Below are 906,606 nucleotides of genomic sequence, written 5' to 3'. Positions count from 1 at the left end.
TCGGACCCCAGGAGGTCGAGTGACACCTATGTGATTATTTCGACCCATTGTTGCCGATGAGGCCGCTGAACGCCAGTGTTTCGACCATTGCCGCTCGACGTGGCGCCAGCGGTCAGCCCAGGCGACGCTCGATCTGCTCGGCGCGCTCGGCGGCGTCCGTGATCTGGTCGCTGTCCACCGCGTGCGTGCGGTGGAACCACGCAAGCGCGTCGGTCTCACGGCCGGCTGCCTCGAGGGTGTCGGCATAGGCGTAGCGAAGCCTGACCACCCAGGCCGCCCTGCTCTTGGACGTGAGGGGGGCGAGCTCGAGGGTGCGCAGCGCCGCATCCAGCTGCCCCATGTCGCGCCGGGCTCCGGACTCCACGAGCGTCATCTCCGCCTTCGCCTCGGCGGCGAAGTTGCTCACCGACGGACTCTTGGCGAGCTTGATCGCCTGCTCAGGGTTGCCGAGCGCTCGATGGCAGTCGGCCATGATGGGCAGGTAGTCGGTCGCACCGTTCATGCGCTTGGCTGCGCGGAGCTCAGCGAGCGCCTCCGCGTAGTGGCCGGCCGCATAGGCGGCCTCACCGCTCGCCTCGCGTACGACAGCAAGGCGCGGCGCGCGCGCACGGGCAGCGAGCGTGTGCTGGTAGGCGGTCTCGGGGTCCTCGTCGATGAGCATCCCCGCCGCGGCCAGGTGACGAGCCACCCTCGCGGCGAGCTTCTCAGGGAGTCCCTTCAGCTGGGCAGCGATGCTGCGGTCCAGCTCGCGACCGGTGATCTCCTCCGGCAGGTCGGGACCGTCGTACGCCGCCTGCTCGGCAGAGCGGGGGCCACGATCCTCGCCGCTGCGAGCCCGGAAGTCCCCCCGTCGCGCGCCTGGAGCGGCCTTGGAGTCCCGGCCGCCACCCCTGGAGCCACCTCGTTCTTCACGAGAGCCGCGGCCCGCCGGCTTCGCACCTCGACCACCTGCATCCCCGCCTCGTCCGGCGCCGCCTCGTCCGGCGCTGCCACCTCGCGACGCGCGCTGTCCACGACGATCCTCGGGCACGACGGACTCCTTCTTCAGATTCAAATGCTTCGGCTCGGCCACTTTACCCGTACCACCGGCGCGGGAGACGGCCCAGAAATGACGCAGAGGCCACCAGATGACTGGTGGCCTCTGCCAAGTTATGTCCGGCGGCGTCCTACTCTCCCACAACCTCTCGGTTGCAGTACCATCGGCGCTGAAAGGCTTAACTTCCGGGTTCGGTATGGGACCGGGTGTTTCCCTTTCGCTATGGCCGCCGTAACTTTGTCAACCCTTCACACACATGGTGGGTGTGTTGGTTGGGAACTGCGTAGTGGACGCGGGCGTGCATGACTGTGGTGTTGCTTGGGTGTGTCTGGGCTTGTTTGGTGGTGTTGTGTACGTGGTTGGGACAAGCCCTCGGCCTATTAGTACCGGTCGGCTTGGCATTGCTGCTGTACACCTCCGGCCTATCAACCCCATGTTCTGTGGGGGGCCTTACCCAGCTACCTGGTGGGAAACCTCATCTTGAAACGTGCTTCCCGCTTAGATGCATTCAGCGGTTATCACTTCCGAACGTAGCCAACCAGCCGTGCCCCTGGCGGGACAACTGGCACACCAGAGGTTCGTCCATCCCGGTCCTCTCGTACTAGGGACAGCCTTTCTCAAGTTTCCTGCGCGCGCGGCGGATAGGGACCGAACTGTCTCACGACGTTCTAAACCCAGCTCGCGTGCCGCTTTAATGGGCGAACAGCCCAACCCTTGGGACCTACTCCAGCCCCAGGATGCGACGAGCCGACATCGAGGTGCCAAACCATCCCGTCGATATGGACTCTTGGGGAAGATCAGCCTGTTATCCCCGGGGTACCTTTTATCCGTTGAGCGACCACGCTTCCACATGCCGTGGCCGGATCACTAGTTCCGACTTTCGTCCCTGCTCGACATGTCTGTCTCACAGTCAAGCTCCCTTGTGCACTTACACTCAACACCTGATTGCCAACCAGGCTGAGGGAACCTTTGAGCGCCTCCGTTACATTTTAGGAGGCAACCGCCCCAGTTAAACTACCCATCAGGCACTGTCCCTGATCCGGATAACGGACCTAGGTTAGACATCTAGTACGACCAGAGTGGTATTTCAACGTTGACTCCACCCCAACTGGCGTCGGGGTTTCACAGTCTCCCACCTATCCTACACAAGCCGAACCAAACACCAATACCAAACTATAGTAAAGGTCCCGGGGTCTTTCCGTCCTGCCGCGCGTAACGAGCATCTTTACTCGTAGTGCAATTTCGCCGAGTCCATGGTTGAGACAGCGCCCAAGTCGTTACTCCATTCGTGCAGGTCGGAACTTACCCGACAAGGAATTTCGCTACCTTAGGATGGTTATAGTTACCACCGCCGTTTACTGGGGCTTAAATTCTGAGCTTCGACTTGCGTCTAACCCGTCCTCTTAACCTTCCAGCACCGGGCAGGAGTCAGTCCGTATACATCGTCTTACAACTTCGCACGGACCTGTGTTTTTAGTAAACAGTCGCTTGGGCCTGGTCTCTGCGGCCCTTCACGCTTCCCCCAGCAAGTGGGTTCACGATCCGGGCCCCCCTTCTCCCGAAGTTACGGGGGCATTTTGCCGAGTTCCTTAACCATGGTTGTCTCGATCGCCTTGGTATTCTCTACCTGATCACCTGAGTCGGTTTGGGGTACGGGCGGCGCATAGCTCGCTAGAGGTTTTTCTCGACAGCATAGGATCACCCACTTCGCCACTAATGGCTCCGTGTCACATCTCAGACATATGAGGCCCGGATTTGCCTGGACCTCGTCCTACCTGCTTACCCGTGGACAACCATCGCCACGGCTGGGCTACCTTCCTGCGTCACCCCATCGCTTGACTACTACCAGCTCGGGTCCCACGCTCCACACACCAGCCTCGCCCCGAAGGGTCCGGTCCGCTGCGCTTCGGGTGGTTAGCATCACCAGGTTCGTCATGGGCGCTACTTTGCCGGTACGGGAATATCAACCCGTTGTCCATCGACTACGCCTGTCGGCCTCGCCTTAGGTCCCGACTTACCCAGGGCAGATTAGCTTGACCCTGGAACCCTTGATCATTCGGCGGAAGAGTTTCTCACTCTTCATTCGCTACTCATGCCTGCATTCTCACTCGTGTGGCCTCCACGCCTGGATCACTCCGACGCTTCACTGCCCACACGACGCTCCCCTACCCATCCAGAGCACTGAACACCGATCAAGTCGATGCTGATGTATATCTCTGAATGCCATAGCTTCGGCGGATGACTTGAGCCCCGCTACATTGTCGGCGCGGAATCACTTGACCAGTGAGCTATTACGCACTCTTTCAAGGGTGGCTGCTTCCAAGCCAACCTCCTGGTTGTCAATGCGACTCCACATCCTTTTCCACTTAGTCACCGCTTAGGGGCCTTAGCTGATGGTCTGGGCTGTTTCCCTCTCGACTACGGAGCTTATCCCCCGCAGTCTCACTGCTGCGCTCTCACTTACCGGCATTCGGAGTTTGGCTAACGTCAGTAACCTTGTAGGGCCCATTAGCTATCCAGTGCTCTACCTCCGGCAAGAAACACGCAACGCTGCACCTAAATGCATTTCGGGGAGAACCAGCTATCACGAAGTTTGATTGGCCTTTCACCCCTATCCACAGGTCATCCCCTCAGTTTTCAACCTAAGTGGGTTCGGTCCTCCACGTCGTCTTACCGACGCTTCAACCTGCCCATGGATAGATCACTTCGCTTCGGGTCTTGAGCGCGCTACTGAATCGCCCTATTCGGACTCGCTTTCGCTACGGCTTCCCCACACGGGTTAACCTCGCAACACACCGCAAACTCGCAGGCTCATTCTTCAAAAGGCACGCCGTCACCCACCACAAGGGCAAGCTCCGACGGATTGTAGGCACACGGTTTCAGGTACTATTTCACTCCCCGCCAGGGGTACTTTTCACCTTTCCCTCACGGTACTTGTCCGCTATCGGTCATCAAGGAGTATTTAGGCTTAACGGGTGGTCCCGCCAGATTCACACGGAATTTCAGGGGTTCCGTGTTACTTGGGAACACGCTCCAGAGCCAGTGGCATACATCTACGGGGCTATCACCCGCTACGGCGCGGCTTTCCAACCGGCTTCGACTTCCCCACTGGTTTCTTACTCTGCACCAGTCCGGCAGAACTGGTCGAACGGTCCCACAACCCCACAACTGCAACCCCTGCCGGGTATCACACAGCCGCGGTTTAGCCTCTTCCGATTTCGCTCGCCACTACTCTCGGAATCACTGTTGTTTTCTCTTCCTGTCGGTACTGAGATGTTTCACTTCCCGACGTTCCCTCCACACACCCTATGTGTTCAGGTGCGGGTAACACGACATGACTCGTGCTGGGTTTCCCCATTCGGACACCCCCGGATCACAGCTCGGTTGCCAACTCCCCAGGGCTTATCGCAGGCTCCAACGTCCTTCATCGGCTCTTGATGCCAAGGCATCCACCATGTGCCCTTCATAGCTTGTCTCAACAACGTCACAACAACACAAACATGCAACGCCACAAGACAACACCACAAGAACAACAAAACAATCATGCACAACCACACCCCCAACAAAAAAAGTCGGGGGCATGAATTAAATGCTCGCGTCCACTATGCAGATCTCAAACAACAACCCCACCAACCCCCACCCCCAACCAACCGGTCGCGGAGCAGACAAAGGAGGAGACAACCAGAGAAACCAACCCCCACCACCCCCCAATTCAGCAGGAGACGATGCGGAGCCTGATCCCTCAGGACCCAACAGTGTGTCCGAACAGCCACCACCCACCAACAGACCCCAGGTTCCACACCCACACCCCACACCAACCCCAAAGGGCCGGCACGAGACACGAGCAGTACTGAGGGACCCACCCGCAGGCAGCGACCCAATCATCGACGATTCCACTAGTGAACACCACCATGCGCCCACCCACACTCGGGGCAGGTCGGGGCGTGTGCTCCTTAGAAAGGAGGTGATCCAGCCGCACCTTCCGGTACGGCTACCTTGTTACGACTTCGTCCCAATCGCCAGCCCCACCTTCGACAGCTCCCTCCACAAGGGTTGGGCCACCGGCTTCGGGTGTTGCCGACTTTCGTGACGTGACGGGCGGTGTGTACAAGGCCCGGGAACGTATTCACCGCAGCGTTGCTGATCTGCGATTACTAGCGACTCCGACTTCATGGGGTCGAGTTGCAGACCCCAATCCGAACTGAGACCGGCTTTTTGGGATTCGCTCCCCCTTACGGGATCGCAGCCCTTTGTACCGGCCATTGTAGCATGCGTGAAGCCCTGGACATAAGGGGCATGATGACTTGACGTCATCCCCACCTTCCTCCGAGTTGACCCCGGCAGTCTCCTATGAGTCCCCACCATAACGTGCTGGCAACATAGAACGAGGGTTGCGCTCGTTGCGGGACTTAACCCAACATCTCACGACACGAGCTGACGACAGCCATGCACCACCTGTACACCGACAAAAAGGGGCCACATCTCTGCAGCTTTCCGGTGTATGTCAAACCCAGGTAAGGTTCTTCGCGTTGCATCGAATTAATCCGCATGCTCCGCCGCTTGTGCGGGCCCCCGTCAATTCCTTTGAGTTTTAGCCTTGCGGCCGTACTCCCCAGGCGGGGCGCTTAATGCGTTAGCTGCGGCACGGAACCCATGGAATAGGTCCCACACCTAGCGCCCAACGTTTACGGTGTGGACTACCAGGGTATCTAATCCTGTTCGCTCCCCACACTTTCGCTCCTCAGCGTCAGGTAATGCCCAGAGAACCGCCTTCGCCACCGGTGTTCCTCCTGATATCTGCGCATTTCACCGCTACACCAGGAATTCCGTTCTCCCCTGCATACCTCTAGTCTGCCCGTATCGAAAGCAAGCCACATGTTAAGCATGAGGTTTTCACTCCCGACGCGACAAACCGCCTACGAGCCCTTTACGCCCAATAATTCCGGACAACGCTCGCACCCTACGTATTACCGCGGCTGCTGGCACGTAGTTGGCCGGTGCTTCTTTAGTAGGTACCGTCACTTGCGCTTCGTCCCTACCGAAAGAGGTTTACAACCCGAAGGCCGTCATCCCTCACGCGGCGTTGCTGGATCAGGCTTCCGCCCATTGTCCAATATTCCCCACTGCTGCCTCCCGTAGGAGTCTGGGCCGTGTCTCAGTCCCAGTGTGACCGGTCACCCTCTCAGGCCGGTTACCCGTCGAAGCCATGGTGAGCCATTACCTCACCATCAAGCTGATAGGCCGCGAGCACATCCCCCACCGAAAAAACTTTCCACACACAACCATGCGACCATGTGTCATATCCGGTATTAATCACCGTTTCCGGTGGCTATCCCGAAGTGGGGGGCAGATTACTCACGTGTTACTCACCCGTTCGCCGCTCGAGTACCACCGAAGTGGCCTTTCCGCTCGACTTGCATGTGTTAAGCACGCCGCCAGCGTTCGTCCTGAGCCAGGATCAAACTCTCCATCGAAAAACAAACCCCCACACAACCCCAAAGAGCCATGCAGAGAAAAAGAGAGCCACATCCCCTGACAAAAAACAAAACTGACAAAAAAGCCAGAATCATTGTCAAAGAAACCATCAACAACCAGCCACCAAAAAGACGACCAGAAGTCAACGGGGCAAAACAAACTAATTCGTCGACTATCAAACACACTGTTGAGTTCTCAAGAATCAGACACACCCACGACACACACCACAAAGCGCGATCACGCGGAGCAACTGGTCAAACTTATCGGGCAGTGATTCCGTGGAGCAAATCCGCGGCCTTTCGCCCTGCCGGCTGGACACACCCGAAGGCTTTTGTCCTGCCGATCGTCTGCCTGGGGCCGGGAGCCCGACCAGACCGGTCTTGCTCCCCGCCGCTCCCTGGCGACGAGGTGAAACATTAGACGCCTCTGGATCTTCGCGCAAATCGAAAGCGTGTGACGGCGAGCACAGCACTGTTTGCGCAGGTCAGCGCGCTGTGTGGGGCCCTTGGGACTCCTGGGGCACCCGCCCTCCGCTCACTTGGACGCCGGCGAAGCTCTTCTTCCCCCGCCGTAGAACGAGCCAGCCGCCGGCGAGGATGTCGTCCTCCCCGGGGACGCGCTCAGCATCCGCGACCCGTTCGTTGTTGAGGTAGGCACCGCCCTCGGAGACCGTCCTGCGTGCATCCCCCTTGCTCTTCACCAGCCCCGTCTCGACCAAGAGGTCGACCAGGGACGGCATCTGGTCACGGTCGACCTGGATGCTGCCCGCCTCGGAGAGGGCCGCACCCAAGGTCGCGCCGTTGAGGGTGGCCAGGTCGCCGCCGCCAAACAGCGCTGCAGCAGCCGCCTTGGCGTGCTCGACCTCCTCCTCGCCGTGCACGAGGGCTGTGACCTCGTCGGCGAGGCGCTTCTGCCCCGCGCGGAGGTAGGGCTTCTCCGCGGTCTCGGCCTCGAGCTCCAGGATCTCCTCGCGCGTGAGGAAGGTGAAGATGCGGAGGAGCTCACCCACCTTCTCGTCCTCCACGTTGAGCCAGAACTGGTGGAAGGCGTAGGGCGACATCATCGCCGGGTCGAGCCACAGCGCACCGCCCTCGGTCTTGCCGTACTTGGTGCCGTCGGACTTGGTCAGCAGGGGCGTCGCGAAGGCGTGGACGTGGCCACCGTGGGCTCGTCGGACGAGCTCGGCCCCAGCCGTGAGGTTGCCCCACTGGTCGGAGCCGCCGAACTGCAAGGTCACACCGTGCTGGCGGTGCAGCTCGAGGAAGTCGAGGGACTGGAGCAGGACGTAGGAGAACTCCGTGTAGGAGATGCCGTCCTCGAGTCGGCGCGCGACGACATCGCGCGCCAACATGCGGTTCACCGGGAAGTGCTTGCCGATGTCGCGCAGGAAGTCGATCACCGACAGCGACGCGGTCCAGTCGTAGTTGTCGACCATGGTCGCGGCATGGTCACCCTCGAAGGAGAGGAAGGGCTCGATCTGGGCACGCACGCGCTGGACCCAGTCCTTGACGGTGGCCAGGGTGTTCAGCGACCGCTCCCCCGACTCCTTGGGGTCGCCGATCATCCCGGTGGCCCCGCCCACCAGGGCGAACGGGGTGTGCCCCGCGAGCTGGAGGCGCTTGGCCGTGAGCACCTGGACGAGGTGTCCCATGTGCAGGCTGGGCGCGGTGGGGTCGAACCCCACGTAGAACTTCACGCTCCCCTCGTCCAGCGCAGCGCGGAGCGCGTCGCGATCGGTGGAGTGGGCGATCAGGCCGCGCCATTCCAGCTCGTCGAGGACATTGGGGGTCGTCACGTGGGTTCCTTCCGCAAAGGGCGGTGTTGGTCTCGTGTGATTAGCCTAGGGCGCGTGATCAGGAAGAACTGCACGTGATCGCGGGCAGGTACTCCCTCGAGCGGGAGATCGGCCGCGGTGGGTCCGCGACGGTCCACCTCGCCCGCGACGAGGTGCTCGGCCGGCAGGTCGCGCTGAAGCGCATCGGCGTCATGCCGGGGGCAGACACCCCCGAGCTGGCACGCGCGGAGCGTGAGGCCAGGCTGGCGGCATCGCTGAACCACCCTCACGTGGTGTCCATCTTCGACCTCGTCATGGAGGACGACGCCCACTGGCTCGTCATGGAGTACGTCGACGGGCGGACCTTGTCCGACCTGGTGCGGGCCGAGGGACCACTCGACAGCCGGGAGGCCGCCCGCGTCCTCTCCCAGGCGGCCGACGCACTGGCGGACGCGCACGCCGCCGGGATCGTCCACCGGGACGTGAAGCCGAGCAACATCCTGATGACCGACGAGCTCGAGGCGAAGCTGGGTGACTTCGGCATCGCGCGCGCCGACCAGGACGCGGCGCTCACCCGGACCGGGCTCGTCACCGGGTCCCCCGCCTACCTGGCACCCGAGGTCGCCTCCGGCGCGACGGCGTCGTCCGCGAGCGACGTGTGGTCGCTGGGCGCGACCCTCTTCCACGCCGTCGAGGGGCGGCCGCCGTACGACACGACGGACAACCTCATGGGCGCGCTGTTCGCGATCGTCAACGAGGACCCTCCGCGGCTGCCCGCAGGCCACCCGCTCGCAGGCCTGCTCGCCGTGACGATGGAGAAGGACCCGGCGCGCCGGTGGCCGATGCACCGGGTCCGCGACGACCTGCGTCGAGTCGCATCCGGCATGACGTCGACGGCACCCACCGAGGCCACCTCGGTCCTCACCCCGACGCCCAACCCCACTCGGGGGACGCCCACCCTTCCCGCCACGACTGTCCGAGGAGGGGCGCGGTTCCCCACCGGGTGGCTGGTGGTGGCGGCAGCGGTGCTCCTGGTCGGCGTACTGACGTGGTGGATGTGGCCCGGCGACGACGGCCGCCCCGAAGCGCAACCGCCTGGCGACACCCAGGCCTCGGCCAGCACCACCGACAACCCCCAGACCGAGCCGGCCGCCGAGACGTCCGAGCGGACCCGTCAGGAGATGGCCGCGTTCGTCACGGAGTACCTCGACACCGTGACCTCGGACCCCAGGACGGCCTTCGAACAGCTCACGCCGGAGTTCCAGGAGGCGAGCAACGGGTTCGGCGGCTACAACGGTTGGTGGCGGACGGTGGAGTCGGCGTCGGTGAGCAGGATCGTCCCCAACGCCGACAACCTCACCGTCAGCTACACCGTCGACTACGTGATGAAGAACGGAAGTCGCTCGACAGAGCAGGTGATCCTCCAGCTCGAGCGCCAGGACGACCGCTACCTCATCGCGGGCGAGGCCTGAGGCCCCGCGCTTCAGCCCTGACGGGTGAACTGCAGTCGCCACAGCTCCGGGCCGCGCTCGACGTAGTCGACCGCGAAGGCGCCGGGGGCGCGCTGCTCGAGCTGGGCGAGCAAGGGCAGCGGGTCGTGGTTGGCCGTCAGGAGCAGACCGGACCCCGGCCGCAGTCCCTCGAGGGCACCGAAGATGGTCGCGTGCCGGATGGCGTGCGGGATCGTGCGTGTGTCGAGCTCGGGGAGCCCCTCCTCGTCATGCCCACCGCACGCGCACTGGTGCCCGCCACCGGCCCCCGCGACGGCCGGCTCGTCGTGGGCCTCGTGCCCCCCGAGCAGCTCGTGCATGCCGTCGAGCATCTCGGCGACGGAGTACTTCGGCGAGGCGACGAGGGTCGGGATGAGCTGGTCGTTCTCCTTGGCGAGGTGACTGTCGAAGACGGTCTCGAGCGCCTGCGCGAACGCAGCGGCGGCGACCGGGCTCGTGGCCGTGTCGAGGTCGGCGACCAGGCGGTGGATCAGCACGTGCTCGGCGAGCATCGCCTCCACCAGCAGCCGGGCCTCGGGGATCTCGGCCGCTGCTGGGTAGAGCGTGCGCTCCTCCGCCTCGGCGTGGGGAACCAGCTCGTTGCGCAGCCACGCGAGCAGCTCGGCACGTGCCGCCTCGGCGCGGTCGGTGCCGGCGGCGCTGAGCAGCGCCGCGGTGAGGAGGTCGAGCCGACCGGCCATCTCCGCATGGTGCTGCTCGACCTTCTCGGCGGCTGCTGCGTCCGCGGCGGTGCTGGCGATGGTGACGGTGGACATGTGGTGCCTCCTCAGGCGAGTGGTGTGGGAATACCCTACAATCAACTCCGTGGAAATAAATGCCGGGGTCACTTCCGCCCAGTCGCGTGTGCTCGCCGTGCTGCGCGACGAGGCACGCCCCCTCACGCTCTCCGATCTCCAGGGCCGCACAGGACTCCACGCCAACACCCTGCGCGGGCACCTCGACGCGCTCGTGACCCAGGGGCACGCAAGCCGGGTGGCCGTACGACGTGGCGGTCGTGGCAGGCCGGCCTGGGGCTACCTCGCCCGACAGCCCGAGTACGAGTCCCTGGCGATCGCGCTGGCCGCAGGGCTGGAGAGCGAGCATGGTGCGGGACCGCACACGCTCGACCCGGCCGCAGCCAAGGGCGGACAGGCTTGGGGTGAGCGGCTCCGAGAGCAGCTCGGGCCCGTCGCCGAGCCTCGCGAGCGGGTCAGGCTGGCCCTCGAGCACACCGGCTTCTCGCCGCGGGTCGACGGTGATGACCTGACCCTGCACTCGTGCCCCCTGCTCGAGGCCGCGCGGACCCACCCGGCGGTCGTGTGCGCGGTCCACCTCGGGCTGATCGAGGGCGTGCTCGGCACCTCTGGGGCTGAGCTCCACCCACGACCCGAGACCCTCGGTTGCATGGTGAGGCTGCCGTGAGCACGCGGCGAGCCCCTGCTCCGCGCGCCCTGCTCGCGCTCCCCGCCGCGGTCGCGATGGTCGCGGGGGTGGATGCCGGGCTGACGCTCCTCGGCGTGTGGTCACCGGTCCCGTCCGGCCGCCTCGGAGAGGCGCACGGACTCCTGATGGTGCTCGGCTTCGTGGGCACCCTCATCGCGCTCGAGAGGGCGGTCGCGCTGCGCCGGCCCTGGGGCTATCTCTCCCCCACCCTGCTCGGCGCCGGTGCGCTTGCCCTCCTGGTCCCCGGCCTCGACCGGTGGGCCCCCACCCTGCTCGCCGGCGGAGCCTTGAGCCTGTGCGCCGTCTACGTGCCGTTGTGGAGGCGTCAGCGTGACGACGCGGTGCTGGTCTCGGCACTCGGCGCCGTCCTGGCTCTCGGGGCCACCCTGCTTGTGGCGGGAGGAGCCGACGTCGCCCTGACCCTCCCGTGGCTGGCGGGCTTCCTCATCCTGACCATCGGCGGGGAGCGCCTCGAGCTGGCGCGGTTGGCCATGCCCCCGTCGGCCGGACCGACGCTCGTCCTGTCCGCGATGGCGATCACCCTCGCCGTCCCGGCCGCGACCATGTGGCCGCGTGCCGGTGGGGCGGTCCTGGGTCTCGCCGTGCTGGCACTCGCGTGGTGGCTGGCGTCGTACGACGTCGCTCGACGCACCGTGCGCAGCACCGGGCTCCCCCGCTTCGCTGCCGCCTGCATGCTCGCCGGACAGGCATGGCTGGCGGTGGCCGGCGGGGTGTGGCTCGTGGTCGGCCACCCGGCGGACGGGCCGGCGTACGACGCCGTCGTCCACGCGGTGTTCCTCGGCTTCGCGATCTCGATGATCATGGCGCACGCCCCGTCGATCCTCCCTGCCGTCACGCGGGTGCCACTCCCCTACCGGAGCGCGATGTGGGTGCCGTGGCTGCTGCTCCAGAGCTCTCTGGTCCTGCGGCTGTGGGGCGGTGACGCGCTCGGCAGCGACCTCGCGCGCGAGGTCGGCGGCGCCGGCAACGCGGCTGCCCTGCTGCTGTTCTTCGCCGTGGCGATCTCGAGTGCGGCGCTCGGGCCGCCGAGGCCACCAGCCGTGCAGTCCCCACGAGAGAAGGAGGCCGCGCGATGACGCTGCTGGAGTCACCGACCGAGGTCCCCAGCAGGCAGCCCAGCGGCTCCGGGTCCCGCGGGTTCTGGCCCATGCGCGACCTGCCGGTCGTGGCATGGCTGCTCGCCGTGGTGGTCGTGGCGCTCATCCACCAGTGGGTGCCGGAGGCACGCTGGCTGATGCTGCACCTGATGCTCCTGGGGGCGGCGGGGCACGCGATCCTCGTCTGGAGCCGCTACTTCGCCGACACCCTGTTGCGCGTGCCGGCAACCTCCCGCCGTCAGCAGTCGTGGCGGCTGGGCCTGTTCAACGTGGGTGCAGCCACCGTCACGGCAGGTGTCGGCAGCGGCTCCTGGTGGGCCGTCCTGGTCGGTGCGATCGGCGTCGGGACGGCCGTGCTGTGGCACGTCGTCGTGCTCGCCTCCGGGCTGCGAGGCAGGTTCGGGTCGCGCTTCGCCGCCACCATCCACTACTACCTGGCCGCCGGGTCGCTCCTCCCGCTGGGAGCCGGCCTCGGCGTGTGGTTGGCCCGCGGCCTCACGGACCCGCTAGATGCCCGGGTGCGGATGGCCCATGCGGGCGTCAACGTGCTCGGCTGGGTCGGCCTGACCGTGCTCGGCACGCTCGTCACCCTGTGGCCGACCATGCTCCGCACCCGGCTGGCCGAAGGTGCCGAGAAGGCCTCGCGCACGGCCCTGCCCGTCCTGGTTGCCGGCATCGCACTGGTGGTGGCGGCCGCATGGACCGACACGCCCCGAGCCGTGGCGGCCGGGCTGGGCGTCTACCTCGCCGGGGTCGTCGTACTGGCGCGTCCGATGGTCGCGGCAGCACGGGTCAAGCCTCCGACCAGCTTCCCCGCGTGGTCGGTGGGCGCCGGCCTGGCGTGGCTGGCCGGCCTGCTCCTCCTCATGGCCGTGCAGGTCCTGGTCGGCGGAGAGTGGTCCGACGTGTCGGACGCCCTGTCCGGTGCCGCTCCCTACTTCGCTGCCGGGTTCGTCGCACAGGTCCTGCTGGGTGCCTTGTCGTACCTGGTTCCGGTCGTGCTGGGTGGCGGTCCGAGTGCTGTGCGCGCCGCCAACCGCGCCCTGGACTCGGGTGGCGCCCTGCGCGTGGCCCTCGCCAACGTGGGACTGCTGTGGTGCATCCTGCCCGTCCCCAGCGTCGTACGTGTGGTGGCTTCGGTCCTCGTCCTGGGTGCACTCGCGAGCTTCGTGCCCCTGTTGATGAGGGCCGTGCGACTTCGCCACCGCGGCGAGTCGACGCCCACCACCGAGCGGCTCCGCGGCCAGAACATGGGGTTGGCCGCCGTGGGGGTCGCACTTGCCGTGATCGCCGTGGCCGCCGGTGGCGCCGTCGACACCGTCACGCTCGGAGGAGTGAGGTCGGCCGATGCCGGGGCCACCGCCACGGGCCGGACGGTCGAGGTCGACGTCGTCGCGGAGGGCATGCGCTTCAGCCCTGACCGGGTCGAGGTCGAACCGGGCGACCGGCTCGTCATCACGTTGCGGAACGAGAGCGACGGCGACGTCCACGACCTGGTGCTCGAGACCGGCGCCGACACCGGCCGCATCGCCCCGGGCGAGGAGACCGTCCTGGACCTCGGCGTCGTCGGTCGTGACCTGGACGGATGGTGCTCGGTCGTCGGACACCGACAGATGGGGATGACCTTCGCCGTCGAGGTGTCAGGAGCAGCGCTCGGGGCCTCTGCAGCAGCCGACTCGGCGTCTGCGGCCGACCACTCCTCGGGCCACTCCTCCGGCCACTCCTCCGACAACTCCGCGGAGACCGGCGAGCCAGCCGGTCACGAGGATCACGGCCACGACGCCTCGGGGGCGGCCCTGAACGGGCCGGCAGAGCCCGGCCCAGGCTTCACGCCCTTCGACGCGGTCCTGCCTCCGGTCGCTCCGGGCCGCGTGCACCGCCACACGTTCCGGATCACCGAGCAGCAGGTGGAGGTCGCGCCCGGAGTCACCCAGGAGACCTGGACGTTCAACGGGACGGCTCCCGGGCCGGTCCTGCACGGCCGCGTCGGCGACCAGTTCGTCATCACGCTCGTCAACGACGGGACGATGGGGCACTCGATCGACTTCCACGCCGGCGTCCGGGCTCCCGACCGCGTCATGCGGACCATCCCACCCGGCGAGTCCCTGACCTACCGCTTCACCGCTGACCGGGCAGGCATCTGGATGTACCACTGCGCGACGATGCCGATGACCGCCCACATCGCCAACGGCCTCTTCGGAGCCGTGGTGATCGACCCGCCGGGACTCAGGGCCGTCGACCGCGAGTACGTCGTCGTGCAGTCCGAGCAGTACCACGGGGCAGACGGCGCGGTGGCCGACCTGGACAAGCTGGCAGCCGAGCGACCGGACAAGGTGGTCTTCAACGGCTACCCGGACCAGTACGCGCACACGCCGCTCACCGCCAGGACCGGGGAGCGCGTGCGGATCTGGGTCCTCGACGCCGGGCCCAACAGGGCCTCGGCCTTCCACGTGGTCGGCGGGCAGTTCGACACCGTCTACTCCGAGGGCGCGTGGCAGCTCGGCAGCAGACGCGGACCCTCCGAGGACGGTGGTGCGCAGGTTCTGCCCCTGCTACCCGCCCAGGGCGGGTTCGTGGAGCTTGAGCTGGACGAGCCCGGGAACTACCCGTTCGTGAACCACGTGATGATCGACGCCGAGAGGGGAGCCCACGGCCTGCTGAGGGTGAAGTGACGCGTGGCGGCGTACTGCATGCATCGGTGCCCGGCCGGTGGGCACTGCTCGGGCAGGTGTCTAGCCTAGGTCGTCACCCACGGAAGGTGTTCTACGTGATTGCAGGCAGGTACCGCCTCGAGCGGGAGATCGGTCGCGGCGGCGCTGGGGTGGTCCACCTCGCGCACGACGAGCTGTTGGACCGTCGCGTCGCGATCAAGCGCATCGGGCTCCTGCCGGGCACGACCACGGACGACGTCGCACGAGCGCAGCGGGAGGCGCGGCTGGCCGCGGGGATCAACCACCCGCACGTGGTGTCGATCTTCGACCTCGTCAAGGAGCAGGACTGCTACTGGCTCGTCATGGAGCACGTCGACGGCCGGACCCTCTCCGAGCTGGTCGCAGCCGAGGGACCCCTGCCGGAGCGGCGCGCGGCGGCAATCCTCGCCCAGGCGGCCGACGCGCTCGTCCAGGCCGAGAAGGCCGGGATCGTCCACCGGGACGTGAAGCCGAGCAACATCTTCATCACCGGCGACGACCACGCGAAGCTCGGCGACTTCGGCATCGCTCGCTCCTCTAGCGACACGGCGCTGACCCACACGGGAATGATCACGGGGTCACCCGCCTACATCGCTCCCGAGGTCGCCTCGGGGCACCCCGCCACCGCAGCGAGCGACGTCTGGTCGCTGGGCGCGACGTTGTTCCACGCCGTCGAGGGCACGCCTCCCTACGACGTGGGCGACAACGTTCTCGGAGGCCTCTACCGGATCGTCAACGACGACCCGCCGCGGCTCTCCGACGGCCACGCGACGTCGCCCCTGCTGACCACGATGATGGTGAAGGACCCCGAGCAGCGGTGGCCCGCGGAGCGCGTTCGGGACGAGCTGCGACGGATCGCCAGCGGCGAGGCGCCGGAACAGACCGCACCGGCGGGACGGCCGGCCGAGGCCACGATCGCCATGACTCCGGTGCCCCCCGCACCCGCACCCGCACCCGCACCCGTGCCGACCCCGACCCCTCCCCCGACTCAGGGCCTTGCTCAGGACCCGGCTCAGGACCAGACCCCGGAGCCCCGCAGCTCCCGCCGTCTCCCGATGGGCTGGCTCGCGGCGGCACTCGCGCTCGTGCTGCTCGCGGGTCTGGGTGCGTGGCTGCTCTGGCCGGACGACCCGGAACGACCCGACACATCAGGGAGCGGCACCGAACCGAGCACCTCGACCGAACCGAGTCCCTCCGAGGAGCCGACCTCCGAGCCGACCGAGGAGCCTTCGGAGACGGAGGAGCCGACCACCGAGCCGAGCCCTGCGAACGGTGTCGCCGGGACCCGGTCGGCCATGCGCACCTTCGTGACCGACTACTTCTCGCTCGTCACCTCGGACCCGGAGACGACCTTCGCGATGCTGACGCCCGAGTTCCAGGCCGAGAGCGGTGGTTTCGGGGCGTACTCGGGGTTCTGGAGCACGATCGAGTCGGCCACCCCTCGCGACGTACGGGCTGACCCGCGGTCCCTCACGACGACCTACACCATCGACTTCGTCACCACCTCGGGACGGACCACCACCGAGCAGGGCCGGTTGCAGCTGGTGGAGCAGGGCGACGGCTTCCTCATCGCCGGCGAGGGCTGAGAGTGCGCCTGGACGAGGAGCTTCGCGTGGGCCGTGTGGGGCTCGAACCCACGACCCAAGGATTATGAGTCCTCTGCTCTAACCGACTGAGCTAACGGCCCGCACCGCGCGTGCGGCTCCGCGAGGATATCGGGCGTCGCGGAGACTGGCCGACCGAGGCTAGATCGATCCCGCCCGCACGCGGCTGACTAGGTCGTCGACGATCTGGTCGATCGGGTCCTCGATGTCGACGACGATCCCCCGCTCGTCGGGACCCAGGTGCTCGAGCGTGGCGAGCTGGGAGTCGAGCAGGTCGGTGGGCATGAAGTGCTCCCGCGCCCCCATCCGCTTCTCGAGCGTCTCGCGAGAGCCCGTGAAGTGGACGAAGACCGTGTCCGGGGCAGCCTCACGCAGGACGTCGCGGTAGACCCGCCGCAGCGCCGAGCAGGCCAGACCCGTGCCCTCTCCCCTCGCCGCCCGTTCACGGGTCCACGCGGCAAGAAGGCGCAGCCACGGCCAGCGGTCCTCGTCCGTGAGCGGGACGCCGCGCGACATCTTGTCGATGTTGGCCTGGGGGTGGAAGTCGTCGCCCTCGGCGAAGGTGAGGCCCAGCGCCTCACTGGCGGGCCGCCCCACCGCGCTCTTGCCGGTGCCCGAGACACCCATGAAGACCAAGTGGTGACGCGTCGGCATCGAAGACACGGAGTCGTGGCTCGGTCGGGTGGCTTCCATGGATCCATAGTGTCCGGTCTGCGCCAGCGCAGCCACCGACGTGTCACGCAGCCGGTCGGGGCGTTCCGTCGATTCCGGCCCGGGCCCTCCCCGAGGATGACACCATGCTCCTTGGCACTCGGGAGGTCAGGGCATGGGCAAGGAACGCGAGCAGCAGCTGCTGCCGGGCAGGGACCGACACCTGGCGACCCGTTTCTCATACGGTCTGACGCCCGAGCTCGCACGTGACGTGCGCCGGGCAGGCGGCGCCGAGGCGTGGTTCGAGAAGCAGATCACCAAGCCGCACAAGGTCGCCGACGGCGCAGCGGAGCGGCTGCGTGGCTGGTGGCCAGACCTCGACCGCTCGCCTGCCGACCTGTGGCAGCGCCAGGTGCAGGAGGTCCGTGGAGGCTGGGAGGTCATGGCCGACTACGGCCGCTGGCTGCTCGTGCGCCGCATGACCACCAGGCGACAGGTCCACGAGAAGATGACCGAGTTCTGGGAGGCCCTCCTCCACGTCCCGGTCAGCGGCGACGGCCAGTTCACCTGGCGGGCCGACTACGGCGACACGATCCGCAAGCACGCGCTCGGTCGCTTCGACGAGCTGCTGCAGGCGACGACGACGCACCCGGCGATGCTGATCTTCCTGTCGGGGGCGACCTCGACCAAGCGGGCGCCCAACGAGAACCTCGGGCGGGAGCTCCTGGAGATCCACACCCTCGGTGCCGGTCGCTACACCGAGGACGACGTGAAGGCGTCCGCCCGGATCCTCACCGGCTGGCGCGTCGACCTGTGGAAGACGTGGCAGCTGTCGTACGAGCCGGAGGACCACTGGACCGGCCACGTCCGCGTGCGCGACTTCAGCCACGCCAACAGCTCCGCCGACGGTCGCGAGGTGACGCGCGACTACCTGCACCACCTCGCCCACCACCCCCTCACGGCACGGCGGATCTGCGAGCGGCTCGCGACCAAGTTCGTCCGGGACGACCCTCCCGAGGCGCTCGTGCGCCGACTGGCACGCACCTACCTCAAGAACGACACAGCCATCGTCCCCGTGCTGCGCGAGCTGGTGGCCAGCAAGGAGTTCAAGGCGTCGGCGGGTCGCAAGCTGCGTGACCCGTCCGAGGACGTCGTGGCCACCTACCGCGCCCTGGGCATCGACGTACGTCGCCCCGCCTCCTCGGCGTCCGCGGCCAACGCGGTCCTGTGGCAGGCCGAGGCGATCGGCCTGTCCCCCCACGCGTGGCCGCGTCCGGACGGCTCCCCCGTGGACGACGCCACCTGGATATCGCCGGCTCGCATGCTCGCCTCCTTCGAGGTGCACTGGTCGCTCGCGGGCGGGTGGTGGCCCGACGACGACGTCCGCTACCGCAAGCCGACGCGCTGGGTGCCGCCCGGCAAGGGGGTGCGCTTCCGCGACCTCGTCGACGACCTGTCGCGCGAGCTGCTCCACAAGCCGGCGAGCAAGCGCCTCCTCGAGACGGCCACCCGCGCCACCGGCTGCCGTGGCAAGGAGCGCATCACCCGCGACCACGAGCTCGCCGAGTGGAAGTTCCCGCGCCTCCTCGCCGCGATCCTCGACTCCCCCGACCACTACTCCTGCTGAGGGAGCCACCATGTCCCCCCGGAACGACATCGCCTCGAGCTCCTGCGGCTGCCCCGAGTACACCTCCCTCGCACTCTCCCGCCGCGCGCTGCTCGGGTCGGCCGTGCTCGCCGGAGGTGTCGTCGCGCTCGGTGACGCCCAACGGGGCTACGCCGTCACCACCGCCTCCTCCACCCGGTCCCGGCTCTCCTCGACGGGCTCCGTGCTCGTCGTGCTGTCACTACGTGGTGCGGCCGACGGGCTCTCGCTCGTGGTCCCCCACGGCGACCCCGTCTACTACGCAGCCCGTCCCCGGATCGCGATCCCCCACACGTCCCTGCTGGTCCCGGACGCGATGTTCGGCCTGCACCCGGCGCTGGCGCCCCTGGTGCCGCTGTGGGACTCCGGACGCCTGGCCGCAGTGCACGCGACCGGGATGCCGACCCCCAACCGGTCGCACTTCGCCGCGATGGAGGCCATCGAGGACGCCGCCCCCGGGTCCGACGAGCGCAACGGGTGGCTCAACCGCCTGCTCGGGCAGCTGCCCGGCACCTCACCGCTCCAGGGCACCGCGCTCGGCAACCAGGTCCCCACCTCGCTGTTCGGGAGCCAGCCCGCGTTCGTCGTCGGGGAGGTCGACAACGCCGACGTCGCCGGAGCCGACTCCGACGGTCGCCGTGTCGCGGCGCTCCGGCACGCGTGGGGCGGCAGCGCGAGGCTCGGCAGGGCCGTGCGTGACGCCCTCGCCGGAGCCGACGGCTTCGCGCCGGTGAGGGCCGTGCCCGCCGGCGCGCCCACGCCGACGCCGTACCCCGACAGCGAGCTGGGCCAGGCGATGTCGGAGGTGTCGCGGATCGTGCGGGCCAACGTGGGCGTCGACGTGGTCACGGTGGACCAGGGCGACTGGGACATGCACACCGATCTCGGCACCGTCGAGTGGGGAGGGATGCGCAGGAACGCCGAGGACCTCGCCGCGTCGGTGGCCGCCTTCTTCTCCGACCTCGGCGCCTTCGGCGACCGGGTCACCCTGGTGACCATCAGCGAGTTCGGGCGCAGGGTCCGCGAGAACGACGACTACGGCACCGACCACGGCCACGGCAACGTGATGCTCGTCGCCGGGGCCGGCGTGCGCGGTGGCCGCTACTACGGCAGCTGGCCGGGGCTGGCCGATACCCTCGACGCCGACCTGCCGGTCACCACCGACTACCGCAGCGTCCTCAGCGAGGTCGTCACCCGGCGTTTCGGCGTCTCCACCGCCCAGGTCTTCCCCGGCTTCGCGCCGGCACCCGTCGGAGTGATGGCCTGAACCCAGCGGTCGGTGCCATGCTCGGTCCATGACCGAGCGCGAGAACCAGCTTCCCAGTCCCCTCGAGCCGCTGCCGGAGGACTGGCAGACCGCCCTCGCCATCGTCGCCCACCCCGACGACATCGAGTACGGCGCCGCCGCGGCCATCGCGCGCTGGACCGGCCAGGGCAAGCGCGTCGTCTACTGCATGGTCACGAGCGGCGAGGCCGGCATCGACGGCATGCACCCCGACGAGGCGGGCCCGCTGCGTGAGGCTGAGGAGATCGCCTCTGCGGGAGTCGTGGGGGTCACCGAGGTCGACTTCCTGAGGCAGCCCGACGGCGTGCTGGAGTACGGCGTCGCACTGCGGCGCATCCTCGCCGAGGTGGTGCGGCGCCACCGTCCCGAGATCGTCATCACCGGGAACTTCCGCGACACCTTCGGCGGTCGCAACCTCAACCAGGCCGACCACATCGCGGTCGGGAGGGCCGTGCTCGACGCCGTGCGTGACGCCGGCAACCGCTGGGTCTTTCCCGAGCAGCTCGAGGGCGACCTCGAGCCCTGGGGCGGGGTGCGCGCCGTGTGGGCCGCGGGCTCGCCCGGTGCCGAGCACGGCGTCGACACGACCGAGACCTTCGACGCGGGCGTGGAGTCCCTGGAGAAGCACAAGGCCTACATCGACGGCCTCGGCTGGGAGGGCTGGGACGCGCGGGAGTTCCTCGAGGGGTTCGGAAGGCAGACCGGTCAACGGATGGGCGTGGCCTTCGCCGCGTCGTTCGAGGTGTTCCCGATGGGCTGGGGCGAGTAGGTCCCCAGCGGTTGGCCGGGTAGATTCACGCGGTGCCTGACACCCGCCCCCGCCGTACCTTCGCAGTGATCAGCCACCCCGACGCCGGGAAGTCGACGCTCACGGAGGCGCTCGCCCTGCACGCCCGAGTCATCACCGAGGCTGGAGCCGTCCACGGGAAGGGCGACCGACGCGCCACGGTGTCGGACTGGATGGCCATGGAGAAGGCGCGCGGGATCTCCATCACCTCAGCCGCCCTTCAGTTCGTCTACCGCGACCACGTCGTCAACCTGGTGGACACGCCGGGCCACAGTGACTTCTCCGAGGACACCTACCGAGTCCTCTCGGCCGTCGACTCGGCGGTGATGCTGGTGGACGCGGGGAAGGGCCTCGAGCCGCAGACCCTGAAGCTCTTCAAGGTCTGCGCACTGCGCGGCATCCCGGTCATCACCGTGATCAACAAGTGGGACCGCCCCGGTCTCTCGGCGCTGGAGCTGATGGACATGATCCAGCAGCAGATCAACCTGCGGCCCACCCCCCTCACCTGGCCCGTGGGCGAGGCGGGCGACTTCCGCGGCGTCCTGGACCGCCGTACCGGCGAGTTCGTCAAGTACACGCGCACGGCGGGCGGGGCGACTCGGGCTCCGGAGCAACGGCTCGGACCGCACGAGGTCGGCGAGCAGGACGCATCGGTGTGGGAGGACGCGGTCGAGGAGCACGAGCTGCTCACGCTCGACGACGCCGACCACGACCAGCAGCGCTTCCTGGCCGGTGAGACGACTCCGGTCATGTTCGCCTCCGCCATCCAGAACTTCGGCGTCGCCCAGCTCCTCGACCTGCTGCTCGACCTCGCGCCTGCACCCGGCACGGCCGCGGGCGTCGACGGGTCGCTCCGTGGGGTCGACGACGACTTCAGCGCCTTCGTGTTCAAGGTGCAGTCGGGGATGAACACCGCCCACCGCGACCGGCTGGCCTACGCGCGTGTCGTCTCCGGCACGTTCGAGCGCGGCATGGTCGTCACGCACGCCGCCACGGGTCGCCCGTTCGCCACGAAGTTCGCCCAGGCCGTGTTCGGGCGCGAGACGACATCGGTCGAGAGCGCCGAGCCGGGCGACATCATCGGCTTCGTCAACGCCCAGGCGCTGCGCGTCGGGGACACCGTCTACCAGGGCGACGCCATCGAGTACCCACCCGTCCCCAGCTTCGCACCGGAGCACTTCGTCACCGCCAGCGCGGGAGACATCGGTCGCTACAAGCAGTTCCGCCGGGGCATCGAGCAGCTCGACCAGGAAGGCGTCGTGCAGGTGCTGCGATCAGACCTGCGCGGCGACCAGAACCCGGTCCTCGCCGCCGTGGGCCCCATGCAGTTCGAGGTCGTCGAGGACCGGATGACCCATGAGTTCAACGCCCCCATCAGGTTCTCCCGGCTCGACTACCAGGTGGCCCGGGTCACCGACGCCGCAGGCGCCGAGGCGCTCGCGGGCAAGCGAGGCGTCGAGGTCCTCCAGCGCAGCGACGGCACCCGCCTGGCCCTGTTCGTCGACCAGTGGCGAGCGATGGCCACGGCCCGGGACAACCCCGACGTCATGCTCGAGGCGCTGCCGGCGAGCGCCGGCTGACCGGCCCGGGAACGACGAAGCCCGCCTGACCTCGACGTGCAGGTCAGGCGGGCTTCTCTGGCTCCCCCGGTTGGACTCGAACCAACAACCCTCCGGTTAACAGCCGAATGCTCTGCCAGTTGAGCTACAGGGGATCGCTGCGTGCAGCGAGCGCACACATTAGCAAGGCCGGATGGCCGGAGAGAAATCAGGCCGTGCCGAGGTCCTGCTGGGCCTGGGCCAGGGCCGCCCGAGCCGCTGATGCGACGGCGGGATCCTCGGGATCCACGCCCTGGTCGTACTCGTAGACCCACTCGACGGGACGGTCTCCGCGAGGAGCCCTGCGGGCGATCACGCGCAACCCTCGGCGTCCTTCGAGGGGGACGTGCTTCTGCAGCACGATGCTGGCCGTCACGCGTTCCTGCACGAGCTCGAGCAGGCGCCCGGTGTCATCGAGGGTGACCGTGTGCTCGCGGCGCAGCTCACCCCAGCGGCCCACCTCGCTGAGCCGGAACAGCTCGGCGTCGCGGTCCCACTCGGCCGCCTCGACCTGTTCCCACGGCACGCGCACCGGCTGCTCGCCGGGTCGGACGAGGTAGAAGGCGTCGCGGGTGCCGGCCAGGACCGCGCCATCAGCGGCTGTGGTCGAGGCGAGGACCTTCTCGCCCTTGGGCACCTCCACCCCGGGTGACGAGCCGCGACGCCTCACGAGGACCCCACCGCGTGGTCACGCAGGGTCCGGCGGTGCTGCTCGAGAGCGACGAGCTCGCCGAACATCCTGTTGTAGTCGACGGCGTGCTCGACGGGGTTGGTGCGCTGCAGGCGGGACTTGACCTCGGCGATGCGGCGCAGCGTGGTGAGCTCCTGGAGCCGGTAGACGTGGGCAGCCACGTAGCTGGGGGTGGCGTCGTCGACCCCGACGATCGCGTCCACGCCAAGCTCGCTCACCGCTGAGGCGACCGCCGGGTCGGACGCCGCACCGAGCACCCGGGCGTTCCAGCCTGGGTCGTGGGCGCCGGCCTCCGGCCCGCCACTGGCGACGATGGCCTCCCACACCCCGCGATAGGTCGGGTGGGTGAAGTCCTCGGGACCGACGTGCTGGGTGGTGCGGCCGACGGCCGCCGGGAACTGGAGCACGAGCTTGAGGGTGTCGCGCTCGATGGAGAAGCGAGGGTCACGCAGGTGGGGCAGCTGGTGGCGAGGTGCTGCCGCCGGCGCCTCCCCCGAAGGCGTACGGCGGTCGCTGCCGCCGGCGCCGCGGTTGTCCGCCGGCCGGCCGGCCGCGCGGCGGATCTCGGCCCGGGCCTCGTCGACGTCGACGCCGATCATGTGGGCGAGCTCGCGGGTGAACGACTCGACCTTGGCCTTGTCGCGGATGCTGGTGACGAGCTTGGAACAGGCGCGCAGAGCGTCGACGCGACCGTCGGCGCGGTCGAGGTCGAAGCCCGAGATGATGTTGTCGAGGGCGAAGCGGTAGAGGGGACGCCGGGTGGCCACCAGCTCGCGCACCGCCGAGTCGCCCTGCTGGAGTCGCAGGTCGCAGGGGTCGAGCCCGTCGGGTGCCACGGCGACGTAGGTCTGCGAGGCGAAGCTCTGGTCGGACTGGAAGACCTTCAGGGCAGCCTTCTGGCCTGCGGAGTCACCGTCGAAGGTGAAGATCACCTCACCGCGGAACTCGTCGTGGTCGTGGAGGAACCGGCGGAGCACGCGAGCGTGGTCATCACCGAAGGCCGTGCCGCACGTGGCCACGGCAGTGGTGACCCCGGCGAGGTGGCAGGCCATCACGTCGGTGTAGCCCTCGACGACGACGGCCTGGGTCGTGCGCGCGATGTCGCGACGGGCCAGGTCGAGCCCGTAGAGCACGTGGCTCTTCTTGTAGATCGCCGTCTCGGGCGTGTTGAGGTACTTGGCCTCGATCTTGTCGTCGTCGAAGATGCGTCGTGCACCGAAGCCGATCGTGTCGCCGCTGGCGTCACGGATCGGCCACACGAGCCGCCCGCGGAACCGGTCGTAGAGGGAGCGCCCCTGGGCGACGAGGCCGGCCGCCACGATCTCCTCCTCGGTGAAGTTCCGTCCACGGAGGTGCCGGGCCAGGTCGTCGCCGCCCCGCGGAGCGAAGCCGACGCCGAAGTGGAGGGCCGCCTCCTGGTCGAAGCCGCGTTGGTCGAGGAACTGCCGCGCCACCACGGCCTCGGGAGAGGCGAGCAGGTCGGCGTAGAGCTCCTGGGCGACCTTGTGCGCCTCGATCAGCCGCTGCCGCGCCGGGCCGCGCGGACGTTGGGGCTCGTCACCCCCCTCCTCACGCCTGAGCTGGACGCCGTACTTGTCGGCGAGACGCTCGACGGCCTCGGTGAATGAGAGACCGTCGATCTTCATCAGGAAGCTGATGACGTCGCCGCCCTCCTGGCAGCCGAAGCAGTGGAACATCTGGCGGGCGGGCGTCACGTGGAAGGAGGGGGACTTCTCGTCGTGGAAGGGGCACAGCCCCTTCAGCGAGCCTCCCCCGGCCCGCTTGAGCGTGACGTAGGAGGAGACCACGTCGTCGATGACAGCCTTCTCGCGCACCTCTGCGATGTCGTCGTCACGGATCCGGCCTGCCACGCGGCGAGTCTACGGCGGGGCTCCCCACGTGGGGACGCGTCCTGCACAACCCGTCCCAGAACCAGGGCGGGTGGCATGCAATCGTGGTGCCGGGGCACAACGGGAGCATGACCGCTCAGCAACCGGGGACAGAGGGTCAGACCCTCGGAGCCCTCGTCCACCAGCTCAGCCAGCAGCTCCCGGAGCTGATCCGCAGCGAGATGCGCCTGGCCCAGGCCGAGGTCGCCGAGAAGGGCAAGCGTGCCGGGGTCGGCATCGGCATGTTCAGCGTGGCAGGACTTCTGGCGTTCTTCGGTGTGGCTGCCCTGATCACGACCGCCATCCTGGCGCTCTCCCTGGTGCTCGATGCCTGGCTGGCTGCCCTCATCGTCGGCCTGGTGCTGCTGGCGGGCGCCGCCGTGGCCGGGGTGATGGGCAAGAACAAGGTGGCCGAGGCCGGGCCCCCGGTGCCGCAGAGAGCGGTCGAGGGCGTCAAGGAGGACATCGCGACCGTGAAGGGACAACACCATGCCTGATCCGTCCACGGACACGCCCGCTGGTGGTCAGCCGACCCCGGCGGAGCTCGAGGCCGAGATCGCCGTGCAGCGCGAGCAGCTGGCGGCCACCGTCGACGGCCTGGCCGCCAAGCTCGACGTGAAGTCGCGGGCCCGCGACAAGGTGGCCCACCTCAAGAACTCCGCCACGACGGCAGACGGCAGCCCTAGACCCGAGGTCCTGGCAGCCCTGGGCTCCTTGGTCGCGATGGCCGTCGTGGTGCTCGTGTGGCGGCGACGCCGATGACCGACCCCCACGACACCATGGACAAGAAGGACGCACCGCCGCCGGACCACCCGGCCAAGCCCGACAGTCCCACCGACCTGACCAAGCGGTCCTGGCTCTACGTGCTGCGCAAGACGGTGCGTGAGTTCCTCGACGACCAGTGCACCGACCTGGCTGCTGCCCTGACCTACTACTCCGTGCTGGGCATCTTTCCGGCGGCTCTCGCGCTGACCTCGATCCTGGGCCTGGTCAACAGCGACAAGAAGGCAGTGGAGACCGTGCTGGAGGTGCTGGACCCCTTGGTGGCGGCCGAGACCCTCGGCACCATCGAAAAGCCGCTGCTGGAGCTCGCGGCCTCGGAGGCTGCCGGGCTCACGCTCATCATCGGTCTCGTCGTCGCCCTGTGGTCCGCGTCGGCCTACGTCACGGCGTTCTCGCGCGCGATGAACCGGATCTACGAGATCGGCGAGGGCCGCCCCTTCTGGAAGCTGCGTCCCGTGATGATCCTCGTCACGCTCATCGCGGTCGTCCTGATGGCGGTGGTCCTCCTCATGCTCATCGTGTCAGGACCACTGGCTGAGTCCATCGGTGACGTCGTGGGGCTCGGCGAGACCACGCTGACGCTGTGGAACATCGCGAAGTGGCCCGTCCTGGCAGTCGTGGTGATGCTGATCGTCGCGATGCTCTACTACGCCACCCCCAACGTGCAGCAGCCGAAGTTCCGCTGGCTCTCCGTGGGAGCTGCCGTGGCGATCCTGGTGTGGGTCCTCGCCTCGGTCGGCTTCGCGTTCTACGTCGCCAACTTCTCCAACTACAACAAGACCTACGGCTCGCTGGCGGGCGTCGTCGTCGCGCTGTTGTTCCTCTGGATCACCAACCTGGCCCTGCTCTTCGGCGCCGAGCTCGACGCCGAGCTCGAGCGGGGACGACAGCTGCAGGCCGGGATTCCCGCCGAGCGCGAGCTGCAGCTGCCGCCGCGCGACACCCGCAAGATCCTCAAGGACCGCGAGAAGGAGAAGAAGGACGTGGAGCTGGGACGCAAGATCCGAGACAGCCACGGCGGCGATCGTGCCGACGGCGGCCTGGAGACCGACCACCACAGGAAGGATTCGTGATGAGGAAGCTGATGATGCTCGCTGCGGGAGCCGTGGGCTACGTGCTGGGCACCCGCGCCGGACGTGACCGCTACGAGGAGATCAAGAACATGGCCACGAAGGTCAAGGACGACCCACGTGTCCAGGACCGGGCCCAGCAGGCCGCGGACATCGCCCGCGAGAAGGCCCCGGTGGTGAAGGACAAGGTCACCGACGCGGCAAGCAGCGCGGCACACAAGGTCAAGCCGTCAGGGTCGTCGAGCGACCTCGAGGACCAGCTCAACCCTGACAGCACCGCGCTCCAGGACGACCCCTACCCCAAGGGCGACCTGCCCTGAGCGACCTGCCGTGAGCTGACCTGCCGAGACTGGGCTCCGCCTCAGCCGCGGCCGGTCAGCTCGCGGTGCCGCTTGATGGCCCGCGCATCGGTGTACGACGCCACCTGGTCGATGGTCACCCGTCGCCGGGTGGCGTCGTCGTGGGCCGTCTCCCAGTCCTCGACGAACGACGGGTCGAGCGCGTCCGGCCCGCGTGACCAGACGGCCTCGAAGAGCTCGGCCATGAGCTCGCGCTGCCGCTCCATGAGCGTCAAGCGGTCCTGTGCCTGCATGACGTAGTGGGCAGCGATCCCCTTGAGGATCGCGATCTCGACCTCGGTCTGCCGGGGCACGACCAGGTCGGCACGGTGTCGGACGAACGGGCCGTCGGCAGCTGCGAACGTCGCGGCCCGGACGCTCCCGCAGAACCGGCCGATCAGGTCGCTGGTGAGGTTCTTCATCGCCGCCAGCGAACGCCGGCTTGCGTCGTACGACGCCTCGGGCCAGCTCGCCTGCTCCCTCATGGCGTCGAGGGCGGCCCCGAGCTCGTCGTCGTCGCCGTCGGGGAGGTACCACGCCCGCACGGTGTCCCAGAGGGCGTCGACGTCGAGACGGGTGAGGTCGAGCCTGCCGGCGACGATCCCGTCCTCCACGTCATGGACGGAGTAGGCGACGTCGTCGGCGAGGTCCATGACCTGCGCCTCGAGGCACTTGCGGGTGCCCGCGATCCCACGCCTGAACCACGAGAAGACCTCGGCGTCGTCGTCGTAGACACCGAACTTGACCACGAAGCGCGGGGTGCCGTCGGCGTGCACGCCTCCGGGGTCGGGCGCGTCGGAGCGGGTCCAGGGGTACTTGGTGCAGGCGTCGAGCGTGGCGCGCGTGAGGTTGAGGCCCACGGAGCCGCTCGGCCCGAACGTCTTGGCCTCCAGGCGGGTCAGCAGTCGCAGGGTCTGCGCGTTGCCCTCGAAGCCGCCGCACTCCTGGCCCAGCTCGGCCAGCACCCGCTCGCCGTTGTGGCCGAACGGCGGGTGTCCCAGGTCGTGTGCGAGGGCGGCCGTCTCGGTCACGTCAGGGTGGCAGCCCAGGGCGCGCGCGAGGTCGCGCGCCACCTGGGCAACCTCGAGGCTGTGGGTGAGCCGGTTGCGCACGAAGTCGTCGGACTGTGGCCCCACCACCTGGGTCTTGGCCGCGAGCCGGCGGGAGGCCGCCGCGTGGACCACCCTGGCCCGGTCGCGCTCGAACGGGGTGCGCACGGGGGCGTCCACCCGCTTGGGGGGTTCGGCGACCAGTCGCTCGCGGTCGGCGTCGTCGTACAGCTCATCCGGAGTCATCGCTCCGCGAGCCTAGTGGAGCAGGTCAGTAGACGGTGACGTGAACGTGGTCGTAGTGGTTGGCGGTGGTCGACCCACGGTCGGACATGCCACGCCAGCCCTCTCCCCCACGCTCCACGGACCAGATCTTCTGCGAGTAGATGATGTACTCGATGCCGAAGCTGCCGTAGTTGGCGCGCAGGAAGTCGGCGATGGCCCAGCCGGTGGCGCCGCTCACCATGATGTCGATGGCACGGCCCTGGCCGTGGTCGCCGTCGCCCCGCCACGTGCCGTAGGACGTGACCTCAGGCCAGTTGGCACACACGGCCCGGTGGATGTCGTAGAGCGAGGCCCGACCTGCGTCGATCGAGGAGCCGTTGCTGCAGGACCCGCCCAGGCTCGGCCCCGCGGGCTCGGGCTTCTCCGGCTTCTCAGCGGTGAGGTAGGAGGCCGTGACCCAGCGCGGCTTGCCGTCGATGACGACCTCGGCGCGTCCTGCCTCGCGGCGGCCGGTCACCAGGACCTTCTCCCGGGAGTCCAGGACACCGAGCTTGTCGGCGCCCTCGCCGGGACCCGTCCAGAGGTTGAGGTCCTCGGCGGTCCAGAGCTTGTCGTCGGCCCTGCGGACGGCACGGCGCGTCTGCTTGGCAGCAGCCAGGTCGCGGCGAACACGCGACTCGGTGCGCGCAGCGGAGCGGATGGTGGAGCGAGAGACGACCTCGTCGCGGTTCTCCAGCGCCCGGGCACCGGAGAGAGAGGCGCCGGCGGACGACGCCAGGAGGTTGTCGTCGGTGGAGGTGGCAGGGGTTGCGGACAGGACGCCCATGGTCACGGCCGACAGCGTCGCGACGACCGCGACGGGGGCGGCAACCAGGGCAGCCTTGGGCAGGGTGGGCAGGGTGCGGGCATTGGTGTCCCGCTTGTGGCGATGCTGAGCCACAGCGATGATCCTTTGCTTCTGCGTTCGGGGGAACTGCGCTCAACCTAGGGGGTCGGGGTCCCGGGCGATGGGCCGGGGGGGTCGAGCGCGGAATCGAGTGAAACACAGGATTCCGGGCGTGTCCCAATCTCAGGGCAGTTCTCCACAGGTGTTTCGAGTCACGCAGGGTGAAATCTCAACCACCGGTCGTCTCGTTGGCATCCTCCCGGACGTGGCTGCCCGTGCCATCGGTGTCGTCGAGCCAGCCCTCGGGAATGACCACCCTGGAGCGGGGAGCGCCCTGACGTCCCCGAGGGGCTCCGAGCTCGCTCACCGGGAACGGCTCGTGGGGGTCCAGGTCGGCGAGCAGCTCGTCGAGAGCGGCCAGGGAGTAGACCAGCGCGAGCCGGTGGCGCAGGTCGCCGCCCGCGCGGAAGCCCTTGAGGTACCACGCCACGTGCTTGCGGAACTCCTTGCAGCCGCGCTCCTCCCCCATGTGCTCGGCCAGGAGCTCTGCGTGGCGGCGCATCATGTCGCGGACCTCGCCGAGCGTCGGCAGGCCGGGTCTCTTGACAGGACTCCCTCCTCCCTCGACCGACGAGGGCGCGAAGGCGGCGGCCAGGTCGCGGAACAACCACGGACGGCCCAGGCAGCCGCGGCCCACCACGACGCCGGCGACCCCGGTCTCCTCGACCATGCGCAGGGCATCGGCGGCCTCCCAGATGTCGCCGTTGCCGAGGACCGGGATGTCCACGTGGTCGACCAGGCGGGCGATCGCATCCCAGTCGGCGGCTCCCGAGTAGGCCTGCTGGACCGTCCGCCCGTGGAGGGCGATCGCGGCGACGCCGGTCTCCTGGGCGATCCGCCCGGCGTCGAGGTAGGTCAGGTGGTCGTCGTCGAGCCCCTTGCGGGTCTTCATGGTGACCGGGACGTCGTACGGCGCCGCGGCTGCGACGGCCGCGGTGAGGATCTCGGCCAGCAGCCCGCGCTTCCACGGGAGCGCTCCCCCGCCACCCTTGCGCGTCACCTTGGGGACCGGGCAGCCGAAGTTGAGGTCGACGTGGCCGACACCGTGGTCGCCGCAGAGGATCTCCACGGCCTTGCCGATGTAGACCGGGTCAGTGCCGTAGAGCTGGACCGACCGGATCGTCTCGAGCTCGTCGAAGACCAGCATCTTCTGCGTGGTCGCGTCGCCCTCGACCAGCCCGCGGCTGGTGATCATCTCGCAGACGTAGAGGCCGGCACCCTGCTCGGCACAGAGGCGACGGTAGGCAGCGTTGGTGATGCCGGCCATCGGCGCGAGGACGACAGGCGTGTCAACGCGCAGCGACCCGAGGACGAGCTCGGTCGGCAGGGCGGTCATGCCGCCATTGTCGGCTCGACCCTCGGGCCGCCCCAAATCAGCAGCCCAGGAGCTTGTCGGCGAAGTAACGGCTGATGCCGTCGAGGCTGACTCGCTCCTGCGCCATGCTGTCGCGCTCGCGCACGGTGACGGCGTCGTCGTCGAGGGTGTCGAAGTCGACGGTGACGCAGAACGGCGTGCCGATCTCGTCCTGGCGGCGGTAGCGACGGCCGATGGCTCCGGAGTCGTCGAACTCGACGTTCCAGTTCTCGCGCAGCTCGGCCGCGAGCGCCTTGGCCTTGGGCGACAGGTCGGCGTTGCGGCTCAGCGGCAGCACGGCCACCTTGACCGGCGCGAGCCTGGGGTCGATCTTGAGCACGACGCGCTTGTCGACGCCGCCCTTGGTGTTGGGGGCCTCGTCCTCGGTGTAGGCGTCGACCAGGAACGCCATCAGGCTGCGCGTGAGACCGGCGGCGGGCTCGATGACGTAGGGCAGGTAGCGCTCGTCGTTGGCCTGGTCGTAGTAGGAGAGGTCCTTGCCGGAGAACTCGCTGTGCTGCTTGAGGTCGAAGTCGGTGCGGTTGGCGATGCCCTCGAGCTCGCCCCACTCGCTGCCGGCGAAGCCGAAGCGGTACTCGATGTCGGTGGTGCCCTTGGAGTAGTGGGAGAGCTTCTCCTCGGCGTGCTGGTAGTGCCGCAGGTTGTCGCGGTCGATGCCGAGCTCGACGTACCACCGCGTGCGCTCGTCGATCCAGTACTGGAACCACTGCTCGTCCTCGCCGGGCTTGACGAAGAACTCCATCTCCATCTGCTCGAACTCGCGGGTGCGGAAGATGAAGTTGCCGGGCGTGATCTCGTTGCGGAAGCTCTTGCCGACCTGGGCGATGCCGAACGGAGGCTTCTGGCGGCTCGAGGTCACCACGTTGGCGAAGTTGAGGAAGATGCCCTGGGCGGTCTCGGGACGCAGGTAGTGCAGGCCGGACTCGTCCTCGATGACGCCGAGGTAGGTCTTGAGCATCATGTTGAAGGCGCGCGGCTCGGTCCACGCGCCGCGGGTGCCGCAGTTGGGGCAGGCGACCGACTCGTTGATGTCGACGGAGTCGGGGTCGTCGATGCCCTTCTTGGCCGCGAAGTCCTCCTGGAGGTGGTCCTCGCGGAAGCGCTTGTGGCACGACTGGCACTCGGTCAGCGGGTCGCTGAAGGTGCTCAGGTGGCCCGAGGCCTCCCACGTCTTCGTGGGCAGGATGACGCTCGAGTCGAGCCCCACGACGTCGTCGCGCCGGGTGACCATGAACTTCCACCACTGGCGCTTGATGTTCTCCTTGAGCTCCACGCCCAGCGGGCCGTAGTCCCAGGCAGACCGCGTGCCGCCGTAGATCTCACCGCAGGGGTAGACGAAACCTCGTCGCTTGGCGAGCGAGACGACGTTGTCCAGGGCGGTGGGTGCGGGCTTGGCCACGTGAGTTCCTCGAGGTAGTCGGGCCGGCTGGCTGCCGGTCTGAGCCGAAGCCCTCAGCCTATCGAGCGCGCTCCCGCGTCATTGAGGTCGACCCCCGGCTCGACGACCTCGTAGGCGCTCGGCTCGTCCAGGGCCAGCGTGAGCGCGGGCCAGGCGTGGAGCTTGGCGTCGTACGACGACAGCGCGCGGCGGTAGGAGCCGACGTTCTCCCACCGGGTGGTCAGGACCCACAGTTCGGGGTCGTCGACGTTGCGGCCCAGCGTGCTGTCGAGATGGCCCCGCTGGGCTGCGAGGGTGGCCCGGGCCAGCTCGATGCGCTCGCGGAACGCGTCGGCGTCGGTGGACGGAACGCGGAAGCGGGTCACGACGAGCACGCTGGCAGCGTATCTCCCGTGATACTCCGTATCGGAAAGCTCCCGGAACCTGCGCCCTGACGAGCCGTTTGATACGGACTATCGAGAGTTGACAATGATTCTCAACTGTTTGAGAATGATTCTCATGTCGCTCGCCACTCGTCCGCTCTCCGTCCTCAGCGCGCTCGTCGCAGCCGTCCTCCTTGCCGGCTGCGGAGCGACGGACACCGACGCCGGGAGTGGTCGCCAGGCCGTCGCGTCGTTCTACCCGCTGGCGTGGGTGAGCGAGCGGGTGGCGGGCGACGAGTGGGAGGTCACCAACCTCACCCAGCCCGGCAGCGAGCCCCACGACCTCGGCCTGGACATCTCCCGCACGGCACTCATCGAGGAGGCCGCCGTCGTCGTCTTCGAGCGCGGCTTTCAGCCCGCTGTCGACGAGGCGGTCGACAACGTCGCCGGTGGGATCGAGGTCGACGCAGCCGAGGCGGTCGAGCTGATCCCGGCCGGCGAGGGACACGACCACGGGGAACCGGGGCACGAGGGCGAAGAAGGCCAGGAGGACGGGGACGGCCACGAGGCGGAGGAGGGCCACGGAGACCTGGACCCGCACTTCTGGCTCGACCCCCTGCTCATGGCCGACCTCGCGGACGTCGTCGCCGAGGCACTCGCGGAGGCGGACCCCGAGGGTGCCGAGACCTACACCGACAACGCTGCCGCCCTGAGGACCGAGCTCGAGCAGCTCGACACCGCCTACTCCGAGGGGCTGGCGGCGTGCGAGCGAGACACGGTGGTCGTCAGCCACGACGCCTTCGGCTACCTCGAGCGCTACGGTCTGCACTTCGAGGGCATCGCCGGCCTGACCCCGGACGCGGAGCCGACCCCGGCAGTGCTGGCACACCTGCAGGAGCTCATCGCCGGTGAGGGGATCACCACGGTGTTCTCCGAGCGGCTCGCCTCCCCCGCCATGGCCGAGGCACTGGCCAGGGACGCGGGGGTCCAGACGGCGGTGCTGGACCCGATCGAAGGACCCGACGGCAGCGACGACGCGGACGAGTACGTTGCACTCATGGAGCAGAACCTCGCGGCGCTGAGGGAAGCCAACGGATGCTGAACGTCACCGGACACCCGGTCGTCGAGGCACGTGGAGTGACAGTGGCCATCGGCGGCCGGCCCGTGCTCCGCGGCAACGACCTGACCGTCCGGGAGGGCGAGTTCGTCGCCCTCCTCGGCGCCAACGGCTCGGGGAAGTCGACTCTCGTGCGCGCCCTGACCGGGCTTCGGCCCCTGACACAGGGCTCGGTGCACCTGTTCGGTGTCGCGCTCGCGGACTTCCGCGACCGTGCCCGCATCGGCTTCGTGCCCCAACGTGCCAGTGCAGCGGGTGGGGTGCCGGCCAGCGTGCGGGAGGTGGTGGCCTCGGGGCGACTGTCCCGGAGAGGACTGCTGCGACTCCCGGGTCGCGCCGACCGCCGGGCGATCGACGAAGCGCTCGCCGTGGTCGGTCTCACCGACCGCGCAGGTGACGGCATCTCCACGCTGTCCGGCGGGCAGCAGCAGCGGGCCCTGATCGCCCGCGCCCTCGCCGGCGAGCCGGACCTGCTCTTCCTCGACGAGCCGACGGCGGGCGTCGACCTGCCCAACCAGCGGGCACTGGCCGGTTCGCTGGAGGTCCTCTCGGAGCGGGGCGCCACTGTCGTGCTCGTGGCGCACGAGCTGGGTCCGATGGCCCGGCTCGTCGATCGTGCGGTGGTGATGCGCGACGGCCGGATCGAGTACGACGGCCCTCCCATCTCGGAGGACGCCGTGCACGGGCACCACCACCCGAGTCCCGCCCGGCACGACCACGTGCCGCACGTGGGTTCGCCGTTCGACTCCTTGGAGGGCGGCCGGTGAACCCGCTCGAGCTCCTCGACCACGCCTTCATGCAGCGCGCCCTGGTGGCCGCCCTGTTCACCGGCCTTGCGGCACCTGCCATCGGCACCTTCCTGGTCCAGCGCAGGCTCGCCCTCCTCGGCGACGGCATCGGCCACGTCGCCGTCACGGGAGTCGCGATCGGCCTGCTCACCGGGACCTCCCCACCTGGACCGCAGTGCTGGTCGCCGTACTCGGGGCGGTGGCGATCGAGGTGATCCGCGAGCAGGGCCACACCAACGGCGACGTCGCTCTCGCTCTTCTCTTCTACGGCGGACTGGCCGGCGGCGTCCTCATCACCGGCCTGGCCGGCCAGGGAGCCAACACGCTCCAGTCCTACCTCTTCGGCTCGATCACGAGCCTTGCTCCCGCCGACGTGTGGTTCACGGTCGCCCTGGGGGTCGTGATCCTCGCCATCACGCTCGGCCTGCTTCCGCAGCTCTTCGCCGTCGCGTCCGACCCGGAGTTCGCCCAGGTGGCGGGGCTGCGCGTCCGGTCCTACAACCTCCTCGTCGCGGTGCTCGCCGCGGTCAGCGTGACCGTGGCGATGCGAACGGTCGGCCTGCTGCTGGTCTCGGCGCTCATGGTCGTCCCCGTCGCCGCCTCCCAGCAGCTCGCGAGGTCGTTCCGCGCGACCCTCGCCGGCGCCATGGCCGTCGGAGCCCTGTCGGCTGTGGGCGGCCTGCTGGTCGCGGCATCGTTCCCCGTGGGGACAACCGTCGCACCGGGCCCCGCGATCGTGCTCCTGGCCCTGGCGATGTTCACGGCCACCTGGCCCATCGGCGTCCTCCTGCGCCGGCGACTGCGGGTGCGCGAACCGTTCTCCGAGGAGACCACGACGAGCCACGCCACCACCGACGAGCACCCGCACGAGCACGGCGCTGACTGCGGCCACCCCGCGGTCCAGCACGGCGACCACGTGGACTACGTCCACGACGGCCACCGCCACGCCCCCCACGGAGAGCACTATGACGAGCACTGACCACGCCGGCGCCTCACTCGGGGGCGCCCGGGCGACTCCGCAGCGGCAGGCCGTGGTGGCGGCGCTGACCGGCTTCGACGACTTCCGCAGCGCCCAGGAGATCCACGACCGGATCGCACGTGGCGGAGGATCGGTCGGCCTGGCCACCGTCTACCGCACCCTGCAGCGCCTGGCCGAGGCCGGCGCCGTCGACATGCTCCGGAGCGAGGACGGCGAGGCGATCTACCGACGCTGCTCCGACACCCATCACCACCACCTCGTCTGTCGCCAGTGCGGGGCGACCGTCGAGGTCGAGGGTCCTGCCGTGGAGAGGTGGACCACGGCGATCGCCGACGAGCACGGCTACGGCGACATCAGCCACACGCTGGAGATCTTCGGCACGTGCCCGTCGTGTCGCTGACCCGCTGCGCTCAGCGGACCCACTGGACGGCGGCCTCGCGAGCCGCCTCGACCTGCGACCCGGACTGCCGGCGAGACATCCGACGCAGCACCAGCGGCGTGACGAGCATCCCCACCAGCGCCCAGGCGCCGAGCACCAGGACGGTCGGGACGGTGCGCCAGCTGTCACCGACCTCGAGCGCGGCGGCCTGCTCGGGAAGGAAGGCCGAGCGCATGCCCAGCCCGATCCAGTACATCGGGAAGACCTGCGCGACGACCTGCACCCACCCCCACAGCTGCTGCAGCGGGTAGAAGATCCCGGAGATCCCTGCGAGGACCATCACGGGGAGCATGCCCCGTGCCCACCTTCTGGGTGCCCGGCACGAGCGCACCGATGACGATGCCGATCGGCATGGCGGCCAGGAGCCCGAGCACGAGGACCCACAGCACCGTGAACCAGCCGGACGGCTCCGCCATCAGGTTGTCGAAGAGGAAGAAGGCCGGCACGAGGATGACCAGCAGCTGGGGCACCAGGCTGGCCGACTGGAAGAAGAGCTGGCTGGTGAAGTAGCCCACCAGCCCATGGGGGACGGCCTTGTGCCGCAGCAAGGTGCCGTCCTCCTTCTCCATGGCCAGGGCGTAGGCGGGTCCGATGACCACTCCGAACGTGATCAGCGCGCCGAGGATGCTGGGCAGCGCGACCGAGGGAAGGAGGAGGTCGGTGCCCTCGACCTCGGTGTTCCGACGCAGGAAGAGGTATCCGAGCACGAGCAGTCCCGTGAACAGGTAGAAGCCCTGGTCCTGGGTGCTCCTGAGGCTCTGCAGGAACTCCGCGCATCCGCGACGGAGACCCAGGCGGACAGCGTGTGCCGGGAAGCTCATGCGTCGACCTCCGACTGGGTGGCGTCCCGGAACAACCGTGCGGCGCTGTCGGCCCGGCCGGACTCGTGCTGCTGGACGAGCGCGAGGTAGGCGTCCTCGAGGCTGGCGCGTCGTACCTCGAGGTCGGCCACTCCTTCACCGTGCCGCTCGAAGAGGCCCCTGACGAAGCTCGTGGCGTCTGCCACCGACTCGACGAAGCGCTCGCCGCCCATGCTCCACCTCACCTCGGCATCACCCGCCACGCGACGGGCCAGGCCGTCGACCGTGTCGTCGGCAACGATCCGGCCTCCGGCCAGGATGAGGACCCGGTCGGCGAGCTTCTCTGCCTCGTCGAGGTCATGGGTGGTCAGCAGGATCGTGGTGCCCTCACTCTCCGCCAGGCGGCGGACCAGGTGGTGGAACTCGCGTCGCGCCTGGGGGTCGAATCCCGCGGTGGGCTCGTCGAGGAACAGGAGCTCGGGACGTCCGATGATCCCGACAGCGACGTCCAGCCGGCGCCGCTGGCCACCTGACAGCGTCGCGAGCTTGCGGTCGGCGAGCTCGGTCAGGCCCACCGTGGCGAGGAGGTCGTCGGTGCCGTAGGGGCGTGGACGCTCGGGCGTGGAGTAGGGCGCGTAGTAGCCGCCGAGCTGGTCCAGGAGGCGTCGGGGCGACCAGCGTGGATGGTCACGCCAGGACTGCAGCACGACGCCCGTGCGCGCTCGCCAGTCCTCGTCGGCGTGGGCAGGGTCCTGGCCCAGGACGGTGACCTCCCCCGCGGAGCGCATGCGGAAGCCCTCGAGGATCTCGATGGTGGTGGTCTTGCCGGCACCGTTGGGCCCGAGCAGGCACAGCACCTCGCCCGCACGGATGTCGAGGTCGACTCCAGTCAGGACATCGGTGCCGGCGTAGGCCATCCTCAAGCCGCGCACCCGCGCCACGACTCTCGATGCTTCCGTCTCCATGACGCCTCCCCGCGATCGAAGTTAGTGGGTCGGCAGCACCTCCGACAACCGACTTCAGGTGGGGTTGGGCAGCGCTCCGCCATAGCGGCGGTCACGTCGTGCGTAGGTCTCGATCGCCGCCCAGAGGTCGCGACGGTCGACGTCGGGCCAGAGCTTGTCGGTGTAGGCGAACTCGCTGTAGGCCGCCTGCCAGAGCATGAAGTTGGAGAGGCGCTGCTCGCCGCTGGTCCGCCAGATGAGGTCGGCGTCGGGCAGCTCGGGGACGTAGAGGTAGCGCGCGAACACCTTCTCGTCGACCTTGTCCGGCTTGATGCGCCCGGCCGCGACGTCCTGGGCGACGGCGCGGGCTGCGTCCGCGATCTCGGACCTCCCGCCGTAGTTGACGCACATCGTCAGGGTCATGACGTCGTTGTGCTTGGTGAGCTCCTCGGCGTCCTTGAGCTCCTTGATGACGGACTTCCACAATCGTGGTGCCCGACCTGCCCATCGCACTCGGACGCCCATGTCGTGCATCTCGTCGCGTCGGCGTCGTACGACGTCGCGGTTGAAGCCCATCAGGAAGCGGACCTCGTCGGGCGAGCGGGACCAGTTCTCGGTGGAGAACGCGTAGGCGGAGATCGCCTTGACGCCGACCTCGATGGCTCCCTCGACGATGTCGAAGAGGGAGAACTCCCCGGCCTCGTGGCCCTTGGTGCGAGGCAGGCCGCGGTCCTTGGCCCAGCGGCCGTTGCCGTCCATCACGATCGCGACGTGCTCGGGCAGCAGCTCCGCCGGAATGGCGGGCGGACGTGCGCCGCTCGGGTGCGGGCTGGGCGGGCGGACCTGGCGCTTCACGGGTGGCAGCCTAGGGGGCAGGCCCCGGGTCAACGCTCGAGGTAGGCCATCGAGCGCAGGCCGCGCTCGACGTGCCAGGCGAGGTAGGCAGCGACCAGGGTGCTCGCCTCGCGCAGGTGCCGTGGATCGCTCGCGTGGACGACCTGCCACTCCCCCGACAGCAGGGCAGCCAGCGCACGGATCGTCCCCTCGGCCGGCGTCGCCGATCCCGGCAGCTTGCACATGGTGCACAGGACTCCCCCCGCGGAGGGGTTGAAGAACCGGTGGGGGCCCTCGTCACCACAGGAGACGCAGTGGTCGAACGACGGGGCGTAGCCCGCGACCGCGAGGGACCGCAGGAGGTAGGAGTCGAGGACCTGTCCCGCGCCGTGCTCGCCGCCTGCCAGGGCTCTCAGGCCCCCCACCAGGAGCAGGAACTGCTGGACGCTCGGCTGCTTCTCCTCGGTGACGAGGCGCTCGGCCGTCTCGAGCATCACCGTGCCCGCGGTGTAGCGCTCGTAGTCGAGCCCCAGGCGTCCGTGGAAGGGGTCGATCGTCTCCGCCTGGGTGACGGTGTCGAGACTGCGGCCCTCGGCGAGCTGCAGGTCGACGTGGGTGAACGGCTCGAGCCGAGAGCCCCACCGCGAGGTGGTGCGGCGCACGCCCTTGGCCACCGCGCGCACTCGACCGTGCTGACGCGTCAGCAAGGTGATGATGCGGTCGGCCTCACCCAGCTTGTGGGTGCGCAGCACGACCGCCTCGTCGCGATAGAGGGGCACCGGGCCATTGTCCCCCGTGCTCGGTCATCAGGGGGTACGGCGCGCCCGCTTCGGCGCAGGCGCACATGAGCATGGAGTAGGTTCCCGAGGATGCTGCGCATCTCGGCCGGGGGGCGACTCGCTCCCATGATCCTGGCAACTCTGCTCGCCCTGGGATGCTCCACGGTCGCGGACGTCGCCTCCTCCGCCTCGACGGGAGACACTGATCCCGAGTTCCTCGACGCTGTGGACTCGTCGTTCTCTCCCAATGGGGACGGGGTGAAGGACCACGCCCGGTTGCGCTACCGGCTGCCGACGAGCTCGGAGGTACGGATTCGCGTCACTCTCCATCTGGGAGTGCGCCGGCCGGTCTTCACCGCTTCCCTGGGTCGCAGGAGCGCAGGTGTCCACACGTGGACGTGGGACGGCACTGCCCCTGGCGGACGCAGGGTCAGAGAAGGCGCGTACAGGGTAGAGCTGTTGACCTCGGCCGGTGCGGACGAGATGTACGTCGCCGTGGCCCGCAGGTTCCGGGCTCGGGTGATTCCCTACGGATACACAGGTCTCCGCAGCGAGACCCTTGCGATCTATCCGCGATCGCGGACAGTGGAGGACAGCCTCGAGCTCCTGGGGATCCCAGGGGGGTGGTGGGCAACCGCCGTGCCTCTCTCGTGATCGCCGATCACGGAGGCCACGTGGTCGCACGACGCCAGCTGCCGAGGCACCCGAGGGGTGACGACGCTCCGTTCGTGTGGACGGCACGCGACGACGCCGGGCGACCATTGGCCCCCGGTCGATACCTCGCCTACGTCACCGGGGTGGACCGAGCCGGCAACACCGGCCGTGGAAGACCGCTACGGCTGTGGGTGTCGAAGGAACGGCTCCGCTGGATCAAGGAGACCCGCACCGTGCGCGCCCGAGATTCCGCCGCCGACCTGTGCCGTGACCAGTACTGCCCCGACGACAACAACTGCGGGACAGTTCAGCCCAGCCGCCAGCTGAACAGGGGACTGACCCACCTGGCTGGCGTGTGCGACGACCCCTTCAGGACCTCCGCGGTTGCTGAGAGCACCCACTTCCTGCCCATCGAGGGTGCCGTGCGGGGAGTCGCCGCCCTCAAGGTGGGCTTCACCGGAACACCTACCGTGCCCGGCGAGACCGACCCCGGCATAGTGGAGGTCCACAACTCCGAGATCGGCTACTCCGAGGTTGCCAGCTCGAGCAGCGCGGCGCAGACGCAATGGGTCGATGACCCTGCTTTAGGAAAGGGAGGAGTCCTGGATGAGTACGAGGACCTGCGGATTCCTTCGGGGGCGATGTGGAGGTTCCGCACGGAAGGCACCCACGCGTTCGACGTGGGCCAGTTCACCGTGAAGGTGCGCTACCTCGGGATCCGTGGCCGCTAGCGCCTGCGTCGGCGGACTTCCCGGTTCGGACCTGCCCAGCACTCGAGCGCGAACTCCACCGCGGCGTCGGTGAGCCGCTCGGGGCGGATCCTCCACTCCAGGATGCTGCTGGCCCGCTCGATGCGGACGTCGGGCAGCTCGGCGGCGAGCATGTCGGCGTCGACGAACGGGTGGATCGGGTCGACCGGGTGCCCCACCACGAGTGCAGGCGCCTGGATGCGCCGACGTTGGCTCGAGGAGGGGGCGATCCGGCCGAAGATGACGCCGTGGAGGACGGCAGCCAGGCTGTCTGCCCGGTGGTCGACGGTGTCGAGGCCGATGCCCGCCCAGAAGGGCACGATCCCTCGCGGGACAGCACGTGCGAGCCTCTGCACCGTGTTGACGGTGAAGGGTGCGTAGCGGGCGGCGAACATGAGCGGGACGAAGGCGACGATGCCCGCCACGAGCGCGTTGTTGAGCACGGGCATCTCCACGACCATGCCCTTGACCCGCTCGGGGGCGATCACCGCGACCTCCAGGGCGACGTTGGCTCCCAGCGAGGTGCCTCCCAGCACCGCACGCTCGGCGCCGAGGTGGTCGAGCAGTGCCACCACCTGCTCGGCGAAGGCGGTCATCGAGTAGACGAGCGGGTCGGCGGGCTGGTCGGAGCGACCGTGGCCGAGCAGGTCCAGGGTGACGACGTGCAGTCCACGGGCGGCCATCGCCCGGGCCAGCGGCTGCTGCATCCGGCGCGGCATGAGCAGGCCGTGGACCAGCACCACCCACTGGTCGCCCGAGCCGTACTCGGTGTACTCCAGACGGTCACGCCCGGCCTCGGACTCGACGAAGAACTGCCCGATCCGTTCGCTCACCAGCATGGTCTGAATGTAGTCGCGGTCACCGGGTGGGGCGTGGGACGCTCACGGCGTGGTCGACATCAAGCGGGCGGAGCAAGGCGACTGGGAGCTCGTGCGCGACATCCGGCTCCGGGCGCTCGCCGAGAGCCCGGACGCGTTCAGCGTGCTGCACGCCCAGGCCCTGGCCCACCCCGACGAGCTCTGGCGCGAGCGGCTGCGCGGCCCGAATCCCACGGTGGTGGCGGTCCACGACGAGCGGGCGGTCGCGATGGGAGGCGGGTTCGCCCCACCTGACGACCCGCGCACCGCGATGGTGTGGGGCATGTGGACCGATCCGGCCTTCCGCGGGCAGGCCCTGGGGCGCCGGATCCTCGGGGACGTGGTCGCGTGGGCGCACGCCGCCGGGCGCACGCCGTACCTCCACGTGACGGAGGGCAACGACGGCGCCCGGGCGCTCTACGTCTCCTGCGGCTTCGAACCCACCGGAGTGTGGGAGCCGCTGCGCGAGGGCTCGGGCCTGCAGGTCGAGGAGATGGTCCTCAGGCGCGGTTGACCGCGCTGACGACCGCCTTGAGGGACGCCGTGACGATGTTGGCGTCGAGCCCGACACCCCACACGACCTTGTCGCCCACCGCGCACTCGACGTAGGCCGCAGCCGTCGCGTCGCCTCCCGAGCTGAGGGCGTGCTCGGCGTAGTCGAGCACCCGCACGTCGTGGCCGACCTGCGCGATGGCGTCGACGAACGCCGCGATGGGGCCGTTGCCGAGGCCGTGCAGCTCGTGGCGCTCGCCGTCGACGTAGACGCCGACGGTCAGCTGGTCCTGCTCGCCGGCAGCGCTCGAGGTGTGGACGGAGTTGAGCCGCAGCGGGGCCTCGCGGTCGAGGTACTCGGCGCGGAAGACCGCCCAGATCTCCTCCGGCGTGACCTCGCCGCCCGCGGAGTCGGTGCGCTCCTGGATGACCCGGCTGAACTCGATCTGCGCCCGCCGCGGCAGGTCCAGCTTGTGCTCGGCCTTGAGGACGTAGGCGACCCCGCCCTTGCCGGACTGGCTGTTGACCCGGATGACCGCCTCGTAGGTGCGGCCGACGTCCTTGGGGTCGATGGGGAGGTAGGGCACCGCCCACACGTGGTCGTCGACGGGCACACCGGCAGCGGCGGCGTCGCGCTCCAGCGCCTCGAAGCCCTTCTTGATGGCGTCCTGGTGGGAGCCGGAGAAGGCGGTGTAGACGAGGTCGCCGCCGTAGGGGTGGCGCTCGGCGACCGGGAGCTGGTTGCAGTACTCCACCGTGCGGCGGACCTCGTCGATGTCGGAGAAGTCGATCTCAGGGTCGATGCCCTGGGTGAAGAGGTTGAGGCCCAGCGTCACCAGGCAGACGTTGCCGGTGCGCTCGCCGTTGCCGAAGAGGCAGCCCTCGATGCGGTCCGCCCCCGCCAGGTAGCCCAGCTCGGCCGCCGCGACCGCGGTGCCTCGGTCGTTGTGGGGGTGCAGGGACAGGATGACGTGCTCCCGGTGGCGCAGGTGGCGCCCCATCCACTCGATCGAGTCGGCGTAGACGTTGGGGGTGGCCATCTCGACGGTGGCGGGGAGGTTCACGATCACGGGCTTCTCGGCCGTGGGCTTCCAGACGTCGAGGACTGCGTTGCAGACTCGGACGGCGAACTCCAGCTCGGTCCCCGTGTAGGACTCGGGGCTGTACTCGTAGAACACGTCGGTGCCCGGGACGAGCTCCTCGTACTTCTTGCAGATCTCTGCACCGCGCACGGCGATGTCGAGGATGCCGTCCTCGTCGAGGCCGAAGACCACGCGCCGCTGCAGGGTCGAGGTGGAGTTGTAGAGGTGGACGATCGCCTGCTTGGCGCCTCGCAGTGACTCGTAGGTGCGCTCGATGAGCTCCTCACGCGCCTGGGTCAGCACCTGGATCACGACGTCGTCGGGGATCAGGTCCTCGTCGATGAGCATCCGCACGAAGTCGAAGTCGGTCTGGGACGCCGCCGGGAAGCCGACCTCGATCTCCTTGTAGCCCATCCGCACCAGCAGCTCGAACATCTGCTTCTTGCGCGTGGGGTTCATCGGGTCGATGAGCGCCTGGTTGCCGTCGCGCAGGTCCACCGCGCACCAGCGCGGCGCCTTCGTCATCTTCTGCGCCGGCCAGGTCCGGTCCTCGAGCGGCGGGGGCAGGAACGGCTCGTAGCGCCGGTGGGGCATGCCGCTGGGCTGCTGCGGGTTGCGGTCGTGTGCAGGGCTGCTGGTGATCATGGGATTCCTCGCTGGGCTTGTCATGGGCCGTGGGCCCCAGGGCGACCGGCGCGCGCCACTCTCCGCAACGAGGGGGCCGGTTCCCTATCGACTCTGGGAGGCCTCGCTGCGGCAGCCAAGGAGGAGGTTGCGCATCATGATGACCCCACGATAACCCGTCGGGACGAACCCGGCACGCCGAGTCCAGCAGCCGGGTCAGGCACGGCCGCGAGCCGCGTGCGCCACGGCCGTGATGTCGAAGGGACCCGCGCCGAGGCGCTGCCGCAGGTCGGCCTCGAGCCGGCTGCGCCCCTCGCGCCCCAGTCTCTCGACGACCTCACCCACGGGCCCGACCCCGTGGAGGTAGGGCGCCCACCACTCCTCGAACGTGGGGTGGGTGACGGTGACCGCCAGCTCGGTGCCGACGACGTCGGTGAGCCCGGCCTCGACGAAGAACGTCTCGAGCTCGCCGGCCGTCCCGCCCGGGAGGTGTCCCTCTCCGGGGTCACCCGGCGCAACCCGCTCGAGCGCGTCCCACACCGGCGCCATCGGCGCACGCCGGCCCGCAAGGTCCCAGACCGTGGCGGCGACCCAGCACCCCGGACGCGTCACCCTGGCCATCTCGGTGAGCCCCGCCACTGCGTCCGCCATGAAGTGGACGACCAGGTTGGCGGCCGCCACGTCGAAGCTGTCGTCTTCGAACGGCAGGGACTCGGCGGTGCCCTGCCGCACGTCCGCCCCCGGGACCTGCGCGCGGCAGGCCTCGACGAACGAGGCGGACGGGTCGACCCCGCTCACCCGCTCCGGGCCGAGACGACCTGCGAGCACAGCAGTGAGCGCCCCTGGGCCGCAGCCCACGTCGAGCGCCCGGCTCCCGGGCACGACCCCGACCAGGTCGACGAGCTCCTGCGCGAGCGGCCGGGAGTAGCGGCCCATGAACCGGTCGTAGTCCTCGCCGGGCACATCGAAGCTCACGCCCCACGACGCTACTCCTCTCCTAGGCTGTCGTCATGCCCCGTCTGCTGGTGGTCCACCACTCCCCCACGCCGACCGTGCGTGCACTCACTGACGCCGTCCTGGCCGGCGCGCAGGACGACGCGATCGAGGGCGTGGAGGTCGTGGTCCGCGAGGCACTGTCTGCCGGGGCGGACGACGTGCTGTCGGCGGACGGCTACCTCTTCGGAACCACCGCGAACTTCGGCTACATGTCCGGGGCGCTGAAGCACTTCTTCGACACGATCTTCCTCGAGGCCGGCGGCGCCCTCACCGACGACGGCTCGGCAGCGGCCGCGTCCGGGGGCAAGAAGCCCTACGGGCTGTGGGTCCACGGCCGGTACGACACCACCGGCGCCGTCCGATCGGTGCAGTCGATCCTCGGGGCGCTGCCCTGGCAGCAGGCCGCCCCCGTCCTCGAGGTGCTGGGCGACGTCGGCGAGACCGAGCGCGAGGCGTCGTACGACCTGGGCGCCACGCTCGCCGCCCTGCTGAGCGAGTGACCACGGTGCGAGGACGCCTCGCGCTGGGCGGGTTCGCTGCGCTCGTGCTGCTGGTCTCGGGGTGTACGACGTCCCCTCCCGAGGAGCCTGATGCCTCGTCTGCCCCCTCGAGCACCTCCACGTCGGACGAGACACCGACAGCGACGCCGACTCCCGAGCAGCCCAGGCCCCGGAGGGGCGAGTGTCACCGCCTCTCCCTCGCCACGGCCGTGGCTCCGACCACACAGCTGCCCCCGACCTCGTGCCGGCGACCACACACCGCCGAGACGTTCTTCGTGGGACGACTCGACCTCGAGAGGGAGGGGCGCACCCTCGCGGTCGACTCGCCCGCGGCCCAGAGGAGGCCGGCGGAGACGTGCCCGCGCCGCGCGGCCTCCCATCTCGGGATCACGCCGGTGGAGATGCGGCTCACGATGGCCAGGGCCGTCTGGTTCACCCCCACGGTCGCGGACGCCGAGGCGGGGGCCGACTGGTTCCGCTGCGACCTGGTCGTCGTCGCCGCGCCGGACGTCCTGATGCGCCTTCCGCGCCGAACCGCCGGCTCCGGAGACCTGCCCGCCCTGGCCATGTGCGGCACGGCCGAACCGGGCACCAAGGCGTTCACCCGGGTCGCATGCCTCCGAAAGCACGCCTGGAAGGCCATCGCCAGCGTGGACCTGCCCGGGCCCCGCTTCCCCGAGGCCGGCGTCGTCGCGGGTCGGATGGAGCCCGCGTGCCGGGCAGCTGCGCGCGAGCGGTCCGACGACCCGCTGGAGTTCCGCTGGGTCGAGGAGCGGCCCACGAAGAAGCAGTGGGCGGCCGGCCAGCGCTACGGGATCTGCTGGGTGCCCGCCTGAGTTCCTGCGGTCCGCGGGCGGCACGGCAAGGACCCGCGGCCGGAGCATCCGCGCATGCCGATGAGCGCACGACGGACCTAGCATCGACTGTGTGAACGAAGACGTCGTCGGCCTAGCGCGGGGAGCCCTGGAGCTCCGCGACTACGACCCCGAGTGGCCTCATCGGTTCGAGCTTGAACGATCGGCACTTCTCACAGCCGCGCCTCAGCTCCTGGAGGTCGAGCACATCGGCAGCACGGCGATCCCCGGCTCGGCGGCCAAACCGGTCATCGACATGCAGGCGTCGCTCCATTGGCCCGATCGGCAACAGGTCATCAACCGCTTGATCTCACGCGGCTACACGTTCATGCCCGACCGGGTCTACGTGGACCGGATCTTCCTCCCCCGAGGACCAGAGACGAGAAGGACCCACCACCTGTCTCTCATCGCGAGAGGGAGCGATGAGTGGCGCGTGCGTCTTCGATTCAGGGACGCGCTTCGTGCGGACCCACGGCTCCGGCAGGAGTACGAGCATTTGAAGCGCACCCTCGTGCGCGAAGCCCATGACCGTTCTGCCTACACGGCGGCGAAGGCAGCATTCGTGGCGCAGGTCCTCGCCGAGCATCCCTGACCGCTCCGCCTCCGCTCGCGCCGCATTCCGCGCGGGCGAGGAGGTCAGGTGCGCAGAGTACGGCGACCACGCGCCGAGTCCGCGCAGCAGTCACACCGCGTGGTCATGGTGCAACACACGGCGGGGGCACTGACGTGTGCGCACGACTGTCAGGGGGAGCCGGCCAGCTGTCGACGCACCACGCGTCGGCGGAGGGTCGGCGAGGCCACGACGTCGTACCCCGCCTCGAGGAAGATCTGCAGCAGCCCGACGGAGGCCTCGTCCCAGATCACGGCCTTGCCCGGCGGCGGCTCGATCGGGTAGCCCTCCAGGACGCGGGCACCGACCTGCTCGCCGTACTCCACGGTGGCGGCAGCCAGCTCGTAGGTCAGGCCCGTCTTCCGCATGCCCTTGCGCACGACGAAGCACGTCACGGACCAGACGCCCTCGAGCTCGGGGTCCATCCGCATCCATGCCTGCTTCCGGCTCCACAGCCGGGGGTAGTTCTCCCGCGGCTCCACCGCGACCCAGCCCGCTGCCTCGCCGTCGACATAGCCGATCAGCCCCGACGTCGGCCCCGCCGTGCCGCACGCGGTCTGTTCGAGCAACGCCGCGTCCCGCTGCTCCTGGGTCGAGTCGCGCCAGATCCAGTCCGGCACCTTGAGGGCCTGGCAACGACACTTGTTGGCGCCGCTCGCCGCGAAGACAGCCTCGACGTCCTCGACCGCAGCACGGTTGGCCGGGAGCCAGCTGAACTCAGGCATGCAGGGACGCTGGCACGCCTGGGCCCCCGCTGTCCACGGTCCGGCCCGTGAGGATCAGGCGGGGCCGCCCGCCTCGCTGTCGGCGGCGAGGGCCTCGACGTCGACCTCCTGGCCGTCGGAGATCTGCTGGGCGACGGAGTCGCGCTGCTCGTCGGTGAGGGTGACGCCGGCCTCCTGGAGGCCGCGGTCGAGCTCCTCGTGGATGGTGCCGTCGGTGGCGGTCTCCTGCCACGACGTCACCCGGTCGACCACGGCACGGAGGGCGGTGATGCGGGCGTCCTGCTGGTTCATCTCAGACATGGGCGCTACGTACCCAGCAGCCCCGGCCGCCATACGGCTCGACGCGTCAGAAGCCCAGCTTGCGGAGCTGGCGCGGGTCGCGCTGCCAGTCCTTGGCGATCTTGACGTGGAGGTCGAGGTAGACCGGCGTGCCCAGGAAGGCCTCGATCTGGAGGCGAGCAGCCTTGCCGACGTCGCGCAGGCGAGAGCCCTTGTGGCCGATGATGATGCCCTTCTGGCTGTCCCGCTCGACGTAGAGGTTGGCGTGGATGTCGAGCAGCGGCTTGTCCGCCGGCCGGCCCTCGCGGGGGTTCATCTCCTCGATGAGCACGGCGATGGAGTGGGGGAGCTCGTCGCGCACGCCCTCGAGCGCCGCCTCGCGGATGAACTCCGCGACGATGGCCTCCTCCGGCGCGTCCGTGAGGTCGCCGTCGGGGTAGAGCGGAGGTCCCTCGGGCATCAGGGCGAGCAACAGGTCGGCGAGCAGCTGGACCTGGTCGCCAGACACTGCCGAGACGGGCACGATCTCGGCCCACTCGGTGTCGGTCTCCCGCCCGAGCTCGGCGATCGAGACGAGGTGCTCGGCGAGCTGCTCGGGAGTCGCGAGGTCGGTCTTGGTCGCGATCGCGATCTTGGTGGTACGACGCACCTTGGCCAGCTCGTTGACGATGAACCGGTCACCGGGCCCGACCTTCTCGTTCGCCGGGAAGCACACGGCGACGACGTCGACCTCGGCCCAGGTCGTCGTGACCAGGTCGTTGAGGCGCTCCCCGAGGAGGGTGCGGGGACGGTGGAGTCCGGGAGTGTCCACGAGGATGAGCTGCCCGTCGGCGCGATGGACGATCCCGCGCACGACGGTGCGCGTCGTCTGTGGCTTGGACGACGTGATGACGATCTTGCTGCCCACGAGGGCGTTGGTCAGCGTGGACTTCCCGGCGTTGGGGCGCCCCACGAAGCTGGCGAAGCCGCTGCGGAAGCCCTCGGGTCGCGTGCCGTAGACGGGGCCGGCGGGGGCCACCCCGCTGACGTCGAAGTCGCGGTCGTGCTCGCTCATCAGGTGGTCTCCCGTGCTGCGTCGTAGTCGGCCCAGATCTGCTCGTCGGTCTTGCCTGCTGCCTTGCCCGCTCGCCAGATCGGCCCCGGGTCGACTGCCCGCGGCTGACGACCGGCCGTGGCGCGCCAGTAGCCCATCACGTCGTAGTGGGAGCTCGGCAGCCTGACCTCGCGCATCAGGTGCTTGCGGATCGCTCGCATCTGCGCCGACTCCCCCGCCATCCAGAAGTAGCCGGGGCCCAAGGGCCACTCCAGCGACTCGACGGCCTCGGCGAGCGCGCTCTGGCCGGGAGCCGGCGGCGACAGCCACGCCACGTCGGGACCGGACGGCAGGTAGCCGGTCATGTCGTCGGAGACCTCCGCGAGGATCCGCGTCGGCAGGTCGGGATGGGCCTCGGCGACACGGGCCATCGCCGGCATCGCCGTGAGGTCCCCCACCATGAGGAGCCACTCGGCGTCGGCAGGCAGGTCGAAGGACGCCTTCGGCTCCGTGATGGTCACCGCGTCACCGACGCAGTCACGCATCGCCCACTCCGTCACGAGCCCGACGTCGTGCACGACCACGTCGAGGGTGACCTCGCCCCCGGCGAACGAGCGCACGGTGTAGTAGCGGCTCTGGAACTGCCCGGGCACCACGAGTCCGACCCACTCGTCGGGCACCCCCGTCGAGGTGAAGGCCTCCGTGCCGTCGGGCTGCTCGAGCTCGAGCACCAGCCTGACGAGGTGGTCCGACAGCGACTCACGGCGTCGTACGGTCGCCTCGTATCGCGCTGCGCGGGTGCTCACACCGGCAAGGCTAGCCGCGCGGCTCCTCGGTCCAGCCCCCGTGCCCGACCGCAGACGCTGTTCGCTAGAGTACGTGCGCCCTCCCAGGAGGGCGCCACGGCGCTCAGTGAAGTCCGGTGAGAAACCGGCGCTGTCCCGCAACTGTGAAGCCGGCCCCGATCGATGTCTGGGGCCGGACGAGCCAGGTCACCTGACTCCGTGGTCCACGCAACTCGCCTCGGACGAAGGTGAGTCGTGCAGGCGGGACCACCTGGTTTCGGCGGCCGACTTCTCTCGTCCTCCGCACGAAACCGGAGGAACACCATGTCCCATCACCTCGCGGCGCGCTCAGGCGCACTGCTCCTCGCTGCCTCGCTGCTCGCGGCATGCGGCCAGGCCGACGCCGGGGACGGCTCGGCCGACCGGCCCAGCAGCGACCAGACCACCGACGCCAGCTTCCCGGTGACCGTCGCGTCCGGGCAGGAAGGCGACCTCACCGAGATCACGGTCGACGCCCGACCGGAGTCGATCGTCTCCCTGAGCCCGACCGCCACCGAGATGCTGTGGGCCGTCGGTGCAGGCGACCAGGTGGTCGCCGTGGACGACCAGTCCGACCACCCCGAGGGCGTCCCGTCCACGAAGCTCTCCGGCTACGAGCCCAACGTCGAGGCGATCCTCGGCCACGCGCCCGACCTGGTGATCTCCGCCGGCGACAGCGGCGACCTGGTCGCCGGCCTGGAGGACGCCGGGGTGCCCACCCTCCTGCTCCCGTCGGCGAGCGACCTCGACGAGGCCTACGCCCAGATCGAACGCGTGGGCGCCGCGACCGGTCACGTCGCCGAGGCGGCGCAGGTGGTCGCGGAGACCCAGCAGGGCGTCGAGGAGGCGGTGGCCTCCGCCCCGGACGTGTCGGGGCTGACCTACTTCCACGAGCTCTCCCCCGACCTCTACACCGCCAGCAGCGGCACCTTCATCGGCGAGGTGTACGGCCTGTTCGGTCTGGAGAACATCGCCGACGCGGCTGCCAAGGACGGCGACCTCTACCCGAAGCTCTCGGCCGAGTACGTCGTCTCGGCCGACCCCGACTTCGTGCTGCTGGCCGACTCCGAGTGCTGTGACATCCACCCCGAGGACGTCGCCGAGCGCGCCGGCTGGAAGGGGCTCGACGCCGTCGAGAACGGCGGGATCATCGAGCTCGACGAGGACGTGACGAGCCGCTGGGGACCTCGGGTCGTGGAGTTCGCCGAGACCATCGCCGCGCTCGTCTCCGAGCACGCGCCAGCGAACTGACCCGTGGGTGACCTCGCCGTGACGGCGGTCGCCAGCCCCCCTCGGCTGCGGGTCCCCGGCTTCGTCGCCGCCAGCGCTGTCGCGCTGGCGGCGGCGCTGGCCGGTGCTCTCGTCGGTCCCGCGGGCCTGACGTCGCGGGGCGTCCTCGCCGAGCTCGTCGACGCCCTCCCGCTGGTGTCAGTCGACTCGGGGCTGACTCCCACGCAGCAGGCGATCCTCTGGCAGATCCGACTGCCGCGTGTGGTGCTCGGCGCCCTGGTGGGAGCCACCCTGGCGAGCGCCGGCGCCGCCTACCAGGGCGCGTTCCGCAACCCCTTGGCCGACCCCTACCTGCTGGGCGTGTCCAGCGGCGCGGGCCTGGGCGCCACGCTCGGCATCGTGTCGGGCGGCAGCCTTGGTCCGTTCGACATCCCCCTGCTCGCGTTCGGTGGCGGCCTGCTCGGCGTCGCGGCGACGTACGTCCTCGGCAGCAGCGTGGGCGGCGAGGGCGGGGCGGTCGCGATCGTGCTCGCCGGAGTCGCCGTGGCGGCCTTCTTCAACGCCCTGCAGAGCTTCGTCCAGCAGCGGTACGACGACTCACTGCTGGCGGTGTACTCCTGGATGATGGGCCGTCTCAGCACGGACGGGTGGTCCGACGTGCTGCTCGTGCTGCCCTACGTGCTCGTCTCGTGCGGCGTCATCCTGCTGCACCGTCGCGCCCTCGACGTGCTTGCCGTCGGCGACGTCGAGGCCGCCAGCCTGGGCATCGACCCCGCTCGGGTGCGCCTGGTCCTCGTCCTGGCAGCGACCCTGGGCACTGCCGCCGTGGTCAGCGTCAGCGGCCTCATCGGGTTCGTCGGCGTCGTCGTCCCGCACGCGGTCCGCCTGCTCTTCGGGGCATCGCACCGCACCCTCGTCCCGATGGCCCTCCTGCTCGGTGCAGCCTTCGTGGTGCTCTCGGACATCGCCGCCCGCTCGGCCCTGGCTCCTGCGGAGGTGCCGATCGGGGTCGTCACCGCGGTCGTCGGCGCGCCCTTCTTCCTCGTCGTGCTCCGCCGCAACCGGGCGGCAGCATGAGCACGGTGGTCGAGGTGCGGGCCGTCTCGGTGAGCAGGTCCGGGCGCCGCGTGCTGCAGGACGTCGACCTGGACCTCGCCGCCGGCGAGTGGCTGGCAGTGGTCGGACCCAACGGGGCCGGGAAGACCAGCCTCCTCCACGCCCTGGCCGGCCTGGTGCGGGCCGGGGGCCGGTTGCGGGTGGCAGGCCTGGACCCGGGGTCGACCTCGCGCCGACGGATGTCCCGGGTCGTCGCGCTGATGCCCCAGCAGCCCGTCGTGCCCGAGGGCTTCAGCGTGCGCGAGCTGGTCGCACTGGGTCGGACTCCACACCGCAGCCGCTGGGGATCGGAGACGGCCCGCGACCGGGACCTCGTGGAGCACCTGCTCGTCCGCCTCCACCTCACCGACCTGGCCGGACGTCCCGCCGCGACCCTCTCCGGGGGCGAGCTGCAACGAGTGGTCCTCGGCCGCGCACTGGCCCAGGAACCCCGGGTCCTGCTGCTCGACGAGCCCACGAGCGCCCTCGACCTCGGCCACCAGCAGGACGTCCTCGACCTGGTGGCCGGCCTTCAGCGCGAGCAGGATCTCGCTGTCGTCGCCGCCATGCACGACCTCACCCTCGCGGGCCACTACGCCGACCGCATGGTCCTGCTCGAGCAGGGTCGGGTGGTCGTGGACGCCCGGCCCGGCGAGGTGCTGGCCGAACCCCTCCTCCGTGGCGTGTACGACGCCCGGGTCGAGGTGGTCCCACGCCCGAGCGGTCCTGCCGTGATCCCGGTCGGCTCCGGTGCATGAGCATCCTGGTCGCCTGGGGCCTCGACGCCACGCTCGCCGAACCGCCACTGCGCCTCCACCCGGTCGCCTGGGCCGGGCGCTACCTCGCTGCCGCAGGGGACGTCGTACCCGCGTCACCACCGGCCAGGGCACTGCTCGCCGGCGGGGCCGCGTGGGTGGCCGGCGCCGCCGTGACGCTCGGTGCAGCGCTCGCGGCAGAGTCCGTGATCGGCAGGCTCCCCCCCTGCGCTGCGGCCCCTGGCACGCGGGACCGCACTGTGGCCGATGCTCTCGGTCCGGCTCCTCCTGACCGAGGTGGCCGCCGTGGAGACCGCGCTCGTGCAGGGGGTCGAGCCCGGCCGAGCGGCCCTCGCACGCATCGTCAGCCGTGACGCCAGCAACCTCTCGCCCGACGAGGTGAGGGAGGCCGCATTGGAGTCGCTCTCGGAGAACCTGTCGGACTCGGTCGTCGCGCCCCTCTTCTGGTACGTCGTCGCGGGGCTGCCGGGCGCCACGGTCTACCGGTTCTCCAACACCGCCGACGCCTGCTGGGGCTATCGGACGCCACGGTGGGAGCACGCCGGCAAGGTCGCCGCGCGAGCCGACGACGTGCTCAACCTGCTGCCGGCACGCCTCACCGCGGCCCTGCTCCTTCCGGACCCTCGCAGGTGGCGCGACCTGCGCCATCAGGCCGCGCGCACCCCTTCGCCCAACTCGGGCTGGCCCATGGCGGCGCTGGCCCTCGCCGGCGACCTGCGGCTGCGCAAGCGTGGCTCCTGGGTGCTGCACGACACGGGAGCAACGCCGGGGCCCACGCACCTCCGGGACGCGTTGCGCCGGGTCCGGCGCACCGCGCTCGCTGCCGCCGTCGCCGGCGCGCTGGCTGCCCGGGCCGTCCACCTGCTCCACCTGCGCCACGACCCACCACCCGAAGGAGAACGATGACCACCGACCAGCCCGCACAGGCGCCCGCGCGTCAACCACTGCCTGCTCACGACCGGCCACGTCCCGAGCGCCGCGACGTCGACTCGATCGTCCTGGTCAACACCGGCGACGGGAAGGGCAAGTCGACCGCCGCGTTCGGGACGGTGATGCGGGCCGTGGCCCGGGAGTGGCCGGTCTGCGTGATCCAGTTCATGAAGTCGGGCAAGTGGCACGTGGGCGAGGAGAAGGTCGCGCGCAGCCTGGGCGTCGACTGGTGGACGATCGGTGACGGCTTCACGTGGGAGTCCGACGACCTCGGCCGGTCCGCTGCCGTCGCCCAGGAGGCGTGGCACGCCGCGGACGAGGCCCTGCGTTCGGGTCGCTACCGGCTCGTGGTGCTCGACGAAGTGACGTATCCCGTCAACTACGGCTGGCTCGACGGTGAGGCGGTCTGTTCCTCGATCCGCGAGCGCTCGCCGCAGACCTACGTCTTCTGCACCGGGCGGAACGCCCCCGACGAGCTGGTCGAGCTCGCGGACACCGTCACCGAGATGCGCAAGGTCAAGCACGCCTACGAGACAGGGGTGCGCGCCCGCCGTGGCATCGACTACTGAGGCAGTCGACCTGGCAGACCACGGCGACCGGCAGGTGCCCCGCGGAGCCGTGGACCTCGCGGTCAACGTGCTGCCCGGGCCGCCCGCCTGGCTCGCCGCCGGGATCGCGGAGGCCGACCTGGCGGCCTACCCCGACCCGTCACCGGGCCTGGCTGCCGCGGCCGGCCGCCACGGCGTGCCCACCACGCACTGCCTGCTGACCCACGGTGCGGCCGAGGCGTTCTGGCTCGTCGCGCAGGCGCTGCGTCCCCGTCTGGCGGCGTGCGTCCACCCGTCCTTCACCGCACCCGAGGCCGCCCTCCGCGGTGCGGGGATCGAGGTGGTGCGTGTGAGCAGACGACCCGAGGAGGACTTCAGGCTCGATCCCGACGCGGTGCCCGACGCGGCCGACCTCGTGGTGCTGGGCCGGCCGGACAACCCCACCGGGCGCCACGAGGCGGCCGACACCATCGCTGGGCTCACCCGACCGGGCCGGACCGTCCTCGTCGACGAGTCGTTCGCCGACTTCCTTCCTGAGCCCACGGACGCCGAGGGGTTGGCCGGTCTCGACCTTCCGGGGGTGCTGTGCCTGCGCAGCCTCACCAAGCTCTGGGGCCTCGCCGGCCTTCGGGTGGGCTACATCCTCGGCTACCCGGCGGTGCTGGCTCGACTCGACGCCGTACGACAGCCGTGGCCGGTCAGCTCCCCGGCCATCCGGGCGGTCGTCCTGGCCAGCAGCGCCGAGGCCGAGCGCAGGCAGCGGGCCGAGGCCGTGGCCCTGGACCGGCAGGACATGCTGGCCGGGCTGAGCCGGCTCCCCCTGCAGGTCTGGGCCTCCCCCGCGAACTTCCTGCTGCTCCGTGGACCCCGGCCCGACCTCCGGCAGCAGCTGCTGGCGCGCGGCCTGGCCGTGCGGCGGTGCGAGACGTTCCCCGGCCTGGACGCCCGCTACGTGCGCACCGCGGTCGTCCCTGACGCGACGGTTCGACGCAGGGTCCTGCATTCCCTGCAGCAGGTGCTGGCGGTCTAGGTGGTCCAGTCGGGCCGGAGGGGGAACTCGGCGGGCCCCTGCGGACCCTCGCGGGTGGCGAGCACCTGGTGCAGCTCGACCTCGCCGTGCTCGAAGCCGTAGCGCGAGCCGGCGAGGTAGAGCCCCCAGACGCGCGCCCTGCCCTCCCCGACCTCCGCGACGCACTCGTCCCAGTGCTCGACGAGGTTGCGGCTCCACTCGGCCAGGGTGAGTGCGTAGTGCCCCCGGAGGTTCTCTGCGTGCTGCACCTCCAGCCCGATGTCCTGGGCGGCCGAGATGATCGTGCCCGACCCGATCAGCTCCCCGTCGGGGAAGACGTAGCGGTCGATGAACGCACCCGTCTCCTGGTGGCCGTTGTGGGGTCGGGTGATCGAGTGGTTGAGCAGGCGCCCGCCCGGCTTGAGCCGGTGGCGCAGGTGCGTGAAGTAGTTGGCGTAGTGGCGAACGCCGACGTGCTCGGTCAGCCCGATCGAGCTCACCGCGTCGAAGCCGGTCTCGACGACGTCGCGGTAGTCGAGGTGCCGGACCTCGGCCAGGTCAGAGAGGCCCTCGCGGTCGATGGCCTCCTTGGCCCACTGCGCCTGCTCGAGCGAGAGCGTGACCCCCAGGGCACGGACGCCGTACTCCCGGGCGGCGTGCAGGACCATGGTTCCCCACCCGCACCCGACGTCGAGGAGGCTCTGGCCCGGTTCGAGCGCGAGCTTGCGGCACACCAGGTCGAACTTGGCGACCTGGGCCTCCTCGAGCGTTGCCTCGGGCCGCTCGTAGAGCGCACACGTGTAGGCCATCGTCGGGCCCAGCACCAGCTCGTAGAACCGGTTCGAGACGTCGTAGTGGTGCTGGATCGCCTCGGCGTCCCGCTGGAACGAGTGCCGGAGTCCCTCCGCCGCGCGGCGCCACCGCGGCAGGTGCTCCTGGGGCGGCGGGCTCGGAGGCACCAGGTTGTGGAGGTTCAGTGCCCGCACGGCCGCGACGATGTCGGAGGCGGACGGCATCCGGTGGGCGGTCTCGCCCTTGAGCAGGGCGATCGCCTCGTAGGGGTCACCTGGATGCACACCGCTGATGTCGAGGTCGCCGCTGACGTAGGCACGCGTGAGGCCGAGGTCGCCAGGAGCCGTCACGAGGTACCTGAGACCGCGCTCGTTGCGCAGGTGGAAGCCGATGGGCGCGTCCTTGGCCCCGGCCGAACTGCCGTCGTAGGCGGTGAACCGGGCCGGAAGATCCTCACGCATGAGTCTCGACACGGCCTCACCGATGCTGAGCGCCTGGAAGAAGATCACCGGTGGCCCACCACCTTCGAGTAGAGGTCCGTCAGGCGACCGTCGGGATCGTGCTCCCGCCTGACCTCGGTCAGGGTCTCCACGCCGTACAACCGGTCGAAGGTCTCACGGTCGTAGAACGCCTCGGAGTAGAGCGACTTGTGGCCGCCCAGCTCCTCGACCTTCGCCTCGATCGCCCGGTTGCGCGGCGAGAGCGGTGCCTGCGGCCCCACTGCGACGTTGCCCCAGAACCCGACGTTGACGTAGGTCGTGCCCGACCGGAGGGGGTAGGACGACCAGGGACGGTCGCTGCTCGCACGCCGCGTCACCAGTGGGCACAGCCACACGGGCCTGAGGCCCACCTCGGCGTCGAACCACGACAGGAACTGCGCCAGCAAGTCGACGGGCACCTCCACGTCCTGCACCACTCGCTCGGCCTGCGGCCGACCGGCGAGACGGTCGAGCCGCTCTCCGACCCGCCAGCGGCGGTCGAGCGCGACCAGCCTGGAGTAGACGTCCGAGCGCCGCCAGCGCCGGGGCCACAGGCGTCGTACGACGGGGTGCTGGGCACCGAACGCGCGCGAGCACCAGAACCAGTCGGTGTCCCAGCGCCACAGGTAGTCGTCGATGGTGAGCCGGTCGGTGGCACGCTCGCGCACGGAGCGGTAGTAGACCTGCTGCCCGGTGTAGTCGCTGGTGGGGCCGGTCCGGTCGGTCCAGCGGGCGAGGGTCAGGCGGAGGTCGCCCGGCTCGAACGCGACCCCGTCGAGGCCGTCCACGCGCTCGCCGTCCCACTCCCCCGCGTCGACGATCTGCGAGACCGCCACCGAGAGATCCGCGGCACTTCTGAACGGCACGTGCCGCAGCTCGACGTAGGGCTGCACCCGCTCGAGCTCGATGCGCAGCCTGATGGCGTAGCCGAGTGAGCCGTAGGAGTTGGGAAAGGCGTCGAAGAGCGCGTCGCCGGGCTTGGTGGTCACCAGCGTCCCCGAGCCGGTCAGCACGTCCATCTCGATCACGGACTCGTGGGGCAGCCCGTTGCGGAAGCTGGTGGCCTCGATGCCCAGACCCGCGACCGCGCCCCCGAGGGTGATGGTGCGCAGCTGCGGCACGACCATCGGGATCCGGCCGTGCCGCAGCGTGGCGTCGACCAGCCGCTCGTAGGTGCACATGCCCTGCACCTCGGCCACGTCGCCGTCGATCTCGATGACTCCGCCCAGACCCGAGACGTCCAGGGCGTACGACGCGTCCTCGCGGCCGCGGAACAGGTTGGAAGTCGGCTTGGCCAGACGGACCGGGGCACCCTCGGGCAACGTGGCGTAGGACTCCATGAGCCTGGTCACGGCATCGGTGTGGGCAGTCCACCCGGCCTGCATCGCTCCACGGTAGCGACGCGGGCGCTGGCTGTCAGGTGAACAGCGACGTGCTCAGCGCGCCCCGGGCGTCTCCCACGTGGACGGGGACGCCGTGACCGGCGAAGTCGCGCACGGAGTCGATGCCGGCGGCGTCCTGGACGTCGTCGCTCAGCAGGACCGCGGCCTCCAGGCCGGTGGCGCCGGAGGAGACCGCCATGGCGACGCACGCCTCCAGCGCAGCCAGCCGCAGGGAGGGCAGGGCGACCGAGGCGGCGGCGTAGGTGCGACCGTCCCGGTCGCGCACGGCAGCGCCCTCGACGGAGCGGGCACGGGCACGGGTGGCTCGGGCCAGGGTCACCAGCTTGGCGTCCTCGGGCGAGAGATCGGTCATGGTTGTTCCTCCGGCTTCGTCTCGTCTGCGGACGGGAGGACGCTGACGAGCACGGTCTCCACCTTGTTGCGGCGACCCCGGGCGCGCTCGGCCTCGAGCCGCAGACCGTGGCACTCGACCGCGGAGCCTGGGATAGGGACCTTGCCGAGGAACTTCGCCATGAGTCCTCCGACGCTGTCGACGTCCTCGTCGTGCACGTCGATGCCGACGATCTCGTCCAGGTCGTCGACGGGGTAGCGCGAGGACACCCGGACGACGCCGCCCTCCAGCCGGGTGACCTCGTCCTCCTCGTCGTCGTACTCGTCGGTGATCTCCCCGACGATCTCCTCGAGGACGTCCTCGATGGTGACCAGCCCGGCGGTACCGCCGTACTCGTCGACCACGACCGCGATGTGCTGGCGGCGGGCCTGCAGCTCGGTGAGCAGGGCGTCGACCGGCTTGGACTCCGGGACGTAGTGGACCGGCCGCATGACCTCGTCGACGCGCTGGGTGAACTCGACGTCGGGGGCCTCGAAGTCGCGGCGGACCAGGTCCTTGAGGTAGGCCATGCCGACGATGTCGTCGAGGTTGTCGTCCACGACCGGGATGCGGGAGTAGCCGCTGCGCAGGAACAGCGAGAGGGCCTGGCGCAGGTTCTTGTGGCGCTCGATGTAGACGACGTCGGGGCGCGGCACCATCACCTCGCGCGCGATCGTGTCGCCGAGCTCGAAGACCGAGTGGATCATCCTGCGCTCGCCGGACTCGATCACGGCAGAGGCCTCGGCCAGGTCCACCAGCTCGCGCAGCTCGGTCTCGGTGGAGAACGGCCCCTCCCGGAAGCCCTGGCCGGGGGTGATGGCGTTGCCGAGTGCGATGAGGAGACGCGGGATGGGGCCCAGCACGGTGGTGATGGCCTCGATGGGACCGGCCGAGAAGAGCGCGACCTTGGCGTCGTGCTGGCGCCCGAGCGTGCGCGGGGCGACCCCGATGACGACGAAGGACACCAGCAGCATCGCGCCCGTGGCGGTCAGGAGCGTAGGCACGAACGCACCGTCGAACCGGTCGTGGACCCAGAGTGCGACGAGGACGATCGCCGCGGTCTCGCAGAGCAGCCGGAGCAGCAGCGCGGTGTTGAGTGATCGGGCCGGGTCGTCGAGCAGCCGCACCAGGGCCTTGCCGCCCGGCCGACGCTCCTCGCGCAGCTCCTCGGCCCGGGCGTGGGAGAAGCCCGCGAGGGCCGCGTCGGCGGCGGAGAACAACCCGGCGAGCAGGACCAGCACGATGGCTGCCCCGAACAGCCAGGCGTAGGAGAGGCTCATCCTTCGGCGGACCGCCACTGCGAGAGGAGGTCTGCCTGCAGGGCGAACATCTCGGCGTGCTCGTCGGCCTCGGCGTGGTCGTAGCCGAGGAGGTGGAGGATGCCGTGGACCGTCAGCAGGTCGACCTCCGCCTCGGTGCCGTGCCCGGCCTCGACCCCCTGGCGCTCGGCCACGGCGAGGGAGAGGACGAGGTCGCCCAGCACACCCTCCTCGGGGTCCTGGTTGACCTTGCCCGGCCGCAGCTCGTCCATGGGGAACGCGAGGACGTCGGTGGGGCCTTCCTTGTCCATCCACCGGGCGTTGAGCTCGGCGATGGTCTCCTCGTCGACGGCCTTGATGCACAGCTCGGCCTGGGGGTGGACGCGCATCCGGTCCATCACGAAGCGAGCCAGCCGGGTGAGCCTGGGCGAGTCGAGCTCGAGGCCGGACTCGTTGAGCACCTCGATGCTCACGACCGGCTCCGCGGCCCGGACTCGACCCCGGCGGGAGCGCCGTCGAACTGGTCGTAGGCGGCCACGATCGCCCCCACCAGGCGGTGGCGGACGACGTCGGTGGCCGTGAGCCGGCAGAACGCGATGTCCTCGACGTCCTCGAGGATGCCCTCGACCACCCGCAGCCCCGAGCTGGTCCCCCGGGGCAGGTCGACCTGGCTGGTGTCGCCCGTCACGACGATCTTGGAGCCGAAGCCCAGCCGGGTCAGGAACATCTTCATCTGCTCGGGCGTGGTGTTCTGCGCCTCGTCGAGGATGATGAAGGAGTCGTTGAGCGAGCGGCCGCGCAGGAACGCCAGGGGGGCCACCTCGATGGTGCCCGCCGCCAGCAGCTTGGGGATCGTCTCGGGATCGACCATGTCGTGCAGGGCGTCGTAGAGAGGACGCAGGTAGGGGTCGATCTTCTCGCTGAGCGTGCCGGGCAGGAACCCGAGCCGCTCACCGGCCTCGACCGCGGGACGCGAGAGGATGATCCGGTTGACGTCCTTGCTCTGCAGCGCCTGGACGGCCTTGGCCATGGCGAGGTAGGTCTTGCCCGTGCCTGCCGGGCCGATGCCGAAGGTGATCGTGTGGTGGTCGATCGACTCGACGTAGCGCTTCTGGTTGACCGTCTTGGGACGGATCGTCCGCCCGCGGTTGGACAGGATGTTGAGGCTGAGGACGTCGGCCGGACGCTCCTGGGTCTCGGCCCGCAGCATCGTGATGATGCGCTCGACCGTCTCGGACGTGACGCCCTGCCCGGTGCGGACGATGGTGACCACCTCGTCCAGCAGCCTCTCGGCGAGCGCGACCTCGGCCTGGGCTCCGGTGAGGGTGATGCGGTTGCCGCGGACGTGGACCTGCGCGTCGAAGGAGCGCTCGATCAGCCGGAGGTGCTCGTCACCGGGACCAAGGACCGACACCATGTCGATGCTGTTGGGCACGACCACGGTGTGGGTCGGGCCGCTGCTGGGGCCTTGCGATGTCGCGTCAGTCATGGGTGCCCTCGTCGGGCGGCCTTCCGGGTGGGTGGCAGAGCACCCTCATGCTACCGAGCAACCGCCCCCACGCCCACCCGGTTGAGGGCGCCCGGCCTCAGGGGCGGGTGACCTGGAGCATGCCCAAGCACATCTCGTCGGTCGTTCCCTCGCCCCAGACGACGTAGCGGTCCTCGCGTGCGGACTCGAAGGCCGACTGGTCGTCCCGGAGCCACTGGACGTGGCGACAGGTCACCTTGACGGTCTCGAACGGCTCCAGGGTGACGGGCTCGATGGGCGTCGCCCCCTGGTCGTCGAAGTCCCAGATCGGGATGTCGAGGATCGTGCGCGCCCGTGGCGTCCCGGGGTTGACCTCGATCCGGATCTCGCGCCCCAGGAGGTGCATGTGGGCCGCCACACCGTGGATCGTCATGGTCTGCCCGATCGTGCGGGTGCAGGACTGGACCTCCCCGGCCTTCGGCTTGGTGCCGCACAGCAGGTGGAGGACGTCAGCGGTGTTGCCCTCGACCCCGAAGCGCTCCTTCACGTCGGCGACGGCCGGGTCACGGTCACAGAGCGGGCCATCGGCACGCTTGGCCCGGCACGGGAGCTCGACCGGCGCAGGGAGCAGCATGGTCTTGAGGGCCTGGTAGCTGCGCGAGCCGGGAGCAAGGCGAAGCATCGCGGCGGACGTGTCGGGCTGGGTGCCCGCCAGCAGGTTGTAGTGCACCTGCATGACGATCCGGCTGCCCTTGGCCAGTCGCGTGCCGAACCCCGGCTTGGTCACCGACTCCTGGGCCCCCGGTGCCCACGCGCCCACCCAGTCGGCGTCGTCGACGTTCTGGAACTGGTCGAGGCCCGAGCCGCCGAAGCACGTCCAGCCCTCCCCCGGAGACTCGGCGTCCTTGGCCTCGGCCGTCTTCACCTTCGACGGGGGCACCTGGAACAGGATGACGTGGTGGACGACCTCGGGATTGCCCGGTCGCACGTGCGTGCCCGTCAGCCACGTGTCCTGGTCGAGCTCCGGGTCGAGCAGGAAGCAGCGGTAGTCGTCGGTGCCGGCCCCGTAGGGCGCCGAGGGCGTGTAGCTCTCGGGCATCTCGAGGGTCGTGCGGCTCTCGCCCTTCCGCAGCGCCTTCGCCTTGACCGGTGCGGTGTCGTGGTGGTCGTCGTGGGCGGCCTGGACACCGCCCGGCTCCGACGTGGCCGGGTCGCTTGCCGAGGGCGACTCGGCCAGGTCCTCGCCCGTCGTGGGGGTGTCGGCCCCGCCGGTGCTGCAAGCGCCCAGCAGGAGCACGAGGGACGCCATCAGCGTCGCGGCTCGACCGCGTGTAGTCATGGGAGCAGAGTAGGGGTGATTCACCCGGCCGTGCGGGTGTCCACCAGAACGTGCGACTCCTCGATCTCGGCGACCACGACCACCTGCGGCCGTACGCGCAGTGCACTCACCGTCCGCGCCTCGGCAACCTCCTGGATGGCCGCGAGGTCGGCGCCCGGGTCCGACGACACCTCGAGGGTGAGCCGATCCCGGTCCCCGTCGCGGCCGACGACGTAGCGACCGGCGGTCACACCGACGTCGCGCAGCCCTTCCAGCACCTGTGCCGCCTGGTGGGGGTGGATGAACATGCCCCGCACCTTGACCGCTGCCCCGACCCGTCCGAGCACGCCCGCCAGCCGCAGGTCGCCGTCGACGACCTGCCACCGAGACACGTCGCCGGTGCCGAAACGCAGCAGGGGCGTGCCGTCGCCGGCCATCGTGACGACCACCTCGCCCAACGAGTCGTCGAGCACCGGGACACCACTGCCCGGCTCGCAGACCTGGACGAAGACGTGCTCGGCCACGGCGAGGCCACGACCCGGCTCGACCTCGTGGGCGATGAGTCCCGCCTCTGCGGTGCCGTAGGCCATGAGGACCGTGGGGATCCGGGAGACCAGTCTCTCCCGTAACGGGTCGGGCAGGGGCTCTGCCGTGACCAGCGCCTTGTCGATGAGCCAGCGGTCCGCCGGGAGTCCCAGGTCGTCGTAGCTCTCGACCAACGCAGCGAGATAGCTCGGCAGCCCGATGTAGGCGGTCGCGCCGACGTCGGCGACGATCCGCGCCTGGAGCTCCACCGACCCGACTCCGGCCGGGATGACGGTCGCCCCGATGGCGCGGCAGGCGAGGTCGAACATCATCCCCGCCGGCGAGAGGTGGTAGCCGAAGCAGTTGAGCACCACGTCCTGGGCGCCGACGCCGCAGGCGCTCAGGGCGGCCGCCCACTGCCACGGGTCCTCCCCCTCGAGCTGTACCTCGTAGATCGGCCCCGGTGAGGCGAAGACCCGGGCGACGGCGCTGCCTTCGGCCACCAGGCCGCCGTACGGCGGCGTGGCCTGCTGGAGTGCAGGCAGCTCGTCCTTGGTCAGGACGTCCACGGAGTCGAGGTCGGCCGCCGTGACCGACGAGCCGTCCACCCCCGCCGCGGCCAGGCGCTCACGCATCGACGGGACACGATCGACCACCCGGCCGACCGCAGCCGCCGCCTCTGCACCACGTCGGGAGTAGTAGCTGCTGACGGTCTCGATGACTGACACTGTTCCCCCTAGAGCCAGCGCTTGCGGCGCTTGTAGTGCTTGACCTGGCGGTAGTTCTTGCGGCCCTCGTCACCGAGGCCGAGGTAGAACTCCTTGACATCGGGGTTCTCGTTGAGCTCGGCAGCAGTGCCCTCGAGCACGATCCGGCCCTGCTCGAGGATGTAGCCGTGGTGGGCCACCTCCAGCGCACGACGGGCATTCTGCTCGACCACCAGCACCGTCAGCCCGGTCTCCTCGTTGAGCGCGCGGATGTAGCCGAAGATCTCCTGGACCAGCAGCGGGGCCAGCCCGAGGGACGGCTCGTCGAGCATCAAGAGCTTGGGTCGGGCCATCAGCGCCCGCCCGATGGCCAGCATCTGCTGCTCGCCACCGGAGAGGTAGCCCGCGACCCGTGCCCTCATGTCCCCGAGCTTCGGGAAGTAGGTGTAGACCCGGTCGAAGTCCTCGGTCGACGCTCCCCCTCGGGAGTAGGCACCGGCCACGAGGTTCTCGTGGACGGAGAGGTGCTCGAACACGTGTCGGCCCTCCATGCACAGGGAGAGACCTGTGCGCACCCGCTCGGCGGCGTCCATCCGGGTGATGTCCTTGCCGTCGAACATGATCGAGCCGTCGGAGATCTCACCGCGCTCGCTCGGGAGGAGGCCCGACACTGCCTTGAGCATGGTCGATTTGCCGGCACCGTTGGAGCCGAGGAGCGCGACGATCTTGCCCTCGGGGATGGCCATGGACAGGCCCCGTAGCACCAGGATGACCTCGTCGTAGATCACCTCGATGCTGTTGATCGTCAGCAGGTCGCCCGCGGGGGCGGACGGGCTGGGCCCGCCCGCCTCCGCGGTGGTGGTGGACGGTGTCACGGCGTGGCGCCCAGCTCGACGGGCGCCATCTCGCCGCCTTCGACCTGGTAGATGCCGGTGCCGGTGCTGCCGCGGTGGGAGTCTGCGGAGAACTCGATCTCGCCCGCACCCACGACCCCGCCGGTGTCGATCGCGCCCATGGTCTCGAGGGCCTCCTTGATGCCGGCACCCGAGAGGTCACCCTCCTCGACCGCGGCCCGGATTCCCTCGGCCATCGCGTGCATCGTGTACCAGCCCTGGGCGAAGTGCAGGCCCTCCTCCTCGAGCGAGGAGCCGTTCTCCTCGAGGTAGGCGTTCACCTCGTCGTGGCCCGGCTGCTCGGCCGAGACGGGGGCGAAGGGCTGGACGAGGACGTGGCCCTCGGCGGCCTCGGCGCCGGCGGTGTCGATGAACAGCTCGTCAGCGCACCAGTTGAGGCAGACGATCTGCATGTCGAGGCCCTGCGCCTTGATGTCCTTGGCGACGAGTGCCGCCGGGGACGAGACGTTCTGGATCATGATGTACTTCGCGCCCTGCTTCTTCGCCTGGGACAGCAGGCCGGTGTAGTTGGTCGAGCCGGCCGGCATCGCGTAGGGCTCGACGTTCAGGTCGAGGTCGGCGGCCCACTCCTGGGCGTCGGCGACCGGCGCGAGACCGAACGGGCTGTCGTTGTGGAACAACGCCACCTCGCTGCTCTTGCCGTCCTCCGCGATCCAGTTCAGCCCCACGCGGGCCTGGTCGGAGTAGGTCGGGGCGACCACGAAGTTGTAGGGCGCCTCCTCGGGGTCGGTGAGCGGCTCGGCGTACGAAGCGGACATGAAGGGCAGCTCGTCCGCGGAGACCCGCGACTTCAGCGCCTCGGAGTCACCGGTGCCCCACCCCATGACGGCGACGACCCCGTCGTTGACGTACTCCTTGTAGACCCGCTCGGCGGTGGGCACGTCGTAGGCGTAGTCGGTGACCGTGGCGTCGATCTCGCGGCCGTCGATGCCGCCGTTCTCGTTGAGCCACTTGACGTAGGCCTCCTCGCCTGCGGCGTAGGGCGTCCCGACGTCGCCGGTGGCGCCGGTGAGGTCAGCGATGATGCCGACCTTGATCGGTCCGTCCTCGTCGGCGGCATCGTCGCCGCCACCCCCCGGCGCACAAGCGGTGAGGGCGAGGCTGGTCGCGGCCGCGACCGCGAGCAGGGTGCGTGTGTGGCGCATGGTGTGTCTCCTTGTGTGGGGTGGTGCCGTGTCGGGTGATGCCGTGTGGTGTCGGGTGGTGTCGCAGTGCCGGTCAGTAGCGGAATGGCCAGAAGCGGACGTAGTCCTTCATCCGTTGCCAGATGCGGTCGAGGCCGCGCGGCTCGATGAGGAGGAACGCGATGATGACCAGGCCGAAGACCGCGTTCTCGATCGCGGGCAGCCGGCTGACCAGCCACGGGACGTCCTCCCCGAGTCCTCCGATGAACTCGTTGAGGAAGACCGGCAGCAGGGTGATGAAGAAGGCGCCGTAGACCGCACCGGCGACGCTGCCGAGACCACCCACGATGATCATCGCCAGGTAGAGGATGGAGATCTCGAAGGTGAACGACTCCCAGGTCACCGTCTCGGAGTAGTGAGCCGTCAGGGCGCCGGCGAGCCCCACGAAGCCTGACGAGACCGCGAACGCGACCACCTTGGTGCGTGTCACGTTGACCCCGATCGCGGCGGCAGCGATGTCCTGGTCGCGCACGGCCATGAAGGAGCGTCCCAGGCCGGTCCGGAACAGGTTGCGGGCTGCCAGCACCGCCACCACCGCACAGCCGAGGAGGATCCAGTACCACTGGAACTCGAAGTATTCGCGGGTGATCTCGTAGCCGCCCACCTTGAGGCGCTCGATGGAGAGCGGCGCTCCGCTCTCCTCCCGCAGGAACGACCACCGCCGGGCGATGAAGACGATGATCTCCTGGCTCGCCAGGGTGGCGATCGCGAGGTAGAGCCCCTTGAGCCGCAGCGCGGGGAGTCCGAACAGGGCACCTGCGGCCGCCGTCACGACGACAGCGCAGGCGATCGAGAGCGGCGCCGGCAGGTCGGCGCGCATCGTCAGCAGCCCCGACGTGAACGCCCCGACCGCGAGGAAGCCGCCCTGTCCCAGGGAGATCTGTCCGGTGAAGCCGACCAGGATGTTGAGGCCCACCGCTCCCACGACGGCGATCAGCACCGTGTTGAGGATGCTGAGCTGATAGGGATCGAGGAGGTACGGCGCCGCGATCGCGGCCACCACCACCAGGGCGAGGCGGACGTACTGGGCCTTCGTGTGCCGTAGCGCGAGCTCGCGCTGGTAGGTGCGGAAGTAGACGCCGGTGGAAATCGCTGCCATGGACCTAGACCCTCTCGATCCGGGTTTCGCCGAAGATGCCGTAGGGCCGGACCATCAAGATCGCGATCAGCACGAGGTAGGGGACGATCTGCGCGAGTCCCGGATCCCAGTAGCCGCTGACGTACTGCGCCGTCAGCCCGATCACCAGACCACCGACGATCGTCCCGGGGACCGAGTCGAGCCCGCCCAGGATGACCACCGGGAAGACGAGGAGGCCGAACGAGACGAGGTTGCCGCTGACGGAGGTGATGTCACCGAGCAGGACGCCGGCCACGAGTGCGGACACGGCCGCGAGCGCCCAGGCCATCGCGAAGATCTTGCGCACCGAGATGCCCATCGTGAGCGCAGCCTGCTGGTCGTCCGCGACCGCTCGCATCGCGATGCCGTGGCGGCTGCGGCGGAAGAACAGCGTGAAGGCGGTGAGCACGACACCGGCGATGGCGATCACGAGGATCCGGTTGAGCGGGATCGTCGTGCCGAGGACCTCGACCGGCGTGCGTGGCAGCAGCGCCGGCTGCGAGACCGGCCGCGTGCCGAAGATCATCTGCACCACGGCCCGCAGGAACGCTGCCAGGCCGATGGTCACCATGATCACGCTGATCGCGCTCTCCCCCACCAGCGGACGCAGCACGAACCGCTCGATGAGCAGGCCCATCACGACGGCGAACACCAGGCCGACGACCACCGCGAGGACCAACGGCAGCTTGAACACCACGAACGCGGCGTAGACGGTGTAGCCGCCGATCAGCAGGAACTCGCCCTGGGCGAAGTTGATGACGGAGGTGGACTTGTAGATCAGCACGAAGCCGAGTGCTGCCAGCGCAAGGATCGCGCCCTCGGAGAGGCCGTAGATGGTGAGGTTGAGGAACTGGTTCATCGACGTGTGCTCCAGACCGGGCGTGACTTGCTGTTCTCGGAGGGTTGGTGGTCGGCCAGGTCGAAGATCGCGATGTCGATCTCGCGCTTGGCGACGGTGCCGTCCTGGTAGGCGACGGTGTTGGTGATGGACACGCGGTCGTCGCCACGACCCAGCGCGGCGATCAGGTCGGCGTAGCGCTCGACGATGACGTTGCGGCGGACCTTCCTGGTGCGGGTGATCTCGTCGTCGTCAGGGTCGAGCTGCTTGAACAGCAACATGAAGCGGCGCACCCGGATCTCCTCAGGGAGGTCGACGTTGGCGCGGTGGACCTCGTCGGCGATGAGCCGGTAGGTCTCGGGCTTGCCGGCCAGGTCGGTGAAGGTCGTGTAGGTGAGGTGCTCACCCTCGGCCCAGGAGCCGACCGTGTTGGGGTCGATCACGATCATCGCCACGATCTCGGCGGTGCCGAAGACGACCGCTTCCTCGACGTAGGGGCTGAACTTGATCTTGTTCTCGATGAAGGCACTGGAGAAGCGGGTGCCGGTGGGCGTGGTCTGGACGTCCTTCGCACGGTCGATCACGACCAGCTGGCCGTCGTCGAGGTAGCCGGCGTCGCCCGTGCGCAGCCAGCCGTCCTCGGTCATCGCCTCGGCGGTGGCCTCGGGATTGCCGACATAGCCCTGGAAGACGGCAGGTGAACGGAGCTGGATCTCGCCGTCGTCGCTGATCCGCAGCTCGCACCCGGGAATCGGGACTCCGACGCTGTGGAAACGGATGTCGTCGTCGATGTGCACGACCGCCAGGCCGCAGATCTCGGTCTGGCCGTAGATCTGCTTGAGGTTGACCCCGATCGCGTGGAAGAAGCTGAAGACGTCCGGCCCGAGGGGTGCGCCTCCGGTGTAGGCCCGCTGGATGCGGGTGAGTCCGAGCTGGTTGCGCACCGGCGCCAGGGCGAACCAGTCCGCGAGCACGAGCAGGCCGCGATCGACCGGGCTGGGGCGCTTGCCGCGCAGGCGCTTGGCGGCGACCCGGTCTCCCACGGCGTAGCCGAGCCCGAACACCTTGCGCTTGAGCCAGCCCGCCTCGTCGATGCGCACCTGGACGTCGGAGAGCATCGACTCCCAGATGCGGGGCGGGCTGAACATGACGTGCGGCCCGATCTCTCGCAGGTCGTTGCGTTGGGTCGAGGCGTCCTCGGGGAACGACAAGGTCAGCCCCTGGGCCAGCCCGCAGGCGACGGCGATCATCTGCTCGCCGATCCACGCCAGCGGCAGGAAGGAGACGAAGCGGTCCTTGGGGCCGAGGGGGTCGATTGACACCAGGCTCTCGGCCATGGAGAGCAGGTTGCGGTGCGACAGCTGGCCGAGCTTGGGCCGCGACGTGGTGCCCGACGTGGTGCACACGACCGCGATGTCGTCGGGCGTGCCCGCCTCGACCTGCTCCTCGAACCAGCCCGGGTGCTCGGCTCCCCAGCTCCGCCCGGCCTGCTCGACGTCGCCGAAGGGAAGCAGCCACTCCTGGGTGTAGGACTCGAGACCGTGCGGGTCGTAGAAGACCACGTGCTCGAGGTCGGGGGCGAGCGACTTGATCTTGAGCAGCTTGTCGACCTGCTCCTGGTCCTCGGCCACCACGACCCGGGTCCGGGCGGTCGTGAGCACGTGGACGATCTCCTCGTCCAGGCTGGTCGGGTAGATGCCGACCACCGCCGCACCGATCGACTGGGCTGCCAGCTCGGCGATCAGCCACTCGGGACGGTTGTCGCCCAGCACGGCCACCATGTCGCCGCGCGCAACGCCCAGCGATGCCAGTCCATGGCCGAAGTCGCGCACGCGCTCGGCGTACTCCTGCCAGGTGATCGGCTGCCAGATGCCGTAGAGCTTCTCCTGGAGCGCGACCTCGGTCGGCCGGGTCTGGGCCTGTCGGGCCAGCAGCCGCGGGAAGGTCTCGTCAGCGAGGCTCATGCGTCCGCCCCCAGGTATGCCGCCACCACGTCTTCGTTGCGGCGGACCTCGTCGGGGGTCCCGTCGCCGATCAGCTTCCCGAAGTCGAGCACGCTGACCCTGTCGGAGATGTCCATGACGACGCCCATGTCGTGCTCGATCAGCATCACCGTGACCCCGCGGAGCTCGTTGACGTCGAGGACGTAGCGGGCCATGTCCTCCTTCTCCTCGGCGTTCATGCCGGCCATCGGCTCGTCGATCAGCAGGAGCCCCGGCTCGATGCACAGGGCGCGTCCCAGCTCCACGCGCTTCTGGATCCCGTAGGCCAGCGCTCCGACCGGGGAGTGCCGGTAGGCCTGGAGCTGGAGCAGGTCGACGACCTCCTCGACGAACTCACGGTGGGCGATCTCCTGCTTCCTGGCCGGCCCGAACCAGACGAGCGCCGGCAGGAGGCGGTGCTTCATGTGGATGTGTCGACCGAGCATCAGGTTCTCCAGCACAGTCAGGTGGCCGAACAGCTCGATGTTCTGGAAGGAGCGGGCCACCCCGAGTCGGGCGATCTGGTGCGGTCTGGCGCGCACCAGCTGGTGCTCGCGCCGCGAGCCGTCGGGCCCGGCCGTGTGCAGCGTGATGCGGCCCTCCTGAGGGCGGTAGAGCCCGCTGATGCAGTTGAGCAGGCTGGACTTGCCGGCGCCGTTGGGACCGATCACGGAGTGGACGTCTCCTTGCCGGACCGTGAACGAGATGTCCGAGAGCGCACGGATGCCGCCGAAGCGCAGGGAGACGTCGCTGACCTCCAGGAGCGGTTCGCCCTCCGGTATCCGGCTGGAGTTGAGGTCGAAGCGGTATGCCCGATCGAGCACGAGTTCCTCCTGGTGGCAGGTGTGACCTGGGACTCACCGTAGTTTCCACTATGTGGAAATGCAACCACCTATTCTGAAACGTAACTCCGGTGATAGCGTTCGGGCGGCCACATAACGGAAGGACCTTGATGAGCGACAGCCGAGGCGAGCACGCCGAGGTACGGGGCACCCTGGGCACCGTGCGCAACGCAGTGCGCCTCCTCGACCTGCTGGCCGACGGGCCGGCCTACCAGCAGCTCACCGACCTGGCCGAACGGTCGGGGCTGGCGGTCCCCACCGTCCACAGGCTGCTCCGCTCGCTCGTCCTCGCCGACCTGGTCGAGCAGGACTCCCGCTCCTCGCGATACAGCCTGGGCCCCGAGGTGACGCGCCTGTCCCAGCGCTACCTGGGCCGGCTGCCCATCCTCGGCGCGCTCTCTCCCTATCTCGTTTCCCTGCGCGACACCCTCCAGACCACCATCCACGTCGCCGTCCTGGTGCGGGACTCGGTGGTCTACGTCGATCGCGTCGATGCCGGAGACGGCGGCCCCTACCGCGACAGCCACCGCGTCACGGATGCGCTCTCGACCTCGGCCGGTCGGATGCTCGCAGCACGGTCCACCGACGATGTCTGGAAGCTGTGCCTTTCTGCTCACCCCCTGCCGCTCGAGGGCGACGAGGCTGAGCTGCGCATGGAGTGGGCGAAGGCCGCCCACCTCGCCTCTCCGTCCGACGAGCTGGCCGTGGTCGTGCCCGGTGCAGCCGAGTCAGCCGTGGCTGCGATCACGGCGACAGTGCCGCCGGGTGCCGAGGCCGCGCGGTTGGACGTCATCGCGAACCATCTGTCCCGAGCGGCCAACGCGGCCGGAAGGACGCTGGGGCATGGCTGAGACCGATCAGGACCTCGCCGCGTACTTCGCCTCCTGGTCGGAGATCGCCGGTTCGCTCACGTGGGACACACCCTGGAAGGAGCTCTTCCGGGAGCAGCCGCCCCTGCACGACTGGTTCGTGGACGGCCGACTCAACCTCTCCGTCAACTGCATCGATCGTCACCTGCCCACGCATGGTGATCGGGCGGCCATCTTGTGGGAGGGCGAGCCGGGCGATCGCCGAGTGCTCACCTACCGCGAGCTGCAGATGCAGGTGGTCCGCCTCGCCGCCGCCCTGCGCAGTCTCGGTGTCGGCCAGGGCGACCGGGTGGCCCTGCATCTCGGGTGGCTGCCCGAGGCCGTCGTCGCGATGATGGCGTGCGCGCGGATCGGCGCCGAGTACACCGTCATCCCGGTGGCGCTGCCCACCGAGGCGTTGACCGCACGGGTCGGGGACTTCCGCCCCAAGGTGCTCTTCACCCAGGACGGCGGTTGGCGACACGGTGCGATCCTGCCGCTGAAGTCGAGGATCGACGAGGCCCTCGAGGCCAGCAGCGGCGTCCTGCACACCATCGTGGTCCGCCGGACGGGCGTCCAGGTCGACTGGTACGAAGGCGATCGCTGGTACGACGACCTGCTCACCGCCGCCGATCCGCGCGACGGCGAGCCAGTCGCCGTACCCGCCTCACACCCGCTCGCCTGCGCCCACCTCGCCAACCGTCGAGGTCGCCCGGTGGCCATCAGGCTCGGAACCGCCAACCTCGCCGTGGTCGCGCTCGCCAACCACCTTCACGTCCTGGGTGACGGCGACGTCTTCTGGGGCGCCGCGGACATCTCGTGGCTCGGCGCCCAGGCCCACGGGGTCGTCGGTCCGCTCCTCGGCGGGGCGAGCACCGTGATGTACGAAGGCACCCTCGACATTCCCGCACCGGCTCGCACCTGGCAGATCATCGAGCGCTACGGGGTGACTGCGATGCTCACCTCGCCCTCGATCGTGCGCGCACTGAGGGGGTGGTCCCTGACCGAGACCGGGAAGACCGGTTCCCTGCGGCGCCTCACCACCATCGGCGACCGGCTCGACGCTGACCTGCGCGCCTGGCTCCGTGACGTGCTGGGCGACGACGTCCGTCTCTCCGATGCCTGGGGCCAGCTGGAGCTCGGCGGCATCGTCGCCGCCGACGAGCCTTCACCTCGCATGCCGGACCCGAAGTTCTCCATCGTGGACGAGCAGGGAGTGGAGGTGCCCAACGGCAGCTCCGGGGAGTGGGTCATGCTGCGCCCCTGGCCCGGACTGCTGCGCGCGGTCGAGGCGCCCGACGGCACCAACCCCACGTCGTACCACTGGGAGAGGAACCCGGCCGTCTACGCCACCGGCGACGTGGCGCGACGCACCGAGGCGGGTGGGGTCGAGTTCCTCGGCCGCCTGGACGAGGTCATCTCGGTCTCCGGCCAGCTCGTCTCCCTCAACGAGGTTCGCGACGTGCTCCGCGACCAACCCTTCGTCACCGAGGCGGAGGCGTTCGAGACCCTCGACGTGAGGGTGGGGCGCGTGGTGGGTGCCGCGGTGGTCCTGGCGGAGGAGGCTGCCCCGACGGAGGCGACCCTGCGGGACCTGCAGGACGCTGCTCGCGAGCTGCTCGGCGGTCTGAGCCGGCCCCAGCGGTTGCTGGTGCTCGACCGGATCGGCACCGACATCGACTCGGTCACACGTCGTCGGGCGCTCGGCGTCCTGGCGCACGGTCACGACCACCGCATCCTCACGTGGGAACAGGTCGTCGACGCAGCCCGCAGCCTGCCCGGCGCCTGACGTGCTCAGCCGGGTGGCCACCCCATCGGCCGTCCTCCGATGACGTGGAGGTGCGCGTGGAAGACGACCTGGCCGCCACCTGCACCGGTGTTGAAGACCAGGCGGTAGCCGTCGCCCAGACCGGCCTTCTCCGCGACCTCGGCGGCCACGACGAGCATCTCGGCCGCGGTCGCGGGCTCGTGCAGGGCGAGGTCGCCGGCGTCGCGGTAGTGGCTTGCCGGGATGACGAGCACGTGCGTCGGCGCCTGGGGGTCGACGTCACGGAAGGCGAGAGTTGACTCGGTCGCGTGCACGACCTCGGCAGGGATCTCGCCGGCGACGATCTTGCAGAACAGACAGTCAGGTGAGCTCTCGATCATGCTTGCAGCGTAATCGCCCGGACCGGCGTGTGGCCGGTCGACCGCACGGCCGTCCCCACTACCGTGGAAGGCATGAGCTCCTCGCGCCGCCTTGCCGCCGTCCTGTCACTGGGTGCGCTGTCACTCGGCTTCACGGCCTGCGCGGACGACCCTGACACGCAGCCGGCCTCCGGCGAGACGCGGGCGACCGACACCCTGGACCCCTCGCCCACCCAGGAGCCGAGCGAGTCCACGGGCACCAGCGAGCCGGCCGGCTCCGGGCAGGCGCTGCCGGTCTACTTCGTGGGCGACGGCCCCGACGGGCCACGGCTCTTCCGCGAGTTCGTCCAGGCCACCGGCGCGGACCCCCTGACCGAGGCGGCCGGGCTCGTCGACTCCGGCGGCGCCCAGGACCCGGACTACCGCACGCTGTGGCCCGGTGGAGCCATCGCCGGCGCCGAGGCGAGCGACGGGATGCTCGTGGTGCGCCTGGAGGGCGACGCCTTCACCGAGGCCCCCGACGGCATGCGCAAGCGCGACGCGCGCCTGGCGATCCAGCAGCTGGTCTACACCCTCCAGGGCGTCCAGCAGGAGCGCGTGCCCGTGCAGCTCGTCCGCGAGTCCGGTCCCCAGACGCTGTTCGGCCTGGACATCGCGGAGCCCTTCAAGCAGGCGAGCCCGCTCAAGGTGCTCAACCACGTCAACATCACCACCCCCGAGCAGGGCGCGACCGTCGCGCAGGGACCGCTCGCGGTCTCGGGGGCCGCCAACTCCTTCGAGGCGAACGTCATCTGCGGGCTCGCCGGCACCGAGAGCGACGAGGGCGACACACCCTTCACGGCCGAGGGCTGGATGGAGGACAAGCTGTTCCCGTTCTCCGGTGAGCTCGACCTCTCGGCTGTCGAGCCCGGGGAGCACACGATCTTCTGCTCCACCGACGACCCCAGCGGTGGCGCCGAGGGCAACGGCCCCCACACCGACACCAAGGACATCACCGTCGAGTGACCTGGGGGGCTCAGCCCCACCGCGAGGTGCGAGAGAGCAGCGCACCGACGGCGACCACGCCGGCGGTCGAGGTGCGCAGCACCTCCGCGCCCAGTCGTACGGCGACCGCACCGGCGCCGACGAAGGACGCGACCTCCTCGTCGGTGAGGCCACCCTCGGGGCCGACCACGACGAGCAGGCCGTCACCTCCCACGTCGAGCTCGGCCACGGGTGTCGATGCCCCCTCGTGCAGCACCACCGCGCACGACGAACCACGGACCAGCTCGACGACCTCGGACGTGGTCGCGAGCGGCGCGACCTCAGGGTGCCAGGTGCGGCGCGACTGCTTGGCAGCCTCGCGAGCGGTGGCGGCCCACTTGGCGTGCGACTTCTCGGCACGCTCACCCTTCCACAGCGCCACCGACCGTGACGCGGCCCACGGCACGATGGTGTCGACGCCCACCTCGGTCAGCACCTCCACGGCCAGCTCGCCACGATCCCCCTTGGGCAGCGCCTGGACCACCGTGACCGAAGGCAGCGGACGATCGTCGGAGGAGACGGATCCCACCGCCACGGTGAAGAGCCGCTTGCCGGTCTCGAGGACCTCCCCGGTGACCGAGCGGCCCCGGCCGTCGGTCAGCACCACGGTCTCGCCGGCGCGCAGGCGTCGTACGGCGACGGCGTGGTGTGCCTCTGCGCCGGCGACCTCGACGGTCGAGCCGACCCCGACCCCGTCCAGGGTCGGCACGAGGTGCACCGGGAGCGACATGGGACGCGTGTCAGTGGGCGTTGAAGGCGTCGCGAAGTCGCCCGAACACCGACTTCTGGGACGAGGCGCTGGGCTGGCCGGTGGGCGTCTCCTCGCCCCTCAACGCAGCGAGCTCGCGAAGGAGCTCCTCCTGGCGGGGGTCCAAGCGGGTGGGAGTGTCGACCTCGACGGTCACGACCAGGTCGCCGCGGCCTCCCCGCAGGCCCGGCACCCCGAAGCCTCGGATCACCTGCTGGCTGCCCGACTGCGTGCCGGGCGTGACCTGCAGGTCGTAGTGGGTGCGGACGTCGGAGTCGTCGTCGGAGTCGAGGTCCGCCTCGAGCAGCGGCAAGGTGAGCTGCGTGCCGAGGGCCGCCGCGGTCATCGGGAGCGAGACCGTGGTGTGCAGGTCGTTGCCGTGACGGGTGAAGGTCTCGTGCGGCTCGACGTGGATCTCGACGTAGAGGTCACCAGCCGGCCCGGCTCCGGGACCGACCTCGCCCTGCTCGGCGAGCTGGACACGCGTGCCGTTGTCGACCCCGGCAGGGATCTTGACCTTGAGCGCGCGGCGCGACCGCACGCGCCCGTCGCCGGCGCACTCACGGCACGGGTCGGCAATGATCGATCCGAACCCGCGGCAGGCAGCACAGGGACGCAGGGTGCGGATCTCGCCCAGGAAGGAGCGCTGCACCTGGGCGACCTCGCCGGCGCCGCGACACGTCTCGCACGTGACCGGGTGGGTCCCCGGAGCAGCACCCTCGCCCTGGCACGCCTCGCAGCGCACCGCCGTGTCGACCTTGATCTCGCGGGTGACGCCGAACGCCGCCTCCGCCAGCGACACGTCGATGCGGATGAGCGCGTCCTGGCCCCGGCGTTGCCGGGAGCGCGGGCCACGCTGCCCTCCGCCGCCACCTGGCGCCGCGCCGCCACCGAAGAAGGCGTCCATGATGTCGGTGAAGGAGAAGCCCGCTCCGGCCCCGGCGAAGCCGGCACCGAACGCGTCGCCGCCGCGGTCGTAGGTGGCCTTCTTCTGGGGGTCGCTGAGGATCTCGTAGGCGCGTGAGACGTCCTTGAACCGCTCCTGGGTCGCGGGGTCGGGATTGACGTCGGGGTGGAGCTGGCGGGCCAACCGACGGTAGGCCTTCTTGATGGTGTCGGCGTCCGCGTCGCGCGTCACGCCGAGGAGCTCGTAGGGGTCCTGAGTCACTGGTTTCCTTCATCGAGGATGCGGGAGACGTAGCGCGCGACCGCACGCACGGCAGCCATGGATCCGGGATAGTCCATGCGGGTCGGGCCGACGATGCCGAGGGAGCCGAGGTGCTCCGCGGCCGGCCCGTAGCCCGTCGCCACGACACTGGTGGCGGCGAGCTCGGAGTAGGGGCCCTCGTGGCCGATGCGCACCGTCACGGCGTCGCCGTCGACGGTCTCGCCGAGGAGCTTGAGCAGCACGACGTGCTCCTCGAGGGCTTCGAGGAGCGGCCGGACCGCGGTGTCGAAGCTGTCGCCGAAGCGGGCCAGGTTGGCGGCCCCGCCGACTGCGACGCGCTCGTCGCTGCGGTGGTCGGACATCGCGTCCACGAGGACGGTGACGACCTCGCGGGCGAGGGCGGAGGACTCCTGGGGCAGGGCCTCGGTCAGTGCACCCAGCGCCGCGCTCGCGTCGGCGATCCGCTCACCGGCCGCCGCCTGGTTGACCCGGACCCTGAGGTCGGCCACCTCGTCCTCGGTCGCGCTCCGGCTCAGGTCCACCAGGCGCTGCTCGACCCGGCCGGTGCTCAGGATGAGGATGAGCATGAGCCGCGCGGGAGTCAGGACGACCAGCTCGATGTGGCGCACCGTCGACCGGGCGAGCGTGGGGTACTGGACGATGGCGACCTGGCGCGTGAGCTGGCTCAGCAGGCGCACCGAGCGCTGCACGACGTCGTCGAGGTCGACCGCTCCGTCGAGGAGCGAGGCGATCGCCCGGCGCTCCGGCGCGCTCATCGGCTTGACGGTGGAGAGCCGATCGACGAAGAGCCGGTAGCCCTTGTCGGTGGGAACCCGGCCGGCGCTGGTGTGGGGCTGGTGGATGTAGCCCTCGTCCTCGAGCGCTGCCATGTCGTTGCGGACCGTGGCCGGCGAGACCCCGAGACCGTGCCTCTCCACGAGCGCACGAGAGCCGACCGGCTCCTCAGTGGCGACGTAGTCCTCGACGATCGCGCGCAGCACCGCAAGTCGTCGCTCCTCGACCATGCCGCCTCCTCGCCTTCGTCAGTCTCACCCGGGTAGAGCACTGGCACTCCACCGCTGCGAGTGCCAATGCTACTAGGCTCGCACCATGGCGGAGTTCACCGAAGTCGCAGAGCGCGTGTGGGTGGCGCGCTACGAGTGGGCCGACGCCAACGTCACAGCGGTGGGGAGCGAGCGCGGCGTCCTGGTCGTCGACACGCACGCCTCGACCGCGGCCGGCCGCACGGTCGTCTCCGACCTGCGTCGCCTGGGCATGGGAGACCCGGTCGCCGTGGTCAACACCCACAGCCACTGGGACCACGTGCTGGGCAACGCCGCGCTGCGTGAGGCGTGTCCGGGGATTCCCATCCACGCGCACGAGCAGGCCGCTGCCACCCTCGCGCAGCACGGGGACCGGACCCGCGCAGGCTGGCTCGAGGACCCCGACGACGAGCACGCCGACGAGATCGCGGCAACCGAGGTCGTCGTACCTGACCGGGTCTTCTCCTCAGCCGTCGTCCTCGACCTCGGCGACCGGCTGGTCGAGCTCGTCCACCCGGGACGCGGGCACACCGACGGCGACCTCGTGGTCCGCGTCCCCGACGCCGACGTGGTGCTGGCCGGCGACCTCGTCGAGGAGTCCGCCCACCCCTGGATCGGCCCCGACTCCTGGCCGATGGAGTGGCCTCTCACCCTGGACATCGTGCTCGGCCTGCTGACGGCGTCGTCGCGCATCGTGCCCGGCCACGGCGTCGTCGTCGACCGCGACTTCGTGGAGCAGCAGCGCAACGAGCTCGGCATCATCGCCGAGACCGTCCGCCACCTCGCCTCCTCGGGAGTGCCCGCCGCCGAGGCCGCTGCCACCGGCGAGTGGCCCTGGGACGCCGCAGACCCACGCATCGCGCACGCCGTGGCACGCGGCTACCAGCACCTCCCGCGCAGCCAGAAGCGGCTGCCCCTCGTCTGAAGGGGCTTGTCCGCGCGTGGTGCGGGTACCACGGGGGACATGAGCGAACCGAGCAAGGACGACACCGCCCAGGGCGGGATCAGCGACGACCAGCTGCCCGAGGACCTCCAGCCGGGCGAGGACAACCCGCTCGCCGAGCCCCTCGACGCCGACGACGAGGCCACCAAGAGCCGCGAGGAGCTGGACATGGACGCGACCCAGCCGGATCTCGACGCCACCCGGCAGGCAGCCGAGGCCGACGAGGCCCAGGGCACCGACGAGTCCTGACCCGACTGCCCCACTTGGCGCTCCCCCGGCGTGCCGTCCCCGGTTCGCGGGCAGCGGTCCGTAGCGTGGACAGGTGCCTCTCGACCGCTACGGCTCAGACGTCCTCACCACCGACTGGCGCGCGCCCGCTCGTGGGCGAGCACGTGAGGTTCCTGCCGAGATCGGCCAGGTCGTGGAGGAGGTCACCACCGACTGGTGCGGCGAGGTCGTCGCGATCGACCGCGACCTGGACACGCTGACGCTCGAGGACCGCCGCCAGAAGCGCCGCACGTTCCCTCTCGGCCCCGGCTTCCTGCTCGAGGGCAAGCCCGTGATCCTCACCCGCCCGGTCCGTCCGGGCGCTCCCCCGCAGCCCACCCGTACGGCGTCCGGGTCGATCGCCGTGCGCGGTGCGCAGGCGCGCGTGGCACGCGCGAGCCGCATCTTCGTCGAGGGCAGGCACGACGCCGAGCTCGTCGAGAAGGTGTGGGGTGACGACCTGCGCATCGAGGGAGTGGTGGTCGAGTACCTCGGCGGGGTCGACGACCTCGCCGACCACCTCCGCGACTTCAGGCCCGGGCCCCAGCGCCGCGTGGGCGTCCTCGTCGACCACCTCGTGCCGGGGTCCAAGGAGTCGCGCATCGCCCAGGGCATCGCCCGCTCCCCGATCGGCAAGCACGTCCTCGTCGTCGGTCACCCCTTCATCGACATCTGGCAGGCCGTGCGACCGGACCGCCTCGGGATCAAGCGCTGGCCCGAGGTCCCCCGCAGCATCGACTGGAAGACCGGCACCTGCCAGCAGCTGGGCTGGCCCCACCGGGACCAGGCCGACATCGCCCGGGCCTGGAAGCACGTGCTCGGTCGCGTGGGGTCCTTCGCCGACCTCGAGCCCGCTCTGCTCGGCCGTGTCGAAGAGCTGATCGACTTCGTCACCCAGGACTGAGCCCAGCACCTGGGGCCGACCCTCAGGTCAGGTCGCGCACGACCGCATCGGCGAGCAGGCGGCCGCGCTGGGTGAGGATCAGGCGCTCGGAGACCAGCGTCACCAGCCCCTCGTCGACGAGCCGTGCCACCTGGCCGCGGCCGTCAGCGTCGAGCGCTGAGACCGGTAGCCCCTCGACCAGCCGGATCTCGAGCATGACCCGCTCCACGCGGCGGTCGCGGTAGCCGAGGACCTCGCGAGCAAGGGCCGGGGAGACGCCCGCTGCCAGGCGTTCGGCATAGGCCGCCGGATGCTTGACGTTCCACCAGCGGACTCCGCCGACGTGGGAGTGTGCGCCTGGCCCCACGCCCCACCAGTGCCCGCCGGTCCAGTAGAGCAGGTTGTGGCGGCACCAGTGGTCGGGCGAGGTGGCCCAGTTGGAGACCTCGTACCACTCCAGGCCGGCCCGGCTCATCCGCTCGTCGACGGCGAGGTACTTGTCGGCGAGGTCGTCCTCGTCGGGCATCGGCAGCTCGCCGCGCCGGACGCGGCGCGCCAGCGCGGTGCCGGGCTCGACGATCAGCGAGTAGGCCGAGACGTGGTCGGGCTGGCAGGCCAGCGCAGCCTCGACGGAGGCGTCCCAGTCGGCCAGCGACTCCCCCGGGGTGCCGTAGATCAGGTCGAGGCTGACCTGGTCGAACCCTGCCTGGCGCGCCCAGTCCACGACGGCCGGGACCCGCAGCGGGTCGTGAGTGCGGTCCAGGGTGCGCAGCACGTGATCGACACTGGACTGCATCCCGAACGAGATCCGGTTGAATCCGGCTGTGCGCAGCTCCTCCAGGTCCCACAGGGCGACGCTGTCGGGATTGGCCTCCGTCGTGATCTCCACGTCGTCGGCCAGCCCGAACTCCGCGGCTGCGCTGGCGAGGATGGCACCCAGGTCGGCCGCCTTGAGCAGGGTCGGCGTGCCGCCCCCGAAGAAGATCGTGTCGATCTTGACGTCGCGGTGGCCGAGGACCTCACGCGCGAAGCGGATCTCGGCGATGGCGGCCTCGGCGTACGACGCCCGCCCGGCACCGACCTCGTCACCCAGCTCCTGGGCGGTGTAGGTGTTGAAGTCGCAGTAGCCGCAGCGGGTCGTGCAGAACGGCACGTGCACGTAGAGGCCGAAGGGACGCGACCCGAACTCCCCCCATGCCTCGACAGGGAGCACGCCGTCCGCCGGCGCGGGTTCACCTTCGGGCTGGGCGGGGGGCACGGTGGGTATCCAACCACGACGAACGGGTGCCGGCGGACTCGCCGGCACCCGTTCTGGTCGCGTGTGTGGATCAGGCGTACAGCGACTCGATGATCGCCTTGTTGTTCTCCTCCACGACGTTGCGCTTGACCTTCATCGAGGGGGTGAGCTCGCCGGACTCGACCGTGAGGTCGTGGTCGAGCAGCTTCCACTTCTTGATGGTCTCCCAGCGGTTGAGGTGGCTGTTGAGCTCGTCGACGTAGTCGCCCACCATCTTCTGGACCTGGTCGGAGTTGACGACCTCGGTGTAGGACGCGCCGGACATGCCGTTCTCCTCGGCCCAGGTGGCCATGGCGTCCGGGTCGAGGGTGACCAGGGCGACGCAGTAGTTGCGCTCGTTGCCGAACACCATGAACTGGCTGGCGTAGGGGCACACCGCCTTGAACTTGGCCTCGATCGCCGGCGGGGCGATGTACTTGCCGCCGGAGGTCTTGAACAGCTCCTTGATGCGACCGGTGATGGTCAGGAAGCCGTCCTCGTCGAGGGAGCCCTTGTCTCCGGTGTGGAGCCAGCCGTCGGCGTCGAGAGCCTTGGCCGTCTCCTCGGGCAGGTTGTGGTAGCCGTCCATGACGTGCGGGCCCCTGATGAGGACCTCGTCGCCCTCGCCGATCTTGATCTCGGCTCCCGGGAACGCCTTGCCGACCGTCCCGATGCGGTTGTCGTCGGGGTGGTTGACGGCAGCGCCGGCGGAGTTCTCGGTCATGCCGTAGCCCTCGAGGATCTTGATCCCGGCGGCGTTGAACCACTCGCCGATGTCGCGGTTGAGGGCAGCCGCGCCGGAGATGAAGAAGCGCACCCGTCCGCCGAAACGGTCACGGATCTTGGAGAAGACGAGCTTGTCGAAGACGGCGTGCTTGAGCTTGAGCCCGATCGGGATCGACTTGCCCTCGCGCTTGAGGCGCTCGACCTCGAGACCGACAGCGAAGGCGCTGTTGAAGATCTTCTCCTTGGCGCCGCCCTCGGCCGCCTGCATGGTGACGATCTTGCCGTGGGCCTTCTCGAAGATGCGGGGGGCCGCACCCATGAACGTCGGCTTCACGACGCCGAGGTTGTCGACGATCTTCTCGACCCGGCCGTCGATCGCGGCCGCGAAGCCCACCGCCATCTGCGTCGACATGAGCACCTTGCCGAACGAGTGAGCCATGGGGAGCCAGCGGAACTCCAGGTCGTCGGGGCTGAGGATGCCCTGGGACTTGATGGACTCGCCCTCGAAGACCCACGAGGAGTGGCGCAGGCGCACTCCCTTGGGGCGACCGGTGGTGCCGGAGGTGTAGATGAGCGTCGCGAGCTGCTCGGGACGGATGCTCTGGGACGTCTCTCGGACGATGTCGGGCTGCTCGGCCAGCAGCTCCCTGCCCAGGGCGGCAAGGTCGTCGAGGGAGATGATCCAGTCTCCGTCGGTCTTGCCCTCGAACGTGACGACCTTGGACACGTGGGGCAGCTCGCCCTTGTGGTCGGTGAGCTTCTTGACCTGGTCGTCGTCCTCGGCGAAGACGACGCGGCTCTCGGAGTCGGCCAGGATGTAGACGGTGTCCTCGGCGTTGGTCGTGGGGTAGACGGTCGTGGTCGCGCCGGCCGCTGCCATGACCGCGAGGTCGGCGAGGACCCATTCGTAGCGCGTGCCCGAGGCGATTCCCACGCGCTGCTCGGACTCGATGCCGAGCTTGATCAGGCCTGCGGCCAGGGCCTCGACGAGGTCACCGGCCTGCTGCCAGGTGACGGACTCCCAGGCTTCACCCCGCGGGAACCGGAACGCCTCCCGGGCCGGCGAGGCCGCCACTCGATCGAAGAACTGGACGGCCACGTTGGCCGGCATGGTGTCCAGGAAGCTCGTGTCGGTCGTGGTCGACATTTCGTTGCGTCACCTGTCTCATCGCAGTCTGGGCGTGACGCGCAGGCGTCACCGGGGCTGACTCTGTGAGCCGTAACCTAGATCACTTTGCCCTGCTGCGTACCCGCGACCCAGTCATTGGACTGGACATTTCGTGTGGAATTGCCTAGTCCTGCACCGCCTTGGCGATCGTCAGGCATCGGGTGATCCAGGCCTGCTCTCCCTGGGCGAGCGACCGGTCACCGGCCCTCGCCCGCTGGACGGTCCAACCCGCGCTCAGCACTGCGCGGACGATGACCCAGTCCCGGGCGCGTGCCTCGTCGAGAAGGGCGACGTCCACGAGGGTGTGGAACCGGCGTCGTACGCCGTTGCGCAGGTCTCCTGCCAGCTCGTCCCAGCGGTTCCACAACATGGGCGCAGGCTCGTAGTGGGGGTCACCGCTCATCGGCTTCGGGTCGATCGCCGACCAGGGCTCGCGGTCCGCAGCCAGCACGTTGGCGTAGTGCAGGTCACCGTGGACCAGCACTCCCGTGCTCGCGGGGTCGCTCACCAGGTCCCGACCCAGCGCCAGCGCCTGGTCGACGTGGCGTCGCGGCATCGGCACGTCGCGTCCGAGCACCACGAGGTCGTCGAGGCACCGTTCGACGTACGACGTCAGCGTCCGCAGCTGCGCCGGCGCGGGCACGTGGAGAGCGGCGTAGAGCCCTCCGACGACTTCGCACGCGTCGATGTCCCAGGCATCGGAGAGGTCGTGGGTGTGCAACCGCTCCAGGAGCAGGGCTCGGCGGTGCGGGTCGGCGCGCAGGAGTCGTACGGCACCGTGGCCCGCCCAGCGCTGCAGGGCGAGCCCTTCGTGCTCGGACTCGTCGTCTCCGTCGAAGGTGACCTTGAGCGCGGCACGCTCCCCCGCGTCGGTCCGCACCGGAAGGACCAGCGAACAGTGTCCGTGCAGGGCCTCCCCGTCCAGCACCAGCCGCCACTCCTCGAGCACGTCACCCGCAAGGCGGGGCAGGCGGTCGAGCCAGTCGCCCCACTCCTCACCCAGTGACCGCTGCGCGTCGAGTGCGCGGGGGATGAACACGTGTTCAGTCTGCCGACACCGCCAAGGTCGCGCGTGCTTGACTCCTCAGGTGGCACTCACGTGGGAGGAACTGGCCGCCCGGACGCTCGCGCGTCAGTTCCCATCAGGGGGCGCCGGATCGGTCGCCGACACGGTCGCGCTCACGGGGCCGATGCAGACGCAGACAGCCCGTGCTGCCTTCCTCGGCCTGGCTGCGAGGTCTCCCGGCGTCACGCACCAGCAGGTCTCCGAGGCCTACGACGCCGCTGCGATCGTTCGCGGCAGCACGATCCGCGGCACGGTCCACACGGCGACGCCGGCACAGTTCGCCGCCCTCAGTGCGGCGACGAGGAGGGGTCAGCGCCGTCGCTGGACGCAGCTCCTGAAGCTGCCCGACGACCTGGTCGATGAGCTGTGGGCAGCGACCGAGGAGTTCGCCCGGGAGTGGCGCACGCCCGAGGAGCTGCACGAGCACCTGACGTCCTGGTTGGAGGAGCACCACCCGGCGTCGGTCGTTCACGCACGGGCACAGGTCGGCCGCTACCTCTCCTTCGGCCACGGGGGCCTCGTACGACGCCCGGCCTCGGGGACCGGTTGGGAGGGACAGGGGCGACCCGTCTACCGGACGTTCGACGCGCCGGGCAGGGCCACGCTGGCGGACGTCGTACGACTGCACCTGCGGAGCCACGGACCCGCGTCCCGGCACGACATCGCCTGGTGGTCCGGCCTGGGGCTCGGCGTCGTCGACTCCGTGCTGGAGGACCTGGACCTCCCCGGCGAGGAGGGCCCCGACGGGCGCACCTACGTCGACCTTCCGGACCCACCGGCACCGCGGACCGTGGAAGGCGTCCGGCTGCTTGCGGAGTTCGATGCCCTCCTGTGCGGCTACGACCCGAAGGCGCGTCACCGGTTCATCGATCCCGAGCACCACCCCCTGCTGTGGCAAGGACCGAACGGACTGATGCGGTCCCCCCTGCTCGTCGACGGCCGGATCACCGGCTACTGGCGCGCGCCCGGAACGGCGAAGCGCCGACCGCTCGAGGTGCACGCGTTGCCCGGAACCCGGTTGCCCAGCAAGGCGCGCCTGGAGGGCTCGGTCACGGCGCTGGGCGCTGCGCTCGGGATCACCATCACCGAGGTGTCGCTCAGCGGCGCGTGACCTCCGCGTCCGGCGCGTCGAACGCCGCCACCAGGTCGGCGACGTGTGCCTGGAAGCCCGGGCAGGTGCTCAGGTCGTGGGCCCGGCAGCTGTAGGCGTGCTCCGTCATCTCGCGTGCTATCCGGATCTCCTCGGCGCGTCGGTCGAGGTCGCTCAGGTGCTCCTGCAGCACCGCGTGCCGCCGCGGAGCGTCCGCGTCGAGCAGCACGCGGATCTGCTCCAGGCTCATGCCGGCGTCCTTCTGTCGCCGGATGGCCGCGACCCGCGTGATGTCGTCCCGGCCGTAGCGACGCCGACCCCCGGTGTCACGATCCGGCTCGAGGAGGCCCTCGGACTCCCAGTGCCGAAGCACGTGAGTCGGCATGCCGAAGCGTTCGGCCACCTCGCCGACGGACCAGGTCGCCTCACCACTTGACTTCATGTTGACATGAAGTCACAAGATCCTGGGTAACTCAAGGACACACACCCAGGAGGACCCATGGACGTCGTCATCATCGGAGGCGGGCCCGCCGGGCTGCAGGCCGCCCTCACCCTCGGCCGCATGCACCGGGACGCGCTGCTGCTCGACTCGGGCAGCTACCGCAACGCGGCCGCCGGCCACATGCACAACTTCGTCACGCACGACGGCCGTCGACCCGAGGAGTTCCGCGAGATGGCACGTGCCGACCTGGCGTCGTACGACACCGTGGAGGTGCGCGACTGCGCGGCTCTGGAGGTGCGCCGACGCAGCGGCGGCGGCTTCGAGACCGTCCTCGCCGACGGTTCGGTCGTCGGCTCCGACGCCGTGCTGCTGGCCACGGGCGTGCGCGACGTCCTGCCGGACGTGCCCGGGATGGCGGAGGCCTTCGGGACCCACGTCCACCACTGCCCGTTCTGCCACGGTCACGAGCTCGCCGGCAGGACGGTCGCCATCCAGGAGGCACGTGCCGACCACCTCGTGCCCATGCTGTCGCGCATCGCCGAGGACGTCCGAGTCGTGTCCGGCCTGGAGAAGGTCGTCATCGACGGTGACGAGGTGCTGCTGACCACGGCGGACGGCGAGGTCAGGGCCGGCGGTCTCTTCGCTGCGACGGAGTTCGAGCAAGCGGCACCGTTCGCCGAGCAGCTCGGGCTCGACGTGCTCGAGAGCGGCTGCGTCGAGGTCGATGCGATGGGCCGGACCAGCGTGCAGGGTGTCTACGCCGCCGGGGACATGGCCCACACGAAGGCGCTGGCGATGCCGATGGCGAGCGTGCTCACCGCCGCGGCCACGGGTCTGGTCGCCGCCGCTGCCTCGGTGGGAGACTCGCTCACCCACAGCAGCTGAAGGAGGATGGGCATGGATCGTGGCCCGGAGTTCGACGGCGTCCGCATCGGCCGGCCAGCCGTGGGTGGATTGATCGACGCCGGCTTCGCGCGTCTCGAGGACCTTCCTGAGGAGCTCGACGAGTTGGCGCGAATCCACGGCGTCGGGCCCAAGGCGATCCGCCTCCTGGGCGAGGAGCGCGACGCGCGACGGCGTGAAGAGCCCAGCGGCACTGCTTGAGGAAGTGCTCGAGCTCGGTGGTTGCGGAAGGACGGAGCGCCGTCCTGAGGAGGCCGTCCGCGGCCGTCTCGAAGGGTCCTGTCTCGAAACCCCTGTGGAATGGGGCTTTCCGAGGCCTCCGACTGTCAGTGGTCTCAGGTTGGATTGAGTCATGCCAGCCACCGCCACCGCCACGCAGCCGGGTTCCGCGGCCACGGTGCTGACGGCGGTGCGGGAGCGGCGGAGAGCAGAGAACAGGGCGGCGGCCGATGTCCTCGCCCTGGCTGCTGAGTGGGCTGACCTGCACCCGCCGGAGTCCATCCACCACGCCGCCGGGTTCTCGATGCCTGGCTGTGAGCACGAGGAACCCCTCGCCGGCCCGGGCACGCCGTTGGTGGCGGAGTTCTGCTGCGCCGAGCTCGGTGGCGTCCTGGGCGTCTCGACCGCCGCGGCGAAGCGGCTGATCGGCAACGCCCTCGAGCTGCGCCACCGCCTCCCCAGGCTCTGGGCAGCCGTGCACGCCGGACGGGTCCCGGCGTGGCGGGCCCGGCTGGTGGCCGAGGCCACCGCTCACGCCTCCCCCGCCCTGACGATGGAGGCCGCCGGCTGGGTCGACTCCCAGGTCGCCGCGGTGGCCGGGAAGGTCGGCGCCGCGCAGCTCGACCGGCTCGTGACCGAGGCGATCGCCCGGTTCCAGCTCGACACCACCGACCCCGACGACGAGACGGCTTCGGGCGAGAACCGGCACGTCACCCTCGAGAAGGACGTCGTCTCCAGGTGCGGCACCATCTCGGTCAACGCCTGCCTCGACCTCGCTGATGCCCTCGACCTCGACCTCACCCTCGCTCAGCGTGCTGCCGCGTTGAAGGCGCTCGGCTCCACCGAGTCCCTCGACGCCCGCCGCGCCACCGCCCTCGGCCACCTCGCCCGCACCCAGACCAGCCTCGACCTCGCCGGACTCCTCGGCCACGAGTCCTCGGTGGTCGAGGACGGCCAACCACCTTCGGTGGTTGAGCAGAGTTCGGTGGTTGAGGAGGCGCCCCAGCGCCGTCTCGAAACCCCCGCGGCCCGCCAGCTCGTCCTCCACATCCACCTCACCGCCGCCGCAGTCGGCGGCGGGATCACCTTCGACCACCTCGGCCGGATGGAGGAAGGCATGCGTCTGCTCCTGCTCGACCAGGTCAGGTCCTGGTGCGGTGACTCTCACACCAAGGTCGTCCTCAAGCCCGTCATCGACCTCAACCAGCCGCTTCGGGCCAACGGCTACGCGATCCCCGACCGGATCCGCGAACGCGTCGTTCTCCGGGACCGGACCTGCGTGTTCCCGCACTGCACCCGACCCGCGCGGCGTTGTCAGGTCGACCACATCGAGCCCTACGACCACGACGCCGAAGCCGAGGGCGGGGCGCAGTCAGGGCCTACCGCGATCGCGAACCTCGCCGCGCTGTGCACTTTCCACCACCGGCTCAAGACCCACACCGGCTGGCGCTACACCATGGTCGAACCAGGGGTCTACGAGTGGACCAGCCCCCACGGCCACCGCTACCTCCGCGACCACGAAGGCACCTCGCCACTGGCTTCACCTGGTTTCGAGACAGGACTCCGTCCATCCTCAACCACCGAGGACAGCCGACGACCCGATCGACATTGACTCCGCCCCACGCCCCGCCAGAGCACCACATGGCGGGGCTACAGGCACGCTGTCGTCGGCGTGACGTCCTGCTTGACTGAGTCCATGGGCATCAGAGCGGTGGTCTTTGATGTAGGCGGCGTGCTGGAAGTCATCGACGACTCTCTGTTTCCAGGTCCCGCCGAGACGAGACTGGGACTCGACACGGGTGCATTGCTGCATCGCATCAGCGACCTTCCCGCTGGTGCAGCGACCGGGCTCGCGGACGAGGTCGCCGTGCGCCGACACTGGCAGCGGTGCCTGCGCCTCGATGATCAGCAAGCCGACGAGCTGATGAGTGACTTCTGGCGGTGGTACATCGGCACGGTCAACGTCCCGCTGCGCGACTGGTTCGCCAGCCAGCGCCAGCACCGGCTCACGGCCATCCTCAGCAACTCCGCGCCGGGAGCGCGCGAGGCGGAGCGCTGCCACGGGTTCGAGGACATCACCGACGACATCGTCTACTCCCACGAAGTGGGCCTCTCCAAGCCGGATCCCGAGGTCTTCTCGCTGGCGGCCGAGAGACTGGGCGTCTCCCCACACGAGGTGCTGTTCCTCGACGACGTCGAGGAGAACGTCACCGCAGGGCGGGACGCGGGCTGGCACGCCGTGCTCCACCGCGACACCCCGTCATCGATCGCCGCGATGGAGGCGATCATCGAGGCCGCTGGGTGACCTCCTGGTCGCGGAGGTACTCCCCCGGCGTCATGCCGGTGACGGTCCGGAAGTCGTGGGTGAAGTGGGCCTGGTCGGAGTAGCCGAGCTGGGAGGCGACCTCCGCGAGGGTTGTGGTGCCGGCCTTGAGCGCGAGCACGGCGTCGTGCAGGCGTCGCCGTTGGATCAACCACTTCGGGCTCAGTCCGACTCGCTGCTCGACCAGGCGCTGCAGGCTTCGCTCTGACATCGCGAAGCTGTCGGCGACCTCGGCGACGCGAGACACCTCGGGATGCTCCTGCAGCCAGCCGACGACCCGGTTGATCAGGAGCCCCGGCTCGTCGACCGGCAGGAAGCGCTCCAACCGCCGCTCCAGGGCGGTGATGGCCGCGCCGTGGGCCGCGGGGTCGTGGGGGTCGACCGCCATGCTGGCCCGGATCTCCCCGACGAGGTCCTCTGCGTCCAACGAGCCGACCTCGCGCAGGTCCAGGTGACGGTCGGTCAGCTCGGCAACGGAGCGGCCGAGCACCAGGCGCCCGGCCGCCGGCGTGAGCATCGTGCCGACAGCCCAGCCGTCGCCCTCGAGGGTGACGCTCGACCGCCCCGGGACGACGCCGTACAGACGGGCGTAGGTGTTGCTGACCACGATGAGGCACACAGGGTGCTGGAGCGTGCTCTGGGTGGACGCCTCCTCGAGCGACCACACCGGGATCCAGTAGCGCTCGACGAGATCGCCGAGGCGGTCGCTCGGCGCATAGCGGTAGAGCGGCGGAGACGGCCTGCTCACCCCGGTCAGGTGGGCCCTGTCCACCGGGTCGACGCTGCGCGGAGCCCATGGCGTCGACATGTGTCGGATTATCACAAGAACCGACGACATCGCGCCTGCAGGCTGGTCCCATGACCGAGACAGCCACCTCCACAGAAGACCACGTCCGATCCTTCATTGACCGCGCCGACCGCTTCACCGCTGCCCTCGCCGCTGCGGGGGACGCCTGGGACGACCCCAGTCCGTGCGAGGGCTGGACCGTCCGCGACGTGGTGGCCCACGTCATCGACACGCAGCGCGACTTCCTCGACCGTCAGGAGCTGCCCGCGGGCGGCCAGCCTGACCTGGCCGACCCCGTGGCGGCCTGGCGCAGCCACCGGGCGCACGTCGAGGAGGTCCTGGCCTCGCCCGACATCGCTGGACTGGAGTACGACGGCTTCTTCGGCCGTACGACGATCGGCGCCACCATGGCCGACTTCTACGGCTGGGACCTCGTCATCCACGGGTGGGACGTGGCGCGTGGGACCGGGCAGCCCTGGACGATCAGCGACGCGGAGGCCGAGTCCCTCCACGCCACCGCCGACGGGTGGGGGGACGCGCTCTACTCGGAGGGGATCTGCCGTGCACCAGTGCAGGTTCCCGACGACGCGTCGGCCACCGACCGCCTGGTGGCGCGCCTGGGCCGAGACCCGTACTGGCAGCCGGGCTCCTGACCAGCGTTTCTGATCAGCGGGGGGGCGTCAGCGACACCACGGCCAGGGTGCAGCGCCCGGTCACCGCGGCCGGTCCGACCAGCAGGTCGAGGGCGTCCGTCTCCTGGTCTCCCACCACGGGTCGACCCTGCAGCATCATCGCGGCCTGGTCGTCGGCCAGCGGCAGGCTCGACGACCGGCCGAGCTCGAGCACGGTGACCGAGGGCTGCGCGACCGCGGGATCGAAGACGACGTTGAGTGCACGCACCGGCCCCTCCGGCAGGCGGGCCACCACGTCGGAGTCGCCGTCGAAGGCGAACGGCCGACGCGGCTCGACGACGTGCTCGGTCCCGTCGACGACCAGGGTGAGGACCGCGCCCTCCACGACCGTGAGCAGCCGCCGCCGGTCCGGGAAGCTCGAGAAGGGACCCTCACGCTCGACATCGGCCAGGCTGATGCGCCAGCCGCCGCCGTCGTCGGCCAGCAGCTCGCGGGTCTCGCCACCGCCGTTGGCCCAGGGCCGGGGCGCCACCTGAGCCGCCCGGACCACCCGAGGGAGGTCGGTCACTTCTTGCCGGTCTTCTCCGTGGGCTGCGTGGTCGAGAGCGCCGCGACGAACGCCTCCGGCGGGACCTCGACCGTGCCGATGTTCTTCATCCGCTTCTTGCCGGCCTTCTGCTTCTCGAGCAGCTTGCGTTTGCGGCTGATGTCGCCGCCGTAGCACTTGGCGAGCACGTCCTTGCGCATGGCACGGATGTTCTCTCGGGCGATCACGCGGGCTCCGATGGCGGCCTGGATCGGCACCTCGAACTGCTGTCGCGGGATCAGGTCCTTGAGCTTGCCGGCCATCATCACGCCGTAGGCATAGGCCGCCTCCCGGTGCACGATCGCCGAGAACGCGTCGACCGGCTCGCCCTGGAGCAGGATGTCGACCTTGACCAGGTCGGCGGCCTGCTCGCCGGAGCGCTCGTAGTCGAGGGAGGCATAGCCCTTGGTGCGCGACTTGAGCTGGTCGAAGAAGTCGAAGACGATCTCGCCCATCGGGAGCGTGTAGCGCATCTCGACGCGGTCCTCGGAGAGGTAGTCCATCCCCTGCAGGCTGCCGCGCTTGGTCTGGCACAGCTCCATGATCGTGCCGATGAAGTCGGCCGGGGCGAGGATGGTGGCCTTCACGACCGGCTCGTGCACCTCGGCGATCTTGCCTTCGGGGTACTCGCTGGGGTTGGTGACGACCTGTCGACTGCCGTCCTCCATCACCACGTCGTAGACCACGTTGGGGGCGGTGGAGATCAGCTCGAGGTTGAACTCGCGCTCGAGCCGGTCACGGGTGATCTCCATGTGGAGCAGGCCGAGGAAGCCGATGCGGAAGCCGAAGCCGAGCGCGCCGGAGGTCTCGGGCTCGAAGGTCAGCGCGGCGTCGTTGAGCTGCAGGCGCTCGAGCGCCTCGCGCAGCGTCGGGTAGTCGTCGCCGTCGATGGGGTAGAGGCCTGAGTAGACCATCGGGTTGGGGTGCTTGTAGCCGCTCAGGGCCTTGGTCGCGCCGTGGTGCTGGCTGGTGACCGTGTCACCCACGCGGGACTGCCGCACGTCCTTCACGCCGGTGATGAGGTAGCCGACCTCGCCGACTCCCAGATCGGCGGCCTTGACGGGCTCGGGGCTGATCACCCCCACCTCGAGCATCTCGTGCACGGCACCGGTCGACATCATCTTGATGCGGTCGCGGTGGGTGAGCTTCCCGTCGATGACCCGGACGTAGGTGACGACGCCGCGGTAGGTGTCGTAGACAGAGTCGAAGATCAACGCACGCGGCGGTGCGTCTGCGTCGCCCACCGGCGCGGGCGTCTGGCGCACGATCTCGTTGAGCAGTCCGGCCACCCCGACGCCGGTCTTGGCGCTGACGCGCAGCACCTCCGAGGGGTCGCAGCCGACGAGCCCGGCGAGCTCAGCGGCGTACTTCTCGACGTTGGCGCCCGGCAGGTCGATCTTGTTGAGCACCGGGATGATGTGGAGGTCTGCGCCCATCGCGAGGTAGAGGTTGGCCAGCGTCTGGGCCTCGATGCCCTGGGCGGCGTCGACCAGCAGGACCGCCGCCTCGCACGCCTCCAGCGACCGGGAGACTTCGTAGGTGAAGTCGACGTGCCCGGGCGTGTCGATCATGTTGAGGACGTAGGTGCCGGGCTCGGTGCCCTCCTCGTTGTCGACCGGCACCGTCCACGGCATCCGGACGGCCTGGCTCTTGATCGTGATGCCGCGCTCGCGCTCGATGTCCATCCGGTCGAGGTACTGCGCGCGGGCAGCACGCTCGTCGACGACGCCGGTGAGCTGCAGCATCCGGTCAGCGAGGGTGGACTTGCCGTGGTCGATGTGAGCGATGATGCAGAAGTTCCGGATGATCGACGGGTCTGTCGAGCCGGGCTGCGGTGCATTCTTGAGGCTCACAGGCGTGCTCACTCAGTGCTTTCTCTGGGTACGACGACGGGGTCGGCCCATTCTTCCACGGTCCGGCCGCCGCGACCGAACCGCGCCGAGGCCGTCCTCACGCCGTGTCGACCCAGTAGCGGCGCTTGATCCCCCGCTGGTCCTCGAACACGCCGCCGGCCGCCTCGATCACCCTGATCGAGGCGACGTTGTCGCTGTCGCAGGTCACCAGCGCGGAGTCGATGCCGAGGGCCCGGGCATGGGGCAGTGCCGCGCGCAGCATGGAGGTGGCGTGTCCCTCACGGCGGCGGGACGGCCGGACGTCGTACCCGATGTGCCCGCCCACCCCGAGCAGGAACTCGTTGAGCCGGTGGCGGATGGCGATGCGGCCCAGGTAGTCGTCGCCCTCGGTCCACCACAAGGTGGTGGTCGGCACGAAGCCCTCCGGACGCGGGGTCTCCTCGAGGGCCTCGGCGTGCAGGGCGTCGACGAACGCGGAGAACGCCGCCGGCTCGAGCCAGGAGGGGGCATGGCTCTCGATCCAGTAGGCGGTCTGGGACCCGCTCGCCCCCTCGGCGACGAACTCCTCCATCGCGGCCAGGAAGCTGTCTCGGACACGGACGGTGGGCGGCTCGAGCTCGGGCATGGGCACCATTGTGCGAGTCGCGTCCAGCGGTTTCGGTGAGGAAGGATGGCCGCCATGTCGAGCCCCGCCACCGTCTACCCCGCCCCCCACGGCAGCACGGCGCGTCGCCTGGAGTGGGCGTTCCTCCCGCCCAACCTCCGGGCATGGTTCGAGCGCAAGTGCGGCTCCCCTGTGGTCGAGGCGATCTCACAGAACTCCGGCTTCACGCCGGGCTTCGCCTCGGTGCTCGTCTGCGAGGACGGCTCACGCCACTTCGCCAAGGCAGCCTCGGTGAAGGCGCAGCGACTATTCGCCGACTCCTACCGGGAGGAGGCGCGCAAGCTGGCCGCCCTTCCGGCCTCGGTCCCTGCCCCTCGACTGCTGCACCTGCTCGACGACGACTGGGTGGCACTGGTGATCGAGCACGTCGAGGCCCGTTTGCCGAAGCGCCCCTGGGACCTCGCCGACCTCGGTGCGACCCTCGACACCCTCGAGGTCGTGGCCGACGAGCTCACGCCCCCTCCGGCACATCTCGAGCTGGACAGCGCGGTCGACGACTTCGCCGCGATGCTCGACGGGTGGTCGAAGGTCCGCGAGGAGCTGGACCTTTCGCACGCCGACGAGGCGGAGGCGCTGGCACGCCGCTATGCCGAGGTGGTCGACGGAGACACCGTGGTACACACCGACGTCCGCTCCGACAACGTGCTCATCCGCCCGGACGGGCGGGCGCTGCTCTGCGACTGGAACTGGCCGGTCCGGGGGTGCGACTGGTTCGACTCCTTCGCGGCCCTGATCGGCCCCCGGGGCGAGGGCGCGGACGTCGACGCGGTGATGGCCTCACGACGCCTGCTCAAGGATGTCCCGCCCGACGACGTCGACACCGTGCTGGCGCTCTTCGTGGGCTACTTCCTCGGGCAGAGCGTCCTGCCGGTGCCGCCGACCTCCCCGCACATCCGTGACCACCAGCGCTGGCAGGGAGAGGTGTGCTGGGCCTGGCTGGCAGAGCGTCGAGGGTGGCCCCGCAGCGACGTCGCTGGTTGCTCCTGACACGATTTGGGCGCTCCGCCGCGTGGACGGTAGAATTCCTGCTTGCATGTCCGGCGCCGCCTCACGCGACGTGGGCTGTCGGCAGCCCCGGACACCAGACTTCTCCTGACCAGCACCAACCGAGCAAAGGTTCACTGTGGCCAACATCAAGTCCCAGATCAAGCGCAACAAGCAGAACGAGCGACGCCGTCAGCGCAACCAGTCGGTGCGCTCGAGCGTGAAGACCGCGATCCGCAAGTTCCGCGAGCTCGCCGACTCCGGTGACAAGGACGCCGCCGGCACGGCTGCCCGCGACGCTCTGCGCGCGCTCGACAAGGCCGCTTCCAAGGGCGTCATCCACAAGAACCAGGCGGCCAACCGCAAGTCCTCGATCGCCAAGAAGGCCGCCTCGCTCTGAGGTCGGCACTCCGCTGCTGCGGCGCTCTCCCGTCGGGAGGGCGCCGTTGTTGCATTCGCAGGGGTCGCTCAGCGTGAGTCGCGCAGGCCTGCGACCGTGAGCACGAGGCGTTCGAGCGTGTAGGACGCGTCGTGGGCCTGGCCCTTGATGTCGGCGTCGGCCACCGCGACCGCTCGCACGGCCGCGGCGATGCCGTCCTCGCTCCACGAGCGGGCCAGGTCACGGACCGAGCGCACCTTCCACGGAGGCACGCCGAGCTCGCGAGCCAGGTCGGCCTCACGCATCCCGCCGCCTGCGCCCTTGAGACGGGCCACGCTGCGCGCAGTGCCTGCCATCGCCGAGGTCACCAACACCGAGGCGGTGCCCGCGTCGAGTGCCCAGCGAAGCTCCTCCAGGGCAGCGGCACGACGTCCGGCGAAGGCCGCGTCCGCGACCGCGAAGGACTTGGCCTCGGCGCGACCGCCGAAGTATCGCTTGACCTTGTCGAGGGTGAGGGGCTCACCGGGGAAGTCGTGGGCGAGCTGGTCGGCCGCAGCCGCGAGCGAGCGCAGGTCGTGGCCCACGGCCTGCACCAGGAAGCTTGCTGCGTCTGCGTCGATGCGCGCGCCGTGGACCGCTGCCTCGGACGTCACGAACTGCGGGAGGGCAGAGGCCTTGACCTCCTCCGACTTGATCTCGGTGACCCGCTCGAGCTTGCGGAGCCTGGTCAGGACTCCGCTGCCCCGTGGGCCGCCGGAGTGCACCAGCACCAGGGCCACGTCATCGGCGGGAGCCGCGCAGTAGCCGACCAGGCCGTCGACCGACTCGTCGGGAAGGTCCTCGAGCTTGCGCACCACCACGCACCGGCTCGAGGAGAACAGCGAGGGGGCCGACATCTCTCCCAGTGTCGCGAGCGAGAGGCCGCCACCTTCGACCTCGCCCAGCTCGGCCTCGTCGTCGTGGGCGCGCACCGCCGCACGGACCGAGGCCACCGTGCGCTCGGAGAGGAACTCCTCCTTGCCGGTGAGGAGGACGACGTGGCCGAGGAGCTGTGCCGCGGAGAGGGTGCGTGCCATGGTGCGCACAACCCTAGTCGTCGCCGACGACACCCACCTCGCCCTCACGCTCCACGACGAGCACTGTCCCGTCGAGATCGGTGCGCCACACGTGGGCGCCGGTCCCGGTGAGCGCGGAGAGCACGTCCGCCGCGGGGTGGCCGTAGTCGTTGTCGGCGCCGACCGACACGAGGGCGGCGCGCGCACCGAGCGAGGTGAGCCAGGGCAGGTCCTGGTGACGGCTGCCGTGGTGCGGCACCTTGACGACATCGACACGGAGGCCGGCCAAGGTGCTCTCCAGCCGGCCCTGGGTCGGGGGCTCGATGTCGCCGGTGAGGAGGACGCGCACCCCACTCACCTCCGCGAGCAGCACGACGCTCGCGTCGTTGGCGGCGCTCCCCTCGCCCGAGTGGTCGGGACTGCCCTCGGGAGGAGGCCAGACGCGCTCGATGCTGACCTCACCGACGCGCTGGCTGGCCCCGAAGGGCAGCAGGCCCGGCGGCCCACCGACGTGGCGGCGCACGAACGCGGCGCCCGCAGCCGGCTCGGCCAGCGTCGTCGACACCACCTCCCCTACGAGGCGGCCTGCGAGAACTCCTGGCAGGCCGTCGACGTGGTCGGCGTGGAAGTGGGTCAGGACCACGAGCGGGACCGACGTGACGTCGAGACGGTCGAGGCACTCGTCCATCAGCGCCGGCTCGGGACCGGCGTCGACGACCACACCGCTGCTCGGTCCTGAGCGGATGACGAGGCCGTCGCCCTGACCCACGTCGCACATCGCCAGGACCCACCCCTCGGCGGGCCACCCGGGCGTCGGGGGACGCACCAGCACGGCCACGACGAGCAGGCCGGTGCACCCGAGCGCGGAGACCGGATGGCGCATCAGGCGAGGAGCCGCGGCCACGAAGGCCACGCACAGGACCGTCAGCAGGGCCAGGGCCACCGGGCCGTGCCCCCACGGCAGGGCAGGGGTCGGCAGGTCGGCGCCGCGCCTGGCCACAGCGATGATCCAGCCGACCGACCACGCCGCAGGCGCCGCGACGACCTCTCCCAGGGGTGCCCAGACGAGGCCCAGCAGCCCGCCCGCGAGCCCGAGCACCGTGGCGGGCGCCACCGCAGGTGTCGCGAGCAGGTTGGCCACCACGGCGACCAGGCTGACCTCGCCGGAGATGGCCGCGACGACCGGCGTGCAGGCCACCTGCGCCGCCAGCGGGACCGCGACGGCCTCGGCCGCCCACCTGGGCAACCAGGCCGTCAAGGCATCACGCCACGGGGGCGCGAGCAGCAGGATCCCGGCGGTGGCGAGCACCGACAGCGCGAAGCCAGCCGTCACGGCCAGCGCCGGCTGGAGCAGCAGCAGGAACAGCACGGCGACACCGAGGCAGCGGGTGCCACGGGAGCGACCGTTGCGGCCCATCCCGATGAGCGCCACGGTGCCCATCGCCGCCGCCCGCACGACGCTGGGCTCGGTGCGGGCGACGACCACGAAGCCGACGATCCCCAGGGCTGCGAGGGCCCAGATCGCCCGCCCCCGCATCCCGGCCCACCGTCCGATGATCACGAGGAACCCCACGACGAGCGTGAGGTTGGTGCCGCTGACCGCGAGCAGGTGGGTGAGTCCCGTCGTACGGAAGTCCTCGGCGAGTCCTGGGTCGAGGCCCTGGTCGTCACCGTCCACGAGCGCCGGCACGAGCTCGCGCTCGTCCGCCCCGCGGTCGGAGACCGCGGCACGCACCGAGGCCCGCACCGCGGCCGCTGCCTCCCACCACGGACCCGGCCCGGCGATGACCGTCGGGGACCCGATCGGCATGACCAGCGCTGCCTCGTCGCCATCGGCCGGAACAAGGCGGGCGGTGCTGCGAACCCTGGCGCCCAACGCCGGCGCCGGCCAGGTCTCGGGAGCCAGGACCACCACGGGAGCGGAGGTCTTCCAGCCCGATCCACGGCCGCTGACCTCCTCGACCCTGGCCCTCAGCACCTGGAGGTCGCCGAACCTCCCGGCCACAGGCCTGGCGTCGGAGGTCACCGTGAGGTCGAGGTCGACCACGGCCCTCTCCTCGGCGAGATCGGTCACCGGGGAGGTTGCGACCGCCTGCTGGTGCAGGGCCGCGATTCCCGCGACGGCCACCCCGGCGGCGAGGGGGGCCAGCCAGGCGACGTCGAGGACGCGTCGTACGACGAGCGCGACGGCGCAGGCCGAGACCGAAAGGACACCTCCGAGGACCGCCCAGCCCGGCGCGACCAGCACGAGCAGGGCGCCGAGCCACGCTCCCAGCGACACGAGGAGCGCCCGAAGGTCTGCCACGCGGACTCAGATCGTGACGAGCGGTGCCAGGTCGGCCAGGGTGGCGTCGCCGATGCCGTCGACCTCGAGGAGCTCCTCGACCGAGGTGAAGCCGCCGTTCTCGGCGCGCCAGTCCAGGATCGCCGTCGCGGTGACCGGCCCGACACCCGGCAGCCCCTCGAGGGTGGCCTGGTCGGCGGCGTTGAGGTTGACCAGGGGCCCGCTGGCCGCGGCCGCCCCCGGGACCCCGACGCTCCCGGCGACGCCGGACGGGGCAGCCACGCCCACCAGGATCTGCTCTCCGTCGACGAGCACCCGCGCGAGGTTGAGCGAGGTCAGGTCGACGCCGCGTCTGGCCCCTCCCGCCTCCTCCAGGGCGTCGACCACCCGAGACCCCGGTGGCAGCACCGCGATGCCCGGGCGGCGCACCCGTCCCGCCACGTCGACCGTCACACCGGCCTTGACCGCCTGCCCCGTGGTCGCGGGGGCGTCCGGCACGGCCACACCCCCGGAGACCTGCGGAGCCGGGGCGGCCGTGGCGACGGCCGGGAGGGCCACCGGCTCAGCCGCACCCCGAAGCACCCACCAGGAGGCGAGGCCGACGGCCAGTGCGGCGACCACGGCCACGACCGCGACGTGGGTGGCCCCGACCCCACGGATGCCCGGCAGCACGAACCGCTGCTCGGTGGCGGCCACGGGCCCCGACCCCCGACGGGAGGCGTGCCGGCCGGGCGCTGGGATCACCACAGGATCGGGCGGGACGCGGGGCGCCGGAGGCTCCGCAGGTGATTCCGGCCTGATGCGGGTGTGGGTGGGCTGCTGCCCGCGCACCGCTGCGAGCTCGGCACTCAGCGTGGCGAGCCGGCGTGACACGGCCTCCGCGTGCTCGGGACTGGGCTGTGACCGGCGCATGCCACCACGCTAGGAACCGCAGATCCGCCGCGACAGGGGCTCCGACCCATCTGTGGAGAACTCAGGGGCGGGGTGCCACGCACACCGCGACCATGCCCGGGCCCACGTGGGCGCCCAGGACGGCGCCGAGCTCGCCGCACATCACCTCGCGCTCCCCCAGCTGGTCGGCGAGGCGCTCGCCGAGCCGGTCCGCGAGCTCTGCGGCGCGCGCGTCGTTGGCGAGGTGGGAGACGCACACGTCGACCTCCTGGTCGGCCGCCGCCTCGACCGCCAGGTCCTCGAGACGGGCCAGCGCGCGGGTCGCCGTACGCACTCGCTCGCGAGGGCTCACCCGGCCGTCCACGATCTCGAGGAGGGGCTTCACCGACAGGGCGCTGCCGAGGATGGCCGCGGCAGCGCCGATACGTCCTCCGCGACGGAGGTACTCCAGGGTGTCGACGTAGAAGAGCGAGGTGGCCGCGTGCCCGCGGGACGCTGCAGCCTCCGCGGCCTCCTGCGCAGAGCCGCCCGAGTCCAGCACGTCGCGCGCCGTGAGCGCTGCGTAGCCGGTGGCGATGCCCACCTGCGTGGAGTCGACCACGTGCACGGGCAGGTCTGCCTCCTGGGCTGCGAGCTGCGCCGACTCGAGCGTGCCGCTCATCTCGCCCGAGAGGTGGACCGAGACGACCTCGTCGGCTCCCTCGCTGTGGAGTCGGCGGTAGAGCTCGGCGAACACCGCCGGAGCGGGGCGCGAGGTGCTCACCGGCACGAAGTCGCGCAGCGCCTGGGCGACCATGTCGGGGGTGGCGCCGTCGCTCCCCTCGTCGAGCACCCGCGCGCCGATGACCACCTGCAGGGGCACCACGATGATCTCCCGCGAGGCCGCCACGTCGGGCGGCAGGCTGGAGGTCGAGTCGGTGACGATGACGGTGCCGGGCACAGGGTGAGGCTAGTGGGTCATCGGCTGTTGCCGCCCGCACCGACTGCGGGTTTGATGAGTGTGTGCACGATGCTTCCGGGAGCTTCGCCCACGAGCTGCGCCTTGCGATCGACCGGCGTGGCCTGGCGCTGGACCGTATCCGTGAGCGCCTCGAGCAGCGCGGCGTCACGGTCAGCGTGGCGACCCTCAGCTACTGGCAGTCGGGCCGGAGCCTCCCCGGGCGGAAGGCCTCGATCGCGGCCCTCCCCCACCTCGAGGCCGTGCTCGCGCTCGACCCCGGCCACCTCCGCCGCGCCCTGCCACTCACCCGGGACCGGCCGCGGCGCAGCACGGTGCCGGGGCTGGAGGTGCTGTGGCCCGAGACCCCTCAGGCCGACCTCCTGGGGCGGCTCGACACCCGCTGGGACGCCGACCTCGAGCGCGTGGTGCTGCACGACATCCTCCGCATCGGCGCTGACCGACGACAGGTCAGCCTGACCGTGCGACAGGTGCTCAGGGCGCGGGCCGACGGACCCGATCGGCGGGTGGTCATGCACTGCCACGACGACCGCACCGCCCCTCCCGTCGAGATCCGGGCGCTGCAGGGGTGCGAGGTCGGCCGGGTGGTGCGCAGCGAGGACCACGGGGCCACCGCCGCCGAGCTGCTCTTCCATGCCCCGCTCAAGCGCGGGGACACCGTGATCGTCGAGTACGTCGCCGTGTCACCCAGCCCGGGACCGCTCGAGACGACCTACAGCCGTCGTCTGCGCATGCCCATGCGCGAGTACCTCCTCCAGGTCGAGTTCGACGCCGCGGCGCTGCCCGTCGAGACTGTCGCCTTCACCGACGACCGCGACAGCGCGATCGCCCTCGACCCGGCGCACCGCGCCCACCTCGCCCACACCGACGTCACGCCCGGGGTGGCGGGCATGCGGTGGGCCTGGACGGAGCTCGGGGACGGCCGTCAGTCGGCCTGAGTTAACTGTTAAGGCAGCCCAACCCCTTGCCGAGACCGGTGCCGGGTGCGCATGGTCAGCGCGTCCATCTGTCTCGGGAAGGATCCAAGATGAACCACGCCCACACCAGGTGGGGAGTCGGCACCGCCGCTCTCCTCGCCGGCAGCGCACTGGCGCTGACCCCGCTCGCCTCCTCGGCGGCCGACCAACCACAGCCACAGGACGCCACGACGGCGACCCAGGCCGCAGACGGCAAGGCGCCCCTCCTCGGCACCTCCGCCGACGACCGCTACATCGTCGTCTTCGACAAGGACGCGAGCACGAAGGGGATGCGCACGGCGAAGGCCGAGACGCGCTCCGCAGGAGCCCAGGTGACCCACACCTACTCCACGGTCCTGGACGGCTTCGCCGCGAAGCTCCCGGCCGAGGCGCTCAACGGGCTCCGGAACAACCCGCACGTCGCCTACATCGAGCCGGACATGCCCGTCCAGGCTGCCGAGACCCAGTCACCGGCCACCTGGGGCATCGACCGCATCGACCAGCGGTCCCTGCCGCTCTCGAACTCCTACACGTTCACCCAGTCCGGTGCCGGCGTGACGGCGTACATCATCGACACCGGCATCCGCACCGCCCACGCGGAGTTCAGCGGACGTGCGGTGTCCGGCTACACCGCCATCAACGACGGGCGGGGCAGCGACGACTGCAACGGCCACGGGACGCACGTCGCCGGGACCGTCGGCGGCGAGACGTACGGCGTCGCCCAGGACGTGCGACTGGTGGCCGTGCGCGTGCTGGACTGCAACGGCAGCGGCTCCAACTCCGGAGTCATCGCCGGCGTCGACTGGGTGACCCAGAACCACGCCGCCGGCTCCCCCGCCGTCGCCAACATGAGCCTGGGTGGGGGCATCTCCACGGCCCTCGACTCCGCGGTCAACAACTCCATCGCGGACGGCGTGACCTACGCACTGGCGGCCGGCAACGACTCCGGTGCCAACGCCTGCAACGGCTCGCCCAGCCGGGTGGCCGCCGGTCTGACCGTCGGCTCGACGACCAGCACCGATGCCCGGTCGAGCTTCAGCAACATCGGCTCCTGCCTCGACCTGTTCGCCCCCGGGTCGAGCATCACCTCCGCGTGGCACACCAGCAACAGCGCGACCAACACGATCAGCGGCACGTCGATGGCGACTCCTCACGTCGCCGGCGCGGCAGCGCTCTACCTGCAGACCAACCCGGGAGCATCGGCCGCCACGGTCGCCAGCGCCCTGATCGGGAACGCCACCACCGGCAAGGTCACGAACGCGGGCACCGGCTCACCGAACCGACTGCTCTACACCGGCACCGGCGGCACCGACCCGGGCCCCGGCCCGGACCCGGAGCCCACGACCTGCGACTCGATGCCCGAGCGTGAGTCCGGCTCGCTGTCGAGCGGTGGGGTCGCCTACCACCCGGGAGCCAACGACTACTACTACTCCGGCTCCGGCACGCACGTCGGCTGCCTGGCCGGCCCGTCGAGCGCGGACTTCGACCTCTACCTGGAGAAGTGGAACGGCTCGCGCTGGGTCGTCGTCGCCCAGAGCATCAGCTCCACCTCGAACGAGCGGATCTCCTACACGGGCACGTCGGGCTACTACTCGTGGCGCGCGCAGTCCTACTCGGGCTCGGGCAGCTACACCTTCGGGCTCGACCGCCCCTGACGGCGACGTGAGCCCTCACCCTGCAGGACTTGGGTGATATCCGGGGACCTTCACGCTCTGTGCCCAACACATCGGGTGCAAGGCGGGAAGGTCCCCGGATGACGTCGAGCTCAGAGAACGATGTTGACGAGCTTCGGGGCCCGCACGATCACCTTGCGCACCACGGCGCCGTCGATCGCACGCTGCACGGACTCGTCGGCCAGCGCAGCTGCCTCGAGGTCGGCCTCGCTGATGTCGGGAGCGACGTCCAGTCGTGCCTTGACCTTGCCGCGCACCTGGACGACGGCCACGACCGACTCCTCCACCAGCAGGGCCTCGTCGACAGGCGGCCACCCCGCACGTGCGACGGTGGGCTCGTGGCCCAGCCGCTCCCACATCTCCTCGGCGGTGTAGGGCGCCACCAGCGACAGCATGATCGCGACGGCCTCGGTGGCCTCGCGGACGGCCGGGTCAGCCGGACCGCAGCCGCTGTCGATGGCCTTGCGGGTGGCGTTGACCAGCTCCATCACCTTGGCGACCATGACGTTGAAGCGGTAGGCCTCCACCAGCTGCGCCGCCTCGTGAACTGCACGCGCGGTCGCGCGCCGCAGGGCGAGGTCACCGGCGGTCGGTTCGACGCCGGGCTCGGAGGTGACGTCGCCGCTCAGCCGCCAGGCGCGCTGCAGGAAGCGCAGCGACCCCTCCGGGGACATGTTGGCCCAGTCGATGTCGTCCTCCGGAGGACCGGCGAACACCAGCGTGAGGCGTACGGCGTCGACACCGAAGGTCGACAGCTGCTCGCCCAGGTTGACGCCGTTGCCCAGGGACTTCGACATCTTCTTGCCCTGGTTGATCACGAAGCCCTGGTTGAGCTGGGTGGACCAGGGCTCGCGGAAGTCGACCAGGCCCATGTCATTGAGCACCTTGGTGAAGAACCGGCCGTAGAGGAGGTGCAGCACGGCGTGCTCGACCCCGCCGACGTAGAGGTTGCACGGCATCCACGCGTTGACCTTCTCGCTGTCGAAGACGCGGTCGGTCTCGTGCGGTGAGCAGTAGCGGAACATGTACCAGGACGAGTCCACGAAGGTGTCCATGGTGTCGGTGTCGCGCGTCGCGGGGCCACCGCACCGCGGGCACGCGACGTTGACCCACTCGTCGGCGCCGCCGAGCGGAGAGGTGCCCTTGGGCTTGAGGTCGGAGCCCTTGAGCATCGGCAGCGTCACCGGCAGCTGGTCCTCCGGCATCGGGACCTCGCCGTCCACCGGGCAGTGGACGATCGGGATCGGGGGGCCCCAGTAGCGCTGACGGCTCACCAGCCAGTCGCGCAGGCGGAAGTTCACCGCGCCCTTGCCCGTGCCCTGCTGCTCGAGGAAGTCGATGGTCGCTCGCTTGGCCTCCTCGACACCCAGCCCGTTGATGTCGAGAGGCGCGTCCGAACCCGGGGCCGGGGAGTTGATGGTCTCGCCCTCGCCGCTGTAGGCCTCGCCCTCGAAGTCCGCCGGCGGCCGGGTCGTGCGGATGATCGGCAGCCCCATCGCGGTGGCGAACTCCCAGTCGCGCTGGTCGCCGCCGGGCACGCCCATGACCGCGCCGGTGCCGTAGTCGGCCAGGACGTAGTCGGTGGCCCACACCGGCATCTGCTCGCCGGTCACCGGGTTGGTCGCGGTGACGCCGAGGTCGACCCCGGTCTTGGGCCGGTCGGTGGACAGCCGGTCGATGTCACTGGCCTTGCGGATCTCTTCGCGGTAGGTCGCGAAGGCCTCCCGCTGCTCCTCGGTCACCAGCTCCTCGGCGAGGGGAGAGTCGACGGCGACGACCATGAAGGTCGTGCCGAAGATGGTGTCGGGACGCGTCGTGTAGACGGTGATCGGCTCAGCCCGGCCCTCGACCACGAAGTCGACGTGGGCGCCCTCGGAGCGCCCGATCCAGTTGCGCTGGGCGGTGACGACACGGTCCGGCCAGGTGGCCTCGAGGTCGTCCAGCCCGTCGAGCAGCTCCTGGGCGTAGTCGGTGATCTTGAAGTACCACTGGGTCAGCTCCTTCTTGGTTACCTCCGCCCCGCACCGCTCGCACATGCCCGCGACGACCTGCTCGTTGGCCAGCACGGTCTGGTCCTGGGGACACCAGTTGACCGGGCTGTTCTTGCGGTAGGCCAGGCCACGCTCGTAGAGCTTCAGGAACAGCCACTGCGTCCAGCGGTAGTAGTCCTGGTCGGAGGTGTTGAAGGTGCGCGTCCAGTCGAAGGACGCGGCGTACCTCTTGCAGGACTCGATCGACTTGGCGATGTTGGCGCGGGTGTAGTCGTCGGGGTGGGCGTCGTTGCGGATAGCGGCGTTCTCGGCCGGCAGCCCGAAGGAGTCGAACCCCATCGGGTTGAGCACCTCGTAGCCTTGCTGCCACCAGTAGCGGGCCACCACGTCGTGCAGCGCGAAGACCTCGGCGTGACCCATGTGCAGGTCGCCGCTGGGGTAGGGGAACATCGTGAGCGCGTAGCGCTTCTCGCGCTCGCTCGCGTCGTCAGCGCGGAAGGGCTGCAGCTCCTCCCACACCGGCTGCCACTTCTGCTCGGTGGCCGCGATGTCGTACGACGACTCCTGCTCGGTGCTCATCTGGCTCCTCCTCGGTCCTGCTCCCGCCCTGGCACATGAAAAAACCCCTCGTCATGGAGGGGTGGCCGCGTGACTCTCCAGCGATGGAGTGTGAGTCAGCGCGGCTGGCCAAGAAGCAGGGACTGTGACTGCATGTGCACATCCTAGCGCCGAAGGAGTTGAGCGGCGGCCCGGTCCCCCGACACAGGCCGCCGCTCGGCACCGACTGACTGCTCAGCGCACGAAGCGCGGTGTCAGCGGCGGGTTCCACCACTCGCCGTTGGAGGCCTTGATCGCACCGACGATGTGCAGGGCACCGGCGACGAAGGGCGCGGCGATGAGGGTCAGCAGCCCCAGGCCCAGCAGCAGGATCAGCGGGATCGAGACGACGATCCAGATGAACATCGTGATCTGGACGTTCAGCGAGTTGGCTGCGTGGGCGCGGACGAAGGGTCCGCGGTCCTTGTACATCAGGTAGACGGCGAGGGAGCCCACGAAGCCGAGGAAGCCGGCCGAGAAGACCATCGCGGCCAGGGCGCCGGCGTGCGCGATCATCCCCCAGGTGCGCTCCTGCTCCGGGGAGATGGACGGCACCTGGTGTGGCGAGTACGGATTGGGCTGGCTCATGGAGACCTCCTTGGTCGATGTACCCAACTCAACCACGCTCCCCGGGCGTTTCCATCCCGGACCGGGGTGACATCAGGGTCGCCTCAGGGGTCGTTCCGGGTGCCTCGTTAGGGTCAGGCGCATGACTGTCCTCGACATGTTCCGACTCGACGGGAAGGTCGCCATCGTCACCGGCGCCTCGAGCGGCCTGGGCGTGGCCTTCGCGCACGCCCTGGCCGAGGCGGGTGCCGACGTCGTCCTCGGCGCCCGACGCGTGGAGAAGCTCGAGAGCGTGGCCGAGTCGGTGCGAGGCACCGGCCGTCGCGTCGTCACCGTCGCCACCGACGTGGCCGACCCGGACCAGTGCCAGCACCTGGTCGACCGCGCCATGGAGGAGCTGGGTCGCGTCGACGTGCTGGTCAACAACGCCGGCATCGGCACGGCCGTGCCTGCCACGCGCGAGACGCCGGAGCAGTTCCGCTCGGTCATCGACGTCAACCTCAACGGGTGCTACTGGATGGCGCAGGCGTGCGGACGCGTCATGCAGCCCGGCTCGAGCATCATCAACATCTCCTCGATCCTCGGGATCACCACCGGCGGACTCCCCCAGGCCGCCTACTCCGCCTCCAAGGCCGGCCTCGGCGGGCTGACCCGTGACCTGGCCCAGCAGTGGATGGGCCGCAAGGGCATCCGGGTCAACGCGATCGCCCCGGGGTTCTTCGAATCCGAGATGACCGAGACCTACCCCGACGGCTACCTCGACCTGGTCATGGTGCGTGTGCCCGCCGGCCGGCAGGGTGACCCGCGCGAGCTGGCCGCCACGGCCGTGTGGCTGGCCTCCGACGCGGCCGGCTACGTCAACGGGCAGATGATCCCCGTCGACGGCGGGCTCACGATCGCCTGACCCATGTCGCACGGGGACTACAAGGACTTCTTCAGGGCCGCCTGCGAGGGCGACCTCGAGCTCGTACGACACCACCTCGCGCAGGGGGTCGACGTCGACTTCATCCACCCCGAGCTGCAGTCGACGGCGCTGGTGGCCGTCCTCGAGCTGGGCCGCGCCGACGTCGCCGCGGTGCTCCTCGCACACGGGGCCGACCCCGACCTGCTCTCGCCCCTGGAGGGGCTCACCCCGCGACAGCTGGGGGCAGAAACGCCGAGAGGCCGGATCTCCTGATCCGGCCTCTCGTTCGGTGGAGGTGAGGGGACTCGAACCCCTGACCCTCTGCATGCCATGCAGATGCGCTACCAGCTGCGCCACACCCCCGAAGGGTGCCGCCCGACCAACCCTGCGTCGAGCAACTCGCGGAATCTTAGCCAACCGTCGCGGCGGATGCGAAATCGGGTGCGGTCGTGATGGTGCGGTTCCAGGCGACCAGTCGGGCGGCACCGTCAGGACCCCCGTCGTCGAGGACGGTCCAGCCACAGTTGTCCATGCCGGCGAACGTCGCGACGGCGTCGCTCGGCCACCCCAGCAGGGCCGCCACCGCGACCTTGAGCGCCGCGCCGTGGCCGACCACGACCCCGCACTCGCCCGGCTCGAGCGTGGCCTGGGCCTCGCGCAGAGCCGCGGTGAACCGCGCCGACACCTGCTCGGTCGACTCGGCGCCGGGGACGGCGTCGTACCGCCCCTGGAGGAAGGCGAGGTAGCCCTCGGGGAAGGCCTGCGCGAACTCCGGCATCGTCAGGCCGGTGCGCTCGCCGAGGTCGAACTCGCGCAGGCGCGGGTCAGTGCGGAGGCTGACACCGGAGGCCTCGGCGACGCGGGACGCGGTGGCGCGCGCCCGGCTCAGGTCAGAGGACCACACCAGCCTCGGGTGCAGCCGGGCCAGCACCGACGCCACCGCGGCGGCCTGGGCGACACCGGTCTCGTCGAGGTGGACGTCGTGGTGGCCCTGGCCGCGTCGCTCGGCGTTCCAGGCGGTCTGGCCGTGTCGGAGCAGGACGAGGGTGCGGTGGCTCACGTCAGGGTGAGCGGGATGACCGGGCAGTCGCTCCAGAGGCGCTCGAGGGCGTAGAACGTGCGCTCGTCCTCGTGCTGGACGTGGACGACGAGGTCTCCGTAGTCGAGCAGGACCCACCGGCCGCCGCGCTGGCCCTCGCGCCGGATGGGCTTGGCGCCGGCGTCGCGGAGCTTGGCCTCGACCTCGTCGACGATGGCGCTGACGAGGCGCTCGTTGCCGGCGCTGGCGATGACGAAGGCGTCGGTGATGGCCAGCTGCTCGCTGACGTCGTAGGCCAGCACCTGGTCGGCCTGCTTGTCGTGGGCTGCCTGGGCGGCGACGGCGACGAGCTCGAGAGCGTGGTCGGTGGCGGTCATGAGGTTTCCTTGGGGTAGAGGCCGTGCTTGCCGATGTACTGGACGACGCCGTCGGGCACGAGGTACCAGACCGGTTCGCCGCGACGCTGGCGTGCGCGGCAGTCGGTGGAGGAGATGGCCAGCGCCGGGATCTCCACCATGGTCACGCGGTCGGAGGGGATGGCCCCCAGGGTCTTCTCGTCCATCTCGTAGCCGGGCCGGGTGCAGCCCACGAAGTTGGCGAGCTCGAAGAGCTCCTCGACGTCGCGCCACGTGAAGATGTCGGCCAGCGCGTCGGCGCCGGTGATGAAGTAGAGCTCCTCGTCGGGCCGCTCGGCCTTGAGGTCGCGCAGGGTGTCGATCGTGTAGGTGGGGCCGTCGCGGTCGATGTCGACGCGCGAGACGGTGAAGCGCGGGTTGGCCGCGGTGGCCACGACCGTCATCAGGTAGCGGTGCTCGGGGGGCGAGACCTCGCGGTCGGCCTTCTGCCAGGGTGCGCCGGTCGGCACGAAGACGACCTCGTCGAGGTCGAACCACGCCTGGACCTCCGACGCGGCCACGAGGTGGCCGTGGTGGATCGGGTCGAAGGTGCCACCCATCACTCCCACGCGCCGCACGCGGTCCGACACGGTGTCGACCTCAGCTGTGCTCGCGACCGCCTCCGAAGGCGACCACCGCCGCCAGGAGGAGCAGGAGCAGCAGCAGGACGCCGCCGCCGATGACGTAGGGAGAGACCGCGGGCTCGGACTCGGTGGCCGCGACGACAGTCAGTGCGCTCAGCATGCGTCGATCCTATCGTCAGCCGCGGACGTGGCCGTCGCCCACCACGACGAACTTGCTGGAGGTCATCTCAGGAAGCCCCATCGGACCCCGGGCGTGGAGCTTCTGGGTGGAGATGCCGATCTCCGCGCCGAAGCCGAACTCGCCGCCGTCGGTGAACCGCGTCGAGGCGTTGACCAGCACGGCCGCGGAGTCCACCGAGGCGACGAAGCGGCGGATCACGCCCTGGTCGCGGGCCAGGACCGCGTCGGTGTGACCGCTGGAGAAGCGCCGGATGTGCTCGATGGCCGCCTCCACGTCGTCGACGACGGCGGCCGAGATGTCGAGGGAGAGGAACTCGGCGGCGTGGTCGTCGTCGGTGGCGGGGACGACGTCGTCGTACTCCGCGAACCGCTCGTCGCCGTGCACGGTCACCCCCGCACCCTGCAGGGCCTCGACGACGCGCGGGAGGAACTCGTCGGCGACGTCGGCGTGGACCAGCAGCGACTCGGCGGAGTTGCAGACCGAGGTGCGGTGGGTCTTGGAGTTCATCACGATCTCGAGCGCCTGGTCGAGGTCGGCCGAGGAGTCGACGTAGACGTGGCAGTTGCCGACCCCGGTCTCGATCACCGGGACGGTCGACTCCTCCACGACGCTGCGGATCAGGCCCGCTCCCCCGCGCGGGATGAGCACGTCGACGAGGCCACGCGCCCGCATCAGCGCCTTCACGCTCTCGTGGCTGTCGCCCGGCACCAGCTGGACGGAGTCCTCGGGCAGGCCCGTTGCTGCCAGGGCCGATCGCAGCACGTCGACGATCGCAGTGTTGCTGGACCGGGCGCTGGAGGAGCCGCGCAGCAGCACCGCGTTGCCCGACTTGAGACAGATGCCGGCCGCGTCGGCGGTGACGTTGGGACGCGCCTCGTAGATCATCCCGACCACCCCGAAGGGAACCCTGACCTGGCGCATCTCGAGCCCGTTGGCGAGCGTCGACCCGCGGAGCACCTCACCGACGGGGTCTGGCAGGGCTGCCACGTCACGCAGGCCCTGCGCCATGCCCTCGATGCGCTCGGAGGTCAGCCGCAACCGGTCGATGACGTTCGCGGGCGTGCCCGCGGCCTCCGCACGCTCGACGTCCTCGGCGTTGGCGGCGAGGACGGCGTCGCCGGCGTCCACGAGGGCCTGCGCCATCCGATCCAGGGCGGCATCCTTGGTGGCCCGGGTCGCGAGCGCCAGGACGTGGCTGGCGGTCCTGGCCCGGGATGCGACCTCGCGGACCTTGTCATCTGTGCTCATGGTTCGAGCGTAGGCGCGGTGCACGCCCGGTCCATCGGCGTCTCAACCCCTAGGGTGGTGTGATGAGACCACTCTCGGGGGTGACGGTCGCGCTGGTCACCACCGCGGCTGTCATGACGGGCATCACTGCCGACGCTGGCACCGAGCGCGCTGCGCCGGCAGCGGCAGAGCTGCCGCGCGATATCCCGGGCGGCGTCGAGGTGACGATGGTCGACGGGGACCGGCTGCGCGTGTGGGCAGCGGAGAACCACCGGGCGGTGTGGGCCAAGAGGTACGACACGGCGACCGGCGCGTGGAGTGCCCGCCGGGAGGTCCTGCGGAAGGAGGACCTCTCCTGCGGCGACGTCGACGCCCGGACGGCCAACGGCGCCGTGGCCTTGACGGCTGAGTGCGACCCGGGCGGCTGGTCCGAGGACCAGGCGCCCGTCGCCACCCACGCACTGTGGTCGGCAGACACGCTCACCTGGTCGTCGTACCAGCTCGAGGGCGAGGCGTACGACGAGCCCGGCATCTCCTCCGACGGACGTCGGGCGGTCTGGCCGCAGCACGGCGGCTACGTCACCCTCGGACCGGAGGGCTTCACCCGACACACGCTCGAGACGACGGGCCAGGAGTACACCACCACGGCGACGATCACCGACGGCGGGCAGGTCTCCTTCCTCTTCGGTGCCCACGTGTCCCGTCGCAGGTGCGCCATGGTCGTGCTGACCCGGACAGGAGACGCCCCTCCGACGCGCCAGGAGCTCGCACTCGACGACGCGTGCCAGGACCGCCACTTCGCCAACGTCGACTCCGACACGACCTGGTTCGGCGAGTACGGCGTGGCATCCCAACGCACCGTCATCTCGCGCCCCGACGCCTCCTCCCCATGGTCGGTCACCCAGGTCGCGCCGGCCGCCGCCCCCGGCCTCGAACGGGCGGAGGGACGCCTCGGCACCACCTTCCTGGACGCGACCGGCTTCCCGCTCCTCGCGCTCGGCTCACCCGGAGGACGCAAGGTCCGCGCCCAGGTCTACGACGCCTCGAGCCAGGCGTGGGGAGCCTCGCAGGTCGTGCACGACAACGGGGGGGCGCGGTGCCGCTGGGGCGACGACTCGTTCGCCGAGCCGCTCGCCGTCGTCGTGGTCACCGTGGAGTGCGGCGCTCGCAGCGTCGTCCTCACCTCTGCCGATGCCCTCCACTGGCAGTCGCTGCGGATGGGGCGACATGCCCTCGGGCTGTCCTTCGACGGGCGGTACGCCGTCGTCCCGGGGCGGAGCCGGACCACGGTCGTCTCGCGTGAGCTGGGCACGCTGACGCTTCCCCTCGGTGTCCGGGGACGGTGTGACGTGGTCGTCCCGGACGGGCCCGACGGCGCCGTGCTCCTCACCGCCGCCGGCCGCAACCGTGGCTGGCCCACGCTCCTCCAGCACTCCTCGCCCGGCGGCTGGACCAGGCTCTCCCGGACAAGCCTCCCCACGCCTCGACAGGGCTGTCGCAAGGCACGGTCCGAGCACTACGACCTGCCCTACCGCTTCACCGTCATCGGGCGCCGCGACAAGGTCTACCGGGTCCGGATCGCGCAGCGTGCCGGCGAGTGGACGGTGCAGCGCAGCCGCTGGTGAACGCAGGACGCCCCCGACCGTGTGGTCGGGGGCGCCTGGCGGGTGCTGGGGCTCAGCCCTTGCGGGCCGCGATCTGCTCGGTGGCCGCAGGGAGGACCGAGTGGAGGTCTCCCACGACGCCGAAGTCGACCAGCTCGAAGATCGGCGCCTCCTCGTCCTTGTTGACGGCGACGATGACCTTGGAGGTCTGCATGCCGGCTCGGTGCTGGATGGCACCTGAGATGCCGTTGGCGACGTAGAGCTGGGGCGACACGGTCTTGCCGGTCTGGCCGACCTGGAACGCGTGCGGCATCCAGCCCGAGTCGACGGCAGCGCGCGAGGCGCCGACAGCGGCGCCGAGCGAGTCGGCGAAGCCCTCGACCGGGGCGAAGTCGCCGCCGGTGCCACGCCCGCCCGAGACCACGATGGCGGCCTCGGTGAGCTCGGGACGGCCGGTGGACTCACGAGGCTGGGTGGCCACGACCTGGGCGGTCTTCGCGGCGTCGGAGACGGTTGCGGAGAACGCCTCGACCGCACCCGCACCAGCCGCCTCCTCAGGGGCGGCGGCGTTGGGCTTGACCGTGATGATCGGGGTGCCCTGCGTGACCTTGGCCTGGACGGTGTAGTTGCCCGCGAAGACGCTCTGCGTCGTGACGGGCCCTTCCTGCACGTCGACGGCGTCGGTGATCAGGCCCGAGCCGATCTTGATCGCGAGGCGTGCCGCGACCTCCTTGTTCTCGAACGAGGAGGGCAGCAGGATGGCAGCGGGCTGCGCCTGCTCGGCCAGCTGCTGCAGCGCCTCGGCCTTGGGGGCCACGAGGTAGCCCTTGATCTCGGCGTCGTCGACGACGTAGACCTTCTCGGCGCCGTAGGCCTTGACCTTCTCGGCAACGGCGTCGGCCTTGTCGGGCGAGCCGAAGAAGACCGCCGACGGCTCGCCGAGGCGGCGGGCGATCGTGAGCAGCTCGAGCGTGGGCTTCTTGACCGCGCCGTCGGCGTGGTCGATGACAACCAGGACTTCAGACATTGTCTCGGTGTCCCTTCTCAGATGAACTTCTTGGAGGCGAGGAACTCGACCAGCGCCGTGGCGCCCGAGCCGTCCTCGTCGGTGACGATCTCGCCGGCGGTGCGCGGCGGGCGTGCGGTGGTGTCCTCGACCTGCGACCAGGCGACGGAGAGGCCGACCTCGCCGGCGTCGACGCCCAGGTCAGAGAGGCTGTAGGTCTCCAGCGGCTTCTTCTTGGCGGCCATGATGCCCTTGAAGGAGGGGTAGCGCGCCTCGCCGGACTGGTCGGTCACCGAGAGCACGAGCGGGAGCGTCGCACCGATGACCTCGGTCGAGCCCTCGTTGTCGCGCTTGACCCGCACCTGGTCACCCTGGCTCTCCACCACGGACGCGAGCGTCACCTGGGGCAGTCCGAGGCGCTCTGCCAGCATCGCCGGGACGACGCTCATGCCACCGTCGGTCGAGGCCATGCCGCAGACCACGAGGTCGGCAGGACCGACCTTCTCGATGGCCTTGGCGAGGACCAGCGAGGTCGCGATCGAGTCGGAGCCGGCGATGGCGTCGTCGACGACGTGGACGCCCTTGTCGGCACCCATCTGCAGCGCCTTGCGCACCGCGTCGACCGCCTTCTCCGGCCCCACGCAGAGCGCGGTGACCTCGATCTCCTCGCCCTCGCGCTTCTCGCGGAACTGCAGGGCCTGCTCGACGGCGTACTCGTCGAGCTCGGACAACAGGCCGTCGACGCCCACGCGGTCGACGGTGTTGTCATCCTCGAACTTCCGGTCGGCCGTGGCATCCGGCACGTACTTCACACAGACAACAATGTTCATGGTGGTGTGGCCTCGCGGCCCCTCCTGTGCGCTCGATGTGTGACCGAGAGGCTACCTACCACCAGCGCCACGGCGTAACCGGGTCCACGGTGGGGTCGCTCACAGTCCTGGTCGCGTCAGGGACGGACGATCCGGTCGAGGATGCGTCCCACCACGAGCCAGACCACCGCTGCGATCCCCCAGTTGACCAGGGCGTTCTTGACGTCGGCGCCGTCGCCACGGAAGTCGAAGACCCCGGCCCGGCGGTCGAAGACGCCGAGGTCGACCGCGCTCGCGGCGTCCTTGATGAACTGCACGAGCGAGTTGCCCTGGTTGGCGTCGAGCGCGACCAGGAGCGCGCCGAGCGCCAGCACGAGTGCGCACGCCGCACACGCGAGCCAGATGGCCTGCGCCAACGTTGCGCGCACCTGCGCGACTGCATTCCTCGAGCTGGCGTCCTTGGCCACGTCTTCTCCTGCTTGTCTGGGTGGTTGCGGGGTGGGCGGTCAGCGACCGACGAAGGTCGCCTTGCCCGGCCCGTGCTCAACGAACGATGACATGCCGAGGGCACGGTCCTCGGTGGCGAAGATCGCGGCGAACTGCTGCCGCTCGATCTCGAGCCCGGTGTCGAGGTCGACCTCGACGCCGCGGTCGATGCACTCCTTGGCTGCCCGGAGGGCGAGGGGGGCGGCTCCCGTGAACTGACGCGCCCAGGCCACTGCGGCGTCGTAGACCTCCTCAGGCGGCAGCACCTTGTCGACCAGCCCGATCGAGAGAGCCTCCTCGGCCTTGACGAACCGCCCGGTGAGGATCATGTCCTTGGCGCGGCTCGGGCCGACGAGGCGCGCCAGGCGCTGGGTGCCGCCGGCGCCGGGGATGATGCCCAGCAGCACCTCCGGCTGGCCGAAGACCGCGTCCTGGGCTGCGAACCGGAGGTCTGCGGCCAGCGTCAGCTCGCACCCGCCACCCAGCGCGTAGCCGTTGACGGCGGCGACCACGGGCTTGGGGATGCGGGCGATGGCCGTCGTCGCGGAGCTCACCGAGTAGGACAGCTCGACCATCTGGGCGTAGGAGAGGTCGGCCATCTCCTTGACGTCGTTGCCCGCGGCGAAGACACGGTCACCTCCCCACAGGACGACCGACCTCACGTCGTCGCGCTCGGTCACCTCCTGGGCTGCCTCACGGAGGTCGACCTGGACCTGGGCGCTGATCGCGTTCATCTTCGGGCGGTCCAGGCGCACGGTGGCGACTCCGTCGGTCACGTCGATCGAGACGAACTCCATGCCAGGGCTCCTGTGGTGGGACGACGGGTGGTCCCCCGCATTGTGCCGTCATGCGCCGCTCTCGCGACACCGGCCCGTACGTCGTGTGGTCAGGGCTCGATGAGCCCCGCCCTGATGGCGTACCGGGTCAGCTCGGTCCGGTCGCGCATGCCCAGCTTCGCCAGGATGTTCGCGCGGTGGCGCTCGACCGTCTTGTGGCTGATGACCAGCGCGGCGGCGATCTCCCTGGACGAGTGGCCCTCTGCGATGAGCTTGACCACCTGGTCCTCCCGGGCCGTCAGGACTGACGCCGGCGGGCCCTCGCCGCGACGCAGCCGCTCGAGGTAGCTCCGGACCAGGGTGCTCGCCACCCCCGCGTAGAGGAACGACTCACCGCGCATGGCCGCCCGGCACGCGGAGACCAGGTCCTCGTCGGCCGCGGACTTGAGGACGTAGCCGCTGGCACCGACCTTGAGCGCCGAGAAGAAGTACTGCTCGTTGTCGTGCATGGACAGCATCAGCGTGCGCACCGACGGAGCACGCCGCTTGATCTCCTCGGCGGCCTGCAACCCCGTCATGCGCGGCATCGAGATGTCGAGCACGGCGAGGTCGGGGCGCTCGGTGCGCGCGAGCTCGACCGCCTCGGCACCGTGCGACGCCTCGGCGACGACGCACAGGTCGGGCTCGGAGTCGAGGATCCGCCGCACCCCTGTCCGCACCAGCGCGTGGTCGTCCGCGAGCAGGATGCGGATGCTCATGCGCTCTCCGCCGGGACAGGCACCTCGAGGACGACCTCGGTGCCGCCCCCCTCGCGGCGCCGCACCTCCAGCCGCCCGTCGACCATCTGCGCTCGCTCCTGCATGCCCTGGATGCCCGCGCCGCGGGAGGGGTCGGCACCACCGACTCCGTCGTCGGCGACGCGCAGGACGAGGGTGTCTCCGCGTCGGGTCAGTCCGACCAGCGCCTCGGTCGCACGTGCGTGCCGGGCGACGTTGGTGAGGGCCTCCTGGGCCACGCGGTAGACCACGAGCTCGGTCTCGGGCGGGAGGTGCGGCAGGCCGGGGAGGAAACCTCGCCGGACCGGCACCCCGCTCCGGGCGGTGAGGTCGCTGGCGAGGCTCGACACCGAGTCGAGCAGGCCGAGGTCGTCGAGCACGCCCGGGCGGAGACGCTGGGAGATGCGCCGGACCTCCTCGAGGCTGGCCCGCGTCGTCTCACGCACCTGCTCCAGCTCTTCGACCACGTCGTGGGGGGCGATGTCGATGGCCTGCTTCAGGCCGAGCAGGACGGCTGTCAGGCTCTGACCGACCTCGTCGTGCAGCTCCTGGGCGATGCGCCGCCGCTCTGCCTCCTGCGCGTTCAGGACACGGGCGCGACTGGTCGTCCGCTCCACCTCGAGCCGCTCGAGCATGGCGTTGAAGCCCTGCACCAGCGCCTCGGCCGGGCCGGCCCCTCCCTGCTCCAGCCGCAGGCCGGGCTGCCGCAGGTCGATCTCGGCCATCAGCGTGGTGAGGCGGTCCAGCGGTCGCAGCACCGAGCGCAGCAGCAGCCCGTTGAGGACGACGATCACGACGAGGCCGACGAAGAGCACCAGGACCTCCGACCACAGCGGCCGGGAGGACACGGTCGCCGGCGACAGCGCCAGGACCAGGGTCCCCACCAGGAAGACCGCGCCGTTGATCAGGCACACCCGCCAGAACAACGGCAGTGACAGCTCCCGACTCACCGCACCAGCGTCGCAGAACGAGCGCCAGGATGGGTGGTGCACCCCATTCTGTCGACGTCGTAGCGCCGATTGACTGGGTGCATGCGATCAGCGTGGTCCCAGACCTGTGAAAGTGCCGATGGGCCCCGCTGAGCTCGAGGTGGCCGTCTCCGTCGGCATGGTCTGCGCGGCGGTGGGTTTCGCCGTCGGCCTGGCGATCGGTCGCGGGCGGCAGCCGCGGTGGGTCGAGAAGGGCAGCTTCGTCCACAAGGTCTCGATCGGCTTCGCGACGCTGGACCGGCTCGACGCCGTGATGCTCAGGTTCGAGGTGGAGCCCGACTCGCTGCTCAGGGGCGTGGAGATCGACGAGCTGCGACTGCCGCTCGGATCGGGCGTCGCCCTCGTCGCTCGCGGGAGGAGCTGCTTCGTCCCCCACGAGGCGACGGCACTCCGCGTCGGGGACCAGGTGCTCGTCGTCACAGCCCTGGAGCAGGTCTCCAGGGTCGAGGAGCGCTTGCGCTCGGTCAGCCGCTACGGGCGGCTCGCCGGGTGGTACGAGTCGCTCGAGCCCGCCTCGTCCGCGGCCGCGTTCGGCGTGCCACGGAGGGCTGCGTGATCCTGACCTCGGCCGCGATCTCGATCTTCATCGTCAGCTACGCCCTCATCGCGACCGAGCGGGTCCACCGCGTGGCCGCAGCCCTCGGCGGGGTGGCGGGAATGGTCGTGATCGGCGTGGTCGACGCCGAGACGGCGTTCTTCGACCCCCACACCGGAATCGACTGGAACGTCATCTTCCTGCTCTTCGGGATGATGGTGATCGTCGGCGTCCTCAAGCAGACGGGCCTCTTCGAGTTCCTCGCCCTGTGGGCGGCACAGAAGTCCGAGGGCAAGCCCTACAAGCTGCTCGTCCTGCTCGTGCTCGTGGGTGCCACGGTCGCTCCGATCCTCGACAACGTCACGTGCGTCCTGCTGGTCGCCCCGGTCACTCTCTCGGTGTGTCGCCAGCTGGGCCTCTCACCATCGCCCTACCTCATCTCCTTGATCCTGGCGTCCAACATCGGCGGCACCGCGACGCTGATCGGCGACCCGCCCAACATCATCATCGGCAGCCGCGCCGGGTTGAGCTTCACCGACTTCCTGGTCCATTCGCTGCCGCTGACGGTCATCCTGCTGGCCGGCTTCATCGTGATGGCGCGCTTCCTCTTCCGCAAGCACTTCACCCAGCCCGTCGACCTCAGCGCCCTGCGCGACCTCCGCCCGGTCGACGCCATCACCAACATGCGTCTCCTCGTGCGGTGCCTGGTCGTCCTGGCCCTGGTCATGGTGGCCTTCAGCCTGCACACCGTGCTCCACCTCGACCCGTCCACCGTCGCGATGATGGGTGCGGGCGCGACCGTCCTGGTCTCCAGCACCACTCCCGAGGAGTTCCTCGAGGAGGTCGAGTGGGGAACCCTGGCGTTCTTCATGGCGCTCTTCGTCCTCGTGGGCGCACTCGTCGAGGTCGGGATCATCGGCCGGATCGGTGAGATGGCCGCCGAGGCGATGGGCGAGCGCGAGCTGCTGGGGGCGACCGCCCTGCTGTTCGGCTCGGCAGTGATCGGGGCGTTCGTCGACAACATCCCCTACACGACCGCCACGGTGCCGGTCGTGCAGGACATGGTCGCCGCCACGGGGTCGTCCGGCGCCGACAGCCCCCTGTGGTGGGCCTTCGTCTTCGGAGCCGACCTGGGAGGCAACACCACCGCCGTGGCGGCCGGCGCCAACGTCGTGGTGCTCGGCATCGCCGCCAAGGCCGGGTCGCCCATCAGCTTCTGGGGCTTCACCAAGTACGGCATCGTGGTCACCGTGGCCTCGCTCCTCGTCGCCTGGCTCTACGTCTACCTCCGCTACTTCGCCCTGGCCTGAGGTCCCGCGATGCGGAGCCCCCGCGCACCTCCGCGACAATGGCCACGTGACACCCGCCGATGCCGCCAAGACAGCGTGGACCCACGAGGGCGAGACCAAGTCGGTCTGGCCCGGCCGCAACTACCCGTTGGGCGCGACGTGGGGAGATCCGGCGACCAACTTCGCGGTCTACGCGCCTCGGGCCGAGCGCGTGTGGGTGTGCCTGTTCGACGACGAGGGCGGTGAGGAGCGCCACCCCCTCACGGAGTACTCCCTCGGCGTCTGGCACGGCGCGATCCCCGGAGTGGAGCCCGGCGCCCTCTACGGATTCCGCGCCGACGGCCCGTGGGAACCCGACGCCGGCCTGCGCTTCAACCCGGCCAAGCTCCTCCTCGACCCCTACGGCAAGGCCGTGACGGGTGCGCTGACCGTCCACGACGCGATCTTCGGCTACGAGCCCGGCGAGCCGGAGGTCCGCAGCGACCTGGACTCGGCGCCGTACACCCCCCGCAGCGTGGTCGTGCGTGACGACTTCGACTGGGGCGGGGACGCCTCGCCTCGCCGACGTTGGCGCGACACGGTGATCTACGAGCTCCACGTCAAGGGCATGACCCAGCTCCACGACCGGGTGCCCGAGCGCCTGCGTGGCACCTACGCGGGCCTGGCCACCCCCGCTATCATCGACTACCTCAAGGACCTCGGCACCACCGCCGTCGAGCTGCTTCCCGTGCACCAGTTCTTCTCCGAGCCCTCCTTGGCCGAGCGAGGGCTCGTGAACTACTGGGGCTACAACTCGCTCGGGTTCTTCGCCCCTCACGGCGCCTACTCCTCGACCGGCGACCGCGGCCAGCAGGTCAGCGAGTTCAAGGCGATGGTCAAGTCCTTCCACCAGGCCGGCCTGGAGGTCATCCTCGACGTCGTCTACAACCACACCGCCGAGGCGGGACCGCTCGGCCCGACGCTGAGCTTCCGCGGCCTCGACGACCTGGGCTACTACCAGCGGGTCGAGAAGGACGGCGAGCCCGTCGTCCCCGACACCTACTGGGACGTGACCGGCTGCGGCAACACGGTCGACGCCACCCACACCCAGAGCCTGCGGATGATCCTGGACTCCCTGCGCTACTGGGTCACCGAGATGCACGTCGACGGCTTCCGCTTCGACCTGATGAGCGCGCTCACCCGCACCAACCAGGTCGTCGACATGGGCAGCCACCTCATCACCGCCATCGGCCAGGACCCCGTCCTGCGCCACGTCAAGCTGATCGCCGAGCCGTGGGACGCCTCCATGGACGGCTACCGGGTCGGCGAGTTCCCCCCGCCGTGGGTGGAGTGGAACGACCACTTCCGCGACACCGTCCGCGACTTCTGGCGCGGCCGGGGCGCGGTGCGCACCCTGGCGACCAGGCTCGCCGGCTCCAGCGACCTGTACGCCGACGACGGCCGGTCGCCGTACGCCTCGGTCAACTTCATCACCGCCCACGACGGCTTCACCCTGCGCGACCTGGTGTCCTACGAGACCAAGCACAACGAGGCCAACGGCGAGGGCAACCGCGACGGCACCGACAACAACCGGTCGCACAACTTCGGAGTCGAGGGCGAGACCGACGATCCAGGCATCGTGGCCCTCCGCCGCAGGCAGGCCGCGAACCTGATGGCGACGCTGTGCTTCTCCAGCGGCGTCCCGATGCTGACCGCCGGCGACGAACGAGGTCGCACCCAGCGTGGCAACAACAACGCCTACGGCCAGGACAACGAGATCTCCTGGATCGACTGGCAGCCCTACGACGCCTGGCTCGACGTCTACGAGATCACCAAGTGCGCCCTCAGGCTGCGTCGCGAGCATCCCGTCCTGCGCCAGCGTCACTGGTTCGCGGGGCGACCCACGATGAAGGGTGGCCCCAAGGATCTCATCTGGCTGCACCCGGCCGGACGGGAGATGACGACCGAGGACTGGAACGACGACTCCGTCCACACCGTCGGGATGTTCCTCAACGGCTCGCCCCTGCGCTCCCCCAGCAAGCACGGCGAGCAGATCCACGACAAGTCGTTCATGATCTGGCTCAACGCCGGAGCCGACGACGTCGAGCTCGTGCTGCCCGCCAACAAGTGGGTGCACGAGGGCGAGGTGGTCCTCTCGACCAACGAGGCTCTTCCGGTCGGCTCCCCCGCCAGGGCCGGCAGCAGCATGTCGCTGCAGGGGCGGTCGGTGCTCGTGCTGCGTCAGAGGTGAGCCGAGGAGTACGGGCCGGCAGGATCTCGCGGGTAGCGTCGGCGCAATGACCGAGACCTGGCCCGGCACGGCCTACCCCCTGGGCGCGACCTTCGACGGCAGCGGGACCAACTTCGCGCTGTTCAGCGAGGTCGCCGAGCGAGTCGAGCTGTGCCTCTTCGACGCCGACCCCGACGAGCACGGCACCTTCCGCGAGACGAGGGTGGAGGTCACCGAGGTCGACGCCTACGTGTGGCACTGCTACATCCCGACGGTGCAGCCCGGCCAGCGCTACGGCTACCGGGTTCACGGTCCCTGGGACCCGAGCAGGGGCCTGCGCTGCAACCCCAACAAGCTGCTGCTCGACCCCTACGCCAAGGCGACCGCCGGTGAGATCGCCTGGGACCAGTCGCTCTTCGGCTACAACTTCGGCGACGAGGACTCCCGCAACGACGAGGACTCCGCCGCCCACATGACCCACGGTGTGGTCATCAACCCGTTCTTCGACTGGGAGGGCGACCGCCGCCTGGCCATTCCCTACAACGAGTCGTTCATCTACGAGGCGCACGTCAAGGGCCTGACCCAGCTGCACCCCGACGTCCCCGAGGAACAGCGCGGCACCTACCTCGGCCTGGCCCACCCCTCCGTCACGGCCCACTTGCAGAAGCTCGGCGTCACGGCGATCGAGCTGATGCCGGTGCACCAGTTCGTGCAGGACTCCACCCTGCTCGACAAGGGCCTGCGCAACTACTGGGGCTACAACACCCTGGGGTTCTTCGCCCCCCACGCCGACTACGCCTCGAGCAACCAGGGGCAGCAGGTGCAGGAGTTCAAGGCGATGGTCAAGGCGATGCACGTCGCCGGCATCGAGGTCATCCTCGACGTGGTCTACAACCACACCGCCGAGGGCAACCACCTCGGTCCCACCCTGAGCTTCAAGGGCATCGACAACCCCGCCTACTACCGGCTCGTCGAGGACGACCAGCGCTACTACATGGACTACACCGGCACTGGCAACAGCCTCAACGTCCGCCACCCGCACTCGGTCCAGCTCATCATGGACTCGCTGCGCTACTGGGTGACCGAGATGCACGTCGACGGCTTCCGCTTCGACCTGGCCGCCACCCTCGCCCGCGAGTTCTACGACGTGGACAAGCTCTCCACCTTCTTCGAGATGGTGCAGCAGGACCCCGTGGTGAGCCAGGTCAAGCTGATCGCCGAGCCGTGGGACATCGGCCCCGGCGGCTACCAGGTGGGCGGCTTCCCTCCCCAGTGGACCGAGTGGAACGGCGACTACCGCGACACCGTGCGTGACTTCTGGCGTGGCGAGCCGTCGCTGGGCGACTTCGCCTCCCGGCTCTCCGGGTCCTCGGACCTCTACGAGCACTCAGGGCGTCGTCCCTTCGCCAGCATCAACTTCGTCACCGCCCACGACGGCTTCACGCTGCGCGACCTCGTGTCCTACAACGAGAAGCACAACGAGGCCAACGGCGAGGACAACAACGACGGCGAGAGCCACAACCGCTCGTGGAACCACGGCGTCGAGGGCCCGACCGACGACGCCGAGATCCTCGAGGCACGGGCGCGTGAGCAACGCAACTTCATCGCCACCCTGCTGCTGAGCCAGGGCGTCCCCATGCTGCTCCACGGCGACGAGATGAGCCGCACGCAGCACGGCAACAACAACACCTATGCCCAGGACAGCAAGATCAGCTGGGTCCACTGGGACGAGGCCGACCAGCCGCTCGTCGAGTTCACGGCCGCGGTCTCGAGGCTGCGGGCCGACCACCCGACGTTCCGACGCAAGCGCTTCTTCACCGGCAGGAACGTCCGCACCGGCGACGGCGAACGCCTCAACGACATCGTGTGGCTGGGCCTGGACGGCGAGCCGATGTCCGAGGAGGCCTGGGGCGACGGCGGCAAGGCGATCGGCATGTACCTCAACGGTCACGGCATCGCCGGCAAGGACGCCCGCGGGCAGACGATCACCGACGACCACTTCCTGGTCTACTTCAACGCCGACGGCCCGGCGCAGGCGACGCTCCCGCCCGAGGAGTACGCCGCCGCCTGGGACGTCATCATCGACACGGGTGGCGACCCCGATGCCGACGCGACCGTCGAGGCTGGCGGGACCATCGACCTCGCCACCCACAGCCTCGTCGTCCTGCGCGAGCACTCCGAGCCCGAGGCCAGCCCCGACCACTCGGTGGCAGCATCACTGGCCGCGCGTTCGGGTACAGACGCTCCGTGACCGAACCCGACCGGCCCCGACGACGCAGTCCCCACAGCACCTACCGGCTCCAGGTGAGCCCCGACTTCGACCTGTTCGCGGCGGCGCGTGTGCTGCCGTACCTCCACGACCTCGGCGTCGACTGGGTCTACCTCTCACCGCTGCTCGCGTCAGAGCCCGGCAGCACCCACGGCTACGACGTGGTGGCGTTCGACCACGTCGACCCCGAGCGTGGTGGCGAGAAGGGCCTCGCGGCCCTCTCCGACGCGGCGAGGCGGCTCGGCATGGGTGTGCTCGTGGACATCGTGCCCAACCACGTCGGCGTGGCGACCCCTGAGGAGGACCCGTGGTGGTGGGACGTGCTGCGGCTGGGCCGCGAGTCCGAGCATGCCTCGGCGTTCGACGTCGACTGGGCCGCCGGTGACGGACGAATCCTGATCCCTGTCATCGGGGACGACGACGAGGACGCGATCCGCATCGAGGACGGCGCGGTGCGCTACCACGACCAGCGCTTCCCGCTGGCGCCCGGAACGAGCACCTTGGAGGAGCAGCACTACGAGCTGGTCAGCTGGCGTGCTGCCGACGAGGACCTCAACTACCGCCGCTTCTTCGCCGTCAACACCCTGGCTGCCGTGCGGGTCGAGGACCCTGAGGTCTTCGCGGAGACGCACGTCGAGGTCAAGCGCTGGTTCGACGAGGGCCTGGTGGACGGACTGCGCGTCGACCACCCCGACGGCCTGCGCGACCCCAAGCGCTACCTCGACGACCTCGCCGCGCTCACCGACGGGGCCTACGTCCTGGTGGAGAAGATCCTCGAGCCCGGGGAGCGGCTGCCCGGCGACTGGGCCACCGCCGGGACGACGGGGTACGACGCACTGGCCCTGATCGACCGGGTGCTCACGGATCCTGCCGGCGAGGCGCCGCTGACCGACCTCGAGGACCGGCTGCGCGGCGCCCCTGTCGACTGGCAGCGGATGGTCCACGACAACAAGCGGGCGGTGGCGGACGGCATCCTCCACTCGGAGGTGCTGCGGATCACCCGCGAGATCGGCCGCGCGCTGGAGTCCGCAGCCCCGGACGCAGCCGACGACGCCGTGGCCGATGCCGTCGCCGAGCTGCTGGCCTGCTTCCCGGTCTACCGCTCCTACCTCCCCGAAGGTCGAGAGCACCTCGACCACGCATTCGCCGCGGCGCGCGAGCAGCGTCCGGACCTCGCCCGCACCTTCGACACCCTCGAGCCGCTGCTCCACGACGAGTGGAGCCAACCGGCGCGGCGCTTCCAGCAGACCTCCGGGATGGTCATGGCCAAGGGGGTCGAGGACTGCTCGTTCTACCGCTGGTCGCGCCTCACCTCGCTCAACGAGGTCGGGGGCGATCCCTCGATCTTCGCCATCGACGTGGACTACTTCCACGCCGCGATGGCCGTGCGCCAGCGGGACTGGCCCGATGCGATGGTCACCCTGAGCACCCACGACACCAAGCGCGGCGAGGACGTGCGCGCGCGCATCACGGTGCTCGCCGAGGAGCCCGGTCGCTGGGAGCGGGCGCTCGACGAGCTGCTCCGGCTGGCGCCCCTGCCCGACCCGGCGTTCGGGTCGCTGCTGTGGCAGGCCGTGCTCGGCGCGTGGACCCCCGACCACCTGCCGGACCTTCGCGACCGGCTGCACGGCTACGCCGAGAAGGCGATGCGGGAGGCCGGCGACCGGACGACGTGGACCGAGCCGGACAATGCCTACGAGTCCCAGGTCCACGCGGCGGTGGACGCCGTCTTCGACTCCGACGAGGTCCAGCGCGTGCTCCTCGACCTGGCGACATGGGTCGACGAGCCTGCGCAGGCCAACTCGCTTGCGGCGAAGCTGGTGGCCATCACCATGCCGGGAGTGCCCGACGTCTACCAGGGCAGCGAGCTCTGGGAGACGTCCCTGGTCGACCCCGACAACCGCCGTCCGGTCGACTTCGAGCACCGGGCTGCCGTGCTCCGCGGGGTCGAGGAGGACGACGCCGTGACCAAGCTGCACGTGACCTGCATTGCGCTCACCCTGCGTCGGGAGAGGCCCGAGCTCTTCGCCGGCTACGCGCCCGTGACAGCCACAGGCACTGCTGCCGGTCACGTCCTCGCCTACGACCGAGGCGGCGCGATCACCGTGGCGACCCGCCTCCCGGTCGGCCTGGGCGCCGCCGGAGGCTGGGGCGACACGGCCCTCGACCTTCCCGAGGGTCGGTGGCACGACGTGCTGACCGGCCTCGACACCGACGGGCGGCTGGTCGACCTGCTCGCGTCCCACCCGGTCGCGCTGCTGGTGAGGGCCGGCTGATGCGGGGCCCGTACGACGTCTGGGCTCCGCGTCCCCGGCGGGTGCGTCTGGTCTGCCGGGTCGAGGACGTCCACGAGGTGGTCGACATGTCCCGCGGACCCGACGACTGGTGGACGCCGGCGCAGCCGCTGCCCGAGTCCGTCGATCGCGCGTCCTGCGTCGACTACGGCTACCTCCTCGACGACGATCCCGATCCGCGCCCTGATCCACGTTCGCGACGCCAGCCACGAGGCGTGCACGAGCTGTCGCGGCGAGACATGGGCACCCACGAGTGGCAGGACTCCGCCTGGACAGGTCGCCAGCTGGCCGGCTCGGTGATCTACGAGCTGCACGTCGGCACCTTCACCCCGGAGGGTGACTTGGACGCCGCGATCGGTCGGCTCGACCACCTGCTCGACATCGGGGTGGACCTCGTCGAGGTGATGCCGGTCAACGCGTTCAACGGCTCCCACAACTGGGGCTACGACGGGGTGGGCTGGTTCGCGGTCCACGAGGGCTATGGCGGCCCCGACGCCTACCGTCGCTTCGTGGACGCCTGCCATGCCAAGGGGCTCGGCGTGGTGCAGGACGTCGTGCACAACCACCTCGGCCCCTCCGGCAACTACCTCCCCCTGTTCGGGCCCTACCTCAAGCAGGGCCGAAACACCTGGGGCGACCTGGTCAACCTCGACGGCGAGGGCTCGTGGGAGGTGCGGCGCTACATCCTCGACAACGTGCGGATGTGGTTCGAGGACTTCCACGTCGACGGGCTCAGGCTCGACGCGGTCCACGCACTGAGCGACACCTCGCCGACGCACCTCCTCGAGGAGATGGCGATCGAGACTGCCGCGCTGTCGGCCCACCTGCGCAGGCCACTGACCCTGATCGCCGAGTCCGACCTCAACGACACGACCCTGGTCACTCCCCGTGAGGCTGGCGGCCACGGCCTCGACGCACAGTGGAGCGACGACTTCCACCACGCCGTCCACGTCGCCCTGAGTGGCGAGACGACCGGCTACTACGCCGACTTCGAACCGCTCGAGGCGCTGGCGAAGGTGTGTGAGAAGGGCTTCTTCCACGGCGGGACCTTCTCCTCCTTCCGAGGTCGCGACCACGGCAGGCCGGTCGACACCCAGCGCATGCCGACCTGGCGGCTGGTCGTCGCGAACCAGAACCACGACCAGATCGGCAACCGCGCTCGCGGCGACCGGCTCACCGAGCACCTCGACGACGACCAGCTGGCCTGTGCTGCGCTGCTGACACTGGCGGGGCCGTTCACACCGATGCTGTTCATGGGAGAGGAGTGGGCCGCGTCGACCCCCTTCCAGTTCTTCACCTCCCACCCTGAGTCCGAGCTCGGCAGGGCCACGGCCGAGGGCCGCATCCAGGAGTTCGAGAAGATGGGGTGGGACCCCGCCGAGGTCCCCGACCCGCAGGATCCCGAGACGTTCCGACGCTCCAGGCTTGACTGGGACGAGCTCGCGGAGGGCCGGCACGCCGTGCTGCTCGACTGCTACCGGCGGTTGGCGCGGCTGCGCCGTGAGATCCCCCAGCTGACCGACCCGTCCTTCGGCTCGGTCTCGTGCACCGTCGACGACCGCGTGCTCACGATGCGTCGTGGTGACCTGCTCGTCGCCGTCAACTTCGGCCGGTCTGCGACGTCCTTGGAGGTGGACCGCTCGGAGATCCTCTTCACGACACCGACGGCCCCGACGCTGACTGACGGCGTGCTCTCCCTGCCAGCCCACGCGGGAGCGTTGCTGGGCTGACCCAGCCTGGCTCGTGGGTCAGGCTGGCTCGAACAGCTCCACGAGGTTGCCGGAGGGGTCAGCCACCAGCACCTGCCGCCCGCCCGGCCCGGAGACGACGTCGCTGCGGAAGTCCAGGCCGGCATCGCGGAGCCTCGCCACCACCTCGTCGAAGCCGTCCACGACCAGGTGGATGCGGTTGCGTCCGGGCAGCGCGGCGTCCTCTGGTGTCGCGCGCGCGCCCGAGCTCTGCGGCCCGGAGAGCAGGAGGCGCAGTGGACCGCGCACCACGTCCGCGAGCTGTTCCGGTGAGGCCATGCCAGTCCCCTCTGCAGAGTCCTCGACACTACTCCCGAAGGCGGCAGCGGCTGCTCAGGCGGGTGGCTCCGCCACGAGCCCCAGCTCGGCGACGGACGCGAGGGCCTCGTTGCGGGGCACCACGCGCACGGTGTAGCCGAAGGAGCCTGCTCGGTCGAGCGTCACCTCGGCGTCGTAGCGGTGACGGTTGCCCTCGTAGGACTCCCCCACCTGCATCGGTAGCACCGTCGAGTCACGCAGCTCGTCCTCCCAGCCCGTGCGTCCGTGCACCACCTGGACGGCGACGTCTTCCGTCGTCAGGTCGCCGAGCGCCACCCAGGCGCGTACGACGAGCGCGTGTCCGACCTCGGCCTGGTCGGACACACCCTCGGACTCGACGTGCTCGACCCGCACGGCCGGCCAGCCGGCGCGGACACGGGACTTCCATCCCGCCAGCTCGATGGCCCCCTTGTAGTCGGAGTCGAGGCCACGGGCGGTGTGGGCGGCCGGGATGTAGAGCTCGCGGACGTAGTCGCGCACCTGGCGTGTCGCCAGCACCTTGGGGCCGAGCGACTTCAGGGTGTGCCTGACCATGGCCAGCCAGCGGGGCGGCACACCCTCGTGGTTCCGCTCGTAGAAGCGAGGTGCCACCTCGTTCTCGATCAGGTCGTAGAGGGCTGTCGCCTCGAGGTCGTCGCGCCGCTCCGGGTCGTCGATCCCGTCGGCCGACGGGATCGCCCAGCCGTTGTCACCGTCGTACCACTCGTCCCACCAGCCGTCGAGGATGGACAGGTTGAGGCCTCCGTTGAGCGCGGCCTTCATGCCCGAGGTCCCGCACGCCTCGTAGGGGCGCAGGGGGTTGTTGAGCCACACGTCGCAGCCCGGGTAGAGCGGCTGGGCCATGGCGATGTCGTAGTTGGGCAGGAAGGCGATGCGGTGGCGGACCTCGGGGTCGTCGGCGAAGGCCACCATCTCCTGGATGAGCCGCTTGCCCGTCTCGTCGGCAGGGTGGGCCTTGCCGGCGATGAGCAGCTGGATCGGCCGCTCGGGGTGCAGCAGGAGCCGCTTGAGACGCTCGGGGTCGCGCAGCATGAGGGTGAGCCGCTTGTAGGTCGGGACCCGCCGCGCGAAGCCGATCGTCAGCACGTCGGGGTCGAACGCCGTCTGGGTCCACGAGGTCTCGGCCCGCGTGAAGCCGCGCTCGGCCGCCGACCTCGCGATCCTGTCGCGGGCGTCGTCGACCAGGCAGGAACGAAGGGTGCGCTTGAGGTCCCAGATCTCGCGGTCCCCGACCTGGTCCACCAGTGGCCACAACGCGTCGGTGTCGTCAGCATCGACGTCCCAGTCGCGCCGGGCGGCCAGCTCGAAGATCTCCCGGGCGATCCAGGTGGGCCCGTGGACGCCGTTGGTGATCGAGCCGATCGGCACCTCGGCCTCGTCGAAGGCCGGCCACAACCCGTTGAACATGCCCCGGCTGACCTCACCGTGGAGCTGCGAGACACCGTTGGCGCGCTGGGCGAGCCGGAAGCCCATCACGGCCATGTTGAAGACGCCGGCGTCCCCACCCTCGTAGTCCTCGGCGCCGAGCGCGAGCACCCGTTCGACCGGGACCCCGGGCGTCGGCGAGACGCCGCCGAAGTACTGCTCGACGAGTTCACGCGGGAAGCGGTCGATGCCTGCGGGCACCGGTGTGTGCGTGGTGAAGACCGTCCCCGCACGGGAGACCTCCAACGCGGTGTCGAAGTCGAGACGCGGCCCGTCGTCGGCCACCGTGAGCTCGCGGATCCGCTCGATCCCGAGGAAGCCGGCGTGTCCCTCGTTGGTGTGGAAGACCTCGGGAGCCGGAGCACCGGTGATCCGCGACCACGCTCGCAGCGCCCGCACGCCTCCCACGCCCAGGAGCAGCTCCTGGCGCAGGCGGTGCTCGGAGTTGCCGCCGTAGAGGCGGTCGGTGACGTCGCGGTAGTGGGAGCTGTTCTCCTCGACGTCGGAGTCGAGGAGCAGCAGCGGCACGCGTCCGACGTGGGCGACCCAGATCCGGGCGATCAGGTCCGGCCCGTCGGGCAACGCGATGGACACGGTGGCCCGAGACCCGTCGGCCTCGCGCAGCAGCGCGAGCGGGAGCTCGTCGGGGTCGAGCAGGGGGTAGCTCTCCTGCTGCCAGCCGTCCCTGTCGAGGGCTTGCTTGAAGTAGCCGTGCCGGTAGAGCAGGCCGACGCCGACCAGCGGGACGCCGAGGTCGGACGCCGACTTCAGGTGGTCGCCGGCAAGGATGCCGAGCCCGCCGGAGTACTGCGGCAGCACCGACGTGATGCCGTACTCGGGTGAGAAGTAGGCGATCGAGCGGGGAGCGTCGTCACCGGCCCTCCGGGCATACCACCGGTCCTCCCCCAAGTAGCGCTGCAGGTCGTCGTGGAGGCGGGTCAGCCGCTCCATGAACGCGTCGTCGCGCGCAACCTCCCCCAGTCGCTCGCTGCTGACGGCGGCCAGGAGCCGCACGGGATCGCGATGCACGTCCTCCCAGAGGCCGGGGTCGATGTCGGCGAAGAGGTCCTGCGTCGGCGGGTGCCACGACCACCGGAGGTTGCCCGCCAGGACGGACAGCGGCGCAAGGGCGTCGGGAAGAACAGGTCGCACGGTGAACCGTCTGATCGCTCGCACCTCAGTGACGTTAGGGCATCGTCAGGGTCGAACCAACCTGTGCGACTCACAGGCATAACCCCGGACCCGCCGGGGCGTTGTCCTCACATGATCACAATCCCCTCGGCGCGCCGCCTCGCCCCGGCGGCTGCTGGCCTCCTCTCCCTCGCGCTGCTCCCCGGCCTCGCCACGGCCCCCGCCGCCGACGCGGGCCCTGCTCCCGCCACGAGCGCTGCCGACCTGGTGCGCACGCTGGGTGACCCTGTGCACGGCCTCGCGGACGTCGACCTGCGCCCTGCTGTGACGCCCCTCGCTTCCCAGCGCGCAGCCGTCGGCTCGCTCGGTGCCGCGAGGCTGCGCTGGAACGCCCAGGGCTCTCCGGCCTCGATCCTCCCCGCCGACGGCTCGCTCGGTCCCGCTCCCGGCGCCGCAGCCGACGGCGCGCGTACCTGGCTGGCGACCCACTCCGCCGTCTTCGGCCTCACCGCCGCGCAGGTCGCCGGGCTCGAGCTGGTGAGCTCCCAGGAGCTCGCCGGGAGCGACGCACGCGCGGTGCTGTTCCGCCAGCGGTACGGCGACCTGGTCCCGGCCACCGGTGGCCTGGTCACCGTGGGTGTGGCGGACGGGCAGGTCGCCTACGCGTCCTCCTCCCTCACCCGCCCCTCACAGGCCCCGGCCGCCCCGGCGCTCTCAGCCGTCGAGGGCTGGCTCAAGGCCGCCGCCGACGTGGGACGCGCGACGGAGGCCGGCGACGTCGAGCCGCTCGAGATGCCGGACGCGCTCGGTCGCTGGACCCGGCTGCAGGTCGCAGGCCTCGCCCAGGAGCAGCAGGTGCGGCTCCGAGCACTCGCGGTCGACGCCGCGACGGTGCGCCCCGTGTGGGAGGCGAACGTGGTCGACGTCGAGGGTGGAAGCGTCCTGGCGCACACGGTCCTGGTCGACGCGATCAGCGGCGAGGTGCTCCTGCGCCGCAACCAGGTGGACAACATGAACGACGCCCAGCTCTTCCAGGGGGCCATCACCGCTGCTGCCTGTGGACCCCGCCACACCTTCGAGCTGACCGACGACGCGACGCGCTCGATCAACGTCGCCGCCCTCGCCCTCCCCGCCGACGACGTCGTCTTCAAGCTCTACGGCCCCGGCGGCGAGCTCCTGCACAGCCAGGACCTCCTCACCAGCCCCGAGGTGGCGTCGTACTCCGCCGAGAAGATCCCGGCCGGCGCCTACGGCATCGAGGTGTGCCCCTTCGACGAGGCCTCGGTCGTGGTCGGCCAGTACGCACTGACGGTGCTGGTGAGCGACCAGGCGGCACCCTCCGGCGAGACGCTCCAGGCGAACCCCCGCTGGCGCTACTTCGCCGCGAACCCCACCCTGGACGGGCCGGACGAGACCCCGACCAACTCCGTCCTGGGCTGCTGGAACGCCGAGGAGGGCTGCGACCTGGCGCTGGCCCAGATCGCCGCAACCGGCCCCTGGGACACGCTGGCCGGCGGGAACCTGCCGACCTCGACCACGCTGGGCAACAACGCATCCACGCGCGAGGCGTGGCTCAGCCCGCTGACACCCGGCGGGCTGCTCCAGGCCCCGGTGTCGCCGACGCGTGAGTACACCTCGGAGTTCACCGACGCCTGGAACAACACCAAGTGCGACCCAGCACAGCTGGTCCCCGGCGGGAACGACATCGACGCCTCGGTCGGCAACCTGTTCGCCTCGCACAACCGGATGCACGACTACAGCTACCACCTCGGCTTCACCGAGAAGAACTACAACATGCAGGTCGAGAACGGAGGCCGCGGCGGTGTCGGCGGCGACCCCGAGGTCGGCAACGCGCAGGCCGGCGCCATCGGCGGGCTGCAGACCGGCCTGGGCCGCGACAACGCCAACCAGATCACCCTGCAGGACGGTGTCCCGGGCATCACCAACCAGTACCTCTTCCAGCCCATCGCCGGCGCCTTCTACGCCCCGTGCACCGATGGCGGCCTCGACATGGGGATCGTCGGTCATGAGTACACCCACGCCATCACCAACCGGATGGTCGGCGGCCCCGACGACGGGCTGACCTCCGAGCACGGCGGTGCCATGGGTGAGTCGTGGGCCGACCTGGTCGCCGGCGAGTACCAGTTCAGCCACGGCTACTCCAACGGCGGCAACATCTGGGCCATCGGCGCCTACGCCACGGGCAACCTCGAGACGGCGATCCGCGACTACGCCATCAACCGCAACCCCCTCAACTTCTCCGACTACGGGTTCGACTCGACAGGCCCCGAGGTCCACGCGGACGGCGAGATCTGGAACGGCACCCAGTGGGAGGTGCGCCAGGCGCTGGTCGAGAAGTACGACGCGGCCTTCCCCTCGACGGACAGGGCGCTGCAGCTCAAGTGCGCACAGGCCACGGCCGAGCGATCGCCGTATGCCCCCGAGCACTGCCCCGGCAACCGCCGCTGGGTCCAGCTCATGTTCGACTCGTTCCTGCTGCAGCAGGGCGCGACCTCGATGCTGGACGCGCGGGACGCGATGATCGCCGCCGACCGGATGCGGTTCGGCGGGGCCGACGAGGACCTCCTGTGGCGGGCCTTCGCCCGTCGCGGCATGGGTCGCGACGCCGCAGTGACCACCCCCGACGACCACGAGCCGACGCCGAGCTTCGCCTCCCCCACGTCCGCGAACGCTCGAGTCACCTTCGAGACGGCGGGCCAGGCCAGGATCTACGTCGGCCACTACGAGGCTCGGGTCTCGCCGGTGGCGGACACGGTCGCCGACACCCCGCTGGGTGCCAGTGCCGACTTCACACCCGGCACGTACGACGTGGTGGCGGTGTCGCCTGACCACGGGTTCACCAGGTTCACCCTGCGCGTCGAGGGCGCCAAGGCCCGGACCGTGGTGGTCGCCGACCAGGTCAACCTCGCCAGCGCAGCGGCCGGTGCGTCGGTCCTCGGCGCCACGTCGGGGTCACGCAACGCCGCCCACCTCATCGACGGCACCGAGGCCACGAACTGGGGCGGGGTGACCGACGGCAACGTCGACGACACCACCCCCTGGGTGGCCATCGACCTCGCCGGTGACCAGCACGTGGTCCGGCGGGTCCAGGTCAGCGCCATGCTCAACCCGGCGCCGGCGGACCCGAACGCCCTGCCGCTGGCCGCAGCCGAGGAGGACCCCGACTCGGGGTCCCGCTTCACCGCCCTGCGGCAGTTCGCCCTCGAGGCCTGCACCAGCGCGTGCGAGTCCCAGGACGCCACGTGGACGCGGTTCTACACCTCCCCCGCCGACGCCTTCCCGAGCGGGCTGCCGCGCCCGGTCGCGCCTGACCTGACCATGCGCGAGTTCGACGTCCCCGACACCGTGGCCTCGGCCGTGCGCCTGGTGGCGCTCGAGAACCAGTGCACCGGGCAGGCGGCCTACGCCGGCGACCAGGACGACGACCCGACCAACAACACGGACTGCAAGACCGGCTCCGACCGGGGCACCATCGTCCACGCTGCCGAGCTGCAGGTCTTCGGCGCCGCTGCGGGAGCCCCGCCTGTGACCGCCGGACCCGGCGCAGGCCCGAGCACGACCCCCGGCACGACCCCGGGCACGACCACGGGCACGACCCCGGGCACGACGCCCGGCACGACCACGGGCACGGAGGAGGCCGCCCGCACGGAGACCTCGCTCCGGATGAGGATCAAGCGCGCCCGCCAGACACCCCGCAACAGGGCTCCTCAGCTGCGACTCGCGGTGCGCCCCAGCGCCGAGGAGGTCGCAGGCACCTTCGTCGTGCGCGTCGACGGCCGCAGGTGGCGCAAGGTGACCACCGACGACGGGCGAGCACGGATCCTGCTCACCAAGAGGCTGCGGCCCGGACAGCACGTCGTACGGGTGCGGTTCCGCCCCGACGACCGCGCTGCCTACACCGGCTCTCGCAGCCGCGCCAGGCGGGTCGTCGTGCGAGGTCGCCGCTGACCCGGCTTGCGTGGACACCGTGCGTTCGCAAGTGTGGGGGCATGGTTGGACGCATACCCGTGATGGACGTCTCCCCCGTCGTCGACCTCGGCCGCCGGCCGGCGAAGGCGACGGTGGGCGAGCCGATGCCGGTGCGGGCGACGGTGTTCCGCGAAGGCCACGACCAGCTCGCCGCGGAGGTGGTGGCCATCGACCCCCGGGGCGAGCGGCGGCCGCCCCTGCGGATGACCCGGGCCGGCGACGTGCCCGACCGCTACGAGGCGTGGGTGACGCCTGACCTCGAGGGGTCGTGGTCGTTCGAGGTGCACGCCTGGTCCGACCCGCTCGCCACCTGGCAGCACGACGCCGGCCTGAAGATCCCGGCCGGCGTCGACGTGGAGCTGATGTTCACCGAGGGTCGGCTGCTCCTCGAGCGCGTGCTGGACGGCGGTGACCTCGACGCCGCGGCCCGCCGTCTCGTCGCAGGAGGGATCGAGGCGGCCGGTGACACCACGCGCCCCGTCGGGGCCCGCCTGGCCGCCCTGCAGGACCCCGCGCTCGGTGCTGTCCTGCTCGCCCACCCGCTGCGCGAGCTGACGACAGTGGAAGGGCCGTTCCGGATGTACGCCGACCGCCAGCGCGCGCTGTTCGGCAGCTGGTACGAGTTCTTCCCCAGGTCCGAGGGCGCGACCAGGGACCCGAAGACCGGCGAGGTCACCAGTGGCACCTTCCGCACGGCGGCCGAGCGTCTCGACGCCGTCGCCGAGATGGGCTTCGACGTCATCTACCTCCCGCCGATCCACCCCATCGGCGAGGTCAACCGCAAGGGCCCGAACAACCAGGCATCGACCTCCACCGTGGACGACCCTGCCCCGGAGGACTGGCCCGGATCGCCGTGGGCCATCGGCAGCCGCCACGGCGGGCACGACGCGGTGCACCCCGACCTCGGCACGCTCGACGACTTCGACGCGTTCGTGGCGCGCGCCGGCGAGCTGGGCCTCGAGGTGGCGCTGGACCTCGCCCTCCAGGCAGCTCCCGACCACCCGTGGGTGACCGAGCACCCCGAGTTCTTCACCACCCGCGCCGACGGCTCGATCGCCTACGCCGAGAACCCTCCCAAGAAGTACCAGGACATCTACCCGATCAACTTCGACAACGACCCGAAGGGCATCTGCCGCGAGGTGCTGCGCGTGGTGCGCCACTGGATGTCCCACGGCGTGCGGATCTTCCGCGTGGACAACCCCCACACCAAGCCGCTGGCGTTCTGGGAGTGGCTGCTCGCCGAGGTGCGTCGTACCGACCCCGACGTGCTCTTCCTGTCCGAGGCCTTCACGCGCCCGGCGATGATGCACGCTCTCGGGTCGGTCGGCTACCACCAGAGCTACACCTACTTCACGTGGCGCACCGGCAAGCAGGAGCTGGCCGACTACCTCCTCGAGGTCTCCTCGGAGTCCGATCACGTGATGCGGCCCAACTTCTTCGTCAACACCCCCGACATCCTCCACGCCTACTTGCAGTACGGCGGCCCCGCCGCCTTCCGGATCCGTGCGGTCCTGGCGGCCTGTGGCTCCCCGAGCTGGGGTGTCTACGCCGGCTACGAGCTCTTCGAGCACGTGGCCGTGCGACCGGGCAGCGAGGAGTACCTCGACTCCGAGAAGTACCAGGTCCGGATCCGGGACTGGGAGGGTGCAGAGGCGGAGGGACGCACGCTCGCGCCCTACATCACGCGCCTCAACCAGCTCCGGCGCCAGCATCCCGCGCTCCAGCAGCTGCGCAACGTCACCATCCACTCCAGCGAAGACGACCAGGTGCTGGTCTTCAGCAAGCGGGCGGACGACGACGTGGTCATCGTGGTGGTCAACCTCGACCCCCACGGCACCCACGAGACGATGGTCCACCTCGACATGCCGGCCCTCGGGCTCGACTGGCACGACTCGTTCGTCGCCCACGACGAGATCACTGGAACCGACTGGAGCTGGGCACAGCACAACTACGTCCGCCTCGACCCCGGCGGCGAGCCTGCCCACGTCATCAGCGTCAGGAGTCCCCGTTGACCCACCACCACTCCGAGGACATGCCGTCCGACCCCACGGCGGCGACCGAGGTCCTCAACGCCGAGCCAGAGTGGTTCAAGACGGCCGTCTTCTACGAGGTGCTCGTGCGGTCCTTCCGCGACAGCAACGGCGACGGCACCGGCGACTTCAAGGGCCTGATCGAGAAGCTCGACTACCTCGAGTGGCTCGGGGTCGACTGCCTGTGGGTGCCGCCGTTCTTCACCTCGCCCCTGCGTGACGGCGGCTACGACGTGGCCGACTACACCGGCATCCTCCCCGAGTGCGGCACGGTCGAGGACTTCCACGAGTTCATGGACGCCTGCCACCAGCGCGGCATCCGGGTGATCATCGACTTCGTCATGAACCACACCAGTGACGCGCATCCGTGGTTCCAGGCCAGCCGTGAGGACCCCGAGGGCCCGTTCGGCGACTTCTACGTCTGGTCCGACACCGACGAGCTATACGAAGAGGCCCGGATCATCTTCGTCGACACCGAGCCGTCCAACTGGACCTGGGACCCGGTGCGCCAGCAGTACTTCTGGCACCGCTTCTTCCACCACCAACCGGACCTCAACTTCGACAACCCCCGGGTCCGCGAGGCGATGCTCGAGGCGATGGCCTTCTGGCTCGACATGGGCCTGGACGGGTTCCGGCTCGACGCCGTCCCCTACCTCTACGAGCGGCCCGGCACCAACGGCGAGAACCTCAAGGAGACCCACGATTTCCTCAAGGAGGTGCGCCGCTTCGTCGACGACAACTACCCCGGCCGGGTGCTGCTGTGCGAGGCCAACCAGTGGCCCGCCGACGTCGTGGAGTACTTCGGCGACCCCTCGGTCGGGGGCGACGAGTGCCACATGGCGTTCCACTTCCCCGTCATGCCGCGCATCTTCATGGCGGTGCGTCGCGAGTCGCGGTTCCCCATCTCGGAGATCCTCGAGCAGACACCGTCCATCCCGGACGGCTGCCAGTGGGGCATCTTCCTGCGCAACCACGACGAGCTGACCCTGGAGATGGTCACCGACGAGGACCGCGACTACATGTGGTCCGAGTACGCCACCGACCCCCGCATGAAGGCCAACATCGGCATCCGCCGTCGGCTGGCTCCCCTGCTCGACAACGACACCAACCGCATGGAGCTCTTCACCGCACTCCTGCTGTCGCTGCCGGGATCCCCGGTGCTCTACTACGGTGACGAGATCGGGATGGGCGACAACATCTGGCTCGGGGACCGCGACGGCGTCCGGACCCCGATGCAGTGGACCCCCGATCGCAACGCCGGCTTCTCCTCGGCGACGCCCGGCCGCCTCCACCTTCCCGCCATCCAGGACCCGGTCTACGGCTACCAGTCGGTCAACGTCGAGGCCCAGCTCGAGAACTCCTCCTCGCTGCTGCACTGGACGCGCCGCCTGGTCCATGCGCGGCGGCGGCACCCCGCCTTCGGCCTCGGGACCTTCACCGACCTGGGCGGTTCCAACCCCAGCGTCCTGTCCTACGTCCGCGAGGTCGACGCCCCCGACTCCCCCGACGGCACCCGCGACATCGTGCTGTGCGTCAACAACCTCTCGCGCTTCGCGCAGCCCGTCGAGCTCGACCTGCGCCAGTGGGAGGGGATGGTGCCGATCGAGCTGCTCGGCGGGGTGCCCTTCCCGGCCATCGGGGAGCTCCCCTACCTGCTCACGCTCGGTGGCTACGGCTTCCTGTGGCTGCGGCTGACCGAGGGCGCCACCCACCACCCGGAGGCGAGCCATGACTGACCCTGCCACGACCGATCCCCTGGCCCTGCACCTGCGCGACCACATCGCCGAGGCGCGGTGGTTCGGCGGGAAGGGACGCGACTGGCGGCTGACCTCGGTGCGTCGTGTCGGTGAGCTGCCTGGCGCTCCCGACGGAGGCCGGGTGGCGGTCGAGATCGCCGAGCTCCAGTACGACGACGGCCCCGGCGAGGTCGAGCTCTACCAGCTGCCGCTGGTGTCCTACCCCGAGGCGCACGAGCGTCTGGCGCACGCCTTCGTCGGCGAGTGGGACGACGACCTCGGGCACGTGTTCGTCTACGACGCCCTGCACGACCGGGAGTCGATGGCGCTCTACCTCCGAGCGTTCGCGGCCGCCGAAGACAGGGCGCCCGCGCAGCACGGCCTCGCCTTCCACCGCGTGGGGGACCACGAGCTCGACATCGAGGCCCACTCGACCCTGTTCCCGGGCGAGCAGTCCAACTCCTCGGTCGCATTCGGCGAGGACGCGATGCTGAAGGTCTTCCGCAAGGTCACCCCCGGGATCAATCCCGACATCGCGATCCACCGGGTCCTCACCGAGTCCGGGTCCGACCACGTCGCGGCCCTCTACGGGTGGGTCGACCTGGTCGACGACTCCGCAGAGGGTGACACGGTCCAGCTCGCGATGCTCCAGCAGTTCCTCCGCACGGCCAGCGACGGGTGGGAGCTCGCCCTCTCCAGCGTCCGCAACCTGTTCACCGAGGCCGACCTGCACGCCGACGAGGTCGGTGGCGACTTCGCCGGCGAGGCCGCCCGCCTCGGCACCGCGCTGGCCGAGGTGCACACCACCCTCGCCGAGCAGTTCCCCGTCGAGACCCTCGACGCGCGGGCCGTCGCCCGGCTGGGCTCCGCCATGCACGGCAGGCTCGACGACGCCCTCGACGTCGTACCCGCCCTGGCCGAGCACGAGGCGGCTCTCCGCGCGACGTTCGACCGGCTCGCCGCACTCGAGTCGGTCCAGGTCCAGCAGGTGCACGGCGACCTGCACCTGGGCCAGACGCTGCGCACCGTCAAGGGGTGGAAGTTCCTCGACTTCGAGGGCGAGCCCGCCAAGCCGCTGGCCGAGCGGATGCGCCCCGACTCCCCCTGGCGCGACGTCGCGGGGATGCTCCGCTCCTTCGACTACGCCCCGCGCGTGGTGGCACTCACCAGCATGACCGCCGAGCCCGGCGGGGAGGCCGAGCAGCAGGCCTACCGCGCCGCGGAGTGGGCCGACCGCAACCGCTCCGCCTTCCTGGCGGCCTACGTCGAGGGACGAACCCTCACCGACGAGGAGGACGCGCTGCTGCAGGCCTACGTCGCGGACAAGGCGGTCTACGAGGCCGTCTACGAGACCCGCAACCGGCCGGGCTGGGAGGGAATCCCCCTCGACGCGCTCGGACGGATCACCCACGGTGCACCACACGACGGAGGAAGCCGCGCATGACCGACACGAGCCTGCCGGGCGATCTCGACATCCACCTCATCCACGAAGGCCGCCACGAGGAGCTGTGGCGCGTGCTCGGCGCCCAGGTGGACGACGACCGCGGCGGCACGAGCTTCCGCGTCTGGGCGCCGAACGCCCTCGAGGTGCAGGTGGCCGGGCAGTGGGCCGGATGGGACGGCGCCCAGCACCCGATGGCCCGCGTGGGCGACTCGGGCGTGTGGCACGTGCACGTGGCAGAGGCCGGGGTGGGTGATCAGTACAAGTACCGCCTCCGGACGGCGGACGGCGCCTGGGTCGACCGCGCGGACCCCGTCGCCGCCTACGCCGAGAAACCCCCTCGCACGGCCTCGGTCGTGTGGAGGTCCCAGCACGAGTGGGGCGACCAGGAGTGGCTCGACCGGCGCAGTGAGAGGCAGCCGGCCGACGCACCGATGTCTGTCTACGAGGTCCACCTCGCCTCGTGGCGCAAGCACCCCAACCGCGACGAGCCCGGCAGCGAGCTCTACTCCTGGGACGAGATCGCCGACTCGCTCGTCCCCTACGTCGCTGACCTCGGGTTCACCCACGTCGAGCTCATGCCGGTCATGCAGCACCCCTTCGGCGGGTCCTGGGGCTACCACGTGACCTCCTACTTCGCCCCCGACTCACGGTTCGGTGACCCCGACGGCCTCAAACGACTGATCGACCGGCTGCACCAGGCCGGGATCGGCGTCATCCTGGACTGGGTGCCTGGTCACTTCGCCACCGACGAGTGGGCGCTGGCCCGTTTCGACGGCACGCCGCTCTACGAGGACCCCAATCCCCAGCGCGGGTGGCACAAGGAGTGGGGCTCCCACATCTTCAACTTCGGTCGCCACGAGGTGCGCAACTTCCTCTACGCCAACGCGGTCTACTGGCTCGATGAGTTCCATGCCGACGGGCTGCGCGTCGACGGCGTCGCGTCCATGCTCTACCTCGACTACGCGCGTGAGGACGGTGAGTGGAGCCCCAACAAGCACGGGGGCAGGGAGAACCTCGAGGCCGTGCAGTTCCTCCAGGAGATGAACGCCACCGTCTACAAGCGCATCCCCGGCATCGTCACGATCGCCGAGGAGTCCACCTCCTGGCCTGCCGTGACCGGTCCGACCAGCGACGGCGGCCTGGGGTTCGGGTTCAAGTGGAACATGGGCTGGATGCACGACTCGCTGGACTACATGGCGGTCGACCCTCTCTACCGCAACCACCACCACGGCGAAATGACGTTCTCCCTCGTCTACGCCTTCTCCGAGAACTACGTGCTGCCGATCAGCCACGACGAGGTCGTGCACGGCAAGGGGTCGCTGCTGCGCAAGATGCCCGGCGACCGCTGGAAGCAGCTGGCCAACCTGCGGGCCTACCTGGCATTCATGTGGGCCCACCCGGGCAAGCAGCTGCTCTTCATGGGGTGCGAGTTCGGCCAGGAGTCCGAGTGGGCCGAGAGCCGCGAGCTCGACTGGTGGCTCCTCGAGCACCCCGAACATGCCGGCGTCCACGCGATGGTGCGCGACATGAACCACACCTACGCCGCGTCCGGCGCCCTCTGGGGCCGTGACAACGCCCCCGAGGGCTTCGCCTGGCTCGACGCCAACGACGCGGGTCACAACACCTTCTCGTTCGTACGACGCGCCCCCGGCGAGCCCGACGTGGTCTGCGTGTCCAACTTCGCGGGCAACCCCCACGAGAACTACCGCCTGGCGCTCCCCACGGCCGGCACCTGGCACGAGGTCCTCAACACCGATGCCGAGGCCTACGCAGGCTCGGGCGTGGGCAACCTCGGCGCGATCACCGCGGTCGAGGGCGGACACCACGGGCAGCCGGCCCACGCCGACATCGTGGTGCCCCCGCTGGCGACGCTCTGGTTCCGCAAGGCCTGACACGCAGGACCCGGAGGACGCCAGGCGTCCTCCGGGCCCTCCGAGCGTCACGTCACATGACGTGGATCATCTTGACCATGCCCATCATCGAGTGGGGCATGCCCTTCATCTTCGGGTCCGGGAAGAAGCAGAGCAGGACGTACTGGCCCGCGGGCACGTCGTAGTCCATCGTCATCTGGCGTCCCGGGCTGAGCACGTCGGTGTGTGCTCCGCCGGACAGGACCCACGCGGGCTCCTCCTCGCTCTGGAGCCCATCCATGACGTCGTCGATCGTGGTGCCCTCCTCGACCTGCACCATGGAGAGGAAGTGCGGCTGGGTGTCGGAGTTCTTGAACCTCAGCGTGCCCTTGGTGGGCAGGTGATCGGCTCCTCCCCACTTCATCCCCTTGCGAGCAGTGATGGTGCCGTCGACCGAGGGCGTCCCAGACTTCTTGACGGCGCCCACCTCGAACGTGGTCGGCCCCATGACCTTGTTGGCCATCACCGCGGCGATGTAGGTGCCGGCGCGCGGCAGCACGACGGTGCCGGTGCTCCCGGAGGAGAGCCCGCCGTACCACGTGGTGTTGGCGACGGCGCGCTTGAGCGCCTTCATGTCGCCCTTGTTCGCGGCCTTGTAGTCGGTGGACAGCTCGCGCAGGGTGTAGCCCTTCGCGAGGGACATGATGGTCACCGGCGCCGGCTGACCCTTGACGGTGAGCTTGACCCGGCCGGCACGCAGGCCGCTGGTGCCCTTGAGCTTGAGCGATCCCTTGGCCACGGTGATGATGAGCGACTGCCCGGCCTGTTGCTCGGCCTGTACGGCGGACGCGGACGTCGTGACCAGGGCCGGGACGGAGACCAGGACACCGGCACAGGCCAGGGCCAGTCCGGTGCGTAGATGAGTGAACATGCGGTGGTGCCCCCTACGAGTGAGTGATAGACGGCCCATGGTGCGACGCACCGCGGGATCCGTCATCAGCAATTCTGCGGTGGTCCAGACCGGACGAAAGAATGTGTGGCGCGAACTGCGAGGAAGCGGATAATCCGCCGGATGAGGGGGAGATACCGCGCGGCCGCGCTCCTGGTCATCGGCACGGTGCTGGCGGTGCTGGCACCCACGCTCGGCAGTGGCGGCGAGGCCGGATCCACCGTGGGAGCCGGCGCCCAGGCGGCGGCACCGCGCTCGGCCACGCTGGTGATCGAGGCCAAGGGCTCGACCTACGTGCCGGCGACCGTGACCGTGGGCGGCGGCGGCACGCTCACCGTCGTCAACCTCGACACCTATGACCACACCGTGACCTCCACGGCCGTCGACGAGCGCGGCGAGCCCCTCTTCGACGTGCGTGTGGACGCCGGGACGACGGCGACGGTGACGGGCGTGGAGAACCTCGCCAACGGACGCTACGACTACATCTGTCGCTTCCACCCGTTCATGCGCGGCACGCTCGTCGTCGAGGACGCGACCGGCGGGGTGGGCGCCGAGCCGGTCGCGTTCGAGCAGCCCCTGGTCGTGCCACGAGTGCTGAAGGGCACCGACGTCCGCATCCCGGTACGGCAGGCGCCGGTGCGGATACTGCCCCGCGGACCCCGCACGATGATGTGGACCTACGGCGGCGACTATCCCGGCCCCACGATCCTCGGCCGCGCAGGCCGGGAGAGCAGGGTGACGTTCGCGCACCGACTGCCACGACGGGCCGGACCGCTCACGACCCACCTGCACGGTGACCACCACGCCTCCAGCGAGGACGGGCAGCCCACCACGAACCTCATCCGCCGAGGGAGCTCACGGACCTACCGCTACCCACTGACCTACGGCGGCAGGCCCGCGCCGGCCTCCTTCTTCTTCTACCACGACCACCGCATGGACAGGACGGCCCGGAACAACTGGCGCGGACTGCAGGGCATGTTCCTCGTCGAGGACGCAGCCTCTCGCAGGCTGCGGCTGCCGAAGGGGCGGCGCGACCTCCCCCTGATGATCTCCGAGCGCTCCTTCACCTCGGGCAACGCGCTGGCCAACCCGTTCGCAGACGGCCCCACCATGCACGGGCACCACGGGACGATGTCGTTCACCGGACCGGGGAGCCCGCCCGACGACCACACGGTCGGCTCGCACGTCATCGTGAACGGCCGCTACGCGCCGTACCACCGGGTGAGCGCCACGCGCCACCGGCTGCGCCTCCTCAACGCCGCGCCGTTCACCGCCTACAACCTCTCGCTCTCGGACGGACGGCCCTTCGTCCAGGTGGGCACCGGGAGCGGGTTCCTCAGGACTCCGGTCGTGCGCACCGAGATCAACCTCGGCCCTGCCCAGCGCGCCGACGTGGTCGTGGACTTCACGGGTCTCTCGGGCCAGGACGTAGTCCTCGAGTCGGTGCCCGCGCAGGACGAGCGTGGGACGGGCTCGCGGACCGCGCCGATCATGCAGTTCCGCGTGGGCCGTCCCGCGCGCGACCCTTCCCGCCTCCCCTCGCGGCTCCCCTCCCCGAAGCTGGTCAGGGCGCCTGCCGAGGTGAGCAAGACCTGGACCTTCGACCTCGGCGGAGGCAAGCGCCACGGCACGTTCTGGGCAGTCAACGGCAAGGCCTTCGACCCCGATCGCCCCGACCACCGCGTGCGTCTCGGCACCACCGAGCGCTGGCGGCTGCGCAACACCAGCGACATGACGCACTACGTCCACATCCACGCCGAGCAGTGGCGCACGGTCTCCCGCGACGGAAACCGGCCACCACCGTGGGAGCGGGCGCTGGAAGACACCTGGCGGCTGGATCCGGGTGAGTACGTCGACGTGGCCGCTCGCTTCCTCGACCACGCGGGACCCTTCATGATCCACTGCCACATGCTCGACCACGAGGACCACGGGATGATGGCCCGCTTCGACGTGGTCCGCTGAGCCGTCTGGGGCCAAGTGACTAGGGTGGCCGAGTGGCCCAGGTCCAACCCACGCTCACCGACGGCGTGATCGCGCTCCGTCCATGGCGCGACGAGGACGTCGAGGCGGCCGTGGCGGGCCACGACGACGAGACGGCCCTGTGGCTCGGCTGGGACGCGACCGACGTCTCGGTCGAACGCCTGCGCGAGCGCGTCGGTCAGTGGCGCGAGGACTTCGACGCCGACCGCCGGCGCTCCTCCTTCGTGGTCGAGCACGAAGGCCGCGTCGTCGGGAGCGTCGAGGTGACGCTGCGCCAGCAGGGCACCGGTGAGCTGCGCTGGACCCTCTACGCCGGCAACCGCGGACGCGGCTTCGCCTCCAGGGCGGTCCGGGTCCTGGTCGACTGGGCCTTCGCCGAGGAGGCGGAGGGCGGGCTCGGGCTCCAGCGCGTGGAGGCGAGGATCGACCCCCGCAACGAGGCCGGCCGCCGGGTTGCCACCCGCGCCGGACTGCGACTGGAGGGCACCCAGCGGATCGTGCCCGGTTCCGGTGACCGCGCCGACTCCACGGGAGCGATGGTCTATGCACGCCTCGTGAGCGACCCTCCACTGAGCGACCCCGAGAGCTTCCGGGCACTGCTCAACTCCTTCCTTCCGCGCAAGCGGGCGATCGGGCAGCTCCTCGTGCGCGACCCGGACGGGCGCGTGCTGCTCTGCCGGCTGACCTACAAGCAGGACTGGGACCTCCCCGGCGGCGTGGTCGAGGTCGGCGAGTCACCGCGCACCGCCGTCGAGCGCGAGGTCGAGGAAGAGCTCGGCCTCCGTCTCCGGGCCGAGTCGCTCCTCCTCACCGACTGGCTCCCGCCGTGGGGCGGGTGGGACGACGCCCTCTGCCTCGTCTTCGACGGTGGCATCCACGAGCCCAAGCTCCTGGACGGGGTGGTCAAGCAGGAGCGCGAGATCCGCGAGGTCCGCTTCTGCTCCCTCGAAGAGGTCGACGAGCTCGCCGCCGACTTCACCGCCAGGCGGGTCCGCGCGGCGGTGGCGACCGAGGGTGCTCCCTACACCGAGTCGGGTCGAGCCCGCTAGCGGGGAGTGATTAGATCGTCCGGTGACTACCTGGGTGCACGACTTCGGTGACGGTGACAAGGACCAGAAGGACCTCCTCGGCGGCAAGGGGGCCAACCTCGCCGAGATGACCAATCTCGGCCTGCCTGTCCCACCGGGGTTCACGATCACCACTGAGGCCTGCCGCGCCTACCTGGGCGCCGGGGGCGAGGTTCCCGGTCTCGTCGACGAGGTCAGCAGTCACCTCGCGGATCTCGAGCGTGCCATGGGTCGCAGCCTGGGCGACGGCGACGACCCGCTGCTCGTCAGCGTCCGCTCGGGCGCCAAGTTCTCCATGCCCGGGATGATGGAGACGGTCCTCAACGTCGGGCTCAACGACGAGTCGGTCCACGGCCTGGCGCGCAGGAGCGACAACGCGCGCTTCGCCTGGGACTCCTACCGTCGCCTCGTCCAGATGTTCGGTGCCACCGTCATGCACGTCGACGGAGAGCTCTTCTCCAGGGCCCTCGACGAGGCCAAGCGCGACAAGGGCACCGAGTCCGACCTCGACCTCGACGCCGACGACTTCCAGCGGCTGGTCGAGACCTTCAAGTCGGTCGTCCGGACAGAGACGGGACGCGACTTCCCCCAGGAGCCGCGGGAGCAGCTCGAGCTGGCCATCCGCGCCGTCTTCGACTCCTGGAACACCGACCGGGCGCGGCTCTACCGTCGCCAGGAACGGATCCCAGAGGACCTCGGCACCGCCGTCAACGTGCAGGCGATGGTCTTCGGCAACTTCGGCATGGACTCCGGCTCCGGCGTGGCGTTCACCCGCGACCCCGCGAGCGGTGAGCAGGGGGTCTACGGCGACTACCTTCAGAACGCTCAGGGCGAGGACGTCGTGGCGGGCATCCGCAACACCGTCTCCCTGGCCGACATGGCCGAGATCGACCGACGTTCGCACGACGAGCTGCTGGACATCATGGCGCGGCTCGAGAGGCACTACCGCGACATGTGCGACATCGAGTTCACCGTCGAGCGGGGCAAGCTCTGGATGCTCCAGACGCGGGTCGGCAAGCGCACGCCCGAGGCGGCCTTCCGCATCGCGGTCCACATGGTCGACGAGGGCCTGATCGAGATGGACGAGGCCGTCCTGCGCGTCACCGGCGACCAGCTGGCGCAGCTGATGTTCCCGCGGTTCGACGCCTCGTCCGAGCGCTCGCTCCTCGCCACGGGCATGAACGCCTCTCCGGGGGCTGCGGTCGGCAAGGCGGTCTTCGACTCCGACACCGCGGTGGAGTGGGCCGAGGCCGGCGAGGACGTCATCCTGGTCCGCAAGGAGACCAATCCCGACGACCTGCGCGGGATGGTGGCTGCGCGCGGGATCCTGACCAGTCGCGGCGGCAAGACCTCGCACGCCGCCGTCGTGGCCCGGGGCATGGGGCGCACCTGCGTGTGCGGCGCCGAGTCACTGGACGTGGACAGCTCGGCCAAGCAGTTCACGGTGCGCGGCGGTGAGACCGTCCGCGAAGGTGACGTGATCTCCATCGACGGCACCACGGGCGAGGTGTTCGCCGGGGCGGTGCCGGTCGCCGACTCGGTCGTCGTACGCCACTTCGAGGGCGAGAAGCTCGACGACGACCTGGCGCACGCGGTCGCCAGGATCATGGCCCACGCCGACGGTGCCCGCCGTCTGCGCGTGCGTGCCAACGCCGACACCCCGGAGGATGCTGCCCGAGCACGTCGTTTCGGCGCCCAGGGCATCGGTCTGTGCCGCACCGAGCACATGTTCCTCGGCGAGCGACGGACCCTGGTGGAGAAGCTGATCGTGGCCGAGGGCGACGACGGCCAGGAGGCTGCCCTGCAGGGCCTGCTCCCCCTCCAGCGACAGGACTTCACCGAGATCCTGGAGGCGATGGACGGCCTGCCGGTGACCATCCGCCTGCTCGACCCGCCCCTGCACGAGTTCCTGCCCGACCTCACCGACCTCAGCGTCGACGTGGCGCTCGCAGAGGAGCGCGGCGAGGTCGACGAGCACGCCCGGACCCTGCTCACGCACGTGCGCCGTCTCCACGAGCAGAACCCCATGCTCGGCCTGCGTGGCGTCCGGCTCGGCATCCAGATCCCCGGGCTGTTCCGCATGCAGGCCCGGGCCATCGCCGAGGCGGCCGCCGACCGCAAGGCCGCCCACGGCACGCCTCGTCCCGAGATCATGGTCCCGCTCGTCGCGAGCGTGCGCGAGCTCCAGATCGTTCGCAACGAGATCGACCGCGTCATCGCCGAGGTCGAGGAGGACCGCGGCGTCAAGCTCGACATCGCGGTCGGCACCATGATCGAGCTCCCTCGCGCAGCCTTCCTCGCCGACCGGATCGCCAAGACCGCGGACTTCTTCTCCTTCGGCACCAACGACCTCACCCAGATGGCGTGGGGCTTCTCCCGCGACGACGTGGAGTCGGCGTTCTTCTCGCGCTACTTCGAGCACGGCATCTTCGACGTCTCGCCGTTCGAGTCGCTCGACCAGCTCGGCGTGGGCGGCATGGTCGAGATGGGTACGACGAAGGGGCGCGAGACCCGGCCCGACCTCAAGGTGGGCGTCTGCGGCGAGCACGGCGGCGATCCGCTCTCCGTGCACTTCTTCGACCGGGTGGGTCTCAACTACGTCTCGTGCTCGCCCTTCCGCGTGCCGGTCGCGCGGCTCGAGGCAGGACGGTCGGTGCTCGAGAAGCGCTGACCGGCCCTCTCCTCAGAACAGGGCGGAGGCGAGGTTCCGTCGCCCGGCCAGCACGCGCGGGTCGTCGTTGCCCACGGCCGCGAACAGGCCGAGCAGGTGCTCGCGGGCCTTGGTGCGGTCCGCGTCGCTGGTGCGGGCGATGAGGGCGACGAGGCGGTTGAACGCGTCCTCGACGTGTCCCCCCAGCATGTCGAGGTCGGCCACCATGGTCTGCGCCTCGACGTCGTCGGGGTCCTGCGCGGCGGCTGCGCGCGCAGCGTGGAGGTCGACCCCCTGGGTGCGCTGGAGCACCTTGGCCATGGCCAGGCCGGCTGCGGCCTCGGCATCGGCAGGGTTGGCGTCGACGAGCTTCTGGTACTCCGCGACCGCTGCGTCCACGTCACCGCGGCCCAGGGCGTCCTGCGCGGGAGCGTAGCGCGGGTCGACAGCCTCCTCCTCGGCCTCCTCCCCCGCCGCGGCGACCGCCTGCCGGGGCTGGTGACGGCCGGAGATCCCCTGCGTGGTCAGCTGTTGACCGAGCTGGCTGAAGAGGGTCGCGATCTCATCTGGCGACAGGGCGCCCGGGATCGGCTGGGTGACCGGACGGCCGTCGAGGATCACCATGGTCAGCGGCACCTGCGGTATCTGCATGGCCTGGGCGATCTCAGGGTTGGTGTCGACGTCCACGAGCGCAGCCAGCAGTCGACCCTCCAGCCGCTCGGCCTCGGCCGCGACGTCTGCGGCGTACTGCTCACTGCCCGGTGCCTGTCGCGCGGAGTGGAAGACCATGACGACCGGTGCGGTCATCGACTCCTGCAGCACCTGCTGCAAGTTGTCCTGGCTGATGGCGACGGAGTAGGCCCCACCGGGCCCGGCAGCGGTCGAGACCGCCTGCTGCTGCGCCGGCCGCTGACCGAGGGCGGAGAGGTCGATCGCGCCAGGACGGGAGAACGGTTGCTGCGTCATGGCGCCATTGTCCCGGACCGGGCGGGGCGGGTCGAGTCGACCCCGTCCCGCGGCGGTACTGTCCGTGCGGTGAGAGGGCTACTCGACCGCGTGCTGGAGCGGCACCGCAAGAACTTCGTGCTGCTGCTGCGGTTCGGCATCGTCGGTGCCACCGGCGTCCTCGTCAACCTGGCTGTGCTGGTCCTGGTCAGGCGCATGGGACCTGACTTCGACCTGGCGATCGCCGGGATCCCCCTGACAGACTTCAACCTCCGCTGGTACCACGTGTACTCGTCCGTGGCGTTCCTGGCGGCCAACGTGTGGAACTTTCAGCTCAACCGGACGTGGACGTTCAGGAGCTCCGGTGCCGCCGGGTGGCGGCAGGAGTACCTGCCGTTCCTGACCGTGGGCCTGATGGGCCAGCTGATCGGACTGGCGTTGCTGACCCTGCTGCTGCACCCGCACTCGCCGATGAGCCTGCCCTCCGACCTCCTGGACGACTCCACAGGCCTGCGCACCCGGCTCTACTGGGCGCAGCTCATCGTGATCGTGATGGTGACGCCCCTCTCGTTCGTGCTGAACAAGCTGTGGACGTTCGCGGCTGTGCGCACCGGGCACCCCGACCTCGCGGACCCCACGCACGAGGAGCGGCTCTGGCACGAGCGGTGACCGGGCGCGGCCGGGCGGCTGGCGGGGTCTCCCCCTATCGCGAGCAGGTTACCGCGTGGTAGAAACCTCCCTACGCCATCATTCTCGGGAGGGGGATGGTGGCGCCGTTTTCCCCGGAGGGCAAGGAACATGGCTGCGCTGTCGTTCGACTTCACTGGCTATCGCGTGCTGGTGGTCGGTGGCACGCGCGGGGCCGGTCACGCCATCGCACGCTCGTTCCGCGACTCCGGGGCCCAGGTCACGGTGACCGGCACGATGATGCTGCGCGAGCTCTACGACGTCGATCTCGCCGGCATCGACTACGAGATGGTCAACCTGGCCCGTCAGGACTCCATGGACCACCTCGTGGGGATCATCGGTCCGCTCGACATCCTGGTCCTGGCCGCGGGCTGCAGCCTTCCCTACGGACTCCCCGACAGCGAGCGCAGCTTCATCGGCGAGGCGGCCCGATCCGGGGTGCTGGGGCCGATGTTCCTGACCACCCGGCTGCGTCTCAAGCTGAGCCAGAGCCCCGCTCCGGGCGGAGGGTGCGTGATCAACACCGGCGCCGTGGCGCGCTGGCTCGAGCTCACCAGCGACCCCGCTGGTGCGGCTGCGGAGCTGGCCGCCTCGACCGCGCGCGCCGGCCAGAACTGGGCAGGTATCGGGGTGCGCGTCAACTCTGTGCTCGAGCCCGCCCGGGGGCTGCTCCCCCGTCAGGGAGGTCCTGGTGCTCATCCCTCGGCCGGCTCGGGCTCGCACGCCCTCAGCACGGGAGACACCCTGGTGCGCGCCGGCACCACCGCTCGCGGACCTGTGTCCAGCACGGTGATGTTCCTGGCGACCCTGGAGGCCTCGCGCATCACCGGCCAGACCATCCGGCTGAGCTAGCCGGTCGCCCCTCGGGACGGGCCGAGGGAGAGCAGCAGGTCGTCGGCCGCGGCGTAGGGATCGACGTCCCCCGACACGACCTGCTCGGCGAGCTGGTCCAGCTCGCCACGGCCACCCACGTCGCCCCACCGCTCCCGCAGAGCGGCCAGGGCGATGGCCTCGATCTCCCGCCTGGCCCGCGCCGTACGACGACGCGCGAGCTCGCCGCTCTCGCGCAGCCACTCGCCGTGGCGCTCGATCTCCGCGACCAGCTCCTCGGCGCCCTCCCCCTTGCTGGCGACGGTCATGACGATCGGGGGCCGCCACGACCCGGCAGGCCGCTCGGTCATGGCGAGGACGTTCCGCAGCTCGCGCCGCACGCCCTCGGCGCCGTCGCGGTCAGCCTTGTTGACGACGTAGATGTCGCCCACCTCGAGGATGCCGGCCTTCGCAGCCTGGATGCCGTCGCCCATGCCGGGCGCCAGCATGACGATCGTCGTGTCGGCCAGACCGGCCACCTCGACCTCGCTCTGGCCGACTCCCACCGTCTCGACCGCGACGACGTCGCACCCGGCCGCATCGAGGACCCGAGCAGCCTGGGGAGTGGACCAGGACAGGCCCCCGAGGTGCCCTCGGGCACCCATGGAGCGGATGTAGACCCCCGGGTCGAGAGCGTGCTCGGACATGCGCACGCGGTCTCCGAGGAGCGCGCCTCCGGAGAACGGTGACGACGGGTCGATGGCCAGGACGCCCACCCGCTTGCCGGCCCGACGCAGGGCCGTCACCAGGGCGTTGGTGGAGGTCGACTTCCCCACTCCCGGAGATCCGGTGATCCCGAGGAAGTGGGCCGTTCCGGGGTGGGCGCTCAGCTCGGCCATCACCTCACGCAGGGCCGGCGAGGCGTCCTCGACCAAGGTGATGAGACGAGCGACCGCCCCCGCCTCCCCGGCACGCGCTCGTGCGACGAGCTCGGGGATCGCGGGGGCGGTGCGCCGACTCACGCCTGCGGGACCCGGATGATCAGCGCGTCGCCCTGACCGCCACCGCCGCACAGGGCGGCGGCACCGGTGCCACCGCCGCGGCGCTTGAGCTCGAGCGCGAGGGTGAGGACGATGCGCGCGCCCGACATCCCGACCGGGTGGCCCAGGGCGATCGCTCCGCCGTTGACGTTGACCTTGTCCTCGGAGACGCCGAGCTGGCGAGCCGACTCGATGCCGACCGCCGCAAAGGCCTCGTTGAGCTCGAAGAGGTCGATGTCGGAGACGGCGATGCCCTCCTTCTCGGCGGCCTTGGCGACCGCGTTGGCGGGCTGGAGCTGCAGGGTGGAGTCGGGACCGGCGACCTGCCCGGAGGCGCCGATCTCTGCGAGCCAGGTGAGACCGAGCTCCTCGGCCTTGGCCTTGCTCATCACGACGACCGCGCAGGCACCGTCGGAGATCTGCGAGGCGGAGCCGGCGGTGATGCTGCCGTCCTTGGAGACCGGTCGCAGCCCGGCCAGGGACTCGACGGTCGTGTCGGCGCGGACGCCCTCGTCCTCGCTGACGACGACGTCGCCGCGGCGCGACTTGATGGTCACCGGCACGATCTCCTCGTCGAAGAGCCCGTTCTTCTGGGCGAGGGCTGCGCGCTGGTGGGACTGCGCGGCGAAGGAGTCCTGCTCCTCGCGCGTGAGGCTGGCACCGGCAGAGTTGCAGGCCTCGGTGAGGTTGATCATGGCCTGGTCGGTGAACTGGTCGTAGAGGGCGTCGTAGGCCATCGAGTCGACGAGCGCGGTGTCGCCGTACTTGAAGCCCTCGCGGCTCTTGGGCAGCAGGTGCGGGGCCTGGGTCATCGACTCCATGCCGCCGGCCACGACGATGTCGTGCTCACCGGCGCGGATGAGCTGGTCGGCCAGCGCGATGGCGTTGATGCCGGAGAGACACACCTTGTTGATCGTGAGCGAGGGGACGTTCATCGGGATGCCGCCCTTGACCGCGGCCTGGCGCGCAGTGATCTGGCCGGCGCCGGCCTGGATGACATGCCCCATGACGACGTAGTCGACCTGGTCGCCGTCGACGCCTGCCTTCTCGAGCGCACCTTGGATGGCGATCCCGCCCAGCTCTGCGGCGGAGAGTCCCTTCAGGCCACCGAGCAGACGGCCGATGGGCGTGCGCGCCCCCGCAACGATGACTGACCCGGTGTGGGCTGATCCGGACATGGCGGTGCCTCCAAGCGTGAGAAGAGTGTCATCTCGGAGCGTACCTAGCACTCCGCGGCGACAGCGAGAGTGTCCGGGAGAGGCACGTGTCACACCTGTCTCACGGTCCGCACCCCACCTGTCGGGGAATGTCGCTCCTGCGACCATGTGTGCCATGACGACCCCAGAACTCGACTCCGTCAAGCACCTCTTCACCGCGATCGACCACGTGGGCATCGCCGTGTCCGACCTCGACGAGGCCATGCGGTTCTACCGCGAGGTCTACGGCATGGAGGTGCTCCACGAGGAGACCAACGAGGAGCAGGGCGTGCGCGAGGCCATGGTGGGGGTGGGCGACTCCGGCTCCTGCATCCAGCTGCTCGCACCCCTGTCCCCCGAGTCGACGATCGCCAAGTTCCTCGACCGCTCCGGACCCGGGATCCAGCAGCTCGCCTTCCGGGTCGAGGACGTCGAGGCGGTGGCCGCGACCCTGCGCGAGCGCGGCGTCCGCCTGCTCTACGACACGCCCAAGCGCGGCACGTCCGAGAGCCGTGTCAACTTCATCCACCCCAAGGACGCCGGTGGCGTGCTGGTCGAGCTGGTCGAGCCGGCCGACGGCTCGCACTAGCACCGACTGGGAACTACGTCACAAGCCCGACCACCCTCGCCTACTCGCGGGTATCTTGACCCGCGATCGCCACCGCTGCCTCACAGGAGACACACGTGCAGAACATCCTCGAAGCCATCCAGTCCGGCAACGCAAGCTCGGACGACTTCGCCAACCTGGAGCTCCCCGACCACTACCGCGCCGCTCACGTCCGCAAGGACGAGGTCGAGATGTTCGAGGGGCAGACCACCAAGGAGAAGGACCCGCGCAAGTCGCTGCACGTCGATGACGTGGCCCTCCCCGAGCTCGGTCCCGGAGAGGCCTTCGTGGCCGTCATGGCCTCCGCGATCAACTACAACACGGTGTGGACCTCGATCTTCGAGCCGGTCTCGACGTTCGGCTTCCTCGAGCGCTACGGCCGCGAGTCCGACCTGGGCGCCCGGCACGACCTGCCCTACCACGTCGTCGGGTCCGACCTCTCCGGCGTCGTGCTGAAGGTGGGCCCCGGGGTCAACAAGTGGAAGCCGGGCGACCGGGTCGTGGCCCACTGCCTCTCGGTCGAGCTCGAGGCACCCGACGGCCACAACGACACGATGATGGACCCCTCGCAGCGCATCTGGGGCTTCGAGACCAACTTCGGCGGCCTCGCCGACGTCGCGATGGTCAAGGCCAACCAGCTGATGCCCAAGCCCGAGCACCTCACCTGGGAGGAGGCTGCCTCCCCCGGCCTGGTGAACTGCACGGCCTACCGCCAGCTGGTCTCGACCAACGGCGGCAACATGAAGCAGGGCGACAACGTCCTGATCTGGGGCGCGTCCGGCGGCCTCGGCGGGTTCGCGACGCAGTACGCCCTCAACGGCGGGGCCAACCCGATTTGCGTGGTCTCCAACGAGGAGAAGGCCCAGATCGTGCGCAGCATGGGCGCCGACAAGGTCATCAACCGTTCCGAGATGGACTTCAAGTTCTGGAACGACGAGGGCACCAAGCAGGACCCCAAGGAGTGGCTGCGCCTGGGCAAGGCCATCCGCGAGCTCACCGGCGGCGAGGACATCGACATCGTGTTCGAGCACCCCGGTCGGGAGACCTTCGGCGCCTCGGTCTTCGTCACGCGCAAGGGCGGCACCATCACCACTTGCGCCTCCACGTCGGGCTACATGCACGAGTACGACAACCGCTACCTGTGGATGAACCTCAAGCGGATCATCTCCAGCCACTTCGCCAACTACCGCGAGTCGTGGGAGGCCAACCGCCTCGTCGCCCAGGGCAAGATCCACCCGACGCTGTCGAGGACCTACACCCTCGACGAGGTCGGCCAAGCCACGCTCGACGTGCACAAGAACGCCCACCAGGGCAAGGTCGGCGTGCTGTGCCTCTCGCCCGAGGAGGGCCTCGGCGTGCTCGACGAGGAGATGCGCAGCCAGCACATCGACGCGATCAACCGCTTCCGGGGCGTCTGACCCCCTGACGCCACCCCACACCCCGGTTCGCACACTCGAGAGCAGAGTGTCTGCGAGCCGGGGTGTGGTGATTCGGGCCCATCGGGGAGACTGTGCAGAGTCAGACACACAGACGCGGAAGTGGGTGCGCAGCATGAGCAGCGACCAGGGCCTGTCCATCTTCGACGAGGAGCCGGAGCCCACCGGTCCCGACGCCGACGATGCAGGGCCGGCTGACGACCAGGCAACTGTCGCGGACGTCCCTGCCACGCCTGCGAGCCAGGAGACCCAGGTGCTGCCGGCAGCGGTCACGTCCCCGACTCCTCCGAGTGCCACGACCGCGTCACGGCCGTTGCCACCGCGCGCAGCCGTAGGCTCCTCCCACTCCGCGGCCGCGCTGCCCGTGGTCCGCCGCGGCGGCTATGACAGGCAGGCCGTGGACCAGCGGATCACCCAGCTGGCCGCGGAGAAGTCCGGTCTGAGCACCAGCCTGACAGCCTCCGAGCAGCGCGTCCTCGAGCTCGAGGCCGAGCTCGAGCGGCTGCGCGCCGAGCTCCAGGAGAACCAGAACCCTTCCTACGCCGGACTGGGGGGTCGCGCCACCTCGATGCTCAAGCTCGCCGAGGACGAGGCGAGCGACGTGCGCGCCAGCGCGGCTCGCGATGCTGCCGAGATCCGCGAGCAGGCCAACCGCGACGCCAAGGCCATCCGCGCCGATGCCGCGCGCGAGGCCGATGACATGCGCCTGGTCCAGCTCAAGGAGCTCGACGAGATGCGCAACAGGCTCACGACCGACGCCGAGCAGGAGCGACTGCTGGCCCAGGGCGAGGCCGAGGACCTCCTCGCGGCCGCTCGGCGCGAGGCCGACCAGCTCCGCCTTGCGGCACAGCAGGAGACCAACGAGCTGCGCACCTCGGCCAAGCGGGAGGCCGAGCAGGCCCGCGCTGCGGCCGATCGCGAGGTCCAGGAGGCCCGACGGACACTCGCGGTGGAGAAGGAACGGCTCGCCCGCGAGGCTTCCGAGCACCACTCCCACGCCACTGCCGAGACACAGCGCCTGGTCGAGGAGGCCGAGCAGCGCGCCGCGGCTGCCGAGCAGCGCGCCCGCGAGGCCACCTCGCAGGCCACGGCCCATCGCGCGCAGGCGCAGAGCGAGGCTGAGGGGCTCCTGACGCGTGCGCGTCGCGAGGCCGAGCAGATCGTGGCGTCGGCCCAGACGCAGGCAGAGGCCATCGCCTCCACGGGCACGGCCGACGCCGAGCGAGAGCTGGCCGCTGTCCGCGCCGAGGTCGACCGGATGACCAAGCGTCGTGACGCCGTGGCAGCCCAGCTGGGCGCCCTGCGTGACGTGGTGGCCGGCTTCGCCGAGGACGAGTCCTGAGCTGGTTGACGCGGCTCCGTCAGCCGCGCCTGGCCACCAAGACCTCCGAGAAGACCCCCGCCGAGGCGGTCGAGGAGCACGCCGGGGTTGCCCAGGAGGCGGCGGAGGCCGCTGACGAGGCCGCCGATCGCGCCGACGAGGCCGCCGCCGAGGCCCGCGACGCCGCCGACTCCTCCGCGGAGATCGCCCACCAGATCGACGATGCCACCGCCCTGGTGGTCGACGACGATCCTCCCTACGCCGACGTCACGCCCGACACGACGCGTGTCTCCTCCGGGTCGCCGCTGCTTCGCCACTCCCCCTTCAACATCGGTTTCTTCGGCGCCCTGGGCGCTCTCGTGGCGCTGTTCCTGACCGAGCAGATCTTCAGCATCTCCTCGATCCTGATCCTGCTCGTCATGGCGATGTTCCTCGCCATCGGCCTCAACCCGGTGGTCGAGGCGTTCATGAAGCGGGGCGTTCGGCGTGGGCTCGCCGTCCTCGGCGTCCTGGCCGTCGTGCTCGGGGTGCTCGCCATGTTCGTCGGGGCCGTGGCACCGGTCATCGGCGACCAGATCGCGTTGATCACCAGCAACGCCCCCGGGTGGCTCGACGACCTCGAGCAGAACAAGCGCATCCAGGAGCTCGACACCAAGTACGACGTCCTCGACAAGGTCCGTGACTACGTCCAGGACGGCGACTTCGGCCAGCGGGTGTTCGGTGGCGCACTGGGTGTGGGGCTGGCAGTGCTCTCGACGGTCGCCAACACGCTGATCGTCCTCGTCCTGATGATCTACTTCCTCGTCTCGCTGCCCAGCATCAAGCACGCCGCCTACTCCCTCGCGCCCGCCTCCCGTCGTCCGCGCGTCAGCGAGCTGGGCGACAAGATCATCCGCTCCACCGGGGCCTACGTCGCGGGGGCGTTCCTGGTCGCGATCTTCGCCGGGATCAGCACCCTGGTCTTCAGCTTCGTCGTCGGACTCGGCGACTACGCCTTCGCGCTGGCCTTCATCGTCGGGCTGCTGTCGCTGATCCCGGTCGTGGGCGCCTTCGTCTCGGGGGCCATCATGACGTTGCTGGCGCTCACCGTGTCACCCACTGTCGCTCTCGTGGCGCTGGCCTACTACCTGGCCTACCAGCAGATCGAGTCCTACTTCATCTACCCCCGCATCATGCAGCGCTCCGTCGACATCCCCGGTTCGATGACGGTCGTGGCGGCGTTGGTGGGTGGCGCCATGATGGGCATCGTCGGAGCCCTGCTGGCCGTCCCGGTGGCGGCGGCGCTGCTGCTGCTTCACCGCGAGGTGTTCCTCAAGCGCCAGGACGCCCGCTGACGTTCAGCTCGAGCGGGTCCGGCAAGGGCTCCACGGTCAGGTGGGCATCCCCGCCCTCACCCAGCTTGACGAGGACGACCCCTGCCAGCACGAGAAGGCCGCCGGCCAGCTGCACGCCGCGGGGCAGCTCGTCGAGGATCAGCCACGCGAAGACGACCGCCATCAGCACCTCGGTCAGCGCGACGAACGACGCGAGCCGGGGCCCGAGGCGCCGGCTGGCCGCGATGCCTGTGACGTAGGCGACCGCTGCCGTCACCAGGCCCAACGCGAGGACGGGGAGCCACCACGGGACGTGCCTGCCGTCGTAGACGGCGTCGTTCGTGCTCGCGTCCATCGGCAGCACGCCCAGGAGGCCAGCGGCGCCCAGCACCACTCCACCGACGACCAGGCCGCCGGCGGCCAGGGAGATCCCGGGCAGGCCGCTGTCCTCGTCGGCGCTGATCACGAAGTAGGTGGCCGCTCCGACCATCGCGCCGAGCGCCCACAGCACGCCGACGACCTCGAGCTCGGCACCTGACACGAGGTCGAGCACGAGGGCGAGGCCCAGCATCGAGAGCGCAGCGCCGGCGAGGGTGAGCCGGTTCGGTCGGTGTCCGTGGCGCAGCCACAGCCACACGACGACCGCGACCGGGGCGGTGTACTCGATCAGCAGCGCGACGCTGACCTGGAGGTGGGTGACGGCGTAGAAGTAGCAGAGCTGCGCGCCAGCGACGGCGGCCACGCCGTAGGCGACGACGGTGGCGACGTTGTCCCGCAGCAGGTGCCAGCGGCCCCGCACGGCGAGGAGACCGGGGACCAGCAGCACGACGGCCGCCAGCCCGATGCGCACCGACACGGCCGCGCCGGCCGTCCACCCGGAGTCGAGCAGTCCCCTGGCCAGGGTGCCTGACATGCCGAAGGCGGTGGCGGAGACCAACGCGAGGGCCAGTCCCTGTCCCGTGCGCGCGCCGCGCGCCGTGTCATGGGTCATCGTCGTCACACCCATGACGCTACGCGGGCGGGTGTAACGTGTCAACATGGTTTTCACCCATGACACCGATGCGGCGCTGCTGGCTGCGGTCAGCCTCGTCAACTCCGGTGACGAGCCCGGCGAGCCGCTGGGCTCGGTGGCCGACCTGACCGCGTTCCTCGAGGAATGGGCCTACACCGGGCGCATCGACGCCTCCGACTCCGAGCTCGACGAGGTTCGTCGTCTCCGCCCTCGTCTCCGGGAGCTCCTCACCGCTGAGCGCGACGAGGCCGTGGCCCTGGTCAACGCCATGCTCGCCGAGGCCAGGGCCGTCCCGAGGCTCATGCGCCACGACTCGTGGGACTGGCACCTCCACGCCATCGACCAGGACCGCCCCTTGGCCGACCGGATCCTGGTGGAGACGGCGATGGCCATGGTCGACGTCGTCCGTCTCGACGAGATGAGCCGACTGGGCACCTGCGCCGCCGACGACTGCGACGACGTCGTGCTCGACCTCTCCCGCAACCGTTCTCGACGGTTCTGCTCCACCACCTGTGGCAACCGCGAAGCGGTGGCGGCCTACCGCGCTCGCCAGCGCGGCTGAGGGATCAGTCGGCGAAGCGCCGCAGCACCTCGATGAAGACCTCGGGCTGCTCGCTGTGCACCCAGTGCCCCGCGTCCTTGATGGTCACCCTGCGCACGCGCGGGAAGAGCGCCTCCATGGCCGGGGTGTACTCGTCGGTGACGTAGTGCGACCTCGCGCCCGCGACCCACAGCACCGCACCGTCGTACGACGGCAGCCCGGCGACCTCCTCTGCCGGCCAGTCGCTCAGCTCGGCGAGGTCACGCCTCAGCAGCTCGAGATTGGGTCGCCACGCCCAGCGGTCGCCGTCACGGTGGAGGTTCTGCATCAGGAACGCGCGCACGGTGGCGTTGGGCACCGCAGGGCGGAGCGCCTCGTCGACCTCGCTGCGGCTCCCCGCCGGGGCGCCTGCCACCTCGAGCATGGCGTCCATGTAGTTCCGGAACTCCTCGCTGTGGGCGTAGGCGACCGGGGACACGTCGACCACGCACAACCGCTCCACGAGCTCGGGGTGGCGCAGCGCCACGATCATCGCGACCTTGCCTCCGAGGGAGTGCCCCACCAGCACCACCGGGTCGTCGGCCGAGAGGAGGCCGGCGACCTGGTCGGCAGCGTCGACGAAGTCGAACTCCGCCGACCACGGCGAGCGGCCGTGGTCCGGCATGTCGACGAGGGTCACCCGGTGGTCCTGCGCGAGGGCCTTGCCGATCTGGGTCCAGTTCTTGCCCTGCCCGAACAGGCCGTGGCAGAAGACCACGCGAGCGCCGGCGTCGCCGAGCTCGGTGGTGTGCAGTGGCTCTGAGGTGGACGCCACGATCAGAAGTCGAATCCGTCGAATCCGTCGAACATGTTGCCGATGCCGTCGCCGATGCCTCCGAAGAGGTCTCCGATCCCCTCGCCGATCGCCCCGATGCCCTCGCCCAGGCCGTCGAAGCCACCCCCGAAGAGCATGCCCATGAACATCCAGTCCATCGGCCCGAAGCCGCCGAAGTAGCCCTGCGCGTAGGGCTGGTAGGCGCGCCCACCCTGCCAGTAGGGAACGCGGCGGGAGCCGACCATCACCTTGCGAATGTCGGGCTCGGCGCCGGCACGGACGCGCTCGACGTCGAGGGCGCATGCCGGGACGTCCCGGCTGGTGCCGCCCGGAGGCGTCCACGGAACGTCAGCGACGGACATGCCGTGGCGCGGGTCGAAGAAGCACGGCGGCCGTCGCTGCGGGAGGGGCTGCCCCGCGACACGGGCGCGGACGCACGCCATGGCGTAGCGCCCGTCCTCCAGGATCTCGGTGACGTGCCGTACCTCGTCGGGGCGAGCGAGCTGGTCAGCAGCGACCTTGGCGGCCTCGTAGGCGTCCAGGGCGCGTTGGTAGTCGGCGTTGGCGCCCGGCTCGAGCTCGGTGCCCATCACGTCGAGGTCGAGGTCCTGTAGCTCGACGCCGAGAGCGGTGACGTCCTCCTGGGCCAGTCGCTTGACCGGCGCGAGCTCGGCCTGACGCCGGGCCTCCTCACGGCTCTTGCTCGACCGTCCCGCAGCCACGGCGACCGCGACCAGGCCGCCGAGCACGGCCAGCAGCACCACCAGTTCCATGCGCCCAGCCTACGGCCCGTCCGGGAGGGGCAGGACGACGCAGAAGAGCGGATCGTGGATCAACCCCCGAAGATCCACGATCCGCTCTGCGAAGTGGCCTGGCGTCTGGGCCCACCCCTGTAGGGTCCAGCCGCGCTCGGCGTGGACATGACTCTGCCGCGTGCCGACGTCCATGACATCGGTAGTCCTACGTATTTCGAATGCGTAGAGCGGTACATTCACGGCGTGCTGACCCCGTGCTTGGGACGAGATCAAGCGCAGAGTGCCCTCGCCTCCGCGCTCGAGGAGTCGCGTTGGGTGAGCATCGTCGGGCCTCCCGGGTGCGGGAAGTCCCTCCTGGCGCGCCATGCGACCCGCGCCCACGCCAACACCGCATGGGTCGACGCGCGACACCTGCGCACCCTCGACGGAGTCCTGATGGGCTGCATGGCCGCCCTCGATGCCGAGATGGCCCCCGGTGACACCTTGGTCGGCGCGCTGAGCCGCGCTCTCGACGGGCGCGACTGCCTGGTGGTGCTCGACGGCCTCGACCTCGACGCCACAGCAGCAGGGCCGGCGATCACCGACGTGCTCGGCTCGACCATGGACGCCCGGATCGTCGTGACCTCGCTCGCCGGAGCCGGCGATCCCGCGGAGCGCGTGGTGCGGATCGGACCGCTCCCCGTGCCGACCCCGCGCTCCCCGCTGTCAGGGCCTGCCGTCGACCTGTTCCTCGACCGTGTCCGGGCCGCGGGGGGCCACCCCGTCGACCTCGACACCCAGTCCGTGGACGTGCGCAGGCTGCTCGTCGCGACAGGCGGCCTGCCGCTCCTGATCGAGCAGATGGCCGTCCAGTGCGCCCTGGTCGGGCTGGGCAACGCCGTCGCCGCCGACACGCTGGCCCAGGCGGTCAACTCCGCCTACGAGCTCCTCGACCGCGACCAGCGTCGGCTCCTGCGCCGCATGTCGCTGCTCGACGTCGCGGTCGGCCCGGCCGTCCTCGCGGCCGTCTCCGGTGGCACCGTGGCGCAGACGACCAGCCTGCTCGGCACCCTGGTCCGCCGCAGCCTGGTCGAGGTGCTGCCCGACGGTCGCTTCGACATGCTCTCCCCCATCCGCAGCCACGTCCGCACCTTGGCGGCCGCCGAGTCCGACGACCCCTCGGAAGCCCCGGGAAGCGACGCCGAGCACATCGTGCGGGGCCTGCTCATCTGGGCCGAGCAGGTCGCACCGCAGCACGACAATTTCGGCGCTGCCGACGCCGCCTGGCTCACCGACCTTCCCGCGATGCGCTCGGCCGTCCTCCTCGCCTGCGAGCGTGACGAGACGCGGGCCGAGGGCTACTCCATTGCCAACCGCATCTTCTCCTCGCTCTACACCTCCATGCGCGCCCGAGAGGCGCTGGAGGTGCTCGAGGCGGCCCTCGACAGCGGCGACGGGCCTCCTGCGATCGGCGCCCAGGTGGCACGCCGGGCCGGCATCGCGGCCTCTGAGGTCCGCGGCACCTATGAAGGACTCTGGCTGCTCGACCGGGCCGACGAGCACGCCGTCCACGCCGAGCTGCCGGACGAGCAGCTCGCCAAGACCGCGTCCATCCGCGCCGAGATGCACCTGGACGCCGGAGATCTTCGCGCCGCCGAGAGCGAGGCGCGTCGTGCGATCGACCTCGACCCCCACGGCGCCGTGACGCGCCAGGCGCTGCGCACCCTCGCCGACAGCTACGTCTCCTGGGGACGCTTCGCCGAGGCCTCGGCAGTGGCGAACGAGGCCATGCCCGGCACCCACCCCAACGACGAGCGCTGGATCGCCCTGTCTGCGCGCACCCTGCTCGCCCGGATCGCCCTCGAGCAGGGCCGGGTCACCGAGGCGACGGCCGCGACGAAGGCCGTGGTCGCCGAGGCGACCGAGCTCGCCGAGGACCGTGTCTGCCTCTTGGCGGAGACGATGCTGCGTGGGCTGGATCCGAGCTGGCGATGCCGCGACGTCAACACGGAGTCCCTGCCGTGGGCCGTGCGACTGCCCGTGCTGGCACAGGACGCCCGCGAGCTCTTCGCTGCCGGGGACGCCAAGCGGGCCGCAGGCCTGGCCGCCGACGTCGTGGCCCTGGCCGACTCCGCGCGCCTGGGACGCGACGCGGTCGAGGCGCGACTCCTGCTGGGGCGTGCGCTGCTCGCGCAGGGTGATCACGAGCAGGCGGCCACCACGTTCCTCCATGCCCTCGAGCAGGCAGCGCAGATGCCGATGCCCCTGCGCGCGGCCGATGCGATCGACGGCCTCGCGTCCGTCACCCAGGCCCGCGCCCAGCGCGACGCCAGGAGTCTGGCCGCCGTGGCTGCAGCCATCCGCGCGCCGCGACTCGCGGCTGCCTGGGGATACGCGGCGCGCTTCAAGGTGGAGCCCGCTCGCACTCCCCCGGATGGTTGGCTCGACGGCGCCGACCTCGCTCCGGAGGCACCCGCTCTTGCCGCGGCGATGTTCCATGGCGCGACCTCCGGTGCGCCCTCCCCGCTGGATGCGCTGACCGCGGCCGAGCGCCAGGTTGCCGAACGAGTCGCCACCGGCCTCACCAGCCGTCAGATCGGGGAAGAGCTGTTCGTCTCACCCCGCACCGTGGACGCGCACCTGACCCACATCTACCGCAAGCTCGGCATCAACACCCGCGCCAAGCTCGCGGTCCTGGTCACCTCAGAGGGGTGACCTCCCGCCGGGGGTCAGCCGGCGAGGATGTAGTCCACCCGTAGGGGCGGCAGGTCGGTCCGTCTGATCGTCGCGACAGGGGGTGGGCGGCTGGTGTGTCTGTGGCCGGTGGGCGTGGTGGTCGTGATGGTCCCCTCCGGCCCCGGTCTGGCCCGCCAACCCGGTGCCTCCTTGGCGTGGTTGCAGGCCTCGCACAGTCCTTGGCCGTTGGCGTCGCTGGTTGGACCACCGGTCGAGTCGGGGTGGGCGTGGTCGACGTGTCTGATGGGGGCGTCGCACCACGGCGTACGACAGGTCTGGTCGCGCAGCCGGATGAACCTGGCCAGATTGCCGCGGAAGAACCTGCCTCGGGTGTCCATGCTCGCCAGCTCACCGGTGTGCGGGTGGGCGTAGAGGCGGCGCAGCCAGAGCTCCTCGCCCTGGGCACAGGCGCCGGCGATGATCTCGCGGGCCAGCTCAGCGGGAATTGGGCCGAAGCCGACCAGATGGGCGGGGTCCTCGCTGGTCCCGAACAGCGCGGCGTCGCTCATGACCACGTTGAGGTTGACCCGGGTCGAGCTGGCCGCGCGGGGCTCGCCGGGCGCCGGTGCTTGTGTCGTCTGATGGCGCTGCTCGTGGGCCAGCACCGCTGCGACGAGGGTGTCTGCCATCACCTGGCCCTGGGTGCGCTCGTCGCCCGCGGCACGGGCGCGCACGGCTGCGCGGGTCAGGACGGCGTGGACGGCGACGCCGTCCTTGACCGGCAGGAGCGCGCTCACGTGGGTCATGGTGTCGGGCGCGGGACGGCAGGTCACCCGCCGCTCGGACTCGGCGCGACGCCGCCTCGCGGTCACTGACGACGCGTCCAGCCGTGCCGCGTGCGCGGCACACAGCCCGGCCAGCTCACGATCGCCCATGCCCTCGACCCGGACTGGGTCACCGGCGATGAGCCGATCGACCTCGAGCCGGTGCTCGAGGCTCAGGCACGCGGTCTCCCGGGCGATGACCGTGGCCTTCCACTCACCGATCCGGCCCGCCCGCCAGGCCGCCCACGTGCACGGCAGCTCACTGGCCACGATCCTGGCCAACCCCAGGTGCCGGGCGCCGCGGTCGTGGGAGACCCGTCGCGCCAGCCCTACCTGCTTGGCCACCCCCAGACCACGCCGGGCCGCCGGAACCCCTGCCTCGGCCTGCGCGGCACGTTGGGAGGCGTCCAGCTCACGCGCCAACGCCGCCTGCGCCGCGCTGATGACGCACGCCGCTTCCTCCAGCGCGCGGATCGCGTCCACCCGCGCTGCGTCATCCAGGCCGCTCGGCGACTCCAGCGCCACCGACACCGCCGACCGCCAAGCCCCCACGCTCAACGCATGCAGCACCCTTGGATCGTCACACATAGATCCGGGAGGCGGGTCATGCGGGCCTTCGAACATGTCTTCGACAGTAGAGGGAACCACTGACACCGGCGCGACCTAGCCTCAACTCGCTGAGCGTGAGATGGCAACCGCTCTGATCCTCATCCCCCGAGCGTGACGGCCTGCAAGGAGCCAGCCTTGAAGCGACGGACCTCCTGGGGCCAGCCGCACCCCTCGGCGACCCTCCCCGCCCACCTGCGAGCGGTCTCGTCGTCGGGCACGTCCACGATGGTCAGCCCACCGAGCCACTCCTTGGTCTCCACGAAGGGCCCGTCTGTCACAACCAGCTCGCCACTCGTGGCATCCGCACTGGCCGCCTCCTCGAGCTCCTCGACGAGGCCGCCCGCGTAGACCAGGACACCCTCGGCCTGCATGTCCCGGACGACGGCCGTGGACGGCTCCACTCGGCTCTCGAACCACGCTTCGTCGTGGTCGCCGACCCACTGCTGGTTGAAGTAGATGAGGTAGTGCGGCATGCCTGCTCCCTTTCGTCGGGCAGACCCTCGTGTCCGCCCCTGCCTACGCTACGAACAGGAGGCAGCCGATGCGACACCCACGTGGTGGCGAGCCCGCCACGCGGGATCAGGCAGTCGTGTAGTCGCGGAACCCGCGCTTGGTCTTGCGACCGAGGTAGCCGGCGGTGACCAGGTGCTCCAGCAGCGGTGCGGGGGCGAAGCCCGGCTCGCGGAACTCGAGGTAGAGCTCGCGCTGGATCGCCAGCGAGACGTCGTTGCCGACCACGTCGAGCAGCTCGAAGGGGCCCATCGGCAGGGCGCAGCCCTGCTTCATGGCGGTGTCGATGTCGTCGGCGGTGGCGTAGTGGGCCTCCAGCATCTTGACCGCGTCGTTGAGGTAGGGGAACAGCAGCGCATTGACGATGAACCCCGCGCGGTCGCCACACCTGACCGCGACCTTGCCGACCTTGTCGCACAGGGCGAGGACGGTCTCGGTGACGTCCTCGTCGGTCGCGACGGTCGAGACCACCTCGACGAGCTTCATGATCGTGGCCGGGTTGAAGAAGTGCATCCCGATGACGTCCTGGGGACGGCTGGTGACGCGGGCCAGCTCGATGATCGGCAGGCTGGAGGTCGTCGTGGCCAGGATCGCGCCCTTGCCGCCCCGGCCGCCGCGGCAGATCTCGTCGAGGTTCTCGAAGAGCGTGGTCTTGATGGCGAGGTCCTCGGCGATCGCCTCGACCACCATGTCGACGTCGGCGAGGTCGTCGAGGGAGGTGGTGCCGCGCAGGCGGGAGAGGGTCGAGGTCTTGTCGTCCTCGGTCGCGCGGCCACGCTGGATCTGCTTGTCGAAGCTCCTGGTGATCGATGAGATGACGCCGTCGACCTTGTCCTGGCCGCGGCCGACGAAGAGCACGTCGAAGCCCGCCTTGGCGAACACCTCGGCGATGCCGCTGGCCATGGTGCCGGTGCCGACGACGCCGACCTTGGCGATGTCGTACCTGAGCTCGGGGGCGTCCTCCTCGGACGGCGTCTGGGCGTCGGGTACGACGACGCGGCTGTCGGGCGCCTCGTAGGTGTAGAAGCCGCGGCCGGACTTGCGACCCAGGAGGCCGGCAGTGACGTACTGCTTGAGGATGGGCGCCGGCGCGTGCAGCCGGTCACGGCCCTGCTTGTACATCGTGTCGAGGATCTCGTAGGCGGTGTCGAGCCCGATGAGGTCGAGCAGGGCGAGCGGACCCATCGGGTAGCCGCAGCCGAACCGCATCGCGGCGTCGATGTCCTCGCGGGAGGCGTACTTGCCCTCGTACATCGACACGGCGTGGTTGAGGTAGCCGAAGAGCAGGGTGTTGGCGATGAACCCGGCCTTGTCGCCGCACACGATCGGGGTCTTTCCGAGGGAGCGCAGCAGCTGGGAGACCTTGTCGAGCACCTCCGGCTCGGTCACGACCGTCCGCACGACCTCGACCAGCGCCTGGACCGGGGCCGGGTTGAAGAAGTGGACTCCGACGACCCGACCCGGGTTCGGCGTGGCCGTGGAGATCTCGGTGACCGACAGCGAGGACGTGTTCGTTGCCAGGATCGCGTCAGGGGCGACGATCGCGCCGAGCCGCCCGATCACCTCCTGCTTGACCGGCAGCTGCTCGATGACCGCCTCCATCACGAACTGGCAGTCCTTGGCGTCCTGGAGGTCGGTGGTGAACGTGATCCGCCCGATGAGCTCGGCCTGCTCCTCCTCGGTGAGCTTGCCGCGCGAGACCGCGCGGCCCGTGGAGTGGGCGATGTGCTGGCGACCGCGCTCGAGACCGGCGTCGTTGATCTCGATGCCGACGACCTCGTAGCCGTTGCGCGCGAAGATCTCGGCGATGCCCGCGCCCATGGTGCCGAGGCCCACGACCCCGATCCGCTCGAAGGGACGGGTGGTGTCTGGGGTCACAGCGTCCATGCGCCGAAGCATGCCACGGGCCCCCGCGCTCACAGGCACGGGGGCTGAGGGCTGGACTGGGTGCTGGTGGTCTCAGCTGTAGTCGTGGAACCCCTTGCCGGTCTTGCGACCGAGGTGGCCGTCGGCGACGACCTTGACCAGCGTCTCGGCAGGCTCGAAGGCGGCGTCGCCGAACTCGGCGTACAGCTCCTTCTGGATGGCCAGCGACACGTCGTTGCCGACCACGTCGAGCAGCTCGAAGGGGCCCATCGGGAAGCCCGCGTGCTCCTTGATGGCCGCGTCGATCTCGGTCGTCGTGGCCACGCCGGACTCGAGGAGCTTGACGGCGTCGTTGAGGTAGGGGAACAGCAGCGCGTTGACGATGAAGCCCGAGCGGTCACCGCAGGAGACGGCCACCTTGCCGACCTTGGCGCAGAGCGCCAGCACGGTCTCGTTGACGTCGGCACCGGTGAGGTCGGTGGTGACGACCTCGACGAGCTTCATGATCACGGCGGGGTTGAAGAAGTGCATGCCGATGACCGACTCGGGCCGGCTCGTCGCCTTGGCGCACTCGGTGATCGGCAGCGACGAGGTCGTGGTGGCGAGGATCGCGCCCGGCTTGCAGATGCGGTCGAGGTCGCGGAACAGCGCCAGCTTGATCTCGAGGTCCTCGGCGATGGCCTCCACGACGAGGTCCACGTCGGCCAGCGCCTCGCGCTCGGTGGCTCCCGTGAGCCGGCCGAGAACCTCGGTCTTGCCGGCCTCGTCGAGCCTGCCGCGCGAGATCGCCTTGTCCAGCGCCTTCTCGATGCCGGCCCGGACCCCGGCGACCTTGTCGTCCCCGCGGCCGACGTAGACCACGTCGAAGCCGGCCTGGGCGAAGACCTGGACGATGCCGGACGCCATGGTCCCGGTGCCCACCACGCCGACGGTGCGCACGTCGTGCCGCGGCTCGGCGGCGGCGGTCTCGCCCGTCGACTCCTGGGGCGCGAACTCGCCCCGCTCGGCCAGGACGGTCAGCGGACCCTTGGGGTAGCCGCAACCGAAGCGCATCGCGTTGTCGATGTCGGTGCTGGTGGCGTAGCCGGACTCGTACATGCGCAGGGCGTGGTCGAGGTAGGGCTGGACCAGGGTCTGCGTGATCTGCTCAGGGGTGGCGGCTTCGGGAGTGGGGGCGCTCATGGCGGGAATTGTGACACCGGTTCCTACCAGGGGGTAACAGTCCCGACATCAGAGATGGGTCAGGCCTGCGCCTCGGGGCGGCGTACGACGACCGGGTCGCCGGGGCGGACCACTCCGGGCCGCACGACGCGCGCACACAGCCCGCGCAACCGGCGCGGCTTTCCCTCGGGACCGTTGACGAACGCCATCGCCTCCTTGCCGAAGCGGGAGATGAACTTGCCGCAGCCGTTGTGGGGCTGGTCGGTCACCTGGATCACCGCACCGCCGGCTCCCCCGATGTGCAGCTCGCTCCACACGGGAAGGTTGTCGTGGGACATGTCGAGGTCGAGGTAGAGCTGGTCGCCGGCGAGTGCCTCGCGCTCGGGGTCCTGGGCGAGGAACTCGACGAGCGGGTGGCTCATCACGTTCAGCTGCATGTCGGGGTGCGCCGACCCGTCGTCGGTGCGCCTGCTCCCCCGTTCCTGCCACGTGTCACCGGCGAGGCCGACGTTGAGGTCCAGCACGCCGACGTCGAGCACCTCACGAGCCCCCACCGCGGGCCGGCGCACGAGCAGGCGCAGGGTGCCCTCGTCACGTGGGCTGGAGTCGAGGACCGGAAGCAGCGCGGTGAGCTCCTCGGTCGTGCGGTGCCGTAGCAGCACCCGCCGCATCAGCACCCGTCGCCCGTGGCGGCCCAGGCCCAGCCTGTCCTCCTCGGCGAGCACGGGTCGCAGGTGACCGCCGCGCGGCTCGTCGTCGGGCACCTCGACGAAACCGATGCGGGAGTAGAAGGGAGCGTTCCACGGCACCTCGGCGTAGGTCAGCAGCGTGATGGAGCCGTGCCCGCGCACGGCCAGCCGCTCGCAAGCCGCTTCGACGAGCGCACGACCCACACCACGACGCCCGTGGCCGGGGAGGACGGACAGCTGGTCGAGGTGGGCGTGACCGTCGAGGACGCGCACGTGGGCGAAGCCGACGACCTCCTCGCCGACCGCGTGCTCGGCCACCAGGATGAAGCCGTCCTCCGCCGCACGCTCCTCGCCCGCCCGCGCGGGCGACGCAAGCGGATCGCCCGTCAGGTCGCCCAGCACGGCCTCGAACGCGGCCAGCCCGGAGTCCTCGATGCCCGCAAGCAGCGGCAGGTCGCGTCGGCGCGCGGGCCGGACGTCGTACGCGCCAGTGGGGCCCGCGCCCAGCCCCGTGGTCACCCCTGTTGCCGGCCCTGCCGTCGCCCCGTGCGTCACGGGGCCACTGTAAGGTCCCGCCCGTGAGGATCGTCGTCGCCAGCTGCCAGGTGGACTATGCGGGCCGGTTGACCGCTCACCTCCCGATGGCCAAGCGGGTGCTGATGATCAAGAGCGACGGCTCGGTGCTGATCCACTCCGACGGGGGCTCCTACAAGCCGCTCAACTGGATGTCGCCGCCGTGCTCGATCCGGGAGGGCACCAGCGAGGACGGCCAGCTCGAGTGGATCGTCACCGCGACGAAGGCCGACGGCACCCTGCGCATCCTCATCGACGAGGTCCACCACGACTCGAGCCACGACCTCGGCGTCGACCCCGGGTTGCAGAAGGACGGGGTCGAGAAGCACCTCCAGGAGCTGCTCGCCGAGCACCCCGCGACCCTGGCCGACGGGCTCACCCTGGTCCGCCGCGAGTTCCCCACCGCCATCGGTCCCGTCGACCTGATGTGCCGGGACGCGTCCGGGCTCTCGGTCGCGGTGGAGATCAAGCGTCGCGGGGAGATCGACGGGGTGGAGCAGCTGACCCGCTACCTCGAGCTCCTCAACCGCGACCCGCTGCTCACGACCAAGGGGCAGGTCCGCGGCATCTTCGCCGCCCAGGAGATCAAGCCGCAGGCCAGAGTGCTCGCCGCTGACCGGGGCATCGCCTGTGCCGTGGTCGACTACGACGCCCTGCGCGGCATGGACGACGCCGAGCACCGCCTCTTCTGATCGTCGGCGGCGTTCGTCGTCGGTGGCACCTGCCATCGTGACGGGCTCCGGCAGACCGATCAGGAGGAGCGAATCCCGGCGCGCCGCCTGACTGTCGCTCGGGACGTACGACGAATCGGTCGCCCAAGCAGCTGACTCGTCACACATCCCGAACGATGTCCGACGACATGGCGGTGTAGCAGCGGCCGGCCGATACCCTCGCTCGGTGACGCAAGCTCCTTCAACGCGGATCTTCCACATCGCCACGCGCGCTGACTGGCAGGCGGCCGTCCGCTCCGGCTCCTACACGACCTCCACCCTGGGACGCGACCTCGCGGAGGTGGGCTTCGTCCACGCGTGCCGGCGTGAGCAGGTCAAGGACGTCTTCGGTCGCTACTACCGAGAGGCCGGCGAGCCCCTCGTGCTGCTGACGATCGCTTCCGAGCACCTGGAGGCTGAGGTCCGCGAGGAACAGGTCGGCGACGAGGCCTTCCCGCACATCTATGGGCCGATCAACCGGGGATCAGTCATCGACGTGCGCCCGCTCGGCAGTCGCGGCGGCGTCGAGTCGATGGCGACCCTGTTCGCCAAGGAGATGGCTTCCCGCATGGCCCTTGCCCTCGTGGTCATGGTCGCTACCGTCATCGGCAGCGTCGTGACGGACAGCGTGTCGGGGTCGGAGTCCGCGCCCCTCGTCGGAGCACTGATCGGACTCGTGGCCGGCGCCGGCATCGTCGGGCTGCTCGTCCGCAGCAGACGCGACTGACGGATTGCTCTAGAGGGGTTGGCCCGCCCACGACCGGGCGACCCAGCCGTCGGCGTCACCGTCGAGCTCGATCACCGCGCAGTGCGCCAGTGGCGCGTCGAGAGCGTGGTCGCTTCGCAGGTTGGTTGCGAGGTACGGCACGGCGCAGCAGATGGCACCACCGTGGCTGATCACCAGCGCCGACTCGCCACGGTGCGCGTCGGCCACTTCCTCCAGCACGCCGCAGACGCGATCCACGACCTCCTTGCCGCACTCCGCTCCCGCCACTCGCGGTTCGAGGTCGCCGCCGGCCCAGGCTGCGAACGTCTCGGCCAACGGGTCGGGGTCGCCGATCGTGCCGGCATGGTCGCCCACTCCGATCTCGCGCAGCCCTTCGCGCACGACGACGTCGACGCCCAGGCGCGCGGCGACGATCTCTGCCGTCTGCACGGCGCGAGCCATCGAGCTGGTCCAGACGCGCGCAAGTCGCTGGCCCGCCAAGGCATCGGCCAGCTCGCGTGCCTGGTGCCGGCCTGTCCGGGTGAGGGATCCGCCGTGGTCGGACAGGAAGCCAGACTCGTACTCAGCCTCACCGTGGCGCGCCACGAACAGCCTCGCCGCGCACTGCAGGTCGCTCATGCCGCCCCCTCAGCGAGACAGGCGACCTCCTGGGCGCACCCCCAGGCCAGGGTCACACCGGCGCCGCCGTGGCCGTAGCAGTGGATCACGTCCCCGAGACGCTCGACGCGCACGGAGGGACGCGCCGGGCGCAGCCCCACCTTGTGGCGCAGGACCTTCGCTCCCTCGAGCTCGGGGACCAGCGCGCACGCACGATGGAGGATCGCCTCGGCCGTCGCGGGGTCGGGCGTGCGGCTCCACTCCCCCTCGAGGTCGGTGCCGCCCAGGACGATCTCCCGGGTCCGCGGCACCACGTAGGTCAGGCCCGCACCGTCGAGGAGCCAGCGCTCGAGACCGGTCTGCTCCACGACCACGACCTGGCCGCGGACCGGGCGCACCGCCGGGTCGGAGGCGAAGTGCCGGGCCCCCAGCCCGGTGGCGTTGACGACGAGCACGCCCTCCGAGTCCGGGAGCGCCGAGAGGTTCATCCGGGTGAGCGTTCCGCCGAGCTCCTCGACGCGGCTGGTGAGCCACCGCAGGTGGACCGGCATGTCGACCACCGGCGCCACGAACGTCCAGCCGTCGTCGTACCCCGGCGGCAGTGCGGTCTCACGGTCCAGCTGGGGCACCGCCGCCGCCCACCACGGGTCGGCCTGCCGCTCGCGCAGCACCTCGGTGCCGGTGAGCATGCGGACCCCGGAGCCCGGTTCGGCCGCGAGCCCGGCGAAGACGTCGTACGACGTCCGGGCCCACGCCGTCACGCGGTCGTGCGGGCTGGCCAGGTAGGGGTACCAGAGCGCCGCAGCGACCGCCGAGGTCGTCTCCATCGGCAGGTCCCGCGCGACGACGTCGACGCGATGCCCGGCCTCGAGCAGTCGCACGGCACAGCTGAGCCCGACCACACCGGCACCGACCACCAGCACGCGACCCATGGCCTGAGTCTCTCAGGCGGGACGACGGCTGGTCACGCAGCCTTGGCGAGCCGCTTCTTGGTGACCTTCTTGCCGTCGCGACGAATGAGCTTGCGCTTGTGGACGGTGTAGCCGGCGGGCAGCGTGCCCTCCTTCAGCATCCTGAGGGGGCAGCGCTCGCAGCGCTTCTTCGACACGCAGCACTCCACCTTCGGGAGCATGCGCGTGCCATCGGCCGACGCCCGCTTGTCCGTCTTCTTGCCCTTGCCCACGCACACAGGCTAGCACGCGCTAAGGGTTGCCTTACCTCACGCAGCCGTAGTGCCTGCGCGCTCAGTCCAGGCCGTGGGCCTTGCGGATGACGTCGACGAAACCGCCCATGATCTCGGTGAGGCCGAAGTCCTTGGGGGTGTAGACGGCCGCCACCCCCTGCTCCTGCAGCGCCTTGGCGTCGGAGGTGGGGATGATGCCCCCCACGATCACGGGCACGTCACCGAGGCCTGCTGCGCGCAGGCCCTCGAGCACGTCCGGCACCAGCTCCATGTGGGAGCCAGACAGGATCGAGAGCCCCACGAGGTGGACGTCCTCGGCGACCGCAGCCGCGACGATCTGCTCGGGAGTCAGCCGGATGCCCTGGTAGATCACCTCGAAGCCGGCGTCGCGGGCGCGTACGGCGACCTGCTCGGCGCCGTTGGAGTGGCCGTCGAGGCCGGGCTTGCCGACGAGCACGCGCAGGCGCCCGCCGCCCAGCTCGTCACCGGTGGCCTTGACCCGCTCGCGGACCGTGGTCAGCTCGGCGCCCGCCTCGGCGACGCCGACCGCACCCGAGACGCCCGTGGGCGCCCGGAACTCGCCGAAGACCTCGCGCAGCGTGCCGGCCCACTCCCCCGTGGTGGCGCCCGCGCGTGCCGCCGCAAGGGTGGCGTGCATGAGGTTCTTGTCGGTCTTGGCGTCGGCGGCCAGCGCCTCGAGCGCGGCAGTCACCTCGGCCTCGTCACGCTGCGCCTTCCAGGCGCGCACCGACTCCAGGGCCGACTGCTCGGCCTGCGGGTCCGCGGCCATGATCGCCTCGTCGAGGTTCGAGGTGAGCGGCGACGGCTCGGTGGTGTCGTACTTGTTGACGCCGACGATGATCTCCTCGCCGGACTCGATGCGAGCGCGGCGAGCGGCGTGGGCGGAGACGAGGTTGGACTTCATGTAGCCCGACTCGACGGCGGCGATGGCACCGCCCATGGCCTGCACGCGGTCGATCTCGGCCTTGGCACCCTCGACCAGCTCGGCGACCTTGGCCTCGACGACGTGGCTGCCGGCGAAGATGTCGTCGTACTCGAGCAGGTCGGACTCGAAGGCGAGCACCTGCTGGAGGCGCAGCGACCACTGCTGGTCCCAGGGGCGGGGCAGGCCGAGCGCCTCGTTCCAGGCGGGCAGCTGCACGGCGCGGGCGCGGGCGTCCTTGGAGAGCGTCACACCGAGCATCTCCAGGACGATGCGCTGCACGTTGTTCTCGGGCTGGGCCTCGGTGAGGCCGAGCGAGTTGACCTGCACCCCGTAGCGGAAGCGACGCATCTTGGGGTCGGTCACGCCGTAGCGCTCACGGGTGATCTCGTCCCAGAGCTGGACGAAGGCCCGCATCTTGCAGGTCTCCTCGATGAAGCGCACCCCGGCGTTGACGAAGAACGAGATGCGCCCGACGACCTTCTCGAAGTCGTCCTCGGAGACCTTGCCCGAGCTCTTCACCTGGTCGAGGACCGCGATGGCGGTGCACAGCGAGTAGGCGAGCTCCTGGACGGGGGTGGCCCCTGCCTCCTGCAGGTGGTAGCTGCAGATGTTGATGGGGTTCCACTTGGGGATCTCGTGGACGGTGTAGGCGATCATGTCGCTGATCAGCCGGAGCGAGTGCTCGGGGGGGAACACGTAGGTCCCCGGGAGAGGTACTCCTTGATGATGTCGTTCTGGGTGGTGCCGGCGAGCTGCCCGGCGACCTCGCTCGGCTCGAGGTCGGGGTTCTGCTCCTCGGCCACGACCTGGTACATCGCGAGCAGCCACATCGCCGTGGCGTTGATCGTCATGGAGGTGTTCATCCCGGTGAGCGGGATGTCGTGGAACAGCTTGCGCATCTCACCCAGGTGCGGCACGGGGACGCCGACCTTGCCGACCTCGCCGCGGCTCAGCGGACTGTCGGGGTCGTAGCCGGTCTGCGTCGGGAGGTCGAAGGCCACGCTGAGGCCGGTCTGGCCCTTGGCGAGATTGGTGCGGTAGAGCGCGTTGGACGCCTCGGCCGTGGAGTGGCCGGCGTAGGTGCGCATCACCCACGGCTTGTCCTTGGTCGGCTTGTCCTTGGTGGGCTCAGCCGTCTCGGGGCGCTGTTCGGTCATGGGCGACAGCGTAAGCCGACGGTCACCGGGGCGTCATCGGCTGGACATGTGACGCAGCCCTCACGCCGAGACTGCGGTCCGCTCGACCTCGACCGCGTGGGCCATGCGACACAGGTGGAGCATGCGACGCACGCTGGGGCTCGGGTTGCGCAACGTGAGGTGATGACCGGTGAGCCAGGCGTAGCGCGTCGCCACCGCCAGCACACGCAGCGCGGTGGCGTCGACGGTGGAGACCTCGGACATGTCCACGACCACGTCGGAGTCGTATCCGGCGAGCTGCTCGTAGAGGGCGTTGCGGACCTCGCCTGTGCTGCGCACGTCGAACGCGCCACTCAGCACCAGGATCGCGCCTTCGCTCCTGATGTCCATCTCATCTCCTCGCCGCCTTGGTGGGCAGCCGTCCCCCGCTGCTCAGTGACGCTCGTCACGCATACTACGACGTCATCCCACCAGGTTCGGTTGCATTCCAGCCAGCGATTTCCGGACTGGTCCAGCCCGGCCTCAGCAGCGCTACCCTCGGCGGCATGGTCAACCTCACCCGCATCTACACCCGGACCGGCGACGCCGGTCAGACCCGGCTCGGCGACATGAGCACCACCACGAAGACAGACCTGCGGCTGGAGGCCTACGCCACGGTCGACGAGGCCAACGCCTTCATCGGCGTCGCCCTGGCCGACGCCGGGCTCGACGAGGACGTCGCAACAGTGCTCACGCGGATCCAGAACGACCTCTTCGACGTGGGGGCCGACTTCTGCACCCCGGTCGTCCAAGACCCCGAGTTCCCCCCGCTGCGCATCGAGCAGGACTACGTCGACCGGCTGGAGGGATGGTGCGACCACTACAACGAGACGCTGCCCAACCTGCGCTCGTTCATCCTCAACGGCGGCACCCCCGGTGCCGCCCACCTGCACGTCGCGCGCACCGTCGTACGACGTGCCGAGCGGGCGGGCTGGGCCGCCTGGGCCGAGCACGAGGAGACCATGAACCTGCTCGCGATCAAGTACCTCAACCGACTCTCCGACCTGCTCTTCATCCTCGCCAGGCACGCGAACCGGGAGAATGGCGACGTGCTGTGGAAGCCCGGCGGCGAGAGGTAGTCACGCGGCATGACCTCCGAGGCCTGGACGACGCAACCGGTCACGGCCGAGCGCTTCGACGACTTCGCCGACGTCATCAACCCCAACCGTCGCAGCACGCACTGCTGGTGCCTCTCGCACCGCCTGCGGGCCAAGGACATCGACGAGCTCGGTGACGGCAGCCGCGAGTCGGCTGCGCGCGCGCTGGCGGCGCGGCCGGGTGGCTTCGGGGTGATCACCTATCGCGACGAGCTCCCCGTGGGCTGGTGCCACGTCGCCCCGCGCAGCGACATCCCGCGGCTGGTGGCCTCCAAGCTCATCAGACCGGTGGACGACCTGCCCGTCTGGAGCATCATCTGCGTCGTCGTACGGTCGGGGCACCGCAGGCAGGGAGTGACCGCGCAGCTCATCGAGGGTGCGGTGGCGCACGCCGCCGCACACGGCGCCCCGGCCGTGGAGACCTATCCCGTCGACCCCGCGGGTCGGATGGACCTCACCATGGCCTTCGTCGGCACCCGCGCGATGTTCGAGCGGCAGGGCTTCGAGGTGGTCGGGCAGACCGATGCCGTCGCCAGCAAGATGCCGCGCCTGGTGATGAGGCGGATGATCGCGTGATCACCGCCGTGCACGCCGACATCACCACCCTCGACGTCGACGTGGTGGTCAACGCCGCCAACCGGGCCATGCGCGGAGGCGGCGGGGTGGACGGGGCGATCCACAGGGCCGGCGGACCGGCCGTGCTCGCCGACTGCGTCCGGAGGTTCCCCCACGGCCTGGCCACCGGTGACGCGGGGTGGACGACCGCCGGGAAGATGCCGGCACGCTGGGTGGTCCACACGGTCGGGCCGAACTACGGGGCGGGCGAGACCGACCGCGGGTTGCTCGTCTCCTGCTACCGCCGCTCCCTGGAGGTCGCAGAGAACCTGGGCGCTCGCAGCATCGCGTTTCCCCTGATCAGCGCAGGGGTCTACCGATGGCCGCGCGCCGATGCGATCGCCGTCGCCGTGGAGTCGGTGATGTCGGCCGCCACCTCCCTGGAGGACATCCGGCTGGTGGCCTACGACGCGGCGACCCAGTCCGCCATCGAGGCCGAGCTCAGCGCCGGTTCCAGTCGGTCCCCGGAGGACCCGCCTCCAGCCACGACTGGAAGCCCGTGAGCGAGGACTGACTCATCGCCAGCTCGACGGGGACCCCACGGTGCATGCAGGAGACCACCACGTGACCGGCGTAGAGCGAGAGCTGCTCGCCACCCTCAGGCGGTCGTCGACCCGTGTAGGCCAGGTGGTCGCGGTGCCACACGTGCTTGGGCTTCGGCGACAGCGAGAAGATTCGGAACCACTCCAGGTCGTCGCCGCTGTAGCGCCCGACTCCCAGGGCCCACCCACGGCCCGGACGGTCGCTCCGCTCGCGCGAGCTGAGCTCGAAGGTACCGCCGTGCCGGGCCAGGATGCGCCTGCGGACGATGAGGGCCAGGCCGTAGAGCAGGACGAGGAGCAGCAGCAGTCCGACGGCGTCGAGCACCCATGCCCAGAGCGGCATTCACACCCTCCCACAAGCTTCGACGGCGGCCGAGACCCACACGAGCGGGGCCGCGAACCACAAAGGTGAGCGCACGGATCGACTGATCCGTGCGCTCACCCTAGCGTCAGGCTTGATCGGCCCTCAGGAGGCCCGCTCCACGGCCCGGATGCGGGCCTCGGCGCGGCGGACAGCCTCGGCAGCCTCGTCGTCGTTCTCGCCGGCGGACTTGGCCCGCTCGAGGTCCTGGCGTGCCTTCTCGAGGTCGATCTCGTGCGACATCTCGGCGTACTCGGACAGGATCGAGACCCGGTTGTTGGCCACGGACAGGAAGCCCGCGTCGACGGCTGCGACCCAGGTCTCGCCCTCGGCGGTCTGCACGTCGACGACCCCCTCGATGATCACGGAGAGGACCGGGGCGTGGCCCGGCAGGATCCCGACGTCACCCTCGGTCGTGCGGGCGATCACCATCTTCGCCTCGCCCGACCACACGAGTCGGTCGGCTGCGACGAGCTCGACGTGGAGAGTTGAGCCAGCCATCACAGGCTCTTCTGGATCTCAGCCCACTTGGCCTCGACGTCGTCCAGGCCACCACACATGAAGAACGCCTGCTCGGCCACGTGGTCGTACTCACCGTCGGCGATCTTGTTGAACGCCTCGATGGTGTCGGCAACCGGAACGGTCGAGCCCTCGATGCCGGTGAACTGCTTGGCGACGTAGGTGTTCTGCGAGAGGAACCGCTGGATGCGCCGAGCCCGCGAGACGATGATCTTGTCCTCTTCGGAGAGCTCGTCGACACCGAGGATCGCGATGATGTCCTGGAGCTCCTTGTTGCGCTGCAGGATCTGCTTCACGCGGATCGCGCAGTCGTAGTGGGCCTGGCCGATGTACTGCGGGTCGAGGATCCGCGAGGTCGACGTCAGCGGGTCCACCGCAGGGTAGATGCCGAGCGAGGCGATCTCACGCGAGAGCTCGGTCGTGGCGTCCAGGTGCGCGAACGTCGTGGCCGGCGCCGGGTCGGTGTAGTCGTCGGCGGGGACGTAGATCGCCTGCAGCGAGGTGATCGAGTGACCGCGGGTCGAGGTGATGCGCTCCTGCAGCTGACCCATCTCGTCGGCGAGGTTGGGCTGGTAGCCCACCGCGGACGGCATGCGACCGAGCAGCGTGGAGACCTCGGAGCCGGCCTGGGTGAAGCGGAAGATGTTGTCGATGAAGAGCAGCACGTCCTGCTTCTTCACGTCGCGGAAGTACTCCGCCATCGTGAGCGCCGAGAGGGCCACGCGCAGACGCGTGCCCGGCGGCTCGTCCATCTGGCCGAAGACGAGGGCCGTCTGTCCGAGGACTCCGGCCTCCTCCATCTCGACGATGAGGTCATTGCCCTCACGGGTGCGCTCACCGACGCCGGCGAACACCGACACACCGCCGTGGTCCTTGGCGACTCGCGCGATCATCTCCTGGATGAGCACGGTCTTGCCGACGCCCGCGCCGCCGAACAGGCCGATCTTGCCGCCCTGCACGTAGGGGGTGAGCAGGTCGATGACCTTGATGCCGGTCTCGAACATCTGGGTCTTGGACTCCAGCTGGTCGAAGGCCGGCGCCTTGCGGTGGATGCCCCAGCGCTCGGCGGGCTCGAAGGTCTCGCCCTCCTCGAGGTTGAGGACGTCACCGGTGGTGTTGAACACCTTGCCGAGCGTGGCGTCGCCCACCGGCACCGTGATCGACTCGCCGGTGTCGATGACCTGACCGCCGCGGACCAGGCCGTCGGTGGGCTTCATCGAGATGGCGCGGACCATGCCGTCGCCGATGTGCTGGGCGACCTCGAGGATGATCGTCTTGGTCTCGCCGCTCAGCTCGAACTCGCACGTCAGTGCGTTGTAGATGGCAGGCATCCCGTCGGTCGGGAACTCGATGTCCACGACCGGGCCGATGACCCGCGCGATGCGGCCCGTGGAGCCGCCCGCCGTGGTCTCTGCGGACTCGTTGATTGTGGCAGTCATATCTCATTCACTCCCGGCTTGTGCGTCGGCGAGGGCGTTGACGCCACCGACGATCTCGCTGATTTCCTGGGTAATGCCAGCCTGGCGAGCCTGGTTGGCGATGCGCTTGTACTTCTTGATGAGCTCGTCGGCGTTGTCGGTGGCAGCCTTCATCGCCTTCTGGCGAGCGGCCAGCTCGGAGGCGGCCGCCTGCAGCAGGGCGAAGAAGATCCGGCTCTGCACGTAGCGCGGCAGCAGTGAGTCCAGGACGTCGCTGGGCGACGGCTCGAACTCGTAGAGCGGCAGCACGTCCTCGGCCGCCGGCTTCTCCTCGCCCTCCACGACCTCGAGGGGCAGCAGCCGCACCGCGGTGGGCTCCTGGCTGAGCATCGAGCGGAACCGCGTGTAGATCACGTGGACCTCGTCGACACCAGGGGCGGTGTCCTGCTCGGGCGCCTCCCCGGTCTCGTTGAGGAAGGCGGAGATCAGCGTGGCGCCGATGTCCTGGGCGACGTCGTAGGTCGGCTGGTCGGAGAAGCCGGTCCACGCCTGCACGATCGGGCGCTGGCGGAACTTGAAGTAGGCCTCGCCCTTGCGACCGGAGATGTAGAGGTCGACGTCCTTGCCCTCGCCCTTGAGCTTCTCGATGAGACGCTCGGCCTCCTTGAGCACGCTCGAGGAGTAGGCGCCGGCGAGTCCCCGGTCGGAGGTGACGATGAGGATCGCCGCCTTCGTGGGGTTCTCCGGCTCCACCGTCAACGCGTGGTCGACGTTGGAGAAGGTGGCGACGGCCGAGACCGCCCGCGTGAGCTCACGCGCGTAGGGCGCGGCCGCCTGGGCCCGCTGCTGTGCCTTGATGATGCGGGACGCGGCGATGAGCTCCATGGCACGCGTGATCTTCTTCATCGACTCCGTCGACTTGATCCGCGCGCGGTACTCGCGTACCGAGAGAGCCATGTGTCAGCCCCGCTTCTGCTTGACGATCTGCTCCTGCTCGACGTCCTCGTCCTCGAGAGCGACGTGCTCCTCCTTGCCGGCCTTGATGCTCTGGCCGTCAGAGGTCTCGAACTGGTCGAGGAAGGAGTCGTAGGCCTTGGCGAGCTCGGCCTCGGTGGAGTCCTCGAACTTCAGCGACTCGCGGATGCCGGCGAGGATGCCCTCGTGGCTGCGACGGAGGTAGTCGAGGAACTCGTTCTCGAACCGCAGCACGTCGTCGGTCGGGACGCGGTCGAGACGACCGGAGGTCCCGGTCCAGAGGGAGACGGTCATCTCCTCCACCGGGTAGGGGGAGTACTGGGGCTGCTTGAGCAGCGCCATCAGGCGCTGACCCCGGTCGAGCTGCTGACGCGAGGCCGCGTCCAGGTCGGAGGCGAACATCGCGAACGCCTCCATGGCGCGGAACTGCGCCAGGTCGACCTTCAGCGAGCCGGTGACCGCCTTCATCGCCTTGGTCATCGCCGAGCCGCCGACTCGCGAGACCGAGACACCCACGTCGATGGCGGGGCGCTGGTTGGCCGCGAACAGGTCGGACTGCAGGAAGATCTGACCGTCGGTGATCGAGATGACGTTGGTCGGGATGAACGCCGAGACGTCGTTCGCCTTGGTCTCGATGATCGGCAGACCCGTCATCGAGCCCTTGCCCATCTCGTCGGAGAGCTTCGCGCAACGCTCGAGCAACCGGCTGTGCAGGTAGAACACGTCGCCGGGGTAGGCCTCACGGCCCGGCGGACGACGCAGCAGCAGCGACACGGCGCGGTAGGCCTCGGCCTGCTTGGTCAGGTCGTCGAAGACGATGAGGACGTGCTTGCCGTCGTACATCCAGTGCTGGCCGATGGCCGAGCCGGTGTAGGGGGCGAGGTACTTGAAGCCGGCCGAGTCGGACGCGGGAGAGGCCACGATCGTGGTGTACTCCAGGGCGCCGGCCTCTTCCAGCGCCCCGCGCACGGCGGCGATGGTCGAGCCCTTCTGACCGATGGCGACATAGATGCAGCGAACCTGCTTGTCGGGGTCGCCGGACTCCCAGTTGGCCTTCTGGTTGATGATCGTGTCGATCGCGATCGTGGTCTTGCCGGTCGAGCGGTCACCGATGATCAGCTGGCGCTGGCCGCGGCCGATCGGGGTCAGGGCGTCGATCGCCTTGATGCCCGTGGCCAGAGGCTCGTGCACCGACTTGCGCACCATCACGCCGGGGGCCTGGAGCTCCAGCGCGCGGCGACCCTCGAGGGGCGTGATCTCGCCCAGGCCGTCGATCGCGGTGCCCAGCGGGTCGACCACGCGACCGAGGTAGCCGTCACCGACGGGGACCGAGAGGATCTCGCCCGTACGACGGACGGTCTGGCCCTCCTCGATCTTGTCGAAGTCACCGAGCACCACGACGCCGACCTCACGGGTGTCGAGGTTGAGCGCGATACCGAGCGTCCCGTCCTCGAACTCGAGCAGCTCGTTGGCCATGACCGAGGGCAGGCCGCTCACGCGGGCGATGCCGTCAGCAGCCTCCGCGACCGTGCCGACCTCTTCCTTGCTGGCCGACTCGGGCTTGTAGTCGGACACGAAACGCTGCAGCGCGTCCCGGATCTCGTCCGGACGAATCGAAAGCTCCGTCATTTCCTCTTCCTCAAGTTCATCTGTACTGCTCGAAAGTATGGGCTGCTCGAAAAGCGTGAGCTGGTCACCCGGCCAGCTTGCGGCGGGCGTCGGCGAGTCGGGTCTCCACTGTGCCATCGATGACGTCGTCACCGATCTCCACCCGGAGGCCGCCGATGACCTCAGGGTCGATCACCACGTTGAGCTGGATCGGCCGGCCGTACTGGCGCGACAGGGCGTCGGCCAGGCGCTGGCGGTCGGCCTCGGCCAGGGGGTGTGCGACGCGCACGGTGGCCACGCGCTCGCCGTGCACCTCGGCCGCCACCTGCTGGTAGGTCGCGAGCGCAGCGGCGACCGTGCGGTAGGTGCCGGCCAGGGACTGCGTGGCCAAGGTGATCGTCGCCGGCAGCGCCTTGCCCTCGAGGAGTCCCCGCACCAGGGCGGACTTGTCCTCGACCGACCGGGAGGGGTCGGAGAGCGCGTCGCGCAGCCCGGGATTGTCGTTGACCGCCTGACCGAACGCGAACAGCTCGTCGGCCAGGCGTCCCGACTCGGTGCCTGCCGAGCGTACGACGGCGACCTCGCTGAGGGTCTCCAACGCGTCGGCGAGATCGCGAGAGACCGTCCAGCGACGGCTCACCGCCTCACCGACGAGGTCGAGGGAGACCTCGTCGACCTTGCCCGCGAGGAGCCCGGTCACGAGGTTCTTCTTCGCCGGCGCGTCCACGGACACGTCGGTCACCACCCGGCGGAGCGCCGCCTCGGACCGCAGCAGCGACGACACCGTGAACAGGTCGTCACCGATGCGGCTCGCGTCTGCGCCGCCCCCGAGCTTGCCGACCAGGATGCTGGTCAGGTCAGCCAGGGCGTCCGCGGAGGCTCCACGCATGGTGCGGGCCATCAGTTGACCCCGCTCCCGCTGGTCGTCGAGCCGTCGGACTCCAGCTCGGCGAGGAAGCGGTCGACTACGCGGCTCTGGCGAGCCTCGTCGTCCAGGCTCTCCCCGACGATGCGACCGGCCAGGCCGGTGGCGAGCGCCCCGACCTCGGCACGCAGGGAGGTGACCGCCTGCTGGCGCTCGGCCTCGATCTGCGCCTTGCCGTGCTCGACGATGCGCGAGGACTCGGCCTGGGCCTGCTCACGCATCTCCGCGACGATCTGGGCGCCCTGCTCGCGGGCCTCCTCGCGGATCCGCGCGGCCTCGTGCCGTGCGTCACCGAGCTGCTTCTCGAGCTCGGCGAGCTTGGCGTCGGCCTCGGCCTGCTTGGTCTCGGCCGCGGCAAGACCGCCTTCGATCGCCTGGGTGCGCTCGGCATACGTCTTCTCGAAGCTCGGGACGACGTACTTCTTCACTGCGAAGAAGAGGATCCCGAAGACGACGAGCGACAGGACGATCTCGATGGGGTGGGGAACCAGCGGATTGAGCTCCCCCTCGCCCGCCGCGAGGATGATCTGTGTCTGCATGGCAGTCTTTCGTCAGTCGGCGTGAGCCAGGGTCAGTTGAGGACGAACGCGAGCGCGATGCCGATGATGGCGAGCGCCTCCGCGAGGGCGAAGCCCAGGATGGCGATCGACTGCAGGCGACCCTGCGCCTCGGGCTGGCGAGCGACACCGGAGATGTAGGCCGCGAAGATCAGGCCGATACCGATACCGGGGCCGATGGCCGCCAGGCCGTAGCCGATCATGTTGAGCGAGCCGTTGAGAGTGCCTTCCACGGCAATCTTCCTTTCGGTTGGTGCTACGGAGTAGCTGGTGGGACAACTGGGGTGCGGCCGGGGCCGCGGGTGGATCAGTGCTCGTCTGCGAGAGCGCTCTGGATGTACATCGCGTTGAGCAGCACGAACACGTAGGCCTGCAGGAACTGGATCAGGATCTCCAGGAACGAGATGGCGATGAAGAGCAGCCACGCCAGGATGCCGACGGGCTTGACCAACGTGGCGCCGTGGAGGAGGAGGTACTCGCCGCCCAGGGCGAACAGGATGAGCAGGAGGTGGCCCGCCAGCATGTTGGCGAACAGACGAAGGGCCAGCGTGACCGGCCGGACGATGATGTTGGAGAGGAACTCCAGCGGGATCAGCAGCGCCAGGATCGGCCCGCCGACACCGGCCGGGACGGACTGGAGCTTGAGGTAGCCGCCGAAGCCGTGCTTCTTGATGCCGACCGCGTTGTAGATGATCCAGCTCAGCAGCGCGAGACCGTAGACCATGCCCGAACGGGAGAACGTCGGGAACTGGAGGAACGGGATCGAGGCGAAGAGGTTGTTGAGCAGGATGAAGAAGAACAGCGCGAAGAGGTAGGGGACGAAGCGCATGAAGTCGTGGCTGCCGAGGATGTCGCGACCCAGCGAGTTGCGCACGAAGTTGTAGCCCTGCTCACCGACGTACTGGAGCTTGCCGGGCACCATCGCCTGCTTCTTGGCGGCGTAGTGGAAGAACGCGAAGATCAGGACGGCCGACAGGACCAGCTGGATCATCGGCTTGGTGACGCCGAGATACATCGTCTGCCCCAGGAACTCGAACGTCCTGTCCGGGCCGATGGGGGGCAGGTTGAAGTCGCCCGGGCCCGGAGGCGTGAAGCCCTCCGCGCGGATCGCGGCAGTCGCGACGTCGTTCACCTGAGTTCTCCTGTGTCGTTCTTCTCGTCTTCGCTCAACTTGTCGAAGACCTGGGAGTAGGGCTTGTTGAATCTCGCCCACGTCATGTAGATGCCCATGCCGGCGCCGAACAGGATCCCGACGACCACCAGCCACGATGTCCCGAACCAGCGGTCAGCAGCCCACCCTGCCAGTCCGTAGACCAGCACGCCGGACACGATGAATCCGAACGCGTGCCACGGATCGCCGGTGGGCTCGACCGAGGGGCTGCTGTGGTCGGGCATCGCGTTGCGCACACTAGCAGTCGAGGAGGTCATGCCTCACCCCCGGGTGCGCGGTGGTCGGGGAGCTCGTAGACCGGGATCCGCAGCCTGGTGAACAGCCACACCTGGACGCCGAGCCACAGCATCGTCACGGAGATGACCGCGCCCGCGAACCACTCGCGGAACAGCTGTTGCCCACCGAGGTCCGAACGGACCAGCGCCAGCACGACGACGCCCATCAGGACGACCTGGAGCACGTAGGTCAGCAGGGCGATCAGCAACGACATCGCGGGGACCAGGCGGGCCACCGTGGCGACGACGAGCGTGCCGACGAGGAAGACGACCAGGGCGAGGCCGCCGCCGGCGAGCGCTCCCTTGAGGCCGGCCGACCCGGCTGCCACCTGGGCGATCACCCCCAGGATCACGACCAGGACCGCCGAGGCGACCGCTGCACCGAGGAGCGGGGAAGCACCGCGGCCGCGCGAGCGCGGCGGGGTGTCCTGCTTCGACTCGGTCGTCATGGTGGCGGCCGTTCTGTGGAGGGCGTTCTGGCGATCGACCAGCGTGTGGCCGGGACCCCGGAGAACGAGCCCCGAGGCGCTCGTGAAAACTATCACAAAGTCGCGGGACGCCACCAACCCGGCTCGTCCCCCGTGCTCCTCAGTCGAGTCGTGGGTCGCCCAGACCGGTCTTCGGCGGCCGGTGCAGGATCGGCAGCACGAAGGTGAGAGCGACCACCACGACGAACATCGCAGCCAGGCCCATCCACACCTGCTGCCCGCTGTAGAGGCTCACGAGCACCGCTCCGGTGGCGAGCAGGCCCGCCCACATCCACATGATGAAGACCGCCCGTCGTTGGGAGTGGCCGATCTCGAGGAGGCGGTGGTGGAGGTGCTGCTTGTCCGGGCTGAACGGCGAGCGGCCAGCACGGGTGCGTCGTACGACGGCGAGCACGAGGTCGAGCAGCGGCACCATCAGCAAGGAGACCGGCAGCATCACCGGGAGCACCGTCACGAAGAAGCTGTTGCCGCCGCTCTGGATCGCGTTGCCGTCGAACTGGCCGGTCAGGGTCAACGCGCTGGCGGAGAGGACCAGGCCGATGAGCATCGACCCCGAGTCGCCCATGAAGAGTCGGGCCGGGTGGAAGTTGTGGGGCAGGAAGCCGGCGCATGCGCCCGCGAGGGCAGCGCTGAGCAGGGCACCGGTGGTGGCCAGGGTCAGGTCGTTCTGGTCCGAGAGGATGTAGGTGAACAGGAAGAGTGCCAGGGCACCGATTCCCACCACGCCGGAAGCCAGCCCGTCCAGTCCGTCCACGAAGTTGACCGCGTTGATGGTGCCGATGACGACCAGCAGGGTCAGCAGGGCCGCCTGCGCGTTGTCCAGGGCGAACTGCGTGCCGTCGGGTCCCGGGAGGTAGTAGAGGCGCACGCCCTGCTGCACGAGAAGTCCAGCGACCAACAGCTGGCCACCGAACTTCGTCAGGGCGTCGAGGTCGAAGATGTCATCGAGCAGGCCCAGGGCGCAGACGAGCCCGCCACAGAGGACCACCGTGCCGGAGTCCTGGAAGACGAAGTCCTGACTTCGCGAGAGGAACGGCAGCTCGCGGGCCACGAGGTAGCCGGCCACGAGACCACCCAGCATCGCCAGCCCGCCGCCGTAGGGGATCGGCGTGGCGTGCACGTCACGGTCACGCACCTTCGCGACCGCACCGGTGCGCAACGCGATCTCGCGGGCGATGACCGTGAGGAGGTAGGTGACCACGAGGGCCACGAGGAAGACGAGGAGGTACTCCCGCATCGGGCGCTCGTCGCCCCTAGCCTTCGTCCGTCAGCGTGACGCCGTGGGGCTGCAGCACCGCGTTGAGAGCCTCGAGGGACAGGGCTCCCCGGCGTACGATCCGGCCCTGCGCGCCCGTGGTGTCCACGATGGTCGAGGCCTCTCCCCCACCGGAGGTGCCCGCGTCGACCACGACGCTGACGACGTCCCCGAGCATCTCCACCGCCGCATCGGCGTCCGTGGCGGCGGGCCGGCCGGTGAGGTTGGCCGAGCTCACCGCGAGCGGGCCGGTGCGCTCGAGGACGGCCAGGGCGAGCTGGTCGTCCGGCATGCGCACGGCGACGGTTCCCTGGGTGTCCCCGAGGTCCCAGGTCAGTGAGGGCTGCTGGAGGCAGATCAGGGTGAGCGGACCCGGCCAGAACTCCTGAACCAGTGGCTGGACCCAGTCAGGCAGGGCGACGGCCAGCGCCTGGAGGGTCGTCGCGCTCGAGACCAGGACAGGAGGCGGCATCTCACGACCCCGACCCTTCGCCGCGAGCAGGGCTCCGACCGCCTCGTGCGAGAAGGCGTCGGCGGCGATGCCGTAGACGGTGTCGGTCGGTATGACGACCAGCTCACCGCGGCGCACAGCGCCGGCGGCCGCCTCCACGGCAGCGTCGCGTTCGTCATCGGTCGAGGTGGGCAGCCTTTGCACGGGGGTCATGTTGCCAGTCGCGCGGTGAGGTACCTCGGACGACCCGCGAGATCGAGATGGTCGACCACCTCGCGCCAGTGTGGTCGGGCACGGAAGACTCCGGGCGCCGACTCACCCTGGGCGTCGGCGTGCTCGGCCCCCACGACGCCTCCCGGCCTCAGCAGCAGGCTCGCGCGCTGCTCGAGGAGGCGCATCGCGTCGAGGCCGTCCTGACCGGAGAAGAGCGCGAGGTGGGGGTCGTGGTCACGAGCCTCGAGGGCGACCGACTCCCATGCCTCGAGCGGGATGTAGGGCGGGTTGCACACGACGACGTCCACGGTGCCGGCGAGCTCCTCGAAAGCGGTGGCCATGTCGCCCTGACGCAGGTCGACGCCAGTGCCCTCCAGGTTGCGCTCGGCCCAGGCGAACGCGGACGGGTCCAGCTCGACGGCGTGGACGTCAGCCTCGGGGACCTCGTGGGCGACCGCCTTCGCGATGGCACCGGACCCGGTGCACAGATCGACGACGCGGCAGCTCCGGTTCTCGTGCTGGGACAGTCGTGCGGCCTCGATCGCCCACCCTGCGAGCAGCTCGGTCTCGGGGCGGGGCACGAAGACACCTGGGCCGACCGACAGCTCGACGTGGCGGAACGCGGCGGTCCCGGTCAGGTGCTGGAGCGGCTCACGCGCCGCACGACGGGCCACCAGGGCGTCGTACCGCCCGCGTGCCTGGTCGGAGACGTCGTCGAGCTCGAAGAGCCTCGCGCGGGTGGTTCCGTGGACGAACGCCAGCAGCTCGGCAGCGTCGTGCTCGGGACTCGCGACACCCGCCCCTGAGAGGGCGGTCACCGCGCCCCGGAGGACCTCCTGGCGGCGCACGGTGCTCACTCCTCCAACGACGCGAGGCGCGCCTCGAGGTCGGCGGTCACGGCGCTGTCGATGACAGGCCCCAGCTCGCCGTCGAGGACGGTGTCGAGGTTGTGGGCCTTGTAGCCCGTGCGGTGGTCGGAGATGCGGTTCTCGGGGAAGTTGTAGGTGCGGATCCGCTCGGACCGGTCCACCGTGCGGATCTGGCTCTTGCGTGCCTCACTGGCCTCGGCGTCGGCCTCCTCCTGGGCCGCCGCCAACAGCCGGGCACGCAGGATCCGCATAGCGGACTCCTTGTTCTGCAGCTGCGACTTCTCGTTCTGGCAGCTGACGACGATGCCTGTCGGCACATGCGTGATCCGGACTGCGGAGTCGGTGGTGTTGACGCTCTGACCACCCGGGCCGCTGGAGCGGAAGACGTCGATGCGCAGGTCGTTGTCGTCGACCACGACGTCGACCTGCTCGGCCTCCGGCATCACGAGCACTCCGGCCGCAGAGGTGTGCACGCGACCCTGGGACTCGGTCACCGGCACTCGCTGGACGCGGTGCACGCCGCCCTCGAACTTCAGCAGGGCGTAGGGCGCCTCTCCCGGCGCGGGGGTGCCCTTGGCCTTGACCGCCATCGTCACGGACTTGTAGCCGCCGAGGTCGGACTCGGTGGCGTCGAGGATCTCGGTACGCCACCCGCGGGTCTCGGCGAACCGGGAGTACATGCGGAGGAGGTCACCGGCGAACAGCGCTGACTCCTCACCACCCTCCCCCGACTTGACCTCGACGATGGCGTCCTTGGCGTCCGTCGGGTCGCGGGGCACGAGGAGGTGGCGCAGCCTCTCCTCGACCGTCGCACGCCGCGCGGTGAGCTCGTCGGCCTCGGCGGCGAACGCCGGGTCGTCGGCGGCGAGCTCGCGGGCGGCGTCGATGTCGCCCCCCAGGGCGAGCCACTCACGCCACGTGGCGAGCACGGCCGAGAGCTCGGCGTAGCGCTGGTTGAGCTGCTTGGCCAGTCGCTGGTCGGCGTGGGTCTCGGGGGCCCCCAGGCGCATCTCGAGCTCGGCGTGCTCGTTCGCGAGCCCGGCGACGGCCTCGAACACGGTGTGCTCCTTCTGCCGGGTGTCCGGCGACTGATGCGCTGAAAATGAGGAGCGCCGACCGCCCGCAGTGCGGGGGGTCGGCGCTGGTGCAGGGCTACTTGCTCTCTGCAGCGTCCTGGTCGGCAGCCTTCGCCGGCGCCTTCTTGGCGTAGCGGGCCTCGAAGCGGGCGACGCGGCCGCCGGTGTCGAGGATCTTCTGCTTGCCGGTGTAGAACGGGTGGCACTGCGAGCAGACGTCGGCGCGGATCGAGCCGGAGGTCGCGGTGCTGCGGGTGGTGAACGACGCACCGCAGGTGCAGGTCACCTGGGTCTCGACGTAGTCGGGGTGGATGTCCTTCTTCATGGGTGTCCTCTCGATTGCTCCGGGTCGTCCTCGCGCGGATGCGAACGACGTGAACCGGAACCGACGCACAAGTGTGCCACCGGGTCCAACAGCGGCGCCAATCCGCACATTCCTCGTCGCGCAGTGTCAGCGCGAGCTGGCGACGAGCTTCTCCACGGCCTGCTGGGTGGTGGCGTCGGCGAGCTTGCGGCGGAGGTCTCCGACCACGGCACCCTCGGCAGGCGCCAGCAGCTTCTCCTCGTGGCGGGTGCCGGACCTGGCGGGGTCGACGGCTGGCACCAGGCCCTGGGCAGCGCGCTCGCTGCTCAGGCGCAGCTCGAGGTTGGCCGTGCCGCGCAGCTCCTCGAAGAACAGCTCGTCGGTGGCCGACCCCGTCTCCACGAGCACGGAGGCGAGGATCGTCAGGGAGCCTGCATCCTCCAGCTTGCGAGCGGCCCCGAAGAGCTGCTTGGGAGGGTGCACGGCGGAGGCGTCGACTCCGCCGGCGAGCAGCCGGCCGTTGGCAGGTGCCGCCAGGTTGTAGGCGCGGCCCAGGCTGGTCAGCGAGTCGAGCAGCACGACGACGTCGTGACCGAGCTCGACGAGTCGCTTGGCCCGTTCGATGGCCAGCTCCGAGACCAGGACGTGGTCGGCGGGCGGGAGGTCGAAGGTGGAGGCGACGACCTCGCCCTTGACTGCCCGCCGGAAGTCGGTGACCTCCTCGGGCCGCGCACCGACGAGCACGACCATGAGGTGGCACTCGGGGTTGTTGGCGGTGACGGACGCGGCGAGCGAGCGCAGGATCGAGGTCGTGCCGGCTCGCGGCGGCGTCACGATCAGGCCGCGCTGACCCTTGCCGACAGGTGCGGCGATGTCGATGACCCGGCCGGTCACGTCCGTGGAGTCGGTCGCCAGCCGCAAGCGCTGGTGAGGGTGGACCGGCGTCGCGCTCGTGAACTCCGGGCGCTCGCGCGCGGACTCGGGGTCGGCGCCGTTCACGCTGTCGACGCGCACCATCGGGTTGAACTTCTCGCGGCGCTCCCCCTCGCGTGGCTGGCGCACCTGGCCGACCACCGCGTCACCCCTGCGCAGGCCGAACTTGCGGACCATCGACAACGAGAGGTAGACGTCCTCGCTGCCAGGCAGGTAGCCGGAGGTGCGGACGAACGCGTAGTTGTCCAGCACGTCGAGGATTCCGGCTGCGGGAACCAGGACGTCGTCCTCGAGGATCGTGGTGTCGGGCTCGTTGCGCCCGACGCGGGGCGCCTGGCGCTCGCGCCCGCGACGGCGGCGGTTGCGGCGGCTCCCGCCCTCACCGTCGTCGTCCCCGGACTGGTCCTGGTCCTGCCGGGACTGGTCCTGCCGGGACTGGTCCTGCTTGCCCTGCTCCTGCCGGGACTGGTCCTGCTTGCCCTGGTCCTGCCGGGACTGGTCCTGCTTGCCCTGGTCCTGCCGGGACTGGTCCTGCTTGCCCTGGTCCTGCCGGGACTGGTCCTGCTTGCCCTGGCGCTCCTGCTTCTGCTGGGCCTGCTGTCCCTTCGACCGGTCCTGCTTCGCACGCTCCTGCTTGCCCGAGTCCTGCTTGCCCGAGTCCTGCTTGCCCGAGTCCTGCTTGCCCGAGTCCTGCTTGGCAGAGTCCTGCTTGGCAGAGTCCTGCTTGCCAGAGTCCTGCTTGCCCGAGTCCTGCTTGCCGGCCTCCTGCGAGTCCGTTGAGCCGGTCGACTCGGCAGCACGCTCCTGGGCGGGCGGCGTGGTCGGCTCGTCCTTCGTCGCGCGCTGATCGGTCCGGGCCGGCTTGCTCACCGGCGTGCCCTGGTTCTTGATGGCCTCGACGAGCTGTGCCTTCTTCATCGAACCCGCGCCCGCGATTCCGAGCCCGGCGGCCATGGACTTCAGGTCGGCCAGCAGCATGGCGTTCAGCCCACCTCCACGCTTCTTGGCCGGCGGCGCGTCCGCTGCGGCGGAGGGTGCGGGAGTGTTCTCGGGGGTCTCGGTCACGTGAGTCCTTCACACGTTGCGCGGTCACGTCAGGGCCGTGAAGGGCCACTGCGGACCTCGGAGTTGAGGTGCCCGTGCGCGCGGCGAGAGCCGGGACGGGCGACACGTCGAGCGACGCGCCGTCAGGCTAGCAGGCGAGCGCCGGCGGCCTCGACCGCCAGGGCGTGTGCGACCCAGCCTCGAGGACATCGACGGGTGAGCCGGGAGGTGTCCGCCGCCGCGAAGGCGAGCACAGCCGGTCCTGCCCCCGACACCACCGCCGGGATGCCGTCGGCGCGCAAGGAGTCCACCAGCGCCAGGGTGTCGGGCATCGCGGACCGGCGTTGCTCCTGGTGCAGCCAGTCGCGGGTCGCGGTGAGGAGGTGCTCGGGCTGACCCGCGAGCGCGGCGACGAGCAGCGCCGTACGACCGGCCTGGGAGGCTGCGTCGCAGTGGGGCACGACGTCGGGCAGCAGGCTGCGGGCATGCTCGGTCGACACCGGGGTCGGCGGGACGAAGACGACCGGCGTGACGCGCGGGTCGACCCCCGAGGCCACGGCGTACCACCGCCCGTCCTCCCGGCCGGAGATGACGAAGCCGCCGTAGAAGGCGGGCGCCACGTTGTCGGGGTGTCCCTCGAGGTCGGCCGCAAGATCGAAGAGAGCCTCGTCGGAGAGCAGCAGCTGGCCGCCCGCCACCAGGGCGCGTGCGAGGGTCACCCCCGCCACGATCGCGGCCGAGGACGACCCGAGCCCCCGGCTGTGCGGGATGGCGTTGCGGCACTCCAGCCGCAACCCGGACGGCTCGGCCTGCATCAGGTCGAAGGCCGCGCGCATGGCCCGCACCACCAGGTGCGACTCGTCGAGGGGGACGCTGCCGGCGCCCTCGCCGCTCACGTCGATCTCCAGGCCGTCGGGCGTGACCTCGGCGAGCAGCTCGTCGTGCAGGGAGAGCGCGAGCCCCAACGAGTCGAACCCGGGGCCGAGGTTGGCAGCGGTTGCGGGGACGGAGACCCTCACGGGGCCTTCGACGAAGGTCGCCACGGGCTACAGGCCGGCGGCTCTGGCCGCGGCGTCCACGTCGGCGTCGACGACCGTGTCGACCACGTCGGTGAACGACTCCAGGGCCGTCGAGGTGTCCTTCAGGCCGTGGCCGGTGACGGTGATGGCGACCACCTGGCCGGAGAAGTCGGCGCCCGCCTCGAGGTGGGCGAGCAGCCCCGCCACGCCAGCAGCCGACGCGGGCTCCACGAACACCCCTTCGCGGCGGGCGAGCTCGACCTGAGCGGCCAGGATCTGCTCGTCTGAGAGCGCGGTGAACTCGCCCTCGGACTCCTTGGCCGCCTGCTCTGCGAGGTGCCAGGACGCGGGGTTGCCGATGCGGATCGCCGTCGCCTTGGTCTCGGGGTCCGGGAACGGCTCGCCGGTCACCAGCGGGGCGGCGCCCTCGGCCTGGAAGCCGTGCATCACAGGTCGCTTCGTGGTGCGCCCGAGCTGTTCGTACTGGGTGTAGCCGAGCCAGTAGGCGGAGATGTTGCCGGCGTTGCCGACGGGCAGCAGGTGGTGGTCGGGCGCGTCGCCCAGGAAGTCCGCGATCTCGAACGCCGCGGTCTTCTGGCCCTGGAGGCGCACCGGGTTGACGGAGTTGACCAGCGCGACGGGATAGTCACGTGCGAGGCCTCGCGCCATGTCGAGGCAGTGGTCGAAGTTGCCGCGGACCATGATGATCTGGGCGCCGTGGAGCACGGCCTGGGCCATCTTGCCGGCGGAGATCTTGCCCTCGGGGATCAGCACCAACGGCTTGAGCCCCGCCTTGGCGGCGTAGGCGGCCATCGACGCGGAGGTGTTGCCGGTGGAGGCGCACACGACGGCCTCGGCACCCTCGGCCTTCGCGACGGAGATGGCCGTCGTCATGCCGCGGTCCTTGAACGACCCTGTCGGGTTGTTGCCCTCGACCTTGAGCCACACCTGGCCGCCGGTGAGCGAGGAAAGCCAGTCAGCTCGCACGAGGGGGGTGCCGCCCTCGCGCAGGGTGACGGCCTCCATCCCCTCGGGCAGCAGGTCGATGAGGTCGCGGTACTCCTCGATGATCCCGCGCCACTGGCCGTTGGCGGCCTCGCCGTTCGTCACTCGTCTCCCCCTTCGACGCGCATCACGGAGGTGACCTCGCGGACGGTCTCCATGGTGCGCAGGCGCTCCACCGTCGCGCTCAGGGCCGCGTCGGTGGCAGCGTGCGAGACCACGACCAGCTGGGCGTCGTCGTCGCGGCCCTCCTGGCGCACCGTCTGGATGCTGACCCCGTGGTCGGCGAAGGCGGTCGCCACCGAGGCGAGGACACCGGCGACGTCGTCGACGTCGAGGGACACGTGGTAGCGGGTGCGGGTCTCCCCCATCGACATGACCGGGCGCTCGGCGTAGGCGGACTCGCCCGCCCCGCGTGTGTCGGCGAGCCGGTTGCGCGCCACCGTCACCAGGTCACCGAGGACCGCGCTCGCCGTGGGCGAGCCGCCCGCACCGGGGCCGTAGAACATCAGCTGGCCTGCGGCCTCGGACTCCACGAACACGGCGTTGTAGGCCCCTCGCACGCTTGCCAGCGGGTGGGACCTGGGGATCATCGCGGGATGCACGCGCACGGCGACCTGCTCGCCGCCGTCCGGTCCCGGGCGCAGCTCGGCGATGGCGAGCAGCTTGACGACCGCGTCCATCTCGCGGGCCGACGCGACGTCGGCGGCGGTGACGTCGGTGATCCCCTCGCGGTGGACATCGGCCGCGGTCACCCTCGAGTGGAAGGCGAGGCTGGCCAGGATGGCTGCCTTCGCCGCCGCGTCGAACCCCTCGACGTCAGCCGTCGGGTCGGCCTCGGCGAAACCGAGCTCCTGGGCCTCCTCGAGGGCGTCGGAGAACCCGGCCCCAGAGGTGTCCATCTTGTCGAGGATGAAGTTGGTCGTCCCGTTGACGATGCCGAGCACCCGGGTGACGCGATCGCCGGCGAGCGACTCGCGCAGCGGCCTGAGGATCGGGATGGCGGCGGCCACGGCGGCCTCGTAGTAGAAGTCGCGCTCGGCCTTCGCCGCCGCCTCGAACAGCGTGGCGCCGTCCTCGGCGATGAGCGCCTTGTTGGCGCTGACGACCGACTTGCCGTTCTCGAATGCGGAGAGGATCAGGGAGCGCGCCGGCTCGATCCCGCCGATCGTCTCGATGACGAGATCGACGTCCTCGCGGGCCACGAGCCCGGTGGCGTCGGTCGTGAGGAGCCCTGCCGGCACCTGGACCTCGCGCGCCGCGTCGAGGCGTCGTACGGCGACCCCGGCCAGCTCCAGGCGGGCACCGACCCGCGCCTCGAGGTCGTCGGCCTGCTCCGTCAGCAGTCGCACGACCTGCGAGCCGACCGAGCCGCAGCCGAGCACGGCCACCTTGAGCCGGGCCTTCTCGCCCTCCTTCACTGGACCACTCCCATGTCTGTCGTCAGCAGGTCGGCAACAGTCTCCCTGCGCACGAGCACTCGCGGCTCCCCGTCCCGAACCGCGATCACCGGCGGTCGCAGCGAGTGGTTGTAGTTGGAGGCCATCGAGCGGCAGTAGGCGCCGGTGCCGGGCACGGCCACGAGGTCACCGGGCTTGACGTCGGCGGGCAGGAACTCGTCCTTGACGACGATGTCGCCGGCCTCGCAATGCTTGCCGACGATGCGCGCCACCACCGGGGGGGCGTCGGAGGCCCGGGAGGCCAGGGTGCAGGAGTAGTCCGCGTCGTAGAGGGCGGTCCGGACGTTGTCGCTCATCCCTCCGTCGACGCTGACGTAGGTGCGCCGCAGGCCACCGTCGAGGATGACCTCCTTGACCGTGCCCACGGTGTAGACGGTGCACATGCTCGGGCCCACGATCGCCCGACCGGGCTCGATCGACAGCCGTGGCTCGTCGATACCGAGGGAGCGGCACTCCTGCTCGACGATCTTGCCCATCTCGGTGGCGAGCTGCGCGGGGTCGCTGGGGTCGTCCTGCGTCGTGTAGGCGATCCCGAAGCCTCCGCCGAGGTCCATCTCGGGCATCACGACACCGAGCTCGTCGCTGACCGCCTTGTGCAGCGCCAGGACCCTGCGGGCCGCGACCTCGAAGCCACTGGTGTCGAAGATCTGGCTGCCGATGTGGGAGTGCAGGCCGAGGAGCTCGATGCCCGGCGCGGCGGTGAGCCGTCGCACGGCCTCGAGCGCGTCACCGGAGGTGATGGAGAACCCGAATTTCTGGTCCTCGTGCGCGGTGGCGATGTACTCGTGCGTGTGTGCCTCGACGCCCGGTGTCACGCGGACCATCACCCGGGCGCGCATCCCCGGCTCGGCGGTCAACGACTCGAGGCGCTCGATCTCGTGGAAGGAGTCCACGATGATCCGTCCCACTCCCAGCGCGACCGCCCGGCGCAGGTCGACCATCGCCTTGTTGTTGCCGTGGTAGCCGATGCGCGAGGGCTCGACCCCGGCGTGCATCGCGACGGTGAGCTCTCCGTCGGAGCAGACGTCCAGGCAGAGCCCCTCCTCGGCGATCCAGCGCGCGACCTCCACGCAGAGGAACGCCTTGCCCGCGTAGTAGACGTCCCACCCGGCGAACGCGTCGCGGAAGGCACGCGCCCGCGTGCGGAAGTCGTCCTCGTCGAGGACCAGGGCAGGTGTGTTGTGGTTGGCGACGAGGTCTGCGACGGCCATGCCGCCGACGTGGAGGACTCCGTCGGTCTTGTGGGCCGTGGAGGACCACAGCTGCGGGACGAGCGCGTTGACGTCGTCGGGCGGGCGCAGCCACCCGGGACCCCGGAGGGCGCCGTCGGCGTGGGCCCAGCCGGACGGGTGTGAGGTGGGCACTCCTCACATCCTCTCGGGTGCGGTGACGCCGAGGAGGTCTAGGCCGTTGGCGAACACGGTGCGGGTGGCCGCCACGAGGACCAGCCGGGCCTCATTGACGGCCGCGACGGGCTCGTCGCCCTGCGGCAGCATCCGGCACTCCTTGGTGTCGTACCACTTGTTGAAGACCGCGGCGGTGTCCTCGAGGTAGCGCGCGATGCGGTGCGGCTCGCGCAGCTCGGCGGCGCTGACGACGACGCGGGGGTACTCCGCCAGGGCACGCAGGAGACGGCCCTCGAGCTCGTGGGCCAGCAGCGCCGGCTCGAACCGCTCCCCCGGCAGGCTCATCCCGAGCGCGGCGGCGTTCTCCATCATGCGGCAGGTCCGCGCGTGGGCGTACTGCACGTAGTAGACGGGGTTGTCGCTCGAGGCCTTGGTGATCTCGGCGACGTCGAGCGTCAGCGGGCTGTCGGCCGGGTAGCGCGCCAGCGAGTAGCGCAGCGCGTCGACACCGATCTCGTCCATGAGCTCGTTGAGCGTGACCATCGTGCCGGCACGCTTGGAGAGGCGCAGCTCCTCGCCGTCGCGCATGATCTTGACCAGCTGCCCGATCATGACGTCGAGCGTCTGCGCGGGGTCGTCACCGACGCAGGCCGCCATCGCCCGGAGGCGCCCGACGTAGCCGTGGTGGTCGGCGCCGAGAAGGTAGATGCAGTGGTCGAAGCCACGGGCCCGCTTGTTGAGGTAGTAGGCGGTGTCGGAGGCGAAGTAGGTGAGCTCGCCGTTGGAGCGGATCAGCACCCGGTCCTTGTCGTCACCGAAGTCGGTGGTGCGCATCCACAGGGCACCGTCGGCCTCGAAGAGGTGACCGTTGTCGGTGAGCCCCTTGAGGGTGTCGGCGACAGACCCCTCGAACCCCTCGGCGTGCAGGGCGCGCTCGGAGAACCACACGTCGAAGTGGGTGTTGAAGCCGTCGAGCTGGTCCTGCTGCTCCTTCAGCTGCAGCGCGTAGCCCGCCTCCCGGAAGGCACGCAGGCGCTCCCCCTCGGGGAGGTCGACGATGCCCGGGTCGGCTGACACGATCGCAGCGGCGAGGTCTGCGATGTAGCCGCCCTGGTAGCCGTCCTCGGGGATCGGCCGGCCCAGGGCTGACGCCTCGAGCGAGGCGCCGAAGAGGTCCATCTGGTTGCCGCGGTCGTTGATGTAGAACTCGCGCGTCACCTCGGCGCCCGCCGCCGCCAGCACCCGGCCGATGGCGTCGCCGAGCACCGCCCAGCGCGTGTGTCCCAGGTGCAGCGGGCCGGTGGGATTGGCGGAGATGAACTCGATGTTGATGCGCTGCCCGGCGAGCGCGTCCAGGTGGCCGTACGACGCCCCTGCCGCGACGACGTCGGCCGCCACCTCGCCCTGGGCGCCGGCCTCGACCGTGATGTTGAGGAACCCCGGACCCGCGACCTCGACCCGGGCGACGCCCGGGGTGTCGGCCAGCCTCGTGCTGAGCAGCTCGGCGAGTGCGCGCGGGTTGGTGCCCTGGCCCGAGACCTGCACGCGCTTGGCCAGCTGCAGGGCGACGTTGGTGGCGTAGTCGCCGTGCCCCTCCTGCCGGGGTCGCTCGACCGTGACGGAGGCCGGGATGCCGTCGGGCAGGGTCATCGCGCCGTCGGCCACGAGGGCCTCGAGCACGCCGACGATGGTCGAGGAGAGCTGGTCGGGAGTCACCGCCTCACCCTATCGGCGGCCACCGGTTTCCCTCGCGTCGATATCACCGGATAGTCTGCGCCCGAGTCGTGTGGCCCTGGGCCGTCACGACTCCATGCCTCCGTAGCTCAGGGGATAGAGCACCGGTTTCCGGTACCGGGTGCCGCAGGTTCGAATCCTGCCGGAGGCGCACATCCCACCGTGACGACCACCTAGTGGCAGCCCTTGAGGGTGGCGTCGTCCCGCGCCTCGCGGCCGAGTGTCCGGGCCTGCCGCACGTCGGGGAAGACCACGCTGGCCGCGCCCACGAAGCCGACCCGGCCCCGGATCACGCACGTGGTGATCTTGTGGGGCTCGACCTGCGCGCCCGCCTGGGCGATCTCGTAGAGCTCGGCGGGGTTGGCGTTGGTGCTCATGTGCTCGAGCACCGTCATCACGCCGCGCTCGATGAATCCCGGCCGGCGGGCCATGGAACGGACCCGGGCATGGATGCCTCGCAGGGTGCGCTGCTGGTTGGCCGAGCGGTCGAAGTCGCCGCCGCTGAGCCCCTTGCGGATCCGCGAGAAGGCCATGGCGTCGTAGCCGCCCAGGTGGATGCGTCCCTGCCTGAACCCTTCCTTCTTGAGGTAGGGGTCGGCGAACCTGCGGGGGTTGGTGACCGTGATCCCGCCGATGTCGTCGACCATGTCCTCGAAGAAGGGGAACCGCGTCACCATGACGTAGTCGGCGGATATCCCGGTGAGGTTGCGCATGGCGCCGGCCATGCCGCGCGGGCCGTCGAAGTAGAGCGCCGAGTTGATCTTCTCCCGACCGTGGCCGGGGATCGCGACCCACGAGTCGCGGGGCACTCCGATCGCTGTGGCCGCACCCGTCGCGGTGTTGATGCCGACCAGCTGAAGAGCGTCGCCGCGGGCACGCAGCATGTCCTGTCCCGGCCTGGCGTCGGAGCCGACGGCGAGGATCCAGATGACGTCGTTGCCGACCGAGACGCCCGCGGCGTGCTTCATCCTGACCAGGCTGACCCCGGTCGGGGCCACTGACGCGTCGGGTACGACGACCGCAGTCACCGCGAGCACCACGCCGAGAAGTGCTGTCCGTGCCAGGACGCGGACCCTGCTCATGCCCGGCTCCCCTTCGCGACGTCGTAGCCGAAGACCTTCCACGTGCCGCTGCGACGCGTGAGGAACAGTCGTCCTCGCACCGTCACCAGCCGCTCCTTGGCGCCTGTGGTGCGGAAGCGCAGGACGAAGCGCGCCGTCACCGAGCGGGCCGTCCCCCTCGTGGCCAGCACGTCGAGGACCAGGTGCCGGCGCTTGGCGGTGACGGAGTCGATCCGGCCGCCGATGTCGAGGTTGGTCATCAGGCGCTTGTCGCGGCGCGCCTTGGCCTCCGCACCCGCGGTGAAGCGGGGGAACGCACGGGGGAACGACGTCCGTGGGTAGTCCCCCGCCAGGTAGGCGGAGTCCCACCACGCGTCGACGGCGGCGGCCACCTTGCGTCGTACGGCACCACGGCGTGCCTTCGGCAGCCGGCCGTAGACACGGGCCACCTTGCTGCTGGTGGTCACCGGGTTGGCCGTCAGGGACACCGTCTCGGTGCTCGCCGGACGTGTGGCCGCGGGCGCCTCGGAGGAGTCGCGGCACCCGACGAGACCGGTGAGGGCCAGGAGGATCGCGAGCGACAGCAGGAGGAGGTGACGGCCCGGTTCGGGGGCGGACATGGCGGCTCCAACGGGGCGAGACTTTCGGGCGGCGCAGGGGTTGCTGGTGTGGTGCTGGCGACACCATGCCTCAAACACCGGCCCACCATCTGCATTTGCGCGCGAGTGCGACTAGCCTTGTGACCGACTACCCGCCCGCACGCGAATCTCTCTGGAAGAGGCGAAGCAAGAGTGCCGCAGCCCCCCGCCGGTCAGTCCGGCAACCAGTCCTCCGTTGCCCCCTCCTCCGACATGGGGGCCAACGAATGGCTCGTCGAGGAGATGCGGGAGGCCTACGACAAGGATCCCGGCAGCGTGGGGCCCGAGTGGGCCGCCTACTTCGGTGGCAGCTCGCCCTCGAGCAACGGCGGCCAGACCACGCCCGCGGAGTCCAAGCCACAGCCGAAGGCCGAGTCGAAGCCGGAGTCCAAGACGGAGTCCAAGGCCGAGCCGAAGGCCGACCCGGAGCCGGAGTCCAAGACGGAGTCCAAGCCGGCCCCCAAGGCCACTCCGCGTCCGGCCGCGGCCGCGCAGGAGCCCGCGAAGGGCACCACCTCCCCCGTGGCCAAGGAGTCGAAGCCGAAGGCGCCCGCCGCGGCCAGTGACGAACCCACCTTCACCACGCTGCGTGGCATCGCCGCTGCGACGGCCAAGAACATGGACGTCTCCCTCACCGTCCCCACCGCGACCTCCGTGCGCAACATGCCGGTCAAGCTGCTGTGGGACAACCGGACCGTCATCAACAACCACCTCAAGCGGGCGCGCGGCGGCAAGGTGAGCTTCACGCACCTGATCGGCTACGCGCTCGTCAAGGCCATCAAGTCGATGCCGGAGATGAACAACTCCTTCACCGAGGTCGACGGCAAGCCGACCATGGTGACGCCGGCCCACATCAACCTCGGCCTGGCCATCGACCAGCAGAAGCCCGACGGCACCCGCCAGCTCGTCGCCCCCTCGATCAAGGGTTGCGAGACGATGGACTTCGCGGGCTTCTGGACTGCCTACGAGGAGATGATCCGCAAGGCCCGCGACAACAAGCTGACCATGGACGACTACTCGGGCACGACCATCAGCCTGACCAACGTCGGCGGGCTCGGCACCAACAACTCCGTGCCGCGGCTCATGGCCGGCCAGGCCGCCATCATCGGCGTGGGCTCCATGGACTACCCGCCCGAGTTCCAGGGCGCCTCCGAGGAGACCCTCACCCGCAACGCGGTCAGCCGGATCATGACGCTGACCTCGACCTACGACCACCGGGTGATCCAGGGCGCCCAGTCGGGTGAGTTCCTCCGCCGGGTCCACCAGCTGCTCCTCGGTGAGGAGGGGTTCTACGACGAGATCTTCCGCTCGCTGCGCATCCCCTACGAGCCGATCCGCTGGGGCCGCGACATCGTGGCCTCCCACGACGACGACATCGTCAAGCAGGCACGCATCCTGGAGCTGATCCACGCCTACCGCGTGCGCGGGCACCTGATGGCCGACACCGACCCGCTGGAGTACCGCCAGCGCAGCCACCCCGACCTCGAGATCGAGAAGCACGGCCTCACGCTGTGGGACCTCGACCGCGAGTTCGCCACCGGCCGGTTCGGCGGTGAGGGCCGGCCCTTCATGAAGCTGCGCAACATCCTTGGCATCCTGCGCGACTCCTACTGCCGCACCACCGGCATCGAGTACATGCACATCATGGATCCCGAGCAGCGCCGCTGGATCCAGGAGCGCGTGGAGCAGCCGCACGTGAAGCCGCCCCGCGAGGAGCAGCTGCGCATCCTGCTCAAGCTCAACCAGGCGGAGGCGTTCGAGACCTTCCTGCAGACCAAGTTCGTCGGTCAGAAGCGCTTCTCGCTCGAGGGTGGGGAGACGACCGTCCCGCTCATCGACGAGATCTGTGAGGCGGCGGCCGAGACCGGCCTCGACGAGGTCACGATCGGCATGGCCCACCGCGGCCGCCTGAACGTCCTCGCCAACATCGTCGGCAAGAAGTACAGCCAGATCTTCCGCGAGTTCGAGGGCAACATCGACCCCCGCACCGTCCAGGGATCCGGTGACGTCAAGTACCACCTCGGCGCCGAGGGTGAGTTCATCGCCGGCTCGGGCGACCGCATCAAGGTCTCGGTCGCGGCCAACCCCTCCCACCTCGAGGCCGTCAACCCCGTGCTCGAGGGGATCGCCCGCGCCAAGCAGGACATCCTCAACCGGGGCGCCGACTACCCCCTGCTGCCGCTTCTCATCCACGGCGACGCGGCATTCGCAGGTCAGGGAGTCGTCGCCGAGACGCTGAACCTCTCCCAGCTGCGCGGCTACCGCACCGGCGGGACGATCCACCTGGTCATCAACAACCAGGTCGGCTTCACGACCTCGCCCGGCGCGTCGCGCTCCTCGCTGTACGCCACCGACGTGGCGCGGATGGTGCAGGCACCGATCTTCCACGTCAACGGTGACGACCCCGAGGCGTGCATCCGGGTGGCACGCCTTGCCTTCGACTACCGCCAGACCTTCAACAAGGACGTCGTGATCGACCTGGTCTGCTACCGGCGTCGGGGCCACAACGAGGGCGACGACCCGTCGTACACCCAGCCGCTGATGTACGACCTGATCGAGCAGAAGCGCTCGGTGCGCAAGCTCTACACCGAGTCCCTGATCGGTCGTGGCGACATCACCATCGAGGAGGCCGAGCAGGTCCTCCGCGACTACCAGCAGCAGCTCGAGCGCGTCTTCACCGAGGTGCGCGAGGCCAGCAGCGAGGCTCCCATCGAGTGGACCACGGTCCCCGACTACCCCGACAAGCCGGCCGGCGAGTTCAGCACGGCGGTCACCCCCGAGGTGCTCAAGCGCATCTCCGACGCCTACGTTACCCCGCCGGAGGGCTTCACCGTCCACCCGAAGGTGATGCCTCAGCTCCAGCGCCGCTCCGCGGCCATCACCGAGGGCCCGATCGACTGGGGCACCGGCGAGATCCTGGCCTTCGGCTCCCTGCTGATGGAGGGACGTCCGGTCCGCCTCGCCGGTCAGGACTCCCGCCGCGGCACCTTCGTGCAGCGGTTCGCGACCATCATCGACCGCACCAACGCCGATGAGTGGACCCCGCTCACCAACCTCACCGAGGACCAGGCGAAGTTCTACGTCTACGACTCACTGCTCTCCGAGTACGCCGCACTCGGCTTCGAGTACGGCTACTCCGTGGCTCGCCCCGAGGCGCTCGTGCTCTGGGAGGCCCAGTTCGGCGACTTCGTCAACGGGGCCCAGACGATCATCGACGAGTTCATCTCGGCCGGGCAGACCAAGTGGCGCCAGCAGTCCGGCGTGGTGCTCCTCCTCCCCCACGGCTACGAGGGCCAGGGTCCGGACCACTCCTCCGCCCGCATCGAGCGCTTCCTCACCATGTGCGCCGAGGACGCGATGGTCGTGGCGCAGCCCTCGACGCCTGCGTCGTACTTCCACGCGCTGCGGCGCCACTCCCTCGGGGAGGAGCACCGCCCGCTGATCGTCTTCACCCCGAAGTCGATGCTCAAGCGCAAGGAGGCAGCCTCCAAGCCGGAGGACTTCACCGGTGACACCACGTTCCGGCCGTTCATCGGCGACGACGCAGCCGACCCGAGCAAGGTCGAGACGCTGCTCATGTGCTCCGGGCGCGTGACCTGGGACCTCATGGTCGAGCGCGGCAAGCGCGAGGACGGCGAGAAGTTCGCGATCGGCCGCGTCGAGCGGCTCTACCCCAGCCCGATCGACGAGATCCGCGCCGAGCTCGACAGGTATCCCAACCTGAAGGCCGTGCGCTGGGTGCAGGACGAGCCGCGCAACATGGGGCCCTGGCCGCACTACCAGCTCAACGTGTGGCCCCAGCTCGACATCACCGTCGAGCCGGTCACCCGTCCCGCGTCGGCCTCTCCGTCGGTCGGCACGATCAAGCGCCACGTCGAGGAGCAGAAGGCCCTGCTCGACCAGGCCTTCGGCGCCCTCGACACCCGCGGCACCGACTACTGAGGTTCGCCGATGTACTTCACTGATCGCGGGATCGAGGAGCTCGAGAAGCGCCGGGGTGACGAGGAGGTCACCCTGGCGTGGGTCGCCGACCAGCTCCAGGCGTTCGTCGACTCGCACCCCGAGTTCGAGACTCCCGTCGAGCGCCTCGCCACCTGGCTGGCCCGGCTCGACGACCCGGAGGACTGAGCCGAGCGCTGGCGGTCACGTCCCGTCCAGGTCCGCGTACACCTTGCCGAAGATGGCCAGGTCGACTCGCCCGGAATGGACGATCCCGGCAGAGCGAGCGATCCCTTCGCGAACGAACCCGGCCGAGCTTGCGGCCGCCTGTGATGCCGTGTTGCCGGTCGCACAACGGATCACGACTCGCGCCATGCCCTGGTCGGACAGAGCCCAGTCGCCCAGCACTCTCGACGCCTTGCCTGCAAGACCCCGTCCGCGCGCCCAGGGGGCGACCCAGTAGCCGATCTCCGTCTCCCGCGTCTTCCAGTCGGTCTTCTTCAGGTCGATGACGCCGCACAACCTCCCAGCGACCTCGATCCGTCGTACGAGGCCAGCACCGCTCGTGTGCATCCCTGGCGCAACCTCCTCGATGAATGACCGCGCCGCGTCGCAGGTGTAGGGGTTCGGGAGCGGTAGCCAACGCTGCGTGACCTCGTCGCGACATGCGGAGGTGACGTCTTCCACGTCACCGAGGTCCAGGGTGCTGAGACGAAAGCCGTCACCCGCCAGCACTTCATCATCGAACTGATTGCCCATGGCATGAGGCTAGGGTCTGCCAGCATGGGGGATCAGCAGGACACATGGCGGTGGCGGCCGGAGCCCGCGTGGCTCGGATTGTCGTTCCTGGGGCTGATCGCCGGCGCTCTGATCGGTGCCGCCTACGTCGTCGCGATGGTCCTAGCGAACTTCAACGTGGCCGGCACTCTCAACGGTGACGCCGGCGGAACCCTCATGGGCCTGCTCGGCCTTGCGGTCCTAGGGGCGGTGTACGGCGCCGCGGCGGGGCTGACCGGCGGGGCGGCCGTCGGTCTCGTGCTCACGTTCCTCGTGGGCCGTGGCATGTCAGGACGAGCGGCACCAGTTCTGACCTTCTTCGGGGCCGCCCTCACGGTCGCCCTCCTGCTGTGGTCGGTCGTTCCTCGAGTGTTCGACACGACCCCGTCCGACAGTGTCCTTGTGATGCCCGTGAGCGCCGCTGCCGTGGGATTGGTCGCCCTGTGGTTCCGCCACCAGCTGTCCCCCGCGGCTCCCGGAGCTTGAGGAAGGACGGAGTCCTGTCTCGAAACCCCTGTGGAATGGGAGTTCTTGGGCCTTCGACTGTCGGTGGTGACTGGTTGAGTATGCCCATGACCAGCACCCAGCCGGACTCCGATCTCGAGGTCGCCGACCTCGCGGACGCGAGCGTGTCGGGTCTGCTGGAGCAGGCCGCGGAGTGCGAGGCCGTGCTGCGCGAGGCCGCGGTTCACCAGCTGCGCATCGCCTACGAATGGGCGATCTCCCACCCGGTGACTGATGCGGCCGAAACCGCCGCTGGTCCGGTGCTGCCTTCGGTCCTGGAAGCCCCGGAGACGCTCGGCGGGGCGGGCACGCCAGCGGTGGCGGCGTTCACCGCCGAGCCGCTCGCCGTCGCCTGCGGCATCGCACCCACTGCTGCTTCAGGCCTGCTCGCGGACGCGCTGGACCTCCACCACCGGCTCCCGGTGCTGTGGCACCAGACCCAGGCCGGCTTCGTGCCTGCGTGGAAGGCCCGCCGGGTCGCGGTCCGCACCCGAGACCTGTCCCTGGACGCCGCCCTGTGGGTGGACCGGCAGACCGCCGGCAGGGTCGGTTCCCTCGGGCATGCTGCCCTGGACCGGTTGATCGCCGAGGCTTCCGCCCGCGTCGACGGCGAGGACCTGGCCGAGAAGGAGAAGCGCCAGCGCAGCGAGTGGGACGTGAAGCTCAAGCACCGCGACCCGAGTCAGGGCGGCGCCACCTCAGAGATCCACGCGATCGGCGACACCCTCGACCTGACCCGGTTCCACGACATCGTCTGCGCCGAAGCAGAAGCACTCGGTGCCCTGGGTGACGACGACACCTTCGAGGTCCGCAAGGCCAAGGCCCTCGGTGTCATCGCCGACGCCCAAGCCCGGCTCGACCTCACCAGCCTCCTCGACGACACCAGCGACGACGAACGAGCCGCAGTCCGCCGTCGACTCATCGAGCGACGTGATGCGAAGGTCCGGCTTTACCTCCACGCCTCCCTCGCCGACGTCGTCGCCGGCACGTCCGGTGCGGTCGGCACCGTCGAAGGGCTCGGCCCGGTCACCCTGGCCCAGATCAAGGACTGGGCCGGCCGCTCCCGCCTCACCATCCAGCCCGTGCTCCACGTCGCCGCCGAGGACACCTGGTCCGTCGACCGGCACGACCCGCCACCGCGGATGGCCGAGCAAGCCGTTCTCCGAGACTCGACCTGCGTGTTCCCGTGGTGCTCCCACCCGGCGCGGCACGCCGACCTCGACCACATCGAGCCCTATGCGGATCCGGACGAGAGTGGACCACCGGGCCAGACGAGACCTGACAATCTCGCGCCGCTGTGTCGAAGACACCACCGAGCCAAGACAGCAGGCGGCTGGAGCTACCAGCGCACCGCACCCGGCACCTACCTCTGGACCGGCCCCGCCGGACTCACCGCCCTCGTCACCCCGACCGGCACCATCACCCTGCCCACGAGCTGAGCGCCGGACACGCGTCGCATCACCACGCGCGCGAGATGCGCGCGGGCTCCTCGCTCTACGGCGAGCAGCTCCGAGCCGTTCTGTTGGCGACCTCGACAGCCTCGTCGCCGAAGCGTGTGCCCGTCCAGGCCAGCAGGTCGGGCACGAGGGCGGAGCCGGACTCGACGATGTCGAGGTGGTTCCGCCCCGAGTAGACCCGATAGTCCACGCTCTCGCCGGCACCGCAGAGCCCGTCGACGTAGTCCTGTTGCACGTGGGGCAGCACCAGCGAGTCCGCCTCACCCTGGGCGACGAGCACGGGCGCGGTGAACGGACCGGTGGGGACGTTCTCGCGGAGCCGAGCGCCCAACGGTCCTTCAGCGGGCGGAACGGCGTAAACGGACCTGTCGCGAGCGACGGAGAGGACCGATGCCAACGAGGCCAGGATGCTGGGCTCGGCAAGGCAACGGTCGGCTATCTCGCGCACGAGTGTTCTTGCCGGCGGGATGACTTGCTCCTCGAGCGTGATGTCGGGGTAGTGGCTGGCGTAGGCGGCGAGCACGTAGGAGGAGAACAGCTCACCCAGCGTGGCATCCGGCAGGTTGGCTGCAAGCGCCGGCACATCGGCCGCCGGAGACACGGCGGCGATGCCGACCACCTCCAGCTCAGGCGCGTAGGTGCTTGCGAGCTGGCCGGCCCACAGGGCCGCGTGCCCGCCTTGGGAGTGTCCCCAGACGACCGTCTCGGGTGCGAGGCGCAGCCCCTCCAGCTGACGAGCCGCGCGCAGCGAGTCGAGGACGGAGTGTCCCTCGCCGGCCCCGATCAGGTAGGGGTGTGGGCCGGGTGTGCCCAAGCCGGTGTAGTCGGTGGCGACCACCGCCCAGCCCTCCTCGACGACGTCGTCGAGTCCCGGCATCGCGCCCGCGACGAAGGGGGTGCTGCAGCAGGCTGGGCGCGCACGGGGCGGCGAACCCCGTGGTGCCGTGCGCCCAACCCACCACCGGCAGCTCGCCCCGGCCTGCAGTCCGCGGCGCCAGCACGATCGCGCTCGACGTCGCGGGTGACCCGTGAGCGTCGGTCGTCGTGTGGAGGATGCGCCACCCGACCGCACCCGCGGGCACGTCCCGGGTGAAGGGTTCGCTGCGCAGCAGGACACCGGGCTCTGCGGGCAGCTCCTCAGGGGTGGCATAGAAGTCGTCGACCACAGGTGTCCCGCTCCGCGCAACGGCCCCGAGGCCGACCGCCGCGACCGCCAGGAGCAGCGCCAGCACGGAACCGAACACCCTGGCCCACGGGGCGGTGCGCCACCTCGAAGGGCGTGAGCCGTCGGGCGCACGGCCGAGGACGAGGAGGATCGGCTCCCTGAGCCGGCCGAGGCCGAGCACGACGAGTCTCACCGCGAACACGACGGCGAGCGCGAGCAGTGCCAGGTCCGGCCAGCTCACGGCGAGGACGCCCAGGAGCACCTCGGCGGCCCCCAGGGACAGGCCCGAGACTCGGTCCGCGCCGGCCGAGCGTCCCGACTCCCAGGTCCGCGCGACCCCGTCGACCACCAGCACGGCACCGAGCACGAGCGCCATCAGGTCGAAGCTGTTCCGCAGCCAGGTCAGGACGAGGACACCGACCACGATCCAGGTAGCAGCCCGCACGACGTCCCACCACCGGCGTGCTTGCCGATCCCCCACCAGCTCGGCTGCGCCCACGAGCAGGAGCGTGACGCCCAGGTACGGCCCGAGCACGCTCAACGACGTGAGGGGGCGTGTCGCCAGCGCCACCCCGACGATGACGGCGACCACGCCGACTCCCACCGACGCCCACCACGGCAACCGGTCGAGTCGGTCGAGCACGTTCCGATGCGCAACCGCCATCGCGGGATCCCTGTCTGCAGGACGGCACGCGCGGCCGCCACCTCACCCAAGATAGTCAGCGCGGGCGTACGACGACCTCTGGCACCGTGGCGTCCTCGGGCAGGTCGAGCACGTGCAGGACCATGTCGGCGACGGTGGCGGGCTGGATCCACCGCGTGGGGTCGTAGTCGACGCCCTCCTGCTCGTGGACCTGCTCCTGCATGGGCGTGGCGGTTCGGCTGGGGAAGACCGAGGTGACCCGCACACCGGCCCCCTTCTCCTCCTCGCGCAGCACGTCGGCCATCGCCCGCAGACCGAACTTCGAGGCCGCGTAGGCGCCCCACTTCGCGCTGGCCGACAGGCCCGACGTGGAGTTCACGAACACGACCGTGCCGCGGGCGGCACGCAGGTGGGGCAGCAGCTCGCGGGTCAGCAGCGCCGGAGCGACGAGGTTGACGGCGAGCTGGTGCTCCATCTCCTGGAGGCGGAGTCGCGCGACCTCCGCGAGCTCGACCACCCCGGCGACATGGACCAGGGAGTCGACCGGGCCGTCGATCTCGCGCCCCAGTCCGTTGAGCATGCCGGGGTCGGCGAGGTCGGCCACCAGCACCTGCGCGTCGGCGAAGCGACTGCCGAGCTCTTCGGCGCGAGCCGCCGACCGCGCCAGGAGGACGAGGCTGTCACCTCGCTCGGCCAGACGCGTCGCGAGCACCTCGCCGATGCCCGACCCGGCGCCGGTGACGACGTGGGTCCGAGGGTGCTGCCCGCTCATCGGCTGAAGACGATCTTCCCGAACACGTCGCCCTCGGCCATGGCTGCGAAGCCGTCGCGAGCCTGGTCCATCGGGATGGTGCGATCGATCAGCGGCCGGGTGCCGGTGGCGTCCATGAACCTCACCAGCGCCTCGAGCTCGTCGCGGGTGCCCATGGTGGAGCCGATCACCGAGAGCTGGAGGAAGAAGATGCGGGTCAGCTCGGCGTCGTCGAGCGCCGGCCCCGACGTCGTACCGCTGATGACGATGCGCCCGCCGGGGCGCAACGAGCGGACGGAGTGGCTCCACGTGGCCCGCCCGACCGTCTCCATGACGGCGTCGACCTTGACCGGGAGACGGGCGCCGGACTCGAACACCTCGTGGGCGCCGAGCTCGAGGGCTCGAGCACGCTTGGCCTCGTCGCGGCTGGTGGCCAGCACCCGCAGTCCCGCAGCCCGCGCCAGCGTGATCAGGGCGGTGGCCACCCCGCCGCCAGCCCCCTGGACGAGCACCGTCTCGCCCGGCCTCAGGTCGCCCTGGACGAAGAGCATGCGGTAGGCCGTCAGCCAGGCCGTCGGCAGACAGGCCGCCTCCTCGAAGGACATCGAGGCCGGCTTGGGCACGAGGTTGCGGCGGGGTACGACGACCTGGTCGGCGAAGGTGCCCTGGTGACGCTCGGAGAGGAGCGACCGCCTCGGGTCGAGGGTCTCGTCGCCGGTCCAGTCGGCGTCGCTGACGACGGCGTGGACGACGACCTCGTTGCCGTCCTCGTCGATGCCTGCGGCGTCACAGCCGAGGATCATGGGGAGCGCCTGCTCCTTGAGCCCGACCCCGCGAAGCGACCACAGGTCGTGGTGGTTGAGGCTGGCGGCCCTCACCGTCACCGTGGCCCACCCCTCGGGAGCCACGGGATCGGGGCGCTCGCCCACCACCAGGCCGTCCAGCGGGTTGTCAGCCGAGAAGGACTCTGCGTAGACAGCGAACATGTCCAGCAGCCTAGTGGGGCTCGGACGGCCCTCAGCGGCGGGCGACCCCGTCGAGACGCGCTGCCTCGGCCACCGCCGAGCGCACCGCGCCGGGGACCCGTGGGTCGAAGGGCGAGGGGATCACCAGGTCCTCGCGCAGGTTGTCCACCACGAGCTCCGCGAGAGCGTTGGCGGCAGCGAGCTTCATGCCCTCGGTGATGGCCGTCGCGTGCACGTCGAAGGCGCCACGGAAGATGCCCGGGAAGGCCAGCACGTTGTTGATCTGGTTGGGATAGTCGGAGCGTCCGGTCGCGACCACGCGGGCGTACTTGTGGGCGACGTCGGGGTGCACCTCGGGCGTGGGGTTGGCCATCGCGAAGATGATCGCCTCCGCAGCCATGGTGGCGACGAGCTCCTCGGGCACGGTGCCGCCCGAGACGCCGAGGTAGACGTCTGCGCCGTCGAGGGCCTCCGCCAGGGTGCCGCTGCGGCCCGTGCGGTCGGCGGTGAGCTGGGCGAGAGCACGCTTGACGGGCGTGAGGTCGGAGCGCTCGGAGCTGACCACGCCGCGACGGTCGGTGACCACGATGTCGGTGATGCCGGCGCCGAGCAGGATCTTCGCGATCGCGACTCCGGCGGCGCCGGCCCCGGAGATGACCACGCGCGTGGAGCCCGGCGAGCGACCGGTGAGCCGCAACGCGTTCTGGAGCGCGGCGAGCGCCACCACGGCGGTGCCGTGCTGGTCGTCGTGGAAGACAGGGATGTCGAGGCGCTCCTTGAGCCGTTCCTCGATCTCGAAGCACCGGGGTGCCGAGATGTCCTCGAGGTTGATCCCGCCGAAGCTGGGCGCCAGGCGGACGACGGTCTCGATGATCTCCTCGACATCGGTGGTGTCAAGACAGATCGGCACCGCGTCGACGCCACCGAACTGCTTGAACAGCACGGCCTTGCCCTCCATCACGGGCATGGCTGCAGCCGGACCGATGTCCCCGAGGCCGAGCACGGCCGTGCCGTCGGTGACGACCGCCACGGTGTTGGGCACCCAGGTGTAGTGCTGCGTCATCGACGGGTCGGCGGCGATCGCCTCACACACCCTCGCGACCCCCGGCGTGTAGGCCAGCGAGAGCTCGTCAGGGCCCGTCAGCTCGACGGTGGAGACGGTCTCCATCTTGCCGCCCACGTGGAGGTCGAACACCGGGTCGCCGGAATGGGGATGGCGCTCGGCATGCATGGGGGAAGTCTTTCACAGCTCACCTTCCGGACAGACGTCGTCCCAGCCGTGGTGAGGGCCACAGGCGTGCGACCACAACGGCCAGACAGTCCTCCACGGCGACCGGTCCGCGATGCCGTGAGTCCACTCCCTCGTCGGCGTTGTCGCTGAGCAGCCACCAGCCAGGCGCACCCGAGGCCGTCGCCCGGAGGTCCGCGGCCCGCTTCACGGCGAGAGTGCCGTCGGCGAACCGCGCCACCACGAGCGAGCCGGGTCGCACCCGCCTGCCGTACGACACCAGCAGGCGGTCGCCCTCCCGCAGCGCGGGCTCCATCGACCGACCACGCACGATCGCCATTCCCACACGACCTCTCATGCGGGCAAGACCCCGCTGCAGACCTGGCGGCACGCGGAGTAGTGTCGCAGCCAGACGCAGCTCCCGATCGAGAGGAACCCGATGCTTCGCCCCAGCAACCTTTCCGCCTGGTTCGCGCCGACCGTCGAGGTCTCTGCCCACTGCGACCTGCCGTGCGGCGTCTACGACCCCGCTCAGGCCCGCATCGAGGCCGAGTCCGTCAAGGCCATCATCACCAAGGCTCTCGACAGCGACGACGCAGACTTCCGCACCCGCGCCATCATGATCAAGGAGCAGCGCTCCGAGCTCGTCAAGCACCACCTGTGGGTGCTGTGGACCGACTACTTCAAGCCGCCGCACTTCGAGAAGTACCCCCAGCTCCACACGCTCGTGAACGAGGCGACCAAGCTGGCCGGCGCCTCCGGCACCAAGGGCGAGCTCGATGCCGCCAAGGCCGACGAGCTCCTCGCCAAGATCGACGAGATCGCCGAGATCTTCTGGGAGACCAAGAAGGCCTGAGCGCCCTGCCCGACGCCTTCTGACGCCGCCCCCGGCCCTGCCGCGGGCGGCGTCGGCGTCTCCGGGCTAGGGTTTCGGACAGAACGCCCATCAGCATCGAGACGGGACTCAGACCCAGATGGCCTGGACACGACAAGACCAGCCCCAGCAGGCCGGCACGACTGAGCCGCGGCCTGATGTCGAGCTCAGGCTCCCCGCCGAGAGCGTCTACGCCGCAGTCGTCCGCACCACCGCCGCAGGGCTCGCCGCGCGGCTCGACTTCACCATCGACGACATCGAGGACCTCCGCATCGCCATGAGCGAGGCCACCGCCCTGGTGATCCCGACGGCCGACCCGGGATCGGACGTCTTCTGCAGGTTCACCTTCGGGCCGGGTGCGGGACTGCTCACCGTGGAGATCGAGGCCGAGACGACCGACGAGCCCACGCTCGACCCCAACGGGTTCGCCTGGCAGGTCCTCGACACCCTCGCCCAGGACGCCTCCGCGCGGTCGGGGGACGGAAGGTTCGCGATCAGGTTCACGGTGAGATCGCAGCTCGCCCCACAGATGTCGGGTCCAGACCGCTGACATGGGGCTACACGACACGGGGGACTCCGCGGTGGAGGACGTGGGCGACGAGACGCCGAGCAACCTGGAGCGCGTGCGCGCGCAGAGCGCCGAGCTCTTCTCCACCCTGCACGACCCCGGTTCCTCCGAGGCCGAGCGTGGCCAGGCCCGCCACGACCTGGTCCACCTGCACCTACCCCTGGTCGAGCACTGCGCGCGACGGTTCCGCAACCGGGGCGAGCCGTTCGAGGACCTCGTCCAGGTCGGCACCATCGGCCTGATCAAGGCGGTCGACCGCTTCGAGCCTGAGCGCGGCCTGGAGTTCTCGACCTACGCGACACCGACCGTCATCGGCGAGGTCAAGCGCTACTTCCGTGACAAGGGCTGGGCGATCCGCGTGCCGAGGCGGCTCCAGGAGCTACGCATGCAGATCTCCACCTCCACCCAGGAGCTGACCCACCAGCTGGGTCGCTCGCCGACACCGCGTGAGCTCGCCGACGCGCTCGGCTGCAGCGTGGAGGAGGTCATGGAGGGCATCGAGTCCAGCCACGCCTATGCGACGTTGTCCCTCGATGCCTCCAACGACTCCGAGGACGGCGCCCCGAGCATGCTGGCGATGCTCGGTGCCGAGGACTCCCACATCGAGCACATCGAGATCCGCGAGTCGATCCGCCCGATGCTCGAAGGCCTCGGAGAGCGTGAGAAGCGCATCTTGTTGCTGCGCTTCTTCAAGAACATGACCCAGTCCCAGATCGCCGAGGAGATCGGGGTCTCCCAGATGCACGTGTCGCGCCTGCTGACCCGCACGCTGGGGCAGCTTCGAGAGTCTCTCGAGTCCGACTAGGTCTTCGGCTCGCCCGGAGGGTCGTCCGGCCAGGTCTCCTCGACCTCCAGGGCAGCCATGCTGGCCGGGTGGGCGAGCCCCGCCACGACCACGACCGCCAGCACCGCCAGGATCGCCGCGAACGGCTTGGTCTGGCCCTCCCAGAGGTTCCAGGCCAAGCCCAGGGCGATGAGCTGCGCGACGATCACCGGACTGATGCCCCACCGCTGCCGCCTCGCGAGTCCCCGGGCACACGCACCGAGTCCGAGGGCGCCCCCGAGGAAGAACAGCGCGGTCGTCAGCCCCATCGTGAGTCGCTCGCCGTGCAGCGACGCGCTCTCCATCACCGCGAGGCCCAGCAGGAGCACGGCCTCCACGAACACCACCGAGGCGGCTGTCAGCAGTGGCGGAGGGGCCGAGCGTCCGGCTGCTCCACCCCGATCGGCGGCTGTGTGTGGCACATCGCCTAGAGTAGTTGTGACGGAAGTGACCACGCGTGGGGGTTGTGCCGGCCCTCATCTCTTGCGACGCTGGTCGCTGCGCCCCGTGCGTCTCGCATGATCCTGCCCTGACACCGGCGCGCCCCTGCACTGCACAAGGGCCCACCACCCCCGGCCCGGCCTGAAGAAAGAGGAAAACCCCGACTCATGGATTGGCGCAGCCGCTCTGCCTGCCTCGACGAGGACCCGGAGCTGTTCTTCCCGATCGGCAACACCGGCCCGGCCATCCTCCAGATCGAGGAGGCCAAGCAGGTGTGCCGGCGGTGCGACGTCCGCGAGCAGTGCCTGGCCTGGGCGCTCGAGGCCGGTCAGGACCACGGCGTCTGGGGTGGACTGAGCGAGGACGAGCGCCGGGCGCTCAAGCGTCGCAACGCGCGCGCCCGCATCCGCACCGCCTGACCGGGGCGCGAGCGCCACTCGGCGCAGCCTCCCTCAGCCGAGCGGCACGTCGACCTGCACGCGAGTGCCTCGGCCGACGCCCGGACCGATCTCGAGGACGCCGTCGAGCTCCGACTCCACGAGGGTCCGCACGATCGACAGCCCGAGGTTGACGGACCCGTCGAGCGCGAAGCCCTCCGGGAGCCCGTGACCGTCGTCCTCGACGATCAGGTGGAGGCGCCCCACGATCCGGCGCGCGGTGACCATGATCTGTCCCGGCTGGTCTGCGGGACGGCCGGCGAAGCCGTGCTCGACGGCGTTCTGCAGCACCTCGGTCAGGACCATCGCCAGCGCCGTCGCCATGGCCGAGGGCAACGAGCCGAAGCTGCCTTGGCGTACGACACGCACCGCGGCCTCGACTCCCGAGACCTCGGTGACCATCGATCCGAGCCGGTCGGCGACCTCGTCGAAGTCGACCGTCTCCTCCACGGCGTGGCTCAAGGTCTCGTGGACCACGGCGATGGTGCCGACCCTGCGGACGGCCTCCTCGAGCGCCGCGCGGGCCCCGGGCTCCTCGATCCGCCTGGCCTGGAGCCGGAGCAGAGCAGCCACCGTCTGGAGGTTGTTCTTCACGCGGTGGTGGATCTCGCGGATGGTGACGTCCTTGGTGACCAGCTCCTGGTCGCGACGCCGCAGGTCGGAGACGTCGCGGACGAGCAGGAGCGCGCCGATGCGATCACCACGCGGCCGGAGCGGGATGCTGCGCACGATCAGCGTCACGGCGTCGGAGGCCACCTCGGCGTCTCGGACGTCGCGGCCACCGAGCACGGCGCTGAGGGTCTCCTCGTCCAGCCGTCGACGAGCGGGCACGAGGTCACGCGTGAGGTCGGTCAGCACCAGACCGCTCAGGTCGCCCTGGAGCCCGAGACGTCGGTAGGCGGAGAGCGCGTTGGGGCTCGCGTAGACGACGCGCCCGCCCGGGTCGAGGCGCACGAACCCGTCCCCGACCCGCGGCGAGTCCGCGTGGTCGCCGCGCTGTCCGGGCTGCGGGAACGCTCCCGTGGCGATCATCTGCGTGAGGTCTCCGGCCGTCTGGAGGTAGCTCAGCTCGAGCCGGCTGGGCGTGCGCACCCCGAGGAGGTTGGTGTTGCGCACGACGACCGCGATCACCCGACCGTCGCGGCGGACCGGGATGACCTCGACCCGGACGGGGACGTCGTCACGCCACTCCGGATCGCCCTCGCGCACCACACGACCGAGCTCGAACGCCTCGTCGATCATGCGTCGGCGCCCGACCGGGACGAACGTGCCGAGGACGTCGTCCACGAGCGCGGTGGGACCGGTCGTGGGTCGCATCTGCCCACCTGCCCAGAAACCCCTGCCGTCGCGGTCCGGGAGCCACAGGACCAGGTCGGCGAAGGAGAGGTCGGCGAGGATCTGCCAGTCGGCCATGAGCAGGCGCAGCCACTCCACGTCGTCCTCGTCGAGGTCGGTGTGGGCACGCACGAGCTCGGGCAGCGACGGCACCTCCCCAGCCTATGGGCAGGTTGTGACTGCTGGCAGGATGGCGACATGGTCTCGGACTACTGGCAGCAGGTGCAGCGCACCGGCCTCCAGGTGCCGGCCGACCGCCCCCTGGACGAGCTGACCGCCGAGCTGACCTCGATGCTCGGCTCCACGGCCGCGGAGGTGCGCGACGGCACCGCCTACCCGGTGCTGGCGACCTGGATCGACCGCGGGGTCTACGACGACCTCCTCGCCGGGCTGGGTGATGGGATGGTGGCGGGGCTCCAGAGCGGGCTGGGCGAGTCGGGGACCGACTCGGTCTTCCGACGCAGCTTCAGCGCACTGGTCCTCTCCGAGTGCCTCCAGCACAACAACGAGCGGCACCTGCTGCCGGGATCCAAGGTCCTGGAGTGGGGCGATCACATCGCGACGTGGTACCTGCGGGAGCGTGACACCCGCGGCTACGTGCAGGGGAAGGGGTGGGCCCATGCGATCGCCCACGGAGCGGACGCGATCGGGGTCCTCGCCGGGTCTCCCCACTTCGCCGCCAACGAGCTCACCGTCCTCCTCGACGTCGTGGCCGATCGCCTGCTGATGCCCTCATCCGCTCCGCTGCTCTCCGGGGAGCCCGACCGGATGGCCGTGGCCACGATGGCCGTGCTGCGCCGCAACGTCGTCAGCCTGAGCATCCTCGAGCCCTGGATCGCGCGCATCGCCGCGTCCGCGCGTGCGCTGGGCAGTGCCACCGAGAACCCCTACGCCAGGACCCTCGACCCCCAGAACTTCCTCCGCGCACTCTTCGTCCAGCTCTCCCTGGCGGCTGATCCTCCCCAGGTGCGTCCCGACCTCCTGCTGACGGTGATCGACGCCCTCCGCGCAACCAACAGCGAATACCTGCAGGCGCCGCGCCAGCCGGCCGAGGTCGACTAGCCTGCGCTGCATGACCTCAGAGCCCACCGAGACGTCCACGAGCAGCACCGGCGAGATCACCGGACACAGCGGAGAGCTGGCTGTCCAGGTCGCCCGCGCGCACGGCGTCGAGACCATGTTCACCCTCTCCGGGGCCCACGTGTTCCCGATGTACGACGGCGCGGTCAAGACTCAGCAGGACGGTCAGGGCCCCGCGATGCGACTGCTCGACGTGCGCCACGAGCAGACCGCGGCGTTCGCCGCCGAGGCCACCGGCAAGCTGACCCGCGTGCCGGGCCTGGCGGTGCTGACGGCCGGACCCGGCGTCACCAACGGCATCTCGGCGATCGCCCAGGCGCAGTTCGCCGGCTCCCCCATGGTCGTCGTCGGTGGTCGTGCCCCGCAGAACCGCTGGGGCACCGGCGCGCTGCAGGAGCTCGACCAGCCGCCGATCATCGCTCCCATCGCGAAGTCCGCACGCACCCTGATGACTGCCGCCGACGTGGCTGAGGGGATGGACGAGGCATTCACCCTCGCACGTTCCAGCCACCGGGGGCCCGTCTTCGTCGACATCCCCATGGACGAGTTCTTCAACTCCGCCAGCGGCACGGTCGGCGCAGGCGGGACGACCCGCCTCGAGCCCGACCCCGAGGCCGTCCGCAGGGTCGCGGGCCTGCTCGCCGAGGCGTCGCGTCCCGTGCTGATCCTCAGCACCGACGTGTGGGCCGACGGCGCCGAGGAGGCGGCGCTGCGCTTCGTCGAGGACCTCGGTGTCCCCACCCTCACCAACGGCATGGGCCGCGGCATCCTGCCCGGCGGTCACCGTCACCTCGTGACCAAGGCCCGCGGCGCCGCACTCTCCGGTGCCGACCTCGTGGTGGTCGTGGGCACGCCGCTCGACTTCCGCCTCGGCTACGGCGTCTTCGGCGGCCCCGACAAGAACCCTGACGGCGCGTTCGCCAAGGTCGTGCACGTCGCCGACTCCCCCGGTCAGGTGTCCGGCCACGCCGACCTCGCCGCGTCGGTCGCCGGCGACCTCACCACCGTCCTCGACGGCATCCAGGCGGCGATCGAGAGCGGCGCCAAGCCCGACTGGTCCGCCTGGTCCGACCAGCTCGCCGACCTGGTCAAGGCCGCCACCGCCCGCGACGCCGAGCTGCTCACCGCCGAGGCCGACCCGATCCACCCCGCCCGAATCTACGGCGAGCTCGTGCCTCGTCTCGCCGACGACTCGGTGGTCATCGGCGACGGTGGCGACTTCGTGTCCTTCGCCGGCAAGTTCGTGGAGCCGAAGCGGCCCGGCGGCTGGCTCGACCCCGGACCCTACGGCTGCCTGGGCGCCGGCCTGGGCTCTGCCATCGCCGCCAGGATCGCTCGCCCGTCGGCGCAGGTGACCCTGCTGCTGGGCGACGGCGCCGCGGGGTTCTCGCTGATGGACGTCGACACCCTCGTCCGACACGACCTCCCCGTCGTCATGGTCATGGGCAACAACTCCGCCTGGGGCCTGGAGAAGGGCCCCATGCAGATGCTCTACGGCTACGACGTGGCCGCCGACCTCGCCCAGCGGACGCCGTACGACCAGGTGGTCACGGCGCTCGGCGGTGCGGGCGAGACCGTCACCGACCCCACGCAGATCGGCCCGGCGCTCGACCGCGCCTACGCGTCGGGGGTGCCCTACCTCGTCAACGTCATCACCGACGTGGAGGCGGCCTACCCGCGCAACACCTTCGGGATCTGACCGCGGCCCTCAGCAGGCGCGGGCCGTGCCGGGGTCCGAAGGGTCGGTGAAGCAGACGGTCCCGCGCGGCACCGCCGTCACCTGGGCGTCGCCGACCATCACCCACGACCGCAGCTCCCACGGGCCCGCCTCGTCAGCTGTGTCGGCGACCGCCGTGAACAGCCCACCGCGAGGGGTCAGCCAGGTGCGCTGGGCCCGGCCGTCGTCGAGGTAGCCGGTGCCCGGCTGCAGCGGCCCCACCGGATCGAGCTGCACGAGCCGACCACCCAGCTCGGCCACGACCCACATGGCCCCCGGCTCGTCACCGTCCTCCGACGCCACCAGGAAGGTCGCCCCATCGAAGCCACCGTCGGTGGCGATGAAGGGCGCAGTGGTGAAGACCCGCGGCTCCGACCCGGTCCGCAGGGGCAGGCGCAGCTGGTCGCCGCTGCGCACCGTCACCACGAGCTCCGCGTCGGCCCCCGCGGTGCTGGAAGGCTCCAACACAGCCCGGTAGCGGAGGTAGTCGGGTCCCGCGGAGAACGACGAACCGACGGCGATGCGCTCGTCGGCGACCGGGGCCACGTCAGGAAGCGGGTCGACCTCCCCAGGTGAGCATGCACGCCGGCGGCCGTCCGCGGTCACCACGACGCAGGAGGGGTCGGCGGGCTCCGGGACGAGCGCGCCGTCCTCGCGCAACCGCCACCTCACCACGTCGACGATGTGCTCCTCCGGCCGGAAGAGGCTCATCCCCACCGACGCGAAGGAGCCCCGGGACACTCCCGAGAACATGGCGCCACCCTCGATCCAGTAGTCGACGACCCGGACCATGTCGTAGTGCTCAGTGCCGCCCTCGACCTCGAGACTCCCCCGCCTGAACAGCTCTCGGTCCGTGGGCACGGCCTCGACCAGCACACCGTCGCGCAGGTCGAGCACCATCGGCAGCGTCGTCATCGGGTCGGTCGGGTCCGTGTAGTAGAGGACCATCTCCTCGTCACCGTCGCCGTCGGCGTCGATGGGCTCCAACGTGTCGACGCCGACCGTCGTGCCGAGGTCCACCACCCCGTAGGCCTCGGCGCCGTCGCCGCTGAGCGTCGTCTGCAACCTGACCCGGCCGTCGTACTCCCTGCTGGGCTCCCCGAGGAAACTGACCTTCTCGTCGGCGCCGTCGCCGTCGAGGTCGAGCCGGGCCGGCCCGGAGTCCGCCACCCGGTCCCAGGCCCTTCCGACGTCCGGCGGGACCACCACGTCGGACCTGTCCGGCTGGGGCGCGGGAGCGACGCGATCGTCGCCCTGGTCGATGACCAGCGTGAGCACCAAGGCCAGCACGACGCTCGCGGCGGCCGCCATGACGAGCAGCGGCGTACGACGCCACGCGGGCGCCGCGGGCGCGGCCCTCGGTGAGAGGTGCTCGGGCTGCACCTGGTCGGCCAGCGCGGAGAGCGCCTCCGAGACACGCCTCTCGAGGTCGGTGGGGGTGCTCATCGCACGTCCTCCTGTCGGTCCAGGGCTCGCTCGAGGGCTGCGAGCGCGCGGCTGGCCGTGGACTTCACGGTGCCGCGGCTGATGTCGAGGGTGGTGGCGATCTCCGCCTCGGAGAGGCCGGACCAGTAGCGCAGCACCACGACCTCGCGCTGGCGCGGGGCCAGCTCGCGCAGGGCGGCCACGACCTCGCGGTGCTCCTCCGCCACCACGAAGCGGTCCTCGGGAGTGGCCGGCCCGACCTCCTGGGGCGGCACGTAGGCACGAGCGGTGCGCCGGCGCCGCAGCGCCGACCGCGAGGCGTTGACCACGGACACCCGGAGATAGCCAAGGGCCTTGGACGGGTCGTCCATCGCCCCGCGGCGCCGCGTGAGGGCGGTGAACGCGTCCTGGACGACGTCCTCGGCCGAGGCGAGGTCGTCCACCAGCAGGATGGCCAGCCGCACGAGCGAGAGCCGGTGGGCGGCATAGAGCTCGGCGATGTCGACGGCGCCGTCGTGGGCGCGGCTGCGGGTCACGCTGCTCCTCACGTTCCTCGAGCGGCTGCTCGTCAGGTCGATGGTCACACCTGGTAGACGTCCGCGACCGGTGATGGTTGCCTTGCCACCATGCCCGATCTGGCCGCCGCGCTCACCTTCACCGTCACCGACACCGACACCGCGATCGCGGTCGGCAGCGGGGCCCTGCCCGTGCTGGGCACCCCCCGGCTGCTCGCCTGGTGCGAGGCCGCGACGTGCGCGGCGATCGAGTCGGCCCTCGCAGACGGGAGCACCAGCGTGGGCACCCGGGTGAGCCTGGAGCACCTGGCTGCCAGCCCGGTCGGAGCCGAGGTCGAGGTCAGCGCCTCGTCGTCGTACGTCGACGGTCGCCTGCACCGGTTCACCGTCTCGGCGCGGCACACCGCCGACGGCAAGGTGGTCGCCGCCGGCGAGGTGACGCGGGTCGTGGTCGACGCTGACCGCTTCATGTCACGCGTCGGCTGAGGCAGCACGCGGACAGAATGCACACGGACCCCCGGCCGAGGCCGGGGGTCCGTGTCTACGACGTGGTGTCGTGTGCGCTCAGGCGTTGGGGCGCTTGCCGTGGTTCGCGCCCTTCTTCTTGCGAGCGCGGCGCTTGCGTCCGGTCTTGCCCATGATGAACTCCTCGATCGTGTTGCCCTGGTGGTTGCCCGTTCAGGGCGTGCCGCCCATTGTCGCAAACCGAGACGGCCCGCGCCAATCTCGTGGACGTCTTCAGGTTTCGCGGATCTGGACCTGCACCTCGCGGATACGTAGCCGGACCCTGTCGCGCAGGGCTTCGGGCGCCGTCTCGTGGCAGGACCTCGCCACGACCTCCTTGACGGTGCGCTGGAGGTCGAAGCGCTCCAGGCAGGGACCGCACTCGCGAAGGTGCGTCTGGACGACGACGCAGTCGGCCTCGTCGAGCTCGTTGTCGAGGAAGTAGACGATGCGCTCGAGGTAGTCGGCGCACTCCTCGCTGCTGTGCTGCATCTCGCCGCCCGGTTGCATGTCGGGGCTCTCCGGACTCATGACTTACCTCCGTCGGTCCCCACCGGCAGGAGGTGGTTGCCGTGGACGTAGTCGGACAGCATGTCGCGCAGCTGGCGCCGGCCACGGTGAAGGCGGGACATCACGGTGCCGATGGGAGTGTCCATGATCTCGGCGATCTCCTTGTAGGGGAATCCCTCGACGTCGGCCAGGTAGACCGCGAGACGGAACTCCTCGGGCAGCCGCTGGAGGGCGTCCTTGACCTCCGAGTCGGGCAGGCGCTCCAGGGCCTCCGTCTCGGCGGAACGCAGCCCGGTCGAGGTGTGGGACTCCGCGCGAGCCAGCTGCCAGTCCTCGACGTCCTCGGACATCGACTGCTGGGGCTGGCGCTGCTTCTTGCGGTAGTTGTTGATGTAGGTGTTGGTCAGGATCCGGTACAGCCAGGCCTTGAGGTTGGTGCCCGGCCGGAACTGGTGGAAGGCCGAGTAGGCCTTCGCGAAGGTCTCCTGCACCAGGTCCTCGGCGTCCGCGGGATTGCGGGTCATACGCATCGCAGCGCCGTACAGCTGGTCGAGGAACGGCAGCGCGTCACGCTCGAAGCGTGCCGAGCGCTCCTCGTCGGTCTCTTCGCGCAGCAGCGCGTCGGGGTCCACTGAGTCATTCATCGCCACCCACACTACCGCCGGTCGAGCGCCCTGCGGCGTCGTCGAGCCGAGAGCGTCCGGGCTCCGCGTCGGGTGTTCGAGCAAGGCAGGCACACGGGGGGAACACCTCAGCGCGCGGAGGGATTCCCGACGACCTCGCGAACCAGCCACTCCAGCGTGGATTCCACGACGATGCCGAGAGCGTCCTGCTGGGTGACGGGCCCTCGCGCGGGCACCTTCAGCCCGTGGTCGGCGCCCGGCACCACGCACAGGTCCACGTGGTCGAGGTCCCCGGGGAACTCCTCGGGACGACCCATCGGATCGGACTCGCCCTGGATCACCAGGGTCGGCAGCCCGACCGCCTTCAGCTCCGGCAGCCGGGACTGGTCGGGCCGCCCGGGCGGGTGCAGGGGGAAGGACAGGGCGAGGCAGCCGGTGGCGCCGAGGCGGCGCGCCGTACGGGCGGCAGACCTGGCTCCGGCCGAACGCCCACCGACCACGAGAGGCGTGCGGACGCGCATCGCGTCGGCGGCGCACGTCAAGGCGGCGTCCAGGGTCGCCGGCGCGGTGGCGACCTTGCGGCCGGCCACGCGCCACGGCTGCTCGAAGAGCGCCACCGAGACCCCCTGCGCCGGCAGCGCATCGGCCAGCGCCCACAGGTCGCGGGCCTCGACCCCACCGCCTGCGCCGTGGCTCAGCAGCAGGGTGACGATCGGCCGCCGTGCCCGGCGCGTGTGCATCCGCCCCTCACCCTGGGGCGTCTCGACGGAGCGCACGACCGCCTGCTTCACGGCAGCTCCTCCTGGTCCTCCAGCGGTAGCGGCTCGAGCAGCTCGCGACCGTTGTTGCGGACGTTGCTCACCAACGTCGTCACCGGGTATGCCTCCAGCGTCCCGGGGGACGCGGGGACGAGCAAGGAGGACTGGCCCGGGACGGAGGGATCGAGCCACTCGTCCCAGCGCTCGCGCTCGACCATCATCGGCATCCGGTCGTGGATGTGGCCGAGCGAGTCCTCTGCCTCGGTGGTGAGGACCGTACAGGTCCAACGGAAGCGGTCCGGGTCGTCGTCGGCCCTGGCGGGATCGCGCCAGATCTCGTAGAGGCCCGCCATCGCCAGGACAGTGCCGTCCCGCGGGCGGATGAAGAACGGCTGCTTGACCGGTTTGCCCTTCGCGTTGGTCCGCTCGGTGGGGTACCACTCGTAGTAGCCGTCGGCCGGGAGCAGGCAGCGGCGCGCTGCGAAGGCGCGCTTGTAGGCAGGCTTCTCGCCGACGGTCTCGACGCGCGCGTTGATCATGCGGTTGCCGATGGACGCCTCCTTGGCCCACGACGGCACCAGGCCCCACGTCAGCACCCGGAGCTGGCGCTCCGCCTCACGGGCCTCAGTCTCCTCGGACGCCGGCCGCGCCGGTCGCTCGAGAACCGCGTAGACCTCCTTGGTGGGCGCCACGTTGTAGTCGGCGGCCAAGGGTGCCGGCACGCGGTTCTCGACGACCTCGAACTCCTCGACGAGGTCCTCGGGCTTGCGTGAGGAGGCGTAACGACCGCACATGGCCCCACCCTAGGGCGTGCTGGACAGCGGGCCGACGCTCAGCGGCGAGCGAGCTCGTCGAGCAGCACGGCAGCCGTGTCGTTGCTGCCGGGCAGGCCCTCGATCCATACCCGGGAGCTGACCTGCGGGTCGATGCTGGCGAGCAGGGTGCGAAGCACCTTCACACGGCGGCCCAGCCTCTCGTCGCGCTCCACGAGCATCCCGACGCGGACGGCCCCGAGACGCGCGACCATCTCGTCTCGCACGAAGACCGTGCGTGCGCACTCACCCATGCGGGTGACGCGCATCGCCCGGGTGAAGTGGTCCCCGACCTCCTCGGACGGGTCGGCATCGTCATCGGGCAGCTCGGCCACCACCAGGGCGTGGGTGTCGTTGGGACGGACCCGGGCGCGGTAGAGGTCGGTCAGGCGGCTGCGGAGGTGGGCCTGGCTGGCCAGTCCCGTCATCGGGTCGACGCACGAGAGCTGGTGGAGGTAGCCGAGCGTGGTGTCGCTCCACGCCACCATGAGAGCCGCCACGGCGCCGAAGTCCGGATCGCACCCGCGGACCGCCCACCAGGTGGCCCGGAGCGCCTCGATGGCCTCCTCGGCCGACAGCCCGTCACGGGCCAGGTCGCGCCCCACGACGCTGCACGCGAGGACCGGGTCAGAGCCCGCGAGGAGGGCCTCCCCCACGACCTCGAGGCGACGTGGCAGCCCCGTCTGCTCGTCGGCGACCTGCTCCTCGACGATCGACGTCCTGGCCCGGACACATGCAGCCGTGGCGCGACGCGCTCGCGAGGCAAAGATGCCCACCGGCTGCTCCTCCCTCGTGTCGTGACTCAGGTGGAACGACCCGGCGGCGATCCCATGACGTGGAATGAAAGCAAAGATTTCTCGAAGAAGAGCAGAAGGAACGCCCTGGGAGTTACAGTTCCTAGTCTCGGAGGCACGGTTCTGCCTCCACCCCGATGCGAATCGACGGACAGGCGATGACCGCTCTCAGCACGAGCCCGGAGACCCTCAGCGACGCTGAGCTGATCTCCGCCGTGCGGGGCGGCGACGTCGAGGCCTACGGCACGCTGTTCGAACGGCACGCGGAAGCAGCGCGTCGGCTGGCTCGCCAGCTGGTCTCCGCCGGTGATGCCGAGGATCTCGTGTCCGAGGCGTTCGTCAAGGTGCTCACCGTCCTCCAACGTGGCGGCGGACCCGACGTGGCCTTCCGTGCCTACCTGCTGACCGCCGTACGGCGACTCCGCGTCGACCGCCTGCGAGCCGGGTCCAGGCTCCACACCACCGACGACATGGAGGCCTTCGACCCCGGTGTGCCCTTCCGCGACACCGCGGTCGAGGGCTTCGAGAACGCCGCTGCGGCCAAGGCCTTCGCCTCCCTCCCCGAGCGCTGGCAGCTCGTCCTGTGGCACACCGAGGTCGAGGGCAGCAAGCCGGCCGACATCGCGCCTCTGCTCGGGATGAGCGCCAACTCCGTCTCGGCGCTGGCCTACCGGGCCCGCGAGGGGCTGCGGCAGGCCTTCTTGAGCCAGCACGCCGCGGAGCTCGAGGACGACACCTGCCGGTGGACGCACCAGCAGCTCGGTGCCTACGTCCGCAACGCGATCGCGCGGCGGGATGCAGCCAAGGTGGAGGCACACCTGCAGGAGTGCCGCCCCTGCACCGCGGTCTACCTGGAGCTGACCGAGGTCAACTCCAACCTCTCCGCCATCCTCGCGCCGCTGCTCCTCGGTGGCGTCGCGACCGCCTACGTGGCATCGGTCTCGACGTCCGCGCCGGTCGGCGTCGCGCTCGTGCTGGGAAGGCTGCGGGATCTCGTCGTCCAGAACGCCGCCACCTCCGCCGTGGCCGGGGTGGCCAGCAGCGTCGCGGTGGTGGGCGCGGTCGCGGTCATCGCAGGCGGAGGGACCGCTCCCCTGCCTTCGGACCCCACCGCCGCACCCAGCCTCGTGCCTTCCAGCTCGGCGGCTGTCGCCGGTGTCGAGCCGGAGACCACGAAGGAGCGGGCGGCCGATCCTCGCGTCCAGGCGGCCACGGCCCCCGTGGTCGTGGCCCTCCCCGCCACCGACACCATCCCCGCGCCGGTGACGACGGAGCCTCCGGTTCCCGTGCCGACACCTGTGGAGACGACCGAGGCTGTTCCGACGCCGACACCCACGGCGACTCCGACCTCCTCCCCGACGGCGACTCCCACCGCGACGCCGACCGGCACCCCGACGAGCATCCCGACCGCGACGCCGACCGCTTCGCCCCCGGTCCCGCCGACGCCGACGGTGACTCCCCCCGTCCCCCCGACGCCCGTCGTCACGCCGCCTGTCACGCCGCCGGTCACGCCGACGCCGACGCTGGAACCGAGCACCAGCCCCACCGGGTCCCCGACGAGCGAGCCCACTGATTCCCCGACCGACGAACCCTCGGTGCCCCCCACCGACGACCCGACCGCGTCTCCCACCGACGAGCCCACGGTGACACCGACGGGTACTCCGACGCCTGTCGACCTCGCGCTCACCCTCAGCGATCCGCTGCTGGCCGGGCCCAACCAGTACGAGCTCGTGGCCAGGGTCCAGGGGCTCCCCGCCGACATGACGGGTGTGCTCACCTTCACAGGAGAGGACGTCGCGAGGATGGAAGCTCTCGAGTCCTCGGGCTGCACCCCACCGGTTCGTGACCGCCGTGTCGTCACCGTCACGTGCAGCTTCGACACCAGCCCCTACGACGTGACTCTGTACGTGACGGCCCCGCAGGGCGGCACGATCACCGCAGAGGTGGCTGCCGTCCCGAACGAGGAGCGCGACGACAACAACGCTGGTCAGTGGGTCCTCCCGGCCCCCACCGCTGCTCCGTGATCCGGGCGAGACCTTCAGGCGGTCGGCGCCATCGTGTAGACAAGTGACATGACCATCACGCGCCTGCTCGCTCGTCCGATGCTCTCCTCCCTCTTCGTGGTCGGCGCAGTCAATGCGCTCAAGAACGCCCAGGCGTCCGCCGCCCGCGCCAAGCCGGTCACCGACAAGGTGGTCCCCATGGCCCAGCGCGCCATGCCGGGCGCTCCGATCCCCACCGACGCGGTCACCCTGGTCCGGCTCAACGCCGCGGCCCAGCTGGCCGGTGCCGCGGCGCTCGCGACGGGTCGCGCCCCGCGCCTGAGCGCTGCCGTGCTGGCGGCGTCCCTCGTCCCGACCACGGCTGCGGGCCACCGGTTCTGGGAGGAGAGCGACCCCGCCACCCGTAGCCAGCAGAAGCTCCACTTCTTCAAGAACGTCTCCGTCCTGGGCGGCCTGCTCCTCGCCGCGGTCGACACCGACGGCAAGCCGGGGATGGCCTGGCGTGCCCGCCGCGCTGCAGGTGACGTCCGTCGTGAGGCCCGCCAGCTCGCCAAGGACGCCCGCCGCGAGGCCAAGCTGGCTCGCGCGCAGCTGACCTGATGGAGCACTACGCAGCACCCCGCCCCACCTCGCCCGTCGACCGGGCGGTCAGCCTTCCTGGCAGCAAGTCCCTCACCAACCGGGCTCTCCTCCTCGCCGCACTCTCCGACGGGCCCAGCGTCGTTCGGCGCCCGCTCCGATCGCGCGACACCGACCTGATGGCGGGTGCGCTCACCGCCTTGGGCACGCACGTCGACGTGGTCGAGGGTGACTGGCGCGTCACGCCGAGTCCCTGGACCTCCGACGCCAAGGTCGACTGCGGGCTCGCGGGCACCGTGATGCGCTTCGTTCCCCCGGTCGCCGGGCTGTCCGAGGGCACGGTGGCCTTCGACGGCGACCCCCACATGCGCAACCGACCAGTCGGCCCGATGCTCGCCGCGCTGGCCGCCCTCGGCATCCGTTTCGACGACGGCGGCCGCGGAGCGCTCCCCTTCACCGTGCGCGGATCCGGCTCGGTCCCCGGCGGCACCGTCACGATCGACGCAAGCGCGTCCTCCCAGTTTGTCTCGGCGCTGCTCCTCGCCGGCGCCCGTTTCGAGCACGGCGTCGACGTGAGGCACGTCGGCAAGCCGGTGCCGTCGCTCCCCCACATCGACATGACCGTGGCGATGCTCCGCGAGCACGGCGTCGACGTCGACGACAGCGACGCCAACCGGTGGGCGGTGGCTCCCGGGGTGCTGCGCGCGGTCGACCACGTCATCGAGCCCGACCTGTCCAACGCGGCGCCCTTCCTCGCCCTCGCCGCCGCCACCGGCGGCCGTGTCACGGTGAGCGACTGGCCTCGGCACACCACCCAACCCGGCGATGCACTGCGCGAGGTCCTCGCCCTCATGGGGGCCGACGTCGTGCTCGACGACCGAGGACTGACCGTCACGGGCACGGCCGAGCTGCACGGCATCGACCTCGACCTGCACGACATCGGCGAGCTGACGCCGGCGATCGCCGCGCTGTGCGCCTTGGCCGACTCGCCCTCCCACCTGCGCGGCGTCGCCCACATCCGGGGTCACGAGACCGACCGGCTCGCGGCTCTCGCGCGAGAGCTGGGGGGGCTCGGTTCGGTCGTGGAGGAACACGACGACGGCCTGACGATTCGCCCGGGCGACCTGCACGGAGGCGTCTTCCACACCTACGCCGACCACCGGATGGCCCATGCCGGGGTGATCCTGGGCGCGGTGGTCGAAGGGGTCCTCGTCGAGGACATCGCCACCACCTCGAAGACGTTCCCTGGCTTTGCAGCGACTTGGACCGGGCTGGTCGAAGGGCTCGTGGGCGGACCGGCCGGGACGCAACAGCCGTGAGCGGTCGCTACTCCGAGCACGACCACGAGCACTACGAGAGACCCCGTCGGCGCACCCGCCCTCGCACCAAGGACCGCCCCAGCTACGACGACGCCGTCGCAGGCAGGGTCGTGACGGTCGACCGCGGCCGGTTCACGTTGCTGGTCGACGGCCGGACCGTCATGGCGATGAAGTCGCGTCCACTGGGGCGCAAGGGCGTGGTGGTCGGCGACCACGTCCGCATCGTCGGAGACACCAGCGGCGACGACGGATCACTGGCCCGCATCGTCGAGGTGGTCGAGCGCACCACCACCCTGCGTCGTACTGCCGACGACGACGACCCGGTCGAGCGGGTCATCGTCTCCAACGCCGACCAGCTGGTCGTCGTCACCGCCCTCGCCGACCCCGAGCCCCGCCCACGCCTGATCGACCGAGCGCTGGTGGCGGCGTACGACGCGGGCATGGCGCCCCTGCTGTGCCTCACCAAGGCCGACCTGGCCGACCCGGAGACCCTGTTGTCGACCTATCGCTCGCTCGGCGTGCCGTGGGTGGTCACCCAGCTCAAGGGTGAGGGCGCAGGTGACCTCTCCGAGCTGCGCGAGCGGCTTCGCGGGCGCACCAGCGTCATGGTCGGCCACAGCGGGGTGGGGAAGTCCACGCTCGTCAACGCCCTGGTTCCCCAGGCGCACCGCGAGGTCGGCATCGTCAACGCGGTCACGGGCCGCGGGCGCCACACGTCCACCAGCGCCTATCTCCTCGAGCTGCCCGACGGCGACGGCTGGATCATCGACACCCCCGGCATCCGCTCCTTCGGGCTCGCGCACGTCCAGCCCGAGCAGCTCATCGAGGCCTTCCCCGACCTCGACGAGATGACCGAGGACTGTCCACGCGGGTGCACCCACGGCATCGACGAGCCCGAGTGCGGTCTCGATGAGGCGATCGCCCGGGGCGAGGCCGACGTCGACCGGGTGACGTCCTTCCGTCGGCTGCTCGCCGCAAGGTCGATCAGCGACTACTAGCCAAGGTCGACACGCGCGCCCGCCGCCGACCGTCGAAGAGGATGGTGGGCCCCATGGCCGAGGATGGGGACGTGAAGACGATCCTGTTCGACCTGGACGGCACCCTCGCCAACACGATCCCCCTCATCGTGGCGAGCTACCAGCACGCGTTCCGCCAGGTCCGGGGTGAGGAGATCGACGACACCCGGGCGCGTGCGTGGATCGGTCGGCCGCTCCTGGCTGCTCTCCTCGAGGAGGACCCGGAGCGCGGGCACGACCTGGACCGCACCTATCGGGAGTGGAACCTCGCCAACACCTCTCGCCTCATCGAACGGTACGACGGGGTTCCGGAAATGTTGACCACGCTCAGTGCGGCGGGTGCTCGGATGCACGTGGTCACGAGCAAGCGGCGCGACACCGCGCAGCTGGCCATCACCGCCGTGGGGATCGAGGGCCTCATCGAAGTCGCGGGTGCGCTGGAGGACACCACGGCACACAAGCCGGACCCCGAACCACTCCTCACTGCCGCCCGCAGGATCGGGGTCGACCCCGTCACGGCCATCTACGTCGGTGACGCAACCGTCGACGTCCTTGCTGCGAAGGCGGCGGGCATGGGGTCGATCGCGGTGACCTGGGGAGCCGGGGAGCGCGCTGCCCTGGAGGCCGCTGGTCCGGACGCGATCGTCGACACCGTCGACGAGCTGACGTCGTACCTCCTCGACCTCGTCGCCGGCGGGAGCGCGGACGCATGAGTGCCGCCATGGGCAGGAGACCCCGTGCCACCGCGGCGATCAGCTCGTGCCTGCTGATGCTTGCGGTCCTGAGTGGCTGCACGGACGACTCTCCCGAGCGTGTCCCGGGCACGAGCTGGGCGCCGGCCCCTGTCGCGGTCGGCGAGCTGAGCGTGCTGGCCCACGCGGACGCCGACGGCTTCCGGCTGCACACGAGCAGTGGCGAGAAGGACTTCATCCCCGGCGTCAACCTCGGTTCGACCGTCCCCCTGCGGCAGCCGGGCGAGATCGGGTCGATCCCGCCTGAGCAGTACGCCCAGTGGTTGCAGCAGATGGGCGACCTGGGTGTTCGCTCGGTGCGGATCTACACCCTGCCGCCGCCCGGCTTCTACGCCGAGCTCGCCGCCTACAACCGGGACCACCCGGCGGCGCCGATCTACCTGATGCAAGGCGTCTACCTGCCGGACGAGAGCTATGTCGAGGCCGGCGCGACCCTCTACGACCCGGCGGTCGACGACGCCTTCGCCCAGGAGCTGCGCGACGTCTCCGACGCGGTCCACGGCGACCTGACACGAGAGGCGGCCCCCGGCCGCGCGGGGGGCACCTACGACGTCGACGTGTCCGAGTGGCTGGTCGGCTGGGTCGTCGGCGTCGAGTGGGACCCGGCAGGCGTCGTCCGCACCGACAAGCGGCACGCGGACGCGCCCTCCGTCGACGGCACCTACTTCGCGGCGACCACCGAGGCGTCACCCACGGAGCGTTGGCTTGCTCGTCACCTCGACTCCCTGGCCGCCGCCGAGGTTGCGCGCGGCACCTCGATGCCGATCGCCCTGGCCAACTGGCCGACGGTTGACCCGCTGGAGCACCCCGACGAGCCACTGCCCTACGAGGACCTGGTGTCCGTCGACGCGACGCACGTCCTGCCCACCGAGGCCTGGCCGGGAGGCACCTTCGCCAGCTTCCACGCCTACCCCTACTACCCCGACTTCCAGCGCTACGAGGCAGGGATCCAGGACGAGGAGTGGAACGGGCGTCCAGATCCCTTCGCCGGCTACCTGGTGTCGCTGCGCGACCACTTCGCGCCGTACATGCCACTCCTGATCACCGAGGTCGGCGTGCCCACCTCACTGGGCAGCGCGCACACCGGTCCGCTCGGGCGTGACCAGGGCAACCACGGCGAGGCTGAGGCCATGGCCATCAACGCCGACCTGATGCGGATGCTGGCCGAGAAGGGGATCGGCGCTGGCTACGTGTTCGCGTGGCAGGACGAGTGGTTCAAGCGGACGTGGAACACCCAGGAGCACCAGGTCGACGAGCGACGTCAGCTCTGGCACGACCCACTGACCAACGAGCAGTGGTTCGGCTTGATCGCGACCGACGCCGATCCCCTGGTCGATGCCGCCGTGGAGGCGCTCCCCGAGACCGGACCGCTGGAGTACGTCCACATCTGGGCCGACGCCTCCTGGGTCCACCTCGAGATCACCGGCCGCGAGAGCGTCCCCCCTTCAGTCGAGGTCGACGCCGACGTCGTACCCGGACCTGAGGCGGCTGACTACCGGTTGGTGGTCGAGCCGGGCGCGGGCACCGCGCAGAGCTGGGTCCGTCGTGAGCTCGACCCCATCCGGCTCGACACCCGCGAGGTGCCCTACCGACCCGACGCGGCGGAGCCTTGGCACCCCTTTCAGCTGCTCGTCAACCGCGCGCAGACGCGTCCGATCCCGCAGGAGGCCGAGTTCAGCGATGTCGGCCAGCTGGTCGAGGGCAGCTGGGACCCGTCCGCCGAGGAGTTCGACTCGCTCGCCACTTGGCAGGTCGACGAGGAGCGTCGCACCATCCGTGTGCGCTGGGCATGGTCGATGCTCGGTCTCGCCGACCCCTCCTCGCGCACCGCGCTCGGTGAGGGCATACCTGCAGAGATGGTCAAGATCCCGGGCATCACCTTCGCTGTCCAGACCGGCGGCGAGAGGCTCGACCTCGAGCTCGTCTGGCCCGAGTGGAACCACACGACCTACACCACCAGGCCCAAGGCCGGCCTCGCGGTCCTCGAGAAGGCCTACAGCGATCTCGCCCCGTGACCCAGCGGGCAGTTAAGGGCGACTAGCCCCAGACTGCACGCGACCCGGAGTCACCGGCCAGGAAGACGAGAACGACGAGGCCGACGGACCCGACCAGCAAGAGCAGGCTCGCGACCCAGCCGAGGGGCATCCTCGACTCGCCGCCACCGCGGCCCGAGACCAGCGGCGAACGACCCCGCAGTGCCCAGGCGGCGAGAAGGCTGACCGGCACGAACGCCAGCGACCACGACCGCAGCAGCTCACCCCAGTCCTGGTGGTCCTCGACGAGCGGCGCCAGCTCGGGCCGTGAGTCGAGGAGCGACTCCCCCGCCTGGACGGCGACCAACGAGGCGGCGGCGACCAGGACGGCCAGGGCGACGAGAGGCCAACGCAGCAGCCAGCGCCACCGAGGGACGAACGCGTAGACGAGTCCGGTGACCCCTGCCAGCGGGCCGAGCACGACGACTGCGTGGACGACGAGCGGGTGCAGTGGAAGCCCGTTGAACTCCATGCGTCCACGGTAGTGCAGGCCGGAGCCCCTAGCCTGTGCGACATGACGGACAGCTATGTCGACGACCTGCGCCTCGCGCACGTGCTCGCCGACGACGCCGACTCGCTGACGCTTGCCCGCTTCAAGGCACTCGACCTCCACGTGATGAGCAAGCCGGACCTGACGCCGGTCACCGACGCCGACCAGGCGGTCGAGGACGGCATCCGCCGAACCCTCTCGCGCGTCCGCTCCCGCGACGCCGTGGTCGGCGAGGAGCAGGGGTCGAGCGGCCACAGCCAGCGGCGGTGGATCATCGACCCGATCGACGGCACCAAGAACTACGTGCGGGGGGTTCCGGTGTGGGCCACCCTCATCGCCCTCGCAGTGGACGACGAGGTGGTGCTGGGAGTGGTCTCCGCGCCCCAGCTGCAGCGGCGCTGGTGGGCCTCGTCCGGCAGTGGCGCGTGGACGGGTCGCTCGCTGCTCAAGGCCACCCAGTGCCACGTGTCCGACGTACGTCGGCTCGAGGACGCGTCCCTCAGCTACTCCTCTCTCAGCGGCTGGGACGAGCGCGACCGGCTCGACGACTTCCTCGCCCTGTCGCGCCGTTGCTGGCGCACGCGTGCCTACGGGGACTTCTGGTCCTACATGCTGCTCGCCGAGGGGGCCGTCGACATCGCCGCCGAGCCCGATCTCGAGCTCTACGACATGGCGGCCCTCGACGTGATCGTGCGCGAGGCAGGGGGCCGGTTCACCGCGCTCGACGGCACCGACGGCCCGTGGGGCGGCAACGCGCTGGCCACCAACGGCCACCTGCACGAGCCGGCGCTGGGGTTCCTGGGTGCCCTGACCGACGACGACGACCCCGACACCCCGCGCCGCGGACCGGGCTCGGTGAGCAACCTGCGAGACCGCCAGGCACCACCTCCCGTGGCGGACTGAAGGGCGCTACCGTGGGGCCCCGGGCTCGTCCCGCACAGCGGTGACGAGGTGGAGTGAGGTGCTGAAGGAGATGCGACAGCGATGAAGATCCATGACGTGGTCAAGGGCAAGCCCAGCCAGGAAGTCGTGACCATCAGCCCGGACGCGACCGTGCGGGAACTGATCGGGCTGCTGGCCGAGCACAACGTCGGTGCGCTGGTCGTCTGCGACGCCGACGACACCCTGGCCGGCATCGTCAGCGAGCGCGACGTCGTACGCCAGCTCCACCTCGACGCCGCGGTCCTCGACTCCGCGGTCTCCTCCATCATGTCGACCGACGTGCACACCTGCTCGGGCAACGACTCCGTGCCCGACCTGATGCAGACGATGACCGAGCACCGCATCCGCCACGTGCCCGTGGTGGACGATGGCCGTCTCACCGGCATCATCAGCATCGGCGACGTCGTCAAGAGCCGTATCGGCGAGCTCGAGTTCGAGCGCGACCAGCTCGACAGCTACGTCCACCAGACCTGAGACCCCCCGACGATCCACCGCGATCCCCATCGAAGGAGCACCTGTGAGCCAGAAGCCCGACGTAGACCCCCACCTCGGCGACGCGCCGGCGGACCTCGAGGTCACCGACCTGATCGAGGGTGACGGCGACGAGGCGACGTCCGGCTCGACCGTCTCGGTGCACTACGTGGGCGTGGCCCACTCCACCGGCGAGGAGTTCGACGCCTCCTACAACCGGGGCGCCCCGCTCCAGTTCCGCCTCGGCATCGGCCAGGTCATCCAGGGCTGGGACACCGGAGTGCAGGGCATGAAGGTCGGCGGCCGGCGACGTCTCGTCATCCCGCCGCAACTGGGCTACGGCGACCGCGGTGCCGGTGGTGCCATCAAGCCGGGCGAGACCCTGATCTTCGTGGTCGACCTGCTCGAGGTGCGCTGACCGCCGAGTCGGCGCCAATTCTCCCCGAGTCGGCGCCAACCCACCGCCGAGTCGGCGCCATTTCCCCCCGAGTCGGCGCCAACCCACCGCCGAGTCGGCGCCATTTCCCCCCGAGTCGGCGCCAATCTCCGAGGACGAGTCATGAGTGAGCCCACCGACGTACCGATCCGCGACGACTCGATCCGCCTGGGCCAGTTCCTCAAGCTCGCGAACCTCGTCGAGAGCGGCGCCGAGGCGAAGCCCGTCATCGCGGCGGGCGAGGTGAGGGTGAACGGTGAGACCGAGCTGCGCCGGGGACGACAGCTGCGTGAGGGCGACGTCGTCGAGCTCGGCGGACAGGCCACGCGGGTCACGAAGGGCGAGGGCGAGATCGACGTGCCCTGGTGACGGCTCGGCGACATCTGGCGCCGACTCGACGTGAGGTTTGCGCCGACTCGGCGCGATTTGGCGCGACTCGACGTGAGGTTTGCGCCGACTCGGCGCGATTTGGCGCCGACTCGGCTGAGGTTGGCGCCGACTCGGGTCAGCGGGCAAGCTCCGACACGAGGTGGATGAGGACGCCCACGAGGCCGCCCACGATGGTGCCGTTGATGCGGATGAACTGCAGGTCGCGTCCCACGTGCAGCTCGATCTTCCGTGCCGCCTCCTTGCCGTCCCATGCCTCGATGGTGTGGGTGATGACCGTGGTTAGCTCGGCGCCGTAGCGCTCGACCATGAAGACGGTCACGTCGGCGACGGCGCTGTCGAGGCGAGCGCGCAACGACTCCTCCGTGCGCAGCTGCTGACCGAAGCTGCTCACCTCGCGCAGCATCCGCCGGCGTACGGCGCCCTCGCGGTCGCGCACCGACTCCAGCAGCGCGGACCGCATGGCCTTCCACAGCGAGATCGCGGTCGTCACCACCTGGGGGTGGTCGAGCAGGCGGTTCTTCAGCGCCTCGGCGCGCTCCTGGGTCTCGTGGTCGGTGAGGAGGTCCCGCGCCAGCTGGCCGAGCATCGAGTCGAGGGCCTCGCGCGCCCGGTTGTCGGGGTCGTCGCGGATGTCGGCGACCCAGCGCACGACCTCCGCGTGCACGCGCTGGGTGACCGCGTCGTTGAGCCTCGGCGGTGTCCACCACGGGGCGCGCTCGCCCAGCACCCGCACGAACGTCTCGGGGTTGTCCACCAGCCATCGGTGCAGCTCCTCGAGCGCCAGGTCGACCATCGGGTGGTGCAGGTCGTCGCGCAGCACCTCCATCAGGGTGGACCCGAGCAACGGGGAGATCGGCTCCTCGCGGAACCGGGGCACGAACGCCTGGGTCACCAGGTCCGCGATGTGGTCGTCACGCACCTTGCCGAGCCCGATGCTCGCCACGTCGGCCAACTCCTCGACGACCCGGCGGCAGTTGGCGGGGTCCTGCAACCAGTCGCCCACCCGCGCGGAGATGGTCGCCGCCCCGACCCGGTCGCGGATGATGGACTCCTGCAGGAAGTTCTCGCTGAAGAACTCCTCCAGGCTCTTCCCCAGCTCGTCCTTGCGCTTGGGGACCAGCGCCGTGTGCGGGATCGGCAGCCCCAACGGATGCTTGAAGAGCGCCGTCACCGCGAACCAGTCGGCGATCGCGCCCACCATCGAGGCCTCGGCCCCGGCGTTGACATAGCCCAGGAAGCCTTCTTCCCCCAGGGTCGCGAGGTAGACGCAGGCGGCGAAGGCCAGCAGCCCGACGGCGACCGAGCGCATCACCCGCAGTCCGCGGCGTCGCGCCTCGTCGGCCGCGGGGTCGGGGGTGATCATGGAGATCGAAGCCATGGCAGTCATCTTCCCCTGCCGTGCCACAATGCCGCGCATGCCCCGCACCGTGGTCACCTTCGGCACCTTCGACGTCTTCCACGTCGGGCACCTGCGCGTGCTCGAGCGAGCCGCAGAGCTCGGTGACCGTCTGGTGGTGGGGGTCTCGGCCGACGCCCTGAACGAGCGCAAGAAGGGCCGGGTCCCGGTCTTCAGCCAGCGGGAGCGGCTGGCGATCGTCGCCGCCCTCAAGGTCGTCGACGACGTCTTCGTCGAGGAGAGCCTGGAGCAGAAGCGGGACTACCTCGTCGAGCACGGCGCCGACGTGCTCGTCATGGGCGACGACTGGGCCGGCAAGTTCGACGAGTTCAACGACGTGTGCGAGGTGGTCTACCTGCCGCGCACCCCTGCCATCTCGACCACCGCCATCATCGAGCACATCGCCGATCTCTAGACCCGGCGACGTCCTCGTCGAGCGTCGCAACCGACCGCTGCTGAGTTAGGCTCTCCGAGCCGGTCGCCCTCCGGTTGATCCCCACCAGTCCCGGGAGCACCATGATCCGCAGGTCCATCGCGTGCGCCGCCACCTTGCTCGTGGCTGCTGCCGGCGTGCTCGCTGCGCCGTCGTACGCCGACGACTCCGCCGTGGTGCCGTCAGCTCCCCCCGCCGAGCACGCGCCGGTCGACGCGGCCGCTGTGCCGTCCCCACCACAGACGCCCGTGCAGGCCCTGACGACCGCACGCCGGGTCCTGTCGGGCGAGGCGACCCCGCGGGACCCCTCGCCCACCGTCGCCCTGCGCGACCTGTGGCTCCGACGCACCAGCCTGCGCGGTGACGCCCGTCGCGAGGCCACGGCGATGCTGGCGCGTCCGACCGACGGCACCAGCGATCCCCAGGGCTTCGGCTACACGGTCCCCTCGACGGCGACCTGCAACGCTCGCCTGTGCGTCCACCACGTGGCGACGACCAAGGACGCCCCGCCCAACCCGGGATGGGTCGACCACACGCTGGGGGTCATGGACTCGGTGTGGAGCAGCGAGGTCGACGGCCTCGGGTTCCGGGCGCCGCTGAGCGACGGTCTCCGCGGGGGCAGTGCCCACTTCGACGTCTACCTCAAGGACCTGGGCGGACAGTTCTACGGCTACTGCGCCACCGAGTCCAGGGTCCGGAACCGGACCGCGTCGGGGTTCTGCGTGCTCGACAACGACTTCAGTGCCAGCCAGTTCCCGCAGAACACTCCCGAGACCAACCTCGCGGTGACCGCGGCCCACGAGTTCTTCCACGCCATCCAGTACGCCTACGACTTCGCGGAGGACCCCTGGATGATGGAGTCGACCGCCACCTGGATGGAGGAGCGGGTCGCGACCGACGTCAACGACAACCGCCAGTACCTCCCCTACAGCCAGCTCTACACGCCGTTCATCCCCCTCGACATGTTCAGCATGGGCAGCTTCTACCAGTACGGCAACTGGATCTTCTGGGAGCACCTCACCAACCGGTTCGGCACCTCGTTCGTCAACAAGGCCTGGAACCAGGCCGGGTCGCTGCGCGGTGACGGTGGCAAGTACAGCCTCCAGGCGCTGCGCAAGCTTCTCCGACGCAAGGGTGGCCTGACGCGCGTCTACGCCGACTTCGCCGCGGACAACCTGGTCCCCAGCCGCGCATACCGCGAGGGGCTGGCCTACCCGCAGCCCAAGGTCAAGCGTTCGCTGACCCTCAGCAAGCGCAAGCGCAGCATCAGCTTCCGGACGAGGCTGTTCCACCTCACCTCCGGCTCCTACCGCATGGCCCCCGGCCGCGGGCTCGCCGGCCGCAGGTGGCACCTGGCGCTGCGCGTCTCCGGGCCACCACGGCGCACGTCCCCGGCCGCGGTGGTCACCATCCACCGCGTCAACGGCAACGTCCAGCACAAGCGGGTCCGTCTCGACCGCGCCGGAGACGGCCGTCGCGCGGTCACGTTCAACCGCAAGAAGGTCGCGGCCGTCTCCATCACCCTCGTCAACGCCTCGACGCGCTTCCGGTGCAGTCGACGCACCTACCTCGCGTGCGGCGGCAAGCCCCTCGACGACAAGCTCCCCATCAAGGTCACCGCTCGCGTCGTCGGCTGACCTCGAGCAAGGCGGTGAGGGCTGCCTCGCACTCCTCGACCAGCTCGGCCACGGACACGCGCGGGTCCCGCGGGAGCGACCAGGTCAGCGCCCGGTCCTCCACGTAGGCCCACCAGGCGTGCACGACCGGCCGCTGCGAGGCCTCGAGACCCAACGCCTCGACGACACGATCCGTGCTGACCGCGAGCACGGAGCTGACCACCTCGCTCACGCGAGGATCGGTCACGCCGTGACCGTGCACGAGCGCCAGCCAGAAGCTGCGGCGGCGCGCGATCTGCTCGACCAGCGCCTGCAGCATCTGACGCACCTGCGCCTCGCCGGGCAGCTCAGGATCGGGTGCGGTGGTGCGCAGGATGCGGCGTCCCGCTGCACCGATGCAGGCGACGTAGAACTCCGTCTTGGTCGGGAAGTAGTGGAAGAGCAGGCTGCGCGAGATGCCGGCCTCTGCAGCGACCTCGTCCATCGACAGGTCCTGGATCGGGGTCTCGACCACCTGGGCCAGCCCGATCGAGATCAGCTGCCGGCGGCGTTCGACGGCGCTCAGGCGACGTCGTACGACGCCATCTGCGGGGGTGATGCTCGGGTCGGACACGCTATTGAGCATCGCTCAACAGTGCGTATAGGGTCAATCCATGGACTTCACCCTCTCCCCCCGTGCCGCGGACCTGCTGGAGAGGGTGCGCACCTTCGTCGCCGACGAGGTCACGCCCGTCGAGCCGGAGGCCCACCGCCGGATCCTGGCCGCGCGCGAGGCAGGCGGCGACAGCTGGACCCCTGACCCGGTCATCGCCGAGCTCCAGGGCAAGGCTCGGGAGCAAGGCCTGTGGAACCTCTTCCTCCCGGCCGAGCACGCCGGGCGGTACGCCGCCGACTTCGGGACCGACGGCGGCGCGGGGCTCTCCAACGTCGACTACGCGCCGCTTGCCGAGGCGATGGGTGGCTCGATGCTGGCTCCCCTGGTCTTCAACTGCAACGCCCCCGACACCGGCAACATGGAGGTCCTCCTCCGCTACGGCACGGAGGAGCAGAAGGAGCAGTGGCTCGAGCCCCTGCTGCGCGGGGAGATCCGCAGCGCGTTCTGCATGACGGAGCCGGAGGTGGCGTCCTCCGACGCGACCAACATGGCGGCGACCGCACAGATCGAGGGCGACGAGGTCGTCGTCAACGGCCGCAAGTGGTTCTCCACCGGGGTCGGCAACCCCGACTGCAAGATCCTCGTCTTCATGGGGCTGACCGACCCCGAGGCCGACCGCCACTCGAGGCACACGATGGTGCTGGTCCCGAGGGACGCCCCCGGCGTCAGGGTCGAGCGGATGCTCAACACCATGGGCTACTACGACGAGCCCCTCGGCCACGGCGAGGTGACCTTCGACGACGTCCGCGTGCCGGCGTCCAACATCCTGCTCGGCCTTGGTCGCGCGTTCGAGATCGCGCAGGGCCGGCTTGGCCCCGGCCGGGTGCACCACTGCATGCGCGCCATCGGCCTCGCCGAGCGGGCTCTCGAGCTCGCATGCCGACGCGCCTCCAGCCGCACTGCGTTCGGCAAGCCGCTGGCCAACCTCGGCGGCAACCGCGAGCGCATCGCCGATGCCCGGATCGCGATCAACCGCTCGCGCCTGCTCGTGCTGCACGCGGCCTGGCTCCTCGACGAGTCCCAGCGCGCCGGCGCGATGTCGATCGAGGCGCTCTCGGCCGTCAGCGAGATCAAGGTCGAGGTCCCGACCATGGCGCTCGGCGTGATCGACATGGCCATCCAGCTCCACGGCGGCGCAGGCATGACCGACGACTTCCCGCTCGCCGGCGCGTGGGTGGGCGCCAGGTCGCTCCGCCTGGCAGACGGTCCGGACGAGGTGCACCGCAACGTCGTGGCCAAGATCGAGCTCGGACGGCACGCGGCGGCCCGCGCATGACCCGCCGGGTGCTCGTCACCGGTGCGGCGTCAGGCCTGGGCAAGGCCCTGACCGAGGCGTTCCGCGCCGCCGGCGACGAGGTCATCGCCACCGACCGTTCACCGGGCGTCGACCTCCAGCTCGACATCACCTCCGACGACGACTGGCAGACCGCCCTCGAGGTCGTGCGCGAGAAGTGGGGCTGGCTCGACATCCTGGTCAACAACGCCGGGGTGGCCGGCGGCGGCCGCATCGAGCTGTGCCCGATCGACGAATGGCAGTGGATCACCGACATCAACCTCTTCGGCGTCGTGCGCGGCGTGCGCACGTTCACCCCCATGATGAAGGCACAGGGCAGCGGCCACATCGTCAACGTCGCCTCGCTCGCCGGCCTCGTCCACCCGGCCGGCATGGGCTCCTACAACGCCGTCAAGGCCGCCGTCGTCGCGTTCACGGAGGCCTGCGGTCACGAGCTCGCCGCCCATGGCATCAGGGCGAGCGTGGTGTGCCCGTCGTACTTCCGCACCAACCTCGTCGACTCGATGCAGGGCAGCGACGAGGTCGTGGGCCGCGTGATCGGCGGGCTGGTCGCCAGCTCCCGGACCACCGCGGAGGAGATCGCCGCCGCGGTGCTCGCCGGCATCGAGGCAGGCGACGACGTGATCGTGCCCGACGAGGCCGCGCGGACGGCGTACTTCATGAAGTGGGCGGACCGGTCGGCCTACGACCAGGTGATGCGCGACCAGGCTGCCAAGCTCGAGGCCCGGTCATGACGGCGCGCGACACGGTCCCCGGCGCGAAGCCGGTGAGGGACGAGGACAGCTTCGACGTGGAGGTGGTCAGCCGGTGGCTCGGCGCCCACGGCGGCCCGGACTCCGTGCCCGAGGTCAGCCAGTTCTCCGGTGGCGCCTCCAACCTGACCTACCTCCTGCGCTACCCGGACCAGGACCTCATCCTGCGACGCGCCCCGCTCGGCACCAAGGCACGCGGCGCCCACGACATGCGTCGCGAGTTCACCATCCAGTCCGAGCTCACCGACGTATTTCCCTTCGTGGCCCGGATGGTCGCCTTCTGCGACGACCCCACCGTCATCGGCGGCGACTTCTACGTGATGGAGCGCCTGGACGGCGTGATCCCGCGCAGCGAGTGGCCGGCGGACGTGCCGCTCTCCGCCGAGCAGGCCCGTCAGGTCTGCCTCAACGCGATCGACGTGCTGGTGCGGCTGCACACCGTCGACCCGGCGGAGACCGGCCTCGCCTCTCTCGGCAAGGGTCCAGGTTACGTACGACGCCAGGTCGAGGGCTGGTCGACGCGTTTCCGCAACGCGCGCACCGAGGACGTGCCCGACTTCGAGGCGACGATGGCGTGGCTCGACGAGCACCAGCCGGACGACGTCGCCACCTGCGTCATCCACAACGACTTCAAGCTCGACAACCTCGTGCTCTCCCTCGACCTCACGTCCGTCGTGGGTGTCCTCGACTGGGAGATGGCCACGCTGGGCGACCCGTTGATGGACCTGGCCGGCTCCATGGCCTACTGGGTGCAGGCCGATGACGACGACGAGATGAAGATGATGCGGCGCGTGCCGACCCATCTGCCCGGCATGCTCACCCGCGACGAGTTCGTGGCGCTCTACTGCGAGCGGATGGGGATCACGATGACCCCCGAGCGCTGGAGGTTCTACGCCGTCTTCGGCCTCTTCCGTAACGCGGTCATCGCCCAGCAGATCTACTACCGCTACTTCCACGGCCAGACCACCAACGAGCTCTACGCTCTGTTCGGCGAGGGTGTGCGCATCATCGACCGGCAGATCGCCAGGCTCGAGCCGTGAGCCGGATCCTGCTGGTCCGGCACGGCCAGGCATCCTTCGGCGCCGCCGACTACGACCAGCTCAGCGAGCTCGGGGCCGACCAGGCTCGCGCGCTGGGCAGGTCGCTCGCGCGACGCGGCCTGCAGTCCCCCGTCCTGGTGGCCGGGGAGATGAAGCGGCACGTCCAGACAGCCCGGGCCATGCAGGAAGGCGCCGGCTGGGATCTGCCGGTCGACCCAGACGCGGGATGGAACGAGTTCGACCACCTGCAGGTGCTCTCGGTCCACACGCCGCCGGAGGAACCCACCACCGAACGCGCAGCGTTCCAGGAGTGGTTCGAGGCTGCGACTGCGAGGTGGACCAGCGGACACCACGACGAGCAGTACGACGAGTCGTTCGCCACGTTCTCCCGTCGCGTCGAAGCCGCACTGCACCGGCTCACCAGCGGCCTCCCCAGTGGCGGCACAGCGATCGTGGTCACCAGCGGTGGCCCGATCGCCTGGGTTGCCGCGACCCTGCTGGGCGGAGGGGCCGACGCCTGGATGCGACTCAACGCGGTGACCGTCAACAGCGGGGTCTCCACGGTCACCGTCGGCCGACGCGGCACGACGCTGGTCAGCTTCAACGAGCACTCCCACGTCCTGGGTCAGTCTCCCGACCTGCTCACCTACCGATAGGACCCCACGTGACCACGACCCTCATCACCGGCGCCTCGTCCGGGCTCGGCGCCGAGATGGCGCGTCAGCTCGCCGCGCGTGGCCACGACCTCGCGCTGTGCGCTCGTCGTACCGACCGTCTCGAGGAGCTCAAGGCCGAGATCGCCGCAACCCACCCGGCGGTGCGGGTCGAGATCCGGGCTCTCGACGTCAACGACCACGACCAGGTCTTCGAGGTGTTCAGGGCGTTCCGCGACGACTTCGGGAGCCTCGACAAGGTGATCGTCAACGCCGGCCTGGGGAAGGGCCAGCCGCTGGGCACCGGACGCTTCGATGCCAACCGCGAGACCGCGCTGACCAACTTCATCGGCGCACTGGCCCAGACCGAGGCCGCGGCGGAGATCTTCCGTGCCCAGAACTCCGGTCACCTCGTCATGATCTCCAGCGTCTCGGCAATGCGCGGACTGCCCAAGAACACCACGACCTACGCCGCCACCAAGGCCGGGGTCGCCCACCTCGCCGAGGGCTTCCGCGCCGATGTGATGCGTACGCCGATCAAGGTCACGGTGCTCTACCCCGGCTACATCGTCTCGGAGATGTCGGCCACGTCGGAGGCCACTCCCCTCGTCGCCTCGACCGAGAAGGGCGTGCGCGCGATGGTCGAGGCCATCGAGAAGGAGAAGGCGTCGGCACTGGTGCCTGCCTGGCCCTGGGTCCCGGTCGGTTTCGCCCTCAAGCACCTGCCCCTGCCGCTCGCGCGCAGGCTGATGGGCTGAAGTCTCAAGCCGTGGCGGTCGTGTGGTCGGGGTGCTCGGGCCACCACCCGTCCGCGGTGGACGCGCCGTAGCGGACACCGGCGGCGGCGCGCGACCGCTCGACGGTGTCGGGGAACGTGATGGGCTGGTCCGGGTCGAAGTGGTACGCCTCGGCGTCGCGCACCTCGGTGAGGGTCAGTCCGGCGGGCTCGACGCCGAATCCGATCACGACGATGTCGACCCCTGGCAACGCGGTGGTGAACGCCACCCAGGCCCCCGCCCAGTGCAACACCGAGGCGGGCACCGACTGGTGACCGAGCACCCAGGAGACCTGCTGCCACGCCGTGGGCGAGGCGGCTCGGGCGGAGGCGGAGTCCAGCAACCGAGCACCGTGGTCCTCGGATCGGTCCATCGGGTGCGGCATCGTCGCATCCACCACAGCGAAGACTGCGTCGAAGGCCACCCGTTGGTCGGCGTCGACCTCCGCGCCCGGGAACCGATCTCGTCTGAAGGTCCCCACGCGCACCCACGGGCGCGCGGCATCGCGTGGCGTGCTGCCGTGCTCGAGCCAGAGCCCGTCGACTGGATGACCGAGGCGACCCACGACTGCGTCGATCCACCGTGGACCGGGCGGACTATCGCGTAGCCCGTAGACAGGGAAGTCCAGCGCCGGATGGCCCATCTTCATGCCCTCAGTGTGCCCTGAGACCGGTTCGACGTGACGTCGCAGACAGCTCGACCGACGACGCGTCAGCACACGGAGGCATGCCCCCACGCGCGGCAGAGTTCAGCTGCCAGGAACTGCGATGGTGCCGGTGGGGGTGACGATCGCGGTGAGGCCGGCGGGGCCGGTCCACAGGTAGGTGCCGGGTGCGGTGCGCTGGTAGCTCCAGCCGCCTGCTGTCTTGGCACGGTGGTGTCTTCGACACAGCGGCGCAAGATTGCCTGGCCTTGTCTGGTCGGGCGGACCGCCCTCGTCGAGGTCCTCGTAGGGCTCGATGTGGTCGAGGTCCGCCCGTCGTGAGGGGTGGGGGCACCACGGGAACACGCAGGTCGGGTCGCGGAGAACGGCTTGTTCGGCCATGCGTGGTGGCGGGTCGTGGCGGTCGACGGACCAGGTGTCCTCGGAGGCGACGTGGAGCACGGGCTGGATGGTGAGGCGGGAGCGGCCGGCCCAGTCCTTGATCTGGGCCAGGGTGACCGGCCCGAGCCCTTCGACTGTGCCGACCGCACCGGACGTGCCGGCGACGACGTCGGCGAGGGAGGCGTGGAGGTAAAGCCGGACCTTGGCGTCGCGGCGCTCGATCAGGCGACGGCGTACGACGGCCCGCTCGTCGTCGCTGGTGTCTCCGCCGAGGAGGCTGGTGAGGTCGAGCCGGGCCTGGGCGTCGGCGATCACACCGAGGGCCTTGGCCTTGCGGACCTCGAAGCTGTCGTCGTCACCGAGGGAACCGAGTGCTTCGGCTTCGGCGCAGACGACGTCGTGGAACCGGGTCAGGTCGAGAGTGTCACCGATCGCGTGGATCTCTGAGGTGGCGCCGCCCTCGCTCGGGTCGCGGTGCTTGAGCTGGACGTCCCACTGCGACCGCGCACGCTTCTCCTTCTCGGCGAGGCTGTCGCCGTCGACGCGGGCGGAAGCTTCGGCGATCAACCGGTCCAGGGCAGCATGCCCGAGGGAACCGACCCTGCCGGCGGTGTGCCGGTCCACCCACAGGGCAGCGTCGAGGGACAGGTCGCGGGTGCGAGCCGCGACCCGGCGGGCCTTCCACGCAGGCACGAATCCGGCCTGGGTCTGCTGCCACAGCACCGGGAGCCGGTGGTGCAGGTCCAGCGAATCCGCGAGCAGCGCCGTCGCAGACGAAGGGGCGATCCCACAAGCGACTGCCAACGGCTCGGCGGTGAACGCCGCCACCGCCGGCGTCCCTGCCCCGCCAAGCGTCTCGGGGGTCTCCAGCACCGACGGCAGGGCAGGCCCATGAGGAGTCTCGACGGCGTCGACGACCGGGTGTGCGATCGCCCACTCGTAGGCAATCCGCAACTGGTGAACCGCCGCTTCGCGCAGCACGCTCTCGCATTCGGCCGCCTCCTCCAGCAGCCCGGAGACACTCTGGTCCGCGAGGTCGACGACCTCGAGATCGGAGTCCTGCTGGGTGCTGGTCATGAGGACAACTCAACCAGTCGCCACCGTCTCTCGGAGGCCGAGAACGCCCCTTCCACAGGGGCTTCGAGACAGGACTTCGTCCTTCCTCAACCACCGAGCGCAGACGGAGCTCCGCGATGTCAGGATGGCGGACATGACCGAGGACCCGCAGGCAACCACCCACCGACGGGTCTACGTCGACATGGTCGGGGACCTGTTCCACGCCGGGCACGTGGAGCTCCTACGGCAGGCGCGCCGGCACGGCGACCACGTGGTGGTGGGAGTGCTGTCGGACGAGACCGCTGCGTCGTACAAGCGCCGGCCCATCATGACCCTCCACGAGCGCGTCGCGGTCGTCGAGGCGTGCAGGTACGTCGACGAGGTCATCGCCGACGCTCCGTTCGAGGTGACCGAGGACTTCCTGGCCGAGCACCGGATCACGACCGTGGTGCATGGTGACGACCTGGCGCTGGACGCAGCAGGGGCGATCTACGGTCCGGCCGTGGCGTCCGGTCGGTTCGTCCACGTGGAGCGCTCCGGAGACATCTCGACCACGCAGCTGATCCAGCGCGTGCTCGACGCGGCCGAGACCGGAGCCTGACGGTCTGCTCACCCCAGCGGCGGCTCGGGCTCCTGGGTGATGTGCATGGCGGCCTCCTCGGCAGAGGCTCCGGCACCGTCGATGCCGACGTCGCGGGCGACCTCCTGGCCCTCGTGGTCCTCCCCCAGCCCCTCGTCGGGCTGCACGAGGCGCCCGGTGCGCGGCTCGGCCTCGTCGAGACCGACCTGCTCGTCGAGGGCGTTCTCGTCCTCGCGGTCGGCGTCCTGGGCCGCCTCGACGTAGGGGTCCGGCTCCGGGACCTCCTCGCTCAGCCGCTCGTCGAGCGACTCGCCCTGCAACCGCTCCGCCTCGGTGGGGTAGTCGTTGTAGGTCGCCGGTGGACGGTCGGGCGGGGAGTAGCCGCGGTCCAGGACGTCGTCGAGGTTCTGGTCCTCGAGGGTGTCCTCGGGCTGCAGCTGGTCCTCGTCATCGACCGACATGTCGAGGTAGTTCTCGCGATCTTCGCTCATGCCCCAGTCGTACCCGCTACCACCAAGAGCAGACGGCCCGCGTGACCCGTCTCCCGGTGGCACCGTCCTCAGGCGCCCGAGCGCTCGAGGGCGTCGGTGAGCAGTGCCACGAGGGCCTCGGTCTGCACGTCGGCCGACGAGGTGACCTCCTCGTCCGAACCGTCCAGGGCACGGGCGGCCAGCCCGGCCTTGGAGTCGATCAGCTCGGCGATCCGGGTGTCGATCGTCTGGGCGGCGATGATGCGCCACGCCGTGACCGGGTCGCTCTGCCCGATGCGGTGCACGCGGTCGATCGCCTGCGTCTGCTCGGCGTCGGTCCAGGACAGCTCTGCCAGCACGACGTTGGAGGCGACCTGGAGGTTGACACCGACACCGGCCGCCGTCAGCGAGCAGACCACGACCTCGACCTCGGGGTCGTTGACGAAGCCGTCGATCGCCGCCTCGCGCGCCTTGGGGGTCTGGTCGCCGCGGATCGAGGTGTACTTGATGCCGCGCCTGGCGAAGGTGTCCTCGGCGATGTCCATGACGTCGACGTGGCGCGCGAAGAAGACCACCTTGCCGACGTTGCGCGCGAGCTGGGCCGAGTAGTCGGCAGCGAGCCCGGCCTTGGCCTGGCCGATGCGACGCAGCATCGCGAAGACGTTCTCGCCCGACTCGCCGGACGACATCTCCTCGCGCTCCCAGGTGGCCACCCGGCGTACGAGGTCGTGGTCGATGCCGTCGACGACGGATCCCTCGCGACGGGTCTCGAGCGCAGCCCGGTAGCGCTGGACGAGCCGACGGGCGAGCTCCGCCTCGGCAGCACGGATGGAGCGGGAGTCCTCGTCGTCGAGCTCGACCGGGATGTCGGCGATCCGGCGCGCGGGGATGTCGGCGGCGACGTCGGCCTTGCGCCGACGCACGATGCCCTGGTCGATCACCGCCTTGCGGGCGGCGGGGTAGAAGGACTTGTCCTCGGGAGTCAGCCCGGTCTCCTCCAGGGCGTCCATCAGTCGCGCCGTCGGACGGGTGTCGTCGATCCAGCCGAGGAACTCCCAGATGGCACGGAAGTCCTCGATGTCGTTGATCAGCGGAGTTCCGGTGAGGGCCACGAGCAGCGGGCGAGCGGTGCGGGACCGGATCCGCTCGGAGAGCTCCAGCACGTGCCGGGAGCGTTGGGAGGTCTTGTTCTTGATGAAGTGGGCCTCGTCGACGACCATCGTGCGGAACCCGAAGTCGCCCAACCACCCGACGTGGCGGTCGAGGATCTCGTAGTTCACGATCACGACGTCGGCGAAGGCGTCGATGTCGTCGCCGTCGCCGTGGATCACGGTCGCCCGGTGGCGAGGCGTCCAGCGCTCGGCCTCACGTGCCCAGTTGGTCTTCACCACGTTGGGGCACACCACGAGCATCGGATAGGCATCGGCGGCCTGGGCCGCGAGGAGCGCCTGGGCGGTCTTGCCGAGCCCGGGCTCGTCGGCGAGCAGGAACGTGCGGTGCCCGGCGGCCGCGGCAGCGATCATCCGTGCCTGGTGGGGCATGAGCTCGAGGTCTCCGGGCGCGTTCAGCGAGGTCGCCTCCGGCAGGTCCATGCAGGAGGAGGAGCCACCGAGCTCGAAGGCCCGGAACAGCGGCCCCAGGAGCTCCCAGGTGCTGAGCCGCTGGGAGGTGGTGCGACGGCGGTTCGCGATGTCGAAGTCGGGAACGAGGAACGGGTTCGCGAGCTTGCGCTGGACGACCGACCGCGGGGTCACGCGCCGTTCGGTGAGGCCCGGGCCGGCCACGTCGTCGGGCTTGGGCTCCTCGGGAGCCGCCTCGATGCCTGCCTTGCGCAGCATCTCCAGGCGCAGGTCCTTGGCCGTCTCGGAGATCTTCGCGTCCTCGGCGAGCAGCCCGAAGAGCGAAGGGTCCCGGGTGGCCGTCTTGGCCAGGATCGTGGCGATGCCGTCGAGGCGCTTGAGCTCGTCGGCCTTCTGCGCGTCGCTCAGCTCGACCGACTTCTTCACCTCGGCGCGGTGCTCGCGCACGAGGAGCGCGACCACCTGGAAGCGCGGGCGCTGGCTCGGCGAGAGCGGCCCGCGCTGGACAGCGGACTCGAGCTCCCGCACGGCCCGGGCCAGGACGGGGACGATGCCCTCGTTGTCCTTGTGGCGGGCGGCCGCAGGGGTGCGGCGATTGCCGCGGGAGCGTTGGCGCTGGGCCAAGGAATCCTCCTGTGAGGAAAGAGGTACGACGCTGCGCGTGCAGCCGGGGCCAGCTGGTCGCGCTGGCCTCGAGCATGAGGAACTCGATGTGATGCGGGCGCTCGCAGAACTGTGCGGATGGGCCAGCGGGAGGCAGGCCCGCCGAACAGGCGAAGCGCTGGCTCCACGATACCTGCCCGAGCCCTCACTGCGGTAACCCAGGTCACTTCCGCGTTTCGCGCTCGTCGCGTGAGACCGTGTGCCCATGACCGAGAGCGCCCCACGACGCGGACGCCCCGGGCACGACCAGGCAGCCGTGCTGCGCGTCGCGACCGAGCTGTTCACCCGGCAGGGCTACGACGCGACGAGTGTCGGCGACGTCGCCCGCGAGCTCGGCGTGAGCAAGTCGGCCATCTACCACCACGTGCCCAGCAAGGAGCACCTGCTCGAGCGCGTGGTCGGTGAGGCCCTCGACGCACTGTCCGAGGCCCTGGACGACGTCTCCGCGCGCCACGCGGACACGGCGGGCACTCGCCTGCGGGACGCCGTACGAAGCAGCGTGGTCGTCCTGGCCGCCCACCTCCCTGCGGTCACCCTCCTGCTGCGCGTCCACGGCAACACTCCCGCCGAACGCGCCGCCCTGGATCGCCGCCGTCAGGTCGACCAGCGCCTGGCCGCGATGGTGCGTGAGGCCGTGGACGAGGGCGCGGTGCGGGCCGACCTCGACCCGTTGCTGATCAGCCGGCTGCTGTTCGGCATGGTCAACTCGCTGACCGAATGGGTCCGACCCGACCTCGACGCCGACGCACTGGCCGACGCCGTCACCACCTTGGCGTTCGACGGCCTGTCCACGTGAGCGCTTCTACGCGTCGAAGTCGACCGTGACCTCCGGGCTCACCGGGAACGACTGGCAGGTCAGCACGAACCCCTCGTCGACCTCGTGGGGCTCCAGCGCGTAGTTGCGCACCATGTCGACCTCGCCGGCGCGGACCTGCGCGCGGCAGGTTCCGCAGACGCCACCCTTGCAGGCGAAGGGGAGGTCGCTGCGGGTCGACTGCGCCGAGTCGAGCAGCGTGTGGGTGCGCGGCACCGGCGTGGTCGTGGTCCGTCCGTCGAGCACGACCGTCACCTCGCTGGTGACGCCCTCGACGACCCGGTCGGGGTGGCGCAGGACCGGCGGCGGCTCGTCGACGAAGAAGAGCTCGAAGTGGACCTTGGCCGGCTCCACGCCGAGCTCGGCCAGGACCTCGCGGGCGTCGCTGATCAGGCCGAGGGGGCCGCACAGCCACACGTGGTCCAGTGCCGCAACGTCCACCTTCAGCGGCAGCAGCCGCCGCAGCCGGTCTGCGTCGAGCCGCCCTGAGAACAGCTCCACGTCGCGGGGCTCTCGTGAGAGCACGTGCACCAGGTCGAGCCGGGGCCCGTGGAGGTCCTTGAGGTCCCCGAGCTCCTCGGCGAACATGACCGACGTCGTCTCGCGGTTGCCGTACAGGAGGGTCACCGAGCTGCCGGGGTTGGTGAGCACCGATGCGGCGATCGAGAGCATCGGGGTGATGCCCGACCCGGCGGCGATGCAGAGGTGGCGCCCGGGCGTCGCGGGGTCCGCGCGGAAGCTCCCGCTCGGGCGGGCGACCTCGACCCGCTGGCCGGGCTCGAGGTCACGCACGAGCCACGACGAGAACAGACCACCGGGGATCTCCCGGACACCGATGCGTGGGCGTGCCCCTGCGGGGGCGCAGATGGAATAGGTACGACGATGCTCCTCGCCGTCGAGCGTCCGCCTCAGGGTCAGCGCCTCGCCGGGGCGGAAGGCGAACTCCTCACGCAGGTCGTCGGGCACCTCGAAGGTGATGGCTGCCGAGTCGTCGGTGAGGCGTTGCACGTCTGCGACCCGTAGCTGGTGGAACACCGCCATCAGATCTCCTTGACGTGGTCGAACGGCTCCAGGCAGGCGGTGCAGCGGTAGAGCGCCTTGCAGGCGGTCGCGCCGAACTCGGAGACGAGGTCCGTGGCCGGCGATGCGCACTGCGGGCAGCGCACGACGCGTGCGTGGGGCATGAGCGTCAGGGGCACGGGCCCGTTGCGGGACGGGGCCGGGCCGGGCGGGGAGATGCCGGCACGCGCGAGCGCCGTGCGCCCCTCGGGCGTGATCATGTCGCTCGACCAGGCCGGATGGAGGCTCACCCGCACCTCGACGTCGTCGAAGCCCTCCCCCCGGAGCCGCTCGGCCACGTCTGCGCTCATCGTCGCGAGGGCCGGGCAGCCGGTGTAGGTGGGAGTGATGTCGACGACCACCCGCTGGCCCTCGAGCCGGACGTCCCTCAGCACGCCCAGCTGGGCGAGGGTGAGCATGGGCAGCTCGGGGTCGGTGACCGACTCGGCCGCAGACCGGGCACGCTCCAGGGACCTCGTGGACGTCCTCACCACTGCCCCCTGGGGTGGGTGCGCGCGACGGACTGCATCTCGGCCAGCATCAGGCTCAGCGCCTCGGTGTGCATGCCGTCGCGTCCGGTGCCCCCGTTGACCCCGGAGAGCCGGGCCGGCGCGGGACGCTCCAACTCGCCTGCTGCGAGGACCTCGTCGAGCACGTCGTCGGCCGCGTCCCTGACGGTCGAGGGCGCGACTCCCACCCCCGCGGCGGCGAGGGCGAGGTCGTCGGCGTGGTCGTCGAAGAGCTCGGGCCACAGCGGCCACAGGCCGTGCAGGGCCGAGAGGAGCCGGCGGCGCGACTCCTCGGTCCCCAGGGCGAGGGTGACGAACCAGCGGGCTGCGAAGTCGCGGTGGTAGGCCACCTCCTTCACGCCCTTGGCGGCCACCGCCGCGAGGACCGTGTCACGGCTGGACCTCAGCTGCTCCAGGACCGCGAGCCGCCACGTCGAGAACAGCAGCACGCGGGTCACGACCTCGGCGAAGTCGCCTCGCGGGACCTCGGTCAGCCGGGCGTTGCGGAACTCCCGCGCCTCGCGGAAGAAGGCCAGGGCGTCCTCCGGCGGCACAGGTGAGTCGTCCGGGAGCGCCGGCACCAGTGAGGAGTCGGCTCGCGCGCTGCGCGCGAGGAGCAGGCGTGCCTGGCCGAGGAGGTCCAGCGCGATGTTGGCCAGGGCGATGTCCTCCTCCAGGTCGGGCGCGTTGCTGCACCACTCGGCGATCCGCTGGCTCATCACGAGTGCGTCGTCGCCGAGTGCGAGCGAGTACGTCGCCAGATCGGCCGCGTCCACTCCCTCCGGCACCGTGGTGTCGACGCCGGCGAGCGGGTCGGCGCCGTGCCCCTCGGGCACGGCAGCACTCCCGAACGCCCAGTGGCTGTCGTTGACGAGCAGGCCGGAGTAGGCGTTGTCGTGCTCGTCCTCGTCGTGGGTGCGGATCTCTGCCATCACATGTGGGGGACGTCGTCGGGGATGTCGTAGAAGGTCGGGTGGCGGTAGACCTTGTCGCCGCTCGGCTCGAAGAACTCGTCCTTCTCGTCGGGGCTGGACGCAGTGATCGCGTCGGCGCGCACCACCCAGATGCTCACTCCCTCGTTGCGCCGCGTGTAGACGTCACGGGCGTGCATCAGCGCCATCTCGTCGTCCGGGGCGTGCAACGACCCGACGTGGACGTGGTTGAGGCCCCTCTTGCCGCGGACGAACACCTCGTAGAGCGGCCACTCCGCCCTCACGTGCTGCTCAGTCATGACGCGGCCCTCTCGGTGGTCGCCCGCTCCTGTTCGCTACGACGAGCGAACGCCATGGCCGCCTCGCGGACCCAGGCGCCGTCGTCGTGGGCTCGCTGCCGGTGGGCGAGACGCTGGGCGTTGCAGGGACCGTTGCCCTTGACCACCTGCATGAAGTGCTCCCAGTCGGGCTGGCCGAAGTCGTGGTGCCCGCGCTCCTCGTTCCACCGCAGGTCGGGGTCAGGGAGCGTGACCCCGAGCGCCTCGGCCTGGGGCACGGACATGTCGACGAACTTCTGGCGCAGCTCGTCGTTGGTGTTGCGCTTGATGCCCCACGCCATCGACCGGGCCGTGTTGGGCGAGTCGGCGTCCGGGGGGCCGAACATCATCAGCGACGGCCACCAGAACCGGTCGACCGACTCCTGCACCATCGCGCGCTGCTCGTCGGTGCCGCGCATCATCGTCATCAGCAGCTCGTAGCCCTGCCGCTGGTGGAAGGACTCCTCCTTGCAGATGCGGATCATCGCCCGGCCGTAGGGCCCGTAGGACGTCCGGCACAACGGGACCTGGTTGCAGATCGCGGCGCCGTCGACCAGCCAGCCGATCGTGCCGACGTCGGCGAAGGTCAGCGTCGGGTAGTTGAAGATGGAGGAGTACTTCTGCCGCCCTGACAGCAGCATCTCGGTCAGCTCGTCGCGGGAGACGCCCAGGGTCTCGGTGGCGGAGTAGAGGTACAGCCCGTGCCCGGCCTCGTCCTGGACCTTCGCCAGGAGGATCGCCTTGCGTCGCAGCGAGGGGGCGCGGCCGATCCAGCTGCCCTCCGGCTGCATGCCGATGATCTCGCTGTGGGCGTGCTGGGCGACCTGCCGGACGAGGGTGGCGCGGTAGGCGTCGGGCATCCAGTCGCGCGGCTCGATCCGGTCGTTGCGCGCGATCGTCGCGTCGAAGTGCTCCTGCAACATCCAGGTCCTCCCGGTCACGTCCACCACATTTACTGACCGAACGGTCGGGTATTAGTGTGGCACGCGTCACGCAGCCGTGCAATCGAGCCCGCCTGCCCCGACTGCGAAGGGACCGCCGTGAGTCGACTGCTCGAGAGCTACGTCGCCGGGAGCTGGCGCACGCCGACCGGCGAGGGCGACCCCCTGCTGGACGCCACGACAGGCGAGGAGGTCGCGCGCGTCTCCAGCAGCGGCCTCGACCTCGCCTCGATGGTGGACCACGCCCGCACCGTGGGTGGGCCGGCGGTCCGGGAGCTCAACTTCCACGAGCGGGCCCTGCTGCTCAAGGACGTCGGCACCCACCTCAGCGGCCTGAAGGAGGAGCTCTACGAGCTGTCCACGCGCACCGGCGCCACTCGCCGTGACTCGATGGTCGACATCGACGGCGGCTTCGGCACGCTGTTCTCCTTCTCCTCCAAGGCACGGCGCGAGCTGCCGTACGACACCGTGGTGTGCGACGGGGAGCTCGAGCAGCTCGGCCGCTCCGGCTCCTTCGTGGGCCAGCACGTCTACACCTCGCGACCCGGCGTCGCCGTCCAGATCAACGCGTTCAACTTCCCCGTGTGGGGCATGCTCGAGAAGCTGGCCCCCGCGTTCCTGGCCGGCCTGCCCACGATCGTCAAGCCGGCCAGCCAGACCGCCTACCTCACCGAGCTGGTGGTACGACGCATCATCGAGGCCGGGATCCTGCCGGAGGGGTCGCTGCAGCTGCTGTGCGGCTCCGCCGGGACCCTCCTGGACCACCTCGGCGTCCAGGACTCCGTCGCGTTCACCGGCTCCGCCCACACCGCGGGCATCCTGCGACAGCACCCCTCCATCGTGCACGGCGGCGCCACCCTCCAGGTCGAGGCGGACTCCCTCAACTGCTCGGCGCTCGGGCCCGACGTCACCCCCGACCAGCCCGAGTGGGACCTGTTCCTCAAGGGCGTGGTGACCGAGATGACCGTCAAGGCGGGGCAGAAGTGCACGGCGATCCGCCGGGTCATCGTGCCCGACGCCGTCGCCGACCAGGTGGTCGACGACCTCGCCGAACGGCTCTCCCGGATCACGGTCGGCAACCCTGCGGACGAGTCGGTCCGGATGGGCGCACTGGCGTCACTCGCCCAGCGCGAGGAGGTCCGCAAGGCGGTGGAGGCGCTGCGCGCGTCGTGCGACGTCGTCCACGGACATCCCACCGAGGTGTCGCCGGTCGACGCCGATGCCGAGCGCGGAGCCTTCATGTCACCGGTCCTGCTGCGGGCTCGTCAGGGCGCGGTCGAGCCGCACGACGTCGAGCCGTTCGGCCCGGTCTCGACGGTGATGTCGTACTCCACGGTCGACGAGGCCGTCGCGATGGCGGCCCGCGGGCGGGGCTCCCTCGTCGGGTCTGTCGTGACCCACGACCCCGAGGTCGCCCGGTCGCTCGTGCTCGGGCTGGCCCCATGGCACGGGCGCATCCTCGTGCTCGACCGCGACGACGCCGCCGAGTCCACCGGCCACGGCTCCCCCCTCCCGATGCTCGTGCACGGCGGGCCGGGCCGGGCGGGCGGTGGCGAGGAGCTCGGCGGCGTGCGAGGGGTGCTGCACCACATGCAGCGCTCGGCCATTCAGGCCTCCCCCGACATGCTGACCGCGATCACCGGGCGCTGGACCCGCGGCTCGGCGCGTACGACGACGCCTGAGCACCCGTTCCGCCACTCGCTGTCGACGCTGCGGGTTGGAGACACGATCGTCTCCGAGTCGCGTGTGGTCTCGCGCGCGGACATCGAGCACTTCGCGGACTTCACCGGGGACACGTTCTACGCCCACACCGATCCCGACGCGGCGGCGGCGAACCCCCTCTTCGGCGGAATCGTGGCGCACGGCTACCTGGTCGTCTCGCTGGCCGCCGGCCTGTTCGTCGACCCTGACCCCGGACCCGTGCTGGCGAACTTCGGCGTGGACAACCTGCGCTTCCTCACGCCCGTCAGGGCGGGGGACTCGATCGCCGTGACGCTCACGGTGAAGCAGGTCACGCCGCGTGCGTCGGCCGACTACGGAGAGGTGCGCTGGGACGCTCTCGTGGTCAATGCCGAGGACGAGCCGGTGGCCACCTATGACGTGTTGACCCTGGTGGCGAAGGACGCGTGAGGGAAAACAGATAACGAAACGGTAAAGATTGTCTCGGATGACGGACTTGGGGTTACTCAGCGGTTGACCTACCCACCAGTATGAGGCGCATCACGCAGGGCTCCGACTGATCGGACGGTCGGCCGCTTCCCTGCTCGTGCAACAACCTAGAGGGAGATCGCAATATGTTTGAGAACACCAACGTGTCTCGACGGGCGGTGACCAAGACCGCCGCCTGGGGCGTGCCGGCCGTCGCCGTCGTGTCCGCGGCGCCCGCATTCGCGACGTCACATGAGCAGACCATCACGCGCAACCTGACCTACCGGGTCTTCGCGGGTCTCAACAAGGTGGCCACCGCGGCCCTGATCCCGGCGCAGACGGCCCCGCCGTACACCACCCCCGCCGGGTGGCTGAACCAGGACATCTGGGACGTCGTGGTGACCACGACCATCCCGACCCACGTCGCCCCCAACACCAGCGTGCCGGCGCCTCCGCTGTCGGTGCAGGTGACGACCTCGCTCGCAGCCGCCGAGACGCTGATCACCTTCGGCGTGTCCCACGTCCAGGGCGACAGCACGCCGTTCTACAACATCGCGGGCTCGGTCGTGAACCCTGGCCAGCGCCAGGCAGTCCTCACCGTGCCGCGCACCGCCGCTCCCCCGCCGGACGCGATCGCCCCGATCGTCACGGTCGCCGCCGGCAACGCCCAGGCGGAGACCTCGACGACCGCCGGTCAGATCAGCCAGGAGGTGGCCAACAACTTCCTGGCCAACCTGACGACCGAGGGCTCTGCCTTCATCACGGCGATCGGCCTCATCGGCGCCCAGGAGCCGGCCGGCCAGGACCGCAGCTTCGGCACCATCGAAGTCGGCTGACCTGATCCACCTTCTCGACCCCGGTCGGCGCGCTGCGCCGGCCGGGGTCGAGTCTATTTCGGGCTCCCGGGTGTAGACCGGTGAACTCGGGGTACGACCCCGGAGCGGGAGTGATCGCCGCGGACGTCACTCGCCGAAGGCCCCCGGGGTCCAGAACACCGCCCCGGGGGCCGCGCGGCGCCTTCGCCATGCACCTTTTCGGCTCACCTGGGACTAAACTCCTCCATGGTCGGCGACGTCACGCCAGCCCGCGACGTGATCTGGCCATCGAGAGGGCAAAGGTGACAACTTTCGACGGCAGGCTCCCCGCGGGGTCGAACACGGGCCGGTTCTGCTACGACGCCGACACCGACACCTGGGAGTGGGACGACAAGGTCTACGCCATCCACGGGCTCGAGCCCGGCTCGGTCACCCCGACCTTCGATCTGATCCTCCGAAGCAAGCACCCCGACGACCGTGAGCGTGTCCGCATGCTGCTCAAGGAGGTCCTGCAGACCTCGATGTCGTGCAGCCTCACCTACCGCCTCGTGCGAGAGGACGGCAGCGAGCGACGCGTCGTGCTGGTGGGAGAGAGCACGGTCGCGGACTCGGGCACCACGTTCGAAGGCTTCTACCTCGACCTGACCCCGGAGTTCGAGGAGGAGACCGAGGACGCCACCCGCGTCGCCTTCGAGTCCCTCGAGCAACGAGCGGTCATCGAGCAGGCCAAGGGGATCCTGATGCTCGTCTACGGCATCGACGAGCGGGCGGCGTTCGCCATGCTTCGCTGGTGGTCGCGCAACCGCAACACCAAGGTGCGCGAGCTGGCCCAGCGCCTCGTCACGACCGTCGCCGAGGGCCAGATCGTGCAGGTCGACGCCAAGACCTCCGTCGACGCGTTGCTGCACGACATCACCACCGACTAGAGGCGCCACGCCGCGCTCCTTCTCACTGGACAGGGGTGGACCCCGTGTCCACGGGTACACCCCTCCTCGCGGCTGTACAGCCGGCACCGAGTCCGCAGAACACGAGGAGTGCACCGATGAGCCAAGACGTCGTCGACCTGATCATGTCCGACCACCGAGAGGTCGAGCGACTCTTCGAGACGCTCAAGTCCGACCCGGGCAGCCGTCCCGGCCTCACACCCGTCCTGACCACCTTGCTGACCGCGCACAGCCGCGCGGAGGAGTCCGACGTCTACCCCGCCGCCAGGGACGAGGCCGGGATCGCCGAGGACGTCAAGCACAGCCAGGAGGAGCACCTGCTGGCCGACCAGCTCCTCGCCGAGCTCGCCGACTGCGACCCGGCGTCGCCGGCCTACGACACCGCCCTGGCCAAGCTGGTCGACGCGGTGACCCACCACGTCGAGGAGGAGGAGTCGACCGTCCTGCCGGGGATGCGCAAGGGCCTGAGCACCGAGCGGCGCGCCGAGCTCGGACAGGCGTTCCTCGACAGCCGGGCCGAGCACCTGGGCGAGCAGCCCGACGACATCACCCGGGACCAGCTGGCCCAGCAGGCGCGCAATATCGACGTCCCGACCTCGGGCAAGAGCAAGGACGAGCTCGCCAAGGAGCTCAGCGAGCACGCGGAGGACGAGTGACGGCGGTGCCCTGAGCAGGCGACCGACTGGTGTGCGAGGGCGGGCGATCCGCCCTCGCACACGTGCTTCCGGCGAGGACGGATCGGCGTACCTCGGAAATCACCCGCTTGCATTTGGATTGGACTAGGTCCAAGGTGGGTAAGAGATTGCCCGTGGCCCAACCCCCTGCCACACCGCCGAGACCCTCTGAGGAGCGTCATGGCAGGCACAGTTCTCCAACACAAGAAGACTCAGCACAAGAGCACCATCCCGGCCCCCAAGAGCCTTTCTGGCTCCACGTCGCAGTCTGCGCAGAGCCGGAGCCTGAGGATCGAGCAGACGACCGAGCTGCTGCAGCGGGCGCAGGAGGCCTCTGGCGAGGAACGTCAGGCGATCCTGAACCAGGCCGTGGAGATGAACCTCCCGGTGGCCAGGTCCATCGCTCGCCGCTTCAGCAACCGGGGCGAACCCCTGGATGACCTCGAGCAGGTCGCGTTCGTCGGCCTCACGAAGGCCGTCCGGGGCTTCGACCCGGCGCGCGGCGGGGACTTCCTGTCCTACGCCGTGCCGTCGATCGTCGGCGAGGTCAAGCGCTACTTCCGCGACTCCGCATGGGCGGTTCGACCGCCCCGGCGAATCCAGGAGCTGCAGGGCGAGATCACGCCTGCGGTCCAGGACCTCTCCCAGCGGCTCGGGCGCTCACCCAACGCCACCGAGATCGCCGACCTCCTCGGCCGTGACGTCGAGGACGTCATCGAGGCGCTCGGCTGCGCCGGGTGCTTCAACCCGTCCTCGCTGGACGACTCCGGCCCGGGTGAGGACGGCTTCCGCCTCGCCGACCAGCTCGGCGAGGAGGAGCGAGGGTTCGCGCAGGCCGAGGCGCTCGAGATGGTCGCCCGCGCATGCACGGTGCTCTCGCCGCGGGAGAAGCGCATCCTCTACCTGCGCTTCATCAAGGAGCGCACTCAGCAGCAGATCGGCGCCGAGCTCGGGGTCACGCAGACCCAGGTCTCACGACTCCTGGCCCAGATCCTGCAGCGACTTCGCGAGGAGCTGGACCCGGCCTCCGAGGCCGCGGCCGGGTTCTCGCTCGCCAGCTGATCCGCATGAATGAGCTCGGACCGGGGCACTGCCCCGGTCCGAGCTGCATGTGAGAGACAGGAGGAGAGCTCATGCCGGAGAAGAAGACGCCGGGACCCAGCATCAAGGACCCGGAGATGTACGAAGCGCTGCGCGAAGACGGCGCCAGCAAGGAGAAGGCCGCGCGGATCTCCAACGCTGCTGCCGGGTCGTCCCGCTCGGAGGTGGGCGAGAAGGGCGGCGAGGCCGGCTCCTACGACGACTGGAGCGTCGACGACCTCCGGAGCCGCGCGCGCGAGCTCGACATCGAGGGTCGGTCCTCGATGGACAAGCAGGAGCTCATCGACGCCCTGCGCAACCACTGACACGTGCCGGCGCTGCGGGCTCAACCCCGCAGTGCCGGGAGCACGTCCCGGCCGTAGGCCGCGATCATGTCCGCGTAGTGGGGGCCCATGTTGGCGACGTAGACCTCGTCGAAGCCCGCCTCGACGAACGTCCGCAGGTGCGCCAGGTGACGATCCACGTCGCTCCCGCACGTGATGCTGGAGCGGGTCTGCTCCTTGGTCACCAGCTCGGATGCCTGCTCGAAGTGGCGAGGGGAGGGCAGCACCTGCGACAGCTCGCCCGGCAGCCCGCTGTTGGCCCAGAGACGGTGGGCGATCTCGACGCCCTCGTCCTCCGTGTCCGCCCAGGAGACCTTCGTGCCGACCTGGGCGGGCTTGCCGCCGGAGCCGTCCTTGAACCGGCCCAACAGCTCGGTGTCGGCCGAGGTGGTGATGTAGCCGTCGCCCACGCGTGCGGCGAAGTCGGTGGCCTGCGGCCCGAAGCCGGAGACGTAGACCGGCGGGGGCTCGTCGGGCAGTGTGTAGATCCGGGCCGTGTCGGCGGTGTAGTGGCGCCCGCGGTGGTTGACGAACCCTCCCTTCCACAGCTCGCGCATCAGCTCGATCGCCTCCTCGAGCATCTCCAGGCGCACGTCGTGCGTGGGCCACGCGTCTCCCAGGACGTGCTCGTTGAGGGCCTCGCCCGTCCCGACGCCGAGGATGAACCTGCCCGGGAGCATCACGGCGCTGGTGGCGGCGGCCTGGGCGATGATCACCGGGTCGATGCGCATGGTCGGGCAGGTGACCGCCGTGGTGACTGGCAGTGAGCAGGCTCGGGAGAGCGCACCGATCAGCGACCAGACGAACGGGCTCTGGCCCTGCTGGTCGTTCCAGGGATGGAAGTGGTCGCTGATCCAGAGGGCCTCGAAGCCCGCATCCTCGGCCATCACGGCCTGCTCGACCAGCTCGGCGGGGGTGTACTCCTCGGTGGACAGGAAGTAGCCGAATCGCATCGCAGTGCTCCTCACTCGGCCGCGGGGTACTGCGCGTCGCGCAGCAGCCGGGCCAGGTGTGCCAGGTGGGCGGCCATCGTGCGCGTGGTGCCCGCGGTCTCCTCGGGCGTGGGTTGCTTGTCCTTGTAGTCCTCCTTGTGCATCGCCTCCCCGACCCAGTAGGTGGAGGCGCTGGCCGGGAGGGAGAAACCCACGTCGTTGAGCGCCTGGCACAGCTCCGCGGTCACGTGGTGGGCACCGTCCTCGTTGCCCACGACGCCGATGCCGGCGACCTTGCCGTAGGTCAGCATCCGTCCCTGGTCGTCGGTCTCGGAGAGCTCGGCGTCCAGCCGTTCGAGCACCATCTTGCAGACTGCGGACGGCTGGCCCAGCCAGATCGGTGTCACCACCACGAGGATCTCGGCATCGAGCATCGCCCGACGCAGCGTCGGCCAGGCGTCCCCATCGCCCTCGTCCACGCTGACGCCGAACCGGACGTCGTGGTCGACCACCCGTTCGACGGTGCCGGTCACGCCGTGGCGCTCGAGCGCCTGCAGCACCTGCGAGGCGAGAAGCTCAGAGCTCGACTCGGCCGGTGACTTCTTCAGCGTGCAGTTCAGGACCAGTGCGGAGAGATCGTCCATGCGGCAGGGGTACCCGGGACACGTTGCCGCATGCGCGAGCCGGCCCGGGCAGCGTGACACGAGACACGTCTACTCCGCCCGCGCGCTGGGTACCTGCTGCGCTGTGCACGCCCTGATCCTCGTCGACATGCAACGCGACTTCTTCAACGCCGAACCACTCCGAACGCAGGCGGCGCCGATGGTCCAGCGCGCGAACGAGCTCGTCCGCCGGGCCGCCGAGGTCGATGCCCCGGTGGTCCTCGTGCGCACGCTCCACTCCCCCGACGGCGCGACGTGGGCCCTCAACATGAGCGAGGACGGTCAGGGCGTGGCCATCGCCGGCACCGAGGGAGCCGAGCTCCTCGAGGGCCTGTCCTCCTCCGACGCGATCGAGGTGCACAAGACCAGGGACAGTGCCTTCGTCGGCACCGACCTGGAGGCGACCCTGCGATGCCTCGGAGTCGACCGTCTCGTCCTCGGTGGCGTCTCGACCGAGGCCTGCGTCGCCATGACGGCAGCAGACGCCTATGCGCGAGACTTCCGTGTGGTCATCGCCGGCGACGTCGTGGCCTCCGCGCAGCGCGACGCCCACCGGGCCGCGCTCGACTGGTTGGAGTCGCAGTACCGCCAACCGACGCGCAGCAACGACCAGATCGAGTTCGCCCCGTCCCACGTTCCAGGCTGAGGAGGCCAAGATGTTCCTGCCCAAGGCTCGCGGCGACGTGAGCGAGCTCCTCTTCGAAGCGCTGCACACCCCACCGCGTTCCTGGCCCCGGCTCGCCGACCGTGAGCCCACCGCCGACGACGACCTGCACATCGCCCTGTGGGCGATGTACGAGCTCCACTACCAGGGGTTCGAGGACGTCGAGGAGGAGCTGGAGTGGGAGCCGGAGGTGCTGGCGCTGCGACGCTCCCTCGAGCGCCGCTTCGAGGCCGAGCTGCGGCAGCGGTTCGCAGAGCACGGGACTCCCACCGCGGACGGTCCGTTCGCCGATGCGCTGTTCGCCTTCGTCGAGGGCCACGACGGTCCGTCGCTGGCGGCCCACGTCCAGCGGGAGGCGGACCGGGAGCAGGTCCTGGAGCTCCTGCGACACCGTTCGATCTACCACCTCAAGGAGGCTGACCCGACCACGTGGGTGGTCCCCCGTCTGCCCGTAAGGGCCAAGGCGGCGCTGATGGAGCTGCAGTACGACGAGTACGGCGGCGGCAACCCGCGGCGGCTCCACTCCCACCTGTTCGCCCGAGGCCTGGAGGCCTGTGGGCTGCGGGCCGACTACGGCGCCTACATCGACGACGTACCGCTGGAGGTCCTCGAGCAGAACAACGCGATGTCGCTGTTCGGGCTGCACCGCCGGCTGCGCGGCGCAGCGCTCGGACACCTGGCGGCCTTCGAGGCGACCAGCTCACTGCCCTCGCGCAAGCTGGCGCAGGGCCTCTCGCGCCTCGAGCTCGAGCCGGAGCTGATCGCCTACTACGAGGAGCACGTCGAGGCGGACGCTGTGCACGAGCAGCTGGCCGTGCGCACCATCTGCGGGACGCTTGTCGAGGACGAGCCCCGGCTGGTCCCTGACGCCTTCTTCGGCGCATTCACCTGCCTAGACCTCGAGGACCGTTTCGCGAACCGAATGTTGGCGGAGTGGCGCGCATGAACGCAGAGCCCGTGAGTGCCGAGGCCGACATCGAGCACCCCGACGTGATCCTGTGCCCCGGTGGGCCGATGCTCCTGCGTGGCGACCACCTCGTCCAGGACGCCGACGGCAGCACCCACCGGACCGAACGGCCGGTCAGCGCCGTGTGCCGGTGCGGCAAGTCCTCCCGGCCGCCGTGGTGCGACGGCACCCACAAGGTCATCCCGGACCGGGACAAGCCCTAGCCGTCATTCGTCCTCGGCCGGCCGCAGCGGCGTGGTCGCCGGCCCCTCCAGCACGGTCCCGTCGGGGGCGAACCGGGACCCGTGCAGGGGGCAGTCCCAGGACTTCTCCGCGTCGTTCCACTGCACCGTGCCACCGAGGTGAGTGCAGGCGGCACTGAGGGCGCACGTCACGCCTTCCACCGTGGACACCGCCGTCCTCGAGACGCCTCGCGAGCGGCCGACGTACCCCTCGCCCTCGGCAGGCACGCGCTCGACGCTGCGGGCCTCCGCATCGATGAAGGTGCTCACTCCCGCCACCCCGACACCGGCGTTCAGGGACGCGATCTGGAGCGCACCGGAGGGGCGGGTGATCCGGCGGCTCATCGTCCTCGCCCACGACGGGGGCTCGCCCAGGATGCGCGCGGACACCGAGCGCGCCGCCGCCACGGCGTTCGTCATTCCCCACTTGTCGAAGCCGGTCGCGAGGAAGATGTTGCCGCCGCCCCGCGGCAGCTCGCCCACGTAGGGGATGCCGTCGTGCGACTTGTAGTCCTGGGCCGACCAGGCGTGGCTCTCGCGGGCCCCGGGGAAGTGCTGCTCGGTCCAGCTGCGCAGCTCGTCGTAGTGCGCGATGGTCGACCCACCGCGGCCGACGACATGGCCGCTTCCTCCGATCAGCAGGCGTCTCGACCCATCGGCACCGACAGCCTCACGGACCGACCGTGACGGCGATCCCGCGGAGAGGTACATGTCGATCGAGTCGCCCGGGAGGTCGAAGGCCAGTGCGTAGGACCGCAGCGGCTCGAGCTTGGCGAAGTAGAGGCCCCGGTCGAGGATCGGCGTACCGGTCGCGAGCATGACGGTCTCGGCGTTGACACGGGTGCCGTCCTCGAGCTGGGCCTGGGGGCGGCCGGTCCGGGAGACGTCGACGACCCGAGAGCCCTCGTGGAGGGTGCCACCGTGCTCGCGGAGCGACGCGACCAAGGCTGCCAGGACGTCCATCGGGTCGAACTGGGCCTGCGCGGCGAGGAGAGTGCCGCCCACGTGAGGGAACGGGACGTCGAAGCTCTCGACCCAGGCCACGTCGAGGCCGAGGCTGCGCGCCGCATCGTGCTCGCCCCGGGCGGCACGCAGGTGCTCCGACGTGGCCGCATAGGTGATGGCATCGCGACGCTGGACCGGAACTTCGTGCTCCTCGCAGAACCGCAGGAGCCACTCCATGCCCTCCCGGTTGGCCTCGACGTAGGCCTGTGCCACCTGCTGTGACTGGCGCTCCAGGATCTGCGAGTACCTGGTGCCTTGAAGGAGGGAGAGCTTCGCCGTCGTGTTGCCGGTCGTCCCCGCGCCGACGTACCGCGCCTCCACGACCGCGACCCGGCGGCCGGCGCGGGCCAGGAGGAGCGCGGTCGTGAGTCCTGTCAGGCCCGCGCCGACGACCAGGTCGTCGACGTCGTGGTCATGAGGGAGCGGGTCGCTCCCGAGCGTCGCTGAACCGTCGAGCCACAGGGAGGTCATGTGCCTTGTGTGCCCGGTGGTGCCCGGATCATGCGGCTTTCGGTGTCACCGCCAGCCGAGAGCAGGGGCGACGTCGGTGAGGACGGACTCGAGGATGTGCGCGTTGTAGTCGACGCCCAGCTGGTTGGGGACGGTGAGGAGCAGTGTGTCGGCCGCCGCGATCGCCTCGTCGTCGGCGAGCTGCTCCACGAGCCGGTCGGGCTCAGCGGCGTAGGTGCGGCCGAAGACCGCGCGGAGGTTGGCCTCGATGTTGCCGAACTGGTCCGAGCTCGACCCCTCGTGCCCGAAGTAGGCGCGGTCCTGGTCGGTGGTGATCGGCATGATCGACCGGCTCACCGAGACCCGCGGCTCGACCTCGTGCCCGGCTGCTGCCCAGGCGTCGCGGAAGACCTCGATCTGCTTGCGCTGCTGGACGTGGAACGGCTCGCCCGTCTCGTCGGCCTTCAGCGTCGAGCTCATCAGGTGCATGCCCTTCTCCGCGGCCCAACGCGCCGTCGCGTCCGAGGCAGCACCCCACCAGATGCGGTCGCGCAGGCCGGGCGAGTGCGGCTCGGGTCGCAGCAGGCCTGGAGGGTTAGGGAACATCGGCCGCGGGTTGGGCTGGGCGAAGCCCTTGCCGGTGAGGACCTCGAGCAGGACGTCGGTGTGCTGGCGCGCCATGTCGGAGGCGTCGGCACCCTCGGCCGGCTGGTAGCCGAAGTAGCGCCATCCGTCGATGACCTGCTCCGGTGATCCGCGGCTGATGCCCAGCTGCAGTCGCCCCCCCGCGATGAGGTCGGCCGCTCCGGCGTCCTCGGCCATGTAGAGCGGGTTCTCGTAGCGCATGTCGATCACGCCCGTGCCGATCTCGATGCGGCTGGTGCGCGCACCGATGGCGGCGAGGAGCGGGAACGGCGAGGCGAGCTGCTGGGCGAAGTGGTGCACGCGGAAGTAGGCGCCGTCAGCACCCAGCTCCTCGGCCGCCTCCGCCAGCTCGATCGACTGGAGCAGTGCGTCTGAGGCGGTGCGGACCTGGGAGTGCGGGGAGTCGGTCCAGTGCCCGAAGTTGAGGAACCCGATCTTCTTGGTCATGACTGGTTCAACGCTCAACGACGTACGACATTCCCGCCCGCGACTCGCCCACTCTGCAGCAGCACCTCGTGTGCTTGGCTCGGGCCATGCACACACCTCCCGAACCGGGCTCGGGATGAGCTTCCTCGATCCCGGCGACCCGGCCGACATTGCCGAGGGACTGGCCACGGCGTTCGTCGGGCGCCACCAGTGCACCCCCGATGCCGTGGCCGGTGCCCCGGGCCGGGTCAACCTGATCGGCGAGCACGTCGACTACAACGCCGGCCGGTGTCTGCCGGTCGCGCTCCCTCATGCGACCTACGCCGCCGTGCGGCTCCGCACCGACGATGTCGTCACCGTCGCAAGCCTCCAGCGCGAGGACGTGTGGACAGGTGCGTCGCGCGACCTCGGGCCCGGCGCGGCTCAGCACTGGTCGTCGTACGTCTCGGGCGTGGTGTGGACCCTTCGCGAGGACGGGCTCGACGTCCCGGGGCTCGACGTCCTCGTCGACGGCAGGGTGCCCATCGGTGCGGGCCTCTCGAGCTCGGCGGCGCTGGAGTGCTCGGTGGCGCTCGCGGTGTGCGCGGCACTGGGCGTCGACGCCGACCGCGACTTCCGGGCCGACAGGCTCGTGTCGGCGTGCATGCGCGCGGAGGCCGAGGTGGCCGGGGTGGCCACCGGCGGCATGGACCAGACGGTCTCGCTGCTCGCCGAGCGCGGGCACGCGCTGCTCATCGACTGCGTCGACGGATCGACGCAGCAGGTCCCGTGGAGCCCGGAGTCAGCCGGCCTGCGGCTCCTCGTGGTGGACACCCGGGTCATCCACGCCCTCGTGGACGGTGGCTACGAGGCCCGGCGCTCCTCGTGCGAGCAGGCGGCGACCATCCTCGGCGTCACCAGCCTGCGAGAGGTGGAGGACGTCCCCGCGGCACTGAGCCGGATCGCCGACCCCGTCGTACGACGCCGCGCCCGGCACGTCCTCACCGAGATGTCCCGGGTCGGCGACGCCTTGCTCGCTCTCGAGGCAGGCGACCACGAGTCCTTCGGCGTGGCCATGACCGGGTCGCACGAGTCCCTGCGTGACGACTTCGAGGTGTCGTGCCCCGAGCTGGACGCGGTGGTGGAGACCTCCCTCGAGCATGGTGCGCTCGGAGCCCGCATGACCGGGGGCGGCTTCGGCGGCTCCGCGATCGCGCTGCTCCCCCACGCCCTGGTCGCCGAGGTGGTCCAGGCTGTCCGTAGCCGCTTCCACCACCAGCGCTGGCCGGCGCCGGCCTTCGCGCTCGTGGAGGCGTCGGCGGGCGGACGGGTGCTGGACCCTCCGTCGGTGCGGCCGTCCCTCAGGAGTCCTGCTCGGCCTTGACGTACACCGCGAAGAGGTCGCGGATCGAGATGATCCCGGCGATCTCCTCCTCCTCGTCCACGACCGGGAGGTGTCGTACGCCGGCCTCCAGCATCACCAGGGCCGCATCACGCAGCGTCGTCGACGGCGTGACCGTGACAGGTTCGAGGCTCATCACGTCCCCGACCCTGACCCGGTCCAGCCGTTCGGAAGCAGCGTGCTGGACGACGTCACGCTCGGAGACGATCCCGACGATCCGCTCGTGCTCGATCACGGCCAGGGCGCCGACCTCGTCCTCGGCCAGCGAGGCCGCTGCCTCGGTGAGGGTGCTGTCCGCGGAGATGGTGGCGACAGGCCACACCATCTGGGTCGCGACCGTGTCGGACGGTCGGGCGGTGCGTGCGATGCGGGTGTACATCGTGGCCTCCCTGTGCTTGGTTCGGTGAGCCCAGCCTCTCCCCTGCGCCGGTCTGGCGGCAGGGTCGTTGGTCCCGTCTAGCCGGCAGGTGTCCTCACGTTCGTCGACCGGCGCCATACCGAGCTCGAGGTCGCGAGCTCGTCGGCGGTGGCGACCCGGAACGGCGGCTCTCCCGGCATCTCGAACGCACGGCGACCCTGCCCACGGGTGACGACCATGCTGGCGACCACCGAGACCGCAAGGATGAGCGAGACCACGCCGAGCGAGACCGCCGTCGGGATGTAGTAGACGTCGACCTTGAGGAGCATCTTGACGCCCACCCAGATGAGCACCAGCGCCAGGCCGATCTTCAGGTAGACGAACCGGTGGATCAGGTCGGCCAGCAGGAAGTACATGGCCCGCAGACCGAGGATCGCGAACGCGTTGGCGGTGAAGACCAGGAACGGCTCGCTCGTCACGGCGAAGATGGCCGGGATCGAGTCGACCGCGAAGATGATGTCGGTCACCTCCACCAGGACCAGGACCGCCAGCAGCGGGGTGGCGAGCACGACGCCGTTCTGGCGGACGAGGAGCCTCTGCCCGTGGTAGGCGTCCGTCATCGGGACCCAGCGCCGGAACAGCCTCAGGGCGCGGGAGCTCTCGGGGTCCAGGTGCTCGTTGCGCTGGCGGATCATCTTCCAGCCCGTGTAGAGCAGGAATCCTGCGAACAGGTAGATCACCCAGCTGAAGCTGGCGATCAGCACCGACCCCGCGGCGATGAAGGCACCGCGGAAGACCAGCGCCCCGAGCACGCCGAGGAAGAGCACCCGGTGCTGGTACTGCGGGGGAACTGCGAAGTAGGTGAAGATGATCGCCCAGACGAACACGTTGTCCACGGCCAGCGACTTCTCGATCAGGTAGCCGGCGAAGTACTGCTGGCCGAGGTCAGCGCCGTACTGCCACCACACCAGGGCGCCGAAACCGACACCGCAGGCGACCCAGAAGAGCGACCAGAGAGCCGCCTCGCGCACGCCGATCACGTGAGCGTGACGGTGGGCCAACAGATCGATCAGCAGCATCACCAGAACCGCGCCGAGCACCGCGATCCAGAGCCACAGGGGTGCATCCATGACGTCCTCCAGTCCATCGACTGGAGGTCTCGTCGGCCGCTGGGCCCTGGTGACCGGGTGCCGAACGGCGACACCGTAGTGACGATCACCAGCGGGGACTACTCCCCTCCGTGGGCGTCAGTGAAGCACATCGGTCCAAGCCCTTGCCCATGTCGACCGAAGTCGATGTGAAGGCGTCGGTGGTCAGCGGTAGGCGGCGTGTCCGGTCAGGGCCTGGCCGATCACCAGCTGGTGCACCTCGGAGGTCCCCTCGTAGGTGAGCACGGACTCGAGGTTGTTCGCGTGACGCATGATCGGGTACTCCAAGGTGATGCCGGCGGCACCGAGGATGGTGCGGCACTCGCGGGCGATCGCGATGGCCTCGCGGGTGTTGTTGAGCTTGCCGAGACTGACCTGGCGGTGGTCGAGGGTGCCGGCGTCCTTGAGGCGGCCGAGGTGCAGGGCGAGCAGCATGCCCTTGCCGAGCTCGAGGGACATGTCGGCGATCTTGGCCTGGGTGAGCTGGAAGGCCGACAGCGGCTTGTCGAAGATGTCACGGTCGTTGGCGTAGGCGATCGCCGTCTCGAGGCAGTCACGAGCCGCGCCGAGGGCTCCGAACACGATGCCGAAACGGGCCTCGTTGAGGCACGACAGCGGGCCGGAGAGCCCGGTGACGTCCGGCAGCACGGCCGAGTCGGGCAGCCGCACGTTGTCGAGCACGAGCTCGGAGGTCACCGAGGCACGCAACGACATCTTCTGCTTGATCTCGGGAGCCGAGAAGCCCGGCGTGTCGGTGGGCACCACGAAGCCGCGGATGCCCTCGTCGGTCTGTGCCCACACGACCGCGACGTCGGCCACCGACCCGTTGGTGATCCACATCTTGTTGCCCGACAGCACCCAGTCGTCGCCGTCCTTCTTCGCGCGGGTGCGCATGCCTGAGGGGTTGGAGCCGAAGTCCGGCTCGGTCAGGCCGAAGCAGCCGATCGCGTCGCCGGCGGCCATGCGGGGCAGCCACTCCTGCTTCTGCTCCTCAGACCCGTGCTTCCAGATCGCGAACATCGCCAGGGAGCCCTGCACCGACACCAGGGAACGGAGCCCGGAGTCGCCGGCCTCGAGCTCCATGCAGGCCAGCCCGTACGCAGTGGCGCTGGTGCCCGTGCAGCCGTAGCCCTCGAGGTGCATCCCGAGCACGCCGAGGTCGCCCAGCTCCTTCGCGAGCTCGCGGGCCGGGATGGAGGCGGACTCGTACCAGCCGGCGAGCTGCGGCTTGACCTTGTCCTCGACGTACTTGCGGACGGTGTCGCGGATGGCGATGTCGTCCTCGCCGAGGAGGGAGTCGGTGCCGAAGAAGCCCAGCGGGGACTGCGGGGTGGTGGCCATGAGGTGTCCTTTCAGAGGAAGGCGCTGATGCCGGTCTCGGCACGCCCGATGAGCAGCTTCTGGATCTGCGACGTGCCCTCGTAGAGGGTCATCACGCGTGCGTCGCGCATGTATTTCTGGACGGGGTACTCATCGACGTAGCCGTAGCCGCCGAAGGCGGAGATCGCGAGGTTGGCCGCCTTGACGGCCGCCTCCGAGGCGAAGTACTTCGCCTTGGACGCCTCCACGCCGAACGGCTCGCCGCGCTCGATCAGGTCGGCGGCCCGCCAGGTGAGGAGACGCGAGGCATCGGCGTCGACCGAGATCTGGGCGATCATGTCCTGGATCATCTGGAACGATGCCAGAGGACGGCCGAACTGCTTGCGCTCCTTGGAGTAGTCGACGACGGCCTCCAGGCAGCCCTGGACGATGCCGGTGCAGCCAGCCGCGACCGAGACCCGGCCCTTGTCGAGGGAGTGCATGGCGATCGAGAAGCCCTGCCCCTCCTCACCGAGCATGGCCGACGCGGGAACGCGCACGTCCTCGAAGGACAGCTCGGCGGTGGCCTGGCCACGCAGGCCGAGCTTGCCGTGGATCTCGGTGCGGCCGAAGCCGGGAGTGTCGGTCGGCACCAGGAAGGCAGAGATGCCCTTGGGCCCCGGGCCGCCGGTGCGGGCGAACACCAGGCAGACGTCGGCCCAGGTGCCGTTGGTGATGAAGATCTTCGACCCGGTGATGACGTAGTCGCCACCCTGGCGGGTCGCCCGGGTCTTCAGGTTGCCCGGGTCGGAGCCGTTGTCGGGCTCGGTGAGGCCGAAGCAGGCGAGCCTGGTGCCGTCGGCGATGCCGGGCAGCCACTCCTGCTTCTGCTCCTCCGTGCCGTGGGACAGGATCACCTTGCCCACCAGTCCCATGGAGACGGACACGATGCCGCGGACCGAGGAGTCGGCGCGACCCAGCTCCTCCATGCCGATGCAGTAGGTGATGTAGTCGCCGCCGAGGCCGCCGTACTGCTCGGGGATGGTGAGGCCGAAGAAGCCGATCTCGCCGAGCATGGGGATGATCTTCGTGTCGACGGACTCGTCGCGGTCCCACTGCGCGCGGTGGGGCACGACCTCCTTGTCGAGGAAGTCGCGAGCCAGCTGCTGGAAGCTGCGCTGCTCGTCGGTGAGTGACAGGTCCATGTCAGGCTCCTGTGGTCTGGTCGGGGGTGTCGTAGGTGTAGAAGCCGCGGCCGGTCTTGCGCCCGAGGTGACCAGCCTCGACCAGGTCGGTGACGGTCCGGCTGGGAAGGTCCGCCGGGTCGTTGGTCTCGGCGTGGCGCGCCAGCTTCGTGCGGTAGCCGATGTCGATGCCGGTCAGGTCCATCAGCTCGAACGGGCCCATGGGGTAGCCCAGGGCGGTCCGGCACGCGAGGTCGATCGACTCGACGGAGGCGATCCCAGCTTCGTGGAGGCGGATCGCCTCGTCGCGTACCGCGTTGAGGATCCGGTTGGCGATGAAGCCGTTGATCTCCTTCTCGAGCACGACCGGCTGCTTGCCGAGGCCCTCGACGAAGGCAACGGACCGGGCTGCGACGTCGTCGGAGGTGTCCGGTCCGCGGACCACCTCGACGCACCGCATGACGAGCGCGGGGTTGAAGAAGTGCAGGTTGACGAACCGCTCGGGGTGGGGCGCCGCGTCGGCCAGTCGCGAGGGGACGAAGCTCGAGGTGTTGGACGCCAGGATCGTGTCCGCCCGGCACACCTGACCGAGCGTCGCGAACAGCTCGCGCTTGACGTCGAGGTCCTCGACCACGGCCTCGATGACGAGGTCGGCGTCCTCCGCACCGGCGGCCGGGTCGGTGTGCAGGGCCAGCCGGTCGAAGGCGGCGGCGACGTCGGCAGCGGCACGCCGGCCCTTGGCGACCTGCTGGGACATCCGCTCGCGCAGCTGGCGGTCGGCGCGGTCCAGCGCGTCGGCATCGACATCGGCGAGCGCGACGTCGTGGCCGGCCAGCGCGGCGACGAGGGCGATCTGGGAACCCATGGCACCGGCCCCGACGACGAGGACCTTGAGCCGTTCGGTGGGCGGTGTCGTGTCGCTCATCAGCGCCCCTGGAAGACGGGCGGGCGCTTGGCGAGGAACGCCTCGGCGCCCTCCTGCTTGTCGTCGGTGGTGTAGAGCAGCGCCTGAGCGAGGCGCTCGATGACCAGCCCGGTGTGCTGGTCGGTGTCCATCCCGGCGCGTACGACGAGCTTGGCGAGCCGGACGGCGAGCGGACCCTTCGCGAGGATCTGGTGAGCGGTCTCGCGGACGCTGTCGACCAGGTCGGCCGCCGGCACCACCGACGTCACCAGTCCGTGTGCCAGCGCCTCGTCGGCCAGCACCATCCGGCCGGTCAGGATCATCTCGATGGCGCGCCCCGTGCCGACGAGCCGGGCCAGGCGCTGCGTGCCTCCGGCGCCGGGCAGGACCGACAGGGTGGTCTCTGGCACGCCGAACCTGGCCGAGTCGGCCGCGATGCGGATGTCGCACGACATGGCGAGCTCGCACCCGCCACCGAGCGCGAACCCGTTGACGGCGGCGATGGTGGGCTTCTCGAACGCCTCGATCTCGTCGTACACGCGCTGCATCTCCGAGGCGAGGGCCGTGTGCAGGGTGTAGTGCTGCAGCTGGGAGATGTCGGCGCCGGCGACGAACGCCTTCTCGCCGGCCCCGGTGAAGACCACCACACCGGCGGCGTCGTCGTCGCGCAGGTCTGCCAGCACCGACCGCAGGTCGGCGAGCACCTGGCGGCTGATTGCGTTGCGGACCTCGGGCCGGTTGACGGTGACCAGGGCGACACCGTCGGTGATGTCGAGCAGGAGGGTCTCGTAGGTCGTCGACATCGCGCTCACACTGCCTCGAACAGCACGGAGATGCCCTGACCGACACCGACGCACATCGTGGCCAGCGCCCGCTTGGCGCCGCGGTCGTCGAGCTCCATCGCTGCGGTCAGGGCCAGCCGGGCGCCGCTGGCCCCGAGCGGGTGGCCGAGGGCGATCGCACCGCCGTGGGGGTTGACGTGCTCGGCGTCGTCGGGGAGGCCGAGGTCGCGCAGCACGGCGAGCGCCTGGGCTGCGAAGGCCTCGTTGAGCTCGACCAGGTCGAGCTGGCCGACCTCGATCCCGGTGCGGGCCAACAGCTTGCGGGTGGCCGGGACCGGGCCGATGCCCATGACGCGCGGCGGTACGCCGGCGCTGGCGGCGGCGCTCACGCGAGCGAGCGGCTGGAGGTCGTACCTTGCGACGGCGGCCTCCGAGGCGATCAGCACCGCGGCGGCTCCGTCGTTGACCCCGGAGGAGTTCCCCGCGGTGATCGAGCCGTCGGCGATGATCGGGCGGAGCGCGGCGAGCTTGTCCAGCGACGTCGCTCGAGGGTGCTCGTCCTCGGTGACGGTGGCGCTCGTCCGGCCCGACACGACCTCGACGGGCACGATCTCGCGGGCCAGCCTCCCGGCCGCGATCGCCTTGGAGGTCCGCTCCTGCGACCGCAGTGCGAAGGCATCCTGGTCGGCCCGGGAGATGTCACGCTCGGTGGCCAGGTGCTGGGCGGTCTGCGGCATGGCGTCCACGCCGTACTGCTCGGCCATCGCCGGGTTGACGAAGCGCCACCCGATGGTGGTGTCGTGGACCTCGACTGAGCGCGACCAGGGCTTGTCGGCCTTGGCCATGACGAAGGGGGCTCGCGTCATGCTCTCCACGCCTCCGGCGACCACCAGGTCGGCGTCACCGGCACGGACGGCGCGGGCGGCAGTCGCGACGGCGTCGAGGCCGGAGCCGCAGAGGCGGTTGAGGGTGCCTCCGGGGATCTCGACCGGGAGCCCGGCGAGCAGGGCGGCCATCCGGGCGACGTTGCGGTTGTCCTCACCGGCCTGGTTGGCGCAGCCCATCAGGACGTCGTCCACGCTCCCCCAGTCGACTCCCGGGAGTCGACCGACGAGACCACGCAGCGTGTGCGCGGCCAGGTCGTCGGGGCGGACCGAGGCCAGTGCACCGCCGTAGCGGCCGAAGGGTGTCCGGACGCCGGCCACGAGGTAGGCGGTGCTCATGCGGACGCCACCTCGCTGCGCAGCGCGAACTTCTGGATCTTGCCGCTCGGCGTCTTCGGGAAGTCGTCGAGGAGCACCAGCCTCTCAGGCCAGTACTGCTTGGCGACACCCTTGGTCGCCAAGAACTCCTGGAGACCGGCGAAGGTCAGCGGCTCGGCACCGGACTTCAGCACCAGGCAGGCGCAGGCCCTCTCCTGGAGCCGCGGGTCGGGGACCCCGACCACCGCGACGGCCTCGACGTCGGGGTGCTCGTAGAGGACGTTCTCGACGTAGGAGACCGGGATGTTCTCGCCGCCACGGATGATGACGTCCTTGGTGCGTCCGGAGATCCGGAGGTAGCCGTCCTCGTCGACGTGGGCCAGGTCGCCGGTGTCGAACCAGTCGCCCTCGGGGTCGGGGCGGAACAGGGACCGCGTCATGTCCAGCCGCTCGGCGTAGCCGACGAAGACGAAGGGTCCACGGACCTGCAGCGCACCCTCGGTGCCTGGCGGGACGGTCGCTCCAGCGAGGTCGACGACACGGATCTCCATGCCGGGGAACGGATAGCCGTCGGTGTCGATGACCTTCTCCTCGGGGTCGCCGGGGATGCCCAGGGTGACCAGGCCCTCCTCGGTCTGGCCCCAGCCGCCCAGCACGGCGACGCCGGGCAGCTTCGCCTTGGCCTCGCGGACCAGCACCCGCGGGATCGGCGCGCCCATGCAGCAGAACCGCGTCAGCGAGGCCAGGTCGCGCTCCGCGAGGCCGGGGACCGCGAGGAGGTCGTGGAGGAACGGGGTGGCGGCCGAGGTGTAGCTGATGGAGTGCTTCTCGACCAGGTCCACGAACGTGGCAGCGTCCCACACGTCCTGGAGGACGCACGTCGCGCCGTTCTGCACGCTGAGGCGGGCGCCGTACAGGAAGCCGGTGAGGTGGGCCAGCGTCGAGGCCATGTGGAACACCGTGTCAGGGGTGATGCCCAACCGGGCGGGGAGGGGGTCGTTGGCGGCCACGACGGTGTTGTGTGTGTGCATGACGCCCTTGGGCTCACCGGTCGTCCCCGAGGTGAAGATCAGCAGGGTGACGTCGTTGGGGTCGGGGCGTAGACCGTCGAGCTCGCCCGCGTCGCGCCGCTCCTCCCACGGGGTGGCCATGAACTCCTCCCACGACGAGGTGTCGCCCGGCTCGCCCACGACCAGGACGTGCTCGAGGGCCGGCCAGTCCCCACGCATCCGCTCGACCATCGCGGGGTAGTCGAAGCCGCGGAAGGACTGGGGCACCACGATCACCTTCGACCTGGCCAGGCCGACCATGAAGCCGACCTCGCGCTCACGATAGATGGGGATCAGGGGGTTGCTGATCGCGCCGATCCGGCTGGCGGCGTAGTGGACGACGATCCACTCGATCCAGTTGGGGAGCTGGAACGAGACCACGTCACCGGGACCGACGCCGAGCTCGCGCATGCCGAGGGCGCACCGGTCGACCTGGGCCTTGAGCTCACCGAAGGTGACCTGCGTGCGGCTGTCGATGAAGGCCACCTTGTCGGGTGTGGCCGCGGCAGCCTCGTCGAGGAAGTCGATGATGGTGCGGTCGCGCCAGTAGCCGGCGGCGGTGAACTTCTCGATCTTCTGGGGTGTCAGCGTGGTCTCGAACATGGCAGCGCTCCGAATACGGTGGATGGAGACGTCGGGATGGGTTGGCGTGATCGTGTGGGAGCCGATCACACCATCGTGAGGCCGCCGCTGACGCTGAGGGTCTGGCCGGTGATGAAGGCGGCGTCGTCGGAGGCGAAGAAGGCCACCGCGTTGGCGATGTCGTCGGGCTGGCCCAGGCGGCGGAACGGGATCGCCCTGGTCAGGGCCTCGCGCAGCTTCTCGCCGCCCATGCTCGCAAACAGTGCCGTGTCGGTCGGTCCGGGGCACACGCAGTTGATCGACACCTGGCTGCGGGCCATCTCTCGGGCGGTCGCCTTGGTGAAGGCGATGACCCCGCCCTTGGCCGCGGAGTAGACCGCCTCGCCCGAGGAGCCTGTACGCCCTGCGTCGGAGGCGAGGTTCACGACGCGGCCGCTACCTTGCTCGGCCATGATCGGCAGCACGGCCTTCGAGGTGTTGAGCACCCCGTAGAGGTTGATCGCGATGACGCGCTCCCAGGTCTCGGGCTCGGAGTCGACGAAGGGCTCGGCCTTGTCCCAGCCGGCGTTGTTGACCAGGACGTCGATGTGACCCAGCTGTGCCTTGACCTGGTCGACCATCGCGTTGACGGAGTCGCGGTCGGTGACGTCGGTGCGGACGCCGATGGCGTCGTTGCCGAGCGCGGCCGCGGTCTCCTTGGCTGCCGCCTCGTTGATGTCGGTGACGACGACGGTGGCACCGTCGGCCGCGAGGCGCTCCGAGATGGCCTTGCCGATGCCCTGGCCGGCGCCGGTGACGATGGCGATCTTGTTGTCGAGCTTTCCCATGGTGGTGCCTCTCGTGAGTCGTTGTCTGGCGGGGTCGCTGCGTCGCTCAGGGAGCGAACGCGCGGCCCAGCAGGGAGCGGGAGATGACGAGCTTGGAGACCTGGGCGGTGCCGTCGCCGATCTCGAGTCCGATGACGTCGCGCAGCCTCTGCCCGACCGGGCTCTCGGTGGAGTAGCCGAGGTGGCCGAGGGTGAGCAGGCACTGGTGGATGACCTCCGCCGAGAGCTTGGGGGCCCAGAACTTGGACATCGCCGCCTCGGCGGAGTGCTCGAGGTCCTGGTCCTTGCGCCACAGCGCCTCGTAGCAGACGTGGCGTGCACCCTTGACGTACGTCGCCTGCTCGGCCAGCGGGAACGCGACGCCCTGGAAGGTGCCGATGGGCTTGCCGAACGCCTCGCGGTCGCGCGACCACTGCAGCGCCTCGTCGAGCGAGGCCTGGGCCGCTCCGAGGCAGGCGAGGCCGATGATGGCGCGGGAGTAGTCGAAGCCCTGCATGACGGAGACGAACCCGTCCCCCTCGTTGCCGATCAGGCCGTCGGCGCCGACCGGGGTGCCGGAGAAGTGCAGGGACGCCCGGCCGATCGCCCGGCTTCCGAGGTCGTCGAACGGGGCGCGGGTGACGCTCGGGTGGGAGAGGTCCACCCAGAAGGCACTGACACCGCGTGCGCCCGGCCCACCCGTGCGAGCCAGTACGACGGCGCGGTCGCTGGCCATGCCCAGGGTGATGGAGGTCTTCTCGCCGTGCAGGGTCCAGCCGTCGCCGTCGCGCACCGCCTTGAGCTCCAGGCTGGCCGCGTCGGTGCCGTGACCAGGCTCAGTGATGCAGATGCACGGCACGGTCTCGCCGCTGGCGATGCCGGGCAGCCAGGCCGCCTTCTGCTCGTCGGTCGCGTTGCGGACGATGATGTCGCTGATCAGGGCCGTGTTGATGATCAGGTAGGTCGCGTTGAAGTCGGCCCGGCCGACCTCCTCGGCCGCCACGCCGGCGATCACAGCGGTGGCGTCCTGGCCGCCGTACTGCTCAGGGATGCGCAGGCCGGTCAGGCCCATGCCGGCCATGTCGAGCGCGAGCTCGCGGCGGAAGGTCGCCGCCTTGTCGTCGGACTGGTAGTGGGGCGCCAGCGTCTTGGCGGCGAACCGGCGGATCTCCGCCCGGAACGCCTCCTGGTCCTCGTCGTCTGCGTAGAACATCGCGGCCGGCCCTCAGTGCCAGTTGACGTGCTGGTTGAAGTCGGGCTTGCGCTTCTCGGCGAACGCCGAGGCACCCTCGAGGCCCTCGGGAGAGGCGGTGAAGAGGTCGAGTGCCGTCATCGCCATGTTGCTGTAGCCGGCCTGGTGGTCGGTGTCGGCGTTGAACGACTGCTTGAGGAAGCGAATGGCGGTGGGACTCTTCTCGGCCACCTCCGCGGCCCACTCCTTGGCCTCCTTGAGGAGCTGGTCGGCCGGCACGACCTTGTTGACCAGGCCCATGCCGAGCGCCTCCTGGGCGTCGTACATCCGGCACCAGAACCAGATCTCGCGTGCCTTCTTCTCCCCCACCACGCGGGCGAGGTAGGCCGAGCCGAAGCCGGCGTCGAAGGAGCCGACCTTGGGGCCCGCCTGGCCGAACCGCGCGGTCTCACTCGCGAGCGACACGTCGCACAGGACGTGGAGCACGTGGCCGCCGCCGACCGCGACACCGTTGACCGCGGCGATGACGGGCTTGGGGATGTCGCGGATGAGCTTGTGGAGGTTGCCGATCTCGAACATGCCGGACTCGCTGGGACCGTAGTCGCCGGTCTCGGCGCGCTGCTTGACGTCTCCGCCGGTGCAGAACGCCTTCTCTCCGGCACCGGTGAGGATCACCGACTGGACCTGCTTGTCGGCCCACGCCAGGCGGAACGCCTTGATGAGCTCCTCGACCGTCTTGGCCCGGAACGCGTTGTAGCGCTCGGGCCGGTTGATCGTGATGACGGCCGCCGAGTCCTCGACCGCGTACGTGATGTCCTCGAATGTCATCGTCAGCCCCTGTGCTCGTAAATTGAATCTTGCTTCACTTTGGATGAATCTAGATTCACTGCATGGCGCTGTCAAGGGGTACGTGTGAGTAGAATGAACCAAGATTCACTCTTTCAGGCACCCCCAGCGTTGGAGGCTCCATGACGTTCGCCGCCGAGCTCGATCCCGCCGACGCCGCCAGAAGCGCCCGGGCCGAGCGTCGCAGCGCCCAGCTCCTCGAGGCGGCGGCGCGGTTGATGGAGCGCGACGGATCCCATGCGGTGTCCATGCAGTCCGTGGCCGCCGAGGCCGGCGTGAGCGTCGGTCTGATCTATCGCTACTTCGGGAGCAAGGACGACCTGCTCCTCGCCGTCATCATCGGCGTGCTGGACTCCTTCGCGACCCGGGTGCCGGCCGCGGTCGAGGCCGCTGGCGACGATCCCGTCCACCGCCTGGCCGCGGGCTTCCGTGCCTACTGCGAGGTCATCGACGAGCGCCGCCACGCCGCCGTCCTGACCTACCGGGAGACCAAGAGCCTCGACGAGGCGGGCCGGGCGCGGATCAAGGAGCTCGAGGTGCAGACCAGTGAGCCGTTGCGGGCCGCGCTCCGCGCTGGCGTGGAGGCCGGGGTGTTCGACGTGCCAGACCTCGAGCTGGCGGCGTACGACCTGCTCCTGCTGGCGCACGCCTGGGCCCTGAAGCACTGGTACTTCGAGCGGACGCTCTCCCTGGACACCTATGCGCAGCGCCAGCTCGCGCTGGTGCTCAAGGGCATCCTCGAGCCGAAGCATCGTCGGCGCTACGCCGACCTCCTCACGAACTGACTCCAGTGGTGGAGGGAGTCCCAGGCACCCCGATCAGGGTCTGCTGGCCGGCGGCAACTAGCTTTCGTCCGTCGTCCGAGACGGCGAAGACCTCGAGCCGGCAGATGCTGAGGGTGCGGCCGGACTTGAGCACCGTACCGATCGCCTCGAGATGGTCTCCCGCTGCCGGAGCGACGAGGTTGAGCTTGTACTCGACCGTCAGCACCTCGGAGGTCGGCGGCATCAACGTCAGCGCGGCATACCCGCCCGCCGTGTCGGCGATCGCGCTGGTCGCTCCCGCGTGGATGTAACCGTGCTGCTGGGTCACCTCGTCACGGTGCGACAGAGTGACCTGGACTCGACCAGGCGCCACATGTGTGAGCTGCGCCCCGAGCAGTCGCATCAGCCCTTGGCGGTCGAAGCTGCCCTGGACCCGGTCGATGACCTCACGACTGGCCTGCTCTGGGGTCTGGTCGCTCATGGGTGCTCCTGACGTTGATCCCGGGTGGATCCGTCCATGGTGTCAGCGAGTCGTCCCGGTCGTCGCCCGAGACGCGAAAACCGCCCGTGACCAGCAGGTCACGGGCGGTTTCTCTTTGTAGCGGGGGCAGGATTTGAACCTGCGACCTCTGGACGCCGTCGAGGGCGTCGCGACTACTTCGGTCCTGGATCGGAAGCTACCGACTCGCACGGTGTGGTGAGGGATGCGCCCTCGCGTCCGATCTCAGGATACCCGCCTGGCACCGAGTAGCGCGGGCCCAATGTGGACCGTAAGTGGTACCGGGTCGAATCCCCTGTCAGCCTTCGGCGGGCGCTCCGCGAGCATCGCGCTGGCCACGGTCGTAGGCCTCAATGCCGCCCTCGAACCAACAGTGCGTCGCTAACTGGATGAACGCGGCGTCTACGCCGAGAGCGTCGACGTTCTTGCCAGCGTCGTGCAGCAACGCGGCCAGCATCGGGTTGTCCGGGCTTGGCCACGGCGGCTCAGGCATCTTCGCCGCTCGCGGAGTCGGCCAACTCCCGTCGCATGTCCTGCTCCCAGGTGTGAGTCTCAGCCTCTACCCACGGATCCTGCTCGGTCACAGCTTCAGACTGCCACGACCCACCCACCTCGCGACCGCGACGGGCGAAGTCCGGGTGAGTGCGACCTTCGCGGCTACTAGACGATTCCCGTAGGGCCGGTGTCTGGCCAGACTCGGTCCAGGTGATCGGCGGGGAGCTCTCCACGCGGCTGCCCACCGGCTGTTCTGGTGTGGCTCACTATCGGTCTGCAGCCCGCCGATCACCGTGACGAGGCGTGGCTCAAGAAGGGACTGCCCTGCTCGTAGTAGCAATGCCCACTGGCGGCGGCGATGACGCCGACCGCGGGACCGCACCTCGAGCGACCTTCTTCCTTGATCACGACAGCGCTTCGGTGCGCGACTTCACCGAGCAGGTGGGTGATCGCCGGCGCGTCGAGCCCTCGTGAGCGAGCGAGCCTCCTCTTCGCAGCGGTCCGGGACAGGGTCTGGTACGACCCCTACTCGGTGTCCCGAGATCCTGCGCACTACCGGGCGAGCTACGTGCTCGAGGCGGGCCGCGCCTACTGCGTTCCCAAGGCGGTGCTTCTGACGGCGGTGCTGCGGGCCGTGGGCATCCCCGCCCGGCTGGGCTTCGCTGACGTCCGCAACCACCTGCAGACCGACACCTTACGGGCCGTCATGGGTGGCACGGACCTGTTCGTGTACCACGGGTACTGCAGCGTCCACCTCGACGGGCGATGGATGAAGGCGACGCCGGCCTTCAATGTCGAGCTGTGCGAGCGCTTCGACGTGCCCCCGGTGGACTTCGACGGACAGAGCGACGCGCTCATGCACGCCTTCACCCTCCGACGGCACCCGGCACATGGAGTACGTGCGGGACCACGGCAGCTTCGACGACCTCCCGCTGGACCGGATCCAGACGGCCCTCGAGCAGACCTACGGCCGCACGGCCCCCGGCGTCGGGCTTGCCGACGACGCCTTCATTGGTCCTGGGAACGCCGGGGAGGCCGGCGAGCATGCACCCGTGGACCCGTCAGGAAGCTCGGACTGAGCACTCTCGCCTCAACGGACCTCGTGCTCACGTCGGAAGTGGCTCGGTGAGCTGCCGGTCCATTTCTTGAAGGCGTGCGAGAAGTTGGTGAGATCGCTGTAGCCGAGCTCGTTGGCGACCTCGCCGACCGACGTGGAGGGGTCGAGAAGCCGCTTCCTGGCGCGGTCGACCATCGACTGCTGCAGCAGCTCGCGGAAACTGGTCCCCTCAGCGGCGAGGCGCCGTTTCAGGGTGCTCGAGGACATCGAGAACTCGTCCGCGACGGACTGGATCGTCCTTGCCCCGGACCCGTCGTCGAGCAACGCCCAGACTCTGCGGGTGAACTCCGGGGTGTCGGCTCGGCGCGCGAGCGCCTGCTGGAGCTCGGTGACGGCGAGTTCGTAGGAGATCGGGTCGGGGAAGCGGCAGGGAGCCTGAAGCGTCCTCGCGGGCATGTGCAGGTAGGAGAAGGGGGCGTCGAACTCGAGCCGGGACCGGCTCGCGGCCTCTCGGGGTAGCACGCTCGGCTCCGGCCAGTGGCTGTGCATGGTTGCCTCCGAGGCCTCGACGACCACCAGGTCGATCAACCGTAGGAGTGCCAGTCCGCAGTAGGTGACGACCAGACAGTCGAGATCGGGGTCGCCTGCGTTCCCCGACAGCCGGATCGTCAGGTCGTCCTGCTGCGGTTGGAACTGCGTGGTGACCGCGTTGGTGATCAAGGGCAGATAGGTCAGCAGCTCCACGACTTCTTCGACGGTGCACGCGCTGACCAACGGGACACTCAACGGTCCGAAGGATGTGAGCTGCGCGTGTTCTGCGCAGGCGATCCCGAGCCGGGTGGCCTGCTCGATGTCGAGGTCGGGATAGACCTCGCGGAACCATCGCAGCGGTGCCTCGCCCTGGGTCCGGATGAGAGCCATCTCACCGGTTCCCTCGCGCACCATGATGACGCGAAAACGCTCGACGGCGTCCGCGTCGATCGCCGGACTGCTCAGCAGTTGCACGAAGGCCAGCGACGGGACGCCTGGCTCGTCTGTCCTCACAGGCAATCCTCACGTGATCCGAATTCACAACATACTGACACGATACGACATGGCTTTGCCGGGGACAGTCGACAACAATCATCATCGAAACGTCTATCCGGTAGGCAAAGGTAGGAGAATTGTCGATGGCAGTGGTCACCTTCATGTCGCACGATGGGGAGCAGCACGAGGCCCCGCTCGAGGAGGGCAGCTCGCTGATGCAGGTGGCGACGAACAACGCCATCCCGGGCATCGATGCCGACTGCGGCGGCGAGGCCGCATGCGGCACCTGCCACGTGATCGTTGATCGCGCCTGGGCCGACAAGGTCGGCCGGTCCGGTCCCGAGGAGGAGGAGATGCTGTCGATGAACCCCGAGCGACAGCCGACGTCTCGCCTGTCGTGCCAAGTCAAGGTCTGCAAATCGTGGGACGGCTTGACGGTGCAGTTGCCCGAGTTCCAGATGTAGCAGGAGGGTCAAGCCCGATGAAGTTCCCAGAAGTGAAGATCCCAGAATCAGTGAAAACGAAGGTGGAGTCCGCCATCCCCCTGGAGCGACAGATCCAGGGCGCGCGCCTCTACGACAAGGGCCGGCGTTGGGTCACCGGCGCGAACGGGCCGATGTTCGTCGAGGCCCGGATCCCGCCGGTCGAAGAGGTCCCCCTCGCCGAGATCGACCTCAGCAACCCGTTCCTCTACCGACAGGGGCGGTGGGCATCCTACTTCGAACGTCTGCGCAACGAGGCTCCGGTCCACTACCAGGCCCACAGTCCCTTCGGCCCGTTCTGGTCGGTGACGCGTCACGCCGACATCATGGCGGTGGACAAGAACCACGAGGTCTTCTCCGCCGAGCCTCTCATCGTCATCGGAACACCCCCGCGGTTCATGGACGTCGCGATGTTCATCGCCATGGACCCGCCCAAGCACGACATACAGCGGCGCGCCGTACAAGGTGTCGTCGCACCGAAGAACCTCCACGAGATGGAGGACCTCATTCGCGAGCGCGTCAGGGACGTCCTGGACAACCTGCCCGTCAACGAACCGTTCGACTGGGTGAGCACGGTGTCGATCGAGCTGACCGCCCGCATGCTGGCCACGCTGTTGGACTTCCCCTTCGAGGAGCGGCACAAGCTCGTCGAGTGGTCGGACCTGGCAACCTCGATGGAGCAGACCAACGGCGGCACGGCCACTACCGACAACGACGAGCTGTTCCGGGGCATGCTCGAGATGGCGCGAGGACTCACTGAACTCTGGCACGACAAGGCCGCCCGGCTCGCGGCCGGCGAAGAGCCCGGGTTCGACCTGGTCACGATGCTGCAGAGCGATGAGAGCACCAAGGACCTGATCAAGCGTCCGATGGAGTTCATCGGCAACTTTGTTCTGCTGATCGTGGGCGGCAACGACACCACACGCAACTCGATGAGCGGCGGAGTTCTTGCACTCAACCAGTTCCCCGACCAGTTCGAGAAGCTCAAGGCCAATCCGGACCTGATCCCGAACATGGTCTCGGAGATCATCCGCTGGCAGACGCCGCTCGCGTACATGCGGCGGATCGCGAAGACCGACACCATGCTGAACGGTCAGTTCATCCGCAAGGGCGACAAGGTGGTGATGTGGTACGCGTCCGGCAACCGCGACGAGACGGTGTTCGAGCGGCCGGACGAGCTGATCATCGACCGTCGCAACGCCCGCAACCACATCGCTTTCGGCTTCGGCGTGCATCGGTGCATGGGCAACCGGTTGGCCGAGCTGCAGCTGCGGATCCTCTGGGAGGAGCTGCTCCCGCGCTTCGAGAGGATCGATGTGGTCGGTGAGCCGCAGTACGTGCAGTCCAACTTTGTTCGCGGCATCAGCAAGCTGATGGTCGAGCTCACCCCCAAGGGCAGCGGATGAGCTCAGGGCGCGCGGTGGTGGTCGGCGCCAGCCATGCCGGGGTGCAGCTGGTCACCAGCCTCCGCCGAGAGGGTTGGTCGGGTGAGATCGTGCTGGTCGGTGACGAGTCGGCGCTGCCGTACCAAAGGCCTCCGTTGTCGAAGGCATATCTGGCCGGGAAGTGCTCGCTGAAGGAGCTGGCCATCCGGTCGGAGGACTTCTACGTCAAGCAGGACGTCGAGCGCGTGACTGCCAGCGTGCAGGAGATCGACCGGCCGGCGGGCGAGCTCGTGCTCGGCACCGGGGACCGCTTGTCCTATGACGCTCTTGCTCTGTGCACGGGAGCGCACCCCCGACGTCTCCGCGCCGAGGGTGCCGACCTCGACGGGGTGCACTACCTGCGTCAATCGTCGGGGGTGGAGCGGATCCGCGAGGACGCGATCCCCGGGCGCAACGCCGTCATCGTGGGTGGTGGGTACATCGGGCTGGAGACCGCCGCCTCGCTGCGCTCGTTGGGCCTCCACGTCACGGTCCTCGAGGCCGCAGACCGGGTCCTCGAGCGGGTCACTGCCCCTGAGGTGTCGGCCTTCTTCACACGGATCCACCAAGAAGAGGGCGTCGACGTGAGGACGAACGCCTCGGTAGAGGCCCTGGTCGGCGACACCCGCGTGCGAGAGGTGGTGCTGGCCAGTGGCGAGTCGGTCCAAGCGGACTTTGTGATCGTCGGAATCGGGATCGAGCCGACCACCGAACTCGCCGAGGCAGCCGGCCTGGTCGTGGACGACGGGATCCTCATCGACGCCCACGCCCGCACCAGTGACCCTGACATCGTGGCGGCCGGGGACTGTACGTCGCAGGACATCCCCCGCTACGGCCGACGAATCAGGCTGGAGTCGGTCCCGAGTGCAGTGGAGCAGGCCAAGGTGGCAGCGGCGACTATCTGTGGAAATGACAAGGAGGTGGCGGCGCTCCCGTGGTTCTGGTCGGACCAGTATGACCTCAAGCTCCAGATCGCGGGACTCAACACCGCCTATGACGACATCGTCATGAGTGGTGACCCGACCCGTGACCGCGACTTCACCTGCTACTACCTCCGGAAGGGCGAGCCGATAGCTGCTGACTGTGTCAACCGTCCCCGGGACTTCATGACCACCAAACGCATGCTCACCCAGGGGACTGCGGCCGACATGGCCGCCCTGACAGCGGAGGTGGCGGTGTGAGAAGCCGCAGTGACCGCTGGTCGTGGTCACCATCGAGCCATTGCCCGCCGAGGTGAGCAAGGATGGCTTGGAGGTCGACGGTCTGGACGGCGATGGGAGTCCTGCGTATCGTTCCGGACTTGCGTGACTCGGGTCGGTCCGCGGGCGCGAGAGGCGTCCCCAGAGACGCCCGCGGGCCTGCGTGGTGGCTGGCGTTGCTCGTCTGCAAACCGCTGCTGCTGCTGGGCAGGAGAGCGGACTGGCGCGGTACGGAGCGCCTGCCCGGGTCGGGAGGCGCGGTGCTGGCGGCCAACCATGTCTCCCAGGCCGACCCGCTGTTCCTGGGGGAGATGATCCTCGCCCAGGGCCGGACCCCCCGGTTCATGGCCAAGGCGAGCCTGTTTCAAAGTAGAGCAGTCGGCTGGTGGTTCCGGTCGGCCGGCCACGTCGAGGTCGATCGGTCCGACGGCCGGTCAGGGATCCGTGCCGCGGTCGAAGCCGTGGAGCGTGGCGCTCTTGTCGTGGTGTATCCGGAAGGATCGATCACAAAGCGACCGGATGGACGTCTGATGTCGCTCAGGTCGGGTGCTGTCCGCATCGCACTCGAGACGTCGGCTCCATTGATTCCCGTTGCTCAATGGGGCGTGCAGGCGATCGTGCCAGCCTACGAAGGGAGGGTGGTGCTGGGCCGCCGCCGTCGTCGGGTCACCCTGCTGGTCGGGGACCCGGTGCAACTCGAGGACCTCCGAGAGTTGCCGAGGGCGACGGCAGTCGCTGCAGGGGTGCAGAGGCTTCAGGACACCCTCGCCGTCATGGTCGACCAACTGGCCCACGAGCACGCTAGGAGCGTGCGGGCGTGTCCAGGTCAGTGACGCGAGTCGGTCGCGAGACACGAATCGCTAACCTCTCTGACATGCGGGGACCATCCATGCGCGAACGGTTCAGGGAGCACATGCGCGCCGCTGTCCTCGAGGCTGCCCACGACCTGATCGTCGACCGCGGCTGGGACCGGGTGCGCATGGGAGAGGTGGCGCATCGTGCCGGGGTGTCGCGAGCGGCGCTCTACAAGGAGTTCGGTGACAAGGCCGGCCTTGGAGAAGCCCTCGTGCTCCGCGAGGCCTCGCGCTTCCTGGAGGGCATCCAGAAGGCGCTGGAGGCACACATCGGCGATGCGAAACGCGGCATCGCAGCAGCCGTCGACTACACCTTGATCGAGGCCGAGCGCAGCCCCCTGCTCAAGGCAGTGCTCATCTCCAACCGAGACCTGGATGCGGGCAGTCAGCCGTCCACGGGGATGCTCCCGCTGCTCACGACATCCGCGCGGCTTCTCGACCTCGCCTCCGACACCCTAGCCGCATGGGTGGCGAAGAGTTACCCGAGTCTTCCCCCAGACGACGTCGTCGACGCGGCCGACACCATGGTGCGCCTGACGGTCAGTCATCTGGCGCTCCCCAAGTGGGACCGAACCGCGACGGCGCGCAAGATCTCCGACGTCGCCGTCCGGTTCCTGTCCCTCGAATCGTGACCTGCACCAGCCCTCACGACCGCCGTCGACCGCGAGCCCCTGCGTGCCTCAGCGAAATGTAGAGTCGCGGAACCCGCCGCGCCCGACCCACCGGCGTACGCACAGAGCGCTGCGAGCCCATCCAGGAGTTGCCATGTCAGCTGAGTTCCTGCCCCGACAGCCGGAGCCGCGGCGGATCCTGCTGGACTATCCCCACCGCGAGGCCGGTCATTGCGGTTCCGGAGCGCTGAGAGACCTCCTGGAGTGGGCCGGTCTCGGCTGGGAGGAGGTACCGAGCGAAGGTCTGGTCTTCGGGATGGGCGGCGGTCTGGGTTTCACCTATCTGCGCGTGCCGGCTCTCACCCCGCCCATCTACTTCGTCGGGCGTAGCAGCGACCTTGAGGTCGACCTTCTTTCGAGGCTCGGTGCAGAGGTCGACGTCCGTGGCACCGACGACCCCGTGACCGGTTGGGGCTGGGTCCGCAGGGAGCTCCAGCGAGGCCGTCCCGTGCTGATGTGGGCGGACATTGCTGAGCTGCCCTACCTCAATGTCCGCCTTCAGATGAGTCGGCATGACATCGTCGTGATCGGTTATGACGACGAGACGGAGAAGGCTTTTGTGGTGGACAACGACCGAGCCGAGGTGCAGGAAGTCTCCTACGAGGCTCTTGCGCGGGCGCGCGCGTCACGGTCGTTCCCCGTGCCCACGAGGCACACCACGTACTTCGTGAACTGGCCCCAGAGCCTGCCCGGTCTCCGTCCGACCGCGGCTTCGGCCCTCGTCGCCTCGGTCGAGAACATGCAAGCGCCGGTAACCGCGATTATCCCGGATACGTCGGCGCTGCCGCCGGATGCCGTTGCTGCTGCGGGGATCAGTGGAGTCGCGGTATTCGCCGAGGATGTCGACCGGTGGCCGGGGCTCATGCCCGAACCGGAACTAGACGTCGCGCTGCGTTCACTCCACGCCTTTGTGGAGAAGGCAGGGACCGGCGGCGGCCTGTTCCGCCGGTTGCAGGCACAGTTCTGTACCGACGTGGCTCGGCTAACGGGGTCCGCTGAGATGGCGAAGGCCGGAACCGCGCTCCTGCGCTGCGCGGACACGTGGTCGGCGCTGGCTGCGGCCGGCCGTAGCGACGCAGCGACGTTCGACCGCTGGCGACGGGTGAATGAGCTCATCGCGACGCTCCCCAGCGACGAAGACCATGCCATCTCTCAGATGCGCAAAGCGGCGGGCGAACTCAGCGATGGGTGACCAATCGTAGGCAAGTCAGCGAACGCCAGCACGCGAGCACCACCGCCGAGCTCGGGACTGCTGGCTCGGACGTTTGTCTGCTACACCGGCCTCCTGGTGACTCTCGTGCCTGCATCTCCGATGGTGGGTGTGCCCGAAACAGAGGCGTCTCCAACTTCTCGAACCGGCGAACGTGCGCGGCCCCACTTCGCCCTGATGGAGGCGGCTAAGGTCAGACCCTCGCAGGTCCTACGACGGGGCGCAGGGGAGATGCGGGCCCTCGCGTCAGTCCGTCGGTCGTAGTCGGATGGGCTCGGCCGTCGCCGCCCGTGCCAACAGCTGGCCACGCACCACCCGAGCGCGCTCGTCCCGATCGGCCGGCCGCAGGCGCCGGCTCCTCCCGCGTCCGTGCGTGCAAGTGTCAGGCCAACTCCGAGACAAGGTCAATGACATGACGCAGCAGCGGGACCGCGATCGACCGCTCCTCGGCGCTGAGCGATGCCCAGGCCACTGATAACCGGTCGGCGACCAGTCCGCGCTTAGATGCCAGGAGGTCCTCACCGCGTTCGGTGAGCGTGAGGACCCGCCGGCGCCGATCGTTCTCGGCTGCGATGCGACGCAGAAGCCCGGCGGCTTCTAGCGCGGCGGCCTGCTGGGTCACGGTCGGTTGGCTGAGCAACGTGTACTCCGAGATTGCGACGATGCCTTCCCGCCCGCAGGCCTGGACAGCATCCAGCAGTACCAGCTGCGGCACGGTGACGTCCTCGAAGAGGGGCTGCAGTCGGCCCCTGGTCCGCCGAGCGACCGCCAGTAGAGCCAGCACGGCGTCAGCGAACTGCGCGCCGTCAGCCAGCTGCGTGAGGTCCGCTACGCGTCCAGCGTCCGTCCCATCCCCCGCAGTGCCCATGCGCGCACTCCCATCCTTGGACGCCCACCTAATGCCACCCGCGGCGCCGGAGGGCGATGGTGAGCTGTTGCCGCCACGCTACCGACCGCGTCGGACTGTTGCGGTCCATGGCGCCCCGAAGCCACGGCTCTGCTCGGTGGGCAATGTTGCCCATTGGGCACGACAGGTCATACTGCGCACATGGATCGTGGACTGCGTGACCTCAAGCGAGAGGCGACGGGACAGACGCTGGCCGTGGCGGCGTTCGAGCTCACCCGAGAGCGTGGCCTGTTCGGTTTCGTCACCGCGGACGTGGTCGACCGAGCGGGCTACTCGCGACGTACCTTCGCGAACCACTTCTCCTGCAAGGAAGAGGCGGTCGCTTCGGTCGCGTTCGGCCGGGTCGACGACGTCAGCGAGATCCTGACCAGCCTCCCCGCAGACCTGCCCTTGCTCGACGCCCTGCTGGCCGTCATGAGGGAGCAGTTCACCGAAGACACGTTGCTGACGATGCGCGAGCTGATGACGATGGCGCGGCAGTACCCGACCCTGGAGCCCTACGTCCTGGGTGTTCAGCAGCGCATGCGTCATACCGCCCAGGAGCTCTTGGGGTCGGTGGCCGGGGAGCGATACCCCTCGATCTATGTGCCGCTGCTGTTCGGCGCGGTGTACGGCGCCGTGATGGCCGCCCTGGAGGGCACCCTCGACGTCCACCTCAGCGGCGAGAGCGACCTCAGCTCCGCCGCGATGGACTACAGCTCGTTTCTCGACCTGACCTTCGACTACCTACGCAACGGCCTCTAGAACCCCCTCGCCCTCAAGGAGCACCAGACCCATGTCCACCTTCCTGTACCGGCTCGGACGAACCGCCTTCGGCAAGCCGTGGCTGTTCATCTCGGGCTGGCTCGCGGTCCTCGCCGTGGTCGTCGGTGCGGTCGCTATCAACGGAGTCAGTGTCAGCTCCGAGATGAAGATCGAGGGCACCGAGGCACAGACCGTGCTCGACCGCGTAGCCGATGAGCTGCCTGCAGCCTCGGGAGGTCAGGCCAGCGTCGTCTTCACCGTCCCGGAGGGTGAACGACTCGACACCGCGGACCGCCTTTCGGTGATCACCAACACCGTCAACGACGTCTATGACCTCGACAAGGTCGTAAACCCCCTCGACCTTGCGCCGGGTGCGGCTGATCAAGGCGCTCCAGGCACTCCCAACGAGAATGCACCGGGCACTCCCCCGACGGGATCGGCGCAGGGGCAGACGCCTCCCTACCAGCCGCTGCTGGTGGACGGAGCACCTGTGCCCGGCGTGCTGGTGTCCTCCGACGGTCAGGTCGCGCTGTTCCAGTTCCAGTTCACGGTCGCCTCGACCTCCTTGACCGACGATGACGTCACCTCGGTGGTCGAGGTGGTGGAGCGCGCGGAGCACGGGACCGGGATCACCGTGCTCCCGAGCGACTCGCTCAAGGCCATCGAGATCCCGGTCGGCATCGGCGAGGTGATCGGTCTCGCCGTCGCCGCCCTGGTGCTGGTGCTCACCCTGGGCTCGCTGATCGCGGCCGGCCTTCCCCTGGTCACCGCGCTGGTCGGGGTCGGCATCGGCGTCGGCGGAGCGTACGCGCTCTCGACGGCCGTCGAGATGAACTCCGCCACCCCAGTGCTCGGTCTCATGGTGGGCCTCGCCGTCGGCATCGACTACGCGCTGTTCGTCGTCAACCGGCAGCGACGGCTCATCCTCGACCGCGGACTCACCGCGCAGGAGGCGGCCGGCAGAGCAGTCGGCACCGCGGGCAGTGCCGTCTTCTTCGCCGGCGTGACCGTCCTCATCGCACTGACCGCACTGACCGTGATCGGCATCGCCATGCTCTCCACGATGGCCCTGGTCGCGGCGTCCACGGTGGCCCTGGCCGTCCTCATCGCGCTGACCCTGCTGCCCGCACTGCTAGGGCTGGTCGGTGAGCGGATCTGCTCGGACAAGGCGCGAGCCCAACGCCGCGCCAAGGTCAAGGAGGAATCACACAGTGTCGCCGACCACTGGGTCAAAGGCGTGATCAGGTTCCGGTGGCCCGTCATAGTGGGTGTGGTCGCCATCCTGGGCGTGATGGCGATCCCCGCCGCCAGCATGAACCTGGGCATCCCCACCGGGGCCACCGCGAACCAGGACACCGCCGCCCGGCAGAGCTACGAGGCAGTCTCGCAAGGCTTCGGCGAGGGATTCAACGGTCCCCTACTCGTCACCGCAGAACCCACCGGCACCGCCGGCCGCGTCACACCCGAGCTGACCGCGAAACTGATCGCCGACCTCCAGGACCGAGACGACATCGTGCTGGCCGCCCCGGTCGGCGTCAATGAAGCCGGCGACCTGGCCGTGTTCAGCGTCATCCCCACTTCCGGCCCGAGCGACGAGGCCACCAGCGACCTGGTGACTTCGCTGCGCGAGCCCGACAACGCGATCGCCGGCGACAATGAGGTACAGCTGGGCGTAACTGGGTTCACCGCCATCGGCATCGACATGTCCGACAAGCTCGCCGACGTCCTTCCGCTCTACCTCGGCATCATCATCGCGCTTTCCGTGCTGATCCTGATGCTGGTCTTCCGCTCGGTAGTCGTCCCGATCAAGGCCACAGCCGGCTTCCTGCTCAGCATCCTGGCCACCTTCGGTGCCACCACTGCCGTCTTCCAGTGGGGCTGGCTCAGCAGCCTCTTCGGGTTCGACACCGGGGGGCCGCTGATGAGTTTCATGCCGATCATCGTCACCGGCATCCTCTATGGACTGGCCATGGACTACGAGGTCTTCCTGGTCTCCTCAATGCGCGAGGCACACATCCACGGTGAGGGAGCACGGCAGAGCGTCGTCCACGGGTTCGACCAAGCCAGCCGGGTCGTCGTCGCAGCCGCCATCATCATGGTCGCGGTCTTCTCCGGCTTCATCTTCAGCCACGACATCATGATCAAGCAGATCGGCTTTGCCCTCGCCGCTGGCATCCTTATCGACGCCTTCGTCGTCCGGCTGACGCTCGTCCCGGCGCTCATGGCCGTCTTCAACGAGCGAGCATGGTGGCTGCCCCGCTGGCTCGACCGCGTGCTGCCAGACCTCGACATCGAGGGGGACAAACTGCTCACGATGCTCAACGAGGAGGCTGAGGCCCCGGGTCGTCAACACCTCGAGGTCCGCAACTGAAGTAGGCGAAGCTTCCAGAGTCGAACGTCGGGCGATGTTTCAGGAGCCGCTCCAGACCTACGGCGTCTGCCAGCCTCTCTGAACGTGGGCGGCCATCGGCCCTTTGGCTCGACAGTCAGCCTGGACCGCTCCGCGAGTCACACAAGCGCAGCTCCGTTAGTCCCAGCTCGCTGCGCGGAAAGCGCTCAACGTCGCTGCTGGGGTTGATGGAGTTGCTTGGTGGCCGCCATCGCCGGGCCCCCGGACGGGGTGTCTGGGCCCGCCCATCAGCGATGAGTTAGCGAACGGCTGACCGAGGGCGTCCGGCGCGATGGAGGTTGGCTTACCGCCGGGGCGCGCCTGGGCGCCTCCACGTGCGAAACCGCGCGGGACGAGAAGGAACATCGTGGGGGCAGGCTGGACCGCGTTCGCGCAGGTACTCCTCGAGGTCGCCCAGCCCTCGGGCGATATCCCTGCGCAGCTTGCGTTCGGCAACGAACCGGAGGCGCGGAGGCGGATGCTCGCGAACCCACGCGGTGTACATGAACTGGCCCATGCACCAGCATGACCCGAACGCGATGCTGCCAGCCACCAGCGTCCACAACACGACTGCCAACGCATCCCACAACGCGCTTCCCAGCTGTTGCCATGCCGGCCCGTACGGATCTCCGTACCTCACTTCGTTCACCTCCACCCCTGGCGGCGAGCCGGGCCTCACGATCACCCCAGCCACAGTGGCACAGCCCACGGTACGCCGAAATACATAGGAGGAACAGGGTAGATTCGGGAAGCGCGCTATCGAGCCTTGTCAGCGTCGATTCGGCTCCGCGGGCGATCCCCGGGACGGAGAGGCGACGCCAGCATCCACACTGAGCACGGAGTGAGTTGTGTATGGAGCAACCTTCTGGCCGAACAATGACCCCCGGGACGGCAACGCCCAGGCTCAGCCCGGGAGGTTCAGGACGCCGACCGGGGCACAGCGTGACACGCGAGCAGATAGCTCGGGCCGCTCGCGAGCAGTTCGCCGCCGGCGGCTACGACCGCGTGACCATGAGGTCAATCGCGGCACAGGCAGGCGTCGATGCCGCCCTGGTGGCATACTTCTTCGGCTCGAAACGGGAGCTCTTCGACGAGGTGACCGTCCTCTCTTTCGATTCGGCCGCGTTGAGGGCTCAGCTCCTCGACGGCGACTCCAGGGACGTCGGCGAGCGCCTAGCCAGGTGCCTGATCGAAGCCCTCGATGAAGCAGGCCGGCGGCAGCGCATCCTCGCAATCATCCGCACCGCCGGGGTCGAAGCCGACACTGCCCGCATGATTCGGGACAAGTTCACGACGGGGGTGCTGGAACCGATCGTGTCCCAGCTCGGAGCCGGGCAGGCACCACTGCGCGCCGTGCTCGTCATGTCGCAGATCCTGGGCATTGCCGTGGCTCGCCACGTCGTCGGACTCGAAGATCTGACCTCGGCAAGCCAAGACGAGCTGGTGGCCGCGTTTGCTCCTACGTTGCAGCGCTACCTGGTCGGCAACATCTCCTGACACGGCGTCCGTCTGCCCGCGGACACTCGGCCCTATCTTCGACCCGCGTCGGCTTGCAGCCTCCCCACCGCCACCCGTGGGTCGCGGCGCCTGCGCAGGCGTCCCCGGCTATGGCGCAAGAGACAGAGCAGGATTCCCCCTCGGCTAGCGGTATGGGTGCTACATGCAACAAAAAGCGGAGGGCGAGCTGGTCTCGGTGGAGACAATCGAGCAGGAGCTGACGTTGTTGGTGCGTGGCGCCCAGAAGGTGCACTTGCGCGGTGGGATCGAGCGGCCCCCACGAGCGCGGCTCGGAACCCTCTGGTCCGGAAGAACGGCGCCGGACTGTCTGCGTCAGATTGGCAAGCCCTGGTTGAAGTGGGTCACGTCCACAGAAAGGAAGAGGGCCGAGGCGGAGGCGACACGTGACCCTCCGAGCTGCTTCATGTCGGCTTCCATGAAGAGCTTGCGCCCTTCTGTGCGGACGACCCTGGCCGCGAGGTCGTAGGTAGTGCCGAGGATGACCGGTGAGTCGTAGAGCACCTCCAGCTTCCGGGTCACCGCAGGACCGCCCGTGAGGTAGAGCAGGAACCCGAAGAGGTCGTCGAAGACGGTTGCTACGGCACCACCGTGGGCGATCCCGGGTGCGCCGACATGACGTTCATCGAAGACGTGGGTCGCGTGCACCTCCTCTCCTCGACGATTGACGGTGAGGTGGTGGCCGTGCGGGTTGTCGGGTCCACAGGCGAGGCAGTGGGTGTGGTGCGGCGGAAGCTGAGCACCATCAGCGTGCAGCCGGAACTTCTCGTTCCAGCTGGCGAGGAGCTCCTCCATGCTGCTCACAGCGCTTCACCCCGCCGCTGAACGCGACTGGCAGGTGTCGCGAGACCGTCGAGGACCAGCTCGCTGACCGCGGCAGAGAAACGCGATGCGTCGGCGGATGGGTCGGCGGACGGCCCCTCGACGGCCGCGCTGAGGCCAGCGACGGTGATGGCACCGAAGACGCTCAAGGCCACGGCGCCCGGATCGGCGACCTGGCGCAGCGACCCGTCGGAGACACCCTCAGCCAATAGTTGCTCGATCGGTTCGTAGAAGGCAGTCCGCAGTGCCGCCGCCAACTCGGGCAGCCGGGTCGCGCGTCCAAGGTCGCCGACCAGTGCCCGACACAAGGACGGGTGCTCGAGCATCACGCCCAGCTGCGCCAGCACAGCCGCCTCCAGTCGGGTCCGAGCATTCTCCTCACTCGCTACCGCAACCCCGACCGCCCCGGCGATCATGTCCAACAGGTCGCCGAGGAGAAACTCCAGCACGGCATTCTTGCCGTCGAGGTGATAGTAGATCGTGGCCTTGGGGATGCCCGTGGCCTCAGCGATGTCTTCGATCTTGGTGCCGTCCAGACCGCGCTCCGCGATCAGCTCCGCCGCCCCGTAGAGCTGACTGGCCAACTTCGCCGGAAGCTTCCTCATCCCCCACGTCTCCGTTCGGGTGCCGTCGATCTCGGTGAGGTCGCGGGTCTCGACCTACGCGACATCGTATGTTGTACTCACAATACAAACCAAGAGTTCGGAAGATGACGCGGCCAACCGAGCGACGTTCGGTGGGCGGCACGCTCGTCGCCCCCGCCCACTGTCCGTACTCGACATCGATCACAGCCGAGGGCCGCGGATGAAGGATCGACCGCGAAGGAGATGTCTGATGAGCGATCAGCCACTGACCTACAGCCCGTTCGACGCCGAGGTGATAGCTGACCCCTATCCCGTCTACCGAGAGCTGCGGGCCAACTCCCCGGCCCACTGGTCGCGCGAGGCCAACTCGTGGGTACTCAGCCGGTACGACGACGTCTCCGCCGCCCTGGCCGACCCGGCGACGTACTCCTCAGCGTCGGGCATCTTCCCAACCCCACCCGGGGTCGACATGACGGAACTGTTCCTGCCGATGCTCATCATGAGCGATCCACCCCGGCACACCCAGCTGCGCCAGATCGTCAGTCGAGCCTTCACCCCGCGTCGCATCGCAGCGCTCGAGCCGCACATCGAGACCTTGGTCAAGGACCTCCTCGACCAAACTCCGGAGGCAGGCAATTGGGAGTTCGTCTCCGGGTTCGCCGGCCCGCTTCCCGCCATCGTCATCGCGGACATGCTCGGCGTTCCGCGTGACGACCGTGATCAGTTCCGGGCATGGTCCACCACGCTGATCCAGTCGAATCCTGTCCGAGGAGAGTTCGGCGCCGGGCTGGATGCCGCCGCCGCGCTCTACGAGTACTTCACAGCCTTCCTCGCCGAGCGACGCGCGCACCCTCAAGACGACCTCATGACGGCACTCGTCCAGGCCGAAGTCGACGGCGAGTACCTCAGCGAAGAAGAGCTGCTCGGGTTCTGCCTGCTGCTGCTCGTCGCCGGGCACGAGACCACCACCAACCTACTCTCCAACAGCGCCGTGGTGCTCGCCCAGCACCCCGATGTCCGACAGCAGCTGGCGGACGACCCAGAACTCGTGCCGGCCGCGGTCGAGGAACTACTTCGCTTCGACTCACCCGTCCAGGGCCTCGCGCGAACCCTCACCGCGCCGGTGGAGCTGCACGGGGAAAGCATGCAGACCGGTGACACGGTGCTGCTTCTCTTCGGTTCGGCCAACCGCGACGATCACGCCTTTCCCCACGCAGACCGCTTCGACGTCAACCGGCACCCCGAACGACAGGTTGCCTTCGGACGCGGCATCCACTTCTGCCTCGGCGCATCCTTGGCCCGCCTCGAAGCACGCATCGCTCTCCAGACACTGCTGACTCGCCGTCCTGACTGGGACGTCGACCTCGACGCGGCCGTCAGGCTCCACTCCGGCCCGATCCGGGGCTACATCTCGCTGCCCATGCAGTAGACGCCCAACGCGGAACGGACGACATACGAGACGATCCGCGATCGACCCGCACCGTGTCCTCGACACCGAGGACGTCGCAGACGCTCCGCTGGCTCCTGGCACGGGTCGTCCACCGCAGAGCGGAGCCAAGCACCTACGGCGACCTCCAAGACTGGGAGGGCACGGTCATCGAGGGCTGCGGCATGCCGTCGAGACGCTCCGGGAATGCTGTGGTCACGACCCTGTGCGAACGTCAACTTCGCCGCCGTTTCGTCACGGTCTGGTCGACCACTCCGCCGGTCCGCACACGCGCGAGTGCAGACTCCTGTCCCGGTCCGAGAACGTCCGCTGACCAGTAGCCGCGCGGGTACCCTGAGACGCATGCCCTACCGTCGCTGGACCCGGCTCGGGATAGTCGCCGTGGCCAGCCACCTCGGCTACGAGCTAGCCGTCGGGGTCGGGGTGCCGGGTGCCCCGCGGATCGGCGTGCGGCCCGCCGTCGCGGGGTACGCCCTGGCGACCGCCGGCGCCTACCGGACCGCCGGTCGTCTCCCTGGCCCGCGCGGAGACCGTAGGTTCGCGGCCGCGAACGGGCTGTTCGCGGCCGCGGTGATCTCGCACTATGCGAGCTGGCCGCGGGCGACCTGGCACGGACTCCCCTGGCTGGTGGAGTGCGAGGGGATCGAGGGCGTGTTGATCGTTCCCTACAACATGGTGCTCCAGGTGTCGGCCGTGGCCGTCGTGGGCGGACTGGTCGAGAACCTCAGCGCCTGGCCGTGGGCGCTCGCGGCCGGCCTCGTCGCCGTACCGGCACTGCGCTGGCTGACACCGCGCGAGTACGACCGTCTGCTGGCGCAAGCGGCCGCCCAGCCGGGCTGGTGGAACCGGCGGCTGGCAATCCGGATGCGAAGCGGCAGCTAAGAAGGCATGGGCACCGACAGACACCAAGCAGTCACGGACGGCACGGTTCATGAGCTCACGCGTACGGGCACGCTTCTGCGGGTCGAGGCCGGGTCGGCTCGCGACGAGGTTGGGAAGACCTGGTCGAGGATCTAGTCCATCCCCTCCGCCTGGACGAGCCCGTCTCGGCCAATGCCCATCAGCGAGTCCCGGAGATGCTCGGGTAGAGCACGTCTGCGTCGCAGAGGACGACGAACAGCACCGTCAAGCACGCCCTTCTCCTGGTCAGTCCGTCGGCGGCGTCGCGGGGCGGCCCCTGTTCATCACGGCCATGTAGACCATCAGGGGCTGGCCTTGATCCGGGTGCTTGCCGACCTTGCGGTACTCGTGGTCGCCGGCGGCGAGCAGACCGATGAGGCAGGGCCGGCTGACGTTGAGGAGCTCTGCGGCCTGCTGGGTGGCGAGCTCGACGTGCGCCAGCACAACAAGCGTCTCCTTGGGGTCGCGGCCGGGAGGAGTCGGATGACGCTGTCGGGGTGGGTGGCGAGGTCGTCCTTGACGTGCGGCGCGGCGCGACGGCGGCGCTGCCGGGGTTGGACGGGACGAGTGGCCAATGCGGTCATGGTGCTTCTTTTCTCGAGGCGGGCACGAATTCGCAATACTCGAAGCAAACGGAGCGTTTCAATCTTCGGGTGGGTCTTCTTCCGCTCTCCCGAGGCTCCAACGCGTTCACAGGTTCCCGAGGTCGGGACGCCGGGCTTCGGCGGCGGCGCGTTCGCTGGCGTTGGCGCGGGTGTAGCGGATGAGCATCTCGACGCGGGTCCAGCCGGCCATGGCCATCAGGCCGGACTCGGAGCCGCCGGCGGCCAGCCAGCGGTGGGCCGCGGTGTGGCGCAGTCGGTGGGGTCGGAACCCGGTGATGCCGGCTCGTTCGGCGCGTCGGCGCAGGGAGCGGTAGAGGGCGTCGGCGGCGAGCCCGCAGCGACGTTCGCCGAGCCAGAGTTCTTCGCGATCGGCATGGGGCTGGGTGGTGCGAACGGCGAGGTAGGTGCGGATCGCGGTAGCTGTGGCCTGGCCGATGGGGATGACGCGGCCGCGGCCGCCCTTGCCGCGCCGGATCGTGACGAGGCCAGTCGCGAGGTCGAGGTCGCCCGCGGTGAGGGCGATGACCTCGCTGAGCCGGATCCCGGTCTCGGCCATCAGCCGGATGATTGCCTCGTCGCGGGCGTGCCGTAGCGGACGCGCCGTCGCGGGAACGTCGGCGGCCTCCGGCTGGCAGGTCTGCAGGAGCGCGCGGACCTGGGCGACAGTGAGCGGGTCGACCACGGGCTGGTCCAGCTTGGGCGAGGTCATGCCCTGGAACGGGGCACCATCCAGGTGCCCGACTGCGAGAAGCCAGGCAGCGTAGCGGCGCACGGCCTGTTGCCGGATCCGCGCCGTGCTGGGCGACCGACCGGCATCCAGCATGGTCGTGATCCAGGTCTGCAGGCTGGTGCGTCGCATCGGCGGCAGGTCCTGGGTCTCGGTCCAGGTCAGGTAGCGGCCGACGGCGTCGAGGTAGAGGGCGATCGTCTTGGGGCTCTTGCGCTCGGAGGTGAGCGCGAGGCGCCACTCGGGCAGGGGGTCGCGGGCGGTGGTGGTAGTGAGGTCAGTCATGGCGACAACCGACCAGCGGGCCGTCAGCGTCACGCGCTCAGCAAAGGCCGACGACTACGACGCGAAGCGGGGACGTGGTTGGTCCGGATAACTCAGCCGTTTCTGGACACTTGATCAAATCTCTAAATGCTTTCAGGCTCGGAATCCGTAGATTCCGAGCCTGAATTTGGTAGCGGGGGCAGGATTTGAACCTGCGACCTCTGGGTTATGAGCCCAGCGAGCTACCGAGCTGCTCCACCCCGCGTCGGTGAGAGGAACCTTACAGGGATGGAACGAGGGACCCAAATCGAGGTCAGCGACCCGAGATCTCGATGGCCTCCTCGATCAGCCGGCGGGCCTCCTCGGTGAGGCGGGCCCACTTGACGGTGTTGCCGTTTCGCTGCGCCTCCTCGGCTTCGTCGAACGCCGCGTCTGCTCGCTCGAGCAGCTCCCGGATCCGGGCCTGGGTGCCTTCGGGGAGCTCGGGTGCCTCGGTCGGTTCCTCGGTCGCGCCCTCGGACGGCTCCTCGGTGGGCTCCTCGGCGGGCTCCTCGCCCGTCTCGGGGCTCGGCTCCTGCGCCTCGGCGTCGTCGGGCGATGCGCCAAGTGAGTCGGCGATGGCGTCGCGCAGGGTCGTGCCGATCCCGACGTTGCCGTTGTAGGAGACGAGCACGAACCGCAGGATCGGGTAGCTCGACTCCCCCGCCCGCTTGGTGTAGAGCGGCTGGACGTACATGAAGCTGTCCTGGACGGGCAGCGTCAGCAGGTTGCCGAACACCGGCTTGGAGTCGCCGTTGGTCGTGAACGAGACCAGCTCGGCGCGCACTTCCTCGTCGTTGCTGAGTGCGTTGGCGATCAGTCGCGGACCGTCGGTGCGCTCGTTGGGCAGCTCGAGCACGGAGATCTTGCCGTAGTTCTCCTCGTCGGTGGCGTCGCTGTTGACCGCCATGTAGGCGGCGAGGTTGTCCTTCTCGCGAGGCACGTAGACCGAGGTGAGGGACCACGTCTCGCCCTCACCGACGTCGGTGAAGAGGCGGTAGGGCGGCTGGAGCCGGTCGACGGCCTGCGGGTCCTTGGGCACCTCGAGCCGCGTGGAGCCCTTGAACCAGTCCTGGGCGTCGGTCTCGTGGTAGCGCTGGTACTGGTAGCGCTGGGCCTTGAACATGTCCTCGGGATAGCGCAGGTGGGGCTTGAGCGACTCGGGGATCTCGTCACGGGACTTGATCACGCCGGGGAACACGCCGTCCCAGGCCTTGAGGATCGGGTCGGTGTCGTCCCACGCGTAGAGCGTCACGGTGCCGTCGTAGGCGTCGACGGTCGCCTTGACCGAGTTGCGCAGGTAGTTGATCTCGTCGGTGGGGAGCGTCTGGAAGCCGTTGTTGTCCTGCAGGGAGTCCTCGGTCATCGTCTCCAGGGACTCGCGCTGCGAGAGCGGGTAGCGGTCGGTGACGGTGTAGCCGTCGAGGATCCACTGGATCCGACCGTCGATCACCGCCGGGTAGGGGTCGGAGTCGACCGTCAGCCACGGCGCGACCTTCTCCACCATCGTGCGCGGGTTGCGGTCGTAGAGGATGCGGGAGTTCTCGTGGACGCGCCCCGAGAGCAGCAGGTTGGGCTCGCCGAACTTCACGGCGTAGAGGAGCTGCTCGGGGAGGCTGCCGATCTCGACACCGCCGGTGCCGTCGTAGGTCATCTCCTCGCTCTCCTCGGCACTGTCTCCCTTGGGCAGGTCGAGCTCGACCGGGTCACCGCCCTCGGGCTGGCCGACGATGCTGTAGCTCGGGCTGAGCTCACCGAAGTAGACGCGCGTCTCGTAGCCGTCGGGAGTGAGCTCGGTGAGGTCGCTCTCGTCGGCCTCCTGGCCCTCGGCCCACTCCACGCCGCTGCGCGACTGGCTGCTGTTGTCCTTGGGGCGCTGGTTGGCGTAGGCCGCGATCACGCCGTTGCCGTGGGTGTAGACGGTGTGCAGGTTGGACCAGTTCTGGTCACCCTCGGCCAGGCCGCTCTGGTCGAGCTCGCGCACCCCGAGGACCACCGCCCGGTCGCGGCCGTCGATCTCGTAGCGGTCCACGTCGAGCACGTCGCGGACCGAGTAGAAGGCGCGCACCTGCTGCTGCTGCTCGAAGATCTCGCTCACGACCTTGGGGTCCACCAGCGGCACGCTGTCGGTCATGCCGTCGAGGCTGGACAGCCGACCACCTCCCGAGATGGCCTCCCCAGACACGTCGGCGCGCTCGATCGTGTCGAGCTGGTAGGCCTGGCGCGTGGCGTCGATGTTGGCCTTGATGTAGGGCCCCTCGCGGTCTGGCACGTTGGGGTTGACCTGCACCCCCTGGACGACGCCGGGCACGATGAGGCCGAGCACGATCGCCGAGAGCGCGAACAGCGCCACGCCCAGCGAGGGCAGCAGCCACGTGCGGCGCCAGATGTTGGCGAGGAACAGCAGTGCGCACACGATCGCGATGCCGGCGAGGATCTCCTTGGCCGGCAGCACGGCCTTGTCGTCGGTGTATCCCATGCCGGTGAAGATGCTGCCGCTGGAGACGACGAGGTCGTAGCGGTCCAACCAGTAGTCGACCGCCTTGGCGATCACGAAGACGGCCAGCAGCACCGAGAGCTGGACGGCTGCCGCGCTGCTCAGCCGGTCGCCCGGCCGTGCCGAGAGTCGGATGCCGCCGAACAGGTAGTTGACCAGCAGCGTCGCCATGAGGCCGATGACTGCGAGCGCCATGACGTAGTCGGTGAGGTAGTGCCACCAGGGAAGCTCGAAGACGTAGAAGCCGGCGTCCTTCTCGAAGTAGGGGTCATTCGTGCCGAACGGCTGGCTGTTGCGCCACAGCGAGTAGCTGCGCCACTGCCCCGAGGCCGAGGCCCCGGCGAAGAGGCCCATCAGGATCGAGATGCCCGCGACCATCCAGCCGACCCTGGGCGCGATGACCTGGCGGTAGCGGTCCAGGCCGTCGTCGGCCATCCCCGGCATCGCCGGCCACAGGACCGGCCGGAACCGATAGGCGAGGGCGATGGTGACCGCGACGGTGGCGGCCATCACGCCGCCGAAGACGAGGAACAGACCGATCCGCGTCCACAGCAGCGTCGAGAAGACCCCGCTGTAGCCGACCGAGGCGAACCAGAGCCGCTCGGTCCAGAAGCTCGCGAACGCGCTGAGCAGCATGAACATGGCCACCAGGACGCCGGCGGTGATGACCAGGCTGCGTGACCTGCGCGAGGGCGCTGCTGCCGGACGCGCTGCGGGCCTCGGCCGCTGGAAGTCGCCGCTCATGTCACTCATTCGGTGCCCTCGGATTCGTCGGTCGACCCGCCTGGCTCGTCTGCGAGGGGGACCTGCTCCAGTGTGGCGTGCAGCAGGTGAAGCAGGCCCGGGACCAGGTCGGTCCCGTCGACGACGGACTGCTCGTCGTCGTGGGCCCGCAGGCGCAGGGCGCAGTAGGCCGCGCCGGCGCGCGTCGCGCCCGCCACGATGCGCACCTCCTGGCGCTGGGGGTGCTCGCGGGCGAACTTCTCGGCCTCGGCCGGGTCCTCGGGGATCTGCGCGTCCGCATCGGGCGGGAGCACCAGCCTCTCCACCACGGCGGCACACCCTGCGACGCTGGGCGGCCACACGATGGACTCCAGCGCCTCCTCGAGCTGCTGGCCGGGCGGGAGGCCGTCCTGCTCGATCGGGGTGAACGAACCCTCGTCGCCAGGGCCGTCGATCTCCATCATCGCGGCGAGCGCGGGCTCCTGCTCGACGAGCGCCGCAGTCTCGACCAGGGCGTAGAGGCGGGCCGGCTGGTCCCAGCCCTCGCGCCCGACGTGGGACTCGATCTCGAGCACGGCCGACGCCAGGGCGGGGTCGGCCGGTAGGTCCGTGGGCACGTCGGCGGGTGGGAGACCCTCGTGCTGGTCTTCGAAGGGAGGGTTCACGCGGGGTCCTCACAGGTCGGCAGGGAGGCGTCGGGGTCCTCGACCCATGCCTCGATGGACTGGACGGCGTCGTGCATGGTGGTGGCTCGGACCAAGCGCATGTCCTCGGAGTCGACGCCTGCGACGCCGTCGCAGTTGCCGGCCGGCACGAGGAACAGCTCGGCACCCACGTCGCGGGAGGCCGCGATCTTCTGCTGGATGCCGCCGATGGGACCGACCTCGCCGTCGCGGGTGACGGTGCCGGTGCCGGCGATGCTGTGGCCGCCGGTGAGCGAGCCGGGAGTCAGGGTGTCGTAGACGGCGAGCGCCATCATGAGCCCGGCGCTGGGGCCGCCGATGCTGTCGCCGATGTCGACACGCACGTCGAAGGGGAAGGTGAACCCCGACCCCGGGGTGATGCCGACCCTCTTGTCGCCGTCGAACTCGCGCGGGGTGACCTCCACGCTCACCTCGTCCCCGTCACGTCGTACGACGAACTCCAGCGGCTCGCCGACCGGCGCGGCGTCGACCGCCTCGACCACGTCCTGCGGCTCCGAGATGGGCCGACCCCCCACCTCCAGCAGCACATCGCGCACCTCGAGGCGCCCGTCGGCCGGGAGGTCCTCGCTCACGTCGAGCACCTCGACGACCTCGTCGACGTCGTAGCCGAGCTCGGTCAGCGCCGTCGCGACGGCAGAGTCCTGGGAGGAGACCATCTGCACCGTGCTCATCCGCTCGCTGCTCTCGTCGGTCTCGTCGGGTGCGTAGACCGCGGAACGCGGGTAGACCGCCTCGTCAGGGTCGACGTAGGCCTTGAGCAGCTCGAGCAGGGTGACCGACTCCTGCGGGTCGTCGACGTAGATCGTGGTGAGCCGGAGCTCGCCGTCGTCGTGGTAGGCCTTGTGGCCGGAGACCTGGACCTTCTCCTTCCCCTCGGTCGCGGAGAGGATGTCGACGGTCGGGCCGGGGCTGTAGGTGACGTAGGGCAGGGCGGTGAACGCCGCCACCGCCCACAGCACAGCCAGCAGGCACGCGGCGATGAGGCCCGCCCGGGTCCGCTGACTCATGGCGTCACTCTCTCAAACGCCGACAACTACGAGACGCGACGGGTGCTGTCCGAGACGTCCCGCTGGGTGGGGCGTACGGCGATGCCGGTGCTGCGGTCCCGCACCCGCTCGGGAGCGACGTGGCGCCGGGGGGTGTGATCCTTGGCCAGGGCCCTGCCCAGCCGTTCGGCGGCCACGTCCCGGTCGACCTCGCCACGCCCCTCGCGCCCGACCCATCCGGCCCAGGTCATGGCAGCGACCAGCACGACCAGCGACGGCACGAGCCAGAGCAGGATCTCCACGCGGCAAGACTAGGCAGTCGCGCCCCCGAAATGCCTACGGCGTGCCGACCCACTCCTCGCTTCCGTCGGCGAAGACCTGGTGCTTCCAGATGGGCACCTCGGCCTTCAGCGTGTCGATCAGCGCCCTCGACGCCTCGAAGGCGTCGCCGCGATGGGCCGCCGTGGTCGCCACGACGACAGCGAGGTCACCGACCTGCAGCTGCCCGACGCGGTGCACCGCGGCGACTCCGCGGACGTCGTGCGCGGCGGCGACCTGCTCGCAGACGTCACGCAGGCGGTCGAGCGCGCTCGGGTGGGCGGAGTAGCCGAGAGCGGCGACCCCCTGCCCGCCGTCGTGGTCGCGAACCTGACCCACGAAGAGCGTGAGCCCGCCCGCACCGGCGTCGCCGAGGGCGTCGAGGACCTCGGACACGTCGAGGGGGGTCTCCTGGATGGCGACGAGCCGGACGGGATCACTCACGATCCGAAGTCTAGGCTCCGCCGATCTGGGGAGGCTGAGTACCGTGGGAGGCATGAACGACATCCCCGGAGAGGGCGCCGACGACCAGCCCAACCCCTTCAAGGGCACGCCGTTCGAGCAGATCTTCGCCAACCTCGGTGGACTGGGTGGGCTGGGCGGGCTCGGCGGCGGGCCCGCCGGCGGCATGCCCGACCTCGGCGGCCTCATGGCGCAGATGCAGGCGTTCCTGCAGCCCCACGACGGCCCAGTGAACTGGGAGGTCGTGGCCGACGTGGCCCGCAAGGTCACCGCCCAGCAGCCCGACCCGACCCCGACCCGGTCGCAGGCCGACGCGGTCGCCGACGCCGTGCGGCTCGCCGACCACTGGCTCGACTCGGCCACCGAGCTCCCCTCGGGCGTCAGCACCACGGCAGCGTGGTCACGGGCCGAGTGGGTCGTGGAGACCCTCGACGTGTGGACGGTCCTGGTCGAGCCGGTGGCAGGTTCAGCGTCGACCGCACTCGAGCAGGCCCTGCCTGAGGAGATGCGCCAGCTCGCGGGTCCGTTGATCTCGCTCCTCTCCAGGGCCAGCTCGGGCATGGTGGCCAGCCAGGTCGGGGACGGCCTCGGCACCCTCGCCGGCGACGTGCTCAGCGCCTCCGACATCGGGCTGCCCCTGGGCCCGACGGGCAAGGCTGCTCTCGTGACCTCCAACGTCGAGGCGTTCGCCGCCGAGCTCGACGTCAGCGCCGACGACGTGCTGCTCTACCTCGCGCTGCGCGAGGCCGCGCACCAGCGCCTCTTCGCCGGGGTCCCCTGGCTCCGCGACCACCTCATCGGCGCGGTGGCCGACTACGGCAGCGGTGTCGAGATCAACACCGCAGGCATCGAGGAGAAGCTCCAGGGCCTGGACCTGGGCAACCCGGCAGCCATGCAGGAGGCGTTCTCCGGTGGTCTGTTCGACCTCGAGCCCTCCCCCACCCAGAAGGCCGCCCTCGAACGCCTCGAGATCACCCTCGCGCTCGTCGAGGGCTGGGTCGACGAGGTCGTCGGCCAGGCGACCGCGGAGCGGATGCCGGCCGCCGCCAAGCTGCAGGAGACCGTTCGGCGTCGACGCGCCGCCGGGGGCCCTGCCGAGCAGACCTTCGCCTCCCTCGTCGGCCTGGAGCTGCGCCCGCGCCGCCTGCGCGACGCCTCGACGCTCTGGGGGTCGCTGCGCACCCGCCAGGGCACCGAGGCCCGCGACGGGGTCTGGATGTCACCCCAGCTGCTCCCGACCGCCGCCGACCTCGACGACCCGCTGGGCTTCCGCGAGGACGCCGTCGCACCGGAAGGCCTCAGCGAGGAGGACTTCGACGCAGGACTGCGTGACCTCCTCGACGGCGGCCCCGAGGGCCGTCCGCAGGAGTGAGCGCGGCGAGCAGCTCGCACGCCGACGCCCTGGCGGTGCTCCGAGCCTGGACGCCTCCGACTCCGGAGCAGGCGCAGCTTCGCGAACGCTATGTCGCCCTGCTTGAGAGACGTCACGACGCGATGTCGCGCGACTGCCGGCCCGACCACCTGACTGCCTCGACGCTGGTGCTCGACGAGAGCGCGGAGCGAGTGCTGCTCACCCTGCACGCCAAGTCCGGGCGCTGGTTCCAGCTCGGCGGACACGTCGAGCCCGGCGACTCGACGCTGGCCGGGGCTGCGTTGCGCGAGGCCCTCGAGGAGTCGGGCCTGACCGCCGGCGACCTCGTGCTCGACCCGACGCCGGTGGTGCTCGACGCCCACGACGTGCCGTTCTGCTGGCCGGGCGAGGGCGTCCAGCACCTCGACGTCATGTTCGTGGCGCGCGCCCGCGCCGGCGCGGACCACGTCCTGAGCCAGGAGTCCCTCGACCTCGCCTGGTGGCCGGTGGACTCGCTGCCCAACGCCGAGCTCACACCGTTCGTCGCCCTCGCCGGAGGAGCCCTCGCGGCGGGTCAGGCCTCGCTCTCGCTCGAGGGCGGTTCCACGTCGGCTCCCGCCGACCATCCCAGCAGGTAGCCCCGCGCCCTCTCGGACCTGGGGTAGCGCTCCACCCACGCCCAGAACTCCCGTGTGTGACCGGCCTCGATCAGGTGGGCCAGCTCATGGACCAGCACGTAGTCCACGACCCAGTCAGGCATCCCCTGCAGGCGGGTGCTGAGACGGATCGACCTGTCGCCCGGAGTGCACGAGCCCCAGCGCGAGGTCTGGTTGGTCACCCATCGCACCGACTCCGGGACAGCCAGCCCGCCGAGGTAGAGGTCGTTGAGGCGTGCCGCCCTGGCCAGCAGGTCGGAGTCGGAACGGTGCTTGCGGCGCTCCTTGCGCTCGAGCCGGGCGACCATGTCGGCCACCCAGGTCGCCTCGTCGCGCTTGCTCATCGTGGCCGGGATCAGCACCACGATCCGGTCACCGTCGCGATAGGCGGAGACGGTACGACGGCGGCGGCGCGAGCGTCGTACCTCGATCTCGGGGGACGACCCGCTCACCGCTTGTCCGCCCAGGCCAGCAGGCGCTCCACCGGCCAGGTGTTGACGATCCGGTCGGGGTCGATGCCGGCTGCCTCGGCGCGCTCGCACCCGTGGTCGACCATGTCGAGCTGTCCGGGGGCGTGGGAGTCGGAGTCGATGGAGAACACGCAGCCGATGTCGCGGGCCAGCTCGATGAGGCCGGTGGGAGGGTCGCGCCGCTCGGGCCGGGAGTTGATCTCGACGGCGACGTCGTGCTCGGCGCAGGCCTCGAAGACTGCGCGCGCGTCGAACTGCGACTGGGGACGCAGGCCTCGGTTGCCGGTGACGAGGCGGCCGGTGCAGTGACCCAGGACGTTGGTGAACGGGTTGCGCACGGCCTCGATCATCCGCCTGGTCATCGGGGCGGCGTCCATCCGCAGCTTGGAGTGGACGCTCGCGACGCGCACCTGGAGCTGCGCCAGCATCTCGTCGGTCTGGTCGAGCGACCCGTCGTCGAGGACGTCGACCTCGATGCCCTTGAGGAGGGTGAACTCACCGCCGAGGTGGGCGTTCACGGCCTCGACCACGCCGAGCTGGCGCGTCAGCCGCTCGGCGCTGAGCCCGTTGGCGACCCGCAGGCGCGGGCTGTGGTCGGTGAGCACCAGGTAGTCGTGACCGAGCTCCATGGCGGTCATCGCCATCTCCTCGATCGGCGACCCGCCGTCGGACCAGTCGGAGTGGGAATGGAGGTCACCACGCAAGAGGGCTCGCAGCTCGCGCCCGCCCTCTGCGAGGGGCCCGGACGTCTTCTCGAGACTCACCAGCCGCTCGGGGACCTCACCCCGGCAGGCCTGGGTGATGACGGCGGCGGTGCTGGGCCCGATGCCGCTGAGCTCGGTCAGGGTGCCGGCCTCGGAACGCGCCCTGACCTCCTCGTCCGGCAGCGGCAAGATGGTGCGCGCGGCGTTGCGGAACGCCTCGATCCGACGGGTCTCCTCGCGTCGGCGCTCCATCAGGAACGCGATCCGTCGCAGGGCTGCCACCGGTCCTGGACCGGGGGTGTGGGGATCACGAGAGGACATGGGCGACTCCTCAGCGACCCTCGAAGCTGGGTGCGCGCTTCTCTCGACTGGCTCGCATGCCTTCCTGCAGGTCGGCGGTCGCCAAGGTGAGCGGCTGCGCCAGCGCCTCCCACTGAAGAGCACTCTCGTGGTCGGCGTGACCGCCGTCAAGGAGTGCGATCTTGGTCAGCCGGCTCGCGATCGGCGCGGTCGCGGCGATCCCCGCGGCAGCGGCGAGCACCTCGTCGTGAAAGGAGTCAGGCTCGATGACCCGCGACACCATGCCCAGGCGCAGCGCCTCGTCCGCCTCGACCACCCGACCGGTCAGGAGGAGGTCGCGCGCGTGGGCCTCCCCCACGACGTTGGGCAGCAGGTAGGTGCCGGCCATCCCGGGATGCATGCCGAGCTTCACGAACGGCACGCCCATCTTGGCGCCACGCGCGGCGTAGCGGATGTCGCAGGCGAGCGCCACGCACAGGCCCGCACCGATGGCGTGGCCGTTGATGGCAGCGATGGTGGGGACCTCGAGCCTGCGGATGGAGAGCCATGCCCGGTAGAAGCCCATCATCCGGTGCCGCAGCTGGTCGACGCTGGCCTCGGGCTCGCTCGCGATCCACCCGGTGTCGCCGCCCGAGCAGAACGCCGGACCCGCACCGGTGACGACGACCGCGCGCACCGACCTGTCGCCCGCGAGCTCGTCGATCGCCGCCACCCACGACGTCGTCATCTCCTCGCTCATCGCATTGCGAAGACCGGGGTTGTCGAGGGTCAGCACGGCGACGCCCTCATGGGGACGCTCGAGCCGGAGGTGGGTGAGGTCAGCCATGGCGAGAGAGTACCGACGACGGCCTCTCCCGGCATGGGCGCCGACAACCGCTCGGCCACGCTCAGGCGTGGTGTGCGTGAGCGTGGCCCACGCGTGGCGTAGGGTCTTCGACGGACCACCGGCACCCGCCGGCGGACCCCGGCGGGCTTCCCCTCACGACCACCCCGTCGCGACGACCACAATCTCTACAAGCAAGGAGGCCGTCATGGCGGAGACCTGGAGCGGTGAGTTCTACTGCGTCAAGTGCAAGGAGAAGCGCGAAGCAGAGGGCGAGGTCCGCGTCAACGACAAGGGCACCAAGATGGCCAAGGCCGTCTGCCCCGTCTGCAGCACCAACCTCAACCGCATCCTCGGCAAGGCGTGAGTCTCACCACCTAGCTGATCGACGGCGGCACCCCCCGGGGGTGCCGCCGTCGATGCTTTCCCGGCGTGGGAGCGCGCAGGCGATGCGCCTGTGGAGAAGCGCCCCTGCAGCCCCTTGCTCTGGCAGCGTGTGGGCCATGGACGACGGGGCTCTGCGCGTGCGCCTGGCAGCACCCGAGCCTCGGCCCGGGGCCCTCGACTCCGCGCTCGCGGCGGCTGGGCTCGAGGTCGACCCCCGGGCAGCGACCGGTGTCGTCGTCTCGGCCGGGCGTTGCGCCGACACGGAGGTCCAGGCCCTCATGGAGCGCTGGATCGTCGACTCCACCCCCCACCTCCTCCTGGCCGCACACCCGCACGGCGTCGAGGTCGGACCCTGGGTGCTGCCCGGCGTGAGTCCGTGCGGGCACTGCGTGGCGGCCTCCACGCTCTGCGAGCCGCAACCAGCCCTGCCGTCCCTGTCGCCGGCCCTGTGGGCGTTGGCCGCAGGGTGGGCAGCTCGCGACATCCAGTCCTGGCGGCGGGGAGAGACGCCCAGCACCTGGGCGACGTCCTGGCTGCTCGGGGCCGACCCGGTGCCGCAGTCACGCCGCTGGCTGCGCCACCCCTACTGCGGGTGCGCCTGGTTCGACCTGTGACCCGCCACGGCCGCGCTAGCCTCGAACGATGCAGACATGCAGCCTGTGCGGCACCACGGCCGACGATGCGGAGGCACTCACGTGGACGACCTCGGTCGAGAACGGCAGGCACCGGGTGTTCTGCGACGAGTGCTCACGCACCCACCTGCGCGCCATCGAGGGAAAGCTCGACAGCGACTGGTGGTGAGCCTGCCCTGAAATGACAGGACCGGTACGACGCCACCTCGGCGTCGTACCGGTCCTGCTTCTCACCCGCGATCAGGGCGAGGCCTGGCAGCCCCGGCCGGAGGAACCGTTCCCCCGGGTGGGACGGGTCAGATCGCGCGGGCGAGGGCGAGACGTGCCTGCTGCGCGGCCTGCTCAGCCTTGCGGCTCATCCGACGGGCCATGGCCAGCTGGTGGCCGCGCCGGAGCTGCTGCGCCTCTCCCAGGCGCGCGGACATTTGTGCGCGTGCGAGTTCTTCGTGCATGAGGTTCATGTCAGTGCTTCCGTTCGTGAAGTTCATGTGGATGGGTGTTCCTTCGGTGGGTCGTGCGGTGACGCCTAGGCGGCGGCTCCGTCCTGGTTCTTGCGAGGCCGTCCGCGAGGACGCTTGCGCGGGATCACCGCGCCCTGGAGGAAGAGCTGGCCGCCCCAGACGCCCCACGGCTCGCGCCGCTCGAGGGCTCCGTCGAGGCACAGCGCCCGCACGGGGCAGTCCGCGCACAGAGCCTTGGCGTACTCCACGTCCCGGGGGGACTCGGCGAACCACAGCTCCGCGTCGTTCACGCGGCAGGGCAGCAGGTCTTCGTCCACGTCGGCCACTGCGTCGTGCAACGCCCCCAGGGGCGAGAAGACATCGGCAGCGGCGGTGCGGTCGAGAACGCTGATGGTCATGTGTGTCACCTCCTACTCGTTGACCTGATCGCGGGTGGATGAGAAATCGAAAAAGGCCGCGGATCCCGGTGTTCGGGTTCCGCGGCCTGGAGGCTGCCGATGCGAGCTGACTCAGCTCGTCGGTGGACTCCAGGCGGGGGGACCCCAGAAATCACCCTTGGGACGGGCGATGACGGCGACGCCGGCGAAGGCGGCCACCACGCCGGCACCGAGTGCGCGCACGGCGGCGCGCGGGTGACCGGACATGGGCAGGCCGAGGGCCGGCGTCGAAGCCGTCTTGGTCTGGGTGTAGATCTCCATGTGGGGCCACCTCCTTCGGGGCGTAGGGCGCAGGTCGTCGTCAGCGACCCGATGCGCGTGGGCTGTTGGTCGAGAACGCTAGACCCTGCGCGATGTCAGGGGCAAACGATTTAACGGGGATTACTCAATCTTTTTTCTCAGGCACTCTCGGAGAGGAGCGCGAGCACCTCGTCGCCGTACTTGGCGATCTTGCTGGGACCCACCCCGTTGACGCGTCGGAGGGCGCTCTCGTCACCGGGACGGTGCTCGGCGATCAGCTGGAGGGTGGCGTCGGTGAACACCACGAACGCCGGCACCTTGTCGGCGGAGGAGCGCTCCAGGCGCCAGGCCCGCAGCCGCTCGTAGAGCGCCTCGTCGTAGGACGCGGGACACCCCGCGCAGCGCCCGGTCTTCTTCTCGGCCGGGGTGGTCAGGGCGCCGCCGCACTCACGACACCGCATGGCCTTGCGGTTGCGTCGGGTGCGACCGCTGGTGCGAGCGGACGCGTCATCGGTGCCCGCGACCACGGCGTCGAGGAACGGCGAGCAGGACCGTGACGCTCGACCGCCCGGCTCGCGGGCCGAGGCCCACGAGACGTGCAGCTCGTCTCGCGCGCGTGTCATCGCGACGTAGAGAAGCCGGCGCTCCTCCTCGATCTCGGCGGGGGTCCGGGCCTGGGAGATCGGCATCATCTTGTCGTGCATGCCGGTCACGAAGACCGCATCCCACTCGAGTCCCTTGGCGGAGTGGATCGTGGCCAGGGTGACGGCGTCGGCCACCGGGGCGTGCTGCTCCGCGGCACGACGGTCGAGGTCGTCGACGAAGGCAGCGAGGTCGGCGCCCGGGTGCGTGGTGCCGTAGTCGCGGCCGAGGTCGACCAGCGCCTGCAGCGACTCCCACCGGTTGCGGACCTCGCCGCGACCCTCGGGCGGCTCGGTCGTGTGGCCCATCTGGCCGAGCACCGCGACCACGGAGTCGGCCACTGAGTCAGCCCCGGAGCCGTCGGCGGTGCTGCGCGCAGCCCCCCGCAGCAGGCTGATGCCCTGACGCACCTCGGGCCGGTCGAAGAACCTCGCGGCACCTCGAACGACGTAGGGGATCTGTCGTCCTGCGAACGCCTCCTCGAACCGCTCGGACTGCGCGTTGATCCGGAACAGGACCGCGATGCTGCTCGCGGGCGTGCCCGCGTCGCGAAGCCGCGCGATGCGAGTCGCCACGGCATCGGCCTCGGCCACCTCGTCCTCGGCGCGGTGGTAGACGACCGCAGCTCCGCTGCCGCGCTGTGCGAGCAGCTCGACGCCCTTGCTCGCAGTGCCGTCGAGCAGCCGGTTGGCCGCCGCGACGACCTCGGGCGTGGACCGGTAGTTGCGCACGAGCTCGACCTGGGTGGCCCCAGGGAACCGGAGGGGGAAGTCGCGCAGGTAGCGCGCGTCCGCACCCGCGAAGGAGTAGATCGTCTGGGCGGGGTCTCCCACCACGCAGAGCTCGTCGCGGCCTCCCAGCCACAGGTCGAGCAGGGCCGACTGGAGCGGGGACACGTCCTGGAACTCGTCGACGACGAACCACTTGTACTGGCGGCGGACCTGTGCCGCTGCCGCCTCGTCCTCGGCCAGCAGGCCCGCGGTGAGCAGCAGGACGTCCTCCATGTCCATCCGGCCCTGGGCGCGCTTGACGTCCTCGTAGGCGTCGAGCGTGCGGGCCACGACCTCGGGCTCGACCCCGCTCACGGTGCGACCGCGCTGCCGGGCGACGCGGACGTAGTCGTCGGGTCCGACGTTGGAGACCTTGGCCCACTCGACCTCGCTGGCAAGGTCGCGCAGCATCGCCCGGTCGGCCGAGAGCCGCTGGCGCCGGACCGCCAGCGCCATCATCGCGAGCTTGGACTCGGTGAGCTCGGGGAGGTCGCGACCGTGCACCCGCGGCCAGAAGAAGCGGAGCTGGCGCAGGGCCGCCGAGTGGAAGGTGCGCGCCTGGACCCCCGGTGCGCCCAGCGCCCGAAGGCGCTCGCGCATCTCGCCGGCGGCGCGGGTGGTGAAGGAGAGGGCGAGCACCTCGGTGGGGGCGTAGACCCCGGTCGCGACACCGTGGGCGATGCGGTGGGTGATCGCGCGCGTCTTGCCGCTCCCCGCGCCGGCGAGCACTCTCACCGGCCCTCGGAGCGCCTCGGCGACCTGCCGTTGCTCGGGATCAAGCGCGTCGAGCAACGGAACAACTCCTCGAGTGCGTGTGTTGGGGCCGGTGTCCACCAGCCTAGATCCCGGAGGGGACACTCCCGTCATGACCTTCACGATGTTCAGCACCCCGTGGTGTGGCTACTGCCACCGGCTCAAGAGCCAGCTCGACCGCGAGGGCATCGAGTTCGAGACCGTCGACATCGAGCAGCACCCCGAGGCGGCCCGGACGGTCGAGGAGGCCAACGGCGGCAACCAGACGGTGCCCACCCTCCTCTTCGCCGACGGCAGCACGCTGACGAACCCGTCGGTCGCCCAGGTGAAGCAGAGGCTCGCAGCCCTGTCTTGAGCGGGGGCTAGCCTGAGGGTGTGTCTCTCCTCAACTCGATCGACCACGACCACGTCCTCACCGCCATCGAGACCTGGGACACGGCGGGTGGCTCGCTCTACCTGACGGTGAGCGGATCGAAGTCCACCCACGTGCTGCTCCACCACGGCCGCGAGTACGACGCCGCAGCCATCGCGGGCATCGCCCACGGCCTAGCGACCGGGCGCACGCTGACGGCCTCCGACATCCCCGGTGGCGCGGCAGCCGCCGCCAAGACCCTGACGCGGCTCGGCTTCGAGGTGCGCGACGACTCGCCGCCGGGCGTGGCGGCCGCCACGCGTCGTACCACCCGGGCGACCGGGGGCTCGAGCGTCACCAGCAGCACCGGTGGGTCGCGCTCGGCCGCAGCCCGCCCGGCGGCCAAGCCCCGGGTGGCGGCGAGCGACAAGGTCTACGAGCTGTGCCCCACGTGCTTCCTGGCCCTCCCGTCGACCGGCGTGTGCGACAACTGCGCCTGAACGCCTCAGCACACCGCGCCTAGTTCCAGCCGCCCTCCAGGGGCTGGCCGAGCCACTGCACGATCAACGAGGTCGAGATCGAGACGCCGCGTGGGACGAGCAGCCTCCCGGCACGGACGTCCTCGAGGAACTCCTCACGCGTCCACCAGCGGGCATCGGCGATCTCGGCCTCGTCCACGTGGATGTCGGTCGTGGTCGCGTGAGCGACGAAGCCGAGCATGAGGCTGGCGGGCAGCGGCCAGGGCTGGTTGCCGAAGTAGTCCACCGCTCCCACCTCGAGCCCGACCTCCTCGAGCACCTCGCGCCGTACGGCGTCCTCGAGCGTCTCGCCCGGCTCGCAGAACCCGGCGAGGGTCGACCAGCGGTTCTCCGGCCACGAGGGGTGCCTGCCGAGCAGCAGGGAGTCCTCGTGCAGGACCGCCATGATCACGGCCGGATCCGTGCGCGGGAACTGCGGACGGTCGCAGGCCGTGCACCGCAGCTCGTGACCGGCTGCGCGGCTCTCGAGCACGCTGCCGCACCGCGGGCAGAACCGCGTGGCGTGGTGCCACTCGGCGAGCCCGAGTGCGTGGAAGAGGAGGGGCGCCTCCTGCGGCGCCCGGGCCAGGTCGGGCAGGACCGCCCGCAGCGGCACCCACTCCCCCGGGACGCCCGGCGCCTCCTGCGGGTCCACGATGACAGCGAGGTGGACCACGTCGTCGCGATCGCCGAGCAGCACCAGCCGGCCGGGCGGCGCCTGGTCCGGCGCGACCCAGACGACCTTGCCGTCGGCGGGGCGGATGCGGTTGCCCGCGACGACCAGCACCCGCGTGCCGGGGTCGGCCATCTGCTCCTTCAACCACGCGTCGTCGGTGCGCCTGAGCCCGTGGCGGTTGTGGGCGTGTGCGGAGAGGGCCACGTGGGGCAACGTCTCGTCGGTCACCTCCACCACGCTAGCCGGTAGCGTCGCCGTGTGAGCACGCACATCGGCGCCCAGCGAGGCGACATCGCCCCCACCGTCCTGCTCCCCGGAGACCCCCTCCGGGCCAAGTGGATCGCGGAGACGTTCCTGGAGGGAGCGCGCTGCTACAACGAGGTGCGCGGCATGCTGGGCTTCACCGGCACGTGGCAGGGACACCCCGTGTCGGTGCAGGGCTCGGGGATGGGCCAGCCCTCCATGGCGATCTACGTCAACGAGCTCTTCCGCGACTTCGACGTCGAGTCGGTCGTCCGGGTGGGCTCGTGCGGAGCGCTGGCCGAGGAGGTGGGCGTGCGCGACCTGGTCATCGCCTCCGGCGCATGCACCGACTCCTCCATGAACCGCATCGCTTTCCACGGCCTCGACTACGCACCGGTCGCAGACTTCGGGCTCCTGCGCGCCGCGGTGGAGGCGGCGGAGTCGCGCTCCGAGGGACCCGGGTTCCACGTGGGGCTGCTGTTCTCGAGCGACTCGTTCTACCCGGCGCGGCCCGAGCTGGCCGGCGAGATGGTGAAGTACGGCGTCCTCGCCATCGAGATGGAGGCGAGCGCGCTCTACACCCTCGCGGCCAGGCACGGGCGCCGAGCGCTGGCGATCTGCACCGTCTCCGACCACATCGTCACCGGGGAAGAGACGACGTCCCAGGAGCGGGAGCAGACCTTCGGCGACATGGTGGAGATCGCGCTGACCGCTGCGCTCGGCCAGCGCTGACCGAGTCCCCGCGGGGGTGGCGGCAGACGACACGACCGGCCCGAGGGTGGCGGCAGACGACGCCGACCCGCCCGAGGGTGGCGGCAGACGACGCCGACCCGCCCGCTGCTGATGTCGTACGCCGCCAGGGTGGGCGGGGCTGATGTCGTACGCCGCCAGCCTGCCGTGCCCCGGAGCCGTTCAGCCTCGGCTTAGAAGCTGCTCCAGCTCGTCGCGGCCGGGAAGGCGAGGCGGTTCCACCGTGTTGCCGGTGCGGACGTAGTGGAAGGCCGCGCGGACGTGCTCGACCGGGACGGAGTGGAGCTCGGCCCAGGCCAGGCGGTAGAGCGCGAGCTGGAGCGGGTCAGCGGTCTCTGAGGCGTTGGTCTTCCAGTCGACGACCAGGAAGCGGCCCTCGGGCTCGGCGTAGACCGCGTCGATGCGGCCACGCACCACCTGACCAGCCAGCACCAGCGCGAAGGGGGCCTCCACCGCGGCCGGGGCTCGATCGGCGAACGGGCCGGCCTCGAAGCGCTCGATGACGGCGCGGAGGTCGTCGGAGTCGTCGATGCCGCTGTCGGCACGTCCGGGGAGGTCCTCGTCGTCCAGGAGCAGCTGTTGGCCGAACCTAGTCTCGATCCAGGCGTGGAACGCGGTCCCGAACCTGGCGGCGGGTGCCGTGGGACGCGGCATGGGCCGGACCAGCTCGCGCGCGAACGCCTCCGGGTCGTCACGGAGCCTGGCCAGCGACGTGACGGACAGGCTCGAGGGAAGGGGCACCTCGACGTCGGTCGAGCGCTCGGCGCGCGCCTCTGCGAGGAGCTGGTGCAGGTCGTCGTCCCACTCGGCGACCCGCGCCGCCTCGATCATGTCCAGACCCTCGTCGGGGGCGGTGGGGTCGATGCGGCGGACGAGCTCGGCTGCGGCCAGCCGGCGTCGCGCCTCCTCGCCCGGGCCGGAGACCGGCCAGGGCCGGGACTGGTCGACCGAGGCATTGGGGTTGAGCGTGCCCTTCTCGGGCTTCTCCAGCCACTGCACGACGGGCTCGCCCCACTCCACGAGCAGGTCACGCACGACGCGCTGGTAGTCCGACGGACCGAACGCGCTCGTGCGCTGGCCCCAGACGTAGGAGGTCACGGCGAGGTGGTGCTCGGCGCGGGTGAACGCGACGTAGCCCAGGCGCAGCTCCTCCTCGGCGTCGTGTGCGCGCGCCGCGGCACGGTAGGCGTCAAGCGCGGCCTTGTCGTGGCCGACGAGCTCGGGCTGGTCGGCGCGGTCGCCTCGCAGCGGCGCAGGGAGCACGGCCGGGGACGAGGTCCACAGGGTGCGGGAGCGGGTGGAGGGGAACCTGCTCTCACCGACCCCGACGCAGAACACGGCCTTCCACTCCAGACCCTTGGCCCGGTGGACTGTCAGGAGCTTGACCGAGTCGGCGAGTGTGGGCGTGGCCACGTCGAGCCCGTTGCCCTGGTCGTCCTCCGCCGTGAGGTAGGCAAGCAGGGCAGGCAGCGTCACGTCACCGTCGACGGACTGGAACTCCGCCACGGCCTTGACGAAGAGGTCGAGGTTGTCGCGGCGGGCGGCTGCTGCCGGATTGGTCGAGGACGCCAGCTCGACGTCCACGCCCGTGGTGTCGATGATGCGGCGCACCAGGTCGAGCAGCGGGTCGCCGACGTGACGTCGCAGCCGGCGCAGCTCGGCGGCGAGCAGGGCGAAGCGCTCACGCGCCTCCGCGGAGAACGGGTGGTCGCCCGGCGACTCCAGCGCGTCGGAGAGCGCGGGCAGCTCCGAGACGTCGATGCCGTCGGCGATGGCGAGGATCTGCGCGGCGACCCCTGCGGTCGCTGCCCGGCCTCCCACGCCCGCGATCTCCGCCGCCCGGACAGCGAGCAGCCGCAGGTCTCGAGGGCCGATGGCCCACCGCGGGCCGGTCAGCAGCGTGAGCATCGAGGGGTTGTCGGCCACGTCGTGCAGCAGCGACAAGGTGGCCACGACCTCGGCGACCTCGGACAGCCGGATCAGGCCTGACAGCCCGACGATCTCGACCGGGATCCCGGCGCTGGTCAGGGCGTCGTAGACGTCCTCGGCCTGGGCGTTGTCACGCGTCAGGACGCCGATCCCGGAGTAGCCGTGGCGATCGGGACACAGGCGCTGCACCTGGGCCGCGAGCCACTCGAGCTCGTCGTCGGCGCGCTCGAAGACCGCCGTCTCGACCGACCCGTCGGCCACGTCGGCGGGAGCGACCAGTCGGGCGACCTTGTCGCCGTAGGCGGCGAGAAGTGGCGCGGCCAGCTGGTTGGCCACCTCGAGGATGCGGCGGTCGGACCGCCGGTTGACGGTGAGCGGCAGCCGGTGGACCGTGCCGTCGGCAGCGGGGAACGTCTGGTCGAAGTTGAGGATGTTGGAGACCGAGGCGCCGCGCCAACCGTAGATCGCCTGGTTCGGGTCACCGACCGCCATCACCGGGTGGCCCAGCCCGGTCTCGGGCGTGGCGCCGGAGAACAGCCCGGCCAGCATCATGGCCTGGGCCACCGAGGTGTCCTGGTACTCGTCGAGGAGCACCACCTTGAATCGGGCCCGCTCGGCCTCGCCGACAGCAGGCTGCCCTGCCACCAGCCGCGCGGCCACGGCGATCTGGTCACCGAAGTCCATCAGCCCCAGGTCGGCCTTGAGGCGTCGGTAGCCCTCGACCAGCTCGAGCAGCTCTGCGCGGCGGTCGATGGTGTTGATGGCCTTGCTGATCGCGTCGAGGTAGGTCTTGCGCGCCTTTCCGGCGTGCTCCTCGGCCAAGGCTCGCTCGAACCCGCGCCGCGCCTCTGCGTCCACGCGCCGCACGTCGTCAGGTTCGGCGAGGTGCTCGCTCATCGCGCCGTCGAGCGCCAGGAGGTTCTGGATGACCGTGGCAGGGTGGTCGGAGAGGAGCTCGATCGAGCCGGTGAAGCGCTCGATCACCCGGGCGCCGAGCTGGTAGCGGGAGGCGTCGGACACGACGCGGGTGTCAGGCTCGTGACCCACCCGGAGGCCGTGGTCGGCGAGCAGCGCACTGGCATAGGCGTGGTAGGTCGAGACGGTCGGCTCGAGGGCGTCCTCGCCGTCGGTGATCATCGATCGGTCGAGGAGGCCCGCCCTGGTCAGGGCCTGGATGACCCGGGTGCGCAGCTCTGCCGCCGCCTTGGTGGTGAAGGTCAGGCCGAGTACCTCCTCGGGCCGGACCTGGCCGGTCGCCACGAGGTAGACCACACGCTGGGCCATGAGCGTCGTCTTGCCCGACCCTGCGCCGGCCACGATGACGGTGGGACGCAGCGGGGCGGTGATCGCCGCCCACTGCTCGTCGCTGGGCGCGTGGCCGCCCATCAGCGCCCTGAGCTCCTCGGGGGTCTCGAGCCGGATCGCCTGGGTCGTCACTGGACCGTCACCGAGCCTGCGCCCTTGGCCGGGCAGATGGCCAGGAACGAGCAGTAGCGACAGTGGGCCCCGATGCGGGCGGGGAACGTCTCGCGACGCAGGTGGGCCGCGGCGTCGGCCAGGTGGGCACGCAGGTCGGTGCGGGCGGGGCTGTCGTCGGGGTGCGTGGACTGCGGCTGGACAGTGGCCGAGGCGCCGCCCTCGGTCAGGCCGAGCTGCACCAGCTCCGCCCCGCCCGAGCGCACGGGTCGAACGGCGAGCTCGTCGAGTGCTCCGCTGTCGACGGCGTACTGGTAGAGGGCCAGCTGGATGTTGCCGATGACCTCCGGGCCGGTCGGCTTGGTGCGGCCTGTCTTGAAGTCGACCACGACCACGTCGCCGGCGGAGTCGAGCTCGATGCGGTCGGCGAAGCCCTTGAGCTGGACCTGCTCCCCGTCGACGTCCACGACGGTGCTGAACGACACCTCGGTGCCGAGCACCTCGCGCGGGTTGGCGCGGTGCCACTCGAGGAAGCGGTCGACCGCCGTGCGCACCCGGTCGTGCTCCCGCTTGCGCGACCACGGGGTCCGGAACGCGAGCCTGTCCCACACCTGGTTGACCTCGGCCATCAGGGCCTCTGACTCTGCCGGCAGCTCGCCCTCCTGGACGGCCTCGGCCAGCGCGTGGACGATGCGGCCGAGGTTGGCCGACTGGTGGGCAGCGGTGACCCCGCCCGCCTCCTGGGAGAAGAACCACGACGCCGGGCAGGCCCGAATCGCGTCGAGCATGCTGGCCGAGACCTTGACCGGCCGGTCGGCGGGACGCACCGGCGCGGCGGCACGGCTGGCGCTGCGGGTGCCCCACCAGGCGCCGGGATCGGCCGAGGGCACCAGCGGCCGACCCGCCGAGGCCTCCCGTGAGAGGGCTGCGAGACGGCGTGCGGCCGCGTCGCGGAGCGCGGGTGAGGTCTCGGGGTCGGCGACGGTGCGTCGCAGCTCGGCGACGAGTCCGCCCAGGGACAGCGGGCGTTCCGGGCGACCGACGCGGTGGGCGATGTTGACCCCCAGCTCGTCGAGGAAGCGGGAGGGCTGGTCGCCCTCGTCGTCGCTTGACCGGACGGCGGTCACGACCAGGCGACGACGCGACCGCGTGCAGGCGACGTAGAAGAGTCGCCGCTCCTCCATGAGCAGCGACCTCGGGGTCACCGGGGGCACGAGGTCGGGGCGGCCGTCGGTGGTGACGCCGATCCGGTCGGCGCCCAGGAGGGTCGCGCGGCGGCGCAGGTCGGGCCACCCGTCCTGCTGCACGTGGGCGACGACCACGAGCTCCCACTCCAGCCCCTTGGAGCGGTGAGCGGTCAGCAGCCGGACCGCTGAGCCGCGCGTGCCCCGCTCGGCGAGGGTGTCGCCCGGGATCTGCTGGGCGACGAGGTTGTCGAGGAACGGCGCCACGCCACGGTGGTCGCGCTGGGCCTCGGTGCGGGCTGCGAGCTCGAAGAGGGCGCAGACAGAGTCGAGGTCGCGGTGGGCTCGCCGCGCCGCTGCGCCACCGAGGTCGACCTGGCGTCGCAGGCGGTCGGGCCAGGACGTGCCGGACCACAGGTGCCAGAGCACGTCCTCGGCGGGCGCGCGGTCGGTCACCAGCTTGTGCCCGCCTCGCAGCAGGGCCGCGAGCTCAGCCGCTCGCTCGACCTCGTCACCGTCGAGACCGTCGAGGAACGACTCCTCGACCACACTGAGGCGCAGCAGCTCGCGGGAGGTGCGTGAGGGTTGGCCGGACTCGGCCGCGCGGTGCTTGTCACGCACCCGCAGTCGCCTCACGAGCCCGCGCAGGTCGTTGGCGTCGAGCCCGGCCAGCGGCGAGAGGAGGAGCGACTCCACCCGGCCGGGGTCGAGGTAGCCCGAGGAGTCGGGATCGTCGTTCTCGAGGTTGAGGATGGCCCTCAGCGCGTCGAGCAGGGGAACCACCGCAGGGTCGCGGACCAGCGGGACCTCGTCGGCGGCGACCTCCACCGGCACGCCGGCAGCCGCGAGCGCCCGGCGCAGTGGTGGGATCGACGACTGCCCTGAGCGGACCAGCACCGCCATGTCGTCCCAGTCGATGCCGTCCTCGAGGTGGGCGCGGCGCAGGAGGTCCGCGAGGTGCTCGGCCTCACCGCGGTCGGAGTCGAAGGTGAGCACGTCGACCTTGCCGGCGCCGTGGGGCCCGGGCACGGCCTCGGGCGCGAGGAAGGCCTCGCGAGCCTCGGCTCCGATGCTGCCGGCGAGGGACAGACGGCTGGACACGCGCTGCGCCGCCAGCAGGAGGTGGGCCCCGAACCGACGGGTCTGCCGCAGCACCACGACCGGCGCGGCCGAGCCGTCGCGGGCGGTGAACTGCGACGGGAAGTCGAGGATCCCCCGGACGTCGGCGCCCCGGAAGCCGTAGATCGACTGGTGGGGATCACCCACCACGGTGAGGTTGCGGCCGTCACCGGCCAGCGCACGCAGCAGCGCAACCTGCCCGGGGTCGGTGTCCTGGTACTCGTCGACGAAGACGTGGGCGAACCGGGCCCGGAGCTCCTCGCGATGTGCCTCCGCCTCGATGACGGAGCGACGGATGAGGTCGGCGTGGTCGGTGGCCCCGAGCGAGTCCAGCACCGTGAGGTACTGGTCGAGGAAGAGGCCCGCGGCGAGGAGCTCGGGGAGGTCATGGGCCCGACCGAGCGCCTGGAGCGCGGCGCCGTCGAGGCCCTTCTCCCGGGCTCGGGAGAGCACCGCATGCACCTCGCGGGTGAAGCCGCGGGTGCCGAGCGCCTGACGCAGCCCCTCGGGCCAGGTGACCGACTCGGGGTTGTCCGTCAGGAGCTCACGCAGCACCACGTCTGCCTCGGGCGCGGACAGCAGCTGGAGCGGGGCGTCGTAGAGCTCGGCCGGGCTGTGGGCCCGGATGAGGGAGTAGGCGAAGGAGTGGAAGGTCGAGCACATCGCGGCCGAGGTGGTGCGCCCCAGGCGCGCGGTCACCCGGTCGCGCAGCTGCTGGGCAGCCCTGCGCGAGAACGTCAGGGCCAGGACGGAGGAGGGGTCTGCGCCCCGCTGCTCGATCCGGTCGACGATCGCCTCGACCAGGGTGGTGGTCTTGCCCGTGCCCGGACCCGCGAGCACGAGCAGCGGCCCACCGGGGTGGTCGACGACGGACTGCTGGTGCTCGTCGAGGACCGGCACCTCGACCGAGCGGTCGGGCTGCACGAGGCGGTAGGTCGGATGGCTCACGGGAGACACCTCATCACGGGCCACCGACACTCAGGGCGAGACCGCCCGATCGTTGTAGATGCCGGCGCTCTCCTGGCCCGACAGCTCACCGATCGCCGCCATGATGCGGTCGGTCAGGTCACGGCGGGCGCGTCCGGCAGGGACGTCGTCGTACTCCCCTGCCACGGTGATCGGCTCGCCGAACCGCACGACGACGTGGGCCGGACGGGGCAGCCGGGAGCCGACCGGCTGGAGATCAGCCGTCCCCAGGAGGCCGACGGGCACGACGGGACAGCCCGCGGTCAGGGCCAGGTGCGCCACCCCGGTGCGGCCGCGGTAGAGCCTGCCGTCACGGGAACGGGTGCCCTCGGGGTATATCCCGAACGCCTCGCCCCGCGCCAGCACACCCAGCGCGGTGTCGAGGCTGGCGATCGCTGCCCTGCTGTCGTCGCGATCGACCGGGAGCATGCCCAGGCCCTCGAACCAGGCGCGGACCGCGGCGCCCTTGGGTCCCGAGCCGGTGAAGTAGTCGGACTTGGCCAGGAACACGAGCTTGCGCGGCACCACGATCGGCAGCACGACGCTGTCGGCGAAGGAGAGGTGGTTGCTCGCGACGATCACCGGGCCCGTCCGAGGCACGTGGTGCAGTCCCTCCACGGTGGGACGCATCACCGCGCGAAGGACCGGCGGGAGCACGTGCTGCAGGGCTGCGAAGAGCATGCCCGATCTTCTCAGTCCTCCAGCAGCGCGTCGGCCCGGTCCAGTACCGGCTGGTAGAACGCGCGCTCCAGGTCGACCACACCGGGAGCGCGCATCGGCACGTTCTCCCCGTGGAGGTGCTCCAGGGCGGTGCCGTCGTGGCAGTCCGCGGGGCGACCGCTGGCCCGGATGACCCGCCACCACGGAACACCGCTGCCGTGTCGCGACATCACCGAACCAACCTGGCGGGGCCCACCACGGCCCAGCACCGCGCCCACGGCGTCCGCGATGGCGCCGTACGTCGTCACGCGGCCCACCGGCACCTGCTCGGCGCACCGCAGCGCCAGCTCGGCGTAGACGTCCTCACCCACGGCCCCATGATGTCGCGTGGGCGAGGACGCCAGCCGAGGGGGCTAGAGGATCGGGCTGAACGGCTCGGTGCCGGGCACCAGCCGCAGCCCGGAGATGCCGCCGTGCTGCTGGGCATATCCGAGCTCGTGGGCCAGGTCGCCGACGCCGTTCGAGCCCGCGAGCGGTGCGATCGCCAGCGTCGACAGCGTGCCGAGCGCGTTGCCCTCGGCGTCGAGGAAGGCGCTGCCGGAGTCACCGGGCACGCCGGGGGTCACGGTGTAGACCGGGTGGGACCAGCCGTTGCCCTCGGTGCCGAGGCTCGTGCCCTGCTTCGGCGAGAGCGTCTCGATCCCGGCCCGCAGGCTGGAGTTGCCGTAGGAGTAGACCGTGTCGCCCGTCGCCGTGCCCGTGGTGTTGAGGGCGACAGGACCGCCCCAGAAGGGGACCGACGGATTGACCTTGGAGACGTCCGCGGCGTCGACCTTCACGAGCGCGAGGTCGTTGTAGGCGCAGGCGTCCTCGTCGGTCTCGCCGCGCTGCTGCATGGTCAGCCACGACGAGTACGCCAAGGTCCCCGAGCCGACCCGGGTGCCCTCGGAGAGCAGCGATCCGCCCTCGACGAACTCCACCCGTGTGCCGAGCGGGAGCGAACCCGCGTCGCACCCGTTGGTGTCGGTCGCCTCGCCAAGACCCGCGCAGTGCGCCGCGTAGCCGACGTACGTCGCGCCCGCCCCGTCGGTGTAGACGAAGTTGGCGGTGCACTGGGCGCCGTCGGTGTACATCTGGACGCCGGGGTGGATCGACGCGGTGGCCGCCGGCGCCCAGGACGTGGTGGCCTGCTTCTTGACGGGCTTGGCGCTGGCAGGCGCGCTCATGGCTCCACCGGCCACGAGCACCGCGGCCGAGGCGATGGTCAGGAACTTCGTGTGTGTGCGCATGCACGGCACAACGACGGTTGCGACTCCCGGTTACGTGGCCGGCGTGAGTCGGCTCACGCCGCGCCGGTCAGTACGACGGCTGGCTGGGGTCGATCTGGTTGACCCACGCCACGACGCCGCCGCCGACGTGGACCGCGTCGGAGTAGCCCGCGCCCTTGAGGATGGCGAGCACCTCTGCCGAGCGGACCCCCGACTTGCAGTGGAGCACCACCGGCTTGTCGTCCGGCAGGTCGCCGAGCGCGTTGCCGTTGAGGAACTCCCCCTTGGGGACGAGGACGGATCCGGGGATGCGGTTGATCTCGAACTCGCCCGGCTCCCGCACGTCGATGAGGGTGAAGTCGCGCTGCCCCGCCTCGCGCTCCTTGAGCATCGTCTCCAGCTGGACGACCGAGATGGTCGAGCCCACGGCGGCCTCGGTGGCCTCCTCGGAGACCGCGCCGCAGAAGGCGTCGTAGTCGATGAGTCCGGTGACCGTCGGGTTCTCCCCGCACAGGGCGCACTGGGGGTCCTTGCGGACCTTGAGCTTGCGGTACTCCATCTCGAGTGCGTCGTAGATCATCAGGCGGCCCGCGATCGGCTCACCGATGCCGGTGATGAGCTTGATGGCCTCGTTGACCTGGATCGAGCCGATGCTGGCGCACAGCACGCCGAGGACACCACCCTCGGCGCAGCTCGGGACCATGCCGGGGGGCGGCGGCTCGGGGTAGAGGCAGCGGTAGCACGGCAGTTCCTCGCCCAGCATCGGCGCGAACACGCTCGCCTGCCCGTCGAAGCGGTAGATCGAGCCCCACACGTAGGGGATGCCGAGGAAGAACGCGGCGTCGTTGACCATGTAGCGGGTCGCGAAGTTGTCGGTGCCGTCGACGATGAGGTCGTAGCCCTCGAAGACGTCCATCACGTTGTCGTTGTCGAGGCGCTCCTCGTGGAGGACGACCTCGACGTAGGGGTTGATCTCCGCGATCGACTCCTTGGCGGAGAGGCCCTTGGGCTTGTCGATGTCGGAGACGCCGTGGATCACCTGGCGCTGCAGGTTGGACTCGTCGACCGTGTCGAACTCGGCGATGCCGAGGGTGCCGACGCCGGCCGCGGCGAGGTAGAGCAGGGCGGGCGAGCCGAGGCCGCCGGCGCCGATGACCAGCACCTTCGCGTTCTTCATCCGCTTCTGTCCCGACATCCCGACGTCGGGGATGATGAGGTGCCGGCTGTAGCGACGGACCTCGTCGACGGTGAGCTCGGAGGCGGGCTCGACGAGCGGGGGGAACGACACTGAAAATCTCCTCTGCGGGCGGGTTGACGGTGCAACCTCGGCGACGCCCTCCATGTTCCCCGCGCCCGGACGCGCCGCCGTACGACGTCCCGCGATGCGGACGCGACTCGCCACTTTCGAGAACCTTGCGCGATCGCGGCGTGTGAGGTGGACTACACCGGCCTGACTCATCGTGACCATGTCCAGATCCCCCGGCATGGTCAGGTCGGGCCGTCCAATCCCCACCCAGAAGGACACCCACTTGAACAAGTCACTGCCCGGCCTGGTGGCCGGAACAGCGGCGCTGGCGCTCGGACTGACCGTCGCCCAGCCCGCCACTGCAGTACAGCCGTCCGGATCTCCCTCCGCGAGCGACTCGAACAGGCAGGTCAAGCCCGACAACCGCCCCGGCCCGCTCACCAAGAAGCAGGACCGCCGGCGCGCCAAGGCCCTGGCGATGCTGCAGAACGGCAGCGCCGAGCTGAAGCAGCGCAGCGAGGGCGCCACCGTGCAGATCGCGCCCGGTGAGTTCGTCGAGTTCCCGATCGAGAAGACCGACAAGATCTTCACGGTCCTCTCCGAGTTCGGCGACGCGGGGTCGGGCAAGCTCGGCACCACCCCCGGCCCGCTGCACAACGAGATCCCCGCGCCCGACCGAGAGGTCGACAACTCCACCTACTGGGTCCCCGACTTCAACAAGGCCCACTACGAGGAGATGTTCAACGGCGACGGCGAGTCCTTCAAGAACTACTACAAGGACGTCTCCTCCGGCCGCTACACCGCGATCAACACGGTCACCGACTGGGTGAAGGTCCCCGGCAACGCGTCGACCTACGGCGACAACACCGTCGAGGACGCGGGCGGGTCGTGGGCGTTCATCGACGACTCCGCCGACGCGTGGTACCAGTCGCAGCTCGACGCCGGCCAGACCCCGGCGCAGATCGACGCCTACCTGGCCCAGTTCGACGTGTGGGACCGCTACGACTTCGACTCCGACGGCGACTTCAACGAGCCCGACGGCTACCTCGACCACTTCCAGGCCGTCCACGCGGGCGAGGGCGAGGAGGCCGGCGCCGACGAGGACGCCATCTGGTCGCACCGCTGGTACGTCGGCACCGGCTACGGCACCACCGGGCCCACCGTGGGCGCGGAGAACAACCTCGGCGGCGGTGCCCAGATCGGCGGCTCCAAGTACTTCATCGGTGACTACACCGTGGAGCCCGAGAACGGCGGGCTGGGCGTCTTCGCCCACGAGTTCGCCCACGACCTCGGCCTGCCCGACTACTACGACACCGCGGGCGGCGAGAACGGCACCGCCTTCTGGACCCTCATGTCCAGCGGCTCCTGGCTCAGCCACGGTGAGGACGCGCCCGAGGGCGGCGAGGGCATCGGGACCGTCCCCGGCCTGATGGGCCCCGAGGAGAAGCTCTTCCTCGGCTGGCTGGACTACACCGAGGTCGACGCCGGAGAGAGCGGCACCTTCGACCTCGGCCCGTCGCAACGCACCTACGACGGCGCCGACCAGGCGATCAAGGTCAACCTGCCGAACTCCTCGACCCCCTACGACTACGCCACACCCCCCGAGGGTGCGCACGCGTGGTGGTCCGGGCGCGGTGACGACCTCTCCAACTCGCTGACCCGCACGGTCCCGGCCTCGAGCTCGGTGACGGTGACCGCCAAGGCCAACTACAGCATCGAGGCGGGATACGACTACCTCTACGCCCAGTACTCCCTCGACGAGGGCAAGACGTGGACCAACGTCGGCAAGCCTGTCGACGGGTCGTCCAACGGACGCTGGGTCGGGCTGCGCTACAGCTACAAGCCCGGCGGCCAGGCCTCGCTCTTCCGTTTCCTCTACAAGACCGACGGCGGCTACAACGAGTACGGCGCGTTCCTCGACACCATCGCGGTGAAGAGCTCCGAGGGCACGTTCACCGACGGCGCCGAGAGCGGCGACAACGGCTGGACCGTGGACGGCTGGACTAGGTCGACCGGCAGCGGCGCGATCGACGCCCCGCGCTACTACCTGCTGGAGAACAGGCAGTACGTCGGCTGGGACCAGACCCTGCAGCAGGGTCCCTACCAGTTCTCGTTCGGGCTCACCGCTCCCGACAAGGTGGAGTTCTTCCCCTTCCAGGACGGCATGCTGGTCTGGTACGTCGACAAGTCCTACGCCGACAACAACGTGGCGACCCACCCGGGCGCCGGCCAGGCGATGGTCGTGGACGCGTTCCCGAACTCGTTCACCTACCCCGACGGCACCAGCCCGACCAACCGCCGCGAGCCGTTCGACGCGACGTTCGGTCTCGACACCGTCGACCCGGTCTGCCTGCACAAGGAGGTCGCCGGCGGGACCAGGAAGAACCCCACCGTCGAGACGGTGGAGGCCTGTGCCGGTGGCGTGGCGCAGAAGGCCACGTTCGACGACACCGACCCGCTCGCCTACTACGACGAGGCTGCGCCGCAGAACTCCGTCAAGGTGGCTGGCGTCGGGGTCAAGGCGACCGTGATGGCCGACGACGGTGCGTTCCTGACCGTCGACGTGTCCAACCCGGCAGCGCCCTGATCGGCACGCTCGAGCGCTCCGGCTGAGGCCGGACGTCAACACACGCGGACCCCGGGAGCAATCCCGGGGTCCGCGTGCGTTCCGGAGGGTCGCGCAGAGCCGTGGGCACCGCACCCGGATAGGCTCCGTGACCAGGGAGAGTGGACGCTGGCGAGTGTTGCCGGCCGAGGAGGAGGAACATGTGAGCACTGAGGGCATCGACGAACTCGGCCAACGCCCGCGAGGCGCTCGCATGCCACGGCGCGAGCGTCGGGCCCAGCTGCTCGACTCGGCGTTGGAGGTCTTCGTCGCGCAGGGCTACCACGCCGCCGCGATGGACGACATCGCCGACCGTGCCGGTGTCTCGAAGCCGGTCCTCTACCAGCACTTCCCCGGCAAGATGGACCTCTACCTCGCGCTGCTCGATGCCTCGTGCAGCACGATCGTCGAGAACTGCCGCGAGGCGCTCGCCTCCACCTCGGACAACAAGGCACGTGTCGAGGCCACGATCCAGGCGTTCTACTCCTACGTGTCCTCCGAGACCGGAGCCTTCCGCCTCGTCTTCGAGTCCGACCTGACCTCCGAGCCCGAGGTCCGCACGCGCGTGGACCGGGTCACCACCGAGATCGCCACCGAGATCGCCCAGGTGATCAAGGCCGACACCGGCCTGCCCGACGAGGCCTCCGAGCTGCTCGCCGCCTCCTTGGTGGGAATGGCACAGGTCTCGGCGAGGTTCTGGCTGGCGGGCGGCGGCGAGATCCCCCAGAAGACCGCTGCTGCACTGATCTCCGGCCTTGCCTGGCGTGGGATCGCGGGCTATCCCCTGACCGACGAGAACTGAGAAGAAGGAGAACCTGTGGAGGTCAAGATCGGCGTGCTGCACGCCTCTCGCGAACTGGTCGTCGACACCGACATCCCTGCCGAGGAGGTCCAGAGCCGCCTCGAGGAGGCTCTCTCGAACAACGCGACCTTCCGCCTGGAGGACAACAAGGGCCGCGCGGTCGTCGTACCCTCCGACAAGGTGGCCTACCTCGAGCTCGGCGTCGCCACCAGCGGGACCGTCGGCTTCCGCTGAGCGGACCCGGGCGACGCGCCGGGACGCAGGTCGTAGGCCGGGAGGCCGGCGCATGGGAAGTTTGAGGGCGGGTACCGGTGTTCCGGCCCGCCGCGATCCCTGCGGCTCCGACCTGAAAGGCAACCTCTCATGGATCTGTCCGACATTCTGGTAGCCCTCATCGGCGGTGTGATCATCGGCCTCCTGGGCAAGTTCGTCGCCCCGGGCGACCGCGACAACATCCCGCTGTGGCTCACGATCGTGTGCGGTATCGGCGGTGTGCTGCTGGGCACCTTCCTCTACTCGATGTTCTTCGACCCGACGACCAGCGGCATCGACTGGTGGCGCCACATCTGGCAGATCGTCGTGGCTGCCGTGCTCGTGATGATCGCCTCCGCAGTCACCGGACGCAGCTCCAGCAAGGTCTGATCCCTTCACGCGAGAAGCCCCGCACCGTCTCGGTGCGGGGCTTCTTCGTGTCAGGACTCAGGCGTCGAGGCCGAGCTCGCTCATCCGCTGGGCGTGGCGCTCGGTGAGGCGCGTGAACATCCGCCCCAGGGCGGCCAGGTCGAGGCCGGGTCGGTCGACCCCGCCTGCGAGCAGGGAGCTGAGGGCGTCGCGCTCGGCCGCCACGCGCTGCGCCTGGGTGAGGGCCTCCCCCATGAGCCGTCGACCCCACAGGGCCAGTCGACCCGCCAGCCGGTGGTCGCGAGCGATGCCCGCGCGGACGTGCTCGACCACGAACGCCGTCTGCCCGGTCTCCTCCAGCGAGGCGATGATGACCTCGCGGGTGTCGGCGTCGAGGTAGGCGGCGATCTCGCGGTAGAAGTCGGCGGCCAGGCCGTCGCCGACGAAGGCCTTGACGAGGCCTTCGTACCAGTCGGAGGGAGCCGTGTGGGCGTGGAACTGGTCGAAGCCCTCCATGAACTCCCCCATCGCCTCGGCAGGGTCGGCGCCGAGCTGGACCAGCCGATCACGCAGCCGCTCGAGGTGGGCGAACTCGGCGGAGGCCATGGCACCGATCGCCATCTTGTCCTCGATCGTGGGGGCCATCGCGGCGTCGGCGGCAAGGCGTTCCCACGCCGAGAGCTCGCCGTAGGCGATGGCGCCGAGCAGGTCGACGGCGGCCAGTCGGTAGTCCTCGTCGAGCGGCGCGTCGCCGGGGCCCGGAGCGGGCGATTCAGTCATGGGCGAACCCTACCGATAGCATCGAGGCGGACAGGCGCCCCGATGTGCGGCGCCAGCCCTGTATGTGCGCGGTGCGTCTCTCGACTCTGGGTGCGCCGCATCGCAGCCCTTGAGTTGAAGAAAGCGAATCACCACCGTGACCACATTTCGTGAGCTCGGGGTCCTCCCCGACATCTGTGACGCCCTCGATCGCGCGGGCATCACCACCCCCTTCGCCATCCAGGAGATGACCCTCTCGGTCGCCCTGGTGGGCACCGACCTGATCGGTCAGGCCCGCACCGGCACCGGCAAGACGCTGGCCTTCGGCATCCCGGTGCTGCAGCGCTCGGTGACCCCGAAGGACCCTGCCTACGCCGACATGCCCCAGGGCAAGCCGCAGGCCCTCATCGTCGCACCGACCCGTGAGCTGGCTCTCCAGGTCTCCAACGACCTCGCCCTGGCCAGCAAGGACCTCGGGCTCCGGGTCCTGACGGTCTACGGCGGCGTCGGCTACGAGGGCCAACTGGAGGCGCTGGAGACCGGGGTCGACATCGTGGTCGGCACCCCCGGGCGGCTGATCGACCTCGCCAACCGCCGGGCCCTGGACCTCTCCCACGTCCACGCGCTGGTTCTGGACGAGGCCGACGAGATGCTCGACCTGGGCTTCCTGCCCGACGTGGAGCGCCTCATCTCGTTCACGCCCGAGACCCGCCAGACGATGCTCTTCTCCGCCACGATGCCCTCGGCGATCGTGGCCCTGGCCCGCCGTCACCTGCGTCACCCGATGAACATCCGTGCCGAGGCCTCCTACGAGAACTCCACCGTCCCCGCCACGGCCCAGTTCATCTACCTGGCCCACGACCTCGACAAGCCCGAGATCATCGGTCGCGTCCTGCAGGCCGACGACGCCGAGAAGATGATCGTCTTCACCCGCACCAAGCGCCAGGCCCAGCGCATCGCCGACGACCTCGCCGAGCGCGGCTTCGCCGCAGCTCCGCTGCACGGCGACATGGCCCAGGTGGCGCGCGAGAAGGCCCTCACGAAGTTCCGCGAGGACAAGCTCAAGGTGCTGGTGTGCACCGACGTCGCCGCGCGAGGCATCGACGTGCGAGGCGTCTCCCACGTGGTCAACTACACGTGCCCGGAGGACGACAAGACCTACGTCCACCGCATCGGCCGCACCGGTCGAGCAGGCGCGTCCGGCACCGCGATCACGCTGGTCGACTGGGCCGACATCCACCGCTGGAAGATGATCAACAAGACCCTCGACCTGCCGTTCCCCGAGCCGCAGGAGACCTACTCGACCTCCGAGCACCTCTACCACGACCAGGGCATCGCGCCGGGCACGAAGGGCCGCATCGTCCCGCCGGCCCCGGTGGAGAAGAAGGCTCCCCGCGAGCGCAGCGGCGCTCAGGGTGGTGGTCAGGGCAACCGCGGTGCGAGCGAGAAGCCGTCCGGCGAGGGGTCCTCGCGTCCCCGGCGCAAGCGCAGCCGAACCCGGTCCCGCGGCGGCGCGCCCGTCAAGGACTGAGGTTCAGGCCCTCTTCTTCTTCGCCGAGCGGCGCGGCTTCGGTCGTGCCGCCCGCGCGACGAGGTTGGCAGCCACCTCGCGATAGGCCTTGGCACCCTTGCTGCTGCGGCTGGTGGCCAGGATGGACCGACCGGCTGCCGGCGCCTCGGCGAACTTGATGGTCTTGGGGATCGGCGGCTCGACCACCTCGAGGTCGTAGGTGTCGCTGATCGTCTCCAGGACAGTGCGCGCGTGGTTGGTGCGGCCGTCGTAGAGCGTCGGCAGGACTCCCCACACCTCGAGCCCGCGGTTGGTGAAACGGCGGACGTCGTGCACGGTGTCGAGCAGCTGGCCCACGCCGCGGTGCGAGAGCGTCTCGCACTGGAGCGGGATCAGCACGCCGTCGGCTGCGGTGAGCGCGGCGACGGTGAGCACGCCCAGGGACGGCGGGCAGTCGAGCAGCACCCAGTCGTAGGGGCCGTCCTCGTCGTCCGCGAGGTCCTCCGCGAGCTGCTCGAGCACACTCTTGATGACGTGCTCACGCCCCGTGCGCGTCAGCAGGTCGGCCTCGGCGCGCGCGAGCTCGATCGTGGCCGGCAGGACGTCGACGCCCTCCTCGGTCTCGATGATCACCTCGGTGGCAGCGAGCCCCGCGGTGAGCACCTGGTGCACCGAGACGTCGAGGTCCTCGGGGTCGATGCCCAGGGAGAAGGTCAGACAGGCCTGGGGGTCGAGGTCGACCAGCAGGACCCGTTGGCCGAGCTCTGCCAGGGCAGCACCGATCGAGGCGACGGTCGTCGTCTTGGCGACGCCGCCCTTCTGGTTGGCTACGGCGAGAACCACCGGTGTGTGCGTGCTCATCACCGCACATCATGCCTGACCGGGCCTGGGCCCACGCGCGGACGAGTCCACTGAGATGCTGGGCACATGACGACCTCACTCATCACCGGCGCCACCGCCGGCATCGGCCTGGAGTTCGCCCGCCAGCTCGCCGCGCGCGGCGACGACCTGGTCCTGGTCGCCCGTGACACCGAGCGGCTCGAGGACGTCGCAGCCACGCTGCGGTCGTCGTACGACGTCACGGTCGAGGTGCTGCCCGCCGACCTGACCGAGCGGGCCGGGCTGGCTCGCGTAGAGGCACGCCTGGGCGACCGCGACCAGCCGGTCGACCTCCTGGTCAACAACGCCGGCTTCGGCCTGAAGAAGCGCTTCCTCGACAACAGCGTCGAGGAGGAGACCGCGATGCTCGAGGTCCTGGTCACCGCGGTGATGCGCCTGAGCCACGCGGCGCTGGGGCCGATGGCCGAGCGCGGCACGGGCGGGATCATCAACGTCTCCAGCGTGGCGGCCTTCCTGCCGCGTGGCACCTACTCCGCCGCGAAGGCGTGGGTCAACAGCTTCAGCGAGTGGGCCCACCTTGAGTACGCCTCCCGTGGGGTCAGGGTGATGTCGCTGTGTCCGGGGTTCACCAAGACCGAGTTCCACCAGCGCATGGAGGTGAAGCGAGGTGACGGCTTCATGTGGCTGGAGCCCGACTTCCTCGTCTCGCGCGCGCTCGACGACTTCGCCAAGGGACGCGCCTACTCGATCCCCGGCGCCCAGTACCGCACGATCACCGCGCTGAGCCGGGTCATCCCCAACCGCGCGTTGCGACTCGCCCAGTCGATGGGTCGCCGCTGACACCTGGTCGATGGCAGGGCCCACGGCATGGCCCACGGCCACGGGGGTACGACGCCACCATGCGAATCGGATACACCCTGATGACCGAGCAGGTCTCGCCGCCCGACCTGGTCCGACATGCCGCTCTCGCGGAGGCGGCGGGGTTCGACTTCGAGGTGATGAGCGACCACTACTTCCCGTGGCTCGACGAGCAGGGCCACTCTGGCTACGCGTGGTCCATGCTGGGCGCCGTCACCCAGGTGACCGAGCGGGTCGACCTGATGACCTACGTGACCTGCCCGACGGTCCGCTACCACCCGGCCGTGGTCGCCCAGAAGGCCGCGACCGTGCAGCTGCTCTCGGGTGGCCGCTTCACCCTCGGCGTCGGCTCGGGAGAGAACCTCAACGAGCACGTGGTGGGTCGCGGCTGGCCGAGCGTCGACGTGCGGCACGAGATGCTGGTCGAGGCGCTGGAGATCATCAACGCCCTCTTCGACGGCGGCTACGTGACCCGCGAGGGCAAGCACTTCCGTGTCGACTCCGCCAAGCTGTGGGACCTGCCGGAGTCCCGGGTGCCGATCGCGGCCGCCGTCTCCGGAGCCCAGTCGGTCGAGGCCCTCGCCCCGCTGGCCGACCACATGGTGACCACCGAGCCCGACGGCGACCTCGTGGAGAGCTGGTCGTCCGCGGGGTCGCGGGGCGAGCGACGGATCGGGCAGATGCCGATCTGCTTCGACACCGACCGCGACGCCGCCGTGCAGCGTGCCCACGAGCAGTTCCGCTGGTTCGGTGGGGGCTGGAAGGTCAATGCCGAGCTCCCGGGGACCGCCGGCTTCGCGGGCGCCAGCCAGTTCGTCCGCCCCGAGGACGTCGCCGGCTCCATCCCCTGCGGCGACGACGTCGGCGCGGTGGTGGAGGCCGCGGCCGCGTGGCGCGAGGCCGGGTTCACCGACCTGGCACTGATCCAGATCGGTGGTGACCACCAGGAGGAGTTCCTCGACTGGGCCACCAGCGAGCTGCTCCCAGCCCTGCGGCAGACCTAGGTCGCAGGAGGGCGGCGCGCGAGCAGTCGTTCGTACTCCTCGGGCGCGGTGGTGTTGACGCCCAAGTGGTGGCCGACCTTGCCGAGTCCGTGGTGGTCGCTGCTCCCGGTCACCACCAGGTCCAGCCCGTGTGCGATGGCGCGCAGCTCCGCGCGCTCGGCGGCGTCGTGGTCCTCGTGGTCGACCTCGAGGCCGTCGAGACCGAGGTCGCGGAGCATGCCGAGCGTCTCGACATCGAGCGCCCGGCGACTCCCCCTCCCCCACGGGTGCGCCACCACGCTGACTCCGCCGGCGGCCCGCACGACGCCCACCATGTCGACGAGCGGCGAGGCATAGCGGTGGACGTAGCCGGGGCGGCCGGGCTTGAGGAACCGCTCGAACGCCTCGGTCCGGTCGGCCACCACCCCCTTGGCGACCAGGGCGTCGGCGACGTGCGGGCGCCCGGCCGCGACCGCATCGCCGGCAGCGCGTCGTACGTCAGCCTCGTCGATCTCGATGCCCGCGGCGACCAACCGCTCGCAGATGCCCGGGACCCGGCTGTCACGACCACGGAGGATGCGGTCCAGCTCAGCGTCCAGTACGGGGTGTGCGGGGTCGAGGAAGTAGGCAAGGAGGTGCACGCTGCGGTGCTCGTGCGTCGTGCTGATCTCCATGCCCCGCACGAGCTCGACGCCCTCGCGCTCGGCGACGGCTGCAGCCTGCGCCCAGCCCGCCGCCGTGTCGTGGTCGGTGAGCGCGACCACGTCGAGGCCGGCCGCGGCGGCCTTGGCGACCAGCTCGCCGGGCGGGTCGGTGCCGTCACTGACGCTGGAGTGGGTGTGGAGGTCGATTCGCATCATGCGTTCCAGCTCAGGATCACCGGGGTCTCCCGCTCGAAGCCGAGCACGGACACCGTGGAGGTGTCGAGCCGGAAGAACCTCCCCTCCTGCACCGGCTGCTCGAGCCACCGGGCCGCCAGCGCCCGGAGCGAGTGCCCGTGGGCGAAGGCCAGCGTCCGTCCGCGGCTGCCCTTGACTCGATGCACCACCCGGTCCAGGCGTCGGGTGACGTCGGCAGCGGTCTCCCCGTCCGGGCTCGGGTGCGTCCACACGGTCCAGCCGGGCACGCTCTCGCGGATGGTGGCGGTGGTGATGCCCTCGTAGTCGCCGTACGCCCACTCGACGAGGTCGTCGTCCACCTCGGCACCGGGGAACCCCGCGAGCTCGGCGGTACGACGAGCCCGCTGGCGTGGGCTGGTGAGCACCAGGTCGAAGGTGGTGGCGGCCAGCCGCTCGCGCAGCGCCAGCGCCGCGGCCTCACCGACCTCGGTGAGGGGCAGGTCGGTCACCGAGGTGTGCTTGTGGTCCCGGCTCCACTCGGTCTCGCCGTGGCGGACCAGCCAGAGCTCGGGGGCCGGGGCCTCAGACATGCGGCGAGTCTCGCACGCCGGATGCCGGGGAGTGCCACGATGCGGGCGTGCGTCCCGCCATCGCTGCCGCGTTCTTCACCCAGGGACTCGTCTTCATCAGCCTGACCACGAGGCTGCCCCGTTTCCAGGAGCGGTGGGAGCTCGGCGAGCTGGCGCTGTCAGGGATCCTGCTGCTCATGGTCCTGCTCTCCGGAGCGGGCTCCCTGGTCGCTGAGCGCCTGGCCCGACGATCCGGCAGCGCTCGGCTCCTGCGCACCGGACTGCTGCTGGCAGGCGTGGCGGTGCTCGTCATCGTGCTGGCCCCGCACGTGCTGGTGTTCGTCCTGGGGCTGGCGTCGTACGGCATCGCGCTGGGCCTCGTCGACGCCAGCAGCAACATGCAGGCCGTGGCCCTGGAGCACCGGCTCGGCCGCGTGGTGCTGCCGTCCTTCCACGGCGCCTGGACGCTCGGCGGAGTGTGCGGCGCGGCGTTCGCCCTGGCCGGCTCGGCCCTGCCCTGGGAGTCCGCCGCGATCGTCGCGGTCGTGCCCTTCGCCGCCGCCTTCCTGCCCTTCGTGACTTCCACCCGGTCGGTCTCGGCCGACGTCCCCATCGACGAGGTCGACGTGCCGTGGCGGCCCATCATGCTCATCGGGCTGGCGCTCGTGGTGTTCTACATGGTCGACACCGCCGCCTTCACGTGGGGCCCGGCCTACCTCGAGCACGTCCTCGACGCGCCTGAGGAGCTGATCGCGCTGGCCGTCTTCCCCTACCTCGTGGCGAGCGGACTGGTCAGGCTCGTCGGCGACCGCCTCACCGAGCAGGTGGGAGCCGTCGCCCTGCTGCGCTCAGGGGCGGCTGTCGCCGTGGTCGCCCTCGCCGTCGTCGTGCTCGCCCCCACTTGGCCGGTCGCCGTGCTGGGCTTCACCCTCCTGGGTGGGTCCGTGGCCGTGGTCGCCCCGCTGAGCTTCTCAGCGGCAGCCGCCCTCGCAGCCCGCGACGCCCGCCCGGAGGACCGCCTGGCGCGCGTGGACGCAGTGATCGCCCGCTTCAACCAGTTCAACTACGTCGGGGCGCTCCTCGGCTCGGTGCTGACCGGGCTCGTCGGCTCGGGCTCGCTGCGCCTGGGCTTCGCCGCGCCGCTCGTCCTGGCCTTCGCGCTGTTCCCGCTCACGCGGGCCTTCGCGCCGGCAGACGTACGCGTCGACAGCACGGTCTGACTCAGGAGCCCCCGCCACCCGCCTTGCGGCGGTGCATCGGCTTGGCGACGTTCTTGGCCGACACCTCCGAGCCGTGCGCCTTCTCCTTGGAGCCGGCCGAGTCATCGGGATGGCCGTGCCCGGCCTTGCGATCCAGCGCCTCCCGCATCTTCGCCTTCAGATCTGCGTTGGGGTCCTGGTCAGCCACGGTGTCCTCCAGTTGTGTTCGGTGGCTCCACCCTGCCAAACCGTGTCAAGGACGTCGACCCGATTCTGCACACCGCGTCCGCTACGGTCCCGACGTGGACCTGCAGCGGCGCATCATCGAGGGGCGAGGCGAGTTCCTCATCTTCGCGCTGACCCCGCCGCGACAGGAGGCCTCCCCGGAGAAGGCGCTGGAGATCGCGGGCCGCACGGCCGAGCGCCTCCGGGCCGTGGACCTCGACGGTCTGATCCTCTACGACATCGACGACGAGAGCGGTCGCAACCCCGAGGAACGGCCTTTCCCGTTCCTGCCGACGATGGATCCGGCCGACTACCTGTCTCACTACTTCGACACCGGGAGCACCCCCGTCGTCGTCTACCGGGCCGTGGGGAAGTACGCCGAGTCGGACCTCGAGGCATGGCTGCGGGCCCAGGAGGCCGACCGTCGGCTGTCGGTGTTCGTCGGTGCTGCGTCGCGTGAGGAGTCCGTCGCAACCTCGCTGGCCGACGCCCAGAGCCTGCGGGCGCGGACACGGCCCGACCTGCTGCTCGGCGGAGTGGCGATCCCCGAGCGCCACGCGCGCAAGGGTGACGAGCACCTGAGACTCCTGCGGAAGCAGGACGCCGGATGCTCCTTCTTCGTCACCCAGGTGATCTACGACGTGACCGCCGCGAAGAACCTCGTGTCGGACTATCGCTACGAGTGCCTCGCACGAGGGCTGGCCCCGGCGACCTTCGTCTTCACGTTCTCGGTCTGCGGGTCCACCAAGACTCTCGAGTTCCTCCGATGGCTCGGCGTCGACGTGCCCCGGTGGATCGAGAACGAGCTCCGGCACGCCGACGACACCCTCGACGCGTCCTTCGAGTACGCCCTGGCGGCCGCACGCGAGCTGATGACCTACTGTCGCCGGCTCGGCGTGCCGTTCGGGCTCAACGTCGAGAGCGTCTCCATCCGGCGCGCCGAGATCGAGGCCTCCGTCGAGCTTGCCGCGCGGCTGCGTGAAGGGCTCCACCGGCTGGAGTGAGCGGTGGCGTTGCGGCGGGTCCGGCCGTTGGGACGCCGACGGCCTACTGCGGGCGGTTGGTGAAAGCCCAGTCCAGGCCGTCCTTCCCCTGGTCGTCGAAGAGGGGATCGCGCCGCAGTCCTATCCGCCGTGCCACTGCCTGGCTGGCGGCGTTCTCGGGACGCACCCGGGCGAGCACGATCTCGCCCGGCAGGCTCCGGGACGCCCAGTCGAGAACCGCCAGTGCTGCTTCCGTGGCGTAGCCCCGACCCCATGCGCTCGGATGGAAGCGGTACATGAGGTTGAGCACCGGCGCTGCATGGACGGTCATCCGCCGGACACCGCAGTTGCCGATGAGTCGTCCAGTCTCCCTCTCGAACACGCAGCAGTTGCCGAAGTCGTGGTGCGACCAGTGCTCGAGCCACCGCTGCAGGACAGCCTCGACCTCGGACAGCTCCTCGACCCGGTCAGAAGGGTTGTACCTGACCACAGAGTCATCGGAGAGGATGCGCAGCACGGCGGGGGCGTCGACGGGCGTCGGTGGGCGCAACGACAGCCGGGTTGTGGCCTGCCATTCAGAAGGGACTGACACGGTCCCCACTCTGCCGTGTCGACCCGACACATCCGCGCCGGCAGATCCGCGCACCATCCACGACAGATCCGGACGCTGGCGTCAGGTTTCGAAGGCGGAACGGCCCCGGGCGATCTGGCTCGCCGTGTCGGCTCCCGACCGTGTGAACCATGGTTCGTCGCCGGACTTGGGCACGACGAGCGCGCCGTTGCCTGCAAGCGCGTGGGTTACCTCGCCTGCGTCGAGGAACGTGCGGCTGTTGTAGGAGAACGCCCATGCGGTGTCGTAATCGGCGACGCCCGAGATCACCCACTCGCCCGCTGCGAACTCGGGGTAGCGGGAGTTGAGCAACGAGACGGCCACTCGGCGTGCGTCATCCTCGGTCATGGGTTCGAGGCTACCGAGGAGTCGGTGCTCTGGGCGCTCGCTCATCGGCAGGTCCGCGCACCATTAGCAGCAGATCCGGGCGTTCCCTCAGCGGGAATTCCCGTGCTTGTGAGCCCAGGCATCGGCAGTCTCCTGGTCTGGCGACGGCGGGGAGTCCGCAAGGCAGACGCCACAGCGCGCAAAGTATCGGCCCGCCTCCTCCCAGTGGTGGACATCGCCCGCCCTGACCCAGTCCGGCGACCAGTCGACCGCAAAGGCGTACAAGAGACCGGAGGTCACGCCCTGCATGAGCCGCTCAATCGTCTCGTCGCTGAGCCCGAGATCGAAACCTCCGTTCGTAACCTGCAACTCGGTTCTCACGTTGTCTTCAACCAGGGCGACCACGCGCTTTGCCCGTTCAGCGATTAGTCGATCATCCGTCATGGCCGCATCGTGACACGACCGCTCATCGGCATGAGCTGATGAGGCACGAGCGGACTTTACTGTCGTCATTACGGCGAGGGCGGATGCCTGATCTGAGAAGGGCACCAGACGTAGTTCCTCCACAGCGACCCAGATCTATTGACCACCCGCTCCGCTACGCCCTACAATCGAACTTGTGTTCGAATCCTCCCTTGGCTCGCCGACTCTCACCCCGCACGGGGCGAGTGTGCGCACGCTGAGGGACGCACTCACCACCATCCCCCTCGCCGCCGCCCCCGAGGAGTGCGTCGACCAGCTCGAGGAGCTGGAGCGCCTGAAGTCGGCCATCTGTGCCACGCAGGCCCGGATCAGCGGTCAGCTCGACCAGCACCGACTGGCCCAGGACGAGGCACGACGACAGCTGGAGCCGCGCCGGCGTCGCCCCAAGCCCGAGGCCGGCATCGCCAAGGAGATCGGCCTTGCTCGCCGCGAGTCGCCCCACGACGGCCGGCGCAAGCTGGCCCTGGCTCGAGCGCTCCTCCATGACCTGCCCGAAACACTGGCAGCGCTCGAGCGGGGCGATCTCAACGAGCGTCGCGCCGAGATCATCGCGTCCGAGACCTCGTGCCTGGACGCCGAGAAGCGCCGCGAAGTCGACGTGGTCGTGTGCCGCGATCTGGACGGTCTCGGCGACGGTCACCTGCGGGACCTCGTGCAGCGCGAGGTGCTGCGCCGCGACGAGGAGGGCTGGCTCGCGCGGCACGAAAGGGCTCGAGCCAAGCGCCGGGTCACCGGCCGCATCCTCGGCGACGGAATGGGCCAGCTGAGCGCGACCCTGCCCGCCACGGACCTGTCACTGATCATGGCCTCGCTCGACGCCGCCGCCGAGACGGCGCGCGCCCAGGGCGACGAGCGCGACCGCAGCCAGCTCGTCGCGGACACGCTGGTCGGTCGACTCAGCGGCCGAGGCCGCAACACCCCGGCGCCGACTGCCATCAAGCTGCTGGTCAGCGCGGAGACGTTGATGGGCGAGGGCGACGAGCCCGGCTACGTGTTCTCGGCCGGTCACGTCCCGGCATCTGTGGCCAGGAGCATGGTGATCGCCGCCGCAGGGCACGCACACTCCACGATCCAACGGCTCTTCACCGCACCGCACAACGGCGCCCTGGTCGCCATGGAGTCCTCGACGAGCTTCTTCCGCGGGGCGCTGGCCGAGTTCATCAAGCTGCGTGACCGGCGCTGTCGCTCCCCCTTCTGCAGTGCTCCGATCCGCCACGTCGACCACGTCAACGGGCGTGCCGACGACGGCGTCACCTCCTCCGACAACGGCCAGGGCCTCTGCGAGGCCTGCAACTACGCCAAGGAGGCTCACGGCTGGCGCCACGAGCCCCATCCCGACCCTCTGGCCGTCACCGAGGTCTCAGTCACCACCCCGACCGGCCACGTCCACCGGTCGCGAGCCCCTGACCCGCCGACAGACCAGTCACACCCCTCCCCAGCCGAGCGCCACGTCTCGGCACGGCTGCTGGCGCTCGCCTCCTGAGGTGGCGCCTGCGTCCTCGGATGAAGTCGCGCGTCTCGGGTACCTCCGAGCCATGACTGAGGAACAGCACGGCCACAACCCCGACCAGGACGCCGAGCCGCCCACGCCGGACGGCGAGGAGCCCAACACCGAGCAGCTCGACCCTGACTCAGAGCCGGCCAGCGACCCCGATCCCGAGCCGGGTGCGTCCGACTCCTGATATGTAGCGATCTCCTGTCAAGGGCAGGGTGAGGCGCCCGTCTCGCTGGTTGCGGGCGGGCGCCTCGTGCTTCGTCGTGGGACTGTCGGCGAGCGTGTCGTTCTCGACGCGCGGGTCAGTCTGATATTCGCGGGTTGATTACCGCAGGACGGTTGTTCCGGCTGGAGCGGGACCGCTTGTCTAGGAACGAGCGTCGACGCGATGGTCTGCTCATAGGAGTCACGCGGGTCGCTCCTCGCGCTGTCACCGGAGTCCTGTGGCGAAGCAGTCGGTGTGGCTGGTCAGCTGTCGTCGAGAATGGCCAGGGACCAGCACCAGCCAGCGAGTTCGCGAGCGATCGCGATGTTGGCGACGTTGTGCCGCTTGCGGTGGTCGATGAACCGCACCCAGCGCTGGTGCAGCCGGTGGTTGCCTTCGTCCCCACGCACTCTGGCTGCTGCCGGGGCCAGGCCCCAGCGGTCGCGCATGGTCTTGCCGACCGAGTAGCGGGGTCGGTGGTGCCAGGCTGCCTCGACGAGAAGTCGCCGCGCGTGACCGTTGCCGGTCTTGGCGATCGAGCCGCGGTTCTTCGACTCCCCGGAGGAGTGCTCCGCCGGTGTGAGCCCGACGAAGGTCCCGATGGTGCGGCCCGTGAACCGATGCCAGTCACCGATCTCGACAGCCAACGCGAACCCGGTCAGGGTGCTGACGCCGCGCAGGCAGCCGAGTCGGCGCACCACCGGGGTGAACTCGCTGTCAGCAGCCATCTCCTCGATCGCGGCGTCCAGCCGGTCGCGACGAGCCCACGTGGTCCTGACGGTCTCGTAGTCGTTGTCGAAAGTCAGCTGCGTGGCTCGACTAATCAGCTGGGGAAGGGCCTGGGTCCGCAGCCAGGTGTCGTGCTTGCCGGTCCAGGGGTTCCCGCCGTCGTAGACGATCCCGTGCCGCAGCAGCAGCTTCGTCAACCGGTGTCTTGCTCGCATCAAGTCACCGCGGCAGTCCTCCCGCGCCCGCACCAGGTCTCGGGCCGCCTCTTGCTCGACCGTCGGAATGGCGACCGAGGTGATCTCGTCCAGCCGCAGCAGCCGCGCCAGATGGACCGCATCGCGAGCATCGGTCTTCACCCGATCACCTGATGGCTTCTGCAGCTTGCTGGGCGCGGCGACCTGGCAGCGGATCCCGGCATCGGTCAGCGACCGATAGAGCCCGAACCCCGTGGGCCCCGCCTCATAGGTCACCGCCACCGGGGCCGGCAGGCCCTGGAGCCAAGACCTGATGTGGGCATAGGACGGAGTCAGCTTCGACTGGAACAACTCGCCCGTGACGCCATCGATCGCCGCTGCCGCGACTGATCGGGCGTGCACGTCGAGCCCAACGCTCGTACGCTCGGTAAACACCGGGGCCTCCCACAACTGTCGGATAGGCCGAGCAGGTGGCCCCTGCTCGGTAACCCACGAATCTCTGTGAGTGAGGCCCCGGCCCGCAACCAACTCACGACGAGCCGGTCACGTCATACCGTCTAGCCGGTCAGGACTGACTGATCACGACTCGGCGCCCCGGTTGATCTTGGCGGCGAACCGAGCCGCCAGCTCGTCCGGATCAAGAGTTCCCTCGAGGATCCGCCGCGTCGGCCATGCAGTCGTGTCGATCCCCGACAGCTCGGCGAAGAGCTCGAGGTCCTGGCCGTACATCGCCGCGATCCTCTCCAGCTGCTCGCCCGTCGGCGGCGTCCCCACCACCCCGGCATCGCCGGCGTTGCGCTGCGAGAGCGGAGGATGGGGCGCGAAGCGCGCCAGCTCGAGGTGGTCGGTCACTGCGTCGAGGGTGCCCTCGAAGTCGGCGAACATCTCCCGGAACTCCAGGAGGAGCCACTGCTCCCGGGGGAAGACGTCGAAGCCCCGCCGCAGTTGCTCGCCGTAGTAGCCGCGCGCGATTCCCGACATGTGCCCGTAGCGCACCGGCTTCACCCCGGCGGGCAGCTCTGCCGGCAGTGACGTCTCGGCGAACCGCCGGATGAACTTCGGCCAGTCCACCCACGGCATCACCCGCGCCCGCAGGTGGGCCCAGTGGGAGAAGAGCCGCTCCAACGGGTCACGGAAGATCGCGATGAGCGGCATGTCCGGCCGGTAGTCGTGCATCCGCTCCAGGGCGTGGGGCCAGAAGAGGTAGGTCGGTGTCGCGTCGCCCATCATCCGGTGGCGGGCGGCACGGCGCGGTGCCGTGTAGTCGCGCGCGTAGTCCGGCGAGTCCCAGTCGTAGTCCTCGCGGTCGAAGAAGTGGATCTCCTTGCGAGGGGGCCGGCAGACGTCGGGGTGCTGGCGCAGGGCCCATGCCAGCGTGGTGGTCCCGCTCTTCTGGACGCCGACGATCGAGAAGTCGTAGGTCATCCGACCCCGGGCGTCAGGAGCGGGAACGCTCACGGCGAGCCGGCCGGGATGAAGGCCCAGTAGTCGAGGTCGAGCAGCACCCCCGCAGCGTACGCAGGACGTCCGGTCTTGGGGTCCTCCCCGCGCAGAGTCATCGACTCGTCCCGACCCTTGGTCGCCACGAGCCGCAGCCGCAGCGCTCCGACACCGGGGGCGTCGACCTCGGCCTTGTCGAGGACCTCCGACCAGGCGTAGACCGTGTCGCCGGCGAAGGCCGGGGCGACGTGGGACCCGGCATTGATCGCCGCGACGAGCTGGGCGTTGGCCAGGCCGTTGAACGACAGCGCGCGAGCCATGGAGATCACGTGACCGCCGTAGATCAGGCGGTTGCCGTCGGGGCGGGCCTCGGTGTTGAAGTGCACCTTGGCGGTGTTCTGCCACAACCGCGTGGCCATCATGTGCTCCGGGTCGGTCAGCGTCACGCCGTCGACGTGGTCGATCCGCTCCCCCACCTCGTAGTCGCCGAACAGGTGCGGCTCGCCGGCGGCAGCGACGTCGTACGACGTGAAGTCGAGGCCGGAGGGCACCACCAGGTCGTCCGGGGCGACGTGGGGGGCCAGCTCGGGAACGACCGTCTCGGGCGCCGGGGACGCAGCGTCCCGCTTGTGCACCATCACCCAGCGCACCCAGTCGATGGCGGTCTCGCCACGCTGGTTGGTCGCCGTGGACCGCACCCACACGACGCCGGTGCGGCCGTTGGAGTTCTCCTTGAGGCCGATGACCTCCGAGCTCGTGCTCAGCGTGTCACCGGTCGCGACCGGACGGTGGAAGCGGCACTCGGCGTAGCCGAGGTTGGCCACGGCGTTGAGCGAGATGTCGGGAACGGTCTTGCCGAAGGCGATGTGGAAGCCGATCAGCTCCTCGACCGGCGCACCGTCCAGGCCGCAGCTCGCCGCGAATGCGGCGGACGACGGCAGCGCGAAGCGCGTGGGGTAGAGGGCGCCGTAGAGGGCACGGTCACCCTCGGTCACGGTGCGCGGTGTCGCGTGGTCGATCACCTGACCGACGGAGAAGTCCTCGAAGAAGTTGCCCGGGTTGGTCTTGGTCACGGGTCACCATGGTGCCGTAGGAGCCGGGGCGCAGCCGACACGGGTCAACCAGAGAGAAGCCCCGGGTCACGCACCACGGCGTGCATGAACCCCGCGAGCCCGCGCAGGGCCGTCTCGAGCACCAGCCCCTGGTCGACGTCGTCGGGATCGATCCCGGGCACGGCGACGGGGTCCAGGTCGCTCCACTCACCGACGAGACCGACACCCAGGTCTCCCAGGGCGGACACCGTCCGGGCGGTCTCCTCCGGCACCCACGCCGCCACGTCGAGGCCGATCGCCGGTTCCTCGCCCTTGCGGGAGGCCAGGACGCTCTTGGCGAGCAGGCGCTTGCGGGCGACCTGGCTCTCGGAGAAGGTCAGGCCGGTCTCGTCCAGCAGCTCGTTGAGCCGCCGCATCACCTGCGCGGACGCGGCACCCAACGACTCGTTGGCCGGCTTCACCGTCTCGATGGCGTCGGGGTCGAGGCCGAGCACGCTGGCGAAGCGCTGCCACAGCAGGTCGCGCGGACCTCCTGGAGCCGGCACGGTGACGACGTCGACGCGCTCCGGCCCCACCACCCCGGCCCACGTCGTCGCGATGGCGACGAGGTCCTGCTGCCGCCAGAAGTGTGCCGCCGGCGCCGGCCGCTGCCCGGGCGGCACCAGGCTGGGCCGGTGGCTCACCAGGGCGTCGTGGTAGTCACGCCAGGACCACGAGCGGCCGTTCTGCACGGACTCCTGCCACATGGCCGGGATCGAGCGGTTCAGGTCGCGTGCAGTGACCACGACCCGCAGGTCGACGTCGGAGAGGGTCTCGCGCAGCGCACGGGCCTTCGCAGGCGTCGCCGCGGCAAGGAATTCCATCGACACGACCGAGAGACCCGGATGGCTCGACATCCGCTCGGCCATCTTGCGCCACTGGACGCCCCTGTCGTGGAGCAGGCCGTGCACCGCTCGGGCCTGGCTGCGCCACTCCTTGCCGGGGAGCAGCACGCCTCGCTGCTCGAGTGCGGCCTTGTTGTCGAAGAGACAGCCCTGCAGGAAGGTGGTGCCCGACTTCATGGCGCCCACGTGCAGCACCACGCGCCCCTGAGCCATGCGGCCGACTCTAACCGTCAACGCAGGGCGTAGTCCTTGAGGAGGCTGCGACCGATGATCATCTTCTGGATGTCGCTGGTGCCCTCGCCGATCAGCATGAACTTGACCTCGCGCATCAGCCGCTCGATCTCGTACTCCTTGGAGTAGCCGTAGCCACCGTGGATGCGGAAGGAGTCCTCGACGACCTCGTTGGCGTACTCGGACGCCACCATCTTGGCCATGCCGGCCTCGACGTCCATGCGCTGGCCGGTGTCCTTGAGGCGGGCGGCGCGCACCATCATGTTGTGGGCGACCTCGACCTTGGTGGCCATCTCGGCGAGGCGGAAGAGCACGGCCTGGTGCTCGGCGATGATCTTGCCGAAGGTCTTGCGCTGCTGGGCGTAGGCGATGCCGAGCTCGAACCCGCGCCATGCCAGGCCGCACGCACGGGCGGCGACGTTGACACGGCCGACCTCGACGCCGTCCATCATCTGGAAGAAGCCCTTGCCGGGCTCGCCGCCGAGGATCTGGTCGGCGCCGATCTTGTGGTCCTCGAGGACGAGCTCGGTGGTCTCGACCCCCTTGTAGCCCATCTTGTCGATCTTGCCGGGGACGGTGATGCCCTGGGCGGTCTCGCCGAAGCCGGGCTCCTTCTCCACCAGGAAGGTCGTCATGTTCTTGTAGACCGAGTCGGCACCCTCGTCGGTCTTGACCAGCACGGCGACGAGGGTGGAGGTGGCTCCGTTGGTCAGCCACATCTTCTGGCCGGTGATGAAGTAGGACCCGTCGTCGGCCTTGGTGGCCTTGGTCGAGACGGCCGAGACGTCGGAGCCCAGCCCCGGCTCGGACATCGAGAACGCGCCGCGCACCTCGCCGGCGGCCATCCGCGGGAGGTACTTCTGCTTCTGCTCGTCGGTGCCGTGCTTCATCAGCATGTAGGCGACGATGAAGTGGGTGTTGATGACCCCGGAGACGCTCATCCAGCCGCGGGCGATCTCCTCCACCACGAGGGCGTAGGTCAGCAGCGACTCGCCCAGGCCGCCGAACTCCTCGGGAATGGTGAGCCCGAAGACGCCCAGCTCCTTGAGTCCGTCGATGATCTCCTGCGGGTACTCGTCGTTGTGCTCGAGCTCCTGCGCGACGGGGATGATCTGTTCGTCGACGAACTGCCGGACGGCCTTGAGGATCTCGGTCTGGTCCTCGTTGAGGCCGTCGGTCTGGCAGAGGCGAGGCATGCGCACGTCCTTCGTGGTGGCGGTGAGGTGGTCTGAAGTGTATTTCCCGCAGCCGCGGGGAGGCCAAGCGGGCGCCACGCGTGAGACGTGAGGTTCGTCGTACCCGTGTTGACCGTGATGAGAGGATCGTGACATGCAGCCCACACGAGCCACCACCGGCATCACCGCAGTGGCCGCGTTCGCGGCGGTCCTGGGCGGTGCGACCGCGTGCGGAGGGGATGAAGACCCCACCGCTCGCGCCACCGACACCTCCGTCCCCTCCAGCTCGGAGTCAGAGTCGCCCGAGGCGCCGTCCTCCATGGTCGACTTCGGCGAGGAGCCGGCCGTGGAATCGCGCTACAAGCAGCTGGCGCTCGACGCGGTGGACGACGGTCTCATCACCATGGTGCCGACGGTCCTGCCCGACGGATGGACGGTGGCAGGAGGCGGCTACCACGCCGACGACCCGCAGTGGTGGCGCATGGAGCTCACGTCTCCGGCAGGGCCGGTCGTCCTCGACCAGCTGGCCGGGGAGACCGACGACGTGCTCGGCGAGCACGAGGGATCTCTCGAGCCGGCCGACGACGTCGACCTCTCCAAGTGGGGAATCGGCACGTGGTCCCAGTGGGACAACGGCGACCTGACGCTCCTCACCCGTGAGGTGAAGGGCAGCGTCGTCGTCGTGCAGGGTCCCGACGTCGACTCCACCTCCGACCTGGCGAAGTCGCTGCTCCCGGCCGAGGACTCCCGCAGCAGCGAGGACTGAGCGCCCGCCAGCCTCAGTCGTTCTCCCACGTCGAGCCCGGCCGCATGCCGTCCGGCTCGATGGTGGTCATCGGGTTCTGCCCGACCATGCGGCCGTTGACCAGGCGCCACGACTGGTAGGTCGTGGTGTAGGCGTCACGGGAGTAGGGCTTCTGCCACATGAGCTGGAAGTTCTTCAGGTAGGCCTTGGTCCACTTGCGCCCGTGGAGCGAGAAGAGGATCTCGTCCTGCGGTGTGCCCAGGCTTGCCCAGTTGGTCGAGCCCGTCCACACCATGTTGGCGTAGACGTTGCCCTTGTAGGACCCGCGCAGGACGAAGTACTTGTGGTGGGTGTAGCGCTCGATGGCCTCCGGCAGACCGGTGGTCTCGGAGTCCTCCTTGAGGCTGAACCCCGTCGAGCGCAACGGCACGCGGCCGCGCGCGGTCGGGGCGCCGAGGTGGTTCTTGGTGTGGAAGCCCATCAGGCCGTAGTTGACCTTGAGGTTGCACCCGGCGGCGTAGAGGGCGCGCAGCTTGTCGGCGAGGTAGTTGCCGCGGGCGCCGCGCATGGTGTGCATCGACAGGCGCAGCTTGGTGCGCCGCTCCTTCCCCGTGGCGGGGTCGACGTAGGTGCACTGGATGTTGTTGAGGATGTCGAGGATGGAGTCGCGGCTGGGCGTGGTGTATCGCGGGAAGACCGTGGTGTGGTACTTCTGCTGGTCGCCGAGGGCGCAGCTGCGGCCGTTCTCGCAGAAGGTGTAGCTCGGGCGACGCTTGTCCCAATCGGGCCGCATGTCGTTGAAGAGCGTGCGGAACTCGCGGTAGAGCGTCTTGTCGCCGGGGATCGTGTAGAGGTCGTTCCACTGCCACTTCACGGCGTTCTGGGTCATGTTGTGCGAGCCCAGCATCACGACGTGGCGACGGTTGCCGGTCTTGGAGAACAGGTAGAACTTGCTGTGCAGGTTGTTGTACTCGTTCTGGTCGGCCCGACAGCCCGACGTGCAGCGCTTGAGGAAGTTGCGCTTCTTGGTGTTGGCCCCGATGACGCGCTGGACGTCGACCTGGGCGCTCGGCACGAGGTGGTCGTTGAGCAGCACCTGCACCTGGACGCCGCGGCGGTAGGCGGCGATCAGCTCGCGCGCGAAGGCCGGCCGGTCCATCGAGTAGGCCGAGATGGTGATCTGGGAACCCTTGGGCGAGTTGCGCACCGCCCGCAGGATGTGGCGCTCGATGGTGTAGCGCTGCGACTCGATCATCGGGTTGTTGAAGCGGGCCGACTTGCGCACACGCCACTTCTTGTTTGGCTTGGTGCGGGCGGCGAGGTCGACGCTGCTCGGCTGGGCGACGGACGCCGCAGGGACGGCCGCAGCCGGGACGCCGGCGCTGGCAGGGGCCAGGAGGGCCCCCACGACTGCTGGCACAGCAAGAAGGGCAACGAATCTGGTACGCACGCTCACACTCTCCCCGACGCGAGCAGCGCCGAACTTGATTGCTCTCAGGTTGCATCCCGGCGTGTCGGCACCTGTGAGGTGCTGGCACGAACGTCGGCGAGAATATCAGCGACGAGTTGGGCGGCCGAATCAACGAGCTCGTCCGCAGTCACGCTCGACGGCACCCTTTCGGCGGGGTCCGGCACCCCGCCGCGCAGCAGCTCGAGGTCGCCCACGACGTCGTATCCCCGCTCCTCGACCAGCGCCAGCACGGCGTCGTCGCGGGCCAGGAACTCCTCGCGGTAGCGCTCGGGGAGCCCGCCCCGCTGCCTGGCCTGCGTGGCAAGGCGACCCTCGGCGAGGTAGCCGCGCAGCCAGGTGCCACGGTCGAGGGCGGAGTAGGGCGGCAGGTGCTGGTTGACACGGCGCAGCAGCTCGACCTGGACGATGCCGAGCGAGGTGTTCGCGCCGGCCGCGGGAGCGTCGTACGACGCCGGGTCGACGCCGATGACCCCGGCGAAGTGGTGCCAGTGCAGGTCGCGCGGCGAGTCCGGGCCCGGCATGGGCAGCACGTGCACCCGCTCCGCCGGGACGTGCTCACCCCAGCGGTCGAGCACGTCGGCGAGGTCCCACGCGCGCATCGAGAACTCCGGGCCGCCTGCCGGCTTGCCCGCGATCACCTCGTCGAGACTCACCGTCGTGCCGTTCTTGACCGCCTCCTGCCAGCCGGCGGTGACCATGCCGGCGGCGTCGCGTGCGGTGATGACCAGGTGCACCTCGGAGTCGGCGAAGTCCGCCACCGCGCGGGCTGCCTGCTCCCGCGAGGCGGCACAGAGGAACTCGTGGGTGATCAGGCCGTCCGCCGACTGCCCGCGGCACTCCTCCACCAGTCGCTTCCACGCACCCGGCGCAGCGCGGTGTCGCCGGGCCAGGCGCGGCCTCTCGGCGAGGTCGAGCGCTGCCCACAGGTGCTCGCGGTGGCCGAACCCGGGCAGGAAGACCCCGTCGGCGGCAAGCCTGCGGCGGTTCTCCCACAGGATGCCCTGGAGGTAGGTCGTGCCGGTCTTGGGCAGCCCGATGTGGAGAAAGACACGCCGGGGCCCGGAGAGATGGGCCCTCGGCGTCACGAGAAGTCCCGGCGGTACTTCTTCAGCAGCTCCTCGATCCTCGCCTCGTCACGGGCCGCCACGGGCAGGAGGAGCTCGGCGACGACGTCGGTGAGCTCGGCCAGCCTGACGTTGAGCGCCCGGCACTCCTGGACGGCGTCCTCGAGCTCCGCCATGCGACGCTCCAGGTCGCTCGACCTGCCTGCGAACAGCCGGTTCCTGACACTCACGGGCACCATTCCCACCTCGACACCTACTGCTTCCATCCGATGACCATGCGACACACCTCGGAGCTGCGCGGGTGGTCGGAGACGTCGTAGCGCACGCTCTCGACGACCGTGCCGCCTGCTTGGGCCACTAGCTCGCTCATCGCCGCGGGCGCCAGCGCCCGGCGGAGTCCGTGACGCCGCGGGTAGCGGTCGCGACCCCTCCGGCTCAGGAACTCCAGGTGGAAGCCCTCGTCGGTCCCGGCCAGCATCATCCGGGCTGCCAGGAGCAGGTTGAGGCGTCCGCGCTCGCTGAGTCGCTCGACGACGTGGCGGCTCTGCACGAGACGGGGGCCCGGCATCCGGGCCACCCAGGCCGACACGGCCAGCACGTGGCGCAGCTCCAGGAGGTTGAACAGCTGGAACTCCACCAGGGGGTCCTCGCGACGCTGCCGCGCCGCCTTGGCGTAGGCGGAGGGCTGGTAGTCGAGGCCGATCGCTCGCACACCGCGATCGGCGACGTGGACGACGTCGGACCCGCGACCGCAGCCGATGTCGACGAAGAGCTGCACGTCTGGGTGGTCCTCCACCAGCTGGCGCACGAGCCTGGTCGGCCGGAGCGGCCGGTGCCGCGTCTTCTTGAAGTAGCCGTGCCAACCGGCACGCCCGCGGCGCATGCCGCGGAACCACCCGTTGAACCGGGTGATCGTCGAGGCAGGTGTCTCGAACTTGTAGGCCGGGTCGGGCGTGCGCCAGCCGGGCCCGTAGGTGGCGGTGAGGAACCGGTCGGCGTCCGCGGGGACCGGGAACTCCCGCCCTTCGAGGGTCGCGGTGCCGAGCGGCTCGATCCACTCGCGCTCGAACGGGACGGCGATCTCACCCATGAGGTAGAGCGTCCCGTCGCGCATGAAGCCGCCGAAGACGTCGAGGCCGCGGTCGAGCCCGTCGCTCTCCTCCACGTGGATCTGCAGGGCGAGCGCGGAGTAGCGGGTGACGCGGTAGCCCATGTCGGCCAGCTTTCGCTGGATCAGGAACGACTCGCGGATGACGTCGACGGGGTGGTCGTGGGCACTGACGTAGCCGAGGTCGGCGTCGGAGTCGTGACCGATGAGCCGGCCGTCACGGACTGCCCCCAGCGCGGTGCCGTAGGCGAGGAAGGGGTTGAGGCCGACTTCGCGCAGGGCGCCGATCACCTCGTCGATCGCCTTCAGCAGCGGCTCGACGTGGGCTGCGTCGCGGTTGTCGAACGTCTCGACGAGCTTGGCGGACTTGTCGAGGGCCAGGGGCCGGCCGGCGGCGTTGACGACGGTGATGCGGCCCTCCCCGGACCCCAGACGGACGGTCTCGGAGTGGAGCTCCTCCCCCGTCGTCGGGTCAGCCAGCACCACGTCGACCACTCCGTCGAGGTGCGAGCGCAGCGCCTTGGGCCAGGCGACCAGCCGTCCGCCGTCGACCTCGACGCCGTCACGCTGGAGCCAGAAGGACCAGATGCGCCGGCCGTCGAACCTGACGTCGACGAGCTGCTCTCGGGAGGTGGAGGAGCGGATGCCCTCCTCGCCCACCGAGCAGTCGCTGAGACCGGAGCCGCGCGCAAGGTGGGGCAGCGCTCTCATGGGGCGAGCATACTCACCCGTCACCCGGCTCCTGCGACAGCAAGGTGGCCTGGGCGTGCACCAGGTCATGGTCCGAGGCGAGCCCGGTGCCCGACACCGCATAGCCGTCGAAGGCGACGCCGTCGGAGCCGAAGACCCAGTCGACACCCATGCGTGGCGGTGGGACGCAGCTGCCGCTGTTGCTGCCTCCCGCAGCGGCGATGAAGACCCCGCCCGCGGTGAACTTGCAGAAGATCTCGTCCCGCTCGTTGAAGTCGCCGGTGACGACGACGGGGTGGCCGGTGAGCCGGTGCAGCTCGGTGAGGTGGTTGACCTCGAGGTCGGACCCGATGGCCCGCCAACGGGCGTTGCTGCCCAGCGAGGGCGTGTCGGCGGGGTTGTGGAAGTTGGCGAACCACGCCCGCCGTCCGGTCTCGATGTTCTCGAGGAGCACCACCGGCATGCCGATGCGGTTGCCGCCGGCGTAGGGCACCGGGAGGGTGTGGGCCTCCACCAGGCTCCACATGCTGCTTCGCCAGGCGATGTTGAAACGGACGGACTTGTCCCCCTCGGAGAGGCCGGGGTAGGTGGCGTACTCCCCCGCCCGCGCGGTGAACATGTGGTACTGGCTGGACTCGAACTCCTGGAACCCCACCACGTCCACCGCGTTGCTGCGCAGGATCCCGATCGCCATGTTCATGCGGGCGCTCGCGTCGGGGTAGCCGGGCTTGTTGCCGCCGGGGCCGGTGTGGGAGTCACCCAGGACGTTGAACGTCGCGACCCGGAACGTCACCGGCTGGCTGCGGCGGTCGAGCTGCTCGGAGACCTGCCGGGCCAGGCGCTTCTGGGCCTGGATGTAGCGACGCATGTGCTCGTCGACACCTTGGGAGGCCCCAGGCTCCCGACCCTTCCCCTCGTCGTCCTCGCCGGACCGTCCGCCGCCTCGTCGCGACCCACGCCGGTCGTCCTCGACGGTCTGGTCGTCCTCGTCGTCGTCGATGTAGGGAGTGGCCGTCATGCTGCCCGGGTCCGGGAGTGCTGCGGGGTCGTCGACGGTCCCGGCGGCGAACAGCCCCGAGCCCGGCAGGCGGCCGGAGAGACCGAGGACGGCGAGCAGGAGCACCACGAGAGTCGCCGCGACGCCCGCGACCACGGGTCGCGAGCGCAGGCCCAGGTGACCCGACCGTTGCGGGCGGGACTTCCTGTGACTCACCAGACGACCTCCGCCGTGGCCTCGAGCGGCCGTGTGCGGAGTGAACGGCCCGTGGACGAGTCGATTCTAGTCGGCGTAGGGAAGGCGCAGGGGGTTCTCGGCAGACGAGCCCGTCAGGAGCCGTCCCCGGCGTCGGGCAGCGCAGCGGGATCGAAGACCTGCAGCCCCTGGTAGGGGTTCGTCACCGAGCCCGGGACCGCCGGGAGCCGCAGTGCGCGCGTCACCAGGTTGGCCACGTCACCGGTGCGGATCGGCTGGGCGCCGGAGTAGCCCGGCTGGTGGCCGCCCGGCGAGGCGTAGTCGACGTTGAGGGCGTTGAGGTCGTAGAGGTCACTGCCGGCGGGCACGCCGGGGCCGGTCACGTAGAGCGGCACGCGGTAGCCCTGGCGCCACGCATGGGGTCGGCTGCTGCGCATCGCCCCCTGGGTCCCCACGACCACCAGCATGGTGCGGTCGCGCAGCTGCGGGTCGTAGCGGACCGTGCGCTGGATCTTGCGGAGCACCCGGTCGACCTTGATGATCGCCTTCTTGTAGTCCTCGCCGCGGTAGCGCTCGCGCTCACCCTGCTGGAGGGCACCAGAGAGCTCGATGACGCTGAGGTCGCGCGCCTTGCGGGTGGTCATCGCGCGCCACCAGGTGGCGGCCTTGTAGTCGTGCTTGAGGACCTTGAAGCGGTCGATCTTGGAGCTGCCGTCGGGGGCGCCGTAGGGGTCCGACCCGCCGAACTTGCTGTTCCAGCTCTTGCGGGCCAGGGCCAGCTCGGACCTGCTGCCGACCAGCGCGGTGCTGAGCGAGTTGTTGTGGGCGAGGTCGAAGATGCTGGAGACGTACTGGCCGGCGGCCTTGTGGACGGTCGCGGGGTTCTTCCCGCGGAAGTCGACGCCGTGGCCTCCGGCCCCCGGGTTGACGCGGCGACCGGTCAGCACGGAGAAGAGGTTGGCGTCGGCACCGACGCGCTCCTTGGTGGTGCGTGCGTTGGTGGTGGACGCCCCGTCAGTCTCCATGCGCGAGAGCGCCTTGGCCTGCTCGCCGATGCTGCGCACGGCAGAGGTCGTCAGGCCCGGCACCGCCACGACCACGACGTGCTCGATCGTCGCCGGCGCGGCGGCCGGGATGACGGCGTTGGCCATGTAGAGCGGGTGGTCGGTCGTCGCCTTGACGTAGGCGTCCTGGCGGCGGGTGTAGGCGTTGAAGAACACGTCCTTGGTGCCCATGATCCAGTCGATGGCCCCACCGGTCGGCGGCGAGCAGGTGCTGCCGTCGACGTAGCCGCCACTGGCCGACCACATGTCGGCCGCGGGAGCCACGGCGCAGTAGTAGTCGCTGGTCTCGTTCTTGTCGCCGAAGGAGATGAAGGGCGTGCCCGGGTAGGCCGCGCGCAGGTCGTTGGCCAGCTTGGCCTCCATCGCGAAGCCCTCGTCACGCCACCGCTGCGCGGGGCCGCGGGTGTCGGCCGGGTTGTGGGTGTTGAAGAACCACACCTGGCGCCCGGTCTGCACGTTCTGGAGGAGGACGTACGGCATCCGGCTCGGCACGCCGTCGAAGTAGGGGACGGGCAGCAGCTGCGCCTGGACCAGGGTCCAGGTGTCGGTGCGCCACGCGATGGAGTTGACCGACGGCGCGCCCACCTCGGGGATCAGGCCGGGGTAGGTCTGCCACGAGGTGCCCGTGAGCTCCTGGAAGCGCTGTGCCTGCGGCGGCTGGAACTCCTGGAAGCCCACGACGTCGAGGTCCTCCTCGTTGAGGAGGTTGACCACGCGCTCGATCCGGACGACGCCGGTGTCCCATCCCCGGCGGTTGCCGCCGGGTGCGGTGTGGTCGGCTCCCAGCACGTTGAAGGAGGCCACGCGGGAGTGCGTCGCCGGAGTGGGCGGAGCCGGGACGGGCGACCAGTCCGCAGCAGCAGCCGGCTCTGCGGAGCTGCCGACGGGAGCGGCCAGGGCGAGCGCGAGCATGCCGACGACCACGGCAGCGCCGCGTCCTCGGAGCAGGGCACGCCCGGCGCGGTGACGTCGAGGTGGCGTGTCGAGCATGGGTGGCCTCACAGAAGTCGGGGAAGGAGCGACCGGGGCACGCGCGAGGAGCATCTCGGCGCCACCGGATCGTGTGACAGATGTTGCTCGTGTGGCAGCAGGCTACCTCACGCGACGCGAACCACGGGCTTCTTCACAGAGGCGTGCCGCGGCCCTCCTGCACGCTAACGTTGCGCCGGTGAGCACCACTCCGACCCGTGTCTTCGTGGCCCGGCTCGTCGGGCTGCCGATCTTCGACCCCCAGGGCGACCAGGTGGCCAAGGTGCGCGACCTCGTCGTGGCGGTGCGCTCGGAGACCAGCCAGCCCCGCGTGCTGGGCATGGTCGCGGAGATCTTCGGACGTCGGCGCATCTTCGTCCCCATGACCCGGGTGACCGCGATCGACAGCGGCCAGGTGCACACCACCGGGCTCATCAACATGCGGCGCTTCGAGCAGCGGTCCACCGAGACGCTCGTGATGGGCCAGATGCTCGACAAGACGGTGACGATCCGCGACTCCGGCGTCACCGGCACGGTCTACGACGTCGCCATGGAGCAGGCCCGCAACCGCGACTGGGTCATCTCCCGCGTCGCGGTGAAGGAGCCCTCGCAGGGGTTCCGGCGTCGTGGTCAGACCCACGTCGTCGAGTGGCGCGACGTCGCCGGGCTCACGCGGCAGGAGGACTCGCAAGGAGCGACCCACCTGATCGCGGCGCTCCACGACATGCGACCGGCCGACGCGGCCAACATGATCCACGACCTGCCACCGGAGCGTCGTACCGCCGTCGTCGCGGCGCTCGACGACGAGCGGCTCGCAGACGTCCTCGAGGAGCTGCCCGAGGAGGACCAGGTCGAGATCCTCGAGCACCTCGACTCCCAGCGCGCCGCCGACGTGCTCGAGGAGATGTCGGCCGACGACGCCGCCGACCTCATCGCCGACCTGCCCCCCGAGACCGCCGCCACCCTGCTCGGTCTGATGGAGCCCGACGAGGCCGAGGACGTACGCCGGCTGATGAGCTACCACGCGGACACGGCCGGGGCCATGATGACGCCGGAGCCGGTGATCCTCTCCCCGGACGCGACGGTCGCCGACGCGCTGGCCCAGGTCCGCAACCCCGAGCTCACTCCCTCGCTGGCCGCCCTGGTCTACGTGTGCCGGCAGCCACTGGAGACACCGACCGGCCGGCTGCTCGGCGCGGCCCACATCCAGCGACTCCTGCGGGAGCCGCCCTCCACGCTGGTGGCCGCGGCGCTCGACGAGTCGATGGACCCCCTGCGTCCCGACGCGACCATGGACGAGGTCGCCGGCCACCTGGCGACCTACAACCTCGTCGCAGCCCCGGTGGTCGACGAGGAGGGCCGCCTGCTGGGGGCGGTGACCGTGGACGACCTGCTCGACCACATGCTCCCGGAGGGTTGGCGCGACCGCACGGGACGCCCCGGCACGGTCCTGGGTGGTGAGCGGTCGTGAGCGACAACCGTCGTCCCCGGCTCGACACGCCCCGTGAGGCTCGCCGCACCCTGGTGAGGCGCCCGGCCTACGACGCCGACGCCTTCGGCGTGTTCGCCGAGTCCTTCGCGCGGTTCATGGGAACCGCGCGGTTCCTCATCTGGATGACGCTCTTCGTGCTCTTCTGGGTCAGCTGGAACACCCTGGCGCCCGACGACCTGGTCTTCGACGAGTTCCCCTTCATCTTCCTCACCCTGATGCTGAGCCTGCAGGCCTCCTACGCCGCTCCCCTGATCCTCCTCGCGCAGAACCGGCAGGAGCAGCGGGACAAGGTCGTGGCGGAGCAGGACCGGCAGGCCAACGCCCGAGCCCACGCCGACATGGAGTTCCTGGCCCGCGAGGTGGCCTCGCTGCGCCTGTCCGTCGGCGAGGTCGCGACCCGCGACTTCCTGCGCTCGGAGCTGCGCGGACTGGTGGGCGACATCGAGGAGCTCACCCGTGGTCGCAGTGACGATGACCACGACGGGCGGACTCCCGCCTGAGCCCAGCCGGGGGGCTCGTAGACTCGAGCATCATGAGCACCCCCACCGTCGCGCAGGTCACCGCCGCTCTCGCGGAGGTCAACGACCCCGAGATCAAGCGGCCCATCACCGATCTCAACATGGTCGACTCGGTGACCATCGACGAGGGCGGCGGCGTCGCGGTCACCGTCCTCCTCACCGTGGCAGGTTGTCCGCTCAAGGACACGATCACCCGTGACGTGACCGAGGCGGTCGGCAAGGTGCCGGGCGTGACCGGCGTCGACCTGACCCTGGGCGTCATGACGCCCGAGCAGCGCTCCGGCCTCAAGGAGGTCCTCAGCGGTGGGCGCGCCCAGCGCGAGATCCCCTTCGCCCAGCCCGGCTCGCTCACCAAGGTCTTCGCCATCGCCAGCGGCAAGGGCGGGGTCGGCAAGTCGTCGGTGACGGTCAACCTCGCGATGGCGATGGCCGCACAGGGCCTCAAGGTCGGCATCGTCGACGCCGACATCTACGGCCACTCGGTCCCCGCCATGCTCGGGGTCGCCGACAGCCGGCCCACGCAGGTCGACGACCTGATCATGCCCGTGCCCACCGCCAGCGGGGTCTCGGTGATCTCGATCGGCATGCTCAAGCCCCGGCGCGACCAGGTCGTCGCGTGGCGTGGGCCGATGCTCGACCGCGCCCTGGTCCAGATGCTCGCCGACGTCTACTGGGGCGACCTCGACGTCCTCCTCCTCGACCTGCCGCCCGGCACCGGCGACGTGGCGATCTCCCTCGGACAGCACCTCCCCAACGCGGAGGTCGTGGTCGTCACCACCCCGCAGGAGGCGGCGGCCGAGGTGGCCGAGCGGGCCGGCACGATGGCCTCGATGATGCACCAGCGAGTCGTCGGCGTGGTCGAGAACATGAGCTGGCTCCCGTGCCCCCACTGCCCGCCCGAGGACGACCACCGCCTCGAGGTGTTCGGCTCCGGTGGCGGCGAGCGTGTCGCGCGCACCCTCTCGGAGCGTTTCGACTACGACGTCCCGGTGATCGCCCGGGTGCCCCTCGACCTCGCGCTGCGCGAGGGCGGCGACGTGGGCAAGCCGATCGTCTCCGCCGATCCGGACGCACCGGCGGCTCGCGAGCTGACCCGCGCGGCGCAGACCCTGGCGGGGCGTGGCCGCGGACTGGTCGGTATGCAGCTGGGGCTCACGCCTTCCGCTAGGTTCTGACCCATGTTCGGCGTCGGCCTGCTCGAGTTGACGGTCATCGCCCTGGTCGCCATCGTCGTCCTGGGCCCTGAGCGCCTGCCCGAGCTCGCCCGCCAGGCTGCCCAGCTCATCCAGAAGGGCCGCAAGATGGCCCACTCCGCGCGCGACGAGCTGCGCACCGAGCTGGGGCCTGAGTACTCCGACCTCGAGCTCCGCGACCTCGACCCGCGCAACATCGTGCGCAAGCACATCGCCGAGGCCATGGCCGACAACCCGCTCGAGGCGCTCACGCCCGCCAAGCCGTTCACCGTCCCGCCGGCCGGCGCTGTCCCGCCCTACGACGTCGAGGCCACCTAGGCCTCGGCCCGGCTGCGAATGGCCACCACGGCCTCGTGGGCCACGAGCACCAGCACCTCGGCCGCCGTCGCCACCTCGACGAAGTCGGCGCCGACCCGCAGCACCCGCACCTCGGGACGACTGCCGTCGCGCAGGCACAGCTGACACAGAGCCGCCGAGTCGGCCAGTCGTCGTAGCGCGCTGCTCAGCCCGAGCCTGCTGACCGGCGACCACGCCACCTCGGGGACCGATCGCTGCGAGGCGCCGTGGACCGAGACCACGTGGCGCAGCGGGACGATCCACTCCTGGCCGGCGCCACGCAGGTGGCACCAACCCTCGCCGACGCGCTCCAGCATGCCCTCGACGCGTCCCAGGGACGGGAGGTCGAGGCCGATCGGCTCACCGACCGAGGCCATCAACCGACTGGCCAGGGTCACCTCGGCGTATGCCGCGCGCGCCCGGTCGGCCAGCTCCGCCTCGCGCTCGGCGTCGAAGGCCGCGCTGGCCTGGCCCTCCAGGTCGTCGAGGACGGCGAAGAGGTCGCGCTCCCAGGACATGCCCGTGACCCTAGCGACGGCCGCAGGGCCGTGGGCCGTCGTCCACAGTGGACAGAAGACCGTTGACACCCTGAGTCAAAAACCCGTTGAATGAAGCAAACAGAAGCAAACAAAGGGTTTAGATGTCTTCTCGGGGTTCCCTTGCACGCACTGACGCACGCGCCAACACGCTCCGGTGTCTCCTCGTCTGGTTGCTCGCCACCGTGGCCACGGCCGGAGCCGCGGGGTTCACCGCACCCAGCGTCATCTCACTCCGCACGACCGGCCTCGGTCGGGGCGCAGCGTTCGAGGAGCTGCTCGTCCAGGTGTGCGCGACAGCGTTCCTGGCCTCGTCGGGCTGGCTCTGGCTCGTGACGACTGTGACCGTGCTCGAGCTGGTGGGAGGACGACGACCCCGCGGTGGCACGGCCCGACGCTGGGTCCTCATCGCGTGCGGGGCTGCGCTGGTGGCGGGCTCGGCCACGCCCGCGGTCGCGCATGGAGGTCCGGGGCCCTCCGAGAACCGACCGGCCGAGACCGACCACCGGGTCATCGCCGGCCTGGTCCTTCCCGACCGGGCCGTCGCCCGGCCGCGACCCGTCACCGATGACGAGCACGTCGTCCTGCCCGGCGACAGTCTCTGGTCCATCGCCGCCTCACGCCCGTCAGGGGAGCCCGTCGAGGCGCGCTGGCGAGCCATCTGGGCCGCCAACCACGCGGTGATCGGCGACGACCCCGACCTGATCCTCCCCGGCCAACGCCTCCTGCTGCCCTCCACCGACCACGACAGGACGACCCCATGATCGAGCCGACCACCGCTGAGGCCCGCGTGTTCCAGCTCCACGCCCCCGTGCCCGTCACCAGCGTGCAGGGATCGCTGGCCCTCGACCTCGGGCCCCGCGTGGAGCCACCACGTCCTCACCTGTCCTCCGCCACCGCCCAGGACGTCGTGCAGGTCGAGATTCCCCGGGACCGGCTCGACGCGTTCGTCCGACGCCACCTCCAGGCCGTCCTGGAGATCGCCCTCGGTGACCGGCCGGCGCGCCAGGTGCTGCGCCACTGCGTCCCCGAGGTGTACGACGACCTGGTCGCCCGCGCGGTCACGGTGAGCGGCGCAGCCGGCACCGTCCCGGGCGCCGGCCGCGGGCGCGGCACCGTGCGGCCGGTCGTCGTGGGCGTGCGCACGTCCCTGGTGCGCGCCGACGCACTCGAGGCGTGCGCGCACGCGAGGTACGGACAGCGCTCACGGGCGCTCGCGGCCCGCTACGAGGTCGTCGCGGGACGGTGGCAGTGCGTCGTGCTGGAGTGGGGCTAGCTAGCCGCCCAGCACCGCCTGGCCGGACGCCCCACCGGGAGCGCCATGGCAGCGCTTGAACTTCTGTCCCGACCCACACGGACACAGGGCGTTTCGGCCGACGCCCGCGAACGGGTCGTCACCGGCGGCGCTCCCCTCGGCGCGCACCTCGGCCTCACCGTCCTCGGCCGGGGCGCTGTAGGAGAGGTTGCGCGGGCGGTCGGGCTTCTGCAGGCCCTTGGCCCGGATGTTGGGAGCGTGTGCCTGCGCCTGGGCGAAGTCGATCTGAGGCGTGGCGGCGCTGACCACGGGCTCGGGCTCGGCGGCTGCCTCGGGCTCGTCGTCGGCAACCTCGACCTGCAGGTTGAAGAGGAACCCGACGGACTCCTCCTTGATGCCGTCCATCATGGCCCCGAACATGTCGAAGCCCTCCTTCTGGTACTCCACCAGAGGGTCGCGCTGGGAGTAGGCCCGCAGGTAGATGCCTTCGCGCAGGTAGTCCATCTCGTAGAGGTGCTCGCGCCACTTGCGGTCGAGGACCGAGAGGACCACGCGCCGCTCGAGCTCGCGCATGACCTCCTCGCCCAGCTCGTCCTCGCGACGGTCGTAGGCCTCCTGGGCATCCTTCTTGAGGTCCTCGGTCAGGGCCTCGCGGCTGAGCCCCTGGAGGCCGCCCGCTTCCTTGAGCACGCCGTCCTTGGTCAGGCCGATCGGGTAGAGCTGGCCCAGCGCGGTGAACAGGGCGTCGAGGTCCCAGTCCTCGGCGTACTCCTGGGTGGCGCCGGCGACATAGCCGGTGATGACGTCGTCGAGGAAGCCGCGAATCTGCTCCTCGAGGTCTGCACCCTCGAGCACCCGGCGACGCTCGGCGTAGATGACCTCGCGCTGGCGGCTCATCACGTCGTCGTACTTCAGGACGTTCTTGCGGGAGTCGAAGTTCTGGGCCTCGATGTTGGCCTGGGCGCCGGCGATGGCGTTGCTGACCCGCTTGGCGTCGATCGGCACGTCGTCGGGGACCTTGAGCACGGTGAGGATGCGGTCGACCCACTCCGACTTGAACAGGCGCATCATCTCGTCCTGGAGGGAGAGGTAGAACCTCGACTCCCCCGGGTCGCCCTGACGGCCCGAACGACCACGCAGCTGGTTGTCGATGCGGCGTGACTCGTGGCGCTCGGTGCCGACCACGTAGAGGCCGCCGAGCTCCTTGACCTCGTCGTGCTCGGCCGCGACCTGCGCCTTGATCTTCTCGACCATGCCCGGCCACGCGGCGTCGTAGGCCTCGGGGTCCTCGGCCGGGTCGAGACCCTGCTTGCGCAGCTCCTGGTCGGCGAGGAAGTCGACCGAGCCACCGAGCATGATGTCGGTGCCTCGACCGGCCATGTTGGTCGCGACCGTGACGGCGCCCTTGTGGCCTGCCAGGGCCACGACCTTGGCCTCGTCGGCGTGGTGCTTGGCGTTCAGGACGGTGTGCGGGATGCCGCGCTTCCTGAGCAGGTCGGAGAGGTACTCGGACTTCTCGACCGAGACGGTGCCGATGAGGATCGGCTGGCCCTTGGCATGGCGCTCGGCGACGTCGTCGGCCACGGCGTCGTACTTGGCCTCCTCGGTGCGGTAGACCAGGTCGACGTTGTCGATGCGCTGCATCGGCATGTTGGTCGGGATCGGGACCACGCCGAGCTTGTAGATCTTGTCGAACTCGCTCGCCTCGGTCATGGCGGTGCCGGTCATGCCCGAGAGCTTGTCGTAGAGGCGGAAGTAGTTCTGGAGGGTGATCGTGGCGAGGGTCTGGTACTCCTCACGGACGGTGACCTTCTCCTTGGCCTCGATCGCCTGGTGGAGACCGTCGTTGTAGCGGCGCCCGGAGAGGATGCGGCCGGTGTGCTCGTCGACGATGAGCACCTCGCCACCCATGACGACGTACTCCTTGTCCTTGCGGAACAGCTCCTTGGCCTTGATGGAGTTGTTGAGGAAGGAGATCAGCGGGGTGTTGACCGAGTCGTAGAGGTTGTCGATGCCGAGGTGGTCCTCGACCTTGTAGATGCCCGGCTCGAGGACCGAGATCGTGCGCTTCTTCTCGTCGACCTCGTAGTCGGTGTCGCGCACCAGCCCACGGGCGATCGTGGCGAACTCGGCGTACCACTTCACCTCGTCCTGGGTGGGGCCGCTGATGATGAGGGGGGTGCGCGCCTCGTCGATGAGGATCGAGTCGACCTCGTCGACGACGGCGAAGTTGTGGCCGCGCTGGACGCAGTCCTCGACCGAGTCGGCCATGTTGTCACGCAGGTAGTCGAAGCCGAGCTCGTTGTTGGTGGCGTAGGTGATGTCGCAGTTGTAGGCCTCGCGACGCTCGGGGGGCCGCATCTCCGGCAGGATCACCCCGGTGGTCAGGCCGAGGAAGTGGTGGACGCGCCCCATCATCTCGGACTGGTACTTGGCCAGGTAGTCGTTGACGGTGACGATGTGGACGCCCTTGCCGGAGAGGGCGTTGAGGTAGGCCGGCAGGACCGCCACGAGGGTCTTGCCCTCACCGGTCTTCATCTCGGCGATGTTGCCGAGGTGGAGCGCGGCCGCACCCATGATCTGCACGTCGAAGGGGCGCAGGCCCAGCACCCGCTTGGAGGCCTCGCGCACCGTGGCGAATGCCTCGGGCATGAGGTCGTCCAGGGTCTCGCCGTCGGCGAGACGCTCCTTGAACTCCCCGGTCATCGCGCGGAGCTCGTCGTCGGTCATCGCGACGAAGTCGTCCTCGATGGCGTTGACGGCTTTGGCGATGCCCTCGAGCTGGCGGAGGATCTTGCCCTCGCCGATGCGGAGGAGCTTGTCGATGATGGCAGGCACGAGTGGTAATGCTACCTACTGGCCCAACGCCGCCCGCAGCGCATCGGAGAGGTCGCCGCGGGGTGCCACGACCACGTCGTCGAGGCCGAGCCACGCAGCGAGCCGACGCAGCTCGGCAGCGAGCTCCTCCGCGGTGTGCGGCGGCGCATGCATCTCGGCGTACGCCCCCTGCACGAGCAGCACCCGCGCCCCCCTGTCGGCCTTGAGGTCGACCCTCGCGGCGATCGTGTCGCCGAGCAGGAAGGGCAGCACGTAGTAGCCGTGCACCCGCTTCGCGGCAGGGACGTAGATCTCGATGCGGTAGCGGAAGTCGAAGAGCGCCTCGGTGCGGGCCCGCTCCCACACGAGGGGGTCGAAGGGGCTCAGCAACGTCCGCGCAGGGACCTTGCGAGGAAGGCGCGCGTCCCGGTGGAGGTAGGCGGGGCGCCTCCATCCCTGCACCGTGACCGGCTCCAGCTCGCCGGACTCGACCAGCTGCTCGATCGCGAGCCGGGTGCTGGGTGCGCCGGCCCCCGGCTGGAGGCGGAGGCGGTAGTAGTCGGCCAGGCACTGGGCACTGGCGACCCCGTGCGACCGGGCGGCCCGCCTGACCAGCTCGGTCACGGCCTCCTGGGGGGAAGGCGTGGGGAGATCCAGGACCGCCGGGGGCAGCACCCGCTCCGGAACGTCGTACAGCACCTCGAAGGAGCCGTTGCGCCCGGCGATCGCGACATCGCCGACGAGGTAGAGGAAGTCGAGCACGCGCCGGGCGTCGGACCAGTTCCAGCCCCAGTGCTCCTTGCGACGGGGACCGGAGAACTCGGCGTCGAGGTCGCGCGCGGTGACCGGGCCGCGCTCACGCACGGCCTCGAGGATCCCGGGCTCCAGGCCGGGGTCGGCCACGAAGCCCCACTTGCCGCGCTCGCTGCGGTAGTGGTCCATCCGGTGGCGCATCAGCGGCCACAGCTCGACCGGCATGAGCGCCTGCACGTGGGCCCAGTACTCCACGAGCCGTCGGGGGCGGCGCGCCGAGGCACGGATCAGCAGGTCGGGGTCGTAGGCACCCATCCGCGAGTAGAGCGGCATGTAGTGGGCCCGCTGCAGGACGTTGACCGAGTCGACCTGGAGCACGCCGGTGCGAGCGACCGCGCGCTCCAGGGTGCGCATGGTCGGCAGCGCGTGCGGCCGGTCACAGAATCCCTGCGCAGCGAGCGCGATGCGTCGGGCCTGGAGCGTGGTGAGGCTCCGGGAGCCGCCGCCCGGGTCGGGGACGGCCAAGGCTCAGGGGAGGTCCAGCAGCTTCTCGCGCATGGCGTACATGACCGCCTCCATGCGCGAGTGGAGCTGGAGCTTCTCCAAGATGTTGCGGACGTGGTTCTTGACGGTGTTCTCGGAGATGAAGAGCTCCTTGGCCACCTCGCGGTTGTTGAGGCCCTTCGCGACCATCCGCAGGACCTCGAGCTCGCGCTCGGTGAGCCTCAGCGCGGGACCCTGGCGCTCGGGCTTGGACATCTGCTTGAACTCGTCGATGAGCTTGACCGCCATCGAGGGGCTGATAAGCGACTGGCCCTCGTTGACCACCCGGACCGCCTGGGCGACCTCCTCGATCGAGGAGTCCTTGAGGAGGTAGCCGGCTGCGCCGTTCTTGACCGACTCGTAGAGGTCGGCCTCCTCGTCGGAGACGGTCAGCATGATGATCTTGGCGGCCGGGACGGCCTCCTTGATCGCTCGGCAGGCCTCGACGCCGGTGAGGCGCGGCATGCGCACGTCCAGCAGCACGACGTCGGGGGCGGTGCTGATGGCCAGCTCGGTCGCGACGACGCCGTCGGCCCCCTCTCCCACGACCTCGATGTCGGGCTCCTGGCCGAGCAGCATGATCAGCCCACGACGGAAGAGCTCCTGGTCGTCGACGACCAGAACACGGACGGGTTCGCTGCCTGTTGCCTCGGTCACGTCCGCATCATTACACGCGGACGTGCCCGAGGCGCAGGATCCGCCGGTGTCAGGACCCCAGGTCGAGCGAGATCACGCCGTAGTCGTAGCCGCGACGGCGGTAGACGACCGACGGCTTCTCGCTCTCCTTGTCGACGAACAGGTAGAAGTCGTGACCCACCAGCTCCATCTCGTAGAGCGCCTGGTCCAGCGTCATGGGAGAGGCGGCGTGGGACTTCTCGCGCACCACCAGCGGGCCGTCACCCGACACGGTGATCGGCCCGACCTGGCGTTCGGTGACGACGTCCTCGTGGTCGTCGTCGCGCTCCTCCGCAGTCGTCTCCATCACGGCGAGCGCCTCGCCCAGGGACGGCGGGGTGTTGCGGTTGCGGTGGACACGGCGCCGGTCGGCTGCGCGGCGCATCTGCGCCTGCATCTTGTCCAGGGCCAGGTCGAGGGCGGCCATCTTGTCCTCGGCGGCGGCCTCGGCGCGGATCACCGGCCCCTTGGAGAACCCGGTGAGCTCAACGCGCACTCCCCTGTCGTGCTGTCGTGGGTTCTTCTCGAGTTCGACCTCGACCTGGACCCGCATGATGCGGTGATCGTGCTTCTCCAGTCTGGTCAGCTTCTCAGAGACGTGCTCGCGGAACCGGTCGGACACCTCGCAGTGTCGTCCAGTGACCACAACCTCCATGTGAACCTCCGTGACTCGACTCGGCCGCACCCGTCATGGTCCCCCACGCTCGTGGGGTGGGTGGGATGGAGTCCGCCCGGCCGACCTGGTCTTCGTCCCCACAGCCGCCTGCTGAGGCTTCCGCAACTTCTCCGTCACTACCGGCCTTCTCCCGGCGTCCGGCACATCTGGTGCCGGGGCCGAGGCAGGACTTACTCCTAAGCCGCACCGTGATCTCACACCGGAGGCATGGCCTCCCGTGTGATTACGTGGGCCGTTTCGCCTGCGACTGGCATCGGCTTGCCATGGACCGGGCTCAGCCCGACCAATGACGCAACCACGGACCCGGACGGACTCCATGACATGACGCTAGCCGGTGGACCGTCCCTACGAAAGGGACCTTCGGACCTGGCCTGCCTGCCGGCGCACGGTCGCGGCGATGGTGGCCACCGCGACGGGCGGGACACCGGCCGCCTCCAGAGCCCGTTGCGCCTCGCGTGCCGTCGCCCCGGTGGTCAGCACGTCGTCGCACAGGACGACGTGGGCCCGGGCGGGGCCGCGGCGCCGCAGTCGTCGTACGACGTGCGAGGGACACGCCATCGAGCCCGCCATGTTCGTCGCCCTCTCGGCGATGCCGAGCCCGGCCTGGTCGGCGACACCGCCGCGGGAGACGAGGAGCCCGACGGCTCGGGCGTCGCGCCCCTCGAGCACCGCCGCGGCGGTCCTGGTCAGCGCCGCCGTCGGGTCGTAGCCGCGTCGACGCGAGGCACCAGGACGCGAGGGGACCGGCACGAGCAGGACCGGGTCGGCGGGGTCGAGGTCGGCGACGGCTGCCTCGACGGCGACGGCGAGCAGTCGGCCGAGGACGCGACGGTGCCCGAGCTGGCCGCGGTCCTTGTGACCGACGACGAGCTCGCGCACCGCGCCGGCATAGGGGGCGGCCGACCAGGGCTGCACGAGGCCGTCGGGGACAGGCGTGGGCCAGGCCGGGCCCGCAGCGGCAGGGAGCGCGGCACGGCATGCCGGGCAGAGCATCCGCCCCGGGGTCGCGCACCCCGCGCACCTGGAGCCGAGGAACAGGTCCACGGCCGCGTCGAGCATCCTCATCCCACGTAGGTCAGGTAGGTGAGCCCGCTGGGCAGCTCGGGGACGACCCGCTCCGGCGTGATCACGTCGATGACGCCGCGGCGCGTCAGCGCCAGCGCCTGGCTGCCCGGCTTGGGCGAGCCGACCAGCCCACGCACCCGCCCCCGCACGCGGGAGAAGCCCTCGCTCGCGAGGTCGGCCGGAGCACCGTCGACCGCGATCGTGCGCACCTCCGCCAGGACCTCGCTGAAGTCGCTGAGCACGGCCACGCTGGTCGTCGAGCGCCAGGCCACGTCGCGGATCCGGCCGGTGCCGACGAGGTCGCCGGCAAGCTCCCTCGCCCGGGTCGCACCCAGCACACGCCCCTGGACGTCACGGCGGATCCGTGCCGAGACCACCCGGTCGGTCGTGGTCCCGCGCACCAGCGCCACCAGCCTGCTGCCGTCGCGCGAGACCAGGAGCCTGCGCACGTCACGCCTGGTAATCCCCGGGACCACCACCTCCCGGGGGCCGCCCCTGCCCATCATCAGCACACGTGCCCCGTCGGCCCGGCGGTCGACCAGCCACGCCCGGTCTGAGAAGTCCCACGCCGGCGGCAACAGGTCGGTCGCGGAGCTGAGCACCTGGGTGACCCGTCCGTCGGGCTGGTCGACGGATCCGAGAAGCAGTGCGGTTCCGTCGTTCGTGACCGCAGCGACCCGCGTCCCGGCGAGGTTGACCCCGACGGAGCGGATCCCCAGGCTCGTCTCGCCGAAGGCCCCCGGAGTGGCCGTCAGCGAGTCGAGCGAGCCGCGGACGAGGCGGCCGTCGCGCAGCCCGAAGAGGTCCCGGCTCGCGCCTGAGCCGGTGGGGTCGAAGGCGTCACCCACGTCGAGGTTGACCTGGGTCGTGCCCTCGCGTCCACCGAAGGGGCGGCCGCCGATGGTGAGTCGGATCGCGCGGACGCGCTCGTCCTGGCGCAGCGTCCACACCAGCTGGGTCAGCATCCGCTGGGCCGTGTCCTGGTCGATGACGTCGGGGTCGCCGTTGAGCGACACCTCGGCGATGCCGGCGGTGCTGATCGGTACGCCGACGCCCGGCGTGAGCCCGGGCGGGAAGAACGTGCGGGCCACGTCGCCCCGGTCGCCCGGAGCGGTCAGCAGGCCGCGGACGAGGGAGGACGCGAACTGGTCGCCCTTGGGGACGAACACCGGCTCGGGCACCAGGATCTGCGCGGTGGGGTCGAAGAAGTAGAGCGACACGCGTTGGTACCAGTCGCCGAACCAGGAGTCCGGGACCACCAGGGCGTCCGGCGCCCGGCCGATGCGCCACTCGCCGGCCTCGCGGGTGAGCCCGAAGCTCAGACGGATCTCGGGCTCGGTGCGCTGCCAGGCGCCACGCGCGTCGTAGACGTCGGCGCCGGTGATGCGCAGCGAGACGAGGGTCTGGCCCACCGGAGGCCCGAGGTCGTCGTAGGTGATGATCTGCGTCTCCGGCGCCCACGTCTCCTGGGCCTCCGCGGTGAGGAACTGCCGCGCGACGCTGGTGCGCACCGGGGTCTCCTCCATCGCCTCGAGGAAGCCACTGACGATCTCGGCGGGAGCCTGGCCGGGTTGGGGTGGCCGGGGGTTGAAGGAGAACCCGGGCGCCTCCTCGACGTCGGCCGACCCGGCGCTCTCGACCACCGGGCCCTCGGTGGGCATCCCGACGCACGCCGAGAGGAGCACGAGACACACGAGGGTCGCGACGGCTCGCAGCGCGATCATGCCGACTCCCTGGCGTCCTCGGGCACGAGCGGCAGCGGGCTGTGGCGCAACGCGTCGGCGAGCCGACGGGGCAGGGTCAACCTGAACTGAGCCCCCTGGCCCGGTCGTCCCCAGGCCTGGAGCCAGCCGCCGTGCAGGTGAGCGTCCTCGAGCGAGATGGAGAGCCCCAGGCCCGTGCCGCCGCTGCTGCGGGCGCGGGCGGGATCCGCGCGCCAGAAGCGGTTGAAGACCATCGCCGACTCCCCCGGGCCCAGGCCGACGCCGTGGTCCCGAACGGCGATCGCGGAGGCGTGGTCGTCACCGGCGACGTAGACGTCGACGTTGCCGGACTCGGCGTGGTCGATGGCGTTGGTGATGAGGTTCCGCACGATCCGCTCGACGCGTCGTACGTCGGCCTCGGCCAGGCAGCTGACACCGGGGTCGTGCACGACCACGCGGATCCCGCGCTGCTGGGCCAGTCCCCTGGTCATGTCGACGACGCGATGGGCCACGTCGACCAGGTCGACGTCCTCCGCGTCGAGCACCGCCGCACCGGCGTCGAAGCGGCTGATCTCGAGCAGGTCGGCGAGCAGCGTCTCGAAGCGGTCGAGCTCGGTCTGCAGCAGCTCCGCGGCACGGCCGGCGACCGGGCCGAACCCCTCCCTGGCGTCGTGGAGCACGTCGCTGGCCATCCTCACGGTGGTCAGGGGGGTCCGCAGCTCGTGGGAGACGTCGGAGACGAAACGGCGCTGCATGCGACTGAGCTCCTCGAGCTGCCGGATCTGCTTCTGGAGGTTGGAGGCCATCTGGTTGAACGAGGTGGCCAGGCGGGCGAGGTCGTCCTCACCACGTACCCTGAGGCGCTCCTGCAGCTGGCCGGCGGCCAGGCGCTCCGCCACGCGCCGCGCCATCCGGATGGGGGTGACCACCTGGCGGGTGACCAGCCACGTGAGTCCCGCCACCAGCACCAGCAGCAGCGTGCCGGCGGTGAGCATGGCGCGCGCGACCAGTGCGAGCGTCTCCTCCTGCTCGGCGAGCGGGTAGAGGTAGTAGAGCGTGTAGGTGTGGCCGTCTGCGGGCAGGCGTACCTGGCTGGCCACCACCACCCCCGGGCCCTCGGGCAGACCGGGGACGTCGCGGGTGGTGGAGATGTCGGTGTAGGTCCACGACGTCGGCGATGCGACGTCGAACCGGTCCTCGAGTGCCTCGGGCACGCTCTCGAGGTCGAGACCGAGGGTGAACTTCGCGCCGCCGTCCGACAGCCGGCTGCCCTCCCCGATGGGCGGCGAGAGGACGACCGCGAAGCCACGCGTGGCTCCCTGGGCGATGATCGGCTGGACCAGCTCCTGCTGCTGGGCTGACTCGTCGAGCTCGACGCCGAGCGCCGAGTCGAGGGCGGAGCGCGCCGACTCGGTCTCCCTCTCGGCCTCGCTCACCACGGCGTCGACGCGGTTCTCGAGGAGGCCGTCGCGCGTCTGCTGGATGAGCACCCAGCCGACGATGCCGATGACCACGGCGGAGAGCACGGCCGTGCTCAGCACCACCCGTGCCTGCACCGAGCGCCGCCAGAACGACGGGCCCCGGCGCAGCGCATGACCCAGCCCCCCGGGGAGTCGTTCCCGGCCCCGGGTGGGCGTGGTGGGCTCGGCCATCGCGGGCCTACGACTTGCCGGCCTTGTAGCCCACGCCCCGGACCGTGACCACGACCTCGGGGTTCTCGGGGTCGTGCTCGACCTTGGAGCGCAGGCGCTGCACGTGGACGTTGACCAGTCGGGTGTCGGCGCTGTGGCGATAGCCCCAGACCTGCTCGAGCAGCACCTCGCGGGTGAAGACCTGCCAGGGCTTGCGCGCCAGGCAGACCAGGAGGTCGAACTCGAGCGGGGTCAGGTTGATCGGCTGACCGTCCCGGGTGACGGAGTGACCCGCGACGTCGATGGAGAGGTCGGCGATCGTGAGCCCCTCGTCGGCCGGCGTGTCCGTGCGGCGCACGCGCGCGCGGATGCGAGCGATGAGCTCCTTGGGCTTGAACGGCTTGACGATGTAGTCGTCGGCCCCCGACTCGAGACCGACGACGACGTCGATGGTGTCGCCCTTGGCGGTGAGCATGACGATCGGCACGCCCGACTCCGCCCTGATCTCCTTGCAGACGTCGATGCCGTCCTTGCCCGGGAGCATCAGGTCGAGCAGCACCAGGTCCGGCTGGTAGTCGCGGAAGGCGGCCAGGGCCTCGTCGCCACGCTCGACGATGCGGCTCTCGAAGCCCTCCTGGCGCAGCACGATCGACAGCATCTCCGCCAGTGAGGCATCGTCGTCGACGACCAGGATGCTGCCGCGGGTGGGCTGCTCCGAAGCTGGACTCATGTCCCAGAGCCTAGTGAGGTCGCCGAAGCGCCACCGGCGATCAGGTCAGTATCGGTAGTGGTCGGACTTGTAGGGGCCCTCCACCGGGACGCCGAGGTAGGCGGCCTGCTCCTTGGTGAGCTCGGTCAGCTCGACACCGAGGGCGTCGAGGTGCAGGCGGGCCACCTCTTCGTCGAGGTGCTTGGGCAGGACGTGCACGCCGAGCTGGTAGTCGTCGGCCTTGGTGTAGAGCTCGATCTGTGCCAGCACCTGGTTGGTGAAGGAGTTCGACATGACGAACGACGGGTGGCCCGTGGCGTTGCCCAGGTTGAGCAGGCGACCCTCCGACAGCACGATGATCTTCTTGCCGGGCTTGCCGTCCTCGCCGGGGAAGATCCACTGGTGGACCTGCGGCTTGATCTCGTCCTTGACGATGCCGGGGATCTTGGCCAGGCCCGCCATGTTGATCTCGTTGTCGAAGTGGCCGATGTTCCCGACGATCGCCTGGTGCTTCATCTTGTGGAAGTGCTCGACCGTGATGATGTCGAAGTTGCCGGTCGTGGTGATGAAGATGTCAGCGGTCTCGACGACGGACTCGAGGCGCTTGACCTCGTAGCCGTCCATGGCGGCCTGCAGCGCGCAGATCGGGTCGATCTCGGTCACGATCACCCGGGCGCCCTGGCCGCGCAGCGACTCCGCGGAGCCCTTGCCGACGTCGCCGTAGCCGCAGACGACGGCGACCTTGCCACCGATCATCACGTCGGTCGCCCGGTTGAGCCCGTCGATCAGCGAGTGGCGGCAGCCGTACTTGTTGTCGAACTTGGACTTCGTGACCGAGTCGTTGACGTTGATCGCCGGGAAGAGGAGCGTGCCCTCGCGGAACCGGTCGTAGAGGCGCAGCACGCCGGTGGTGGTCTCCTCGGAGACGCCCTTGATGTCCTTGGCGATGGTGGTCCAGTGCTGCGGCTTGGCCTCGACCGAGCGGGCCAGCACTCGCAGCACCTCCTTGAACTCCTCGTTGTCGGTGCTGTCCTGCGACGGCACGACACCGGTCTTCTCGAACTCCACGCCCAGGTGGAGCAGCATCGTGATGTCGCCACCGTCGTCGAGGAGGACGTTGGGCCCGACCGGGTTGCCGTCGGCGTCGGTGAAGTCGAAGACCTTCTCGGCCTCGTCCCAGTACTCGGCGAGGGTCTCGCCCTTCCAGGCGAAGACCGGGGTGCCAGCGGGGGCGTCGACGGAGCCGTCGCGACCGACGACGACCGCGGCGGCCGCGTGGTCCTGGGTGGAGAAGATGTTGCAGGTGGCCCAGCGCACGTCGGCGCCGAGCGCGACGAGGGTCTCGATCAGGACGGCGGTCTGGATCGTCATGTGCAGCGACCCGGCGATGCGGGCGCCCTTGAGGGGCTGGTCCTTGCCGTAGCGCTCGCGCATGGCCATCAGGCCCGGCATCTCGTGCTCTGCGAGCTCGATCTCCTTGCGACCGAAGTCGGCCAGGCTGAGGTCAGCGACCTTGAAGTCCATCGTTGTCTCCTGAAGTGTGTGGAGCGCGTCTGCGCCGCACGTCTGTGCGTCGTCGGGATCTCCCACGCTGACTTCAGAAGCCTAGAACCGGCCTCACCGATTATCAGAATCCTCGACGGTCCCGCCCTGCTCGCCCCGCGGCTCGTCGATGTCGACCTGCATGCGCTGGCTGCCGCTGCCGGCGACGGGGCCGCCCGGCTCGGCCGCGGCACCATCCGCGTGATCGTCGCCGTGGGCTTCGCCGTGCTTGCTGCCGAGCTCATCCCCGTGGTGGCCGCCGATCCCCAGCAGGCGCAGGATCCCCAGCACGATCGCGCCGACGAGGAGGCCGACCAGGAGGCTCAGCACCGTGTTGAGGAGCCAGCCAGCGACGCTGCCGAGCGCACCCCCGATGGCGTCGTGGACGTCCTCCTCCCAGTGGTGGATCACGTCGTACGGCGCGTGCACGACGTCGCCGAGCGTTGTCCCGTAAAGAAGGCCGGCATTCCCGTCGATCTTCCCGCCGATCTCGTAGAGGCTGACGAGGAAGATGTGCCCGCCGACCCACAGCATCGCGAGCGTGCCGATGAAGGAGATGGCGGTGAGCAGCTTGGGCATCGCTCCGACGAGCGCCTGGCCCACCTTCTGCGAGGTCGCGGACTTCTTCTGGGCGAGGTGGACGCCGACGTCGTCCATCTTCACGATGATCGCCACCACGCCGTACACGACGATCGTGATGAACACCGCGACCACGGCCAGGACGATGGCGCGCATCCAGATCGAGGCGTCCCCGTCCGAGCCGACGACCTCCTTCAGGGCGATGACCATGATCTCGGCCGAGAGGATGAAGTCGGTGCGGATCGCCTGGGCGATCGTGCGCTGCTCGTGCTCGGGGGTGATCTCCCCGTGCGGCGAGATCTCCTCCTCAGCGGCGGAGTGGTGGCCCGTGAGCTTCTCGTGCACCTTGTGAGCGCCCTCGTAGGCCAGGAACGCGCCACCGAAGATCAGGATCACCGGGAGGAGTCCGGGCAGGAACTGCCCCAGCAGCACGGCCACCGGCAGGATGAAGATCAGCTTGTTGCGCAGCGACCCGACGGCGATCTGCTTGATGATGGGCAGCTCGCGCGCAGCTGCCGACCCCGCGAGGTACTGCGGCGTCACCGCGGTGTCGTCCACCACGACCCCGGCGGCCTTCGCACTGGCCCGGCCCGCCGCCGCGCCCACGTCGTCGACGCTCGCAGCGGCGATGCGGGCCAGCGCGGCCACGTCGTCGAGCAGGGCGAAGAGTCCGCCGGCCATGAGGGGTCCTTCCGGTGTGGGTCGGTGCAGCTCAGCCTATCGGCGTGGTCACGGCGCGGATCTCGCGCGCCCTGGTGGTGCCCTCAGTCCTCGACCAGGCCGATGCGGAGGTACTCAGCGGCGTAGGTGCCGGTCAGGAGCAGGGACGCGTAGCGCGCGACCTCGGCGTCGACCTGGGTGGAGATCGTCTCGACACGGACGCCGCGGGAGGCTGCCGCGGCACGCAGGATCCCCGCCTGCTCGCGTACGACGTGGTCGTCGGAGCCGTCGTCGAGGATCAGGAGCAGGGGCCGGAGCTCGGGTGACTCCTCGGCGAAGGGGTCCTCGAACACGTCGCGCTGCCGGGTGGCCTCGAGCAGCGGCAGCAGGTGCTCGGCGTCGCCGGCGATCGCCGACCTTCCGCTCGCGCGCCGGACCGACTCGGCCACGCGGCGCGCCGCGCGGGCGGCGAGCACCGATCCTCCCCACAGGACGGGATTGGTGTCGGCCATGGCGATCGCGAGCATCTTGGCGGGGTTGACCGCGAGGTCGCGATGGGGCGAGCAGGCAGTCGCCACCTCGTCCAGCGCGGTCGCCACCGTCTCGGCATCCGCCCCCGGGCACAGGTCGACGTGGCTGAGGTAGTCGAGCACGACCACGGCCGTGGCGAGCTGGTCCCCCGTCACGGTGGGCAGGATCGTGGTGTCCCGCCCGGCGGCGTGCTCGGCGACCAGCGAGCGCTCAGGGCACGCGACGACCACATGGGCACCACGCCGCACCGCCTCGGCCACGGCCGAGGCCGATCCGTGGTCGGAGCCCTCGGGCGCCAGCATGACCACCAGGTCGAGGCTCCCCACCCAGCCGGGAAGGCCAGGATTGGGCCACGCGACGAAGGGAACGGGGCACCACGGCTCGAGCACCGCGCGCAGGAGCCGCGAGTCCGGACCGGCCGCGATGACTGCGCGTGGGCGCGGGAGGTCACGAGCGACCAGGTCGGCGGTGACCTGGGCGGCCTCGTGGGCCTCCCGTCGTACGCGGGCACCGGACTCGGCGAGCGTCCGCAGCCTCAGGTCAGCACCCGCCAGCACGGTCTCGTCGTCGAGCCGCGACTCGTCGAACCAGCTCACCACGTCAGCTCCCGATCTCGCCGCTCGCCGCTCAGGCGGGCTTGCGGGCCTCGTCGACCAGGAGGACCGGGATGTCGTCGCGCACGGGGTAGGCGTTGCCGCAGCCCTGGCACACGAGCTCGGGGTCCACGACCTTCAGCTCTCCGTGGCAGGCGGGGCAGACGATGATGTCGAGCAGCTGCTGATCGATGTTCACTGGTCTCCCCCGGTCTGGGTGGGCTCGGATGGTGCGGACCTGATGGTGGCGAGGACCTCGTCACGGACCCGCTCCATGGTGGAGAGGTCCCTGCCTTCGGCGTTGAGCCGCAGCAGCGGCTCGGTGTTGGACGGCCGCACGTTGAACCACCAGTCACGATGGATCACCGTGAGCCCGTCGAGGTCGTCGACCTCGACGCCGTCGTGGCCAGAGTAGTGCTCGCGCAGCCCGTCCATCACGGCCTGCTGGTCGGCGACCGTGGAGTTGATCTCACCACTCATGGGATAGCGCTCGTACTCGGCGAGCAGCTGCGACAGCGGGCGGTCGGTCTCGGCCAGCGCGGCGAGCGCATGGAGGGCCGCGAGCATGCCCGAGTCGGCGCGCCAGAAGTCGCGGAAGTAGAAGTGGCCGCTGTGCTCGCCGCCGAAGACGGCGCCGGACTCGGCCATCGAGGCCTTGATGTAGGAGTGGCCGACCCGGGTGCGAAGCGACGTGCCGCCGAGCTCGGCGACGATCTCGGGCACGGCCCGCGAGGTGATGAGGTTGTGGATGATCGTCGACCCGGGTGACTTGCCGAGCTCGCGGGCGGCGATCAGTGCCGTGAGGGTCGAGGGCGACACCGCCTCCCCCCGCTCGTCGACGAGGAAGCACCGGTCGGCGTCACCGTCGAAGGCGAGTCCGATGTCGGCGTTCTCCTCCAGCACCCGAGCCTGGAGGTCGCGCAGGTTGTCGGGCTCGATGGGGTTGGCCTCGTGGTTCGGGAAGGTGCCGTCGAGCTCGAAGTACATCGGCACCACGTCGATGCCGTCGATCCTGCCCAGGACCTCCGGAGCGGTCAGCCCCGCCATCCCGTTGCCGGCGTCGACCACCACCGTGAGCCGACGACCCTCGACGGGCGCCAGACGCAGGAGGTGGGCGGCGTAGTCGGAGAGCACGTCCTGCTCGGACACCCGGCCGGGCTCCGTCGCGACCTGCGGGCGACCCGACGCCACCGCGTCGCGGATCTGCACGAGGCCGCTGTCCGTGCCGATCGGGACCGCCTCGGCGCGGCACATCTTCATGCCGTTGTAGCCGGCCGGGTTGTGGCTCGCGGTGAACATCACGCCCGCATGACCGAGGTGACCCGACGCGAAGTACAGCTGGTCGGTCGAGGCCAACCCGACCATGACGACGTCCGCACCCGCGCGGGTCGCACCGTCGGCGAAGGCGGCCGCCAGCTCCGGCGAGCTGGGCCGCATGTCGTGCCCCACGACCACCGTGCCCGGATCGATCACCTCGACGAACGCGGCCCCGGTCGCCCTGGCGAGGTCGGCGTCGAGCTGGTCCGGCACGGTGCCCCGGACGTCGTACGCCTTGAAGATGGCGTGAAGGTTCTCGGGGTCCAAGGTGCTGGAAGGCATGGGCGAAGCCTAGGGGCCGGCCGGGCTACAGGCGCCACCGGAGCGCGGAGGTGAGCGATTCAAGGAGCTGGGGCTCGTGGGCGTCCTCGACCAGGAGGTACGACAAGACCTGCAGGCGGCGCAGGTCGCGGCACTCCTCCAGCCGTGTCCGGTCGATGTGACCGGGGTAGGCGTCCACCGCCTCGTCGGTCAGGGTCAAGGAGGCCAGGTCCCACTCGACCGGTCCGGCACAGACGTCCTCGAAGTCGCTCCACCGAGGACCGTCCCGCGTCATCAGCACGTTGCCGGTGTGGGCGTCACCGTGCAGGGGACGCCGCGGCCAGTCCATCGCCAAGGGCACCAGCACGTCGGCCGCGCGGTGGAGGAGCGGATCGTCGACGCGCGAGACCGCCGCGGCGATGTCGGTGAGCGGTCCCACCAAGGTGGGGAGGTCGGGGGCGTACGACGCCAGGGCGGTGTGCAGCTCCCCCAGCATCACCCCGAACTCGGCCGCGGAGACCAACCCGCCGGTGTCCTCGACCCAGCTCCACAGCGTCACGTCGGTCCCGTCGACGCGGTGGGGCCCGGGCTCCTCCCAGGGAGCCACGATCGCGACGTCGGACCGGGCGAGGAACTGCCCCACCGCCACCTCGCGCTCGAGCCAGGGGCGAGGCTTCCCCCGCAGCTGCTGACCCGTCGTGACCACCCGGCTGACGACAGGTGAGGGACGGAGGTGGACGCGGACGCTGAAGCCCTCGGCGATGACCTCCGGTTCCTCGACAGGCAGCCCCAGGGCGCGTGCGCAGGCCACGGAGGCAGCGACTGCCTCGGCCGTGGTGGGCCATGGGAGCTGACTGCGCTCCGGTCCCAGATCGGCGGTCATGCCGCCATCCTGCCGGAGCAGTGGATCCTCCGCGGAGGGCAGATGAGCGCCGCCCGTCACGGTCCGTCTGTAACGTCCCTGCTCATGAGCCCAGGCGTCGGCCGACTGCAGGTGCAGCGCGCATACGACCTCGTGGCTGCTGACTACGCACGTCTCTTGCCTGGCCTGGACGCTGAGACGCCCTTGGATGTCGCCATGATCGACGACTTCGCGCGTCGATGCGCCGCTGCGGAGCTCAGCCCGGTGGTTGACGCCGGCTGCGGCACGGGACGCATCAGCGCTCACCTCGTGGCTCGAGGCCTGGAGGTCACCGGCATAGACCTGTCCTCGGGGATGATCGACGTCGCCAGACGCAACTACCCGAGCTTGCACTTCGAGACGGGTGCGCTCGAGAGTCTCCCCCTGCCGGATTCGACCGCAGGAGGTCTACTGGCGTGGTACTCGCTCATCCATGCTGCCCCTCAGCAGCTGGCGCCGATCATCGCGGAGTTTGCGCGGGTGCTCCGGCCCGGAGCCTGGCTGCTGATTGCCTTCCAAGCCGGTGACGGCCGTGGCGTGGACATCACCAGCGCCTACGGACACACGGTCGCCATGACGAACTACCGCCATGATCCGGCGGTTGTGACGAGACTGCTCGAGGACCACGGCATCAGGGTCCACGCGCGGATGTCCCGTGCCTCGGAAGGAACCGAGAAGACGGCTCAGGCGATCGTGCTCGCGCAGAGATGATGGGTCACGAGCTGGAGCCCAGGGTGAGGGTGCCGGTGGGGGTGACGATCGCGGTGATGCCGGCGGGTCCGGTCCACAGGTAGGTGCCGGGGGCGGTGCGTTGGTAGGTCCAGGCGCCTGCGGTCTTGGCTCGGTGGTGTCTTCGACACAGCGGGGCCAGGTTCGACGGGGTGGTCTGACCCGGCGGTCCACCTTCGTCCGGATCTTCGTAGGGGTCGACGTGGTCGAGGTCTGCGTGCCGGGACGGGTGGCTGCACCACGGGAACACGCAGCTCGAATCCCGAAGAACCACCTGCTCGGCCATCCGTGATGGTGGGTCGTGGCGGTCCACGGACCAGGTGTCGTCGGAGGCGACGTGGAGGACGGGCTGGATCGTGACGCGCGCCTTGCCGACCCATGCCTTGATCTGGTCGAGGGTCACCGGGCCAAGCCGCTCGACCGTGCCCACGGAACCAGATGTGTCGGCCGTGATGTCGGCCAGCGAGGCGTGGAGGTAGAGCCGGACCTTGGCGTCGCGCCGCTCGATGAGGCGTCGCCGCACCTGGGTCACCTGGTCAGCATCGACGTCTGCGCAGTCGCGGTCGCTGGCTGCACCCGGGAGCGAGAGCAGGCTGGTGAGGTCAAGACGGGCCTGGGCATCAGCGATCACTCCGAGGGCTTTGGCCTTGCGGACCTCGAAGGCGTCGTCGTCACCGAGGGCGCCGAGGGTCTCGGCTTCGGCGCAGACGATGTCGTGGAACCGGGTCAGGTCGAGGGTGTCGCCGACCGCGTGGATCTCGGAGGTGGCGCCGCCGTGGCGGGGGTCGCGGTGCTTGAGCTTCACGTCCCACTGGGACCGGCCGGACTTCTCCTTCTCGCCCAGGCTCTCGCCGTCGACGCGTGCCGCGGCCTCGGCGACCAGCCGGTCCAACGCTACGAGGCTGAGGGAGCCGACGCGGCCGGCGGTGTGGCGGTCCACCCACAGGGCGGCGTCCAGGGACAGGTCGCGGGTGCGGGCCGCGACCCGGCGGGCCTTCCACACTGCCACGAGCCCGGCCTGGGTCTGCTGCCACAGCACCGGGAGCCGGTGGTGGAGATCCAGGGCGTCAGCCAGCAGCGCGGTCGCCGAGGACGGCGCGATGCCGCAGGCGACCGCCAGCGGCTCGGCCGTGAACGCCGCCACCGCCGGAGTGCCCGGGCCGCCCAGCGTCTCGGGCGCTTCGAGCACGGACGGCAGCACCGGCCCACGGGCTGTCTCGGCCGCGTCCACCACCGGGTGGGCGATCGCCCACTCGTAGGCGATGCGCAGCTGGTGGACCGCTGCCTCGCGCAGCACCGCCTCACACTCGGCCGCCTGCTCCAACAACCCGGACACGCTCGCGTCCGCGAGGTCGACGACCTCCGGATCGGGAGTGGTGGCGGTGCTGGTCATGGGGACAACTCAACCAGCCGCCACCGACACTGATGATGGTTCGACCTCAGGGCTGTGACTCAGCCACTGACTGTCGGCCTGCTGGCCTGACCATCAATTGGACCGTCCGGTCCTGAGGTACCCGCGCGCCGGCCGGGCGGACATGACCTCATAAGAGCCTGGCGAGAGTCTCATCAGTGTCCTGTCTGCTCGCCCGACCGGCGTCGACCCATCCGATTCGACACGGAAGGCATCTCCATCATGACAGTGACCACGCTGGATCCCGGCACGATCATCGGGGGGATCGACACCCACGCCGACACCATCCACGTCGCAGCAATCGACCCGTGGGGCCGCGAGCTGGGCGACAAGGAGTTCCTGACGACACCGCTGGGTTATCGGCAGGCGCTGGAGTTCTTGGCCAGCCACGGGCAGGTGACAGTGGTCGGGATCGAGGGCACCAGCTCCTACGGTCTCGGCATCACCCGCACCGCCAGCGAGGCGGGTCTGGACGTGCTCGAGGTACTGCGCCCGGAACGATCGGTGCGGCGCCGCGAGGGCAAGTCCGACCCCATCGACGCCTACCAAGCAGCCCACGCAGTGCTGGCCGGTCGGGCCACCGCAGCCGCGAAGAGCGCCGAGGTCACCGCGCTGCGAGCCCTGCACAACGCCCGCCGGTCCGCGGTCAAGGCCCGCGCCGCCGCGCAGGTCCAGATCCGCCACCAGCTCATCACCGCACCCCTCACGAGCCGGGAGAAGTACCGCCACCACACGGCTGTCCGGTTGATCCAGGCTCTGGCGGCCTGTCGCCCCGCAGTCCATGCAGACATCGAGGAGCGCCTGGTGCTGACCGCGTTGAAGTCCCTCGCACGCCGCCACCAGCTGCTGAGTGAGGAGATCGCCGCACTCGACGTCGAGCTGACCTCGGTGATCGAGCAGACCGCGCCACACCTGCTGGGTCTGCACGGCGTCGGGAACAGCACCGCAGCCCAGTTGCTCATCACCGCGGGCGGTAATCCCGACCGGCTCCGTAGCGAGGCCTCGTTCGCCGCACTGTGTGGCACCGCGCCGGTTCCCGCGTCCTCGGGCAAGACCACCCGCCACCGGCTCTCACGTGGCGGTGATCGCCGCGCGAACAACGCCTTGCACACCATCGCGCTGGTCCGGCTGCGCAACCACCCGCCCACCAAAGCGTTCGCCGCCCGACAGCGAGCCAAGGGTCGATCGACCCCCGAGATCCTGCGGATGCTCAAACGCGCCATCGCCAGAGAGATGTTCAAACAGCTGACCCGCCCGCACGAGCACCTCGGCGTCCACGACCTACGACCCGCACGCCAAGCCAAGAACATCACCATCGACGCCGCCGCCCGAGCCCTGGGCATAGCCCCCATGACAATCAGCTACACCGAACGCGGCAAGTACCTCACCCCCGAAGTCATCACCCGCTACCGCGAATGGCTCACCACCGCTTGACCAGACATAGGAGCTTCACTCCGAGGCGCTGAAAGGCCCATTCCACCGGCACTTCCGTCATCGTGACCTGATCGTGACCACGAGTGGGTCGGAGGTTTCGAGACGGGACTCCGTCCCTCCTCAACCACCGAAGGCCGCTCCGTCCTTCCTCAACCACCGAGGGCGGCGTCGTCTTCCCTCAACCACCGTGGAGAGGAACGCTCAGTCGGTGGGAGTGAGGACCCGCAGGTGCCCGCGCTTCGCACCGCGGTTGGCGTCACGGGCGGCGTCGTCGAGGCCGGCGCCCTCGGCCGGGCGGAGCGGAGCAGGCGCCGGGGCAGGGCGGGCGGCCTCGCGCACGGCGTCGGCCAGGGCGAGCAGGTCGTCGCTGCTCGGACCCTGCGCGGACGGGTCGGGAGCCAGCCGCAGCACCTCCCAGCCGCGGGGGGCCGAGAGCCGCTCGCTGTGGGCCTCGCACAGGTCGTAGGCATGGGGCTCGGCGAGCGTCGCGAGCGGTCCGAGCACGGCCGTCTGGTCGGCGTAGACGTAGGTCAGCGTGTTGACCGCAGGGCGGCCACACGCCGTACGCGAACAACGTCGGGCAAGGCTCACGGCGCTGACGGTACCCCGCAGACCGGGTCCGTCCGCTTAGGCTCGCTGCGTGGAGATCGACGCACGAGCCGCAGGTCGACCGGGGACCCGCACCCGTGACCGCCGTGGCCGCGGCATGCGTGGGCCCGGCGTACGACCGGAGCGACCGGGCACTCCTGCGCTGAGGACCGCGCGGGAGCGGTTCGACCAGCTGGTGCTCGACGTCGTGACGCCGCTCGACGAGCGCTGGCAGCGCCGCCTCGGGCTCGTGGAGTACGCCGTCGAGGACGCGCCGATGATTCCCGACGACTGGGACGAGTCGACGGTGCCGCTCTCCTCGCTGGTGCGGGGCTCCTCGGGCGAGCCGACCCGGCTCGTGGTGTTCCGCCGACCGGTCGAGCACCGCGCGGAGTCGCGCGCAGAGCTGGAGGCCCTGGTGCACACGATCGTGGTCGAGCAGCTGGCCGACCTGCTCGACCTCACCCCCGAGCAGGTCGAGGACAGCGATCGCGACTGACGGCTAGAGGGACTGGCGCACGTGCGGAACCTCGGCGGTGGTCACCAGCTCGACCAGCGGCAGCACCGAGAGCCCCGGTGGTCCGACCTCGACGACGGCCACGGCACCGGTCCGTTCCACGACCACCTCGAGCTGGGTCGCGCGACTGGGCAGCTTGATGCGCGCGGCGGTCCCGGGGTCGATCTCGACCCGCTCCTCGCCGATCTGCTTGCCCTCGGAGTCCCGGGCAGACCACGTCAGCACCCCCGGCTTGGTGGCCCCGGCGACCACGAGCCGCTTGCCGCCGGTCGGCAGGACGACGGCCGCCCGCGAGGCCAGCTCGCTGCCGGCCACGGCCACGGACAGGTCACGGCCCGCGACCGTGCGCAGCGCCGCGGTGACGGGTGCAGTGGCGTCCAGCCGCAGGGCACGAGCACCCTGTCCCTCTCGTCCACGCAGCAGCCGAGCGACGTCGACCTCGACCACCGACTGGGGCGCGATCTGCAGCTCCTCGAAGGAGGCCGGCGCGAACTCGCTCTCACCGGTGACCAGCCGCAGCCCGACACGCGCCTGGGCGTCGCCGGGGTTGGCGACCGTGAGGGTTCGGTCGCCGGGCCGACCCCCCAGACCGACGACGTACGACGTCTCGGTCGGTGTCGACTGCGAGGGCAGCCAGTCCCGAGTCGTGGGTCCGCGACCCAGTGAGTCGACCACGTCGACGACGCTGGCGCCCAGTCGCCCCCGGGTGGTCGTGACGTGGAGGGCCAGCGCCTCGCGACTGGGCGCGACCTCGGACAGGTCGAAGGTGGCGGCGCGCCCGCCGAGGATGCGAACACCCCGCAGGGCCGGGACGTCGACGACGCCCTCGGGTCCCAGCACCGTCACGTCGGCGACGGCAGGACCCCGGTCGGGATTGACCAGCGACAGGATCGAGGAGTGCTCGGCCGCCGCGCCCACCCCGGTGAACCAGTGCTCCGGCGCCGGCTGGGCACACGCCGCGATGCGGCCACCGCCGGCCCGGGTGGCCGTGAGCCCGGCTGCGAGGTCCGCCTCCGCGGTCACCGAGACCGGTTGCAGGGCGCGTCGCCGGAGGGTGCCTCCGGTCATGGGCAGGGGGCGGTCCTTGCCGCCCGCCCGGAGGAGGACCTCACCGGTCGCGCCGGCGGCGTGCGCGAGCAGGACGCGCTCGCTGCCCGGGACGGCGTCGGGGCACACCAGCGTGCTGCGAGCCAGGTCGGCGGTCGTGGGGGGTGGACGGCAGGGACGGGGTCGGCGGGACGGACGAGGGCGAGCGCCCCGATGGTCAGCAACGGGATGACAGCGGTGAGGATCGTCAGCGGGGACGGTCGACCGCTCGGCGCGCTCGCCGCCCTGCGCCGTCCGGAGCCGGTGTCGGTGCGGTCAGTCATCGCGCTTGCTCCTCACCGTGGGTGCAGCCTGAACAAGCGCCACCACGACCAGGACGGCCTGCAGCAGGAGCAGCACGCTCCGCCACCAGTCGCGATCGCCCTCGACGGCCTCGGGGTCGAGCGGTCGGTCCACCCGCCAGGCACGGGTGGCGCGGTTCTCCGCACTGGCCTGGTCGAGCCCCGCGGTGGCGTCGAGCCGGGCCGAGATGCGACCGTCGGCGGGCGCGCTGAGGACGACGTACTCGACACCGCGCTCCCCCAGGGTAGCCACGACGTCCGGCGTCGGGGCCGAGGCGAGCTGTCGCACCTCCTCGGTGAACGCGCGGTCCTCGTCGGCGAGCGAGAGGATCTCGTCCTCGCCGACGGTGACGCCGTCACCTCGACGGATGCGGTAGTCCAGTCCCGTCTCCACCGACCCGGACAGCACCAGGACACCATGCTCGGGCCCCAGCAACGAGCTCTGCTCCATGTAGGCAGGCACGACCTGCTCGATGTCGCGCGCCAAGGAGTCGTCGGGCCCGCTGAGCCACCACACCAGCCCGCCCACCGGCACGACCGCCGCGGCCACGGCCAGGGAGACGACGAGCGAGCGCTGCCACCACGGGTGTCCCGCCTCGACCCGGTGGGCGAACCCCTCGGCGCCCAGCACGACGGCGACCACCGCCAGGCCCTGGAGCACGACGACGAACAACCCCAGGCTGGGCCGAGTGTCGAGGGCGGGGAGCGAGAGGGTCACCTGGGCGAGCACGGCCGACACCAGGGCAGCGGCCAGGGCGACCAGCCAGCACGCGAGCACGGAGACCCTGCTGCGACGAGGCACCAGGGCCAGCACCGCGAGCACACCGGGCCCGATCCCGAGCCACCACGGCGCACCGCCGTCGCCCAGCCGTCCCGTCAGCAGGCCGACGAAGGAGACCTCGCTCATCGGCAGCCGCCCTGCTTCCAGGAGCAGACCGGCTGCGGAGCCCGTGGTCAGCAGGGGCACGAACCAGGGTGCGAGCAGGGCCGGCGTGAGCGCCACGGCCAGGACCGGCGGACCCCAGCTGTCGCGGTCGCGCAGCAGCCGGGGCGCGATGAAGGCAGCGGCGGCGAGGACGACGGCGGCGGCGAGGACGGCGAACAGCCACAGGCCGGGCACGAACGCGGCACCCAGGGCCAGCAGCAGGGCGGTACGCCACGCGGCTCGCCACCGTCGGTCCACCTCGGGGTCGACGAAGCCGAGAGCGGCGCGGGCCGCCCACGGCAGCAGGGCCGCCACCGCGACGGTGCCGAACCGTCCCTGCCCCCAGGCCCCGGACGTCGCCGGGACGAGGGCGTAGGTGAGCGCCCCCCACAGCACCAGCCAGCGTGGCAGGCCGCGCGGGTCGGCCAGCCTGCCCACCACCTCGAGCAGGCGCCATGCACCCAGCGCTGCGACGGGCACGGCAAGCAGCATGAGCGCCGAGACGACGGCGCCGGGCTCACCGAGCATCACCCAGCCGGCGAGGGCGAACGGCAGGAGGTAGGCAGGCGCGGGCACGTCCGTGCCGGTGCCGAGCGGGTGCCACGACTCGAGGTGGAGCTGCCACCAGTCGGACACCTCGGCCGGCGTGGGCGACAGGGCGCCACCAGTGATGGAGCCGAACGCCTCGCGGGCCGCCACCACGCCGAGCACCGCCGCGACGAAGAGGACCACCGCGACGGGGTTGGTGAAGAAGCGGGCCACCATGCCGCTGTCGGTGAGGAAGGCCTCGTCGTCGTCCTCGGGAGCAGGGCGCGACGTGGTTCGTGGAGTCACGCCCGGCGCTCCGGTGGCCTCCAGCTTGGCCGAGCGCCGCCTCTCGGCGACGTCCTGGGCCTGGTTCGTCGCTGCTGCGACCAGGTCGGTCACGCAGTCGAGGCCGTGGCGGTAGGGCAGCCACGCCGGCGCCAGCAGGTGGCGTACGTCGTGGGGGTCGCCCTGCCGCCGAGCGGCCCGCGCCCTCCGCGCGGCGAGCACCTGTCCGGGCCTGCCGCACACCGAGAGCACGGCGGCGAGCTCGTCGAGGGCCTCGCCGACCGCCCGGACCCCCAGGAAGCCCAGCACGCGCAGGAGCGAACCCATGAAGAGCCGCACGAACTGCCACGGCAGCAGGCGTCCGGAGACGTTGGCCAGAGAGGTGAACAGAGCCGCCCGGCGCTCCTGGTAGTGGGTGTGACGGCCGGTGAGCGGCGTGCGGCGGACACCGCGGTGGGCCGCTTCGGCGTGGAAGACGACGGCCTTGGGGACCACCAGCGTCTCGTGGCCGGCCTGTGCGGCCCGCCAGCCGAAGTCGATGTCGTTGCCGAAGATGGGCAGCTCGGGGTCGAGGCCGTCGAGCTCGTCGATCACCCGGCGGCGCACCAGCATGCCCGCGGTGTTGACGGCCAGGACGGTGCGTATCTCGTCGTGCTGGCCCTGGTCGTACTCGCCGCGCTCGAGCCCGGTCTCGCGGTGGCCGGTCCCGGTGATCGTCAGGCCGACCTCGAGCAGGCGCCGCAGGGACGGCCACTCGCGGAGCTTGGGCCCCAGGATGTCGACCCCGGGATGGCTCTCGGCGGCGGCGAGGAGCTCGGACAGCGCGTCGGGAGCGGGGTTGCTGTCGTCGTGGAGCAGCCACACCCACCCGTCCGGGTCGTCCGGCAGCAGGGCCAGGCCGTGGGCGACGGCGGCGGGGTAGCTGGTGGACCCGGGCACGACGTGGACCCGGTCATCACCCAGGGCGGCTCGGGCGAGGTCGGGACTGGCGTCACGGCTGGTGGTGTCGACGAGCACGGCGTGGTCGACAGGACGGGTCTGGGCCGCGAGACCGGCCAGCACGGCCGGGAGCCAACGCGCTCCGTCGTGGCTGACGACGAGCGCGGAGACGGTCACCGGAGCACCTTACGAGGGTGCCCCCAAGAGGGAGAAACTAGACGGCGCGCTTCTTCAGCTTGCGGCGCTCGCGCTCTGACAGACCGCCCCAGATGCCGAATCGCTCGTCGTTCATCAGGGCGTACTCGAGGCAGTCATCACGCACCTCGCACGTCAGGCAGACCTTCTTGGCCTCCCTCGTGGAGCCGCCCTTCTCCGGGAAGAACGCCTCCGGATCAGTCTGCGCGCACAGTGCGCGGTCCTGCCAACCGAACTCTTCGGCGTCCGGCTCAAGGAGAAACAGTTCTGCTCTCATGGCACTCTCGCCCTTTCGACCCGTGTGGGTGGTCAACCCGTGTGGATTGATCGACCCGTCTGATTCTGCTGTGCCCCGAGTGACCTGGTGACGTGCTGTCGGTGCTCGTGTGTGCCCGACATCACGCGTGTCGCAACCCTGCCAGTGATCTGGGGACTTCGCAGGAGAACGACACAGTTGGAATTACATGCCTGTCGTGCACGGAAGTCAAGCCCGGATCTGATATGGACTTCTGGCATCGGGCAGGGTATCGGCCATGATCTCCAGCATCGCTGTGCTCTCCGGCGGCCTGGGCGGGGCCCGCTTCGTACGGGGACTTCGCCACGGCATCCGCCGCGGCACCCTCGCCGGCGTCTCCCCCGAGGCTCGGATCACGGTCGTCACCAACACCGCGGACGACTGGTGGGTGCACGGCCTGAAGGTGTGCCCCGACCTGGACACGGTGATGTACACCCTCGGTGACGGTCTGGACCTCGAGCGCGGGTGGGGGCGCCGTGACGAGACGTGGAACGCCAAGGAGGAGCTCCAGCAGTACGGCGTCGAGCCCACGTGGTTCGGGCTCGGGGACCGCGACATCGCCACCCACCTGGTCCGCACGCAGCTGCTGGAGAGCGGCTACTCGCTGTCGCAGGTCACCGACGCCCTGTGTCGTCGCTGGCTGGGGTCGCCGGCCGAGTCGGGGGTCCACCTCGTGCCCATGTCGGACGACCGCGTGGAGACCCACATCGCGATCGCTGACCCGAGCGAGGCGAGCGGACGACGCGCGGTCCACTTCCAGGAGTACTGGGTGCGCCTGCGCGCCGAGGTGCCCGCGGAGGCCGTCGTGGTCGTCGGCCTGGACCGGGCCGAGCCCGCCCCCGGCGTCGTCGACGCCATCCGCGACGCGGACCTCGTCGTGCTGCCGCCGTCCAACCCCGTCGTCTCGGTCGGCACCATCCTCGGCGTGGCCGGAGTCCGAGACGCCGTCCGCGAGACCTCCGCTCCCGTCGTGGGCCTCTCGCCGATCGTGGGCGGACGGCACGTCCGTGGGATGGCCGAGCAGCTGCTCGCCTCGATCGGTGTCGAGGTGAGCGCCGGAGGAGTCGCGCGCCACTACGGCGCGCGCTCCGCGGGGGCTTGCTGGACGGTTGGCTCGTCGACACCCGCGACGCGGCCGAGGTCGCCGGCGTGGAGGAGTCGGGGACCAGGTGCAGGGCGGTGCCGCTGATGATGACCGACGACGACGCCACTGCGGCGATGGCGTCGGCAGCGCTCGACCTCGTCTCGTGAACCGCCTCGAGGTCTGGGCACCTGACGGGCTGCCGGAGGTGGCCGAGGGCGACGACCTCGCCGCCATGGTGGCCAGCGCCACCGACCTGCGCGACGGCGACGTCGTCGTCGTGACGAGCAAGGTGGTGAGCAAGGCCGAGGGACTGGTGCGCCCCGGCGATCGCGACGAGGCGCTCGAGGCCGAGACCACCCGTGTGGTGGCCCGCCGAGGGCCCACGCGCGTCGTGCGCAACAGGCTCGGGCTCACCATGGCAGCAGCCGGGATCGACGCCTCCAACGTTCCTGCCGGCACCATCGCGCTCCTCCCCCGGGACCCCGACGGGTCCGCGCGTCGTCTCCGGAGCGACTTGCTCCGTCGGACGGGGGCCAACGTCGGCGTCGTGCTCACAGACACCGCGGGGCGCGCCTGGCGCCGTGGCCAGACCGACATCGCCATCGGTGCGGCCGGGCTGCACGTGGTCGAGGACCACCGGGGACGGACCGACCCCCACGGGCACGACCTGCGGGTCACCCTCCCCGCGGTCGCCGACGAGATCGCGGCTGCGGCCGAGCTGGTGCAGGGCAAGCTCGCCGGCCGGCCGGTGGCCGTCGTGCGCGGGCGCTCCGACCTCGTGCTGCCGGCCGACGTCGCCGGCGAGGGAGCGACAGCCCTCATCCGGCCCGAGGGCGAGGACCTCTTCGGGTTCGGCGCCCGGGAGGCCGTCGTACGCTCCCTGGCCGGCGAGGCCTCCGACCGGGCACCCTTCGGGGCCACGGCCCCCGCCACAGAGCTGGCCGAAGCCATGGCCCGCGTGCCCCTGGACAGGGTGGCCGTGGCAGCCGTCTGCTTCGCCCACGGCTGGTCGCTGGAGTCCTGGTCCGACGACGGAACGCATGCGGTGGCGCAGGTCTCACCGGCGGGTCCGTAGACTCTGCCGACGTCATCCGCGCCAACCCCCGATCGAGAGACTCCGAGAGCCGTGGCCAAGCAGGAAAAGAAGGACCGTCAGGCGGTCATCGACTCCATCCGCAAGGAGCAGCGGGGCAGCGAGCAGCGCCGCGGACTGGCCATCGTCGGCGTCTGCGTGGTCATCGCAGTCCTCATCATCGGGGCAGCCGCCTTCAAGCCCGTCAAGGACTGGTACGACCTGCGCCAGTACTCCGGCTCATCCCTCGACAAGATCGGCATCGCCGCCGACGAGTGCTCCAAGATCACGACCGAGAAGGCCCAGGGCAACCAGGACCACGTCCCGGTCGGCACCGAGCTGACCTACGAGGACGCCCCGCCGGCCTTCGGCCAGCACTGGGACGTCTGGGACACCATCGACCGCAAGATCTACGGCGAGTCCGACCGTCCCGAGCTCGGTGAGCTCGTCCACAACCTCGAGCACGGCTACACGCTGCTGTGGTACGACGAGACGATCGCCGAGGACGACAAGGCGATGGACGACCTTCGGGGCATCGCCTCCAAGCTCGACAGCACCACCAACCTACGTCACAAGTTCAAGGTCGTCCCATGGACGTCCGAGGACGGCAAGGCCTTCCCCAAGGGCCAGCACGTCGCCATGACGCACTGGTCCATCGGCGGCCCGGGCACCACCGACCCCGAGAAGGCGGTCGGAGCCTGGCAGTACTGCTCCGAGCCTAGCGGTGAGGCGCTCGTGGACTTCATGGAGAAGTACCCCTACATGGACTCCCCCGAGCCGGACGCCGTCTGATCCAGTCAGGTCAGGTCGTCGCGCCCCTGCTGCTGGAGGCTGGCGACGACCTGCTTGACGTCCTGCGCGCGGCTGCGCCGGGTGACCAGCAGCGCATCGGGCGTGTCCACCACGACGATGTCGTCGAGCCCGATGACGGCGACGACCCTGCCTGACGCCGGCACCACGAGGGCGTCGGAGTCGATGACCTGCACCAGGCCAGGGTCACCCAGCACCACCGGCCCCGTCCGGTTCGCCGTGGCGTTCCCCGCGTCGAGGATCGTGCCGAGCGAGTCGAAGTCGCCGACGTCGTCCCACCCGAAGTCCCCGGGCACCACGGCGACGCGTCCGGCAGCGGCGGCAGGCTCGGCGACGGCATGGTCGAGCGCGATGCGCGGCAGGGTCGGCCACACGTCGGCGAGGGTCTGGGGGTCGTCCGCGATTCCTCGCAGGGCGGAGGCGAAGGCGGGGTCCTGCTCCCCCAGGAGGTCGAGGAGCACGCCCGGCCGGACCACGAACATGCCGGCGTTCCACTGGTAGCCGCGGTCGACGTACTCCCGCGCCACCTCTGCTGACGGCTTCTCGACGAACTCCGCTGCCTCGAACACGCCCGGGGCCCCGAGCGCGTCGCCGCGTGCGATGTAGCCGAACCCCGTCGCGGGGTGGGTGGGTGTGATCCCGATCGTCACCAACCAGCCCTCCGCGGCGGTCTCCGCAGCCCGTGCGACCACCCGGCGGAACTCGCCGGGGTCGGCAATGACGTGGTCGGCCGCGAAGGATCCCATGACTGCGTCTGGGTCGCGACGTTCGAGCAGGGCCGCGGCCAGGCCGATCGCCGCCATCGAGTCACGGGCGGAGGGCTCGGCGAGCACCTGCTCCGGGTCGATGTCGGCCAGCTGCTCCAGCACCGCGTCCCTGTGGTCCGCTCCGGTGACGACCAGCAGCCGGTCTGCGACCAAGGGCTCGAGGCGGTCGTGGGTGTCCTGCAACAGCGTCCGCCCCCGGCCGGTGAGGTCGTGGAGGAACTTGGGGGCGGCCTTGCGCGAGAGCGGCCACAGCCGCGTGCCCGCTCCGCCGGCAGGCACGACGGCCCAGAAGTGGTCGAGGGTGCTCATGGGCCACACCCTAGAGTCTGGGCGTGCCGACCTTCTCCTCCGTGCTGTCCGACCAGCTCCGTCGGGACCCGGGTCGCCCCCTGGTCACCTTCTACGACCACGCGACCGGCGAACGGGTCGAGCTGTCGGTCACGACCTACGCCAACTGGGTCGCCAAGGCGGCCGGCCTCCTGGTCGAGGAAGGAGACCTCGAGCGTGGCATGCGCCTGCGTGTCGACCTGCCGCCCCACTGGCTCTCCCCCGTCTTCCTCGGGGCCGCCTGGACGGTCGGGCTGCGCGTCACTGCGCAGGACGACTGCGACGCCGTCGTGTGCGGCCCCGACACCCTGGACCGCTGGGCGGGCGAGGCGCGATCGCTGCCGGTGTTCGCATGCAGCCTGCTCCCGATGGGCGCTCGGTTCTCCGACCCGGTTCCGGCGGGGGTGCACGACGTGGGGATCGAGGTCTGGTCGCAGCCGGACGCCTTCTTCGCGGCGGACCCGCCGGGCGGAGCCGACCTGGCGACCGACGACCTCACCCAGGACCAGCTGTTGGAGACAGCCGCCGCCGGGAGTCTTCTCACCGACGGCGGCCGTCTCCTCTCGGTGGCCAACCCGGCTTCCCCACCAGGTACGGCCACCTTCATCGAGCCACTTGCGCGCAGCGGCTCGCTGGTCCTTGTTCGCAACCCGGACGCCGACCGCCTGCCGGAGGTCTACGCCTCGGAGCGGGCGACTGCCCGGGCCTGAGATCAGCCCGCCAGGTCGTAGGCCCCCATTCCCTCACCCAGCACCCGGGCGCGCGAGGCCCCGGACTGCTTGCCGTTGTAGAAGTACAGGCGCCCCGTGGACGGCTCGCGAGCCACGTAGTCCATGCCGCCGCGAAGCTGCATGTCGGAGACCCCGATCAACCAGTCGAAGCGCGAGAGGTCCTGTGGCAGGCCGGCGCTCACGGCGATGCGTCCGAGGATCGAGGACGCAGCACCGAAGCCGCTCCCGTTGCCGGGCCAGACCTTGGGGCCGTCCAAGGTCCCGACCAGGTCGGGCAGGCCGTCACCGGTGACGTCACCGACCGCCTTGAGGTCGGCCACGGCGTTCCAGCCCTCGCCCAGCACGCCGGCCGGCGCGAGCCCACCCTGGCCGTTGCCCGTGAAGAGCATCAGCTGCCCGGCGGGGGTGCGGCCCAGGACGTCGCCGAGACCGTCCCGGTTGACGTCACCGGCGTTGAGGACCAGGTCCAGTCCGGCGAAGGAGACGCCGGTGTCGATCGGGGAGCCGAGCTCGAAGGTGTCCCGGTTGGTGACAACCATCAGCTTCTGGCCGCTCACGCCGACCAGGTCGCCGCCGGGACCTCCGAGCAGGTTCCCCCCAGCAGTGAGGAAGCGCATCGAGCGAAGGTTGGACGCAGGGCCACGCGCGGCGCCGAAGGTGCCGTCGCCGTTCCCGGGGAGCAGGTAGAGGGACCCGTTGGTCCTGCGGGCCAGGAGGTCGGGTCGGCCGTCCCCGGTGTAGTCCCCGCCGATGATGCGATCGTAGGAACCCCATGTCCCGGCGACCCGCTGGCGGGCCCCGAACGTGCCGCTCCCGGTGCCCGGGTAGAGGTTGAGGCTGCCCTTGCGTCGGGCCATCACGTCGACGTGACCGTCGCTGTTGACGTCGCCGACACCCAGGAGCTGCACGGCGTTGCCGAAACCGCGGTCGAGGACCTTCCGGGAGAAGCCGCCCTTCGCCGTTCCCTTGAAGAGCACGAGCTTGCCCTTGCGGCGAGCGACGAGGTCGTTGCGTCCGTCGCCGTTGGTGTCGCCGACGGCGGCCAGCAGGGCGTGCCCGCGCGTCGTACGCACCTTCTTGGTGGTGTTGCCGAAGCGTCCACCGGCCTTGCCGGGGCGCACCCGCACGGTGCCGCGGCCGTCGCTGGTGACCAGGTCGACGACCCCGTCGCCGGTCAGGTCAGGGCTGACGAGCACGTCGGCACGGGTGTTCCACTTGCGCTTGCCGATCACGGCGCGCTTCCCGAAGGACGTCAGGCCACCGGTGGGCAGGACAAGGCCCTGTCCGTCGCTGGCCCGCCGCACGACCAGGTCGGGGTGCGGCGTACCGACCAGGCTGCTCTGCGGCGCAGGCTCCGACACCGCGACTCCTACCGGCGCCGCAGGCGCGGCCTCGGCGGAGTACTGCCGGATCGAGGGGATGCGGGCGTAGAGGTACTTCCCGGGACAGGCGGTGGAACCTGCGTCGCGGTGTCCGTTGATCGCGGCGAAGGTGGACTTGCCGACCTTCTGCGACATGGACGCGGGGTTGACGCCGTGCAGCGAGAGCTTCCAGGCGAAGAGCTGACCGTAGGCGCGAAGCATCTCGTCGGTGGGCTGGACGACGTCGAAGTTCCCGATCGCCGACATGGCGAAGGACGCGTGGTTGTATCCCAGCGTGTGCGCGCCGATCACCGGGCGGTCGATGCCGCCGTACCGGCCCTCCCAGATCCGGCCGAAGCGGTCGACGAGGAAGTTGTAGCCGATGTCGCGCCAGCCGCGGGACTTCACGTGGTAGGCGTAGATGCTGCGGATGATCCCGGGGACGTCGGCCTCGGTGTACTCGTTGGCGTTGACCGTGTGGTGAACGAACCCGGCGTTGACCGTGCCGTAGCTGGGGTTGCTGGCGTCGCGGATGCGCTCGTCGGCGCCCCACTGGGCACGGGAGAAGATCGTGGGCTGGGCGATCGTTCGAGCCGCACGCAGGACGATGCCGTCGGCCCCACCCTGCTCCTCGAATTCCTTCTCGTAGGCCCTGGTCGCGGAGGCGTCTCGCTGGAGAGCGTTGGGAGCGGCACCCTTGATGGCCGGGGCCTCGGCCTTCTCCCCCTCGGCCTCGCCGGGGCTGATCAGGGCCACCGACATGTCGTCGGGGAGGCTGGTGCCCTCCGTGCTGGCCTTGACCTGGACGTCGTCGACCTCGCCCACGAACAGCGGCTCGGTGCCGGGACGGGCCTCCAGCGCCTCGGCGCTGCCGGCGTCGGGACCGTGCTCGTCGTGGTACTCCAGCTCCTGCCACTCCCCCCAGGCCTCGCCGGTGCGCGTGCGCACCTGGAGGGCGATCTCCTCGTCCTCGAGCTGCTCACCGTTCTCCCAGGTCACGCCGACCGCGGCGAAGCCGGACACGGCCTGGGGCTTGCTGACCACGCTCGAGTCGGAGACGGAGTCCCCCGAGACGGTGTCGCCGGCCAGGGGTCGCGCGTTTCCGGCGTCGGTCGTCAGCGGCACCTCGGTGACCTCGGGCTCGACCGCCTCGGACGGCACTGTCGCCGACACGAGCGTCGCGGGGCCAGCGGAGCCGGCTGCGCGAGGCGCGTCGCCAGCGACGATGTCGAGTGACACCACCCCGCTGGCGGGCGTGAGGACGGCGAGAACGACACCGAAGGCCAGCAGCTGCTGGCACAAGGTGACGACACGGGCTTGAAGAATTCGCATGAAAGATCTGCTCCTGTGTGGGGGAAGGTCACACAAGGCAGGAGTTTCACACCAGTCACACCAGTCACGGAAGGGTTTCTGAGTAACTACAAACGTGTAATTTCCAGTCGACACGCCGATCAGGCGTGAAATTCTCCGCCGAGTCGGCGCGAAACCCCGCCCAGTCGGCGTGAAACCCCGCCGAGTCGGCGTCAATCGTGCGCGAGTCGGCGCAAGCCCACCGCCGAGTCGGCGGATCAATAGACGATGCCTCGCCGCCGCTCGGCGAACGTCTCACGCGCGTGGGCGAAGAGCACGGCCAGGCTCGCCTCCGCGTTCTGGGTTGGACCGAACAAGTCGGAGGCGACGAAGGGCTCGATCAGGTAGCCACGATTCTGCGCCAACCACGACGCTCGCTCAGCGTCGTGTGCCCGATCGGCGGCGGCACCGTGCCACAGCGCGCCGTCGTACTCCACCGCGAAGAGGATCTCCTCCAGCCCCAGGTCCAGGCGGTAGATCTCCACGCCGTCGAGCAGGACCGGGATCTGTGTGCGCGGTCGTGGCAGACCGACGGCGTACCAACGCCGACGCAGGGCCGACTCTCCGAAGGACTCCGCGCCAGGGTCCGTGATGGGCGCCAGCTCGCGCAGCTGTCGTACGCCACGGCGCTTGGCGAACCGCTCCACCTGTGACATCAGCTCCGGAACGCTGAACACGCCCAAGCGCGCCATGGCGTCGAGCCCCGCCAGCGCCACGTCGGGGCGCTGCAACCGGCCGAGGTCCAACGCCGTACGCAGCGGCGTCGTGACCGCGATGCCCTGAATCTCCACCAGGTCTGAACGTGACACCTCGCGCTCTCCGCTCACGCACAGACCGTTGCGCAGCCTGCCGGCGTCGCTGGGTCGGAAGAAGGAGACCTTCGGGACGAGGACGTCCTCGTTCGGCGCGAGCACCATCGGGGCACCGTGGAGCCATCCGGCAGATCGGTCCGTCACGAAGCAACCGCTGGGTACGACGAGTGCCAGCGCCCGCGCTCGCAGGTCGATCGAGTCCTCCACGCAGTCGGCAATGTAGACCGAGCGCACCAAGCGACGGAGAACCCTCCCCTGGACGAGTCTGGGGAGGAGGTGGGCGACGCCGGCTTTCCGGGCTTGCTCGGCGGTGAAGGGTTGCTCGGGGTGCAGCGGCCAGCCCGGCGGAAGGAGGGGTAGCAAGGTCATCGGGCGAGCGTTCCCTCGGACCGCCCCACGTGAACATGGCCGGATCAAGCCTGTGGACAACGTGTCATGCGCCGACTCGGCGGATGTCCACGCCGACTCGGCGGATCTTCACGCCGACTCGGCGGATCTTCACGCCGACTCGGCGGATCTTGGCGCCGACTCGGCGAATGTTGGCGCCGGCTCGGCGGATGTTGGCGCCGACTCGTCAGATGTCGCTGGCGAGCGCCTCGTCGCGCTCGTCCTCCTCGGACTCCTCGGCGTCCGGCTCCTCGTCCTCGCCGTCGTAGTGGAGGTACTTGACGGCCTCCTCGACGTCACCGTCGAAGCCGAGGCGACCCTTCTCGAGGACGATCGCGCGGTTGCACATCTTCTTCACCGAGCCTGCCGAGTGGCTGACGTAGAAGAGGGTGACGCCCGAGTCACGGATCTCGCGCATGCGCTTCATGCACTTCTTCTTGAAGGGGCGGTCACCCACGGCGAGCACCTCGTCGGCGATGAAGATGTCGCAGTCGACGTGGACGGCCACGGCGAACCCGAGCCGGGCGAACATGCCGGAGGAGTAGTTGCCGACCGGGGTGTCCATGAACCGCCCGACGTCGGCGAAGGCAGCGATGTCGTCGAACTTGGACTCGGTCTCCTCCTTGGACATGCCGAGCATCGCAGCGTTCATGAAGATGTTGTCGCGGCCCGAGAGCTCCTTGTGGAAGCCCGCCCCGGTGGCGATGAGCCCCGAGATCCGGCCACGGGTGAGCACCTTGCCCTCGTCGGGCCGCATCACGCCGCTCACCAGCTTGAGCAGCGTGGACTTGCCGGAGCCGTTGAGGCCCATCAGCCCGATCGACTCGCCCTGCTTCACCTCGAAGGAGACGCCATCGAGGGCCTTGAAGGTGGAAGGGGTGCGCTCGCGCTGCAGCCTGCTGCGCAGGACCTGCTTGAGCGTCGGATGGGCGTTGTAGCGAAACGTCTTGGAGACGTCGTCGACGATGATCGAGGTGGTCACAGGCGCTCCGGAACTGACTTCTCCAGGCGGGAGAAGACGAACTGGCCGAGCACCAGGAGCAGCACTCCGATGCCGAGCATGATGAACCCGCGCGAGTAGAGGTCACCGACGAACTCGGGGAGGTCGGCCCCCGTCTCCGGGTCGACCGCGCACGCCGGCGAGCAGGTGGGGTACCAGAAGCCGCGCTGGATGAGCATGACCGCCACGGCGACGGGGTTGCCGACGTAGATGTCGTGGTACTCCACCGGGATGCGCCGGCCGTCGGCGATGAGGAAGTAGGGGTACATCATCGGGGCGGAGAACTGGATCATGTTCATGAAGGTGGCCACGATCCGCTGGAAGTCGCGGAAGATCACGTTGATCGTCGAGAACATCAGACCGAGCGCGGTGCCGTAGACCATCATCAGGAGGAAGCCGAGCGCCGCTGCGCCGAACCCGAGCAGGTCGGGGTGCCAGGCAGGTCCGTCACCGAACCAGCCCGTGAGCAGGCAGGCGACGGTGAGGATCACCATCATCGGGAAGGTGTGCCACAAGGACACCAGCATCGAGGCGACCGGGAACATCTCGCGCGGCATCGCCATCTTGCCGATGACCGCCTTGTTGCTGAGCAGTGACCGGGTCCCGGCCGTCACGGTCTCGCTGAAGTAGAGGACCAGCACCATCCCCGCGAAGAGGTGGATGGCGAAGTTCTCCAGCCCCATCCCCCTGCCGAGCAGCAGCCCGAAGACGGCGTAGAAGGTGAGGAACCGCGTCAGCGGGTTGATGTAGGACCAGGCGAGGCCGAAGCCGGTGCCTGCGTAGCGCGCGCGGATCTCGCGTCGCACCAGCAGACGCAGCAGGTAACGACGGCGGAAGACCTCCAGGACGCCCGAGGTCTTCGACGGCGAGGTCAGCGGGACGTGAGCCAGGTCGTGTCGCTGCTCGACCTGGCCCTCGTCAGTGGTGGCACCGCTCACGCGTGCTCCTGCGGCTTGCTGGTCCACGGCTCGAAGGTCTTCTCCCAGGCCTCGGGCGAGGTGATGTCGCCCAGGGCGTCGCGGTACTGCTTGGCCAGCTCGGGCCACTCGCGGTGGAACCGACGGTGGATCTCGACCGTGCGCTTGAGCAGGTCGCGGTACTTCTCCGGGTCGCGGCGGTAGAGCGCCACCGAGCTGCCGTCGTTCATGGAGACCACGGCGGAGTCGTACTTGACGAGGTTGAACCACGCCGAGTCCATGGCGGCGAGCTCGGCCTCGGGGAACTCCCGCGACATCGGCCGGAGGGGACGCAGCTGCCTGATCGGCGCCAGGCCGGCGGCGATGAGGGTGCTGAGCCGACCCGGGATCTCGATGTCGGACTTGCCCTTCTTGGGGGGCTTCTTGCGGCGCACCGGCGGGAGCTCGTCGCGGTCCTCGTGGAGCTGGGCGTCGGTGAACTGCTTGCGGAAGGCGTTGATCTCAGGCAGCTTCGTCGCCAGCTCGCCGTGGAGGGCGTAGGGCCCGGCGAGCACGTCCTCCATCGCCAGGTGCCGGAGCTCGGCGGTGGAGTACTGCAGGGACGCCAGGTGCTTGATCTGGTGGTTGAAGGACTCGCGCACCATCCGTCCGCCGCGCTCGTACGGCGAGTGGATCAGCGCCGCGATGATGCGGTTGCGGTGGTGGAAGTAGGACTGCCAGTCGACGCCGTCGTTCTTGTCGGTCCAGGGGACGTGCCACACCGCAGCGCCGGGGAAGGACACCGTGGGGTAGCCCGCCTGCTTGGCGCGCAGCCCGAACTCGGAGTCGTCCCACTTCAGGAACAGCGGCAGCGAGAGCCCGACGTCCTCGAGCACGATGCGCGGGATCAGGCACATGAACCAGCCGTTGAAGTCGACGTCGGCGCGCTTGTGGAGCCAGCGGGAGGAGCGCAGGTTGCGGGCGCCGAAGTCCCACTGGGAGTAGCCGTCGAGGCGCGTCTGCCACCAGAACCGCCACGGCTGCACGATCTCGCCGAAGGAGTGCAGCTGGGAGCGGTTGTAGATGTTGAACATGTGGCCGCCCACGATGGTGGGCCGCTTGGCGAGGTCGCCGAAGGTGACGGCCCGGATGATGCCCTCGGGCTCGCACACGACGTCGTCGTCCATCATCAGCGCGTAGGTGGCCGTGCCCTTGCGGATGCTCTCGAGCTGGCCGCGGGCGTAGCCGCCCGAGCCGCCGAGGTTGCCCTGCACGATGACCCGCAGCCGGTCGCCCAGCGCCTCCTGGGCCTGGGCGAAGAACTCGGACTCGGAGACCAGCTGCTTGCCCTGCTCCATCACCATGACGGTGTCGAGGTAGGGCGCGAGCTCGGCGTCCTCGCCGATCTGGGTGAGGAGCTTGGCGCAGAAGTCGGGCCGGTTCATCGTGGTGATGCAGATGTCGGCGGTGCCGTTCTCGGCGCGGTCGGCGGGCACCTGCGCGGTCCACTCTGCTGAGTCGACGCTGCCACCCTCGTCACCGGCGACGACGTCGTACCAGTACCAGCCACCGTCGACGAAGGGCTTGAGCGAGAGCTCGAAGGTGAAGGAGCCGGAGGCCCCCTCGACGGTGCCGGAGTCGACGCGCTGGGCGTGACCCCGGGCCATCGACTTGTAGACCGTGACGGTGGTGCCCGGACCGGTGAGGTCGACGGTCAGGCTCACGTCGGAGACGACCGTGTGCCGGCGCCAGTAGGACGCGGGGAACGCGTTGAAGTAGGTGCCGAAGGAGAGCACCTGCGAGGGCTCGAGCCGCAGCTGGGTGCGCGAGGCGATCTGGTCGGGGTGGAGCTTGCGCCCCTGGGAGGTCGACTGGCGGATCGCCGCGTTGTTGAGGTCCTTGGCCGCCTTGTTGCCGCCGATGTCGTAGCGGTCGGCGTCGAGCTTGGCCTCCTCGAGGTCGACGTAGAGGGGGAAGACGTCGGTGTCGCGGTCCAGCGGCAGGATCTGCCGCTGGAGCAGCCTGGTCGTGGTCGACGACTCGGTCTCGGTCCTGGTCTGGGTCTGGGTCATGCGTCCACTCCCCCGGACTTCAGCTCCACGCCTTCGGCGAAGTGCGGCCGGATCTTGTTGTCGTACATCGACAGTGCAGACCCGATGGCCATGTGCATGTCGAGGTACTTGTAGGTGCCGAGACGGCCGCCGAAGAGCACCATCGGCTCCTGGTTGGCGAGGTCGCGGTACTTCAGCAGCTTGGCGCGGTCCTCGGCGGTGTTGATGGGGTAGTAGGGCTCGTCACCCTCCTCCGCGAAGCGGGAGTACTCGTGGACGATCACGCTCTTGCCGGGCAGGTGGGTCTTCTCCCGCTCGGGATGGAAGTGCTTGAACTCGATGATGCGGGTGTAGGGGACGTCCTGGTCGTTGTAGTTGACCACGCCGGTGCCCTGGAAGTCGCCCGTCTCGACGACCGACTCCTGCAGGTCGACGGTGCGCCACGACAGGCGCCCCTCGGAGTTGCCGAAGTACTCGTCGACCGGACCGGTGTAGACAACGGGCACCTTGCCCTTGAGCTCGGCCTCGACGTCGCTGCCGAACCAGTCGGTCTCGAGCCGGACCTCGATGTTGGGGTGGTCGGCCATCTTCTGCAGCCACGCGGTGTAGCCGTCGGTGGGCAGGCCCTCGTAGGTGTCGCTGAACCAGCCGTTCTCGAAGGTGTAGCGCACCGGCAGCCGGGTGATGATGTCGGCGCTCAGCTTGGTGGGATCGGTCTGCCACTGCTTGGCGGTGTAGCCCTTGATGAACGCCTCGTAGAGCGGGCGGCCGATCAGGCTGATCGCCTTCTCCTCGAGGTTCGAGGCGTCCTCGGTGGCGATCTCGCTGGACTGCTCGGCGATCAGCGCACGAGCCTCGTCGGGCGTGTGGGACCTGCCGAAGAACTGGTTGATCAGGCCGAGGTTCATCGGCAGGGAGTAGACCTGGCCCTGGTACTTGCCGAAGACCCGGTGCTTGTAGTCGGTGAACGTCGTGAAGCGGTTGGCGTACTCCCAGACCCGCTCGTTGGAGGTGTGGAACAGGTGGGCGCCGTACTTGTGCACCTCGACGTTGGTCGCGGGATCGCGCTCGGAGTAGGCGTTGCCGCCCAGGTGGTGGCGACGCTCGAGCACGAGGACCTTGAGTCCCAGGTCGGCAGCGCAGCGCTCGGCGATGGTGAGGCCGAAGAAGCCGGAGCCGACGATGACGATGTCGGGCCGATCGGACTGGTCAGCTGGACCCTGGGACAAGGGATGAACTCCTGAGGTGGGGGCGGCGCCGAGCCGTGCGCGGGCGCCGTGAGGGGCAGGCCGAGTCTAGCGAGGGGGTCGTGCCGTTCGACTCAGGCCGCGCAGGCCCCGGGCCGATGCCATGGCCCGCACCACGTTGCGGGCCTCCGCGCGCCCCCCACGCAGCGGGCTGAGCAGCACCACGACGAGCGTGATCAGCCACGGCTTGAGCCGGACCAGGGCGTTCTCCCCGTGGCGCAGGTGCACCACGAAGAGATTGCGGTACATGTAGAAGCCCTTCCAACCCGCCAGGTCGTGCTGCTGGTTGAAGTCGAGCTGGCGGACCAGCACGGCGTCGCGCACCGCCCAGATCCGCCGACCGGCCCTGCGCGCCCGCACGGCGAAGTCGACGTCGTCGTAGAAGATGAAGAACTCGGGGTCGGGGAAGCCGACCTCCTCGATGACGCTGCGGCGCACGAGGAACCCCTCGAACGCGACGTTCTGCACCTCCACCAGCTCGGGCATCGACCCGCGGTCGGCGAACACCGAGTCGACCGTCGAGCGCTTGGGCCGGATGGCCAGGGGGCTGGCGAGGTCGAACTCGATCGCGGCCTTCTCGACCAGCGCACCCGAGAGGTCCTCGCGCACGGCGATGAGACAGTCCTCGTCGACGGACATCAGCGCCTCGAGGCACCCGGGAGCGGGGACGACGTCGTCGTCCATCAGCCAGACCCTGTCGAAGCCCGCGTCGTAGGCGGCCCGGACCCCGAGGTGGAACCCCCCGGCCCCGCCCAGGTTGTCCTCGGTGGTGGTCACACGCAGCGGCAGGTCGGTCCGGGCGCCGAGGACCTCGCGGGTGTGGTCGCTGCTGGCGTTGTCGACGACGATCACCGCGTCGGGGCGGCGGGTCTGGGCCGCCAGCCCGTCGAGCATGCCCGCGAGGAGGTCGGCGCGGTTGTAGGTGACCACGACCACCGCGACGGTCTCGCTCCTGGGTCCTTCCCCGGTCATCGCAGGAACCTCCGGTGGCCCTCGAAGTCACCGGCGATCCCGGCCCGCATCGCGCCCGCGCTCAGGCGCAGCCGGGAGAGGCTCGGCCGGCTGAACGTGTAGAACCACACTGTCTTCACGACGAAGGCCAGCGCGTGCAGGGGCCCGCGGTAGTCGCGCAGGTTGACGAGGTTGTTGCGGGCCATGCAGTAGTGCTTGAGGTCGCTGGGCGAGTCGTTGTAGGTCGTGAGGCCCCACATCATGGGGGTGCCGAGGTTGCCCACGCTGGGGTGACGCACAGCCGCGGTGACGATGGTGGCCACCCGCGCCCCCGACTCCTCCGCGCGCAGGCGGTACTCGTGGTCGTCACCCCAGATGAAGAACTCCTCGCGGGGCAGGCCGATCCTCTCGACGAGCTCCTTGGTGACGAGGACGCCGTTGAAGGGGATCACGATCCCGTCGAGGCGGTCGCCGCGTGCGGCTCGTCGTACGTCGTCGACGGCGTGGGCGACCTTGGCGCCGCCGGGAAGCCGGATGGGGAAGACCAGACGTCTCGGGTCGGACTCGTCGACGACGAGCGGGCCCCAGAAGTCGAGGTCGTCGCGGTGCTCGAGGAGCAGCGGGAGGCAGTCGACGTCGGGCAGGCCGTCGTCGTCCATCAGCCACACCAGGTCGGCACCGGTGTCGAGCGCCCACGCGAGCCCGTCGTGGAACCCGCCGGCGCCACCGCGGTTGGTCGCCAGCGAGCGGGACCGCACCGGGATGTCCCCGGTGGCGGTGCAGGCCGCCAGCCACGTGTCGGTGCCGTCGCTGGAGGCGTTGTCGATGACGAGGACCTCGGCGAGGCCGGGGATCTCGCCCAGCCGCCGGACGAGCGTCTGGAGCAGCTCGAGACGGTTGAAGGTGACCACGACCGCCACGACGCGAGTGGGGGGTCCGATCGTCACGGGCACACCCTACGGGCCCCCTGACGGGCGGGATCAGCAGGCGGCGCCGAGGTCCTCGGCCTGGTTGGCGGCGTAACCCTGGGAGAGCGATCCGACCGATCCTCCGGTGACCGCTGGAGGTGCTGCCGGCGGGGTGGCCTTCTTCGGCTCGGCGACCACCGTGCCTGCGGCCTCCTCGGTCGCGGGCGCGGCCGCGACCTCCTCGACGGGCGCGGGCTTCTCGCCCTCGGCACGCGCGATGGCCTCGGCGACCTTGGCGTGCACGAGCGGGATGTCGGGGTCGGCGGTGTTGATCATCGGCGGCACGAGCGACAGGGTCGCGACCTTCTGGCTCTTCGCCTTCATCGCCAGGTCGACGAACTTGCCCACCTCGCTGCGTGGGACGCTGGTGGAGACCATCTGCGAGCTGGCCTTGGCGATGGCCTCGAAGTTGCTCAGCGCCGTCTGCGGGCTGACCTGCTGGAGCATCGCGTTCATCACGCACTTCTGGCGGGCCATGCGCGAGTAGTCGTCGGAACCCTCGCGGGCGCGTGCGAACCACAGGGTGTCGTGCCCGCCGAGCTTTCGCTTGCCGGCCTTGATGTAGTGGAAGTGCTCCTCGTGCGGCAGCCCGACAGGGATGGGCTGGCGGACGTTCAGGGTCACTCCCCCGACGGCGTCGACGAGGTCCTTGAAGCCTTCGAGGTTGACCATCGCCCAGTAATTGATCTCGAGTCCGGTGATCCCCTCGATGCCCATGACGGTGGCGTCGACCCCGGGGCTCTTGGACCCCTTGAAGAGCTCGGCGTGGTCCAGGGCCCAGGTGGAGAGGCTGTTGAGGTACTGGCCCTCGACGTCGAACCCGTTCGGGAACTTCTCGTCCAGCACGGAGCCCTCGGCGAAGGGGAAGTTCTGCATGTTGCGCGGCAGGGAGATCAAGAGGGTCTTGCCCGTCTCGGCATCGACGCTCGCCACCGTCATGGAGTCCGGGCGCAGGCCCCAGCGACCGGCTCCGGAGTCGCCGCCCATCAGCAGGATGTTGTAGCGACCGGCGTGCGCCCCCACGGCGTCGCCGTTGCCGAACATCGAGATCATGAAGTCACGCTGCACCCCCACGACGTGCGCGCTGAAGAGCAGGGCGCCCGCGACGCTGAAGCACAGGAAGCCGTTGACGCCCACCACCGCGAGGCGCTGCTGGCGCTGCAGCGTGAGCGGCTGGCCCAGGCGCCAGGCGTCGATAAACAGGTAGGCCCAACCCACCGCCAGCGCCATCAGGGCCAGGCGCAGTGCCAGCAGGAGGGCGGTGTTGGTGCCCGCCCAGAACGCGACGCCGTTCCAGAGGTACGACGACGCGGCCGCCGCGACCCCGAGCACCACCAGGGCCAGCCAGGTCCGCAGGGCGATGCGACCGACACGGCGGTTGCCCTGGACCAGCTGGGCCGACCCAGGCAGGAGGAGGGTCATCACGATCAGGGTCACGGCACGACGGAAACGCACGCGCTGGGCCCGGTCGAGGGTGGTGAAGCCCGGCGACCGGGTCGTCGGCGGGAACGACATGGGAGTGCCTCTCTGGTGGGGAAGTCTCAGACGGCTCGCCCAGTATCACCAGTCACAGGCGTCACATCGCGTCGCGACACTCCGGCAGGCTCCGATCGTCGCTCACCGGCTGTGTCACCGGCAGGGCGCCTGCACCGGCACGACCGCGGTCCTGCCCTGGTGGGCACGCCGGAAGACCCGGTCGAAGTGGCGCTGCATGGTCTCGTGGACCCAGCGGTCCTCGATCTGCCACATCACCTCGTCGTTGTAGGCAAGGCCCCCGCAGGTGGCGTTGCTGTTGCCCGTGATCGTCAGCCGCCTCACCCGGCCCCTCACCCGGGCGTGGACCAGGACCAGCTTGTCGTGGACGAGGTGCGTCTTGACGCGGTTGTCGGGCAGGTCGAGGACACGGCCGCGACGGGTCTGTCGTACCTCCAGCCAGTTCTCGATCAGGTCGCGGGTGGTCACCACCCGGACTCGGCACCCTCGACCGTGCAGCTCCTGGAGGCTGCGCCGGACGTCGGCACGCTGGATGACCGCCCACAGGACGTCGACGGTCCTGGCACGCGCATCGCACCGCACGTCGTCGAGCAGGGCGACGACGGGGTCTCGTCGACGTGGGTAGACGAAGGCGTCGATGGACTCGCCGCGGACCGAGCGGCTCTTCTCGGACCAGCCCTGCCAGCCCTGGGATCGCAACCGCTCGAAGTAGTCGGTGTGGAAGCGCCACAGGGCGGGCTCGGTCGAGCGCACCATGGAGTTGACCTGCCCGTGCATGCGCCGCTCGAGGTTGGACGAGGTGACCGCGACCGAGCGCTCGCCTGCGATGTCGAAGAGGTAGAGCTTGTGGTGGTTGATGTCCTGTGCGGTGGGAGCCGGGCCGGGCCCGGCCCACGGCATGCAGGCGCCGCGACAGACCACGACGTTCTGGTGGCCGGGCTCCCCCGCCTCGATCTTCTCGAGGACGCGTCGCCCCGCGGGCTTGGTCTGCACGTCCTCGTCGGCCACGACCTCGACCCGCGCTCCGCGCCGCTGGGCATCGATGACCGCTTGCGCGGCGAGCTGGTCGTCCCAGCGGAACATCGAGATCCGGATCGAGTCGCCCGCGCCGGCTCGCGCCACGTGGGCCATCAGCCCGCGCGTCACGGCGTCGTCGGGCCGTCCCGGACGCGGGTCGTTGAAGCATGCCTCGGTCGCGCCGTCCGGCGCGGTGAAGCACCCGCTCGTGCCGGAGGCGCGGGGAGCGTGCGCAGCGGCATGAGCCGTGGTGTGGACCGGCACCAGCCCCGCGAGGGCGACGAGGGTCGCGAGCAGCCACCGGCTCATGCGTCGCGCCCCTGGTCGATCTCCTCCTTGCGTGCCAGGCGGTGCGCGCGCCGGATCTGCGCCTCGCGCTCGCGGCGCACGTCGTCAGGCGACTCGGTGACGAGTCCGGGGACCCTGCGCGGGCGGCCGTCGGGGTCGATGGCGACGAAGGCGAAGTAGGCGCTCGCGACGTGGACCGGGTCGTCGGCGGCGTTGCCCCACGGCTGCGCCTCCACCCTCACGCCGATCTCCATCGAGGACCTGCCCACCCAGTTGACCTGTCCGTAGGTCTTGATGATGTCACCGACGTGGACCGGCTCGAGGAAGGTCATCTCGTCCATCGCCGCCGTGACCGCCGGACCGCCGGAGTGACGGTGGGCGACCGCTCCCGCGGTGGAGTCGGCGAGCTTCATGATCTCGCCGCCGTGGACGTTGCCGAGCAGGTTGGCCTCGCTCGGCTGGGCCATCATCGCCAAGGACACGCGGGAGAAGCTGGTGGGCCGAGCCTCGGCCGGTTCCGTCATGGACGGCACGGTAGCGTCACCTCCCATGGCTGATCGTCCCAAGGGCTCCGGCACACCCGAGGAGGGGACGCCTGAGTACGACTGGCTCTACGGCAGCGGCAGGTCCGGGCGCCAGGGGCCGCCCCCCGACGACTCGACGCGCGTCATGCCGGCCACCTCCACGGCCTCGTCGGGCCAGCGCGGCAGCGGCGGACGACCGCCGGGCGGTCCCAGTCGTACGACGACTGCTGCTCCACCTCCCCGGCCCGCACCTGTCCGACGTCGCCGGTTCGGGCTCGGCTGGCTGCGGTTCGGCTGGCTCAAGCTGATCCTGCTGTTGTGGGTGGTCTTCATGGTCGCCGTGCCCCTGTGGGCCTGGACCAAGGTCGAGAAGGTCGACGCCGAGCCCGACGGCAAGCGACCCGTCGAGCAGGACGGGACGACGTACCTCCTGGTCGGCAGCGACTCCCGTGACGACCTGACCGAGGCGGAGCGCAAGGAGCTCGGCACCGGAGGCGCAGTGGGGCAGCGCACCGACACGATCATGGTGCTGCACACCGGCTCCGGCCCCAACCTGCTGATGTCGATCCCGCGCGACTCCAACGTCGAGGTGCCCGGCCACGGCGTCACCAAGATCAACGCCGCCTTCGCCTACGGCGGCCCCGAGCTCCTCGTCAGGACGATCGAGCAGAACACCGGCATCCGCATCGACGACTACGTCCAGATCGGGTTCGGTGGCTTCGTGGGCATGGTGGACGCCGTCGGCGGCATCGAGATCTGCCCGAAGACCGCCATGGACGACCCGCAGGCCAACCTGAAGATCGAGAAGGGTTGCCAGGAGGCCGACGGCAAGACCGCGCTGGGCTACGCCCGTTCGCGCAAGACCTCCGGCCTCGGCGACATCGACCGGGCCAGGCAGCAGCGCGAGGTCGTCTCCGGCGTCGGCAGCAAGGCCCTCTCGCCCTGGACCTTCATCAACCCGGTCCGCTACTACGAGCTCAGCACGGCCGCCGCCGAGTCCTTCACCGTCGGGGAGGGCACCAGTCCCATCTCGCTGGGCAAGTTCGCCTTCGCGATGACCCGGGTCGACGGGTCCAAGGGACTCACCTGCGGCGTCCCCATCAGCGACCTCGCCGTGACCTGGGACAGCGAGCGCGCGCCCCAGCTCTTCAAGCACATCATCGAGGACGACACCGAGGGCATCCCCGACAACCTCTGCACACCGACGGGCATGCCATGACGACCGATTGGGAGACCCTCAAGCTCGAGGTCGACGACGACGGGGTCGCCGTCCTGACGCTCTCGCGCCCCGAGGCCCTCAACGCCTTCGACCTGACCATGGCCCGCGAGCTGGAGACGTTCTTCCTCGACGCCGCGTCCGACGACACGATCCGCGCGATCGTCGTCACGGGTGCCGGTCGGGCGTTCTGCGCCGGCATGGACCTCACGGCGGAGGGCAACGTCTTCGGCCTCGACGAGTCGCTCGAGCCCACACCCGAGGACCTGCGCGACCACCTCGACGAGGAGCCGTGGCACAGCGGGGTCCGCGACACCGGCGGCAAGGTCTCGCTCGCGATCCACGCCTGCCCGAAGCCGGTGATCGCAGCGATCAACGGTCCGGCCGTCGGCGTCGGCGCGACGCTGACGCTGGGCATGGACATCCGGCTCGCCTCGACGAAGGCCCGGATCGGCTTCGTCTTCGGTCGGCTCGGCATCGTCCCCGAGGCCTGCTCGTCGTGGTTCCTTCCGCGGATCGTCGGCGTGCAGCAGGCACTGGAGTGGACCTACTCGGCCGAGATCCTCACCTCGGAGCAGGCCTTGGCCGGTCGGCTGGTGCGCTCTGTCCATGAGCCGGAGGAGCTGCTTCCCGCGGCTCTCGAGCTGGCGCGCTCGTTCGTCGTGGGTCGCTCCCCCGTCGCCCTGGCCCTGACCAAGCGACTGATCTACTCCGGGGCGGCCGCCCCGCACCCTGTCGACGCACACCGTGCCGACTCCCTGGCCATGTGGCACACCTCGACCGGCGACGGGAAGGAGGGCGTGGCCGCCTTCCTCGAGAAGCGGGCGCCCGACTTCACCGGTCGTGCCTCCGAGACCCCGGAGATCCACTAGCCGTCACTTCCCCCTTGAACCGTCCGACGTGTCGGCGTAGTCTCACGATATATCGCGATAGACCAGCGATACGCACCGACATTCTTCGATCCTCCTGGAGGAGCTCATGGGACACCACTGGCAAGAGCACAGCGACTACCGACGCCCCCGACGCGGGCAGGGCGGCCCGCCGCCGTGGCTGCAGGAGATCTTCGGTGCCTTCGGGCAGCCCCAGCGCCCGGCCCCGCGCGGGCCCAAGGTGCGCCGCGGCGACGTCCGGGTGGCGATCATCGACGTGCTGCACCGGGCTGGGCAGGCAGGCGAGTCCATCAACGGCTACCAGGTGATCCAGCAGATCGCCGACCTCAGCGACGGCGAGTGGCGCCCCTCCCCCGGCTCGGTCTACCCGACGATCCAGCAGCTCCAGGACGAAGGACTGGTGGAGTCCGACGACGACCGCGGTCGCAAGACCATCCGGCTGACCGACGCCGGACGCGCCTACGCCGACGACAACACCGCCGAGCTCAGTGCCGTGTGGGCACCCTTCGCCCGTCCGGAGCAGAAGCCCGAGACCGGTGAGGGCGCCGACATCAAGAGCGAGATCGGCCAGGTCATGAGCGCTGTGTGGCAGCTCGTCACGCAGGGCTCCGAGCAGCAGCGCCGCGCCGCCCTCGACGTGCTCGTCGAGATGCGACGCCGGCTCTACGGCATCCTGGCCGACGGCCGGGACGGCGACGACCGAGCCAGCTGATGGACCCCCGCGCACGCATCGGCGACGCGGAGCGCGACCGGGCCACCTCCGAGCTCGGCCAGCACTACGCCGACGGCCGGCTCGACCACGAGGAGTACGACGAGCGCCTCGACGCCATCTGGTCGGCCAGGACGGGGGCCGACCTCGCGGTCGTCTTCCACGACCTGCCCCGGCAGCCGGTGCCGGTCCGTCCGGTGGCGGCACGACAGGCGCCGAGACGCCGCTCGTTCCCGTGGCTGCCGGTGGTCTTCGTGCTCATCGGGCTCAGCATCATGCTGGACGCACCGCTGTGGCTGTTGATCTTCCCGATGCTGTGGTTCGCCCACCGTCGTGGCCGCCACCTGACCCACCATCCCCACCAGCGCTGAGCCACGGCCAGCGCACCCTGGACCGAAGGAGAAGAACCATGATCGGATTCCTCGTCGCCGGACTCATCATCGGAGCCCTTGCGCGTCTCATCAAGCCCGGCAAGCAGGACCTCAGCGTCCTGGCGACCCTCGGCCTCGGAGTGGTCGGCTCGCTCATCGGCGGCATCATCGCCTGGGTCATCGGCACCGGCAGCATCTGGGAGCTCGACCTGCTCGGGTTCGTCCTCGCCGTGGTGGCCTCGGTGCTCCTCGTGGGAACCGCCGAGGCGGTCACCGGCAAGTCAGGCCACCGCGAGCTGCGCTGAGCAACCACACGGGCAGGGTCGGTCGCGCCGCCCTCACCGGCGCCGTGAAGCGCAGGTGATGCACGTCCGCGCGACCGGCCTCGCCTCGAGGCGGGCCTCACCGATGGGTCCGCCGCACTGCTCGCACGTCCCGTAGCTCCCGGCGTCGAGCCGTTCCATGGCCGCATCCACCTCGGCGAGATGAGTGCGGGCCTGACGCACCAGGGTGCCGATCTGCGAGCGCTCGAACGCGATGGTCGCGCCCTCGGGGTCGTGCTCGTCGTCGGCGTTGGTGTCGCGCGAGGCGGCCACCACGCCGTCGTACTCGTCGGTCAGGCTCGCCAGCCGGCGCAGGGTCTCCTGCCGCTCGGCGTCGAGCCGCTCACGGTCCAGCGGGCTCCGTCTCGGGGATCGGCGAGCCGGGCTCCTCCCCGGGACTGATCGGGTCGATCGAAGGGTCTCCTGCAGGCACGATCTCCGGGTCGGGCTCGGGCTCCAGCGGTGTGGTCGTCATCCCCCATGCCTACCCCCGGAACGTCCTGAGGACAAGCGCGCCCGATCACCCATCAAGGACCCGGGGCAGCATGTCGAGGTCGCGCGCCAGGGCCTCGAACCTCTTCGGGCCCAGGCTGGTCGCGATGACGTCCTCCACGGCACGCTCCTCCGCCAGCAGCTGCTCAGCCAGGTCGAGACCGCGCGGTGACAGGGCCAGCACGACCCGACGCTTGTCAGCGGGATCGATGCTGCGGACCACCATGTCGCGCTCGACGAGCTTGTCCACGTGCCGGGTGACGGATGCGCTGGGCAGCACGGCGCCCGTCGCAATCGCACCGGCGCCGAGGCCCGGCTGCTCGCGCAGGAGGGCCATGATCCGCCAGTGCTCGGGCGAGAGGTCGGCCTCGTCGAGGAGCGGTTGGAGACGCTGACGCACCTTGTCCTCGCAGCAGCGCAGCAGGACCACGAGGCTCCCGACGTGGTGAGGAGCGGCCACCTGCTTGACCATGGACCACTCCCGCTCCTGAGACGACCGACGAGCGTGCCGGTCGGTTGGACCTAGCCTAGGCACGTCCGTGGGCCGCGACCTCGATCGCGCCGCCCTGGACCCCGTTCACAGGGCATCGAGCACGGCCCTCCAGGCCTCGAGCGGCACGGCCCGATGGGCCTCGTGGGCGAGCCAGCGCCACACGGTGCCACCGTGCTCGAGGTCCAGCCGCCCCGCCACGCAGACGTCGTCGGCGACCGGGATCCCGAGCGCGACCACCGAGCCGAGGGCCCGCTGTCCACCGAGGATCCCGGGTCGGTGCGCCGACTCGTCCAGGAGCAACCGCTCCACCACGAGCGGGACGCCTCCCGGCCCATACGCCGACCATGCCTGCTCCAGGACCCCGCCCCGCTCCCCGTGCCGGCCCAGCACCAGCGACTCCCGGAGAGCCAGGCGCGAGCCGGCGGACACACGGACCGACGTGCTACGACGGACCCGGGCTCCGGCCGCGACCACGAACGGCTCCCCCGCCCAGACCAAGGTGGCATCCTCGGCGAGGTCGATCCGCACGTCCCAGGTCGCCTCCTCACCGCGCATGTCGAAGGCCACCGTGCCGGCCGGCTCCACCAGCTCGAGGGTCGCTCCCGGCCCTACCTCGACGTCCAACCGGATCGCGTCCCCGGCCAGCAGGAGAGCGCCGTCGGGGACCAGCGCGACCCGGGCGTGCCCCGAGCCGCTGTCCAGCAGCATCGCTCGCAGGGAGGGCCTGCCCGGGTCGCCGGTCACGCTGCTCCGCACCAGGGCTCGACCGGGCGCGACGTCCACCGAGAGGGTGGTACGCCGGTCGGCGGCCGTGTCACGCAGCAGGGTGGTCATGGTCCCCGTGGGCGTGCGCGTCGGTGGGGGCGTGTGAGTGGGGCGCCATCGGGCCCGGGTCGACCGGGATGAGCTGCCCGTCGCGGTGCCGGTCCAGCTGGGCGGTCACCCAGGCGGTCAGCTCCTCGATCGAGCTCCGCTCCGCGCGTGAGAGCGCGATGACGGGGCGCCCTTCCCGCGCGGTGAGCGCGTCGGCGACCATGCGTTCGCGGTCGACCCCCACGTGCGGTGCCAGGTCGGTCTTGTTCACCACGAGGAGGTCGGCTCTCTCGATGCCCGGTCCACCCTTGCGAGCCACGTCTCCCCCGCCCGCGATGTCCAGCACGAAGATCTGGACGTCCACCAGCGCCGGCGAGAAGGTCGCGGTGAGGTTGTCGCCGCCGGACTCGATGAGCACCAGGTCAGGCACGAACTCGTCCTCGAGCTCCTCGACCGCGAGCAGGTTCGCGGTGATGTCGTCGCGGATCGCCGTGTGCGGGCAGGCTCCCGTCTCCACGGCACGGATCCGCTCGGGCTCGAGCACCCCGGCCGCGCGCAGGAAGCGGGCGTCCTCGTCGGTGTAGATGTCGTTGGTGACCACGGCGATCGAGAGCGAGCCGGCCAGCTCCCGGCAGAGCAGGGCGATCAGTGAGCTCTTGCCGGTTCCGACAGGGCCGCAGACTCCCAGACGAAGGCCTCGGGTGGGGGACGGATCAGGCACTGAACAACCTCCTGGTGCTGTGGGCGTGGGTCTCGGCCCACGACTCGGTCTGGGGTCCTGCGGTTGCCGGGATCTCGGCGGGACAGGTCAGTCGCGCCACCGACTCGGCCGCCGCCGCGACGGCGGGCAGCGCGTCGTGCACCCACCCGGTCGCGACGGCCGGATCGAGGGGCAGCAGCTTGAGGGCCGCCGAGGCAACGGTCTGGACGTCGTCGTACCCGATCAGGCGGGCCAGGGAGGGCGCGTCCAGTCCCACCGCTGCAGCCGTCGCGGCCGACGCGACCGGCCGCGGGACGCCCGGCATCGCAGCGGCACGAGCCACGGGCTCGGCGTCGGGCCACAGGCGGCCGGCGAGTCGGTTCAGGGCCCGGGCCTGGGTCCGCGACGTACGCCGCAGGGCCGGGCTGGGCGTGCGCGCCGCCCACGCGCTGACCACCGGCTCCAGCGGCAGGCCGCGGGTCAGGTGGTGGAGCGCCACCACCGCCGTCCCGGCCTCGACGCGCACGGCCGTCGACAGCCGCGCCGAGATGTAGAGCGGCACCTCGCCGACCGTCAGCCCGCCCTGGACCGCTGGTTCCAGGCCGGCCGACTGGGTGTGGCCGGCCACCGGCAGGCGCGCGTCACCGAGCAGCATCAGGAGCAGGTCGACCGGGACACCCGACATCGCGTGACTCATCGGCTCAGAACATCGAGTAGAGCTGGGTCAGCGGGAGCTCGGTCGCCGGTGACGGCACGATCCGCTCTCCGTCGACGTCGATGGCGAAGGTCTCGGGGTCGACGACGATCACCGGAAGCGCGTCGTTGTTGACCATCTGCGCCTTGCCGACGTCGCGCGTCGGGCGCACCCCGGCGAGGCGACGACGCAGCCCGAGCTCACCGGCCAGGCCCGCGTCGAGGGCCGCAGGCGCCACGAAGGTGACCGCGTGGTCGGCACCGTCGTCCTCGACCAGGGTCGGCCTCATGAGCACAGGCTGCGGGGTGGGGATCGAGGCGTTGGGGTCGCCGAGCGCGGCGTACACCAAGGCGCCCCCCTTGACCACGACCGCGGGGCGGATCCCGAAGAAGCGCGGGTCCCACAGGACCAGGTCGGCGAGCTTCCCGGGCTCCACCGAGCCGACCTCGTGGTCGATGCCGTGTGCGATCGCCGGGTTGATCGTGTACTTGGCGACGTACCGCCGGGCGCGCTCGTTGTCCGCCGGACCGTCACCGAGCCGACCTCGCTGGGCCTTCATCACGTGGGCCACCTGCCAGGTCCTGACGACCACCTCGCCGATCCGACCCATCGCCTGTGCGTCCGAGGACGTGATCGACATGGCCCCGATGTCGTGCAGCACGTCCTCGGCGGCGATCGTGGTCGCGCGGATCCGGGACTCTGCGAAGGCGAGGTCCTCCGGCACCCGCGGGTTGAGGTGGTGGCAGACCATCAGCATGTCGAGGTGCTCGGCCACCGTGTTCACGGTGTGCGGGAGCGTCGGGTTGGTCGAGCCGGGAATCACGTGCGGCTCGCCGGCGACGCGCACGATGTCGGGAGCGTGTCCGCCCCCGGCGCCCTCGGCATGGAAGGCGTGGATCGAGCGGCCGCCGATCGCGCGCAGCGTCGACTCGAGGTAGCCCGCCTCGTTGAGGCTGTCGGAGTGCAGGGCGACCTGCAAGCCGAACTCGTCGGCGGCACGCAGCGCGGCGTCGATCGCGGCAGGGGTCGAGCCCCAGTCCTCGTGCACCTTGTACGCCGCTGCGCCGGCCAGGGCCTGCTCGGCCAGGCCGGCTGCCGAGACGGTGTTGCCCTTGCCCATGAGCAGCACGTTGACCGGCAGCGGGTCCAGCGCCCGGTGCACGGCGCGCAGGTGCCAGGCCCCTGGGGTCACCGTGGTCGCCTTCGACCCTTCCGACGGTCCGGTGCCTCCGCCGCCGATGGTGGTGATCCCGGTGGCCAGGGCTTCATGCACCTGTGAGCGGGACAGCAGGTGGACGTGGACGTCGATCCCGCCGGCGGTGAGGATCTTGCCCTCCCCCGAGATGACGTCGGTCGAGGGCCCGATGACCAGTCCGGGGTGCACACCGTCGGCGATGTCCGGGTTGCCGCTTCGACCCAGGGCCACGATCCGACCATCACGCAGGCCGACGTCCGCCTTGACGATGCCCCAGTGGTCCAGGACCAGGGCGTTGGTGATGACCGTGTCCAGGGCGCCGTCCGCCCGCGAGACCGACGACTGGGCCATCGACTCGCGGATCGACTTGCCGCCCCCGAACACCGCTTCCTCGCCGCCGAAGGTGAGGTCCTGCTCCACCTCGATCCACAGATCCGTGTCACCGAGGCGGACCTGGTCGCCAGCGGTGGGCCCGTAGAGGGCGGCGTACTCGACACGCGAGATCTCAACCACCGTCGCCCCCGTCCCCGGAACGCACCTGGATCCCCGGAACGGCCCGCAGGCCGCGCAGGGCGACTGCCTCGACCTCCCGGGAGGCACCCGGTTCGAAACGGCGGCTCGTGCCGGAGGGGATGTCGAGCCGGTGGCCGGCCGCTGCGTCCCTGTCGAAGGAGAGCGCCGGGTTCACGTCGGGCAGGTGGATGTGCGAGCCGATCTGGACCGGCCGGTCACCGGTGTTCGTGATCACCAGCGTCAGCCGTTCCTCCGGGTCCCGGTCGGCATTGAGGAGCACCGTGCCGGGACGGCAGCGGATCTCACCCGGTCCGCTTGGCAGGTGGGCCACGAGCTCTCCTCGATTCTTCGGTCTGGGCTGGGTCGGTCTGGGGCTGGGTCGGTCTGGGGCTGGGTCGGTCACGCGAGTGGGTCGGTCACGCGATGGGCTGGTGGATCGTGACGAGCTTGCGGCCGTCGGGGAAGGTGGCCTCCACCTGGACGTCGGTGAGCATCGCGGCGACCTCCGGCATGACCTGCTCACGGGTGAGCACGTCGCGGCCGAGCTCCATCAGGTCCGTCACGCTCATTCCGTCGCGCGCCCGTTCGATCACCCACGTGCTCAGGAGGGCCACTGTCTCCGGGTGGTTGAGCCTGACGCCGCGGGCCAGCCGGTCTCGGGCGACCATGCCGGCCACCGCGAGCAGCAGCTTCTCGGTGTCTGCTGGAGTGAGGTGCATGCCGGCCTCAGACGGCCATCGCGTCGCGGACGGCGTCGATCGCGCGGTCGCCGCCGTCGCCGCTGGCCGTCACGCGACCGGACTCCAGGACGTAGTACCGGTCTGTGGTCCGCAGCGCGAACCCGACGTGCTGCTCGACGAGCAGCACGGACAGGTCACCGCGTCGGGTCAGCTCGGTGATCACTCGCTCGATCTCTGCCACGACGTTGGGCTGGATACCCTCGGTCGGCTCGTCGAGGATCAGCATCCGGGGTCGGGTGAGGAGGGTGCGCGCCATGGAGAGCTGCTGGCGCTGACCGCCGGAGAGCAGGCCGGCCCGTCGACCCAGGACCGCACGCAGGGCGGGGAAGGTCTCGAGGACCTCCTCGATGGCTGAGATGGACGTGTCGACGAGCTGGAGGTTCTCCAGGGTCGTCATCTGGCCGAAGCAGAGCTGTCCCTGTGGCACGTAGCCGACGCCGCGCCGCACCCGCCGGTTGGGCGCGAGCCTGCTGACGTCCTCGCCGTCGAGGAGCACCTGGCCCCGCTTGAGGGGCAGCAGCCCGACCGCGGCACGCAGGAGCGTGGTCTTGCCCGCGCCGTTGTGCCCGGTGACGGCGACGGCCTGGCCCGGGGGCACCGTGATCGACACGTCGTGGAGCACGGCCGCGCGGGAGTAGCCGGCCGTGACGTTGCGGAGCTCGAGCATCAGACGCCCTCCTCGATGTAGGTGGCCTCGACGGTGTCCGCCACCGCGGTGGCGGCTCGTCCGAGATAGACCTCCTGGACGCGGGCGTCGGACTGGATCTCTGCGAGAGACCCTTCGGCCAGCACCTTCCCTGCGTGCATCACCGTGACCACGTCTGCGAAGCTCCGGACGAAGTCCATGTCGTGCTCGATGACCACGGTCGTCCGCTCCGACCCGATCCGCTGGAGCAGCTCGCCGGTGGCGTCGCGCTCCTCGTGGCTCATGCCCGCCACCGTCTCGTCGAGGAACATCACCTTGGCGTCCTGGACCAGGAGCATCCCGATCTCGAGCCACTGCTTCTGACCATGCGCCAGGACCCCCGCGGGCCGGTCCCGCAGGTCAGTGAGGCCGATCGTCTCCAGGGCGTGCTGGACGTAGTCAGGCGTCCCCCGGCGGGCGAGCGGCAACCGCCATGCCTTGCGGTGGACGCCGCCGGCGATGTCCAGGTTCTGGAGCACGCTGAGGTGCTCGAACACCGTGGCTGTCTGGAAGGTGCGGCCGATCCCGGACCTGACGATCTGGTGGGGCTTCATCGTGAGCAGGTCCCGGTTGCGGTAGCGCGCGAGGCCGGTCGCCGGTACCAGGCCCGTGAGGGCGTCGACCAGCGTGGTCTTGCCGGCCCCGTTCGGCCCGATCAGGAAGTGCAGCCGCCCCTGCAGCAACGTCAGGTCGACGCCGTCGACGGCCTTGAAGCCTTCGAAGTCGACGGTGAGGTCCCGGACCTCCAGGTAGTCCTGCCCGAGCTCGTCCGGTGCGCTCATGCGGGCTGCACCTCCTTCACTCCGACCGCCGCCGCGGACCGGCGCTGCCGGCCACCCACCTTCGGGACCAACGAGGTCAGCCCTCCCGGGATGAGCAGGATGACCAGGATGAAGAGCGCGCCCTGGAAGTAGCTCCACTGGTTCGGGAAGGTCTCCGAGAGCGTCGACTGGCCGTAGCCCACGGCCAGCGCCCCGAGCGCCGGTCCCAGGAGCGAGGCGCGACCGCCCAGGGCCACCCCCGCAATCAGCCAGATCGAGGCGGTCGCGTCGACGTCGGAGGGGGAGATGATCCCGGCGATGGGCACGAACAGCGCCCCGCCGATGCTGGCCATCACCGCCGCGACGACGAAGGCGACCAGCTTGACGTTGGCCGGGTCGTAGCCGAGGAACCGCACCCGTTCCTCGGCGTCCCGCGTGGCGACCAGCAGCTCACCGAAGCGGCTGCGGTAGAGCTGCCAGACGACCACGAGGCAGGCGATCAGCAACCCGGCCACGATCGTGTAGATGAACTGCTTGTTCACGGGGTCGTAGAGGTTGTACCCGAAGAACGAGGTGAAGTTGTTCAGGCCGTTGAAGCCGCCCGTCTGCTTGATGGTGGCGATCAGCAGCGTCGCGAAGGCGACGGCGAGGGCCTGGCTGAGGATCGCGAAGTAGGCACCCTTCACCTTCCGCTTGAAGATCGCGTAGCCGAGGACCGAGGCGACCAGCGCGGGAAGGGCCACGATCGCGACGAGGGTGAAGGCGGGGCTGCGGAACGGCTCCCACCACCCGGGCATCGAGCCGTCGCCGTACAGGACCATGAAGTCGGGCACGGCGTCCGGGCCGCCGGTGACCATCGCCGCCTCCAGCTTGAGGTGCATGGCCATGGCGTAGCCACCCAGTCCGAAGAAGACGCCCTGCCCCATCACCAGCATCCCGCCGCGTCCCCAGGCCAGTCCGATGCCGACAGCGGCAATGGCCCAGGCGCAGTACTTCCCGAGGTTGCCGAGCCGGAAGGGACTCAGTGCGGCCGGGGCGACCACGAGCAGCAGGAAGGCCAGGACGGCTATCCCGACCAGGGGGAGGTAGGGCTGCAGCCGTCGGAGGCTGGGACGGGGCTCCGCTCGACGCGTGCTCATGCCAGCCCCCGCGTCTGGACGGTGAAGAGCCCCTGGGGTCGCAGCTGGAGGAAGACGACCACCAGCGCGAAGATGATCACCTGGGCCATGCTCGCGTCGAACCAGCGCGTCAGGTAGGCGATCACGATGCCGACCACGAACGCGGCGATGACGGTGCCGCGAAGCTGCCCGAGCCCACCCGCGACGACCACGAGGAACGCCGGGATGATGTACGTCGTCCCCAGACCGGGGTTGGTTCCCCCGCTGAGCGCGACCGCGACGCCCCCGAGGCCGGCCAGCCCCGAGCCGACGAAGAAGGTGAGCCGGTCGACGCTGCGCGTCGCCACGCCCATCGTCTCGGCAAGCTCGCGGTTCTGCACCGTCGCCCTGATCCGCCGTCCGAGGGAGGTGAACTTCAGCAGTGCGGCCAGCGCCGCGAGGCTGGCAAGCGCGACCACGATCGTGAACATCCGGACGTAGGGCCAGTTGTAGCCGAGGACGGTGAGGTGGCCGTCCAGCCACCCGGGCGTGAACACGGAGTCGCCCTGGGCGCCGAAGAGGTCCTTCGCGAGCTGCTGCAGGACCAGGCTGACCCCGACCGTGACCAGCAGGGTGTCCAGCGGTCGGTGGTACATCCAGCGGATCACCCCTGCTTCGAGCACCAGGCCGAGCAGGCCGGCGACGGCGAAGGCGACCGGGATGGCCAGGAGCAGGGACAAGGTGGTGTCGGCGACGACCTGCTGGGTGAGGTAGGCGGAATAGGCGCCAGCCATCAAGAACTCTCCGTGGGCCATGTTGATGACGCCCATCTGGCCGAAGGTGAGCGCGAGCCCGAGGGCGGCGACCAGCAGGATCGCGCCGGTCGAGGCGCCGGTGAGCAGCGGTGTGGTGAAGGACTCCATGCAGGGCTCCTGGTTCGAGGGAGGCGCCCGGATGCGGTGGCCCCGCGTCCCTAGAGGGAGGGAGGACGCGGGACCACCGCGGCGCCGGCGGTGGCTACCGGGTCACTCCGCGTCGGGGTTCCACCAGGAGTAGCCCTCCAGGAAGGGATCCGGCTCGATGGGCTCCTCGGAGGACCAGACGATGTCGAACTGGTTGTCGGCGTTGATCCGGCCGATCAGGGCGGTCTTGGCGATGTGGTGGTTCTCCCCGTTGATCGTGACCTCGCCCTCGGGGGCGTCGAAGGTCACGCCGTCGGCTGCATCGTTCAGTTCGTCGACGTCGAAGGACTCCGCCTTCTCCACCATGTTCTTGTACAGGTAGAGCGAGGTGTACGCCGCCTCCATCGGGTCAGAGGTGGGCCGGTCTGGGTACTTCTCCTGGAACGCCTCGATGAACGTCTCGTTCGTCGGCGACTCCACGGACTGGAAGTAGTTCCAGGCGGCGAACTGGCCCGTCACGTCCTTCCCCATCGACGGCGCCTCCTCCTCGGCGATCGACACCGAGATGATGGGCGAGGTCTCCGGGCTGAGGCCCTGCTCGTAGTAGGCCTTGATGAACCCGACGTTGGACGAGCCGTTGATCGTGTTGAACACGAAGTCGGGCTTCGCCTTGACGATCTTGGCGACCTGGGTCGACCAGTCGTCCTTGTCCAGCGGGACGTACTCCTCCCCCACGATCTCGATGCCCAGCTCCGCGGCGTACTGCTTGATGATCTTGTTCGCCGTGCGCGGGAACACGTAGTCGGAGCCCGCGAGGAAGAGCGTCTTCACACCCTTGGCCTTGAGGAAGTCCATGGCGGGGATGATCTGCTGGTTGGTCGTGGCGCCGGTGTAGTAGATGTTCTCGGAGGCCTCGAGCCCTTCGTACTGCACGGGGTAGAAGAGCAGCCCGTTGTTGGCCTCGACGACCGGGAGCATCGCCTTGCGGGAGGCCGACGTCCAGCCGCCGAACACCGCGGCGACGCAGTCGCTGGTGAGGAGCTTGCCGATCTTCTCGGCGAAGATCGCCGGGTCCGAGGCGCCGTCCTCCTCGACGACCTCGATCTCCTTGTCGAGGATCCCGCCGGATGCGTTGATCTCGGCTGCCGCCAGGTTCAGCGAGTCACGGACGGTCTGCTCGCTGATGGACATCGCGCCACTGGTGGAGTTGAGGAACCCGAGCTTGATCGAGTCACCGTCCGTCTCGACGCAGGACGATGCAGCGGATGCCTCCGCTCCCGACTTCGTGCCGCCACAGGAGCTGAGGGTCGCAGCAGCGACCAGGACCGCGGCAGTGGCCACGGTCGTACGTGTGCGTGTGTTCAACACTGGGGATACCTCTCGGTTCTGCCGTGCAGGGGCGACACGCCCTTGTGTCGTTCGGTGACGGCGAACCTAGGAACGGCATGTTTCGAGGTATTACCAAATGGAGTTAACTTCGCGTTACGCAATTCGCCCATGCGGCTTCTCGCGTGTCAACGCGTAGCATCGTCGCGGCGTGTGCGGGTACCGCACGGGCACCTGCTCTAGATTGGAAGTACCCGTGGAGAGACTCGCTCGAGACTTCCGCCTCGGTGATCGCTACGTGCTCCAGGAGCGCATCGGCGCCGGCGGCATGGCCGACGTCTGGTCGGCCACCGACGACGTCCTCCAACGGGCTGTGGCAGTCAAGGTCATGCGTGCCGACGCTGACAACGAGGAGATGTTCGCCAAGCGCTTCCGCGACGAGGCCCTCCACTCCGCAGCCCTGATGCACCCGAACATCACCACGGTCTTCGACTACGGCGAGGACGAGGCCCTCACCTACCTGGTCATGGAGCTCGTGGACGGACCGTCGCTCTCCGGACTGCTGCGCGAGACCGGGGCGATGGAGCCCGACGTCGTGCGCTCGATCATCGGCCAGGCTGCTCTGGGCCTGGGCGTGGCACACGAGGCGCGCGTGGTGCACCGCGACGTGAAGCCCGCCAACATCCTCGTGCGGCCCGACGGCGTCGTGAAGGTGACCGACTTCGGCATCGCCAGGGCCCTCGACGCGAGCGGCCACACCCGCATGGGCGAGATGCTGGGCACCCCCAACTACATCAGCCCCGAGCAGGCGATGGGCAGGCCCGCCACGGGCGCCAGCGACCTCTACGCGCTCGGTGTGGTCGCCCACGAGATGTTGACGGGGAGTCGTCCGTTCGACCGCGGCACCCCCATCGCCACCGCGATGAGCCACGTCAACGAGCCGCCACCGCCGCTGCCCGGCACCGTCCCCGAGGAGCTCCGCGTGGTCGTGGAGGCCCTGCTCGAGAAGGACCCGGCCGACCGGCCCGAGAACGCCCGCGCCGTCGCGCTCATGGTCGGCGTCGAGACCACCGAGCTCAACGGGCTCGCCGAGGGGCTGGCGACCCTCGTCGACGGCAACTACGACGACACTCCGACTCCGGCCAGGGAGATCTCGACGATGGCCGCAGACATGGAGCGGTTGCTCGACTGAGGCGAGCCGCTCGGCAGGCAATAGTGCACCGAGTCACTTGACAATCGCTCGGCGCGCGGCGAGGGTGTGACCGTGGTTGCGACATCCCACGACGACCGTCGGAGCACGGAGCAGCCGGCGCACAACCACGACGTCATCCCGCTCCGCGAGGCGACCAGGGCGTGGTTCGCCATCTCGCTGCAGACCTTCGGCGGTCCGGCGGGACAGATCGCGGTCATGCAACGCACCCTGGTCGACGAGAAGCGCTGGATCGGACAGCAGCGCTTCCTCTTCGCACTCTCCTACTGCACCCTGCTTCCCGGCCCGGAGGCGCAGCAGCTGGCGACCTACGTCGGCTGGCTCCTCAACGGCGTCAAGGGCGCCCTGGTGGCAGGCATCCTCTTCATCCTGCCCGGCGTGGCCGCGCTGCTCGCCCTCTCGGCGGTCTACGTCGCCTTCGGCGACACGACCCTGGTCGAGGCGCTCTTCCTCGGACTCGGCCCGGCCGTCATCGCCATCGTCATCCAGGCGGTGATCCGTGTTGCTCGCAAGGGCCTCGCCCACCCTGCCCTGGTCGGCCTCGCCGTCGCCTCCTTCGTCGCCCTCACCTTCGTCGCTGTTCCCTTCCCCGTCGTGGTCGGCGTGGCCGCGGTCATCGGATGGGTGCTGGGCGGGCTCATCCCGTCCCTCACGACCCCCCGGGCCGCCGCGACCGACGACGGCCCGGCACCACTGATCAGCGACGACGCACTGCACACCGAACGCCCCTCAGGACGCCGCGCCGCAGGAATCCTGGCGATCGGGCTCGTGCTGTGGTTCGCACCGGTGGTCCTGGCCGCTCTCGCGTTCGGACGGTCCAGCATCTTCGTCGACCAGGGCCTCTTCTTCTCCGGCGCCGCCGTCGTCACCTTCGGTGGTGCGTACGCCGTCCTCGCCTACGTCGCCCAGCAGGCCGTCAACGTCTACGGGTGGCTGGCGCCGGGCGAGATGGTCCGGGGCCTCGCCCTGGCGGAGACCACTCCCGGTCCGCTGATCATGGTGGTCCAGTTCGTCGCGTTCGTCGGCGCCTACCGCGCTCCGGGCGACCTCGACCCGTGGGTGGCGGCCACCCTCGCGGCACTCCTCGTCACCTGGGTGACCTTCGTGCCGTGCTTCCTGTTCATCCTGCTCGGGGCGCCGTACGTCGAGCGGCTGCGCGGCAACCGCGCACTCTCCGCCGCGCTGACCGGGATCACCGCTGCCGTCGTCGGGGTCATCGCCAGCCTCGCCGTGTTCTTCGCCCAGCACACGCTCTTCGACGAGACGAGTCGACTGACCTTCGGGCTCCTCGACGTCGAGTACCCCCACCTGGCGTCGATCCAGTGGGCGCCCCTGGCGATCACCCTCCTCGGCTGCGCTCTCACCTTCGGGCGCGGCTGGTCGGTGCTGCGCACACTGGGGGTCTGCGCCCTCGTGGGTCTCGTGGTCGGCGTGCTCCCGCACGCCCTCTGACGCGAGGCGTCCTCAGAGCTGTGACTGCACCCCGGCGAGGAGCTGGCGTGCCATCACGATCCGCTGGACCTGGTTGGTGCCCTCGTAGATCTGGGTGATCTTGGCGTCGCGCATCATCCGCTCCACGGGGTAGTCGCGGGTGTAGCCGTAGCCCCCGAGCACCTGCACGGCGTTGACGGTGACCTCCATCGCCACGTCGGAGGCGAAGCACTTGGCGGCGGCACCGAAGAAGGTCAGGTCGTCGTCTCCGCGCTCGGAGCGCCCGGCCGCTGCGTAGGTCATCTGGCGCGCGGCCTCGACCTTCATGCCCATGTCGGCGAGGAGGAACTGCAGCCCCTGGAAGTCGGCGATCGACTTGCCGAACTGCTGGCGCTCCTTGGCATAGTCGAGCGCGTAGTCGAGGGCGCCCTGCGCGACGCCCACCGCCTGGGCGGCGATGGTGACGCGGGTGTGGTCGAGGGTCTTCATGGCAGTGGCGAAGCCGGTGCCCTCCTCGCCGATCATCCGGTCGGCCCGGATGCGCACCTTGTCGAAGTAGACCTCGCGCGTGGGCGAGCCCTTGATGCCGAGCTTCTTCTCCGGGGCACCGAAGGAGACGCCCTCGTCGGACTTCTCCACGACGAAGGCGGAGACGCCGCCGCGGGTCTTCTTCTCGGGATCGGTCACGGCCATGACCGTGTAGAACTCCGACTCGCCCGCGTTGGTGATCCAGCGCTTCACGCCGTCGATGACCCACTCGTCGCCGTCGCGGACGGCTCGGGTCTTCATGCCGCCGGCGTCGGACCCGGCGTCGGGCTCTGAGAGGCAGTAGGAGAAGCCGCCCTCCCCGCGGGCGAGCGCGCCGAGGTACTTGGTCTTGAGCTCCTCGGACCCGGCGATCTGGACGGGCAGCGAGCCCAGCTTGTTGACCGCGGGGATGAGCGAGGACGACACGCAGGCTCGGGCGACCTCCTCGATCACGAGGACGGTGGCGAGCGCGTCGGCGCCGGCGCCGCCGTACTGCTCGGGCACGTGGGGGGCGTGGAAGTCAGCAGCGAGGAGGGCGTCGGCGGCCTCCTGGGGGAAGCGCGCCTCCTCGTCGACCGCGGCGGCGTAGGGCGCCACCTTGTTGTCGCAGAGGTCTCGGACCGCCGCCCGGATCGCCTGGTGCTCCTCGGAGAGGGCGTAGAGGGGGAAGTCGGACACGCGTGATCACCTCAGGCTGCATCGGGGCTGGTACTGAGTACGATAACACTGATACTGAGTCCCACCACCAGGAGCGCCCGTGCCCCACACCACCGCCGCCCGCCTGCGCGAGGCCGCCTTCGAGCTCTTCGCAGAGCAGGGCTACGACGCCACGAGCGTCGACCAGGTCGCCGAGCGGGCCGGCGTGGGGCGCTCGACCTTCTTCCGGACCTACCCGTCCAAGGAGGCGGTGATCTTCCCCGACCACGAGGCCGTCCTGTCGAGGATCGAGGCCCGCCTTGCCGCCGCGACGACCGGCCAGCACTTCCTGGCCGTGCGCGAGGCCGCCCACATCGTGCTTCGCCACTACCTCGACGACGACGAGCACGCCCGTGCCCGCTACCGGCTCACCCGCAGCGTCCCGGCCCTGCGCGAGCGCGAGATCGCCGGGATGCAGCGCTACCAGGAGGCCTTCCGCAGGTTCGCCCGGAGCTGGTACGACGACGCGGACGCCGCGGCCGCCCTGCGGGCCGACCTCCGGGCCGAGCTGCTCGCAGCGTCGGTCGTGACGGCCCACAACCACGTCCTGCGCCGGTGGCTGCGTCGCATCACCAGCCAGGGGGAGACCGAGGCGGAGTTCGAGCGGGCCATGGACGAGGTGGAGCGGATGTTCTCCACCCGCGAGCCCGACGATGCAGGGCGCGGTGGGCACGTCGTCGTGCTGGGACCGGGCGCCGACCTCGACGAGGCGATCGACGCCGTGCGGCGGGCCCTCTCGTGATGCGCGGTGTCGGGGGCCGGGCTAGGTTCGGGTCATGAGCCAGTGGCAGGAGAAGGCACACGTCGACCTGATGCTCGACGACCTCGAGACCTGGGCAGTCGTCGGGCTCTCGGGTGACACCACGCGCACCGCCTACGAGATCGCACACCTGCTGCAGCAGCGCGGCAAGCGAATCGTCCCCATCCACCCCGACGCCCCCACGGTGCTGGGCGAGCAGGGCTACGCGACGCTGGCCGAGGTCCCGTTCCCGGTCGACGTCGTGGACGTCTTCCGCCGGTCCGAGGCCGCCGGCGAGTTCGCCGACCAGGCCGTGGCGATCGGCGCCAAGGGCGTGTGGTTCCAGCTGGGGGTCATCGACGAGGCCGCCTTCGAGCGCACGGCCGCCGCCGGCGTGCCCATGGTGATGGACACCTGCCCGGCGATCGAGTGGCGCAAGCGCGGGCGATGAGTCCCGCGACGAGCCCGGGCGGCGACCTGACCGTGCCGCCCGGTCCCGGACTGCCGACGGGGCTCGTGGTGCCCGCCGCCGAGCTGGTCGAGCGCTTCTCGCGCTCCCCCGGCCCCGGCGGCCAGTCGGTCAACACAGCAGACAGCCGCGTCGAGCTGGAGTACGACGTCAGCTCCTCCGCCGCCCTCACCGACGCCCAGCGCCGACGTGCCCTGCGACGCTGGCCGACCGGTCGGATCTCGATCGCCGCCTCCGAGCACCGCTCCCAGCACCGCAACCGGGTCGCGGCGCGCGAGCGACTGGCCGACCAGCTGCGTGAGGCCCTGGCACCGCCGCCTCCGGCACGTCGTCCCACCCGGCCCACCCGCGGCTCGAAGGAACGCCGGCTCAAGGCCAAGAAGGCCCGCGGCGAGACCAAGGCCCTCCGCGGCCGCGTGGACGACTGAGCCGCCGTGCCGATCGACATGGTCAGGGTCCCCATCGACGCCCCCGTGGCCGAGGTCATGGTCGACCGCCGCACCGGGCGCACGTGGACGGTGGACGTCGATGCGTTCGAGGTCGCCCCCACTGTCGTCACCGTGGGGCAGTGGAACGCGCTGGTCGGCACTGCGTGACCTGGGACCGCGACGCAAGCGGATACCGCGTGCCGACGGATGCGGAATGGCAGGTGGCCTGCCGGGCGGGCTCGACCGGCCCTCGCCACGGCGACCTGGACGAGATCGGCTGGTACGCCGACAACTCCCACGGACGCCCGCACGCGGTTGCCCTGAAGGCACCCAACGCGTGGGGCCTGTACGACACCCTGGGCGGAGTGTGGGAGTGGTGCTGGGACCTCTACGACCCGGAGGTGTACGGGTCGTACCGCGTCATCAGAGGGGGCGGCTGGGGCGACCCGCACTGGAGCTGCCGGGTCGGGGTCCGTCGCAAGACCCATCCCGAGGCCGCCTTCGACGACCTGGGCTTCCGCCTCGCCCGATCCGTCACCGGAACACTCGGCCCTCGCGCGGGCTGATGCCGAGCTGCGCGAGAGCCTCCTCCATCACCCACTGGACCCCCAGCGTGTCGTCGAGGGACATGACAGGACTCTCGGTGAGCCCGGCCGCCAGGCACTCCCCCACGTGGGCGATCTCGAGGGCGTAGCCGCGGCCCAGCGTCGGGAGGTGGTGCTCGACCGGCTCCTCGCCGTTGCGCTGAACCACGATGCGGGTGGGGTGGTGGAAGCGCGGGGCGATCTCCACCGAGCCGCGTGTCCCCGCGACGACCGCCCGACCGGGCGTCTCGGAGGTCAGGGAGCACATGACCGACGCGGCCCGCCCGTCGTCGTACGCCATGGTGACCACCGCAGAGGCGTCCGTGCCGTTGGGGAAGTGGGTGCCGACGGCGCTCACCCGGTCCGGCGTGCCAAGGAAGTGCTGCGCGAGGGAGATCGGGTAGACGCCGAGGTCGAGCACCGAGCCACCGCCCAGCTCGGGGTCGAAGAGGCGGTGGGTCGGGTCGTAGGTCCGGAAGGCGCCGAGGTCGGCCTGCACCATGAGCAGCCCACCCAGCTCACCGGACGCGACGAGCTCCTTGGCTCGCAGGACGGCCGGCTGGAGCCGTGTCCACATCGCCTCCATGCAGAAGACGCCGGCCTCCCTGGCCGCGTCCACGACCTCGCGGGCTCCGGCGAGCGTGGCGGTGAACGCCTTCTCCACCAGCACCGGCTTGCCTGAGGCGATGGCGGCCAGCGCGAGGTCGCGGTGATGGGGGTGCGGGGTGGCGAGGTAGACCACGTCGACGTCGGCATCGACGAGGTCGGCGTAGGTGCAGCCCCGCGCGATCCCGTGGGTGGCAGCGAACTGCGCCGCGCGCTCGGTCGTACGGCTGCCGACGACGGTCACCTCGGCGTCGGGCACGTGGGCGAAGTCGGCGAGGAACATCTCGGCCATCAGGCCGGTCCCTGCGATGCCCCAGCGGATCGTCATGCGCCCAACCTACGGCCGTTGGCCGCCCGCACCGCCAGCCCCACCACCCGCTCCAGCGGCCCCTGGCGCCCGAGGCCGGCCACGACCATGCCGATGCCCAGCACCACGACGACGTGGAAGAGGTAGCTGTCGGCCAGCTCCGTGGGCAGCACGCCCTCGGTGCGCAGGACCACGTGGAGCGAGTAGAGGGTGAGCGTCATGGTCCCGGCGCCGAAGAGGACGGCCAGGAACCGTTCGCCGAGCTCCCCCACCGACGCCACCAGCAGCAGCGACGCGCCGATCACGGCGACCGCGCTGCCGATGGTCTGGACGAGGTCGAACGGCGTGGCGCTGTGGGGCGCCACCACGAGGAGCCACTGCCACGTCCCGCCGGTGGGCGTCGTGCCCGCCATCCCGGTCGAGATCGCATCGAGGAGCTCCTCGATCGTCTGGCGGCCTGCCGGCGGGTCCGCCACCAGTGCCTCCGCGACGGAGGGCAGGGACGTGAGCCATCGCGACACCGCGGTCGCGACCACCGCCAACGAGGCACCGACCCCGAGCAGCACCGCGGGGACACGACGCCCCGACAGGTCCAGACGGCCCAGCGCCAGGCCGACCAGGGCGTAGGCCAGCCAGGGGACCACCGGGTAGTAGCCGGTGAACGCCAGCTCGCTGAGCAGCGCCGACGGGTCCCCCAGCTGGCTGAGCGAGGGACTCTCGAAGCCCCGCCCGGGGAGGTCGGGGCGCACCACGTGGGAGACCACCGGCGCCACGACGACCCAGGCTGCCGCCAGCACGAGAAGGGCAGGGGCGGAGAGCCCCAGGAACGGGATCGCGAGCAGGAACAGCAGCCCGTAGTAGGTCAGGATGATGGCCAGCCCGGAGTCCAGCTCACCCAGGGCCAGCCCCACTGCAGCGATGAGCAGCGCCCGCACGACCAGCCCGGGCACGACCGGACGACGCCGTGCCATCAGCGCCAGGCTGACCCCCGCCAGGACGGCGAACAGCGCCGACGCACGACCGCCCGCGACGGCCTGCCCGAGGGCGAGCGACCCGGTCTCCGTCCGCTCGTCCAGGACGTGGGTGGCGATCATCCCGAGCAGCGCCAGGCACCTCGCCAGGTCGATGCCGACGAGGCGAGGGGCGGGCCGGCTGCCGGTCAGGCGTCCTCCTAGATCACGCCGTGCGCCAGCATGGCGTCGGCCACGAGCTTGAAGCCGCTGATGTTGGCACCGAGCACGTAGTTGCCGGGCTGGTCGTACTCCTCGGCGGCCGAGGCGCACCGGTCGTGGATGCCGCGCATGATCTCGTCGAGACGAGCCTCGGTGTGGTCGTGGGTCCAGGAGTCGCGCGAGGCGTTCTGCTGCATCTCGAGCGCACTGGTCGCCACGCCACCGGCGTTGGCGGCCTTGCCGGGGGCGAACAGCACCCCTGCGTCGGAGAATACGTTCGTCGCGTCGGGGGTGCACGGCATGTTGGCGCCCTCGGCCACGACGGTGCAGCCGTTCTTGACCAGGGCCAGCGCGTCGGACGCCGAGAGCTCGTTCTGGGTGGCGCACGGAAGCGCGACCTCGCACGGGACGTCCCAGATCGAGCCGTCGGTGACCAGGCGCGCGCCGGGCCGGCGCGCCACGTAGTCGGACATGCGGCCGCGCTCGACCTCCTTGACCTGCTTGAGGAGCTCGAGGTCGATGCCCGCCTCGTCGACGACGTAGCCGCTGGAGTCGGAGCACGCGACGACGACGCCGCCGAGCTGCTCGACCTTCTCGATGGCGTAGATCGCGACGTTGCCGGAGCCCGACACCACCAGGCGCTTGCCGTCGAGGCCCTCGCCGCGCTGGCGCAGCATCTCGTCGACGAAGAAGACCGTGCCGTAGCCCGTGGCCTCCTTGCGCACGACCGAGCCACCCCAGCCGATGCCCTTGCCGGTGAGCACACCGGACTCATAGCGGTTGGTGATGCGCTTGTACTGGCCGAAGAGGTAGCCGATCTCACGTCCCCCGACACCGATGTCACCAGCGGGGACGTCGGTGTACTCGCCGATGTGGCGGTAGAGCTCGGTCATGTAGGACTGGCAGAACCGCATGACCTCGCCGTCGGAGCGGCCCTTGGGGTCGAAGTCCGAGCCACCCTTGCCCCCGCCGATGGGGAGCCCGGTCAGGGCGTTCTTGAAGATCTGCTCGAAGCCGAGGAACTTCACGATGCCGAGGTAGACGCTCGGATGGAAGCGGAGCCCGCCCTTGTAGGGCCCGAGGGCGGAGTTGAACTCCACGCGGAAGCCACGGTGGATCTCGATCCGGCCGTTGTCGTCGACCCACGGCACCCGGAAGATGATCTGGCGCTCGGGCTCGCAGATGCGCTCGATGACGCGGGCGTCGGCGTACTCGGGGTGGCGGGCGATCACCGGACCGAGGGAGTCGAGCACCTCGCGCACGGCCTGGTGGAACTCGGTCTCCCCGGCGTTGCGGTGCAGGACGAGGTCGTAGATGGCTTCGAGCCTGGACTGGGTCGTGGTCATCTCAGAAGCCCACCTTCCTGCCGCCGCCGGCGGCCTCGCGCACGACGGCTCCCTTGGCGTGGGCCGTCCGCGCCAGCTCCGCCTGGAAGTCGACGAGGCGCTGCTGCAGCTCGGGGTCGCTCGTGCCGAGGATCCGCGCCGCGAGGATGCCGGCGTTGCGGGCGTTGCCGATCGCCACGGTGGCCACCGGGATGCCTCCCGGCATCTGGACCATCGAGAGCAGCGAGTCCATGCCGTCGAGGTGCTTCAGGGGGACGGGGACTCCGATCACCGGCAGCGGCGTCACCGACGCGAGCATGCCCGGCAGGTGGGCCGCACCGCCCGCACCGGCGATGACCACGCTGAGCCCGCGCTCGTGGGCCTGCTGGCCCCAGGCGATCATCTCGGTGGGCATGCGGTGGGCCGAGACCACGTCGGCCTCCCAGCCGACGCCCAGCTCGGTGAGCGCCTCACCGGCCGCCTGCATGACCGGCCAGTCGGAGTCGGAGCCCATCACGATGCCGACGCGCACGCGCGGGCCGGCGCCGTCGTGACGGGCGGGAACCTGCTCAGTCATTGCTACTCGCTTTCGTTGCCGAGCTCGCCGCGGAACCAGGCCGCCGCGTGGCGCGCTCGTGCCAGGCAGTCGTCCAGGTCGTCGCCGTAGGCGTTGACGTGGCCGACCTTGCGGCCCGGCCTGAGGTCCTTGCCGTAGAGATGGACCCGCAGCCGGGGATCACGCGCCATTGCGTGGGGCAGGCCGTCCCAGAGTCGACCCGCATCCTGGGGGCCTCCCAGGACGTTGACCATAACCGTCCACCTCTCGCGCGGCTCGGGCGAGCCCAGGGGGAGGTCCATCACAGCGCGGAGGTGGTTCTCGAACTGCGACGTCACGGCGCCGTCCTGGGTCCAGTGCCCGGTGTTGTGCGGGCGCATCGCCAGCTCGTTGACGAGGATGCGGCCGTCGACGGTCTCGAAGAGCTCCACGGCCAGGATCCCGGTGACGTCGAGCTCGCCGGCCACGCGCAGCGCGATGTGCTGCGCCTCGCCGGCCAGCGCCGGGTCGAGGTCCGGGGCAGGAGCGATGACCTCGTGGCACACGCCGCCGAGCTGTGTGCTCGCGACGACGGGGTAGGCAGCGGCCTGGCCGCTCGGTGAGCGGGCGACGATCGCGGAGAGCTCGCGCCTGAAGTCGACGAGCTCCTCGGCCAGCACCTCGACCCCGGCCGCGGCGGCGACCTCGAAGGCCCGGGCCGCGTCGGCGGTCTCGCGGACCACCCACACCCCCTTGCCGTCGTACCCTCCGCGGGTGGTCTTGAGGACGCACGGGAAGCCGAACTCCTCGACGCCCGCGACGTCGGTGACGATCGCGTTGCGGGGGCAGGGAACGCCGAGCTCGGCGAGACGGGCACGCATCACGCCCTTGTCCTGGGCGTGCACGAGGGCTCCCGGACCCGGGCGTACGGCGACGCCGTCGGCCTCGAGCGCACGCAGGTGGTCCGTGGGCACGTGCTCGTGGTCGAAGGTCACCACGCTCGCCCCCGCGGTGACCGTGCGGAGCTGGTCGAGGTCGGTGTAGTCACCGACGACGTGGTCCGGGATGACCTGGGCTGCGGACACGCCCGCTGCCTCGGCGAGGAGCCGGAGCGGCAGGCCGAGCGCGATGGCCGGCTGGGCCATCATCCGCGCGAGCTGTCCCCCGCCGATGACGGCAAGCGCAGGGGCGCGGGGTGTCGAGGTGGCGGGCACCCGTCGAGCCTATAGAGGCCCGGGCGGCTCACGGCACCAGAGGTCGGTCCTCGGCAGGGGCCGCGACCGGCGTCCTCGCCTCGAGCTCGAAGCGGATCCCGCGCCCGCGGTGCGTGGAGAGCAGGACGGGGTTGCGCGGGTCGTCGCCGAGCTTGCGGCGCAACCACCCGAGGTGGACGTCGATCGTCTTGGAGCTGGTGAAGAACTGGGTGTCCCAGACGTCGGCCATGAGCTCGGCACGGGTCACGATCTCGCCCGCGCGGCTCATCAGCGCCGACAGGAGCTCGAACTCCTTGCGCGAGAGCGACACCTCGGAGTCACCCCTCCACACCTTGCGCGAGAGGGGGTCGAGGCGGACGTCCTGAACAGCGAGCACGGCCCGAAACTAGGGTCTCCGAGCCGTGTCGGGCCGCTGTCTCACGAAATGTTACTCGCTGGTCTGGTCCAGCTGGGCGGACCGGACCGGGCCGTCGGCAGGGGTCAGCGGCGTCGGATCGTCAGCGGCTCGACCAGCCCGAAGCCACGCACGGGCCGGGCCGGCAGACGGCGGTGCTCCCACTCCTCGGCCGGCAGCAGGTCGGCGGTGCGCTGGTCGACGATGATGCGGTTGCGGCGGGCGACCTGCGTGAGCCTGGCGGCCATGTTGACCGGCGGCCCGAAGACGTCGCCCAGCCGCATCACGACGGCTCCGCTCGCCAGCCCCACCCGCACGTCGGGCATCTTGGGGTCGCGGCCGACGACGTTCACGATGCCCTCAGAGATCTCCACCGCGGCTACGGCATCGGTGGTCACGAAGAGCACCGAGTCGCCGAGGCTCTTGATGGCTCGGCCGCCGAACCGTGCGACGACGTCGTGGCAGCGGCTCTCGAACAGCTCGACGAGGTCGCCGATGTCGCCGCGGTCGAGCTGGTTGGACAGCGCGGTGAACGACACCAGGTCGGCGAACCCGACCGTGACGTCGATGGTGTGGAGGTCCTCGTCGTTGGCGCCCATGGCCTCGATCCGGGCGACCGCCGCGGCCAGGTGACGGCGCCAGGCATAGAGCAGGAGCTGCTCGAAGGGCGGGTTGACCTCCTCGATGAGCCTCACCGCCGACGACACCCGGGAACCGGTCGCCTCGTCGGCAGCGGCCAGCTCCTCGACTCGGCTGACCAGGGTCGAGACCTCCCAGTCGGCGAGCCGCGCCATGGTCTGGCCCACCCCGCGAGTGAGGTTGATCGCCATGTCGAAGTCGATCGCCCCCGCGTCGACGAAGGTCATCAGCGTCGCCACGGCCTTGACGTCGGAGCTGTTGAACGCCCGCTCGCCGACGAACTCGGGGAAGCCCAGCGCGCGCCACAGCCGCCGCGCCTGGTCGACGGTCACCCCGGTCTCCGCGGCGACGTCGAGAGCGTTCAGGCTCGGCTCCTCCCCGAGGATCGCCCGGTCAAGGCGGTCTCCCGCCCGCGGGTCGCGCTCAGGCGCCATCGTCGCGCCGGCCGCCGTCGCTGAGACGGTGCAGCTCGTCGGAGACCATGAGCTGGACCTTCTCGACACGAGGGATGTCGTGCAGCTCGACGCGGCCGTCGGTGCTGGCGTCGGAGACCACCAGCGTGCCGCAGCCGAAGACCCGGTCGATGACGCCGATCTCGAAGTCGACGCCGCTGATCCGGTTGAGCGGGATCGTGCGGCCCTCCTTGGAGATGAAGCCGGAGCGCTTGATGAAACGGCGGGTGGTGAACGTGTAGGTCGTCGTGAGCCACCTGAGGAAGGGACCCACCAGGAACCAGACGAGCGCCACGACCAGGACGCCCAGCAGGATCCAGCGCACGACCTCGTTGTCGACCATGCGGAACAACCACGCCACGACCGCTGCCGCCACCAGGAGGAGCAGGCCCGGCAGGATCAGCGCCTTCGGGTGGGTGCGGGTGGAGACGACGACGGTCTCGCCGTCGTTGAGGAGCTTCGTCGGAAAGGCCACGTCCAGATCATGTCACCCGAGCAGGTCACCCGGTGGGCCTGACGTGCACGACATCGCCGGCGGCGACGGTGAACGTGCCGCCGTCGGCGCCGACCACGAGCGCACCCGAGGAGTCCAGGTCGAGCGCCTCACCACGTCGTACGACGGCACCCGGCAGGTGGACGTCCACGGTCCGGCCGAGCGTCGAGCAGACGTCGGCGTAGGCGGCACGGAGCGAGTCGGTGTCGTCCAGCAGCCCCTGGAGGCCGTGGAGCGAGCCCACGACCTGGCCCAGCAGCTGGGTGCGGTCGACGGGCTCACCGGTCTCCAGGGAGACCGACGTCGCCAGCGCGACGGGCAGCTCCTCCAGCGACTGGTCGACGTTGATGCCGATGCCCACCACGACCATGGGTCCCTGCGGCGTCTCGATGCGCTCGGCGAGGATGCCGGCCACCTTGCGCTCCTCGACGAGGACGTCGTTGGGCCACTTCAGGACCACCTCGGGCAGCCGGTCCGCCAGCGCCGCGTGGACGGCGTACCCGGTCAGGAGCGGGACCCACGGCCACTTCTCGGCAGGGACGTCCGGGCGCAGCAGCACCGAGAAGGTCAGCGAGCTGCGCGCAGGCGTCTCCCAGACACGGTCCAGCCTGCCGCGACCGGCGGTCTGGTGCTCGGTGACCACCACCAGCCCGGCCTCCTCACCCTCCCGGGCCAGGCGCGCGGCGTCGGCGTTGGTGGACGGCGACGCATCGCTGAGCACGATGCGCCAGCCCGGCGGCGCGGTGAGCCGATCCGGGTCGATGGGTGGGCGCGGTGCGGGCGAGGAGCTCATGGGCACTAGATTGCCCCAGAGCAAATCGTTGAGGAGGCCCGACCTTGTCCGCAGAGCCCACCCGTCAGCCCGAGACCGAGCCAGACCTGGCCAAGCCCGAGTTCGACGTGCACACCACCGCCGGACGCCTGGCGGAGAAGGAGCACCGGCTCGACGAGGCTCGTCGCGTCATGGACGAGCAGGCCCGCGAGAAGCAGCACAAGAAGGGCCGCAAGTCCGCGCGCGAGCGCATCGAGCTGCTCTTCGACGAGGGCACCTTCGTCGAGCTCGACGAGCTCGCCCGCCACCGCTCGACCAACTTCGGCCTCGAGAAGAAGCGCCCCTACGGCGACGGCGTGGTCACCGGCTACGGCGAGATCGACGGCCGCATGGTCTGCGTGTTCTCGCAGGACTTCTCGATCTTCGGCGGCTCGCTCGGAGAGGTCTACGGCGAGAAGATCTGCAAGGTCATGGACCTCGCGATCAAGACCGGCTGCCCGATCATCGGCATCAACGAGGGCGCCGGCGCCCGCATCCAGGAGGGTGTGGTCTCCCTCGGTCTCTACGGCGAGATCTTCAAGCGCAACGTGCACGCCTCGGGCGTCATCCCGCAGATCTCCCTGATCATGGGCAACTGCGCGGGCGGCCACGTCTACTCCCCCGCGGTCACCGACTTCACGATCATGGTCGACCAGACCTCCGCGATGTTCATCACCGGCCCCGACGTCATCAAGACCGTCACCGGCGAGGACATCACGATGGAGGAGCTCGGCGGCGCCCGCACCCACAACACCCGCTCGGGCAACAGCCACTACATGGCCACCGACGAGGACGACGCGCTGGAGTACGTCCGGGCGCTGCTGTCCTACCTGCCGCAGAACAACCTCGACGAGCCGGTCGCCTTCGACGACCCGGCCGACTTCGAGGTCAACGACCTCGACCGGGCGCTGGACACGATCATCCCCGACTCGCCCAACCAGCCCTACGACATGCACGAGGTCATCACCACGGTCCTCGACGACCAGGAGTTCCTCGAGGTCCACGAGCTGTTCGCGCCCAACATCATCGTGGGCTTCGGCCGGGTCGAGGGCCGTCCGGTCGGCGTCGTCGCCAACCAGCCGATGCAGTTCGCCGGCACGCTCGACATCGACGCCTCCGAGAAGGCGGCCCGGTTCGTGCGCACCTGCGACGCCTTCAACATCCCCGTGCTGACGTTCGTCGACGTGCCCGGCTTCCTGCCCGGCACCGCCCAGGAGCACGACGGGATCATCCGCCGCGGGGCCAAGCTGATCTACGCCTACGCCGAGGCGACGGTCCCGCTGATCACGGTCATCACCCGCAAGGGCTACGGCGGCGCCTACGTCGTCATGGGGTCCAAGCACCTCGGAGCAGACATCAACCTCGCGTGGCCGACGGCCCAGGTGGCCGTCATGGGCGCCCAGGGCGCGGTCAACATCCTCTACCGCCACGAGCTCAAGGCCGCCGAGGACCCCGAGGCCCTGCGCGCAGAGCTCATGGACGAGTACGACACCACCTTGGCCAACCCCTACGAGGCGGCCGAGCGGCTCTACGTCGACGGAGTCATCTCGCCGCGCAGCACCCGGGCCGAGATCGTCCGGGCGCTGCGGGTCCTGCGGACCAAGCGGGCCAGCCTGCCGGCCAAGAAGCACGGGAACATCCCGCTCTGATGGACGAGGTCACCTCGCAGGCCCCCCTGCTGCGGGTCGTCAACGCCGACGCGACGCCGGAGGAGGTCGCGGCGATCGTCGCGGTCTTCTCGGCGCTCGGGTCCGGCGACGGCGGCCGGCCGGCTCGTCGTACGCCGGAGTGGTCGCGTCCCGCACGCATGCACCGGGTCCCCCACGCCCCCGGCCCCGGCGGCTGGCGCAGCAGCGGGCAGCCCCGCTGACCCGAGCGTCCTGGCCGACGGTGGAGGGACGGGCCGGACCTAGCGGCCCTGCACTCCACTGTCGGACCCGAGTTCTCCACAGATGGGCCGAAACCCCTCGCGGTGGCCCGCGCAGCGGCGCCACGCTCCCGGGATGCCCAAGCGTTCGGAGAGCCTTCTCGACCACGTCGCACTCACACGCCTACTGAAGTCCCAGGACGGGGTGGTCTCCCGACGTCAGCTGCTGGCTTGCCGTGCCAGCCGGGCCGACGTACGACGCCTGCTCGCCCGTGGTGAGCTCCACGTGCTGCACCCAGGCGTCTACGTCGGCCACAACGGGATCCCGACCCGGGGACAACGCCAGTGGGCAGCCGTGCTGGCATGCGCCCCGGCTGCCCTCCACCGCGAGTCGGCCCTCGAAGCCCACGGCATGACGCGCGACCGGGTCCACCAGACGCGCGGGGGCCAGGACACCATCCACCTGGTCGTCGACAGCAGCAGGCGTCTCGCTCCTCCTCCCGGAGTCACCGTCGAACGAGTGGCGGACGCGACGTCCTGGATCCACGAGAACCGCAGGCCGCCTCGGGCACAGCTCGACTTCGCCCTCCTCAAGACCGCAGCTGCCCGCGACGAAGCCGGTGCAATCGCGCTGATCTCCGATGCCGTGCACCAGGGACTCACGACGGCCGAACGGCTGAAGGAGGTGATCGCTCGACTTCCTCGCCTGCGGCAGCGCGCCACGTTGAGCGAGGTCCTGGCGGACGTGGCGTCCGGCGCCCGGTCGGTCCTCGAGCGGCGCTACCTGCTCCATGTCGAGCGTGCCCACGGCCTCCCGGCAGGCGAGCGCCAGGTGCGCGAGGTCACTGGCAGCGGCGTCGTGGTCAGGGACGTGCGCTACGGAACCGAACGGACGTTGGTCGAGCTGGACGGAGCCTTCGGGCACCGTGACACGCAGGACCGGTGGTCCGACCTCCAACGTGACCTCGACGCAGTGGTCACGGACCACCTCACCCTGAGGCCGGGGTGGTTCCAGGTCCTCGAGCCCTGTCGTCTCGCCGCGCTGGTCGGCGAGGTGCTGCGACGACGGGGCTGGACCGGCGTGGCGACGCCGTGCGGCCCCGGCTGCACTGTGGGAGACGGTGGAGGGACGGGCCGGACCTAGCGGCCCTGCGCTCCACTGTCGCTGCTCGCCTTGACGGCGATCACGGGGCACTCGGCCTCCATGATCACCCGCTGGGCCACGCTGCCCATCAGCAGCTTGCCGACGGGTGTCCGGTGGCGCAGGCCGAGCACGATGAGGTCGGCTGACACGTCGCGGGCGGTGGCCAGGATCTCCTCGGCGACGTCGCGTCCCATGGTCTGACGGATCTCGTGGCGGACTCCGCTGACCGCGAGCCTCTGCTCGAGGGCCGCGCGCTCCCCCTCGCCGAGGTAGCGCTCGTCGACGAATGCGTCCCCCTTGGTGCTGTTGACCACGACGACGCCGGTCCCCCGGAGCCTGGCCTCCGCCAGGCCCGCGGCGAGCGCGGCGTCTCCGTGCTGGTTGGGCACGTAGCCGATCACGACGGGCATCAGGGGACCTCCTGCTTGTGGTGCGTGGGGTGCGCGGGGCGACGAGCTCGAGCGATGACGGGCGGGAGCACCAGGGCCAGGACGACCAGGACGTAGACGAAGATCGCCAGGGGCTCGTCGAAGAGCCCGCTCACCTCACCGTCGGAGAGGTCGAGCGCCTCCCGCATCTTGACCTCCATCAGCGGTCCGAGGATGACGCCGAGGATGAGCGGCAGCACCGGGATGCCGAACCTGCGGATGGCGAACCCGAGCCCGCCGAAGGCCAGCAGCACGGCGAGGTCGAAGGAGCTCTGGCCCACGCTGTAGGCGCCGAGGCAGGCGAAGAACAGGATGCCGGCGTAGAGCTGCGGCCGCGGGATCCGCAGGAGCTTGGCCCACATCGGGGCGAGCGGGAGGTTGATGACCAGCAGCAGCGTGTTGCCGATCAAGAGGCTGGCGAGCAGCGTCCAGATCAGCTCGGGCTGGTCGGTCATCAGGGTCGGGCCGGGGACGATGCCGTACTTCTGCATCGCCGCCAGGAGGATCGACGCGGTCGCGGTGACGGGGAGACCGAGCGCCAGGAGCGGGACGAACATGCCGGCGGCGCTGGCGTTGTTGGCCGCCTCGGGCCCGGCGACGCCCTCGATCGCTCCCTCGCCGAACTCGTCGTCGCGACCGTGTCGCCTCGCCAGCCTGCGCTCGGTGATGTACGACAGGAAGGTCGGCGTCTCGGCGCCCCCGGCGGGAAGCGCGCCGAAGGGGAACCCCAGCGCCGTCCCGCGCAGCCACGGCGCCCAGGACCTGCCCCAGTCCTCGCGCCCCATGAACGGCTGGCCCACCGGGATGACGTCGAGGGGCCGGCGGCGCAGGTGGGCAGCAGTCCACAGCGCCTCGCCGATGGCGAACACACCGACCGCCACGACCACGATGTCGATGCCGTCGGCGAGCTCGAGGAGCCCGCCGGTGAGCCGCGCCTGGGCGGTCGAGGCGTCCAGCCCGATCAGGCCGATGGTGAGGCCGATGGCGAGCCCGATGAAGCCGCGCAGCTTGGAGGCTCCCAGCACGCTGCTGACCAGCACCATGGCGAGGAGCATGATCGCGAAGTAGGACGGGGCCCCGATCTCCACCGCCCAGCGCGCGATGCCCGGCGTGAAGAAGGCGACGAGGAGCGTCCCGATCGTGCCCGCGATGAACGAGCCGACGGCTGCCGTTGCCAGGGCCTGGGCCGCTCGCCCCTTCCTGGCCATCTTGTTGCCCTCGATGGCGGTCATCACCGAGGCGGACTCGCCGGGGGTGTTCAGCAGGATCGAGGTGGTCGACCCGCCGTACATCCCGCCGTAGTAGAGGCCGGCGAACATGATCAGCGACTGGGTGGCATCGAGGCCGTAGGTGACGGGCAGCAGGAGGGCGAGCGCCATCGCAGGCCCGATTCCGGGCAGCACGCCGACGAAGGTGCCGAGCAGCACGCCGATGGAGGCGTACATGAGGTTCTCGAGGGTGAGGGCGCTCGCGAACCCGTCGAGGAGGAGGTTCAAGGTGTCCACGGTGACCTCACAGGATCCCGTCGAGGACACCCGGCGCGAGCGGCACGCCAAGGCCGACGTAGAAGAAGTACCAGCTGCCGACCGCGAGCACGACTCCCACGACCAGGTCACGCAGCAGGGTGCGGGAGCCCAGCGCCCAGGCACACCCGGCGAAGAGGAGCCCGCCGGTGACCGCCCAGCCGAGCAGGTTCACGAGCAGCAGGTTGAGCACCAGGATCGCGACCAGCTTGGCGACCGTGAGCCAGTCGGGGGGACTCGTGAGGTCGACGTCCTCGCCCTCCTCGGCCTGGGGCAGGTCGCCGCGCGCGGTGGCCACGGCGAGGAGGACGGCGAGCACGACCATCAGCGAGCCGATGACGTAGGGGAAGACGCGGGGCCCGATCGGGTCGCCGAAGCCGACGTTGAGACCGCGGGCGTCGATGATCGTGTAGAGCCCGACGAGCGCCAGCACGGCCGCGAGGCCGTACTGGGCGCGGTCGACCTGCTCGGCCTGGGTCTCTCCGTCTGGTCGGCTCACAGCAGTCCCAGCTCCTCGAGGGTTCCCGACACGCGCTGGTCCTGCTCGCGGATGAAGTCGCCGAACTCCTCGCCGGTCTTGAAGTCGTCGTTCCAGCCGTTCTCCTCCACCACCTGCTGCCACTGCGGCGTCTCGTGCATCTCCTCGAAGTAGCCGATCAGCTCCTCGCGACGTGTGTCGCTGAGATCGGGTGGGGCGAGCACGCCTCGCCAGTTGAGGAACACCAGGTCGACGTCCTTCTCGACGAGGGTGGGGGCGTCGGCGAACGGGCTCCCCTCGGGGTAGCGCTCCTCCCCCGAGACCGCCAGCACGCGCAGGTCACCCGACGTGATCGACCCCTCGAACTCAGGCAGGCCGGAGAAGCCGGCGTCGATCTTCTTGCCGAGCAGCGCGCTCGTCAGCGGGCCCCCACCGTCGTAGGTCACGTAGTTGACGTCGTTGGGGTCGATGCCGACCTCGGCCGCGAGCTGCATGGGGAACAGGTGGTCGGGGCCACCGGGTGAGGACCCGCCGCCCACTGCCAGCGAGCCAGGGTCGGCCTTCCACGCCTCCAGGAGGTCGTCGATCGTCTTGAAGGGTGAGTCACCGGGCACGAGGACGCCCTCGGGCTCGCTCATGAGCTGGGCGATCGGCGTGGCATCGGTGAGGCCGAAGGGGCTGCCGAAGGAGTAGGTCGACCCGACGACGCCGAGTCCCACGGTCATCAGCGTGCGCTCCTCACCGACCCGGCCCACGAGCTCGGTCATGGCCACGGCGCCGCCGGCACCCACGATGTTCTGCACCGTGATGTCGCCGTCGGTGATGTCGTTGTCCTCCAGGACCTGCACGGCGTCGCGTCCGGTGAGGTCGTATCCACCACCGGGGCTGTTGGGGATGATCATGAGCAGGTCGTTGGCCTGGTCGCCGCGGGTGACCCCGCAGCCCGCGAGCACCATGACCAGGGCGCAGACGGTGGCGAGGACCGTGGCACTCCGCGCATCCCGAGTCACGGTCCTCATCGTGCCCGTGGTGCGGCGCTGTGTCGAGGGTGGCCGGGGACGAGGGATGGTCGGGCCCCGTGCGAGGGTGGGGCAGTGCCCCGACTGGTCCTCGCCTCCGCCTCCCCCGCCCGTCGTACGACACTCCTCGGCGCCGGCATCGACCCGGTCGTGATCGTCAGCGGTGTCGACGAGTCACAGGTGACCGGCCTGCCCCCGGCCGAGCTCGCCCTGCAGCTGGCGGAGCTCAAGTGCGCCGCGGTGGCGGACCGCGACGACGTCCCCGCCGATGCACTGGTGCTGGGCTGCGACTCCGTGCTCGAGCTGGACGGTGAGACCCTCGGCAAGCCGGGTTCCCCGGACGTCGCGGTCCAGCGTTGGCGGGCCATGCGCGGCCGCAGCGGCGTCCTGCACTCCGGGCACTGCCTGCGCGACGTCCCGACGGGCCGGACGGCTGCGGCGAACGCGTCCACAGCCGTCCACTTCGCCGACGTGAGCGACGCCGAGATCGAGGCGTACGTCGCCACGGGCGAGCCGCTGCACGTGGCCGGAGCCTTCACGATCGACGGTCTCGGAGGCGCCTTCGTCACCGGGATCGAGGGCGACCACCACAACGTCGTCGGCGTGAGCCTGCCGCTGCTGCGCGAGCTCGTGCGCGAGCTGGGCCACCACTGGCCCGACCTGTGGACGGAGACCACGGCCGCGAACGGATAGCATCGCCGCCGTGGGGGGAACAGGACACGGGGCCGAGGCTGCCCTCGACAGCCGCTACGGCATCCGCGACGAGCGCCTGCTGACCGGTGCCACGGTGATCACGCTGCTGCGCACCGTCATCGCGGCCGGGCTGGCCGCGGCCGCGGCCTACGAGCAGGAGCTGTGGCTCCTGGTCACGTCGCTGGTGGTCTACTGGATCGGCGACATGGCCGACGGCGGATATGCCCGCTGGCGCGACTGCGAGACGCGCATCGGCGCGGTCGTCGACATCCTGTGCGACCGCTTCAACGCAGCCGCGTTCTACCTCGGGCTCGCCTGGCTGCAGCCAGACCTGTCGCCCGCGATCTTCGTCTACCTGGCGGAGTTCATGGTGGTCGACTGCTTCCTCTCGATCGCATTCCTGGCCTGGCCGGTGCGCAGCCCCAACTACTTCTTCGTCGTCGACCGGACCATCTGGCTGTGGAACTGGTCCAAGCCCGCCAAGGCGGTCAACAGCGCGCTCTTCGCCGTGCTGCTCCTCGTCACCGGCTGGATGTGGGTCGGCCTCGGCATCGCCCTGGCGCTGCTGGTCCTCAAGTGTGTGTCACTGGCGCGCCTGATGCGGATCGGCCTCCCCGTCCCGGCAGGCGCCTGAGCATGGCGCTGCTGCTCCTCAGCATCTTCGCCGCGTCCGTGGCCTCGGCCCTGGTCCCGTTGATCAACGTCGAGGCGATCCTCGCTGTCGCTGCCTCGCAGCAGCCCGGCATCACCGTCGCCCTGGTGCTGGCCGCGACCATCGGGCAGATGGCCGGCAAGGTGCTGTGGTACTGGGGCGGCATGCACGTCGACCGCGCGCCGTGGGTCCACAAGCACCTGCAGAAGCCCAAGGTGGCGGCGAGCCTGGACCGCTGGCACGCGCGTGCGGAGGGCCGGCCGGCCTTCACCGCCGGGCTGCTGCTGCTCTCCGCGGCGGTCGGCCTGCCGCCGTACGCCCTGACGGCCGTCCTCGCCGGCGTCCTGCGGGTGCCGTTCTGGATCTTCCTCGTCACCGGGCTCGTGGGGCGCGGGCTGCGGTTCTGGGCCGTAGTGGCCGGCACGACCTCGCTCCTCGAGCTCTGGTGAGCGGACGCAGCCGGGTCACTCCTCGGCGGCCCACGCCTGGCGGAGCGACACCCGGCCCCCGGTCTGCATGAGCGCACGGCGGTAGACGCGCTCGCCGAGACGCACCGTGACGGCGGCGAAGGCGACCAGCAGCGCCAGGGCCACGAGCGGCTCCCACCACTGCAGCGTGCCCGCGAGGATCCGCTTGGGCATGACCACGGCCGAGACCGGCGGGACGAAGGACGCGACCACCTGCGCCCGCCCGTCGAGCGAGATGCCGGCGAAGAACATGCCCAGGATCAGCATGGTGAGCGGGGTGGAGGTGGCCTGGAGGTCCTCGGCACGCGAAGCCAGGGCTCCCGCCACCGCCCACAGACAGGCCAGCGCGACGAACCCGGCCAGGAAGAAGGCCAGGAACCACGCCACCGGGCCGGAGATGTCGGGGACGTAGGACTGGTAGGGCGTGAACGACATCCCGACCAGGCCGACCGCGACGTAGACCAGCACCTGGAGCATGGCCAGCACGGTGTTGCCGAGGACCTTGCCAGCGAGGAGGTGTCGCAACGGGATGGCCGCCGCGATGATCTCGACGATGCGGCTCTGCTTCTCCTCGATCACCGAGCTGGCCAGCTGCATGCCGAAGAGCAGGGCAGCGAGGTAGAAGAGGAACATGAACACGAAGCCGACGACGTCGGCCACCGCCGCCTGCTCGGCGTCACCGCGCAGGAAGGAGGTGCTGACGGTGGAGCCGGCCTGCAGCTCCTCGAGGGTCGCCCCGGCGGCCGCGGCGTTCTCCGAGAGGACCGCGCCCTGCACCACCTGACTCACGACGTCGGTGAGGCTCGGCTCCTCGCTGGACTCGGTCGTCAGCACCCAGCCGTCGTCACCCCGGTGCAGCCAGGCGTCGACGTCCTCGCGCACCGCAGCGCGGGCCCCGGTCTCGTCGTCGACCTCCACGACGGCGACGGTGACGTCGTCGTCGACCCGCGGCGCCTGGTCCGCCACGAGCTCGGCCATGGCCACGGCGTCGGGAGTGGCGGCGATGCGGAAGTCCTCGGACCGCTCCTCCTGCCAGGCCGTGAATCCCATGAACCCGATGATCATCGCCACCATCGCCGCGGTGCCGATCAGGAACGTCTTGTCGGTGATCCTGGCCAGGACCTCACGGCGGGTCACCAGCAGCCATGCACCCGTTCTCATGCCGTCACCTCGCGGTAGATCTCGCTGAGCGCCGGACGCACCCTGGCGAACTCGTGGACGTCACCGCGACGCGTGGCCTCGGCGATGGCGCGTTGCTCGGCTCCCGGCTCGGTGACGGCGAGCAGGGCCGTGCTGCCCTCGAGGTCGAGCACGTCGAGCCCGGGGAGGTCCCGGACCCAACCGGCATCCCCTCCGAGGACCAGCCGGAACCGTGGCTGACCGGTGTCGCGCAGCTCGGCGACCGTGCCTGTTGCGACCGTCCGCCCCTTCGCCAGCACGACCAGTCGGTCGCACAGCCGCTCGACGAGGTCGAGCTGGTGGCTGGAGAAGAGCACCGGGATCCCGTCGCGGGTGTGGTCGCGCAGCAGCTCGACCATCGAGTCGACAGCGACCGGGTCGAGGCCCGAGAACGGCTCGTCCAGCACGAGGGCCTGCGGGCGCGGCAGGACCGAGGCGATGATCTGGACCCGCTGCTGGTTGCCGAGGGACAGCTTCTCGAGGTGGTCCTTGCTGCGCTCACCGATTCCGAACCGCTCCAGCAGCTCACGCACCTGCTTCCTCGCCTCGGCCGCACCCATGCCCTTGAGGCGTGCGATGTAGACGAGCTGGTCGAGCAGCGGCTGCTTGGGGTAGAGCCCGCGCTCCTCGGGCATGTAGCCGAACGCCCGACGGTCCAGCCGGGTGATCGGGCGGCCCCGCCAGCGCACCTCGCCCTCGGTGATGCCCAGGACCCCCATGACCATCCGCATCGTCGTGGTCTTGCCGGCGCCGTTGGCGCCGACGAACCCCGTCATCTGCCCGGAGGGCACCTCGAAGGACACGCGGTCCACGGCGGTGGTCTCGCCGAACCGCCGGGTCAGCTCGTTGATCTCAAGCACGGGTACGACGCTAGAGGGCGCCCGTCTCGCCGGGCTACTCGGGAGCCAGCAGCGCGGCGAGCTGCTTCGCCGTACGCGCCCGCCATGGCAGGTCGGGCGCGCCGTGACGCAGCGCCTCGCCGAGGTAGACCCCCAGGACCAGGTTGACGAGGGTGTCGGGATCCACGTCCCCGGAAAGCACGCCGTTCGCGGCGTCGTGCGCGACCTGCTCCGTGACGGGCTGCAGCCCCACGGCGAGCGCACGACGCACGGCTGCGACGAAGTCGGGGTCCTCCCCCGAGAGCAACGCGGCCACTCCCCCGGCGCCGATGCCGTCGCGCAGCACCTCCTCGGCGCGGGCCAGCAACCAGGCGAGCTTGTCCTCGAGCGAGTCACCGGGCGGAGGACCCCCGCGACGTGTGACGGTCTCGAACGCAGCGCCGAGCAACGCCTGACGGTCGACGTACCGACGGTAGATGGTCGTCCGGGCCGCTCCGCTGCGTGCGGAGACGGCCGCGATGTTCACCGCCTCGGGTCCGTGCTCCCGGACGAGGGCGCGGGTCGCCTCCAGGATGCGCGAGTCGGTCTCGGAGCGACGAGGTCGTCCCGGGCGGCGGTCGTTCTCGGCGTTGCCCACGTGCCCGATTCTGCCCTGCCGACGAGTTTCGATACAATCAGTGTATCGAATCTAGATGAGGAGCTCCCTTGACCGACTTCCAGCTCAGCCTGCGTCTGTTCGGCATCGCGGCCGTCGTCGTGAACGTCGTGACCTACGGCGGCATCATGGCGGTCTACTTCGGCGAGAAGAAGCGCGCCGCCGACGCCGCACCCGCCCGGGTCACCCGTCTCGCACCGCCAGTGGCCGAGCTCTCGGCAGCCCACGCGCTCGAGCAGTGGCGCAGCCTCCGGAAGGCTGCCTGAGCACGAGCCCGACCACCCCGGCTCAGCTCAGCCCGGCGAGCTCCGCCAGCCGCGCCAGCCCCTTGGGGGCTGAGGCGCCCAGGCGTGAGACAGCGGCGTCCAGGGCCGGGCCGCCGGGATGCCCCGCCGGGATGCGGGAGGGGTTGAGCGCGACGGTGTCGGCCCATGCCTTGATGTCGGGCTCGGCGCCGAAGGACATCGTGGCGCGGGCCCCGAGGACAGTCGCCGCCACCCAGGAGGCGGGGGTGTCCGGCAGAGGCGTCGGTGGGCAGAGGCGGTTCTTGGTGGCGTCGTCGTCGCGGGTCGCCTCGACGTAGCCGGCCAGCGCCGCACCGAAGCACGGAAACCCGGTCCTGATCGGCTGCAGGGTGATCGCATCGGGCCCCCAGAGCGGCACCAGCGGCGGGTACTGCAGGCCCCGTGCAGCGCAGTGCACCACCAGGGCGTCGCGAGCGACCTCGACGGAGCCCTCCTCGAGGGTGATGCGTCCGGGGTCGACCCGCCTCACGTGGCCCTGCCGCACGACGTTCTCGATGCTTCGCAGCAGCTCCAGCTCCCACGTGGCCAGGGTCGGGGTCTTCGCCATCGTCGGCCAGGTGCCGCGGTCGACGCGCAGCACGACCCCGGCGTCCTCGAGACGCAGGAACAGGTCCTCCAGCGACGTCGCGGCGGTTGCCGCCTCCATGACCTCGCCGACCATCCCGAGGAAGATCGCAGGGTCGGGCTGGATGACGGCCCGGTTGAAGAACCACGGGTCCCGCGGCCTGACCCAGCAGATGGCGTCGGGGTCCACCCCCCGTGCCAGCAGCCAGGTGCAGGCGTCGCTCCCGGTCTTGCCGGAGCCCACCACGACGTACTGGCTGTGCGCCCACCCCAGGCTCGCGAGCCCGCCGACAGGTACGACGTCGACTCCCTCTCCCACCTCGAACGGCGGCGGAGTGCCGGCCGGCGTCTCGGGGGCCAGGTAGTGGGCGTCGACGATCCTGCAGGTCTCGGGCACCTCGAACTCGCGGCCCGACACCCGGGAGACGATGCGGCGGCGGCCGACGTACTCACAACCGGCGAAGAGGAGGACGCGCCCGGTCTCGAGCAGGCGAGCGAGCACTCGCTCGTAGTAGAGACAGATCTCCGAGAGGCTGGCGCGCTCGTGCAGGCCGGTCTCGGGCCCACTCGTCTGCAGCCTCCCTCCACCCAGGAGGGTGGAGGCCACGCCGTAGAAGGCCGAGGCCTGGTGCAGGCGCACGAACGGGTAGGCCTCCAGCCAGTGCCCGCCCACGCTGTGGCGCCGATCCACCAGCGCGACGCGGACGTCGGCGTGGTCGACCAGGGCGTCGGTGAACGCCATTCCGGCGGCGCCGGCACCCACCACCAGGTAGTCGACCTCGACGGTGCGGGCCACGCTCCCACCCAAGCACTGCCGGGGCATGGACGTCCACGCCCGGACTGGGTAGGTCCGCGGCGCTCACTCCACGGGCAGGCCGAGCCCCCGCGCGATGAGCATCCGCTGGACCTCGGAGGTGCCCTCGCCGATCTCGAGCACCTTGGCGTCGCGGTAGAGGCGGGCGACGGGGTACTCCTCCATGAACCCGTAGCCGCCGAAGACCTGCGTGGCGATGCGGGTCGCCGTGACGGCGGACTCGGTGGCGTAGAGCTTCGCGACCGCGGCGGCCTGCTTGAAGTCCTGGGTCGAGATCGAGCGCCCGGCGTCCATCGCGTCCTTCATCGCCGCTGCCTTGTAGGTCAGCAGCCGTGAGGCGTCGAGCATCACCTGCAGGTCGCTGATCTGGAAGGCGACCCCCTGCTTGCGCCCGATCGGCCCACCGAAGGTCTGGCGCTGGCCGGCGTACTCCAGGGACAGGTCGAGGCACGCCTGGATGCAGCCGACCGCGAGCGCCGCGATCGCGACCCGGCCGTCGTCGAGGGTCGCCAGGAACTGGGCGTAGCCGCGGCCGCGCTCGCCCAGCAGGTTCGCCTCCGGGACCCGGACGTCCTCGAAGGAGAGCGGGTGGGTGTCGGAGGCGTGCCAGCCGAGCTTGTCGTAAGCCTTCTCGGCCACGAAGCCAGGAGTGCCGGCCGGGAGCATGATCGTGGAGATCTCCGGGCGACCGCCCTCGCGCTCTCCGGTGCGCGCCGTCACGGTGACCACCGAGGTGATGTCGGAGCCGGAGTTGGTGATGAACTGCTTGGAGCCGTTGACGACCCACTCGCCACCGTCGAGCACGGCCTTCGTGCGGGTGGCCCCGGCGTCGGACCCCGCGCCGGGCTCGGTGAGCCCGAAGCCGGCGAGCCGCTGACCCGAGACGAGGTCGGGCAGCCAGGTCTGCTTCTGCTCGTCGGTGCCGAAGGTCAGGATCGGGTTGATGCCCAGCCCGACCGCGGCCTCGAGGGTGATGCCCATCGACTGGTCGACACGGCCGAGCTCCTCGATGGCCAGGCACAGCGAGGTGAACCCGCCGTCCTCCCCGGCCAGGCCCGCGCCGCCGTACTCCTCCGGCGCGGTGAGGCCCATCAGACCGAGTTGGCCCATCTTCTGGACGACGTCGGTGGGGAAGTGGTGGTCGCGGTCCCACTGGGCGGCGTGGGGGGCGATCTCGGCCCGCGCGAACTCCGCCACGCTGCGTCGGAACTGCTCGTGCTCGGGGGAAAGCTCGAAGGTCATGCGGACGAGAGTAGCGTCACAGGTTATCGATCGCTAACCTCACTGCGCGCTAAGGTTAGCCGACCCTAAGCACACTGCTGAGCCCCGTGAGGACCCTGTGACTTCGAGCCACCCCCGCCCCACCCTGCGCCGACTCGCTCCCGTGCTCGCAGCCGCGGCCCTGGCACTCCCGGCCCTGTCGGCATGCAGCCTGCTCAACCCGCCCGACCTGGTGGTCTACAACGCCCAGCACGAGGAGCTGCTCGACGAGATCGTGCCGCTCTTCGAGGAGCAGAGCGGCCTCGACGTGGAGCTGCGCAGCGGCAAGGACCTCGAGATGGCCAACCAGATCGTCGAGGAGGGCAAGGACTCCCCCGCCGACGTGTTCCTCACCGAGAACTCACCGGCCATGAGCATCGTCGACAAGGAGGGGCTCTTCGCGCCGGTGCCCGACGAGGCGCTCGCGTCGATCCCGCCGGAGTTCGTGCCCTCGAGCAAGACCTGGACCGGCTTCCTGGCCCGCTCGACCGTGGCGATGTACAACACCGACTCGATGACCGAGGCCGACATGCCCGCCTCGATCCTCGACTTCGCCGAGCCGGAGTGGAAGGGCCGCGTGGGCTTCTCCCCCACCGGCGCCGACTTCCAGGCGATCGTCTCGGCGGTCCTGGAGCTCGAGGGCGAGGACGCCACGCGCGAGTGGCTCGCCGGGCTGAAGGAGAACGGCGTCATCCTCCAGAACAACCTCGTCGTCATGCAGGCAGCCAACGCCGGCGAGATCGACGCAGGCATCGCCTACCACTACTACTGGTACCGCGACCGCGAGGAGAGCGGCACCGACTCCGACTCCTCCGCCCTGCACTTCTTCGGCGACCAGGACCCCGGTGCGTTCCTCAGCGTCTCCGGCGCTGGCGTCCTGGCGGCCGCCGAGCACCCTGAAGCCGCCGACGAGTTCGTCACGTGGCTCACCAGCACCGAGGCCCAGCAGGCGATGGCAGAGTCCTACGCCCTGGAGTACCCCCTCAACCCCGACGCCGAGCTCAACGCCGAGGTCAAGCCCTTCGAGGAGCTGGAGCCGCCGACCGTCGACGTCGCCAGCCTCAACGGCCCGCTGGTGACCGAGCTCATGACCGAGGCCGGCCTGCTCTGACCGGAGCCGCCCCCCACCGAAGCCACATCGGCGCACCACCCCTGCTCCTCGCGGCAGGGGTGGTCGTGGCACTCCTGGCGCTGATCCCCCTGGGCTACGTGGTCACCTACACCGCGATCATCGGCCCGGTCGACCTGTGGCACCTCGTGGTGCGCCCCCGCATCCTGGAGCTCCTGGGCAACACCGTGTCGATCGCGCTGGCCTGCATGGGCGCGTGCGCGGTGCTGGGGGTCGGGCTCGCCGCTCTCGTCGAGCGCACCGACCTGCCCGGCAAGCGGGTGTGGCACGGCCTGCTCGTGGCCCCGCTCGCCATCCCGGCCTTCGTCAACGGCTACGCCTGGGTGTCGCTGGACCGCTCCGTCCACGGCTTCTGGGGCGCCTTCCTCGTGATCACCCTGTCCTACTACCCGCTCGTCTACCTCCCGGTCGTGGCGTCGTTGCGCGGGCTCGACCCAGCCCTGGAGGAGTCGGCCTGGTCACTCGGCCACTCCCGCTGGCGGTCGTTCCGCAGCGTCGTCGTGCCGCAGCTGCGACCGGCGCTTCTCGGAGGGGTCCTCCTGGTGGGGCTCCACCTGCTCGCCGAGTTCGGGGCCCTGGCGCTGCTGCGCTTCCCCACGTTCACCACCGCGATCTACGACCAGTACGGCTCGACGTTCAACGGGCAGGCCGCCACGGCGATGGCGGGCGTGCTGGTGCTGCTGTGCCTGCTGCTGCTCCTCGCCGACCTCAGGCTGCGCGGCCAGCGGCACTACTCCCGGGTCGGCCAGGGGGCCGCGCGCCGCGCTGTGCCCGCCCGCCTCGGCCGGGCGCGGTGGCCGTCGGTCGGCGTGGTCGGCCTGGTCGTCCTGCTGGCGCTGGGCGTGCCGTCGTACTCCCTCCTGCACTGGCTCTGGGTCGGCACCTCCACGGAGTTCCCCCTCGGTGAGCTGAGCGCCGCCGCCGCGACGACCGTGCTGCTCGCGGCCGCGGGTGCCGTCGTCACGACCATGGCGGCGGTGCCGGTCGTGTGGCTCGCCGTACGACACCGTGGTCGCCTGTCGACCCTGGTGGAGCGTTGCACCTACATCGCCAACGCCCTGCCAGGCATCGTGGTCGGCCTCGCGCTGGTCGTCGCGTCGCTGCGGCTGGTGCCGATCGTCTACCAGACCGCGCTCCTCCTGGTGGTCGCCTACGCGATCCTCTTCCTCCCGCGCGCGGTCGTCACGGTGCGGGCGGGCCTCGAGCAGGCGCCGCTCGTGCTCGACCACGTGGCCCACAGCCTGGGAGCCGGCCCGGTGGAGACAGCCCGTCGGGTCACCCTCCCCCTGATCGCTCCGAGCCTGGGGGCCGGCGCGGCGCTGGTGTTCCTGGCAGTGTCCACCGAGCTGACCGCCACCCTGATGCTCTCCCCCATCGGCACCCACACCCTCGCGACGGAGTTCTGGTCGGCGTCCTCCGAGCTGCGCTACGGCGCCGCGGCGCCCTACGCACTCCTGCTCGTCGCCATCTCGGTCCCGGCGACCCTCCTGCTGATGAGGCAGGAGAGACTCCAGCCATGAGCTCAGTCGACGTGAAGGGAGTGAGCAAGACATTCCCGCAGACCCGTTCCGGCACGGCGACCCGCGCCGTCGACGACGTCACCCTCCACGTCCCGAACGGCTCGCTCACTGCGGTCCTCGGCCCCTCGGGCTGCGGCAAGACGACCCTGCTCCGCCTCATCGCGGGGTTCCTCGTGCCCGACTCCGGCACCATCGCGTTCGACGACCGCGTGGTCGCGGGCCAGGGCAGGCCGGTCCCGCCCCAGGCGCGGCGCGTGGGCTACGTGCCGCAGGAGGGCGCGCTGTTCCCCCACCTCGACGTGGCCGGCAACATCGGCTTCGGCCTCGCGAAGGCGAGTCGGCGTCCGGGTGCCGACGTCTCCGAGCGCGTGCTGGAGATGCTGGACCTCGTCGAGCTCCCGCGAGAGTTCGCGACCCGCGCACCGCACGAGCTCTCCGGGGGGCAGCAGCAGCGCGTCGCCCTGGCCAGAGCCCTGGCACCCTCCCCCAGCATCGTGCTCCTGGACGAGCCGTTCTCCTCTCTCGACGCCGCCCTGCGTGAGTCGACGGGCCGGGCGGTCGCCCGCGCGCTGCGCGTCGCGGGCGCGACCGGGCTCCTGGTCACCCACGACCAGTCCGAGGCCCTCTCGCTCTCCGACCAGGTGGCGGTCCTGCGCGAGGGCCGCCTCATCCAGGCCGGGTCGCCCGCAGACGTCTACATGGCGCCCCAGGACCCCGAGCTCGCCCGCTTCGTCGGCGGCGCCAGCGCCGTACCCGGTCGGGCTGTGTCCAGCGGGTTGTCGGCGACGTGCGCCCTCGGCACGGTCCGCCTCACCGCGGCTCCCTCGGCCGACGACCTCGTGCTGGTGCTGCGACCCGACCAGGTCGTGCTCGTCGACGACGGCGTCGAGGCCGAGGTGGCCGAGGTGAGCTTCTACGGTCACGACGCGGCGGTGCGCCTCTCGCTGGTCGGCCAGCACACCGCCCTGGTGGCCCGCGTGCCCGGGCCGACCGCGCCCACGGTGGGCGACGTCGTGCGCGTCGGCGTCCGCGGTGCCGTGCACGCCTATCCCGCACCTGTCCGAGACTGAGGGCGCCGCCGGGGCGGTGGCGCGGGGGGAGATAGTCTGCGACCCGAAAGTCGCCTCGTGAAGCAGGAGTGTTGCGTGCCCGGGTTGCAGAAGGTCCTGATCGCCAACCGCGGTGAGATCGCGGTTCGAGTCATCCGAGCGTGCAAGGACGCCGGCATCGGGAGCGTCGCGGTCTACGCCGACCCCGACCGCGACGCCCAGTTCGTCCGGCTCGCCGACGAGGCCCACTCGCTCGGGGGTGCCACCCCGGCGGAGTCCTACCTCGACATCGCCAAGATCCTCAAGGTCGCCGCCGACTCGGGCGCCGACTCGGTGCACCCCGGCTACGGCTTCCTCGCCGAGAACGCCGACTTCGCCCAGGCCGTGATCGACGCCGGGCTGATCTGGATCGGCCCGCCGCCGGCGGCCATCGAGGCCCTCGGCGACAAGGCCAGGGCCAAGCACATCGCCGACAAGGCCAACGCCCCGCTCGCTCCCGGCACCAAGGACCCCGTCAAGGACGCCGACGAGGTCGTCGAGTTCGCCAAGTCCAACGGCCTGCCGGTCGCGATCAAGGCTGTCTTCGGCGGTGGCGGGCGCGGGCTCAAGGTGGCCCGGACGCTCGAGGAGATCCCCGACGCCTACGAGTCGGCCGTCCGCGAGGCGGTCACCGCCTTCGGCCGCGGCGAGTGCCTGGTCGAGAAGTTCCTCGACAAGCCGCGCCACGTCGAGACCCAGTGCCTCGCCGACCAGCACGGCAACGTCGTGGTCATCTCCACCCGCGACTGCTCGCTGCAGCGCCGCAACCAGAAGCTCGTCGAGGAGGCCCCGGCGCCGTTCCTCACCGACGCGCAGGTCACCGAGCTCTACGAGTCGTCCAAGCGCATCCTGCGCGAGGCGGGCTACTACGGCGCCGGCACCTGCGAGTTCCTGGTCGCCCAGGACGGCACCATCTCCTTCCTCGAGGTCAACACCCGACTCCAGGTCGAGCACTGCGTCTCCGAGGAGGTCACCGGCATCGACCTGGTCCGCGAGATGTTCCGGATCGCCGCCGGCGAGGAGCTCGGCTACGACGACCCCGAGGTCCGCGGCCACTCCATCGAGTTCCGCATCAACGCCGAGGACGGCGGGCGCAACTTCATGCCCGCTCCCGGCACGCTGACCCGCTGGCACCCGCCGGCCGGGCCCGGCGTCCGACTGGACGGCGGCTACGACCAGGGCGAGACCATCCCCGGCTCGTTCGACTCCCTGATCGCCAAGCTGATCGTGTCCGGCCGCGACCGCACCCAGGCGCTCGAGCGCTCGCGCCGCGCCCTCGACGAGTTCCTCGTCGACGGCATGCCGACGGTCATCCCGTTCCACCGCGCGGTCGTCTCCGACCCCGCCTACGTCGGGGCGTCCAACCCGACCGGCGAGGGCTCCTTCGACGTCTACACCCAGTGGATCGAGACCGAGTTCGACAACCAGATCGAGCCCTACTCCGGCGAGCTCGGCGAGGCTGCCGAGCAGGGTGAGCGCCAGGCAGTCACGGTCGAGGTCGGCGGACGCCGGATCGAGGTCGTGCTCCCCGCCGGGCTCGGCGGCCTCTCGGCCGGGGGCGGCACCGCGGGCAGCGCCAAGAAGCCGAAGCGCGCGGCCAAGAAGGCCGGCGCCGCGGCGTCCGGTGACTCCGTCACCTCCCCCATGCAGGGCACGATCGTCAAGGTCGTCGTCGAGGAGGGCCAAGAGGTCGCCGAGGGCGACACCATCGTCGTCATGGAGGCGATGAAGATGGAGCAGCCCCTCAAGGCCCACAAGGCCGGCACCGTCACCGGCCTCCAGGCCGAGGTCGGCGCCACCGTCTCCAACGGCGCCGTGATCTGCGAGCTCAAGGACTGACCGCGCGGTGGGAGTCACCGGTTACCCGGTGACTCCCACGCTTCGTGCCCGTTGCAACGGGGCGGAGTCCATCGGTCTAAGCAACACCTGACTCTCCAGGAGTGTTGCGATGCCGAAGTGGATCTCGTTTGAGACTCAGGAGGAGTTCTTCGAGCTTCTCTGTGCGGGTGCTCCGATCGCCCATGCAGCGGCTTGGTCGGGCGTGTCGATCGAGACCGCGACGAAGTGGTGGCGTGAGCGTGGCGTCATGGGACTTCAGATGGCAGTGGGTGCCCGGGGCGGACTTCCCGGGTCCGCGCCGTTGCGGCGGCCTGGTGATGACCGGGAGGTACGTCGACGGCGGCCGTTGACGAGTGAGGACCGGGCGGTGATCGCCGCGCTGGTTCATCAAGGGGTTTCGCTGCGCGAGATCGGTAGGTTGCTGGGACGTGACGTGTCGGTGATCAGCCGGGAGGTCGCGCGCAACAGTGGTCCGGACGGGAGCTATCACGGGCCGGTGGCACACCGCGCGGCCCACGAACGCCGGCGCCGACCCAAGGCGTTCAAGCTGCACGATCCGAGGCTGTGCGGGTCGATCGAGACCTGGATGGATGACGGCTGGTCACCGGGCCTGATCGCGGCCGTGCTGCGCAAGCAGCACCCACACGACACGGCAGCGGCGAAGATGGCTCGTGTGTCGCACGAGACGATCTACCGCGCGTTGTACGTCCAGACCCGCGGCAGCCTGCGCCAGGACCTGGCCGCCCAGCTGTCGACCAAGCGTCGGTCCCGCAAGCCCCACGGGTCGGTGGACGGGCGCGGGAGGAGCCTGTATCGCGAGGCGTTCACCATCAGCCAGCGTCCCGCCGAGGTAGCCGACCGGGCGGTGCCTGGCCACTGGGAGGGCGACCTGATCCTCGGCGTCGGGAACCGGTCTGCGGTGGGGACCCTGGTGGAGCGCTCGACCCGGTTCGTGATCCTGCTGCACCTGCCCGGACGCCACGACGCCGAGTCCGTGGCCGAGGCGATGATCCGCGAGATGAGCAGGCTGCCCGAGCACCTGCGCCGATCGCTGACCTGGGACCGGGGCAGCGAGCTGGCCAACTACCGCGACGTCGAGGCCGCGCTCGAGATGCCGGTCTACTTCTGCGACCCCCACTCGCCCTGGCAGCGCGGGTCGAACGAGAACACCAACCGGCTTCTGCGGTTCTGGCTCGAGAAGGGCACCGACCTCTCGACCCATACCGCCGAGGACCTGGCCCGCATCGCCGCCACCCTCAACAAGCGCCCGCGCCCTACCCTCGACCTACGGACACCAGCCCAAGCGCTGGCCGCGCTGCTCGCCGACCCGGCAGCAGCATGACCGTTGCTTCCACCGATTGACACCGCCCGGTCGAGAACCCGCGCAATCCCCGGGTAGCCGGTGACTCCGACCGAAGTTAGATAGCGAGCGCTCGCTTTTTATGCGAGGATGCTCCGGTGCCGACCTCGCCAGCCCCGCGCCGTACCCAGGCCCAGCGCCGCGACGCGACGATCGCGCGACTGCTCGACGCCACCGTCGCCTGCCTGGCCACGAAGGGGTACGCCGCCACCTCGACCGCCGCGGTCTGCGCCGAGGCAGGTGTCAGCCAGGGAGCGCTCTTCCGCCACTTCCCCACCCGGCAGGCGCTGCTCGTGGCGACTGCCGACCACGTCGCCGAGACCAGCGTGAACGCCTTCCGGGAGGCGGTCGGCGACGACGTCGCCACGGTCGAGGGCGTGACGCACGCGCTGGCGCACCTGCGCACCGTGGTGCTCTCCCCCACCCACCAGACGTGGCGCGAGCTCCTGGTGGCGGCGCGCTCCGACGCGGAGCTGCGCGAAGCCCTGCGCCCGGCCCGGATGGCGTTCCAGGACCGGATGCTCGAGGCCGCCACCGAGCTGTGGGGCGGACTGCTGCCGCCCGAGGACCTCCCCGCCGTGCTGAGCATCGTCGTCAACGTGCTGGACGGCCTCGCCTTCTCGGCACTCGACCCCGACCCCGCCGCCCCACCCGGGCGCACCGTCGAGCGGGCACTCGCCCTGCTCGCGCAGATGATCGTCGACCACCAGTCCCAGGAGACCAGATGACCCCGCCGGCCACTCACAGCGAATTCCAGCCCGACGCCATCGTGGTCGGTGCCGGTCTCGCCGGCCTCGTCGCGACCCACGAGCTCGCCCTGGCCGGCAAGCGCGTCCTGGTGCTCGACCAGGAGAACCGCCACAACCTCGGCGGCCAGGCGTGGTGGTCGCTCGGCGGGCTGCTGTTCGTCGACAGCCCTGAGCAGCGCCGGATGGGCATCAAGGACTCCCCCGAGCTCGCACTCCAGGACTGGCTGGGCAGCGCCCAGTTCGACCGCCTCGGGGACGGTACGTCGAGTGCGGGACGCGGCGAGGACCACTGGCCGCGGCAGTGGGCCGAGGCCTACGTGCGGTTCGCCCACGAGGAGAAGCGCGACTACCTGCGTGCCCTGGGCCTGAAGTCGTTGCCCTTCGTCGGCTGGGCCGAGCGCGGCGACGGGCGCGCGACCGGCCACGGCAACTCGGTGCCGCGCTTCCACCTCACCTGGGGCACCGGCCCCGAGGTCGTGCGGATCTTCGCCGAGCCCGTGCAGGCTGCCGAGGAACGCGGCCTCGTACGATTCGCGTTCCGCCACCAGGTCGACGACCTGGTGGTCGAGGACGGCGCGGTCGTCGGAGTGCGGGGCACGGTGCTGGCCGAGGACGACTCCCCGCGGGGTGTCCGGTCCAGCCGGGAGGCCGTCGGAGACTTCGAGCACCGTGCGGCCGCCGTGGTGGTGGCCAGCGGCGGCATCGGCCACAACCACGAGCTCATGCGGCGGAGCTGGCCCACCGAGCGTGTGGGCGCCGCACCCGAGCACATGATCTCCGGCGTCCCTGCCTACGTCGACGGCCGGATGCAGGGCATCTCCGAGGCGGCCGGAGCCTCGATGGTCAACCGCGACCGGATGTGGGCCTACGTCGAAGGCATCCACAACTGGGACCCCGTGTGGCCCGACCACGCCATCCGGATCCTCCCCGGCCCCTCGTCGATGTGGTTCGACGCCCACGGCAAGCGCCTCGAGGGGATGTCGGGCGTGCCGGGTGCCGACTCGATCGGCGCCATGAAGCAGATCCTGGCCACGGGGCACGACTACTCGTGGTTCGTCCTCACCCAGTCGATCATCGAGAAGGAGTTCGCCCTCTCCGGCTCCGAGCAGAACCCCGACATCACGGGCAAGGACGTGAAGTTCCTGCTGAAGTCCCGCCTGGCCAAGGGGGCGCCGGGCCCGGTGGAGGCGTTCAAGGAGAAGGGCGTGGACTTCGTCGTCGCCGACAACCTCGACGACCTGGTGAAGGGGATGAACGCCTTGGCCCGTGGGCCGGAGCTGGACCTCGAGGTGATCGAGCGGCAGGTCGTGGCGCGCGACCGTGAGCTCGACAACCCCTTCTCCAAGGACGTCCAGCTCATGGTGGTGAACAACGCCCGCCGCTCCCGCACGGACAAGCTGATCCGGGTCGCCAAGCCGCACCGGATCCTCGACCCCGAGCACGGCCCGCTCATCGCCGTACGCCTCAACATCCTCTCCCGCAAGACCCTGGGCGGCCTCGAGACCAACCTCGACTCCCAGTGCCTCGACGCCGACGGAGTCCCCGTCGAGGGCCTCTACGCCGTCGGCGAGGTCGCTGGATTCGGCGGGGGTGGCGTGCACGGCTACAACGCGCTCGAGGGCACCTTCCTCGGGGGCTGCATCTTCTCGGGCCGTGCTGCCGGGCGGGCCGTCGGCGCCAGGTGAGGTCCGACCGGTGACAGTCGGGGGCGCTCACCGTTAGGTTGTCGCGACCGGGTCCGGAGCTGAGGAGGACGGGGGAACGATGTCCGTACGACGCCTCGTGGCGCTCGCGACCCTGCTCGCAGCGACGCTCGCACCGACGACCCTGGCCCCTCCGACACACGCCGACGCCGAGACGCAGCAGAGCCTGCAAGGCTTCCTGCCCGGCTTCGTCACCATGGTCAGCGAGTCCGGTGACTACATCGGCGGCGGCCTCTCCAGGTCCTACCGGGACAACATCTCCGTGTCAGGTGGTGCCGGCGTGGTCGTCGTCTCCGCCGGGCCCTACTCCTTCGAGTTCGCCGCCCCGTCGGGGTACTCGCTCACCCCCGGGCGTTACCCGGGGGCGGTGCGCTACCCGTTCCAGGAGCTCGGCGAGCCCGGGTTGTCCGTCTCCGGCGACGGCCGTGGGTGCAACGAGGTGAGCGGCTGGTTCACCGTCCTCGACCTCGCCCCGGACCGCGTGTGGATCGCCTACGAGCAGCACTGCGAGGGCGGCGATGCCGCGCTCTTCGGCGAGATCAGGCTCGGCTCCTCCTTCGACCAGGACCAGCTCACGGTCGAGGCCGGGGTGATGTCGTGGCCCAGCGAGCACCCGGGCGTCCCTGTCCGGCCCACACCCGTGCGTGTCGCCAACACGGGGACGACCCCCACGACCGTCCGCTCGACGATCGAGGCCGGCGCCAACGACTTCTCGATCATCCACGACGCGTGTCCCCAGTCCCTTGCCCCGGGGGCCTCCTGCACCATCCACGTCGGCGTCACGCCCAGCCGTCCCGGTGTGCGGCTCGGCCTCCTGCAGGTGCTGGACGACCGCGGAAGCCGCCGAGAGGTGTCGCTGTCCACCATCGGGATCCCCGGGCGCACCGAGTGGCACATGAGTGGCGAGGCAGGTGACTGGATCAGCGGTGGCCGCAGCTATGACTACACACCACAGCAGGGCGCGCTGATGGGCGGCGGCGGGACGGAGACCCGGGCCTGGATGTCCGTCGACCACGCGGGCGACTGGTGGACGGCGAGCTTCGAGGCACCCAGCGGCAAGATCCTCCTCCCCGGGCAGACCTACACCGGGGCCACCCGCTACCCGTTCAACTCGGGCAACGCCGGCCTCGACGTCAGCGGGTCGGGGCGAGGGTGCAACGAGCTCGGCGGCGAGTTCACGGTCCACGAGGCGACCTACGACCAGGGCTACCTCACGAGCTTCCGCATCTCCTTCGAGCAGCACTGCGAGTTCAGCGCAGCTGCCCTGCGGGGCGAGGTGTCCTGGCGCGCCGTGGACCCCGACGCCCCGACCCCCGACACCGTCGCACCCAGCGCGGTCAGCGACCTCACCGTCGAAGCGGGCGCCACGACCGCCCGCCTGTCCTGGCGCAACCCGACCGACGCCGACTGGGTCGACACCGTCGTCGTCGGCACGCCCGGCACGTCCCCAGCCAGCATGGGTCGACTCCTGTACGACGGCCGTCAGCAGCAGGCCACGGTCACCGACCTGCCACTCTCAGGTCCCTACACGCTGACGGTGTTCACCGAGGACACCTCGGGCAATCTCAGCCCCCTGCGGTCGGTCACGCTGCCCGGTGGAACCACGGCTCCGTCCGAGCCCGAGCCCGAGCCCAGTCCCGGGCCAGTCCCCGGACCAGCTTCCGGACCCGGAGCCGGCTCGACCGGCAGCACGCCACCGGTCACCCAGCCCCCGGAGGCACGAGCGGTGCGACTCGTGGCGACTCGACTTTCGAGGGTGAGGTTCCGCTTCCGCGCCAGAGCGGATGTCTGGGCCAAGGACGCCCGAGGGGTCCTGCAGCGACGCACTTCGCGCGGCTGGCGCCGAGTCGGCAGCCGGAGCTTCTCCGACGATGGACGGATGCGGATCACCCGACGCGTCCCGCTCGGCAAGAGCCGCTATCGCCTCGTGGTGCGGCTGGACGACCAGCGCGTCATCTCGCCCGCGATCAGGGTGCGCGGTCGACGCTGACACCTGAAAGGTCGGACGACTCCGTGTCGACCTGGCGGCCGTCCTGGGCTCAGGGGTCCAGCCGGCGGCCCTGGAGCTTGGGCGTCACGGTGAAGGTGAACCACTCGGACTTCAGCCCCAGGACGGTGCGCAGGTCGTCGCCGGAGATGTCGGCACGGCCGGTGGTGCCCACGAGGGACATGGCGAGCACCCGGCCTCCCCACGCGCCGTTGCCGTCGCGTGAGGTGACCTCGATCGAGGTGAGGTCGCCGATCGCCGGCCAGTGCTGCTCGAGGGAGGCGTCGTTGGTCGTGAAGGTCCACTCGGCGTAGCCGTCGAAGGGGTCGGTCTGGGCGACGAGGTAGGGGGTCGACCCGGCCGAGGACCAGCCGCCGTTGCTGGCAGAGAACTGGGTGAACGCGGGTACGCCGTCGTAGTAGAGGCCCTGGCCCTCGGTCATCCTGATCGCTGCCGTCGCCGCCTCGTGCTCGACTCCGACCCCGCCGTAGACCTGGCAGTGGCTGGTGTCACACAGGTCGTAGTGGGCGGCCGTCGGGTTCGAACGCTCGGCAGCGGCGTAGGTCCGCGCCGCCACTGATTGCGCAGCCACGGCGTGCGGCTCCCACAGCGGAGGCACCTCCTCGGGGACGACCCCGCGCAGGTAGCTCTCCATGGGGAGGACGTTGACGGTGTCCCGCTCGTCCGAGCGGAGCTTTCCGCGGTAGTCCGAGGTCCCGGCGGGCGTCACCAGGGACAGCGGACCCCGGGTCGAGGAGAGCTCCCCCTCGCCACGGAACTGCTTCCACGTCCGCCAGCCCCAGCCCTTGGTGAACTGCACCTTGGTCCGGGAGCCCGACGGCAGCAGGCGCCACTTGCGTGCCCCCTTGCTCGGAAGCCGCCACGTGCGGCGTCGCTCCAGGCTCTTGACCTTGATCCCGCGCTGGGCCACGACCTGCACGTCAGAGGTGGTGTCAGCCGAGATGAGCACGCGCATGCGGCCGGTGATGGCACCCCACGTGGTGCCCGGGTAGTAGAACTCGACGATCTGCTGCCAGGTGTACCCCTGGGAGGCCGCGCCCTGGGCGCCGTACTGCGAGAGGCCGTGGCCGTGGCCGTAGCCGCGTCCGGTGAGCGTCACGACGCTGTCCCCGGTGGTGGGGTAGACCTCGACCCTGCGGTTGGCAGCCTCGGCCGGCAGGACAGGGAGCAGCAGCGTCGCGGTCATCAGCGCGACGAGCAGTGCGCGGGTGCGAAGCATGGGACTCCCCCGAGTCGTTGACAGAAAAGCACGAGACTACAGGCGCTTTGGTCAGCGCGCAGGTGCATCATGGATGAGTGCGGAAGCTCGGTCGCCGCGCTCGCGAGGCGCGGCTCGCAGAGATGGACGCCTTCCGCCATGCTCGCCGGGCGGCTCACGAGGACGTGACGGCGTTCGGTGAGGAGCTCGCCGAGCTGCACTTCGACACCCTCACGACCGTGCTCGACGACGGGATGCGTCGTGACTACCAGACCGCCCTCGACGACTACGAGTCCGCGAAGACCCGGCTCGCCGGCGCCGACGCGACGCCCGACATCACCGCGGTCACCGCGACGCTCGCGGACGGCAGGTTTGCGCTCGCGTGCGTCCTGGCGGCGCGCGACGGGCTGGCCCGCCCCACGCGTCGCGAGCCATGCTTCTTCAACCCCGCGCACGGACCCGCCGAACGCGACCTGACCTGGGCGCCGCCCGACGGAGAACCTCGCGAGATCCCCGTGTGCTTCCGTGACTACGAGAGACTGATGACCGGCGCCGAGCCCCACGTGCGCCGGGTCGCACTGGGCAACCGGCAGGTGCCGTGGTTCTCGTCCGGGCCGATGTACGCCGCGTGGGCGCAGGGCTGGTACTCCGGCCTCGTCGAGCAGCACCGCTTCCAGGCAGATCGCCTGACCATGGCGTTCGTGACCACCGTGGCCGTCGGCGGCGCGAGCCACGCGACGACGGGCGTGGTGTGGGCGGACCCGGGCTCGTGGGACGGTGGCGGCACCATCGGCGGGCACGACTACTCCGGCAGCTGGGGCGGCGGCAGCTCCGGCGGTGGCGATGCGGGCGGAGGCGACGCAGGCGGGGGCGGAGACGCCGGCGGAGGCTTCTGAGAGTCCCGGAGCCAAGACCTCAGAACCGGTGCAACCGCCTGGCGGCCTCGGCGATCGAGCCGCTCATCGAGGGATAGACGGTGAAGGTCTGGGCGAGCTGGTCGGCCGTCAACGACTCGGCGACGGCGATCGCGACCGGGTGGATGAGCTCGCTGGCACGCGGACCGACCACCACGCCGCCGATGATCGTGCCGGTCCCGGGTCGACAGAAGAGCTTGACGAAGCCGTCGCGCACGCCCTGCATCTTGGCCCTGGCGTTGCCCCCCAGGGGCAGCATCACGACCTCGGCCTCGATCTCGCCGGCGTCGACCGCCTGCTGCGACCACCCCACGGTGGCGATCTCGGGGGCGGTGAAGACGTTGGAGGAGACCTTCTTGAGGTCGAGCGGCGCCACTGCGTCACCGAGGAAGTGCCACATCGCGATGCGACCCTGCATGGCGGCGACCGAGGCGAGCATGAGGACGCCGGTGCAGTCTCCTGCGGCGTAGACGCCGCGTGCCGACGTGCGGGAGACCCGGTCGACCTTCACGAACCCACCGTCGTCCGTGGCGACTCCGGCGGCCTCCAGCCCGAGGTCAGCGGTGTTGGGCACCGATCCGAGGGCGAGGATGCAGTGGCTCCCCTGCACGGTGCGCCCGTCGGTGAGGGTCACCGTCACCGTGTCGCCGTCACGGGTCACCGACTCCATCCGGGACTGGCCCAGCACCTCCATGCCGCGCCTGGTCGCGACCTCCTCGAGCACCGCGGACGCATCGGCGTCCTCCCCCGGGAGCACCCGGTCACGCGAGCTCACCAGGGTCACGGGGATGCCGAGCGCCAGGTAGGCGCTGGCGAACTCGGCCCCTGTCACACCGGAGCCGACGACGATGAGCTTCTCGGGGACCTCGGTGAGGTCGTAGACCTGCTCCCACGTGAGGATGCGCTCGCCGTCGGGCTGCGCGCTGGGCAGCGTGCGCGGCGAAGCGCCGGTGGCCAGCAGGATCGCGTCGGCCGGAAACGCCTCGTCGCCGACCGTGACGGTTAGGTCGGGCCCCACCTGTCCTCGCCCCTGCACGACGCGGACGCCGTCGCGCTCGAGCCGGGCGGCGATGTCGGCGGACTGGTCGGCGGCGAGCTTCTGCACCCGCGCGTTGACCTTGCCGAGGTCGACGCGCAGGGCGGCGGCAGCATCACCCTCGTGGTCGAGGAAGTCGATGCCCAGCTCGGCCGCGTCGGCCACCTCGGTCATGACCTCGGCGGTGGCGATCAGGGTCTTGCTGGGCACGCAGTCGGTGAGCACGGCCGAGCCGCCGATCCCGTCCCTGTCGACGACGGTCACCTCGGCCCCGAGCTGGGCTGCGACGTGCGCGGCCTCGTAGCCGCCGGGGCCGCCCCCGATGATGACGACGCGGTTGGAGGAGGAGTGCATCAGAAGTTGATCATGTGGCCGGCGATCCCGTGCACGGCTTCCTTGACGGCCTCGGACAGGGTCGGGTGGGCGAAGACGTTGCGCGCCACCTCGTCGGCGGTGAGGTCCCACTTCTGCGCCAGGGTCAGCACCGGAAGCAGCTCGGTGACGCCGGGCCCGATCATGTGGGCGCCGATGATCTCGTTGTGCTCGGCGTCGGCCACGACCTTGACGAAGCCCATGGGCTCGCCCAGGCCCATCGCCTTGCCGTTGGCGGTGAAGGGGAAGCTCGCCGTCTTGACGTCGTAGCCCTTGTCCTTGGCCTGGGCCTCGGAGTAGCCGAACGACGCGATCTGGGGGTTGCAGTAGGTCGCGCGAGGCACGAAGTCGAACTCGACCGGCATCGTCTCGGCGCCGTTGATCGTCTCGGCGGCGACGATGCCCATCGCCTCGGCGACGTGGGCCAGCATCAGCTTGCCGGTGCAGTCACCGATGGCGTAGACGCCCTCGACGTTGGTGCGGCCGTATTCATCGATCTCGATGGCACCCCGGTCGGAGACCTTCACGCCGGTGTTCTCCAGGCCGTAGCCCTCGACACGTGGGGCGAAGCCGAACGCGGCCAGGAACTTGTCGGCCTCGATCACCTGCTCCTCGCCGTCACCCGAGGCGGGTGCGACGGTGACCTTGACTCCGGAGCCGGTGTCCTCGACGTTCTTCACCGCGGTGGAGGTCAGCACCTTCACGCCGAGCTTCTTGTAGTGCTTGGCGAGCTCCTTGGAGATGTCGGCGTCCTCGGTGGGCACCATGCGGTCGAGGAACTCCACGATGGTGACGTCCACCCCGAAGTTGGCCATCACGTAGGCGAACTCCACCCCGATGGCACCTGACCCCCCGATGACGATGGACTTCGGCAGCTGGTCGGTGAGGATCTGCTCCTCGTAGGTGACGACGTTCTCGCTGAGCTCGACGCCCGGCACGAGCCTGACCTTCGCGCCCGCGGCGATGATCAGGCTGTCGCAGGTGTAGGAGGTCGTCTGCCCGTCCTTGTCCTTCACGTCGACCGTCTTCGGACCGGTGAGCGTGCCCCACCCGTCGATCTCGGTGATCTTGTTCTTCTTCATGAGGAAGTGGACACCCTTGACGATGCCTGCACTGACGTCCCGGCTGCGCTTGTGGGTGGGGCCGAAGGCCATCGTCGCGTCGCCCTCGATGCCGAACTTCGCCTTCTCGTGGGTCAGCGTGTGGGCGAGCTCGGCGTTCTTCAGAAGAGCCTTGGACGGGATGCACCCCACGTTGAGGCAGACACCGCCCCAGTACTTCTCCTCCACCACGGCGACCTTCTGGCCGAGCTGTGCTGCGCGGATGGCGGCGACGTAGCCACCGGGGCCGGCGCCGAGGACGAGGGTGTCGAAGTGCTCAGTCACGTCTGCAGCCTACCGGGCTCGCTACCCTGCTCTTCGTGACGCTCTACGCCGCCTACGGGCCCAACATGGATCCGGCGCGCATGAGCGAGCGCTGCCCCCACTCGCCCCTGCAGTCGACCGGCTGGCTCAGCGGCTGGCGGCTCACCTTCGGCGGCGAGGAGCACGGCTGGGACGGCGCGCTCCCCACGATCGTGCAGGACCCGCACGAGCAGGTCTTCGTCGCCATCTTCGACGTCAGCGTCGAGGACGAGCGGACCCTCGACGGCTGGGAGTCGGCCGACACCGGGCTCTACCGCAAGACGCGGGTGCGCGTCTCCACCATGAACGGCGAGGTGGTGGCGTGGGCCTACGTGCTGGACGCCTACGAGGGCGGTCTCCCCTCCGCGCTCCACCTCGGGGTCCTGGCCGACGCGGCCGAGGCCGCCGACGCGCCTGCCGACTACGTCGCGGCGCTCCGCAGGAGGGCGTGCCGGTCCACGGGACTGTGACGTGCACCACCACCATGTGAGACAGGTGGTGTCACAACCAGTTACACCTCCGCCATAGTCGGCGCATGAACCTTCGCCCCCGCCTCCTCTCGGTCTCGGCCGCGGTCACCGCGGCACTCACCGTCCTGGCACTGGTCCCCGCTGCCACGGCTTCCGCGCCCCCCGCCCCCGACGCTCTTCGCGACGTCATGTTCGTCGGCAACAACTGGTCGGGCACCGCCTCGATCGTGGACGCCCACGACCCCGCGATCCTCAAGGGCGGGATCAACCTGATCCCCGACAAGGCGCAGGAGATGCGCGACATCACGTGGAACCCCGAGCGACTCTTCTACTTCCTGGTGATCCGCAACGGACCGGGCGAGGGCCACGACCAGTTCGTCGACGACATGTTCAGCACCCCCGACGGCAAGTACCTCGCAGTCTCCCGGCCGAGCTTCGCCGACGTCGTGTGGATCGACATCGCCAAGGCGGTGGCGGGCCGCAGCGACTCGATCGTCGTCGAGCGCTCGATGGACGGCCACCGCAGCGACCACGCAGGGCTCTCCCCCGACGGCAGGCGGCTGCTCGTCAGCGACTCGACCGAGCGCCAGGTCATCGAGTACTCCATGGTGGACGAGACCCTGCCCGACGGTCGGGTCGTCAAGATGGGCGACCGCCTGCGCACGTTCGAGTCCGGGGAGACACCCCACGAGAACAACTACTCCCCCGACGGCGAACGGATCTACCACGCGTCGATCGGCACCGTCTACACGCCGCTGGACAGCTGGATCAGCGACTGGACCAAGGGCGACCGGTGGTTCGAGATCGTGCGCAACGGCGACTTCGGCATCGACCGCCGCTGGGACATGGGCAAGGAGCTGGCCGAGGCCGGCTACCCGAGGATGAGCTCCGCCGTACGACCGATGGCCGTCGCCCCGGGTGAGCGCTTCATCTACTTCCAGGTCTCCTTCTTCCACGGCTACGTCGAGTTCGACACGCAGGCGGCCGACCTCAACGGCAAGGTCGACTACTCGACTGGCAGCCAGGCGGAGCCGCGCACCGGAGCGGTCACCCGCCTGGTGTCGTTGCCCAACCGGGTGCCCGACATGCCGCGCACCGAGTACGTCAACGACTCCGCGCACCACGGGCTCTCGATCGACTCCGCCGGCACGACGCTGTGCGTGGCAGGCACGATGGACGACTACGCGGCGCTGGTCGACCGGGCCACCGGAGCCCCGACGCTGTTCGACAAGTCCACCACGGGCCACGGCTACCTCAAGCCCTACTGGACCACCGAGGGCCTCGACGACACGTGCTGGATCTCGCTCTCCGAGTCCGACTCCGTGGCCGTCCTGGACGTGAAGACCAAGAAGGAGATCGCCTACCTGCCCGTCGGCGACCACCCCCAGCGGGTGCGGCGAGGTGTCGTGCAGGGCAGCCTCTTCGGCTGACCCGACGCTGGTCCTGGCCCGCGGGCTCGGCAGCCGGGGCGTCTAGAGTGCGTGGGGTGACCGACCACCACGCACTCGCCAAGGACGCGGCCGCCGAGCTCGCGGCGCTCACCGGTGTCGAACGCCACGACATCGCGCTCGTGCTGGGCTCGGGCTGGCTGCCCGCAGTCGACGCGCTCGGCGACGCGACCGCCGAGGTCGACACCACCGACCTGCCTGGCTTCCACGCCGCCGGCGTCGCCGGCCACAGCGGCAGGATCCGCTCGATCCACCACGCCACCCCGGCGGGCGACCGGCACCTGCTGGTGTTCCTCAGCCGCACCCACTTCTACGAGGGCAAGGGGGTCGCCGCGGTCGTGCACCCCGTGCGCACCGCGGCAGCGGCCGGCTGCAAGGCCATCGTGCTCACCAACGGCTGTGGGGGCCTGAAGGAGGGCTGGCAGCCGGGGCAGCCGGTGCTGATCTCCGACCACATCAACCTGACCGCGACGAGCCCGCTCGTCGGCGCCAACTTCGTCGACCTCACCGACCTCTACAGCCCTCGGCTGCGCGCCATGTGCAAGGAGATCGACCCGAGCCTGGACGAGGGGGTCTACGTGCAGTTCCCCGGCCCCCACTACGAGACTCCCGCCGAGGTGCAGATGGCCAAGGTCATCGGCGGTCACCTGGTCGGCATGAGCACCACGCTGGAGGCCATCGCCGCCCGTGAGGCCGGGATGGAGATCCTGGGCATCAGCCTGGTGACCAACCTCGCGGCAGGGATCAGTGGCCAGCCCCTCAACCACGAGGAGGTCCTCGCGGCCGGCAAGGCGGCTGCCAGCCGGATGGGCGGGCTGCTCAGCCAGGTCGTCGAGCGGATCTGACGTGCGCGTGCTCCTCACCGGCGCGGCCGGATCCATCGGCCGGGTCGTCACCCTGGGGCTCTGCGACCGCGACCACGAGGTCGTGGGCCTGGACCTGGTCCCCGAGCCGGAGGGCTTCACCGGTGCCTGGCACACCGCCGACTGCTCCGACCCCGACGCGGTGCGGGAGGTCTTCGCCCAGCAACCGCTGGACGCGGTCGTCCACCTGGCCGGTGTCCCCGACGAACGGTCGCTTCCCGAGGAGCTCACCTCCCACGTCATCACCACTGCGGCCCTGCTGGACGCGATGGTCGAGCACCGGGTGGGTCGCATGGTCTACGCCTCCTCCAACCACGCCGTGGGTCGCACCCCGCGCACCGACCTGCTCACCGCCGACACCCCTCCACGACCGGACACGTTCTACGGCGTGGCCAAGGTCGCGGCCGAGGCGCTGCTGCGGCTCTACTCCGAGCGTCACGGGATCGACGCGGTGGCCTGCCGCATCGGGTCGTTCCTCGACGAGCCCGCCACGACGCGGGCGCTCTCCACCTGGCTCTCCCCCGACGACTGCGTGCGCATGGTGGATGCGGCGTTGACCGCCCCCGCACCGGGGTTTCAGGTGATCTACGGCATCAGCGACAACGCTCGCGCCTGGTGGGACCTCGAGCCCGGGCGGATGCTGGGCTTCGAGCCCCAGGACGACGCAGAGGTCTACGCCGACCGCGTCGCAGCGCGTGCGCAGGACGCCGAGGAGGCGTCGTACGTCGGCGGGCCCTTCGCGCTCGAGCAGTTCCACCGGCCCGCCCTCTGAGCCTTGACTTGGAGCGCGCTCCACGTCGGACACTGGTGCGGTGACCAGCTTGAGCATCGCCGCGGCCGCTCAACAGACCGGCCTCACCGCCCACACCCTCCGCTACTACGAGCGCGACGGCCTGATGCTGCGCTCCGTCGAGCGTGCGTCCTCGGGGCACCGCCGCTACACCGACGAGGACCTGCGCTGGATCCAGATGGTGACCCGGCTCCGCGCCACCGGCATGCCCATCCGTGACGTACGCCGCTACGCCGCGCTCGTCCGCGACGGCGACGGCAATGAGGCCGAGCGGCTCGACCTCCTCGTCGCCCACCGCCAGGTCGTGGAGCAGCAGCTCGCGGAGGTCACCTCCCACCTGCGGGCGATCGACCACAAGATCGCGCTGTACGAGCACAAGGTCTCTCCGATCGCTTGACTTGGAGCGCGCTCGAAGGAGTTCTGTGGTGGCATGACGACACCAGACATCGGACAGCGCACGCTCGGCACCACCTCCGCCCTCACGGTCAGCTCCCTCGGGCTCGGCTGCATGGGGATGTCGGAGTTCTACGGCACGCCCGACGAGCAGGGCGGCACCGACACCATCCGCCGCGCGCTCGACCTCGGTGTGACGTTCCTCGACACCGCCGACATGTACGGCCCGTTCATCAACGAGCAGCTCGTCGGCACGGCGATCGCGGGTCGGCGCGACGAGGTCCAGCTCGCCACCAAGTTCGGCAACGAGCGGCTCCCCGACGGCACCATGGTCGGGATCAACGGCAGCCCGGAGTACGTGCGCAAAGCCTGCGACGCGTCGCTGCAGCGGCTCGGGGTCGACCACATCGACCTCTACTACCAGCACCGCGTCGACCAGACCGTCCCGATCGAGGAGACGGTCGGCGCGATGAAGGAGCTCGTCGACGCCGGCAAGGTCCGCCACCTCGGGCTCTCCGAGGCCTCTGCGGCCACCATCCACAAGGCGCACGCCGTGCACCCGATCACCGCGCTGCAGACGGAGTACTCCCTCTTCACCCGCGACCTCGAGGACGAGATTCTCCCCACCATCCGCGAGCTCGGCATCGGTCTGGTGCCGTACTCCCCGCTCGGCCGCGGCCTGCTCACCGGCGCGATCAGCGCTTCCAGCGGCGCCGATGGCGAGGCCGATCGCCGCCGCTCGGAGTACTTCCCCCGCTTCCAGGGCGATGCGCTCGACGCCAACTTGGCGCTGGTCGAGAAGGTGCGCGGGATCGCCGCGGCCAAGGGCTGCACGCCCGGCCAGCTCGCGCTCGCCTGGGTGCTCGCGCAGGGCGATGACATCGCCCCGATCCCTGGCACCAAGCGCGTGGCGTACCTCGAAGAGAACGTCGGCGCGGTGGGGGTCGAGCTCACCACGGACGACCTCGCCGCGCTCGAGCGGGCCGTCCCGCGCGACGCAGTGCAGGGTGACCGCTACGGCAACATGGCGAGCATCGACGCCTGAGCACCCACGCGAGGGTCTGGTGGCGCCTCAGGTGGCCGCGACCCCGACCCTGCCCTCGCGGAACGCGTCGACGAAGCGGGCGTGATCGTCCCTCACGGTGCCGGAGTAGCGCATCCCCCACTCGCACAGCCAGTCGACGAAGTCGCGGCGGCTCCCCTTCACCGACGACGCGATCGCCGTCTCCACCTGGAACTCGACGAGGTCCTGCTGGCTGTCCTCGTCGGACGCGCAGTGGATCTTGGCGGTCGCCCGACCCAGCAGGTCGACGACCGCGCGAATGTCGGCGGGCTCGTTGATCTCGCTCCAGTCGAGGTCCACCTCGTAGGGCGACACCTCCGCGACGACGTAGCCCACGCCGTCCAGGCTGGTGTGACCGAGGAGCGGGTCGGTGTGCACCTGCAGGGCCCGCTGGCTCACGGCCGTGCGGTGGCCCTCGTGCTCGAAGTAGGCGTCCACCTCGGCCGTGTCGACGAACCTGCTGAGCGCGGGGACGTTGGCCTGCTTCATGCTCAGGACCACGTCGTTGTCCAGGGCCTGGCTGTAGCCCTCGACGAGGACGTTGTAGGCCGGCAGCCCCGCGCTGCCGATCCCGAAGCCAGACTTCCCGACCACGTCACGCAGCTCGTAGAACAGCTCGCGGTCGAAGCGCTTGGACTCCGGGATGGTGTCGAGGTAGTTGGAGAAGGCACTCACTACCTTGGTGCGCTCGGCCCGTGGCAGGCGGCGGGTGGTGTCGTCGGCGCGGAAGCGTCGCGTGCCCCGCTCCTGCACCGTCACGTGGTCGAGCAGGTCGGCGCGCTTCATGGCCCGGGCCGACTCGAGCACGGCGAGGACGGGGCCGTGCGCGTTGTCCAGGCGGATCGCGAAGTCCTCGTCGGACGCGGAGTCGGTGTAGTGGTTGACCTGCGCAAGGTAGGAGCGCGCGTAGCGGGCGATGAGCTGGCGCACCGCGTCCTCCGGCAGCGCCTTCTGCCAACCCAGGAGGGCGAGGCTCGCTGCAAAGCGCTGCAGGTCCCACGTGAAGCGACCCAGGTAGGCCTCGTCGAAGTCGTTGACGTCGAAGACCAGGCGCCCGTCGGAGTTGAGGTAGGTGCCGAAGTTCTCGACGTGGAGGTCGCCGTGGATCCAGATCCGCTCGGCGCCGTGGGCAGCCCACTCCGCCGGCTCGGTCGTGACGTCGTGGTAGAAGAGGCAGGCCGTGCCGCGGTAGAACGCGTGCGGGTCGCGAGCCATCTTGCGGTACTTCGCGCGGAACGCGGCCGGGTCGGCCTTCATGAGGGGCGCGAAGGCGTCACGCAGCACCTCGATGATCACGGTCGTGCGATCGGTGCTCCCCATACGGGCACTCTAGGTCGCACGGTGGGCGGCCGGGGCCGTCCATCCACCAGCAGTGTAGGAATGGGGCATGGCAACCACTGCACTCAAGGGCAACCCCGTCAACACCGTCGGCGACCTGCCCCCCGTCGGAGAGAAGGCTCCCGGCTGGGAGCTCGTCGGCGCCGGTCTCTCACCGCTGACCCACAGCGACACGCAGGGCAAGCGTGTCGTGCTCAACATCTTCCCGAGCGTGGACACCGGCATCTGTGCCGCGAGCGTCCGGAAGTTCAACGAGCTGGCGGCGAGCCTCGACAACACCACTGTCGTCAACGTCTCCCACGACCTGCCGTTCGCCCAGGCACGCTTCTGCGGCGCCGAGGGCATCGAGAACGTCCAGGTCGGCTCGGCGTTCCGGTCGTCCTTCGGCGAGGACTTCGGCGTCAAGCTCGTCGACGGTCCGATGGCCGGCCTCCTCGGCCGTGCGGTCGTCGTGCTCGACGAGGACGGCCACGTCGTGCACTCCCAGCTGGTCCCGGAGATCACCACCGAGCCCGACTACGACGCCGCGGTCGCTGCTCTTTCCTGAGTCATCCGGTCTGCGTGAGCCGGGCCCGGAGGCCCTGCTCGCACCCGGCCATCATGTGGTCGTGGTTCCACCGCATCAGCGGATGCGTCAGCACTGACGCCACCGCGAGGCCACGGTGGGCCACGACCACCTGCTGCGCGTACGACACCTCGGTCGTCGTCCCGCGCTCGTGCAGGTCGAACTGCGCCCACCCCTCGAGCGCGCCGCTGATGCCGACCACGAGCATGGTCGGCTCGCGTCGCTGCGCGTGGAGCACGAGGTCGAGCGTGTAGGGCAGCACCGAGCGGCACAGCACCCGAGCGGTGTCGTCGTCGATCTTGGCGACGGCCACGACCTGCGGCCACCACTCCGGGTAGTGCTCGAGATCGACGAGAACCTCCTGGACCCGCGTCGTCGGCGCCGGCGTGCTCCAGTGCCGGTGGAACTCGTAGGTCCTCAACGCCCGAACCGTCCCGCGAGCCACTCGTGCTCGGACGGTCGCAGCGCCTCCGCGTCGAGGATGTGCCGGCCCAGGTCGCGGTCGCCCATCACGGCGCGGAAGAGCATCGGCACCGTCACGTCGTGGTCGGGCCGCTCGACCACCTCGATCGGGTCTCCGGGCTCGATGACGCCGGCCTCCACGACCGCCAGGTAGGCGCCGACCCGTTCGCGTGCGGCGAACCGCTTCATCCAGCGCAGCTCTCCCATGTGGGCCGCGAAGGTGGCGCAGGGGGTACGCGGGCGGCAGACCTCGAGGAGTGCGGTTCCCACCCGCCAGCGCTCCCCGACCAGCGCATCGTCGACCTCGAGTCCTGTCGTTGTGACGTTCTCGCCGAACGCCGCGCCATCGGGGAGCTCGCGGCCGAGCTCGCGCTCCCACCAGTCGAGCTCCTCCCGGGCGAAGGCGTAGACAGCCTGGGACTCACCGCCGTGGAACTTCTTGTTGCCGATCGCATCACCGACCACGCCACTGCCGAGACCGACCCGCTTGGGGCCGGGGTCGCGCACCTCGATGCGGTCGACCGGACGCTTCTGGATCCCCGACGGACGCGCCAGGCCGCGCACGCGCCCCAGCGGCGCCGCGTTGACAGACCTGACCGCAGCAGACACGACGCACACGCTAACCGTGGACGGTCAACGGCTCGCCTGCGAGTCTGTCGCGCATGCATGACGACCCCAGCGCCAACAACTGGTCCGTAGCGGTCAATGCGCTAGACGGTGGCTACTTCCTGACGTCGCTCAGCCCCACCACGCCTCCCGATGAGGAGTGGACCCCGACCCTCTTTCCGAAGAACCCCGGCGAGGCTCTCGCAGACGGGGCCATCGCAAGCATCAACATCCTGGGAACGGATGAGGAGCGCGTACTCCTTTCGTGCATCGCGATGAACAGTGCTCCAAGCGAGGGGGAGATTCAAGGCAGGGTCGACCGCGGCGCCCACCTGGTCACATTCGCTCTGGAGGCCGCCGGACCCATCCTCGTCGTAGGCAATGACTTGGAGGAACAAGCCACCTTTGCTCCAAGATTGACTTCGCCTCTCCGGCTCGACTGCCTCATCTACATGGTCATGGAACCCGATCTGCTGTATCCCGGCGACCCGGTTGAGCAACACCACCTACGTATGTGGCCCGCCGACGATGCCGTCCATGTGAAGCCATGGTGGATCGACTGAGGAGCGGCGACGCGTGGTGCCGCCGATTCTGGAGCGCTCAACTTTGCCTGGGCTGCCACGCCCGCACCTCGAGAGATCCGGTCACCGGGAGTCACCAGCATGGACACACTCAGTCAGAGCACACTCAATGTGATCCCACGCAGCGGAAATGGGGAGTGTGCGCGGCGAGGCTGGACGTCAGGCCGTGGGCAGGGTGATCGTGCCGGTGGGAGTGACGACGGCGGTGAGGCCGGCGGGGCCGGTCCACAGGTAGGTGCCGGGTGCGGTGCGCTGGTAGCTCCAGCCGCCTGCTGTCTTGGCACGGTGGTGTCTTCGACACAGCGGCGCAAGATTGCCTGGCCTTGTCTGGTCGGGCGGACCGCCCTCGTCGGGGTCCTCGTAGGGCTCGATGTGGTCGAGGTCGGCGTGCCTGGAGGGGTGTGAGCACCACGGGAACACGCACATCGGGTCGCGGAGGACGACATGCTCGGCCATCCGCGGCGGCGGGTCGTGGCGATCGACGGACCAGGTGTCCTCACTCACGACGTGGAGCACGGGCTGGATGGTGACGCGGGCCTTGCCGGCCCAGTCCTTGATCTGGTCGAGAGTGACCGGGCCGAGGCCTTCGACCGTGCCGACTGCACCGGACGTGCCGGCGACAACGTCCGCGAGGGAGGCGTGGAGGTAGAGCCGGACCTTGGCGTCGCGGCGCTCGATGAGGCGACGGCGGACTGCGGCTCGCTCGTCGTCGCTGGTGTCGTCGAGGAGGCTGGTGAGGTCGAGCCGGGCCTGCGCGTCGGCGATGACACCGAGGGCCCTGGCCTTGCGGACCTCGAAGGTGTCGCCGTCACCCAGGGACCCGAGTGCTTCGGCTTCGGCGCACACGATGTCGTGGAACCGGGTCAGGTCGAGGGTGTCGCCGATCGCGTGGATCTCTGAGGTGGCGCCGCCCTCGCGTGGGTCGCGGTGCTTGAGCTGGACGTCCCACTGCGGCCGGGCGCGCTTCTCCTTTTCTGCCAGGGGCTCGCCGTCCACCCGGGCCGCGGCCTCGGCGATCAACCGGTCCAGGGCCCCGAGGCTGAGGGACCCGACCCGGCCGGCGGTCTGCCGGTCCACCCACAGGGCAGCGTCCAGGGACAGGTCACGGGTGCGGGAAGCGACCCGGCGCGCCTTCCACGCAGGCACGAACCCGGCCTGGGTCTGGTCCCAGAGCACCGGGAGCCGGTGGTGGAGATCCAGCGAATCCGCGAGCAGCGCTGAAGCAGCAGTGGGTGCGATGCCGCACGCGACGGCGAGCGGCTCGGCGGTGAACGCCGCCACCGCTGGCGTGCCGGCGCCACCCAACGTCTCCGGGGCTTCCAGGACCGAAGGGAGGACAGGCCCACAAGCAGTCTCGGCCGCGTCCACGACCGGGTGCGCAACAGCCCACTCGTAGGCGACCCGCAGCTGGTGAACCGCGACCTCGCGCAGCACGCTCTCGCACTCGGCCGCCTGCTCCAGCAGGCCACGCACGCTCGCGTCCGCGAGGTCCACGACCTCGAGATCGGAGTCCTGCTGGATGCTGGTCATGAGGACAAGTCAACCAGTCACCACCGACAGTCGAAGGCCCGAGAACCCCCGATTCCACAGGGGTTTCGAGACAGGACTTCGTCCTTCTTCAATCACCGATGCAGGCCGTCACTCGCCGGAGTGACAGACCGCCTCGATGTTGTTGCCCTCGGTGTCGCGGACGAAGGCGCCGAAGTAGCGCTCGTGGTACTCCGGCCACAGCCGCGGCTCGTGCAGCGACTCGGCGCCGGCGGCGATGGCCTCGTCGTACCACGCGCGCACGGTCGCCGCGTCGGGTGCGGCGAAGGCGACGTGCACCTCGCGGTTGGGGCCGACGCCCTCGAAGGTGGAGAGCCAGAAGTCAGGCTCCTCCGAGCCGTAGCCGATGGTGGTGCCGAAGTCCATGACCCGGCGGTGACCCAGGACCCCGAGGATCCGGTCGTAGAAGGCGCCTGCGCGCTCGATGTCGGTGCAGTTGATTCCCAGGTGATCGATCATGTCCCCGAGACTGGCACCGAGCACCGACACTGCGCCACGGCGACCTGCGAGGCTGAGTCCATGGACGACACCCCCACCCACGAGCCGGCGACGGGGAGGCGTTGGCCCGGCTTCGTCTACGGCGACGGAGTGGAGCCCGACTACCGCTTCACCTTCGCCAACGAGCGCACCTACCTCGCGTGGATCAGGACCGCCCTCGCCCTGCTGGCGGCGGGCGTCGCCCTCGACGTGGTGGAGCTGGACCTGCCCGGGGCGGCGCAGGAGGCCACGGCCCTGGCACTGGTGGCGCTCGGTGCCGTCGGCTCCGTGCTCGCGTGGGTCCGCTGGGCGCTGGCCGAGCGGGCGATGCGCCGGCGCGCTCCGCTGCCGTCGTTCGCGGCGTCCGCGGTCCTTGCCCTCGCCCTCGTCGCGGTGGCGGTCGTGGCCGCCGTCGCCGTCCTGCGCGCAAGCTGAGATGGATCAGTCCGGACTGGCCGACGAGCGCACCGCGCTGGCGTGGCAGCGCACGGCCCTGGCTGTGGTCGCAGGGGCAGCGGTGATGGCGCGCCTGACGTTCGACGCGGTGGGCCCGCTGGCCCTGGTGCTGCTCGGCACGGCCCTGGGCCTGGCTCTGTGGCTCGTGCTCGAGGCGAGCACGCGCTATCGCCGGAAGTCCTCGCCGCGGCCCCCGCGGGGTGGCCGCGCCCCCGCAGTTCTGTCGGTCGCGGTGGCACTGCTCGCCACCACCGAGCTGGTGGCGCTCCTGGTCGGCCCCCGTTGACTGCGCGACTCACGGCGACGCCCCGAGAGCCGCTACCGTCGGCGCCATGACAGCAGTCGACCCCGGGGCGCTCCTCGACCGCGCTCGCGCATGGGCAGCCGAGGACCCCGACGAGCAGACCAGGACCGAGCTCGAGCAGCTCATCGCCTCCGCGGAGGGGGGAGCCGAGACCGACCTGGCCGACCGCTTCGCCGGCCCCCTCGCGTTCGGGACGGCCGGGTTGCGCGGCGCCCTGGGCGCCGGGCCCAACCGCATGAACCGGGTGGTGGTCACCCGTGCGGCGGCCGGGCTGGCGTCATACCTGCAGGACTCCGGTCACGGAGGCGGCAGCGTGGTGATCGGCTTCGACGCCCGCCACAACTCCGAGGTGTTCGCGCGCGACACCGCAGAGGTGATGACCGGCGCCGGGTTCAAGGCCCTCGTGATGCCCCGGCCCCTGCCCACTCCGGTGCTCGCCTACGCCATCCGCGAGCTCGGCTGCGCGGCCGGCGTCATGGTCACCGCCAGCCACAACCCGCCCGAGGACAACGGCTACAAGGTCTACCTCGGTGACGGCAGCCAGATCGTTCCCCCGGCCGACATCGAGATCGCCGACCGGATCGCGCGCGTCGGAGCCCTGGCGGAGGTGCCACGGGGCAACGCCGGCAAGGTCGTCGGCGAGGAGCTGATCGACCGCTACCTCGACACGGTCGCCGACCTGGCCGGCGACGGGCCGCGCGACCTCACGATCGTCTACACCCCGCTCCACGGCGTGGGCGGTGCGACGGTGAGCCAGGTGCTCGAGACCGCGGGCTTCGACGCGCCGTACGTCGTCGAGCAGCAGGAGCAGCCCGACCCGCTGTTCCCGACGGTCGCCTTCCCGAACCCCGAGGAGCCCGGCGCCATGGACCTGGCGATGGCCCTCGCCGCCGAGCGCGACGCCGACATCGTCGTGGCGAACGACCCCGACGCCGACCGTTGCGCCGTGGCTGTCCCCGGACCGCACGGCTGGCGGATGCTGCGCGGCGACGAGGTCGGGGCACTGCTGGCCCACCACCTGCTGGCCCGGGGCCACACCGGCACCTACGCCAACTCCATCGTCTCCTCCAGCCTCCTGGGCAAGATGGCGCGTGCCGCGGGCCAGCCCCACGAGGAGACGCTGACCGGCTTCAAGTGGATCGGACGGGTCGAGGGCCTCGCTTTCGGCTACGAGGAGGCGCTCGGCTACTGCTGCGACCCCGAGCACGTCAGGGACAAGGACGGTGTCTCCGCCCTGCTGCTGGTGTGCGAGCTGGCCGCCGCGGCGAAGGCCGAGGGTCGAGGTCTCACCGACCTGCTCGACGACATCGCGCACGAGCACGGCCTGCACGCGACCGACCAGGTCAGCGTGCGGTTCGACGACCTCGCCGAGATCGCCGCGACGATGCAACGGCTCCGCGCCACCCCGCCCGAGACCCTGGGTGGACTGGCCGTCGAGCGGCTCGACGACCTAGCCCGGGGCGACGGGGGCCTGCCCCCCACCGACGGCCTGCGCTTCACCCTCGCCGAGGGAGGCCGGGTGATCGTGCGTCCGAGCGGCACCGAGCCCAAGGTGAAGTGCTACCTCGAGGTCGTGGTGCCGGTCGACCCCGACGACGGTGTCGACGCCGCCCGGATCTCCGCGGTGGCCAGGCTCGACGCGATCGCCGCCGACGTGAGGGCTGCCGCGGGCCTCTAGCCCACGATCGTGATCACGAGCGCCAGGGCGGAGGCGGCCACGAGGCCGATGGGCAGCCACGCCGGCTCGCGTCGTACGCCGTCGTCGGGCGCACCCGAGGCGGACCCGGCCTCGGTGGCGAGCGTGCAAAGGCGGTCCTCCACGATGTCGGCGTAGTCGACCTGGCGAGGTGCCTGCTCGGCAGCGCCACGACCACGGGCGGAGCGCGCGATCTTGCGCAGGGGCCGCCCCACCACGCTCGAGGCCAGGCGGCGGTCGCGGACGCGCACGTAGAGCACCTGCCTGACCTCCACCCGCTCGATGGCGGCGAGAGGGACCCGCACGGTCTCGAAGAGGTTGCGCATCACCAACGTGCTGTCCTCGACCCACAGTGCCGGGCGCAGCACCGACGCCCACGCCAGGACGCCGAGCAGGACACCGGACGCGATCCCCCAGGGCGGGAAGCCTCGGTCGATCTCCACCACACCGGCAACGACGACGACCGCGGCGACGAGCAGCGCCAGCGCTCCGCCCACGCGTCCGCTCGTCGGCTCGAACCTCTCCGTCACGCGCTCGCCCACCCGCTCGGGCCTCCTCGCATCGTCCGTCACGTTTGCTCACCTCGACCCGGCCAACCCTATGCTGGGGAGGTGACGCCCACTGCACGCTCAACGGCGAGCGCAGCTCCGGCGGCGGATGGCGGGATGCTCGCCGACGTCGCCAGCTCCGACGCCTCGCTCCGTCGGTTCCTCCATGGCCTCCCCGGGGTCGACCAGGTCGGTGCCGAAGCTCGCGCCGCCGGCCTCGGCACCCGCTCGATCAAGACCACGGCGAAGGCCTACGCGCTCGACCTCGCGATCCGCATGGTCGACCTGACCACCCTCGAGGGTGCCGACACCCCCGGCAAGGTCAAGGCGCTCTCGGCCAAGGCCATGCGTCCGGACCCTGCCGACCCGACGTGCCCGCCGACCGCGGCCGTGTGCGTCTACCCCGACATGGTGCCGGTCGCCAAGCAGACGCTGGGTGACAGCGGCGTGCACGTCGCCGCCGTCGCGACCGCATTCCCGAGCGGCCGTGCGGCCCTCGACATCAAGCTCGCCGACACCCGCGACGCCGTCGAGGCGGGCGCCGACGAGATCGACATGGTGATCGACCGCGGCGCGTTCCTCTCGGGCCGCTACCTCCAGGTCTTCGAGGAGATCGTCGCCGTCAAGGAGGCCTGTGGCCCGGCGCACCTGAAGGTCATCTTCGAGACCGGAGAGCTCCAGACCTACGACAACGTCCGTCGTGCGAGCTGGCTGGCGATGATGGCCGGCGGCCACTTCATCAAGACCTCCACCGGCAAGGTGCAGCCGGCGGCCACCCTCCCGGTGACCCTCGTGATGCTCGAGGCGGTCCGTGACTTCCGCGACGTCACCGGGCAGATGGTCGGCGTCAAGCCTGCCGGCGGGATCCGCACCGCCAAGGACGCCATCAAGTACCTCGTGATGGTCAACGAGGTGACCGGCCCCGACTGGCTCGACCCGGACTGGTTCCGCTTCGGCGCCTCCACGCTCCTGAACGACCTGCTCATGCAGCGCACCAAGATGACGACCGGTCGCTACTCCGGTCCCGACTACTTCACCCTGGACTGATCACCATGGCCAACGCATTCGAGTACGCCCCGGCTCCCGAGTCACGGGCGGTCGTCGACATCAAGCCGTCCTACGGGCTCTTCATCGACGGCGACTTCGTCGACGGGCAGGGACAGTCCTTCAAGACCATCAACCCCGCCACCGAGGAGGTCCTCTCCGAGGTGGCCGAGGCCAGCGAGTCCGACGTGGACACGGCCGTCAGGGCCGCCAGGCGTGCCTACACGCGGGTGTGGTCGCGGATGTCGGGCGCCGAGCGCGGCAAGTACCTCTTCCGCATCGCCCGCATCATGCAGGAGCGCGCCCGCGAGATCGCGGTTCTCGAGTCGATCGACAACGGCAAGCCGATCAAGGAGGCCCGCGACTTCGACGTCCCCACCGCGGCGGCCCACTTCTTCTACTACGCGGGCTGGGCCGACAAGCTGAAGTACTCCGGCTTCGGCGACACCCCCCTCGGCGTCGCCGGCCAGGTCATCCCGTGGAACTTCCCGCTCCTGATGCTGGCCTGGAAGATCGCCCCGGCGCTGGCCTGCGGCAACACCGTCGTGCTCAAACCGGCGGAGACCACCCCGCTGACGGCGCTGCTCTTCGCCGAGATCTGCCAGCAGGCCGACCTGCCCCCCGGCGTGGTCAACATCGTCACCGGTGCCGGCGCGACGGGTCATGCGCTGGTCTCCCACGACGACGTCGACAAGGTCGCCTTCACCGGCTCGACCGATGTCGGTCGCGCGATCGCCAAGGCGGTGGCCGGCAGCCGCAAGAAGGTCACCCTCGAGCTCGGCGGCAAGGCCGCCAACATCGTCTTCGACGACGCCCCCATCGACCAGGCGGTCGAGGGGATCGTCGGGGGCATCTTCTTCAACCAGGGCCACGTGTGCTGCGCGGGATCGCGGCTGCTGGTGCAGGAGTCCGTCGCCGAGGAGGTCATGGACCGCCTCAAGCGCCGCATGTCGACCCTGCGGATGGGTGACCCGCTCGACAAGAACACCGACATCGGCGCCATCAACTCCGGTGAGCAGCTCAAGCGCATCCGCGAGCTCGCCGGTGTCGGCGACGCCGAGGGCGCCGAGCGCTGGGAGGTCGCCTGCGACCTGCCCACCAAGGGGTTCTGGTTCCCCCCGACCCTCTTCACCGGGGTCTCCCAGGCCCACCGGATCGCCCGTGAGGAGATCTTCGGGCCCGTCCTGTCGGTGCTCACCTTCCGGACGCCGGCCGAAGCCGTCGAGAAGGCCAACAACACCCCCTACGGCCTCTCGGCCGGGGTGTGGACCGACAAGGGATCCAGGATCCTCTCCATCGCCAACCAGCTCCGTGCCGGCGTGGTCTGGGCCAACACCTTCAACAAGTTCGACCCCACTTCGCCGTTCGGCGGCTACAAGGAGTCCGGCTACGGACGCGAGGGCGGCCGCCACGGCCTCGAGGGCTACCTGAAGGGAACCGACGCCTGATGCCATCGACACGCATTGATGTCCGGAAGACCTACAAGCTCTACATCGGCGGGCAGTTCCCCCGCTCGGAGTCGGGCCGCTCCTACGTCGTCAACGACGCCAAGGGACGGCTGCTCGCCAACGCGGCCCAGGCCTCCCGCAAGGACGCCCGAGACGCCGTACAGGCCGCACGCAAGGCGTTCCCCGGCTGGTCGGGCAGGACCGCCTACAACCGCGGCCAGGTCGTCTACCGGATCGCCGAGGTGCTCGAAGGCCGCCGTGAGCAGTTCGAGGCCGAGCTGCGCGCCAGCGAGGGCGTGACCGCGGTCAAGGCGCGCACCTACGTCGACGCGGCGATCGACCGCCTCGTCTGGTACGCCGGGTGGGCCGACAAGATCACCCAGGTCGTCGGCAACGCCAACCCAGTCGCCGGCCCGTTCTTCAACCTGTCCACGCCCGAGCCCAGCGGGGTCGTCGCGGTGGTCGCCCCACGGGGCCCGCTGCTCGGCCTCGTGAGCGTCGTCGCGCCGCTGATCATCACCGGCAACACCGTCGTGGTCATCGCCAGCGAGGCGCACCCGCTCACCGCGATCACCCTCGGCGAGGTGATGGCCACCAGCGACCTGCCCGGCGGTGTCGTCAACGTGCTGACCGGCTCCGTCTCCGAGATCGCGCCATGGCTGGCCTCCCACATGGACGTCAACGGCATCGACCTCACCGGCGTCGACGACGACGCGCTGGCGCGAGACCTCGAGGTCGCCGCTGCCGACAACCTCAAGCGCGTACGACGCCCCGCCCCCGGCACCGACTGGCTCGCCGAGCCCGACCTGGACCGGATGACCGCGTTCCTCGAGACCAAGACCGTCTGGCACCCGATCGGGGTCTGACCGCCTGCTGAGTGTCCCCTGCTGAACTTCCACTCCGACGAGTGGAACTTCATCAGGGCCTCAGCGTGGACACATGGCAACAGGGATGGACTTCCACTCTGACGAGTGGAAGTCCATCCCTGTTGCGTACGGCGAGTGTCAGCGGTTGAGCATCGCCGAGGCGAGCACTCCGAGCATGTCGTCGGGGTCGGTCACCAGGTAGTTCTGGCCACCGGTCGCCTTCGCGATCTGGGCGAGCTCGGGGGTGTCGGCGTCCTGCGAGATACCGATGACGACGACCTTGACGGGCTTGCTCGGGTCGCGGAGGTTCTCCAGCTGCTTGACCAGCGCGTCGATGTTCATCGAGCTGGTGTCGTCGCTCGCCCCGTCGGTGAAGATGACCACCGAGTTGAACCAGGCCGCGTCCCACTCCGCCTGTGCCGTCTTGTAGGCCGCCAGCGTCGCGTCGAGCACCGCGGTGGCACCGCGCACGCGGCTGGCCATCTTTGCGGAGTCGGAGGCGAGCAGGTCTCGCTGGAGGCCACCGTCGACCTCTTCGTTCAGCGGGCGCATCGGGACGAACTCCTCCCACGCGGCGTTGTTCTCACCACGGTTCTTGGAGAAGCCCCACGTCCCGATCCGGGCGTTGGCAGGCAGGTTGTCGAGCGCGAGCAGCGCCGCGTTCGTGGCCAGCTGCACGCGGGAGATGTTGCCGATCTGCTGCTTCATGGAGCCGGACAGGTCGACCAGCGCCAGGATGCTGGACGGCACGGCGAGGACTCGCCACTCCCGCATGGTGTTGTCGGTGGTCTTCTGGTCGACGACAGGCAGCACCTTGGAAGCACCGAGGCCCACTCCGCCGGTGAGCGCCTTGGCGTCGGGGAGGCGGAACTCCGCCGCAGTGACGGCTGCCTGGCCCTCGCCCGAGGAGAACCAGTGCGCCAGACCGCGTCCCACACGGGCGGACACGTCGCGCCCGGTGTTGTTGACGTCGATGCCTGCCCGACCGACGTCGATGATCGGGAACTGCAGCATCGGCACGCCGGTGCGCGGGGCCACCAGGGTCAGCTGGTCGTTGCTGCGTCGAGCGGCGAGGTAGCCCTGCTCCGTCACGGGGACGAGCTGGGTGCTGGAGGCGGTGATCGCCTGGAGGTCTGCAGCACCGGTACCGTCCTCACCGGCCGCCTCCCCGTAGCTCTGGGCGACCGGGACGGTGAGGTCCTTGATCTCCTGCTCCGTGCGCCCGGTCTGCTTGGACTCGGCGTAGGGCGCCAGCAGGGCGAGCGCGGAGGCACCGTTGGAGCTGGGGTCGGCCACGCTCAGCTTGCCGCCTGCGAGGACCTCGGCCCATGATGCGGGCGTCTTGGCGACCGGGCCACCGGCCAGACCCACCGGCGTCTGGGCGACGACATCGACGATCGGCGTGCCGGCCCAGCCGGCGGCAGCCAGCTGGCCCTTCCACGTCGGGCTGTCGGGCACCCAGAGCTCGGGCATCTCGGCGTCGGGGTCGTTGAGCAGCGCCACGACGTCGCTCACGGTGCCGACGGTCAGCTTGACGTCGAGGCAGGACTCCTCGGCCTCGAAGGCCTTGACCCCCTCCTTGACGAGCTCCTCCATGGCGGGGGCGGTGGTGAGCCGCACCTCCTCGGCCACGCAGTCGGAGGCCGCGCCGTCGTCCTCGCCGCCGAGCACGAAGAATGCGATGACTCCGGCGACGAGCAACAGGGCGAGCCCCACGAGCAGGGGCACGTTCTGGGTGAGCCCGGACCGCTCGGCGCTGGCGCCGGCCGAGCCCTCGGGCGCAGGGGTGTTCGAGTCGTAGTGACTCATTTCGTCCTCCAACGTGGAACGATCAAGCTTGGTGGTCTCGGTGAGATTAGTGTCCTGACGCGCCCTGCGGGGCGGAACAGCGGAAATGAGACAGACGCGTGACACACGCACAGGTGGTCGTGCTGGCCGGTCCCAGCGGGGCCGGCAAGTCCCGCCTCGCCGAGCGCCTCGGCCACCCGGTCCTACGCCTGGACGACTTCTACCGGCAAGGTGACGACCCTGGCCTGCCCAGGATCACCCACGGCCCAAACGCCGGCATGGTCGACTGGGACGACCCGGCCTCGTGGTCCCACGACGAGGCCGTCCGCGCGCTGCACGAGCTGTGCACCACCGGCGCGGTCGAGGTGCCCGTCTACGAGATCGCCCTCAACAGCCGCCGCGGCACGCGTCGCCTCGAGCTCGCTGGGGCGGACCGTGTCGTGGCCGAGGGGATCTTCGCACCGGAGGTGGTCGCCGACTGTGAGCGGCTGGGGCTGCTCGCGGCCGCCTTCTGCATCACCCAGCACCCGGTGGTCACGTTCTGGCGCCGCCTCACCAGAGACCTGCGGGAGCACCGCAAGCCTCCGCTGGTGCTGGTGCTCCGCGGCATCGCCCTGCTCCGGGACCAGCGACGGATCGTGGCCCACGCCGTGGCCCAGGGCTGCCGACCGGCGACGCCCGACCAGGCCTTCGCAGCACTGGGTGCACGGCTGTGAGGCTCGTCCAGCCCGACCGCAGGTCGTGCGGCGCAGCCTGCCTCGTGGTGGCCGCGCGCGCCTCCAGCCCCGAGGTGGCGGCCAGCATCCCCGACCAGGCGACGTTCTCCCGCGAGGTGCTCCGGGCCCACCGAAGGATCACCTCGCTGGTCGACCGGGCGGGCTCGCTCCAGGTCCCGTGGCTGCGCGCCATCGGGACGGCCCCGTGGGCAGCGGCGCGCGAGCTGCGACTCATCACGGGAGTCGACTACAGCTCCCACCCCACGCCGGTCCGCCACGACGCGTGGCGCTACGTCCGTACCGCCACTCAGCGGCTCCCTGTGGCGGTCTACATCGGCGACCGGCTGTGCCCGCGACACGTCGTGCTGGTGCTGGAGGCCACCGACGAGGGCGCGTGGACCTATGAGCCCGCCGTCGGCAACGTCCGGCTGGTCGCACGTGAGCGCTGGACCAGCGGGCCGCTGCAGCTGGCCGGCTGGGACAGGCCGTGGATCACGCTCGCGCCCAGCTGAGGCGGTCAGTCACCCATGAGTGCGGCGTACCCCGGCTTGATGACCCCGTCGATGAGGGCGAGGCGCTCGTCGAAGGGAAGGAACGCCGACTTCATCGCGTTGATGGTGAACCAGCGCAGGTCCGCGAGGCCGTAGCCGAAGGCCTCGACCAGGTCGAACATCTCCTGCGTCATCGACGTCCCCGACATCAGGCGGTTGTCGGTGTTGACCGTCACCCGGAACCGCAGCTCGGTGAGCAGGCCGATCGGGTGCTCGGCGATTGAGGCGGCCGCACCGGTCTGGACGTTGGACGCCGGGCACAGCTCGAGCGGGATCCGCTTGTCACGCACGTAGGAGGCGAGCCGGCCCAGCTCGACCGAGCCGTCCTCGCCGACCGTGATGTCGTCGATGATCCGCACGCCGTGGCCGAGCCGGTCGGCGCCGCACCACTGGATCGCCTGCCAGATGGAGGGCAGCCCGAACGCCTCGCCGGCGTGGATCGTGAAGTGGGAGTTCTCGCGCTGGAGGTACTCGAACGCGTCGAGGTGACGGGTGGGCGGGAAGCCCTCCTCGGCGCCGGCGATGTCGAACCCGGCGACCCCGCGGTCGCGCCAAGACACCGCGAGCTCGGCGATCTCCATCGACCTGGCCTGGTGGCGCATCGCGGTGAGGATCTGGCGTACGACGATGCGTCCCCCGGCCGCTGCGGTGGCGGTCTCGAACCCCTCCTGCACGGCCGCGACGACCTCGTCGAGCGTCAGCCCGCCGTCGAGGTGCTGCTCGGGCGCGTAGCGGACCTCTGCGTAGACCACCCCGTCAGCGGCCAGGTCCTCCACGCACTCGCGTGCGACCCGTGTCAGCGCGGGGGCGGTCTGCATCACGGCGACGGTGTGGTCGAACGTCTCGAGGTAGCGCACCAGGCTTCCGGAGTCGGCCGAGTCGACGAACCAGCGGTGCAGCGCCTCGGGGTCGCTCTCGGGCAGCTGGTGGCCGCACTCGGCTGCCAGCTCGACCATGGTCGCGGGCCGCAGCCCGCCGTCGAGGTGGTCGTGCAGCAGCACCTTGGGTGCCGCGTGCACCTGGTCGCGGGTCGGGAGGGTCACAGCCACATCCTGTCAGCCCGTAGGGTGCTGGCCCATGCGCACCTTCACCAGTCTCGACGAGGTCGCCGAGGCGGCCGGCACCGACATCGGCACCAGCGAGTGGTTCGAGGTCGACCAGGCCCGCATCGACGCCTTCGCCGACGCGACCCTCGACCACCAGTGGATCCACGTGGACACCGAGGCGGCGGCCGCCGGCCCGTTCGGCACGACCATCGCCCACGGCTTCCTCACGCTCAGCCTCCTCCCCCACTTCGCCTCGCAGGTCTTCACCCTGGAGACCCCGGGCGCCAAGCTGAACTACGGCCTCGACAAGGTCCGCTTCCCCAGCCCGGTCCCCGTGGGCAGCCGGCTGCGCTCGCACGTGCGGTTCAGCGAGATCAAGGAGCTTCCGGCAGGCAAGCAGCTCACCGTCGAGCACACGGTGGAGATCGAGGGCCAACCCAAGCCGGCGTGCGTGGCCGCGCACGTGGTCCTGCTGCTCGCCTGAGGCTCCTCAGCCGATCCGGTCGATGACCAGGGGGGCCGGGGTGTACGACGCGGCGTCGTCGATGTCGTACCCGTCCTCCAATGTGCTGAGGGCGCGCTCGAAGCGCTCCGGCTCGTCGGTGAGGAGGGTGAAGAGCGGCTCGCCCTGGGTGACCTCGTCGCCCGGCCTGGCGTGCCACACGACTCCGGCGCCCGCCTGCACGGGGTCCTCCTTGCGAGCCCGGCCCGCCCCGAGGCGCCAGGCGGCCAGGCCGACCGCCATCGCGTCGAGGCGGGTGAGGGTGCCGGATGCGTCGGCGCGGACGACGTGCGACTCCTTCGCCTGGGGCAGCGGGGCCTCCGGGTCGCCTCCCTGGGCCCGGACCATGGCGTTCCAGGCGTCCATCGCGGAGCCGTCGGCGAGCCTCTCGGCGGGGTCGACGTCGGTGACGCCGGCTCCGGCGAGCATCTCCCGGGCCAGCGCCACGGTGAGCTCGACCACGTCGGCTGGCCCACCTCCGGCCAGCACCTCCACCGACTCGGCCACCTCGATCGCGTTGCCGGCGGTCAGTCCGAGCGGGGTGCTCATGTCGGTGAGGAGGGCGACGGTGCGGACGCCCGCGTCCTGGCCGAGGGCGACCATCGTCTCGGCGAGCTCACGGGCCCGCGCCTCGTCCTTCATGAAGGCGCCGGTGCCGACCTTGACGTCGAGGACCAGGGCGCCGGTGCCCTCGGCGATCTTCTTGGACATGATCGAGCTCGCGATCAGCGGGATGGCCTCGACGGTGCCAGTCACGTCGCGCAGGGCATAGAGCTTCTTGTCGGCCGGCGCCAGGCCGTCGCCCGCGGCGCAGATGACTGCGCCGACGTCCTCGAGCTGGGCCAGCATCTCGGCGTTGGTGAGGCTCGCCCGCCAGCCGGGGATCGACTCGAGCTTGTCGAGGGTGCCGCCGGTGTGCCCGAGTCCTCGCCCTGACAGCTGGGGCACGGCGACGCCGCACGCGGCCACCAGCGGAGCCAGCGGGAGCGTGATCTTGTCGCCCACGCCACCCGTGGAGTGCTTGTCGGCCGTGGGACGGGAGAGCCCGGAGAAGTCCATCCGCTCCCCCGAGGCGATCATGGCTGCGGTCCACCGGGCGATCTCGCGCGGCACCATGCCGTTGAGGAGGATCGCCATGGCCAGTGCCGCCATCTGCTCGTCGGCCACCTCGCCGCGGGTGTAGGCGTCGATCACCCAGTCGATCTGGCTGTCGCTCAGCTCACCGCGGTCGCGCTTGGCGGTGATGACCTCGACCGCGTCGTGGCGGCTCACGCGTCCGTCCGTCCCGCGAACGTCGCCAGGTCATCGGGGCCGAACGCGTCCGGCAGGACCTCTGCCATGGAGCGCAGGCCGGAGACGGTCATCATCTGCAGGTCCCTGCCACCGTGCTCGAAGAGCAGCTGTCGGCAGCGACCGCACGGCATGATCACCTCGCCTGCGCCGTCGACGCACACGAAGTGAGTCAGCCGGCCGCCGCCCGTCGCGTGCAGCTGGCTCACGAGCCCGCACTCGGCACAGAGCGTGACGCCGTACGCCGCGTTCTCGACGTTGCAGCCCACCAGGAGCCGGCCGTCGTCGGCCAGCGCCGCAGCGCCGACGCGGTAGTTGCTGTAAGGGGCGTAGGCTCGCGCAGCCACCTCGGTGGCCGCCACCTTCAGGTCATCCCATCGCTCTTGGTCCACGCGCGTCAGTATGGGCCACGCTCAGATCCCCAGCGACCGGCAAGGGCCCAAGGTCACCTCCTTCGGGACCAATTCCCGCCAAATGTCTCAACACGGTAGCGATCTGGGGAGACTGGTGACGCACACCGCCGTATGACGGCATCATGCAGCAGTAGCACGCCTCCACCCCGGGGGCGGCTGATCTTGGAGGCATCTGTGAGGAACACGAGGAAGGTCGTCGTCGGGGGTCTCGTAGCCCTGCTGGCGAGCGCGACCCTGGCCGCATGTGGCGAAGAGCCGGCAGACGAGGCGAACGGTGGCAACGAGCCCGCAGCGAGCGACTTCCTGCCGTGCATCGTGTCCGACGCTGGCGGGTTCGACGACAAGTCGTTCAACCAGCTCGGCTACGAGGGCGCCAAGCAGGCGGCCGACGAGTTCGGTGTCGAGCTGAAGCCCGTGGAGTCCAACAGCGAGAACGACTACGCGCCCAACCTCGAGAGCCTCGTGGCCGAGGGTTGCGACGTCATCGTGACGGTGGGCTTCGCCCTCGCTGCGGCGACCAAGGAGTCCGCTGCGGCCAACCCCGACATCGAGTACGTCCTGATCGACGACTCCGCCGACGGCGGCGAGGACGGCCAGACCTTCGACGGCAAGGCCGACCAGCCCAACATCAAGCCGCTCCTCTACGACACCGCGCAGGCTGCGTTCCTCGCCGGCTACGCGGCGGCCGACTTCAGCAAGACCGGCAAGATCGGCACCTACGGCGGCATGCCGTTCCCGACCGTGACGATCTTCATGGACGGCTTCAAGCAGGGCGCCGAGTACTACGCCGAGGAGAAGGGCAAGGACGTCAAGGTCGTCGGCTGGAACGGCAAGGACGGCTCCTTCACCGGTGGCTTCGAGGCCAACGAGGCGGCCACCAACACCGCCAAGCAGATCATCGACCAGGACGTCGACGTCATCCTGCCGGTCGGCGGACCCATCTACGAGGGTGCGCTCACCGCGATCGAGGACTCCGGCAAGGACATCGCGATGATCGGTGTCGACGCCGACCTCTACGAGACGGACCCCAACACCCAGGAGGTCGTGCTCACCTCGATCCTCAAGGGCATGAAGGTCTCCACCTACGAGGCCGTCAAGGCCGCCGGTGAGGACAACTTCGACTTCGAGCCCTACGTCGGCACCCTCGAGAACGACGGCGTGGGCATCGCCCCGTTCCACAACTTCGAGGACCAGGTCTCCGAGTCGCTCCAGAGCGAGCTCGACGAGGTCAAGGCCGGCATCATCGACGGCTCCATCCCGGTGACGTCCTACCTCAACCAGTAGCACCAGCTCTCGTGTGAGGGGAGGTCGACACTCGTCGGCCTCCCCTCACGCACCTGTCCATGTCTTCTGCGAGTCATGCTCGTGCAAGGATGCGATCCCATGAAGCTCGAGTTGCGTGGCATCACCAAGCGTTTCGGCAGCGTGGTGGCCACGAATCGAATCTCCCTGACTGTCGAGCCCGGAGAGATCCACTGCCTCCTCGGGGAGAACGGCGCCGGCAAGTCGACCCTGATGAACGTCCTCTACGGCCTCTACCCCGCCGACGAGGGCGAGATCCTGCTCGACGGCGAGGTGCAGCACTTCACGGGTCCCGGTGACGCGATGGAGGCCGGCATCGGCATGGTGCACCAGCACTTCATGCTCATCCCGGTCTTCAGCGTCAGCGAGAACGTCATGCTCGGCCACGAGGCGACCGGGTTCGCCGGCACCCTCGACCTCGCCGCCGCCCGGGAGCGGGTCCGGGAGATCTCCGAGCGCTTCGGCTTCCACATCGACCCCGACGCCCTCGTCGAGGACCTGCCGGTCGGTGTGCAGCAGCGGGTCGAGATCATCAAGGCGCTCTCCCGCGACGCCGAGCTGCTGGTCTTCGACGAGCCCACGGCGGTCCTGACGCCCCAGGAGACCGACGAGCTGATGGAGATCATGCGCCAGCTCAAGGAGGCCGGCAAGGCCATCGTCTTCATCACCCACAAGCTGCGCGAGGTCCGGGCCGTGGCCGACCGGATCACCGTCATCCGCCTCGGCAAGGTCGTTGGCGAGGCCGACCCCAAGGCCACCAACGCCGAGCTCGCCTCGTTGATGGTCGGCCGTCCCGTGGAGCTCGTCGTGCACAAGGGGGAGGCCCAGCTCGGCGAGGACGCCTTCGTCGTCGAGGACCTGCGGGTCGTCGACGCAGCCGGGCACGTGAACGTCGACGACATCAGCTTCACCGTCCGAGCCGGGGAGATCCTGGCCGTGGCGGGCGTCCAGGGCAACGGCCAGACCGAGCTCACCGAGGCGATCATGGGCCTGCAGGACCACGTCACCGGCTCGATCCGGCTCGACGGCAAGGAGCTGCGAGGCAGGTCCGTGCGCAAGGTCCTCGACGCCGGGGTCGGGTTCATCCCCGAGGACCGGCAGGTCGACGGCCTCGTGTCGAGCTTCACCATCGCCGAGAACCTCATGCTCAACCGCAGCTTCAAGTCGCCGTTCGTGCGCCGTGGCGCCGTGCGCTTCGACGTGCTCCGCGAGTTCGCCGACGAGAAGCTCAAGGAGTACGACGTCCGCGCCCGCGACATCGACAGCGAGGCGGGCGAGCTGTCGGGCGGCAACCAGCAGAAGGTGGTCGTGGCGCGCGAGCTGTCCCGCGACCTGCGGCTGCTCATCGCCGCGCAGCCCACCCGCGGTGTCGACGTCGGGTCCATCGAGTTCATCCACAAGCAGATCGTGGCCACCCGCGACCGCGGCGTCCCCGTCCTGGTGGTCTCCACCGAGCTCGACGAGGTGGCCGCCCTCGCGGACCGCATCATGGTCCTCTACCGAGGCAAGATCGTCGGCATCGTGCCAGGCGACACCCCGCGCGAGACCCTGGGCCTGATGATGACCGGCGAACGCCCCAAGGACGTGGTCGCGTGAACGAGTCCGTGACGGACCAGCAGCCCACCCCGGCCCCGGCCGAGGAGCCGGAGGAGAAGGGTCCCGACAAGTCCCCGTCGTTGCTGCGGCAGATCGCAGCCGGCGACATCACGGCCGGGTTCCTCGCCGTGTTCCTCTCGGTGCTGGTGGGCTCGGTCATGATCGCCGCCACCGACGACGCGGTGCGCGAGAGCGCCGGCTACCTCTTCGCCGCGCCGACCGACTTCTTCGCCGCTGTGTGGGAGGCCGTCTGGGGCGCCTACACGGCCCTGTTCCGCGGCGCGGTCTACAACGACCGGGTGGACGACTTCGCCACCCAGATCCGTCCGCTCACCGAGACCCTGAAGTACTCCGGCCCCCTCATCGCGGCCGGGCTCGGGGTGGGGATCGGGTTCCGCGCAGGCCTGTTCAACATCGGCGGACGCGGCCAGATGCTCCTCGCCGGCGCGGCGGCCGGCTACGTCGGGTTCAAGCTCGACCTGCCGATGATCGTCCACCTGCCCCTGGCCATCGTCGTCGGCATGGCCGTCGCCGCCCTGTGGGGCGGCCTCGCCGGCCTGCTCAAGGCGCGCACGGGCGCCCACGAGGTGATCACCACGATCATGCTCAACTGGGTGGCCTACTACCTCGTGCTGTGGGCCCTCAAGCAGTCCTACCTGCTGCAGACTCCGGGCTCGGCCAACCCCAAGTCGTTGCCGATGAAGGACACCGCGATCCTGCCCGACCTCCTGGGCGACCGGTTCAACCTCCATCTCGGCTTCCTCCTGGCCATCGTCGCCGTCGCCGTCATGTGGTGGGTCATGAACAGGTCCACCCTCGGCTACCGCATCCGTGCCGTCGGCGAGAGCCCGACCGCGGCCCGGGTCGCAGGCATCGACGTCGGCCGCACCTACGTCACGGTGATGCTCATCGCCGGTGCGCTCGTGGGTCTGGCCGGGGTCAACCAGACCCTCGGGACGACGACCAGCGGCGTCACCCCGGACCTCGACGCCGGCATCGGCTTCGACGCCATCACCGTCGCCCTCCTGGGCCGGTCGCGGCCGCTCGGCATCCTCGCCGCGGGCCTCCTCTTCGGCGCCCTCAAGGCCGGTGGCTTCACCATGCAGACCTCGGAGAACATCTCCGTCGACCTGGTCCTGGTCGTGCAGTCCCTGATCGTGCTGTTCCTCGCGGCGCCGCCACTGGTGCGCGCGATCTTCCGGCTCCCCTCCAAGGAGGCCAAGTGACCACCACGACCGAGACCCCCGCGGCTCCTGCGCCCGGGCTCGCCGGGAGCCCCGCCCTGGTCCCGATGGTCAGCAAGAAGACCCCGATCATCGTGGGGGTGCTGACGCTCGCCCTGGCGATCATCCTGCTGCGCCGCGGCAAGTCCGGTGACACCACCTTCCGCCTGGCGCGGGACAGCGACTTCGTCCAGCTGCCCGACGTCGTCCTCCCCGGCATGGTCTCGGCATGGGTGCTGCTCATCGTCTGTGCAGTCATGGCCGGCCTGTCGGTGCTCGCCTACACCCGCACCCGGCCGACCCCGGCGTGGGTGCTGGCCGTCTTCGCCTTCGCGTGGATGGCCGGCTTCCTCTGCTGGGCGGCCATCGGGGGTCGCCTGTCGGTGGTCAGCCTGTTCGCGAGCGCGATCGCCCTGGCCGTCCCCCTCGTCTTCGGCGCCCTGGGCGGCGTGCTCGGCGAGCGTGCCGGCGTGGTCAACATCGCGATCGAGGGCCAGCTGCTCTTCGGGGCCTTCGCCGCGGCGATCACCGCCTCGACCACGGGATCACCGTGGGCCGGGCTGATCGCCGCCATGGTGGCGGGTGCGCTGATCGCCCTGGTGCTGGGCCTCTTCGCCATCACCTACTACGTCGACCAGGTGATCGTGGGCGTGGTGCTCAACGTCCTGGTCGTGGGCCTGACCAACTTCTTCTTCCGGCAGGTGCTGACCCCCAACGCCGCCTCGCTCAACTCCCCCGACCGGCTGTCGGTGATACCGATCCCCGTCCTCGGCGACATCCCCCTGATCGGTCCGGTGCTCTTCCGCCAGACCCCGCTGGTCTACCTGCTCTACGGCATCGTGGCGCTGGTCGCGTTCGCGCTCTACCGCACGCGGTGGGGGCTACGGGTCCGTGCGGTCGGTGAGCACCCCATGGCCGCCGACACGGTCGGCATCAAGGTCAACCGCACGCGCTACCGCACCATCCTCCTCGCCGGCGCGATCGCTGGTCTGGGTGGCGCCTACTTCAGCCTGGTGTCGGTGTCCGGGTTCAACCGCGAGATGACCGGTGGTGCGGGCTACATCGCCCTGGCAGCGGTCATCTTCGGCAAGTGGGACCCCATCCGCGCCACGCTGGCCGCGCTGCTGTTCGGCTTCGCCAGCAACCTCCAGGGCGTGCTGAAGGTCCTGGGCTCGCCGGTGCCGAGCGAGTTCATGCTGATGTTGCCCTACGTCGTGACGATCTTCGCCGTGGCCGGCCTGGTCGGCCGCTCGCGACCCCCCGCGGCCGACGGGATCCCCTACCGCAAGGAGTGAGGGGGCTCTGCGTCGAGCGCCGTGACGGCGACCTGCGCCATCACGCGCGCCCCGATGCCCGTGGCGGCCTCGTCGATGCGCAGGTTGCCCTGGTGGAGGTCGTAGGTCGGTCCGCCGGGCGTGCGGGTGCCCAGGCGCGCCATGGCGCCGGGGACGCGGTCGAGGTACCAGCCGAAGTCCTCCCCGCCCAGGCTCTGGCTGGTGGGGACGTGGCCGTGCGGGCCGAGGACGCTCTCGACCGCGGCCCCGAGCAGCGGGGTGGACGACGGGCCGTTGACCACGGGCGGCACGCCACGCTGGTAGATCACCTCGGCGTTGACGCCGTAGGGAGACACGATCTGGGTGACCATCTGGCGGACCAGGTGCTCGGCGTCGGCCCAGGCGACCGCGTCCAGCATGCGCACGGTGCCGGAGACCATCCCTGAGTGGGGGATGACGTTCGGCGCCGAGCCGGCGCGTACGACGCCCCACACGACGCTGACCCCGGCGCGCGGGTCCAGCCGCCTGCTGAGGATGGCCGGGAGCTCGGTGATGAGCTTGCCGAGCGCGAAGGTGAGGTCCTCGGTGAGGTGGGGACGGCTGGTGTGACCGCCCTTGCCGACCACCCGGACGCTGAGGGTGTCCGCAGCGCCCGTGAGCGGTCCCTCGCGCAGGCCGAGGCGACCCACGTCGAGACTGGGGTCGCAGTGCAGCCCGAAGACGTGGTCGACGCCGTCGAGGGCGCCCGCGCCCAGCAGGTGGAGGGCACCACCCGGCATGACCTCCTCGGCAGGCTGGAACAGCAGCCGCACGCGGCCGCGGAGCAGGCCGTGCGAGGCCACCTCGGAGAGAGCCAGCCCGGCTCCGACGAGCGCGCTGGTGTGCACGTCGTGACCGCACGCGTGGGCGACACCGGGGACGGTGCTCTTCCAGGGGTCGGTGGTCAGGTCGTCCACCGGGAGCGCGTCGAGGTCGGCGCGCAGCGCCACCAAGCGCTCTCCCTCCCCCAGGTCGGCGATCACCCCTCCACCGTCGAGGGCCGTGACGTCCCACCCGGTGTCTTCCAGGTGGGTCACGACGCACTCGGTGGTGCGTGACTCGGCCCAGCTGAGCTCGGGGTGCGCGTGCAGGTCGCGGCGGAGGGAGATGAGGTCGTCGGAGTACTTCTCGACGACGTCGGCGATCAGGGAGGAGGCAGGATGGTCAGGCATGTCCTGACTAGCCTAGTTGCTGGGCGAGTCGTAGGCCTCCAGAATCCGGTCGGCGGCCAGTGCAGCGGGCAGCTCGCCCGACAGCACCGCGGCCCGCACCTCGTCCCTGATCGCGGCCACGGCCGCCGACGACCTCAACCGTTGGTCGAGCTCGTCGCGCACCAGCGCCCAGGTGAAGTCGAGCTGCTGCTCGGCGCGCTTGCGGGCCAGCCCCGCCTCGCCGAGGTGCTCGCGGTGCGCGAGGACCCGCTCCCAGACGTCGTCCACACCGTCGCCGGTGAGCCCTGAGCAGGTCGTGACCGGCGGTGCCCACTCTCCCTTGCCGCGCACCAGGCGGAGTGCCCCGGCGAGCTCGCGCGCCGCGACCCGGGCCTCGCCCTCGTGCTGTTCGTCGGCCTTGTTGACCGCGAGCACGTCCGCGATCTCGAGGATGCCCTTCTTGATGCCCTGCAGCTGGTCGCCGGTGCGGGCGAGGGTGAGGAAGAGGAAGGTGTCGACCATGCCGGCCACGGTGATCTCGGACTGGCCGACGCCGACCGTCTCGACGAGCACGACGTCGTACGACGCCGCCTCGAGGACCTGCATCGCCTGGCTGGTCGCCCGTGCGACGCCGCCGAGGGTGCCGGCCGAGGGTGAGGGCCGGATGAAGGCACGGGGATCGGTGGCGAGGGCCGCCATCCGCGTCTTGTCGCCGAGGACCGATCCGCCGGTCCGGACGCTCGACGGGTCGACGGCGAGCACGCCGACGTGGTGCCCCGCGGCGGTCAGGCGGGTGCCGAGCGACTCGATGAAGGTGGACTTCCCGACGCCGGGGACCCCGGAGATGCCGACGCGGGTCGCCAGGGGTCTCGTGACACCGCTTCGTCCTTCCTCGACCACCGGGGTGGCGAGCTCGGTCAGCAGCTCGCGCGCGGCCTGCCGGTGGTCGGGACGCGACGACTCCACGAGGGTGATCGCGCGCGAGACCGCCGCGCGCCGGCCGGAGCGGATGCCCTCGACCAGCGCCGCGACGTCCACGGCACGGGCCATCAGCCGGCGTGCTGTTCCCGCAGGCGCGCCAGCAGGTCCAGCGCCGAGTCGGCGATGACCGTGCCGGGCAGGAACACCGCGGCTGCGCCCATCTCGTGCAGCGTCGGCACGTCGTCGGGCGGGATCACCCCGCCGATGACGACCATGATGTCGGGGCGGCCCTGGTCGGCGAGCGCCCGGCGCAGCGCCGGCAGCAGCGTCAGGTGGCCGGCTGCCAGCGACGAGACGCCGACGATGTGCACGTCGGCGTCGACCGCCTGCTGGGCGACCTCCTCGGGCGTGGAGAAGAGCGGGCCCACGTCGACGTCGAACCCGAGGTCGGCGAAGGCGGTCACCACGACCTTCTGCCCACGGTCGTGACCGTCCTGGCCCATCTTGGCGACGAGGATGCGCGGCCGGCGGCCCTCCTCGGCCTCGAACTCCTCGGTGGCTCGCAGGACCTGGGCGACCTTGTCGTTCCCGGTGGCGCCTGCCTCGTCGCGGTACACGCCGGTGATCGTACGGATCACGGCCTGGTGGCGCCCCCACGGCTTCTCCATGGCGTCGGAGATCTCGCCGACCGTGGCCTTGGCGCGCGCGGCGTCGACCGCGAGCTCGAGCAGGTTGCCGGTGCCCTTCTCGGCCGCACCCGTCAGCGCCGCCAGCGCCTCGGCGACGGCGTCGTCGTCGCGCTCGGCACGCAGCCGCTCCAGCTTGGCGACCTGCTGGCGGTAGACGTCGTCGTTGTCGACCCGCAGGACGTCGAGCTTGTCCTCCACGGGAAGCCGGTAGGTGTTGACGCCGATGACCTTCTGCTGACCGGAGTCGATGCGCGCCTGGGTGCGGGCGGCCGCCTCCTCGATGCGCATCTTGGGAATGCCCTGCTCGATGGCGGCGGCCATGCCGCCTGCGGCCTCCGCCTCCTGGATGTGCGCCCACGCACGCTCGGCGAGGTCGTGGGTGAGCTTCTCCACGTAGTAGGAGCCCGCCCAGGGGTCGATGATCTCGGTCGTGCGGCTCTCCTGCTGGAGCAGCAGCTGGGTGTTGCGTGCGATGCGGGCGGAGAAGTCGGTCGGCAGCGCGATCGCCTCGTCGAGGGCGTTGGTGTGCAGCGACTGCGTGTGGCCCTGGGTGGCGGCCATCGCCTCGATGCACGTGCGGCCGACGTTGTTGAAGACGTCCTGCGCGGTCAGCGACCAGCCCGAGGTCTGGCTGTGGGTGCGCAGCGAGCGCGACTTGGGGTTCTGCGGGTCGAAGTCCCCGACCAGTCGCGACCAGAGCGCGCGGGCCGCGCGCATCTTGGCGACCTCCATGAAGAAGTTCATCCCGATGGCCCAGAAGAAGCTCAGCCGCGGGGCGAACTGGTCGATCGTCAGACCCGCGTCGAGCCCCGCACGGATGTACTCCACCCCGTCGGCGAGCGTGTAGGCGAGCTCGAGGTCGGCCGTCGCCCCGGCCTCCTGCATGTGGTAGCCGGAGATCGAGATGGAGTTGAAGCGCGGCATGTTCTGCGAGGTGTAGGAGAAGATGTCGCTGATGATCCGCATGCTCGGCTTGGGCGGGTAGATGTAGGTGTTGCGGACCATGAACTCCTTGAGGATGTCGTTCTGGATGGTCCCCGCCAGCTGCTCGGGCTTGACGCCCTGCTCCTCGGCCGCCGCGATGTAGAGCGCCATGACCGGCAGCACGGCGCCGTTCATGGTCATCGACACGCTCATCGTGTCGAGCGGGATGCCGTCGAACAGTGTGCGCGTGTCGTAGATCGAGTCGATCGCCACGCCCGCCATGCCGACGTCTCCGCGAACCCTGGGGTGGTCGGAGTCGTAGCCGCGGTGGGTGGCGAGGTCGAAGGCGACGCTCAGCCCCTTCTGGCCGGCGGCGAGGTTGCGGCGGTAGAAGGCGTTCGACTCCTCCGCGGTGGAGAAGCCGGCGTACTGCCGGATCGTCCACGGCTGGGTGGTGTACATCGTCGGGTAGGGGCCGCGGAGGAACGGCGCCAGCCCGGGCCAGGTCTCCAGCGCGTCCAGGCCGTCGAGGTCGCCGGCGTCGTAGGCCGCCTTGACCTCGATCCCCTCGGGGCTGTGCCACGACTCCCCTGCATCACTGCCACCGCTGGTCGAGGAAGGACGAAGCGGTGTCCTGAGACCCAGCTCCACCTCGGCGAAGTTCTCGGGAATGCTCATCGGCTGAGCTCCTCTCGGATACGGCCCAGGAAGGCCAGGGCGTCCACCCCCAGGGCAGCCCAATCATCAACAGCGTCGTCGCCCTCGACCGCGATCCCGCTGCGCCCGCCCGGCTTGCCCGCCAGGACGACGTACGACGCCCCGGCCGAGCGCAGCGCGGCCACCAGGTCGGCGCCCCACTCGTCGTAGGCGGCGTCGGTGCCGGCGAGGCAGACGACGCGCTGGCCGGCGTACTGCGCGAGGACCGCGTCAGGGCCGTCGGTGGCACCGGCCACCTCGACGGTCACCCCGCCCGCGGCGAACAGGTTGGAGACGAAGGTGGCGCGCGCGGTGTGCGCCGCGATGGAGCCCATGGTGGCGAGGAAGACCGGGTGCTCGGCCGGCTCGGCACGCATCTGCTCGTAGGGCGCCGCGTAGTGCCGCACGTCGCGCTCCGGCGCGGGCGCCCTCTCGGGCAGCGTCTCGCCGAGATGTGGGAACTCGGAGATCCCGGTGAGGGGCCGCGAGCGGTCGGCGATGCCCGCGTTGCGCCGGTCGACGACCTGCTGGACGCGCTGCTCGACCCCGGCGAGCGCCTGCTCGCCGAACCCTCCGTCGGACTCGATGCGGCCCAGCTCGGCCCAACCGGCCACGGCCAGCTCGTCGGTGAGCCTCTCGACGGCGTAGGAGCCGCCGGCCGGGTCGGTGACCACGGCCACGTGGGACTCCTCGATGAGCAGCGAGGAGGTGTTGCGTGCGATGCGGCGGCCGAAGGCGTCAGGCCGGCCCAGGCGCTCGTCGAACGGCACGACGGTCACGACGTCGGCGCCGCCGGCCCCCGCAGCGAAGGCGGCGACCGTGCTGCGCAGCATGTTGACCCAGGGGTCGTACCTGCCCATCATCGGGCGACTGGTCACCACGTGCTGGCGCTGCGGCACCTGGCCCGCTCCGGAGGCCTCCAGCACCCGCGCCCACAGGCGGCGCGCGGCACGCAGCTTGGCGATCGTCGGGAACTGCTCGTCGGTCGCGGCGTAACGGAACTCCAGCAGGCCGGCGGCCTCGTCGACGGAGAGCCCGGCCCGGGTGAGGAGCCGCAGGTAGTGGACGCCCACGGCCATGGTCCAGCCGAGCTCCTGGGCGTCGCTGGCCCCGCGGTCGTGCAGCGCGGTGCCGTCGACGACACCGCCGAGCACGCCCAGGGCCTGGGCGCGACGAACGGTCCGGACGAAGGCCTCCTCGGACGCCCGGGCGTCGTCGGGGTCGCCGAACGCCTGGGCGGTGGCCGGGTCGGCGGAGAGGTTGTTGGCCGGGTGCGGGTCGCCGGCGGCTGCGTCCAGCAACGCGGCAAGGGCCTCGGACACCTCAGGGTCGGGTCGGCCCAGGCTCACCGGGGCGAGGTCGAGCAGGACGCCCCTCAGCGCGACCGCCAGGTCGGTGCCCGGCTCGAGCTCGAGGTGGAGCGAGGTCGCACCGTTGTCCAGGTCGACGAGGGCCGCCTCGTTGACCTCCTTGGCGTCACCACCCTCCAGGGGTGTGCGCACGTCCCAGGCGCCGACGCGCCCCGGTCGCCCGCTGGTGACGCGCCCGTCGAGGTCGGCAGCCTGGCCGATCGGGGGGACCTCGATGCCGTCCAGGGTCGTGCGCGCGAGCGCCTCCCACACGGCCGAGTCGGGGTCGTCCTCGCCCAGCCTGCGAGCCTTGCGCAGGACCGCGGCGGTCGCCGCCTCCCAGGCCGAGGCGTCGTGCACGTCGTCGTCGGGGGCCAGTCGGAGCGCGCCCTCCTGGGGCTCGAACTCCTGGGGCTCCTTGAGGCCACTCATGCAGCGCAGGATAGGCCTGCCCGGGTGCAGTGGGCGACGGGTGGACCTGTGACGGACACCTCGCGACCCGAGGTCGGCAGCACAGCGACACGAGTTCCCGGGTTCCTTGGGTCTGGCGCCCCATGACGTTGACGAGGCACGATTCCTACGGTGACGACCATGACGGACGTCTTCCTCCACGTGGGGCTGTACAAGACCGGGACCACCACGATCCAGGGTGCCCTCGGCGCCACCGCCGAGCAGCTCGCGGCCGAGGGTGTCCTCTTCCCGGGTGGCTCGCGTGCCCAGCGGCTGGCGGCCTACGACCTCCTCGGCCAACGGGTCGGGGGCGAGGAGCGCGGGGAGGCGGCCGGAGCGCTCCGGCGTCTCCTCGACCTGGTCGACGCGCACGACGGTCGCGCGGTCGTCGTGTCCGAGGAGGAGCTCTCGCTCGCCAGGCCCCGACACGTGCGCCGGCTGGTGCGGTCGCTCCGCGGGCACCGGGTCTTCGTCGTCGTGGGCGCGCGCGACCCGGCACGCACGGTGGTCTCGGCGTGGCAGCAGACGATCGTCAACGGCGGCTGCACCAGCTGGCGCGACTTCGTGGCGTCCGTGCGGGGCGAGCCCGGTGCACCGCCGAGCGACGGCATCTCGTTCCACTGGCGACATGACCTGCTCCGTGTCGTGGACACGTGGGCCACGGCCGTGCCGATGGAGCAGATCCGGCTGGTCACCGTCCCACCCCGTGGCGCCCCCGGGGCGACACTGCTCGACCGCTTCGCCCGGGCGGCCGACCTGCCCGAGACCTGGCGCCCACCGCACCGGACCACGATGCGCAACGTCTCCCTGGGCGCCGCCGAGCTGGAGGCGGTGCGCCGGCTCAACGGTTCGCTGGCGGGACGGCTGAACGCCACACAACACCGGTTCGTGATCGAGGCCGGCATCCGGGCCCGGCTCGCTGGGACGACCTCGCGCCCCCTGGAGCTGCCCGCCGAGCACCAGGCCTGGGCGCGCGCCCAGGGGGAGAGGCTGGTCGCAGAGCTGGAGCAGCGCGGTGTGGAGGTCCACGGCGACCTCGCCGACCTCGTCCCGGAGTGCACGGCGCCTCCCGAGCGCGAGCTCGACGACGTGACGGATGCCGAGCTGCTCGACGCGACGCAGCAGGCGCTGCTGTCGCTCGCCCTCGACCACGGTCGGCTCTTCCGCCGCTACCGCAAGGAGTTCATGGCACAGGAGGGGCGCCTGCCAGCCGTCTCCGAGGTGGTGGGCAGCCAGCTCCGGGCCGGCGGCTTCTGGCTGCAGAAGAAGGCGCTCAGGGCCTCCGACCGCCATCCGCTCGTGGCCGGTGCGTCCCGGCTCTACGTGGCCCGCACCTCGCCGTCTCGCGCGGCGAGGCCCTGGGCCCGGCAGCGCTCGCGGCTCGCTGGCCCCATGTGACCCGTCGGTAACCGGGCACACGTCACACTCCCCGCGACTTCCGCACGCGGCGAGTGGCGGTACGGTGACCTCTTGTGGCGACCACAACCCGAACCCCTCAGCTGGTGAAGGGGGCGCGCGGCGCGCGCTCCACCATTGCCCTCAAGCTCGCGATGGCGATCAGTGGCCTGATCTTCGTCGGCTTCGTGCTCCTGCACATGTACGGCAACCTCAAGGCGCTCGACGGGCACGACGCGTTCAACGACTACGCCCACCACCTGCGCACCTTCGGCGAGCCGATGCTCCCCTACGGCGGGCTGCTGTGGATCATCCGCCTGACGCTGATCGCGTCCCTGGTGGTGCACGTGGGAGCCGCCGTCGCGCTGTGGCGCCGAGCCGGGGCCGCCCGCACCCAGAAGTACGCCGTGAAGAAGAACGTCGGCTCCTCGCTCTCCTCGCGCACGATGCGCTGGGGCGGCCTGGCGCTGCTGCTCTTCATCGTCTGGCACCTGATCAACTTCACCATCGGCAAGGTCAACATCTCCGGGGGCGAGACCAACGACCCCTACAACCTGATGGTCGACACCTTCGACGTGTGGTGGATGACCGTGATCTACCTCGTGGCGATGGTGGCGCTGGGGATGCACCTGCACCACGGCACGTGGTCGTCGCTCCAGACGCTCGGCCTCACCAACACCGCAGAGGCGCGCCGGCGCGCGAAGGCTGCGGGCTGGTTCGTGGCCATCGTCATCGCGGGCGGCTTCTCCGTCGTCCCCGTCCTCGTCCTCGCCGGCATCGTCGACTAAAAGGCTGATCGAAGAACATGACTGAGACCCAGACCAGGACCGCAGCCAGCGACGCTGCCGACTTCTTCACCCTCGGCGAGCCGATCGCCGATACCAAGGCCCCCACCAACGTGCCGATCCCGCAGGTGTGGGAGGAGCGCAAGGCCCACGCCAAGCTGGTCAACCCTGCCAACCGGCGCAAGGTCAAGGTCATCATCGTCGGCACCGGCCTGGCCGGCGCCGCGGCCGGTGCGACCCTCGGCGAGGCCGGCTACCAGGTCGAGAGCTTCTGCTACCAGGACTCCCCGCGCCGGGCCCACTCGATCGCCGCGCAGGGCGGCATCAACGCCGCGAAGAACTACCGCAACGACGGCGACTCGGTCTACCGCCTCTTCTACGACACGGTGAAGGGCGGCGACTTCCGCTCCCGCGAGTCCAACTCCTACCGCCTGGCCGAGGTCTCGGCCAACATCATCGACCAGTGCGTGGCGCAGGGAGTGCCCTTCGCCCGCGAGTACGGCGGCCTGCTCGACAACCGCTCCTTCGGCGGGGTCCAGGTCTCGCGCACCTTCTACGCCCGCGGCCAGACCGGCCAGCAGCTGCTGATCGGCGCCTACCAGGCGCTCGAGCGCCAGGTGGCCGCCGGCACGGTCACCACCCACACCCGTCACGAGATGCTCGAGCTCATCGTGGTGGACGGGGTGGCCAAGGGCATCATCGTGCGCGACATGGTCACCGGCGAGATCGAGACCCACCTCGGTGACGCGGTCGTGCTGGCGACCGGCGGCTACGGCAACGTCTACTTCCTCTCCACCAACGCGATGGGCTCCAACGTCACCGCGGCATGGCGTGCCCACCGCAAGGGCGCCTACATGGGCAACCCCTGCTACACGCAGATCCACCCGACGTGCATCCCCGTCTCCGGCGAGAACCAGTCCAAGCTCACGCTGATGTCGGAGTCGCTGCGCAACGACGGGCGCATCTGGGTGCCGAAGAACAAGGAGGACTGCGCCAAGGACCCGCGCGAGATCCCCGAGGAGGACCGCGACTACTACCTGGAGCGGATCTACCCCGCCTTCGGCAACCTCGTGCCCCGTGACATCGCCTCCCGCCAGGCGAAGTACATGTGCGACGAGGGTCGTGGCGTCGGCCCCGAGGTCGACGGTGTGCGTCGCGGCGTCTACCTCGACTTCGCCGATGCCATCGAGCGCATGGGTCGCGACACGGTCGCCGCCAAGTACGGCAACCTCTTCGACATGTACACCCAGATCACTGCGGAGAACCCCTACGAGGTCCCGATGCGCGTCTACCCCGCGGTGCACTACGTGATGGGTGGCCTCTGGGTCGACTACGACCTCGAGAGCAACATCGAGGGCCTGTTCGTCGCCGGCGAGGCCAACTTCTCCGACCAGGGAGCCAACCGCCTCGGTGCGTCCGCGCTGATGCAGGGCCTGGCCGACGGCTACTTCGTGCTCCCCTACACGATCGCCAACTACCTGGCCGACACCCGTGAGCGCATCGACGAGTCCCACCCGGCGGTGGTCGAGGCCAAGCAGTCGGTCCAGCAGCGCATCGACCACTTCCTCAGCGTCAACGGCACCCGCTCGGTCGACAGCTACCACAAGGAGCTGGGCCAGATCATGTGGGAGTACTGCGGCATGGAGCGGACCAAGGAGGGCCTGACCAAGGCCATCGGCCTGATCCGTGACCTCAAGGCCGACTTCTGGAAGAACGTCAAGGTCCTCGGCACCGCCGAGAGCCTCAACCAGAGCCTCGAGCGGGCCGGCCGAGTCGCAGACTTCTTCGAGCTCGGCGAGCTCATGTGCATCGACGCGCTCAACCGTCGCGAGTCCTGCGGCGGCCACTTCCGCGCCGAGTCCCAGACGCCCGACGGCGAGGCTGAGCGCATCGACGACGAGTTCGCCTACGTCGCCGCGTGGGAGTGGGCCGGCGAGGACGGCCACATGCCCGTCCTGCACCAGGAAGCACTGACCTACCAAGCCATCGAGATGAAGGCACGGAGTTACAAGTGAAGCTCACCCTCAACATCTGGCGCCAGGCCGACCAGGCCAGCAAGGGCGCGATGCAGAAGTACGACCTCGACGGCGTCTCCGAGGACATGTCGTTCCTCGAGATGCTCGACCTGCTCAACGAGAACCTCAACGAGCAGGGCGAGGACCCGGTCGCCTTCGACTCCGACTGCCGCGAGGGCATCTGCGGCACGTGCAGCCTGATGATCAACGGGCAGGCGCACGGGCCGGAGGTCACCACCACCTGTCAGCTGCACATGCGGTCCTTCTCCGACGGCGACACCATCACCGTCGAGCCGTGGCGCGCCGACCCGTTCCCGGTGCTGAAGGACCTCGTCGTCGACCGCTCGGCCTTCGACCGGATCATCCAGGCCGGCGGCTACATCTCGGTCAACACCGGCTCCGCCCCCGAGGCCAACAACCTCCCGGTCGAGAAGGCCAAGGCCGACCGCGCCTTCGACGTCGCCACCTGCATCGGCTGCGGCGCCTGCGTGGCCGCCTGCCCCAACGGCTCGGCCTCGCTGTTCCTGGGCGCCAAGATCACCCACCTCGGCGAGCTGCCCCAGGGCCAGCCCGAGCGTGACACGCGCGTGGTGAGCATGGTCGCCCAGCACGACCACGAGGGCTTCGGCGGCTGCACCAACATCGGTGAGTGCACCGCTGCCTGTCCCAAGGAGATCCCGCTCGACGTGATCAGCCAGCTCAACAAGGACCTGCGCACGGCCATCCGCCACGGCCACTGAGACGTCGTACTCCCCGGTCCTGGCTCCCCACCCGAGACAGTCCGCTGCAAGATGCCGCTCTGAACGTCCTGTTCAGCGGCATTTCGCAGCGGACTGTCTGGGGTTGGGGCTCGTCAGGAGAGCTCGCGCTTGAGGATCTTGCCGGTCGCGGTCATCGGCAGCTGGTCGCGGAACTCCACGATCCGGGGGTACTTGTAGGCGGCCATCTGGTCCTTCGTCCAGGCGACGAGCTCGTCCTCGGTGAGCTTCGAGCCGGGGTTGCGGATGACGACGGCCTTGACCTCCTCGCCGTGGCTGTCGTGGGGCACCCCGATGACGGCGCACAGGCTCACGTCCGGGTGCGTCAGCAGGACTTCCTCGATCTCGCGCGGGTAGACGTTGTAGCCGCCGCGGATGATCATGTCCTTGGACCGGTCGACGATGTAGTACCACCCGTCCTCGTCCTTGCGGGCGAGGTCGCCGGAGCGGAACCAGCCGTCGACCACTGCCTCGGCCGTGGCGTCGGGGCGTCCGTAGTAGCCCTTCATGATGTTGGGGCCCTTGATGGCGATCTCGCCGATCGTGCCGGGCTCGTCCGCGAGGTCCTCGCGCACACCGGGCTGGGGGTCGATGAGCTTCATCTCCACCCCCGGGATCGGCACACCGATCGAACCCGGCCGTGCCGGCTCCCCCAGCTTGGAGAACGAGGCGACGGGCGAGGTCTCCGAGAGCCCGTAGCCCTCGAGGATGACCACGCCGAAGCGCTTCTCGAACTCCTTGTGCACCTCGACCGGCAGTGCCGAGCCGCCGGCCATCGCGACCCGCAGGCTCCTCCGGATCTCCTCCGGCTGCACGCCACTGTCCTCGAGCGCGCCGAGCAGGCCCCAGTACATCGTGGGCACGCCGGCGAAGATGGTGACGCCCTCGTCGCGCATCAGGCCCAGCGCGCCGATGGGCTCGAACCGGGGCTGCATCACGACCGTGCCCCCGATGGCGAAGCCGCCGTTCATGATCACGGTCTGCCCGAACGAGTGGAAGAGCGGCAGGACGCACAGGAGCGTCTCCTGCTTGTCCGGGTCGGTGTCGAAGAGCTCCTGGCACACCAGGGCGTTGGAGCGCATGTTGCTGTGCATGAGCTCGGCGCCCTTGGGCTGGCCGGTGGTGCCGGAGGTGTAGAGGATCACGGCGGTGTCGTCGTCGGCCGTCTCCACGGTGTCGTACGTCGTGGGCTGGTCGGCGATCGCCCGGCCGAGCGCCTCGGTGCCCTCGATCGGGGACTCGGCGCCGAGGTCGACGGTGAGGACGAAGAAGTGCTCGCAGTCCGGAGCAGCCTCGAAGCCCGCGTGGCCCTCCTGGCCGATCGGCAGGTCAGCGGTGCCCTCGAAGCACACGTAGGCCTTCGCGTCGGAGTCCTCGAGGTGGTAGGCCACCTCGCGGCCCTTGAGCAGCACGTTGAGGGGCACCACGGTCGCCCCGGTCTTGAGGATGCCGTAGTAGGCGACCGCGAAGTGGGGCAGGTTGGGGCAGCTCAGCGCGACCTTGTCCCCGGGCTCGATGCCGCGTGCCGTCAGCAGGTTGGCGACCTGGTTGGCCAACCCGTCGACGAGGGCGTAGCTCAGGCGCAGCGGACCCAGCACCAGTGCGTCGCGGTCGGGGTACTTCTCGGCAGAGCTCTCGAGCAGGCTGGCAAGGTTGGCCATGGGTTCTCCTCAGGTGCGGGTCGTGACTCCCCAACTCTCGCACGTGCCGGAGCCGAGGACGCCTCAGGGCCGACGTCTCCGCAGGACCGTGACGAGGGCGAGCATCGCCGCGGCGCCGGCGCCGAACGCGGCGGGCACCGACCTCGACGGGGGGTACGACGGCTCAGTCGCCTCGTCGGTCGCCAGCACCTCGAGGTCCGTGCTGGGGCCCTCCACGGGCGCGGCCCCGACCCGCGCGTCGGCCGCCCGTCGGGCACGGGACGCTGCCGTGGTGTGGGCCCAGGAGGCGGCCAGGACGATCACGCGGGAGAAGTAGTTGATCCACACCACGAGCACCAGGGCGATGCCGAACGCCTGCACGGCCGGCTGCTCCCGGGTCGCCTGAAGGAGCACCGTCGAGAGCTGCTTGAGGACCTCGAAGGCAACAGCACCGAGGGCGGCGCCGGACCACAGCGAGCGGGTGGGCACGTCGGGGGTCGCCAGCAGCTTGAAGAAGGCGAAGAAGAGCAGCGTGCTGGCGCCGAGCCCCAGCACCAGTGCCAGGATCCACAGGAGCGGCTCTGCCCCCGCGTCGAGGCCGACGAGGTCGAGGAGCGGCTCGGCGACCTTGGTGGCAACACCGGAGACGGCCACGCTGACGAGCAGCACCGAGCCGAGGGTGAGGAGCGCGAGCACGTCGCGCAGCTTCCCGACGACGAACCCCGGCTGCTCGCGCGAGGGTTCCTCGAAGACCGCCACCAGGGCGGTGCGCATCCCTGAGAGCCAGCCCAGGCCCGAGTAGAGCGCGAGCAGGATCCCGATGCTCAGGATGCCCGGCGCGTTCTCCTGGAACGTCGAGAGCTGCAGCCCGTTGTCACCGCCGACGAGACCGGGAAGCACCTGGTCGAGCGCCTCGACGAGGTCCTCCTCCGCGCGCGGGTAGGCCCGCGAGACCAGGCCGATGACGGCGAAGGCGAGCGCCAGGATCGGGAAGAACGACAAGAACGCGAAGTAGGTGACGGCGGCGGCAAGGGCGCTGCCGTTGACCTTGCCGTAGTGCTCGAAGGTGCGCACCACGTGGTCGAGCAGCGGCCGGCGCTCGCGTGCCCGCTGGAGCCGTGCCGTGAAGGGGTTCACCGGCGTCCCAGCTCGAAGGTGCGCTCGGGCCGCCACCCCTCCTCCTGCTCGTGGAGGTAGAGCGCGAAGGACTCTGCCTCGAACTGGCAGTCGAAGGCGCTCAGCTCCGCGAACGCGCGGTCCAGCGTCGCGTCGTCGAGGTGGTGGGCGATGGTGACGTGCGGGTGGTAGGGGAACGCCAGGTCCACCGCCAGCGGGCCGCTGCGGACCACCTCGGCCAGCTGCTCGCACTCGGAGATGCCCTCCACCACGCTGACGAACACCACCGGGGAGACCGGCCGGAACGTCCCGGTGCCGCGCAGGTGGATCCGGAAGGGACGGCGGGTCGCGGCGGTCGCCTCCAGGTGCTCCTGGAGTGCCGCGAGGTCCTCCTCCGCCACGTCGACGGGTGGCACGAGGGTTATGTGGGTGGGGATGTGCTGGGCCGTGTGGTCGCCGATGGAGGTGCGGTAGTCCTGGAGCTGCGTCGCCCACGGCTCCGGAATCGCGATCGCCACTCCGATGGTCAGCACCCGAACGACCTTACAGAACCGAGTCGGGGTCGATCACCGGGTGCTGGGGGCGCGAGCCTGCCGACACCGGGTGATCAATAGGATCGGGGCGTGAGTGAGACCTTCCGCGCAGCCCAGGCGCGCAGCGCCGCCGTCGAGAAGCTGATCGCCGACGACCCGGGCTCACTGCGCATGCTGACCGGGGACCGACCCACCGGCGCCCTTCACATCGGCCACTACTTCGGCTCGATCCGCAACCGCGTCAAGCTCCAGCGCAGTGGTGCAGAGATCTGGCAGCTCATCGCCGACTACCAGGTCATCACCGACCGCGAGGTGGCCGGCGACATCAGGGGCAGCGTCACCAACCTGCTCGTCGACAACATCGCGGCGGGCCTGGACCCCGAGCAGGCCACGATCTTCACCCATTCCTCCGTCCCGGCGCTCAACCAGCTCATGCTGCCCTTCCTCAGCCTGGTGAGCGTCGCCGAGCTCCAGCGCAACCCCACCGTCAAGGACGAGGCCCGGACGGCGGGCATCACCTCCATCGGAGGGCTGCTCCTCACCTACCCCGTCCACCAGGCGGCCGACATCTTGTTCTGCAAGGCCAACGTCGTCCCGGTGGGCCGCGACCAGCTCCCCCACATCGAGCAGACCCGCGTCATCGCGAGGCGCTTCAACGACCGCTACGGCCACGTGTTCCCCGAGCCCGATGCCCTGCTGTCGGAGGCCCCGCTGATCCTCGGGACCGACGGCACCAAGATGAGCAAGTCCAAGGGCAACGTCATCGAGCTGCGGATGAGCGCCGACGAGACCGCCAAGAAGATCAAGGGCGCCAAGACCGACGCCGAGCGCCACATCACCTGGGATCCCGACCACCGCCCCGAGGTCGCCAACCTCCTGCAGGTGATCTCCCTCTGCGAGGGCACCGACCCCGAGCAGGTCGCGGCAGAGATCGGCGACGGTGGCGGCGGTGCCCTCAAGGCGCGCCTGACCGACGCGGTCAACACCGAGCTGGCACCGCTGCGTGAGCGGCGCAACGAGCTGGCGGCCGACGTCGGCTACCTCACGAGCGTGCTCGCTGCCGGCAACGAGCGAGCCAACCAGATGGCGGAGGCCACCCTCGCCGAGGTGCGTGACGCGATGGGCATGGACTACCGGACACTTGTGTAAACAAGAGTTTATACACCATTCACGTGACAAAAGTCACCCCTATCTTGTAGGCGTGCGACCTCACTAGCCTCCAGCCAGGGAGCCGGACGGTCCGGCTGGGAGGGACGCCTGAAATGGCTGTCACCGCAAGAAGCCGTGTCCGCACGGTTGCAGCACTCGCACTGTCGCTCACCGCGTCGATGGCCATGGGCCTCGTCGCCGTGGCGCCGGCACAGGCCGTGGAGGAGCCCCCACGGCCGGCCTTCTACGAGGCGCCGGCCACTCTGCCGGCCAACAACGGCGACGTCATCCGATCGGAGAAGATGACGTTCCTGCTCGACCCGCTCGACACCAGCAGCCTGGTGAAGCAGTCCTGGCGCATCATGTACAAGTCCACCAACCGCGCCGGCAAGGCCATCGCCGTCACCGGGACCGTGCTGGTCCCGAACTCGCCGTGGGTCGGCCTCGGCACCCGCCCGGTCATCGGCTACGCGCCCGGCACCCAGGGCATGGCCGATCGCTGCGCCCCCTCTCGCGTCTACTCCGAGCTCGTCGAGTACGAGTCGATCGGCATCGAGCCGCTCCTCGCGCGTGGCTACGCAGTCGCCGTCCCGGACTACGAGGGCCTCGGCACCGCAGGCATCCACACCTACATGGACCGCGTCTCCCAGGGCCGGGCCACCCTCGACGTCGTGCGTGCCGCGCAGCGGCTGACCGGCACCGGCCTCTCGTCGAGCAGCCGGGTCGGGCTCCAGGGCTACTCACAAGGTGGCGGCGCTGCAGCGTCCGCCGCGGAGCTCGCGTCGACCTACGCACCCGAGCTCAAGATCAAGGGCGCGGTCGTCGGCGCGGTCCCGGCCGACCTCCAGAAGGTCGCCGAGAACCTGGACGGCTCGCTCTTCGCCGCGTTCGGCTTCTTCGCGGTGCGCGGCATCACCGCCAGCTACGGTCTCGACTCGGCGCTCTCGATGTTCCTGAACGAGAAGGGCGTGCAGGCCTTGCAGGACGTCGAGCAGGACTGCGTGTTCAACCTGTTCGACTCCGCCTTCACCAAGTCCACCGAGCTCACCCAGGACGGGCGCTCGCTCGCGGAGATCATGAAGGAAGTGCCGTTCTCGATGCTGGTCTCGGACCAGCAGATCGGCAACATCAAGCCGAGCGTGCCGGTGCTGGTGACGCACTCGAGGCTCGACGACACCATCCCCTTCGCCGTGGGCAAGGCGATGGCGAAGTCCTGGTGCCAGAAGGGCGCCAACGTGCGGTTCTCCAGCAACATCGTGCCGACCCACCTCGGCGGCATGGTCCCGCACGTGGCGGAGTCGCTCCCCTACTGGGAGGCGCGCTTCGCGGGTCTGCCCCAGTTCGGCAACTGCTGGACGCTCTGAGCCGACAGATCGGCTGACCTGACGACATGCCCCCGCCCACCAGGGCGGGGGCATGTCGCGCTCAGGTCAGGTCGCAACCGGCGCGCGCCAGCTCGGTGCGGTGCAGGTGGAGCGACACGTAGAGCACCACCACCCCCACCAGCGCGAGGGCGGCTCCCACCACGCCCGGCGCGCGGTAGCCCAGCCCGGCCGCGATCACCAGGCCGCCCAGCCACGCCCCCAGGGCGTTGGCGATGTTGAGCGAGGCGTGGTTCATGGCGGCGCCCATCGTCTGCGCATCGCCGGAGACGTGCATCAGGCGCAGCTGGAGGTTGACCACCAGGATCGAGCCGGTGAACGTGATGCCGAAGAGCACCGGCAGGGTCAGCCAGGCGTACGGCGCCAGCCAGGCGAAGGCCAGCAGCAGCACGCCCTGTCCGGCACCGCCGATGAACATCGAGCGGAACACCGACCACGACGCCATCTCGCCGGCGGCCCACGTGCCACCGATCATCCCGAGCCCGAAGGCGAGGAGGAACACCGGCGCCACACTCTCGGACAGCCCACCGACCTCGGTCAAGGTCGGCACGATGTAGGTGTAGACGGCGAACATGCCGCCGAAACCCACCGCACCCGCGAGCAGCGTGAGCAGCACCTGCGGCTGTCCCAGGGCCGCCAGCTCGCGGCGCCAGTGGCTCTCACGGTCACCGGGCCGTGAGGGGATGTAGAGGGCGACGAGCGCCAGGGTGAGCAACCCCAACACGCTGACCAGCCAGTAGGCCGCCCGCCAGTCGAGGGTCTGACCCAGCCAGGTCGCCGCGGGGACCCCGAGCACGTTGGCGAAGGACAGGCCGAGCATCACGCTGGCGACCGCGCGCCCCTCGCGACCGGGCCGCGCCAGCGAGGCCGCGACGAGCGAGGCGACACCGAAGTAGGCGCCGTGCGGGAGACCGGCGGCGAACCTGGCGACGAGCAGCCCCGGGTAGCTCGTGGCCAGGGCGGTCGCCGCGTTGCCGAGCGCGAAGGCGGCCATCAGTCCCATGAGCAGCCCTCGTCTCGGCCAGCGCGACCCGAGGAAGGCGACGAGGGGTGCGCCGACGACGACTCCGACGGCGTACGACGAGATCGCGTGCCCGGCGACCGGGTTGCTGACCTGCACGGCACGCGCGAGCTGGGGCAGCAGCCCCATCGAGACGAACTCGGTGGTGCCGATCGCGAAACCACCCATCGACAGTGCCAGGATCGCCAGTCGGTAGTGGTGAGGAGAGCCCAGGGAGGAGCCGTCGGTCGGGGTCGTCGAGGTCGTCGTCATGGGCACTCCATTGTCCAAGCCCGAGACTCACCCACCTATTCCCCAACGGCCTGAAGTCGGGCCCTGCACGCCCGGGAGGCAGGATGAGGCCATGCTCGATGCCGTCCCCGTGGTCGTCGCGACCGTCTTCGTGCTCATCGCGATCGCGTTCGTCGCGCTCCCCGTCGTCGTCATCGGGGGGATCTGGCGCACGAGGGCACGACTCAGGACGTGGACACCGACCACGGCCAGGCTGCTCCGCGTCAGCCAGTCGACACGCGGCAGCAGGGACTCGCGCCACAGCGTCCTCGTCGGGCACTACGAGTACCGCGACCACATGGGGGCGACCCACCAGGGCAGCGGCGACCTCGGCGACCAGGGCATGCCGGTCGGCACCGCCGACCCCACCGTCCAGGTCGTCTACGACCCCATGGACCCGGAGAGGTCGATGGTGGCCAGCCCTGCCACGGGTGCGGTGGGATGCCTGGTCGCCACCTTGGTGGTCTTCGGCCTGGTCGGCCTGATGATCCTGGGCGGGGCCGTCGTCGCCCTCACGATGGACAGCCCCGCGCCGAGCTCACCCAGCGATCCCGTCACAGAGTGGCAAGTGCCTCGTTGAGCGTGGTCGAAGGCCGCATCACCGCGTTGGTCTTCTCCTCGTCAGGACGGTAGTAGCCGCCGATGTCAGCCGGCTGGCCCTGCACTGCGAGGAGCTCGTCCAGGATCTTCTGCTCGTTGGCACGGAGCGTGTCGGCGAGGCTGGCGAAGGCCGCCGCGAGCTCCGCGTCGTCGGTCTGCGAGGCGAGCTCCTCGGCCCAGTAGAGCGCGAGGTAGAAATGCGACCCGCGGTTGTCGATGGTGCCCAGCCGGCGGCCCGGCGAGCGGTCCTCGTTGAGGAACGTCTCGGTGGCCCGGTCCAGGGTGTCGCTGAGGATCTTGGCCCGGGCGTTGTCGGCGAAGCCGGCGAGGTGCTCGAGGGAGGCCGCCAGGGCGAAGAACTCACCGAGGCTGTCCCAGCGCAGGTAGTTCTCCTTGACCAGCTGCTGCACGTGCTTGGGGGCGGAGCCGCCGGCGCCGGTCTCGAACAGGCCGCCGCCGTTCATCAGCGGCACCACGGAGAGCATCTTGGCGCTCGTGCCGAGCTCCAGGATCGGGAACAGGTCGGTGTTGTAGTCGCGAAGCACGTTGCCGGTGACGGAGATGGTGTCCTCGCCGCGGCGGATCCGCTCCAGGCTGTAGGCCGTCGCCTCGGCCGGTGCCATGATCTCGATGGTCAGGCCGTCCGTGTCCCCGACCAGGTCGCTGTCCTGCAGGTAGCGCCGCACCAGCGTGATCAGGTTGGCGTCGTGGGCACGACCCTCGTCCAGCCAGAAGATCGCCGGGTTGCCGGTGGCGCGGGCCCGGGTCACGGCGAGCTTGACCCAGTCACGGATCGGCTCGTCCTTCGTCTGGCAGGCGCGCCATATGTCACCGGCCTCGACGTCGTGCTCGAGGAGAACGTCCCCGGCCGCGTTGCGGACCTGCACCTTGCCGGCGCTGGGGATCTCGAAGGTCTTGTCGTGGGAGCCGTACTCCTCGGCCGCCTTGGCCATCAGGCCGACGTTGGACACCGAGCCCATCGTGGACGGGTCGAAGGCACCGTGTGCCTTGCAGTCGTCGATCACGGCCGCGTAGACGCCGGCGTACGAGGAGTCGGGGATGACGGCCAGGGTGTCCTGCTGCTTGCCCTCGGCGTTCCACATCTGGCCCGAGGTGCGGATCATCGCCGGCATGGAGGCGTCGATGATCACGTCGCTGGGGACGTGCAGGTTGGTGATGCCCTTGTCGGAGTCGACCATCGCGAGGGCGGGGCCGTCGGACAGGCCCTGCTCGATGGCCGCCTTGATCTCGGGCCCGTTCTCCACCTTGTCCAGGCCGGCCAGGATGGCGCCGAGCCCGTCGTTGGCCGAGAGACCGGCGGCGGCGAGCTGCTCGCCGTACTGGGTGAAGACCTCGGGCAGGAAGGCGCGCACGACGTGGCCGAAGATGATCGGGTCGGAGACCTTCATCATCGTGGCCTTGAGGTGGGCGGAGAACAGCACGCCCTCCTCCCTCGCCCGGGCCACCTGGGCCTCGAGGAACTCGTCGAGGGCGGCGGCGCTCATGAACGTCGCGTCGACGACCTCGCCGGCGAGCACCGCGAGCCCGTCCTTGAGGACGGTCTCACCGTCCTGACCCACGAGCACGATCGAGAGGGTGTCGTCGGAGTCGAGGACCACGGACTTCTCGTGGGAGGCGAAGTCACGCGCGCCCATCGTCGCCACCGCGGTCTTGGAGTCGCTGCTCCAGGCCCCCATGGAGTGGGGGTGGGAGCGCGCATAGTTCTTCACCGAGGCCGGCGCGCGGCGGTCGGAGTTGCCCTCGCGCAGCACCGGGTTGACCGCGGACCCCTTGACCTTGTCGTACCTGGCGCGGGCCTCGCGCTCCTCGTCGGTCTGGGGGCTCTCGGGGTAGTCGGGCAGGTCGTAGCCCTGGGACTGCAGCTCGGCGATCGCGGCCTTGAGCTGCGGCAACGAGGCGGACACGTTGGGGAGCTTGATGATGTTGGCCTCGGGGCGCTTGGCCAGGTCACCGAGCTCGGCGAGAGCGTCGTCGAGCCGCTGCTCCTCGGTGAGCCGCTCGGGGAACTGGGAGATGATGCGCCCCGCGAGGGAGATGTCACGAGTCTCGACCTCGACGCCGGCAGTCCTGGCGTAGGCCGAGATGATCGGCAGGAACGAGTAGGTCGCGAGCAGCGGTGCCTCGTCGGTGTGGGTGTAGATGATCTTGGCCATGGCGCGAAGAGCTCCTGGGGGGTGATCGGAGAACCGGTCGAAAGTAACTTGACATCAAGATACCTGACGGTCTCCTCCGGTGCGACTCGTCCACCCTCGCACCGGTCGGCGGGCGATGGCTAGAGTGCCCCGTGGCCGCACAGCTTGACCACGGGACCTGGCCACGACACACGGGAGGCTGCCAGCGATGGCTGAGACGATCACGGGCACGACTGACGAAGACGTGCCGACGACCGGGCAGAAGTTCGCCGCGGAGCTGCTCGGCACCTTCGTGCTGGTCTTCTTCGGCTGCGGCGCCGCGATCGGCTCCGGCCTGACGGCCGGCGAGCCCTCCGGCTACGTCGTCACCGGCCTCACGTTCGGTCTCACCGTGGTGGTGATGGCCTACGCCGTCGGCCGCATCTCGGGCGGCCACTTCAACCCCGCCGTGACCCTCGGCGCCACCCTGGGTGGCCGTCTGCCGTGGAGCCAGGCCGGGATCTACGTCGCCGCGCAGCTGGTCGGAGGGCTGCTGGCCGGTGCCGCGCTGTTCGGCATCCTGCAGGGTTTTGAGGGGTTCAGCGCCGAGGGCAACATGGCGCAGAACTCCTTCGGAGAGGAGGGCAGCGGCATCACCTGGTGGGCCGCCCTGCTGCTCGAGGCGCTGCTGACGATGGTGTTCCTGTGGGTGATCCTCGCGGTCACCGACGCCCGCAACGAGCTCCAGGCGGTCATGGGCCCGCTGGCCATCGGCTTCGCGTTGGCGATGATCCACTTCGGCTCGATGTTCGCCACCGGTACCTCGGTCAACCCCGCGCGCTCGATCGGTCCGGGCGTCTTCGCCGGCACCGACGCGATCGTCCAGCTCTGGCTGTTCATCGTCGCGCCGCTACTCGGAGCCACGATCGCCGGACTGAGCTACCCGCTGCTCTTCGGCCAGGGCAGCGAGCCGGTCGCGGGCTCCGGCCTGAGCTTCGGCGGTGGCCGGGCGCGCCAGGCCCCCACGGGCTACGAGGCCCAGTGGAACCAGGGCCAGCCCGCCGCCTGGGGCCACCCGCAGCAGCCCTACGGCGCCCCGCAGCCCCCGCCTCAGTGGGGGCCCCGCAGCCGCCGCCGGGACAGCCCGGGCAGTGGGGAGCACCCGATCCGGCCTACGGCGCGCCGCAAGCCCCGCCGCAGCAGTGGGGCACCCCCCAGCCCGACTCCGGCCACACGATGAGGCCCGGCCAGCATGCTCCCGGCCAGCCGGTCCAGGGCCAGCCTGCTCCGGGTCAGCCTGCTCCGGGTCAGCCCGCTCCGGGTCAGCCTGGGCACTGGGGCGACCCCGACGCCGACGACGACGGCCGCACCCAGGTCCGGCGCCCGGACTGACGAGCGCCGACTCGTTGCCTTGTGCGCCAGCCCGACGAGGTGCACATTGGCAAGGTGACGAGGACGCCCGGAGGCCCAGTGGACGATGACGTCCCTGTCCTGTACTACAAGCCTGGCTGCCCCTACTCCGCGAAGCTCCGCGCCAAGCTCACCTTGGCCCGAGTGCCTCACAGGGCGGTGCGCTTCCGGGACGACGAGGCGGGAGCAGCCGCGGTCCGCGCCCACCACGACGAGGGCTACGAGCTCTCGCCGACCGTCGTCGTGGGGGGCGTCTACCTGACCAACCCGTCAGTGCGCGAGGTCCGCGAGGCGATCGCCCGCAGGTGATTGCGCCACGAGCCGCCCCCAGCGATCAGTCGACCAGCTCGGTGGTGCGGCCCGTGTCCTCCAGGGTCAGCACCGGCCCGGTGCCAGCCGTGTACGTCGTGCGGGTCCCGGTCTCCACCGACTCCAGGGTGACCTGCTCGGGGTCCTCCGCCACGATGACGTCGACCACCCGCACGGTCTCGCTGGTGGGCACAGCGTCCACGCGCACCCACGCGTCGCCGAGCCGCGGCTGCGCGGGCATGGCGAGCCCCGCGTCGTACCCCTCGCCCGCGCGCCACCCACCGTCGACCAGGTCCTGCCCGACGAGCCAGACGTTGCCCGCCTCGTCCTGGGCGTAGTAGCTGGTGGACTCGGAGCGACCCGCGCCGCGAACCCGCGTGGTCGTGCGGACTCCCGTCGCCTGCAGGCCCGCGACGTCGGCAGGCCCGGTCACCGCGACCCTCACTGCACCGACCTGCTCGCCGCCCTGCTCGACGACGTAGCGCCACGAGTCACGGCCGGCCAGGGGCAGCCACGGGTTGTCGACCTCCTCGACGAAGTCGGCGGGATCGGGCGAGGCGGTGGGGATCTCGAGCCCGTCGACGCCGGTCGCGTCATAGGGCGCAGGCTGGCCCGCGCTGCCACATCCGGACAAGCACAACAGCACAACAGTGAGGCAGCCGGCCCGATGCATGGGCGCCAGCATGCCATCGGCCCACCGCTGCTAGCGTCGGCGGGACAGAACGTCTACGAACCTCCCGAGGAGTCACGTCGTGGTTGCCCCCCTCAAGGTCGCCGTCACCGGCGCCGCCGGCCAGATCGGCTACAGCCTGCTCTTCCGCCTCGCCAGTGGTGCCCTGGCCGCGGACCGCCCGATCGAGCTGCGCCTGCTCGAGATCGAGCCGGCGCTCAAGGCGCTCGAGGGCGTCGTCATGGAGCTCGACGACTGCGCGTTCCCGACCCTGGCCGGGGTCGAGATCGGTGCTGACGCCGAGAAGATCTTCGACGGCGTCAACCTCGCCCTGCTCGTCGGCGCCCGCCCGCGTGGCCCCGGCATGGAGCGCGGTGACCTGCTCTCGGCCAACGGTGCGATCTTCACCGCCCAGGGCAAGGCCCTCAACGCCGTCGCGGCCGAAGACGTGCGCATCGGTGTCACCGGCAACCCCGCCAACACCAACGCCCTGATCGCGATGACCAACGCGCCCGACATCCCGCAGGAGCGGTTCTCCGCGCTGACCCGTCTCGACCACAACCGCGCGATCAGCCAGCTCGCGGCCAAGACCGGCGCCCCCGTCACCGACATCACGAACATGACGATCTGGGGCAACCACTCCGCGACCCAGTACCCCGACCTCTTCAACGCCAAGATCGCCGGCGAGAACGCCGCCGAGAAGGTCGGCGACCAGGACTGGCTGGAGAACACCTTCATCCCGACCGTCGCCAAGCGCGGCGCTGCGATCATCGACGCGCGAGGGTCCTCCTCGGCCGCCTCGGCTGCGTCCGCCACCATCGACGCCGCCCGCGACTGGCTCTTCGGCTCCGCCGAGGGCGACTGGGTGTCGATGGCCGTGCGCTCCTCCGGCGAGTACGGCGTCCCCGAGGGCCTCATCTCCTCCTTCCCGGTCACCACCTCGGGCGGTGACTGGAAGATCGTCGAGGGCCTCGAGGTCAACGAGTTCTCCCGCGCCCGCATCGACGCCTCGACGGCAGAGCTGGCCGACGAGCGCCAGGCCGTGACGGAGCTCGGCCTGATCTGACCGCCGAGTCGGCGCAAACACCCCGCCCAGTCGGCGTAAATCCTCATTGAGTCGGCGCTTCTGCACATGCATGGTGTGCACAAGCGCCGACTCGGCGCATATTGGCGCCGACTCGGCGGATTTAGGCGCCGACTCGGTGAGTATTGGCGCCGACTCGCGGTCAGAAGCCGGGCTGGTCGGGGATCGATCCCGCGAGGAAGATGAGAGCGACTCCGAGGACGATGAGCACGAAGGCGTCGAGGAGCTTGTGTCGTACGGCGAGCATCCCGGCGTCGCGGGCCCGTAGGAGCAGGCGGATGAGCGCGGCGCCCAGCAGCGATCCACCCATGATGCGGATGCCGAGCCGCCATTCACCGGTGATCACGACGACCAGGCCGGCACCCACCACGAGCAGCACGAGCAGGTAGAACGCGCCACCGATCGTGGAGGGGTAGCGGCGCTCCTCCACGGCCGACGGGTCGGCCTCTCCCCCGACCAGGTCCTCCGCGGAGATCGGCGGGATGTCCTCCGGCGGCTTGATCCCGGACTGGTCGTCGGTCATCGCTCGGCGAGACCGACCAGGTTGGAGAGCAGCATCGCGCGCGTCATCGGGCCGACGCCGCCGGGGTTGGGCGAGACCCAGCCGGCGACGTCCCAGACGTCCTCGGCCACGTCACCGGCGATCTGGCCGTCGACCCGGGAGACCCCGACGTCGAGGACGGCAGCGCCGGGCTTGACCATGTCGCCGGTGATGATGCCCGGCACGCCGGCGGCGGCCACGACGACGTCGGCGTTGCGCACGTGGGCGGCGAGGTCGCGGGTGCCGGTGTGGCACAGGGTCACGGTGGCGTTCTCGGAGCGGCGGGTGAGCAGGAGGCCGATCGGCCGGCCGACGGTGATGCCGCGGCCCACCACGACGACCTCGGCGCCGTTGATCTCGACCCCGTGACGGCGCAGCAGCTCGACGCACCCGACCGGGGTGCACGGGAGTGGACCCTCCTCCCCGAGGACGAGCTTGCCGAGGTTGGTCGGGTGGAGCCCGTCGATGTCCTTGTCGGGGCTGACGCGCGAGAGCAGCCGGAACTCGTCGAGCCCGGTCGGCTGCTGGACGATGAACCCGGTGACGGCCGGGTCGTCGTTGAGCTCGTCGATGACGGCCTCGACCTCGTCCTGGGTCGCGCCGGTCGGCAGGTCGCGACGGAAGGAGGGGATGCCGAGCTTGGCGCAGTCCTTGTGCTTGGCCCCGACGTACCACTGGCTGCCGGGGTCCTCGCCCACCATCACGGTCGCGAGGCCGAGGGGGGCTCCGCGCTCCTTGAGTGCAGCCACCCGGGCCTCCAGCTCGGCCATGATGGTCCTGAGGGTCGCGCTGCCGTCGAGCTTCTGTGCCGTCACGCGGGTCAGTCTAGGGAGCAGCCGACCTCACACGCCGACCGGTGCGCCGACCTTGACCAGGTGGCGCTCGGCGGCTCGCGCGGCCGGGTGCGCGACCACGGCGGCGGCCACGCCGATCAGCGCGATGACGGCCCACCCGGGGGTCCCCCAGCTCAGCGCGAGGAAGGTGTAGAGCGCCGGGAAGATGATCGGCTCGACCTGGTAGCCCATCCCCCACACGCCCTGGTAGTCGCCCAGTCGCCGGTGGTCGGACAGCTCGGAGGTCAGTCCCCAGTCGGCTGCGGACTGCCACAGCTCCGCGCCGGTGATCGTGATGTGCCCGACCCAGATCAGCACGATCGAGACCCATCCGACCGTGTCGTGGGTGATGGCCAGGAGGGCGCACGAGAGCACGAACGCCCAGCCTGACCAGCGGAACGCACGCAGCGAGCCGTCGACGGAGTCGGCCACACGGGACGCGCGGACCTGGAGGAGCACGGCGAGCACGGTGTTGGTGCCGAACAGCCAGGCCAGCAGCACCTGGGGAGCGTCGGTGCGCTCGACGAGCCACAAGGGCACCACGATGTTGAGCAGCACCTGGTTGGACGACAGGGCGCCGTTGCACAGCGCGAGCACCACGAAGCCGGTGTTGCGCCAGGCCGCCGGGGCCGCGGTGACGGTGTCCTCGAGGGTGTGGATCGGCACGTGGCGCGCGATGGCGGGCAACGTCACGGCGATCATCACGGCGTTGACGACGAGCAGTGCCCCGGTGAGGAGCGGGATGGCGCGTACGGCGTCCAGCCCCAGGCCCAGCGCCACCCCGCTCGCGCCGGCGCCCATCGTGTAGCCGACGTTTCGCGCGGCCCGCATGTAGGCCATCGACCGCACCCGCTGCTCACGGGAGAACACCGCGATCCGGTAGACGTTGCGGGCGTTGCGGCCCGCCGTCTCGAAGACCGCGAGCACCGAGAGCATGGCGACGAAGGCCACCATGCCGCTCAGGAAGGGCCACAGGAAGTAGAGCGCCGCCTCGACGGACGACGCGATGATCCACAGGGGCTTGGCGCCGACGCGGTCGGCCAGACGGCCCATGGGCAGCTGCAGGAGCAGTGCGATCCCGGCCGCGACGGACAGGCCGACGCCGACCTGGGCTCCGGAGAGCTCCACCACCTGGGTGAAGAACACGGCCGTCCCGGTCAGGAACGACCCGGTCGCGAACGCCGACAGGACGGACTGGACCGCCAGGTCGCGCTCCAGCTTGGTCGGAGGCAGGATCCGCTGCCACCACGTGGTGCTCATGTCGTGTCCCCCGTGGACCGATGCTCTAGTGGAAGAAGTGCCGTGTGCCGGTGAAGTACATCGTGATGCCGGCGGCGGCGCAGGCGTCGATCACTTCCTGGTCACGCACCGAGCCACCCGGCTGCACGATCGCGCGCACGTCGGCGTCGATGAGGATCTGCGGGCCGTCGGCGAAGGGGAAGAAGGCGTCCGAGGCGGCCACCGACCCCGCCGCGCGGTCTCCGGCCCGTTCGACGGCGAGGCGGCAGGAGTCGACGCGATTGACCTGGCCCATGCCGATGCCGACCGAGGCTCCGCCGGAGGCGAGCAGGATCGCGTTGGACTTCGCCGAACGGCAGGCGCGCCAGGCGAACGCCAGGTCGGCCAGCACCTCGGGAGAGGCGGCCTCGCCGGTGGCGAGGGTCCACGTGGACGGGTCGTCGCCGGGCGCCTGGAGGGTGTCGCGGTGCTGCAGCAGCAGTCCGCCCGACACGGGTCGCAGCTCGGCGCCGCCGCGCGCGAGGGGGGCGCACTCCAGCAGGCGGATGTTCTTCTTCGCGGAGAGGATCTCGACCGCGCCCTCGTCGAAGCCGGGCGCCACGACGACCTCGGTGAAGATCTCGGCGACCTGGCGAGCCATCTCGACCGAGACAGGCACGTTGGTCGCGATCACGCCGCCGAACGCGGAGACGGGGTCGCAGGCGTGGGCCAGGCGGTGTGCCTCGGCCACGTCGGCACCGACCGCGATGCCGCACGGGTTCGCGTGCTTGATGATCGCCACCGCCGGCTCGTCGAAGTCGTGGGCGGCGCGGCGCGCGGCGTCGCCGTCGACGTAGTTGTTGTAGGACATCTCCTTGCCGTGGAGCTGGACCGCCTGGGCCAGGCCCGGCTCGGGCACGAAGCCGCTGGCATAGAGGGCTCCCGGCTGGTGGGGGTTCTCGCCGTAGCGCAGCGTCGCCTGCTTGGTCCAGGTCGCTCCCATCCACGCCGGGAAGCCGCTGCCCTCGCTCGTGTCGGTCAGCACGTTGCCCATCCAGGAGGCGACGTGCACGTCGTAGGTGGCGGTGTGGACGAACGCCTCCGCGGCCAGGCGCTGGCGGTCCTCGAGCGTGAAGCCTCCCTCGCGCGCCGCGGAGAGCACGGCGTCGTACGACGCGGGGCTCGTCACGATGGCCACGCTCGGGTGGTTCTTGGCGGCCGCGCGCACCATCGACGGCCCGCCGATGTCGATCTGCTCGACGCACTCGTCCGGCGAGGCGCCCGAGGCGACGGTCTGGGTGAAGGGGTAGAGGTTGGAGACGACCAGGTCGAAGGGCTCCACCTCGAGCTCGGCGAGCTGCTGGACGTGGGAGTCGAGGCGGCGGTCGGCGAGGATGCCGGCGTGCACGCGGGGGTGCAGCGTCTTGACGCGCCCGTCGAGGCACTCGGGGAAGCCGGTGAGCTCCTCGACCTTCGTGACGGGGATGCCCAGGCCCTCGATGAGGGCGGCCGACCCGCCGGTGGAGACGAGCACGACGCCCGCGTCGTGCAGACCGCGGGCGAGCTCCTCCAGCCCGGTCTTGTCGTAGACGGAGATGAGGGCTCGGCGGAGCGGGATGCGATCGGTCACGGAAGGGACACTCCTCGTCGGGGTGGGCTGAAGTGGAGGGCACCCAGGCGTTCGATGCCCTCGCGCGTCACTCCCTGGTGGTCACCCACCTGCGCCAGTCGTGTGGGCTCAGCCTAGTTGAGCGCCGCCGAGGCGGACATGTCGACCCTCGACCGTCCAGCCGTCACGGGCCAGCCGGCCGACCGCGTCGACCAGCATGGCGCGCTCGACGCCCTTGATCCGCTCGTGCAGGGACTCCACGTCGTCGCCGTCGAGCACCTCGACGGCACGCTGGGCGATGATCGGACCGGTGTCGACTCCCCCGTCGACGAAGAAGAGCGTCGCCCCGGTCACCTTGACGCCGTGCTCGAGGGCATCGCGCGGCCCGTGCATGCCGGGGAACGACGGGCACAGCGCCGGGTGGGTGTTGACGGTCGGGAACTTCGCCAGGAAGTCCTCCGAGACGAGCTTCATGAAGCCGGCCAGCACGACGAGGTCGGGCTCGAACCTCTCCACGACCGTCGTCAGGGCCCGGTCCCACCCGTCGCGGGTCTCGAAGTCCGCGACCCGGCGGGTGAAGGTCGGGACCCCGGCACGCTCGGCCCGGGCCAGTCCCTCGATGCCCTCGCGGTCTGAGCCGACCGCGACGACCGTGGCGCCGTAGGACTCCTCGGCGCAGGCGTCGAGCAGGGCCTGCAGGTTCGTGCCGGAGCCGGAGACGAGGACGACGAGGCGAGCGGTCACTCCTCGGAGTCTAGGGCTCCGCGCCGCTGCCACCAGACCCAGACCAGCGCCCCGACCAGGCCTCCGATGCCGCAGGCCGCGACGGCGTGCACGAGCACCTCGGGCACGAAGGGGCCGACGTGGCGCATCCGGCCCGGACCGACGGCGCCGCCGGCCACCGACGCCAGCAGAGCGAACAGGGCTCCGGCCAGGATGCCGCCACCGCAGCCGGCGAGGGCCGCCTCGTCCCAGCGCAGCGCGGTGCCTCGCCGGCGCAGCGCACGGAAGGCCGCGAACGCAGCGAGCAGGGGCGGCAGGAAGACGAGGCTCGACACCCAGCCCGCGGGAGTGCCCGCCGCCGGGAGCGCCGCCAGGATCGGAACGAGGGGCAGCGGGCCGAGGACCACCACCGTCGGCGAGACCATCGTGCCTCCGCCGATCGCGAAGCCCGGCCCGAGCAGCCACGAGCCGGCGAACACCGAGGCGTTGGGGAGGTAGGCGGCGTTGACGAGGGCGTAGAGACCGGCCTCGGACGGGCTGGTGTGCAGCCGGGAGAACATCGTGGCCGCGTCGCCGGAGCCGGCGCCGAGCGCCACGAGGAAGATCCCTGCCGACACGACCGCCAGGGCGGTCAGCACCGACATCGTCACCACTGCGGCCGCGCGCACCCCGCGCGGGAGCATCGCCGTCCAGATGGCGGCGCGTCCCGATCCGATGGCGATCGCCGGGGCGGCGAGCGCGAGCGTCATCCCGAGCGACCAGGCCAGGACGCGCGGGACGGAAGGAGTGGTGTCGGAGCCGGAGGCCAGCGCAGCCACGACCACCGCGACGACGGCGTAGCCCGCGAAGAACAGGACCACCGACGTCGGCACGGTCAGGTCGCGCTCGCCGTCGGAGAGTCGATGGGCGTCCGGGCCGTGGCCGGACACCTCGTCACCCACACGGTGGGCCACCCGCCACACCGACCACGCGCTCAGCGCGGTGAGGCCCAGCGGCACCAGGTCGACCCGCGCGCCCATCACGCTGAAGCCCGAGCCGTGGGCGGCAAGCCACGCCAGGGCTCCCACGCGCATGCCGTCGGAAGGCTCACCGTGGGCACCGGCGTCGGAGACGAACCAGCCGACGACCCCGACAGCGAGCAGTACGACGAGAGGGCCGAGAGCGGCGACAAGTCCGCCGAGGGTGGCCACGAGCACCAGCGGTCGGGGCCGCGTGGAGGCCGCGTCCGGTGAGGTGGGGCGGACCAGCAGGGACGTCATGACGTCGCCATCATCACCCGCGGGGCCGGGATCGGCAGGTTCCCACGCCGCGTACTCGAATGTGCGCGGGTCAGGGCCGCCGGATACCTTGGAGCGGTGCCGAAGAGTCCCGAATCGTTCGATGCGTTCTACGCGTCGACGCGAGCGCGTCTCCTGCACGAGTCCTTCGCCCTGACCGGTGACATCGCCGCATCGCGCGCAGCCGTGCGCGACGCCTTCACCATCGCATGGCACCACTGGCGCAAGGTGGGCGTCCTGGAGGATCGCGAGTCCTGGGTCCGGGAGTTCGCCCACACCCGTGCCAAGCGGCGCCACTCGGCCAAGCCCTGGCACCAGGACAAGTCCCTCGACCCGGAGATCAAGGCCACCCTCGACGCGCTCTCCCGCCTCACCGGCCCGCAGCGCCACCTGCTCGTCCTCAGCGCGCTCTCGCCCCTGTCCATGTCCGAGATCGCGCGCGTCGTCGGCATGCCACGTCCGGACGCCGAGCGCGAGCTGCGCACCGCCACGGCCCAGTTCTTCCGCTACCGGGAGGCGATGCCCGCCCCCGACGTGGCGCCGCGCCTGGAGGAGCTGAACGCACCCCTCGTGGACGTCCGCTGGCCGCGCGCCACGATCATCCGCCGCGCCGGCACGACCCGTCGCCGCACCCACACGCTGGCGGGCGCCGCGCTCGCCGCCGTGGCACTGGTCGCCTCCGGGTCGGTGGTGGCCACCGGTTCAGCGGACCCGAGCGGGCTGTCCGCCGACCGCGCCACCGGCACGGTCCGCACCGAGAGCACCGACCCCGCCGCCGCAGCCCTCGACGAGTCGGTGCTTCTCGCCGACCACGAGGTGACCAGGTTCGGACGCAAGCTCGACTGGACCCAGACCAAGACCTCCGACAACCTTGCCGGCGACGGCCTGGTGATGCCGTGCCAGCGTGAGCGCTTCGCCGACGCCGAGGGCCTGGGCGCGCTCGTGCGCAGCTGGAAGGGCACCGAGGAGGTGCCGAGGCGCAAGCGCGTCGGTCGCGGCGACAAGGCTCGCGTCGAGAAGACCTCCTCGACCGTCCTGCGCACCGACGTGACGCAGCTGCTGGAGGTCTCCGCCTCGCCCGTGGCGGCCGAAGGCTCCTTCGAGGCGGCCCGCATGTGGTTCGCCGACTGCCTGGCCCCTCGCGTCCAGCTCGTCTCGACCCGCGAGGTGCGCGGTGTCGGCGACGCGGCAGCCCAGTTCCGGCTGCGCTCGTGGGGGAAGCGTCCGAGCGTCATCGACGCAGCCATCGCGCACAGCGGCCAGTTCCTGGTGACCACCGTGGTCCGCACGAGCGCCAAGCCCCTGGACACCCGAACTGCAACCGCGGGGCTCGCCGCCGCCGTCGACAACGTCTGCGACGCGGCCGGAGCGGGAGCGTGCTCCACCACGCCACGCAGCCGCGTCACCGACCCCCTCGCCATCGGCGAGCCCTCAGGCCTGCTGTCCGCCGTCGACCTGCCCCCCGTGACCGCCGCCGTGGGGCCCTGGGTCGGCACCGACCCCGACAAGGCCCACAACAACTTCGCCGCCACCCGCTGCGACCGCACCTCCTTCCGGCAGAAGGGCATCAAGAAGGCCCTGACCCGCACCTTCCTCTTCCCCGAGAGCAACCGGGCCGACCAGTTCGGCCTCACCCAGACCGTGGGTCGGATGAGCCCGAAGGCGGCGCGGAAGTTCCTCGGCCAGGTCCGCGACCGCATCCGCTCCTGCGCCCGAGCCAACCTGGGCACCACCGTCACGACCCTCGCTTCCCGCTCCGGCAAGCACCAGGAGCTCACGGTCTGGGCGCTGTCGATCGAGGTCTCCGACGCAGTGGCCGTGCCGTTCTTCATGTCGGTCGCGCGCGACGGCAACTCCGTCTCCCAGGTCGGGTTCACCCCCGACGGCAAGATGACGATGACCCGCCCCGACTTCGTCGCCGTCTCCGAGCGGGCCCTCCAGCGCCTCAGCAACCTCCCCGGCGCCAAGCGCTGAGTCTTCCGGGACGCGCAACGGCCCGGCCACCCGCTGCCGATGGGCAGCGGGCGACCGGGCCGTCGTACGGAATTGGGGCTCAGAGGCCCTTGAGGATCTCCCGCATGAGCTCGGCGGTCTCCGACGGCGTCTTGCCGACCTTGACGCCGGCGGCCTCGAGGGCCTCCTTCTTGGCCTGTGCGGTGCCCGAGGAGCCCGAGACGATGGCGCCGGCGTGGCCCATCGTCTTGCCCTCGGGGGCGGTGAACCCGGCGACGTAGCCGACGACGGGCTTGGTGACGTGGTCCTTGATGTAGGCGGCCGCGCGCTCCTCGGCGTCGCCGCCGATCTCGCCGATCATCACGATCGCCTTGGTCTCCGGGTCGTTCTCGAAGGCCTCGAGGGCGTCGATGTGGGTGGTGCCGATGATCGGGTCACCGCCGATGCCGATGGCGGTGGTGAAGCCGTAGTCCTTGAGCTCGTACATCATCTGGTAGGTCAGCGTCCCGGACTTCGACACGAGGCCGACCGGTCCCTTGCCCGCGATCGTGTGGGGCGTGATGCCGGCCAGCGACTCCTCCGGGGTGATGATGCCCGGGCAGTTGGGACCGATCATCCGGGTGGACTTGCCCTCGAGGTAGGCGACGACCTCGGCGGTGTCCAGGACGGGCACGCCCTCGGTGATCACCACCAGCAGGGGGATCTCGGCGTCGATGGCCTCGATGCAGGCGTCCTTGGTGAAGGCGGGGGGCACGAAGGCCACGGAGACGTCGGCGCCGGTCTCCTTCATGGCCTCCTCGACCGTGCCGTAGACGGGCAGCTCCTTGCCGCCGAGCTCGACGGTGGTGCCGGCCTTGCGGGCGTTGACGCCGCCCACGATGTTGGCGCCCGACTCGACCATGAGGGTGGTGTGCTTGGCACCCATGCCGCCCGTCATGCCCTGGACGATGATCTTGCTGTCCTTGTTCAAGTAGATAGACATGTCTGTTGCTTCTTCTCTCGTCTCTCGGGCGATCAGGCGCCGGCGGCGTGGGCCAGCTCAGCGGCCTTGTCGGCCGCGCCGTCCATCGTGTCGACCTGGGTGACCAGCGGGTGGTTGAGCTCGTCGAGGATCGCGCGACCCTTCTCGACGTTGTTGCCGTCGAGGCGTACGACGAGCGGCGTGCTCTCCTTGTCGCCCAGGATCTCCAGCGCACCCTTGATGCCGTTGGCGACCTCGTCGCAGGCGGTGATGCCGCCGAAGACGTTGACGAAGACGCTCTTGACCTGCTCGTCGCCGAGGATGACGTCGAGGCCGTCGGCCATGACCTGCGCGTTGGCGCCGCCGCCGATGTCGAGGAAGTTGGCGGGCTTGACCCCGCCGTGCGCCTCGCCGGCGTAGGCCACGACGTCGAGCGTGCTCATCACGAGGCCCGCGCCGTTGCCGATGATGCCGACCTGGCCGTCGAGCTTGACGTAGTTGAGGCCCTTGTCCTTGGCCTTCGACTCGAGCGCGTCGGCCTCCTCGCGAATCTCGAACTGCTCGTGCTCGGGGTGGCGCACCTCGGAGGCGTTGTCGTCGAGGGAGACCTTGCCGTCAAGCGCCTCGAGCTTGTCCCCCTCGAGGCGGGCCAGCGGGTTGACCTCGACGAGGGTGGCGTCCTCCTCGACGTAGACCTTCCAGAGCTTCTGGACCATCTCGATGGCCTGGTCGCGCAGCTCGGCGGGGAACTTCGCCTCGTCGACGATCGCGGCGGCCTTCTCGGGCGTGACGCCCTCGAGCGCGTTGATCGGGATCTTCTTGACCGCGTCGGGGTTGGTCTTGGCGACCTCCTCGATCTCGACGCCGCCCTCGACCGAGGCGATGCACAGGTGCGAGCGGTTGGAGCGGTCGAGCAGGAAGGAGAAGTAGTACTCCTCGACCGGGGGTGTGGCGGGGGTGACCAGGACGCGGTTGACCGTCAGGCCCTTGATCTCCATGCCCAAGATGTTGGAGGCGTGCTCGAACGCCTCGTCAGCCGTCTTGGCGATCTTGACGCCGCCGGCCTTGCCGCGACCACCGGCCTTCACCTGGGCCTTGACCACGGTGACGCCGCCGAACTCCTCGGCGGCGGCGCGGGCCGCGTCAGCCGTCTCGACGGTCTTGCCCAGCGTGGTTGCGACTCCATGCTTGGCGAAGAGCTCCTTCGCCTGAAACTCCATCAGGTCCACGACCCACCCAGCCCTTCAGTCTGATTGGCACAGCATTCTTGCAACTCGTGCACAGTAGACCTGTCGGCTGCGTCACAGTCAGGGCGGGGCCCACCAGGTGGTCCAGACCAGTTTTCGCCATTCCGCGGACGCGCGAGCGGGACTCCACGAGACTGGTCGGCGCTGGGGGTTGCGTGATCCCGTGACCCTTCCGTTACAGTCTGGGCTCGGTCTAGCCGACCCACCCCCGAACCGGCAGATTGGTAACTTCTTCATGGGCAACCACCGAGCGGAGCGCGGCTCGCGCCGCAGCACCTCGGCTGCAGGACCCGTGGCAGGCAAGCGCCGTGCCGCGACACCCCAGCGCACCCTGATCCCCCGCGCCCTGCCGTCGGCGCCACTCATCGCAGGCGTCGCCGTGCTCGCCGTCTCTGCCGGCGGTGCGGTCTCCGCGGCCGACGCAGGCAGCCAGCGCACCTCCGACGGCGTGCTGCGCGCAGCCGGAGCCATCAGCTCGGCCGCCGGCACCGAGGCGCTCTCGCGACGCGAAGCCGTCGTGAGCCGCGACTCCCACCGCGAGGCTGCCGACGAGGCCGCCGATGCCGAGCTCGTGGCTCTCGCCGAGAAGCAGGCCGCCGCTCACCAGGCGCGCCTCGATGCGATCCGCCAGGCAGCGGAGAAGCAGGCGGCGAAGATCAAGGAGAACAAGTGGGTTCTCCCGATGTCCTCCTACTCGCTGACGGCCACCTTCGGCGAGTACGGCCTCTGGGCCAGCTACCACACCGGTCTCGACTTCAACGGCGACAGCGGTGACCCGATCATGGCCGTGGCCAACGGCACGATCACGTCCACGGGCTACGACGGCTCCTACGGCAACAAGACCGTGCTCACCCTCGACGACGGGACCGAGATCTGGTTCTGCCACCAGACCTCGATCCACGTCTCGGTCGGGGAGCGGGTCAACGGCGGTGACGTCATCGGCACCGTCGGCACCACCGGCAACGTCACCGGGTCACACCTGCACCTGGAGGTCCGTCCCGGTGGCGGCGGCCCGGTCAACCCCTTCGACGCCTTCGTCGAGCACGGGATCGTCCCCTGAGCCGAGGCCCTGCCTCCCCGCTCAGAGCTTCTCCACCGGCGCGTAGCGCAGCAGCAGCCGCTTGACGCCCTCGGACCCGAAGTCGATCGAGGCGACGGCCTTCTCGGCGGCTCCTTCGACCGAGACGACTGTTCCCATCCCGAACGAGTCGTGCAGGACGCGGTCGCCCGGGTCGAGCTGGGGGATCTCGCGCGCCGGCTTGGCCTTCGCCGCCGCGTCCGCCCGCAGCGCGGCTGAGCTGAAGTTGCGGCGACCGGTCGCGGTGGGGCTGCCGAGTGGCGCTCCCTGACCCGAGGACAGGTCGGGGCGACCCCACTGCGTCTGTGCCGATGCCGTACGGCGCCAGTCGACGAGGTCGACCGGGAGCTCGTCGAGGAACCGGCTCGCGGGGTTGTGGACGGGAGCTCCCCACGCGGAACGAACCAGCGCACGTGACACGTGGAGGCGCTGCTGGGCCCGGGTGAGGCCGACGTAGGCAAGGCGGCGCTCCTCCTCGAGCTCGGGCTGGTCGCCGAGCGAGCGCTGGTGCGGGAACACGCCATCCTCGAGGCCGGTCAGGAACACGACCGGGAACTCCAGCCCCTTGGCCGTGTGGAGCGTCATCAGGGTGACCACACCGCTGTCGTCGCCGTCGGGCGAGTCGGGGATCTGGTCGGCGTCGGCCACCAGGGCGACGCGCTCGAGGAAGTCACCGAGCCCGACGGCCACCGTGCCGGCCTCCACCTCAGCGGGGTCGGCGCTCGGCCCCGGCTGCGGGTCCTCGGCGAACTCCCGGGCGACGGCCACCAGCTCGGCGAGGTTCTCGACCCTGGTGTCGTCCTGGGGGTCGTCGCTCGCCTCGAGCTCGGCGAGGTAGCCCGAGCGCTCGAGGACGGACTCGAGGATCACGTCGGGCCGCTCGTCCGCAGCCACCATCGACTGGAGCTCCTGGATGATGCCGACGAACGCCTGGATGTTCTTCAGGCTCCGCGTCGCCAGCCCGGGAGCCTCCTCTGCGCGCACCAGGGCCTCCCAGAACGTGACCCGCTCGCGATCGGCCAGCGCGGCGACGCACGCCTCGGCCCGCTCGCCGATCCCGCGCTTGGGGGTGTTGAGGATGCGTCGCAGGGACACCTCGTCAGCGGTGTTCACCAGCACGCGCAGGTAGGCCAGGGCGTCGCGGACCTCGCGCCGCTCGTAGAAGCGCACCCCACCGACCACCTTGTAGGGCTGGCCCGTGCGGATGAAGACCTCCTCGAAGGCGCGCGACTGGGCGTTGGTGCGGTAGAAGACCGCGACGTCGGCAGGGCGCAGGCCGTGCTCGTCGACGAGCCGGTCGATCTCCTCGCTGACGAACCGGGCCTCGTCGTAGCCGTCGTCGGCCACGAAGCCCACGATGCGTTCCCCGTCGCCCGCGTCGGACCACAGCCGCTTGGGCGTGCGCCCGCGGTTGTTGCCGATGACTGCGTTTGCGGCGTTGAGGATGGTCTGGGTCGAGCGGTAGTTCTGCTCGAGCAGGATCGTCCTGGCGTCGGGGAAGTCCTGCTCGAAGTCGAGGATGTTGCGGATGTCGGCGCCGCGGAAGGCGTAGATCGACTGGTCGGCGTCACCCACGACCATCAGCTCGCTGGGCGGCACCCGCTCGGCGCCGCCGGCGAGGGCCTCGTCGTGCTCCTCCAGCGACTGGCCGCAGAGCTGGTGGATCAGGGAGTACTGGGCGTGGTTGGTGTCCTGGTACTCGTCGACGAGGACGTGGCGGAAGCGCCGGCGGTAGTTCTCGCGGATGTCGGGGAAGGCCTGGAACATCTGGACCGTGGTCATGATCAGGTCGTCGAAGTCGAGCGCGTTGGCCTCGCGGAGGCGGCGCTGGTAGTTCACGTAGGCCGATGCGTAGGCCTCCTCGAAGCCGTTCTTGGCGTCCTTGACGGCGTCGTCGGGATCACGCAGCTCGTTCTTGTGGTCGGAGACCCAGTGCAGGACCGCACTCGGCTGGTAGCGCTTGGGGTCGAGGTCGAGGTCGCGCAGCACCAGTGTCATCAGCCGCTTGGAGTCGGCGGCGTCATAGATCGAGAAGTTGGACTTGAAGCCGCCTCCCCCGATGTCCAGGCCCGCGATCTCCTTGCGGAGGATGCGCACGCAGGCGGAGTGGAACGTCGAGACCCACATGATCCGGGCGCGCTTGCCGACGAGGTCCTCCACCCGCTCCTTCATCTCGGCCGCGGCCTTGTTGGTGAAGGTGATGGCAAGGATGGAGCCCGGGTGGGCCTTGCGCTCGTCGATCAACCAGGCGATCCGCCGGGTGAGGACCCGCGTCTTGCCCGACCCTGCTCCGGCGACCACCAGGAGCGGGGCCCCCGCATGGGTCACGGCGGCGCGCTGGGGGTCGTTGAGGCCCTCGAGGAGGCGGGAGTCGGGGGTCACTTGTGTGGTGCTCATGCTGTCGCCAGCCTACGTGGCGCCACCGACGTCGCGGTTCCCGGAGAGGGGCCCCTAGGATCCACGCCATGGAGACCCTGCGGCTCGTCCTGCTGTTCCTTCACATCCTCGGCTACGCCGCCCTGCTCGGTGGCCTGCTGGTCCAGGTGCGCGACCCGGAGAAGAAGGTCACCTCCCTCATGCGCGACGGCGCCGGTACGGCGTTCCTGGCGGGGCTGCTGCTCGTCGGCGTGCTCGAGTCGCTGGGGAGCCCCGACCACACCAAGGTCGGGGTGAAGTTCGCCATCGGGCTCATCATCCTGGTCCTGGTGATGGCCAACCTTCGCAAGCCGCGCATCCCCGACGGCCTCTACTTCGGCCTGCTCGCGCTCACGATCGCCAACATCGCCGTCGCGGTGTTCTGGTCGTCTGCCCACGCCTGAGGCCCCAGGGTCGCTCCTCGGGGGACCGCTCCGGCGCCGTTCAGCTCGTGCCGATGTCGCGGTGGCGGTAGCCCCAGACCCCCGCCAGCACCAGCGCCGCGGCCAGGGCCAGCTCGGTGATCACCGGTCCAGCAGCGAGGCTCTCGACCGGCAGGCGTGAGAGGTGCCAGAAGGGCGAGGCGGCCTCGACCCGGTCCGGCAGCCGCAAGGTCTCGCCGAGGATGACCTGGACGGCCACGAGCGCCACGGCGCCCCACGCCAGCATGGACCAGCGCGGCACCAGCCCGGCGAGCGCGACAGCGAGAGCGCTCATCAGCAGCACGGCCGGCAGGTAGCTCAGCTGGGCACCCACCTGGTCGGCGACCTGGTCCCACTCACCCATCCCCAGCCCGTAGCCGACTGCGAGCCCCAAGCCCATGAGCAACGAGAGCAGCAGCGTGCCGATGCCGGCCACCGCGACCGCTGAACCGACCCAGGACGTCCTGGTGACAGGGGTGGCGAGGACCGCCTCCGCCCGCCCGGACTCCTCCTCGGTGCGCAGCCTGAGCACGGACGTCACCGCGAAGCCGGTCGAGATCACGGCCATGAACAGGTAGATGTAGGCGAGGAAGGTGTCGATGAGGGCCTGCTCGGCATCCGCACTGGCTCCGAAGACCTGGGCGAGGTCGGGGTTGGAGGCCACCAGGTCGGGGATGGTCGGGATGACGGTGCCGTAGAGGAGTCCGAGCGCCGTGAGGCCGATCGCCCACCCGAGGAACAGCCCCCGTTGCTGGCGCACGAACAACCCGACGGGGGTGCCCAGGAAGCGCCCTGCCCGCGGCTGGCCCGGTCGGGCCTGCAGCAGGCCGCCGCCGAAGTCACGGTGGACGGTGAGCCAGCCGGCCACGCCCAGGAGCGCGGCGGTCAGCGCCAGCAGCAGCAGGGCGGGCCACCACTGCTCGGCGCCGAACGGGTCCATCCGCTGAGCCCAGCCGAAGGGCGAGAGCCAGACCAGTGCGTTGTCCTGCATGGCTCCGACGCCCCGGACGAGGTAGCCGATGGCGATGGCCGCTCCGGCCAGCCCGAGCGCCCCGCGTGCGGAGGTCGAGAGCTGCGCGGCGACCAGGCTGACCGCGCTGTAGCAGAGGCCGAGCAGCCCCAACCCGACGCCGTACGTCACGCTGCCGAGGACGTCCAGTCCCGCGGCGAGCATCGACACGGTGGTGATCAGCCCGATCAGCAGCGCGGCGCAGACGCCGTACAGCAGCCCTGCGAGCGTGGCCGCATGGCGGCCGACCACCGCGGAGCGGATCAGCTCCGCCCGGCCCGTCTCCTCCTCTGCTCGGGTGTGGCGCACGACGAGGAACATCACCAGCAGGCAGATCCCGAGCTGCGCGACCTGCGAGATCTCGTTCGCCACGATGCCGCCGATGGTGTCGATGGCGGCCTGGCGGCCGGACATCAGGTAGCTGACCGGACTGGTGCCGACCGCGCTGGCGTACCCCGCGATCTTCTCGGGGGTGTCGTAGATCGGCGGGACGGCCAGCGCGCTGGCGGCGATCATGCCGCCGAGCCCGACCAACCAGAGCGGCAGGCGCACCCTGTCACGGCGCAGGATGAGCCGGACGAGGAGACCGGTCCCGGTGAGAGGCGAGCTCACGGCGTCAGCTCCTCGCCGTACTGTCGCAGGAAGAGCTCCTCCAGCGTCGGAGGATGTGCGGCCAGGGACCGCACCCCGAGCGGGGCGAGAGCCTGAACCGCTGCGTCCAGGTGGTCGGAGTCGACGTCGAAGGTGACTCGTCCGTCGACGAACTGGGGGTTGTGCACCCCGGCAACGGCCGCGATGTCGCTGGCAGGGCGCGCCGTCTCGGCGATCACCGTCGTGCGGGTCAGGTGTCGCAGCTCGGCCAACGTGCCGCTCTGCACGACTCGGCCCGCCCTGATGATGCTGATCCGGTCGGCGAGCGCCTCGGCCTCGGCCAGGATGTGCGAGCTGAGGAGGATCGTGGCGCCCTCGTGCTTCAGCTCGAGCACGCACCGCTGGAACTCCGCCTCCATGAGCGGGTCGAGGCCGGAGGTCGGCTCGTCCAGCAGGTAGAGCTCGGCCCGGCGCGCGAGAGCGGCGACGAGTGCGACCTTCTGGCGGTTGCCCTTGGAGTAGGTCCGCGCCTTCCTGCTCGGGTCGAGCTCGAAGCGCTCCAGCATCTCCGCCCGGCGTCTCTCGTCCAGGCCGCCGCGCATCCGGCCGAGCACGTCGATGACCTCGCCACCGGTGAGGTTGGGCCACAGCGCGACATCACCGGGGACGTAGGCGATGCGGCGGTGCAGCACAGCCGCGTGCGCCCACGGGTCGCCGCCCAGCATCGTGGCGGTGCCCGCATCGGCCTTGAGGAGGCCGAGGAGCAACCGGATGGTGGTGGACTTGCCGGCACCGTTGGGTCCCAGGAACCCGTGCACCTCGCCGGTCTCGACCGAGAGGTCCAGGCCGTCCAACGCCCGGACGCGACCGAAGGTCTTGACGATGTCGTGGAGCTCGATGGCGGTCATGCAGCCATGGTGCACCAGTCCGCGGGCCAGGTCAGAGCAGGCGTCGGTCGTTGGCCCAGCGAGTGAGCTCGTGGCGCGAGGAGAGCTGCAGCTTGCGCAGTGTCGAGGACATGTGGGTCTCGACGGTCTTCACCGAGATGAACAGCTCCTTGGCGACCTCCTTGTAGGCGTAGCCGCGGGCGATCAGCCGCATCACCTCCCGCTCCCTCTCGGTGAGCCGGTCGAGGTCCTCGTCGACGGCCGCGACGTCGATCGAGCCGGCGAACGCGTCGAGCACGAAGCCGGCGAGCCGCGGCGAGAAGACGGCGTCGCCGTCGGCCACCCGGCCGACCGCGTCGACGAGCTCGGGACCGGTGATCGTCTTGGTGACGTAGCCCCTGGCGCCGCCGCGGATCGTGCCGATGACGTCCTCGGCCGCGTCGGAGACCGAGAGCGCGAGGTAGCAGGTGTCGGGCGAGGGCTGGCGGCGCATCACCTCGACGCCCCCGCCTCCGGGAAGGTGCACGTCGAGGAGCACGACGTCGGGTCGCTGCTCGCGGATCACTGCCACGGCGGAGTCGACGTCGGGGGCCTCCCCCACGATGTCGACGACGCCCGCCCCGGCGGCGGTGAGCTCGGAGCGCACACCGGCCCGGAACATCGCGTGGTCGTCGACCAGGACGAGTCTCACCGGCCCACCGGGGCGAATGGTGGCGTTCATGGCTTCTCCTCCTGTTGCGGGGCGGGCCGCTGGTCCAGCGGCATGTGGAGTCTGACCTCTGTGCCGTCCCCGGGAGCGGAGCGCACCTCGGCCGAGCCTCCGTGTCGGTGCATCCTGTCGAGGATCGAGTTGCGTACGCCGTGGCGGTCGGCGGCGATCCCCTCGGGGACGAAGCCCGCTCCACGGTCACGCACGAAGACGTCGACCGACCGGTCGCTCACCTCGGCGTAGACGTCCACGCGGGGCACGCCGGCATGCTTGGCCGCGTTGACGACGGCCTCGCGAGCGGCGAGGGCCACGGGGCGGGTCTGCTCGTCGAGCGGGCAGTCGCCCACCGTCACGACGTCGACCAGCACCGGGTGATCGGTCTCGACCGCGGCAGCCATGGCGCGCAGCTCGCCGGCGACCGTGGTGGCATCTGCTTCGTCGGTCGAGAAGAGCCACTGGCGAAGGTCACGCTCCTGGGAGCGCGCCAGTCGCGCGACGGTCGTGGAGTCGTGGGAGTTCTTCTGGATCAGGGCCAGCGTCTGCAGCACGGAGTCGTGGAGGTGGGCGGCCATGTCGGCCCGCTCCTGGGTGCGCACCCGCTCGGCCCGCTCGGCCGCGAGGTCGTCGACGAGCCGCAGCGCCCACGGCCCCACGACGAGTCCCAGGCCGAGGATCCCCAGCAACCCGGCGACGACGATGTCGCCGGCCACCTGGAACTGGCCGTTGCGGAACGCGAAGAGGCCGAGCCCGACGATGACGAGCCCGGCACCCAGCACGATCCGCGCGTAGGACGCCCAGCCGCCGGAGCCGAAGACCGCGCCGAACGGGTCGATACGGCCCGTCGTGTCGAGCCAGCGCTCGCGCTGGGTCTCGTCGGCCTGTCGCCACAGCAGTGCGACGCCTGCAACGCCGAGGACGACCGGCCAGAACAGGAACCCCTGCCCGAGCAGCGACTCGAAGCCCAGCACGATGCCGAACGCCAGCGCGCCGAGGGCGACCGCGGGGCCGGCGTCGATGACCCGGCGACCACGACCGGGCCGCTTCCCGGCGCGGGTCGCGCTCTCGAGGCCGGGGGCGCTGACGTCGAGGGCGCGGTCGGCGGGAAGGAAGATCCACAGCCCGGCGTACAGCATGATCCCGAACCCACCGAGCAGCGCGGCCGCCACGAAGAACACCCGCACCCACAGCACCGGGAGGGCGAGGTGCCTCGCCAGGCCGCCGGCCACCCCGCCGGCGACCGGCTCGGAGAGGTCGCGGAAGGCGCGCCGGGGCACGAGCGGGCCGGGGGGCGCCGTCGGCGGTCGGGAGGTGGTCGTCATCGTGGCTCCATCGTCTCAGGCCGCCCACTCGCGCACCATGAGGACTGACCCCGAGGCGACCCTGAGCGGACCAGGGCCCACCTCGCCCAGGATCAGGGCTCTCCCCGATGGTGGCCGCCGCCGCGAGCGACCACAGTGGAGCCATGACGCAGCACTCAGAGACCTCCCGGGGCGACCACCCCTCCGCTGACACCGGACCTCGTGTCACCCGTGACGACGTCAAGGACGTCGGCCGGCTGCGTCGTACGACGAACGACCGCCAGATCGCCGGAGTCGCCGGCGGGCTCGCCCGCCACCTCGACATCGATCCGATCATCGTCCGCGTCGGGCTCGTCGTGGCCGTGCTCTTCGGCGGGGCCGGCCTGCTGCTCTACGCAGCCGCCTGGGTCCTCGTCCCCGAGGAGGGCAGCCAGGGCCAGCCCCTCGGCCTCGACGAGCGCAGCCGCGTCTTCGCGCTGATGGGAGCCGGCGTCCTCGCCGTCCTCGCCGCGATCGGCGACTGGGCCGGCGCGTTCTGGTTCCCCTGGCCCTTCGCGGTGCTGGCCCTGGTGGTGCTGTGGTTCGTCAGCCGCGGGTCGTCGGCATTGACGCCGTACGACGGGGTCGAGCAGCAGCCCTGGCCCGAGAGCCAGTCTGTCGACCCGGCGGTCTACGCCCGCCCGCCCCGGCCGGGCAACCCGCGTCGCCGCGGCCCCGTGCTGTTCTGGTTCACCCTGGCGCTGATCGCGCTCGCCGAGGGCCTGCTCGGGGTGGTCGACCTGGCCGGCGCCGACGTGGTGCCCAGCGCCTACCCCGCCCTCGCCCTGGCCGTGACCACGGCCATGCTGCTGCTGGGCTCCTTCTGGGGTCGTGCCGGCGGCCTCGTCCTCATCGGCATCGTCGCGGCGCTGGCCACCGTGCTGACGAGCCTGAGCGGCAACATGTCGGACGACATCCGGGTCCACACGCCGACCACGGCGGTGGCCGTGCAGGACGCCTACGACCTCGGGGCCGGCGAGATGCTCGTCGACCTGTCGCAGGTGGAGGACCCCAACAACCTCGACGGCCGCGACATCAGCATCGACGTGGTGGCCGGTCGGGTCGAGGTGATCGTCCCGGAGGGAGTCGACGTCTCGGTGACGACCAACGTCCTGGGCGGCGAGGTGCGCGTCTTCGACCAGCGTCAGGACGGGGGCGACGTCAAGCTGTCCGGTTTCGTCGACGGTGGACCCGAGGCCCCCGACCTGGCGATCGACGTCGAGGCGGTCTTCGGCGAGATCCTCGTCCGGACGCCGTGACCCCGGCCGTGACCATCCCCGAGACCGACCACTCCGAGACCGATGACGACCGTGGAGGAAAGACGATGACCGAGCACTACGACCAGCCCATGGTGGGCCCGCTGGACGCGCCCGAGCGCACCAGCGGTCGACACCCGGTCAACATCACCCAGCTGGTGATGGCCGTGGCCTTCGCCGGGCTGCTGCTGGTGTGGGGGCTCTACCAGCTCGACGTCGTCGATCGCGACGACTTCCGCTGGCTGCTGCCGATCCCCTGGCTCGCGGCGGGTGCCGCCGGCCTGGCGGCGACGTTGCTGCCCTCGCGTCGGGACAGGAACGCCGCCGCCGGCTCCTGAGCTGGTCCTGCCGTTCAGTCCAGCCAGCTGGCCAGCGCCCGGACCGCGACGTCGGGGTGGTCGGCGAAGAGCCCGTCGACACCGGCGTCCAGGAAGACCCGGACCTCCGCGGCGAGGTCGCCGGGGGCGTTCGGGTCGGTGCCGCGCCTGAACCGCGCGTCCATGAACTGGTTCTCCCGGCGCATCGTCCACACGTGCACGACCAGCCCCTCGGCGTGGGCGTCGTCCACGACGGCGGTCGGCGTGGTGGCTCCGCGCGGGATCACCACGTACTTGTTGGCGCCGAGCCCGTCGGCGTAGGTCGCGACCTCCGCCAGGCCGGCGGGGGTCAGCATCGAGGCGTACGTCGTACCGGGCAGGTCTGCGGGACCGCCGGAAGCGTCGACCAGCTGGGCCAGCGGCACGTCGATCATCGAGTCGAGCTCGCGCAGGTTGGACGTCTCGAAGGACTGGATGATCACCGGGTCTCGGTGTCCGGATGGTCCGGCCGTCGCGCGCCCTCGACGCGTCGAGGAGGTGTCGTGCCGACGAACAGTCACCGACGAGTGATCCACGTCTCAGGCGTCTCGGAACGAGAGTCGTACACGTGTGTTACCCACGAGTTCTGTCAGGATCTGGCCACCACGAAGCACCTGACTCCCCGGGAGGGAACTTGTTCAGCATTCGCACCATGGCCCGCGTCACCGCGGCTGCCTCCGTGACACTCACCATGGCGGCTGCGCTCGGTGCCGCGCCGCCCGCCTCTGCCGACCCTGTGGTCGACATGAGCTGGACCGTCAAGACGACCACGACGTTGAAGAAGCTCGGCGAGACCGTCAAGCTCCCCAACGGCACGCTCGACGCACAGATCGACACGGCCACCGGCGCGATGACCGGGACCCTGGCCCTGCCCAAGGCGACCCAGAAGGTCTCGCTGCCGCGCCTGCCCCTGGCGGAGGTCACCGTCGCGTTCGACCAGGCAGCGCCCGTCAAGGGCAAGGTCGACCTGACGGCCGGCACTGCCCGCGCCAAGGCGAGCTTCGTGGTGCGGATCGTCGCGATCCGTCCGGTCCACTCGCCGGCCATCAACCTCGTCAGCGGCAAGTGCACGACGAAGAAGCCGGTCACCGCGAGCCTCAACGGCCCGATCAACCCCGGTGGCACGTCGACGTTCGAGTCGACCTACAAGATGCCGGGCTTCAAGAAGTGCGGCAAGAAGTCCTCGGGCGTCATCAACTCGCTGCTCGCCGGCGGCAAGAACAAGATGACGATCAAGCTGTCTTGATCGCAGCCCCACGCTTCACCTCGCAGGGCGTGCTCGACCTCGGTCGAGCACGCCCTGCGGCGTCCCGGGGCCAGGCTCGTCTCAGCATGGGAGCGCGTTGGTTGACTCGCCAGTAACAAACGCGGGACCGTGCTGGTCCACAAGCTTTTCCCTGGGGAGGGACCACACGATGATCAGCACACGCATGCTCGTCCGCACGCTCGCGGGTTCGACGCTCGGCCTCGCGCTCGCGGTCCCGTTCGCGGCCGCACCGGCCCAGGCCGAGGTCCTCGACCTCAGCTGGGACGTCGCGACCACGACCACGTTGAAGAAGGTCGGGGCCACGGTCTCGCTTCCCACCGGCAGCCTCGTCGCCCAGATCGACAGCGCCTCCGGCGCCATGACCGGCGACCTGACCTTCCCGACGGCGAGCAAGACGCTGAACCTCGGGCAGATCCCGCTCGCCGACGTGAGCGTGGCGCTGCACCAGGCCGCTCCCGTCACCGGCTCGGTCGACCTCGCCAGGAGCAAGGCCCAGGCCAGCGCGTCCTTCGACGTCCAGGTCGTGGCGATCCGTCCGGTGTTCGCTCCGTCCCTCAACCTCGTGAGCGGATCCTGCACCACGGCGACGCCTGCCACCGCCAGCCTGCGCGGCCCGATCAACATCGGCGGCTCGACGACGTTCAGCTCGAGCTACGCCCTGCCCAAGTTCGAGGACTGCGGCCGGGCCACCACGAAGGTGATCAGCACCCTGCTCTCCGGGCCCAAGAACACCATGAAGATCACGCTCTCCTGACTGAGTCCCACAGAGCTCGGTCCCACAGACCAGACTCACGCGCCCGCGGGGCGGTCCCGGCATGAGCCGGGACCGTCCCGCGGTCCGTTCCGGACACCTCCTTGCGATTGTGACAGTACTGCTGTCACAGTTGGCGGCATGAAGCTCTCGATGCCCCTGATGTACGCCGGCAATCCCCGGGAGGCGGCCGACCAGGTCGGCGAGCTCGAGAAGGCGGGGCTCGACACGGTCTGGGTCGCGGAGGCCTACGGGTTCGACTCCCCCACGCTCATGGGCTACCTCGCCGCCAAGACCGAGACCATCGAGATCGGGTCGGCGATCCTCAACATCTACTCACGCACCCCCGGTGCGCTGCTGCAGACCGCCGCCGGACTCGACAACGTCTCCGGCGGCCGGGCGATCCTGGGCCTCGGCGCGAGCGGACCCCAGGTCATCGAGGGCTTCCACGGCGTCCCCTACTCCAAGCCGCTGGCCCGCACCGCCGAGGTCATCGACATCATCCGGCGCGGCCTCAAGCGCGAGCCGCTCACCGCCGACGGGCAGTTCCACCTCCCGTTGACCAAGGAGCACGGCGCCGTCACCGGCCTGGGCAAGCCGCTGAAGCTGCTGACCCGCCCCGAGCGCGACTCGATCCCGATCTACATCGCGGCCCTGGGCCCCAAGTCCGTCGAGCAGGCCGCCGAGATCGCCGACGGCTGGATCCCCCACCTGTTCCACCCCGAGAAGGCCCACCTCGTGTGGGGCGACTCCCTCGAGGCAGGCAAGGCCAAGCGACCGGGCGACCTGGCGCCCCTGGAGATCAACGCCAACGCCATGGTCGCGATCGGAGAGGGGCCGGAGACCAAGGCTCTTCTCGACTTCGCACGCCCGGTCTTCGCGCTCTACGTCGGCGGGATGGGCGCGAAGGGCAAGAACTTCTACAACGACGTCGCCGTCGCCTACGGCTACGAGGAGGAGGCGGCCAAGATCCAGGACCTCTACCTCTCGGGCAAGAAGAAGGAGGCGGAGGCCCTCATCCCCACCGACTGGCTCGAGGCGGCCAACCTCGTCGGGCCGGCGTCGTACGTCAAGGAGCGGCTCGCCGCCTTCAGGGAGGCCGGCGTCACCAACCTGGGCCTCACCCCCGCCACCGAAGACCCTGCCGCGACCATCGCGCAGGTGAAGGAATGGGTCTCGTGAGACGACCGGGCCCTGCGCTGGCCCATCCCCGTCGCTACGACAACCTCCGCCGGATCCAGGCCCTGGACCCGGAGGTCGACCACGACGAGATCGTCAACCTCACCGCCCGTCACGAGTTCCCGTGGGACTACCTCCAGGGCACCGGCATCGCGTTCATGCGCGACTACGGCGTCCCCTCGATCAGCCGGCTGCTCCACGCGACCGGCGAGTTCGAGAAGCACGGCATCAAGCGCTACGACGACACCCTCCTGATCGGCGAGGAGTCCACGATCGAGGGCATCGACTCCGAGCGCGGCCACGCCGCCGTCCGCCGGCTCAACCGGATCCACGGCCACTACGACATCCCGAACCACGAGTTCGCCTACGTGCTGGCGACGACGCTCGTCGGTCCGGTGCGCTGGATCTCGGCCTACGGCTGGCGGCCGCTGGACCCCAAGGAGGTCGCCGCGATGACCCGCGTGACGACGCGGTTCGGCGAGCTGATGGGGATCAAGGGGCTTCCCTCGACCTACGACGGCTACCTGCAGCTGCTCGTCGACTACGAGCGTGAGCACTTCGCCCCCGACCCGGCCAACACCGCGCTGGCCGAGGCGTCGATCGAGATCGCGCGGCAGACGACGGCGGCGCCCGCGCGTCCCGCCGTACGACGCATGGTGCTGGCGCTCATGGACGAGCCGCTGCTCACCGCGCTCGGCCTACCCCGCCAGCCCGACTGGCTCGCCTCCGCCGCGAAGCGCGGGTTGCGCCTGCGCGCCCTGGCCATGCGGTTCGCCGCCCCGCGCCAGGAGCCCGCGCTGCACAAGGCCACGACCTACCCGGGCGGGCACACCCTCACTCAGCTCGGGCCCCTCTCCATGCTCGACGACCTCAACGCCCACACCCACAGGGCTGAACACATGAACAGGAGCACCGCCAGTGCCTGACCGCCCCAGCATCCTCGAGCAGGAGCACGAGGACTTCCGTGCCACCGCACGCACCTTCTACGAGCGCGAGGTCGTCCCCCACCACGAGAAGTGGGAGGCCGCCGGGGTCGTGGATCGCGAGGTCTGGACGAAGGCCGGGGAGGCCGGCCTGCTCTGCTTCGACGTCGACGAGCAGTACGGCGGCGCCGGCATCAAGGACTTCCGCTACAACATGGTCCTCGCCGAGGAGGCCACGCGTGTCGGGGCTTCCGGGCCGGGGTTCACGGTCCACACCGACGTCATCGTGCCCTACATCAGCTCGCTCGGGACCGAGGAGCAGAAGCAGCGCTGGCTGCCCGGACTGGTGTCGGGTGAGATCATCAGCGCGATCGCGATGACCGAGCCCGGCGCAGGGTCCGACCTGCAGGGCATCCGTACGACGGCCGTGGACGCGGGCGACCACTACGTGCTCAACGGCTCGAAGACGTTCATCAGCAACGGCATCCTCTCCGACCTGGTCGTCGTGGTCTGCCGCACCGACCCCGACGCCGGCTACCAGGGCATCTCGCTGCTCGTCGTGGAGCGTGGCATGGAGGGCTTCGAGCGCGGCCGCAACCTGGACAAGATGGGTCTGCACGCCCAGGACACCGCCGAGCTGTCCTTCACCGACGTCCACGTGCCGAAGGAGAACCTGCTCGGCGCCGAGGGCTCGGGCTTCATCTCGCTGATGGAGAACCTCCCCCAGGAGCGGATCTCCATCGCCTGCGTCGCGGTGGCCGCGGTCGAGAGCGTCCTGGACATGTGCCTGGCCTACGCCAAGGAGCGGGAGGCGTTCGGCAAGCCGATCGGCAAGTTCCAGCACAACCGCTTCATGCTGGCCGAGATGGCCACCGAGGCCCACATCGCACGTGTCTTCATCAACGACTGCGTGATGCGCCTGAACGCCGGCACCGCTGACACGACCATCGCCTCGATGGCGAAGTGGTGGACCACCGAGCTGCAGCTCCGGGCGGTCAACTCCGGGGTCCAGCTGCACGGCGGCTTCGGCTACATGTCGGAGTACCCCATCTCCAAGGCCTACACCGACTCCCGCATCCAGACGATCTACGGCGGCACCACCGAGATCCAGAAGGAGATCATCGGCCGGATGCTCGGGCTGTGACGGGGGCCCGGACTGTCGAGAACCATGTCGACGTCCCGAGCCCGCCCGCAGCGGTGTGGGATCGAGTGGTCGACCCCGAGGGGATCAACCACGAGATGCGGCCCTGGATGACGATGACGATGCCCCGCGCGGCGAGGGGACTGACGGTCGAGACAGTCCCGCTCGGGCGACCGCTCGGGCGCGCCTGGCTGCGGCTCCTCGGGGTCGTCCCGTTCGACTACGACGACCTGACCATCGTCGAGATCGATCCGGGCCGTCGCTTCCTGGAGCGGTCCACGATGCTGAGCATGAGCCGCTGGGAGCACGAGCGGACGTTGACGCCGGTCCCCGGTGGCACGCGCGTGCATGACCGCGTCGTCCTCGAACCACGGCTGCCGGTCCCGGGTCTGTCGGCGGTGCTCGCACGGGTGGTCGACCTGTTCTTCAAGCACCGCCAGCGCCGACTGCGCGCCCACTTCTCGAGGGACTGAGGGTCACCCCAGGCCCTGCCACGGGTCCTCGCGGCGCCACACCGTGGGGAAGTGGAGGGCGGTGCCGCCTGCCGCTGCGAGCGGCTCGAGCACCCGCATGGTCGCGTCGAGGTCGTCCCCGGCGAAGGGCAGCGCGCGCAGCGGCTGGTCCAACGGGCGGAAGAAGTCGTCCCAGTGCGTGAGGACCGCCCGTCGGCAGCCGAGGGTCCCGACGGTGTGGGCCCAGTAGGACTCGATGTAGCCCTGGTCCTGGATGCCCAGCTGACCCACCCCGAGGTAGGCCACCTGCGCCTCCCGGTCGTCGAGCAGCCCGGGCTCGAACCCTGCACTCCCCTGCACCAGTGCGGTGCGTCCGCTGACGTGCTCGACGAGCACGGCCCAGGCCTCCCCGCAGCTGTAGGCGCTCGCCCGGGCCGGCGGGACCAGTGGCTGGGTGATCTCTCCGGGGTAGCGGTCGGGAGGGCAGTGCCGGGAGGCGAACAGCGTCAACGACCAGGCGCCGTACGGCACCGACTCACCGGAGGTGACCGTCCGCAGCCGCTCCTCCGGCAGCCCGCCCCCGCGCCCGAGGTTTGCCGTCGACTCACCGCCGACGAGCACCGCGCCCGTGCGTCGGGCGACCTCGGCCGAGTCCTGGGCGTGGTCGTAGTGGGTGTGGACCGGGACGACCGCCTCGAGGCGCCGTTGTCCCACGCGCGGTCCGAGGCCCAGCCGGTCGAGGGCCGCGTCGATGCGGCGGACGTCGGGGCGCAGCGGGCGCAGGGCCACCTTCGCGAGCGAGGGGCGGGAGAAGAAGCCGTCGAACATCACAGCCGCCTCACCGTCGTCGAAGAGCAGCGTGGAGACCCCGAGGAACGTCACGCTCGGCCCCGCGTCGGCCTCCGGCACGTCGAACCGCTGACGGTAGGGGTCGAGGGAGGGGCGGCCGAGCTTCACACGCATGCGGGGACGCTATCTGGGCTCCATCACTCGTGCAGCCCGGACCCGCCTACCGGCAGGCGAGGCACCGCACTGGTCCGGGGCACGACGCCCCCGAGCGCATCGCGTGCCTGCTCACGCGCCTGGCGCACCGCGCGGTCCGACCGGCCGCCGCGCACGTTCTCGCAGCTCCGGACCCGCTCGGCAGCAAGGCAGGTGTCCCTCCCTTGGCGGCCGTTGGCGAAGTCACGGCCACCACCCATGTCCAGGACGTCGGGGCCACGCGTGCCGACGACGGTGTCGCGCCCTCCGCCCATCCGGGCCTCCAGGCCGCGCCCGCCGCGCAGCAGGACGCTCTCGTTGCGGTGGGTGCCACGGACCCGCCATTGCTCGTCCTTGCCGATGAACCCCATGAGCTCGAGGCTGTGCAACCGACCGGCCCGCATGCCGGTGTGGAGCACGCGGCGGGCCAGGTCCACGGTGATGGTGGATCCCTGCGGGAAACCGGCGTTGCGCACGTGGAGAAGGGCGAGATCGTTCGAGCTGCCTCCGTCCAGCGAGATGCCGCGCGACCCGGGAGTGAGGCCCAGGACGATGCTGTCCCGGCCGGCGCCACCCTCGACGTCGACGTCCTCCGTGGCTGCGACGAGGATCTCGTCCGCCCCGTCCTCACCATGGAGATCGGCCTGGCCGCTCGCCGGACCGGCCGCGAGGTGGTCGGGATCCTCCCCGCCGCGCGCCGTACCCCCGGCCCGCCCCAGGACGATCCAGTCGCTGCCTGGTCCTCCGTCGATCTCGTCCGGGCCGTCGGCTTCCGGGAGCACGTCGTTGTCCGAGTAGTCGGCGTAGAGGGCATCATGTCCGCCGCCACCGTCGATCTGGTCCGCGCCGCCGCGACCCGCCAGCACGTCGGGGTACGCCGAGCCGATCATCACGTCCGCCTCACGGGTGCCCACGATGGCCAGGAGCTCGGCCACGACGACGTGGTCGGTGCCCGACGGCTCCACCACGACGCCCAGCCCACCCAGGGCAGCCGTGGAGAGATCGACGCGGATCCCACCCGCAACGCCGGCCTCGAGGAGGTCTTCGTACTTGATGGTGTCCGCCGGGACGGAGTAGTCCTCCAGAGTCAGTGGATCGAGACCGGCATCGACGTGGTCACTGCCCGTTCCCGGCCAGATGACATCGCCACCGGCGTCGCTGTCGCGCCCACCCAGGATCCGGTCGTCGCCCGCCATGCCTGCCAGACGGTCCGACCCCGCATCACCGCAGATGACGTCGTTGCCGAGGAGCCCGGACACGGTGTCATCGCCTCCCAGACCGACCATCACGTCGTCGCCATCGGTCCCGACGAGCACGTCGTCCCCCTCCGTGCCGATGTGCGTCGCGGCCCGGCCCTCGCACATCGCCTCGGCGGCGCTCGCCGGGACGGCCGGGAGCAGCGGCACGACGAATGCCCAGCCGACCAGGATCACCGTGCCTGTGGATGTGTGCATCACGTCGTCCCCTTCGACTTGTCCCGGAGCCTCTCCCCGGACCAGATGCAGCTCAGGATGGGCGCCTCTCCCGCGCCACGCACGGGTCCGGAGTCCCGAACGCTCCGGGACAGATGGGAAGTCGGGACGTTGCAGCCGTGCGCGATCCCACGCGCGGCAGTCGGGGTCTACAGCGGCACGTCGTCCGGGATGATCCTGGCCACCACGAGGTCGCCGGCGTCCTCGGCGAGGACGAGCCGCGACCCGTCCAGGCGCCGCAGCGAGGCGCGTACGTCGTCGACGTCCCGGCGGGTGTCGTGGGCGATGTCGGCGTCCCGGACGGGCACGATGTTCGGGCCCCACTCCTCCGGCGGCACCTCGAACGGGTCGAAGTCGGTCTGCGCGGCCGCCCACAGCTGCAGCGCTGACTCGCGGACCATGTCGTCGATGGCCATGTCGTCGGTGGTGTGGTCGTCAGGGGTGGCATCTTGCGGCATCTCCATGACGCTACCCGCGGGCTGCGAGCAGTGTCGATGCAGACCGTCGGCGCAGACACCGCTGGGACCGCTCGGTACGTTTCGTCAGGACAGCACTTCACCGGAGGAGACGACATGGACCTGTTCGAGATCGCGGAGACCAAGCGCATGCGCCGCGAGGAGGCCGCCGCCCAGCTGCGTGCCCTCGCAGACTCGCTCTCCAGCAACAACTCGGTGTCGTTCCAGCGCGAGGGCCGTCAGGTCACCGTGAGCGTGCCCGACGAGGTCGAGCTGAAGATCGAGGTCGAGCTCGGCGAGGAGAACGAGCTGGAGATCGAGCTCACCTGGTAGGACCCTCGCGGCGCTCGTGCAGCCGCTGCTGCGCAGCCGGGAGGTACGACAGGCAGGGCGCGGTCGCGTCCGGGTGCTTCTCCACCAGGTGGAACGTCCAGCGGTCCATAGCGGCGAGGTAGCCGTTGTCCTCGCCCTTGCGAAGGGTCGACCACGCGCGGTGGCCCTTGGCCTTGCACACCGTGCAGGCGATCTTGTAGACGAACTGGTCCTCGGCGTCGAGGTCGATGCTCACGTCTGCGAGCGCGCCCGCCTCGACCCCGGCCTTCCGGGCTCGCGCCGACCGGGTGGCGGTCACCGGACGACCTGCTCCAGGGCGGCGTGCTCCACGGCCACCTGCGCGCCGAGACGGGCGTTGTTGTTGACCAGGGCGATGTTGGCCTCGAGGCTGGCACCGCCGGTGATCTCGACGATGCGGCCGAGCAGGAAGGGCGTGGCCTCCTTGCCGTGGACGCCGGCGGCCTCCATGTCGCGGATGGCCTGCTCGATGACGGAGTCCATCTCGCTCGCGGGAATCTCGTCCTCCTCGCGGATGGGGTTGACCAGCGAGACCCCGCCGGTGAGGCCCAGGCCCCACTTGGCTGCCATGAACCTGGCCGCCTCGGCAGGGGTGTCGACGCGCATCGGGGCCTGGTGGCCGCTCTCGCGGGAGAAGAAGGCGGGGAACTCGTCGGTGCCGTAGGCCACGACGGGGACGTGCAGCGTCTCGAGCGTCTCGAGGGTGAGCGCGATGTCGAGGATCGACTTCACGCCCGCCGAGACCACCGCGACGTCGGTCAGCGACAGCTCGGTGAGGTCGGCACTGCTGTCGAAGGTCTGCTGCGCGCCGCGATGGACGCCGCCGAGCCCTCCGGTGACGAAGACCTTGATGCCGGCGAGGGAAGCCAGGCGCATCGTGGCTGCGACGGTCGTCGCTCCGTGGGCGCCCCGGGAGATGACGTAGGGAAGGTCTCGGACGCTGACCTTGGCGACGTCCTCGTGGGTGGCGAGCAGCTCGAGACCCTGCGCGTCGAGGCCGATCCGGGGCACGCCGTCCAGCACGGCGATGGTGGCCGGCACCGCGCCGCCCTCACGGACGATGCGCTCGACCTCGATCGCCATCTCGACGTTCTGCGGGTAGGGCATCCCGTGGCTGATGATCGTGCTCTCGAGGGCCACGACGGGAGCGCCGTCGGACAGCGCCTGGGCCACCTCGTCGGTGAGGACGAGGGCGGGGTGGATGGTCGTCATGCAGGCTCCTTCGGGTGTGGTGCTGCAGTGTCGGGCGCCGCGGACTCCAAGGTGGCGGAGACCAGGCGCGGGGTGAGGTCGGGACGGACGGTGTGGGGGCTGGCGATGGTCAGGGCCGCGGCCGCGTGGCCGAAGCGCGCGGCCTCGATGGCCTCGCCACCGTCGAGCAGGACGTGGACGAACGCCGCGAGCATCGAGTCGCCGGCCCCGGTGACGTCCTCGACCGTCGTCGGGACGGACGGGATCTCGACGATGCCGTCGCCGGCGCTGAGCAGAGATCCGCGCTCGCCGAGGCGGACCCACACCAGCTCGATGCCGCGCTGGTGGAGCGCGGCCGCGGCCTGGCGGACCTGCCGGTCGGTGCGGGTCGGCAGGTCGGTGAGCGCAGCGAGCTCGTCACGGTTGGGCGTCACGCCGTGGACCCGTGCGTCGAGGAGGTCGCGCAGACCTGCGGCCTTGGGAACGCTCACCGGCTCGAAGATCACCCGCCTGCCGGACGCCAGGTCGAGGGCGAGGTCGAACGCCTCGCGGGAGAGGTTGCCGTCCACGACCACGATGTCTGCGCTGGCGATCACGTCGCGTGCGGCTCGCAGGTGGTCGGCGCCGAGGTGGGCGGTCGCCGTCATGTCGGCGATGGCCACGATCAGCTCGCCGTCGGCGTCGAGGACGGCGGTGTAGGTGCCGGTGGCGACGTCGTCGGTGCGGGCGACGTGCTCGACCCGGACCCCTGCGGCAGCGGTGTGGCTCAGGAGGGTCTCACCCAGCGCGTCGCGACCGACGACGCTGACCAGGTGCACCCGGTCTCCCAGGCGACCGAGGTTCTCCGCGATGTTGCGGGCCACGCCGCCCGGCGCCATGGACCCCTCGCCGGGATTGCTGGTGCCAGGCGTGGCGCGGGTGGCACTGCGGGCCTTCAGGTCCATGTTGGCGCCACCGATCACGACCGCGCCCGGCTCCGTCGCGAGGACGTAGCCGCGCCCGAGGATCACGCCCTTCTTGCCGAGGTTGGAGAGATGCACGTTGATCGAGGCCCTGGTCGTGCCGATCGCGGCCGCCAGCGCCTCCGAGCCCATCAAGGGGTCGCGACGGAGCAGCTCGACGATCTGTTGCTCGCGGTCGGTCAGCACCTCATCATGATAAGTACGCTTTACTCGAATAAGCAAGCGGCCATGGGCAGGTGCTGGACAGGGTGGGAGCGACCGGCAAGGATCGTGACCCCGCTCACACCCCTGGCCGCTGTCGAGGAGACACGATGACCGACGCCCTGACCACCCCGACCCTCGACAACGAGACGGTCCTCGCCGAGCGCGCCCGCATCGAGGCGACGGTGGCCGGCCGCACCCTCATCGACTCCTTGGCCGACACCGCGGAGAGGCACGCTGACCAGCCGGCCTACTCCGACCGGCACGACGTACCCGAGGGCGAGTCGTGGCGCACCCTCACCTGGCGCGAGACCCGGGAGACCGCCCTCGACGTCGCCGCCGCGCTGGTCGACGCCGGCATCGGGGTCGGCGACACCGTGGCCATCATGGCGACCAACCGGATCGAGCACTTCCTGGCCGACATGGGCGCGGTCCACGCCGCGGCCACGCCGATGTCGATCTACAACACCCTCTCGCCCGCGCAGGTCGGCTTCATCGCCGAGGAGTCGACCCCCGCCCTGGCGGTGCTCGAGAACTCCGACCACCTCCACCGCTGGACCGAGGCGATCGCAGGCGGGTCCCTCAAGCGGGTCGTCGTGCTCGACGCCGACGCCGTCCCCGAGGGCGACCTCTACCTCTCCTGGGCCGACTTCGTGGCGGGCGGTGCGGCCTACCGCGCCGACCACGCAGACGAGCTCAGGCAGCGGCACGCCGAGCTCGACCCGAGCTCGCCGGCCACGATCCTCTACACCTCTGGCACCACCGGAAACCCCAAGGGCGTCGTCCTGACCCACCACAACGTGCAGTACGAGGCGTTCAGCACGATGGAGGCCGCCGGCCTCGAGGGCGGCACCTCCCACGTGCAGATCAGCTACCTCCCCCTGGCCCACATCGCCGAGCGGGTCCTCGGTCTCTACGGCCCGCAGGTGCTCGGCGGCCACACCCACTGCATCGGCGACCCGGCAGAGCTCCTCGCGGCTCTGGGCGAGGTCCACCCGACGGCGTTCTTCGGGGTGCCCCGGGTGTGGGAGAAGATCAAGACGGGCATCTCGGCCAAGCTCGCCGCCGACCCCGATCCCGCCAACGTCAAGCTCGTCGAGGACTCGATGGCGGCCGGGCTCGCCTGGGTCCAGGCCCAGGAGGTGGGCGGCACGATGACGCCCGAGATCCAGGCGGCCTACGAGGAGGCCGACGCGGCGATACTCGGGTTCCTGAAGCTGCTGCTCGGCCTCGACCAGGTCACCTGGGCCGGCTCGGCGGCCGCGCCGATGCCGCTGGAGGTCGCGAAGTTCATGGCCGGGCTCGGGCTCAAGGTCTACGACGTCTACGGCATGAGCGAGGTCACCGGGGCGGTGACCGCCAACGGCCCCGGCGGCTTCAAGCTCGGCACCGTCGGGCGCCCCACGCCCGGCATGGAGGTCAAGCTCGCCGAGGACGGGGAGGTCCTGATCCGTGGCCCGGTCACGATGGCCGGCTACCACCGGCAGGAAGGGGCCACCCGCAACATCATCGACGAGGACGGCTGGGTGCACAGCGGTGACATCGGCACCCTCGACGACGACGGCTTCTTCTCGATCGTGGATCGCAAGAAGGAGCTGATCATCACCTCGGCCGGCAAGAACATCGCGCCCTCCAACATCGAGAACTACCTCAAGGAGTCCCCGATCATCGGGCACGCGATGGCGATCGGCGACAACCAGCCCTACGTCGTCGCGGTCCTCACCCTCGACGGCGAGATCGCCCCGCTCGTCGCCGAGAAGATCGGTGTCACCTACACCGACCTCGCCGACCTGTCGGCCAGGCCCGAGATCCGTGCGATGGTGCAGGACGCCGTCGACAAGGCCAACGCCCGCCTCTCGAGGCCCGAGCAGGTCAAGGCGTGGGAGCTGTTGTCGCAGGAGTGGACCGCGGAGTCCGCGGAGCTCACCCCGACCCTGAAGCTCAAGCGCCGGGTGGTCAACGAGAAGTACGCCGACGTGGTGGAGGGCCTCTACGCCCACCCCGCCGAGTGACGTGACGGGCCCGACGCCGCCCTTCGACCTGCAGGCCCACCGGGGCGGTGCCGGGCTCCACCCGGAGAACACGCTCGAGGCGTTCGGCGGCGCCCTGACGCTCGGGGTGTCGACGCTCGAGCTGGACGTCCACCTGACATCCGAGGAAGACGTGGTCGTGGCCCACGACCCCGCCCTCGCGGACGCCCGGATGATCCGCCACCTCACCCGGGCCGACCTGCCGCCGTCCATGCCCCTGCTGCGCGAGGTGGCCGCCCTTCTCGAGGCACGTGGTGCCACGCCCGTGCGGATCAACCTGGAGATCAAGTACGACGCCGTGGCGGCCGCCGAGCTCACCTCGCGCGAGGACTTCGTCGCCGTGGTGGTCGACGCGATCCGGATCGACGGCCTCGTGGACTGCACCAGCGTGCAGTGCTTCGACTGGGACGTCCTCCGGTTGGTCGAGGAGTGCGAGCCGCGGCTGCGGCGCAACGTGCTGGCGAGCGACAAGTACCTCCAGCCCGGGCGGCAGGGCGCATCCCCCTGGCTGGGCGAGCTCGACATCGACGACGTCCCCGGCGGCTGGGTCGAGGCCGCCGCGGCGGCGGGCTTCGACGCCATCTCGCCCATCCACGGCAGCCCCTTCCTCGCCGGGGTCGACGACGCGTCGTACGTCCCCTTCGTGGACCTCGCGATGACCGTCGCCGCCCATGACCGTGGGCTCGCGGTCATCCCCTACGTCGTGGACGACGAGCCGACGATGCGGCACCTCGTCGATCTCGGGGTGGACGGGTTGATCACCAACCGGCCCGACCGGCTGCGAGGCGTGCTGGCAGCCGCGGGCCGCACGTTGCCGGAGGCCTTTCCAGGATGACGCAACCTCGGGGCAGCGACAGACGTCTACACAGCATGAAGACCACGTCTCGGGCCGTCCTGCTGGCTGTCACCGCTCTCGCCCTCGCCTCCTCCGTGCTGCCCTCCGGGCGTGCTGCGCCCGCCTCGGAGTCGAGGCCCACCGTCCTCGACGTGCGCGGCCTCGACCAGGGCGAGCCGCCGGCGATCGCGTGGGCGGAGCGCAAGGCGGGCGGGACGGTCATCCACGGACCCGACGGCACGACGACCCCCGTGGCGGACAACCTCGTCGCGTTCGCACCGATGGGCTCCGGGTACGTCGTGCAGACGGGGCTGGAGCGTCCGACGACGGTGCGCTGGATCGGCGCGGACGGCGCGCCCGGGCGTCGCGAGTGGCGCACCGGCCACGGCCTGGCCGTGTCGGCGCGAGGCAAGGCCGTCGCGTTCGCAGGCAGGCAGGGTCGGGTCTGGGCCATCGATTCCGAGGGGGATCGTCACCTCCGCTTCAACCGCGTCCCGATGGACCGCACCGTGCGCGCCGCTGCGGTGACGGGCGAGAGCTGCAAGGAGGGCGAGGGCGGCTCCGGCAGCGGGTGCACGATCGCCGTCAACGGGCCGCACCGCACCTTCTACACCACCTCGCACGGCATCGTGGACCGCGTCCCCCGGCTGCGCCAGACGACCACCGGCCGCGGTCGCTGGCTCGGCGGCATCACGTCGTTCAGCGACATGGGCTCGTGCAGCGCGATGCTGCGCAGCTGGCGGATGAAGTGGCGCACCTGCGACAACCAGCTGTCGGACATCTCCCCGGGGAACCGACACGTCCTGGGCACGCCCGCCTACGCCGACGGGTTCGGTCCCGGCGCCCTCGACATCCTCGACCTCCGCGACGGCTCGATCGTCCGCGCCTTCACCTACGCCCGCAACCAGCACTCGGCGACGTACTTCGACGAGGTGTGGGAGGACGCCGACCACGTGCTCGTGGTGACCTACCAGGACGGCAAGTGGGCGATCGTCCGGCTCGGCGTCGACGGCTCGATGGAGTACGCCGTCGAGCCGCGGAAGGCGTCGATGGACGACGCCTTCCCGTTCCGCCTCCAGACGCGCTAGGTCCGTCCCCGCCCGGGTGGAACCCGGTCTAGACCTCCGGGGAATCACGGATGCGGACAGTCGGTGCCTTCCGATTCACTCGTGGGTATGCATCGACAGATCGCCGGATCGCTCACCGGCCGCGTGACCAAGTGGCTCGTCCTCGTCACCTGGCTCTTGATCGCCGTCGGGTCGGCAGGCTTCGCAGCCAAGCTGACCGACGTCCAGAACAACGAGGCCTCCTCGTGGCTGCCCGACACCGCGGAGTCCACGCGCGCCTTCGAGAAGCTGGGCCCCTTCCAGGACCCCAACGCGATCCCGACGCTCGTCGTCTACGAGCGCGAGGGTGGACTCACCGAGGCAGACCTGGCCGACATCGAGGAGCACGCGGTCGAGATCGCTGCGATGGACGGTGTCGAGGAGACCGATGAGGGCGGGATGCCCTCGGTGGTGAGCCCTGCTGCCGCCCAGCAGATCGGCGTCCCGGCGATCTCGGAGGACGGCGAGGTCGCCCAGACGCAGGTCACCTTCGCCCTGGGCTCCGAGGGTTGGAACAAGATGCCCGGCATCGCCGACGACCTGCGCGACATCGCGGAGATCGACGGGGTCGAGGTCTACATCGCAGGCGGCGGAGGCCAGGCGGCCGACGCGGCGGAGGCCTTCGGGGGCATCGACAGCACGCTCCTCTTCGCCACGCTCAGCGTGGTCATCATCATCTTGCTGTTCACCTACCGCAGCCCCGTGCTGTGGATACTCCCCATCATCTGCGCGGGCATCTCCCTCTTCACCGCGCAGGCGATCATCTACTTCGCGGCCAAGTACGCCGACCTCACCGTCAACGGCCAGTCACAGGCGATCCTCACGATCCTGGTGATCGGCGCCGGCACCGACTACGCGCTGCTGCTGGTGGCGCGCTACCGAGAAGAGCTGCGTCGCCACGAGGACCGTCACGAGGCGATGGCCTTCGCCCTCCACCGGGCAGCCCCCGCCATCCTGGCGAGCGCCGCCACGGTCGTCCTGGGCATGCTGTGCCTGCTCTTCGCCGAGATGAACTCCACCGCAGGTCTCGGCCCGGTGGCCGCGATCGGCATCGCAGTCACCTTCCTGGTGATGGTGACCCTGCTCCCGGCCCTGCTGGTGATCGCCGGCCGCTGGGTCTTCTGGCCCCGGCGTCCGACGTTCGGCTCCCCCGAGCCGACCCAGTCGGGCATCTGGGCCAAGGTCGGTCGCGCCATCGCCCCGAGGCCGCGCCCTGTCTGGATCCTCACCTCGGTCCTGCTCGCCGTGGCCTGCCTGGGCCTGTTCACGCTCAACACCAACGGCCTGACGACCGAGGAGACCTACACCACCGAGTTCGAGTCGGTGACCGGCCAGCAGGTGCTGGTCGACCACGGCCTGGTCGACCAGTCCAACAAGGTCGTGGTCGTCGCCAACGCCGAGCAGGCCGATGCGGTCGCGGCGGCGGTCGACGGCATCGAGGGCGTGGAGGAGCCCTCGGAGCCGCTGACGAAGGACGGCGTCGGCTTCATCGAGGCGACGATCGACCACGACCCGTCGACCCAGGCGGCCTTCGACACGGTCGAGCGGGTGCGCGACGCCGTGCACGCGGTCGACGGTGCCGACGCACTGGTCGGCGGCAACTCGGCGTTCTTCCTCGACACCCTCCAGGCCTCCGAGCGGGACAGCCTGGTGATCATCCCGATCATCCTGGTGGTGGTGCTGCTGATCCTGATGGTGCTGCTGCGCTCGCTGGTGGCGCCACTGATCCTGATCGCCACGGTGGTGCTGTCCTTCGGAGCCGCGCTCGGCCTCTCGTCGCTGCTGTTCACCTACGTCTTCGGCTTCGCCGGGGCCGATCCGAGCTTCCCGCTGTTCGCGTTCGTGTTCCTCGTCGCGCTGGGCATCGACTACAACATCTTCTTGATGACCCGGGTCCGCGAGGAGACGATGAACGCTGGCACCCGCAAGGGCTCGCTGATCGCGCTCACCTCCACGGGTGGTGTCATCACCAGCGCGGGCCTGGTGCTCGCGGCGACGTTCCTCGTGCTCGGCACCATCCCGATGGTGTTCCTGGCCGAGCTCGGTGTCGCCGTGGCTCTCGGCGTCATCCTCGACACCATGATCGTCAGGTCCGTGCTGGTCACCGCCATCAACATGGACCTCGGCGGCAGGATCTGGTGGCCGAGCCGCCTCGACCGCGATGACCACGAGCTCACCGTGGAGGAGATCCGGGCTCCGATCGAGACGGTCCACTGACCGGGGTGGGCGCCAACACGACGTCGGCGCCGGCCCCTCAGCGCAGGCGGGAGGGCCTGATCGCCGCGGTCACCGCCTCGGTGTAGGCCGCGTAGCCCGCTGCGTCGGGGTGGAAGGCGCCGGGGTCCAGCGGGCCGAGCACCCAGGGATCCGCAGCGTTGACACCGTGCCCGACGAATCGCTTGGTCACGTCGACGAAGGTGAACCCGTGCTGGTCGGCCACGCCGGCGATGACCGAGTTGAGGAGGTCGGCACCCTCGTTGAGCACCTCCTGCTCTGCGGGAGACATGGCGACGAACGTGCCGTACTCGGGTGAGAAGAGCCGCGGGTAACCCGTGACGACCACCTCGGCGCGGGGTGCGGCGTCCCGGACGTCGTCGTACAACCCGTCGAGCAGTGCGGGCAGGTCGTCGGTGATGCGGGTGCGCACGGCCTCGGACGCCAGCGCGCACTGGGGGTCGCCGCCGACCAGGCACGCCACCACGGCGGAGGACCAGCCGATGTCGTTGCCGCCGATGCTGAGCGTCACGACGTCGGTGTCCTCGTCGAGGGCTTCCAGCTGCCCTCCGGCGACCAGGCTCGCCGTCGTGGCGCCCGCGCACGCGACGAAGTCGTCGAGGCGCAGGCGCATGCGGCCGTCGATCTGGACGCCGTACGCCGCGTCCGACCGTCCGCAGGCCCCGTAGGGCGGCACACCGTAGCCCGAGCCGTAGGAGTCGCCCAGGACGTCGAGGTCGTAGGACGGGGGGCTCGCCGCCGCACCCGGAAGGACCAGCGCGGTGAGGAGCAGCGGCAGGGTGGCGAGCAGCGCCCGCAGGCGTCGGCGAGTGGTCATCTCGCGACCGTAGACCCGCAGCGGCCCCCGGGGCCAGACCCTGTCCGGGCAGCGTCAGCCGCGTCGCGCGGCCTCAGACGGTGACGGCCCGCGAACGGCCCAGCACCTGACCCGAGCGCGACAACGCCTCTGCCACGAGCCGGCCGCCGGCGCCGTCGAGTGGGATCGCCGTCTCGAAGCCGGACCTGTCCACCGTCGCGACGACCGCTCCCCCCTGCTGGCGCAGGCGCCAGCGCGCGACCTCGGTCGCGCCGTTCCAGCTGACGTGGGCCGACCCATCGGGGCCGATCGCGAGGTCCGGGCTGGTCCGGGGTCGACCGGTCCACTCGTGCCGGTAGGCGCGGTAGGACCCCAGCGCAAGGTCGCGCAGCTCGAAGACGGCCTCCCCCGACTCGTCGAACTCGGTGACGATCGGGTCCATCCCCCAGCCCACGACGACGTGGCCGTCGGGGAGGTACTGGGCGTTGCCCATCGCGTAGCCGTAGCGGTCCTCGTGGCGCAGCGCCTGGACCAGGGTGGCCGTACGGGCCTCCTCGTCGACCTCGAAGCGCAGGGCCGCCGAGACGGAGTCGGTCTCGGTGGCGTTGTCGTGGTTGTCGTAGATCGTGATCGTGCCGTCGGGCTGGCGCTGCGCGTCGTGCTGCCACCCGAAGCGCCCCTCCTCGGGCACCTCGAAGTCGCTGCGCTCACCGCCGAGACGCCACAGGATCTCGCCGGAGCGGTCGACGCGGTAGACCGTGCTGGTGTGGCGGGCCGAGAGCAGGTAGGCGTCGCCGTCGCGGACGACGGAGTTGAGGTGGACCGGGTCGAAGGGCTTCTCCTGCGACTCCCCCTCGCCCTCCTCCCGCTTGCGGTGGGTCTCGGTGAGGTCGATGTGCTCCATGCCGTCCCAGTCGAACAGCACCTCGCCGGTCTCGACGTCGATCTCCTGCACGCAGGCGCCGAAGATCCACCCCTCGGCCGGACCGTCGATCGGGCTCAGGTCGAACGGCATCACGGGATAGGCCGTCACCAGCGCGGTGCCCTGGTCGGTGAGCTTGAACTCGTGGAAGTCGCTGAGGATGCCGTTGCCGGCACGCACCTCGGCGACGACCTGGTACTGCTCGTCGAGGAGGACGCCCTTGCCGAAGCCGAGCCCCTCGAGGACGAGCCCGGTCCAGTAGGTCAGGACCGGACGCCCGCGGTAGGTCTGCACCCGCAGGTCGATGCCGGCATTGCCGTCGGGCTCGATCCAGACGGGCTGTCCGGCGTCGTCGTAGATGAGGCCTCGGAAGCTCGGGGTGCGGCAGCAGGTCAGCAGCAGGCCCGCGGAGAGCGCCGCGCCCTCCTTGCGCCAGGTGGACGCCCTCGGTGCCACGAGCTGGGTGCTGACGAACCGTTGGAGGTCGGGCGCGGGCGGCGTGTCCGCCTCCACCGACGGCGCCTTCGCCTCCGCCTTCTCGTCCCCGTCGTCGCGCTCGGCGAGGGCCCACCCGCCACCGACGGCGACCGCCCCGACGGCCGCCCCCGCCCCGAGCATGAGCACGTCGCGACGCGCGGGACCGGCAGGGCGGCTGTCAGGCTCTTGGCTCGTCGCACTCACAGGTAGAGGAAACCGTGACAGCCGCCCGGGGGCAAGCCCTCCTCAGCCTCGCCCGCTGGAGGCCCGCGCGCGTCGTGAGATGGAGTCGATGGCCACCGCGAGCAGGAGCACCGCACCGGTCACCATGAAGCGGACCGAGGAGTCGACGCCCACCAGGTTGAGGCCGGTCTGGATCGCCTGCAGCACGATGATGCCGAGCATCGCCGAGTAGGCGGAGCCACGCCCACCGAAGAGCGACGTGCCGCCGATGACGGCCGCCGCGATCGCCGTGAGGTTGGTGTCGGTGGTGCCGCTGGCCTGGGACACCGAGGTCTGCAGGCCCGCAGCCAACAGGCCTCCCAGTGCGGCGAACGTCGAGCAGAGCGCGAAGACCGAGACGTAGATCCGGTCCACCTTGATGCCCGAGCGACGGGCCGCCTCCTCGTTGCCGCCCACGGCGAAGACGTGGCGTCCCCAGCGGGTACGGCGCAGCGCGAGGTCCATGATGACCACGAGCAGGGCGAAGAAGACCCACAGGTAGGTCCAGCCACGGTCGATGTTGACGTAGTAGGTCGCCGCCCCGAGCCCGACCAGCAGGGCGCCGGCCTTGGCGAGCACGACCCCCATGGCTGGTGCGCTGAGGCCGGCTGCCTTGCGCTGCCGGATGGCCCACAGCTGGGAGCCGGCGTAGACGAGGACGATCGCGAGGACCAGGACGTAGGACAGCACCGGGCTGACGAACTCGAAGCGGGTGAACTGCACGAGGAACGAGTCGGAGGGCAGGTTGATCGTGCCGTTCCTGCCCAGGACGTAGAGCAGTGCACCCTGGAAGCCGAGCAGGCCGGCGAGCGAGAAGACGAACGACGGCACCCCCAGCCTGGTGTTGAGGAACGCGTAGAACGCGCCGATCGCGACCCCGACCATGATCCCGGCGAGGATCGCCACCACCTCGCTCTGCCCCTTCTCGACCATGAGAACCGCGGCGCAGGCGGCGGCCAGGCCGCTCACCGAGCCCACGGACAGGTCGATCTCGCCGAGGAGGAGCACCAGCACGATGCCGAGCGCGATGATGCCGATGGGCGCGGCGAACTGGGTGATCGAGACGATGGAGCGTGAGGACAGGAATCGTGGCTCGGCCGCGTAGAAGCCGACCGCGATCACGATCAGGCCGAGCACGACGGGAAGGCTCCCGAGCTCCCCGGACTTCAGGCGGTTCCACGTCGTCCGCAGCATGTCGCGCGGGCCCTGCGAGCGGATGAGCCGCTCGTCGGCCAGGTCGGCGGCCACGGCCGCTTGGGTGACGTCATCAGCCATGGTGGCCGCCTTCCCGCTGCGCGCGTGCCGACACGACGTTGTCAGAGGCACCGGTGATGGCCGCGACGAGGTCCTCGGTGGAGGCCTCCTCGACCTTGAACTCCGCGGCGTTGCGCCCGAGCCGGAGCACCACGATGCGGTCGGCGACGGCCTGCACGTCGGCCATGTTGTGGCTGATCAGGATCACCCCGAGGCCGGTCTCGCGCAGTCGCTCGATGAGGTTGAGGACCTCGGCGGTCTGTGCGACGCCCAGGGCCGCGGTCGGCTCGTCGAGCATGACGACCTTGGGCTTCCCGACGAGGCTGCGCGCGATGGCGACGGTCTGGCGCTGACCACCCGACAGGGAGGCGATGGGGATGCGCACCGACGGGATCTTGGCCGACAGCGTCTTGAGCAGCCGCCAGGACTCCTGCTCCATCGCGACCTCGTCGATGAACGGGCCCACCCGCTTCTCCTGGCCGAGGAAGAGGTTGGCGACGACGTCGAGGTTGTCGCACAGGGCGAGGTCCTGGAACACCGTGGCGATGCCCAGCGACTGGGCCTCGGCAGGACCGCTCACGGTGATCTTCTTGCCGGCGAAGTTGATGTCCCCGGCATCGGGGGTGTAGACCCCCGCGATCACCTTGACGAGCGTGGACTTCCCGGCACCGTTGTCGCCGACGAGGGCGACGACCTCGCCTGCACGGACCTCGAGGTGGACGTCGGTGAGGGCCTGCACGGCCCCGAATCGTTTGGTGACGCCGGCCAGGGAGAGCACGCTCTCCCCGGCCGGTGCCAACGTGTCACTGGTCGACATCAGGAGATGCCAGCCGCCTCGCACGCCTTGGCGTACTCGCCCGTGCAGACGTCTGAGGTCTCGTAGAAGCCGTCGGCGATGACGGTGTCCTTGACGTTGTCCTTGGTCACCACGATCGGGGTGAAGATGTAGGACGTGACGCCTTCGTACTCGGTCTGGTCGATCCCGGTGTCACTGGTGTCGCCGATGTCCTCGCCCTGGGCGAGCTTGACCGCCACCTCGGCGGCCGTCTCGGCCTCGATCGGGATCGGCTTGTAGATCGTCATCGCCTGCTCCCCCGCGAGGATCCGCTGGATGGCGGCGAGCTCGGCGTCCTGGCCGGTGATGGGCGGCAGGGCGTCCTTGGCGACGCCACCGCCGGTCAGGGCCGCGACGACGCCACCGGCCTGGCCGTCGTTGGCAGCGTAGACGCCCTGGATCTCGCTGGCGTCGTACTTGCTGAGCATGTCGGTGACGAACGACTGGGCGTTCTCCGGGCTCCAGTCGGGGTTGTCGTACTCCTCGAGGATCTTGACCCCCGACTCGTCCAGCACGCTGTGGGCGCCGGCCTTGAACTGAGCGGCGTTTGGGTCGCTGGGGGCGCCGTTGAGCATCAGGATGTTGCCCTTGTCGCCCATGGCCTCGACGAGCGCCTCGGCCTGCATCTTGCCGACCGTCTCGTTGTCGAAGGACATGTAGTAGTCGGCCTCCTTGATCAACCGGTCGTAGGCGATGACCTGGGCGCCGGCGTCCTGGGCGGACTGGACCATGCCGCCCGCCCCTGCACCGTTGACCGGGTCGAGCACGATCACGCTGGCCCCCTCGGAGATCGCCGCGTCGACCTGCTGGGTCTGCTTGGCCTCGTCCTGGTCGGCGTTGTAGTAGACGACCTCGCACTCCTCGCAGAGCTCGGCGACCTTGTCCTCGAAGAGCGGGCGGTCGAAGGTCTCGTAGCGCGTGGTCTTGGACTCGGGCAGGAGCAGGGCGATCACCTGGCTCTCGCTGGCGCCGTCCTCACCGCCGGTCTGGGCCTCGTTGGCGCCGCAGGCGACGAGCGCCGTGGTGCTGAAGAGCAGGGCGACGCCGGCGGCGGCGACGCGGTGGATGGGGCTGCGTGACATGGACTCTCCCTGAGCTGGCGGCTCTGCCACGACTTGTGTGAGCACACGGGTGGACAGGCCGGGTGGACACGATGAGTGTGCTGAGTCACATCCCTTGTCGTCAAGACCTGAATGCAAACTGTGACCTGAGGGACCATTGACACGATTTGTACGTCGTTCTTGACGACAAGGTGCCCCACAGCCCACAGTTCCTCCATGAGTCCCCCGCCGGTCCCCTCGGCTCCCGGATCGACCGCATCGCTGCGCACGGCCAATCAGCGCCGCGTCGTCGACGTGCTGCGCGGGGGCGGCGTGGTCGCACAGGCAGACCTCGCCCGGCGCACCGGCCTGGCTCCGGCGACGGTGTCCAGCATCGTGCGCGAGCTCGCCACCGCCGGCCTCGTCACGACCGAGCCCGGCGCCGGGCGGCGGGGTACGACGGTCGCGCTGGCCTCGTCGGCCGGTCTCGTCGCCGGCATCGACTTCGGGCACAGCCACGTCGCCGTGGCGCTCGGCGACGTCACCGGGACCCTCCTCGCCGAGCGGCGCACCCGCCTCGACTCGGGACACCCCCACGACCTGGGCCTCGACACCGCACTGGAGCTTCTGAGGGAGGTCCTGGGCGAGGCCTCCCGCGACCCCGAGGACCTGCGCACCGTCGGGCTCGGCCTCCCGGCACCCATGACCGACGGGGTGGTGCTGTCGTCGGCGATCCTCCCCGGCTGGGTCGGCGTGAACGCCGTCGAGGCAGTGCGCACCCGCTTCGGCGTCGAGGTCCACATCGAGAACGACGCCAACCTCGGCGCCCTGGCCGAGCACCGGCAGGGAGTGGCTCGCGACGTCGACTCCTCGGTCTTCGTCAAGGTGTCCTCCGGAGTGGGCGCGGGCATCGTCCTGAACGACCAGATCTTCCGCGGCAGCGGCGGGACCGCCGGGGAGATCGGGCACCTGACCCTCGACGAGAACGGTCCGGTCTGCCGCTGTGGCAGCCGTGGCTGCCTCGAGGCCTACACCTCGACCGGCGCCCTGCAGGCGATGATGCACACCCAGCTGCCCGACGCCTCCGTCGACGACATCGTCCGCGCCGCGAGCGACGGCAGCGTGTCGGCGCTGCGCGCGATCGAGGACGCCGGACTCCACCTCGGGTGGGCCCTGGCCAGCGTGGTGAACCTGCTCAACCCCGGCCTGGTCGTCGTCGGCGGCGACATGGCCCGCGCCGGGGACCTGTTGCTGGACTCCGCCCGGATCGGGCTGCGCCGGCATGCGCTCGACGCCGCAGCCGCGACGCCGGTGGTCGCATCAGAGCTGGGTGAGCGCGCCTCGCTCGTCGGCGCCGTGCTGCTCGCCGCCGAGCGGACCGCGCTGCTCACCGACTGAGCCCGACTGTGATGAGCTGGGCGAGCGTTACGGTGGCACATGGTCACTCCAGAAGTCGCCGGACCCTCGGTTCCGAGGTCCGAAGAGGTCTTGACCTCCGATGCGCTCGCGTTCCTGTCTGGGCTCGACGCGAAGTTCCACGACCGTCGTGACGAGCTGCTCGCGGCCCGCCGGGGACGCCGTGCCCAGATCGCATCCAGCGGCGCCCTGGACTTCCTGCCCGGGACGGAGGTCGTCCGGTCGAGCGACTGGACGGTCGCGCCGGTTCCGACCGATCTGCGGGACCGCCGCGTGGAGATCACCGGACCGACCGACCCCAAGATGGCGATCAACGCACTCAACTCCGGGGCGAAGGTGTGGCTGGCGGACCTGGAGGACGCCAACACGCCCCACTGGCGCAACGTCGTGGGCGGACAGGTCGTGCTGCGTGACGCCGTACGCCGCGAGCTGACCTTCACCTCGGCCGAGGGCAAGGACTACCGGATCGCTGACCCCGACCGGGTGCCCGTGATCCTGCCGCGGCCGCGTGGCTGGCACCTGGACGAGGCGCACCTGCTCGTCGACGGGCGGCCGATGGTGGGGAGCCTGGTGGACTTCGGGCTCTACTTCTTCCACAACGCCCACGCACTCCTCGCGCGTGGCAGCGCACCGTACTTCTACCTTCCCAAGATGGAGTCCCACCTCGAGGCCAGGCTCTGGAACGACGTGTTCACCCACGCCCAGGCCGCACTGGGCGTGCCTCACGGCAGCATCAGGGCGACCATGCTGATCGAGACCATCACCGCGGCCTTCGAGATGGACGAGATCCTCTTCGAGCTGCGCGACCACGCGGCCGGGCTCAACGCCGGACGGTGGGACTACCTCTTCAGCATCATCAAGAACTTCCGCGACGCCGGTCCGGAGTTCACCCTGCCCGACCGCAACGCCGTCACCATGGACGCACCGATGATGAAGGCCTACAGCGACCTCCTCGTCCAGACCTGCCACCGCCGGAGCGCCTTCGCGATCGGCGGAATGGCCGCCTTCATCCCGAGCCGCCGTGACCCCGAGGTCAACGAGCGGGCCTTCGCCAAGGTGCGTGAGGACAAGACGCGGGAGGCGCGCGCCGGCTTCGACGGCTCCTGGGTGGCTCATCCCGACCTGGTGCCCCTGTGCGCCGAGGTGTTCGACGCAACCCTCGGCGACCGGGCGAACCAGCTCGACGTGAGCCGCAGCGACGTCGTTGTCACAGCTGACGAACTGCTCGCCGTGGACCGCACCCCGGGAGAACGCACCGAACACGGCCTGCGCACCAACGTGCGGGTCGGCATTACCTACATCCAGGCCTGGCTCTCCGGCAACGGCGCCGCCGGCATCGACAACCTCATGGAGGACGCCGCCACGGCCGAGATCTCGCGGTCCCAGCTGTGGCAGTGGATCAACAGCTCCGCCGTGCTCGACACCGGCGACGTCATCACGCGCGAGCTGGTCGAGCGCATCGTGGAGGAGGAGTACGCCGCCCTCCGCGACGTGGTCGGCGTCGAGGTCTTCGAGTTGGGGCACTGGAAGGACGCCCGTCGCCTGTTCGTCGAGTCGGCGTTGGGCGAGGAGTTCCCCGACTTCCTCACGATCCCGGCGTACGACGTCATCCTCGAGTCGGGAGAGTGACCGGACTCGATCGTGCCTTGTGCGTAAAGGCGTCGCTGGTCCTACCTCAGCCCGGTCGTCCATGCGAGAGCTCTCGGTGAAGCTGCCGTCACGGGGTGTTCGTCGAAGTTGCCCTGTCCAGGGGTCGGCTCACTGAGTGCGCTCACTCCGCCCAGAATTCCCGCCTGGACCAGTGACGTATGACGAGCCGGTCGTCCTGACAGCCGCAACGCCATACGTCCCGAGCGGCGTACGACGATGTGGTCGTGGATGTGTCCGGCGGCGGGCACGCCGCGAGCATCGTGCACACACGCCCTTGCGCCGTGAATGAGCGAATTGAAGTGAAGATCCGCCTTCGGCTTACGTCCGTCTGTGGAAGCTGACCTTGTTGTCGGGGCCGGTGCGGGTCTCGTAGCGGGGGTCGTGGGCTCGCCTGTGGTGGTGGGGGCACAGCAGGCGTCCGGTGTCGACGTTGGTGGGGCCGTGGTCGGCTGACCATTCGAGGTCGTGGTGGGCGTGGCAGGCGTCCGGGGGCATGTCGCAGCCCTCGGCGGTGCAGCCCTTGTCACGGACGGTCAGGGCGATGCGCTGGTACTTGGTGTGGAACCTCTTGGAGCGGCCGACGTCCAGCGGCATGGACTTTCCGCCCAGGACGAGCGGGATGATCCCTGCTTCGCAGGCCAGCCGGCGGGCGGTGGAGGCGCTGATCCGGTCGCCGTTGCCCAACGTCGCAACGCCGAGGCCGGTGTGGAGGGCCTTGAGGTCGAGGGTGACCACGACGGTGGCGTTCACACCGGCGGTCTGCGGGAGCCGGTCGGCGGGATAGCGCTCGATGAACTCGCCGAACGCCTGCCCGAGTCGCTGTGGAGTCGGGCGCCATTCACCGGTCTTGGTGTCCTTCAACGCGTCGTGGTCGTGGCGGGCGGGGTTGGCGATCGCGTGCAACGCGAGCTTGAGTGCGGCGCCTTGGTGGGTGGGGAGGGCGAACCTTCCCCAGGTCTTGCCGTGGCCGTCGTCGTGGAGCTTGAGGAACGCGGTCGCGGCGGCGTTCTGGGCCTCCTTCTCGAGGAGCTGCTGCTCCAACGCCTCACCCACCTCGGGGGCGACGACGTCGAGGATGTGCTTGCCGACCCGCCGCAGCACCTTCGCGTCGTGCTCGGCCGCGACCTCCAGCAGGTGGTCACGCGCCTGGGCACGCACGGACGCGTCGATGTGACGAACCGGCCCGTCGGCGGTCTCGACCTCATCCGGGATCGCGTCCACCGCAGCCACGATCACCTGCGCCTGGTCCACCCGCAACGAACCAGCAGCTAGCGCGGCACCCACCGGCGCGTGCAGGTCTTCTTCCAGGCTCTTGCCCAGTCGCACCAGCCGAGCGGCCTCGCCACGGGTCAGACGCGTGCGACGAGCCCACCACTGATGGGTGTGCCGGGCGCCGATCTCGTCACCCAGCCGACGCCGGTCCGCCTCGACACCGACCCGGCACGCCTGCGCGGTCACCCGACCGACAGCCGAGGTCGCCGCCTCCAGCACCCGCGTCACGTCCGGATCAGACAACGCACCCAGCGACAGCGCGCCAAGGTCGTCCAGCGCCTCGCCCACCCGCGCCAACACCCCAGCCACGTGCGGCGAGGCGACCGGCTCGGTGCCCGGCGCACGCCACCCGTGCTGCGGGTCGCTGGCGGAGATACTCACTGGGTTGGCCCTTCCGCGCCTGTGGAGGGCGCGTCGACAACAGGTGTGGAGGCCAGTTCAGTAAGGAAGATTCAGCCGCGTGGGATCGGCTATCAGGTAGGGCCCGAGCTCGAGATTCCTGGTTCGATCGTGTGTTCGATTCTAGTGCGTTTAGGACTCGCGGACAACCCCCGCGCACAAGTTGTGCGACACCGTCGCCTCAGGTGGCAGCGCGATACTCCGTTGCCGCGACCGCCACCACTTGGCACCCTCAGTGGAATGTCCACGAGCCACGAGAACCCGCTGCTCGGCCGATTCCTCGACACCGCCGAGACGGTCGCGCAGACGCGGCCCGACGCGGACCCCGCGATGGCCCGGGAGGCCATGGCTGAAGCGGCCACCCTGCTCCACAACGGACTCGCGCTCGATGGCTTGGACCAACACGATGCCGACGCGGTGATCGAGCGGCTGCGCGTCGACCTGGTGGCCGAGGATCCGGGGGCCGCCGTACGCGCGCGCTCCGAGGCCGCACTGGAGGACCCGGGAGACCTGCACGACCCGGAGGCCGTCTCCGCTGCCTACCTGGTCTCCGCGGCGATACTCCAGCTCTGAGGCCCGGTCGGTCGCCGGAACCCGCCCGAGGAGACCTGCTCGCCCCCGATCCACACGTCCGCCACGTCGGCGTCACCGGCCAGGGCGAACACCTTGCCGAGCGCATCCTCCGGCGAGCCGGCGTGGCGCAGGCCGATGTCGAGCGAGGTCCCTGCGCGCGGGCGCAGGCAGATGGCGTCGAACTGCTTGCCTTCCGACAGGTCGCCGACGGTGTCCGCCAGCCCCAGGACCGCGGCCCCTGCGGCCGTGCTCAGGTGGAGCAGGTGGGCAGGTGTGAGCGGCAGGCCCGCGTCACCGAGGAGTCGCTGGGCGAAGTAGGCCTGGAGCCCCTCCTTGAACATCGAGAACCCGGTGCCGGCGCCGACGTCGGAGCCGAGGGCGACACGGACCCCGTGCTCCACGTGTCGGCGCATCGGGAACAGCCCGCTGCCCAGCGCGGAGTTGCTCGCAGGACAGTGGGCAACCGAAGCGCTGCATCCAGCGATGACCGCGAGCTCGGCGTCGCTGGCGTGGACGTTGTGGGCCAGCACCGAGCGCTCCCCCAGCAGTCCGTGCTGGTCGTAGGTGCCGACGTAGTGCTCGGCGTCGGCGAAGAGCCTGGCCACCTCGGCGACCTCTGCTGGGTTCTCGTTGACGTGCGAGGTGAACCACGCCCCGGGGACGTCCTTCAGGACGGCGGCGCACGCGTCGAGGATCCCCTCGCCCGCCGAGTAGGAGAACCGCGGCGTGACGGCGTAGCGCGTCCGCCCGACCTCGTGCCAGCGGGCAGCCAGGGCGTGCGCCTCGTCGTACGCCCGCTGGGGTGTGGTGAGCAGCGGATCCGGCAGCGCACGGTCGCTCACGACCAGTCCCGACGTCACGCGCAGGCCGACCCTCGAGACCTCCGAGAAGAGAGAGTCCACGGCGGGTGCGAAGTGCGACCCGAAGACGAGCGCGGTGGTGGTCCCGGCAGCAACGAGGCCGTCGACGAACTCCCTCGCCACGACGCGGGCGTAGTCGACGTCGACGAGGCGGCACTCCTCCGGGAGTGCGCACTGCTCCAGCCAGTCCAGCAGCGGCAGGCCGAGACTGCCGATGATCCGCACCTGAGGGAAGTGGACGTGCGTGTCGACCAGTCCGGGCAGCAGGATGCCGTCGCGCAGGTCGACGACGGGTCCGGTGGGGTAGCGCGCCCGGATGCTCTCGAAGCCGCCACGCTCACGGATGACGCCGTCGACGACGAGCAGGCCGGCGTCCTCGTGGCTGCGCAGTGAACCACCAGCGAACGGGTCGTCCGGGGTGTCGAGCACCCGGGCGCGGTAGAGGATCACCGACGGACCTCGGTGGAGTCGGCCGCGATCTCACGGAGCAGGTCGGCGGCGACGGACACCGCGATCGCGGCCGGCTCCTTGCCAGGCAGGCCAGACTCCCCGATCGGGCTGTGGATCCTGGCGATCGTCTGCTCGTCGTGCCCCTCGACCAGCAGGCCCGACCTGAACCTGGCCCACTTGGCGGCCGACCCGATCAGCCCGACGCTGCCCAGGTGCTCGCAACGCAGGGCCGCGTCGCAGACGGCGAAGTCCTCGGCATGGTCGTGGGTCATCACGAGCACGTGGGTGCCCTGCGGCACCGCGCCGAGAGCGAGCTCGGGGACCGGCGAGTGGTGGACACGCACCCGCGCCTCGGCATCGGCCAGGCACGCCAGTCGCTCGTCGGTGAGCTGACCGGAGCGCGAGTCGACCAGGTGCAGCTCGAGGTCGTGTCGCGCCAGGATCCGCGCGAGCTCCAGCCCGACATGGCCGACGCCGAAGACCGCCACGGAGGGTACGACGACCAGCGGCTCGAGCAGCACGGTGACCTCGCCGCCGCAGCACTGGCGTCCGTGGTCCGTGCGGGTCTTGTCGGTCAGGCCCAGCGTGAGCTGCTCGGGGATGGCGACCTGCTCGTCGAGCATCGCCCGCGCCCGGGAGACGGCGGTCTCCTCGAGGTTTCCACCCCCGATGCTGCCCCAGGTGTCGTCGGCAGCGACGACCATCTTGGCGCCGGCATCGCGCGGTGCATGGCCGCGGACATCGACGACCGTGACCAGCACCCCGGCACGACGCTGGCGGCGGAGCTCCTCCACAGCGGCAAGCCAGTGCACGTCAGGCCTCCACCGACTCGTGCCCGACCGCCTCGCGAGAGACCCGCTCGGACTCCGGGTGCAGGCGCGGCGCAGACGGGTCCGGCTTCTCGGGAGCGATCCCGGGACTCCCCACGGCCACGTGGTCCGGGTCGGCGCCACGGGCCCGCTCGACCGCCCAGAACACCTGCTCCGGGGTGGCCGGTGACGCCAGGTCGACGCTGGTGCCCTCAGGGCCGAACGCCGCGGCCGCCTGGCGCAGCGCCTCACGGACCGAGAGCGCCAGCATCAGCGGCGGCTCGCCGACCGCCTTCGAGCCGTAGACCGCTCCGTCCTCGTGGGCGTGCTCGAGGAGCGCGACGTTGAGCTCGTCGGGCAGCTCGCTGAAGCTCGGCAGCTTGTAGGTGCTGGCCGACTGGGTGGTGAGCCGACCGCGGCCCGGGCCGTCGGACTCGTCCCAGCGCAGGTCCTCGAGGGTCAGCCAGCCCGCCCCCTGGACGAAGCCGCCCTCGATCTGGCCGATGTCGACGAGCGGCGACAGGCTGTCGCCCACGTCGTGGACGATGTCCACGCGGCGGGTGCGGTAGGCCCCGGTGAAGCCGTCGACCTCCACCTCGGTCGCCGCGACACCGTAGGCGAAGTACTTGAACGGGTGGCCCTGCATCACGGTCGAGTCCCAGTGGATGCCCTCGGTCCGGTAGAACCCTGCCGCCCACAGCTGCACGCGGCTGAAGTAGGCCTCCCGGACCAGCTCCTCCCACGGGAGGCCGCGACCGGCATCGACCTCGGCGAGCCGCGCCATGATCTGGTGACAGGCGTCCTTGACCGCGCCACCGTTGAGGTCGGCGCTGGAGCTCGCGGCGGTCGCCGAGGTGTTGGGCACCTTGTCGGTCCGGGTGGGCGCCAGGCGCACCCGATGGAGCGGGACGCCCAGCGCCGTCGCCGCCACCTGGATCATCTTGGTGTGCAGGCCCTGGCCCATCTCGGTGCCGCCGTGGTTGATCAGCACGGAGCCGTCCTTGTAGACGTGCACCAGCGCGCCGGCCTGGTTGAACGCCGTGAAGTTGAACGAGATCCCGAACTTCACCGGTGTCATGGCCAGTGCGCGCCTGGTGTGGGGGTGGGCGGCATTGAACTCGGCGATCTCCCGGAGCCGGTCGTCGACCTGCCCGGACGCGATCACCTGGTCCCAGGCCGTCGCGAGCCGGTCGGGGTGACGCACCTCCTGGCCGTACGGCGTGGCCTGTCCTGCGACGTAGAAGTTGCGGCGGCGCAGCTCGAGGGGGTCGACCCCGAGCAGCGGGGCGCAGCGGCCGAGGACGTCCTCGATCACCAGCATGCCCTGCGGCCCGCCGAAGCCGCGGAACGCGGTCTGCGACGTCTTGTGGGTCCGCGCGACACGGCCGTGCACGAGGACGTGCGGGATCCAGTAGGCGTTGTCGACGTGGCACAGCGCGCGTGCCAGCACGGGCTCGCTCAGGTCGAGGCTCCATCCGCCGTCGGAGGTGAGTGTCGCCTCGAGCGCGAGCAGTCGTCCGTCGTCGTCGAAGCCGACCCGCCACTGCGCGTGGAAGCCGTGGCGCTTGCCGGTCATGGTCATGTCGAGGGTGCGGGTGAGGCGTACCCGGACCGGTCGCCCGGTGAGAACCGCCCCCAGCGCCGCGACCGCCGCGAAGCCGTGCGGCTGCATCTCCTTGCCGCCGAAGCCGCCACCCATCCGCAGGCACTGCACCGTCACGTCGTGGTTGTGGCGGCCGAGCACGTGGGCGACGATCTCCTGCGTCTCCGAGGGGTGCTGCGTGCTGCTCTGCACGAACACCTGGCCGCTCTCGTCCACGAGCGCGAGCGCGGCGTGCGTCTCGAGGTAGAAGTGCTCCTGCCCTGCCATCTCCGTGGTGCCGCTGAAGACGTGGGCGGCGTCAGCCAGGCCGGCCTCGACGTCGCCGCGGCTGACCACCGGCTGACCGCCCTGGAAGCTGCCCGCCTCGATCGCCTCCGTCAGCGCCACGATCGCCGGCAGCGGCTCGTAGTCGACCTCGACGGCCTCGGCCCCCAGCCGGGCAGCCTCGAGGGTCTCGCCGAGGACCCAGCAGACCGCGTGGCCGACGAACATCACCTCCTCGGGGAACAGCGGCTCGTCACCCTTCACCCCGGCGTCGTTGACCCCGGGCACGTCGGCGATGGTGAGCACGCGAACCACGCCCGCCACCTCGAGCGCCGCCGCCGTGTCGAGCCGGGTCACCCGGGCGTGCGGATGCGGCGAGCAGACCGGGTGGGCGTGCACCACGTCGCGCGTGCGGTGCACGAGGTCGTCGGTGAAGAGCGCATGACCGGTGACGTGCAGGGCGGCGCTCTCGTGCGCGACAGCGACCCCGACCGCGGGATCGTCCGGGCGTCGTGACAGGTCGCTCATCGGCCCACCTCCGCCGGCAGCCTGCCCGTCTCAGACCACAGCCTGGGCAGCGCGTTGCCGAGCATCGCCGAGCGGTAGGCCGCACTGGCACGGTGGTCGTCCATCGGCGTCCCCTCCCCACGCATCACCTCCGCCGCCGCCTCGACGGTCTCGAAGGTCCATGGCCGGCCCTCGAGCGCCGCCTCCGTGGCGAGGGCGCGGATCGGCGTCGCGGCCACTCCGCCGAGCCCGATCCGAGCGCGTACGACGGTGTCGTCGACCACGTCGAGCGCGAACCCGACCGCGACGCTGGAGATGTCGTCGTACCGCCGCTTGGCGATCTTGTGGAACGCCGTGAGCGCCGCGAGCGGCCGTGGCACACGGACGGACGTGATCAGCTCGCCCGGCCTCAGCACCGTCTCGCGGTAGCCCGTGAAGTAGTCGGCGAGGGCGACCTCCCGATCTCCCTCGCGCGAGGCCAGCACGACACTCGCCTCGAGTGCCAGGAGGGCCGGCGGCAGGTCGCCGATCGGGGAGGCCGTGCCGATGTTGCCGCCGATCGTCGCGGAGTTGCGGATGAGCCTGGAGGCGAAGAGCGGCCAGACCTCGTCGAGCAGCGGCACCTCGCCACCCAGGCCGGCCTCGACCTCGCTGAGGGTGAGCCCGGCGCCGATCTCGATGACCTCACCGGTCGAGAGCCCGCGAAGCCTGGGCAGGTGGTCGACCGCGACGGCGTACGACGCCCGGCGACCGCGCAGGTTGACCTCGACGCCCCAGTCGGTCGCGCCGGCGACCACCGTGGCGTCGGGGTGGTCGTGGAGCAGGTCCAGCGCCTCGGCCAGGCTGCCGGGCCGGACGAACGCGCCCCCCGCTCCGTCGACCCTGGTGGCGGACACCTCGGGAGCGGGCTCTTCCCGCCGCGCCGCCAGCGGGTCGCCCGGGGCGGGCGCTCCGAGGGCCCACGCAGCGTCACGGATGGGCCGGTAGCCGGTGCAGCGGCACAGGTTGCCGCTCATGGCGTGGGGGTCGAAGCCGTTGGGCCCGCGCTCGGCACCGTGCTCGGAGTCGGACCCGCCTTCGAGTGGCTGCGAGTCCGGGCGCTCGGGGCGGTAGTACTCAGCGGCCATGGAGCACACGAAGCCCGGCGTGCAGTAGCCGCACTGGGAGCCGCCGCGCGACGCCAGCTCCGCCTGGACCGGGTGCAGGTCGTCGGGTGTGCCGAGCCCCTCGGCGGTGACGACCTCCTGCCCGTCGAGCGCAGCCGCGGGGACGAGGCACGCGTTGACCGGTGTCCACCTGCTGCCGTCACCGTCGGGCCGGGCGACCAGCACCGCGCACGCGCCGCACTCCCCCTCGGCGCAGCCCTCCTTGGCGCCGGTCAGGCCGAGGCTCCGGAGGAAGTCGAGCGCGTTGGTGAAGGCGGGCACCCCGTCCAGGGTGCGGGGGGTGCCGTTGACGACGATCTGCGGCTCAGGCACGTCACTCCCTTCGGTCGCATGGTTGTGGGAGTCACGGGCCGCCGGTTGTCCATGCCGAACGACGGCCTGCCAGGAACACTCTACGCGGGCGTGACGGCGATCACACCTGTCCTTCGTGCGACCCCCGGATGGATTTCCACTCGCTGGAGTGGAAGTTCATTCGCTCCCACGCTCACCGACGGCCTCAGGCGCGGGATTTCCACTCGCACGAGTGGAAGTTCAGGGCGTCGACAAGATCACTCGCGGTCAGAGGGTCAGGCGCGGGTGCCGGTTGACGTCCTTGTAGAGCAGGTAGCGGAAGGGGCCCGGCCCCCCGGCGTAGCAGGCCTGCGGACAGAACGCGCGCAGCCACATGAAGTCGCCGGCCTGGACCTCGACCCAGTCCTTGTTGAGCAGGTAGACCGCCTTGCCCTCGAGGACGTAGAGCCCGTGCTCCATCACGTGGGTCTCGGGGAAGGGGATCGCACCACCTGGCTCGAAGCTGACGATGTTGACGTGCATGTCGTGGCGGGTGTCGAGCGGGTCGACGAAGCGCTGGGTGCTCCACGCGCCGTCGGTGCCGGGCATGGGCTCGGCGGAGACCTCGGTCTCCTGCGTCACGAACGCCTCGGGGGGCTCGATCCCGTCGACGCGCTCGTAGGCCTTGCGGACCCAGTGGAACGTCGCTGCCGTGCTGTCCTCGTTGCGCAGGGACCAGGTCGTCCCCGGCGGGATGAAGGCGTAGGCGCCGGACCCGACCCGGTGGTCGATGCCCGAGATCGTCAGCCGGAGGGTTCCCCCGACCACGAACAGGACGCCCTCGGCCGCTGGGTCGTCCTCGGGCCGCTCCGATCCGCCGCCAGGCGCCACCTCGACGACGTACCACGAGAAGGTCTCGGCGAAGCCGGACAGCGGGCGCGCCAGCACCCACAGGCGTGTGTCGTCCCAGAACGGGAGCCGACTGGTCACGATGTCGCGCATGGTGCCTCGCGGCAGCACCGCGTAGGCGTCGGTGAACACCGCCCGGTCGGTGGTCAGCTCGGTCTGGGCGGGATGACCGCCGTTCGGCACCCAGTAGGTCACAGCGACACCATCCTCACGAGTCGTCCCTCTTCAGCAGCCGCCCGCGGGGGGCGCCGGCCAGGTCGATCGGCACGCCGCGCAGCCAGGTCTGGCGCACGGTGCCGGTGAGCGTACGCCCGGAGTAGGGCGTCACGGCGTTCTTGTGGTGCAAGGCTGCGGCGTCGACGACCTGCTGGACTTCTGGGGCGAAGACGCAGAAGTCCGCGTCGGCGCCGACGGCGATCTCGCCCTTGCCGCCCAGCCGGGCGCGCCGAGCCGGAGCCGTGGCCATCCAGCGCGCGACGTCGACGAGCGAGGCACCACGTTCGCGACCGGCCGTCCACACCACGGGGAGCCCCACCTGCAACGACGCGATCCCGCCCCACGCGTCCGCGAAGTCACCACTGTCCGCGTGCTTGAGCTCGGGGATGCACGGACTGTGGTCGGTCACCACCAGGTCCACGTCGCCCTGGACGAGAGCAGCCCACAGCGCCTCCCGGTTGGCCTCACCGCGGATCGGCGGGCAGCACTTGTGCTCGGTCGCTCCGTCGGCGATCGACTCGGCGTCGAAGTAGAGATAGTGCGGACACGTCTCGACCGAGACGTCCACCCCGTCCGCGCGAGCGGCCCGCAGGGTGGGAACCGCCCCGGACGCGCTCAGGTGCACGACGTGGACGCGACCTCCCGTCGCCCGAGCCGTGTCGACCACCAGGCCGATGGCACGCTCCTCGGCAGCGTCGGGTCGGCTCTCCAGGAAGGCGGAGTACGGCGTCCCGTGCGGGCAGTCCGCGATCAGGTCGGCCTCCTCGGCGTGGACCAGCATCAGGGAGCCGAGGCGGGCGACCTCGGTCATCGCGTCAGCGAAGTCGTCGGCGGACAGCGCGGGGAACTCCTCCACCCCCGAGTCGAGCAGGAAGCACTTGAACCCGAAGACACCTGAGTCGTGCAGGGCCGCCAGGTCCGGCACGTTGCCCGGCACCGCACCTCCCCAGAAGCCGACGTCGACGTGGACCTGGTCGCGCGCGACGTCCCGCTTGGCCTCGAGGGCGGCCACCGAGGTGGTCGGCGGAATGCTGTTGAGCGGCATGTCGAGGATCGTCGTCACGCCCCCTGCCGCGGCGGCCCTGGTGGCGCTCGCGAAACCCTCCCACTCGGTCCGTCCGGGCTCGTTGACGTGGACGTGGGTGTCGACCAGGCCGGGGAGCAGCACCTCGTCATCGGCCAGCGTCACCTCACGCGCGCCGAGAGCGGGGGCGTCGTACGACGCCAGCTCGACGACGACGCCGCCACGAACCCGCACCGCGACGCTCGTCTCGCGCCCGTCAACAACCGCGCGAACCGCCCGCAACAGGGTCTCAGCTGCCACGGTAGGTCGAGTAGCCGAAGGGACTCAGGAGGAGCGGGACGTGGAAGTGCTCGTCGCTCGCCACGCTGAAGGCCACCACCACCTCCGGATAGAAGGCGTCGATGCCGTCCGAGGTGAACCAGGCGCCGGTGTGGAATCGGATGCGGTAGTCGCCCGGTTCGAGCCAGCCGGGGCCCAGCGAAGCGACACGTCCGTCGTCGTCGGTGACGGCTTCGCCGAGGTCGGTGCCGCTCACGGACTCGAGCGTGACGCGGACTCCGGCGGCCGGTCGCCCGCGGCTGGTGTCGAGGACGTGCGTGCTCAGTGCGGCCATCAGGCGAGGACCTCCTGGATCCGTAGGTGGGCGATCTGGGTCAGCTGCTCGATCGTCTCAGCGCGCTCGACCTCGTCGTTGTTGTCCATCCGGAGCCGGAGCTGGTCGAGGATGTCCCGGCCGCTGCGTCCGGCCGCGCGGATGATGAAGACCCGGCCGAACCGCTCCTCGTAGGCGCGGTTGCCCGCCGCCAGCCGTTCGGCGAGCTCGGCGTCAGCGGGGTCGACACCAGCCTGCTCCCTGGCCGAGAGCAGCTCGTCCTGCGTGGCGGCATCCGCACGCTCACCGATGCGTGGGTGCCGGGCGAGGGCACGCTCGAGCTCGTCGTCGGTGAGGGTCCTGGCGGCGGCGGTCATCCGCTCCTCGATCTGGCCGAGGTGGTCGTAGGGACGGCCCGCGAGCACCTCGTCGGCCCATCTCGGCACGTCGAGACAGGTCAGCAGGTGCCTTCGGGCCTCGTCATCGTCCATCACGTTGAAGGCCGGGATCCCGGCTCGCGAGCGACTCATCCCTGGTCCTCCCTGCACACGGTGGCCTCGATCAGCCCGTAGGGCCGGTCGGCGGCGATGAAGACCTCGCCGGGGTTCTCGAGCCCGAACGGCTCGAGGTCGACGAGGAAGTGGTGCTTGTTGGGCGCCGAGAAGGAGATCTCGGCGATCTCCCCATGGGCCTCCAGCACCGCGCTTCCCATGGCGTGCAGCGTCTGCTGCAGCGCTCGGCTGTAGGTGGTCGCGAACGTCGCCAGCACCAGCGTCCGCACGTCGTCGTGGACCGCGTTCCAGTCCCGCTCCACCGCATCGGCGTAGCGCCACGTGGCCGCCAGCGAGGTGGCCAGGATGCGGTCGTCGGCGTCGGGCAACGTGGTGTACTCGTCGCGCAGGAAGCCCTTGAACTCCGAGCCGGTCGACTTGAGCACGACCAGGTCCTTGATGCCGGAGGTCACCTGCGCCCCCGAGGTCGACACGTCCACCTCGGTGGTGCGGACCTCTCCCCCACGGCGTACGAACGCGTGGTCGTGCCCCACGCCGTCCACGAGGATCCGGTCCCAGGCGTACTCCTCGACGCGGACCGTCGCGCCGGTCGCGGAGGGCGCGGCCTCGAGCAGCCGGCGCGCCAGCGCCAGGCCGTAGTCCTCCGGCGAGGCGATCCCGTGCGACTTCGCGAAGGCGAACGCGGTGTTCTTCTGGGTGTCCGTGGGCAGCACCTGCGACTGGTCGCCCTCGACGTGCGCCGCCGTGAAGTCCCCGCGCAGCGCCGTGGACACGCTGAGGTCGCGGATCTCGTGGCGCGGGGTGTCACGCACGATGCGCACGACGCGCGTCTCCGCCTTGCCGTACTGGTTGGGCCCCAGGACGATTCCCATGACCTCAGCCTCCCTTGCCGTCGGTGTCGGCCGTGCGCGTCCGTCGGGCGAGCACGGCCAGGTGGTCGTGGTCGACACCGGTCGAGGCCTCGACCTCGTCCGGTGCCAAGGCCCCGCAGTCGACGCCGCGCTGGAGGAAGTCCGCGAGGGCACGCGCGGTGGCCGGCTCGTCCAGGACGCCGGACTCGCGGCGCTGCACGTAGTCGCGAAGCCGTGCGGCAGCCGCGGCGTAGCCCTCGCGGTAGAAGGCGAAGGTGGCGGCGAACCGGGTGGGCAGCTGCGCGGGGTGCAGGTCCCAGCCCTGGTAGTAGCCCCGGTCCAGGGACCTGCGCACGAGGCGCAAGTGGTTGCGCCACGCCTCCCGCACCTGGTCGGCGCCACCCACGGGGAGCACGTTCGTCGACCCGTCCGAGAGTCGTACGCCGGTGCCCGCGGCGGCCGCCTGCATCACGGCCTTGGCGTGGTCGGCGACCGGGTGCTCCAGGCTCTGCTGCGCTGCCGCGATCCCGCAGGAGGCGGAGTAGTCGTAGGTCCCGTAGTGCAGCCCCGTGCACCGGCCCGCAGACGCGTGGACCATGCGTGCGACCAGCGCCGTCCCGTCGGGACCCAGGACGGCCTGCGGCGTCTCGACCTGGATCTCGAAGACCAGGGCCCGGTCACCCAGCCCGAGCGCAGCCTCCAACCGCTCCGTCAGGTGCACCATCGCGCCGACCTGTTCGACCGACGTGACCTTGGGGAGGGTGAGGACGAAGCCGTCCGGAAGCCCGTCGTCGCCGGCGTACTCCTCCAGGAAGATCGACAGCGTCCGGACCCCCCGGCGCCGGGTGGCAGGCTCGAGGCACTTGAACCGGATCCCGTGCCACGGCGCGGCGGTCCCCGAGGCGACCGCAGAGCTCAGGGCCCGCGCCGCTGCCCGCGCCGCGTCGTCCTCCTCGTCGTCCGGACGCGAGCCGTAGCCGTCCTCGAAGTCGACCCGCAGGTCCTCGACGGGCTCGTGGCCCAGCTTGTGCCGGACCCGGTCGAGCAGGTCCTCGTCGCCGTCGAGGAGGGTGAGCAGGACCTCCTCGTGGTCGGCGACCGCGGCCAGCGCGGCGTCGCCGTACTCGGTCACGAGCTCGGCACGGAACCTGTCGGCGGGGACGTAGACGGTGTGCACCGGCTGGCGGACTGACCGTTCGCCGGGGTAGAGCCGGGCCAGCGCGCGGTCGGCGTCCTCCAACCGCGCGTCGAGATCCCCGACGAGTCCGTCGAGGTCGAGCGCTCGCGGCTGCCCCTCCATGACCGCACCCTAGGGCAGGGTGTCAGTCACCGGTGGCTGTTCGCTCCGCTCGTGCCGCTGCCGTCGCTCCCACTCGATCCTCACTGGAGCGGGAGCGACCTCCGCTCGTCCCTCGCTGCGGTCACTCCCACTCGATGGTCCCCGGCGGCTTGGACGTCACGTCCAGCGTCACCCGGTTGACCTCGGCGACCTCGTTGGTGATGCGCGTGGAGATGCGCTCGAGCACGTCGTAGGGCAGGCGGGCCCAGTCGGCCGTCATGGCGTCCTCGGAGGTGACCGGCCGGATCACCACGGGGTGGCCGTAGGTGCGACCGTCGCCCTGGACGCCGACCGAGCGGACGTCGGCGAGCAGGACCACCGGCATCTGCCAGATGTCGCGGTCGAGCCCGGCGCGGGTCAGCTCCTCACGGGCGATGGCGTCGGCCTCGCGCAGGATCTCCAGCCGGTCGGCGGTGACCTCGCCGATGATGCGGATGCCGAGACCCGGACCGGGGAACGGCTGGCGCCACACGATCTCGGCGGGCAGGCCGAGCTGCTCGCCCACCAGGCGCACCTCGTCCTTGAAGAGCGTGCGCAGCGGCTCCACGAGCTCGAACTCGAGGTCGTCGGGCAGCCCGCCGACGTTGTGGTGGGACTTGATGTTGGAGGTGCCCGCACCGCCGCCCGACTCGACGACGTCGGGGTAGAGCGTCCCCTGCACCAGGAAGGCGACCTTGCCGCCGTCGGTGTCGTCCCCCAGGCCGGCTGCGCGCAGGACGGCCGCCTCGGCCCCCTCGAAGGACCGGATGAACTCGCGCCCGATGATCTTGCGCTTCTCCTCGGGGTCGGTGACGCCGGCGAGCGCGTCGAGGAACTGCTGCTGGGCGTCGACGACGTGGAGCTTGACGCCGGTCGCGGCGACGAAGTCACGCTCGACCTGCTCGGCCTCTCCCTTGCGGAGCAGCCCGTGGTCGACGAAGACGCAGTCGAGCCGGTCACCGATCGCGCGCTGCACGATGGCGGCCGCCACCGCGGAGTCGACCCCGCCGGACAGGCCGCAGATCGCGCGCCCCTCATCACCGATCTGCTCGCGGATGCGCTCGATCTGCTCCTCGGCGATGTTGAGCATCGTCCAGGTCTGCCGACAGCCGGCGATGTGGTGGAGGAAGTGCTCGAGGACCTGCTGGCCGTGCTCGGAGTGGAGGACCTCGGGATGCCACTGGACGCCGGCCAGGCGCCGGTCGAGGTCCTCGAAGGCGGCGACGGGGGTCACGTCGGTGGATGCGAGCACGGTGAATCCCTCGGGCGCCTGGGCCACCGAGTCGCCGTGGGACATCCAGACCTTGTGCTCGACGGGCACACCGGCCAGCAGGGTGCCGGCCTCGGCGATGCGCACCGGGGTGCGGCCGTACTCGCGGGCGCCGGTGTGGGCGACCTCGCCACCCAGGCCGCGGGCCATCAGCTGGAAGCCGTAGCACATCCCGAAGACCGGGACGCCGGCGGCGAAGACCGTGTCGTCGATGCCGGGGGCGTCGTCGGCGTAGACGCTCGAGGGGCCGCCGCTGAGGATGATCGCCTTGGGCTGCCGCGCCAGCATCTCCGCCACCGGCATGGTGTGGGGCACGATCTCGGAGTAGACCCGCGCCTCCCGCACCCGACGGGCGATGAGCTGGGCGTACTGGGCTCCGAAGTCGACCACGAGGACGAGGTCGTGGTCATGGGCGGCCGTCATGGGCAGCGAGTCTATCGAGGCCCCCGGGCTCGTCCTGACATGGATCAGGCCCGTCCGGACAAGCACCGAGCTCGTCCGGGCATGCATCAGGGCCCGACCGGGGAGGGACGGTGATCGGGCCCTGATGGAGTGTCCGGGGACGCTGGGGGGCATGCTCCCGGACGGTGAGGGCCACAGCACTTGGGGTAGATCGGACTGCCGTGACCTTCACCCGTAGCAACGCAGGTCCGAGCCGGGGGTTACGGCCGACTTCGAAGAAAGTTCGAGGAAACTTTGCTCCGCTAGCTGACGGAGACGATCGGGAGCCGCAGCGCCGCGGGAGCCGCCTCGGGGACGACCGGGTTCTTCGGCGCCACCGGGTTGAGCTGGGCGTAGGGCTGGCCCAGGGCGGGGCGCTGGTCGACCTCGCCCTTGTTGGGCCAGTAGGCCATCGCCCGCTCCGCCTGGGCGGTGATCGTCAGCGAGGGATTGACCCCCAGGTTGGCCGAGATGGCCGACCCGTCGACGACGTGGAGCCCTTCGTGGCCGTAGAGCCGCTGGTAGGCGTCCACCACACCGGTCTCGGGGGAGTCCCCGATCGTGCAGCCGCCGATGAAGTGGGCGGTCAGCGGTCGCTCGAACGGCTCGCCGATGTTGCCGCCGGGGGTTCCGCCCATGACGTCGGCGATGCGGCGCGTGGCCTCGTAGGCGACCGGGATGTAGGTCGGGTTGGGCTCGCCGTGACCCTGCTTGCTCGACATGCGCCAACCGAAGCGGCCCTTGACGCCGATGGTGGTGATCGAGTTGTCGAGGGTCTGCATGACCAGCGCGATGACGGTCCGCTCCGACCAGTGCTTCATGTCGTAGAGGTCGAGGGCCTCCCTGCGCTTGGCCCACAGCTCCTTGAGCCAGGACTTGATGCGGTTCTCACCCGGGACCTGGTCGGTCAGCACCGTCTGCATGAAGGCCATCGCGTTGGATCCCTTGCCGTAGCGGACCGGCTCGATGTGGGTGCTCTCGTCGGGGTGCCACGACGAGGTGATCGCCACCCCTCTGGTGTAGTCGACCGAGGTGTCCGGTGCGAGCGCTCCCAGGATCGCCTCGGAGTTGGTGCGGGTCAGCACCCCGAGACGGTCGCTGATGCCGGGCAGGTCGCCCTCTCCCTTGAGCTTGTGGAGGAGCTTCTGGGTGCCGAGCGCCGCGGCGGAGAAGATCACCTGGTCGGCCGTGAAGGTCTTCACCGCCTTGCTGCGCGAGAGCTTTGCCTTGGTCCACCTGGCAGTGACCTCGTAGCCGCCCCCGGCGCGCGGTCGCACCCGGGTGACGGTGGTCAACGGGTGCACCTCGGCGCCGTTCTGCTCGGCGAGGTAGAGGTAGTTCTTCACCAGGGTGTTCTTGGCGTTGAAGCGACATCCGGTCATGCACTCGCCGCACGCCTTGCACGGGTTGCGGTCGGGGCCGACGCCGCCGAAGAAGGGATCCGGCACCGTGTCGTGGTGGGTCTGCCCGGGACCACCGAAGAAGACGCCCACCGGCGTGGGATGGAAGGTGTCCCCCACCCCCATGTCGTCGGCCACCTGCTTCATGACCTCGTCCGACGGCGTCATGAGGGGGTTCTCGATGACGCCGAGCATGCGCTTGGCCTGGTCGTAGTAGGGCGCCAGCTCGGACTTCCAGTCGGTGATGTGCGCCCACGACGGATCGCGGTAGAACGGGTCGAGCGGCTCGTAGAGCGTGTTGGCATAGACCAGCGAGCCGCCACCGACCCCTGCGCCGGCCAGGATCATGCAGTCCTTGACCATGTCGATGCGCTGGATGCCGTACATGCCCAGCGCCGGGGCGAAGATGTAGCGCTTGGCGTCGAAGGAGGTGTCGGGGAAGTCGTCGTCCTCGAACCTCGCGCCCGCCTCGAGCACCCCGACGGAGTAGCCCTTCTCGGTCAGCCGGAGCGCCGAGACGGAGCCGCCGAAGCCTGACCCGATGACGAGGACGTCGTAGTGCCGGCTCGGGCTGGACTGGCTCATGCCCGGCCCAGCTTGTTGAGCAGGCGCAACGAGGAGGTCATCAGCTTGGCGTGCCGCTCCTCGGAGATCCCGAACATCGGCGCGATGGGCACCAGTCGCTGCGTCCCGACGGACTGCGTCTCGGTGTAGCGCAGGATGCCCTCGGCCCCCTGCCGGCGACCCACGCCAGACTCGCGCATGCCGCCCATCGGAGCACCCAGCGAGCCGAAGGTGGCGCCGTAGGCCTCGTTGACGTTGACGGTGCCGCACTTGATGCGACGCGCCAGCGCGCGGCCGCGGGTGCCGTCGCGGGTCCAGACCGAGGCGTTGAGGCCGTAGAGGCCGTCGTTGGCGCGCTCGACCGCCTCGTTCTCGTCGTGGAAGCGGTAGAGGGAGACCACCGGGCCGAAGGTCTCGTTGCCGAAGCACTTCATCTCGGCGGTGACCCCCTCCAGGATGGTGGGCTCGAAGACGAAGGGCCCGAGGTCGGGCCGTGGCTTGCCGCCGGTGAGCACGCGCGCTCCCTTGGACACCGCGTCCTCCACGTGCGCGGTCACCGTGTCGAGCTGGGACTGCGAGATCAGCGAGCCCATGTCGACGGACCAGTCGAGGCTGGCACCCAGCGTCATCGCCTGGGTGCGCGACACGAAGGCGTCGACGAAGCGGTCGTAGACCTGGTCGGCGACGAAGAGGCGCTCCATCGAGACGCACAGCTGCCCGGCGTTGGCGAAGACCGCACGGACCGCGCCCTCGGCGGCGCGCTGCACGTCGGCGTCACGCAGGACCAGCATGGGGTTCTTGCCACCGAGCTCGAGCGAGCAGCCGATCAGCCGCTCGGCGCACCCCTTGGCGATGAGCCGGCCGGTGCCGGTCGAGCCGGTGAAGCAGATGTAGTCGGCGCGCTCCACGAGCGCTCCGCCCACCTCGGGACCGGGGCCGGCCACGACCTGCCACACCTCGCGCGGCACGCCTGCCTCCTCGAGGAGCCTGGCGGCCAGCAACGCGGTCAGGGTGGTCTGCGCGTCGGGCTTGGCGACCACGGCGTTGCCCGCGAGCACGGCGGGGATCCCGTCGCACAGCGCCATCGTGAGCGGGTAGTTCCACGGCGAGATGATGCCGACGACACCCTTGGGCACGCGGTTGACCTCGGCCCGGGTGAGGACGGGGAACATGCCTGCGACCCGCGTGGTGTCGAGGTGCTGGTGAGCGGTCCGCGCGTAGTAGCGCGCGGTGAGGGCCAGGTGGGCCACCTCGAGGTAGGCGTCCTTGCGGGCCTTCCCGGACTCCCAGATGATCAGGTCGATCAGCTCCTCCTGGCGGTCGAGGAGGATGTCGTGGAGACGCAGCAGGGCCGCGGCCCTCACGTCGATCGAGGTCTGCGCCCAGGCTGCCTGAGCCTTGCGCGCACGCGCGAAGGCCTCGTCGACGTCGGCCACGCTCGACTGCGGCACGTGGGCGAGCGGACGCCCCCCGACCGGCGAGCTCACCGCGTCGGTCTCGCCCGTGGAGGCGACCAGGCGCTCGGTGAGCGAGGCGACGTAGTCACGCTCCAGCACGTAGGCCGCGCGAGGGTCGAGCTCGGGGTCGTGCGGGCCGTCGACGAGGTGTCCGGAACCGGGGGTCTGCTCACTCATGCAGCGAGACTAGGCGGCGGCGCTCCCCCACAACAGGCGATGCCCGGCATTTGACACAGAGATTCTGTTTGTAAAACGCGCGGACCACCCAGCGAGTGCGGCCTCAGTGGGTGCCGGGCCGCCACGAGAACCGCGGGGCGCGCTTCTCGGCGAAGGCGGCACGACCCTCGGGGAAGTCGGGACCGGCGTCGAGCTCGTCGAGCCAGCTCCCCGTCAGGTCGGCGGGGATCGACTCCCCCTCCACGCAGGCGTCGACCATCGCCTTGCTGCCGACCTGGGTCAGCAGCGAGCGGGCCACGAGGGTCGCGGTGAGCTCCTCGAGCCGGGCAGGAGCCTCATCCGAGGGCAGCAGCTCGTCGATGAGCCCGACCCGCAGCGCCCGCTCCGCGTCGACGATCTCGGCGGTGTAGAGCAGGTGCTTGGTCGCGGAGGGGCCTATCACGCGCACCGCGCGCTCGACGGCGAACGCCGGGTAGAGGATGCCGAGCCTGGCGGGTGTGATGCCGAAGCGCGCGGTGTCGTCGGCGATGCGCAGGTCGCAGGCCAGCGCCAGCTGCGCGCCGCCCCCGACGCAGGAGCCGGTGATGTAGGCGAGCGTGGGGCCGTGGAAGCCGGCCAGCGCGTCGTCGGCGCGCTGGTTGATCGCGTGGTAGTCGGCCATCGAGACCTCGCCGAGCCCGTCGATGTCGGCGCCGGCGCAGAAGTGGTCGCCCACCCCGCGCAGGACCAGCACCCGCACGTCCTCGGGGACCGAGTGCACCTGGTCGGCGATGCCTCCCCACATCTCCTGGGTGACGGCGTTGCGCTTGGCGGGTCGGTTGAGCCACAGGGTCGCGACAGGGCCGTCGACAGTCAGGCCCAGGTCACCCTCGAAGTCCGGATCGGTCATGGCGCAAGCCTCCCACCGCACCGTCGTCGCTCACCCCTAGGGTCGTGCCCATGACTTCCGACGTCTCGGGCACTGCCACCCAGTTCGCACTGTCCACCCGCATGCTCGCCGCGACGCTGATGGGCGCCCTGGTGTTCATCGGCATCGCGCTGTTCTTCGTGCTGGGCACCCAGGACGACGGCCTGGCCGCACCCTCGCTCCTGGTCCCGCTCGTCCAGGTCGCCGCCGCCGTCGCCGTGCACGTCGTCCTGGAGGCCGTCGGCTACCGCGCAGACCCGCTGGACCCCTCGCTCCCCGAGGACGATGCCGCGCGGAAGGCGCGCGAGGTCTGGCAGACCGGCATGATCCTGCGGTTCGCCCTGAGCGAGTTCATCGCGATCGCCTCGATCGCCGCCGCGTTCATCGTTTCCGAGGGTGGCTACGTCACCTACCTGTTCGGCGCGATCGTCTCGCTGGCCCTGATGTTCCTCCACGTCTGGCCGGGCGCCCGACCGGTGGGCAAGGTCGCCGCTGCCCTGGAGGAGCGCGGCCAGTCGTCCCACCTGCGGGAGACGTTCGGCGTCGCGTGAGCGACGTCAGACGATGTCGGGCGCCTTGACCCGGGCCTCGTCGGCCTCGTGGTCGGTGAGCATGAGCTGGCTCTGTCGCTCGGCCTCGACACGTCGCAGGTAGTGGTCGACCTCGTCGTCGAGCCGCGCCTCGTCCCAGCCCAGCTCCGTCGCCATCAGCACGGCAGCAGGGCGTGCCGAGGCGATCCCGCGGTCGAAGGTCTCGATCGAGATTCGGGTACGACGCGTCAGGACGTCGTCGAGATGGCGCGCCCCTTCGTGGGTGACCGCGTAGACCACCTCGGCTGCGAGGTAGAACGGCGCGCCCTCCAGGGGTCGGCCGAGCTCGGGACGCTCGGCGACGAGGGACAGCACCTCGTCGACCAGGCCGCCGTACCTGCCGAGGAGGTGGTCGACAAGACCGATCCGGAGCCCCGACGAGCGGCTCAGCGCCACCCGCTGGTTGGTGCGCGACTCGTGCCCCCAGGCGCCGACCAGCGGCACCCGCTCGGTGATCGAGGCGGGGACCGCACCGAGGTCGCGGGTGGCGTGGTCAACGGCGTCCTTGGCCATCACGCGGTAGGTGGTGAGCTTCCCGCCGGCGACCAGGACCAGCCCCGGCACGGGGTTGGCGACGGTGTGCTCGCGGGAGAGCTTGGTGGTCTCTCCCTGCTCCCCCTTGCGCACGACCGGCTTGAGCAGCGGTCGCAGGCCGGCGTAGACACCCACCACGTCGTCGTGGTCGAGGGGGTCGCGCAGCAGCGTGTTGAGGTGGCCGAGGAGGTAGTCGAGGTCGGCCCGGCTCGCCGCCGGGTGGGCGAGGTCGAGGTCCCAGGGGGTGTCGGTGGTCCCGATGATCCAGAACGCGCCCCACGGGATCACGAACAGCACCGACTTCTCGGTCTTGGTGATGAAGCCCGCCTCGGAGCGGATCCGGTCGCGGGGCACGACGATGTGGATGCCCTTGCTCGCGGCGACGTCGAGCTGCGCCTCTCCGCCGATGAGCTCCTGGACCTGGTCGGTCCACACGCCCGCCGCGTTGATGACGACCCGCGCCCGCACCTCGAGGTCGACCTCGTTCTCGAGGTCGCGCGCGGTGACTCCGACGACGCGGTCGCCCTCGCGCAGGAAGCCGGTGACCTTGGTCCGCGTCGCGACGTGGGCGCCGTTGTCGGCAGCCGTGCGCGCGATCGTCATCACCAGCCTGGCGTCGTCGACCTGGCAGTCGTAGTAGCGGATCGCGCCGTGAAGGTCGTCGGTGCGGATGTCCGGGGCGATGCGGGCCAGCTGCTTGCGGAAGAGGTGCTTGTGCTTCGGCACGCCCATGTCGTACTTGCCGGTCATGGCCATGGCGTCGTAGAGCGCGACACCGGCGCCGACGTAGGGCCGCTCCCAGGCGTGGTGGAGCGGGTAGAGGAACGGCACCGGTCGAACCAGGTGGGGTGCCAGCCGGGTGAGCAGCAGGCCACGCTCCTCGAGCGCCTCCTTGACGAGCGCGAAGTCGAGCATCTCGAGGTAGCGCAGGCCGCCGTGCACGAGCTTGCTGCTGCGGCTCGACGTGCCGGACGCGAGGTCGCGCTGCTCCAGCAGTCCGACCGACAGCCCCCGAGTCACGGCGTCCAGCGCGGCACCGACCCCGACGATCCCGCCGCCGACGACGAGCACGTCGAGGCCGTGGGTCTGCATGTGAGAGAGGGCCGCGGCACGCGAGTCGGGGTTGAGTGCGATCGGCGTGGTCATGCACCCACTCTCTCAGTGCTGGCCACGCCCTGACTCCTTGGCTGGTCTGGACCGTCTGGTGGCCCGCGCCCGCGTGTGCTGGCATGGGTCGATGCGGTTCACGCTGGAGACCGTCGCTTCACCGGACCAGGCGCTGCGCGCCTTCACGGACTTCTCCGAGCGCCGACTGCAGACCTGGAGCCGCACCCTGGACCCCCGGCGCTACGAGCTGCGCGAGCACGGTGACACCTGGGCGATCGTGCGAGAGGCAAGCCCCGGGTCGCCCTTCTGGGTGGTCTGCCACTACGACTGGTCCCAGCCCGGGGAGGTGCGCTGGGACGTGGTCGAGAGCAGCTACGGCGGCGGCGGCAGCGGCGTCATCAGGGTCGAGCCGCTCGAGAGCGGCGGCAGCCGGGTGCACGCCGAGTGGGACGCCACTGGCGGCCAGCGTGGACAGCGTGCCCTGATCTTCCTGCTCTACAACGGCCCCATCCCTAGGCTGCTGCCCCGCGTGTGGCGGGGAGCGCTGGACCGGTACGCCGCCAGCGGCGGGACCTGAGCGCGCTCCTCCGCCTAGCATCCTCTGGTGCCTCCGCGATCGCCCCTGCCCCGACGCCACGGGCTCGACGCGGCGTGGGTGCGCACGCCCGACCGGGACCCGGGGCGACCGGACCCGTGGCCGTCGATGGCGGCCTGGCTGTGCGACCGGCTGCCCCACCCCGTCGAGGTGGAGCAGATGCTGGCCGCGGGCCGGTTCGTGTACGGCGACGGGCACCCGGTGCTGCCCGACGACGGCTACCGCCCCCACACCTTCGTGTGGTTCCACCGCGACCTGCGCGACGAGGTCGAGGTGCCGGGCGAGGTGACTGTCCTCCACCGGGACGAGCGCCTCGTCGTCGTCGACAAGCCGCCCTTCCTCTCGACCATCCCGCGGGGACAGCACGTCCTGCAGAGCGTCGTCGCGCGGATGCGGCGCGAGCTGGGACTGCCCGAGCTCTCGTCGCTGCACCGGCTCGACCGCGTGACCTCGGGCGTGCTCATGCTGGCCACCGAGCGCCGGTGGCGCGGGCCCTACCAGACCCTCTTCGAGCACCGGAAGGTCGAGAAGGGCTACCTCGCGCTCGCCCCTTGGCACGAGGACCTGGAGCTGCCGGCGACGGTGCGCAACCACGTCCGCAAGACCCGCGGCGAGTTTCAGGCCGAGGTGGTGCCGGGCGCCCCGGTCAACGCCGAGACGCTGGTCGAGCTCCACTCGCGGGTGGGCGACGACCTCGCGGTCTACCGCCTGACTCCTCGCACGGGCCGCACCCACCAGCTCCGCCTGCACCTCCTCGGCCTGGGCATCCCGATCGAGGGGGACCCGCTCTACCCGGTCGTCCGGGAGACCTCCGTCGACGACTTCTCCCGACCGCTCCAGCTGCTCGCGAGCGAGCTGGCGTTCACCGACCCCGTCGACGGCCTCCCGAGGAGGTTCGTCAGTGCGCGGTCGCTGCCGCTCGCGGGCGCCACGGCAGAGTGATCAGCTGCCGACGACGACCTCGATGCGCTGGAACTCCTTGAGCTCGGTGTAGCCCGTAGTGGCCATCGCCCGTCGGAGCGCGCCGATGAGGTTCATCGTGCCGTCGGCGACGCGCGAGGGGCCGAACATGATCTCCTCCAGGGTGCCGACCGGCTCGAACTCGACGCGCTGGCCGCGGGGCAGGGTGGCGTGGTGGGCCTCGCCGCCCCAGTGGAACCCGCGACCCGGTGCCTCGGTCGCCCGAGCGAGCGGCGAGCCGACCATCACCGCGTCGGCGCCGCAGGCGATGGCCTTGGGGAGGTCTCCGCTGAGCCCGATCGACCCGTCGGCGATGACGTGCACGTAGCGACCACCGGACTCGTCGAGGTAGTCACGACGCGCGGCTGCGACGTCGGCGACGGCACTGGCCATGGGCACCGCGATCCCCAGGACCGTGCGGGTCGTGTGGGCCGCTCCGCCGCCGAAGCCGACGAGGACGCCGGCCGCGCCGGTGCGCATCAGGTGGAGGGCCGCCTGGTAGGTGGCGCACCCGCCGACGATCACCGGGACGTCGAGCTCGTAGATGAACTCCTTGAGGTTCAGCGGCTCGGTCTGGCTGCTCACGTGCTCCGCGCTCACGGTGGTGCCCCGGATGACGAACATGTCGACCCCGCCGTCGACCACGGCCTTCGCGAGCTCCTTGGTGCGCTGCGGCGACAACGAGCCCGCCACGGTCACCCCGGCGGCACGCATCTCCTTGAGCCGCGAGGTGACGAGCTCGGGCTTGATGGGCTCGGCGTAGATCTCCTGCATCCGCCGGGTGGCGTCCGAGCCACGCAGCCCGGCGACCTCCTCCAGCAGCCCGCTGGGGTCGTCGTACCGCGTCCACAGTCCCTCGAGGTTGAGCACGCCGAGGCCGCCCATCTGGCCCAGGGCGATCGCGGTCGAGGGTGACATCACCGAGTCCATCGGCGCCGCGAGGACCGGGATGTCGAAGCGGTAGGCGTCGATCTGCCAGGCGGTGCTGACCTCCTCGGGGTCGCGCGTGCGCCGCGAGGGGACGACCGCGATGTCGTCGAAGGAGTAGGCACGGCGGCCGCGCTTGGCACGGCCGATCTCGATCTCGGTCACGAGGGCAGTCTTTCACGCCCGGGCCGCCGGGGACGGTGACCCCGATTCAGGCAAAACGCCTCGGGCTCTCCGGACGCCTCATACCGTGTGCGAGTGGGAGTGAGAGGCAGGGGTCGCGGCCCGCGACGACTGGTCGCGGCGCTCCTGGGCATCGTCTTCACGACGGGTGCCTGGGGCGTCGCCGCGCCGTCGGCGCGGGCCGCAGACGACTACCCCTGGGCCTGGCAGGGCCAGTGCCCGATCCTTCCGCAGGAACCGATCGAGCCGGAGCCCGCCCCGACCCCGACGCCGGCTCCGACGCCCACCCCGGGCGCTCCCGCAGGCGCGGCCGGTGGCCCCGGCGCGACGGCGCCGACCACTCCCCCGCCTCCGCCGCCACCACCGCCCCCGCCGGTCCTCGACCCGGTCAGCGGCCACCTGTACGACCCCCGCGGCCCACGGCCCACCTGCGCGCGCGGGGTGTGGTTCGTCGACGGCTCGATGGGTGACCAGTGGGGCTTCGCACTGCGCAACTGCACGAGCTTCGTGGCCTGGCGGCTCAACCGCACCAACGGGATGGCGTTCGAGAACCGGCCAGGCACCAACGACGACAGCGGCAAGGACGTGCACTGGGGCGACGCCCACAACTGGGACGACACCGCCCGCGCGCTGGGTCACCGGGTCGACGGGGTGCCCGCGATCGGCGCGGTGGCCCAGACGGACGCCGGCCGGGTCGGGCACGTCGCCTGGGTCGTCGGAATCGGGCCGGGCACCGTCACGGTCGAGGAGTACAACCACGCCGTCCGGGGCGGCTACGGCACCCGCACGGTGCCCGTCGACACGTTCCGCTACCTGCACCTGCGAGACGTCGAGCCCTCCCCGCTCATCGGCTCCGACCGTCCGTTGGTCGAGGCCCGATTCGCGAGCGGCCACGCGTGGACCGCTCGGGTCGAGGACTCCGGGACCCTGCGCGTGGCACGGCCCGGGAGGCCTTCCCGTGTCGTGGGCACGCGTGGGTCGTTCTCGCCCCTCGCAGCTCCGACGCTCGTGCTCGACGAGCACGGGCGCCCCTGGGTCGCTGCGACCACGCGCACCGGTGACGTGGTCGTCGCCACCCCGGGACGGCGGGGCTGGACGCTGCGCCGCGTCGGATCGTCGGCACCGACTGCCAGCCCGGCCCTGGCGCTGTCGGATCGCGGACGTCCCGCCGTCGTCGCGACGACGGCGGCAGGCACCCTGGCAACCAGCCGGCGCAGGGCCGACGGACGCTGGTCGCGACCGCGTCGCATCGGCCGGGCGGGCACCTGGGCCACGCACGCCGCGCCCGTCACCGGCGTGGACGCGTCCGGCCGTACCTGGCTGGTCGCGATGACCCGCCGTGGCCGGCTCCATGTCCAGCGGACCGCCACGGACCGCCCGAGCGGCTGGTCGCGACTCCGCCCGCTGCGCGGCGCCCGCGCCTCGGTCACCTCCACCCCCTCCCTCACGCTCGACGGCGACGGCGTGCTGCACCTGCACCAGACGGGGTACGACGGCGTGGTCGCCGTCCGCTCCCTCGCGGGGGACCGCTGGTCGCGTCCCGAGGCGCTGGAGGGCGAGTGGTCGCCGTACAGCTCGCCAGCCGTCCAGGAGATGGACGGCGAGCTCCACCTGGCGGCGGTCACCCCGGGCGGCCGGCTGCTCGTCCGGCCCGCGCTTCCCGGCACCGCGTCGAGGCTGCGGCAGCTCGCTGCGCGCTCAGCCGACCCGACCCGCTCGCCGAGCCTGGTGACGCGGTCGAACTCCGGGGTCTACGTGATGTCGAGCGAGGGTCGCCGCCACGCGGCGACGCTGGTGCTGCGACCCGCCTCGGCGCTCACCGGCGACCACGGCCCGACCCGCGCCGGCATCGCGCCCTGAGCTCGGGCGACCGCGCGGACGCGCCTCACATGCCGGAGTAGTTGGGCGCCTCGACGGTCATCTGGACGCCGTGGGGGTGGCTCTCCTTGAGCGAGGCGCTGGTGATGCGCACGAACTGCCCGCGCTCCTGGAGCTCGGGAACGGTGCGGGCCCCGACGTAGAACATCGACTGGTGGAGACCGCCGACGAGCTGGTGGGCGACCGCGGTGAGCGGACCGCGGTAGGCGACCTGGCCCTCGATGCCCTCGGGGACGATCTTGTCGTCGCTGGCGACCTCGGCCTGGAAGTAGCGGTCCTTGGAGAAGGACTTCTTGCCGCGGCTGCTCATCGCGGCCAGCGAACCCATGCCACGGTAGGACTTGAACTGCTTGCCGTTGACGAAGACCACCTCGCCGGGCGACTCCTCGCAGCCGGCGAGCATCGAGCCGACCATCACCGCGTCGGCGCCAGCGACGAGGGCCTTGGCGATCTCGCCGGAGTGCTTCATGCCGCCGTCGGCGATCACGGGGACGCCGGCGGGCTTGCACGCCAGCGATGCCTCGTAGACCGCGGTCACCTGGGGCACGCCCACGCCGGTGACGATGCGGGTGGTGCAGATGGAGCCGGGCCCGACACCGACCTTGACCGCGTCGGCGCCCGCGTCGACGAACGCCTGCGCGCCCGCCCTGGTCCCGACGTTGCCGCCGATGACCTGGACGTGGCGCGTGGCCGGGTCGGTCTTGAGCCGCTTGACCATGTCGAGCAAGAGGTGGACGTGGCCGTGGGCGGTGTCGGCGACGAGCACGTCCACACCCGCCTCGATCAGCCGCGTGGCGCGCTCCCAGGCGTCACCGAAGTAGCCGATCGCGGCACCGACCATCAGGCGCCCGTCGGCGTCGTAGGAGGCGTGGGGGAACTGCTCGCCCTTGACGAAGTCCTTGACGGTGATGAGTCCCGTGAGGTGGCCGGTGTCGTCCACCAGGGGCAGCCGCTCGCGCTTGTGGGCCCGCAGCAGCGCGGTCGCCTCCTCGCGCGAGATGCCGGCGTGCCCGGTGATCAGGGGCATCGGCGTCATCATCTCGTCGACCTTGGTGGTCGCCCACTCAGCGACGGGGGTGAAGCGCAGGTCGCGGTTGGTGATGATGCCGATCAGGAGGTTGTCGGAGTCGACGACGGGAAGGCCGGAGACCCGGAACTCCCCGCACAGGCGGTCGAGGTCCTCGAGCGTCGCGTCGGGACCGATCGTGACGGGGTTGGAGATGATCCCCGTCTGGGTGCGCTTGACCAGGTCGACCTGGTAGGCCTGGTCGTCGATCGAGAGGTTGCGGTGGAGCACGCCGAGGCCACCCTCGCGAGCCATCGCGATCGCCATGCGCGACTCGGTGACGGTGTCCATGGCCGCGCTGACGAGCGGGATCCTGATCGAGATCTCACGCGTCAGCCGGGTGGAGGTGTCGATGTCGCTCGGGGCGAGGTCGGACTCGCCCGGCAGCAGCAGGACGTCGTCGTAGGTGAGGCCCAGCGCGGCAAACTTCTCGGGGACGTCCACGACGACATTCTACGGGCCCGCCGTGCCGGTCACAGCCGGGAGGGCTCCAGGTGACGCACCGGCACCCGGACGTGGAGCCGGGACCCGACCAGCCGGATCCGGCACCGGAGGCCGCAGCCGAGCACCATGGGCAGGACCGCCCGGTTCTCGGCCGACGTCTCCAGGGTGAGCTCGTCGTCGCCGTGGTCGTGGGCGACGCGCGCCACCTCCACCAGCAGCCGGGACGCGACGCCGCGTCGTCGCCACTGCGGGTCGACCTCCAGCTCCAGGCGGCGGGCGCCCGGCTCCGGGGAGTCCATCAGCAGTCCGCGCCCGACCGTCGCGCCGTCCACGAGGGCGAGGACCGAGAGGCCGCGGACGACGTACGACGGCCTCACTCCCTCACCGAGCCGCCCGCTCGACGCCGTGTGCGCGGCGGGGGCACCCTGCAGCACGTCGCTGACGAGCTCGGCGATGGCCGCGCCGCGTGCGTGCTCGAAGGCGGTGAACGGCGCCTCGCGCCGCACCTGCACCACGACGTCGCCGACGGTCATCTCCATCACGTCGAGACGAGCGTCCGGCCCCGGGTCGGCCTCCCCGTCGAAGAGGCGCGCTGCCACTTCGGGGAAGCGGGACGGCTGGTCCAGGATCGCGCGCGCCGCCTGGACGTAGAGCGTGGGCTGGTCGAGCAGGGCCGCCTCCGTGCACCGGTGCAACGTCACCGCGGTGGCGCCCGAGCGTTCGACGACCTCGGCGATCTCCACCTGACCGAGGCCCTCCGGGACCTCGAGCACGAGCTCGTCGGTCACCGTGTCGATGCCCGGGAAGACCTGCACCCCCATGATGTTGATCCCCGCGTCGCCACACTCCTGCGCGAGCGTCGCGAGGGTCCCCGGTCGGTCCGGCAGGTTGAGTCGGGCTCTCCACAACATGCGCCCACCCTCCGGCACCACTGTTGCGCGGTGTCGACGGTGGTGTTTCGCCGACGAAAACTTCTCCTGCCACCATGACGACATGCCTCGCCTCGTCTGGGTCGCCGCGTGCCTCGCCGCGCTCGGACGCTTTCCCTCGGTGATGTGGCCGCTACGGCCGGACGAGGCCGGCTTCCTGCTCGTCGCCCAGACCTGGGACCCCGGGCCCGAGTCGGTCTACGGCCACTACTTCGTCGACCGGCACCCGCTGATCATCGCGGTCGTGCGGCTCGCCGACTGGGTCGGAGGCCCGTACTTCCTCCGACTGGTCGGCGCGCTCGGTTGCAGCCTGCTGGTCCTCGCGGTCGCGGCGGCGGCACGCGAGATCACCCGCCACGCCGGGCTGACCCGTCCGGGGGCCGCACGCCGCGTGGAGGGGTGGACGGCCGTGGTGACGGCCGCCCTGGTCGTCAACGCCGAGATCGACGCCATCTCGACCAAGGGCGAGCTGCTGGGGATCCCGCTCGTCGCCGCCGCGTGCTGGCTCTCGCTGCGCGCCGCCAGGACCCGGAGCAGCGCCACCGCCTTCGTCGGCGGACTGGTCGCCGTGACTGCGATGGGGATGAAGCAGAACCTGGTGGGAGGACTCGCCTTCGGGGGCGTGGTGCTGATCGGGTCGCTCCTGGCCGGGCACCTCACCGGCCGCGCCTTCGCACGACTGGCACTCGCCGCCTCGGCAGGGGCGCTGGTGCCCGTGGTGGCCACGATCACCTGGGCCCTGTGGGCAGGCGTGCGGCTGGAGACCCTGTCCTACACCGTGATCGGGTTCCGTTCCGACGCCGCTGCCGTCATCGCCCGCCAGGAGAACGAGGGCGCCACCGAGCGGATGGGGATCCTGCTCATCGTGTTCATCGCTACCGGGATGGCGCTCGCGACGGCGTGGTTCCTCGCTCGGCTGCCGGGGTTGCTGCGGCGGCTCCCCGTCCCGGCCGCGGCGGTGCTCGTGATGCTCGTCGTCGACGGTGCGGGCGTGATCCTCAGCGGCAGCTACTGGCTGCCGTACCTCCTCGTGCTGGTCCCCGCACTGGGCCTGGCGACAGCTTGCGCGCTCTCAGGTGACCTCCTCGAGGAGCGGCCCGCGGTGCCGCGCCTGTCGAAGGTCGTGGTCGGGTTCGTCGCCCTCACCTCGGTGATGTCGCTGGTCGGCTTCGTGGGGTGGTGGGAGCCGGGACGCACCGCCGTCGAGGTCGAGACCGGACGCGCCATCGCCGACGCGGCGAGACCCGGCGACACGCTGACCGTCTTCGGCGGCCGCGCCGACATCCAGTGGGCCAGCGGGCTGCCGTCGCCCTACTCCCACCTGTGGTCGCTCCCGATGCGCACCCTGGACCTGGGGTACGACGACCTCCGCGACCTCCTGACCGGCACCACGCCCCCCACCTGGGTGGTCGAGGTGGTGCGCCCGGACACCTGGACCGAGCTGGGGGTGCGCCCCATCGAGCAGAACCTGCTCCGAAAGTACGAGCTCGTCACGACCGCGTGCGACCAGCACCGGATCTACCACCTCAACACCGTGGAGGACCTCGACCTCGACATCGAGTGCGGCCGCGACTTCCGGTTCATCTGGTGACGCGGCTTCAAGACACGGCCGGTCGGATGTGGGGCGTCCCACACGACACGAGGGCGAGACGCCACCGCGGCGGTGGGTGGTCGGGCCCAAGATGTCGCCCATGCATTTGCGCCCCCTCGTCGCAGCTCTCGTCACTGCTTCGCTGGCTTCCACTCCCGTTGCGGTGCTCAGCGGGCAGGCTCACGCCGAGTGGACGACGGAACCGTCCCACGGCGCCGTCGCCACTGCCCCTGCCGTGCTGCTCGGCAGTCAGGGCACCACCTTCCTGGCCTGGGCCAGGAAGGAACCTGCCGGCGGTCAGTCGCTCATGGTCAAGGACCGACCCGCCGGAGGCACCTGGTCGGCCGCACGACGCGTGGACACATACCCGGGATCGGTGGAGAACCTCACGCTGGCCGAGGGCGCGGGCGGGACCGCCGTCCATGCCTGGTTGACCAAGGACGCCACCGGTGTGACCCAGGTGATGACCCTCGACGACTCCGGTGACGGCTCGCTCGCCCCGAGGACGCTCAGCGACGGATCGGGGGTCTCCGACTCCTGGCCGGAGCTCGCCAGCAACACCCGCGGCGACCTGGCCGTGGCCTGGAGCCAGGGCGGCACGATCAGGGTCCGCCTGCGGCCCGCGGGCGCCGCGTGGGGGCCGGAGATCACGGTCTCGGACGCCGACGCACGCTGGCCGGTCATCGGTCTCGACGACGCCGGCCGGGTGACCGTGGGGTGGCGGCAGGTCACAGGGGCCGGCACCTCGCTCCACACGAGCACCGGACCGATCACCTCTACCAGCCGGGCGGCGTGGACGGCGCCCGACCAGCTGATAGCGCCCCAGCACATGGCGCGCCTCGGGAGCATCGCCGTCGGTCCCGAGGGCCACGTCGTCGCCGCCGCCGTGTCACAGCGCGTGCCCGAGGACACCGAGATCCTGTCCACGTGGCACCGGTCACCGGGGGGCTCGTGGAGCCCGTCGCTCCTCGGGACGGGCAACGCCAACACGGAGCTGGTGGTCGACAGGGTGGGACTTGCGACCCTCGCCTGGACCTCGAACGGCGTCAGCAGGGTCAGCACCGCGGCACCGGGTCAGCCGTGGAGCACGCGGGACCTCGGCACCGCCTGGATCCAGGACCTGGTGATCGACCAGGACACCGGGAACGTCGTGATGACCTACCTCGTGGGGCCGAGCTACACACGTGTGGTCACCCACCGCGAACCCGGCGGCGCCTGGCGAGAGCTCTCCAGCTCCCCCGGCGCCTCTGGCTTGCTGCTGATGCGCCTAGGGGTCAACGGCACCGACGTCGTGCTGGCGACCGCCAAGCTGGTCGGCAGCGACATGGTGATCGAGACTGCCGCATGGGACGAGACCGCTCCGGTCATCCGGTCGCTCACCCTGCCCACGGGACCGGTCGGACAGCCCCTGTCCTTCAGCGCCTCGGTCGAGGAGTGGCTCCCGTACCGCGTCGAGTGGGACTTCGGCGACGGCGCCTCCGCGACGGGCGCCTCGGCGCAGCACACCTACACCGTGCCCGGGACCTACCGCGCAAGCGTCCGGGTCGTCGACGCGGTCGGCCTCGTCGCCGTACGCACCGTCGACGTCACGGTCACCGTGCCGCCGCTGACAGGCCCCGGCCCCGCACCGGTTCCTCCGGCGCCGATCGGCGCCGCACCGGCTCCCGCGGGCGCGCCCAGGATCCTCGGCCTCGACCTCACGCGCAAGAAGATCCGCACCAGCCGCGCTCCCCGGCGGACTCGCCTCGTCGTCACCACGGACTCCGCGGCAAGTGTGCGCGTCGTGCTGCGCCGGCGCGGGTCGAGGAAGGTCGTGGCCCGCCTCGCACGCTCGGTGCCCGCGGGCGAGGCTCGTCTCACGATCTCCACCCGGATGGGCAAGGCACGACTGCGTGCTGGGCGCTACGTCATCACCGCCGTCGCACGCAACGACCGCGGCGTCAGCACTCCGGTGCGGGTAACGCTCCGCGTACGACGCTGAGCCCGGTCGACGCTGGACACGAGCCGACGCTCGAGTGACGGGCCGACGGTGGAGTGATGGGCCGGACCTAGCGGCCTTTCGTTCCAGTGATGCGTCGGAGCACGGCGTGGCCTGCGGGCGTCGCCCGCGACCAGGGCGTGGCCCTCTCGACGTCTCCGTCGACGCCGATCCGCAGCAGCGCCTGTCGTCGCCCTCGGACCACGGTGACCAGGAGGTGCCGCTCGTCCTCCCAGACGGGCTCGGCCATGGCACGGCCCAGCGCCGGGTCGTCCAGCCTGACCAGCACGGCATTCTCGCGTCCCACCTCCAGGCCGTCGTCGGACCAGCGCCACCAGTGCCGCAGACGGGGGCTGACGAAGAACTCGGTCCGCCGCGGCACCCGGCGCGGTGCTCCCGGGACGGCTGTCTCGAACGTCCGCGAACGGGCGCGCCCCTTGTGCACCACCAATGCGGAGTAGACGACCAGAGCACCGTCGAAGTGCACGATGCGCGGGTCGAGGTGCCCGCGCAGCTCCTGGGACCTGCCGTCGACGTGGAGCGTCGCGGGCCAGGTCTGGTTGGCCTCGGGGACAGGCACGCGTAGCCACGCCACCTGGCCGGACGGTCCGAGCCTGGCAGGGCCGGTCGTCGACCAGGCGTCCCGTGACCGACCGGACGCATCGAGCCGCTGCATGCCGAGGGTGCCCTCGAAGTATCGGTCGTCGGTGACGAGGTAGCCGTCGCGCAACCGCACGATCGAGGTGACGCCCCACGGGCCCCGAATGGCCAGGGCCAGCCGGAGCCTGGATCCGTCGGGCGAGACCAGGTCGCGCCCGGACACGTAGGGAAGGCGGGGTCGATCCCCTGTCGGCAGGACGTCGGGCAGCGTGAGCTCATCGTCACCCGGGGCGTCGATCGCCGACGGGGTCTCGTCGGGCGCTGCTAGCGGGGCTGCCGGGTCCGAGGGGGTGCAGCCCGCAACGGCGAGGGCGCAGACCAGCAGGATGCTGAGGCTCCACTGCCGACGACCGTGCATGCGCCTCACCCTAGGACGCGCGAGAATGTGCGGACGGGAGGCAACCTCGCCGGCCGTTCACCCCGTTTGCCATGACATGGAGCAAGAGAGTGCGTGACGAGGCGTCCTTCGTCGAGTTCGCCGGGACCGCCCGCGCGCGGCTGCGGCGTACGGCGTTCCTCCTGTGCGGGGACTGGGACCAGGCATCGGACTTCGTCCAGGAGGGGCTCATCCGTGTCTACGTGCGCTGGCCGCGGCTCGAGCGCAACGGCGGGGAGCTCGCCTATGCACGCAAGGCCGTGGTGAGCGCCTTCCTGGACCACTCGCGGCGCAGGTCCAGCACCGAGATCCCGGCCGAGCCCGACCACGGCCTGGCCTCCGAGGAGGACGTCGCCTCGCAGGTGGCGGCTCGCGAGGCGCTGATGGGTGGCCTCGCCAGGCTCGCACCGCGCCAGCGCGCGTGCGTCGTGCTGCGCTACTTCGAGGACCTCAGCGTGGCGGAGACCGCCGCGCTGCTGCGGTGCACCGAGGGGACCGTGAAGAGCCAGACCTCGCGGGCGCTGTTCTCGCTCCGGACCATGTTGGAGGACTCGCCCTCGGGCGAGGCGACCGAAGGAGCGGTGTCATGGTGAACGACCTTGCCGACCTGATGCGCGAGGCGAGCGGACAGGCCCCACCCGAGGCAGCGGACCTGTCCCCGGTGCTGCGCCGCGGCCGCCAGCGCGTACGACGCCGCCGCGCCGGGATCGTGGGCGGGGCCTCGCTCGCCGTCGGCGCGATCACCCTCGCCTCGATGACGTGGCTGAACCCGTCACCGCCCGACCTCGCCGCCGCCGGGGTGCCGAACGTGTCCGGTCCCAGCGTTCGCCTGACCGACGCGCAGACCTCGGTGGAGGGCACCGACCACCGCGTGCTGGCGTCGTACACCAACGAGAACCTCAACGACGACAACGGGCAGTACTTCGAGGGGGTCACCGACGACGGGCTCATCCTCTTCCGCGACGGGCCCCGCATGGACCAGCTCTGGCCGCGCTATGCCCTGATGGACCCGGCGAGCGGCGAGAAGGAGTGGCTGCCGAGGATCGAGGGTGTCGAGCAGGACCAGCTGTGGCCGCTCGAGCTGAGCGCGGACCGCCTGGTGCTGCTCGGGACCGGGGGCGGCGGCATGGAGGTGAGCCTGCTCGTCCACGTCTTCGATCGCGGCAGCGGCGCGTGGACCACCATGACCTGGCCCGGTCTCCCGAGGACCGACAGCCCCTTCGGGGCCGTCCTCGGACCCGCGGACCGGCTCTACGTGCGGGTGCCGGCCACCCAGGGCAAGCCGCCCGAGGGCGGCTGGCCGACCGGACCGGACGGAGAGGCGGACGACGCCGACGCCGAGGGCGACACCTACGACCTGTGGTCGGCCTCCCTCACCGACGCCACCGACGTGCGCGACGAAGGCCTGAGGGTGGGAGCGGTCGGCTTCACCGACGACGCGATGGTGTGGACGGACTCCTCCAACGGGGCCGCGGGCCAGGTGCACGTCCGCGACCTGGCGACGGGCGAGGAGACGTCCTTCGACCCTCGGCTCGGCGAGAAGTGCAACCTCCTGGGACTGAGCGTGGCGGGCGAGCGGATCGCGATGTCGCAGTACTGCGGCACCTACGAGGGCGGCGTCCGCGACGACCGCGTCCAGGTGATGACACTCGGCGGCGAGCAGGTGGTGACGATCCAGGACGACGGCGTGGACGGCGGCCGGCTCACCGACGACGGCGGCCTCATGACGATGAGCGCCTACGGCCGGGCCACCGGCGGGACCTACGTCTACGACTTCGAGACCGAGCGGCTGCTGCGGCTCAGCGACGGGCACTCGCCGTGGGCCGCCCCCGGCGGCCCAGCCCCCGGCGACATGTTCATGTGGAACACACCGGCTGGCGGCAAGGTGCCCGACTTCGGGCAGGCCGGCGCGACGACCTGGCTGGGCGAGCTGCTCTGACCCCTCCGCCGAGTCGGCGCCAGCCTCCCGCCGAGTCGGCGTGAAATGACACCGAGTCGGCGCTTCTCGCACATGTCTCGTGCAGAAGCGCCGACTCGGTGGGGTGCTGGCGCCGACTCGGCGAGGTGTTAGCGCCGACTCGGGGGTGGATCAGTGGCCGTGGCCGTGCCCGTGACCTGCGGCCTCGGGCTCCTCGTCCTCGGGCTTCTCGACCACGAGCGTCTCGGTGGTGAGCAGCATCGCGGCGATGGAGGTGGCGTTGACCAGCGCGGAGCGGGTGACCTTGACGGGGTCCAGGACGCCCTGGGCGACCAGGTCGCCGTACTCCTCGGTGGCGGCGTTGTAGCCGTTGCCGACACCCATCTCGCGCACCTTGGTGGTCACGACGTAGCCGTTGACCCCGCCGTTCTCGGCGATCCAGCGCAGCGGCTCGTCGGCCGCCTTGCGGACCACGCGCACGCCGACAGCCTCGTCGCCGGTGAGGCCGAGGTCGTCGTCGAGCACGGAGACCGCGTGGATGAGGGCGGAGCCGCCGCCGGCGACGATGCCCTCCTCGATCGCGGCACGCGTCGCGGAGACGGCGTCCTCGATGCGGTGCTTCTTCTCCTTCAGCTCCACCTCGGTGGCGGCGCCGACCTTGATCACGCACACGCCGCCCGCGAGCTTGGCGAGGCGCTCCTGGAGCTTCTCGCGGTCCCAGTCGGAGTCGGTGTTCTCGATCTCGGCCTTGATCTGGTTGACGCGACCCTCGACGGCGTCCTTCTCACCGGCACCGTCGACGATGGTCGTGGTGTCCTTGGTGATGACGACGCGGCGAGCCTGGCCGAGCACCTCGAGCCCGACCTGGTCGAGCTTGAGGCCGACCTCGGGGGCCACGACCTGACCACCGGTCAGGGTCGCGATGTCCTGCATCATCGCCTTGCGGCGGTCGCCGAACGCCGGGGCCTTGACGGCCACGGCCTGGAAGGTGCCGCGGATCTTGTTGACCACCAGCGTGGAGAGCGCCTCGCCCTCGACGTCCTCGGCGAGGATGAAGAGCGGCTTGCCGGCGGCGATGACCTTCTCCAGCAGCGGGAGGAGCTCCTGGATCGAGGAGATCTTGCCCTGGTGGAAGAGGATGTAGGGGTCGTCGAGGACGGCCTCCATCGACTCCGGGTCGGTCACGAAGTAGGCCGAGATGTAGCCCTTGTCGAACTGCATCCCCTCGGTGAACTCGAGCTCGGTGCCCAGGGTGTTGGACTCCTCGACCGTGATCACGCCGTCCTTGCCGACCTTGTCGAAGGCCTCGGCGAGCAGGTCGCCGATGTGGCTGTCGCGGCTGGAGATGGTGGCGACCGATGCCATGTCCTCGCGGGACTCGACCTCGCGTGCGGCCTCGCGCAGGGCGTCGCTGACCGCCTCGGCGGCGGCGTCCATGCCGCGCTTGAGACCCATCGGGTTGGCACCGGCGGCGACGGCGCGCAGGCCCTCGTGCACCATCGCCTGGGCGAGCACCGTTGCGGTGGTCGTGCCGTCACCGGCGATGTCGTTGGTCTTGGTCGCGACCTCCTTGGTGAGCTGGGCACCAAGGTTCTCGAACGGGTCGTCGAGCTCGATCTCACGCGCGACGGTGACGCCGTCGTTGGTGATCGTGGGGGCGCCCCACTTCTTGTCGAGGACGACGTAGCGGCCCTTGGGGCCGAGCGTGACCTTGACGGCGTTGGCGAGGGCGTCGACGCCGCGCTCGAGCGCGCGGCGGGCGTTCTCGTCGAACTCCAGGATCTTGGGCATCAACTGCTCCTAGTGAAAGAGGTTCGCCCGGACGTCATACGTCGTCGGACCGATGGGTCGACGCGCGTATGACGCCCGGGCGAGGGAATCAGGAAACGACTGCCAGCACGTCGCGCGCGCTGAGGATCAGGTACTCGTCACCGGCGTACTTGACCTCGGTGCCGCCGTACTTGCTGTAGATGACCTTGTCACCCACGGCGACGTCGATCGGGACGCGGTTGCCGTTGTCGTCGACACGACCGGGGCCGACAGCCAGGACCTCGCCCTCCTGGGGCTTCTCCTTGGCGGTGTCGGGGATGACCAGGCCGGAGGCCGTGGTCTGCTCGGCGTCGAGCGGCTGGACGACGATGCGGTCCTCGAGGGGCTTGATGTTGACCGACACTTCGGATCAACCTCCACTTTCTCTCACGAGACGAACACGTTGTTGGCTTGCGGAGCGGAAGAGCGCCGTCGCGGGGGTCGCACGTCATCTCGCAAGCGTTGGCACACTCGGGTCGAGAGTGCCAACACAGAACTTAGCACTCACCCTCATCGAGTGCCAGACGCGCCTGGTCCGGAGGTGTACGACGACTCAGTCGTCGATGCGATTGCCGTCCTCGTCCCAGTGGGCCGCGACCTTCTTCGAGGGCTGCACGCGTGGCGGCTCGCCCGGCATCTTGGGATGGTCGGGCGGGTAGTTGAGCTCGACGGGGTGCTCCTCCCACAGGTCCAGCAGGGGCTGGAGCGAGTGGTGCACGTCGTCGATCTCGGCCCATGCATCGCCGTTGACCGTCAGCTCGCTGGGGGCGCTGAAGAGGTTGAAGTCGCGCGGGTCGGTCACCTCGGCCAGGTCCGACCACGACAGCGGCATCGACACCGGCGCTCCGGGGAGGGGTCGCAGGGACCAGGCCGAGGCGATGGTGCGGTCGCGGGTGTTCTGGTTGAAGTCGACGAAGACCCGCTCCCCCCGCTCCTCCTTCCACCAGGCCGTCGTCACGCCGCCGTCACGCTTCTCCAGCTCGCGGCCGAACGCGATGGCCGCATGGCGCACGTCGGCGAACTCCCACCGCGGCTCGATCCGGACGTAGACGTGGATGCCGCGGTTGCCGCTCGTCTTGGCGAAGCCGCGCATGCCGAGGTCGTCGAGCAGCTCGCGCGCCACGTCCGCGACCCGGCGCACGTCGGCGAACGTCGTGCCGGGCTGGGGGTCGAGGTCGATGCGCAGCTCGTCGGGCCGGTCCACGTCAGCGCGACGGACCGGCCAGGGGTGGAAGGTGAGGGTGCCCATGTGGGCGCACCACACGGGCACGGCGATCTCGGTCGGGCAGATCTCGTCGGCGGTCCTGCCGCTCGGGAAGGTGATGCGCGCGGTCTCCACGTAGTCGGGAGCCCCCTTGGGGACGCGCTTCTGGTAGAACGCATCGGCGTCCTTGTCCTGCGGTCCGGTGGCCAGCTTCATGCCCGGCCGCACGCCCGAGGTCCAGCGCTCGAGTGCCGTCGGCCGTTCGCGGAGGGCGCGCATGAGGCCGTCCTCCACCGAGGTGAAGTACTCGGCCACCATCAGCTTGGTGACCTCGGGCGTGGTCTCGGTCGCCTCGTAGATCACGCGCTCCGGTGAGGAGATGCGGACCTCGCGCTCCCCCGCCTGGACGTACGCCTCCGAAGCCTTCGCCATGTGCCGACCCTAGTGGGAGACCCGCACCACGAGCTTGCCGAAGTTCTCGCCGCGCAGCATCCCTGTGAACGCGGCGGGCGCGTTCTCCAGCCCGTCGACGACGTCCTCGCGGTAGCGCACCTGCCCGCTCCGGACCCACTCCCCCATGTCGCGCACGAAGTCGCGGCCGTGGCTGCGGGTGAACTCGTCCTGGATGAACCCGCGCACCGTCAGGCTCTGGGTGAGCACCTGGCCGAGGAAGCCCGGGAGCTGGTCGGGGCCCTCGGGCTGGGAGGTGAGGTTGTAGTTGGCGACCAGGCCGCACACCGGGATGCGGGCGTAGGTGTTGAGCCGGCGGCGTACGGCGTCGAACACCTTGCCGCCGACGTTCTCGAAGTAGACGTCCACGCCGTCGGGGGTGGCGGCCTTGAGCTGCTCCTTGAAGTCAGGCGCCCGGTGGTCGAGGGCGGCGTCGAAGCCGAACTCCTCGGTGAGGGCCCTGACCTTCTCGGGCCCGCCCGCGATGCCCACCGCACGCGCACCCTTGATCCGGGCGATCTGGCCCACCGCGCTGCCGACCGGGCCGGTGGCCGCGGCGACGACGACGGTCTCGCCCTCCTTCGGTCGCCCGATCTCGAGCAGTCCGGCGTAGGCGGTGAAGCCGGGCATGCCGAGCACGCCGAGGGCCGTCGTGACCGGGGCGACCGACGGGTCGAGCTTGCGCACGTGCCGCCCGTCGACGACCGCTGCCGTCTGCCAGCCGGAGTACGACAGCACGAAGTCACCCGGGGCCAGGCCCTCGAAGCGCGACTCCACCACCTCGCCGACGGTGCCGCCGACCATCACGTCGCCGATCTCGACCGGGGTGGCGTACGACCTTGCGGTGCTCAGGCGGCCGCGCATGTAGGGGTCGAGCGAGAGGTAGCGGATCGCGAGGGCGACCTGACCGTCCTCCAGCTCGGGAAGGGTCTCCGTCGCGGTGGTGAAGGTGCTGTCGTCGGGCTCGCCGACCGGTCGTTCGGCCAGGCGGATCTGGGTGGTCTCCATGCAACCACCCTCCCACCGCCGGGTTACCGTTGCGCCATGGCCTACGAGGTGGAGAAGACCGACGAGCAGTGGCGCGCCGAGCTGAGCCCGGAGGAGTACGCCGTGCTCCGCGAGGCGGGGACCGAGCGACCGTTCGTGAACGAGTACGTCGACACCGAGACCGAGGGCACCTACGAGTGCCGCGCCTGCGGCTCCGAGCTGTTCACCAGCGACACGAAGTTCCACTCCGGCTGCGGCTGGCCCAGCTTCTACCAGCCGGTGACCGACACGGTGGAGTACGTCGAGGACAACTCAGCAGGGATGAAGCGGGTCGAGGTGCGCTGCGCGAAGTGCGGCTCGCACCTGGGCCACGTCTTCCCCGACGGTTTCGGCACCCCCACCGGCGACCGCTACTGCATGAACTCGCTCAGCCTTCGGCTGACACCAAAGCAGAGCTGACCTCGACGAGCCCCTCGCCGTACTCCTCGTCGACCTGCTCCTGGATCGACCCGTCGTCGTGGACGACGGTGACGCCGATGTGGTCGGGCCGGGTCGAGCCCGAGGACAGCAGCCCCGGCAGCTCGTTGAGCTCCTGCTGGATCGCCTCGAGCTCGCGCTGGGTGTGCTCGGCGGTGGAGACGCAGAGCAGGCCGCCCCACGTCTCGCGCAGCTTCGCCTCGGCACGGGCGGGGTCCTCGGTGACGGCGACGTTGATGAGGTCTTCGTCGAGCCAGACCATGGCCACGTCGGGCAGCGCGGCCGCAGCGTTCAGGGTGGCGTCCATCGCCTCCGGGGTCGCCCGGCTCGCGTCGATCGCGTCGCCGACCTCCTCGCACGGTGTCCCGAGCGGCTCCTCCGGCTCCTGGGCCATCGGGTCGTAGAGCGCGGCCGGGACCGCCTCGGTCACGGTGAACGTCTCGCCGTCGTAGCTCCCGGTCACCGCGAAGCTCCCCCACCGCACGCCTGCGGCCTCCTCGTGCTCGGGGTGCTCGGCCCAGTCCCAGCCAGCCATCGGCAGTCCGGAGCACTGCGGGGGCAGCGACTCCGCGACCCCTCCCAGGCACAGCTCGGCACCGTCGCCGTCGTCGAGCACCGTCGCCAGGTCGGCGGTGCGTACGGCGTCGGCCTCGGCCGGCTCGGCAGGCTCGGTGGAGGCCGCGCCGGTGCTGTGCGCGGCCGGGTCCTCCGCGCGCATCTGCGCCTCGGTGGAGCAGGCAGCCAGGGCAGAGCCGCTCAGGACCAGGGCAAGTGCGGTGATCGTCGTCCTCATGATGGTCCGACGTTAGCGGCAGCTCGGCGGTTCCCTCTCGATGCTCCGCTCAGGGCAGGCGGCCGAGGAGGTCGGTCGGCGAGGTGCGGGCACCGGTGTAGAACGGCACCTCCTCGCGCACGTGCCGGCGCGCGTCCGAGGCACGCAGGTCGCGCATGAGGTCGACGATGCGGTGGAGCTCGTCGGCCTCGAAGGCCAGCATCCACTCGTAGTCGCCGAGCGCGAAGGACGCCACGGTGTTGGCTCGCACGTCGGCGTAGCCACGCGCCTGCTGCCCGTGCTGGGCCAGCATCCGGCGGCGCTCCTCGTCCTCGAGGAGGTACCACTCGTAGGAGCGCACGAACGGGTAGACACAGATGTGGGCGCGGGGCTCCTCGTCGGCGAGGAAGGCCGGGATGTGCGACTTGTTGAACTCGGCGGGGCGGTGCAGCGCCATCTGGGACCACACCGGCTCGAGCCGCTGCCCGAACGACGTGCGCCGGAAGGCGTTGTAGGCCAGCTGGAGCTGCTCGGAGTCCTCGGCGTGCCACCAGACCATCAGGTCGGCGTCGGCGCGCAGGCCCGAGACGTCGTAGAGGCCCCGCACCGTGACGTCCTCCTCGGCCAGGCTCTCGAACAGCGCGTCGACGTCAGCCGCCTCGGCCGCGCGGTCGGCGTCAGGGCCGAGGACGTCGCGGAGCTTGAAGACCGACCACATCGTGTAGCGGATGGTGTCGTTGAGCTCGCGGGTGCGGCTGGCGTTGGTCTGGCCAGGGTGCTGCTGGGGGGACTCCTCGGTCATGGGTTCATTGTGCCTGCGTGAGCGAGGCCACAGCCTGCCGGGCCGATGCGATCACCGCCGGGATGCCGACACCGTCGTACGACGCCCCGCACACCACGAGCCCGTCGGGCAGCGCCGCCCGGATCCGGGCGACGCGGTCGAGGTGGCCGACGGGGTACTGCGGCAGCCCGCCACCCCAGCGCTGCACGTGGCTGTCCACGGGCGCGGCGGTGATGCCCGCCATCCGGGCGAGGTCCGCGAGCGAGGCCAGCACCAGGCCGTCGTCGGGAACCTGCAGCTCGACCGCGTGGCCGTGGCGGCCCAGGGAGGTTCGCAGCACGACGACGTCGGGATCGAGCTCACGCACCCAGGCCCACTTGGCGAAGGAGAACGTGGCGGCCTTGATCGCGCGTGCCGCGTCACCGCTGCTCTCCACCGGCGGCACCAGGAAGCCCGAGACGTCGAAGAGGTGGTCAGGGACGTCGGCGGCGCGGAAGGCCAGGCTCACCACGGCCACGCTGGAGGAGTCGATGGCGGCCAGCTCGGAGGAGGCTTCGGGGGCGACGTCCTCGAGCAGGCGAGCGGTCGTGGCGGCAGGCGTCGCGAGCACGACCGCTGCTGCCTCGATGCCGCCGCTGAGGTGCCAGCCGGGCAGCGTGCTGCGGAGCTCTCTCACCATGTGGCAGTCGTCGACGTCGAAGCCACCCCCGTCGGCCAGGATGCCGGGCAGGCGGCCCATGCCTCCCGGGAACGACGCGAAGACGGGCGCCTCGGAGCGAGGGATGGCGGCGGCCTGCTCGAGCAGCGACCCCCGCCGCGCCATGGCGAGGAGCTGGGGGACGGCAGCCGCGGTCGAGATGTCGTGGGCGTGCCCGGCGTAGACACCACCGAGCAGCGGCTCGACGAGCCGGTCGACCAGCTCGTCACCGAGCCGCGCGGCGAGCAGGTCGCCGACGCTGATGTCGTCGGGCACCTCCGTGACGACCTCGTGGCGGGCCCGGGCCACGCCGGCCTCGGAGAGGACCTGGGCGCGGACGAGCTCGTCGACGTCGAGAGGCACCCCCATCAGCGAGCGCGGCAGCTGCCGCAGCGCACCGTAGGACCAGATGCGCGACGTGGCCGGCGTCGGGTGGACCACCGCGACGCCGAGCTCGCCGGCCAGGCCGACGCCCTCGGGGCGGCGGGCGAGCATCGCCTCCGCGCCCACGTCGACGGGCAGCCCGGCGACGGTGTCGGTGCACAGCTTGCCGCCCAGCCGGCCGGAGCCCTCGAGCAGCAGCACGTCCCGTCCGGCTTGCGCGAGGTCGCGCGCAGCCACGAGGCCTGCGACGCCGCCACCCACGACCACTACGTCATGCACGTCGCCACCCTGTCATGTCACGATCCGGCATCGACGGGAACGCGCCGCGGGCCGCTCCCGTCGCAGCCACATGAAGACCTCTCGACACGGGGCCCGCCGACTGACCGGCCTGGCCCTCGCCTCGATCTCCATGACGGTCGCCCTGGCCGCCTGCTCCGGGTCCGGCGGCGGGGACGCCGCTGAGCCGAGCCACGACTCGGCGGGCGTCGACGCCGACGTCCCAGTGTCCGAGAGGGAGGCGGGCCGCAGCCCGGCCGAGGCCGACGGGTCGCTACGAGACACCGCCTCGACGTCCGGGAGGGCCTCGGGCGGCTCAGCACCGGAGCCGCGCGCTCGCGCGGTCATCTCGAAGGGCACCGTCAGCCTCACCGCCGACGACGTGGGGACCGCGCGCCAGGACGTGCAACGCGTGGTCGACGCCCGCGACGGCGCCATCAGCGAGGAACAGACCGAGACCGACGAGGACGGCGAGCTGTCCTACACACGCCTGGTCGTCCGGGTCCCGGCCGAGTCCTTCGGGGCGACCATGACAGCCCTCGAGGGGGTCGCCACCTTCCGGACCTCCGACCGCGGCTCGGAGGACGTCACCACCGAGGTGATCGACAACGACGTGCGCGTGCGCGCCCAGCAGGCCAGCCTCACCCGGGTCGAGGCACTGCTCGCACGCGCCGACTCGCTCAAGGAGATCATCTGGATCGAGTCGCAGCTCACCCAGCGCCAGGCCGAGCTCGACTCGCTGAGGTCCCAGCAGGCCTGGCTCTCGGACCAGACGTCGCTGGCCACGATCACCGTCGACATCACCCGGGCTCCGGAGGAGGCCAAAGCGGCGGAGAAGGAGGACGACGGCTTCCTGGCCGGTCTGGCCGGCGGCTGGAAGGCGCTGTCGGCCACGGCCACCACCCTCGCCACGGTCGTCGGGGCGCTGCTTCCGTTCCTCGCAGTGGGATTGCTGGTCGGAGTGCCGGCGTGGCTCGTCGTACGACGCTCGCGTGCGCGCCGCCGTACCGTCGCCGTCGGCGAGCCCTAGAGTCGCAACGTGGAGCCAGACACCAGCAACGTCCGCATCGCCGTCCTGATCGACGCCGACAACACCTCGCCGAAGTACGCCGAGGCATTGCTCGACGAGCTCGCCAAGTACGGCACGCCGACCATCAAGCGGGCCTACGGTGACTGGACCTCGCCGCGGCTGAGCGGCTGGACCCGCGAGCTCAACCTCCGGGCCATCCGCGGCATGCACCAGAACGCATTCACCTCCGGCAAGAACTCCACCGACTCTGCCCTGATCATCGATGCGATGGACCTGCTCTACGCCGGCAACGTCGAGGCGTTCGCCCTCGTCACCAGCGACTCCGACTTCACCAGCCTGGCGCTGCGGCTGCGCGAGTCCGGAAAGGTGGTCTACGGGCTGGGCCGCAAGCGGACGCCGGTCTCCCTCCAGAACGCCTGCGACAAGTTCATCCCCCTGGAGGTGCTCGGCGAGGCCGACCCCGAGTCCGACGGGGACGCCGAGACGGACCCGGAGGCCGGGACCGATGCGGAGGCGGAGGTCGAGGTGCCGACCATCAACCTGCAGAGCGCGTTGAGCAAGGCCGTCAACGCCACCGCCGACGACGACGGCTGGGCGGGCCTCGGCGACGTGGGCAGCCACCTGAGCCGCACCCAGGCCGGCTTCGACCCACGCACCTTCGGCCACGCCAAGCTCAGCTCGCTGGTCGACGCCCAGCCCTACCTCGAGACCGAGGTCGACGGCTTCACGCGCAAGGTGCGGCTCAAGGGCCAGCAGGGCTCCACGAGGAAGGCCCCGGCCAAGAAGGCTCCCGCCAAGAAGTCAGCGGCCAAGAAGTCCTGACCTCCGGGACCTACCGCTGCCAGCCCTGGACGAACTCGGTCAGCCGCGCGAGCTGGTCGGGGTCGGTGGAGGGGATGACGCCGTGGCCCAGGTTGAAGATGTGCCCTCGGGCGGAGCGACCGGCCTCGAGGATCGCCTCGGCGCGCGACAGCATCACCTCGGTGGGCGCGAAGACGAGCGTCGGGTCGAGGTTGCCCTGGACGGCGCGGTCACCTACGAGGGGGATCGCCGCCTCCAGCGGGGTGCGCCAGTCGACGCCGACGACGTCGGCACCGGCCTCGCCCATCAGGCCGAGCAGGTTGGACGTCCCGACGCCGAAGTGGATGCGCGGCACCCCGAGCTCGCCTGCCGCCGCGAGGACACGGGCGGAGTGGGGCATCACCGAGGCGCGGTAGTCCTCGGGCGTCAGGGCGCCGGCCCACGAGTCGAACAGCTGGACCGCCGAGGCGCCGGCGGCCACCTGGACGGAGAGGTAGGCGGCGGCGATGCCGCCGATCTTGTGCATCAGCGCGTCCCAGACGTCAGGGGCCCCGAACATCATGGCCTTGGTCTTGGCGTGCTCCTTGGAGGGACCGCCCTCGACGAGGTAGGACGCCACGGTGAACGGCGCGCCGGCGAAGCCGATGAGCGGCGTCGCCCCGAGCTCGGAGACCAGGGACCTGACCGCCTCGGTGATGAACGGCACGTGGTCGGGAGTGAGGTCGGGGATGGCCTCGACGTCGGCCATCGTCCGCACCGGCGAGGCCACCACGGGACCGACGCCGGCCACGATGTCGAGGTCGACGCCCACCGCCTTGAGCGGCAGCACGATGTCGGAGAAGAAGATGGCCGCGTCGACGCCGTAGCGACGCACGGGCTGGAGGGTGATCTCCGTCGTCAGGGCGGGGTCCATGCAGGACTCCAGCATGCCGACGCCCTCGCGCACCCGGAGGTACTCGGGGAGCGAGCGCCCGGCCTGGCGCATGAACCAGACCGGCGTCCGGCTGGGCTCCTCGCCGCGCGCGGCGCGCAGGAAGGGGCTGTCGGACAGGCCTGGGTGCGGTGCGGCGACGGAACTGGTCACCGACGAATCTTCGCAGGTCAGGCGGCGTGGCGGCACATCGGTGAGCATTGCTGCTGGCCTACTGTGGACAGCATGGTGGCCCGTCACGAGACCCGTCCCGGCGCTGCCGCGGGCGCCGGCCCCGCGGAGTTCCGCGCGGCTGTCGAGACGATGCGCGCTGCGCCGGTGCGACCGGAGGTGCACTGCGAGGACATGCCTGCTCCCCAGCGCATCGCCCCGTGGGCCTCCGCGCTGAGCGCCGACGTCACCGTCGACGACGAGGACCTCGGCACCGGCCGGCTGATCCTGTTGCACGACCCGGCCGGCAACGACGCCTGGGGCGGCACCTTCCGCTGCGTCGTCTACGCCCGTGCCGACATCGATCCCGAGCTCGGCGCCGACCCGATGCTCGCCGCGGTCGGCTGGTCGTGGCTCACCGACGCCCTCGAGGCCCACGGTGCCGACTACGCCGCAGCGTCGGGCACCGTGACCTGCGTGACCACCGAGAACTTCGGCGGCATGGCCGAGGAGCCGCCCACCGGCCAGGTCGAGGTCCGCGCGTCGTGGACCCCCGGCGCCGACGACGAGGGCAACGTCGACATGACCGCGCACGTCGAGGCCTGGAGCGAGCTGCTGTGCACCGCAGTCGGCCTCCCGCCCGTCCCCGAGGGCGTCACCGCGATCCCCAGTCGGCGGGGACAGCGCGGCACCTGACCATGACGGACACCCCACTCGAGAACGACCTGCCGTCCCCCGACGACCCGGAGGGCCTCGAAGAGGTTCCTGCAGACACTCCGGCAGAGGACCCCCAGGCGCCCCTGCTGGTCCTGCGCGACGGTCTCCCGGCCGTGGTGGAGACCGACGCCGGGCTCGCCGAGGTGAGCGCGGCGATCGCGGCCGGCAGCGGCCCGGTGGCCATCGACGCAGAGCGCGCCTCGGGCTACCGCTACTCCAGCCGCGCCTACCTGATCCAGCTGCGGCGCGAGGGCTCCGGCACCTGGCTGGTCGACCCGATCCCGCTCTCCACGCTGGCCCCGCTCGCCGAGGCGCTCGAGGGCGTCGAGTGGATCCTCCACGCCGCCACCCAGGACCTCCCCTGCCTGCGCGAGGTGGGCCTGCGACCCTCCTCGCTCTTCGACACCGAGCTGGCCGGGCGCCTCCTCAACTATCCCCGGGTCGGCCTCGCCACGCTGGTCGAGACCGTCCTGGGCCAGCGCATGCGCAAGGAGCACTCCGCCGCGGACTGGTCGACCCGGCCGCTGCCCGAGTCGTGGCTCGAGTACGCCGCCCTCGACGTCGAGGTCCTCGTCGAGCTGCGCGACCACCTCGCCGACGAGCTGGAGTCGTCCGGCAAGGCCGAGTGGGCGACCCAGGAGTTCGCCCACCTGCTCGACTTCGAGCCGACGGTCAGGCAGGAGGCGTGGCGCCGTACCTCCGGCGTGCACCGGCTCCGCGGACGGCGCGCCCTGGGTGCGGCGCGCGCGCTGTGGGAGGCCCGTGACCGGGTGGCCGCCGAGCGCGACGTGACGCCCGGACGCATCCTGCCCGACTCGGCGATCGTCGCCGCCGCCACGGCGCTCCCCACCGACCGCCGGTCACTCCTGGCCACGCAGGGGTTCCACGGTCGTGGAGCCTCCCGCTACGCCGCCACCTGGGTCGATGCGCTCCAACGCGTGGCAGCCATGCCGGAGGACGAGCTGCCGGCTCGTGCCCCGCGTGGCGACGGACCGCCCCACCCCCGCACCTGGGCCGACCGCGACCCTGTCGCCGACCGCCGCTTCCGTGCCGCCCGCGAGTCGATGCTGAACATCGCCGAGGCCCACCAGGTGCCGGTCGAGAACCTCATCACTCCCGACTACGTACGGCGGCTGATGTGGGACCCGCCCTCGACCCGCGAGGCCGCCGACCTCGCCACCGCCGTGCGGGAGCGCCTCACCGCCTACGGCGCCCGGCCGTGGCAGCAGGAGCTGGTGGTCGGCGCGCTCACCGGCGCGATCCTGGCCGCTGACGAGGAGCCGACGGAGCAGACGCCGCAGGAGTCACTCGGAGGCTGACTCCGACGGCTCGGTGGGCTCCTCCTCGGGCGGGCTCAGCACCTCGCGCGACGCCTCGTCGATGGCCTCGGTGATCTGCTCGAGGTCGAGCGCCCCCGGTGCGGTGACCATGCGCCGCAGCAGGGGCTCCACCGCGTCCACGAGTGCCACCCGGTCGGCGACGAAGGGCGGCACGACCATGTGGCGGATGCTGTTGGTGAACACCTCGGCGTGCTCGGGCTGCTCGGCGGGCGCGAGGAAGGCGTCGGAGGACGCCACCTCGGTGTTGGCCGGGACGATGTAGCCCGTGGCTGCGACTGCCTCGACGGCCGCGTCGGAGACGGCGTAGGCGATGAAGTCGGCGGCGTCACCGGCGACCTGGGTCTCCGAGGAGATGCACAGGCCCGAGATGTCGCCGACGGTGGCGTTGTCGTCGAGGGCGGGCATCGAGATCACGTCGAAGGAGAGTCCCGGGGCGCGGCGCAGCTCGGGCACGAGGTTGCGGTAGCCGGCGATCATCGCCAGCCGACCGCGCTTGAAGAGCTCGAGCGGCGTCGCTCGTGCCAGCTGCTTGCGGTTCGGGGTCAGCGTCGGGTCTCGCAGCACGGCCAGGGTCTGGCTGAGCGCCTCGCGGGTGTCGTCGTCGCTGAAGGCGAGGGAGGTCGGCTCGTCGTCGTCGTCGAAGACCTTGCCGCCCCCGGAGTGGATGAACGGGGAGAGCCCCGCAAGGCTGGGGTCGATCCACACGCCGCGGACGTCGCCCCTGCGCGAGGCGAAACGCGCCGCGGCCTCGAACTGCTCCAGTGTCCACCGCTCGGCCTTCTCGGAGGGCACCTCCAGCTCGCGGCGCTCCATCTTCTCGAAGTCGACGAGCTCGTCGTTGTAGTAGACGACCATCGGCGAGACCGAGTAGGCCATGCACTGCAGCTCGTCCTCGAACGCGAAGGCGTCGACGGCGTCGCGCGAGAACCGGTCACCGAAGTCGACGCCGCGCTCGTCGAGGAGCAGGCTCACCGGACGCAGCACCTCGGCGTCGATCAGCTGCCCCAGGTCGATGCGGGAGGTGAGGAAGACGTCGGGCACGTTGCCGGCTAGGATGTCGTCGAGGGCCGACTCGTGGTCGGGCCAGGTCACCATCTTGACCTTGCGGGTGGTCGAGGAGGCGTTGAAGGACTCCACGACGCCCCTCATCGCGCCGATCTCCTCCTTCGAGCCGAACATGCCGAAGGTCACGGTGCGCGGCTGGGCCGGAGTGCTGGCCGAGGGCGAGGCGGACGACGTCGGGGGCGCGGGTCGCGGCTCGGCGTCGCCGGTGCACGCCGAAGCCAGGAGGGCCAACGACAACGCCCCCGCGCCCAGTGCCACACGTGTCAAGACCACAGCGGGAACCCTAACGGGCGTGCAATGCGGCTGCGGCGAGCACTGTCTCGAAGAGCTCCTCACCCAGCGCGGCACCCTCGCGTCGTACGGCATCGCGGTGCAGCACGATGCGCCGGTCCAGGCGCACCTCGCTCGCCCGACGCCGGGAGTCCCACGCGCCGGTGCCGATGTCCATCCAGAACCGGCCGTGGCTGGCCTCGTCGGCCGCGTCGCGGTCGTGGTCCTTGCTCGTGAGCATCAGCCCCACGTAGGTCTCGGAGCCGTCGTCGGCGGGCACGGCCTCGAGGACCAGGACCGGCCTGTCCTTCCCCTGCGCGGGGTCGTCCTCGTAGGGCACCCACGCCCACACGATCTCGCCGGGGTCGGGCTCGCCGTCGATGTCGGGGCGGTAGTCGCTCACGCGCTCAACGTAGCGACCGCGCGGGCCCCGAGGAGCCGGGTGGGTGCGCCGGGCCGGGAGCGCCTCACGGCGCGTGGCCGCTCGTAGCGGCTAATTTTGGGACCCGGGGCTGCCACGACCCGGCGCACTCCCACAGTATAAAACCCCGCTCCAGCCGCGGGGGGTGCGAACGGCGAGAGCCCGCGGAAAGTCTCTCGTCACAGCTAGACCAGCTCGGCGCGCAGCTCCAGCAGACCGGCCGTCTCGAGCTGCTCGGCCAGCGTCAGCATCCGGCCGACCTCGCCGGGAGGGGTGCCGCCCGAGTGGGCTGCGTCCCCGACCCCGAGCGCCGCACGCCCGGTCGCGATGATCCGGGCGAAGGCCGCCGCGCGCATCAGGGTCATCGCGAAGTCGGCGCCGATGCCGCGGAGCACCTCGTCGACCATGGCCCTCAGCTCGTCGGGACCGGGCGGCTCGGCCACGCCTGCCACCACCCGGGCAACCTGGGCGCGCTGCCTGCCGGCGTCGAACTCCCGCGCCGCCAGGCGCGGTGAGCCGTGCACCCAGGACCGGAGGACGTAGAGGCGCCACAACGCCCCGGCCAGCGTGTCGGCCGGGGCGCCCGCCCAGACCTGGGCGAGCGTCTCGAGACCCTCTGTCTCGGCCAGCCGCACGACGCGCTCGGCCATGTCGGAGTCGTCGGACTCGCGCACCCCGCGCACCAGCAGCGTCGCGGCGAGGTCGCCGGCCTCGCGGATGAGGGCAGGGTCGGCCCCACCCCCGAGCTCGGTGAAGAACTCGGCGCCCGGCTTCATCGGGCGGTGGTGGGGACGATCGGTCATCTCCCCAGACTAGGTCGCGGCACCGACGACACGACCTGGTTTCGTGACACGACTTCGTCGTTCCTCAACCAGCCGCGCCCAGCACCTTGCGGATGCGCTGGTCGCTGACCTTCTCGCGGGTGCCGAGCTGCTGGGCCCACAGGGACACGCGGTACTCCTCGATCATCCAGCGCGCGGTGCGCAGGTGTGCCGGGAGCGGCGCACCCTCAGGAAGGGCGGCGACGGCGTGGAGCCAGGCCGCCTGGACCCCGGAGAGCTGGTCCATGAGCTGGCGGTCGCGGGCAACCTGCGACTCGAGCCGCTCGCGACGGTGCACGACCCCGGTGAGGTAGCGGGCGATGTCGCGCAGCCGGCTCGCGCCTGCGTCACCGACGAAGCCGCGGCCGACGAGGCGGCCGACCTGTGAGCGCATGTCGGTCAGCGCGGGGAGGGTCATCAGCTCGGCCCGCCCGGACAGCGACTTGTCGGCAGCGCGCCAGGCCGCGAGGAGGCGGGTCAGGTCGAGCACGGCGGTGTCGTACGACGTCTCCAGCGCGTTGCGCGCCTGCGTCACCAGGTCGTCGTACGACGCCTCGTCACGGACCGGCGGCCGCGAGTCGACGACGTCGAGCACCACCGCGGCCTCGAGGTCGGCGAGCAGCTCGGCGACCGAGGAGTACGGCGAGCCGGCCAGGGCGAGCTTCTGCTCGGTCGTGGCCGTCCTCGCGAAGCGGGTCTCGTAGGTGCTCCGGCCGCCGCCCACCAGGGCAACCAGGACCAGCCGTCGCACGCCCAGGCGGTGGTGGGCTGCGGCCTCCTCCGGCGTGGCGAGCACGCGCAGGCCGACGGTGGGGGTCCCCGGAGGTTCATTCACGTGAATGAACTCGTCGACAAGGGCCGGGAAGCCCCGCACCTCGTGGCCCGCGCGGCGCTGCACGAACGACTCCTCCAGCGTGCCGAAGGTCCACGACGTCTGCCCGGTCGCGGTGGCGCCGGAGTCGGCCGCCACCTCAGCCATCGCCTGCTCGAACGTCTCGCGCAGGGGCTCCTTGAGCGCCTCGAGGTCCTTGCCGCGACCGGCCTCGGCGCCGGTCTCGTCGACCACGCGGAACGTCGGCTGCAGGTGGGCCGGGATCCGCGACCAGTCCCACGCCTCCCGAGGGATCACCAGGCTGCGGGTCGCCCGGGCGAAGCGCTCCAGGGCGGCAAGCAGCGGCTCGGCTCCCGGCGGCGTCGACGCGAGGAACTCGCGAGCGGTGTTGGGCGCCGGGACCAGGCCCACCCGCAGGGTCTTCGGGAGCGACCGGATCAGCTCGGTCACCAGCTCCTCGCGCAGCCCCGGCACGAGCCAGGAGAAGTCGTCGGCGTCGACGCGGTTGAGGGTGGCCACCGGGACCTCGATCGTCAGCCCGTCGTCCACGGTGCCCGGCTCGAAGTGGTAGCTGATCGGGAAGGTCAGGCCGGCCTCCTCGCTGTCGTGCCACTGGGTGGGGAAGTCGGCCTGCCGCACCTCCCCGGCAGCGTCGTGGGTCAGCATCGCCGGATCGAAGTCGAGCAGGTGGGGGTGCTTGCGGCGCTCGAGCTTCCACCACTGGTCGAAGTGCTGGCCGCTGACCACCTCGGCGCCGACGCGGGCGTCGTAGAAGTCGAAGAGCGTGTGCTCGTCCACCACGATGTCGCGGCGCCGCGCACGGTGCTCGAGCTCCTCGGCCTCCTGCAGGCGCTCGGCGTTCCTGGTCAGGAACTCGTGTCGGCCCTGCTCGGCGGCCTGCCACTCCCCCTGCACCAGCGCATGCCGGATGAACAGCTCGCGGGCCAGGTCGCGGTCGATGCGACCGTAGTTGACCAGGCGGTCCGCGACGAGCGGGACGCCGTACAGGGTCACGCGCTCGCGCGCCATGACCGCGGCCCGCTTGCTCGACCAGTGCGGCTCGGAGTAGGAGCGCTTGACCAGGTGGGCGCCCAGCCGCTCGGCCCACTCCGGCTTGATCGCGGCGTTCTGTCGCGCCCACAACCGGCTCGTCTCGACCAGCTCGGCACTCATCAGGAAGGCAGGGTTGCGGCCCTTCAGCACGCTGCCGGGGAAGATCGCGAAGCGGGCGTTGCGGGCGCCGAGATACTCGCGCATGGGCCGGCGCTCACCCTTGCCCGAGGAGCTGGGCTTGCCCTTGTCACGCTCCTCCAGCACGCCGACGTGGCTGAGCAGGCCCGACAGCAGTGCCTGGTGGATCCCGTCCTCGTCGTGGGCGCCCGAGTCGTCGGGGCGGCGCGGCTCGACGGTGAGACCCATCTCCTTGCACACGCGGCGCAGCTGGGACTCGTAGTCCTGCCACTCGCGGATGCGCATGTAGTTGAGGAACTCGCGCTTGCACATCCGCCGGAAGGCGCTGGAGGAGAGCTCGCGCTGCTGCTCGCGGATGTGGCTCATCAGGTTCAGCCAGGTGAGGAAGTCGCTCGACTCGTGGGTGAACCGAGCGTGCAGCTGGTCGGCGTGCGCGCGCTGCTCCTGCGGACGCTCGCGCGGGTCCTGGATCGAGAGCGCCGCGGCGATGACGAGCACGTCGCGCACGCAGCCGAGCCGCTCGGCCTCGAGGATCATCCGCCCCAGGCGCGGGTCGATGGGAAGTCGCGCGAGGCGGCGGCCCAGCTTGGTCAACCGCGGGCCGTCCACCGCCCCCAGCTCCTCCAGCAGGTCCGTGCCGGCCTTGACGTTGCGCTTGTCGGGCGGCTCGACGAAGGGGAACCGCGCGATGTCACCGAGGCGTAGCGAGGCCATCTGGAGGATGACGCTGGCGAGGTTGGTGCGCAGGATCTCGGGGTCGGTGAACTCCGGTCGAGACTCGAAGTCCTCCTCGGAGTAGAGCCGGATCGCGATGCCCTCGGCGACGCGCCCGCACCGGCCCGAGCGCTGGTTGGCCGAGGCCTGGCTGATGGGCTCGATCGGCAGCCGCTGCACCTTGGTGCGCACCGAGTAGCGACTGATCCGCGCGACGCCGGTGTCGACGACGTACCTGATGCCGGGCACCGTCAACGAGGTCTCGGCGACGTTGGTGGCGAGCACGACGCGGCGCACGGTGGCGGGGTGGCTGCTGAAGACCCTGTGCTGCTCGGCGGCAGAGAGGCGGGAGTAGAGCGGGACGACCTCCAGCCGCGACCCCGGCCGGCTCTCGAGGCCCTCGAGCGCGTCGGCGGTGTCACGGATCTCGCGCTCGCCGGGCAGGAAGACCAGCACGTCGCCGGGGCCCTCGGCGGACAGCTCGCGGACGGCGTCGAGGATCGCCTCGGTCTGGTCGCGCTGGACGACCTCGCCCTCCTCGTCGTCCTCCGGCACCTCGAGCAGCGGCCGGTAGCGGACCTCGACGGGGTAGGTGCGCCCGGAGACCTCGATGATCGGCGCGTCGAAGTGGGCCGCGAAGCGGTCGACGTCGATCGTGGCGCTGGTGATGACGACCTTGAGGTCGGGCCGCCGCGGCAGCAGCCGCTTGAGGTAGCCCAGCAGGAAGTCGATGTTGAGCGAGCGCTCGTGGGCCTCGTCGATGATGAGGGTGTCGTACTTGCGCAGGTCGCGGTCGCGCTGGAGCTCGGCGAGCAGGATGCCGTCGGTCATCAGCTTGACCCGGCTGGCCTTGCCGGTGTGGTCGGCGAACCGCACCTGGTAGCCCACCTCCTCGCCCAGCGTCGTGCCGAGCTCCTCGGAGATGCGCTCGGCGACCGCGCGGGCTGCGATGCGCCGCGGCTGGGTGTGGCCGATCAGCTGCCCACCGGCGGCCGGCCCCTTCCCGCGGCCGGCCTCCAGGCAGATCTTGGGCAGCTGGGTCGTCTTGCCGGACCCGGTCTCGCCCGCGACGATGACGACCTGGTGGTCGCGCAGGGCCGCCGCGATGTCATCGCGACGGGCGCTGACCGGCAGCTCGGGCGGGTAGGTGATCTTCACGACGGGCGACATTCTCGCCCACGGGCGCAACCGGGTTGTCGGCCCGTGCCTGCGTCAGCCGGTCAGGGCGTCAGCGGGTCAGGGCGTCAGCTCGACCAAGGCGGGCAGCGAGAGCGCCAGGACGCCGAGCAGCTCCTCGCGCGTCATGCCCGCGGGGTCCTCGGCCCAGGACAGCACCATCTCCTCGGTCATCGCCGACCAGCCGCGTACGACGAGCCGGGTGCGCGGGGTGTCGACGAGGATCTCGCCCTGGGCGTCCTCGCGGAAGATGCGGTCGGTCAGGGCGGCGCGGCCCTCCTCGTAGAGCGCCAGCACCTCGTCGGTGCCACCGGCAGCGGCGCGCACCAGCGAGCGGTAGAGCGTCAGGTTGGCGAGGACGTAGTCGACGTAGACGCCGAGTGAGGCCAGCAGCCGCTCGACCGGCTCCCCCTCGGCGGGCGGCGCGGTCTGGGCGACGAGGTCCTCCACGGCGTGCCGGATGACCGCCTCACGGAAGTCGGACTTGTTGCCGAAGTAGTGGTAGAGCAGCCCGCGCGAGACGCCGGCCTCCTCGGCGAGGACGTCGATCGAGATCTCCTCCACCGACCGGGTGGCGAACAGGTGGGCGCCGAGGTCGAGCAGCTGGGTGCGCCGCTCCTCGGGCGACAGGCGGGTGCGCCGGGTGGTCATGTGGACAGCCTATTGACGGATGTTCAATAACGCCAATAGGCTCGCCGCATGAGCGAGAGCCACCGCCCCCTGCCCTCTTCTTCTCCCGATGCCCTGCCCGCCCGCGTCGACCACCTGGTCGTCGGAGCCGGGTTCGCCGGCCTCGGCGCCGCCATCAAGCTCGACGAGGCGGGCGAGCGCGACTTCCTCGTCGTCGAGAAGGCCGACAGCGTCGGAGGCACGTGGCGCGCCAACACCTACCCCGGTGCCGCGTGCGACGTGCCGAGCCAGCTCTACTCCTTCTCCTTCGCGCGCAACCCCGACTGGTCGCGCTCGTTCTCGGCGCAGCCAGAGATCGAGGCCTACCTCCAGCGGGTGGCCCGGGAGTCCGGGGTCCTCGACAGGTTCGCCTTCGGCACCGCTCTCGAGGACGCCCACTGGGACGACGACGCCCAGCACTGGGAGGTCCGCACCTCCCGGGGGACGGTCCTCGCACGCACCCTGATCTCCGGCTCCGGCGGGCTCTCCGAGCCCAAGCTCCCTGACATCGAGGGGCTCGAGACCTTACAGGGCGAGCTGTTCCACAGCGCCTGCTGGGACCACTCGATCGACCTGAAGGGCAAGCGGGTCGCCGTCATCGGCACCGGCGCCTCCGCCATCCAGATCGTCCCCTCGATCCAGCCCGACGTCGCCCACCTCGACGTCTACCAGCGCACCGCGCCCTACGTCGTGCCCCGCCTCGACCGTCGCTACTCCCGCCTCGAGCGCCTCGCGCTCAAGCACGTCCCGGGAGTGCAGAAGGCCTACCGCACCGGCGTCTACCTCAGCCGCGAGATGCTCGTGCCCGGCTTCACGGTGAGCCCCAGGCTGGCGGCGCCGAGCCGCGCGCTGGCCAAGGCCAACATCGCCCGCGGGATCGCCGACCCCGAGCTGCGCGACAAGGTCCAGCCGACCTACGAGATCGGCTGCAAGCGCATCCTGATCTCCAACACCTACTACCCCGCGCTGGCCGCCGACAACGTCGACCTCGTCACCGACCGCATCACCAAGGTCACCGGCGACGCGGTGGTCACCGCCGACGGCGTCGAGCGACCGATCGACGTGCTCATCGTGGCGACCGGCTTCCACACCACCGAGCAGCCCATCGCCGAGCACATCCGCGGCCGCGGCGGCCGGACGCTCGCCGAGGTCTGGGCCGAGCGGGGCATGGCTTCCTACAAGGGCACCACCACACGCGGCTTCCCCAACCTGTTCCAGATCGTCGGGGCCAACACCGGCCTGGGCCACTCCTCGATGGTGTTCATCATCGAGAGCCAGATCGCCTACGTCGTCGACGCGTTGCGCACCATGCGCTCGCGCGGCCTCGCCGCGGTCGAGCCGCAGCGGGTCGCCCAGGACGACTGGAACGCCGACATGCAGCGCCGGCTCGGCCGCACCGTGTGGAACACCGGCGGCTGCTCGAGCTGGTACCTCGACGACCACGGCAACAACACCACCCTGTGGCCGCGCGCCACCTTCACCTTCCGCAGGCTCCTGTCCCGCTTCGACGTGGAGGCGTACGACGTCGAGCCCGCCCGCAGCCAGCCAGGCACCGCACAGCCCAGCACCACCGATCAGCCCAGCACCACCGACCAGCAGGGAGCACTCGCATGAGCCTTCGGACCCTCAACGGCAAGGTCGTCGTCATCACCGGAGCCGGCGGCGGGATGGGCCGCGAGATGGCGCGCCTGGCAGCCAGCCAGCGCGCCCTCCTCGCCCTGTCGGACTGGGACGCCGACGCCCTGGCCGAGACCGTCGACATCGTCAAGGCGCTCGGCGCCGAGGTCCGCAGCGACGTCGTCGACGTCTCCGACCGGGCCGTCGTCGGCCAGTGGGCCACCGACGTGGTCGGCCAGTTCGGCCGGGTCAACATGGTGGTCAACAACGCCGGCGTCTCGATGAGCGGCGACTTCGAGGACATGTCCTACGACGAGTTCGACTGGATCGTCGGGATCAACTTCAACGGCGTCATCAACGGCACCAAGGAGTTCCTCCCCCACCTCATCGCCTCGGGCAACGGCGCGCTGGTCAACATCTCCTCGCTGTTCGGCCTGATCTCGATGCCCGGCCAGAGCGCCTACAACGCCACCAAGTACGCCGTCCGCGGCTTCACCGAGGCGCTGCGCGAGGAGATGCTCGTCAACCGCCACCCCGTGACCGTCACGTGCGTCCACCCCGGCGGCATCAAGACCGGCATCGCCCGCAACGGCCGCACCACCGCCCACGAGGACCAGGCGTCGCTGGTGTCGACCTTCGACGAGAAGCTGGCCCGGATGCCGGCCGACAAGGCGGCCGGGATCATCCTCAAGGGCGCCCTCGCCGGCAAGGCGCGCGTGCTCGTCGGGGCCGACGCCCACGCCATGCACCACTTCGCCAAGCTCGCCGGCTCCCGCTACCAGGACGTCGTCGCCCGCATCGCCCCGCGCGTGGTCTGACCGCCGAGTCGGCGCCAACCACACGCCGAGTCGGCGCCAACCTCCGCCGGGTCGGCGCCAACCTCCGCCGAGGCGGCGCAAACGCGGTGTCGAGTCGGCGCTAACGAGGAGACGAACTGCGGCCGGACGACACATGATGGTGACGTCAGCCCGTCGCGCGGCCGCGGTTCGTACGACGGCGGGGGCGGCCTGCCAGAATCGCGCCATGCCCCACCAGCCGGGCGCGTCTGTCCGCGTCGAGATGACCAAGTGGGGCGATGCCCCGCACTGGCGCTTCACCGGCACCTACCTCGGCTCTGACGAGCACGGCGACTGGGTCGGCTTCCCGGCACGCACCCACAACGCCCGCCCCGGGTTCGAGTTCGAGTCCGAGGTGGACTCGGTCACCCTCGTGCCGCGGGACGGCTGGTTCCTCGCGACCTTCCACCAACCGGGCATCTGGTGCGACCTCTACATCGACATAAGCAGTCCACCCGTGTGGGACGGCGACGTGCTCCGGGCCGTCGACCTGGACCTCGACGTCATACGCCTGACCGACCCGGCGGGCGAGGTCTTCGTCGACGACGAGGACGAGTTCGTCACCCACCAGGTGGCGCTCGACTACCCGGACGAGGTGGTCAGCAATGCCCGGCAGAGCTGCGACCGCGTCCTGGCCGCGGTGCTCGCGGGAGAGGCGCCGTACGACGGCTCGCACCGACGCTGGCTCGAGTTGGTGCCACCGCTGGCGTGAGCACTAGCGCCGACTCGACGGGCCTCTAGCGCCGACTCGGCGGGATCAAGCGCCGACTCGGCGGAATCTAGCGCCGACTCGGCGGGATCTAGCGCCGACTCGGCGGGATCTGGCGCCGACTCGGCGTCAGGCCTCGCGTCGGAGAGCACGCCGCTCGGCGCGCGAGAGCGCGCGGAAGGGGCCGACCAGCCGGGGCCCGGCGAGCCGGTCCTCCAGCTTGCGCGCCTCGCGCTTGAGCGGCTGGGCGACGTACTCGCCGAGGATCACCCCGGACGCCAGCGCGATCGCCACGGACACGGCCGTCACCAGCGCGAGGAGGCCCTGGGACGTCGCGGCGCCGCCGTCGGCGAGCAGCGAGAGGCCGCGGTAGATCGAGAGCCCGGGGAGGAACGGCACGATGGCGGGCACGGCGACCACGAGCGGCGGCACCCGCACCCGCCCGGCGACCGCGTAGGCCACCAGGCCGATGAAGAACGCCGCCGCCCCGGCGGCCGTCACCCGGTCGAAGCCGTTGACGGCGAAGCCCTGCTGGATCGCGGCCGCGACCGCGGTCAGCGCCGCGATCGGCACGACGCCGCGCCAGGGGGCGTAGCAGGCCACGGAGAACGCCGCGGCGGAGACCGCGGCCCCGACCATGATCAGCGGCAGGTCGCCGAGCTCGCCGGCCTCGCCGGGCTCGATGAGGCCGAGCGGAGCACCTGCGAACTCGGCCAGGGAGATGCCGAGCGCGACCCCGGCGATGATGCCGGCGGTGGCCATCATCGCCTCGATGAACCGCGCGCCGGCGGTGATGTAGAAGCCGGTCAGGGCGTCCTGGACCGCGCCCATGGTCCCGATCCCGGCGAGGAGCATGATGATGTTGGCGGTCACGACGACGGAGGTGTCGACCTCGACGGCGGTCGCGGCCACGCCGGCGGCGATCAGCGTCGCGATCGCGCCGCCGGCCACCTGCAGGTAGAAGAACGGCAGGCGTCGGCGGCCGAGGAACAGCTGGACACGGTGGATCGCCACGGCGGAGACCGACGCGACCACGGCCACGATCGCGCCGCCCCCGAGGAACAGGCCGACGGCGGCGGCCATGACGGCCCACGCGAGCGTGACGCCCCACCGGGGGAGGTTGTGGCCGAGCGACACGATGGTCGCCATCCGCGAGCGGCCGAGGTAGAGGTCCGCCCGGTCGGTGAGGATGTCGCGGACGAGGTGGTCGACCGCCGTGAGGTCCTGGTAGTCGATGTCGCGCTGGCGGACGTGGCGCATCAGGAGCATCGGCACCTCGTCGGGGCCGCTCTGGTAGCTCATGGACAGCGCCGTGAACGTCACGTCGACGTCGGCCTGGCGCAGCCCGAGGTGGTGGGCGACGGCGGTCATCGTGGCCACGACGTCGGCGGCACCGGCGCCCGAGGAGAGCAGCAGCTCGCCGATCCGCAGGCACAGGTCCATCGTGAGGTGGATCCGCTTGGCACGCTCGGCCGTCGTCTCCTCGTCCTGCCGGTCGTCGTACGCCACCGGGTCATGGTGGCAGAGTTGTCACGTGCGCCTCGACTTCCACGCCTCCGCCGAGCCCTCCCTGGGCGTCGAGTGGGAGTTCGCCCTCGTCGACCGGACCAGCCGTGACCTGGTGAGCAGGGCCTCCGACCTCTTCGAGCTGGCGAGTGCGCGGCTCGACGACCCGTCGCGCCTCCACAAGGAGCTGCTGCGCAACACCGTCGAGGTGGTGACCGGCATCTGTACGACGACCGCGGAGGCCGTCGAGGACCTCAGCCGGACGCTGCGTGTGGTCGTCCCTGCTGCCGACGAGCTCGGCATCGACCTGATGGGCGCAGGCTCCCACCCCTTCGCCGACTGGTCCGACCAGCAGCTCACCGAGGGCCACCGCTACGCCGAGCTGATCAACCGCACCCAGTGGTGGGGACGCCAGATGCTGATCTGGGGCGTGCACGTGCACGTGGGCATGCCCGAGCGCGACCGCGTGATGCCGGTGCTCGCCTCGCTGCTGACGACCTACCCCCACCTGCTCGCGTTGTCCGCGAGCTCGCCGGTGTGGGCCGGGCAGGACACCGGCTACGCCTCCAACCGGTCCCTGATGTTCCAGCAGCTGCCGACCGCCGGGCTCCCCTTCGCCTTCGACACGTGGGAGGAGTTCGAGGCGTGCATCGCCGACCAGACCACCACCGGGGTGGTGGACTCGATGTCCGACGTGCGCTGGGACGTCAGGCCCGCCCCGCACCTCGGCACCCTGGAGCACCGGGTCTGCGACGGGATGTCCGACATCCACGAGCTGGCGTCGCTCACGTCCCTGGTCCACTGCCTGGTGGTGGACCTCGACACCCGCCTCGCGGCCGGCGAGACCCTGCCGACCATGCCTCCGTGGTCGGTGCAGGAGAACAAGTGGCGCGCTGCGCGCTACGGCCTGGACGCCGTGGTGATCCTCGACGACGAGAACACCGAGCGTCTCGTGACCGACGACCTGGGCGACGTGCTCGAGCGGCTCACCCCCGTCGCCCGGCGCCTGGGGTGTGAGGAAGAGCTGCGGTCCGTCGCAGACATCCCCGTGCGGGGCGCGTCCTACCAACGCCAGCGCCAGGTGGCGCACGAGTCCGGCGGTGACCTGGTCGCCGTCGTCGATTCGGTGGTGTCCGAGCTGCGGACGTCGCTCGACACCTGACGTGGACGCCGTCCTTGCCCGACCGTGCCCGGTGCGGGGATCATCGGCCCCCACCCCTGCGAGAGGAACCACGTGGTCAACCTGATCGACCCGACGTCCGCCGCCTTCCTCCTCGCCGAGCGCCGAACCCAGCCAATGCACGTCGGAGCCCTGCAGCTGTTCGAGAAGCCCGAGGGAGCCGGTCGCCACTACGCGACCGAGCTCTACGAGACGATGTCGCACGCCGACGACATCGCCCCGCTCTTCCTCAAGCACCCCCACCGCTCGCTCCGTACGGCGGGCCAGCTGGTGTGGGTGCCCGACGAGCACTTCGACATCCTTCACCACGTGCGCCACAGCGCCCTGCCCAAGCCGGGCCGGATCCGGGAGCTGTTCGACCTGTGCTCCCGCCTCCACGGCCAGCGGCTGGGTTGGGAGCGCCCGCTGTGGGAGTCCCACGTCATCGAGGGCCTGCGCGACGGTCGCGTGGCGATGTACACCAAGACCCACCACTCGCTGGTCGACGGCGTCTCCGCCATGCGCCTGCTCCAGAGCGTGCTCACGACCGACCCCGACCGACGCGACCTGCCGCCGCCGTGGTCCGTGCGCCCCCCGGAGCGGGAGCGGGAGCCACGCCAGGTCGAGTGGACCGAGGCGCCTGCCGCCGCGCTGCACTCCGCGGCGCTGATCGCCGCCGAGGCGGCCGGGCTGCCCAAGGCCCTGATCAGCACCCTCAACCGCAGCCTGCGCAACGACACCTCCGCACTCTCGCTCTTCGCCCCGCGCACGATCTTCAACCAGTCGATCACCGGGTCGCGCCGCTTCGCCGCCCAGGACTGGCCCGTCGAGCGGCTCCGGGCCGTCGGCAAGGCCACCGGCACGACCATCAACGACGTCGTGATGGCCATGTGCAGCGGGGCGCTGCGGTCCTACCTGCTCGACCTCGACGCGCTCCCCGACACCACCTTGGTCTCGATGGTCCCGGTCGGGCTCAACGCCAAGCAGGCCGACGTCGCCTCCGCGGAGGGCGGCAACGCCGTGGGAGCGGTCATGGTGCAGCTCGGCACCCACCTGGCCGACCCCGCCGACCGGCTCCGCGCTGTCCACACGTCGATGAAGACCGGCAAGTCAGCGCTCGCGGCGATGTCGCCCACCCAGATCCTGGCGATGAGCGCGCTCGGGATGGCCCCCTCGCTGCTCCCGATGCTCGGGGTCAACATGCCCCACCCGCCCTTCAACGTCATCATCAGCAACGTCCCCGGCCCACGGACGACCCACTACTTCAACGGCGCCAGGATGACGGGCACCTACCCGCTGTCGATCCCGATCAACGGGATGGCGCTCAACATCACGTGCGCCTCCTACGACGGCAAGATGTGCTTCGGCCTCACCGGCTGCCGGCGCACCCTGCCCTCGCTCCAGCGGATGCTGACCCACCTCGACGACGAGCTGGCCGCCCTCGAGAAGGCTGCCGGCGTCAGCTGAGCGCCAGTCCCCCGCCCACCTGCTCGGCCACGGCCGTGAGTCGGGTGCGGGTGATGTCCGCGACCGTGGCCAGCCCGGCCAGGTGGGCGTTGGAGCCGGGACGGGTCGGCTCCGACGAGTTGATCGAGATGCAGTGACGCGTGCCGCCATCGGCTGCGTTGGCCAGCGCGACGGCGTGCCCCGTCGTCCCGCTCCCCGCGAACGGGTCGAGCACGACGACGTCGTGGGGCATGGTCGCCAGGATCCGACGCACCAGCCCCGTCGGCTTCGGCGACTCGAACACGTGCCCGACGAGGTGCTTGAGCTCGGCGACCGCGGTGTCGGTCGAGCCCACCTCCTCGGCCAGCCAGATCGTGCGGAGCTTCTTGCGCCGTCCGCCGTCGCGGTGCAGCCAGTCGCGCTGGAAGACGTCGGCGCGCTCGCCGCCCCGGCCCTTGACGATCCGGCAGACCAGGTCGTCGGGGCGCTCCTCGATCCGCGGCCGCGACCACCGCCAGACCGCTGGCCGGCCGTCGCCGAAGACCGGGGTCACCTCCACGCTCCCGGCGAACGGAGCCGTGCCGACGCGGCCGCCGACCGGGTCGCCGTACAGCGCGAAGTGCAGCGTCGGCGCGGTGACGGGGTTGAACTTCTTGTTGGTGTTGCGCAGCGGGAGGTGGCGGAACCGGCGGCCGTCCTCGGTCTCGAGCGGGAAGTCCCCCGCGTCGACGGTGTCGGGCGAGCTCGCATCGAGGACGCACCGCCGCAGGTCACGGGCGTAGGCCAGGAGGTACTCGTGGCTGGTGGCGAAGCCGCGTCCGAGCTGTCGGCCCTTGGGGTTGAGGTTGACGACGACCTGGGCGAGGAAGTTGGCCTCGCCGAACACCTCGTCCATCAGCAGGCGCAGGTGGGCGACCTCGTGGTCGTCGATGCTGACGAACACCGCCCCGTGGTCGGCGAGCACCCGTCGTACGGCGTCGAGCCGGGGTCGCATGAACGCCACCCACGCCTGGTGGGAGCCGAACGTGTCCGCGTAGGCGAAGCCGTTGCCGGTGTTGTAGGGCGGGTCGGCGTAGACCAGGTCGACCGATCCCGGCTCCAGCGTCGGCAGCACGTCGAGGTTGTCACCCTCGAGGAACCTGTTCCACGGTCGGCTGCGCTGCATGGGCCGCAGCCTACGGGCGGGGACACGCCAGTCCCACGATTCACATCCGCCCCAGATCTGACCTACCGTGGAGCGCGTGTCAGTTCTCACCCGCGTCACCTCCCGCCCCCGTCTGGGCTCTCGCCGCCTCGCAGTCACCGCGAGCGTGGCGTCGCTCGCGTGTGCGCTGACGGTCGCAACGCTCCCGGCGCAGTCCTCGACGGCCGTCACGTCGTACGCCGCCCGGGACGACCGCGCCCGGCCCGCGATCGACCCCCGGCCGATCGACGAGCGGCCCGGCTCGCGCCGGCAGACCTCCGACGGCGTCCCCGGCATCGTGGTCGGTCCGCCCGTGGCGGGCGACGTCGACGGGCGCACGGGCCTTCGCGCGGTGCGGGGCAGTGCCCGCAACGACGCGACCTACGAGATCGCTCCCGGCATCACGCTGCGCGAGTGGGACCAGGTCGACGGACGCCAGCCCGTGGGTCAGGTGCGGGCCAACCTGGTGACCGTCAACCTCGACGCCCCGAACATCTCCTTCGAGTACCTCGCCTCCAAGTACGTCCCGGCCCGCAAGCCGGTCTCGGCGCTCGGCAGCATGGAGGGCGCGATCGCGGCCGTCAACGGCGACTTCTTCGACATCAGCGACACCGGCGCGCCGCTCGGCGTAGGCGTGCGTCGCGGGAAGGGTCTCGTCCAGGGGCCCAGCGAGGGGTGGATCCCCGAGAACATGTCGATGTGGTTCAACGGCAACGAGCCAGGGATGGGCCCGGTCTCGGTGCAGTGGACGATCCGCCAGCGCCAGCGCTGGCCGCTCGCAGGGGTCAACATCCCGAGCATCCCCAACGGCGAGCTCGGGCTCTACACCTACGAGTGGGGCCGCACCAAGGGCTACTCCGTCACCGAGGGCAAGCGCCGCGCCCGGGAGGTGGTCATCCGCAAGAACCGCGTCGTGTCCAACCGCTTCAAGCTGTCCGAGGGTCGCAAGATCCATCGCAAGGACAGGGTCCTGATCGGCACCGGCCGCTACGCCGCCAAGCTCAAGAACCTCCGCGTCGGCAAGCGGATCACGTTCAGGAAGCGCCTCGAGGGCGCCAACCCCGACGTCGCCATCACCGGCGACCGCCCGATCCTCGTCAACGGCGTGCGCACCGTCGTCAACGACCGCCTGGCCCACCCCCGCACGGCGATCGGCATCGACGCCGACGGCCGCAAGCTGCTCATCCTCGTCATCGACGGGCGCTCGACGTCCTCCCGGGGTTACACGATGGTCGAGCTGGCGACCATGATGACTGCCCTCGGCGCCGAGAACGCGCTGAACCTCGACGGCGGCGGCTCCTCCACCATGTGGGGTCGCACCGCCACCGGCCAGCTCGGCCTCATCAACGAGCCCTCCGACGGCTCGGAGCGGCTGGTCCCCAACGGTCTGGGTGTCGTCTACCACGGCGAGCTGCCCCCGGTCGTCCCCGTCGTGCCGCCCGTCGTGCCGCCCACCACGCCGCCGACTCCCACCCCCACTCCGACTCCCACGCCCACCCCGACCGCGACGCCGACGGTGCCCATCCCCTGACCGCGGCCCCATCCCCTAGGTTGGCGGCATGGTCGACCAGGAACCCGTGCACGAGGCGGTGCGCGCATACGCCGCCATGCAGCCCGGCCTCACAGCGGTCACCGGGCGCTACGTCGACCTCATCCGCACGCTCCTCGACGACGCCGGGATCGACTACCTGAGCGTCGACGGGCGCACCAAGAGCGTCGCCTCCTTCGCCGCGAAGGCCCACCGCACCCGCGACGGGAGCGTCCTCTACCCCGACCCGCTCGAGCAGATCACCGACGTGGTCGGCGTGCGCGTCATCACCTACGTCCAGAGCGACGTCGCGGCGGTCGCCGAGCTCCTCGACGACGAGTTCACCGTCCTCGACGACCGTGACCTCGGCGAGGAGACCGCTCGGGCCGGCCGGTTCGGCTACGCCAGCCGCCACCTCCTCGTCCGTGTCGACCGGCCCGACTCCCACCTGAACGGCGCGACGAGCTTCGACGTCCCCGCGGGCCTGCCCCACGGGTCGGAGCTCAGCCAGCGGGTCAGCGTCCAGCTGCGCACCGTCCTCCAGCACGCGTGGGCCGAGTTCGAGCACGACATCCGCTACAAGGGAACTGTCCCGGAGGAGGCGGCCCCCGACCTCGACCGGCGCTTCACCCTCGCGGCCGGCCTCATCGAGCTCGCCGACCGCGAGTTCGCCACGATCCGCGCGCGCATCCAGGAGGCCGCGCCGACCGGTCCCGGTGCCGCCGAGCAGGTCACCTCGGGCACCGGCGCGGAGACAGCAGGGGACGACGAGGTCGCCGGACAGGAGCTCGCCCAGTTCCTCGCCGGCCACTACAGCGAGGCCGGCTGGTCCCACACCGACCACTACGGCTGGATCGCAGGGCTCCTGCGCGAGCTCGGGATCACCTCGCTGGACGAGCTGGACGCGCTGCTCACCTCGGTCGACGCAGACGCGATCATCGCCCGGATGGGCTACAAGTACCCCGCTGGCGCCGTACGCCGCCTCGACGACGCCCTGCTCGCGATCTTCGGCGAGCAGTACGTCACCCTCGAGGGCAACAGCCACCGGGTCCCCCGGCTGCGCGAGCGGCTCGACAGGCTCACCGCCGCGCAGGGATGACCATCCCCCGGGAGACCTCCTCTCGGGGACAGTGAGGGCCCGGGCAGTGGTCTCGAATTCGGATTGCCCCTGCGTGAGCGGATACTGGGCAGTGCCATGGACGACACCACCGCCACACCCGCCACCGCCACGCCCACCACCGTCACGCCACGGCGCGCTCGCCACCTGATGGACCCCGACGCTCCCCGGCCGGCGCGGGACCAGGCCCGCGAGGACAGGTCGCTCAGCCGGGTCCAGCGATGGGTGATGTCGGTCCTCGCGGTCACGACCATCGGGCACCTGGCGGGCGGGATCGTCCTGGCCGCCCTCACCATCGACGACCCCCAGCCCGGGGCGCGCGTCGGCCTCTGCGTGATCGCGGGAGCCTTCGGGGTGCTCGCCGTCGTCGTCGGCCTGGCCATCCACGGCCGCCGCCTGCTCAGCCCGTGGCTGCTGGTCGGCCTGCTCCCGACCGTGGTGGGGCTGTTGCTGCTCCAGCGCTGAGGTGCGCTGGCCTGCAGCCGCAGGTCAGAAGTACTTCTTGTAGATCTTGTCGTACTCGCCGTTGGCGCGCAGCTCGGCCAGCACGTCGTTGATCGTGCGGAGCAGCGGGATGTTGCCGTCCTTCTGGACCGCCATGCCGTACTGCTCGCCGGTGTCGAACTCCTTCATGACGCTCATGCCGGGGTTGTCCTCGACGATCTTGTTCGAGACGGTGTTGTCGAAGATCGCCGCCTCGATGCCGCCGTCGGTCAGCGCGGAGGTCAGCTCGGCCGCGTCGCCGAAGGGCACGATCTTGGTGCCCTGGGGTGCGAAGTCGCGCAGGAAGGTCTCGCCGGTCGTGTCGGCCTGGACGCCCACCCGCTGCCCGGCCAGGGCCTCGAGCGAGGACAGCCCGGAGGACTGCGGAGCGACCAGTGCCTGCTTGGAGGCGAAGTAGGGACTGGAGAAGTCGAGCACGCGGGCCCGCTCGCCGGAGATCGTGATGGCCGAGACCGCCAGGTCGCACTGGCCCTCGTTGAGGACCGTCCCCGAGGTGATGTCGTCGAAGGTCACGTCGATCACGTCGAGCTGGACGTCGAGCTTCTCGGCGATGGGGCGCACCAGGTCGATGTCGAACCCGGTGGGCTGGCCGTTCTCGAGGTACTCGAACGGCTCGTAGGGCATGTCGGAGCAGACCGTCAGGGCGTTCTCGAAGACGAGGTCCTGGTCGCGCAGCGTGTCGCCCGACTGGCCTGCGGCGTCGCCGCCGCAGCCGGTCAGGGCCACGAGGAGCGCCACGCCCAGCGTCGCCAGCCCGGTGCGGGTGCGGGATCGGGGGCGGTTCAGGGCAGGACTCACGGGGGTCATGTGTCAGGTCACCTTCAAGTGAGGTCGCGCTGGATCGGTCCGCGCGGGGTTTGGTGTCGCGTTCGGGATCGCGGGTGGAAGGGTCAGTTGGCGTTCACGGTGAGCGACTCGCGCAGGCGCGTGAGGGCGTACTCGGTGATGCGCACGAGGGCACCCTTGGCCGACTCGCGGTCGCGGGCGTCGATGGTGATGATCGGGATGTCCGGGGAGAGGGCCAACGCAGCGGCGATCTCCTCGGCGGGGTAGCGCGGCACACCGTCGAACTGGTTGACCGCCACGATGAACGGGATGCCCTTGGACTCGAAGTAGTCGAGCGGGGAGAACGACTCGTCGAGCCGCGCCACGTCGACCAGCACGATGGCGCCGATGGCACCGCGGCACAGGTCGTCCCACATGAACCAGAACCGTCGCTGACCGGGCGTGCCGAATAGGTAGAGGACGAGGTCCTCGGCCAGGGTGAGGCGGCCGAAGTCCATGGCGACGGTCGTGGTCGCCTTGGTCGGCACCGCGGCGAGGTCGTCGACGCCCTCCGACTCGTTGGTCACCAGCGCCTCGGTCCGCAGCGGGTCGATCTCGGAGACCGCTCCCACGAGGGTGGACTTGCCGACGCCGAAGCCGCCGGCAATGACGATCTTCGTCGAGGCCGCCTGGCGCTGCGCCTTAGTAGTTTCGTAGTCCACGGAGGGTCCTTTCGATGAGCTCCAGACGCTCATCATTCGACGTCTTCTCGGTGATGGTCGCCTGGATGCGGATCAGGCCTTGTTCGATCAGGTCACCCAGGAGCACCCGGGTCACACCGATCGGCATCTTCGTCAACGCCGAGACCTCTGCGACGGAACGCCGGTCGCACACCTCGAGGACCTGGACCGCAGCGTGGCCCAGGACGGGCGAGTCCACGCCCGGCTGCAGTCGGAGGGTGGCTTCCATCGGGAGCTCGATGGAGGTCGACGTCCGTCCTGCGGTGATGGTGTATGACCGGATGAGGCGAGGCCGCGGAGCCTCGTCCATGTCCGGTGCGTCAGGGGGTGTCATGACGACTCCGTATCAGTTGCCCGCACCGACGCGGGCCTGGGCCTCGACGGTACGACCGACACGGTCGACCAGCAGGGCCATCTCATAGCCGACCTGGCCGATGTCGGCCTCTTCCGTCGTCAGCACGGTCAGGTTGGAGCCGTCACCGACGCTCATGAGCATCAGGAAGCCCATCTCCATCTCGACGATGGTCTGCATCACCGAGCCGCCCTCGAACAGGCGAGCTGCTCCCACGGCCAGGCTCGCGAGGCCGGAGGACACGGCCGCCACCTGCTCGGCACGCTCGCCGGGGATGCTGGTGCTCGACGCCATGAGAAGACCATCGGCGGAGACCAGGATCGCGTGTGCGGCGTCCGGGACCTCCTCGACGAAGCGCGACATCACCCAGTCGAGGTCGCGCTCGTCGCCCGTGGCGTTCTCACCGGCCGGGCTGCTGGATTCGTAGCTCATGCTGGGCCTGCTTCCGTGTGCTGAGAGGAACTGTTGGCTGCCTGTCGCCCTCGAGCGACACCCGCGCGGTGGGCGGAGAGTCGCCGTCGGATGGCTTCAGGGTCGCGCACCTTGGCTTCTGTCGGTGGGGTCACGCTACCCGGAACCAGGCGGGATCCGGGCTGTCGTACGGGAAGTCCTGCACTCGTCGACTCCGCGACGGGAGCCTCCTCGGCCACGGTCTCGGCGATCTCCCAGCCACGGTCGACCTCGGTCTGGTGCCACTCGCCCTTGCCCTCGGCGGCCAGCCACCCCGAACGCATCGACTTGAAGATGGGGGACTCGCCACCGGCACGTGCCGGCTCGGGCGCGGGAGGCAGCCCGGGCATGTCGCGGTTGATCTCGGCCGCGGCCCCGGGGGTCCGGCTCGGAAGGCCACCCGCCAGGCCACCTGCCAGGCCGGCAGCCAGCCCGTCGGCCGCGTGGCCGTCGGCGGGAAGGCCGTCGGCGGCCGGGACCGTCGGGACGTTGGGACCGCCCGAGGAGCTGCGCACCAGGTCGGCGAGACCAGCACCCAGACCCGTCTCGGGCTCGGTGGCACGAGCGGCGGGCTCGGTCGCGACCGGCTCGGGCTCAGGCTCAGGTTCAGGCTCGGGCTCGGGCTCGCTGGCGACCGGCTCCGGCTCCGGCTCGGCTTCCTGGGTCACGGCGGGGCGGCCCAGGCCGAGCGGGTCAGCAGCGTCGACCTCGATCTCGTCCTCGATGAACGCGCTCGGCTCCGGCTCCGGCTCCGGCTCCGGCTCCGGCTCCGGCTCGGGCTCCGGCTCCGGCTCGGGCTCGACGGCTGCGGCAGGCTCGTCCTCGACTGGCAGCGGGTCGCTGAGCGGGTCGTGGGCGCGGGGCTGGTGGGCCACCGGCTCCTCGACGGGCTCCTCGACGGGCTCCTCGGCGACAGGCTCCTCGGCGACAGGCTCCTCGACGACGGGCTCCTCGGCGAGAGGCTCCTCGACGGGCTCGTCGGCAGGCGACTCGACGACAGGGTCCTCGGCCGGCTCCTCCTCGACAGCCTCGTCCGCCTGGGCCTCGGCTGCCTCCAGCTCGGCCTGCGCACGCTGGCGAGCGGCCAGGGCAGTGATGGGTACGACGCGGGCGACGCGCTGGTCGGCGGTCTCGCCACCCTCGGCGGCGGGCTCGTCGTCGGAGGCCTCCGGCGCCGGCGAGGCGGCCTTCTTACCGAAGAGGGGTCCGCTGGCGCTGGACGTCTCGGGCGGGAGGAACGCCTCCGCGCCGGTGCGCGGGAGGTTGGCGCCGGGCTCGCGACGCGGGAGCAGCGACTCCAACGGCGGGCGGTCGGGGTCTCCGGCAGACGGAGCGCTCGGCGTCGCGGCGGCAGCAGCCGTGGCTGCAGCGGCCTGCGCGGCGCGTGCCTCGCGAGCGGCTGCCTCCTCCTTGGCCCGTGCCTCGACGGCCTCCTTGGCTGCCTTCTCCTCGGCCTTCGCGGCGGCCTTCTCGGCCGCCTTGTCCGCCCGGGTCCGGCGGGCCTTGTCCTCTGCCTCGGCAGACTCGGCGGGGGCCGAGGCGACAGCCGCAGCGGGTGCGGGCGCGGCGGCAGGCTGGGGCAGCTCGGGCAGGATGGCCGGCGGCAGGAGGATCGAGGCCGTCATGCCGCCTCGAGGGTTCCTGACCAGCTTGGCCTGGATGCCGTGGCGGCGGGCGAGCCGCGAGACCACGAAGAGACCCATGCGTCGGGCCGTGTCGGGCGTCGCCTCGGAGCCGACGGCGAGGTCGTCGTTGAGCGACTCGAGCTCGGCCGCGGGCACGCCCAGGCCGGAGTCGGTCACGGTGATCGTGGCCCCGTCGGCACCGAGCTTGGCGTCCAGTCGGACCGGCTCGGCGGGCGGGGAGAAGGTGAGCGCGTTGTCCACGAGCTCGGTGAGCAGGTGGACCAGGTCGGCCGCAGCGTCCTCGCTCACACGGGTGCTCAGGTGGGAGAGGATCTGCACCCGCTGGTAGTCCTGCACACCGGAGGTGGCTGCCTGCAGCGACTCGCCCACCGTGAGGCTGAACTGCCCGGCCGAGCGGTTCGGCGCGTCGGCGAGGATGAGCAGCGAGTCGGCGGTACGGCGCATGCGCGAGGCGAGGTGGTCGAGGCGGAAGAGGCTCTCGAGGCGCTTGGGGTCCTCTTCGTCCTGCTCGAGCCGCTCGATCTGGGCGAGCTGCTGGTTGACCAGGGAGTTGCTGCGCCGCGAGAGCGTGACGAACATGGCGTTCACGGTCTGGCGGAGCTGGGCCTCACCGGCCGCGAGGTGCAGCGCCTGGCGGTGGAGGTCGTCGACGGCCCGTGCGACCTGGCCGACCTCCTCGTTGGTGTGGACGTCGATCGTCTGGATCGGCTCGGGCTCCTCGCCGGCGCGGATCTTGGCGACCGCGTCGGGCAGGCGGTGGCGTGCGACGGCCAGGGCGCCTTCGCGGACCCGGCCGATCGGCTCGAGGAGGGAGCGGGCGATGACGACCGCGAGCAGCACGGCCGCCGCCAGGGCGACGAGGGTGAGCAGGGCGCCGATGAGGGCGCTGCGGCGTGCGTCGGCGGCAGCGGCGTCCAGCGAGCTGGCCACGCCCGAGACGAGCTTGTCGATGATGTCGTCGTAGGGCAGGTAGGCGTCGCGTCCACCCAGGTCGGTGGCCGAGTCGTCGCGGACGGCTCCGGCGTGCTGGGTGTTGGCGCTGCGGAGCTCGTTGACCGCCGGCTCCTCGCCCAGGGCGGCTGCGAGACGGTCGATGGCGGCCGCCTCGACGCCGATCTCGGAGAAGAGCTCCTGGGACCCGGACTGCGCGCGGTCGCTGTTGGCGACGAGTGCCTGCTGCATGGCCAGCGACATCCGGCCGCTCACGGCCTGGGAGAGCTGCTCGAGGCGAGGCTCGGGAGTGTTCTGGGCAGCGTTGAGGCTGGAGATGAGCTGGTTGACGCTGGACTCGAGCTGGCGGACCTGGGCGACCCAGGTGGCCGGGCCGAGGGTGCGGGCGTCCTCGCCACGCATCGCCTGGCTGAGGTCGAGCATCGCCGAGACCTGCTCGGCCTGGCGGTCGGTGAGGTCGGCGTCTGCTGCGACGTCCTCGAGCTCGTCGGCGTTGGAGACGATGTCGTCGATCGCGTCGATCAGGTCGCCCTGGCTCGTGGACCCTGCACCCTGGGCGGCGACCATGGCGGTCTCCGCGGCGCTGAGGTAGTCCACGGCGGGCCGGATGACGGTCACCTGGTTGGCGCTGGTGGAGGAGTTGCTCGACTCGACGAGGTCATTCGCCACGCGCAGGCCACCGAGCGTGGCTGCCAGGAGCAGCGGAATGGCCAGGGCGAGCGCCATCTTGCGGCGCAGTGGCCACCCAGCGACCGAAAGGCCGGATCCCGATCCGGCCCGGACGGCGTCCTTTGTCATGTCTGCCTCGCGAGTGTTTGGACAGCAAGTCTCCTCGGGGTGCCGAGGCGAGTCTCAACCTAAAGAGTCTCGCGACATTCCGTGGCGTTTTCGCTGAACTGATGCTTCGGGGGTGTAAGGAGAGGATCTCCGGTCAGGGAGTGTCCCACCGGCAACACCCGCAACACCACCCCTTGTCTCGGATTGTTCACCGACGTCCTCAGCCGGGGTGTCCGGGATCGATGTCCTCGACGTCGTGGAAGGTCAGGCCCGGCTGACCGTCGCGCACGACGAGCGAGAGCGGCTCCAGCACGAAGCCGGTGTGGTCGCCGAGCTCGAGGCGTTGCCCCACGCGCCCCACGAGCACCCGTGGACACTCGTCCAGCACGGGCACGCCACCCGGACCGGAGCGCCAGGCGCACCGCTCGAACTTGTCGACCCCCTCGTCCCTGGTCTCTCCGCCGAACAGCTCGGCCAGCTCGCGCTCGTCCTCCGCCAGGAGGTGGACGGCGAGCACCTCCGCCTCCACCGCAAGGGAGTGGGTGTGGTTCTTCTTCGACAGGCACACCAGGAAGAGCGGGGGGTCCAGGCTCACCTGGCTGCCGAACCCGACCAGGCAGCCGGAGCGGTCCGCCGCCTCCACGCCTCGGGCGACCGTGACGACGTACATCGGGAAGTCGAGCCCGTCGGTGAACTCCGAGAACTGGGTGCCGTCCAGGTGCATCCCGTCACTGTAGGGAACCGTGACCGACGGCCCGGGCGGACAGCGGCTTCCGCGCCGAGGGCCCGGCACGGTTGTCCACAGATCGCCGAGGGCGGGTTCCGCGAGAGTGCGCGAGCGGGAAGCATCAGGGGCATGGAGATCCCGCTCGACATCCGGCTCGACCCGGCCCAGCTGTCCTCCGGCGCCGACGAGGTCGAGGGCCGGGCTGACCAGATAGGGGCTCGTCGCGCAGAGGTCGACTCCGCGGTCGAGTCCCTCCTCGCGTCGTGGCACGGCCAGGCCGCAGCGAGGTTCGCGCGCCTCTGGGAGAGGTGGGCCGCCGGCGCCGACGAGGCCGTCACGACGCTTGCCTCGAGCGCAGCCGCGCTGCGCCACGCTCGCGACCAGCTGGTCTCGGCCGACCGCGACCGCGCCGAGGAGCACGCACACCTCCAGGGCCGGCTGGGATGACGAGCCATGACGTCGACGTCGACATCGACATCGACATCGACGAGCTTGCCGCCGTGGTCGCTGCGATGGATGCGTGCGGTCGCGCCCTGGCCGACCAGGCAGCCGCCCTCGAGGCCACCCACCGACGTCTGCACCAGGACTGGTCGGGGCTCTCGGGCGAAGCCCACGGGCACTTCGTCACCAGGTGGCGTGGGTCCTTCGAGGAGATGGCGACGACCCTGGCCGGCCTCCGCTCCCTCGGCAGCGACGCACGTGCCCGCTACTGCGGCGCGGTCGAGGCCAACCTCGCGCTGTGGCGACAGGTGACCTGACGACCCCCGCCCGCGGAGCGGACGGGCCCGGCCCCCACAACCGGACCCGCCCAGTCCTCGCGGCCGGTCCTTGCGCCCAGTCCTGGCGCCGGCCCGTGTCACGCGTCGGGCATGCTGCACCCGACCGCGCCCGTCCAGCGGGAGCGACGCGCGCCTGCGCGGAATCCACGGGGAATCCATGGAGATGACACCGATCTCGTCGAACGTCCGGCGGTGAACCCGGATCCCGGGACTCCGAGCAGCGGTTGCCCCCATACTCGACGCCGTGCCAGCCCTCGACCGCACCCGCTTCCCGGGTGCCACGGTCGCCGTGCTCCTGCTGGTCCTGGTGGGTGCAGGGCTGGCGATCGGTCCCGACGACGCGTTCCGCTCGCTGCGGAGCACGCTGGGAGTGACCCCGGAGCGCGTCCTGCCCGCTCCCCCGGCTCCGCCGACGAGCGGCGACTTCGCGTTCGCGATGACCCAGCCGGGCTCGACCGACCCGGTCGGCTGGGACCCCTGCGAGACGATCCGCTACGCCGTCAACCCTGACGGGGAGCCCGCGGGCGGCCGGGACCTGGTCGAACGCGCCCTCGAGCGTGTCTCCGCGGTGACCGGCCTGGCCTTCGAGGACGTCGGGGACACCGACCGCAGGCCGTTCACCGGGGAGGTCGCCGCGTTCGGCGCTCGACCGGTCGTGATCGGCTGGGCGGACGACAGCGAGGTGCCCGAGCTCGGCGGCCAGGTGGTGGGCCTCGGTGGCGGGTCCGCGTCCGACGACGGGTCGCAGGGCAGCTACTACGTCACCGGAGGCGTCGTCCTCGACACCGACGCCTTCACCCAGGCCACCATCGCCCAGTCTCCCCGTGTGATGGAGGCGCTCGTGGTGCACGAGGTCGCCCACCTCGTGGGGCTGGGCCACGTCAACGAGCCCATGGAGCTGATGTTCGCCAGCAACGACGGGCAGACCGAATTCGGCCCGGGCGACCTGACCGGCCTGGCGCTACTGGGCTCCCTCCCCTGCCGCTGACCGGCCGGGATCACTCCTGCAGGACGTCGTAGCGCAGGCCGTCCTCGGTGACGCGCGCCCCGGCGGCGGGGACGTGCGGCGTGAGCCTGCCCGAGTGCGCCAGGTGCAGCACCTCGACGCCGTGGAGCAGCACGGCGACGTCACTGACGAGGCGCCGGTGGCAGCGCCACCACACGCTCTCGCTGCACATCACAGCGGCCGTCCCGCGTCGCGCCACCTCGAGAAGCTCGCCCATCCCCGCGGCGAACTCCTCGGACCGGGTGTGGGCCGCGTAGGCCCGGAACGCCTCGACCTTCCACCACGGGTCGGCGTCACGCTGGTCGGGGTCCACCCTCCGGCGGCCACCGAGGCGTTGCTCGAGCCGGTAGGCGACCCCGGCCTCCTCGACCCACCCGGACATCGCGTCAGTGCCGAAGTGGGGGTTGCGTCGGCTACCCGGGAAGCGGCGTACGTCGACGAGGGTGTCCACGCCCGCACCGGTGAGCAGGTCTGCGAAGTCGGCCTGCGGCAGGTTGCCGTGGCCGACCGTCAGCAACCGCAAGGATCCGTCTACTTGTCGGTGGACGCCGCTCGCCGCATCATCCGCGCCTCCGCGGCGACGGCCTTCGTCGTCGCGGGGTCCATGATCGGCTCGGTGCCGGGCTGCACGAGGTCGGTCTCGCCGGTGGAGGGATTGAGCCCGGGCCCGGCCGCCGGGATCCCCGACGGTGTCCTGATCTCCTCACCCACCTTGCGGGCGGTACGGCGCGCGCGCGGCGGGGCCGGACGCGGCGCCGGGGTCGCTGCTCCCTCGAGCAGCTCCGGCGGCACGGGGCCGGGGCGGTCCAGGAGGTCCTCCGGATCAACCGCGCGGGCCGGGTCGGCGGTGGTGTGGCTGGGCGCTGCGAGGTCCATCGAGGTGGGATCGGTCGAGGTGAGCGTGCTCAGCACCCGGCCCACCAGGGCGTCCCCCACACCCACGAGCGTGCCGGCGACCCCGCTGACCACGCCGCCCACCTCGGCGACCAGCTGCCCGGCAGCGCGGCGCGGGTGCAGGACCAGCTCCTCGGTCTGTCGTACGGCAAGGCTCACGGCACTGCGGACCACCATCGTCTGCTCCTCCTCGGGTTGGGAGCCGGGGTGGTACCCGATGCCGGGCCTCCCATTCGCCCGCCGCCCATTCGTCCGCAGCGGTCCGGCGCGGGCGAAGCGGATCCCGAAGTCACCTCTCAAGGGGTCGAACGTCCCTGTGGCGCCGGCTCGACCTCGCCTAACCTCGTCGAGGAGGAGGCGAACCCATGTCCCAGAACCACCCGCGCCAGCCAGTGCTGCCCGTGGTCGTCCCATGAGCGAGCCGCCGGCGCCCACGCCGTACCAGCCGTGGTTCAGCCGCCGACCGGGCCTGGCCCTGGTGGGGGTGGCCATGATGTTCGTGCTCATCACGGTCCTGCGCATCTGGCTGGGCGCTGACGCCTCCGTCGGTGTCACGCTGCTCTACGTCGTGCCCACGAGCCTGAGCGCCATGGCCTGGGGACGCGTGGCCGGGGTCATCGCCGCAGGCCTGTCCATCACCCTCCTCGTCCTGTGGGTCCTGGTCGCGGGCGTCGACCTCAACCCGCTCGGATGGGCTGCCCGGGTGGTGCCGATCCTCCTCGCCGGGCTGTTGCTCGGCGACGCCTCGGACCGTCTCCGGCGCGCGGAGTGGGCGCGTCTCCACCAGCGCGAGCGCGAGCTGCTCCACCGCCAGGCGGTGGAGGTCAACGACTCCCTGCTGCAGGGCATGGCCGCCGCCAAGTGGGCGCTGGAGTCCGGCAACCACGAGCTCGGCCTGCGCACCCTCAACGACACCATCGAGACCGGCCAGACCCTCGTGTCCCGGTTGATCCGCGACTCCCGGATGGGTCCGACCGACTGAGGTCGAGGCGTCACATCGCCCGGGCCAGGCTCCGGCGCAGCGACCACGCCCCGGCCGCCGCGAGCACCACCGCCATGGCGGCCAGCACGCCGAGCTGGGGCAGCACGTCGAGGAGCGTGCCGCTGCGCCGCTGGATCTCGGCGAAGGCGTCGTACGCCCAGGCGTGCGGCGTCACGTTGGCGACTGTTCGCATGGTGTCGGGGAAGAGCTCCAGCGGCATCATCGAGCCGCCGAGGGCGGCCAGCACCAGGCCGAAGCCGACCCCTGCTCCGCTCGCGGCTCCCTCGTTCTCCAGCAGCGTGCCCAGCAGGATCGCGGCACCGGCGGCAACCAGGCTGAAGAGCACCAGCACCAGCAGGGAGAGCCCCAGGTTGCCCCAGCCGACGCCGAACATCACGCTGCTCGCCAGCATGATGTATCCGCCCTGGAACAGTCCGATCGCCCATCGCCCGAGCACCTCGCCGGCGACGAGCTGCCCGGCCGTCATCGGTCCCGCGAGCATCCGCGCCACGACGCCGAGACGACGCGCCTGGATGAGGGTGGCCGAGCCGGCCAAGCAGGTGAGGAAGACGAAGAGCAGCAGCTGCCCGGAGGCTCCGAGGTCGAACTGCCCCAGACCCTCGAACTGCTGGCTCAGCTCGTCGACGTACGACACCTCGAGCACGGGCGCGCTAGCCCGGCCCTCAGCCGTCACCAGTGCCGTCTCGGCACGGTCAGGTGGCACGCCGTGAGCCTCCAGCGCGAGCACCCGACTGCGCCCGGCGCGTACGGCGTCGACCGCCGTGCGAACCTCCTGCTCGACGACCGGGGCGTTGGCCGACGAGCCGCGCACCGCCTCCAGCTGCAACGCGTCCCCCGAGCCGTACGCCGCCGCGGCAGACTCGTCCACCCGGACGGCGACGTCGAGCCGCCCACGGGCCAGCAGCTCCAGGGCGCTGTCCCAGCCGGGCTCGCTCACCACCACGTCGTCGGACTCGAGAGCCTCGACGAGCGCGGTCCGCAGGCTGGAGTCCGGACCGGCCACCGCGACCCTGCCCGACTGCGCTCCCTCGCCGAACTGGGCGCCGATCATCAGCACCAGCATCAGCGGGAAGACGAAGACGAAGAAGAGGTTGGACCGGTCACGCAGGAAGAGCCGGAGCTCCACGCCGGCGACCGTCAGCACGTTCCTCATGACAACGCCCCCCTGTCCGGGACCACGCGCGCGGCGAGCACCATCGCAGCGGCGAAGCCGAGCATGATCAGCACCGGTGTGCCGATGTCGAGGAGGCCGCCACCGCCGGAGGTGATGCCGAGACCCCGCAGGAAGGCGGCGACGGGGCCGAGGTCGAGAAGCCACGAGAAGGACCCGACTGCACTGACCGGGAAGAACGCACCGCCTCCGATACCGAGGACTATCGCCACGATCGACGTTGCGATGCTGGCCTGCTCGCTGGTGCGGGCGACCCGCACGACCAGGAACATCACCGACGTACCTGCCGCCGCGGCGCACAGGACCAGCGCGGCGACGGCCGGCACCGAGCCGAAGTCGGCGTCGAAGAGGACGCTGCCGAGAGCGAGCAACACCGACGTGGACACCGCCCCGACCAGGAAGCTGACCAGCGACTTCGACGTGACGACCACCCACCTCGGCATCGGCATGGACCGGAGCCGGGCCAGGGTGCCGGTCTCGCGCTCGAGCAGCAGGCTCGTCACGCCGAAGCCGACAGTGAAGAGGAGGAAGAGCCCCGCCTGGCCAGCCACGAGTGCGGCACCCGCATCGAGCTGCTCGTCGGACGTCTCACCGCGGGTCAGGTCGTACGCCGGGCCTCCGGTCGTCGCCTCGGCCACCAGCGCCTCGATCTCCTGGTGGGGCACCCCTTCGGTCAGTCCCGCCTGCGCGGTGACCGCGCCGGACGCAAGCTCCGCCAACAAGCCGTCGACCACCGACAGGACGATGTCCGCCTCGATCCCCGCCTCATCGCCACGCACCGCCTCGACGGTGACCGGCTGCCCGCTCCGGGCTGCGTCTCCGAACCCGTCGGGCACCAGCAGCGCGATCGCGGCCTTGCCGTCCTCCACCTGCTGGCGCCCGGTGTCGGCGTCGACCTCGGTGACGGTGACCTCCAGCTCGTCGGCCCCGTCGAGCCCGCGGACGACGTCGGTGACCACCTGCGCGAGGTTGTCGCCGACCGGAGCGCTGACCGTGACGCTGACGGGTTCGAGCTCCAGGTCCTCGACGCCGCTGAAGACCAGGTTGAAGACGAACATCAGCGCCAGTGGGACGACCAGCGCGAAGATGAACAGCGACTTGTCGCGGAGCCGCTGACGGACGTCGGCGAGGGCGAGGATCAGCAGCTGACGCATGTCAGTCTCGCAAGGCCTTGCCGGTGAGGTGCAGGAACACCGACTCGAGGTCGGGCCGAGCGATCTCGACGTCGGAGAGCGTCACGCCGTACGACGCCGCCGTGCCGACCACCTGAGCGACGAGGGCAGGGGCGTCCTTGACCGTCAACGTCGCCGACCGGCGTTCGATGTCGACCCGCTCCACGCCGGGAAGCTGTCGCAGCTCTTGGGCCGCTCCGGAGAGGTCACCGCTCCCGCCGATCCGGATGGTGTCGACGCCGCCGGTGAGCCGGATCAGCTCGTCGCGGGTGCCCTCGGCCTGGAGCTGGCCGGTGTCGATGATGCCGATGCGGTCGCAGAGCCGCTCGGCCTCCTCCATGTAGTGCGTCGTGTAGAGCACCGCCATGCCCTCGACCGCGAGGGCCTCGACCGACTCCAGGATCGCGTTGCGGGACTGCGGGTCCACCCCGACGGTCGGCTCGTCCAGGATCAGCAGGGTGGGTCGGTTGAGCAGCCCGATGCCGATGTTGAGCCGGCGCTTCATGCCGCCGGAGTACTCCTTGCTGCGGTCCTTGGCCCGGTCAGCCAGCCCGATCAGCTCGAGCACCTCACCCACCCTGGACTTGAGCTCACTGCCAGTCAGTCCCTGGAGCCTGCCGAAGAGGGTGAGGTTCTCCCGACCGGTCAGGTCGGGATAGATGGCCAGGTCCTGGGGCACCAGGCCGAGGTGGCGTTTGGGCGCAGTGGTCCGTGGGGTCATCGCCTCCCCCGCCACCGTCACCGTCCCCTCGTCGGCGGCGATGAGGCCGGCGATCATCGAGATGGTCGTCGTCTTCCCGGCCCCGTTGGGACCGAGGAGCCCATAGGTCTCGCCCGGGGCGATCCGGAACGACACGTCGTCGACCGCCGTCAGGTCTCCGAACCTGCGGACCAGCGAGTCGACCACCAGCACGTCGGGTACCAGCACGTCTGCCATCGGCACGTCCCCCCTCTCGTGCCCCCAACGCTAGGGACGGCGCGGGCGCCGGGACAGGGCCGAATGTCATGACTTCGGCCGGGGGGCCTGTCAGCCGGGGCCCTGTCAGCCGGGGCCCTGTCAGCCGGGGGCCCTGTCAGCCGGAGACGGCCGCCCTCGGCCGGCGGCGGGCGGGGCGCCGGATGGTGGACCCGGGCTTGGAGGCGAGGAGCGGGTCGAAGTCGTCGGTGAGCGGGGTCAGGCGCGACTCGTCCACGAAGACCGCCCCTTCCCGGACCTCGCCGACGAGGTCGCGTCCCAGGACTGCAGCGGCGGTGCCCATCCCTCCCCAGATGGTCGCGTTGATGCCGAACATGTGCTCCGTGCTGCCCCCCGCGAGGTAGAGCCCCGGGATGTGGGTGACCACGCGCGGGCGGAACGGACCGAGGTTCCGCAGCAGCGGGGCGATGCCGTAGCAGGACCCGTCGGTGGTGAGCGTGAAGCGCTCCTGGGTGATGGGGGTGGACGCCTCGCAGAACACCATGCGCTCACGGATGTCGGGGATCAGGAGCTCCGCGGTGTCGAGCACCCGCTGGGTCAGCTCGTCCTTGAGCGCGAGGTAGCGCTCGTCGCGACCGTAGCCGTTGCCGTCGGTGGGCTCGGACGTGACGTTCCAGAACTCGTGGTCCTTCGGTGCCCAGCTCACCAGCTCGAGCGTCGAGTAGCCCTCGGGCGCGGAGTGGGTGCCCTCGGGGTCCTTGGCCGTCGGGCAGCTGACTCCGACCGGCATCAGCTCGGGACAGCGCCCGGCCGCGACCTCCCGGTAGTAGCCGTCGACGTCGTTCGTGGGCCACACCCACGCCAGCGGCGGCGTGCCACGCTCGCGCAGGTCGACGTCGAGGGCGACGTACACCGCGAACATCGGCAGCGTCATCTCCAGGCTCTTGAGGCGTCGCCGTAGCCGGCGCGTCAGGTGCTGCTCGCCCACCAGCTCCGCCCAGGTCTTCTTGAAGTCGGCCGCCGACACGACCGCGCCGGCACGGATCTCCTCACCGCCGTGGAGTCGTACGCCGACCGCGCGCCCGTCCTCGATGAGGATCCGGTCGACCCGGGCCTTCGTGCGGACCCTGCCGCCGTGGGTGGAGATGACGTCGGTGAGGTGGGCGCCGATGACCTGGCCACCGCCTCGCGGGTAGTAGGCGCCGGCCTGCAGGTAGTGGTGGAGGAAGCCGGCGTGCATGGCGGTGGGGGTCCGGTGCGGGGGCCAGGTGTAGTCGCCGTTCTCCGCCAGGATCACCGCCTGGGCGTCGGCGCTGAGCCCGCAGGCCGCCATCAGCGTGGTGATGGGTCGCACCCCCCACCGCAGCAGCGCGAACGGCCTCGCCATGGGTCGTTCGCCGGCAGCGACGGTGCGCATGACCTTGACGCACCGGCGCAGCCCCTTCTCCTCCTCGGGGAAGGCGGCGACCAGGCGGTCGAGGTAGGTGTCCCAGCCGGTGGGGGTCTGGAACGTCGTGCCCGGGACCATGATCTGGCAGTGGCCCTCGGGGCGCTGGCGCAGCCACTTGATGCGCTCGGTGAGGGCCAGGCCCGACAGCGCGGTCTGCATCCGGCCGCCGGGGCCGCACTCGCCGACGTAGTGGGTGCCGACGTCGAACTCGAACTTGTTGCCCGCCCGCCGGAAGACCTGGGTGCTGCCGCCGACGACCTGGTTGGCCTCGAGGACGAGCACCCGCTTGCCGTTGGCGGCGAGGTAGGCGCCGCACGTGAGCCCCCCGGGTCCGGCGCCCACCACCACGACGTCCCAGGTCTCGACCGCGCGGTGTCGGCCCTCGTCGGGACTGGTCCGGGGCGTCTCGGTCTGCGTCATGTGGGCGTTCACTTTCGGAGGGCGGAGATCTGGAGTTGGACTCCAGTTAACTCGGTGCGCACCCGTCTCGCCAAGACCGGGCCTCGCTCAGGTCTGCGGCACCTCCACGATGAGGCCCTCGAGCAGGACCAGTCCCGCCTCGACCACGGCCTGCTCCACGCGCTCGGCCGACATCGCCAGCGCGTCGCGCCGCAGGCCGAGGGCGGCCACGCCGTTCCAGGCGCCGAAGAGGAAGTACGACATCAGCTCGGGGTCGACGCGTCGGATGGCGCCGGCCTCGACCGCGGCCCGGATGCTCTCCTCGAACTCGCCCCGGAGCCGGCTGAACCGCTCGACCACCTCGGTCTCGACCGCCGTCCGGGGGCCGCGCTCACCGGTGACGGTCAGGTACTTCACGACCGCGGGGTGGTCGAGCAGGAGCCTGAGGTAGGCGGCCCCCACACCGGCGAAGCGCTCGAGCGGGGACGTCTGGGCGGCGTAGGCCGAGCGCAGCGACTCCGTCGCCACCGCCAGCAGTCGCTCGGTGACCGCAGCCATGAGCGCGTCCTTGGTCCCGAAGTGGACGTAGACGGAGGCGGGCGAGATCCCGGCCTGCGCGGCCACGTCCTCGATGCGGATCTCCTCGGGCGCCCGCTGCGACATCAGCTGCTCGGCGGCTTCGATCAGGAGGGCCCGCGTGCGCTCGCGTCGGCGCGACCCACGAGCGGCGGCGGGAGAGACGTGGTCCACGCCGCCACAGTAGGCCCCGCATTTTGGGGCTATCCGGGCGGACCCTCGCGTGGCATTGTGACCTGCATCACACCGCCTCGGAGGTAGTCATGCGTCGTCTCATTTCGGGTTCTGTCGTCGCGGCCGTGGTCGCCGCCCTCGGGGTCGGCCTCGCCCCGCCGTCGTCCACGACGCCCGCCCCGTCAGCCGCGCCGGCGGAGCAGCAGCGGCTCGACGGCTACACAGCCAGCGGCGTCACCGCCGAGCAGCTGACCCTGCTCGCCCAGCAGGGCTACGACCTGCACGAGGCGCACCCCACCGGCGACACGACGCGCGTCGACCTGGTCCTGACCAGGCGGGAGGCCGCCAAGCTGCGGGCCGAGGGCATCGACGTACGACTGGCGCGCGTCAAGGGCGGCAGGACCGTGCGCCAGTTCGCGGCCGCACAGGCGGCGAGCGGCTACAACGTGTGGCGGTCCTACGACGAGCCCGGCGGCTACCACGACATCCTCACCACCACCGCCCGCAAGTACCCCGGCGTCACCAAGCTGGTGAAGCTCGGCACCACCTACCAGGGCCGCGACATCCTCGCGCTGAAGATGACCCAGGGCGCCCGCGGCCAGAAGGACGGCTCGCGCCCGGCGGCGATCTTCAGCGCGACCCAGCACGCCCGCGAGTGGATCGCACCCGAGGTCACCCGCCGATTGATGGACACCTACCTCCAGCGCTGGCTGTCCAACGACAAGGCGACCAAGAAGCTCCTGCAGAAGACCGAGCTGTGGTTCGTGCCGGTCATGAACCCCGACGGCTACCAGTACACCTTCGACCACGAGCGGCTGTGGCGGAAGAACCTGCGCGACAACAACGGCGACGGCACGACCCAGGTCGGCGACGGCGTCGACCCCAACCGCAACTTCCCCTCCCACTGGGGCTACGACAACGAGGGGTCCTCCGACATCCCCAGCAGCGAGACCTACCGCGGGCCCTCCCCTGCCTCGGAGCCGGAGACCAAGGCAGCCATGAAGCTCTTCGAGACGGCCAAGGCCGAGTTCATGGTCAACTACCACTCCAACGGCCGCTGGCTGCTCTACAACGACGGCTGGCAGATCGGCACCCCCACCGCTGACGACCCGATCTACTACGCCCTCTCGGGCAACCTCGACGAGCCCGCCATCGAGGACTTCCACCCCGGCCTGTCCTCCGACGTCCTCTACATCACCAACGGCGAGGTCGACGGCTACGCCCAGGAGGCGACCGGCACCCTCGCATGGACCCCTGAGCTCTCGCCCGGCTGCCCCGGCTGCGGCTTCGTCTTCCCCGACGACGAGCAGCTCGTCCAGGAGGAGTTCGAGCGCAACCTGCCCTTCGCCGAGTCGGTGGCCGCCTCCGCGGCCGACCCCGACGACCCGAAGTCGACCCTGGGCATCGACACCAAGCCCTTCTACCTCGAGAGCGACGACGCCTACAAGTCCGGCATCCCGAGCGTGCAGCTGAGCTTCGCCAAGTCCTACGGCGACCCGCAACCGGTCGCCGTGCTGGCCAAGCGGAGCCTCGGCGCGGTGACTGCCAAGTGGAGCATCAACGGCGGTCCGACGCAGTCCTCCCCCACCACCGAGTGGGAGGGCGGAGAGCGCTTCGGCATGACCTCCACGCACTACCACCAGGTGCGCGGCACCGTGACCGGCACCGAACCCGGCGACTCGGTGAAGGTGTGGTTCGAGGGCGGCGGCGAGCGGAGCAAGTCCTTCACCTACAAGGCCGTGTCCGAGAACGACAACCGCATCCTGGTCGTCGCCGCCGAGGACTACACCGGCGCCTCGCCCGCGCAGTCGCCCGGCCCGCACTACCTCGACTACTACCTCAACGCCCTGACGGCCAACGGCCAGCCGGCCGACGTCTACGACGTGGACGCGCAGGGTCGGGTGGCCCCGGACGCACTGGGCGTCCTCAGCCACTACGACGGTGTCATCTGGTACACCGGTGACGACATCGTGACCCGCACGGCGGGCCGCGGCGCCGGCAACGTCGACCGGCTCGCGCTCGACGAGATGCTGGAGTTCCGCGCCTACATGAACGAAGGCGGCAAGGTGCTCTACACCGGCGACTGGGCCGGCCAGCAGTACACCGCGGCCGTCGGCACGCAGTTCTACGACCCGCAGGGCACCATCGCCTGCAACCCGCTCCCCGAGGGCGTCGACACACGTCGTTGCCTGCGACTGCGCGGATCCGGTGACGGCACCAACGACGTCCTGCAGTACTGGTTCGGCGGCTACCTCGCCATCCCCGGGGACGGGCACGCCGACGACGGCAGCATCCACGGCGTCACCGGCATCGACGACCCGCTCACCGGGCTCGACTGGGCCATGAACGGACCGCAGTCGGCCGACAACCAGACCACGACGGCGTCGTTCATCGCGACCAGCGGCATCCTGCCGGTGGACCGGTTCCCGCAGTTCGAGAGCGCGCCGTCGGCACGCTGGGCCAAGCCGGGCGGGCCGTTCGACCCCCACACGGGCGAGCAGTTCGTCTACAGCCAGATCGCCGACGTGTCCTACAAGCGCCTCACCAGGACGGTCACCGTGCCGGCCGGCGGCGGCAGCCTGGACTTCTGGACGTCCTTCGACACCGAGGCCGACTGGGACTACGTCTTCGTGGAGGCCCGCACGCCCAACGGCGACGACTGGACGACGCTGCCTGATGCCAACGGCCACACCAGCCAGGCGACGGGCGAGAGCTGCGCCTCGGGCTGGCGCGAGCTGCACCCGCACCTCGACCACTACCAGACCTACGACCCCGCGACGGAGACGTGCACGCCGACTGGCTCGACCGGCGAGTGGCACGCCAGCTCGGGCAACTCGGCCGGGTGGCAGGAGTGGAGCGTCGACCTCAGCGACTGGGCCGGCGGCGAGGTGGAGGTCTCGATCACCTACACCAGCGACTGGGGCACGCAGAACCTCGGCGCCTTCGTCGACGACGTGACCCACCCCGACGGCACCTCGACGTCCTTCGAGAGCGGCCTCGACGGCTGGACCACCCCCGGGGCGCCTGAGGGCAGCTCGGCCAACGCGAACGACTGGATCGCCACCGACGCCAGCGGCTTCCCCGTCGGCGCCGCCATCACGACGCCCAACTCGCTGCTGATGGGCTTCGGGTTCGAGGGCATCGCCACACCGGCGGACCGCAACGAGGTCATGGGGAGGGTCCTGGACCACCTGCTCGAGTAGGTCGCGCTGGGCTGCTGGACGGCGACGACTACCGTCCTGCCTCGTGCACGTAGATCCCGCCCGCGTCCTCGACGACCTCGTGGCCTCGGGTCGCGAGTCAGGTGCGGCGGTGGCCGTCGTCCGCGGCGGCGTGCTCGAGGTCGACCACGCCGCCGGGACGCGGGACGGGGTCGAGCCCATGACCTCCGACACGCTGGTGATGACGTTCTCGGTCGCCAAGCCGTTCGCGGCGCTCGCGTTCCTGGACGCCGTCGCCGAGGGACACCTCGCGCTGGACCAGGCGGTCGCCTCGGTGTGGCCGGAGTTCGCGGTGGCGGGCAAGCAGGGCACGACGATGCGCCAGCTGCTCTCGCACCAGGCGGGGCTGCCGACGTTCCCCGAGGCCGCGACCGGAGTCGAGTACGACGATCGCGAGACCCTCGTCGGGATGCTCGCGGCAGCCGCCCCCGCGCACGCCCCGGGTGCCGGTGTCGCCGAGCACGCCCTGACCTACGGCCACCTCCTCGACGAGGTGCTGCGCCGAGCCACCGGGGAGCCGCTGGCCGACCGGTTCGCGCGCATCGCCGCGGCCGGTGGGTGGGACCTCCACCTGCGGGTCGAGGACCGCGACCTGGACCGCGTCGCGAGCATGGTCGACCCCGACGGTTCGTGGCGGTCGGGGTATCTCCGCGACGACCGCTGGGGGCCCGCGCTGGGTCGACCGCCCGGCTTGCTCGACCCCGCGGTGCTGAGCTCCGCGCGCTTGCGTCGTACTCCCTTCCCCGCCGTGGCGCTGCACGCGTCCGCCGTGGCGCTGGCCCGCTTCTACGACGACGTGGTGCGCCCCGACGGCGCGGTGGCCGGGCGCCTCGGGCACGACCTGTGGCAGGCCTACGTCTCCCCCGCGGTCACAGGACACGACGCGCTCCTGGACCGTCCGGTCACGTGGACCCTGGGGTTCCAGCTCAGCGAGGACGACGGCATCGTCGAGCTCGGCATGGGCGGGGCCGGCGGCAGCTCCGCCTGGGCCGATCCCGCTGCCGGCTACGGCGCCGCCTACGTCACCCGGCAGCTGGGCGGGCACGACCGTGGTGAGCGCGTGTGGGAGGCCGTCGTCGCCCGCAGGTGAGCCGTCAGGGCTGTGTCCCTGTCAGTCCTGGGCGTGCACCACGTGGGCGTCGTCCCCCGGATAGACGAGGCCCTCGTGCCCGTCGGCCCAGCGCACGACGTACGGCGGGCCACCGCCCTCGCCTCGCACCTCGACGATCTCGCCCTCGCGCCGTGGCGAGTCCACCCTGTTGCTCTCGGCCACCAGCCGGTCACCGACCTGAGCCTGCATCGCTGATCACCTGCCTCGCTCGGTTGCAGATCCCACGTGGCTGCAGATCCCACGTGGTTGCTGGTCCCACGATGCGCCGCGGAGCGGGGCATGACAAGGGCTTCCTAGCGCTCGTCGCTGTCCGTTCCGTCCGGACCCTTGGGTGGTCGACCACGCCGCGGGACGGGCCCGGCGTCGCGGGGCGCGCGGCCGGCCTTGGCCAGGGCGTCCCGCAGCACCATCTCGACCTGGGCATTGACGCTGCGCAGCTCGTCGGCGGCCCACCGCTGGAGGGCGGAGTGGACGGCAGGGTCGAGGCGCAGGAGCACGGACTTGCGCTCCTGGCCCCGCTTGGGTGTCCCCGCGTCCTCGCCCATGTCCCGGCCCGATCAGGTGTAGAGCGACCCGGTGTTGACCACGGGGGTCGTGCCCCGCTCGGAGCACAGCACCACCAGGAGGTTGGACACCATGGCGGCCCGGCGCTCCGGGTCGAGGTCGACGATCTGCTTCTGCTCCAGCTGTGCCAGGGCGCTCTCGACCATGCCGACTGCGCCGTCGACGATCTTCTCGCGCGCCGCGATGACCGCGGAGGCCTGCTGGCGCTGGAGCATCGCCTGGGCGATCTCGGGGGCGTAGGCCAGCGCCGAGATGCGCACCTCGATGACCTCGAGCCCGGCCAGGGCGATCCTCTCGGCGACCTCGGCGGCGAGCTCGGCGGAGATGATCTCGGTGTCGCCGCGCAGGGTGACCTCGTTGGCGGCGTTGTCGTAGGGGTGGCTCATCGCGACGTGGCGCAGCGCCGACTCCGACTGCACTGCCACGAAGTCGGGGTAGTCCTCGACCGCGAACGTCGCCCGGGCGGTGTCGGCGACCTGCCACACGACGATCGCCGCGATGTTGACGGGGTTGCCGTCCGCGTCGTTGACCTTGAGCTCGTGGGTCTCGAAGTTGTGCACCCGCACCGACACGTTGCGCCGCGTCGTGAGCGGCACGATCATCCGCAGCCCCTGCTTGCGGACGGTGCCGACGTAGCGGCCGAAGAACTGCACCACGCGCGTCTGGCCGGGAGCCACGATGGTCAGCGAGGCGGCGAGCACGCAGCCGACCACGAAGAGCACGACGCCGCCGACCATGCCGCCGAGCCCGCCCTCGTCGGCCTCAGCGGCCCGCACACCCAGGACGAAGAGCCAGGTGCCGAGCCCCAGGAGCAGCAGCGACACCGCCAGTCCGGCGAAGCCGTCCACCGACCAGGCGGTGCGCTCGGTGACGTCCACCCGCGTGCCGTCGTGCCCCACCGGGTGTCCGGCCGGGGCGCTGTCCTCGGTCTCGTCGGCCTGGCTCTCGTTGGCCTGGCTCTCGTTGGCCTGGGTCGTGTGCTGGTCGTCCATGGTTCGTCCCCCCGGTGGAGATGTGACTCGTCGGAATGTGATGACAAATTGATATCATATTTTCGGGTGAATGGTCACATCAGTCCACCGCCCTCCGCGACAGCCACGTGGCGGCTTGGGTCCGGTTCTCCAGGTCGAGCTTGGTGAGGATCCGGCTCACGTGGTTGCGGGCGGTCACCGGGGAGATGAAGAGGCGCTCAGCGATCTGGCGATTCGTCAGTCCTTCTGCGACGAGGGCGAGCACCTCCCGCTCCCGGGCCGACAGCGCCGACAGCCGCTCGTCGTCGTACTCCACCTGCGACGACGTGGACGCGGCAGCCGGTGCGGAGCGGTGGAGCAGCGCCACGGCCAGTCCACCGCCGAGCACCAGTGCACCCAGCACGTCGAGGGCGTCCGCCGCCGACGGCAGCAACGAATGTCCGATGCCGGCGAGCACAGCGAAGCCCAGCGCACCGCCCAGCAGCCACCTCAGCCCGGCCCGCTCGGCCGGTCGCCGCAGCCGGACGGCGATCACGACCCCCGCGAGCAGCAACGGAGCCTGCAGCAGCCACACGGCCGCGGCGTCCAGCTCGTCCGACCATGACGCCGGCAGGACGCCGAGCGGGTTCGGCACACCGGACGCCGCCTCCACCATGCTCCAGGCGGCTATGACGGCCACCTGCACCCCGACCGCCGCCACCACGACCGGACGCCACCGCGTCGACGGCAGACGGCCATCGGGCAGGAGCACGAGCGCGAGGAACATGAGCGGTACGACGATCGCTCCCCCGCGCTCGACCAGCCACGCGGTCCACTCGCCGGCGGATCCCGACCAGTCGGCCTGTGCCGCCACTGCGCTCGCCGACAGCACGCACGCAACGGCGAGCAGCAGCCACCCGACCGGGTTGCGCGGGTGCTCGGTGGCCTCGAAGGCTCCTGGCAGTCCGAGCGCGAGTGCGACGAGCAACATCTTCCACAGGGCACCCTCGGAGCTCGTGGCGATCGTGGCCAGCACGGCTCCGAGCATCACCGCGGCAGCGGCCACGGCCAGGACCGGATGGCGTGGGGTCACCCGGCCAGTATCGGCCTGTCCCCGGTCTCGTGTCCCGGATCAACCCACTCGGCCTGCGGCATCCGCAGCACCGCGACACCGAGCCAACACATCGCGACCGCCAGGAGGAGGTGCGGCTCGAGAGGCCCGGACGAGGGCAGCAGGAAGTCCCACACGAGGAAGCCCACGAGAAGGAGCAGCGGGGTCCTGGGGAGCGAGATGCTGCGCAGGCCGGCGATCGCGAGCAGCAGCAGACCGAGGAACGACCCCAGCAGGTGCGGCAAGAGCGCCATGACGATCGTGCCGGGGTGGTCGAGGAATCCGTCGTTGAGCGCGACCGCGGAGTCGGTCCCGATGGCTCCCGGCGCCACGGTGCCGGCGGCGTACCCCAGCGCGACGATGTTGTGGAAGCCCCACATGCCCCAGAGCGCGAGGACGATCCCCACGGCGGTCAGGCGTGGCGAGGCCCAGCGGGTCACGTGGGCCAGGCCCAGCAGGCCGAGTGGCAGCACGAGCATGCTGACCAGCAACGCCGTCTGCTCGGCGGTGTGGACGACGGGGTGCTCGGCACCCCAGCGGATCTGGTCGCTGAAGTCGTCGAGGTCGGAGGTGAGGAGCTCGCCGACGTACTGAGCCAGGCCGTTGGTGAGGCCGGCGGCGACCAGGCAGGTGCCGGCACCGATGCGCGCCGCGCGGGAGAGAGGTGGAGTGGTGGTCGTGGTGTGTTCACGGGTGAGTGTCATGCTGCCGAGGGTGGGCGCAGCGACCCGCTCGACGCATGGTGCAGGTGCACCAATCCGTGCCCTTGGCGTGCACGATCGGCCACCTAGCGCCCGAGCAGCCCCTTGACGTACGCCGCCTGGCCGAGGTGCTGCAGGGCGTCGGCCAGGATGCTCACCAGCCGCACCCCGGCTGTGACCGGCGGGTCGTAGGACTGGTCCACCTCGCGCTCGAGCTCGGCCTCGTCGACGGTCTGCAGGTAGCGGGCGGTCGCCAGCGTCACGTCGTGGTGGTACTCCCTGAGCAGGTCGAGGTCCTCGATCCGGATGCCGTCCACCTGCTCGCTCGTGTGGCCGTAGCCGACGTCGTCGCTGCCGTTGTCCAGGCCGAACCTGTCCTGGAACCTCTGCCACCTCTGACTCTCCCCCGCGAGGTCCGCGACCTGGGCGTCCTGCATCCGGGCCAGGTGCCACAGCAGCCAGCCGATCGGGTTCCCTCCCCCGTCGGGGCGGTGGTGCAACGACTCCCCGTCGAGGCCGTCGGCGATGTCGGTGTAGAGCTCGGCGACCCGCCCGAACCCCTCGGTCAGCACTCCGCGTACGTCCATCCCTCGACCGTAGCCGGAGGGTTGCGTCCCGACGAGGACCGTTGCATGTTGGAGGCATGGCCGTGACGAGCTTCCAGGACCTGCCCCTCGCCGACCGGGACCGCCAGTGGGACGGTGATGCCGCCGAGAAGAGGGTGCGCGAGTGGGCCGGCGCCGAGGACGAGCCGAACGAGAAGTACCGCGACGCCCACGTCTGGTACGACGCCGACAACAAGGACAACTTCACCGCCTACAAGCTGCTCGTCGCCGACGTGGTCGACGGTCGACTCCACGCAGTCCCTCGGGGCGTCATGGCGGCGGGCAACGTGATGGCCGGCGGTCGTGGCGGCGTCGACCTGCCGTCCAAGGACGTCGACCGCGTGAAGAGCCATCTCGCCAAGTACTACGCCAAGATGGGCGACGAGGCTCCCTGGGACCGCGACTAGCCCGACCGGCAGTCCGGCATGCTTGGCCCGTGAACGAGCGCAACGTCCTCGGTGGCGCCCTGGAGCTGTGCGGCACCGACCCCGTCACCGGGTTCTACCGCGACGGCACCTGCACGGTCGGGCCGCAGGACGTCGGCCTCCACGCCGTCTGCGCCGTCATGACCGAGGAGTTCCTCGCCCACCAACGCTCGGTCGGCAACGACCTCTCGACGGCCCGCCCCGAGTGGGGCTTCCCCGGGCTGGTCCCGGGCGACCGGTGGTGCGTCGTGGCGGTCCGTTGGCTGCAGGCGTACGACGCCGGAGTCGCCGCCCCGGTCGTCCTGGCCGCCACCTCCGAGCGCGCGCTCGACGTCGTACCCCTCGACGTGCTGCGGGCGCACTCGGTCGACGTGCCCCCCGACCTCAGCGAGCTCGACTAGGCAGTGCTGCGGGCGGGTCGACGGCAGGGAGCGTCGCACGCTCGATCTCGTCGGCGCGAAGGGCGTCCAGGCCCCAGATGAGGGCGCTGCCGAGGAGTGCGACGAAGACGGCGACCGAGCTGATGAGGATCATGGTGAACATGGCGGGCTCCTGAGGGTTGGATTGCAGATATCTCTACAAACATGTATAACTCTCTGCAGGGGTTTTGACCAGTGGTTTCGACCAGAGATTTCGCCTACCAGCTCGGAGAGCGCACGTGACCGACGACTTCAGCATCGGCGTCCTGGCACAGCGGACGGGGGTCACTCCCAACGTGCTGCGCACCTGGGAGAACCGCTTCGGCTTTCCCACGGGTCGTCGTACGACGTCGGGTCATCGACGCTTCACCGACGCCGACGTCCTGCTCGTCCAGGAGGTGCTCGAGGCCCGGGAGCGAGGAGTCCCCCTCAACCTCGCCGTCGACGGCGTGCTGCAGCGATCCCGCCAGCAGCACGACGAGTCAGTGCATGCGACGCTCATCCGCGAGTTCCCCGACCTGCGCCCGCAGCGCTTGGCCAAGGCCACCCTGCTGGCTGCCTCCCACGCGATCGAGGACGAGTGCCTGGCTCGCGCAGACCGCTCGGTGGTCCTGGGCACCTTCCAGGAGGGGCACGTGTTCGCCCGCTCCCGGCACCGGTGGGACGAGCTGGCCCGTACGGCGACGTGGTCGGCCGTGCTGGCCGACTTCGACGCCGACCTCCCCGCCGACCCTCAGGCCCGACCTGCGCGCTGCCAGCTGCCGGCCGACTCGCCGATGCGCCGTGAGTGGACGGTCGTCACCGTGAGCCGCGGCTTCGCAGCCGTCCTGGCCGCGTGGGAGGTGCCCGCCGCCGCAGGCGGGCCCGCGACGTACGAAGCCGTGATCAGCATGCGCCGGGCCGCAGCCCTCACCGCAGCCCGAGTCGTCGTCGCGACCGCGCGCGCGGCCGGCGCGACCCCTCCCGAGAGTGTGGACGAGCTTCTGACCGCTCCCATCACCACGGAGACGACGGTGGCGGACACCGACCGGGTGCTGCTCCGGATCCTCGAGCAGGTGGACAGCACCCCGGCCTGGCGCCGCCCAGCCCCGGTGGTCGAGTGACGACGAAGTCGTGTCACGAGACCTGGGTAGACCCACCCATGCTCCACGTGCCGGGAATGGGTATCGCGCCCGATGCGCCGTCGGCGCCCCGGGACGAATCCTCGACGCATGGACACCTTCGACACTGACATCGACACAGTCGTCATCGGCGCCGGCCAGGCCGGGCTCGCGACGGGCTACCACCTCCAGCGGCGCGGCATCCCGTTCGTCATCCTCGACGCCGCGTCGCGCATCGGTGACAACTGGCGTCGACAGTGGGACAGCCTGAGGCTCTACTCCCCTGCCCACGTCGACGGCCTCCCCGGCCTGCCGTTCCCGGGGCGGCGATGGAGCTTCCCGGGCAAGGACGCGGTGGGCGACTACCTCGAGACCTATGCCCGGACCTTCGACCTCCCGGTGCGGCTCGAGACCCGCGTGCAGGCCCTGGACCGCGACGACGACGGATACGTCGTCACCACCGACCGCGGACGACTGCGGTGCCGCAGCGTGGTGGTCGCCACCGGCACGTTCGGCCGCACTCCGAGCATTCCGGCCGTCGCCGCCGATCTCGACCCGGCGATCCTGCAGCTCCACTCGAGCGAGTACCGGCGACCCAGCCAGCTCGGCGAGGGTTCGGTGCTCGTCGTGGGCGCCAGCCACTCGGGCACCGACATCGCCTACGAGCTCGTCGAGACGCACCCGACGATCCTCGCCGGGCGTGACTGCGGGGAGATCCCACCCCGGCTGGAGTCACCCCTGTTCCAGGTGCTGTTCCCCGTGGTGCTCTTCGCGTGGCGGCACGTGCTCACGCGCCGTACTCCGCTGGGTCGCAAGGTGATGGCTCACGTGCGACACCACGGTGGGCCCATGCTGCGCGTCAAGCGCCGCGACCTGCTCGAGCGAGGGGTCGAGCGCGTGACCAGCCGGGTGGAGGAGGTCCGCGACGGCCGGCCTGTCGTCGACGGCGTTCCCCGCGATGTCGCGACCGTCGTGTGGGCGACGGGCTTCCGCCAGGAGCTCGGCTGGATCGACCTCCCGATCACCGGCGACGACGGCTGGCCGCGCGAGAAGCGGGGCGTCGCCACCGACGCCCCCGGCCTCTTCTTCTGCGGCATGTCCTTCCAGTACTCCTTCAGCTCCATGCTGCTGCCCGGGGTCGGCCGTGACGCCGCCTACGTCGCGGACCAGGTGGTACGACGCTCGCGCACCCGGGCGAAGTCGACGGCAGACCTGCCCCACGCGGCCTGATCCGCCGTACGCTCAGGACCGTGGAGCAGGCCGCTGAACACTTCGCGCGCGGCGACTGGCAGGCCGCCTACGAGGCATGGTCCGACACCGGCCTCGACGGGCTCAGCCCCGCCGAGCTCGACCACTTCAGCACGACGGCCGGGCTCGTCGGCCGGCACGACGACCTCGTGCTCGCCCTGCAGCGCGCCGTCGTCGCGTGTGAGGCCGCGGGCGACCTGCGCGGAGCGGCGCGGTGCGCCTTCCACCTATCGATGAACACCGCAGCCCACGGAGAGCCGGCGCTCGCCGCAGGCTGGTGCCGCCGGGCCGTGGCCCTGGTGGACGAGGTCGGCGAGGACTGCGCCGAGCGCGGCTGGGTGGCGTTCCTGCTGATGTTCCAGGCCATTGGCGCCGGCGACTTCGAGACGGCCGGGTCTCGGGCCGAGGACGCCTACGAGGCGGCCCGGCGGTTCCACGACACCGACCTGCTCGCGATGAGCACCTGCGCCCGTGGCCGGGTGGCGCTCTACTCCGGGGACTTCGGCGAAGGTCTCGCCCTGCTCGACGACGCGATGGTGCGGGTGGTCTCGGGCGAGGTCTCGCCCTTCATCGCCGGCCACGTCTTCTGCACCGCCATCGAGGGCTGTCAGGAGGTGAGCGACTTCAGCCGGGTCGCCGAGTGGACGGCCGCCCTGGAGCGGTGGTGCGACGCGCAACCCGGGCTGCTCGCCTTCACCGGCCAGTGCGCCGTGCACCGCGGTCAGCTCCTGCGTCTGAAGGGGGCCTGGGACGACGCGTTGCGGGAGTACGCACTCGCCGCCGACCGCTACCGCCAGCTCGGCACGCCGGACGCCGTGGGACTCACCGCCGTCGAGACCGGCGACCTCCTGCGCCTGCGCGGCGACCTCGAGGGCGCCGACGCCGCCTACCAGCGTGCGGCCGACCTCGGCCTGGACCCCCAGCCCGGCCTGGCGCTGCTCTGGCTGGCGAGTGGCAGGAGTACGGCGGCGCTGGCGGCGGTCGATCGTCTGCTCGGCGCGCCGGCCGGGCCGGTGCAGCGCTGCCGTCTGCTGCCCGCTGCGATCGAGGTGCTGCTCGCGTCGGGCGACGTCGACCGCGCGCGCCCTCTGGCCCAGGAGCTCTCGGACGTGGCGGCCTCGCTCGGCGCCCGAGTGCTCTCCGCCGCCGCGGCCCGGGCGATGGGTGCCGTCGAGCTGGCCGCCGGGGATCCCGCCGGCGCCCTCCCCTACCTGCGCAAGGCCCACCAGCTCTACGCGCAGGCGACTGCGCCGTACGACGCCGCCGTGGCGCGGCTGCTGGCCGCCCGCTGTCTCCTGGCACAGGGGGACGACTCCTCGGCGGAGCGCGAGCTGACCGCCGCGCGTGCCGTCTTCCGCCGGCTGGGAGCGACACCGATGGCGGACCTCGCCTCGATACTGCTGGCACCGGCGGCGCTCCCCGGTGGCCTGACCGCCCGCGAGGCGGAGGTGCTGCGCCTGGTCGCGGCGGGACGCAGCAACCCCCAGGTCGCGGCCGAGCTGGTCCTCAGCGAGAAGACCGTCGCACGTCACCTCTCCAACATCTTCGGCAAGCTCGACGTCGGCTCCCGCACCGCCGCGGCGGCGTACGCCTACGAGCACGGGCTCGCCTGAACGACGAATTCACCCGATGGTCGAGGAACGACGAAGTCGTGTCACGAGACCCAGTTGTCGGCGTGGACCCGCAACCTCAGCTCTGGAGGTACGACAGCACGGCCGTCACCGCAGCCTCGGTGCCCGTGGTCAGCGTGGGTTGCATCGCCGCCCGAAGCCGGGGTTGTGGTTGGGGACGGGGCGCTGGTCGGCGGTGAAGCCGCCGAAGGCCCAGTAGCAGTAGGGGATACCGAACGCGTCCGGGATGACGCTGAAGTCCTCGGACCGGTGAGCGGGTCGAGGCGCTTGACCCGGTCTGGTCCGAAGTGCGCGACGAAGGCCTCGGTGACCTTCGCGTTGACCGGGGCATCGTTGTCCGTGAGCGGGAAGCTCTCGTAGAGCTCGATCTCCGGCGGCCGTGTGCTGCCGGCTGCCTCGCACTCGGCTCGCACGATCCTCTCGATCGCGGTCAGCAGCTTCTCGCGCACGTCGAGGTCGTAGGCCCTGATGTTGAGCAGCATGGTCGCGTCGTCGGGGATGATGTTGGCCTTCGTCCCGGCCTGCAGGCTGCCGACGGTCACGACCCCCAAGTCAGACGGCGCGATCTCCCGCGCCACGATCGTCTGCAGTCGCGTCACGATGGCGGCACTGAGCACGACGGGGTCGATGCCCAGGTGTGGCATGGACCCGTGGGTGCCCTCGCCGTACACCTTCACCCGGATGCACGCGCCCGTCGACATCATCGGCCCGGCCGTGGTGCCGACCTCTCCTGCCGCCGGGACTGCCATGACGTGCTGGGCGAGGGCCACGTCAGGCTTCGGGATCTTCTCGACCAGTCCGTCATCGACCATCGACCGGGCGCCTGCCGCCGTCTCCTCGGCCGGCTGGAAGAGCGCGACGTAGGTCCCGGACCAGGCGTCCCGATGACCTGCCAGGAGGCTGGCGGCCCCGAGGGCCGCCACGACGTGGAGGTCGTGGCCGCACGCGTGCATGACCGGCACGGTGACGCCCTGGGGATCGACGGCCGTCCTCGTCGAGGCGTAGGGCAGGCCGGTCGCCTCCTTGACGGGCAGCGCGTCCATGTCGGCGCGGAAGAGGACGGTGGGTCCCTCCCCGTTGGCGAGCACGCCGACGACCCCGCCGATCTGCTGGACGTCGTACCCGAAGGACTCCAGGCGGCGGCTGACCTCTGCTGCGGTCTCCTTCTCCTGCATGGACAGCTCGGGGTTCTGGTGCAGGTGGGCGTAGAGCTCCTCTTGCCACGGGGTCACTGCCTCGAGGCCGTCCAGCACGCGCCGTGTGTCCATGCCTGCGCGGTACCCCTCACCAGCGGTTGCGCACGTCCTCGGCCCACCCGACCAGGTCGGCGAGGTGCACCCACTCCCCCGACTCGTCGCGCACGCGCCCTGACCAGTGGCCGAAGCACTGGTGGGTGCGCGAGGAGAACACCTTGAGGTCGGTGACCGAGCGCTTGAGGTGGAACGGCGTGAAGGTCAGGTCGACCGCGTCGCCGTACACCCGCCACGGAGCCATCCAGTCGTCGGTGTCGTAGCGCCAGACCAGCTCCTCGCTGATCTTGGTGAGCCGCCCGTCGACGAGCAGCGAGTTCTCACAGGTGCCGGTGCCGTCGGTCCACTTGCCGCCGACCTGGATGCCGACGACGCGCCTGTCGGTGCGACCGGACCCGGCGCCCCAGTTCCAGTGCATCGAGTAGGGCCATCGGCCGCGCCCGTGGTCGAGCACCGCCCACGACTCGTCGGCCGGGACGTCGTACTCGACACCGTCGACCCAGAGTGCGCCCGCGGCCGGCCGCGCCACGTCCTTGACGGTGTACTGGAAGAGCCGGTCCGTCCACGGTACGACGACCCCGAGGCTCTCGTGCCCGGGCGGGCGGTGCGCGGTGATGTCGACGCGTACGCGCTCGCCCTCGGCACGGAGGCGGGTGCCGCCGTCGATCTCGTCGAGATCGATGCGGACCTTCCGGGTGCGGGCCCGGGAGGGTCCGGCGCCGAGAGTGCCGGGCAGGGTGGCGCTGCGACCCCCGATCCCTATCGCGTCGTGCGAGACCTCCTCACCGGTCCGACGGTCGAGCACCCAGATGCCGTGCACGGCCGCGTAGTCGATGTCGGAGAGGACCAGCGCGACGACGTGGGTGGGTGTGATGACGCCCCAGTACTCCCAGCGCTTGTTGCGGCCACGTCCGACACGACCACGGCCCATGCGACCGCGGCCGATGCCGTCGGTGGTGATCAGCGGGGTGCGCGTCCAGCCGACGGCGTCGCGGTTGAGGCGTCCGTCCGGGTTGGTCAGTGGGACGCGCTGGGTGATCTCGCGCTCGGTGAGGGGGACGGGCTGCTCCACGCGCCGCACCCTACTTCCGCGGGATTGTCGACGGCTGGGATGACCCTCCTCCTGCTTGGATGGCGCCATGACCCGAGTCCTCGTCGCGCCGGACAAGTTCAAGGGGTCGCTGACCGCGACGGAGGTGGCCCGCGCCCTCCGACGCGGACTCAACGCGGCGGCACCTCCGCGGCAGGATGTCGAGGTGCGTTGCCTGCCTGTGGCGGACGGCGGTGAGGGGACCCTCGACGCAGCGGTCGCCGCAGGCTACGAGCGGGTACCCGCCCGCGCGACCGGCCCGACGGGTGAGCAGGTGGACACCGCTTGGGGTCGTCTTGATGACACTGCCATCGTGGAGATGGCGGACGTCTCTGGGCTGGCGAGATTGCCCGGTCAGGAGCTCGCGCCGATGACAGCGACCAGCCGCGGGACCGGCGAACTGGTCGCGGCCGCCCTGGACGCCGGCGTACGACGCCTCGTGCTGGGCATCGGCGGCAGTGCGTGCACCGACGGCGGGGCCGGTCTGCTGCAGGCGCTCGGCGCGCGACTGCGCGACCGCCAGGGTGAGGACGTCGGCCACGGCGGCGGGGCGTTGGGGGACCTGGCTGCGCTCGACCTGAGCACGCTCCACCCGCGAGTGCGGGAGGTCGAGCTGGTCGTCGCCTGCGACGTCGACAACCCGCTCACCGGGCCCCACGGAGCTGCCGTCACCTACGGGCCGCAGAAGGGCGCGTCCGGCGGCCAGGTGACGGTTCTCGACGCCAACCTGGCCCACTTCGCCGACCTTCTGGCGGACGAGACGGGGAAGGACCTGCGTGACTCCGCGGGTGCTGGTGCCGCCGGCGGGGTCGGCTTCGCGGTGGTCGCCGCGTTGGGAGGTGTCCTGCGACCTGGCATCCAGCTCGTCCTCGACCTGCTCGACTTCCAGCGCCACCTCGAGGGGGTCGAGCTGGTCGTCGTCGGGGAGGGCACCTTGGACGCACAGTCGTTGCGCGGAAAGGCGCCGATCGGCGTGACCCGCCTCGCTCGCGAGGCAGGAGCCCGGGTGGTGGCGGTCTGTGGGGTCAATGAGCTCGCTGCCCGAGAGCTCGAGAGGGCAGGCATCGAGGCCGCCTACGCGATCAGTGACCTGGCGCCAACGCCCGAGGCGAGCATGCGCGACGCAGCGTTCTACCTCGAACGGCTTGCGGCAGAGCACCTGCCCCGTCACGTGTAGGCCCTCTCACGTGACGAGGACCTGGACTCCCTGGTCGCGCAGCGCGTCGAGATCCTCCGCGGGAGCTGCCGCGTCCATCACCAGCGTCCAGGACGGACCCATCGCGACCCAGGCAGGCGCCTGCTGATCGAGCTTGGAGGCATCGGCGAGGACGACCACCCTGTCGGCCACTGCCGACGCGCGCTCCTTGATCCAGGTCTCGTCGACCGTCGGCTCCCCCAGCCCCCGCGCGGGGTCGATCGCGTCGGCACCCATGAAGGCCACGTCGAAGCGGTAGCGGTCCAGCGCCAGCGCAGCCAGCGGCCCGATCACCCCGTGACTGAGCGGCTGGACCCGACCGCCCAGCAGCACCACGTCGATGTCGTCGGCCCGGGCCAGGAGGAGTGCCGACTCCAGGCCCCGCGTCACCACGGTCAGCGGCCCGCGCGCCACGAGCAGCCGCGCCAGCGCGAGGCAGGTCGTGCCGGAGTCGATGAAGACGATGCCCTCCGCCGGCACCAGGTCGACGGCCACCGCGGCGATCGAGGACTTCGCCTCGAGGTTGAGCTGCTCACTCTCGGAGAAGGAGCGCTCGTGGAAGACCTCGCGCGCGAGGGCGCCGCCGTACGTCCTGGCGAGCCTGCCGTCCCGCTGCAGCGTCGCGAGGTCACGTCGGACCGTGGAGGCGGAGACGCCGAGCCGTTCGGAGAGCACGTCGACACTGGCCTCGCCCTCGCGGACGAGAGCGACCATCGCGTCGTGCCGCGCCTGGGTCGCGCGTCGTACGTTGGTGCCGCCCGTCACGGATCTCCTGCCCCCGACTCCTGGCCGTCAGGAACCGTACGTCGCCCGGATGTTATCGACGTACGGCGCGTAGTCCACCGCCGCCAGGTAGGCCGACAGCATCGTCCCGTGGCCGGCCCTCCCTGACCCCGCGATGTCGAAGGCGGTGCCGTGGTCGACCGACGTGCGCAGGATCGGCAAGCCGACCGTGACCGAGATGGTGCCGTCGAAGTCGAAGGTCTTCGCCGGGATGTGGCCCTGGTCGTGGAAGTGCGAGAGGACCCCGTCGTACCTGCCGACGAGACCCTGGTGGAACACCGAGTCGGCGGGGACAGGCCCGGCCACGTCGAGGCCGTTGGCCCTGGCCTCCTCGACCGCGGGTGCCAGGTGGACGATCTCCTCGTCGCCGAAGGCGCCGTTCTCGCCACCGTGGGGGTTGATCGCGGCGATCGCGAGCCGGGGGTTGTCGACGCCGAAGACCTTGAGGGCGGTGTGGGCCTTGACGATCGACTCGCCGACGGTCTCCTTGGTGATCTGGTCCAAAGCCTTGCGCAGGGACACGTGGCGGGTGGTGAAGAAGATCCGCAGGTGGTGGCCGCCAGCAGCGTCGTTGCGGACTACGAACATGGTGTCCTGCTTGGTGACACCGGTGAGGGCGCCGAGCATCTCGGTGTGACCGAGGTGCTCGGAGCCGGCCGCCCAGATCGCCTCCTTGTTGATCGGCCCGGTGACGATGCCGGCGACCTTCTGGTCCATCGCGGCCTGGGTGGCGACCTCGATGGCCTTCACGGCCGCGAGGCCCGCGCGCTTGTCGACCACGCCCCACTCGGGCAGGTCGTCGCCGAGGACGCCGATGTCGTAGCAGTCGATGACGCCCGCGGCGGGCTCGACGTCGAAGCTGTCGACCACGCGCACCTCCACGTCGAGGCCCATCGCCTCCGCGCCGCGTCGCAGCGCGGCAGGATCACCCACGGCGACACCGTGGTGGTCGGTGGCGCCCGCCTGCTCTGCCAGGGTCTTGGCGGTGATCTCGGGGCCGATGCCCACCGGGTCGCCGAGGGTCAGGGCCAGTACGTGTCGGGTCATCGTGTTTCTCTCTCCTTGGGCTGTCGGGTGAGGTCTGGATCGCGGTCAGGTGCGTTCGCGGGACTCCGCGGCGGTGACCTGGCGACGGTGGGCCTCGACCTGCCCACGCAGGTGGTCGAGGCATTCGATGGTGGTGCGGGCGTCTCCGACCAGCCCGCCCTTGGTGACGATCTGGAGGCCGTCCCAGGGACCGCCGACCAGGGACCCGGCCACGGCCAGCGGCACCACCTCGTCGGAGATCTCGAGCCCGTGCGAGCCCAGCTCAGCGAGGAGTGCCGCGGTGACGTCTCCCCCGGTGGTGAAGACGCCGTCCACCGGGCGGCTCTCCAGCGCCCGCCGCGCAGCGCGGGCCAGCGCGACCGGGATCCGGGCGGCCTCCTCCGAGGAGGGCGACCACAGGTCGGAGTCGTCCAGGACGGTGGCGAGCACGACGATGTCGCCTGGGTCGGCCTCGGCGAGGGCGTCGTCGAGCATCCTGACGGTGGCGTCGACGTCGGGCACGGCGTGGCGCCCCGCCGTACGGAGCGGGCGGGCCCCGCGCTCCGCCACGAGCTGGCGCAGCTGCAGCTGGGTGAGCTCGGTGGCCGAGCCGGAGAGCGCGAGCAGCGGCGCTCCCCGGTCGGACTCGGCGAGCCCCAGTGCAGCTGCGAGCGCCACGGACGCCGGTCCGGGATCGGTGGTCGTCCACACGGTCTCGGTGCCGGCGGTGGCCGCGACCGCGGCGGCGGCGAGCCGGTCGAGGTGCTCGACCGTCGTCGCGTCGGCCACGATCACCTCCGCACCAGCATCGAGGTGCTGCCTGATCGTCTCAGCCAGGGCGTCGAGGTCCCCGGTCACGGCGTCGAGAGGTACGGCGACCACCTCGAGGTCGGCCTGCTCGCGCAGGAGGGCGACGACGTCGGAGGTGTGGATGGGCGTCCGGGCGTCGCGCGCGACCTCGGTGTCCTCGAGACGACGCCCGTCCAGGAGCTGCATGCCGCCGATGGTCTGCCGGTTCGCTCCCGGGTGCGCGGGGGCGCAGAGGGCGACGACCCGGGAGCCGGTCAGCTCGGCGACGCGGTCCAGCACCTCCCGCGTGGTGGCACCGACGTTCCCGCGCAGCGTCGTGTCGATGCGGTTGCAGACCAGCCGCGCCGGCCAGCCCGCCCGCACCACTCGGCCGACGCGCTCGCGCGCTCTGGCCGGTTCGAGGTGACGGCTGTCGGTGGTGGCCACGACGACGTCGAACCTCGACACCATCTCGGCCACCACCTCCGCGCGCTCGCCGGCACTCGCGGTGACGGCACGGAAGCCCGCCCTCGCGAAACCCGCCGCAGCCGCGTTGGCCCCGGTCAGGTCGTCGGCGACCACGAGGACGTCCGCCATGTCAGAGCACTGCCCCAGCGATGAGCACCAGGGGCAACGAGCCGAGCCACACGGCCGTGGTGATGCCCGACCATCCGCGCAGAGCCGCGGTGCCCGAGAGCCCGGTGAACCTCGTGACGACCCAGAAGTAGGAGTCGTTGAAGTAGCTGAACACCATCGACCCGGCGCAACAGGCAAGCGCAGCCGCGAGCGGCGAGAGGTCCAGACCGACGACCAGGGGGGCACTCACGGAGGCCGCCGTGATCATGGCGACCGTGCCGGAACCCTGGGCGACCCGGACCAGCGAGGCGATGAAGAACGGCACGAGCACGCCCGGGAGGCTCAGGTCGGCGATCGCCTCGGCGAGTGCGTCGCCGACACCGGAGTCACGCAGGACCTGGCCGAGGGCGCCGCCCGCGCCGGTGATCAGGATGATCAGGCCGGCCGAGCCCGCGGCTTCCGCCATCCAGTGGTGGACCTGCTTGCGCGGGGTCCAGCGCGGGAGGAGCACGTAGACGGCCAGCACGATGCCGATGATCAGGGCCACGACGGGGTGGCCGATGAAGGCCAGGACCTCGGCCCAGTTCGCGGGGGTGTACTCCGCGTCGGGCGAGAGGACGCCCTGGTTGTTGCGGTCGATGGCGGCACCTACCGTGTTGAGCACGATCAGCACCAGCGGCACCAGGAGCGGCAGGGCGGCCAGTCCGAAGGAGATGGTGTGCGGCTTCTCCCCGGCCGGCGGGTCACCCAGCTGGTGGACCGGGGCCTCGTCGACGACCGGCTCGGGTCGGTCGAGGGTGGCCGTGCCGACGCCGGCGGAGTGGCCCGTCGCACCCACGGTCGCGTGCCCGTAGACCTCCTGGCGCACCTCGTCGTCGAGCTCGCTCTCGAGCTTGGGGCCCATCCACGCGGCGTAGAGGATCACGATCGGGAGCAGCGCGAGGGTGAAGACGAGGCCCGCGAGGATCAGGCCGCCGAGGTCGGCGCCGAGGATCCCGGCGACTCCGAGCGGGCCGGGGGTGGGCGGCACGAGGTGGTGGGTCAACGTCATCCCGCACCCGAGCGCCAGCGCCAGGGTGACGTAGCGGCCCTGCAGTCGTCGAGCGATCGACCTCGCGAGGGGGTTCATGATCACGAAGCCGGAGTCGCAGAACACCGGGATCGAGACGACGGCGCCGGTACCGGCCATGGCCCAGTGCTCGCGACCACGCCCGAGAGCCTTCACGAACTTCTTGGCCAGCGCGTCAGCAGCACCGGAGACCTCCAGGATCTTGCCGATCGCGACGCCGAGCCCGATCACGATGCCGATCGAGGCAAGCGTGTTGCCGAAGCCGGTCGTCATCGAGCCGATCGTCTCGATCGGAGGGGATCCGGCCACGAAGCCGGTGACGAGGGCCGCGATGAGCAGCGCCACGAACGCGTCGATACGGGTGCGGAGCACCAGGAAGATGATCGTCCCGATGCCGAGCACCAGGGCGAGAAGAAGTTGTAGATCCACCGAAGCCTCCAGATGGCCGAGCGCCCGACGGTCGGGGGCATCTGCATCGTGTCCTGTGAGGTCCGCCACAGTCAAGAGTTCTGCGCAACTAAGTTGCGCGGACTACGCAACTCCTTGGAGTGCCTACCAGCGTCGTTGTCCACAGATCGCTCGTCGGGGGTGTTGTCGCGGGTGCTCGGCCCGCGAGGGTTCTCGTCGTGAGGATCACCATCGAGTCCGCCGGATTCACCGACGCCGCCGATGCCTGCCGCGCGGCCAACCAGATCGCCGCCATGGTCACCGAGACGCTGGCCGGCAAGCTCGGCGGCTTCGGCGGCATGGCCGGCAACGACTCGACCAGCGTCACCTTCGCCGGGTCGTACGACGACGCAGCCCGCCAGGCGCTCGACACCCTGACCGAGCTCACCCACGCGTTCATCGGTCTGGGACGGATCATCGAAGCCACGGGGGCCACCCACCGTCGGGCTGAGATCGCTGCCGTGTGCGGCTCCGGCGGGGCGGGGCTGCCGTGCGACCCCGTCCCCGAGGTCGACTCCTACGACCACGTCTCCCCCGCCGACCCGCCGACGTGCCTCGGCGGTCAGGAGCCCTCCTTCGGCACTGTCGACCGGTGGATCCTGGACCACGTCGAGGGGTTCGTGTGGCCGGGAGCGGATGTCGCGCTGCTCCGCGAAGCCGCCGCCACGTGGCGCAGCGCCGCCCTGTCGATCGACCACCTCGACCACCACGTCGACGACGTCGCTCAGCTGCTGTCGCGCCAGCGGTCGCCCGAGATCCCCCTCGCCCTCGACGTGCTGGCCGACGTCCGGTCACTCGTCGGTGACGCGGCTCTGTGCCTGAGCGACCTTGGGCAGGCCTGCGAGGACTACGCCAGCGCCGTCGAGGAGACCCACGACCGAACCCGCGCGCTCCTCGCCGAGATCGGCCAGATGATCGTCGAGGGCGCTGTGCTCTCTGTGCTCGTCGCCGGCTTCACGGGTGGGCTCGGTGGCGGCGCCGCCGCCGGTGCGGTCATCGCGCGCATCACCTCCCACGCACCGCGCTTCCGAGCCCTGCAGTCCTCGCTGCAGCTCGCCGCCGCCACCAGCGCCACCAAGGCCCGAGCTGCTCGCGACGGGCTGCGGGTGGTGCGCGAGCGCGCCGAGAAGCTGGCTCGGGTGGGTGCTCGTGATGAGCGGGGTTCGATGAAGAGCCCGCTGGGTTGGGGTGGGGCATCGCGCGTTCCAGGCCGACCGAAGCCTGAAGTGCAGGACGTGAGGCTCAAGAACTACGTGAACAATCTGTTCAAGGGGACGCACAACCAGTCCCGGGTCGGTGACGGAACGACCATGGACGCCATCCGCAGGGAGCTGGCGACGGGTGATCCCACGCACGGGAGGATGCACATCATCAAGGGTCGAGAGACTCTCCGGGGCCTCGAGAAGTGGCTCACCCATCGCTCTGACGCGTCGCCCGCTGACAGGCAGGTGGCACAGTCGCTCATCAACGAATTGAAGGACGTGTTGGGATCATGACGGCGAATGAAGACCTGATGCTCCGAGTGGTGGAGGCATTTCCGGAGCTGAGGCCACTGCTCACAGAACACCTGGATGACCAGGAGGGCGAGCTCCTGCCCTACCTGCTCATGGCGGACATCGAGCGTTGGTCGGAGACGCAGGTCACGGGCAATGCCCACCGGATCTCCGAGCTCATGACGTGGTTCGAGAACGCCTTCTCGGCGGGAGGCGAGGAGATCAAGGACCTGATCGGAGTCGGTTTCGTGGAGATGCTGCCGCACACGCCGGAGGGCGATCCCATCCTGCGTCTGCTGGGTCCCGAACTTCGAGAGGTCGCGAGCGACATGGGGCTGTTCACCCCGGCCGAACGGAACTAGGACCAATGCCGCATTCGGACAGTAGGAACGGAGCCACGCAGAACCTGAAGCACCTCATCGTTGCCTACTTCTACGAGGCTTGGGACGAGTACGAGTACAGCTCATGGGAGGAGGCGGTTGACGATTTCGTGCGTCGCTCCCCAGACATGGCCCCTCTGGTTCCAAGCGAAATAGACACTGTTCTGGCAGAAGACCAGAGCGATTCAGAGCTGGACGACCATCTGGTCAGCTTTGGCTTCTCCTACTCTCCACCGGAGGGCGACCGCGCTTGGCTATTGGCCGTGCGCGACCGCATTGTCGAGCAGAGAGCAGACGCGTGAGCGCAGGCCCGTGCTTCAGCGGGAACCTGCGCCAACTCATGGCCGCCTACTTCCATCAGGACTGGTGGGACGAGTACGACGGTTCATGGGAGGCCGGCGTTGCCGACTTCGCCCGGCGGGTCCCAGAGCGTGTCCCAGGACTGATCGAAGAGATCGACACATTGCTCGCGTCAGCGCCCTCTGAGGACAAGGTCGAGCAAGTACTGGACGACCTCGGGAACTACAGGGATCCAGGCGACTCGCCGACTGCTCACCTCGACTGGCTCAAGGCCATTCGTGACTCGCTGACCCAAGGCTGACCGAGGTCGCCACGCAGGACGTCATACTCTGCGGTCGCGATAGCCACCACCTCGTACGACGTTGCGGGCAGATCGCGTGCGTCATACGTTCCGCGCCCTATGGCTGCCACTTCGCATGACGTTGCAGCCGGGTTCCCCGCGCACCCGCCCAGGCCGCCCCGAGACCGCCGTACCAGCCGTGAGACACCCGCATGCCCATGCGCCCCCGCGGGTACCCACCCCGTCCGACGATCTCGAGGCGAAGGCGGTTCGGCCCCATGAAGGCAGTCACCTGGCAAGGCGTCCACGACATGCAGGTCACCGACGTGCCCGACCCACGCATCGAGGAGCCGACGGATGCGATCATCAAGATCACCTCCACCGGCCTGTGCGGTTCCGACCTGCACCTCTACGAGACCTTGGCCCCGTTCATGGAGGCCGGAGACATCGTCGGCCATGAGCCGATGGGCATCGTCGAGGAGGTGGGACCCGAGGTCACCAAGCTGAAGGTGGGCGACCGGGTCGTCGTCCCCTTCAACGTGTGCTGCGGGTCGTGCTGGACGTGCGACCAGGGCCTGTACAGCCAGTGCGAGACCACCCAGAACCACGAGCACGGCACGGGCGCGAGCTTCTTCGGCTACAGCAAGCTCTACGGCCAGGTGCCGGGTGGGCAGGCGGAGTACCTCCGCGTCCCCTTCGCGGACTTCCTGCCCGTCAAGGTGCCGCACGAGCACGACGACGACCGGTTCCTGTTCCTCTCCGACGTCCTGCCGACGGCGTGGCAGGCGCTGCAGTACGCCGACGTCCCTGACGGCGGCAGCCTCCTCGTGATGGGCGCCGGTCCCATCGGCGACATGGCAGCCCGCATGGGGGTGAAGGCCGGCCTCCGCGTGTTCTCCGTCGACCGCGTCCCTGAGCGGCTCGCCCGCGTCGAGGCCTTCGGCGCCGAGGCGATCGACCTCGACGAGGCTTCCAAGAGCAGCACCATCGGCGACATCGTCCGCGACCGCACTGATGGTCGTGGCCCCGACGCGGTCATCGATGCCGTCGGCATGGAGGCACACGGCTCCCCGGGCGCCCACCTCGTGCAGAAGTTCGTCGGCATGCTGCCCGACGCCGTCGCCGAGCCGATGATGAAGAAGGCCGGCCTCGACCGGCTCGCGGCCCTGCACACCTCGATCGACGCCGTACGCCGAGGCGGCACTGTCTCGATCGTCGGCGTGTACGGCGGCTCCGTGGACCCCATGCCGATGTTCCAGATGTTCGACAAGCAGATCCAGCTGCGCATGGGGCAGGCCAACGTGCGGCGCTGGACCGACGAGCTGCTCGCCATGCTCGTCGACGACGACCCGTTCGGCGTCGACGCCTTCGCCACCCACCACCTCCCGCTCAGCGAGGCGCCCAGCGCCTACAAGCACTTCCAGAAGAAGGAGGAGGGGATGGTCAAGGTGGTCTTCCGGCCGTGATCGGTGTGCCGGCACCTCTGGCCACCTCCGCGTCGGAGGTGTAGGCAGGGAGAGTGCGGGCGGCAGCCCCCACGTCCACCCGTCGAGGAGGAACCATGGCTGCACTCGAGAGCACCCAGCTGCTGGCCGAGCTCGAGCCGGTGGTGGCGCAGAACCTCGACCGGCACCTCGCCGTCGCCGACGAGTGGATGCCGCACGAGTACGTCCCCTGGAGCCTCGGCCGGGACTTCGCCGACCTGGGCGGGGAGGCGTGGTCGGTCGAGCAGTCGCAGCTCTCCCCCGTCGCCCGTACGGCGCTCGAGGTCAACCTGCTGACCGAGGACAACCTGCCGAGCTACCACCGCGAGATCGACCGCGCCTTCGGCAGCGACAGCGCGTGGGGCACGTGGGTCAACCGCTGGACGGCGGAGGAGGGGCGCCACGCGTTCTGCATCCGCGACTACCTCCTGGTCACCCGTGGCGTCGACCCGACCGAGCTCGAGCGGGCCCGGATGGAGACGATGGAGATCGGCTACGCCGCGACGGAGAAGTCGGTGCTCAACGTCTGTGCCTACGTCTCCTTCCAGGAGCTCGCCACCCGCGTCTCGCACCGCAACACCGGTCGCTTCACCGAGGAGCCGATCGCCGAGAAGCTGCTCGCCAGGGTCGCCAAGGACGAGAACCTGCACATGATCTTCTACCGCAACATCGTCGCCGCTGCGCTGGAGCTCGCGCCGAGCCAGACGATGCGCGCCATCACCGAGGAGGTCGTCGGCTTCCAGATGCCCGGCAGCATCATCCCGGGCTTCACCCGCAAGGCGGTGCAGATGGCCAAGGCCGGCATCTACGACCTGCGCATCCACCACGACGACATCGTCACCCCGCTGCTGCGGCAGTGGGGGGTGTGGGAGCTCGAGGGCCTCGACGAGGACGGCGAGCGCGCTCGCGACGAGCTGGCGGCGGCCGTCTCCGCCCTTGACGGCGAGGCCGCGCGGTTCGTCGAGCGGCGGGCCGAGGCCGCGGCGAAGAAGGCCGCGCGTCAGGGATAGCCGCTACCTGTTTGCGCTGGTTGAGGAGGGACGACGTCCCGTCACGAAACCGCGCCACTCGATCGCTGGTTGAGGAGGGACGAAGTCCCGTCTCGAAACCCGCGGACCTACAGGTGCTGCATCTTCGCGTACGGCGGCTTCACCCGGACCGTCTGCGACCCGAAGTCCACCGTGACGGCGTGGCTGTCGACAGCAATGACCTTGCCGACGCCGTAGAGGTCGTGGCTGACGCGGTCGCCGATCTCGAACACCTCCACCTCGGGCTCGACGCGAGGTTTGAATGGACTGTTGGGGAGGTGCCTGGGCCGTGAGCCGTATGAGCTGGTCATCCCTTCAAGTATGCGGCCTCCACGGTGAGAAGTCCGCCATCGGGTGAAATTCCCGGGAGGCCCTCGACACACAGGTGATGTGGCACGGCTCGTGTCCCCCGCCGAGCCGGGGGCCACGAGCCGTGTCCTGGGGACGGGCGGTCAGCCGAGCACGCCGCCGATCGTCATCACGCGGTCGGGGTCGTAGGCGCGAACAGCCCGACGCAGTCGCGCGAGGGTCACCTCGTCGTACGCATCGACGTACTCCTCCGGCGTGAATGTGAAGTTCGGCAGCCGGTGGCCGCCCACCCACGGCTCCAGGGCGTCGAGGATCGCCTGGGCGTGCTCCTCCACGCCAGGGACCTCCGCGATCCCGACGGTGAGCAGCGAGTACGCCGCCGCGCGCGACGCGAACGCGCTCGGGTGCTCCCCCGGCCGGGCGAAGGCTCCACCCAGCTGGCGCACCTCGACCAGGATCTGTGGCGAGGCCACCCCCGGTCCGGTCAGTGCCAGCAACGCGTCGACGGCCTCCTGTGGGAAGTCGGTGAGCACGTCGCCGGCCTCATACGCCGGTGTCGGGTCGAGCGGGTCGGTGTGGACCGAGTCGATCGCCGTGTAGGGCTTCTCCGCCACGTCGTCGAGGATGACGGGGGCGGCGGCACGAATCGCCGCGAACCAGCGCTCCCCCTCCGCCGCCGACCCGGTCCACACGAAGCGGATCGACAGCGTCAGCCGGCCGGCGAGCATCGGGGGCACACCCTCCATCTCGGGCAGCTGGAACAGCGCGAACGACGTCGTTCCGGCCTCGGGCAGCTCAGCCGACCAGGCCCGCCAGGCGTCGATGACGGCAGGCGCGTCTGAGCCGTCGAACCACAGCGACCCACCGTAGAACCTCGGCTGGTGCACCAGGTCGAACTCGATCGCCGTGACGATGCCGAGCATCCCCTTCCCGCCTCGCAGCGCGAAGAACAGCTCGGGGTGCTCCGTCGGCGTCGCCCGGCGCAGCACGCCGTCGCCGGTGACGACCTCGATCGCCCGCACCTTGTCGCTGGCGAGGCCGTAGCTGCGGGCCATCGGCCCGAGCCCGCCGCCGGTCGTGTAGCCGACGATGCCGACGTCGGTGATCGAGCCCGACAGCGGCGCCAGGCCGTGGGGCGCGGCGGCCTCCACGACGCGGAGCCACTTCACGCCCGCTCCGACGCGCGCCCAGCCCTCGGGGTGGATCTCCACCTCGTCGAGCTCCTTGGTGGTGACCAGCAGCTCGGTGGTGAGCTCGGCCATGGGGCCGTGGCCGGTGGCCTGCGGGGTCACCCGGATGCCGTGGCGGGCCGCGAACCGCACGGCCTCGACGACGTCCTGGGCGTCGTGCGCCGCGAGGACGGCCGCGGGCCGGACCGGGATGGCGACGTTCCACGGCGAGACGAGGGCGTCGTACTTCCTGTCGCCGGGGACCGCGACGGTCCCGATCGTGAGTGCGTCCAGCTCAGCGAACGGGATGGCGTCGCGGGTGCTGGTCTGTGCGATGGTCATGCTTCCTCCGGTGTTTCCGTGTCGTTGACCGGGACACCGTGGACCCGCGCACTTGCGGGCGACTTGAGGCCGACTTGAGCCAGGCCGCGGAATCAGTCGTGTGCAGCCGCGCGAGGCGCCACAAACAGTTGATTCGGGTCCGCAGACTCACGAATCCGCACGAGCCGCTCGTACGCCGCCGCCGCGAAACCGCGTCGAGCCGCAGCCTCGTAGGCCATCGAGAGGTAGGACGCCCGCGACGACCATGGGGCCAGCGAGTCGAGGATCCGCAGGGCGTCCGCGCGGACCGCGTCCCACCCGGTGCCGACGTCGAGCCCGACGCCGAGCACGAGGAACGCGGCGGGCAGGTGGTCGAGCGCCCCGCCCCGGGGCGAGGGCCGCGCCAGGGCACCGCCGAGCTGGCGCAGCTCCACGAAGAGGAGGTTGCTGCCCGACCCGGGGCCGGCGGCGGCGACGAGAGCGTCGACCGCGCTCGCCGGGAAGCCCTCGACCAGCACGCTGTTGGCGTAGACCGCCGTGGGCTCCTGGGGATCGAGCTGCAGGTGTGCGACCTCCGCGGCAGGCATCTCGGCGAACGTGTCGACCTCGGGCCTCAGCGCTCGCAGCGGGGCGATGGCACGCGCCCCCGCATCGGGATCGCCCAGCACCACCGCGTCGAGCATGACCATCTTGCGGGCGCGCAGCTGGCCGGGCAGCCACTCGATGTCTGGCACCTGGAAGATCCGAGCCACGCTCGTCACCGACTCGGGCGCGTCAGCGGTCCACTCCCCCCAGGCGGTGAGGACACGCTGGGCGTGCCGCCAGTCCCACGCGAGCATCCCGGCGTACGCCGTCCGCACCGGCAGCAGGTCGAACTCCAACGCGGTCACGACGCCGAAGCCACCGCTGCCGCCGCGCGCCGCCCACAGCAGGTCGGCGTCCTGGTCCTCGGTGGCGCGCACGAAGGTCCCGTCCGCGAGCACCAGCTCGACAGCCGTGACCGCGCTGCACTGCAGTCCGTGCTGGCGGGAGTACCAGCTCACCCCGCCACCGAGCGAGGAGCCGATGACCCCGACGCCCGGGCTGGACATGTGCTGCCCCGCCAGCCCGACCCGGCCGGCGCGCGCGACGACGTCGCCCCAGAGCACGCCGGCCTCCGCACGCGCCGTACGGCCTGCGGCGTCGACGCGCAGCCCGGTCATCGCCGAGGTCTTCAGGAGCACGGCATCCCCGAGCCGTCCCGCCAGCGGCGGGGCGCCGTGCCCGGTCCCCTGGGGCGCGACCCGGAGGCCGGACGCGGCGGCGGCACGGACTATCCGGGACACCTCGTGCGGGTCGGCCGGGTAGGCGACCGCGGCGGGGTGCTCGTCGACCTGGAGGTTCCAGGGCATCCGCGCCTCGTCGTACAGCGGGTCCCCCGGCAGGTGGATGGCGCCGCCGGCCAGCCCGCGCAACGCCTCGGCGTCGGCGGGCGGGAGGGGCCCAGCAAGGGGCGTGGACTCTGGCACCGGCACCACCTCAGGGTCGGGACGCCCCAGCATGGCTGGGGGAACTTGAGGATGACTTGAGCCGACGGTTCATCCGCTCGCGCAGCAGCGCTCGCTCGCCCGTGGGGATGTCGGCATGGATGGCGTCGCGCACCAGCGGGTTGACGAAGTCGAGCGGGGGGCCGTCGACGAGGATCTCGCTGCGGGCCAGGAGGTCGAGGGCGGCCGCGACCTCCTCCTCGGACTGTCGGGCGAGGTCGGTCACCGACACCAGGTCGGCGTCCGGACCGAGCACGGCGACCGCGCGTGCGACGGTCGTGACCGTCGCCGGCATCCGGCGCAGGCGGAGCGTGACCAGCGAGGTGACCGCCCGCGACCCCACCGCCCTGACCGTGTCGACGTGCGACACGTCCGGCGACACGCCCTCGTCCGCCAGTGCCCGGAGCAGCTGGCGCAGGAACAGCGGGTTGCCCGCGGTCATCCGGTGGCAGGTGGCCACGAACGCGTCGGCGCCGCGGCCGAGCCGGTCGGTCACCAGCGCCCCGGTGCCCTGCTCGGTGAGAGGCGCGGGGCGTACGACGGTCACGGTCTCGTCGGCGACCAGCTCGGCGAGGTCGTCGGCCTGGCGGGGCTCGCCGGTGCGCATCGCCAGCACCACCAGCACGGAAAGCCCATCGAGGCGCCGGACCAGGTAGGCCAGGAACTGGAGCGAGGCCTCGTCGCACCGCTGGACGTCGTCGACGCAGAGCACGAACGGTGCTTCCTCGGCGAGCCGCGTGGTCACGTCGCAGAGCCCGCGCAGCACGGCGAAGCGCTCCTCGCGGCCCAGCACGTCCTCGGCGCCGGTGCCGAACAGCTGGCGGACCACTCCCCACTCGAAGTCCTGCTCCAGCGCGCTGCTCCGCGCCGAGCGCACCCACAGGCCGGCGGCGACGGCCAGGCGGCGCAGCTCGTCGAGCAAACGGGTCTTGCCGATCCCCGCAGGGCCCTCGAGCAGCAGGCACCCGGACGCGCCGTCGGCGAGGTCGTCGAGCCTCGACCTCAGCAGGGCCATCTCGCGCTCCCGGTCCACCAGGCCGTCGGGGGTGCGAGGGCGGGGAACTGGGATCGCGTCGGTCGTGGCCGCTGCGGGTCTCGGACCGTCGAGGTCGGGCGACTGTGCCAGCACCTCCGCCTCGAGGGAGCGCAGGGCGGCTCCGGGATCGACACCGAGCTCGTCGGCGAGGACCGCACGGGCTCGGCGGAGGGCCTCCAGCGCCGCGGCCTGGCGGTGCGAACGGTAGAGCGCCAGCGCGAGGAGGCGCCAGCGCTCCTCCCGGAGCGGGTCCTCCGCGACCAGCGCCTCCAGGTCGCCGATGACCAGCTGCGCCTCGCCGAGCTCGAGCCGGGTCTCGAGGAGACGCTCGCGGGCGACCCCGCGAAGCTCGGTGAGCCGGGAGATCTCCGCCTCCGCCCACGGCTCGGCCGCGTAGTCGGCGTACGCCGGTCCCCGCCACAGCCGGAGCGCGGCGTCCAGGGTGCACACGGCCTCCCCCGGTGCCTCGCCGGCTGCGCGTGACACCGCGGCCTCGAACGCCCACGAGTCGACCGCGTCGCGCGGGAGCCTCAGCACGTAGCCCGGACCGGCGCGGGCGATGACACCCTCCCGCTGCCGGGCCGTCGCGTCAGGCTCGAGACGGCGACGCAGGTGGCTGACGTAGGCCTGCAACGCGCCGTTCGCGTTGGCGGGTGGCTGGTCGCCCCACACGCAGTCGATGAGCGTCTCGGCCGGCACGACGTGGCCCCGCTGGATGACCAGTGCAGCGAGTACGGCGCGCTGGCGCCGCCCGCCGAGGTCCAGGGCCGCGCCGTCACGCGTGGCCGTGAGCTCGCCGAGCACGTGCAGGTGAAGTTCCGGCTGTCCGTCCACCCCATTCCTCGCGTCGCCTTCGTCGAGAATAGGGCTGGTCGAGGGTGGACGCTCCCCCGATTTTGGGCAGGCGCCCAGCGACTCGCAACCCCGCTGGCCGAGGAACGACGAAGTCGTGTCACGAGACCACGCCACCCCCCGCTGGTCGAGGAACGACGAAGTCGTGTCACGAGACCACGCCACCCCCCGCTGGTCGAGGAACGACGAAGTCGTGTCACGAGACCACGCCGTACCCTCACCCCATCCACAGAGGAAGTCACCGACATGAAGCAGATCACCCGCACGCTCGACATCCCCGCCACGCCCGAGGCCGTCTGGTCGGTGCTCGCGGACACCGACAGCTACGAGCGTTGGAACCCGTTCGTCACCAAGCTCTCGGGTCGCCTCGCCGTCGGCGAGCGCCTGGAGGTGCGGATCCAGCCTCCGGGAGGACGGGCGATGACGTTCCGGCCGCGCGTGGTCACCGTCGAGCCGGGCAGGGCCCTGCGCTGGCTGGGACGACTCGGGGTGCCCGGCGTCTTCGACGGCCTGCACGAGCTGCGGCTGGAGCCGACGGCGGCGGGCACGCGGTTCGTGCACTCCGAGACGTTCCGCGGACTGCTGGTCCCGCTGCTGGGCAAGACCCTCGCGGCGACCGCTGACGGTTTCGACGCCATGAACCAGGCCTTGGCCGAGGAGTGCGCGAGGCGCTCCTCCGGCGAGCATCCCGGCGACACGGCGCAGTCGTGAGCACCCAGGACCCTCGCGCCCTCGTCGTGGTGGACGTGCAGCAGGGCTTCGACGACCCGTGGTGGGGCCGGCGCGACAACCCGGCGTGCGACGACAACATCGCTGCCCTCGTCGAGCAGTGGGCGGCGCGCGGTTGGCCGCTGGTCTACGTGCAGCACGCCTCCGCCAACCCCGAGTCGCCTCTCCACCCCGAGTCTCCTGGGCACGCCCTCAAGGACTACCTCGTCGCCCACGAGCCCGACCTGTTCGTGACCAAGGGCGTGAACTCCTCCTTCCACGGCGAGCCCGACCTCGACCAGTGGCTGCGCAGCCAGTCCATCGGCGGCATCGCCGTCTGCGGCATCACGACCAACCACTGCTGCGAGACCACCGCCCGGGTCGGTGGCAACCTGGGGTACGACGTCGCGTTCGTCGTCGACGCGACGCACACGTTCGACCGCCAGGCGCCGGACGGCGAGTGGCTCACCGCCGAGGAGCTCGTCCGGGCGACGGCGACCAACCTCAGCGGCGAGTTCGCGACGGTGGTCACCACCGCGCAGGTGCTGGACGCCACCGGCGAGCGCTGACCCGGAGTACTTGGTCAGTCCTGCTCGGGGAGAGGCCGCAGCGGTGCGACGACCTCGTTGTGCCTCATGAACCACGGCGTCCAGGGTGGGTCGAATCGCGCGAACCGGAGAGGGCCGTCCACCTCGAGCCCGACTGACTCCAAGGCCTCCGTGAGGCGCTTGGCGTGCTCCTCATAACGTCCCCGCGACCAACGCCCGGAGAACCTCCGGGCAGCTGCCCAGTGCGCCGGGACGCTGCGCAGCCGCACGTCCGGATTCGTGGGTTCCGGGGAATCCTCCGGGACGAAGCCCGACGGCATCACGAAGCTGACGACGTACCGCCCCTCTCCCAGCTCGTCGGGCTCCTGGAGCACCGGGGCGGTCATGGCCACCTTCGTCGATTCGGTGTTCCGCCCGCCGATGTACCCCACCAACCGCATGAACGCCTTGTTCCCGACGCTCTCGAACGATCCCTGCACGCGTGTCTCGGCCACGACGTGCTCGGGATACCACCGCACCTCGAAGTCGGGGTGCTCTTCGACGACCTCGTAGGGCTGTTCCTCGGTCATGTCTCAAGCGTCTCGCTCGGCGGAGCGGCGCTCAAGTCGGCCTCAAGTCCGGGTCAAGCGGCGAGTGACACGTTCTGGTCCGACATCACCACCACTCGAACCAGGAGCATCACCCATGACACGAAGCATCGCCGCCACCGTGGTCACTCTTGCAGCGCTCGCCCTCACGGCGGGGGCCTCACCCGCCTTCGCCGCACCGAAGCCCCTCGTGGACCTCCAGGGCACCGGCGTCGGCACGTACGCGCTCGACTCAGCCGGCAGCGCGCAACTCGTCGGCTCCGTCACGGGCAGTCAGTTCGACGGCACGTACGTCGCCACGCTGACCGCCGACGACGGGGCACTGCCCGCACCCGGATCCTGCGAGCCCGCCACCGGCACGCTCGAGGTGACCTCCCCGAAGCGGTCGATGCGTCTCGACGCCGTCGGCGAGGTGTGCGGCGAGTTCGCCGACGCCACCTACGTCGTCACGCATCGGTTCGTCGGCCGCTACGTCGTCACGGACGCCACCAGCCGCAGGCTGCGCGGCACCGACGGCTGGATCTCGCTGATCCTGGCCACCGAAGGACGGGCGAACGTTGAGGCGTTCGACTCCTGACTCCGGTGGTTGAGGAGGTCGCCCACATCGCACCCGCTGGTTGAGGAGGTCGCGCAGCGCATCGCACCCGCTGGTTGAGGAGGTCGCGCAGCGACCGTCACGAAACCCCCAACCGACGCGCGACGTCCTCACCAGCTACGCGACGCACCGCTTCAGGGTCACCCACCACGACGAGTACGTCGGTCGCGCGCGACATGCCGACGTACAACCGCTCGCGGGCACGGTCCCGGCTGCCGTCCTCGTTGAGGCAGAGCACAACCACACGCCGCTCGAGCCCCTTGCACCCGAGGACGTGGCCATAGAAGACGTCGTCGTCCCACCACGTGCCCCAGTAACCGTCCTGGTCGTGGAAGTCCGTGCGCTCGACCTGCACGGGGTGGCGGTGCCCGGTGGTCAGCAGGCACACGTCGGCGGAACCCCAGCCGTCGTCGAGGAGCTGGTCGACGCAGTCGTCGGCCGTCTCGATGGCATCGTCGACCGAGCAGGGCACGAAACGTACGTCGACGCCGTCACCGCCGCGCGCGTACATCCGCGAGGGTGCCAGCGGAGCGAACGCGTCGTGGATCTGCCGGGTGTTGCGCAGGGCAAGCTCCTATACGAAGGGCCCCGACCTGTTGAGTGTCGGACGACAGTCGGATGGCGTATCGGACGACAGGTCGGATCTGACCTTGCGGGCCGAGTGTGTCTACGGGAGGGGCCACCCGAAGGAAACCTGTCAAGCGGCCGCCGTGGCCAGAACGCTCGCGCGGGCGCACCTGGCGATGGGTCAGACGCTCAGAACCTGCTCAAATGCTGGGGGCACGCGAAGCCCGCTGCGTTGCCCACAAACTGACGTCCGTCTGTGACACCCAGTTCTCGCTTGGCAAACCTGGCCATCTCTTTGAGCGTGACACCCTCATCGAACGACTCACAGATCCGCTCAGTGGTGCCGAGAACCCACACAGTCCATTCCTCGCCTCGAAGAGTGCCTGACTTCATGAGGAGTAGTTGGTCCTGAAGGTAGAGGGTTTGAGCCGTCTCGTCGTCCACGCCGTCGTACTCGAACTGATCGCGCTCGGACACGGCGCACCCGGATATCGACGCCACTGCGCCGAGCGCGGCGACCGACGCCGCCAAGCGCTTCATGCGGATGCGCAACCGAGCGGGGTGTCGAAGTTGAGGGACGCGCATGTTTCGTACCGTAGTGACGCGAGAGCCTGCCGGTGCAAAAACGGCAGAACGCGTGACCCTAAGGGGTTGCGGTGGAATGAGGCAGCGTTGGCGGGTTATCGCGACTTGCAGCGGCCCGCCTCTTGTCACTGACCACGCGCGGGCGTTGTCTCGTGGATGATGGCGGGGTGGGACGCAATCGTCGCGAGACAAAGCCGCCATTGAGCGCCGAAGAGCAGGCCAGGGTCGATGCCCTCAGGCAGGCTCGGGTCTCACGGAAGAGGCGTGCGGCGCCGAAGGCGGCGGCTGCGCCACAGACACAGGAGGCGAAGGGCGCAGCGCAGCGGGCGCGCTCCGAGGCGCGGTTGGCCAAGTCGGCTGCCGGGCTGGCGCGGCAGGCGCGGGAGCGGGATCGAGTTGCGCGGGAGCAGGCTGCAGTCGCAGCCTTATCCCAGTGGCACGTTGCCCGTCTGCGAGGGAGCGACGGAGGTCACCTGCCGTGGGACGACGAGTTCATCTTGGAGGTGCGAAGGCTGCTCGATGGGGGTCTACTTGACCGCGCCGAGCAATTCGTACTGTCCGTCGTAACAGAACTCTTGTCATGGCGGGTGCCTGACGACACGCTGTGGCAGCGATTGCACGAGACCTCGACACCCCTCGCGACCGACGCTAGATCGAGCGCCACGTTCATGAGTTTCGTTCGCCGTCGAGTGGTGCCTGCTCACCGACGGTGGGCAAAGGGTGAGGAGCAGAATGTCGCGTGCCGGGTTCAGTGGAGGCTCTGAACTAACGCGCCGACGGTAGCCGGTGCGGGGTTGTGCCTGTCGTGTTGCTCCTCGAACTCGACCGGAGGAACGAGTCCGATCTCGCCGTGCAGACGTCGGTGGTTGAACCAGTCGATGTACTCCGCGACCGCGATCTCGAGGTCGTCGATGTTCTTCCACGGGCCCTTGTTGCGGACCAGTTCGGCCTTGAACAGCGAGTTGAACGCCTCGGCCAGGGCGTTGTCGTAAGAGTCGCCGGTGGATCCGACCGACGCGACGGCCCCGGCTTCGGCCAGCCGCTGGGTGTAGCGCACGGCGAGGTACTGGACTCCCTTGTCCGAATGCGCAATCACCCCGGTGGTGTCCTGGCCGGCGTGCTGACGGGTCCACAGCCCCATCTCGAGGGCGTCCAGGGCCAGGTCGGTGCGCAGGCTCTTCGAGAGTTGCCACCCGACCACGCGGCGGGAGAAGACGTCGATGACGAACGCGGCGTAGACCCAGCCGGCGAAGGTGCGGCAGTAGGTGATGTCGGCGACCCAGACCCGGTTCGGTGCCGGCGCCTTGAAGTCGCGGTCCAGCAGGTCCGGCCGGGTGTCCGGGCCGGCACCCGGCACGGTGGTCCTGGGGCCCTTGGCCCGACTGATCCCACGTAGCCCGTCGCCGCGCATCAGCCGGTGCACGGTGCATCTGGCGATCCGGTGGTCGCGCCGGTTCAGCTCGGCGTGCATCTTGCGGACCCCGTAGACGCCGTAGTTGTCGGCGTGCACCTGCCGGATCACCTCCAGGTGACCCTGGTCGGCCACCGCCCGCGCGGACGGTGGCCTGGTCTTGGCGGCGTAGTAGGTGCTCGGGGCGATCGGCGTCCCGGCCTTGCGCAGGACGGTGCAGATCGGCTCGACCCCGAACTGGTCGCGGTGCTGGTCGATATAGTCGACCAGCACCGCGGTGGTCACTTCAGCTTGCGGTCGAGCTCCGCCGCGGCGAAAAAAGCCGACGCCGTCCGCAGGATCTCGTTCGCCCGTCGTAATTCCTTGACCTCACGCTCGAGCTCGGCGATCCGCTTCGCCTCATCACTGGTCACACCGGGGCGATGACCTTCGTCGATCTCGGTCTGCTGGACCCAGTTGCGCAGCGTCTCGGGGTTGATCCCGAGCTGCTCACCCACCCGACGCAACGCGCCGCTCCTGGTCGCGGGGTCACGCCGCAGATCGACCGCCATCCGGATCGCCCGCTCCCGAAGCTCCTCGGGGTACTTCCTCGGTGCTGCCATGACTCTCATCCTTCCGTGGAATGAGAGCCTCCATCAGACCCGGCACGCGACAGTAGACCCGGCCACCACCCCACACCCGGCGGAGTTGGACGAGGCATCCCCAGTCACTGGTCGCGCACGCGAGGAGGAGTGGGCATGAGCGTGACATCTATCCACATGACCGGCTCGACCAGCCGGTCCTCGATCGGGCAGCGCCGCGAAGCGTTGGAGCACCTGTCGAGGGTTCGTGATGACCTGGGGCACATCCCGGGCGTCGTACTCGTCGAGGTCGCAGGTCACCTTGGCGTGCATCCTGACCACCTGTCCAAGATGCTGCGCCAGTTCCGGGCGACCCGGACCGTTGCGCAGCGGCCCGGCAGCACGTACAAGAAGTGTCTACCCGACGAGGACCGCGCCAAGGTCGCGTACTTCAAGTGCCGAGGCGTTGCCGCCAAGGCTTACGAAGACCTCAAGATGGCGGGGGTTCTTCCTGACGGTCTCAGCCTTCGGGGGTTTCAGCGGAGGGTCAACGAATGGCCGGAGGCGTTGCGCGCATGTGCACGCGGCGGCTACCGGGAAATGGTCAAGCATCAGTACTTCAACGTAGAACACGTCCCCTACCGGGGATACGCCTACGGCACCGACCACACGAAGTTGCCCATCCGGGTGCTGCCCACCGAACGGGGAGCCCAACCCATCTGGCCATGGCTCAGCGTCTTGGTGGACCTCAAGACGCGCCTGGCGATGGCGTACCTCCTGACCGCGGACACCCCGAACAGCCAGGACAACATCGACCTGCTCGCCGAAGGCATCCGTGGGTGGTACACACCCGAGGGCGTATTCGTGGGCGGCAAGCCCGAGTTTCTGCGCACCGACAGGGGTGGTGACTACATCTCTGAGGCGCTCTCAGCGAACCTGATCAACCTCGACATCGGGCGACAGTTCACCGAGCCGTACTCGTCGTGGCAGAACGGGCGCGTTGAACGCTTGAACGGCACCATCGACCGGGACTTCGCCCCCGATATTCCGGGGTTCCACCCCGGCGGTGAGGACGACTACACCCGTCGGGCTCTTCACACACCCGTACCGGTCACGTCCCTGCTCACCTTGGAGACGCTCGATCGGCGACTGGGCGACTTCTTCGGCGAGTACAACAACCGTGTCCACTCCGCTCTCAGTGGACGGACTCCACTGGAGGCATGGGCAGAGGATGACCAGCCCGTCGCCGCCGCCGACCAAACCACGATCGTGAACGCCATGTCCCATCGGGTCAGCCGACGACTCCACCACTACGGCATCGAGATCCGCGGCGCGATCTACGGCCACCCCACGCTGGCCCGACTTCGCAAGGAGAACGTCGACACAGTCAACATTCGCTACCACGAGCACGACCGCCACCACATCGAGGTGTTCGTCGGCGACGAGTGGGCATGCACAGCCTCGAAGTCGACAGTGCAGTCCGAGCACCACCGCCTCGGTGTTCTGGCAGTTCGCGCCGCGCAGCGCCGCGAAGCCGAACGACTCACCCGTCTGGCCGACCGACAGCGCGTGGAGGACGAACGGGCTCGACTGCGCGAGGAAGGCGTCGACGAGTCCGAATGGCCACTCCTTCCGCCCGACCCCGACGAGGACGAGACCGCCGTTCCGGACCTCCCCGAGATTCCCGACGGAGTAGACCTCGCCGACGTCATCGACAGCGCCGTCGCCTACTCCGACACCCTCGGCTCGTCCCTATCCGGCAACCGCCTCGAAAGGTGGGAGGACCGCCTCAGCCAGAACCCCCAACCCGACCCAGACGAAGAAGGTGCAGCATGACGGCCACCACCGACCTGCCAGACACAGCAACCCCGGACGCAACAGCGCACTCGACCGGCCAGTCGAGTGCGGCGAGCCCAGGTTCGACGGTGGTGAACATCGGTGGGACTCTGCCCGTGCGGCCCACCCGCTACGTCCCGACGAACATCGTCAAGGGCGTCGGTGTCGTTGTGCAGTTGACGATCCGCACCGGCGGCTGCTGCCTCATCGACGGCCCCGTCGGCGTCGGCAAGACCACCGCTGTGGTTGAAGCCGCCAGAGGCATCGGAGCCGACGCCGTCTACGTCAACATGTTCGGCACCAGCACCTCACGCGATCAGATGGACGCCATCTGGACCGCAATGACCGGCACCCGCGGCGTCGGCACCGCCGCCCAGATTCGCGACGACATCCTCGACACCCTCAACCGCAAACAGATGACGCTGCTCATCGACGACGCACACCACGTCGGGCTCAAAGGGCTCGCGCCCATCCTCAGCATCTGGAACCGCATCCACACCGCACGTGGTGTCGGAACCCCCATCGTGCTGTGCGGGAACAACCTCGAACGTCACCTCAGCCAAACCCTGCCCGAACTCCTCTCCCGCGCAGGCACTAGGTACGCGGCAGCGCCACTGGCAGGCAAGCCGCTGGTCGAGGCAGTTCTCGCCATGGAACCGGCGATCGCTGGCACCGACGCTGCCACCATCAAGGCCATCGACACCCGCTACTTCCGCGGCGAGATCCGTCGTTGGGCTCAGTTCTTCGACCTCATGACCATCTTCCGGGGCGGCGACACCACCCCCCGCCCCCTGACCGATGACGAGGTCACCGACCTGCTCGGGATGATGCCGCGAGGTTCCCAGTGAACACTCCCCTCGACCATCCGGTGATGGTCACCGAGTCCCCGGCCGGTGCGCCAGTCACAGACATCGGACGCATCGCTACCACGGACCTGTCGACAGTAGTGTTCGTGCCCACGCATGACCGCACCGGAAAGGCGGGCATCGCCAGCGACGTCCTGTCCGCGCTCGGGAAACGCGATGACGTCACCGGCAAGCCACGCAACACCACTGGCATCGCCGAGGTCCTGCCCATCTGGCTCAACGCACACCGCACTCGCCTGCTCGTCGTCGCCGCGTGCCAGCGCACACCCGTCGAAGACTTGCTTGCCCTGGTGGAGATGGCCCAACCGACCGCAACGAACATCTTGTTCGCCACCGATCACGGCTATGCCACCCGCCTGTACCGCGACCTCGCGTCGGCGGCCCCAACCCTTGTCGACTGGCCCGCTCTTCCAGCCACCCACTCCGCCGAGGCTCCGATCACCCCCATCCGCACGGTGGGAGGTTGGCACAAGGCCGAACCGACACTCCCCGCCATCGAGTACTGGGCGTTCTACGCCACTGCCAAGCGGCAACTGCGCCCTGACGAGTTCGCGCCCGTGCACGACCTGTACTGCTCCACTATGCAGCGCCTCACCGATTGGCTCCGCACGCTCGACACCGCCCGGCAGAACCTGACGGTTGCGCTTGCCCACGACTCCATCAAGACACTCATCGAGGAGCAGACCACCTTCGACAAGGTCACCGTCGTCACCCGAGCCGCCCAAGCCGCCTACCACCAGCACGGCTGGTTCCTTGACATCGACGAACGCGAACTCCGCAACGGCCTCATCCGGTTCCCACCCTCCAAGACCACCCCCGACCTCTACGACCGACTGCGCGCCTACTACGAACCCACCCGCGCAGGCACCGTCGCGCTCTACTTGGGCGAAGCCACCCCAGAAGCCATCCGCGCCACCACGGTTGACGACCTCGCTCAATGGCACAACGACCCGCGCCACCCCATCGCCGGACGGCACGTCCCCGTGGAAGCAGCGCCCTTCCTCCGCGCGGTCCTGCTCGCCCGCGCCGTGGAAGGGGCCGCACCAGATGATCCGGCGTTCCCGGGCAACCACCGGCGTGTCCTGCTCGACCTACGACAGGCCGCCGTTGACCTCGACCTCAACATCGGCGAGGCCGTCCTGAATGAGACTCACAGCATCGCCAGCCGTCGCGTCCCCACCAGCATCGTGAAACTGGAGCGCCTCGCATGACCGCCATCGACCAGCAGCGCCTCATCACCCTGCGCCTCTCCCGAGGCCTCGCCGTGCGGCAACTCGCTCGCGACTGCGGCATCGAGATTGGCGTCCTCAACCGCCTCGAAACCAGCGACGACCCCACACTCAGCACCCTGTCCGTTGCCGCGCTCGTTCGACTCGCCGACCGCCTGCAGGTCCCCATAGGGCACCTGTTCACCGACGACCTCGACAACACGCCAGCACCGGACCCGTCGCCCGACCACGCACGGCTCGGCGCTCTTCTCAACGCACTCGGGCAAGCCACCCCTGTCACCGCACTCGCAGACGCCCTGGACTGGTCCCCAACCCGAGTCCACCAGGCGGCAGACGACCTCACTCGCCTGCTCGCCCCTGCGGGGATGACCGTGTTCCGTAACTCCGGGCTCATGTCCATCCGACCCGAAGACGACCTTCACACCGACGCCGAACTGAAGGTCCGCCGCCACCCACGCACGAAAGGCACCCAACGACTCGTCACCCCGGCTCGCACGAAGATCCTGTATCGAGCGGCGCGCACACCAATCAGTCCGCACAGCCTGTCCAACCCTGACCGCGTCAACATCGCCACCCTCCTCAAGGCCGGAGTGCTCGTCGAAGACGCGAACCGGCACTACGTCCCGTCAGCCGACGTACTGGAGTCCCTGAACCCGGTCAACATAAAGCACGACCAATAGCCACACTCCACGTGGTGGCGTCAGGAAGTGACGTGCCAGCCCATCCACCGCAGAGTCCCGCCCGGCTTGTCATCGAGCGTCCCGTAGTCGCACCAATCGGCGGTGTAAGTCCCGCGCAACGGTCGGTCGTTCCTCGGGTATCGCTTCTCTGGGGTGCCCCAGCGCAGGTCGCCCGACAACGTCCGGTCCTGGTGCAGCCGAAACGCTTGGTCCCGCGTCACCCGGGAGGTGCTTGGCCGCCCCCACAGTCGGCTGTCGTTGGTCAGGAACACCGCGAACCCGTCGGTGTTCGCGTCCGTGGCCACCCAGCCCTCCAACCGGGTCACGTCATGGATGAAGTGGAGCCGTGCAAGATCGAGGGCCTCGTGACTGCGCAGATCAAACTTCTCGGGGGTACGACCATCGTGCCCCTGCCACGACCGGGTGACGTACTTGAACTCGATCAAACTGGTCCGGTCGCCCACGCACACCAAGTCGACGTACGTGCGCGCGGTCTCAGTGCGCTTGGGCACCTCCAACCGGATGTCGATCGAGTCATCCAGCGCCACCACCGCCCGGGCGAACTCGAACTGGAAGTCCGCCTCCGAATGAAACACCGGACGGCGCGCGGACAAGAACTCCATCACCGCGGCCAGCGGGAGGCGACCAGCAATCCCTGTCACCCTCTGCACGCTAACCGAAACCAATCCCAGATGACTCGTGATTGGCTGACCGCATGCCCGTAGGAGATTGCGAAAAGGCGTTCGCTGTCGCGGCGGCAGCCGACGGCATCGTGCTTGCACGAGCGCGCGTGCCATGGCTCAACCAACGCGGCCACCTCGGATTGCCGGACCAGGCGCACGAAGCGCGACGCAGGCTCGACGCCATCTTTCTAGCCCTCGGCGGGGACCCAGAGGCCCAAGCCGCGAAGAGGATGACCTCTCTCCCGGGAGACTTCCTCCACGAACCCACCGGCACCTTCATCGAGATCGACGAGTCCCAGCACTTCACCACCTACCGGCGCCTAACGCTGCAGCACTACCCGCACGATGCGCCGCTCGGGTTCGCCAAAGACGAGTACCTCGCGCTTTGGTGATCACTGGGCATCGAAGTCCGACAAGTACCGCGCCAAGAAGGCAGCAGTTGGGTTCGGTGACGGCGGGCGCCAGCGCCAACGCGCCTATCACGACGCTCTCCGCGATCTCGCCACGCCAGCGTTGGGACATCCACCGGTGGTCCGGGTGCCAGCACCCGACCGCAACGGGACCGCTGCCTACTTGCGCGTCCGCGACCAACTCCGCCAACTCGCTTAAGGCGAGATGCGCGGTGATGTCGACACGGCGTGGCACTTAGACACGGACCCCGACGGACACCGGCCCAGATGCACCGGTCAGGCATCCTTCGTAAAGTGAAGGAAGTCCGTCAGTTCACGAAGGATGGAGCCACCGCTCGACCCGAGCGATGTCCTGGAGCGTCAAGCCGACGTGCGGCTCCGGCCTCACGGTGAGCATCCGTGACTTTTCGAAGCCACGAAGACGCGCCGACGTCAGGTCGTCGTCGGTCCACACAAGGCGGCCCACGGGGTTCTCCAACATCCACTGTTCGACGACGTTGGCCTTCCACCAGCGCCTGCGGCCGACTTCGGGAAGTGTCATCACTTGGAACGGCCCGAGACCGACACGCGCCCAGTCCATGAGCAGATGACTGTCCCAGGTCGTTAACCACCGGACGTCTACGAGTCCGTCGGTATGGAGACGCGCGATCGCCTCGATCACATCACGCCGGAACGGCACCGTCATGTCGCCCGGTCGCCCTGGATACAAAGTCTCCCCAGCCCAACTGTCGCCGACGCCAAAGGGCGATACAACGCCGTCTACGTCGAGAAACCACACAGGACCTGACCAAGCCATGGCCGAACTATCGGCGACGGCACCGACATATGAACTCGGCGAACCCGGCGATGTCCAAGAACCAGCGACTGGCTGCGCATCACGTACCGCCTTGTGGTCCGACGGAGAAAGACACGTAGCCCCCGGTTAGTTCCGGGGGCTACGTGTTGGCGCTAGTCGTCTGACGGTGGCACTTGTCGTGGCACTTGTCGCGGCACTTGTCGCGGCACTTGTCGTTCGCTCAGTGAAGAGGCTGTCGTCCTACATGAGGTCGGGGCCCGTCGCACGCGTGGATCAGCTGCAGCCGCTGGTCGAGCCGCAGCCCTCGCAGACGTAGCAGGAGCCGGCGGGGCGCATCTTGGTGCCGCAGGTCATGCAGAGCGGCGAGTCGACGGCGGTGCCGGTGAGCTTCTCGAAGAGCTCGGCGGTGGTTTGGGCCTGGCCGCTGGAGACCTGGGCGGGGACCTCGCGGGCCTCGGAGCCGTGGGTGTCCTTGGTCTCGACGTCGGTGGTTTCGAGACGGGCCTGGCGGCCCTCCTCAACCACCGAAGCCTTGTCCTCGACCAGCGAGCCCTCGACGAGCTCGGAGGCCGAGCCGGTCTCCTCGACGAGCGGCTCGTAGGAGCCGGTCTCGAGGTGGCGCTGACGCTCTTCGGCGGAGTAGATGCCGAGGCCGGCGCGGTCCTCGAAGGACAGGTAGTCCAGGGCGAGGCGGCGGAAGATGTAGTCCATGATCGACTGCGCCATCCGCACGTCGGGGTCGTCGGTGAGGCCAGCAGGCTCGAAGCGCAGGTTGGTGAACTTCGAGACGTAGGTCTCGAGCGGGACGCCGTACTGCAGGCCGATGGAGACCGCGATCGAGAAGGCGTCCATCACACCGGCCAGGGTCGAGCCCTGCTTGCCGAGCTTGAGGAAGACCTCGCCCAGCTCGCCGTCGTCGTGGGCGCCGGAGGTCATGTAGCCCTCGGCACCACCCACGGTGAACGACGTGGTGCGCGAGACGCGCGACTTCGGCAGGCGCTTGCGGGTCGGGGCGTAGACGACCTTCTCCACGACCTTGGTCTCGGCCGCAGCGGCTGCGTCCGCGGCGTCGGCGGCGTCCTTCTTGGCCTTGCCGCCACCGTCGGAGAGCGGCTGGCCGACCTTGCAGTTGTCGCGGTAGATCGCGGTCGCCTTGAGTCCGAGCTTCCAGGACTGCATGTAGACGTCCTCGATCTCCTCGACCGTCGCGGTCTCGGGGAGGTTGACCGTCTTGGAGATCGCGCCGGAGAGGAACGGCTGGGCGGCCGCCATCATCCGCACGTGGCCCATCGGCTTGAGCGAGCGGGCGCCCATCGCGGTGTCGAAGACCTCGTAGTGCTCGAGCTTGAGGCCCGGCGCGTCGACGACGTGACCGTGCTCGGCGATGTAGGCGACGATCGCCTCGACCTGCTCGGGCTGGTAGCCCATCTTCTTCAGCGCCCGCGGGATCGTCTGGTTGACGATCTGCATCGACCCACCGCCGACGAGCTTCTTGAACTTCACCAGGGAGAAGTCGGGCTCGATGCCGGTGGTGTCGCAGTCCATCATGAAGCCGATGGTGCCGGTCGGCGCGAGCACCGAGGCCTGCGCGTTGCGGAAGCCGTTCTTCTCACCGAGCTTGACCACGTCGGCCCACGCCTTGGTGGCGAGCTTGTGGACCCGGCTGTCCTCGGTGTGCAGGACGCGTACGACGTCGTTGGCGGCCTGGTGCTTGCGCATGACGCGCTTGTGGGCGTCGGCGTTGCGGGCGTAGCCGGCGTAGGGACCGACGATCGCGGCGAGCTCGGCCGAACGCTTGTAGGAGGTGCCGGTCATCAACGAGGTGATGGCCGCGGCCATGGAGCGGCCGCCGTCGCTGTCGTACCCCAGGCCCATCGCCATCAGCAGGGCGCCCAGGTTGGCGTAGCCGATGCCGAGCTGGCGGTAGTCACGCGTGGTGTCGCCGATCGCCTCGGTCGGGAAGTCGGCGAAGCAGATCGAGATGTCCATCGCGGTGATGATGAACTCGACGGCCTTGGCGAACAGCGCCGCGTCGAAGGTGTCGTCGTCCTTGAGGAACTTCAGCAGGTTGAGGCTGGCGAGGTTGCACGAGGAGTTGTCGAGCGACATGTACTCCGAGCAGGGGTTGGACGCGGTGATGCGGCCGGTCTCGGGGTTGGTGTGCCAGTCGTTGATCGTGTCGTCGTACTGCAGGCCGGGGTCGGCGCAGGACCAGGCGGCCTCGGAGATCTTGCGGAACAGGCCGCGGGCGTCCACGGTCTCGATGACCTCGCCGGTGCCGCGGGCCTTGAGGCCGAACTCGGTGCCGTCCTCGACCGCGCGCATGAACTCGTCGGTGACGCGGACGGAGTTGTTGGCGTTCTGGTACTGGACGGAGGTGATGTCCTTGCCGCCGAGGTCCATGTCGAAGCCGGCGTCACGAAGGGCACGGATCTTGTGCTCCTCGTTCATCTTGGTCTCGACGAACTCCTCGATGTCGGGGTGGTCGACGTCGAGGACGACCATCTTGGCCGCGCGACGCGTGGCGCCGCCGGACTTGATGGTGCCGGCGGAGGCGTCGGCGCCGCGCATGAAGGAGACCGGCCCGGATGCCGTGCCGCCGCTGGAGAGCAGCTCCTTGGACGAGCGGATGCGGGAGAGGTTGAGGCCGGCGCCGGAGCCGCCCTTGAAGATGAAGCCCTCTTCCTTGTACCAGTTGAGGATCGAGTCCATGGAGTCGTCGACGCTCAGGATGAAGCAGGCGCTGACCTGCTGCGGCGAGGGCGTGCCGACGTTGAACCAGACGGGGCTGTTGAAGGAGAAGTACTGGTTGACCAGCAGCCAGGTCAGCTCGTGCTCGAAGGTCTCGGCGTCGGCGTCGCCGGCGAAGTAGCCGTTGTCGATGCCGGCCTTGGTGTAGGTCTTCACGACCCGGTCGATGAGCTGCTTGAGGCTCCACTCGCGGGCGTCGGTGCCGACGGCGCCGCGGAAGTACTTGGTCGTGACGATCGTGCTCGCGTTGACCGACCAGAAGTCGGGGAACTCCACGCCGCGCTGCTCGAAGACGGTCTCGCCTGTCTTCCAGTTCTGCTGGACGACGTCACGGCGCTCCCACGTGATCGCGTCATAGGGGTGGACTCCCTTGGTGCTGAAGACGCGCTCCAGCTTGAGGCCCTTGCCCTTGCGTGCGGCGCCGGTGTTCACCGTCTCGGTCATGGGTGGTTCTCCTTCGTGCCTGCACGGGCGGGTGATGGGTGTGCTCTGCGGACCTGGTCCGCGGGGTTGGTAAGCCCGGCAGGCAGCTTCCCCACTACCTGCCGGGCCGTTCTGGGGTCAGCCCGTCGGGGCTGAATGCGCCTCGCTGGTCGAGGGACGGAGTCCCGTCTCGAAACCAGCCTGGGCGTTGCGCTCGAGGCGAAGGATCTCGATCTCCTTCTCGAAGTCCTCGGCGTTTTCGAAGGCGCGGTAGACGCTCGCGAAGCGGAGGTAGGCCACCTCGTCGAGGGCGCGCAGCGGGCTCAGGATCGCGAGGCCGATCTCGTGGGCGGCGAACTCGGCCTGGCCCGAGAGACGCATGGCGTCCTCGACCTCCTGCCCGAGGCAGGCGAGCTGGGCGTCGGTGACGGGACGGCCCTTGCAGGCCTTCCGCACACCGGCGATCGCCTTGTCGCGGTTGAACGGCTCGGTGGCACCCGACCGCTTGAGCACGGTCAGCTGCATCTTCTCCACGGTGGTGAAGCGGCGGTCGCAGGAGGAGCAGGTGCGGCGGCGGCGGATCGATCCACCGTCGTCGGCGACGCGGCTGTCGAGGACCCGGGTGTCGGTGTCACGGCAGTAGGGGCAGTGCATCGCGGATCCCCCTCTCCTGGCCTGTCGGTGTCGCTGTCGGTGGTGCCCTGCATCATCTTCAACACTGTGGATCTCGGCCCGATTCCTGTGGAGAACGGGGCCTTCCCTGTGTGAACAGGACCGCTTCTTGTGAACTAGATGTGGAAAACCACAACGGTGTAACTACTAGATGTAGTGGTAACCGTACGTGCCGTCTGCAGGCTTGGCAAGCGAACCCCGCCAAATTGTCGAAGTGGTTCGTTCCACCCCGGAAAACCGCAGGTCAGTGACGTGGGTCACCCCGAGTTCGCGGCGTGTCGACCCCTGCGTTCCGGGCTTCCGGCCCGCACTTGTGCCCCATCAGTCACAATGCAGGCGTGGCGACGACAGGCAAGCGAGCAGGCTCCCGTCGCGCCGCTCCGCCGCCCCGCAAGCTCAACCGCGAAGCCCTGCTCACGTGCGCCGCCATCACCCTGTGCGTCGTCGCCTGGGGCTACCTCGTCTACGCCGCCATCGACTTCGGTACGGCGGCCCGCGACGGCGGTGGCGGCAGCGCCTGGGGCTTCATGGCACTCGCCTGCCTCGGTGCGATCGCCTGCCTCTTCTTCGGGCTGATGCTCGTCGCCCGGCTCATGCGGGCCCTCGGCATCACCCCGCCGGACGACCCCGACGGGTCTCCCCCGGTGCCACCCCCGGGACCTCGCCCCGCGGGGGGCAAGCGCGCGGCTCGCTGAGTCGCTCCTACGCCTGGGCGCCGGTCTCGAGCCTGGCCTTGAGCCGAGCCAGCGTGGTCTCGATGTTGCGGGCGTTGACGCTCACCCGATCGGCCACACCGGTGATCGGCCTCGTCGCCGGCACGAACCACCGTGGCCGCTTGTCCCACGTGCTCTCGACCACGCGGCAGCCAGCCGCGGTGGGCTCGATGTCGTACTGCCAGCGAGCCACCGGCACACCCGGAACCGCCTCGACCTCGAAAGCGAACCGTCGGGCCGAGTCGGCGTCGGTCACCTTGCCGATCGTCGGCCACACGCGTCTGCCGTTGCGGTTGACCCCGAGGAATCGCGAGCCGGTCTGCCCTGCGGTGGAGTCGCGACGCAGCACCTTCACCGTCTCCTCCGCGATCTCGCTCATCCGGGCCGGGTCGCTGAGGAATGCGTAGACCGCCTCGGGCGAGGCAGCGATCTCGGTCTGGCCGGTGGCGTCAGGAGCGGTCATGTTCGTGAGTATGGCGGGGTCGGTCGCCGCTCTCCTGGCCGGTTTGGTCTCCGAGACGGGCCTAGGTCCCTGGATGCTCGCGGCATTGGCGAGTGATCCACGACTTAGTCGGGGACGTCGTACGCGACGACCCGCCCCTGCTGCGACACCACTCGGAGATGACCTGATCCTTCGATTGCCATCGCTCCCCAGAGCGAGAGAGGTCCGTCGGCGGGCTTCCCACTCGGCGTGCAGAGTCGATACACGGGGTTGGAGCGTGTCACTCCGTAGGCCTTGACGTCCGAAGTCCGCTCGCACAACAAGACGGCGTCCGGGCTGACAGCCATCAACCTGCCATCGCGCGTGTCGACACTGATCAGCTGCCCACGGGCGGACTCGACGACTCCGCCGTACGGAGTCAGGGGCACAACCTCATCCATGTAGGCGCGACGAGCGCCTGCCTCGCTGAGGGGGACACTCCACGTCGCTGCTCCGCTCCGAGGGTTTACTCCGCTGATGGACATGGAGATGCCCTTGACCTGGGCGTCCTCCCCCATCTTCTGCACGCTCGTGCCCTCAATCATGCACAGCGTGCGAGCCTCAGACGCGCCTCGGGCGAACTCACACCAAGGATTCGCGCCTCGCTTGCGCCAGAGCCGCTCGCCCGTCTCACCGTCGACACCTACGGCCTCGTATCGGCTCACCAACGGGAAGCGCACCCGATGGCCGCGTCGGTAGCGCGCGAGGAGTCCACTCGAGGCTGGCCGACCAACCCCACCGACGTACACATCCTCCGGCTCGTCGTACTCGAAGGACCACCCCGCGCTGGTACTCGACCCTTCGCGAAACACCTGACCGACAGGCACGCTCCAGCTCGGCCTGCGATACCCGCGGATCCTCGAGAGGTGGGCAGTCGAGCCCTCCCCCGACCAGAACAGGTCACGCCCGATCGCCATCGCATCTTGGTAGCCACGACTCTCGACCATGCGATCCGTCTTGAGATCCCAACGCTGTGGCCCCCTGCCCTCGGCGATGCCGTAGAAGTCCGGCGAGCCCTGCCAACCGGAGACACACACGTCGTGCCCGTCAGCACACGCGTCATAGTCGTCGCTCACGAGTGCCGCCTCCGCCACCACGTTTCCGGTGCGCACGTCCAACGCCGTAACGAACGAGCCGCGAGGCCCCGGTTCGGCGCTGCGGAGTAGCGCGACGTATCTGCCGTCAGCGAGCTGGGTGAACCTGGGCGCGAGTTGAACACCCGAGGGCAGTCCCCCTGGGTGATACGAGCTTTCGAACAGGGTGCGCCCTGTCTCCACGTCGAGACCCATGAGCTTGAGCCGATCGCCAGGCGCCTGCGCGAGAACGAGCGCCGTACTTCCGGCAAGTTCTGGCTGCCCGACGACCGGGATCTCGCGCGTCCAAGCTCGGGATGCCTTCGTGAGCTGACGCGGATCAGCAGGGAGAACCGTGGCGGAGGAATCCGACGACACTGGTGCCGCCTCCGACTCCGCGTTACCGCCGGACCAACTGCAGCCGGCAGAAGCAGCAGCGACCGCGACAATGCCGACAAGCACGCGCGGCACAGCGCGATTCGAACGTGGACAGGACATGGTTCGGCCAATGGCCATGGTGTCTCCCCGAGTGATTGTGCTGTTGATGGACAGTTGGCGTCGTGACGAAAGCGTCGCCGGATCAGCGAAGGACAAGCTGCGGCTTGGCCTCGAGGACCTCAAGCTCTGTCACGGGCCCGGGGACGGTGTGGGTCTCGCCGAGGTCCTGCCAGTCGCCGTTGCCGATCTTGTACGTGCCCGAGTAGGTCGTCGCGACGCTTGCCTCAACGTCGTCGGTGCTGGTGTAGACATGCGTGACCTCGCGCGACGGGTGCGGCGCGCCTGGGGTCGTTGTGGACAAGGTGGTGCCGTCGCCGAAGGACCAGGTGTACGACACCGGGGTGGCGATGATCTGGACGTCGGTCTTGGCGATACTCACCGTCTTCGACGTGGGTGCGGCGTTCGTCGTGTAGAAGATCGTCTCGAGGTTGACCAATGTCTGACCACCGCCTGGCTGGACTACGGCCGTCGAGCTGGGCCATTGCAGCTCTTTGAAGCTCTGCAGCACCTGTTCGCGAGAGGGCCCTGGGGCCACGTCGGTTGGCGCGCAGGTCATTCCCACCTGCACACCGTCCCGCGATACGGCGTACATGAAGCCCGGAACACCGTTGGACACGCAGGGCTGAACTGAACACGTGCTGCCGAGTGCCGGATCGACACAAAGAGGGAGTAGGACCCACTTGTGCGCGCTGTCCGAGGAAGACGTCTCCAGGTACTCCGCGTAGGTCCAATTGCAGTTTGCGTCGACCTGCTCCCACCCCACCTGGACGCAGGAAGCGGGTTCGTCCGCGCTTGCTTCGGACGGCGAGAGAACGACAAGCTGCAGGAGCGCGACACATAGTCCGAGCCAGATAGCACAGCCGCCAGTTCGGATCATCAGACGAACCCAAAGTGCGCGACGACCCATTCCCCCTGGCGTTTGGCCAGCGTGATCGAAATGGTGGCCTTCCCCGGCGGGAAGGTTCGCGTCTCACCCTTGGCGTCATACACCACCGTTTCAGGCACGGTCTTGGTTAGCTCGAAGGTCGGCACCTCGTCCTCCACCCGGACGAGTTTCGTGATCGTCGACCCGTCGAACTCAGCATGACCTCCCGCTCGGTAGACGCTTCTCACAGTCTCGACGAAGTCTTGGCACGGCTTGCACTGGGGCGACATATTGGAGTACTCAGCCGTCTCACCACTTACCTGCATCTTGTCCGAAGCTGCCTGCCAACGCCGGATGAACTCCTCCGGAGTCTCCTGCTCAGCTGTCGCAGTCTCGGTCGGCGTGGGCGTCGCGGCAGACGTGGAGGGCATCTTGGGCGAGGGCTCGGCCTCCTGACAGCCGGCCAGGGCGAGCCCGAGCAGCGGAGCGAGGGCGGTGGCGACGAGCGCGCGTCGTACGGACATCAGATGCCTTCCCGAGAACAGCGATGACGCGAGAGAACCTAGCGACAACGACACCTCTGCGGGACCCGCGGAGATCGTCCTGTGGACAACCTGCGGGGATGGCGGGTGATTTCGAGGCTCGCGAGTTCGCACCGCAACCACCTAGGGGAGCCGCTCGCACATCAACCGAGTCACCGCCCGGACCTCAACCACCGAGGGGAGCCGGTCGCGGCTCAACCATCAGCGCAAGCGAAGAGGGGCGGGCCGCGTAGGCCCGCCCCTCGTCTTCCCCTGGTCCACCGGTTGGGGTCGAAGCAACCGGTGGAGGTCTGTGGTGCTGCGGTCGCTCAGTCGGTGGCGACCGGGACGCGGAGCTTCTGGCCGGCGGAGACCGCGGCGGAGTCGAGGGCGTTGAGTCGCTCGATCTCGGTGATCATGGCGCGCACGTCACCGTCGTCGGCGACGTCGCTGGCGATCCCCCACAGCGTGTCGCCGGGGGCGACCTGGACGACCTCGGTGGCCGGTGCGGTGCCGGCCTCTTCGGTGCCGACGGCGCCGGCGGCGAGGAAGAAGGCCGCAGCGAGCGCGACCAGGAGCCCGGCGAGCACGACCACCACCCGACCCCGACGGGTCAGCCGCACGGTCGAGCGACGCGGGGCGGCGGTGCGGAAGGTGGGAGAGATGCTGAGGGTGCTCATGGTGGCCTCCTGGGGAAGTTCAGCCGGTCGTTGATGTCGAGGGAATGTCTAGAGCGAGCCACCGACAGTGGGTCGGACTCGATCAGAGATTCGATCGAACATGTGTACGACGATAGAGCAGGTGTTCGAACGATGCAAGCACCGTAGCGAACAAATGTTCGAGCCCCCAGCAGGGCTAGGCGCAACCTCTCAGGGCCGCGAGGCGTTCATCCTCCGCAGCAGCACCAGCACGAGCGCGCCCAGACCCAGGACGGCCAGAGCCAGCACGCCCACCACCACCCACAGGACGACAGGGACACCGTCCTCGGCGTCACTGGCAGCCGCGTCGGCCGCCTCGGACCCGCCGTTGGACGGGGTCTCGGTCGGCGTCGCACTGGCGGTGTCGGAGGGGGTCGCCGTCTCCGTCGGCATCGCGACGTCGGTGACCTCGACGGTGAACTGGTACTCCACGGCGCCGTACTCCTCGTCGGAGGTCGTGTCGTCGAGGATCGCGGCGAAGAAGTAGGTGCCGGCCTCGGACACGCCGTCCTCGAGCGGCGAGTCGACGAGGGCTGTCGTGGCGGTGCCCTCGCTGTAGTGGCCCCACCGGTCCAGCCGGCTGCCGTCGGGCTTGTTCAGCTCGTAGGCCAGGCAGCAGCCGTACTCCGCGGTGCCGTCGTCGGTGGCGGTGACCGCGATGCTCTGCCCGACCTCGAGGTCGATGGAGTACCACCGCGCCTCGCCGTTGACGATGTCGTCGACGTACGTCGTCCCGGGCTCGACCGGAGTCGCCTGGACCTGCGAGGGGCCGCCGTCGACCTCCTCACCCGCTGCCTGGAATCGCGAGATCGCCCGGCTCGAGACTGCGCTGAGCTGCTCGGTGAGCGCTGCGGTGTCGTCGGCAGGGACGTAGGTGCCACCGGTCGCGTCGGCGATGCACTCGAGCTGCTTGCGGGCGGCGGCGTTGTCCTGGAGGAACAGGCCCACGGTGTCGACGCGGACCTCGATGCCGTCGCGGGCCAGCTGCTTGGCGGCCTTGCACGGAGTCGGGTCGCCGCAAGTGTCCTCGCCGTCGCTGACCAGCACGATCGAGCGCTCGCCCTCGGCGGAGAAGTCGTCGGCCGCCTGGGTCAGGGAGTGCCCGATCGGGGTGAAGCCGGTCGGCCTCGCCTGCTCGACCGCGGCGACGATCTCATCACCCGACTCCGACGCTGGGGCGATGGGTACGGCGAGCTCGGTGTCACGGCAGCCCGGCGCCTTGGCGTCGCCGGCGTACTCGCTGCCGTAGAGCCGCAGACCGACCTCGACCTCACCCGGCACCGAGCCCACGAAGTCGCGCACCGCCTCGCGGGCGCCGGCCATCAGCGTCGTGCCGGAGGCGTCCTTGCGCTCCATCGATCCGGAGACGTCGAGGATGACGAGCAGCTGCCCGCTCGCCTCCTCGGCCAGCGCGGGCGCAGCGCCGGCCGCCGGCGACGAGGAGAAGCCGAGGGCCGTCACGAAGATGGTCGAGGCCACGGCGAGGGTCGAGGTGAGAGCGGGAAGTCGTCGAGTCACGGGTGGCACCCTCCCCCCAAGAAGGGCCGGTCAAACACGAGGGCATCCTGGGCAACACGCTTCGAACAGATGTTTGATCAACGGCCCGGCGATGGCTACGGTGGGGACACACTCGATCAGCAGGAGGCGCCACCATGGCGAAGAAGGACGCACCGGGCTCCCAGGGCCCCGACGCGAAGGTCGTGGCCATGCCCGACGGACCGCCAGACGCCACCGGCCTGACGCCTCGCCAGCAGCGCGTGCTCGCCACCATCAAGGACGCCATCGAGCAGCGCGGCTACCCGCCGAGCATGCGCGAGATCGGGCAGGCCGTGGGCCTGACGTCCTCCTCCAGCGTCGCCCACCAGCTGCGCGTCCTCGAGGGCAAGGGCTTCCTCAAGCGCGATCCCAACCGTCCGCGCGCCCTCGAGGTGTTCCTGCCCGAGGTGATGGCAGCGCGCAAGGCCATGGGTTCGGCCGAGGAGTCCTCGGTCGACGAGACCGGCATCGGCGACCTCGCCCCCACCGCGCTCAACATCCCGCTCGTCGGCCGCATCGCCGCCGGCGGCCCGATCCTCGCCGAGGAGCAGGTCACCGACGTCTTCCCGCTTCCCAAGCAGCTCGTCGGCGACGGCACGCTCTTCCTCCTCGAGGTCTCCGGTGACTCGATGATCGACGCGGCGATCTGCAACGGCGACTACGTGGTGATCCGCCAGGAGCAGACCGCGACCAACGGCCAGATCGTCGCCGCGATGATCGACGGCGAGGCGACGGTCAAGACCTTCCAGCGCAAGGACGGCCACGTGTGGCTGCTCCCCCACAACGCCGCCTACGACCCGATCCCCGGTGACAACGCCACGATCCTCGGCGTCGTGACGGCGGTGCTGCGCAGCCTCTGATCAGCCCGCGGCCAGCCGGGCGAGCGCCTTGCGCACCAGCGCCGGGTCGGTCGTGGTCCACATGGGTGGCAGCGACGCCTTGAGGAATCCGCCGTACCTCGCGGTCGCCAGCCGCGGGTCCAGGACCGAGACGACCCCGCGGTCGGTGGTGGTGCGGATGAGGCGTCCGGCGCCCTGCGCGAGCAGCAGGGCCGCGTGGGTCGCCGAGACCTCCATGAAGCCGTTGCGGCCCATCGCGTCGGCGGCCTTGGCGCGCGCGGACATCAGCGGGTCGTCAGGCCGCGGGAACGGGATGCGGTCGATGATCACCTGCTGGCATGTCTCGCCCGGCACGTCGAGGCCCTGCCACAGCGACAGCGTGCCGAACAGGCACGTGTGGGGATCCTCGACGAACTGCTTGGCCAGCTCGGGCAGCTGGGCGTCGCCCTGGGCGAGCGTCGTGAGGTGGGGCAGGCGGGTGCGTACGACCTCGGCAGCTGCCTCGGCGGCACGGCGCGAGGAGAACAACCCGAGCGTGCGGCCCTCGGCTGCGTCGACGAGCTCGCAGATCTCGTCGAGCTGGGCGGCACCCAGGCCGTCGCGGCCCGGCGGCGGCAGGTGGCGGGCGACGTAGAGGATGGCCTGCTGGCCGTAGTCGAACGGCGAGCCCACGTCGATGCCGCGCCAGGGCAGCACACCATCCCCCTCGGGGTCGGAGCCGCCGTCGAGCACGCGCTCGGCCGGCTTGAGGCCGAGCGAGGTCGCCACCGCTCCGAAGTCACCCCCGAGCATCAACGTCGCCGAGGTGAACACCACCGTCTTGTCGGTGAGGAGCTTGTCTCGCATCGGCCCCCACACCTGGAGGGGCGCGACGTGGAGACGAGCGGGGATCCGGTCGCGGGCCTCGTTGAGCCAGAGCACGTCGGCCGCCGACCCGCTCGCCATCCGCTCGGCGTTGACGAAGACCTCCTGCAGGAGCCCACGCGCCTGGGTGCGGCCGGCGTCGGCATCGCCCTCGCCGCCCTCCTTGGGGAAGGCGGAGATGCACCCGCGGGCGGCGTCGCGCACCCGCGCCAGGGCCTCACCGAGCTGTTCGGGGACCAGGTCGATCCGCCCCGGTGACGTCGCGATGATGGCGTCGGAGAGGTCGTCGGCGGCACTCTCGAGGTCGCCGATCGGGTCGCCGTCGACGTCTGCCAGCCAGCGATTGGCACGCTTGGCCGCACGCTCCACGTCGGCCACCGCGAGCTCGTCGGTCGCCGCCTGGGTCACCCGGGCGGTGAGCTCGTGGGCCTCGTCGATGACCACCGTGTCGTAGTCGGGGATCATCGGCACCTCCTCGATCGCGTCGATCGCGAGGAGGGAGTGGTTGGTGACGATCAGGTGGGAGCGGTGGGCCTTCTCGCGCGCGAGCTCGGCGAAGCACTCCTGGCCGAACGGGCACTTGGCCGCGCCCAGGCACTCGCGGTGGTTGACGCTCACCTGGCGCCACTCGCGGTCGGTGTGGCGTGGAGCGTTGTCGCGCTCGCCCGTGCCCTTGGCCTCGGACTCCTCCTCCGCCCAGGCGCGCAGCTCGAGGACCTTCTCGGCCATCGATCCCATCGGTACGTCGACCAGCGTGCCCTGGTCGTCGGGCACGCCGTTGCGGATGCGGTGGAGGCAGGCGTAGTTGGAGCGGCCCTTCAGCACGGCGTGGGAGGTGTCGACGCCGTCGACGCCCTTGACCGCCTCGACCAGGCGCGGGATGTCGCGCTCGACGAGCTGGTGCTGCAGGGCGAGGGTCGCCGTGGCCACCACGACCCGCTTGTCGTGGAGCAGCGCGGGCACGAGGTAGCCCAGCGACTTGCCGGTGCCCGTCCCGGCCTGCACCAGCAGGTGGCGGTGGGACTCCATCGCCGCGGCGACCTCCTCGGCCATCCGCACCTGCCCGTCGCGCTGCTGGCCGCCCAACGCCGCCACCGCGGCGGTCAACACCTCGGCGACGGTCGAGGACGCAAGAACGCTTTCAGGCACCAGAGAACCTTACGGGCCGGCGCCGACAGAGCGTCGTACGCCATCCACAGCGGGACCTCCGCGCTGGCTCACGCCGACTCGACGATCGGTTGACGCCGACTCGGCGGGAGGTTTGCGCCGATTCGGCGGGAGGTTTGCGCCGACTCGGCGGGTGTTCGCGCCGACTCGCCGGTCAGACGACGGCGCCGGAGTCCTCGGGGTCGCGGGCGACCTTCTCCTTCTTGACCCGGCTCATCGGCCACTTCTCCTGGAAGTAGGTGAGGATCGGGGTCGCGGTGAACATCGAGGAGTAGGTACCGACGATGAGGCCGACGAGCAGCGCGATGGAGAAGTCGCGCAGGCTGTCGCCACCGAGGACGGCCAGGGCCGCCAGGATGAACATCGTGCCGAGGCCGGTGTTGATGGTGCGCGGCACCGTCTCGATGACGGCACGGTTGGCCATCGCCTTGAACGAGTCGTCGGGGCGGGAGGCGTACCAGCGCTCGCGGATGCGGTCGAAGACCACGACCGTGTCGTTGACCGAGAGACCGATGATCGTCATCGCCGCCGCCAGGAAGATGCCGTCGATGGGCTTCTCCAGCCAGGCGAACAGGCCCACCACGAGGATGACGTCGTGGAACATCGCGAGCACCGCGGCGACGCCGAAGGTCCACTTGAACCGGAACGCGAGGTAGAGCAGCTGGGCCAGGAACGCCACACCGAAGGCGATGAGCGCGTTGTTGCGCAGCTCCTCACCGAGCGACGCGCCGATGGTCTGGTCGTCGATCTTGTCGACCTCGCCACCGATGGCGGCCAGGGAGTCCTCGATCGCCTGCTCCTCCTCGTTGGAGATCTCGCCGGTGCGGACCGTGAAGTCTGCGGTGTCGGCCGTCTGCACCACGGCGGTCGGGAACCCGGCCTCCTCCACCGCGTCGCGCGCCTCGTCGATCGAGATCTCCTTGGAGACCGAGTAGTCGAGCTGGCGCCCGCCGGTGAACTCCACGCCCAGGTTGAGGCCGTTGACGACGATGCCGAGGATGGCGATCAGGAGGGCGGCCCCGGAGACCGCGATCCAGGCAGCCCGGCGCTTCATGATGTCGAAGTCGGACTTGTCGAGCCAGGTGCGGACCCTGCCGACGTTGCCGAGACCGCTGATCGCCGGGCGCTGCTGGACCGGGCGGTTGGCGACGGCGAGCTCACAGAGCACGCGCGCAACGATCAGTGCGGAGATCATGGAGGCGATGACACCGATGGACAGCGTCACACCGAAGCCCTTGATGGGCCCGGAGCCGAGGAAGAACAGCAGCCCGGCGGCCAGCAGCGTGGTGACGTTGGAGTCGATGATCGCGGTCCACGCCTTGTTGAAGCCGACGATCAGGGCGCGCCGCAGCCCCGCTGAGGGATATTCGGCGTACTCCTCCCGCGCTCTCTCGAAGACGAGGACGTTGGCGTCGATCGCCATGCCGATCGCGAGCACGAAGCCCGCGAGCCCGGGCAGGGTCAGCGTGGAGTTGAGCGCGAGCAGCATCGCGTAGGCGAGCAACGCGTAGGTCGCCAGCGCGATCGTGGCCATCGCGCCGACGAGGCGGTAGACGACGATGATGAAGAGGCCGGTGAGGATCAGGCCGATGATGCCGGCCTGAATCGAGGCGTCGATCGCGGCGGCACCGAGGGTCGGGCCGACGAGGCGGTCGGAGACGGCCTTGAGCTCCAGGGGCAGGGCACCGCCCTCGATGAGGGTGGCCAGCTCCTTGGCCTCCTCGAGGCTCTGCTGGCCGTCGATGTCAGTGGCGCCACCGCGGATACCGACCTCACAGCCGACGCTCGGGTCGACCTGGGGGGAGGTGATGATCTCCCCGTCGAGCACGATCGCGACGCGGCGCTTGGGGTCGCCCGGCGGGTTGCACGCGGCCTCGCCGGTGATGTCGGCCCAGACGTCGCCGCCCTTGCCGGTGAAGTCGAGCTTGACGACGTAGTCGACCGAGTCCTGGTTCTGGGTGCCGGTGGCTCCCTTGACCTCCTGGCCGGTCATCTTGGTCGGGCCGATCTCGAGGGTGTCGCCCTGGTCGCTCGGCAGGACGAGGTTGCCTTCCTTCTTCGGCTCGGTGCCCGGCTCCACGACACGGAGCACCTCGTGGAAGGTCAGCTGGGCGGTCTTGCCGATCTGGTCCTCGGCCTCCTGCGCCTCCTCATCACTGGAGACACCGGGCAGCTCGACGAGGATGCGATCCTCGCCCTGGCGCACCAGCGTCGACTCGGCGACGCCGAGCGCGTCGACGCGGCCGCGCAGGACCGCGATGGTCTTGTCGACGTTCTCCGCGTTGGCGGGCGTCTCCTCGGTGCCCTCGGCCTGGAAGACGAACTGCGCCCCACCCCGGAGGTCGAGACCGAGGTTGGGCTCCTTGTTGAGGCTCAGGGCCACGCACCCGGCCAGCAGGCCGAGCACGAGAAGGAACCTGACGAGAACTCCGCGTGACATGCGCGACATCTTCCACTACTCGGGGGTAGTGCCCGAATCCGGGCACGGATGACCCAACGGGTGGACGGTGGCGAAGGTTCCGCCGTCGCCCGGGAGGCCGGCTCAGGTGGAGTACGACGCCAGCTCGTTGGCGAGGTCGGCGTGAGCCCGCCCGATCACGTGGGTGCCCTCCCCGGTGTGCTCCATCGTCGCGATCTCGGCCTGCTGGTGGATGCGGTTGACCAGGTCGCCGCGGTCATACGGCAGCAGCACGTCGAACTCGACCTGCGGGCGGGGCAGCTCGGACTCGACCAGGCGCAGCGCCTCCTCGATCCCCTGCCCCGTCCTCGCACTCACGACCACGCTGTGCGGCTCGCGGCGGCGCAGCCGATCGATGACCAGCGGGTCCGCCGCATCGGCCTTGTTGATGACGATGATCTCGGGCACCTTGGCGGCGTCGATCTCGGCGAGGACCTCCCGCACCGCGGCGATCTGCCCCTCGGGGTCGGCGTGTGAGCCGTCGACCACGTGGAGCAGCAGGTCGGCGTCGGCGACCTCCTCCAGCGTCGACCGGAACGCCTCGACCAGCTGGTGGGGCAGGTGCCGGACGAACCCGACGGTGTCGGACATCGTGTAGATGCGGCCGTCGGCGGTGGTGGTGCGGCGGGTGGTCGGGTCGAGCGTGGCGAAGAGCGCGTCCTCGACCAGGACCCCGGCGTCGGTGAGGCGGTTGAGCAGGGAGGACTTGCCGGCGTTGGTGTAGCCGGCGATCGCGACGCTGGGGATGCGGTTGGAGCGGCGCGACTGGCGCTTGGTGTCGCGGGTGCCCTTCATCTCCTTGAGCTCGCGGCGCAGCTTGGCGATCTTGGTGTTGATGCGACGCCGGTCGGTCTCGATCTTGGTCTCACCGGGACCGCGACCACCGATGCCCTCGCCGCCGGCGGCACGACCACCGGCCTGGCGGGAGAGCTGGCCGCCCCAGCCGCGCAGGCGCTGCTTCATGTACTGCAGCTGCGCGAGCTCGACCTGCGCCTGGCCCTCCTTGGACTTCGCGTGCTGGGCGAAGATGTCGAGGATCAGGGCGGTGCGGTCGACCACCTTGACCTTGATGCGGTCCTCGAGGTTGCGCAGCTGGCTGGGCGCGAGCTCGCCGTCGCAGATCACGGTGTCGGCGCCGGTGGCCTGCACGATCTCGCGGATCGCGTCGACCTTGCCGCGCCCGATGTAGGTCGCCGGGTCGGGCCGGTGGCGGCGCTGGAAGACCGCCTCGAGCACCTCGGAGCCGGCCGTCTCGGCGAGCAACGCGAGCTCGGCCATGGAGTTCTCGGCGTCCTGAGCAGTGCCCTCGGTCCACACGCCGACCAGCACGACCTTCTCCAGCCGGAGCTGGCGGTACTCGACCTCGGTGATGTCCTCGAGCTCGGTGCGCAGGCCCGCGACCCTGCGCAGCGCGTGGCGCTCGGCGAGGTCCTGGGCCCCGGTGGAGAGCTCCTCGGGATCGGTCTCGTCGTCGTAGCCGGACTCGAAGTCACCGTCGAGGTCGTCGAAGTCGTCGAGGTCGTCGTCAGGCTCGAGGTCGAGGTCGTCGTCGCGGAGCTCGATGGTGCCCGCGTCGTCCCACGAGCGCGTGGCAGCGAGTGCGTCGCGCAGGCTGAAGTCGGGGCCGGCGGGGTCAGGTGCGTTCGTCATATGCCCTCAAGGGTAGGTCGGCGCCGCGCCGATCGCGACCGCATTGCCGCCGCGGCGGATCCGGAGGGGAGTACGGCGGGGCTCAGCGGCGTCGTACGCGCACGACGTCGGAGCGGTCGGAGCTGCACGCGATCGGCCCCGGCAGCACATCAGGACGCAGTCGGGCGTAGTAGCGACCCGGACGCAACGGCTTGCCCAGCTTGACCTTGAAGTCGCCGCGCAGTCCCGCACGGGTCTTCACCACGACGCGGTCGCGACCCTTCTTCTTGCGCAGGATCCGGACGTGCGCCCTCGAGGTGCAGGCGCTCGCCGCCGACGAGACCGTCCCCTCGAGGACACGGCGTCGCTTGACCTCGACGACGACCGAGCGGCGTACGGGCGGAGGAGCGCTCGTGGGCGGCGTGGTCGTGCCGGTCCCGCCAGTGGTCCCGCCCGGAGTGCCGCCCGGAGTCGGCGACGTGGTCGGGTTGGTGGGAGCCGGCTGAGGAGCGGGCGGCGGGGGCGGGCAGGGGTTGCCGTAACCCAGGGGACAGGCGTCCCCGGTGTCGGGGTAGCCGTCGTTGTCGTCGTCGCCGTCACAGGCGTCACCGCTGCCGTCGCCGTCGAAGTTGGCCTGGCCGCCGTTGCTCACGAGCGGGCAGTTGTCACCGGTGTCGGCGACCCCGTCGCCGTCGTCGTCTCCGTCGCAGGCGTCGCCGGCGCCGTCGCGGTCGTGGTCGCGCTGGTCGGGGTTGGCGACGCTGTCGCAGTTGTCGATCTGCTTGTCCGGGACGTTGTCGCGGTCGGTGTCGCAGTCGGAGTAGGTGACGTGCAGGGTGGCGCCGATCTCCTGCCCGAACCCGGTGGGGGTGTTCTGCTCGGTGACCACCCAGCGACCGTCGGCGGGGAGGTTGCCGATCCCCTCGGCGGGCTGCATCACCACCGACGACGGCGGCGGACTGCCGGGATTCCGCGGGGGGAGGTCGCCGTGCCACAAGGACGCCTGGTCGTCGAAGGTGATCGACACGTAGTCGTACTCGAAGCGGTAGTCAGACATGCGGTAGGGGTCGCTCAGCTGGATCTTCCTGCCGGAGTAGACCCCCTCCTGGCCCAGGAAGACACCGACCTCGCCCCAGCGCACACCGCCGACCGTGACGTTGACGTCCTCGACCCGGACGTAGGAGTCGTAGCGATGGAGGGGCTGAGCACTGGTGTGGAAGCTCATCACGCACTGCTCCGGCCACTCGCCGAAGGCCTGGGCGGGCGCGGCCGGGAGCACCACGGCCCCGAGCATCCCGACCAACATCACCAGGGCGGTCGTGAGACCGCCTGTTATCCCCCGTGTCATCCGCATGACCTGCTGCCTACCCCTGTGCGTGCGAGACGAAACCCTGTGGTGGAACGTGACTCACTTGGGTGGCATCCGGATGCCGCCGTCGACCCGGATGGTCTCGCCGTTCATGTAGGAGTTGGTGACGCACTCCACGACCATGCTCGCGAGCTCCTCGGAGTGGCCGAGCCGCTTGGGGAACAGCACGTTCTGGCCGAGGTTGGCCTTGAACTGCTCCGGATCGGGGAAGGCGTCGTAGATGGGCGTGTCGATGAGGCCCGGCGCGACGGTGTTGACGCGGATCCCGGAGGCCGCGAGGTCGCGTGCGACCGGCAGGGTCATGCCGACGACGCCGCCCTTGGATGCGGAGTAGGACGCCTGGCCGATCTGGCCGTCGAAGGCCGCGACCGAGGCGAGGTTGACGATGGCGCCGCGCTGGCCGTCGGCGTCGGGCTCGTTGCGCGACATCACCGTCGCGGCCTGGCGCGTCATGTCGAAGGTGCCGATCAGGTTGATCTCGACGACCTTGCGGAACGCGTCGAGGTCGTGGGCCGAGGCCACCTGGCCGTCGCGGCCGATGGTGCGCTGGGCCCACCCGATGCCGGCGGAGTTGACGCACGCACGCAGCGGCGCGATCTCGGCAGCGGCCTCGACCGCGGCCGTGATCTGCTCGGTGTCGGTCACGTCGACCTTGGCGAAGACGCCGTTGATCTCGGCCGCCAGAGCCTCGCCCTTCTCGGCGTTCAGGTCGGCGATGACGACGGTCGCGCCCTTGGCGGCGAGGGCGCGCGCGACGGCGGCCCCGATGCCGCTCGCTCCGCCGGTGACGATGGCTGAGGATCCGGTGATGTCCATGGCCGCGATCCTAGGGCGGGTCCGACGGGCACGACACAGGTGGGCCACCACTGTTCATTCACGTGAATGAACAATCCGAGGACCATCTTCAGAGGTCGGTCTCGCCCTCGGCGACCAGCTCGGCGGGCCCGGTCATCAGGACGCGGTCGTCGTGGGTCCAGGTGATCTCGAGCGAGCCGCCCGGCACGTCCACGACGTACGACGTCCCGCGCGGCGCCCCGTCGGCCAGCGCCGTCGCGACCATCACCGCACACGCCCCGGTGCCGCAGGAGCGCGTCTCGCCGGACCCGCGCTCGTGGACCCGCATGGCGACGTGCCGCTCGCCCCGTCGTACGACGAACTCGACGTTGACGCCCTCGGGGTAGACGGCCGGGTCGTGGTCGGGGGCCGCCAGGAGCGAGCCGGCGTCGGCCAGGTCGTCGACGAACGCGACCGCGTGGGGGTTGCCCATCGACACGTGCCGGGCCGGCCAGGAGCGGCCGTCGACACCCACCTCGGTCTCACCGAGCACCGCAGGGCTGCCCATGTCGACGGTGTAGCCCGAGTCGGCGGGTGTCACGACCTTGGTGCCGCCGCGAGTCTGCACCACGATCGGGAACGGCTCGCCCTCGTGCTCGTGGAGGTAGCGGGCGAAGACCCGGACGCCGTTGCCGCACATCTCGCTGACCGAGCCGTCGGCGTTGCGGTAGTCCATGAACCAGCCGTCGTCCTGCCGCACCGCCCGGAGCACGCCGTCGCCGCCGATGCCCGCACGCCGGTCGCACAGTGCGCGCACCCGCTCGGCCGACAGGTCGCCGTGGACCATGCCGTCGGCGTCGGGGAGCACGACGAAGTCGTTCTCGGTGCCGTGGCCCTTGAGGAAGCGGTAGCTCACTCCCCCAGTGTCCCATCAACCCTTCGTCGGTCGTGGTGGGAGCGCAGCGAGCCTCGAGACCAGCGCGGCCGCTACCGCTTGACGACCTTGGCCGAGCCCCCGCCGCGCCGCGACGGCTCGGCGACCGCGGTCAGCCGCTTGCCCGGGCCGAGCTCGATCGCCGTCGCGGCGCCGATCTCGGCAGCGCTGGTGAAGGCGTCGCCGGCAGGCACGAGGGTGTGGCCCAGCGCCGTCAACGCAGCTCCGTGGGCGGCGATGAACTCCGGCTCCGCGGTGACGTTGACGCTGTTGCGCTGGGTCGCCCGCGGTGCCGCGATGGCCTCCTGGATGGTCATGCCGAGGTCGATCCGGTTGACCAGCATCTGCAGGACCGTGGTGATGATCGTCGACCCGCCCGGCGAGCCGAGCGCGACGAAGGGCTTGCCGTCCTTGAGCACGATCGTCGGCGACATCGAGCTGCGCGGCCTCTTGCCGGGCTGGATCCGGTTGGGGTCGGCCGGGTCGTAGACCGTCGAGAAGTCGGTCAGCTCGTTGTTGAGCAGGAACCCGTGCCCGGGCACGACCATCCCCGACCCGCCGGTCTGCTCGATCGTGAGGGTGTACTCCACGACGTTGCCCCACCGGTCGGCGACCGTGAGGTTGGTGGTCGAGATGTTCTCGGTGTCCTCGTCGACCTCACCGCCGCCAGCAGCAGGGCCGCACACGCCGTCGTACGACGACGCATCGCCCGCCGCGACCGGCTTGGTGGCCGCCTTCGTCGGGTTGAGCGAGCAGGCCCGCTCAGCGGCGAACCTGTCGTCGAGCAGTGCGCGGACCGGGACGTCGACGAAGGCGCGGTCGCCGAGGTACTTGCCGCGGTCGGCGAACGCGAGCGCGCTCGCCTCGAGGTAGTGGTGCAGCGCCTGGTCGACCGTCATCGCCGAGAGGTCGTAGCGCTCGAGGATGTTGAGTGCCTCGCCCACCGTGGTGCCGCCCGAGGACGACGGCGCCATGCCGTAGACCTCGTGGCCGCGGTAGTCGGACTTCGTGGCGCGCTGGACCCGGACCGCGTAGTCGCGCAGGTCGCGCGGCGTGAGGTAGCCCGGCGGGACCGGCAGGTCGGTGTTCCTGGTGGTGCGCGGGTCGCGGACGATGTCGGACATCAGGCGAGCCAGCGGGCCGCGGTAGAACGCCCTGGTGCCCAGGTCGGCGATGGCGTCGTACGTCGCAGCGAGCTCGCGGTTGCGGAAGATCGAGCCGACCTTCGGCGCGTCACCGCCGGGGAGGAACAGCTTCTTGGACGCGCGGTAGGCGCGGAAGCGCTCCTCGTTGTCGAGGGTCTGCTGGCGGAAGGTCTCGTCGACGACGAACCCGCGCTTCGCGACCTTGGTCGCGGGCTTGAGCGCCTCGGCGAGGGAGAGCGTCCCCCACTTGTCGAGCGCGCGCTCCCAGGTGGCGAGGGTGCCGGGAACCCCGACACTGACGCCGCTGGTGACCAGCTCGGGGGTGAAGTTGTAGGGCTTGCCGGTCGCCGGGTCGATGAACGCGTCGTTGGGCATCTTGCGCGGCGCGGTCTCGCGACCGTCGATCGTGCGCACCTTGCCCGACCTGGCGTCGTAGTGGACGAAGTAGCCACCCCCGCCGATGCCTGCGCTGAACGGCTCGGTGACACCCAGGGTCGCCGCCGCGGCGACGGCCGCGTCGACGGCGTTGCCGCCGCGCCTGAGCACCTTGATGGCGGCCGCGCTGGCCTCCGGGTCGACGGTGGAGACCGCGCCCTTCCTGCCGACGGCCGTGGGGTCCTTGACCGTCGGCCGGGCCTCGGGCCCGTTGCTCGACGTGGCTGTGGGCGCGGCGACGAGAAGGGCGGCGAGGACGCCTGCCGACGTCGCGGCAGCCGTCAGGGATGGGCGCATGTGCATCTGGGACCTCCGAGAAGTGGGTCCCCTCACCCTGCGCCCGGTCGGCTCTTCTGTCCAGCCCCTCAGCGCACGACGCTCCAGCGACCGCACAGGAAGTCACGGTTGCGGGCGACGTCCTCGAGCCGCAGCTCGACGTGCCGTGGGAGCACCGGCGCGCCCGCACCGATGGTCACCGGTGCGAGCTGCAGCCACACCTCGTCGAGGAGGCCTGCGTCGTGGAAGCGGCCCACGAGCTCCCCTCCCCCGACGACCCACAGGTCCTTGCCGTCGGCCGCCTGGGCCATCTCGTCGTGCACGGCCCGCAGCGCCGCCTCGTCGTCGGCCTGTGCGAACCGCACGCTGGCGGGTGCCTCGGGGAAGTCCCGGTGGGTCAGCACCCACGTCGGCAGCTCGCCCCACGGCTCCTCGTCGTGGTCGAGGATCCACTGCCACGTCGTCGCGCCCATGACGCAGGCGCCGACCTGTTGGCGGAACCCGGGATAGGCCATCGGCCCGTCCATGTCGATGTCGCGGCTCAGCAGCCAGTCGAGGGAGTGGTCGGGTGTCGCGATGAAGCCGTCGAGGGTGCAGCCGGAGTAGTAGATGGTCGCCATGGCCCGACGATGTCACCGACCACTGACAACCGCGAGGGCCTTCTCCACCAGGCCCGGGTCGTCGTACGACAACCACGTCACGCGCGGGTCCTTGCGGAACCACGAGTCCTGGCGACGGGCGAACCGCCGGGTGGCGGCCTTCGTCTGGTCGACCGCCTCCGCGAGCGAGCGGTCGCCGCGCAGGAAGCCGACCACCTCGCGGTAGCCGATCGCCCGGACGGCGGTGCGGCCCTCCTCCAGGCCGGCGGCCAGGAGCCGCTCGACCTCGTCGACCAGACCTGCCTCGAACATCGCGTCCACCCTGCGCGAGATCCGCTCGTCGAGGGTGGGTCGGTCGATGTCGAGCCCGACCTGGACGGTGCGCGGGTCGGCGTACTCGAGCTTCGGCAGGCTGGCGCTGAAGGGCCGCCCGGTGAGGGCGATGACCTCGAGGGCGCGTACGACACGTCGGCCGTTGTCACGCTGGATCTGCTCGGCGGCTGCCGGGTCGACGCCGCGCAGCCGGTCGTGCAGCGCGGACGGACCGACGCGCTCGAGCTCGACCTCCAGCTCGCGGCGCAGCGAGTCGTCGGTGCCGGGGAACTCGAACCGGTCGAGCACCGCGCGGGTGTAGAGGGCCGAGCCGCCGACGAGCACCGGCGTGCGACCGCGGCCCCGGATGTCCGTGATCGCCTCGCGCGCCCAGCCCTGGAACTGCGCGACCGAGGCCGCCTCGGTCACGTCGAGGACGTCGAGCAGGTGGTGCGGGATGCCGCGGCGCTCCCGGGGAGGGAGCTTGGCGGTGCCGATGTCCATGCCCCGGTAGAGCTGCATCGCGTCTGTGTTGACGACCTCGCCGTCCAGGCGCTCGGCGAGGTCGAGGCTGAGCCCGGTCTTGCCCGAGGCGGTGGCCCCGACGACGGCGATCGTCGTCGGAGGTCTGGTGTCGGACATGCTGGGTAGTGTCCCAAGGACGAGGCCGTCCGCTCGGGGCGGCACCCAGGATCGGAGGAACACATGAGTCTCCTCGAGCACGATGCCTTTTTGGGAGCGACCGACACCACGGCGCCGCCGGAGCCGCCGCCCCGGCCGGGAACCCCCAGCCCCGGTGGCCCGCCCCCGACCGAGCCGATGACCGACCCGATGACGGACCCGGCGCAGCCCGGGCCGCCTCACGACCCCACCAACCCGGCCACCGGGGAGGCGCCTCCCCGGCCCTAGGTTGGCCGGGTGACTGAGTCCTTCGTGGTCGTCCCCGCCTCCTACGTCTACCTGCTGCGCGAGGGGGCCGACGGTCCCGAGGTGCTGCTCCAGCAGCGCGGCCCGGTGCCCTACATGCCCGGTCACTGGGCCGCCGCCGCGGCCGGCCACGTCGAGCGCGGGGAGACCGCGTTCGACGCCGCCCGGCGGGAGGCGCTCGAGGAGCTCGGCCTCACCCACGTCGACCTCGAGTTCGAGCTCACCATGCAGCGCACCGCGGGAGGGGCGCCGATCGACGAGCGGGTCGACTTCTTCTTCACCGCGCGCTCGTGGGACGGCGAGCCGGCCGTCGCCGAGCCGGAGAAGTGCGCCGAGATCCGCTGGTGCAGGCTCGACGCACTGCCCGAGCCGATGGTCCCCCACGAGGCCCACGCGCTGAGCCTGCTCGGGAGCGGCGAGCGCTACGTGTCGTTCGGGTTCGCGGGGGTACCCACCCCGGAGACGGACACAGGAGGCGCACCATGAACGACAAGCTCGAACCCATGCCCGAGCCCTTCACCACCGAGCCCGAGCTCCACCCCGGCGGCGTCGACGCCATCCCTGACCTGCCCGACGACGAGGTGCTGGGCCGCGACCTCGACCCCGACGACAACCCGGCGGTCGACGACGCGCTCCCTCCCCAGGTCGCAGCCCCCGACGAGGACAAGAAGCAGGCTCCCGAGGGCGAGGCAGACGACCAGGAGGCCGGCACAGAGCGCTCTCCCGAGGCGGGCCAGGAGGCCGAGGACGGCTCGGTCGAACCGCCTGCCTAGCGATCGTGGAACTTCGAGGTCACCGGCTGGCCTCGGGATTCCACGATGTTCCCTCAATCGGTCCCGGCGAGCGCACACCCAGGTCCGCACGCGTGCCCTGCGGGCCACCCCGCACTCTCCAGGAGCCGCGCGATCTTCGCCGCGGTGGAGCACGGCCGGTCGAAGACCTGCCCGTAGGTGAGCCGGACTGTCCCGCGCCCCTCGACCGCTGCGTCCAGGTCCCGCTCGAAGTCCTTGTCCCGCTGCTCGGCCGTGTCGTGCCAGAGCCGACCGTCCAGCTCCACGAGCCGCATCCCGTAGGCCACATCTCGGTAGACGACACCGCTCTCCGTCTCGACCCTGTGCTGCCGCTGCCCGGCTGGTAGGCCATGAGGGCGCTCGATCAGGTGGAGGTAGCCGTGCTCGAGGACTGAGCAGGTGCCCAGACCCACGTCCTCGAGCACGGAGCTCAAGAAGTCTCGTCGAGGCGCGCGTGCTCGCTGGTCCAGCAGCTCCTTCATCCGCAGCGCCGTCGTGTGCCGGCTCTGCACCGCGCGAGCGACGGTGCCGATGGCCGCGAAGTCGTCGCGTGCCGACAAGGCGGCGTCGAGCGCCGCGTCGTCGTAGCGGAGACGGGGCGGTCCGAGGTTCCACTGGACACGATCAGCGAGGCCGAAGGTGCGCACCACCTCGACGCCCGCGGGTGGGGTCACCCGGCGTTCCCGCGGGACGACGACGTGGATCGAGCCAGAGTCGCGGCCCCGGCCCGGCCCGTCAGCGGCCCGCATCGCGGAGGCGCCGCCGAGGGCTGCTCCGAGCAGTTCATCACCCGAGGCACGGGCACGCGGACCGCAGAAGAGCACGGCTCCCCAGGCTCGCTGGAGCCACGTGGCAACACCCGTGTGGTCGAGGTAGACCCCGGCGAAGAGCGGGGTGAGCTCGCGGCGCCGCACCAGGCGTCGCACGTCGTGGGCTTCCAGCCCCAGCGCCAGTGCCTGGGCGCGCGAGACGACTCCATGCTGTTGGGCCAGCGTCGGCCGGAGTCGTTCCATCCCGCACCACCATGGCGGAGACGAGCGGTCACCGCGATGCCAGCGTCGGGACCTGTGGACAAGACGATCGTGGAGCTCCGAGGTCATCTGGTGACCTCGGGATTCCACGATGATCAGCCGCAGGCGGGCGCCGGCGACAGCGGGGCCGGCACGCCGACCGACGGCATGCCGAGACCGACGCCGGTCGCGACCGGGGTCGTCGTACGACGCTCCCAGGCGTCGCCGGCGCGGGTGCGGCGGACGCCGAGCACCCGCTTGTCGGCGACCAGGTGGTGCGGCGCGGCGTAGGTGACCTGCACCGACACCATGTCGCCCGGGCGCGGCAGGTCGGCCTCTGCCAGCCCCTCGACGGAGAAGTGAACGAGCCGGTTGTCGGGCGCCCGGCCGGAGAGCCGGCGGGTCGCGGCGTCCTTGCGGCCCTCGCCCTCGGCGACCATCAGCTCGAGGGTGCGACCGACGAGCGCCTTGTTCTCCTCCCAGGCGACCTCGTCGACGAGGGCGACGAGACGCTGGTAGCGGTCCTTCACGACGTCGGGCGGGACCTGGTCGTCGAGGACGGCGGCGGGGGTGCCGGGGCGCTTGGAGTACTGGAAGGTGAAGGCGGCCGAGAAGCGCGCCGCCCGCACCACGTCGAGGGTGGCCCGGAAGTCCTCCTCGGTCTCGCCGGGGAAGCCGACGATGATGTCGGTGGTGATCGCCGCGTCGGGGATGGCCGCGCGGACACGCTCGATGATCCCGAGGTACTTGGACTGGCGGTAGGACCGGCGCATCTCGCGCAGGATGCGGTCGGAGCCCGACTGCAGCGGCATGTGCAGCGACGGCATGACGTTGGGGGTCTCGGCCATCGCCTCGATGACGTCGTCGGTGAACTCGGCCGGGTGGGGCGAGGTGAACCGCACCCGCTCGAGCCCCTCGATCGAGCCGCACGCGCGCAGCAGCCTGGAGAAGGCCTGGCGGTCGCCGAACTCCACGCCGTAGGCGTTGACGTTCTGGCCCAGGAGGGTGATCTCGGTGACGCCGTCGGCGACGAGCGCCTCGATCTCGGCGAGGATCTCGCCGGGTCGGCGGTCCTTCTCCTTGCCGCGCAACGCCGGGACGATGCAGAACGTGCAGGTGTTGTTGCAGCCGACGGAGATGGAGACCCACGCGGCGTACGCCGACTCGCGCTTGGTCGGCAGCGTCGAGGGGAAGACCGAGAGCGACTCGAGGATCTCGACCTGCGCCTCGGCCTGGGAGCGGGCGCGGTCGAGCAGAGCGGGCAGCGAGCCGATGTTGTGGGTGCCGAAGACGACGTCGACGTAGGGAGCCCGCTCGAGGATGGTGTCGCGGTCCTTCTGCGCCATGCACCCGCCGACCGCGATCTGCAGGTCGGGGTTGGCGGCCTTGACCGGGGCGAGGTGGCTGAGGTTGCCGTAGAGCTTGTTGTCGGCGTTCTCGCGCACCGCGCAGGTGTTGAAGACGACGACGTCGGCCTGCGCGTCGGCGCCAGCCCCCGCCTTGTCGAACGCGACGTACCCCGCGTCCTCCAGCAGGCCGGAGAGCCGCTCGGAGTCGTGGACGTTCATCTGGCACCCGTAGGTGCGGACCTGGTAGGTGCGGGGCTCCCCGATGGTCGAGGAAGGACTAAGCCCTGTCTCGAGACCAAGGGCGTTGGCGTGTTCGGTGGTGGTGCTCATGACCGGGCAAGGATACGTCGGCAGGACCCACCGTGACCTCATCGTGATGGAGCCCTTCATGGCCGCAGTCGCCTGAGCCCGATAGGTTGCCGACATGACTGTGACTGGGGACACGTCCGACGGCGTCCTGTCCGAGGGTGGCCGCGGCGAGCCGCTCGTGGTGCTCAAGGACGTCCAGAAGCACTTCGGTGACCTGCACGCCCTCAAGGACATCGACCTCACCGTCAAGCGCGGCGAGGTCGTCGTGGTGATCGGGCCGTCGGGGTCGGGCAAGTCGACCCTGTGCCGCACGATCAACCGCCTCGAGACGATCGACTCGGGGCTCATCAGCCTCGACGGCAAGGAGCTCCCCCAGGAGGGCAAGACGCTCGCGGCACTGCGTGCCGAGGTGGGCATGGTCTTCCAGAGCTTCAACCTCTTCGCCCACAAGACGATCCTCGAGAACGTCACGCTCGGCCCGATCAAGGTCCGCGGGATGAAGAAGTCCGAGGCCGAGGCCAAGGCCCGCGAGCTGCTCGAGCGGGTGGGCGTGGCTCACCAGGCCGACAAGTACCCCGCCCAGCTCTCCGGCGGCCAGCAGCAGCGCGTCGCCATCGCGCGGGCGCTCGCGATGGAGCCCAAGGTGATGCTCTTCGACGAGCCCACCTCGGCGCTGGACCCCGAGATGATCAAGGAGGTCCTCGACGTCATGGTCGACCTGGCCCAGCAGGGCATGACCATGATCGTGGTGACCCACGAGATGGGCTTCGCCCGCACCGCCGCCGACCGCGTCGTCTTCATGGCCGACGGCGCCATCGTCGAGGAGAACACCCCCGAGGAGTTCTTCACCAACCCCTCCTCCGACCGCGCCAAGGACTTCCTCGGCAAGATCCTCAAGCACTGAGCATCCCCATCAACCACGAAGGCCTTCTGGCCGGGAGAGAAGGAGAACCAGATGAGATTCACCAGGACCAAGGCGCTCATCGCCACCGCAGGGCTGGCGCTGTCGCTGGCAGCGTGCGGTGACGCCGGTGACGAAGGCGCCGAAGGTGTCGACGTCGACGTCGCCGAGAACGCCGCCGACGAGTTCGAGGACGGCACCGCGATGAAGGAGTTCGCCGAGTCCGGCGAGATCACCATCGGCGTGAAGTACGACCAGCCCGGCATCGGCTTCAAGGGCGCCACCGACGACATGCCGGTCGGGTTCGACCCCGAGATCGGCAAGATCCTGGCGGCCGACCTCGGCATCGCGCCCGAGGACATCACCTGGAAGGAGACGATCTCCGACAACCGCGAGCCCTTCCTCCAGTCCGGTGAGGTCGACCTGGTGATCGCGTCCTACTCGATCACCGACGAGCGCCGCGAGGTCGTGGGCCAGGCCGGCCCCTACTACGTGACCGGTCAGCAGCTGCTGGTGAAGTCCGACAGCGACATCGAGAGCCTCGAGGACGTCGCCGGCACCGAGGTCTGCTCGGTGACGGGCTCGACGTCGCTCGAGAACATCGAGGCCGAGGGCGCCAAGCCGCGTGGCTTTGACACCTACTCCGAGTGTGTCGACCAGGTCCTCAACGGCACCGTCGACGCGATGACCACCGACGGCGCGATCCTGCTCGGCTACGCCGCCGAGCACCCCGACGACCTCAAGGTCGTCGTGGAGCCCTTCTCCGAGGAGCGCTACGGCGTGGGCTACAGCCAGGACAAGCCCGAGATGTGCCAGTGGATCGTCGACACGATCACCGAGGCACAGGACGACGGCGACTGGGAGGACGCGTTCGAGGCGACCCTGGGAGCTTCGGGTGTCGACACGCCCGAGCCGCCGGAGATGGACGAGTGCCCGGCTGCGTGACGCACCGGTGACCCGGGTGGTGCCGGCCCGCTGCAGGCCGGCACCACCCACCACCCTGACCATTCCCCGAGCTCCGCAGGAGGTGACTGCGTGGACGACGTGATCAACAACTTCGACCTGGTCCTCAAGGCGTTCTGGCTGACCATCCAGCTGACCGTCCTCTCCGGCCTGGCCTCGCTCTTCCTCGGCACGCTCCTCGGCGCACTGCGGGTCGGTCCCATCTCCGTGCTGCGCCAGTTCGCCTCGATCTACGTCTCGGTCGTGCGCAACACCCCACTGCTGGTCATCTTCATCTTCGTCTTCATCGCCGCGCCCACGCTCGGCTGGTTCATCGAGACGCCCTTCCTGCTGAAGGGCGTCATCACGATGACCATCTACACCTCGGCCTTCGTCTGCGAGAACGTCCGCTCCGGCGTCAACTCCGTCGCCCTCGGCCAGGCCGAGGCAGCGCGCGCGATCGGGTTGACCTTCACCCAGGTGATGAGCCAGATCATCCTTCCCCAGTCGTTCCGCGCGATCGTGCCTCCGTTGGTGAGCACGCTCATCGCCATGACCAAGAACACCTCGATCGCCGCGGTGTTCGGCCTGATGGAGGCCACCGGCCGCATGCGCTACTTCACCAACAACAACGCCGACGACCGACCGCTGATCTTCCTCACCTTCGCCCTCGGCTACGTCATCATCGTCGAGCTGATGTCCTTCGGGGCCAGCCGCCTCGAGCGGCGCTGGCAGGTGGCCCGATGAGCAGCGGCAACGTCCTCTTCGACGCACCCGGACCCCGCACCATCGCCCGGCACCGGATCTACAGCGTTGCCGCGTGGGTGGTGCTGGTGCTCGCCATCCTGCTCGTGGTCAAGCGGATGAACGACGAGGGCGAGCTGGTCTACGACAAGTGGGAGCCGTTCCTCACCCCTGACTACATCCGCGTGCTCCTGGTCGACGGCCTGTGGCAGACCGTCCAGGCGGCCGTCTTCGCGATCCTCGGCGCCGTGGTGTTCGGCCTGGTCTTCGGCATCGGCAAGCTCTCCGAGCATGCCTGGCTGCGCTGGCCGTCCTGGGCCGTCGTCGAGTTCTTCCGCGCAGTGCCGCTCCTGCTGCTGATCATCTTCATCTTCTTCACCTACGGCACCGGCGACGGGATCGGCTCCTTCTGGTCGCTCGTGCTCGGCCTCCTGCTCTACAACGGCTCGGTGCTCGCCGAGGTGTTCCGCGCCGGCATCAATGCCGTACCCAAGGGACAGGCCGAGGCCGCCTACGCGATCGGCATGCGCAAGAGCCAGGTGATGGTCACCGTCCTGCTGCCGCAGGCCGTCAAGATCATGCTGCCCGCGATCATCAGCCAGATGGTCGTCGCCCTCAAGGACACCAGCCTCGGCTACGCGATCCTCGCCCCTGGGCTGACGCGCATCGGCAAGTCCATCTACGGCGAGTTCGGCAACCAGTTCCAGACCGTGATCGTGGTCGCCTCTCTCTACATCGCCGTCAACCTGCTGCTGACGTGGCTGGCGACGTGGGTGCAGAAGCGCTTCGTGGGCGAGAAGAAGATGCTCAGCGTCTCGATGGTCGGCGAGCAAGACCAAGGCTCGACGCAGCCGACGCGGTGACCAGCGCCGGCGAGGTCAGCGCCTGGTCTTCGGGCTCTTCGGGGTCACCCAGAGCCTGATCACGCCCTCGACGACGACGGTGCCGTCTTCGCGCACCCCGCGCACGCGCACCGGGACGTCGGGGTCCTCGGAGGTCCACTGCTCGGGGTCGGTCTCCGCGATGCAGGTGATGTCGGTGTCGGCCTTGGCCGGGTAGGTCACGTCCATGCCCTTGGGGATCCAGCGCTTGTCGGCGGGCACGCTCGCCTCGGCCAGCGCGCCCATCGCAGCCTCGAGGCCGTTGCAGATGGCGATGACGTGCACGGTCTTGATGTGGTTGTGCACCTTGCGGCGCTTCTTGATCACCAGCTCGACGTGGTTGGGCTCGAGCACGGTGAAGCGAGGCGAGACGGTCGAGAAGTAGGGCGCGATCTGGCTGAAGGCGATCGAGAAGAGGCGCTCGCCCTGGGGCAGCGGAGTGAGCTTCTTCCAGAGCTGGAGGACGTCAGGCATGGAGCCATATTACTCGTCAGTAACCTGTTGTGCACCCGGGTCTCCCGCCTTGCACCCGATGCATGGGGCGCTAGGCGTGAAGGTCCCCGGATATCACCCGAGTCCTGCGGGCCAGGACATCTGAGGACACCACGGACGAGATCAGGGGTTCTGGCCGTTCAGGGCGTGCTCAGATGAACAGCAGCTGCGCTCCCTCCGTGAGCTCGATGAAGTCGGCCGCGGAGATGATCCCCTCGACGCCGTCGTAGAGGTCCTCCTCGTGGAGCTTCATCATGTCCGCGCTCATCCGGCACGCCCACAGGTGGCCACCCGAGGCCTCGATGAGCTCGAGGAACTCCGGCACCTCCGGGACGTCGAGGTCGGCGATCTGCTTCTTCATCATCTTGGTGGTCAGCGCGGTGACGCCCGGCATCCCGGCCATGCCCTGGGGCATCGCGACGCCGAACATGCCCGGAGGGTGCATCGCGGTGTTGCCGAGGTAGCTGAACTTCAGGTCGCCCATCGTCTTCTTGTTGATCATGTCGAAGCCCCAGAAGGTGAAGAAGAGGTGCGTCTCCACCCCTTCGCCGAGAGCGGCGTTGGCCAGGATCAGGCCGGGGTAGGCCATGTCGAGGTTGCCCTTGGAGCAGATGATCGCGAGCTTGCGCCCGGCGCTGGACGGCTCGTCGAACGCCGGCACGAACGCGGTCTCGGTCTCGGCCATCACACACATCCCTTCGGCTTGGGCAGGCCGGCGACGTAGGCCATCTTCTTGGCCGGCTTGCCCGGGAAGAGCCCGAACAGGTCCCTGACGGGGATGGCGGTCTGGGTCTGCACGCGACGCAGCGTGGGGGTCTCCCCCATCACCGCGTAGTCCTCGCGCAGGAAGCGGATCGGCGCCCAGTGGGCGTCGGTCATGGTGATGCCGATGAGCCGGGCCAGCTCGGCCCCGAGCTCCTCGTTCCAGACCGAGGGGTCGACGAGGAAGCCCTCGTCGTTGACCTCGACCTGTTGGCCGTTGATGGTGGTGGTGGGCATGGCGTGCCTTTCTCGGTCGAACTGGTGTGAGGTCATTCGGGGTGCTTGCCGGCCATGGACATCGCGCTCGGCAGTCCCAGGGGCCGCCCGGGCAGGAGCGCGTTCCAGTAGACGTGGCGGAAGGCGAGCTTGGAGAGGTGGTTGAGCCGGCTCTCCTTGAGCAGCTGCAGCGGCCCGACGCCCGCGAGGGGGAAGGTGCCGGTCAGCGGCTCGGTCTCGTAGTTGAAGTCGAGCAGCAGGGCCTTGCCGTGGCCGGACTCCACGAAGCAGTTGGCGTGGCCGTCGAAGGAGTGCGACATCGGGCGGCCGCGGTCGAGGTCGACCAGGTTGCCCACGAGCACCTCCACCGAGAAGTGGGCGACCGAGCCTGCCTTGGAGGTGGGCAGGTTGGCGGCGTCGCCGACGGCGAAGATCTCCGGGTGCGGAGCGGCTCCGGGACGGGGCGCGAACTGCAGGGTGTGCTTGTCGACAGTGACGTAGTTGAGCTCGTCGCCCAGGCCTGACCGTCCGACGAAGTCGGCCCCCATGTTGACCGGCACCGTCACCAGGAGGTCGAACGGCACCTCGCGCTCGTCGTACGACGTCAGCACGCGACGCTCGCCATCGACGGACTCGACCATGAAGTCGGTCTCGACGACGATGCCGCGCTCCTCGAGCGCGTGGCCGAGCTCGCGCGCGGCGACCGGCTTGGTGAACGCGCCGTCGAGGGGGGTGACGAAGACGAGCTCGGTGCGGTCGCGCAGCCCGTGCTGGCGCAGCCAGTCGTCGGCCAGGAAGGTGAACTCCAGCGGCGCGACCGGGCACTTGATGGGCAGCTCGCAGGTGTGCATCACCAGACGGCCACCCTCGAAGGTCGCCAGCTGGTCGCGCAGCGCGATCGCACCCTCGCGGGTGTAGAACTCGCCGACCTCGCGGTGCCAGTGCGGCCCTTCCATGCCCGGGGTCTGGTCGGGACGGGGCGTGGTACCGGTGGCGATGACGAGGCGGTCGTAGTCCAGCCTCGTGCCGTCGACGAGCTGGACGGCCTGGCCGTCGGCGTCGACGAGGTCGACCTCGCCGGTGACCACGGTGACGCCGTCGTGGAGCTGCGCGGCGGCGCTCCTGCGGATCTGCTCGGGGCTGTTCATCCCGAAGGGGATGAAGAGGTAGCCGGGCTGGTAGTCGTGGACGTCGGTGGGCGCGACCACGGTGACCTGCCAGTGGGGAAGCCTGCGACGCACGTGGTTGGCAACCATGGTGCCGGCCGTTCCGGCACCGAGGACGAGGAGGCGGGGTTGTTGCTCGTTCATGCCCCCAGGTATACCCCCGGGGCATCTATTCGACAGGGTCGAAGGTCCCCCGCAGGGGGTCTGCTGGGTCACCACTCAGGCGGGCGCGAGGACCTCGAGACGGTTGCCGTGGGCGTCGAAGCAGTGGAACCGCTCGTACGACGCGAAGGTCGTCCGTTGCGACCAGTCGACCTCGACACCGGCGGCCTCCAGACGTGCGGCGAGGCTGGCGAGGTCGTCGACGAGGAGCGCCGGGTGAGCCTTGCGGGCGGGGGTGAACGGCTCCTCCACGCCGACGTGGACCTCGGCGGTGACGGCGCCCGCGTCGTCGTACGCCCGGAACCAGCAGCCGCCACGAGCGCGCAGGTCCTCGGGCTTCTCGACCTCGGTCATGCCGAGCCCGTCGACGTAGAAGCGGCGAGCCAGGTCCTCGCCGCCCGGCGGGCAGGCGACCTGGACGTGGTGGAGCCTCATGTCGTGGGCTCCTTTCGCGCCACCGCGAAGATCCGACGGAACGGCAGGATCACACGCCCCTCGGAGTCTGCCGGGTAGGCCTCGGCCAGGCGCTCCCGGAAGGCCTTCTCGAAGTCCGCGCGCAGGTCGTCGGGCAGTGCCTGGAGCGTCGGCGCCGCGCCGGTCCCCGAGACCCACGTGAAGACCGGGTCGTCGCCGGTGAGGACGTGGAGGTAGGTCGTCTCCCACACGTCGGCCTCGCAGCCCAGCACCTGCAGGGCGCGGAGGTAGTCGACCGGCTCACGGCTCGAGGGCACCGCGACGGTGCTGGTGTGGGCGGCGTACGGCGCCCGCGCGGCGAGGTCGGTGCGAATGGTGTGGCTCGGCTCGCCGAAGTTCCCAGGCACCTGGAACGCGAACCAGCCTCCGGGCGCGACCCGGCGGAGCAGGCGCGGCAACAGCTCGAGGTGGTCGGGCAGCCACTGGAGCGTGGCGTTGGAGACCAGCACGTCGACCGGCTCGTCCGGCGTCCAGCGACGCAGGTCGCCGACCTCGAACGCCACACCGGGGACGTCGGCCGCCTCGATCATCTCGGAGCTCGAGTCGATGCCGCGCACGTCGGCGTCCGGCCAGCGCTGCTTGAGCAGCGCCGTCAGGTTGCCGGGCCCGCAGCCCAGGTCGACGACGGTGCGGGGCGTCTCGGCCCGGACCCGCGCGAGCAGGTCGAGGAAGGGGCGGCCGCGCTCGTCGTCGTACATCCGGTAGCGGTCGGGGTCCCACGTGTGTGCCATCTCCACTCCTCCCTCTCCTCCGATACTCCGTATCAAACGGCTCGTGGGGACGGAAGATCCAGAAGCCGTTTGATACGGACTATCGGAGATAAATGTCTTGATGTCAAGATTCTCGACCGTGTGGCATCATGCCAGCATGAGCGAGTACGACGCCGCACGCGACGAGGTCGACGACCTCGTCGATGCCTGGGCGCACGAGCGCGGCGACCTCGACCTGGCCCCGGTCGAGGTGTTCTCGCGGATCAGCCGGTTGTCGCGACACCTCGACCTCGCCCGGCGCGACGCCTTCACCGCCCACGCCATCGAGTCGTGGGAGTTCGACGTGCTGGCGGCGCTGCGGCGAGCCGGTGAGCCCTACGAGCTCTCCCCCGGCCGCCTGCTGCGCGAGACGCTGGTGACCAGCGGGACCATGACCAACCGCGTCGACCGGCTGGCGGCCCGCGACTTCGTCGAGCGGCTGCCTGATCCCCACGACAGGCGCGGGGTGCTCGTGCGACTCACGACCGAGGGAAAGGCCGCGGTCGACGGGGCGTTCGAGGCGCTGCTGGCCGCGGAGGCCGAGCTGCTCGCCGACCTGCCCGATCGTGACCGCACCCGGCTCGCCGGTCTGCTGCGGCGCTTGCTCGCGCCCTTCAGCTGAGGGTCATTCGACGACCTCGGACGCCTCGAGCCACTCCAGCTCGAGGACGTCCTTCTCCTCGGCGAGCGCATTGAGCTGGGCGCCGACGTCGGCCAGCAGTGCATAGTCGGTGAGGTTGGCCTCCATGCGGGCGTGCAGCTCGGCCTCCTGGGCGGCGATGCGCTCGAGCTGCTTCTCCACCCGCGCCAGCACCTTGCGGGCCGCCCGGTCCTCCGACGAGCCCGGCCGTGCCTTGGTTTGCGCCGACTCGGCGGACTTTGACGCCGACTCGGCGGACTTTGACGCCGCCTCGGCGGAGATTGGCGCCGCCTCGGCGGAGATTGGCGCCGCCTCGGCGCGGGCGAGCAGGGCGGCGCGCCGCTCGAGGTACTCGTCCACCCCGCGCGGCAGCATGGACACCTGGCCGTCGCCGAGCAGGGCCCACACCGAGTCGGTGACGCGCTCGAGGAAGTAGCGGTCGTGGGAGACGACGACCAGCGTGCCTGGCCAGCCGTCGAGGAAGTCCTCGAGGACGTTGAGGGTGTCGATGTCGAGGTCGTTGGTGGGCTCGTCGAGCAGCAGGACGTTGGGCTCGGTGAGCAGCAGCTTCAGCAGCTGGAAGCGGCGCCGCTCGCCGCCGGAGAGGTCGCCGAGACGAGCGGTGAGCCGGTCGCCGGTGAAGCCGAAGCGCTCGAGCATCGAGGTCGCCGAGATCTCCTGGCCGTCGAGCGTCCTGGTCACCCGCCGGATCGACTCCACCGTCGGGAGCACGCGCCCGGCAGGGTCGATCTCGTCGAGCGCCTGCGTGAGGTGCTGGAGGGCAACGGTCCGACCCATGCGCACCCGGCCGTGCTGGGGCGCGAGCTCGCCGGAGAGCAGCGAGAGCAGCGAGGTCTTGCCGGCGCCGTTGACGCCGACGATGCCGATCCGGTCACCGGGGCCGATGCGCCACGTGGCGTGGTCGAGCAGCTTGCGCTCGCCGCGGGACAGGTCGACGTCCTCGACGTCGATGACGTCCTTGCCGAGCCGCTGGGCGGCGAACCGCTGGAGCTCGAGCCGGTCACGAGGCGGCGGCACGTCGTCGATGAGGGCGTTGGCGGCGTCGATGCGGAACTTGGGCTTGGAGGTGCGGGCCGGGGGTCCGCGCCGCAGCCAGGCCAGCTCCTTGCGGACGAGGTTGAGCCGGCGGCTCTCGGAGGCTGCGGCCTGGCGCTGCCGCTCTGCCTTGGCGAGCACGAACGCCGCGTAGCCGCCCTCGTAGGAGTCGACCTGCCCGTCGTGGACCTCCCACGTCGTCTGGCACACCTCGTCGAGGAACCACCGGTCGTGGGTGACCACGATCAGCGCGCTCGGCAGCGACACCAGGTGGGCGGCCAGCCAGGCGACCGCCTCGACGTCGAGGTGGTTGGTGGGCTCGTCGAGGATCACCAGGTCGTGCGGTGAGAGGAGCAGCGCGGCCAGCGCGCACCGGCGGCGCTCCCCTCCGGACAGGCCGATGACGGCGCGGTCGAGGTCGACCCCGGCAAGGAGCTCCTCGACGACCTGGCGCGTGGTCGGGTCGGCCGCCCACTCGTGGTCGGCGCGCCCGGCCAGCACGGCCTCGCGCACGGAGTGGGTGTCGTCGAGCTCGTCGCCCTGGTGGAGATAGCCGATCTCGATCCCGCGGGTGCGTGAGACGCGACCGGAGTCGGGCTCCTCGAGGCCGGTCATCACCTCGAGCAGCGTCGTCTTGCCGTCGCCGTTGCGGCCGACGATGCCGACGCGCTCCCCGACCGAGATGCCCAACGAGACCTCGTCGAGCAGCGGCCGCACGCCGTAGGACTTCGAGACCCGCTCGAGGTTGATCAGGTTGGCCACGTGGCCCCCGCCTGGTCGAGCAGCACGTGCGCCCCGGCGACCGGGCCGCAGGCGAGGAGTACGACGTCGCGCTCGGCCCGCAGTGCCTCGGCCGTCGCCATCGCCCCGGCGCGCGACTCGCAGAGGAAGACGCAGGTGGGACCGGACCCCGAGACGATGCCGCGCAGCGCACCCGCGCGCTCGCCGAGGTCGAGGAGGTCGCCCAGCTCGGGCCGCAGGTCGAGGGCGGCCTCCTGCAGGTCGTTGTGGAGGGAGCGCGCGAGACGCAGCGGCTCGCCGGTTGCCAGCGCGTCGAGCAGCTCGGTGGGATCCTCCGGGGTCGCCGGCGCGTCGGGTCGCAGCTCGTCGAAGCGCCGGTAGACCGCGGGGGTGGAGAGTCCCTCGCCGTCGCTGGGGGCGACCACCCACCACCACTCGCCGTTGTCGGCCACCGGCGTCACGAGCTCACCGCGGCCCAGGCCCTGGGCCGTGCCCCCGATCAGGGCGAAGGGGACGTCGGACCCGAGCTCCGCGGCGATCGCGAGCAGGTCGTGGTCGCTCGTGCGCAGGTCGTGGGCGCGGTCGAGCGCGACCAGCGCGGCCGCGGCGTCGGCCGAGCCACCGGCCATGCCCCCGGCGACCGGGATGGACTTCGTGAGGTGGATGCGCGTCGTCAGCTCGCGGCCGTGGTGGGCCCCGAGCAGCTCGGCCGCGCGGTCGATGATGTTGTCGCCGCCGAGTGGTACGCCGGCTCCGTCGACGTGGTCGGCGGTCAGGAGCTCGAGGGAGGACTCCTCGGCCGCGGTCGCGAGCACGTCGTCGTACAGCGAGACGGCCTGGTAGACGGTGTCGAGGGGGTGGAAGCCGTCCTCACGGGGGGCACCGACCCCGAGGTGGAGGTTGACCTTGGCCGCGGCGCGGACGGTGGTGGGCCGGCCGGCGCTCATGCCAGGCCCTCGGCGATGCGCGCGAAGTCGTGGATCGACAGCACCTCGCCACGGGCCGTGGGGTCGACCCCCGCCTGCTCCAGGGCTGCTGTCGCCGCGTCGGCGGAGCCGGCGAGCCCACGCAGCGCCGCACGGACCTGCTTGCGCCGCTGCGCGAAGGCCGCGTCGACGACGGCGAAGACCTGCTGCCGCGTGGCGGTGGTCTGCGGCGGGTCGGTGCGGGTCCACGCGACGAGGCCGGAGTCCACGTTGGGCGCCGGCCAGAAGATGTTGCGGCCGATCGCGCCGGCGCGGCGGACGTCGGCGAACCAGGCGGCCTTGGCGCTCGGGACGCCGTAGGTCTTGGAGCCCGGTGGCGCCGCGAGCCGGTCGGCGACCTCGGACTGCACCATCACCAGCCCCCTCTCGAGGGAGGGCAGCAGCGCGAGCAGGTGGAGCAGGACCGGCACCGACACGTTGTAGGGGAGGTTGGCGACCAGCGCCGTGGGCGGCGGCCCCGGGACCTCCTCGATGCGCATCGCGTCGGCCAGCACCACCTCGAAGCGGTCGGCCTGCTCAGGGGCGTGGGCCGCGATGGTCGCCGGCAGGCGCGCCGCCAGCAGCGGGTCGACCTCGATGGCGACCACGCGGGCCGCGACCTCGAGCAGCGCGAGGGTCAGCGACCCCAGGCCAGGCCCCACCTCGACGACCACGTCGTCACCGGTGATGCCGGACTCCCGGACGATGCGGCGCACCGTGTTGGGGTCGATGACGAAGTTCTGCCCCCGCTGCTTGGTCGGGCGCAGGTCGAGCTCGGCGGCGAGCTGACGCACCTCGGCCGGCCCGAGGAGCCTCGGGCCGGCCGTGGGTGTGGTCATGGGAGAAGCGTAGTCAGCGCAGCCCCAGCCGGGCCGAGCAGTGCGGCCACTGGCCCCAGCCCGCACGCGACTGGAGGATCTGGCCGCGCTTGATCTGCTCCTCGCGGCTGTGCTGGTGGGGCAGGCCGGTGCCACCGACGGAGGCCCACGTGGACGCGCTGAACTGCAGTCCGCCGTAGTAGCCGTTGCCGGTGTTGATCGCCCAGTTGCCACCGGACTCGCACTGCGCGAGGCGGTCCCAGACGGTGCTGCCGCCCGCGAAGTTGCTGGTGGGCTCCTCCTTGGTGCCGACCTTGACGATGGCGGGGACCGGCTTGCGGGCGAGGTCGGCGGAGACGACCTTGCGGGCCACGAGCCTGCCGTTGACGTAGCGCAGCCGGTAGGTCACGTCGCGAACGCCGTCGCGGCCGGCCCGGACGACTTTCTCGTCACCCTCGAACATCGTGGGGTCCTCGCGCTCGACGACGGGGTGGTCGACGGGCTCGGCCTTCACGCGTCGCTCGGCGACGCGCACGTCGGTGAGGACGACCTTGTCGCCGTCACGGACGACGGTGTCGAGCGAGGGGCGTACGACGTCGTGCTCGGACACCTTGACGCCGGTCGAGTCGAGGACGTCGGCCACGGTCAGCGCGGCGACCTTGCGCTTCTTGGGCGCCTTCCCCCCGACCTTGATCTTGAGCACCTTGGGGGTCACGACCGCCAGTGTCATCCCGGAGCGGCCGATCGACGCGCTGCGGCTGACCGAGAGGTCGGCCCCGGAGAAGCGGCGGCCGATCTCGCCGAGGGCCTGGGCCACCTCGGTCGAGTTGACCCAGTAGGTGCGCGTGCGTCCGTCGACCTCGAGCTCGAGGGGGCGGCCGAACTGGACGGTGATGGCGCTGCCGTCCTCGACCGAGGAGTCCAGGGCGGGGGCGACGAGGTCCTTGTCGGTGACGTGGACGTCCTCGGCGGCGAGGACGTCGCCGACCGTCGAGCCCATGACGCTCACCTGGCGGGACTCGCCGTCGAGCGTGACCGTGACGGTCTTGCTCATGGCGGCGTAGCCCACGGTCGTGCCGGCGACGGCCAGCGCGACGACCGCGGCGAGGCCGGTCATCAGGGCCTTGGACTTCAGCAGAGGGGTCTGGGGGGCGGACTTGAAGAACTGTGCAGTGCGAGAGCGCACGATGCTCCGAACGTCGTACTCTCCGGGCCTCGGGTGGCGGCACACCCCTCCCGTGCGGGACGTACCGAGGCTTCGGACGTCCGACTGCGAGCGGGGGACTCGCGCGGCCCTGGTGAGTCTCGGGGGTGGGCCGCGGGCGCCGCCGGAATCAGTCCCGATCCCGGCCAACAATCACAAGACGATAACGAGAGCCCCCGATGACGCCAAACCGAAGGGTGAAATTTCTACGAGATCCCGCTCACCCCTGGCGGGCCGTGCGGGGTCCCCACTGGCCGCCGAACACCTTGTCGGCGTTGGCGTCCATCGCCACGCACAGGGTCGTGAGGTCAACACCGCGCACCTCGGCCATCGCACGCACCGTGTAGGGCATCAGGTAGGACGCGTTGGGGCGACCGCGGTAGGGCGCCGGGGTGAGGTAGGGCGCGTCGGTCTCCACCAGGATCCGGTCGACCGGGGTGACGGCCAGCGCCCGGCGCAGCCCCGGGGCGTTCTTGAAGGTCACGGGCCCGGCGAAGCTGAGGTGGGCGCCGCGGTCGAGGCAGCGGCGCGCGAACACCTCGTCCCCGGAGAAGCAGTGCATCACCCAACGGTCGGGCGCGCCCTCCTCGTCGAGGATGCGGAGCACGTCGTCGTGGGCGTCGCGGTCGTGGATCACCAGCGTCTTGTCGAGCCGCTTGGCGAGGTCGATGTGGCGCCGGAAGCTCTCCTCCTGCGCGGCCCACCCCTCGTCCCCCGTGCCGCTCTGTGCGTGTCTGAAGTGGTCGAGGCCGGTCTCGCCGATCACCCGGACCTTGTCGTGGGCCTGCGCGAGCTGCTCGATCTCGGCGAGCGCCTCCTCGAGGTCGCCGGCCGCCGCGTGCCGAGGCGCCTCGTTGGGGTGCAGCGCCACGCCGGCGATCAGCGCACCGTGCTCGCGAGCAGCCTCGACCGCCCACCGCGCGCCGGGCAGGTCGCACCCGATCTGGACGATGCGGGTGACGCCGACGTCGGTGGCCGCCCTGATCGCCGTGCGGGTGTTGAGCCAGTCGCCGTCGGCGATGTCGAGGTGGCAGTGGGTGTCGACCACGGGGTGCGGCAGCGGCTCCGGGGCCGTCGGCCTGGCACGGTCGCGTCTGGCGCCCGACGTCTCCTCCGTCGCAGCCCGGCTGCGCGTGGGGCGGTCGGAGGTCGCCCGACCCGAGATGGGGGATGTCTTCACGTGCCGAGGTTAACCAAGGACCCGCTCGAGGATCGCCTCCGCCAGCGCGTCGGGTGCCTGGGTCGGGATCCAGTGGGACACTCCGGCGAGCTCGACGAACTCGTAGTCGGCCTCCACCCAGTCGGCGGTGTGCTCGGCACCCCAGCGGCCGAGCGCGACGTCGTGGTCGCTCCACACGAAGGTGGTGGGGACCCGGACCTTGGTCCGGCTCCAGGACGGCGGCGCGAAGGGCAGGGCGCGGTACCAGTTGAGGCCGCCCGTCAGGGCGCCGTAGTCGATGATGTCGCGCTGGAGGCGCTCGATGTCCTCGGGCGTGGAGCCACCCTTGCGCAGCGCCAGGTCGAGGCCGCCGCCGCGCTTGGACAGCAGCTGCTCGGGCAGCCACGGCAGCTGGAACATGCCCATGTACCACGACTGCAGGAGCTGTCCGCGCGGCATCGCAGCCAGGAACGCGGCGGGGTGCGGGACCGACACGGCGGTGAGGGTGCGGCAGGCCTCGGGGTGGCGAGCGGCGAGGGTCCACGCCACCGCCGCTCCCCAGTCGTGCCCGACCACGTGGGCGGACCCGCCCACCTCGTCGATCAGGGCGAGCACGTCGCCGACGAGGTGGGGCATCGCGTAGTCACGACGCCGCGGGGGGCGCGCCCCGGGCGAGTAGCCGCGCTGGTCGGGCGCGAGGGTGCGCAGGCCCTGGGCGGTGAGCCGCGCGCTGACCTGCCCCCAGCTGCCGGCGCGCTCGGGGAAGCCGTGGAGGAGCACCACCGGCTCGCCGTCCTCCGGCCCTGCGTCGACGACGTCGAAGGTCAGGCCGTCGTGGTGGAAGCTCTCGATCATGGGACATGCACCGCCTGGTAGACCTCGCGCTTGGGAACTCCGGCCCGTCTGGCCACCTGAACTATGGCGTCCTTGCGCGAGGTTCCGGAAGCCTCCATCTCAGCCACGGCTGCACGCAGCGAGTCGGGGTCCTGGGCCAGGTCCGGGCCGGCGCCGGCTCCCTGGACGACGATCGTGACCTCGCCGCGCACCCCGTCGGCGGCCCACGCGACCAGCTCCGCGAGCGGGCCGCGCCTGACCTCCTCGTGGGTCTTGGTGAGCTCGCGGCACACAGCCCCCGGGCGCTCGTCGCCGAGGGCCTCGGCCATGGCCGCCAGGGCTGCCTCGGTCCGGTGGGGCGCCTCGAAGAAGACCATGGTGCGCTCCTCACCCGCCAGGGCGGCCAGCCGTCGAGCCCGCTCCCCGGCCTTACGAGGCAGGAACCCCTCGAAGCAGAACCGGTCCACCGGTAGCCCGGAGACGGCGAGTGCCGTCAGCACGGCGCTGGGGCCGGGCACCGCGGTCACGTGCACGTCGCTCTCCACGGCAGCCGCGACCAGCCGGTAGCCCGGGTCGGAGACGCTCGGCATCCCCGCGTCCGTCACGAGCACCACCCGCTCCCCCGCCAGGAGCGCGTCCAGCAGCACGGGGGTGCGGGCCTGCTCGTTGCCCTCGAAGTACGACACCACGCGACCTGTGAGCGTGATGCCGAGGTCGGCGCACAGCCGCTTGAGCCGCCGGGTGTCCTCGGCCGCGACGACGTCGGCCCCGGCCAGCTCCCGGGCCAGCCGCGGCGGGGCGTCGTCGTACTGGCCGATCGGCGTGGCCGCGAGGACGAGGACACCGGTTGTCATGGGCTCACCGTAGAGTGCCCGTCGTGAGTGAGACCGCAGCCGAGCGCCATCGTGCGCCCTGGCGGTCCGACGATCCCCTGCTGGGCTGGGTCGGCGCGATCATGGTGGCGTCGCTGGCGTTCTTCCTGCGCCGCTGGCACCTCGGCCTGCCCCACCAGTTCTCCTTCGACGAGACCTACTACGCCAAGGACGCCTGGTCCCTGCTCCACCACGGCTATGTGCGGTCCTACGTCGAGGAGGCCGACAAGACCATCCTCAACGGCAACCCGATGGACCTCTGGCAGGACGCCCCCTCGATGGTGGTCCACCCCGAGGTCGGCAAGTGGGTGATCGGGCTCGGCATCAAGGCCTTCGGCATGGACCCCTACGGCTGGCGCATCGCCTCCGCGGTGGTGGGTGCGCTGATGGTGCTGCTGATGTGCCGCTTCGTGCGGCGCGTGACCGGCTCCACGGTCCTGGGCCTGGTCGGCGGCCTGCTGATGACCTTCGACGGGCTGCACCTGGTGCTCTCCCGGCTGGCCCTGCTCGACATCTTCCTGGCCTTCTTCATCCTCTGCGGCGCGCACTGCGTCGTGGCCGACCGCCAGTGGCTGCGCGACCGGCTCGCCGCCGGGCGCGAGACCACGCGGTGGAGCGCCTGGTGGCGTCCGTGGCTGCTCGCCGGCGGGGTGTCCTTCGGCCTGGCCGTCGGCACGAAGTGGTCGGGCCTCTACGCCCTGGCCGCCTTCGGCCTGCTGACCTGGGCCTGGAGCGCCGGGGCGCGGCGGGCATTCGGCCAGCGGCGCCCGTGGCTGCGCTCGATCTTCCTGGACGCCGTGCCCGCCTTCGCGTCCTTGGTGCTGGTGGCCTTCTCCGTCTACGTCCTGTCGTGGACCGGCTGGCTGATGAACGCCGCGACCTACGAGCAGGCCTTCAGCAACACCCAGTACACCACCCACGACGGCGGCAAGCCGTGGCCGACGGCGAGCGAGCCCGACGCCGAGGGCCTCGGCGAGGTGCCCCAGTCACTGCGCTCGCTGGTGTCCTACCACCGCGACGTCTTCACCTTCCACTCAGACTTCCTCGACGACTCCACCCATGTCTACGCCTCGAGCCCCGCCAGCTGGCTGGTGATGGGCCGACCCGTCGGCGTCGACGCCCAGCTCGACATCCAGCCGGGCTCGCAGGGCTGCGAGGCACCGGCCGGCTCCACCTGCCTGCGCCAGGTGATCCTGCTCGGCAACCCGCTCGTGTGGTGGGGAGGCTGCCTGGCGCTGGCCTTCTCGGTGCTGATGTGGGTCGGCGCCCGCGACTGGCGCCACGGCCTCGCCGTGGTCGGCGTCGCGGCGACATGGCTTCCGTGGTTCCTCTACGACGACCGCCCGATCTTCGTGTTCTACGCGATCACGTCCCTGCCGTTCGTGCTGCTCTCGATCGTGCTCGCCATGGGCCACCTGGTCGGCACGGCGCCTGCGCGTCACCGCGCCTGGCCGACCCTTCGCCGTACGACAGGAGTGGTCGCCGCCGGCAGCTACTTCGTGATGGTGCTCGTCGCCTTCGCATGGTTCTGGCCGGTGTGGACCGACCAGCTCATCACGCACGCCGAGTGGCTCGACCGGATCTGGTTCACCCGCTGGATCTGACCTGCCTTCCACCCTTCCTCGAGGTCGCCCTCCGGGCGTAGCGTGACGAGACCCTCACCAGGACAGGAAGGCATCCCCCATGGAGCTCCAGCGTCGTACCGTCATCAAGGGAGCCGTCGGCGGCGCCCTCCTCGCAGGCCCCTTCGCGGGCTTCTCCAACGCCGCCGCGCTCGGCAGGCCCGGAGCCGTGGCCGGCGCCGCGGTCGGCACCCTCGTGCCCGTGCCGGACGATCGCGACGGCGCCGTGCGGCTGCACCTGCCCCAGGGCTTCCACTACCGGTCCTTCCACGAGAGCGGCGCGGCGTCCCCGCTGACCCTGCCCGACGGCACCCGGCTCCCGGGTCGGCATGACGGCATGGGCTCCTTCGACGGCCCGGGCAGCTCGGTGCTCCTCGTGCGCAACCACGAGGTCAACAACCCCACGCCCGCCTTCGGCCCGACCCGGCCCTACGACAAGATGGGTGGCGGCGGCACCACGACGATCCAGGTGAGCAGGTACGGCGTCGTGGAGGACGCCTACACCAGCCTGAGCGGCACGATGATGAACTGCAGCGGCGGGGAGATGCCGTGGGGCAGCTGGATCACCTGCGAGGAGACGGTCAACGGTCCCGACGTCGGGCCGGACTTCACCCGACGCTCCAACGTGCCGCTGCAGAAGCGCCACGGCTACGTCTTCGAGGTGCCGGCGGGCGGGATCTCCGAGGGGCGCCCGATCCGCAAGGCGGGACGCTTCGCGCACGAGGCGGTGTCCTACGACCCCGCCGAGGGGATCCTCTACCTCACCGAGGACAACTTCGCCTTCCCCTCCGGCTTCTACCGCTACGTCGGCAGGAGGCAGTGGAAGAAGCCCGGCCTCGACCACAACGGCCAGCTCCAGATGCTCGCGGTCAAGGGCCGGCCGCAGGCACACCTCGAGGCGCACCAGGACACGTCGACCGTCTACGACGTCGAGTGGGTCGACATCGACGAGCCCGACTTCGAGTTCGACTACGTCCCCGGCGAGGAGGCACCCACCAGCAACGACACCGCGATCAACTACGTCGGCGACCAGGGCCGGGCCAAGGGCGCCGCACACTTCGCGCGCAACGAGGGCCAGGTCTTCCACGACGGCGTCGTCTACTTCACCGCCACCCAGGGCGGGGGCGCCCCCATGACCGGGCCGGACAACACCAACGGCTACGGACAGGGCTTCGGCCAGGTCTGGGCGTACGACACCCGCGAGGCGACCCTGCGCTGCGTCTACCAGTCGGAGAGCCGCGAGGTGCTGGACTTCCCCGACAACGTCACCACGAGCCCGCGCGGCACGCTGATCCTCTGCGAGGACCACGACCAGAGCAACTACCTGCGCGGACTCACCCAGGACGGCGAGCTGTTCTCGATCGCGCGCAACGTGATCGGGAGCGGCAACGACGAGTTCGCGGGCTCGACCTTCAGCCCCGACGGGCACACCCTCTTCGTCAACATCCAGGCAGGGACCGGGATGTCGTTCGCGATCTGGGGCGACTGGGAGTCGATCGGCGTCTAGGAGCTCGGCGGAACGACGTCGAGGCGCTCCAGCAGGAAGACCAGCGCAGCCGCGAAGTGGCTCTCGACGGTCTCGCGCCGCACCCGGTCCCAGTCGACCTGCTCGCGTAGCGCCCGGGCCACGGGAATCAGGCGGCCGAAGTCGCAGTAGTGCTCGTCCATCGCGAGCATCTTCTGGACCAGCAGCTCGGTGGCCGAGAGCACCGGCATCTCCACCGAGAGCACCTCGAGCAGGTCGGCGTCCTGGACCGTGCCCCGCTCGGCGGGCGCGCCGGAGTGGCGGTGGATGACGTCGACCATCGCCGTCCCGCTGTAGACCTTGAACAACCAGTCCTCGGGCGGCCGTTCGACGTGCAGGCCCTCGTCGGCGAGTGCGGCCGCCGCGTGCTCGACGTCCTGGCTCGCGACCAGGAAGTCCACGTCGTGGTCGGGCTCCGGGCCGCCGCGGGCCCACACGGCGTAGCCGCCGGTGAGGGCGAAGGGGATCTCGGAGCGCTTGAGCACGACAGCGACCCGCTTCAGGGCGTCGCGCATGTCCTCCTGGGTGTCGTTCATGGCGGGCCGGTACCCCGTCGCGCATGAACGGATGCTCGTCGGGCACCGATCCGGGCATGCGCGTCGCCACCTTCAACATTCTGCACGCCAGGTCGCCCGAGGACGACAGGGTCGACCTGGACCGCTACGCCCAGGCCATCAAGGAGCTCGACGCCGACGTGCTGGCCCTCCAGGAGGTCGACCGCTACCAGTCCCGCTCGTCGGATGCCGACCTGACGGTCCTGGCCGCCGAGGCGATGGGCGCTCGCGAGCACCGCTTCGTCGCCGCCCTGTCGGGCAACCCCGGGGCGATGTGGATCGCCGCCGACGGCGACGAGCAGCCCGACAGCGCGGCCTACGGCATCGCCCTGCTCTCGCGCTACCCCGCCGAGGCGTGGGAGGTGGTGCGACTCGCCCCGGTGCCGGTCCCGGTCCCGATGTGGTTCGACGGGTCCCGGATGCCGGAGATGGTGCGCGACGAGCCGCGGGTCGCCGTGGCGGCGAAGGTGGCGTCGCCGTTCGGTCCCCTGACCGTGGCGGCGGCGCACCTCACGTTCATGGAGCGGTGGAACGGCCGCCAGCTCAAGCGGCTGTGCCGCTCACTGCTCGACAACCCCGATCCCGTGATGCTGATGGGCGACCTCAACATGGGTCCGGATCGCGCGCAGCGGCTCTCGGGCATGCGGTCCCTGGTGAGCGCGCCGACCTTCCCGGCCGAGTCGCCGACCGAGCAGCTCGACCACGTGCTGGCGCGGGGCACGCTGCCGCCGGCGAGCGGGCGCGCCGTACGGCTCCCGTTGTCCGACCATCGGGCGCTGGTGGTCGACCTGGGGTGAGGCCGCTCAGTCGTGGCGGTCGGGATCGCTGCGCGGCAGCACGGTGAGCACGCGCTCGACGTGGTCGCGGAACTCCTCGAGGTAGCTGCGCAGGAACTCGGCGGTCTCCTCGTCGGAGACCTCGCCGCCGGCGAAGACCTCGGGCTTGAAGTGGATGTAGGCCTCCGGCGCGGTCATCTGCCTGGCGTTGCAGAAGCTCAGCACCGCTCGCAGGCTCTGCTGCGCGACCGCGGTGCCGATCTGGCCGACCGAGGCACCGATGACGCCCGCCGGCATGTGGTCGAAGGAGTTCTGCCCCCACGGCCGCGAGGCCCAGTCGATGGCGTTCTTCAGGGCCCCGGGGATGGACCGGTTGTACTCCGGGGTCACGAACAGGATGGCGTCGGATTCGCCGATGGCCTGCTTGAGCGCCTGCGCCTCGGGCGGGTAGTCCGCGTCGAAGTCGGGGCTGTAGAGAGGCAGGTCGGCGATGGGGATCTCGCTGAACTCGAGGTCCTTGGGCGCGAGGCCGATGAGCGCCTCGCTGAGCGTGCGGTTGATCGAGGTCGACGAGAGGCTGCCGACGAAGTAGCCGACTTGGTAGGTCATGGCTGGGTGGTACCCGACCACGGTGAGCACATGCGAGAGGCCCTGCACCTCCGCTCGTGAGCAGAGGTGCAGGGCCTGCGTGCCGGTGGAGGTGAGGGGACTCGAACCCCTGGCCTTCTCGATGCGAACGAGACGCGCTACCAGCTGCGCCACACCCCCGGGCGAGGTGAAAGATAACACTCACGCGGGAACACTCCGAAATTCGGTCAGGCACAGGTGCCCCCTAGGCTTGCGCCCGAAGGCCCGACCGGAAGGACCTCCGATGCTGCTGCTCGTGCTCGCGCACTTCGTGGCGGCAGCAGTTGCGCCGGCCCTCGTGGCCAGGCTCGGGCGTCGGGCGTTCATGGCCGTGGCGCTCGTGCCGTTGGCAGCCTTCGTCTGGACCCTGGCCCGCACCCCCACGGTCGTCGACTCGGGTGTCGTGATGGAGTCGATCTCGTGGGTGCCGGCGCTCGGGCTGGAGCTGGCGTTCGCGATGGGCACCCTTCAGTGGGCGATGGCACTCGTCGTCGCCGGTGTCGGCGCGCTGGTCCTGTTCTACTGCGCGTCCTACTTCTCCGACGACGAGCCCGGCCTGGGTGCCTTCGCGGGCACCTTCGTGGCCTTCGCGGGCGCCATGCTGGGCCTGGTCCTGGCCGACGACCTCCTGGTCCTCTACGTCTTCTGGGAGCTGACGACCGTCTTCTCCTACCTGCTGATCGGTCATGACCCCACGTCGCGGGCCAGTCGCACCGCCGGCATGCAGGCGCTGATCGTGACGACGTTCGGCGGGCTGGCGATGCTCGTGGGCATCCTCCTGCTCGGCGTCGAGTCGGGCACGTTCCGGATAAGCGAGCTGCTCGCCGACCCCCCGACCGGGACGGTGGTGACCGTCGGCGTCCTCCTCCTGCTGGTGGGCGCGATCAGCAAGTCCGCCCTGTTCCCGTTCCACTTCTGGCTCCCCGGCGCGATGGCCGCCCCCACGCCGGTCAGCGCCTACCTCCACGCCGCTGCGATGGTGAAGGCCGGCGTCTACCTCGTCGCCCTGCTCGCACCGGCCTTCGCCGGGACGGCCGGGTGGCACGAGCTGCTGCTCACGCTCGGGGTCGTCACGATGCTGCTCGGCGGATGGCGTGCGCTGCGCCAGCTCGACATCAAGCTGCTGCTCGCCTACGGCACCGTCAGCCAGCTGGGCTTCCTCCTGGTCATCACCAGCCTCGGCACCCGCACGGCGGCGCTTGCCGGGCTCGCCATGGTCGTGGCCCACGCGCTGTTCAAGTCCTCGCTCTTCCTCGTCGTCGGGATCGTCGACCGCCGGGCGGGCACCCGCGACCTCCGCAAGCTCTCCGGCGTCGGCAGGTCGGCGCCTGTCCTGGCCGGTGCCGCGTTCCTCGCAGGCGCCTCCATGGCAGGGCTCCCCCCGCTGGCCGGCTTCGTCGCCAAGGAGAGCGTGTACGCCGCCCTGCTCGGCGTCAGCAGCAACGGCGACCGGTCGGACGTGGCACCGCTGGCCGGCTGGATCGTGCTGATCGGCGTCCTCCTCGGCTCAGCTCTGACGGCCGCCTACACCGCGCGGTTCCTCTGGGGGACCTTCGCGACCAAGCGCGACACCGCGCCCTCGGACGTCGGCCGGATCTCCGTCGGGTTCATGGCCGCCCCGGTCCTGCTGGCCGCGTCGTCGCTCGTCGTCGGCCTGCTTGCCCGAGCCGAGGACGTCGCCCTGTCGCCGTACGCCGACCTGTTCCCCGACGCCGGCGAGCGCGAGCACCTCGCCCTGTGGCACGGCTTCGAGCTGCCGCTGCTGCTGTCCCTGCTCTCCCTGGCCCTCGGCGCGCTGCTGTTCAGCCGCCGCGAGGGCTTCGCCCTCCTCCAGGCGGCGCTGCCGCACCCGCGCAGCGCCGAGGACGGCTACCGCTGGCTGATGCGGCGGATCGACCGGGCGGCCGTCGAGGTCACCGGCTTCACCCAGCGCGGCTCGGTGGGTATCTACCTCGCCGTCATCCTGGGGGTCGTCGTGCTCGTGCCCGGCACCGCCGTCCTCCTCGCCCTGCCAGGCCGGGTGGACGTCGTCCTCTGGGACGCCCCGGGCCAGGCCGTCGTCGGGGCCGTGGTCATCGTCTCCGCGATCCTCACCACGCGGGCGCGGCGGCGCCTCAAGGCGGTGGTCCTGGTCGGGGTCACGGGCTACGGCACCGCCATGCTGTTCGTCCTGCACGGCGCCCCGGACCTGGCCCTCACCCAGGTGCTGGTGGAGACGGTGAGCCTGGTGGTCTTCGTCCTCGTCATCCGACGACTGCCCGAGTACTTCACCGACCGTCCCCTCTCGCGCAGACGCTACGCCCGCATGGCGATGGGTGCCCTCGTCGCGTCGGTCGTCACCGGCGTGATGCTGCTCTCCGCCGGCGCCCGCCGGGCGACGCCCGTCTCCGCGGAGTTCCCCGCCGAGGCCGTGGCCTACGGCGGCGGCCGCAACATCGTCAACATCACCCTCGTCGACATCCGCGCCTGGGACACCATGGGAGAGATCGCCGTCCTCGTCGCCGCCGCGACCGGTGTGGCGAGCCTGGTCTTCATCGCCAGCCGCACCCAGACGATCCGTCGGGTCCAGGACATCACCGTGACGACACCGCGCGCGCAGTTCGTCGACAACCCGGGCCGTCGTACCTGGCTCCCCGGTCCTCGCACCCTGGCCCCGGACCGCCGGTCCATCGTCTTCGAGGTCATCACGCGCCTGATCTTCCACACGATCGTGGTCTTCTCCATCTACCTCCTCTTCACCGGTCACAACCATCCCGGCGGAGGGTTCGCCGCCGGGCTCGTCACCGGGCTGGCCCTGGTCGTGCGCTACCTCGCCGGTGGCCGCTACGAGCTCGACGAGGCGGCGCCCGTGGACGCCGGCGTGCTGATGGGGACCGGCCTCTTCGTGGCGACCGGGTCGGGGCTCGCTCCGCTCGCCTTCGGCGGGGTCGTGCTCCAGAGCGCGATCATCGACCTCCACGTCCCGGTGGTCGGCGACATCCACTTCGTCACCTCGACGTTCTTCGACGTCGGCGTCTACCTGGTCGTGGTCGGCCTGCTGCTCGACCTGCTCCGGAGCCTGGGGTCGGGCATCGACCGCCACATCGTGCGCGAGGAGCGCGAGCAGGCGGGGGTGACTCCGTGACCGCCAGCCTGTCCCTCATCCTCCCGGCCGCCGCCATGATCGGGTGCGGCGTCTACCTCGTGCTCGAGCGCAGCCTCACCCGCGTCCTGGTCGGCCTGGTGATGCTGACCAACGGCGTCAACCTGCTGTTCCTCGTCTCCGGCGGTGAGGCAGGACGGGCGCCGATCGTCTCCGAGACCGACACCTCGGCGATGAGTGACCCCCTTCCGCAGGCGCTGGTGCTGACCGCGATCGTCATCAGCCTCGGCACCACGGCGTTCCTCCTGGCGATGGCCTACCGCAGCTGGCAGCTCACCGGCCACGACGACGTGCAGGACGACGTCGAGGACGCCGCCATCCGGCGGCTCGCCGCGGCCGACGAGTCCTCCGACTCCTACGACCTCAGCGCGCAAGGAGAGCTCGCCGAGGACGACGTTCCCGCCGAGGAAGGCGACGAGGAGGTGTCGCCACGGTGAGGTTCCTGGTCCCGCTCCCCGTCATCCTCCCCCTGCTCGGCGCAGGGCTCACACTGATGCTCAGCCACCGCCCCAGGCTCCAGCGCGTCGTCAGCGTCGCGGTGCTGGCAGTCGTGGTCGCCGTCGCCGTGGCGCTGGTCGTCCGGGCGGACCGCTACGGCCCCCAGGTCATCTGGATCGGCGCCTGGAAGGAACCGCTCGGCATCTCCCTGGTGGCCGACCGGCTCTCGGCGCTGATGGTGCTCGTCTCTGCGATCGTCACCCTGGCGGTCCTGGTCTACTCCATCGGACAGGGCATGACCGGTGACGAGCACGAGACGCCGGTGACGATCTACCACCCGACCTACCTCGTGCTCAGCGCCGGCGTCTCCAACGCGTTCCTCGCCGGCGACCTGTTCAACCTCTTCGTGAGCTTCGAGATGCTGCTGTTCTCCAGCTACGTGCTGCTGACGCTCGGCGGCACCGGCGCGCGCATCCGCGCCGGCACGATCTACGTCGTCGTCAACGTGCTGTCCTCGAGCCTGTTCCTGATCTCCATCGCGGCCGTGTACGCCGCCACCGGCAGCCTGAACCTCGCCCAGCTCAGCGGCCGGCTGGCCGACCTGCCCGACTCCGTCAGCCTCGTGCTCCAGCTCATGCTGCTCACGACGTTCTCGATCAAGGCCGCCGTCTTCCCGCTCTCGTTCTGGCTGCCCGACAGCTATCCCACCGCCCCCGCTCCGGTCACGGCCGTCTTCGCCGGGCTGCTCACCAAGGTCGGCGTCTACGCGATCATCCGCACCCAGACGCTGCTCTTCCCCGAGAGCCCGCTCACCGACCTGCTGCTGTGGGCCGCGCTCCTCACCCTGGTGGTCGGCATCCTGGGCGCGGTCGCCCAGTCGGAGATGAAGCGCCTGCTCTCCTTCACCCTGGTCAGCCACATCGGCTACATGATCTTCGGCGTCGCGCTCGGGACGAAGGTCGGCTACTCCGGAGCCATCTTCTACGTCGCCCACCACATCACCATCCAGACCGCGCTCTTCCTCGTCCTGGGCCTCATCGAGCGTCGTGCCGGCAGCACCAGCCTGCTCAAGGTCGGAGGGCTGGCCAGGGTCGCTCCGCTGCTGGGGGTGCTCTTCTTCGTGCCTGCGATGAACCTCGCGGGCATCCCGCCCATGTCGGGCTTCCTCGGCAAGGTGGCGCTCGCCGAGGCCGGGCTCCTGGTCGGCACCCCGTTGGCCTACGCGCTCGTCGGGGCAGGGATGCTGACGAGCCTGCTGACGCTGTACGCCGTCGCGAAGGCGTGGAACCTCGCCTTCTGGCGCACTCCTGAGCAGGCCCACGAGATGGCGCAGGCGATCTCCGACGCCGAGGAGGTCGAGGACGAGTCCGTGCGGGTGGTCCACCGCGGACACGTCCACGTGGGCGCCGAGACCTTCGGTGCCACCGACCTCCAGGAGGCCCGCAGCATCATCGACCCCGCCGACGAGACCCGGGACTTCCACCAGCTGATCGAGTCCGACGCGGTGGCCTCCCGGCTGCCGCGCTCGATGGTCGGCGCCACGGCGGCGCTGGTCGCGGTGAGCCTGGCGTTGAGCGTGGTCGCCGGCTCGGCCTTCGACTACACCGGCAGCGCCGCCGACGAGGCGCTCGACCCGTCCACCTACATCTCGTCGGTGCTGAGCGAGGAGACGCCATGAGGCCCTCGCTCCAGCCCTCCGTCATCGTCTGGCTCACCCTGGTCTGGACGGGCCTGTGGGGCGACATCTCCGTGCTGGTCGTGCTGAGCGGCGTCGTGGTGGCTGTCGTGGTCTGCGTGGTCTTCCCGATGCCCCCACTCGGGATGAACCTGCGCGTCCACCCCCTGCACCTTGCGTGGTTGGTGACGCGCTTCCTCTGGGACGTGCTCGTGGCCAGCGCGCAGGTGGCCTGGACGACGCTGCAGCTGCACCGCCAGCCACGCAACGCGGTCATCGAGGTCGACCTGACCACCCACTCCGACTTCGTGCTCACCATCGTGGCCGAGATGGTGTCCCTGGTTCCCGGGAGCCTGGTCGTCGAGGCCCGGCGCTCCACCCACTCGCTCTTCCTGCACGTCCTCGACGCTCGCGACACCGCCGGGGTGGAGAAGATGCGGCGCCAGGTCTTCGCCCTGGAGCGCCGCGTCCTGCGGGCGTTCGGCACTCCCGAGGAGGCAGCCTCGTGACCATCGTCCTCGTCGCCTGCGGGGCCCTCCTGGGCGTCGCCGCGCTCCTCCTCGTGATCCGGATCGCGCTGGGTCCCACGATGCTCGACCGGATGGTCGCCCTCGACGTGCTCGTGGCCGTGGTGATCTGCGGCCTGGCGCTGGATGCGGCCGTCCATCGCCACACCACCACACTGCCGGTGCTCGTCGTGCTCTCGCTGCTGGGCTTCATCGGGTCGGTCAGCGTCGCCCGGTTCACCCGAGGCAGCGACGACATCGAGGCGGAGGCGTCATGACCTGGACCGCCGTCGCTGACGTCGCAGCCGCGACCTGCCTCGTGCTGGGGGCGTGCCTGACCCTCGTCGCAGCCATCGGCATCCTGCGCTTCCCTGACGTGCTCACCCGGATGCACTCGGCCACCAAGCCCCAGGTGCTCGGCCTGCTCGTCGTGATGCTCGGGCTCGGCCTGCGACTGCGCGACCCCGGCACGATCGGGCTGCTCCTGCTGGTGGCGTTCTTCCAGCTGGTCACCTCCCCCATCGCCAGTCACATGGTGGGGCGGGCGTCGTTCCGCGCCGGCCAGGTCGACCGCGACCGGCTCGTGGTGGACGAGCTCAGCGAGGTGCTCGACGACCCACCCTCATCGCCGTTCCCACATAGTCCGCTGCAATAGGCTGGTCAGGAACCGGAGGCGCGCTTCTCGTCGGCGAGCTCGGCGTCGGCAGCGGCGGCCTTCTGGGTGGCGGCCGCCTCGCGGGCCAGGGCGCTGTCGCTCTCGCTCCGTCCGCTCGACCAGACGCCGGTCGACTCGAGGTCGATCGTCTGGACGCTGCGGCGCTGGGCGGCGGGCTTGGTGACGTAGGTCGGCAGGGTCGTCGGGACCATGTCCCAGCCGCCGGTCACCGAGGCGGTGACGATGGGGATCTCGCCGGAGAGGACCAGCGGCACCTCGGCGGCGGGGACGGGCGCCTCGGGGTTGGGCTGCGCCGGGATCGCCGGGCGACGGGCCGGGGTCGGGGCGGCCGGCACGGGTGGCAGGTCCGCCTGGGTCTCCTCGGAGTCGACCTCGGGGGGCAGCCCGATCTCGATGGCGTCGCGCGGAGCCGCGGTGCGAGCGGATCGCTCGGCCTTGACCGAGACACGGCACGCCACCAGCCAGGCGACGAGCAGCACGGCGGGAAGCGCCGTCCACGCCCAGGACAGGACCGAGCCGGCGGCGAGCCCGGCGACGACGAGGTTGACGACCAGGATCGAGGCGAGCACGTTGCGCCGGCGGCGCGCAGCACGGCGAGCCGACTCGCGCGTCACCTGGGGACGGCGCGGCACCGGGGCGTCGGCGGCCGGGCCGGACGTCGTACGACGCTTGGTCTCCACCGGCGGCCGGACGACGGCGCGCACCGGGGCGACGACGAGGCGGGCGTTGCGCCGGTCGACCGGCTCGCGCCGCGCGAGCACCCGCATGGTGTGGGAGAACTTGTCGACGGAGCGGCTGCGGACCGCCTCGTCGTGGTGCTTGAGCGCCTTGGGGACGAGGTAGACGGCCCACGCCACGGCAAGGGCGACGAAGATGAGCGCGCTGGGGTCCACGCACGCAGCGTAGGAGGGCTGACACCGCGTGAGGCGGATGTCAAGTGGTGTGTCGCACAACTACTCGTGTGACTGGTGTGAATTTCCTGCACCTTCGCCCTGCAACGGCCACTCCTCGACCGTCACGGCGAACAGCCGGTGGTCACGCCAAGCGCCGTCGATGTGCAGGAATCGCGGCGCATAGCCCACCTCGCGCAGCCCGAGCTTCTCGACCACCCGCAGCGAGTTGGTGTTCTCGGGGCGCACGGCGATCTCGACGCGGTGGAGGCCGACCGGGCCGAAGCAGTGGTCGATCGTCATCGCCACTGCTCGGGGAACGATCCCCCGCCCCGCCAGGTCGCCGTCGATCCAGTAGCCGATGGAGGCGAACTGGGCCGATCCCCGGACGATGTTGTTGACGCTCACCTGCCCGGCGAACCGTCCGTCCACCTCGATCACCAGCGGGAGGGCCGTCCCGCGACGGGCGTAGGCACGCAGGCGGCGTACGACGACGCGGAAGGACGGCGGACGGGGGCCGCCCCCGGGGGGCAGGGTGGCGTCCCAGGGCTTGAGCCAGGCCGCGTTGCGCTCGCGGACCTCGCGCCAGCGCGCCGCGTCACCGGTCTCGATGGGTCGCAGCACGAGACCGTCGTCGCCCTCGAGGCGGACCGGCCAGCCCGGCGCCGTCAGTGGTCGCTCCCCACGACCTGCTCGACCGCGTGCTGGAGCACCGGCTCGAGCACCTCGAGCGCGTCCTTCACCCCTCCTCGGGAGCCGGGCAGGTTGACGACCAGGCACCGGCCGGCGACCCCCGCGAGGCCCCTGGACAGCACGGCCGTGGGCACGCCCTTGGCGACGCCGGCGGACCGGATCGCGTCCGCCAGCCCGGGCACCTGCCGGTCCAGCAGCGGCGCGGTGGCCTCCGGAGTCCGGTCGGTCGGCGTCAGCCCGGTGCCGCCCGTGGTGAGCACGACCCGCGCCCCGCCCTCGAGAGCGGCGCGGATGGCCTGGCCGACCGGGTCCCCGTCGGGTACGACGACGGGGTCGCCGCACTCGAACCCGTGCCGGCCCAGCCAGGCCGTGATCAGCGGGCCGGTCTCGTCGGGGTAGACCCCGGCGGCTGCGCGGTTGGACGCCACCACGACCGTGGCCGGCAGGGTCACGACCGGCTCCAGTCGCCGCTCTTGCCACCGGTCTTGGTCTCGACGCGGACGTCGGTGATGACGGCCGACTTGTCGACCGCCTTGACCATGTCGACGACCGTCAGCGCCGCGACCGACACGGCGGTCAGCGCCTCCATCTCCACACCGGTCCGGTCGGTGGTGCGCACCGTCGCGGTGATGTCGACCGACTCGTCGGTCACCACGAGGTCGACCTCGACGCCCGAGATCGCCAGGGGGTGGCACAACGGGATCAGCGACGGGGTCTGCTTGGCGCCCATGATGCCAGCCAGCCTGGCCACCGCGAGGGTGTCGCCCTTGGGGACGCCCTCACCGCGGAGCAGCTCGACCACCGCGGCGGTGACGAGCACGCGGCCCGACGCGGTGGCCGTACGGGCCGTGACGTCCTTGCCGGACACGTCGACCATGCGGGCCGCCCCGCGCTCGTCGACGTGGGTCAACCTGTCTGCGGCCATCAGAACTCCTCGTCGAGCTTGCGGATCGCGACCATGTCGCCGGCCTGCAGCGCCGTCGTCTCCGGGGGTACGACGATGAGGGCGTTGGCCGCGGCCAGGTCGCCGATCAGGTGGGAGCCGTGGCCGCCCACGGGCGAGACGAAGGTGCCGCCACGGTCGGACTCGTGCACCGCGCGCACGAGCTGGAGCTTGCCCTCGGGGGAGGAGATCCCGTGGGTGAGGCGCGCGCGTGAGGTCGGCCGCTCGTAGGGCAGCATCCCCATCATCCGGCGGATGGCGGGCAGCACGAAGGTGTCGAAGGAGACGTAGGCAGAGACGGGGTTGCCCGGGAGGGTGAACACCGGCGTCTCGTCGACGCCGATCGTGCCGAAGCCCTGCGGCTTGCCGGGCTGCATCGCCACGCCACCGAACCACATCGAGCCGTGGGAGGACAGGGTCTCCTTGACGACGTCGAAGTCGCCCTCGCTGACGCCGCCCGTGGTCACGATCAGGTCGGCGCGCACGAGCTGGTCGGTGAGCGCCTCGGTGAAGGCGGTCGGGTCGTCCGGGACGATCCCGACGCGGTAGGCGATCGCCCCCGCCGCCCGGGCGGCGGCCGCCAGCAGGAAGGAGTTGGCGTCGTAGATCGCGTCGCGGGCCAGGGTCGAGCCCGGCTCGCGGAGCTCGGAACCGGTGGAGATGATCACGACCCGCGGGCGCGGGCGGGAGCGGACCGTGGCGCGGCCCACGGCGGCGAGCAGGCCGAGGTGGCGTGGACCCAGCGGGGTGCCCTCCTCGAGCAGCATGTCGCCCTCGCGGACGTCGTCACCGGCCGGGCGGACGTGCTGGCCCTCGCGGGGCGCCCGGCTGATCTCGACGCGGGCGACGCCGCGGTCGGTCCACTCGTAGGGGACGACGGCCGTCGCGCCCTTCGGCACCGGGGCACCCGTCATGATCTTGACGGCCGTGCCGGGCGAGAGCGCGAGGATCGTGGCGCGGCCCGCGCCGATCTCGCCGACCACGGGCAGGCTCACGGGAGCGTCCTCGCTGGCACCCTCGACGTCGGAGTGGACCACGGCGTAGCCGTCCATGCCGGAGTTGTCGAAGCTGGGCAGCGAGATCGGGGCCACCACGTCCTCGGCCAGGGCGAGGCCCAAGGTGTCCATCAGCGGCTGCGGGAACGCAGGCAGCGGCGAGACGGTGTCGAGGATCCGCTCGACCAGGTCGGCCACCGGGATGAGTCCGGCCGGGGTCGGGTCAGCCATCTGACTCCTCGCCCAGCCGCTCGCCCGCCGCGATGCGCTGGGCCGAGGGCGAGTCGAGGGACACCTCACCGACGACCGAGACTCCGGGCCCGAACGTGAAGTCGCCCTCGATCTTCAAGGACGTGGCCTCGCGCAGCGACGGAGCCCCCTCGGGGAACCTCTTGTCGAAGTCGCCGACCAGCTTGTAGAACTCGCCGTCGAGGTCGATGAAAGGCACCTCGTCGGCCGCCTGGTCCAGGGTGAAGTCGCCCGCGAGGTCGTAGATGTCGGAGCGCAGCACGAGCAGGTCGTTGGTCGTCTTGACCGGGACGAAACGGTCACGGCCGACCTCGATGGTGCGGGCGCCCTCGAACACCTCGATGGCCGCGCCCATGGCGGTCTCGACCTGGATGACCTTGGGGGTGCTCGGGTCGGCGGGGTCGAGGTTCTTCACGTTGCGGATCAGCGGCAGCCCGAGGATGCCGCCGCGGGCGTCGAGCGCGTCGACCATCGCCTGCAGGTCGAACCACAGGTTGTTGGTGGACATGAACCGGTGGCGCTCGAGGTCAGCCAGGGCGGCCTGGTCCGACTTGAGCGTCTGGGCCGACTCACGCAGCACGATCCGGCCGTCGGCCTTGCGGCGCGCGAAGTGACCGCCCTTGCGGTCGGAGGGGGTCCGGCGCACGGCCTCGATGGCGAACGGTGCGCCACTGGTCGCGAACCAGCCCGCCACCCGGGCGTCGGGGACTGCACCGAGGTTGTCGGAGTTGGACACGAAGACGTGGCGGTAGCCCGCGTCGATCAGCGTGCCCAGCAGGCCGGTGCCGCGCAGGGCGGTGTAGATGTCGCCGTGACCCGGCGGACACCACTCCAGGTCGGGGTCGCGCGGCAGTGCCGCAGGCATCAGGTCGGCCTCGAGGAGCTTCGGCACCTTGTTCTGCAGGAACTCCAGCGGGAGCCCCTTCACCGGCAGGTCCTCGTAGCGGGCCAGCGCGGCCATCGTGTCGGCCGAGGTGCGGAAGGAGTTCATGAACAGCAGCGGCAACGTGGCGTCGTACTCCTGGCGGAGGTGGAGCACCTGGCGGGCGATGATGTCGAGGAAGCTCAGCCCGCGGCGCACGCAGAGCAGCGACTTGGCGCGATCCATGCCCATGGAGGTGCCGAGACCGCCGTTGAGCTTGATCACCGCGGTGTGCCGGATCGCCTCGGCCGCGGCCTCGTCGTCGACCTGGACGTCGGCCAGCGACTCCATGTCGAGCGGCTCGATCGTGTCTTCGGGGATCATCCCGGTCTCGCCGTGCTCGAGGAGGCGGTAGTAGTGGGCGAAGGTGTCGATCGCGACCGGGTCGACCCCCGCGTCCCGCATCTTCGCGCGCGCCAGGTCGAGCCCGCCGCCGGTCTGCTTGCTACCCATGCTCCCGATCGTAGGCTGACCCGGTGAACGGGTCGGTCGGCGGTCAGGGCAAGGGACCGCTGCGCGCCTCCGTGCTGGCCGCGCGGACGCTCCGCCCGCCTGCCGCGCGCGACGCCGCGGCCGAGGCGATCCGTGCGCAGGCGCTCGCGTGGGAGGCCGTGTCGCGTGCCCGCACCGTGGCTGCCTACGTCTCCGTCGGCACCGAGCCCGGCACCCGGCCCCTGCTGGACGCGCTGCTGGCCTCGGGCACGCGCGTGCTGCTGCCGGTGCTGCTCGACGACAACGACCTGGACTGGGCGGCGTACACCGGCCCCGACGACATCATGTCGGCAGCTCGTGGCCTGCAGGAGCCGACCGGAGCGACGCTGGGGGTCGACGCGGTGCGAGCTGCCGACGTGGTGCTGGTCCCGGGCCTCGCGGTCTCCCCCGCCGGCGACCGTCTCGGCCGCGGGGGCGGGTCCTACGACCGCGCGCTCGCCCGGGTCGGGTCCGGCACACCCACGGCGGTTGTGCTGTACGACGACGAGGTCGGCCTCGCCGTGCCCGTCGAGGCCCACGACCGCCGGGTCTCGCACGCCCTCGCCCCGCGGGGCGTGGTGGCGCTCACCGCCCTCGATGGTTGAGGAAGGACGGAGTCCTGTCACGAAACCCGGCCTGGTTTCGTGACGGCGCCAGCGCGCCTCCTCAACCCGCGTCTGGAGGCACCAGGGTGAGCGTGTCCTCGGCCGCCTCGTCGACGGCCTCCCGGGAGAAGGCCCAGGGCAGGTAGTCGCCGGCGACCCACAGCTCGGTCTGGTCGGAGTAGTGCGAGGAGGCCGGGTGACCGGAGACGCCGGTGAGGTTGATCCACCGTGAGGCGTCCCAGTCGGCGAGCGAGACGACCATGCGCATCGACGGCGCGGCCGTGACCTCATAGCCCTGGGCCGCGTCCCACGAGGTGGCATCGACGATGGCGCTGCCGCCGCCGACCTCCCAGCCGTCGCGGTTGACGAGCCGCTCGACCAGCCCGATGCCGGACTCGCCGAGGGTGCTGGAGTGGAGGTTCATGCGGTGCAGCTGACCCCACTCCCACAGCTGCGGGTCGCGTGAGCGTCGCTCGGTCAGCTCGTCGCGGGCCTCGGTCATCGCCGCGAGCAGGATGTCGTCGCGCGTCTCGGTGCCGTCGGTCCGCACGTCGTCCCACCACGGGCCGGCGGGGTGGTCGAGCATCTCGGTGACGACGGCGAACCAGCGGTCGTCGCCGTTGGGCCAGTTGCCGGGCCGCAGCTCGTCGTGGAAGGTCAGCTCGAGCAGGTTGCGCCAGACCACGTTGAAGTAGGCCGCGGGGGCGCTGTCGGCGGGCTGGGAGAAGTCCCAGGAGGCGAGCAGCTCCTGGGCCTGGCGGTAGTAGCCCGACGGCAGCTCGCCGATGTCGAGGAGGTAGGGCACCAGCACCGGGGCCATCGGGTTGGCGGTGTCGAGCTGGAGGTCTGCCATCTCCGAGACCGACAGCTCCCCCTCCTGCTCCAGCAGGTCGCGGATGCGCGTCGAGCGGTAGCCGAGGTCCCAGTCGCGGGTGAGCAGGTAGGGGTACTCCTCGTCGATCACCGCCTGGTTGGCGGTGACGATGAACCCCTCCTCCGGGTCGAGCACGCTGGGCAGCCCGTCGAAGGGGATGAAGTCGCCGGTCCAGTCGTTGGCGGAGATCCAGCCCTCCACCGGCATCGAGCCGTCGTTGCCGGACTTGCGGATCGGGATCCGGCCGGGCGCCTGGTAGCCGATGTGCCCCTCGCGGTCGGCGTAGACGAGGTTCTGGGCGGGTACGGCGAACGCCGCGGCCGCCGCGCGGAACTCGTCCCAGTCGGAGGCCTGGTTGAGCATCAGGATCGCGTCGGCGGTGGGAGCGGGGTCCAGCGCGGTCCACTCGAGCGCGACGGCGTAGCCGCTGCCGCGGTCCCCCGGCTCGTCGGTGGGCGCGTTGGCTCCCAGGGTCGCGAAGTCCGCGGAGACGTCGCTGATCAGCGGCCCGTGGTCGGTCTCGCGGATGCGGAGGTCGAAGTCGTCGCCCCCGAGCACCTCGATGGTCTCGTGGCGCACGCGCATGGGCTGGGTCTCGCCGTCCTGGACCCAGCGGTCGTCACCCTCGGTCTGCTCGAGGTAGAGGTCGGTGACGTCCGGTCCCAGGTTGGTGAAGCCCCACGCGATGTCGGCGTTGTGACCGATCACGATCCCGGGGACGCCGGAGAACGTGAAGCCGGCGACGTCGAGCGTGCAGTCGGGCCCGGCCTCGCGGCAGTGCAGGCCCATCTGCATCCACACCCCCGGCTGGCTGACGCCGAGGTGCGGGTCGTTGGCCAGCAGCGGGGCCCCGGTGTTGCTGTGGTCGCCGTCGACGACCCAGGAGTTGCTGCCGATCCCGTCGCCCCGACCGAGCAGCGCGGGCATCGCGTCGGCCTGGTCGCGCACGCGTCGCAGCGCGTCGATGGCCTCGTCGGGGTAGGGCGGGCGCTTGGGGTCGCGCGTGGCGTTTCCGCTGGCGTTCTGCTCGAAGACGCCGTCGACGACACCGCCGGTGTCGACGATCGGCGGATGGGCGTCGTGGTCGTAGTCGGGGTAGAGCTGCGCGACCTCCTCCTCGTCGTGCTCGAGGGAGAGCAGCACCCGGTCGACCTCGGCCTCCATGTTGCCGCGCAGGTCCCACGCCATCGCCTTGAGCCACGCGAGGGAGTCGACCGGTGTCCACGGCTCCGGCGTGTAGCGCAGGCCGCCCAGACCGAGCACGGAGTACTCCACCGCGATGCTGGAGGTGCCGCGGTCCTCGAGATACGCGTTGACGCCCTCGGAGTACGCCGTCAGCGCGTCGCGGGTGGCCGGCTGCAGGAGGGCCCACTCGTCCTCGGCGACCCGGCGCCAGCCCATCGTGCGGATGAACTTGTCGGTCTCGAGCGTCTCCTCGCCGAAGATCTCCGAGAGGCGGCCCGAGGTCACGTGACGACGCACGTCCATCTCGAAGAAGCGCTCTTGGGCCTGCACGTAGCCCTGGGCGCGCAGCAGGTCGGCGTCGGTGTCGGCGTAGATGTGCGGGATCCCGTGATCGTCGCGGACGACCTCGACCTCGCCGGTCAGGCCGGGAAGCCTCGCCTCGCCGCCGGTCTGCGGCAGCGGTCGGCGTACGAAGTAGGTGCCCACGCCCGCGAGCACGAGGAGCAGGAGCACGACCCCGACGGCGACCCAGGCTGTCCAGCGGACGGGGCGCGGCGCCGCCCAGAACCGTTGCCAGGCAGACGGCTCGTCGACAGAGACGGGGGCGGGGTCCTGCTCGTGCTCGCTCATCGCGCGGCAATTGTGCCGTACCCGTGCAGTAAGATTTGGCCACCATGCCCACGTACCAGTACGCCTGCACCGAGTGCGGTCACGCCTTCGAACAGTTCCAGAGCTTCAGCGACGACGCGCTCACCCACTGCCCCGAGTGCGACGGACGGCTGCGCAAGGTCTTCAACGCCGTCGGCGTGGTGTTCAAGGGCTCGGGCTTCTACCGCACCGACAGCCGCTCCGGCTCGAGCTCCTCGGACACCGCGACCAAGTCCTCCTCCAGCGGCGAGGGCAAGTCCTCCAGCAGCAGCACGCCCTCCACGCCGTCGACGTCGACGACGAACTCCTCGGGCTCCTCCTCCGACTGACCCTGTGGAGAGAGCGCGCACGCCCACCCCGTCGCGCCCTACGGTCGTCGGATGCACTCGCCCGGGGGTCCCACGTCCGTCCTGCGACGCCGCCTGCGCGGCCTGCGCCGCCGGGTCCTGCGACGCCGCCGCCTGATCGCGGCCGGCCTGGCCGGCGCCGCTGTGCTGGCCGCGATGCGGGTCGCCTCGCCTCCCACACCCGCCTCGGTGGAGGTCCCCGTCGCGACGCGTGACCTCCCGGCAGGCGTGCGGCTGGCGGACGGCGACGTCAGCATGCGCGCCCTGCCCGCTGGAGCGGCGCCCGACCGGCTGGCCTCCGACGCGGTCGGGCGGGTGCTGGCATCCCCGGTCACCCGGGGCGAGCCACTGACCTCGGTGCGTCTCGTCGGACGCTCGCTGGCCGAGGCCCACCCGGATGACGCCGTGCTGCCCGTGCGGCTCCCCGACGCCGGGATGGCGGCGCTGCTGCGACCCGGCGACGTGGTCGACCTCCTCGCGACCGACCCGGGCACCGGTGCCGCCCAGGTCGTGACCACCGGCGCGACGGTGCTCGCCGTCCCCGAGGGGCTGCCCGAGGGTCCGGCCGGTGGACACGGCGGCGGCGCCCTCGTCGTGATGGCCGTGGCGGCCCACGACTCGCTCGACGTCACGAGCGCGGCGCTGTCGCAGTTCCTCACGGTGGGCTACTGACGCTAACGTGGCTGGTCGTCATCCAATCGTGGCTCCGCCTAGGGGCCTGAAGAAGGAGATCCACGTGAGCGGCTTCAAGAACTTCGTCCTGCGGGGCAACCTGATCGAGATCGCGACCGGCCTGATCGTCGCCCTGGCCTTCGCCGAGGTCGTCACCACGTTCACCGAGTGGCTCACCGGCCTGATGCCCGAGTCCGCCGACGACATCTTCGCGAACGACCCCCAGAGCTTCGGGGCGTTCCTCAACGCGGTGATCGCGTTCCTGATCATGGCCGCGGTCGTCTACTTCTTCGTGATCGTGCCCTACACCAAGGCCAAGGAGAAGTTCTTCCCCTCCGACGAGGAGGGCACCCCCGAGGACATCGTCCTCCTCACCGACATCCGCGACGCCCTGCGCAGCCGCGGCGGCGCCGTCTGAGCCTGCACCCCGGATAGTCCGCTGCGAAATGCCGCTCGGCCACGTCATGTGACCGGCATCTTGCAGCGGACTGTCTCGTTCTCAGCCGTGGTGGGGCGGGACCTCGCCGCGGTACCACGCATCGCCCTTGCCGCCGCCGTGGTGCTCCCCGCTGCCGAAGACCTCGTCGAGGCGCCGCTGACGGGCGGCCTCTGCCCGCGCGCGGGCCTGTGCGTCCGTCTCGTCGGGTACGACGTCCTGCTCGTCGTCGGGCTGCTCGTCGCCGGGCTGGTCGTCGCCGGGCTGCTCGTCGCCGGGCTGGTCGCTCACGCGCAGACTCCCGGGACGGGCTCCGGCTCCGGCGTCTCGGTCTGGGCAGGAGGCTCAGGGGTGGCAGTCTCGGACGGCGACGGGGTCTCGGTCGGCGAGGGCGTCTCCGTCGGCGAGGGGGTCTCGCTCTCGTTGGAGGTCTCGGGCGGCTCGGCGCTGATCGCGTTGGACAGCAGCTTGGGCGGCAGGGGCTTGTCCTCGTTGAGGAGCTTCCAGATCTGCTCGGCCTCGGGGGTCCAGTAGACACTGCCCCAGTGGTCGGACTCGCGGGGGTAGTACTCCGTCGGCAGCGTCACGAACTTCACGTTGTCGAGGCCGATGCTCTGCAGCTGCATGGCGAGCTTGCCGATGCGGGTGACGGAGTCGAGCTCGTCGTCGGTGGTGAGCGACGAGGTCGCGGCGTCGAGGAACGGCACCACCTTGTCGAGCCGCGCGAGGGTGCCGGCGGACTTCACCTTGCGCACCAGCGCGGCGATGAACGCCTGCTGGCGGCGGATGCGGCTGATGTCGTTCTGCTGGACCAGCTCGCCGACGTAGCGAGCGCGGACGTAGTCGAGGGCCTCGTCACCGGTGAGCACGGACGGGTCGCCGGCCGGGACGAAGATCTCGTGCTTGGGGTCGTCGATGTCCTCGGGGACACAGACGGGCACGCCGCCCACGGCGTCGACCATGTCTCCGAACCCATTGAAGTCGACGACCACGAAGTGGTCGACGTAGATGTCGGTGGTCGCCTCGACCTGCTCCATGGTGCAGACCGGGCCGCCCGCGTTGTAGGCGGCGTTCCACTTGACCTCGGTCTCCGCCGGTATCTCGTCGTCATCACCGCAGGCCGGGCGGTCGATGATCGAGTCACGCGGGATCGAGACGGCGTAGGCACGCTCACGGTCGGCGGAGATGTGGACGAGGATCGTGGTGTCGGACCCGCCGCCCCCCTCGGCGTCGACGCCGCACCCCTCGCAGTCGCGGGAGTCCGAGCCCATCACCAGGACGTTGAGCGGCTCGCCGTTGCCTCGGTAGACCTTCTCGGGCCGGTCCTCGCCCAACGCCCCGAGCGAGACGCCGGTGATGTTGCCGCTGAGGTGGCGGTAGAGGTAGACCATGCCGAGGCCGGTGACCAGACCGAGCACCAGCAGCGACGCCACGATGACGCGGCCGATGGTGTGCTTGCGGCCAACCTCGGCCCTGCGTGCGCCGGGGGTGGTTCCAGGGGTGGCAGAGCCGGTCGCGGGTGGACGCGACTCTTCTGACACTTCTACCCCCAGGCAGTGATGCTGACCGACCGGGAGGAAACTTACTCCACGTCGCAAAGCACGTCCCAACCCCCGAAGTCGCGCTTCGCACGCGGGTTTTGGTTGGATGGGTTCCTACGCCCCAGTAGCTCAGTGGATAGAGCAGCCGCCTCCTAAGCGAAAGGTCGCAAGTTCGACTCTTGCCTGGGGCACCACCGCGACCTGCACCACCCGCTCAGCGGCGTCCGCGCGAGACCCGCACGATGACGACCGCTCCCTTCTGCTCAGCGCTCACCACCCGGCCCTTGCGGATCTTCCTGCTCGCCACCTTGCGCACCTTGGTCGTCGTGCAGTGCGCGCGCTGGAGCTTCTTCCTCGCCTTGCGCAGGGTGAGCCCCTTGAGCCGCTTGGGGACCACACAGCCCTGGCCGGGTGCCGAGGTCCCGGGCGCCGAAGTACCCGGCGCCGACGTGCCCGGCGTGGGCGTACCGGGCGTCGGGGCGCTGTTGCTGTCCACTTCCTCGCAGTTGGTGGCCGTGTCGACCGGGTCGACGACCGCGCGGTCGTCGCCGACGCCGCAGTCGATCACGTCTGCCTCGCCGTCACGGGCAAGGATGAGGTCGTTGCCGAACGGGACGACGACGCAGTCCGTCAGGTAGGAGCACCGCTGGGACGTCTCGTCCGCGAAGATGGTGTCGCGGCCAGGCCCGCCCGTGATGGTGTCGTGGCCGTAGCCGCCCTCGAGGGTGTCATCGCCGGCGCCACCGTCGATCGTCTCGGTTCCGTCGTTGCCCGTGATGGTGTCGGCCCCGGCGTTGCCCAGCACGACCGAGGTGCCGTAGTTGGGAAGGTCGATGCTGTCGTTGGTGTCGCCCAGCCCGTAGTGACCCGGCGCGATGGCGTCGAACCGCTCGACAGCGATGACGTTGTCGCGCTCCCCGGAGGGACGCCCGTCGTTTGCGAGGCCGTCCACGGTGACGGAGATGGCGAACGCGGGGTCGGTCGTCATGGAGGCCCAGTCCTGCACGGAGTCGAAGCCCGGCCCACCGTCGACGAGGTCGTTGCCGACGACGTCAGGGTAGGTGTCGGGCTCGAGGTGGTCGTCGCCGTCACCGCCGTGGAGTGCGTCGTCGCCGCCGTTGCCGTGGAGTGCGTCCTTGCCCGCACCGCCCAGCAGGGTGTCGGCGAACCTCATGCCGTTCAGCACGTCATCACCGTCGCCACCGTCGAGCGTGACCACGTTGTCGACGTCGTTGTTGGCGGAGAGCGCGTCGTTGCCGCTGCCCCCGACGACGGTGATCGTCAGCGACGGCAACGTCTGGTCGAGGAGGTCCCGGTCCTCGCCGTCACCGAGCTCCAGCCGGAGCGCGGCCGGCATCGGGCACAGCACCTGGTCGGCGTACGGCGGGTCGGTCAGCACACAACCGGCACCCGGCACCATCGTCTCCGCCGGGTCCGAGATCAGCAGTGAGCCGGCGTCACCCGCCACGAACGGGTAGTTGTTGACGCCGGGCGACGCGGTGTAGACGAGCGTGGAGCCCTCGAGGTGGAAGGTCGCGCCGGATGCCAGCGTGGCCACGCCCTGTGCTGTGGTGAGCGGGGCGGCATGCGCCGTTCCGACGCCGCATGCGAGGGCGATCGCAGCACTCAGCAGGGTCACTCCGAGGTTCATCTGATCCGTTTCCTGTCGTCGAGGGGGTGGCTCGACTCCTTGTTGCATGCACGCGGTCGATCGGTTCTCGGCCCCCGTACTGGTATGGACCAGGAGTCCCGGACGAGCCCGCACAGGTCCGCGAGCGCGCGTGGTCGACCTCGCGACCGCGTTTCCCGGTGAATGTTTGGCTGCCACGAACGTGGGAGAGGATTCCCTCGACCCTCCCGAGAGGCGAGGGTCGCGACCGTTCCACCTGCTCACGATCTTGAGGATCCCCCCATGACATTGCGTTCCACCCTCACTGCTGTCCTCGCCTCGGCTGCGCTCGCCGTCACCACGGTGTCCGTGGGTGCCGCGCCGGCCCACGCGGTGGGCGAGTCGTCGGCCACGACCACCACGGCCTACGCCGGCGACAACTGCATCGACCACCCGGTCAACTACTCGGTCAACCTGCCTGCAGATGCGAAGGACTGGTGGCTGGAGATCAAGCCGCTCTACCCCAACGGCGCCGAGGGGATCAGCCACTACGTCGGCACCCTGAAGGGTTCTCCCATGACCGGCACCGTCCTGATGCAGATCTGCGGCGGCGTCGAGCCCCTCGGCACCTGGACCCTGCAGCCCATCCTGAAGTCGTGGCGCGACGCGGCCGGCACTGGCTACTACGACGAGATCCCCGGCACCCCGTCCACCTTCCAGGTCGTCGGCGTCGCCAAGACGGCCCTGTCGCTGAAGGCCAAGAAGAAGGGCCGCACGGTCAAGGCGACCGCCAAGCTGATCGCGAAGACCGGGTCCTCCAGCTACCCCGTCACCGAGCAGAAGGTCGCCTTCCAGAAGAAGGTCGGCAAGAAGTGGAAGACCATCAAGACCGCCACCACGTCCTCGACCGGCAAGGCCCGGGCGAAGTTCAAGGTGAAGGGCAAGACGAGCATCCGGGCGCGGTTCGCCGGTGCCGGTGCGGTCATCGTCGGTGGGTCCGGCCAGGCCATCCCGGCCGCGACGTCGAAGACCGTGCGCGTCCGCTGACCTGGCCCCTGGTCCCCGCGAGGGCGTCGCCTCCACACGGAGGCGGCGCCCTTGTCAGTAGGTCCTGTCAGTAGGTCTCGAAGCGCATGCCGGCCTTGACGAGGCGGTTGGTGAGGGCCTCCCCCATCGCGACCGCGGTAGTGACCTGTCCCGCGGTGGGCGGGTTGGCGTCGTACGCCAGGCACAGGGCCGACTCGGCGAGCATCTTGGCGGTCTCGGTGTAGCCGGGGTCTCCCCCGCTCACCTGCGTTCGCACCGTCTGCCCGCCGGCCTCACCGACGAAGTCGACGGTGAACCAGGACTTCTCGCGCCGGCTCTCGCTGGGTCCCTGCCCCTGGGGGACCCGGCTGCCGAGGAGGTCGCGCAGTGGCTTGACCTGCGCGGCCACGCCGAGCGCTCCCGCCGCCAGCGCACCACCCGCGGCGAAGTGCAGGGTCTTGGTGCCGGCCCAGTGGGAGTAACGGAAGTCGGGGCCGTACGACGCCAGCGCGGCACCGCTGCGTGCCACGACGAGCGGGTCGACGGTCGGCAGGGGAAGCAGCCAGTAGCCCAGGACAGGGTCACGGTGGGGCCTGCCCGCCACCGCCCGCGACGACCGGCCCTCGGGACGTCCCTCGGCGCGACGCCGCTCGGCGTGGACGGACTTCATCTGACGCGCGCGCGACATCTGGTTGAGGGCTGAGTGGAAGGTGCCGCCCGAGAAGGTGGCCGACGAGCGCACGACCCCCCGCAGGGTGATCGGCTGGTCCGAGGGGAGCTGGCTCACGGTGTAGAGGGCGCCGAGGTCGTGCGGGATCGAGTCGAAGCCGCACGCGTGGACGATCCGGGCTCCGGACGCGACGGCGGTCTCGTGGTGCGCGAGGTACATCCGGTCGACGAACTCGTGCTCGCCGGTGAGGTCGAGGTAGTCGGTGCCGGCCGCCGCGCACGCCGCGACGAGCGGCTCACCGTGCTCGAGGTAGGGGCCGACGGTGGTGGCCACGACCCGCGCACGCGAGGCGATGTCGGTGAGGGCGGCGGTGTCGGTGGCGTCTGCGACGAGGACGCCTACGTCGCCCCCGAGACGTGCCGCCACGTCGTCGAGCTTGGCCCGGTTGCGTCCGGCGACGGCCCAGCGCATCCCCTCCGGCGCGTGTGCCGCCAGGTAGTCGGCGGTCAGGCCACCGGTGAAGCCGGTCGCGCCGAACAGGACGATGTCGTAATCACGGTCGGTCACCGGCTCATCGTGGCACGTCGGCGGTCGACCGCCGTCCGGTGCTCGAGGAACGACAGAGGCTCCGCCCCATCGGTGGTTGAGGAAGGACGAAGTCCTGTCTCGAAACCCCACGCCCTCGCTGGTTGAGGAAGGACGGAGTCCTGTCTCGAAACCCCTGTGGAATAGGCGTTCTCGGCCTTCAGTGTCGGTGGTGACTGGTTGAGTATTCCCATGACCAGCACCCAGCCGGACTCCGATCTCGAGGTCGTCGACCTCGCGGACGCGAGCGTGGCCGGCCTGCTGGAGGAGGCGGCCGAGTGCGAGTCGGTGATGCGCGAGGCGGCAGTCCACCAGCTGCGGATTGCCTACGAGTGGGCGATCGCACACCCGGTCGTCGACGCCGTCGAGACTCCTCATGGGCCTGCCCTGCCGTCGGTGCTGGAGACCCCCGAGACGCTTGGCGGGGCAGGGACGCCGGCGGTGGCGGCGTTCACCGCCGAGCCGTTGGCAGTCGCTTGTGGGATCGCCCCTTCGTCTGCGACGGCGCTGCTCGCGGATTCGCTGGACCTGCACCACCGGCTCCCGGTGCTGTGGCAGCAGACCCAGGCCGGATTCGTGCCTGCGTGGAAGGCCCGCCGGGTCGCGGCTCGCACCCGCGACCTGTCCCTCGACGCTGCCCTGTGGGTGGACCGGCACACCGCCGGCAGGGTCGGTTCCCTCGGGCATGCTGCCCTGGACCGGTTGATCGCCGAAGCTTCCGCCCGCGTCGACGGCGACAGCCTCGCCGAGAAGGAGAAGCGTGCGCGGTCGCAGTGGGACGTCCAGCTCAAGCACCGCGACCCGAGCGAGGGCGGCGCCACCTCAGAGATCCACGCGATCGGTGACACTCTCGACCTGACCCGGTTCCACGACGTCGTCTGCGCCGAAGCCGAAGCACTCGGTTCCCTCGGTGACGACGACAGCTTCGAGGTCCGCAAGGCCAAGGCCCTCGGTGTGATCGCCGACGCCCAGGCCCGCCTCGACCTCACCAGCCTCCTCGACGACGACACCACCACCCCGGAGGAGCAGTCCGAGCTGCGCCGCCGCCTCATCGAGCGGCGGGATGCGAAGGTCCGGCTCTACCTCCACGCCTCCCTCGCTGACGTCGCCGCAGGCTGGTCGGGCGGGCCTGGCGGGGTCGGCACCGTCGAAGGCCTCGGCCCGGTCACCCTCGACCAGATCAAGGAGTGGGCGGGCCGCTCCCGCCTCACCATCCAGCCCGTGCTTCACGTCGCGAGCGAGGACACCTGGTCCGTCGACCGTCACGACCCGCCGCCGCGGATGACCGAGCAAGCCGTTCTCCGAGACTCGACCTGCGTCTTCCCGTGGTGCTCCCACCCGTCACGGCACGCCGATCTCGACCACATCGAGCCCTACGAGGACCCCGACGAAGGTGGTCCTCCCCGAGAAGACGGCAACGGCCAGACGAGACCCGACAATCTCGCGCCGCTGTGTCGAAGACACCACCGCGCCAAGACAGCCGGGCGCTGGAGCTACCAACGCACCGCACCAGGCACCTACCTGTGGACCGGCCCCAGCGGAGTCACCGCGCTCGTCACCCCCACCGGCACGCTCACCCTGCCCACCAGCTGACATGAACGGCTCGGTGCGGGTCGCGCTGCTCGCGTACGTCCGTCACAGGTCGACGAGCAGAGCCCTGTGGTCCGAGACCTCGGGCTCGGTGACGATCTCGAACCTGCGCACTGCGGCCGGGTCGGAGACGAGCAGATAGCTCGCGTGGCGCACGGGCTTGGTGTAGCGCGCCGTGAGCGTGTCGGCCGAGCCCACGAGATCGGTCAGGCCGAGGTCGCTCAGGATCGTGAAGGTCTCGCTGTCGGGCAGGACGTTCAGATCGCCGCACACGACGACGGTGTCACCGGGTTCGCGCACCGAGTCGACGAGCTCGGCGAGCCGCTTGGCCTGTGCCCGACGGGCGGGGGTGTCTGCCTTGCCGGCCGCGTCGCGGAGCCCGTGCACGTGCCCGACGACGACCGTGCGTCCGTCGGGTCCACGCAGCCTTGCCACCTGTGCCGCGCGGGGACGGTCGCTGTGCGGCCACTCGTCGTGGTGATCGACGTAGCTGCCGTGCACGAACGCTTCGCGGCTCGCGATCCGCACCCACGAGCGCCGCGTGAGGAGGGCGAGGCCGAACTGTTGGCGGTGGGCGATGCCGTTCGCGACGACCGGGCCAGTGTCCGAGACGGTGAACCACGGCTCGTGGTCCGGGAGCACCCCGGCGACGTCCGTCATCAGGTCTGCGCGCTGCGGAAGGGCTCGGTCGCGGTCCTCGAACCTGGTCCATCCCCGCAGACCCGGCGTCCGGGTGACTTCTTGCAGGGCCACCACATCGGCGTCGATGTCCGGCAGGTATGCCGCCAATGCGTCGAACATGGCGCCACCCCAGGCGTTGACGGACAGGATCCTCACGACGTCATCCTGATCCACGAGGGGGCTACAGCGCCTCCGTATTCCGGCCGGGTGTCGGGAACCAGATGCGGCACGGCGCCGTCCCACCGCCATGACCCTGCGCACAGTCCTCACCACAGCCCTCGCCACCACGGGACTGGTCGCGGCCGTAGGTGCCGGCTACGCCCTCGGTCACGCTGACGATGCCGAGGGCCCGCCCGCGGAGACGCCCCCGATCAGGCTGGCCAACGCCGACCTCACCCCGGCCGAGTCGTGCGAGGACCTGCTCGCCTCCTTCGTCGAGCGGGGTGTGGAGCAGGTCGGCCCCTACGGCTGGGACCAGGGCGGCATGACGGTCTTCGACGACGTCGGGGCGGCCGGCGCGGAGCGGTCGGTGGGTGTGCCGCTCTCTGCCGGTGTCTCCACGAGCCGGTCCACGAGCAACGAGTCGGGCACCAACGTCCAGGAGGCCGGCGTCGACGAGCCCGACGTGGTCAAGGTCGCGGGCCCACTCCTCGTGCGCCTCCAGGACTCGACCCTCCGGTTGTACGACGTCTCGGGCGACGCACCCGCCGAGCTGGCGTCCCTCCCCCTGTCCGGTCGCAGCCGGGCATCGGCGCAGCCGGCCGAGCTGCTGCTCGTCGACGAGCGCGTCGTGGTGCTGCAGGGCAGTGACGACGGTCGCGAGACCGTGGTCACCACGGTCGACCTCACCGACCCCACCTCGCCCGAGGTCGTCGACACCACGACGATCCGCGGAGTGCTGGACGCCGCCCGCCTGCACGGTGACGTCGTACGCCTCGTGCTCCGCGCGGGCCTGCCGGAGCTCGACTTCCGTCACCCGGGCGACGAGCTCGGGGCGGGCGGTGCCGAGCGGTTCAACGAGCAGCTGGTCCGGGAGACCGAGCTCGCCGACTGGCTCCCCACCATCGACGGCGAGCCGGTCGTCGGCTGCGAGGACGTCGCGATCCCCACCGACGACGACGCCACCCTCGGATCGACCGTAGTGGTAGCGGTCGACCCGGCCTCCCCCAACGAGCGCACGGTCACGGCGGTCGCGACCGAGGCCACGACGTCGTACTTCTCCGCCGACCGGTTCTACCTTGCCGCCGGCCCGTCGTGGGGGGCCATCCGCGACTGCTGGGGCCCCTGCCCCCTCCCCTGGAACGACGACCCCGACGGCACCACCGGCCTCTACGCGTTCGCGCTCGACGGCGCGGAGACGACGTACGTCGCGTCCGGCGAGGTGGAGGGCTCCGTCGCCGACCGCTGGTCGATGGACGTCGTGGACGGCTCGCTGCGCGTCGCACTCGGTCCCACCTCCGAGACGGGCAACTTCAACTCCGTCGTCACGCTGCGCGAGGAGGGCTCCGAGCTCCTCGAGGAGGGCCGCGTCGACAAGCTCGGGGTGGACGAGGAGATCAAGTCGGTGCGCTGGTTCGACGACCTCGCGATCGTGGTGACCTTCCGGCAGGTCGACCCGCTCTACGCCGTCGACCTCTCCGACCCTGCCGACCCGCGGCTCCTCGGCGAGCTGAAGATCCCCGGCTTCTCCGAGTACCTCCACCCGCTCGGCGAGCGCAGGCTCATCGGGGTCGGCCAGGACGCCTCCCTCTCCGGCGAGCTCCGCGGCGCCCAGGCCGCCCTCTTCGACGTCACCGACCTCACCGACCCGCGCCAGCTCGACGTGGTGCGCTACGCCAAGCACACGCAGGCCGGCGCGGCGACAGATCCGCGGCAGTTCACCTGGCTGCCGGAGCGTCGTACCGTCCTCACCGTCGTCGCCGACGGCTGGACCGGGCGCACCGGCTGGGTCTCCGTCCTCCGGCTGGACGGCGGCCGGATGACCAACGAGATGGTCGAGGTGGAGTACGGCAGCGACGTGGCGCAGGTCCGCCTGGTGCCGCTCGCCTCCGGGAAGGTCGTGCTCGTCACGGGTGAGGACGTCGCCTTCTTCGACGTACCCTGAGAGCCATGTGCCGCAACATCCGCCCGCTCAGCAACTTCGAGCCGCCGGCGACCCGGGACGAGGTCACCGCCGCCGCGCTGCAGTACGTCCGCAAGGTCAGTGGGACGACCAAGCCGTCGCAGGCCAACCAGGCGGCCTTCGACCGCGCTGTCGCCGAGATCGCCCACATCACCGAGCACCTCCTCGACGACTGGGTGACCAACGCTCCGCCGAAGGACCGCGAGGTCGAGGCCGCCAAGGCCAGGGCTCGCGCGCAGCTGCGCTACGGCACGTGAGCACCACCGCGGTCCCGCCCGCCACGGAGGTCTGCGACTTCCTCGCCGGGCGCGCGCTGGTCGTGCTGACGGGTGCGGGCCTGTCCACGGACTCCGGCATCCCGGACTACCGCGGCCCCGGCTCGCCGGCGCGCACGCCGATGACCTACCAGGAGTTCGTCTCCGGGCCGGCGGCGCAGCAGCGCTACTGGGCTCGTAGCCACCTCGGCTGGTCGCGGATGCGACGGGCCGAGCCCAATACCGGGCACCGCGCCCTGGCCGCGCTCGACCCCGACCTCCTCATCACCCAGAACGTCGACGGCCTCCACGAGGCCGCCGGCACCAGGCGCCTGGTCGCCCTGCACGGCCGGATCGCCGACGTGGTCTGCCTGGGCTGTCGTCGTACGACACCCCGCGCCGCGCTGCAGGAGCGCCTCGAGGTGCTCAACCCCGGCTGGCTCGACGCGCACGACGCGGTGGCCAGCCGTCCTGACGGCGACGTCGAGCTCGAGGACACCGCCGGGTTCGTCGTCCCTGCCTGCGCGGAGTGCGGCGGCGTGCTGAAGCCGGACGTGGTGTTCTTCGGCGAGAACGTCCCTGCCCCGCGGGTCGAGCGCTGCTACGCGGCGGTCGAGGCGCTCGGCGCCGACGGCGCGCTCCTCGTCGTCGGCTCGAGCCTGACCGTCATGAGCGGCCTCCGCTTCGTCAAGCGCGCAGCCAGGCAGGGGACGCCCGTCGTGATCGTCAACCGTGGCACGACCCGCGGCGACGAGCTGGCGTCCCACCGTCTCGAGGCCGGGTGCAGCGAGTTCCTCGCAGGGCTCGCCGACATCAGGGTCGACCTGGCGGGGTGAGCCTCAGCCGCGGCGCACGAAGATGTGCTCGGCGGCCTCGACGACCAGCTCGGCCGTCTCGCCCCCGGAGCCGACCAGGATGCCCTCGTCGGTCGCAGCCACCGTGATGGTCTTGCCGGGCAGGGCACCCGCGCGGCGCAGGGCCACCATCAGGCCCTCGTCCTTCTGCATCTCCTCGGAGATGCGGCGCACGTGGACGCGCTGGTCCTCACGGGTGGCGACCTCGGCCAGCGACTCGACGCCGTCCATGAACTCCTCGCCGAGCTGCACCTGGCCGAGCTCGTCGAGGCCGGGGATCGGGTTGCCGTAGGGCGACTCGGTGGGGTTGCCGAGGAGCTCGACGAGGCGCCGCTCGACGGTCTCGCTGATGACGTGCTCCCAGCGGCAGGCCTCGGCGTGCACGAGCTCCCAGTCGAGGCCGATCACGTCGGTGAGGAGCCGCTCGGCGAGGCGGTGCTTGCGCATCACCCGGGTGGCGAGCTGGCGACCCTCCTCGGTGAGCTCGAGGTGACGGTCGCCCTCGATGGTGAGCAGCCCGTCGCGCTCCATTCGCGCGACCGTCTGGGACACCGTCGGCCCGGACTGGTGCAGCCGCTCGGCGATGCGGGCCCGCAGCGGCACGATGCCCTCCTCCACGAGCTCGTAGATCGTGCGGAGGTACATCTCGGTGGTGTCGATGAGGTCACTCACCCGGCCATTGTGTCCCATCGGGGTCCGGCGCGACGCCGGGCATGGGCGCGGGCATGGGCGGGGGCATGGGCAGCGCCCTCCCCGGCGTGGCACAGTGGCCCGGGTGAGCGAGCTGATCGTGCCCCGCCGCTTCTGCGGTCCCCCCGAGTCCGGCAACGGCGGCTGGACCGCCGGTTCGCTGGCCTCCATGGACGGCGACGACTGTCCCGGCGACCGCGCCGAGTCGTGGCCGACCATCGAGGTGGTGCTGCGGCAGCCGCCGCCCCTCGACACCGCGATGCAGGTGACGACCGACGAGCACGCCGCGTCCGCGAGCTTCGGCGGCGCGCTCATCGCCGAGGCGCGCCTCGTCGAGCACACCCTGACCGAGGTCGAGCCCGTGGACGCGGAGACGGCCCTGGCCGCGCAGGCGTCGTACCCCGGACACGACTTCCACCCCTTCCCCACCTGCTTCGCGTGCGGCACCGCTCGCGAGGAGGGCGACGGGCTGCGGATCTTCCCCGGCCAGGTCGACCCCGCTCCCGGAGGCGGTGAGCGCGCCGCGTCGGCATGGACGCCCCACCCGAGCCTGTCGGAGGACTGGCACACCTACGTCGACGACGTCCGACGCGCCTCGGTCGCCTCGACGTGGGCGGCGCTCGACTGCATCGGCGCCTGGTCGGCAGACTTCGGCGAGAGGCTGATGGTGCTGGGGCGGATGACCACCCGTATCGACACCCTGCCGGTGGTCGGCGAGCCGCACGTCGTGGTCGGCGAGAAGCGCGGCGCCGAGGGGCGCAAGACCTTCACCGCCTCCACGCTGTACGACGCCGACGGCCGGGTCGTCGGCACCGCCGAGCACGTCTGGATCTCCGTCGACCCGACGGCGTTCGGGGGCACCGCGAGCAGGAGCCGCGCATGAGCGACGCCGCGGCATGGTGGCGCGACGCCGTCATCTACGAGATCTACGTCCGCAGCTTCGCCGACAGCAACGGCGACGGCATCGGCGACCTGCCGGGCATCACCAGCCGGTTGCCCCACCTGCGCGACCTGGGGGTCGACGCGGTCTGGCTCACGCCGTTCTACCGCTCGCCGCAGAAGGACCACGGCTACGACGTCTCCGACTACCGCGACGTCGACCCGCTCTTCGGCTCGCTGTCCGACGCCGACGACCTCGTGCGCACCGCCCACGACCTGGGGCTGCGCGTCATCGTCGACCTGGTGCCCAACCACACCAGTGACCAGCACGAGTGGTTCCGCGCCGCTCTCGCCGCGGGCCCCGGCAGCCCGGAGCGGGACCGCTATCTCTTCCGCGACGGCGTCGACGGGAAGCCGCCCAACAACTGGGAGTCGGTCTTCGGCGGCCCCGCCTGGACCCAGGTCCCCGGGGGAAGCGAAGGCGAGGGGCAGTTCTACCTGCACCTCTTCGACTCCTCCCAGCCCGACCTCAACTGGCGCAACCCCGAGGTGCCGGCGATGTTCGAGGAGGTGCTGCGCTTCTGGCTCGACCGCGGGGTCGACGGCTTCCGCGTCGACGTCGCCCACGGCCTCTTCAAGGAGGAGGGCCTGCGCGACCAGGTCGAGCACGAGCCCCACGTGGGCACCCCCGGCAGCCGCCAGATGGTCGAGCGCGTCCTGAACGACGAGCCCATGTGGGACCAGCCCGAGGTCCACGACGTCTACCGCTCGTGGCACCGCATCCTCGACGAGGCAGGCCCCGAGCGGATGGCGGTCGCCGAGGCCTGGACCCAGACGCCCGAGTCGATGGCGCGGTTCGTCCGGCCCGACGAGCTCGACCAGGCCTTCAACTTCGCGTGGCTGCTGGCGCCGTGGTCGGCATCCGAGTTCGCCCGGGTCATCACCGAGACGATCGCGGCGGTCGAGCCCGTCGGGGCGTCGCCGACGTGGGTGCTCAGCAACCACGACGTCGTACGACACCCCACCCGCTACGGCGGCGGGGCCCAGGGCCTGGCCCGGGCCCGCGCGGCCACGCTGGCGATGCTGGCGCTGCCGGGCTCGTCCTACCTCTACCAGGGCGAGGAGCTCGGCCTCGAGGAGGTCGACGTCGCCCCCGAGGACCGGCAGGACCCCACGTGGCTTCGCCAGAAGGACTCTCCCGATGCCGAGAAGGGTCGCGACGGGTGCCGCGTCCCGATCCCCTGGAGCGGTGACGAGCCGCCCTTCGGCTTCGGTCCGGGTGCCGGGCAGCCGTGGATCCCGCAGCCGGCCGACTGGGCGCCCCTCACCGTCGACGCCCAGGACGACGACGCCGACTCGACGCTCGGCTTCTACCGCCGCGCCCTGGCGGCACGGCGCGAGCACGCCGTCGTGGCCGGTGACACGGTCGAGCTGCTCGACCAGGGCAAGGACACTCTCGCCTTCCGGCGCGGCCCGCTCACGGTGCTGCTCAACTGCGGCACCTCGCCGGTGCCGCTGCCGCCGGGCGAGGTGCTCGTGTCGTCGGGCCCGGTCACCGACCGGCTGCCCCCCGACACATCCGTCTGGCTGCGCTGACTTACCCGGTACTCCGTATCAACAAGCTCGCGGCGCGCGGGCTCGGACGAGCCATTTGATACGGAGTATCGGGGGTTCAGCAGTTGTCGTCGGAGAGCAGCCGGTTGTAGTCGGCCAGCTGGTCGGCGAAGCGCGCGACGTCGGCGTCGTCCCAGCCGCTGAGGCGCTCGTCGAAGCGCTCGCGCCGGGCCTGCTCCAGCGCGGCCATCCGCTCGAGCGCGAGCGGGGTCGCCCTGAGGAGCGAGGCGCGACGGTCCTCCGGGTCGGGGCTCCGCTCGACGAGGCCGAGGTCGACGAGGTGCTGGACCCCGCGGCTGACGCCGCCCTTGTCGACGCCGAAGCTGCCCGCCAGGTCGGAGCCGCGCAGCTCGCCGGCCGCGATGATGCGCGAGAGCAGGAGGTACGACGTCGGGCCCAGGTCTGCGTGGATCGCGTGGGCACGCTCGACGAGGACCCGCTTGATGCGCCGCAGCAGGACGAGGACCTCTGACTCGATGCGGCGCAGGTCGGCGTCGCGTGGGGTCGTCATACGAGCTCGTCCTCCCGGTGCACGGTGGTGCGCAACGGAACCTCCTTGATGAGGAGCACCGCGACGAGTGCCCCGACCGCGAACGGTAGGGCAACCAGGAAGATGTGGCCGGTCGCATCGCCGAACGCGGACTCGAAGACGGCGCGCACCGGTGCGGGCAGAGCGGCGAGGTCGGGGATCCCGCCGGTGTCGAAGGTGAGGCCCTTGAGCACCTCGGGCTGCGTGCGGGCCAGCGCCTCGAGCCCGGCCTTCGCGGCGTCGGCGACCTGGTGGGCGAGGACGGAGCCGAGAGCGGCGATGCCGACCGAGCCTCCGAGCGCCCGGAAGAACGCCACCACGGAGGAGGCCGCCCCCATGTCGGCGAGCGCAACGGTGTTCTGGACCGCCAGGACGAGGTTCTGCATGGTGGCGCCCAGTCCGAGGCCCAGCACGGCCATGAAGACGCCGGTCTGCCACAGCGGCGTGGTGGCGTCGATGGTCGCGAGCAGGGCGATCCCGGCGATCACGGCGACCATGCCGCCGACGATCCACCGCTTCCACAGACCGGTCCTGGTGATGATGTTGCCGCTGACGATGCTGGAGACCAGCAGCCCGCCGACCATGCAGATCGACATCAGGCCAGCCTCGGTGGGGCTGAGGTCCTTGGCGCGCTGGAAGTAGAGGCTGAGGTAGACCGTCGACCCGAACATCGCGACCCCGATCAGCACCGAGGCGACGGTGGCGAGGGTCAGGGTGCGGTCGCGGAAGAGGCGCATCGGGATGATCGGCTCCTTGGCGACGGAGATCTCGACGCGGACGGCCGCCGCGACGAGCACGAGCGCCACGACCAGGAGGGCGGCGCTCAGGCCGGAGACCCAGTCGAACTGCTGGCCGCCGAGGGAGACCCAGACCAGGAAGGTCGAGACGCCGCCCATGAGGAGGAAGGCACCGAGGTAGTCGATGTGGACCTCCCGCTTGACGACCGGCAGGCGCAGGGTCCTCTGGAGCACCACGAAGGCCAGGGCCGCGACGGGGATCCCGGCGAAGAAGCACCACTCCCACCCGATCGTGTCCACGAGGACGCCTCCGACCAGCGGGCCGCTGACGGTGGCCAGAGCGAACGTCGCGCCGATGTAGCCGGAGTAGCGGCCGCGCTCACGGGGGCTGACCATGGTCGCGATGACGACCTGCACCAGTGCGGTGAGGCCACCGACACCGAGTCCCTGCACCACGCGCGCGCCGATCAGCACGTCCATCGACTGCGCGAAGCCGGCGATGAGCGAGCCGACGGAGAAGATCACCAGCGCCGACTGCACCAGGATCTTCTTGTCGAAGAGGTCGGCGAGCTTGCCCCAGATCGGCGTGGTCGCGGTCATCGCCAGCATCGTGGCCACGACGACCCAGGTGTAGCCGGTCTGGCTGCCTTCCAGCTCGGTCACGATGGTGGGCAGCGCGTTGGAGACGATCGTGCTCGAGAGCATCGCGACGAACATGGCGAGCAGCAGCCCGCTGAGGGCTTCGAGCACCTCGCGGTGCGTCATCTGGCCCGACTGCTCGGCCGAGGGCAGGACGGCGGAGGCTTCGGTCTGGGCGGGTGGTGCCTGGGTCACGGACGGGTCCTTCGAGCGCGGGGTAGTTGTCGTACACAACCGTTGTGCATGGCAACTGTATTCCCGCGCGGAAGCCCCACCAAATGGAACGACCCGCAGGCCGTCGCCCCGGGGGATGATGTCCGGGAGCCTGCGGGTCGGGTGGCTGCGTTGGATTCGCGGCCGAGCTTCGAGCTGCGACTAGCGCGCAGCCACCTCACTCATCCGAAAAGACTTCATTGCTTCGGACCACCTCCTTTCCGTGTGCACCCACCGTACGTCGCACCGCCGGACCGCTCAACGCCTTTTCGGGCCGCGCCGGAGCCAGCGACTAGGCTGCCGCTCCGTGCAGACCCTCGACCCCCACCACAACAGCCTCAACCTGGTGCGGCTGGTCCTGGCATGCACGGTGCTGTTCGCCCACTCCTACACGCTCTCGGGCAACGGCCTCGGCCCGCTGGTCAACGGCCAGCACCTCGGGACGTGGGCCGTCTACATGTTCTTCTGCCTCAGTGGCTTCCTCATCACCGGCAGCCGGCTGCGCACCCGCTTCGGCGCCTACCTCACCCACCGCATCGCCCGGATCTACCCCGGCTTCCTGGCCTGCCTGGTCGTGGTCGCGTTCGGCTTCGCGCCGATCGCCTACCTCCACGACCGCGGGACGCTCGACGGCTTCCTGACGACCGCGCCCACTCCCCTGGGCCACGTGTTCACCAACCTCGGTCTCAACATCCGCGAGTACGGCGTCGCCGGCACCCTCGCGACCGCGCCCCACCCGGGCGCGTGGAACGGCTCGCTGTGGTCGCTCTACTACGAGTTCCTCTGCTACCTCGCCATCGGCGGGCTGCTGGCGATCGGCTTCGTACGACGCCGTCCCCTGCTGCTGGTCCCCGTCTTCGCCCTCACCGTGTGGGCCGCCGCCGACCCCGAGACCACCCTGGCCTACTTCGGCGGGCACGGAGAGATCGGGCTGCTCCTGACGGTCATGCCCTTCTTCTTCGGCGGTGCTGCGCTCTACGCCGTGCGCGACCACGTGCCGGTCACGTGGTGGGTCGCCGTCCCCGGCCTCGCGGTGTTCGCCGGCCTGGTCGCCTGGCAGGGCGGCTGGGGTCCCCACGCCGGGGCGCCGCTGCTCACGCTTTTCCTGCTCTGGCTCGGCAAGGTGCTGCCCTGCCCGCGCTGGATCCGGCGCAACGACATCTCCTACGGCTGCTACGTCTACGCCTTCCCGAGCCAGCAGCTGGTCGTCGTCCTCGGCGGCGCGGCCTACGGCACCTACGTGCACGCCGCCCTGTCGGTCCCGCTGATGGTGGTGCTCGCGACGATCAGCTGGTACGTCGTCGAGCGGCCGGCGATGCGGGCGGTGCGTGGCCACCGCCCCGCCGCCAACGAGGGCGACCTGGCCGAGACGCCGCCGAACACCGTGGTCGCGCCGCTCCTGCCCGGCGCTGCGGAGGCGACCATCCCGGTGGCGACGCCGACCGGGACGCCCTGACCGGCCTCAGGCGGTGGCTTCCTCCAGCGGCGCCACGAACTGCGACTGGTGGAGCCGCGCGTAGGCGCCCTCGGCCGCGAGAAGCTCCTCGTGGGTGCCCTGCTCGACGATGGCACCGTCCTCCATCACCAGGATGAGGTCGGCGTCACGGATCGTGGAGAGCCGGTGGGCGATCACGAACGACGTGCGGTCGCTGCGCAGCGCCGACATCGCCTGCTGGAGCAGCAGCTCGGTGCGGGTGTCGACCGACGAGGTCGCCTCGTCGAGGATCAGCAGCGCCGGGTCGGAGAGGAACGCCCGGGCGATGGTGAGCAGCTGGCGCTCACCGGCCGAGAGGTTCTCGCCGGACTCGTCGATGACCGTGTCGTAGCCCTCGGGCAGCGAGTGCACGAACCGGTCGACGAAGGTCGCCCGCGCGGCGGCGAGGATCTCCTGCTCTGTCGCGTCGGGACGGCCGTAGGCGATGTTGTCGCGGATGGTCCCCTCGAAGAGCCAGGTGTCCTGCAGGACCATCCCGATCCGCGAACGCAGCACCGGCCTGGGGATGGAGGCGATGTCGACGTCGTCGAGCGTGATCCGGCCGCCGTCGAGCTCGTAGAACCTCATCACCAGGTTGACCAGCGTGGTCTTGCCGGCGCCCGTGGGCCCCACGATCGCGACCGTGTGGCCGGGCTGCGCGACCAGCGACAGGTCCTGGATCAGCGGGCGGTCGGGGTCGTAGGAGAACGACACCCGCTCGAAGCGCACCTCGCCGGGGCCGGTGGCGGGGGCCGAGATGTCGTACGCCGGCTCGGGTGACTCCTCCTCTGCGTCCAGGAGCTCGAAGACCCGCTCGGCCGAGGCGATCCCGGACTGGAGCAGGTTGACCATCGACGCGATCTGGGAGAGCGGCTGGGTGAACTGGCGGGTGTACTGGATGAAGGCCTGCACCTCGCCGAGGGAGACGTGGCCGCTGGCCACGCGCAGGCCACCGACAACGGCGACCGCGACGTAGTTGACGTTGCCGACGAACATCATGATCGGCATCACCAGGCCGCTGACGAACTGGGCCCGGAAGGACGCCTCGTAGAGGTCGTCGTTCTGCTCGGCGAAGACCCGCTCGGCCTCCGCCTGCCGACCGAACACCTTGACCAGGGCGTGTCCGGAGAAGGTCTCCTCGATGTGGGAGTTGAGCCGTCCGGTGCTGCGCCACTGCTGGACGAACATCCCCTGCGAGCGCTTCATGACCTGGGTGGTGACGACGATCGAGACGGGCACGGACACCAGGGCGATCAGCGCCAGCAGCGGGGAGATCCACAGCATCATCGCGAGCACGGCGACCACGGTGAAGACCGAGGAGAGCAGCTGGCTCATCGTCTGCTGCAGGGACTGGGAGACGTTGTCGATGTCGTTGGTCACCCGGCTCAGCAGCTCGCCGCGCGGCTGCTTGTCGAAGTAGGACAGCGGCAGGTGGTTGACCTTGTCCTCGACGTCGGAGCGCATCCGGCGCACCGTCGCCTGCACCACGTCGTTGAGCAGGTAGCCCGCGAGCCACGACAGCAGCGAGGCCACCAGGTAGACCGCGAGCACGAGGAGCAGAACCCGCGCGACGGCGTCGAAGTCGACCCCCTGGCCGGGCACGAGGTCCATGGCCGAGACCATCTCGGCGACGTTGTCGTCGCCGCCGGCCCGCAGCGCCTCCACCGCCTGCTCCTGGGTGGTGCCCTCGGGCAGCCGACCGCCGATGAGGCCGGCGAAGATGAGATCGGTGGCCTGGCCGAGGATGCGCGGGCCGACCGCCATGAGGAGCACGCTGCCGATGGTCAGCGCGACCACGAGGGATGCCTTGACCCGGTGGGGGCGCAGCCGGCCGAACAGGCGCTTGCCCGACTCCTTGAAGTTCGAGGGCTTGCCGCCCACCAGCCCGCCACCCATCGGTCCGCGGCCGTGGCCGGGGCCCGCCTGGATGCGCTCGGTCTCCTGGAGCTTGCCGTCGCTCATGCGGCCTCCTCCGCGCTCAGCTGGGAGGCGACGATCTCCTGGTAGGTCTCGCAGTCGGCCAGCAGCTCCTCGTGGGTGCCGCGCCCGACCACCCGACCGTCGTCGAGCACGACGATCTCGTCGGCGTCGCGGATCGTGGAGACGCGCTGCGCCACGATCACCACCGTCGCGTCGGCCGTCTCGGGGCGAAGGGCCGCGCGCAGCCGGGCGTCGGTGGTGAGGTCGAGGGCGGAGAAGGAGTCGTCGAAGAGGTAGATCTCGGGCCGCCTGATGACGGCGCGGGCGATGGCGAGCCGCTGCTTCTGCCCGCCGGAGAAGTTGCTGCCGCCCTGGGCGACGCTGGACTGGAGTCCGTCGGGCATCGCCTCGACGAACTCCCGGGCCTGGGCGATCTCGAGGGCGTGCCACATCTCGTCCTCGGTCGCATCCGGCCTGCCGTACTGCAGGTTGGAGGCGATGGTCCCGGAGAAGAGGAAGGCACGCTGGGGGACGAGCCCGAGCCGGCTCCACAACGTCTGGGGGTCGAGGTCGCGGACGTCGACGCCGCCGACCGACACGGTCCCGGACGTGGCGTCGAAGAGGCGCGGGAACAGGTTGACCAGGGTCGACTTGCCCGAGCCCGTGGAGCCGACGATCGCCAGGGTGCGGCCCGGGCCGGCCTCCAGCGAGACGCCGCGCAGGACGCCCACGTCTGCCCCGGGGTAGGCGAAGTCGACGTCCTCGAGGCGCAGCGTGCCGCGCTCGGCGACCTCACCCACGGGCACGGCGGGCGGATGCACCGACGACTCGGTGTCGAGCACCTCCATGATGCGCTCGGCGCAGACCGTGGCGCGCGGCACCATCATCATCATGAACATCGCCATCATCACCGACATCACGATCTGCATGAGGTAGGAGATGTAGGCCGTCAGCGCGCCGATCTCCATCGCGCCGCTCTCGACCCGGTGGCCGCCGAACCACAGCACCCCGACGGTCGAGACGTTGGCGACCAGCATCACCGTCGGGAACATCGCGGCCATCCAGCGCCCTGCCGTGATGGCCACGTCGGTCAGCTCGGAATTGGCGCGGGCGAAGCGCTCGGTCTCGTGGCGCTCCCGGACGAAGGCGCGCACCACCCGGACCCCGGTGATCTGCTCGCGGAGCAGCCGGTTGACCTCGTCGATGCGCACCTGCATGAGCCGGAAGCTCGGCACCATCCGCGAGATGATGAACCCGACCGAGATCCCCAGCGCGGGCACGACGGCGACGATCAGCCAGGAGAGCCCGACGTCCTCGCGCAGCGCCATCAGGATCGAGCCGACCATCATGATCGGCGCCATGATCGCCAGCGTCCCGCCCGTGACCACCAGGGTCTGCACCTGCTGGACGTCGTTGGTCTCACGCGTGATCAGCGAGGGTGCGCCGAAGTGCTGCACCTCGCGGGCGGAGAAGGTGCCGACCCGCTCGAAGATCCGAGCGCGGGTGTCACGGCCGAAGCGCATCGCGGTGCGTGCTGCGAAGTAGACCGCGACCACGGTGCAGGCCACCTGGGCCAGCGAGACCAGCAGCATCACCCCGCCGAGGCGCCAGATGTAGCCGATGTCGCCGGTGATGATGCCGTTGTCGATGATGTCGGCGTTGATGCTCGGCAGGAACAGGGCGGCGACCGTGGCCAGGAACTGCATGAGCACGACGACGGCGAGCGACCCCCGGTAGGGGGCGACGCCGTCGCGGATCAGCGTGAGCAGCATGCAGGGGTCCCCCGGTCCGGATCGTTGCGGTGCGCAACGTTATTCGGCTGGAGGGAATTCCCACCACCGAGTTTGTCTCGAGCGGTGATGGTCAGGGAGCCAGGCGTACGACGTCCCAGCCCGGCCCCGACCGCTGGTAGACCAGCCGGTCGTGCATCCGCCCCGGCCGCCCCTGCCAGAACTCCACGGCCTCCGGCGCGACGACGTAGCCGCCCCACTGCGGGGGCACGGGGACGTCGGTGCCGGCGAAGCGCTCCTCCACCTTCGCGTAGGCCGCCGCCAGCTCCGCCCGCGAGCCGACCGGCCGCGACTGCGGGGAGGCCCATGCCCCCAGCTGGGCGCCGCGCGGGCGGCTGGCGAAGTAGGCCGCCACCTCGGCCTCGCCGAGCGGTGTCGCCGTGCCCTCGACCCGCACCTGCCGCTCCAGGGGGTGCCAGGGGAACAGCAGGGCACAGGCCGGCTGGGCTGCGAGCTCGCGGCCCTTGCGCGACTCGCTGTTGGTGAAGAAGACGAACCCCTGCTCCGAGAGGCCCTTGAGCAGCACCATCCGCGAAGACGGCACGCCCTGGGCGGATGCCGTCGACAGGACGAGGGCGTTGGGCTCGTGCACGCCTGCCGCGATCGCCTGATCGAGCCAGCGGCGGAACATCGCGAACGGGTCGGGTGCGAGGTCGGGCACGTCGAGGCCGCCCCGCGCATAGTCCGCCCGCAGCGCCGCGAAGTCGACGGCGCGCGACCCCTCTTCCCCCGTTGTCCCGTCCATGCGGATGAGAGTAGACCGACCCGGCGGTGGGGCGCCCGAGACCCGGGCGGTGACACCGGTGCACAATGAAGGGCGCTCCGTGACATCTCCGGGGCTGGGACCCACCACAAAGGAGTGGCACGTATGACCGAGGTTCACCACGGGCTCGAAGGTGTCGTCGCGTTCGAGACGCAGATCGCCGAGCCCGACAAGGAAGGCTCCTCGCTGCGCTACCGCGGCGTCGACATCGAGGACCTCGTGGGCCGGGTCCCCTTCGAGAACGTGTGGGGGCTGCTCGTCGACGGCACCTACTCCCCCGGGCTCCCACCGGCCGAGCCCTACAACATCGCCATCCACACCGGCGACGTGCGCGCCGACGTGCAGGCCTCGGTCGCGATGCTCGCGCCGATGCTGGGCATGGGCCAGACCTACGACATCTCCGACGAGCAGGCGCGCCTGGACCTCTCGCGCGTCGCGGTGATGGTGCTGTCGTACGCCGCCCAGTCGGCGCGCGGCCTCGGCAAGCCCGTCGTGCCCCAGGCCGAGGTCGACGCCGGCAAGACGCTGGCCGAGAAGTTCCTGATCCGCTGGCACGGCGAGGCCGACCCGAAGCACGCGCACGCCATCGACGCCTACTGGTCCTCGGCTGCCGAGCACGGCATGAACGCCTCCACCTTCACCGCGCGCGTCATCACCTCGACCGGCGCCGACGTGGCCGCCGCCTTCTCGGGTGCCATCGGCGCGATGTCGGGCCCCCTCCACGGCGGCGCCCCGTCACGCGTGCTCGGCATGATCTCCGACGTCGAGAAGTCCGGTGACGCCGAGGGCTACGTCAAGGGCCTCCTCGACCGCGGCGAGCGGCTGATGGGCTTCGGTCACCGCGTCTACCGCGCCGAGGACCCGCGTGCGCGCGTGCTCCGCCGTACCGCCAAGGAGCTCGACGCCCCGCGCTACGAGGTGGCCGAGGCGCTCGAGAAGGCCGCCCTCGCCGAGCTGCGCGAGCGCCGGCCCGACCGCGTCCTCGAGACCAACGTGGAGTTCTGGGCGGCGATCGTCCTCGACTTCGCCGACGTGCCGGCCCCGATGTTCACCTCGATGTTCACCTGCGCACGCACCGGCGGCTGGTCGGCCCACATCCTCGAGCAGAAGATGACCGGGCGCCTCATCCGCCCCTCGGCCGTCTACGCGGGCCCCGGCACGCGCCCTGCCAGCGAGGTCGACGGCTGGAACGACGCCTGGGGCAAGTAGGCCGCGTCGCTGGTCGAGGAGGGCCGCCAGGCCCGCCACGAGACCTGGTTTCGTGACAGGACTCCGTCCTTCCTCAACCAGCGACGGGCACGACGAGGCCTTGGGCGGCGTACCAGGACGTCATGCCCTTCGCGCCCTTGCGGGACAGCGAGATGTGGACGTGGTCGCGGTGGCGCAGCGTCGGCGAGCAGCGGCGGCGCGAGCGGCAGCCCGAGCTGAGGTAGCGCTCCTCCTCGAAGCCGTCGTACGACGCCCACATCCTGTCGTCCCAGATGACGTACATGATCCCCATGCGGCGGGCCAGCGCGTGGGGCTGGCCGGTGTCGTCAGGGGCGAGGATCTCGTCGAGGAAGGCCTGCGCGACTGCCGCCTGGGCCGGGTCGTTCGCGTCGAGGAGCCAGTCGAAGGCTCGCGACTCCTTGTGCTCGCTGGTGCTCGACCCGCTGCACGAGCGGCTGATGGGGCCGTAGCCCCCGCCGCGGGCGACCAGCCAGTCGGCCAGGACGAGGACGCCGGTCTTGGCGCGGCGACGGCACCGGGTCTGCGGCTGATAGCCGGAGTAGTCCTCCATGGGCAGCAGGACGTAGGGGGCCGAGCTCGTCACGATCGTCGCCTTGCGCGCGTCGGGCACGGCGTCCTTCGCAGCGACGGTGCCGGGGGTCGCGACGAGCGACACCACCAGCATCAGCGCGACGCCGACACCTCGTCGGACAAGCCGTCCCATCGTCCCCACCTTCACCTGCGGTCACTCGAGCACGTTGACCGTAGGTCGCCCCGACTGGTTCATTCACGGGAATGAACGAACTACAGACCCGTAGTTCGGGCGGGCGGCACGAGACGGGTCAGAGACGGTCCTCGAGCGAGCACGCAGCCGTGCCGCCGGGCAGCCGGTGGCGGTTCAGGGCGACCCATCGATAGGCCCTGATGGCCACTGGCTCGACGACCCGGGTCGTCATCAGCCAACCGGCCGCGCGCGCGGGCAGCGGACCGGTGCGCAGGATCGAGGCGAAGGCCCGGTGGCCGTAGTCGACGACGCCGTCCGGGCGCACGTAGGGCATCTCGAGCACTGCGCGAGCAGGGTCCACGCCGAGGGCCGTCAGGTCGGCCTCCTGGATCGTCGAGGCGTCGATGTCGACCCCGAGCCGCGGGACCAGCCGCCCGGTGCGCATGCAGAAGCCGCAGTCTGCGTCGTTGAGCATGAGCCCGCGCTCCATGCGGCTCACGATAGACGTTTGCCGAAGCACCTGCTGAGCTCGGAGCCGCGGTAGTAGCCGAAGCCCGGGATGGGCTCGAAGCCCGAGGAGGCGTAGAGCGAGATCGCCTCGTGCTGCCGGAGGCCGGTCTCCAGCACGAGTACGTCGATGCCGGCGGCCGCCGCGGTCTCCTCGATGTGGGCGAGCATCCGTCGGGCGACACCGAGGCCCTGCGCCGCCGGGGCGACGTACATCCGCTTCACCTCGGCGCTGCGACCGCCACCCAGGGCGACGACCGTGCTGCGTCGCCAGGCGCCGGTCGCGACCGGACGTCCGTCGAGGCGGCCGAGGTAGAACTGCCCGACCGGGTCCTCGAACTCGGTGGGGTCGATGGGCGCCTCGTCGGGGGTGCCGTACCGCTCCACGTAGAACCCCTGCACGGCCTCGACCAGAGGCGTGACCTCGGGATGGGTGAGGGCGACCCTTTCGATGGTGAGCTCCATCAGATGACCTCGGCGACCCGGGCTGCGACGAGCGCGAGGACGAGGCTGCCAGCGCCCGCGGCGACGACCAGCAGGTCGACCAACGTGTCGCCACCGGACATCTCGCTCGAGGCCGCCTCGTCGATGAACCCGGTGCTGCCCTGCCACAGCAGGACGGCACCGAGGAGGAGCAGGACGAGCGCTGCGACGAGGGCGAGCGCGCGCACCGCCCGCGAGTTGTGCCGTGGCGCTGGCGGGTTGGCCACTGCTTCTCCTTCACTGTCCGCCGCCGTCGCCCCGATTCGAGGGGGGCGATCGTGGGTGCCACAATAGGGATCGTCTGACAGCGTCGTCAGTTCCTGACACCCGAGCCCCGACCCGAGCTCCGAAAGGTTCCTCCGGATGACCGACGCCCGCGACCTCCGCATCCCCGCTGACCTGCTGCCCGCCGACGGCCGTTTCGGCGCCGGCCCCTCCAAGATCCAGACGAGCCACCTCGACGCCCTCGCCGCCACCGGCGACAAGCTGCTCGGCACCTCGCACCGGCAGGCCCCGGTCAAGGACACCGTCGGTCGCGTGCGCGAGGGCCTGGCCGCGCTCTTCGACCTCCCCGAGGGCTACGAGGTCGTGCTCGGCAACGGCGGGGCCACGGCCTTCTGGGACATCGCGTGCTTCGGCCTGATCCGCGAGAAGAGCCAGCACCTCACCTTCGGGGAGTTCTCCTCCAAGTTCGCCAGCTCGGCGAAGAAGGCCCCGTGGCTGGCCGAGCCGAGCGTCATCGCCAGTGACCCCGGCTCGCGTCCCGATCCGGTCGCCGAGGAGGGCGTCGACGCCTACGCCTGGGCCCACAACGAGACGTCGACCGCAGTCATGGCGCCGGTGCGCCGCCCCGAGGGCGCGGCCGACGACGCCCTGGTGCTGATCGACGCCACCTCCGGCGCCGGCGGACTGCCCGTCGACCTCGACCAGGTCGACGCCTACTACTTCGCGCCGCAGAAGTGCTTCGCCTCCGACGGCGGCCTGTGGATCGCGATCATGTCGCCGCGGGCCTTGGCCCGGGCCGAGGAGATCGCAGCGGGCGACCGCTACATCCCGCCCTTCTTCGACCTTCCGACCGCGATCGACAACTCCGCCAAGAACCAGACCTACAACACCCCGTCCGTCGCGACGCTGTTCCTGATGGCCGAGCAGCTCGACTGGATGAACTCCCAGGGTGGCCTCAAGGGCATGGTCGAGCGGACCACCGCCTCCTCCGACGCGCTCTACGGCTGGGCCGAGAGGACGTCGTTCACCACGCCCTACGTCACCGACCCCGAGCACCGCTCGTCGGTCATCGGCACCATCGACTTCGAGGACTCCATCGACGCCGCCCAGGTGGCGAAGGTGCTGCGCGCCAACGGCATCGTCGACACCGAGCCCTACCGCAAGCTCGGCCGCAACCAGCTCCGGATCGCGATGTACCCCGCCGTCGACCCGGCCGACGTCGAGCAGCTCACCCGGTCGATCGACTGGGTCGTCGAGAACCTCTGAGGCCGCTGTCTCCCAATTCTCAAGTGTGCGAGGCCCACGAGCAACGCACTCTCATGCCGAGATGAGTCCGCGGCAGACAGAGGTACGCGAAGCGCGTGCACGGGAGTAGCGTCTTTCGGATGGAGCCACTCCACGGTGTCCGGCGCGCGTCGGCATCGGCCAGCGCGGCTATCGCCGCGCTCACGACGGCTGTCTATGTGGTTGTCATCCTGCAGGAAGGCAACAACTCCTTCTGGAGCGTCTTCCCTTGGGTCATGATCATGCTGATCGGCACATTCGCCGCGTTGGCATCGGCTCTGGCGCTCGGCCCGGGAGTTGGCCGGCTCTCCGCTATCGCGGCAACGGTCATCCTCGGAGTCCTCGGATTGCTGGCGATCTTCAGCGTCGGTGTTGGCTTCATTCTGGCTGCGGTCCTGGCTTGTCTCGCAGCGGTTTCGTACTCCTCGACGGCACGGACTTCCTAGCGCCAACCACGACCGCATCTGCCGCGATGCGCGACGAGTAGGTCCCCATGCATCCGGTCACATCACTGGGGACACGACATTCCCGCATCGTGACGGCGGGCTGAAACCGGGTCAGAGGTCGGTGACGTCGTCAGGGGTGACGAGGGTGGTGATGCCGGCGGGCCCGGTCCACAGGTAGGTGCCGGGTGCGAGGCGTTGGTAGGACCAGGCGCCGGAGGTCTTGGCTCGGTGGTGGCGCCTGCACAAGGGTGCGAGGTTGGCCGGGGTGGTAGGCCCGGCGTCGTCTGGCGGGCCGGTGTCATAGGGATCGATGTGGTCGAGGTCGCAGCCTCGGGCGTGGCGGCCGCAGCGCGGGAAGACGCACGTCTCGTCGCGCAGACGGACCATCTCGGCCATCCGGGGCGGAGGGTCGTGCCGGTCGACGGTCCAGGAGTCGTCGGCGGCGACGTGGAGGACCGGGACGACCGTGACGCGGGCATGGCCAACCCACTCCCGGATCCTCGCTAGCGTGGCGGGGCCGAGGGTGTCAGCAGTGCCGACCAAGTCGTCGTGATCACGGGTGAGGAGGTCGGGCAGGGAAGCGTGCAGGTGAAGCTTCACCTTGGCCTGGGACCGGGTCAGCGCCCTGGCCCGAACGGCTACGCGCTCACAGTGCGAGGGCTCTGCGTCGGGCTGCTCGCCGCCGAGGAGGCCGGTGAGGTCGAGCGCGGCCTGCTGGGCCGCGATCACGCCCAGCGCCTTGGCCTGCCGCTGCCCAAGGCTGTCGGTGTCACCTAGGGCAGACAAGGTGTCGGCCTCGGCGTTGACGACGTCGTGGAAACGGGCCAGGTCCAGGGAGTCGCCGCGCGCAGTCAGGGTGGACGTGCCCGCGTAGTCACCGGATGTGGGGTGGTCGAGGTCGACACCCCAGGTGTCACGGGCGCGAGCCTCGCGGTCCTTCAAGGCGTCGGGGTCGAACTGGGCGACGGCGTGGGCGACGATCCGGTCCAACTGCGCGGTCGACACCCGACCGGCCACCGCAACAACCTGGCGGTCCACCCACTCCGCCCCCTCGACCGAGAGCTCACGCGTCGCGGCCGCCACCCGACGCGCACGCGACGCAGGGATCCGCAGCGCACGGGTCAGGTCCCACAGCAGCGGGAGCCGGAACGACAGGTCCAACACATCAGCAACCAGGTGCGAGGCAGCCACCGACGGCACCGACATCGCTACCGCGAGGGTGTCGGTCGCGAACGCAGCCACCTGCGGAGTCCCCACCCCGCCAAGCTGGTCAGGAGCCTCCAGCACCGACGACGACGTCTCGACCACAACCGGGTGGGCGATCGCCCACTCCAGCGCGACCTCCAGGCGGGCCACCTCGACGTGCCGCGACAGCTGCTCGATCTCGCTCGCGTGAGTCAACAGCTGGCTGCTGCTCAACCCCTCCAGCACCGGACGCGCCGGCACCGGGCCGGCGCTGGTGGTGGAGGAGGTCATGTCTCAATACAACCGGAGACCACCGACACCGAGCCCCTGAAGACCGACCTTCAGCCACGATGTGGACAACGAGTTCGACCTCAGGAACGACTCACCTCCATCCCATGCGTGTGCCCTACTGGAGCAGCGCCCATGCCCGATCTGCCGACGTCAAGAAGCCGTTGCGAGAACTGCAAGTGCGGCTACCAGGCCTCACCAACCGGGAGGCGGCTCCACGTCGGAGAGCCCTGCATCGGGTGTCCAGAAGCCGAGGTCGTCGGAGCCGCCAAGTCGCTCGGCGTTCTTCGCGTCGCTCATCTCCACGCTGACTCGCTCTGTGGCCGGGGAGACGTATGTCGTGATGCCCTCCTCGCCGCCGACGGGCAGGGCGACGGCGACTGCCCGCTCGCTGATGACGGTCACCTCGAGCCGCATCCCGTTGCCCTTGAGCCAGTATCTGGACCCCATCGCGCTCAACCCCGACCCGGGGAGGTCGACGTCCTCGAGCGGTCGCCGCTGAGGCTCCCCGACCATCTCGAACCCGGCGTCCTCCAGGGCACGAACCACTTCCATGCCCTGTCCTTCGTCAACCAAGTAGTCCACCAACAACCAAGGGCATCCCCCGAAGTCGGTGAAGCCGGCTCCGCACCAGGTTCCACCGAGCTCATCGACGTACGGATCGACGAGCGCCTGGTCATAGTGCACACGGTCAAAGGCTGCCCGGATCTCGGTCCGCGTCGCGACGGCTGGCGAGTAGGCAACACCCAGCGCCACGACTGCCCATATGAACGCGGTGCACGCTGCCACCAAGCGCATGCGTCGTCTGCGCCACCACAGCGCGGCTGCGAGGCACCCCGCCAGACCGGCGACCAGCACGAGGCAGGCCGGGAACCACTTCCATGAACCCGCCACACCCATGTCGAGCAGACACAGCACCGTGCCCGGAACGAGGATAAGCGTCCCCAGGATGGAGCCAGCGATCCGAGCCGACACGGCGGCCACCCTCATACCGATCCCCCTTGCCCCGATTCAGCCGCCAGTCTGGAGCACGACAGCGATCGGCCACTCGCGAATGGCGACCTTCGCTCGATGCGCTCGCGAGTCGCCCGGCAGGCCACCCCCTCAGGAGCGCAGCAGTCGCAGGACCGCGCGCTCGAGGGCGGCCTGCCGCTGGTCGTCGGTGTCGTAGCTGCGGCGCACGGCGGTCCCGATGGTCCGACCCTTCTCGTAGGCCTCGACGACGCGCGGGTCGACGTACGCCGACCGCGCCAGCGCCGGGGTGTTGCCGAGGAACTCGGAGACCTCACGCATCGTGGCCGCGATCGCGCGCTTGCGGGACGCCTTCGACTGACCGGGCTCCTTGGTGTCGGCCAGCGCAGCGGCGGCGATGACGGTGGCGTGCCAGGTGCGGAAGTCCTTGGCGGTCGCCTCGACGCCGGTCGTGTCGCGGATGTAGTCGTTGACCTGCACGGGGCTCAGGCTGCGCCACTGGCGTCCGTCCTTCCACGCCAGCAGGACGTCGCCGCCGCCGCGGCGCCGGCGCATGATGTCGAGCGCCTCGATGACGGTCGGGTCGTCGATGTCGATGCAGTGCTCGATGCCGGACTTCCCGACGAAGCAGAACCTGAGCTTCCCCGCCCGCTTGCTCACGTGCTCGCGGAGCAGGGTCGTCAGCCCGAAGGACCCGTGGGTGTCGGTGTAGACGTCGTTGCCGATGCGGAAGTAGCCGAGGTCGAGCAGCCGCACCGCGACCGCACAGGCCCGCTCCAGGCTCATCCCCTCGGCGCCGAGGTCGGTCATCACCTTCTCCCGCGCCCGGGACATCGCCTTGCCGAAGTCGATGATGCGCTCGAACTTCGCAGCGTCGCGGCTGGAGCGCCACTGCGGGTGGTAGAGGTACTGCCGACGGCCGGCGTCGTCGGTGCCGACGGCCTGGAGGTGCCCGTTGGCGTGGGGGGTGATCCACACGTCCTGCCACGCTGGGGGGATGACGAGGTCCTTGCAGCGCTGGGCGTCCTCGCCGGTGAGGCGCGCACCGTGCTCGTCGAGGTAGACGAAGCCCTTGCCGGCGCGGCGTCTGGTCCATCCCGGCTGGTCGGGTGAGGTACGACGTAGGCGAGGCACAGGGCGAGACTAGACCGAGCGGTCAGTCAGCTCGCGCTCATCTGGCGTGCGTGCCCAGCACCTGCTGCGCCAGCTCCAGGAGCTCGCTGGTCATGCGCTGCTCGGGGACCCGCACGGGCGGCCGGCCGTCCACCTCGAAGGTGTAGACGAACCTGTCGGGCTCGGGCGGCGTGCCCTGCGCGACCTCGGGGTCCAGCCGCTCGACCAGCTCGCGGGAGCGGGGGTCGCAGTCGGCGAGCGCCACCGCCCCGGTCACGGTCATGCCCGCGAAGCCGCCGGACCGGCTCACCCGGACGACCTCCGGCGGCGCAGGGGCCGAGGAACGACCCGAGCCGGGATCGCGACGGTCGGGCGTCACGCCCACCTGCTCCCACGCGGTCCTGACAGCGTCGGCGTGGCGGTCGGCGCGCGCCACGGTGAGGGCCGCGAAGTCCTGGAAGGTCGCGGTGGAGCCGAGGCCGTCGCCGGCGAGGGCGTCGTACCAGATGCGTCCGGCGCCCTCGAGGGACGAGCCGCCGATGGCCACCGCGGCCAGGTGGAAGGCGCGGTTGGGGATGCCGGAGTTGAGGTGGACGCCGCCGCTGTCCTCGGCGGTGACGATGTAGTCGTCCATGTGGCCGACCTGGGGGTCCCGACCCAGGACCGGGTCGTCGAAGGCGGTGCCGGGGCGGGCCATGTCGCGCAGGCCCCGGGCCCCGATCGAGGGCATGAACAGTCCTGCGCCGATCAACCAGTCGGCCTCGGCGGCGGACTGCCCGAGCAGGCGCTGCTTGAGGCAGGCGGCGAACACGTCGGCGAGCGACTCGTTGAGCGCTCCGGGCTCGCTGCGGTAGACGAGCCCGGCCGTGTGCTCGATGACCGCGTGGGCGAACTCGTGGGCGAGCACGTCGACCGGCTTGGTGAAGCGCTCGAACACCCTGCCGTCCCCGTCGCCGAAGACGAGGTGCTGGCCGTCCCAGAACGCGTTGTCGTAGTCGCGGCCGTAGTGGACGGTGAGGGAGACGGGGGCGCCCTTGTCGTCGTACGACGACCGCCCGAAGTCCTCCCGGAACATCGCGAGGGTCGCACTGATGCCCGCGGCAGCCTCGTTGACCGCGACGTCGTTGGCCTCCGGCTCGCCCTCGGCCCGGATCGGCGTGCCGGGCAGGCTCGTGGTCCCCCAGGCGTCGTGGACGGTCCAGGCGGCACCGCCCTCGAGCACCGGCATGCGCCGCTCGAAACCTGCCGAGAGCCGGGACCGGCGCGCCCTCATGCCCGCATCGTCAGCGGCGTGGTCGTTGCCGATCCGCTCGAGCAGCCACGGCGGCACGAAGCCGTGGCGGGGTGCCGGGTCAGGGTGCATGTGCGTGGTGCCCATGAGAGAGGGTCCACCCTCGCGCGCTCGGCCGCAATAGCCCGTTTGTCAGAAATCACCTGAGTGGTCCCGGCATGGCACCGCGTCGCGCGATTGAGGGCTGGAGGCGTACCGCCGGTAAACTCGCACAGCGCCATTTCGAGCGCCTCGCCCGCCCCGTCCACCCGGCGGTCGGTCCCCAGCTCCATTGCCCCTAGTTATGGGAGTCCCTCCTCGCATGTCCATGCAGCGCTCCGACATCCGCAACGTGGCGATCGTCGCCCACGTCGACCACGGCAAGACCACGCTGGTCGACGCCATGCTCCGCCAGGGCGGCGCCTTCACCGCGCACCAGGCCGAGGGCGTGGCCGAACGCGTCATGGACTCCGGTGACCTCGAGCGCGAGAAGGGCATCACCATCCTCGCCAAGAACACCGCGATCCACTACGCCGGTGCCGCCGCGGAGGGCAAGCCGATGACGATCAACATCATCGACACCCCCGGTCACGCCGACTTCGGTGGCGAGGTCGAGCGCGGGTTGTCCATGGTCGACGGCATCGTGCTGCTCGTCGACGCATCCGAGGGCCCGCTCCCGCAGACGCGCTTCGTGCTGGGCAAGGCGCTCAACGCCGACATGCCGGTGATCCTCGTCGTCAACAAGACCGACCGCAGCGACGCCCGCATCGCCGAGGTCGTGGACGAGACCTACGAGCTGTTCATGGACCTGCTCGACGAGTCCCACAGCCAGGACGCGCTGGACTTCCCGGTGGTCTACGCCTCGGGCAAGGCCGGCATCGCCTCCCTCGAGCAGCCTGCCAACGGCGAGAACCCCGACGGCACCGACCTCGAGCCGCTCTTCAAGACGATCCTCGAGACCATCCCCGCGCCGGAGTACGACGAGGGCGCGCCGCTGCAGGCCCACGTCACCAACCTCGACTCCTCGCCGTTCCTGGGCCGCCTCGCGCTGCTGCGCATCCACCAGGGCACCCTCAAGAAGGGCCAGACCGTCGCCTGGATGAGGCGTGACGGCACCAACAAGAACGTCCGGATCACCGAGCTGCTCATCACCGAGGGCCTCGAGCGCGTGCCCGGCGAGTCGGCCGGCCCCGGCGACATCGTCGCCATCGCGGGGATCCCCGAGATCACGATCGGCGAGACCCTGGCCGACGCCGAGAACCCCATCGCCCTGCCGCTGATCCACGTCGACGAGCCGGCGATCTCGATGACCATCGGCACCAACACCTCGCCGCTCGTCGGCAAGGTCAAGGGCTCCAAGGTCACCGCCCGCCTCGTCAAGGACCGCCTCGACGCCGAGCTCGTCGGCAACGTCTCGCTGCGTGTCCTGCCGACCGAGCGACCCGACGCGTGGGAGGTGCAGGGCCGCGGCGAGCTGGCGCTGGCCATCCTCGTCGAGCAGATGCGCCGCGAGGGCTTCGAGCTCACCGTCGGCAAGCCGCAGGTCGTCACCAAGGAGATCGACGGCAAGGTCCACGAGCCCTACGAGCGCCTGACGATCGACGCCCCCGAGGAGTACCTCGGCACGATCACCGAGCTGCTCGCCACCCGCAAGGGCCGCATGGAGCAGATGACCAACCACGGCACCGGCTGGGTCCGGATGGAGTTCGTCGTGCCGGCGCGCGGGCTGATCGGCTTCCGCACCGAGTTCCTCACCGACACCCGCGGCACGGGCATCGCCCACCACATCTCCGCGGGCTACCAGCCGTGGGCCGGCGAGATCCGCTCGCGCAACTCCGGCTCCCTGGTGGCCGACCGCAAGGGCGCGGCGACGGCGTACGCCATGACCTCGCTCCAGGAGCGCGGCGTCATGTTCGTCGAGCCGACCACCGAGGTCTACGAGGGCATGATCGTCGGCGAGAACTCCCGCGCCGACGACATGGACGTCAACATCACCAAGGAGAAGCAGCAGACCAACATCCGGTCCGCCACCTCCGACAACTTCGAGAAGCTCATCCCGCCGCGCAAGCTCTCCCTCGAGCAGTGCCTGGAGTTTTGCCGCGAGGATGAGTGCGTCGAGGTCACCCCCGAGTCGGTCCGCATCCGCAAGGTCGTCCTCGACGCCAACGCGCGCGCCAAGACGGCCTCGCAGGCGCGCAAGGCCAGCAAGTAGCAGCACGCCTCAGCGGTCCCCGGTCAGCCGGGGGCCGCTGGCGCTGACCCAAGGGTGGCGGCACCTGACGTCGATCCGGCCGATTGCCATGTCGTACGCCGCCAGGGTCGGCGCCGACTCAGACCGCGGCCACGACGGCCAGCCGGCCACTCCCGTAGCCGCCGACCTCGATGACCATGTCGGCGCGCAGCCCGAGAGTCGCGGCGTTCGCCTTGACGCCTGCGGGTACGTCGTCGTGGGGCCCGTACGTCGACTCGAGGCGCTGGTGCCTGCCCCTGGCGTCGCCGAGCGGGGAGGCCAGCACGTTGAGCACCTCGGCGGTGTTCTCCATGAGGCTGGCGGGGAGCACCTTGTCCTCGACGGCCGCCTCGGCACCGCCGGGCGGGATGAGCGCGAGCGCAGCGCCGGTGTAGGCCGCCAGCGCGAACTCCATCATGACCACGGACGAGACCCGCCCGTCGTCGGTGACGTAGACGGCGTACGCCGGAGCCGGCGACGCGTCGGGCGAAAGCTGGTCGGCGGCGTCGGAGATCGTGCACGGCCGCCCGAGCAGTCCGTCGAAGAGGTCCTTGACCTGCTTGTTGGTGGGAAGGCTCACGACGTCCTCCTCACACCAGCACGGCGCCGAGGGCGTCGGCGAAGGTGTCGGCGGTGAACGGCTTGGCGATCAGGAACAGTGCGCCGGCACCGGCGGCGAGCTCGCGCATCTCGGGCGATCCCTCCGACGTCACGAAGCCGAAGGGAACGGCGTTGCCGTTGGCACGGAGCTGGCGGAGGAGCTCGATGCCCGTCATGTTGGGCATGTTCCAGTCGGAGAGGACCAGGTCGGGCTGCTCGCTGCCCACCTTGTTCAGGGCGTCGAGGCCGTCCTCGGCCTCGACGAAGTCGTGGGAGGAGAAGCCGGCCTGGCGCAGCGTGCGAAGCACGATCTGCCGCATGACCCGGCTGTCGTCGGCGATGAGGATCTTCACGGGGTGCTCCTTTCGGGGGACGCTGGCCGGACGGCCAGCAAGACGGGTTCCCCACCCCACGAGACGGTGAGGTGCGGCGGGGTGGACGAGATGTCTGCGAGCCGCTCGGTCCCAGGCATCGGGAGGCCGAGGCGGGAGGTGCCGCTGAGGGCTCCCTTGAGGCTGCCTGCGACGACGTTGAGCACCTCGCCCAGGGCGTCCTCAATGTCCTCGCGGGTGACCAGGTCGCCGCGCAGGAGCCAGCGCGTCAGGGAGTGGGCACCGACGTCGGTGGTCGCGAGGACCATCTCGGCGCTCCAGTCCCCGGTCACGCGGATGCGGGCGCCGGGGCCGGTGAAGTCGTCGGGCAGCGTGCCGGTCCACGGCGTGCTCTCCGCGGAGAGCATGGCGGTCCACACCTGGGCGACCACTGCCTCCAGCAACGACAGGTCCGGCTCGACGGCGATGGTCATGTCAGGCCTCCACGGCGGGTTCGCGGATGAGGCCGAGGAACTCCAGCTTCTGCCACAGGTCCTGGCTCTCGAACGGCTTGGTGAGGTACTCGTGGGCTCCCGCTGCAAGGGCGCGCACGATGCGGTCCTGCTCGCTCTCGGTCGTCACCATCATGAGGGTGATCCCGCGCCACTCACGCCGGGCACGCACGGCGGTGACCAGCTCCAGCCCGTCCATGACCGGCATGTTCCAGTCGATGCAGGCAAGCTCCGGGGGCTCGGGCTGGCTCTCCAGGACGGCGAGCGCCTCGCGTCCGTGGCCCGCCTCGGAGACCTCGAAGCCCGCGCTCTGGAGGATGTTGCCGACGATGCGCCGCATCGCCCGTGAGTCGTCGACCACCAAGGCACGCATCAGCACGCCCCCTTTCTGATCCGGTAGACCGCCGAGCGGCCGGTTGGTTCGCGCTCCCACGCGTCGTCGATGCCGTACGTCATCTCGGCGGAGCCGAGGAAGAGGTATCCGTCGGGTGCCGTCACCTGGCGCACCCGGCGCAGGATGTCCTGCTTGGACTGCTGGTCGAAGTAGATGAGCACGTTGCGCATGAAGACCAGGTCGAAGCGGCCCATCCCGAGGAATGACCGGGTCAGGTTCAGCGCGCGGAACTCGACCATGTCGCGCAGCCTGCGATCGATCTGCCAGGTGAGCCCCTGGCGCTGGAAGTACTTCACGAGCAGCGGGGCCGGCAGGCCCCGGTTGACCTCGAGCTGGGAGTACTCCCCCGCCCGGCCGCGTCGCAGCATCTCCTCGGACAGGTCGGTGGCGATGATCTCGACCTTGAACCCCGCCAGCGCCGGCACGTCGAGCACCGTCATCGCGATGCTGTAGGCCTCCTGGCCGCTCGAGCAGGCCGCGGACCAGATCCGCAGCGTCCGGTCCGGCCGGTTGCCGGCGAGGGCGGGCAGGACCTCGGACTTGAGGGTGGTGAACGGGTCGCCGTCGCGGAACCACGACGTCTCGTTGGTGGTCAGCGCCTCCACGACGGCCGCCAGGTCCCGTGGGTTGCGCCGCTGCGAGAGGTGGGTGACGTACGACGACACGGTGGTGTGGCCGGCGGAGCGCGCCAGCGACTGCAGCCGCGACTCCACGAGGTACTCCTTGCCCTCGCCGAGCACGATGGCGCTCTCGTTGCGGACCAGCTCCTGGACGAAGGCGAAGCCGTCGGCGTGGATGGTCATCGCGCCGCTCCTGCCGTGAGGCCCCGCCCGGGCGTGACCGTGGCTGCCGTCCTGTCGAGTCGACGCCGCAGCTCCGGTGCGATCGCCGCGAGCGGGAGGACCTGCTCGGCGCGACCCGCCTCGACGACGGCGCCGGGCATGCCCCACACGACCGAGGTCGCCTGGTCCTGCACGAGCACCGACCCGCCGCGCTCGTGGATGGCGGTGGCACCCAGGGCCCCGTCCCGGCCCATCCCGGTGAGCACGACGCCCAGCGTGCCCTGGCCGACGGCAGCGGCGGCGCTGCGGAACAGCACGTCCACGGCCGGTCGGCAGTAGTTCTCCGGTGGCCCCTCGTGGAGCCGCGCGGTGAGGGTCCCGGCGGAGCTCACCACCTCGAGGTGCTGGTCGCCGGGAGCCACCGCGACGACCCCGGGTCGCAGGGTCTGGCCGTCCTGCGCCTCGACGACGGTCCAGGCGGTCGTCCGGTCGAGCCGCGCGGCGAGCTGGGCGGTGAAGACGGGTGGCATGTGCTGCACGACCGCGACGGGGACCCGCAGGGGTGGCAGGGCGCCGAACAGTGCGTGCAGCGCCTCGGGCCCTCCCGTGGAGCTGCCCACGACGAGCAGGCGGTACGGCGACGTCCCGGTGCGCGCTGCCGGCCCCGTCGGGGCGGGGGACGAGGCGGGCGCCTCCCCGCGCGGCACTGCAGCGGCAGCGGGCCGGGCGGCAGTCACCAGTGACCTGATCCTCGGCACCAGGGCGTCGCGGACCTGGCCGATCGAGCGGGTGACGCTGCCGACGTTCGCCGGCTTGGTGACGTAGTCGGTGGCCCCGGCGGCGAGGGCGTCGAGCGTCGCGGCCGCGCCCTGCTCGGTGAGGGTGCTGAACATGATGATCGGGATGCGGCTTCCGGCGGCGCGTAGGGCACGTACGGCCTCGATGCCGTTCATCTCCGGCATCTCGATGTCCATGGTGACCAGGTCGGGACCCAGCAGGTCGACCTTGTCGAGCGCGGCCCGGCCGTTGACGGCGGTGCCCACGACCTCGATGTCGGTCTCGGCCGCCAGGACGTCGGTGACCAGGCGGCGGATCACGACGGAGTCGTCGACGACCAGCACTCGGATCGGGTTCACAGGATCCTCACGGCGTAGGGCAGGACCGACCGTCTTGTCGGTCCGAGCCCCTCATCGGTCGAGGGGGGCCCGACCTGAGCAGATCGGTGGACTCAGCCCTGCACCCGGCGCCACGGCGCCAGCAGGACCTCGAGGTCCCCGTCGGGGAGCACGTCGGCGGCCAGTCTCGCGGCCACGACGCCGGCGACGGCGTTCCACGTGCCGCGCGCCGCGTCGGAGCGGGTCAGCCCGGCAGCAGCGCACGCGACCACCGCGGCGAGCTGCGCGTCGGCGGCGAGCCGGAGGCGCCCGGTCAAGGACATCGCCCACGTGGCCCGGTGCATCGCGGGTGCCCACAGCGCGGTGCGGCTTCCCACGTCGTCGACGGCCGCGCGCCAGGCATCGGCCGAGCCCCGCGCGAGCTCCTCGAGGAAGGCGGTGACCGCTGGAGCGTCGGCGACCTCCCAGGTGGGGTCGCAGCACACCTGCGACTGCTCCAGGGGAGCGCGCATCAGCGCCCACAGGTCCTCGTCGTCGCCCTCCCGCAGGTAGTGGGCCGCCGCGGCATCGACGATCACGTCGGCGGCATCGGCTGCGACCGGGTCCTGCACCGCCATGCCGTCCCCGCGCAGCCACGTCCACTCGAGGAGGTCGTGCCGGACGAGGTGGTCGAGCCCGTCGGCGCTGCCGAGGGTGCCGCGCTCCAGCCTCTCGAGGGTGTGGACCTCGCCCCAGGTGGCCTCGCGCACGGCGTCGCCGGCCACGGGCAGGACGTCGACGAGCACCTCGCGCTGCAGCGCCAGCGCCTCGCCACGGACCTGCAGGGCCCGCCGCGCCCGGGCACCGGGATGTTCGGCGGCGAGTCGCTCGACCTCGCGCGGCCCGACGGCGAGGGCGCCGCGAAGGACGGCCGCGGTTGCGGCGCCGTGGGGCAGGCGGCTCAGGTCGAACCCGAGCGTGACCGCACCGACCAGCGTGTAGCGCACGTCAGCCCCCGCTCCGTCAGACGCCGGAACCACGGCGGCCCGGTGCACCACAAGGATGACACCGGACCGCTCGTGTTGTCAGCGTCCGTCCACCGCGGATCGTCGGAGGGACGCGGGATTCAGCTCAGCTGGAAGCGCCCGACCTCGGTGCGCAGCTCCGCCGCCATCCGCGCGAGCTCCGTCACGGCGTCCAGGGTCTGGGAGACCGAGACCGTGGTGGACTCCGCCGCCGAGGCGACACCCGAGATGTTCGAGGAGATCTCGCCCGACCCCGTCGAGGCCTCGGCGACGTTGCGCGACATCTCGTTGGTGGTGGCCGTCTGCTCCTCGACCGCCGACGCGATGGTCAGCTGGTAGTCGTTGATCGAGGTGATGATCGTGGCGATCTGGCCGATCGCATCGACCGCGCCGCCGGTGTCGCCCTGGATGCTCTCGACGCGGCGTGCGATGTCCTCGGTGGCGTTGGCAGTCTCGCGAGCGAGCTCCTTGACCTCGTTGGCCACCACGGCGAACCCCTTGCCGGCCTCGCCGGCGCGGGCAGCCTCGATGGTCGCGTTGAGGGCGAGCAGGTTGGTCTGCTCGGCGATCGAGGTGATGACCTTCACGACGTTGCCGATCTCCTGGCTGGAGACGCCGAGCTTCGACACCGTCTCGTTGGTCGACTCGACCATCGAGACCGCCTGCGACGCCACCCGGGCCGCCTCGTTGGCCGAGTGGGCGATCTCGCGGATGGAGGCACCCATCTGCTCGGCGCCGGCGGCGACGGTGTGGACGTTGCGGGAGATCTCCTCGGAGGCACCGGCGACGAGGCCGGCCTGGGTGGAGGTCTCCTCGGCGCCGGCGGCGATCTGGTGCGAGGACGCCAGCAGCTCCTCGGAGGCGGCGGCGACGGCGTCGGACGAGGCGGTCACCGTGCTCACGATCTGGCCGACCGCGTCCATGGAGTTGTTCAGCGCCTTCTCGAGCTTGCCGAGCTCGGCAGCGGACTGCTCGGGCACCCGCCGGCTGAGGTCGCCGGCGGCGAAGGACTCGAGCGCGCGGACCGAGCGGTGCAGGGGCCGCAGGATGCTCCGGGCGATGAGGACCACGCTGCCGACGAGGAGCGCGATGCCCAGGGCGGCGAGGACGAGGGTGACCGTGCGGACCTGCGAGGCGACGGACTGCTCGAGCGCGACCAGTCGGGCGAACTCGACGTTCACTGCCTCCTTCGCAGCGTCGAGGGCGGTGTCGGTGGCCTCGTTGGCGTCCTGCACCCGCGAGTAGATCACCGGCCCGTCGTCCGAGCCACCGGTCTCCTCGACCATCTGGTTGATCGTGGCGATGTACTCGCCGAGGACCCCCTCGAGCGGCGTGATCGCCGCCAGCTCCTTCGCGCCGAAGTGCTCCGAGCTCGTCTCGAGGGCGGCCAGCTCCTCGTTCACCGTCGCCTCGTCCTCGGTCATCGCCTGCTGCAGCAGCGCGTCGGACTCGGCGCCCGAGAGCGCCTTGAGTGCGGTGGCCTTGATCTCGGTCGCACGCACTTCGATGGCGAAGACGTGGGCCCGGGTCTCGGCGGCCTCGGTGAGCTCGTGGGTGACGTCGCTGAGCCGCGACTGGCCCCACATGGCCACGCCGAGGACCATGACGGCCGTCAGGCCGCCGATGGTCGCGATCGCGGTCAGTCGCCTGCTCACGCTCCAGGTGATGGGAATGCGCATGAGTGTTTCCTTTCGGGGGTGGTCACGCGGCGACGGCACGGTCGACGTCGAGAGCGAGAAGAAGGGTGGAGTCGAGCTTGTAGGCGCCCAGGAGGAGCTCGCGGAACGCCGGGTCGAGGGTGTCCGGAGGTGGCTCGAACTGGTCGACGTCGACGTCGACGACCGACCCGATGCTGTCGACGACCAGGGCGAGGGTCTCGCCGGCCACCCGGATGACCACGAGCATGTGGTCACGTCCCGGGGCAGCCGCCGGCAGCCCGAGCTGGAGCCGCAGGTCCACCGCGCTGAGCACCTGGCCACGCAGGTTGATCAGCCCGGCCATGGTCGGGGGGGCCAGGGGCACGCGCGCCCGCGGAAGGCCGCGCAGCACCTCCTGGACCGACTCGACGCGGACGCCGTACAGGCGCTCGTCGAGGGTGAAGGTCACGAAACGGATGCTCACATCGCCTCCAGGGCAGGTACGGCGTCCCACGAGCCGGCGCCCACGGGGGCGATGTCGTCGTAGAAGCCCGGGTCGGCCGCGAGCACCGCGTCGCGGACGTCGAGCACCTCGACGACGCGGTCGCGGATCCGGACGGAGCCGGTCAGGCCGCGGTCGGAGATGTCGGACTGGCGCCCGGCCTCGTCGACGATGTCGACGATCTCCTCGACGACGATCGCGACACCGCGGTCACCGGACTGGTAGATGACGACGACGAGGTTCTCGGGCTCGCTGTCGCGCCACGAACCGACGGAGAGGTGGTGGTCCAGGCGCAGCAGCGGCAGCACCTCGCCGCGGTACTGGACGACCTCGCGGTGACCGACCAGCTCGATGGCGTCGCGGGGGAACGTCTCCAACCGGGTGACGACCTCGAGCGGCAGCGCCACGCGGCGCCCACCGCCGATGCCGGCAACCAGCCAGCGCTCCTGCTCGCTCCGCGTGCTCTCGGCGTCGTGGCGGTCCAGCTCGCCCTCGACCGTCTCGGAGCTCAACGCACGGCGCGCGATGCCCTGGACGTCGAGGATGAGCGCCACCCGGCCGTCGCCGAGGATGGTCGCGCCCGAGTAGGCACCCAGCTGCTTGATGCGGGCCGAGAGCGGCTTGACGACGACGTCCTCGGTGCTCAGCACCCGGTCGATGACGAGCCCGAAGCGGCGACCCTCCGACTGCAGCACCGCGATCAACACGTGCCCGTCGTCGCGCGTGGACTCCACCCCGAGCACGTCGGTGAGCCGCACCAGCGGCAGCAGCACGCCCCGGAGGCGGTGGACCGGCACGCCGTTGACGTCCTCGATCGCGCGGGCGGCGCGCTCGGCGTCGAGGGCGACCAGCTCGAGCAGGCTGACCTGCCCGATGGCGTAGGTGTCGCCGGCGCACTCCACGACCAGCGCGGGCACGATGGCCAGCGTCAGGGGGATCCGCAGCCGGCACGTCGTACCGCGCCCGAGCACCGACTCGATCTCGATGGTGCCGCCGATGGCCTCGATGTTGGTCTTGACCACGTCCATGCCCACACCGCGACCCGACACGTTCGTCACGGCCGCCGCGGTGGAGAACCCGGGCGTGAAGATCAGCTGGAGCAGCTCGGCCTGGGACATCAGCGCCACCTGGGCGGCGGTGCGGAGCCCCTTGTCGACGGCCTTGGCCGCCACCGCGGCCGCGTCGATCCCGCCGCCGTCGTCGCAGACCTCGACCACGACCTGGCCGCTCTGGTGGTAGGCGCGGAGGGTGAGACGTCCCTCGGTGGGCTTCCCGGCCGCCGTACGACGCTCCGGTGACTCGAGCCCGTGGTCGACCGCGTTGCGGACGAGGTGGGTGAGCGGGTCCTTGACCGACTCCAGCAGCGAGCGGTCGAGCTCGGTCTCACGACCGACCATGACGAGCTCGACCTGCTTGCCGCAGGCAGCACCCAGGTCGCGGACCACGCGCGGGAGCTTCGCCCACAGGTGGTCGATCGGCTGCATGCGCGTCTTCATGACGCCCTCCTGCAGCTCGGTCGCGATCTGGTCGAGCCGCTGCGCCGAGCGCGTGAGCTCCAGGTCCTCACCGTGCCCGGTCTGGCGCACGATCTGGTTGCGGGTGAGCACGAGCTCGCCCACCTGGCGCATCAGGGAGTCCAGCAGGTCGACGTCGACGCGGATCGAGGCGTCCGCGACCGAGCGGCGCTCTGCGGGAGCCTCGGCGGGGACCTCGGCCGGCACGTCCGGGAGCACGGCGACGGGCGTCACCTCGGGGACCACGACGGGCAGGTCCTCAGGCACCTCGGCGGTTGGTACGACGACCGGGTCGGCCGCCTCCTCCACGGACGCCGCGGGCTGCGCGGGAGACGACTCGCGACCCTCGAGCGCCTCGGAGACCCGCTGGACGACGTCGGCGACCTCGACCTTGCCCTCGGTGCCGTCGGCCTCGATCGCGGCCAGCAGGTCGCGGACCCGGTCGACCATCGCCAGCAGGACGTCGGTCGTGCCGGGCGTCATCGTCAGGTGGCCGTCACGGAGCTTGGCCAGGAGGTTCTCACCGACGTGGGTGATGGCCTCCAGCTGGGAGAAGGCCAGGAAGCCGCTGGTGCCCTTGATGGTGTGGATCGTGCGGAAGATGCTCCCGAGCAGCTCACGCGACCCCGGGGCACGCTCGAGCTCGACGAGGTCCCGATCGAGCTGGTCCAGGTTCTCGTGGCTCTCCACCAGGAACTCGCCGACGATCTCGTCGAGTCCTTCCAGGTCTTCCATGACTGCCCTCCACTCGCACCCTTCCGTGGGTACTGACACCCGGGCCATCGGCTGCGCGAGGTCCGACCTGAGGATTCCCCCGCCCAGCCGGTCCAGACCGGCCCTGCCGCAACGGGCCTTGCGCGACTACTTTCCGGACATGACACACGGGGGTTGGGCCAGACGTCAGGCAGCAGTCGCGGTGTCAGCGGTGGGGGGCTGGTGGCGTCCGTCCTCCTCGTCGTCGCCGCCTCTCCCGGACAGGCCGCCGGGTTCGACCAGGACAGCTGGATCTCGACCGGCTGGGTGGTCGACACCGGGATCACCAACCGCAAGGCCGCCAGGCTCGAGAAGCTCCCCGACGGCCGGCTGATGGCGCTGGTGGTCGTGGGCGACAACGGCACCTACGGCCACGCCGGCTCCTCGGTGCTGGTGTCCCGCATCCGCACCGACGACACCTGGGGCGCGCCGCAGGTCGTCGACCTCGCCACCGGCAACGTCGACGGGCGGACCTTCGACACCTACGCCGACCCCGCCGGCCGGGTGCTCGCGGTCTGGGCCGAGGCCAGCTTGACGCCCGGGCAGTGGCCCGTGCGCTCGGTCTCGCGTGACGCCTCGGGCACGTGGGGGACGCCCGGGCTCGTCTACACGGCCCGCACGAACGGAGCGCTCTCCACCGCGCTCCAGGTCGGCCACGTCCGGCCCCGCCTCGTGGCCGGGGGCGGCCAGGTCACCGTCGCCTGGGCGGACCTGCAGGGTCACACCAGCGCCACGATGGACCTGGACGCCGAGTCGCCCTCCCCCTTCCATGCCCGTCGCTGGGCGGCGGGCAGCTGGGGGCCCATCCTGGACAGCGACGCCTACGGCCCGGAGTCCGCGCTGGTGTCGCCGCAGTCGCCACAGTTCAGGTTGGTTCAGGGCGACCCCGTCCAGGCCTCGCGCGACTCGGACGGTCGCATCAGCTTTCTCTTCACCCTCGAGAAGCGCCGCCCCGTCCACACGATGGAGCACGCGCTGAACCCGCCAGGCGCCGCGGGGAGCCCCAACGTCGACGACGTGTGGGACGGCGTGCCCGAGCGTCCGTGGGACGCCGCCTCGGAGACCGCATGGGTGGTCCACCTCGACCCGGGCGACGCGACGTGGGGCGACCCGGCGCCGTTGATCTCCTCGGGCGGGCCGCTGGTCAACTGTGCCTCCCCCGACCTGCCGGCGAACCCGCCGGAGGATCCGTACTTCCAGGAGTGGCTGGACTTCAGCGAGTCGCCCGGCATCTCGACGTCCTGCCCGGTGAGCCAGTCCTGGGACCCCTCGGGTTCCTACACGCAGGCGGGCGAGCTGCGCATCCACCTGAGCTACCGCCGGAGCCCCACCGCTCGTGTGGTCCTCAACCAGTCCCTGTCGAGGCCGTGCAACCAGCCGCCGTCGTCCTACACCTTCTGCTTCGACGACTGGGGCACGCCCGACTGGGCCGTCGACTGGCGCCAGGTGAACGGGGTTCCCGGCTCCGGCGCACGGATCGCGATCCCCGCCGGGGCCGGTAGGCCGGGACCCGACGCCGTCGTGGAGGGTCGCTGGCCACTCAGCCGCTCCCACACCGTGACCACCTCGGCAGGTCAGGTCGTCGTCACCGACCGGCAGGGAGCCGACGGCAGGTCGATCGTCCTCGACCGGGCCTCGGGCACCGACGTGACGTGGACCGACGCGGGGATCACCACCGGCAACGTCTCCGTCAGCGGAGTGTTCGCCCACGGTCACGACGTCGCCGTCTTCTACGACAACGGCGCCGGCGGCAACTACCCCGACGAGGCGCCGCGGTGCGGAATGCTCGTGCTGCGCGGCGGCGCCGACGTCGTGGTCGGCCCTCTTCAGGGCTGCCTGCTGCCGAACGAGACGCACCGCCAGGACGTCGTACAGCTCGACGATGGACGACTGGCCCGCATCGACGCCACCCAGGCCGGCTCGGCCGTGCGGCTCTTCGGCTCCGACCAGCCGACCGACCCGACCCCGACCGAGCCCTCTCCCTCGGAGCCCTCTCCGAGCGAGCCGACCCCGACCGACACAGGCTCTCCGGCTCCCCAGCCTGCGCCCCCGCCGCCGGCTCCGCCCTCGCCCCAGCCCCCGGCTCCGACGTCGATGACGCTGCTCACCAAACCGAAGGTGACGGGCAAGCTGAAGGTCGGCAAGGTGCTGCGGGCCAATGCCGGCACCTGGCAGCCCGCGGCGACCTCGGTGTCGTACCAGTGGCTGCTGGGCAAGAAGCAGATCGCCAGGGCCACCAAGGCCAAGCTCAAGCTCAAGAAGGCCTGGAAGGGCAAGCGAGTCGCGGTGAGGGTCACCGTCTCGGCCGGCGGAGCGGTGCCGAGGACGGTGACCGTCAAGGCCGAGGGCCGCGTGCGCTGATCGCTCCCGGCTGCCACGATGACCCGATGAGTGGCCCGATGAGTGGCCCGGCGGGCGTCGAGCTGGCGGAGGTCCGTGACTTCCTGGCGAAGCACGCGCCCTTCGACGGCCTGCCCCCGCAGGCACTCGACCGCATCGCGCGCGCCTGCACGATCCGTTACGCGCGGCGCGGGTCGGTCGTGGTCGACGTCGGTGTCCACGGCGAGGGGATGTACGTCGTCAGGTCGGGCGCCGTGGACGTCGTCGACGAGGCCGGCGGGCTGATCGAGCGGGTGGGGACGGGCGGAGCCTTCGGCATGACCTCGCTGCTGGAGCACAAGCCGACGCGCTACCGCAGCACCGCCACCGAGGACACCCTGCTGCTGCTGATGCCGGCCGAGCTGTTCCACGAGCTGTCCCGCGAGCATCCCGGCTTCGCGACCTTCTACGCCGCCAGCCACCATGCGCGCCTCTCGCGCGCGATCGAGAACCTGCAGAAGGCCTCCTCCGGCAGCACCGTCCTCGGCACCCGGCTGCGCGACCTGGTCCGGCGCGAGCCGGTCACCATCGGTGGCGAGGCCACCATCGCCGCGGCCGCCTCGCAGATGGCGGAGGCAGGGGTCTCCTGCATCCTGGTGGTCGACGGCCAGGACCTGCTCGGCATCGTCACCGACCGCGACCTGCGCACCCGCGTCCTCGCCGCCGGTCGCGACCCCGGCGACCCGGTGAGCAGCGTGATGACCGCGCCGGCCGCCACTCTCCCGGCGGGGGCGCTCGCGCTGGAGGCGCTCCTCGAGATGGTGGGCCGCGACATCCACCACCTGCCCGTCATCGACGACGACGGCACCACCGTCGGCCTGGTCACCACGACCGACCTCATCCGGCTCGAGAACTCCAACCCGGTCTACCTCGCCGCCGACATCGGGGGGCAGACCACGATCGCCGGCGTGGTCGAGCAGGCCCACCGGATCCCCGACGTGCTGGCCATGCTCGTCGACCGCGACGTCACCGCCGGCGACATCTGCCGGGTCGTGACCGCGTTGGGCGACGGCGTACGACGCCGCGTCCTGACCCTGGTCGAGGCCGAGCTCGGTGGGGCCCCGGCCCCCTACAGCTGGGTCGTGCTCGGCTCGGTCGCACGCGAGGAGGAGGCGCTCTCGGCCGACCAGGACCACGCGCTGGTGCTGGGCGAGGAGGGCCACGACGAGTGGTTCGCGCGCCTGGCCGAGCGGGTGACCGAGGTGCTGGAGGAGTGCGGCTGGCCCCGTTGCCCGGGCGACGTGATGGCCACCAACCCGCACTGGCGCCTCACGGTCGAGGGGTGGCGCGGTCAGTTCATGTCGTGGTCGCGGGAGCCGGATCCGGACGCGGTGCTGCACGTGGCGGTGTTCCACGACATGCGACACCTCGGAGGGACGCCCGCGCTGACCGACGCCGTGCGCCGCGCCGCCGCCGACAACGTCTCGCCCCGTCTCCTGGGCCACCTCGGCTCGCAGGCCCTGCGGATGCGCCCGCCGCTGGGGTTCTTCCGCGGCTTCGTGCTCGAGCGCGAGGGCGAGCACCGCGAGACCCTCGACATCAAACGCGGCATCGCCGCCGTGGTGCAGCTCGCGCGGGTCCACGCCCTCCGCGCGGGGTCCAGCGCCCTGACGACACGGGCCCGGCTGGTCGCCGCCCAGCAGGCGGGACTGCTCGGCGAGGGCACCGCGACCGACCTGCGCGACGCCCTGGAGCTCATGTCCTACCGGCGACTGCGCCACCAGGTGGAGCAGGTCCGCGCGGGCGACAAGCCGGACAACCACCTCGCCCCCGCCGAGCTGACCGACCGCCAGCGGCGTCACCTCAAGGACGCGTTCCACATCGTGCAGTCGGCCCAGCAGCAGCTCTCCTCCCGACTGGGTCCGGGCTTCGACTGATGCGGCTCATCCCCCGCCGGCGACCGCCGGACCCGAGCCGCTACCCGGCCGGCCCGGTGCGCGACCTCGCCGCCGCTCCCGCCGCGGGTCCCGACACCCCGGTCTCCGAGCTCGACCTGCTCGCCGTCGACGTTGAGACCACCGGCCTCGACCCGCGCCGCGACCACGTGCTCGAGGTGGGCTGGGTGCCGGTGCGCCACGGCCAGGTCGTGCTCGGCGAGGCCGCCCAGTTCGTCGTACACCCCCCGGAGGGTGCCGGCGTGGGCCACTCCGCGACCGTCCACGGGTTGACCGACGACGCCCTGGCGTCCGAGCCGCCCCTCGGTGAGGTGCTGCCCGAGCTGTTCGCCGCGTTGCGGGGGCACGTGCTGCTCGCGCACCACGCCCCGATCGAGATCGGGTTCCTCGAGCGAGCCGCTCGCGAGACCTTCGACGCCCGGCTGCCGCTGACCGCGGTGGACACGATGGCCCTGCAGCACGAGCTCGAGGTCGGCCAGCACGGCGAGGTCCGGCCCGACCGGCTGCGCCTCGATGACGCGCGCCGCCAGTTCGGGCTCCCTCGCTACACCGCCCACCGGGCGCTCACCGACGCCATCGCCACCGGCGAGCTGTTCCTGGCCCAGGTCGCGGAGCTGCACCACCGGCTGCGTCGCCCGGTGCTGCTGCGCGACCTCAGTCCGCGGCGCCGACGCTAGCGCCGGTCTCCGTGCCGTCGGCGCTCGTCAGTGGGGGCAGCACGACGTTGAACCGCCGCCGCTGGGCCGTGATCACGACCTCCTCCGACTGGGCGACGCCGTGGCGCCGGTCCAGGGCGGTCAGCACGTAGCGGCCCAGCGGGGGCAGTCCGAGCTCGTAGTGCCCCTCGGTGTCGGTGCGCGTGGCGCCGACCGACTGCCCGGTGGCGTCGGTCAGCACGACCAGGGCGTCGTCGACCGGCCAGCCGTCGCGCGAGACCACTCCGGCGACGGTGAGGCGCTCCTCGATCTCCAGCACGGTCCTCTCGTCCGCGGACAGCTGGCGCAGCTCGGACCTCGCGGCCCAGCCCTCCGCGGCACAGACGATGAGGTACTCGCCCGAGCCGGGGAGCACGACCGACCAGCGGCCGTCGTTGTCGGCGCGCGCCCAGTCCGCCTGGCGGCCGTTGCGCTGGAGCACCGACACGACCGCGAGCCGGACCGGCTTGCCGTCGGGCGTCTGGACCCGGCCGCGTACGACGACCTCCGCGCCCTCGCCGCGCCGTACGGCGTCCGCCCGGGCGGGGACCTGCGCCGCTCCACCGTCGGGCAGGGGCGCCAGGGCCGGCGTGGGCCGGGCCGGGATCAGCACGCCCACCGCCGCACCCAGCAGTGCGGCACCGGCCGCCAGCCAGCTGGTGGCATGGATGGCCGCGAGCGAGGGAATGGTCGTGCCCGCCAGCGTGCCGGCGGCGAGCACTGCCGCGACGGTCGCCGAGCAGGTGGACGTGCCGACCGACCGGACCACCGTGTTGAGGCCGTTGGCGGCCGCCGTCTCCGTGATCGGGACCGACTGCATGATGAGGACCGGCATGGCCGCGAAGCTCACCGCGATGCCGATCGAGACGATGGTGACCCCGATGAGCAGCTCGAGGACGCTAGCGTCGAAGAGGACCCGCACGACATAGCCGAAGCCGACGACCAGGAGGCCGGCGACCAGCGTGGTGCGGGCGCCGTACCTGCGGGTGATGGAGGCCGAGAGCGGCGCCATCATGATCATGAGGACGCCGCCGGGCAGCATCGCGAGACCCGCCTCGGTGACCCCGAGCCCGAAGCCCACCCCGGACGCGACGGGGTACTGCAGCTGCTGGATGGCGACCAGCAGGTTGGCGAACATCGCGAAGCCGGCGAGGAGCGAGGCGACGTTGGTGAGCAGCACCGGACGACGCACCGACGTGCGCAGGTCGACCAGCGGTGCGCCGCTGCGCAGCTCCCAGGGGGCCCACGCCGCGAAGAACACCGCCGACACCAGGAAGGAGAGGAGCGTCCACTGCGAGGTCCAGCCCCAGTGGCCACCCTTGGAGATGCCGAGCAGCAGGCCGGTGAGGGCCACGGACATCAGGATCGCGCCCACCCAGTCGAAGGCGCCCGGCGCGCGCACGTCGGACTCGGGCACCACGAGGAGAACCGCGACGAGCATCACGACCGCCATGCCGACGCTGCCCCAGAACACCGACTGCCAGCCGAAGTGCTCGTACATCACTCCCGACAGCGGGAGGCCGATGGCGCCGCCGATGCCGAGCGTCGCACTCATCAGGGCGACCGCGCCGCCGATCCGCTCCGGCGGCAGCTCGTCGCGCATCATCGAGATGCCGATCGGGATCAACGCCGGGGCGAAGCCCTGCAGCGCACGCGCCACGATCAGCAGCGGCAGGGAGTCACTCACCACCCCGAGCAGGGAGCCCGCGAGCAGCACGATGAGCGAGACCACGACCATCCGCCGCTTGCCCCACATGTCGGCCAGGCGCGTGAGGATCGGCGTCGCCACGGCACTGGTCAGGAGCGTCACGGTCACCAGCCACGACGCGTTGTCGATGCTGGTGTCCAGCAGGCCCGGGAAGTCCGGCAGCAGCGGCACGACCAGGGTCTGCATCAAGGAGACCGACGTGCCGCACAGCGCCAGGACGAGGACGATCGGCCCGGCACGACGCTGGCGCTCGGTCTCCGACGCCCCCGGCGGCGGGCGGGTTGTCTCGACAGCGCTCATGTCGCGACCATAATCGGCGCCCGTCAGACCCCCCACCTACCCTGAGCCGGTGACCTCGCCGACCAGCCCCCGCAGGGGGTTGTTCGCGACGCTCGCGCTCCTCACCACGATCACCGCGCTCACGGGCAGCCTGGGCGCGCCACTCGTCCCCGGGATCGCCACCGAGCACGACGTCCCGCTCGAGGACGCGCAGTGGTCGCTCACCCTCACCCTCCTGGTCGGGGCGGCGTCGACGCCGGTGCTCGGCCGGCTCAGCGGCGGCCGGCACCGCAACGCGGTCGTGGCGGCGACGCTGGCCGCCGTGCTGCTCGGCACCCTGCTGTGCACCGTCGACGTGGGGTTCGCGGCATTCCTGACCGGGCGCGGGCTGCAGGGCCTGGGCTACGGCCTGACGCCTGTCGCCATCGCGATCGCCCGGACGAGCCTGCCGGCCGAGAGGCGGGCGGCGGCCATCTCGATCCTCTCGGTCACGACGGTCGCCGGCGCCGGGCTGGGCTACCCGGTCTCGGCCGGGCTCGCGCAGGCGTGGGGTCTCTCTGCGGCGTTCGCCGTGGGTGCCGTGCTCGTCGCCGCCACCCTGGCTGCCTGTGTCGTGACGCTGCCGCCCAGCCCTGGCACCACGCACGTCCCGGTCGACTGGCGCGGGACGGTGCTCCTCGCAGGCGGGACGACAGCAGCCCTGCTGGCGCTGGCCCAGCTCACCGCGGCCCCGCCGCTGCTCACCGCGGCGCTGCTCCTCGTCGCGGTCATCGGATGGACGCTCTGGGTCCACGGATCGCGGCGACGCCCGCACCCGATCGTGGACCTCGCCCTCGCCGTGCGACCCGTGCCGCTGCTGGCCCACGCCACGTCGTTCCTCATCGGGGTCGGCGTCTACCTGCTGCTGCCGCTGGTCGTCGTGGTGGTGCAGGCGCCGTGGGGACTCGACCGCGGAGCGGCCGTCTCGGGCCTGTTGCTGGTGCCGTACTCCCTCATCAGCGTCGCGGGCAGCCGCCTCGGCCTGCGACTCGGGCCGGTGGTGGGCAGGTTCATGCTCCTGCCGCTGGGGTGCAGCACCTACTTCCTGGCGTTCGTCTCGATGACGCTGTGGCACGACACCGTGTGGCAGCTCGTCGGGGCGATGGTCCTGGCCGGCCTGGGCAGCGGCCTCGCGCTGGCTGCGATCCCGGGACTGCTGGTCGTGTCCGTGCCAGCCGCGGAGACGGGCAGCGCGGTCGCCTTCAACATGCTGCTGCGCTACCTCGGCTTCTCGCTCGGGAGCACGCTCGGCCTCTTCGTGCTCACCTTCGACGGCGAGCCGACCGGCGCGTCGTTCGACCGCGCCATGCTCGCCTCCTGCCTCGTCGCGGGGTTCACCCTCGTCGTGAGCCTGCTGTACGCCGTCCGCGCGACGAGGTTCCGCTGGTGAGGCGCCGCTTCAGGCGGCCGTTGCGCTCCACTCGTCGTTGGCCTCGACAGCCACGCCCATGAGTGCGACGCCGAGCAGCATCGCCGTGAGGTCGCGGACCAGGTCGGGAGTCATGTCCGCGACGAGGGCGGTCACGGCCTGGAGCGCGGCATGGACGACCAGCAGGCCCGAGACCCACCGGGCCACCGCCCTCGAGCGCAGCAGGGCAAGAGCGGTGAGGAGCTCCCCCAGCACGAAGGCGACCGCGAACACCGCCACGAACGCCAGCAGGGTGCGGTCGTTGGTGACGGCTTCGACGTCCCCGGCGGTGAGCTCGGCGCTGCCGATCACCGCGCGCAGCAGCACGAGCAGCGCGGCGTAGCCCGCGAGGCCGATCGTGCCGATCGCCCAGATGCCGATCCCGGTCAGGCCCAGGACGCGTCCGCGGTCCGACAGCAGCACGATCACCGACGGCATCCCGAGTGTCATGCCGACGGCGGCGAGGTAGAACGCGAACGAGGCGACCACCCACTGCCCGTGGTCGCTCTCCACCGACGCGACGAGGTCGGCGAAGTCCCCGCCCGCGGGCAGCAACAAGGAGCCCAGCACCATCAGCACCGCGCCGCACGCCAGGCTCGCCGCGGACCACGGCAACCACGTCATCCTCATCGCGGTTCACCCTAGGGCTCGGCCCGCCTGTGGCGCCGCCGAATGGGCGCTGACCACGAAGCGGTCGCCCTGGAGTGATGCTGGACACCCACTCTAGTGTGACGCCCGTGGATCTCGAGATGACGTTCGACGAGTTCGATTCTGGCCTGCCCCCGGTCGTCGTGCGCGCCATGGGCGTGGTGGTGAGCATCCCCGTGGTCGACGAGGACGCCGGCGCCCGGCTCCGCCACCAGTGGAGCCGCGCCCTCACCGACGACCCCGTCGAGACCCGCCTCGTCGTCGCCCTCGACGGCCTCGAGGACCCCCGCGACCACGACTACGCCGTCACCACGCGCGTCACGCTCGCGGCGCTCGAGGTCACGGCCGGCCAGCGGATGAGCCTCCACGCCGGCGCGGTCGCCAACGAGGCCGGGCAGGCGCTGGCGCTCGTGTGCGCGTCGGGGGGCGGCAAGACCACCGCGACCACCGCGCTCGCCGAGAAGCTCGGCTATCTCTCCGACGAGACCGTGTCGATGGAGCTCGACGACCTGACGATCCACCCCCACCCCAAGCCGCTCTCGGTGTGCACCGACGAGAAGCTCCCCACCGGGCGCTCCCGCAAGCTGTCGATCTCCCCCGATGACGCCAACCTCGCGCCCACCCCCGAGAGCGCCCGCCTCGGACGCATCGTGCTGCTCCGCCGCGACGGCTCCGACGTGGGGCTCGTCCCGCTCACGACGGCCGAGGCGATCGTCGAGATCGTCCCCCAGACGTCGTCGTTGGTCCTCCTGGACTCCCCGCTCCTCACCCTCGCCCGGATCATCGACACGTGTGGCGGCGCGTTCGCGCTCCACTACGGCGAGATCCGCGAGCACGTCGACACGCTGACCGACCTGCTCGCCAGCGACCTGCCCGCCTCGCCCGCACCCGTCCACCACCCGCCCGCCGAGACCCGCTCCCCCGTCGGGGCCGAGTGGTCCCGGGTCGCCTGGGCCGACGCGGTGCAGTACGACGACCAGCTCGTCGTACTCATCGGCGACAACGCCCACCTCCTCACCGGCCTCGGCACCACCCTGTGGCTGGCGCTCGCCCAGTCGGAGACCCTCGACAACCTGGTCGCCGTCGCCGTCGAGGCGCACGGCCCGCACCCCGAGGCCGAGGCCCTGGTCACCACCGCTCTCGACGAGCTGGCCGACAATGGTCTGGTGGTCCGGCCGGGCGGTTGACGCCGGTATCGACCAGGTGGAGCTACCGGTCCTCCGACAGTTCAGATGCCTTGGCCGCGCGCCCCAGTCCTGGGATCACGGTTACCAGGGCCACGAGCGGCAGCAGGGCCAGGACCAGCAGGCTGCCCGGGATGCCGAGCGGCTCGCCGAGGCCCGCCACCACCGCAGAGCCGATGCTTCCGCCGACCAGGAAGAGCAGCGTGGCGATCCCGAGAGCTGCGCCTCTCACGTCGTCGTGCACGGCATCGCCCACCGCAGTGATCATGGCTGGCTGCCCGAATCCGAATGAGGCAGTCGTGAGCATCACCGCCACACCTACGGCGATCGGCGCCGTCTGTGCGGTGCCGAGCGCACCCACGACCAGCGAGACGGACGATGTCATGGCTGCCATGGCCAGGACCCGCGTGCCCCCATGGCGCTCGAGCAAGTGCGCAGCCACCTTCGGCATGAGAAGAGCCACCCCCGCACTCGGTAGCAGGAGCAGCCCCACGCGCCAGGGCTCCCAGCCGTGGCCAACCAGAGCGGCGGGGACGCCGATCAGCAAAGCGAACCACGAGGCCGGCACGGTCGCGCCCACCACCGCAGAGCGGATCACCGTGGGGTTGCGGATCACCGTGGCCGGCAGGAAACCATGGGGGTGGTGCCTCACCCGCCGGGCGACGAGGGGCGCCCCCAGCAGGCACAGCACCGTGCCGATCAAGCCCACCAGCCTTCCCGCCGAGGGCGACTGCACGATCATCACGAGGCCCGCCGACGTGGCGGCGACCAAGGCTGCACCCAGCAGGTCGAGCCTGGCCCTGCTGCCGTCGCCAGCCACCGCCTGCCAGATCAGCGGGAGCACAAGGAGTCCACAGATTGGCAGGGCCATCACGGCGCGCCAGTCCAGGACATGCTCGACCGCCCCGCCCAGCAGCGGCCCCACACAACTGACAGCGGCCGCGACGGCCGCCAGTCTTCCGAGGGCACCACTGCGCACCCGTCCGTCGTACCTCGCACTGATCAGGGTCACGCCGAGAGTCGGGACGGCCGCCGCACCCGCGCCTTGGAGCAGGCGCGCCACGAGCAGAAGCTCGAACGAGGTGGCCACGGTGGCGCCCAGCGCCCCGAGCGTCATGAGCCCGACTCCCACGAGCAGAGGAATGCGAACCCCGACCAGGTCTGAGACCCGTCCGTAGATCGGCGTGGCGACAGCGAGCATCAGCACGTAACCGCTGATCGTCCAGGCCGCGACTCCGATGCTGGCACCGAACTCGTCGGCCACCGCCGGCAGTGCGATGGCCGCGGAGGAGGAGCCCATGCCGGCCAGGCCGAAAAGCAGTCCCAGCAACAGCGAGACTCGCCGTGCATCGCGGGCTTCACTCACGACTGTCTCCCGGTGTTCAAACCGGGTCACCCTCTCACACCCGCTTGAAGAGTGCGGCGAGCGCCTGGCCCCCACCGATGCACATGGTGACGATGCCCAGCTCAAGGTCGCGGCGCACCATATCCTTGGCCACCCGGAGCGTGAGGTTGGCTCCCGTCGCCCCGACGGGGTGGCCGAGCGCAATGGCACCGCCGTAGGGGTTGACCTGCGCCGGATCGAGCTCCACGTCGCGCATCACCGCGACCGCTTGTGACGCGAACGCCTCGTTGAGCTCGATGATGCCGATGTCGGAGGGCGAGGTGCCCGTCTGTTCGAACAGGCTACGCAGCGCCAGGGTGGGGGCGTAGCCCATCAGCTCGGGCTCCATCGCCGCAGTCGTGACCGTCTCCAGCGTGACAAGGCCGGTCAGGCCACGCTCACCCGCCGCTGACTCACGAGCGAGTACGACGGCTGCGGCGCCGTCGTTGATGCCGGAGGCATTGCCGGCAGTCACCGTGCCGTCCTTGGCGAAGGCCGGCCGCAGTCCTGCCAGGACCTCGACCGTGGTGCCGGGCTTGGGGTGCTCGTCGACCTCGACGGTGAACGGCTTTCGACCACCCACCTCGACGGCGACGATCTCCTCCGCAAAGGCAGCTTGCGCCTCCGGGGTGGCTGCACGACGCTGGGATTCGGCCGCGAACTCGTCCTGCTCGGCGCGCGAGACGTCGTACTTGTCCGCAACGTTCTCGGCAGTCACCCCCATGTGGATTCCATGGAACGGGTCGGTCAGCATCATGACGGTGCCGTCGACCAGCTCGCGGTTGCCGAGCTTGTAGCCGCTGCGCGCGCCGAAGTCGTAGAACGGCATCCGCGTCATCGACTCGTCACCGCCGGCGAGGGCGAAGTCCAGGTCGTTCCAGCGCATCTCCATCGCTGCCGACCAGATGGCCTGCAGCCCGGAGCCGCAGAGCCGGTTGACCGTGTAGGCGGGGACGTTGGCAGGCAGGCCGGCAGTGATCGCGACCCGGCGGGCGTTGTAGGCGTCCGGGCCGACCTGGCCGATGCACCCCATCACCACCTCGCGGATGTCGTCCGCACTGACCCCTGCCCGGGCCAGCGCCTCCTTCGCCGCTGTCGCGCCCAACTCGAAGCCCGGCACGTCCTTGAAGATGCCGCCGAAGCTGCCGATCGGGGTACGGGCGCCGTCAAGGATGATGATCTTGTCGTTGTTCATGCGCTCTCCTGGAGTGGGTGGACAGGTGTCCGGTAGGCGGCGACAGCGTTACGCTCCCGCCATGCTGGGTGCTTCGGTGAGCGGCTGACCCGCGCTTGCACAGGCGTCGCCGAGAGGATCCGACCACTGCGGCGCTACTCATCCCCGCCGGCGGCCACACTGACCAGAGGGCCCACAGCCTCGAGGTCCTCAGGCGTGTCGAGGTCAACACGCATCCCCCGCTCGGCGCGATCGGACCGCTCATATCCGAGCCGCTCGTGCATCGCCGCCGACCGGTGGCCAAAAGCGATTCCGGGCAATTCGTAAGGGCCGTGAACCAGCATTGTGGTACCGCTGTCATGGTGATCGGCGACGTACAAAGGCGTCTCCCGATCGAGGTGTTCCGACAGCACGGAATCAACATCGGCTCCTCGCAGCTGCGGAAGATCCGCCACCATGACAGCCACTGACTCGTCAGGGCGGACGCTCAAAGCCTGGCGTCTGCCCATCGCCGCGGCTCGGTTCATCCCGCGTGGGTATCCCTCGGCTACGAGGTTCGCGCCCACCCGGAGGGCTCCAGCAGCGATGAGGGGATCGCTCGTGACGACCCACACCGCACCTACCGATCGGGTGGCAAGGACTGTTCGGATGGTCGCGTCAGCAAGGTTTCGAACGACGATCCGTTTCTCTCGCTCGGGGAGCCGCAGGCGCGACTTGGCATGGCCAGCGTGTTTGGCAAGCACCACGACCGAGACCCCCGGATGGGGGAGGCAATTCATGGCACCACATCGAGAGTTCGCGGTGGGATGCGTTCGTACGTCGTGGTCCGCTCGCGAACACTGCGCCCGATCCCGGCCGCGATATCGGTGAGTTCCGTGACGGTCTTGGCCGAGCCGTGCTCAGAGCCGGCCATGCGAGAAATGGTCTCCTCCATCAACGTTCCGCCGAGGTCGTTGGCACCGGCACGCAGCATGGCGCGGGTGCCGTCGACACCGAGCTTGACCCACGAGGTCTGGATGTTGTCGATCGCGCCGTGGAGCAGGATCCGGGCGAGCGCGTGGACAGCGAGGTTGTCGCGCATCGTCGGACCGGGGCGGGCCACGCCCGCGAGGTAGATCGGCGCAGAGGTGTGCACGAAGGGTAACGGCACGAACTCGGTGAATCCCCCCGTCTCCTCCTGGATACCTCGCAGCACTCGCAGGTGCGACACCCAGTGACGCGGGTTGTCGACGTGGCCGTACATCATGGTCGAGGACGACCGCAGCCCCACCCGGTGCGCGGTGGAGACAACTTCGACCCAGGTGGACGCAGGCAGCTTGCCCTTGGTCAGGATCCAGCGCACGTCGTCGTCCAGGATCTCCGCCGCGGTGCCTGGAATGGTGTCCAGTCCGGCCTCCCGCGCCTTGATCAGGAAGTCCTCGATCGACAACCCGGTCCGGGTTGCGCCGTTCACGATCTCCATGGGGGAGAACGCGTGCACGTGCATGGACGGCACACGCTGCTTGACCGCTGCGACCAGGTCGAAGTAGGCGGTGCCTGGGAGCTCGGGGTCGATCCCGCCCTGCATGCACACCTCGGAGGCACCCAGGTTCCACGCTTCTTCTGCGCGGTCGGCCACCTGCTCGAGCGACAGTGAGAACGCGTCCGCGTCCGTACGGCGCTGGGCGAACGCGCAGAACCGACAGCCCACGTAGCACACGTTGGTGAAGTTGATGTTGCGGTTGACGACGTAGGTGACCTCGTCCCCCACGGCGTCCCGACGAAGGTCATCGGCCACCTGGCACACGCTGGTCAGGAGGTCGCCCTCGGCGGTGATCAGCGCCAGCGCCTGCTCGTCAGTGAGCCCGGCCGGGTCCTTCTCCGCCGCGCGCAGGGCCGCCCAGCCGGCATCGCTGGTCGAGGAGGGTGCACTGGCACCAGTCACGGAACCCGGCGCCCCGACCTGCTCGCGCAGGGCGTCCCAGTCGCCGTAGACCGAGTCGAAGTCAGCTCGGCGGTCCTGGGTGCGTCCGCTCGTGTCGATGGCGGTGTGCAGGTCGACACGTCCCGCCGCCTCGAGCCCACCGTCCGGCTCCTGCCAGGGCATCCCGGTCGACCGAGTATCCTCGCGCGCCAGGCCGTCGGGACCGGCCAGGGCGACGACGTGCCCGACCAGCCGGGGATCGAGCCACGCCTCACCACGACCCAGCACGCCGAGGACATACTCCGGGTGCACTGTCAGCCGCGACTTCAGCTCCATCCCTGACGCCGCAGTGACCTCGGCCAACCGCTCCAGCGAGGGCCACGGTCGCTCGGGGTTGACGTGGTCCGGCGTCAGCGGGGACACCCCGCCCCAGTCATCGACACCCGCGTCCAGGAGTGCAGTGCACTCGACCAGGTCGGTGAGGTTGGGCGGCGCCTGGACTCGCATCCGCGGTCCGAGCACGATGCGCGTGACCGCGATCGCCGCGCGGTACTCGTCGAGTCCCAGGTCGTCGGCGTGTCGCATCGCGGTGTCCTGCTTGGCCCGGAAGTTCTGGACGATGATCTCCTGCAGACCGCCGTACTGCCTGGCCACCTTGCGCAACGCGAAGATCGTCGCGGCGCGCTCGGCCAGCGTCTCGCCGATCCCTACCAGAAGTCCCGAGGTGAACGGCACGCCCACGCGGCCGGCGTCCTCCAGGACCCGCAACCTCAGGTCCGGGTCCTTGTCGGGCGATCCGAAGTGCGCCAGACCCTTGGTCTCGAACAGGCGACGCGACGTGGTCTCCAGCATCATGCCCATGGACGGAGACACCGGCTTGAGCCTCGTCAACTCCTCCCACGACATCACCCCGGGGTTCAGGTGCGGCAACAGGCCTGTCTCCTCCAGCACCCGGATCGCCATCGCCCGGACGTAGGCCAACGTGGAGTCGTAGCCCTGCTCGTCGAGCCACTCGCGCGCCTCCGGCCACCGGTCCTCGGGACGATCACCGAGCGTGAACAGCGCCTCCAGGCAGCCGACTTCCGCACCCTCGCGAGCTATCGCCAGGATCTCGTCGGGCGACAGATAGGGCGCCCGCCCGTCGCGCGCCGCCTGCGCCGGCGACTCCACGAAGGTGCAGTAGTGGCAGCGGTCGCGACACAGCCTCGTCACGGGGATGAACACCTTGGGCGAGTAGGTCACCACCCCCGGCCGCCCGGCGGCGACAAGACCTGCGTCGCGCGTCCGCGCGGCCACTGCACACAACCGGTCCAGGTCCTCGCCCCGAGCACGCAACAGCGCAGCTGCCTCCGCGACGTCGACCGCCGCGCCCCGCTCGACGCGCTTCAGCGCGCGGGCGACCTCGCGATAGGTGGGCCCAGCCGCCACGTCCATCTCACACGTCCGTGACGCGAACGCCCGCATGGGCCTTGTAGCGGCGGTTGATGCTGATCAGGTTGGCGGTGAGCGCCTCGACCTGATGAGCGTTTCGCAGCCTCCCGGCGTAGACGCCGCGCATGCCGGGCACGACGTCGGCCAGCGCCTGGACTAGATCCGTTGCCTCGCGGTCGTCGCCGAGAACCAGCACGTCGGTCTCGATCGAGACGGCCTCCGGATCCTCCAGCAGCACTGCCGAGACATTGTGGAAGGCACCCACCACACGTGAGTCCGGAAGCACCGCCGCGGCCTGCTGGGTGGCCGAGCCCTCCTCGACCGGCAGCGCATAGGCACCCTGCTTGTCGAAGCCCAACGGGTTGACGCAGTCGACCACCAGCTTGCCGGCGAGCACGGGCGCCAGCAACTCGAGCAGCTCCTTGTGTCCGTCCCACGGCACCACGACGAGTACGACGTCGCCGGCGGCGGCCGCCTCCGCGTTCGACGCACCGCGGACCGAACCTGTCAGTTCAGCAGCCGTCGTGGCGGCCCGCTCGGCCGAACGGCTGCCGATCACGACGTCGAGACCAGCCGCAGCGAAGCGCCGCGCCAGACCGCGACCCTGCGGGCCGGTGCCACCGAGTATCGCGATGGTCTGATCGGTGATGCTCATCTGTGCTCCTGGTGAGTGTTCGGGGGGCTTGTGAGGGCCATTGGCTCGGGTGGCACGAGGCGCCCCATCCTTCGGGACCCTCCGCGAGACATTGGTCCAATGGTAGTGTCTTTGAAATTGATATACCAACCAGCACGAAGTCCTGCCAGGAGGTAAGGGATGACGCCACGAATCGTGACCGGGGTCGACGGCTCGCCGACCGCGAACGAGGCAGCGACGCGAGCAGCGGTCCTCGCCTCCCACACCGGCGCCGAGCTGCACGTCGTGTCAGCCTTCGGGCACATCGAGGAGCGCACTGTTCGCGCAGAGAACGTCACTGTTCACCTCACTCCCCGTGAGGATGCGCTGCGTGATGCCGAGGCAACGGCCGAGCTGCTCCGCGTCCAAAGCCCTGGGATCAGCGTCATCGCGGCCAGTGTGGAGGGCAGGCCGGCCAAGGCCCTGGTGTCTTACGCCGAGGAGGTCGAGGCCGAGCTGATCGTCGTCGGCAACAAGCGTGTGCAGGGCATCGCCCGCATCCTGGGCAGCATCGCGGCAGACGTGGCGCAGAAGGCGCATTGTGACGTCTACATCGCGCAGACCCACGGGAGAGGATGACGCGGACTCGACAGCGTCCCGCCTCACCGCTCCAGGACCTGTTCGCGGAAGGTCTCGAGATGCCCGTGGCTCAGGCCGTTGGCCTGCAGCCACTCTCGGGCCCCGCCACGTTCGGCAAGCCAGTCGATGAGCCCCTGCATGTTGCGCGCCCGGGGCAGCTGGTCATCGAGCGAGCTCCCAGCGAGCATCTCGGCATAGGGGCCGGCGCTCGCGAGCCGCTCGAGGACGAGATCCAGCGACGTCTCCGTCAGCACGTAGTCCGCGACGACTTCCTCCTCCGACACGCCCAGCACGAGCAGGACCAGGGCCGCGACGACGCCGGTCCTGTCCTTGCCTGCCGCGCAGTGGAACAGCACCGGATGTGCCGCAGCCGTCGTCACGAGACGGACCGCCTCGACCACCGTGTCGGGCCGGCTCGTGAGGTAGGCGTGGTAGCGCGCTCGCCACGAGCTCTCACCTCCGGCGGACAGGGGAAAGCGGTGATGGTCCACGCCGTGCTCCGCCCAGGGGACGCACTCGAAGCTCATCTCCGTGCCGCGACGCAGGTCCACGACCGTGCGCAGTCCGAGAGATCGCACCGCGGCGCCGTCCGCCAGGTCCGCGAACCCGGGGTACTCGCTGCGGAACATGCGTCCCCGGCGGACCCGCCTTCCGTCGGACCCGACCAGCCCGCCCAGGTCGCGCAGGTTGAGCGCACCCTCGAGACGATGAACACGGTCAGGGTGCGGGAGCGCATCAGAACTCATGCATGCGACCCTGCGCGCCTTCCAGCGTTTCGGCAACCACCGAGCAACGCCGCCTCTGTCGACTGCCACACCACCTGGGCGACTGCTCCCACGCGGTCAACCGGCTGGATAGGTGACGTAGATCGACTCCCCCACCATCGCGGGCCGTTCCTGGCCCTTGATCTCCATCGCGAGCCGCACTCGGTACTGGACCCCACCGTCCTCGCGGAGCTCGGCCTCCTGGATGGAGGCGGTCAGCCTGATCTCGGCGCCCACCGGCACCGGCGCGGTGAATCGGACCTTGTCCAGCCCGTAGTTGGCTCCCCGAGCGTGATCGGTGATCACCAGGAGCTGCTTGAACAGCGAGGGGACGAGCGAGAGCGTGAGATATCCGTGGGCGATGGTCCCGCCAAACGGACCGTCCGCAGCACGCTCGGGGTCGACATGGATCCATTGATGGTCGTCCGTGGCGTCCGCGAACGTGTCGACACGTTGCTGCTCGACAACCTGCCACGGCGAGGAACCCAGATCCAAGCTCTCCGCCTTCGCCAGCTCCGCCACCGTGATTTCGAGGGTCATCATGTCCTTCCTGCGCCTAGACGTCGCTCACACCACCATCGCGACCGACGTTCGTCAAAGTCACAGCGGTGCTCCCGATGTGCCGCTCTACATGTTGCGGCTCATGACACGTGGCAGGCAGGCCCCGAGCCGCCTAGGTTGCGGACATGAGCGCCGTACCGTTCCCCTCCACCGATCAGGTTCGTGCCATCCCGCACACGCACGATGGCAGGGTCGCCCCCCAGTTCATCGACGCGAACGGGCACATGAACGTCAGGCACTACCTGGACGCGGGAGCCATGAGCGCCGATCGCGCGCTCCGCGACATCGGCGTGGACGACGAGTACAGGGAGCGGCGCCGACTCGGCGTCTTCACCGTCGAGCACCACATCCGCTACCTGGGCGAGATGCACGAAGGGGATCTCTTCACCGCACACCCGCTGGTGCTCGAGCGATCGGACAAGGCGGCGCACTTCCTCTCGTTCATCCTCAACCAGACGGGCGACTGGTTGGCCGCCACTCTGGAGATCGTCACGGTCCACGTCAGTCTCGACACCCGCCGACCGACTCCCTATCCGGACGACATCGCTGCCGGCTTCGACAAGTGGATCGCCAGGCGGGACGACGTCACCTGGCAGGTCCCTGTCTCCGGTTCGATGGGTGTTCGTCGCAAGGCTTGAGGCAGGGCTACTCCTGAGACCGGGCTACTCCTGAGACCCGGCTACTCCTGCGCCGTCACCGTCGCCGTGGTGCAGACCTTTCCGTCCACGGTCCCGATCACCTGGCTGACCCACAACGTGCGGCCGGCGTGCAGCGTGGTCGTCTCGAAGTCGATCCTGGATCCGGCAGGGACTCCCCGGGCGTGGACGATGTGCACGGAGGCCGTCGGGAGCTCGCACCCGCTCCTCACGCGTGAGTCCGTGGCGGCGACCTCGGAAGCAGCCAGCGAGACACCCCCGTGCAACACGTCCCGCTGGTTGCAGTGTCGATGCTCGACGACCAACTGGTCGATGTCCCGCTCTCGACGGAATCCCAGGAAGTCGCCGATCGGTGCGAGCACCTCGTGACGAGCCGCACCGGACCCGCTCTTGTGCGAGCTGGAGGGGATGCCTCCCGGGAACCGTCGACCACGCTGACGACACTCGGCGACCGGGCTGCCGTCGGCGGCGACCACGGTCCCCACGGCGTAGGAGCCCGCCTGCTTCGGTGTCGCCTCGCCGACGAGGACTCCTTCGACCGGCATGACGCCGACGACGTCCACCCAGATCTCCGTGCTGATGGACCAGGTGTCGGGCGGAAGGGAGGCCATCAGTGCGTAGCCGAGCACGTTGTCGACCAGGACACCCAGCGCGCCGACCGCAGCGCGACCGTCGGAGCCGACGAGGTGCTCACCGACGCTCATCTCCGCCACGATCACGTCCTCGGACTGGCGGGTCGAACCGCCCAGGAACAGCGTGTCCGGTGCACTCGGCACGATCGTCACCTCGTGCAGTCTCATCCGACCTCCAGGGTTGTGGGGTTGACACCTTTGTGTCTATTCTTGCAAATGGTCAGGCCAATTGCCACCACCTCTTACCCCATTCGAAGAAAGGGACGACGTCTCTCATGGATGACTTCACCGACGTGACCTACGAGGTCGAGAACGGCCTCGCTTGGATCACCATCAACCGCCCCGAGCGTTACAACGCCTTCCGGGCGAAGACGGTGGACGAGCTGGTGATGAGCTTCAAGAAGGCCTGGGGCAGTGACGAGGTCGGCGTCATCGCCTTGACCGGCGCCGGCGACAAGGCATTCTGCTCGGGCGGTGACCAGAAGCAGCGTGCCGAGACCGGCGACTACGGTCCCTCGCAGTCCGGCCTCTTCGAGGTCGAGGCGCTCCACCGGGTCATGCGCGACGTGCCGAAGCCCGTCGTGGCTGCGGTCAACGGCCTCGCCATCGGCGGCGGCCACGTGCTGCACGTGCTCGCCGACCTCACGATCGCGGCGGACACTGCGACCTTCGGGCAGAACGGTCCCCGCGTGGGCTCGTTCGACGCCGGGCTGGGCTCCAGCTACCTGGCACGTGTGGTGGGCGAGAAGCGCGCCCGGGAGATCTGGTTCATGCTCCGCCGCCTCAGCGCCGAGGAGGCCCTCGACTGGGGTCTCGTCAACCGGGTCGTGCCCGCGGACCAGCTGAAGGCCGAGGTGCGCGCCTGGGCCGACCAGATGCTGGAGTTCTCCCCCACCGCCCTGAAGGTGCTGAAGCAGTCCTTCAACACCGACACCGAGCACATGATCGCCGTCGGGCAGCTGGCCATCACGACGCTGAAGATGTTCGGCGAGACTGCCGAGGCCAAGGAAGGCATCACTGCCTTCGGCGAGAAGCGGAAGCCCGACTTCTCGGCCTACCGCGGGAACTGAGGCGAGCCGCCATGCGGCTTGATGCCGAGCGGGTCGAGTTCGCCGACGCCATCCGCGACTTCTGCCAGCGTGAGCTCGGCACCCTCGCCCAACGCGACGCGCTCACCGAGAACGAGACGGTGGCCAACAGTCCGGAGATCCTCCAGAAGATGGCGGATCTCGGGTGGCTGGGCGTCTCACTGCCCAGTGAGTACGGCGGCGCCGGCGCGGGCCTGGTCGACGAATGTGTCTTCCTCGAGGAGAGCCATCGTGGTCTGGCGCCCGTGCTGGGCTATTCCACCGGCCTCACCGCTGCTCAGACCTACCTGAAGTGGGGAACCGAGGAGCAGAAGAAGACGATCGTCTCGAACCTCGTGGCTGGGAAGATCGAAGCCATTGCGCTGTCCGAGCCGGGCACGGGGTCCGACCTCGGCGCTGTCCAGTGCCGAGGTGTCCGTGACGGCGACGAGTACGTCATCAACGGGCAGAAGACCTGGATCTCCGCCGCTCACGTGGCCGAGCACCTCCTGCTGCTGGTCCGCGAGGAGACGACCGGCCGCAAGCACGAGGGGCTCACACTGCTCATGGTCCCCACGGACACGCCGGGCATCGAGATGCGCGAGGTCGTCACCATGGAGGCCCGAACCTGCAACGACGTCTTCTTCGACAACGTCAGGGTCCCCGCCTCGGCTGTCGTGGGAACCCCTGGCCAGGGCTGGGGACACCTGATGCGCGGGCTGAGTGTGGAGCGGATGATCATCGCCGCCTTCAGCATCGGTGCAGCCCGCCGGTCGCTCGAGGACGCCATCGCCTACATGCGTCAGCGCGACGCGTTCGGGCAGTCGATCAGCAACTTCCAGGCCCTCCGGCACCGGGTCGCCGACCTCGCCACCGACATCGCCACGACCCGGTCGTTCATCTATGACGTCGCCCAGGCGATCGACGACGGGGTCGAGAGTGATCTCGCCCAGGACTCGGCCATGGCCAAGATGCGCGCGACCGAGGTCGCCAAGGACACCGCGCTGGCGGCCATGCAGCTGATGGGCGGCGCGGGCTATGCCCGGGAGTACGGCATGGAGTTCCAGGTCCGACGTGCCCTGGCTCCGCCGATCTTCGGCGGGACCAACGAGATCCAGCGCGAGATCATCGCGAAGGCGCTCTTCTGACCTGCCCCGGCCGGCGCTCTCGCCGAGGCGTCCCGGCACACAGCACGACGACGAAGGCCCGCCCGGGACGGGCCTTCGTCCATGTCCGGGGTCAGCGGCTGAAGGCCTCGATGATGTTCATCGTGTTCTCGCGCACCCTCTCGGCACTCATCGTGAAGCTGGGCGAGTACAACGCCGCATGGTCGTAGCGCTTCTCCAGGGCAGCCACTCGTTGACGTACCTCGTCCAACGGGCCGGCCGCAGCCATCTCGTCGAGCATCCGGTCGGAGACGGCGGCCACCATGGCGTCGTGGTCCTTGGCGCGGAAAGCGGTCTGGATCGTGGCGGCCTCCTCGCCGAACCCGGAGGCCTCCATCACGGGCCCGTACGCCTTCGGGGCGACGTAGAACGCGATCTGGGCAGCCGCCTCCCGACGAGCTTGCGCGGGGTCGTCGTGGATGGACGTGATGATGACGCCCTTCAACTTCACTGCCCCGGGATCACGCCCCGTCTTGCGAGCACCTCGGTCCACTGCCGGGCGAGCCACGTCGGCGAGGTACCGGTCGGTGAGCGTGGGGTGGCAGACCAGTCCGTCGGCGACCCGACCCGCGACCTCGATCATGCGCGGGTTGACACCCGCGGTGAAGATCGGGATCTCCGGACGGAGCGGGGGCTCGATGTCGGCGGTCGGCGTGATATTGCAGGAGTAGAAGCGGCCCTCGTGGACCACGGGCTCCTCGTGCAGGCGCCACAGCCGACGCAGCAGGGGAATGAGCTCCTCCAGTCGCGAGGCCGGCCCGTCCGGGTCCTTCACGCCGTGCCACCCCACCATCATGCCGCGTGTGCCCGTCCCGAGGCCGAGGGTCAACCGTCCCTCGCTGAGCTCGTCGAGGAAGCGCGCGTCGTTGGCCAGCACGAGTGGGGAGCGGCCGACCGCATAGGCAATGGCGGTCCCGACGCCGATGTGCCGCGTCGCCGCCGCCATGGCAGCGACCGAGACCACGGCCGACCGGTTCAGGAACTCGCCCGACCACGCGGCATCGAAGCCCGCAGCCTCGGCAGCGGTCGTGATGTCGACGGTCTCCGCGAGACTGCCAGCGAGAACGGTGATGCCTCTTGTGGTCACCCTCCCAATCTCGCTGTTCGCGGCGCCGGTCCACAAGTGACCGTCCCGTTGCACGGTGGAGAGTTCTCCAGCCTGAGCAGGCGTCCGCCTTGTCCTCGGCAGGGTTCTCCCCCGATGCTCACGGGGTGACTTCGAGCATCCAGGTAGGCATCGCGATCAACGACGAGCTCCTCGTCCCCGACCCGGGGGCGAGGCGTGCCGTGCTGGACCGGATGGGCGACGTGGGGCTCGACCACCTCACCGTCGGTGACCACATCAGCTTCCACGGTGGCACCGGATTCGACGGCTTCGTCTCTGCGACGGCCGCTCTTGCCAGCCACGACACCCTCAAGGTGATGATCGGGATCTACCTCGCCGGCCTGCGGCACCCGATGGCGACTGCCCGCCAGCTGGCCACCCTGAGCCAGGTGGCGCCCGGACGTCTCATCCTCGGAGTCGGCGTGGGCGGCGAGGACCGGACCGAGGTGGCGAACATGGGCGTGGACCCCTCGACGCGAGGCAGGCGCATGGATGAGACGCTGGGCCTGCTGCACCAGCTCGCGAGCGGTGAGGCCGTTGACCACGAGGGCGAGTTCTACCGCCTGGAGCAGGCCAGGATCCTGCCGGCCCTGGAGCCTCGGGTCCCGATCGTGATCGGCGGCGCCGGGGACGTCGCCGTACGCCGGGCGGCGGCCCACGGAGACGGCTGGCTCGCCATGTGGTGCTCGGCCCGCCGCTACACCGCGACCCAGCAGCAGCTGGTGGAGGCCTTCGAGCAAGCGGGACGACCCGGCCCGACCTTCGCGGGGCTCAATGTCTGGGTCGGGTTCGGTGCCGACCGCGAGTCCGCCCGCCAGCGGCTGGGCGATCGCATGTCGGAGCTCTACAACCTGCCACCGGAGAAGTTCCAGCACATCTCGGCTGCCGGCACCGCGCAGGACGTGGCCGAGTTCTTGCAGCCCTACGTCGACGGCGGCGCCAGGACCCTGACGCTCGTCGGGGTGTCGGAGTCCGTCGAGGAGACGGTCGACATGGCGGGCGAGGTACGTCGCCTGCTCCTGGCCGCCAACCCTGGCACGTGAAGAGCAGCATGAAGGCGATCGTCCAGGAGGAGTACGGCGCAGCGGGAGTGCTGGGACTCGCCGACGTCCCCCCACCGCAACCACGTGAGGGCTTGACGACCGTCGAGCTGCGCGCCGCAGCCCTGAACTGGCACGACGTGCTGGTGCGACAGGGCCAGTACTCCTCTCCGCTGCCGCACACGCCCGGTGCCGACGGCGCGGGCGTCGACCTGTCCACCGGGGAGGAAGTCGTCATCCTCCCGTCGCTCTGGTGGGGCGACGACGACTCCGCGCCCGGCCCCGACTGGGAGATCCTGGGAGACCATCGCCCCGGCACCTATGCCGAGCTGGTCCAGGTGCCCAAGGAGTGTGTCGCCCCCAAGCCGCGGGGACTCTCGTGGACCGAGGCAGCGGCGTTGCCACTCGTCGGGCTCACCACCTACCGTGCCCTCGTCAGCCGCGCAGGGCTGAAGTCGGGTGAGTCGCTGCTCGTTCTCGGAGCTGGTGGAGGAGTCGCCACCGCTGCGGTCTCCCTCGCGGTCTCGATCGGCGCCCGTGTCTGGGTGACCTCGTCCAACGAGAGCAAGATCGCGCGTGCGCGCGCCGCCGGAGCACGAGGTGGTGTGAGATATCTCGATCCCGGCTGGCCCGAGGCGGCACGGGACCTGGTCGGCGGGCGAGGGTTCGACGTCGTGCTCGACCCGGTCGGCGACTGGGCCGCGTCGATCCGCGCGCTGCGGCCGGGCGGTCGCCTCGCCGTGCTCGGCGCGAGCCGTGCGGAGCAGGCAACCCTGGACTCTCGCCCCTACTACTTCGGCCAGTACAGCCTGCTCGGAACCACCATGGGCAGTCCTCGCGACTTCTCGGGCCTGCTGCGGTTGATGGACCAGGGCGCTTCCCCGCCGGTCATCGACCGGGTCTACCCCCTGGAGCAGGCTGCGCAGGCCCACACCCGGATGGAGTCCGGCGAAGCCTTCGGCAAGATCGTGCTCGAGATCTGATCTGCTCCCACCGACAGGAGGCCACGATGTCCCAAGTCACCTACGCGCTCGACGCCCACGGCGTCGCCCGAGTGACGCTGGACGCGCCGGCGTCCCGCAACGCCCTGAGCGACTCACTGCTCGACGAGCTCCTCGCCGCCCTCGAGCAGGCGAAGGGCGACGACGACGTGCGAGTGGTGGTCCTGGGGTCCTCCCACGACAAGGTCTTCTCCGCGGGCGGAGACCTCAAGGCTTTCGCCTCGGACGTGCCGACGATCCAGAAGTACACCGGCCTCGACCGGTTCCCGCGCCTCTACCGAACCATCGGGGGCCTCGGCAAGCCGGTGATCTGCGCCGCCGGCGGGGACGTCCTCGCAGGGGCGTTCGGCCTGGCCCTGGCCTGCGACCTGGTGATCGCCAAGGAGGGCGTCCGGTTCGGCTGTCCCGAGATCAACGTCGGCGTCTTCCCGTTCATGATCTCGGCCCTGATCTACCGCAACGTGCCTCGTCTGAAGGCCAACGAGCTCATGATGCTGGGCGAGCTGATCACCGCGGACGAGGCTGCCCGACTCGACCTCGTCAACGCCGTCGTGCCCGCAGAGGACTTCGACGCGGTCGTCCGGGAGTGGGCCCAGCGACTGGCTGCCAAGTCGCCGCTACTCATGCGGATGGGCAAGACGGCGATCGACCAGACACGTGACCTGAGCCTGGACGACGCCTTGTCCGCCCTGCAGGCCCAGCTGGCCCTGGCCTTCACCACCGAGGACATCCAGGAGGGCGTGGCCGCGTTCCGGGAGAAGCGGGACCCGGAGTGGCGGATGCGGTGACCCGCCACCCCGACTGAGCGGCTCTCATTCGGTCGAGGAGGCCAGCTCCCGGGCGCGAGCCCACAGCTCTGCCTTCTGCACCTTGCCCAGAGCCGTCAGCGGCATCGCCGAGACGACTTCGAGGTGCTCGGGGACCTTCTGGATGGGCAACCCCTCGCCGAGCAGGTGGTCGCGCACCTCCTGCAGCGTGAGCGACGCGCCCGGCCTGAGGATCACGAAGGCACACACGATCTCACCAAGCCGGGAGTCGGGCATCCCCACGACCGCTGCGTTGGCCACCGCGGGGTGGGCCACCAGCAGGTCCTCGATCTGGCGCACGCTGATGTTCATCCCCCCACGGATCACGATGTCCTTGGTGCGGCCCGTGACGCGGACGTACCCGTTCTCGTCCATCACCCCCAGGTCGCCCGACATCGAGTAGCCGTCCGGCGTGAACAGCGCATCCGTCTCCTCCTCCAGGCCCAGGTACCCGAGCATGTGCGTCGGCCCTCGGAAGGCGACGTCGCCCTCCTCACCGAGAGGCAGCTCCTTCCCGTCGTCCCCCACGATGCGCACCGACATCCCGGGGAGTGCCCGACCGTCCGTGTCCACGGAGAGCTGCGGAGGATCCTCCGGGACGCACATGGTCGTGGTGAGGTTCTCGGTCCGCCCGTACAGGCTCAGCAGTCGCACGTGGGGCAGGACCTCCCCGGCCTGCCGCATGAGGTCGGGCGGGATGGCGGCGCCCGCGAGGATCCACAGTCGTACGCTCGGCAGGTCGCCCCCGCGGGTCGAGCCATCGTCCAACAGCATCCGAAGCATGGCCGGAGGGGTCATCACGACGGTGCACCGATCCCTGTCTATGGCTTCGCGTGCCGTCCCCGCGCTCCAGGCCTCGAGGATCCGCGCACTCCCACCCGAGATCAGCGGAATCAAGAACGCGTTGACCAGACCCTGGGTGTGAGTGACCGGGGCCGGGCCGAACGTCACGTCGCCGTCGCGGTAGGCCAGCGCCTCAGCCAGCAGGCGCGCACCGCTGCCGATCGTGTTGAAGCTGTGCACGCATCCCTTGGGGCGCGAGGTGGTGCCGCTGCTGTACACGATCACCCAGGGATCGTCCGGCGAGGCCGGGCTCGGTGCGAAGTCGTCCGACGGAGCCGCCAGCAGATCCTCCAGACGCGTGTGAGCGCTGGCCGTCGAGCTGGCACTGCGTACGAGCACGACCGACTGGAGGGAATCCACGGAGTCGAGCAGCTCGTCGTACATCGCTGCATGGTCGAAGCCCCGGAACTCTGCGGGAGTGAACGCGACCTTGACTCCGGCGTCGCGCAGGAGGTGGCCGACGTCCTCTCGCCGATAGATCGGCATGACCGGCACCGTGATCGCACCCAGGTAGCTAGCGGCCGCGACGATGACGAAGAACTCCCGCCAGTTGGGCAGCTGCACCGCGACCCGGTCCCCGGCCTCGACGCCCAGCCGTTCCAGACCGGCGGCGAGGGAGCGGGCCTGCGTGAGCAGCTCGGCCCCGGAGAGGGCACCGGTGTCGTCACGCACCAACATGCGGTCCGGCGCTGTTGCCGCCCTTGTCTCCAGCAGGGTGATGAGACTGGCGTCCCGCCAGACACCCTGCTCGTAGAACGCGGCGACCTGGTCGGCGCCGTACCTCTCGATCGCGGTTGCGACGTTCAAGGCCGATCCTTTCGTTCGGGGGAGCTTGGACATCGTGGGCTCATGCCCAGATCGATCCGGGCCGGCCACCATCCACGGTGATCACTGCACCCGTCATCGCTGCAGCCGCCGGTGAACAGAGGAAGGCCACCACCCCAGCCACCTCTCGTGCTGTCACGGGACGACCCAGCGAGTTGTTCGAGGCCGCCTCACGGGAATCGGGGCGGTCCATGAGCTCGTCGGTGAGGGTGAGCCCCGGGTGGACGCACGTGACTGAGATGCCGCTCGCGCCCAGCTCGTCGGCGAGGTTCTTGGTGATGGCGACGACGGCCAGGTTGCGCACGGAACCCGTGATCGAGCCGGTCAGTCGTGCGTTCATGCCGCTCACGTTGACGATCGCCCCACCTCCGGACTCCTTCAGGTGCGGTACGGCAGCCCGGGCCACTCGCGCGTAGCCGAGCGCCTTGGTGTCGACCTGTCGGAGGAAGTCCGCCTCATCGAGCCCTGCCACGCCCGTCGGCGCGTTGGGCAACGCCTTCGGGGCGGCGCAGTTGACCACCACGTCGAGGCGGCCCCACGAGGCAGCCGCCTCGGCGACCGCCCACTCGACCTGCGCGGAATCGGTCGTGTCCGCCACGACGCTCATCGCGTCGGGGCCGATCGACTGCGTGGCCGCGTGGAGCGTCTCACGGTGACGACCGAGCAGGACGACGCGCGCACCCTCGGCGACGAGCGCCTGCGCCACGGCGCGACCGATCCCGCCGCTGCCGCCGGTGACCAGGGCGACCTTGCCTGTCAGTCCCAGATCCATGCGGACCTCTCCCTTCGCGTCGCCATGCCGTGGGTCGTCCCGGGGTCAGACCAGGGTGGGGCGGTAGGCGTAGGAAGGCGACCGGGTGAGTGCGAACTCGAAGATGCCGGAGCCGGGCGTCCCGTCCCAGTCGAAGGTCGCCAGCCGATCCGTCAGGGAGGAGTCGACGGTGCGCTGGGTGACCGACCCGTCGAGCGGCCACACCTCGCCCTCCACGTGGTCGCGCCCCAGGGCCTTGCCGTGATGGCCTCCGTAGCCACCCCCGGCCATCAGTCCGCCGCCAGAGGTGGCGTCGGTCTCGATCCGGTGGACCTCACCCGACGCCGTCGTGACCTGGACGAGACCCGAACGCAGGTCGAGGTCGTCGAAGACGAGTGCGTGGCGCACGTCGGTGATGGTGTCGACGCGCCCATCGGTGTGCATCACCGCACCTTCGAGCAGCAGGCGCGATCCGTCTCGACCCTCCACGAGGAGAAAGCCGACGGACCGGTCCGGGAACTGCGCCTGGTACCAGATGTGCAGTCCTTGGCCACCGGCCATCGACCGGACCCCACGCGACCGGTCGCGTTGGCTGTACCAACCGTCGACCTCACGGGTCTCCCCATCGATGGTGATCGTGCCGCGGGCGTGGCCGGACTGGAAGAGGTGCTCGAACGAGGTCTTCTCCCCCGCGGCGTTGACGACCTCGACGTCACCCCACCAAGCGGGCGTGCGCGACTCCCAGGTCAGGTCGAACGTCATCGCGGTCGGGTTCTCGCCCAAGGAGAGGTGCCAAGTCTTGTTGGGCTCGACCACCTCGTAGCTGAACGGGCCGCACGTCCCCCAGTCGGTTGCTGACAGCTCGGTCGAGAAGCGGGCATTTCGCTGCTCGGTGCCGTTGGACACGATGGCGAACCCGTCCACGGTGTCACGCATCGGGTGCAGGCCCAGGCCGACCAGCACCGACGGGACGGTCGCGTCCTGGGGGTGGAAGTTGAACACGAAGCGGTCGAAGAACCGCTCCGGCAGTCCCTCTGTCTCGTCCGGGGTGATGACCGCGTCGTGGAACTCTTCGTGGGACCTGTCTGCCATGTCGTTCACTCCGTGCTCTCGGGAGGGGGTGGTGGGAGGCCGACCGTGCGGTGGGCGTCCTGTAGGAACTGTTGGACCCGCTGTTGGTCGGCGTAGTAGGGGTCTCCCACGCCGCGCTTGGCGCGACGATGGCCGTACTCGTACAGGACAGCGAGCTTCCACAGGGCCAGCGCGGTGTACCACGTGAGCTCGCTGAGGTCTGCACCGGTTCGGGAGGCGTAGCGCTCGGCCAGCTCCGAACGGTCGGGGTAGCCCTCTTCGAGCATGGCTGTGCCGAACTCCTGAGTGGAGTTGTACGGCGGCTCCTCGGGGACCGATGCCAGAAAGTAGCCCAGGTCGAACAGCGGGTCCCCGATGGTGGCGAGCTCCCAGTCGAGGACGGCCTGGACCGCGCCTGGTCGCTCGACCGACAGCACCAGGTTGCCGATGCGGAAGTCATTGTGGACGATCGTCGCGTCGGACTCGGCCGGCACATGGGCGGTGAGCCATTCATCGATCGCCGCGAAGTGCGCTGGCGGCCCTCCGTCGGCGTCTGCCACGAGGCGGGCCATCCGCTTCAGGTGCCGCGCGTTGAACCCTTCCGGCTTACCCAGGTCAGCCAGTCCGGCCGCACGCCAGTCGACTGCGTGGAGGTCAGCGAGCGTGTCGACCAGCGTCTCCCCGATGAGTCGGCGCGTCTCCGGGGTGGCGAGGGGCGGCGGTGTGTGGGTGGTAACGACGGGGCCCTCGGCGAAGCTCATCACGTAGAAGTGCACGTCGATGACCTCGTCCGCCTGCGCCGTGGCGAGCAACTTGGCCACGGGCACCGGCGTGTCGGCGAGTGCTCCGATCAGACGAGCTTCACGGAGCATGTCGTGCGCCCCGGGCGGGGTCGGCGGCGGGGGCGGGCGTCGTACGACCACCCGGTTTCCAGCTCCGTCACTCACCAGGTAGGTCAGGTTGGAGTGGCCGTCCCCGATCCGACGAGTCGCCACCGCTCCCCTGGTGAGCCCGTGCTCCTCGAGGAACTCCCCGAGTCGGCGACGCTGCTGCCTCGACCAGTCCCAGTCGCTCATCGACCCTCCACATCATTGACCGGTGAAGCGCGGGGGCCGCTTCTCCCGGAAGGCGGCCAACGCTTCGGGCATGTCCTGCGTGCGCGACATCAGGGCCTGCCCGCGGTTCTCGAGCTCCAGCGCCGCGGCGTAGGACGTGACCTCTTGGTTTCGCTGGATGGCTCGCTTCGACATCCTTACCCCGCTGGGAGAGTTGCGGGCGATCATGCGCGCCATCGCGACGGCCTCGCCGAAGAGGTCGTCCTTGGGGACCACCCGGTTGACCAGGCCGATGCGTTCGGCTTCCTCCGCGCCCACGAGCCGTGCCGTGTAGCCGATCTCCGCCGCACGCGCCGGGCCGATGAGCCGGGTGAGGTTGTACGAGGTGCCGAGCTCTCCCAGGGAGAGCCCCACCTTGACGAAGGCTGCACTGAACTTGGCGTTCTCGTCGCACAGCCTGATGTCCGCCGCCAGCGCCATGGCCAGCCCACCACCTGTCGCCGGGCCGTGGATCGCGGCGATGACGGGGTAGGGCAGGTGCCGAATCCCCTGGATCCCGCCGGTCGCGACCTCTTGGAACTTGAGGAACTCCCGGACTCCCATCTCGGTGATCGCGTGGATCTCATCGAGGTCGAATCCGGCGCAGAAGGCGCGGTCGCCGGCGCCTGTCACGATCAGCGCCCGCAACGGTGCGTCGCGCAGGGCGAACGCTGCCTCCCCATGCTCGTGGAACATCCGGATCGTCTGGCTGTTCATCCGGTCGGGCCGGTTGATCCGGAGCACCCCGATGGCGTCGGGGAGCACCTCGAACGAGAGCTCCTCGAGCGGAGGGAAATCGATGGTCACGGTGCTGGTCTCCTCGGACGGGCTCATTGCGGTCACTCTCCCTTGAACACCGGTCGGCGCTTCTCCTTGAACGCCGCCAGCGCCTCAGGCATGTCGGTGCTGCGCGTGAGAAGTGCCTGGCCCCGGTTCTCCAGCTCGAGGGCTGCCGCGTAGGACCCGACCTCCATGTTGGCCTGGAGCGCCCGCTTCGACAGCTGCACGCCACCCGGACTGTTCGACGCGATCTGGCGTGCCAGTGCCACGGCGTTCGGCAGGAGATCCTCCGGCTCGGAGAGGCTGTTCACCAGCCCGATAGCCTCAGCCTCCTCGGCCCAGACCATCCTGCCGGTGAAGCAGATGTCGCTGGCAACAGCGGGGCCTACGAGCCTGGGCAGCAGCCACGACGTGCCGAGGTCGCCAGCCGTCAGGCCGATCTTCACGAACGCGGCGTTGAACTTGGCCTCAGAGGACGCCAGCCTGATGTCGGCCTGGAGCGCCAGGGCGAGACCGCCGCCAGCGGCCGCACCGTTGACCGCTGCGATCACGGGGACGCGGATCGCCCGGATGGTGGAGAGCGCTCTGGCCGCCAGCTCCTGCTGGTCGAGCATGCCGATCGCACCCAGGCTCGAGAGGTGCTCGGCGTCGGCCAGGTCGAACCCGGCACAGAATGCCTTGCCCGCGCCGGTGATGATCAGGGCGCGAAGGTCGTCCTCGTCGTTGAGGTCGAGTGCAGCACGCTCCAGCTCTGCGAACATGACATTGGTCATGGCGTTGTAGCGTTCGGGTCTGTCAAGCGTCATCACCACTACACCGGGGTAGACCTGCTCCAACGCCAGCGTCTCGTAGCTTCGGTCAAGGCTCCTCATCGGGCACTGGCCTCCTGCTGCGGGCTCTCGAGAGGTTCCTCGTCGGTCTGGACGATGGCGCCGGACTCCTCCCATGACTGGATCAGGTCCTCGGAAACGCCCCACTGTGACAATGCCTCCCGGGTGTGCTCACCAGGGACGGGCGGGACGCAATCGACCTGAGTCGGAGTCCTGCTGAAGCGCGGCTGGGGTCTCGGCTGCGTGACGCCGCCCACTTCGATGAAGGTCTGCCGCGCCACGTTGTGGGGATGTACCCAGGACTCCTCCACATCGAGCACTGCCGAGACGCACGCGCGCCCGGCCGCTCGCTCGGTCCACTCATCACGCGTCCGCGTGCGAACGGTCTCCGCGAAGGTTGTCTTCATCTCGGGCCAGGCCTCACGGTCATGCTGGTCGGGGAGGGACGCGGGGTCGAGCCCGAGGATCTCGAGCAGGTCGGCGTAGAAGTGGGCTTCCATGGCGCCCACCGCCAGCCACTTGCCGTCCTTGGTCTCGTACACGTCGTAGAAGGGCGAGCCGCTGTCGACGATGTTCGTCCCGCGGGTCGTGTTCCAGCTGCCTGCACTCACGAAGCCGTGGAAGGCTGCCGCGAGGAGCGCAGCGCCATCCACCATGGCTGCGTCGACAACCTGCCCCTTGCCTGACTGCCTGCCCTCCAGGATCGCCGCCACGATCCCCAGTGCCAGGAGCATTCCCCCGCCACCGAAGTCGCCCACCAGGCTGAGCGGGACGGTCGGGGGCTGGCCATGCCGGCCGATCATGCTGAGAACGCCGCTCTGGGCGACGTAGTTGATGTCGTGACCGACCGCCTGCGCCATCGGCCCATCCTGTCCGTAGCCGGTCATCCGGCCGTAGACCAGCCGCGGATTGACCCGCAGACAGTCCTCAGGACCGATGCCCAGCCGCTCGGTGACACCGGGACGGAACCCTTCGATCAGTGCGTCGGCATCTTCGACCAACCGGAGGACGGCTTCGGCTCCTCGCGGGTGCTTCAGGTCCACCGCGATGGACTGGCGGCCGCGGTGCATCACTTCCGTGCGGAAGTCCGAGCTTGGTCCGACCAGGGCGGCTCCGCGGGCCCGGTCCACCCGGACGACTGTCGCACCGAGGTCGGCCAGCAGCATCGCGCAGAACGGGCCCGGGCCGATACTGCCGATCTCGACGACCTTCACCCCGGCCAGGGGTCCACTCCTGCCCGATCCCTGATCCGTTGGCATATGCCGTCCCACCTTTCGGCCTCACGCAGCGGCTGCTCCGTTGCTGCACTAGAACGGGAAAGTATGCCAATGGTCGGGCCATTAGTCCATGTCTGAGGATGTGTAGAACTCCATGGAACTGTTCCACGCCGGATTCCGGCTTCGTAACCGGGCTGAGAACATGGCGTCATGACTGACAACCCATGGACGGCCTCGGGCGATTTCGAGGACATCACCTACGAGACGACCGAGGACGGAATCGCCAAGATCACGATCAACCGGCCAGAGGTTCACAACGCGTTCCGGCCGCAGACCTTGGTCGAGGTCGATCGAGCCCTGATGGAGGCTCGCGAGGATGAGTCAGTGGGAGTCATCATCCTCACGGGCGCAGGTGACAAGGCGTTCTGCTCCGGCGGCGACCAGCGGGTTCGCGGCGACAGTGGCTACCAGCTGAGCGAGGGTGCCACCGGTCGCTTCCACGTCACGGATCTGCATGTCGCCATGCGGCGGTGTCCCAAGCCGATCGTCGCCATGGTCGCGGGTTGGGCCATCGGTGGCGGACACGTGCTCCACCTGGTGTGCGACCTCACCATCGCCGCCGACAACGCGGTCTTCGGCCAGGTCGGCCCACGAGTAGGTTCCTTCGACGGAGGCTACGGAGCCAGCATCCTCTCCGACCTCATCGGACCCAAGAAGGCGAAGGAGGTGTGGTTCCTCTGTCGTCAATATGACGCCGCGACCGCACTCGACATGGGCCTGGTGAACACCGTGGTTCCCCTCGCGCAGCTGGAGGAGGAGACGCTCAAGTGGTGTCGCGAGATGCTCGCACTCTCCCCCTACGCCCTACGACTTTCCAAGGCCAGCTTCCACGCCCATGAGGACGGCTACGCCGGGATTCAGCAGCTCGCGCACGACGCCAACCTGCTCTTCTACGGGACCGCTGAGGCCCAAGAGGGTCGCGAAGCATTCAAGTCGCGGCGTGCTCCCGACTTCAGCCACTTCCCACGTCGACCCTGACGCCAGCTCCGTTTCCCGGCGCGGCCGATCTCCTAGACCCACTCCCGGCCCGTGGGGGTTGATCTGGTCGCCGCCTTGGAGGCCAACATGCTTCGGATGACCGACCGGGTGTTGCGATATGTCCCCGGCGTCGACTATGAACAGCAGCCCGGTGACCCGACCCGCTTCCGCGGACGCGAAGAAGGCCGCCGCATCGGCGATGTCGCAGGCTCCACGAACCCAGCCGGTTCCGTGTCCTCCCACGCCTGCAGGATCTCCGGCGGCATGGACATGAGGCCCTAGCTGGTGGTCACTTCCGGAAGGACGACGACGGCGGTGATCCCGAGCTCCGCGTTCTCGGTCGGTCGGCCGTCCTCCTCGAGCCGCCTGACGATCGCCTTTCCGACGCCGCCCTCGCGCACGGCCCCGGTCTCCAGTGCTCTGCGTCGAATTGTCATGCCAAGGTCCTGTGGTGGTCGGTGTCGTCTTCCCTGACCCGGCGCCGGAGGTCGGCCTTGTCGATCTTGCCCGTGGGGCTGATCGGCATCACCTCGATCAGCTCCAGACGCTCGGGCAGCTTCTGGACCGAGATCCCACGCTCATCGCGCAAGTAGGTGCAGATCTGGTCCAGGTCGATCTGGGCACCAGCCTCGGCAACGACGAAGGCGCAAGCTCTCTCGCCCAGTCGGGGGTCAGGCATCGCGACGACGGCGACGTCATGGACCGCCGGGTGGGTGAGGAGATGGTCCTCCACCTCTCTGGCGCTGATGTTGACCCCGCCCCGAATGATGATGTCCTTGATCCGCCCGGTGATGCGGAGGAATCCGTCTGCGTCGAACTCTCCTAGGTCTCCGGAGAGCGAGTAGCCAGCGGAGTTGATCATGGCCTGGGTGAGATCAGGACGCCTCACGTAACCGAGCATGTGCCCCGGCCCCCGGTATCCGACCTCACCCGGACCGACCACGACCTGCTGTCCGTCGCCGTCGAAGAGCATCACGTCGATTCCGGGCGGCACCAGCCCGTCGGAGGTCAGCGCCCTGCCGGGGTCCGTCCCGCTTGGGCAGAGGGTGGTCAAGAGGTTCTCACTGCGTCCGTACTGGCTCAGGACCTCACAGTCAGGCATAGCGAGGCGTGCGCGGCGCACGACTTCCGGAGGAATGACTGTCCCCGATGCCACCCACAGGCGCATGCTCGAGAGATCGTCGCCATCGCGGCGTGTCTCGATCAGCGTGCTGAGGAACGTCGTCGACGTGACTGTGACGGTGCAACGGTGCTCGTCGACCAGGTCGATGGCCAGCCTTGGATCCCACTTCTCCATGAGCACGGTGGAGGCACCGGCACGCAGTGGGACCAGGTAGTGGTTGATGTACCCGTTGCTGTGGGCGACCGGCGACGGGCCAAAGGACCTGTCAGCCGGCGTCCAGGCGTGGTGCTGCTCGACGGCTCGAGAGGTGAACGCCGCTGTGTTGTAGCTGTGGACACAGCCCTTGGGCTGCGACTCCGACCCCGACGTGTGCAGGACGATGTGGGGCGCGTCTGGGTTGGGCATCGGGCCGAGTTCCGGCTCCTCCGGCTCCTCCGTCCCAGAGATCAGGTCCTCGAACCGGTGCATCCCCGGGAGAGCGTGCCCACGCACGAGGACGCCGAGCTCCAGGCTGGTCCGCCGACCCAGGGCGTCACTCAACATCGCCGCGTGGTCGAAGCCACGAAAGACACCGGTCGTGATGGCCGCTCTCGCACCGGTGTTGTCGATGAGGAACTCGATCTCATCGGCTCGATAGGTCGTCATGGCTGGCACGAGTACGGCCCCGGCTCTGGTCACTGCCATCATCGCGATCAGGAGTTCGTTCCAATTGGGCAGCTGCACGATGACACAGTCACCACGCGCGACACCGAGGCGTTGCATGGCACCGGCAAGGCGCCAGGCGCGATCGCGGAACTCGCGGTAGGTGAGCGTTCCTACGGAGTCGATGGCAAAGACGTCGTCGGGCCGCTCGAACGCGAGCTGCTCGAGGATCGTCGGCGGCGTTTCCTCGATCCACTGACCCGTCGCGCGGAACCCCGTGACCTCCATCGGCGTGTAGAAGTCCCCGACTTCTGGGAGCCCTGTCATGCTTGGCACCCTCGATTCGCCACGGACAACGTCACCGACATGCGATTCAGGGCCATATCCCGCCATCCACGGTGAGGAACTGCCCGCCAACGCTCTCGGCCGACGGCGGGCACGGGAGCGCGACCGCGGCGGCGATGTCGGCTGGCCCCACGAGCCCGTTGGGGATCTCCCCGGCCCAGGCGTCGACAATCTCCTGAGGCATGGACAGCACGCCACTGCTCGCAATGACGGGCAGGGCGCCGTTGGCGGTGATTCGCGGCGTGATGTTCTCCGCGGCCACGCTCTTCACGAAGCCGAGTAGCGCCGCTTTCGTCGATGAGTAGGAGACCTGTGCCGGCATGTCACGCACACCCAGCTATTTGGAGGATGAGATGTCCGGAAGCCAGTGGACGATGTCAGGGAACCCAGCAATCACGATCACCACTACGACGGTTGCCGGCATGAACCACAGAACAGCCTGGAAGGTGTCACCGAGGGTGATCCTCTGGCCGAGGTTGACCTCTTCCTTCTGTGCCAGCTTGTGCATGATGTAGGTGAGCATCCCGACCGGCGGCGTTACGAGTCCGATCTCGGCGACCAGCACGACGAAGACACCTAGCCACATCACCGAGAGCCCGTATTCGGGGAGGATCGGGACGATGAGCGGCACCGTGATCAACATCATCATCAGCGGATCCATGAACATTCCGAGGATGAGGTAGATGGCGATCAGGAGTGCGATGAAGGGCCAGAAAGACAGCCCCAGACCCTCGATGCCACGGATCATGTCCTGAGTGATACCCGTCAGGGTCAGGGCCTGGTTGAGGATGACCGCACCGATGATCAGCATGAAGATGGCGCCCGTCGAGGCCACTGCCTCGGTCGCGGCCGTGACCACCATCTTCAGGCGGTCTCCCCGCTTGGAGATGACAAGCGCTGCCGCCAGGGCTGTGAGCGCCCCCGCGGCACCTGCCTCTGTTGGCGTGAACACCCCCCCGAACAGGCCACCCACCACGACGAGGAAGAGGAGCGGGAACGGCCACAACGGGGGGAGGGAGCGCAATCGGTCAACAAGGGTCACCTCTGATGACTCGATCACTTCGTCGGCGGCGACCGTCTTCCGTCGCGTCAGAACCGGGTACAGGACAAGGATGACGATCGAGTACGCGACGGGCAGCATCAGGCCCGGAATCAGCCCTGCGAGCAGCTGCGGACCCACCGGCACAGTCGCAATTCCTGCGAAGAGCACCATCATGATGCTCGGCGGAATCAGGTTCGCCGCCGTACCGGCCATCATCACGGATCCAATGGCCAACCTCCGGTCGTAACCGGCCCGGAGCATCTCGGGAATGCCGATGCGTCCGAGCGAGTAGCTGACACCGATCGTGGAGCCGCTCACCGATCCCAGCCCGGCTCCAGCAACGTTGGTACCGATGGCCAAGCCGCCGGGCAGCCACGACAGCCACATCTTCGCCGACCCGTAGATCCGAGCTGTGGCGCCAGAGCGCCAGAGGATGACGCCCATGAAGATGAATGCCGGCAGCACGCTCAGGGACCAGCTGGCGGCATTGGTGTACGGAAGGTTCTTCACCGCCGCGGCAGCCGTGTCAAAGCTGCGTATCCCCCAGATGCCCAGGAGTCCTGAGAGACCCATCGCAGCAGCGATCGGCACCTTCAGGAACAGGAGGCTGAGCATCATCGCTATGACCAGAAACCCGATCTGCGTGCGTTCCAGGTCTCCTCCCAGCATCAGCCATCCGAGCAGCACCGGCAGGACGTAGCCGACCACGACCACCAGGCGAGAGAGATGACGACGCCCAGGTTGAGTGGTGACCGCGGGCTCCACGGGGCGGGTGACTGTGGCCAGGTCATCCATGGTCAGAGGCCCTTCGGAGGACGTGGGAGCAGAGCACCTGCACGATGAGCAACCCGGCACCTACCGGGACCATGAAGCGAAGTGGCCACAGAGGCAGGTCGCTGATCACGCCAGCCTTGCCGAGCTCCATGTCCTCCCTGGCTCCTTCCAGGCCGTACCACGCCACGAGGGCCGCGAAGGTGGTCATGCAGATGAGGGCGAGGGGCTCCAGTGCATCCTGGGCGCCCCTGGTGAGCCGCGCCGTGAGGATGTTGACCTCCATGTGCTCGCGGGCGTGCTCGGCCACGGCGAATCCTGCGAAGACGAGGAGTGGCATGTACCAGAAGGCGGTGAAGTCGAGCGTGGAGCGCCAGCTCTGACCCGCAGTGGCGCGCACGAATACATCCACGCTGATGTGAACGATGAAACCGAGCATGGCGACGACGCCGATCGCCCGGGCGAGCTCGTAGGTCATGCGGTCGACGACCGTGGTGATCCTGACCAGGCTCATGGCGGACTTCCTTCCAGGTGGATCGGTCAGGTGTGGGCCGGTGATCCACCACCGACCCACACCTGATGCGATGACATTGACTGCCGGAATCCGGGTCTACTCCGGGCGCCGCGGGCCGTAGATGTTCTCCTGGAGGTAGTCGGACCACGCGGAGACGTCGACCTCACCGTCGCCCTCCGCCTGCATCCACTCGGCCCAAGTCCCGTACTGCTCGTACTCCCCCATGTCGAGGTCGTCAGTCAAGACGGACTTCCATTCCTCGACGTCCTCGACCAGACCGTCCACGAGGGCATCGGGGTCCTCGACAAGTCCGTCGAGGCGTTCCTTGACCGACTCCACGTTGGCGGCTTGGTACTCGCGCAGCGCCTCTCGCAGATCGTCCTCGAACTCGACGATCTCGATGCCCTTCTCCTCCACCACAGCATCCGCGTTCTTGCTATTGATGAAGCCCGACTGGACGAACCGCTCGTTGTGCTTGCTGAGGTTGTCCCAGAACGCCTGCTGGTAGTCCAGCGGCATCGAGTCCCACTGGTCCTGACCCATGCTTAGGTGCAGGGACGCCCAACCCGTCAGCCCGACCTCGGGGTCGGTCATCAGGTAGTTGGACTCTTGCAGGAGACCTGTGTGGACCATGTCGCCCCAGTTCTGGACGATGCAGTCGAACATTCCTCGCTGGTAAGCGTCGAACTGCTCATCGGACGGGAGGAACACAGGCTCCATACCCAGTGCCTCGACCTCGTTCGCCCAGATCGTCCCGGGCACCCGCACCTTGCGCCCCTTCGCCTCCGCCAGCGACGACACGGGCTTGTCCTTGCAGATCAGCGTGTACTCGTTCAGATAGCCCCACATCGGCATGAGGGTCTTGAGCCCCAGGGCCTCGATCTCGCCGACCACGTCCTTGTCGAATCCGGTCTCCATGAATGAACCCATCTGAAGAGTTCCGAGGACTGGAGAAGCATCGACCAGGTGTGCGAGCTCGGGCAGCACCGAGTTGATCGGGAACTTCTCCGGGCTGTAGCTGGGCAGACCCAAGGCGATGTCGACCAGTCCGGAGCTCATCGCCTCCTCCACCTCAGCCAACGGAGCCAAGGTGGGGCCATAGGCGAACTCGAACGTGACATTGCCGTCGGTGTCCTCGGTGATCGCTTCCGTCCACTCCAGCAGCGCCTTGGTCTGCTCGGCCTCGGGGCCGTAGACGGACTGCACGGTGAACTCGAACGACTCACCATCGCTGCCGCCGTCACCACCGTCGCTGCCACACGCCGCCAAGGGGATGGCGAGAGCCAGCCCCACTCCGGCAGTGAAGACCCGCCGCATCGTTCGTCGGTTCATCATCTGACCTTTCGTCGCTCTCCGTGACCTGTATCACGTGCGCTCCACTCTAGAGCCAAAAGTGCGGACCTTACAAGTGGTCAGACCAAAAAATAGCGCGTATTGGCGATCAGCGCATGTGCTCGATGATCTGGAGCGTGGCCACCTCGGCCTCGTCACCGTTGAGCCCCCAGGGCATGGTCACGAGGGCGAGGTGGTCGTAGTCCTTGGCGTGCTCGGCCACCCGCTCGCGGAGCTCCGCCGGCTTACACACCACGCCGATCGCGTCGATGGCCTCATCTGGCACTGCCGCGATCATGGCGTCCGTGTCGCGTTGCCGGGCCGCCTCCCGGATCTGGAGCTGCGCCGCACCCCAGCCGTGCATCTCGAAGAGTCCGTCGTACACCTTGGAGGCGGCGTACTGGGCGATCGAGTAGGCCATCCGGCGTCGTTCTGCCTCCTGGTCCTCCCCGATGCCGCACATCAGGATGCCCATGACCGCCAGATCGTCGGGGTCACGCTCAGCCGAGACGGCGCCCTTCTGCAGCTGGGGTCGGATGACCTCCTGAACGTATCTCCCTGTGAACATCGGGTGCCCCACCAGGCCATCGGCCTTCTTTCCAGCTGCCAGGACCATGCGGGGTCCGATGCCGGCGATCCAGATGGGAAGGTGACCCTGAATAGGTGGCAGAGTGTCGGCCGTGGTCGTTAGATGCACGTTGTAGAAACGGCCTTCGTGGTGGACCGGCCCCTCATGGAGGCGCCACAACTTGCGGAATACGTCGATGAACTCCTCCATGCGCAAGGCGGGCGCCTCGCCGCTCACGCCGTGCCAGTTCTCCATCATCCCCGCGGTGCCGTTCCCCAGTCCAAGTGTCAGCCGCCCTTCCGACAACTCATCGAGGTCGCGCGCCTCCGCGGCCCAGATGAGGGGGCTCCGACCGACGCCGTAGGCGATGTTGCTCCCAATCCGTACGCGCGATGAGGACAGGGCCATGTTGGCCATCGGAATCGTCGCGGAGCGGTTGTAGAGCTCACCCGTCCACACGGCATCGAACCCAGCCTCCTCAGCGCGCCGTACCACTTCGCCTGCCCTGTCGAAGCGGTCACGTCCGTGACCGCCACTGAACACGACCATGCCGTACATGGTGACCTCCAGAAGAGAAACGAGTAGGGATCTGCCGGGGATATGCGCAGCCAACCCTGTCCTGCGGGTCCGAGCCCGCGGCTAATGCTCTGGCCGGAAGGCCGGCTAACCGGCCGAGCGTCGTCACCATCAACTTCCGTGCTCCAGGCGGTTCAGCGCGTCAGAGAGCGGAAGCACTTGGCTGGGGTCGACTTCCCAGCCACACACTCGGAACCACGACCGAGACAGCGCCACACTGTCCTGGGCCTGTCGCACAACGGTCGCCTCGAGCCTTCGAGCCTCCTCCGATTCCACCTCGCCTGCCGCGCGGATCACAGCGGAAACCCCACGATTCGCGGCCACCGCCAGAGTACGAAACTCCTCCTGGCTGGATGGACCGTCGGCGAGCACCCGGGCGCCGGAGTCGATGACCGCCTCGAGGGATGGAATCGTGGAACCGTCCGGAAAGCCTTGCTCGAGAACCTGAGTCAACAGATCGAGGGACAGCTTGAGCTGCACCTTGTCATACTGATAGGCAGAATCCAGGGATTCCCTGATGTGCCCCAGAGCGGAAGAGATGATCTTCGCCTGCTCAAGCGCCAACGGATGGTCCGGATCGATCGCAGGCACGATGGTCTCGTCGATGGACCGGATCGCTGCCCCCAGCACATTTTGGAAATGATTTGTCATGACCCGACCTCCAGCAACTGCAGGCGAAGCTCTTCCACCAGCGAATAGATGACTCCTTCGATCCACGTGAGCAGGACGTCCTGATGGGAGCGACCCAAGCTGGACACGCGATAGGCCGACCCGTGGGAGGACGCAATGAGCTGAAAGGTGTTGAGGATCTTGTAGTACTGGATCCGTTCCGGGTCCACCTCTAGCCCCGACTTCTCTGCATAGCGGTCATAGAACTCTTCAATAGGAACCAGACCCGAGACCAGGAATGTTCTTCCGTCCTCCGAGAAATGACCGAACTGGGGGAGGGTGATCCAAGCTAGGTCTCGATGGCGGTCGCCGAGATACGAGCGCTCCCAGTCAAGCCACGCGGTAATGTTTCCGGACGCCTCATCGAACAAGAAGTTTCCACCGCGATAGTCCCCATGAAGCAGGCTGACGCGATCGAGCGTCGGAAGATTCCGGCGGAGCCAGTTGATCGCGACTTCGATGACGGGCATCTCTTCGGGACGATCAGAATCCCACACCCGGCAGGCACGGTTGAGTTGCCAATTGGCACTCTCCGTCGTGCCGGGGCTTGGCACATCAAAAGCGCCCAATTCCGCCGTGGAGTAGTCGAAGCTGTGGAGTTTCGCGAGATGGTCGACGAACTGCTCACCCAAGAGGGGGCGCAACCTGTGGCCAAAGGCGTTGCCCACGCCGGACGTCCTACCTTCCACGCCCGACACCTTCGTCACTCCGGTGGCGTACTCATAGATGAGTGCCGCTTCAGGGAAGAACCGAGCCTCTGCATCCACCCAGAATGTTCGCGGCACCGGCAGGAGTCCAGCGACCGCCCGCAATGCCTGGAACTCCCGCAGCCGACTGGTTGCATTCAACGATTCCTGCGGCTCCATTCTGACGACGATTTGATCCACGACATCGGAGTCAAGCTTCGGGTCCCTCCACCGCAGCTCACATGCCATCTGCAGCTTCGAGGCACCCCCCGACAGCCACCGCACATGAGACAGGTCGTAACCGTCCTTGACGTGCACATCGAGCAGGTTTCGGAATGATCCCTCCATGGTGGAGAGCGACGGAATCGGGCGCCTAGCGTCCCGGCGTCGCTTCAGCTTTTGCGTTTCCAAGACGTCGAATTCCGACTCCGTCGGAAACCGCTGTCTCAGACGCTCCACGAAAGCATCAGTCGGCGAGTCCCGCAGCCCACCACTCATCCATGTGAGGTCGTCCAGATGTTTCTGTACGGTCGTCTGATTCACGTGCACTCCAACTCCTCAGCAATTCGGCCCTTGACGATCGGTACCACTCGGATACTCATACACCTGCATTCTGGACGATCCCTCCGCGGCCGATCGATCGGATGGCGGGAGCTCGACACCGCACCACTCCACACACCGCCAGACGCCTTCCTCGTACTCCAGTTCCACGATTCCCGTGTTTCCCACGGGATGCGCCTGAGCGAAGGACCCGTCGATGTTCACGGCTAAGTGAGCGACTGCGAGACGGAGCGCTCCACCGTGAGTGACGAGGACCACGTCACCCGTCCACGCGCGCGACACCACGCCCTGGAGAACCTCCACGAACCTCTGGATCACCTCCGACGCCGATTCGCCGCCCGGCGCACGAAGGTCCTGGCAACCCGAGAGCCAACGGCGATACATGTCCCGGAACTCGTTGCGATCGACGTCGCGGGACGAGCCGTGCCAGTCTCCGACGCTCAGTTCTTGGATCCCAGGGACCACGCTGACCGGAACTCCGTGCGACTCAGCAACGAAGTCAGCCGTTTCACGCGCTCGGGCCGCGGGGCTCGAAAACACCGCCTCCACGTCCCTCGATGCCAGGCGCTCTGCGAGGGCCTTCGCTTGCCGAATTCCTTCGGGGGTCAGCTTCGGACCGGGCAGGGCAGAATCAAGGACCCGCAGCACATTGGATTCAGTCTGCGCATGCCGCGCGAGGATCAATCTCTGCACCGATGCCGAACTCCCCATTTGCATCTGTACGGAGCGAGCGGAAGCCGTCTCCATGGACTCACTCACGATGAGATGGATGGCTGAGGATCGCTCCACCAGCGACCGCGACGCTTGGTCTCCAGCGGCAGGGGGTGATGCTCCTGGACCACCCCGTACCCATACCTGTCGTTCAGGCTCCACCGCATCATCGATTGCCAGGTGACATTTGAAGGATACGCATTCCAAGGCCCACCTACGTCCGCCTGCGCCCGCAGCATGTAGGCGATTCCACGATCGTCCGACACGAGCACATTCATCGCGACAACAGCCAACCCGAGCCTCACGGTGTCGATGTCCGCCTTCACGATGGAATGCAGGATACCGTTGTCCAGGACGTACCCGGCGGCCAATTCCTGATCCTGCCCCGCAGGAGCGTCCAGATCCAGCTTCACCAGAATACGAAAGGCGAGATCCTCGCCGAAGTGCACCGAGATCGAGTTCATCGGATGCATCTCCAGTTCGTGGCGGGGACCCCAACTGTGATCCATCCTGTCGATCACGTCCACGGCAAATTCACGACCTCGGACCTTGACCGTTCCGGTCACCCGACCGGTCATATCGAAATGACCCTTGTAGCCCTCACCCATCGAGGTGGCGGCCATCCGCTCGCTCTCGGTCTCAGGCAGCAGAGAGTTGTGATCGGGATCGTGGATGTCCCAAGGGTCCATGATTCCACGCCAATCCACGTGGACCTCGGTGTCGTCATAACCGACATAGTCGATCCGGTAGTCCCGCGGAGGATTGATGGCGACGATCGAGAGACCGTTGGATGATTCCATCTGCGAGAACTTCTCCGGCGCAGGCAGGTGCATCTGCCCGTCGACGTACAGCACCTCGGCCCTGGTGTCGGTCAGACTTCCGTAAGCGACCACTTCGTTCGACATTACGCCCAGGTTCGCCCGGACCACGACGTAGAACGTGACCAGCAGATGGGCTTCCGGAATCGAGATGGGAAAGAAATAGGTGTCGGTCCAGTGATTCGGATCCTGCGGTCCGTTCTGGTATTCTAAGTTCGCTGGGGTGATCATGCGAACCTCCATTCATTAGAGTGATGAGTGCCTCCGTGATCAATCGGAGGCTTCTATGTCGATTGAGCTCTCGATGGCAGCCAGGTGACGAGATCGGGAAACAGCATGAACAGGGCCACTAGAAGGAGCTGGATAAGGACGAATGGCAAAACCTGTACGAAAATCTGCTCGGCCCGAGGTGCTCCGGGTAGACCCGAGATGACGAAGACGTTCAGTCCCACGGGCGGAGTCAGTAGCCCGACCTCGATGAGGACGCACACCAGGACTCCGAACCACACTCCGTCATAACCAAGTGCCGTGACGACCGGGTACGACAGTGGAACGGTGACCAACATCATTGAGAGCCCGTCCAGGAACATCCCGAGAGGGATCAGTGTGGCGAGCAACATGATGACGACCAGTTCACTCGGAAGCTCCATCTCGAGAATCCACGTCGTGAAACTGGCGGGCACCCCTGCGGAGATCAAGAAGTATGTGAAGATCGTGCCGCCGAGTAAGATCGCGAAGATCATTCCTACCGTCGATACCGCATGCGGCACCGCCGTGCGCAGCATCTCCAGACTGCGGGTCGGTGAACGAATCGCTATCACACCAAGGGCCAACGCCGTAGCCGCACCCACGGCGCTCGCTTCTGTTGACGTGAAGACTCCGAGGTAGATGCCGCCAAGCACGACCCCGAACAGGACCAGGGCGTAGAGCAGACTCAGATAGTTCGTCAGGGAATTCTTCTCGCCGTCTCCGCGATTGCGGCTCCTCGTGGCGCCGTTGCCCGCGTGACGCTCGCTAGCGGGGAGCTGTGACGTATGCACCGACAGTGCACGGTCTCGACCACGGAGGCCGACCGTCACCGCGTAGGCGAAGAACGCCAGCCCCATCATGCAGCCAGGCACAAGGCCAGCCAGCAAGAGCGCACCCACGGACTCGCCTGTGATCACGCCATACATGATCAGAATGATGCTCGGCGGAATGAGGACAGCGATGGTGCCGGCGGCAGCCACGACTGCCGCCGCATATTCGGGACGGTAGCCGTTCCTCCGCATTTCTTCGATCGAAATGCGTCCGATGGTCGCAGCGTCCGCAGTGCTGGATCCGGAAACGCCGCCGAATATCGTGCAGGCGAACACCGTAGCGCCGGCCAAGCCGCCCGGTAGCCGCCCTACAGAGCGTTCAGCCGTCCGATAGAGATCACGAGCGATCCCGGTTTCTGCCAGCAAGACCCCCATCAAGATGAACATGGGAAGGACGACGAGACCATATCGTGCGCTGGACGTGAGCGGAATGGACGCCAAGGACGCCGACATGACTTCTTGTCCATCCAAGAGCCAGATACCGATTCCCCCGCTCACACCGAGGCAGAAGGCAACAGGGACGGCGCTCATTAGGAGAAGAAAGAAGAGCATGAACACCGTGACCACAATCAGGGCGAGCGACATCTTCAGGATCCTCCTTGCGTCTCGGGAGCCCCAGGGACAACCTGTACTCCCGAGCCCTTCTTGTTGCTGGATCGCACGCATTCCCACGTGTCCGCGAGGTTCTCCAGGAGAAGGGCGAGCAGCCCGATCGCTAGCAAGATCCTGGTTGGCCAGACGGCGAGACCGAGGAGGCCGTACCTGGACTCGCGTATATTCGCGGAGTCGATGGCCGACTCTGTTGTGACCAAGAGGAGGACTGCGAGGAAGGCGGTCACAACAACCATGCCTGCCGAGTGAAGCATCCGCGCGGGCCGGGTAGGCAACCGGTCAAGTACGACGCTCGACGCGACGTGCTCTCCGCGTCGCTGGGTATAGGCCATCGCAAGGTATGCGACCGCTGGAAGAATCACCTCAGCGACCTCTGTACTGCCTCGGAAGCCTGACCCCGTGGCATACCTTAGGAGAACGTCCCCGGCGATCATGACCATGAGAAAGAGCGTGAGTAGCGACGCTACGATCATGAGAGCAAGCGTCAGGCGGCGCACAGCTGAACGCATCTGTTATCCCCTTGCCTAGTGCCACATCGTTGCGGTGGACTCCTGGAGTGTCCCGGCAGTCGGCAACTGGTGGACGCTGGCCAGCATTGCTGTCCGCTCAGGCTTCTCAGCCTCGGTTGGCACATTCGGTCAAGATGTCCGGCGCAGCTTCGCCTGAACGCTCCGACATTGCCTCGAGGTACTCAGACTCAAACTCTTCGATCGCGTCCTCTGTGAGATCAGGCGACTCACTCGCAGACTCCGACCACTGGTCCAGGAGGCCTTCAAACAGCCCGTCCTTCCACGCACTCACTTCGTCCTCCGGGAAGGTCGTCACCGATCCGCCCAGCTCCTGGAGCCTGTCGCAGGCGAGCTCGCCCTCCGCTTGGGTCTCCTTCAGACTGAAGTCGAGAGCCTCTTCGGCCGCTTGGCCCATGGCCCCCTTGACCTCATCCGGCAGCCCTTCGTACAGGTCCGCGTTCATCACGACCTGCGTGGCCAGCACGTACTGTCCCAAGCCGCTGTCGACAAGATTCGGTGCAACTTCCGCCACGTTGAATCCCAGCACCGCGTTAGTGAAGATGAGTGTCGAGAACCCCTCGATCACCCCTTGCTCGAGTGATTCGTAGAGGTCGGTGGCAGGCAAAGCCACGACCTCGGCCCCTTTGGCCTCGAGAGCCTGCGCCGAGATTCCCACAGCACGGATCTTCTTGCCGTCCAGGTCGTCGACGGAGTCGACCGGGTCGACGAATCCCAGCGTGTTATTGGGAACAACGGCCCAGACCAGCGGAACGAGGCCGTTTCGCTTGAATTCCTCGCGGAAAGCCTCATTATTCTCGTACATCTCCGCGTGGACGCGGGCGCTTGCCTCTGCAGATGTGGACAGGAATGGCACAGTCGCGATTTGAGACAGAGGAAGTTCCTTGGGATGGTAACTCGTTGCGAAGAGCGCAGCGTCTGCTCGCCGCGACGCCACACCATTCAGCGTGTCGTCTGGCGGAAGTAGCGACCCGCTGTAGAACATCTTCACGTCGAGTTCATGGTTCGGTGTGAGTTCGTCAACACGTTCGAACCACCACTTCGCGACCTTGGCGTCAGTCGAGTTCTCGGGCTGGTAGGTCGCATACTTGAAAGTGATCTGGTCCTGGTTTGCAACGCCTCCGTCTGAACCACAGGCTGTAGCGGTTGCTGCCGCCATCATGGCAGTCACGACAAGCGGCCAAGAGCGTGTGCGCATTCTAGGTCCTCCATCTGAGGGTGCAGTAGCCACCCGGTTCAAGGGATTCCGTGAGCAGCCAAATTGGTCGACTTAATTCATCGACATCGTCAACTGAACGCTGGTCTCTGGGCCGGGACTCGGCTGATATTGCACGGGACGCTATATCCGAAGGTCGCACACGTCACGAGACGACCCCGCACCTGCTGTTGACTTCTCCACCAAGTGTGAAGGTGCGTGGGCCCTACGAGCAGCGACGGGCCGAATCCTTGTCAACGTCGAAGACCGACCCTCGCGTCTCAGGGTCAGTGATCAGTGGCCACTGAATAACACGTAGGGGCGATCTCACGGGGTGTCGGAGAGAAGCAACGAGAAGAACGACTCCACGGCGGTGTTGTCGAGGCACGCGCTACGCGTCCCAAGGAGCCGATCATCTGGTGGCGGTGGAGCTGGTGGACCAGATGAGGGGGTCCGGGCCCACGCCGTAGGCGATGTTGCTCCTCCTGATGTCCTTTGACCTGGCACGTTAGGGGGTTCGTCCAGGCCCGTGCAGGTACAACGCAGACCCCCACTGTGGGCTCTCACAGTTCCCGCCCTGGCTATGGTGCGACATGTGCAACCGCTGCTGCCGTCCCCTGAAGCCGTCCTCGCACTTCCTGCCTTGATGCAGGGTCGCGTGCTCTCGTCCGACCTGGACCTCGACGGCCACATGAGCATGCAGAGGCACGTGGAGCGTGGCGAGGAGGGGGCCGAGATGCTGCTACGGAGTGTCGGCGTCGACGACGCCTATCGCGCCGAGCAGGGAATGGCCGTGTTCAGCGCCGAGCACCACGTCCGCCTCTTCCGCGAGCTGTCGGAGGGCGGCCAGTTCTCGGTCCACACGATGCTCCTCGATCGCTCAGCCCGAATCGCACATCTCCTCGCGTTCCTGCTCGACCACGAGGAGCACTCCATCTCGAGCACGGTCGAGATGGTGCTGGTGCATGTCGGCATGGCCACCAGGAGGGCAGTCGACTTCCCGGCGGAGGTCGCGACAGGACTGGACGCGCTCATCGCCACGTCCCAGAGGTTCGACGGGCGGGTTCCAACCTCCGGATCGATGGGTATCCGCCGCTGAACCTGCGTGATCAGGGTCGCGGCGCCAGGCTCGGCGGCGTCGCCACTACCCGTCTGAGGCGGGCAGATCGCTCCGTGTAGAGCAGGACCAGCACTGAGGCGAGGATCAAGGATGACCCCAGCAGCATGGCCGGGGTGACGGGCTCGCTGAAGACGAGCCAACCGAGCGCGACCGCGACGAGCGGATTCACATACGCCTGGGTGGACACCAGCGAGATAGGCGCATTCCCCAGTAGCCACGAGTATGCGGTGAAGGCCACCAGCGACCCCAGCACGGCGAGGAAGGCAACCGCGAGCCACGCAAGTGGCGTGAAGTCGAGCGTCACCTCTTCGCCCCGGAGCAGTGCCCCGATGCCGAGACCGATGCCAGCCACGAGCAACTGATACGTCACCCCCACCAGGTTGTCCTTGGGCAGCGACATTCGCGGCTGCAGGTAAGAGCCGGCAGACCACGACAGCGCAGACACGAGGACAATGAGACTGCCGATCAGCGGGAACGCGGTCTCGACGTCGAGCTGCCCGCTCGACATCAGGTGGACGAGCCCCACGGCGCCCAATGCGATCCCGACCAGGGCCAAGACCGACGGCCGGTCACCGTCGAGCGTCCGGAACAACGCGATCCACATCGGCGTGGACGCCACGAGAAGGGCCGCTCCACCCGAGCTGACACCGCCCAAGATCCCGAGCGAGGTGAGCCCGTTGCCGAAGCAGAGGAGCAACAGCCCCATCACGACGGTCCCGCGCAGCTCGCGGGCAGAGACGTGCAGCCTTCGCACGCCGCCTCGTGCCGCCAGGAGGCCTCCCATGATGACCGAGGCACAGACGAAGCGGACCGACATCGCCCAGAGGGGCGGGGCGCCCTCCTCGACGACGACCTTGATCGCGAGGAAGATCGACCCCCAGACCAGGTACACGAGCAGCAGGGCCACCAGGACCTTCGCCCTGGTGGCCTGCTGGTGCGTCGTGTCGATCACGCGAACGTGGGAGCCCGCTTTCCGATGAAGGCCGCGATCCCCTCCTGCGCCTCCCCCTTCTCGAACAGCTCCTGCTCCTGGTCGATCTCGAACTGGAAGCCCTCCGTCAGGGGAAGGTCGAAGGCCGCGTCGGCGCAGCGCACCACGGCCAGCTGGGCGGGGAGAGAGTGTCGGGCGATCTCGGCAGCCAGCTCCAACGCGGTCTCGGTCGCCTGTCCGGCGGGAACGAGGCGGTCGAGCAGTCCGATCGCGCTCGCCTCGTCAGCGGGCACCTGACGTGCGGTGATCATCATGTCCAGCGCCCGGCCGCGCCCCACGAGCCGCGGCAACCGCTGGGTACCGCCGGCCCCGGGGATCAGGCCGAGCTTGACCTCGGGGAGGCCGACCTTGGCATCAGCTCCGCCGACACGCATCGTGCAGGCCATTGTGAGTTCGAGACCACCACCCAGGGCGAGTCCCTCGATGGCGGCGATCGAGATCAGCTCCGACCCCGCCAACCGGTCGAAGACAGCGCGCATGCTGTCGCCGTAGGCGGTGAACGTGGTGGCGTTGACGTCGCCCATGTGCTTGATGTCGGCTCCTGCCGCGAAGAACCGCTCCAGGGCGGACTCGATCACGACCACCTTGATCTGGTTGGCCGCGGCATGGTCAAGCATGGCTGCGAGTCCGTCGATGATGGGCGGGCCAACCGCGTTGGCAGGGCCGTTGGAGAGTGTAACGAGCAGGACGCCGTCGGAAGCGGGCTTCCAGGTCACCGCGCTGGGAGTTGCTGACATCGTCGTGATGTCCTTTCACTTGGGAGTGGGAACGGAATCTGGCGAGAACGCCTCAGCCGGCCATCGTGAGACCACCGCTCACCGAGAGGGTCTGCCCGGTCACGAAGCCCGCCCCGTCGGAGGCAAAGAAGGCCACGGCCGGGCCGATGTCCTCGGGGGTGCCAAGCCGCTTCATCGGGACCGCGCTTGTCATGCCCGCGATCACCTTCTCGGCATCGCCGCCGCCTGCACCGTCGGCAAACTTGCGCAAGGCGGGCGTGTCGGTCGGTCCGGGACACACCGTGTTGGCGGTAACGCCCTTGCGAGCGACCTCGCGTGCCAAGGTCTTGGTGAAGGCGATGATGCCACCCTTGGCGCCCGAGTAAACGGCCTCCATCGACGAGCCCACCCGACCCGCATCGGAACCGATGTTGATGACTCGACCGAAGCCCCGCTCCATCATGCCCGGCACTACTTCGTGGATGACCCGCAGGGCGCCCTTGTAGTTGATGTCAAGGATCTTGTCCCAGAACTCCTCGGACGTCTTCACGAAGGGCATGAAGTCGTCCCAGCCAGCGTTGTTCACGACGACCTCGATCGGGCCGAGCTTCTCCTCGATCGCGGCCACTGCGTGCTTCACCGACTCCGTGGAGGTCACGTCGATCTCGACGGCCACGGCCTCTCCGCCCGCCTCGCTGATGGCGGCTGCCGTCTCCTCGGCGACGGCAAGGTTAAGGTCGGCCACTGCCACCTTGAAGCCTTCCCGGCCCAGAGTGCTGGCGATGCCCTTCCCGATTCCTTGTGCTCCTCCGGTGACAAGTGCGACGCGATTCATGCTTCCTACCTCTTCCTGGAGTTCGTTGACTCAGACGCTGGGTGCCCAGATGACCGGGCCGGCTACGATCGAGTGGCTGGTGAGCTTGCGGCCCAGGGTCGCCTGGGCCTCACGGGCGGCCTCGATGACCTTGCCGAGATCCAGGCCAGTGTCGACGCCCATCTCCTCGAACATGGACACGAGGTCCTCAGTGGCGATGTTGCCGGTGGAGCCGGCCGGCACAGGACAGCCGCCCAGCTCGCCGAAGCTGGACTCGAAGCTGGTGCAGCCCGCCTCGAGTGCGGCGTAGGCGTTGGCCAGCCCCTGGCCCCGGGTGTTGTGGAAGTGCGCCGTCACCTCGACGCCCGGAAGGCGCTCCAGGGCAGCGGCGAAGAACCGGGATGCATAGGCCGGGTTGCACATCCCGGTGGTGTCCCCGAACCCGATCTCGGTCGCGCCAGCCTCGGCGAACTGCTCTGCGAGGTCGAGGACCCGCTCCATCTGGACCTTGCCCTCGAAGGGGCAACCGAAGGATGTGGCAACGACGGCGCAGAGCTTGAGGTCCTCCGCGAGGATGCGTGGCGCCATCGTGCGCACGTCGGCCATTGTCTCCTCGACCGTGCGGTTGATGTTGCGCTTGTTGTGAGTCTGCGACGCAGAGACGAACACCGCCGCCTCCTCGAAGTAGGCACGCTCACGCAGCGCGTTGTCCAGGCCCTTGCTGTTGGGCACCAGAACCATCCGGTCGACGTCCTCGGGCACGTTGATTCCGTGCAGCACCTCCACACCATCGGCCAACTGCGGGATCACATCGGCTCGAACGAAGCTCGCCACCTCGATCCGCTTGAAGCCGGCGCGACCGAGCGCGTCGATGAGTCGGATCTTCTCCGCTGTGGGGACGGTCTCGGGCTCATTCTGGAACCCGTCCCGGGGCCCCACCTCGCGCACGTGCACGCGGCGACTCTCCCCCTGGGTGCTGTTGGGTGACACAGCCATCTCAGGACACCTCCTTCTCCGAGAGGCTGCGTTCGAGCGCCTCCCGGTATTCGGGGGCTGCAACCTCGACCAGGCGCAGAGCGCGCTCGGCGACGGTGCAACCGGTCAGCATGGCGACACCATGCTCAGTCACGACCGCGTCGACGTCGACGCGTGCCGTGGTGACGACCCCGCTGTACAGGCTGGGGACGATCGTCGAGTGCGTGCGCTCGCCCTTGCCGGCGGTGGAGCGCAGCGCAATGATCGAGCGGGTACCGGTCAGCGCTGCCGCTCGACTGAAGTCGACCTGACCGCCCACGGCACCGATGTGTACCCCACGGGCGAGCTCGGCGCCGACCTGACCCAGGAGGTCCACCTCGATCGCCGAGTTGACCGACACGAGCGAACCGAGCCGGGACAGGACCGCCGGCGCGTGGGTGTAGCTGGCCGCCCGGAACTCGAGGGGGTGGTGCGTGAGACGTCGATAGCCGTCACTGGTGCACAGCGCCGCACCGGTCACCACCACACCGGGGTCGATCTCCTTCTTCTCCCCGGTGATCACACCGGCCTCGATGAGGTCGAGAACACCGTCAGTGATCATTCCGCTGTGGAAGCCGAGTGCCCGATGGCCGGAGAGAGCAGCGAGAACCGCAGCCGGAAGAGCACCAACGCCCACCTGGACAGTGGAGCCGTCATCGATGATCGAAGCCACGTTGTTGGCGATCGCCCGGTCCACGTCATCGCTCGGTCGACCAGGCGCCTCGCGTAGTGGCCGATCGGTCTCTATGACGGCGGCGAACCTCGAAAGGGGAAGGCGTGGTCCTCCCCGGGTGGTGGGCATCTGGTGGTTGACCTCGGCGACCAGAGTCCGGGTGTGGACGATGGCGTCGGCCACGTAGTCGACACCGATTCCCAGCGTCACCATACCTTGGGCGTCCGGTGGCGACACCTGGACAAGGCCAAGGTCGTTCGGTAGCTGGCCCTTGGCGAAGAGGCGCGGGATGGCCGAGTAGTGACAGGGGAGGACATCGAGGATCCCGTGCCGACTGAGCTGGCTCAACCGGCCCAGTCCACCGTAAGAGATCACGGTCAGCTTGTCGGGGATGGATTCGGAGAGCCGCTCGTTCCAGGAGAGCCCGGAGAAGGCTCGGATCGGTCCCACTCGGTCGACGGCGTCCAGGACCTGGTTGACCAGGAGCTCGGGCTCGGCAGCACCCTGACCCCACCAGACACCTTGTCCGCTGTCGAGGAAGTCAGCAACGTCGATCGTCATGGCACACGCCTTCAAACCCGCTGCACCAAGGTGGCGGTGCCGAGCCCGCCCCCACAGCACATCGTGACGAGTCCTACCTCCAGGTCGCGGCGCTCCATCTCCGCGAGGAGCGTGGCGAAGAGCCGCGAGCCGGACGCGCCCACCGGGTGGCCGAGGGCGATCGCACCCCCATTGACGTTGACTCTGTTCATGTCGGCCTCGAGCTCACGCTCCCAGGCGAGCACGACGGAGCTGAAGGCTTCGTTGATCTCGATGAGTTCGATGTCGTTGATCGTCATCCCGTTGCGCTCCAGCAGTCTCCGCGTGGCCGGGATGGGGCCGGTGAGCATGATCTCCGGATCGACTCCGACGGTGGTCTGGTCGAGGATGCGCGCCCTCTTTGCCAGGCCGTGTGTCGTGACCGCCGAATCCGATGCCAGTACAACGCCGGCAGCGCCATCAGTCAGCGGGGACGAGCTTCCTGCGGTGATACGGCCACTTTCGGCTCGGAAGACCGGGTCGAGAGCTGCCAATGTCTCCAGCGTCGTGCCCGGCCGGATGCCCTGGTCGCTGCTCCGGGTCTCGCCATCAAGGTCCATCGCGATGATCTCGCGCTGGAATCGGCCGGCCTCGACCGCTGCCGTAGCCAGGGTGTGCGAGCGGACAGCGAACTGGTCCATCTCCGTGCGTGAGATTCCCCAGCGCTCAGCGATCCGCTCTGCACTCTCTCCCATCGTCGGGAAGTCATAGAGATCGGTGAGTTCCGGGGGCCACGCGACTCCGTAGAGCTCCTCGACCTTGACGACCGAGTGCATCGGGACCCGGGTCATGTTCTCGACCCCGCCCGCCACCACGATGTCGTGGGTGCCCGAGGCGATGAGCGCGGCACCCATCTCGACGGCCGTTTGGGCCGAGCCGCAACGTCGATCGAGCACTGTCGCGGGCACCTCGGGCGGATAGCCCGCCTGCAGCCATGCGTTGCGCGCAACGTTGCGCGACTGCTCGCCGAAGGGAGCCGTGCAGCCGACGATGAGGTCCTCGACGTCTAGCGGCGCGAGACCAGTTGAGTCCAGAAGCGCTGCGTAGACAGAACCCAGCATCTCGTTGGCGTGTACGTCTCGAAACCAACCACGCTCGCTGTGCGCTCGCCCCATCGGGGTGCGCAGCGCCTCGACGATCCACGCGTCGCGACCGGTTCCTGCGAAGACCATCAGATCACCGTTCCTCCGTCTACAGGCAGGACCTGCCCAGTGATGTACGACGCCGCGTCCGAGGCGAAGAACACGAACGACGCCGCGATCTCCTCCGGCTCGGCCCAACGGCCGAGCGGGATTCTCGCGAGAGTCTTCGCGGCGAGCTTCTCGTTGCTGCGGATGTTCTGCGTCATGCTGGTCGCGGCGAGCGGTGCGATGGCATTGACGGTGATCTGGTTGCGGGCAAGCTCCTTGGCCAAGGACTTGGTGATCCCGATGACGCCCGACTTCGCGGCCGAGTAGTTGACCTGGCCGATGGTCCCAACCAAGCCTGCGGCCGATGTCACGTTGAGGATCCGTCCTGTGCCGTCCTGAGCCAGGAACGGCGTTGCTGCCTGGCTCACGGTGAACGTGCCACCCAGGTGCACGTCGACCACGAAGCTGAACTGTTCCGACGTCATCTTGGGGAACATGGCCGGCGCGATCGCACCGGCATTGTTGACCAACACGTGCAGCGTGCGGCCAGTGAGACCCGCTGCCTGCTCGGCCACCTGGGCCGCCTGTGCTGCATCGCGCACGTCAAGTGCGGCGGACTCGGCACGGCCTCCGGCCTCGACGATGCGCGAGGCCACGACGGCCGCGGCGTCCGGGTCGACGTCAGTGACCATGACTGCCGCTCCGGCAGCAGCGAACGCTTCGGCCACTGCCGCTCCGATGCCGTTGCCCGCGCCAGTGACCAGCGCCGAGCGGCCCTCGAGCGAGAACACCCTCATCAGTAGCTCCTCGGCAAGCCGAGGACGTGCGACCCCAGGTAGTTGAGAACCATCTCCTGGCTAATCGGTGCGATCCGGGTGAGCCGGGCCTCCCGGAAGTACCTCGCCACGTGGTACTCCTCGGAATACCCCATGCCACCGTGTGTCTGCAGCGCACGGTCGGCGGCGGTGAAGCCAGCCTCCGCGCACAGGTACTTGGCGGTGTTGGCCTCGCGCCCACAGGGAAGACCACGGTCATAGAGCCACGTGGCCTTCCGCAGCATCAGCTCGGCGGCGTCGAGCTTGGCCAAGGAGTCGGCCAAGGGGAACTGGATCCCCTGGTTCATGCCGATCGGTCGGTCGAAGACCTCGCGCTCGATGCCGTAGCGGACAGCGCGACGGAGCGCGGCGCGGCCGATGCCGAGTGCCTCAGCCGCGACCAAACAGCGCTCTGGGTTCAACCCGTCCAGGATGTACTTGAATCCCTCCCCTTCCTCGCCGACGCGGTGCTCCTCCGGAATGCGGAGGTCATCGATGAACAGCTCGTTGGACGAGACGGCATTCCTTCCCATTTTCTTGATGGGGCGGATATCCACGTGAGCCCGGTCGAGGTCGGTGAAGAACAGGGTCAGACCGTCGGTCTTCTTGGCCGAATCCTCGAACTTGCTCGTCCGGGTCAGCAACAGGATCTTCTCCGACTCGAGTGCCTTGGAGATCCACACCTTGCGTCCGTTGACGACGTAGTCGGTGCCGTCTCGACGCGCGAACGTGGTGATCCGCGTGGTGTCCAGTCCTGCTCCGGGCTCCGTGACTCCGAAGCAGACGTGAAGGTCACCGGTCGCGATGCGCGGCAGGTTCTCCTTCTTCATCTCCTCTGAGCCGTGGACGATGACCGGATGCATGCCGAAGATCGACATGTGGATGGAGCTGGCTCCGTTCATGCCGGCGCCTGAGGCCGCCACCTCTTCCAGGAGCAGCGAGGCCTCGGTGATCCCGAAGCCACTGCCGCCATACTCCTCGGGGGTGGTGACTCCGAGCCAGCCGCCCTCCGCGAAGGCTTGGTAGAACTCCTCGGGGAACTGGTGGGACGCGTCCTTCTCCATCCAGTACTGATCGTCGAATCGCGCCGCCAGGTCAGCGACAGCCGAGCGGATCAGTTGCTGATCCTCGCTGAGCTCGAAGTCCACGAGTCACTCTCCGTTTCCCAGGTGTGGGTCGCGACAGGACCCTGGAATCAATTGGCATGACGATACCAAATGGTTGGACCATTGCCTAGACGAGGTGGAGACGATTCGCCAAACGTTCATTCCACTCAGCGGGCGGGCCGAAGAGGTGCTCGTTCAATCGCGCACGCTTGTAGTACAGGTGCAGGTCGTGCTCCCACGTGTACCCGATCGCTCCGTGGATGGTCAGCGCGGTGTCCGCAGTCACGGCGCCCCCCGCCGTCACCTGGGCCTTGATCGCAGCCACGTGCATCGCCCTGTCCTCATGTGCGCTGTCCACGGACGCCGCGGCGTAGAAGACCCCCGTACGCCCCGCCTCCACCTCGACCAGGATCGAGGCTGCCGCGTGCTTGATCGCTTGGAAGGAGCCAATGGGCTTGCCGAACTGATGGCGCTGCCCGCTGTACTCCACCGCGAGGTCGAGCATGCGCTCCATGGCACCGAGAGAGTCAGCGGCCGTCAGTACTGCGGCGATCTCCGCCACCCTCTCCAGACACTGGGCAGCGTCCACGTCGAGCGGTTGGGACCTGACCCCGTCAAGCGTGACGTCAGCGACTGAGCGTGAAGCGTCGAGCAGTCGGCGCGGAGCCACCCGCACTCCATCAGCCTCCGTGTCCACCACGTGCACCTGTGCGCGCCCGTCCACCTCCGCGACGACCAGAAGGCGCGCGGCGCGATCCGCGCCGAGTGCACGGGTGAAGCTCCCACTCAGGCGGCCGTCAGCCTCGACGTTCGCCAGTTCCACCGTGCGCAGATCGGGGATGTTCTCGGCGCTGATCAGCCACGCGAGCGGCGCCGAGTCGAGGGCCTGCTCTGCGAGATCCGGTCGCGAGTCGAGTGCGGGCAAGGCGAGCACCGTCGCGAGCCATGCGCTGCATGGAACCCCTGCTCGCGCGAACTCCTCGCCCGTCAGCGCGAGCTCAATGATTCCGCCACCTTGCCCTCCCAGCGCCTCCGGGACGCCGACCCCGGCCAGGCCGGCCGCACTGAGACGTCGCTCGAAGTCACCGGGATCCGCTGGCTCGTCGTCGGTGCCGAGCCAGCGCCGTACCTGGTCCATGGGGGCCGTCTGCTGCAGCCAGCCACGGAGCACGTTCTGGTAGTCGACCTGCTCCTCAGAGAACTTCCACTCCATCACTGATGCCCTTCCATCTGTGCAGTTCTCCAGTGGAGGATCGAAGATCGACCGCCTTCCACTGGTACTTTAGGTAAGACCGTTTCCGTGGCACGCACCAGAAAGGTGGCATCGATGCCTGATGCCCTATCCGTCGAGACCGACTCCTTGAGGTCAACCACTCGGCTGAGCCCCATGCAGGTCCCGAAGGCGTCGGACGTGTTGGCCAACGAGCTGCGCGAGCGAATCCTGCGCGGCGACTTCGTTGAGGGGACGCCGCTGCCACCTGAGCGAGAGCTCGTCGCACAGACGCAGATGAGTCGCACCACCGTGCGGGAGGCGCTGCGGATCCTAGAGGTGCAAGGTCTCGTGCAGATCCGCACGGGCAGGACCGGAGGGGCCTTCGTACAACGTCCGGGACAGGACTCGATTGCCAGCACCGTGAACCTCCTGATCCGCGGCCGCAATGTCCGGCTCGCGGCGCTGCTGGAGACCCGCGAGGCCGTAGAACCGGCGTGCGCCCGGTTGGCTGCGAAGTACCGGACAGCTGCAGACCTCGAGGCTCTCGACGCGGCGAACGTCGCCATCGCGGCCGAGGGGTCGCTGGCCGACTTCCTCAAGGCCAACATCGACTGGCACGTTGCAGTGGCTGTCGCCTCGCACAACGAGCTGCTGACGGGGTTCATGGTTGCGCTGTCCAGGGCCATCTACGCCTCCACCGACAACCAGGGGTTCGTCGACGCGCCGGTCCGGAAGACGACCGTGTCAGCCCACGAGAGCGTGACGCGCGCGATTCGCGACGGCGACCCCGAGGCCGCGGTGCGCCGGATGTCGCGCCACGTCCAGGAGTACGCCGAGGCCGTGCTGGCAGTCGAGGAGCGCACTGCCATCGACGTCTCGGACGAGTGACTCTCAGTCACGCCAGCCCCGGGAGCGCTCGCGGATCTCGATGACTGCCTCGGGGTTCTCCGCCCCCGAAAGATCGCCGGCGTCCTGGTCGAGGACGGCCGCACGGATCGCCCGCCGAAGGATCTTGGCCGACCGGGTCTTGGGCAGGTGGTCAGCGCGAACGACGCGGCTCGGCGTGAAAGGCTTTCCGACCCCTGCAGCCACCCGCGACTTGATCCGAGCCTCGATCTCCAGTTCCTCCTCCTCCGACGCGGAGACCTTGGGCACGTAGAAGACCCACACCGCCTCGCCCTTGGTGGCGTCAGGGATGCCCACCACAGCGCACTCGGCCACGCTGGGCTCGGTGGCGACGATGGACTCGATCTCGGCCGGGGCGACTCGCTTCCCCGCGACATTCATGACGTCGTCGGACCGTCCAAGGATGAACCAGCTGCCGCTCTCGTCCACCAACGCAAAGTCACCGTGGCGCCACAGTCCGTCGAACGTTGACCAGTAGGACTCGTGGTAGCGCGTACCACGCGCGTCGTCGTTCCACACGCCTCTGGTTATGGAGGGCCAGGGCTGGCGGCACACCAGTTCACCGATCTGGCCTCGGACCGGTTGGGCATTGTCGTCGACGACATCGACATCCATCCCCAGAGCCGGCCCACCGAGCGAGCAGCTCCGGATCGCCTCGACGGGGTAGGGGCACAGGAACGAGCCGCCCACCTCGGTTCCGCCGGAGAAGTTGATGACCGGGACGCGCTCGTCGAACACGTCGCGCGCCAGCCACTCGTAGGACTCGGGGTCCCACGGCTCACCTGTGGAACCGAGGGTCCGCACGCTGCCCAGCTCCTGTTCAGGCACGCCACCGGCTGCCTTGAGAGTGCGGATGAGGGTCGGACTGACGCCCAGCATGGACACGGAGTGGTCCTCGACGAGCTGCCACAGCCGGTTGGTGTCCGGCACGTCGACAGAACCTTCGTACAGGAGGAGCGTTCCGCCAGATCCGTGCGTTCCGAAGATCGACAGCGGCCCCATGATCCAGCCCATGTCCGTCACCCAGAAGAAGGTCCGTCCTTCGTTGATATCGAAGGCGTAGGAGACCTCAGAGGCGGTCTTCGTGACGAAGCCGGCGTGCGTGTGCACGGCCCCCTTGGGCTTGCCGGTCGTGCCGGACGTGTAGGCCAACAGGAGAACGTCGCTGGACGCCGTCGGTTCGACCGCCCTCTCCGGCTCGGAGGTGATGATGTCGGTCCAGGCGTGCTCTCGCTCCCCGAGCTCGCCGGTCGTGCCGACGTTGTCGACCACCACCACCGCTTGCACGGTGGGGCAGGACGTGAGGGCCTCCCGGAGGGCAGGAAGCATCGACGTCGCCCGCCCCCGGCGAAGGGTGCCGTCGGCACTGATCACCGCCTTGGCGGAGGCGTCCTGGATCCGACTGGCGATCGCTGCAGCGGCGAAGCCGGAGAAGAGCGGCACCAACATCGCTCCCAGGCCGGCGACGGCGTAGGTCGCAACGACGGCCTCGGGAATCATCGGCAGGAAGACCGCGACCGCGTCTCCCTTGCCCACCCCGAGTGTGCGCAGGCCCCCTTGAAGTCGGGCCACCTCGTCGGCAAGCTCGGCATAGGTGAGTCGGGTGACCCGACCGGCCTCGTCCTCGTGCACCACCGCCATCGCCTGCGGCGTCCGAGCCGCCCACTTACCCAGGCACGCCTCCGCGGCGTTGAGGCCGCCATCGACGAACCACTCCGGCCACTCGATCCCGCGGCTCAGATCGACGACCGAGCGATACGGGGTATGGAAGGGAATCTCCAGGTCGGAGACGACCTCCCCCCAGAAAGCGCCGATGTCGGCGACCGAGCGCTCGCGCAGTTCCTCGATCGTGGACACCCCCAGACGACGCATCAGCCGTCGGACGTTGGCGTTCTCGAGGTAGTCCGCCGAGGGGTTCCAGACGTAGGTCAATTCAGCTCTCCTTCACGACCGAGGCATGCCGAGGAGCCGCTCGGCAGCGATGTTTCTCTGGATGTAGGTGGAGCCGCCGGCGATCGCGGTACCGCGGCCCTGGTTGGCCAGGCGCAGCCACGCCGAGACGTCGTCTTCCTGACCCTCGTGGTCGGCCATCTGGAACTGACCGCCCAACGGCGCGAAGGACAACCGGAAGTCCGCCAAGTTCTCCACCAGTGGACAGAAGTAGAGCTTGCCGATGGAGGTGACGGGACCGGGAGGAGCGCCGGCGGCCGCGCCCGTGATCACGCGCTGGCCGATGGCCCGGTGGATCAGGGCACGCGACCACAGGTCCGCGATCGTCTGCCTGATCCTGGGGTCCGCGCCGAGTGGCTCGCCCGCGGAGTCCGTCATTCCGCGGACGTCATCGATGATGTCGGCGACCGCCTTGCTCGTGTTGACACGGCCCGTCGCGATCGCGACGCGCTCGAAGGCCAGAGTGCCCATAGCGACCTGCCAGCCCTGGTCGACCTCGCCCACCACGAGCTCGTCCGGGATGAAGACGTCGTCGAGGAACACCTCGTTGAACTCCGCCTCCCCCAGCATGTGCCGCAGGGGCTTGACCGTGATGCCGTCACTGTCCATCGGGAGCAGGAAGAACGTGATGCCCTTGTGCCGCTGCTTGTCGGGGTCGGTGCCGCCGGTCCGCGCGAGCAGGATGGCGTGTGCCGCGATCTGGGCGCGACTGGTCCACATCTTCTGCCCGTTGATGCGCCACCCTCCCTCAACCCGGGTGGCCTTGGTGCGCAGGCTCGCCAGGTCGGAGCCGGCCTCCGGTTCGGAGAAGAGCTGGCACCAGATCTCCTCGCCGGTGAGGATGGGGGTCAGCAGGCGCTCCTTCTGCTCCGGCGTGCCGTAGTGCGCGATGGTGGGGCCGCAGAAGTCCTCGCCGATGATGTTCAGGCGCTCTGGGGCTCCGGAGCGGTCGCACTCCTCGCTGAAGATCGCGCGCATCCGCTCGTCCAGCCCTTGACCGCCGTACTCCTTCGGCCAGGTGAGTCCGGCCAGGCCCGCGTCGTGGAGCTGCCGCTGCCACTCTCGCCAGAACGGAACCTTTTCCTCGAGCCCGTGCGGCTCCGGCCAGGGAAGCGATGGCAACGTCGTCGCCAGCCACTCACGAACCCTGGCGCGGAAAGCCGCTTCGTCGGGGGCGTCCCGCAGATCCATTCGCTGCTCCCGTCGTAGGAGGCGCCGACCGCCCGGAGCGAGACCGGCAATGACCAATTAGTCGCAACTATAGAATGGTCTGACCAAAGTCGCAAGACTGGTCTTGGGTGATTGCCAAGCGCTACCGAGCCCTCAGCCAGCCGACTTGAAGTCGAACATCGCCGCAGCAATCCGGCGGAACTGCACCTCGTCCGTACCCTCGGTGATGCGGTATCGCCTGTGGTGGCGATAGATCTGCTCGAAGGGAAGGGCTCGGGTGTAACCCATGCCGCCGTGAATCTGCATCGCTCGGTCTGCGGCTTTACACGCGAGCTGGTTGCCCCGAACGTTGACCATCGCGACCTTGTCCGAGACGGAGGTTCTTCCGCTCTCGTCCATCATCGCGGCCGTCTTGTGAAGTGTGTTGCGCACCAGCTCAGCTTCGGTCTGCAGCTCCACGAGTTGCCACTGAATCCCCTGGTGCTGGGCGAGCGGCTTACCGAAGGCGACACGCTCCTGTGCGTACTTGACGCTCTGGTTGATGCAGAACTGAGCGGCGCCCAATGACGAAGCCGCCTGACGGGTGCGGTTCTCGTGAATGAACAGCTGCGCACAGTCGAGCCCACGCCCCACCTCACCCACGACAGCCGACGAAGGAACGCGAACGTCCTTGAGATGCACCTCAGGATGGTCGCTCGGCATGCTGATGGTCCAGTGGTTGAACGGGATCGAGAAGCCCTCGGAATCTGTCGGGACCAGGAACGCCGTGATCCCGTCTGCCTTTCCGTCCTCGCCCGAGGTGCGGGCAAAGACGAGGTCAGCCTCCGCGGCGTCCGAGAGGCTGTTGAAGCGCTTGGCTCCGTTGATGATCCAGTCGTCCCCGTCCCTGCGAGCAGTCGTCTCGATGAACGTCGCGTCGCTGCCGTGGCCCGGTTCCGTGAGCCCGAAGGCGATCTCGATCTCTCCGGAGACATGGCGATCGAGGTACTGCTCCTTCTGTAGGTGGGTGCCGTACTCGAGGAGGACCAGGGCGATCGGCAGATTCGCCACCACCGAGTGCTCGTCATGGTGGGGGAAGTGCAGCCCAGGCCCGAGCGAGGTCAAGTGCTCGCGAATCATTGCCATGGCGAGGTTGGACCCGTCCTGGCCGCCCAGTGCAGCCGGCAGCGGGTAGCGGTACAGACCCGCAGCGTCTGCGCGGCGACGAAGTTCCGCGAGGATCTCCAGCCATCGGGCGGCCGGGAATCCGTCCCGCTCGAGGTCTGTCCGGCTGAACTCGCGGCGGTGGTCGAAGAATTCCTGGTTCTCCTCCTCGATCGGCTTCAGTTCAGCAGCGATGAAGTCATCGATCTTGACGATGAACTCGGTGATGTCCTTGGGAATCGACCAGTCCATTTTGGAGCCTCCTGGGAACTTGGCAGGCCGCTTGACGAGCGGACCCGGCGGTCCCTGGACCGTACGTCGACCGGCTCCAGGCCGGCCCCTAGCTGCACTGTGAATGGTGTGGGATTCTCCAGCACGGGCGAGCAGACGAGATGGATCTGCCCCACGCGACCGGCTTGTCTGTCCACATGACTACTTCGTTGAGCATCGCCGAGCTGCAAGCCTCGGGCGGCCGGGTCATCGGCACGAGTTCGTGGCACGACGTCACCCAGGAACGCATTCTGGCCTTCGCGGACGCGACCGAGGACTGGAACCCGATCCACGTCGATCCCGCGGCGGCAGCCAGGACCCCCACGGGCACCGTGATCGCCCACGGCCTGTTCACCTTGGCGCTCGGTCCCAAGTTCTTCTACGAGATCCTCGAGGTGACCGGTACGTCTCTGCAGCTGAACTACGGCTACGACAAGGTGCGTTGGCTTCTCCCCGTCCCGGTGGGTTCACGAGTCCGGATGACGATGGAGCTGATCGACGGTGAGCCGGTCGACCAAGGGATCAAGTTCAGGACACGCGAGACCTTCGAGATCGAGGGCAAGGACAAGCCGGCATGCGTGGCCGAGCACCTCTTTACCTGCTACTACGAGAAGGACGCCTGATGCGCGCCGTGGTCGTCGACACGTTGAACGGACCGGGGTCCGCGGTCGTCAAGGAGGTGCCGTCCCCTGAAGGAGCCCACCCCCGGGCGGGCGGGAGACGCGTCCTCGTGGACGTGCATGCCGTGGGGCTCTCCTTCATCGACCCCTTGCAGACGTGGGGCAAGTACCAAGGCGGCGTGGAGCCGCCGTACATCTGCGGCTCCGAGCTCTCCGGGGTCGTCCTGGAAGCCCCGGAGGACTCCTGGGTGTCTGTCGGCGACCGGGTCGGCGGCATCGTGTGGCAAGGGGCCATGGCCGACCAGGCACTCGCCATCGAGGACTACCTGGTGAGGCTTCCAGACTCGATGTCCTTCGTCGAGGGAGCAAGCATCTACATGAACTACTCCACCGCCTGGTACGCCTTGGACCGCGCCGGGGCCGAACCTGGGGAGACGGTCCTCGTCACCGGCGCTTCCGGCGGGGTCGGCTCCTGCGCCCTCGACCTCTGCCGCTCACTCGGCTACCGGTCGATCGCACTTGTGTCGAGCGAGGCGAAGGCCCTTGCAGCAAGGAAGTCGGGAGCCAGCCACGTCGTGAGGACGGGCGGAGACTGGCTCTCCGAGGTCCGCGACCTGACCGATGGCCGGGGCGTCGAGGTCTTCGTGGACATGGTGGGCGGCGATCAGTTCCTCGACACCATGCGATCGCTGCGCGTCGGAGGACGTGGCGTGATCGTCGGCTTCACCGGTGGAACGATCCCGACCGTGAAGGTGAACCGACTCCTGCTGCGCAACCTCACGCTGACCGGCATCACCATGGACGTGATGGAGACCGAGCACCCAGGCACGCTCGAGCGCGTCCGCCTGGGCGTGCAGGCGCTGCTCGACGAGGGCCAGCTCAGGCCCAGCATCGGTGCGGTCTACCCCATGGATCGAGCCGGCGAGGCACTCTCCGCACTCGAGAAACGCACTGCAGTGGGCAAGGTCGTCGTCGAGATCCGCTGAGGAGGGCGGCCGACTACAGGGGAACCCTGCGTCGGCCGCTCTCACACGGTGTCGAGGACCGAGTGTCCCGCCTCGAGCACCCCCGGGAGATGCCGGGCGGCCACCTCCAGCTTGGGAGTGGGTTGAGGCAGCTTGCGCTCACGCTTGTAGATCGCGGCGATGGTCGAGGCCACCTTGTAGAAGCCGACCCCGACGAACCACTCCAGACCCGTCGTGACCGCCTCGATGTGGCCCTCGTCCGCACCGAGGCCGCGCCGGGTCGAGACGTACTCGTCGATGATCGCCTGCGCCGAGGGCAGGGCGGAGCAGGCGGCCACGTCTGCATCGGAGCGGTCCTCGTGGAAGACATGCCTGGGGTTGAGGTGCATGAGCAGCCAGGCCAGGTCGAAGCGCGGGTCCCCCACCGACCAGATCTCCCAGTCGATGACTGCCTCGAGGTCGCGGCCGACGAACAGCATGTTCGCCAGCCGGTAGTCCCCATGGAGCATTCGCGGCTCGATCCCGCGAGGGACCCGCTCGGACAGGCGTCGATACAGGTCCTGATGCCCGGGTGCGATGTCCGCGTCGACGGTGGAGAACAGCCGCTCCCACCTGTCGAGCTCGTCCTGCACCGCGGAGACCGGCTCCTCCCCGACCCCCAGCTCATCGGGGGTCCGCGTCTGGAGGACCCCGAGAGCCCGGGCCGCCGCGAGCATCCGCTCGGCTGCCACGTCGGGTGCGGGTGGGTTCGCGGACATGTCCAGCCCCGGCTCGTAGGCGTCCCCGGCGCGGAGCTCCATGCCGAACATCGGGGGCACGTCCGGTGGGTCACCTCCGTCCTCGAAAACAACCCCGGGGACCGGAAACCCGGGAAGGCCCGCGAGGAGTCGCAACACGCGAGCCTGACGCAACACGTCTCGATGGTGGACCGGCGCAAGTCCCGGCGGGGCGATCTTGAGCACCACCTGTCGCTCGCCCAAGGAGTCGGCCACCAAGCAGGAGTAGGTGAGGCTCGACACCCCGCCCTCGAGCTGCCCCAGCTCGGTCACTTCGGCGTGAGCGGACACGCGCCGCATGGCCGTTGTCGCTCGTTCGACTACTTCGTCAGGTCCGATGGTGTGCACGCGCCAACTGTTCTCGCTGACAGCGGTTGGAACAAGGCACCCTCCCTAAGATGCTGGAGAAGCCCACAGCGCCGGCCTCCGGGCTGTGTCCGATGTGGTGTCGCACGGGTGTAGAACCGGAGCATGACCAATGCCGACGCAGACCTCTACGACGAGACAGTCTGGCGAGACCGCTTCCGCCTCGACGGCAAGGTGGCTGTCATCACGGGCGCCTCGAGCGGTCTCGGCGTGGCCATCGCACAGGGCATGGCGGCTGCGGGCGCGGACGTCGCGATCGGCGCCCGACGCCTCGACATGCTGAAGGAGACGAAGGGCCTCGTCGAGGCCCTCGGACGCCGGTGTGTCGCCGTCGAGACCGACGTGACGAAGGTCGAGGATTGCGACCGCTTCGTCGCCACCGCCGTGGCCGAGCTCGGCGGTTGCGACATCCTGGTCAACAACGCAGGGATCGGCGGGGACTACAACCCCGCAACCGAGGACCCGCCCGAGCACTTCCGCCAGGTCGTCGACGTCAACCTGTTCGGCTCGTACTGGATGGCCCAGGCGGCCGGCAGGGTCATGCCTCCCGGGAGCGCGGTGGTGAACCTCTCCAGTGTCATGGCTGTGACGACGGCGAAGATGCCCGCCGCCGGATACAGTTCTGCGAAGGCTGGAGTGCTGGGGATGACCCGGGACCTCGCCGCGCAGTGGGGCGCACGCGGCATCCGGGTCAACGCCATCATGCCCGGCATCTTCCTCACCGAGGCCACTGCGAACTACAGCCCCAACTACCAGCGCAAGATCATCGACGCACGCATTCCTTCAGGGCGTCTGGGGGACCCGGTCGAGATCGCCAGCACGGCCGTGTTCCTGGCGAGCGACGCCTCTGCCTACATCACCGGGGTCGGGCTCCCGGTCGACGGCGGCACGCTCCTGCTCTAGGCCCTCACAGCTCGACGACCACCTTGCCGAGGGCTTCCCTACTGGCAAGGGTCGTCAGAGCCTGCTCGGCCTGGCCGAACCGCAGCGTCGTCCCGATCCACGGCCGGACCCGCCTCTCCTGGGCAAGCGACTCGAGCTGGTCGATGAGCTCGGGTCCGTAGTCGGGGTGGCGTTGGACCCACGGCTCCAGGGCCACGCCCATGACACTGAGGATGCGCAGCAGCAGCCGGTTCACCCGGACCTCGGGGATGCCGCCTGCGGCGAAGCCGACAACCATCAGCCGGCCACCGACATCGAGCGCGCGCAACGAGTCCGTGAACCTGTCACCGCCCACCGGATCGATTACCACGTCGACACCGTGGCCGGTGAGCTCACGCACCTGGCGCGACCACTCCTGATCGGTGAAGAGCACCTCGTCGGCGCCACAGTCACGGGCGACGGCGGCCTTGGCGTCCGACGAGACGACTGCGACAAGCCGGCCAGCACGTCCCCGCAGCAGGTCCAGCGTCGCCGTCCCCACACCGCCGGAGGCCCCGTGGACGAGGACTGACTCCGCCTCCACGAACCCGGCGCGACGCAGCGCGAAGGCGGCGGTCGCATAGTTGAGGAAGAAGGCCGCGCCCGCCGTCCAGGACATCTCGTCTGGGATCCGCACGGCATAACGGGGGATGCCTAGCGCGCGCTCAGCCACGGCTCCCCAGACGCTCAGTCCCGCGATGCGATCACCCGCGCGGAACCGCGACGACGACGGCGCCTCGAGCACAACGCCGGCGTACTCGCCCCCGGTCACGTACGGCGCCTCGGTGCCATGCTGGTACTCGCCACGGCTCTGCAGCACGTCTGGAAATGCCACAGCCGCTGCTCGCACCTCGACGAGCAGGCGCTCGCCGTCAGCCCATGGATGCGCGCCTTCTGGCTCTGGGACGCCGTCTCGGAGGGTCGCTTGGTCGGGTCCGATCTTCTCCGGGATGACGAGCGCTCTCACGCAGTGTCCTTCTTCGCCGCCACCTTCTGCACCATCGGCTGGTGCTCACCGAACGCGGGAATGGCAGGATGCCCCTCGAGCCGCAGCACGAGGAGCGCGGTCTGCGCGCTGAGCTGGTCATTTGCGTCCGATGCGACATCCAGGCCGGTGAGCTCGTGGATCTTCGCCAGGCGGAGGCGCACGGTGTTCTCGTGGATGCCCAGCAGGGCAGCTGATTCACGGACGCTGTGGCCGGTGTCGAAGAAGCACTGCAGGGTGCGAAGGAGATCGGGGGTGCCCGGCAGCCCGGTCAGGAGGGCACCGAGCACGTCCTGGACATAGTGCCGAACCGCGCCGAGGTCACTGTTCGCCACGAAGAGCCTGGCTGGACCCAGGTCGTTGACAGAGACCACCTTGCAGCCCGGACGGGAGAACCGATCGATGCAATGGATCACCTCCCGGGTCTCTCGGTAGGCGCGTTCCAGCGCGCCCATGCGACTGACGCCCGACACGCCCACCGCGACCTCTGGCTCACCGAGCTCCGTCATGACCGCGGTCATTGCGTGCTTGACCGACTGGACGAACGCGGCGCCTGGCGCCTCCTCCGGGACCTCGACGAGCAGGATCACGCCCTCACTGCCACGGGTGGGGAGCACCTCGACGCCCAGCTCAGCAGCGACGCTCTCGGACAAGGCCTCTTCGTCATGGGGTTCGGAGCCCGACGCCTCGGAGACGTAGACGACGACGCGGTCAGCTCGTGGCTGCACGCCCAGGTAGTCGGCGGCGACCATCAGGTCCGCCACGCTGGTCGTGCCGCGAACGAGCTGACGCGCCAGGGTCGAGCGGGCATTCCAGGATGCCTGCGCAACCCGACGCTGCGCCGAGTACTCACTGGCTAGGTGGAATGCCAGCCTCGCAGCAAAGCGGGCGTCCTCACGCCCGAAACGTGCGGAGACCTCGGCGACCACCAGCCACGCAAACATGTGGTCGTCCCGGGACACGGGGATCAGCAGGTGGCGACGCGCGATGCCCAGGGCTGGCTGGACAGGCACGAGGGTCGGTTCGGTCGCCGCGAGGCTCGTGGGCCTGCTCTCCAGCAGCCGATGGAGCTCGGGCTGACGGAAGTCCGACCCTCGGGCCTGATACGACCGAGCGACCACGCGGTGCCGGGAGTCGAGCACCCAGAGCGGGTTGGGGCTCAACGAGGACGCGTGGCGCACCAGTCCGGCGATGCCCCCTCCGTGGGCGGCGACGGCGGACAGCTGCATCTCGAGCGTCAGCCACCGGTTCAACTCTCCGATGTGCGCCTCGAGGGCGGTCGAGTCGTTCCTGTTGCTCTGCTCCTGCGTCATGAGACCTTCTCCGCGATGTCGGCCCGCAGCACGTGCTTCTGGATCTTGCCAGTGGCCGTCACAGGGAACTCCGAGACGACCTCGAGCCGCTCCGGCAGCTTCTGGGTGGCGACCTTGTGCTCCTTGAGGTGGGCGATCACCTCCTCCAACGTGGGCGGGTTGTCGGGGTCTTCGGAAACGATGTATGCACACACCTTCTCCCCCAGGCGCTCGTCCGGCATTCCGACCACCGCGACGTTGCTGACCCCGGGCATGCGCAGGAGGTGCTCCTCGATCTCGCGCGCGCTGATGTTCATCCCGCCCCGGATCACGATGTCCTTGAGCCTGCCGGTCACTCGGACGTAACCGTCCTCGTCCATCCGGCCGAGGTCACCAGACTTGGAGAAGCCGTCAGGCGTGAACAATGCCTTGGTCTCGACGTCGTCCCGGAAGTACTCGATCATGTGGCTGGGGCCGCGGTAGGCGATGTCGCCCTCCTCGCCGCGCGGCACTTCCTGCCCTCGCTCGTCGACGATCTTCACCTCGGCACCCCGGAGAGCTGAGCCGTCTGAGTTCACCGAACGCTCGGGCTCGTCGCGCACGGTGCACATCGTCGTCAGGTAGTTCTCCGTGCGCCCGTAGAGGCTGAGGGTCTGGCACCCCGAGAAGATCTGGCGAGATTTTTCGACCACCACGCTGGGAATGGGCGCGCCCGCGCAGACCCATCGGCGCAGCGAGCTCGCGTCGTGCTTAGCAGGGTCGAAGGCCGTCATGAGCATCTGGAGGAAGGCCGTTGCCGTTACCGCCGTGGTGCAGCCGTACTGCTGGATTCGACGCAAAGCCTCCTCGGGCTCCCACACCTCCATCAGGTACGACGACGCGCCGGTCACCAGCGGAAGAGCGAAGCTGGTGATCAGCCCCGTGCCGTGGCCCACCGGCGAGGGGCCGAACTGCACGTCACTCGGACCGTAGTCGAGGCTGTGCGCGATGGCCTCGGCGCTCGCCCGTACGGTGTTGAACGTGTGGAAGCAACCCTTCGGTCGCGACGTGGTGCCCGAGGTGTACACGATCAGGAAGGCATCGTCGGGCGAGCTGTCCGGTCCGATCTCCGCCTCGAGATCGGTGAGGTCGCCCTCGACCCGGAGCCCGTCGAGGGGCTTGCCGAGTGCCGGGGCGAGGCCCGCGTCGGCGCGGGCCACGAAGACCTGGCCCAGCTCGGGGCACTCGGGGCGAAGACGATCGAACATCGCCACGTAGTCGAAGCCGCGGAACTCGCCGCAAGTCACAGCCATCACGGCCCCGGAGTGGGAGATCACGTAGCTGACCTCGGCGTCGCGGTAGATGGGCATGATCGGAACGACGATCACGCCGATGCGCGAAGCTGCTGCGACGACCAGCGCGAACTCCGTCCAGTTGGGCAGCTGGACCGCGATTCGGTCTCCGCGCTCCAGCCCCGTCCGCTTCAGGCCAGCTGCCAGGCGCACAGCCCCCTCCGCCATCTCGCCGTACGTGTATGACGTCGTGCTGTCGAAGATGAACGGTGCGTCGGGCCGCTCGAGCGCGTGGGACTGGACCACTGCGTTGAGACTGGACGACTTCCAGAACCCTTCGTCGTAGAAGGAGGCGATCTGCTCCTCCGTGTAGCGATCCTGGATCGTCTTCAGCACAGCGCTCATGGGTGGCCCTTTCAGCGACACTTACCTCTTGGATCTGAGATTAGAATGGTCTGACCGTTTAGGCAAGGGGTCTTGCGCGCTGTGCGGCCGTACGGGCCAAGCATCGATACACCTGTTGGAGCAACGTCCTCGGATCGTGCTGCCGCACGTTGTCGCCCCACCGTCACGGGGAAGGACTCGACGCAGCCGACACGCTTGGGGGTCTGTAGTCCCGCGAAGCCGGGTCCGACGGGGTGCATCGACAGAGCGGTCTCGACGCGCATGGACGACACGTGCTCTCCGCCGGACTTCACGATGTACGTGACGCGGTGGAGCATTACCGACCCGAGCTTCTCCACCCACTCCGGGGGCGGCGCCCACACGGCAGTCGCCCTCGCGGATCGCCGCTTCCGTCAGGGCTCGGTCGGGCAGGGCGCCGTCCGAAACAGCCTTGCCACCGCAGATCAGCGACTCGACGTGACACGCTCCAGCACGTCACCCACGGATGTCCGGTCCCACCTGTTGTCGGCACGACGGTTGCGCAGGCTGACGACGTCGAAGTCTTCGGGTGCGACATTCGTCGTGCCAGGGTCCTTCTTGGTCACGACGGGCCCGAGCAACGAGGTCACGTCACTCTGCGGGCTCACGAGGATCCGAGATCTGAACCTCGGGCGGAGAGCTGCTCACCTGGGCGAGACGAGTGGTGAGGATGCCCTCGAGGTACGCGCGCGGCATCACGCACTCCGCACACTCCGCGTCCTGCAGGACGAGGTCGAAGCGGAGTCGATCGGGCGAGGCCTCGCGCAGCTCCAGTCGTCCCCCGTCGATGGAGATCATGCCGGCGAGCTCGTCGATGACTTCGATCACGGGCCGGCTGAGAGCCTCGTGGACAGTGGTCATCGAGCCACTCCCTTCGGGATCAGCGTGGTGACAGGGGCGCCGAGGTGCGGGAGCAGGACCTGGGTCTCGGGAATCCCCGTGCCACCTGCGGTCGTGACGAGCATTCGCTCGGGTGCGGAGATGGCGCACGCCCGATCGCGAGGGCCTGTCGTCGGGGCCGTGATGCGGTCGAAGGTGTACTCCTGGATCATCTCCTTGGACCAGCCGTGCTCGTGGAACACCTGCCGGTGCTCCGGACCCACCACGACGATGAAGGCGAGCTCGTCTCCGAGGAACACGTCGTCCGCGGTGTCGCCGAGCCCCTTCCAGAAGCCCTTCCAGCGAAGGTCCGCGACGAGGTCGTCCAGGATCCCCTCGGCGCTGCGCGCGACGCTGTTGCTCTCGAGGGTGCCCCAGGCACTGAACATGGTGACGGTGCTGTCCTCGGAGGTGAAGCCCAGCTGCTGGTGCATGGGAGTCCAGGGAGCCCCCATCTCCTCGTCCTCGCCGAAGCAGAAGGAGTACCGGGCCGGCGTACTGAAGATCGCCCGGTCCAGGACTCCCGGCACCGACTTGCAGACGTTGCGGATCACCAACCGGAGGGCGCGTCCGATCGTGGCGTTGGCCCGGAAGCCGGGCCCCAGACAACCTTGGCCACTCGCGATCCCGAGCTCGTGCCGCACCGGTCCGTTCACGATGAGAGCGTGCGACGGGCCAGCGAGGCTTGCCGTGGTGCAGTGGGAGTTGCCGAGCAGGCTGAGATGCGCGCGCACCGCGGCCACCACCACGGGGAAGTACTCCGGCAAGCACCCTGCCATGACCGCGTTCGTCGCCGCCGCTTCGGCCGTGACCGTCACCTCGCGCGTGGGAACCGATCCGAGCACCTCGTCGGGCCGGAGGCCGGCGGCGTCGAGGAACTGCATCACTGTCTCGGGGTCCGGTGCCACCACGGGGAGGCCGTCGGTCCAGCCTCGTTCGTAGGCGCCCGCGAGGAAATCAGCGTGGGTGCTGAATGTCTGCGACTCTCCGCGCAGCAGCTCCTGGGTCGCGGTCATGACGCCGCTCCGCTCGTCGTACGCACGGGCTCACGGTCGACCCGGAGACCCAAGGCCATGTCCTCGAGCACGGACTCGTCGAAGATCCGGCGGAAGACAGCTGGGGCGAGGTGGCGCGCAAGCTCGCGTGCCGCTTCGTCCTCCCACGCGGCGACCGGAGGATTGAGGTCACCCAAGACCTGGGGATAGTCCGCGTGGCCGCTGATCTCGGAGATCGCGGCAACGGCGGGCTGGAGTGCCTGGTGGCCCACGTACACGGCCGGGATACCAGACCACTCCAGCTCGAGAGCGTCACGAACCGAGCGGGTGCTGCAGCTGCCGCATCCGCCGAATCCGGTCACGACGACGTCCGCGGTCCGGATCTGCTGCCACTGCTCGTCCGTGGGGGGAACCGACTTGCTGTCCTTGACCACCTTGACGTAGGAGTCGAACCTCCCGCGCTCCATGAGTTGTACGACGAGCTCGTCGAAGAAGACCGTCGAGTTGCCCAGCCCGTTGCACAGCACCCCCAGCCGCAACCCCACGGTCCGCTGCGGGCGCGGCGCCAGCTGGCGCTGAGCGCTCGCATTCGGCTGCCATGTTGGATCCATCACCGTCAACGACATCTTGTGCCTCCTCGTTGCCCACCGCCCGCAAGGTCGGGCTGGTTCGACACTCTCGACGCTAGGAGTCCGATCACCGTTGGCGCTACGGCGACGACGAAGACTTCGACCGCGAAACTTTGGAGATTCCACAAGTAGCGTGGCTTCCCGTCGCGGACGGCGATGGAGGTCGATCCAGCGCCGGCAGGTTCCACGGGTTGTGGGGTCGTGACGCTCTTCCTAGGGTCCGCTCATGCGAATCGGATACATCGGGTTGGGAGAGATCGGTGCGCCCATGGCGATGCGGGTGCTCGGCGCCGGGCATGAGCTGACCGTCTGGAACCGCACGAATGCGAAGGCGGCACCGTTTCGGGACGCCGGCGCGGTCGTTGCCGACTCGGCGGCGGCAGTGGCCGAGCGCAGCGAGGTGGTGCTGCTGTGCATCGACACCGCGGCCGGGCTGGAGGATGTCCTGCTCGGTTCCACCGGGATCACCCAGTCGGTGAAACGCCCGCGGGTGGTTGTCGACAGCTCGACCATGCACCCTGAAGTCACTCGTTCCCTGGGGCACCGGTTGGCCGCCGAAGACATCGGCTTCGTGGACGCGCCTGTGTCTGGTGGGCCGCGGGGAGCTGAACAAGGCACGCTCGCCGTGTTCGTCGGCGGGCAGGACGACCACGTCGCTCTGGCGCGACCCGCACTCGAGGCGTTCAGCAGCCGCATCAGCCACCTGGGGCCACTCGGCTCAGGGCAAGTGGCCAAGCTCTGCAACCAGATGGTCAACTTCGCCACCATGGCCGCCTTGGCCGAGGCAGCTGCCACCGGACGCGCATTCGGGCTGGACGCCGACGCACTGCTGCCGGCCATGGGGAGCGGTCTTGCCGACTCCGCGATGCTGCGCGAGTACAGCCGGGGCCGGTCTGCTGGCGAGAGCACCAACATCACCGGGATCATCAACGCCCTGCGAGGGCTGCTGCTCGGCTACGAGGACGGTCCAGCCGGCGGACGCGTCGACATCCTCTTGAAGGACCTCGGCGCCGCGGTCGACGTGGCACGGGTCAGCGGCTCCGCAGCGCCCGTGTCCGGCATGCTGGAGGGCCTCTACCGGACTCTGCACAACGCCCAAGCCACCCAGCGATGAGTGATCCCGGCACTGTCGCGACCGAGTTCCTCCTCCGCTGGACTGACTCCTTCTGCTCAGGCGACAGCGACGCCCTCGTGGACCTGTACACGGACGCAGCCCTGTTCTTCGGCTCGGCGCCAGACCTCAAACGCGGAATGGAAGGCGTCCGCAGCTACTTCACCGACCTCCCCAGTCTGCACGAGCCGCACGTGGACTTCGAGGTTCTCGCGAGCGAGGCGCCGACACCGGGGACCGTCACGTGCGCGTCGATGCTCACGTTCCGCTGGACGGGCCATGCAGGCACCCGCGTCCGCTTGACCCATGCCCTCGTGGAAGAGGACGGGGACTGGCGCTGCGTCCTGCACCACGCCACGACCATGTAGATCGAGCTGACATCTGGTCTAGCCCGAGCAGCCGGCGATCGTCCTTGGTCTCTGGTCCCGACATCTGCTCAGATGTGCGTCTCCACAGTCTCCAGCCCGCGACGTCTCGCCCCAACCTATGGCGACCCGTACGTTGCGTTCATGAGTACTGATCAGGACTTCGCCGGAAAAGTCGTCATCATCACAGGAGCAGCCGGTGGCATCGGCGGGGCGACGGCGCGCCGGTTCGCTGCCGACGGTGCCGTGCTCGCTCTGGTCGACCGTGACCACGAGCCCCTTGCCGAGGTTGCGGACGCACTCGAGGGCCACGCCTTCCCCACCGATCTGCGTGACGAGGATGCCATCGACACGATGGTCGAAACCGTCGTCGCCGAGCACGGACGGATCGATGTCCTCGTCAACATCGCCGGCATCTTCGTGGGCACCGAAGGACTCATAGAGGAGACGCCTCGCAAGCTGTGGGACCTGAGCCTCGACGTCAACCTCCGGTCGACCCACCACCTGATCGCTCGTGTGGTGCCGCACATGTCTGCAGCAGGCGCAGGCGCAATCGTCAACACCTCTTCGACCCAGGCTCGCGCCGCTGATGTGGGTTGGGCGTCCTACGGGATCGCCAAAGCCGGTGTCGAGTCACTGACCAGGTACGTCGCCACGCAGTACGGCCCACGCGGGATCCGGTGCAACTGCGTCGCCCCGGGCGTGACGGCGACGCCGCGGGCCATGGAGCGATTCCCCGAGGAGCGCGCCCACGCGATCGAGGTGAACACCCCCCTACGTCGGTTCGGGCGACCCGACGAACTGGCGGATGCCTACTACTTCCTGGCCTCAGAGAGGTCGTCGTTCATCACGGGCCAAGTGCTGGCTGTGGACGGTGGGATGACCGTCCACCTCCCCACCACCTGACGTCAGCTGCCCGGCGCCCGTCCGGTTCGCGCATTCCCTGGCGGACGAGGATGGGAGCTGGCGCTGCGTCCCCCGCCGCGCTACGACCATCTGGCGGCACGCGTTCAGGACGCAGTGATGACCGAGCCCCCGTCGACAGGCAGCACCTGTCCGGTCACGTAGGCAGACAGGTCGCTGGCAAAGAACTCGACGGCACCGGCGATGTCCTCGGGTGTCGCGAACCTCCGCATCGGGATCGCGTCGCGGTCCGCGTCGGTCCCGATGCCGCGCGCCACGGCCCCAGCTATGACACGTCCAGTCGCGACGATGCCTGGCGACACGCAGTTGACGCGGATCCCAGCAGGCCCCACTTCGAGCGCCAGAAAGCGGGTGTACTGCATCATCACGGTCTTCGCCAGGGCGTACGGCGTCAGCAGCCCGCCCTTGGTGGCTGGGTCCAGGGCCGCGCGCGTGCCCACATTGACGATGGACCCGCCTCCCTGCTCACGCATGACGGGGACGACGGCCTGGCAGCACATGATGGCGGTGTTCGCATTGAGCTTGATCATGTCGTCGAGGTCCCCCAGCGGCATTTGCGACGCCCAGCTGCGCTCGACAGGGGTCAGTGCCCCTCCCGCGTTGTTGACGAGGACGTCGATCCGGCCGAGATCCGCTCGCGTCCGGTCCGCCACCTCGTGGCAGAACTCCGGCTCGCGCAGGTCGCCCTCGATCGAGAGGGCGCGCCGGCCCCGGCGCTCCACCTCCTCCTGCACGGTGCCCGCCTCGGCCTGTTCGCCGTAGCGCTCATAGCTGGCAGACAGGTCGCGACCCACCAACGCCACGTCGAAGCCCCTGTCGGCCAAGCGCAGCGCCACAGCTCTCCCGATGCCGCGCCCTGCCCCGGTCACGATCGCTACCTGAGTCATCGGGCCAACGTCACCCATCGACGCGGCCTGTCACAACCGTGATGGCCAGGCACTGTGTGGAGACCTCCATCCCGGTCGGCGGCCATCGTTGTCCCACCGAAAATTTGTCTCGATACTGCCACGGTGACGATGAGGGGGACGGCACCGGGGAAGCCTGCGCCAGGCAGAGTGCAGAAGGGCGCCGCGACCAATTGCAGGGCCGTCGCACGATGAGCGCGCTCTCCGGCTGCGTCGCCCTCGTCACCGGCGCGACCAGCGGCATCGGCCGCGCCGTTGCCGTCGAGTTGGCAGGACAAGGAGCCCATGTCGCGGTCACCGGCCGCCGCGAGGACCGATTAGCTTCCTTGGCGGCCGAGATCGGCCAGGACCGGGTCCACGCCATCCCGGCCGACCTCACCTCCGCTGCGGCGGCCACCGCAGTCGTCTCCGATGTCGTCGCGCGCTTCGGACGCCTCGACGTCGTGGTCAATGCTGCCGGCGTGATGCTCAACGGGCCGACAGCGAAAGCAGACATGGGGGAATGGGAGGCAATGGTCGACCTCAATCTAAAGGCTCTGCTCTACGTCACCAAGCACGCGCTCCCACACCTGGTCGCAGCCGTCGATTCTCCGCGTGGCGTGGCCGACCTGGTCAACATCTCGTCGATCGCCGGCCGCTTCGCCAACCGCAACGTCGCGGTCTACAACGCGACGAAGTTCGGAGTCACCGCTGCTTCCGAGTCATGGCGCCAGGAGTACGCCCCGATGGGCGTGCGGGTGAGCGTGGTCGAGCCGGGTGTTGTCGACACCGAGCTGTTCGGCCATCAGCAGTCGGCGGTCCAGGAGCACTACGAGCGCCTCTTCGACGGGGTCGAAAGGCTGCGGGCCTCCGACATCGCCGAGGTCGTGGCGTTCATCGTCACTGCACCGCGGCGGATGGCTGTGGCTGAGGTCGTCGTACGACCGACCGATCAGGTCTGACCGTTCCTGTCAGAGTGGCGCGAGCCCGGACGAATGGTGGCGTTGCCACTCGAGAGCCCACCAGATCATCACCAGGTCGGACACGTCGGACAACGACAACGCGGTAAGAATCGTGAATCGATTCAGTCGGTACCTCACGGAGTTGGGGTGCAGGCTCAGCTGCTGCGCGACCTTGTCGACATCCATGCCGTTCTGGATCCACGCCTCGACTGTGGTCAGCAGCGCGTTGGCCCGGCCGGCGTCGGCCCCCAGCTTCTCGATGATGCCCGAATGGAACCTGGCTCCCAGGTCTGGGGACTCGACTACGGCAACACGTGCTCCGAGCGACTCGATGGAGACCACGCCCTCCAAGCCGAGGTCCCTGCCGATGATGACAGCTCGCGACGCCTGGGCACAGGAGTGAACGAGACCGGACAGACCCGTGCGAGGACCTTCGCCGATCAGCATGCCCTCGGTGCGGGGGTAGGAGTCGAAGGCAAGGGCCACCAGATCGCCCTCGGACCGGCACATCGCCAGGATCGACCCGTCGCGGGTGTGCCGAGCTTCGTAGCTGGACAGCACGTGCTCCGGTCCGTGCAACCGGATGGGAACCACCTGCACGTCGCTCTCCGGTGTCAGGGCACGGACCAGCTCAGGACTCGACGCCGACCTGCCTGCGAAGAGTGAGGCCACGTCGGCCACCAGCGCGCTCCGCCCGTCGTCAAGGGCTTGGTTCTCGATCTCCCGGATCGTCGTCGTCATGACGTCGATCAGACTGCGGTGCAGGGACATCAGGTGCACCCCGAGCCTGGCGAGGACCGCGGGCTCGCACTCGCGCTCGGCAGCGACGTCACCGGCAGAGCTCCAGACGCTCTCGATGCTCCTGGACAACGAGTTGAGGATGTCAGCCGCCTGATAGCCGCTGCTCATTCTTTGCCGCGTCGACCGCTGAGCCAGATCACGATCCTCTGCCTGGAGGTCCGAGCCCTCGATCAGGGCCCGTTGGATCAACATGCGCTGACCCGCTCCGACGAACGGTCGCAGGTCTTCCGCACTGGCGAACCCATATCCCGGCGTGCGCTGGCTCGGCTCCAGCAAGCGTTCGACCAGGCGGTCGACGTCGCGGAGCAGCAATCGGCCCACGGTCGCGAGCTCCACAGCGATCGAGTCCTCGGAACGCTGCTCACTCGATGGATCCATTGCTCCTCCTGGCTGCACCGGGGAGGGACCATTGCGGGGCGCGACCGGATGCCGGCCCGAGGCTCGTCTGCTAGCCGCTCACCCCTTGAGCTTCTCGGCGACGTCGGCGCGCAGCAGGTGCTTCTGGATCTTGCCGGTGGCCGTCATCGGGAAACCTTCGGTGATCTCGATGCGCTCGGGGAGCTTCTGCGTGGCCACGCCGTGGCTCCGGAGGAACTCTGCGGTCTGCTCGACGCTCAGGGGCTCCGCCCCGGGCTTGAGGATGACGTAGGCGCATACCTTTTCGCCCAGACGCTCGTCGGGCATGCCGACCACCGCCGCGTTCTCGATCGCGGGGTGGCTCAGCAGGTGCTCTTCGATCTCTCGGGCGCTGATGTTCATTCCACCGCGGATCACGATGTCCTTCAGGCGACCCGTCACGCGCACGAAGCCGTCCGCGTCCATCCGTCCGAGGTCTCCCGAGCGGGAAAAGCCGTCAGCCGTGAAGAGCGCGGCAGTCTGTTGTGGGTCGTTGAAGTACTCGAGCATGTGGCTCGGCCCGCGGAAGGCGATGTCCCCCTCCTCGCCGCGTGCGACCTCATTCCCCTCGGAGTCGACCACCTTGACCTCGGCGCCAGCCATGGCAGAGCCGTCGGAGGTCACCGAGCGCTGGCTCGGGTCGTCCACCTTGCACATGGTGGTGGTCATGTTTTCGGATCGGCCGTAGAGGCTGAGCGTGCGACAACCGGGGAGCATCTCGGCCGCTTGCTCGATCACCGACCCCGGGATCGGCGATCCGGCGCACACCCACAGGCGCAGGCTGCTCGGGTCGTGCCTCTCGGGGTCGTACGCCCCCATGAGCATCTGGATAAAGGGCGTCGCGGTCACGGCCGCGGTGCACTTGTGCTCCTCGATGCGGCGGAGCCCCTCCTCGGGGTCCCATGCCTCCATGAAATGGGTCTGGGCTCCCACAAGCATCGGCAGCAGCACGCTGGTGACCAGGCCCGTGCTGTGGGTGATGGGCGAGGGACCGAACTGCACGTCGTCGCTGGTGTAGGCCAGGCCGTCAGCCATTGCCCTCGCACTCGCGTGCAGGGTGTTGAACGTGTGGTAACAGCCCTTGGGCCGGCTGGTGGTGCCGGAGGTGTAGACGATCAGGAACCCGTCATCCGGGCTGCTGTCGTCGCCCGCCTCGGTCTCGAGTTCTTCGTGGGACCCTTCCACCAGCAAGTCCTGGAACGCGAACGTACCGTTGTCGACGGCCTCTGACGGGCGGACTGCGACCAGGAAGCGGACGTCAGGAGCGTCGGCGCGCAACTCTTGGAACATGCGCAGGTGGTTGAACCCCTTCATCTCCTCACACGTGAACGCTGCGACTGCACCGGAGTGCCGGAGGGTGTACCCGACTTCGTCGTCACGGTAGATGGGCATGATTGGGACAATGATCGCGCCGATGCGGGAGAGTGCGGCAGCGATCACCGGGAACTCGGTCCAGTTAGGCAGCTGGACAGCGACCCGATCTCCCCGTTCGATCCCCTGCCGCTTGAGGCCGACCGCCAGCCGCAGCGCCTGGTCGTGAAACTCTGCGTAGGTGAGTGATGTGGTGCTGTCGAAGCAGAAGCGGCGATCACCGTGGTTCTCAGCGCGCTCAGTGATCAGTTCGTAGAAGCTCTTCGACTGCCACAGTCCAGCCTCGTAGTAATCCTTGATCTGATCCGGTTCGTAGCGGTCACGGACCTGTGTCTGCGGCTTGGTGGCCATCGTTCTCCTTGAGCTGTGGCGACGAGCTGACGGGTAAGCGGGTCCAACACATCATAAAATGGTACGACCATTATTACAATTGCTCCCGCGTTCTAGGAATGGCTGCCGAGAACGCATCCACCCTCCTGGAGCAGGCTGAGGCCGACCTCCGCGTCGCGCCTACTCGCCTCTTGAGGGCCACGAGCGCCACCGACAGCTGAGCGCTGACGCACTCACCGGATCTGCAACCACCCCCGAACAGGTGGCCGCGCTGACGCAGGACTCGAGTGCCCAGGTGACGGGACAGGTGGTGACGATGGACGGCGGCCACTCGCTGGGACGCGCCGGCCAGGTCTGAGCGGGCCAGAGGACCACGTCCCCGGCTGACAACACCCGCCGGTCAGACGTCGGTGACCCGCACTCCGGCATGCGCCTTGTAGCGACGGTTGACCGCGATCAGGTTGGCGGTGAACGCCTCGACCTGGTGGGCGTTACGAATGCGACCGCCGTAGACCCCCCGCATGCCGGGCACCACCGAGGCCAGCGCCTGCACGAGGTCGGTCGCCTCGCGGTCGTCGCCGAGGACGAGCACGTCGGTGTCGACGGACTCGATCGAGTCGTCCTCGAGCAGCACGGCGCTGACGTTGTGGAAGGCACCGACCACCCGCGACTCGGGCAACACGGCCGCGGCCTGCTGGGTGGCCGAGCCCTCCTCGACCTTCAGGGCAAAGGGCCCCTGCTTGTCGAAGCCGAGGGGGTTGACGCAGTCGACGACGATCTTGCCGGCGAGCGCCTCGCGCAGCGACTCGAGCAGCTCCTTGTGGCCGTCCCACGGGACCACGACGAGTACGACGTCGCCCGCAGCGGCCGCGGCCGCGTTGCTGGCACCGGTGATGGGTCGCCCCGTCACTTCGGCAAGCTCGGCGGCGGTCGCCTCGGCGCGCTCGGCGGCGCGGCTTCCCAGGACGACCGTGAGGCCGGCCCGTGCGAACCGCCGGGCGAGCCCGCGTCCCTGTGGGCCGGTGCCTCCCAGGACGGCGATGGTCAAGTCCTGCAGCTCGCTCACGGCGCCTCACTCCTGTCTGGTGCTGTCCCCGGCACCCTGCCACGCGACGGGCGCCGCGTCGTCCATGGGGTCGCAGGGTGGGCAGGCCGCGCACATCTTTCCTGCGCCGTTAGCGGACGTGCGTGACGCCGCCGTCCACCGTGATGGTCGAGCCGATCACGTAGTCACCCGCCCGGGAGGCGAGGTAGATCGCCGCGGCCGCCATGTCCTCCGGCTCCCCGATGCGGCCGGCGGGGATCCCTGCTCTGATCTCCTCGCCGTGGTCGCGCGCGGCCTTGTTCATGTCGGACGCGAAGGCGCCCGGGGCGATGGCGGACACGGCGATGCGGTCCTTGATCAGCTCGACCGCCATGCGACGGGTCAGGTGGACCAACCCGGACTTGCTGGCGTGGTAGCTGTAGGTCTCGAGCGGGTTGACGGACAGGCCGTCGATCGAGGCGATGTTGATGACCTTGGCCAGGTGGTCGGAGGATGCGGCCACGAGGTCCGGCTTGAGCGCCTGGGTGAGGAAGAAGGGCGTCTTCACGTTGAGGTCCATGACCTTGTCCCACCCGGCCTCGGGGAACTCCTCGAACGGCGCGGCCCACGCTGCCCCGGCGTTGTTGACCAGGATGTCGAGGCTCGACTCGTGCTCGCGGTAGGCCGCGACGAGCTGGGCGATCCCCTCCGCGGTCGACACGTCGGCAGGTAGTGAGACGCAGTGGCCGTGGTCCGCGAGCTCCGCGGCGGCCTGGTCGCACGCCTCGGCCTTGCGCGCCGAGATGTAGACGCGGACGCCGTTGCGCACGAAGCCCTCGGCGATCATCCGGCCGATCCCGCGTGACCCCCCGGTGATCAGGGCGCTGCGCCCCTCGAGCGAGAACAGGTTGTCGAGGGAGAGCGGGGTGGTGACTGTCATGGGACTCCTTGGTCGGGTTTCAGGTGGTCAGGTCCAGCGCCCTGGCGACGAGACCGTCTGTCAGCTCCGCCGGCGGCGGTCCGCCCTCGGCGGCGTTCGCAGGCTCGTCGCGCGCCCGGCGTCGTACGCCCTCGACGATGATGGCGACCTTCCACATCCCGAGGGCCTCCCAGAAGGCGAGGTCCTCCAGGTCGCGCCCGGAGGCCACGGCGTACGCCTCGGCGACGTCGCGGCGGCCCGAGAACCCCGGCAGCCGGGTCGCGTCGAAGAGCCCGATCCACGGGTCGCCCGCCTCGGGCCAGTAGGCGAGGGTGGAGCCCAGGTCGGCCAGCGGGTCGCCGAGGGTGCACAGCTCCCAGTCGAGCACCGCCCGCACGGCTGCGGTCCCCGGGTCGAGGATGACGTTGCGGATGTGCAGGTCGCCGTGGACCACGGAGAGCGACGTGCGCTCGGGCACATGGTCGTGGAGCCAGCCGGTGAGCCGATCCAGGTCGGGGAGGTCACGGGTCCGGCTCGCCTCCCACTGGCGGATCCACCGCTTCAGCTGGCGCTGGGCGTACGACGAGTGGCTGGCCAGGTCCTGCAGGCCCACCTCCTCGAGGTCGACCGCGTGCAGCCCGGCCAGCACCTCGGCGAGCCCCGGTCCCACCCGCGAGCGTTGCTCCTCGGTCATGGCCTCCGCCACGTCCATGCGGTCGACGACGAGCCCGTCGACGTGCTCGACCACCAGCAGCGGGGCGGCGCACACCGCGTCGTCCTCGACGAGCCCGACGACACCGGGAGTCGGCACCGCGGTCCCTGCGAGCGCGGTGAGGATCCGGTGCTCGCGCGCCACGTCGTGCGCGGAGGCGAGCAGGGTGCCGAGCGGTGGCCGCCGGGCGACCCAGCGGTGGGAGTCCTCGTCCTGCACGAGGTAGGTGAGGTTGGACTGGCCCAGGCCGATCCGCTCGACGGCCACCTCCCCCACCACCGGCTCGCCGCGGGAGGCGAGCCAGCGGCCCAGGGCGACGGCGTCGAGCGCGGTCGTCGTACTGCTCATGCTCACCGCTTCTTCGGCGACCAGTCTGGGTCGCGGCGTCGCAGCTCGGTCATGGCGATGGTCCGCTTGTGCACCTCGTCGGGGCCGTCGGCGAGCCGGAGGGTGCGCTGGTGGGCGTAGAACGACGCCAGCGGGAAGTCGTTGCTCACCCCACCGCCGCCGTGCACCTGGATGGCGCGGTCGATGACCTTCAGGGCCATCTGCGGTGCGGCGATCTTGATGGCCGCGATCTCCACGCGAGCCTTCTGGTTGCCGACGGTGTCCATGAGGTAGGCAGCCTTCAGGGTCAGCAGCCGAGCCATCTCGATCTCGATCCGCGACTCGGCGATCCAGTCCTGGATGTTGGCGCGGTTGGCCAGCGGTTCACCGAAGGTGACCCGGCTCTGGGCCCGGTCGACCATCAGGTCGAGGGCGCGCTCGGCCATGCCGATGGAGCGCATGGCGTGGTGGATCCGGCCGGGCCCGAGACGGGCCTGGCTGATCATGAAGCCGTCGCCCTCGCCGGCGAGCAGCGCGCTCTTCGGGACGCGGACGTCCTCGAACAGCACCTCGGCGTGACCCTCGCGGTCTGCGTAGCCGAAGACGGGGAGGTTGCGCAGCACGGTGACGCCGGGGGTGTCCAGCGGCACGACCATCATGCTCTGCTGGCGGTGCTTGGGCCCGTCAGGATCGGTCTTGCCCATGACGATCAGCACCTTGCAGTTGCGGTGCATCGCGTTGGAGGTCCACCACTTACGGCCGTTGAGGACGTACTCGTCGCCGTCCTTCTCCATCCGCAGCTCGATGTTGGTGGCGTCCGAGCTCGCCACGGCGGGCTCGGTCATCGCGAAGGCCGAGGCGATCTCACCGGCGAGCAGCGGCTTGAGCCACTTCTCCTTGTGCTCGTCGGTGCCGAAGAGCGTCAGCACCTCCATGTTCCCGGTGTCGGGCGCGTTGCAGTTGATCGCCTCGGGTGCGAGGTCGGGACTGCGGCCGGTGATCTCCGCGAGCGGTGCGTACTCCATGTTGGTCAGCCCCGGACCCCACTCGGGGTGGGGGTGGAAGAGGTTCCACAGCCCCTGCTTCCTCGCCTCTGCCTTGAGGTCCTCGAGCACCTGCGGGTGGTGGTGCGGGTCGCCGGACTCGGCCATCTGCTCGCGGTAGACGGGCTCGGCCGGGTAGACGTGCTCGTCCATGAAGGCGAGCAGCCTGTCGTGGTAGTCACGACCTCTCTCGGTCATCTCGAACACAGGGACTCCTCTCGACCGTCCAGGCGGTCTGGTGTGGGTGAGCAGGTGCTCACGGTCGGTCGTCTGCCAGCGAGTCGGCATAGCGCTGCATCCCGGCGATCCACCGGTCGTGGTCGGCGGCCTTGCGCCGGACCATCTCCGCGACCTGGGGGTGGGGCAGGACCAGGAACCTGTCCTGCTCGACGGCGTCGACCAGGAGGCGCGCGACCTCCGCCGGGGACAGGACGTCGCCGGCGTCGGTGACTGCGCGTGCCATGGTCCGCTCGAGCGCGTCCTCGGACTGCCGGCCGTGGTTGAGCATGTCGGTGTCGACGCCCATGGGACACAGGCAGGAGACGCCGATCCCGCGCGTGCCGTAGGTGACGGCGAGCCACTCCGCGAAGGCGACGGCCGCGTGCTTGGAGACCGAGTAGGTGGCCGAGCCGATCTGCGTCAGGAGCCCGGCCGCGGACGCCGTGCTGGCGAAGTGGCCGCTCCCCCGCTCCAGCCACTCGGGAACCAGCAGGGTCGCGGCGCGCACGTGCGCCAGGAGGTTGACGTCCAGCGCCTGGCGCCACTCCGCGTCGGAGGCGCCGAGCTCGCGCGTGCCGGGGACGCCGGCGTTGGCGACGAAGAGGTCGACAGGGCCGTGCGCGCGACTCGCCTCGGAGAGGACGGTGCGCAGGTCCTCGGTGCGGGAGGCGTCTGCGGGTACGGCGCTCACGCGCCCCGGGTGGTCGGCGCCCAGGCGCTCGGCGGTCTCGGTGAGTCGCTCGGCCTGCAGGTCCGTCAGAGTCACGCCGGCACCGCGCAACAGGAGCTCCTCGGCCACGGCGGCGCCGATGCCTCCGGCTGCGCCGGTCACGACTGCGCTGCGTCCTGCGACGTCCACGGTGTTCCTTCCGACGGGTTGGCTCCGCAACCTACTTGAATCCGGATTCAGGTTCAATAGGGGCGCACTACAAGGCTGTCTGTGCCGGGAGCACAGTCGCTCTCAGGCGTCGCGCCCCTCGGGCGCCATCTGCAGAGCGTTGACCCACAACCGGGTGCAGGTCTCGACGAGGTCGTCCATCGGCACCTCGTCGCCCAGGCAGAACGTGTGGTACGCCATCCGGCTCACCATCGAGGAGAGCGCCAGCGACGCGAGCACGGCGTCCAGGTCGGTGTCGACCAGGCCCTGCTCCTGCAGCGCGGCGATCCCCTTGGCGTTGCGGTGGGCGAACGCCTGGCTGCGCCGGCGGCGTACCTCCCGGAACTTCGGGTCGATCGCCGCCACCTGCTCCAGGATCATCATCAGCTTGGCGTTGCGCCGGTAGGCCTCGAAGTAGGCGCGGTTGCTCGCGCGGATGATCGCCTCGGGCGAGCTCTCCTCCTCGCTCAGACGCGGCATGCCCGGGTTGAGCATGTCGTTCTGGGCGCCCTCGATGACGGCCTGGAGGATCTCCTCCTTGTTGGTGAAGTAGGTGTAGAAGCTGCCCGTCGAGCAGTGCGCCTCGGCCGTGATGTCGGTGAGGCGCGCCTCGAGGTAGCCGTCGCGCTCGAACACCACGCGAGCCGCGGCGACCAGGGCCGCCCGGGTCCGCGCCCCCCGCGGGGTCGTCGGCGTCTTCAGCGCGGTGACGTCGGCCAGGGGCGGCATGTCCCCCTGGCCGCTCGTCCCCGCGGTCTCGTCCGACTCCTCCGTCGTCGTGCTCACGGGGTGAGCAGCACCTTGCCTGTGGCCGCGCGCTCGTCGAGGCACACGAGTGCGTCGCTGGCGTCGGCGAGGGGATAGGTCGGGCCCAGCAGCGGGTCGAGCGCGCCGCTGCTCAGGTGGGGCAGCAGGGCCTCCCACTCGCTGGCGATGTGACCGGGCCTGGACAGGGCGTAGGCACCCCAGCCCACGCCGACCACCGAGACGTTGTTGAGCAGGAGCCGGTTGACCTTCACGGTGGGGATCTCGCCGGCGGTGAAGCCGATGACGAGCAGGCGGCCGTGCTCCTTGAGGGTGCGCAGCGAGTCGGTGAAGCGGTCGCCACCGACGGGGTCCACGACGATGTCGACCACCTGGCCGACCTGCTCGCGGAAGCCGTCGGCGAGGACGTACTCGTCGGCACCCACCCCGAGCGCGATCTTGCCCTTCTCCTCGGTCGAGACCACCGCGATCACCCGGCCGGCGCCGAACGCCTTGGCCACCTGGATCGCCGCCGTGCCGATGCCACCGGCGGCGCCGTGCACCAGCACGGTCTCGCCCTCCTGCAGGTGACCGCGCTCGACCAGGCCGAAGTAGACGGTGCAGTAGTTGAAGAGGAAGGCCGCACCGCTCTCGAAGCCGACGTCGTCGGGGAGCTTGAAGGTGAGGTCGGGCTGGGCCTGGACCACGTCGGCGAACCCGCCGAGCAGGCACAGCGCGGCCACCCGGTCGCCTTCGCTGAGCCCTGACCCCTCCGGGGCGTCGACCACCACTCCGGAGACCTCGGCGCCCGGCGTGAAGGGCAGCTCCGGCTTCATCTGGTAGAGCCCGCGACTCTGCAACAGCTCGGGGAAGGCCACACCTGCGGCCCTCACCTCGATGGTGACCATCCCCTCCTGTGAGGGGGCAGGCACGTCGACGAGCTCGACCGCCTCGGGACCGTCGAGGCTGGTGATCTGGATGGCACGCATGTGTCTCCTTCGGTTGTCATCGCACCGTAGGTGAAGTCGAATCCGAGTTCAACACCCCGTCTCACCTCGCGGCGGGACCTATGCCACCAGCCACCGGCCCAGCAGCGTGCCGTCCTCCTCGAACAGGGCGGCCGGCGTGAGGTCGACGTCGACGTCGGGCCCCGCCACGATCCGCAGGTGGCCGCCGCCGATGATGCGGGGCACGACCGTGTGGCACAGCTCGTCGACGACGCCGGCGGCGAGCATCGCCCCGAAGAGGTGCGGCCCGCCCTCCGACAGCTGGTCGCGCCAGCCGCGCTCGGCCAGCCGGGCCTTGAGGGCGACGAGGTCGATGGTGTCCTCGCCGAGGACCAGCACGTTCTCCTCCCCCAGCAGCGCGTGGCTCGCGTCCAGCGAGGGAGCGCTGGCCACGGTCGCCATCAGGATGCGTCCGGGCGGCGCGTCGCGCAGCGAGTGCGGTACGTCGCCCGACCTGCTCACGACCACCAGCGGCTTGCGGGGTACGACGTACTCCTCGGCGCGCAGCGTCCCGGCACCCACCACCAGGCAGTCGGCGTTGCGGCGCAGCAGGTTGAAGACCCGCTTGTCGGCGGCGTTGTTGATGCTCTTGCTCAGGCCGTCGCCGCCCTGGGCCGCGCCGTCGGCCGTGCTGACGAAGTTCACGCGCAGCCACGGGTCGGCACGGGGGGCGTAGAGCTCGGTCAGCTCCTCGTCGTCGAGGTCGGCCAGCCGCTGCAGCGTGAGATCCATGGGCCTATCGTGCACCCGTGATCACGCTCGCCGACCTGGCCGCCCTGCAGGCGCAGCACGCCGAGGCGTGGGACGCGACGGTCGCGCCGGTCGTCGTACCCTCCCCCGCCGGGGACCTCGTGATCGGCGACGGCCCGGTCACGTTGATGGGGTGCGTCAACCTCTCCCGCGACTCGACCTACCGCGAGAGCGTCGCCGTCGACTCCGACCACGCGGTGCGCATGGGGCGCGTCCAGGCCGCTCAGGGCGCCGCGATCATCGACCTGGGGGCCGAGTCGAGCCAGGCTGCCGCGGCCCGCGTCGGCGTGAGCGCCCAGGTGGCAGCGCTCGTCCCGGTCGTCGAGGCGCTGAGCCCGGAGGTCGTGGTGTCGGTCGAGACCTACCACCCCGACGTCGTACGCGCCTGCCTGACCGCGGGGGCGCGGGTGCTCAACATGACCGGGCGGGAGCACGAGGAGCAGATGCTCACCCTCGCCGCCGAGCACGACGCCGCGGTGGTGATGTGCTTCGGCGACGCGGCCAACGTGCGCGAACCCACCGACGTGCCGCCGGACACCGACCCGATCCCGGTCCTGCTCGACCACTTCGCCCCGCGCCTCGAGCGCGCCCTCGAGCTCGGGGTGTCTCGCGTGGTCATCGACCCCGGCATGGGGTTCCACTACCGCAACCTCGTCGACCCGCTCACCCGCTCGCGTCACCAGGCCCGGGTGCTGGCCCAGACGTTCAGGCTGCGCCCGCTGGGCGTCCCGGTCTGCAACATCCTTCCCCACAGCTTCGACCTCTTCGGCGACGAGTTCCGCAAGGCCGAGGGCTTCTACGCGGTGTTCGCCGCCCTCGGCGGCGCCCACCTGCTCCGCGTGCACGAGGTGCCCCACCTCCGGGCGGTGCTGCACGCCCTCACCGCGCTCGAGGTCCGCTGACGGTGGCGGCAGACGACATCCACGCCGGACCAACACAGGCAGTTCACCCGAGACCGCAGGACCACAGCGCTGAGCCAGTCACCAGGTGCGGCGAACTGCCTGCTGGAGTCGGAGGTCGACGACGTCCTGGAGCGCCTGCCGGCAGTAGTCCGGGTCGAACATCACCTCGTCCCAGGTGAACCGCACCACCACCAGGCCGCGGCGCGCGCAGCTGGTGTAGCGACGCACGTCCCGCGCGAGCGACGGGGCGTCGCTGTGGAATGCGAACGACTCGCACTCCACCACGATGCCCAGGATGCAGTCACACAGGTCAACCCTGCCCACCCCGTCGATCCACACCTGGGGTTCCACGGCCAGGCTCGCCACGTCGGCGGCGATGGCGCGGGCGCAGGACTCGAACGGGTTGGCGGCCTTGCCGTTGGCACCCTGGGCGACCCGAATCGCCTTCGCCCGGCCGGTGCGCGGGCTCCTCTCCGCAGCCTTGACCAGCTCCTCCGTCGTCACGGCCCGCTCGCGAAGGGCGGAGTCCGCCACGCAGAGCGCGACGTCGTACGGATATGCCCGGGCGCACGCGATGACGGTGGCGGCGGGCCGCGTGAGGCCAAGACGCACCTCCGTCACCGTAAGGTCCTGCCAGTGCACCTCGAGGTCGCCCTCGGGTCGTGACCGGTTGCGCCACACCGTGATGGTCGGCTTCTCGGGCGGATGCTTTACCTTCCACCCGTGCTCGATCGCTGCGCTCAGGTGGGAGACGGTCCCACCCACCCGCGTCGCCTGAGCGCGGGCCTCCCGGATGTCACCCAGCGCGTAGACCCCACGCCGCAACCGGGTGATCTCACCGGTCGCCAGAGCCGCGTCGAGCTGCGGGCGCGTGACAAGGCACTCGATCTCGTTCCAGCGGGCGACTCCTCCCAGGACCCGGACCGCTTCATGTGGCGTCACGCACGAAGCGTGCCGGGAGTCCGCAGAGCTCGCATCCGCTTGTCCACAGGCACGATCACCGCAGGCAGTTCGTGAGGCCCGGCCAGCGCGACACGCTCGTCTCGTGGGTCTGCCTGCCCGACTGCCTGCTGGAGTACGACGAGGCCGCCTCAGCGCAGGAACCGCCGGATCCCGGCGACCAGCCCCTGCGAGTACGACGCCTGGCCGCGGGCCGACGTCATCCGGCGGGCCTCCGCGGGGTTGCGCATGTTGCCTAGCTCGACCATCACGGTCGGGACGTCGGAGAGGTTGAGGGTGCCCAGGTCGGAGCGGACGTCGATGCCATCGCCGCCGGCGATGTAGTTGGCCGGCTCGAAGCCCGACCTCTGGAGCCCGCGGTGAAGGTCGTGCGCCAGCCGGCGTGACGGCCGGGCGATGTCGTGGGTCCACGGCCGCCGGTCCGCGGGCATGATCACGTGGAAACCCCGGGCCCCAGCGGTGTAGGAGCCGTCGGCGTGGATCGAGACCTTGAGGTCGGCATCGACGCGGTTGCCGGCACGGCCGCGCGCGTCGACGCACGGACCCCAGCGGTCCTGCCGGTTGGACGTCCGGGTCATGGCCACGCGGGCGCCGAGCGCCTCCAGCCGGTCACGCACGCGCACGACCACGCGCCAGACGAACGTCGCCTCCGGGAATCCACCGTCGGTCGCCGTACCCGTGGTGTTGCAGGGCTTGACGAACCCGCCGGCCGGGACGAGGCGGTTGATCTCGCGGGGGAAGTTGTGGTTGCCCAGCTGGTGGCCGGGGTCGATGACCACGGTGCGCCCGGCCAGTGCCCCGGACATCTGGGGACGGGGTGAACGCCCAGCGGCCGGATCCACGTCCACCACGTACTCAGATGACCCCGCTGAGAGGGCGGGGACGAGGAGGACGCCGACCAGGAGCCGGCGGACGAGCACCATCCGGCGGATCATCAGTCGGAGAAGCCCCGCGGGTTCTGCGACTGCCACCGCCAGGTGTCGGCGCACATGTCCTCGACCGTCCGGGTGGTTGCCCAGCCGAGCTCCTCGTTGGCGCGGGTGGGGTCGGCGTACGACGTGGCGACGTCACCGGGGCGGCGGTCGACGACCTCGTAGGGCAGCTCGCGACCCACGGCCTTCTCGAAGGCGTGGAGAAGCTCGAGGACGCTGGTGCCGCGGCCGGAGCCGAGGTTCCAGACGTTGACGGGCCGGTCGGTCCGGGTCAGCGCCTCGAGGGCGGCGACGTGGCCGGCGGCGAGGTCCTCGACGTGGATGTAGTCGCGCACGCCGGTGCCGTCGGGGGTGTCGTAGTCGTCGCCGAAGACGCTGAGCTTCTCGCGCTTGCCGACGGCGACCTGGGCGATGAAGGGCATCAGGTTGTTGGGGATGCCGGAGGGGTCCTCGCCGATGGTCCCCGAGGCGTGCGCGCCCACGGGGTTGAAGTAGCGCAGCAGCGCGAAGCGCATCTCGGGCGAGGCGGCCGCGACGTCGCTGAGGATCTGCTCCTGCATCACCTTGGTCCAGCCGTAGGGGTTGGTCGCGAACGTGGGGCGGTCCTCGGTGGCGCCGGCCTGGTCGGTGCCGTAGACGGTCGCGCTGGAGGAGAAGACGAGCTTCTCGACGCCGTGGCGCTGCATGGCGCGCACGAGGGAGAAGGTGGAGACGAGGTTGTTCTCGTAGTAGTCGAGCGGCTTCTGCACGCTCTCGCCGACGGCCTTGAACCCGGCGAAGTGGATCACGGCGTCGAAGCCCTCGGCGGCGAAGAGATGGGCGGTCTTGTCGTGGTCGCACAGGTCGAAGGAGTGGACCGGGATGTGCGTGCCCGTGAGGGACTCCAGCCGGGCGATGACGACGGGGTGCGCGTTGCTGAAGTTGTCGACGACGACGACCGAGTGACCGGCCTCGATGAGCTGGATCACGGTGTGGGAGCCGATGTAACCAGCGCCGCCGCTGACGAGGATCTTCATGGCGGTCAGACTACCGACGGGTCTCGTGACGGGACTTCGTCCCTCCTCGACCAGCGGGGGTGACGGGACTTCGTCCCTCCTCGACCAGCGGGGACTCAGTGGTCGTTGAGCAGGCCGAGGAGGTACTCGCCGTAGCCGCTCTTGCGCAGCGGCTCGGCCCGCTCGGCCAGCTCGTCGTCGGTGAGGAAGCCCATCCGCCAGGCGACCTCCTCGGGGGCGCCGACCTTGAAGCCCTGGCGGCCCTCGATGGTGCGCACGAAGTTGGAGGCGTCGTTGAGGGAGTCGAAGGTGCCGGTGTCGAGCCACGCCGTGCCGCGGGGCAGCACCTCGACCTGGAGGCGCCCCTGCTCGAGGTAGCGCCGGTTGAGGTCGGTGATCTCGAGCTCGCCGCGCGCGGACGGCTCGAGCTCGGCGGCGTACTGGATGACGTCGTTGTCGTAGAAGTAGAGGCCGGGGACGGCGTACGACGACTTGGGCTCGGCGGGCTTCTCCTCGAGCGAGACCGCGCGTCCGGAGTCGTCGAACTCCACGACGCCGTAGGCCGTCGGGTCGGCGACGTGGTAGCCGAACACAGCGGCGCCGTCGAGCTCGTCGAAGCGCAGCAGCGTGTGGCCGAGCCCGGTGCCGTAGAAGATGTTGTCGCCCAGCACGAGCGCCGAGCGCTCGCTGCCGATGTGGTCGGCGCCGATGATGAAGGCCTGCGCGAGCCCGTCGGGGCTGGGCTGCACCGCGAAGGTGATGGAGATGCCGAACTGCGACCCGTCGCCCAGCAGCCGGTGGAACGCCTCGGCCTCGTGGGGGGTGGTGATGATCAGGACGTCGCGGATCCCGGCGAGCATCAGCGTGGAGAGCGGGTAGTAGATCATCGGCTTGTCGTAGACCGGCACCAGCTGCTTGCTGATCCCCTGCGTGATCGGGTGCAGCCGTGAACCGGTTCCGCCGGCGAGAATGATTCCGCGCATGGATGCCACCCTATTGCCACGGGTTTGAGAGGATCCTCCGCATGCCACGCAGCCGCTCCGACAAGCGACGCCGCGTGTGGCCCCTTCTCCTGCTGGCTGCCGTCGTGGTGGTCGTCGCGCTGGCGCTGCTGGCGCTGCCGTTCCGCGACGCCCCGGCCCACGCCGAGGCCGCGAAGACCGAGCTCCAGTCGGCCAGCGAGGCGCTGTCGGCCGGCGACCACGAGGCGGCTGGTGTCGCGGTGGCGCGGGCCCGCGACGAGGTCGACGAGCTCCAGGGGAGCGTGCAGGGCATCGGCGGTGACGCCTGGGCCTGGGTGCCGGTGGCGGCCGGCCCGGTCCGCGACGTACGACGCCTCGGCAACGCCCTGGACGACCTCACCGCCGCTGCCGAGCTGGGTGTCGAGATGTGGCCCGAGGTCACCGGCCGGACGTCGACGCTGATCGACGACGGCAACGTCGACCTGCCGACCCTGGATCGCACGCTCGACCGCGTGGGCGAGATCGAGGAGCGCTTCGTCTCCGCCAACGACGAGCTGGCCGGCGTCGCCGACGAGCGGGTCTTCGTGGGCGACCGGCTGGCGCAGGCGCGCGACGAGGCCCACGAAAAGCTCGAGCCGCTGATGGACGACCTGGCGTCGGTCCGGCCGCTGCTCGACGTGCTGCCGAGCCTGCTGGGCGCGGAGGAGGAGCGCCAGTACCTCATCGCGATGCTCAACCCTGCCGAGATGATGGCCTCTGGCGGCACGCCGCAGAGCTTCGCGACGATGTCCTTCGAGGACGGACGGGTCGACCTGAGTGACTCGGTCGACTACGAGACGGCGCCGGGCACCTTCGTGCCCCGCTTCTGGCAGAAGGTCGAGGGCAACCCGTTCCACCGCGGGCGCCTGCGCATGGGCACCGCCACGATGGCGCCGGACTGGCGGGTCTCCGGCAACGAGCTGGCCAACGCGTGGCGCAGCCTGCGCAACCGCCCGATGTCCGGGGTGATCGCCATCGACACGATCGCGCTGTCCCGCCTCATCGACCTGACGGGACCCATCGAGCTGCCGCCGCTGGGCCGGCTGACGGGCGACACGCTCGTGGAGGCGCTGGGCCGCAGCTACGACAGGTTCCCCGACAAGCAGGTCCGCAAGGGCTTCAACCGCCGGTTGGTGCCGATCTTCCGCGAGCGCCTGCTCTCCTCCGGCAGCTGGGTCGAGAAGGGCGAGGTGCTCGCCGACGCGGCCGACGGCCGGCACTTCGCGGTCTACCTCCGCAACGCCGAGGCGCAGGGGGTCATCCACGACCTGGGCCTCAGCGGCGCCCTCTCCGACACCGACCGCGACTACCTCGGCGTCTTCACCCAGAACGCCGTGCCGAGCAAGGCCGACTACTGGCAGGACCGCGCGGTCCACTCCGAGGTCGAGCTGGCCGAGGACGGCAGCGCCCGCGTTCGCCTGCGCGTGGAGATTCACAACGACTCCCCGCCCTACGCCCAGCCCGGCGTCGACCCGCGCAGCGGCTACTGGACCCGCTGGAACACCCTGAGCGTGATGACCATGCTGCCGAAGGGCGCGTCCATCGTCTCGCGCAGCGTCGACGGCGAGCCCGTCCGCCGCGCACAGAACGACTTCTTCGGGCGCACCTACCAGCGCCAGAAGATCGTGTTCGAGCCCCAGCAGACCCGCACGCTCGAGGTGGTGTACGACGTCCCGGCCGCCGCCGAGGTCGGCGCCGACGGGTCCCTGGCCTACGGCCTCGACCTCGACCCGCAGGGGATGGTCCGGCCGCAGGCGGTGCGGGTCGACGTCACGTTCCCGCGGGGGTTCGAGGTCGGCGACCTGCCCGACGGCTGGCGGAGCAGGGCGCCGCGCCAGGCGTCGTACGTCACGAAGGGCCTCACGACCTCCGAGTCCTTCGAGGTCGTGGCCTCCCCCTAGCTCCTCTTCGCTGGTTGAGGAGGGACGAAGTCCTGTCTCGAAACCCCCTCCCCCTAGACTCACCGCCCATGGAACGCCTTCTCGTGACCGGGGGCGCGGGGTTCATCGGATCGAACTTCGTGCACCACCTGATGGAGCACACCGACCTGCGGGTGACGGTGCTCGACAAGCTCACCTACGCCGCGAGCAAGGAGTCCCTCGAGGGGCTGCCGGAGGACCGCGTGCAGCTGGTGGTCGGCGACATCGCCGAGGCCGAGGTGGTCGACCCGCTGGTGGCCGAGCACGACGCGGTGGTGCACTACGCGGCCGAGTCCCACAACGACAACTCGCTGCACGACCCGAGCCCGTTCATCAAGACCAACATCCTCGGCACGTTCACGATCCTCGAGGCGGTCCGCAAGCACGAGAAGCGGCTCCACCACGTGTCGACCGACGAGGTCTACGGCGACCTCGAGCTCGACGACCCCAAGCGCTTCACCGAGGACACCCCCTACAACCCGTCCTCGCCCTACTCCGCCTCCAAGGCCGGCTCCGACCACCTGGTGCGGGCGTGGGTGCGCTCCTTCGGGGTGCAGGCGACGGTGTCCAACTGCTCCAACAACTACGGCCCCTGGCAGCACATCGAGAAGTTCATCCCGCGCCAGATCACCAACGTCATCGACGGCATCCGCCCCAAGCTCTACGGCTCCGGCGAGAACGTCCGCGACTGGATCCACGCCGACGACCACTCCTCGGCGGTGCTGACGATCCTGGAGAAGGGCCGCATCGGTGAGACCTACCTGATCGGCGCCGACGGCGAGAAGAACAACCTCGAGGTCGTCCAGCTGATCCTCACGCTGATGGGCCAGCCGGCCGATGCCTTCGACCACGTCACCGACCGCGCCGGCCACGACCTGCGCTACGCCATCGAGTCGGGCAAGCTGCGTCAGGAGCTCGGCTGGTCGCCGCAGTTCCAGGACTTCGAGTCCGGCCTGGCCGACACCATCGAGTGGTACCAGGCCCACGAGGACTGGTGGCGCCCCCACAAGGACGCCGTCGAGGCGACCTACGCGGAGAAGGGCCAGTGAGCGAGCTGACCGTCGAGACGACGGCCATCCCCGGCCTGCTGGTCCTGCGGCTGCCTCTCCACGGCGACGCGCGCGGCTGGTTCAAGGAGAACTGGCAGCGCGAGAAGATGCTGGCGCTGGGCCTGCCCGACTTCGGCCCGGTCCAGAACAACATCTCCTACAACGCCTCCCGGGGCGCGACGCGCGGCATCCACGCCGAGCCGTGGGACAAGTTCGTCTCGCTGGCCACCGGCCGCATCTTCGGCGCGTGGGTCGACCTGCGCGAGGGCGAGAGCTTCGGCGCGACCTTCCACCTCGAGATGGACCCGTCGCTCGCGGTGTACGTCCCCCGCGGGGTCGCCAACTCCTACCAGGCGCTCGAGGACCACACCGCCTACACCTACCTTGTCAACGCCCACTGGCGTCCCGGCGTGGCCTACCCCGCGCTCCACCTCGGCGACGAGACGGCCGCGATCCCGTGGCCGATCCCGCTGGAGGAGGCCGAGGTCTCCGAGAAGGACCAGAACAACCCGCGGCTCGCCGACGTCACCCCGATGGCGCCGAAGAAGACGCTGATCGTGGGGGCGCTCGGCCAGCTCGGGCGCGCGCTGCAGGCCGACTTCCCGGGTGCCGACCTCGTCGACCTCGTCGAGGGCGAGGGCGTCACCCGGCTCGACCTCACCGACGCCGCTGCCGTCGACGCCTGGCCCTGGCACGACTACGCCGTCGTGCTCAACGCCGCCGCCTACACCGCCGTCGACGCGGCGGAGACGCCCGAGGGTCGCCGCGACGCCTGGGCCGCCAACGCCAGCGCCCCGGCCACCTTGTCGCGGCTCTCCCGCGAGCACGGCTTCACGCTGGTCCACTACTCGAGCGAATACGTCTTCGACGGCACCCAGCCTGACCACGTCGAGGACGAGCCGCTCACCCCGCTGGGGGTCTACGCCCAGTCCAAGGCCGCCGGTGAGATCGCCGTCGGGCTCGCGCCGCGCCACTACCTGCTCCGCACCTCCTGGGTCATCGGCGCGGGCAACAACTTCGTCCGCACCATGAAGTCCCTGGCCGACAAGGGGGTCTCCCCCAGCGTGGTCGCCGACCAGGTCGGCCGCCTGACGTTCGCCGACGAGCTCTCCCGCGCGACCCGCCACCTGGTCGACGCCGGCGCCGACTTCGGCACCTACAACCTCAGCAACGGCGGCGAGCCTATGTCGTGGGCCGAGATCGCCCAGGCCGTGTTCGAACGTTGTGGGCGCAGCGCCGACGACGTCACGCCGGTCACGACCGCCGACTACTACGCCGACAAGCCCGGCATCGCCCCCCGACCGCTCCAGAGCGTCATGTCGCTGGACCGCATCCGTGCCACGGGGTTCGAGCCCGAGGACGCCCTCACAGCGCTGGACCGCTACCTCGCCGGTCAGTGAAAATCGGACGACCCGGGTTAGAGTCGAGCAACTGGTCTAGATCTCGGAAAGGGTCGTTACGTGGAGCTGAGTGCCTACTGGGGCGCGTTGCGTCGTCGTTGGCTGTGGCTGGTCGCGTGCATCCTGCTCGCACTGGCCGCTGCTGCAGCGTTCACCTGGGCGGCCACGCCGCAGTACTCCTCGACCACTCGGCTGTTCATCTCCACGAGCCAGTCCGACGAGTCGAGCGCCTACACCGGCAACCTCTTCGCCACCCAGCGGGTGACGTCGTACGCCGACCTGGTCACCAGCCGCCAGCTCGCCGAGCGTGTCGCCGAGTCCCTCGAGGGACCGGTCGACCCGGCTGAGCTGCGCGAGCAGGTGGAGGCGACGGTCGTGCCCGAGACGGTGATCCTGGAGATCTCGGCCACCGACCCCGACCCCGAGCAGGCGCGCGACATCGCGCAGGTCTACGCCTCTGAGCTCGCCGACCTGGTCGAGGAGCTGGAGACCCCCAACGGCAAGAACGACGCGGTCATCAAGGCCACGCTGGTCGACGACGCCGAGGTCTCCGAGACCCCGGTCTCCCCCAACCCGGTGCGCAACCTCGCGCTCGCCGGGGTGCTGGGGCTGCTGCTCGGCATGGGCCTTGCGGTCGCCCGCGAGCTGCTCGACACATCGGTGACGGGCAGCGAGGACGTCGCCGCCATCACCGAAGCGCCCATCCTGGGCAACATCTTCAGCGACCCCGATGCCAAGCGTCCTCCGTCGGAGGTGCTCGCGACCGCGACGCCGTGGGCCGAGGCGTTCCGGGTGCTGCGCACCAACATGCAGTACATCGAGGTCGACCACGACCAGAAGGTCTTCGTGGTCACCAGCTCGCTGCCGGGCGAGGGCAAGTCGACGACTGCGGTCAACCTCGCGCTCACCCTCACCCAGGCCGGTCACCGCGTGGCGCTGATCGAGTGCGACCTGCGACGCCCCCTGATCGCCGACCGTCTCGGGCTCGACGGCGCCGTCGGCACGACCACCGTGCTGATCGGCAAGATCTCGGTGCCCGACGCCATGCAGACCTACGCCGACACCTCCCTCGACGTGCTCGCCTGCGGGCCGATCCCGCCCAACCCGTCCGAGCTGCTCCAGTCCCACGCCATGGAGAAGCTCCTGATCGACCTGCGTGCGAGCTACGACATGGTCGTCCTCGACGCGCCGCCGCTGCTCCCCGTCACCGACGCCGCCCTCCTCGCGACGCGCGCCGACGGTGCCGTGGTCGTCGTACGACACGGGCGCACGACGCGCGACCAGCTCACCCACGCGATCGAGCGCTTGACCTCCGTCGGCTCCAAGACGCTGGGCATCGTCATGAACATGACGCCGGCCAAGAAGTCCGGCTCTGCCTACGGCTATGGCTACGGCTACGGCTACGCGCCCCGCGAGGACACGGACAAGTCACCCTCGAAGGGCAAGCACGCCTGAGCTTCAGCGTCGGTGCGAGGTGACCTCGCGCAGCGCCGGGCGGACGTCTGCCAGGTAGACCAGGGCTGCGACGAGAAAGATGATCCCCAGCAGGCCGCCGAGCAGGCCGATCGGGATGAGCGCGGTGACGAAGCCAAGCCCGGTGATGGCACACCAGGCGGGCTTGGTGAGCTTGCCGGCTGCCTCGTAGGCCTCGCCGGACCACAGCAGCGCGTTGACGAAGGCGAAGCCCTTGATGGCCAGCACCGCGAGCAGGATCACCAGCATGACCCAGCTCTGCACCTCGAAGACGTTCACCCGGTCAGCGTAGCCGGGACGCAGAGAACCCCCCGCCCTCACACGGCGGGGGGTTCTCAGGCGATCGGTGGTTGAGGAAGGGCCCTACCCCTCGCTGGTTGAGGAAGGACGAAGTCCTGTCTCGAAACCAGAGAAGGTCAGTCGCCGACCTTCTCGGCGGCGTCGGCGACGGCCTGGACGGCGTTGGTCGCGGTGCTCTTCGCAGCCGTGGCGGTGGCCTTGGCGCTGCTCTGCGCGGTGGCGGTCTTCTTGGTGGCCTTCTTGCGCGCGGTGGTGGCCGCAGCCTTCTTGGCGCTGGCCTTGCGAGCGGCGGGCTTGCTCTTGGCCTGCGGGGCGACCTTGGTGGCGGCGGTGCGGTCGGCGGCGTCGACGCTTGCCTCAGCGGCCTCCTTGGCCTGGGTCACAGTGGTCTTCGCCTTGGCGACGGTGGTGTCGGCTGCCTTGGCGGTGGCCTTGGTCGACTGCTGGCGGCGGATGCGGCCGACGAGCGACTCGCCACGCTTGATCAGGTCGCTGTAGGCGGCGGTGGCGGCGGTGACGTTGCCGTCGACGAGCGACTGCACCTTCGCGGGGTAGGTCAGCGCCTCGCCCTGGAGCTCGTTGACGCGGGTCTCGATGGCGGCGCGGATCTTCTTGGCGTCGGTCTTCTGGACGACGGCGACGCGCTTGGAGACGTCGGCGACGGCGACGCGGACCTTCTCGACGGCCAGGTCGGTGACACCGACGTAGGCGAAGACGGGCTTGATGGCTTCGGTCTTGAGGTCGAACTTGGTGGTGGCCATGTCGTACTCCTTCTCGTGGGTTTCCGCCCGGAGGATCCGGCGCGGCCAGTGCTGTGTGATCAGTCCTGAGTGGTGGCGTTGAGCGCCATGAACGAGCTGTAGACGTCGAGCAGCGACTGCTTCTGCCGCTCGGTGAGCCCGCTGTCAGCGAGGATCGCGAGCTCGACGGAGCTGGCGGCATCGGCGTCGGGGCGGACGATCCCGGCCCGCACGTAGAGCTGCTCGGCGGAGATGCGCAGAGCCTTGGCGAGCTGCTGGAGCACCTCGGCGGACGGCCTGCGCAGGCCGCGCTCGATCTGGCTCAGGTAGGGGTTGCTCACCCCCACCTGATCGGCGAGCTGACGGAGGGAGAGCCGCGAGGCGAGTCGCTGCTCCTTGAGGTAGTCACCCAGGGTGCCCAGGGAGTTGCCCAAGGAGTTGCCCAGCGAGTTGCTCAGCTTGCCGTTGGCCATGCCTCCATAGTGCTAACACTTGTTAGCAGAATGCAAACTCAGCGAGCGTGATGGTGCCCACAACGCTTGTGGCACCGGACATCTTGCGCTAACAAGACAGGTGCGACGGTCAGATGACGGCCCGGATCTCCCCCACCGGAGACCCTCCGCCGAGGAGCACGTGTCGACCCGTCTCGTTGACCGTCTCGGCGTTGACGCCCTCCTCCTCGAGCAGCCCGGAGCGGCGCAGCGCCTGGGCCATCAGCACCGGCCGCACCCGGGTCGCACCGTCGTCGGTCTTGAGCGCCCAGGCACGTCCGTCGGGCAGCGCCACGACGTAGCACGACTCGGCGCCCGCCTTGCCGATCAGGCGGGGTACGGCGCCCAGCAGGCGCCGCTCGTCGCGGGTGGTGCCGCTGACCATCTGCGGATGCTCCCGGATGGCCTCGGCGATCCGGTGGGCCGGGCCGTCGGTGGCGGTGGCGAGAGCGGCGAAGGCGCGGGCGAGCCCGACCAGCGAGGTCGACAGCAGCGGCGCTCCGCACCCGTCGACGGCGCTGACGGCCACCGGCTCACCCGTCATGCGCGCGAAGGTCTCGTGGATGGCCTGCTGGAGCGGGTGGTCCGGCGCGAGGTAGGTCGCGGTGTCCCACTCCCGCAGCACGCAGGTCGCCAGCATCGCCGCGTGCTTGCCCGAGCAGTTCATCAGCACCGGCGACTTCGCTCCACCCTCGAGGAGCACGGCGTCGCGCGCGGCGTCGTCGAGCGGGAAGTCGGGCGGCGTCTGGAGCGCCGACTCGTCGAGGCCGGCGGCGGCCAGGATGCGTCGTACGCCATCGATGTGGAACGGCTCGCCGGAGTGGGAGGCGCAGGCGAGGGCGAGCAGGTCGGGCGGCAGGTCGAGGCCGAGCTCGACCATGGCCAGCGCCTGGATCGGCTTGTTGCACGAGCGCGGCAGCACGTGCACGGTGACGTCGCCGACGGACCAGTCGACGCGGCCGTCGGGGTCGAGCGCGACGACCGACCCGTAGTGGTGCCCCTCCACGAACCCGGAGCGGACGATCTCGGCGACGACGGGCTGGCCGGGGTTGGTCGAGCTCGGGCTGGTGTGCGTGGACATGCCAGCACGTTATCGACCGCTCGAGTGAGAGGATGCCCCGGTGACCCAGCCCCACCCCGTCCAGCACTGCCCCTCGGCGACGGAGCTCGACGACCTGGAGCTTCTCGTGTCGGGCGCCTACGCCCCGCTGACGCGCTTCAACGCCCCAGACAGCCCGGTGACGATCGACCTGCCCGCGGGCGAGGACATCGTCGAGCTGGTCGACCCCGAGGGGCTCCCGCTGGCCCGGGTCACGGCCGCGACCGGTGAGGTCGAGGCACTGACGCACGCGCAGTACGGCCCCTTCCGACGCCTCCACCTCACGCCTGCGCAGGTTCGCGAGCAGCACGCCGGCGCGACGTTCGTCCCGGTCACCGACGCGCTCTCCGATGCCGAGCTCGACGAGCTGCGGGGCCTCGGCCGCGTGGTCCTGGTCGCGCTCAACGGCACCGGCACCGCCGACCTCTCCCCCGTCGCGCTCGTGCGGGCGACGCTCGCCGCTGCCGAGCTGCTCGACGACGCCGCTGTGGTCGCCGTGCCACTCCCCTCCCACGGCGACGCCGACGCCGACCACGCGCTGGGCGTGCGGGTGCTGGAGAACTACGCGGCGGGCGACCCGGTGCACGCCTTGGCGGCCCCAGGTCTCGTGACAGGACTTCGTCCTTCCTCGACCAACGAGGCGATAGCGGCCATCGTCGAGGAGGACCGCCCGGCCCCCGACGAGGTCGGCCTGGTGCTGTTCTTCACCGGCCTGTCCGGCAGCGGCAAGTCCACACTGGCGCGCGCGCTGATGGACCGGCTGCTCGAGCAGGGCGGCCGCACGGTCACCAGCCTCGACGGCGACGTCGTACGACGACACCTCTCGGCCGGGCTGACGTTCTCCAAGGCCGATCGTGAGACCAACATCCGGCGCATCGGCTGGGTGGCGGCCGAGATCGCGCGGCACCGGGGCGTGGCGGTCTGCTCGCCGATCGCGCCGTTCGACGAGACGCGCCAGCAGGTCCGCGCGATGGTCGAGGCGGCGGGCGGTGCCTTCTTCCTGGTGCACGTGGCCACGCCGCTGGAGGAGTGCGAGCGGCGCGACCGCAAGGGGCTCTACGCCAAGGCGCGGGCGGGCCAGATCCCCGAGTTCACCGGCATCTCCTCACCCTACGAAGAGCCCGACGACGCGGCGGTGCGGGTCGACACCACCGGCCGCACCATCGAGGATGCGCTGGACGACGTGATCGAGGCCCTGCACGAGGCAGGCTTCCTGGACCTGAAGAAGGACTCATGACAGAGCCCCTGCGCGTGCTGTTCGTCTGCACCGCCAACATCTGCCGCTCGCCCCACATGGAGCTCACCGCCCGGGCGCTCGCCGGCGACTCGCGCAGCGTCGCGTTCTCCAGCGCCGGCACCCAGGGGTTCAGCGCGCACCCGATGGACGAGGAGATGGCCCGGACGCTCCCGGCGGAGGTCGCCCACGGCGAGTTCCGCAGCCGGCCGCTCGACAAGGCGATCCTCGACGGCGTCGACCTGGTGCTCACGGCGGAGTCCTCCCACCGGGCGCGGATCCTCGAGGAGCACCCGGCCCTGCTGCGCAAGGTCTTCAGCCTCGGCCAGTTCGCCGCGGCGGTCCCCAACCACCCGGGCCTGCGCGGCCGCGAGCTGGTGCAGGCCATGGGCATGCGCCGCACGCCCGCCCTGGTGGAGCACGACGTCGACGACCCCTACCGGCGGGGCACTGAGGCGGCTCAGGCCACAGCAGGCACAATCTCCACCATGTTGAGTGTCATTGTGCCCGCCCTGGTGGACGACTGATGGGTGACCTGCTCACGCTGACCGCGCTGTCGATCCTGGCGGCCGGCTTCTTCGTGGGGATCGTCGTCGGTCTCACCGGGATGGGCGGCGGCGCGCTGATGACCCCTGCGCTGCTCTTCCTGGGCGTGGGCGAGGCGGCCACGGTGGTGACCGCCGACCTGACGGCGGCCGCGGTCTACAAGACCGGCGGCGCGATCGTGCACAAGCGCGAGGGCTCGCCCAACATGGCGCTGGCCAAGTGGCTGATGATCGGGTCGATCCCGATGGCGCTGCTGGGCCCCCACCTGGTGTCGTGGTTCACCGACGACTCCGACCAGCTCAACTACGTCCTGACGCTCTGCATCGGCTTCGCGCTGCTGCTGGCCGCGGCGACCTATGCGCTGCGCCTCTACGTCAACCTGCTGCGCGTGCGCGCCGGCACCCACAGCGAGGACGACGACCCCCACATCCGGGTCGTCCCCACCCTGCTCGTCGGGATGCTGGGCGGCCTCCTCGTCGGCATCACCAGCGTCGGCTCCGGCTCGGTCATCATGATCGCGCTGCTCATGCTCTACCCCGGCCTGTCCGCCGTCCGGCTCGTCGGCACCGACCTGGTCCAGGCGGTGCCGCTGGTGATGGCGGCCGCGATCTCCAACATCTTCCTCCACGGCATCGACTGGATGGTCCTGATCCCGCTGGTCATCGGCTCGGTGCCAGGCACGATCCTGGGCGCCAAGATCGCCCCGAAGGTCCCCCAGTCGATGATCCGGCGCGGCATCGTCGTCGTCCTCACGATGAGCGGCGTCGCCCTGCTCGACAAGTCCGGCTGGGCCCCCCTGGGCGAGCACGAGACCCACCCGATGCTGGTCGCCGGGGTCGGCTTCTTCGTGCTGGTGATCCTGCCCGTGGTGTGGGGCTTCATCCGCAAGTCGACCGGGCTGCCGATGTTCGGCTCCCCCACCATCGCCCAGCTCGAGGACCCCCACTACCGGCCGGGCCTGGTCGGGATGAAGCGCCGCGACGACTGAGGGCCGCTCCGACGCCTCGGGAGTCACAGCCTCGGCGTGTCGTGATCGACGTACGGCGTGTCGTCGCCGTCGCGGCAAGGGTTTCGGCCCCTGTGGAGAGACGATCGCGTCCCCGGGCGGGCGCAGCCACACTCCTGGCGTGGATTCCGTCGAAGCGCTCACCCACTTGGGTGGCATCGCGTCAACCCGCGAGCTCCTCGCCCTGACCACGCGCAAACGGCTACGCAGGGCCGTGGCCTGTCGCCGGGTCCTCCATGTGTCGCGGGCGCGCTACGCCCTGCCAGCCGCTGACCACGCGCGAGCCCTCGCCCTCGAGGTCGGCGGCCACCTGAGGCTGCTGTCAGCCGCAGCCCACTGGGGATGGAAGGTGAAGTGGTCGGCGAGCTGGCCGCAACTGCTGGTGGCCGAGAAGCCGAGCGACCCGGTCGAGGCCGAGCTGTCGTACGGCACGGCGGAGTGCGATGGTTGGGCCACCTCTCGGCTCCAGACGGTGCTCGACTGCGCCGCCGACCTCCCCTTCGACGAAGCCCTGGCGGTCGCCGACTCTGCGTTGCGCAGCGGCGACGTGACGCGCGAGGAGCTCGACGGGACGCTCGGCGCTGACACCGCGCCGCTCGTGCGTCGCGTCCTCGAGCACGCGACGCCGCTGGCCGCCAACCCGTTCGAGTCGGTGCTGCGTGGCATCCTCATCGAGGCAGGCATCGACGTCGTGCCGCAGTGGGCCATCACCTCGGCGCTGTCACCTTCCACCCCGACCTCGCCGACCCGTTCACTGGCCTCGCGATCGAGGCCAACTCTTGGGCCCACCACGCGAGCAAGGCGGACCACGACGAGGACTGCGTTCGCTACAACGCGCTGGTCGTCGCGGGCTGGACCGTGCTGCGGTTCACGTGGGAGCAGGTGATGTTCAGTCCGAGTGAGGTCGTGGCCACCGTGCGGGCAGCCTTGGCCCTGTGAGGGGCCACTCAGGCGCCACCTCAGTCACACCGCCGGCGTGTCGCGATCGTCGTACGGCGTGTCGTCGCCGCAGCGCCCGGCTTGCGGCCCTCTCATGGCAGATCGAGGAAGTCACGCAGCCACTGATCGATCTCAGCGAGACAGTCGACGTCGACACGACCCGAGGCTCTGCTCAACCTGCTGCGACTGATGGTGCGTGGCTGCTCGGTGAGCGCCCAGCTCGGCTTGCGGAGGTCGAGCCGGCTGCCGCGCAGCTGCACGTGGTGTGGCCAGTCCCGGTCGACGGTGGTGACCGGCAGGACGATGACCAGATCGGGCACGGCATCGAGATAGCCGTCCGACGCCACGACGACGGCAGGTCGCTCGCCCGCTCGCTCTCGGCCACGGGTGGGATCGAAGTCCGCCCAGACGACATCCCCTCGACGAACCTCACGCATCCGCCAACCCATCGGTGCCGGTGGTGTCCCAGTCTGCGGTGATCTCCGAGTAGTCACGATCCGCGTCGGCAGAGTCATACGCTCGGCGCACAGCCTCGAGCCGTTGTTGCCGGGCATGCTCGCGCGTGAGGCGGGCGAGGAACTCAGCAGCAGTCAACCCTTCGGCCCGCGCAGACTGCATGACGGCGTCACGGAGGTCCTTCGGCACCTTGATGGTAGTCATGGAAGTCATACCCAAAGTATACGCCCCAAAGTATACGCCCCCGCCATACTCAGGCCAGGCCGAGCAGCTCCCGGCAGTCAGCGGGCGACATGGGTTCGCGCTGCGCGAGCTGCCCGAGCTCGACGGCGCGCGTCACCAGCTGGGCGTTGGACTCGACGGGCACGCCGCGGCTGATGGTGAGGACGTCCTCCATGCCGACGCGCAGGTGGCCGCCCATCGAGAGCGACGCCAGCGCGACGGAGAGCGTGGAGCGCCCGATGCCGGTGGCCGACCACGAGGTCACCTCGGGCGGGAGGGCGTTGACCCCGGCGACGAGCGCGGGGGCGGTGCCGGGCATCCCGCCGGGCACCCCCATCACGAAGTCCACGTGGGCGCGGCCGCCGCGCGGGGTGCCGTACTCGCGGAAGAGGCGGCCGAGCGCGTGCACCTGCCCGAGGTCGAACAGCTCGAACTCGGGGGCGACACCCCGCTCGAGGGCGAGCTGGTAGAGGTCCTTCACGAACGGCCACGGGTTGAGGAACACGTCGTCGCCGAAGTTGGTGGTGCCCATCGTCAGGCTGCACGAGTCGGGCTCGGCGTCGAGCACCTTGAGGCGCTCGTCGAGGGGGTCGTGCACGGAGCCGCCGGTGGAGAGCTGGACGACGAGCGAGGACGACTCGCGCACCGCGGCCACCCACTCGCGCAGCAGCGCCTGGTCCAGCGTCGGGGCGTGCTCGGAGTCGCGGACGTGCAGGTGGATCATCGCGGCGCCGGCGGCCTCGCAGTCGGCGGCCGTGCGCGCGATCTCCTCCGGGGTGGTGGGAAGCTGCGGGCAGTCGGCCTTGGCGGTCTCGGCGCCGGTGGGCGCGACCGTGATCAACAGTGGTGCGGACATGGCGCCATCGTGCCAGCCGCCGCTCCCGCTGGTTGAGGAGGTTGGCAGACCAACCCAGCCGCTGGTTGAGGAGGTTGCGCACCAACCGTCACGAAACCAAGGTTCTCCCATGCGCGCAGTCATCCAGCGGGTCCTCTCCGCCCACGTCACGGTCGACGACGAGCAGGTGGGCGGCTTCGACGAGCCGGGCCTGCTGGTCTACCTGGGCGTGACCCACGACGACGGCCCCGACGAGGTGGCCTGGCTGGCCCGCAAGGTCTGGGAGCTGCGGCTGCTGCGCGACGAGCGCAGCGCCAGCGACGTCGGCGCGCCCGTGCTGGTCGTCTCGCAGTTCACGTTGTACGGCGACGCGCGCAAGGGCCGCCGCCCGACGTGGCAGGCCGCCGCCCCGGGGCCGGTGAGCGAGCCGCTCTACGACGCCGTCTGCGAGGAGCTCCAGCGGCTGGGCGCCCGGGTGGAGCGAGGGGTGTTCGGCGCCGACATGCGGGTGACGAGCGTCAACGACGGACCGATCACCCTGGCCCTCGACACCCCGTAGGGTTCGGCACATGCCTACCGCGCTCATCACCGGGATCACCGGCCAGGACGGCCTCTACCTCGCCGAGCTGCTGCTCGAGAAGGGCTACGAGGTCCACGGCCTGATCCGCGGCCAGAACAACCCCCGCCGCGCGCTGGTCGAGGACCTCGTCCCGGACGTGGTGCTCCACAACGGCGACCTGACGGACCTCTCGAGCCTGATGCGGGCGCTGCGCGACTCCGACCCCGACGAGGTCTACAACCTCGGCGCGATCAGCTTCGTCGCCTACTCGTGGGAGAACGCCTTCGTCACGAGCGACGTGACCGGCATGGGCGTGCTCAACATCCTCGAGGCCGTGCGCCTCCATGCCGGCGACGACCCGTCGCGCATCCGCTTCTACCAGGCGTCGAGCTCGGAGATGTTCGGCAAGGTGCAGCAGGTGCCGCAGTCCGAGGAGACGCTGCTGTGGCCGCGCTCGCCCTACGGCGTGAGCAAGGTCTACGGCCACTACATGACGATCAACTACCGCGAGTCCTACGGCATGCACGCCTCGTCGGGGATCCTCTTCAACCACGAGTCGCCGCGCCGCGGCCCGGAGTTCGTCACGCGCAAGATCAGCCAGGCGGTCGCGCGCATCCACCTGGGCCAGCAGGACAGCATGGCGCTGGGCAACCTCGACGCGCGCCGCGACTGGGGCTACGCCGGCGACTACGTCGAGGCGATGTGGCGGATGCTGCAGCAGGACGAGGCCGACGACTTCGTGATCGCCACGGGCGAGACCCACTCGATCCGCGACTTCCTCGACGCTGCCTTCGGCCACGTGGGCATCGACGACTGGGCCAAGCACGTGACGCAGGACCCGCGCTTCATGCGGCCGGCCGAGGTCGACCTGCTCATCGGCGACGCCTCGAAGGCGAGGGAGAAGCTCGGCTGGGAGCCAAAGGTCTCCTTCCCCGAGCTCGTCGCGATGATGGTCGACGCCGACATCGCCGCTGCCAAGGCCGGCTGGTGACTCGCGCCTTCATCACCGGGATCGGCGGCCAGGACGGGAGCTACCTGGCCGAGCGGCTGGTGGCCGAGGGTGTCGAGGTGCACGCCCTGGTGCTCCACGCGGACGGCCAGCC

Annotated in this window: 879 protein-coding genes, 7 tRNA genes, 3 rRNA genes, 5 pseudogenes, 2 riboswitches and 1 other annotated feature (1 of these 897 only partly in view); of the genes and pseudogenes, 358 read left to right on the top strand and 536 right to left on the bottom strand. The window is 70.2% G+C overall.

The features are described from left to right. Positions 1-112: 112 nt before the first annotated feature. From EXE58_RS15070 to tyrS, 5 genes are all read right to left on the bottom strand, one after another. Positions 113-1,030, bottom strand: a complete 918-nt coding sequence (locus EXE58_RS15070) for a tetratricopeptide repeat protein (protein WP_135268636.1) — start codon at positions 1,028-1,030, stop codon at positions 113-115. Between the two features lie 123 nt (positions 1,031-1,153). Next, positions 1,154-1,270: ribosomal RNA gene (rrf, locus tag EXE58_RS15065) — 5S ribosomal RNA — on the bottom strand. 126 nt (positions 1,271-1,396) lie between these two features. Further along, positions 1,397-4,512, bottom strand: a 23S ribosomal RNA gene (locus EXE58_RS15060). 481 nt (positions 4,513-4,993) lie between these two features. Beyond that, positions 4,994-6,510, bottom strand: a 16S ribosomal RNA gene (locus EXE58_RS15055). Together the 16S, 23S and 5S rRNA genes form the textbook arrangement of a ribosomal RNA operon. Before the next feature lie 485 nt (positions 6,511-6,995). After that, complete coding sequence (tyrS, locus tag EXE58_RS15050; RefSeq protein ID WP_135268635.1) at positions 6,996-8,306, bottom strand: tyrosine--tRNA ligase; 1,311 nt, start codon at positions 8,304-8,306, stop codon at positions 6,996-6,998. 74 nt (positions 8,307-8,380) lie between these two features. Between tyrS and EXE58_RS15045 the strand changes: the two genes are divergently transcribed. Next, positions 8,381-9,757 carry a serine/threonine-protein kinase gene (locus EXE58_RS15045; RefSeq protein WP_167288930.1) on the top strand — a complete coding sequence of 459 codons (1,377 nt, stop codon included), beginning with the start codon at positions 8,381-8,383 and terminating at the stop codon, positions 9,755-9,757. An 11-nt stretch (positions 9,758-9,768) separates the two neighbouring features. Here the strand turns inward: EXE58_RS15045 and EXE58_RS20390 are convergent, their stop codons facing one another. Both EXE58_RS20390 and EXE58_RS20385 read right to left on the bottom strand, forming a co-directional pair. Next, positions 9,769-10,086, bottom strand: coding sequence for a DUF2249 domain-containing protein (locus EXE58_RS20390; protein WP_341869553.1), 318 nt, complete (start codon positions 10,084-10,086; stop codon positions 9,769-9,771). Positions 10,087-10,149: 63 nt separating this feature from the next. Next, positions 10,150-10,551, bottom strand: a pseudogene (locus EXE58_RS20385) (hemerythrin domain-containing protein); the annotation flags it as partial. A gap of 49 nt (positions 10,552-10,600) precedes the next feature. Here EXE58_RS20385 and EXE58_RS15035 point away from each other — a divergent pair. From EXE58_RS15035 to EXE58_RS15020, 4 genes are all read left to right on the top strand, one after another. Further along, a complete protein-coding gene (locus EXE58_RS15035; RefSeq protein ID WP_135268632.1) occupies positions 10,601-11,197 on the top strand; it encodes a helix-turn-helix transcriptional regulator in 597 nt (198 codons plus the stop codon). Then, the gene (locus EXE58_RS15030) at positions 11,194-12,315 is read left to right on the top strand and encodes a hypothetical protein (protein ID WP_208544037.1); all 1,122 of its coding nucleotides are present in this window, start codon (positions 11,194-11,196) and stop codon (positions 12,313-12,315) included. The genes EXE58_RS15035 and EXE58_RS15030 overlap by 4 nt, the downstream gene beginning before the upstream one ends. After that, positions 12,312-15,008, top strand: coding sequence for a multicopper oxidase domain-containing protein (locus EXE58_RS15025; RefSeq protein ID WP_208544036.1), 2,697 nt, complete (start codon positions 12,312-12,314; stop codon positions 15,006-15,008). Before EXE58_RS15030 ends, EXE58_RS15025 begins: the two co-directional genes overlap by 4 nt. 95 nt (positions 15,009-15,103) lie before the next feature. Further along, a complete protein-coding gene (locus EXE58_RS15020; RefSeq protein ID WP_167288928.1) occupies positions 15,104-16,612 on the top strand; it encodes a serine/threonine-protein kinase in 1,509 nt (502 codons plus the stop codon). Between the two features lie 27 nt (positions 16,613-16,639). Here EXE58_RS15020 and EXE58_RS15015 read toward each other — a convergent pair. Beyond that, a tRNA-Ile gene (locus tag EXE58_RS15015) sits at positions 16,640-16,713 on the bottom strand. 58 nt (positions 16,714-16,771) lie between these two features. After that, on the bottom strand, positions 16,772-17,323 hold the full coding sequence (locus EXE58_RS15010; RefSeq protein ID WP_244242247.1) for a gluconokinase: 552 nt from the start codon (positions 17,321-17,323) through the stop codon (positions 16,772-16,774). A 133-nt stretch (positions 17,324-17,456) separates the two neighbouring features. Between EXE58_RS15010 and EXE58_RS15005 the strand changes: the two genes are divergently transcribed. Genes EXE58_RS15005 through EXE58_RS14990 form a run of 4 tightly spaced genes read left to right on the top strand, consistent with a single transcriptional unit; the run spans position 17,457 to position 22,578 of the window. Beyond that, positions 17,457-18,908 carry a DUF1800 domain-containing protein gene (locus tag EXE58_RS15005; protein ID WP_135268629.1) on the top strand — a complete coding sequence of 484 codons (1,452 nt, stop codon included), beginning with the start codon at positions 17,457-17,459 and terminating at the stop codon, positions 18,906-18,908. A 10-nt stretch (positions 18,909-18,918) separates the two neighbouring features. After that, complete coding sequence (locus tag EXE58_RS15000) at positions 18,919-20,193, top strand: DUF1501 domain-containing protein (protein WP_135268628.1); 1,275 nt, start codon at positions 18,919-18,921, stop codon at positions 20,191-20,193. A gap of 28 nt (positions 20,194-20,221) precedes the next feature. After that, positions 20,222-20,980: a PIG-L deacetylase family protein gene (locus tag EXE58_RS14995; protein ID WP_135268627.1), complete on the top strand. Its 759-nt coding sequence runs from the start codon at positions 20,222-20,224 to the stop codon at positions 20,978-20,980. A gap of 32 nt (positions 20,981-21,012) precedes the next feature. Further along, positions 21,013-22,578 carry a peptide chain release factor 3 gene (locus tag EXE58_RS14990; RefSeq protein WP_135268626.1) on the top strand — a complete coding sequence of 522 codons (1,566 nt, stop codon included), beginning with the start codon at positions 21,013-21,015 and terminating at the stop codon, positions 22,576-22,578. Positions 22,579-22,636: 58 nt separating this feature from the next. Here EXE58_RS14990 and EXE58_RS14985 read toward each other — a convergent pair. The 3 genes from EXE58_RS14985 to dnaG all read right to left on the bottom strand — a co-directional run bounded on the left by EXE58_RS14985 (position 22,637) and on the right by dnaG (position 25,158). Continuing rightward, positions 22,637-22,712 (bottom strand) — tRNA-Asn (locus EXE58_RS14985). 53 nt (positions 22,713-22,765) lie between these two features. Continuing rightward, complete coding sequence (locus EXE58_RS14980; RefSeq protein ID WP_135268625.1) at positions 22,766-23,266, bottom strand: hypothetical protein; 501 nt, start codon at positions 23,264-23,266, stop codon at positions 22,766-22,768. Then, positions 23,263-25,158: a DNA primase gene (gene dnaG, locus EXE58_RS14975; RefSeq protein ID WP_135268624.1), complete on the bottom strand. Its 1,896-nt coding sequence runs from the start codon at positions 25,156-25,158 to the stop codon at positions 23,263-23,265. Before dnaG ends, EXE58_RS14980 begins: the two co-directional genes overlap by 4 nt. A gap of 107 nt (positions 25,159-25,265) precedes the next feature. Here dnaG and EXE58_RS14970 point away from each other — a divergent pair, with 107 nt between their 5' ends. The 4 genes from EXE58_RS14970 to EXE58_RS14955 are packed head-to-tail and all read left to right on the top strand — an operon-like array spanning position 25,266 to position 27,349. Next, positions 25,266-25,673, top strand: a complete 408-nt coding sequence (locus EXE58_RS14970; protein ID WP_135268623.1) for a phage holin family protein — start codon at positions 25,266-25,268, stop codon at positions 25,671-25,673. Then, entirely contained in the window at positions 25,666-25,938 is a 273-nt protein-coding gene (locus tag EXE58_RS14965) for a DUF3618 domain-containing protein (RefSeq protein WP_135268622.1), read from the top strand. Before EXE58_RS14970 ends, EXE58_RS14965 begins: the two co-directional genes overlap by 8 nt. Beyond that, positions 25,935-27,032: a YihY/virulence factor BrkB family protein gene (locus tag EXE58_RS14960; RefSeq protein WP_135268621.1), complete on the top strand. Its 1,098-nt coding sequence runs from the start codon at positions 25,935-25,937 to the stop codon at positions 27,030-27,032. The genes EXE58_RS14965 and EXE58_RS14960 overlap by 4 nt, the downstream gene beginning before the upstream one ends. After that, positions 27,032-27,349: a YtxH domain-containing protein gene (locus EXE58_RS14955; RefSeq protein WP_208544035.1), complete on the top strand. Its 318-nt coding sequence runs from the start codon at positions 27,032-27,034 to the stop codon at positions 27,347-27,349. Before EXE58_RS14960 ends, EXE58_RS14955 begins: the two co-directional genes overlap by 1 nt. Before the next feature lie 41 nt (positions 27,350-27,390). Here the strand turns inward: EXE58_RS14955 and EXE58_RS14950 are convergent, their stop codons facing one another. The 5 genes from EXE58_RS14950 to EXE58_RS14930 form a co-directional block, all read right to left on the bottom strand. Continuing rightward, the gene (locus tag EXE58_RS14950; RefSeq protein ID WP_135268620.1) at positions 27,391-28,662 is read right to left on the bottom strand and encodes a deoxyguanosinetriphosphate triphosphohydrolase; all 1,272 of its coding nucleotides are present in this window, start codon (positions 28,660-28,662) and stop codon (positions 27,391-27,393) included. 25 nt (positions 28,663-28,687) lie between these two features. Then, entirely contained in the window at positions 28,688-29,581 is an 894-nt protein-coding gene (locus tag EXE58_RS14945) for a VldE C-terminal domain-containing protein (protein ID WP_135268619.1), read from the bottom strand. A 175-nt stretch (positions 29,582-29,756) separates the two neighbouring features. Continuing rightward, on the bottom strand, positions 29,757-30,923 hold the full coding sequence (gene dusB / locus EXE58_RS14940; protein ID WP_135268618.1) for a tRNA dihydrouridine synthase DusB: 1,167 nt from the start codon (positions 30,921-30,923) through the stop codon (positions 29,757-29,759). Positions 30,924-30,960: 37 nt separating this feature from the next. Then, positions 30,961-32,361 (bottom strand): glycine--tRNA ligase, encoded by a 1,401-nt coding sequence (locus EXE58_RS14935; protein WP_208544034.1) that lies wholly within the window; start codon positions 32,359-32,361, stop codon positions 30,961-30,963. A gap of 53 nt (positions 32,362-32,414) precedes the next feature. After that, positions 32,415-32,735 (bottom strand): antibiotic biosynthesis monooxygenase family protein, encoded by a 321-nt coding sequence (locus tag EXE58_RS14930; protein WP_135268616.1) that lies wholly within the window; start codon positions 32,733-32,735, stop codon positions 32,415-32,417. Between the two features lie 124 nt (positions 32,736-32,859). On the opposite strand from EXE58_RS14930, the gene EXE58_RS14925 reads away from it, so the two are divergent. The 4 genes and pseudogenes from EXE58_RS14925 (at position 32,860) to EXE58_RS14910 (ending at position 36,007) form a co-directional block, all read left to right on the top strand. Further along, complete coding sequence (locus EXE58_RS14925) at positions 32,860-33,825, top strand: metal ABC transporter substrate-binding protein (RefSeq protein ID WP_135268615.1); 966 nt, start codon at positions 32,860-32,862, stop codon at positions 33,823-33,825. Beyond that, complete coding sequence (locus EXE58_RS14920; RefSeq protein WP_135268614.1) at positions 33,819-34,607, top strand: metal ABC transporter ATP-binding protein; 789 nt, start codon at positions 33,819-33,821, stop codon at positions 34,605-34,607. The genes EXE58_RS14925 and EXE58_RS14920 overlap by 7 nt, the downstream gene beginning before the upstream one ends. 29 nt (positions 34,608-34,636) lie before the next feature. Continuing rightward, a pseudogene (locus tag EXE58_RS14915) lies at positions 34,637-35,607 on the top strand (metal ABC transporter permease). Beyond that, positions 35,594-36,007, top strand: a complete 414-nt coding sequence (locus EXE58_RS14910) for a Fur family transcriptional regulator (RefSeq protein ID WP_135268613.1) — start codon at positions 35,594-35,596, stop codon at positions 36,005-36,007. The pseudogene EXE58_RS14915 and the gene EXE58_RS14910 overlap by 14 nt, the downstream one beginning before the upstream one ends. Before the next feature lie 10 nt (positions 36,008-36,017). Here the strand turns inward: EXE58_RS14910 and EXE58_RS19765 are convergent, their stop codons facing one another. From EXE58_RS19765 to recO, 5 genes are read right to left on the bottom strand one after another with little or no spacing between them, the layout of a single operon-like run. Further along, positions 36,018-36,221, bottom strand: coding sequence for a hypothetical protein (locus tag EXE58_RS19765; protein ID WP_208544033.1), 204 nt, complete (start codon positions 36,219-36,221; stop codon positions 36,018-36,020). Continuing rightward, positions 36,172-36,867: an ABC transporter permease gene (locus tag EXE58_RS14905; RefSeq protein WP_208544032.1), complete on the bottom strand. Its 696-nt coding sequence runs from the start codon at positions 36,865-36,867 to the stop codon at positions 36,172-36,174. The genes EXE58_RS19765 and EXE58_RS14905 overlap by 50 nt, the downstream gene beginning before the upstream one ends. Beyond that, positions 36,864-37,811 carry an ABC transporter ATP-binding protein gene (locus EXE58_RS14900; RefSeq protein ID WP_135268612.1) on the bottom strand — a complete coding sequence of 316 codons (948 nt, stop codon included), beginning with the start codon at positions 37,809-37,811 and terminating at the stop codon, positions 36,864-36,866. The genes EXE58_RS14905 and EXE58_RS14900 overlap by 4 nt, the downstream gene beginning before the upstream one ends. Before the next feature lie 54 nt (positions 37,812-37,865). Next, on the bottom strand, positions 37,866-38,645 hold the full coding sequence (locus EXE58_RS14895; protein ID WP_135268611.1) for an isoprenyl transferase: 780 nt from the start codon (positions 38,643-38,645) through the stop codon (positions 37,866-37,868). Positions 38,646-38,674: 29 nt separating this feature from the next. Next, positions 38,675-39,403, bottom strand: a complete 729-nt coding sequence (recO, locus tag EXE58_RS14890) for a DNA repair protein RecO (RefSeq protein WP_135268610.1) — start codon at positions 39,401-39,403, stop codon at positions 38,675-38,677. Positions 39,404-39,493: 90 nt separating this feature from the next. Between recO and EXE58_RS14885 the strand changes: the two genes are divergently transcribed. Both EXE58_RS14885 and EXE58_RS14880 read left to right on the top strand, forming a co-directional pair. After that, positions 39,494-40,057, top strand: coding sequence for a FlgD immunoglobulin-like domain containing protein (locus tag EXE58_RS14885; protein WP_135268609.1), 564 nt, complete (start codon positions 39,494-39,496; stop codon positions 40,055-40,057). Positions 40,058-40,131: 74 nt separating this feature from the next. After that, entirely contained in the window at positions 40,132-40,788 is a 657-nt protein-coding gene (locus EXE58_RS14880) for a hypothetical protein (protein ID WP_135268608.1), read from the top strand. Here EXE58_RS14880 and EXE58_RS14875 read toward each other — a convergent pair. After that, complete coding sequence (locus tag EXE58_RS14875) at positions 40,785-41,645, bottom strand: alpha/beta fold hydrolase (protein ID WP_135268607.1); 861 nt, start codon at positions 41,643-41,645, stop codon at positions 40,785-40,787. The two genes, EXE58_RS14880 and EXE58_RS14875, sit on opposite strands and share 4 nt — an antisense overlap. 49 nt (positions 41,646-41,694) lie before the next feature. Between EXE58_RS14875 and EXE58_RS14870 the strand changes: the two genes are divergently transcribed. Next, complete coding sequence (locus EXE58_RS14870) at positions 41,695-42,177, top strand: GNAT family N-acetyltransferase (protein WP_135268606.1); 483 nt, start codon at positions 41,695-41,697, stop codon at positions 42,175-42,177. Here the strand turns inward: EXE58_RS14870 and leuA are convergent. Beyond that, complete coding sequence (gene leuA, locus EXE58_RS14865) at positions 42,164-43,882, bottom strand: 2-isopropylmalate synthase (protein ID WP_135268605.1); 1,719 nt, start codon at positions 43,880-43,882, stop codon at positions 42,164-42,166. The genes EXE58_RS14870 and leuA overlap by 14 nt on opposite strands. 195 nt (positions 43,883-44,077) lie before the next feature. Further along, positions 44,078-44,836 carry a class I SAM-dependent methyltransferase gene (locus EXE58_RS14860; protein ID WP_135268604.1) on the bottom strand — a complete coding sequence of 253 codons (759 nt, stop codon included), beginning with the start codon at positions 44,834-44,836 and terminating at the stop codon, positions 44,078-44,080. A 35-nt stretch (positions 44,837-44,871) separates the two neighbouring features. Here EXE58_RS14860 and EXE58_RS14855 point away from each other — a divergent pair, with 35 nt between their 5' ends. From EXE58_RS14855 to EXE58_RS14845, 3 genes are all read left to right on the top strand, one after another. Continuing rightward, positions 44,872-45,357 (top strand): flavodoxin family protein, encoded by a 486-nt coding sequence (locus EXE58_RS14855; RefSeq protein WP_135268603.1) that lies wholly within the window; start codon positions 44,872-44,874, stop codon positions 45,355-45,357. Then, positions 45,354-46,193 carry a septum formation family protein gene (locus EXE58_RS19560; protein ID WP_341869507.1) on the top strand — a complete coding sequence of 280 codons (840 nt, stop codon included), beginning with the start codon at positions 45,354-45,356 and terminating at the stop codon, positions 46,191-46,193. Before EXE58_RS14855 ends, EXE58_RS19560 begins: the two co-directional genes overlap by 4 nt. Before the next feature lie 91 nt (positions 46,194-46,284). Then, on the top strand, positions 46,285-46,803 hold the full coding sequence (locus tag EXE58_RS14845; protein ID WP_167288922.1) for a GrpB family protein: 519 nt from the start codon (positions 46,285-46,287) through the stop codon (positions 46,801-46,803). A 149-nt stretch (positions 46,804-46,952) separates the two neighbouring features. On the opposite strand, the gene EXE58_RS14840 is transcribed toward EXE58_RS14845, so the two are convergent. Genes EXE58_RS14840 through EXE58_RS14825 form a run of 4 tightly spaced genes read right to left on the bottom strand, consistent with a single transcriptional unit; the run spans position 46,953 to position 49,664 of the window. Next, positions 46,953-47,546 (bottom strand): GNAT family N-acetyltransferase, encoded by a 594-nt coding sequence (locus EXE58_RS14840; protein ID WP_135268600.1) that lies wholly within the window; start codon positions 47,544-47,546, stop codon positions 46,953-46,955. A 54-nt stretch (positions 47,547-47,600) separates the two neighbouring features. Then, positions 47,601-47,846 carry a hypothetical protein gene (locus EXE58_RS14835; RefSeq protein ID WP_135268599.1) on the bottom strand — a complete coding sequence of 82 codons (246 nt, stop codon included), beginning with the start codon at positions 47,844-47,846 and terminating at the stop codon, positions 47,601-47,603. A gap of 46 nt (positions 47,847-47,892) precedes the next feature. Further along, positions 47,893-48,879 carry a GTPase Era gene (gene era / locus EXE58_RS14830; protein ID WP_135268598.1) on the bottom strand — a complete coding sequence of 329 codons (987 nt, stop codon included), beginning with the start codon at positions 48,877-48,879 and terminating at the stop codon, positions 47,893-47,895. Then, complete coding sequence (locus EXE58_RS14825) at positions 48,879-49,664, bottom strand: siderophore-interacting protein (protein ID WP_135268597.1); 786 nt, start codon at positions 49,662-49,664, stop codon at positions 48,879-48,881. The genes era and EXE58_RS14825 overlap by 1 nt, the downstream gene beginning before the upstream one ends. Positions 49,665-49,718: 54 nt before the next feature. Further along, a riboswitch (cobalamin riboswitch) is annotated at positions 49,719-49,873 on the top strand. A 94-nt stretch (positions 49,874-49,967) separates the two neighbouring features. Here EXE58_RS14825 and EXE58_RS14820 point away from each other — a divergent pair. Genes EXE58_RS14820 through EXE58_RS14795 form a run of 7 tightly spaced genes read left to right on the top strand, consistent with a single transcriptional unit; the run spans position 49,968 to position 55,291 of the window. Then, on the top strand, positions 49,968-50,933 hold the full coding sequence (locus tag EXE58_RS14820) for an ABC transporter substrate-binding protein (RefSeq protein ID WP_135268596.1): 966 nt from the start codon (positions 49,968-49,970) through the stop codon (positions 50,931-50,933). 3 nt (positions 50,934-50,936) lie between these two features. Then, on the top strand, positions 50,937-51,989 hold the full coding sequence (locus EXE58_RS14815) for a FecCD family ABC transporter permease (RefSeq protein ID WP_208544031.1): 1,053 nt from the start codon (positions 50,937-50,939) through the stop codon (positions 51,987-51,989). Continuing rightward, positions 51,986-52,765 carry an ABC transporter ATP-binding protein gene (locus tag EXE58_RS14810; protein WP_135268595.1) on the top strand — a complete coding sequence of 260 codons (780 nt, stop codon included), beginning with the start codon at positions 51,986-51,988 and terminating at the stop codon, positions 52,763-52,765. The genes EXE58_RS14815 and EXE58_RS14810 overlap by 4 nt, the downstream gene beginning before the upstream one ends. Beyond that, on the top strand, positions 52,762-53,136 hold the full coding sequence (locus EXE58_RS19555) for a cobalamin biosynthesis protein (protein WP_167288568.1): 375 nt from the start codon (positions 52,762-52,764) through the stop codon (positions 53,134-53,136). Before EXE58_RS14810 ends, EXE58_RS19555 begins: the two co-directional genes overlap by 4 nt. Next, positions 53,030-53,689 (top strand): CobD/CbiB family cobalamin biosynthesis protein, encoded by a 660-nt coding sequence (locus EXE58_RS14805; RefSeq protein ID WP_135268594.1) that lies wholly within the window; start codon positions 53,030-53,032, stop codon positions 53,687-53,689. Before EXE58_RS19555 ends, EXE58_RS14805 begins: the two co-directional genes overlap by 107 nt. Beyond that, positions 53,686-54,282 carry a cob(I)yrinic acid a,c-diamide adenosyltransferase gene (gene cobO, locus EXE58_RS14800; RefSeq protein ID WP_135268593.1) on the top strand — a complete coding sequence of 199 codons (597 nt, stop codon included), beginning with the start codon at positions 53,686-53,688 and terminating at the stop codon, positions 54,280-54,282. The genes EXE58_RS14805 and cobO overlap by 4 nt, the downstream gene beginning before the upstream one ends. Continuing rightward, positions 54,266-55,291 (top strand): aminotransferase class I/II-fold pyridoxal phosphate-dependent enzyme, encoded by a 1,026-nt coding sequence (locus tag EXE58_RS14795; RefSeq protein ID WP_135268592.1) that lies wholly within the window; start codon positions 54,266-54,268, stop codon positions 55,289-55,291. Before cobO ends, EXE58_RS14795 begins: the two co-directional genes overlap by 17 nt. Here the strand turns inward: EXE58_RS14795 and EXE58_RS14790 are convergent. The 14 genes from EXE58_RS14790 to EXE58_RS14725 all read right to left on the bottom strand — a co-directional run bounded on the left by EXE58_RS14790 (position 55,288) and on the right by EXE58_RS14725 (position 70,450). Continuing rightward, complete coding sequence (locus EXE58_RS14790) at positions 55,288-56,571, bottom strand: class I SAM-dependent methyltransferase (RefSeq protein ID WP_341869506.1); 1,284 nt, start codon at positions 56,569-56,571, stop codon at positions 55,288-55,290. The two genes, EXE58_RS14795 and EXE58_RS14790, sit on opposite strands and share 4 nt — an antisense overlap. After that, entirely contained in the window at positions 56,568-57,926 is a 1,359-nt protein-coding gene (locus tag EXE58_RS14785; RefSeq protein ID WP_135268591.1) for an FAD-binding oxidoreductase, read from the bottom strand. Before EXE58_RS14785 ends, EXE58_RS14790 begins: the two co-directional genes overlap by 4 nt. A 31-nt stretch (positions 57,927-57,957) precedes the next feature. Next, a complete protein-coding gene (locus tag EXE58_RS14780) occupies positions 57,958-58,296 on the bottom strand; it encodes a cytidine deaminase (protein ID WP_135268590.1) in 339 nt (112 codons plus the stop codon). After that, a complete protein-coding gene (locus EXE58_RS14775) occupies positions 58,293-59,594 on the bottom strand; it encodes a hemolysin family protein (RefSeq protein WP_135268589.1) in 1,302 nt (433 codons plus the stop codon). Before EXE58_RS14775 ends, EXE58_RS14780 begins: the two co-directional genes overlap by 4 nt. Beyond that, positions 59,591-60,046 (bottom strand): rRNA maturation RNase YbeY, encoded by a 456-nt coding sequence (gene ybeY, locus EXE58_RS14770; protein WP_135268588.1) that lies wholly within the window; start codon positions 60,044-60,046, stop codon positions 59,591-59,593. The genes EXE58_RS14775 and ybeY overlap by 4 nt, the downstream gene beginning before the upstream one ends. After that, positions 60,043-61,062 carry a PhoH family protein gene (locus tag EXE58_RS14765; RefSeq protein WP_135268587.1) on the bottom strand — a complete coding sequence of 340 codons (1,020 nt, stop codon included), beginning with the start codon at positions 61,060-61,062 and terminating at the stop codon, positions 60,043-60,045. The genes ybeY and EXE58_RS14765 overlap by 4 nt, the downstream gene beginning before the upstream one ends. A gap of 97 nt (positions 61,063-61,159) precedes the next feature. Further along, the gene (locus EXE58_RS14760; protein ID WP_135268586.1) at positions 61,160-62,380 is read right to left on the bottom strand and encodes a hypothetical protein; all 1,221 of its coding nucleotides are present in this window, start codon (positions 62,378-62,380) and stop codon (positions 61,160-61,162) included. Between the two features lie 20 nt (positions 62,381-62,400). Further along, positions 62,401-63,612, bottom strand: coding sequence for a phenylacetate--CoA ligase family protein (locus EXE58_RS14755; protein ID WP_208544030.1), 1,212 nt, complete (start codon positions 63,610-63,612; stop codon positions 62,401-62,403). An 8-nt stretch (positions 63,613-63,620) separates the two neighbouring features. Beyond that, complete coding sequence (locus EXE58_RS14750; RefSeq protein WP_244242246.1) at positions 63,621-64,466, bottom strand: ABC transporter ATP-binding protein; 846 nt, start codon at positions 64,464-64,466, stop codon at positions 63,621-63,623. After that, positions 64,463-65,650 (bottom strand): ABC transporter substrate-binding protein, encoded by a 1,188-nt coding sequence (locus EXE58_RS14745; protein WP_135268585.1) that lies wholly within the window; start codon positions 65,648-65,650, stop codon positions 64,463-64,465. Before EXE58_RS14745 ends, EXE58_RS14750 begins: the two co-directional genes overlap by 4 nt. Positions 65,651-65,723: 73 nt before the next feature. Then, positions 65,724-66,788, bottom strand: coding sequence for a branched-chain amino acid ABC transporter permease (locus EXE58_RS14740; protein ID WP_135268584.1), 1,065 nt, complete (start codon positions 66,786-66,788; stop codon positions 65,724-65,726). A gap of 4 nt (positions 66,789-66,792) precedes the next feature. Then, positions 66,793-67,665 carry a branched-chain amino acid ABC transporter permease gene (locus tag EXE58_RS14735; RefSeq protein WP_135268583.1) on the bottom strand — a complete coding sequence of 291 codons (873 nt, stop codon included), beginning with the start codon at positions 67,663-67,665 and terminating at the stop codon, positions 66,793-66,795. Further along, positions 67,662-69,608, bottom strand: a complete 1,947-nt coding sequence (locus EXE58_RS14730; protein WP_135268582.1) for an AMP-binding protein — start codon at positions 69,606-69,608, stop codon at positions 67,662-67,664. Before EXE58_RS14730 ends, EXE58_RS14735 begins: the two co-directional genes overlap by 4 nt. Beyond that, positions 69,605-70,450 carry an ABC transporter ATP-binding protein gene (locus tag EXE58_RS14725; protein WP_167288920.1) on the bottom strand — a complete coding sequence of 282 codons (846 nt, stop codon included), beginning with the start codon at positions 70,448-70,450 and terminating at the stop codon, positions 69,605-69,607. Before EXE58_RS14725 ends, EXE58_RS14730 begins: the two co-directional genes overlap by 4 nt. Before the next feature lie 128 nt (positions 70,451-70,578). Between EXE58_RS14725 and EXE58_RS14720 the strand changes: the two genes are divergently transcribed. Both EXE58_RS14720 and EXE58_RS14715 read left to right on the top strand, forming a co-directional pair. After that, positions 70,579-71,319 carry an IclR family transcriptional regulator gene (locus EXE58_RS14720; RefSeq protein WP_135268581.1) on the top strand — a complete coding sequence of 247 codons (741 nt, stop codon included), beginning with the start codon at positions 70,579-70,581 and terminating at the stop codon, positions 71,317-71,319. Further along, positions 71,312-73,105 (top strand): AMP-binding protein, encoded by a 1,794-nt coding sequence (locus EXE58_RS14715; RefSeq protein WP_167288918.1) that lies wholly within the window; start codon positions 71,312-71,314, stop codon positions 73,103-73,105. Before EXE58_RS14720 ends, EXE58_RS14715 begins: the two co-directional genes overlap by 8 nt. A 5-nt stretch (positions 73,106-73,110) precedes the next feature. Here the strand turns inward: EXE58_RS14715 and EXE58_RS14710 are convergent, their stop codons facing one another. Further along, positions 73,111-73,464, bottom strand: coding sequence for a histidine triad nucleotide-binding protein (locus tag EXE58_RS14710; protein ID WP_135268579.1), 354 nt, complete (start codon positions 73,462-73,464; stop codon positions 73,111-73,113). 72 nt (positions 73,465-73,536) lie between these two features. Here EXE58_RS14710 and EXE58_RS14705 point away from each other — a divergent pair, with 72 nt between their 5' ends. Beyond that, the gene (locus EXE58_RS14705; protein WP_135268578.1) at positions 73,537-74,448 is read left to right on the top strand and encodes a Gmad2 immunoglobulin-like domain-containing protein; all 912 of its coding nucleotides are present in this window, start codon (positions 73,537-73,539) and stop codon (positions 74,446-74,448) included. A gap of 10 nt (positions 74,449-74,458) precedes the next feature. Here the strand turns inward: EXE58_RS14705 and EXE58_RS14700 are convergent, their stop codons facing one another. Genes EXE58_RS14700 through hrcA form a run of 3 tightly spaced genes read right to left on the bottom strand, consistent with a single transcriptional unit; the run spans position 74,459 to position 77,407 of the window. After that, positions 74,459-75,196 carry a 16S rRNA (uracil(1498)-N(3))-methyltransferase gene (locus tag EXE58_RS14700; RefSeq protein ID WP_135268577.1) on the bottom strand — a complete coding sequence of 246 codons (738 nt, stop codon included), beginning with the start codon at positions 75,194-75,196 and terminating at the stop codon, positions 74,459-74,461. 10 nt (positions 75,197-75,206) lie between these two features. Continuing rightward, positions 75,207-76,382, bottom strand: a complete 1,176-nt coding sequence (gene dnaJ, locus EXE58_RS14695) for a molecular chaperone DnaJ (RefSeq protein ID WP_135268576.1) — start codon at positions 76,380-76,382, stop codon at positions 75,207-75,209. Then, positions 76,379-77,407, bottom strand: a complete 1,029-nt coding sequence (gene hrcA / locus EXE58_RS14690; RefSeq protein ID WP_135268575.1) for a heat-inducible transcriptional repressor HrcA — start codon at positions 77,405-77,407, stop codon at positions 76,379-76,381. Before hrcA ends, dnaJ begins: the two co-directional genes overlap by 4 nt. A gap of 85 nt (positions 77,408-77,492) precedes the next feature. Between hrcA and EXE58_RS14685 the strand changes: the two genes are divergently transcribed. From EXE58_RS14685 to EXE58_RS14675, 3 genes are all read left to right on the top strand, one after another. Then, entirely contained in the window at positions 77,493-78,350 is an 858-nt protein-coding gene (locus EXE58_RS14685; protein WP_135268574.1) for an MBL fold metallo-hydrolase, read from the top strand. A 39-nt stretch (positions 78,351-78,389) separates the two neighbouring features. Then, positions 78,390-78,617, top strand: a complete 228-nt coding sequence (locus EXE58_RS14680; RefSeq protein ID WP_135268573.1) for a hypothetical protein — start codon at positions 78,390-78,392, stop codon at positions 78,615-78,617. 73 nt (positions 78,618-78,690) lie between these two features. After that, positions 78,691-79,539: a DUF3097 domain-containing protein gene (locus EXE58_RS14675; RefSeq protein WP_135268572.1), complete on the top strand. Its 849-nt coding sequence runs from the start codon at positions 78,691-78,693 to the stop codon at positions 79,537-79,539. A 22-nt stretch (positions 79,540-79,561) separates the two neighbouring features. On the opposite strand, the gene hemW is transcribed toward EXE58_RS14675, so the two are convergent. From hemW to EXE58_RS14660, 3 genes are all read right to left on the bottom strand, one after another. Beyond that, positions 79,562-80,776: a radical SAM family heme chaperone HemW gene (gene hemW, locus EXE58_RS14670; protein WP_135268571.1), complete on the bottom strand. Its 1,215-nt coding sequence runs from the start codon at positions 80,774-80,776 to the stop codon at positions 79,562-79,564. Between the two features lie 70 nt (positions 80,777-80,846). Beyond that, a complete protein-coding gene (locus EXE58_RS14665) occupies positions 80,847-82,667 on the bottom strand; it encodes an AMP-dependent synthetase/ligase (RefSeq protein WP_135268570.1) in 1,821 nt (606 codons plus the stop codon). Positions 82,668-82,812: 145 nt separating this feature from the next. Then, positions 82,813-83,727 (bottom strand): aminoglycoside phosphotransferase family protein, encoded by a 915-nt coding sequence (locus tag EXE58_RS14660; protein ID WP_135268569.1) that lies wholly within the window; start codon positions 83,725-83,727, stop codon positions 82,813-82,815. A 49-nt stretch (positions 83,728-83,776) separates the two neighbouring features. On the opposite strand from EXE58_RS14660, the gene EXE58_RS14655 reads away from it, so the two are divergent. Further along, complete coding sequence (locus EXE58_RS14655) at positions 83,777-84,865, top strand: winged helix DNA-binding domain-containing protein (protein WP_167288916.1); 1,089 nt, start codon at positions 83,777-83,779, stop codon at positions 84,863-84,865. On the opposite strand, the gene EXE58_RS14650 is transcribed toward EXE58_RS14655, so the two are convergent. Next, positions 84,852-85,286 (bottom strand): helix-turn-helix domain-containing protein, encoded by a 435-nt coding sequence (locus tag EXE58_RS14650; protein ID WP_135268567.1) that lies wholly within the window; start codon positions 85,284-85,286, stop codon positions 84,852-84,854. The two genes, EXE58_RS14655 and EXE58_RS14650, sit on opposite strands and share 14 nt — an antisense overlap. Before the next feature lie 57 nt (positions 85,287-85,343). On the opposite strand from EXE58_RS14650, the gene EXE58_RS14645 reads away from it, so the two are divergent. The 4 genes from EXE58_RS14645 to EXE58_RS14630 all read left to right on the top strand — a co-directional run bounded on the left by EXE58_RS14645 (position 85,344) and on the right by EXE58_RS14630 (position 88,713). Beyond that, complete coding sequence (locus EXE58_RS14645; protein ID WP_135268566.1) at positions 85,344-86,171, top strand: NAD(P)/FAD-dependent oxidoreductase; 828 nt, start codon at positions 85,344-85,346, stop codon at positions 86,169-86,171. A 12-nt stretch (positions 86,172-86,183) separates the two neighbouring features. After that, positions 86,184-86,390 (top strand): helix-hairpin-helix domain-containing protein, encoded by a 207-nt coding sequence (locus EXE58_RS14640; RefSeq protein WP_244242245.1) that lies wholly within the window; start codon positions 86,184-86,186, stop codon positions 86,388-86,390. Positions 86,391-86,541: 151 nt separating this feature from the next. Next, complete coding sequence (locus EXE58_RS14635; protein ID WP_135268564.1) at positions 86,542-88,020, top strand: HNH endonuclease signature motif containing protein; 1,479 nt, start codon at positions 86,542-86,544, stop codon at positions 88,018-88,020. An 84-nt stretch (positions 88,021-88,104) separates the two neighbouring features. Next, positions 88,105-88,713, top strand: coding sequence for an HAD-IA family hydrolase (locus EXE58_RS14630; protein WP_135268563.1), 609 nt, complete (start codon positions 88,105-88,107; stop codon positions 88,711-88,713). Here the strand turns inward: EXE58_RS14630 and EXE58_RS14625 are convergent. Continuing rightward, complete coding sequence (locus EXE58_RS14625; RefSeq protein WP_135268562.1) at positions 88,694-89,539, bottom strand: helix-turn-helix domain-containing protein; 846 nt, start codon at positions 89,537-89,539, stop codon at positions 88,694-88,696. The two genes, EXE58_RS14630 and EXE58_RS14625, sit on opposite strands and share 20 nt — an antisense overlap. A 50-nt stretch (positions 89,540-89,589) precedes the next feature. Between EXE58_RS14625 and EXE58_RS14620 the strand changes: the two genes are divergently transcribed. Then, positions 89,590-90,171 carry a TIGR03086 family metal-binding protein gene (locus EXE58_RS14620; RefSeq protein WP_135268561.1) on the top strand — a complete coding sequence of 194 codons (582 nt, stop codon included), beginning with the start codon at positions 89,590-89,592 and terminating at the stop codon, positions 90,169-90,171. A 13-nt stretch (positions 90,172-90,184) separates the two neighbouring features. Here EXE58_RS14620 and EXE58_RS14615 read toward each other — a convergent pair whose 3' ends face one another. The 3 genes from EXE58_RS14615 to EXE58_RS14605 form a co-directional block, all read right to left on the bottom strand. Further along, positions 90,185-90,718 (bottom strand): HutD/Ves family protein, encoded by a 534-nt coding sequence (locus EXE58_RS14615; protein WP_135268560.1) that lies wholly within the window; start codon positions 90,716-90,718, stop codon positions 90,185-90,187. Further along, positions 90,715-92,601, bottom strand: coding sequence for a translation elongation factor 4 (gene lepA / locus EXE58_RS14610; protein ID WP_244242244.1), 1,887 nt, complete (start codon positions 92,599-92,601; stop codon positions 90,715-90,717). The genes EXE58_RS14615 and lepA overlap by 4 nt, the downstream gene beginning before the upstream one ends. Positions 92,602-92,686: 85 nt before the next feature. Then, entirely contained in the window at positions 92,687-93,214 is a 528-nt protein-coding gene (locus EXE58_RS14605; protein WP_135268559.1) for a GNAT family N-acetyltransferase, read from the bottom strand. A gap of 54 nt (positions 93,215-93,268) precedes the next feature. Here EXE58_RS14605 and EXE58_RS14600 point away from each other — a divergent pair, with 54 nt between their 5' ends. After that, positions 93,269-94,240: a phosphotransferase family protein gene (locus tag EXE58_RS14600; protein ID WP_244242243.1), complete on the top strand. Its 972-nt coding sequence runs from the start codon at positions 93,269-93,271 to the stop codon at positions 94,238-94,240. Positions 94,241-94,376: 136 nt separating this feature from the next. Beyond that, positions 94,377-94,637, top strand: coding sequence for a 30S ribosomal protein S20 (gene rpsT / locus EXE58_RS14595; RefSeq protein ID WP_135268557.1), 261 nt, complete (start codon positions 94,377-94,379; stop codon positions 94,635-94,637). Between the two features lie 68 nt (positions 94,638-94,705). Here rpsT and holA read toward each other — a convergent pair whose 3' ends face one another. From holA to EXE58_RS14575, 4 genes are all read right to left on the bottom strand, one after another. Beyond that, positions 94,706-95,692, bottom strand: coding sequence for a DNA polymerase III subunit delta (gene holA, locus EXE58_RS14590; protein WP_135268556.1), 987 nt, complete (start codon positions 95,690-95,692; stop codon positions 94,706-94,708). Positions 95,693-95,705: 13 nt separating this feature from the next. Beyond that, positions 95,706-97,976 carry a ComEC/Rec2 family competence protein gene (locus tag EXE58_RS14585; RefSeq protein WP_135268555.1) on the bottom strand — a complete coding sequence of 757 codons (2,271 nt, stop codon included), beginning with the start codon at positions 97,974-97,976 and terminating at the stop codon, positions 95,706-95,708. A 6-nt stretch (positions 97,977-97,982) separates the two neighbouring features. Continuing rightward, the gene (locus EXE58_RS14580) at positions 97,983-98,867 is read right to left on the bottom strand and encodes a ComEA family DNA-binding protein (RefSeq protein ID WP_135268554.1); all 885 of its coding nucleotides are present in this window, start codon (positions 98,865-98,867) and stop codon (positions 97,983-97,985) included. Between the two features lie 61 nt (positions 98,868-98,928). Next, positions 98,929-99,786, bottom strand: a complete 858-nt coding sequence (locus EXE58_RS14575) for a DegV family protein (RefSeq protein WP_135268553.1) — start codon at positions 99,784-99,786, stop codon at positions 98,929-98,931. Positions 99,787-99,848: 62 nt separating this feature from the next. Here EXE58_RS14575 and EXE58_RS14570 point away from each other — a divergent pair, with 62 nt between their 5' ends. After that, a complete protein-coding gene (locus EXE58_RS14570) occupies positions 99,849-100,742 on the top strand; it encodes an XRE family transcriptional regulator (protein ID WP_135268552.1) in 894 nt (297 codons plus the stop codon). Between the two features lie 89 nt (positions 100,743-100,831). Continuing rightward, positions 100,832-102,415: a S8 family peptidase gene (locus EXE58_RS14565; RefSeq protein WP_135268551.1), complete on the top strand. Its 1,584-nt coding sequence runs from the start codon at positions 100,832-100,834 to the stop codon at positions 102,413-102,415. A gap of 110 nt (positions 102,416-102,525) precedes the next feature. Here the strand turns inward: EXE58_RS14565 and leuS are convergent, their stop codons facing one another. Together leuS and EXE58_RS14555 are read right to left on the bottom strand one after the other, a co-directional pair. Further along, complete coding sequence (leuS, locus tag EXE58_RS14560) at positions 102,526-105,003, bottom strand: leucine--tRNA ligase (protein ID WP_135268550.1); 2,478 nt, start codon at positions 105,001-105,003, stop codon at positions 102,526-102,528. 213 nt (positions 105,004-105,216) lie between these two features. Then, on the bottom strand, positions 105,217-105,609 hold the full coding sequence (locus EXE58_RS14555; protein ID WP_135268549.1) for a DUF4870 domain-containing protein: 393 nt from the start codon (positions 105,607-105,609) through the stop codon (positions 105,217-105,219). Between the two features lie 121 nt (positions 105,610-105,730). Here EXE58_RS14555 and EXE58_RS14550 point away from each other — a divergent pair, with 121 nt between their 5' ends. Beyond that, on the top strand, positions 105,731-106,492 hold the full coding sequence (locus EXE58_RS14550) for an SDR family NAD(P)-dependent oxidoreductase (protein WP_135268548.1): 762 nt from the start codon (positions 105,731-105,733) through the stop codon (positions 106,490-106,492). A gap of 3 nt (positions 106,493-106,495) precedes the next feature. Further along, positions 106,496-106,765: an ankyrin repeat domain-containing protein gene (locus EXE58_RS14545; protein ID WP_135268547.1), complete on the top strand. Its 270-nt coding sequence runs from the start codon at positions 106,496-106,498 to the stop codon at positions 106,763-106,765. A 17-nt stretch (positions 106,766-106,782) separates the two neighbouring features. Here the strand turns inward: EXE58_RS14545 and EXE58_RS14540 are convergent. The 6 genes from EXE58_RS14540 to EXE58_RS14520 all read right to left on the bottom strand — a co-directional run bounded on the left by EXE58_RS14540 (position 106,783) and on the right by EXE58_RS14520 (position 109,939). Then, positions 106,783-106,855, bottom strand: a tRNA-Ala gene (locus tag EXE58_RS14540). Positions 106,856-106,901: 46 nt separating this feature from the next. After that, positions 106,902-107,552, bottom strand: coding sequence for a histidine phosphatase family protein (locus EXE58_RS14535; protein ID WP_167288912.1), 651 nt, complete (start codon positions 107,550-107,552; stop codon positions 106,902-106,904). Continuing rightward, the gene (rsfS, locus tag EXE58_RS14530; protein ID WP_135268545.1) at positions 107,549-107,908 is read right to left on the bottom strand and encodes a ribosome silencing factor; all 360 of its coding nucleotides are present in this window, start codon (positions 107,906-107,908) and stop codon (positions 107,549-107,551) included. The genes EXE58_RS14535 and rsfS overlap by 4 nt, the downstream gene beginning before the upstream one ends. Beyond that, the gene (nadD, locus tag EXE58_RS14525; protein WP_167288910.1) at positions 107,905-108,516 is read right to left on the bottom strand and encodes a nicotinate-nucleotide adenylyltransferase; all 612 of its coding nucleotides are present in this window, start codon (positions 108,514-108,516) and stop codon (positions 107,905-107,907) included. The genes rsfS and nadD overlap by 4 nt, the downstream gene beginning before the upstream one ends. A 10-nt stretch (positions 108,517-108,526) precedes the next feature. Next, positions 108,527-108,670 carry a hypothetical protein gene (locus EXE58_RS19550; protein WP_167288908.1) on the bottom strand — a complete coding sequence of 48 codons (144 nt, stop codon included), beginning with the start codon at positions 108,668-108,670 and terminating at the stop codon, positions 108,527-108,529. Positions 108,671-108,685: 15 nt separating this feature from the next. After that, a complete protein-coding gene (locus tag EXE58_RS14520; protein ID WP_135268543.1) occupies positions 108,686-109,939 on the bottom strand; it encodes a glutamate-5-semialdehyde dehydrogenase in 1,254 nt (417 codons plus the stop codon). A gap of 62 nt (positions 109,940-110,001) precedes the next feature. Between EXE58_RS14520 and EXE58_RS14515 the strand changes: the two genes are divergently transcribed. After that, positions 110,002-111,543, top strand: a complete 1,542-nt coding sequence (locus tag EXE58_RS14515) for a hypothetical protein (protein ID WP_135268542.1) — start codon at positions 110,002-110,004, stop codon at positions 111,541-111,543. A gap of 52 nt (positions 111,544-111,595) precedes the next feature. Here EXE58_RS14515 and EXE58_RS14510 read toward each other — a convergent pair whose 3' ends face one another. The 6 genes from EXE58_RS14510 to EXE58_RS14485 all read right to left on the bottom strand — a co-directional run bounded on the left by EXE58_RS14510 (position 111,596) and on the right by EXE58_RS14485 (position 116,325). Beyond that, positions 111,596-112,549, bottom strand: a complete 954-nt coding sequence (locus EXE58_RS14510) for an electron transfer flavoprotein subunit alpha/FixB family protein (RefSeq protein ID WP_135268541.1) — start codon at positions 112,547-112,549, stop codon at positions 111,596-111,598. Positions 112,550-112,566: 17 nt separating this feature from the next. Continuing rightward, entirely contained in the window at positions 112,567-113,340 is a 774-nt protein-coding gene (locus EXE58_RS14505; protein ID WP_244242242.1) for an electron transfer flavoprotein subunit beta/FixA family protein, read from the bottom strand. Between the two features lie 134 nt (positions 113,341-113,474). Further along, on the bottom strand, positions 113,475-113,804 hold the full coding sequence (locus EXE58_RS14500) for a hypothetical protein (RefSeq protein ID WP_135268539.1): 330 nt from the start codon (positions 113,802-113,804) through the stop codon (positions 113,475-113,477). Between the two features lie 39 nt (positions 113,805-113,843). Then, a complete protein-coding gene (locus tag EXE58_RS14495; protein WP_135268538.1) occupies positions 113,844-114,620 on the bottom strand; it encodes an enoyl-CoA hydratase/isomerase family protein in 777 nt (258 codons plus the stop codon). An 89-nt stretch (positions 114,621-114,709) separates the two neighbouring features. Beyond that, entirely contained in the window at positions 114,710-115,357 is a 648-nt protein-coding gene (locus EXE58_RS14490) for a response regulator (RefSeq protein ID WP_135268537.1), read from the bottom strand. Further along, positions 115,354-116,325, bottom strand: coding sequence for a HAMP domain-containing sensor histidine kinase (locus EXE58_RS14485; protein WP_244242241.1), 972 nt, complete (start codon positions 116,323-116,325; stop codon positions 115,354-115,356). The genes EXE58_RS14490 and EXE58_RS14485 overlap by 4 nt, the downstream gene beginning before the upstream one ends. 118 nt (positions 116,326-116,443) lie before the next feature. On the opposite strand from EXE58_RS14485, the gene EXE58_RS14480 reads away from it, so the two are divergent. Genes EXE58_RS14480 through treZ form a run of 6 tightly spaced genes read left to right on the top strand, consistent with a single transcriptional unit; the run spans position 116,444 to position 126,690 of the window. Next, on the top strand, positions 116,444-116,920 hold the full coding sequence (locus EXE58_RS14480; protein WP_135268536.1) for a TrkA C-terminal domain-containing protein: 477 nt from the start codon (positions 116,444-116,446) through the stop codon (positions 116,918-116,920). Continuing rightward, on the top strand, positions 116,917-118,209 hold the full coding sequence (locus tag EXE58_RS14475) for an ArsB/NhaD family transporter (protein WP_135268535.1): 1,293 nt from the start codon (positions 116,917-116,919) through the stop codon (positions 118,207-118,209). The genes EXE58_RS14480 and EXE58_RS14475 overlap by 4 nt, the downstream gene beginning before the upstream one ends. A 46-nt stretch (positions 118,210-118,255) precedes the next feature. After that, a complete protein-coding gene (glgX, locus tag EXE58_RS14470) occupies positions 118,256-120,418 on the top strand; it encodes a glycogen debranching protein GlgX (RefSeq protein ID WP_135268534.1) in 2,163 nt (720 codons plus the stop codon). A 46-nt stretch (positions 120,419-120,464) separates the two neighbouring features. Further along, on the top strand, positions 120,465-122,648 hold the full coding sequence (gene glgX / locus EXE58_RS14465; protein ID WP_135268533.1) for a glycogen debranching protein GlgX: 2,184 nt from the start codon (positions 120,465-120,467) through the stop codon (positions 122,646-122,648). Further along, positions 122,645-124,942, top strand: a complete 2,298-nt coding sequence (treY, locus tag EXE58_RS14460; protein ID WP_135268532.1) for a malto-oligosyltrehalose synthase — start codon at positions 122,645-122,647, stop codon at positions 124,940-124,942. The genes glgX (EXE58_RS14465) and treY overlap by 4 nt, the downstream gene beginning before the upstream one ends. After that, on the top strand, positions 124,942-126,690 hold the full coding sequence (treZ, locus tag EXE58_RS14455) for a malto-oligosyltrehalose trehalohydrolase (protein ID WP_135268531.1): 1,749 nt from the start codon (positions 124,942-124,944) through the stop codon (positions 126,688-126,690). The genes treY and treZ overlap by 1 nt, the downstream gene beginning before the upstream one ends. A gap of 18 nt (positions 126,691-126,708) precedes the next feature. Here the strand turns inward: treZ and EXE58_RS14450 are convergent, their stop codons facing one another. Then, the gene (locus EXE58_RS14450) at positions 126,709-126,987 is read right to left on the bottom strand and encodes a VOC family protein (RefSeq protein ID WP_167288906.1); all 279 of its coding nucleotides are present in this window, start codon (positions 126,985-126,987) and stop codon (positions 126,709-126,711) included. 54 nt (positions 126,988-127,041) lie between these two features. Further along, positions 127,042-129,627, bottom strand: coding sequence for an alpha-glucan family phosphorylase (gene glgP, locus EXE58_RS14445; RefSeq protein WP_135268530.1), 2,586 nt, complete (start codon positions 129,625-129,627; stop codon positions 127,042-127,044). 87 nt (positions 129,628-129,714) lie between these two features. On the opposite strand from glgP, the gene EXE58_RS14440 reads away from it, so the two are divergent. From EXE58_RS14440 to glgB, 5 genes are read left to right on the top strand one after another with little or no spacing between them, the layout of a single operon-like run. Beyond that, a complete protein-coding gene (locus tag EXE58_RS14440; RefSeq protein WP_208544027.1) occupies positions 129,715-133,551 on the top strand; it encodes a M36 family metallopeptidase in 3,837 nt (1,278 codons plus the stop codon). Between the two features lie 41 nt (positions 133,552-133,592). Continuing rightward, the gene (locus EXE58_RS14435) at positions 133,593-135,584 is read left to right on the top strand and encodes an alpha-1,4-glucan--maltose-1-phosphate maltosyltransferase (protein WP_135268529.1); all 1,992 of its coding nucleotides are present in this window, start codon (positions 133,593-133,595) and stop codon (positions 135,582-135,584) included. A gap of 20 nt (positions 135,585-135,604) precedes the next feature. Beyond that, positions 135,605-137,338 (top strand): maltose alpha-D-glucosyltransferase, encoded by a 1,734-nt coding sequence (treS, locus tag EXE58_RS14430; RefSeq protein WP_135269606.1) that lies wholly within the window; start codon positions 135,605-135,607, stop codon positions 137,336-137,338. Next, positions 137,331-138,782 (top strand): maltokinase N-terminal cap-like domain-containing protein, encoded by a 1,452-nt coding sequence (locus tag EXE58_RS14425; protein WP_135268528.1) that lies wholly within the window; start codon positions 137,331-137,333, stop codon positions 138,780-138,782. Before treS ends, EXE58_RS14425 begins: the two co-directional genes overlap by 8 nt. Next, complete coding sequence (gene glgB, locus EXE58_RS14420; RefSeq protein WP_135268527.1) at positions 138,779-140,674, top strand: 1,4-alpha-glucan branching protein GlgB; 1,896 nt, start codon at positions 138,779-138,781, stop codon at positions 140,672-140,674. The genes EXE58_RS14425 and glgB overlap by 4 nt, the downstream gene beginning before the upstream one ends. A 52-nt stretch (positions 140,675-140,726) precedes the next feature. Here the strand turns inward: glgB and EXE58_RS14415 are convergent, their stop codons facing one another. Further along, positions 140,727-141,563, bottom strand: a complete 837-nt coding sequence (locus tag EXE58_RS14415; RefSeq protein ID WP_135268526.1) for a hypothetical protein — start codon at positions 141,561-141,563, stop codon at positions 140,727-140,729. 141 nt (positions 141,564-141,704) lie between these two features. Here EXE58_RS14415 and EXE58_RS14410 point away from each other — a divergent pair, with 141 nt between their 5' ends. The 3 genes from EXE58_RS14410 to ppdK are packed head-to-tail and all read left to right on the top strand — an operon-like array spanning position 141,705 to position 147,299. After that, the gene (locus EXE58_RS14410; RefSeq protein WP_135268525.1) at positions 141,705-143,543 is read left to right on the top strand and encodes a multicopper oxidase domain-containing protein; all 1,839 of its coding nucleotides are present in this window, start codon (positions 141,705-141,707) and stop codon (positions 143,541-143,543) included. A 32-nt stretch (positions 143,544-143,575) separates the two neighbouring features. Further along, a complete protein-coding gene (locus EXE58_RS14405; protein ID WP_135268524.1) occupies positions 143,576-144,610 on the top strand; it encodes an NUDIX hydrolase in 1,035 nt (344 codons plus the stop codon). Between the two features lie 22 nt (positions 144,611-144,632). Then, positions 144,633-147,299 carry a pyruvate, phosphate dikinase gene (gene ppdK, locus EXE58_RS14400; RefSeq protein ID WP_135268523.1) on the top strand — a complete coding sequence of 889 codons (2,667 nt, stop codon included), beginning with the start codon at positions 144,633-144,635 and terminating at the stop codon, positions 147,297-147,299. Positions 147,300-147,311: 12 nt separating this feature from the next. Here the strand turns inward: ppdK and EXE58_RS14395 are convergent, their stop codons facing one another. Continuing rightward, on the bottom strand, positions 147,312-148,244 hold the full coding sequence (locus EXE58_RS14395; protein ID WP_135268522.1) for a co-chaperone YbbN: 933 nt from the start codon (positions 148,242-148,244) through the stop codon (positions 147,312-147,314). Positions 148,245-148,313: 69 nt separating this feature from the next. On the opposite strand from EXE58_RS14395, the gene EXE58_RS14390 reads away from it, so the two are divergent. Further along, positions 148,314-148,892: a GtrA family protein gene (locus tag EXE58_RS14390; RefSeq protein WP_135268521.1), complete on the top strand. Its 579-nt coding sequence runs from the start codon at positions 148,314-148,316 to the stop codon at positions 148,890-148,892. 129 nt (positions 148,893-149,021) lie between these two features. Further along, positions 149,022-149,762 (top strand): SDR family oxidoreductase, encoded by a 741-nt coding sequence (locus EXE58_RS14385; RefSeq protein WP_135268520.1) that lies wholly within the window; start codon positions 149,022-149,024, stop codon positions 149,760-149,762. Here the strand turns inward: EXE58_RS14385 and meaB (EXE58_RS14380) are convergent. Both meaB (EXE58_RS14380) and EXE58_RS14375 read right to left on the bottom strand, forming a co-directional pair. Beyond that, on the bottom strand, positions 149,759-150,742 hold the full coding sequence (meaB, locus tag EXE58_RS14380) for a methylmalonyl Co-A mutase-associated GTPase MeaB (protein WP_135268519.1): 984 nt from the start codon (positions 150,740-150,742) through the stop codon (positions 149,759-149,761). The two genes, EXE58_RS14385 and meaB (EXE58_RS14380), sit on opposite strands and share 4 nt — an antisense overlap. Next, positions 150,739-151,938 (bottom strand): acetyl-CoA C-acetyltransferase, encoded by a 1,200-nt coding sequence (locus EXE58_RS14375; protein ID WP_135268518.1) that lies wholly within the window; start codon positions 151,936-151,938, stop codon positions 150,739-150,741. Before EXE58_RS14375 ends, meaB (EXE58_RS14380) begins: the two co-directional genes overlap by 4 nt. A gap of 154 nt (positions 151,939-152,092) precedes the next feature. Here EXE58_RS14375 and mce point away from each other — a divergent pair, with 154 nt between their 5' ends. The 4 genes from mce (at position 152,093) to EXE58_RS14355 (ending at position 156,654) form a co-directional block, all read left to right on the top strand. Further along, positions 152,093-152,545, top strand: coding sequence for a methylmalonyl-CoA epimerase (gene mce, locus EXE58_RS14370; RefSeq protein ID WP_135268517.1), 453 nt, complete (start codon positions 152,093-152,095; stop codon positions 152,543-152,545). 95 nt (positions 152,546-152,640) lie between these two features. Continuing rightward, entirely contained in the window at positions 152,641-153,981 is a 1,341-nt protein-coding gene (gene ccrA, locus EXE58_RS14365; protein WP_135268516.1) for a crotonyl-CoA carboxylase/reductase, read from the top strand. 133 nt (positions 153,982-154,114) lie between these two features. After that, positions 154,115-155,341: a hypothetical protein gene (locus EXE58_RS14360; protein WP_135268515.1), complete on the top strand. Its 1,227-nt coding sequence runs from the start codon at positions 154,115-154,117 to the stop codon at positions 155,339-155,341. A gap of 5 nt (positions 155,342-155,346) precedes the next feature. Next, a complete protein-coding gene (locus EXE58_RS14355) occupies positions 155,347-156,654 on the top strand; it encodes an AI-2E family transporter (RefSeq protein WP_135268514.1) in 1,308 nt (435 codons plus the stop codon). Here EXE58_RS14355 and EXE58_RS14350 read toward each other — a convergent pair. Continuing rightward, entirely contained in the window at positions 156,632-157,624 is a 993-nt protein-coding gene (locus EXE58_RS14350) for an EamA family transporter (RefSeq protein ID WP_135269605.1), read from the bottom strand. The genes EXE58_RS14355 and EXE58_RS14350 overlap by 23 nt on opposite strands. Positions 157,625-157,670: 46 nt before the next feature. On the opposite strand from EXE58_RS14350, the gene EXE58_RS14345 reads away from it, so the two are divergent. Beyond that, positions 157,671-158,207, top strand: coding sequence for a CGNR zinc finger domain-containing protein (locus EXE58_RS14345; RefSeq protein ID WP_135268513.1), 537 nt, complete (start codon positions 157,671-157,673; stop codon positions 158,205-158,207). Positions 158,208-158,211: 4 nt separating this feature from the next. On the opposite strand, the gene EXE58_RS14340 is transcribed toward EXE58_RS14345, so the two are convergent. Both EXE58_RS14340 and EXE58_RS19760 read right to left on the bottom strand, forming a co-directional pair. Beyond that, complete coding sequence (locus tag EXE58_RS14340) at positions 158,212-159,000, bottom strand: alpha/beta fold hydrolase (protein ID WP_208544026.1); 789 nt, start codon at positions 158,998-159,000, stop codon at positions 158,212-158,214. A 2-nt stretch (positions 159,001-159,002) separates the two neighbouring features. Beyond that, positions 159,003-159,773 carry a hypothetical protein gene (locus EXE58_RS19760; protein WP_208544025.1) on the bottom strand — a complete coding sequence of 257 codons (771 nt, stop codon included), beginning with the start codon at positions 159,771-159,773 and terminating at the stop codon, positions 159,003-159,005. Between the two features lie 297 nt (positions 159,774-160,070). Between EXE58_RS19760 and EXE58_RS14335 the strand changes: the two genes are divergently transcribed. After that, positions 160,071-162,449 carry a LuxR C-terminal-related transcriptional regulator gene (locus EXE58_RS14335; RefSeq protein ID WP_135268511.1) on the top strand — a complete coding sequence of 793 codons (2,379 nt, stop codon included), beginning with the start codon at positions 160,071-160,073 and terminating at the stop codon, positions 162,447-162,449. Between the two features lie 14 nt (positions 162,450-162,463). On the opposite strand, the gene EXE58_RS14330 is transcribed toward EXE58_RS14335, so the two are convergent. The 5 genes from EXE58_RS14330 to EXE58_RS14310 all read right to left on the bottom strand — a co-directional run bounded on the left by EXE58_RS14330 (position 162,464) and on the right by EXE58_RS14310 (position 168,624). After that, positions 162,464-163,804, bottom strand: coding sequence for an HNH endonuclease (locus tag EXE58_RS14330; protein WP_208544024.1), 1,341 nt, complete (start codon positions 163,802-163,804; stop codon positions 162,464-162,466). Between the two features lie 137 nt (positions 163,805-163,941). Continuing rightward, positions 163,942-164,316, bottom strand: a complete 375-nt coding sequence (locus tag EXE58_RS14325; RefSeq protein WP_135268509.1) for a YciI family protein — start codon at positions 164,314-164,316, stop codon at positions 163,942-163,944. A gap of 106 nt (positions 164,317-164,422) precedes the next feature. Continuing rightward, entirely contained in the window at positions 164,423-166,240 is a 1,818-nt protein-coding gene (locus EXE58_RS14320; protein ID WP_135268508.1) for a 3-hydroxyacyl-CoA dehydrogenase family protein, read from the bottom strand. 72 nt (positions 166,241-166,312) lie between these two features. Beyond that, positions 166,313-167,401 carry a 3-hydroxyacyl-CoA dehydrogenase family protein gene (locus EXE58_RS14315; RefSeq protein WP_135268507.1) on the bottom strand — a complete coding sequence of 363 codons (1,089 nt, stop codon included), beginning with the start codon at positions 167,399-167,401 and terminating at the stop codon, positions 166,313-166,315. A 59-nt stretch (positions 167,402-167,460) separates the two neighbouring features. Beyond that, positions 167,461-168,624 (bottom strand): GNAT family N-acetyltransferase, encoded by a 1,164-nt coding sequence (locus tag EXE58_RS14310; RefSeq protein ID WP_135268506.1) that lies wholly within the window; start codon positions 168,622-168,624, stop codon positions 167,461-167,463. A 23-nt stretch (positions 168,625-168,647) separates the two neighbouring features. Here EXE58_RS14310 and nucS point away from each other — a divergent pair, with 23 nt between their 5' ends. Continuing rightward, positions 168,648-169,334 carry an endonuclease NucS gene (gene nucS / locus EXE58_RS14305; protein WP_135268505.1) on the top strand — a complete coding sequence of 229 codons (687 nt, stop codon included), beginning with the start codon at positions 168,648-168,650 and terminating at the stop codon, positions 169,332-169,334. Between the two features lie 205 nt (positions 169,335-169,539). Next, positions 169,540-170,079, top strand: coding sequence for a DUF952 domain-containing protein (locus tag EXE58_RS14300; RefSeq protein ID WP_208544023.1), 540 nt, complete (start codon positions 169,540-169,542; stop codon positions 170,077-170,079). A gap of 9 nt (positions 170,080-170,088) precedes the next feature. Here EXE58_RS14300 and EXE58_RS14295 read toward each other — a convergent pair whose 3' ends face one another. The 5 genes and pseudogenes from EXE58_RS14295 to EXE58_RS14275 all read right to left on the bottom strand — a co-directional run bounded on the left by EXE58_RS14295 (position 170,089) and on the right by EXE58_RS14275 (position 174,331). Then, positions 170,089-170,697 (bottom strand): histidine phosphatase family protein, encoded by a 609-nt coding sequence (locus tag EXE58_RS14295; protein ID WP_135268504.1) that lies wholly within the window; start codon positions 170,695-170,697, stop codon positions 170,089-170,091. After that, the gene (locus EXE58_RS14290) at positions 170,694-171,608 is read right to left on the bottom strand and encodes an FAD-dependent oxidoreductase (protein ID WP_135268503.1); all 915 of its coding nucleotides are present in this window, start codon (positions 171,606-171,608) and stop codon (positions 170,694-170,696) included. The genes EXE58_RS14295 and EXE58_RS14290 overlap by 4 nt, the downstream gene beginning before the upstream one ends. A gap of 32 nt (positions 171,609-171,640) precedes the next feature. Continuing rightward, complete coding sequence (locus EXE58_RS14285; protein ID WP_135268502.1) at positions 171,641-171,859, bottom strand: hypothetical protein; 219 nt, start codon at positions 171,857-171,859, stop codon at positions 171,641-171,643. 61 nt (positions 171,860-171,920) lie between these two features. Continuing rightward, a pseudogene (locus EXE58_RS14280) lies at positions 171,921-173,893 on the bottom strand (protein meaA). Between the two features lie 129 nt (positions 173,894-174,022). Next, positions 174,023-174,331: an STAS domain-containing protein gene (locus EXE58_RS14275; protein ID WP_135268501.1), complete on the bottom strand. Its 309-nt coding sequence runs from the start codon at positions 174,329-174,331 to the stop codon at positions 174,023-174,025. 155 nt (positions 174,332-174,486) lie between these two features. Here EXE58_RS14275 and EXE58_RS14270 point away from each other — a divergent pair, with 155 nt between their 5' ends. The 3 genes from EXE58_RS14270 to EXE58_RS14260 are packed head-to-tail and all read left to right on the top strand — an operon-like array spanning position 174,487 to position 176,195. Beyond that, complete coding sequence (locus EXE58_RS14270) at positions 174,487-175,059, top strand: cob(I)yrinic acid a,c-diamide adenosyltransferase (RefSeq protein ID WP_135268500.1); 573 nt, start codon at positions 174,487-174,489, stop codon at positions 175,057-175,059. 9 nt (positions 175,060-175,068) lie between these two features. Beyond that, positions 175,069-175,653, top strand: a complete 585-nt coding sequence (locus EXE58_RS14265; RefSeq protein WP_135268499.1) for a GNAT family N-acetyltransferase — start codon at positions 175,069-175,071, stop codon at positions 175,651-175,653. After that, a complete protein-coding gene (locus tag EXE58_RS14260; protein WP_135268498.1) occupies positions 175,650-176,195 on the top strand; it encodes an O-acetyl-ADP-ribose deacetylase in 546 nt (181 codons plus the stop codon). Before EXE58_RS14265 ends, EXE58_RS14260 begins: the two co-directional genes overlap by 4 nt. Here the strand turns inward: EXE58_RS14260 and EXE58_RS14255 are convergent. From EXE58_RS14255 to argS, 22 genes are all read right to left on the bottom strand, one after another. Further along, positions 176,134-176,577, bottom strand: a complete 444-nt coding sequence (locus EXE58_RS14255; RefSeq protein ID WP_135268497.1) for a DUF2550 domain-containing protein — start codon at positions 176,575-176,577, stop codon at positions 176,134-176,136. The genes EXE58_RS14260 and EXE58_RS14255 overlap by 62 nt on opposite strands. Before the next feature lie 123 nt (positions 176,578-176,700). Beyond that, entirely contained in the window at positions 176,701-177,096 is a 396-nt protein-coding gene (locus EXE58_RS14250) for a F0F1 ATP synthase subunit epsilon (RefSeq protein ID WP_135268496.1), read from the bottom strand. After that, entirely contained in the window at positions 177,096-178,553 is a 1,458-nt protein-coding gene (atpD, locus tag EXE58_RS14245; protein ID WP_135268495.1) for a F0F1 ATP synthase subunit beta, read from the bottom strand. The genes EXE58_RS14250 and atpD overlap by 1 nt, the downstream gene beginning before the upstream one ends. Before the next feature lie 3 nt (positions 178,554-178,556). After that, a complete protein-coding gene (locus EXE58_RS14240) occupies positions 178,557-179,489 on the bottom strand; it encodes a F0F1 ATP synthase subunit gamma (protein ID WP_135268494.1) in 933 nt (310 codons plus the stop codon). Positions 179,490-179,492: 3 nt separating this feature from the next. Beyond that, positions 179,493-181,136 carry a F0F1 ATP synthase subunit alpha gene (gene atpA, locus EXE58_RS14235; RefSeq protein WP_135268493.1) on the bottom strand — a complete coding sequence of 548 codons (1,644 nt, stop codon included), beginning with the start codon at positions 181,134-181,136 and terminating at the stop codon, positions 179,493-179,495. Positions 181,137-181,200: 64 nt separating this feature from the next. Next, on the bottom strand, positions 181,201-182,016 hold the full coding sequence (locus EXE58_RS14230; protein WP_135268492.1) for a F0F1 ATP synthase subunit delta: 816 nt from the start codon (positions 182,014-182,016) through the stop codon (positions 181,201-181,203). Then, positions 182,016-182,579 carry a F0F1 ATP synthase subunit B gene (locus EXE58_RS14225; protein WP_135268491.1) on the bottom strand — a complete coding sequence of 188 codons (564 nt, stop codon included), beginning with the start codon at positions 182,577-182,579 and terminating at the stop codon, positions 182,016-182,018. The genes EXE58_RS14230 and EXE58_RS14225 overlap by 1 nt, the downstream gene beginning before the upstream one ends. A 32-nt stretch (positions 182,580-182,611) precedes the next feature. Continuing rightward, positions 182,612-182,800, bottom strand: a complete 189-nt coding sequence (atpE, locus tag EXE58_RS14220; RefSeq protein WP_207208869.1) for an ATP synthase F0 subunit C — start codon at positions 182,798-182,800, stop codon at positions 182,612-182,614. Positions 182,801-182,904: 104 nt separating this feature from the next. Continuing rightward, entirely contained in the window at positions 182,905-183,729 is an 825-nt protein-coding gene (gene atpB / locus EXE58_RS14215; protein WP_244242239.1) for a F0F1 ATP synthase subunit A, read from the bottom strand. Next, entirely contained in the window at positions 183,726-184,025 is a 300-nt protein-coding gene (locus EXE58_RS14210) for an AtpZ/AtpI family protein (RefSeq protein WP_135268489.1), read from the bottom strand. The genes atpB and EXE58_RS14210 overlap by 4 nt, the downstream gene beginning before the upstream one ends. Next, on the bottom strand, positions 184,022-184,492 hold the full coding sequence (locus EXE58_RS14205; RefSeq protein ID WP_135268488.1) for a hypothetical protein: 471 nt from the start codon (positions 184,490-184,492) through the stop codon (positions 184,022-184,024). Before EXE58_RS14205 ends, EXE58_RS14210 begins: the two co-directional genes overlap by 4 nt. Positions 184,493-184,631: 139 nt before the next feature. Continuing rightward, the gene (locus EXE58_RS14200; RefSeq protein WP_135268487.1) at positions 184,632-185,768 is read right to left on the bottom strand and encodes an MraY family glycosyltransferase; all 1,137 of its coding nucleotides are present in this window, start codon (positions 185,766-185,768) and stop codon (positions 184,632-184,634) included. 16 nt (positions 185,769-185,784) lie between these two features. Beyond that, on the bottom strand, positions 185,785-186,450 hold the full coding sequence (locus EXE58_RS14195) for an L-threonylcarbamoyladenylate synthase (RefSeq protein WP_135268486.1): 666 nt from the start codon (positions 186,448-186,450) through the stop codon (positions 185,785-185,787). Further along, complete coding sequence (prmC, locus tag EXE58_RS14190; RefSeq protein ID WP_135268485.1) at positions 186,447-187,298, bottom strand: peptide chain release factor N(5)-glutamine methyltransferase; 852 nt, start codon at positions 187,296-187,298, stop codon at positions 186,447-186,449. Before prmC ends, EXE58_RS14195 begins: the two co-directional genes overlap by 4 nt. 5 nt (positions 187,299-187,303) lie before the next feature. Beyond that, positions 187,304-188,377 (bottom strand): peptide chain release factor 1, encoded by a 1,074-nt coding sequence (gene prfA, locus EXE58_RS14185; RefSeq protein WP_135268484.1) that lies wholly within the window; start codon positions 188,375-188,377, stop codon positions 187,304-187,306. A gap of 94 nt (positions 188,378-188,471) precedes the next feature. Continuing rightward, entirely contained in the window at positions 188,472-188,720 is a 249-nt protein-coding gene (gene rpmE / locus EXE58_RS14180; RefSeq protein WP_135268483.1) for a 50S ribosomal protein L31, read from the bottom strand. A gap of 126 nt (positions 188,721-188,846) precedes the next feature. Next, entirely contained in the window at positions 188,847-190,697 is a 1,851-nt protein-coding gene (rho, locus tag EXE58_RS14175; protein WP_244242238.1) for a transcription termination factor Rho, read from the bottom strand. Between the two features lie 122 nt (positions 190,698-190,819). After that, positions 190,820-191,719, bottom strand: coding sequence for a homoserine kinase (gene thrB, locus EXE58_RS14170; protein ID WP_135268482.1), 900 nt, complete (start codon positions 191,717-191,719; stop codon positions 190,820-190,822). Between the two features lie 3 nt (positions 191,720-191,722). Beyond that, complete coding sequence (thrC, locus tag EXE58_RS14165; RefSeq protein WP_135268481.1) at positions 191,723-192,805, bottom strand: threonine synthase; 1,083 nt, start codon at positions 192,803-192,805, stop codon at positions 191,723-191,725. Beyond that, positions 192,802-194,118 (bottom strand): homoserine dehydrogenase, encoded by a 1,317-nt coding sequence (locus EXE58_RS14160; protein ID WP_208544022.1) that lies wholly within the window; start codon positions 194,116-194,118, stop codon positions 192,802-192,804. The genes thrC and EXE58_RS14160 overlap by 4 nt, the downstream gene beginning before the upstream one ends. Next, on the bottom strand, positions 194,115-195,521 hold the full coding sequence (gene lysA / locus EXE58_RS14155; RefSeq protein WP_135268480.1) for a diaminopimelate decarboxylase: 1,407 nt from the start codon (positions 195,519-195,521) through the stop codon (positions 194,115-194,117). Before lysA ends, EXE58_RS14160 begins: the two co-directional genes overlap by 4 nt. 3 nt (positions 195,522-195,524) lie before the next feature. Continuing rightward, a complete protein-coding gene (gene argS, locus EXE58_RS14150) occupies positions 195,525-197,219 on the bottom strand; it encodes an arginine--tRNA ligase (protein ID WP_135268479.1) in 1,695 nt (564 codons plus the stop codon). A gap of 96 nt (positions 197,220-197,315) precedes the next feature. On the opposite strand from argS, the gene EXE58_RS14145 reads away from it, so the two are divergent. Beyond that, positions 197,316-197,388: transfer RNA gene (locus EXE58_RS14145), tRNA-Arg, on the top strand. A 22-nt stretch (positions 197,389-197,410) separates the two neighbouring features. On the opposite strand, the gene EXE58_RS14140 is transcribed toward EXE58_RS14145, so the two are convergent. Next, positions 197,411-198,319, bottom strand: coding sequence for an LCP family protein (locus tag EXE58_RS14140; protein WP_135268478.1), 909 nt, complete (start codon positions 198,317-198,319; stop codon positions 197,411-197,413). Continuing rightward, positions 198,316-198,918 carry a hypothetical protein gene (locus EXE58_RS14135; RefSeq protein WP_135268477.1) on the bottom strand — a complete coding sequence of 201 codons (603 nt, stop codon included), beginning with the start codon at positions 198,916-198,918 and terminating at the stop codon, positions 198,316-198,318. The genes EXE58_RS14140 and EXE58_RS14135 overlap by 4 nt, the downstream gene beginning before the upstream one ends. Before the next feature lie 171 nt (positions 198,919-199,089). Here EXE58_RS14135 and EXE58_RS14130 point away from each other — a divergent pair, with 171 nt between their 5' ends. Together EXE58_RS14130 and EXE58_RS19545 are read left to right on the top strand one after the other, a co-directional pair. Then, positions 199,090-202,878: a multifunctional oxoglutarate decarboxylase/oxoglutarate dehydrogenase thiamine pyrophosphate-binding subunit/dihydrolipoyllysine-residue succinyltransferase subunit gene (locus EXE58_RS14130; protein WP_167288902.1), complete on the top strand. Its 3,789-nt coding sequence runs from the start codon at positions 199,090-199,092 to the stop codon at positions 202,876-202,878. Between the two features lie 9 nt (positions 202,879-202,887). After that, positions 202,888-203,064: a DUF6104 family protein gene (locus tag EXE58_RS19545; protein ID WP_167288900.1), complete on the top strand. Its 177-nt coding sequence runs from the start codon at positions 202,888-202,890 to the stop codon at positions 203,062-203,064. Between the two features lie 15 nt (positions 203,065-203,079). Here the strand turns inward: EXE58_RS19545 and EXE58_RS14125 are convergent, their stop codons facing one another. Beyond that, the gene (locus tag EXE58_RS14125; RefSeq protein WP_135268476.1) at positions 203,080-203,634 is read right to left on the bottom strand and encodes a GNAT family N-acetyltransferase; all 555 of its coding nucleotides are present in this window, start codon (positions 203,632-203,634) and stop codon (positions 203,080-203,082) included. Between the two features lie 24 nt (positions 203,635-203,658). On the opposite strand from EXE58_RS14125, the gene EXE58_RS14120 reads away from it, so the two are divergent. Beyond that, the gene (locus EXE58_RS14120; protein ID WP_135268475.1) at positions 203,659-204,138 is read left to right on the top strand and encodes a hypothetical protein; all 480 of its coding nucleotides are present in this window, start codon (positions 203,659-203,661) and stop codon (positions 204,136-204,138) included. Positions 204,139-204,224: 86 nt separating this feature from the next. After that, positions 204,225-205,595, top strand: a complete 1,371-nt coding sequence (locus tag EXE58_RS14115) for an HNH endonuclease signature motif containing protein (protein WP_135268474.1) — start codon at positions 204,225-204,227, stop codon at positions 205,593-205,595. A gap of 55 nt (positions 205,596-205,650) precedes the next feature. Here EXE58_RS14115 and EXE58_RS19755 read toward each other — a convergent pair whose 3' ends face one another. The 6 genes and pseudogenes from EXE58_RS19755 to EXE58_RS14090 all read right to left on the bottom strand — a co-directional run bounded on the left by EXE58_RS19755 (position 205,651) and on the right by EXE58_RS14090 (position 210,723). Beyond that, positions 205,651-206,490, bottom strand: a complete 840-nt coding sequence (locus EXE58_RS19755; RefSeq protein WP_244242237.1) for an alpha/beta fold hydrolase — start codon at positions 206,488-206,490, stop codon at positions 205,651-205,653. Positions 206,491-207,103: 613 nt separating this feature from the next. Then, positions 207,104-207,442: pseudogene (locus EXE58_RS20545) on the bottom strand (DUF308 domain-containing protein); the annotation flags it as partial. Positions 207,443-207,497: 55 nt separating this feature from the next. Continuing rightward, entirely contained in the window at positions 207,498-208,193 is a 696-nt protein-coding gene (locus EXE58_RS14105; RefSeq protein ID WP_135268473.1) for an SDR family oxidoreductase, read from the bottom strand. Next, the gene (locus tag EXE58_RS14100; RefSeq protein WP_135268472.1) at positions 208,190-209,158 is read right to left on the bottom strand and encodes a zinc-binding dehydrogenase; all 969 of its coding nucleotides are present in this window, start codon (positions 209,156-209,158) and stop codon (positions 208,190-208,192) included. Before EXE58_RS14100 ends, EXE58_RS14105 begins: the two co-directional genes overlap by 4 nt. Positions 209,159-209,189: 31 nt before the next feature. Continuing rightward, entirely contained in the window at positions 209,190-210,368 is a 1,179-nt protein-coding gene (locus tag EXE58_RS14095; protein WP_135268471.1) for an NAD(P)-dependent malic enzyme, read from the bottom strand. Between the two features lie 19 nt (positions 210,369-210,387). Next, positions 210,388-210,723: a S24/S26 family peptidase gene (locus tag EXE58_RS14090; RefSeq protein WP_135268470.1), complete on the bottom strand. Its 336-nt coding sequence runs from the start codon at positions 210,721-210,723 to the stop codon at positions 210,388-210,390. A gap of 81 nt (positions 210,724-210,804) precedes the next feature. On the opposite strand from EXE58_RS14090, the gene sodN reads away from it, so the two are divergent. The 3 genes from sodN (at position 210,805) to EXE58_RS14075 (ending at position 212,612) form a co-directional block, all read left to right on the top strand. Next, positions 210,805-211,221 (top strand): superoxide dismutase, Ni, encoded by a 417-nt coding sequence (sodN, locus tag EXE58_RS14085; RefSeq protein ID WP_135268469.1) that lies wholly within the window; start codon positions 210,805-210,807, stop codon positions 211,219-211,221. A gap of 118 nt (positions 211,222-211,339) precedes the next feature. Next, positions 211,340-211,789, top strand: a complete 450-nt coding sequence (locus EXE58_RS14080) for an ATP-binding protein (protein ID WP_135268468.1) — start codon at positions 211,340-211,342, stop codon at positions 211,787-211,789. Position 211,790: 1 nt separating this feature from the next. Continuing rightward, complete coding sequence (locus EXE58_RS14075; protein WP_135268467.1) at positions 211,791-212,612, top strand: RNA polymerase sigma factor SigF; 822 nt, start codon at positions 211,791-211,793, stop codon at positions 212,610-212,612. Here EXE58_RS14075 and EXE58_RS14070 read toward each other — a convergent pair. Next, positions 212,609-213,052, bottom strand: a complete 444-nt coding sequence (locus tag EXE58_RS14070; protein ID WP_135268466.1) for a hypothetical protein — start codon at positions 213,050-213,052, stop codon at positions 212,609-212,611. The genes EXE58_RS14075 and EXE58_RS14070 overlap by 4 nt on opposite strands. A gap of 186 nt (positions 213,053-213,238) precedes the next feature. On the opposite strand from EXE58_RS14070, the gene EXE58_RS14065 reads away from it, so the two are divergent. Further along, entirely contained in the window at positions 213,239-213,490 is a 252-nt protein-coding gene (locus EXE58_RS14065) for a WhiB family transcriptional regulator (protein ID WP_090969765.1), read from the top strand. Positions 213,491-213,523: 33 nt separating this feature from the next. Here the strand turns inward: EXE58_RS14065 and EXE58_RS14060 are convergent, their stop codons facing one another. Next, positions 213,524-214,996, bottom strand: a complete 1,473-nt coding sequence (locus EXE58_RS14060) for a sensor histidine kinase (protein ID WP_135268465.1) — start codon at positions 214,994-214,996, stop codon at positions 213,524-213,526. A 45-nt stretch (positions 214,997-215,041) separates the two neighbouring features. On the opposite strand from EXE58_RS14060, the gene EXE58_RS14055 reads away from it, so the two are divergent. Then, positions 215,042-215,905: a DUF2785 domain-containing protein gene (locus tag EXE58_RS14055; protein WP_135268464.1), complete on the top strand. Its 864-nt coding sequence runs from the start codon at positions 215,042-215,044 to the stop codon at positions 215,903-215,905. 10 nt (positions 215,906-215,915) lie between these two features. Continuing rightward, the gene (locus EXE58_RS14050; RefSeq protein ID WP_135268463.1) at positions 215,916-217,622 is read left to right on the top strand and encodes an acetolactate synthase; all 1,707 of its coding nucleotides are present in this window, start codon (positions 215,916-215,918) and stop codon (positions 217,620-217,622) included. Between the two features lie 9 nt (positions 217,623-217,631). Here the strand turns inward: EXE58_RS14050 and EXE58_RS14045 are convergent, their stop codons facing one another. Together EXE58_RS14045 and EXE58_RS14040 are read right to left on the bottom strand one after the other, a co-directional pair. Then, positions 217,632-219,086: a hypothetical protein gene (locus tag EXE58_RS14045; RefSeq protein ID WP_135268462.1), complete on the bottom strand. Its 1,455-nt coding sequence runs from the start codon at positions 219,084-219,086 to the stop codon at positions 217,632-217,634. Next, the gene (locus EXE58_RS14040; RefSeq protein WP_244242235.1) at positions 219,083-219,601 is read right to left on the bottom strand and encodes a SigE family RNA polymerase sigma factor; all 519 of its coding nucleotides are present in this window, start codon (positions 219,599-219,601) and stop codon (positions 219,083-219,085) included. The genes EXE58_RS14045 and EXE58_RS14040 overlap by 4 nt, the downstream gene beginning before the upstream one ends. A gap of 90 nt (positions 219,602-219,691) precedes the next feature. On the opposite strand from EXE58_RS14040, the gene EXE58_RS14035 reads away from it, so the two are divergent. Beyond that, positions 219,692-220,066, top strand: coding sequence for a thioesterase family protein (locus tag EXE58_RS14035; protein WP_135268461.1), 375 nt, complete (start codon positions 219,692-219,694; stop codon positions 220,064-220,066). A 78-nt stretch (positions 220,067-220,144) separates the two neighbouring features. On the opposite strand, the gene EXE58_RS20505 is transcribed toward EXE58_RS14035, so the two are convergent. The 6 genes from EXE58_RS20505 to EXE58_RS14010 all read right to left on the bottom strand — a co-directional run bounded on the left by EXE58_RS20505 (position 220,145) and on the right by EXE58_RS14010 (position 223,563). After that, entirely contained in the window at positions 220,145-220,219 is a 75-nt protein-coding gene (locus tag EXE58_RS20505; protein WP_369759046.1) for a 50S ribosomal protein bL37, read from the bottom strand. Between the two features lie 99 nt (positions 220,220-220,318). After that, a complete protein-coding gene (rsrA, locus tag EXE58_RS14030; protein WP_244242234.1) occupies positions 220,319-220,615 on the bottom strand; it encodes a mycothiol system anti-sigma-R factor in 297 nt (98 codons plus the stop codon). Beyond that, positions 220,612-221,238: a sigma-70 family RNA polymerase sigma factor gene (locus tag EXE58_RS14025; protein WP_135268460.1), complete on the bottom strand. Its 627-nt coding sequence runs from the start codon at positions 221,236-221,238 to the stop codon at positions 220,612-220,614. Before EXE58_RS14025 ends, rsrA begins: the two co-directional genes overlap by 4 nt. A gap of 107 nt (positions 221,239-221,345) precedes the next feature. Then, complete coding sequence (locus tag EXE58_RS14020; protein ID WP_135268459.1) at positions 221,346-222,008, bottom strand: alpha/beta hydrolase family protein; 663 nt, start codon at positions 222,006-222,008, stop codon at positions 221,346-221,348. Beyond that, on the bottom strand, positions 222,005-222,769 hold the full coding sequence (locus EXE58_RS14015; RefSeq protein ID WP_135268458.1) for an SOS response-associated peptidase: 765 nt from the start codon (positions 222,767-222,769) through the stop codon (positions 222,005-222,007). The genes EXE58_RS14020 and EXE58_RS14015 overlap by 4 nt, the downstream gene beginning before the upstream one ends. Positions 222,770-222,807: 38 nt before the next feature. Continuing rightward, a complete protein-coding gene (locus EXE58_RS14010; protein ID WP_135268457.1) occupies positions 222,808-223,563 on the bottom strand; it encodes a hypothetical protein in 756 nt (251 codons plus the stop codon). A 176-nt stretch (positions 223,564-223,739) separates the two neighbouring features. On the opposite strand from EXE58_RS14010, the gene EXE58_RS14005 reads away from it, so the two are divergent. The 6 genes from EXE58_RS14005 to EXE58_RS13980 all read left to right on the top strand — a co-directional run bounded on the left by EXE58_RS14005 (position 223,740) and on the right by EXE58_RS13980 (position 231,265). After that, positions 223,740-225,605: a sigma-70 family RNA polymerase sigma factor gene (locus EXE58_RS14005; RefSeq protein WP_208544020.1), complete on the top strand. Its 1,866-nt coding sequence runs from the start codon at positions 223,740-223,742 to the stop codon at positions 225,603-225,605. Between the two features lie 48 nt (positions 225,606-225,653). Then, entirely contained in the window at positions 225,654-226,184 is a 531-nt protein-coding gene (locus EXE58_RS14000) for a DoxX family membrane protein (protein ID WP_135268455.1), read from the top strand. Next, a complete protein-coding gene (aroA, locus tag EXE58_RS13995) occupies positions 226,184-227,482 on the top strand; it encodes a 3-phosphoshikimate 1-carboxyvinyltransferase (RefSeq protein ID WP_135268454.1) in 1,299 nt (432 codons plus the stop codon). Before EXE58_RS14000 ends, aroA begins: the two co-directional genes overlap by 1 nt. Next, complete coding sequence (gene rsgA, locus EXE58_RS13990) at positions 227,479-228,480, top strand: ribosome small subunit-dependent GTPase A (RefSeq protein ID WP_135268453.1); 1,002 nt, start codon at positions 227,479-227,481, stop codon at positions 228,478-228,480. Before aroA ends, rsgA begins: the two co-directional genes overlap by 4 nt. A 71-nt stretch (positions 228,481-228,551) precedes the next feature. Beyond that, the gene (locus EXE58_RS13985) at positions 228,552-229,211 is read left to right on the top strand and encodes an HAD family hydrolase (protein WP_208544019.1); all 660 of its coding nucleotides are present in this window, start codon (positions 228,552-228,554) and stop codon (positions 229,209-229,211) included. After that, complete coding sequence (locus EXE58_RS13980) at positions 229,208-231,265, top strand: hypothetical protein (protein WP_135268451.1); 2,058 nt, start codon at positions 229,208-229,210, stop codon at positions 231,263-231,265. Before EXE58_RS13985 ends, EXE58_RS13980 begins: the two co-directional genes overlap by 4 nt. Positions 231,266-231,287: 22 nt before the next feature. Here EXE58_RS13980 and EXE58_RS13975 read toward each other — a convergent pair whose 3' ends face one another. After that, a complete protein-coding gene (locus EXE58_RS13975; protein WP_135268450.1) occupies positions 231,288-231,755 on the bottom strand; it encodes a DUF2231 domain-containing protein in 468 nt (155 codons plus the stop codon). Between the two features lie 42 nt (positions 231,756-231,797). Between EXE58_RS13975 and EXE58_RS13970 the strand changes: the two genes are divergently transcribed. The 4 genes from EXE58_RS13970 (at position 231,798) to EXE58_RS13955 (ending at position 233,991) form a co-directional block, all read left to right on the top strand. Further along, positions 231,798-232,676 (top strand): inositol monophosphatase family protein, encoded by an 879-nt coding sequence (locus tag EXE58_RS13970; RefSeq protein ID WP_135268449.1) that lies wholly within the window; start codon positions 231,798-231,800, stop codon positions 232,674-232,676. An 81-nt stretch (positions 232,677-232,757) separates the two neighbouring features. Continuing rightward, positions 232,758-233,189 carry a CBS domain-containing protein gene (locus EXE58_RS13965; protein WP_135268448.1) on the top strand — a complete coding sequence of 144 codons (432 nt, stop codon included), beginning with the start codon at positions 232,758-232,760 and terminating at the stop codon, positions 233,187-233,189. Positions 233,190-233,232: 43 nt separating this feature from the next. After that, entirely contained in the window at positions 233,233-233,604 is a 372-nt protein-coding gene (locus tag EXE58_RS13960; RefSeq protein WP_244242233.1) for an FKBP-type peptidyl-prolyl cis-trans isomerase, read from the top strand. Positions 233,605-233,745: 141 nt separating this feature from the next. Beyond that, positions 233,746-233,991, top strand: a complete 246-nt coding sequence (locus EXE58_RS13955; RefSeq protein ID WP_135268446.1) for an RNA-binding S4 domain-containing protein — start codon at positions 233,746-233,748, stop codon at positions 233,989-233,991. Positions 233,992-234,127: 136 nt separating this feature from the next. Here EXE58_RS13955 and EXE58_RS13950 read toward each other — a convergent pair whose 3' ends face one another. Next, a complete protein-coding gene (locus tag EXE58_RS13950) occupies positions 234,128-235,390 on the bottom strand; it encodes a DUF445 domain-containing protein (RefSeq protein ID WP_135268445.1) in 1,263 nt (420 codons plus the stop codon). Positions 235,391-235,427: 37 nt separating this feature from the next. On the opposite strand from EXE58_RS13950, the gene EXE58_RS13945 reads away from it, so the two are divergent. Together EXE58_RS13945 and EXE58_RS13940 are read left to right on the top strand one after the other, a co-directional pair. Then, on the top strand, positions 235,428-235,823 hold the full coding sequence (locus tag EXE58_RS13945) for an FAD synthase family protein (RefSeq protein WP_208544018.1): 396 nt from the start codon (positions 235,428-235,430) through the stop codon (positions 235,821-235,823). A gap of 101 nt (positions 235,824-235,924) precedes the next feature. Continuing rightward, complete coding sequence (locus EXE58_RS13940; RefSeq protein ID WP_135268444.1) at positions 235,925-237,478, top strand: MXAN_6640 family putative metalloprotease; 1,554 nt, start codon at positions 235,925-235,927, stop codon at positions 237,476-237,478. On the opposite strand, the gene EXE58_RS13935 is transcribed toward EXE58_RS13940, so the two are convergent. Then, a complete protein-coding gene (locus tag EXE58_RS13935) occupies positions 237,456-238,070 on the bottom strand; it encodes a TetR/AcrR family transcriptional regulator (RefSeq protein ID WP_244242232.1) in 615 nt (204 codons plus the stop codon). The genes EXE58_RS13940 and EXE58_RS13935 overlap by 23 nt on opposite strands. Before the next feature lie 40 nt (positions 238,071-238,110). Here EXE58_RS13935 and EXE58_RS13930 point away from each other — a divergent pair, with 40 nt between their 5' ends. Genes EXE58_RS13930 through EXE58_RS13910 form a run of 5 tightly spaced genes read left to right on the top strand, consistent with a single transcriptional unit; the run spans position 238,111 to position 242,609 of the window. Beyond that, positions 238,111-239,388, top strand: a complete 1,278-nt coding sequence (locus tag EXE58_RS13930; protein WP_135268442.1) for an acyl-CoA dehydrogenase family protein — start codon at positions 238,111-238,113, stop codon at positions 239,386-239,388. Beyond that, positions 239,385-240,140 carry an SDR family NAD(P)-dependent oxidoreductase gene (locus EXE58_RS13925; RefSeq protein ID WP_135268441.1) on the top strand — a complete coding sequence of 252 codons (756 nt, stop codon included), beginning with the start codon at positions 239,385-239,387 and terminating at the stop codon, positions 240,138-240,140. Before EXE58_RS13930 ends, EXE58_RS13925 begins: the two co-directional genes overlap by 4 nt. Beyond that, complete coding sequence (locus EXE58_RS13920) at positions 240,137-241,198, top strand: phosphotransferase family protein (protein ID WP_135268440.1); 1,062 nt, start codon at positions 240,137-240,139, stop codon at positions 241,196-241,198. The genes EXE58_RS13925 and EXE58_RS13920 overlap by 4 nt, the downstream gene beginning before the upstream one ends. Further along, positions 241,195-241,854, top strand: coding sequence for a histidine phosphatase family protein (locus EXE58_RS13915; RefSeq protein WP_135268439.1), 660 nt, complete (start codon positions 241,195-241,197; stop codon positions 241,852-241,854). Before EXE58_RS13920 ends, EXE58_RS13915 begins: the two co-directional genes overlap by 4 nt. 8 nt (positions 241,855-241,862) lie before the next feature. Next, positions 241,863-242,609, top strand: a complete 747-nt coding sequence (locus tag EXE58_RS13910; protein ID WP_135268438.1) for an SDR family oxidoreductase — start codon at positions 241,863-241,865, stop codon at positions 242,607-242,609. A gap of 4 nt (positions 242,610-242,613) precedes the next feature. Here the strand turns inward: EXE58_RS13910 and EXE58_RS13905 are convergent, their stop codons facing one another. Both EXE58_RS13905 and EXE58_RS13900 read right to left on the bottom strand, forming a co-directional pair. Further along, the gene (locus tag EXE58_RS13905) at positions 242,614-243,276 is read right to left on the bottom strand and encodes a hypothetical protein (protein ID WP_135268437.1); all 663 of its coding nucleotides are present in this window, start codon (positions 243,274-243,276) and stop codon (positions 242,614-242,616) included. Positions 243,277-243,375: 99 nt separating this feature from the next. After that, entirely contained in the window at positions 243,376-244,749 is a 1,374-nt protein-coding gene (locus EXE58_RS13900; protein WP_135268436.1) for an HNH endonuclease signature motif containing protein, read from the bottom strand. Between the two features lie 133 nt (positions 244,750-244,882). Here EXE58_RS13900 and EXE58_RS13895 point away from each other — a divergent pair, with 133 nt between their 5' ends. Next, on the top strand, positions 244,883-245,329 hold the full coding sequence (locus tag EXE58_RS13895; RefSeq protein WP_167288898.1) for an adenylyltransferase/cytidyltransferase family protein: 447 nt from the start codon (positions 244,883-244,885) through the stop codon (positions 245,327-245,329). An 8-nt stretch (positions 245,330-245,337) separates the two neighbouring features. Here EXE58_RS13895 and EXE58_RS13890 read toward each other — a convergent pair whose 3' ends face one another. Beyond that, positions 245,338-245,799 (bottom strand): DUF5709 domain-containing protein, encoded by a 462-nt coding sequence (locus EXE58_RS13890; RefSeq protein ID WP_135268434.1) that lies wholly within the window; start codon positions 245,797-245,799, stop codon positions 245,338-245,340. 68 nt (positions 245,800-245,867) lie between these two features. Continuing rightward, complete coding sequence (locus EXE58_RS13885; RefSeq protein WP_244242231.1) at positions 245,868-247,982, bottom strand: DEAD/DEAH box helicase; 2,115 nt, start codon at positions 247,980-247,982, stop codon at positions 245,868-245,870. A 244-nt stretch (positions 247,983-248,226) separates the two neighbouring features. On the opposite strand from EXE58_RS13885, the gene EXE58_RS13880 reads away from it, so the two are divergent. Then, positions 248,227-248,817: a TetR/AcrR family transcriptional regulator gene (locus EXE58_RS13880; RefSeq protein ID WP_135268432.1), complete on the top strand. Its 591-nt coding sequence runs from the start codon at positions 248,227-248,229 to the stop codon at positions 248,815-248,817. A gap of 6 nt (positions 248,818-248,823) precedes the next feature. Here EXE58_RS13880 and paaE read toward each other — a convergent pair whose 3' ends face one another. The 5 genes from paaE to paaA are packed head-to-tail and all read right to left on the bottom strand — an operon-like array spanning position 248,824 to position 252,593. Further along, on the bottom strand, positions 248,824-249,876 hold the full coding sequence (paaE, locus tag EXE58_RS13875; RefSeq protein ID WP_135268431.1) for a 1,2-phenylacetyl-CoA epoxidase subunit PaaE: 1,053 nt from the start codon (positions 249,874-249,876) through the stop codon (positions 248,824-248,826). Beyond that, on the bottom strand, positions 249,876-250,385 hold the full coding sequence (gene paaD / locus EXE58_RS13870) for a 1,2-phenylacetyl-CoA epoxidase subunit PaaD (protein WP_135268430.1): 510 nt from the start codon (positions 250,383-250,385) through the stop codon (positions 249,876-249,878). Before paaD ends, paaE begins: the two co-directional genes overlap by 1 nt. Next, positions 250,382-251,335 carry a 1,2-phenylacetyl-CoA epoxidase subunit PaaC gene (gene paaC, locus EXE58_RS13865; RefSeq protein ID WP_135268429.1) on the bottom strand — a complete coding sequence of 318 codons (954 nt, stop codon included), beginning with the start codon at positions 251,333-251,335 and terminating at the stop codon, positions 250,382-250,384. The genes paaD and paaC overlap by 4 nt, the downstream gene beginning before the upstream one ends. Further along, positions 251,335-251,634: a 1,2-phenylacetyl-CoA epoxidase subunit PaaB gene (paaB, locus tag EXE58_RS13860; RefSeq protein ID WP_135268428.1), complete on the bottom strand. Its 300-nt coding sequence runs from the start codon at positions 251,632-251,634 to the stop codon at positions 251,335-251,337. Before paaB ends, paaC begins: the two co-directional genes overlap by 1 nt. Further along, positions 251,631-252,593: a 1,2-phenylacetyl-CoA epoxidase subunit PaaA gene (gene paaA / locus EXE58_RS13855; protein ID WP_244242230.1), complete on the bottom strand. Its 963-nt coding sequence runs from the start codon at positions 252,591-252,593 to the stop codon at positions 251,631-251,633. The genes paaB and paaA overlap by 4 nt, the downstream gene beginning before the upstream one ends. Before the next feature lie 99 nt (positions 252,594-252,692). On the opposite strand from paaA, the gene paaZ reads away from it, so the two are divergent. The 6 genes from paaZ (at position 252,693) to EXE58_RS13825 (ending at position 258,580) form a co-directional block, all read left to right on the top strand. Then, complete coding sequence (gene paaZ / locus EXE58_RS13850) at positions 252,693-254,723, top strand: phenylacetic acid degradation bifunctional protein PaaZ (protein WP_135268427.1); 2,031 nt, start codon at positions 252,693-252,695, stop codon at positions 254,721-254,723. Positions 254,724-254,905: 182 nt separating this feature from the next. Further along, positions 254,906-255,577: a DUF6801 domain-containing protein gene (locus EXE58_RS13845; RefSeq protein WP_135268426.1), complete on the top strand. Its 672-nt coding sequence runs from the start codon at positions 254,906-254,908 to the stop codon at positions 255,575-255,577. A 281-nt stretch (positions 255,578-255,858) separates the two neighbouring features. After that, entirely contained in the window at positions 255,859-256,482 is a 624-nt protein-coding gene (locus EXE58_RS13840; RefSeq protein WP_167288896.1) for a PAS and ANTAR domain-containing protein, read from the top strand. Between the two features lie 116 nt (positions 256,483-256,598). Continuing rightward, positions 256,599-257,156, top strand: a complete 558-nt coding sequence (locus EXE58_RS13835; RefSeq protein WP_135268424.1) for a hemerythrin domain-containing protein — start codon at positions 256,599-256,601, stop codon at positions 257,154-257,156. A 198-nt stretch (positions 257,157-257,354) separates the two neighbouring features. Further along, positions 257,355-258,236, top strand: a complete 882-nt coding sequence (locus EXE58_RS13830) for a SigB/SigF/SigG family RNA polymerase sigma factor (protein WP_135268423.1) — start codon at positions 257,355-257,357, stop codon at positions 258,234-258,236. 71 nt (positions 258,237-258,307) lie between these two features. After that, positions 258,308-258,580 (top strand): DUF7218 family protein, encoded by a 273-nt coding sequence (locus EXE58_RS13825; RefSeq protein WP_135268422.1) that lies wholly within the window; start codon positions 258,308-258,310, stop codon positions 258,578-258,580. A 20-nt stretch (positions 258,581-258,600) separates the two neighbouring features. Here the strand turns inward: EXE58_RS13825 and EXE58_RS13820 are convergent, their stop codons facing one another. Next, positions 258,601-259,551 carry a TIGR03557 family F420-dependent LLM class oxidoreductase gene (locus EXE58_RS13820; RefSeq protein ID WP_135268421.1) on the bottom strand — a complete coding sequence of 317 codons (951 nt, stop codon included), beginning with the start codon at positions 259,549-259,551 and terminating at the stop codon, positions 258,601-258,603. An 11-nt stretch (positions 259,552-259,562) separates the two neighbouring features. Continuing rightward, positions 259,563-260,174, bottom strand: a complete 612-nt coding sequence (locus EXE58_RS13815) for a flavodoxin family protein (protein WP_135268420.1) — start codon at positions 260,172-260,174, stop codon at positions 259,563-259,565. Between EXE58_RS13815 and EXE58_RS13810 the strand changes: the two genes are divergently transcribed. The 3 genes from EXE58_RS13810 to EXE58_RS13800 are packed head-to-tail and all read left to right on the top strand — an operon-like array spanning position 260,173 to position 262,026. Next, positions 260,173-260,838 (top strand): cysteine hydrolase family protein, encoded by a 666-nt coding sequence (locus EXE58_RS13810; RefSeq protein WP_135268419.1) that lies wholly within the window; start codon positions 260,173-260,175, stop codon positions 260,836-260,838. The genes EXE58_RS13815 and EXE58_RS13810 overlap by 2 nt on opposite strands. 10 nt (positions 260,839-260,848) lie before the next feature. Next, a complete protein-coding gene (locus tag EXE58_RS13805) occupies positions 260,849-261,802 on the top strand; it encodes an iron-containing redox enzyme family protein (RefSeq protein ID WP_135268418.1) in 954 nt (317 codons plus the stop codon). After that, positions 261,799-262,026: a CDGSH iron-sulfur domain-containing protein gene (locus EXE58_RS13800; RefSeq protein ID WP_135268417.1), complete on the top strand. Its 228-nt coding sequence runs from the start codon at positions 261,799-261,801 to the stop codon at positions 262,024-262,026. Before EXE58_RS13805 ends, EXE58_RS13800 begins: the two co-directional genes overlap by 4 nt. A gap of 3 nt (positions 262,027-262,029) precedes the next feature. Here EXE58_RS13800 and EXE58_RS13795 read toward each other — a convergent pair whose 3' ends face one another. Both EXE58_RS13795 and EXE58_RS13790 read right to left on the bottom strand, forming a co-directional pair. Continuing rightward, positions 262,030-263,520, bottom strand: coding sequence for an FAD-dependent oxidoreductase (locus EXE58_RS13795; protein WP_135268416.1), 1,491 nt, complete (start codon positions 263,518-263,520; stop codon positions 262,030-262,032). A 45-nt stretch (positions 263,521-263,565) separates the two neighbouring features. Continuing rightward, on the bottom strand, positions 263,566-264,591 hold the full coding sequence (locus tag EXE58_RS13790) for an LLM class flavin-dependent oxidoreductase (protein ID WP_135268415.1): 1,026 nt from the start codon (positions 264,589-264,591) through the stop codon (positions 263,566-263,568). Between the two features lie 115 nt (positions 264,592-264,706). Between EXE58_RS13790 and galK the strand changes: the two genes are divergently transcribed. Further along, positions 264,707-265,933: a galactokinase gene (gene galK / locus EXE58_RS13785; protein WP_135268414.1), complete on the top strand. Its 1,227-nt coding sequence runs from the start codon at positions 264,707-264,709 to the stop codon at positions 265,931-265,933. On the opposite strand, the gene EXE58_RS13780 is transcribed toward galK, so the two are convergent. From EXE58_RS13780 to EXE58_RS13730, 11 genes are all read right to left on the bottom strand, one after another. After that, on the bottom strand, positions 265,911-266,330 hold the full coding sequence (locus EXE58_RS13780) for a CBS domain-containing protein (RefSeq protein WP_167288892.1): 420 nt from the start codon (positions 266,328-266,330) through the stop codon (positions 265,911-265,913). The two genes, galK and EXE58_RS13780, sit on opposite strands and share 23 nt — an antisense overlap. Before the next feature lie 77 nt (positions 266,331-266,407). Then, positions 266,408-267,439: a TerC family protein gene (locus tag EXE58_RS13775; protein WP_135268412.1), complete on the bottom strand. Its 1,032-nt coding sequence runs from the start codon at positions 267,437-267,439 to the stop codon at positions 266,408-266,410. Positions 267,440-267,622: 183 nt separating this feature from the next. Continuing rightward, complete coding sequence (locus tag EXE58_RS13770; RefSeq protein WP_135268411.1) at positions 267,623-268,798, bottom strand: acyl-CoA dehydrogenase family protein; 1,176 nt, start codon at positions 268,796-268,798, stop codon at positions 267,623-267,625. An 11-nt stretch (positions 268,799-268,809) separates the two neighbouring features. After that, the gene (locus tag EXE58_RS13765; RefSeq protein WP_135268410.1) at positions 268,810-269,961 is read right to left on the bottom strand and encodes an acyl-CoA dehydrogenase family protein; all 1,152 of its coding nucleotides are present in this window, start codon (positions 269,959-269,961) and stop codon (positions 268,810-268,812) included. A gap of 1 nt (position 269,962) precedes the next feature. Continuing rightward, entirely contained in the window at positions 269,963-270,865 is a 903-nt protein-coding gene (locus tag EXE58_RS13760; RefSeq protein ID WP_135268409.1) for a 3-hydroxyacyl-CoA dehydrogenase family protein, read from the bottom strand. Then, positions 270,865-271,647: an enoyl-CoA hydratase/isomerase family protein gene (locus EXE58_RS13755; RefSeq protein WP_135268408.1), complete on the bottom strand. Its 783-nt coding sequence runs from the start codon at positions 271,645-271,647 to the stop codon at positions 270,865-270,867. Before EXE58_RS13755 ends, EXE58_RS13760 begins: the two co-directional genes overlap by 1 nt. A 5-nt stretch (positions 271,648-271,652) precedes the next feature. Further along, positions 271,653-272,849, bottom strand: coding sequence for a 3-oxoadipyl-CoA thiolase (gene pcaF, locus EXE58_RS13750; protein WP_135268407.1), 1,197 nt, complete (start codon positions 272,847-272,849; stop codon positions 271,653-271,655). Further along, on the bottom strand, positions 272,846-274,480 hold the full coding sequence (locus EXE58_RS13745) for an AMP-binding protein (protein ID WP_135268406.1): 1,635 nt from the start codon (positions 274,478-274,480) through the stop codon (positions 272,846-272,848). Before EXE58_RS13745 ends, pcaF begins: the two co-directional genes overlap by 4 nt. A 65-nt stretch (positions 274,481-274,545) precedes the next feature. Beyond that, positions 274,546-275,286: an SDR family NAD(P)-dependent oxidoreductase gene (locus EXE58_RS13740; protein WP_135268405.1), complete on the bottom strand. Its 741-nt coding sequence runs from the start codon at positions 275,284-275,286 to the stop codon at positions 274,546-274,548. 46 nt (positions 275,287-275,332) lie between these two features. Next, positions 275,333-276,478, bottom strand: coding sequence for an acyl-CoA dehydrogenase family protein (locus EXE58_RS13735; RefSeq protein ID WP_135268404.1), 1,146 nt, complete (start codon positions 276,476-276,478; stop codon positions 275,333-275,335). A 12-nt stretch (positions 276,479-276,490) separates the two neighbouring features. Beyond that, positions 276,491-277,285 (bottom strand): enoyl-CoA hydratase-related protein, encoded by a 795-nt coding sequence (locus EXE58_RS13730; protein WP_135268403.1) that lies wholly within the window; start codon positions 277,283-277,285, stop codon positions 276,491-276,493. A 140-nt stretch (positions 277,286-277,425) separates the two neighbouring features. Here EXE58_RS13730 and EXE58_RS13725 point away from each other — a divergent pair, with 140 nt between their 5' ends. Next, on the top strand, positions 277,426-278,088 hold the full coding sequence (locus EXE58_RS13725) for a TetR/AcrR family transcriptional regulator (protein WP_135268402.1): 663 nt from the start codon (positions 277,426-277,428) through the stop codon (positions 278,086-278,088). Here the strand turns inward: EXE58_RS13725 and EXE58_RS13720 are convergent. Both EXE58_RS13720 and EXE58_RS13715 read right to left on the bottom strand, forming a co-directional pair. Next, on the bottom strand, positions 278,078-278,548 hold the full coding sequence (locus tag EXE58_RS13720; RefSeq protein ID WP_135268401.1) for a PaaI family thioesterase: 471 nt from the start codon (positions 278,546-278,548) through the stop codon (positions 278,078-278,080). The two genes, EXE58_RS13725 and EXE58_RS13720, sit on opposite strands and share 11 nt — an antisense overlap. Before the next feature lie 316 nt (positions 278,549-278,864). After that, on the bottom strand, positions 278,865-279,059 hold the full coding sequence (locus tag EXE58_RS13715; protein WP_135268400.1) for a hypothetical protein: 195 nt from the start codon (positions 279,057-279,059) through the stop codon (positions 278,865-278,867). Positions 279,060-279,419: 360 nt separating this feature from the next. Here EXE58_RS13715 and EXE58_RS20500 point away from each other — a divergent pair. Beyond that, a pseudogene (locus EXE58_RS20500) lies at positions 279,420-279,782 on the top strand (transglutaminase-like domain-containing protein); the annotation flags it as partial. Positions 279,783-279,951: 169 nt separating this feature from the next. Continuing rightward, on the top strand, positions 279,952-280,140 hold the full coding sequence (locus EXE58_RS20120; protein WP_244242229.1) for a hypothetical protein: 189 nt from the start codon (positions 279,952-279,954) through the stop codon (positions 280,138-280,140). 11 nt (positions 280,141-280,151) lie between these two features. Here the strand turns inward: EXE58_RS20120 and EXE58_RS13705 are convergent, their stop codons facing one another. Beyond that, entirely contained in the window at positions 280,152-281,162 is a 1,011-nt protein-coding gene (locus tag EXE58_RS13705; RefSeq protein WP_135268399.1) for an AraC family transcriptional regulator, read from the bottom strand. A 125-nt stretch (positions 281,163-281,287) separates the two neighbouring features. On the opposite strand from EXE58_RS13705, the gene EXE58_RS13700 reads away from it, so the two are divergent. From EXE58_RS13700 to EXE58_RS13675, 6 genes are all read left to right on the top strand, one after another. Beyond that, on the top strand, positions 281,288-281,608 hold the full coding sequence (locus EXE58_RS13700) for a 2Fe-2S iron-sulfur cluster-binding protein (RefSeq protein WP_068111727.1): 321 nt from the start codon (positions 281,288-281,290) through the stop codon (positions 281,606-281,608). A gap of 50 nt (positions 281,609-281,658) precedes the next feature. Further along, positions 281,659-283,032 (top strand): cytochrome P450, encoded by a 1,374-nt coding sequence (locus tag EXE58_RS13695; RefSeq protein WP_244242228.1) that lies wholly within the window; start codon positions 281,659-281,661, stop codon positions 283,030-283,032. Next, positions 283,029-284,231, top strand: coding sequence for an NAD(P)/FAD-dependent oxidoreductase (locus tag EXE58_RS13690; RefSeq protein ID WP_068111721.1), 1,203 nt, complete (start codon positions 283,029-283,031; stop codon positions 284,229-284,231). Before EXE58_RS13695 ends, EXE58_RS13690 begins: the two co-directional genes overlap by 4 nt. A gap of 62 nt (positions 284,232-284,293) precedes the next feature. Next, entirely contained in the window at positions 284,294-285,082 is a 789-nt protein-coding gene (locus EXE58_RS13685; RefSeq protein WP_244242227.1) for a lysophospholipid acyltransferase family protein, read from the top strand. Between the two features lie 41 nt (positions 285,083-285,123). Then, positions 285,124-285,735 (top strand): TetR/AcrR family transcriptional regulator, encoded by a 612-nt coding sequence (locus EXE58_RS13680; RefSeq protein ID WP_135268398.1) that lies wholly within the window; start codon positions 285,124-285,126, stop codon positions 285,733-285,735. 133 nt (positions 285,736-285,868) lie between these two features. After that, the gene (locus tag EXE58_RS13675; protein WP_135268397.1) at positions 285,869-286,966 is read left to right on the top strand and encodes a BtrH N-terminal domain-containing protein; all 1,098 of its coding nucleotides are present in this window, start codon (positions 285,869-285,871) and stop codon (positions 286,964-286,966) included. Between the two features lie 400 nt (positions 286,967-287,366). On the opposite strand, the gene EXE58_RS13670 is transcribed toward EXE58_RS13675, so the two are convergent. After that, positions 287,367-287,852, bottom strand: coding sequence for a MarR family winged helix-turn-helix transcriptional regulator (locus tag EXE58_RS13670; RefSeq protein ID WP_135268396.1), 486 nt, complete (start codon positions 287,850-287,852; stop codon positions 287,367-287,369). A 180-nt stretch (positions 287,853-288,032) separates the two neighbouring features. Here EXE58_RS13670 and EXE58_RS13665 point away from each other — a divergent pair, with 180 nt between their 5' ends. The 3 genes from EXE58_RS13665 to EXE58_RS13655 all read left to right on the top strand — a co-directional run bounded on the left by EXE58_RS13665 (position 288,033) and on the right by EXE58_RS13655 (position 292,521). After that, complete coding sequence (locus tag EXE58_RS13665; protein WP_135268395.1) at positions 288,033-288,635, top strand: TetR/AcrR family transcriptional regulator; 603 nt, start codon at positions 288,033-288,035, stop codon at positions 288,633-288,635. 31 nt (positions 288,636-288,666) lie between these two features. Continuing rightward, positions 288,667-291,006 (top strand): MMPL family transporter, encoded by a 2,340-nt coding sequence (locus EXE58_RS13660; RefSeq protein WP_135268394.1) that lies wholly within the window; start codon positions 288,667-288,669, stop codon positions 291,004-291,006. A 960-nt stretch (positions 291,007-291,966) separates the two neighbouring features. Continuing rightward, complete coding sequence (locus EXE58_RS13655; RefSeq protein WP_068111705.1) at positions 291,967-292,521, top strand: TetR/AcrR family transcriptional regulator; 555 nt, start codon at positions 291,967-291,969, stop codon at positions 292,519-292,521. A gap of 333 nt (positions 292,522-292,854) precedes the next feature. Here the strand turns inward: EXE58_RS13655 and EXE58_RS13650 are convergent, their stop codons facing one another. After that, positions 292,855-293,334, bottom strand: a complete 480-nt coding sequence (locus tag EXE58_RS13650) for a PaaI family thioesterase (RefSeq protein ID WP_244242542.1) — start codon at positions 293,332-293,334, stop codon at positions 292,855-292,857. Between the two features lie 5 nt (positions 293,335-293,339). Next, positions 293,340-293,966 (bottom strand): TetR/AcrR family transcriptional regulator, encoded by a 627-nt coding sequence (locus EXE58_RS13645; protein WP_135268391.1) that lies wholly within the window; start codon positions 293,964-293,966, stop codon positions 293,340-293,342. Positions 293,967-294,195: 229 nt separating this feature from the next. On the opposite strand from EXE58_RS13645, the gene EXE58_RS13640 reads away from it, so the two are divergent. Together EXE58_RS13640 and EXE58_RS13635 are read left to right on the top strand one after the other, a co-directional pair. Continuing rightward, positions 294,196-295,374, top strand: coding sequence for a cytochrome P450 (locus tag EXE58_RS13640; RefSeq protein WP_068111696.1), 1,179 nt, complete (start codon positions 294,196-294,198; stop codon positions 295,372-295,374). Between the two features lie 360 nt (positions 295,375-295,734). Continuing rightward, positions 295,735-296,274 (top strand): hypothetical protein, encoded by a 540-nt coding sequence (locus EXE58_RS13635; RefSeq protein ID WP_135268390.1) that lies wholly within the window; start codon positions 295,735-295,737, stop codon positions 296,272-296,274. Positions 296,275-296,538: 264 nt separating this feature from the next. Here the strand turns inward: EXE58_RS13635 and EXE58_RS19750 are convergent, their stop codons facing one another. The 8 genes from EXE58_RS19750 to EXE58_RS13595 all read right to left on the bottom strand — a co-directional run bounded on the left by EXE58_RS19750 (position 296,539) and on the right by EXE58_RS13595 (position 303,599). Further along, positions 296,539-296,736, bottom strand: a complete 198-nt coding sequence (locus EXE58_RS19750) for a MerR family transcriptional regulator (RefSeq protein ID WP_208544014.1) — start codon at positions 296,734-296,736, stop codon at positions 296,539-296,541. A gap of 246 nt (positions 296,737-296,982) precedes the next feature. Beyond that, positions 296,983-297,909 (bottom strand): tyrosine-type recombinase/integrase, encoded by a 927-nt coding sequence (locus EXE58_RS13625; RefSeq protein ID WP_135268389.1) that lies wholly within the window; start codon positions 297,907-297,909, stop codon positions 296,983-296,985. Positions 297,910-298,076: 167 nt separating this feature from the next. Next, positions 298,077-298,153, bottom strand: a tRNA-Met gene (locus EXE58_RS13620). Positions 298,154-298,201: 48 nt separating this feature from the next. After that, positions 298,202-301,177 carry a UPF0182 family membrane protein gene (locus EXE58_RS13615; protein WP_244242226.1) on the bottom strand — a complete coding sequence of 992 codons (2,976 nt, stop codon included), beginning with the start codon at positions 301,175-301,177 and terminating at the stop codon, positions 298,202-298,204. Next, a complete protein-coding gene (locus EXE58_RS13610) occupies positions 301,174-301,812 on the bottom strand; it encodes a PPA1309 family protein (RefSeq protein ID WP_208544013.1) in 639 nt (212 codons plus the stop codon). Before EXE58_RS13610 ends, EXE58_RS13615 begins: the two co-directional genes overlap by 4 nt. Continuing rightward, on the bottom strand, positions 301,809-302,858 hold the full coding sequence (locus EXE58_RS13605; protein ID WP_135268388.1) for a YlbL family protein: 1,050 nt from the start codon (positions 302,856-302,858) through the stop codon (positions 301,809-301,811). The genes EXE58_RS13610 and EXE58_RS13605 overlap by 4 nt, the downstream gene beginning before the upstream one ends. Positions 302,859-302,884: 26 nt before the next feature. Beyond that, a complete protein-coding gene (locus EXE58_RS13600; RefSeq protein ID WP_135268387.1) occupies positions 302,885-303,139 on the bottom strand; it encodes a hypothetical protein in 255 nt (84 codons plus the stop codon). A gap of 34 nt (positions 303,140-303,173) precedes the next feature. Beyond that, complete coding sequence (locus EXE58_RS13595; protein ID WP_244242225.1) at positions 303,174-303,599, bottom strand: molybdenum cofactor biosynthesis protein MoaE; 426 nt, start codon at positions 303,597-303,599, stop codon at positions 303,174-303,176. Positions 303,600-303,651: 52 nt separating this feature from the next. On the opposite strand from EXE58_RS13595, the gene EXE58_RS13590 reads away from it, so the two are divergent. Together EXE58_RS13590 and EXE58_RS13585 are read left to right on the top strand one after the other, a co-directional pair. Then, entirely contained in the window at positions 303,652-304,989 is a 1,338-nt protein-coding gene (locus EXE58_RS13590; protein ID WP_135268385.1) for a zinc-dependent metalloprotease, read from the top strand. Continuing rightward, entirely contained in the window at positions 304,986-305,606 is a 621-nt protein-coding gene (locus tag EXE58_RS13585) for an NUDIX hydrolase (protein WP_135268384.1), read from the top strand. Before EXE58_RS13590 ends, EXE58_RS13585 begins: the two co-directional genes overlap by 4 nt. On the opposite strand, the gene EXE58_RS13580 is transcribed toward EXE58_RS13585, so the two are convergent. Genes EXE58_RS13580 through EXE58_RS13570 form a run of 3 tightly spaced genes read right to left on the bottom strand, consistent with a single transcriptional unit; the run spans position 305,543 to position 307,924 of the window. After that, the gene (locus EXE58_RS13580) at positions 305,543-306,076 is read right to left on the bottom strand and encodes a M48 metallopeptidase family protein (RefSeq protein WP_244242224.1); all 534 of its coding nucleotides are present in this window, start codon (positions 306,074-306,076) and stop codon (positions 305,543-305,545) included. The two genes, EXE58_RS13585 and EXE58_RS13580, sit on opposite strands and share 64 nt — an antisense overlap. After that, entirely contained in the window at positions 306,073-307,119 is a 1,047-nt protein-coding gene (locus EXE58_RS13575) for a PHP domain-containing protein (RefSeq protein ID WP_135268383.1), read from the bottom strand. Before EXE58_RS13575 ends, EXE58_RS13580 begins: the two co-directional genes overlap by 4 nt. A gap of 10 nt (positions 307,120-307,129) precedes the next feature. Next, positions 307,130-307,924 carry an enoyl-CoA hydratase/isomerase family protein gene (locus EXE58_RS13570; protein WP_135268382.1) on the bottom strand — a complete coding sequence of 265 codons (795 nt, stop codon included), beginning with the start codon at positions 307,922-307,924 and terminating at the stop codon, positions 307,130-307,132. Between the two features lie 205 nt (positions 307,925-308,129). Here EXE58_RS13570 and EXE58_RS19540 point away from each other — a divergent pair, with 205 nt between their 5' ends. The 3 genes from EXE58_RS19540 (at position 308,130) to EXE58_RS19535 (ending at position 309,109) form a co-directional block, all read left to right on the top strand. After that, positions 308,130-308,288, top strand: coding sequence for a DUF5679 domain-containing protein (locus EXE58_RS19540; RefSeq protein WP_167288890.1), 159 nt, complete (start codon positions 308,130-308,132; stop codon positions 308,286-308,288). A 136-nt stretch (positions 308,289-308,424) separates the two neighbouring features. Next, a complete protein-coding gene (locus tag EXE58_RS13565; protein ID WP_135268381.1) occupies positions 308,425-308,922 on the top strand; it encodes a hypothetical protein in 498 nt (165 codons plus the stop codon). Positions 308,923-308,950: 28 nt separating this feature from the next. Next, on the top strand, positions 308,951-309,109 hold the full coding sequence (locus tag EXE58_RS19535; RefSeq protein ID WP_167288888.1) for a hypothetical protein: 159 nt from the start codon (positions 308,951-308,953) through the stop codon (positions 309,107-309,109). Positions 309,110-309,236: 127 nt separating this feature from the next. Here the strand turns inward: EXE58_RS19535 and EXE58_RS13560 are convergent, their stop codons facing one another. The 4 genes from EXE58_RS13560 to EXE58_RS13545 all read right to left on the bottom strand — a co-directional run bounded on the left by EXE58_RS13560 (position 309,237) and on the right by EXE58_RS13545 (position 312,282). Then, positions 309,237-309,428, bottom strand: a complete 192-nt coding sequence (locus EXE58_RS13560) for a hypothetical protein (protein ID WP_135268380.1) — start codon at positions 309,426-309,428, stop codon at positions 309,237-309,239. 38 nt (positions 309,429-309,466) lie between these two features. Next, on the bottom strand, positions 309,467-309,799 hold the full coding sequence (locus EXE58_RS13555) for a WhiB family transcriptional regulator (RefSeq protein WP_135268379.1): 333 nt from the start codon (positions 309,797-309,799) through the stop codon (positions 309,467-309,469). 111 nt (positions 309,800-309,910) lie between these two features. Further along, positions 309,911-310,099, bottom strand: coding sequence for a hypothetical protein (locus tag EXE58_RS13550; protein ID WP_135268378.1), 189 nt, complete (start codon positions 310,097-310,099; stop codon positions 309,911-309,913). Between the two features lie 137 nt (positions 310,100-310,236). Next, entirely contained in the window at positions 310,237-312,282 is a 2,046-nt protein-coding gene (locus EXE58_RS13545; RefSeq protein WP_244242223.1) for an ATP-dependent DNA helicase UvrD2, read from the bottom strand. A gap of 73 nt (positions 312,283-312,355) precedes the next feature. Here EXE58_RS13545 and EXE58_RS13540 point away from each other — a divergent pair, with 73 nt between their 5' ends. Then, entirely contained in the window at positions 312,356-312,598 is a 243-nt protein-coding gene (locus tag EXE58_RS13540; protein ID WP_135268376.1) for a mycoredoxin, read from the top strand. A gap of 20 nt (positions 312,599-312,618) precedes the next feature. Beyond that, positions 312,619-313,095: a ScoMcrA-related endonuclease gene (locus EXE58_RS13535; RefSeq protein ID WP_135268375.1), complete on the top strand. Its 477-nt coding sequence runs from the start codon at positions 312,619-312,621 to the stop codon at positions 313,093-313,095. 19 nt (positions 313,096-313,114) lie between these two features. On the opposite strand, the gene nudC is transcribed toward EXE58_RS13535, so the two are convergent. Then, positions 313,115-314,017: an NAD(+) diphosphatase gene (gene nudC, locus EXE58_RS13530; protein ID WP_244242222.1), complete on the bottom strand. Its 903-nt coding sequence runs from the start codon at positions 314,015-314,017 to the stop codon at positions 313,115-313,117. Between the two features lie 30 nt (positions 314,018-314,047). Between nudC and deoD the strand changes: the two genes are divergently transcribed. Continuing rightward, complete coding sequence (deoD, locus tag EXE58_RS13525; protein WP_135268374.1) at positions 314,048-314,764, top strand: purine-nucleoside phosphorylase; 717 nt, start codon at positions 314,048-314,050, stop codon at positions 314,762-314,764. A gap of 180 nt (positions 314,765-314,944) precedes the next feature. Here deoD and EXE58_RS13520 read toward each other — a convergent pair whose 3' ends face one another. The 6 genes from EXE58_RS13520 to moeZ all read right to left on the bottom strand — a co-directional run bounded on the left by EXE58_RS13520 (position 314,945) and on the right by moeZ (position 324,612). Then, positions 314,945-318,148: an ATP-dependent helicase gene (locus tag EXE58_RS13520; RefSeq protein ID WP_244242221.1), complete on the bottom strand. Its 3,204-nt coding sequence runs from the start codon at positions 318,146-318,148 to the stop codon at positions 314,945-314,947. Then, positions 318,145-321,378: an ATP-dependent helicase gene (locus EXE58_RS13515; RefSeq protein WP_167288886.1), complete on the bottom strand. Its 3,234-nt coding sequence runs from the start codon at positions 321,376-321,378 to the stop codon at positions 318,145-318,147. The genes EXE58_RS13520 and EXE58_RS13515 overlap by 4 nt, the downstream gene beginning before the upstream one ends. Before the next feature lie 30 nt (positions 321,379-321,408). After that, positions 321,409-322,077, bottom strand: coding sequence for a lysophospholipid acyltransferase family protein (locus tag EXE58_RS13510; RefSeq protein ID WP_135268373.1), 669 nt, complete (start codon positions 322,075-322,077; stop codon positions 321,409-321,411). Between the two features lie 11 nt (positions 322,078-322,088). Further along, positions 322,089-322,427, bottom strand: coding sequence for an MGMT family protein (locus tag EXE58_RS13505; protein ID WP_135268372.1), 339 nt, complete (start codon positions 322,425-322,427; stop codon positions 322,089-322,091). Between the two features lie 42 nt (positions 322,428-322,469). Beyond that, positions 322,470-323,345 (bottom strand): hypothetical protein, encoded by an 876-nt coding sequence (locus tag EXE58_RS13500; protein WP_135268371.1) that lies wholly within the window; start codon positions 323,343-323,345, stop codon positions 322,470-322,472. Between the two features lie 67 nt (positions 323,346-323,412). Beyond that, a complete protein-coding gene (gene moeZ / locus EXE58_RS13495) occupies positions 323,413-324,612 on the bottom strand; it encodes an adenylyltransferase/sulfurtransferase MoeZ (protein WP_135268370.1) in 1,200 nt (399 codons plus the stop codon). Between the two features lie 241 nt (positions 324,613-324,853). Between moeZ and EXE58_RS13490 the strand changes: the two genes are divergently transcribed. The 4 genes from EXE58_RS13490 to EXE58_RS13475 all read left to right on the top strand — a co-directional run bounded on the left by EXE58_RS13490 (position 324,854) and on the right by EXE58_RS13475 (position 328,619). After that, on the top strand, positions 324,854-327,157 hold the full coding sequence (locus tag EXE58_RS13490; protein WP_208544012.1) for an immune inhibitor A domain-containing protein: 2,304 nt from the start codon (positions 324,854-324,856) through the stop codon (positions 327,155-327,157). A 232-nt stretch (positions 327,158-327,389) separates the two neighbouring features. Next, a complete protein-coding gene (locus EXE58_RS13485) occupies positions 327,390-327,977 on the top strand; it encodes a TetR/AcrR family transcriptional regulator (RefSeq protein WP_135268369.1) in 588 nt (195 codons plus the stop codon). A gap of 15 nt (positions 327,978-327,992) precedes the next feature. After that, complete coding sequence (locus tag EXE58_RS13480; RefSeq protein WP_135268368.1) at positions 327,993-328,211, top strand: DUF3107 domain-containing protein; 219 nt, start codon at positions 327,993-327,995, stop codon at positions 328,209-328,211. 129 nt (positions 328,212-328,340) lie between these two features. Beyond that, positions 328,341-328,619 (top strand): GlsB/YeaQ/YmgE family stress response membrane protein, encoded by a 279-nt coding sequence (locus tag EXE58_RS13475; protein ID WP_135268367.1) that lies wholly within the window; start codon positions 328,341-328,343, stop codon positions 328,617-328,619. Positions 328,620-328,676: 57 nt separating this feature from the next. Here EXE58_RS13475 and EXE58_RS13470 read toward each other — a convergent pair whose 3' ends face one another. Continuing rightward, entirely contained in the window at positions 328,677-329,378 is a 702-nt protein-coding gene (locus EXE58_RS13470) for a ferritin-like fold-containing protein (RefSeq protein WP_135268366.1), read from the bottom strand. A 136-nt stretch (positions 329,379-329,514) separates the two neighbouring features. Between EXE58_RS13470 and EXE58_RS13465 the strand changes: the two genes are divergently transcribed. Next, entirely contained in the window at positions 329,515-330,888 is a 1,374-nt protein-coding gene (locus EXE58_RS13465; RefSeq protein ID WP_135268365.1) for a DEAD/DEAH box helicase, read from the top strand. Between the two features lie 3 nt (positions 330,889-330,891). On the opposite strand, the gene EXE58_RS13460 is transcribed toward EXE58_RS13465, so the two are convergent. Continuing rightward, a complete protein-coding gene (locus EXE58_RS13460; RefSeq protein WP_135268364.1) occupies positions 330,892-331,728 on the bottom strand; it encodes a ParA family protein in 837 nt (278 codons plus the stop codon). 66 nt (positions 331,729-331,794) lie between these two features. Between EXE58_RS13460 and EXE58_RS13455 the strand changes: the two genes are divergently transcribed. Then, positions 331,795-332,547, top strand: a complete 753-nt coding sequence (locus EXE58_RS13455) for an SDR family NAD(P)-dependent oxidoreductase (RefSeq protein ID WP_135268363.1) — start codon at positions 331,795-331,797, stop codon at positions 332,545-332,547. 59 nt (positions 332,548-332,606) lie between these two features. Beyond that, entirely contained in the window at positions 332,607-333,569 is a 963-nt protein-coding gene (locus EXE58_RS13450; protein WP_135268362.1) for a TIGR03557 family F420-dependent LLM class oxidoreductase, read from the top strand. Here EXE58_RS13450 and EXE58_RS13445 read toward each other — a convergent pair. Both EXE58_RS13445 and EXE58_RS13440 read right to left on the bottom strand, forming a co-directional pair. Continuing rightward, a complete protein-coding gene (locus EXE58_RS13445; protein ID WP_341869500.1) occupies positions 333,566-334,408 on the bottom strand; it encodes a PHP domain-containing protein in 843 nt (280 codons plus the stop codon). The genes EXE58_RS13450 and EXE58_RS13445 overlap by 4 nt on opposite strands. Next, the gene (locus EXE58_RS13440; RefSeq protein ID WP_135268361.1) at positions 334,405-334,977 is read right to left on the bottom strand and encodes a histidine phosphatase family protein; all 573 of its coding nucleotides are present in this window, start codon (positions 334,975-334,977) and stop codon (positions 334,405-334,407) included. The genes EXE58_RS13445 and EXE58_RS13440 overlap by 4 nt, the downstream gene beginning before the upstream one ends. A 47-nt stretch (positions 334,978-335,024) precedes the next feature. On the opposite strand from EXE58_RS13440, the gene EXE58_RS13435 reads away from it, so the two are divergent. Beyond that, entirely contained in the window at positions 335,025-336,176 is a 1,152-nt protein-coding gene (locus tag EXE58_RS13435) for an MFS transporter (RefSeq protein ID WP_208544011.1), read from the top strand. A gap of 1 nt (position 336,177) precedes the next feature. Here EXE58_RS13435 and EXE58_RS13430 read toward each other — a convergent pair whose 3' ends face one another. Beyond that, positions 336,178-336,363, bottom strand: a complete 186-nt coding sequence (locus EXE58_RS13430) for a DUF5302 family protein (protein WP_135268360.1) — start codon at positions 336,361-336,363, stop codon at positions 336,178-336,180. A 94-nt stretch (positions 336,364-336,457) separates the two neighbouring features. Here EXE58_RS13430 and EXE58_RS13425 point away from each other — a divergent pair, with 94 nt between their 5' ends. Further along, the gene (locus EXE58_RS13425; protein WP_135268359.1) at positions 336,458-337,384 is read left to right on the top strand and encodes a methylenetetrahydrofolate reductase; all 927 of its coding nucleotides are present in this window, start codon (positions 336,458-336,460) and stop codon (positions 337,382-337,384) included. A 43-nt stretch (positions 337,385-337,427) separates the two neighbouring features. On the opposite strand, the gene EXE58_RS13420 is transcribed toward EXE58_RS13425, so the two are convergent. The 3 genes from EXE58_RS13420 to EXE58_RS13410 form a co-directional block, all read right to left on the bottom strand. Beyond that, positions 337,428-337,955 carry a GNAT family N-acetyltransferase gene (locus tag EXE58_RS13420; RefSeq protein WP_167288884.1) on the bottom strand — a complete coding sequence of 176 codons (528 nt, stop codon included), beginning with the start codon at positions 337,953-337,955 and terminating at the stop codon, positions 337,428-337,430. A gap of 81 nt (positions 337,956-338,036) precedes the next feature. After that, positions 338,037-338,321, bottom strand: a complete 285-nt coding sequence (locus EXE58_RS13415; protein ID WP_167288882.1) for a YrhB domain-containing protein — start codon at positions 338,319-338,321, stop codon at positions 338,037-338,039. 87 nt (positions 338,322-338,408) lie between these two features. Next, complete coding sequence (locus EXE58_RS13410; RefSeq protein ID WP_135268356.1) at positions 338,409-338,744, bottom strand: DUF7848 domain-containing protein; 336 nt, start codon at positions 338,742-338,744, stop codon at positions 338,409-338,411. Positions 338,745-338,970: 226 nt separating this feature from the next. Between EXE58_RS13410 and EXE58_RS13405 the strand changes: the two genes are divergently transcribed. Both EXE58_RS13405 and EXE58_RS19530 read left to right on the top strand, forming a co-directional pair. Further along, on the top strand, positions 338,971-340,266 hold the full coding sequence (locus tag EXE58_RS13405) for an HNH endonuclease signature motif containing protein (protein ID WP_167288880.1): 1,296 nt from the start codon (positions 338,971-338,973) through the stop codon (positions 340,264-340,266). 52 nt (positions 340,267-340,318) lie between these two features. Beyond that, the gene (locus EXE58_RS19530) at positions 340,319-340,465 is read left to right on the top strand and encodes a hypothetical protein (protein WP_167288878.1); all 147 of its coding nucleotides are present in this window, start codon (positions 340,319-340,321) and stop codon (positions 340,463-340,465) included. A gap of 281 nt (positions 340,466-340,746) precedes the next feature. Here the strand turns inward: EXE58_RS19530 and EXE58_RS13400 are convergent, their stop codons facing one another. From EXE58_RS13400 to EXE58_RS13380, 5 genes are all read right to left on the bottom strand, one after another. Further along, entirely contained in the window at positions 340,747-341,841 is a 1,095-nt protein-coding gene (locus EXE58_RS13400; RefSeq protein ID WP_135268354.1) for an IS110 family RNA-guided transposase, read from the bottom strand. A gap of 144 nt (positions 341,842-341,985) precedes the next feature. Next, positions 341,986-342,864 (bottom strand): sulfotransferase family protein, encoded by an 879-nt coding sequence (locus EXE58_RS13395; protein ID WP_135268353.1) that lies wholly within the window; start codon positions 342,862-342,864, stop codon positions 341,986-341,988. Continuing rightward, entirely contained in the window at positions 342,861-343,919 is a 1,059-nt protein-coding gene (locus tag EXE58_RS13390) for a MaoC family dehydratase (protein WP_135268352.1), read from the bottom strand. Before EXE58_RS13390 ends, EXE58_RS13395 begins: the two co-directional genes overlap by 4 nt. A 44-nt stretch (positions 343,920-343,963) precedes the next feature. Next, complete coding sequence (locus EXE58_RS13385; protein WP_135268351.1) at positions 343,964-344,995, bottom strand: hypothetical protein; 1,032 nt, start codon at positions 344,993-344,995, stop codon at positions 343,964-343,966. Between the two features lie 17 nt (positions 344,996-345,012). Continuing rightward, entirely contained in the window at positions 345,013-346,209 is a 1,197-nt protein-coding gene (locus EXE58_RS13380; protein ID WP_135268350.1) for an acyl-CoA dehydrogenase family protein, read from the bottom strand. A 133-nt stretch (positions 346,210-346,342) separates the two neighbouring features. Here EXE58_RS13380 and EXE58_RS13375 point away from each other — a divergent pair, with 133 nt between their 5' ends. Continuing rightward, the gene (locus tag EXE58_RS13375) at positions 346,343-346,954 is read left to right on the top strand and encodes a hypothetical protein (RefSeq protein WP_135268349.1); all 612 of its coding nucleotides are present in this window, start codon (positions 346,343-346,345) and stop codon (positions 346,952-346,954) included. Positions 346,955-346,967: 13 nt separating this feature from the next. On the opposite strand, the gene EXE58_RS13370 is transcribed toward EXE58_RS13375, so the two are convergent. The 6 genes from EXE58_RS13370 to EXE58_RS13345 form a co-directional block, all read right to left on the bottom strand. Further along, a complete protein-coding gene (locus EXE58_RS13370) occupies positions 346,968-348,383 on the bottom strand; it encodes a phospholipase D-like domain-containing protein (protein ID WP_135268348.1) in 1,416 nt (471 codons plus the stop codon). Between the two features lie 44 nt (positions 348,384-348,427). Next, on the bottom strand, positions 348,428-349,489 hold the full coding sequence (locus tag EXE58_RS13365) for a hypothetical protein (RefSeq protein ID WP_135268347.1): 1,062 nt from the start codon (positions 349,487-349,489) through the stop codon (positions 348,428-348,430). After that, positions 349,486-349,698, bottom strand: a complete 213-nt coding sequence (locus EXE58_RS13360; RefSeq protein ID WP_425271658.1) for a DUF6752 domain-containing protein — start codon at positions 349,696-349,698, stop codon at positions 349,486-349,488. Before EXE58_RS13360 ends, EXE58_RS13365 begins: the two co-directional genes overlap by 4 nt. Before the next feature lie 23 nt (positions 349,699-349,721). Then, the gene (locus EXE58_RS13355; RefSeq protein ID WP_135268345.1) at positions 349,722-351,287 is read right to left on the bottom strand and encodes a class I SAM-dependent methyltransferase; all 1,566 of its coding nucleotides are present in this window, start codon (positions 351,285-351,287) and stop codon (positions 349,722-349,724) included. A 13-nt stretch (positions 351,288-351,300) separates the two neighbouring features. Continuing rightward, positions 351,301-352,479: an endonuclease/exonuclease/phosphatase family protein gene (locus EXE58_RS13350; RefSeq protein ID WP_135268344.1), complete on the bottom strand. Its 1,179-nt coding sequence runs from the start codon at positions 352,477-352,479 to the stop codon at positions 351,301-351,303. A 113-nt stretch (positions 352,480-352,592) separates the two neighbouring features. Then, on the bottom strand, positions 352,593-354,512 hold the full coding sequence (locus EXE58_RS13345) for an endonuclease/exonuclease/phosphatase family protein (protein ID WP_135268343.1): 1,920 nt from the start codon (positions 354,510-354,512) through the stop codon (positions 352,593-352,595). A 178-nt stretch (positions 354,513-354,690) separates the two neighbouring features. On the opposite strand from EXE58_RS13345, the gene EXE58_RS13340 reads away from it, so the two are divergent. From EXE58_RS13340 to EXE58_RS13325, 4 genes are read left to right on the top strand one after another with little or no spacing between them, the layout of a single operon-like run. Further along, positions 354,691-355,962 (top strand): magnesium transporter MgtE N-terminal domain-containing protein, encoded by a 1,272-nt coding sequence (locus EXE58_RS13340; RefSeq protein WP_135268342.1) that lies wholly within the window; start codon positions 354,691-354,693, stop codon positions 355,960-355,962. After that, the gene (locus EXE58_RS13335; RefSeq protein WP_135268341.1) at positions 355,959-356,483 is read left to right on the top strand and encodes a DUF1003 domain-containing protein; all 525 of its coding nucleotides are present in this window, start codon (positions 355,959-355,961) and stop codon (positions 356,481-356,483) included. The genes EXE58_RS13340 and EXE58_RS13335 overlap by 4 nt, the downstream gene beginning before the upstream one ends. A 32-nt stretch (positions 356,484-356,515) precedes the next feature. Further along, positions 356,516-357,676: an Mrp/NBP35 family ATP-binding protein gene (locus EXE58_RS13330; RefSeq protein WP_135268340.1), complete on the top strand. Its 1,161-nt coding sequence runs from the start codon at positions 356,516-356,518 to the stop codon at positions 357,674-357,676. A gap of 3 nt (positions 357,677-357,679) precedes the next feature. Then, positions 357,680-358,012 carry a sec-independent translocase gene (locus EXE58_RS13325; protein WP_135268339.1) on the top strand — a complete coding sequence of 111 codons (333 nt, stop codon included), beginning with the start codon at positions 357,680-357,682 and terminating at the stop codon, positions 358,010-358,012. Here the strand turns inward: EXE58_RS13325 and EXE58_RS13320 are convergent. Further along, on the bottom strand, positions 358,009-358,548 hold the full coding sequence (locus EXE58_RS13320) for a hypothetical protein (RefSeq protein WP_135268338.1): 540 nt from the start codon (positions 358,546-358,548) through the stop codon (positions 358,009-358,011). The genes EXE58_RS13325 and EXE58_RS13320 overlap by 4 nt on opposite strands. Positions 358,549-358,739: 191 nt before the next feature. Between EXE58_RS13320 and EXE58_RS19745 the strand changes: the two genes are divergently transcribed. Both EXE58_RS19745 and EXE58_RS13310 read left to right on the top strand, forming a co-directional pair. Then, positions 358,740-359,330 carry a LysM peptidoglycan-binding domain-containing protein gene (locus tag EXE58_RS19745; protein ID WP_208544010.1) on the top strand — a complete coding sequence of 197 codons (591 nt, stop codon included), beginning with the start codon at positions 358,740-358,742 and terminating at the stop codon, positions 359,328-359,330. After that, a complete protein-coding gene (locus EXE58_RS13310) occupies positions 359,327-359,842 on the top strand; it encodes an Rv3235 family protein (protein ID WP_135268337.1) in 516 nt (171 codons plus the stop codon). Before EXE58_RS19745 ends, EXE58_RS13310 begins: the two co-directional genes overlap by 4 nt. Here the strand turns inward: EXE58_RS13310 and secA are convergent, their stop codons facing one another. The 14 genes from secA to EXE58_RS13240 all read right to left on the bottom strand — a co-directional run bounded on the left by secA (position 359,843) and on the right by EXE58_RS13240 (position 376,759). Then, a complete protein-coding gene (gene secA, locus EXE58_RS13305; protein WP_135268336.1) occupies positions 359,843-362,659 on the bottom strand; it encodes a preprotein translocase subunit SecA in 2,817 nt (938 codons plus the stop codon). Positions 362,660-362,674: 15 nt separating this feature from the next. Continuing rightward, positions 362,675-363,916 (bottom strand): winged helix-turn-helix domain-containing protein, encoded by a 1,242-nt coding sequence (locus tag EXE58_RS13300; protein WP_244242220.1) that lies wholly within the window; start codon positions 363,914-363,916, stop codon positions 362,675-362,677. A 3-nt stretch (positions 363,917-363,919) separates the two neighbouring features. Then, positions 363,920-364,591 (bottom strand): response regulator, encoded by a 672-nt coding sequence (locus EXE58_RS13295; protein WP_244242219.1) that lies wholly within the window; start codon positions 364,589-364,591, stop codon positions 363,920-363,922. Positions 364,592-364,640: 49 nt separating this feature from the next. Next, on the bottom strand, positions 364,641-365,264 hold the full coding sequence (gene hpf / locus EXE58_RS13290; RefSeq protein WP_135268335.1) for a ribosome hibernation-promoting factor, HPF/YfiA family: 624 nt from the start codon (positions 365,262-365,264) through the stop codon (positions 364,641-364,643). Between the two features lie 366 nt (positions 365,265-365,630). After that, positions 365,631-366,350: a ComF family protein gene (locus EXE58_RS13285; RefSeq protein WP_208544009.1), complete on the bottom strand. Its 720-nt coding sequence runs from the start codon at positions 366,348-366,350 to the stop codon at positions 365,631-365,633. Beyond that, the gene (locus EXE58_RS13280) at positions 366,347-368,074 is read right to left on the bottom strand and encodes an LpqB family beta-propeller domain-containing protein (protein WP_135268334.1); all 1,728 of its coding nucleotides are present in this window, start codon (positions 368,072-368,074) and stop codon (positions 366,347-366,349) included. Before EXE58_RS13280 ends, EXE58_RS13285 begins: the two co-directional genes overlap by 4 nt. Next, positions 368,071-369,705, bottom strand: a complete 1,635-nt coding sequence (mtrB, locus tag EXE58_RS13275) for an MtrAB system histidine kinase MtrB (RefSeq protein WP_135268333.1) — start codon at positions 369,703-369,705, stop codon at positions 368,071-368,073. Before mtrB ends, EXE58_RS13280 begins: the two co-directional genes overlap by 4 nt. Before the next feature lie 7 nt (positions 369,706-369,712). After that, complete coding sequence (gene mtrA / locus EXE58_RS13270) at positions 369,713-370,414, bottom strand: MtrAB system response regulator MtrA (protein WP_135268332.1); 702 nt, start codon at positions 370,412-370,414, stop codon at positions 369,713-369,715. Positions 370,415-370,459: 45 nt separating this feature from the next. Continuing rightward, complete coding sequence (gene ahcY / locus EXE58_RS13265) at positions 370,460-371,917, bottom strand: adenosylhomocysteinase (RefSeq protein ID WP_135268331.1); 1,458 nt, start codon at positions 371,915-371,917, stop codon at positions 370,460-370,462. A 93-nt stretch (positions 371,918-372,010) separates the two neighbouring features. Further along, positions 372,011-373,195 (bottom strand): DUF808 domain-containing protein, encoded by a 1,185-nt coding sequence (locus tag EXE58_RS13260; RefSeq protein WP_135268330.1) that lies wholly within the window; start codon positions 373,193-373,195, stop codon positions 372,011-372,013. 83 nt (positions 373,196-373,278) lie between these two features. Further along, a complete protein-coding gene (locus EXE58_RS13255; protein ID WP_244242218.1) occupies positions 373,279-374,301 on the bottom strand; it encodes an SIS domain-containing protein in 1,023 nt (340 codons plus the stop codon). A gap of 31 nt (positions 374,302-374,332) precedes the next feature. Further along, a complete protein-coding gene (locus EXE58_RS13250; protein WP_135268328.1) occupies positions 374,333-374,497 on the bottom strand; it encodes a Trm112 family protein in 165 nt (54 codons plus the stop codon). Beyond that, a complete protein-coding gene (locus tag EXE58_RS13245) occupies positions 374,494-375,897 on the bottom strand; it encodes a phosphomannomutase/phosphoglucomutase (RefSeq protein ID WP_135268327.1) in 1,404 nt (467 codons plus the stop codon). The genes EXE58_RS13250 and EXE58_RS13245 overlap by 4 nt, the downstream gene beginning before the upstream one ends. A gap of 25 nt (positions 375,898-375,922) precedes the next feature. Beyond that, positions 375,923-376,759 (bottom strand): phosphotransferase, encoded by an 837-nt coding sequence (locus EXE58_RS13240; RefSeq protein ID WP_135268326.1) that lies wholly within the window; start codon positions 376,757-376,759, stop codon positions 375,923-375,925. A gap of 195 nt (positions 376,760-376,954) precedes the next feature. Here EXE58_RS13240 and EXE58_RS13235 point away from each other — a divergent pair, with 195 nt between their 5' ends. Next, the gene (locus tag EXE58_RS13235; protein WP_208544008.1) at positions 376,955-377,488 is read left to right on the top strand and encodes a class I SAM-dependent DNA methyltransferase; all 534 of its coding nucleotides are present in this window, start codon (positions 376,955-376,957) and stop codon (positions 377,486-377,488) included. Between the two features lie 4 nt (positions 377,489-377,492). On the opposite strand, the gene EXE58_RS13230 is transcribed toward EXE58_RS13235, so the two are convergent. Beyond that, positions 377,493-378,899 carry an HNH endonuclease signature motif containing protein gene (locus EXE58_RS13230; RefSeq protein ID WP_135268324.1) on the bottom strand — a complete coding sequence of 469 codons (1,407 nt, stop codon included), beginning with the start codon at positions 378,897-378,899 and terminating at the stop codon, positions 377,493-377,495. A 240-nt stretch (positions 378,900-379,139) separates the two neighbouring features. On the opposite strand from EXE58_RS13230, the gene EXE58_RS13225 reads away from it, so the two are divergent. Next, positions 379,140-380,351, top strand: a complete 1,212-nt coding sequence (locus EXE58_RS13225) for an IS110 family RNA-guided transposase (RefSeq protein WP_244242217.1) — start codon at positions 379,140-379,142, stop codon at positions 380,349-380,351. A 201-nt stretch (positions 380,352-380,552) separates the two neighbouring features. Here the strand turns inward: EXE58_RS13225 and EXE58_RS13220 are convergent, their stop codons facing one another. After that, positions 380,553-380,942 (bottom strand): DUF3499 domain-containing protein, encoded by a 390-nt coding sequence (locus tag EXE58_RS13220; protein ID WP_135268323.1) that lies wholly within the window; start codon positions 380,940-380,942, stop codon positions 380,553-380,555. A 49-nt stretch (positions 380,943-380,991) separates the two neighbouring features. On the opposite strand from EXE58_RS13220, the gene EXE58_RS13215 reads away from it, so the two are divergent. Beyond that, a complete protein-coding gene (locus EXE58_RS13215; RefSeq protein ID WP_244242216.1) occupies positions 380,992-381,438 on the top strand; it encodes a metallopeptidase family protein in 447 nt (148 codons plus the stop codon). Between the two features lie 3 nt (positions 381,439-381,441). Here EXE58_RS13215 and EXE58_RS13210 read toward each other — a convergent pair whose 3' ends face one another. From EXE58_RS13210 to EXE58_RS13200, 3 genes are all read right to left on the bottom strand, one after another. Continuing rightward, on the bottom strand, positions 381,442-382,632 hold the full coding sequence (locus EXE58_RS13210) for a DUF5719 family protein (protein WP_135268322.1): 1,191 nt from the start codon (positions 382,630-382,632) through the stop codon (positions 381,442-381,444). A 186-nt stretch (positions 382,633-382,818) separates the two neighbouring features. After that, positions 382,819-385,698 carry a glycosyltransferase family 2 protein gene (locus EXE58_RS13205; RefSeq protein WP_135268321.1) on the bottom strand — a complete coding sequence of 960 codons (2,880 nt, stop codon included), beginning with the start codon at positions 385,696-385,698 and terminating at the stop codon, positions 382,819-382,821. 37 nt (positions 385,699-385,735) lie between these two features. Beyond that, on the bottom strand, positions 385,736-385,993 hold the full coding sequence (locus EXE58_RS13200) for a WhiB family transcriptional regulator (protein ID WP_135268320.1): 258 nt from the start codon (positions 385,991-385,993) through the stop codon (positions 385,736-385,738). A gap of 256 nt (positions 385,994-386,249) precedes the next feature. Here EXE58_RS13200 and cofD point away from each other — a divergent pair, with 256 nt between their 5' ends. Genes cofD through EXE58_RS13185 form a run of 3 tightly spaced genes read left to right on the top strand, consistent with a single transcriptional unit; the run spans position 386,250 to position 388,959 of the window. Then, on the top strand, positions 386,250-387,200 hold the full coding sequence (gene cofD / locus EXE58_RS13195) for a 2-phospho-L-lactate transferase (protein ID WP_244242215.1): 951 nt from the start codon (positions 386,250-386,252) through the stop codon (positions 387,198-387,200). Between the two features lie 58 nt (positions 387,201-387,258). Continuing rightward, entirely contained in the window at positions 387,259-388,170 is a 912-nt protein-coding gene (cofE, locus tag EXE58_RS13190) for a coenzyme F420-0:L-glutamate ligase (protein WP_135268319.1), read from the top strand. A gap of 51 nt (positions 388,171-388,221) precedes the next feature. After that, positions 388,222-388,959 carry a DUF3105 domain-containing protein gene (locus EXE58_RS13185; protein ID WP_135268318.1) on the top strand — a complete coding sequence of 246 codons (738 nt, stop codon included), beginning with the start codon at positions 388,222-388,224 and terminating at the stop codon, positions 388,957-388,959. Between the two features lie 5 nt (positions 388,960-388,964). Here the strand turns inward: EXE58_RS13185 and EXE58_RS13180 are convergent, their stop codons facing one another. Beyond that, positions 388,965-390,053, bottom strand: a complete 1,089-nt coding sequence (locus tag EXE58_RS13180) for a mannose-1-phosphate guanylyltransferase (protein ID WP_135268317.1) — start codon at positions 390,051-390,053, stop codon at positions 388,965-388,967. 23 nt (positions 390,054-390,076) lie between these two features. On the opposite strand from EXE58_RS13180, the gene EXE58_RS13175 reads away from it, so the two are divergent. After that, the gene (locus EXE58_RS13175; protein WP_135268316.1) at positions 390,077-390,781 is read left to right on the top strand and encodes a TIGR03089 family protein; all 705 of its coding nucleotides are present in this window, start codon (positions 390,077-390,079) and stop codon (positions 390,779-390,781) included. A 2-nt stretch (positions 390,782-390,783) separates the two neighbouring features. Here EXE58_RS13175 and EXE58_RS13170 read toward each other — a convergent pair whose 3' ends face one another. The 11 genes from EXE58_RS13170 to EXE58_RS13120 all read right to left on the bottom strand — a co-directional run bounded on the left by EXE58_RS13170 (position 390,784) and on the right by EXE58_RS13120 (position 405,148). Next, a complete protein-coding gene (locus EXE58_RS13170; protein ID WP_135268315.1) occupies positions 390,784-393,495 on the bottom strand; it encodes an FG-GAP-like repeat-containing protein in 2,712 nt (903 codons plus the stop codon). Positions 393,496-393,731: 236 nt separating this feature from the next. Further along, the gene (locus tag EXE58_RS13165) at positions 393,732-394,694 is read right to left on the bottom strand and encodes a hypothetical protein (protein WP_135268314.1); all 963 of its coding nucleotides are present in this window, start codon (positions 394,692-394,694) and stop codon (positions 393,732-393,734) included. A 205-nt stretch (positions 394,695-394,899) separates the two neighbouring features. Beyond that, entirely contained in the window at positions 394,900-395,694 is a 795-nt protein-coding gene (locus EXE58_RS13160; RefSeq protein ID WP_135268313.1) for an ABC transporter ATP-binding protein, read from the bottom strand. Then, positions 395,691-396,650, bottom strand: a complete 960-nt coding sequence (locus tag EXE58_RS13155) for an ABC transporter permease (RefSeq protein WP_167288876.1) — start codon at positions 396,648-396,650, stop codon at positions 395,691-395,693. The genes EXE58_RS13160 and EXE58_RS13155 overlap by 4 nt, the downstream gene beginning before the upstream one ends. Beyond that, complete coding sequence (locus EXE58_RS13150; protein ID WP_135268311.1) at positions 396,647-398,680, bottom strand: glycosyltransferase; 2,034 nt, start codon at positions 398,678-398,680, stop codon at positions 396,647-396,649. The genes EXE58_RS13155 and EXE58_RS13150 overlap by 4 nt, the downstream gene beginning before the upstream one ends. Then, positions 398,677-399,888, bottom strand: a complete 1,212-nt coding sequence (glf, locus tag EXE58_RS13145) for a UDP-galactopyranose mutase (RefSeq protein WP_135268310.1) — start codon at positions 399,886-399,888, stop codon at positions 398,677-398,679. Before glf ends, EXE58_RS13150 begins: the two co-directional genes overlap by 4 nt. A 66-nt stretch (positions 399,889-399,954) precedes the next feature. Further along, positions 399,955-400,878: a glycosyltransferase family 2 protein gene (locus tag EXE58_RS13140; RefSeq protein ID WP_135268309.1), complete on the bottom strand. Its 924-nt coding sequence runs from the start codon at positions 400,876-400,878 to the stop codon at positions 399,955-399,957. Continuing rightward, positions 400,875-401,804 carry a glycosyltransferase gene (locus tag EXE58_RS13135; protein WP_244242214.1) on the bottom strand — a complete coding sequence of 310 codons (930 nt, stop codon included), beginning with the start codon at positions 401,802-401,804 and terminating at the stop codon, positions 400,875-400,877. The genes EXE58_RS13140 and EXE58_RS13135 overlap by 4 nt, the downstream gene beginning before the upstream one ends. Positions 401,805-401,837: 33 nt before the next feature. After that, entirely contained in the window at positions 401,838-403,340 is a 1,503-nt protein-coding gene (locus tag EXE58_RS13130; protein ID WP_135268308.1) for an LCP family protein, read from the bottom strand. 114 nt (positions 403,341-403,454) lie between these two features. Beyond that, on the bottom strand, positions 403,455-404,645 hold the full coding sequence (locus EXE58_RS13125) for a phospholipase D-like domain-containing protein (protein WP_135268307.1): 1,191 nt from the start codon (positions 404,643-404,645) through the stop codon (positions 403,455-403,457). After that, positions 404,642-405,148: an acyl-CoA thioesterase gene (locus EXE58_RS13120; RefSeq protein ID WP_135268306.1), complete on the bottom strand. Its 507-nt coding sequence runs from the start codon at positions 405,146-405,148 to the stop codon at positions 404,642-404,644. Before EXE58_RS13120 ends, EXE58_RS13125 begins: the two co-directional genes overlap by 4 nt. A gap of 25 nt (positions 405,149-405,173) precedes the next feature. On the opposite strand from EXE58_RS13120, the gene EXE58_RS13115 reads away from it, so the two are divergent. The 5 genes from EXE58_RS13115 to EXE58_RS13095 all read left to right on the top strand — a co-directional run bounded on the left by EXE58_RS13115 (position 405,174) and on the right by EXE58_RS13095 (position 408,639). Continuing rightward, positions 405,174-406,367 carry an LCP family protein gene (locus tag EXE58_RS13115; RefSeq protein ID WP_135268305.1) on the top strand — a complete coding sequence of 398 codons (1,194 nt, stop codon included), beginning with the start codon at positions 405,174-405,176 and terminating at the stop codon, positions 406,365-406,367. Beyond that, entirely contained in the window at positions 406,364-407,236 is an 873-nt protein-coding gene (locus EXE58_RS13110; RefSeq protein ID WP_135268304.1) for a crotonase/enoyl-CoA hydratase family protein, read from the top strand. The genes EXE58_RS13115 and EXE58_RS13110 overlap by 4 nt, the downstream gene beginning before the upstream one ends. A gap of 106 nt (positions 407,237-407,342) precedes the next feature. Continuing rightward, positions 407,343-407,966, top strand: coding sequence for a PadR family transcriptional regulator (locus EXE58_RS13105; protein ID WP_135268303.1), 624 nt, complete (start codon positions 407,343-407,345; stop codon positions 407,964-407,966). Beyond that, a complete protein-coding gene (locus EXE58_RS13100; protein WP_135268302.1) occupies positions 407,966-408,334 on the top strand; it encodes a DUF1707 SHOCT-like domain-containing protein in 369 nt (122 codons plus the stop codon). The genes EXE58_RS13105 and EXE58_RS13100 overlap by 1 nt, the downstream gene beginning before the upstream one ends. A 38-nt stretch (positions 408,335-408,372) precedes the next feature. Beyond that, on the top strand, positions 408,373-408,639 hold the full coding sequence (locus EXE58_RS13095; protein ID WP_135268301.1) for a GlsB/YeaQ/YmgE family stress response membrane protein: 267 nt from the start codon (positions 408,373-408,375) through the stop codon (positions 408,637-408,639). A 33-nt stretch (positions 408,640-408,672) separates the two neighbouring features. Here EXE58_RS13095 and EXE58_RS13090 read toward each other — a convergent pair whose 3' ends face one another. The 14 genes from EXE58_RS13090 to urtA all read right to left on the bottom strand — a co-directional run bounded on the left by EXE58_RS13090 (position 408,673) and on the right by urtA (position 419,110). Continuing rightward, complete coding sequence (locus tag EXE58_RS13090; protein ID WP_244242213.1) at positions 408,673-408,930, bottom strand: TraR/DksA family transcriptional regulator; 258 nt, start codon at positions 408,928-408,930, stop codon at positions 408,673-408,675. 70 nt (positions 408,931-409,000) lie between these two features. Beyond that, a complete protein-coding gene (locus EXE58_RS20345) occupies positions 409,001-409,132 on the bottom strand; it encodes a hypothetical protein (protein ID WP_279638247.1) in 132 nt (43 codons plus the stop codon). A gap of 45 nt (positions 409,133-409,177) precedes the next feature. Beyond that, positions 409,178-409,621: a MarR family winged helix-turn-helix transcriptional regulator gene (locus tag EXE58_RS13085; protein ID WP_135268299.1), complete on the bottom strand. Its 444-nt coding sequence runs from the start codon at positions 409,619-409,621 to the stop codon at positions 409,178-409,180. A 105-nt stretch (positions 409,622-409,726) separates the two neighbouring features. Further along, a complete protein-coding gene (locus tag EXE58_RS13080; protein ID WP_135268298.1) occupies positions 409,727-410,476 on the bottom strand; it encodes an urease accessory protein UreD in 750 nt (249 codons plus the stop codon). Then, complete coding sequence (ureG, locus tag EXE58_RS13075) at positions 410,457-411,176, bottom strand: urease accessory protein UreG (protein WP_135268297.1); 720 nt, start codon at positions 411,174-411,176, stop codon at positions 410,457-410,459. The genes EXE58_RS13080 and ureG overlap by 20 nt, the downstream gene beginning before the upstream one ends. Next, on the bottom strand, positions 411,169-411,852 hold the full coding sequence (locus EXE58_RS13070) for an urease accessory protein UreF (protein WP_244242212.1): 684 nt from the start codon (positions 411,850-411,852) through the stop codon (positions 411,169-411,171). The genes ureG and EXE58_RS13070 overlap by 8 nt, the downstream gene beginning before the upstream one ends. Before the next feature lie 4 nt (positions 411,853-411,856). Beyond that, on the bottom strand, positions 411,857-413,557 hold the full coding sequence (locus EXE58_RS13065; RefSeq protein WP_135268296.1) for an urease subunit alpha: 1,701 nt from the start codon (positions 413,555-413,557) through the stop codon (positions 411,857-411,859). Continuing rightward, entirely contained in the window at positions 413,550-413,888 is a 339-nt protein-coding gene (gene ureB / locus EXE58_RS13060) for an urease subunit beta (RefSeq protein ID WP_135268295.1), read from the bottom strand. The genes EXE58_RS13065 and ureB overlap by 8 nt, the downstream gene beginning before the upstream one ends. An 85-nt stretch (positions 413,889-413,973) precedes the next feature. Continuing rightward, a complete protein-coding gene (locus EXE58_RS13055; protein ID WP_135268294.1) occupies positions 413,974-414,276 on the bottom strand; it encodes an urease subunit gamma in 303 nt (100 codons plus the stop codon). Positions 414,277-414,283: 7 nt separating this feature from the next. Then, entirely contained in the window at positions 414,284-414,964 is a 681-nt protein-coding gene (locus EXE58_RS13050; RefSeq protein ID WP_135268293.1) for an ATP-binding cassette domain-containing protein, read from the bottom strand. Further along, positions 414,964-415,764, bottom strand: coding sequence for an urea ABC transporter ATP-binding protein UrtD (urtD, locus tag EXE58_RS13045; protein ID WP_135268292.1), 801 nt, complete (start codon positions 415,762-415,764; stop codon positions 414,964-414,966). Before urtD ends, EXE58_RS13050 begins: the two co-directional genes overlap by 1 nt. After that, on the bottom strand, positions 415,761-416,882 hold the full coding sequence (gene urtC, locus EXE58_RS13040; protein WP_135268291.1) for an urea ABC transporter permease subunit UrtC: 1,122 nt from the start codon (positions 416,880-416,882) through the stop codon (positions 415,761-415,763). Before urtC ends, urtD begins: the two co-directional genes overlap by 4 nt. Then, a complete protein-coding gene (gene urtB, locus EXE58_RS13035) occupies positions 416,879-417,763 on the bottom strand; it encodes an urea ABC transporter permease subunit UrtB (RefSeq protein ID WP_135268290.1) in 885 nt (294 codons plus the stop codon). The genes urtC and urtB overlap by 4 nt, the downstream gene beginning before the upstream one ends. Positions 417,764-417,865: 102 nt before the next feature. After that, on the bottom strand, positions 417,866-419,110 hold the full coding sequence (gene urtA, locus EXE58_RS13030; RefSeq protein WP_244242211.1) for an urea ABC transporter substrate-binding protein: 1,245 nt from the start codon (positions 419,108-419,110) through the stop codon (positions 417,866-417,868). Between the two features lie 214 nt (positions 419,111-419,324). On the opposite strand from urtA, the gene EXE58_RS13025 reads away from it, so the two are divergent. Then, positions 419,325-420,260, top strand: a complete 936-nt coding sequence (locus EXE58_RS13025; protein WP_208544007.1) for a serine/threonine-protein kinase — start codon at positions 419,325-419,327, stop codon at positions 420,258-420,260. 72 nt (positions 420,261-420,332) lie between these two features. Next, positions 420,333-421,730, top strand: a complete 1,398-nt coding sequence (chrA, locus tag EXE58_RS13020) for a chromate efflux transporter (protein WP_135268289.1) — start codon at positions 420,333-420,335, stop codon at positions 421,728-421,730. Positions 421,731-421,742: 12 nt separating this feature from the next. On the opposite strand, the gene EXE58_RS13015 is transcribed toward chrA, so the two are convergent. Further along, a complete protein-coding gene (locus tag EXE58_RS13015; protein ID WP_135268288.1) occupies positions 421,743-422,915 on the bottom strand; it encodes an acyl-CoA dehydrogenase family protein in 1,173 nt (390 codons plus the stop codon). A gap of 79 nt (positions 422,916-422,994) precedes the next feature. On the opposite strand from EXE58_RS13015, the gene EXE58_RS13010 reads away from it, so the two are divergent. Genes EXE58_RS13010 through EXE58_RS20110 form a run of 5 tightly spaced genes read left to right on the top strand, consistent with a single transcriptional unit; the run spans position 422,995 to position 425,135 of the window. Beyond that, positions 422,995-423,675 (top strand): TetR/AcrR family transcriptional regulator, encoded by a 681-nt coding sequence (locus EXE58_RS13010; protein WP_135268287.1) that lies wholly within the window; start codon positions 422,995-422,997, stop codon positions 423,673-423,675. Between the two features lie 34 nt (positions 423,676-423,709). Beyond that, positions 423,710-424,123, top strand: coding sequence for a CoA-binding protein (locus tag EXE58_RS13005; RefSeq protein ID WP_135268286.1), 414 nt, complete (start codon positions 423,710-423,712; stop codon positions 424,121-424,123). Next, the gene (gene arfB / locus EXE58_RS13000) at positions 424,120-424,569 is read left to right on the top strand and encodes an alternative ribosome rescue aminoacyl-tRNA hydrolase ArfB (RefSeq protein ID WP_135268285.1); all 450 of its coding nucleotides are present in this window, start codon (positions 424,120-424,122) and stop codon (positions 424,567-424,569) included. The genes EXE58_RS13005 and arfB overlap by 4 nt, the downstream gene beginning before the upstream one ends. 6 nt (positions 424,570-424,575) lie before the next feature. Continuing rightward, positions 424,576-424,737, top strand: a complete 162-nt coding sequence (locus EXE58_RS20115; protein ID WP_244242210.1) for a hypothetical protein — start codon at positions 424,576-424,578, stop codon at positions 424,735-424,737. Positions 424,738-424,766: 29 nt separating this feature from the next. Beyond that, the gene (locus tag EXE58_RS20110) at positions 424,767-425,135 is read left to right on the top strand and encodes a formylglycine-generating enzyme family protein (RefSeq protein ID WP_244242209.1); all 369 of its coding nucleotides are present in this window, start codon (positions 424,767-424,769) and stop codon (positions 425,133-425,135) included. On the opposite strand, the gene EXE58_RS12990 is transcribed toward EXE58_RS20110, so the two are convergent. The 9 genes from EXE58_RS12990 to EXE58_RS12950 form a co-directional block, all read right to left on the bottom strand. Then, positions 425,104-426,087: a Gfo/Idh/MocA family protein gene (locus EXE58_RS12990; protein WP_135268284.1), complete on the bottom strand. Its 984-nt coding sequence runs from the start codon at positions 426,085-426,087 to the stop codon at positions 425,104-425,106. The two genes, EXE58_RS20110 and EXE58_RS12990, sit on opposite strands and share 32 nt — an antisense overlap. Further along, positions 426,084-427,349, bottom strand: coding sequence for a heparan-alpha-glucosaminide N-acetyltransferase domain-containing protein (locus EXE58_RS12985; RefSeq protein ID WP_167288874.1), 1,266 nt, complete (start codon positions 427,347-427,349; stop codon positions 426,084-426,086). The genes EXE58_RS12990 and EXE58_RS12985 overlap by 4 nt, the downstream gene beginning before the upstream one ends. Beyond that, positions 427,238-428,584 (bottom strand): NADP-specific glutamate dehydrogenase, encoded by a 1,347-nt coding sequence (gene gdhA, locus EXE58_RS12980; protein WP_135268282.1) that lies wholly within the window; start codon positions 428,582-428,584, stop codon positions 427,238-427,240. The genes EXE58_RS12985 and gdhA overlap by 112 nt, the downstream gene beginning before the upstream one ends. Before the next feature lies 1 nt (position 428,585). Next, positions 428,586-429,140 carry a 5-(carboxyamino)imidazole ribonucleotide mutase gene (gene purE, locus EXE58_RS12975; RefSeq protein WP_135268281.1) on the bottom strand — a complete coding sequence of 185 codons (555 nt, stop codon included), beginning with the start codon at positions 429,138-429,140 and terminating at the stop codon, positions 428,586-428,588. A 2-nt stretch (positions 429,141-429,142) separates the two neighbouring features. After that, positions 429,143-430,312, bottom strand: coding sequence for a 5-(carboxyamino)imidazole ribonucleotide synthase (locus tag EXE58_RS12970; protein ID WP_135268280.1), 1,170 nt, complete (start codon positions 430,310-430,312; stop codon positions 429,143-429,145). Positions 430,313-430,340: 28 nt separating this feature from the next. Next, positions 430,341-430,688, bottom strand: coding sequence for a winged helix-turn-helix domain-containing protein (locus EXE58_RS12965; RefSeq protein ID WP_135268279.1), 348 nt, complete (start codon positions 430,686-430,688; stop codon positions 430,341-430,343). Between the two features lie 104 nt (positions 430,689-430,792). Continuing rightward, positions 430,793-431,779: an adenylate/guanylate cyclase domain-containing protein gene (locus EXE58_RS12960; protein ID WP_135268278.1), complete on the bottom strand. Its 987-nt coding sequence runs from the start codon at positions 431,777-431,779 to the stop codon at positions 430,793-430,795. Beyond that, a complete protein-coding gene (locus tag EXE58_RS12955) occupies positions 431,769-432,272 on the bottom strand; it encodes a PH domain-containing protein (RefSeq protein WP_135268277.1) in 504 nt (167 codons plus the stop codon). The genes EXE58_RS12960 and EXE58_RS12955 overlap by 11 nt, the downstream gene beginning before the upstream one ends. Before the next feature lie 25 nt (positions 432,273-432,297). Next, positions 432,298-433,083: a biotin--[acetyl-CoA-carboxylase] ligase gene (locus EXE58_RS12950; RefSeq protein ID WP_135268276.1), complete on the bottom strand. Its 786-nt coding sequence runs from the start codon at positions 433,081-433,083 to the stop codon at positions 432,298-432,300. 86 nt (positions 433,084-433,169) lie between these two features. Here EXE58_RS12950 and EXE58_RS12945 point away from each other — a divergent pair, with 86 nt between their 5' ends. From EXE58_RS12945 to EXE58_RS12935, 3 genes are all read left to right on the top strand, one after another. Next, positions 433,170-434,750: an acyl-CoA carboxylase subunit beta gene (locus tag EXE58_RS12945; RefSeq protein WP_135269574.1), complete on the top strand. Its 1,581-nt coding sequence runs from the start codon at positions 433,170-433,172 to the stop codon at positions 434,748-434,750. Beyond that, a complete protein-coding gene (locus tag EXE58_RS12940; protein ID WP_135268275.1) occupies positions 434,750-434,971 on the top strand; it encodes an acyl-CoA carboxylase subunit epsilon in 222 nt (73 codons plus the stop codon). Before EXE58_RS12945 ends, EXE58_RS12940 begins: the two co-directional genes overlap by 1 nt. A gap of 133 nt (positions 434,972-435,104) precedes the next feature. Beyond that, positions 435,105-436,112 carry a type IV toxin-antitoxin system AbiEi family antitoxin domain-containing protein gene (locus EXE58_RS12935; RefSeq protein ID WP_167288872.1) on the top strand — a complete coding sequence of 336 codons (1,008 nt, stop codon included), beginning with the start codon at positions 435,105-435,107 and terminating at the stop codon, positions 436,110-436,112. Here EXE58_RS12935 and EXE58_RS12930 read toward each other — a convergent pair. The 4 genes from EXE58_RS12930 to EXE58_RS12915 are packed head-to-tail and all read right to left on the bottom strand — an operon-like array spanning position 436,109 to position 439,551. Continuing rightward, the gene (locus tag EXE58_RS12930) at positions 436,109-436,522 is read right to left on the bottom strand and encodes a universal stress protein (protein WP_135268273.1); all 414 of its coding nucleotides are present in this window, start codon (positions 436,520-436,522) and stop codon (positions 436,109-436,111) included. The genes EXE58_RS12935 and EXE58_RS12930 overlap by 4 nt on opposite strands. Continuing rightward, the gene (locus EXE58_RS12925; protein ID WP_135268272.1) at positions 436,522-438,045 is read right to left on the bottom strand and encodes a tripartite tricarboxylate transporter permease; all 1,524 of its coding nucleotides are present in this window, start codon (positions 438,043-438,045) and stop codon (positions 436,522-436,524) included. The genes EXE58_RS12930 and EXE58_RS12925 overlap by 1 nt, the downstream gene beginning before the upstream one ends. Positions 438,046-438,052: 7 nt before the next feature. After that, entirely contained in the window at positions 438,053-438,562 is a 510-nt protein-coding gene (locus EXE58_RS12920; RefSeq protein ID WP_135268271.1) for a tripartite tricarboxylate transporter TctB family protein, read from the bottom strand. Beyond that, positions 438,559-439,551: a Bug family tripartite tricarboxylate transporter substrate binding protein gene (locus EXE58_RS12915; RefSeq protein ID WP_244242208.1), complete on the bottom strand. Its 993-nt coding sequence runs from the start codon at positions 439,549-439,551 to the stop codon at positions 438,559-438,561. Before EXE58_RS12915 ends, EXE58_RS12920 begins: the two co-directional genes overlap by 4 nt. Positions 439,552-439,635: 84 nt before the next feature. On the opposite strand from EXE58_RS12915, the gene EXE58_RS12910 reads away from it, so the two are divergent. From EXE58_RS12910 to EXE58_RS12900, 3 genes are read left to right on the top strand one after another with little or no spacing between them, the layout of a single operon-like run. Beyond that, positions 439,636-440,253: a Maf family protein gene (locus EXE58_RS12910; RefSeq protein WP_135268269.1), complete on the top strand. Its 618-nt coding sequence runs from the start codon at positions 439,636-439,638 to the stop codon at positions 440,251-440,253. Positions 440,254-440,263: 10 nt separating this feature from the next. Then, on the top strand, positions 440,264-440,887 hold the full coding sequence (locus tag EXE58_RS12905; RefSeq protein ID WP_135268268.1) for a CDP-alcohol phosphatidyltransferase family protein: 624 nt from the start codon (positions 440,264-440,266) through the stop codon (positions 440,885-440,887). Between the two features lie 2 nt (positions 440,888-440,889). Beyond that, positions 440,890-441,354 (top strand): VTT domain-containing protein, encoded by a 465-nt coding sequence (locus tag EXE58_RS12900; protein WP_135268267.1) that lies wholly within the window; start codon positions 440,890-440,892, stop codon positions 441,352-441,354. A gap of 15 nt (positions 441,355-441,369) precedes the next feature. On the opposite strand, the gene EXE58_RS12895 is transcribed toward EXE58_RS12900, so the two are convergent. From EXE58_RS12895 to EXE58_RS12885, 3 genes are read right to left on the bottom strand one after another with little or no spacing between them, the layout of a single operon-like run. Further along, positions 441,370-442,533 carry an ABC transporter permease gene (locus EXE58_RS12895; protein WP_135268266.1) on the bottom strand — a complete coding sequence of 388 codons (1,164 nt, stop codon included), beginning with the start codon at positions 442,531-442,533 and terminating at the stop codon, positions 441,370-441,372. Beyond that, positions 442,530-443,411, bottom strand: coding sequence for an ABC transporter ATP-binding protein (locus EXE58_RS12890; protein WP_135268265.1), 882 nt, complete (start codon positions 443,409-443,411; stop codon positions 442,530-442,532). Before EXE58_RS12890 ends, EXE58_RS12895 begins: the two co-directional genes overlap by 4 nt. Positions 443,412-443,445: 34 nt before the next feature. Next, positions 443,446-444,027, bottom strand: coding sequence for a TetR/AcrR family transcriptional regulator (locus EXE58_RS12885; protein ID WP_167288869.1), 582 nt, complete (start codon positions 444,025-444,027; stop codon positions 443,446-443,448). Positions 444,028-444,095: 68 nt separating this feature from the next. Between EXE58_RS12885 and EXE58_RS12880 the strand changes: the two genes are divergently transcribed. After that, positions 444,096-444,311 (top strand): hypothetical protein, encoded by a 216-nt coding sequence (locus tag EXE58_RS12880; protein WP_135268263.1) that lies wholly within the window; start codon positions 444,096-444,098, stop codon positions 444,309-444,311. 22 nt (positions 444,312-444,333) lie between these two features. Here the strand turns inward: EXE58_RS12880 and EXE58_RS12875 are convergent, their stop codons facing one another. Then, complete coding sequence (locus tag EXE58_RS12875) at positions 444,334-445,710, bottom strand: NAD(P)-binding protein (protein WP_208544006.1); 1,377 nt, start codon at positions 445,708-445,710, stop codon at positions 444,334-444,336. A gap of 63 nt (positions 445,711-445,773) precedes the next feature. Continuing rightward, positions 445,774-446,970, bottom strand: coding sequence for an acyl-CoA dehydrogenase family protein (locus tag EXE58_RS12870; RefSeq protein WP_135268261.1), 1,197 nt, complete (start codon positions 446,968-446,970; stop codon positions 445,774-445,776). Positions 446,971-447,067: 97 nt separating this feature from the next. Between EXE58_RS12870 and EXE58_RS12865 the strand changes: the two genes are divergently transcribed. The 8 genes from EXE58_RS12865 to EXE58_RS12830 all read left to right on the top strand — a co-directional run bounded on the left by EXE58_RS12865 (position 447,068) and on the right by EXE58_RS12830 (position 458,366). Then, positions 447,068-448,099: an iron ABC transporter substrate-binding protein gene (locus EXE58_RS12865; protein WP_244242207.1), complete on the top strand. Its 1,032-nt coding sequence runs from the start codon at positions 447,068-447,070 to the stop codon at positions 448,097-448,099. A 65-nt stretch (positions 448,100-448,164) separates the two neighbouring features. Further along, positions 448,165-449,637, top strand: coding sequence for an ABC transporter permease (locus tag EXE58_RS12860; protein WP_208544005.1), 1,473 nt, complete (start codon positions 448,165-448,167; stop codon positions 449,635-449,637). Further along, a complete protein-coding gene (locus EXE58_RS12855) occupies positions 449,634-450,707 on the top strand; it encodes an ABC transporter ATP-binding protein (protein ID WP_135268260.1) in 1,074 nt (357 codons plus the stop codon). The genes EXE58_RS12860 and EXE58_RS12855 overlap by 4 nt, the downstream gene beginning before the upstream one ends. 75 nt (positions 450,708-450,782) lie before the next feature. Further along, positions 450,783-452,564 carry an acetyl/propionyl/methylcrotonyl-CoA carboxylase subunit alpha gene (locus EXE58_RS12850; protein ID WP_244242206.1) on the top strand — a complete coding sequence of 594 codons (1,782 nt, stop codon included), beginning with the start codon at positions 450,783-450,785 and terminating at the stop codon, positions 452,562-452,564. Between the two features lie 109 nt (positions 452,565-452,673). Continuing rightward, entirely contained in the window at positions 452,674-453,906 is a 1,233-nt protein-coding gene (locus EXE58_RS12845; RefSeq protein ID WP_135267697.1) for an IS30 family transposase, read from the top strand. 116 nt (positions 453,907-454,022) lie between these two features. Then, a complete protein-coding gene (locus EXE58_RS12840) occupies positions 454,023-454,652 on the top strand; it encodes a TetR/AcrR family transcriptional regulator (RefSeq protein WP_167288867.1) in 630 nt (209 codons plus the stop codon). Further along, positions 454,649-456,358 (top strand): FAD-binding dehydrogenase, encoded by a 1,710-nt coding sequence (locus EXE58_RS12835; protein WP_135268258.1) that lies wholly within the window; start codon positions 454,649-454,651, stop codon positions 456,356-456,358. The genes EXE58_RS12840 and EXE58_RS12835 overlap by 4 nt, the downstream gene beginning before the upstream one ends. A gap of 79 nt (positions 456,359-456,437) precedes the next feature. Then, a complete protein-coding gene (locus EXE58_RS12830; protein WP_135268257.1) occupies positions 456,438-458,366 on the top strand; it encodes a hypothetical protein in 1,929 nt (642 codons plus the stop codon). Positions 458,367-458,415: 49 nt separating this feature from the next. On the opposite strand, the gene EXE58_RS12825 is transcribed toward EXE58_RS12830, so the two are convergent. Beyond that, positions 458,416-459,603, bottom strand: a complete 1,188-nt coding sequence (locus tag EXE58_RS12825) for a SpoIID/LytB domain-containing protein (protein ID WP_135268256.1) — start codon at positions 459,601-459,603, stop codon at positions 458,416-458,418. Positions 459,604-459,680: 77 nt separating this feature from the next. Between EXE58_RS12825 and EXE58_RS12820 the strand changes: the two genes are divergently transcribed. Further along, positions 459,681-460,478 carry a hypothetical protein gene (locus tag EXE58_RS12820; protein WP_135268255.1) on the top strand — a complete coding sequence of 266 codons (798 nt, stop codon included), beginning with the start codon at positions 459,681-459,683 and terminating at the stop codon, positions 460,476-460,478. Between the two features lie 19 nt (positions 460,479-460,497). Here EXE58_RS12820 and EXE58_RS12815 read toward each other — a convergent pair whose 3' ends face one another. Both EXE58_RS12815 and lpdA read right to left on the bottom strand, forming a co-directional pair. After that, positions 460,498-461,886, bottom strand: a complete 1,389-nt coding sequence (locus tag EXE58_RS12815; RefSeq protein ID WP_135268254.1) for an NAD(P)H-quinone dehydrogenase — start codon at positions 461,884-461,886, stop codon at positions 460,498-460,500. Further along, positions 461,886-463,289 carry a dihydrolipoyl dehydrogenase gene (gene lpdA / locus EXE58_RS12810; protein ID WP_135268253.1) on the bottom strand — a complete coding sequence of 468 codons (1,404 nt, stop codon included), beginning with the start codon at positions 463,287-463,289 and terminating at the stop codon, positions 461,886-461,888. Before lpdA ends, EXE58_RS12815 begins: the two co-directional genes overlap by 1 nt. 35 nt (positions 463,290-463,324) lie before the next feature. Here lpdA and EXE58_RS12805 point away from each other — a divergent pair, with 35 nt between their 5' ends. The 6 genes from EXE58_RS12805 (at position 463,325) to EXE58_RS12785 (ending at position 468,316) form a co-directional block, all read left to right on the top strand. Beyond that, positions 463,325-463,777, top strand: coding sequence for a gamma-glutamylcyclotransferase family protein (locus EXE58_RS12805; RefSeq protein WP_208544004.1), 453 nt, complete (start codon positions 463,325-463,327; stop codon positions 463,775-463,777). A 65-nt stretch (positions 463,778-463,842) separates the two neighbouring features. After that, positions 463,843-465,207, top strand: coding sequence for a YncE family protein (locus EXE58_RS12800; protein ID WP_135268252.1), 1,365 nt, complete (start codon positions 463,843-463,845; stop codon positions 465,205-465,207). Positions 465,208-465,263: 56 nt separating this feature from the next. Further along, positions 465,264-466,070 (top strand): purine-nucleoside phosphorylase, encoded by an 807-nt coding sequence (locus EXE58_RS12795; RefSeq protein ID WP_208544003.1) that lies wholly within the window; start codon positions 465,264-465,266, stop codon positions 466,068-466,070. Between the two features lies 1 nt (position 466,071). Next, on the top strand, positions 466,072-466,860 hold the full coding sequence (locus EXE58_RS12790; RefSeq protein WP_135268250.1) for an NAD-dependent epimerase/dehydratase family protein: 789 nt from the start codon (positions 466,072-466,074) through the stop codon (positions 466,858-466,860). Positions 466,861-466,900: 40 nt separating this feature from the next. Further along, complete coding sequence (locus tag EXE58_RS19740) at positions 466,901-467,275, top strand: MerR family transcriptional regulator (protein WP_208544002.1); 375 nt, start codon at positions 466,901-466,903, stop codon at positions 467,273-467,275. Positions 467,276-467,308: 33 nt separating this feature from the next. Further along, positions 467,309-468,316 carry an aldo/keto reductase gene (locus EXE58_RS12785; protein WP_208544001.1) on the top strand — a complete coding sequence of 336 codons (1,008 nt, stop codon included), beginning with the start codon at positions 467,309-467,311 and terminating at the stop codon, positions 468,314-468,316. A 27-nt stretch (positions 468,317-468,343) separates the two neighbouring features. Here EXE58_RS12785 and EXE58_RS12780 read toward each other — a convergent pair whose 3' ends face one another. Then, a complete protein-coding gene (locus EXE58_RS12780) occupies positions 468,344-469,654 on the bottom strand; it encodes a DUF2252 domain-containing protein (protein ID WP_135268249.1) in 1,311 nt (436 codons plus the stop codon). 67 nt (positions 469,655-469,721) lie between these two features. Between EXE58_RS12780 and tpx the strand changes: the two genes are divergently transcribed. Next, positions 469,722-470,219 (top strand): thiol peroxidase, encoded by a 498-nt coding sequence (gene tpx, locus EXE58_RS12775; RefSeq protein ID WP_135268248.1) that lies wholly within the window; start codon positions 469,722-469,724, stop codon positions 470,217-470,219. Position 470,220: 1 nt separating this feature from the next. On the opposite strand, the gene EXE58_RS12770 is transcribed toward tpx, so the two are convergent. Further along, complete coding sequence (locus EXE58_RS12770) at positions 470,221-470,658, bottom strand: SRPBCC family protein (RefSeq protein ID WP_135268247.1); 438 nt, start codon at positions 470,656-470,658, stop codon at positions 470,221-470,223. Continuing rightward, a complete protein-coding gene (locus EXE58_RS12765) occupies positions 470,655-471,308 on the bottom strand; it encodes an MOSC domain-containing protein (RefSeq protein WP_208544000.1) in 654 nt (217 codons plus the stop codon). The genes EXE58_RS12770 and EXE58_RS12765 overlap by 4 nt, the downstream gene beginning before the upstream one ends. A gap of 53 nt (positions 471,309-471,361) precedes the next feature. Here EXE58_RS12765 and EXE58_RS12760 point away from each other — a divergent pair, with 53 nt between their 5' ends. After that, a complete protein-coding gene (locus EXE58_RS12760) occupies positions 471,362-471,868 on the top strand; it encodes a hypothetical protein (RefSeq protein WP_135268246.1) in 507 nt (168 codons plus the stop codon). Positions 471,869-472,045: 177 nt separating this feature from the next. On the opposite strand, the gene EXE58_RS12755 is transcribed toward EXE58_RS12760, so the two are convergent. After that, positions 472,046-473,416, bottom strand: coding sequence for an HNH endonuclease signature motif containing protein (locus EXE58_RS12755; protein WP_135268245.1), 1,371 nt, complete (start codon positions 473,414-473,416; stop codon positions 472,046-472,048). A 108-nt stretch (positions 473,417-473,524) separates the two neighbouring features. Further along, entirely contained in the window at positions 473,525-473,893 is a 369-nt protein-coding gene (locus EXE58_RS12750) for a VOC family protein (protein ID WP_135268244.1), read from the bottom strand. 60 nt (positions 473,894-473,953) lie between these two features. Between EXE58_RS12750 and EXE58_RS20340 the strand changes: the two genes are divergently transcribed. The 3 genes from EXE58_RS20340 to EXE58_RS12735 are packed head-to-tail and all read left to right on the top strand — an operon-like array spanning position 473,954 to position 476,349. Further along, a complete protein-coding gene (locus tag EXE58_RS20340; protein WP_135268243.1) occupies positions 473,954-474,346 on the top strand; it encodes a YidH family protein in 393 nt (130 codons plus the stop codon). A gap of 1 nt (position 474,347) precedes the next feature. After that, positions 474,348-474,653 (top strand): DUF202 domain-containing protein, encoded by a 306-nt coding sequence (locus tag EXE58_RS12740; RefSeq protein WP_135268242.1) that lies wholly within the window; start codon positions 474,348-474,350, stop codon positions 474,651-474,653. 46 nt (positions 474,654-474,699) lie between these two features. Continuing rightward, a complete protein-coding gene (locus EXE58_RS12735) occupies positions 474,700-476,349 on the top strand; it encodes a phospho-sugar mutase (protein ID WP_135268241.1) in 1,650 nt (549 codons plus the stop codon). Here the strand turns inward: EXE58_RS12735 and EXE58_RS12730 are convergent. Then, positions 476,346-476,939, bottom strand: coding sequence for a hypothetical protein (locus EXE58_RS12730; RefSeq protein ID WP_135268240.1), 594 nt, complete (start codon positions 476,937-476,939; stop codon positions 476,346-476,348). The two genes, EXE58_RS12735 and EXE58_RS12730, sit on opposite strands and share 4 nt — an antisense overlap. 39 nt (positions 476,940-476,978) lie before the next feature. Here EXE58_RS12730 and deoC point away from each other — a divergent pair, with 39 nt between their 5' ends. The 3 genes from deoC to EXE58_RS12715 are packed head-to-tail and all read left to right on the top strand — an operon-like array spanning position 476,979 to position 480,273. Beyond that, positions 476,979-477,962, top strand: coding sequence for a deoxyribose-phosphate aldolase (gene deoC, locus EXE58_RS12725; RefSeq protein WP_244242205.1), 984 nt, complete (start codon positions 476,979-476,981; stop codon positions 477,960-477,962). 5 nt (positions 477,963-477,967) lie between these two features. Further along, positions 477,968-479,407, top strand: coding sequence for an aldehyde dehydrogenase family protein (locus EXE58_RS12720; RefSeq protein WP_135268239.1), 1,440 nt, complete (start codon positions 477,968-477,970; stop codon positions 479,405-479,407). After that, positions 479,407-480,273 (top strand): aldehyde dehydrogenase family protein, encoded by an 867-nt coding sequence (locus EXE58_RS12715; RefSeq protein WP_135268238.1) that lies wholly within the window; start codon positions 479,407-479,409, stop codon positions 480,271-480,273. The genes EXE58_RS12720 and EXE58_RS12715 overlap by 1 nt, the downstream gene beginning before the upstream one ends. A gap of 138 nt (positions 480,274-480,411) precedes the next feature. Here EXE58_RS12715 and EXE58_RS12710 read toward each other — a convergent pair whose 3' ends face one another. Beyond that, a complete protein-coding gene (locus tag EXE58_RS12710) occupies positions 480,412-482,082 on the bottom strand; it encodes a substrate-binding domain-containing protein (RefSeq protein ID WP_135268237.1) in 1,671 nt (556 codons plus the stop codon). A gap of 98 nt (positions 482,083-482,180) precedes the next feature. On the opposite strand from EXE58_RS12710, the gene EXE58_RS12705 reads away from it, so the two are divergent. Together EXE58_RS12705 and EXE58_RS12700 are read left to right on the top strand one after the other, a co-directional pair. Then, positions 482,181-482,777: a nucleoside/nucleotide kinase family protein gene (locus tag EXE58_RS12705; RefSeq protein WP_135268236.1), complete on the top strand. Its 597-nt coding sequence runs from the start codon at positions 482,181-482,183 to the stop codon at positions 482,775-482,777. Continuing rightward, positions 482,774-483,289, top strand: coding sequence for a hypothetical protein (locus tag EXE58_RS12700; RefSeq protein WP_135268235.1), 516 nt, complete (start codon positions 482,774-482,776; stop codon positions 483,287-483,289). Before EXE58_RS12705 ends, EXE58_RS12700 begins: the two co-directional genes overlap by 4 nt. 5 nt (positions 483,290-483,294) lie before the next feature. Here the strand turns inward: EXE58_RS12700 and EXE58_RS12695 are convergent, their stop codons facing one another. Further along, positions 483,295-484,371, bottom strand: a complete 1,077-nt coding sequence (locus EXE58_RS12695) for an adenosine deaminase (protein ID WP_244242204.1) — start codon at positions 484,369-484,371, stop codon at positions 483,295-483,297. 34 nt (positions 484,372-484,405) lie between these two features. On the opposite strand from EXE58_RS12695, the gene EXE58_RS12690 reads away from it, so the two are divergent. Further along, a complete protein-coding gene (locus tag EXE58_RS12690) occupies positions 484,406-484,858 on the top strand; it encodes a MaoC family dehydratase (protein ID WP_135268233.1) in 453 nt (150 codons plus the stop codon). Positions 484,859-484,864: 6 nt separating this feature from the next. On the opposite strand, the gene EXE58_RS12685 is transcribed toward EXE58_RS12690, so the two are convergent. Both EXE58_RS12685 and EXE58_RS12680 read right to left on the bottom strand, forming a co-directional pair. After that, the gene (locus EXE58_RS12685; protein ID WP_135268232.1) at positions 484,865-486,148 is read right to left on the bottom strand and encodes a thymidine phosphorylase; all 1,284 of its coding nucleotides are present in this window, start codon (positions 486,146-486,148) and stop codon (positions 484,865-484,867) included. Next, positions 486,145-486,558: a cytidine deaminase gene (locus EXE58_RS12680; protein ID WP_244242203.1), complete on the bottom strand. Its 414-nt coding sequence runs from the start codon at positions 486,556-486,558 to the stop codon at positions 486,145-486,147. Before EXE58_RS12680 ends, EXE58_RS12685 begins: the two co-directional genes overlap by 4 nt. 195 nt (positions 486,559-486,753) lie before the next feature. On the opposite strand from EXE58_RS12680, the gene EXE58_RS12675 reads away from it, so the two are divergent. From EXE58_RS12675 to EXE58_RS12660, 4 genes are all read left to right on the top strand, one after another. Beyond that, positions 486,754-487,863, top strand: a complete 1,110-nt coding sequence (locus EXE58_RS12675) for a BMP family lipoprotein (RefSeq protein WP_244242202.1) — start codon at positions 486,754-486,756, stop codon at positions 487,861-487,863. Positions 487,864-487,962: 99 nt separating this feature from the next. Then, entirely contained in the window at positions 487,963-489,477 is a 1,515-nt protein-coding gene (locus tag EXE58_RS12670) for an ABC transporter ATP-binding protein (RefSeq protein WP_135268229.1), read from the top strand. Then, positions 489,474-490,703: an ABC transporter permease gene (locus EXE58_RS12665; protein ID WP_244242201.1), complete on the top strand. Its 1,230-nt coding sequence runs from the start codon at positions 489,474-489,476 to the stop codon at positions 490,701-490,703. Before EXE58_RS12670 ends, EXE58_RS12665 begins: the two co-directional genes overlap by 4 nt. Continuing rightward, the gene (locus EXE58_RS12660; RefSeq protein WP_244242200.1) at positions 490,700-491,995 is read left to right on the top strand and encodes an ABC transporter permease; all 1,296 of its coding nucleotides are present in this window, start codon (positions 490,700-490,702) and stop codon (positions 491,993-491,995) included. Before EXE58_RS12665 ends, EXE58_RS12660 begins: the two co-directional genes overlap by 4 nt. Here EXE58_RS12660 and EXE58_RS12655 read toward each other — a convergent pair. From EXE58_RS12655 to EXE58_RS12640, 4 genes are read right to left on the bottom strand one after another with little or no spacing between them, the layout of a single operon-like run. Continuing rightward, complete coding sequence (locus EXE58_RS12655; RefSeq protein WP_135268228.1) at positions 491,980-493,185, bottom strand: amidohydrolase; 1,206 nt, start codon at positions 493,183-493,185, stop codon at positions 491,980-491,982. The genes EXE58_RS12660 and EXE58_RS12655 overlap by 16 nt on opposite strands. A 12-nt stretch (positions 493,186-493,197) precedes the next feature. Beyond that, a complete protein-coding gene (meaB, locus tag EXE58_RS12650) occupies positions 493,198-494,214 on the bottom strand; it encodes a methylmalonyl Co-A mutase-associated GTPase MeaB (RefSeq protein ID WP_135268227.1) in 1,017 nt (338 codons plus the stop codon). Continuing rightward, positions 494,214-496,376 carry a methylmalonyl-CoA mutase gene (scpA, locus tag EXE58_RS12645; RefSeq protein ID WP_135268226.1) on the bottom strand — a complete coding sequence of 721 codons (2,163 nt, stop codon included), beginning with the start codon at positions 496,374-496,376 and terminating at the stop codon, positions 494,214-494,216. The genes meaB (EXE58_RS12650) and scpA overlap by 1 nt, the downstream gene beginning before the upstream one ends. Further along, a complete protein-coding gene (locus EXE58_RS12640; RefSeq protein ID WP_135268225.1) occupies positions 496,373-498,175 on the bottom strand; it encodes a methylmalonyl-CoA mutase family protein in 1,803 nt (600 codons plus the stop codon). The genes scpA and EXE58_RS12640 overlap by 4 nt, the downstream gene beginning before the upstream one ends. Positions 498,176-498,334: 159 nt before the next feature. Between EXE58_RS12640 and EXE58_RS12635 the strand changes: the two genes are divergently transcribed. From EXE58_RS12635 to EXE58_RS12620, 4 genes are all read left to right on the top strand, one after another. Then, positions 498,335-499,591 carry a hypothetical protein gene (locus tag EXE58_RS12635; RefSeq protein WP_135268224.1) on the top strand — a complete coding sequence of 419 codons (1,257 nt, stop codon included), beginning with the start codon at positions 498,335-498,337 and terminating at the stop codon, positions 499,589-499,591. 74 nt (positions 499,592-499,665) lie between these two features. Continuing rightward, positions 499,666-500,376 (top strand): succinate dehydrogenase cytochrome b subunit, encoded by a 711-nt coding sequence (locus EXE58_RS12630; RefSeq protein ID WP_135268223.1) that lies wholly within the window; start codon positions 499,666-499,668, stop codon positions 500,374-500,376. 17 nt (positions 500,377-500,393) lie between these two features. Then, a complete protein-coding gene (locus EXE58_RS12625) occupies positions 500,394-502,388 on the top strand; it encodes a fumarate reductase/succinate dehydrogenase flavoprotein subunit (RefSeq protein WP_135268222.1) in 1,995 nt (664 codons plus the stop codon). Beyond that, positions 502,385-503,128, top strand: coding sequence for a succinate dehydrogenase/fumarate reductase iron-sulfur subunit (locus EXE58_RS12620; protein ID WP_135268221.1), 744 nt, complete (start codon positions 502,385-502,387; stop codon positions 503,126-503,128). Before EXE58_RS12625 ends, EXE58_RS12620 begins: the two co-directional genes overlap by 4 nt. A 113-nt stretch (positions 503,129-503,241) precedes the next feature. Here the strand turns inward: EXE58_RS12620 and EXE58_RS12615 are convergent, their stop codons facing one another. The 3 genes from EXE58_RS12615 to EXE58_RS12605 all read right to left on the bottom strand — a co-directional run bounded on the left by EXE58_RS12615 (position 503,242) and on the right by EXE58_RS12605 (position 506,435). Then, entirely contained in the window at positions 503,242-504,807 is a 1,566-nt protein-coding gene (locus tag EXE58_RS12615; RefSeq protein ID WP_135268220.1) for a long-chain-fatty-acid--CoA ligase, read from the bottom strand. 63 nt (positions 504,808-504,870) lie between these two features. Further along, complete coding sequence (locus EXE58_RS12610; protein ID WP_135268219.1) at positions 504,871-505,923, bottom strand: YihY/virulence factor BrkB family protein; 1,053 nt, start codon at positions 505,921-505,923, stop codon at positions 504,871-504,873. Then, entirely contained in the window at positions 505,920-506,435 is a 516-nt protein-coding gene (locus EXE58_RS12605) for a 2'-5' RNA ligase family protein (protein ID WP_135268218.1), read from the bottom strand. Before EXE58_RS12605 ends, EXE58_RS12610 begins: the two co-directional genes overlap by 4 nt. A gap of 90 nt (positions 506,436-506,525) precedes the next feature. Here EXE58_RS12605 and trpS point away from each other — a divergent pair, with 90 nt between their 5' ends. Both trpS and EXE58_RS12595 read left to right on the top strand, forming a co-directional pair. After that, positions 506,526-507,584, top strand: a complete 1,059-nt coding sequence (trpS, locus tag EXE58_RS12600) for a tryptophan--tRNA ligase (RefSeq protein WP_244242199.1) — start codon at positions 506,526-506,528, stop codon at positions 507,582-507,584. A 113-nt stretch (positions 507,585-507,697) separates the two neighbouring features. Further along, entirely contained in the window at positions 507,698-508,948 is a 1,251-nt protein-coding gene (locus EXE58_RS12595; RefSeq protein WP_135268217.1) for a lipase family protein, read from the top strand. A gap of 61 nt (positions 508,949-509,009) precedes the next feature. Here EXE58_RS12595 and EXE58_RS12590 read toward each other — a convergent pair whose 3' ends face one another. Beyond that, positions 509,010-510,239 carry an MFS transporter gene (locus EXE58_RS12590; protein WP_135268216.1) on the bottom strand — a complete coding sequence of 410 codons (1,230 nt, stop codon included), beginning with the start codon at positions 510,237-510,239 and terminating at the stop codon, positions 509,010-509,012. A gap of 91 nt (positions 510,240-510,330) precedes the next feature. Here EXE58_RS12590 and EXE58_RS12585 point away from each other — a divergent pair, with 91 nt between their 5' ends. Beyond that, positions 510,331-510,837: a DUF3592 domain-containing protein gene (locus EXE58_RS12585; protein WP_167288865.1), complete on the top strand. Its 507-nt coding sequence runs from the start codon at positions 510,331-510,333 to the stop codon at positions 510,835-510,837. Here EXE58_RS12585 and EXE58_RS12580 read toward each other — a convergent pair. Further along, positions 510,812-513,031, bottom strand: coding sequence for an NADP-dependent isocitrate dehydrogenase (locus EXE58_RS12580; protein ID WP_135268214.1), 2,220 nt, complete (start codon positions 513,029-513,031; stop codon positions 510,812-510,814). The genes EXE58_RS12585 and EXE58_RS12580 overlap by 26 nt on opposite strands. A 187-nt stretch (positions 513,032-513,218) precedes the next feature. Between EXE58_RS12580 and EXE58_RS12575 the strand changes: the two genes are divergently transcribed. Further along, complete coding sequence (locus tag EXE58_RS12575; protein ID WP_208543999.1) at positions 513,219-514,229, top strand: MIP family channel protein; 1,011 nt, start codon at positions 513,219-513,221, stop codon at positions 514,227-514,229. 206 nt (positions 514,230-514,435) lie between these two features. Beyond that, complete coding sequence (locus EXE58_RS12565; protein ID WP_208543998.1) at positions 514,436-514,708, top strand: glutaredoxin family protein; 273 nt, start codon at positions 514,436-514,438, stop codon at positions 514,706-514,708. A 25-nt stretch (positions 514,709-514,733) separates the two neighbouring features. On the opposite strand, the gene EXE58_RS12560 is transcribed toward EXE58_RS12565, so the two are convergent. Beyond that, entirely contained in the window at positions 514,734-515,342 is a 609-nt protein-coding gene (locus EXE58_RS12560) for a hypothetical protein (RefSeq protein ID WP_208543997.1), read from the bottom strand. Positions 515,343-515,460: 118 nt separating this feature from the next. Here EXE58_RS12560 and EXE58_RS12555 point away from each other — a divergent pair, with 118 nt between their 5' ends. After that, positions 515,461-516,444, top strand: a complete 984-nt coding sequence (locus tag EXE58_RS12555) for a malate dehydrogenase (protein WP_135268210.1) — start codon at positions 515,461-515,463, stop codon at positions 516,442-516,444. Positions 516,445-516,604: 160 nt separating this feature from the next. Here EXE58_RS12555 and EXE58_RS12550 read toward each other — a convergent pair whose 3' ends face one another. The 6 genes from EXE58_RS12550 to EXE58_RS12525 all read right to left on the bottom strand — a co-directional run bounded on the left by EXE58_RS12550 (position 516,605) and on the right by EXE58_RS12525 (position 522,645). Next, positions 516,605-516,985, bottom strand: a complete 381-nt coding sequence (locus EXE58_RS12550) for a DUF3017 domain-containing protein (RefSeq protein WP_135268209.1) — start codon at positions 516,983-516,985, stop codon at positions 516,605-516,607. Continuing rightward, positions 516,982-517,818 carry a bifunctional methylenetetrahydrofolate dehydrogenase/methenyltetrahydrofolate cyclohydrolase gene (locus EXE58_RS12545; protein WP_135268208.1) on the bottom strand — a complete coding sequence of 279 codons (837 nt, stop codon included), beginning with the start codon at positions 517,816-517,818 and terminating at the stop codon, positions 516,982-516,984. The genes EXE58_RS12550 and EXE58_RS12545 overlap by 4 nt, the downstream gene beginning before the upstream one ends. A 27-nt stretch (positions 517,819-517,845) precedes the next feature. Further along, a complete protein-coding gene (locus tag EXE58_RS12540) occupies positions 517,846-519,096 on the bottom strand; it encodes an MFS transporter (protein ID WP_135268207.1) in 1,251 nt (416 codons plus the stop codon). A 25-nt stretch (positions 519,097-519,121) separates the two neighbouring features. Beyond that, a complete protein-coding gene (gene purH, locus EXE58_RS12535) occupies positions 519,122-520,684 on the bottom strand; it encodes a bifunctional phosphoribosylaminoimidazolecarboxamide formyltransferase/IMP cyclohydrolase (protein ID WP_135268206.1) in 1,563 nt (520 codons plus the stop codon). A gap of 34 nt (positions 520,685-520,718) precedes the next feature. Further along, positions 520,719-520,795, bottom strand: a riboswitch (ZMP/ZTP riboswitch). Beyond that, on the bottom strand, positions 520,793-521,407 hold the full coding sequence (purN, locus tag EXE58_RS12530; RefSeq protein WP_135268205.1) for a phosphoribosylglycinamide formyltransferase: 615 nt from the start codon (positions 521,405-521,407) through the stop codon (positions 520,793-520,795). (Overlaps the previous riboswitch by 3 nt.) After that, on the bottom strand, positions 521,404-522,645 hold the full coding sequence (locus EXE58_RS12525) for a cell division protein PerM (protein WP_135268204.1): 1,242 nt from the start codon (positions 522,643-522,645) through the stop codon (positions 521,404-521,406). The genes purN and EXE58_RS12525 overlap by 4 nt, the downstream gene beginning before the upstream one ends. Positions 522,646-522,741: 96 nt before the next feature. On the opposite strand from EXE58_RS12525, the gene EXE58_RS12520 reads away from it, so the two are divergent. Then, the gene (locus tag EXE58_RS12520) at positions 522,742-524,637 is read left to right on the top strand and encodes a SigE family RNA polymerase sigma factor (RefSeq protein WP_135268203.1); all 1,896 of its coding nucleotides are present in this window, start codon (positions 522,742-522,744) and stop codon (positions 524,635-524,637) included. A 79-nt stretch (positions 524,638-524,716) separates the two neighbouring features. On the opposite strand, the gene sucD is transcribed toward EXE58_RS12520, so the two are convergent. Both sucD and sucC read right to left on the bottom strand, forming a co-directional pair. Continuing rightward, a complete protein-coding gene (sucD, locus tag EXE58_RS12515; RefSeq protein ID WP_135268202.1) occupies positions 524,717-525,598 on the bottom strand; it encodes a succinate--CoA ligase subunit alpha in 882 nt (293 codons plus the stop codon). A 32-nt stretch (positions 525,599-525,630) separates the two neighbouring features. Then, a complete protein-coding gene (gene sucC, locus EXE58_RS12510) occupies positions 525,631-526,806 on the bottom strand; it encodes an ADP-forming succinate--CoA ligase subunit beta (RefSeq protein ID WP_135268201.1) in 1,176 nt (391 codons plus the stop codon). 253 nt (positions 526,807-527,059) lie between these two features. On the opposite strand from sucC, the gene EXE58_RS12505 reads away from it, so the two are divergent. Then, positions 527,060-527,884, top strand: a complete 825-nt coding sequence (locus EXE58_RS12505; protein ID WP_135268200.1) for a M23 family metallopeptidase — start codon at positions 527,060-527,062, stop codon at positions 527,882-527,884. A 21-nt stretch (positions 527,885-527,905) separates the two neighbouring features. On the opposite strand, the gene pcrA is transcribed toward EXE58_RS12505, so the two are convergent. After that, on the bottom strand, positions 527,906-530,299 hold the full coding sequence (pcrA, locus tag EXE58_RS12500) for a DNA helicase PcrA (protein ID WP_135268199.1): 2,394 nt from the start codon (positions 530,297-530,299) through the stop codon (positions 527,906-527,908). A 68-nt stretch (positions 530,300-530,367) separates the two neighbouring features. On the opposite strand from pcrA, the gene EXE58_RS12495 reads away from it, so the two are divergent. Beyond that, entirely contained in the window at positions 530,368-530,721 is a 354-nt protein-coding gene (locus tag EXE58_RS12495; protein WP_135268198.1) for a hypothetical protein, read from the top strand. A gap of 40 nt (positions 530,722-530,761) precedes the next feature. On the opposite strand, the gene EXE58_RS12490 is transcribed toward EXE58_RS12495, so the two are convergent. The 4 genes from EXE58_RS12490 to EXE58_RS12475 are packed head-to-tail and all read right to left on the bottom strand — an operon-like array spanning position 530,762 to position 535,254. After that, positions 530,762-532,360, bottom strand: coding sequence for an ABC transporter permease (locus EXE58_RS12490; protein WP_135268197.1), 1,599 nt, complete (start codon positions 532,358-532,360; stop codon positions 530,762-530,764). Next, entirely contained in the window at positions 532,357-533,247 is an 891-nt protein-coding gene (locus EXE58_RS12485; RefSeq protein ID WP_135268196.1) for an ABC transporter ATP-binding protein, read from the bottom strand. Before EXE58_RS12485 ends, EXE58_RS12490 begins: the two co-directional genes overlap by 4 nt. Positions 533,248-533,278: 31 nt before the next feature. Then, a complete protein-coding gene (locus tag EXE58_RS12480; RefSeq protein WP_135268195.1) occupies positions 533,279-533,947 on the bottom strand; it encodes a LuxR C-terminal-related transcriptional regulator in 669 nt (222 codons plus the stop codon). Beyond that, positions 533,944-535,254 carry an ATP-binding protein gene (locus tag EXE58_RS12475; RefSeq protein ID WP_135268194.1) on the bottom strand — a complete coding sequence of 437 codons (1,311 nt, stop codon included), beginning with the start codon at positions 535,252-535,254 and terminating at the stop codon, positions 533,944-533,946. The genes EXE58_RS12480 and EXE58_RS12475 overlap by 4 nt, the downstream gene beginning before the upstream one ends. Before the next feature lie 143 nt (positions 535,255-535,397). Here EXE58_RS12475 and EXE58_RS12470 point away from each other — a divergent pair, with 143 nt between their 5' ends. Continuing rightward, a complete protein-coding gene (locus EXE58_RS12470; protein ID WP_167288861.1) occupies positions 535,398-536,531 on the top strand; it encodes a PspC domain-containing protein in 1,134 nt (377 codons plus the stop codon). Positions 536,532-536,539: 8 nt separating this feature from the next. Continuing rightward, complete coding sequence (locus EXE58_RS12465) at positions 536,540-536,866, top strand: hypothetical protein (RefSeq protein ID WP_135268192.1); 327 nt, start codon at positions 536,540-536,542, stop codon at positions 536,864-536,866. 14 nt (positions 536,867-536,880) lie between these two features. Here the strand turns inward: EXE58_RS12465 and EXE58_RS12460 are convergent, their stop codons facing one another. Continuing rightward, positions 536,881-537,405: a glycerophosphodiester phosphodiesterase family protein gene (locus tag EXE58_RS12460; protein WP_279638246.1), complete on the bottom strand. Its 525-nt coding sequence runs from the start codon at positions 537,403-537,405 to the stop codon at positions 536,881-536,883. Positions 537,406-537,536: 131 nt separating this feature from the next. Between EXE58_RS12460 and EXE58_RS12455 the strand changes: the two genes are divergently transcribed. From EXE58_RS12455 to EXE58_RS12430, 6 genes are all read left to right on the top strand, one after another. Beyond that, positions 537,537-538,130, top strand: coding sequence for a hypothetical protein (locus EXE58_RS12455; protein ID WP_135268190.1), 594 nt, complete (start codon positions 537,537-537,539; stop codon positions 538,128-538,130). A 169-nt stretch (positions 538,131-538,299) separates the two neighbouring features. Then, positions 538,300-538,905 (top strand): hypothetical protein, encoded by a 606-nt coding sequence (locus EXE58_RS12450; RefSeq protein ID WP_135268189.1) that lies wholly within the window; start codon positions 538,300-538,302, stop codon positions 538,903-538,905. A 138-nt stretch (positions 538,906-539,043) separates the two neighbouring features. Beyond that, a complete protein-coding gene (locus EXE58_RS12445; protein ID WP_135268188.1) occupies positions 539,044-540,084 on the top strand; it encodes an LLM class F420-dependent oxidoreductase in 1,041 nt (346 codons plus the stop codon). Beyond that, entirely contained in the window at positions 540,081-541,007 is a 927-nt protein-coding gene (locus tag EXE58_RS12440) for an oxygenase MpaB family protein (RefSeq protein ID WP_208543995.1), read from the top strand. Before EXE58_RS12445 ends, EXE58_RS12440 begins: the two co-directional genes overlap by 4 nt. Beyond that, a complete protein-coding gene (locus EXE58_RS12435; RefSeq protein WP_135268187.1) occupies positions 541,000-542,148 on the top strand; it encodes an acyl-CoA dehydrogenase family protein in 1,149 nt (382 codons plus the stop codon). The genes EXE58_RS12440 and EXE58_RS12435 overlap by 8 nt, the downstream gene beginning before the upstream one ends. Further along, positions 542,145-542,618, top strand: a complete 474-nt coding sequence (locus tag EXE58_RS12430; protein ID WP_208543994.1) for an SRPBCC family protein — start codon at positions 542,145-542,147, stop codon at positions 542,616-542,618. Before EXE58_RS12435 ends, EXE58_RS12430 begins: the two co-directional genes overlap by 4 nt. 3 nt (positions 542,619-542,621) lie before the next feature. On the opposite strand, the gene EXE58_RS12425 is transcribed toward EXE58_RS12430, so the two are convergent. The 3 genes from EXE58_RS12425 to EXE58_RS12415 form a co-directional block, all read right to left on the bottom strand. After that, positions 542,622-543,560 (bottom strand): MBL fold metallo-hydrolase, encoded by a 939-nt coding sequence (locus tag EXE58_RS12425; RefSeq protein WP_135268186.1) that lies wholly within the window; start codon positions 543,558-543,560, stop codon positions 542,622-542,624. 23 nt (positions 543,561-543,583) lie between these two features. Further along, positions 543,584-545,032, bottom strand: a complete 1,449-nt coding sequence (locus tag EXE58_RS12420; RefSeq protein ID WP_135268185.1) for a calcium-binding protein — start codon at positions 545,030-545,032, stop codon at positions 543,584-543,586. 167 nt (positions 545,033-545,199) lie between these two features. Further along, positions 545,200-545,508: a hypothetical protein gene (locus tag EXE58_RS12415; RefSeq protein ID WP_135268184.1), complete on the bottom strand. Its 309-nt coding sequence runs from the start codon at positions 545,506-545,508 to the stop codon at positions 545,200-545,202. Positions 545,509-545,622: 114 nt separating this feature from the next. Here EXE58_RS12415 and EXE58_RS12410 point away from each other — a divergent pair, with 114 nt between their 5' ends. Further along, entirely contained in the window at positions 545,623-545,838 is a 216-nt protein-coding gene (locus EXE58_RS12410; protein WP_135268183.1) for an amphi-Trp domain-containing protein, read from the top strand. On the opposite strand, the gene EXE58_RS12405 is transcribed toward EXE58_RS12410, so the two are convergent. The 3 genes from EXE58_RS12405 to EXE58_RS12395 are packed head-to-tail and all read right to left on the bottom strand — an operon-like array spanning position 545,828 to position 548,195. Then, complete coding sequence (locus tag EXE58_RS12405; RefSeq protein ID WP_135268182.1) at positions 545,828-546,136, bottom strand: hypothetical protein; 309 nt, start codon at positions 546,134-546,136, stop codon at positions 545,828-545,830. The two genes, EXE58_RS12410 and EXE58_RS12405, sit on opposite strands and share 11 nt — an antisense overlap. Further along, positions 546,133-547,068 (bottom strand): pseudouridine-5'-phosphate glycosidase, encoded by a 936-nt coding sequence (locus EXE58_RS12400; RefSeq protein ID WP_135268181.1) that lies wholly within the window; start codon positions 547,066-547,068, stop codon positions 546,133-546,135. The genes EXE58_RS12405 and EXE58_RS12400 overlap by 4 nt, the downstream gene beginning before the upstream one ends. Then, positions 547,065-548,195: a carbohydrate kinase gene (locus EXE58_RS12395; RefSeq protein ID WP_135268180.1), complete on the bottom strand. Its 1,131-nt coding sequence runs from the start codon at positions 548,193-548,195 to the stop codon at positions 547,065-547,067. Before EXE58_RS12395 ends, EXE58_RS12400 begins: the two co-directional genes overlap by 4 nt. A 125-nt stretch (positions 548,196-548,320) precedes the next feature. On the opposite strand from EXE58_RS12395, the gene EXE58_RS12390 reads away from it, so the two are divergent. The 4 genes from EXE58_RS12390 (at position 548,321) to EXE58_RS12375 (ending at position 554,398) form a co-directional block, all read left to right on the top strand. Continuing rightward, positions 548,321-550,222, top strand: a complete 1,902-nt coding sequence (locus tag EXE58_RS12390) for an AMP-dependent synthetase/ligase (protein ID WP_135268179.1) — start codon at positions 548,321-548,323, stop codon at positions 550,220-550,222. 1 nt (position 550,223) lies between these two features. Then, a complete protein-coding gene (locus EXE58_RS12385; protein WP_135268178.1) occupies positions 550,224-551,075 on the top strand; it encodes a glycerophosphodiester phosphodiesterase family protein in 852 nt (283 codons plus the stop codon). A gap of 35 nt (positions 551,076-551,110) precedes the next feature. Further along, positions 551,111-552,163 (top strand): hypothetical protein, encoded by a 1,053-nt coding sequence (locus EXE58_RS12380; RefSeq protein ID WP_135268177.1) that lies wholly within the window; start codon positions 551,111-551,113, stop codon positions 552,161-552,163. An 87-nt stretch (positions 552,164-552,250) separates the two neighbouring features. Further along, positions 552,251-554,398 (top strand): MMPL family transporter, encoded by a 2,148-nt coding sequence (locus EXE58_RS12375; RefSeq protein ID WP_135268176.1) that lies wholly within the window; start codon positions 552,251-552,253, stop codon positions 554,396-554,398. A 37-nt stretch (positions 554,399-554,435) separates the two neighbouring features. Here EXE58_RS12375 and EXE58_RS12370 read toward each other — a convergent pair whose 3' ends face one another. The 5 genes from EXE58_RS12370 to EXE58_RS12350 form a co-directional block, all read right to left on the bottom strand. After that, positions 554,436-555,233: an SGNH/GDSL hydrolase family protein gene (locus EXE58_RS12370; RefSeq protein ID WP_135268175.1), complete on the bottom strand. Its 798-nt coding sequence runs from the start codon at positions 555,231-555,233 to the stop codon at positions 554,436-554,438. A 73-nt stretch (positions 555,234-555,306) separates the two neighbouring features. Beyond that, positions 555,307-556,815, bottom strand: coding sequence for an arylsulfotransferase family protein (locus tag EXE58_RS12365; protein WP_135268174.1), 1,509 nt, complete (start codon positions 556,813-556,815; stop codon positions 555,307-555,309). Positions 556,816-556,857: 42 nt separating this feature from the next. Next, positions 556,858-558,108, bottom strand: coding sequence for a sugar ABC transporter permease (locus EXE58_RS12360; protein WP_135268173.1), 1,251 nt, complete (start codon positions 558,106-558,108; stop codon positions 556,858-556,860). Next, complete coding sequence (locus EXE58_RS12355) at positions 558,101-558,904, bottom strand: ATP-binding cassette domain-containing protein (protein ID WP_135268172.1); 804 nt, start codon at positions 558,902-558,904, stop codon at positions 558,101-558,103. The genes EXE58_RS12360 and EXE58_RS12355 overlap by 8 nt, the downstream gene beginning before the upstream one ends. Next, complete coding sequence (locus EXE58_RS12350; protein WP_135268171.1) at positions 558,904-560,004, bottom strand: ABC transporter substrate-binding protein; 1,101 nt, start codon at positions 560,002-560,004, stop codon at positions 558,904-558,906. Before EXE58_RS12350 ends, EXE58_RS12355 begins: the two co-directional genes overlap by 1 nt. Positions 560,005-560,199: 195 nt before the next feature. Here EXE58_RS12350 and EXE58_RS12345 point away from each other — a divergent pair, with 195 nt between their 5' ends. Both EXE58_RS12345 and aceB read left to right on the top strand, forming a co-directional pair. Next, positions 560,200-561,360 carry an ROK family transcriptional regulator gene (locus EXE58_RS12345; RefSeq protein ID WP_135268170.1) on the top strand — a complete coding sequence of 387 codons (1,161 nt, stop codon included), beginning with the start codon at positions 560,200-560,202 and terminating at the stop codon, positions 561,358-561,360. 39 nt (positions 561,361-561,399) lie between these two features. Continuing rightward, positions 561,400-563,007: a malate synthase A gene (gene aceB / locus EXE58_RS12340; RefSeq protein WP_135268169.1), complete on the top strand. Its 1,608-nt coding sequence runs from the start codon at positions 561,400-561,402 to the stop codon at positions 563,005-563,007. 339 nt (positions 563,008-563,346) lie between these two features. Here the strand turns inward: aceB and EXE58_RS12335 are convergent, their stop codons facing one another. After that, a complete protein-coding gene (locus EXE58_RS12335) occupies positions 563,347-564,681 on the bottom strand; it encodes an HNH endonuclease signature motif containing protein (RefSeq protein WP_135268168.1) in 1,335 nt (444 codons plus the stop codon). A 258-nt stretch (positions 564,682-564,939) separates the two neighbouring features. Here EXE58_RS12335 and EXE58_RS12330 point away from each other — a divergent pair, with 258 nt between their 5' ends. Next, positions 564,940-565,272: a hypothetical protein gene (locus EXE58_RS12330; RefSeq protein WP_135268167.1), complete on the top strand. Its 333-nt coding sequence runs from the start codon at positions 564,940-564,942 to the stop codon at positions 565,270-565,272. On the opposite strand, the gene EXE58_RS12325 is transcribed toward EXE58_RS12330, so the two are convergent. The 14 genes from EXE58_RS12325 to EXE58_RS12260 all read right to left on the bottom strand — a co-directional run bounded on the left by EXE58_RS12325 (position 565,239) and on the right by EXE58_RS12260 (position 582,821). After that, positions 565,239-566,582, bottom strand: a complete 1,344-nt coding sequence (locus EXE58_RS12325; protein WP_135268166.1) for a guanine deaminase — start codon at positions 566,580-566,582, stop codon at positions 565,239-565,241. The two genes, EXE58_RS12330 and EXE58_RS12325, sit on opposite strands and share 34 nt — an antisense overlap. Beyond that, positions 566,579-567,394, bottom strand: a complete 816-nt coding sequence (gene xdhC, locus EXE58_RS12320) for a xanthine dehydrogenase accessory protein XdhC (RefSeq protein ID WP_135268165.1) — start codon at positions 567,392-567,394, stop codon at positions 566,579-566,581. Before xdhC ends, EXE58_RS12325 begins: the two co-directional genes overlap by 4 nt. A 1-nt stretch (position 567,395) precedes the next feature. After that, positions 567,396-569,786, bottom strand: a complete 2,391-nt coding sequence (xdhB, locus tag EXE58_RS12315) for a xanthine dehydrogenase molybdopterin binding subunit (RefSeq protein WP_135268164.1) — start codon at positions 569,784-569,786, stop codon at positions 567,396-567,398. Further along, positions 569,783-571,243 carry a xanthine dehydrogenase small subunit gene (locus EXE58_RS12310; protein WP_135268163.1) on the bottom strand — a complete coding sequence of 487 codons (1,461 nt, stop codon included), beginning with the start codon at positions 571,241-571,243 and terminating at the stop codon, positions 569,783-569,785. Before EXE58_RS12310 ends, xdhB begins: the two co-directional genes overlap by 4 nt. Positions 571,244-571,489: 246 nt before the next feature. Further along, positions 571,490-572,305 carry a bifunctional allantoicase/(S)-ureidoglycine aminohydrolase gene (locus tag EXE58_RS12305; protein WP_135268162.1) on the bottom strand — a complete coding sequence of 272 codons (816 nt, stop codon included), beginning with the start codon at positions 572,303-572,305 and terminating at the stop codon, positions 571,490-571,492. Between the two features lie 13 nt (positions 572,306-572,318). Further along, positions 572,319-573,650, bottom strand: a complete 1,332-nt coding sequence (allB, locus tag EXE58_RS12300) for an allantoinase AllB (protein WP_135268161.1) — start codon at positions 573,648-573,650, stop codon at positions 572,319-572,321. Next, positions 573,640-573,963: a hydroxyisourate hydrolase gene (gene uraH / locus EXE58_RS12295; protein ID WP_135268160.1), complete on the bottom strand. Its 324-nt coding sequence runs from the start codon at positions 573,961-573,963 to the stop codon at positions 573,640-573,642. Before uraH ends, allB begins: the two co-directional genes overlap by 11 nt. After that, positions 573,963-574,472: a 2-oxo-4-hydroxy-4-carboxy-5-ureidoimidazoline decarboxylase gene (gene uraD, locus EXE58_RS12290; RefSeq protein WP_135268159.1), complete on the bottom strand. Its 510-nt coding sequence runs from the start codon at positions 574,470-574,472 to the stop codon at positions 573,963-573,965. Before uraD ends, uraH begins: the two co-directional genes overlap by 1 nt. Beyond that, a complete protein-coding gene (pucL, locus tag EXE58_RS12285) occupies positions 574,469-575,326 on the bottom strand; it encodes a factor-independent urate hydroxylase (protein WP_135268158.1) in 858 nt (285 codons plus the stop codon). The genes uraD and pucL overlap by 4 nt, the downstream gene beginning before the upstream one ends. 4 nt (positions 575,327-575,330) lie before the next feature. Beyond that, entirely contained in the window at positions 575,331-576,605 is a 1,275-nt protein-coding gene (locus tag EXE58_RS12280) for a DUF6986 family protein (protein ID WP_135268157.1), read from the bottom strand. A gap of 121 nt (positions 576,606-576,726) precedes the next feature. Then, the gene (guaA, locus tag EXE58_RS12275; RefSeq protein WP_135268156.1) at positions 576,727-578,316 is read right to left on the bottom strand and encodes a glutamine-hydrolyzing GMP synthase; all 1,590 of its coding nucleotides are present in this window, start codon (positions 578,314-578,316) and stop codon (positions 576,727-576,729) included. Between the two features lie 281 nt (positions 578,317-578,597). After that, positions 578,598-580,319, bottom strand: coding sequence for a GMC oxidoreductase (locus EXE58_RS12270; protein ID WP_135268155.1), 1,722 nt, complete (start codon positions 580,317-580,319; stop codon positions 578,598-578,600). Next, positions 580,316-581,932, bottom strand: coding sequence for a succinic semialdehyde dehydrogenase (locus EXE58_RS12265; RefSeq protein WP_135268154.1), 1,617 nt, complete (start codon positions 581,930-581,932; stop codon positions 580,316-580,318). The genes EXE58_RS12270 and EXE58_RS12265 overlap by 4 nt, the downstream gene beginning before the upstream one ends. 103 nt (positions 581,933-582,035) lie before the next feature. Beyond that, complete coding sequence (locus EXE58_RS12260) at positions 582,036-582,821, bottom strand: enoyl-CoA hydratase/isomerase family protein (protein ID WP_135268153.1); 786 nt, start codon at positions 582,819-582,821, stop codon at positions 582,036-582,038. A 50-nt stretch (positions 582,822-582,871) separates the two neighbouring features. Between EXE58_RS12260 and EXE58_RS12255 the strand changes: the two genes are divergently transcribed. Further along, complete coding sequence (locus EXE58_RS12255) at positions 582,872-583,390, top strand: hypothetical protein (RefSeq protein ID WP_135268152.1); 519 nt, start codon at positions 582,872-582,874, stop codon at positions 583,388-583,390. Positions 583,391-583,396: 6 nt separating this feature from the next. On the opposite strand, the gene EXE58_RS12250 is transcribed toward EXE58_RS12255, so the two are convergent. Continuing rightward, a complete protein-coding gene (locus tag EXE58_RS12250) occupies positions 583,397-585,109 on the bottom strand; it encodes a glycerol-3-phosphate dehydrogenase/oxidase (protein ID WP_135268151.1) in 1,713 nt (570 codons plus the stop codon). A 91-nt stretch (positions 585,110-585,200) separates the two neighbouring features. Between EXE58_RS12250 and EXE58_RS12245 the strand changes: the two genes are divergently transcribed. Both EXE58_RS12245 and EXE58_RS12240 read left to right on the top strand, forming a co-directional pair. Beyond that, positions 585,201-585,647: an SRPBCC family protein gene (locus EXE58_RS12245; RefSeq protein WP_167288859.1), complete on the top strand. Its 447-nt coding sequence runs from the start codon at positions 585,201-585,203 to the stop codon at positions 585,645-585,647. A gap of 126 nt (positions 585,648-585,773) precedes the next feature. Continuing rightward, positions 585,774-586,607, top strand: a complete 834-nt coding sequence (locus EXE58_RS12240) for a pseudouridine synthase (protein ID WP_135269563.1) — start codon at positions 585,774-585,776, stop codon at positions 586,605-586,607. On the opposite strand, the gene EXE58_RS12235 is transcribed toward EXE58_RS12240, so the two are convergent. Next, the gene (locus tag EXE58_RS12235; RefSeq protein WP_135268149.1) at positions 586,608-587,717 is read right to left on the bottom strand and encodes a GuaB3 family IMP dehydrogenase-related protein; all 1,110 of its coding nucleotides are present in this window, start codon (positions 587,715-587,717) and stop codon (positions 586,608-586,610) included. It lies immediately after the preceding gene. Between the two features lie 93 nt (positions 587,718-587,810). Between EXE58_RS12235 and EXE58_RS12230 the strand changes: the two genes are divergently transcribed. Next, positions 587,811-589,595 carry a CHAP domain-containing protein gene (locus tag EXE58_RS12230; RefSeq protein ID WP_135268148.1) on the top strand — a complete coding sequence of 595 codons (1,785 nt, stop codon included), beginning with the start codon at positions 587,811-587,813 and terminating at the stop codon, positions 589,593-589,595. A gap of 25 nt (positions 589,596-589,620) precedes the next feature. Here the strand turns inward: EXE58_RS12230 and guaB are convergent, their stop codons facing one another. Together guaB and EXE58_RS12220 are read right to left on the bottom strand one after the other, a co-directional pair. Next, positions 589,621-591,123 carry an IMP dehydrogenase gene (guaB, locus tag EXE58_RS12225; protein ID WP_135268147.1) on the bottom strand — a complete coding sequence of 501 codons (1,503 nt, stop codon included), beginning with the start codon at positions 591,121-591,123 and terminating at the stop codon, positions 589,621-589,623. A gap of 29 nt (positions 591,124-591,152) precedes the next feature. Further along, a complete protein-coding gene (locus EXE58_RS12220) occupies positions 591,153-592,034 on the bottom strand; it encodes a GNAT family N-acetyltransferase (protein ID WP_135268146.1) in 882 nt (293 codons plus the stop codon). Positions 592,035-592,116: 82 nt separating this feature from the next. Between EXE58_RS12220 and EXE58_RS12215 the strand changes: the two genes are divergently transcribed. Further along, positions 592,117-593,643, top strand: coding sequence for a hypothetical protein (locus EXE58_RS12215; protein WP_135268145.1), 1,527 nt, complete (start codon positions 592,117-592,119; stop codon positions 593,641-593,643). Between the two features lie 100 nt (positions 593,644-593,743). Next, positions 593,744-595,624, top strand: a complete 1,881-nt coding sequence (locus tag EXE58_RS12210) for a PKD domain-containing protein (RefSeq protein ID WP_208543993.1) — start codon at positions 593,744-593,746, stop codon at positions 595,622-595,624. A gap of 67 nt (positions 595,625-595,691) precedes the next feature. On the opposite strand, the gene EXE58_RS12205 is transcribed toward EXE58_RS12210, so the two are convergent. Beyond that, positions 595,692-596,639, bottom strand: a complete 948-nt coding sequence (locus EXE58_RS12205) for a hypothetical protein (RefSeq protein WP_135268144.1) — start codon at positions 596,637-596,639, stop codon at positions 595,692-595,694. Positions 596,640-596,710: 71 nt separating this feature from the next. Here EXE58_RS12205 and EXE58_RS12200 point away from each other — a divergent pair, with 71 nt between their 5' ends. Together EXE58_RS12200 and EXE58_RS12195 are read left to right on the top strand one after the other, a co-directional pair. Further along, the gene (locus tag EXE58_RS12200) at positions 596,711-597,250 is read left to right on the top strand and encodes a SigE family RNA polymerase sigma factor (RefSeq protein WP_135268143.1); all 540 of its coding nucleotides are present in this window, start codon (positions 596,711-596,713) and stop codon (positions 597,248-597,250) included. Beyond that, a complete protein-coding gene (locus tag EXE58_RS12195) occupies positions 597,244-598,596 on the top strand; it encodes a hypothetical protein (protein WP_135268142.1) in 1,353 nt (450 codons plus the stop codon). Before EXE58_RS12200 ends, EXE58_RS12195 begins: the two co-directional genes overlap by 7 nt. Before the next feature lie 150 nt (positions 598,597-598,746). On the opposite strand, the gene groL is transcribed toward EXE58_RS12195, so the two are convergent. From groL to EXE58_RS12175, 4 genes are all read right to left on the bottom strand, one after another. Continuing rightward, positions 598,747-600,366: a chaperonin GroEL gene (gene groL / locus EXE58_RS12190; RefSeq protein ID WP_135268141.1), complete on the bottom strand. Its 1,620-nt coding sequence runs from the start codon at positions 600,364-600,366 to the stop codon at positions 598,747-598,749. A gap of 88 nt (positions 600,367-600,454) precedes the next feature. After that, positions 600,455-600,748 carry a co-chaperone GroES gene (groES, locus tag EXE58_RS12185; RefSeq protein WP_135268140.1) on the bottom strand — a complete coding sequence of 98 codons (294 nt, stop codon included), beginning with the start codon at positions 600,746-600,748 and terminating at the stop codon, positions 600,455-600,457. A 189-nt stretch (positions 600,749-600,937) separates the two neighbouring features. Continuing rightward, positions 600,938-602,020: a DNA polymerase domain-containing protein gene (locus tag EXE58_RS12180; RefSeq protein ID WP_135268139.1), complete on the bottom strand. Its 1,083-nt coding sequence runs from the start codon at positions 602,018-602,020 to the stop codon at positions 600,938-600,940. A gap of 9 nt (positions 602,021-602,029) precedes the next feature. After that, entirely contained in the window at positions 602,030-603,046 is a 1,017-nt protein-coding gene (locus tag EXE58_RS12175; RefSeq protein ID WP_135268138.1) for an NADP-dependent oxidoreductase, read from the bottom strand. Positions 603,047-603,082: 36 nt separating this feature from the next. On the opposite strand from EXE58_RS12175, the gene msrB reads away from it, so the two are divergent. After that, complete coding sequence (msrB, locus tag EXE58_RS12170; RefSeq protein ID WP_135268137.1) at positions 603,083-603,484, top strand: peptide-methionine (R)-S-oxide reductase MsrB; 402 nt, start codon at positions 603,083-603,085, stop codon at positions 603,482-603,484. Here msrB and EXE58_RS12165 read toward each other — a convergent pair. From EXE58_RS12165 to EXE58_RS12155, 3 genes are read right to left on the bottom strand one after another with little or no spacing between them, the layout of a single operon-like run. Further along, on the bottom strand, positions 603,453-604,295 hold the full coding sequence (locus EXE58_RS12165; protein WP_135268136.1) for a hypothetical protein: 843 nt from the start codon (positions 604,293-604,295) through the stop codon (positions 603,453-603,455). The genes msrB and EXE58_RS12165 overlap by 32 nt on opposite strands. Before the next feature lie 49 nt (positions 604,296-604,344). After that, positions 604,345-605,076, bottom strand: a complete 732-nt coding sequence (hemQ, locus tag EXE58_RS12160; RefSeq protein WP_135268135.1) for a hydrogen peroxide-dependent heme synthase — start codon at positions 605,074-605,076, stop codon at positions 604,345-604,347. Between the two features lie 4 nt (positions 605,077-605,080). Then, positions 605,081-606,415, bottom strand: a complete 1,335-nt coding sequence (locus EXE58_RS12155) for an FAD-dependent oxidoreductase (protein ID WP_135268134.1) — start codon at positions 606,413-606,415, stop codon at positions 605,081-605,083. A 70-nt stretch (positions 606,416-606,485) separates the two neighbouring features. Between EXE58_RS12155 and EXE58_RS12150 the strand changes: the two genes are divergently transcribed. Beyond that, positions 606,486-607,442, top strand: coding sequence for a DUF4349 domain-containing protein (locus tag EXE58_RS12150; RefSeq protein WP_135268133.1), 957 nt, complete (start codon positions 606,486-606,488; stop codon positions 607,440-607,442). Positions 607,443-607,451: 9 nt separating this feature from the next. Next, entirely contained in the window at positions 607,452-608,264 is an 813-nt protein-coding gene (locus tag EXE58_RS12145) for an NYN domain-containing protein (RefSeq protein WP_135268132.1), read from the top strand. Between the two features lie 10 nt (positions 608,265-608,274). On the opposite strand, the gene hemE is transcribed toward EXE58_RS12145, so the two are convergent. After that, positions 608,275-609,327, bottom strand: coding sequence for a uroporphyrinogen decarboxylase (hemE, locus tag EXE58_RS12140; RefSeq protein ID WP_244242197.1), 1,053 nt, complete (start codon positions 609,325-609,327; stop codon positions 608,275-608,277). A gap of 72 nt (positions 609,328-609,399) precedes the next feature. Here hemE and EXE58_RS12135 point away from each other — a divergent pair, with 72 nt between their 5' ends. After that, positions 609,400-610,020 carry a DUF3000 domain-containing protein gene (locus EXE58_RS12135; RefSeq protein WP_135268130.1) on the top strand — a complete coding sequence of 207 codons (621 nt, stop codon included), beginning with the start codon at positions 609,400-609,402 and terminating at the stop codon, positions 610,018-610,020. 2 nt (positions 610,021-610,022) lie between these two features. Continuing rightward, positions 610,023-611,360 (top strand): ribonuclease D, encoded by a 1,338-nt coding sequence (locus tag EXE58_RS12130; protein ID WP_135268129.1) that lies wholly within the window; start codon positions 610,023-610,025, stop codon positions 611,358-611,360. On the opposite strand, the gene EXE58_RS12125 is transcribed toward EXE58_RS12130, so the two are convergent. The 5 genes from EXE58_RS12125 to EXE58_RS12105 all read right to left on the bottom strand — a co-directional run bounded on the left by EXE58_RS12125 (position 611,346) and on the right by EXE58_RS12105 (position 618,522). Next, a complete protein-coding gene (locus EXE58_RS12125) occupies positions 611,346-612,719 on the bottom strand; it encodes an extracellular solute-binding protein (protein ID WP_167288857.1) in 1,374 nt (457 codons plus the stop codon). The genes EXE58_RS12130 and EXE58_RS12125 overlap by 15 nt on opposite strands. Before the next feature lie 10 nt (positions 612,720-612,729). Continuing rightward, positions 612,730-613,119: a type II toxin-antitoxin system PemK/MazF family toxin gene (locus EXE58_RS12120; protein WP_135268127.1), complete on the bottom strand. Its 390-nt coding sequence runs from the start codon at positions 613,117-613,119 to the stop codon at positions 612,730-612,732. 203 nt (positions 613,120-613,322) lie between these two features. Next, positions 613,323-613,940 carry a hypothetical protein gene (locus EXE58_RS12115; protein ID WP_244242196.1) on the bottom strand — a complete coding sequence of 206 codons (618 nt, stop codon included), beginning with the start codon at positions 613,938-613,940 and terminating at the stop codon, positions 613,323-613,325. 64 nt (positions 613,941-614,004) lie between these two features. Continuing rightward, positions 614,005-617,865 carry an ATP-dependent RNA helicase HrpA gene (hrpA, locus tag EXE58_RS12110; protein WP_135268126.1) on the bottom strand — a complete coding sequence of 1,287 codons (3,861 nt, stop codon included), beginning with the start codon at positions 617,863-617,865 and terminating at the stop codon, positions 614,005-614,007. A gap of 66 nt (positions 617,866-617,931) precedes the next feature. Further along, positions 617,932-618,522: a TetR/AcrR family transcriptional regulator gene (locus EXE58_RS12105; RefSeq protein ID WP_135268125.1), complete on the bottom strand. Its 591-nt coding sequence runs from the start codon at positions 618,520-618,522 to the stop codon at positions 617,932-617,934. Between the two features lie 48 nt (positions 618,523-618,570). Between EXE58_RS12105 and EXE58_RS12100 the strand changes: the two genes are divergently transcribed. The 3 genes from EXE58_RS12100 to EXE58_RS12090 all read left to right on the top strand — a co-directional run bounded on the left by EXE58_RS12100 (position 618,571) and on the right by EXE58_RS12090 (position 621,705). Further along, positions 618,571-620,154: a flavin-containing monooxygenase gene (locus EXE58_RS12100; protein WP_135268124.1), complete on the top strand. Its 1,584-nt coding sequence runs from the start codon at positions 618,571-618,573 to the stop codon at positions 620,152-620,154. Beyond that, a complete protein-coding gene (locus EXE58_RS12095) occupies positions 620,151-620,975 on the top strand; it encodes an SDR family NAD(P)-dependent oxidoreductase (protein ID WP_135268123.1) in 825 nt (274 codons plus the stop codon). Before EXE58_RS12100 ends, EXE58_RS12095 begins: the two co-directional genes overlap by 4 nt. Positions 620,976-621,180: 205 nt before the next feature. Continuing rightward, positions 621,181-621,705 carry a DUF402 domain-containing protein gene (locus EXE58_RS12090; protein WP_167288855.1) on the top strand — a complete coding sequence of 175 codons (525 nt, stop codon included), beginning with the start codon at positions 621,181-621,183 and terminating at the stop codon, positions 621,703-621,705. A gap of 126 nt (positions 621,706-621,831) precedes the next feature. On the opposite strand, the gene EXE58_RS12085 is transcribed toward EXE58_RS12090, so the two are convergent. After that, positions 621,832-623,211, bottom strand: coding sequence for a threonine/serine exporter family protein (locus tag EXE58_RS12085; RefSeq protein ID WP_244242195.1), 1,380 nt, complete (start codon positions 623,209-623,211; stop codon positions 621,832-621,834). 25 nt (positions 623,212-623,236) lie between these two features. Between EXE58_RS12085 and EXE58_RS12080 the strand changes: the two genes are divergently transcribed. Together EXE58_RS12080 and EXE58_RS12075 are read left to right on the top strand one after the other, a co-directional pair. Beyond that, positions 623,237-624,370 carry a glutamate--cysteine ligase gene (locus EXE58_RS12080; protein WP_135268121.1) on the top strand — a complete coding sequence of 378 codons (1,134 nt, stop codon included), beginning with the start codon at positions 623,237-623,239 and terminating at the stop codon, positions 624,368-624,370. Between the two features lie 72 nt (positions 624,371-624,442). Beyond that, complete coding sequence (locus EXE58_RS12075) at positions 624,443-625,834, top strand: WS/DGAT/MGAT family O-acyltransferase (RefSeq protein ID WP_135268120.1); 1,392 nt, start codon at positions 624,443-624,445, stop codon at positions 625,832-625,834. Here the strand turns inward: EXE58_RS12075 and EXE58_RS12070 are convergent. Next, positions 625,827-626,978, bottom strand: coding sequence for a site-specific DNA-methyltransferase (locus EXE58_RS12070; RefSeq protein WP_135268119.1), 1,152 nt, complete (start codon positions 626,976-626,978; stop codon positions 625,827-625,829). The two genes, EXE58_RS12075 and EXE58_RS12070, sit on opposite strands and share 8 nt — an antisense overlap. Positions 626,979-627,054: 76 nt before the next feature. Here EXE58_RS12070 and EXE58_RS12065 point away from each other — a divergent pair, with 76 nt between their 5' ends. The 3 genes from EXE58_RS12065 (at position 627,055) to EXE58_RS12055 (ending at position 630,106) form a co-directional block, all read left to right on the top strand. Then, positions 627,055-628,527, top strand: coding sequence for a phosphodiester glycosidase family protein (locus tag EXE58_RS12065; RefSeq protein WP_135268118.1), 1,473 nt, complete (start codon positions 627,055-627,057; stop codon positions 628,525-628,527). 28 nt (positions 628,528-628,555) lie between these two features. Then, positions 628,556-629,623 carry a GTP pyrophosphokinase gene (locus EXE58_RS12060; protein ID WP_135268117.1) on the top strand — a complete coding sequence of 356 codons (1,068 nt, stop codon included), beginning with the start codon at positions 628,556-628,558 and terminating at the stop codon, positions 629,621-629,623. Between the two features lie 96 nt (positions 629,624-629,719). Further along, positions 629,720-630,106 (top strand): hypothetical protein, encoded by a 387-nt coding sequence (locus EXE58_RS12055; RefSeq protein ID WP_135268116.1) that lies wholly within the window; start codon positions 629,720-629,722, stop codon positions 630,104-630,106. A 24-nt stretch (positions 630,107-630,130) separates the two neighbouring features. Here the strand turns inward: EXE58_RS12055 and EXE58_RS12050 are convergent, their stop codons facing one another. The 6 genes from EXE58_RS12050 to EXE58_RS12025 form a co-directional block, all read right to left on the bottom strand. Beyond that, a complete protein-coding gene (locus tag EXE58_RS12050; RefSeq protein ID WP_135268115.1) occupies positions 630,131-630,952 on the bottom strand; it encodes an ABC transporter substrate-binding protein in 822 nt (273 codons plus the stop codon). A gap of 83 nt (positions 630,953-631,035) precedes the next feature. After that, positions 631,036-631,632, bottom strand: a complete 597-nt coding sequence (locus EXE58_RS12045) for a GTP-binding protein (RefSeq protein ID WP_244242194.1) — start codon at positions 631,630-631,632, stop codon at positions 631,036-631,038. Beyond that, entirely contained in the window at positions 631,613-631,960 is a 348-nt protein-coding gene (locus EXE58_RS12040) for a DUF742 domain-containing protein (RefSeq protein ID WP_135268114.1), read from the bottom strand. The genes EXE58_RS12045 and EXE58_RS12040 overlap by 20 nt, the downstream gene beginning before the upstream one ends. A gap of 36 nt (positions 631,961-631,996) precedes the next feature. Continuing rightward, positions 631,997-632,434 carry a roadblock/LC7 domain-containing protein gene (locus tag EXE58_RS12035; protein WP_135268113.1) on the bottom strand — a complete coding sequence of 146 codons (438 nt, stop codon included), beginning with the start codon at positions 632,432-632,434 and terminating at the stop codon, positions 631,997-631,999. After that, positions 632,431-635,847, bottom strand: a complete 3,417-nt coding sequence (locus EXE58_RS12030) for a sensor histidine kinase (protein ID WP_135268112.1) — start codon at positions 635,845-635,847, stop codon at positions 632,431-632,433. Before EXE58_RS12030 ends, EXE58_RS12035 begins: the two co-directional genes overlap by 4 nt. Before the next feature lie 199 nt (positions 635,848-636,046). Then, complete coding sequence (locus EXE58_RS12025; RefSeq protein ID WP_135268111.1) at positions 636,047-636,550, bottom strand: flavin reductase family protein; 504 nt, start codon at positions 636,548-636,550, stop codon at positions 636,047-636,049. 132 nt (positions 636,551-636,682) lie between these two features. On the opposite strand from EXE58_RS12025, the gene EXE58_RS12020 reads away from it, so the two are divergent. The 3 genes from EXE58_RS12020 to EXE58_RS12010 all read left to right on the top strand — a co-directional run bounded on the left by EXE58_RS12020 (position 636,683) and on the right by EXE58_RS12010 (position 638,320). Next, positions 636,683-637,000, top strand: a complete 318-nt coding sequence (locus tag EXE58_RS12020; RefSeq protein ID WP_135268110.1) for a WXG100 family type VII secretion target — start codon at positions 636,683-636,685, stop codon at positions 636,998-637,000. After that, positions 636,997-637,311, top strand: a complete 315-nt coding sequence (locus tag EXE58_RS12015) for a WXG100 family type VII secretion target (protein WP_135268109.1) — start codon at positions 636,997-636,999, stop codon at positions 637,309-637,311. Before EXE58_RS12020 ends, EXE58_RS12015 begins: the two co-directional genes overlap by 4 nt. 265 nt (positions 637,312-637,576) lie before the next feature. After that, positions 637,577-638,320 carry a hypothetical protein gene (locus tag EXE58_RS12010; protein WP_135268108.1) on the top strand — a complete coding sequence of 248 codons (744 nt, stop codon included), beginning with the start codon at positions 637,577-637,579 and terminating at the stop codon, positions 638,318-638,320. Between the two features lie 10 nt (positions 638,321-638,330). Here EXE58_RS12010 and EXE58_RS12005 read toward each other — a convergent pair whose 3' ends face one another. Together EXE58_RS12005 and EXE58_RS12000 are read right to left on the bottom strand one after the other, a co-directional pair. Then, on the bottom strand, positions 638,331-638,861 hold the full coding sequence (locus EXE58_RS12005; protein ID WP_244242193.1) for a DUF488 domain-containing protein: 531 nt from the start codon (positions 638,859-638,861) through the stop codon (positions 638,331-638,333). An 8-nt stretch (positions 638,862-638,869) separates the two neighbouring features. Then, a complete protein-coding gene (locus EXE58_RS12000; protein ID WP_135268107.1) occupies positions 638,870-639,409 on the bottom strand; it encodes a hypothetical protein in 540 nt (179 codons plus the stop codon). Positions 639,410-639,644: 235 nt separating this feature from the next. Between EXE58_RS12000 and EXE58_RS11995 the strand changes: the two genes are divergently transcribed. After that, positions 639,645-640,214 carry a DUF4118 domain-containing protein gene (locus EXE58_RS11995; RefSeq protein WP_135268106.1) on the top strand — a complete coding sequence of 190 codons (570 nt, stop codon included), beginning with the start codon at positions 639,645-639,647 and terminating at the stop codon, positions 640,212-640,214. A gap of 10 nt (positions 640,215-640,224) precedes the next feature. Here EXE58_RS11995 and EXE58_RS11990 read toward each other — a convergent pair whose 3' ends face one another. The 5 genes from EXE58_RS11990 to EXE58_RS11970 form a co-directional block, all read right to left on the bottom strand. Continuing rightward, the gene (locus EXE58_RS11990; protein WP_135268105.1) at positions 640,225-641,388 is read right to left on the bottom strand and encodes an ABC transporter permease; all 1,164 of its coding nucleotides are present in this window, start codon (positions 641,386-641,388) and stop codon (positions 640,225-640,227) included. Continuing rightward, complete coding sequence (locus EXE58_RS11985) at positions 641,385-642,560, bottom strand: ABC transporter permease (RefSeq protein ID WP_135268104.1); 1,176 nt, start codon at positions 642,558-642,560, stop codon at positions 641,385-641,387. Before EXE58_RS11985 ends, EXE58_RS11990 begins: the two co-directional genes overlap by 4 nt. Position 642,561: 1 nt before the next feature. Beyond that, positions 642,562-643,515 (bottom strand): ABC transporter ATP-binding protein, encoded by a 954-nt coding sequence (locus EXE58_RS11980; protein ID WP_135268103.1) that lies wholly within the window; start codon positions 643,513-643,515, stop codon positions 642,562-642,564. A 136-nt stretch (positions 643,516-643,651) separates the two neighbouring features. Further along, positions 643,652-645,364 (bottom strand): phytoene desaturase family protein, encoded by a 1,713-nt coding sequence (locus tag EXE58_RS11975; protein ID WP_135268102.1) that lies wholly within the window; start codon positions 645,362-645,364, stop codon positions 643,652-643,654. Between the two features lie 87 nt (positions 645,365-645,451). Next, the gene (locus tag EXE58_RS11970; RefSeq protein ID WP_135268101.1) at positions 645,452-646,093 is read right to left on the bottom strand and encodes a TetR/AcrR family transcriptional regulator; all 642 of its coding nucleotides are present in this window, start codon (positions 646,091-646,093) and stop codon (positions 645,452-645,454) included. A gap of 89 nt (positions 646,094-646,182) precedes the next feature. On the opposite strand from EXE58_RS11970, the gene EXE58_RS11965 reads away from it, so the two are divergent. Beyond that, entirely contained in the window at positions 646,183-649,296 is a 3,114-nt protein-coding gene (locus EXE58_RS11965) for a M14 family metallopeptidase (RefSeq protein ID WP_135268100.1), read from the top strand. 43 nt (positions 649,297-649,339) lie between these two features. Continuing rightward, complete coding sequence (locus tag EXE58_RS11960) at positions 649,340-650,404, top strand: serine hydrolase domain-containing protein (RefSeq protein ID WP_135268099.1); 1,065 nt, start codon at positions 649,340-649,342, stop codon at positions 650,402-650,404. 21 nt (positions 650,405-650,425) lie between these two features. On the opposite strand, the gene EXE58_RS11955 is transcribed toward EXE58_RS11960, so the two are convergent. From EXE58_RS11955 to EXE58_RS11930, 6 genes are all read right to left on the bottom strand, one after another. After that, on the bottom strand, positions 650,426-650,614 hold the full coding sequence (locus EXE58_RS11955; RefSeq protein WP_135268098.1) for a DUF1918 domain-containing protein: 189 nt from the start codon (positions 650,612-650,614) through the stop codon (positions 650,426-650,428). Between the two features lie 104 nt (positions 650,615-650,718). Beyond that, a complete protein-coding gene (locus tag EXE58_RS11950) occupies positions 650,719-650,970 on the bottom strand; it encodes a type II toxin-antitoxin system antitoxin (RefSeq protein ID WP_135268097.1) in 252 nt (83 codons plus the stop codon). Positions 650,971-650,982: 12 nt separating this feature from the next. Beyond that, positions 650,983-651,981, bottom strand: coding sequence for an SPFH domain-containing protein (locus EXE58_RS11945; protein ID WP_135268096.1), 999 nt, complete (start codon positions 651,979-651,981; stop codon positions 650,983-650,985). Between the two features lie 79 nt (positions 651,982-652,060). Continuing rightward, positions 652,061-653,032, bottom strand: coding sequence for a helix-turn-helix transcriptional regulator (locus EXE58_RS20095; RefSeq protein ID WP_244242192.1), 972 nt, complete (start codon positions 653,030-653,032; stop codon positions 652,061-652,063). Beyond that, a complete protein-coding gene (locus EXE58_RS11935; RefSeq protein ID WP_135268095.1) occupies positions 653,029-653,754 on the bottom strand; it encodes a hypothetical protein in 726 nt (241 codons plus the stop codon). Before EXE58_RS11935 ends, EXE58_RS20095 begins: the two co-directional genes overlap by 4 nt. Positions 653,755-653,837: 83 nt before the next feature. Beyond that, positions 653,838-654,338 carry a mycothiol transferase gene (locus EXE58_RS11930; RefSeq protein WP_135268094.1) on the bottom strand — a complete coding sequence of 167 codons (501 nt, stop codon included), beginning with the start codon at positions 654,336-654,338 and terminating at the stop codon, positions 653,838-653,840. A 56-nt stretch (positions 654,339-654,394) separates the two neighbouring features. On the opposite strand from EXE58_RS11930, the gene EXE58_RS11925 reads away from it, so the two are divergent. Together EXE58_RS11925 and EXE58_RS11920 are read left to right on the top strand one after the other, a co-directional pair. Continuing rightward, positions 654,395-654,763, top strand: coding sequence for a hypothetical protein (locus tag EXE58_RS11925; RefSeq protein WP_135268093.1), 369 nt, complete (start codon positions 654,395-654,397; stop codon positions 654,761-654,763). 29 nt (positions 654,764-654,792) lie between these two features. Beyond that, positions 654,793-655,182: a DUF2237 family protein gene (locus EXE58_RS11920; protein WP_135268092.1), complete on the top strand. Its 390-nt coding sequence runs from the start codon at positions 654,793-654,795 to the stop codon at positions 655,180-655,182. On the opposite strand, the gene EXE58_RS19525 is transcribed toward EXE58_RS11920, so the two are convergent. Next, entirely contained in the window at positions 655,166-655,324 is a 159-nt protein-coding gene (locus tag EXE58_RS19525; protein WP_167288853.1) for a hypothetical protein, read from the bottom strand. The genes EXE58_RS11920 and EXE58_RS19525 overlap by 17 nt on opposite strands. Positions 655,325-655,439: 115 nt before the next feature. Here EXE58_RS19525 and EXE58_RS11915 point away from each other — a divergent pair, with 115 nt between their 5' ends. The 3 genes from EXE58_RS11915 to EXE58_RS11905 all read left to right on the top strand — a co-directional run bounded on the left by EXE58_RS11915 (position 655,440) and on the right by EXE58_RS11905 (position 659,161). Beyond that, entirely contained in the window at positions 655,440-656,303 is an 864-nt protein-coding gene (locus EXE58_RS11915) for a DICT sensory domain-containing protein (protein WP_167288851.1), read from the top strand. 108 nt (positions 656,304-656,411) lie between these two features. Further along, positions 656,412-657,530, top strand: a complete 1,119-nt coding sequence (locus EXE58_RS11910; RefSeq protein WP_135268090.1) for a flavin-containing monooxygenase — start codon at positions 656,412-656,414, stop codon at positions 657,528-657,530. 20 nt (positions 657,531-657,550) lie between these two features. Beyond that, positions 657,551-659,161, top strand: coding sequence for a LuxR family transcriptional regulator (locus tag EXE58_RS11905; protein WP_208543992.1), 1,611 nt, complete (start codon positions 657,551-657,553; stop codon positions 659,159-659,161). 41 nt (positions 659,162-659,202) lie between these two features. On the opposite strand, the gene EXE58_RS11900 is transcribed toward EXE58_RS11905, so the two are convergent. Then, entirely contained in the window at positions 659,203-660,447 is a 1,245-nt protein-coding gene (locus EXE58_RS11900) for an amidohydrolase (RefSeq protein ID WP_244242191.1), read from the bottom strand. Positions 660,448-660,463: 16 nt separating this feature from the next. Beyond that, a complete protein-coding gene (locus EXE58_RS11895) occupies positions 660,464-661,501 on the bottom strand; it encodes a DUF2804 domain-containing protein (RefSeq protein WP_244242190.1) in 1,038 nt (345 codons plus the stop codon). Between the two features lie 67 nt (positions 661,502-661,568). Here EXE58_RS11895 and EXE58_RS11890 point away from each other — a divergent pair, with 67 nt between their 5' ends. Then, a complete protein-coding gene (locus EXE58_RS11890; RefSeq protein WP_135268087.1) occupies positions 661,569-662,696 on the top strand; it encodes a glycerate kinase in 1,128 nt (375 codons plus the stop codon). A gap of 6 nt (positions 662,697-662,702) precedes the next feature. Here the strand turns inward: EXE58_RS11890 and EXE58_RS11885 are convergent, their stop codons facing one another. The 4 genes from EXE58_RS11885 to EXE58_RS11870 are packed head-to-tail and all read right to left on the bottom strand — an operon-like array spanning position 662,703 to position 667,386. After that, positions 662,703-663,479, bottom strand: a complete 777-nt coding sequence (locus EXE58_RS11885; RefSeq protein ID WP_208543991.1) for a DeoR/GlpR family DNA-binding transcription regulator — start codon at positions 663,477-663,479, stop codon at positions 662,703-662,705. A 27-nt stretch (positions 663,480-663,506) separates the two neighbouring features. Continuing rightward, the gene (pdxA, locus tag EXE58_RS11880) at positions 663,507-664,544 is read right to left on the bottom strand and encodes a 4-hydroxythreonine-4-phosphate dehydrogenase PdxA (RefSeq protein WP_135268086.1); all 1,038 of its coding nucleotides are present in this window, start codon (positions 664,542-664,544) and stop codon (positions 663,507-663,509) included. Between the two features lie 45 nt (positions 664,545-664,589). Continuing rightward, a complete protein-coding gene (locus EXE58_RS11875) occupies positions 664,590-665,909 on the bottom strand; it encodes a four-carbon acid sugar kinase family protein (RefSeq protein ID WP_135268085.1) in 1,320 nt (439 codons plus the stop codon). Position 665,910: 1 nt separating this feature from the next. Continuing rightward, the gene (locus tag EXE58_RS11870; RefSeq protein WP_135268084.1) at positions 665,911-667,386 is read right to left on the bottom strand and encodes a GntP family permease; all 1,476 of its coding nucleotides are present in this window, start codon (positions 667,384-667,386) and stop codon (positions 665,911-665,913) included. A gap of 197 nt (positions 667,387-667,583) precedes the next feature. Here EXE58_RS11870 and EXE58_RS11865 point away from each other — a divergent pair, with 197 nt between their 5' ends. The 6 genes from EXE58_RS11865 to EXE58_RS11840 all read left to right on the top strand — a co-directional run bounded on the left by EXE58_RS11865 (position 667,584) and on the right by EXE58_RS11840 (position 672,351). Beyond that, the gene (locus EXE58_RS11865; RefSeq protein ID WP_135268083.1) at positions 667,584-668,900 is read left to right on the top strand and encodes a protease-associated domain-containing protein; all 1,317 of its coding nucleotides are present in this window, start codon (positions 667,584-667,586) and stop codon (positions 668,898-668,900) included. Next, positions 668,897-669,259, top strand: coding sequence for a DUF7674 family protein (locus EXE58_RS11860; protein WP_135268082.1), 363 nt, complete (start codon positions 668,897-668,899; stop codon positions 669,257-669,259). The genes EXE58_RS11865 and EXE58_RS11860 overlap by 4 nt, the downstream gene beginning before the upstream one ends. A 5-nt stretch (positions 669,260-669,264) precedes the next feature. Further along, positions 669,265-669,579, top strand: a complete 315-nt coding sequence (locus tag EXE58_RS11855; RefSeq protein WP_135268081.1) for a contact-dependent growth inhibition system immunity protein — start codon at positions 669,265-669,267, stop codon at positions 669,577-669,579. Next, a complete protein-coding gene (locus EXE58_RS11850) occupies positions 669,576-669,878 on the top strand; it encodes a contact-dependent growth inhibition system immunity protein (RefSeq protein WP_279638245.1) in 303 nt (100 codons plus the stop codon). The genes EXE58_RS11855 and EXE58_RS11850 overlap by 4 nt, the downstream gene beginning before the upstream one ends. 257 nt (positions 669,879-670,135) lie before the next feature. After that, positions 670,136-671,323 (top strand): zinc-dependent alcohol dehydrogenase, encoded by a 1,188-nt coding sequence (locus EXE58_RS11845; RefSeq protein WP_135268079.1) that lies wholly within the window; start codon positions 670,136-670,138, stop codon positions 671,321-671,323. A 95-nt stretch (positions 671,324-671,418) separates the two neighbouring features. Continuing rightward, a complete protein-coding gene (locus EXE58_RS11840) occupies positions 671,419-672,351 on the top strand; it encodes an acyl-ACP desaturase (protein ID WP_135268078.1) in 933 nt (310 codons plus the stop codon). 107 nt (positions 672,352-672,458) lie between these two features. On the opposite strand, the gene EXE58_RS11835 is transcribed toward EXE58_RS11840, so the two are convergent. The 4 genes from EXE58_RS11835 to EXE58_RS11820 all read right to left on the bottom strand — a co-directional run bounded on the left by EXE58_RS11835 (position 672,459) and on the right by EXE58_RS11820 (position 677,564). Further along, on the bottom strand, positions 672,459-672,680 hold the full coding sequence (locus EXE58_RS11835) for a hypothetical protein (RefSeq protein WP_135268077.1): 222 nt from the start codon (positions 672,678-672,680) through the stop codon (positions 672,459-672,461). A 141-nt stretch (positions 672,681-672,821) separates the two neighbouring features. Next, on the bottom strand, positions 672,822-674,189 hold the full coding sequence (locus EXE58_RS11830; RefSeq protein ID WP_135268076.1) for an FAD-binding oxidoreductase: 1,368 nt from the start codon (positions 674,187-674,189) through the stop codon (positions 672,822-672,824). A 92-nt stretch (positions 674,190-674,281) separates the two neighbouring features. Beyond that, the gene (locus EXE58_RS11825) at positions 674,282-675,676 is read right to left on the bottom strand and encodes an FAD-binding oxidoreductase (protein ID WP_208543990.1); all 1,395 of its coding nucleotides are present in this window, start codon (positions 675,674-675,676) and stop codon (positions 674,282-674,284) included. Between the two features lie 10 nt (positions 675,677-675,686). Further along, a complete protein-coding gene (locus EXE58_RS11820; RefSeq protein ID WP_167288848.1) occupies positions 675,687-677,564 on the bottom strand; it encodes an ATP-binding protein in 1,878 nt (625 codons plus the stop codon). A 264-nt stretch (positions 677,565-677,828) separates the two neighbouring features. Here EXE58_RS11820 and EXE58_RS11815 point away from each other — a divergent pair, with 264 nt between their 5' ends. Together EXE58_RS11815 and EXE58_RS11810 are read left to right on the top strand one after the other, a co-directional pair. Further along, positions 677,829-678,293 (top strand): SRPBCC domain-containing protein, encoded by a 465-nt coding sequence (locus tag EXE58_RS11815; RefSeq protein ID WP_135268073.1) that lies wholly within the window; start codon positions 677,829-677,831, stop codon positions 678,291-678,293. Next, positions 678,290-678,859, top strand: coding sequence for a cysteine hydrolase family protein (locus EXE58_RS11810; RefSeq protein ID WP_135268072.1), 570 nt, complete (start codon positions 678,290-678,292; stop codon positions 678,857-678,859). Before EXE58_RS11815 ends, EXE58_RS11810 begins: the two co-directional genes overlap by 4 nt. Before the next feature lie 14 nt (positions 678,860-678,873). On the opposite strand, the gene EXE58_RS11805 is transcribed toward EXE58_RS11810, so the two are convergent. Continuing rightward, on the bottom strand, positions 678,874-679,407 hold the full coding sequence (locus EXE58_RS11805; RefSeq protein ID WP_135268071.1) for an SOUL family heme-binding protein: 534 nt from the start codon (positions 679,405-679,407) through the stop codon (positions 678,874-678,876). 115 nt (positions 679,408-679,522) lie between these two features. Between EXE58_RS11805 and EXE58_RS11800 the strand changes: the two genes are divergently transcribed. Then, entirely contained in the window at positions 679,523-680,002 is a 480-nt protein-coding gene (locus EXE58_RS11800; protein ID WP_135268070.1) for a hypothetical protein, read from the top strand. A 97-nt stretch (positions 680,003-680,099) separates the two neighbouring features. Here the strand turns inward: EXE58_RS11800 and EXE58_RS11795 are convergent, their stop codons facing one another. The 3 genes from EXE58_RS11795 to EXE58_RS11785 form a co-directional block, all read right to left on the bottom strand. After that, positions 680,100-680,531: an ATP-binding domain-containing protein gene (locus EXE58_RS11795; RefSeq protein ID WP_135268069.1), complete on the bottom strand. Its 432-nt coding sequence runs from the start codon at positions 680,529-680,531 to the stop codon at positions 680,100-680,102. A 245-nt stretch (positions 680,532-680,776) separates the two neighbouring features. Beyond that, on the bottom strand, positions 680,777-681,127 hold the full coding sequence (locus tag EXE58_RS11790) for a hypothetical protein (RefSeq protein ID WP_135268068.1): 351 nt from the start codon (positions 681,125-681,127) through the stop codon (positions 680,777-680,779). 793 nt (positions 681,128-681,920) lie between these two features. Then, a protein-coding gene (locus EXE58_RS11785; RefSeq protein WP_425271653.1) for an IS3 family transposase occupies positions 681,921-683,185 on the bottom strand; the annotation gives its coding sequence in 2 pieces (ribosomal slippage) (positions 681,921-682,906 and positions 682,906-683,185; 1,266 coding nt in all). Then, positions 682,764-682,907: a sequence feature (AL1L pseudoknot), on the bottom strand. It overlaps the preceding gene by 144 nt. Positions 683,186-683,341: 156 nt before the next feature. Between EXE58_RS11785 and EXE58_RS11780 the strand changes: the two genes are divergently transcribed. From EXE58_RS11780 to EXE58_RS11765, 4 genes are read left to right on the top strand one after another with little or no spacing between them, the layout of a single operon-like run. Continuing rightward, positions 683,342-684,979: a Mu transposase C-terminal domain-containing protein gene (locus tag EXE58_RS11780; protein WP_167288846.1), complete on the top strand. Its 1,638-nt coding sequence runs from the start codon at positions 683,342-683,344 to the stop codon at positions 684,977-684,979. Continuing rightward, positions 684,976-685,827 (top strand): AAA family ATPase, encoded by an 852-nt coding sequence (locus EXE58_RS11775; RefSeq protein ID WP_167288844.1) that lies wholly within the window; start codon positions 684,976-684,978, stop codon positions 685,825-685,827. Before EXE58_RS11780 ends, EXE58_RS11775 begins: the two co-directional genes overlap by 4 nt. Then, positions 685,824-687,056 carry a hypothetical protein gene (locus EXE58_RS11770; protein ID WP_135268064.1) on the top strand — a complete coding sequence of 411 codons (1,233 nt, stop codon included), beginning with the start codon at positions 685,824-685,826 and terminating at the stop codon, positions 687,054-687,056. Before EXE58_RS11775 ends, EXE58_RS11770 begins: the two co-directional genes overlap by 4 nt. Continuing rightward, the gene (locus EXE58_RS11765; RefSeq protein ID WP_135268063.1) at positions 687,053-687,754 is read left to right on the top strand and encodes a helix-turn-helix domain-containing protein; all 702 of its coding nucleotides are present in this window, start codon (positions 687,053-687,055) and stop codon (positions 687,752-687,754) included. Before EXE58_RS11770 ends, EXE58_RS11765 begins: the two co-directional genes overlap by 4 nt. A gap of 20 nt (positions 687,755-687,774) precedes the next feature. Here EXE58_RS11765 and EXE58_RS11760 read toward each other — a convergent pair whose 3' ends face one another. Next, positions 687,775-688,416, bottom strand: coding sequence for a hypothetical protein (locus EXE58_RS11760; RefSeq protein ID WP_135268062.1), 642 nt, complete (start codon positions 688,414-688,416; stop codon positions 687,775-687,777). A 53-nt stretch (positions 688,417-688,469) separates the two neighbouring features. Here EXE58_RS11760 and EXE58_RS19735 point away from each other — a divergent pair, with 53 nt between their 5' ends. After that, positions 688,470-688,829, top strand: a complete 360-nt coding sequence (locus tag EXE58_RS19735; RefSeq protein ID WP_208543989.1) for a hypothetical protein — start codon at positions 688,470-688,472, stop codon at positions 688,827-688,829. A gap of 331 nt (positions 688,830-689,160) precedes the next feature. Here the strand turns inward: EXE58_RS19735 and EXE58_RS11750 are convergent, their stop codons facing one another. The 3 genes from EXE58_RS11750 to nrdR all read right to left on the bottom strand — a co-directional run bounded on the left by EXE58_RS11750 (position 689,161) and on the right by nrdR (position 693,471). Next, the gene (locus tag EXE58_RS11750; protein WP_167288842.1) at positions 689,161-689,643 is read right to left on the bottom strand and encodes an HAD domain-containing protein; all 483 of its coding nucleotides are present in this window, start codon (positions 689,641-689,643) and stop codon (positions 689,161-689,163) included. Positions 689,644-689,916: 273 nt separating this feature from the next. Beyond that, positions 689,917-692,838 (bottom strand): vitamin B12-dependent ribonucleotide reductase, encoded by a 2,922-nt coding sequence (locus EXE58_RS11745; RefSeq protein ID WP_135268060.1) that lies wholly within the window; start codon positions 692,836-692,838, stop codon positions 689,917-689,919. Positions 692,839-692,955: 117 nt separating this feature from the next. Continuing rightward, complete coding sequence (nrdR, locus tag EXE58_RS11740) at positions 692,956-693,471, bottom strand: transcriptional regulator NrdR (RefSeq protein ID WP_135268059.1); 516 nt, start codon at positions 693,469-693,471, stop codon at positions 692,956-692,958. A gap of 356 nt (positions 693,472-693,827) precedes the next feature. On the opposite strand from nrdR, the gene EXE58_RS11735 reads away from it, so the two are divergent. Beyond that, on the top strand, positions 693,828-694,184 hold the full coding sequence (locus tag EXE58_RS11735; RefSeq protein WP_135268058.1) for a hypothetical protein: 357 nt from the start codon (positions 693,828-693,830) through the stop codon (positions 694,182-694,184). 7 nt (positions 694,185-694,191) lie between these two features. Here EXE58_RS11735 and EXE58_RS11730 read toward each other — a convergent pair whose 3' ends face one another. The 6 genes from EXE58_RS11730 to EXE58_RS11705 form a co-directional block, all read right to left on the bottom strand. Then, a complete protein-coding gene (locus EXE58_RS11730; RefSeq protein ID WP_135268057.1) occupies positions 694,192-694,665 on the bottom strand; it encodes an SRPBCC family protein in 474 nt (157 codons plus the stop codon). A gap of 104 nt (positions 694,666-694,769) precedes the next feature. Then, on the bottom strand, positions 694,770-696,254 hold the full coding sequence (locus tag EXE58_RS11725; RefSeq protein ID WP_244242538.1) for an outer membrane protein assembly factor BamB family protein: 1,485 nt from the start codon (positions 696,252-696,254) through the stop codon (positions 694,770-694,772). Between the two features lie 82 nt (positions 696,255-696,336). Then, positions 696,337-696,870: a PKD domain-containing protein gene (locus EXE58_RS11720; RefSeq protein ID WP_135268055.1), complete on the bottom strand. Its 534-nt coding sequence runs from the start codon at positions 696,868-696,870 to the stop codon at positions 696,337-696,339. A 260-nt stretch (positions 696,871-697,130) separates the two neighbouring features. Further along, positions 697,131-697,643, bottom strand: a complete 513-nt coding sequence (locus tag EXE58_RS11715) for a hypothetical protein (protein ID WP_135268054.1) — start codon at positions 697,641-697,643, stop codon at positions 697,131-697,133. Positions 697,644-697,969: 326 nt separating this feature from the next. Then, positions 697,970-698,320 carry a LysM peptidoglycan-binding domain-containing protein gene (locus EXE58_RS11710; protein WP_135268053.1) on the bottom strand — a complete coding sequence of 117 codons (351 nt, stop codon included), beginning with the start codon at positions 698,318-698,320 and terminating at the stop codon, positions 697,970-697,972. Between the two features lie 189 nt (positions 698,321-698,509). Next, a complete protein-coding gene (locus EXE58_RS11705; RefSeq protein WP_135268052.1) occupies positions 698,510-699,856 on the bottom strand; it encodes a vWA domain-containing protein in 1,347 nt (448 codons plus the stop codon). A gap of 134 nt (positions 699,857-699,990) precedes the next feature. Here EXE58_RS11705 and lexA point away from each other — a divergent pair, with 134 nt between their 5' ends. Next, complete coding sequence (gene lexA / locus EXE58_RS11700; RefSeq protein ID WP_135268051.1) at positions 699,991-700,734, top strand: transcriptional repressor LexA; 744 nt, start codon at positions 699,991-699,993, stop codon at positions 700,732-700,734. Here the strand turns inward: lexA and EXE58_RS11695 are convergent, their stop codons facing one another. From EXE58_RS11695 to miaA, 9 genes are all read right to left on the bottom strand, one after another. Further along, positions 700,735-702,729, bottom strand: a complete 1,995-nt coding sequence (locus tag EXE58_RS11695; RefSeq protein WP_425271679.1) for an ATP-dependent DNA helicase — start codon at positions 702,727-702,729, stop codon at positions 700,735-700,737. Between the two features lie 169 nt (positions 702,730-702,898). Next, positions 702,899-705,184 (bottom strand): protein translocase subunit SecD, encoded by a 2,286-nt coding sequence (gene secD / locus EXE58_RS11690; protein ID WP_135268050.1) that lies wholly within the window; start codon positions 705,182-705,184, stop codon positions 702,899-702,901. A gap of 102 nt (positions 705,185-705,286) precedes the next feature. Continuing rightward, the gene (hflX, locus tag EXE58_RS11685) at positions 705,287-706,852 is read right to left on the bottom strand and encodes a GTPase HflX (protein ID WP_135268049.1); all 1,566 of its coding nucleotides are present in this window, start codon (positions 706,850-706,852) and stop codon (positions 705,287-705,289) included. A gap of 82 nt (positions 706,853-706,934) precedes the next feature. Then, on the bottom strand, positions 706,935-708,185 hold the full coding sequence (locus EXE58_RS20495; RefSeq protein ID WP_135268048.1) for a thrombospondin type 3 repeat-containing protein: 1,251 nt from the start codon (positions 708,183-708,185) through the stop codon (positions 706,935-706,937). Positions 708,186-708,239: 54 nt separating this feature from the next. Next, positions 708,240-709,016 carry an SDR family NAD(P)-dependent oxidoreductase gene (locus EXE58_RS11675; RefSeq protein WP_135268047.1) on the bottom strand — a complete coding sequence of 259 codons (777 nt, stop codon included), beginning with the start codon at positions 709,014-709,016 and terminating at the stop codon, positions 708,240-708,242. Between the two features lie 88 nt (positions 709,017-709,104). Further along, positions 709,105-709,890, bottom strand: coding sequence for a diaminopimelate epimerase (dapF, locus tag EXE58_RS11670; protein ID WP_135268046.1), 786 nt, complete (start codon positions 709,888-709,890; stop codon positions 709,105-709,107). A gap of 71 nt (positions 709,891-709,961) precedes the next feature. After that, positions 709,962-711,785 (bottom strand): gamma-glutamyltransferase, encoded by a 1,824-nt coding sequence (gene ggt, locus EXE58_RS11665; protein WP_135268045.1) that lies wholly within the window; start codon positions 711,783-711,785, stop codon positions 709,962-709,964. A 68-nt stretch (positions 711,786-711,853) separates the two neighbouring features. After that, complete coding sequence (locus EXE58_RS11660) at positions 711,854-712,384, bottom strand: dihydrofolate reductase family protein (RefSeq protein WP_135268044.1); 531 nt, start codon at positions 712,382-712,384, stop codon at positions 711,854-711,856. A 12-nt stretch (positions 712,385-712,396) separates the two neighbouring features. Beyond that, positions 712,397-713,317, bottom strand: a complete 921-nt coding sequence (gene miaA / locus EXE58_RS11655; RefSeq protein WP_135268043.1) for a tRNA (adenosine(37)-N6)-dimethylallyltransferase MiaA — start codon at positions 713,315-713,317, stop codon at positions 712,397-712,399. A gap of 276 nt (positions 713,318-713,593) precedes the next feature. Between miaA and EXE58_RS11650 the strand changes: the two genes are divergently transcribed. Beyond that, on the top strand, positions 713,594-714,088 hold the full coding sequence (locus EXE58_RS11650; protein ID WP_135268042.1) for an NUDIX domain-containing protein: 495 nt from the start codon (positions 713,594-713,596) through the stop codon (positions 714,086-714,088). Next, the gene (locus EXE58_RS11645; protein WP_135268041.1) at positions 714,085-714,375 is read left to right on the top strand and encodes a hypothetical protein; all 291 of its coding nucleotides are present in this window, start codon (positions 714,085-714,087) and stop codon (positions 714,373-714,375) included. The genes EXE58_RS11650 and EXE58_RS11645 overlap by 4 nt, the downstream gene beginning before the upstream one ends. A gap of 53 nt (positions 714,376-714,428) precedes the next feature. Here EXE58_RS11645 and EXE58_RS11640 read toward each other — a convergent pair whose 3' ends face one another. Further along, a complete protein-coding gene (locus tag EXE58_RS11640) occupies positions 714,429-715,406 on the bottom strand; it encodes a type IV toxin-antitoxin system AbiEi family antitoxin domain-containing protein (RefSeq protein ID WP_135268040.1) in 978 nt (325 codons plus the stop codon). A gap of 113 nt (positions 715,407-715,519) precedes the next feature. Next, positions 715,520-717,082 (bottom strand): tRNA (N6-isopentenyl adenosine(37)-C2)-methylthiotransferase MiaB, encoded by a 1,563-nt coding sequence (gene miaB / locus EXE58_RS11635; RefSeq protein ID WP_135268039.1) that lies wholly within the window; start codon positions 717,080-717,082, stop codon positions 715,520-715,522. 94 nt (positions 717,083-717,176) lie between these two features. Between miaB and EXE58_RS11630 the strand changes: the two genes are divergently transcribed. The 4 genes from EXE58_RS11630 to EXE58_RS11615 all read left to right on the top strand — a co-directional run bounded on the left by EXE58_RS11630 (position 717,177) and on the right by EXE58_RS11615 (position 720,511). Further along, entirely contained in the window at positions 717,177-717,965 is a 789-nt protein-coding gene (locus EXE58_RS11630) for an amino acid ABC transporter ATP-binding protein (protein ID WP_135268038.1), read from the top strand. A 51-nt stretch (positions 717,966-718,016) separates the two neighbouring features. Then, entirely contained in the window at positions 718,017-718,907 is an 891-nt protein-coding gene (locus EXE58_RS11625) for a glutamate ABC transporter substrate-binding protein (protein WP_135268037.1), read from the top strand. A gap of 90 nt (positions 718,908-718,997) precedes the next feature. Beyond that, a complete protein-coding gene (locus EXE58_RS11620; RefSeq protein WP_167288836.1) occupies positions 718,998-719,651 on the top strand; it encodes an amino acid ABC transporter permease in 654 nt (217 codons plus the stop codon). After that, a complete protein-coding gene (locus tag EXE58_RS11615; RefSeq protein ID WP_135268035.1) occupies positions 719,648-720,511 on the top strand; it encodes an amino acid ABC transporter permease in 864 nt (287 codons plus the stop codon). Before EXE58_RS11620 ends, EXE58_RS11615 begins: the two co-directional genes overlap by 4 nt. Before the next feature lie 15 nt (positions 720,512-720,526). Here the strand turns inward: EXE58_RS11615 and EXE58_RS11610 are convergent, their stop codons facing one another. The 6 genes from EXE58_RS11610 to EXE58_RS11585 form a co-directional block, all read right to left on the bottom strand. Further along, the gene (locus EXE58_RS11610; RefSeq protein WP_135268034.1) at positions 720,527-721,003 is read right to left on the bottom strand and encodes a hotdog fold domain-containing protein; all 477 of its coding nucleotides are present in this window, start codon (positions 721,001-721,003) and stop codon (positions 720,527-720,529) included. Positions 721,004-721,172: 169 nt separating this feature from the next. Further along, positions 721,173-721,706, bottom strand: a complete 534-nt coding sequence (locus tag EXE58_RS11605; RefSeq protein WP_135268033.1) for a DsrE/DsrF/DrsH-like family protein — start codon at positions 721,704-721,706, stop codon at positions 721,173-721,175. Beyond that, entirely contained in the window at positions 721,706-722,020 is a 315-nt protein-coding gene (locus tag EXE58_RS11600) for a TusE/DsrC/DsvC family sulfur relay protein (RefSeq protein WP_135268032.1), read from the bottom strand. Before EXE58_RS11600 ends, EXE58_RS11605 begins: the two co-directional genes overlap by 1 nt. A 32-nt stretch (positions 722,021-722,052) precedes the next feature. After that, entirely contained in the window at positions 722,053-723,309 is a 1,257-nt protein-coding gene (gene sqr / locus EXE58_RS11595) for a type III sulfide quinone reductase, selenoprotein subtype (protein ID WP_135268031.1), read from the bottom strand. A 75-nt stretch (positions 723,310-723,384) separates the two neighbouring features. Continuing rightward, entirely contained in the window at positions 723,385-723,762 is a 378-nt protein-coding gene (locus EXE58_RS11590; protein WP_135268030.1) for a VOC family protein, read from the bottom strand. After that, a complete protein-coding gene (locus EXE58_RS11585; protein ID WP_135268029.1) occupies positions 723,759-724,532 on the bottom strand; it encodes a trans-aconitate 2-methyltransferase in 774 nt (257 codons plus the stop codon). Before EXE58_RS11585 ends, EXE58_RS11590 begins: the two co-directional genes overlap by 4 nt. A gap of 136 nt (positions 724,533-724,668) precedes the next feature. On the opposite strand from EXE58_RS11585, the gene EXE58_RS11580 reads away from it, so the two are divergent. Then, a complete protein-coding gene (locus EXE58_RS11580) occupies positions 724,669-725,172 on the top strand; it encodes a MarR family winged helix-turn-helix transcriptional regulator (protein ID WP_135268028.1) in 504 nt (167 codons plus the stop codon). 3 nt (positions 725,173-725,175) lie between these two features. Here the strand turns inward: EXE58_RS11580 and EXE58_RS11575 are convergent, their stop codons facing one another. From EXE58_RS11575 to rsmI, 7 genes are all read right to left on the bottom strand, one after another. Then, the gene (locus tag EXE58_RS11575; protein WP_135268027.1) at positions 725,176-727,008 is read right to left on the bottom strand and encodes an ABC-F family ATP-binding cassette domain-containing protein; all 1,833 of its coding nucleotides are present in this window, start codon (positions 727,006-727,008) and stop codon (positions 725,176-725,178) included. Beyond that, a complete protein-coding gene (locus EXE58_RS11570) occupies positions 726,996-727,934 on the bottom strand; it encodes a 4-(cytidine 5'-diphospho)-2-C-methyl-D-erythritol kinase (protein ID WP_135268026.1) in 939 nt (312 codons plus the stop codon). The genes EXE58_RS11575 and EXE58_RS11570 overlap by 13 nt, the downstream gene beginning before the upstream one ends. After that, positions 727,931-728,791, bottom strand: a complete 861-nt coding sequence (gene rsmA / locus EXE58_RS11565; protein ID WP_135268025.1) for a 16S rRNA (adenine(1518)-N(6)/adenine(1519)-N(6))-dimethyltransferase RsmA — start codon at positions 728,789-728,791, stop codon at positions 727,931-727,933. Before rsmA ends, EXE58_RS11570 begins: the two co-directional genes overlap by 4 nt. A gap of 13 nt (positions 728,792-728,804) precedes the next feature. Beyond that, complete coding sequence (locus EXE58_RS20330) at positions 728,805-729,956, bottom strand: resuscitation-promoting factor (RefSeq protein WP_135268024.1); 1,152 nt, start codon at positions 729,954-729,956, stop codon at positions 728,805-728,807. A 238-nt stretch (positions 729,957-730,194) separates the two neighbouring features. Beyond that, entirely contained in the window at positions 730,195-731,154 is a 960-nt protein-coding gene (locus EXE58_RS11555) for a TatD family hydrolase (RefSeq protein ID WP_244242189.1), read from the bottom strand. Positions 731,155-731,163: 9 nt separating this feature from the next. Continuing rightward, positions 731,164-731,988, bottom strand: coding sequence for an alpha/beta fold hydrolase (locus tag EXE58_RS11550; RefSeq protein WP_135268023.1), 825 nt, complete (start codon positions 731,986-731,988; stop codon positions 731,164-731,166). Then, the gene (gene rsmI / locus EXE58_RS11545; RefSeq protein ID WP_135268022.1) at positions 731,985-732,821 is read right to left on the bottom strand and encodes a 16S rRNA (cytidine(1402)-2'-O)-methyltransferase; all 837 of its coding nucleotides are present in this window, start codon (positions 732,819-732,821) and stop codon (positions 731,985-731,987) included. Before rsmI ends, EXE58_RS11550 begins: the two co-directional genes overlap by 4 nt. A gap of 23 nt (positions 732,822-732,844) precedes the next feature. Here rsmI and EXE58_RS11540 point away from each other — a divergent pair, with 23 nt between their 5' ends. Together EXE58_RS11540 and EXE58_RS11535 are read left to right on the top strand one after the other, a co-directional pair. Then, complete coding sequence (locus EXE58_RS11540) at positions 732,845-734,443, top strand: dolichyl-phosphate-mannose--protein mannosyltransferase (protein WP_244242188.1); 1,599 nt, start codon at positions 732,845-732,847, stop codon at positions 734,441-734,443. Between the two features lie 79 nt (positions 734,444-734,522). Next, positions 734,523-735,968 carry a PhoX family protein gene (locus tag EXE58_RS11535; RefSeq protein WP_135268021.1) on the top strand — a complete coding sequence of 482 codons (1,446 nt, stop codon included), beginning with the start codon at positions 734,523-734,525 and terminating at the stop codon, positions 735,966-735,968. Here EXE58_RS11535 and EXE58_RS11530 read toward each other — a convergent pair. Continuing rightward, positions 735,965-736,522, bottom strand: a complete 558-nt coding sequence (locus tag EXE58_RS11530; RefSeq protein ID WP_135268020.1) for a nucleotidyltransferase family protein — start codon at positions 736,520-736,522, stop codon at positions 735,965-735,967. The two genes, EXE58_RS11535 and EXE58_RS11530, sit on opposite strands and share 4 nt — an antisense overlap. A 23-nt stretch (positions 736,523-736,545) precedes the next feature. Between EXE58_RS11530 and EXE58_RS11525 the strand changes: the two genes are divergently transcribed. Then, on the top strand, positions 736,546-737,337 hold the full coding sequence (locus EXE58_RS11525; protein ID WP_244242187.1) for an endonuclease/exonuclease/phosphatase family protein: 792 nt from the start codon (positions 736,546-736,548) through the stop codon (positions 737,335-737,337). Positions 737,338-737,343: 6 nt separating this feature from the next. On the opposite strand, the gene EXE58_RS11520 is transcribed toward EXE58_RS11525, so the two are convergent. Continuing rightward, a complete protein-coding gene (locus EXE58_RS11520; protein WP_135268019.1) occupies positions 737,344-737,925 on the bottom strand; it encodes an NADPH-dependent FMN reductase in 582 nt (193 codons plus the stop codon). A gap of 86 nt (positions 737,926-738,011) precedes the next feature. Beyond that, positions 738,012-738,084 (bottom strand) — tRNA-Ala (locus EXE58_RS11515). Positions 738,085-738,187: 103 nt separating this feature from the next. Between EXE58_RS11515 and EXE58_RS11510 the strand changes: the two genes are divergently transcribed. The 6 genes from EXE58_RS11510 to mnhG are packed head-to-tail and all read left to right on the top strand — an operon-like array spanning position 738,188 to position 744,359. Continuing rightward, the gene (locus EXE58_RS11510) at positions 738,188-741,067 is read left to right on the top strand and encodes a Na+/H+ antiporter subunit A (protein WP_135268018.1); all 2,880 of its coding nucleotides are present in this window, start codon (positions 738,188-738,190) and stop codon (positions 741,065-741,067) included. After that, positions 741,064-741,522, top strand: coding sequence for a Na(+)/H(+) antiporter subunit C (locus tag EXE58_RS11505; protein WP_135268017.1), 459 nt, complete (start codon positions 741,064-741,066; stop codon positions 741,520-741,522). Before EXE58_RS11510 ends, EXE58_RS11505 begins: the two co-directional genes overlap by 4 nt. Then, entirely contained in the window at positions 741,519-743,201 is a 1,683-nt protein-coding gene (locus EXE58_RS11500) for a Na+/H+ antiporter subunit D (RefSeq protein WP_135268016.1), read from the top strand. Before EXE58_RS11505 ends, EXE58_RS11500 begins: the two co-directional genes overlap by 4 nt. Further along, entirely contained in the window at positions 743,198-743,707 is a 510-nt protein-coding gene (locus tag EXE58_RS11495) for a Na+/H+ antiporter subunit E (protein ID WP_135268015.1), read from the top strand. The genes EXE58_RS11500 and EXE58_RS11495 overlap by 4 nt, the downstream gene beginning before the upstream one ends. Further along, positions 743,704-743,982 carry a monovalent cation/H+ antiporter complex subunit F gene (locus EXE58_RS11490; RefSeq protein WP_135268014.1) on the top strand — a complete coding sequence of 93 codons (279 nt, stop codon included), beginning with the start codon at positions 743,704-743,706 and terminating at the stop codon, positions 743,980-743,982. Before EXE58_RS11495 ends, EXE58_RS11490 begins: the two co-directional genes overlap by 4 nt. Continuing rightward, positions 743,979-744,359 carry a monovalent cation/H(+) antiporter subunit G gene (mnhG, locus tag EXE58_RS11485; RefSeq protein WP_135268013.1) on the top strand — a complete coding sequence of 127 codons (381 nt, stop codon included), beginning with the start codon at positions 743,979-743,981 and terminating at the stop codon, positions 744,357-744,359. Before EXE58_RS11490 ends, mnhG begins: the two co-directional genes overlap by 4 nt. A gap of 5 nt (positions 744,360-744,364) precedes the next feature. On the opposite strand, the gene sepX is transcribed toward mnhG, so the two are convergent. From sepX to EXE58_RS11455, 6 genes are read right to left on the bottom strand one after another with little or no spacing between them, the layout of a single operon-like run. Next, positions 744,365-745,273, bottom strand: coding sequence for a divisome protein SepX/GlpR (gene sepX, locus EXE58_RS11480; protein ID WP_135268012.1), 909 nt, complete (start codon positions 745,271-745,273; stop codon positions 744,365-744,367). Positions 745,274-745,333: 60 nt separating this feature from the next. Next, positions 745,334-745,894, bottom strand: coding sequence for a GNAT family N-acetyltransferase (locus tag EXE58_RS11475; protein ID WP_244242186.1), 561 nt, complete (start codon positions 745,892-745,894; stop codon positions 745,334-745,336). A gap of 44 nt (positions 745,895-745,938) precedes the next feature. Next, positions 745,939-746,415, bottom strand: a complete 477-nt coding sequence (locus EXE58_RS11470; protein WP_135268011.1) for a MogA/MoaB family molybdenum cofactor biosynthesis protein — start codon at positions 746,413-746,415, stop codon at positions 745,939-745,941. Next, positions 746,412-746,888 carry a cyclic pyranopterin monophosphate synthase MoaC gene (gene moaC, locus EXE58_RS11465; protein WP_135268010.1) on the bottom strand — a complete coding sequence of 159 codons (477 nt, stop codon included), beginning with the start codon at positions 746,886-746,888 and terminating at the stop codon, positions 746,412-746,414. Before moaC ends, EXE58_RS11470 begins: the two co-directional genes overlap by 4 nt. Next, positions 746,888-748,132 (bottom strand): molybdotransferase-like divisome protein Glp, encoded by a 1,245-nt coding sequence (glp, locus tag EXE58_RS11460; RefSeq protein ID WP_135268009.1) that lies wholly within the window; start codon positions 748,130-748,132, stop codon positions 746,888-746,890. The genes moaC and glp overlap by 1 nt, the downstream gene beginning before the upstream one ends. Next, the gene (locus tag EXE58_RS11455; protein ID WP_135268008.1) at positions 748,125-749,525 is read right to left on the bottom strand and encodes a UTP--glucose-1-phosphate uridylyltransferase; all 1,401 of its coding nucleotides are present in this window, start codon (positions 749,523-749,525) and stop codon (positions 748,125-748,127) included. The genes glp and EXE58_RS11455 overlap by 8 nt, the downstream gene beginning before the upstream one ends. A gap of 23 nt (positions 749,526-749,548) precedes the next feature. On the opposite strand from EXE58_RS11455, the gene EXE58_RS11450 reads away from it, so the two are divergent. Further along, positions 749,549-750,148: a 5-formyltetrahydrofolate cyclo-ligase gene (locus EXE58_RS11450; RefSeq protein ID WP_244242185.1), complete on the top strand. Its 600-nt coding sequence runs from the start codon at positions 749,549-749,551 to the stop codon at positions 750,146-750,148. A 61-nt stretch (positions 750,149-750,209) separates the two neighbouring features. On the opposite strand, the gene EXE58_RS11445 is transcribed toward EXE58_RS11450, so the two are convergent. Then, positions 750,210-752,837, bottom strand: a complete 2,628-nt coding sequence (locus EXE58_RS11445) for a penicillin acylase family protein (RefSeq protein ID WP_135268007.1) — start codon at positions 752,835-752,837, stop codon at positions 750,210-750,212. A gap of 44 nt (positions 752,838-752,881) precedes the next feature. Here EXE58_RS11445 and EXE58_RS11440 point away from each other — a divergent pair, with 44 nt between their 5' ends. From EXE58_RS11440 to EXE58_RS11430, 3 genes are all read left to right on the top strand, one after another. Next, the gene (locus EXE58_RS11440) at positions 752,882-753,184 is read left to right on the top strand and encodes an FmdB family zinc ribbon protein (protein ID WP_135268006.1); all 303 of its coding nucleotides are present in this window, start codon (positions 752,882-752,884) and stop codon (positions 753,182-753,184) included. A 51-nt stretch (positions 753,185-753,235) separates the two neighbouring features. Continuing rightward, a complete protein-coding gene (locus EXE58_RS11435; protein ID WP_135268005.1) occupies positions 753,236-753,874 on the top strand; it encodes an SAF domain-containing protein in 639 nt (212 codons plus the stop codon). Positions 753,875-753,938: 64 nt separating this feature from the next. Beyond that, positions 753,939-754,292: an MscL family protein gene (locus tag EXE58_RS11430; RefSeq protein ID WP_135268004.1), complete on the top strand. Its 354-nt coding sequence runs from the start codon at positions 753,939-753,941 to the stop codon at positions 754,290-754,292. Between the two features lie 81 nt (positions 754,293-754,373). On the opposite strand, the gene EXE58_RS11425 is transcribed toward EXE58_RS11430, so the two are convergent. Together EXE58_RS11425 and EXE58_RS11420 are read right to left on the bottom strand one after the other, a co-directional pair. Continuing rightward, complete coding sequence (locus tag EXE58_RS11425; RefSeq protein ID WP_135268003.1) at positions 754,374-754,601, bottom strand: hypothetical protein; 228 nt, start codon at positions 754,599-754,601, stop codon at positions 754,374-754,376. Continuing rightward, entirely contained in the window at positions 754,598-755,851 is a 1,254-nt protein-coding gene (locus EXE58_RS11420; RefSeq protein WP_135268002.1) for an LCP family protein, read from the bottom strand. Before EXE58_RS11420 ends, EXE58_RS11425 begins: the two co-directional genes overlap by 4 nt. Before the next feature lie 118 nt (positions 755,852-755,969). On the opposite strand from EXE58_RS11420, the gene EXE58_RS11415 reads away from it, so the two are divergent. Continuing rightward, positions 755,970-756,045 (top strand) — tRNA-Arg (locus EXE58_RS11415). 20 nt (positions 756,046-756,065) lie between these two features. Here EXE58_RS11415 and EXE58_RS11410 read toward each other — a convergent pair. Continuing rightward, positions 756,066-757,502 (bottom strand): calcium-binding protein, encoded by a 1,437-nt coding sequence (locus EXE58_RS11410; protein ID WP_167288834.1) that lies wholly within the window; start codon positions 757,500-757,502, stop codon positions 756,066-756,068. Between the two features lie 261 nt (positions 757,503-757,763). On the opposite strand from EXE58_RS11410, the gene EXE58_RS11405 reads away from it, so the two are divergent. After that, positions 757,764-758,507: a hypothetical protein gene (locus tag EXE58_RS11405; protein ID WP_135268000.1), complete on the top strand. Its 744-nt coding sequence runs from the start codon at positions 757,764-757,766 to the stop codon at positions 758,505-758,507. A gap of 67 nt (positions 758,508-758,574) precedes the next feature. Here EXE58_RS11405 and EXE58_RS11400 read toward each other — a convergent pair whose 3' ends face one another. Further along, positions 758,575-759,723 (bottom strand): saccharopine dehydrogenase family protein, encoded by a 1,149-nt coding sequence (locus tag EXE58_RS11400; protein ID WP_244242184.1) that lies wholly within the window; start codon positions 759,721-759,723, stop codon positions 758,575-758,577. Positions 759,724-759,933: 210 nt separating this feature from the next. On the opposite strand from EXE58_RS11400, the gene EXE58_RS11395 reads away from it, so the two are divergent. After that, a complete protein-coding gene (locus EXE58_RS11395) occupies positions 759,934-761,334 on the top strand; it encodes an HNH endonuclease signature motif containing protein (protein WP_244242183.1) in 1,401 nt (466 codons plus the stop codon). A gap of 42 nt (positions 761,335-761,376) precedes the next feature. On the opposite strand, the gene EXE58_RS11390 is transcribed toward EXE58_RS11395, so the two are convergent. Next, positions 761,377-762,168, bottom strand: coding sequence for an endonuclease/exonuclease/phosphatase family protein (locus tag EXE58_RS11390; protein WP_135267997.1), 792 nt, complete (start codon positions 762,166-762,168; stop codon positions 761,377-761,379). Between the two features lie 91 nt (positions 762,169-762,259). Between EXE58_RS11390 and EXE58_RS11385 the strand changes: the two genes are divergently transcribed. Genes EXE58_RS11385 through EXE58_RS11375 form a run of 3 tightly spaced genes read left to right on the top strand, consistent with a single transcriptional unit; the run spans position 762,260 to position 765,224 of the window. Further along, positions 762,260-764,116 carry a beta-propeller domain-containing protein gene (locus EXE58_RS11385; RefSeq protein WP_135267996.1) on the top strand — a complete coding sequence of 619 codons (1,857 nt, stop codon included), beginning with the start codon at positions 762,260-762,262 and terminating at the stop codon, positions 764,114-764,116. A gap of 5 nt (positions 764,117-764,121) precedes the next feature. Further along, entirely contained in the window at positions 764,122-764,391 is a 270-nt protein-coding gene (locus tag EXE58_RS11380) for a DUF2277 domain-containing protein (RefSeq protein ID WP_135267995.1), read from the top strand. Next, entirely contained in the window at positions 764,388-765,224 is an 837-nt protein-coding gene (locus EXE58_RS11375) for an NAD-dependent protein deacetylase (protein WP_135267994.1), read from the top strand. The genes EXE58_RS11380 and EXE58_RS11375 overlap by 4 nt, the downstream gene beginning before the upstream one ends. A gap of 3 nt (positions 765,225-765,227) precedes the next feature. Here EXE58_RS11375 and EXE58_RS11370 read toward each other — a convergent pair whose 3' ends face one another. Continuing rightward, positions 765,228-765,914, bottom strand: a complete 687-nt coding sequence (locus EXE58_RS11370) for an iron-dependent transcriptional repressor DtxR (RefSeq protein ID WP_135267993.1) — start codon at positions 765,912-765,914, stop codon at positions 765,228-765,230. 103 nt (positions 765,915-766,017) lie between these two features. Here EXE58_RS11370 and EXE58_RS11365 point away from each other — a divergent pair, with 103 nt between their 5' ends. Beyond that, the gene (locus tag EXE58_RS11365) at positions 766,018-766,815 is read left to right on the top strand and encodes a hypothetical protein (protein WP_208543987.1); all 798 of its coding nucleotides are present in this window, start codon (positions 766,018-766,020) and stop codon (positions 766,813-766,815) included. Then, entirely contained in the window at positions 766,812-768,407 is a 1,596-nt protein-coding gene (locus EXE58_RS11360) for a glycoside hydrolase family 13 protein (protein ID WP_135267991.1), read from the top strand. Before EXE58_RS11365 ends, EXE58_RS11360 begins: the two co-directional genes overlap by 4 nt. Before the next feature lie 76 nt (positions 768,408-768,483). Here EXE58_RS11360 and EXE58_RS11355 read toward each other — a convergent pair whose 3' ends face one another. Then, a complete protein-coding gene (locus EXE58_RS11355) occupies positions 768,484-768,936 on the bottom strand; it encodes a MarR family winged helix-turn-helix transcriptional regulator (RefSeq protein WP_135267990.1) in 453 nt (150 codons plus the stop codon). Beyond that, positions 768,933-770,525, bottom strand: coding sequence for an MDR family MFS transporter (locus EXE58_RS11350; RefSeq protein WP_341869494.1), 1,593 nt, complete (start codon positions 770,523-770,525; stop codon positions 768,933-768,935). The genes EXE58_RS11355 and EXE58_RS11350 overlap by 4 nt, the downstream gene beginning before the upstream one ends. Before the next feature lie 325 nt (positions 770,526-770,850). Between EXE58_RS11350 and EXE58_RS11345 the strand changes: the two genes are divergently transcribed. Continuing rightward, positions 770,851-771,999 carry an acyltransferase family protein gene (locus EXE58_RS11345; RefSeq protein WP_167288832.1) on the top strand — a complete coding sequence of 383 codons (1,149 nt, stop codon included), beginning with the start codon at positions 770,851-770,853 and terminating at the stop codon, positions 771,997-771,999. Positions 772,000-772,005: 6 nt separating this feature from the next. On the opposite strand, the gene EXE58_RS11340 is transcribed toward EXE58_RS11345, so the two are convergent. The 3 genes from EXE58_RS11340 to pdxH all read right to left on the bottom strand — a co-directional run bounded on the left by EXE58_RS11340 (position 772,006) and on the right by pdxH (position 776,472). After that, complete coding sequence (locus tag EXE58_RS11340) at positions 772,006-773,979, bottom strand: ABC transporter ATP-binding protein (protein WP_135267988.1); 1,974 nt, start codon at positions 773,977-773,979, stop codon at positions 772,006-772,008. After that, complete coding sequence (locus EXE58_RS11335) at positions 773,976-775,709, bottom strand: ABC transporter ATP-binding protein (protein WP_135267987.1); 1,734 nt, start codon at positions 775,707-775,709, stop codon at positions 773,976-773,978. Before EXE58_RS11335 ends, EXE58_RS11340 begins: the two co-directional genes overlap by 4 nt. Positions 775,710-775,800: 91 nt before the next feature. Next, the gene (gene pdxH, locus EXE58_RS11330; RefSeq protein ID WP_135267986.1) at positions 775,801-776,472 is read right to left on the bottom strand and encodes a pyridoxamine 5'-phosphate oxidase; all 672 of its coding nucleotides are present in this window, start codon (positions 776,470-776,472) and stop codon (positions 775,801-775,803) included. 123 nt (positions 776,473-776,595) lie between these two features. On the opposite strand from pdxH, the gene EXE58_RS11325 reads away from it, so the two are divergent. Further along, the gene (locus EXE58_RS11325; RefSeq protein ID WP_135267985.1) at positions 776,596-777,699 is read left to right on the top strand and encodes a citrate synthase 2; all 1,104 of its coding nucleotides are present in this window, start codon (positions 776,596-776,598) and stop codon (positions 777,697-777,699) included. Positions 777,700-777,772: 73 nt separating this feature from the next. On the opposite strand, the gene EXE58_RS11320 is transcribed toward EXE58_RS11325, so the two are convergent. The 4 genes from EXE58_RS11320 to EXE58_RS11305 all read right to left on the bottom strand — a co-directional run bounded on the left by EXE58_RS11320 (position 777,773) and on the right by EXE58_RS11305 (position 779,640). Continuing rightward, on the bottom strand, positions 777,773-778,423 hold the full coding sequence (locus EXE58_RS11320) for a VldE C-terminal domain-containing protein (RefSeq protein ID WP_135267984.1): 651 nt from the start codon (positions 778,421-778,423) through the stop codon (positions 777,773-777,775). A gap of 118 nt (positions 778,424-778,541) precedes the next feature. Further along, positions 778,542-778,913: a thiol-disulfide oxidoreductase DCC family protein gene (locus EXE58_RS11315; protein ID WP_135267983.1), complete on the bottom strand. Its 372-nt coding sequence runs from the start codon at positions 778,911-778,913 to the stop codon at positions 778,542-778,544. Positions 778,914-778,918: 5 nt separating this feature from the next. After that, positions 778,919-779,395, bottom strand: a complete 477-nt coding sequence (locus EXE58_RS11310; protein WP_135267982.1) for a GNAT family N-acetyltransferase — start codon at positions 779,393-779,395, stop codon at positions 778,919-778,921. Then, positions 779,395-779,640 carry a hypothetical protein gene (locus EXE58_RS11305; protein WP_135267981.1) on the bottom strand — a complete coding sequence of 82 codons (246 nt, stop codon included), beginning with the start codon at positions 779,638-779,640 and terminating at the stop codon, positions 779,395-779,397. The genes EXE58_RS11310 and EXE58_RS11305 overlap by 1 nt, the downstream gene beginning before the upstream one ends. 136 nt (positions 779,641-779,776) lie before the next feature. On the opposite strand from EXE58_RS11305, the gene serC reads away from it, so the two are divergent. Then, complete coding sequence (gene serC, locus EXE58_RS11300) at positions 779,777-780,904, top strand: phosphoserine transaminase (RefSeq protein WP_135267980.1); 1,128 nt, start codon at positions 779,777-779,779, stop codon at positions 780,902-780,904. Between the two features lie 119 nt (positions 780,905-781,023). Then, positions 781,024-781,368: a hypothetical protein gene (locus EXE58_RS11295; RefSeq protein WP_135267979.1), complete on the top strand. Its 345-nt coding sequence runs from the start codon at positions 781,024-781,026 to the stop codon at positions 781,366-781,368. Between the two features lie 111 nt (positions 781,369-781,479). Here the strand turns inward: EXE58_RS11295 and EXE58_RS20065 are convergent, their stop codons facing one another. The 4 genes from EXE58_RS20065 to EXE58_RS11275 form a co-directional block, all read right to left on the bottom strand. Next, a complete protein-coding gene (locus EXE58_RS20065; protein ID WP_135267978.1) occupies positions 781,480-782,844 on the bottom strand; it encodes an HNH endonuclease signature motif containing protein in 1,365 nt (454 codons plus the stop codon). 192 nt (positions 782,845-783,036) lie between these two features. Continuing rightward, positions 783,037-783,816 (bottom strand): hypothetical protein, encoded by a 780-nt coding sequence (locus EXE58_RS11285; RefSeq protein ID WP_135267977.1) that lies wholly within the window; start codon positions 783,814-783,816, stop codon positions 783,037-783,039. A 129-nt stretch (positions 783,817-783,945) separates the two neighbouring features. Further along, positions 783,946-784,947, bottom strand: a complete 1,002-nt coding sequence (locus tag EXE58_RS11280; RefSeq protein ID WP_135267976.1) for a DNA topoisomerase IB — start codon at positions 784,945-784,947, stop codon at positions 783,946-783,948. Between the two features lie 37 nt (positions 784,948-784,984). Next, positions 784,985-786,304, bottom strand: coding sequence for a protealysin inhibitor emfourin (locus tag EXE58_RS11275; protein ID WP_244242182.1), 1,320 nt, complete (start codon positions 786,302-786,304; stop codon positions 784,985-784,987). 214 nt (positions 786,305-786,518) lie between these two features. Between EXE58_RS11275 and typA the strand changes: the two genes are divergently transcribed. Continuing rightward, on the top strand, positions 786,519-788,408 hold the full coding sequence (typA, locus tag EXE58_RS11270) for a translational GTPase TypA (RefSeq protein WP_135267975.1): 1,890 nt from the start codon (positions 786,519-786,521) through the stop codon (positions 788,406-788,408). Between the two features lie 118 nt (positions 788,409-788,526). Here typA and EXE58_RS11265 read toward each other — a convergent pair whose 3' ends face one another. From EXE58_RS11265 to EXE58_RS11220, 10 genes are all read right to left on the bottom strand, one after another. Continuing rightward, the gene (locus tag EXE58_RS11265) at positions 788,527-789,006 is read right to left on the bottom strand and encodes a hypothetical protein (protein WP_135267974.1); all 480 of its coding nucleotides are present in this window, start codon (positions 789,004-789,006) and stop codon (positions 788,527-788,529) included. 10 nt (positions 789,007-789,016) lie between these two features. Then, entirely contained in the window at positions 789,017-789,379 is a 363-nt protein-coding gene (locus tag EXE58_RS11260; RefSeq protein WP_135267973.1) for a response regulator, read from the bottom strand. Beyond that, positions 789,376-789,831 carry a chemotaxis protein CheX gene (locus EXE58_RS11255; RefSeq protein WP_135267972.1) on the bottom strand — a complete coding sequence of 152 codons (456 nt, stop codon included), beginning with the start codon at positions 789,829-789,831 and terminating at the stop codon, positions 789,376-789,378. Before EXE58_RS11255 ends, EXE58_RS11260 begins: the two co-directional genes overlap by 4 nt. 1 nt (position 789,832) lies before the next feature. After that, entirely contained in the window at positions 789,833-790,222 is a 390-nt protein-coding gene (locus EXE58_RS11250; RefSeq protein ID WP_135267971.1) for a response regulator, read from the bottom strand. Beyond that, positions 790,222-791,046 carry a CheR family methyltransferase gene (locus EXE58_RS11245; RefSeq protein ID WP_135267970.1) on the bottom strand — a complete coding sequence of 275 codons (825 nt, stop codon included), beginning with the start codon at positions 791,044-791,046 and terminating at the stop codon, positions 790,222-790,224. Before EXE58_RS11245 ends, EXE58_RS11250 begins: the two co-directional genes overlap by 1 nt. Further along, positions 791,043-792,161 (bottom strand): protein-glutamate methylesterase/protein-glutamine glutaminase, encoded by a 1,119-nt coding sequence (locus EXE58_RS11240; protein WP_135267969.1) that lies wholly within the window; start codon positions 792,159-792,161, stop codon positions 791,043-791,045. Before EXE58_RS11240 ends, EXE58_RS11245 begins: the two co-directional genes overlap by 4 nt. Positions 792,162-792,253: 92 nt before the next feature. Beyond that, on the bottom strand, positions 792,254-793,126 hold the full coding sequence (locus tag EXE58_RS11235) for a hypothetical protein (protein ID WP_135267968.1): 873 nt from the start codon (positions 793,124-793,126) through the stop codon (positions 792,254-792,256). Positions 793,127-793,245: 119 nt separating this feature from the next. After that, complete coding sequence (locus tag EXE58_RS11230) at positions 793,246-794,823, bottom strand: methyl-accepting chemotaxis protein (RefSeq protein WP_135267967.1); 1,578 nt, start codon at positions 794,821-794,823, stop codon at positions 793,246-793,248. Positions 794,824-794,845: 22 nt separating this feature from the next. Next, positions 794,846-795,250: a chemotaxis protein CheW gene (locus tag EXE58_RS11225; protein ID WP_244242181.1), complete on the bottom strand. Its 405-nt coding sequence runs from the start codon at positions 795,248-795,250 to the stop codon at positions 794,846-794,848. An 11-nt stretch (positions 795,251-795,261) separates the two neighbouring features. Next, complete coding sequence (locus tag EXE58_RS11220) at positions 795,262-797,532, bottom strand: chemotaxis protein CheW (protein WP_244242180.1); 2,271 nt, start codon at positions 797,530-797,532, stop codon at positions 795,262-795,264. A gap of 201 nt (positions 797,533-797,733) precedes the next feature. Between EXE58_RS11220 and EXE58_RS19520 the strand changes: the two genes are divergently transcribed. Genes EXE58_RS19520 through EXE58_RS11205 form a run of 3 tightly spaced genes read left to right on the top strand, consistent with a single transcriptional unit; the run spans position 797,734 to position 802,501 of the window. Beyond that, positions 797,734-799,911, top strand: a complete 2,178-nt coding sequence (locus EXE58_RS19520; protein WP_167288830.1) for a hypothetical protein — start codon at positions 797,734-797,736, stop codon at positions 799,909-799,911. Positions 799,912-799,937: 26 nt separating this feature from the next. Then, entirely contained in the window at positions 799,938-801,806 is a 1,869-nt protein-coding gene (locus EXE58_RS11210; protein WP_208543986.1) for a putative nucleotidyltransferase substrate binding domain-containing protein, read from the top strand. Continuing rightward, complete coding sequence (locus EXE58_RS11205) at positions 801,806-802,501, top strand: exonuclease domain-containing protein (protein WP_135267965.1); 696 nt, start codon at positions 801,806-801,808, stop codon at positions 802,499-802,501. The genes EXE58_RS11210 and EXE58_RS11205 overlap by 1 nt, the downstream gene beginning before the upstream one ends. Here EXE58_RS11205 and EXE58_RS11200 read toward each other — a convergent pair. Beyond that, complete coding sequence (locus EXE58_RS11200) at positions 802,479-804,527, bottom strand: MFS transporter (protein WP_135267964.1); 2,049 nt, start codon at positions 804,525-804,527, stop codon at positions 802,479-802,481. The two genes, EXE58_RS11205 and EXE58_RS11200, sit on opposite strands and share 23 nt — an antisense overlap. 49 nt (positions 804,528-804,576) lie before the next feature. Between EXE58_RS11200 and EXE58_RS11195 the strand changes: the two genes are divergently transcribed. Further along, positions 804,577-805,935 carry an MFS transporter gene (locus EXE58_RS11195; RefSeq protein ID WP_135267963.1) on the top strand — a complete coding sequence of 453 codons (1,359 nt, stop codon included), beginning with the start codon at positions 804,577-804,579 and terminating at the stop codon, positions 805,933-805,935. Positions 805,936-805,944: 9 nt separating this feature from the next. Here the strand turns inward: EXE58_RS11195 and EXE58_RS11190 are convergent, their stop codons facing one another. Further along, complete coding sequence (locus EXE58_RS11190) at positions 805,945-806,583, bottom strand: hypothetical protein (RefSeq protein ID WP_135267962.1); 639 nt, start codon at positions 806,581-806,583, stop codon at positions 805,945-805,947. A 107-nt stretch (positions 806,584-806,690) separates the two neighbouring features. Here EXE58_RS11190 and EXE58_RS11185 point away from each other — a divergent pair, with 107 nt between their 5' ends. Next, complete coding sequence (locus EXE58_RS11185) at positions 806,691-807,788, top strand: hypothetical protein (RefSeq protein WP_135267961.1); 1,098 nt, start codon at positions 806,691-806,693, stop codon at positions 807,786-807,788. A 22-nt stretch (positions 807,789-807,810) separates the two neighbouring features. Here the strand turns inward: EXE58_RS11185 and EXE58_RS11180 are convergent, their stop codons facing one another. The 5 genes from EXE58_RS11180 to npdG (EXE58_RS11160) all read right to left on the bottom strand — a co-directional run bounded on the left by EXE58_RS11180 (position 807,811) and on the right by npdG (EXE58_RS11160) (position 814,332). After that, positions 807,811-809,151: an MFS transporter gene (locus EXE58_RS11180; protein ID WP_135267960.1), complete on the bottom strand. Its 1,341-nt coding sequence runs from the start codon at positions 809,149-809,151 to the stop codon at positions 807,811-807,813. A gap of 34 nt (positions 809,152-809,185) precedes the next feature. After that, the gene (locus EXE58_RS11175) at positions 809,186-810,364 is read right to left on the bottom strand and encodes a thiolase family protein (protein ID WP_135267959.1); all 1,179 of its coding nucleotides are present in this window, start codon (positions 810,362-810,364) and stop codon (positions 809,186-809,188) included. A gap of 134 nt (positions 810,365-810,498) precedes the next feature. Beyond that, positions 810,499-810,870, bottom strand: coding sequence for a hypothetical protein (locus tag EXE58_RS20380; RefSeq protein ID WP_341869492.1), 372 nt, complete (start codon positions 810,868-810,870; stop codon positions 810,499-810,501). A 248-nt stretch (positions 810,871-811,118) separates the two neighbouring features. Then, positions 811,119-813,680 carry a bifunctional FO biosynthesis protein CofGH gene (locus EXE58_RS11165; RefSeq protein ID WP_208543985.1) on the bottom strand — a complete coding sequence of 854 codons (2,562 nt, stop codon included), beginning with the start codon at positions 813,678-813,680 and terminating at the stop codon, positions 811,119-811,121. A 1-nt stretch (position 813,681) separates the two neighbouring features. Beyond that, positions 813,682-814,332, bottom strand: coding sequence for an NADPH-dependent F420 reductase (npdG, locus tag EXE58_RS11160; RefSeq protein ID WP_135267956.1), 651 nt, complete (start codon positions 814,330-814,332; stop codon positions 813,682-813,684). 159 nt (positions 814,333-814,491) lie between these two features. Here npdG (EXE58_RS11160) and EXE58_RS11155 point away from each other — a divergent pair, with 159 nt between their 5' ends. Further along, the gene (locus tag EXE58_RS11155) at positions 814,492-814,929 is read left to right on the top strand and encodes a universal stress protein (RefSeq protein ID WP_135267955.1); all 438 of its coding nucleotides are present in this window, start codon (positions 814,492-814,494) and stop codon (positions 814,927-814,929) included. 23 nt (positions 814,930-814,952) lie between these two features. On the opposite strand, the gene EXE58_RS11150 is transcribed toward EXE58_RS11155, so the two are convergent. After that, a complete protein-coding gene (locus EXE58_RS11150; RefSeq protein WP_135267954.1) occupies positions 814,953-815,675 on the bottom strand; it encodes a tyrosine-protein phosphatase in 723 nt (240 codons plus the stop codon). 96 nt (positions 815,676-815,771) lie between these two features. After that, a complete protein-coding gene (locus EXE58_RS11145; protein WP_135267953.1) occupies positions 815,772-816,236 on the bottom strand; it encodes a MaoC family dehydratase in 465 nt (154 codons plus the stop codon). A gap of 143 nt (positions 816,237-816,379) precedes the next feature. On the opposite strand from EXE58_RS11145, the gene EXE58_RS11140 reads away from it, so the two are divergent. Next, the gene (locus tag EXE58_RS11140; RefSeq protein WP_135267952.1) at positions 816,380-816,892 is read left to right on the top strand and encodes a thioesterase family protein; all 513 of its coding nucleotides are present in this window, start codon (positions 816,380-816,382) and stop codon (positions 816,890-816,892) included. A gap of 41 nt (positions 816,893-816,933) precedes the next feature. On the opposite strand, the gene EXE58_RS11135 is transcribed toward EXE58_RS11140, so the two are convergent. Then, positions 816,934-817,710 carry a PaaI family thioesterase gene (locus EXE58_RS11135; RefSeq protein WP_135267951.1) on the bottom strand — a complete coding sequence of 259 codons (777 nt, stop codon included), beginning with the start codon at positions 817,708-817,710 and terminating at the stop codon, positions 816,934-816,936. Between the two features lie 107 nt (positions 817,711-817,817). Here EXE58_RS11135 and EXE58_RS11130 point away from each other — a divergent pair, with 107 nt between their 5' ends. Together EXE58_RS11130 and EXE58_RS11125 are read left to right on the top strand one after the other, a co-directional pair. Then, positions 817,818-818,612 (top strand): enoyl-CoA hydratase-related protein, encoded by a 795-nt coding sequence (locus EXE58_RS11130; protein ID WP_135267950.1) that lies wholly within the window; start codon positions 817,818-817,820, stop codon positions 818,610-818,612. A gap of 11 nt (positions 818,613-818,623) precedes the next feature. Then, the gene (locus EXE58_RS11125) at positions 818,624-819,757 is read left to right on the top strand and encodes an acyl-CoA dehydrogenase family protein (RefSeq protein WP_135267949.1); all 1,134 of its coding nucleotides are present in this window, start codon (positions 818,624-818,626) and stop codon (positions 819,755-819,757) included. Positions 819,758-819,848: 91 nt separating this feature from the next. On the opposite strand, the gene EXE58_RS11120 is transcribed toward EXE58_RS11125, so the two are convergent. After that, positions 819,849-820,862, bottom strand: coding sequence for an LLM class flavin-dependent oxidoreductase (locus EXE58_RS11120; protein ID WP_135267948.1), 1,014 nt, complete (start codon positions 820,860-820,862; stop codon positions 819,849-819,851). 125 nt (positions 820,863-820,987) lie between these two features. On the opposite strand from EXE58_RS11120, the gene EXE58_RS11115 reads away from it, so the two are divergent. From EXE58_RS11115 to EXE58_RS11105, 3 genes are read left to right on the top strand one after another with little or no spacing between them, the layout of a single operon-like run. Further along, complete coding sequence (locus EXE58_RS11115) at positions 820,988-821,923, top strand: LLM class flavin-dependent oxidoreductase (protein ID WP_208543984.1); 936 nt, start codon at positions 820,988-820,990, stop codon at positions 821,921-821,923. Further along, positions 821,920-822,903 (top strand): zinc-binding dehydrogenase, encoded by a 984-nt coding sequence (locus EXE58_RS11110; RefSeq protein ID WP_208543983.1) that lies wholly within the window; start codon positions 821,920-821,922, stop codon positions 822,901-822,903. Before EXE58_RS11115 ends, EXE58_RS11110 begins: the two co-directional genes overlap by 4 nt. Before the next feature lie 26 nt (positions 822,904-822,929). Further along, positions 822,930-823,709, top strand: coding sequence for an enoyl-CoA hydratase/isomerase family protein (locus EXE58_RS11105; protein WP_135267947.1), 780 nt, complete (start codon positions 822,930-822,932; stop codon positions 823,707-823,709). A 24-nt stretch (positions 823,710-823,733) separates the two neighbouring features. Here EXE58_RS11105 and EXE58_RS11100 read toward each other — a convergent pair whose 3' ends face one another. Genes EXE58_RS11100 through EXE58_RS11070 form a run of 7 tightly spaced genes read right to left on the bottom strand, consistent with a single transcriptional unit; the run spans position 823,734 to position 831,180 of the window. Beyond that, positions 823,734-825,377 carry an AMP-binding protein gene (locus tag EXE58_RS11100; protein ID WP_208543982.1) on the bottom strand — a complete coding sequence of 548 codons (1,644 nt, stop codon included), beginning with the start codon at positions 825,375-825,377 and terminating at the stop codon, positions 823,734-823,736. Positions 825,378-825,417: 40 nt separating this feature from the next. Further along, positions 825,418-826,167 carry an SDR family NAD(P)-dependent oxidoreductase gene (locus EXE58_RS11095; RefSeq protein ID WP_135267945.1) on the bottom strand — a complete coding sequence of 250 codons (750 nt, stop codon included), beginning with the start codon at positions 826,165-826,167 and terminating at the stop codon, positions 825,418-825,420. Between the two features lie 45 nt (positions 826,168-826,212). After that, a complete protein-coding gene (locus EXE58_RS11090; RefSeq protein WP_135267944.1) occupies positions 826,213-827,238 on the bottom strand; it encodes an Rv3169 family protein in 1,026 nt (341 codons plus the stop codon). A gap of 5 nt (positions 827,239-827,243) precedes the next feature. Further along, positions 827,244-828,293, bottom strand: a complete 1,050-nt coding sequence (locus tag EXE58_RS11085; RefSeq protein WP_135267943.1) for a phosphotransferase family protein — start codon at positions 828,291-828,293, stop codon at positions 827,244-827,246. 12 nt (positions 828,294-828,305) lie between these two features. After that, complete coding sequence (locus tag EXE58_RS11080; protein ID WP_135267942.1) at positions 828,306-829,118, bottom strand: enoyl-CoA hydratase/isomerase family protein; 813 nt, start codon at positions 829,116-829,118, stop codon at positions 828,306-828,308. A gap of 32 nt (positions 829,119-829,150) precedes the next feature. Further along, entirely contained in the window at positions 829,151-829,963 is an 813-nt protein-coding gene (locus EXE58_RS11075; protein WP_135267941.1) for an enoyl-CoA hydratase/isomerase family protein, read from the bottom strand. Then, entirely contained in the window at positions 829,960-831,180 is a 1,221-nt protein-coding gene (locus tag EXE58_RS11070; protein WP_135267940.1) for a CaiB/BaiF CoA transferase family protein, read from the bottom strand. The genes EXE58_RS11075 and EXE58_RS11070 overlap by 4 nt, the downstream gene beginning before the upstream one ends. 168 nt (positions 831,181-831,348) lie before the next feature. Between EXE58_RS11070 and menB the strand changes: the two genes are divergently transcribed. Further along, a complete protein-coding gene (gene menB, locus EXE58_RS11065) occupies positions 831,349-832,176 on the top strand; it encodes a 1,4-dihydroxy-2-naphthoyl-CoA synthase (RefSeq protein WP_135267939.1) in 828 nt (275 codons plus the stop codon). A gap of 278 nt (positions 832,177-832,454) precedes the next feature. Here the strand turns inward: menB and EXE58_RS19725 are convergent, their stop codons facing one another. From EXE58_RS19725 to EXE58_RS10995, 14 genes are all read right to left on the bottom strand, one after another. Beyond that, complete coding sequence (locus EXE58_RS19725; protein WP_208543981.1) at positions 832,455-832,613, bottom strand: hypothetical protein; 159 nt, start codon at positions 832,611-832,613, stop codon at positions 832,455-832,457. Next, a complete protein-coding gene (locus tag EXE58_RS11055; protein ID WP_135267938.1) occupies positions 832,610-834,268 on the bottom strand; it encodes an AMP-binding protein in 1,659 nt (552 codons plus the stop codon). Before EXE58_RS11055 ends, EXE58_RS19725 begins: the two co-directional genes overlap by 4 nt. Positions 834,269-834,314: 46 nt before the next feature. Beyond that, complete coding sequence (locus tag EXE58_RS11050; protein ID WP_208543980.1) at positions 834,315-834,608, bottom strand: SDR family oxidoreductase; 294 nt, start codon at positions 834,606-834,608, stop codon at positions 834,315-834,317. Between the two features lie 15 nt (positions 834,609-834,623). After that, positions 834,624-836,123 carry a TRAP transporter large permease gene (locus EXE58_RS11045; protein ID WP_135267937.1) on the bottom strand — a complete coding sequence of 500 codons (1,500 nt, stop codon included), beginning with the start codon at positions 836,121-836,123 and terminating at the stop codon, positions 834,624-834,626. After that, entirely contained in the window at positions 836,116-836,613 is a 498-nt protein-coding gene (locus tag EXE58_RS11040) for a TRAP transporter small permease (RefSeq protein ID WP_135267936.1), read from the bottom strand. Before EXE58_RS11040 ends, EXE58_RS11045 begins: the two co-directional genes overlap by 8 nt. A 96-nt stretch (positions 836,614-836,709) precedes the next feature. After that, positions 836,710-837,948, bottom strand: a complete 1,239-nt coding sequence (locus tag EXE58_RS11035) for a type 2 periplasmic-binding domain-containing protein (RefSeq protein WP_135267935.1) — start codon at positions 837,946-837,948, stop codon at positions 836,710-836,712. 106 nt (positions 837,949-838,054) lie between these two features. Continuing rightward, positions 838,055-839,062, bottom strand: coding sequence for an LLM class flavin-dependent oxidoreductase (locus EXE58_RS11030; protein ID WP_167288824.1), 1,008 nt, complete (start codon positions 839,060-839,062; stop codon positions 838,055-838,057). Between the two features lie 138 nt (positions 839,063-839,200). After that, complete coding sequence (locus tag EXE58_RS11025; protein WP_135267933.1) at positions 839,201-839,740, bottom strand: hypothetical protein; 540 nt, start codon at positions 839,738-839,740, stop codon at positions 839,201-839,203. After that, positions 839,737-840,987, bottom strand: coding sequence for a phosphotransferase family protein (locus EXE58_RS11020; protein ID WP_208543979.1), 1,251 nt, complete (start codon positions 840,985-840,987; stop codon positions 839,737-839,739). The genes EXE58_RS11025 and EXE58_RS11020 overlap by 4 nt, the downstream gene beginning before the upstream one ends. 15 nt (positions 840,988-841,002) lie before the next feature. Next, entirely contained in the window at positions 841,003-841,716 is a 714-nt protein-coding gene (locus EXE58_RS20490) for a histidine phosphatase family protein (protein ID WP_425271678.1), read from the bottom strand. Positions 841,717-841,760: 44 nt separating this feature from the next. After that, positions 841,761-842,765: a DUF7065 domain-containing protein gene (locus EXE58_RS11010; RefSeq protein WP_135267931.1), complete on the bottom strand. Its 1,005-nt coding sequence runs from the start codon at positions 842,763-842,765 to the stop codon at positions 841,761-841,763. A 53-nt stretch (positions 842,766-842,818) separates the two neighbouring features. Continuing rightward, positions 842,819-844,198, bottom strand: coding sequence for a TRAP transporter large permease (locus EXE58_RS11005; protein ID WP_167288822.1), 1,380 nt, complete (start codon positions 844,196-844,198; stop codon positions 842,819-842,821). A 2-nt stretch (positions 844,199-844,200) separates the two neighbouring features. Next, positions 844,201-844,698, bottom strand: coding sequence for a TRAP transporter small permease subunit (locus tag EXE58_RS11000; RefSeq protein WP_167288820.1), 498 nt, complete (start codon positions 844,696-844,698; stop codon positions 844,201-844,203). Between the two features lie 142 nt (positions 844,699-844,840). Continuing rightward, complete coding sequence (locus EXE58_RS10995) at positions 844,841-845,914, bottom strand: C4-dicarboxylate TRAP transporter substrate-binding protein (protein WP_244242536.1); 1,074 nt, start codon at positions 845,912-845,914, stop codon at positions 844,841-844,843. 628 nt (positions 845,915-846,542) lie between these two features. Between EXE58_RS10995 and EXE58_RS10990 the strand changes: the two genes are divergently transcribed. Further along, positions 846,543-847,046, top strand: coding sequence for a thioesterase family protein (locus EXE58_RS10990; RefSeq protein WP_167288816.1), 504 nt, complete (start codon positions 846,543-846,545; stop codon positions 847,044-847,046). Positions 847,047-847,056: 10 nt separating this feature from the next. On the opposite strand, the gene EXE58_RS10985 is transcribed toward EXE58_RS10990, so the two are convergent. The 9 genes from EXE58_RS10985 to EXE58_RS10945 form a co-directional block, all read right to left on the bottom strand. After that, a complete protein-coding gene (locus tag EXE58_RS10985; RefSeq protein WP_135267926.1) occupies positions 847,057-848,019 on the bottom strand; it encodes an EamA family transporter in 963 nt (320 codons plus the stop codon). Then, on the bottom strand, positions 848,016-848,795 hold the full coding sequence (locus tag EXE58_RS10980) for an enoyl-CoA hydratase-related protein (RefSeq protein ID WP_135267925.1): 780 nt from the start codon (positions 848,793-848,795) through the stop codon (positions 848,016-848,018). Before EXE58_RS10980 ends, EXE58_RS10985 begins: the two co-directional genes overlap by 4 nt. A gap of 52 nt (positions 848,796-848,847) precedes the next feature. Further along, on the bottom strand, positions 848,848-849,609 hold the full coding sequence (locus tag EXE58_RS10975) for an SDR family NAD(P)-dependent oxidoreductase (RefSeq protein WP_135267924.1): 762 nt from the start codon (positions 849,607-849,609) through the stop codon (positions 848,848-848,850). A gap of 30 nt (positions 849,610-849,639) precedes the next feature. Beyond that, the gene (locus EXE58_RS10970; protein ID WP_135267923.1) at positions 849,640-850,584 is read right to left on the bottom strand and encodes a hydroxymethylglutaryl-CoA lyase; all 945 of its coding nucleotides are present in this window, start codon (positions 850,582-850,584) and stop codon (positions 849,640-849,642) included. A 1-nt stretch (position 850,585) separates the two neighbouring features. After that, positions 850,586-851,836: an acetyl-CoA hydrolase/transferase family protein gene (locus EXE58_RS10965; protein WP_135267922.1), complete on the bottom strand. Its 1,251-nt coding sequence runs from the start codon at positions 851,834-851,836 to the stop codon at positions 850,586-850,588. An 11-nt stretch (positions 851,837-851,847) separates the two neighbouring features. Continuing rightward, positions 851,848-853,026, bottom strand: coding sequence for a thiolase family protein (locus EXE58_RS10960; RefSeq protein WP_135267921.1), 1,179 nt, complete (start codon positions 853,024-853,026; stop codon positions 851,848-851,850). Then, the gene (locus EXE58_RS10955) at positions 853,026-853,775 is read right to left on the bottom strand and encodes an SDR family NAD(P)-dependent oxidoreductase (RefSeq protein WP_135267920.1); all 750 of its coding nucleotides are present in this window, start codon (positions 853,773-853,775) and stop codon (positions 853,026-853,028) included. The genes EXE58_RS10960 and EXE58_RS10955 overlap by 1 nt, the downstream gene beginning before the upstream one ends. 5 nt (positions 853,776-853,780) lie before the next feature. Then, positions 853,781-854,947, bottom strand: a complete 1,167-nt coding sequence (locus EXE58_RS10950; protein ID WP_135267919.1) for an acyl-CoA dehydrogenase family protein — start codon at positions 854,945-854,947, stop codon at positions 853,781-853,783. A gap of 85 nt (positions 854,948-855,032) precedes the next feature. After that, on the bottom strand, positions 855,033-856,118 hold the full coding sequence (locus tag EXE58_RS10945; protein WP_135267918.1) for an acyl-CoA dehydrogenase family protein: 1,086 nt from the start codon (positions 856,116-856,118) through the stop codon (positions 855,033-855,035). A 174-nt stretch (positions 856,119-856,292) separates the two neighbouring features. On the opposite strand from EXE58_RS10945, the gene EXE58_RS10940 reads away from it, so the two are divergent. After that, positions 856,293-857,006 (top strand): FadR/GntR family transcriptional regulator, encoded by a 714-nt coding sequence (locus EXE58_RS10940; protein ID WP_208543978.1) that lies wholly within the window; start codon positions 856,293-856,295, stop codon positions 857,004-857,006. 3 nt (positions 857,007-857,009) lie between these two features. Here the strand turns inward: EXE58_RS10940 and EXE58_RS10935 are convergent, their stop codons facing one another. The 3 genes from EXE58_RS10935 to EXE58_RS10925 form a co-directional block, all read right to left on the bottom strand. After that, positions 857,010-858,956, bottom strand: a complete 1,947-nt coding sequence (locus EXE58_RS10935) for an AMP-binding protein (RefSeq protein ID WP_208543977.1) — start codon at positions 858,954-858,956, stop codon at positions 857,010-857,012. 12 nt (positions 858,957-858,968) lie between these two features. Continuing rightward, positions 858,969-860,165 (bottom strand): acyl-CoA dehydrogenase family protein, encoded by a 1,197-nt coding sequence (locus EXE58_RS10930; RefSeq protein ID WP_135267916.1) that lies wholly within the window; start codon positions 860,163-860,165, stop codon positions 858,969-858,971. 132 nt (positions 860,166-860,297) lie between these two features. Then, on the bottom strand, positions 860,298-861,539 hold the full coding sequence (locus EXE58_RS10925) for an acyl-CoA dehydrogenase family protein (RefSeq protein WP_135267915.1): 1,242 nt from the start codon (positions 861,537-861,539) through the stop codon (positions 860,298-860,300). Positions 861,540-861,715: 176 nt separating this feature from the next. On the opposite strand from EXE58_RS10925, the gene EXE58_RS10920 reads away from it, so the two are divergent. Next, positions 861,716-862,180 carry a MaoC family dehydratase gene (locus EXE58_RS10920; RefSeq protein ID WP_135267914.1) on the top strand — a complete coding sequence of 155 codons (465 nt, stop codon included), beginning with the start codon at positions 861,716-861,718 and terminating at the stop codon, positions 862,178-862,180. After that, on the top strand, positions 862,180-863,163 hold the full coding sequence (locus EXE58_RS10915; RefSeq protein WP_135267913.1) for an NADPH:quinone oxidoreductase family protein: 984 nt from the start codon (positions 862,180-862,182) through the stop codon (positions 863,161-863,163). Before EXE58_RS10920 ends, EXE58_RS10915 begins: the two co-directional genes overlap by 1 nt. Before the next feature lie 41 nt (positions 863,164-863,204). On the opposite strand, the gene EXE58_RS10910 is transcribed toward EXE58_RS10915, so the two are convergent. After that, positions 863,205-864,218 carry a phosphotransferase family protein gene (locus EXE58_RS10910; protein ID WP_135267912.1) on the bottom strand — a complete coding sequence of 338 codons (1,014 nt, stop codon included), beginning with the start codon at positions 864,216-864,218 and terminating at the stop codon, positions 863,205-863,207. Positions 864,219-864,389: 171 nt separating this feature from the next. On the opposite strand from EXE58_RS10910, the gene EXE58_RS10905 reads away from it, so the two are divergent. Then, on the top strand, positions 864,390-865,187 hold the full coding sequence (locus tag EXE58_RS10905; protein ID WP_135267911.1) for an SDR family NAD(P)-dependent oxidoreductase: 798 nt from the start codon (positions 864,390-864,392) through the stop codon (positions 865,185-865,187). A 4-nt stretch (positions 865,188-865,191) separates the two neighbouring features. Here EXE58_RS10905 and EXE58_RS10900 read toward each other — a convergent pair whose 3' ends face one another. The 7 genes from EXE58_RS10900 to EXE58_RS10870 all read right to left on the bottom strand — a co-directional run bounded on the left by EXE58_RS10900 (position 865,192) and on the right by EXE58_RS10870 (position 871,676). Next, positions 865,192-866,172, bottom strand: a complete 981-nt coding sequence (locus EXE58_RS10900; RefSeq protein ID WP_135267910.1) for an NADPH:quinone oxidoreductase family protein — start codon at positions 866,170-866,172, stop codon at positions 865,192-865,194. After that, positions 866,169-867,503 (bottom strand): PucR family transcriptional regulator, encoded by a 1,335-nt coding sequence (locus EXE58_RS10895; RefSeq protein ID WP_135267909.1) that lies wholly within the window; start codon positions 867,501-867,503, stop codon positions 866,169-866,171. Before EXE58_RS10895 ends, EXE58_RS10900 begins: the two co-directional genes overlap by 4 nt. Beyond that, positions 867,500-869,158 (bottom strand): AMP-binding protein, encoded by a 1,659-nt coding sequence (locus EXE58_RS10890; protein ID WP_135267908.1) that lies wholly within the window; start codon positions 869,156-869,158, stop codon positions 867,500-867,502. The genes EXE58_RS10895 and EXE58_RS10890 overlap by 4 nt, the downstream gene beginning before the upstream one ends. Positions 869,159-869,601: 443 nt before the next feature. After that, on the bottom strand, positions 869,602-869,784 hold the full coding sequence (locus EXE58_RS10885; RefSeq protein WP_135267907.1) for a hypothetical protein: 183 nt from the start codon (positions 869,782-869,784) through the stop codon (positions 869,602-869,604). Continuing rightward, the gene (locus EXE58_RS10880) at positions 869,768-870,037 is read right to left on the bottom strand and encodes a hypothetical protein (RefSeq protein WP_135267906.1); all 270 of its coding nucleotides are present in this window, start codon (positions 870,035-870,037) and stop codon (positions 869,768-869,770) included. Before EXE58_RS10880 ends, EXE58_RS10885 begins: the two co-directional genes overlap by 17 nt. After that, the gene (locus tag EXE58_RS10875) at positions 870,034-871,071 is read right to left on the bottom strand and encodes a hypothetical protein (protein ID WP_135267905.1); all 1,038 of its coding nucleotides are present in this window, start codon (positions 871,069-871,071) and stop codon (positions 870,034-870,036) included. The genes EXE58_RS10880 and EXE58_RS10875 overlap by 4 nt, the downstream gene beginning before the upstream one ends. Next, positions 871,068-871,676: a UGSC family (seleno)protein gene (locus EXE58_RS10870; RefSeq protein ID WP_135267904.1), complete on the bottom strand. Its 609-nt coding sequence runs from the start codon at positions 871,674-871,676 to the stop codon at positions 871,068-871,070. Before EXE58_RS10870 ends, EXE58_RS10875 begins: the two co-directional genes overlap by 4 nt. A 229-nt stretch (positions 871,677-871,905) precedes the next feature. On the opposite strand from EXE58_RS10870, the gene EXE58_RS10865 reads away from it, so the two are divergent. The 3 genes from EXE58_RS10865 to EXE58_RS10855 all read left to right on the top strand — a co-directional run bounded on the left by EXE58_RS10865 (position 871,906) and on the right by EXE58_RS10855 (position 874,061). Further along, positions 871,906-872,793 carry an NAD(P)-dependent oxidoreductase gene (locus tag EXE58_RS10865; protein WP_135267903.1) on the top strand — a complete coding sequence of 296 codons (888 nt, stop codon included), beginning with the start codon at positions 871,906-871,908 and terminating at the stop codon, positions 872,791-872,793. Then, the gene (locus EXE58_RS10860) at positions 872,790-873,158 is read left to right on the top strand and encodes a nuclear transport factor 2 family protein (protein WP_135267902.1); all 369 of its coding nucleotides are present in this window, start codon (positions 872,790-872,792) and stop codon (positions 873,156-873,158) included. Before EXE58_RS10865 ends, EXE58_RS10860 begins: the two co-directional genes overlap by 4 nt. A 141-nt stretch (positions 873,159-873,299) precedes the next feature. Beyond that, the gene (locus tag EXE58_RS10855; RefSeq protein WP_167288812.1) at positions 873,300-874,061 is read left to right on the top strand and encodes an SDR family NAD(P)-dependent oxidoreductase; all 762 of its coding nucleotides are present in this window, start codon (positions 873,300-873,302) and stop codon (positions 874,059-874,061) included. A 104-nt stretch (positions 874,062-874,165) separates the two neighbouring features. Here EXE58_RS10855 and EXE58_RS10850 read toward each other — a convergent pair whose 3' ends face one another. After that, positions 874,166-874,966 (bottom strand): SDR family NAD(P)-dependent oxidoreductase, encoded by an 801-nt coding sequence (locus tag EXE58_RS10850; RefSeq protein WP_167288810.1) that lies wholly within the window; start codon positions 874,964-874,966, stop codon positions 874,166-874,168. 209 nt (positions 874,967-875,175) lie between these two features. On the opposite strand from EXE58_RS10850, the gene EXE58_RS10845 reads away from it, so the two are divergent. Then, on the top strand, positions 875,176-875,925 hold the full coding sequence (locus EXE58_RS10845; protein ID WP_135267899.1) for an SDR family oxidoreductase: 750 nt from the start codon (positions 875,176-875,178) through the stop codon (positions 875,923-875,925). A 9-nt stretch (positions 875,926-875,934) separates the two neighbouring features. Here the strand turns inward: EXE58_RS10845 and EXE58_RS10840 are convergent, their stop codons facing one another. The 10 genes from EXE58_RS10840 to EXE58_RS10795 all read right to left on the bottom strand — a co-directional run bounded on the left by EXE58_RS10840 (position 875,935) and on the right by EXE58_RS10795 (position 886,427). Then, complete coding sequence (locus EXE58_RS10840) at positions 875,935-877,104, bottom strand: PucR family transcriptional regulator (RefSeq protein ID WP_135267898.1); 1,170 nt, start codon at positions 877,102-877,104, stop codon at positions 875,935-875,937. Between the two features lie 78 nt (positions 877,105-877,182). Continuing rightward, positions 877,183-878,844 carry an AMP-binding protein gene (locus EXE58_RS10835; RefSeq protein ID WP_135267897.1) on the bottom strand — a complete coding sequence of 554 codons (1,662 nt, stop codon included), beginning with the start codon at positions 878,842-878,844 and terminating at the stop codon, positions 877,183-877,185. Between the two features lie 379 nt (positions 878,845-879,223). Continuing rightward, positions 879,224-879,889, bottom strand: coding sequence for an NADPH-dependent F420 reductase (gene npdG, locus EXE58_RS10830; RefSeq protein WP_135267896.1), 666 nt, complete (start codon positions 879,887-879,889; stop codon positions 879,224-879,226). A 109-nt stretch (positions 879,890-879,998) separates the two neighbouring features. After that, a complete protein-coding gene (locus EXE58_RS10825; protein WP_135267895.1) occupies positions 879,999-880,787 on the bottom strand; it encodes an SDR family oxidoreductase in 789 nt (262 codons plus the stop codon). 19 nt (positions 880,788-880,806) lie between these two features. After that, a complete protein-coding gene (locus tag EXE58_RS10820; protein ID WP_135267894.1) occupies positions 880,807-881,826 on the bottom strand; it encodes a phosphotransferase family protein in 1,020 nt (339 codons plus the stop codon). 2 nt (positions 881,827-881,828) lie between these two features. After that, entirely contained in the window at positions 881,829-883,046 is a 1,218-nt protein-coding gene (locus tag EXE58_RS10815) for an acyl-CoA dehydrogenase family protein (RefSeq protein WP_135269541.1), read from the bottom strand. 58 nt (positions 883,047-883,104) lie between these two features. Beyond that, entirely contained in the window at positions 883,105-883,926 is an 822-nt protein-coding gene (locus EXE58_RS10810; RefSeq protein ID WP_135267893.1) for an SDR family NAD(P)-dependent oxidoreductase, read from the bottom strand. A gap of 102 nt (positions 883,927-884,028) precedes the next feature. Continuing rightward, complete coding sequence (locus tag EXE58_RS10805; RefSeq protein WP_244242179.1) at positions 884,029-884,730, bottom strand: TetR/AcrR family transcriptional regulator; 702 nt, start codon at positions 884,728-884,730, stop codon at positions 884,029-884,031. After that, on the bottom strand, positions 884,727-885,677 hold the full coding sequence (locus EXE58_RS10800; protein WP_135267892.1) for an NADPH:quinone oxidoreductase family protein: 951 nt from the start codon (positions 885,675-885,677) through the stop codon (positions 884,727-884,729). Before EXE58_RS10800 ends, EXE58_RS10805 begins: the two co-directional genes overlap by 4 nt. 78 nt (positions 885,678-885,755) lie before the next feature. Continuing rightward, entirely contained in the window at positions 885,756-886,427 is a 672-nt protein-coding gene (locus EXE58_RS10795; RefSeq protein ID WP_135267891.1) for a dihydrofolate reductase family protein, read from the bottom strand. A 17-nt stretch (positions 886,428-886,444) separates the two neighbouring features. Here EXE58_RS10795 and EXE58_RS10790 point away from each other — a divergent pair, with 17 nt between their 5' ends. Continuing rightward, positions 886,445-887,347 carry a dihydropteroate synthase gene (locus EXE58_RS10790; RefSeq protein ID WP_135267890.1) on the top strand — a complete coding sequence of 301 codons (903 nt, stop codon included), beginning with the start codon at positions 886,445-886,447 and terminating at the stop codon, positions 887,345-887,347. Positions 887,348-887,425: 78 nt separating this feature from the next. Here the strand turns inward: EXE58_RS10790 and EXE58_RS10785 are convergent, their stop codons facing one another. The 4 genes from EXE58_RS10785 to rfbA all read right to left on the bottom strand — a co-directional run bounded on the left by EXE58_RS10785 (position 887,426) and on the right by rfbA (position 891,217). Further along, positions 887,426-888,289 carry a type IV toxin-antitoxin system AbiEi family antitoxin domain-containing protein gene (locus EXE58_RS10785; protein WP_135267889.1) on the bottom strand — a complete coding sequence of 288 codons (864 nt, stop codon included), beginning with the start codon at positions 888,287-888,289 and terminating at the stop codon, positions 887,426-887,428. A 149-nt stretch (positions 888,290-888,438) separates the two neighbouring features. Further along, positions 888,439-889,230 carry an N-acetylmuramoyl-L-alanine amidase gene (locus EXE58_RS10780; RefSeq protein ID WP_135267888.1) on the bottom strand — a complete coding sequence of 264 codons (792 nt, stop codon included), beginning with the start codon at positions 889,228-889,230 and terminating at the stop codon, positions 888,439-888,441. A gap of 11 nt (positions 889,231-889,241) precedes the next feature. Then, on the bottom strand, positions 889,242-890,255 hold the full coding sequence (gene galE / locus EXE58_RS10775; RefSeq protein ID WP_135267887.1) for a UDP-glucose 4-epimerase GalE: 1,014 nt from the start codon (positions 890,253-890,255) through the stop codon (positions 889,242-889,244). Positions 890,256-890,350: 95 nt separating this feature from the next. Next, on the bottom strand, positions 890,351-891,217 hold the full coding sequence (gene rfbA, locus EXE58_RS10770) for a glucose-1-phosphate thymidylyltransferase RfbA (RefSeq protein WP_135267886.1): 867 nt from the start codon (positions 891,215-891,217) through the stop codon (positions 890,351-890,353). Between the two features lie 41 nt (positions 891,218-891,258). On the opposite strand from rfbA, the gene EXE58_RS10765 reads away from it, so the two are divergent. The 4 genes from EXE58_RS10765 to EXE58_RS10750 all read left to right on the top strand — a co-directional run bounded on the left by EXE58_RS10765 (position 891,259) and on the right by EXE58_RS10750 (position 897,058). Then, entirely contained in the window at positions 891,259-893,136 is a 1,878-nt protein-coding gene (locus EXE58_RS10765) for a DUF4012 domain-containing protein (RefSeq protein WP_135267885.1), read from the top strand. Between the two features lie 68 nt (positions 893,137-893,204). Beyond that, entirely contained in the window at positions 893,205-894,203 is a 999-nt protein-coding gene (rfbB, locus tag EXE58_RS10760; RefSeq protein ID WP_135267884.1) for a dTDP-glucose 4,6-dehydratase, read from the top strand. Continuing rightward, positions 894,200-895,603, top strand: coding sequence for a sugar nucleotide-binding protein (locus tag EXE58_RS10755; protein WP_135267883.1), 1,404 nt, complete (start codon positions 894,200-894,202; stop codon positions 895,601-895,603). The genes rfbB and EXE58_RS10755 overlap by 4 nt, the downstream gene beginning before the upstream one ends. Positions 895,604-895,663: 60 nt before the next feature. Beyond that, a complete protein-coding gene (locus EXE58_RS10750) occupies positions 895,664-897,058 on the top strand; it encodes a tyrosine-protein kinase domain-containing protein (RefSeq protein ID WP_135267882.1) in 1,395 nt (464 codons plus the stop codon). Positions 897,059-897,061: 3 nt separating this feature from the next. Here EXE58_RS10750 and EXE58_RS10745 read toward each other — a convergent pair whose 3' ends face one another. From EXE58_RS10745 to EXE58_RS10730, 4 genes are all read right to left on the bottom strand, one after another. After that, the gene (locus EXE58_RS10745) at positions 897,062-897,355 is read right to left on the bottom strand and encodes a DUF2516 family protein (RefSeq protein WP_135267881.1); all 294 of its coding nucleotides are present in this window, start codon (positions 897,353-897,355) and stop codon (positions 897,062-897,064) included. A gap of 137 nt (positions 897,356-897,492) precedes the next feature. Continuing rightward, positions 897,493-898,137, bottom strand: a complete 645-nt coding sequence (locus EXE58_RS10740; RefSeq protein WP_135267880.1) for a hypothetical protein — start codon at positions 898,135-898,137, stop codon at positions 897,493-897,495. A 59-nt stretch (positions 898,138-898,196) separates the two neighbouring features. Then, a complete protein-coding gene (locus EXE58_RS10735) occupies positions 898,197-898,589 on the bottom strand; it encodes a helix-turn-helix domain-containing protein (RefSeq protein WP_135267879.1) in 393 nt (130 codons plus the stop codon). A gap of 109 nt (positions 898,590-898,698) precedes the next feature. Further along, positions 898,699-899,688 (bottom strand): asparaginase, encoded by a 990-nt coding sequence (locus tag EXE58_RS10730; protein ID WP_135267878.1) that lies wholly within the window; start codon positions 899,686-899,688, stop codon positions 898,699-898,701. 40 nt (positions 899,689-899,728) lie between these two features. On the opposite strand from EXE58_RS10730, the gene cysC reads away from it, so the two are divergent. From cysC to EXE58_RS20485, 4 genes are all read left to right on the top strand, one after another. Continuing rightward, entirely contained in the window at positions 899,729-900,943 is a 1,215-nt protein-coding gene (gene cysC, locus EXE58_RS10725; RefSeq protein WP_244242178.1) for an adenylyl-sulfate kinase, read from the top strand. After that, the gene (locus tag EXE58_RS20060; RefSeq protein WP_244242177.1) at positions 900,940-901,467 is read left to right on the top strand and encodes an arsenate reductase/protein-tyrosine-phosphatase family protein; all 528 of its coding nucleotides are present in this window, start codon (positions 900,940-900,942) and stop codon (positions 901,465-901,467) included. The genes cysC and EXE58_RS20060 overlap by 4 nt, the downstream gene beginning before the upstream one ends. Then, positions 901,467-902,474, top strand: coding sequence for a sulfite exporter TauE/SafE family protein (locus EXE58_RS10720; RefSeq protein ID WP_135267877.1), 1,008 nt, complete (start codon positions 901,467-901,469; stop codon positions 902,472-902,474). The genes EXE58_RS20060 and EXE58_RS10720 overlap by 1 nt, the downstream gene beginning before the upstream one ends. A 717-nt stretch (positions 902,475-903,191) precedes the next feature. Further along, positions 903,192-903,431, top strand: coding sequence for an endonuclease domain-containing protein (locus EXE58_RS20485; RefSeq protein ID WP_135267876.1), 240 nt, complete (start codon positions 903,192-903,194; stop codon positions 903,429-903,431). 92 nt (positions 903,432-903,523) lie between these two features. Here EXE58_RS20485 and EXE58_RS10710 read toward each other — a convergent pair whose 3' ends face one another. From EXE58_RS10710 to EXE58_RS10700, 3 genes are read right to left on the bottom strand one after another with little or no spacing between them, the layout of a single operon-like run. Next, positions 903,524-903,868, bottom strand: a complete 345-nt coding sequence (locus EXE58_RS10710) for a type II toxin-antitoxin system PemK/MazF family toxin (protein ID WP_135267875.1) — start codon at positions 903,866-903,868, stop codon at positions 903,524-903,526. After that, positions 903,861-904,100: a toxin-antitoxin system protein gene (locus EXE58_RS10705; protein ID WP_135267874.1), complete on the bottom strand. Its 240-nt coding sequence runs from the start codon at positions 904,098-904,100 to the stop codon at positions 903,861-903,863. The genes EXE58_RS10710 and EXE58_RS10705 overlap by 8 nt, the downstream gene beginning before the upstream one ends. Positions 904,101-904,140: 40 nt before the next feature. Then, on the bottom strand, positions 904,141-904,965 hold the full coding sequence (locus tag EXE58_RS10700; protein ID WP_135267873.1) for a beta-keto acid cleavage family enzyme: 825 nt from the start codon (positions 904,963-904,965) through the stop codon (positions 904,141-904,143). A gap of 109 nt (positions 904,966-905,074) precedes the next feature. On the opposite strand from EXE58_RS10700, the gene dtd reads away from it, so the two are divergent. The 3 genes in view from dtd to EXE58_RS10685 are tightly spaced (at most 10 nt apart) and all read left to right on the top strand, a layout consistent with a single transcriptional unit that may run on beyond the window. Continuing rightward, positions 905,075-905,503, top strand: coding sequence for a D-aminoacyl-tRNA deacylase (gene dtd / locus EXE58_RS10695; protein WP_135267872.1), 429 nt, complete (start codon positions 905,075-905,077; stop codon positions 905,501-905,503). Between the two features lie 10 nt (positions 905,504-905,513). Beyond that, on the top strand, positions 905,514-906,494 hold the full coding sequence (gmd, locus tag EXE58_RS10690; RefSeq protein WP_135267871.1) for a GDP-mannose 4,6-dehydratase: 981 nt from the start codon (positions 905,514-905,516) through the stop codon (positions 906,492-906,494). Further along, on the top strand, positions 906,491-906,606 hold the beginning of the coding sequence (locus EXE58_RS10685) for a GDP-mannose 4,6-dehydratase (protein WP_135267870.1). It continues 826 nt past the right edge of the window; 116 of the gene's 942 nt are visible here — the first part of the coding sequence; the start codon lies at positions 906,491-906,493; its stop codon lies off the right edge, out of view. Before gmd ends, EXE58_RS10685 begins: the two co-directional genes overlap by 4 nt.

It is taken from the genome of Nocardioides seonyuensis (genome assembly GCF_004683965.1).
In the GTDB taxonomy this organism is placed as follows: Bacteria; Actinomycetota; Actinomycetes; order Propionibacteriales; family Nocardioidaceae; genus Nocardioides; species Nocardioides seonyuensis.
This window is presented reverse-complemented; position numbering and strand designations above follow the sequence as displayed.

Coding starts and splice junctions, on each gene's coding strand:
- EXE58_RS14920 (WP_135268614.1), top strand. CDS start 33,819: ATGCTGAACGTCACCGGACACCCGGTCGTCGAGGCACGTGGAGTGACA.
- EXE58_RS10905 (WP_135267911.1), top strand. CDS start 864,390: ATGACCAATGCCGACGCAGACCTCTACGACGAGACAGTCTGGCGAGAC.
- EXE58_RS13780 (WP_167288892.1), bottom strand. CDS start 266,330: ATGTACACCCGCATCGCACGCACCGCCCGACCGTCCGACACGGTCGCG.
- pdxH (WP_135267986.1), bottom strand. CDS start 776,472: ATGGACGGGACAACGGGGGAAGAGGGGTCGCGCGCCGTCGACTTCGCG.
- EXE58_RS14005 (WP_208544020.1), top strand. CDS start 223,740: ATGACCGCTCTCAGCACGAGCCCGGAGACCCTCAGCGACGCTGAGCTG.
- EXE58_RS14265 (WP_135268499.1), top strand. CDS start 175,069: ATGACCTCCGAGGCCTGGACGACGCAACCGGTCACGGCCGAGCGCTTC.
- EXE58_RS13810 (WP_135268419.1), top strand. CDS start 260,173: ATGCGGCAGGGGTACCCGGGACACGTTGCCGCATGCGCGAGCCGGCCC.
- rsmI (WP_135268022.1), bottom strand. CDS start 732,821: ATGACAACCGGTGTCCTCGTCCTCGCGGCCACGCCGATCGGCCAGTAC.
- EXE58_RS14490 (WP_135268537.1), bottom strand. CDS start 115,357: ATGAGCATCCGCATCCTGCTCGCGGACGACCACGCGCTGGTGCGGACA.
- EXE58_RS12740 (WP_135268242.1), top strand. CDS start 474,348: ATGGATCAGTCCGGACTGGCCGACGAGCGCACCGCGCTGGCGTGGCAG.
- EXE58_RS15000 (WP_135268628.1), top strand. CDS start 18,919: ATGTCCCCCCGGAACGACATCGCCTCGAGCTCCTGCGGCTGCCCCGAG.
- EXE58_RS13770 (WP_135268411.1), bottom strand. CDS start 268,798: ATGGCCACCACCCCGCAGTCCCCGCTGGGCTTCTTCGGCACCGACTCC.
- EXE58_RS19755 (WP_244242237.1), bottom strand. CDS start 206,490: ATGCCGGGACTCGACGACGTCGTCGAGGAGGGCTGGGCGGTGGTCGCC.
- urtC (WP_135268291.1), bottom strand. CDS start 416,882: ATGAGCACGCGTCGAGCGGAGCCCCGTCCCAGCCTCCGACGGCTGCAG.
- EXE58_RS11965 (WP_135268100.1), top strand. CDS start 646,183: ATGCGTCGTCTCATTTCGGGTTCTGTCGTCGCGGCCGTGGTCGCCGCC.
- EXE58_RS14745 (WP_135268585.1), bottom strand. CDS start 65,650: ATGCGCCACACACGCACCCTGCTCGCGGTCGCGGCCGCGACCAGCCTC.
- EXE58_RS11795 (WP_135268069.1), bottom strand. CDS start 680,531: ATGTACGCGCGCGGCGGTGACGGCGTCGACGTACGTTTCGTGCCCTGC.
- EXE58_RS19765 (WP_208544033.1), bottom strand. CDS start 36,221: ATGCGCTCGGCCTTCCTTCCCGAGCAGGCCGCCGCGCTCGAGGTCGGT.
- EXE58_RS10970 (WP_135267923.1), bottom strand. CDS start 850,584: ATGGCTGTGTCACCCAACAGCACCCAGGGGGAGAGTCGCCGCGTGCAC.
- EXE58_RS12735 (WP_135268241.1), top strand. CDS start 474,700: ATGACAGCAGTCGACCCCGGGGCGCTCCTCGACCGCGCTCGCGCATGG.
- EXE58_RS11200 (WP_135267964.1), bottom strand. CDS start 804,527: ATGAGCGCTGTCGAGACAACCCGCCCGCCGCCGGGGGCGTCGGAGACC.
- EXE58_RS12195 (WP_135268142.1), top strand. CDS start 597,244: ATGGTGAACGACCTTGCCGACCTGATGCGCGAGGCGAGCGGACAGGCC.
- EXE58_RS10820 (WP_135267894.1), bottom strand. CDS start 881,826: ATGAGCAGTACGACGACCGCGCTCGACGCCGTCGCCCTGGGCCGCTGG.
- EXE58_RS13235 (WP_208544008.1), top strand. CDS start 376,955: ATGATCGACGACTTCGCGCGTCGATGCGCCGCTGCGGAGCTCAGCCCG.
- EXE58_RS19555 (WP_167288568.1), top strand. CDS start 52,762: ATGAGCATCCTGGTCGCCTGGGGCCTCGACGCCACGCTCGCCGAACCG.
- EXE58_RS10740 (WP_135267880.1), bottom strand. CDS start 898,137: ATGGCCACCACCAAGTTCGACCTCAAGACCGAAGCCATCAAGCCCGTC.
- EXE58_RS11380 (WP_135267995.1), top strand. CDS start 764,122: ATGTGCCGCAACATCCGCCCGCTCAGCAACTTCGAGCCGCCGGCGACC.
- EXE58_RS11340 (WP_135267988.1), bottom strand. CDS start 773,979: ATGAGCGACGGCAAGCTCCAGGAGACCGAGCGCATCCAGGCGGGCCCC.
- EXE58_RS14200 (WP_135268487.1), bottom strand. CDS start 185,768: ATGCGGGAGTACCTCCTCGTCTTCCTCGTGGCCCTCGTGGTCACCTAC.
- EXE58_RS12060 (WP_135268117.1), top strand. CDS start 628,556: ATGGTCGACCAGGAACCCGTGCACGAGGCGGTGCGCGCATACGCCGCC.
- EXE58_RS13245 (WP_135268327.1), bottom strand. CDS start 375,897: ATGCCTTCCAGCACCTTGGACCCCGAGAACCTTCACGCCATCTTCAAG.
- EXE58_RS14970 (WP_135268623.1), top strand. CDS start 25,266: ATGACCGCTCAGCAACCGGGGACAGAGGGTCAGACCCTCGGAGCCCTC.
- EXE58_RS13825 (WP_135268422.1), top strand. CDS start 258,308: ATGCCGGAGAAGAAGACGCCGGGACCCAGCATCAAGGACCCGGAGATG.
- EXE58_RS13095 (WP_135268301.1), top strand. CDS start 408,373: ATGATCGGATTCCTCGTCGCCGGACTCATCATCGGAGCCCTTGCGCGT.
- EXE58_RS12830 (WP_135268257.1), top strand. CDS start 456,438: ATGTCCGTACGACGCCTCGTGGCGCTCGCGACCCTGCTCGCAGCGACG.
- EXE58_RS11410 (WP_167288834.1), bottom strand. CDS start 757,502: ATGAACCTCGGAGTGACCCTGCTGAGTGCTGCGATCGCCCTCGCATGC.
- msrB (WP_135268137.1), top strand. CDS start 603,083: ATGGCCTACGAGGTGGAGAAGACCGACGAGCAGTGGCGCGCCGAGCTG.
- EXE58_RS10945 (WP_135267918.1), bottom strand. CDS start 856,118: ATGGAGTGGAAGTTCTCTGAGGAGCAGGTCGACTACCAGAACGTGCTC.
- EXE58_RS14425 (WP_135268528.1), top strand. CDS start 137,331: ATGACTGACCCTGCCACGACCGATCCCCTGGCCCTGCACCTGCGCGAC.
- EXE58_RS12595 (WP_135268217.1), top strand. CDS start 507,698: ATGGCTGTCACCGCAAGAAGCCGTGTCCGCACGGTTGCAGCACTCGCA.
- EXE58_RS10925 (WP_135267915.1), bottom strand. CDS start 861,539: ATGGACTGGTCGATTCCCAAGGACATCACCGAGTTCATCGTCAAGATC.
- EXE58_RS13835 (WP_135268424.1), top strand. CDS start 256,599: ATGAGCCAAGACGTCGTCGACCTGATCATGTCCGACCACCGAGAGGTC.
- EXE58_RS11955 (WP_135268098.1), bottom strand. CDS start 650,614: ATGCAGGCTCAGGTCGGTGACCGGCTGGTGGCCGAGAGCAACAGGGTG.
- EXE58_RS13560 (WP_135268380.1), bottom strand. CDS start 309,428: ATGAACTTCACGAACGGAAGCACTGACATGAACCTCATGCACGAAGAA.
- EXE58_RS11205 (WP_135267965.1), top strand. CDS start 801,806: ATGCGGCTCATCCCCCGCCGGCGACCGCCGGACCCGAGCCGCTACCCG.
- EXE58_RS14835 (WP_135268599.1), bottom strand. CDS start 47,846: ATGTCTGAGATGAACCAGCAGGACGCCCGCATCACCGCCCTCCGTGCC.
- EXE58_RS14080 (WP_135268468.1), top strand. CDS start 211,340: ATGGCCTGGACACGACAAGACCAGCCCCAGCAGGCCGGCACGACTGAG.
- EXE58_RS13510 (WP_135268373.1), bottom strand. CDS start 322,077: ATGCTCTTCGCAGCCCTGCAGCACGTGCTCCCGCCGGTCCTTCGCGCG.
- EXE58_RS13640 (WP_068111696.1), top strand. CDS start 294,196: ATGAGCGATCAGCCACTGACCTACAGCCCGTTCGACGCCGAGGTGATA.
- EXE58_RS14900 (WP_135268612.1), bottom strand. CDS start 37,811: ATGGAGACGGAAGCATCGAGAGTCGTGGCGCGGGTGCGCGGCTTGAGG.
- secD (WP_135268050.1), bottom strand. CDS start 705,184: ATGTCACGCGGAGTTCTCGTCAGGTTCCTTCTCGTGCTCGGCCTGCTG.
- EXE58_RS10710 (WP_135267875.1), bottom strand. CDS start 903,868: ATGCGTGAGGTTCGTCGAGGGGATGTCGTCTGGGCGGACTTCGATCCC.
- EXE58_RS13115 (WP_135268305.1), top strand. CDS start 405,174: ATGGCTGATCGTCCCAAGGGCTCCGGCACACCCGAGGAGGGGACGCCT.
- mtrB (WP_135268333.1), bottom strand. CDS start 369,705: ATGGCCGAGCCCACCACGCCCACCCGGGGCCGGGAACGACTCCCCGGG.
- EXE58_RS13760 (WP_135268409.1), bottom strand. CDS start 270,865: ATGAGCGACACGACACCGCCCACCGAACGGCTCAAGGTCCTCGTCGTC.
- EXE58_RS14515 (WP_135268542.1), top strand. CDS start 110,002: ATGAGACCACTCTCGGGGGTGACGGTCGCGCTGGTCACCACCGCGGCT.
- groL (WP_135268141.1), bottom strand. CDS start 600,366: ATGCCCAAGATCCTGGAGTTCGACGAGAACGCCCGCCGCGCGCTCGAG.
- EXE58_RS14645 (WP_135268566.1), top strand. CDS start 85,344: ATGGACGTCGTCATCATCGGAGGCGGGCCCGCCGGGCTGCAGGCCGCC.
- sucD (WP_135268202.1), bottom strand. CDS start 525,598: ATGTCTATCTACTTGAACAAGGACAGCAAGATCATCGTCCAGGGCATG.
- glgX (WP_135268533.1), top strand. CDS start 120,465: ATGACCGAGACCTGGCCCGGCACGGCCTACCCCCTGGGCGCGACCTTC.
- EXE58_RS13200 (WP_135268320.1), bottom strand. CDS start 385,993: ATGAGAGCAGAACTGTTTCTCCTTGAGCCGGACGCCGAAGAGTTCGGT.
- EXE58_RS13820 (WP_135268421.1), bottom strand. CDS start 259,551: ATGCGATTCGGCTACTTCCTGTCCACCGAGGAGTACACCCCCGCCGAG.
- EXE58_RS13450 (WP_135268362.1), top strand. CDS start 332,607: ATGCGAATCGGATACACCCTGATGACCGAGCAGGTCTCGCCGCCCGAC.
- atpA (WP_135268493.1), bottom strand. CDS start 181,136: ATGACGGAGCTTTCGATTCGTCCGGACGAGATCCGGGACGCGCTGCAG.
- dusB (WP_135268618.1), bottom strand. CDS start 30,923: ATGACCGCCCTGCCGACCGAGCTCGTCCTCGGGTCGCTGCGCGTTGAC.
- EXE58_RS14640 (WP_244242245.1), top strand. CDS start 86,184: ATGGATCGTGGCCCGGAGTTCGACGGCGTCCGCATCGGCCGGCCAGCC.
- EXE58_RS13225 (WP_244242217.1), top strand. CDS start 379,140: ATGACAGTGACCACGCTGGATCCCGGCACGATCATCGGGGGGATCGAC.
- ahcY (WP_135268331.1), bottom strand. CDS start 371,917: ATGGACTTCAAGGTCGCTGACCTCAGCCTGGCCGACTTCGGTCGCAAG.
- EXE58_RS19760 (WP_208544025.1), bottom strand. CDS start 159,773: ATGGAACTGGTGGTGCTGCTGGCCGTGCTCGGCGGCCTGGTCGCGGTC.
- EXE58_RS12240 (WP_135269563.1), top strand. CDS start 585,774: ATGGCGGCCTGGCTGTGCGACCGGCTGCCCCACCCCGTCGAGGTGGAG.
- EXE58_RS15025 (WP_208544036.1), top strand. CDS start 12,312: ATGACGCTGCTGGAGTCACCGACCGAGGTCCCCAGCAGGCAGCCCAGC.
- EXE58_RS14360 (WP_135268515.1), top strand. CDS start 154,115: ATGAGCAGCGACCAGGGCCTGTCCATCTTCGACGAGGAGCCGGAGCCC.
- EXE58_RS12330 (WP_135268167.1), top strand. CDS start 564,940: ATGTCCACGAGCCACGAGAACCCGCTGCTCGGCCGATTCCTCGACACC.
- EXE58_RS12615 (WP_135268220.1), bottom strand. CDS start 504,807: ATGGCCAACCTTGCCAGCCTGCTCGAGAGCTCTGCCGAGAAGTACCCC.
- EXE58_RS14450 (WP_167288906.1), bottom strand. CDS start 126,987: ATGGCCTCACCGGAACAGCTCGCGGACGTGGTGCGCGGTCCACTGCGC.
- EXE58_RS14140 (WP_135268478.1), bottom strand. CDS start 198,319: ATGAGCAGGGTCCGCGTCCTGGCACGGACAGCACTTCTCGGCGTGGTG.
- glgB (WP_135268527.1), top strand. CDS start 138,779: ATGACCGACACGAGCCTGCCGGGCGATCTCGACATCCACCTCATCCAC.
- EXE58_RS11250 (WP_135267971.1), bottom strand. CDS start 790,222: ATGCGTGCCTTGGTGGTCGACGACTCACGGGCGATGCGGCGCATCGTC.
- EXE58_RS14925 (WP_135268615.1), top strand. CDS start 32,860: ATGTCGCTCGCCACTCGTCCGCTCTCCGTCCTCAGCGCGCTCGTCGCA.
- EXE58_RS10930 (WP_135267916.1), bottom strand. CDS start 860,165: ATGGATCTGCGGGACGCCCCCGACGAAGCGGCTTTCCGCGCCAGGGTT.
- EXE58_RS10705 (WP_135267874.1), bottom strand. CDS start 904,100: ATGACTTCCATGACTACCATCAAGGTGCCGAAGGACCTCCGTGACGCC.
- leuS (WP_135268550.1), bottom strand. CDS start 105,003: ATGAGCACCGAGCAGGAGTCGTCGTACGACATCGCGGCCACCGAGCAG.
- EXE58_RS10780 (WP_135267888.1), bottom strand. CDS start 889,230: ATGGTGCTCGTCCGCCGGCTCCTGGTCGGCGTCCTCCTCGTCCCCGCC.
- EXE58_RS11530 (WP_135268020.1), bottom strand. CDS start 736,522: ATGAACGACACCCAGGAGGACATGCGCGACGCCCTGAAGCGGGTCGCT.
- EXE58_RS14345 (WP_135268513.1), top strand. CDS start 157,671: ATGGTTTTCACCCATGACACCGATGCGGCGCTGCTGGCTGCGGTCAGC.
- EXE58_RS12930 (WP_135268273.1), bottom strand. CDS start 436,522: ATGCCCGTCGTGATCGGCTACGTGCCCAACCAGCACGGAGACGCCGCG.
- EXE58_RS13905 (WP_135268437.1), bottom strand. CDS start 243,276: ATGAAGATGGGCCATCCGGCGCTGGACTTCCCTGTCTACGGGCTACGC.
- EXE58_RS14055 (WP_135268464.1), top strand. CDS start 215,042: ATGGTCTCGGACTACTGGCAGCAGGTGCAGCGCACCGGCCTCCAGGTG.
- EXE58_RS12400 (WP_135268181.1), bottom strand. CDS start 547,068: ATGACGACCATCCACCCCGCCCTCGTCCTCACCGACGAGGTGGCCCAG.
- EXE58_RS14315 (WP_135268507.1), bottom strand. CDS start 167,401: ATGAGCGCCCCCACTCCCGAAGCCGCCACCCCTGAGCAGATCACGCAG.
- EXE58_RS13740 (WP_135268405.1), bottom strand. CDS start 275,286: ATGGGAAAGCTCGACAACAAGATCGCCATCGTCACCGGCGCCGGCCAG.
- EXE58_RS12055 (WP_135268116.1), top strand. CDS start 629,720: ATGGACGACACCACCGCCACACCCGCCACCGCCACGCCCACCACCGTC.
- aroA (WP_135268454.1), top strand. CDS start 226,184: ATGGAGCACTACGCAGCACCCCGCCCCACCTCGCCCGTCGACCGGGCG.
- EXE58_RS10920 (WP_135267914.1), top strand. CDS start 861,716: ATGACTACTTCGTTGAGCATCGCCGAGCTGCAAGCCTCGGGCGGCCGG.
- EXE58_RS11570 (WP_135268026.1), bottom strand. CDS start 727,934: ATGAGCGCCGGCCGGCCCACCACCGTCCGCGCCGCGGCCAAGGTCAAC.
- EXE58_RS13470 (WP_135268366.1), bottom strand. CDS start 329,378: ATGACTGAATCGCCCGCTCCGGGCCCCGGCGACGCGCCGCTCGACGAG.
- EXE58_RS14700 (WP_135268577.1), bottom strand. CDS start 75,196: ATGTCGCTCCCGGTGCACCTCGTGCCGACCCTGGACGGGGTCGGGGTC.
- moaC (WP_135268010.1), bottom strand. CDS start 746,888: ATGGCCGCAGACAGGTTGACCCACGTCGACGAGCGCGGGGCGGCCCGC.
- atpD (WP_135268495.1), bottom strand. CDS start 178,553: ATGACTGCCACAATCAACGAGTCCGCAGAGACCACGGCGGGCGGCTCC.
- EXE58_RS10765 (WP_135267885.1), top strand. CDS start 891,259: ATGCCACGCAGCCGCTCCGACAAGCGACGCCGCGTGTGGCCCCTTCTC.
- EXE58_RS14100 (WP_135268472.1), bottom strand. CDS start 209,158: ATGTTCGCTGTCTACGCAGAGTCCTTCTCGGCTGACAACCCGCTGGAC.
- EXE58_RS12525 (WP_135268204.1), bottom strand. CDS start 522,645: ATGACGTCCCTGCTGGTCCGCCCCACCTCACCGGACGCGGCCTCCACG.
- EXE58_RS13230 (WP_135268324.1), bottom strand. CDS start 378,899: ATGACCAGCACCGCCACCACTCCCGATCCGGAGGTCGTCGACCTCGCG.
- EXE58_RS11210 (WP_208543986.1), top strand. CDS start 799,938: ATGAGTGGCCCGATGAGTGGCCCGGCGGGCGTCGAGCTGGCGGAGGTC.
- EXE58_RS11405 (WP_135268000.1), top strand. CDS start 757,764: ATGACATTGCGTTCCACCCTCACTGCTGTCCTCGCCTCGGCTGCGCTC.
- EXE58_RS19535 (WP_167288888.1), top strand. CDS start 308,951: ATGCAGACATGCAGCCTGTGCGGCACCACGGCCGACGATGCGGAGGCA.
- EXE58_RS11140 (WP_135267952.1), top strand. CDS start 816,380: ATGAGCGCCGTACCGTTCCCCTCCACCGATCAGGTTCGTGCCATCCCG.
- EXE58_RS13460 (WP_135268364.1), bottom strand. CDS start 331,728: ATGAGCACGCACACACCGGTGGTTCTCGCCGTAGCCAACCAGAAGGGC.
- EXE58_RS13570 (WP_135268382.1), bottom strand. CDS start 307,924: ATGGCTGACCTCACCCACCTCCGGCTCGAGCGTCCCCATGAGGGCGTC.
- EXE58_RS13140 (WP_135268309.1), bottom strand. CDS start 400,878: ATGACCGGGGAAGGACCCAGGAGCGAGACCGTCGCGGTGGTCGTGGTC.
- EXE58_RS14255 (WP_135268497.1), bottom strand. CDS start 176,577: ATGCCGCTCTGGGCATGGGTGCTCGACGCCGTCGGACTGCTGCTGCTC.
- aceB (WP_135268169.1), top strand. CDS start 561,400: ATGGTCACTCCAGAAGTCGCCGGACCCTCGGTTCCGAGGTCCGAAGAG.
- EXE58_RS12625 (WP_135268222.1), top strand. CDS start 500,394: ATGACTGAGACCCAGACCAGGACCGCAGCCAGCGACGCTGCCGACTTC.
- EXE58_RS20490 (WP_425271678.1), bottom strand. CDS start 841,716: ATGGGGAGTTCGGCATCGGTGCAGAGATTGATCCTCGCGCGGCATGCG.
- EXE58_RS11005 (WP_167288822.1), bottom strand. CDS start 844,198: ATGTCGCTCGCCCTGATTGTGGTCACGGTGTTCATGCTCTTCTTTCTT.
- EXE58_RS14635 (WP_135268564.1), top strand. CDS start 86,542: ATGCCAGCCACCGCCACCGCCACGCAGCCGGGTTCCGCGGCCACGGTG.
- mtrA (WP_135268332.1), bottom strand. CDS start 370,414: ATGAGTCCAGCTTCGGAGCAGCCCACCCGCGGCAGCATCCTGGTCGTC.
- EXE58_RS11535 (WP_135268021.1), top strand. CDS start 734,523: ATGGAGCTCCAGCGTCGTACCGTCATCAAGGGAGCCGTCGGCGGCGCC.
- EXE58_RS13355 (WP_135268345.1), bottom strand. CDS start 351,287: ATGAGAGCGCTGCCCCACCTTGCGCGCGGCTCCGGTCTCAGCGACTGC.
- EXE58_RS12200 (WP_135268143.1), top strand. CDS start 596,711: ATGACATGGAGCAAGAGAGTGCGTGACGAGGCGTCCTTCGTCGAGTTC.
- EXE58_RS11045 (WP_135267937.1), bottom strand. CDS start 836,123: ATGGATGACCTGGCCACAGTCACCCGCCCCGTGGAGCCCGCGGTCACC.
- EXE58_RS13455 (WP_135268363.1), top strand. CDS start 331,795: ATGACGACCTCACTCATCACCGGCGCCACCGCCGGCATCGGCCTGGAG.
- EXE58_RS11220 (WP_244242180.1), bottom strand. CDS start 797,532: ATGGAAGACCTGGAAGGACTCGACGAGATCGTCGGCGAGTTCCTGGTG.
- EXE58_RS10795 (WP_135267891.1), bottom strand. CDS start 886,427: ATGGATCTCACGCTGCAGCGGCTGGCCGACCTCGACGACGAGGAGCTG.
- EXE58_RS20340 (WP_135268243.1), top strand. CDS start 473,954: ATGGACGACACCCCCACCCACGAGCCGGCGACGGGGAGGCGTTGGCCC.
- EXE58_RS13320 (WP_135268338.1), bottom strand. CDS start 358,548: ATGTCCTGGGAGCGCGACCTCTTCGCCGTCCTCGACGACCTGGAGGGC.
- EXE58_RS14270 (WP_135268500.1), top strand. CDS start 174,487: ATGGTCAACCTCACCCGCATCTACACCCGGACCGGCGACGCCGGTCAG.
- EXE58_RS13375 (WP_135268349.1), top strand. CDS start 346,343: ATGCAGCCCACACGAGCCACCACCGGCATCACCGCAGTGGCCGCGTTC.
- EXE58_RS13080 (WP_135268298.1), bottom strand. CDS start 410,476: ATGACCACCCTGCTGCGTGACACGGCCGCCGACCGGCGTACCACCCTC.
- purE (WP_135268281.1), bottom strand. CDS start 429,140: ATGACTGAGCAGGTTCCCGCCCGTCACGACGGCGCCGGCCCGCGCGTG.
- EXE58_RS10965 (WP_135267922.1), bottom strand. CDS start 851,836: ATGACGATCGACGTTGCTGACTTCCTCGACAGCGGACAAGGTGTCTGG.
- EXE58_RS13445 (WP_341869500.1), bottom strand. CDS start 334,408: ATGATGCGAATCGACCTCCACACCCACTCCAGCGTCAGTGACGGCACC.
- arfB (WP_135268285.1), top strand. CDS start 424,120: ATGAGTCCCGCGACGAGCCCGGGCGGCGACCTGACCGTGCCGCCCGGT.
- EXE58_RS14520 (WP_135268543.1), bottom strand. CDS start 109,939: ATGAGCACAGATGACAAGGTCCGCGAGGTCGCATCCCGGGCCAGGACC.
- EXE58_RS19725 (WP_208543981.1), bottom strand. CDS start 832,613: ATGACAATTCGACGCAGAGCACTGGAGACCGGGGCCGTGCGCGAGGGC.
- nrdR (WP_135268059.1), bottom strand. CDS start 693,471: ATGCACTGCCCCTACTGCCGTGACACCGACACCCGGGTCCTCGACAGC.
- EXE58_RS12800 (WP_135268252.1), top strand. CDS start 463,843: ATGAACCTTCGCCCCCGCCTCCTCTCGGTCTCGGCCGCGGTCACCGCG.
- EXE58_RS13775 (WP_135268412.1), bottom strand. CDS start 267,439: ATGGATGCACCCCTGTGGCTCTGGATCGCGGTGCTCGGCGCGGTTCTG.
- EXE58_RS14295 (WP_135268504.1), bottom strand. CDS start 170,697: ATGAGCGACCTGCAGTGCGCGGCGAGGCTGTTCGTGGCGCGCCACGGT.
- EXE58_RS10815 (WP_135269541.1), bottom strand. CDS start 883,046: ATGACCGAGAGAGGTCGTGACTACCACGACAGGCTGCTCGCCTTCATG.
- EXE58_RS19530 (WP_167288878.1), top strand. CDS start 340,319: ATGACTGAGGAACAGCACGGCCACAACCCCGACCAGGACGCCGAGCCG.
- EXE58_RS14875 (WP_135268607.1), bottom strand. CDS start 41,645: ATGCTGGTGAGCGAACGGATCGGGCAGTTCTTCGTCGAGTCCGAGGCC.
- EXE58_RS19550 (WP_167288908.1), bottom strand. CDS start 108,670: ATGCTGAGCGCACTGACTGTCGTCGCGGCCACCGAGTCCGAGCCCGCG.
- xdhB (WP_135268164.1), bottom strand. CDS start 569,786: ATGAGCGACCTGTCACGACGCCCGGACGATCCCGCGGTCGGGGTCGCT.
- cobO (WP_135268593.1), top strand. CDS start 53,686: ATGACCACCGACCAGCCCGCACAGGCGCCCGCGCGTCAACCACTGCCT.
- EXE58_RS20345 (WP_279638247.1), bottom strand. CDS start 409,132: ATGACGACCACACCGCTGGAGCCCGAGCCCGACCCGGAGATCGTGCCT.
- EXE58_RS12815 (WP_135268254.1), bottom strand. CDS start 461,886: ATGCACTCCTCCTCCAACCGCGTCGTCATCATCGGGGGCGGCCCCGGC.
- EXE58_RS13325 (WP_135268339.1), top strand. CDS start 357,680: ATGTTCGGCGTCGGCCTGCTCGAGTTGACGGTCATCGCCCTGGTCGCC.
- EXE58_RS13540 (WP_135268376.1), top strand. CDS start 312,356: ATGACCTTCACGATGTTCAGCACCCCGTGGTGTGGCTACTGCCACCGG.
- EXE58_RS12550 (WP_135268209.1), bottom strand. CDS start 516,985: ATGACCGACGACCAGTCCGGGATCAAGCCGCCGGAGGACATCCCGCCG.
- EXE58_RS11725 (WP_244242538.1), bottom strand. CDS start 696,254: ATGTCCTGTCCACGTTCGAATCGCGCTGTGCCGCGCGTGCTTGTCGGC.
- EXE58_RS12015 (WP_135268109.1), top strand. CDS start 636,997: ATGACGAGCCATGACGTCGACGTCGACATCGACATCGACATCGACGAG.
- hrpA (WP_135268126.1), bottom strand. CDS start 617,865: ATGTCGCCCGTCGTGAAGATCACCTACCCGCCCGAGCTGCCGGTCAGC.
- sodN (WP_135268469.1), top strand. CDS start 210,805: ATGCTTCGCCCCAGCAACCTTTCCGCCTGGTTCGCGCCGACCGTCGAG.
- EXE58_RS14495 (WP_135268538.1), bottom strand. CDS start 114,620: ATGGAGTTCGTCTCGATCGACGTGACCGACGGAGTCGCCACCGTGCGC.
- EXE58_RS11790 (WP_135268068.1), bottom strand. CDS start 681,127: ATGAAGCGCTTGGCGGCGTCGGTCGCCGCGCTCGGCGCAGTGGCGTCG.
- EXE58_RS14650 (WP_135268567.1), bottom strand. CDS start 85,286: ATGAAGTCAAGTGGTGAGGCGACCTGGTCCGTCGGCGAGGTGGCCGAA.
- cofD (WP_244242215.1), top strand. CDS start 386,250: ATGATCTCCAGCATCGCTGTGCTCTCCGGCGGCCTGGGCGGGGCCCGC.
- EXE58_RS12150 (WP_135268133.1), top strand. CDS start 606,486: ATGAAGACCTCTCGACACGGGGCCCGCCGACTGACCGGCCTGGCCCTC.
- EXE58_RS12025 (WP_135268111.1), bottom strand. CDS start 636,550: ATGCACCTGGACGGCACCCAGTTCTCGGAGTTCACCGACGGGCTCGAC.
- EXE58_RS13670 (WP_135268396.1), bottom strand. CDS start 287,852: ATGGGCACTGCGGGGGATGGGACGGACGCTGGACGCGTAGCGGACCTC.
- galK (WP_135268414.1), top strand. CDS start 264,707: ATGAGCTTCCTCGATCCCGGCGACCCGGCCGACATTGCCGAGGGACTG.
- EXE58_RS13675 (WP_135268397.1), top strand. CDS start 285,869: ATGTCAGCTGAGTTCCTGCCCCGACAGCCGGAGCCGCGGCGGATCCTG.
- EXE58_RS14045 (WP_135268462.1), bottom strand. CDS start 219,086: ATGAGCACCCCCACCGACCTCGAGAGGCGTGTCTCGGAGGCGCTCTCC.
- EXE58_RS19540 (WP_167288890.1), top strand. CDS start 308,130: ATGGCGGAGACCTGGAGCGGTGAGTTCTACTGCGTCAAGTGCAAGGAG.
- EXE58_RS13410 (WP_135268356.1), bottom strand. CDS start 338,744: ATGACGGATGATCGACTAATCGCTGAACGGGCAAAGCGCGTGGTCGCC.
- EXE58_RS12960 (WP_135268278.1), bottom strand. CDS start 431,779: ATGGCGCCTGAGCGCGACCCGCGGGCGGGAGACCGCCTTGACCGGGCG.
- rpmE (WP_135268483.1), bottom strand. CDS start 188,720: ATGAAGAAGGACATCCACCCCGACTACGTCGAGACCCAGGTGACCTGC.
- EXE58_RS11925 (WP_135268093.1), top strand. CDS start 654,395: ATGGCCGTGACGAGCTTCCAGGACCTGCCCCTCGCCGACCGGGACCGC.
- EXE58_RS13765 (WP_135268410.1), bottom strand. CDS start 269,961: ATGGACCTGTCACTCACCGACGAGCAGCGCAGCTTCCAGCAGCTGGCT.
- EXE58_RS13150 (WP_135268311.1), bottom strand. CDS start 398,680: ATGACCCAGACCCAGACCAGGACCGAGACCGAGTCGTCGACCACGACC.
- EXE58_RS14630 (WP_135268563.1), top strand. CDS start 88,105: ATGGGCATCAGAGCGGTGGTCTTTGATGTAGGCGGCGTGCTGGAAGTC.
- EXE58_RS14785 (WP_135268591.1), bottom strand. CDS start 57,926: ATGCAGGCCGGGTGGACTGCCCACACCGATGCCGTGACCAGGCTCATG.
- EXE58_RS14385 (WP_135268520.1), top strand. CDS start 149,022: ATGGCTGCGCTGTCGTTCGACTTCACTGGCTATCGCGTGCTGGTGGTC.
- mnhG (WP_135268013.1), top strand. CDS start 743,979: ATGACCTGGACCGCCGTCGCTGACGTCGCAGCCGCGACCTGCCTCGTG.
- EXE58_RS13815 (WP_135268420.1), bottom strand. CDS start 260,174: ATGGACGATCTCTCCGCACTGGTCCTGAACTGCACGCTGAAGAAGTCA.
- EXE58_RS14740 (WP_135268584.1), bottom strand. CDS start 66,788: ATGGCAGCGATTTCCACCGGCGTCTACTTCCGCACCTACCAGCGCGAG.
- EXE58_RS14195 (WP_135268486.1), bottom strand. CDS start 186,450: ATGACCCCCGTGCAAAGGCTGCCCACCTCGACCGATGACGAACGCGAC.
- EXE58_RS11600 (WP_135268032.1), bottom strand. CDS start 722,020: ATGCCCACCACCACCATCAACGGCCAACAGGTCGAGGTCAACGACGAG.
- EXE58_RS12445 (WP_135268188.1), top strand. CDS start 539,044: ATGAAGCTCTCGATGCCCCTGATGTACGCCGGCAATCCCCGGGAGGCG.
- EXE58_RS12115 (WP_244242196.1), bottom strand. CDS start 613,940: ATGACCGATCGTCCCCACCACCGCCCGATGAAGCCGGGCGCCGAGTTC.
- EXE58_RS14730 (WP_135268582.1), bottom strand. CDS start 69,608: ATGAGCCTCGCTGACGAGACCTTCCCGCGGCTGCTGGCCCGACAGGCC.
- EXE58_RS14960 (WP_135268621.1), top strand. CDS start 25,935: ATGACCGACCCCCACGACACCATGGACAAGAAGGACGCACCGCCGCCG.
- EXE58_RS12470 (WP_167288861.1), top strand. CDS start 535,398: ATGACGCAGCACTCAGAGACCTCCCGGGGCGACCACCCCTCCGCTGAC.
- EXE58_RS14240 (WP_135268494.1), bottom strand. CDS start 179,489: ATGGCTCTCTCGGTACGCGAGTACCGCGCGCGGATCAAGTCGACGGAG.
- EXE58_RS12835 (WP_135268258.1), top strand. CDS start 454,649: ATGACCCCGCCGGCCACTCACAGCGAATTCCAGCCCGACGCCATCGTG.
- paaB (WP_135268428.1), bottom strand. CDS start 251,634: ATGACTGAGCAGCACGTGAGGGCGGAGTGGCCGCTCTACGAGGTGTTC.
- EXE58_RS14135 (WP_135268477.1), bottom strand. CDS start 198,918: ATGTCCGCCCCCGAACCGGGCCGTCACCTCCTCCTGCTGTCGCTCGCG.
- paaE (WP_135268431.1), bottom strand. CDS start 249,876: ATGGCGGTGTTCCACCAGCTACGGGTCGCAGACGTGCAACGCCTCACC.
- EXE58_RS11945 (WP_135268096.1), bottom strand. CDS start 651,981: ATGGACGACCAGCACACGACCCAGGCCAACGAGAGCCAGGCCAACGAG.
- EXE58_RS13550 (WP_135268378.1), bottom strand. CDS start 310,099: ATGGAGATCTACACCCAGACCAAGACGGCTTCGACGCCGGCCCTCGGC.
- EXE58_RS12495 (WP_135268198.1), top strand. CDS start 530,368: ATGGAGACCCTGCGGCTCGTCCTGCTGTTCCTTCACATCCTCGGCTAC.
- EXE58_RS14550 (WP_135268548.1), top strand. CDS start 105,731: ATGACTGTCCTCGACATGTTCCGACTCGACGGGAAGGTCGCCATCGTC.
- EXE58_RS13500 (WP_135268371.1), bottom strand. CDS start 323,345: ATGCGCACACACACGAAGTTCCTGACCATCGCCTCGGCCGCGGTGCTC.
- EXE58_RS14545 (WP_135268547.1), top strand. CDS start 106,496: ATGTCGCACGGGGACTACAAGGACTTCTTCAGGGCCGCCTGCGAGGGC.
- EXE58_RS11435 (WP_135268005.1), top strand. CDS start 753,236: ATGCACTCGCCCGGGGGTCCCACGTCCGTCCTGCGACGCCGCCTGCGC.
- EXE58_RS12375 (WP_135268176.1), top strand. CDS start 552,251: ATGCATCGACAGATCGCCGGATCGCTCACCGGCCGCGTGACCAAGTGG.
- EXE58_RS11800 (WP_135268070.1), top strand. CDS start 679,523: ATGACACGAAGCATCGCCGCCACCGTGGTCACTCTTGCAGCGCTCGCC.
- EXE58_RS14125 (WP_135268476.1), bottom strand. CDS start 203,634: ATGGGCAATCAGTTCGATGATGAAGTGCTGGCGGGTGACGGCTTTCGT.
- EXE58_RS13665 (WP_135268395.1), top strand. CDS start 288,033: ATGGATCGTGGACTGCGTGACCTCAAGCGAGAGGCGACGGGACAGACG.
- EXE58_RS11050 (WP_208543980.1), bottom strand. CDS start 834,608: ATGCCGGCACAGGTCTCCTACTCATCGACGAAAGCGGCGCTACTCGGC.
- era (WP_135268598.1), bottom strand. CDS start 48,879: ATGAGCGAGCACGACCGCGACTTCGACGTCAGCGGGGTGGCCCCCGCC.
- EXE58_RS10720 (WP_135267877.1), top strand. CDS start 901,467: ATGGGTGACCTGCTCACGCTGACCGCGCTGTCGATCCTGGCGGCCGGC.
- glp (WP_135268009.1), bottom strand. CDS start 748,132: ATGGCTGACCCGACCCCGGCCGGACTCATCCCGGTGGCCGACCTGGTC.
- EXE58_RS14820 (WP_135268596.1), top strand. CDS start 49,968: ATGTCCCATCACCTCGCGGCGCGCTCAGGCGCACTGCTCCTCGCTGCC.
- EXE58_RS12355 (WP_135268172.1), bottom strand. CDS start 558,904: ATGTCGACCAGTGACACGTTGGCACCGGCCGGGGAGAGCGTGCTCTCC.
- EXE58_RS13940 (WP_135268444.1), top strand. CDS start 235,925: ATGATCCGCAGGTCCATCGCGTGCGCCGCCACCTTGCTCGTGGCTGCT.
- meaB (WP_135268227.1), bottom strand. CDS start 494,214: ATGGCCCGTGCCGTGGACGTCGCGGCGCTGGTCGAGGGCATCCGCTCC.
- EXE58_RS13945 (WP_208544018.1), top strand. CDS start 235,428: ATGCCCCGCACCGTGGTCACCTTCGGCACCTTCGACGTCTTCCACGTC.
- EXE58_RS14415 (WP_135268526.1), bottom strand. CDS start 141,563: ATGTTCACTCATCTACGCACCGGACTGGCCCTGGCCTGTGCCGGTGTC.
- EXE58_RS12220 (WP_135268146.1), bottom strand. CDS start 592,034: ATGTTGTGGAGAGCCCGACTCAACCTGCCGGACCGACCGGGGACCCTC.
- EXE58_RS10910 (WP_135267912.1), bottom strand. CDS start 864,218: ATGCGGCGCGTGTCCGCTCACGCCGAAGTGACCGAGCTGGGGCAGCTC.
- EXE58_RS13345 (WP_135268343.1), bottom strand. CDS start 354,512: ATGCTCGACACGCCACCTCGACGTCACCGCGCCGGGCGTGCCCTGCTC.
- EXE58_RS12990 (WP_135268284.1), bottom strand. CDS start 426,087: ATGACGATCCGCTGGGGCATCGCAGGGACCGGCCTGATGGCCGAGATG.
- EXE58_RS19545 (WP_167288900.1), top strand. CDS start 202,888: ATGTACTTCACTGATCGCGGGATCGAGGAGCTCGAGAAGCGCCGGGGT.
- EXE58_RS14715 (WP_167288918.1), top strand. CDS start 71,312: ATGGCTGAGACCGATCAGGACCTCGCCGCGTACTTCGCCTCCTGGTCG.
- EXE58_RS12895 (WP_135268266.1), bottom strand. CDS start 442,533: ATGAGAACGGGTGCATGGCTGCTGGTGACCCGCCGTGAGGTCCTGGCC.
- EXE58_RS15010 (WP_244242247.1), bottom strand. CDS start 17,323: ATGGAAGCCACCCGACCGAGCCACGACTCCGTGTCTTCGATGCCGACG.
- pucL (WP_135268158.1), bottom strand. CDS start 575,326: ATGGGAATCGTCCTGGGGCCCAACCAGTACGGCAAGGCGGAGACGCGC.
- EXE58_RS10975 (WP_135267924.1), bottom strand. CDS start 849,609: ATGAATCGCGTCGCACTTGTCACCGGAGGAGCACAAGGAATCGGGAAG.
- EXE58_RS13110 (WP_135268304.1), top strand. CDS start 406,364: ATGACGACCGATTGGGAGACCCTCAAGCTCGAGGTCGACGACGACGGG.
- EXE58_RS13930 (WP_135268442.1), top strand. CDS start 238,111: ATGGACTTCACCCTCTCCCCCCGTGCCGCGGACCTGCTGGAGAGGGTG.
- EXE58_RS13805 (WP_135268418.1), top strand. CDS start 260,849: ATGTTCCTGCCCAAGGCTCGCGGCGACGTGAGCGAGCTCCTCTTCGAA.
- EXE58_RS11995 (WP_135268106.1), top strand. CDS start 639,645: ATGAGCGAGCCGCCGGCGCCCACGCCGTACCAGCCGTGGTTCAGCCGC.
- EXE58_RS13900 (WP_135268436.1), bottom strand. CDS start 244,749: ATGACCAGCACCCAGCAGGACTCCGATCTCGAGGTCGTCGACCTCGCG.
- guaA (WP_135268156.1), bottom strand. CDS start 578,316: ATGACGGCCGCCCATGACCACGACCTCGTCCTCGTGGTCGACTTCGGA.
- EXE58_RS13260 (WP_135268330.1), bottom strand. CDS start 373,195: ATGGCCGGCGGACTCTTCGCCCTGCTCGACGACGTGGCCGCGCTGGCC.
- EXE58_RS13720 (WP_135268401.1), bottom strand. CDS start 278,548: ATGAGCGACCAGACCCCAGAGCAGGCCAGTCGTGAGGTCATCGACCGG.
- EXE58_RS12000 (WP_135268107.1), bottom strand. CDS start 639,409: ATGGTGGTCCGCAGTGCCGTGAGCCTTGCCGTACGACAGACCGAGGAG.
- scpA (WP_135268226.1), bottom strand. CDS start 496,376: ATGAGCATTCCCGAGAACTTCGCCGAGGTGGAGCTGGGTCTCAGGACA.
- EXE58_RS11660 (WP_135268044.1), bottom strand. CDS start 712,384: ATGGCGACCATCTACTACTCCGGCTGCACCCTCGACGGCTTCATCGCG.
- EXE58_RS12750 (WP_135268244.1), bottom strand. CDS start 473,893: ATGATCGATCACCTGGGAATCAACTGCACCGACATCGAGCGCGCAGGC.
- EXE58_RS11085 (WP_135267943.1), bottom strand. CDS start 828,293: ATGAGCGACTGGGACTGGTCGAGGCAGCAGCGTCGCCGACTCGGGGAG.
- EXE58_RS10865 (WP_135267903.1), top strand. CDS start 871,906: ATGCGAATCGGATACATCGGGTTGGGAGAGATCGGTGCGCCCATGGCG.
- EXE58_RS13070 (WP_244242212.1), bottom strand. CDS start 411,852: ATGAGTCACGCGATGTCGGGTGTCCCGGTCGACCTGCTCCTGATGCTG.
- EXE58_RS12900 (WP_135268267.1), top strand. CDS start 440,890: ATGGCGCTGCTGCTCCTCAGCATCTTCGCCGCGTCCGTGGCCTCGGCC.
- EXE58_RS13415 (WP_167288882.1), bottom strand. CDS start 338,321: ATGACCGAGGATGACGCACGCCGAGTGGCCGTCTCGTTGCTCAACTCC.
- EXE58_RS14075 (WP_135268467.1), top strand. CDS start 211,791: ATGGGGCTACACGACACGGGGGACTCCGCGGTGGAGGACGTGGGCGAC.
- EXE58_RS14290 (WP_135268503.1), bottom strand. CDS start 171,608: ATGGGTCGCGTGCTGGTGGTCGGTGCCGGTGTGGTCGGGCTCAGCTGT.
- EXE58_RS13645 (WP_135268391.1), bottom strand. CDS start 293,966: ATGAGGAAGCTTCCGGCGAAGTTGGCCAGTCAGCTCTACGGGGCGGCG.
- EXE58_RS11775 (WP_167288844.1), top strand. CDS start 684,976: ATGACGGCCACCACCGACCTGCCAGACACAGCAACCCCGGACGCAACA.
- EXE58_RS12265 (WP_135268154.1), bottom strand. CDS start 581,932: ATGAGTGAGCAGACCCCCGGTTCCGGACACCTCGTCGACGGCCCGCAC.
- EXE58_RS11440 (WP_135268006.1), top strand. CDS start 752,882: ATGCCCACGTACCAGTACGCCTGCACCGAGTGCGGTCACGCCTTCGAA.
- uraH (WP_135268160.1), bottom strand. CDS start 573,963: ATGGCCGCACTGAGCACGCACGTCCTCGACACCAGCCGCGGGCGACCG.
- miaA (WP_135268043.1), bottom strand. CDS start 713,317: ATGTCCGACACCAGACCTCCGACGACGATCGCCGTCGTCGGGGCCACC.
- EXE58_RS11310 (WP_135267982.1), bottom strand. CDS start 779,395: ATGGAGCTCACCATCGAAAGGGTCGCCCTCACCCATCCCGAGGTCACG.
- EXE58_RS13745 (WP_135268406.1), bottom strand. CDS start 274,480: ATGTTCGAGACCACGCTGACACCCCAGAAGATCGAGAAGTTCACCGCC.
- EXE58_RS12030 (WP_135268112.1), bottom strand. CDS start 635,847: ATGACAAAGGACGCCGTCCGGGCCGGATCGGGATCCGGCCTTTCGGTC.
- EXE58_RS12350 (WP_135268171.1), bottom strand. CDS start 560,004: ATGTCACGCAGCCCCATCCACCGCGTCGCCGCCGCCGGCGTCGCCCTG.
- EXE58_RS12580 (WP_135268214.1), bottom strand. CDS start 513,031: ATGGCCAAGATCATCTACACCCACACCGACGAGGCACCGCTGCTCGCG.
- EXE58_RS14620 (WP_135268561.1), top strand. CDS start 89,590: ATGACCGAGACAGCCACCTCCACAGAAGACCACGTCCGATCCTTCATT.
- EXE58_RS11255 (WP_135267972.1), bottom strand. CDS start 789,831: ATGACCATCGCCGTCGAGCCGGACCTGTCGTTGCTGGAGGCAGTGGTC.
- EXE58_RS11245 (WP_135267970.1), bottom strand. CDS start 791,046: ATGACCATCCACGCCGACGGCTTCGCCTTCGTCCAGGAGCTGGTCCGC.
- EXE58_RS11830 (WP_135268076.1), bottom strand. CDS start 674,189: ATGACCATCGCACAGACCAGCACCCGCGACGCCATCCCGTTCGCTGAG.
- urtD (WP_135268292.1), bottom strand. CDS start 415,764: ATGAGCGCACCGGACGAGCTCGGGCAGGACTACCTGGAGGTCCGGGAC.
- EXE58_RS12345 (WP_135268170.1), top strand. CDS start 560,200: ATGAGTCCCCCGCCGGTCCCCTCGGCTCCCGGATCGACCGCATCGCTG.
- EXE58_RS10825 (WP_135267895.1), bottom strand. CDS start 880,787: ATGACAGTCACCACCCCGCTCTCCCTCGACAACCTGTTCTCGCTCGAG.
- EXE58_RS12100 (WP_135268124.1), top strand. CDS start 618,571: ATGAGCGAGAGCCACCGCCCCCTGCCCTCTTCTTCTCCCGATGCCCTG.
- EXE58_RS12710 (WP_135268237.1), bottom strand. CDS start 482,082: ATGAGTCACTACGACTCGAACACCCCTGCGCCCGAGGGCTCGGCCGGC.
- EXE58_RS11275 (WP_244242182.1), bottom strand. CDS start 786,304: ATGGGCACCACGCACATGCACCCTGACCCGGCACCCCGCCACGGCTTC.
- EXE58_RS11745 (WP_135268060.1), bottom strand. CDS start 692,838: ATGACCGAGACGGTGAACACCGGCGCCGCACGCAAGGGCAAGGGCCTC.
- EXE58_RS14510 (WP_135268541.1), bottom strand. CDS start 112,549: ATGTCTGAAGTCCTGGTTGTCATCGACCACGCCGACGGCGCGGTCAAG.
- EXE58_RS11070 (WP_135267940.1), bottom strand. CDS start 831,180: ATGCCAACGGATCAGGGATCGGGCAGGAGTGGACCCCTGGCCGGGGTG.
- EXE58_RS14050 (WP_135268463.1), top strand. CDS start 215,916: ATGACCTCAGAGCCCACCGAGACGTCCACGAGCAGCACCGGCGAGATC.
- EXE58_RS14810 (WP_135268595.1), top strand. CDS start 51,986: ATGAGCACGGTGGTCGAGGTGCGGGCCGTCTCGGTGAGCAGGTCCGGG.
- EXE58_RS14950 (WP_135268620.1), bottom strand. CDS start 28,662: ATGACTCCGGATGAGCTGTACGACGACGCCGACCGCGAGCGACTGGTC.
- EXE58_RS11805 (WP_135268071.1), bottom strand. CDS start 679,407: ATGACCGAGGAACAGCCCTACGAGGTCGTCGAAGAGCACCCCGACTTC.
- EXE58_RS11355 (WP_135267990.1), bottom strand. CDS start 768,936: ATGACGACCCCACGCGACGCCGACCTGCGCCGCATCGAGTCAGAGGTC.
- EXE58_RS13680 (WP_135268398.1), top strand. CDS start 285,124: ATGCGGGGACCATCCATGCGCGAACGGTTCAGGGAGCACATGCGCGCC.
- EXE58_RS12250 (WP_135268151.1), bottom strand. CDS start 585,109: ATGACCACGCCGATCGCACTCAACCCCGACTCGCGTGCCGCGGCCCTC.
- EXE58_RS12130 (WP_135268129.1), top strand. CDS start 610,023: ATGACGGACACCCCACTCGAGAACGACCTGCCGTCCCCCGACGACCCG.
- EXE58_RS12245 (WP_167288859.1), top strand. CDS start 585,201: ATGCGGTTCACGCTGGAGACCGTCGCTTCACCGGACCAGGCGCTGCGC.
- EXE58_RS15005 (WP_135268629.1), top strand. CDS start 17,457: ATGGGCAAGGAACGCGAGCAGCAGCTGCTGCCGGGCAGGGACCGACAC.
- EXE58_RS11030 (WP_167288824.1), bottom strand. CDS start 839,062: ATGGTCGTGTTCAGTGGCGGTCACGGACGTGACCGCTTCGACAGGGCA.
- EXE58_RS11640 (WP_135268040.1), bottom strand. CDS start 715,406: ATGGAACGACTCCGGCCGACGCTGGCCCAACAGCATGGAGTCGTCTCG.
- EXE58_RS13105 (WP_135268303.1), top strand. CDS start 407,343: ATGGGACACCACTGGCAAGAGCACAGCGACTACCGACGCCCCCGACGC.
- EXE58_RS13615 (WP_244242226.1), bottom strand. CDS start 301,177: ATGAGTGACATGAGCGGCGACTTCCAGCGGCCGAGGCCCGCAGCGCGT.
- EXE58_RS11710 (WP_135268053.1), bottom strand. CDS start 698,320: ATGAGCACCCTCAGCATCTCTCCCACCTTCCGCACCGCCGCCCCGCGT.
- EXE58_RS13575 (WP_135268383.1), bottom strand. CDS start 307,119: ATGTCCTCTCGTGATCCCCACACCCCCGGTCCAGGACCGGTGGCAGCC.
- EXE58_RS10730 (WP_135267878.1), bottom strand. CDS start 899,688: ATGTCCACGCACACCAGCCCGAGCTCGACCAACCCCGGCCAGCCCGTC.
- EXE58_RS11875 (WP_135268085.1), bottom strand. CDS start 665,909: ATGGCGGACGTCCTCGTGGTCGCCGACGACCTGACCGGGGCCAACGCG.
- EXE58_RS11295 (WP_135267979.1), top strand. CDS start 781,024: ATGGAGCCACTCCACGGTGTCCGGCGCGCGTCGGCATCGGCCAGCGCG.
- EXE58_RS13800 (WP_135268417.1), top strand. CDS start 261,799: ATGAACGCAGAGCCCGTGAGTGCCGAGGCCGACATCGAGCACCCCGAC.
- EXE58_RS11605 (WP_135268033.1), bottom strand. CDS start 721,706: ATGGCCGAGACCGAGACCGCGTTCGTGCCGGCGTTCGACGAGCCGTCC.
- EXE58_RS13895 (WP_167288898.1), top strand. CDS start 244,883: ATGACCGAGGACCCGCAGGCAACCACCCACCGACGGGTCTACGTCGAC.
- EXE58_RS12035 (WP_135268113.1), bottom strand. CDS start 632,434: ATGAGCTACGAATCCAGCAGCCCGGCCGGTGAGAACGCCACGGGCGAC.
- EXE58_RS13330 (WP_135268340.1), top strand. CDS start 356,516: ATGAGCACCCCCACCGTCGCGCAGGTCACCGCCGCTCTCGCGGAGGTC.
- EXE58_RS12135 (WP_135268130.1), top strand. CDS start 609,400: ATGGTGGCCCGTCACGAGACCCGTCCCGGCGCTGCCGCGGGCGCCGGC.
- EXE58_RS14965 (WP_135268622.1), top strand. CDS start 25,666: ATGCCTGATCCGTCCACGGACACGCCCGCTGGTGGTCAGCCGACCCCG.
- EXE58_RS10800 (WP_135267892.1), bottom strand. CDS start 885,677: ATGCGTGCCATCCAGATCACCAGCCTCGACGGTCCCGAGGCGGTCGAG.
- EXE58_RS11645 (WP_135268041.1), top strand. CDS start 714,085: ATGAACGACAAGCTCGAACCCATGCCCGAGCCCTTCACCACCGAGCCC.
- EXE58_RS12050 (WP_135268115.1), bottom strand. CDS start 630,952: ATGACCCCCGTGAGTCCTGCCCTGAACCGCCCCCGATCCCGCACCCGC.
- EXE58_RS11525 (WP_244242187.1), top strand. CDS start 736,546: ATGAACGGATGCTCGTCGGGCACCGATCCGGGCATGCGCGTCGCCACC.
- EXE58_RS13590 (WP_135268385.1), top strand. CDS start 303,652: ATGAACGACATCCCCGGAGAGGGCGCCGACGACCAGCCCAACCCCTTC.
- EXE58_RS13605 (WP_135268388.1), bottom strand. CDS start 302,858: ATGAGTCAGCGGACCCGGGCGGGCCTCATCGCCGCGTGCCTGCTGGCT.
- EXE58_RS11125 (WP_135267949.1), top strand. CDS start 818,624: ATGCGGCTTGATGCCGAGCGGGTCGAGTTCGCCGACGCCATCCGCGAC.
- EXE58_RS13920 (WP_135268440.1), top strand. CDS start 240,137: ATGACGGCGCGCGACACGGTCCCCGGCGCGAAGCCGGTGAGGGACGAG.
- EXE58_RS10895 (WP_135267909.1), bottom strand. CDS start 867,503: ATGACGCAGGAGCAGAGCAACAGGAACGACTCGACCGCCCTCGAGGCG.
- EXE58_RS11155 (WP_135267955.1), top strand. CDS start 814,492: ATGACGCCACGAATCGTGACCGGGGTCGACGGCTCGCCGACCGCGAAC.
- EXE58_RS14600 (WP_244242243.1), top strand. CDS start 93,269: ATGTCGAGCCCCGCCACCGTCTACCCCGCCCCCCACGGCAGCACGGCG.
- EXE58_RS13790 (WP_135268415.1), bottom strand. CDS start 264,591: ATGACCAAGAAGATCGGGTTCCTCAACTTCGGGCACTGGACCGACTCC.
- hrcA (WP_135268575.1), bottom strand. CDS start 77,407: ATGGTCGAGGAGCGACGACTTGCGGTGCTGCGCGCGATCGTCGAGGAC.
- EXE58_RS12485 (WP_135268196.1), bottom strand. CDS start 533,247: ATGACCGCCATCGAGCTCCACGACATCGTCAAGACCTTCGGTCGCGTC.
- EXE58_RS11520 (WP_135268019.1), bottom strand. CDS start 737,925: ATGACCTACCAAGTCGGCTACTTCGTCGGCAGCCTCTCGTCGACCTCG.
- EXE58_RS13650 (WP_244242542.1), bottom strand. CDS start 293,334: ATGGAGGAGCTCCTCGCCAGCTGGAACGAGAAGTTCCGGCTGCACGCT.
- EXE58_RS11625 (WP_135268037.1), top strand. CDS start 718,017: ATGAGATTCACCAGGACCAAGGCGCTCATCGCCACCGCAGGGCTGGCG.
- EXE58_RS11990 (WP_135268105.1), bottom strand. CDS start 641,388: ATGAGGAACGTGCTGACGGTCGCCGGCGTGGAGCTCCGGCTCTTCCTG.
- EXE58_RS12255 (WP_135268152.1), top strand. CDS start 582,872: ATGACTTCCGACGTCTCGGGCACTGCCACCCAGTTCGCACTGTCCACC.
- EXE58_RS11395 (WP_244242183.1), top strand. CDS start 759,934: ATGACCAGCACCCAGCCGGACTCCGATCTCGAGGTCGTCGACCTCGCG.
- EXE58_RS11075 (WP_135267941.1), bottom strand. CDS start 829,963: ATGAGGAGCCTTGACCGAAGCTACGAGACGCTGGCGTTGGAGCAGGTC.
- EXE58_RS12020 (WP_135268110.1), top strand. CDS start 636,683: ATGGAGATCCCGCTCGACATCCGGCTCGACCCGGCCCAGCTGTCCTCC.
- EXE58_RS12780 (WP_135268249.1), bottom strand. CDS start 469,654: ATGGGGAGCACCGATCGCACGACCGTGATCATCGAGGTGCTGCGTGAC.
- tpx (WP_135268248.1), top strand. CDS start 469,722: ATGGCAACCACTGCACTCAAGGGCAACCCCGTCAACACCGTCGGCGAC.
- EXE58_RS13055 (WP_135268294.1), bottom strand. CDS start 414,276: ATGCACCTCACTCCAGCAGACACCGAGAAGCTGCTGCTCGCGGTGGCC.
- pcaF (WP_135268407.1), bottom strand. CDS start 272,849: ATGAGCACCGCCTACCTCGTGGCCGGCGTCCGGACACCCTTCGGCCGC.
- EXE58_RS14000 (WP_135268455.1), top strand. CDS start 225,654: ATGACCATCACGCGCCTGCTCGCTCGTCCGATGCTCTCCTCCCTCTTC.
- EXE58_RS11095 (WP_135267945.1), bottom strand. CDS start 826,167: ATGGATCTGGGACTGACAGGCAAGGTCGCCCTGGTCACCGGCGGCAGC.
- EXE58_RS13735 (WP_135268404.1), bottom strand. CDS start 276,478: ATGTTCTACGCAGACGACGAGGACCAGGAGGCGTTCCGGGCGGAGATC.
- EXE58_RS14710 (WP_135268579.1), bottom strand. CDS start 73,464: ATGATCGAGAGCTCACCTGACTGTCTGTTCTGCAAGATCGTCGCCGGC.
- EXE58_RS14025 (WP_135268460.1), bottom strand. CDS start 221,238: ATGAATGACTCAGTGGACCCCGACGCGCTGCTGCGCGAAGAGACCGAC.
- gmd (WP_135267871.1), top strand. CDS start 905,514: ATGCCTACCGCGCTCATCACCGGGATCACCGGCCAGGACGGCCTCTAC.
- typA (WP_135267975.1), top strand. CDS start 786,519: ATGTCCATGCAGCGCTCCGACATCCGCAACGTGGCGATCGTCGCCCAC.
- EXE58_RS13715 (WP_135268400.1), bottom strand. CDS start 279,059: ATGCCTGAGCCGCCGTGGCCAAGCCCGGACAACCCGATGCTGGCCGCG.
- EXE58_RS14480 (WP_135268536.1), top strand. CDS start 116,444: ATGGGCCCCGCTGAGCTCGAGGTGGCCGTCTCCGTCGGCATGGTCTGC.
- treS (WP_135269606.1), top strand. CDS start 135,605: ATGCCGTCCGACCCCACGGCGGCGACCGAGGTCCTCAACGCCGAGCCA.
- EXE58_RS14410 (WP_135268525.1), top strand. CDS start 141,705: ATGAGGGGGAGATACCGCGCGGCCGCGCTCCTGGTCATCGGCACGGTG.
- EXE58_RS12640 (WP_135268225.1), bottom strand. CDS start 498,175: ATGAGTGGCCTCAAGGAGCCCCAGGAGTTCGAGCCCCAGGAGGGCGCG.
- EXE58_RS10940 (WP_208543978.1), top strand. CDS start 856,293: ATGCAGGTCCCGAAGGCGTCGGACGTGTTGGCCAACGAGCTGCGCGAG.
- EXE58_RS11130 (WP_135267950.1), top strand. CDS start 817,818: ATGGATGACTTCACCGACGTGACCTACGAGGTCGAGAACGGCCTCGCT.
- EXE58_RS12095 (WP_135268123.1), top strand. CDS start 620,151: ATGAGCCTTCGGACCCTCAACGGCAAGGTCGTCGTCATCACCGGAGCC.
- EXE58_RS12380 (WP_135268177.1), top strand. CDS start 551,111: ATGAAGACCACGTCTCGGGCCGTCCTGCTGGCTGTCACCGCTCTCGCC.
- EXE58_RS13660 (WP_135268394.1), top strand. CDS start 288,667: ATGTCCACCTTCCTGTACCGGCTCGGACGAACCGCCTTCGGCAAGCCG.
- EXE58_RS12585 (WP_167288865.1), top strand. CDS start 510,331: ATGCTCGATGCCGTCCCCGTGGTCGTCGCGACCGTCTTCGTGCTCATC.
- EXE58_RS13925 (WP_135268441.1), top strand. CDS start 239,385: ATGACCCGCCGGGTGCTCGTCACCGGTGCGGCGTCAGGCCTGGGCAAG.
- EXE58_RS13795 (WP_135268416.1), bottom strand. CDS start 263,520: ATGACCTCCCTGTGGCTCGACGGTTCAGCGACGCTCGGGAGCGACCCG.
- EXE58_RS11935 (WP_135268095.1), bottom strand. CDS start 653,754: ATGACACTCACCCGTGAACACACCACGACCACCACTCCACCTCTCTCC.
- EXE58_RS11835 (WP_135268077.1), bottom strand. CDS start 672,680: ATGACCAGCTCATACGGCTCACGGCCCAGGCACCTCCCCAACAGTCCA.
- EXE58_RS14035 (WP_135268461.1), top strand. CDS start 219,692: ATGCCCGATCTGGCCGCCGCGCTCACCTTCACCGTCACCGACACCGAC.
- EXE58_RS11840 (WP_135268078.1), top strand. CDS start 671,419: ATGGCTGCACTCGAGAGCACCCAGCTGCTGGCCGAGCTCGAGCCGGTG.
- EXE58_RS13385 (WP_135268351.1), bottom strand. CDS start 344,995: ATGGCTCAGGGGCGCGTGGTGCTGCACGTGGGCGCCATGAAGTCGGGC.
- EXE58_RS12655 (WP_135268228.1), bottom strand. CDS start 493,185: ATGCCTGACCATCCTGCCTCCTCCCTGATCGCCGACGTCGTCGAGAAG.
- EXE58_RS12390 (WP_135268179.1), top strand. CDS start 548,321: ATGACCGACGCCCTGACCACCCCGACCCTCGACAACGAGACGGTCCTC.
- EXE58_RS12690 (WP_135268233.1), top strand. CDS start 484,406: ATGCGCACCTTCACCAGTCTCGACGAGGTCGCCGAGGCGGCCGGCACC.
- EXE58_RS13285 (WP_208544009.1), bottom strand. CDS start 366,350: ATGAGGATGCTCGACGCGGCCGTGGACCTGTTCCTCGGCTCCAGGTGC.
- EXE58_RS11780 (WP_167288846.1), top strand. CDS start 683,342: ATGACCGGCTCGACCAGCCGGTCCTCGATCGGGCAGCGCCGCGAAGCG.
- uraD (WP_135268159.1), bottom strand. CDS start 574,472: ATGAGTCGCTCGCGAGCCGGGATCCCGGCCTTCAACGTGATGGACGAT.
- EXE58_RS14350 (WP_135269605.1), bottom strand. CDS start 157,624: ATGACCCATGACACGGCGCGCGGCGCGCGCACGGGACAGGGACTGGCC.
- EXE58_RS11890 (WP_135268087.1), top strand. CDS start 661,569: ATGACCCGAGTCCTCGTCGCGCCGGACAAGTTCAAGGGGTCGCTGACC.
- sqr (WP_135268031.1), bottom strand. CDS start 723,309: ATGAACGAGCAACAACCCCGCCTCCTCGTCCTCGGTGCCGGAACGGCC.
- EXE58_RS10845 (WP_135267899.1), top strand. CDS start 875,176: ATGAGCGCGCTCTCCGGCTGCGTCGCCCTCGTCACCGGCGCGACCAGC.
- EXE58_RS10890 (WP_135267908.1), bottom strand. CDS start 869,158: ATGAGCGCTGTGCTGAAGACGATCCAGGATCGCTACACGGAGGAGCAG.
- rsrA (WP_244242234.1), bottom strand. CDS start 220,615: ATGAGTCCGGAGAGCCCCGACATGCAACCGGGCGGCGAGATGCAGCAC.
- EXE58_RS14910 (WP_135268613.1), top strand. CDS start 35,594: ATGACGAGCACTGACCACGCCGGCGCCTCACTCGGGGGCGCCCGGGCG.
- EXE58_RS13950 (WP_135268445.1), bottom strand. CDS start 235,390: ATGGCTTCGATCTCCATGATCACCCCCGACCCCGCGGCCGACGAGGCG.
- EXE58_RS11615 (WP_135268035.1), top strand. CDS start 719,648: ATGAGCAGCGGCAACGTCCTCTTCGACGCACCCGGACCCCGCACCATC.
- EXE58_RS12540 (WP_135268207.1), bottom strand. CDS start 519,096: ATGAGCACCACGTGGTGGCAGCGGATCCTGCCTCCGACCAAGCTGGAG.
- EXE58_RS19735 (WP_208543989.1), top strand. CDS start 688,470: ATGCCCGTAGGAGATTGCGAAAAGGCGTTCGCTGTCGCGGCGGCAGCC.
- rsmA (WP_135268025.1), bottom strand. CDS start 728,791: ATGACCACACCCACGGCCGGCCCGAGGCTCCTCGGGCCGGCCGAGGTG.
- EXE58_RS11145 (WP_135267953.1), bottom strand. CDS start 816,236: ATGATGACCCTCGAAATCACGGTGGCGGAGCTGGCGAAGGCGGAGAGC.
- leuA (WP_135268605.1), bottom strand. CDS start 43,882: ATGATCACCAGCAGCCCTGCACACGACCGCAACCCGCAGCAGCCCAGC.
- EXE58_RS11000 (WP_167288820.1), bottom strand. CDS start 844,698: ATGATCGTAGCGTCGCTACTCACGCTCTTTCTCATGGTCATGATCGCC.
- EXE58_RS11930 (WP_135268094.1), bottom strand. CDS start 654,338: ATGGACGTACGCGGAGTGCTGACCGAGGGGTTCGGGCGGGTCGCCGAG.
- EXE58_RS10850 (WP_167288810.1), bottom strand. CDS start 874,966: ATGACTCAGGTAGCGATCGTGACCGGGGCAGGGCGCGGCATCGGGAGA.
- EXE58_RS12940 (WP_135268275.1), top strand. CDS start 434,750: ATGGACGAGGTCACCTCGCAGGCCCCCCTGCTGCGGGTCGTCAACGCC.
- EXE58_RS14840 (WP_135268600.1), bottom strand. CDS start 47,546: ATGCCTGAGTTCAGCTGGCTCCCGGCCAACCGTGCTGCGGTCGAGGAC.
- EXE58_RS11360 (WP_135267991.1), top strand. CDS start 766,812: ATGAGCGACGCCGCGGCATGGTGGCGCGACGCCGTCATCTACGAGATC.
- EXE58_RS11335 (WP_135267987.1), bottom strand. CDS start 775,709: ATGCTGCTCACGCTGATCCGCGACGGCGTCGCCCCCTACCGGGGGTCG.
- EXE58_RS11385 (WP_135267996.1), top strand. CDS start 762,260: ATGACCCTGCGCACAGTCCTCACCACAGCCCTCGCCACCACGGGACTG.
- EXE58_RS13565 (WP_135268381.1), top strand. CDS start 308,425: ATGGACGACGGGGCTCTGCGCGTGCGCCTGGCAGCACCCGAGCCTCGG.
- EXE58_RS12205 (WP_135268144.1), bottom strand. CDS start 596,639: ATGCACGGTCGTCGGCAGTGGAGCCTCAGCATCCTGCTGGTCTGCGCC.
- EXE58_RS13700 (WP_068111727.1), top strand. CDS start 281,288: ATGGCAGTGGTCACCTTCATGTCGCACGATGGGGAGCAGCACGAGGCC.
- EXE58_RS11040 (WP_135267936.1), bottom strand. CDS start 836,613: ATGAGCCTGGTCAGGATCACCACGGTCGTCGACCGCATGACCTACGAG.
- EXE58_RS13555 (WP_135268379.1), bottom strand. CDS start 309,799: ATGACCATCAGCGTTCTCGACCGCACCGCCGCTGCCGATGTCTTCTCG.
- gdhA (WP_135268282.1), bottom strand. CDS start 428,584: ATGACCACGACCCAGTCCAGGCTCGAAGCCATCTACGACCTCGTCCTG.
- EXE58_RS14775 (WP_135268589.1), bottom strand. CDS start 59,594: ATGAGCCTCTCCTACGCCTGGCTGTTCGGGGCAGCCATCGTGCTGGTC.
- EXE58_RS13980 (WP_135268451.1), top strand. CDS start 229,208: ATGAGTGCCGCCATGGGCAGGAGACCCCGTGCCACCGCGGCGATCAGC.
- EXE58_RS10995 (WP_244242536.1), bottom strand. CDS start 845,914: ATGATGGCGGCAGCAACCGCTACAGCCTGTGGTTCAGACGGAGGCGTT.
- EXE58_RS14440 (WP_208544027.1), top strand. CDS start 129,715: ATGATCACAATCCCCTCGGCGCGCCGCCTCGCCCCGGCGGCTGCTGGC.
- EXE58_RS13830 (WP_135268423.1), top strand. CDS start 257,355: ATGGCAGGCACAGTTCTCCAACACAAGAAGACTCAGCACAAGAGCACC.
- EXE58_RS13380 (WP_135268350.1), bottom strand. CDS start 346,209: ATGCCTCGCCTCTGCCAGACCGACGGCCTCAACGAGGACCAGACCGAG.
- EXE58_RS12415 (WP_135268184.1), bottom strand. CDS start 545,508: ATGCCGCAAGATGCCACCCCTGACGACCACACCACCGACGACATGGCC.
- EXE58_RS11025 (WP_135267933.1), bottom strand. CDS start 839,740: ATGACAAATCATTTCCAAAATGTGCTGGGGGCAGCGATCCGGTCCATC.
- EXE58_RS14555 (WP_135268549.1), bottom strand. CDS start 105,609: ATGAGCCAGCCCAATCCGTACTCGCCACACCAGGTGCCGTCCATCTCC.
- EXE58_RS11055 (WP_135267938.1), bottom strand. CDS start 834,268: ATGACAGGGCTCCCAGAAGTCGGGGACTTCTACACGCCGATGGAGGTC.
- ggt (WP_135268045.1), bottom strand. CDS start 711,785: ATGCGCCCATCCCTGACGGCTGCCGCGACGTCGGCAGGCGTCCTCGCC.
- EXE58_RS13085 (WP_135268299.1), bottom strand. CDS start 409,621: ATGGTCAAGCAGGTGGCCGCTCCTCACCACGTCGGGAGCCTCGTGGTC.
- EXE58_RS11165 (WP_208543985.1), bottom strand. CDS start 813,680: ATGGACGTGGCGGCTGGGCCCACCTATCGCGAGGTCGCCCGCGCGCTG.
- EXE58_RS11590 (WP_135268030.1), bottom strand. CDS start 723,762: ATGAGGCTCCACCACGTCCAGGTCGCCTGCCCGCCGGGCGGCGAGGAC.
- EXE58_RS13100 (WP_135268302.1), top strand. CDS start 407,966: ATGGACCCCCGCGCACGCATCGGCGACGCGGAGCGCGACCGGGCCACC.
- EXE58_RS10835 (WP_135267897.1), bottom strand. CDS start 878,844: ATGGCCACCAAGCCGCAGACACAGGTCCGTGACCGCTACGAACCGGAT.
- EXE58_RS13730 (WP_135268403.1), bottom strand. CDS start 277,285: ATGACATTCGAGGACATCACGTACGCGGTCGAGGACTCGGCGGCCGTC.
- EXE58_RS14955 (WP_208544035.1), top strand. CDS start 27,032: ATGAGGAAGCTGATGATGCTCGCTGCGGGAGCCGTGGGCTACGTGCTG.
- EXE58_RS12870 (WP_135268261.1), bottom strand. CDS start 446,970: ATGACCTTCGAGCTTTCCCCCGAGCACGAGCAGTTCCGACGCAGCGTG.
- lexA (WP_135268051.1), top strand. CDS start 699,991: ATGGCGAAGAAGGACGCACCGGGCTCCCAGGGCCCCGACGCGAAGGTC.
- EXE58_RS12280 (WP_135268157.1), bottom strand. CDS start 576,605: ATGGAGGGGCAGCCGCGAGCGCTCGACCTCGACGGACTCGTCGGGGAT.
- EXE58_RS11910 (WP_135268090.1), top strand. CDS start 656,412: ATGGACACCTTCGACACTGACATCGACACAGTCGTCATCGGCGCCGGC.
- pcrA (WP_135268199.1), bottom strand. CDS start 530,299: ATGAGCACCACACAAGTGACCCCCGACTCCCGCCTCCTCGAGGGCCTC.
- EXE58_RS10980 (WP_135267925.1), bottom strand. CDS start 848,795: ATGTCAGCAACTCCCAGCGCGGTGACCTGGAAGCCCGCTTCCGACGGC.
- menB (WP_135267939.1), top strand. CDS start 831,349: ATGACTGACAACCCATGGACGGCCTCGGGCGATTTCGAGGACATCACC.
- EXE58_RS11730 (WP_135268057.1), bottom strand. CDS start 694,665: ATGACCGCTCCTGACGCCACCGGCCAGACCGAGATCGCTGCCTCGCCC.
- EXE58_RS11815 (WP_135268073.1), top strand. CDS start 677,829: ATGAAGCAGATCACCCGCACGCTCGACATCCCCGCCACGCCCGAGGCC.
- miaB (WP_135268039.1), bottom strand. CDS start 717,082: ATGAGCACCACCACCGAACACGCCAACGCCCTTGGTCTCGAGACAGGG.
- EXE58_RS13685 (WP_244242227.1), top strand. CDS start 284,294: ATGGCTTGGAGGTCGACGGTCTGGACGGCGATGGGAGTCCTGCGTATC.
- EXE58_RS11900 (WP_244242191.1), bottom strand. CDS start 660,447: ATGGACACACGGCGCGTGCTGGACGGCCTCGAGGCAGTGACCCCGTGG.
- EXE58_RS11190 (WP_135267962.1), bottom strand. CDS start 806,583: ATGAGGATGACGTGGTTGCCGTGGTCCGCGGCGAGCCTGGCGTGCGGC.
- EXE58_RS14780 (WP_135268590.1), bottom strand. CDS start 58,296: ATGACCGATCTCTCGCCCGAGGACGCCAAGCTGGTGACCCTGGCCCGA.
- EXE58_RS20065 (WP_135267978.1), bottom strand. CDS start 782,844: ATGACCTCCTCCACCACCAGCGCCGGCCCGGTGCCGGCGCGTCCGGTG.
- hflX (WP_135268049.1), bottom strand. CDS start 706,852: ATGACGAACGCACCTGACCCCGCCGGCCCCGACTTCAGCCTGCGCGAC.
- EXE58_RS11550 (WP_135268023.1), bottom strand. CDS start 731,988: ATGATCGAGAGCTTCCACCACGACGGCCTGACCTTCGACGTCGTCGAC.
- EXE58_RS13165 (WP_135268314.1), bottom strand. CDS start 394,694: ATGACCTTGCTACCCCTCCTTCCGCCGGGCTGGCCGCTGCACCCCGAG.
- EXE58_RS11765 (WP_135268063.1), top strand. CDS start 687,053: ATGACCGCCATCGACCAGCAGCGCCTCATCACCCTGCGCCTCTCCCGA.
- EXE58_RS14320 (WP_135268508.1), bottom strand. CDS start 166,240: ATGGACGCTGTGACCCCAGACACCACCCGTCCCTTCGAGCGGATCGGG.
- EXE58_RS13005 (WP_135268286.1), top strand. CDS start 423,710: ATGAGCCAGTGGCAGGAGAAGGCACACGTCGACCTGATGCTCGACGAC.
- EXE58_RS12070 (WP_135268119.1), bottom strand. CDS start 626,978: ATGCAGCGCAGCCGACCGTGGAACAGGTTCCTCGAGGGTGACAACCTC.
- EXE58_RS12370 (WP_135268175.1), bottom strand. CDS start 555,233: ATGACCACTCGCCGACGCCTGCGGGCGCTGCTCGCCACCCTGCCGCTG.
- EXE58_RS11105 (WP_135267947.1), top strand. CDS start 822,930: ATGTCCCAAGTCACCTACGCGCTCGACGCCCACGGCGTCGCCCGAGTG.
- EXE58_RS13240 (WP_135268326.1), bottom strand. CDS start 376,759: ATGACCGCCGATCTGGGACCGGAGCGCAGTCAGCTCCCATGGCCCACC.
- EXE58_RS13975 (WP_135268450.1), bottom strand. CDS start 231,755: ATGGAGTTCAACGGGCTTCCACTGCACCCGCTCGTCGTCCACGCAGTC.
- EXE58_RS13955 (WP_135268446.1), top strand. CDS start 233,746: ATGAGTGAGCCCACCGACGTACCGATCCGCGACGACTCGATCCGCCTG.
- EXE58_RS11230 (WP_135267967.1), bottom strand. CDS start 794,823: ATGCGCATTCCCATCACCTGGAGCGTGAGCAGGCGACTGACCGCGATC.
- EXE58_RS14250 (WP_135268496.1), bottom strand. CDS start 177,096: ATGGCTGGCTCAACTCTCCACGTCGAGCTCGTCGCAGCCGACCGACTC.
- EXE58_RS10855 (WP_167288812.1), top strand. CDS start 873,300: ATGAGTACTGATCAGGACTTCGCCGGAAAAGTCGTCATCATCACAGGA.
- EXE58_RS11320 (WP_135267984.1), bottom strand. CDS start 778,423: ATGGGACGGCTTGTCCGACGAGGTGTCGGCGTCGCGCTGATGCTGGTG.
- EXE58_RS12420 (WP_135268185.1), bottom strand. CDS start 545,032: ATGCACACATCCACAGGCACGGTGATCCTGGTCGGCTGGGCATTCGTC.
- EXE58_RS14435 (WP_135268529.1), top strand. CDS start 133,593: ATGGTTGGACGCATACCCGTGATGGACGTCTCCCCCGTCGTCGACCTC.
- EXE58_RS13970 (WP_135268449.1), top strand. CDS start 231,798: ATGACGGACAGCTATGTCGACGACCTGCGCCTCGCGCACGTGCTCGCC.
- treZ (WP_135268531.1), top strand. CDS start 124,942: ATGCGGGGCCCGTACGACGTCTGGGCTCCGCGTCCCCGGCGGGTGCGT.
- EXE58_RS14685 (WP_135268574.1), top strand. CDS start 77,493: ATGGCGGAGTTCACCGAAGTCGCAGAGCGCGTGTGGGTGGCGCGCTAC.
- EXE58_RS13120 (WP_135268306.1), bottom strand. CDS start 405,148: ATGACGGAACCGGCCGAGGCTCGGCCCACCAGCTTCTCCCGCGTGTCC.
- EXE58_RS12215 (WP_135268145.1), top strand. CDS start 592,117: ATGCCTCGCCTCGTCTGGGTCGCCGCGTGCCTCGCCGCGCTCGGACGC.
- EXE58_RS11675 (WP_135268047.1), bottom strand. CDS start 709,016: ATGGACATCACCGGATCCTCAGCCATCGTCACCGGCGGAGCGAGCGGC.
- EXE58_RS14090 (WP_135268470.1), bottom strand. CDS start 210,723: ATGAGAGGTCGTGTGGGAATGGCGATCGTGCGTGGTCGGTCGATGGAG.
- EXE58_RS11010 (WP_135267931.1), bottom strand. CDS start 842,765: ATGATCACCCCAGCGAACTTAGAATACCAGAACGGACCGCAGGATCCG.
- EXE58_RS14095 (WP_135268471.1), bottom strand. CDS start 210,368: ATGCATGCCGAGCGCCATCCCCATTCCGGCGACCCGGTGTTCGACCTC.
- EXE58_RS14375 (WP_135268518.1), bottom strand. CDS start 151,938: ATGTCCGGATCAGCCCACACCGGGTCAGTCATCGTTGCGGGGGCGCGC.
- EXE58_RS11455 (WP_135268008.1), bottom strand. CDS start 749,525: ATGGGTAGCAAGCAGACCGGCGGCGGGCTCGACCTGGCGCGCGCGAAG.
- EXE58_RS13310 (WP_135268337.1), top strand. CDS start 359,327: ATGATCGAGCCGACCACCGCTGAGGCCCGCGTGTTCCAGCTCCACGCC.
- EXE58_RS14735 (WP_135268583.1), bottom strand. CDS start 67,665: ATGAACCAGTTCCTCAACCTCACCATCTACGGCCTCTCCGAGGGCGCG.
- EXE58_RS12855 (WP_135268260.1), top strand. CDS start 449,634: ATGAGCTCAGTCGACGTGAAGGGAGTGAGCAAGACATTCCCGCAGACC.
- EXE58_RS12210 (WP_208543993.1), top strand. CDS start 593,744: ATGCATTTGCGCCCCCTCGTCGCAGCTCTCGTCACTGCTTCGCTGGCT.
- EXE58_RS14855 (WP_135268603.1), top strand. CDS start 44,872: ATGCCCCGTCTGCTGGTGGTCCACCACTCCCCCACGCCGACCGTGCGT.
- EXE58_RS14225 (WP_135268491.1), bottom strand. CDS start 182,579: ATGCAGACACAGATCATCCTCGCGGCGGGCGAGGGGGAGCTCAATCCG.
- EXE58_RS13280 (WP_135268334.1), bottom strand. CDS start 368,074: ATGATCGCGCTGCGAGCCGTCGCGACCCTCGTGTGTCTCGTGCTCCTC.
- EXE58_RS12260 (WP_135268153.1), bottom strand. CDS start 582,821: ATGACCGATCCGGACTTCGAGGGTGACCTGGGCCTGACTGTCGACGGC.
- EXE58_RS12040 (WP_135268114.1), bottom strand. CDS start 631,960: ATGGACGAGGCTCCGCGGCCTCGCCTCATCCGGTCATACACCATCACC.
- EXE58_RS13755 (WP_135268408.1), bottom strand. CDS start 271,647: ATGTCGACGACCTACGAGACCCTCCTGCTCGACATCACCGACGGTGTC.
- EXE58_RS13965 (WP_135268448.1), top strand. CDS start 232,758: ATGAAGATCCATGACGTGGTCAAGGGCAAGCCCAGCCAGGAAGTCGTG.
- mce (WP_135268517.1), top strand. CDS start 152,093: ATGACGACCCCAGAACTCGACTCCGTCAAGCACCTCTTCACCGCGATC.
- EXE58_RS12950 (WP_135268276.1), bottom strand. CDS start 433,083: ATGAGCTCCTCGCCCGCACCGCGCCCACCCATCGACCCGGATCGGCTC.
- EXE58_RS14580 (WP_135268554.1), bottom strand. CDS start 98,867: ATGCGCCGGTCACAGCCCAGTCCCGAGCACGCGGAGGCCGTGTCACGC.
- EXE58_RS11630 (WP_135268038.1), top strand. CDS start 717,177: ATGACTGTGACTGGGGACACGTCCGACGGCGTCCTGTCCGAGGGTGGC.
- rsfS (WP_135268545.1), bottom strand. CDS start 107,908: ATGACCGCCACCGACCACGCTCTCGAGCTCGTCGCCGTCGCCGCCCAG.
- EXE58_RS14105 (WP_135268473.1), bottom strand. CDS start 208,193: ATGAGCGGGCAGCACCCTCGGACCCACGTCGTCACCGGCGCCGGGTCG.
- EXE58_RS11980 (WP_135268103.1), bottom strand. CDS start 643,515: ATGGCAGACGTGCTGGTACCCGACGTGCTGGTGGTCGACTCGCTGGTC.
- rfbA (WP_135267886.1), bottom strand. CDS start 891,217: ATGCGCGGAATCATTCTCGCCGGCGGAACCGGTTCACGGCTGCACCCG.
- EXE58_RS11315 (WP_135267983.1), bottom strand. CDS start 778,913: ATGGAGCGCGGGCTCATGCTCAACGACGCAGACTGCGGCTTCTGCATG.
- EXE58_RS14230 (WP_135268492.1), bottom strand. CDS start 182,016: ATGGCCCGCACCATGCGTGGAGCCTCCGCGGACGCCCTGGCTGACCTG.
- EXE58_RS14605 (WP_135268559.1), bottom strand. CDS start 93,214: ATGCCCGAGCTCGAGCCGCCCACCGTCCGTGTCCGAGACAGCTTCCTG.
- EXE58_RS11715 (WP_135268054.1), bottom strand. CDS start 697,643: ATGTCCGTACGACGCGCGCTCGTCGCCACCGCCCTCGCTCCGCTGCTC.
- EXE58_RS12635 (WP_135268224.1), top strand. CDS start 498,335: ATGACGGACGTCTTCCTCCACGTGGGGCTGTACAAGACCGGGACCACC.
- EXE58_RS12455 (WP_135268190.1), top strand. CDS start 537,537: ATGGCCCGCGTCACCGCGGCTGCCTCCGTGACACTCACCATGGCGGCT.
- EXE58_RS14205 (WP_135268488.1), bottom strand. CDS start 184,492: ATGACGACCGAGTCGAAGCAGGACACCCCGCCGCGCTCGCGCGGCCGC.
- EXE58_RS20060 (WP_244242177.1), top strand. CDS start 900,940: ATGACAGAGCCCCTGCGCGTGCTGTTCGTCTGCACCGCCAACATCTGC.
- EXE58_RS11035 (WP_135267935.1), bottom strand. CDS start 837,948: ATGATGAACCGACGAACGATGCGGCGGGTCTTCACTGCCGGAGTGGGG.
- EXE58_RS12590 (WP_135268216.1), bottom strand. CDS start 510,239: ATGACGACGACCTCGACGACCCCGACCGACGGCTCCTCCCTGGGCTCT.
- EXE58_RS10870 (WP_135267904.1), bottom strand. CDS start 871,676: ATGTCGTTGACGGTGATGGATCCAACATGGCAGCCGAATGCGAGCGCT.
- EXE58_RS14275 (WP_135268501.1), bottom strand. CDS start 174,331: ATGGACATCAGGAGCGAAGGCGCGATCCTGGTGCTGAGTGGCGCGTTC.
- EXE58_RS19525 (WP_167288853.1), bottom strand. CDS start 655,324: ATGTTCACCATGATCCTCATCAGCTCGGTCGCCGTCTTCGTCGCACTC.
- EXE58_RS12845 (WP_135267697.1), top strand. CDS start 452,674: ATGCCGAAGTGGATCTCGTTTGAGACTCAGGAGGAGTTCTTCGAGCTT.
- EXE58_RS14995 (WP_135268627.1), top strand. CDS start 20,222: ATGACCGAGCGCGAGAACCAGCTTCCCAGTCCCCTCGAGCCGCTGCCG.
- EXE58_RS20380 (WP_341869492.1), bottom strand. CDS start 810,870: ATGAACCGAGCCGCGGCGATGGGCAGACGCCAGGCTTTGAGCGTCCGC.
- EXE58_RS20495 (WP_135268048.1), bottom strand. CDS start 708,185: ATGCGGATGACACGGGGGATAACAGGCGGTCTCACGACCGCCCTGGTG.
- EXE58_RS13725 (WP_135268402.1), top strand. CDS start 277,426: ATGACGTTCGCCGCCGAGCTCGATCCCGCCGACGCCGCCAGAAGCGCC.
- EXE58_RS13690 (WP_068111721.1), top strand. CDS start 283,029: ATGAGCTCAGGGCGCGCGGTGGTGGTCGGCGCCAGCCATGCCGGGGTG.
- EXE58_RS11860 (WP_135268082.1), top strand. CDS start 668,897: ATGACGGCGAATGAAGACCTGATGCTCCGAGTGGTGGAGGCATTTCCG.
- paaC (WP_135268429.1), bottom strand. CDS start 251,335: ATGGCAGAGATCCGCACCCACGACGAGGACGAGCACGACAACGCCTAC.
- EXE58_RS14905 (WP_208544032.1), bottom strand. CDS start 36,867: ATGAGCTTCCCGGCACACGCTGTCCGCCTGGGTCTCCGTCGCGGATGC.
- EXE58_RS13880 (WP_135268432.1), top strand. CDS start 248,227: ATGACCGAGAGCGCCCCACGACGCGGACGCCCCGGGCACGACCAGGCA.
- EXE58_RS12475 (WP_135268194.1), bottom strand. CDS start 535,254: ATGACGACCACCTCCCGACCGCCGACGGCGCCCCCCGGCCCGCTCGTG.
- EXE58_RS10735 (WP_135267879.1), bottom strand. CDS start 898,589: ATGGCCAACGGCAAGCTGAGCAACTCGCTGGGCAACTCCTTGGGCAAC.
- EXE58_RS12575 (WP_208543999.1), top strand. CDS start 513,219: ATGGCTGAGACGATCACGGGCACGACTGACGAAGACGTGCCGACGACC.
- EXE58_RS14395 (WP_135268522.1), bottom strand. CDS start 148,244: ATGACGCAGCAACCGTTCTCCCGTCCTGGCGCGATCGACCTCTCCGCC.
- EXE58_RS13130 (WP_135268308.1), bottom strand. CDS start 403,340: ATGTCGTTCCCGCCGACGACCCGGTCGCCGGGCTTCACCACCCTCGAC.
- galE (WP_135267887.1), bottom strand. CDS start 890,255: ATGAAGATCCTCGTCAGCGGCGGCGCTGGTTACATCGGCTCCCACACC.
- EXE58_RS14065 (WP_090969765.1), top strand. CDS start 213,239: ATGGATTGGCGCAGCCGCTCTGCCTGCCTCGACGAGGACCCGGAGCTG.
- hpf (WP_135268335.1), bottom strand. CDS start 365,264: ATGGAGGTTGTGGTCACTGGACGACACTGCGAGGTGTCCGACCGGTTC.
- EXE58_RS11750 (WP_167288842.1), bottom strand. CDS start 689,643: ATGGCTTGGTCAGGTCCTGTGTGGTTTCTCGACGTAGACGGCGTTGTA.
- EXE58_RS20120 (WP_244242229.1), top strand. CDS start 279,952: ATGGAGTACGTGCGGGACCACGGCAGCTTCGACGACCTCCCGCTGGAC.
- dtd (WP_135267872.1), top strand. CDS start 905,075: ATGCGCGCAGTCATCCAGCGGGTCCTCTCCGCCCACGTCACGGTCGAC.
- EXE58_RS13050 (WP_135268293.1), bottom strand. CDS start 414,964: ATGCTCGAGCTCCGCAACGTCACGGCCGGCTACTCCCGCGCGGCCGTG.
- EXE58_RS11325 (WP_135267985.1), top strand. CDS start 776,596: ATGACCGAGGTTCACCACGGGCTCGAAGGTGTCGTCGCGTTCGAGACG.
- EXE58_RS14720 (WP_135268581.1), top strand. CDS start 70,579: ATGAGCGACAGCCGAGGCGAGCACGCCGAGGTACGGGGCACCCTGGGC.
- EXE58_RS11090 (WP_135267944.1), bottom strand. CDS start 827,238: ATGGCAGACAGGTCCCACGAAGAGTTCCACGACGCGGTCATCACCCCG.
- EXE58_RS10875 (WP_135267905.1), bottom strand. CDS start 871,071: ATGACCGCGACCCAGGAGCTGCTGCGCGGAGAGTCGCAGACATTCAGC.
- EXE58_RS13170 (WP_135268315.1), bottom strand. CDS start 393,495: ATGCGAATTCTTCAAGCCCGTGTCGTCACCTTGTGCCAGCAGCTGCTG.
- EXE58_RS12755 (WP_135268245.1), bottom strand. CDS start 473,416: ATGACCAGCATCCAGCAGGACTCCGATCTCGAGGTCGTGGACCTCGCG.
- EXE58_RS11985 (WP_135268104.1), bottom strand. CDS start 642,560: ATGCGTCAGCTGCTGATCCTCGCCCTCGCCGACGTCCGTCAGCGGCTC.
- EXE58_RS11445 (WP_135268007.1), bottom strand. CDS start 752,837: ATGAGCGAGCACGAGCAGGACCCCGCCCCCGTCTCTGTCGACGAGCCG.
- EXE58_RS14625 (WP_135268562.1), bottom strand. CDS start 89,539: ATGTCGACGCCATGGGCTCCGCGCAGCGTCGACCCGGTGGACAGGGCC.
- pdxA (WP_135268086.1), bottom strand. CDS start 664,544: ATGACCCGACACGTACTGGCCCTGACCCTCGGCGACCCGGTGGGCATC.
- EXE58_RS14705 (WP_135268578.1), top strand. CDS start 73,537: ATGAGCTCCTCGCGCCGCCTTGCCGCCGTCCTGTCACTGGGTGCGCTG.
- EXE58_RS14665 (WP_135268570.1), bottom strand. CDS start 82,667: ATGTCGACCACGACCGACACGAGCTTCCTGGACACCATGCCGGCCAAC.
- serC (WP_135267980.1), top strand. CDS start 779,777: ATGACCGACGCCCGCGACCTCCGCATCCCCGCTGACCTGCTGCCCGCC.
- EXE58_RS10880 (WP_135267906.1), bottom strand. CDS start 870,037: ATGACCACTGTCCACGAGGCTCTCAGCCGGCCCGTGATCGAAGTCATC.
- EXE58_RS14210 (WP_135268489.1), bottom strand. CDS start 184,025: ATGACCTCCTCGACTGCTAGTGTGCGCAACGCGATGCCCGACCACAGC.
- rfbB (WP_135267884.1), top strand. CDS start 893,205: ATGGAACGCCTTCTCGTGACCGGGGGCGCGGGGTTCATCGGATCGAAC.
- EXE58_RS12480 (WP_135268195.1), bottom strand. CDS start 533,947: ATGAACGCCACCATTCGCCCCGGTGGGCCGGTGAGACTCGTCCTGGTC.
- EXE58_RS10700 (WP_135267873.1), bottom strand. CDS start 904,965: ATGTCCGCACCACTGTTGATCACGGTCGCGCCCACCGGCGCCGAGACC.
- EXE58_RS12270 (WP_135268155.1), bottom strand. CDS start 580,319: ATGAGCCAGTCCAGCCCGAGCCGGCACTACGACGTCCTCGTCATCGGG.
- EXE58_RS11975 (WP_135268102.1), bottom strand. CDS start 645,364: ATGACGCAGACCGAGACGCCCCGGACCAGTCCCGACGAGGGCCGACAC.
- holA (WP_135268556.1), bottom strand. CDS start 95,692: ATGGCACGCACCCTCTCCGCGGCACAGCTCCTCGGCCACGTCGTCCTC.
- EXE58_RS13625 (WP_135268389.1), bottom strand. CDS start 297,909: ATGACTGACCTCACTACCACCACCGCCCGCGACCCCCTGCCCGAGTGG.
- EXE58_RS11495 (WP_135268015.1), top strand. CDS start 743,198: ATGAGGCCCTCGCTCCAGCCCTCCGTCATCGTCTGGCTCACCCTGGTC.
- EXE58_RS14565 (WP_135268551.1), top strand. CDS start 100,832: ATGAACCACGCCCACACCAGGTGGGGAGTCGGCACCGCCGCTCTCCTC.
- EXE58_RS12090 (WP_167288855.1), top strand. CDS start 621,181: ATGCCCCACCAGCCGGGCGCGTCTGTCCGCGTCGAGATGACCAAGTGG.
- EXE58_RS12715 (WP_135268238.1), top strand. CDS start 479,407: ATGCCATCGACACGCATTGATGTCCGGAAGACCTACAAGCTCTACATC.
- EXE58_RS12785 (WP_208544001.1), top strand. CDS start 467,309: ATGACGACACCAGACATCGGACAGCGCACGCTCGGCACCACCTCCGCC.
- npdG (WP_135267956.1), bottom strand. CDS start 814,332: ATGAGCATCACCGATCAGACCATCGCGATACTCGGTGGCACCGGCCCG.
- EXE58_RS12175 (WP_135268138.1), bottom strand. CDS start 603,046: ATGGAGACCACCCAGATCCGCCTGGCCGAACGACCGGTCGGCGAGCCC.
- EXE58_RS13475 (WP_135268367.1), top strand. CDS start 328,341: ATGGATCTGTCCGACATTCTGGTAGCCCTCATCGGCGGTGTGATCATC.
- EXE58_RS14325 (WP_135268509.1), bottom strand. CDS start 164,316: ATGCCGCACTACCTCATCTACTTCAACCAGCAGTGGGTCGGCGACCAC.
- EXE58_RS14680 (WP_135268573.1), top strand. CDS start 78,390: ATGAGCGAACCGAGCAAGGACGACACCGCCCAGGGCGGGATCAGCGAC.
- EXE58_RS14805 (WP_135268594.1), top strand. CDS start 53,030: ATGCTCTCGGTCCGGCTCCTCCTGACCGAGGTGGCCGCCGTGGAGACC.
- atpE (WP_207208869.1), bottom strand. CDS start 182,800: ATGATCGGCTACGGCCTGGCGGCCATCGGCCCCGGTATCGGTATCGGC.
- EXE58_RS12360 (WP_135268173.1), bottom strand. CDS start 558,108: ATGGCTGATGACGTCACCCAAGCGGCCGTGGCCGCCGACCTGGCCGAC.
- EXE58_RS12180 (WP_135268139.1), bottom strand. CDS start 602,020: ATGGCGAAGGCTTCGGAGGCGTACGTCCAGGCGGGGGAGCGCGAGGTC.
- EXE58_RS12425 (WP_135268186.1), bottom strand. CDS start 543,560: ATGCGTGTGAAGCTCGGCCGCCCCTCCCTCGACCCCTACCGTCAGCGG.
- EXE58_RS12760 (WP_135268246.1), top strand. CDS start 471,362: ATGCATGACGACCCCAGCGCCAACAACTGGTCCGTAGCGGTCAATGCG.
- EXE58_RS11580 (WP_135268028.1), top strand. CDS start 724,669: ATGAGCGAGTACGACGCCGCACGCGACGAGGTCGACGACCTCGTCGAT.
- EXE58_RS13635 (WP_135268390.1), top strand. CDS start 295,735: ATGCCCTACCGTCGCTGGACCCGGCTCGGGATAGTCGCCGTGGCCAGC.
- EXE58_RS10915 (WP_135267913.1), top strand. CDS start 862,180: ATGCGCGCCGTGGTCGTCGACACGTTGAACGGACCGGGGTCCGCGGTC.
- EXE58_RS11150 (WP_135267954.1), bottom strand. CDS start 815,675: ATGAGTTCTGATGCGCTCCCGCACCCTGACCGTGTTCATCGTCTCGAG.
- EXE58_RS11135 (WP_135267951.1), bottom strand. CDS start 817,710: ATGAGACTGCACGAGGTGACGATCGTGCCGAGTGCACCGGACACGCTG.
- EXE58_RS13890 (WP_135268434.1), bottom strand. CDS start 245,799: ATGAGCGAAGATCGCGAGAACTACCTCGACATGTCGGTCGATGACGAG.
- EXE58_RS12505 (WP_135268200.1), top strand. CDS start 527,060: ATGGGCAACCACCGAGCGGAGCGCGGCTCGCGCCGCAGCACCTCGGCT.
- EXE58_RS13485 (WP_135268369.1), top strand. CDS start 327,390: ATGCCACGGCGCGAGCGTCGGGCCCAGCTGCTCGACTCGGCGTTGGAG.
- EXE58_RS12450 (WP_135268189.1), top strand. CDS start 538,300: ATGATCAGCACACGCATGCTCGTCCGCACGCTCGCGGGTTCGACGCTC.
- EXE58_RS13440 (WP_135268361.1), bottom strand. CDS start 334,977: ATGTCTGAGGCCCCGGCCCCCGAGCTCTGGCTGGTCCGCCACGGCGAG.
- EXE58_RS13180 (WP_135268317.1), bottom strand. CDS start 390,053: ATGAGCACCCTCGACCACTTCTGGGCCGTCGTGCCTGCCGGCGGAGCG.
- EXE58_RS12670 (WP_135268229.1), top strand. CDS start 487,963: ATGAAGCTCGAGTTGCGTGGCATCACCAAGCGTTTCGGCAGCGTGGTG.
- EXE58_RS12105 (WP_135268125.1), bottom strand. CDS start 618,522: ATGACCACCCGGCGCACCCGCCTGTCGCCCGAGGAGCGGCGCACCCAG.
- EXE58_RS11610 (WP_135268034.1), bottom strand. CDS start 721,003: ATGCCTGACGTCCTCCAGCTCTGGAAGAAGCTCACTCCGCTGCCCCAG.
- EXE58_RS11855 (WP_135268081.1), top strand. CDS start 669,265: ATGCCGCATTCGGACAGTAGGAACGGAGCCACGCAGAACCTGAAGCAC.
- EXE58_RS10840 (WP_135267898.1), bottom strand. CDS start 877,104: ATGGATCCATCGAGTGAGCAGCGTTCCGAGGACTCGATCGCTGTGGAG.
- EXE58_RS11175 (WP_135267959.1), bottom strand. CDS start 810,364: ATGAACAACGACAAGATCATCATCCTTGACGGCGCCCGTACCCCGATC.
- urtB (WP_135268290.1), bottom strand. CDS start 417,763: ATGGAGTCCTTCACCACACCGCTGCTCACCGGCGCCTCGACCGGCGCG.
- EXE58_RS12720 (WP_135268239.1), top strand. CDS start 477,968: ATGGCCAACGCATTCGAGTACGCCCCGGCTCCCGAGTCACGGGCGGTC.
- EXE58_RS11950 (WP_135268097.1), bottom strand. CDS start 650,970: ATGGGCGAGGACGCGGGGACACCCAAGCGGGGCCAGGAGCGCAAGTCC.
- EXE58_RS14760 (WP_135268586.1), bottom strand. CDS start 62,380: ATGACTACACGCGGTCGAGCCGCGACGCTGATGGCGTCCCTCGTGCTC.
- EXE58_RS12825 (WP_135268256.1), bottom strand. CDS start 459,603: ATGCTTCGCACCCGCGCACTGCTCGTCGCGCTGATGACCGCGACGCTG.
- EXE58_RS12935 (WP_167288872.1), top strand. CDS start 435,105: ATGCCCAAGCGTTCGGAGAGCCTTCTCGACCACGTCGCACTCACACGC.
- EXE58_RS11845 (WP_135268079.1), top strand. CDS start 670,136: ATGAAGGCAGTCACCTGGCAAGGCGTCCACGACATGCAGGTCACCGAC.
- EXE58_RS11510 (WP_135268018.1), top strand. CDS start 738,188: ATGCTGCTGCTCGTGCTCGCGCACTTCGTGGCGGCAGCAGTTGCGCCG.
- EXE58_RS13125 (WP_135268307.1), bottom strand. CDS start 404,645: ATGAGCCGGTGGCTGCTCGCGACCCTCGTCGCCCTCGCGGGGCTGGTG.
- EXE58_RS14115 (WP_135268474.1), top strand. CDS start 204,225: ATGACCAGCACCCAGCCGGACTCCGATCTCGAGGTCGCCGACCTCGCG.
- EXE58_RS14120 (WP_135268475.1), top strand. CDS start 203,659: ATGGGGGATCAGCAGGACACATGGCGGTGGCGGCCGGAGCCCGCGTGG.
- EXE58_RS14015 (WP_135268458.1), bottom strand. CDS start 222,769: ATGTGCGGTCGTTACGCCTCCTCACGCAAGCCCGAGGACCTCGTCGAG.
- EXE58_RS14765 (WP_135268587.1), bottom strand. CDS start 61,062: ATGACTGACGCGACATCGCAAGGCCCCAGCAGCGGCCCGACCCACACC.
- EXE58_RS12165 (WP_135268136.1), bottom strand. CDS start 604,295: ATGAGGACGACGATCACCGCACTTGCCCTGGTCCTGAGCGGCTCTGCC.
- EXE58_RS14885 (WP_135268609.1), top strand. CDS start 39,494: ATGCTGCGCATCTCGGCCGGGGGGCGACTCGCTCCCATGATCCTGGCA.
- EXE58_RS10960 (WP_135267921.1), bottom strand. CDS start 853,026: ATGGTCTTCGCAGGAACCGGTCGCGACGCGTGGATCGTCGAGGCGCTG.
- EXE58_RS12410 (WP_135268183.1), top strand. CDS start 545,623: ATGGACCTGTTCGAGATCGCGGAGACCAAGCGCATGCGCCGCGAGGAG.
- EXE58_RS10860 (WP_135267902.1), top strand. CDS start 872,790: ATGAGTGATCCCGGCACTGTCGCGACCGAGTTCCTCCTCCGCTGGACT.
- EXE58_RS11585 (WP_135268029.1), bottom strand. CDS start 724,532: ATGGCACACACGTGGGACCCCGACCGCTACCGGATGTACGACGACGAG.
- hemQ (WP_135268135.1), bottom strand. CDS start 605,076: ATGACCGAGGAGTCCCCCCAGCAGCACCCTGGCCAGACCAACGCCAGC.